Genomic DNA, 895,030 nt, shown 5'->3' on the forward strand with positions numbered 1-895,030 from the left:
TGATCTCGCGCTGCGGCACCTTGTCCACGTTGGTCGGCTCCGCCCTGGGGCGGGCCTGGTTGGTGGCGGCCAGGTTGGCGATGTTGGACGCGGACGCCCGCAACCGCTCGTTGGCAGACGAGATGCCGGACAGGGCGGTGGACAGCGGGACGTTCATCGGAGTTTCAGCTTTCAGGCGCGCTGGCCGTTACATCGGCCGGGCTGAAGCGAACTTTAGAACAATTGGCGAGAAAACCCGCTTTTCCCCGGATCGCCGCGCCGCCGGGCGTGACATCGGTCCGTCAGCCGGCCAGTTCCTCGTACCCGCCGGTGGACACGAACACCCGCACGCTGTCGCCGCCCGCCGCCTTGGCCTCGGTGCAGGCCAGCGCGCCGGCGCCCAGCACGGCGTCCACGGTGGCCAGCGAGGGCTGGATCTGCACGACGCCCACCGACGCCTTCACGCGCGTGCGGTGCATGCCCCAGCGCAGCCGGTAGGCGGCGATGGCCGAGCGGATCTTCTCGGCAATGATCTGGGCGTAGTGCTGGTCGCAGTCGGGCAGCAGGATGGCGAAGTGGTCGTCCTCCAGCCTGGCCACGAGGTCGGACGCCCGCACCTTGCTGATCAGCATCTGGCCCAGGCCGTACAGGAAATGGTCGCCCACCTCGGCCCCCATGGCCTTGACGACGTCACTGAACTTGTCCACGTCCACCCACAGCGCCGAGACCGGCTCGCTGCGGCGGCTGCCCACGTGCTCGGCGAGCCGGCGCTCGAACTCGCGGCGGTTGGCCAGTTCGGTCACGGCGTCATGCTTGGCCGTCCACGTCGGCTGCAGCCGCAGCGCGCGGGCGGCGCTCACGTCCTCGACGATCCACAGCACCTCGCTGGCCGGGTCGTCCCATTGCAGCGGCGAGGCCTGCAGCCGGCCCCAGAAGCGGTGGCCGTCGCGCTTCACGTACTCGATCTCTTCGTCCAGCGGCTGGCCTGCGGCGAAGGCGGCGGTGGCACGCTCGCGCAGCGCGGCATGGGCCACATCGGTGGTGTGCACCGCACGCGTGTTCTGGCCCGTCAGGTCGCTCTCGTCACCAAAGCCGAACAAGTGGTTGAACTCCTCGCTGACGACCTCGAAGCGCTCGCCCGACACGAACGCCACGGCCGTCGGCGCGCGCACCAGCAAGGCCTTCAGGCGGGCGGTGTTGAAGTCGTCGGCTATTGACGGGGCGTGGACGTTGCTCATGGGAATCTCCTGGTCGGTCTTCCGACGCCGACTATCGCAGGACTCGGCGCTTTCAGCCATGACGCAGATCACGCTCCCCTTCGGGGTTGCATCTGATTCGCGAGCCGGCGATGGGCCCTAAAGTCCGGCACTTCGCCGCGGTGCGGCGCCACGACAAGACGCCCCGATGCGCTCACTTCCCGCTTGTCTGCTGGCCCTGGTGGCCGCATCCGCCCTGTCTTATGCCCAGGCCCAGCAACTCAGCGAAAGCCCCCAGGGGCTGCGCGATGCCACGCCGCGCTGGCATGCGCTGACCGGCGCCCGGCTCGTGCTGGCGCCGGGCCAGGTGGTCGACAACGGCACGCTGGTGATGAAGGACGGCGTCATCGTGGCGGCAGGCGCCCACGTGAAGCCGCCCGCCGGCGCCAAGGTCTGGCCGCTCGCGGGCCGCACGGTCTACGCCGGCTTCATCGACGCCGCCAGCAGCCTGGGCCAGGGCCGCGGCGAGCCGCCCAAGCTGAAGTCGCCCACACCGGGCCAGCGCTGGGTGCGCGCCGAGTTCCGCCAGGCCGCCGCGCTGGAGATCAAGGCCGACGACGTGCGCGCCGCGCGCGAGCAGGGTTTCACGGCGGCGCTGTCGCTGCCGCCCGCCGGCGCGGTGTTCCGCGGTCAGAGCACGCTGATCAGCCTGCGCGACGGCGGCGACGCGCGCAGCCTGGTGCTCGCGGCCGATGTGGCCCAGCACCTGGCCCATGAGTACACGACCTTCGATTTCGAAGGCGGCGGCAGGCCGGCCCACCTCAGCTACCCGACCTCGCTGATGGGCAGCATCGCGCTGGAGCGACAGACGCTGCTGAACGCACGCTGGGCCGCGTCGCCCACATCACCACCATCGACCGGCGATCGGCGCGAGTTCAACGCCAGCCTGGCCGCGCTCGCGCCGGCGCTGGGCGGCCGCCAGCCCGTCATCCACGAGGCGCTGGACGACGAGGACCTGGCCCGCCTCGCCAAGCTGCGCGACGAATTCGGCCTGCAGCTCATCGTCCAGGGCACCGGCCATGAATACCGCAAGGCGGCGCAGCTCAAGGCCTGGGGCCTGCCCGTCATCTTGCCGCTGGCCTACCCCGCCGCACCAGAGGTGGAGCAGCCCGAAAGCGCGCTGGACGTGCTGCTGCACCAGTTGCAGCACTGGGAGCGCGCGCCCGGCAACGCGGCGGCGCTGCAGGCGGCAGGCGTGCTGTTCGCCATCTCCACGCAAGGCCTGAAGGACGTGAAGAAGGAGTTCTGGCCGCGGCTGCGCCAGGCCGTGCAACGCGGCCTCACACCTGACGCCGCGCTGGCCGCGCTGACCACCACGCCGGCCCGGCTGCTCAACCAGCCGCGCCTGGGCCGCCTGGCGCCGGGCCAGCTCGCCCACATCGTCGTCGCCAGTGGCGACCTGTTCACCGCCGAGCAGGCCGAGGTGGAGCTGGCCTTCGTCGACGGCCAACCCCTGCCGACCGAGGCCTGGGAGCGCTTCGACGCGCGCGGCCAATGGGCCGTGACTCCCGCCGGCGCCACTGCGTTGACCTGGCAGATCGCCGGCACGCGCGCCCGGCCGACGCTGCAGGTGGACGGCAAGGCCTGCGAGCTGCAGCAGCGCGGCCGCGAACTGCTGCTGCGCTGGCCCTGCGACGGTGGCGCCAGGGAGAGCCTGCGGCTGGAAGGCCGCGACGCGACGCTGACCGGCGCGCTGACGCTGGCCGATGGCCGCACGCAACGCTGGACGGCGACACGCACCGCGCCGTTCGAGCCGCCGGCGCCCAAGCCTGCCGTCGTCGCGACGCCCTCGCCCGCCACGTTCCCGGCCGGCGTCTTCGGCCGCACCGCACCGCCCGAGCGGCCCGCGGCCGTCCTCGTGCGCAACGCGACCGTCTGGACCAGCGCCGCCGCCGGCACGCTGGCCGCCACCGACCTGCTGGTGCGCGACGGCCGCATCGCCGCCATCGGCCCGGGCCTGGCCGCGCCGGCTGGCGCGGTCGTCCTCGACGCGACGGGCCGCCACCTGACGCCCGGCCTCATCGACGCGCACTCGCACACCGCCATCAACCGCGGCATCAACGAGTTCGCGCACTCCGTGACGGCCGAGGTGCGCGTGGCCGACGTTGTCGACGCGACCGACATCAGCATCTACCGCCAGTTGGCCGGCGGCGTGACCAGCGCCAACCTGCTGCACGGCTCGGCCAACGCCATCGGCGGGCAGAACCAGGTCATCAAGATGCGCTGGGGGCTGGACGCGGACGCGCTGAAGTTCGAGGGCGCGCGGCCCGGCATCAAGTTCGCGCTGGGCGAGAACGTCAAGCGCGCCAACTTCCCCGCCGTCGAAGGCGACGCGCGCTACCCAACCACGCGCATGGGCGTGGAGCAGGTCATGCGCGACGCCTTCCTCGCGGCGCAGCGCTACCGCGAGCAGCGCCGGGCCGACCCGAACGCCCGCCGCGACCTGCAGATGGACACGCTGGTGGAGCTGCTGGAGAGAAAGCGCGTCATCCACATCCACAGCTACCGCGCCGACGAGATCCTGATGTTCGTCGCGCTCGCCAAGGCGTTCGGCCTGGAGGTCGCCACCTTCCAGCACGTGCTGGAGGCCTACAAGGTCGCTCCCGAGATCGCCTCGCTCGGCGCCGGCACCTCGGGCTTCTCGGACTGGTGGGGCTACAAGGTCGAGGTGCAGGACGCCATCCCGTACAACGGCGCGATGACGCAGAAGGCCGGCGTGCTGACGAGCTTCAACTCCGACAGCGACGAACTCGCCCGGCGCCTGAACACCGAAGCCGCCAAGGCGCTGCGCTACGGCGGCAAGGCCTGGGGCATGACCGAGGCGGACGCGCTGAAGTTCGTGACGATCAACGCCGCCAGGCAACTGCGCATCGACGGCCGCGTCGGCTCGCTGGAAGTGGGCAAGGACGCCGACTTCGTCCTGTGGAGCGCGAACCCGCTGTCCAGCGCGGCCAAGGCCGAGCAGACCTGGATCGACGGTCGGCGCTACTTCGACCTGGCCGAGGACGCACAACTGCGTGAACGCGACCGCGCCGAGCGCGCGCGCCTCGTCGCGCTGGCCCTGCCCGAGCGCGCCAAGGCCGCCGCGCCACCGGAGGGCCGGCCGGCGTCGCCCGTGACCGCCGCCCTCGACCAGCTCGACCTGCAGCGCTGGCTGCACGCCATGAACCGCGACCGCCACAGCTATTTCGGCGGCGATGCCTGGCATGAATGCACCCTGGACGCGTACTGACATGAAGGCCGCCCTCATCGCCCCGCTGCTGGCCGCCGCCCTCACGGCCCAGGCCACGCCCAACACGCCGCCCCCGCCGCAACGCGAGCCGCTGCTGCTGCGCAACGCCACACTGCACCCGGTCAGCGGCCCGGTCATCGCCAACGGCAGCCTGCGCATCGAGGCCGGCAAGGTGCGCGCCATCGGTGGCGCCGAGTTGGCCGCGCCGCCCGGCACGAAGGTCGTGGACCTCGGCGGGCGCCACGTCTACCCCGGCATGGTGGCGGCCAACACCAGCCTGGGCCTGGCCGAGATCCGCGCCGTCAATGCGTCCAACGACAGCACCGAGACCGGCCCGCTGAACCCGAACGCGCGCGCGCTGGTGGCCTTCAACGCCGACAGCGAGCTGCTGCCCGTCACCCGCGCCGGTGGCGTGCTGGCCGCGCTGTCGGTGCCCGAGGCCGGCCGCACGGGCCTGATCGCGGGCACGTCGGCGCTGCTGCAGCTCGAAGGCTGGAACTGGCAGGACATGGCGCTGCGGCCCGAGGTGGCCCTGCACATCGCCGTGCCGCGCCTGCGCCTGAACAGCGCCCTCTTCCCCACCCAGACCGAGGCGCGCCTGGCCGAGATCCGCCGCTCGACCGAGGCCCGGCTGAAGCTGCTCGACGAGGCCTTCGACTCGGCCAAGGCCTACGCGCTGGCCCGCGCCGCCGACCCGGCCACGCCCATCGACACGCGCTGGGAGGCCATGCGCCCCGTGCTGCCCGCCGCGCCCGGCGCCGTGCCGGAACGCGCCGTCTTCATGCATGCCGACGACCTCGCGCAGATCCGCTTCGCGCTGGACTTCGCGGCCCGGCATGGCCTGAAGCTGGTCATCGTCGGCGGCGCAGACTCCTGGCGCGTGGCCGACACGCTGCGTGAGCGCAACGTCCCCGTCATCATCGGCGGCCTGCTGCGCCTGCCCATGCGGCGCGACGACCCGCCGGACGCCCTCTTCACGCTGCCCGCCCAGCTCGCCGCGGCCGGCGTGCGCTACTGCATCGCCGATGGCGGGCGCGACGCCACCAACGAGCGCAACCTGCCCTTCGAAGCCGCCCACGCCCGCGCCTTCGGCTTGAGCGACGACGAGGCCCTGAAGGCCGTGACGCTGTATCCGGCGCAGATCCTGGGCATCGCCGACCAGTTGGGCTCCCTCGAGGTCGGCAAGCTGGCCAACCTGTTCGTGTCGGACGGCGACCCGCTGGAACCATCGACGCGCATCGAACGCGTCTTCATCCAGGGGCGGGAGATCGAGCTGAGCGACCGGCAGACGGCGTTGCGGGACAAGTATCTGAAGCGGCCGGGCCCATGAATCTCAGCGTGTCCGAGCGTGACGACTGGCTCCATTGGGTCCGAGTTACCAGTATTCCCCTCGTCCATTTAGGCGATGGCGATAGCGTCCTTAACGTCGGTTCCGGGATGATGCTGGACCATGCAGGATGTCGCTTTCTCATTGCGGCCAAACACGTAGTTAAGCCGGATGCAGTCGGATGGGCCGCAGTCGTGCGGCAGGATGGACGTGGTCGACTGGAGTACTACCGCCCGAACTTCTTTACCTACGTAGGAGAAGTGAAACCAAGTAAGGGTGAGGTACGCCAACTCGATTTGTGTGCCGCTCAGGTGTCATCAGACTTGGAGACCTGGTACGAGTACCGCACTCCGCAAGGGCTCTTCGACAAGCTGCCGCACCACGTTTTCGATAGTCGGGACTTCTGCGAACCCAAGTCTGAGCAGATTTACGGCTTCTCAGGACGAGTTAAGACAGAACGGCACGGCGCTGACGCCCTTGTCTCTGAGATGGTGGTCTACCCTGGGCTCACGTACTCGCATACTGAAGATGAGGTTCATCACTTCAAACTCCCAGTGACGCATCCCGGACACGAAGCATTTCACGGCTGCAGTGGCTCACCGATAGTGGACGTCAACCGCAAAGTCGTCGGCCTCGTAGTCGGTGGTGACATTCCAAGCGACTCCATCCAGGTGGTCGCAATCGAACGGGTGCTGCCGAACCTCGCATTCCTCGCTTCGCGCTTCGGCTGACTGCCTCAGGGTGAATCGCCCCGGGTTTCGAGGAGGCTCAACACTCTGAGAGGATTGAGCCATGAGCAAGTCGAACAAGTTCTCGCCCGAGGTGCGTGAGCGCGCGGTGAGGATGGTGCAGGAGCACCGAGGGGGGTACCCGTCGCTGTGGGCAGCCATCGAGTCCATCGCGCCCAAGATCGGCTGCGTGCCGCAGACGCTGAACGAATGGGTCAAGCGTTCGGAGGTCGATGCTGGCGTTCGCGAGGGCGTGACGACCAGCGAGGCCCAACGCGTGAAGGAGCTCGAGCGCGCGGTGCGTGAACTGCGCAAGGCCAACGAGATTCTGAAGCTGGCCAGCGCGTTTTTCGCCCAGGCGGAGCTCGACCGCCGCATCAAGTCCTGAAGGCCTTCGTCGACCAGCATCGCCAGGAGTTCGGGGTCGAGTCGATCTGCAGCGTCTTGCAGATCGCCCCGTCGGCGTATTGGCGCCATGCGGCTCGTCGGCGCAACCCGGTGCTGTGCTCGCGTCGCGCGCAGCGCGATGCGAGCTTGGCGCCTCAAGTCCGGCGCGTCTGGCAGGCCAACATGCAGGTCTACGGCGCCGACAAGGTCTGGCGTCAGCTCAACCGCGAAGGCGTGGTGGTGGCGCGCTGCACCGTCGAGCGGTTGATGCGCCAGCAGGGCCTGCAGGGCGTGCGCCGTGGCAAGGCGGTGCGCACCACCGTCCCCGATCCCAAGGCGCCGTGCCCGCTGGACCGTGTCAACCGGCAGTTCCGTGCCGAGCGGCCCAACCAGCTCTGGGTCTCGGACTTCACCTACGTCTCAACTTGGCAGGGCTGGGTCTACGTGGCGTTCGTGGTGGACGTGTTCAGTCGGCGCATCGTGGGCTGGCGCCAGAGCAGCTCAATGCACACCGAGTTCGTTCTCGACGCGCTGGAACAGGCCTTGTACGACCGCAAGCCCGGCCAAGCGCAAGGCCTGGTACATCACTCGGATCGCGGGTCGCAATACCTGTCTATCCGCTACAGCGAGCGCCTGGCGGAGGCCGGCATCGAATCCTCAGTGGGCTCCAAGGGCGACAGTTACGACAACGCCCTGGCCGAGACCATCAACGGGCTCTACAAGGCGGAGGTCATCCATCGTCGCGGACCGTGGAAGACCAAGCAGGCAGTGGAACTGGCAACGCTGGAGTGGGTGGCTTGGTTCAACCACCACCGATTGATGGAGCCGCTGGGCTACGTCCCGCCGGCCGAGTTCGAGGCCAACTACCATCGACAACGCGCTGGTCAGGCCGCGACCGTCTGACTTAAACCGAAAGGCCTCCGCGATTCCCGGGGCGGTTCAGGGTGCGATCTGCTCCGCGTAGTCGTACAGCGCCGACAAGATGCCCTCACCCCGCTCGTCCGCCGTCTCGCCGAGCTGGTCGATGCGTTCCATGAAGGCCGCCAGCGTCTGCGCGCCGCCCTCGCCGTCGTGCAGCCGCGCGGCCAGGTGCGCCTGCCAGCGTTCGGCTTCTTCGACCGACAGGCTGGCAGGAAAGTTGCGCGCGCGCCAGCGGAAGACGAGTTCGTCCAGCCGCGCGTCCTGGAAGGCCAGCTTGCCCTGGGCCGCGCGTTCGGCGAGTTGCTCGGGCGGCGTGGTGCGCACGCGGTTCAGCGCGCGGCGGTCCTCGTTGCCGATGAAGCCGCCGTAGAGGTCCTCGTCAACGTCGGCGGCAGGGAACGGCTCGCGCTGGAACACGTCGGCCCACAGGCCGTCGAGCCGCCGGCCCTGCTCGGCCAGCAGCCGCGCGTGGGCGAGCTGCGCGTCCACGTCATGCCCCCAGCGCTGGGCCATCGCCGGGCTGAGCGTCTTCAGGTTGCCGATGACGACGGGGCTCTTGTTGACATGGATGGTCTTGATGGGCAGCCGCGTGACGCCGTCGGGCAGCGCCTCCTGCTTGACGAACAGGCGCGCGCGGATGGCCTCGGCGCTCAGCGTCAGCAGCTCGGCCGGGTCCACGGCGCAGTCCCAGACGATCAGCTCGTTCTTGTTGGTCGGGTGCGGCGCCAGCGGCCAGACCAGGGCGACGCAGCCACGCTCGGGGCCGTACATGCCGGAGATGTGCAGGAAGGGCTTGCCCTGGGACTGGGCCGTCGCGATCTCGTCCCACACCGCCTGCTTGGTGCGCAGCTTCAGGCAGAAGTCCCACAACCGGGGCTGGGCCTGGCGCAGCTTGCGCGCCAGCGCCACGGTGGCGCGCACGTCGGACAGCGCGTCGTGCGCCGCCTCATGCGCCAGGCCGTTGGCGGCGGTCAGGTGTTCGAGCTTGAAGCTGGGGCGGCCGTCCTCGTGCCTGGGCCATTCAATGCCGTCGGGCCGCAGCGCGTAGGCGCAGCGCACGACGTCCAGCAGGTCCCAGCGGCCGCAGCCGTTTTGCCACTCGCGGCCGTAGGGGTCGATGAGGCTGCGCCAGAACAGGTGGCGCGTCACCTCGTCGTCGAAGCGGATGGAGTTGTAGCCGACGCCGACGGTGCCGGGCAGCGCCATGACGGTCTCGATGCTGGCGGCGAACTCGTGCTCCGGCACGCCGTGCTGCAGGCAGTGCTGCGGCAGGATGCCGGTCAGCAGGCAGGACTCGGGGTCCGGCAGGTAGTCGGGCGCCGGCTGGCAGTACAGCATCAGCGGCTCGCCGATCTCGTTGAGTTCGGCATCGGTGCGCAGGCCGGCGAACTGGGCGGGCCGGTCACGGCGCGGCACGCGCCCGAAGGTCTCGTAGTCGTGCCAGTAGAAGGTCAGGTCGCTCATGCCGGCACGATAGCCGATGGGGCGGGCGCGCGCGACCGCGCGCCTACCAGCGCGCACGGCCTACAGTGCCGACGATCCACTCCAGGTGCCACGCCATGAAAGCCCCGCTCCTTGCCCTGCTGCTGTGCGCCTGCGCGGCGGCCCGCGCCGACGACGCCGCGCCCGAGTACAAGCTGACGGCGGGCCACTACCGCTACAGCGACGGCACCACCGGCCAGGACGTGAACCTGCGCCGCCGCGCCGGCGACACCAACCTGTGGCTGGGCTATTACCGCGACGGCGTCTTCGGCCGCCAGGCCCGCACCGGCTTCGACACGTCCATCGCGCTGGCCGACGATCTGGCGCTGCAGCCCTCGCTGCAGGCCGCGTCGCGCGGCTTCTTCGGCGGCAGCGCCAACCTGCAATGGGGCACGACCTGGTTCGCGCTGCTCGGCTGGGGCCGCACCAACCTCAAGCCCTACTACAACCTGAACTGGGACCCCAACGACGCCGTCACCGTCGGCGCCGGCTGGCGTGGCGACGGCGGGCGCACGCTGTCGGTCACGCTGATCGCCGACGACCGCCTGGGCACGGGCCAGCGTCACCTGCACCTGTTCGGCCGCTGGCCGCTTGCCGACGACCTGCGGCTGACGCTGGACCTTCTGCACAAGACCGGCCAGGGCGGGGACGACAACGTCAGCCAGGTGCGCGCCTGGGGCTGGAGCGCCGCGCTGGACTGGCCCACCTGGTTCGTGCGGCTGGCGCACGACCCCAAGCAGAACTTCTCGGCGCAGGACGCGAACCGGCTGTCAGTCGGGCTGCGCTTCTGAGGCGGCGCCGCCCTTGGGCTTGAACCACGCCACGTACAGCGTCGGCAGCACCACCAGCGTCAGCAGCGTGGCCGTGACCAGCCCGCCGATGACGACGACGGCCAGCGGCCGCTGGGTCTCGGCACCGATGTCGTGCGACAGCGCCATCGGCAGCAGCCCCAGCGCCGCCAGCATCGCCGTCATCAGCACCGTGCGCAGCCGCTGCATGGAACCCTCGCGCACCGCATCGCGCACGCTGTGGCCGGCGTTGCGCAACTGCTGGAACACGCTGAGCATGACCACGCCGTTGAGCACCGCCTGGCCCGACAGCGCGATGAAGCCGATGGCCGCCGACACCGACAGCGGGATGTCCAGCACGAACAGCGCCACGAAGCCGCCGATCAGCGCCAGCGGCACGTTCAGCAGGATCAGCGCCGCCATGCGGAAGTCGTTGAAGGCGTTGAACAGCAGCACGAAGATCAGCAGCAGCGAGATCGGCACGACGACCGACAGCCGCTTCATCGCCCGCTCCTGGTTCTCGAACTCGCCGGACCACTTCAGCGCATAGCCCTCGGGCACGGTCACGCCCTGTGCGATGCGCGCCTTCATGTCGGCGACGATGGAGCCCATGTCGCGGCCCTTGATGAACACGCCGATGGCCATCGTGCGCCGGCCGGCCTCGCGGGCGATGTTCATCGCGCCCGTGGTTTCGCGGATGGTGGTCACCTCGGACAGCGGCACCGTGCCGCCGCCCGGCGTGGAGATCAGCGTGCGCGGCAGCTCGGCGATGGCGCGCTTGGCCTCGGGCAGCCGCACGGCGACGGCGACCTTGCGCTCGCCCTCCCACAGCCAGGTGGCGGCCTTGCCGGCGAGCGCGGCCTCGATGACGTCCTGCACGTCGCCCACGTTCAGCCCCAGCCGCGCGGCGCGGGCGCGGTCGATGTCCACCACCAGTTGCGGCAGCTCGCCCTCGCGGTCGATCTCGGCGAGGTACACGCCCTCCACCTGCTTGACCTCGCGCTGGATGGCGCGCGTCAGGTTGCCCAGCTGCTGCAGGTCGTCGCCCGAGGCCTTGATGACAATCTGGCCGTCGATCTGCGAGATGGACTCCAGCACGTTGTCGCGGATGGGCTGCGAGAACGACGGCTCCATGCCCGGCACGGCCGACACGGCGGTGTCCATCTCGGCGATCAGGTCGGCCTTGGTCTTGCCCGCACGCCATTGCTCCGCCGGCTTCAGGTCCACGAAGATCTCGGCCATGCTGATGGTCTTGGGGTCGGTGCCGTCCTCCGGCTGGCCGGTCTTGGAGACCACCGTGTTGACCTCGGGCACCGTGTGCAGTGCCTCGCGCACCTGGCGCAGCACACGCGTGGCCTCCTGCGTCGACACGCTGGACGGCAGCCGCAGGTTGACCCAGATGGTGCCCTCGTCCAGTTCAGGCAGGAACTCCGAGCCCAGCCGTGAGGCCGCACCCAGCGCCAGCACGAAGACGACGCCGGCCACTGCCATGACGGCGCGCGGCCGGGCCAGCGCCCAGTCCAGCACCGGCGCGTAGACGCCCTTGGCGCCGCGCACCAGGCGGTTGTCGCCATGCGGCAGGCGCCGGCGCAGCATCCAGTAGGCCAGCAGCGGCACCAGCGTCAGCGAGAACACCAGCGAGCCCAGCAGCGCCATGCTGACCGACAGTGCCATCGGCTGGAAGATGCGGCCCTCGTGGCGCTGCAGCGCAAAGATGGGGATGTGCGCCGCGATGATGATGAGCATGGAGAACAGCGTCGGCCGGCCCACCTCGTCGGTCGCGCTGGCGATGAGGTGCATGCGCTTCTTCAGGTCCAGCCCTTCGCCGCGCTCGGCCAGGCGGTGCATGATGTTCTCGACGACGATGACCGCGCCGTCCACGATGATGCCGAAGTCCATCGCACCCAGGCTCAGCAGGTTGGCCGGCACGCCCAGGATCTTCAGCCCCAGGAAGGTCGCCAGCAGCGCCAGCGGAATGACCGCCACGACGGCCAGGCTGGCGCGCAGGTTGGACAGGAACAGGTACAGCACCAGCGACACCAGCAGCGCGCCCTCCACGAGGTTGCGGAACACGGTGGACAGGGTCTTGGCCATCAGCCACGTGCGGTCGTAGAACGGCACGATCTGCACGCCCGGCGGCAGGCCGCGCTCGTTGAGTTCAGCCAGCTTGTCCTTCACGCCCTTGAGCACCACGCTGGCGTTCTCGCCCTTGCGCATGACGACGATGCCGGTGACGACGTCGTCGTCATCGTCCTGCCCCACCACGCCCAGCCGCGGCACGGCGCCCACCTCGACGCTGGCGATGTCGCGCACCAGCACCGGCGTGCCGCCGCGCGCGGTGACGACGATCTGGCCGATGTCGTCCGCCGAGCGCAGCAGGCCGATGCCGCGGATCGCGTACTGCTGCGCGCCCTGCGCCACATAGCTGCCGCCCGCGTTGGCATTGCCGCGGCCCAGCGCGTCCAGCAGGTTCTGGAAGGTCAGCCCGTAGGCGCGCAGCTTGTCCAGGTCGGGCTGCACCTCGTACTGCTTGATGTAGCCGCCCATGGCCACCACGTCGGCCACGCCCGGCACCTGGCGCAGGCCGCGTTCGACCACCCAGTCCTCGATGGAGCGCAGCTCCGTCGTGCTCTTGCCGTCGCCCTTGAGCCGGTAGCGCATGATCTCGCCCACCGGCGTCGCGTTGGGCGCGATGTCGGCCGTCACGCCGGGCGGCAGGTCCACGCCGCGCAGCCGCTCGCCCACTTCCTGGCGCACCGCCTGCACCGTCGCCGCATCGTCATACGTGATGACCGTGTACGACAGCCCGAACTGCGTGTGCGAGAACACGCGGATGGCATTCGGCAGGCCCGACAGCGCCACCTCGATGGGCAGCGTGATCTGCTTTTCCACCTCCTCGGCCGCGTGGCCCGGGTACAGCGCGATGACGGTGACCTGCGTGTCGGTCACGTCCGGGAAGGCCTCGACCGACAGATTCAGGAACGCCACCACGCCCGCGCCGGCGAACAGCAGCACCGCGAGCACCACCAATACCGGCTGGCCCAGCGCCAGCATGACGAGCCGCCTCATGGCTGGGCCGCCTTGGCCGTGGCCTCGGCCGCGCGCATCTGCCGGTCCAGCAGCAGCGCGTTCTCCACCACCACCTGCTCACCCGCCGCCAGGCCCCGCTGCAGCACCACCTGCTGCGCACCCATCGTGCCCGTCTGCACCTCGCGCGGCTCGAACACGCCAGGCCGGGGCGACACAAACACCCAGTGCTTCTCGCCGCGCAGCAGCACGGCGCCGGCCGGCACGACGACACCTTCGCCGGTGCCGCGCTGCAGGTGCGCCGTGGCCAGCATCTCGGCCTTCAGCAGCCGCTCGGCATTGGCCACCACGCCGCGCACCTTGATCGTGCGCGACGCCGGGTCGATGACGTCGGCCAGCGCCGTCACCCGGCCCTGGAAGCGCCGGCCCGGGTAGGCCGCCAGCTCCAGCTCGAAGGCGCTGCCGGGCTGCAGCGCGGCCACCTCGGTGTCGCGCGCGTCGATCTGGACCCACAGCGTGCCGGGGTCGCTGATGACGAACAGCGCCGGCACGCCGGGGCCGCTCTGGTCGGGGCGCAGCTCCTGGCCGGGATTGAGGTTGCGCTCGACGACGACGCCGGCGATGCCGGCACGCAGCGCGATCTGCTGGTTGACCGGCATGCCGCTGCCGCCGCCGTACATGCGCACGCGCGCCCTCGCCCGCGCCAGCTCGGCCTCGGTGCGGGCGGCGTCGGCCTCGGCCTGCTCGAAGTCGCGCTGCGCGACGATGCCGGCGGCCAGCAGCTCGCGCTGGCGCTGCAGCTGCTTGTGCGTCAGCGCCTGGTCGGCCTCGGCACGCGCCATGTCGGCCTGGGCAGCGCCGAAGTCCGGCGACGCCAGTTCTGCCAGCGCCTGCCCGGGCTTGACCGTGCGACCGATGTCGGCGGCGATGTGCTCCACGCGCCCCGCGAAGGCCGGGTAGACGCGCTGCGTGCGGTCCTCGTTCCACACCAGCTTGGCACTCAGCGGCACGTCCACGCTGCTGCCCGGGCGCGCGGCGTCCAGCTTCAGCAGGCGCAGCTGCGGGTGGCCGGCCGGGAAGATCAGCTGCTGGCCCTGCACGATGGCTTCGGCCGGCGCCGGCGCGGCGCCGGATTCGCGGTTGCAGGCCGTAAGCCCGGCGGTCAGCGCGGCGGCAGCGGCCACCAGCAGGGTCAGGCGCAAGATCGGGCGCAGGGGACGGGTGTGGGCATTCATGGCTGTTTCGCGAATTCGGGGTCGGTGAGCAGCGCCCAGGCGCCGGTGGCGCGGGCGTGGTCGGCGCGGGCGGCGAGCGCGTCCAGCACGGCGGTGCGCAGGCTGCGGCGCGCGTCGACGAGATCGGTCAGCGACATCGCGCCCTTGCGGTAGGCCAGCTCGGCCTGGGCCAGCACCTGGCGCGCCTTGGGCAACAGCTCGGTCTCGTGCACGGCCAGCGTGCGGGCGCTGGCCTGCAGGTCCAGCGCCGCCTGGTTCAGGTCGGCCTCGGCCATCAGCCGCGTGCGGTCGGCCAGGTCGCGCGCCTGCTGCAGCTGCGCGCGGGCGCGGCCGGTCTCGCCCTGCTGGGCATAGCCGATCTGCAGCGGCATCTGCAGGCGCAGCTCGACGAGGCGGTTGGACGTGCCGGGGTAATGGTCCACCGACACACCCCAGGTCACGTCCGACTTGCGTGCCGCGAGCGTGCCGTCCAGCACCGCCTGCGCGGCCTGGATGCGCGCCTCGGCCGCCTGCACGTCGGCACGGCGGGCCACGAGCACCGCGCGCTGCGCGTCGTCCAGCGGCGGCGCGTCGGTGGGCGCCGGCCAGGCGGACGCATCGATGGCGATGTCGTCGCCACCGCGGCCGATCAGCCGGGCCAGCGCCAGGCTCGCGCGGCGCCGGTCGGCGCCCGCGCTGGCCAGGTCGATGCCGGCGCGCGAGGCCTCGATCTCGGCGCGCGCCAGGTCCTGGGCCGAGATGTCGCCCGCACGGTGGCGGGCGCGCATCGCGGCGATCAGCTCGTCCGCGCCGCGCTTGAGCGCCGCCACCTCCTCGACGCGCTGCTGCGCGGCGGCCAGGTCCACGCTGGCACCCAGCGCCAGCCCGAGCTGCTGGCGGCGCACGTCGGCCATGTCGCCGGCCGCGGCTTCAGCAGCGGCGCGGGCGGCCGCCGTGCGCAGCGCGCGCTTGTCACCGCGTTCCCAGGTCCAGTCCACGCCGACGGACTTGTCGATGCGCTTGTCGGCGAACAGGTTGCCGGGGCCCAGGCCGTGCTGCAGGTCCATCTGGCTGGACTTCAGCGTCAGCTGCGGCAGCGGCGCGTGGTCGGCGGCGAGGATGTCGGCGCGGGCCGCGTCCAGGCCGGACCGTGCAACGGCCACGTCGAAATTGCTGCCGGCCAGGCGCAGCACGTCGGCCAGGCCTAGCGGTGGCGGCGGCAGCGGCGGTGCACCGGGCGTGTCGGCGTGTGCACCGGCCGCAGCCAGCGCGGTGGCGAGCACAAAGGCGGAAAACTTCATGACCGCGGTTGTCGCGTGAGCGGCCTGACCAGAACCTGACCTGGGCCGACACCGTGCAGACAGCCCCGTGCGCTAACTTCTCGTCATGCGCATCCTTCTCGTCGAAGACGACGCCACGCTGAGCCGCGTGGTGAGCCGCAGCCTGTGCGACCAAGGCCATCACGTGGATCATGCCGACAGCGTCGACGCCGCGCGCTACCTGTGGCGCATCCAGAACCATGACGCCGTGCTGCTGGACCTGACGCTGCCCGACGGCAACGGCCTGCAGCTGCTGCGCGAGGCCCGCGCCCGCGGCGACCGCACGCCCGTGCTCGTGCTGACGGCCCGCAACCGCACCGAGGAACGCATCGCCGGGCTGGATGCCGGCGCCGACGACTACCTGGGCAAGCCCTTCGACCTGGCGGAGGTGGAGGCGCGGCTGCGTGCCGTCGTGCGCCGCCGGCTGGACCTGGACGACCGCGTCAGCATCGGCGCGCTGGCGCTGGACCGCCGCACGCAGCGCCTGTACCTGGACGACACCCCGCTGCAGCTGCCGGCCCGCGAGTTCGCCGTGCTGTGCGAGCTGCTGACGCCGCCCGGCCGCGTCGTCAGCAAGGCCGCGCTGGCCGACAAGCTGTCGGGCTTCGACGACCTGCTGGCCGCCAACGCGCTGGAGGCCTTCATCTCCCGCCTGCGCAAGAAGCTGCAGGGCAGCGGCGCCGAGATCCGCACGCTGCGCGGCCTGGGCTACCTGATCGAGGCGGCGTGACGGCCACGGACACCCAGGCGCCGCGCCTGTCGCTGCGCACGCGGCTGGTGCGGCACGTGACGCTGCCGCTGCTCATCACCTGGGCGCTGGGCACGGCGATGGCGCTGGGCATCGCGTCCTACTTCACGCAGCGGGCCTACGACCGCGCGATGCTGGACGATGCCTACCTGCTGGCCACGCACGTCGTGCAGCGCAACGGCCAGCTGGCGCTCAACATGAGCTCCGACGACATCCACACGGTGCTGTTCGACCAGACGGAGCAGGTGTACTTCGCCATCCTGGACCGCGGCGGGCGGCTGGTGGCCGGCCACCCCGGGCTGCACGCGCCCGAGCCCGATGGCGGCGGCGACTGGCGCTACGTGAACCTGCACTACCAGGGCCAGGACCTGCGCGCCGTCGTGCTGGACCGCAGCGCCTCGCCCGTGCAGGTCATCGTCGCGCTGACCACCCACAGCCGCCACGAGCTGCTGCAACAGCTCGCGCTGTTCTCCGTCGCGCCGCAGGTGCCCCTGCTGATGGGCCTGGTGCTGTGGCTGCGCCGCGTGGTGAGCCGCGACCTGCAACCGCTGTCGCGGCTGCAGCAACTGGTGGAGTCGCGCGACGCCGCCGACCTGTCCCCCCTGCCCGCCGGCCTGATGGCGCAGGCCGCCTCGCGCGACGTGCACGGCCTGGCGACGTCCATCGACGACCTGCTGGGGCGCGTGGCACGCGGCGTGGCCGCGCAGCGCGAGTTTGCCGGCAACGTGGCGCACGAACTGCGCACGCCGCTGGCGGGCATCCGGGCGCTGGCGGAGTACGGCCTGTCGCAGCGCGACCCGCAGCAGTGGCGCGACCAGTTGCAGGCCGTGCTGCACAGCCAGCGGCGCGCCAGCCGGCTGGTGAACCAGCTGCTGGCCATCGCACTGGCCGAGGAAGCCGGCGCCGCCGTGCAGCTCAAGCCCACCGACCTGGCCGACCTCGCGCGCGAGCAGTTGCTGCAGATGCTGCCCGAGGCCGACCGCGCCGGCGTGGAGCTGGAGGCCATCGGCCTGGAAACACCGGCCTGGGTGATGGCAGACACGGCGCTGCTGGAAGGCCTGCTCGGCAACCTGCTGGACAACGCGCTGCGCTATGGCCGCCCGCCGGGCGAACCCGGCCGCGTCTGGATCGAGCTGCGGCGCACGGCCGGCCGCACGCTGCTGAGCGTCTGCGACCAGGGGCCGGGCATGGGGCCCGAACGGCGCCAGGCCCTGAAGGCCCGTTGGCGCCAGGGCGCCGACGGCGCCGCGCTGGGCGTGGGCGCCGGCCTGGGGCTGTCCATCGTGCAGCGCTACGCCGAGGTGATGCAAGCTGACCTGGAGCTGGCTGAAGGTGATGGCGGCGTGGGTTTGCGCGCCAGCGTCTCATTCCGGTCATCCGACGGGCCGACACTCGCGGCCCCATGACACGACACCTGCTGTGCGCCGCGCTGGCGCTGATCCCGCTGGCCGGCCATGCGCAGGACGAGGCCCCGGCCACCGAACGCTGGTCCCTGCACGGCCAGTTCACGACCGTGCTGCAGCGCCATGGCCGCTTCGCCTCGCCCTACGAGGGCGAGAACAGCCTGAAGGCGGCCGAAGGCACGAAGACGACGATGGACGCGACGGCCTTCCTGGGCCTGCGCCTGTGGCGCGGCGCCGAGCTCTACCTGAACCCCGAGTTCGACCGCGGCTTCGGCCTCAGCGACACGCTGGGCGTGGCCGGTTTCCCCAGCGGCGAGGCCTACAAGGTGGGCCACCATTCGGCCTATGGGCGGCTGCAGCGGGCTTTCGTGCGCCAGGTCGTGGCGCTGGACGATGCGTCCGGCGCGATGCAGGAGTCGGCCGCCAACCAGTTGGCCGGCCCGCGCCCCGCGGACAACCTGACGCTGACCGTCGGCAAGTTCTCGGTGGTCGACGTGTTCGACAACAACGGCTACGCCCACGACCCGCGGGCCGACTTCCTGAACTGGTCGGTCATCGACGCCGGTGCCTTCGACTACGCGGCCGACTCCTGGGGCTACAGCCTGGGCGCGGCGGCCGAGTGGACGCAGGGCCCTTGGACCGCCCGCACGGGCCTGTTCGCGCTGTCCCGCGAGCCCAACGGCACGACGCTGGATGCGAGCTTCGCCCAGCACCAGTGGGTGGCCGAGGTGGAGCACCGGCACGACCTGGGCGGGCGGCCCGGCAAGGTCCGGCTGCTGGCGTATGCCTCGCATGCCCGCATGGGCCGCTACGACGACGCGGTGGCGCTGGGCTCGCCGGCCGACACGGCGCAGGTGCGGCGCATGGCGGGCAAGCAGGGCTTTGCCGTCACCGCCGAGCAGGCGCTGGCGGCCAACCTGGGCGCCTTCGCGCGCTACAGCCGCAACGACGGCCGCACCGAGGCCTTCGACTTCACGGACATCAACCGCTCGCTGAGCGCAGGCCTGGTCGTCGACGGCGCGGCCTGGTCGCAACCCGGGCACACGCTGGGCGTGGCGCTGGCGGTGAATTCGCTGTCGGGCCCGGCGCGGCGCTACTTCGCGGCCGCCGGCCTGGGCCTCCTGATCGGCGACGGCCGGCTGGACCGCTACGCCAGCGAGCAGATCGCCGAGGCCTACTACGCCGTGCGCTTCGCGCCGGGCCTGAGCGCGACGCTGGACCTGCAGCACCTGCGCCACCCGGCCTACAACGCGGCACGCGGGCCGGTCAGCGTGGCCGGCGCGCGGCTGCACGCCGAGTTCTGAGTCAGCGTTTCCTGACGACCACGCTGCCGATGGAGTAGCCGGCGCCGAACGAGCAGATGACGCCCGTCTCGCCGGCCTTGAGGTCCGCGCGGTGGTGGTGGAAGGCGATGACGGAGCCGGCCGACGCGGTGTTGGCGTACTCGTTCAGGATCAGCGGTGCGATGTCGCCGCCAGCGTCCGCACCCACCAGCTTCTTGATGACCAGCTGGTTCATGCCCTGGTTGGCCTGGTGCAGCCAGAAGCGGCGCATCTGCGTGGGCTCCAGGCCCAGCTTGGCGAGGTGGCCCTCGATGTGCGCGGCGGCCAGCGGCACCACTTCCTTGAAGACCTTGCGGCCCTCCTGGTAGAAGGTCAGGTCGCGGTCGTTCGGGTCGCGGTCCTCGGCGCGGTTCATGAAGCCGAAGTTGTTGCGGATGTTGCTGCTGAACTGCGTGGCGAGCTGGGTGCCGAGGATCTCCCACTGGTCCGCACCCGTGGCGTCTTCCGCGCGCTCGACGATGAGGGCCGTGCAGACGTCGCCGAAGATGAAATGGCAGTCGCGGTCCCGCCATTCCAGGTGGGCCGACGTGATCTCGGGGTTCACCACCAGCACGCACTTGGACGCGCCCGAGCGCACCGCGTTGAAGGCCTGCTCCAGCGCGAAGGTGGCCGACGAACAGGCCACGTTCATGTCGAAGCCGTAGCCGCCGGCCCCGAGCGCCTGCTGGATCTCGACGGCCATGGCCGGGTAGGCGCGCTGCATGTTGGCACTCGAGCACAGCACGGCGTCCACGTCCGCGCCGGTCTTGCCGGCCTGTTCCAGCGCCTGCCTGGCCGCCGCGACGGCGATCTCGGCCATCAGCGACAGCTGGTCGTCGCCGCGCGGCGCGAAGCGCGGGTACATGCGGGTCGGGTCCAGCACGCCGTCCTTCTCGATGACGTAACGCTGCTTGATGCCCGAAGCCTTCTCGATGAACTCGACGCTGGAATGCGTCAGCGCGGCACGCTCGCCCGTCGCAATGGCCGTCGCGTGCTCGGCGTTGTGCAGGTCGGCGTAGCGGTTGAAGGCTTCGACGAGCTCGGCGTTGGTGATGACGTGCGGCGGCCGGTAGAGGCCGGTGCCGCTGATGACCACGGCCGGGAATGAAGCTTGCATAAGGTAGACGGAAGCCGCCGCTGCTGATGGACGAAGCCTGAAATTTTACTGAGCCATCATGGTGCCTCGTCTAGGCACTAGCCTGGGGACCTATGCACGAAGACAGTTTGTTGCCGCCTGACGATGGCCTGCGCCTGGCGCTGCACAACGAGGTGCACGCCCGCCCGCCGGCGCGCATCCGTCTGCCCGCCGTGATCGTGCACGTGGCCGTGCTCAACGACGGCGTCAGCCGCGCCGAAGAGCATGCGCACCTGAAGCAGTTGCCCGGCCAGCACGCGCTGCCCGCGGAGGCACTGAACGCCAACTTCCTGCGGCTGCGCTGCGGCGAGTTTTCGCTGAAGTGGGAGCGACACGCGGAATTCACGCGCTACGCGGTGGTGCAGCCGCTGCCGGCCGGCGCCGAACCCGGTGCACAGACGCTGGACTGCCTCGCATTGCGCGTGGCCGGCGACTGGCTGGGGCGCATCCCGGGGCGCACCGTGGCCGCCATCAAGCTCGTCATGATCGAGCGTCCGCTGACGTTCGCCCCCAGCGCGCTGGCCGAAGCGCGGGCCTGGTTCGGCGCGCACGCGGTGGTGGCGTCCACGATGGGCGGGCATTCGCTGGTGGTGACCGACTTCTGCCTGCGCGCCAGCGGATTCGAGCACATCGTCGTGCTGGCCGAGCCCGGCACCCCCGAGACCCGCGCCGGCCGCATCTGCCAGCGCCTGCTGGAGCTGGAGACCTACCGGCTGATGGCCTTGCGCGGCCTGCCGGCGGCCAAGGCGCTGGGCACGACGCTGGCCGACGTGGAGGCGGCGCTGGCCGACATCACGGCGCGGCTGGAGCGGCGCGATGCGTCCGAGGCCGAACTGCTGGACGACCTGATCTCCACCGCCGCGCGCGTGGAGCACGCCACGGCCGAGCACCAGTACCGCTTCGCGGCCACCGAGGCCTACCACGCCATCGTCGCGGCGCGGCTGAGCGAGCTGCACGAGGGCAAGGTGGCCGGCACGCAGACGCTGGGCGAGTTCATGCAGCGCCGCCTGTCGCCGGCCATCGCCACCGTCAGCGCGACGGCGCAGCGGCTGGCCGCGCTGTCGCAGCGCATCGAACGCGCCAGCGCCCTGCTGCGCACGCGCGTGGACATCGCCACCGAGGCGCAGAACCAGCAACTGCTGGCCCAGCTCGGCCACGGCCAGCAGACCCAGTTGCGCATGCAGGCCACCGTGGAAGGCTTGTCGCTGGCGGCCATCACCTACTACGTCGTCAGCCTGCTGCTGTATGCCTTCAAGGCGCTGAAGGCCGAGGGCTGGCTGCCCATCAGCCCGGAGCTGGCCGCAGGGGCGGCGATCCCGCTGGTGCTGGCCGGCGTGTGGTGGACGACGCGGCGGATTCACAGACGCTTCCTGGGCCATTGACGCCAGCCGCGTAGAATCAATCACCGGGCCCAAATTTTGTCTTCGGCCCGGCGCGCCGCGCCTTGATTTCGCAAGCGAAGTCAGCCTGCGACGCGACGGCCTCACCGCCGTCGAGGGCGCCCTGCCCTCATGCCGAAGCAAGTCAAGCGCTCGCAGCCCAGGTCGCGCACTGCCAAACGCGCGCCGCAACTGTGAACTCGAGCGATGGAAATCTTCGACTACGACAACATCCTGCTGCTGCCGCGCAAATGCCGCGTGGAGAGCCGTTCGGACTGCGACACCAGCGTGCAGTTCGGCCCGCACCGCTTCAAGCTGCCGGTCATGCCGGCCAACATGAAGACGGTGGTGGACGAGCCCATCACCGAGATGCTGGCCCGCGAAGGCTACTTCTACGTGATGCACCGCTTCGATCTGGACAGCCTCGCCTACGCCAAGGGCATGCGCGACAAGGGCCTGCTGGTGAGCCTGAGCGTGGGCGTGAAGCCGGCGGACTACGACCTGGTCGACCGGCTCGCCGCCGAGGGCGTCGGCGCCGACTACCTGACCATCGACATCGCCCACGGCCATGCCGAGAGCGTGCAGCGCATGATCGCCCACATCAAGCGCAGGCTGCCCGATGCCTTCGTCATCGCCGGCAACGTCGGCACGCCCGAGGGCGTCATCGACCTGGAGAACTGGGGCGCGGACGCGACCAAGGTCGGCGTGGGCCCGGGCAAGGTCTGCATCACGCGGCTGAAGACCGGCTTCGGCACGGGCGGCTGGCAGCTGTCGGCGCTGAAGTGGTGCGCCCGCGTCGCCACCAAGCCCATCGTGGCCGACGGCGGCATCCGCCACCACGGCGACATCGCCAAGAGCGTGCGCTTCGGCGCGTCCATGGTGATGATCGGGTCGCTCTTCGCCGGCCACGAGGACTCGCCCGGCAAGACGGTGGAGGTCGATGGCAAGCTGTTCAAGGAGTACTACGGCTCGGCCAGCGACTTCAACAAGGGCGAGTACCGCCATGTCGAAGGCAAGCGCATCCTGGAGCCGGTCAAGGGCAGGCTCAGCGACACGCTGCGCGAGATGCAGGAAGACCTGCAGAGCTCGATCTCCTACGCGGGCGGCACGCAGCTGGCGGACCTGAAGAAAGTGAACTACGTGATCCTGGGTGGAGAAAACGCGGGGGAACACTTGTTCATGTGATCGCCGCAGGCGAGCACCGAGCGCGAAGCGCGAAGCCCGCGTTTCGGCTCAGCCCAAACGCGGGGGAACACTTGTTCATGTGATCGCCGCAGGCGCGCACCGAGCGCGAAGCGCGAAGCCCGCGTTTCGGTGGCGCAGCCAAAACGCCGGGAAACCTCTGTTCATGTGAGCGCTCAGCGCAATGTCACCGAGGCCTCGAAGCCCGGCTCGGCATTGCGCAGTTCCAGCCGGCTGCCGTGCGCCTCGGCCACCAGCCGGCACAGGCAAAGCCCCAGGCCCACGCCGCCTTCGTGGCGCGTACGTGCGGCATCGGGCCGGTAGAACGGCTGCCCCAGGTGCGCCAGCGCCTCCGGCGGCACGCCGGGGCCGAAGTCGCGCACCGTCATGCGCACGCCGCTACCGGCGCGCGCCAGCGTCAGTTGCACGGCGCCGCGCGCTGCGTCGTTGTGGCGCAGCGCGTTGTGCACGAGATTGCGCAGCAGCAGTTGCATACGCAGGCGATCCAGCTTCAGCAGCGGCAGGGCGGGCTCGATCAGCAGTTCCACGCCAGGCTGGGCTTGCTCGCGCGCCAGTTCGGCCAGGTCGCAATCCGCCACCTGCAGCGCGCTGTGCCCCGAGCCCAGGCGCTCGCTTTCCAGCAGCGCCGTGATGAGGTCACGCATCTGCGCCAGCTCGTCCAGCAGCCCGTCGCGCGACGGGCCTTCGCTCACCAGCTCGGCGTGCAGCCGCGCGCGCGTCAGCGGGCTGCGCAGTTCGTGGCTCATGGCCAGCAGCAGCGCGCGCTTGCCGTCCAGCATGGCCTGGATGTCGGACGCCATCTGGTTGAACCGCATCGCGAGGTCGCCGATCTCATCGTCGTGGATGACCGGCACGCGGTGCCCGAACTCGCCGCGCCCGAAGGCCTCCGCACCCAGGGCGAGCGCATGCATCGGCCGCACCATGTGCCGGATCACGCCAAAGGCCAGGCCGGTGACCAGCAGCAGCGCCGGTGCCGCCCACAGCAGCCCGTAGCCCGCCCCGGTGGCGCACCACCACAGGATGGCGCTGCTGGCGAGCGCGAGCACCAGGAAGACCGCGATCAGCCGCGCGCCCAGCGAATGCTTGAACCGGGCATGCTGGTGGTGCCAACGCTGGTGCCAGCGGTGGCGGGCACGCCAGTGCCACTGCCAGTCACGCCCGATGGCCCGCTCCAGCTTGCGCATCTTGCGGCGCTTGCGCTCGCGCCAGTGGTGGTCGTAGGGGTGATGCGGCCTCACGAGGACTTCTCCGGCAGCGCGAAGCAGTAGCCCGCATTGCGCAGCGTCTTCAGCGCGGCCAGCGGCTCCAGCTTGCGGCGCAGCCGGCTGACGAGGATGTCCACGGCGCGCGTGTACAGCTCGGCCTCCTGGCCGCGCAGCCGGTTCAGGATGTCGTCGCGCGAGAACACGCGGCCGGGCTCGCGGGCCAGCATCAGCAGCAGCTCGTACTCGGTGCCGGTCAACTCGACGAGGCCGTGCGCGACACGCACCTCGCGGCGCGGGGCGTCGATCTGCAGGCCGTCGAAGCACAGCGTGGCCGCTGGCTGCGCTGCGCCGGGCGTTGGCGTCAAGCGCGTGCGGCGCAGGATGGTCTGAAGCCGCGCGGCCAGCTCACGGGGCTCGAAGGGCTTGGGCAGGTAGTCATCCGCGCCCAATTCCAGCCCGACGACGCGGTCCGTCAGGTCGCCGCGGGCGGTCAGCATCAGCACGGGAATGTCGCGCCAGGCGTCGCTGCCGGCACGCAGCCGCCTGCAGAACTCGAAGCCGTCCATCTCGGGCAGCATGCCGTCCAGGATGAGCGCGTCGAAACGCTCGCCCGCCAGCCGCGCCAGCGCGGCACTGGGGCGGGTGACGGCTTCCAGCTGCAGGTCGAAACGGGCCAGGTATTGCGTCAGCGGCCCGGCCAGGGCCTCGTCGTCGTCGATCAGCAGCAGTCGGTGCATGGGGCGATTATTCGTGCCTGGCGCGCACCAGCGTGATGGCGCGCTCCGGGCAGGCGCTGACGCAATGGCCGCAGCCTTCGCAGGCGGCGGCGTTGGGCGTGAAGGCCTGCTGCCAGTCGTGCGCCCAGCCCTTGAGCTGCCCGACCAGGCTCAGCGAGCGACGCTCGAACAGGTCCAGCGTGCCGAGGGTGAAGACGCCGTAGGGGCAGACGGCCACGCAGTCGCCCTTGCCCTCGCAGCGGTTGCGGTCGATGTGCGGCGCAAAGCGGCCGGCAGGCGGCGCGCCGCAGTGCGCGTCCATCATGCGGCGTGGCGCCCGTGACGCTCGTGGTGAGCGTGGCGGTCGCGGCCGATGCGCCGCATCAGGAAGCGCAAGACCTGGCGCTGTTCGGCGTCCAGCGCGTCGAAGAAGTCGGCAAACGCGCCGACTGCACCCGGGCCGGCCGCGCGCAGCGCATCCAGCCTGGCGTCCAGCAGTTGCTGCGCCGATTCGCGCGGGAACTGCTCGCCGGCCATCAGCCCGGCCAGTTCGGGCCCGCGCGCCAAGCCGCTCAAGGCTTCGCGCTGGGTCTGCAAGTGCCCGAACCAGGCGCCCAGCAGGCGTTGCTGCTCGTCATCCAGGTCCAGCTTGGCAGCGATTCGTGCGAGGACATGGTCTGCGAAGCCTCCAGCGTGAGCGTGGCGGCCGAAAGGATGGCCGTGATGGCCGTGATGGCCGTGGCCCAGGTGGTGGCGAAATTCATGGTGCGCGTGCCAGCGACGAAAGAAGTTCATGGTGTGCTCCGTGGGCGCTCGAGGCCCGGGGTTGGGATGGTTCTCATCATTGCGGGCCGGCCTCCTCAGCGCATCTCGGCGCGGTATCGCCGGGTTTCGTTTTGTATCGACGACGGCCCATAAAATCGCCGGCTCCCCTCCAGACGACCCCGCTCCGTGCGCACGGAGCCAGCCGAGACCGCCCCGTGACCGAACTCGCCAAGTCCTTCGAACCCGCCGCCCTGGAAGCCCACTGGGGCCCCACCTGGGAAGCCGCCGGCCTGTACGAGCCGACGCTGGACCCGGCCAAGCCGTCGTTCTCCATCCAGTTGCCGCCGCCGAATGTGACGGGCACGCTGCACATGGGCCATGCCTTCAACCAGACGGTGATGGACTCGCTGACGCGCTACCACCGCATGAAGGGCGACAACACGCTGTGGGTGCCGGGCACCGACCATGCCGGCATCGCGACGCAGATCGTCGTCGAGCGCCAGTTGCAGGCCGCGGGCCAGAGCCGCCACGACCTCGGCCGCAAGAACTTCGTCGCCCGCGTGTGGGACTGGAAGCAGGAGTCCGGCAACACCATCACCGGCCAGATGCGCCGCCTGGGCGACTCGGTCAGCTGGAAGCACGAGTACTTCACGATGGACGAGAAGCTCTCGACCGTGGTCGTCGAGACCTTCGTGCGCCTGTTCGAGGAAGGGCTGATCTACCGCGGCAAGCGCCTGGTGAGCTGGGACCCGGTGCTGCAGTCCGCCGTGTCGGACCTGGAAGTCAGCTCCGAGGAGGAAGACGGCTCGCTGTGGCACATCCGCTATCCGCTGGCGGACGGTTCGGGCTCGGTCGTCGTGGCCACCACACGCCCCGAGACCATGCTGGGCGACGTGGCCGTCATGGTCCATCCCGAGGACGAGCGCTACACCGCGCTGATCGGCAGACAAGTCAAGCTGCCGCTGACGGACCGCGAGATCCCCGTCATTGCGGACGACTACGTGGACCGCGAGTTCGGCACCGGCGTCGTCAAGGTCACGCCGGCCCATGACACCAACGACTACGCCGTCGGCCAGCGCCACGGCCTGGACATGATCTCGGTGCTGGACCTGCAGGCCAGGATCAACGACAACGCACCCGAGACCTACCGCGGCCTGGACCGTTTCGTGGCACGCAAGCGCATCGTGGCGGACCTGGACGCGCAGGGCCTGCTGGTCGAAGTGAAGAAGCACAAGCTGCAGGTGCCGCGCTGCGAGCGCACGGGCCAGGTGGTCGAGCCGATGCTGACGGACCAGTGGTTCGTCGCCGTCACCAAGCCGAGCGCGGACGGCAAGAGCATGGCCACCAAGGCGATCGAGGCCGTCGAGACCGGTGCCGTGAAGTTCCACCCCGAGCAGTGGGTCAACACCTACAACCACTGGATGGGCAACCTGCAGGACTGGTGCATCTCGCGCCAGCTGTGGTGGGGCCACCAGATCCCGGCCTGGTACGGCACGGGCGGCGAGCTGTTCGTCGCACGCAGCGAGGACGAAGCCCACGCGCGCGCCAAGGCGGCCGGCTACCTCGGCGAGCTGACGCGTGACCCCGACGTGCTGGACACCTGGTACTCGTCGGCGCTGGTGCCGTTCTCCACGCTGGGCTGGCCGGAGAAGACGCTGGAGCAGCAGCTGTTCCTGCCCTCGTCCGTGCTCGTGACGGGCTACGACATCATCTTCTTCTGGGTCGCCCGGATGATCATGATGACGACGCACTTCACCGGGCAGGTGCCGTTCAAGGACGTCTACATCCATGGCCTGGTGCGCGACTCGCAGGGCCAGAAGATGAGCAAGAGCGAGGGCAACGTGCTGGACCCGGTGGACCTGATCCAGGGTGTGGACCTCGACACGCTGATCCAGAAATCCACCCAGGGCCTGCGCAAGCCCGAGACCGCGCCCAAGGTGGCGGCCCGCGTGAAGAAGGAGTTCCCCGAAGGCATGCCGGCCTACGGCGCCGACGCGCTGCGCTTCACGATGGCGTCGTATGCGAGCCTGGGTCGCAACATCAACTTCGACACCAAGCGCTGCGAGGGCTACCGCAACTTCTGCAACAAGCTCTGGAACGCGACCCGCTTCGTGCTGATGAACTGCGAAGGCCAGGACTGCGGCCTGGCACACGACCAGGGCGCCTGCCCGCCCGGCTACAACACCTTCAGCCAGGCGGACCGCTGGATCACCAGCGAGCTGCAGCGCGTCGAAGCGGCTGCCGCGCAAGGCTTTGCCGAGTACCGCCTCGACAACGTCGCTAACGCCGTCTACAGCTTCGTCTGGGACGAATACTGCGACTGGTACCTGGAGATCGCCAAGGTGCAGATCCAGACCGGTGACGAGTCCGAGCAACGCGCCACCCGCCGCACGCTGATCCGCGTGCTGGAGACCACACTGCGGCTGCTGCATCCCATTGCGCCCTTCATCACCGAGGAGCTGTGGCAGACCGTGGCGCCCGTGGCAGGCCGCAAGGGGACCGACTTCATCGGCCAGGCGCCCTACCCCGTCAGCCAGCCCGAGCGCGTCGACGCCGAGGCCGACGCGTGGATGACCCAGCTCAAGGCCGTCGTCGGCACCACGCGCAGCCTGCGCAGCGAGATGGCGCTGAGCCCCGCCGAACGCGTGCCGCTGCTTGTGGGCGGCGACCTGGGCTTCCTGAACGAAGCGGCCGCGGTGCTGAAGGTGCTGGCCAAGCTCAGCGCCGTGGAGCTGATCGCGGACGACGCCGAGTTCGCGAAGCAGAGCGCCACGTCGCCGGTGCTCGTCCACGGCGCAAGCCGGCTGGCACTGAAGGTCGAGATCGACGTCGAGGCCGAACGCGCACGGCTGACCAAGGAAGCCACGCGCCTGGAGGGCGAGATCACCAAGGCCGAGGCCAAGCTCTCCAACGAGAGCTTCGTGGCCCGTGCGCCGGCTGCCGTCGTGGAGCAGGAGCGCGCCCGCGTGGCCGGTTTCAAGGAAACGGTGCTGCGCCTGCGCGAGCAGCTCGCGCGGCTGCCGCAGTCGGCTCAGTAGTAGCCGGCGACCTTCGCTTTCGCCTCGCCGCCGCGGCCCTTCGGGGCTTGCGGCGTCAGCAGCTCGTCGATGCCGCGCGCCACGGCCCAGGCGGCGCGCACACGCGACTCGCGCGTGGTGCCCGCCAGCCGCGGCGTCACCTGCAGCGTGCCGATGCCGTGCAGCGGCCGGCCGGGCTCGAGCCGGCCCGGCTCCATGCCGTCGAACCAAGCCGCGCGCAGCTTGCCGCTGCGCAGCGCGTGCGCGAGCGCCGTCTCGTCGACCAGGCTGGAATGCCCGAGGTTGACGAGCACCTGCCCGGCGCGGGCGCCGCCCAGCTGACGCTCGCCGATGACGCCGCGGTAGCGCTCGAAATAAGGCAGCAGCAGCACCAGGCCGTCGCTCTGCTCCATCAGCTCGCCCTGGCCCACGGCCTCGATGCCCCAGCGCGTCCAGGTGCCGTCGCTCGGGTGAACGGCCGGGTCGTAGCCGACGACGCGCGAACCGAAGGCCTGCAGCAGCTGCGTCAACACACGCGCCGTGGGCGTCAGGCCCAGCACGCCGATGGTCGCGCAGCCCAGCTCGCGGCCGACCTTGAGGCCGTCGCTGCCCTCCACGGGCAGGCGACGCAGCAAGGCCAGCAGCGCGCCGACGGCGAACTCCGCCTCCGCAGCAGCGGTGGACGACTGGGAGCGCACGACCTCCACGTCGGCCCGGCGGCAGGCTTCGAGGTCGATGTTCTCGTTGCCGCCGCTGGCGCGGCCGATGGCGCACAGCGTGGGCGCGCCGCGCAGCAGCTCGGCGTCGATGCGGACCTCGGGCGGGGCGATGAGCGCGCGCGAACCCTGCAGCGCGTCGAGCAGGCCGTCGAGATCGCCCACCAGTTCCGGTGCAAAGCGCGCGTCATGGCGCTCGGCCAGCCATTGCACGACCTCGGCGTCCAGCGGTTCCAGGATCAGGACGGACATGTTGATGAAATGGTCACGAGTCCTACGCGTTGCGTCATGACCCCCATGACAGAATCCTCGCGCCTCTTCCATCGAGTTTAAGTTCATGGCCTCTTCGACCCAATCGCCGATCACCAAAGCCATCTTCCCGGTTGCCGGCCTCGGCACGCGCTTCCTGCCCGCCACCAAGGCGCAGCCCAAGGAGATGCTGCCCGTCGTCGACAAGCCGCTGATCCAGTACGCCGTGGAGGAGGCCTACGCTGCCGGGGTGCGCGAGATGATCTTCGTGACCGGGCGCCACAAGCGCCCCATCGAAGACCATTTCGACATGACCTTCGAGCTGGAGGTGGCGCTGGAGAACGCCGGCAAGCAGGAGCTGCTGGACGTCGTGCGCAGCGTCAAGCCCGACGACATGGAGTGCATCTACGTGCGCCAGGCGCAGGCGCTGGGCCTGGGCCACGCCGTGCTGTGCGGCCAGCGCCTGGTGGGCAACGAGCCCTTCGCCGTGCTGCTGGCCGACGACCTGATGGTCGGCCCCGTCGGAGGCCAATCCATCCTGAAGCAGATGGTGGAGCAGTTCCGCGAGTGGCGCGCGTCCATCCTCGCCGTGCAGGAAGTGCCGGCCGAGCACACGCGCCGCTATGGCATCGTCGCTGGCACGCACGTGAACGACCACGTGATGGACGTGAACCGCATCGTCGAGAAGCCCGCGCCCGAAGTCGCGCCGTCACGCCTGGGCGTGGCCGGCCGCTACATCCTGACGCCCGGTGTCTTCCACGAGATCGCCAACCAGCCGCGCGGCGTGGGCGGCGAGATCCAGCTCACCGACGGCATCGCCGGCCTGCTGCGCCGCGAGAAGGTGTTCGCCTACCGCTACGAGGGCAAGCGCTACGACTGCGGCAGCAAGGAGGGGTTCCTGCAGGCCAACGTCGAGCTGGCCCTGGCCCACCCGGACCTCGGCCCGGGCTTCCGTGAGTTCCTGAAAGGCCTTGAGCTCTGAGGCCTGGCGTTCAGCGCCGGCGCAGGATGTGGGTGAACTCGTCGCCCGACGAGTTCTGCTCCACCAGCTCGTTGCCGGTCTGGCGCGCGAAGGCCTGGAAGTCGCGCGTGGACCCCGGATCGGTCGCCACCACGCGCAGCAGCTCGCCGCTGGCCATCTCGGCCAAGGCCTTCTTGGCCTTCAGGATCGGCAGGGGGCAGTTCAGGCCCCGGGTGTCCAGTTCTCGCTGTACGTCCATCTTTGCGCTCATTCGGTCAGTCTCGTTTGATGTCCATCCATTGCGGCTCCAGGCCTTTCGAGCGCAGCCAGGTGGCCAGCGCCTGGCCGGTGCCCTGCGGCCAGCAGCGCACCGCTTCGGGCGCGATCAGCTTGTACTCCGCCAGCTCGGGCGACAGGCGGATGTCGCCGTGCGCCGCCGCATGGTAGGCAATGATGATCTGGTTCATGCGCTGGAAGTCCCACACGCCCAGCAGGTCCAGGGACTGGACTTGCAGCGACGTCTCCTCCGCGATCTCGCGGCGGATGCCCTCCTCGGGCGATTCGCCGGCTTCCATGAAGCCCGTGATCAACCCGAAGAAGCGCCCGGGCCAGGCGGCATTGCGCGCCAGCAGCACGCGGCCCTCACGGTCCGTGCACTCGATGACGGCCGCCAGCACCGGCGTCGGGTTGTTCCAGTGCGTGAAGTCGCAGGCCGGGCAGCGCAGCCGGAGCTTGTCGCCGCCGTCCTCCGCCGCGGTGATCAGCGCCAGTTCGCTCGCGCAGGCCGGGCAGAACCTGAACTGGCCCGTCATGCGGGAAAGACCCCCGTCGACAGGTAGCGGTCGCCGCGGTCGCAGACGATGAAGACGATGGTGGCGTTCTCCACCGTCTTCGCCATCTGCAGTGCCACCCAGCAGGCGCCCGCCGCCGAGATGCCTGCGAACAGCCCTTCCTCGCGGGCCAGGCGCCGCGCCATGTCCTCGGCATCGTCCTGGCTCACCAGCACCAGTTCGTCCACACCGCTGGGGTCGTAGATCTTGGGCAGGTAGGCCTCGGGCCACTTGCGGATACCCGGAATGCGCGAACCCTCGGCCGGCTGCGCACCGACGATGCGCACGCCCGCGTGCTGCTCCTTCAGGTAGCGCGACACGCCGGTGATGGTGCCCGTCGTGCCCATCGCGCTGACGAAGTGCGTGACGCGCCCGCCCGTGTCGCGCCAGATCTCGGGGCCGGTGGTCTCGTAGTGCACGCGCGGGTTGTCGCCATTGGCGAACTGGTCCAGCACGCGGCCCTTGCCGTCGCCCGCCATCTGCTCGGCCAGGTCGCGGGCGTACTCCATGCCGCCGGTGCGCGGGGTCAGGATGAGTTCGGCGCCAAACGCCTTCATCGTCTGCGCGCGCTCGATGGACAGGTCCTCCGGCATGATGAGCACCATGCGGTAGCCGCGGATGGCCGCCGCCATGGCCAGCGCGATGCCGGTGTTGCCCGAAGTCGCCTCGATCAGCGTGTCGCCCGGCTTGATCTCGCCGCGCTCCTCGGCCCGCTTGATCATGCTGATGGCCGGGCGGTCCTTCACCGAGCCGGCCGGGTTGTTGCCCTCCAGCTTGGCCAGGATCACGTTGCCGCGCGCATCGGGCCCCGGCAGCCGCTGCAGGCGCACCATGGGCGTCGCGCCGATGACGTCTTCGAGGGTCGGATAGCTCATGGACACGGATTGTGGCAGCGGGATCCAAACCCGCGCCTTGTCGAGTGCATAATCCGCCCCTCGCGTGACAAGCGCGATGCTGTTTCCGACGGGCCCGGGTGGCGAAATCGGTAGACGCAGGGGACTCAAAATCCCCCGCCGCAAGGTGTGCCGGTTCGAGTCCGGCCCCGGGCACCAGAAGAGACAGCTGTTGGTGTATCGCGCTTGCCGCCGTGTCTGGCAAGCAACCGCTGGGCCGAGACGGCATCCAGGCAGCTCCGTCCGACCCGATGCGGCGACGCGCGCATCGAACACCGCCCAGGCGTGTCGGCCACCCCCCGCGGCATCTCGCTCAGCGCCCCGGAGGTTCAGCGGCGGCAGTGTCCGACGCGCCGAAGGCCCCGTCGGGCGACGACTCCCACATCTGCAGCGTGAACTGCACCAGCGTGCCGCTTTGCGAGGACCGGGCGCTGGCCGTGCCGCCATGCATCTTCGCGATGGCCGCGACGATGGCCAGGCCGAGACCGTGATTGCGGTCCGCGTTGGTGCGCGAGGGGTCGATGCGATAGAAGCGGTCGAACAGCCGCGGCAGGTGGGCCGCGGCGATGACCGGCCCGCGGTTGTGGACGCCGATGGACACGTGGCGGGGGTCCGCGCGGCCGATCCGCACCTCGACCCGCGAGCCCTGCAGCGCGTAGCGCGCCGCGTTGCCGAGCAGGTTGGAGACCGCCCGCCGCACCAGCCCGGTGTCGACCGCCGCCTGCGCGTCACCCAGTACCCGCACCGTCAGCTGCGACTCCGCCAGCACGGCGTCGTGGTAGTCGACCACCTCGGCGACCAACCGGGCCATGCTGGCGGGCGGGGCCCGGCGTGCCGACGCGCCCCGCTCCGCGTTGGACAGGAACAGCATGTCCGCGACGATGACGGCGATGCGCCGCAGCTCCTCCAGGTTGGAGCTCAGCACCTCGTGCAGTTCCGCCGCCGACCGGGGCCGGCGCAGCGCCACGTCGCAGCTGCCGATCAGGATGGACAGCGGGTTGTTCAACTCGTGCGCCACGTCGGCGTTGAAGGCCTCCATGTGCTGGTACGCGACCTGCAGCCGGTCCAGCAAGGCATTGAACTGCACCAGCAGCGGCTGGATTTCCTCGGACTGGCCGGCCAGGTCCAGGCGCTGGTCCAGATGACGCGCATCCAGCGTGGCGGTCTGGCGCGCCAGCGCATTCAGCGGCGCCAGCCCCTTCTTCACCAGCACGAAGCCCGAGGCCGACACCGCCAGCGTGCCGACCAGCGCCGTGGTCAGCAGCGTCCAGAACAGCCGGCTGAGCAGTTGCTCGTCGTTGCTCGTGTCGTAACCCAGCTCGACCCACCCCGGCCCGCCCACCGCGGCGGACAGCGTCACCGGGAAGCCGACGCCTTTGTGCAGGGGCGCCATGCGCCGGCCCACGTTCCTCTCGAACACCGGCGCCCGCCCGGGCTGGCGCACGGCCAGGGACAGCTCGTCGTGCCCGGCCATGAAGTCGCTCAGCAGGTGGCGGATGCTGGCCAGGTCGTGCACGGCACCGCCCTCGTTGAGCAGCCGCTCGACGGCCACGCGCTTGTGCGCCAGCAGCTCGTCCTGCCGGTGGGCCAGCGTCAGGGCGATGACGACGTAGACCACCGCGCACACCCCCCCCAGGCCCACCATGGTCTGCAGCGCGAAGAGGCGCGACAGCCGGCCGCGCAGGCTCGTGGCGCCCAGTGCGCCGGGCGCGGGCGACGGGGGCGTCATGGCGCGCGGTCCTCCAGCACATAGCCCATGCCGCGCACCGTGTGCAGCAGCGGGCGCTCGAACGGCTGGTCCAGCTTGGCGCGCAGCCGGCGGATGGCGACCTCGACGACGTTGGTCTCGCTGTCGAAATTCATGTCCCAGACCTGCTCGGCGATCTCGGTGCGCGACAGCACATGGCCTTGCCGGCGCAGCAGCAGCGCCAGCAGGCTGAACTCCTTGGGCGAGAGATCAAGCCGCTGGCCGGCCCGCATCGCCTTGCGGCGAACGGTGTCGACCTCCAGGTCCGCGACCTTGAACTGCGTCGTCTCGGCCACCGTGCGCGCACCGCTGGCGCGGCGCAGCAGCACCTGGATGCGCGCGACCAGCTCCGAGAAGGCGAAGGGCTTGACCAGGTAGTCGTCGGCGCCGCCCTGCAGGCCGCGCACCCGGTCGTCGATCTGGCCGCGCGCCGTCAGCATCAGCACCGGCACCGCGCGGGTCTGGCGCAGCGCCGCGAGCAGCGCCAGACCATCGATGCCGGGCAGCATCCAGTCCAGCACGATCAGGTCGTAGTCGTGCACGGACGCCATGTGCAGGCCGTCCACACCGTTGTGGGCCACCTCGACCTGGTAGCCCTCCTCGGTCAGCCCCTTGCGCAGGTAGGCGGCCGCCTTGGCTTCATCTTCGACGACCAGCAGCTTCAAGCGCCCTCCGGTGCGGCAGTGTCCTCGGGCGCCGCTCCTGCTCCGGGCGCCGGTTCGTTCTCGCGCCGGTGCACCAGGCGGTACAGCGCAGGCAGCACGAGCAAGGTCAGCGCCGTGGACGACAGGATGCCACCGATGACCACGGTGGCCAGCGGGCGCTGCACCTCCGCGCCCGTGCCGGTCGCGATCGCCATGGGCACGAAGCCGAGGGACGCCACCAGCGCCGTCATCAGCACCGGCCGCAGCCGGGTCACCGCGCCCTCGAAGATCGCCTCGTCCAGCCCCTTGCCGGACTCGCGCAGGTTGCGGATGAACGAGATCATCACCAGCCCGTTGAGCACGGCCACGCCGGACAGCGCGATGAAGCCGACCGCCGCCGAGATCGACAGCGGGATGCCGCGCAGCCACAGCGACACGATGCCGCCGGTCAGCGCGAACGGGATGCCGGTGAACACCAGCAGGCCGTCCTTGACATTGCCGAACATGACGAACAGCAGCGTGAAGACCAGCAGCAGCGACACCGGCACGACGACCTTGAGCCGCTCGGTCGCGGACTGCAGGTTCTCGAACTGGCCGCCCCAGGTCATCCAGTAGCCGGTGGGCAGCTGGACCTGCTGCTGGATGGCGGCCTCCGCCTCGGCGACGAACGAGCCCATGTCGCGCCCGCGCACGTTGGCGCTGACGACCACGCGGCGCTTGCCGTTCTCGCGGCTGACCTGGTTGGGGCCGGGCGCCAGCGTCAGGTCGGCCACCTCGCTGAGCGGGATGAAGCGCCGCGCACCGTTGCCGTCGCCGCGGGTCGGCAGCGGCACCGGCAGCCGCTTGATGGCCTCCAGGTCGGAGCGGACCGACTCGGGCACGCGCACCAGGATGTCGAAGCGGCGGTCGCCCTCGAACATCGTGCCCGCCTCGCGCCCGCCCACCGCCGTCGCCAGCGTGTCCTGCACGTCCTGCACGTTCAGGCCGTAGCGCGCGGTCTTCTCGCGGTCGATCTGCACGGTCAGCATGGGCAGGCCGGTGGTCTGCTCGATGTTGACCTCGGTGGCGCCGGCGATGCCCTTGAGCGTGGCCGCGATGCGCTGCGCCGAGCCGTCCAGCACCGCCATGTCGTCGCCGAACACCTTGACGGCCACATCCGCGCGCACGCCCGAGATCAGCTCGTTGAACCGCAGCTGGATGGGCTGGGAGAACTCGTAGTTCTGCCCCGGCAGCTTCTCCACCTCGGCCTTCACCGCCGCCGCCAGCTCGTCGCGGGTGCGCCGGGGCTGCGGCCAGTCGGCCACCGGCTTGAGCATGATGTAGGCGTCCGAGATGTTGGGCGGCATCGGGTCCGACGCGATCTCGGCCGTGCCGGTGCGCGCGAAGATCCGCTCGATCTCGGGGAACCTGGCCTTCAGCGTCGCCTCCAGTTGCTGCTGCATCGCCACCGACTGCGACAGGCTGGTGCCGGGGATGCGCAAGGTCTGGATGGAGAGGTCGCCTTCGTTCAGGCTGGGCACGAACTCGCTGCCCATGCGCGTGGCCAGCAGCCCCGACAGACCCACGATGACCAGCGCCAGCGTGATGACCAGCGGCTTGGCGTCCATGACGCGCCTGAGCATCGGCTCGTAGGCGCGGCGTGCCCAGCCCATCAGCAGGTTCTCCTTCTCGGCCACCTTGTCGCCGATGAACAGCGCCACGGCGGCCGGCACGAAGGTCATCGACAGGATCATGGCGCCCACCAGCGCGATCACGACCGTGAACGCCATCGGGTGGAACATCTTCCCCTCGACGCCCGCCAGCGCAAAGATCGGCAGGTAGACGATCATGATGATGAGCTGGCCGAACAGCAGCGGGCGGCGCGCCTCCTGGGAGGCCAGGAACACCTCCTGGAACCGCTCGGCGCGGGTCAGCGGGCTGCCCTTGCGGGCCTGCGCATGCGCCAGGCGCCGCACGCAGTTCTCCACGATGACCACGGCGCCGTCGATGATGATGCCGAAGTCCAGCGCGCCCAGGCTCATCAGGTTGGCGCTGACCCGCTGCTGCACCATGCCCGTGAAGGTGAACAGCATCGCCAGCGGGATCACCATCGCCGTCAGCAGCGCGGCGCGGATGTTGCCCAGGAACAGGAACAGGATCGCGATCACCAGCACCGCGCCTTCGAGCAGGTTCTTCTTGACGGTGCCGATGGCCTTGTCCACCAGCGTCGTGCGGTCGTAGACCGTCACCGCGTGCACGCCGGCCGGCAGGTTCTCGTTGATCTGCGCCATCTTCTTGTCGACCGCCTGCGACACGGTGCGGCTGTTCTCGCCGATCAGCATGAAGACGGTGCCCAGCACCACCTCCCTGCCGTTGTCCGTGGCCGCGCCGGTGCGCAGTTCCTTGCCGATCTCCACGGTGGCTACGTCGCGGATGCGCACCGGCACGCTGCCCTCGTTGCGCAGCACCACGTTGCCGATGTCGGCGATGGAGCGCACCTGCCCCGGCGCGCGGATCAGGTACTGCTCGCCGCGCCGCTCGATGTAGCCGGCACCGACGTTGGCGTTGTTGCGCTCCAGCGCGTTGACGACGTCGGCCAGCGTGATGCCGTAGGACGCCAGCCGGCTGGGGTCGGGCGCGACGTGATACTCCTTGGCGAAGCCGCCGATGGAGTTGATCTCGGTGACACCTGCGACGTTGCGCAGCTGCGGCTTGATGACCCAGTCCTGGATCTCGCGCAGGTCGGTCGGCGTGTAGGGCCCGCCGTCGGGCTTCCTGGCGTCAGGCTGCGCCTCCACCGTCCACAGGTAGATCTCGCCCAGGCCGGTGGAGATCGGCCCGATGTCGGGGTCCACGCCGGACGGCAGCTGGCCGCGCGCGCTCAGGATGCGCTCGTTCACCAGCTGGCGGGCGAAGTAGATGTCGGTGCCGTCCTTGAAGATGACGGTGACCTGGGACAGCCCATAGCGCGACAGCGAGCGCGTCTGCTCCAGCCCGGGCAGGCCGGCCATGACGGTCTCGATGGGATAGGTGACGCGCTGCTCGGTCTCCAGCGGCGAGTAGCCGGGCGCCTTGGTGTTGATCTGGACCTGGACGTTGGTGATGTCCGGCACGGCGTCGATGGGCAGCTTCTGGTAGCTGAAGATGCCGAGCGCGGCCATGCCCAGCACGGCCAGCATGACCAGCCAGCGGTGCTCGATGGCGAAACGGATGATGCGTTCAAACATGGGCGTCCCGATCAGTGCGCGTGGCTGGCCGAGGCCTTGCCCGCTTCGGACTTGATGACGAAGCTGCCGGCCGCGGCGTAGGGCCTGCCGGCACGCAGCCCCGACGTCACCTCCACCCGCTTGCCGTCGCTGCGGCCGAGTTCGACCGGCACGGGCGCGAAGCCGTTCGCCGTGCGCACGAAGACGACGGACTTGCCGTCCACGCTCTGCACGGCATCGGCCAAGACCGCCACGGCGGCGGCCGCCTCACCGGCCGCGACCTCGACGTTCACGAACAGGCCCGGACGCCAGGCGTTGCCGGGGTTCTCCAGCACCACGCGCGCCTGCGCGGTGCGGGTCTGCTCACCGATCAGCGCGCCCACATAGGCCACCTGGCCGGTGACGCTCTGGTCGAACGCGCTGGCGCGGATGGTCACGCGCTCGCCGATGCGCACCTGCGTCAGGTCGCGCGCCGGCACGCTGATCTGCGCCCACACCGAGCGCAGGTCGGACACGGTGAACACCTTGGCGTCGTCGCGCACCTGCTCGCCCAGCGCGATGTGCTTCTCGACGATGACGCCGTTGAACGGCGCACGCAGCTCGAAGCGGTTCAGCGCCGACGACTCGGGCGATGCCCCGAGCGCCTGGAGCTTCTGGCGCGCATTGGCCACGGCGATCTCGGCCTCGCGCCAGGCCTGCTCAGCCTGCTGCACATCCTGCTGCGGCGAGATGCGCTGCTCGAACAGCTGCTGCTCGCGTTCGTGGGTGGTGCGGGCCAGCTGCAGGCGCTTCTGGGCGGCCTGCAGTTCGGCGCGCTGGTCCGACACGGTGGGGCTGCTGATCACGGCGAGCAACTGGCCGCGCGTGACCTGCTGGCCCAGCGCGACCGGCACGGCTTCGACGACGCCGCCCACGCGCGGCACCACATGCGCCGTGCGGTCTTCGTTGAAGGCGATCTCGCCGGGCAGCGTCAGCGTCGAGCGCACCGTGGCCGGCCCGGCCGTCTCGATGACGATGCCCGCCGCCTTGATCTGCTCGGCAGACAGGCGCACTTCGCCCGTCTCTTCGTGGCCTTCGTCGGCGCCATGGCCTTCGCCCTCGGCATGCGGCTTGTGGCCCTGGACCTCGCCGTGGTGCTCGTCATCGTCGTGGCCACCGGCCTCGGCGTGCCCGGCGTCCGCGGGAGCGCCCGCGCCCATGCGCAGGATGGCAGCCGCTCCCGCGCCGCCCAGCAGCAGCACAACGGCGATGGCGATCAGTTGCTTCCTGCCGAGCGCCGCGCGCAGCCTGGCCAGGGGTTGGTGGGTGTTGTTCATCGTCGCTCTCAAGGTTGGGTGCCCATCGCGGGGCGGTCGTTCGGGGTGCCGAGCTGCCGGTCGATCTCCGCGGCGTGGCGGTGGACCTGCGCCAGGGCGGCGTAGTACTGGCAGCGCACCTGCAGCCAGGTGCGCTGCGCGTCGAGGGCGTCCAGGAAGCTGAACTTGCCCAGCTCGAAGCCGGTGCGGGCCGCCTCGTAGGCGCTCTGCGCACCGGGCAGCACCTCGCGGCGCAGCGCGTCGACCTCGTCGCGGCGCGCCTGCAGCAGGTCGGCCAGCTGCAGCACCTCGGAGCGCACGCGCAGCGCCTCTGCCTGCGCCCGGGCCTGGGCGGCGTCCTTGCGCCGCAGCGCTTCGAGCTGCGCGCCCTGGTTGCGGTCGAAGAACGGCAGCGGGACGGACACGCTGATGACGGCCTGCGTGCGGCCCAGCTCCTGGGCGCGCTTGGCGCCCACGCCCACGGTCAGGTCGGGCACGCCCTGCGCACGGGCCAGCGTGTAGCCGGCGTCGGCCCGCTGGATCTCCATCTGCGCGCGGCGCACGCTGGGCGCATCCGCCAGCCGGGCCACGATGTCCACGGCCGACGGCGCCGGCGGCAGCACGTCGACCGGGCCGTCGAGCTGCTGAATGGCGCCTTCCTGCAGCCCCATCACCGCGGTCAGGCCGTGCAGCGCGGCCGAGCGTTCGGCCTGCGCCTGGCGCAGCTCGATGCGCGCGCTGGCCGCGGCGACGCGGGCGCGCGTCTCCTCGGTGGGCGACACCTTGCCGGCCGTGACCCGGCGCGCGGCGGCGTCGGCGCCGCTGGCGGCGATGCGCAGCGACTCCTCGGCCACCTTGACCCGCTCCTGGGCGGTGAGCGCGTTGAAGAACGCCTGGATGGCGTCCGCACGCACGTCGGCGCGGCGGGCGGCCAGGTCCAGCGCCGCGATGTCCTGGCCGCGCTGCGCCAGTTCGACCCGCGCCGCGCGCTTGCCGCCCAGCTCCAGCGTCTGGCTCAGTTGAACGGTGGTGGTGCGCGTGGCCGAGCGGGTGTCTTCCTGCTCCACGCCCAGCACCGGGTTGGGCAGCAGGCCGGCCTGGCGCACGCTGCCGTCGCTGGCCGCCAGGTCGGCCGTGGCCGCCCGCAGCTGCGGATTGAGCTGCAGCGCCGTCTGCACGGCGGCCTCCAGCGTGACCGAGCCCGTGGGTGGCGCCGGGGTGGCCGGCGAGGCGACGCGGGCGTCAACGGCCGGCGCCTGGGGGGACGCCGGCGTCTGGGCCTGGGCGACGGATGTGATGAGTGCCGCGCATGCAAGCGGCACGAAGGTTCTGCGCATCGAAAACTCCAGGGTTGCGGAAACAACTCGAAGAATTCGGCGAGGGCGGCGCGGTCAGGGCCGCGACAGGGAATGAGGGAGGAACCGCTGCGCTCGCCGAATCAGGCGATGCGCCACTTGGGCCGTTCATGGCGGTCGGGGCCGCGCGACTGGAAGGCCAGCAGGGGCCCGAAGTCGATGAAGACGTGCGCGGCCAGCGGGAGCTGCCCGGCCACCGGGACCATGGACTTGGCAACGCTCAGGTGGCAGTAGCCGCAGTCGTTGTCCGCGACGAGCTTGCCGCCCTTGGCGGCCGCCGCCTTGCCGGCGTGCTTCCCTGCGGTGCCGGCCTGCGCGTCACCCGGCTTGGCCTCGTGCTCGTGGGCATGGTGGCCGATGTGGGTCTTGGCCGCAGCCGCCTCATGCTGGCAATACGCCGCCGCTGCCGCCCAGCAGAACTGGACCGGCAGCATGAACAGCAGAAAGAGGGTCAGCCAGCGACGCATGGACCGCATTGTCTATGGAACCTGTGAAGCCGGGGTGACGCCGCCGCGCCGCGCGTCGCGACAGGCGGTCGTCTTGCCTGCCGAGGCTGGCGACGTGCCCCGGGAGGGCGACTGGCCGCGGCGATGGCATCGCGCTCGTCGCGGCCCGGCCCGGGCGATCAGCCGCGCTCGGCTTCGCTGCGGGAGACGTAGACCACGAAGGGCTGGTCGATGAAGCCGGCCGGGGCGATGGTGCGCAGGTCGACGGCGCGGTGGTTGGCCGAGTCGAACTTCCAGACGAAGGTCTTGCCGCCCTTCTGGAAGGCCACGGTCTCGCCGCAGTTCACGTTCGACGCCTTCTCGGTGTCGACGTTGATGACGCGCCCGGGCTGGCCCGCAGCGACGGCGGCGACGTCAGCGGCAAGGCCGTGCTGCGACCGGCCGTTGACCATGCGGTCGGCACCCGCGGCCGCCTGGGCGGCGCCCACGGCGACCAGCAGGCTGACGAGCAGGGAAGACTTGGACATGACGCGGTTCATGGGGACTCCTTCAATGAACGGGCGACTCGATGGAGCCACCTGCTGCGTTCACCATGGGCACCAATGTAGAAAGCCGACGCCGACGGGAGCCCTGCCTTCAAAATGACAAATTGGTCATCTGGGGCGGGCCGGCAGTGCGAGCCGGCAGCGCGAGCCGGCAGCAGAGTCGCTCCGTCGACTTGGCCCTGGCCGTGAACGCCCCAGGCTAAGGCAACAGCCCGCCGTCGGCCTTCCGCGGACGCTCGGCCCATGGCACGGTCGAATCCCGATGCTCGATCAAGGGCCGGGGTTCAAACCGTCGCTCGGTGAGGCCGGGCCTGGCCAGCGGCCAGCCGCCTGCGTCCGCGTCGTCCACCAGCAGCACGTGGGTGTCCTGCACGAACTGGTCCGCCAATCGTTCCGCCTCGGCGCGGGTGGGCGCCGTCGTCATCACGTAGCCGATGCGGTCGGCGTTCTCGATCGGCGGGCGCACGCGCTGGCCGGGGCGCTTGAGCAGTTCGACGCAGCGCAGCCCGGCATGCCGGTGGGGCGGCAGCACCACGCGCGCCAGGGTCCCGGGCCTGGGCGCCACGATCCAGCGCGTCGCCGCCACCCCGGATTCCGCCCGGCGCGGCCGTGGCGCGGGCTGGCGCCCCAGGTGGACATCGATCAGGTCGGCATGCACGGAGCGGCCCAGCGCATAGTCCAGCAGCCGCGGGATCTTGGCGCCCACCAGCCGGGCATTGACCTCGATCAGGCGCGGCCCGTCCGCGGTCAGCATGACCTCGGTGTGCGTGGCGCCGCAATCGAACCCGACCGCGTCCAGCACCGCGAAGACGTAGCGCCGGATCGTGTCGAAGGCCGGCGTGTCGGCCTGGAAGCAGCCCCCCGAGATGGCGAGCGACGGCAGCTCGAAGCACTGTTTTTCATTCACGCCCAGCAGGCGGTGTTCGCCTTTGACGGTGAGCGTGTCGCAGCCGACCACCACACCGTGCATGTACCGCTCCACCAGCAGGCGGTCATTGGCGTGCACGCCCAGCCCGTAGTCGGCGCGGCAGGGCAGGAGGCCGTCCAGCGGGCTGAGCAGCGGGTCCAGGTCGGTCGCGTGCCGCAGCACGACGATGTTCTGCGAGCCATAGCCGTCGGCCGGCTTGATGAGTACCGGCAGCCCGAGTCGATCGACCGCGGCGCGGATGGCCGGGTTGGTCTCGGCCAGCGCGAAGTCCGGTTGCGCCATGCCATGGGCCGCCAGCCGCTGGCGCACGCTGAACTTGTCGCGCAGCAGCGCGGCGGTCTGCGGCGAGATGTGCGCCAGCCCCAGGCGCTGCGCCAGCCGCGCCGCCTCGACCAGCCGGATGTCGATCAGGCAGATCACCGCGTCGATGGCGCGGCGCTCGTGCTGCCGCAGGACGGCCGCCTCGACGGCGGCGTCATCGAAGCCCGGCACTTCGATGACGGCATCCGCGAGCGTCAGGGCGACCCCGGCAACGGGCTGCGAGTCGTACATCGCACGGGACTCGCACAGGAACGTGAAAGCGTGCCCTTGTTCGAGCGCCGCGCTCAGGATGTCGGTGTCGTTGCCGCCCGGCAGTTCGATGACGAGGAGATGGGCCATGGAGGTGCTGCCTTTGTGCGTGTTCAGGAGATCTCGGCGAGCCGCAGGCCCATCACGCAAGTGGCCGAGCGGGGGTGGTGGCCGTGGATCTGGCGACGCCTGCGCGATGCGCCTGGGTATCGCGCAACCGCTCGCCGTCGAGGCCGGCGATGGGGCCGAGATGGCGCACGGCGCTCAGGCGGTCAGGTTGATGATCGTGCCCTGTCCAGCCGGCGCGGGTGCCGGCGCGGCGGGGACGCCCGCCGTCACGGGCTGTGCGCCATGGTGCCCGTGAAGATGGCCGCTGCGCTGGGCCTGCAAGGCCTGACCGGCCTGCTGTGCCGCGCTGAGATCACCGCTCTGCAGCGCCTGGCCCAACTGGGACAGGGGGCTGTCCGCGCCGAGGGCCTTGCCGGCAGTCAGGTTGGCGAAGGCCTTCTGCGCGCTCGCGAGGTCGCCGGATTTCAGCGACGAGAACAGGTCCTTGAAATCCTGTTGACGCTGCTGCATGGTGGCCACGCCCGATGTCAGGCTGGTTGAGGCCGCTGAGGAACCATTGATGCGCATGCCCATGGGGTACTCCAGTTGGGGTGGTGTCCGCCGGGCTTGAAGATGCCCGGCGTGGACAAGGGAATGCTGAGCTTGTGCGGCGGGATGGATGGGCCGATATGGCGCACGTCCGGCGCGCAGTTCGCCGCGGAGAAACCCCGTCGATACAAGCGTTCACGATGCTTCACCGAGTAAAGGTTTCTCCCCTCGTGTCAGCTCCGCCGCGCGGCGGTCGAAAACGGGAACGTGGCTCGGCACACCTGATCAATCCTCGTTCAGGACCGCGGCCCAGGAGAAGCACCATGGGTATGAAAATTTCCGCCGGTCAGAGCTCAGCCGCGCAAGGCGGTGCACAGGCCTGGCAGCAACGGCAGCAGCAATTCAAGGCGCTGTCACAGGCCTTGCAGTCCAACGACATCGATGCCGCGAAGGCGGCCTATGCATCGATGACGGCAGGTGCGCCCGCAAGCGCATCCGCCAATGCCAACAGCCCTCTGGCGCAGATTGGCAAGTCCTTGCAGAGCGGCGACCTGGGCGGCGCCCAGCAGGCCTTCGCGGCGCTGCGCTCCCATCGTCGCGGCGGCGACAACCCGCCTGCAAGCGCCGCACCCAACGCGGCGCCGCCCACGTCCACGACGGGCGGCCTGCTCAACGTGGTGGCTTAGGGCCAGGGCACGTCGACACGGCGCTTCGTCGGCCCTTGCCGGAGGTGTAAAGCCCTTTCAGGCCAGACGCCCTCTGACGAAAACAACGTACTGGGGTCGGGTCGGCCCAATCCGGCGCCCACCCGGCACCCCAGCACCCTGCGCCACTGGAATCACCATGTCTGCCATCAGCCCCATGTCCCAAGCCCGTACCCCTGCCGTGACCCAGCAGGCCGCACGGCCCGCGAAGCCAGTGGACGCAGACGGCGACCACGATGGCACCAAGGCTGCGGCTCCTCGCCACGCACCAGCGCTGGCAACGGGCGGCACGCTCGGCACCCGACTCAACACCAAGGCCTGATCGCGGCGGGGCACCGGCGGCGCCGTCCGGTCCGCCTTGTTCCCGCCCGGTGCCCGCAAGACGAAGCGTTTCGCCTGCGCGGGGCCGGGATCAGGGCATCAGATCGCCGTCTCGTGCAAGGCGGCCCCGGCCCAGTAGCCGCTGCGGCCATGGTGGCGGTACAGGTCGGCCTCCTGGTCGCGGCGCCAGTCGGTCGACGCGTCGTAGGCGGGCGCGCTCTGGATCACCTCACGGCTGAGGTCGACATGCACGGCCCGTTCGGACCAGTCCACACGCTTGATCCAGGCCGGCGCGACCAGCACCTTGTGGCCCATCCACCAGTTGCTGGTGTCGATGACGAGGTAACGGATGGCCCAGGTCTCGTCGTCCACCAGGAAGCCCGACACATGGCCGATGTCGCCGTCGGTGGCATGGATGTCGTAGCCCGTGACGGCGTTGCTGCTGCGCAGGTGCGGGTCATCATTGCGGTGGCGAGCCCGTTCGTCGCGCAGGTAGGCCTCCAGCTCCCGCTCGCGCTCGACCCGGTCCACGGCGAAGCCCGCGTAACCCGGCACCATCGCATACGGATACAGGCCGTTGCCCCACAGGCCGACGCCATCCCAGTAGGACGGATAGCCGTAGTAGCCCAGGTACTGCACTTCGTTCTGCCGCGACACCGGCTGGTCGGTGTCGAAGCCCGGGCTGTTCCTGACCTGCTCCTTCGTGATCGACACCGTCAGCGTGTGCGCCAGCCAGTCCGGGCGGTGGACTGAGATCGGCGAGATCAACACCTTGCGGCTGGACAGCCAGGTCCCGGCCTCGACCACGAAGTAGCGGATCACCCAGGCGTCGTCCTCGAAATAGAAGTCCTTGACGTGTCCGATCGCGCCATCGGTCGCGCTGATCTTGTAGTGCTCGAGGTCTTTCAGGTTGCGCAGCATGACGGGTGTCCTTTGAAGGTGCCGGCGGGCCGGCGGCTGGAGCGCTGACTTCATCGCCGAACGGCTCGGGCCATGAGGTGACGACGACACACTGTGCCGGCTGGGCCCCAGGCACGTCTGTTCGCTGCCGCACGACGCTGCACACGCCCGGTGGCAGCCCCCGGCAGGCCGGCCGCCGTCAGGACGCGGGCACCGCCCATGTTCAGCAACGCACAGACCGAGCTTGCAGGGCCGCCTAGGTTCCGGGTCTAGGCGACAACCCAGGAGCGCGCAGTGATGGCAGACACCCACCCCGACCAGGGGGCGCAAACGCAACTGCGCTGGCTCGCGTTGTCGAGATGGGCCAACGAAGGGGGTGCAAGCCCGTCGCGTCCGGTGGCAGAAACGACCGGCGCGACGCCCGAGCGCCCCGCCGACGACACACCACCACCGCCCCAGGCGCCACGGCACGCGGCGAGCCCCGCCCCATGAAGACCCAAACCCTCTCGCCCGACCAGCTCTACCGGATCGACGCGTACTGGCGCGCCGCCAACTACCTGTCCGTGGGCCAGCTCTACCTGTACGACAACCCGCTGTTGCGCGAGCCGCTGACCCTGGACCACGTCAAGCCGCTGGTGGTCGGCCACTGGGGCACGGTGCCGGGGCAGAACTTCATCTATGCACACCTGAACCGCGCCATCCAGAAGTACGACCTGAACATGTTCTACGTCGCCGGCCCGGGGCACGGCGGCGCGGCCCTGGTGGCCAACGTCTACCTCGAAGGCACCTGGAGCGAGTTCTATCCCGGCGTCTCGCAGGACCTGGCCGGCATGAAGCAGCTGTTCACGCAGTTCTCGTTCCCGGGCGGCATCTCCAGCCACGTGGCACCGACGACGCCGGGCTCCATCCACGAAGGCGGCGAGCTCGGCTACTCGCTCAGCCATGCGTTCGGCGCGGCTTTCGACAACCCCGGCCTGATCGTCGCCTGCGTGGTCGGCGACGGCGAGGCCGAGACCGGGCCGCTGGCCGCCGCCTGGCACGCCAACAAGCTGCTGAACCCGGTCAGCGATGGCGCGGTGCTGCCCATCCTGCACCTGAACGGGTTCAAGATCAGCAACCCCGGCCTGCTGGCCCGCATCGGCCACGAGGAACTGGCGCAGTTCTTCACCGGCTGCGGCTGGACGCCGATCTTCGTGGAGGGCGACGACCCCATGGCGATGCACCAGCGGATGGCCGCCGCGACCGACCGCGCCATCGAGCACATCCAGCAGATCCAGGACGACGCGCGCCATCGCAACGTCAAGGAACGGCCGCGCTGGCCGCTGATCGTGCTGCGCTCGCCCAAGGGCTGGACCGGACCGCAGGCCGTGGACGGCGTGCAGATCGAGAACACCTTCCGCTCGCACCAGGTGCCGCTGCTGGTCAGCCCGGAGTTCCCGGAGCACGTCGAACTGCTCGAGACCTGGATGAAGCGCTACCAACCAGACCAGTTGTTCGACAAGGCGGGCCGGCTGCTGCCCGAACTCGCGGCCCTGGCACCGAGGGGCGAGCAACGCATGGGCGCGAACCCGCATGCCAACGGCGGCCTGCTGCTGCGTGAACTGCAGCTGCCCGACTTCAGCGACTACGCCGTGCCGGTCACCGCGCCGGGCGGCGCGCAGGCGCAGGACACGCTGGTGCTGGGCGCCTTCCTGCGCGACGTGCTCAGGCTCAACCGCAACGCGCGCAACTTCCGCCTCTTCGGGCCCGACGAGACGGTGTCCAACCTGCTGGGCGCCGTCTTCGAAGCGACGAGCCGCCAGTGGGACGCCGAGCTCCTCGCCAACGACGAATTCCTCGCGCCCGATGGCCAGGTGCTGGACTCGATGCTCAGCGAGCACCAGTGCCAGGGCTGGCTGGAAGGCTACCTGTTGACCGGCCGCCACGGCCTGTTCAACAGCTACGAGGCCTTCATCCGCATCGTCGACTCGATGGTGAGCCAGCACGCCAAGTGGCTCAAGGTGACGCGCGAGCTGCCCTGGCGCCGGCCCATCGCGTCGCTGAACTACCTGCTCGCTTCGCACGTCTGGCAGCAGGACCACAACGGCTTCACGCACCAGGACCCGGGCTTCATCGACCACGTCGTCAACAAGAAGGCCGACATCGTGCGCGTGTACCTGCCGCCGGACGCCAACTGCCTGCTGTCTGTGGCCGACCACTGCCTGCGCAGCCGCAACTACGTCAACGTCATCATCGCCGGCAAGCACGCCTTGCCGCAGTGGCTGACGATGGCCCAGGCCGCGGTGCACTGCGCCGAGGGCATCGCCATCTGGCCCTGGGCCAGCAACGATCACGGCAGCGAACCCGATCTCGTCATGGCCTGCTGCGGCGACACACCGACGCTGGAGATCCTGGCCGCCACGTCCATCCTGCGCCAGCACCTGCCGGCCCTGAAGCTGCGCGTCGTCAACGTCGTGGACCTGATGAAGCTGCAGTCGGCCAGCGAGCACCCGCACGGGCTGAGCGAGGCCGATTTCGACGCGCTCTTCACGCGGGACAGGCACGTGGTCTTCGGCTTCCACGGCTACCCGTCGCTGGTGCACCAGCTGACCTACCGCCGCACCAACCGCCACCTGCACGTGCACGGCTACAAGGAGGAAGGCACCATCACCACCGCCTTCGACATGCGGGTGCAGAACGAGCTGGACCGCTTCCACCTCGTGCAGAAGGCGCTGGACTGCCTGCCCGACCTGGGCAGCCCGGCGGACTACCTGCGGCAGATGTGCCGGGACAAGCTGATCGAACACAAGCTCTACATCGACCGGCACGGCCAGGACCTGCCCGAGATCCGCGACTGGCTGTGGGCCGCACCGCGATGACTGCGATGACCGCGATCACGCTGCCGGCGCTGGCCGAGACCGCAGGCCTGCTGGCCGCCACCGGCAAAGGCCTGCTGGCCATGGACGAGAGCACCGGCACCTGCAACCGCCGCTTCGCCGCCGCCGGCATCGCGCAGACGCTGGCGATGCGCCACGCCTACCGCGAACTGCTGCTGACCGCGCCGGGGCTGGGCGAGTGCATCAGCGGCGTGATCCTGGTCGACGAAACGGTCCGACAGGCGCAGGCAGACGGCACGCCATTCGTCCAGATCGCGCAGGAGGCCGGCCTGCTGGTCGGCATCAAGGTGGACACCGGCGCCCAGGATCTCGCTGCTCACCCGGGCGAAAAGATCACGGAAGGCCTGGACGGCCTGCGCGAGCGCCTGCAGGGCTACGCGGCGCTGGGCGCGCGCTTTGCCAAGTGGCGTGGCGTCTTCGCGGTGGACGGCAGGCGCCTGCCCTCCCCCGCCTGCATCGACGCCAATGCCCACGCGCTGGCGCGCTACGCGGCGCTGTGCCAGGAGGCCGGGCTGGTGCCCATCGTCGAGCCGGAGGTGCTGATGGACGGCGCCCACACGCAACAGCGCTGCCAGCAGGTCACCGAAGCCGTGCTGCGCGGCGTCTTCGCGCAGTTGGCGCGCCAGGACGTGCGGCTGGAGGCGCTGATCCTGAAGCCCAACATGGTCATCGCCGGCCTGGCCTGCCCCACGCAGCACAGCGACGCCGAGGTGGCCGAGGCCACGCTGCAGTGCCTGCGCCGCGTGGTGCCGGCGGCGGTGCCCGGCATCATGTTCCTGTCGGGCGGGCAATCAGGCCGCGACGCCAGCATGCGGCTCAACGCGCTGCACCAGCGGCCCGGGTCGCCCTGGCCGCTGTCGTTCTCGTTCGCGCGCGCGCTGCAGCATCCGGCGCTGGACATCTGGGCAGGCCAGGACGCGAACCGTGCCGCCGCCCAGGCGGCCCTGGTGCACCGGGCCCGGTGCAACCGTGCCGCCCTTTCCGGCGAGTACGACACCGCGATGGAGACGCGATGACCGCGCCGCTGCAGGTCTACTTCATCCGCCATGGCGAAACCGCCTGGTCGCTGTCCGGCCAGCACACCGGCCGCACCGACCTGCCGCTGACCCCGCACGGCGAGGCCATGGCCCGAGCCCTCGCCCCGGCGCTGCAGGGCATCGCGTTCTCGCGGGTGCTGACCAGCCCCCGTCTGCGCGCGCGCGCCACCTGCGAGCTGGCCGGCCTGGGCATCCTGGCGCAGACCGACGCCCGGCTGGCCGAATGGGACTACGGCGACTACGAGGGTCTGCGCACCGCCGAGATCCGCCAGCGGCACCCCGCCTGGGACGTCTGGGAGAACGGCTGCCCCGGCGGCGAGATGCCGGCGCAGGCCAGCGCCCGCGCCGACCAGCTCATCGCCACGCTTGCGGCCCTCACCGGCCATGTGGCGCTGTTCTCGCACGGCCAGTTCGGCCGCGTGCTGGCGGCACGCTGGATCGGCCTGCCCGTGGCGCAGGGCCAGCACTTCGCCGTCGCCCCGGCCTCTATCGGCATGCTGGGCTTCGACGTCGATCACCCGCAACGGCGGGTCATCACACTGTGGAACGCAAGCGCGGGCGGCAGCCTGCGCGCCCGGTGACAGCGCCTGCCGTTCAAGAGGCCGGCCGGCGGCCGTGTGCTCACGCGGTGGCGCAGCGCCTGCGGCGGAAGCAGCCCATCGCGAACAGGCCCAGGCCCATCAGCGCCCAGGTCGACGACTCGGGCACCGGCGCGGCGCCATAGGTGCCGACGGTGAAGCCGTTCCACTGCTCGTCGGCCAGGCTGGTCCAGCGAATCGTCGTGACGGGGTCGACAAAGCGGATCACGCCATGCGGCTCACCCGATCCCGTGAGCCGGTACTTGCCGTCGGCGGTGATCTGTTTGCTGAAACTGCCGCTGCCCAGGTGGCCAGGTCCGCTGCTTTCGATGGTGAAGTCCTGGTCGAACTCGTAGCCCACGGCGTTCAGGCCGATGAGCGCGAAGAAGACATTGCCCACGCTTTGAGAAAACGTCAGCGTGCGCGTACCCAGGCGCGACAGCGCCACCATGCCGCTGTCGCCGGGGCCGTTGTCGACGGCGGCACTGGTGTAGGTGCCGCCGCCGTCCTGCCAGAAGGAATTGCTGCCGGGGGCATCCCAGAAGGCGAGCTGCCCGCTGTAGCTCACGCTGATGGAACTGCCGTCGTCGGCGACCATCTGGCCGAACGCGCGGCCGTTGTTACCGGCCACGGCCGAGGTCCATTGGGTCCAGCTCACCTCGGCGGCGCTGGCGCTGCCGGGTGAGCCCAGGGTGCCCAGCACCGCGGCGGCGATGGCGGACAGGGCGGTCTTGGTGGTGAGGTTCATGGGCGCAGTCAGGTCTGTGGTTGAAGGGACCGCCATGATCTGCACGCCGACCCCACGCGCCCAGGCCTCTAAAAGAGCCCCCGCCCCCCCAGCTCGCGGGCCGGGCGAGGACGCTGTCCGCCACTCACAGCCCGTTGGACAGCCGGATCTCGCGCAGCACCATGCGCGTGTAGGTCTCGCGCACGCCGCCCTGCTTGCGCAGTGTTTCGGTCACCTGCATCAACTCCGTGCGGTCGGTGCAGGCCACGCGGAGCGCGTAGTCGAAAGACCCCGTCATCAGCGTCGCGGCGACGATCTGCGGGATGTGGCGCAGCGAGGCCTCGAACTCGAGCGCCGCGGTGTCGGCATTCAGCTTCACCTCGATCTGCGCCTCGAAGCTGCGGCCCAGCGCGGCCGGATCGAGCAACGCGCGCACGCCGACGATGGTGCCGTTGTCGCGCAGGCGCCGGTAGCGTTCTGCGACGGCATTGGCGCTCAGGTGCACCGCATCGGCGAGCTCACGGAAGCTGAGCCGGCCGTCGCGCACCAGGAGACTGAGGATTTCCCTGTCGATCTTGTCCATGGCTCAGAAACCCACGCGGATGTCGCGCTTGCAGTGTGCCATCGCAGTGCACCCGCCAACTTCGCGCCCGCGGCGGCTTGGCGCCGGGCACGCCGCGCGGGCGGCGACGGGATTGCACGCGCAGTCCAACGGCGGCGTTCTGCGTGTCGGCCACCGCATGAATCGCCCCCTCGCCATGCCGCTGCCGACGCGGGCTTGCAGGGTTTCGCAGCCCGTCTATTTCTTTTCGACGGCAGAGTCAGGCAGGTAGATGACGGCCACTTTGTCGATGAATTTCTGCGGCGAAGCGCCGCACGACGGTGCGAGACCAGCGCGCCTGGGTGGACCGGCAGCCGCGGCCAGGAACCGACCCGAAGAGCTGCCCCGCCGAGCGCGCGCACCGCATCAAGGGCCGGACTTCTCTTCGATGCGCGCGAGCATGGCATGCCATGACGTGGCGAAGGCGTCCACGCCGTCGCGCTGCAGCCGTTCGGCCAGCGCGGCGTCGTCCACCCCCTCGCGGCGGAACTCTTCCAGCACCGCATCTGCATAGCCGCCGTCGGCCGGCAGCGCCGTGCCGGGGCGGCCATGGTCGGCAAAGGCCAGCAGCGTCGTCTCCGGCAGCGTGATGACGGTGTCCGGCGCCGCCAGGGCCTGCACGTACAGCGTGTCGGGCGCCGCGAGGTCCCGGGTGCCGGTGCTGGCCCACAGCAGGCGCTGTGGCCGGGCGCCCGCCGCCGCCAGGCGCTGCCAGCGGTCGGTGGCCAGCAGTTCGCGGTGCGCCCGGTAGGTTCGCATCGCCATCGCGATGCCCAGCCGGTTGTGGAACGGCGAGGAGATCTCCGCCTGCACCGCCACGTCCCAACGGCCGACGGACAGCGAGGCCACCGAGGCGACGTCGAGGCTGAGGCCGGCAGCCAGGCGCCGCTCGATGCCGCGCAGGTAGGCCTCGGCCGCCGCCAGGTAGTGCTCGCGCGAGAACAGCAGCGTCACGTTGACCGGCACGCCGTCGACGATCACCTCCTCGACGGCGCGCAGGCCTTCCGGCGTGCCCGGGATCTTGATGAACAGGTTGGCCTTGGCGGCGCGCTGGAACAGCCGGGACGCGGCCTGGATGGTGTGCGCCGTGTTGTCGGCCAGCAGCGGCGACACCTGCAGCGACACCCAGCCGTCGGTGCCGCCGGTGGCCTCGAAGGCCGGGCGGAACAGGTCGGCCGCCTGGGTCAGGTCTTCCATGGCGAGCTCGAGGAACAACGCTTCGCCGGCCAGGCCGGCGGCCGCCAGCACGCGGATGACGTCGTCGTAGTCGCCCTGGCTGACGGCCCGCTCGAACAGCGTCGGGTTGGACGTGAGGCCCGTGATGCCGAACTCGACGATGTAGCGCTGCAGCGCGCCGCGGCGCAGCAGGGGCCGGCCGATGCCGTCCAGCCAGAGCCGCTGGCCCAGGTCGCGCCGCTGTCGTGTCTGTTCGTTCATCGCGGGTCTCGGTGGGTTCAGCCCGCCGCCGCGACGCGGTCCGCACGCGCCGCCTCCAGCACCTCGGGCAGGCGCAAGGGCAGACATTCGATCGGCATCTGGCCGGCCAGGCTGTCGCAGGGATGGACGAACCACTGGGCCAGCGCCCAGCCGTCGAAGCCGCGCCCCAGCTCCGCCACGACGCGCCGCGGCCCGGCAGCCACGCTGCCCACCGGGACGGCCGACGTGTCGAACTGGAACAACGGTATCCACAGGTCGTCATGCCAGCGGAAGCCGAACACGGCGCCCGTGTCCACCAGGCCCCCGGCATCCGCCACGCGACCACAAGCCAGGCCGCGCAGCCGTGACAGCCCGCCATGCGGCCGGTAGGCGTTCTGCAGCGCGATGAAGGCCCGGTCCAGCGCCGTCGGCGGGCCGGCACCGATGCCGGTGACAGACCCCGCACACACCGCCGTGGCCTGCACGCGATTCATGGCGGAGCGTGGTCCGTGCAGCATGGCGGCGGTGGGCGGGGTGTCGAATGCATGGCGTGGTTCCAGGCACCAAGCATGCGTTGCGGCGGGGCACCCGTCTGTTCGACGCCGTACGCCGTGCCTCAGGCCACCGCGCCGAACAGCGCGCCGGCGCCCGCCGTGACGGCCATCGCCACCGCCCCCCAGAACGCAACGCGCCAGGTGCCGCTCCACACCGGCGCGCCACCCACCCGGGCCGACAGCGCGCCCAGCCCGGCCAGGAACGCCAGCGCCGACAGCGCCACCCAAACGATCAGCTGCCCAGGCGACACCATGGCGACCACGGCGATCGGCAGCGCCGCGCCGACCGAGAAACTCGCCGCCGACGCCAAGGCCGCCTGCATGGGACGCGCGGCGGTCGTGTCCGACAGCCCCAGTTCGTCGCGGGCATGCGCACCCAGCGCGTCGTGGGCCATCAACTGGCTGGCCACCTGGGCGGCCAGCGCGGTGTCCAGCCCCCGGCCGACGTAGATGCCGGCCAGCTCGCGGTGCTCGCCCGCCGGGTCGTGCGTCAACTCGGCACGCTCCCGCGCCAGGTCGGCCGCCTCGGTGTCCGCCTGCGAGTGCACCGACACGAATTCACCGGCCGCCATCGACATGGCCCCGGCGATCAGGCCCGACACGCTGGTCAGCAGCAGCGTGCGGGGCTCCGCGCCCGCCGCGGCCACGCCGAGCACCAGGCTGGCCGTGGACACGATGCCATCGTTGGCACCCAGCACGGCAGCGCGCAGCCAGCCAATGCGGTCGCTGCGGTGCCGCTCCGCATGGCGGCCGGCCTTGCCGAAACGCCGCTGGCGTGAGGTGCCGCGGCCGGGTGCCTGGGCGGCGGCGGTGGGGCTGGGGTCGGGCGTGGAGGCGGTCGTCATGGCAGCACGGCTTGCTTCGGTACGTCAGTGAAGTGCCGCGGGTGCGGCACCCGGCAGCGGCCCTGGGCCGCCATCAACACCGCATGGCCGCCTTCGCCCCCACGTTACCCCGTTCCATGCCGGCGACCAGGCCGTCCTCGAGGCGGGCGGGCGCCGCGCGACGCGGGGCGCCATCGCCAGGCCCAGGCGGGGGCAGCAGCCTGAACTGCCCGGTCAGCACGTTGCCAACTCGGTCAATGTGCTCATCACGGCGCAGGCCCGTCCAGCCGGTCCATGTCATGGACATTGCGCTCGAACGTCGGCAGTCCGTCCAGCACGATGGTCCTGCGGGCGCCGTCATAGTCGGCGATGACGAAGCGCCGCTGCGGCAGATGGCCGTGGGCCGACGGGAACAGCGCGAACACCTGGGCGCCGGCATTCAGCGCATCCACGGCATCGCCCACGGGCGCCACGACCTCGGCACTCGCCCAGTCGTTGCGACCCGTGTCCACCTCGCCCCACAGCACGGCCGTGATGCGGCCCCCATCGTCCAGGCGGACCCTGGACACCGCGAACGTCGTCATGCCGGCCGCCTGCCGCGGCGGCACCGCCACGGGTCTGATCGGGCAAGTCGTGCAGTGCGGGTCGGCGATGTCATGAGGCAGTGTGGCCTGGCGCCCCCTGCCCTTCCGTTCGTTGCCGCACCCAGCGAGACGCGTGGCCGCTGGCCGTTGCCACGCGGCGTGTTTGCCGCCGCACAGACCCGCCGGCCCACGCGGCACACGCTGTGTCCTCCTCAACGAACCGGACCAAGACCATGAAGACTGATTCACAACTGCAGCAGGACGTGATGGCTGAATTGAAGTGGGAGCCCGCCGTGCATGCCGCGCAGATCGGCGTCGAGGTGAAGAACGGCGTCGTGACGCTGGCCGGCGAGGTGGGCAGCTACGTCGAGAAGTGGAACGCCGAACGCGCCGCCCAGCGCGTCAACGGGGTCAAGGCACTGGCCATCGACATGAAGGTGAAGCTGTCGCAACTGGGCAAGCGCACCGATGCCGACATCGCCGAGTCGGCCAGGAACATCCTGGCCTGGACGAGTGCGCTGCCGCAGGACGCCATCCAGGTGCTCGTCGAAGGCGGCTGGCTGACGCTGTCCGGCGACGTTCAGTGGCAGTACCAGCGCCAGGCCGCTGCCGACAGCGTGCGCTACCTGCTGGGCGTCACGGGGGTCGACAACCAGATCGCCGTGAAGCCGTCGCTGTCCGCGGCGGTCGTGAAGTCGGACATCGAAGCCGCATTGAAGCGCCGCGCCACCGCCGATGCGAAGGCCATCGCCGTCGACGTCAAGGGCGCCGACGTGACCTTGTCGGGCACCGTGCACAGCTGGGCTGAACGTGACCTGGCCAAGCACTCGGCCTGGGGCACGGCCGGCGTGCGCAACGTCGTGGACAACATGACCCTCGTCTATTGAACCCGGGCAGATCATGAGCGATCCCGACACCGCCTTCTTCGTCTTCGACAACCACGATGTGGCCGAGGACGCCATCCGCACGCTGGGCCAGGCGGGCCTGGACATGAAGCAGCTGTCCCTGGTGGGCAGGGGCTGCCACAGCGAAGAGCAGCCGGTGGGCTTCTACACCGTCGGCGACCGCATCAAGGCCTGGGGCAGCACCGGGGCCTTCTGGGGCGGCATCTGGGGTTTGCTGCTGGCGCCGGCCGTGTTCGTCCTCCCCGGGCTCGGCGTGGTCGGCATGGCCGGGCCCATCGTGGCCGCGCTCGTCGGCGCGCTGGAGGGCGCGGTCGTCGTGGGCGGCCTGACGGCGCTCGGCGCGGCGCTGACGCGCATCGGCGTTCCCAAGGACCAGGTCATCAAGTACGAGACGGCCTTGAAGGTCGACAAGTACCTGCTGGTCGTGCACGGCAGCGCCGAAGACCAGCAGACGGCCCGCCGCGTGCTGGCTGCCGTGAAGACGACCGCCCTGGCCTGAGAGGCCGAGGCTTGCTGCCGCAGCACCGAGGCATCCGCAAGGGTGTCGCGGTGCTGCGCTTCCTGAACCCCATCGGGTGCTGAGCCCAAGAGGACAGGTCATGGATTTCACGACACGCCGCGCACGCATCACCGGACCGGTTTCCTACCTGTCCGGCAGTGGCCGCAAGCAGAACATTCCCATCGGCCCCTGTCTCGTCGAGAGCCTGGGCGGGCGCGTGATCGACATCGTCTGGGGCGCCCGCGGGCAGAGTTCCGTCGCGCTGCCCGTCGAAGAGATCGAGGCAGCCCGGGACCATGGGCATCTGGTGCTGCTGGACTGAGGGCGGCGCACGCCGCTTGTGCCACGCGGCCGTGTTCACCGCTCCTTGCGCGGCGGGCCTTCCGGTTGCGGCCGTTGCGGCCCGGCGCCCGGCCCGCGGTGCGGCTCACCCTGCGGCGGCCGGGCACCGGGGGCATGTGGCGCTTCGGGCCGCATCGGCGGCGCCGCCCGCATGTGCTCCACGCGCGGCGCGGTGAACTCCGAAGGCCGGGGCGTGGCCGCCACCTGCGGAACCCCGTGCGGCCCCGTCGCGCGTTGCGTGGGCATCGCGCGCGCGGCGGCCTCGTGCGCCAGCTGTTCGTCCTTGGGGCCGGGGTGCCCGCCGGAAAGGAACTGCCGCTCGCCGGCCGATGGCCGCGCCGCAGCGCCCGCATGGCCGCCATTGAAGCTGACGCGGTTGCCGCTGCGCGGGTTGACGGGCGGCGCGCTGTAGACGTTGCGAACGACGCGCTGGCCCACGTTGCTGACGGCCCGGTTGTAGCGGAACCCGCCGTGGTCCCAGCGCCCGCCCTGGTAGCCTGAGCCGAAGTAGCCGAAGCCGTAGTTGATGCCGCCATAGAACCCCACGCGCGAGCCCCAGTAGCCCAGGTGCCAGACGTAGCCCGCGCCCTCAAGGCCCCAGTAGCCGGGCGTCCACAGGTCGCCGTTGTCGGGCGGCAGCACCCAGGTGCCGGGCACCCAGTAGTAGCCGGCATCCGCATCGTCCCAGGCCCAGTAGCCGGGCATCCAGATGTAGCCCTCGCCCGGCACGGGCGGCTGCGCGTACAGGGGCAGCGGCGGCGGCGCGATGCTGACGGACAACGACACCTGCGACACGGCAGCCGGCGGCAGCAGCAGCGCCACGGCAAGGGTGAGACATGCGAGCAGGGGTGACTTCATGGCGGCGCCTTCGACGGCAGAACGATGGCGTCGACTCTGCGCGCCACCTCCGGGTGTGTCTGTGCGCCGTCATACGCAGGCTGGATGGCCCGTTCGCAAGCGCACAGACCGGCTCGCCGTACACGCCCACGCTCAACCCCCCACTCATCGGAGAACACCATGACGGAATTGCCCCACACGCCGCGGGCCCGGCCGATGCGCCGCCTATCGGGCGCGACTTTGCTGGCGGGCGCTGCCCTGGCGCTGCCGGCCTGCACGTCCCTCGGCACCGGCAGCGGCACCGTCGAGCCCGGCGATGCGCCGGTGATCTTCTCCTGGACCAGCAAGGACGCCGGCAACAGCGGCACGCTATCCGCCGTCATCGGCGCCAGCGGCGCGTCCGGCCCGGCAGGCGTGGCCTTCAGCGGCCCTTTCCTGCAGGTCACCAGCAGCGCCCGGGCCGAGACCTTCGAGCCGATGTGGCGCGGCTGGCGGCGCGGCTGGAACGACTGGGGCTACTGGGGCATGTACCCGGCGGAGGCCTTCACCACGCACTACTCAGGCAAGGTCGTCGCCAACCTGGCGGGCCCGACCGGCCAGTCGATGCGCTGCCGCTTCCACCTCAACACGCCGTCCGCCGGCATGCAGGGCGGCGGCCAGGGCGAATGCCAGTTCAGCGGTGGACGCACGGTGGACGCGGTGTTCCCGCGCTCCTGAGCGAATCGGCGGGCCTGCGCTGGCCACCCCCTCTCCACGAACGAAAGTCCATGCCATGAGCCTGTATCACGCCGTTGCCTTCGTCGATCACCACGCCGCAGAAATCCTGCAGTTCGGGTCCGACGCCGTGGTTGAACGCAAGGTCCACGAGCACCGCAAGCTCACGCGCCAGCATCACAGCGGCGTGCGCACCGAACATGAGTTCTTCGGGCACGTGTGCGACGCGCTCGACGGCATTGCCGAAGTGCTGGTCGCGGGCGGGCACATGGGGCTGGCGGATTTCCGTCACTACGTGGACCAGCACCGGCCGATGCTGGCGCCCCGCATCGTCGGCTACGAGGTGGTGGACCACCCGAGCGAGAACCAGCTGGTCGCTCTGGCGCGCAAGCACTTCGTCAAGTACGACCAGTTCGTCGGCATGCCCGCCCGCCACTGAGCCGAGCGTCCGCCGGGCGGCGGAACCCGCACGACGCCGTCAGCGGTGAGCGCGGCCCACGAGCCTGCCCTCTTCGGCCGGCAAAGCCTGCATTGCCTGGCCCCAAGGAGTCGCCATGAACCTGAACCATCTGCGCGTCGGAACCCGCCTCGGGGCGGGTTTCGCGCTGATCCTGCTGCTGTTGACCTTGATGCTGGGGGTCAGCGTCGGGCGGCTCAAGGGCGCCTCGGCCGCCATGCAGATGATGATGGACGCACCGCTGGCCAAGGAGCGGCTGCTGGAGGAGCAGTTGCGCGCGGTCGCCGTGGGCGTGACCCGCGGCAAGGCCATCGCCAAGAGCGCCGACGCCGGGCTGGAGGCGCTGTTCCGGGATGAAGCGATGGCCTCCACGGCACGCGGCAACGACATCATCAAGGCGCTGGCGGCCCTGCCCAGGCAGGCCGACGAGCAGCCGCTGATGGACAAGTTCAACGACGCCCGCGCGGCCTATCTCAGCGCCCGCGACCGCATGATGGCGGCCAAGCGTGCCGACAGGGCGGACGAGGCCAACCGGATCTATGAGGCCGACTTCGTCGTCGCCGCGCCGGCCTATGTCACCGCCCTCAAGGCGGTGCTGGAGCACCAGCGCCAGCTGATCGACGACACGAACGCGGCCATTGCCGCCGATACCGCCAGTGCTGAGCTCAGCCTGATGCTGCTCGGCGGCGCGGCCCTCGTGGTGGGCACCGTGCTGGCGCTGCTGCTGACGCGCTCGATCGTCCGGCCGCTTGCCGAAGCGGCCCGGCAGATCAACGCCGTGGCGCAGGGCGATCTGTCGCAGCAGATCCGCATGGACGGCAGCGACGAGATCGCCCAGTTGATCGGTTCGCTGGATCGCATGAGCACGGGGCTGCAACAGATGGTCGCCCAGGTCAGGCAGTCGGCTGAAGGCATCGAGACCGCCAGCGACGAAGTGGCCCTGGGCAACCTGGACTTGAGCGCGCGCACCGAACAGCAGGCCAGCGCGCTGCAAGAAACCGCCTCGTCGATGGAGGAACTGAACTCGGCCGTCAAGCAGAACGCCGACAGCGCCGGCCAGGCCAACCTGCTGGCGCAGAGCGCGTCCACCGTCGCGGTCCAGGGCGGCGAGGTGGTGCGCCAGGTGGTGCAGACCATGAAGGGCATCAACGACTCGTCGAGAAGGATCTCCGACATCATCAGCGTCATCGACGGCATCGCGTTCCAGACCAACATCCTGGCCTTGAACGCGGCGGTGGAAGCCGCCCGCGCCGGGGAGCAGGGCCGCGGCTTTGCGGTGGTGGCCGCTGAAGTGCGCTCGCTGGCGGGCCGGTCGGCCGATGCCGCGAAACAGATCAAGGCCCTCATCACCACGAGTGTGGAGCGCGTCGAACTGGGCACGGCGATGGTCGACCAGGCCGGCGCGACGATGGCCGAGGTGGTCGGCAGCATCCGCCGCGTGACCGACATCATGGGCGAGATCAGCGTGGCCAGCCGCGAGCAGTCCAGTGGCGTCGCCCAGGTCGGCGAGGCCGTCGCCCACATCGATCACGCCACGCAGCAGAATGCCGCGCTGGTCGAGGAAATGGCCGCAGCCGCCAGCGGCCTGAAGGCGCAGGCGCGACAACTGGTGCAGGTGGTGGCGACCTTCAAGCTGGCAAGCCATTGACGGCCTTGCACAGACGCCCGTCTGACGTGGCGTCGCGCGCGCTGCGAGGCCGGTCGCGGGCGAGCTGGGCCGCAGAACCTCACGGCACCAGCACCGCCGCACCTTCGAAGCGGCCCGCGCGCAGGTCGGCCAGCGCCTCGTTGGCCCGCTGCAGCGGATAGCGCGTGGTTCGCGTCACGAGGCCCATCTGCGGCGCCTGGCGCAGGAAGTCCAGTCCGTCCTGGCGCGTGAGGTTGGCCACCGACAGCAGCTCGCGCTCCTCCCACAGCAGGCGGTAGGGGAAGGCCGGGATGTCGCTCATGTGGATGCCGGCGCACACCACCCGGCCGCCCTTGCGCACGGCCTTCAGCGCCAGCGGCACCAGGTCGCCCACGGTCGCGAAGAGGATGGCGGCGTCCAGCGGCTGTGGCGGCAGCTCGTCGGAGCCGCCTGCCCACTGGGCGCCCAGGCTGCGCGCGAATGCCTGCGTCGCCAAGTCCCCCGGGCGGGTGAAGGCGAACACGGCCCGGCCCTGCCAGCGCGCCACCTGCGCGAGGATGTGGGCGGCCGCGCCGAAGCCGTACAGGCCGAGCGCCTTGGCCTCGCCCGCGATGCCCAGCGCCCGCCAGCCGATCAGGCCGGCGCACAGCAAGGGCGCGAGCGATTCGTCGCTGCCGGCTTCACCCAGCGCAAACGCGAAACGCGCGTCCGCCACGGCGGCCGTCGCAAAGCCGCCGTCCCGCGTGTAGCCCGTGAACCGCGGGCGGTCGCACAGGTTCTCGCGCTGCATCCGGCAGTAGGGGCAGTCACCGCAGGTGTGGCCCAGCCAGGGAATGCCCACCCGCTGGCCGAGCCTCAAGCCCTCGACGCCCGCCCCGACCGCATCGATGCGCCCGACGATCTCGTGGCCCGGGATGATTGGGAATTGCGGGTGCGGCAGTTCGCCGTCCACGACATGCAGGTCGGTGCGGCAGACGCCGCAGGCCGCCACCGCAACGCGGACCTCGCCCGGCCCGGGTTGCGGGTCGGGCAGCTCGGTCCACGCCAGCGGCGCGCCGAGCCGCGTCAACACCATCGCGTGCATCGCCCGCCTTCAGTGCGCGTCGGTGAAGCCGGACGCGACATGCGCGCCATCGCAGAACGGCTTGTTGGCCGAGGCCCCGCAGCGGCACGGTGCGACCCGGTTGCGAACCTCGTACGCGCCGCCGTCCGCGCCGACGACTTCGACACCGCCGCGCACCCACAACGGCCCGCTGACCCCCTTGGCGGTGTCCTGCACCAGGCCGATGGACGGCTCGTAGTGCGGCTCAAGGTGCGTCGCGACGGCGTCGTCCCTGCCCGCCTGCGCCGCCGCGCGCCGGCGGGCGCGCAGCCGCCCGCCGGGGCAGTCGCCGTCATGAGGAACCTTCGCGGGCGTCGGTTGACAGCGCCGCCCGGTGGCGCGACGTCGCCTCCCGGGCCAGGCGGCGGAAGACGGCGGGCAGGCGGTCCGGCAGGTCCTCGGCCAGCAGGCCCGGGCCGAAGTGGTCGGCGGCGGCACCGTGCAGCCACACGGCCGCCGCAGCCGCGCCCAGCGGCGCCATGCCCTGCGCCAGCAGGCCCAGCACCAAGCCGGCCAGCACGTCGCCCGCACCGGCGGTCGCGAGCGTCGGCGGTGCGTTGGCATTGATGAAGGCCCGGCCGTCAGGCGCGGCGATGACGGTGTCGCTGCCCTTGAGCACGACGATGGCGCCGCTGGCGCGGGCCGCCGCGCGGGCGCGGGCCAGCTTGTCGCTGCGCAGGTCCACCATGCCGTCGAACAGCCGGGCGAACTCGCCTTCGTGCGGCGTCAACACGCAGTCGCCGAGGAGGGCGCCGAACAGCGATTGCGGGTCTTCCTTGAAGGTCGAGAGCGCGTCGGCATCAAGCACCGCCGCCCTGCCCGTCTTCAGCATGGCCAGCACGCGCGCCCGGGTGGCTGTCCCGGCGCCCGCGCCCGGGCCGATCAACAACCCGCTGTAGCGGATGTCGGCCAGCAACGCGGCGAGGTCTTCGTTACGGGATACCGGGCTGACCATCACGCTGGTCAGCGCAGCGGCATAGACCGGCAGCGCCACCTCGGGCACGGCGACCGTGACCAGGCCCGCGCCCACCCGGGCCGCCGCCCGCGCGGCCAGACGCGCCGCGCCCGTCGTGGGCCAGCCGCCCCAGACCAGCGCGTGGCCGCGGCCGTACTTGTTGCCGTCGGCCTGCAGCACGGGCAAATCGCGGGCCCACAGCGAGGGATCGTTCTCGAACGTGTCGGGCCTGACCTGCTCGAACACGGCAGCGGGCGTGCCGATGTCGGCCACGACCACCTCGCCGCACAGGCGCCGGCCCGGCTGCAGCAGATGGCCGGGCTTTTTTCGAAAGCAGGTGACCGTCAGCACCGCCGGTGCGGCGCCCAGGTCGACGCCGGTGTCGCCCATCAGGCCGCTGGGCACGTCGACGGCGATGACCGTCAGGCGCCGCACCGCCGATTCAGCCAGCGTCTGCGCCGCCGCGCCGTCCAGCGCCCGGCTCAGGCCCGCGCCGAAGATCGCATCGACGACCAGCGCCGCCCCGTCGAGCGCGGCAGGCGTCAGGGGCTCGACCGGCCCGCGCCACAGCGCGGCGTGGTGGGCTGCGGCGCCGCGCAGCGTCTCGCGCGGCACCAGCAGCGCCACGCGCACGGGCCAGCCGGCCTCGGCCAGACGCCGCGCGGCGACGAAGCCGTCGCCGCCGTTGCTGCCCGGCCCGCACAGCACCAGCACCGGGCGCGGCGACCAGCGCGCCTGGATGGCCTGGGCCACGGGGCGCCCTGCGTTCTCCATCAAGGCTGCGGCGCTGATGCCGGACGCGAGGGTCAGCGCATCCGCCTGCGCCATCTGCGCGGCGGTCAGCAGGGCCGTGCGGCAGTCCAGCATGGCCTCGACCTGGCTCAACGCGCGAAGTCCAGCACCACGCGCGACGGCACCTCGCCCTTGGCGAGCCGCTCGAACACGCGGTTGATGGCCGACAGCGGCTGCAGTTCGATGTCCGCCTTGACCTTGCCGTCGGCCGCGAACGCCAGCGCCTCGGCCATGTCGCGCCGGTTGCCGACGAAGGAGCCGCGGATGGTGATGCAGTTCGCGACGACATCGAACAGCGGCGTCGGGAACTCGCCTGGCGGAATGCCCACCAGCACGCAGGTGCCGTGCTTGCGCGTCATGCCGATGCCCTGCCTGAAGGCCGGCAGCGACGGCGCCGTGATCAGCACGCCGTGCGCACCGCTACCGGTGGCCTTGACCACGGCGGCCACCGGGTCGCCGTGCCGCGCGTTGACGACGGCGTCAGCGCCCAGGCGCCGCGCGTGTTCGAGCTTGCCGTCATCGATGTCCACCGCGCAGACGTGCAGCCCCATGGCCCTGGCGTACTGCACGCCCAGGTGGCCCAGGCCGCCGATGCCCGAGATCACCACCCACTCGCCAGGCCGGGCCTGCGTCTCCTTGAGGCCCTTGTACGCCGTGATGCCGGCGCAGATCAGCGGCGCCGCATCGCGTGCAGCCAGGCCCGCCGGGATGTGCGCGACGTAGTTCGGGTCGGCGACGATGAACTCGGCAAAGCCGCCGTTCCTCGTGTAGCCGCCGAACTGCGCCTGGGCGCACACCGGCTCCTGCGCCGCCAGGCAGAACTCGCAGTGGCCGCAGGCCGAATACAACCAGGGCACGCCGACCCGGTCGCCGGCCTTCACCGCGGTGACGCCCGCCCCGAGCGCCGTGACGATGCCGATGCCCTCATGGCCCGGCGTGAACGGCAGCGCGGGCTTCAGCGGCCAGTCGCCACCCGCGGCATGCAGGTCGGTGTGGCAGACGCCGCAGGCCTCCGTCTGCACGAGGATCTGCCCCGGGCCCGGCGTGGGGATGTCGAGCTCCTTGAGCACCAGCGGCTGGCCAAACTGCTCGACCTGCGCGGCCTGCATCTTGCGCGTCATGCCGCCACCTTCGGGAAGTCAGCGGCTCGGGCCACGGCCTCACCGGCCGTGAACGCGACCCGCAACTCGTCGAGCTTGGCCATCGCGCCGTCGAAGGCGTTGTTGCCCAGCAGCAGGTGGTGCGGCGGCTTGCCCGAGGCCACCGCGTTGACGATGGCCTGGGCCGCACGCACGGGGTCGCCCGGCTGCTTGCCGGAGGAATCGCGCACCTGGATGCGCACGTGGCCGGCGGTGGCCATGTAGTCGTCGATCTGGTGCACGCTCTCGTGCGCCGAACGGCCGGCCCAGTCGGTGCGAAAGCCGCTGGGCTCCACCACCATCACCCGGATGCCCAGCGGCTGGACCTCCTGGCGCAAGGCCTCGGACAAGCCCTCGACGGCAAACTTGGTGGCGCAGTACTGGCCCAGCGCCGGCATGGCGCGCAGGCCGCCGAGCGACGCCACATTGACGATGCAGCCGCTGCGGCGCCGGCGCATGCCCGGCAGCACGGCCTGCGTCATGCGCGTCAGGCCGAACACGTTCACGTCGAACATCCGGCGCACCTCGGCTTCTTCGCCTTCCTCGATGGCGGCGAAGTAGCCGATACCGGCGTTGTTGACCAGCACGTCGATGCCGCCGAAACGTGCCTCCACGGCCTGGAGAGCCGCCGCCACCTGGCCCGGCTGCGTGACGTCGAGTTCAAGCACCAGGACGTTGTCGGTTGCGCCGAAACCCTCCAGCCTGGAAGGATCGCGGGCGGTCATCACGGTGCGGTAGCCGCGTTCGATGGCCTGCTTGGCAAGCGCCAGGCCGAAGCCGGTGGAGCAGCCGGTGATGAACCAGACAGGCGGCTGGGTGGCCACGGGGTGGCTGACTTGGGCGTTCATGGGGGGCTCCTGCCACTCAGACCGGCGCGGCGATGTGGCCGGTGCGGACGAGCTTCTTGTTGACGAATTCCTGGATGCCCATCGCGCCGAGTTCGCGGCCGTAGCCCGAGTGCTTGACGCCGCCGAACGGCAGCGCGGCGTCGGCCCAGTCGAGGTTGTTGACGAACATCATCCCGGTGTCGACGCGGCTGGCCACGCGCTGGCCGCGCGCGTCGTCGCGCGTCCACACCGAGCCGCCCAGGCCGAAGTCGCTGTCGTTGGCCAGGGCGATGGCCTCGTCTTCGGTCTTCACGCGGTAGAACGACGCCACCGGGCCGAAGAACTCGTCGCGATAGGCCGGGTTGCCGGGTTCGATGTCGGTGAGGATCGTGGCCTGCATGAAGACGCCCGCGCGGGCCATGCGCTGGCCGCCCATCAGCACCCGGGCGCCGCCCTTCACGGCAGCGTCCACCTGCGCGAGCAGCTGGACCAGCGCGGCCTCGGTGGACAAGGGGCCGTGCGTGGTCGCCTCCAGCATCGGGTCGCCCGGCACCAACGCGGCCAGCGCGGCCTGGAACCTGGCCAGGAACTGGTCGGCGACAGCCTCCTGCACGATGAAGCGCTTGGCGGCGCAGCAGGTCTGGCCGGCGTTGTACATGCGGCCCCACACGGCCCAGGGGATGGCGCGGTCCAGGTCGGCGTCGTCGAGCACGATGAAGGCGTCGCTGCCGCCCAGCTCCATCGTCGACTTCTTTAGGGCCTGCCCGGCGCGCGCCGCGACCTTGCGGCCCGCCGCCACGCTGCCGGTCAGCGCCACGCCTCGGATGCGCGGGTCGTCGATGACGCGGTCGGACTGTTCGTAGGAGATGCGCAGGTTGGTGTAGGCGCCGGCCGGCGCACCGGCGTCGAGCAGCAGCTTCTCGAACGCCATGGCGCATTGCGGCAGGCAGCCGGCATGCTTGACCACCAGCACGTTGCCGGCCATGAGCTGCGGGCCGGCCACGCGGGCGAGCTGGTAGTACGGGAAGTTCCAGGGCTCGACGCAGAACAGCGCGCCGGTGGGCGAGCTTTCGATGTGCGCGTGCCCATGCCTGGGGTGGAGTTCGGCGGGCGCCAGGAAGGCCTCGCCATGCTCGGCGTAGTAGGCCAGGATGTCGGCGCTGAACTGCACCTCGGCGCGCGCCTCGCTGATGCGCTTGCCCATCTCCAGCGTCGCCAGCCGGGCGAAGTCGTCCACGTGGGCGCGCAGCAGCGAGGCGGCCTTGTGCAGCACGACGGCACGCTCGGCGTGACGCTTGTGCTTCCAGGTCTGGAAACAGGTTTCGGCGGTCGCCAATGCGTGGTCGAGTTGGGCGGCGCTCATGTGCTCGAAGCTCTTGAGCAGCTTGCCGTCGTTGGGGTTGATGCTTTGGTAGGTCATGGCGTTGTGTCCTCGCGGTCTGTGGATCAGTCCGTCAGGGAAGGATGGTTGCGCGCGGTGCGCGGCAGGTCTGTTCGATGCCGTACCTCCCGTCGCACGGCCCCGCCGCGCCGTTCGATGCCGAACCACAGACAGCGTGCCGACAACGCAAGAGACGGTCCTTGACCCAGATCAACGGCGCGGGCCTGTGTTGTTCACCGCACCGACCGTGATGGGGGCTTCACCTAGTTTGGGCACCGCGCTCACAACCGGCATACCGCATGAACTCGACACGCAAGGCCTGCTTCATCGGCGGGGGCATAGGCTCGCTGGTGGGTGCCGCCTCAGAGCTGCTGCAGGAGCTGTGCGGTCATCTGCGCTTGGACCTGCAGACGGTAGCGACCGCCAACTGCATCCCCTGCCGCATGCCCTACATCACCAGCATGTTCATGCCGCGCGAGCCGGGCGACCGGCCGCCGCCGGTGCCGCCGAACACGCAGAACTTCGCCTTCATCGGCCAGTTCGTCGAGATTGCGCTGGACATGGTCTTCACGGTGGAGTTCTCGGTGCGGGCGGCGCAGATGGCGGTGTACCAGTTGCTGGGCCTCACGCTGCCGATCCCGCCGGTGACCCGCCACGACCAGTCGCTGCACGCGCAGTTCGACGCGCTGGTCAAGACGCTGAAGTGACCCGTCCGTCAACCCCACCCGAGAGCACCCCCCCATGCCGCAAAGCGCCACCGTCAACCGCCGCATCCTGCTCAACGCGAGGCCTCGCGGCGCGCCGACTGCGGCGGATTTGCGCATCGAGCGCGGCCCCGTGCCCGAACCCGGGGCCGGCCAGGTGCTGCTGCGCACGCTCTACCTGTCGCTGGACCCCTACATGCGCGGCCGCATGAGCGATGGCCCGTCTTATGCGGCGCCGGTCGCCCTGGGCGACAAGGCCGCAACTTCGGCAAGCTCGTCATCCAGGTGGCCCACGAATGAGCACCTGTGCCAGGCCATGAGCGCTCTGCGCAGCGGGCTGGCTACGGCGGCCTGCGATCCGTGCGGAACACGCGGTCCCAGAAGACGCTGCTGACGCCGTAGTAGCCCTCTTTCGCGGGCGCAGGCGTGCGGCCCGGGGCTGCCCTGGCGACGCGCCGGTGGTGCAGGCCATGCCAGCGGCGCCGTCGCATCAGCCAGCGCCGGACTATCCACGTCGGCTTGGCCCCCGCGCTGACCCCATGGATGGCATGGTGGGTCAGCCCGTAGGCGAGGTAGCCGTTCAACAGGCCGAAGCTCAACGCCGCCGCTGGCCAGACACCCAGCCACCAGACGGCAGGCAACAGCAGCAGCGTCGTGAAGAGGAGCGCCGTCAACAGCGTGGGCGCCGCGATCAGCGCCGTCGGGCGGCGGTGGTGCTCGGCGTGCCAGCGCTTGAACGGCGGCAGCCCGTGCAGCACGAAGCGGTGCAGCAGGTATTCCAGCAGCGTCCAGCCCAGCGCACCCGCCGCAGCCCAGCCCAGCAGTCGCACGTCCTGCGGCCCCGCCAGCAGCGCGGCCCCCAGCGCCACGGACACCGTGCCGTAGATGAAGAAATCGGCCCGGTAGGCACCGACGCTGTGTTCGAAGGCCAGCCAGCGCATGGGCATCGCGGGGCGGGCTCAGGCGCTGCCGTGCTGAACCTGGGCGGCCGTGCGGCGCACCGGCCGTGCTGGGAGACGGGCACGAGGCCACAGGACGTGAGGGAGACGGGGGCGCATGGGGTTTCCTGGGGATGGGGCGCGCGCTTGGACAGCGCCAGACAGACGTTCAGCCTGACGACCCCGCGCCGCGCTGTCCGTTCGACAGCGCACTGACGGCCAGCCCCTGTGCACCCAGGCACGGCATCGCAGACCGCCCGGCGCAAGGCAGCGCCGCGTATGTTCGCTACCGAACACACAGAAGCCGGTCGACTGGCTAGAGTGGTCCCTTCGCCGTGCGCCACAAAGGACTTGATGTCTGCTCCGTCCGATGCCCTGTCACCCCGCAGCAACCTCCTGTTGGCCGCCCTGCCGCCGGAGGAGTGGGCGCGGTGGTCGAGCCTGGTCGAACCCGCGCCGCTGCAGCTCGGCCAGGTGCTGTACGAGTCCGGCCGGCCGCAAAGCCACGTGTACTTCCCGACCACGGCCATCGTGTCGCTGCTGTACGTGCTGGAAGACGGCGGCTCGGCCGAGATCGCCGTGGTGGGCTACGAGGGGGTCGTCGGCGTGTCGCTGTTCATGGGCGGCGAAACCACGCCGAGCCGTGCCGTCGTGCAGAGCGCCGGCGGATGCTTCCGGCTCAGTGCGGCCACCATCAAGGCAGAGTTCAACCGCTACGGCGTGGGCATGCACCTGCTGCTGCGCTATACCCAGGCGCTGCTGACGCAGATGGCGCAGACGGCCGTCTGCAACCGCCACCACGTGCTGGAGCAGCAGCTGTGCCGCTGGCTGCTGCTGAGCCTGGACCGCATTGCCGGCGACGAGCTGGTGATGACGCAGGAGCTGATCGCCAACATGCTGGGCGTGCGCCGCGAGGGCGTCACCGAGGCGGCGCTGAAGCTGCAGAAGCTCGGGCTGATCAACTATGCGCGCGGCCACATCACCGTGCTCGACCGCCCCGGTCTGGAGAAGCGCAGCTGCGAGTGCTACAGCGTCGTCAAGGAAGAGTACGACCGGCTGCTGAACCGGCCGCTGCCGGCGGTTCGTTAAGACCCGCCAGGGTGCGTTGGCGCACAGCGCGCGCGCACCTTGTGCCCCAGACTGGCCCATGAACACCAACCAGTTGCTCGACCACCTGCCCGCGGCCGAGCAGCGACGTCTGCTGAAGCACAGTGTCCAGGTGTTGCTGCAAAGCGGCCAGCGGATTGCCGTGCAGGACGACCCCGCGCAGACGCTGCTGTTCCCGGTGCAGGGCTGCGTGTCACTCGTCACGCCGCTGGACGCCCACCCCTTGCTGCAGGTCGGCATGGTGGGCCGCGAAGGGGTGCTGGGTGCACAACTGCTGCTCGGCGTCGCGGCCAGCCCGGTGACCGTGGTGGTGCAGCAGGACGGCCAGGCCTGGGGCATGCCGGCCGCCGTGCTGCGCCAGCAACTGCCCACCAGCCCCGGCCTGCGCCGGCTGCTGATGCGTTACGTGATGGTGCAGCTGCGGCAGTCGGCCACGGCGGCCGCCTGTCTGCACTTCCATGCGCTGCAGGCCCGCCTGGCACGCTGGCTGCTGATGGGGCAGGACCGGGCCCGCAGCGACAGCTTCGCGGTCACGCAGGAAAGCATGTCCCACCTGCTGGGCGTGCGGCGCGTCGGCGTGACGGTGGCGGCAGGCAGCCTGCAGGCAGCCGGGTTGATCCATTACCACCGAGGTTGGATCACCGTCAGCGACCGCGCGGGGCTGGAGGGCGCGGCCTGCACCTGCTATGCGCAGGACCGGGCGAGCTACCGCCTGGTCATGAAGTTCGCGCCGGACGCAACGTCCTGAGCCCGGCGCGTGGCGGCGGTCAGCCCGCCGGCATCAGCACCGTGTCGATCACATGGATCACGCCGTTGACGGCCTGCAGGTCGCTCTCGACGATGCGGGCCTTGTTCACTCGCAGGCCCTCGGCCGCGGTCATGGTCAGATCCTCGCCCTGCAAGGACTTCAGCGCCGACGGCGCATCGCCCGCTGCGGCCGCCTTCACGCGGCGAGGCACCAGGTGCAGCCTCAGGACGGCCGTCAGCCGCGCCTTGTTCTCGGGCGCGAACAACTCGGTCAGCACCCCCTTGGCGAGCTTGCTGAACGCGAAGTCGTTGGGTGCGAACACGGTGTAGGGACCCGCCGCATTGAACGGGCTGGCCAGGCCGGTGGCCTTGATGGCTGCCATCAGGTGCTTGAAGTGGCCAGTCCGGTGCAGCGTCTCCATCAGGTTGTCGAGTGGCGCGGTGGCGCTGGGCCCCGGCGCGGCCGCGGGTGTGACGGTGGCCGGGGGTGTGGTGTCGTCTGGGGCGGTGACTGGAGCGGCGGTCATGGGCACTTTCAAGGAGGTCTCCTTGGGCCCGGGCGGTGCCAGGACGGAAGAAGTCGATGCCGATGCTGCACGCCCGGTGCCCTGCGGTCTGTGCGGCGGCGCACGGCCGCCGCGCGCCCAGGGGTGCGCTGGCGCACAGACCCACGGCAGGCCGGCGCGCAACCTCGCGGCATGGATGTCCAGGCGCATCAATCGCAGACCGCCGCGGCCACGACCAGCGACGAGCAGTTGGCCTGCATGGCGCTGACGGCGTTGACCTGGCGCCTTGCGCTGCCGCCCGGCGCCGTGAAAGCCAGCGCCGCCGCCGGCTGGCTGACCTTGTCGGGCGAGGTGCGCTGGCACTACCAGCAACAGGACGCCGCCGAGTGCGTGCGCCACCTGCCGGGGCTTGCCGGCATCAACAACCAGATCACGCGCTCGCGGCCCTAGCGCTCGCGGGGACGGATGGGCGTGCGTCAGCGGCCATCGGTTCGGTCGCATACCCACCGAAGTGGCGCTGAAACGGCCGTCGTCCCGGGCTGCTTTTGAGCCGAAAATCGAGCCCCACCCTTCCATTGGACAAAGGACGCGTCGATGCACGCCGCCGAGCATGTGACATTGAGCGCCTACCTGACGCGACGGCGTGGCGCCATCCTGCAGGCCTGGCGCACCGCCGTGACCTCCGACCCGACGCTCACCACCGGCGCAGCCCTGCCGCGCGCGCAGTTGCACGATCACATCCCTGCCTTGCTCGCCGATTTCGAGCGCACGCTGGCCCAGGGCGGCCTGCAGACGAATCCCGGTGACCAGGAAGCCCACCAGGGCGACGCGGCCGCCCACGGCCTGCACCGCTGGCAGCAGGGCTTCGACCTGGCCGAGGTGACGCGTGAACTGGGCCGCCTCAACGAATGCGTCGTCGTGGAGCTGGAGGCCTACGCGATCACGCACCCGGTGCCAGACGCGGCGGCGATGGCCGAGGCGCGCAGGATCTGGGCGCAGCAGTGCGGCGACGCCGTCAGCGCCAGCGTGTCACAGTATTTCCAGCTGCAGCAGATCGAGGCGGGCAGCCATGTCCGCGATCTCGAGCAGGCCCTGCAGTCGCTGCGCGAGCTGGAGCAGGAGCGCGCCCGGCTGTGGCAAGAGGCGGCGCATGACCTGCGCGGCAACCTCGGTGTCGTGGCCACGGCCACGGCAGGCCTGGCCTCGCCGCAGGCCTCCGACATGATGCGCGGCAGCTTCCTGAAACTGCTGGACCGCAATGTCGGCTCGCTGAGCCATCTGCTGAACGACGTGACCAGCCTGGCGCGCCTGCAGGGCGGCCTGGAGCACCGCAGCCTGGCGGCCATCGACGTCGTCGAACTGCTCGGCACGCTGTGCGAGGACCTGCAACCGCATGCGCAGGAACGCGGCCTGTACCTGCGGTTCGACGGGCCGGCCGCGTTGCCCGTGGAAGGCGATGCGGTCAAGACCCGGCGCATCGCCCAGAACCTGGTCATCAACGCGATCAAGTACACCCGCACCGGCGGCGTCACGGTCACTTGCGGCGACTGTGCGTCCAGCGACCTGGACCGCTGGTTCTTCGAGGTGCGGGACACCGGGCCGGGATTCCATGCGGGCCCGGGTTCGCAGCTGGCGGGCGCCATCGAGGAGGCGACCGATCAGGCCAGGCAGGTGGCGACCGACCATGCCACCGGCGGCGTGACGCACGTCACCGTGGACCTCGCCGAGACCTACCCGTCGCCCAAGGACGTGCGCCCGGTCCGGCAGCAGGTCGGCGAGGGCATCGGGCTGTCCATCGTCAAGCGGCTGTGCGACCTGCTGGACGCCACCACCGAGCTCGAATCCGTGATCGGCGTCGGCACGGCCTTCCGCATCCTGCTGCCGCGCAGCTACGGCCAGGCGCCGGCCACGCACGCATGCGTGCGCCGCTGAGGTCCGGCGCGGGGTTGCAGCGCCGGGTCACGCGACTGACCGGATCAGCCGCCCCGCGGCTCACCGTTCGTGAAGGGCAGGATGCCCTCGATGGCGTGGTGCGCGGCCTCGGTGGCGTAGGTGAGCGCTTCGGCCTCGGTCGCCCAGCGGTTGTCCGTGGTGGGGCGGTAGCTGTCGTCGCTGCCGCCTTGCGCGCGCTGCCCGTGGTCGGGCAGCGTGAAACGGCCTTCGAACAACTCGCCGCAGGGAATCGCCTCGACCTGGAAACGCACGCCAAGGTGCACGTCAAGGACAGGTCCGGCAGGGAGCGTGGGCGGCTCCCCCTGCGTCTGCCGGTCGTCTGGCGCATGCGCAGGCTGTGGATGAGGTGCGCCGGTGGACGCTTCCGGGCGGGCCGTCTGGCCGACGTGGGACAGGGGGTTGGTCATTCAGGGCGTCTCCTTCGGTGCTGGCCGCACAGGCGCGGCGCAGGCAACCGGCAAGGCGCGTGCCGGCCCCGGTACCGCCGGCTTCACACCTAGGCGCCCGTCGGCTGCCTGCCCAGTGCCTGCCGCATCAGCGCAGCCAGGCTGAGCGTCGGCCGCCCGATCAGCGCGCTGAGCTGCCGGCTGCCATCGAACAGGCCACCCTTGGCGGCGCCTGCATCCGAGTCCGCGAGCATCGCAGCCAGCGGCTGGGGCAAGCCGGCGCCCACCAGGGCCGCGGCGTAGTCGGCTTCGCTGAGGTTCACATAAGGCACCGCCTTGCCGGACAGGCGGCTCAGCTCCGCGGCAAATTCGCTCAGCGTGTAGGGCTCGTCACCAGCCAGCTCGTAGACCTTGCCGGCCTGGTCGGGCTGCGTCAGCGCGGCGACCGCGGCGTCGGCATAGTCGGCACGGCCAGCCGACGAGATGCGCCCGTCGCCCGCCGCGCCGATGTAGGCGCCATGCTGCAGCGCTGGCGCCACGCTGGCCAGGTAGTTCTCGGTGTACCAGCCGTTGCGCAGCACCACATGGGGGACGCCCGAGGCTTTCAGGTGGGCTTCCGTGGCCAGGTGCTCGGCTGCCAGGCCCAGCGGCGATGTGTCGGCGTGCAGGAGGCTGGTGTAGGCGATCAGCTTGACCCCGGCGCGCTGCGCGGCGTCAATGACGTTGCGATGCTGGGCCGTGCGCTGGCCCACCTCGCTCGACGAAATGAGCAGCAGCTTCTCCGCACCCTGGAAGGCGGCGTCCAGCGTGGCCGGCTGGGCATAGTCGGCTTGACGGACCTGCACACCCTGCGCGGCCAGCGCAGCCGCCTTGGCCGGTTGGCGCACCGCGGCAGCGATCTGCGAGGCCGGCAGCTTGTTCAACAAGGACTGGATGACGAGTTGGCCCAACTGGCCGGTGGCGCCTGTGATGACGATCATTTCATGGACTCCTGGGTTCGCAGGTTCGCGGGAGGCCATGATCACACCCAAGCTAACTAAAAACCAGTACCCACCAAAAGGTAAGCTAGAGTTGCGACCTCGGAAGGAGGCCACGCCGCAATGTCCAGCAAGTTGTCCGAACGCCTCAGGCGAGGCGATGTGTTCGAACCCGACTGCCCGTCGCGCACGATCCTGCGCAACGTCACCAGCCGCTGGGGCGTGCTGGTGCTCGTGGCGCTGCGCACGCAGACACACCGCTTCAGCGAGCTCAGGCGCAAGATCGCCGGGGTGAGTGAAAAGATGCTGGCGCAGACGCTGCAGGCGCTGGAGGCCGATGGATTCGTGCGCCGCGAGGCGCTGCCGGTGATCCCGCCGCATGTCGAGTACTCGCTGACGCCGGCGGGACACGAGGTGAGCCGGCGCGTGGAAGAGCTGGCCGACTGGATCGAACAGAGCCTGCCGTCGATCCTGCAGGCCCGCAAGGCCGTCCGCAGCTGAGGCCGTAGTCGGCCCAAGGGTCGTCAGGCGCCGTCAGGCCGCGTCAGCCCTCCCCCGTCGGGGCCGGAGAAAAAGGAATAGCGGCTGCCGCCCGAGCGCTTGCTGCGGTACATCGCCTGGTCCGCGCAGTCGACCAATTGCTCGATGTGGTCGGCGTCGTCGGGATAGACGCTGATGCCGATGCTGGCGGCCACCGAGACCGCCACGTCGCCCGCATGGGTGAGCTGGGCCAGCGCGTCCATCAGCTTCTGCGCGACCAGACCGGCGTCGGCCGCACCCGTGATCTCGGGCAGCAGCACGACGAACTCGTCGCCGCCCATGCGACACACGGTGTCGATCTGCCGCACGAAGCCGACGAGGCACCGGCCGACGGCGCGCAGCACCTCGTCGCCGACGTGGTGGCCCAGCAGGTCGTTGATCTGCTTGAAGCCGTCGAGGTCCACGAACAGCAGCGCCAGCCGCCCGTTATGGCGCTTGGCGTGGGTCAGACCCTGCGAGAAGCGGTCGATCAGCAGCAGGCGGTTCGGCAGGTTGGTCAGCGCGTCGATTCCACTGGCCCGGGTCAGCTCGGCCACCCGCTGCGCAGTGGACTCCGCCGCGTGGCGCAAGCGAAGGGCGTCCAGCACGAGTTGCTCGTTCGCCTGCAGCAACTGGCGTATGTGGTGGCGGCCCAGTTGCTCGTGCGCATGCGCCAGGTCGGCACGCACGCTGGCCAGTTCTGCTCGCGCCTCGGCGGTCTGCGCCAACAGCGCGGCAAGCTCCGTCTGCAGCACGGCTGCGACCGGTGCGTCAAGCGGGTCAGGCACGTGAACCATGTCATCTCCCTGCGACTTCGCGCTGCCAGGGACGGCAGCGCACGGGCTGGCTCCGTCAGGCGGCGGCGCCTTCGCGTCGGGTGGTCGGGCGGCCGCCCAGCAGGCCCTCCTGATCGGCAAGCATCGTGCCGATGTGGATGCCGTCGTCGTCGATGCGGTACTCGCGCAACTGGTCCGAGTGGCCGCTGTCCCGCACCTTCACCACGGCCAGCACGCGCCGCAGCCGGCTGTCGACCTCGATGTACCGCTGCACGACGATCGCATCGGTCATGAAGGCCGTGCCGTAGGGGCTGAAGCGCAGGTCGGTGTAACGGTCCTCCAGTTCCGACGTCATCAGCACCGTGACGCCCAGCCCGGTCAGCGACGTGACCAGCCGCAGCAGCGATTCGCGGAAGTCGTCCTTGAACGACGGCCCGAGCGCCAGTTCGAAGCCCGACAGCGAATCGATGACGACGCGGGTGGCGCCCAGCCGGCGGATCTCGTGGGCCAGCAGTTGCATGACCTCCTCGATGGAGAGGTCCGTCGCGTGGCTCTCGACCAGGCTGATGCGGCCGTCGTCGATCGCCTTGGCCAGCGCCTTGTTGCTGTGCATGCGGCCGGGCCGCCGTTCGAACGCGGCGATGACGCCCGTCTCGCCATTGAGCACACCGGCGTTGAGAAAGGCCGCCGCCAGGATGCTCTTGCCCGACCCCGAAGGCCCGGCCACCAGCAGCGAGTAGCCACGCGGCAGGCCGCCATCCATCATGTCGTCCAGCCCAGGCACGCCCATCGACGCGCGGCCAGACCCGGGGCCACCCAAGGCCTGCGGCGCGGCCACGGGCGCGGGCACGAAGATCTGCACGCCGTCACCGCTGATGCGAAACGCGTGCAACCCCGGCAGCGAGGGCTGGCCGCGCATCTTCATGACCTCCATCTTGCGCACCATGGCATTGCGCTGCACGCTCTGGCGCAACCAGATGAGGCCGTCCGCGACGGTGAACACCGGGTTGGCATCGGTGTCGGTGAAGTACTCGCCGATCAGGAAGGTGGTGGCCTGCCAGCTCGTCATCAGCATGCCGAGCTGCTGCATGAAGCGCTGCAGTTGGTTGTGCGCGTGGCCGCCGGCGTCCGTGGCCAGCACGACGGAGCGGAAGGAGTCGACGAAGACCAGCGACGGCTCGTGCGCGGCCACCTCTTCGGTGATGCGCGCCAGCACATGGTCGAGGTCGCCGGCCATCGCCTCTTCACTGAGGTTGATGAAGCGCACGCGGCGGTTGATGGCCGCAGGATCGAAGAAGGCGAACTGCTGCTGGTAGCGCAGCATCTTCAGCGGCGGCTCGCCCAGCACGGTGAAGTACAGCGCCGGGCGGGCTTCGCTGGCCAGCGCGAACATGATCTGGTGCGCCAGCGTCGTCTTGCCGCTGCCGGGCTGGCCGGCGATGAGGTTGAACGAGAACTCGGGCAGGCCGCCGCCGAGCAACTCGTCCAGCCCGGGCACCCCCGTGGGCAGGCTGTTGATCGTCACTTTGGATGTCATGGCGTGGGGTCCTGCGCCGGGGGAGCGCTTGAAGAGGTCGACCAGGCGGTCTGCAGCAGCTGTTCGCTCAGCCGGGCGCCGATCAGGGAGCTGATCAGCTCGCGAAACGTCATGAACAATGAACTGCCCGCCTCCATGACGATCGCCGGCCGCTGCGAGGCGAACAGCTCGGTCAGCTCGGCCAGGTCGGCCTTGCCGTCGACAGTGCCGCCGTTGAGCGGCGCCAGCCAGGGGTAACGCAAGGTGGTGAGATGCAGCGTGCGCTTGAACAGCGCCGCCACACCACGGCGGCCCAGCACCGGCTGCAAGGCGGCATCGATGTCCGACCACATGGCGCCAATGGCGTCGGCGATCTGGCGCGCGTCTGCATCCTCCGCCACACGCTGTGTAAGAGGAGCAGTGAACCGGCTGCTCTCTCGGCTGTCCATGGGCGAAGGGGCGGGAGGTGAAGTCATGTGCAGTGTAGGCGTCCGGGACCACCGCACCGGCTTAAGTTACACGCCATCTAGGGGGCACGGCGCACCGCCTTCGCTTCAGCGCTGCAGGAAGAAGCGCAGCATCTCCGCGCTCGCATCCGGACCGCGCGCATCGGCATACGAGCCCGCCGGGTCGCCGCCCGACCAGGCATGGCCGGCACCGTGCACACGCCACTGCTCCATCACCACCCGGCCCTGCGCGTCCTTGTGCAGGCGCCGCGTGCAACTGCGTGAACCGACCTCCAGGCCGCGCTGCTCCTCGACGCTGACGGCGGTGCCGCCGTGCGCCTGGCACACGCGCTCGCCGTTGCTGGGGTGGACGGTGGTGTCGGCATCGCCATGGAACACGATCATGGGCACGCTCGACCTGGGCCGCGGTCCGGCGCCGTCCGCGCCCTGCCCCTGCATGGCAGCCAGCGCGCCCGGCAGATCGCGTGCCGCGCCGGCGGGCAGCCCGGAATGGACGCCCGCCGCGGCAAAGACGTCCGGATGGGTGGCCGCCAGGATCGCCGCCATCGCGCCACCCGCCGACAGGCCGGCCACGTAGATGTGCGCGGGGTCGACACCATGGCTCGCCGCGATGTGCCTGGCCATGTCGGCCAGCAGCGCGGGTTCGCCGCGTTCGCGCCCCTGGTGGTTGTGCTTGAACCAGTTCCAGCAGCCCTGCGCATTGGCCTGGCGCGTTTGCGCCGGGTACAGCACCAGCGCGTGGTGCTCGGCGCCCAGCGCGTTCATGCGCGTGCCCGTGGCGAAGTCATCCGGGTTCTGCGTGCAGCCATGCAGCATGACGATCAGTGCCCGCGGCGGCTCGGCGCGTGTCGCGGGGATGAACAGGCGGTAGTCGCGCGCACCGGCGCGATGGTCGTAGCGGCCGGACACGAACTGCGCCACGCCGTCGGCCGCAGGGCGCATTGCCGGCATGGGCGCGTCGTCCTCGACCACGCGGGCCACCACGTCGATGACGTCCAGGACGCCGTCCGTGGCCTGCTGCGAAGGCGCAGCCGACGCGGGGCCGCGATGGAGCGCGGTGGCGATGGCGTCCATGGCGCCGGTGAGATCACCGGCGCGAGTCAGCGCGGTGGCCTGGGCCATCAACTGGCCGAACTGGGGGTGCATGGTGGCTTTCTGGAGTCGCCAGGCGCTACAGCAGCCGCCCGACGAGGGCCGTCTTCACGGCGGGACTTGCCTGGAGGGCGCCGAGCACGGTCAGCGACTCGATGGTTTCGAGGGCCAACGCTGGCGTGACGTCCGGCGCAATGACGGCCAGGCCCAGCACACGGATCTGCAGCTTCTCGCCGGCGGCACGCGCCTGCTCTAGGTCCGCCGCGCTGAATTGCTGGATGCCCAGCACGATGCGCTTGCGCGTGACGACCTGGCGGACCACATCCGCGTGAGTGGCGAGCTGGTTCCTGATAGCCGTGCGGATCAGGTCGCTGCGATTGGCATAGAAGCCCTCCTGCACCAGCAGGTCGATCTGGCCCAGGTCGACGCAGCCGACGTTGAGCGTCAGCTTTTCGTCCTGGGGCTTGCCTGTCTTGGGCGAGAGGTGAGGCGCGGCGGGCATGCAATGCAGTATGCCATCCACTTGGATTCCAAGAAGATGTATTTGTGCGCTTCAAGCCAAAAAAAGGCGCCACGGTCTGCACCGTGGCGCCTGTCGGCCGGAGTGATGCTGGCGGGGCTCAGCGCAGCGTGTATCCGCGCCCGTCCATGCAGGCTTCCACGGCCCGCTGGAACACGCCGGCATCGGCCATGGCGGCCTGCTGCGTGGTCGCCCAGCGGTTGCACTCGCGGTTGTCGGACTCCAGCTGGGCGTTGCTTTGCCCCTGGCGCGGATAGATGACCGGCGCGGGGCGGCTCGGCGCGTATGCCGGCTGCGGTGCATAGACAACTTGCGGCGGCGGCAGCGGGGCTGGCGCGGGCACGTAGACCACGTCGGGAGAGCGGTCCGCCTGGTTGGCCAGCGCGATGAGCGGCAACGCCACGGCCAGGCCCAGCACGAGGCCCCCGATGCCCACCCCGCCGTGGGAGTAGTGGCGCGGCGGCGGGCCGTAGTAGCGCGGGCCGGCGCTCGCCAAGCCCGTGGCGGCGATGAGGGACGAGACGACCAGAACGCGGAAAACTGTCTTCATGGCGAACTCACTGAAATGCTGCGTTTTCAACGCCGGGGTTGCTGCGCCGGTTTACAGGCACCGGCGTAGCGATGTGTAAAGGTCGACGCCACTTGCGGCGTCGCTCACACCACACAGCATAGGGCGCCATGCGCTGACAAGTTTTGCTGACGCGCGCCGTGTAGGTAACTCGCCTACGCGGACTCACGGCAATGTCGCCGCCGTACTGCCTGCATTGCCCGCTGCCCGAGAAACGCAGGCGATTCGAAGATGGCGGTCATTGAGAGCACGACAGCCCTCACCGCTTCACGCCACCTCTTCACACCTGCCCGGAGCCATGACGATGAACTCGACGATCCGCCAATCCCTGCTCCTCGTGCTGCTGGCGCCCATGCTGGCGCAGGCCGGCACGGCCAGCAACACCTTCCAGGTGCAGGCCACCGTCATCAGCTCCTGCCAGGTGTCGGGCACGTCGCTGAACTTCGGCAACAGCATCGACCCGCTGGCCACCGCCACGCCGCTGGACGCGACGTCCACGCTGAGCGTGGTGTGCACCAACACCACGCCCTACACGGTGGCGCTGAACGCCGGCGCCAATGCCGGCGGTGCCTCCAACTTCGGCTCCCGCACGATGAAGAGCGGCACCCGCACGCTGGGCTACCAGCTCTACCTGGACACCGGCCGCTCCACCGTCTGGGGCGACGGCACCGCCAGCAGCAGCACCTCCGCCGGCACCGGCACGGGCAGCACGCAGACGCTGACCATCTACGGCCGCCTGCCATCGCTGGCCAATGTCGTGCCGGGCGCCTACACCGACACCGTGACCGTCACCGTGTCCTACTGATCCATCAGGGCGCCCCATTGAAACCGCGCTGCTGCCAACGCGCCGACAGGGTGCCGCCTACGTCCGGATGCGGCGTTATTCACGTTCAACCAAAGCCGCGCGTGGCATAGATTTGAGCCGGTGCCAGCCATGTCCATCGGTGAGCGTCACGGGACCGGCCAACCATGGCTCGGCGCTGACACGTCAAGCCCGTGTCGGTGCCCGTCGGCACACTCGAACAGCAAAACATAACTTGCTGGACAAATGGAGCCCCCTTGTTGAAAGATCGGTGCGTATGAACTCACCCCTCGCAGCAGCGGCAGCAGGCATCGCGGGCATCCCCGCGTCCGCCATCGGCATGAAGCCCTCATTGCATCGCATCCTGAGTGCGATCCGGCAGCACATGGGCATGGACGTCGCCTTCGTCTCGGAATTCCTGAGCGGCAGACGCGTCTTTCGCCACGTCGACGCCGACGACTCGCGACCAACGCCCATCGCCGTGGGCGGCTCGGACCCGGCCGAGGAAAGCTATTGCCTTCGCGTCGTGGACGGCAGGCTCCCGGAGCTGATTCCCGATGCCTGTCTCAATGCGGAAGCGTTGACGCTGCAGGCGACGCTGGCCCTGCCTGTGGGCGCGCACATGAGCGTCCCCATCCGGCTCGCGGATGGCCACGTGTACGGCACGTTCTGCTGCTTCAGCTACACGCCCGACGCCACGCTCACGGCGCGCGACCTCGGCGTCATGCGCGTGTTCGCCGACATGGTGGGCCAACAGATCCAGGACGAACTGGATGAACGCGAGGCCAAGCGCCTGGTCGACCACCGCATCGACGCCGTGCTGAATGACGACGGCCTGCGCATCGTCTACCAGCCCATCTTCGATGTCGGTACGCATCGCGTCGTCGGCTTCGAGGCGCTCTCCCGGTTCGCCGCCGAACCGTACCGCGCGCCCGACATCTGGTTCGCGGAAGCGGCGCTTGCGGGACGCGCCATCGAGCTCGAGACGCGGGCGATCCGCTTGGCCGTCTCGGCGCTCGCGGAGTTGCCGCCCAGCGTCTACGTCGCGGTGAATGCCTCGCCCGAGACCATCGTCAGCGGGCGCCTCGCCGAGCTCCTGCACGGCCTGCCGCTGGACCGCATCGTCCTGGAGGTCACCGAGCACCAGGCGATCGAACACTACGAGGACATCGCCGAAGTGGTGGAACCGCTGCGAGAGCGGGGCCTGTGCATCGCCATCGATGATGCCGGCGCCGGATACGCGAGCTTCAGGCACATCCTCAACCTCCATCCCCATGTCGTGAAGCTGGACATCAGCATCACACGCGCGATCGACACCGACCGCTCGCGGCGCGCGCTGGCCGCGGCGCTGTGCGGCTTCGCCTCCGAGACCGGCTGCAAGATCGTGGCCGAAGGCGTGGAGACCGAAGGCGAGCTCGAAGTCATCAGGGCGCTGGGCATCAGCAGGGCGCAGGGATTCTTCCTCGGGCGGCCCATGTCGGTGGACGACGGCAAGGCACTGGCGGCTTCTCGGTGAAGCCGCTGGCCCGGCGCCGTTGAGCCGGCGGCGCGCCGCCCAGTTCTCCGGAGACACCGCGCCTAACAGATCGGTCCCGCCCACCTCGCCCCATCGCGCCGCCTGTTCACGGGGTTTGAGCTGAGACGGCAACCGGTCTACGCTGTACCCAAGGGAGCCGAGAACAACCAGAACGAAGCGTCCGAGGGGAACCCATGCTGATTGATCCCACGCCATTGACGGCAGAGACCTTTAACGCGCTCATCGAGGCACAGCATTGTTTCGTGGCCTCGCTCATCGCCGTGTTGCCCCGAGCCCAGCGACAAGTGCTGGCCCAGGAGCTGACCGCACAGGCCAACCGCGTGGGGCACTACAGCCACCCGGTGGCCCCGCACCTGCTCACCGAATGGGCGCAACGGGCACGGCAACAGGGAGAACAGCTGCGGGAGCGGTAGAGCCCGCCACGACCCGGATGCGCAGGCGGCATCCCGGTCGTCTACGAGGGCGCGTCATTGGCGCCCTCATCAACGCGCCTGCGGCTTTTCCGGGCTGCCTGCGGCGACGGCAGGCGTTGGTTGATGACCAGGTGGCCGTTGGTCAGCACGCTGTAGAGAAACGGCCAGTCGTGCGGCAGCAGCCGCACCGGCATGCCGGGCCTGAGCGCCACGGGCCCGGGCTCGCCCACGGGCGTGGCGGGCTTGTCGCGCGAAGCCATCGTCCGCGCAAGCCGGGGTTCAGATGTTGAGCTGCGCGAGCGCCGCCTGCAGCCCGGCGACGCCGCCCACGCGCTGGTCGTTGATGAAGACCTGCGGCATGGATCGCACCGAGGGGCCGCACTTCTCGTAGAAGGCCTTGCGCTGCTCCTCGTCGTCGATCATGACCTCCTCGAACGCGAGGTGTCGTGCCTTGAGCAGGCTTTTGACGGTGTCGCACTGGGGGCAGGCGGACTTCGAGTAGACGGCGATCTTGAGCTGCATGCCCGCAGTTTAGAGGCGCGGAACGGGGCCGTGCGGGCGACGTCGACGACTTGGCTCGCGGCCGGGTCCTACACCGCTGGTCAGCGCTTGCGGCGAGAGTCGCTCAGGCGATGCGCAGACACCATCCGGCCGATTCGCAGCGAGCCCACCCCCGCCCAACACAAGGAAATGACCATGAGTCTCGGTACCATTCTGCTTGTCGTGCTGATCCTTCTGCTGGTCGGCGCGCTGCCCACCTGGCCGCACAGCCGCAGTTGGGGGTATGCGCCCACGGGCGGCCTCGGCCTCGTCCTGCTGATCGTCCTGGTGCTGTTGCTGATGGGTCGGTTGTAGCCCGCCCAGGCGCTACGCCTGCCATACCGCGTAGCCCGCTTCGCGCAGCCCGATGGCGAGCTCCACCTCCATGTCACGCGCCGCGTCGTAAGGCATGGGGTTGTAGACCTCGTAGAGCTCGGGCACCAGGCGCACGCCGTACTTCAGCACGAAGCGGTTGGCCTGCACGCCGGCCATGTGCCGGTCAAAGCGCAGGTCCGGGTCCAGCCCCGTCATCCCCACGTACAGGCAGGGCTTGACGATGTCGTGTCCCGGATTGGCCTTGCGGAACGCTGGCTCGTTCCACACGCGCTCGGACAGCAGCACGACATAGACGTGGTGGTGATCGTGGGGCTGTCGGCGCGGCATGGCCGTTCGATTGTGCGATGCAGGCAATCTGCCTACAGGCCATTGCGGCATCGCTGCCCCCGCGTTGCTCGACATCGCCCGATTTCGCACGCGCCCCCGCTGCGCGACGATCTGTCCCATGGACGTTTTACTTGTCGAAGATTCCGTCGCCATCCGGCGGTTGGTCGCCCGCCGCATCGGCTTGCTGCCCGGCCTGCGCGTGACCGGCGAGGCCAGCGGCGAAGCCGAAGCCTTGGCACTGTTCCGCAGCATTGAGCCGGACATCGTCGTGACGGACTTGTCACTGGCCGACGGCTCGGGGCTGTCTCTGACCGCGGCGCTGCGCCGCTGCGGGTTCACCGGCCACATTGCCATCATGACCGCGCGGGACGTGGCTCCCTATCAGCGCGCCAGCAGGACGGCGGGCGCCAACGCGCTCTACGACAAGGGCGGCGGTCTCGAGACGCTCTTCAACGACCTGGCAGACATCGGTCGCGACGAGACCGAGGACGCCGCGGCCTGCACCTGATTCAGCGACCGGGGCGGCAGGCCACCGCGGTCTCTAGAATGCGCCCCCTTTTTGCCCCCGCGCCCCGCAGGCCGTCGCCATGGACATCGTCGTCAACGAAGAACTCAAGGCCTACATCGACCCGTTGACGCCGGATGAGCACGAGGCGCTGGAACGCAGCATCCTGGCCGAAGGCTGCCGCGACGCGCTGGTGCTGTGGGGCGACGTGCTGGTGGACGGGCACAACCGTTACGGCATCTGCCGCAAGCACGGGCTGCCGTTCCAGACGGTGCAGAACGCGCGCTTCCAGTCCATCGAGGACGTGCACCTGTGGATGATCGACCAGCACCTGGGCCGGCGCAGCATCTCGGACTTCCAGCGCGGCGTGCTGGCGCTGCGCAAGCGGGAGATCGTCGCCGAGCGGCGCGCGCGCGGCGCGGCCGTGGCGGCGTCATTGCCGGCGGCCGAGGAGGCAGCCCGGGCCATGGCGGCTGCCGCAGCGAGTGCGGCAGCGCCTGCACCCGATGATCAGGACGCGCTGGCCACGCGCGACGCCCTGGCCAAGGCCGCGCGCCTGAGCAGCAGCCAGGTGGTGCTGATCGAGAAGATCCAGCGCCAAGGCGCGCCCGAACTGGTGGCTGCCGTGAAGGCGGGCGCCATCTCCATCAATGCCGCCGCCGCCGTGGCCACGCTGCCGGCGCAGGAACAGGCGGTGGCCGCGGCCGGCGGCGCCGAGGAGCTCAGGCAGGCGGCCAAGCGCGTGCGCGAGGCCAGGCGCAAGCCGCCCACCGACAGCCCGCCGCCCGAGGCGAGCGACACGGCGGTCGACGCGGCCATCGACCCGGCAGCCCACACGGTGGACGCGCTGCGCCAGCGTGTCGCCGAACTGGAGGCCGAGAACGCGCAACTGCGGCAAGAAGCGGCGGCACTGCGATCACGACTGCAGTCACCGCAGGGTCATTGACAGCCTGCGGGCCGGCCAGGCGACGGCCAGGCAACGGTCAGGCGCTCATCGACGCCCGGCGACGCCGTCGTGCAGACGGTCACGAAGCCAGGCCAGGTCGGGCGGCGCGGGCGCGAACAGCAGCCGGTAGATGACGGGCGCGACGATCCCGTCCATCAGCGCGTCCACGGTAGGCAGGCCCGGCTCGCCGCGCTGGCGTGCGCGGGCCAGGATCACGTCGATCTGCGCCGCGGTGAATTCGAAGCAGCGGCAGGGCACCGGCTGCCCGTCCATTTGCCCGGTGCCCGCGAGCACGTCACGCACCATGGCCCGGCCCACGTCGGACGACATTTCGTCCAGGTACTGCTCGCTCCAGGCCTGCAGGTCGCCGGCCAGGCTGCCCGTATCGGGCGGCTCCATGTCGGGTCGCATGCGCTCGACGGCCACGTCGGCCAGCAGGTCCGCCAGATCGCCCCAACGGCGGTAGATGGTGGACGGCGTGACGCCCGCGCGAGCGGCGACCATCGGGACCGTCAGCGCCGCACGGCCGCTTTCACGCTGCAACTCGTTGACGGCCGCATGCACGGCGGCCTGCACGCGCGCGCTGCGCCCGCCAGGCCGGGGCCCTGATTTGCCAGAGGTCAACGTCACCATGGCAGCATGTTAAAGCAAAGGATTTGCTTTAGTTGTCAAAACGACCCAGAATATCTAACGCAAATTATTTGCTTTTGACAGTTTGGCCATGACCACCACCCCCGCCGTCTCCAGCCCAGCGATGGCTTCGCCTCCCCTGCCCGGCCGGCTGCCGGCCCGGTACGGCTTCCTGCTGCTGGCCTCCATCGTCATGAGCCTGCTCGCGGCGTCCACGGCGCCGTCGCCGCTGTACGGCCTGTACCGCGAGGCCTGGGGCTTCTCGGCACTGATGCTGACCTTCGTGTTCGCCATCTACGCGTTTGCGCTGCTGGGCGGGCTGCTGGTGTTCGGCGCGCTGTCGGACCACATCGGCCGCCGGCCGGTGCTGCTGGTGGCGCTGGCGCTGGAACTGGGCTCCCTGGTGCTGTTCTGGTGGGCCGACAGCGTGGGCTGGCTGGTGGCCGCGCGGCTGCTGCAAGGCCTGGCCACCGGCATCGCCACCGCGACGCTGAGCGCGGCACTGCTGGACCTGCAGCGCGAGCGCGGTGCGCTGGTCAACAGCGTGGCCCCCATGCTGGGCATGGCCGTGGGTGCCCTGGGCGCCAGCGCGCTGGTGCAGTTCGTGCCGCAGCCGGCGCACCGGGTGTTCGAGGCGCTGGGCGTGCTGCTGCTGTTGCAGACGCTGGCGGCCTGCTGCCTGGCCGAAACCGTGCCGCGCCGCGCCGGCGCGTGGGCGTCCCTGCGGCCGCGGCTGTCGATCCCGAAGCCGGCGCTGTCCACGCTGCTGCTGATCCTGCCCATGAACACCGCCCAGTGGGCGCTGGGCGGCTTCTACACGTCGCTGGGGCCGACGCTCGCGCGCCACGTCAGCGGCCTGAACCTGCCCCTGATCGGCGGCGGCCTCATCGCCACGCTGGTGCTCAGCGGCGCGGTGGGCATCCTGTGGCTGCGCAACCGCCCCGCCCGCCGCGTGCTGGCCGGCTCGTCGGCGATGCTGATCACCGGGCTGGCGGTGACGCTGTGGGGCATCCACGCGCACGCGGTGCTGACGCTCTTCGCGGGCAGCGCCATCGCCGGCACCGGCTTCGGCGCGGGCTTCAACGCGTCGGTGCGCAGCCTCGTGCCGCTGGCGCCTGCAGAGCAGCGCGGCGCCATGATGGCCAGCTTCTTCGTGTTGAGCTACCTCGCCTTCAGCGTGCCGGCACTGGCCGCGGGCCTGGCGGTCGGGCTGTTCGGGCTGGAGGCCACGGCGCTGGGCTACGGCGCGGTGCTGATCGTGCTGTGCGGCTGGGCGGGCCTCAAGCTGGTGGCGCGCGAGGCCTGAACCGCCGCCGACCGTCGGTCAGGTCGTGGCTCAGCGGGGTGCCCGTTCGCCCGCCACCTGCTTCACAAGCCGCCAGGCGACCTCGGCCAGCGGCGTCAACTCCCGGTTGCGCCGGCGCACCAGCATGATGGTCCGGTCCACGCGGGGCACCAGCGGCAGCGCCACCAGGTCGCCGAGCGCCGGCGGCGTCACGGCCAGTTCCGGCACGACGGTGATGCCCAGCCCCGCGTCGAGCATGCGGAAGATGGTGGTCGGATGCCCCACCTCGTGGCGCACCGTGGCGGACACCCCCTGCGCGCGGAAGGCCTCGTCGATGAGGCGCCGGCTGCCGGACGCATAGTCCAGCAACACCAGGGGCTCGCCGCTGAGCGACGCCCACCTGACGCGCCGCTTGGCGGCGAGCGGGTGCGACCGTGGCGCCACGAGGCAGAACGGCTCCGAGAGCACGGGTTCGCAATGCAGGTCCTCGCTGAGTTCCGGGTCGATCACGACGCCGAAGTCGACCTCCCCGGACAGCACGCCGGCCAGCGCATCGTGCTGTATCCGGTCCAGCAGCAGCAGCTCGATGCCCGGGAACGCCTGCTGGCAGCGCGCGATGCAGCCGGGCATCAGGTTGGCCGACAACGTCGGGCTGCTCGCCACGCGCACCCGGCCGCGCCGCGTCGTGGCCAGGTCGTGCACGTCGGCCAGCACCGCATCCAGCTCGTCCAGCACGCGCTCAAGCCGGGCCGCCAGGCCGCGGCCGGCCTCGGTCAAGGCCACCTCGCGTGTCGTCCGGTCCAGCAGCTTGACGCCCATCTGCTGCTCCAGCTCCGTCACGCAGCGGCTCACGGCCGGCTGGCTGAGCCCGACCTGGCTTCCCGCGCGGGTGAAGTTGCGCGTCGCCGCGACGACCTGGAACACGCGCAACTGCCTGAGGCTCACATTCATGCGTCAATGATATGAATTCATCAGATAAATCCATTTCCCATTGGATCATGATCCGGGTGCAATCGCCGTCATCCTGTAAATCGCCTGAACCGCCATGGCCCGCCTGAACCTGATTCCCGACCGCTTCACGGTGCTGCTGCTGGGCGTGGTCACGCTCGCGAGCTTCCTGCCCGCCTCCGGCCGCACGGCGGACGTGCTGAGCTCGATGACGACGCTGGCCGTCGCGGCGCTGTTCTTCCTGCACGGCGCCAAGCTCTCGCGCGAAGCCATCTGGGCCGGCGTCACGCACTGGCGGCTTCACCTGCTGGTGGCGCTGTGCACCTTCGCGGTGTTCCCGCTCGTGGGGTTCGCGTTGCGGCCGCTGCTGGAGCCGCTGGTGACGCCCAACCTGTACCTGGGCCTCCTGTTCCTGTGCACGCTGCCCGCGACGGTCCAGTCCGCCATCGCCTTCACCTCCATGGCCCGGGGCAATGTGGCGGCGGCGGTCTGCAGTGCGTCCGCGTCGACGCTGCTGGGCATCCTGGTGACGCCGCTGCTCGTCAGCCTGCTGCTCGCCAAGGGCGGCGCCACCAGCAACCCATGGGAGGCGGCCGGCCGCATCGCGGTTCAGCTGCTGCTGCCCTTCATCGCCGGCCACCTGCTGCGCCCGCTCATCGGCGGCGTCCTGCAGCGCCGCGCCGTGGCGCTGAAGGTGGTCGACCAGGGCTCCATCCTGCTCGTCGTCTACGTCGCCTTCAGCCATGCCGTGACCGAGGGGCTCTGGCAGGACATCCCCACCTCCGCGCTCGCCGGCCTGCTGTTCGCCTGCACCGTGCTGCTGGCCGCCGTGCTCACCATCGCCACCTGGAGCAGCCGCAAGCTGGGCTTCAGCAAGGAGGACGAGATCACCATCGTGTTCTGCGGCTCCAAGAAAAGCCTGATGAACGGCGTGCCCATGGCCAGCGTGCTCTTCGCCCCCCATGTGGCCGGCGCCATCGTGCTGCCGCTGATGCTCTTCCACCAGCTGCAGTTGATGGTCTGCGCGGTGCTCGCCCGGCGCTATGCGCATCGCGCGCCGCCGGCAGCGGCAACAGCCTGAGCGCCGGACGCTGCCGGCCGCCCGGTGCGGCCCGTCAACTGCGATTCAGGCATGAGGTCCCTCGGAATCATCATTTGCTGCACCGCAACAGCACCGATATCGTGCAGACTTTCCGCTTGTCTCCTCCACCCCCATTGGGTGGCTTCAACCCCTCAGCCCAACCGGCTGAGGGGTTTTTTTCTGCCATGGGCCGGCAGGAAGGTCGTTCCGCCTACACCGGCGCCGCACACCGTTCCCTACGATGAGTGAATGAGCCCACCGCACGGCGGGCACCCACGGCTGGACACGATGAAGACCTTCTGCTGCGAGCGCTGTGAAGCGCGTGTGTTTTTCGAGAACGACCTGTGCGGCGCCTGTGGCGCCCAGCTGGGCTACGTGCCCGCGGAGGTTGCCATGGCCTCGTTCGAGATCGATGCCTCGGGCGCCATGGCGCGCCTGTCGCCACAGCACGGCGCTCCCCTGCGGCGGTGCGCCAACCATGCGCCGCCCGTCACCTGCAACTGGATGGTCGACGCCGACGACGCCAACGACCTGTGCCTGTCGTGCCGCACCACCCACACGCACCCGGCTCTCGGCAAGCCCGAGAACGGCACCTACTGGGCCAGCATCGAGGTCGCCAAGCGGCGACTGGCATACAGCCTGCTGTCCTGGGGCCTGCCGCTGCCGCCAAAGACCGAAGACCCGGTGAACGGCGTCTCCTTCGAGTTCCTGGAGCAGATCGACCCGGCGAAGAAGGTGCTGACGGGCCACGACGAGGGCGTCATCACGCTGAATGTCGCCGAGGCCGACGATGCGCGCCGCGAGCAGGTGCGCGCCCAGATGCACGAGCCCTACCGCACGCTGCTCGGCCACATGCGCCACGAGATCGGCCACTACTACTGGGACCGGCTGATCCGCGGCACGGCCTGGACCGACCGCTTCCGCGAACTGTTCGGCGATGAACGCATGGGCTACGCCCAGGCGCTGCAGCAGCACTACACGTCGCCGTTGGCGGATTGGCAGCAGCGTTTCGTCAGCGCCTACGCCAGCTCGCATCCCTGGGAAGACTGGGCGGAGTGCTGGGCGCATTACATGCACCTGCGGGACGGCCTGGAGACGGCCGCTTCGTGGGGGCTGCAGCTGGATCACGCGGTGCCCGGCACGGCGCCGGTGCGCGCCGAGGCCATCGCCGCCGACGACGCCACGCTGCAGGCACAGGTCATCAACACCTGGCTGCCGGTGTCGCAGTTCATCAATGCCATGTCCCGCAGCCTGGGCAACCGCGACAGTTACCCCTTCGTCATGCCCGACGCGGTGCTCGAGAAGATCGCCTTCATCCACCAGGTCATCGGTGCCGGCGTGCGCGGCGAGGTGGCGATGAATTTCGGCACCGTCCAGGCCGCACCGGCACCCGCACCGGCGGCAGCGCCTGCCGAGGGCGTGACGGCATGATCCGCTTCGACCTGCACGTGCAGCTGAAGTACGAGGTCAGCGCACCGGGCGCGGACTTCATCTTCAACATCCATCCGGCCTTCACGCCCTGCCAGACCGTCTCGACCGAGCGGCTGGTGGTGAGTCAGGACATCCCGTGGGAGATCCAGACGGACACCCGCACCGGCAACCGCCACCTGCGCCTGCAGGCCCGGCCCGGCGCGCTGGACGTGTCCCTCGACGCCACGGTCGAGCTGATCCACCGCCGGGACCGTCCGGCAGACCTGATGGAGGTGCCGGTGCACCTGCTGCCGCTGGACGTGCTGCAGTACATCTACCCCAGCCGCTACTGCCAGTCGGACCGGCTCATCAAGCTCGCGACGGCGGAGTTCGGTGGCATCGCGCCGGGCTACGGCCGCGTGCAGGCCATCGCGGACTGGATACAGAGCCACGTTTCGTTCACATCGAACAGCACCAACTCGACGACCTCCGCCGTGGACACGCTGATCGAGCGCACCGGCGTCTGCCGCGATTTCACCCACCTGATGGTGGCGCTGTGCCGCGCGTTGAACATCCCGGCGCGCTTCACGACCGGCACCGACTACGGCGCCGACCCGGCCCTGGGCCCGCCGGACTTCCATGCCTATGCGGAGGTCTATCTCGGCGGGCGCTGGTACATCTTCGACGCCTCGGGCACGGCGATCCCGATGGGGTTCGTGCGCTTCGGCACCGGCCGCGATGCGGCCGATGTGGCGTTCGCCACCATCTTCGGCACCGTCAGCTCCTGGGCGCCGCTGATCAGCACCATCGCCCAGGAGGACCGCGGCGCCGGCATCGTGCTGCCGCACCACAGCGACATGGCGCTGTCCACGGACGCCAGCGCCGGCTGATCGGGCCGGCGGGCGCTGTCGCGCCGCACTTGGGCCTGTTAGCGCAGCAACGACTCCAGGTCGGGCCGCCCGATGGGCTTGGCCCGGTGCCGGTCGAAGCCGGCGGCCAGCGCGCGCCCCCGGTCCTCCGTCGTGCCATAGCCCGTCAGCGCCACCAGCTGCAGCGCGCGGGTGTCGTCGCGCTCCCGCAGCCGGCGCGCGACCTCGTAGCCGTCGATGTCGGGCAGGCCGATGTCCACGAGCACGAGGTCGGGCTGCAGCGCCGCCGCCTTCTCGACGCCCAGCAGGCCCAGGCCGGTCCACTCGACCTTGTGCCCGAGCAGTTCGAGCAACGCCACTAGGCTCTCGCCCGCATCGGCGTTGTCCTCGATGACGAGCACCCGCCGCGCCGCGTGGGCCATACCGGCGGCGGGCGCTGCAAGCACAGCCGCCGGGGCGTCGATGGCGGGCAGGTAGAGCGTGAACGTCGAGCCCTGTCCAGGCCCGGCGCTTTCGGCGGTGATGCGGCCGCGGTGCAGCTGGGCCAGGCGCTGCGCCAGCGTCAGGCCGATGCCCAGGCCGCCGCTTTCGCGGGACAACGCGCGGTCGCCCTGCACGAACAGGTCGAACGCGCTGCGCGCCAGCTCGGGCGTCATGCCCTGCCCCGCGTCGCGCACGACCAGCGCGGCGTCGCTGCCATCGCGCCGCACGCTGACGTCGATGCGGCCGCCGGGGGGCGTGTACTTGACGGCGTTGTCCAGCAGGTTGGAGACGATCTGCTCCAGCCGCGTGCCGTCGGCCTCGACCCAGACGGGCTGCAAGCGCACGTCCACCGGGTGGTGGGCCAGCCGGCCATTGGCTTCGAAGGCCGCCAGCGTCTGCCGCACGGCCTCGGCCAGGTCCAGTTCGGTGGGCACCAGCGCGATCTTGCCGGCCGTCACGCGGCCGACTTCCAGCAGGTCGTCGACGAGACGGCTCATCTGGTGCACCTGGCGGCCCAGCACGCCGGCCACCTTGGGCACCAGCTCCGGCCGCGCCGCGGCGTGCTGCAGCAGCTCGGCCGCGTTCGACACGGAGCTCAGCGGGTTGCGCAATTCATGGCCCAGCATCGCCAGGAACTCGTCCTTGGCCCGGTTGGCCGCGCGCAGCGCCGACTCGGCCACGGCGCGGTCCGCGTCGCGCTGCTGCAGCATCGCAGCGGCCTGCTGCATCGCCAGATAAAGGCGGCGCACCTCCTCGATGGAACCCGCGTCGGGCAAGCCAAGCGCCCGGCCCTGGCCCAGCGCGGGCGCGGCCTCGGCCAGCGCAGCGATGGGCCGCGTGACGCCCTTGGCGAGCCACCAGGCCCACAGCAGGCTCACGGCCAGCGTCAGGCCGAAGCCCATCCACAGCAGTTGCACGTAGCGCAGGCTTTCCTCGACGGTGGCCTTGGGGACGCCGACCGACACCGCCCAATCGGACGTGGTCGAACGCTGGATGGTGCGATAGATCTTCTGCCCGTCCATCAGCGTGCCCTCGGCCCACCCGGGCGACGGCGCCTTGAGCGCGCGGCGCAGCGATTCACCGATGGGCGGGTCGCCCGCGACTTCGGGCTTGCGCGCGATCAGCCGCAGGTTGCCATCGACGACGGCCACCGCCCATTCCGGCGGGAAGCGCTGGGCCTCCACCAGCCGCACGATCAACGCGGGGTCGATGGCGGCGGACAGGACGTAGTCGGCCGGGCCGTCGTCGAACACCACCGGCACGCGCACGGCAAACACCCGGCGATGCACCGTGTCGCCGACGATGAGCTGGCTGACCGTCGGTTGGCGCGACTGCGCGGCCCGCAGCACGGAGTCGGGGTCCGCGGAGGTGGGCGGTGGCGGCGCTGCGCCGGGCGCCGCGCGCAGGTCCAGCAGCAGCTCGGCGGTGCGGGCGTCGGAGACGAACAGGTTCAGCCAGCGGCCGCCGCGGCTGTGCAGCGCGCGGTCGGCCTCGGCGCGGAAGGCCTGCAGGTCCCTGGCGCGCAGCTGGGGCGACCCGGCCAGCAGCTGCAGCGCCGCGATGCTGGTGCGGAACTCGGCGTCGATGGCGGTGGTCAGCGCTCGCGTGCGGCCCCAGGTGCCGGCCTGCACCGCGTCGATCTCGCGGTTCACGAGCAGCCAGGTACCGATCACGCCGACGCCGACCACGGGCAGCAGGGTCACCAGGATGAGGATGCGGAGACGGGTCTTCAGGTACACCTGAGCAGCCGGGAACGTGGTTGAGCCGCCCCGAGCGGGCTTGCAGCGTTGCGCCGCATCGTAGCGTTGGGCTCAGCGCTTCAGGCTCTTGCAGGGGTCTTCACGGTCGGCGCGCGGGGTCTCCACGATTTCGTCATAGCGGCCGCTGCCGGGCTGCCCGGTTTCCAGATAGCCCACCGCCCGGATGCGCTGCGGCGCGATGCCCGCGGCCTGCAGGTAGAGCGGCACGCCCAGCCTGCGGTCCACATGGCCGTTGCCGGCGATGAGCACGACGCGCTCGGCCCCCGCCGCGCGCGCCGCGAGCAGTGCCTGCGCCAGCGACGCATCGCGGGCGCGCTGGGCACGCGCCATGGGCTCGTGCATCGCCGCCGGCAGCGCGCCGCAATGGCCTTCGTCGATGGCCTCGACCTGCGCCTGCTGCTGCGCGTCGCTCCACGGCGTACGCCGGGCGAGCGCCAGCAACTCGGGCGGCCAGGCGGTGTCGCCTTCACGCATGATCCGGCGCAGCGACTCCCGCTCAAGGTTGCCGCCCTGCACGCGCGCACCGCCCGCGAGGCTGGCCTCGAACAGCGGCTGGTGCAGCGGCCATTGCCAGCCACGGCGGTCGAACTGCCCGGCGTCGACCAGCGCCTGCAGGTCGCGCGGTGCCGCCCGCTGCTGCGCATCGAGGGCGGCATTGCGGGACGCCGGCAACTGCTCGAACACGACCGTGGTCGGCTTGCCGTCGGCCAGCAGCGCCGCCAGGCGCTGAGCGCGCAGGCGGTGCTGATCGGCGTTGTCATGCACCTCGCCGAGCAGCAGGAAGTCCGGCCCGGCGGCGGGCGGCGTGGGCGCGTTCGCGCAACCGGCGAGCGAGATCGCCAGGGCGGCCATCCAGGCGTGCCGCCTTTTAATACAAATGGGAATCATTCTCATTACAATAACACCCCATCCCTTCCACATCAGCGCCGCCGCCCGATGCCCATGACGACCACCGCCGCCCGGCACCGCGCCTGACACGATGCCACGCCACTTCAGCGCTCCGTCAGGCCACATCGACGACATCCACGCATCCGGCCTCAAGGCCACCACGCCGCGCATCAAGATCCTGCGCATCTTCCAGCAGCGCGGGCAGCGTCACTGGAGCGCCGAAGAGGTGTACCACGCGCTGATGGCCGAGGGTGCCGACATCGGTCTGGCCACGGTCTACCGCGTGCTGATGCAGTTCGAGCAGGCGGGCCTGCTGTCACGCCGGCATTTCGAGACGGGCAAGTCGGTGTTCGAGCTCAACGAGGGCGACCACCACGACCACCTTGTCTGCCTGCGCTGCGGCCGCGTGGAGGAGTTCTGCGACCCGCAGATCGAGGCGCGCCAGGAACTCATCGCCGAGGAACGGGGCTTCCGGCTGCAGGCCCATGCGCTGGCGCTGTACGGCTTGTGCCCGGGCTGTGCAGGCGCTGCCAAGCGATGAGGGCTCTGCCTGGCGATGCCGGACGCACCCATGAAAACGCCCGCCGAGCGCAAGGCTTCGGCAGGCGTGTGGCGCGTCAAGCGCGCTGCGGGCGGCTGAGGCGCCGCCGGGCCGGGGCCGATCAGCGACCGATGTTCAGCGGTGCCATCGACATGCAGGCGCGCGACTGGCTGGCGATGCGGCGCTCCAGGTCCACGTGATCGACGGCATCGGCCAGGTAGCGCTCGTCGGTTTCCGTCTGGGTTTCCAGCGTCAGCACGTTGCGCAGGGAGGAGAACAGGTTGTGGATCAGTTCCATTTGGGGTTCAAGGCTTGTGGCCGGTTGGCATTCTAGGGTAAACCCTATTTTAGGGTAAACACTAGAAATTGCAACGGGCTCGGGCCCTGAAACCTCACACCGCTTCCAACGCCAGCCCGGCCCGTGTCCAAGCCTCGATGCCGCCGCGCAGCACGCGGGCGTGGCGGCCCTGCTGCTTCAGCCACCGGGCAGCGCGCACGGCCGAGGCGTCGTCGGGGCAGGCGCAATAGGTGATGAACTCGGCCGACACCGGCCAGCCGGCCAGTGCGTCGCCGCCCGGCCGGCTCAGCAGGCCCAGGTCCAGGTGGCGCGCGCCGGGGATGCGGCTTGCGAGCGGCATGTCGGGCGACGTGGCGCGCACGTCGACGAAGACGACGCCGCTGCGCCCGTCCACCAGCGCCGCCGCGTCGGCCGGCGCCACGCGCTCGAACAGCCGCAGTTCGCGCTTGACGACGGCACGCCGCCACAGCCGCCAGCCGAGGTAGGCCAGCACCGCCAACGCCGCCAGCATGAGGGCCAGGCTGCCCAGCTTGCCGAGCGCCCGCAGCAACGCGTCGATCTGCTCATGGAAGACGCGGCCGATGGCGATGGCCGTACCCGCCCACAGCGCCGAGCCAAGCAGGTTCCAGCCCAGGAAACGGCGCACCGGCATGCCCAAAGCGCCGGCCAGGGGCGGCGCCAGGATGGACAGGCCCGGCACGAACTTGGCGATCACCAGCGTCAGCACGCCGCGCCGCACGAAGCTGGCCTCGTTCTGGCGCACGCAGGTGTCTGGCGAGATGGAGATGACGCACAGCGCCGCCAGCACCCGCCGCCCCAGGCGCCGGCCGGCCCAGAACCACAGCCCGTTGGCCACCGTGGCCGCCAGCGTCGCCGCAACGAAGGCGCGCACCGCGAAGCCGTCGCGCACGGCCGACTCCACGCCCGCCAGCAACAGCACCGGCGTGGACGGCAGCGGCGCGCCCAACTGCTCCAGCAGCACGGCCAGCGCCACGGCGACGACGCCGTGGCGCGAGAAGAGGTCGGTCAGCAGGTCCATGTCAGCGCCCCAGCATAGCCCTGCGCCGGGCTCCGCCATCACCCATTCCTCGTGATGTAGTTGATTACATTACGCACCATGACCGCCGATCTCTGGAGCCAGTTCGACGCCGCGCCGCTGGCGCTGACGCTGCGCGTGGCCGTGTTCGCGACCGCGCTGGCGCTGGTGCTCGGCGTGGCGCTGGGCTGGGTGTTCGCGCGCACCCGCCTGCCCGGCCGCGGCGTGCTGGAGGCCGTCTGCATGCTGCCGCTGGTGCTGCCGCCCACGGTGCTGGGCTACGGCATCCTGGTGCTGATGGGCCGGCGCAGCGCCCTGGGCGGCTGGCTGCGCGAGCACTTCGACTACACCGTCATCTTCAACTGGCACGGCGCGGTCATCGCGTCGGCGCTGGTCGCGCTGCCGCTGGTGCTCAAGGGTGCCAGCAGCGCCTTCGCGCAGGTGGACCGCCACCTGGAGGCCGCCTCACGCACGCTGCGCCAGTCGCGCTGGAGCACCTTCGTGCGCGTGACGCTGCCGCTGGCCTGGCCCGGGATCCTGGCCGGCACGCTGCTGGCCTTCGCCCGGGCCATGGGCGAGTTCGGCGCCTCGCTGATGGTGGCCGGCTCCATCCCGGGCCAGACGCAGACCGCGTCCATGGCCATCTACGACGCCGTGCAGGCCGGCCGCGACGACCTCGCGCTGATGCTGGCCCTCGTCATCTCGGCCGTCTCGGTCGCCATCCTCGTCCTGTCCAACCGCTACCTGCAACGCTCGCCCCCCTGATGAAACGCCTGCTCCTCGCCCTGTCCCTCGCCTTGCCGCTGCTCGCGTCCGCCCAGCAGCTCACCGTGTCGGCCGCCGCCAGCCTGACGGATGCCTTCAAGGAACTCGCCCCCAAATTCGAGGCCACCCAACCCGGCGTGACGCTGCGCTTCAACTTCGCCGCGTCCGGCGTGCTGCTGCAGCAGATCGCCCAGGGCGCACCGGTGGACGTGTTCGCCAGCGCCGACCAGGAGACGATGAACCGCGGCGCGGACCAGAAACTCATCGCCGCCGACACCCGGCGCGACTTCGCCGCCAACTCGCTGGTGCTGATCACGCCCGTCCAAGGGTCGCCCGCCATCGCAGCGCTGGCCGACCTTGGCAAGCCCGACGTCAAGCGCATCGCGGTCGGCAAGGTGGCCTCCGTGCCGGTCGGCCGCTACACGCAGCAGGCGCTGGAAGGCGCGCAGCTGTGGGCCGGCCTGCAACCCAAGCTGGTCTTCGCCGACAACGTGCGTCAGGTGCTGGACTACGTGTCACGCGGCGAGGCCGAAGCCGGCTTCGTCTACCGCACCGACGCCGAGCTGCTGAAGGACAAGGTGCGCATCGCGATGACCGTGGGCGGCCACGCGCCGGTGACCTACCCGGCCGCCGTCGTCGCCGACAGCAGGCAGGCCGCGCTGGCCAGGGACTTCGTCGCCTTCCTCGGCGGCGCCGAGGCGCAGGCCATCCTGGCGAAGTACGGCTTCGGAAAACCTTGATCGACGTTCGCCTGCAACTGTCGGTCGCCGACACCCGCCGCCGCTTCGACCTGGACATCGCCTTCGCGACCGACGCACCCTTCGTGGCGCTGTACGGTCCGTCGGGCGCCGGCAAGTCGCTGACGCTGCAGGCCATGGCGGGGCTGCTGCCCGTGCGCGCCGGCCACGTGCGCCTGAACGGCCGTGCGCTGCTGGACACCACGGCGGGCGTCTGCCTGCCGCCCGAGGCGCGCGGCGTGGGCTACCTGTTCCAGGACTACGCCCTCTTCCCGCACCTCAGCGTGCGCGACAACATCGCCTTCGGCCTGACAAGCTGGCGCAGGCGCCTGAAGGCGGACGACGCGGCCCGCGTGGACGAGCTGATCGAGTCCTTCGGCCTGGCGGCGATGGCGCGCAGCCGGCCGGCCACGCTGTCCGGCGGCCAGCAGCAGCGCGTGGCGCTGGCGCGGGCGCTGGCCTGCAACCCGCAGGTGCTGCTGCTGGACGAGCCCTTCGCCGCGCTGCACCCCATGCTGCGCGAGCAGCTGCGCGACGAGCTGCGCGCGGTGCGGGCGCGCTGGGGCATCCCGGCCATCATGATCACGCATGACCTCGACGACGTGGCCGCCCTCGCCCACCGCGCCTACCTCGTCGACGGCGGGCGTGTCACGCGCGAGGTGGACCTGGACGGCGGCCGGGGTCGTGCGCTGTTGGACGCCGCGCCGGTCGACCCGGAGCTCGACCAGCGCCGCGCGCTGCTGAAAACCCAACTGGCATGAATCCCATGAAGACGCTGTTCGCCCTCTTCATCGCCCTGCTCTGCACGGCCGCCCAGGCGCAGTTGCAGGTGCAGCGGCTGGACGGCACCACCGCCGCGCTGGACGCCGCCCGGCTCGCCGCGCTGCCGCACGAACCGGTGAAGGCCGAGGCGCACGGCCACAAGGTGGACGTGAGCGGCATCGACCTGCGCGACGTGCTGCGCGCGGCCGGCGTCGAGCCGCCGCAGCAGGTCCGCGGCGCGGCGCTGCGTCAGGTGCTGCTGGCAAGCGCGAAGGACGGCTACGTCGCCGCGTTCTCCTGGGCCGAGCTGGACCCGGCGCTGGGCGGACGACGCGTTTTCGTCGTCACCGAAGGTCTGACACCCGATGAAGGCCCGCTGCGCCTCGTCGTGCCGGCGGACGCGCGGCCCGCACGTTGGGTGCGACAGTTGCAAGCCCTCCGCCTGATCTCGCCGCCTTGAGCTCCAAGCCCACACGCCGCCCGAGCGACCACCCGCTGCTGCACGCCGAGCTGCACCTGGCCGGCCGGCTCGACGATCGCTTCTTCGACCTGCTGGCGGCGCTGGCGCTGACCGGCTCGCTGCAGAAGGCGGCGCGCGCCGCCGGCTACAGCTACAAGGGCGCCTGGCTGGTGCTGGATGCGGCCGGCGCACTGACGCACGCGCCGCTGGTCGATACCGCCACCGGCGGCCACGGCGGCGGCGGCACGCGGCTGACGCAAGAGGGTCAGGCCTTGCTGGCCGCCTGGCGGGGCCTGCAACTGCGCCTGGACCGCTTCCTGACCGACCAGGAAGCCTGGCTGAACGACCAACCGGGCCTCGCCGCCCTGCTGAAAAGGATGAGCATGAAAACCAGCGCCCGCAACCAGTTCGTCGGCCAGATCGCCGACGTGCACGAAGGCCCGGCCACGACGACCGTGCGGCTGGCACTGGCCGGCGGCCAGCAGATCACCGCATCACTGACCACGCAGGCCGCGCAGGACCTGGGCGTCAAGACCGGCCAGGAGGCGCTCGCGCTGGTGAAGAGCAGCGAGGTGGTGCTGGTGACCGACTTCGGCGGCTACAAGCTGTCGGCCCGCAACCAGTTGGCCGGCACCGTGTCGCGCGTGTCACCGGGCGCGGTGTCGACGCTGGTGGGCGTCACGCTGCCGGGCGGCACGGTGGTGACCGCCAGCGTCACCCACGACGCGGCGGATGCGCTGGGGCTGGCGGTCGGCCAGCACGCCACAGCGGTGTTCAAGGCCTATGCGGTGATGCTGGCCGTCCGCGGCTAGCACGGCCAGGACGCGCCTGACGCCTCAACCGACAGCGGTCGCCCGCGTCGTCTGCACCTGCACGTCACCCACGCCCTCGAACACGTGACGTGACTGCTGGCCGATGCGGATGTCGTGCACGCCGGTGATCATGCCGGTCGAGATGACGTCGCCGGCCCGCAGGATCTCGCCCTGCTGCGCGCGCTTGTTCAAGGTGAACGCCAGCGCGCCCAGCGGGCCGGGCTTGATGGCGACCTGGCCGCGGCCGACGGACTGGCCGTCGATGAAGGTCTCGACGGCGATGGTCTCCAGCTCGCGCCAGTTCACGATCTCCGGGCCGACGACGACGCCCCAGTTGTTGCCGAAGTCGGAAATGATGGCGCCGGGGCCGATGTCGTTCAGCGTCGCCAGCGGGCTGCTCGCCACCTCGACGCCGATGTGCATGGACTGCACGAGCGAGGCGGCAGTCTCGGCCGTCCAGTCCGCCTTGCCCGCCGGCGCATCCGCCGCCACGACGATGACGACCTCCGCCTCCACCGCAGCGAAACCGCCGTCGAAGACCGGGCATTGCGCAAGGCCGCCCGGCCCGACGTGATGCACGTTGCGGGCGAACGCCGGCCCGATCATGCGTTCCTCGGGGAACTGCGCTGCGAACGCGGGGGCTACGCGCGCGACCTTCCATCCCTTGACGGCATCGGGCCAGCGGGCGATCGCGGCGGCCTGCACGGCGTAGGCCGCGGCCAGCGTCGCGGGTGGCGTGCCCGGAAATGTGCCGAGCGCGCGGCCGGCAGCGCGCGCGTTGGTGAAGGCTTCGGCGATGAGTTCTGGATCGGTGGGGTCCGGGGTGTCGTGTGCGGCTGTCAAGGCTGTTCCTGTGCGCCGACCGGCGCCTGATGCGAGCGGGCCGCAATGTACCGCGAAGCGCCGCGGTTCAGGTCACGTTCATGCCGGCGGCGATCCCCCGCAACGCCTGCGCCGGATATCGCATATGAAAATAAGAAAACTGTTGTTCCTCGAATAAGGAACTTTGGGCACTCTCGCGGCTTTCGTGACAAACAGAAACGCCGCGACATGCCCTCCTTCCTGTCTTCCCGCCGCGCTGCCCTGGCGCTGATCGCCTCGGCCGCCGCCCTGCCCGCGTTCGCGGCCGACCCCGCGCTGCTGAACGTCTCCTATGACGTGGCGCGCGAGCTCTACAAGCAGATCAACCCGGCCTTCGTCGCCGCGCAGAAGGCCAAGGGCCAGGCCGTCTCGGTCAACCAGAGCCATGGCGGCTCCAGCAAGCAGATCGGCGCCGTCATCGGCGGCCTGGAGGCCGACGTCGTGACGATGAACCAGGCCACGGACGTGGACCAGCTCGCCGAGAAGGGCTTCACGCCGGCCGACTGGCGCACCCGCTTCCCCAACGGCGCGGCACCCTACTCGTCGACCATGCTGTTCCTGGTGCGCAAGGGCAACCCCAAGGGCATCAAGGACTGGAGCGACCTGGCCCGCCCCGGCGTGCAGGTCATCATCCCCAACCCCAAGGTGACCGGCAACGGCCGCTACGGCTACCTGGCCGCCTGGGGCAGCGTCATCGCCACCGGCGGCAGCGAGGCCCAGGCCAAGGAGCTGGTGACCAAGATCTTCACCAACGTGCCGGTGCTGGACGGCGGCGGCCGCGGCGCCACCACCACGTTCACGCAACGGGGCATCGGCGACGTGCTGGTCACGTTCGAGGGCGAGGTCGAGCTGATCGAGAACGAGTTCGGCAAGGGCCAGTTCGAACAGGTCACGCCCAGCATCTCCATCGAGACCGAGGCGCCCGTGGCCCTCGTCGACAAGGTCGCTGCCAAGCACGGCACGACCGCGCTGGCCAAGGCCTACCTGGACTTCCACTGGAGCCCGGAAGGCCAGGAGATCATCGCGAAGAACAACTTCCGCCCGCGCGACCCGGCCATCTTCAAGAAGCATGCGCAGCGCTTCGCCACGCTGAAGCTGTTCACCGTCGACCAGACGCTGGGCGGCTGGGCCAAGGTCAGCAAGACGCACTTCGCAGACGGCGGCACCTACGATCAAGTCATGGCTGGTATCAAACGCTGATGTCGAGTTCCGCAGGGACCAACCCGGCCACGCTGGCGGCTGCCGCGCCCACCGCAACACCGGGCAGCGCGCGGCCGGGCAAGCCCTTCATCCGGCGTCGCGTGCTGCCCGGCTTCGCGCCCACGATGGGCTTCACGCTGTTTTACCTTTCGCTGCTGGTGCTGATCCCGCTGGCCGCGGTGTTCCTCAAGTCGGCCGACCATGGTTTCGAGGCCTTCTGGGCCGCCGCCACGTCGCCGCGCGTCATCGCGTCGTACAAGCTCAGCTTCGGCGCCTCGCTGCTGGCCGCCAGCATCAACCTCGTGTTCGGGCTGATGCTGGCCTGGTGCCTGGTGCGCTACGACTTCCCCGGCCGCAAGCTGGTGGACGCGCTGATCGACCTGCCGTTCGCGCTGCCCACCGCCGTGGCCGGCATCGCGTTGACCGCGCTGTACGCGCCCAACGGCTGGATCGGTTCGCTGTTCGCCCCCGGCGGCCTGCTCGCGCCGCTGTTCGGCCCCGAAGGCACGCGCATCGCCTTCACGCCGCTGGGCGTGCTGCTGGCACTCATCTTCATCGGCCTGCCGTTCATCGTGCGCACGGTGCAACCGGTGCTGGAAGACATGGAGACGGAGCTGGAGGAAGCCGCCGCATCACTCGGCGCGCAGCGCTGGACGACCTTCCGCTTCGTCGTGCTGCCCACGCTGCTGCCGGCACTGCTGACCGGCTTCGCGCTGGCGTTCGCGCGGGCCGTGGGCGAATACGGCTCGGTCATCTTCATCGCCGGCAACATCCCGCTGGTCAGCGAGATCACGCCGCTGATGATCATCTCCAAGCTGGAACAGTACGACTACGTCGGCGCCACCGCCATCGCCGTCGTCATGCTGGTGTTCAGCTTCGTGCTGCTGCTGGCCATCAACCTGCTGCAGGCGTGGAGCTCGAAGCGGGGAGCCCGATGACGAGCCCCTCGTCCAACGCGTACGTTGGCCGGTCCCCCGAGGGGACGGCGATGCTCGCGGCGTCGAGCCGCGAGCACATCGCCGGCGCGGGCCGGCTTGGGAGCGGCCCGGCGCTCGGCCCGCAGACCCCAATGCGGGATAAAGAACTGACATGAGCACTGCACTCTCCGTCTCGCGCAACCGCCCCGACTACCAGGCCAACCCCGCCACGCGCGAGTCGCCCTGGGTGCGGCGCCTGCTGCTCACGCTGGCGCTGACGTTCTTCGCGCTGTTCCTGCTGCTGCCGCTGGTCGCCGTCTTCACCGAGGCCCTGCGCAAGGGCTGGTCGGCCTACTTTGCGGCGCTGGCCGACGAGGAGACGTTCTCCGCCATCAAGCTGACGCTGCTGGCGGCGGCCTTCGCCGTGCCCTTGAACCTCGTGTTCGGCGTCTGCGCGGCCTGGGCCATCGCCAAGCACGACTTCCGCGGCAAGCAGATCCTCATCACCCTCATCGACCTGCCGTTCTCGGTGTCCCCGGTGGTCGCGGGCCTGATGTACGTGCTGCTGTTCGGCGCGCAGGGCTGGCTGGGGCCGTGGCTGCAGGCGCACGACATCCGCATCGTGTTCGCCGTGCCGGGCATCATCCTGGCCACGGTGTTCGTCACCTTCCCGTTCGTGGCGCGCGAGCTGATCCCGCTGATGCAGGCCCAGGGCCGCGACGAGGAAGAGGCCGCCACCGTGCTGGGCGCGGGCGGGCTGCAGACCTTCCTGCGCGTGACCCTGCCCAACATCAAGTGGGGGCTGCTGTACGGCGTCATCCTGTGCAATGCGCGGGCGATGGGGGAGTTCGGCGCGGTGTCGGTGGTGTCCGGCCATGTGCGCGGCCTCACCAACACGCTGCCGCTGCAGGTCGAGATCCTCTACAACGAGTACCAGTTCGCCGCCGCCTTCGCGGTGGCGTCCATCCTCGCGCTGCTGGCGCTGGTGACGCTGGTGCTCAAGCAGATCATCGAGTGGCGCGCGAGCCACTCGAGCAAGGACGAGAGATGAGCATCCAGGTCGAAAACATCCACAAGCAGTTCGGCAGCTTCACGGCGCTGGGCGACGTCAGCCTCGAATTCCCGACCGGCGAGCTGGTCGCGCTGCTGGGCCCCTCGGGCTGCGGCAAGACCACGCTGCTGCGCATCATTGCCGGCCTGGAGCAGGCCGACCGCGGCCGCGTGCTGCTGGACGGCCAGGACGCGTCGGGCACGCATGTGCGTGAACGCGAGGTCGGCTTCGTGTTCCAGCACTACGCGCTGTTCCGCCACATGACGGTGTTCGACAACGTCGCCTTCGGCCTGCGCGTGAAGCCGCGCAAGACCCGACCCAGCGAAGCCGTCATCAAGCAGCGCGTCACCGAGCTGCTGCAGCTCGTGCAGCTGGACTGGCTGGCGGACCGCTACCCGCCGCAGCTCTCCGGCGGCCAGCGCCAGCGCATCGCGCTGGCCCGGGCCCTGGCCGTGGAGCCGCGCGTGCTGCTGCTGGACGAACCCTTCGGCGCGCTGGATGCCAAGGTCCGCAAGGAACTGCGCCGCTGGCTGCGCCGGCTGCACGACGAACTGCACATCACCAGCATCTTCGTCACGCACGACCAGGACGAAGCGCTGGAAGTCGCCGACCGCATCGTGCTGATGGACCATGGCCGCGTGGAGCAGGTCGGTTCGCCGCAGGAGGTCTACGAGCGCCCGGCCACGCCCTTCGTGTACGGCTTCCTCGGCGCCGCCAACCGTTTCGTCGGCCATGCGCGCGGCGGTGTGCTGCACATCGGCGACCACCAGTTGCCCGGTGCCGGCCACAGCGTCGGCAGTGGCGAGGTGCAGGCCTACGCGCGCCCGCACGAGCTGCAAATCCTGGTCGACGAATCCGCCCCCGGCCTGGCGGCCACGGTGGAGCGCGTGCTGACCTTCGGCGCGAGCGCGCGTGTCGAGCTGATCGGGCCTGACGGCGCACCGCTGGAGGCCGAGCTGACACGCGACCAGGCCGAAGCGCTGCAACTGCGCGGCGGCCAGCGGGTCAAGCTCAGCGCGGCGCGGCTCAGCCTGTTCGAGGCCGGCGCGGGCATCTGACAGTCGCGCGCATGGCACGGGCTCCCGCGCCGCCCGCATAGACGCCCGCCGCATGCCCACCGACGTTTTCATTCGTTCTCCCGCGCGGTGCCGCTGAGCACACTGGGCGCATCCCCTTCAGGAGCCCCAGCATGACCATCACCGCCATCAACGTGCGCAACCAGTTCCGCGGCACGATCAAGGAAATCATCGAAGGCCCGGTCGTCTCCGAGGTCGACGTCATCACGGCCTCCGGCGCCGTCGTCACCTCGGTCATCACGACACGCTCGGTCAAGGACCTCGGCCTCGAAGTAGGCCGCGAGGTGGTGGCGCTGGTCAAGTCCACCGAAGTCTCGCTGGCCATCCTGTGAGGCCACGATGAGCTACAAGCCGCCGCGCATCCTCATCATCCCGGGCCTGCACGACAGCGGGCCGGCCCATTGGCAAACGTGGCTGCAGGGCCAGTACCGCGACGTCCGGCGCGTCACCCAGCGCGACGCGAGCCGCCCCGACCTGGAACGCTGGGCCGAGCGCATCCAGCGCACGCTGGAGGTAGCCGCGGTGTCGAATGAAGCCGGCGAGTGGCTGGCCGTCGCACACAGCTTCGGCTGCCTGGCGCTGGCCCGCCACCTGGCCGACCGGCCCGATTCGCCGATCCGCGAGGCGCTGTTCGTCGCCCCCGCGGAGCCCGACAAGTTCGGCCTCGCCGAGGCGCTGCCCCACCACCGGCTGCCGCGCCGCTCGCGCCTGATCGCCAGCATGAACGACCCGTGGATGAGCGCCGCCAGTGCCGCGCGCTGGGCGCACCGCTGGGGCGCCAGCTACAGCAACCTGGGCGCCGTGGGCCACATCAACGCCGAGGCCGGCTTCGGCCCCTTCCCGGTGGCCAAGAGCTGGATCGAGGCCGCCCGCGCGCGCGCCGCCGCCGAACAGCGGCCGCGCCACGCCGAGTTCCGCGAGTGGGCGTTCGCGGTCTAGCGTCGCTGCGCGACGCGACATGGCATTCAATCGATGGGAGCTGCGATCGCTCCGCTCCATCCAAACGCGCGACGGGCGGCTAACGACCCGTCGCCGTCCTTCCATTCACCGACTTCGGCGCCAGAAAGCAGTCGTCCAATGTTTTGATTCAGAGGACGCCGAAGGCCCACTCCGCAATGGTCGGTTACGCGTCTGATGCCGACGACGCTGGAGCGAGTCTCGCCTCCAAAAATAGGCGTGACGATTGCAAGACCTTTTGATCGCTTCCGCTGAGCTGAAGCGGGAATCGGCCTTCTTGATGCGAACTGCCAGGAAGCGGCCGTTCAACGTTCGACACGTGCAGCATGCGATCGGCGTAACCGGGCGACTGTCGCTCGATGGAAGGGTTGGCGCACTTCCGGGGCATCCGTAGGGACGCCCGCTGCAAGACCGCCTGGCGATGGGCGAGGAACCGATGCATCGCCCGCGCGCTCGCAGAAATTTTCGACCTTGCGTGTCCGATCTGGCCATCCTGCATCGTTCATCAAATGAGGACAGGGTTTTCGACCCGCTGGTCGATCCAGCCCAATCCAGAAGGCCACTCCTTCTTCACTCAAACCTTCAAAGGCGACCATGGTCACGCAGCACGCTCCCTCAGGCATGAAGCCTCTCATCCAGGCAGTCCTTACGTATGCAGGCGCCACCGCTGTGGCTGTCGTTGCTCCGTACCACAGCGCATGGGCCGACGCCCTCCCGGCGGCATACTTTCACGAGGCGGTGGTTTCAAATGCCGACCAGCCAAACCACCCCAACTCGGTCCAAGGGGCGAGCGACCTCTTGCCCGAAAGCGTCGCAGACAGCTTCATCGCAATCAACGGGAATGGCAGCAGCTTCCTCGCTGGGACGGCCACGACCACGGGCGGACCCGTTCCCACCTTGAGCGTGACGGCTTCATCATCAAACGGCGTCTTTTCCATGAACGCCTATGCCAAGGTCAGCTATTCAGTGCGCCTGACCGGGGGGCCAGCAGGAACCTCGGTACCGATGACGCTTGAAGCCACGGGTTCCGCCCAGACGGGGCACAGCAGTGGCGGCAATTGGCTGTCTAGCGCCTATACGCAGCTATACATCAACGGTGCGCCTCAATATGACGCATTCTTAAACGCCTACTTTGTCTATGGCGACCCAGGCCACGAGACCGCCTCTTTCTCAATCGACAAGCCGATGACGATGCTGGTTGGGAGTACCTACAGCGTGGACATGATCGTCGGGGCCACCGGCAACAACGGAACAGGTTCGGCCACCATGGACCCCACTTTCTCTTTCGTCAACATCTCGGACGCTTCCACCTATCGGCTGGAATTTTCTCCAGGTCTGGTGGCTACCGTGCCCGAGCCGTCCGGCGCTTCACTGCTGCTTCTCGGGCTCGGAGGCATGATCGTTCGAAGACGTCGCCAGCTCGGCGTCCGTGGAACTCAACGGGTATCCAGTTGAACGTACGGAGCAACTCTTGCAGTGGTCGATCAGGAGTCGATCACCCGCCGCCGGCTAGGTCAGCGCCTGCTTGAACGCGGCCAGCGTGCGCTCCCAGGCCAGCTGCGCCGCCACCGGGTCGTAACGCGGTGTCGTGTCGTTGTTGAAGCCATGCTGCGTGCCCGCGTAGCTGAACATCTCGTAGCGCACGCCGGCCGCCTTCAGCGCGGCCTCGTAAGGCGGCCACGCCGCGTTGACACGCTCGTCGTTCGCCGCGTAGTGCAGCAGCAGCCGCGCCTTGATGCGGGCCGCGTCCTCGCCCGCCGGCGCACCGCCGTAGAACGGCACGGCCACGCGCAGCTCCGGCATCTGCGTGGCCACGTGGTTGGCCAGGCTGCCGCCCCAGCAGAAGCCGACGACGCCCACCTTGCCGTTGCCTTCGGGCAGCGCCAGCAGCGCAAGGCCCGCCGCGACGATGTCCGCACGCGCCTTGGGCGCATCCAGCTTGCCGAACAGCTCGCGCGCCTTGTCCTCGTCGCCCGGGTAGCCGCCCAGCGGCGCCAGCGCATCGGGCGCATAGGCCACATAACCCGCCAGCGCGACGCGGCGGGCGACGTCCTCGATGTGCGGGTTCAGGCCGCGGTTCTCGTGCACGACCAGCACGGCCGGCAGCTTGCCCGCGGCGCTGGCGGGCCTGGCCAGATAACCCTGCACCTTACCGTTGCCCTGCGGCGAGTCGAAGGCCTGGCGGCGGATGACGAGGCGCGGGTCATCGGGCTTGACCTGCTGCGCGCCGGCGAAGTCCGGGCTCAGCGCGGCCAGCAGCGCCGCGGCACCCGCCGGGCCGCCGGCAAAACGCGCGGCCTGGTCCAGGAAGCCGCGCCGGCTCAGGTCGCCATGCACGTAGCGGTCGAACAGCGGCCAGGCCTGCTCGGGGATATCAACGGGGGGCTTTGTCGTCATCTCGAGATCCTTATGCGGGGAGCGCTCACTGTAGGCATCCCTGCAGGAACTGCATATGCATATCGCGAATCATTCGACGACAGATGCAACCGCGCTTCCCACAATGACTCGTCTCTGAGGCTCGTCGACTGCGTGCATGAACTTCCAGCAACTCCGCTCCGTCCGTGAAGCCCAGCGCCGCGGTTTCAACCTGACCGAGGTCGCACAGGCGCTGCACACGTCGCAGCCCGGCGTCAGCCGCCAGATCCGCGAGCTGGAGGACGAGCTCGGCATCGAGCTGTTCGTGCGGGTGGGCAAGCGCCTGACCGGGTTGACCGAGCCCGGCGAGCAGGTGCTGCCCGTCATCGAACGGCTGCTGCAGGAAGCCGAGAACCTCAAGCGCGCATCGGACGATTTCGCCAGCGCCGGCAGCGGCCGGCTGCGCATCGCCGCCACGCACAGCCAGGCCCGCTATGCGCTGCCGCCCGCCGTGCGCGACTTCCGCGCCCATCACCCGGACGTGAGCCTGCACCTGCAACAGGGCTCGCCCCAGCAGATCGCACGGCTGCTGCTGGACGGCGAGGCCGACGTGGGCATCGCCACGGAAGCCCTGGCGCAGTATCCGGAACTCGTCGCCCTGCCCTGCTACCGCTGGACGCACGCGGTCGTCGTGCCGCCGGGCCACCCGCTGCTGGACGGCCAGCCGCTGACGCTGGCCCGCCTGGCGCAGTTCCCCATCATCACGTACGAGCCCGGCTACACCGGCCGTTCGCACATCGACGAGGCCTTTGCTGCAGCGCAGATCGCGCCGCACATCGTGCTCAGCGCGATGGACGCCGACGTCATCAAGACCTATGTGGAGCTGGGCCTGGGCGTGGGCATCGTCGCGTCCATCGCCTTCGACGACGAGCGCGACCGCCACCTGCGCGCGCTGGACGCTCGCCACCTGTTCGCCGACAACATGACCCGCCTGGCGGTGCGCCGCAGCGCCTACCTGCGCGACTACATCTACGCTTTCATCCAGACCTTCGCGCCGCCGCTGGACCGCGAGGCCGTGGACGCGGCGCGCCACCAGGGCCCGGAGCCCGACGCCGGCGGGCCCGTGCTCGCGTGGTCCAAAGCCGCCTGAACCGCACAACTTCGCTCCCCTTCCACCCACCTGACCACAAACCCATGCGCCGCCTTCTCACCGCCCTCACCCTTGCTGCCGCCGCCACCGGCGCCTTCGCGCAGGCCTCGCTGCTGAACGTCTCCTACGACCCGACGCGCGAGCTGTACCAGGACTTCAACAAGGCCTTCGTCGCCAACTGGAAGGCCAAGACCGGCGAGACGCTGAACATCAAGGCCTCGCACGGCGGCTCGGGCAAGCAGGCCCGCTCGGTCATCGACGGCCTGGAGGCCGACGTCGTCACGCTGGCGCTGGCTTACGACATCGACGCGCTGGCCGACCGCAACCTGCTCGGCCTGGACTGGCAGAAGAAGCTGCCCAACAACTCCACGCCCTACACGTCCACCATCGTGTTCCTGGTGCGCAAGGGCAACCCCAAGCACATCAACAACTGGCCCGACCTGGCGCGCTCGGGGGTGGACGTCATCACCCCCAACCCCAAGACCAGCGGCGGTGCGCGCTGGAACTACCTGGCGGCCTGGGCGTTCGCGCTGAAGCAGCCGGGTGGCAACGCCGACTCGGCCAAGGCCTTCGTCAAGCGCATCTACGGCAACACCAAGGTGCTGGACTCCGGCGCCCGCGGCGCGACGACCACCTTCGTGGAGCGCGGCATCGGCGACGTGCTGATCGCCTGGGAGAACGAGGCCTACCTCGCCGTCAAGGAACTGGGCAAGGACAAGTTCGAGATCGTCACGCCGTCCATCTCCATCCTGGCCGAGCCGCCGGTGGCCGTGGTCGACAAGGTCGTCGACAAGCGCGGCACCCGCAAGCAGGCCCAGGCCTACCTGGAGTACCTGTACAGCCCGGAAGGCCAGGAGATCGCCGCGCGCAACTTCTACCGCCCGCGCGACCCCAAGGTCGCGGCCAAGTACGCCAAGCAGTTCGCCGACGTGAAGCTCTTCACCATCGACGACTCGTTCGGCGGCTGGCGCGCGGCGCAGAAGACGCATTTCGACGATGGCGGCGTGTTCGACCAGATCTACACGCCGGGCGCGAAGTAAGCGGCCCCTCGTCCAGTCCGCCCTGCTGAACGCGGGCGGAACTGGCCGGTCCCCCGAGGGGACGGCTTGGGGGCGGGCCGGCGCTCGGCCCGAAATGCAACGCGGTGCACACTCGGTGACGTGAAGACTTGTTGCGCGCGTCAACGCGCGCTCGACAGCGGGCGTTGGACAGCCTCATCATGAGGCCGCCATGAAGCTTGCCACCGCCGCCCTCGCGCTCAGCGCCACCTTCGCCTTGATCGGTTGCGCCAGCGCGCCGACCTCACCCACGGCCGCCGCCGCTGCCACCAGCGCTCCTCAGGACACGCTCTGGCTGGATCGCCTGAGCTGGGGCGCCACGACGCCGGAATTGCAGCAGTTGCGTCGCACCGGCCGCGCGGCCTGGCTGGATGCGCAACTGCAGCCCAAGGGCGTGCTGCCCGACGCCGCACAGGCTCAGATCCAGGCACTGGGCGTGTCGCAGCAGCCCATGGCGGCGCAGGTGCAGCAGATGGAAGCGCAGCGCAAGGCTGCCGACGCACTCACCGACGACACCGCCAAGGCCGCCGCGCAGAAGGACTACCAGCAGGCGTTGACCAAGCTGGCGCGCGACGCCTCGGGGCGCGCGCTGCTGAACGCGCTGTACTCACCCAACCAGGTGCAGGAACAGCTCACCTGGTTCTGGTTCAACCACTTCAACGTCCACCAGTACAAGGCCAACATCCGCGCCATGGTGGGCGACTACGAGCAAGGCCTGCGCGAACGTTCGCTGGGGCGCTTCCGCGACCTGCTGGGCTACACGGCCCATCACCCGGCCATGCTGCGCTACCTCGACAACGAGCAGAACGCCGCCAACCGCATCAACGAGAACTACGCCCGCGAGCTGCTGGAGCTGCACACGCTGGGCATCGGCGGCGGCTACAGCCAGCATGACGTGCAGGAGCTGGCCCGCGTGCTGACCGGCCTGGGCGTGAACCTGACCGACAACAAGCCGAAACTGAAGCCCGCCCAGGAGGCCCAGTACCGGCGCGACGGGCTGATGGAGTTCAACCCCGCGCGGCACGACTTCGGCGACAAGCAGCTGCTGGGCACCACCATCAAGGGCCAGGGCTTCGCCGAGGTCGACCAGGTGCTGGACCTGCTGGCCCGGCACCCGAGCACGGCCCGCTTCGTGAGCCGCAAGCTGGCCCAGTACTTCGTCGCCGACGAGCCGCCGCCTGCGCTGGTGGAGCGCATGGCCGAGCGCTGGCGGCAGACCGACGGCCGCATCGCCGACGTGATGCGCACGATGATCGGTTCGCCCGAGTTCGAGGCGTCGCTGGGCCGCAAGTTCAAGGACCCGACGCACTACGTCGTCTCCGCCGTGCGGCTGGCCTATGCCGACAAGGTGGTGCTGAACACCGCACCCATGATCGGCTGGCTGTACCGCCTGGGCCAGGCGCCCTACAACCGCCAGACGCCCGACGGCTACGCGCTGGACGAGAACGCCTGGGCGGGCCCCGGCCAGATGACCACGCGCTTCGAGATCGCCCGCGCCATCGGCAGCGGCAGCGCCGGGTTGTTCAAGGCCGAAGGCGAGAAGCAGGACCGCCCGGCCTTCCCGCAACTCGCCACGCCGCTGTACTACGAAGGCATCGCGCCGCGACTGCCCGCGGCCACGCAGCAGGCGCTGGCCGCCGCCACCTCGCCGCAGGAATGGAACACCTTCCTGCTCGCCTCCCCGGACTTCATGAACAGGTGACCCGATGAAACGCCGCACCCTGCTCCAACTCGGCCTCGGGGCCGGTCTCGCCAGCGCACTGCCCATGCAGCTCTGGGCCGCACCCGCGGCCACGGCTTCGCCCGAGACGCCGCGCCTGCTCGTCGTCTTCCTGCGCGGCGCCTACGACGCCGCCAACCTGCTGGTGCCGACCTCGTCGAGCTTTTACTACGAGTCGCGCCCCAACATCGCCATCGCCAAGACGGCCGCGCTGCCACTGGACGGCGACTGGGGACTGGCGCCCGCGCTGGCCGACAGCATCCACCCGCTGTGGCTCAAGAGCCAGGCGGTGTTCGTGCCGTTCGCCGGCACCAATGACACCTCGCGCAGCCACTTCGAGACGCAGGACCACATCGAGCTGGGCCAGCCCGACGACGTGGCCGGCGGCAACCGCGATTTCCGCAGCGGCTTCATGAACCGGCTCGCGGGGGTGCTGGGCAGCGGCTCGCGGCTGGAGGCCATGGCCTTCACCGACCAGGTGCCGCTGATCCTGCGCGGCAAGCTGCCCGTGGCCAACCAGGCACTGCGCGACCTCGGCAAGCCTGCCATCAACGCGGCGCAGGCGCAGACGATTGCCGGCATGTACGCCGGCACGCGGCTGGCCGGCACGGTCAGCGGCGGCTTCGAGGTGCGCGACGAGGTGACGCGCTCCATGTCCGCCGAGGCCGGTGAGATGGAAGCCGCCAGCCGCAACGCCATCGCGGCCAAGGGCTTCGCGCTGGAGGCGCGCCGCGTCGCGCGGCTGATGCGGGACCGTGTCACGCTGGGCTTCATCGACGTGGGCGGCTGGGACACGCACGTGGGCGAAGGCGGCGCCACGGGGCAACTCGCCACCAAGCTCGGCGAACTGGGCAAGGGCCTGGCCCTCTTCGCCGACGAGATGGGGCCGCAGTGGAACAACACCGTGGTCGTCGTGGTGAGCGAGTTCGGCCGCACCTTCCGCGAGAACGGCAACCGCGGCACGGACCACGGCCACGGCAGCGCCTACTGGGTGCTGGGCGGCGGTGTGAAGGGTGGGCGCATCGCCGGCGAGCAGGTCGCCGTCAACGCGTCCACGCTGTTCCAGAACCGCGACTATCCCGTGCTCAACGAGTACCGGTCGCTGCTCGGCGGGCTGTTCCGGCGCATGTACGGCCTGAACGACGCGCAGCTGGCCGCCGTGTTCCCGGGGGCCAGCGCGCGCGACATCGGGCTGGTCTGAGCCTCAGGCCGCCTTCGTCCAGCGGTCGGTCACGGCCTTGATGCGTTCGCCGAAGTGCTTGGCCGTGGCGATGTCGCCGGGGACCATTTCCTCGGCCGAGGCATCGCTGGGCGTCTGCGTGATGAGGCCGGCATAGCCGCCGAGGTTGTTCACGTCGTCGCGCGTGGCGGCCTTGTGGTTGGGCGCCTTCAGGCCCATGCCGACCCAGATCATGCCGTGCTGCTGGCTGAGCGTATGCAGGTACTGCACCGTGCCCTGCTTGTCGCCGTTCAGCGTGGCCGAGTTGGTGAACCCAGCGGCGATCTTGTCCTTCCAGAGCTGCGCGTACCAGGGCTTGCTGCTCGCATCGGCGAACTTCTTGAACTGCCAGCTCGCGCCACCCATGTAGGTCGGCGTGCCGAAGACGATGGCGTCGGCCGCGGCCAGCGTGGCCCAGTCGGCTTCGGTGATGTTGCCTTCCGCATCGATGGCGATCAGCTGCGCGCCCGCGGCGCCAGCGACGGCCTCGGCGACCTTCTTCGTGTGGCCGTAGCCGGAGTGGTACAGGACGACGATCTTGCTCATGGGAATTTCCTCTCGTGGGTAGGTGGAAACGGGAATCAGGCGACCAGGTCGAAGACGAGCACTTCGGCATCCTGGCCTGCCGCAAAGGCGAGGCGCGATGTTTGGCGAACCTGCAAGGCATCACCCGCCGTCAGGTCTTGGCCGTTCACGGTAAGCGATCCACGCACCACGTGCACGTAGGCCATGCGGCCGTCCGCCAGGCCCAGTTCAGCGGCTTCGGCCCCGTCGAAGAGGCCGGCGTACAGCCTCGCGTCGGTGTGGATGGTCACGGCGCCCTCGGCGCCGTCGTTGGCCGCCACCAGACGCAACGTGCCGCGCTTGGCGCCGGCGTCGAAATGCTTTTGCTCGTAGCTCGGCGCGATGCCGCGCGCATCGGGGATGAGCCAGATCTGCAGGAAGTGCGTGGTCTGGTCCTTGGCGTGGTTGAACTCGCTGTGCCGCACGCCGGTGCCCGCGCTCATGCGCTGCACGTCGCCGGGACGGATCACGCCGGCGTTGGCCGCCCCGGCCTCGCCGTTGCCCATGCTGTCCTTGTGCGCCAATTCGCCGGAGAGCACGTAGCTGATGATCTCCATGTCGCGGTGGCCATGCGTGCCGAAGCCGGTGCCCGGCGCGATCTTGTCCTCGTTGATGACGCGCAGCGCCCCGAAACCCATGCGGGCCGGGTCGTGGTAATCGGCGAAGGAGAAGCTGTGGAAGGACTTCAGCCAGCCGTGATCGGCGTAGCCGCGGTCACAGGACTTGATCAGTTGCAACACGGTGGGCGCCTCTTCGTCGGTTCAGTGAGATGAATGTAGGCGTCGTACCGGCGGGCATCGGTGAGCCCGTGCTGGGGACATCGTTCAAATAGACTGAACGAATGTCGCACCCCCAAGACAAACGCCGGGCCTTGACGCCCGAGGCGCTGACCATGATGGACACCATCGCCCGCACCGGCAGCTTTGCTGCGGCGGCGCGCGAGATGGGCCGCGTGCCGTCGGCGCTGACGTACTCGGTGCGCCAGCTCGAAGACGCGCTGGACGTGCTGCTGTTCGACCGCAGCTCGCGCCAGGCGGTGCTGACCTCGGCCGGGCAGGAGCTCCTGGTGGAAGGCCGGCGGCTGCTGCAGGAGCTGGACGCCGTGGCCAACCGCGTGCGCCGCATCGCCACCGGCTGGGAGAGCGAGCTGACGCTCGCCGTGGACGACGCCCTTGCCCGCCGCGCCGTGTTCGACCTGATGGCGGCCTTCTACGCCCAGCGGCTGGACGGCGGCGGCGCGCCCCCCACGCGGCTCAAGCTGCGCGTGGAGGTGCTGGCCGGCACGTGGGAGGCGCTGCTGAACGGCCAGGCCGACATCGCCGTCGGCGTGCCCGCGCGCATGCCCAACGCGGCCCTCCAGTCCGAGCCGCTGGGCGTGCTGGAGTTCGCCTTCTGCATCGCGCCACACCACCCGCTCGCCACGGCGACGGAGCCGCTGAGCGCCGTGCAGATCGCCGAGCACCGCATCATCACGGTGGCCGACAGCGCCCGCCAGCTCGCGCCCATCACTGTCGGCGTGCTGCCGGGCCAGGACGTGCTGACGCTGCCGTCGCTGGCGTCCAAGGTCGAGGGTCTCCTGCGCGGCCTGGGCTGCGGCTCCGTGCCGCTGGCCATGGTCAGCCGCCACATCGAGGCCGGCCGCCTGGTGCGCAAGACCACCTACGAAGGGCTGCGCACCGGCACCATGCACTACGCCTGGCGCGAGAACCCGGCGGGAAGCGGCCACCCGCCGGGCAAGGCGCTGGCCTGGTGGCTGCAGCGCCTGCGCAGCGAGACCACGCGCAAGGCGCTGCTGGAGCAACACGAAGGGCTGCTCCTTTGACGACCTATCGCGGCCGCTTCGCCCCCTCGCCCACCGGCCCGCTGCACGACGGCTCGCTCGTCGCCGCGCTCGCCAGTTGGCTGGATGCGCGCGCGAACGGCGGGCGATGGCTGGTGCGCATCGAAGACGTGGACGGGCCGCGCTGCCCGCCCGGCACGGACCAGGTCATCCTCGGGCAACTCGCCGCGCTGGGCCTGGTGCCGGACGAACCACCCGTCTGGCAGTCGCGCCGGGGCGACGTCTACCAGGCTGCGTTGGACCGTCTGATCGCGTCGGGCCATGTCTACGGCTGCGCCTGCACGCGCGCCGAGATCGCCGCCGCCATCGAGCGCACGGCCGGCCCGCGCGTCAGGCATGGCGAACTGGTCTACCCCGGCACCTGCAGGCCCGAGCACGGCGGCACCCGCGGCCGGCCCGTGCGCGCGTGGCGCTTTCGCGTCCATGGGCGCCTGGCCTGGCAGGACCGGCGGCTCGGCCCGCAGTCGCAGGACCTTGAAACGCAGGTCGGGGACTTCGTGCTCAAGCGCGCCGACGGGCTGTGGGCCTACCAGCTGGCCGTGGTCGTCGACGACGCCGAGCAAGGCATCACCGATGTGGTGCGCGGCGAGGACCTGGCCGACAACACGCCGCGCCAGATCGCGCTGCAACGCGCCCTGGGCCTGCCCACGCCGCGCTACCTGCACACGCCGCTGGTGCTGGCAGCGGACGGCCACAAGCTGTCCAAGCAGAACGGCGCGGCGGCGGTGGACCTGGCCGAGCCGGCGGCACGGATCCGCGCCGCCGGCGCCCAACTGGGACTTAGGCTCGATGCGGGCGACCTGCACCTGCGCGAACTCCTGCACGTCGCCGTCGCAGGCTGGCGATCCGCGCAGACCGGATGACGGCGGCGTGCCCGGCGGCTGCCGTCAGGCCTGAGGCACCTGCCTGACGACCGACAGCACCTGCGCATGCCGGTGGACCAGCTCGGGCGAGGTGTCGACGTGCTCGGTGTAGCGCGCGGCGAAACTGCCGTCGCCGCTGCGGTCCAGCGTGAGCAGCTCGCGCAGGCGGGACGCCACGGCTGCGGGCGTCAGGGCGGCATCGCCATCGAGATCCAGCGCTTCATCGAGCATGACGATGAGCCGGCTGAGCGGCTCAAGCCAGCGCATCTCATCCGAAAACGCCACAACCTGCAGGAAATCCCCGGCGCTCTGGGCGCCATGGGCCTTCTCATAGTGGCGGCGCTCCAGGTCCAGCAGCAGGCGATGCAATTCCAGCAGGGCGGTGCGCAAGGCTCGGCAGGTTGCTGTGGGCGCGGTCATCGTGTGGCTCAAAAGTGGTGACCGAATGATATTCAGGGGCGAAATCCGGGTCGTCGCTTGGTAAGGTCCCAGGCCGATGCCCTCGTCGCCGCGGCGACAATCAGCCCATTCACCCACCTCAAGGATTTCGCATGAACACCACGCCCAGCGGCCTTCAGTTCGAAGACACCGTCGTCGGCGACGGCAACCCGGCCCAGGCGGGCCACGACGTCACCGTGCACTACACCGGCTGGCTCTGGACCGATGGCGCCAAGACGGCCAAGTTCGACTCCAGCAAGGACCGCGGCGACTCGTTCGAGTTCGAGCTGGGGGCCGGCATGGTCATCAAGGGCTGGGACGAAGGCGTGCAGGGCATGCAGATCGGCGGCAAGCGCACGCTCATCATCCCGGCCGAGCTGGGCTATGGCGCACGCGGTGCCGGCGGCGTGATCCCGCCCAACGCGACGCTGTGCTTCGAGGTCGAGCTGCTGGGCCTGGCCGGCGGCGCGGAGCCTGTCGAGCTGAACCTGCACACCACGGCCAGCGGTCTGCAGCACGAGGATGTCGTCGTCGGTGAAGGCGCCGAAGCCACCAAGGGCCAGCGCGTGTCGGTGCACTACACCGGCTGGCTCTACAAGGACGGCATGAAGGGCAAGAAGTTCGATTCCAGCAAGGACCGCGGCCAGCCGTTCAAGTTCCGCCTCGGCGGCGGCGAGGTCATCCAGGGTTGGGACGAAGGCGTGCAGGGCATGAAGGTCGGCGGCACGCGCATGCTGGTGCTGCCCCCGGAGCTGGGCTATGGCGCCCACGGCGCGGGCGGCGTGATCCCGCCGAACGCAACACTGCTGTTCGAGGTCGAGCTGCTGGCCGTCTGACGCCCGGCTGCAGGGCGCTGCCTTCGCGGCGCCCCCCATAAAGCCAAGCGGGGCGGCAGGACTTGTGCTGACAAGCGGCTGTCATTCGCGGATGCTGTGATCCGGACTCTCCACCCACCAGGCCCGAGCCATGTCGATTGACCACCGCCGCTTCCCCCGTGTCGAGTTCTTCCTGGTGCCCGCCGAGCATGAACAGCTGCCGGTGTGGGTCATCAAGCCCGAGGGCCTGTCCGACGCGCGCGGCGGCGTCGTCGTCAACCTCAGCGAGGCCGGCCTGCAGGTCCTGGCCGCGGCCGAGCCGGCGCTGGAGGCCCGGCACTACGAGTTGCGCCTGCTGCTGGGCGAAGACGAAGGCGTGCCGCTGTTCAGCGCGGCCGTGCGCCGCGTCTGGACCCGGCCGCTGAGCCAGCTCGTGCAGCTCTGCGGCTTCGAGTTCGAATCGCCCAACTCGCAGGCCGAGGAGTTCCTGCGCACGCAGACGGCGCAGATCACGGCCCGCAAGTGGGTGCGCTGCGTGCTGGTGGAGCAGATGGCGGCGCTCGCCTGACGTCCCCAAGGCTGCTGACGCCGCCGCGCCGCGGCGCTTCCCAAGGCCTCGCCGGCCCGCAACACTCGCGGCGCCGGCAATCCCTGCCGCGGGAAGACCTGCCATGCATGCTGTCCACATCCACGCCGTCCTCGTCGCCGCCGCGCTGGTCGTGCCGTCGGCCAGCTTCGCCTGGGGCGATGAAGGCCACCAGGTGGTCGCCTCGTTGGCCTACAAGCGCCTGACGCCCAAGGCCAGGAAAGCCGTCGACGCCTTGCTCGCGAAGGACGCCGACAAGCTCACCGCCCCGGACTTCACCAGCCGCGCGACCTGGGCCGACAAGTACCGCGACGCCGACCGCAACACGACACAGGTGCATTACCGCGCCACGCGGAAATGGCATTTCGTCGACATCGAACTCGACGGCGGCACGCTGGACGACGCCTGCGATGGCCGCAAGCCGCTGCCGGACGGCGTCGCCGCCAGCCAAGGCCCTGCGAATGCCTGCGTCGTGGACAAGCTCGTGCAGTTCCGGAAGGAACTGACCAGCCCGGACACGTCCGTCGCCGAGAAGACGCTGGCGCTGAAGTTCGTGCTGCATCTGGTGGGCGACCTGCACCAGCCGCTGCATGCGGCCAACCACCAGGACAGCGGCGGCAACGGCGTGGCGGTCGAGATCGCGCCATCCAACCGCCACAGCAACCTGCACGCCTATTGGGACACCGACCTGGTGAAGAAGCTGGGCACGACCGTGCCCGTCGCCGCGGCCAGCGTGGCCAAGCTCATCACGCCGGCCAACGCCGCCAACTGGTCGGCCGGCGGCATCGACGACTGGGCGGCGGAGTCCAACGCCGACGCGAAGAAAGTGGCCTACAACTTCAGCGGCGAGAAGACCTTCGTCGACGATCACGACGGCGAAGGCGAGGTGCTCGATGCGACCTACGAGGCGCGCGCCCTGCCCGTCGCCCGCCGCGCGCTGGCCAAGGCGTCCGTGCGCCTGGCGAACCTGCTCAACGACGCCTTCAAGTAGGCCCCGCAGCGCCCGTCAGTGGCGCAGTGCGAGCTGCAACGCCTCGCCAGCGCGGCGGTAGCCCCAGGCCTCGTAGGCCACCACGCTGACGGCCGGCGCCAGCATGACGACAAGCAGGCAGACCGCCATCGACACGCCGGCCGCGGCCAGCAGCGGCGCGGTCGCCAGCACGGCCCCGGTCGGCGCCAGCAGCAGGCTGTGGAACCAGCGCCAGTCGCGGTACAGCACGCTGTAAAGCCAGTACAGCGCCAGCAGGTAGATGCCCACCGGCACGGCCAGCGACAGCACGACGGCCACCGTGCCGATGTGAGCCTTGTGCTCGATGGCCAGGCCCGCCACGTGCAGGCCCGCACCCGTGGCCGCAATGGCCGCGAAGACGATCATGCTGCCGTAGCCCCAGGTGAAGGAGCGCTCGCGGCGCGCATGCAGCACCTCGCCCGCCGGCACGAGGAAGTAGACCCACCACATGCCGAAGGTGAGGCCCATCCCCGCCACGGCGATGAGGACCGCGTCCACCGTCCAGCCCTGCACCTCGACGATGGCCGACAGCGAGGCCACCGTGCCGACGATGCCCTCGCCCAGCGCAATGATGGCCAGCAGGCTGTAGCGCTCGGCGATGTGGTGGGCGTGCCAGGGGGAGCCGCCGTGGCGCGTCTCGGCCAGGTACGGCCCGCCGAGTTCGATGGCCAGCAGCAGCACCGCGGCGATGGCAGCCTGTGCGGTCGTCAGCGGCAGCAACGCGGTCGCGATCCAGCCGATCTGCGCGATGCCGATGGTCCACACATAGGTGCGGCAGGTGGCCGCGCATTGCGGCGCCTGGCGGGCCGCGCGCAGCCAGTGGAACAGCATGGCCACGCGCATGACCACATAGCCGGCGACGACCACGCCGTTGTCGATGCCATGGTCGGAATCCAGCGAATGAAAGACCGCCGGCAGACCCAGGCCGATGACGGTCACGCCCACCATCTGCACCATCGTGACCAGCCGGTGCACCCAGTCGTCGGTGTCGAAGGCCGAGGCGAACCACGCGTAGTTGATCCACGCCCAGATCACCGCATACATCGAGAACACGAAGCCGCCGATCGCCGCGCCGACATGGCCCTCCGCCAGCAGATGCGCCAACTGGCTGGCCGCCTGGCCGATGGCGACGACGAAGACCAGGTCGAACAGCAGTTCCAGCGGCGTCGCGACACGGCCCTGCTCATGCGGGTCCCGGCCGAGCATGCGGCGCAGGCGGTGGGTCGGGATCGGGGTCGCGCCGGCTTCTTGGTGGGCTGGGCTCATGCTGCGGTCGTCGAGAGATTGGGGCGGTGCGAAGTATGGCGCCCTGCCCTGGCCTCCAGCAGCCGCGGCCAGCGGTCAGTCGATGGCGGGGTAGTCGCCCAGGCCGTCCGGCCACGGCGTCAGCACCTCGAAGCCGTCGGCCGTCACGGTCACCATGTGCTCGAACTGGGCTGACAGCGAGTGGTCGCGCGTCACCACCGTCCAGCCGTCGTTCAGCTCGCGGATGCCGGCCGCACCGGCGTTCAGCATGGGCTCGATCGTGAAGATCATGCCCTCCTCCAGCTTCAGGCCCTCGCCCGGGCGGCCGAAGTGGTTGACGTGCGGCGCGTCGTGATAGATGTCGCCGATGCCGTGGCCGCCGTACTCGCGCACGATGCTGAAGCCGGCCGCCTGCGCCACGGTCTGGATGGCGTGGCCCACATCGCCCAGCGTCGCGCCCGGGCGCACCTGGCGGATGCCGGCGCGCAGCGCCTCGTAAGTCGTGTTGACGAGCCGGCGCGCCAGCACATTGGCCTCGCCGACGATGAACATGCGGCTGCTGTCGCCGAACCAGCCGTCCTTGGTCAGCGTCACGTCCACGTTGACGATGTCGCCCTTCTTCAGGCGCTTGTCCTTGGACGGGATGCCGTGGCAGACCACGTGGTTGGGCGAGATGCAGGCCGTCTTCGGGTAGCCGTGGTAGCCGACGTTGGACGGGATGCACTTGAGCGTGTCGACGATGTAGTCGTGGCAGAGCTTGTCCAGTTCCTCGGTCGTCACGCCGGGCACCACGTGCGGCTTCAGCATGGCCAGCACCTCGGCGATCAGATGCCCCGCCTCACGCGCCCTGGCCACCTGCTCGGGTGTGCGCAGCTTGATGCTCTTCATGCCCGCGCTCCCTTGGCCTTGGGCTGCCGCGTCCAGCCGGCCAGGCGTGCCAGGTCCAGCCCGCCCTCCTGCTCGGCGCGGATCAGCAGTTGGCAGATCTCGCTGTGCGACAGCTGCGGATGCAGTTCGGCCAGCATGCCGATGCGCATCCAGTGCTCGGCCTGGGCGTTGATGGAGCGCGACAAGGCCTGGCTCGCAACGCGCAGGCTCTCGTGCATCGGATCGGAGATTTTGACGATTCCCATGCCGGGACTATATACGATTCGTATACGAAACGTATATCAACCGTTCCGCCGCACCACGGCCGCGTCGTAGATGCCCAGGAACTCCGCCGGCATGCGCCGCGGCCGGCCGCTGCTGATCTCGATGCACACCAGCGCCCAGCGGCCACGCACCAGCGTGGCGCCGTCGCTGGCGCGCTTGAGCTGGAAGCGCCGCTCCATCGTCAGCTTGCCATCGCTGGCGGTCAGCCAGGTGCCCAGCACCAGCGCCTCGCCTTCGAAGGACGGCAGCAGGTACTCGTAATGTCCCTCTCGAATCGCCATCGCGCGGTCCAGCCGGCGGTAGTCGGCGAGCGACAGGCCCAGCGCCTCGGAGTGCGCCCAGCCGGCCTGCTCGCACCACTGCACGTAGACGGCGTTGTTGGTGTGGCCCAGCCCGTCGATGTGCTCGGCGGCAGGCGCCAGCGCCAGCGTGAAGGGCGACGGATAGTCCCAGAGATCGATCACAACCAGCCCTCCTGCTCGGCCTTCAGGCCACGCGCCAGCATCGCATCGCGCAAAGCGACCAGCATCGGTGGCAGGCCAGCCTGCGCGAGCCGGGCCAGCGTGGCCCGGTCGTGAGTGCCCAGGGCCTGGGCGCGCGGGTGAGACAGCCGCGCCGGCTCCATCGCCTCGGGCTGCCAGGGCAGGTCGCGGTCGACCCAGGGCCGGGCCGCAGCGAGCGCAATCTCGATGCCGGCCGGGTCTGCGTCTGCGCTGATGGCCGCGGGCGCCGGGGCCAGCGCGAGCAGGCGGCCGACCGCAGCCGCCCAGGCCCGCGTCGGCCGGCCGGCCACCCAGACCAGCAGCGTGCCCGGCGCCAGTCGCGCCGCCTGCTTCTCGAAGCTGGCGCGGTTCTCGATCAGCCACCAGCGGGTGGGCGCAGTCTCGACGGCCAGCAGCGGCGCCAGCGCCTCGGCGGGCAGGGTGACGAAGGGCAGTGCGGCCAGGTCGAGCCGGCGCGCGCCGGGCCAGACGAGCGAGGCCGCGCCCGCCAGTGTCAGCGTGGGCGCGAAAGGGCCGATGCCCAGCGCCGGCAGGTCGAAGTGGCGTTCCAGCCAGGCCCATTCGCCCTCCCCCACCGCCTTGGTGTGGTCCAGGTGAAGCGCGAAGTCGCGCCGCAGCCCTTGCCGGCCGGCCGCCACCCAGGTGATCAGCGCCTGCAGCAGTGCGGCGCGTGCCTGGGCCGGCTTGACGGCCATGCGCGACTCGGCCAGGTCCTGCGCCGCCTCGCCCACCAACGCGTCGGCCATCAACGTGGCGAGCTGGTCGGCCAGCGCCTGGCGCTCGCCGTCCCGCTGGCCGCGCGTGGGCAGGCCCAAGGCGGCCTGCAAGGCCTCCAGCCCGACCCAGGCCACGCCGGCGCGCAGCCAGCGACCGCGCTCGAACTTCTCCTTCAGCGTGAACAGGCCGGCGGCGAGCGCCCTGTCGGCCAAGCGGTCGGCCAGCTCGATGCGCGCAGCGCCGGCCGCATCGAGCAGCGCCGTCCACGGCCGGCTGTCGGCGCTGCCGCGCAGCCAGTCGGCCAGCAGCTCGCGCTCGTCCACGTCCAGCGCAGGCAGGGTCGGCGGCCATACGGGTGCCTGCGCCGCCCGGTGGCGGCGCGAGCGGTCGGCGCTCAGCTCACGCGTACTCACTCTTCTCCGGCCTTCTCGCCAGCACCGCAATCGGCGGCGCCCAGCGTTCGCCGCGCGGCTTCTTGCTCGTCACCAGCGTGATCTCGCTGGGCTCGAAGACCTCCACGTTGTGCGTGATCGGGGTGGTGAGCAGGTACTGGGCGCGGGTGCTGCGCAGGAAGTGGCCGACGAGCTGGATGTTGCGCACGTCCAGGTGGGCAAAGGGCTCATCGATGAAGACGAAGCCGCCGGGCGTCTCGTCGTCCTTCATCAAACCCACCAGCAGGATCAGGCTCTTGAGCACCTGCTGGCCGCCCGAGGCCTCGCCGTCGTTCAGGCCCACCTCGCCCTTGCCGTCGAAGTTGAACTTGACCTGCAGGCCGGCCTGGGCCAGCACGGTGTCGTCGTTGTCCAGGTGGGGCAGCTGCGCCTCGGCGGCGACGCCGGCCAGCTCGCCCAGCTCGGCGACGTTCTTCTTGTAGCGGCGCACCGTGGCACGCAGCACGTCGATGTAGCGCTCGCGGGCGTTGCTGGCCGCGGTAGAGGCCAGCGCATTGCTGGCGCGGCGGTCGCTGAGCTGCACCTCCTCTTCACGCACCTGCATTTCCATGCGCAGGTGGCGGTCGATGACGGTGGCGTCCGTCTCCCAGACGCCTTTCTCCAGTTCCTGATCCACGTGGTGGACACGGAGGTCCGCCTGCTTGGCGTTCTCGAACTCATGGCGAAGCGCGGCCAGCGCGATGGCCGTGACCCAGCGTGGCGGAAACCGGGCTCCGGCCTCGCGCGAGGCCGCCGCTGCCGCGTGCAGCGTCTTGCGGCGCTCGGCGTGCTCGCGCCCGGTGCGGGCCTGGCGCTCCTCGCCTTCCTTCAGCTCCAGCTGCGCCCGCTCGTAGTTCTGCTCGTGCACGCCGGACGCCTTCAGCAGCCGGTTGTACTCGGCCTCGGTCGTGCTCCAGCGCGTGGCGGCTTCGGCCCGTGCCTGCGTCAGCACCGGCAGCCGCGCGCGTGCCTCGGCGAATTCGTCGGCACGCTCGGAGAGCTCCATGGCCGCCTTGTGGCCCTGGGCGGCGCGTTGCGCGTCCTTGAGCTGGCGCTCCACCTCGGCCTGTGCCTTGGCGATGCCGGTGAGTTCCTTGTCGACGCGGGCCAGCTCGCCCTCCAGCGATGCGCGGCGACCCGCCACCGCGTTGGCGCCGAACTGATGGTCGGACGCGGGAATGGCGACGCTGCGGCCGCCGCGGCCGTCGCGGTAGTAGGCGTCCGGCGTGATCCACTCGCCGCCAAGGCCCGAGCCTTCCTCGGTGCTGGCCACGCAGCGGATGCCGTCGAGCTGTCGCGCCAGCCACGTCGGCAGCGGCGCGCTGACCTTCAGCGCGGCCAGCAGCGAGCCGGGCCGGGCCTGCGGCACGGGCGCGGCGTCGGAGACGACGTAGTGGCGGTACTTCTGCCGGGCTGCAATGGCGAAGGCGCGCGCCTCGTCGCTGCGCTGCTTCAGCACGACGACCCAGCGCGAGCCGCGCAGCACGCCCTCGGCGGACTCGCGCCAGCGCTCGTCGGCGATGTCGATGCTGTCGGCCACGACGTGGTGGGCGATGCCTGCCTCGTCCAGCGCCTGGCGCAGCGGCCTGACCTCGGACGGCGGCGGCGGCAGGCGCTTGTCCTTCAAGTCGGACAGCAGGCCCTGCACGTGCACCAGCTTGTCGTTCCAGCGCGTGTAGTCGCCGCGCAGTCGGTCGCGCTCGGCGGCCAGGGCCTGGGTGCGGGCGGCCAGCGCGGCGGCGTCGGCCTCCACATCGGCCAGCGCACGCAACTCGTCCTCGCGCTTCACGGTGGCCTCCACCGGCTTCTCGGCATCGCGCGCCATGTCGAAGGCGGCGCGGGTTTCGCGCTTCTCGGCCTCCAGTTCGACCAGCCGCTTCTTCGCCGCCTCGTGGTCGGCAAACAGCTGGTGCAAGCCGGCACGCTTGGCGGACAGCGCCCGCGCATCGGCGGCGGCGAACAGCCGGGCGCGGTGCAGCTCGCGGCCCTCGCGCGCCAGGCGATCGCGCGCCTCGCTCCACTGCATGACCGGCAGCACCTCGGTGGCCAGCCGCTCGCGCTCGGCGATCTTCAGCTGCCACTGCCTGTAGTTGTTGACGCGGTTCGCCAGCTCGGACAGCTGCGCCTGCGTGCGCGCCAGCTCGCCCTCGGCGGCCTGGACTTCCTTGGCGAGCTGCTGCTGGTGGCTGCGCGCCTGTTCGTAGCGGTCCAGCACCTCCTGGTCGCCGAACACTTCGAAGACCAGGCGCAGCAGCTCCTTCGGGCTCAGCTCGCAGAGGCGGTCGGTCTGGCCCTGCTCCAGCGCCAGCACGCGGCCGATGGCGCGCGTCAGGCCGGCGGCCTCCAGTCGGCGGCGCCAGGCCTCGATGCCCAGCGAATCGCGTTCGCTCTTCTCGGCCAGCTGCTCGATCTCGACGGCGCCCTCCACGATCAGGTAGCGGCGCACCCAGTCGCCGCCCTGGCGCTCGATGCGGCAGGCCAGCGTGACCTGGTCGCTGTAGATCAGCGAGCTGGCGAAGGGCCGGCTGCTGTTCTGCCGGCCGCGCGGGCGGTTGTCCACCAACGCGCGCAGCCAGGCGGTCTCGGCGTTGGCGTGGCGGGCGTAGGTGCGGAACGTGCGGCCGCCCGAGCACTCCAGCCCGAGCAGCGTGCGCAGCGCGTCCAGCAGCGTGGTCTTGCCCGAGCCGTTGGGGCCGGCGATGGTGATGATGTTGCCGTCCAGCGGCAGCGTCACGCGCTGGCAGTAGTCCCAGTGCAGCAGTTCGAGGGTTTGGAGGTGGAACATCAGTCGTCGCTCGGCTCTTCTGGTTCCTGGCGGGCGGCCTGGAGGGCGGCCAGCGCGGGCGCGGCCACGGGGTCGGTGGCGCGGGCCAGCACGTCGGCCAGCGCACCGTCCAGGATGCGCGGCGCGAGCTGGTCGTAGTCCAGCAGCAGGTCCAGCAGCGGGCCTTCGGCGATGTCCTCGCCGCGGCGCGTGATGAAGCCGTGGCGCTCCAGAGCTTTCAGGTTGCCGTCCAGACGCACTTTCTTGCCGAGCTGGTCGCCGAAGTCGGCCAGCAGGCTGCGGTAGCTCAGCAGCGGCGACACGCTGGGGGCGCTGGGCAGCGGCTTGTCGGCGGCGAACATCTCGCCTTGCTGGTCGTCCGCCGCGTCCGCGCGGTTCAACTGGCGCTGGCGCTTGGGCAGGATGATCAGGCTCCACAGCACCACCAGCAGCGACACGCCGTCGCGCGGCAGCTCCAGGTTGTTGTTGGCCGCCAGGCCCGACTCGCCGAACACGGCGCTCTCGGCCGGCCGCTGCAGCGCGACGGCCACATGCTCGGCGTAGACGTTGTCCACCAGCTTCAGGCCCACGCCGGCCAGCCGCGCAGTGACGGCGGCCCACAGGTCGGCGTCGATCAGCGCGCGCTTGACCAGCGGGTGGGTGCGGGGCAGCCAGCGGCGGGCCAGCAATTGGGCCGCGAGGCTGGCAGCGTCGTCGAGGTTGGGATTCATCGTGCGGTCAGGCCGTCGTCATTCATCGGTGGAAGTCAGCTCACCCCGGCTCATCCAGGCGACGTGGGCGTCATCGATCTCGCCCTGCTCGGCGCTCCAGCGCACGCGCCAGGGCTGGCGGGCCATGTCGCCCGCCGCGCCTTTCAGGTGGTGCGCCTGCGGGTCGCCCAGCAGCGGCAGCAACTGCGCGCGGTAGGCGCTGGCGGCATAGCTGCCGCCCAGCACGGCGGGCGCCACGGGCTGGGTGCCCAGGCCCTCGGCTGTCCAGCCGTTGAGCAGCGCCTGCAGTGCGCCCAGCTCCGGCGGCAGGCTCAGCACCTCCAGCCGGCCATCGGGTGCCGCCTGGGCGGCGGGCAGGCCGGCGGCGTCGGCCGGCCTGGGGCGGTCGCGCTCGAACTCGGCCTCGGCGCCGTCCACCAGCTCCTGCGCCCCCACCAGCACGGGCTGCACGGTGGTGGCGAGTGCGTCGCCGAGCATCGCATCGAGATGCGGCACGCGCTGCAGCCACTGGCGCAGGTCGGTCGTCGTCACGCCGGTGGACCCCAGCGTCACGCGCTGGCGGTCGGCCTGCTGCAGCGCCCGGTTGAACTGGCTGGCCATCACCAGCAGGCTGGCCTGGGCGCTGGCGAGGTCGCGCGCCAGGCGCTCCAGGCGCGCGTGGCCGCTGGCCTGCGCCTGCTCGATGATGGCCTTGACGGCGTCGCTGGCACGGTCCACCAGCGTCATCGCGCGCTCGAAGCGCGCGTTGGCGCGGCGCAGCTCGAACTCGCTGCCGCTGGCCATGGCGTCGGCAAACTCCTCGCGCAGCCGGGCGAGCTGGGCCTGCAGCATGTTCAACTGCTGCGGCTGCAGCAGGCCCAGCTGGTGGGCACCGGCCACGCCGGCCAGCAGCGCGGCGAGGTCGTCGTCGGGGCTGGACTGGTCGGCTGTCAGCGGCTGCAACATGCCGACCACCGATTGCGCCAGCGGCGTGATCGCGTAGGTCTGCGTGGAGGCCTCCCAGTGCAGCAGGCCGGCGTCGCGCAGGCGCTTGAGCACGGTTTCCAGCGCGTCTTCGCGGACGTGGTGGAAATGGCGGTTCAGCTCGTCGCGCGCCAGCCGCGCAGCGGGCAGTGCCATCAGCTCCAGGAACACCCAAACCCGCAGCCGCACCCAGGCCGCCTCGCCGCCGAACAGCGCCCGCTGCGCCGCCAGCAGCGCGTCATGGCGGTCGAGCTGCCACCACAGCAGCGAATCCACCGGCCCGCCGCCGTCGCGGAAGAACTCGTCGGGCGAGCGCGGGTCGTCGGGCGGGGCGTGGCGAGGTTCAGACATGGGGCGCGGATTATCGTCGGCCATGTTCAATGGCTTTGAGCGCTGCCAGCGGCCGGCTTGAACCTCAAGCGGGCGACGCCGGCCTAAGCTGACGGCATCATGAAGCAACCCACCTTCTTCCTCTCCCACGGCGGCGGCCCCTGGCCGTTCATGGACGGCGACTACCGCCGCGCGCACGCCCGGCTGGAGGCCTCGCTGCAGGCGCTGCCGGCCACGTTGCCCGAGAAGCCCAAGGCCATCCTGATGATCTCGGCCCACTGGGAGGAAACCGCCTTCACCGTGATGACCTCGCCCGACCCCGGCATGCTGTACGACTACGGCGGCTTCCCCGCGCACACCTACGAGGTGGTCTACCCGGCGCCGGGCGACCCGGCACTCGCCGAGCGCGTGGTGGCGCTGATCGAGGCCGCCGGCCTGCCCGCGGCGCGCGACGCCCGGCGCGGCTACGACCACGGCGCGTTCTGCACGCTGGTGCCCATGTTCCCCGGCGCCGACGTGCCGGTCGTGCAGCTGTCGCTCAGGCGCGGCCTGGACCCGGCCGAGCACCTGGCCCTGGGCCGGGCGCTGGCGCCCTTGCGCGACGAAGGCGTGCTGATCCTCGGCAGCGGCTTCAGCTTCCACAACCTGCGCCTGTACGGCACGGCCGGTCGCGAACCGTCCGCCGCGTTCGACGGCTGGCTGCAATCGGTGCTGCCGCAACCGGAAGGCCGCGGCGCGCGCCTGCAAGGCTGGGCCCTGGCGCCCTCGGCCCGAATCGCCCACCCGCGCGAGGAGCATCTGCTGCCCTTGATGGTGGCCGCCGGCGCCGCCGAAACCGCCACCGCAAGCTGCACGTACCACGAAACCGACTTCATGGGCGGCGTCACGGCGTCCAGCTTCCGGTTTGACTGAAAGCTGGCAACAGGCCTTCAAAAGGCTGTCAGCTTTCTTTACATCACGCAGGAAGCCCAGTGCCCGGCGCTGCCATTGATTCAGCAAGCCATTGAATAAGAAGACATTTATTTGAACGGCCCGAGACTTGCTCATTGAGGCACGTGCCGCAGCGTCTGTCGCTGTTGCCGACAAATCCAGAAAGGACAACGCATGTCTCGCTTCAAGTCCACCCTGACAACGCTTGCGCTCATCTTCAGCGTCGCAAGCGCGATTGCCGCTCCGACCGTCCTCGTCGACCGAGGGTTGCCGACGGCCAATCTGAACAATGCCGCTGGGGCCAACCGCTCGAACGTCGCCTGGGTCGAAGGCGACTACACGAACCCGAACAGCGCCTACACGGTGCTGGGCGACAGCTTCACGAACACCAGCAGCCAGAGCTGGTCCATCACGACCATCCGGCTGTGGGCGGTCGGTGCCGTGTCGACGGCCAGCCTGCTGGGCGGCATCGAAGGCGGTTCGCTGGGGCAGGTGTCGACGGGCTTTTCGACAACGTCGGCCTTCTACGCGGACAGCAGCACCTATGAGGGCACCACCGGCAACCGCATCCTGATGACGCAGATCGACTTCGCGGTCAACATCCTGCTCGGTGCCGGCGAGACCTTCGACTTCTTCCTTGATGGCACGGGCGGCACTTACACGGTGCCGTTCATGCATGCCTCCAACGCCGCGCTGAGCGGCTCGGCGCAGGACGGGTCCAACGGCTTGATGCTGAGCGCCACGTTGACCGGCGGCTCGCTGAGCAACGTCGCGAGCTGGACGTCGTTGGGCAACGGCTGGGACAAGGCGTCGGACTTCAACGTCGTGGTCGTGGGCGAAGCCGCGGGCGAGCTGCCGGAACCGGCATCCATGGCCCTGGTCGGCGCCGCGCTCTTCGGCGTGGCCCTCAGCCGTCGCCGTCGCAGCTGAGCGCCAGCAGGCATCCACCTTTGCAAACACGCCCCGCGGGGCGTGTTTTTCATGGGCAGGCCAACATCGCCGCGGCAGCGACGCTCGGCCCGCCAAAGCGAAGACACTGGCGCCCCGTCACGACACGACTTGCCAGAAGAGGCCATGCCGACACCAGACGACTTGATCCGCGCGCTCACCGCCTGCCATCACCAGGGCACCCGCCTGCGCGCTGCCGACTGGGCACACGCCGTGCGCGATGAGGCTGATGCCTATGCCGTGCAGGACGGCGTTGCCACCGCCCTCGGCTGGCCGCTTGACCGCTGGAAATCGGGCGGTGCCAGCCCGCAGGGACCGTTCAGCCATTCGCCGGTGAACCCGGCGGTGGGCGGCCGGCTGCTCGGCGTCGAAGCCGAGATCGCGTTGCGCATCGGCCGACCCGTCACGCGCGACGAGGCACAGGGGCCGCTGCACGACGTCGTCGATGCGATGTGCGTCGCCATCGAATGCGTCGCCTCGCGCTGGGCCGAAGGCCTCGCCGCGCCGGACTTGCTGCGCATGGCCGACCTGCAGAGCAACGCCGGCCTGATGCTGGGAGACTGGCAGCCGTTCCAGGCGCTGGACTGGGCCCGGCTCGAATGGCGCTTCACGCTGCCGGGTCAGCCGGACATCGCGCGGCGCGGCGGCCATGCGTTGGCCGATCCCGCAGGCGTGCTGCCCGCGTGGCTGCGCCATGCGACGCGGCACGGCGCGACGGTGCCCGCCGGCACCGTCGTCACGACCGGCGCCTGGGGCGGCCTGCATGCCTTGGCCGAGGCACCGCAGGCGCGCGGCACGATGACGCTGGCCTTCGCCGGGCTGGGCGACTTCAGCGCCGCAGTACCGGGGTGAACAGCGCGACGAAGGCCGCCACGTTCATCACCACGGTCAGCCAGTAGATGCGGCGGAACGACGGCTTGACGCTCTTGTGCCGCAGCAGCCGCTGCGCCAGCAGCGCGCCGGGCCAGCCGCAGGCGAGCGACAGGCCGTGCAGCGTGCCCTCGGCCACGCGCCAGCCGCCGCGCCCGGCGGCGCGCTTGTCCAGCGCGTAGACGATGAAGGTCGCCATGCTCATGGCCGAATAGGCGCCCCACAGCGCATTGGGCAGCCCCCACAGCAGGTGGCAGGCCAGCACGAAGGCCGCGAAGGCAGGCACCAGCAGCAGCGCCCGGCTGCCGTCGCGCGGCCTGGGCCGCGGGGGCGCGGGCCTGGGCTCCAGGCTCTGCACGTCCAGCGCGCGGCGTTTGCCCTGCGCGTCACGGCCTTCGATGAAGCTCAGTCGCTCGCCGGCGAAAGGCCGCCGCGCGCGCAAGCCGAACGCCTTGATGTGGACGAACACCCGGTCGCCGCCGCCCTGCGGCGCGATGAAACCGTAGCCCTTGGCATCGTCCCATTGCGCCAGCGTGCCTTTGAGCCGGCTCATGGCGCCTGCTCCGCGAGGTGCGCCTGCAACGCCGCGATGGCACGGCGCATGACGGTGGCCAGCACCGCCATGCGCATGAATTGGTCGAGCATGACGTTTTTCTGAACAGTCCCGGCTTGGGAAGCCGGCTTATCAACCAATTGTGAAGCGCGACCGATGCCGTCACCGCAACCGGCACGACGACTTCCTGCACGGCAACGATGCCATCGTCAACGAACTGGACTTGGGGCGCCGGCCCACAGGCGCGCGCGCTTCACGGTCGGCTATCTATTGAGCCCGCCGCCACGAAAAAGCCCCGCAGGCCGTGGTGGCCTGCGGGGCTTTCTTGTATGCGCATATGCCGGCACAGGCCGGCCTTCAGCGATCAGCGGCCGAAGCCACCCTTGCGCGGGCCGGCGGGGCCACGGCGCTCGCCACCGAAGGCCGGGCGATCACCACCGCCACCGAAGCTGGGCTTGCCGCCGAAAGCGGGCTTGCCTGCGAAGGCCGGCTTGGCACCGGCACCTTCGAACGGGCGGTCGCCACGCGGCTGGAAGCTGCGCTCGTCGCGGGGCTGGAAGCCCCGGTCAGCGCGCGGCGCGAAACCACGGTCGTCACGCGGGGCAAAGCCACGCTCGTCGCCACGCGGCTGGAAGCCTTCCGGGCGCGGCTGGAAGCCACGGTCGTCACGCGGTGCGAAACCACGCGAATCGTCCCCACGCGGCGCGAAACCACGGTCCTGGCCGAACGGCTTGCCGCCGCCATGCTGCGGGCGGCCACCGTCTTCACGGCGGAAGGACTTGTTGCCGAAGCCGGGGCGGCCGCCACCGAAATGGCCACGCGGGCCGCGGTCGTCGAACGAACCTGCCGGGCGCGGCGGGAAGATGCGCGGCTCTTGCGTCTTGGGCTCCAGGCCCGCGATCTGCTGCACCGGAATCGTCTGCGTCGTGAACTGCTGGATGCGGCGGATCATGGACACGTCGTCACGCAGGCCCAGCGTGATCGCCAGGCCCTGGCGGCCGGCGCGGCCGGTGCGGCCGATGCGGTGGACATAGTCCTCTGCCTTCATCGGCAGGCCGTAGTTGATGACGTGGCTGATCGTCGGCACGTCGATGCCGCGGGCGGCAACGTCGGTGGCCACCAGCACGCGCACCTGCTTGCTGCGCAGGGCCTGCAGCACGCGGTTGCGCTTGCCCTGGGGCATCGCACCGTGCAGCGGGGCGACCGAATGGCCGATCTCGGCCAGGCGCTCGGCCAGCCAGTCGGCGTCACGCTGCGTGCTGGTGAAGACCACGGCCTGCTCCATCTCCGGCAGCGCCAGGATGGACTCGAGCAGCTGGTCCTTGTGGTGGGGGTTGTCGGCCCAGTGCAGGCGCTGCTCGATGTTCTCGTGCGTGTCGGTGTGGTTGGCCACCTCGATGCGCTCCGGGTCCTTCAACAGGTTCTGCGCCAGGCGGCCGACGTGGCCGGCGAACGTGGCGCTGAACATCACCGTCTGGCGCTCGGCCGGGGTGTTGCCGGCGATCATCGTGATGTCGTCGATGAAGCCCATGTCCAGCATGCGGTCGGCTTCGTCCAGCACCAGCATCTCGACATTGCCCAGCACGCACTTGCCGGAGTTGATGTGGTCGATCAGGCGGCCAGGGGTCGCGATCAGGATGTCCAGCGGGCCGGTCAGCTGGCGGATCTGCAGCGGGTAGGGCATGCCGCCCAGCACCGTCGCGACCTTCAGACCGGGGATGAAGCGGCCGTAGGTCTGTGCCGCCTTGGCGACCTGCATGGCCAGCTCACGGGTGGGCGCCAGCACCAGGATCTTGGGGCCGTAGATCTTGCCCTTCTCGCGACGCTTGCTGTCGTCGCCCCGCGCGGCCAGGATCTTTTCCAGCGCCGGCAGGATGAAGGCGGCCGTCTTGCCGGAGCCGGTGCGCGCCGAGACCATCAGGTCCTTGTTGGCGATGGCCGCGGGGATGGCGAGCGTTTGCACGTCGGTGGCGTTCTCGTAGCCGGAATCTTTCACGGCCTTCAGGACCACGTCGCTCAGGCCCAGGTTCTCGAAACTCATGTCGTTCTTTCAGTCAAAAGCCCGTCCATGCCGCCCGGAATGCTGTGAGGGCGGACACGCAGGCGCTGAACGGTTCATGCCGTTCAGCAGTCAAAGTCGCTGGGAGAAAGCTCGTGTCGGGCGGCTCGGGCTGCAGATTGCAGTCGGGTGCGGCACGGGGGAACAGTCAAAGCGACGGCTTCATCGCCGCCGACCGATCCACGAGGGGGTGTTCGAGAAGCCGCAAGGACTGCGGGCCGAACGAGGTCAGAGGAGACGTACGAAGCTCGGTGTGAACCGAGCGAAGCCGCGACTGTAGCACAGCTCAGGGTTTTCACCAAAATCACGGCGCTCAGCCGAACTGAACGGCTGGCAGCCAGCCGCGCAGGCTGTTGAAGAAGGCCAGGCCGTCGGCGCGGGCCAGGTCCTCGCGCATCAGCCGCGCCTCCCTGAGGCGCCCCTGCGCCAGCAGCTCCGCGCGCAGCACGCCGGGCAGCAGGCCGGCGGCCAGTGGCGGTGTCAGCCATTGGCCATCGAGCTGCAGCGCGAGATTGCCGAAGCTGCACTCGGTCAGCTCGCCCGCCTCGTTCCACAGCATCACGTCGAAGGCCTCGGCGGGCTTGTCGAACGCGTAGGCTTCGCGGCGAGTCGTCTTGTGGGCGAGGAACTCGGCGCCCGCGCCGCGCGTGGCGATGGCGCGCTCGGCCAGCGCCAGCCGCACCGGCTCGGGCACGGCGGTGAAGGCGGTCAGCGTGTGCGACAGGCGCCCCTCGCCATCACAGGTCAGCCGCAGCCGCCAGCTGCCCTCCGGTCGAGCCGACGCGACGGCCTGCAGGTAGACGCGCGCCTCAGCCGGCGAGAAGCGCAGGCCGAAGTGCCGTGCGGTGCGCTGCATGCGCGCCAGGTGCGCTTCAGCACGCAGGGCCACGCCGTCCTGCAGCCGAAGGGTCTCCAGCGCCTCGATGGGGGCCTCGGCCCGCGCCAGGAAGCGCGACTTGGCGCGCCACTCGGCGATCTCGGCCGCCGGCTCGCTGTCCAGCGTGATGGCGCTGCCGATGCCGCAGGTCAGCGCGCCTTCGCGGCACTCGACGGTGCGGATGGGGACGTTGAAGGTCGCGATGCCGCCCGGCTGTATCAACCCCAGCGCACCGCAATACCAGCCGCGTGCCATGGGCTCCAGCTCACGGATGACCTGCATCGCCCGCACCTTGGGTGCGCCGGTGACGGAGCCGCAGGGGAACAGCGCCGCGAACGCATCGGCCAGCGCGAGACCGGCGCGGCTGACTGCCGTGACGGTGGACGTCATCTGCCAGACCGTCGGCAGCGCATGAAGCTCGAACAGCCGCGGCACGCGCACCGTGCCCAGCTGCGCGACGCGGCTCAGGTCGTTGCGCAGCAGGTCCACGATCATCAGGTTCTCGGCGCGCTCCTTCTCGCTGGTGCGCAGGTGCTGCTGCGCCGCCTCGTCGTCGACGCGGTCGCGGCCGCGCGGGGCCGTGCCCTTCATCGGCTGGGCGGCGAGCAGCCAGCTGGCCTTGGCGCCGGGCACGGGGCGCCAGTCGAAGAAGAGCTCCGGCGACACGCTGGCCACGCCGGCCCCGGTCTGCTCATCCAGCAGGAACAGGCTGAAGCCCCCCGGCTGGCTGGCGTGCAGCGCCAGGAAGAGCTGTTCGATGTCGAGCACGCCGGCAGCGGCGCGCAGTCGCGTGGTGAGGTTGACCTGGTAGCAGTCCCCCGCGCGGATGTAGCCGCGGATGCGCTCGATGGCGGCCGTCGCGTCGGGCTGCGAGTCACGCCAGCCGAGGAAGCCGCTGTACGCGGGCGGCAGCTCCGGCCAGGGCTCGGGCGGACCGTCATAGACGGCGAACTCGGCCAAGGGGGCCACGGCTTCGTGCGTGGCCAGCACGGGGTCGAAGGCCGCGGCCGCCTCGTAGCGCAGGCCGCCCAGCACCCAGGCGCCGGCTCTGGCGGCGGCCTCGGCGTCGGCGATGACGCCGCGAACCTCGTCGGGCCGCGTCGCCCGCAGCCAGCGCGCGGGCGGTGTGGACCAGCCCCCGCGCAAGCGCTCGCCATCCTCGCGGGCCAGCGGATGACGGGGGAAGTCGAAGGCGGCGTGCAGCACGCGGCGGGTCAGCGGTGCCCGGCCGCCCGACACTGCTGACGCGCGCACTCGGCGGGCAGCGAACGCAGTGCGCGGGGTGGCCTCATGGCGTCACAGCGGCGTCAGTGCGGACAGCGGATCGCAGGCCTTGTCGTCGCCCACGTCGGGCCGAAAACACAGCGCATAGGCCTGGCCCTTGAGGACGCGGTCGACGGTGCTGCCGACCGGCACGCCCAGCCATTCGACGTGCAGGTCGGCCTCGGGGGAGTCCGCGCGCGGCGCGTCCACGAGGCGCACGCCGCAGCGTCCGGTCATGGACTTCATGCAGCGCAGGCTCAACTTGCGGTCGGCCAGCGTGTAGGCCAGCTCCCAGTCGCGGCGCGTGTCGGTGCTGCGCACGACTTTCTGTACCAGCCGCGGCGCGCTGGCCGCGGGCTCGACGGCCTGCCCGGCGCCGGCCAGCAGCAGCATGGACAGACCCAGCAGGGCGATACGCATCGTCATGCCAGGTTCAGGAAGGTGGTGCGGTAGTGCACGAGTTCGTCGATGGACTCGTGGATGTCGGCCAGCGCCGTGTGCGCCTGCGCTTTCTTGAAGCCCTCCAGCGCGGCCGGCTTCCAGCGCTTGGCCAGCTCCTTGAGCGTGGACACGTCCAGGTTGCGGTAGTGGAAGAAGCTTTCCAGCTCGGGCATGTAGTTGGCGAGGAAACGGCGGTCCTGGCAGATGCTGTTGCCGCACATCGGGCTCTTGCCCTTGGGCACGTAGTGCTTCAGGAACGCGATGGTCTGCGCGACGGCGTCGGCCTCGCTGATGGTGGAGGCCTTGACGCGGTCGATGAGGCCGCTGCGGCCATGGGTGCCCTTGTTCCAGGCGTCCATCGCGTCGAGCGTCGCGTCGCTCTGGTGCACGGCGAAGACCGGGCCTTCGACGCGCTTTTCAAGCAGCGGGTCGGTCACGACCACGGCGATCTCGATGATGCGGTCGGTGTCCGGATACAGGCCCGTCATCTCGAGGTCGATCCAGATCAAGTTGTTGTCGCTGATGGCAAGGGTGTCGGACATGGCGGGGCTCACTCGGGGAATGGGCAATTCTCGCAGCCTAAACTCAAGGCTTATGTCTCCCACGCTGTTGTCCCTTGCGTTTGCTCTTGCGCTCGCCGCCTCGACCTTCATCCAGTTCTGGCTGTCCTCGCGGCAGGTCCGCCATGTCGCCGCCCACCGCTGCCAGGTGCCGGCCGCCTTCGCCGGCAGCGTGACGCTGGCGGCCCACCAGAAGGCGGCGGACTACACCGTCGCGCGCTCGCGCCTGGGCCTGCTGGCGCTGGCCTTCAACGCCGCCGTGCTGCTGGGCTGGACGCTGCTGGGCGGGCTGAGCGCACTCAATGGCTGGGTGCTCGAAGCCAGCCAGGCCCTGCCCGCCGACTGGCAAGGCATGGGCTACCAGCTCGGCCTCGTCGCCGTCTTCGTGCTGATCGGCTCGCTGCTGGACCTGCCGTGGGACCTGTGGTCCACCTTTCGCATCGAACAGGCGTTCGGCTTCAACCGGACCACGCTGAAGCTGTATGTCGCCGACGCACTCAAGGGCCTGCTCGTCGGCGCGCTGCTGGGCCTGCCCATCCTGGCGCTGATCCTGTGGCTGATGGGCGCCGCCGGGCCACGCTGGTGGCTGTGGGCGTGGGGCGCGTGGATGGCGTTCAACCTGGCGGTCATGGTCATCTACCCGACCGTCATCGCGCCGCTGTTCAACAAGTTCGAGCCGCTGGCCGACACGCTGCTGAAGGAGCGCGTGGAGCGGCTGATGGCGCGCTGCGGCTTCGCGTCCAAGGGGCTGTTCGTCATGGACGGCAGCCGCCGCTCGGCGCACGGCAACGCCTACTTCAGCGGCTTCGGCCCGGCCAAGCGGGTGGTGTTCTTCGACACGCTGCTGGCCAAGCTCAACGGCAGCGAGGTGGAGGCCGTGCTGGCGCACGAGCTGGGCCATTTCAAGCATCGGCACATCACCAAGCGCATCGTGCTGATGTTCGCGCTGAGCCTCGCGGGCTTCGCGCTGCTGGGCTGGCTGGCGCAACAGCCGGCGTTCTACCTGGGCCTGGGGGTGCAGCCCAACCTCGACGCGCCCAACGACGCGCTGGCGCTGCTGCTCTTCATGCTCGCCGGCCCGGTGTTCGGCTTCTTCGTCACGCCGCTGGCCAGCCACTTCTCGCGCCGCGACGAGTTCCAGGCCGACGCCTACGCCCGCGCGAAGTCCAGCGGCGCCGACCTGTCATCCGCGTTGCTCAAGCTGCACGAGGACAATGCCGGCACGCTGACGCCGGACCCGGTCTACGCCCGCTTCTATTACTCGCACCCACCGGCCGCTGAGAGGCTTGCCGCACTCGCCTCATGAATGATTTGCTGCTGGCCCAATGTGACCCCAAGGCGCCGTTGATGGACGCCGACACGCGCACCCGCGTGCTGGCCCGGCTGCCCGGCTGGCAGGCCGATGCCGAGCACAAGGTGATCGGCCGCCGCTTCGGCTTCCAGAACTTCTACCAGACCATGGCCTTCGTCGATGCGGTCGCCGAGGTCGCGCATGCGCAGGACCACCACCCCGAGATGCTGGTGGGCTTCGACGCCTGCACCGTCAGCTTCTCCACGCATTCGCGCGGCGGGCTGACGCTGAACGACGCGATCTGCGCCGCCCAGGTGAGCGCGCTGCCGGAAGCGGCCGGCGGATGAGGGCCGAGCGCTGGGCCGCTCCCAAGCCGGCCCGCATCCCCGCGGGGGACCGGCCGATGTGCTCATCGACCGAGGGGCGCCAATGAGCAAGTTCCAGGGGCTGGACCTGGGCCTGGTGGTGCGCGGCCACGGCCGCCACTACATCGTCGAGGACACCGCGGGCCAGCGCCTGGTGTGCCACCCGCGCGGCAAGAAGAGCGAAGCGGTGGTCGGCGACCAGGTGCGTTTTGCGGAATCCGGCGACGAAGGCGTCATCGAAGCCGTCGAGCCGCGCCGCAACCTGCTGTTCCGCCAGGACGAGTGGAAGACCAAGAGCTTTGCCGCCAACGTGGACCAGCTGCTGGTGCTGGTGGCCGTGGAGCCCGTCTTCAGCGAGAGCCAGCTCGCCCGCTCGCTGATCGCGGCCGAGTCGGCCGGCATCCGCGCCGCCATCGCGCTGAACAAGACCGACCTGCCGGGCACCGATACCGCCCGCGAACGCCTGGCGCCGTACCGCGCGATGGGCCTGGCGATGTTCGAGGTCGCGCTCAAGGCCGACCGCGAGGGTTCGCGCGCCACGCTGCAGCCCTGGCTGGCCGGCCAGCGCACCTTTGTGATGGGCCCCAGCGGCACCGGCAAGAGCACACTGATCAACCTGCTCGTGAAGGACGCGCAGGCCCAGGTCGGCGAGATTTCTCAGGCGCTGAACTCCGGCCGCCACACGACGACGACGACGCAGTGGTACTGGACGGACGAGACCCGCCAGGCCGCGCTGATCGACTCGCCGGGCTTCCAGGAGTTCGGCCTGCGCCAGATCGACGCGGCCGACCTCTACAAGTTCATGCCGGACCTGCGCCAGCACGCGGACTGCCGCTTCCACAACTGCTCCCACACGCACGAGCCCGGCTGCGGCGTGCGCGCGGCGCTGGAGGCCGGGCAGATCAGCCCGCACCGCTACCGCATCTACGGCGAAATCCTCGAAGAACTGCAGCGCAAGAACTGGTGATGCGACCCACCCTGCTGACGATTTGCACGCTGGCCCTGCTGGCCGGCTGCGCCACCCGGCCACTGCCGCCACCCTCCGCCGAGGGCTGGCAGGCGATGCCCCTGCCGGGCAAGGCGCTGACGCGCTACGAATGGACCGAGAAGGACGGCCGCCCGGCGCTGGAGGCGCAGTCCGAACGCTCGGCCAGCCTGTGGCGCAAGACGCTGGTGCCGGCGCTGCCGCAGGTGGGCGAGGTGGGCTTCTCGTGGTGGGTGCAGCGGCTGATCCCCAACGCCAGCGTGGCCGACATCGACCATGACGATGCGGTCGCCCGCGTCATCTTCGGCTTCGACGGCGACACCGGCAAACTGCCGCTGCGCACGCGCATGAAGTTCGAGCTGGCGCAGACGCTGACGGGCGAGGCGCCGCCCTATGCGACGCTGATGTACGTCTGGGACAGCGCCCTGCCCATCGGCACCGTGGTCATCCACCCGCGCAGCGACCGGGTGCGCAAGATCGTCGTGGACTCGGGGCCTGCGGAACTGCGCCAATGGCGCGACCATCGCCGCAACCTGGCCGCCGACTTCCGGCTGGCGTTCGGCGAAGAGCCGGGACCGCTGAAGTCCATGGCCGTCATGACCGACAGCGACAACAACCGCGCCTCGGCCCACACCTGGTACGGGCCGGTGGAGCTGAAGTAGGGCCGTCAGCGCGGCTCGGGCGGCTGCAGCGACGGCGGCTTGGCAGCGGGCACCTCGCGGGCCTCGACGTCCACCACGTCGTCCGCCGCAGGGGTGCGGCGGCCGGCCCACGGGTTCTTGTTGACGCGGAATTGCAGGTTGGGCTTGCGTCCGGTCAGCAGGCTGTACAGCAGCAACGCCAGGAAGGCCAGCACGGCCACGAAGAACAGGCCGAGGCCGATGAGGGCACCGACCACCAGCATCACGAGCCGGAGCAGGAAACGAAACAGGCGCATGGCCTGATTCTGGCCCGAGTCAGCCGCGGCCGACAAAAGGCATGTCCCTCGCCATGACGGTCATGGCCTGCACATTGGCCGACAGCGGCAGCGAGGCCATGTAGACCACCGCACGGGCCACGTCCTGGACATCCATCGTCGGCTCCACGGCGATCTGGCCGTTGGCCTGGCGCACGCCCTGCTGCATGGGCGCGGCCATCTCGGTGGCGGCGTTGCCGATGTCGATCTGGCCGGCCGCAATGTCGAAGGCGCGGCCGTCCAGGCTCAGCGACTTGGTCAGCCCCGTGATGGCGTGCTTGGTGGACGTGTAGGGCGCCGAGTCGGGCCGCGGCGCGTGGGCCGAGATGGAGCCGTTGTTGATGATGCGGCCGCCGCGCGGCTGCTGCGCCTTCATCAGCGCGAATGCGGCGCGGGCGCACAGGAAGCTGCCGGTGAGGTTGGTGTCCACCACCGCGCGCCACTGCGCCACCGTCAGCTCGTCGATGGGCACCGGCGGCGCGGCGATGCCGGCGTTGTTGAACAGCAGGTCCAGCCGGCCATGCTGCTGGCGCAGCGCGGCGAAGGCGGCATCCACCTGCGCCTCGTCGGCGACGTCGGCGGGCAGGATGAGCGCATCGGCCAGGGTCTCGCGCAGCGCCGCCTCGCGCCGGCCCAGCAGCGCCAGCGTCCAGCCCTCGCGGGCGAGCGCGCGGGCCACGGCGCGGCCGATGCCCGAGCCGGCGCCGGTCACCAGGGCGATCTTCATGGCCGCAGCACCAGGCGATGCACGGCCGTGCCGGGCAGGAAGGGCAGCGCCTCGCCGGCCAGCCAGGCGTCGTGGTCGCTGCGGTAGAAGGGCGACAGCGGGTGGCCGCTCTGCCCGCCCGGGATGACGAGCAGGCCGCTTTCCTCGTGGCCTGGCGAGACGACCATGCGCTCGCTCTGGCCGTGGCCGTGGTTGTGCACGCGCGGCATGTGGCTGTCGCCGGCCATGCCTTGCGAGGCCTGGTCCAGCCAGCCGGACAGGAAGGGCACGGCCGCGCTCAGCGGGTGGCGCATGCGCGTCGGGTTGTCAGCCCCCCAGGTCGCGGCGGCCAGGCTGCCGTGACGGGCGAGCAGGTCCTTGCGGCTGTCGAGCACCGCGCCCTGCAGCAGCTCGGCCCAGCTCTTGAACGACGCCGGCAGCGTGTCGGGCCGCCCGGCCTGGATGAGCGCCCAGCCCGGCGTCTCGGGTTCGAGCTTGAGGTCGGCGAGCTTCAGGCCGTTGGCTTCCAGCAGGCCGGCCAGCGGCGCGAACAGGCGCTTCAGTGCCTGCTGGCGGAAGTTGCGCACCAGCAGGTAGCCCACCGAGTCGGGCCGCGCGGCATCGGCGCTTTGCTCCACCTCGGCGCGGTAGTCGGCCAGGCCGTTGGCGGCGACGAAGTCGGGCGTCAGCACCTGCGTCAGCAGCAGCTGGCGCCAGCGCTGCAGGAACAGCGCGCGGTGGTCGAGCTGGATGGCGTGCAGGCCGGCCTCGTCGAACGTCTGCTGCGCGCGCAGGCCGTCGCGGATCTGCTGGGCGCGTGCGCCGAGGTCATAGCCGCCGTCGCCCAGCAGCTTCAGCGCGGCGCCGCCCACCATGCGGGCATTGGCCGTCCACAGCCGGCCGTCGGGCGGGTCGACGATGTGCGGCTGCTCGCTCGCCGGCAGATAGCCCTGCCAGCGCGAGCGGCCGTCGCTCCAGTCCTGCGGACGGTCGATGTCCCCGCTGTCGACGCGCCGCGGCATCGCGCCGATGACGGTCCAGGCGATGCGGCCACTGGCATCCGCCAGCATCAGGTTCTGTGCCGGGATGCCGGCGCCCGCGGCGAGCTGCACGGCCTCGTCGACGTTGGCCGCCGTTTCCATGTGCAGCAGGCGCAGGTTCATGCCCTCGGGGTCGTGCGCGACCCAGCGCAGCGCGTAGGCCCGGCCTGCCGGTGCCTTCTGAGGCAACACGGGACCCCACTCGCTCTCCAGCACGACGTGTTCGACGGCAGGTTCACCGGCAATCTCGATGCGCTCCACGCTGCGCGTCAGCGGTTTCTCGGCGCCGCCTGCCAGGTAATGCGTGCCGGCCGCATTGAGCTTGAGCGCGACGACGTCCGCCCAGTCCGACGTGGTGTTCGTGAAGCCCCAGGCCACATGTCCGTTGCTGCCGACGACCAGCAACGGCGCGCCGGGCAGCGTGGCGCCGGCGATGTCGTGCGCCCCGGCGGCGTCCTTCCAGATCATGCGCGCCTTGAACCAGGTGCCGGGCACGCGCAGGTCCAGGTGCATGTCGTCGGCCAGGATGGCACGGCCCTGCGCGCCGTGGGCTGCCGAGACGGCGAAGTTGTTGCTGCCGATGCTGCGCCCGTCGCGCAGCGTGCAATCGACGCAGGCCACCTGGGCGGCACGCAGCGCGCCGGGCAGCGGGCCGGCCGGCAGCGGCACCGCGGCCATGCGGCTGTCGTCCATCGCGGCCTGCCAGTCGGGGCTGTGCTGGGTCAGGAAGGCGTACCAGTCGGCCGGCACGGCGTCGTGCAGCAGGCCGGTGGCGATGTCGTCACGGCCCTGCGAGCCTTGCAGGTCCAGGTACATGCCGTAGGCGACGAGCACAGTGTCGGTCGCGGCCCAGGGCCTGGGCTGCTGGCGCAGCAGCAGGTACTCGGGCGGGCGGCTGGACAGCGCGGCCAGGCCGGCGTTGACGCCCACCACGTAGGCATCCAGCAGCGCGCGCTCATCCGCCGGCATCGCGGCCAGCGCGGCACCGGCGCGGTGGCGGAAGCGGTGCACGCGGCGCGCCTTGTCCAGCGGCAACGCCTTGCCGCCCACCAGCGCCGACAGCTCGCCGGCCGCGTTGCGGCGCATCAGGTCCATCTGGAAGAAGCGCTCCTGCGCATGCACGAAGCCCAGCGCGCGTGCGGCGTCCAGGCGACTCTCCGCGGTGATGGTCAGGTAGCCGCGCGCGTCGCGCTGCAACTCGGCCGGCGCGCTGAACTCGGGCACGGCGCGCTCACCGTCGAGCTGCGCGAGGCTGCCGCGCAGCGCCAGCCACAGCGCGAGCGCGAGCAAGAGAAGGAGCAGCAGCAGGCCGCCCAGGATGCGCTTGAACCATGTCGCCATCAGAAGGCCCCCGGGTAGCTGCCGCCGTCGAGCAGGATGTTCTGGCCGGTCAGGTAGCCGGCGTGGGTGCTGCACAGCATGGCGCAGATCGCGCCGAACTCGGCCGCGGTGCCGAAGCGCTGGGCGGGGATGGACGCGCGCCGCCTGGCCGCCACCTCGTCCACGCTGGCACCGCTTTTGGCGGCGCCGGCGGCCAGGGTTTTCTGCAACCGGTCGGTGTCGAAGGCGCCGGGCAGCAGGTTGTTGATCGTCACGTTGGCGCCCGCCAGACGCGGCTGGCGCGCCACGCCCGCGACGAAGCCGGTCAGCCCGGAACGCGCGCCGTTGGACAGCCCCAGCACGTCGATGGGCGCCTTCACGGCACCCGACGTGATGTTGACGATGCGCCCGAAGCCGCGTGCCGCCATGCCGTCCACGGTCGCCTTGATGAGCTCGATGGGTGCGAGCATGTTGGCGTCCAGCGCGGCGATCCACGCGTCGCGGTCCCAGTCGCGGAAGTCGCCGGGCGGCGGGCCGCCGGCGTTGTTGACGAGGATGTCCACCTGCGGGCACGCAGCCAGCGCCGCCGCCCGGCCCTCGGGCGTGGCGATGTCACCGATGACGGCAAGCACGTCGGCCGCCGGGTTCATGGCCTTCAGCGCCGCGGCGGTGGCCAGCAGGTCGGCCTCGCCCCGCGCCGTGATGACGACGTTGGCGCCCTCGCCCACCAGCGCCTCGGCGCAGCCGCGGCCCAAGCCCTTGCTCGCCGCGCAGACCAGCGCCCAGCGGCCTTTCAATCCCAGATCCATCTCTGCTCCTTGCACCACTGCGGCCGTGCGCAGCACGCTGCATCATCGCGCGAGTGCAGCGGCGCCAGGCCGCAGGGGGTGGGCGCATCACCGCCAGAACTTGCCATCGGGGCCGACGATGGACACGTCGGTGAACTCCAGCCCGCCGTGATCCTTGTCGGTGTAGTGCACCTGCAGGCCGCCCAGGTCGATGCGCGGGCCTTCCAGCGCCTTGGCGAGGCCGTCGCGGCTGGCGTCCTTGCCGGCGCGCCTGAGCGCCTCCACGACCAGCTTGGCCGCCGTGAAGCCTTCGAGCTGGGCGGGCGTCAGCTCGCTGCGGCCGGCCGCCTTGGACAGGCCCAGCGCCTCGCGCACCAGCGGGTTGACCGTCGAGCGCTCATAGGGAAAGAGCTGGGTCACGATGACGCCACGCGCGTTCTCGCCCAGCGACTTCACGAAGTCGCTGGAGGCGTTGTTGGACAGCGTCGCCACATGGGCCGTGGAGCCCGCCGCGCGCAGGGCGTTGACGCCTTCCACCACCGCGTAGCCCGGGCCGATCAGCACGACGGCCTCGATGCCGGCCTTGGCGATGGCCTGCATCGTGGGCGCGAGGTCGGGCTTGTTGCGGTCGAAGCGCAGGTGCGACAGCGCGCGCAGCTTGAGGTCATCCAGGCCCTTGATGGCGCCCTTGCCGGCATCGTTGCCGAAGGCGTCGTTGACCTGCACGATGGTGATGCGCTTGACGCCGATGCCGGCCAGGTGGCGCACGGCGCGCTCGGCCTCCTTCTGGTAGCTGGCGCGCAGGTGGTAGACCCAGGGCTGCAGCGGCTCGTGCAGGCTGATGGCGCCGGTGGCGGGTGCGATCAGCGGCAGGCGGTTGTCCTTGAGCACCGGCAGCATGGCCTCGGTGGGGCCGGTGCCACGGCTGAGCAGCAGCGCCAGCACGCCCTGGCCGGCCAGCGACCTGGCGGCAGCCACGGCGGCAGCGGCGTCGTACTTGTCGTCCTGCGTGATGAACTCGATGGGCTGGCCCTTGATGCCACCCTGCGCGTTGACGGCGTCGAAGTACAGCCGCGCGCCGTCGGCGCTCTCCTGCACCAGGCCGGCGACCGGGCCCGTGAAACCGGCCACCATGCCGATGCGCAGCGCCCCCTGGGCCCAGGCACTGCCGCCTCCCAGGCAGAGGGCGAACCCCGCCACCAGACTGACCCAACGATTCACTGTGCTTCTCCAGGCCATGCGCCCCGGCGCAATCTGCGCGGCGCATTGTGGGCCGCGTCCGCCGCGCTCAGCGGGCTTGGCGCCCCAGGAAAAACCCGGGCTGCCGCACCCGCGAGCCGCGCACGACCGCCGCGCGGCGGGGCCTACACTTCGCGCGCCCTGAGCCGCCTGCCCATGCCGGATAGCCCCGCCCCGCCCCCTGCGATCGCCCTGCCCCAGCCGACGCCACAGTTCGGCCGGCGCCGCGATTCGCTGACGTTCGCCGTCGTGCTGGCGCTGCTGCTGGGCCTGCTGCTGCCGACGACGGCCGTGCTGGTGTACGACAGCCAGAAGACACGCGCCACGGCGATGGACGACCTCAAGCGCGACCTCACCCGCGCCACCGAGGTGATGGCGCTGTCGCTGGCCGAGCCGGTCTGGCAGGTCTCGCCCGACCTGGCCGACCCGATGGTCAAGGCGCAGATGGACGACCCGCGCTTCGTCTCCGTGCAGGTCGTGGAGCCCGCGTCGTCGGCGCCCTTCCTGTCGCAGCGGCGCGTCGGGGAATCGGACGACGACGACCTGATGCTCAGCGAGACGCGCGCCATCCAGCGCGATGGCCGCGAAATCGCGCGGCTCACCGTCAGCATGAGCGCCGCGCCGCTGCTGCAGGCCAAGCAGGCCGAGGTCTGGCGCACCGTGTGGCGCAGCGGGCTGACGCTGACGCTGTCCCTCGTGTTGATGCTGTGGGTGCTGCAGCGCTACGTGCTGCGCCCGATGACGGCCCTGACCGGCGCGGCCGAGGCGCTGGCCGCCGGCCGGCTGGAACAGCCGCTGCGGGTGGGCGGCGCGGACGAGATCGCGCGCGTGGGTGTGGCGATGGAGCGCATGCGCCAGGCGCTGCTGTCGGCGTTTGCGGCGCTGCGCCAGCACAACCTCGACCTCGAGGAAACGGTGGCGCAACGCACGGCCGAGCTGACCGCCAGCAATGGCGAGTTGTCCGAAGCACTGGCAACGCTGCAGAAGGCGCAGCGCGAGCTGGTCGAATCGGAAAAGCTCGCCTCGCTGGGCCGGCTGGTCGCGGGCGTGGCGCACGAGCTCAACACGCCGCTGGGCAACGCGTTGACCGTGGTGTCGGCGCTGGACGACCGCTACAGGCAGCTCGAAGGCATGTTGTCAGGCGGCGTGCAGCTGCGCCGCAGCACGCTGGAGGAGCTGGCACGCGACACGCGCCGCGGCCAGGACATCCTGCAGCGCAACGTGCAGAAGGCGGCCGACCTGGTGCGCGACTTCAAGCAGGTGGCCATCGACCAGACGGCCGACCTGCGGCGCGACTTCGATCTCGCCAAGGTCGTCGAGGACGTGATGGTGATGGTGGAGCCCAGCTTCAAGCACACGCCTCACCTCATCCAGACCGACCTGTGCCACGGGCTGATCATGAACAGCTACCCGGGCGCGCTGGGCCAGGTGCTGACCAACCTGCTGATGAACGCGCTGCTGCACGGCTTCGACGGCGTGTCGCAGGGCCGCGTGAAGGTGCACTGCGCCCGGCTGGACGGCGACGACGCCGACAAGGTCGAGCTGAGCGTGATCGACGATGGCCGCGGCATGGACGAACCCGTGCGCCGGCGCATCTTCGACCCCTTCTTCACGACCAAGCTCGGCACGGGCGGCTCAGGCCTGGGCATGCACATCGTGCACAGCATCGTGACCAATGTGCTGGGCGGCCAGATCGAGGTCCGCTCCACGCCCGGGCAGGGGACGCAGATGCTGATGACGCTGCCGCTGCTGGCACCGCAGCGCGCCGGCAGCGACGCCTGACGCCTGACGCCTTACTGCGACGCGGCGGACGCGGCTGGCAGCGCCGACGCGGCCTCGGCGACGGCCGATGCGGCCTGCTCGTGACCGCCGGTCACGTCGTGCTTCTCGCCGCTCAGGTCGATGTTGCCGCCGCTCTTCGTCAGGATGAACAGCGCCAGCGCGGCAAACACGGCGAAACCCACAACGATCTTCCACATGCTTCGGCACTCCAGCGTATTGAACTGGGCGCGATTCTGTGCGGCGAGGCTGACGCTCAACTGAAGGCGAACGTCCGGCGTCCACCGGCCTCGCTGACGCTGAGTTCGTGCGCCAGGGTCGCGAAGTTCACGCGCAGCGCCGCCCATTCGTCGCCCTGCTGCCAGCGCAGCTGCAACGCGTCGTCGCCGCTGGCCTCCACGCTGAAGCTGCCGCCGAACGCTGCATGGCTGTTGCGCAGCCGGATCAGCTCGATGAGGCGGCGCACCACCGGCCGCTCGCAGTCGCGTGCGATCTCGTCCTCGCCGTAGTGGTGCCGGTTGATGTCGCGGCCGACCTGGCTGCGTGCGAGCAGGTCCATGTCGTTGTGGCCGGCCAGCAGGCCGACGTAGTAGACCTGCGGCACGCCGGGCAAGAAGAACTGGATCGCGCGCGCCAGCAGGTAGGCCGTCTCGTCGCGGCCCATCGCGTCGAAGAAGGTGCAGTTGACCTGGTACAGGTCCAGGTTGCTGGCGGCCGCGCCCGTGGCCTGCCGGCTGGCGCCACCGCTGGCCGCGTGGATGCGCTCGACCAGCGCGTCCAGCTCCTCGGGCGGCACCAGGCCGGGGTGGGCCGCGCGGTCGCTGGCGTCGGCGCCGATGTCGATGATGCCGATGCCGTCATGCGTGTCGAGCACGGTCAGCGCGTTGGTCGGGCGGATGGCGATCCAGCGCTTCAAGGCCGTGGCGGTCTTGAAATTGAAGGCGTGCAGCACGAGCGGCGGCAGCGCAAAGTCGTAGACCCAGTCGACCTTGCGCGCGATCTCGATCTGGCGCTGGAAGTAGGCGTGGATCTCGACCAGCACCTCGATGCCCAGCGCCCTCGCCTCGGCCGCGAACTCGGCGATGAAGTCGAAGGTCTCCGGCATCATGAAGCAGCTGGTGCCGGCCTTCTTGATGGCGTAGCCGACGGCGTCCAGCCGCACCATGCGGATGCCGTTGGCAGCGAAGGTGCGCAGGATGCTGGCGAGGTAGGCGCGGCCCTGCGGGTGGTGCACGGCGATGTCGAGCTGCGCGGCGGTGAACGTCGTCCAGAGGATGCGGCGCTCGCCGTTCTTCAGCGCGGCGTAGGTCAGCGGCAGGCCGGGGCGCGGGCGGTAGACGGCGAGCAGGTCGCGCTCGCTGGCGCCGTTGGGGAACACCGCGTCCAGCGTCAGGAAGAGGCCCGCGTAGGCGGAGGCATCGCCCTTCTCGGAATAGTCGAGAAACTGCGGCGACTCGCTGGACATGTGGTTGACGATCACGTCACCCATCACGTCCAGGCCTTCGGTCAGCGCCTTGATGTCGCTCCAGCTGCCCAGGCGCGGGTCGACCTGGGTGTGGTCGATGGGGTCGAAGCCCGCATCGGCCCCGTCGATGGCGTGGAAGAACGGCAGCAGGTGCACGCCGCCGAACACGCCCGCCAGCGGCGCGCCGGGCTCGCACAGCAGGCGCTTCAAGCGGGCCAGGTCGGCGCCGTCGCGCTGGCCGCCGAGGCGGTCGACGTAGGTGATGAGCTGGACTTGGTTTTTCATGAGGGTTCTGTCTTCACGCGCAGCACGCACAGCGCGGCCAGCGCCAGCAGCACGCCGGCGAGGCGGATGACGTTCTCGGGGCGCCCCGCCAGCAGGCCGTCGTAGATGAGGGGCAGCGTGACCGCCTGGATCAGCATCGGGATGACGATGAACATGTTGAAGATGCCCATGTAGACCCCGGCGCGCGCGGGCGGGATGCTGCCGGCCAGCAGCACGTAGGGATTGCCCATGATGGAACCCCAGGCGAGGCCGATGCCGACCATGGGCAGGAAGATCCAGGTCTTGTCGTGGATGCCGGGCAGCGCCCACATGCCGGCGGCAGCGCAGGCCAATGCGAAGGCGTGAACCCATTTCGCGCCCAGGCGCTTCGTGAACGGCACCATGGCAAAGGCGGCGACGAAAGCCACGGCGTTGTAGAAGCCGCCGACCTGGCCGTTCAGCAGTGCCGCGTCACGGAAGCCCGGGCTGTGCGCGTCATCCGTGCCAAACATGGTGGCGGCCAGCGTCGGCACGATGTAGATCCAGTAGCACATCATTCCGTACCACTGGAACAGCGCCATCCACCACAGGCGCCGCATCGTGGGCGGCATGTCGCGCAGCGCGGCCCAGATCTCGGCCAGCGCCGCACCGAAGCCATGCGGCAGCGCGCGCAGCCGGGCGATTTCCTCGGGCGGCAGCGGCAGCTCGGGCACTTTGCGGATGGACCACCAGACCGTGGTGAACGACAGCAGCGCGCCGACGACGAACGCCAGCGTGGTGACGACCGGGATGCCGTTGGCGCCCAGCGCGTCCTTGTTCATGCCCAGGAAAACGAGCAGGCTGGGCGTGAGGTAGGCGAGCGTCTGCGCCAGGCCGGTGAAGGACGCCTGCGTCAGGAAGCCGCTGGCGTGCTGCTCCTCGCGCAGCCGGTCGGTGACGTAGGCGCGGTAGGGCTCCATCGTCACGTTGTTGGCCGCGTCCAGGATCCACAGCAGGCCGGCCGCGAACCACAGCGCGGGGCTGAAGGGCATCAGCAGCAGGCCGAGCGAGCAGATCAGCGCGCCGATCAGGAAGTACGGCGTGCGCCGGCCCAGGCGGTGGGTGGTGCGGTCGCTCATCGCGCCGATGAAGGGCTGCACCAGCAGGCCGGTGATGGGCCCGGCCAGCCAGAGGTAGGGCAGGTCTTTGCCTTCAGCGCCCAGCATCTGGTAGATCGGGCTCATGTTGGCCTGCTGCAGGCCGAAGCTGAACTGGATGCCGAGGAACCCGACATTCATGTTCACGATCTGCGTGACTGAGAGGTGGGGCTTGTTCATGCGTCCCCCGCGGGCAGCGCCTGCAAGGCCTCGCGCCAAGGCGCCAGCACCGAAGGATCAACCGCGAGGTCGGGCACCGGGCCGCGCACGCCGCAGATCATCGCGGCGTAGCGGTTGGCCAGGTTCAGCGTGGCGCCCAGGTCGCGGCGCAGGGACAGGCCTGCCAGCAGCATCGCCGTGAAGCCGTCGCCCGCGCCCACGCTGTCGACGAAGGCGGGCTGTGCGGCGCCCTCCCCCGTGGCCAGCAACAGTCCCTGCTCGCCGTAAACCGCATAGCCGTACGCGCCGCGCGTGAGCACCACACGCTGCAGCGCGAAGCGGGCCATCAGTGCCGGCAGCGTGGGCTCGAACCAGGCGAGCAGGCAGCCGAGCTCGTCCTCGTTGAGCTTGACCCAGTCGGCCAGCATCAGCGACTCGGCGGCGATCTCAGGCGTGTCGGTGCCGGGGCGCAGGTTGAGGTCCAGCAGCCGCAGGCTTGGTGCGCGTTTGACGGTGGCGCGGAGGGCCGCGCGCGAGGCCGGATGGCGTTGCGCGAGGCTGCCGAAGTAGACGATGCCCGCGTCGCCCGAGACCGGCACTTCCAGATGGTCCCAGGCCGCGTCGGCATGGATCTCGAAGCGGTGGCCGCCCGCCTCCTCGTGCACGCTGACGCGGCCGGTGGCATGCGCGGCGTCGCGCTGGATGCCGTCCACCGACAGGCTGAAGCGCGCGGCGCTGTCCAGCACGAGGCGGCCGGCGGCATCGTCCGCACCGATGCGGCTGACGAAGCGCACCGGTGCACCGAGCGCCGCCAGCGAACGCGCCACGTTGAACGGCGCGCCGCCGGCGACCGCCCCGTCGTGGAACTCGTCCACGAGGGCTTCACCGAGGACCAGGATGCCCGTCATCAGAACGCGTAGCGCAGCGAGGCCTTGACCGTGCGGCCCGTGTAGGCGCGAGCGGCACCGCGGCCGTCGTTGCTCTCGGTGTAGGCCAGCTCGTTGAAGAGGTTGTTGGCTGCCAGCGAGAGCGTGGCCTTGTCGGTGAGCGCATAACTGGCGAACGCGTTGACGACGGTGTAGGCCGGCAGCGTGATGGTCAGCGGGCCGGTCGGGCCGTCGTCCAGGCTCTTGGTGGTGCCGACGATGCCGACGCCGAAGCTCAGCGCGTCGTTGACGTTGACGGTGGGCGTGAGCTGGTACACCACCTTGGCCTGGCGCTTGGGTGCGCGGCCGTCGGCCTGCTTGGCGTCGGTGTAGGTCAGGCCGGCCAGCATGTTGACGATGCCGAGGCGGGCCGAGCCTTCCAGCTCCAGGCCATTGCTGCGGTAGCTGTTGGCCTTGGCGACGATGGGGCTGGTGGTCACGTCGACGTTGACCTCGTCGGTCTTGGCGTGGAAGAGCGTGGCGAACAGGCTCATGCCGCCGCCGCGGATCTTGATGCCGGCCTCGGCCTGCTTGACCTTGTTGGTCGGGATCGTGGGGCTCTTGCCGTTGACGAGGTTGGGGTTGTTGAAGAAGGTGATGCGATCGGCGTTGTAGGCGGCGCCGTCGGAGTAGCGCGCGAACAGCGACAAGTCCTTGCTCAAGGCGTAGTTGCCGCCCAGCGAGTACGACGTGCGGCCGAAGTCGTAGTCGATCACGTTGGGTCGGGTCAGGTCGTAGGCCAGGCCAGCGTTGGACTGGAGGTAAGCGCCGCTGGCCTTCTGGTTGTCGCGGCGCACGCCCACGTCGCCCGTCAGCGCGCCGGCATCGAAGTTCAGCACCAGGTAGGGCGCGGTGGTCGTGTACTTGCTGTCCTGCGTGTTGCTGCAGCAGCCGCCGAAGCCGGGCGAGCCGTTGACGACGCCGGGCACGTTGAGCACGCGGGCGCCGTCCTGCTGGGCCGACAACGAGTATTGGTTGAAGTTCCACGTCAGGTCGAGCTTCTGCACCGAGGTGTAGAAGCCGGCGACCGCGCTGACCTTGATGCCGTCGCCCAGGTCGAAGTCGCGGGAGAATTTCAGGTCGTTGGCCATCAGGCCGACGTTGTCGACCTTGGTGTTGAAGATGACGGCGGTGAACTTGTCGCCGGTGTAGGCCTTGCCGGCGTCGGGGCCGGTCGCGATGGTCGTGCCGGCGGGCGCGGCGGACACGTCGTCGCCGGGGAAGATGCCCACGAAGCGGCCCGAGTTCTTGCTCCACGAGAACTTGTTCTGCAGCCGGAAGCCGCCACCCACGTCGACGTCCGCCTCAGCGCCGAGGGCATCGCTCTTGGCGACCAGGCCGTCGCGGATGCTGCTGGTCGCGCGGCCGTTGGTGCCGGTCAGCGTGTTGTCCAGCGGCCAGGCGGCGTCGTAGAAGGCTGAGCGGCGCGGGTCGAGGCCGGGGATGGTCTGGATGCTGCCGCCGACGTACTTGACGGGCGTGGGCATGAAGGTGGGCGTCTGGTCGTCCAGGTGCTTGAAGCTCAGGCGCACGAAGCTCTTGCCTTCCAGCTCGAAGGTGACATTGCCGCGAATCTGGCCGCCGTTCTCGACGCCATGTGCGCCCTTGCGGCCACCATCGCCCACGCGGTAGAAACCGCCGATGAAGAAGCGGGTCTTGGGAGCGAGCCGCCCGCCATAGCCGATGTCGACGCGGGTCTGGTCGAAGTCCAGGCCCTGGGTCAGCTGGATGCTGCCACCCGGCTCCTGGCCGGTCTTGCTGATGAAGTTGATGATGCCGCCCGGCGCGCCGGTGGCCAGCAACGCGGCCGAGCCGCCGCGCACCACTTCCAGGCGGTCGAAGCCGGCGTCGGCGCGCAGCCAGGTGTCGGGCGTGGCGAAGGCGATGTCGCCGAACTGCAGCACGGGCAGGCCGTCTTCCTGGAACTGGATGTAGCGCGCGCCACCGGCCGAGACCGGGATGCCACGCACGGCGACGTTGGCGTTGGACTCGCCGCCGCTGGCCTCGGCGCGGATGCCGGGCACGGCGCGCAGCACGTCGGTGGCGCTGGCCGCGGTGACGGCGGTGACGCCCTCGCTCTCGATGGTCGAGATCGCGACGCTGGAGCGCATCTTGGACTTGGCGGACGAACTGCCGGTGACGACGACGGCATCGAGCTTGAGGCCATCGCCGGTGTCGGCGGCGGCTTGCTGGGCCTGGGTCTGGGTGGCAAGCAACGCGAGCGCCACGGCAGCGGCGAACGGATGCAGCGAGGGGCGGCGGTGCGCGCGCACGGCGCTCGAGCGAGAGCTGGGCATGTTGTCTCCTGGTTGTGGATGTTCAGACGCCTTCTGCGAGGCGGTGCGGCCCCGGTGCTTCGATGAGCACCGGTCCATGCCGTCATTCTGCTTTCACTTCAGCGGCATTGCAATCGATTGCAATCCAGTAGAAACACGTAGATGCTGACGACTTATCCAACTCGACAACATCCAATGAAAACGATAAGCAGCACGATTTACATGCGCCGAATGCCACGGCCGCCGCGCCGGCAGTGGCCCAGCGCGACCGCAACAGACCCTCAACCCGCGGCGGCGGGCGCGCTTTGGCGCAGCTTCAGGTAGACGGGCAGCGTGCGCGGCCCGAAGCGCTCGCCGCGCAACTGCGCCAGCAACGCCTCGACGAGTTCGGCCCCCGCCTCCGCCACCGGCTGGTGCACCGTCGTCAGTGGCGGGTCGCAGTAGGCAGCGAGCGGCATGTCGTCATAGCCCACCACGGCGACCTCGCCCGGCACGGTGCGGCCCGCGGCGCGCAGGGCCTGGATGGTCAGCAGGGCCAGCACGTCGCTGCAGCAAACCACGGCGTCGAAATCGCGCCGCGCCGCGCAGAAATCCCGCACGATGCCGGTCGCCACGCCGGGCTCGAAAGGGGCGGCCAGCTCCAGCGCCGGGTCCGCCGCCAGGCCGGCTTCGGTCAGCGCTTGGACATAGCCCTGGCGGCGCAGCCAGACCTCGGGCAGCTGCGCGTCGCCCACGAAGGCGATGCGTCGGCGGCCCGACTGCAGCAGGTGGCGCGCAGCCTGCAGGCCGCCGAGCACGTTGTCGCCACCCACGCTGCAGTAGAGCTGCTGTGGCATCTCGCCACCCCAGACGACCAGCGGCAGCTTGCGGGCGGCCATCTCGTTGAGCTGGTCGTGGTGGCGCCACTGGCCGATGAGGACGACACCGATGGCCTTGCCGGAATCGAACCAGTGCGAGGCCAGGTCCAGCCGCTCGGCATCCACGCGGGACAGCAGCATGTCGTAGCCGCGGTCGGTCAGCGCATCGGCGATGGAGCCGACGATGGACAGGAAGAAGGGGTCGGAAATGTGCTGGCGCGACTTGGCATCAAACGGCACGACGACGGCCACCGTCTTGTTCTCCTGCAGCCGCAGGTTGCGCGCACCGAAGTTGATGGAGTAGTTCAGCGAACGGGCCAGTTCGGCCACGCGCTGGCGGGTCTCGGCATTGACGAGCTCGCTGCCGTTGAGCGCGCGCGACACGGTGGACACCGACACGCCGGCCAGGCGCGCGATGTCGACCATCTGCAGCCGGCGCTGCTCGCCGGCGCTGCCCGCGGCGTGCTCGGGAGAGTCGTTGGATTGGGACATCGGCGGCATCGTCGCAGGGCGCGGTGCAATCGACAAGCCAACGCGGCCCCAGCAAGCAAAAAGGCCGGCTTGAAGCCGGCCTTGGATCGGGATCAGGCCACGCGACCTGCAGGCCGCGTGGCCGTCGTCCCAGGGTGCGTCAGTCCTTCGCGTAGATGTCCACGTCCTTGGTCTCGCGCACGAACAGCACACCGATGACGAAGGTGGCCGCCGCGATGACGATGGGGTACCACAGGCCGTGATAGATGTTGCCGTTCTGCGCCACCATCGCGAAGGTGATGGAGGGCAGCATGCCGCCGAACCAGCCGTTGCCGATGTGGTACGGCAGGCTCATCGACGTGTAGCGGATGCGGGTCGGGAACATCTCGACCAGCATGGCCGCGATGGGGCCGTAGACCATGGTCACGTACAGCACCAGCACGAACAGGATGGCGATGACCATCGGCACATTGGCCTTGGCCAGGTCGGCCTTGGCCGGGTAGCCGGCGGCCTTCATCGCGTCGCCCAGCTCCTTCTTGAAACCGGCGATGGCCTTGGTGCTGGCTTCGTCGAACTTGTGCTCCGTCAGGCGGGTGGCCGTCGGCACGGTGATTTCCTTGTCGCCGACGCGCACGACGGTTGGCGCGCCCGGTGCCGCCTCGACGGTCTCGGAACTGGCGGACGACTGGGCCAGCGCCCGCTTGGCGATGTCGCAGGCGCTCGTGAAGTCCACTTCACGCGCCGTCGGGCTGCCCTGGAAGGAGCAGGTGGCCGTCGACGTGGTCAGCGTGACCTTCTGGGTTTCCTGCGCGCGGGCCAGGTCGGGGTTGGCAGCGCCGGTCAGCGCCTTGAACAGCGGGAAGTACGTCACCGCGGCCAGCAGCAGGCCGGCCATGATGATGGGCTTGCGGCCGATCTTGTCGGACAGCGTGCCGAAGATGACGAAGAACGGCGTGCCCAGCAGCAGCGCGATCGCGATCCAGATGTTGGCGCTGGCGGCCTCGACCTTCAGCACCGAGGTCAGGAAGAACAGCGCGTAGAACTGGCCCGAATACCACACCACACCCTGGCCGGCCACCAGGCCGAACAGTGCCAGCAGCACGATCTTCAGGTTCTTCCACTGACCGAAGGACTCGGTCAGCGGCGCCTTGGAGGTCTTGCCCTCGGCCTTCATCTTCTGGAAGGCGGGCGATTCATTCATCGACAGCCGGATCCACACCGAGATGCCCAGCAGCAGGATGGAGACGATGAACGGGATGCGCCAGCCCCAGTCGCCGAAGTCCTTCTCGCCCAGCGAGGTGCGCACGCCGAGAATGACCATCAACGACAGGAACAGGCCCAGCGTCGCGGTCGTCTGGATCCACGACGTGTAGGCGCCGCGCTTGCCGTGCGGCGCGTGCTCGGCGACGTAGGTCGCAGCACCACCGTATTCGCCGCCCAGGGCCAGACCCTGCAGCAGGCGCAGGCCGATCAGGATGACCGGCGCGGCCGCCCCGATGGTGGCGTAGGTGGGCAGCACGCCGACGATGAACGTCGACAGGCCCATGATCAGGATGGTGACCAGGAAGGTGTACTTGCGGCCGATCATGTCGCCCAGGCGGCCGAACACCAGCGCGCCGAACGGGCGCACGATGAAGCCGGCGGCGAAGGCCATCAGCGACGCGATGAACGCCGCCTGCGGGTCCAGGCCCGAGAAGAACTGCTTGGCGATGATGGGCGCCAGCGAGCCATAGAGGTAGAAGTCGTACCACTCGAACACCGTGCCCAGAGAGGACGCGAAGATGACCTTCTTTTCCTCTTTGGTCATCGGTGCCGAGGCCGAACCTGCTGCAGTTGCCATGATGAGTCTCCGTCTGTTGTCGGACCGTCCCACGTTGGGTCAATCCTTGCAGCGGGACTATTGCGAGGCCCTCTGACCGTGTTCTGACGCCAGTCTGAATCGAGGCTGACAAACTCCGCACGAACCCTCAAGGCGCATTCCGCGATGCGGTAAAAACAGGCCGTCGCGGGTAAATCCTGAGACCGTTGGTGACGGCGGTGCGGCGTCAGTGCCGGCGTGTGAGGCCAGGCCGCGGCTGACCCGACTGCTCCCAGACGCCGCTGCGGAACCACGGGTCGCCCTCCAGCGCGGCGCGCACCATGGGCAGCGCATCCTGGCCCCAGAACAGGCGCCCGTCCAGTTCCAGGGTTGGCACGCCGAAGACGCCCAGCGCCAGCGCGCTTTCCGTCTCGCTGCGCAGGCGCTGCTTGATGGCCTCGGCGGCCGGGGCCTGAGCCGGCGCAAGCCGCTCCGCAAGCGCGCCCAGCCGCACGGAGTCGTTGGCATCGGCACCGGCGCCACGCCAGACGTGGTGCAAGAGCTGCTCGACGACCCAGCGGCTGGGCGTGTCGCCCGGCTGGCCGGCCGGCGCGGCGCTGGCCCAGGCCAGGCGCAGCAGCGGCAGCGGGTTGAACGGGTGCTGCGCCGGCGGGTCCAGCACGACGCCCTGGCGGTGCGCGAGCCAGGCCACCTGGCGGAAGGTCCAGCGCCGCTTGGGCTCGATCTCGGCCGGTCCTTTCTGGCCCAGCGCCTGCAGCAGCGCGGCAAACAAGATGGGGCGGTAGACCACCTCGACGCTGTGCCCTGCCAGCACCTCCGGCAGCGCCTCGAACGCCAGCGCCGCATAGGGCGAGATGGGGTCGACATAGAAGGTCAGTCGCTTCACCGGTCCTGCTCCTCACTGTGCGGCCAGGGGCCCAGCCACAGGCCATGGCGATGGAGTTCGACGCGGCGCTCGGGCAGCTGGTCCAGCACGTGGCGCTGCACCGTCTCGGGCGCGCCGCCCCAGCCGGCGATCTCGTTGATGCTGCGCCCGCAGCCGCGGCACCAGCCACTGGCGGCATCCATCTGGCAGACGTTCACACAAGGCGAAACGACGGGCGTTTTCATGCCTGAACCACGTCAATGACCGGCGCGCCGGTCAGCGCTTCCAGCTCGGCCGGCGTCAGCCTGAAGACGCCGTTGGGGTGCCCGGCCGCGGCCCAGATGATGTCGAAGCGGAACAGCTCGCGGTCGATGAACAGCTGCGGCGGCGCGGCCCCATCGGCCGGCGCAAAACCCGCGGGCGACACGCCGCCGATCGAGAAGCCGGTGCGCGCCTTCACGAAGTCGGCATCGGCGCGGCCCAGCGGGCCGGTGTGGGCTTTCAGCCTGGCCTCGTCGACGCGCTTGTCGCCGGACGTGATGACCAGCACGGCTCCGTCGTCGGCCTTGCGGCGGAAGACGACGGACTTGGCGATCTGGCCCAGCGTGACGCCCAGCGCATCGGCGGCTTCCTGGGCCGTGCGGGCGGCCACGTCCAGCCACAGCGGCGGGTGGGGATGGGCATGTGCCGCGAGCGCCGCGCTGACACGCTGGAAGCCTTCGGGTCGGGTGTCGGGTTCAGCCATGGCCACCATTGTGTCGCGGCACCTTTGCCGGCACCGGCGGCCACGGCGGCGCCCCTGCCGGCGACCCTTCAGCAGCCAGCGGGGTGAACAGGGGATGGGCCACCCGCACGGGGATCACGTCCAGGCGCACCTCGAGCACCGTGAGGCCCTCGCCTCCCGGTGCTGCGGCACGCCAGCCGGCCAGCCCGGGACCTCGGTGCAGGCGGAACTCGAAACCGATGTCGGGCCGGTCGTCATGCGCGCACGGGTTCACGCGGTGGGCCAGCCCGCGCACGTCGGGCGCGGTGCCATCGAGCAGTTGTGTCATCGCCTCCAGCAGGCAGCCATCGCCCAGCATGTCCAGAAAATATCGGTCGCCCTGCGGCACCCGGTCTGCCGCGACCGGATCGACGTGCGGCAGCACGCGCTTGTGGGCGGCCGGTGTCGTCACGCCGGTGGCGAGGTCGTGGCGGTCGCCATGGTCCAGGTAGCACAGCCGCACATCGTGGATGTTGAAAGCCGGCAGCGCGGCGTCATGGCCGGCACCGGCCAGGTCGACGAGGATGGCCCCGCTGCCGCCGATGACCTCGAGCGTCGAGCCCTTGACGACGACGGCGGCGTTCTCGTCGACCCCCAGCCCCAGGCGAAAGCCCAGTGCCTGCATCGCCGGCAGCATGCGACCGATGCGGCCCCGCTTGAGGAAATGCTGGTCCACGAGCAGGTCGGGGCCCAGGAAGCCCAGGCCCTGGTCGTATTCCAGCCCGGCGCGCCACTGGCCCTTGAGGATGGCCAAGTTGTCCATCGCGTCACGGAACATCATGCGGCTCATGACGGCCGCACCGGCGCTGGTGCCGGCGATGACGCCACCGGCATCGAAGACCGCGCGGATGGCCTGCAGCATGGCCGTGGCCGCGCCGCCAGGCCTGAGCGTGTCGACGATGAGTTCCTGCGCGCCGCCCGAGAAGAAGACGGCACGGCAGCGCGCCACCTTGGCGATCAGCGCGGGGTCGTGCAGGCGGGCCTGCAGGTCAGCGCCCGGCAGGTTGGGCGCCACGGGAATGGTCTCGGCATGCGCACCGCAGCGGTTCAGCGCCGCGGTGATCTGCGCCGCGATGCGTTCGGGCTCGTAGGCGGCGGTCGCAAAGACGGCGATGGGCGCGCCGGCACCGCCGGCCTCGTCGACGATGCGCTGCCAGACGGCGTCGCTGCCGGCTTTGAGTGCACCGCCGATGACGACGACGGTGCCGGGCTGGGCGTGGGAGGTCAAGATCGTCGCGGGGGCCGGCATGCGCTGCCGGACGGGCTGGGTTCAGAAGTCTCGATGGTGGCAGTTCGGCGCGCGCTGCAACAGCAGGTCAAGCCCCAGAAGGTGCAGCCCGTCAGCGAACACTGCCGGCGGGCGCACCCCGCCCTCACTGCGGCGCCGATGCGGGCGCCGCGCTCTGCTGCGCGGCCGCTGGCGGGCGCGGCGGCGTCCAGTTGCCGTACAGCGGCATCGGCAGCTTGACCGGGCTGATGTCCAGGTACAGGTTGGCCACGGTGAACTGCTCGCCGCCGAACTCCTCGGTGCTCCAGCCCAGCGAGTCCGAGCCCTTGTAGATGCGGAACAGGAAGCCCAGGTCCGCCAGCGGGTCGTTGGCGCGCGGCAGCACGTCGAACGCCAGGCCCTTGATCTCCTTGCGGTAGCTGTCGATCAGCCGCGTCATCGCGTTGGAGATGGCCGAGTCGCCCAGCATGTCGAGGTTGAAGACGTCCTCCGTGTAGTAGGCGCGGAAGTTGGGGGACTCCGCGTCATGCAGCTCGCCGCGCAGCTTGGGCGCCGAGGGCGTCGTCGAGCGGGCACGCAGGTGGTAGCGGTCGCCATGCTCCAGGTAGGAGATGCGCGCGCCCTGCACGTTGAACGCGCTGACCGCCGGGTCGCTCCTGGCCTCGGTCAGGTCCACGACCAGCGCGCCGCGGTCGCCGATGACCTCGATCTCGTCGCCGCGGATGATGGCCGCCGTGTTCTCGTCCACGCCCAGGCCGATCTTGTAGCCCTTGGCCATCATCAGCGGGATCATGCGGCCGAAGCGGCCGCGCTTGAGGAAATGCTGGTCCACGAACAGGTGCGGGCCGACGAAGCCCAGGCCGCGGTCCACCTGCTTGCCATCGGCAAAACGGCCCTTGAGGATGTTCATGATGCTGGGCGCATCGCGGAACATGATGGTGCTCATGATGGCGGCGCCCGCGGAGGTGCCCGCCACGACGCCGCCGCGGCGATAGACGTCCCACACGGCCTCCAGCATCGGCGTGCTCTGGCCGCCGGGCTGCAACACGTCGACGATGCGTTCCTGCAGGCCGCCGGTGAAGAACACGCCCTTGGCTGCCTTGACCTTGGCGATCAGCGCGGGGTCGCGCACGACCTTGTTCAGGTCCACCCACGAGAAGCGCGGCGCCACGGGCAGCGCCTCGGCGACGGCACCGCGCCGCTGCAGCAGGTCGACGACCTGCTTGGCGCTGGCTTCGGGATCTTCACTGGCCGTGCCGAACACGACGAAGCGCGCGCCCTTGCCACCCGCCAGGTTGACGATGCGCTGCCACACCTCTTCGTTGTCGGCCTTCAGCGCGCCGCCGATGGGCACCGCATACCCACGGATCGCCGGCTCGCCGGCGTCCACCGCGGCGGCGGGCGCGACAGCCGCGGCCGGCGCGGATGCGGGCCTGGCGGGCGCCGTCACAGCGCCGCGCGCCGCGGGCACGGAGGGCACCAAGGCGGGGCGCTGTGCGCGGGCGGCCGCCGCTGTCGTCGCCGCGGGCGGTGTCGGGTTGGCCGCCTGCGCACCCAGGGCCGTTGCCATTGCCGCCACCCCAGCCCAGATCCATGCCCTCATGCGTGCCATCCTCATTGATCAGACCTCGAATCATGACAGAGGCTGCGTGACAGATTCGCCCCTGAATCGCAGGACAAGCGGCGTGGCGCGGGCGAGACGGTCTCACCAGAAGAGACCGGCATCGGCGCCGCGCATGCCTAGACTCGCCCGCAAACCGCTTCGGGAGACTCAGATGATTGCCGCTCGCCCTTCCCGCCCTTCCCGCATCGCCAGCGCCGCCGCCTTGCTGATGCTGGCCGGCCCGCTGCAAGTCCAGGCGCAGACGCCGCCGCCGGACAAGCTCGAACGCGTCGAGATCACCGGCTCGGCCATCAAGCGCATCGAGGGCGAGACGGCGCTGCCGGTGCAGGTCATCACGCGAGCCGAGATCGACAAGGCCGGCGTCACCACCGCCGCCGAGCTGCTGGCCCGCGTCAGCGCCAGCGCGAACAACCTGACCGATGGCGGCAGCGTGGCCTACGGCGGCTTTCGCGACCAGATGGGCTTCAACGCCGCCAACCTGCGCGGCCTGGGCGTGTCGTCCACGCTGGTGCTGCTCAACGGCCGGCGCGTCGCCAACTTCGCGTCACCCGGCGACGCGGCCGGCGTGGACCTGAACAGCATTCCCGCCGCCGCCCTGCAGCGCGTCGAGATCCTGCTGGACGGCGCCTCGTCGCTGTACGGCTCGGACGCCATCGGCGGCGTCATCAACTTCATCACGCGCAAGGACTTCTCCGGCGTTGAAGTGAGTGCGCTGGCCGGCAACACGACCGAGGGCGGCGGCGGCAACAAGCGCTCCGCGACGCTGGCCGGCGGGTACGGCGACTACGCACGCGACGGCTTCAACCTGTTCGGCGTGCTGGATGTGCAGAAGGCCACCAGCCTCAACGCCTCGCGCCGCAAGTTCATCAAGGATCTCGACATCCCCGGCCGGCTGCCGGATCTGCTGTCCAGCTATACCTTCCCGGGCAACCTGCGCCCGACCAGCGCCCAGCGAGACATCCTCATCTCCGAAGGATTCAAGACCAACGGCAAGACAGTCATCGACAGCCGAACCATCAATCCGGCAGCAGCCTCGGGCTGCAATCCGCCGGCCAACCTCTACCTGCCCGCCGGCATCGGTGGCGTGGACGGCTGCACCTTCGACTACATGCGCGACATCGAGCTGTACCCGGAGTCCACCAAGGGCAGCATGTTCGGCCGCGGCGTGTTCAACCTCGGCGGCGGCCACCAGCTCTTCGCCGAAGTGTCGCTGGCCCGTGCCAAGACGCTGTACACCGGCACGCCCAACCGCGTCGACCCGGACATCGACGTCGGCCTGATCCCGGCGCTCAAGGGCAGCTCGCTGAACCAGTTGCCTGCGGGCGACGAGGATCGCCTCATGACCGTTCGCACGCGCCTTACCGAGGCCGGCCTGCGCACCAGCGAGCTGCTGTCCACCACCAACCGCTTCGTGCTGGGCACCAACGGCGTGCTGTCCGGCTGGGACTACGAATGGGCGCTGAACCACAGCACCAGCACCGTCTCCGACCGCGACCGCCTGGGGTACCTGAACGAGCAGATGGTGCTCGACGGCTTTGCCAACGGCACGCTGAACCCCTTCGGCCCGTCCAGCGCCGCCGGCCTCGCGCTGTATGAGAAGGCGCAGATCCGCGGCGAGGTGCGCCGCGCCACCGGCACGATGGACAGCCTGGACTTCAAGATGTCCAAGGCCCTCATGCCGCTGGCCGGCGGCGACCTGGCACTGGCCCTGGGCGGCGAACTGCGCCGCGAGAAGCAGAACTACCACCAGTCCGATGCGCTCAAGCAGGACCTCATCCTCGGCGAGACCTCCCAAGGGCCGGACTCCGACTTCGGCAAGTCGCGCAAGGTGAATGCCGTGTTCGGCGAGATCAGCGCGCCCATCACCAAGCAGCTCGAACTGCAGGCCGCGCTGCGCTATGAGCACTACCAGGTCAGCGGCGGTGCGGCAAGCCCCAAGCTGGGCCTGAAGTACGTGCCCATGCCGGAGCTGCTGCTGCGCGCCTCGGTCGGCCGGGGCTTTCGCGCACCCAGCCTGACGGACCTGTACCGCCCGCTGACAGAAGGCTCGTCCGCCACGCTGGTGGACCCGGTCTGCCTGGCCGCCGACCCGAGCAACACGCCGACCGACTGCTCAGAGGGCTGGATCACCTACAACTACAGCAACGCCAAGCTCAAGCCCGAGAAGTCGCGCCAGTACTCGGCCGGCGTGGTGTTCGAGCCGCGACGTGGCGTCAACCTCAACCTCGACTACTGGAACATCGAGAAGACCAACCTCATCAGCACGCTGGGCGTGGACGTCATCCTGTCCAACCTGGCCAAGTACGGCAGCCTGGTGCACCGCGATGCAGACGACGCCATCGACCACATCGACCTCGTCAAGGAAAACCGCGGCAAGCAGAAGATCTCCGGCCTGGACATCGGCGCCTCGCTGACCGGGCTGAAGACCGGCGTCGGCCAGTTCGGCCTGCGGCTCAACGGCACGCTGACGCTGCGCTCGCTGCAGCAGACCGGCGACGGCGACCCCTACGTCAGCAACCTGAACGTGTTCATCAACGACGGCGTCGTGCAGCGCTGGCGCCACACGGTGAGCGTGGACTGGGAGAGCGGCCCCTTCGGTCTGACGCTGTCCAACAGCTACCTGCAGGGCTACAACGACCAGCACATCATCGGCAAGCCCGACATCAAGGTGGCGGCCTACTCGCTGTGGAACCTCTCCGGCGCCTGGGAAGCCACCAAGGCGCTGACGCTGCGCGCCGGCGTGCAAAACCTGTTCGACAAGGCGCCGCCGTTCTCGCAGCAGGCCTGGTTCTTCCTGTCCGGCTACGACCCGAGCTACACCGACCCGCGCGGCCGCTATGCCTACGTGAGCGCGAAGTACAGCTTCAGGTGACCAGCGCGCGCACCCAGTCCGGCAGGGCGATGGCCTTGTCGGTCTGGGCGTCGAACCACAGCGTCGTGGCGCCCCCTTCGGCGTAGATGACGCCGGGCTCATCGGCCCGCTCCAGCGTGATCCACGTCTCGAACGCCGTGCGGCCGGGGTCGCTGACGTAGTGCCTGGCGATGACCTCGCCGGGCACCTTCAGCTGGCGGTAGAAGTTGCAGAACGCGTTGACGATGACCGGCCCCTGCCCGCCCGGGTTGGGCGGCGCGCCGATGGATGCCAGCCAGTCCACGCGCGCCATCTCCAGGTAGCGGAAATACAGCGTGTTGTTGATGTGGCCCATGGCGTCCATGTCGCCCCAGCGCATCTGGATGCGCAGCTCGAAGGTCAGCTTCTTCTCGGCCGGGACGACGTATCTCATGGCGCGATGCCCAGCTCGGCGGCGATGCGGTTGACGAGGCCGCGCAACGCTGCCACTTCGGCGCGCAGCAGCGCGACCTCCTCGTCGCGTGGCACGGCCGCCGCGACGGCCTGCTCGACGGACGCGACCGGCCCGCACAGCAGGTGCGCCCAGCGGGCCTCGCGGGCACCGGGCGCCTTGGCGAGCTTGACGGCCATCGGCGGCTCGCGCCCGGCCAGTTCGTCCAGAAAGCCTTCCACCGACGACACGTCGGCAAAGCGGTGCAGCCGCTCGGTGTTCTGCCGCAACTCGGCCGCCGTCTGCGGGCCGCGCAGCATCAGCTGCGTCAGCAGCGCCATCGCTGCGCCGGGCACGCCCATGCCGCGCGCGAAGTTGTGTTCATAGCGCACCACGCGGCTGCCGCTGACGGTGTTGACGAGGTGCAGCGCCTTCAGCTCTTCCACGGTGGCCAGCACCTCGGACTCGCTGACGTCCATGACCGGGTCGCGCGCCGTCTTCTGGTTGCAGCCCGAGGTCAGCGCGTTGGCGGACAGCGGATAGCTGTCCGGCACGGTGCTTTCCTTCTCGACGAGCACGGCGAGGACGCGGGCCTCCAGCGGGGTCAGGTCTCGACGGCTCATCACACACCAAAGCCGTCATCAGCCTGGATCACCGCGCCATTGATGAAATGGCTCTCGTTGGCGCACAGCATCAGCAGCGCCGTGTCGAGGTCCTGGGGCTGGCCGACGCGCTTCCTGGGCAGCAGCTCGATCAGCTTCCTGCCCTGCTCGGTGCCCCAGTGGTGGTGGTTGATCTCGGTGTCGATGTAGCCGGGGCAGATGGCGTTCACGTTGATGCCGTACTTGCCCCATTCCAGCGCCATCGCGCGCGTCATGTGGATCACCGCAGCCTTGCTCATCGCGTAGACGCCGATCTGGCTCAGCACCCGCAAGCCGGCCATGGACGCCACGTTGACGATGCGCCCGCCGATGAAGGTGCCCGGCGCCGAGCCCCGCGCGCGGCCCAGCATGCGCTTGCCCACCTCCTGCGCGACGAAGAAGGCGCCGCGCGTGTTGGTGTCCATCACGTGGTCGTAGTCGTTCTCGGTCACGTCCGTGATCCGTTGCGTCCGGCTCACGCCCGAGTTGTTGACCAGGATATCCAGCGTGCCCACCTCGGTCTCGGCGTGCGCCACGGCGCTCTTGATGCTGGCCACATCGGTCACGTCCAGTTCCACCACGTGCGCATCGCCGCCGTTGCCCTCGATCTCGGCACGCAGGTCCTTGAGCCGCTCGACACGGCGCCCCGCCAGCACGACGCAGGCGCCTGCCTGGGACAGCGTCCTGGCGAACTGCGCACCCAGCCCGCTGGACGCTCCCGTGATCAGGGCCACGCGGCCTTCGAGATTGATGGAGTAACTCATGGGACTGCCTCTCGCAATTTGTGGCGCGATCCTACCGGGCTAGAGCCTGCGCCCTAAAAAAGCACGGTCGTTCGATTCATTCGCCACCCTCTCTAGAATCGCGCGCAATTCAAAGCTGCCGGAGCCCTGCATGACATCCGAAGAAATCCTGGCCCAGTTCGGCCCCCGCGAGTCCATGGCATACGACGTGGTCGTCGTCGGCGGCGGCCCGGCGGGCCTGGCCACGGCCATCCGCCTGAAGCAGATCCAGCCTGACGCCAACATCGTCGTGCTGGAAAAAGGCTCGGAGCCCGGCGCCCACATCCTGTCCGGCGCCGTGATGGACCCGCGCGCCATCACCGAGCTGTTTCCGAACTGGAAGGAGCTCGGCGCGCCGCTGAACCAGGCCGTGACCGGCGACGACGTGCTGTTCCTCAGCGAGACCGGCGCCAAGCGCACGCCCGATTTCCTCGTGCCGCGCAACTTCCACAACCACGGCTGCTACGTCATCAGCCTGTCCGACGTCGTCAAGTGGATGGCCCAGCAGGCGGAAAGCCTGGGCATCGAAATCTTCCCGGGCTTCGCTGCGGCCGAAGTGCTCTATGACGAGCAGGGTCGCGTCAAGGGCGTGGCCACCGGCAACATGGGCCTGGGCAAGGACGGCGAGCCCACCGACCACTTCCAGCTCGGCATGGAACTGCTGGGCAAGTACACCGTGTTCGCCGAAGGCGCACGCGGCCACCTCGGCAAGCAGTTGCTGGCCAAATACAAGCTGACCGAGGGCAAGGACACGCAGACCTACGCCATCGGCATCAAGGAGCTGTGGGAGATCCCGGCCGACAAGGCGCAGCCGGGCAAGGTGGTGCACACGGCCGGCTGGCCGATGGAGGGCGACACCTTCGGCGGCGGCTTCCTGTATCACCTGGAGGGCAACAAGGTCACGCTGGGCTTCGTCATCGGCCTGGACTACGACAACCCCTACCTGAGCCCGTTCGAGGAGATGCAGCGCTGGAAGGCTCACCCGGCCATCCGCGCCCACATCGAAGGCGGCAAGCGCATCGGCTATGGCGCGCGCGCCATCAACAACGGCACGCCGCAGGCGCTGCCCCAGACGGTCTTCCCCGGAGGCTGCCTGGTGGGCTGCGACGCCGGCTACCTGAACGCCGCGCGCATCAAGGGCAGCCACGCGGCCATCAAGAGCGGCATGCTGGCCGCGGAAGCCCTCGCGCCCGCGCTGGCCGCAGGCCGCGCGCAGGACGAATTGACGGCCTACCCGGAAGCCTTCGAGAAGAGCTGGCTCAACGAGGAGCTGCAGCAGACCCGCAACTTCAAGCTCTGGTTCAAGAAGGGCAAGACCACCGGCCAGTTGATGACCGGCATCGAGCAGTGGCTGCTGCCCAAGCTGGGCGTCGCCAGCCCGCCGTGGACGCTGCACAACCACAAGGCCGACCACCAGACCCTGCGGCCTGCGGCCGAGTGCCAGCCCATCGCCTACCCCAAGCCGGACGGCAAGCTGACCTTCGACCGCCTCTCGTCGGTGTTCATCTCCAACACCAACCACGAGGAAAACCAGCCCGCCCACCTGACGCTGAAGAGCGACTCGGTGCCGGTGCAGGTCAACCTGGCGAAGTTCGCCGGCCCCGAGAGCCGCTACTGCCCGGCTGGCGTCTACGAATTCGTGCCGGCCGAGGGCGGGAACCAGCGCCTGCAGATCAACGCGCAGAACTGCGTGCACTGCAAGACCTGCGACATCAAGGACCCGACGCAGAACATCGTCTGGGTGACGCCCGAAGGCGGTGGCGGGCCCAACTACGCGGGCATGTAAGCCCGCTTGCGCCGGGCCTGGGCTGACCGCTAGAGTGGCTTGCGAAACAGCCACACATCAGCAGTCCAACAGGAGCCCGCGTGAGCGAAGGACAGATCAGGGTCGGCATCGGCGGCTGGAACTTCGAGCCCTGGCGCGACAACTTCTACCCCCAGGGCTGGCCGCAGGCGCGCGAACTGGAATACGCCAGCCAGCGGCTCACCGCCATCGAGATCAACAGCACCTACTACGGCGCGCAAAAGCCCGCTACCTTCGCCAAGTGGCGCAGCCAGACGCCCGACGGCTTCGTGTTCTCGCTCAAGGCCATCCGCTACGCGACGCAGCGTCGCGTGCTGGCCGACGGCGCGGACTCGATCAAGCGCTTCATCGAGTCAGGCATCGCCGAACTGGGTGACAAGCTCGGACCCATCGTCTGGCAACTGGCACCCACCCACAAGTTCGACGCGGCCGACCTGACGGCCTTCCTGGAACTGCTGCCGACCCATGTCGACGGCCTCAATCTGCGCCACGCGCTGGACGTGCGGCATGCGAGCTTCCAGTGCCCGGCGTACCTCGCGCTGGCGCGGCAGTACAAGGCGGCCACGGTGTTCACCGAGTCCGACGACTACCCGCCCATCGCCGAGCCCACGAGTGACGTCGTCTACGCGCGCATCATGCGCACGCACGCCGACGAGCCGCTGGGCTGCAAGCCGGATGTCTTTCCCAGGCTGGCATCTGCGGCGCGCGCCTGGGCGCAAGGCGGCGAGCCCGACGGCGTGCCACGCATCGAACCGGCAACGCATCAGAAGGCCGCCGCGCGCGACGTGTTCGTCTACTTCATCAGCGGCGCGAAGGAGCGCGCACCGGCGGCTGCCATCGCGCTGAGGCAGGCGTTGGGCGAACACGTACCGGCTTGACGGGCGCCCTCACGCGAAGGTCTTGAGCTTTTTCTCCATCTTTTCGAGCGTCTCGTCGGCGCTCAGCAGATCGGTGGTGTTCTTTTCGTTCACCGACAGCAGCTCATCCATGGCCTTCTTGACCTTGTCGTTCGTGCGCCGCAGCTCCGCAGGCACGGCCTTGGCAAGCCGTTGAAACGTCTTGTCCGCCTGCGCGATCTTGATGGAGATCTGCTTGCGCCGTGTCTCCAGGCTGCCCATCATGGCGTCGACGGCACCCGGCTGCGTTCTGATTGAAAGACGCAGGGACGAGTTCTCCTTGTCCAGCTCAGACAGGCGTTTGATTTCTGAATCGACCTTGGTTTCTGCGTAGGCGTTGCCGCACGCCTCACGAAACTTGTCGATCTCGACGTTGAGAATTTTCAGCAGCGCGTCGATTTTTGATTTGTCCAGCCATTTGGACAACAGGCTTTTCTGTATTTCCAGGGCTGCGTGCAACGCGCGGGTCCGATTGGCGATCTTGTCGTCGTAAAGGTTCTTGACCGCGTTGGCATTCTGGGAATCCAGCGCCAGCAATTTCACGAACTCCTTCTCGCCGCCTTCGTCCAGGTCCTTGTCGGTCAAACCGTGCTTCTTCAGCAGGAAGGTCTTGATGCCACTGCCACGGATGTCGATGTAGCTCTTTTCGTGCTTTTCGAACTCGACCTTGGCGTTCGCCGCGCAGGACTCGATGTCTTTCATGAGCTGCTTGATGACACTCAGGAGCAGATCCTTCTTCCCGGTGTCGCCCTTCGATGTTTCGGGCTCGAGCTGCCGCACCTTCGCCCTCAGGCCGTCGAGTTCCTTCGCGGCGTTGTCGATGAGCTTGAGATACTTCGCATGCCTTTTCTGGATCTCGTCGGCCTCATCGAGAGCGGCCTGGATTTTTTTCTTGGTATCTGACACTTGAATCTCCTCGCTGTCTGGTGGCAATCGCGCGGGTGGCAGTTGGCGACCTCGCGGCCGGCCGTACCGGCGGGCGAAGCAAGTCTAGGAAGCGCGCGCGCTAATTGGCGCTAATTGCCAAGCCCTTCTGGCGGCGGCACCGGGATGGGCGATGTCGCATCGAGCCGTCGCCGCGAACCCGTTGGCCGGGCCCGGCCGAGCGCCTCAGCTGTCCAAGCGTGCCATCCACTCGGCCGCGGCACGGTCTTCGTCACGGGCCGACCCGGCGAGCGCCTCACGGATGCGCTGGCGCTCGGTCGCCGCGCGGTTCTGGCTCATCTTGAGCTTGAGCTCCCAGCGCGTCACGCGGATGCGAAAGCCGACGATGGCGCCCAGCAGCTTGCGCTGGTAGTCCTCGTCCAGGCCGCGCCACTGCTCGGCATACCCCGGCTCGAAGCGGCCGATCAGCCGCTTGAGCAGCGCGTCCTTGTCGGCGGGGTCGTCGATCAGCTCGATGTCGCCGCAGACATGCAAGGCGGCGTAGTTCCACGTCGGCACGTTCTGCACGCTGTCGTAGTGACTGGGGCTCACATAGGCGCCCGGGCCGCTGAAGATGGCGAGCAGCGACACCTGTTGCGACAGCCAGCCCCAGTGCGGGTTGGCACGCGCCATGTGCCCTTCGAGGACCCAGCCGTCATCTCCGGTCACAGCCACCAGCGGCAGATGGCTGCCAAAGCTCTGCCCTTGCGCGTCCGGCCCCACCAGCAGCGCCAGCGGGTGTTCGGCCACGAGTCGCAGCGCGTGCTCGAAGTCGGTGGACTTGAAGTGCTTGGGCAGGTACACGGCGGCTCCAAAGAGGGGCGAGAAAGCGGATGGAAACGGGGCGGCGTGGCGTGCGGACCGCCCCACAACGGGGCATCCGCCAGACGGCTCGGGCGCCATCGTTGCGGCATTCGGATTTTGCGTGACAGCTTTGGCCTGATGTCACGGGTTGACGCTGAACAGGCCTCAGAAACCAGGGCATGCTGCCCCGCCATGCGCACGCGCACCACGCACCACGCGCCGGCACGGCAATTGCAGTTCCCCCCGCTTTTGCCTGCAGTTGAAACCGTTCATGGAGAACCCCACCGCGATGAACAAGGTCTGGCACAAGGGCCTGCCCTTCAGCCCCGAAGTGGCACCCTACCTGAGGCGCATGGCGCTGGTGGACGAGCACCGCGAGGCGCTGCTGCGCCTGCAGGGCGTCTGGGACAGCCTGGCGCTGCTGGGCCAGATGAGCGGCACGGCGACCGACATCGCGCAGACGCGCTCCGCCTTCCAGGACCTGACGACGACGCTGCTGGACAGCCTCGCGCGGCGACTGCGCAAGCACGCGCTGCAGCGCATGGAGGGACGCGCCCGCGTGGCCATCGACATCCTCGTGCGCAACCTCTTCGAGCGCACGGCGGACGTGGGTTTCCTCGCCTGCGATGGCCCGCTGTGTGCCCACGCGGCGCTCGACCCCTCGGACCCGGCCCATGCCGACAGCCGCGCCGCGCTGCAGGCGCGCTTCCGGGCCTACACCGCCAAGTACTCGGTCTATGACGACATCGTCGTGCTGTCACCGCGCGGCGAGGTGCTGGCGCGCCAGGATGACAGCATCGGGCTGGCGCGCTGCGACGAGGCCTGGGTCGCCGAGGCGCTCGCGTCGGACGCGCCTTACGTCGAGCGCTACGGCAACACGGCACTGCTGGGCGGCCGCCCCGGCCTGATCTACGCCCGTGCCCTGAAGGCGCCGGCCGGCGTGAACGAGGTGATCGGCCTGCTGTGCCTGTCCTTTCGCCTGGAGGACGAGATGTCGGCCGTGTTCCGTCAACTGCTGGCCGGACAGGACGAGCACGCCGTCATCTGCCTGCTGGACCCGCAGCGCCGTGTGCTGCAAAGCTCCGACGCCTGGCAGATCCCGCCCGGCGCGCGCTTGCGGCTCGACGGCGAGCGCGTGCTGTTCGCCGGGCGCGACTACCTGTGCGCCGCCGCCAGCGCCAGCGGCTACGAGGGCTACATGGGCCCGCCGGGCTGGACCGCCTGCGTGCTGACGCCACTGGAATGGGCCTTCGAGGCCGACGATGAGCAAGGCCTGGGCGACGAGCTGGTGCGGCTCGCCGAGGCGGTCGACACGAGCCGGCTTTTTGACGCCGAACTGCAAAGCATCCCGCTGGAGGCACGCCGCATCCAGCGCAACCTGTCGCGCACGCTGTGGAACGGCAAGCTGCGCAGCCACGCGCAGGCCGACGCGAACCCCGGTGGCAGCGGCTTCGCCACCACGCTGCTCAACGAGGTGCAGCGCACCGGCGCGCAACTGCGCCAGGTGTTCGAGCAGGCCATCACCAAGCTGCAGCACTCGGCGCTGAGCGCGGTGTTCGATGGCGCCCTCTTCCAGGCGCGGCTGGCCATCGACATCATGGACCGCAACCTCTACGAGCGCGCCAACGACTGCCGCTGGTGGGCGCTGGACGTGCGCCTGCAACGGGCACTCGCCGCCCAGCTGGGCGGGCCCGGCACGCCACAGGCCGCCGCCGCGGCCGCCGAGGCCTCGCAGGTGCTGCAGCACATCAACGGGCTGTACACGGTCTATTCGCTGCTGCTGGTGTTCGACCTGCAGGGCCGCGTCGTCGCCGTGTCGGACCCGGCCCAGGCGCACCACGTCGGCCAGCACATCAGCGCACCCTGGGTGGCCTCGTCCTTGAACCTGCGCGACCCCGAGCGCCACGTGGTGTCGCGCCACGAGGCCTCGCCGCTGTACGACACGCCGGGCGCCGTGGGCGGCCACGCCGACCGGCCCACCTACGTCTACGCCACCTCGCTGCAGCATGCCGGCCAGGCCGTGGGCGGCATCGCCATCGTGTTCGACGGCGAGCCGCAGTTCGCGGCCATGCTGCGCGACTCGCTGCCGCCCGCCAGCGGCGACGCGGCGATGCAGCCCGCCGGCCTGTTCGTCACGCGCGACGGCCGCGTCGTCGCCAGCTCCGACGCTCGCTGGCCTGCCGGCTCGACCGCACCGCTGCCGGCCGGCATCGCCGCGTCGCTGGCGGCCGGCGACACGCTGCGCACCGAGCTGGACATCGACGGCAGGGTCTACGCGGCCGGCATCGCCATGTCACAGGGCTACCGCGAGTACCGGCAGGGCCAGGCCGCGTCCGGCGAGGACGTGGCCGCCGTGCTGCTGCAGCCGCTGGGCCCGCGCATGCCGACGCAGGCGGGGTCGGCCGACACCGGCTTTGCGCCGCCGCCTGCACAGGCGCACGACGAGCGCCTGGACATTGCCGCATTCAGCGTGGCCGGCGAATGGCTGGGCCTGCCTGCGGCCCTGCTGGTCGAGGCACTGGAGCAGCCGCGCCTGACCGCGCTGCCCAACGCACCCCGTGCGCTCGTGGGCATGCTGCAGCACGAGGGCCGCATGCTGCCGGTGCTGGACCTGAGCCTGGCCTTGTACGGCCATGCGGGCGACACCCAGGAGGCGCCCATCGTCATCTGCCGCAACGAACGCGGCCAGGGCCTGGCACTGCGCGTGCAGGAACTGGGCCCCGTGTTCAGCATCGCCGCCAGCCAGGCCCTGCCCAGCCCGGGCGGGCGCGTGCGCCTCGTGCGCGGCGCGCCAGCGGCGTCCCACCGCATGCTGACGCTGCTGGCGGCCGACGACCTGTGGGCCCACATCGGCGGGGGTGAATCGCTGCGCGACCCTGCCGTCGCGCTGCCTGCGCCCTGACCTGTCCCGACCCGTCGTTCGGACTCCTATCATCACGGCCATGTGCCGCCTGAAACCCCTTGCCGCGGCCACCTGTCACCAGGCGGCCCCATGACCGAAGCGTCGACCGACGTGCAGACCGAAGCCCTGCTTCGCACCCGCCCCGTGGGTGCGCCGGCGGACGAAGAGGTGGCGGTGGAGTTGCCCGTCGCGCTGACGGTCAATGGCATCTCGCAAGCCGTCATGCTGGCCACGCCAGCCGACCTGGAGGACTTCGCGCTGGGCTTCGCGCTGGCCGAGGGCTGGATCAGCCACCCCGGCGAGCTGCTGGACATCGACACCGAGGCGCGTGCCAACGGCATGGAGCTCGCGCTGACCGTCACGGCCGCGCGCGAGCAGGGGCTGAAGCTGCGCCGCCGCCAGCTGGCCGGCCGCACCGGCTGCGGCCTGTGCGGGCTGGAGAGCCTGGCCGACTTCGCCTCGCTGCAGCCTCGGCACGTGCAGGCGGGCGAGGTGACGCGCGACGCGCTGGCGCGGGCAATGGCGGCGCTGGCGCGCGCCCAGGTGCTGAACGCCCGCTGCGGCGGCCTGCACGGCGCCGGCTGGTGCGACGCGGACGGCACGCTGCGCCTGGCCAGGGAAGACATCGGCCGGCACAACGCGCTGGACAAGCTGATCGGGGCGCGGGCGCGCGGCGGCGTCGAGGCCCAGGTCGGCACACAAGGCGGCTTTGTCGTCATGTCCAGCCGCGCCAGCCACGAGCTGGTGCACAAGACGGCGATGGCCGGCGTCGGCCTGCTGGCCTGCGTGTCTGCGCCGAGCAGCCTCGCCATCCAGACCGCGCAGTCGGTCGGGCTGCAGCTCTGGGCCTTCGTCCGCGAGAACCGCGCCACGCGTTACGCGTGACGGCCGCTCAGGCCTGAATCCCCGCAGCCCGCGCGCCGGCGCCGTGCCGACCTGCTGCGTGAACACGCGCGACATGGCTCGGGCCGGCAAAGCCGCACGGCGTGGCGATCTCGGCCCGCGGCGAGGGCTGCGGCCGCTTCAGCCATGCGGCTGGTGCGCGGCCGGCGGCGTGGCGGGCCGGCCGTGCTTCAGGTCCAGCGCGAGGAAGTGATGCACCGCCGGCCGGTCCGGGCCGATGTGAAAGCGCAGCGCCTCGGCCTGCAGGTCGGCGTCGGCCCTGGACACGCGCTGGTGCTGGCGCAGGTGCTCGGCCCAGGACTCGACGAGGAACCACTCGATGACGCGCTCGGGCTCGCCGGTGTGCTCGGCCACGCCCCAGGCATAGGCGCCGTCACGGCGCCGTTCCTGCTCGACGTGGCGCATCGCGTTCAGGAAGCCCGGCAGGTCGTGCTTGCGGATGCGGTACTCGATCTGCACGACGACCGGGCCGCGGTCATGCGCGACGGGCTCGGTCAGCAGGGGCTCGGGCCAGTGGTTGGCGGCCTGCAGGTCGGCCTCGCCGGTGGGCAGCTTGACGCGGTGGAACAGCAGCGAGATGACAACCAGCCCGGCCGCGCCGACCAAGAGCGTCACCGGGATGCCCACCTGCTGCGCGACCAGCCCCCAGGCCAGGCTGCCGCCGGCCATCGCGCCGTTGAACACCATCAGGTAGATCGCCAGGCCGCGGCCGCGCACCCAGTTGGGCAGCACCGCCTGCGCGACGCCGTTGAGCGTGGTCAGCGCAATGATCCAGCCCAGGCCCAGCACCAGCATCAGCGCGACGGCCAGCACTTGAGGCGGCGCGGCCGACAGCGCCGCCATCACGACGGCGCTGAGCACCGAGGACAGCAGCACGAGGCCGTCTGCGCTGAGTCTGGCGCGCAGCCTGGGCAGCAGCAGCGCGCCGAGGATGGCGCCTGCGCCGACGGCGCCCAGCATCACGCCGTAGAAGCCCGCCGTGCCGCCCAGCATGCGCCGCGACACCAGCGGCAGCAGCGCCCACACCGAGCTGGCGAACAGGAAGAACACCGCCGCGCGCAGCAGCACGACGTGCAGTTCGCGGCTGGCGCGCGCATAGCGCAGCCCCGCCCGGAAGGCGCCGAAGAACTGCTCCGACAGGCCGGTGTCGACCGCGGGCGGCCGCTGCCACCACAGCAGCGCGGCGATGACGAACCCATAGCTGAGCACGTCCGCGCCATAGGCCGCCGCCGCGCCGAAGCTGGCCAGCAGCAGGCCGCCAGCCGCGGGGCCCAGCGCGCGGGCGATGTTGATGCCCAGCGAGTTCAGCGCCACCGCGTTCTTGAGGTCGTGCCGCGGCACCAGCTCGGGCACGATGGACTGCCAGGTCGGCCCCATCAGCGCGGCACCGATGCCGCCGACGAAGGTCAGCGCGACCAGCGATTCGACCGTCAACGTGTTCGTCCGGGCCAGCAGCAGCAGCCCGCCGCTGACGGCCGCCAGCAGCAGCTGGATGGCGATCAGGAAGCGGCGCCGGTCGAGGATGTCCGACAGCACGCCGGCGGGAATGGCCAACAGGAAGATGGGCAGCGTGGCGGCGGTCTGGATGAGCGCCACGGCGGCGGGGCTGGCCGACAGCTCCGTGACCATCCACGAGCTGGCCACGTCGCGCATGAAGCTGCCGACATTGCCCAGCACGGTGGCCGCCCACAGCACGGCGAACACCGGCTGGCGCAGCGGCGCGAAGCTGCCGGCGGCGGGCTTGGATTCAGCTGACATGCGTGCCTCCCAGGGGGTGCCAGTCGAGCAGCAGGATTGCACCTGCCACGCCCACGTTTTCGACCCAGGCGTTGGCGACCTTCACCCGCGCTGGCTTGCGCAGTGTGCAGAAGCGGTCGGCCCGTGGGCCGGGGAAGTCGCGCCGCTTGTCGAACGCGCCCTGCAGATAGGCCGCGCACAGGCACGGCAGCCCCAGCCGGTGCGCCCACGGAGACACGAAGGCCTCCCTCAGGACCGCTGGCATCAGACGGCCCAGCAGGCGCAGCCCAGCGCGCCCCAGAAGCTCTTCAGGTCGGCGATGGGCAGTTGGCTGCTCCAGGCCGTGGCGTGCTGGTGGCCGTGCACGTTGCAGTCATTGGCGCAGGCGCAGGCCGCCGCGGCATGGCGCAGGGCGGCCTGCAGCGGCGCCCCTTGTTCGCTCCAATGGCCGTAGCCGCCGAAGCGGCGCACCGGCGACCAGTCGGGCATGGCCGGCGGCGGCGCGCCTTCGTCGTACCGGGCGAAATCGCCCGCGCCATAGACCACCTTGCCGCCGACGAGGGTCAGCAGCGCCGTCGTGTCGGCGATGTCGCTCTCGGCGCAGGCGAAGAAGTCGCGGTCGGGCACGACCAGGTCGGCGAACTGGCCGGCCCCGATGCGGCCCTTCTTGCCCACCTCGTTGCTGAACCAGGTGACGTTCTCGGTCCACATGCGCAGCGCCTGCTCGCGATCCACGCAGTTGCGCTGCGGGTAGAGCTGCAGGCCGCCGACGGTCCGGCCGGTGACGAGCCAGGCCAGCGACACCCAGGGGTTGTACGACGCCACGCGCGTGGCATCGGTGCCGGCCGAGACCCTGACGCCCTTGTCCAGCATGCGCTTGACCGGCGGCGTGGCCTCGGCGACGGCGGCGCCGTAGCGCTCGACGAAGTACTCGCCCTGGTAGGCCATGCGGTGCTGCACGGCGATGCCGCCACCGAGCGCGGCGATGCGGTCGATGCTCTGCTCGGAGATGGTCTCGCAATGGTCGAAGAACCAGTTCAGGCCGGCCAGCGGCACCTCGTGGTTGACCTTCTCGAACACGTCCAGCGCGCGGCTGATGGTCTCGTCGTAGGTCGCGTGCATGCGCCAGGGCCAGCGGTTCTGCGCCAGGATGCGCACGACCTCTTCGAGGTCGTCTTCCATCTCGGCCGCCATGTCCGGGCGCGGCTGGCGGAAGTCCTCGAAGTCGGCGGCCGAGAACACCAGCATCTCGCCGGCGCCGTTGTGGCGGAAGTAGTCGCTGCCCTGCTTGTACTGCGAGGTCGCGGTCCAGTTCAGGAAGTCGGCCTTCTCCTGCTTAGGCTTCTGCGTGAACAGGTTGTAGGCCAGGCGCAGGGTCAGCTGGCCGGTATCGGCCAGCTCCTGGATGACGCGGTAGTCGTCCGGATAGTTCTGGAAGCCGCCGCCGGCATCAATGGCGCCGGTCACGCCCAGCCGGTTCAGCTCGCGCATGAAGTGCCGCGTCGAGTTGAGCTGATAGTCATAGGGCAGCTTGGGGCCCTTGGCCAGCGTGGCGTAGAGGATGGATGCGTTCGGCTTGGCCAGCAGCAGCCCGGTGGGGTTGCCAGCGCCGTCGCGCACGATCTCGCCGCCGGGCGGCGCGGGCGTGTCCCGCGTGTAGCCCACGGCGCGCAGCGCAGCGCCGTTGAGCAACGCACGGTCGTACAGGTGCAGCAGGAAGACCGGCGTGTCGGGCGCCACGGCGTTCAGCTCGTCGATGGTCGGCAGACGCTTCTCGGCAAACTGGTGCTCGGTGAAGCCCCCCACCACGCGCACCCACTGCGGTGCGGGGGTGATGGCGACCTGGCGCTTGAGCATGCCCATCGCGTCGGCCAGCGAGCACACGCCATCCCAGCGCAGTTCGAGGTTGAAGTTCAGCCCGCCGCGGATGATGTGCAGGTGGTTGTCGATCAGGCCGGGCAGCACGCGGCGACCGCGCAGGTCGATGCGTCGGGTGTCGGCCCCGGCCAGCGCCATCACCTCGGCATCGCCGCCGACCTTGAGGAACAGGCCGTTCTGGATGGCCACCGCCGTGGCGGTGGGATTGGCGCGGTCCAGCGTGGTGAAGCAGCCGTTGTGCAGGATCAGTTCAGGCGTCGTGCGGGGTGGGGTTTCAGTCATGACAGTCCTCCATCAACGGTGCGACGGAATGGCCTGCTCAACCCTCGTGGGCGCCGAACATGGCTTGGGCGTAGTTGATGCCGATGCCATAGCCGCCGCCGAACTTGCGGGCGATGCCGGTGGTCATGTCGTAGCTGTCGGTGCGCGCCCAGTCGCGCTGCAGTTCGAGCAGGTATTGCAGCGCGGTCATCGGCTGCGCGCCCGCCTGGATCATCCGCTCCATCGCGCGGTTGTGCGCCTCGGTCGAGATGTCGCCGCAGGCATCGGCGACCACATAGACCTCGAAGCCCTGGTCCAGCGCGGACAGCGCCGGGCCGACGATGCAGACGCTGGTCCACAGGCCGGCGAGCACAATGCGCTTCTTGCCGATCTCGTTGATGCGCCGGATGACGGCGGCGTCTTCCCAGGTGTTCATCGACGTGCGGTCCAGCAGCGCCTGACCCGGGAACGGCGCAGTCACCTCCTCGAACATCGGGCCGGAGAAGCTCTTCTCGGCCACGGTCGTCAGGAGGGTCGACGCACCGAAGCCTGCCGCGGCGGCGGCCACCAGGCCCGCGTTGGAGCGCAGCTGTACCGGATCGATGGAGTGCGTGGCGAAGGCCATCTGCGACTGGAAGTCGATCATGACCAGCGTGTGGTCGTGTGGGGTCAGCAGCTTGGCGCCAGGGGTGGCCGTGGCGGTCGGGGTTGCAGTCGGGGTGGCGGTGTGGGACATGGTGGTTTCCTGTTCGGTGGGTGAGGTCTGGCCGCGGCGGCGCACCTGAGGTGAGCCGCCGGGCGCGGGATAGACGCTTTGCGTGGCGCTAGCTAGGCCGCCGAATCGACGAGCACCAGCTCCGCATCGGCCTGCGCCGTGACGCGGAAGGTCTCGACGTCGCGGATGGCCGCGCCGTCACGCGCCGCCAGCGCCACGCCGTCGACCTCGACCGCGCCGCTGGCTGCCACCAGGTAGGCGCGGCGGCCGGCGCCCAGCGTGTACTCGGTCGACTCGCCGGCCTTCAGCGTCGCGCCCAGCACCCGGGCGTTCGTGCGGATGGGCAGCGCGTCCTCGTCACCGGCCACGCCACTGGCCAGCGCCACGAACTGGCCCGAGCGGTCGCCCTTGGGGAAGGGCTTGGCGCCCCACGACGGCGGCTGGCCGCGGCCGTCCGGGATGATCCAGATCTGGAAGATCTTGGTCGTCACCGGCTCCTGGTTGTATTCCGAGTGGCGGATGCCGCTGCCCGCGCTCATCACCTGCACGTCGCCCGCTTCGGTGCGGCCGGTGTTGCCCAGGTTGTCCTGGTGCGTGATGGCGCCTTCACGGACGTAGGTGATGATTTCCATGTCCGCATGGGCATGCGGCGGGAAGCCGGTGCCCGGGGCGATGGCATCGTCGTTCCACACCCGCAACGCGCCCCAGCCCATGCGGGCCGGGTCGTGATAGCCGGCGAACGAGAAGTGGTGCTTGGCGTCCAGCCAACCGTGGTTGGCGCTGCCCAGCGTGTCGAAGGGACGGCGGTCGATCATGGTGTTTCTCCTGCGGTGTCGTGTTGCGATGGAGAGACTTTAGGAATTGACCATCAATAAGAGAATAGAAAATATGGAAAACAATTCATTCCGAACTTGACATGAGCAAGTTGCCTGACCTGCAAGCGTGGGCGATCTTTGCGAAGGTCGCCGAGACGGGCTCCTTCGCCAAGGCCGCGGCCGACCTGGCGATCTCGCAGCCCACCGTCTCGAAGGCGCTCACGCGGCTGGAGGGCCGGCTGCGCACGACGCTGTTCCACCGCACCTCACGCAAGATGTCGCTGACCGCCAGTGGCCAGGCGTCGCTGGAGCGCGCGATGCGCATCCTGGCCGAGGGCGAGGCGGTCGAGGCCGAGGTGACGGAGCAGTCCAAGAGCCTGCGCGGCACGATACGCATCGCCGCGCCGATGTCGTTCGGCGTCACGCACCTGGGGCCGGCGCTGCCCGAGTTCATGGAGCGCCACCCCGAGGTCATGCTGGACCTGCACTTCAGCGACGAACTGATCGATGTCGTCGCGCAGGGCTACGACATCGCGCTGCGCATCTCGTCGCTGCCCGACTCCAGCCTGCTGGCGCGGCGGCTTTGCACGGTGCGCATCCTGCTGGTGGGCGCGCCGGCCTATTTCGAGCACCACGGCCACCCGACGCACCCGCGCGACCTCGCCACGCACCGCGCGCTGCGCTACGTGCATGCACGGATTGGTGAGGCCTGGCGCTTCAGGCACCAGACCCAGGGCGAGTTCGCGCAGGTGGTGCCGTCGTCGCTGCAGGTCAACAACGCCGAGGCGCTGGTGCCGGCGCTGCGCGCCGGGCTGGGCCTGGCGCTGCAACCGGAGTTCCTCGCCTGGGAAGACCTGCAGTCAGGCGCCCTGCTGACCACGCTGCCCGAGTGGCAGGTGCCGCCCATCGCGCTGCACATCGTCACGCCGCCCGGCCGCGCCAAGCCGGCGCGCGTGCAGGCGCTGATCGAATTCCTGGCCCGGCATTTCGCCGAGGCGCCGTGGGCGCTGGAGCCGGCGAAGTAGTGCCGGAACTGGCGATCCGATTCAGTCGCTGAAAAGAAAAAGCCGCTGACAGCGGCTTTTGCAATGTGCTTTGGCGGAGTCGGAGGGATTCGAACCCTCGATGCAGGTTTTGCCCACATACTCCCTTAGCAGGGGAGCACCTTCGGCCACTCGGTCACGACTCCAGCACAGCCGCACATTCTACACCACGCGCGGCAGCACTTTTACGAAGTTTCAGGCCGGAACCTGCTCCTGGTCCAGATCAAAGGCCTTGTGCAGCGCGCGCACGGCCAGCTCCATGTACTTCTCGTCGATGACGACGCTGGTCTTGATCTCGCTGGTGGAGATCATCTGGATGTTGATGCCCTCCTCGCTCAGCGCGCGGAACATCTTGCTGGCCACGCCCACGTGCGAGCGCATGCCGATGCCGACGATGGACACCTTGCAGATCTTGGGGTCGCCCATGACCTTGCTGGCGTTCGTGGCCGGGCCGACGGTGTTCTGCAGCAGTTCCATCGTGCGCGCGTAGTCGTTGCGATGCACCGTGAACGAGAAGTCGGTCTTGCCGTCGTGGGAGACGTTCTGGATGATGACGTCGATGTCGATGTTGGCCTCGGCCACGGGGCCGAGGATCTGGAAGGCGATGCCGGGCTTGTCGGGCACGCCCAGCAGCGTCACCTTGGCCTCGTCGCGGTTGAAGGCAATGCCCGAAACGACGGCTTGTTCCATGTTCTCGTCCTCTTCGAAAGTGATCAGCGTGCCGGAGGCGGCCTCTTCATTGATGTCGATGTCCCAGGGCGTGAAGCTGGACAGCACGCGCAGCGGCACACGGTATTTGCCGGCGAACTCGACCGAGCGGATCTGCAGGATCTTGGAGCCCAGCGACGCCATCTCCAGCATCTCCTCGAAGGAGATGGAGTGCAGGCGGCGCGCCTCGGGCACGATGCGCGGGTCGGTCGTGTAGACGCCGTCCACGTCGGTGTAGATCAGGCACTCGTCGGCCTTCATCGCCGCGGCGATGGCGACGGCCGACGTGTCAGAGCCGCCCCGGCCCAGCGTCGTGATGTTGTTGTCGGCGTCGATCCCCTGGAAGCCTGCGACGACGACGACCTTGCCGGCCGCCAGGTCGGCGCGCACACGCTTGTCATCGATGCTTTCGATGCGGGCCTTGGTGTACGACGAATCGGTGGCGACCGGCACCTGCCAGCCGGTGTAGCTGACCGACGGCACACCTTCGGCCTGCAGCGCGATGGCGAGCAACCCCACCGACACCTGCTCTCCCGTGGCGGCGATCATGTCCAGCTCACGCATGACCTCGGGCGTGGTGCTGGCCGGCGAGAGTTCCTTCGCCAGGCCCAGCAGCCGGTTGGTCTCGCCGCTCATCGCCGAAGGCACGACCACCAGCTGATGGCCGGCGCGCACCCATTTGGCAACACGCTTGGCGACGTTGCGAATGCGGTCAGTGGAACCCATCGAGGTGCCGCCGTACTTGTGGACGATCAGAGCCATGTGTTTGAGCGAAGGCTGAAGGCCGAGCAGCCGGGGTGGCACGCTCGCAAACCCCTGATTTTATGCGGCCGCCCCGCCGCCGCCTTCGCTCTGCGGCAAGGTTGGGTCCTCCAGCCAACGCACGACGAGTTGCGGCTCATCTTTTGCGGCGAAGGCACGGGCGTCCATGCCCAGGCCCGCCACGGCAATCAGGCGCTCGTCGGCATCGAACAGCAGCGGGCCACCGCGCCGCCAAGATGGCAGGCCCGCGTCCTGGCAGGCCTTCTTCAGGCTGCGCGCCGTGGCGGCCGGCGCGCGCTGGAACTGCTCGGCACCACGGCGGCCGCGCTGGGTCAGGTGCGTGAGGCGCGACGGGGCCGTGCCGGGCGAGCCCGCCGCGACCACCCATGTGCCATGCCAGGCCGGCTGCGGGTACGTCCCGGGCAGGCTGAGGTCGAGGGTCGTGGACGCAGGCACCGGCGTCGGCGGCTGAGCCCAGAAAAGACCATCCCGATAGGCATGCAGGCTGCCGCCCGGCGCAGGCCAGGATTGAGGCGCCCCAGGCCGCCACTCCTTCAGCAGCCGTTCGACGAGGCTGGCAGGCGTGTCGGTGCGAGCCGACAGCCAGGCGCGCAACGCGTTGCTCGCCCGCGCGGGCGAGAGGGCCGCCAGCGCCGCCAGGTCCAGCCGCTCGGCAGTCGCTGCCGCCGCCAGATCGGACGCGGCGACTTCATCCGCCAGCTCGCGCGCCTGCTGCGCCCAGCGCGCCGCCTGAGCGAGCCCCGCTTCTGCCGAAGGAAAAGCCGGCCACAGCGTCTGACGCAGCCGGTTGCGCGCAAAGCGGGTGTCGCCGTTGCTCGGGTCCTCGATCCAGCGCAGGCCGTGCTGCTGCGCGTAGGCCAGGATCAAGTCGCGCGACCGGTCCAGCCACGGCCGCGCCCAGCAGACATCGCCGCGCCACTGCGCCCGCGGCATGGCGGACAAGCCCGCGGTGCCCGCGCCGCGCAGCGCCTGCAACAGGAAGGTCTCGGCCTGGTCACGCCGGTGATGCGCCAGCAGCAGCAGGTCCGCGCCGGCGGCCACGGCCATGTCGTGCAGTGCGCGATGCCGGCCGGCGCGGGCCCACGCCTCGACGCTGTCGCCCGTCCGCGGCCGACCGCTCAGCCGCGTGCAGGCAAAGCCCGCACCGAACTCGGCTGCGATGCGCTCGCAATGCGCGGCCCAGTCATCCGCCTGCGGCTGCAGGCCGTGGTGCACATGCAAGGCCAGGACACGCTGAGCACCCGCCGACGCGCGGACGGTGGCATGCAACAACGCGGTGGAGTCGAGGCCGCCGCTGAAGGCGACCGCGACGGCATCAATCTCAGCGATTCTTGGTGTCGCTGAAACGGCCATAGGCCTGGATGCGCTCGTAGCGGCGATCCACCAGCTCGCGCGTCTTCAGGTCGCTGACCTGGCGCAGCGCGTCGGACAGTGCACGCTTCAGGTTGGACGCCATCTGCTTGCCGTCGCGGTGGGCGCCGCCGACGGGTTCGCTGACGATCTTGTCGATCAGGCCGAGGGCCTTCAGCCGATGCGCCGTGATGCCCAGCGCCTCGGCGGCTTCGGAGGCACGCTCGCTGCTCTTCCACAGGATGGACGCGCAACCCTCGGGCGAGATGACGGAGTAGGCGGAGAACTGCAGCATCAGCACCTGGTCGGCCACGCCGATGGCGAGCGCGCCGCCAGAGCCGCCTTCGCCGATGACGGTCGCGATGATGGGCACTTCCAGTTGCGCCATCTCGAAGATGTTGCGGCCGATGGCCTCGCTCTGACTGCGTTCCTCGGCACCGATGCCGGGGTAGGCGCCCATGGTGTCGATGAAGGTGAAGACCGGCAGGCCGAATTTCTCGGCCAGCTTCATCAGGCGCAATGCCTTGCGGTAGCCCTCCGGGCGCGGCATGCCGAAGTTGCGCAGCGTGCGCTCCTTGGCGTCGCTGCCGCGCTGGTGGCCGATGACCATGCAGGCCTGGCCGTTGAAGCGCGCGATGCCGCCGACGATGGCCGCATCGTCCGCAAAGTGACGGTCACCGTGCAGTTCCTGGAACTCGGTGAAGACTTCGGCGCAGTAGTCCAGCGTCTGCGGCCGCTGCGGGTGGCGAGCCACCTGGTAGACCTGCCACGGCGCGACGCTGGAGTAGACCTCCTTCGTCAGTTGCTGGCTCTTCTTGGAGAGCCGGTCGATCTCCTCGGAGATGTCGACGGCCGATTCGCTTTGCACGTAGCGCAGCTCTTCGATCTTGGTTTCGAGTTCGGCGATGGGCTGCTCGAACTCAAGAAAGTGCTTTTTGCTCATCAGTGGTCCTGATATCAAAACCCAGCCCTGCCGTGCGGAGCCCTGGGAGCCGGCTTTGCCGGTCCCGGTGGCTCGCCCCCTTGAGGGGGCCGGCGCAGCCGGTAGGGGGTGGGCTAGTAATCCACGGGTAGCGGATCGAGGCTGCGCCAAATGTACCAAACCGCCACCGATCGGTACGGCGCCCAGGCGTCGCCGACTTCGCGCGCCTCGGCGCGGGAAACGGGCTCGCCGGAGAAATAGTTCAGGCTGATGCCCTTGAGCAGGCCGATGTCGTCCAGCGGCATCACGTTGGGGCGCATCAGGTGAAAAATCAAGAACATCTCGGCCGTCCAGCGGCCGATGCCACGGATGGCCACGAGTTCTTCGATGATGGCTTCGTCGTCCATCTGCGCCCATTGGCGCACATGCACTTGGCCGTCGTCGAAGTGCTTGGCCAGGTCGCGCAGGTATTCGACCTTGCGCGCCGACAGGCCGGCGGCCCGCTGGGCCTCCACGCCCAGCGCCAGCACCGCGGCGGGCTGGAACTTCGGCGCCAGTTCGATCCAGCGCTGCCAGACCGACTGGGCCGCCTTCACCGAAATCTGCTGCCCGACGATGGAGCGCGCCAGCGTGGCGAAGGCGTCGCCACGCGTCTGCAACCGGGCCTCGCCAAACTGCGGGATGAGCTTCTTCATGACCCGGTCGCGCTTGACCAGATGCCTGCAGGCCTCGTCCCAATAGTCGGGCGTGACCTCGACGGGGGGCTTCAACGCCATCAGCTCTTCACCCAGGTCGTGCCACCGGCACCGTCCTTCAGCGTGATGCCCCTGTCCGTCAGCTCCGCACGGATCGCGTCGGCACCGGCGAAATCCTTCGCCGCCTTGGCTGCGGCGCGGGCCGCGATGCGTTCCTCGATCCACGTCGCGTCGCCATCCGAGCCGCCCTGCAGATAGGCACGCGGTTCCTGCTGCAGCACCCCCAGCACGCCGGCCAGCGCCTTCAACAGGCCGGCGCGCTGCGGCGAGCGGTCGCGGTTGACCTCGTTGACGAGGTCGAACAGCACGGCGATGGCACCGGGCGTGCCGAAGTCTTCGTCCATGGCCGTCTTGAAGGCGGCGGCTGCGGGTTCGGTCCAGTCGATGGCGACGTCGGCGGGCGGCACGGTGTCCAGCGCCGTGTACAGGCGCGTCAGCGCCGTGCGCGCGTCTTCCAGGTGCGCGTCGCTGAAGTTGAACGGGCGGCGGTAGTGCGTGCGCAGCATGAAGAAGCGCAGCGTCTCGCCGTCGAACTTCTGCAGCACGTCGCGGATGGTGAAGAAGTTGCCCAGGCTCTTGGACATCTTCTCCCCGTCGACGTTCAGGAAGCCGTTGTGCAACCAGTACTTGGCGAAGTCGTAGCCGGCACCCTCGCTCTGGGCGATCTCGTTCTCGTGGTGCGGGAACTGCAGGTCGGCGCCGCCGCCATGGATGTCGAAGCTCTCGCCCAGCAGCGCGCAGCTCATGGCCGAGCACTCGATATGCCAGCCCGGGCGGCCTTCGCTGTAGCCAGCCGGGCCGCCGGCCCACTTGGCGTCCGCGGGTTCCTCGGCCTTGGCGGCCTTCCACAGCACGAAGTCCAGCGGATCGAGCTTGCCGTCGTCCACGGCCACGCGCTCGCCGGCGCGCAGGTCGTCCAGGCTCTTGCCGCTGAGCTTGCCGTAGCCGTCGAACTTGCGCACGGCGTAGTTCACATCGCCGCCCTCGGCGCGATAGGCGAGACCGCGTTCTTCCAGGCGCTCGATCAGCGACAGCATCTGCGGCACGTAGTCGGTCGCGCGCGGCTCATGGTCGGGGCTGAGCAGGCCGACGGCGGCGAAGTCCTCGTGCATCGCCGCGCTCATCTCGTCGGTGAGCTGGCGGATCGTGATGCCGCGCTCGACGGCGCGCTTGATGATCTTGTCGTCGATGTCAGTGATGTTGCGCACGTAGGTGACGTCCAGGCCGCTGGCGCGCAGCCAGCGGTAGATGACGTCGAACGCCATGTTCATGCGCAAGTGCCCCATGTGGCACAAGTCGTAGACCGTGATGCCGCAGACGTACATGCGGACCTGGCCGGGCACGAGCGGTTGGAAGTCTTCGAGATGGCGACTGAGGGAGTTGTAGACGCGCAAGGACATGGAAACAAACGGGCGACAGCCACCAACGAGAAGCCCCGCACCGGGTCCGCCCAGGCGGGGCTCATAGAATGAAATCAGTATAGCGGTCGACCCTCGCGCCGCTCCCCGACACAACCCTCATGCGCTTTTGCCTCCCCACCCTCTTGCTGCTCGCCGCGCTGGCCTGGGCGCCGGCCCGCGCCGATGATCTCGCCAATGCCCAGCGCCTGTGGCTCGCCGGCCAGAAGACGCAGGCCGTCGACCAGATCGAGCAGGCGCTGACCCGCACACCGGACGACCTGCAGCTGCGCTTCGCCCTCGGCGTCATGCGCATGGAACTGGGCGAGCGCGCCAAGGCGCTGGACCTGTTCACGCGCCTGACGCAGGACTTCCCCGACCTGGCCGACCCCTACAACAACCTGGCCGTGCTGCATGCCGCCGCGGGCGAACTGGACGAAGCCCGGGTCGCGCTCGACCAGGCGCTGCGCCTGCAACCCGAACATGCCCAGGCGCAGGAAAACCTGGGCGACGTGCTGCTGCGCCTGGCGCTGCGCGCCTACCAGCGCGCGCAGAAGGCGTCGCTGGCCCCCAGCGACGCGCTGGCCGGCAAGATCAACCGCACGCTGGCGCTAACGCGCGAACTGCGGATGCCTTAATCAGAGACCGACCACAGCCCCATGAAGAAGACCCTCCCCCTCCTGCTCGCCGGCCTGCTGGCCCTGGGCTCGGCCGCCGCACAGACCGTGAAGCTGCAGACGACCGAAGGCACCATCCGCATCGAGCTGAATGCCGAGAAGGCGCCCAAGTCAGTCGCCAACTTCGTGCAGTACGTGAAGGCCGGCCACTACAACGGCACCATCTTCCACCGTGTCATCGACGGCTTCATGATCCAGGGCGGCGGCTTCGACGCCAAGCTGACGCAGCGTCCGACCAAGCCGCCCATCCCGCTGGAATCGCACAACGGCCTGTCCAACGCGCGCGGCAGCATCGCCATGGCGCGCACCGGCGATCCCAACTCGGCCACCTCGCAGTTCTTCATCAACGTGGCCGACAACGTCCGCCTGGACGGTGACCCGGAGAATCCGGCCACCGGCTACGCCGTCTTCGGCCAGGTCATCGAGGGCATGGACGTCGTCGACAAGATCCGTGCCGCCGAAGTCGCCCCCCAGGGCATGCACCAGCACATGCCGACCAAGCCCATCCTCATCACCAAGGCTCTGATCGAGCCCACCAAGAAATGACCCATCACGTCAAGCTGCACACCAACCACGGCGAAATCCTCATCGAGCTGGACGCCGAGAAGGCCCCGCTGTCCGTCGCCAACTTCCTGAACTACGTCCGCAGCGGCCACTACAACGGCACGGTGTTCCACCGCGTCATCAAGGGCTTCATGATCCAGGGCGGCGGCTTCGAAGCCGGCATGAAGCAAAAGCCGACCGAGGCCCCCATCCAGAACGAGGCCAACAACGGGCTGAAGAACGCCCACTACACGCTGGCCATGGCGCGCACCAACGCGCCGCACTCGGCCACGGCGCAGTTCTTCATCAACACGACGAACAACGGCTTCCTGGACTTCAAGTCCGAGTCGCCGTCGGGTTGGGGCTACGCCGTGTTCGGCAAGGTCGTCGAGGGCCAGGACGTCGTCGACAAGATCGAGAAGTCCAAGACCGCCACGCGCGCCGGCCACGGCGATGTGCCGGCGGAGGACGTCGTCATCGAGCGCGCCGAAGAAATCGCTTGATTCCCACGCTCACGGCCCCGGCGCACTGGCAGCAGGTGGACCTGCTGTCAGACCTGCACCTGGGGCCTGACACGCCGGGCACCCTGGCCCGGCTCGAACGTCATCTCGCCGAGACGCCCGCACAGGCGGTGCTGCTGCTCGGCGACATCTTCGAGGTCTGGGTCGGCGACGATGCCCGCGGCCAGCCCTTCGAGGCGGGCGTCGTGCGCCTGCTGCGCCAGGCCAGCGCGCGGCTGGATCTGTTCTTCATGCACGGCAACCGCGACTTCCTCGTGGGGGCCGACATGCTCGCCGCCAGCAGCATGACCGCCCTGCCCGACCCCACCGTCCTCGCGGCCTTCGGGCAGCGCTGGCTGCTGGTGCATGGCGATGCGCAATGCCTGGACGACACGGCCTACCAGGCCTTGCGCCGGCAGGTGCGCTCGCCCGACTGGCAGGCGCAGGTGCTGGCCCAGCCGCTGGCCGCGCGGCAGGCCCTGGGCCGCCAGATGCGCGACGGCAGCCGCGCCGCGCAGGCGGCGCAGCTGATAGCGACCGACCTCGATGCCCAGGCCTGCCGCGCGCTACTGCGCGAGGCCGGCGCGACGACGATGATCCACGGCCACACGCACCGCCCTGGCCGGCACGAGTTGGGCGACGGATTCGAGCGCGTCGTGCTGTCCGATTGGGACTTCGATGCCACACCGGTGCGTGGCGACGTGATCCGTCTGTCCGCCGCAGGCCTGGAGCGCCTCCCGCTGTGATCCTGAAAGCCCTGACCCGGTGGCGCGAGCAGCGCGCCGTCGAGCGACACGCCATTCCCGATGCGCTGTGGCAGCTGACGCTGCTGCGCTACCCCTTCCTGGCCCGCCGCAGCGCCGCGGACCTGGCCGAACTGCGCCGCCTGTGCAGCCTGTTCCTGGCGAGCAAGGAATTCCACGGCGTCAACGGCTTCGAGGTGACGGACGAGGTGGCGATCGCCGTCGCGGCGCAGGCCTGCCTGCCGGTGCTGCGACTGGGCCTGTCCTGGTACGACGGCTTCGTGGGCGTCGTCATGCACGCGGGCGAGGTCGTCGCGCAGCGGCGTGTCGAAGACGAGGACGGCATCGTTCACGAGTACGACGAGGAGCTGGCCGGCGAAGCGATGGAAGGCGGGCCGCTGATGCTGGCCTGGAACGCGGTGGCCGTCAGCGATGACCCGGCCCAGTTCGGCGCGGATGCGGTCTTCAACGTCGTCATCCACGAGTTCGCCCACGTCATCGACATGCGCGACGGCCTGGCCGACGGGGTGCCGCCGCTGGACGGCGGCAGCGCGGCGCGTGAACGCTGGATCGAGGTCATCGACGCCGAGTGGGAGCGGTTCTGCGAGCGCATCGACGCCGGCGAGGAGACGCTGATCGACCCCTACGGCGGCGAGGCCGTCGAGGAGTTCTTTGCAGTCGCCGTGGAGGCCTTCTTCGTGGCGCCGACGGCCATGCGCGCCGAAGAGCCGGCGATGTACGAGCTGCTGGCGGGCTTCTTCAAGCAAGACCCCCACGCGCACTGAACGGCTGAAGGCCCGAACAACAAAAAAGGGACGCCGCGGCGTCCCTTGATTTTTGGCGTGCGGCGGACTCAAGCCGTCGCGGGCTCCGCCTTGGGCTTGTTGTCCTTGGCCGGCTTGGGCGGCGTGGGCTGGATGTCCAGCACCGTCTCGCCCTTGTCGTCCACGTCCACGCTCAGGCGGCCACCGTCCACCAGTTTGCCGAAGAGCAATTCGTCAGCCAGCGCGCGGCGGATGGTGTCCTGGATCAGGCGCTGCATCGGCCGTGCGCCCATCAGCGGATCGAACCCCTTCTTGGCAAGCTGCTTGCGCAGCGCGTCGGAGAAGCTGACCTCGACCTTCTTCTCCTGCAGCTGGCTTTCAAGCTGCAGCAGGAACTTGTCGACCACGCGCAGGATGATTTCCTCGTCCAGCGCGCGGAAGGACACGATGGCGTCCAGCCGGTTGCGGAACTCGGGCGTGAACAGCCGCTTGATGTCGGCCATCTCGTCGCCCTGCTGGCGCGAGTTGGTGAAGCCGATGGTCGCCTTGTTCAAGGCCTCGGCGCCCGCGTTCGTCGTCATGACGATGATGACGTTGCGGAAGTCGGCCTTGCGCCCGTTGTTGTCGGTCAGCGTGCCGTGGTCCATGACCTGCAGCAGCACGTTGAAGACGTCCGGATGCGCCTTCTCGATCTCATCCAGCAGCAGCACCGAATGCGGCTTCTTCGTGACCGCCTCGGTCAGCAGGCCACCCTGATCGAAGCCGACATAGCCCGGAGGCGCACCGATGAGGCGGCTGACGGCGTGGCGCTCCATGTACTCGGACATGTCGAAGCGGATCAGCTCGATGCCCAGGATGTAGGCGAGTTGCTTGGCCACTTCCGTCTTGCCCACGCCGGTCGGGCCGCTGAACAGGAACGAACCCACGGGCTTGTCCGGCCGGCCCAGGCCGGAGCGCGCCATCTTGATGGCGGCGGCCAGCGCATCGACGGCCGGATCCTGGCCGAAGACGACGCTCTTCAGGTCGCGGTCCAGCGTCTTGAGCTTGCTGCGGTCATCGCTGTTGACTGACGCGGGCGGGATGCGCGCGATCTTGGCGACGATGTCTTCCACCTCGGCGCGCGTGATGGTCTTCTTCTGCTTGCTCTTGGGCAGGATGCGCTGAGCTGCACCGGCCTCGTCGATCACGTCGATGGCCTTGTCCGGCAGGTGGCGGTCGTTGATGTACTTGGCCGACAGCTCGGCCGCCGCCTGCAGCGCGCCCAGCGCGTACTTGACGGAATGGTGCTCCTCGAAGCGGCTCTTCAGCCCCTTCAGGATCTCGATGGTCTGCTCGACCGAGGGCTCGGGCACGTCGATCTTCTGGAAGCGGCGCGACAGCGCAGCGTCCTTCTCGAAGATGCCGCGGTACTCGGTGAAGGTCGTCGCGCCGATGCACTTCATCTGGCCGGATGACAACGCCGGCTTGAGCAGGTTGCTCGCATCCAGCGTGCCACCCGACGCCGCACCGGCGCCGATCAACGTGTGGATCTCGTCGATGAACAGCACAGCGTTCGGCTGGTCCTTGAGTGCCTTCAACACACCCTTCAGGCGCTGCTCGAAGTCGCCGCGGTACTTGGTGCCGGCCAGCAGTGCGCCCATGTCCAGCGAGTAGACGACGCTGTCTGCCAGCACCTCGGGCACCTCACCCTGGGTGATGCGCCAGGCCAGGCCTTCGGCGATGGCCGTCTTGCCCACGCCGGCCTCACCCACCAGAAGCGGGTTGTTCTTGCGGCGGCGGCACAGCACCTGCACGACGCGCTCGACCTCGGCCTCGCGGCCGATCAGCGGGTCGATCTTGCCGTCCTTGGCCTGCTGGTTCAGGTTCTGCGTGAACTGCTCCAGCGGCGACGCCTTGGCATTGCCGCCCTCGCCTTCCTCGCGCTCGCCTTCCTGGCCGGCCTGATTCTGACCGTCTGGTGCCTTGGGCGGCTCCGGATCAGTCTTCTTGATGCCATGGGCGATGAAGTTGACGACGTCCAGGCGCGTCACGCCCTGCTGGTGCAGGTAATAGACCGCGTGCGAGTCCTTCTCGCCGAAGATGGCGACGAGCACGTTGGCGCCGGTCACTTCCTTCTTGCCGCTGCCGGTGCTCTGCACATGCATGATGGCGCGCTGAATGACGCGCTGGAAGCCCAGCGTGGGCTGCGTGTCCACCTCGTCGCTGCCGCCCACCATGGGCGTGTTTTCCTTGATGAACTGCGTCAGGCTCTTGCGCAGGTCGTCCAGGTTGGCCGCGCAGGCGCGCAGCACCTCCGCGGCGCTGGGGTTGTCCAGCAGCGCGAGCAGCAGGTGCTCGACGGTGATGAATTCGTGCCGCTGCTGGCGCGCCTCGACGAACGCCATGTGCAAACTGACTTCAAGCTCTTGCGCAATCATGCGGCCTCCATAATGCACTGCAGGGGGTGGCCGGCGCGCCGGGAGGCGGCCGACACCAACTCCACCTTGGTGGCCGCAACGTCCTTGGTGAACACACCGCAGACCCCGCGCCCCTCGTGGTGGATTTTGAGCATGATCTGCGTCGCAGTATCCAGGTCATGCCGGAAAAATTCCTGCAGAACCATGACAACAAACTCCATCGGCGTGAAATCGTCGTTCAGCAGCAGGACTTGATAGAGCCGCGGGGGCTCGGTCTTCTGCGTCTGGCGCTCGACGACGACCGCGCCTTCGCCTTCGTCTCGCCCGGGCCTGACGGGAGGCACGGGTGGTGGCGGAGTCGACTGGTTTTGCGGTGGAAGGACGGACAACACAGGCATGCTGGGGATTCTATCGACGGGGGTATCTCCCCTGCCGACCGCAGGCAGTTGGCGACGCCCGACGAAATTGCAAGCATCCCCGGGTCAACCCGGCCGGGAAGGTCCCGAATTGACGCCTTGCGGCGCCTCTCCAGAATCGGAGCCCGCCTCTACGGGAGGTGCAAAAAAGATGGAGACAAACATGTTGCTCGGCAAAGTCAAGTGGTTCAACGATGCCAAGGGCTTTGGCTTCATCGAGCCGGAAACCGGCGGCGATGACGTCTTCGCCCACTTCTCGGCGATCCAGATGGAAGGGTTCCGGACGCTGAAACAGGGTTGCCAGGTGCAGTTCGACTTGGTGCAAGGGCCCAAGGGCCAACTGGCCCAGAACATCACGCCGACGGAAGCCACAGCGATTGCCGCTGAGCAGCAGTTGGCATCCTGAGCCGGGTTCGCGGACACAAGCCCCGTGGCGTGAAGCTGCGGGGCTTTTTGCATTGCAGGCCGCCTGCCGGTACTGGTATGGCCGGATATCGCAAGCCATTGATTGGCGCACCTCGCAACCAACCAGGCCGACTTGCTAGAGTTCATGCCCTGCGCAGGCCACCTGGCACGCCGCGCACCGCACGGATTTCCTATTTACCGGACCACGTTCATGACCGCCGAAAAGACCCAGATCGTTTACACCCTGACCGATGAAGCGCCCCGCCTGGCCACTGCCTCGCTGCTGCCGGTCGTCAAGGCCTTTGCGGCGTCGGCGGGCATCGATGTCGTCAGCAGCGACATCTCGGTGGCCGGCCGCGTCCTGGGCCAGTTCCCCGAACTGCTGACCGAGGCGCAGCGCGCGCCCGACAACCTCGCGGCGCTGGGCAAGCTCACGCTCAGGCCCGAGGCCAACATCATCAAGCTGCCCAACATCAGCGCCTCGGTGTCGCAGCTCAAGGCCGCCATCAAGGAACTGCAGGACAAGGGCTACGCGATCCCCGACTACCCCGAAGCGCCCAAGACCGACGAAGAGAAGGACATCCGCGCCCGCTACAACAAGTGCATCGGCTCGGCCGTGAACCCGGTGCTGCGCGAAGGCAACTCCGACCGCCGCGCACCCAAGGCGGTGAAGGAATACGCCCGCAAGAACCCGCACCGCATGGACGAGTGGAGCCAAGCATCGCGCTCGCACGTCTCGCACATGCACGACGGCGACTTCTATCACGGTGAGAAGTCCATGACGCTGGATCGCGCCCGCGACGTGAAGATGGAGCTCATCACCCGCAGCGGCAAGACCATCGTGCTCAAGCCCAAGGTTGCGCTGATGGACCGCGAAGTCGTCGACTCGATGTTCATGAGCAAGAAGGCGCTGCTGGCCTTCTACGAAAAGGAAATCGAGGACGCGCGCAAGACCGGCGTGATGTTCTCGCTGCACGTGAAGGCCACCATGATGAAGGTGTCCCATCCCATCGTGTTCGGCCATTGCGTGCGCATCTTCTACCGCGATGCATTCGAGAAGCACGGCAAGCTGTTCGACGAACTGGGCATCAACGTCAACAACGGCATGGTGGACCTGTACACCAAGATCGCCACGCTGCCGAGTGCCAAGCAGGACGAGATCAAGCGCGACCTGCATGCCTGCCACGAGCACCGTCCCGAGCTGGCGATGGTGGACTCGGCCAAGGGCATCACCAACTTCCACTCGCCCAACGACGTCATCGTCGACGCGTCCATGCCGGCGATGATCCGCAGCGGCGGCAAGATGTACGGTGCCGACGGCCGCCTGAAGGATGTCAAGGCCGTGATGCCGGAATCGACCTTCGCCCGCATCTACCAGGAGATCATCAACTTCTGCAAATGGCATGGCGCGTTCGACCCGAAGACCATGGGCACCGTGCCCAACGTCGGCCTGATGGCCCAGCAGGCCGAGGAATACGGCTCGCACGACAAGACGTTCGAGATCCCCGAAGACGGCGTCGCCAACATCACCGACCTCGCCACCGGCGAGGTGCTGATGAGCCAGGACGTCGAGCAGGGCGACATCTGGCGCATGTGCCAGTGCAAGGACGCCGCCATCCGCGACTGGGTGAAGCTGGCCGTCACGCGCGCCCGCAACTCCGGCATGCCGGTGGTGTTCTGGCTGGACCAGTACCGCCCGCACGAGGCGCAGCTGATCACCAAGGTCAAGATGTACCTGCACGAGCACAACACGGCCGGTCTGGACATCCAGATCATGAGCCAGGTGCGAGCCATGCGTTACACGCTGGAGCGCGTCATCCGCGGCCTGGACACCATCAGCGCCACCGGCAACATCCTGCGCGACTACCTGACCGACCTGTTCCCCATCATGGAACTGGGCACCTCGGCCAAGATGCTGTCCATCGTGCCGCTGATGGCCGGCGGCGGCATGTACGAGACGGGTGCCGGCGGCTCGGCCCCCAAGCACGTGCAGCAGCTGGTGGAAGAGAACCACCTGCGCTGGGACTCGCTGGGCGAATTCCTGGCGCTGGCCGTGAGCCTGGAGGACGTGGGCCTGAAGACCAAGAACGCCAAGGCCACGGTGCTGGCCAAGGCGCTGGATGCGGCCACCGGCAAGCTGCTGGACAACGGCAAGGGCCCCAGCCCCAAGACCGGCGAGATCGACAACCGCGGCAGCCACTTCTACCTGACGCTGTACTGGGCGCAGGAACTGGCCGCGCAGACCGAAGACGCCGAGCTGGCGGCGCGCTTCAAGCCGCTGGCCGAGACGCTGACGGCCAACGAGGCCAAGATCGCGGCCGAGCTGAAGGAGGTCCAGGGCAAGCCGGCGGATATCGGCGGCTACTTCCTGCCGGACGAGGCCAAGCTGGACAAGGTCATGCGCCCCAGCGCAACGTTCAACGCGGCACTGGCTTCGCTGCGCTGATCGGGGATCGCCAATGAAGCGGGGCGCCATTGGCGCCCCGCTTTGTTTCTATCGCCGGGTCTAGACGCAGCGGCGCGCGCTGGCCTGACGCTCCATGACTCGGGCCTGGCCGCGCCGGCTCACATGTGGTCGATCATCACCTGCCCGAACCCGGAGCACGACACCTGCGTCGCCCCGTCCATCAGCCGCGCGAAGTCGTAGGTCACCTTCTTGCTCAGGATGGCCCCCTTCATGCTGGAGATGATGAGGTCGGCCGCCGCCGTCCAGCCCATGTGGCGCAGCATCATCTCGGCCGACAGGATCTCGGAGCCGGGGTTGACGTAGTCCTTGCCCGCGTACTTGGGCGCCGTGCCGTGCGTGGCCTCGAACATCGCGATGGAGTCGCTCATGTTGGCACCCGGCGCGATGCCGATGCCGCCCACCTGCGCGGCCAGCGCGTCGGAGATGTAGTCGCCGTTGAGGTTCAGCGTCGCGATGACGCTGTACTCGGCCGGGCGCAGGATGATCTGCTGCAGGAAGGCATCGGCAATGCTGTCCTTGATGGTGATGTCCCTGCCCGTCTTCGGGTTCTTGAGCTTGCACCACGGGCCGCCGTCGATGGGCTGGGCGCCGAATTCCTTCTGCGCCAGCGCGTAGGCCCAGTCACGGAACGCTCCTTCCGTGTACTTCATGATGTTGCCCTTGTGCACGATGGTGACGCTGGGCTTGTTGTTGTCGATGGCGTACTGGATGGCCTTGCGCACCAGGCGCTCCGTGCCCTCGCGGCTGACCGGCTTGATGCCGATGCCCGAGGTGTCCGGGAAGCGGATCTTCCTGACGCCCATCTCCTCCTGCAGGAACTTGATGAGCTTCCTCGCCTGGTCGCTCTCGGCCTCGTACTCGATGCCGGCATAGATGTCCTCCGAGTTCTCGCGGAAGATGACCATGCCAACCTTGTGCGGCTCCTTGACGGGGCTGGGCACGCCGTCGAAATACTGCACCGGACGCAGGCAGACGTAGAGGTCCAGCTCCTGCCTCAGCCTGACGTTCAGCGAGCGCATGCCGCCGCCGACCGGCGTGGTCAGCGGACCCTTGATGGAGACGAGGTACTCGCGCACCGCCTGCAGCGTCTCCTCCGGCAGCCACACGTCGGGGCCGTAGAGGCGGGTGGCCTTCTCGCCGCCGTACACCTCCATCCAGTGGATCTTCTTCACGCCGCCATAGGCCTTGGCCACGGCCGCGTCCACCACCTTCAGCATCACCGGCGTGATGTCCAGGCCGGTGCCGTTACCCTCGATGTACGGAATGATCGGCTGGTCGGGCACGTTCAGCGAGAAGTCGGCATTGACCGTGATCTTCTGGCCGCCTTCGGGCACTTGGATGTGTTGGTACATGGCTGGGAGCAGGCTTTCGCATGGGGCGAGAGAAACGAAACCCCGCGAGTTTATGGCCGCGTCAGCAGGCCAGCGCCACGCGCTCCCACACCCCGTGCGCCAGCGCCCAGCCCGAGGCGGCGGCGAGGCCGAGCCCGGCCAGGCGCAGCGCCGGCGACGCATCGCCGACGCGGCGCGGCAGCCGTGCGACCCAGGCCGGCGCAACGGCCAGCCCCAGCGTGCTCGTGACGGCGAAGGCAGCCATCGCGAGGCCGCCGCCCAGCGCCGAGTTGGACAGCGCCGACAGCAGCAGCGCCGCATGCAGCAGGCCGCACGGCATCGCGACCCAGGCCAGGCCGGTCATGAAGCCGCGCCCCGGCGCGGGGCGCCAGCGCACATGGGCCAGCCACACGGGCACCCGGCCGCGCACGAGCAGGCTGAGGCCGAGCACGAGCAACGCCGCCTGCAGCAGCGCCCACAGCGGCTGCAGCACGGCAGCCCCTTGCGACATGCGCGCCAGCAGTTGCGCCGACCCGGCCGCCGCCACGCCCGCCGCGCCGTAGCCCACCAGCCGGCCGGCCAGCAGGCGCATCTGCTCGCGCCGGCCGCGCGCGGCGAGCGCGCAAGGCGTGCTGCACATCAGCGCGCAGTGCGGCGCCGCAGCCAGGCCCATCAGCGCGGCAGACCCGATGAGCGCGGCGTCGAGGCTCATCGCAGGCTGCCGGGTTCGTTCACGGGCACCTCTAGATGATCTTGGAGAAGCGCTCGCGGCTCGCGTCGGCCTGCAGGTAGCGGTCGAACACCATCGCCACGGCCCGCACGAAGTACCAGCCCAGCGGCGTGACCTGGATCGCGCCGGGCTCCATCGTGACCAGGCCCTGGACGGCGAGCTGGGCCAGCCGCTCGAACTCCGGTGCGAAGTAGCCGGGCACGTCGACCAGGTAGGACGCTGCGATGGACTCGAACTCCACGCGGCCCTGGCACATCAGCGCCATGATGACGGCGCGGCGCAGCAGGTCGTCGCGCGTCAGCGCCAGGCCGCGCTGCACGGGCAGCTGGCGCTGGTTCAGCGCGTCCTCGTACTCGGCCAGCGTCTTGGCGTTCTGCGCGTGCGTGGCACCCACGCGGCTGATGGCGGACACGCCCAGGCCGATCAGGTCGCAGTCCGGCTGCGTCGAGTAGCCCTGGAAGTTGCGGTGCAGCCGGCCCTGGCGCTTGGCCACAGCCAGCGCGTCGTCGGGCAGCGCGAAGTGGTCCATGCCGATGTAGGTGTAGCCCTCGCCCAGCAGCGCGCTGATCGCGCCCGACAGCATGGCGAGCTTGTCGCCCGCGGGCGGCAGCAACTCGGCCACGATGCGCCGCTGCGGCTTGAAGCGCTGCGGCAGGTGCGCGTAGGCGTACATGGCGATGCGGTCGGGCCGCAACTCGGCCACCTGGGCGATGGTGCGGGCGAAGCTCGCGGGCGTCTGCAGCGGCAGGCCGTAGATCAGGTCCACGCTGACGGACGCAAAGCCCAGCTCGCGCGCACTGCGCATCAGCGCGGCAACCGACTCGAAGGGCTGCACCCGGTGCACGGACTTCTGCACGGCGGGGTCGAAGTCCTGCACGCCGAACGACAGCCGGTTGAAGCCCAGCGCCTTCAGGTGCGCCAGGCGCCCGCCGTCCACCGTGCGCGGGTCCACCTCGATGGACAGCTCCGCCCCCGGCAGCAACCGGAAGTGCCGGCGCAGCGCGGCCATCAGCGCGTCCAGCTCGGCTTCGCACAGGAAGGTGGGCGAGCCGCCGCCCAGGTGCAGCTGCGACACCGGCGCGTGTCCACCCAGCGCCTGGGCCACCAGGTCCATCTCCACCGCCAGCGTCGCCAGATACGGCGCGGCGCGCTCGTGGTGCCGGGTGATGATCTTGTTGCAGGCGCAGTAGTAACAGAGCTGCTCGCAAAACGGGATGTGAACGTAGACCGACAGCGGCTGGCCGGCACCGCGCTGCGCCAGCGCCTGCAGATGCTGCAGCGCCTGGTGGGCTTCGACGAAGCGGTCGGCGGTCGGATAGGACGTGTAACGCGGGCCGGCCACGTCGTGGCGCCTCATGTTGGCGGCGAGCAGATCGGCTTCAAGGGGGCGCAGGGTCACCGTAGGCATGCCGCCACTGTGCCCAGGCGCGTGATGCCGCCCCTTGATCCAGGTCAAGCCTGTTGCGGGAGACGGCACGAAGAATGACAACCCTTGATGCAACCCCAACGGCCTTTCGATGCTGACGACTTCCTCGAGCGTGCGAAGCCTGCCGACAACGCCCGACATGGCCACCACCCACACCATCGCCCTCGAACCGCTGAAGGTGGCCTGCGCCAGCTGCAACCTGCGCGAACTCTGCCTGCCCGTGGGGCTGAACGCGGGTGAGCTGCAGCAGCTGGACGGCCTCGTGGACAAGCGCCGCGCCGTGGCGCGGGGCGAGCACCTGTTCCGCAACAGTGACCGCTTCGAGGCGCTGTACGCGGTGCGTACCGGCTTCTTCAAGACCTGCGTCAGCAGCGAGGACGGCCGCGATCAGGTGACGGGGTTCCAGATGGCCGGCGAGCTGCTCGGCCTGGACGGCATCAGCAGCGACCGCCACCACTGCGACGCGGTCGCGCTGGAGGACTCGTCCGTCTGCGTCATCCACTACAGCCAGTTGGAAGAGCTGTCGCGCGAGTTCACCGTGCTGCAGCACCAGTTCCACAAGATCATGAGCCGCGAGATCGTGCGCGACCACGGCGTCATGCTGCTGCTGGGCAACATGCGCGCGGAGGAACGGCTGGCCGCCTTCCTGCTGAACCTGACGCAGCGGCTGCAGGCGCGCGGCTTCTCGGCGTCCAGCCTCGTGCTGCGCATGACGCGTGAGGAGATCGGCAGCTACCTGGGCCTGAAGCTGGAGACGGTCAGCCGCACCTTCTCCAAGTTCCAGGACGACGGGCTGATGGAGGTCAAGCAGCGCCAGTTGCGCATCCTCGACCAGGCAGGCCTGCAGGCGCTGGTCAACAACAGCCGCTGCTGAGACCCGTCCGGCGGCGGGTGGCGCGGCAGGCTGGCGCCGCGCCCGGCCCGGGTCACCGGCGGCACCATGCTGCAGCGCACAAAACCCCCGACGTCCGCAGTAGCATGGCGCCATGCGTCCCCACGTCCTCATCATCGGCTGCGGCTTCGGCGGCCTGGAGGCAGCGCGCGCGCTGCGCGCCGCGGCCGTCGACATCACCGTCGTCGACAAGACCAACCACCACCTGTTCCAGCCGCTGCTGTACCAGGTCGCAACGGCCGGCCTGTCGGCACCGTCCATCGCCGCACCCATCCGCCACCTGTTCCGTGCCCAGCGCAACGTGACGACGTTGATGGGCGAAGTCGTCGCCATCGATGCCGCCGCCAGGACGGTCTCGCTGAAGGACGGCGCCGTGCTGCACTGGGACCATCTCATCGTCGCCGCCGGCGCCACGCACAGCTACTTCGGCCGCGACGATTGGGCGCCCTTCGCGCCCGGCCTGAAGACGCTGGACGATGCGTTCGAGATCCGCCGCCGCGTGCTGCTCGCCTTCGAGCAGGCCGAGCGCGAGGACGACCCCGCCCGGCGCGCGGCGCTGATGCAGTTCGTCGTCGTGGGCGGCGGGCCCACCGGCGTGGAGCTGGCCGGCACCTTCGCCGAGATCGCGCGGCACACGCTGCCGGGCGAGTTCCGCCGCATCGACCCGCGCCAGGCGCGCGTGCTGCTGGTGGAAGGCAATGCGCGCGTGCTGCAGGCCATGCCCGAACGCCTGAGCGAGCGCGCCCGCGAGCAACTGGCAGCGCTGGGCGTGACGGTGCGCCTGGGCGCGCGCGTGACCGGCATCGACGCCGAGGGGCTGGACATCACGACGGCTGCCGGCCCCGAACGGCTGGCGAGCCGCTGCATCGTCTGGGCCGCGGGCGTGGCCGCATCGCCGCTGGGGCGCGCGCTGGTCGACACCACGGGCTGCACGCTGGACCGCGCGGGCCGCGTCGTCGTCGGGCCCGACCTGAGCCTGACGGGCTTCCCGGCCATCCAGGTCATCGGCGACCTGGCCGCGGCGCAGAGCCATACGCCGGGCAAGGCGCCCACGCCCGTGCCGGGTGTGTCACCCGGCGCCAAGCAGATGGGCCGCAGCGCCGCCGCGAACATCCTGCGACGGCTGCGCGGCGAGGCCACGGTGCCGTTCCGCTACGCTGACTATGGCAACCTCGCCACCATCGGCCGCAACAGCGCCGTCGTGGACCTGGGCACGCCGGCCGGCGCGCTGCGCTTCTCGGGCTACCCGGCCTGGCTGTTCTGGCTGTTCGCCCACGTGTACTTCCTGATCGGCTTCCGCAACCGTTTCGTCGTGCTGCTGGACTGGGCCTGGGCCTACTGGACCTACGACCGCGGTGCGCGTGTCGTCACCCAGAAGCGATAAGCCGAAGCTAGCGTGGCCAGCCGGGCGCGTGGCGTGACGCGCGGCCATCGTCCGGCAGGTTGACCAGCAGCAGCGCCAGGCTGGCACCCAGCGCAATGACACCCCAGAAGATCAGGAAGCTCAGCGTGTAGATCGCCTGCGGCGACAGGTCCACCGGCGCGGCGCCGAACCAGCGCAGGTCGCCGGGGTCGACGACGGCGAAGACCAGCGCCTCCAGCATGCCGGCCGTGAGGAAGGACGACCAGGCCACCGCCATCGCGAAGCGTGCGACGCGGGACGGCCCGGGCTGGCCGGTCACCGCTTGGCTCCGGACGTGGGAGGAACGCCGGTGGCCGCGTGGTTGCGCGCCACCAGCGCCGGCACGATGTCGCCTTCCTTGGCGCGCAGGTCCGCGGGCTCGGCGTCGTCGGCCGCGTGCTGCGCGGTGGCGTGCAGGTCCAGCGGCGGGTCCGGGTAGTGGATGGCCAGCGCCAGCGTGATGAAGCTGGCCACCACGACGATGGCCGGGCCGCCGGCCACCAGCCAGACCATGGGTTCGCGCCAGGCGGATGTGGAAAGTGGAGCTGCAGTCATGGGAATCTCCTGGCCGTCAGCGCGGCAAGACAAAGGTGGATTTCTCGGTGACGGTCTCGCCGGCCTCGCCAGACTCGCCGTCGCGCTGGATGCGCCAGCGCACCGGGTGGGCGCCGGGCGCGAGGCCTTGCGCGGCCTGCGGCGGCAGGCGCAGCCCCACGGCCACCCAGCGCGCCTCGGCCGGGCCGATGTCGACCGTCGTCGCCTGGCTCAGCACCAGCCCCGGCAGCCCGTCGGCGTCGAGCCGGTAACGCTGCGGCGACTCGGTGGCGTTCATGATCTGCAGCCGGTAGACGTTCTCGATCCAGCCGTCCTCCACCAGCCGCGCCAGCGCCGTGCGGTCGCGCACGACATCGACGCGGAAGCTGTGCCGCGACGCCAGGCTCCACAGCACGGCCGCGCAGATCAGCAGCAGCACGGTGCCGTAGACCAGCACGCGCGGCCGCAGCACGCGGCGCCAGCGCTGGGCGAGGCTGAGATCCTGCTGCAAGCCGTTCTCGGTGTCGTAACGGATCAGGCCGCGCGGCGTGCCCATCTTGTCCATCACGCCGTTGCAGACGTCGATGCAGGCCGCGCAGCCGATGCACTCGTACTGCAGGCCGTCGCGGATGTCGATGCCCGTGGGGCAGACCTGCACGCACAGGTGGCAGTCGATGCAGTCGCCCACGGCGGCGCTGCGCTCGGTTTGGACCTGGCCCTTCTTCCTCAGCGCGTTGTGGCCACGCGGCTCGCCGCGGGCGGGGTCGTAGCTGACGATGAGCGAGTCGCGGTCGAACATCGCGCTCTGGAAGCGCGCGTAGGGGCACATGTACTTGCAGACCTGCTCGCGCATGTAGCCCGCATTGCCATAGGTGGCGAAGCCGTAGAACAGCACCCAGAAGGTCTCCCACGGCCCCAGGCCCAGCGCCAGCACCTCGGCGGCGAGCGTGCGGATGGGCGTGAAGTAGCCGACGAAGGTGAAACCGGTCCACAGGCCGATGGCGATCCAGACGGTCTGCTTGCCGGCCTTGCGCCACAGCTTGTCGAACGACCAGGGCGCCTTGGCCAGCCGCAGCCGGGCGTTGCGGTCGCCCTCGAACGCCCGCTCCACGGCCATGAAGAGTTCGGTATAGACCGTCTGCGGGCAGGCGTAGCCACACCACACCCGCCCGGCCACGGCCGTGAACAGGAACAGCGCGTAGGCCGAGACCATCAGCAGCGCCGTCAGGTACACGAAGTCCTGCGGGTACAGCACCAGCGCGAACACGTAGAAGCGCCGCGCGCCCAGGTCGAACAGCACGGCAGGGCGGTCGCCCCACGTCAGCCAGGGCAGGCCGTAGAACACGAGTTGGGTCAGCACGACCAGCGCCCAGCGCCAGCGCGCGTAGAAGCCGTCCACCGAGCGCGGGTGGATCTTGTCCTCTGAGCGGTACAGCCGGATGACCTGCGTGGCTTGGCCCGGGCCGGGCGCGGCGGGAGACGGTGTGGGCATCAGTGCGCGGCGGCGACGTCCTGGGACTGCGACAGGCTCCACACGTAGGCGGCCAGCACGCGGATCTGCTCGGGCGTGAGCCGCTCGCCGTGCGCCGGCATGACGTTGTGCTTGCCGTTGTTGATCATCGCGGTCACGGCTTCCTCGCCCCAGCCGTGCAGCCAGATCTTGTCGCTGAGGTTGGGGGCGCCCAGCGCGGGGTTGCCCTTGCCGCCGGGGCCGTGGCAGGCGGCGCAGACGACGAACTTCGGCTTGCCGAGCTGCGCGTACAGCGCGTTGTGCGGGCTGCCCGACAACGACAGCACGTAGTGCGCGACGTTGCGGATGTCCTCCGCCGTGCCGACGGCCGGCGCCATGACCGGCATGTTGCCTTCGCGGCCGTGGGTGATGGTCTCGACGATGGTGTCGAAGCTGCCGCCCCACAGCCAGTCGCTGTCGGTCAGGTTGGGGAAGCCCTTGGAGCCTTTGGCATCGGCGCCGTGGCACTGCGCGCAGTTGTTGGCGAACAGCCGCTCGCCGATGCCATGCGCCTTGGCGTCGCGGGCGAGCTGCTCGGGCGCCAGGTCCTTGAACGCCGCGTAGACGGGCGCCATCGTGGTGCGCGCCTGGGCCATGTCGGCGGCGTGCTCGCCGGCGCTGGTCCAGCCCAGCTTGCCGGGCTTGCTGCCCAGGCCCGGGTACAGCGCCAGGTAGATGCCGCCGAACACGATGGTCAGCACGAACAGGCCCATCCACCACAGCGGCAGCGGGTTGTTCAGCTCGCGCAGATCCTCGTCCCAGACGTGGCCGGTGGTGTTGTCGGACGCCATGACCTGGCGGCGGCTGGCGATGAACAGCAGCACCGCGCAGGCCACCAACCCGCCCACGGTGGCGATGGCGATGTAGGCGGACCACCCGCCGTTGAAGAAGTCGCTCATCGCTCTTCTCCTTCAAACGGCAGTTGCGCCGCGGCATCGAAGTGGCCGCGCCAGGCCCACACGACGATGCCGACGAAGACGGCCAGCGACACGAGGGTCACGGCGACACGGAGTTCGTTGATGCCCATGATGCGGGCTCCTTCACTTGTTCGCGGTGCCGAGCACCTGCAGGTAGGCCACCAGCGCGTCCAGCTCGCTCTTGCCGGCCACGTCCTTGGACGATGACTGCACTTCGGCCTCGGTGTAGGGCACGCCCAGCGTGCGCATCGCGGCCAGGCGCGCCGGCAGACCGGCGGCGTCCACCGGGTTGCCCGCCAGCCACGGGTAGGCCGGCATGTTGGACTCGGGCACCAGGTCGCGCGGATTGTTCAGGTGGGTGCGGTGCCAGTCGTCGCTGTACTTGCCGCCGACGCGGTGCAGGTCGGGACCGGTGCGCTTGCTGCCCCACTGGAAGGGGTGGTCCCAGACGAACTCGCCGGCCGTGGAGTAGTGGCCGTAACGCAGCGTCTCGGCGGCGAGCGGGCGGATCATCTGCGAGTGGCAGTTGTAGCAGCCCTCGCGCAGGTAGATGTCGCGGCCGGCGAGCTGCAGCGCGGTGTACGGCTTCAGGCCGGGCGCGGGCTCGGTGGTGGAGCGCTGGAAGAACAGCGGCACGATCTCGACGGCGCCACCGACGATCACGGTCAGCAGCACCAGCACGATCATCAGCAGGTTGCTGGTCTCGATGCGCTGGTGGCCGGTCACGGCTTGGGTGTTGTTGCTCATGACGACTCCTTCAGGCGTGGGCCAGCACGGGCACCGGGATGCGCACCGGCTGCGCGCGGCCGGCCTGCACGGTCTTGATGACGTTCCATGTCATCACCAACATGCCACCGAGGTACAGCAGCCCGCCCGCGAGGCGGATCACGTAGAACGGCCAGGTCGCCTTCACGCCTTCGACGAAGGTGTAGACCAGCGTGCCGTCCGGGTTGACTGCGCGCCACATCAGGCCCTGCATGACGCCGGCAATCCACATCGCGGCGATGTAGAGCACGATGCCCAGCGTCGCGACCCAGAAGTGCAGCTCGATGGCGCTCTTGGAGTACATCTGTGTGCGGCCGAACATGCGCGGGATCAGGTGGTACAGCGACCCCATCGAGATCAGCCCCACCCAGCCGAGCGCACCGCTGTGCACGTGGCCGATGGTCCAGTCGGTGTAGTGCGACAGCGCGTTGACGGTCTTGATCGACATCATCGGACCCTCGAAGGTCGACATGCCGTAGAACGACAGCGCGACGATGAGGAACTTCAGGATGGGGTCGTCGCGCAGCTTGTGCCAGGCGCCCGACAGCGTCATGACGCCGTTGATCATGCCGCCCCAGCTCGGCGCCAGCAGCACCAGGCTGAAGATCATGCCGATGCTCTGCGCCCAGTCCGGCAGCGCCGTGTAGTGCAGGTGGTGCGGGCCCGCCCACATGTAGGTGAAGATCAGCGCCCAGAAGTGGACGATGGACAGCCGGTAGCTGTAGACCGGCCGCTCGGCCTGCTTGGGGATGTAGTAGTACATCATCCCCAGGAAGCCGGCGGTCAGGAAGAAGCCGACCGCGTTATGGCCGTACCACCACTGCACCATCGCGTCCTGCACGCCGGCGTAGGCCGAGTAGCTCTTCCAGAAGGTGACCGGGATGACCGCGCCATTGACGAGGTGCAGCAGCGCCACCGCCAGGATGAAGGCCCCGAAGAACCAGTTGGCCACATAGATGTGGCGGATCTTGCGGCGCCCCACCGTGCCGAAGAACACGATGGCGTAGGACACCCAGGCGATGGTGATCAGCACGCCGATGGGCCATTCCAGTTCCGCGTATTCCTTGCCGCGCGTGATGCCCAGCGGCAGCGTGATGGCGGCGGCGACGATGACGAGCTGCCAGCACCAGAAGTGGAACCACGCCAGGCCCGGCGCGAACAGGCGCGTCTGGCCCGTGCGCTGCACGACGTGGTAACTCGTCGCCATCAGCGTGCAGCCGCCGAACGCGAAGATCACCGCATTGGTGTGCAGCGGCCGCAGCCGCCCGTAGCTCAGCCACGGAATGCCGAAGTTCAGATCGGGCCAGGCCAGCTGCGCCGCAATCAGCACACCCACCGCCATGCCCACCACACCCCATAGCACGGCGGCCAGCGCAAACGCGCGTACCGGTCCGTCCTCGTAGATCGCCCCGGTGGTGGCCAGGGTCTTGTCGTTCGCCATCGCGACTCCTTCGTCTGATGGCAACGATTCTTCGCGGGGTGGGCCTCAGGCGCCTTGATCCTCGTCAACCAGGATGCGTTCACCCTCGTGCGTCAGGTCATCCAGTTGCCCGGCGTTCACGGCCCAGCCGAACACGGCCACGATGAGCAGCACGAGGACGACCGAGAAGGGCACGAGCAGGTAGAGGATGTCCATCGGCCGCTCCTCAGCGATTGAGCCGCTGCGCGTTGAGCACCACGAGCAGCGAGCTGGTCGCCATGCCGATGCCCGCGGCCAGCGGCGGCAGCCAGCCTGTCAGCGCCAATGGCACGCAGGCCAGGTTGTAGAGCGCCGCCCAGGCCAGGTTCTGGCGCAGCACGCGGCGCGTCTTCTTCGCCAGCGCCAGCGCCTGCGGCAGCGCCATCAGCCGGCCGGACACCAGCAGCGCATCCGCGGCCGTGCGCGCCAGCATGGCGCCCTGCCCCATCGCGATGCGCACGTCCGCCGCAGCCAGCACCGGCGCGTCGTTGATGCCGTCGCCCACCATCAGCACCCGCTCGCCGCCCGCCTGCCAGCCGCGCAATGCAGCGAGCTTGGCGTCGGGCGTGGCGCCGGCCTGCCAGTGCGCGATGTCCAGCGCCTGCGCCATGCGCTGCACCGCGGCGGGCTGGTCGCCCGACAGCACGCGCACGCGCAGGCCTGCCTTGCGCAGCGCAGCGACAGCCTGCGCAGCGTCGGCGCGAGGCTGCTCGGCCAGGTCCAGCCACAAGCAGCAGTCCGCACTGCCGAAGGCCAGCCGCGCATCGGGGTCGGGTGCGCCGGCGACCCAGCCCGGCGCACCCAGCCGCCAGACCGTGCCATACGCATCGCACGCCTCGATGCCGCAGCCGGCGACCTCGCGCACGCCCGTCCACGCGCCCGGACCGGCACCGTCGGCGAGCGCCTGCGCGTGCGGGTGCCGCGACAGCCCGGCGAGGCTGCGCGCCAGCGGCAGCAGCGCGTCTGCATCGGCGCCCTGCGACCAATGGCGGCGCAGCGTGAGGCGGTCCTCGCTGAGCGTGCCGGTCTTGTCGAAGACGACGGTGTCGACCGTGCACAGACGGTCCAGCGCGGACAGGTCCGCCAGCAGCAGCCCGCGCCGCGCCAGCGCGCCGCTGGCCGTGAGCCAGGCCGCCGGTGCCGCCAGCGTCAGCGCGCACGGGCAGGTGACGATGAGCACGGCCACCGCCACCGCCACCGCCCGCGAGGGATCGACCCACCACCACGCCAGGCCCGCGCCCAACGCCAGCAACAGCACGCCCACCGTGAACCCGGCCGCGACGCGGTCCACCAGGCCGAATGCCTGCGGGCGTTGGCTCTGCGCCTGCTGCATGAGCCGCACGATGCGCTGTGCCGTGGTGTCCTCGCCTACGCGATGCACCGTGACGACCAGCGGCGCGTCCACACAGACGCTGCCCGACACGACGGCGTCCCCCACAGCCTTGGCGACCGGCGCGGACTCGCCCGTCAGCAGCGCCTCGTTGACCCAGGCGCGGCCTTGCAGCACCCGGCCATCGGCCCCGAAGGCTTCGCCGGCCGCGACACGGATGCGATCCCCCGGCCGCAGCGCCTCTGGCGCGACGCGTTCGCTCGTGCCGTCGTCCCGCAGCCGCTCCACGGCCGTGGGCAGCGCGCCGGCCACGGCCTCCAGCGCGTCTGCCGCACGGTGGCGGGCCCCCAGCTCGAACCAGCGCGCCAGCAGCAGCAGCGCCACGAACATCGTCAGCGAATCGAAATAGACCTCGTGGCCCAGCGGCCCGGCCGGATCGAACAGCGCGGCCGTGCTGGCGAGGAAGGTCACGGCGATGCCCAGTGCCACCGGCACGTCCATGCCCGGCCGCCCGGCGCGCACCTGGCGCCCCGCGCCGGCAAAGAACGGCACGGCCGCAAAGGCCATGACCGGCAGCGTCAGCACCCAGCTGCCCCAACGCAGCAACTGGTCCAGGTCCGGCGCCAGCTCGCCCGCAGCGGCCACATAGGCGGGCGTGGCCATCATCATGACCTGCATCATCAGGAAACCCGCGACGAACAGCCGCCACAGCGCCTGGCGCCGCTCCTGGCGGCGCAGCGCGCGGGCCGGCGCGGCGACGTCCGGGCTGGCGCCGTAGCCGATGGCCTGCAACGCGGCCAGCACGTCGGCCAGCGCCACGTTCGCGGGCTGCCAGCGCAGCGCCAGCCGCGCCGATGCCGGGTTGACGCTCGCGCCCTGCACGCCCGGCAGCTTCAGCAGCGCTGCTTCGATCAGCCCGGAGCAGGCCGCGCAGTGGATGCCCGACACCTGCAGTTGCGACAGCGCCGCACCGCCCGGGCCGTCGGGCCAGGTCGTGAAGGGGGACAGAAGCCGCGCGTCGTCGTCAGCCGCGCGCAAGCCAGGGGGCGGAGCGCTCACACCGATAATCTTGGCCGCATCTCCCTCCGACGCCCATGACCTGCATCAAAGCATTTGCAATCTCCGCCCTGCTGGCCGCCAGCGGCCTCGCCGCCGCGCAGGACGCCCCGCAGAAACTGCGCAGCATCCCGCTGACGGCGGGCATGCACGTCATCCAGGCCGAGGTGGCACAGTCGCCTCAGGAGCGCGCCATCGGCCTCATGCACCGCAAGGACATGCCCACCAACAACGGCATGCTGTTCGTCTTCGAGGAGCCGCAGCCGCAGTGCTTCTGGATGCGCAACACGCTGCTGCCGCTGTCCATCGCCTTCATCGCCGAGGACGGCAGCGTCGTCAACATCGCCGACATGAAACCCATGGACGAGACGTCCCACTGCTCGGACAAGCCGGTGCGCTTCGCGCTGGAGATGAACAAGGGCTGGTTCGCCAAACGCGGCATCAAGGCCGGCAGCAAGCTGGGCGGGCAGCCGTTCGGCAAATGAGCGGCGAGCGCCCATGAAAAAGGCCGGCAGATGCCGGCCTTTTGCTTTGCAGCGACGCTGCCTCAAGCGAAGTTGGCTTCGGCGAACTGCCAGTTGACCAGGTTCGACAGGAAGGTCTCGACGAACTTCGGGCGCAGGTTGCGGTAGTCGATGTAGTAGGCGTGTTCCCACACGTCGATGGTCAGCAGCGCGGTGTCGGCGGTGGTCAGCGGCGTGCCGGCGGCACCGGTGTTGACGATGTCCACCGAGCCGTCCGGCTTCTTGACCAGCCAGGTCCAGCCGGAGCCGAAGTTGCCGACCGCGCTCTTCACGAAGGCTTCCTTGAACGCAGCGTAGCTGCCCCACTTGGCATTGATGGCGTCAGCCAGCGCACCGCTGGGCTCGCCGCCGCCTTGCGGCTTCATGCAGTGCCAGAAGAAGGTGTGGTTCCAGATCTGGGCCGAGTTGTTGTAGATGCCGCCGGAGCTCTTCTTGATGATCTCCTCGAGCGTCATGTTCTCGAACTCGGTGCCCTTCTGCAGGTTGTTCAGGTTCACCACGTAGGCGTTGTGATGCTTGCCATGGTGGTACTCCAGCGTTTCCTGGCTGTAGTGGGGCGCGAGCGAGTCGATGGGGTAAGGCAGCGGGGGCAGCGTGTGTTCCATGGTGCGGTCCTGAGGTGTTGGGGGGAAGGGAAACCCGGATGATTGTAGGGAGCGGGAATCACCCCTGCGGCAAGCCATGTACCTGCAGGATTTGCAGGTCGGCGCTGCCATCGGCCAGCACGGCTCGCACCTCGCCACCGGCCTGCAGCGATTGCACGGAGGTGATGGCGCCGCCCTGGCCGTCGTCCAGCCAGGCATAGCCGCGCGCCAGCACATGCTGCGGGTCCAGCGCCTGCAGGCGGGCGTGCAGCGAGTCCAGCCGGGTGGCCTGCCGGCGCAGCACATCGGCAGCAGCGCGCTCGCACCGCTGTGCCACATGGGCGAGACGCTGGCGCTGCAGCTCGGCGCGCCGGCCCGGTGCGGCTGCCGCGCGCTGTGCCAGCAGCGCCAGCAGGCGGCGCTGGCGGGCCAGCGTGTCGCTCGGGCGGGCCAGGCGCAGCGCCAGGCGGTCCAGGCGCTGCGCCACGGTCTGCAGGCGATGGTCGGTCCGCAAGGTCAGCGCACGCTCCAGACCGGCAAGCTGCTGCAGCAACGCCTCGCGGGACGGCGCGGCCAGTTCGGCGGCAGCGGTCGGCGTGGGCGCACGCAGGTCGGCGGCCAGGTCGCACAGCGTCACGTCGGTTTCATGGCCCACGCCGCAGACGACGGGCAGCGCGGACGAAGCCACGGCACGCACGACGCGCTCGTCGTTGAACGCCCACAGGTCCTCGAGCGAGCCGCCGCCGCGCACCAGCAGCAGCAGGTCCACTTCGGCGCGTTGATTGGCGGTGCGCAGCGCGTGGACCAGCGCAGCAGGCGCCTCGGCGCCCTGCACGAGGCTGGGGTAGACGACCACCTCCACCTGCGGCGCGCGCCGTGCCAGCGCTGTCAGCACGTCGTGCAACGCCGCGCCGGCCGTGGACGTGACGACGCCGATGCGCCGCGGGTGGCCGGGCAGCGGCCGCTTCAGGTCGGCGTCGAACAGCCCCTCGGCCGCCAGCCGGGCGCGCAGCTTCAGGAACTGCTCGTACAGCGTGCCGGCACCGGCGCGGCGCATGGCCTCGACGATGAACTGCAGCTCGCCGCGCGGTTCGTAGACGGCCACGCGGCCGCGCAGCTCCACCAGCACGCCCTCGCCGGGCGCGAAGTCCAGCATCGCTGCCGCACGCCGGAACATCGCGCAGCGCAGGCTGGCGGCCTGGCCGTCGGCGTCCTTCAGGCCGAAGTAGCAGTGCCCGCTGGCCGCCCGCGTGAAGCCGGCGATCTCGCCGCCCACGGCGACCACCGAGAAACGCTCGGCCAGGCTCTGCGACACCGCCTCCAGCAGGCCGGCCACGCCCCAGACCCGACGGCCCGGTGCGGCTTCGCGACCCTCGATCACGCGCCAGCCCAATGCCGGCGCGGGCCGGGAAGTCCACAGCCGCGCCGGCATTGGGCTGGCGGGCTGTTTTCTTGCGCGGCACCTGTCACGGCGCCGTCATGAGCACATAAGGCCTTGTTTTTCAATTCGATTTCCACTGCTCAAACTTGAGGCAAGTTGTCCAAGCCCTTGATTTGACGGCCCCCGGCGGCCCGCGCCCCAGGGTTGTCCACAAAGTTGCCCACAGCAGCGGTGGATGGCGGGAGCGCTTTCGTGAGGCGGCAACAGCCGGGAGAACCGGCGTCGCCCGCCGAGGCTGGGGCCATAATCCGCGCGCACTCTCCCGGCCGCCTGTGGCCGTTCTTTCGACGGGGACGACCTTGTTTTCGATCATACAAGCCGCCGGTTGGCCGATCTGGCCCTTGCTCCTGTGCTCCGTGGTGGCGCTGGCCCTGATCATCGAACGGCTGTCCAGCCTGCGCGCCAGCCGCATCCTGCCGCCGCGGCTGCTCGCCGACGTGCTGGGCGTCAGCGCCCAGCAACTGCCCGCGCCCGACATGGTGGACCGCCTGGCCGAGAACTCGCTGCTGGGCGAGGTGCTGGCCTCGGGCCTGCGCGCCGTGACCGCCGAGCCGCAGATGCCCGAGGGCAAGCTGCGCATGGTGTTCGAGTTCGCTGGCCGGCGCGCCGTGCACCAGCTCGAACGCTACATGAACACGCTGGGCACCATCGCCACGGCCGCGCCGCTGCTGGGCCTGATGGGCACGGTGGTGGGCATGATCGAAATCTTCGGCAGCCAGACACCCGGTGGTGGCAACCCCGCCCAGCTCGCGCACGGCATCTCCATCGCGCTCTACAACACGGCCTTCGGCCTGATGATCGCCATCCCGTCGCTGATGTTCCACCGCTACTTCAAGGGCCGCATCGAGGAGTACGTGCTGGAACTCGAAGCCGCGGCCGACCAGCTGCTGGGCCAGTTGCGCCGCTACACGGCCTGAGCACGAGGCCTGCACCATGCGCTTCCGTTCCCCACGCAGCGAGCCGCCGGAGATCAACCTGATCCCGTTCATCGACGTGCTGCTGGTGATCCTGATCTTCCTGATGCTGTCGACGACCTACTCCAAGTTCACCGAGCTGCAGATCACCCTGCCCTCGGCAGACGCCGAGAAGCTCAAGGACCGGCCGCAGGAAGTCATCGTTGGCATCGCGGCGGACGGCCGCTTCGTCATCAACCGCCAGCCGGTGGAAGGCCGCTCGGTGGACATCCTGATCGGCGCGTTGCGCCAGGCCTCCGCCGGCAATGCCGAAGCGACGCTGATCATCTCGGCCGATGCGGCCACGCCGCACCAGGCCGTCATCAACGTGATGGACGCGGCGCGCCGCGTGGGCCTGACGCGTGTCACCTTCGCTGCACAGACCGACGCTCGCTGATCGGCTCCAGGCGCAGTGGCTGAGCGGCGGCGCACTGTCCGCCGCACTGCTGCCGCTGTCCTGGCTGTACCGCGGCCTGCTCGCGCTGCGCACGTGGATGTACCGCTCGGGGCTGAAGCGCCCCGGGGTGCTGCCCGTGCCCGTCATCGTCGTCGGCAACTGGATCGTCGGCGGCGCCGGCAAGACACCCACGACGCTGGCGCTGCTGGCGCTGCTGCGCGCGCGGGGCCTGCGCGCCGGTGTGGTGTCGCGCGGCTACGGGCGCCAGGGCGACGGCGTGCACCTCGTGACGCGGGTGTCGACCGCCCGCGAGGCCGGCGACGAGCCGCTGCTCATCCACCTGCGCGGCCGTGTGCCGGTGGGCGTCGGGCGCGACCGCGTCGCCGCCGCGCGGGCCTTGCTGACGGCGCATTCCGAGCTGGACGTGCTGGTCAGCGACGACGGCCTGCAGCACTGGCGGTTGCCGCGGAGCTTGAGCCTGCTGGTGTTCGATGAACGCGGATTGGGCAATGGCCGCCTGCTGCCCGCCGGGCCGCTGCGCCAACCGCCCGCACCCTTGGCGGCGGACCAACTCGTCGTCTACAACGCACCGCAGCCCAGCACGGCGCTGCCCGGTTTCGTCGCCCGGCGCGGCCTGGCGGGTGCCGTGCCGCTGGCCGGCTGGTGGGCGGGGCGGCCGGCGGACATGCCGGCGCTGCTGGCACTGCGCGGCCGGCCCGGCCTGCTGGCCTGTGCGGGCCTGGCGCGGCCGCAGCGCTTCTTCGACATGCTGGCGGGCCTGGGCCTGGCGTTCGAGCCGGTGGCCTTGCCGGACCATGCCGACTTCACGGACCTGCCCTGGCCCGAGGACACGGCCGGTGTGCTGCTGACCGAAAAGGACGCGGTGAAGCTGCCACCCGACCGCGTCGGCCGCACGCCGGTCTGGGTCGTGACGCTAGACTTTGCCCTCGACGCCGGCCCGGCCCTCGACTTCGAGGCTGCGCTGGACATCCACCTCCAACGCCTGTTTCCCTCCCGATGGATCAACGACTGATCGAGATGCTGGTCTGCCCGCTGTGCAAGGGGCCGCTGACCTTGCTGCGCGAAGGCGAGCTGCCCGCGCTGGCCTGCCGTGCCGACCGCCTGGCCTTCCCGATCCGCGACGGCATCCCGCTGATGCTGGAGAGCGAGGCCAAGCCCTGGGACCCCGAGGCGTCGACCTCGCCGTTGCCGTTCGCACCGGCCGAGTGATGGGCTTCACCGTCATCGTCCCGGCGCGGCTGGCGTCGACCCGCCTGCCCAACAAGCCGCTGGCCGACATCGCCGGCCTGCCGATGATCGTGCGCGTGGCGCGACGCGCGGCCGAGTCCGGTGCGGACCGCGTCGTCGTGGCGACCGATGCGCCCGAAGTGGCCGCCGCCTGCGCGGCGCACGGCGTGCAGGCGCTGATGACGCGCGCCGACCACCCCTCCGGCAGCGACCGCCTGGCCGAGGCGGTCGAGCAACTTGGCCTGGCGGACGACGCCGTCGTCGTCAACGTGCAGGGCGACGAGCCGCTGATCGCCACCGCCATGATCGACGCCTGCGCCGCCACGCTCGCCGCGCAGCCGGACTGCGTGATGGCGACTGTGGCGCATGCGCTGACGGACCCTTCCGAGTTCGCGAACCCCAACGTCGTCAAGCTCGTCACCGACCAGGCCGGCCGGGCGCTGTATTTCTCTCGCGCGCCCATCGCCTGGTGGCGCGATGGCGGCGGCCAGCCCAACGGTGCGCTGCGCCATGTGGGCCTGTACGCCTACCGCGCCGGCTTCCTGCGCCGCTTCCCGACGCTGGCGGTGAGCCCGCTGGAGCAGATCGAGTCGCTGGAGCAGCTGCGCGTGCTGTGGCATGGCGAGCGCATCGCCGTGCATGTCAGCGGTGAACGGCCGGGGCCTGGCGTGGACACACCCGAAGATCTGGACCGCGTGCGGCGCCTGATCGCGGGTTGAACCCGGGTCGCGGCGTCAGGCCGGCGAAAGTCCACATGCGATACTCGTCCACCGACCTGAAGCGGGACTTTTTCACAGCCCCTTCATGGGACGAATAGGACGAGGAGACCCATGCGACTGATTCTTCTGGGCGCCCCCGGTGCCGGCAAAGGCACCCAGGCTGCCTTCATCTGCAAGCAATTCGGCATCCCGCAGATCTCCACCGGCGACATGCTGCGCGCTGCGGTCAAGGCTGGCACCCCACTGGGCCTGAAGGCCGATGCGGTCATGAAGTCCGGCGCGCTGGTCAGCGACGACCTGATCATCGACCTGGTGAAGGAACGCATCGCCCAGCCCGACTGCGCTGCCGGCTTCCTGTTCGACGGTTTCCCCCGCACCATCCCGCAGGCCGACGCGATGAAGGCGGCCGGCGTGAAGCTGGACTACGTGCTGGAAATCGACGTGCCCTTCGACGCCATCATCGAGCGCATGAGCGGCCGTCGCTCGCACGCGGCCTCGGGCCGCACGTACCACGTCAAGTTCAACCCGCCCAAGGTCGACGGCCAGGACGATGTGACTGGCGAGCCGCTCGTGCAACGCGACGACGACAAGGAAGAGACCGTCAAGAAGCGCCTGGACGTCTACTCCGCGCAGACCCGCCCGCTGGTCGACTACTACTCGCAATGGGCCGCCACCGGCGACGCCCATGCGCCCAAGTACCGCCGCATCGAAGGCGTGGGCTCGGTGGACGACATCACGCGCAAGGCGCTGGCCGCGCTGGCCTGACTTCCACGCCCTCATGAACGAGCCGCGGTGCCATGGCCCCGCGGCTTTTTTGTCGGCCACAATTGACGTTTACGTCAACCAACCCAGGAGACTGAACTCATGGAAATCGCAGGCAAGGTGTTCATCGTCACCGGCGGCGCCTCGGGCCTCGGCGAAGGCACGGCGCGCATGCTGGCCAGCCACGGCGCCCAGGTCGTCATCGCCGACCTGCAGGAAGAGCGCGGCCGGGCCGTCGCGGCCGAGATCGGCGGCATGTTCGTCAGGTGCGACGTCAGCCAGGAGGCCGACGGCCAGGCCGTCGTCGCGGCGGCCACGGACCTGGGCAAGCTGACGGGCCTGGTCAACTGCGCCGGCATCGCGCCGGCCGTCAAGACGGTGGGCAAGGACGGCGCGCATCCGCTGGCGAGCTTCACGAAGACCATCACGGTCAACCTCATCGGCAGCTTCAACATGATCCGCCTGGCTGCAGAGGCCATGGCGAAGAACGAGCCCGAGAGCACCGGCGAACGCGGCGTGCTGATCTCGACGGCATCCGTCGCGGCCTACGACGGCCAGATCGGCCAGGCGGCGTATGCGGCGTCCAAGGGCGGCGTCGTCGGCATGACGCTGCCGATTGCGCGCGACCTGGCCCGCAACGGCATCCGCAACATGACGATCGCGCCGGGCATCTTCGGCACGCCGATGCTGTTCGGCATGCCGCAGGAGGTGCAGGACGCGCTGGCCGCCAACGTGCCCTTTCCCAGCCGCCTGGGCACGCCGGCGGACTACGCCAAGCTCGTGCACCAGATCATCACCAACGAGATGCTGAACGGCGAGGTGATCCGCCTGGACGGCGCGATCCGGCTGGCGCCAAAGTAAGCGTCGCGGGTGCATGAAAAAAAGGGCCTGGTTCACACCAGGCCCTTTTTGCTGGGCCGTCGCCAGATCAGCGCTTGGCCGAACGCGACTGGATGATCCACAGGCGGGCCAGGTCGGCGGCGCCGTCCGTGCCCTTGACAGTCTTCCAGGCGGCCTGCGCCTTGGCGACGTCGCCGCCCTGCAGGTAGGCCAGGCCCAGGTAGAGCTTGGCGTCCTCGGGACGCTTCAGGTTGCCCTTGGCGATGCCCGCATCGATCTGCGCGGCGCCCTTCTTGGCGTTGCCGCCGAAGGCGTTGGCCAAGCCGAGCGTGACCAGCGCGTTGCCGTCCTTGGCCTGCTCGGCAGCCTTCTCGTTCTCGGCGGCGGCCGCCTTGTTCTCGCCGATCTTCTTGACCATCAGGTCGGCCAGGCGCTTGTGGCGCGCACCTTCGGCGCCCTGGCCCAGGATGCCGGCGGCCAGGCCCTTGTCAACGACCTGCTTGCCCTCTTCAGGCACGCCAGCCTGGGCGGCGAGCTGGGCCATCTCCATGTAGTCGTTGGCCTCGCGCATGTTGCCAGTGGCCAGCCGCAGGCGGTAGAGGTCGAGCTGATAACGGCTGGTGTCGAAGCTCTTCTTCTGCGGCAGGCTGCCCAGGATCTGCGCCCACAGCTTGGGGTCCGGATAGAAGTTCAGCAGCTTCTCGGTGGCGACGCTCTCGGCGTTCACATCACCCTTCTTCTGCGCCGCGAACAACAGCAGGTTGAGCTTGTCCTTGGACGGCGTGCGGCCGGCGCGCTCGTCGGCGGAGATCTCGTCCAGCGTGTCCTTGATCGTGGCGGTCATGTCGCCCGACAGGAACTGCGCGTTCTGCAGCACCTGCTTCATCGTCGCGCTGTTGCCGCCTTCCTTGAAGTAGCGCTGCGCCCAGTTCAACGCCTTGGCGTTGTCCTTGTTGCGCAGGTAGGTGCCGGCGATGGCTTCCATGTACTGCAGTTGCTGCGCGCCGGACAGCTTGCCAGCGCCCTTCAGCGCGTCGAAGGAGCGCGCCATCGTGTCGGGCTCATTGGCGCCCATGGCGGCGGAGAAGCGCACGCCTTCGATGGCGTTGTTCTCGGCGGCGGTGCGGCCGCCCACGGCCTCGGCGTCGCGCAGCTTGGCCAGCGATTCCTTGAACTTGCCGGCCTTGACCAGCCGGCTGGCTTCGGTCAGCGGCGTGCCGACTTCCTTGCGCACGCTCTCCTGGGCGGATGCCTGGCTGAAGCCGAACTCCGCGCCAGGCGCACCGTTCAGGGACAGGGCCAGGGCGCCAACAGCGACAGCCACCATGGTTTTCAAAGTGTTCAACTTGCTCTCCTGCAAAGAAAAAACGCGCCGCCCTTTCGGGCAGCGCGCATGCAACGTTTCAGCGTTCGTTGGTGCTGACCGAGGGCCACGTCACTTGACGTATTGCTCGTTACCCACCATGCCCATCTTCTTGACGCTGTTGCGCTGGGCCGAAGCCATGACGGCGGCAACCGCACCGTAGTCCACCAGCTTGTTCGGCTTGATGTGCACTTCGGGCTGGTCATTCACCGGCAGCGCGCCGATCTCGATCATCTTGGCGTCGATCGCGGCCAGGTTCGGCAACGCGGCCTCGTCCCAGTAGACCGTACCGTCGAAGTCGATGACGACCGTGTGCACGACTGGCTCCCGATCAAGCGGGGTCGTGCTCGGCGGCGGCATGTCCAGGTTGATCGAGTGCAGCTGGATGGGGATGGTGATGATCAACATCACCAACAGCACCAGCATCACGTCGATCAGCGGCGTCGTATTGACGTCCAGCATGACCTCGGGCTCACCGCTCGCCGAGGAACTTCCTACATTCATTCCCATGCTTGACTCCTGGCCTCAACCACCGCGCGCAGGCGGCTCGGTGACGAAGCTGATCTTCATGATGCCAGCGCGCTGGCAGGCGAAGACCACGCGGCCGACGGACTCGTAACGAGACTTGTCGTCGCCGCGGATGTGAACCTCGGGCTGGGGGTTCTTGACCGATTCCTTGCCGAGGCGCTTCACCAGCTCCTCCATGTCGGGAACCAGCTTCGCACCCCAGTAGACGTCGCCGTCCTTGCTGACCGAGAGTTCGATGTTTTCCGGCTTGGTGACGCGCACGACGTTGGTCTCCTTGGGGAGATTCAACGCAATCGACTGCGTCACCACCGGGACGGTGATCAGGAAGATGATCAGCAGCACCAGCATCACGTCCACGAGGGGCGTGGTGTTGATGGTCGAGACCACCTCGTCTTCACCGCCGGAGGATGATCCGACGTTCATGCCCATGCTTTGGCTCCTTTGCGAGCAGGCTGGGCTTAGCGCTTGGCGACCGAGCGGTTACCCATCAGCACGCCGTGCAGGTCGCCGGCGAAGGCGCGGACTTGACCCATCACGCCCTTGTTGCGGTTGACCAGCCAGTTGTAGCCCAGCACCGCCGGAACGGCGACGGCCAGACCGATGGCGGTCATGATCAGCGCTTCACCGACGGGACCGGCAACCTTGTCGATCGAGGCCTGGCCGGCCACGCCGATGGCGGTCAGCGCCTGCAGAATGCCCCACACCGTGCCGAACAGGCCGATGAAGGGAGCGGTGGAACCGACGGTGGCAAGGAAGCCCAGACCGGCGCCGACCTTGTTGTTGACGTCGGAGACGGCACGGTCGATGTTCATCGTGACCCAGCTGCTCAGGTCGATGTTCTCGGTCAGCGCGCCTTCGTGGTGCTGCGAAGCCTCGACAGCGGAAGAGGCGATGTAGCGGAAGGCGCTTTCTTCCTTCAGGCTCTTGACGCCGTCAGCCAGGCTGGGCTTCTTGAAGAACGACGCGCGCACTTCCTTGGCTTCGGAGCTCAGCTTGCTGGTGTCCCACAGGCGCACGATCAGGATGTACCAGCTGCCCATGGACATGATCAGCAGCAGGCCCAGCACGGTCTTGGAGACGATGTCGCCGTGGGCCAGCATGGCCTGCAGGCCGTAGGGGTTGTCGATCGGCTTGGCCGGAGCGGCAGCGGTTGCGGGGGCGGCAGCTTCAGCCACGGGCGCCGAAGCAGCCTGGTCTTGGGCGTGGACGGGCGAAACAGCCAGGGCCGCAGCCACTGCGATGGCGGCAAAGAAGCCGGTGATGCGAGAGATCATGGAGTCAACTCCTACGGAAAGATTCTGATTTGATGTGGGTCGACGCGCCGAACGGGGCGCCGGATTCGAGGCGGGGTGCTGCTTAATCAACCTTGAACTGGAACTCCTGCTCGAACACGTGATCGCCCGGGCACTCGTAGGTGTCACGCAGCGTCGCTTCAATGGACTGGATCAGGGCACGTTGGGCCTTGCGATCCACACCGCCGCGCAGCGGAGTGATTTCAACCGCCGTCACGCGACCCGCCTTGACCGTGGCCACCGCCTTGTAGAGGGCTTCGCCGCTCCAGTTGACGGAAGGCAGCTCCGGCTTGCTCATCTTGGTGCAGACCATGGCGGCCGTGATCTTGGCCGGCCGCGGTGCTGCCGGCGGCGCTGCCGGAGCCGGCGGCGGTGCCGGACGCACTTCAGACACGGCGGGCGGTGCGACCTGGGTCGACTGGATGGCCGGCGCCGGCGGTGCCGGTGCCGTCACCTGGAATTCAGGCGGCGGAACGAACGGCGGCGGCGGGGCCTTGAGGTCCGGCGGCGGCGGCACGATCTTCTCGGGCGGCGGCGGCGGCTTGACCTTCTCCTCGATCACCTTGACATCGATCGGACCGACAACCTTCTCCGCCACCTTGCGGGCGAGACCACTGGCCAGCGCCCAGATGATGAGCACGTGGATCAGGACGACTGCCCCGATGCCCGAGTACCGGGACGCGCCCTGCTTCTCCTGCGCAAAATTCATGCGCGCTCCTTCTTGCAACTACAGATCACAGTCAATGACTTCGACTCGGGAAGCTGTCGGTCGGATGGTGGGAGTTGCGTCCCAGCCATCATCAAGCTCCCGAAGGGCGGAATTCTAGACCGCGTGGAGAACGATCTTTCTCGTCGACCACACACAGCCCACTCAGTGCTCAAACATCGCGATCCTGGCAACGACCAAAAAAAACGCCCGGTGGCCGGTGTGGCCGTCGGGCATGCATTTCATCGCCACGAACCAGGCATAGCCCCGCTACACCCGGGCCAATACTGGCCGCCTCGGCAGTTTAGCCGCGCCGCAAAGCGCGATTTCATGGGGCTAACCCCAGCAGAGGAAACAGCAGGATTACAAGCATCCACACACAAAAAATGATGCGGCGCGATGGCACGGCATCTTGAATGATCGATTCCGGTCCGCAACGGCGCGACGCCAGGCCCGATAGGCCAGCTCGCCGCCGAACGGGCGCGCGGACGGCCACGGCAGGTACAGCGAGTTACGCCCGAGCGGGCCGCGCCCTCAGCCGGGGCACCGCAGCCAGCAGCTTGCGGGTGTAGTCCTCGCGCGGGCGTGCCAGCACCTGCTGGCAGTCGCCTTGCTCGACGATGCGACCCGCCCGCATGACAGCGATGTCGTCGGCGATGTACTCAACGACACCCATGTTGTGCGTGATGAACAGGTAGGCCAGCCCCTGCTCGCGTTGCAGCTCGCGCAGCAGGTTGAGAATCTGGGCCTGCACCGACACGTCCAACGCCGATGTCGGCTCGTCGCAGACGATGAGCCGGGGCTCGACGGCCAGCGCACGGGCGATCGCGATGCGCTGGCGCTGGCCCCCCGAGAACTCGTGCGGCCAGCGCTGCAGCGCGTCCCGGCGCAGTCCGACCTGGTCGACCAGCTGGTGCAGCCGCGCCAATCGCTGCCCGGCGTCCAGCTCCGGACGCAGCGCGATCAGCCCTTCTTCCAGCACGTCGGCCACTCGCATGCGCGGGTTCAGCGACGCGAATGGGTCCTGGAAGATGATCTGCACGCTGCGTCGCGCCCGCTGGAGCGCCGCGCCGTGCAGGCTGAAGAGGTCCTGGCCGTCGAACACCGCCTGGCCGCTGACCTGCGCCTGGCGGCGCAGCAGTTGCACGATGGCCTTGCCCGAGGTGGTCTTGCCGCAGCCCGACTCGCCGACCAGCGCCAGCGCGCGGCCCGCCGCGAGCTGGTAGCTGACGCCGGCGACCGCATCGAAGTGGCGTGAGCCCCGGAAGAACAGCGGCGGCGTCAGCGTGAATCGCACCCGCAGGTCGCGCACGTCCAGCAGCGCAGCACCCTGCCCGGGCGGCACCGGCGGCAGGTCCCGGGACGTGGCCGGCGCCCGCGGCAGCGCGTCGCCGGGGTGGCTGTAGAGCAGGCAGCGCACCTGGTGCTGCGGGCCTTCCTCAGTCAGTTCGGGCCGCATGCTGGCGCAATGGCCCATCGCCTTGTCGCAGCGCGGCCAGAAGCGGCAGCCCGAGAACGCCAGCCACAACGGCGGCACCATGCCGGCAATCGCGGCCAGCGGCTCGCCGCGGCGGGCGGCATCGGGCAGCGCCTGCAGCAGCAGCCGCGCATACGGATGCTTCGGCGCTGCGAAGAACTCCTCGACCGGTGCGACCTCGATGATCTGGCCGGCATACATCAGCGCCACGCGGTGTGCCATGCCGCTCACCACCGCCAGGTCGTGGGTGATCAGCAGCACGCCGAGCTGGCGCTCACGCTGCAGGTCGCGGATGAGGTCCAGGATCTGCGCCTGGATGGTCACGTCCAGCGCCGTCGTCGGCTCGTCGGCGATCAGGTAGTCGGGCTCGGCGGCGAGCGCGATGGCGATCATCACGCGCTGCTTCTGGCCGCCGGACAGCCGGAACGGGTAGTCGTCGACGCGGCGCTGCGGCTCCGGGATGCCCACGCGGGCCAGCCAGTCGATGGCCTTGGCCCGCGCCGCGGCGCCACGAAGGTCGGTGTGCGCCTCGATGGCCTCCACGACCTGTTCGCCCACACGCATGACCGGGTTCAGGCTGGTGGCCGGTTCCTGGAAGATCATCGACAGCCGGCCGCCGCGCACCTCGCGCATGCGGCTCTCGGGCAGGGCGAGCAGGTCCTGCCCGTCCAATCGCACCGCGCCGCCGGCAACCCGGCCGCTCTCGGGCAGCAACCGCATCAGCGCCAGCGCCGTCATGCTCTTGCCGCAGCCGCTTTCGCCGACCAGCGCGAAGGTCTCGCCGCGCGACAGCGCCAGCCGCATGCCGTCGATGGCGCGCACCAGGCCGGCGTCGGCGTCCAGTTCGACCCGAAGATCGTCGATCTCAAGCATCGGCGGCCACCTTGCGGCGCAGGAAAACACGCGGCCGGGCGTACCTGGCCTTGGGGTCGAACGCATCACGCACGCCATCGGCGAACAGGTTGGCCGCCAGTACCAGGCCCACCATGAAGCCGAAGGCGGCGGCGAAGCTCCACCAGACGATGGGGTCGCGCGACATCTCGGCGCGGGCCAGGTTGATCATGCCGCCGAAGCTGTTCATGACCGGGTCCACGCCCACGCCCACATAGGTCAGCACCGCCTCGTACAGGATCAGCTCCGAGAAGCTCAGCACCACGGTGATCAGCACCAGGTGCATCACGTTGGGCACGATGTGGCGGGCCATGATGCGCAGATCGCTGACGCCGAAGGCGGTGGCGGCCTGCACATAGTCCAGCTCCCGCAGCTTGAGTGTCTCGGCGCGCACCAGGCGGCACAGCCCCGCCCAGCCGGTCAGGCCGAGGATCAGGCACAGCATCAGCATCTTCAGGTCCGAACGCTCGGCCGCGGTCTCGAACAGGTCGGGGTTCTTGTCGAAGAACACCTGCACCATCAGCACGCAGGCGGCGATCAGCAGCACGTTGGGCACCGAGCTCAGCGTCGTGTAGACGTACTGGATCGCCTCGTCCACCCAGCCCTTGTAGTACCCGGCCAGCACGCCCAGCAGCAGCGCGATGGGCAGCGTCGCGAGCGTGGACAGCGCACCGATGACGAAGGCCGTGCGCACGCTCTTGAGCGCCTGCACGAGCACGTCGTTGCCGGTGCGGTCCGTGCCGAACACGTGGTAGTGCGGCATCAGCGCGATGACCGGCCCGGCCAGCAGCGCGACGACGGCCAGCGTGACGAGGATGGCGCGCAGCGGATAGAAGGTGCGGTCGGCGGCGAGGTCGCTCAGCGCACCGCGCCAGCCGTCGTGCTGAGGGGCCAATGCCGCAGCGGCCAGCGCGATCATCAGCAGCACCACGGCCGCGCCGCCCGCCAGGCCCACGCCGACGCGGCCTGCGACGTCGCCGGCCCATTGCGACGCCGGATCGGCCAGGTGCGCGCCGCCGAACTGCAGCCGCGGGTAGTCGCGCCGCACCGTGCCACTGGCCTCGATCACGCTCTCCTTGTTGAAACCATGCGCGCCTAGCGGCAGCGAGTAGCTGACTTCGCGCATGTCGATCTGGCGCGCCAGCAGCAGGTCCAGCGTCGACAGCGTGCGCGTGTCGTAGACCACGGCGGCGCCCTCGGTCGTCGGCAGCGCGCGGCGCAGGTGAATGCTGTCCACCAGCGTCAGCAGCAGGAACAGCGCCATCACCACGCCTGCGCTCGCCGCCACCGGATCGCGCAGCACGCGCTGCCAGTTGGCGCGCAGGTTGGCGTTGGCCTTCACGCGCCAAGCGTAGCCCAGCAGGGCGGCGGCCAGCAGCCACAGCGCGAGGTCGGTCCACAGGAGCACCGGCTTCATGACAGCCGCACCCGCGGGTCGACCCAGGTGTAGGCCAGGTCGATCAGCACATTGCTGGCGATGTAGAGCAGCGCGCCGAGGAACACCATGGTGCGCACGATGGCGAAGTCCTGGCCCGTGATGGCCTCGATGACGAAGGCGCCCAGGCCCGGGATGCCGAAGAAGCTCTCGAACACCAGGCTGCCGAGGAACACATACGGCAGATAACTGCCCGCGCTGGTGATGATCGGGATCAGCGCATTGCGCAACACATGGCGGCGCAGGACCCGGCCCTCGCTCAGACCCTTGGCGCGCGCAGTGCGCACGTAGTCCTTGCCCATTTCCTCCAGGAACATCGCGCGGTACAGCCGCGCCTCGCCACCCAGGCGGGACAGCAGCGACAGCAGGATGGGCAGGATCAGGAACTTGACCGCATCCAGCCCCGGCGCGAAGCCGTTCATCGGCACCAGCCTGAGCACGCGCGCGAACAGGAACTGGCCGACGATGATGTAGAACAGGCTGCTGATGGACAGCATCAGCACGCACAGCACGACGCCCCAGAAGTCGATGCGCGTGTGCCGGAAGAACACCAGCAGCAACGAGAACGCGACGCTGACGATGACCTGCAGGATGAACAGCGGCAGCGCCAGCTGCAGGCTCACGCCCATGCGCACCTTGACCTCGTGGCCGATGTTGATGGCCTGGCGCGCGTCGCTCCTGCCGAAGTCCAGCGCGAAGAGGCTGACCGAGCGCTCCCACAGGATGGTGTGCGTGAGGCGCTCGCCGCCCTGCTTGCCGGCATCGAAGTACAGCGGCTTGTCATAGCCCCGCTCCTCCTTCCACTTCTCGATCTGCTGCTGCGTCACGCGCTTGCCGCCGATGTTCAGGCGTGCCATGTCGTCCGGCGTGTTGACCGAGAAGAACAGGAAGAAGGTGAACAGGTTCACGCCCACCAGGATGGCCAGGCCGTAACCCAGGCGGCGCAACACGAAACGCAGCATCAGCGCGCCCCCTCGCCCGGCGGCGCGAGCGCCGTGGCCGTCTCGCGGGCGCGCCAGGCGCGGCGCGTCGCGATGAAGATGACCAGCGCCCCGGCGGCCAGCGCCAGCAGCGGCCACCAGACCGGGCGGTTCCACGCGGCGATGCTGCGCGTGCGCTCGGCCGTATCGATGCGCAGGTAGCGCGCGCGGTCACGCACGACGACGCCCGGCTTGCCGTTGTGCACCCAGCGCTGGAAGGCCACGCCCGAATAGCTCCAGTAGCCCCAGGCCCACGGCGCGTCCTGGCGTGCAATGGTGTTCATCTGCGCCATCACCTCGGCCTTCTCCGGGCCGTCCTCCAGCGACTGCAGCTTGCGGTACAGCCGGTCGAACTCGGGGCTGGCGTAGTTGGCGGTGTTCTCGCCCTCGTGCAGGCTCTTGCTGTTGGGGCCGTAGAGCAGGAACAGGAAGTTCTCGGCGTCCGGGTAGTCCGCGAACCAGCCCCACCAGAAGATCTGGTGCTTGCCCTTGAGGATCTTTTCCTGGAACTGGTTGAAGTCGGTCGCGCGGATGTCGAGCTGGATGCCCAACTTGGCGAACTGGCGCACCAGCCAGTCGTTCTGGGCCTTCAGCTCGGGCGTGACAACGCGCTGGAAGTCGTAGTTCAACACCAGCGGCTTGCCCGTCTTCACGTCGCGACCGCCCGGATAGCCGGCATCCACCATCAACTGCCGCGCATCCTCGATGGGTCGGCGCACCGGCTTGCCGTCCACCAATCGGTGCGTGACCGGGTTGAACTCGCCCGGCTGGCCTTCCTTGGAGCCGAACACGCCGGGCGGGATGGGCCCGTGCGCCGCGTCGCCGCCCTGATCGCGGAAGATGCGGCCGTAGCCCTCCTCCCAGTCGATGGCGATGGAGATGGCCTGGCGCAGCGCGCGGTTGCGCTGCTGCTGCTGCGGCGTGTCGCCCTTGCCGATCACCGGGTCCAGCCAGTTGAAGCCCAGATACCAGTTGGTGATGTCCACCATCATCGGCAGCTGGAAGCCGCGTTCCTCGTAGAAGCGCTTCACGTCGTCGGAGTCGTCGCGGTCCACGGCCAGGTTCACACCCCAGTCGGCGCGGTCCATCTCGGGCAGGTCCAGGTAGCCCTGCTTGAACAACTCCTTGATCGGCACCTTCTCCTTCACATTGATGGCCACGACCTTGTCGACGAACGGCATGCGCTTGCCGCAGTCCGCCAGCAGCCCGGCCTCGGCGTCGCCCGGGCTGCCCTCGCAGGGGTAGGTGTCGACGCGGTAGTTGGGGTTGCGGCTCATCACGTGCCGGCGGTCCTGCACGTACTCGGTCATCATGAAGGGGCCGCTGCCGACCGGCCACTGGTTCCAGCCCAGCGAGTTGGCGGCCATGCCGGGCTGGGCGTAGAAGGCGTCCACCTCCCAGGGAACGGCGGCCGCGAAGTTGGTGGCCAGCCAGTAGCGCCACTGCGGGTAGCGCCCCTTCAGGCGGATGCGCAGCAGGTGGTCGTTGACGGCCTGCGCGCCGGCCAGCGGCCATTGGCGCAGGTCCAGGAAGGGCTTGTCGGCCAGCGTCTCGGGCAGGCCGGCCAACTGCTTCGCGCTCTCGCGCTTCATCTGTGCCACGTAGTCCGCCAGGCCCAGCACGTGCTCGGCGAACACCGCCTGCAAGGGCGTCTCGATGCGTGGGTTGGCGTGGCGCTTGAGCGCGTAGACGAAGTCCTGGGCCACCACCTCGCGCGTGCCGAGCTGCGGGAAGTCGAACGGGCTGCGCTTGTCGCCCAGTTCACCGGGCTTGAGGTGGTGAAAGAGGTAATTCCCCGCCGCGTCTTTCGCGAACGCCGGGTGCGGCGACCACTTCAGCCCGGGGCGGATGGGAATGTCGTAGACGGCCTCGGCGATCTGCGCGTCCGGCGCGTCGTCGGGCAGGCGCCTGCCCTGGGCATCCAGGTAGTACGGTGCGGCCACCTCGGCCGCGGCGCGCGGGATCAGCGTGTAGGGCCGCTTGAGGTTGTGATACCCGTACAGCGGCTCGCTGATCTCGTAGACATAGGTGCTCTCTGGCGCGGCATAGGACGAGGTCGGATCCAGGTAGCGCGGCGAGCGCTCCGTGAAGGCCATGTACAGCGTGTTCTCACGCTCGGCGCCCTGCGGGAAGGGGCTGTTGTTGCAGCCGGCCAGGGCCATCAGCGCCAGCGGGCCAAGCGCTGCCCTGATCCAACGCGCCCAACTGCAGGAAACCGCCACCACGCCGCCCTTGAAAAGCAAGCGCCCCGACACAGGCCGGGGCGATGCACGGAATCATAGTCGGGCCACCCGTCCCGGCCACAGTGCCGCAAGCGGCGATGACGGCATGAAAACCCGGGGTGCCGTCAGTGATGGTGGTGATGGTCGTGCGCGCCGTGGGCCAGCCGCGGGTCGGACTGCCAGCCGACGATGGCCTCGCGACCCTGCACGTACAGCTCCACCGTCGCGCCCACCGGCAGGCAGACCTTGGTGCGCACGTGTCCGAACGGCAGCCCCGCCAGCACGGGCGTGCGGGTGCGGCTGCGCAGCGCGGCCACGGCATCCTTGATGCCATAGCCGCCGTCCAGCGGCGACTTGGCCGGCTTGCCGAAGTCGCCCAGCAGCACCGCCGCCTGCGCGTCGATGACGCCCGCCTGCTGCAGTTGCAGCAGCATGCGCTCGACGCGGTAGGGGTGCTCGTTGACGTCTTCCAGGAACAGGATGCCGCCCTTGACCTTGGGCCAGTGCGGCGTGCCCAGCAGCGAGCACAGCACCGTCAGGTTGCCGCCCCACAGGCGCCCGCGGGCCTCCAGGCCGTCGAACGGCGTCTCGCCACGCGGCGCGCCGCTCTCGCGGAAACCGACGGCCTCCAGCGCGCCGCTCATGGCCTCCAGGAAACAGTCGCGCGTGACCTCGTCCACGCCGCCGTCGTCGTCGGCGCGGCCGAAGTCCTCGCAGGCCAGCGGGCCGGACCACATCGCCAGGCCCTTGTGGCGGGCGATGAAGCCGTTCTGCAGCGCCGTCAGGTCGCTGTAGCCCACCCAGCGCGTGCCGTGCTCCACGCTGTGCGCGAGGCGGCCCCAGTCGATCTGGTCCAGCAGCCGCGTCAGCCCATAGCCGCCGCGCGTAGCCAGCGCCACCGAGGGCGCGGCATCCGCGACCCGGTGCAGCGCGGCCAGGCGCGTCGCGTCGTCACCGGCAAAGCGCTGGTGCTTCGCCAGCGCATCGGCATCGGTGGTGACGTCGAAGCCGAGCTGGGTCAGCCGCTTGGCGGCGCGCCGCAGCGGCTGCGCCTTGGCGAGCACGCCGGACGGGGTGAACAAGGTCAATGAGGTCATCAGGATTCGTCCAGGTGCGTGGCTTCGCCAGTCGGGATCAGGCCTTGCCGCTCGGCACGGCGGGCGCGGGCCGCCTCGCGGCGCTCGCTGAAAAAGTCGCGCAGCAACTGCGCGGAAGCGTCCGCCATCAGACCGCCTTGGACGGCCGTGTGATGGTTGAGCTGCGTCTGCGCGAACAGGTCGATGACCGAACCGGCCACGCCGGTCTTGGGGTCGCGCGCCGCGAACACCACGCGCTTGAACCGCGCATGCATCAGCGCCATCGCGCACATCGCGCAGGGCTCCAGCGTCACGAACAGCTCGCACTCCGGCAGCCGGTAGTTCTCCAGCAGCGTGGCCGCGTGGCGCAGCGCGACGATCTCGGCATGGGCCGTGGGGTCGTGCGTGGTGATGGGGCGGTTGTAGCCGGTCGCAACGACCTGGCCGCCGCGCGTGATGACGGCACCCACCGGCACCTCGCCCACCAGCCAGGCGTTGTGCGCCTGGTCCAGCGCGAGCCGCATCGCGTACTCGTCGGCGGGCGTGAACATCGGCGAGAGGGCGGGCTCGGTCATCTGGGCCGGCAGTTTACCCATGGCATGCTGCTGCCATGACCGAACTGGCCATCCATCCCCTGGGCGAAACGGCGCTGTGCTGCACGCTGCCGGCGCCGCTGTCGCTGGCGCAGCAGCAGCGCATCTGGCAGCTCGCCACCGGGCTGGCCGGCGTGGTGGGCGTGCAGGACTTGATCCCCGGCATGAACAACCTGACGCTGGTGTTCGACCCGCTGCGCACGCATGCCGCCGACCTGACCGAGGCTGCGCAGGCGCTGTGGAACAAGCCCCCCGCGCGCCAGAAGGCGGGCCGGCTCGTCCAGATCGGCGTGCGCTACGGCGGCGAGGACGGCCCCGACCTGGCGGACGTCGCCGCGCATTGCGGCCTCAGCGCCGACGAGGTCGTGCAGCGCCACACGCAGGCCGAGTACGTCGTCTACTTCATCGGCTTCCAGCCCGGCTTCGCCTACCTCGGCGGGCTGGACGACGCGCTGCACACGCCCCGCCGCGCCGAACCGCGCGTGGCGGTACCCGCCGGCAGCGTCGGCATCGGCGGCGCGCAGACCGGCATCTACCCGCTCGCCACGCCCGGCGGCTGGCAGCTCATCGGCCGCACGGCGCTGCGCCTGTTCGACCCGCAGGCCGAGCCGCCCACGCTGCTGGCGCCCGGCGACCGCGTGCGCTTCGTCGCGGAGCGCCCGTGATCGAGATCCTGCGGGCCGGCCCGCTGGCGACCGTGCAGGACCTGGGCCGCAACACCTGGCGCGACCGCGGCATCAGCCGCTGCGGCGCGCTGGACGAACTGGCGCTGGCCCAGGGCAACCTGCTGGTGGGCAACCCGGTCGATGCGGCCGGGCTGGAGTTCACGCTCGGCCCGGCCACGCTGCGTTTCGATGCGGACGGCTGCATCGCCATCACCGGCACAGATGGGGAGGCCCGCCTCGACGGTCAGCCGCTGTACCCGTGGTGGCGGCACCGCGTGCGCGCCGGCCAGACGCTCAAGCTCGCCGCGCCGCGCGAGCGCATGCGCAGCTACGTGGCCGTGGCCGGCGGCATCGCCGTGCCCGAGGCGCTGGGCTCGCGCAGTACCGACCTGAAGGCCGGCTTCGGCGGGCTGGCCGGCCGCGCGCTGCGCGATGGTGACCGGCTGCCGCTGGCCACGCCGGCCGCCCTGCCCTGGCGCAGGATCGGCATCCGCCCGCCTGCATGGGATTCGACCGTGCGGGTGCTGCACGGCCCGGAGCACGACGAGTTTTCCGCTGCGGCGCGCGAAGCGTTCTGGGCCGCCGACTGGCAGGTCACGCCGCAGAGCAACCGCATGGGCTACCGCCTCGCCGGCCCGGCCCTCGTGCGCGAGCATGGCGGCGAACTGGCCTCGCATGGCGTGCTGCCCGGTGTCATCCAGGTGCCGCCGGCCGGCCAGCCCATCGTGTTGCTGGCCGACGCGCAGACGACGGGCGGCTACCCCAAGATCGGCGTCGTCATCCGCGCCGACCTGTGGAAACTCGGGCAGTTGCGCCTGGGCGCGCGGCTGCGCTTCGTGCCCTGCACGCCCGACGACGCGGTGGCCGCGCTGCGCGAACAACGATGGCTGCTGGACCAGATGAGGATTGCGCTATGCATGTCGACCTGAACGCCGACCTCGGCGAAGGCGCGCCCGACGACGACGAGCTGCTGACGCTCGTCAGCTCCGCCAACATCGCCTGCGGCTGGCATGCCGGCGACGCGCGGCTGATGCAGGCCACCGTCACGGCGGCACTCGCACGCGGCGTGGCCATCGGCGCACACCCGAGCTACCCGGACCGGGAGCACTTCGGCCGCCGCGAGATGCAGCTCGCACCCGCTGACGTGCGCGCGGACCTGATCTACCAGATCGGCGCGCTGGACGCGCTGGTGCGCGCCGCCGGCGGGCGGCTGCACCACGTCAAGCCGCATGGCGCGCTCTACAACCAGGCCGCACGCGACCCGGTGATGGCCGACGCCGTGGCCGGTGCCGTGCTCGACGTGGACCCGTCGCTGGCCCTCTATGGCCTGGCCGGCAGCGAGCTGCTGCGCGCCGCCGAGCGCGCCGGCCTGCGCGCCGTGGCCGAGGTGTTCGCCGACCGCGGCTACCGCGCCGACGGCAGCCTGGTGCCGCGCGGCCAGCCCGGCGCGCTGATCCACGACGCCGATGAAGCCGTCGCACGCACGCTGCGCATGGTGCGCGATGGCAGCGTCGTGGCCGTCACCGGCGAAACCGTCCCGCTGCAGGCGCAGACCCTCTGCCTGCACGGCGATGGCCCGCATGCCCTTGCCTTCGCCCGCGCGTTGCATGCGGCCCTCACCCAGGCCGGCGTGCAACTGCGCGCCTGAACCCGCACGACGGGCTTTCTCACTGCTGCCCCGCCCTGCCGACCTCCCGATGCAAGACCAACTCTTCGGCGGCGAGCTGCCCGCCAGCCGCCCACGCGGCGTGCAACCCCTGCCGCCCCAGGCGGACGACCAGACGCTGGCCGCCGCGCTGTCACCCCACGTCCACCTCGGCACGTCGACCTGGAGCTACCCCGGCTGGCAGGGCCTGGTGTGGGCCGGCCGGCACAGCGAGGCGACGCTGTCCAAGACCGGCCTCACGGCCTACGCGGCCCACCCGCTGCTGCGCGCCGTGGGCATCGACCGCGGCTTCTACCGGCCACTGGCGGCCAGCGAGTTCGAGCGCCACGCGCAGCAAGTGCCACGGGGCTTTCGCTTCACCGTCAAGGCGCCCAGCCTGGTCACCGACGCGCTGCTGCGCAGCGAGGACGGCCGCGGCCAACAGCCCAACCCGCTGTTCCTGGACGCGACAACAGCGCTGCAGGACTTCATCGAGCCGGCCTACGAAGGCCTGGGCACCACGCTCGGTGCGCTGGTCTTCCAGCTCAGCCCGCTGCCCCCGCCCCTGCTGGCGAACATGACGGCAACACTGGACCGGCTGCATGCGCTGCTGCTGGCGCTGCCCAAGCCGCCGCACGGCGTCCTCGCCGTGGAAGTTCGCAACCCGGAATGGCTGGTGCCGGACCTGGCCTCGCTGCTGCGCGACACCGGCGCGACCTATTGCCTGGGCCTGCACCCCAAGCTGCCGCCGCTGCAGGACCAGCTGCCGCTGCTGCGCGCGTTGTGGCCCGGCCCGCTGGTGGCGCGCTGGAACCTGAACCGCCTGCACGGCCCCTACGGCTATGAAGACGCCGAGAAGCGCTACGGCGAGTTCAACGAGATGCTGGACCCCGACCCGGACACGCGCGCCGCGCTGGCGCGCGTCATCCGCGGCACGGCCGGCGCCGGGCAGGACGTGTTCGTGACCATCTCCAACAAGGCCGAGGGCTCGGCGCCGCTGAGCGTGCGGGCACTGGCGCAGGCCATCGTGGCCGGCTGAATCAACCGCGCATGCTGCGGCGCCGCAGCGCGATCGCGGCCATGCCCAAGGCCAGCAGCAGGCCGGCCGAGGGTTCCGGCACGGCGTTGATCTGCATGGAGAAGTTGTCGGCGTAGCCGTTCAGTGTGAGCGTGTCGCCGGGCGGGTAGCCGGCCGCGATGCCGCGCATCGCGAAGCCCAAGCCCATCGCGCCACTGGCGAAGTCCGGGTGCACGCTCATGTCCAGCGTGTTGGCCGAGAAGTCGAACAGGCCGAAATCCGCCGCCTGCAAGCCGTTCATCGTGATCGTCACGTAGCCGGTCGGCGCCACCGGCGCGGACACGGCCATGTAGTAGGCGCCGTTCTGCAGGATCAGCGCGCGCGCGGTGATGGTGGCGCCGGCCAGCGGCACGCCGCCGTCGTTGAAGTCGATGGCGCGGTCCAGCGAGAAGTCGATGCCCGCGATGGCGCCCGACACCGCCGGGTCGTAGCTGAAGCCGCCGTAGATGTAGCCAGCCGTCCACGAGTAGCCGTCCTGGCCGGTCAGGGCACCGGTCAGCGCCTGCAGGCCCGTGCCGGGGTTGCCGCTGGCCGTCTGGCTCGTCGTCAGCGTGGTGCCCGGCTGCAGGTACAGCGGCGCGGCCGAGAACTGCGCCGGGTCCATCACGCCATCGGTGAACTGGACCGAAGCGAACGCGGCGGCCGGCAACAGGCAGGCCACCGAGGCAGCGCGCTTGAAAAGGGTGAGAGTCAAGGTCATGGCGTCCTCCGTGACGTCGCAACGACGCGACCCGCAAGGCGTTGCACGGCCCATGCCACGCAGCGCGCCATTCCGGCGCTGCCGCGCCCGCGACGCCAGTGCGGCACACCCAGGTGACGAGCAGGTGACGAGCGGCTGCAGCACCCATGGGCGGCGGCTCACCGGTGCGCCACTGTCAACGCGGCCGACACCCCCAGGATGGCACGACCGATCAGACCTTTCCTACAGATCGCCTCCACCTGCACCGACCCGCACGGCCCGCGGCGCCACGCACAGTGAGGGAACCGCGGCGCCGATAGCCGTGGACCGGGCACCGCCCGGCATCCCCATCACACCAAGGAGTCCACATGAACTGGGATCGCATCGAAGGCAACTGGAAGCAAGTCACCGGCAAGGCCCGTGAGCAATGGGGCAAGCTGACGGACGACGACCTCGCCGTCGTCGCCGGCCGCCGCGACCAGCTCGCCGGCAAGATCCAGGAGCGCTATGGCGTGGCCAAGGACGAGGCCGAGAACCAGATCGCCAGCTGGGAACGCAAGGCGACCGACAGCTGGTTCAACAAGGACAAGGTCTGACACGCCGGGCCGTCATGGCCCGGCCTCGAAGAAAAACCGCCCTCGGGCGGTTTTTTGATGCGCCCTGTTCGGCGCCTCAGCCCGCATGCGGGTTCAATGCCGCTTGGGCGGCTGGGGCAGGTTGCCGCCCTCGGCCTCCCAGCGGTGCACATCGTCGCGCTGGCGGCGATGTTCGTCATGCGCGCGGCGCACTTGGTGGCGGTGATTGAGATGCTTGGCCAGCTTGGCGGCCAGCGTGGATGCGGCGACAAGGGCGAGGACTTGCTTGAGGAACATGGCGGTGTCTCCTGGGCGAGATGGTGTCCCGGTCATGTTCAGCGCCATCCGTGCCGGCGATGGTCAGCGGGCAGCGCCTGCCGGCGTAGGACGGCACCAGCCTCGTCCTACAGACGGACCGGCCATCGGCCGCCAAGGCGCGGCCCCGCACCGCGGACACACTGCGCTGCATGACACCTGCCTGGATATTCCGCGATGCGGCTCGCTAGGGACTTGCGCGCACTGCGCCGCGTGGTCTACCTGACCGTCGACGGCTTCCTCAGCGACCGCGGCCCGCGCATGGGCGCGGCGCTGGCCTACTACACGCTGTTCTCGCTGGCGCCGCTGCTGCTCATCGTGGTGTCCGTGGCCGGCCTCATCTGGGGTGGCGACGCGGTGCGCGGGCAGCTGGGCGGCCAGCTCGACGGGCTGCTGGGGCCCGCGGCCGCCGCGACCGTGCAGGAGATGCTGCGCAGCGTGGCCTGGCCGGCGGGCGGCTGGCTGCACACGGTCATCGGCCTGGGCCTGATGCTGGTCGGCGCCACGACGGTGTTCGCCGAGCTGCAGGACGCGCTGGACACCATCTGGCGCGTGCCCATGCGGCCCGTGCAGGGCTGGCAGAACTGGCTGCGCACGCGGCTGCTGAGCTTCGGCCTCATCCTCGGGCTGGTGTTCCTGCTGCTGGTGTCGCTGCTGCTGGGCGCGCTGCTGGGCACCGCGCAGGCCTGGTGGCAGCCATGGTTCGGCGGCTGGCTGCGTGTGGCAGCCATTGCCAACGCCATCGTCAGCCAGGGCCTCGTGGTGGCGGTGTTCGCGCTGATCTTCAAGTGGATGCCGCGCGCCCGCGTCGCCTGGAAGGACGTGCTGCTGGGCGCCCTCGTCACGGCCGGCCTGTTCGAGCTGGGCCGCTGGGCCATCGGCAGCTACCTGCAGCACAGCGGCGTGGCCTCGGGCTTCGGCGCGGCGGCGTCGGTCGTGGCGCTGCTGGTGTGGGTGTACTTCTCGGCGCAGATCCTGCTGGTCGGCGCCGAGTTCACCTGGGCCTATGCCCGCGTGCTCGGCTCGCGCCGGCACCTGGACGAGGGCGGCGAACTCAGCCCTGCAAAGGCCAGCGTGCGATGACGTCGTGCCGCGTGGCGCCCTGCGGGCTGCGCACCAGCACGAACTCGCTCGCCACCCAGCCCGGCACGTCCACAGGCCATGCGGGCGCGCTGCGCTTGTCGTAGCGCAGCGTCAGGTGGGGCTCGTAGCCCTTGTCGACGGGTTGGCCGTGGGCCGCCAGGCGGTCGGCCAGCGCGTCGCGCAAGTCGCGCACCGCCTCCAGGCCCTGGCCGCCGGTCAGCACGAAGGGGTGCTGGCGCGCGCCGTCGCCACCCCAGCTCTCCAGTCGTTCGAAACCGAGGTCGAACGCCGGCCGCACCACCTCGGACGCCGCGCGCCCTGCCACCGCGACGCGCTGCGGATCGGGCTCGCCGTCACAGAAGCCGAAGTAGTGCAGCGTGATGTGAAAGATGCGGCTGGGCCGCAGCCGTGCCGGCAGCCCGCGCGCCCTGTGCTCGGCTTCGACGACGCGCGCGATGCGCTCGGCCGTCGCTTCGTCCGGCCGCAGCGCGAAGAACAGCTTGTGGCCAGGCACGGCGTCAGTTCGTCGCGGCAGAGGCGGCGTCCGCCGTGGCACGGGCTGCGGCATCCACGGCGTTCTGCACCTGCTGACCCACGACCTGCGGCTGTGGCAGCGCGCCGGCCGGGGCGCTCGCGCCGACGGGCGCGGGCCTCAACGCCGTGGCCTGCTTCCTGGCCAGCGACAGCACGATGGCGGCAAGGATGACGAGGGCGAGGAGGCTGAAGGCTGCACGCATGTCTTTCTCCGAAAGGGTCGCCTGATCAGGCCAGCGAGGCTTCGCCGAACACATCGTGCAGCAGCGCCCGCCCGGCCGGGTGCTGCGGCAGCCAGTGCGCATGCGCCGGGTCGCGCAGCACCATGGCCATCATGCCGCAGCGCTCGTCCACGGCGGCACGCAGCAGCGCCGCGGCACGGTCGTGTTCGCCCAGCGCAGCCAGCGGCGCCGCGTAGAGCGCCGCCTCGCCGGCCGTCGTGCGCGAGCACAGCAGCGCGGTGTCGACGATGTCCAGCGTCGCCTCGCGGCGGCCCAGGCGCGACAGCACGAAGGACGCCACGGTCCAGACGAAGGGCGGCGTGTCCAGCCCCTGCGTGAGGCGCAGCGCCGCCGCCTCCAGCTCGGGCTGCGGCGCCACCATGGACTGGATGGCCAGCGAGAACGCCAGCGTCAGCAACTGGCCGGGGTTGTCGCGCACGGTGGCCTGCGCCTCGGCCACCGCCTCGGCACCATGGCCGCCCTGCACCAGCGCGCGCGTCAGCGTCATGCGCACGTGCAGCGCGTGCGGCGCCAGCTCGCGCACGCGGCGCAGGCGCGCCACGGCGCCCGCTGCGTCGTCGGTGTAGAGCAGGTGGCGCGCAAAGCCCAGCAGCGTGTCGGTGCCGTCGGGGTCGGCGGCCAGCGCCAGCTCGAAGCTGCGCCGCGCCTCGTCGAAGCGCCAGGCCATGTCCAGCAGCGCGCCGCGGACGGCGTGCAGGCCGGGCAGCCCTGCGTCCAGGCCGTCCAGCGCGGCCAGCCCTTCCGCAACGGCGGCCGGCGTCGCCAGGTGGCCCCAGCCCACGGCGATGGCGAGCGCGTCGCCCAGCGCCACGCGGGCCGGTCCGAAGGACGGTGACTCGCGCACCAGGTCGCGCAGCAGCTCGATGGCCAGGCCCATGGCGGCCGGTGTGCGCTGCTGCATGAGCTGGCGGGCGTGGGCGTGGCTGTCCAGCGCCTGGGCGCTCGGGGCTGCGGGCACCGGCGCGGCCTGGTCCACCAGCCGGTAGCCCAGCCCGTAGACGGCCTCGACCTGCACGCCACGCGGCTGCAGCAGCTGGCGCACGCGGCTGATGCAGCGCGCCAGGCTCTCGTCGGACATCTCGCGGCCGGCCCAGGCCTGGGCGGCGAACTCGTCCTTGCGCACGACCCCCGGTGCACGCGCCAGCAGCAGCCGCAGCACGGCCCGCTCCTTGGGCGGCAGCTTCAGCGCCGTGCCATCGGCCTGCAGCAGGCCGGCGTCGTCCAGCGCGAGCGCAGTCGTCGGGGTTTGTCTCGACATGAACTAGGGGGCGGTCATCAGGATTTCATCAAGCTTGCGCGAACGGCGACTCCTAGCATCGTCGCCGTGACGCCGGGAGATGGTCTTCCGGCCTGAAGCATTCGATGGAGTTCCTCATGGTGATTGTCAATCGTTGGCGTGCGTGCCTCGCCGGTGTCCTCTGCGCCTTCAGCCTCGCCAGCCCGGCCAGCGCCGACACGCTGCTGGACACCGGTGCGCCGGAAGGCGGCTTCTTCGGCTACTGGGGCTACGACGTGTTCGTCGGCCAGTCCGTCACCATCGGCTTCACGGCCGCGCAGACCTACTCGTTCGACTCGGTCGGCATCTGGCTGATGAGCAACGACTTCGACAACCCCGGCCGCACGCTGACCGTGTCGCTGCAGAGCGGCGCGACGGCGCCGTCGGGCACGGTGTTGGAATCGTGGACGTTCGCGACCACGGCGGTCGGCTGGTCGCCGGTGCTGGAGACGCTGAACTCGGTGCTGCACCCGACGCTGCAGGCCGGCACGCAGTACTGGATCGTCGCCGAGTCCACCGAGGAGCCGTTCGTCGATCCGGTCTGGGTGATCGCCAGCAACGGCGGCACGTACACGGTGGGCAACATCGATTTCACGTCCAGCCCGGCCTGGCAGATCGGCCCGGGCACCGCGGCGCCCGGCACCATCATCTCGGCGACGCCGGTGCCCGAGCCCAGCGCGCTGCTGCTGGCCGCCGTGGGCGCACCGCTGCTGCTGGGCGTCGCCCGCCGCCGCGCCCGCGCGCAGCAGGCCTGAGCCGTTCAGAGATGCGCGGCCCCTCCCGGGGCTGCGCGTTCAACCGCACGTGCGACCGACGGTCAGCGGCGACGGCGTGCCAGCACGCCGCCCAGCAGGCCCAGGCCTGCCAGCGTGTAGAACAGCGTGCTGCCCTCCGGCACGCTGCTGACGACGAAGGACAGGTTGTCCGCATAGCCGTCGTTGTCGCCGCCACCCTGGCGCTCCATGGACAGCGAGAACATCAGCGAGGCCGTGCCGACCGGGAGGTCGCCGGCCGCCGAGCGGTAGAACAGGCCCGTCTGGTTGTTGCGGTCGGCCGGCGTGACCGGGCCGATGGACGCGGAGCCGATCTCGTTGCCCAGCGTGTCGAGGAAGGACACGTACAGCAACGCGTTGTCGCCCTGCCCGGCCCAGCCGCCCAGCCAGCCGGTCAGGTCGTAGTGCAGCGCCTGGCCGGCGAGCGCGCCCAGGTCCAGAGTCTGGAAGCCGGCGGCCTGCGCGGTCAGGCCGGTGAACATCTTCAGGCCGCGGTCCACGGGGCCGGGCTGCGTGGGCAGCACCCAGTTGCTGCCGTAGTCCACGGACTGGAACATCGAGTAGCCGTCGAAACCGGTCCAGCCGGTGACGCCGCTCTCGGCGCCGCCGTTGACGATGAGGTTGGCGCCCAGCGTGGCTTGCGCCTGCGCGGCCAGGCTGAGGGTCAACAGGCCCAGGGCCAGGGTGTGTCGGATCATGGTTCTTGCCTTGTTGGGTGGGAAACGGGTCAGGGGTGGGTCTGGTCCAGCACGGCGGGGCCGGCCATCGCGGGGTCGCTGATCGACGGCTCGCCGTTCTCGACGTGGCCCGCCAGCCGGCGGCCGAAGCCCGGCACTTCCGCGACCTTGACGCTGTGGTCGTACCAGCGGTGGTCCCCGTCCAGCGGGATGCGCACGGCCTGCGTGGTGCCGGCGGGAACGATCCAGCTGCGGTCCGGCAGGCTGGCATAGCGGTGCGACTGCAGCACGAAGGTGCAGGGTTTGGTGCCGGTGTTGGCCAGCTCGATGGCGAGTTCCAGGTAGACGCGGTCGGCCTGCACGCGGATCTCCGGCCGCGCCTGGCCGGCCGCGGCGGTCGGCAGGTTGCCGACGAAGTGGCGATGGAAGCCGTTGGGGCCCAGCACCCACAGGTCGTAGGCCGTGCCCGGCGCACCGGCCCAGGCGCCGTCGATCTGCTTGCCGGCCTCGACCGTGTAGCGGCGCGGCAGCTGGTCCAGCGCCAGACGGTTGTAGACGTGCAGCACCGCGCCGGCCGTGCCGCCGTTCTGGAAGCTCAGCGTGACGCCGGACGACGACGCGCTGCACTGCACCTGCAGCTCGTAGGGCAGCGCGCGGGCCATGCGAATGCCGCTGGCCTGCACCGGCGCGACCAGGCTGGTCGGCGCGGCCGGCGTCTTCGTGCCCTGCAAGGCCAGCGCGCGGGCCCGCAGCGCGGCGGTGGCGGGCAGGTTCTGCAGGAAGGCGCTGTCTTCCGGGCGGATGAAGTCGAAGCAGCCGGTCAGGTCGCCACTGACGGCGCGGCGCCACGGCGTGATCAGCGGCTCCTGCACGCCGAAGCGCGCCTCGATGAAGCGGATGACCGAGGTGTGGTCGTGCACCTGCGAGTTGACCCAGCCGCCCTTGCTCCACGGCGACAGGATGTACATGGGCACGCGCGGGCCCATGCCGTAGGGACGGTGCTGGTAGGCCGCGTCGCTGCCGTTGAGGATGTGGTGGTACTCGCCCGTGGTGTTGACGGTGGACGCGCCGGCGAGCACCGCCTTGGCCGGGTCGGCGTCCCAGGTCTGGTAGGACGGTGCGGCGGGCGGCGGCAGGTGGTCGAAGAAACCGTCGTTCTCGTCGAAGTTGATGAACAGCACGGTCTTGGACCAGACATCGGGGTTGGCCGTCAGCGCGTCCAGCACGCGGGCCGTGTAGTCGGCGCCCGACGCGGGGCTGGACGGGCCAGGATGCTCGGAGCCTTCGGCCGTCGCGACGATCCAGGACACCTGCGGCAACTGGTTAGCCAGCACGTCGGCCTTCAGCTTATCGAGGTCGCGCGTCGTGACGCCGCGGTCCTTCAGCGCCTGCGAGAAGCCGGGGCGGCCGTACCAGGCGTCGCGGAACGGCCGAAAACCCGCCAGCGAGTTGTCCGTGAAGTTGTCTTCCATGTTCTGGTAGACCTGCCAGGAGATGCCGGCGGACTGCAGGCGCTCGGGGTAGGTCGTCCAGGTGTAGTCCGTCAGCGGGTTGGGGTCGAACCAGTCGTGGCTGTTGTCGGTGGACGGGCCGCCGCCCAGCGCCAGCGGGTCGTTGTTGGCGCTCCACAGGAACAGGCGGTTGGTGTTGGTGCCGGTCTGCGTGGCGCAGTGGTAGTGGTCGCACAGCGTGAAGGCGCGCGCCAGCGCGAACTGGAACGGGATGTCCGCCTCCTTGTAGTAGCCCAGCGAGTGGGGCTGCTTGACGTTGGCCCAGTTGTTCATGCGGCCGTGGTCCCAGGCGGCCTGGGCGTCGGTCCAAGAATGCGGCGTGCCGGTGACGCGCATGACGGAGAAGTCCTGCTGCGTGTTGAGGTGAAAGGGCGCGATGGCCGTGCGGCTGCCCCAGTCGGGCCGGCCCGGCACCTTGGCGCCGCCATTGCCGTTGGGCTGCACCATGACGGTCTTGCCGCTGAAGGTGCCGGCACGGTCCAGCGTCGGCGCCGGGAACGGGTCGGCAAAGCCGCGCACGCCGGCCAGCGTGCCGAAGTAATGGTCGAACGAGCGGTTCTCCTGCGTCAGGATGACGATGTGCTCGACGTCGTGCAGCGTGCCGGTGCGCTGGTTGGCGGGAATGGCCAGCGCGCGCTGGATGACGGGCGGGAAGCTGGCCAGCGCTACGCTGGCGCTGGCCGCCTGGCCGAGGCTGCGCAGGAAACCGCGGCGATCTGGGTGGGACATGGGTGCACTCCGTGGATGAGAGCCGGGGCAGGGGCTCGCGACGCACTGTAGGAATGCGATGTGCAGGACGCGTGACGGTTGTGCGCGCCCCGCGTCCGCGCTGAAGCTCGATTGGGCGACACGCCGGCAACGGCTTGTCATCACCAGGACAAACCCGGCAGGGCTGCCTGAGCTGGTGAGCGCCGTGACGCCACTCGTGGAAGGCAATCGTGCCGGGGAATTTCGGCATGCAGCGGTCGCAGAGTCGCGTCGACTCAGCACGCCACAGTCAAGTCACCGACCAAAACGCAAAAATGCCTCAGGTCCGTGAAGATCTGAGGCGTTCATTGACTGACCAGCCGGGCCTTCATGGCCTGGGCACAGGCCAAGGGCGTGCGCCACATCCTCAACCAGCCAGGCAAGCCCACGCAGAACGCCTACATCGAGAGCTTCAACGGCAAATTCCGCGACGAGTGCTTGAACGAACACTGGTTCCAGAGTCTGAAGCAGGCGCGCGTCGAGATCGCGCGCTGGCGGACCGACTACAACGAGGTGCGGCCGCACAGCAGCTGCGGGCGGATGCCGCCAGCCAAGTTTGCTGCGCAGCACCGCCGAACTACCAGCGGCGCCGTCCCGGCGCCGCAGCAAACCCAGGAGTAATCTCCTTCAACCCAGCGGATTCCTCACAACGATTGGTACGGGTTCTGGGGGCAGGTCAAACCGATACCGTCAGAGGGTATCAACTCGGATCGTCAGGGACCAGCTTTCTGATGCCGTCTTCAGTACCGTCGCCCCGGCTGGGCTCTTGTGGGACGACCTGGACGTCTGGGAACACCTAAACCCTTGTAATGATTGGGTTTATTTCAAAGCACCGGATCGCTTGGACGACCCGGCGCAACTTTGGATCACTCCCACTCGATGGTCGCAGGCGGCTTGCTGCTCACGTCGTAGGTGACGCGGTTGATGCCGCGCACCTCGTTGATGATGCGGCCGCTGGTCTTCTTCAACAGCGCGTAGGGCAACTCGGCCCAGTCGGCCGTCATGAAATCGCTGGTCTGCACGGCGCGCAGGGCCACGACGTAGTCGTAGGTGCGGCCGTCGCCCATCACACCGACGCTCTTGACCGGCAGGAACACGGCGAAGGCCTGCGAGGTCAGCGCGTACCAGCTCTTGCCCGTGGCCGGGTCGAGGGTGTTGCGCAGTTCCTCGATGAAGATCGCATCCGCACGGCGCAGCAGGTCGGCGAAGTCCTTCCTCACCTCGCCCAGGATGCGCACGCCCAGGCCCGGGCCGGGGAACGGGTGGCGGTAGACCATGTCGGCCGGCAGGCCCAGGGCCACGCCGAGCGCGCGGACCTCGTCCTTGAACAGCTCGCGCAGCGGCTCCAGCAGGTTCAGGCCCAGCGTCTCGGGCAGGCCGCCGACGTTGTGGTGGCTCTTGATCGTCGTGGCCTTCTTGGTCTTGGTGCCGCCGCTCTCCACCACATCGGGGTAGATGGTGCCCTGGGCCAGCCACTTCGCATTCTTCAGCTTGCCGGCCTCGGCCTGGAAGACCTCGACGAACTCGGCGCCGATGATCTTGCGCTTCTTCTCGGGGTCGGTCACACCGGCCAGCTTGCTCAGGAACTGCTCGCTGGCATCCACGTGCACGACCTTGGCCTGCAGACGCCCGGCGAACATCTCCATCACCATCTGCCCCTCGTTCAGGCGCAGCAGCCCGTGGTCGACGAAGACGCAGGTGAGCTGGTCGCCGATGGCGCGGTGGATGAGGGCGGCAGCCACCGACGAATCGACCCCGCCGGACAGGCCCAGGATGACTTCCTCGTCACCGACCTGCTCGCGGATACGCGCGACCGCTTCGTCGATGTAGCTGCCCATCTGCCAATCGCCCTTGCAGCCGGCGATGTCACGCACGAAGCGCGTCAGGATGGCCGCGCCCTGCAGCGTGTGCGTGACCTCGGGATGGAACTGGAAGGCATACAGGCCGCGCGCCTCGTCGGCCATGCCGGCGATGGGGCAGCTGGGTGTCGAGGCCATCAGCTTGAAGCCGGGCGGCAGCGCGGTGACCTTGTCGCCATGGCTCATCCAGACCTTCAGCATGCCGTGGCCCTCGGGCGTCTCGAAGTCCTGGATGCCGTCGAGCAGCTTCGTGTGACCGTGCGCACGCACCTCGGCGTAGCCGAACTCGCGGTGGTCGCTCCATTCGACCTTGCCGCCCAGCTGCACGGCCATGGTCTGCATGCCGTAGCAGATGCCCAGCACCGGCACGCCGGCATCCCACACGGCCTGCGGCGCGCGCAGCTCGTGGTCTTCATACGTGGACGCGTGGCTGCCGCTGAGGATGATGGCCTTGGGCGCGTAGCTCCTGATGAAGTCGTCGGACACGTCGTTCGGATGGATCTCGCAGTACACCGCGGCCTCGCGCACGCGGCGGGCGATGAGCTGGGTGACCTGGGAGCCGAAATCGAGGATGAGGACCTTGTCGTGTTGCATGGAGCGTCTTTCAGGCGGGCTGCACGGGCTGCGCCGGCGGGTGGCTGCGGAAGAAACGGAGGGTGATCAGCATGGCCGCGGCTTGCAGCGCCGCGCAGGTGAAGAAGGGCAGGCCGATGACGAGGTCACCAGGCGGGCGGTCAGACACCCAGCGCAGCAACTCCAGCGCCACCACGGGCGCGCAGACGGCCATCAGGCTGTTCAGCGACGACACGGCGCCCATGGTGCGGCCCTGGCTGGTGGCGTCCGCCGCGTTGGAGATGATGCTCTGCATCGCCGCGGCGGCCACGCCGCCGAACAGGTTCAGCGCGATGACGGCATACATCATCCAGCCGGCGCTCGCCAGGCCGAAGCCGAGGTAGGCCAGCGACGCCGAGGTCATGCCGATGACCGCAAGCCGCTGCGGCGTGAAGCGCTTGAGCATGGGCTTGAGCAGCACGCCCTGGCTGATGACCGAGACGACGCCCACGGCCAGCAGCGACCAGCCGACCTGCCCCGGGCCCCAGCCGAACTTGAACTTGGTGTACAGCACCCAGCTCGTGTGCAGCATGAACTGCGCGAGCGAGGACAGCGCCAGCACGCTGACCAGCGGGCCCACACCCTTCAGGTGGGTCAGCCCCTGCAGCGACGCGACCGGGTTCATCTTGCGCCAGTCCAGCGGCCGGCGCCGGTCCGGCGGCAGCGACTCGGGCAGCACGAAGAAGCCGTAGCACCAGTTGACGACGGCCAGCGTGCCGGCGGCATAGAACGGCAGGCGCACATTGATGTCGCCCAGCAGGCCGCCGATGACGGGGCCCAGCATGAAGCCCAGGCCGAACATCGCGCCGAGCTGGCCGAAGCGCTTGGCGCGGTCCTCACCGGCGGTGATGTCGGCGACGTAGGCGTTCGCAATGGCGATGTTGGCCTGCATGGCGCCCGAGAACAGCCGCACGACCACCAGCACCCACAGCGCCGGTGCAGTGGCCGTCACGAAGAAGCTCAAGCCCAGGCCGGCGAAGCCGATCAGCAGCACGGGCCGGCGACCATAGCGGTCGGACAACGCACCCAGCACGGGCGAGCCGAAGAAATTGGCGACGCCGAAGGCCAGCGTCAGCATCAGGAAGCCCAGCGTCTGCTCGTCGTTGCCGTGCGTGAACACGCCGACGATGTGCGGCAGCACCGGCACGATCAGGCCGATGGAGATCATGTCGATCAACACCGCCGCCATGATGAAACCCATGGCCGGGGCGCGCGTTGCGGTCGGGGAGGCGGTGGTCGTCATGCGGTCCGGTCAAAGCAAAACGGGGCGACTCGCGTTCGCCCCGTCTTCGTCTGCTGTCAGCTCACTCGCTGCGGTAGTTCGGTGCTTCCTTCGTGATCTGCACATCGTGGACATGGCTCTCGCGCATGCCCGCCGTCGTGATCTCGACGAACTCGGCCTTGTCCTGCATGTCGGCAATCGAGCCGCAGCCGCAGTAGTGCATCGAGGCCTTCAGGCCGCCCGCCATCTGGAAGATGACCTGCACCACCGAGCCCTTGTAGGGCACCTGGCCCTCGATGCCTTCCGGCACCAGCTTGGACGTGTTCGGATTGTTGGCCGACGTGTCCTGGAAGTAGCGATCCGCGCTGCCCTTGGCCATCGCGCCCATGGAGCCCATGCCGCGGTAGCTCTTGAAGGTGCGGCCCTGGTAGAGGATGACCTCGCCCGGCGCTTCCTCGGTGCCGGCGAAGGCGCCACCCATCATCACGCAGTCCGCGCCCGCGGCGATGGCCTTGGCCAGGTCGCCCGAGTAGCGCACGCCACCGTCGGCGATGACCGGCACACCGGTGCCCTTGAGCGCCGTGACGACGTTGTCGATGGCGGTGATCTGCGGCACGCCGACGCCCGCGACGATGCGCGTCGTGCAGATGGAGCCGGGGCCGATGCCGACCTTGACGCCGTCGGCGCCCGCTTCCACCAGCGCCAGCGCCGCCGCACCCGTGGCGATGTTGCCGCCGATGACGTCCACGTTCGGGTAGGCGCGCTTGACCCAGCGCACGCGCTCCAGCACGCCGGCGCTGTGGCCGTGTGCTGTGTCGACGATGAGGGCGTCCACGCCGGCCCGCACCAGCAGTTCGACGCGCTGCTCGGTGTCGTCGCCGAAGCCGACCGCCGCGCCCACGCGCAGCTTGCCCTGGGCGTCACGCGCGGCGTTGGGGAAGCTGGTCTGCTTGGTGATGTCCTTGGTGGTCATCAGGCCCCGCAGCTCGAAGGCGTCGTTGACGACGACCACGCGCTCCAGCTTGTGCTTGTGCATCAGCGCCTTGGCCTCGTCGGTGGACGCGCCGTCCTTGACGGTGATGAGCTTCTCGGCGGGCGTCATGATCTCGCTGACGCGGGCGTCCATGCGGGTCTCGAAGCGCAGGTCGCGCCCCGTGACGATGCCGATGACGCGCTTGCCCTCGACCACCGGGAACCCCGAGAAGCCGTGCTGGCGGGTCAGCTCCACCGCCTCGCGCACGGTGGTGTTGGGGCCGACGGTCAGCGGCTCGCGCACGACGCCGCTCTCGTAGCGCTTGACGCGGGCGACTTCGCGTGCCTGCGCTTCGGCGGTCAGGTTCTTGTGCACGATGCCGATGCCGCCTTCCTGCGCGATCGCGATCGCCAGGCGGGCTTCGGTCACGGTGTCCATCGCGGCGGACACCAGCGGCAGGTTCAGGGGGATGTTGCGCGACAGGCGGGTCGCAAGGCTGGTGTCACGGGGCAACACCTGGGAGAACGCTGGCACCAACAGAACGTCGTCGAAGGTGAGCGCTTTGCCGAGAAGGCGCATGAGGAAAGCTCCAGACGCAAAGCGGCATTATACGGAGGCCCTCGCCGCTACACTGACCGCATGGCCCGCAAAACCTTGCTCCTCGCCCTGCTCTGCCTCGCCATGACCGGTGCCGCACAGGCGCAATGGAAGTGGCGGGACGCGAAGGGCAATGTGCAGTACAGCGACATGCCGCCGCCGTCCGGCACGCCGGAGAAGGACATCCTGCAGCGCCCCGTCGTCACGCGCCCGACCATCGTCGTCGCGCCGCCCGGCATGCAGCCCAGTGCCGCCTCCGCACCCCGGCCGGCCGCCAGCGGCCCGACCAAGGCCGAGCTGGAAGCCGCCGCGCGCCAGAAGCAGGAGCAGGACAGCCAGGCTGCCAAGCAGAAGGACGACGAGCGCCGCGCGGCCCAGCAGCGGCGCGAGAACTGCAGCCGCGCCCAGGCCAACCTGCGCGACCTGCAGAGTGGCGGGCGCATCACCCGCACCAACGAGAAGGGCGAGCGCATCTACATGGAAGACGCGCAGATCGCCGCCGAAGTCAGCCGCGCCCGCGACCTCATCACCAGCGAGTGCCGCTGAACGCCCGGGCGCCTCAGCCGGCGTGCCTGGGCCGGTGGCGCGACACGATGCGCTCACCCCGCTTGGCATAGCGCAGCCGACGCGCCTCTTTCGGATCCACCGTCAACGGCCGGTAGACCTCGATGCGGTCCCGGTCGCGCAACGGCGTGGCCAGCGGCCTCACGCGGCCCCAGATGCCGATGCGGCACTGGTCCAGCCCCTGCCCGCCGCAGGCCGCCATGAAATCGGCGCAGCCGCGCAGCGCGGCTTCGACGCAGGCGCCCTCCTCCACGTCCAGCCAGCGGTGCTGCACGTCGCCGGCCTGCGGGCTCCAGACCAGTTCAACGCGCACCGTAGAGGCTTTCCGCGCGCTGCACGAAGCTGTCGACGAAGGTGTTGGCGATGCGGTCGAACACGGGGCTGACCACGGCCTCCAGCGCGCCGCTGCTGAACGCGTAGTTCAGCTCGAAGACGATCTTGCACGCGCTGGGCTCGCCAGTGGTGCCGGGCTTGTTCAGCGGCAGGAACTGCCACACCCCGTCCAGGTCCGAGAACGGGCCGTCGACCAGCGCCATGTGCACGCGCTCACCGTCGGCGTTGCGGTTGCGGGTCGTGAACGCATAGCGCACGCCGGCGTAGGCCAGGTGCAGCCGCGCCGTGACGGCATCGCCGTCCTGCGCCAGCACCTCGACCTTGTTGCACCACGGAAGGAACTCGGGATAACGCTCCACCTGGGTGACCAGCTCGTACATCTCGCGGGGCGTGTACCAGAGCAGAACGGACTTTTTGACCTGCTTCATAGAATCCGCAAATTGTATTGAGGGGTTTCGACCCCATTTGCGCGCCCATGTCCATCGCCGAGAACCGCCGTGCCCGCTACGACTACCACATCGAAGAACAGTTCGAGGCCGGTGTCGTCCTGTCCGGCTGGGAGATCAAGGCCATCCGCGCGGGCCAGGTCCAGCTGACCGACGGCTATGTGCTCATCAAGAACGGCGAGCTGTTCCTGATCGGCTGCCGCATCAACGCGCTGCGCAGCGCCTCCACGCACGTCAACCCCGAGGCCGACCGCACGAAGAAGCTCTTGATGCACAAGGCCGAGATCAAGCGGCTGGTGGGCAAGGTCGAGCAGCGCGGCTTCACGCTGGTGCCGCTGAACCTGCACTACAAGGGCGGCCGCGTGAAGGCCGACATCGCGCTGGCCAAGGGCAAGGCCGAGCACGACAAGCGCAACACCGAGAAGCAGCGGGACTGGGAGCGCGAGCGGGGCCAGTTGATGCGGCACAAGGTCTCAAACAAGCGCTGACAACGCCTGCTCGAGGTCGGCCTGCAGGTCGGCAGCGTCCTCCAGGCCGATCGCAAACCGCACCAGCGTGCCGCCGTCGAAAGGCAGTGGCAGGTTGCGGCTGCGGCTCATGTCATAGGGCACGGCCAGGCTCATCGGGCCGGCCCAGGAGTAGCCGATGCCGAAGAGTTGCAGCGCATCGACGAAGGCATCCACCTGCGCCGCACTGTACCCCGGCTTGAACACCGCGGAGAACAGGCAGGCCGCGCCGCCGCCGCCGACCGCCAGCCAGTGCTCATGGCCCGGCGAGCCGGGCAGCGCGGGGTGGAACACCTTCGCCACCTCGGGCCGGCCCGCCATCCAGCTGGCGAGCTGGCGAGTGACCCGGTCCTGCGCCTCGTAGCGCAGTGGCAGCGTCGGCAAGCCGCGCAGCACCAGTTCCACGTCGTTCTGGCCCAGGCCGTAGCCCAGGTGCTCATGCGCATGGTTGAGACGCTCGTGCAGATGGCGGTCGCGCGTGCAGACCGAGCCCATCAGCACGTCGGCGCCGCCGCTGGGGTATTTGGTCAGCGCCTGCATGACGATGTCGGCACCCAGACCCGGGTGCGTGCCGGGCGCCGGCTCGAAGCCGTTGAAGGCCAGGCCCGCGCCCCAGGTGTTGTCCAGCGCCGTCGTCACGCCGCGCGCGCGACAGGCGGCCAGCGTGCCCAGCAGGTCGGGGAACTCCAGCGTGATCGAGCCCGCCGCCTCCAGCCACACCAGCCGGGTGTTGTCGCGCAGCTCGGGCGCGGCCAGCGGGTCGTAGAAGCGGTGCGTGACGCCCCACTGCGGCAGCCACGACTCGGTCAGGTAGCGGTTCTGGCCGTAGACGTTGTCCGGCACCAGCACCTCGTCACCCGGGCGCAGCATGGCCAGCGAGGGCAGCGTCACGGCCGCCAGGCCGCTGGGCACCAGCAGGCAGTGCTCGGCATGCTCCAGCGTGGCCAGCCGCGCCGCCAGCGTGTAGCTGGTGGGCGTGCCGTGCAGGCCGTAGCGGTAGGTGAGGCCGTCGCGCGGCCGCGGCTTGTGCAGGTCGGCCGTGTCCTTGAACAGCACGGTCGAGGCCTTGACCACGGGCACGGGCACCGCGTCCCAGCCGTCGGGGGCGCGGTAAGGGTGGTGGATCAGGGCCGTCGACGGACCCTGCTTCATACCAGTGAAGCCACCAGGTCGTGGCCATCGGCCGCAACGACGCGGGCGCGCACGAAGTCGCCCACCTTCATCGTCTTGCTGGCCTTCTCCGGCGGCAGGATCTTCACCGTGCCGTCGATCTCGGGCGCGTCGGCGTACGAGCGACCCACGCCGCCCTTGCGGCCCAGCGCCGGTGCGGCGTCGACGAGGACCTGCAGCGTCTGACCCACGCGGCTTTGCAGCTTGGCGGCCGAGACCTGTTCGGCCACGGCCATGAAGCGCGCGCGGCGCTCCTCGCGCACGTCCTGCGGCAAGGCGCCTTCGATGTCGTTGGCGCTCGCGCCTTCCACCGGCGAATAGGCGAAGCAGCCGGCGCGGTCGATCTGCGCCTCCTTCATGAAGTCCAGCAAGTACTGGAACTCGTCCTCGGTCTCGCCAGGGAAGCCGGCGATGAAGGTCGAGCGGATGACCAACTCCGGGCAGGCCTCGCGCCAGCGCAGGATGCGCTCCATGTTCTTCTCGCCGTTGGCCGGGCGCTTCATGCGCTTGAGCACGTCCGGGTGGGCGTGCTGGAAGGGCACGTCCAGGTAAGGCAGCACCAGGCCTTCGGCCATCATCGGCAGCACCGCATCCACGTGCGGGTACGGGTAGACATAGTGCAGCCGCACCCAGGCACCGAACGGCTTGGCGATTTCGCCCAGTTGCGCCACCAGGTCAAGCATGCGCGTCTTGACCGGCTTGCCGTCCCAGAAGCCCATGCGGTACTTCACGTCCACGCCGTAGGCCGAGGTGTCCTGGCTGATGACCAGCAGTTCCTTCACGCCGCTTTCAAACAGCGCGCGGGCCTCGTTCAGCACGTCGCCGATGGGTCGCGACACCAGGTCGCCGCGCATGCTCGGGATGATGCAGAACGAACAGCGGTGGTTGCAGCCCTCGCTGATCTTGAGATACGCATAGTGCTTGGGCGTGAGCTTGACACCGTAGCTGGGCACCAGGTCCACGAAGGGGTCGTGCGGCTTGGGCACGTGCAAGTGCACCGCGTCCATGACCTCCTGCGTCGCATGCGGGCCGGTCACGGCCAGCACGCTGGGGTGCATCTCACGCACCAGACTGCCGGCATCGCTGCTGCCCGCGCCTGCCTTGGCACCCAGGCAGCCGGTCACGATGACCTTGCCGTTCTCGGCCAGCGCCTCGCCGATGGTGTCCAGGCTTTCCTTGACGGCGTCGTCGATGAAGCCGCAGGTGTTGACGATCACCAGGTCGGCGCCGGCGAAGGTCTTGGAGGTGTCGTAGCCCTCGGCGCGCAGTTGCGTGAGGATCAGCTCGCTGTCTGTGAGCGCTTTCGGGCAGCCGAGCGATACGAAGCCGATCTTGGGCGCAGCGGCCGGAGCGGCGAGGGTGGCGGATTCATTCATCGCGCTATTTTCGTCGATCCATCGGCATTATCTAGCTGATGCACTAGATGCCTCCCGATGGTTCTGAAACCATCGGGACATGCCGAAGAACCGAGACTACACAGGCCTGGAGCGCACGCCATCGTCGATGGCATGGCTGATCGGGCAGCGCGCGAAGCTACGCGGTCAGCTTGATCGCTACCGCGCGCAAGAGGCGGCTCTGCCCGAGAAGATTCGCATCCTTGAATACGAACTTGCTTCGCTGGACGCAGTGATACCGCTTCACGCGGTCAAGGTGGACGCCAGCGCCATCGTCGGCAAGCGACCGAACAGACCGCGTACCGCGGCACACGGCGAGCTCAAGCGCTCGTTGGTTCGGTCCCTGAAAGCAGCAAAGGGTCAGCCTGTCACGACCATCGAGCTCGTGCTGCAGTTCATCAGGCAAAACAACATCGATCTGGGCAAGGTCAAGCAGGCGGACATCATGGACAGCGCACGCAAGTGCCTGAGCCCCATGGCCGACCGAGGCCTCGTGCGCCGGTGTCATCCTGTCGAGACAACACGGCACGGAAGCTGGGCATGGGCCGAAGAGGATTCCGGCGCATGAGAAAGAACCGCGACTACACGGGCCTGGAAAGAACGCCGGCTAGCCTCGCTTGGCTCATAAAAGAGCGAGCGTCAGTGCGCGGCCTGCTCGAAAAACGGAAGAAGCAGCTCACATCGTTGCCGTTGGAGATCTGCGACCTGCTCGATCGCATGACGTCGCTAGACAGCGTCATCCGTCTGCACGAAGTGAACCTCGAACCTTCAGCGATCGAAGGAAAGAGAACATACGAAGCTCGCGTCTACCCGAACCGTCGGCTGAAACCATCGATCCTGAGATTTCTGAAAGAGGCCAAGGGAAGCCCGCTGTACACCAGCGAGGTCATGTTCAGCGTCGTCAAGGCCTTTGGGATGGACGTCGCAGACTACTCTCTGCCTCAGCTGAAAGAGCCGGTTCGAAAGGTCCTTCAGAAGCTGGCGCTGGAAGGAAAAGTGGTGCGACATCATGATCTGGTATCGCCGACCGAAGGTCGCTGGTCGATGAAGCCATTCGAAGACTGAATTGAGGTCAAGACCGAGCGGCCCGCTGTGATGCAGGGCCACTCGATGGCACAAACAAGATCTCCTCAGGGCGATTCTTCATTTGCCAGTAGCCACGCCACCATTTGGAGGTCGACCGAGACACTGCGTTGGCCAGCATGCCGACCTGTTTAGACGTGGGCGTTCGACGGACGTCCTCGCGCCATGCGACTTCGGTGACGTAGTCCAGCATGTATTTCGGCGTCACCCGGTGCACTTGCCCGATCACCATGCGCCGCATCCGTGCGAAGAAGCTCTCGGCCTGGTTGTTGTTCACGCCATCGTCCGTCGAGAACTCTTTGGAATGGTTCACTGTGAGGTGGTCATACCGCTCGATCAGGGAACTGTAGGCCGGCGCTTCGTCCGTCATGACCTTCGCATCCCGCTTGATGTAGATCTTCGCGAGTTCCTCCGCGGTGCGGGCATCTTCGGCCTTGACCACATGGACGATGGTTCGAATCGAACCCTTGTTGCCCTCTGGGTCCACCTCGCGCAACACCATCACCACGCGCTGGTTGGGATGCTTGCTGGACTGCCACTGCGGCTTCTTGTCGCGATGTTGTGTCTCTGTGGTCTTCTTCTTGACCCGCGGCTTGCGGATTCGCCCTGAAACGTAGGCACCGTCGATGTGGACCAGTCCATCAAGCTGATCATCGTTCCAGCACTCCATGATCGACTCGCGAATCTTGTGGAGCAGCACGAAGGCCGTTTGATAGGCGACGCCAATCGTGCGAGCCAGCGCACTGAGCTGACGCCAGACCTTGTCGGCGCCGTAGACCTGCATGTTGGCCTGCCAGACGCGCCGGACTTGAGGCGCCAAGCTCGCATCGCGCTGCGCGCGACGCGAGCACAGCACCGGGTTGCGCCGACGAGCCGCATGGCGCCAATACGCCGACGGGGCGATCTGCAAGACGCTGCAGATCGACTCGACCCCGAACTCCTGGCGATGCTGGTCGACGAAGGCCTTCAGGACTTGATGCGGCGGTCGAGCTCCGCCTGGGCGAAAAACGCGCTGGCCAGCTTCAGAATCTCGTTGGCCTTGCGCAGTTCACGCACCGCGCGCTCGAGCTCCTTCACGCGTTGGGCCTCGCTGGTCGTCACGCCCTCGCGAACGCCAGCATCGACCTCCGAACGCTTGACCCATTCGTTCAGCGTCTGCGGCACGCAGCCGATCTTGGGCGCGATGGACTCGATGGCTGCCCACAGCGACGGGTACCCCCCTCGGTGCTCCTGCACCATCCTCACCGCGCGCTCACGCACCTCGGGCGAGAACTTGTTCGACTTGCTCATGGCTCAATCCTCTCAGAGTGTTGAGCCTCCTCGAAACCCGGGGCGATTCACGGTGGGTGAACGGGGGTCAGCCGTTCGATGCAGAGATTTCCACCACTGGCGCCTATGTCGAGCACGGCTTTTGGCCAGCTACCTTCCACGTCGAAGTCACGAGCGCGATGCACGCGAACGATCACCTCATGCGGGAACGATTGAGAACGCACGGCGACGCTTTCGGAATGGACGGACTTCGCAAGGTCAAGGGGCGAGGCAAAGAACGAGAGATCACGTCCGAGGTCGTTGTTTACGACAACGCTTCGTATGTGGGTGAGCTGGCCCGGATGATCGTGCAGTGTGTCGCCGCGAAAGCGGCCAAAGGCTATGGCGACAACACAACCCTCATCGTCAATTGCTTCCTGCCCACCGTGTTCCTGCGTCATGAATGGGAGTCAGCCATTGCGGTGGCGCGGCAGTCGAAGACGGTCCACGGATTCAGTTCCGTCTTCATCACCGAGAGCAATGGATGGTTCTGTGGGAGCTTGTAGCTGACGCCTTTGAGGCAGCGCATCATCACCGTCACCACATCATTTTGATCACGCTCATTCCATCAATCTGCTGAGCCACAACGCAATGAAATCTGAGCCGAGCACCATCACCGTCTTGTTCGGTGGGCAGGAAGTCGTACTTCCGCTGGCGGTCGCGCGGAAGAAATGGGATGTCGGCAACGCCAGCATCGAGCACATACTGCACGACGGGCTGTTCATGCCTCTGCTTGAGAGTGAAAACCTGCCTGGGATCCGCAAGGAATGGCGCAGGCTGCTAGGTCAGGCTATCCAAGCACCGCCTGGCACACAAGAGCTATCGATGGCGTTCCATACGCAGTGGCACGTGTGCCATCACCGTCTGCGCGAGCTTATAGACGATGACAGCTTGCTGTTGGAGTTGGCCGAGACATGGCTACCTCGCTATACAGGGCCTGACCTTCATCTCTACCGCGGCGAAAACATCGATCGCTTTGAATCCGGGCGGATCGGATCGGCGTGGTCGGACAAGCTCGCGACGGCTGAACTGTTCGCCGGAAGTCAAAACAACGCCGGCAAAGGCGGCGTGGTTCTGCGGGCCAAGATTCCAGCATCGGCGATCATCGCAGGCCCCTCCGCACACTCGCTTCGTATGGACGAATCCGAGTACACCGTGGATACCCGGCGCCTTGACGGCATCGAGGAAGTGAAGCGCTTCCCGCCAGGCCGCTGACCGTGCAACAGACGGCTTGGCAAGCTCAATACGGTGAACCAATCAACTTGAGATCGCGCGCTTTTCCCCCAGCAAACCAACTGAGCTGGTCATGGCTGACTTGGCCTCTAGCCGCCGCCAGCATGTCGCTAGACTGCTTACGCCGCTTGAAAGCCCAAAGGTCTGCGTCACCGGCGCTGCGATCCAGCATCGACGAAAAGCGCACAGACCTCTTGGTGAGATTGACGGTCTTCGTCATGACTGATCCCAGGCATCGACTGTCCACGTGACCTGTATGTTGCAGCCGTTGAGACGGTCCTTGTGGATCGTCATCGGGCCGCTCCAGCCTGGCGGTGTGACGTAGTCATCGCCAATGACGCTGGGACCGTCGTGCAGCGGCGGATGCCCTGATCGCAGATAAGGCAGGACGCATTCGGCGGGCACCAGAAAGCGAGTCGGATAGCCGTGTCGTGAGACACAGCTGGCTGCCCCTTCGCTCTCAAGCGCATCCAACCAGTCGAGCCCGCTCGCACTGGATTCCCACCTCGCAAGCTCGTGCGCGTCCGAATCGCCGCAATCCGGTGGTCCATCGCGCACGATGATCAGCCAGCCCAGCATGGCGGCATTCCACAGCGCAGCTTGTCGAAGCGAGCTTCAGAGCCTCGCGCCGCCGGTGGGAATCGGCCCGGAGGTGTTCAGGGACTGCATGAAGTTGCGGCCGGCATCCAGATCGACCAGTTGGGCGTAGCCGTTGCCGAGGCTCTTGACGCCGCCGGTTTCCAGTACGCCGTACTTGACCTGGAAGACCTTGTTGCACGAGCTCTGCAGGTTGATGCCGTCGCCCTGGTTGACGCGCCTGAATGGCAGCGTATTGTCGCTGCAGGTGCCCTGGTACAGCTCGAAGCCGTTGCGCGCTTTCTGGCCGTTGCCGCGGCGCTGGCCGTTGACCAGGCTGTCGTAGTAGTCCTCGATGGGCACAGCGCCGGCGTACTTGCCGCCCATGTCGCTGATGGTCTTCTCGTAGGCGTAGGTCGACGTGGTGTCGTCGCGCCAGACTGCCCAGACCTTGCCGTTGTTGAAGAGCACCTTCACGAAGTCGTAGTTGGTCTTCTGGTCCGGGTAGAAGTCGACCCGGACCCCAGCCTTCACCGGCTTGCCGGTGGTCTTGCTCTGCAGCGTGTAGTCGGTCACCTTGAGCGTGATGGCACGGCCGCGACTGTCCTTCGTGCCCGCAGGGAAGCGCTCCTTGATGGCGGCTAGAGCTTGAGCTTCGGTCATGCCTAGCTTCACACCCAGAACGTCGTAGTTCTGAATGGCCCCGGACGAGTCCACCGCGGTGCTGGTGCCGGCGTGGGCGGCACCGAACATTGCGGAAGACGCGGCCAGTGCTGCGATGGTGGCAGCGAGGTGAGAGCGCTGGGTGGATTGCATGTGGTTTGGTTCGGTGCTGTTGTGGACGGAGGCGCCGGCGATGCAGCGGAGATCGCAGCACACGCGGCTTGTGTTGGCATCGATGTTCCTTGAGACCGCTGCGGTGCGATCTTTTGGCTTGCGTAAGTCAGGGCTTCGGCGAAGCCGCGGGCACATCCTTGGGAGTTCCGTTGAGAGCTGGATCGGTGTCTCGCCGGGCCGCGGTCGCCGCCACGAGCGCAGCTGAAGCCGCACCAACGGAAGACGGCGTGCCCTGGCGAGCTGTAGCGGCCGAAGACGCTTTGCTCGCAGGCAACGGCGGTGCAGCACGGACTTCTTGCGCGATCGATGCGACTGAGATCGTCGCCATTGCGCAGAGCGCATGGATTTTCATCGCTTACCTCCCCAGGTAGAACTTCGACTGTCCAAGCCGTACGCGTTGAGGCGCAGGCAGTGTCCCCAGTGAACCTAAATGATTCACAAAGAGCACCAAATGTACAACGAAAGTTGTGGAGTGAAAAGATGCCGGAATTGATCCTTCGTGGTCATGCCAAAGACCAAGAAATCACTGACGTCGCGAGAAATCTTCGCCCGAAATTTGCGGCGGGCGCGCCGCCTCAAGGACCTCACGCAGGAGGCCCTGGCCCTGGATGCCGGGGTGCCGCGGGCCTATCTCTCCAGGGTCGAGCGCGGCACGATCAACATCAGCATCGACAGCGCCGATGCGTTATCGCAAGCGCTGGGTGTGCCGCTGCGCGACCTGGTCGATCCAGCGATGTTTGCCGGCTTCGATGAGCCGTGAGATCCCGGGCGGGTCTTCCCTCGTGACACGTGTTGGAGCGATCACAACAATCTTTCCCGGGCAGCTTGCCCCGTGTTCTTCCTCCCTGAGCACGCGGTGTCGTCCATGAGATGAGCCGTTCAGACCTCGGCCATGGCCGGGGTTCTTTTTTGCGCAGCCAGCGGCATGCTCCTCCGGTCTGCAGCGGCGTGGTGAACAGCGATTCGCCGCCTTCCGATTCCTACGTCGGCATCGTCAGCTCGCCGGTTGTCACCCTGGCACTCACGTGGTACCTTGAACTCATGCCGAGGAGATCAGCAACTGCACACCCTGGTAGACCGCGCGCGCAATCGGGCCCAGTGCTCAACGTAGCACTGCATGCTCGGATTGAGAAGGAAGGGTCGGCCAGGCCAAGCTCCCTGACTTCAGCGCTCGCTGCCCTGGAGCGGCTTCGCAGAGCGCAGGCCGCGCGCAAATAGCTTTGCGGTCAGATGCCGCAATTGCGGAACATCGCCGCAATCAACCGCAAAGTCGCTTTGCCTGGCGGCAGACCGCGAACTCCGGACGAAGAGCGCGCTGGGGGTGACGAGTGGCAAGAAGGACGGCTCGCACGACGGCGATGCCCTTGGTCTGCAGCGTGCTCAGGGAGGAGAAGCACAGCATTGGATCCGACCTGCTGCGGAGCATCGGGGAGTGCTGCGCTACGGCTTGAGCCGCTCTCTGCGCCAGAGCAGCGCGCAGAACACCACGAGAGCGATGATGGTGACCGTGTTCACCGGCCCCCAGGCATTACGTCCAAGGTGGAAGGGCGCGAGCGGGTTGTAGACCACCGCCCCAATACCCAGCGCGATAGACCAGTTGACCATGGCTGTGCTCATTGCGCACACTGCCAGCCACACTAAGCTGCCGCACACGACCAAACGCAGAACCGAGTAGAACCAGGACGGGTGGCTGTACAGCAGCGCGACACCGAGCATGCACGCGGCAAGGGCCGCCATCAGGTAAACCCAGCCGGACGCTGCAGAGGGTGGCGCTGCCTGCCAAGGAGCCAGATGTGCAGGTTCATCCGAAGGCGCTGTCGGCGCAACCGCTTGGTTGGCCATGTGCTGTGCATTTTCTTCATTGAGCGTCTGCTCGAAGTCAGCGTCTTGGTCCTTGCGCCATCGCATCGACGTGTGTTGGTCATGGAGTCGGTCGAGCACTTCGAAGTTGTTCCAATGGGTGAAGGTGTGCGGCACCGTCCATCCACTGTCACGCGAGCAGGACTCGTCGAGGATGTCCATGCCCTTCGCCGCTGGCGCCACTGAGTAGTACGTCAGCTCATCGTCCGCATGGGCCACCTGCCTGCCTTCCGCACGGTCCAAGGCAGCATCAAGCCGCTTGCCCAGCTTTGTACCAGCGAGGACCCGACGTCGGCGCTCAAGGACTCCAGCCGAAACCCGCGGAGTAGGAGGTTGATAGTGCGCAACGCCCTCATTGATGTCGTACTGTCGGTACACGCCCAGGAGGTGTTGCGCCAGGCTGCCGGCGGCGCGGTCATACAAACCCAGACGTTCTTCTGCAGCGGCACGTATGGCTTCACCCGCAAAGCACGCGAGTAGGTACTCATCCTGCTGGGAGGTCGATAGCTCCGGCCAGCCCTTGCTCCCCGTGACGCCATAGTCGATGGCGTACGAGACGAATCGGTCAGATGGCGGCTTCTCCATGACGCCCTTAGACCGGCAGGCGGCGAGGCGGCTTCCAATAGGAGCCGGTCAGTACATAGCTCAGCGGCCAGAACAGGAGGATGGTCGCGAGCCCAAACGTAGGCAGAGCGAAGACGACACCGCCCCACCAGCAGACGACGCCGAGTCGGTAGAACTGAGGCGGGCCGACTTGCTTCTCGTCGAGCCGCTGCAGCACCTTGACCAGAAGCGATGTGTTCAAGGCCGCGTCCTCGCGCGCGTGGAGCGTTGCAATGCCGACTTGCTCTTCGGTCGGCACCTCGCCGTGTAGCACGGTCAGGCCGGCTTCGGCCACGATGGTCTGCGCATGCTGCTGCGCTTCTTGCACATCCTGCATAACCCGCTCATACATGGCTGGTCTCTCCCTCGGTGTGTGGGCGTCATTGTCGCAGCCTGCCCTATGCGGAGTGCAGGCTGGTCGTCACCGCGCCGTGGATCCACGCGACGGCTTAGGCCAACCACGAGGAGGGCCGATCAGGAACTTGGCACCACGCCTGCCGCTGTCCTGCGCTTGGAATGGCGGGGGTGCCTGCCGCGGATGTGACCCTGTGCATCGGAGATCTTCTCCTTGAGCTCCCTGAGGAGGTCCCATGCGATCCCAGCGCCGTACCGATGGTGTTCTTCGACGTCCATCGCGCATCGGATGAGCATCACGAGAGACTCGGCGCGGACCAGCACTTGCAATCCGTCGTCGAGGATTCCCCACGCAGCGTGCATCGCCTCCGCTTCGGCGATCTGAGGATCGGTAGTTCCCATCACGACCTCCTTGAGGATTCGCCAGCCCAGACGCACGCCCGAGCGTCGGAGACGAACTGGTCAATTGGAGGCCTTGCGAAAACAGGGCTCCTTCTCCTATGACGTTTCAGAGGGCGCAGAGACACAGTAGGGTTTTCACTATGTGGAACCCCAACAATCACTACGTTTTGACGTATGGATTTGATGGTTGTCTGGCGCCGCAACCCTGATTTGGTCTAAACTGTTCTAAACAGTTCACCCGTTGGAGGTTCTCATGAGCGATCAAACCGTTGATGTTGTTGCTTCCCTCAGCGATGAGGAAGCCGCAAGCATGGTCGCGGAGCTTCCTGTTTGGACGCACTCGGTAGCGGAACTGGAGTCATGGGATGCAGCACGACTGTACGCCGCCACCACTGAGGTGATCGAGCGCGAAGGGCGTTTTCACCCTGAGTGGGCTCAGCGGCTCGATGAAGTCTTGACTGTCAGGGTCGTTGATTTGATCTCAACGAGGCATTCCACCTTGCAGGACATCAAGTCGCTTCAACTTTTCATTGGTCTACTGGCCAACGATGAGGTTCGCGATGAGCTCGATGCGATGCCGGCCCACTACGCAGCGCGATGGCAAGCTCTGAGCGATTCGATGGCTGTTCTTCAAAATCTTCGCGATTTTCGTGCAGCCGCTGTTGAACGAGCGGGAAGCACTGTCCACGTTTGGGATCGCGTGAGCGAGCATGTGTTGCAGGCAGGCGCCAGCGGTGCGTCCTGGCAAGAGCTGGCTGAAGTCATCAAAGCTTGTCCCAACGGCCCGAAAAGCAAGGGCGGCATTTCTCATGTGCTCACGGCGATGCAGGGCAAAGGGCTGCTGGAGTCGATTCAACGTGGCCGCTGTAAGTCCTATATGGCTGGACATGCGCTGCACAGGCCCTCCGGCGCCGCCCAGGCGAAGTCGCAGCCCGGACCGGTGATCATTCCAAGGGCCCGTGAAGAGTCAGCGCCTGGCATCCTGCATTTGATCGAGCGTTACGACGTCAGCAAAGGCTTCAAGACCCGACTGCCTATCGGAGTTCTGCAGTCAGAGCTAGCGCAAAGCAACAAGGGGCCATTGGCGTCAGCCAAACGTCGACGGTCGTCCGCCAGCAGTGAAAAAGGCCAGTGGATTGGCAGCTCAAAGAGGTAAGGTTCTATAGAGCGTGCCTGCTCCCGCGCTGGCGTGTGAGAAGGATTCAGATCGACGTCAACTGAACGTTATGAATCTGATACGCCGTTTTTCCCTCCACAAATGGACTGGAGGGGCGAGATTTCTCAGTCGCTGACGCGGTGGTCTGGTACACGAAGCTTGTGCCAAGCGCTCCAGACAAAGCGAGCGGGTGACCGCTTGGAGCGAGTCCGAAGTCGGCTGCTGCTTGATTCGCGCACGCCACCGTCACTGCACGCTGGGTGCACATCGTCTTGGATTTGGCCTCATGCGGTTTGACGGTTTGGCTCATGCTCGGAACCCAAAGCCATCGAATCGGCAGCTTCTCGAGCGGCACGGCGTCGGCAGAGGCGGCTTGCCCGAGATCCAAGCAAATGACGACGGCATGGGTCCCGATGGGAGAGCACATCAGTGTGACGACATCACCAACGTCGTTGCCCTCGATGATCTTCGGAGCTGACAACTGAACACTGGTCAGCTTGTCATGGAAGAAGGTCGTACCGTCCTGGAAGGTCACGCTGTTCCCGGCGGCGTCAAGGATCAGTGACCGATTCAGGGTCTTGCCATCAACTTCGGCATGGAAGGATCCCGCGATCACCAAGGCAGGCGCTTGTTCAGGCGAGGCCAACAGCCTCGCACGCAACTCAGTTTTGATGCCGTGCAGAACCTCATGGTCGACTGCGAGCTCGGGAAAAACAATGGCGTTGACCCCGCGGCTAAAGGCACGTCGAATATGCGCTTGCGCCAACTTAACAAGCTCCGAAGAGTTCTGCAGGCCCTTTGCTTTCCAGGTCGTCAACTCATCGCCAACAGCCCATTCGGACACGAACTGAGGTGACTCTTCGAACTCCGCAAGATAGACGCTGATCGTCGGAGCGCCGACGTACGACTTCAGCGAACTGATCATTGCATTCGAAGGTGCAATGACCGCCACCGACCGACTTTCCTGGGCAGGGTCCGGGATGGCAGGAATGACGTCCCACAGTGGGAAGTAGCGGCTGGGGCTGTGCGTCTGCTTCTCGACTGGCGCCTTCACGTGCGGCTGGGTCTTGGGGAAGACAAAGAGGTTCTCAAGCCAGTCGGCGAGTCCTAGTACCGCGCGTTCTTTTTTCGTGATGCTGATGCGCTCGATCGCCACCGCCGACGCCCAATGCGGAACACCCGCACCTTCCGAAGAGAGCTTGCCATCCAGCCAACTTAGGAGGGCGAGAGGACGAGCATTGAACATGGCGTGAACGGCGTCGCCGTCAAAGAACTTGCCATCATCCAAGCCGGCGTCGCGGAGTTCAGCGCGCTTGACGAATTCCTCGCCCAAATTGGACGTCGCGTGCTCCATCGACATCCTTGCAAAGACCGATGCGTCTTTGAAAACAAGGAACGCTGCAGCTGTTGCTAAGGCCCTTTTTGGATTGTTCGCCTTCACGTTCGCTGCGACCAGCGAACAGAGATTCTTGAACCGTTGCTCAAACGCGTTGTCTCTCCCCGCCACTGCATATTCCTTTATTTTTAGCAGACAAACGTCAAATGATCCTGTTGCCCTGAACAGTTGACGGCTAGGCCATCGTACTCAAGGTCTAACCGCTTTTTCATGGGGCACCGGCCGATCGCGACTCCTCGCAGGGCCCCTCCCTCAAGCTTGTCGATGGGCGCCCTGACGTTGTTCATTCGACCTTTCGTATTTCGAAACCAGCTTGATCACCGTCTCGATCTGTTTCAACAGCGCGGCGGCATACTTCCTGCCGGCCATAGGATTGACCCCATGGAGGTACCCAGGCTTGTAGTCGGTATGCCTCGTCGCCTGGCTCAATTCCGCCGCAGGCAGATGAACGTGCAGGTTCTTGTATGCCTCATAGTCGATATGGTCCTCGCGGTTGGCCATGCCCAGAGGCTTGTAGTCGCGACCCAAAACAATGAACCGATCGGTGCCAGTCAACGGCTCGAAGACATACGGCAGAAGAACGCGCATTTCGATCCAGGCGACGGAGTGCATATGCGGATCGAACCGCGGCAAAGATAACGCGAGCTCGAGGTAGTCGCGGGCGTATTCCAGCGCGCTCATGGGATTTGCGAACTGTGTCGAGAGGTCCGGCATCTGGCGACGCATGGCCGTGTCGGCGTCCCGCATGCCATCGAGGCCTTTGACCTTGCGGAAGGCCTGGCGCATCTCGTCGAGACTTCGATCAAAGATCGGGAAGCGCCGCGGCATGGTCGACACCGCATGTTGCATGAGCGCCCAGTTGGGATAGCCCATCTTGACCGCTTGCCGGTTTATAGCCTCGGTGTACGTGCAGCCTTCATCGCGGGAGATCTGCTTCGCTTCCCGGCGCAGGCGTTCGATGTCATTGGGGGACAGGTTGGTTTGCATGTTGCGATCCTGGTGTTTGCGCGCCGTCGACCTGGGGCGCCCACACACCAGACCAGACAGCGCACCAAGGGATGCGCACATGCTTCTCCGCAGTCGAGAGACTACGGACGCGGTGCCGATACGGCTTCGCCAGAGTGGGCGGGCAGGCCAACGCGATGGCCAATGCCGTAGATGGTAGCAAACGCACCCGGCATGTTCAACCGTAGCGGCCTGCTTCAGCGGACGATCGTTAGTCGACCCAAGAAGGCCCGCCATGTGCGGGACTTGTCACTTCTGGGCCGCCCGCAGCACCTGCGCTAAGCTGCTTCGAAACAGGGGATGGGAGCAATCATGCTGTGGACCTCGCTGAGCGACGGGCTGGGGATGCTCACGCACTGGCAAACCTATGTTGCGGTCGCCTTGCACTGGGCGCTGGCGTTCGGACCGCTTGTGGCCATCTCACTGATCACAGCCAAGACCGGGCGGGCCGTGTGGCCGCTGCTGTACGCGGCGCTCCGTCCGTTCTTTGTCGCCTTTGCGATGTTCGTAATCATGTTTTCGCTGTGGCCGCTGTATCTCCGCTTCACAGAGAACGCCATCTGGGCTTTACCGTGGCAGCTCCTCGTCGAGCAACCGTGGGTGACGTTCAAAATTTTGTTCTTTTGCGTCGTTGTGGCCACGCTGCTGCCGCTGGTTCCCATCGTCGGGCAGCTGCTCAGTACCACAGCTGTTGGCGCCATCATGATGAAGTACGTACTGGGCGTTATCGCGACCAACGCTGACGCGCGCTTCATGGAGAAGGTCGACATCTGGCCCAGCGGCTGGTTTGTTCTTGGCCTCGCTCTGCTGGCAGCCGTCTGCGCCGGCGTGGGCGCGCTGTGTGGGGTCTTCCTGATGACAACGCTGAAGAACAATTTCGAGAGCCTCGACGACACGTCCGCAGGCCTGCTGGCAACGCCGATAGGCACCATGTTCTCGCTCGTTCCAGTATTTACGTATGCGGCCTGGCTCAGCTATCAGCTGCCGCACTAGCAAGCGCTTCGTCAGCCCGGCACGCGGCGCTTCAGGACGATGAGGGAGTGGCGCATGGCACCAATTATCAGGTTGGGCCACCCTATACCGAGCAGCGCAACATCCGTTTTGTTCGCGGTGACTGATCGCGTATCCTGTTGTAAGCACGCGATAAAGCGGGCATCCACTCAGGGAGAGGGAGTTTGGCAGAGACACAGAACACCGCCGAGCAGGCGGAGATTTTGGCCAGCGAGCCGTTCAGCGAATTTTTCTGGAACAAGTTGGGGCCTTCAAACCACGATTGGCCATGTGAGGATCCAGAGCACCATAAGGTCAAAGAGCATCCTTGCGACGTGGTCTATTACTACGACGAACCGTACGCAGCCAGTCAGACCTATGTGCATTGCGACCTCAAGAGCTACGCAAAAGGGACGATCACCGCGGCGGCAGTGAAATCCGCGGTCGAGAGCCTAGCAAAGCAGGTCTCATGCGCAGAGAAGAGCGAAACGTGGCGCAAGCTGCACACGCATGAGAACGTTACGTTTTCGGTCAATGGACTGCTTTTCGTCTACAACCACGACGGAGAGTACGAGGCTGATTTCCAGAAGAACCTCGTGCACATTCCGCCCGAGAGCCTCCAACTGCCGCGGGGAAGTCGGCTTTTTGTCCTCGGCCCCAAAGAGATCTTTTGGCTGAACAACATCAGGGACGAGATCCAACGCCTGCGTGGAAAACGGTCGCCAGAAATCCCTAGCCACGAGCACTGCTTTTATTTCCATCCTCAACTGGTTCGACGCGCCAACCTCCAGGTCCGAAAAGCCAAAGCGGCAACGCTTGAGACGCTGACGTCGCCCATCATCATTCTTGAACACCACGACCCTAAAGGCAGCGCTCAGCGTGGCGTCGTCGTCTTCTACTCCCGGCCGGGAGACACGGTCGACGAGTTCATGTATCTCATCGACACCCTGCGAAAGTACGAACTGTTGGATGACCGAACTTCAGTAACGGTCAAGACACTTGGCGCCTCGCCCATTTCGTCGCCCACCTTCCAGAAAGCTCAACTGCAGTACATCGAGGGCTTGGTGGGATCGAACATCGCTACCGATCTCGGTGACTACGTGAATGCGATCCGGTACGAACCGATGGTCCATATCAAGACCACGTACTCGAACATCGACCTGGGGACATGGGCATGAGCGAGTTCCTCGACCACCTGAGCGCCAACGACAACGACATCTACGACCTGCTGATCTCCGGCAAGCAGCGCCTCACGGAATCAGTGCTTCGCGAGTTCGCACGGGACCGAGGGATCTTCTGCTCCCCTGTCGAAGGCCGGGAAGATCTGGCCGACTACCTGTCCGCGCTTCCACACAGCTTCCACGACGTTGCTGCAATTGTTCAAAGGCGGGAGCCGGGCCATCGCCGGGAGAAATCGACCTTCATTCGTCTGAACACGCTTGTGCCGCTCGAAGAACTGAAGGCTGCGGCGGCCGAATACGCAGGCACTGTCGCAGGCAAGGAGAACGTGGTCTTCCGGCCAGCTGCCAACGATGGGTTCATCGTAAACGTCGGCTATGACGAGTTCAACCGTTCGCGCGCTCGTCTGTTGCAGCGCGAACGTCAAGAGGCCGAGATCGAGTTTCTCGTCGAAAACGGTCATACCGTCGTGCGTCTTCCAGCGACGGACAAAGCCAAGAAGATTGCCGCAGCCCTCAAGGACAACGTGGAGCGTCGCCGAAAGGCAACCATTGAGGAAGAGAGTGTCGAGCTGACCGGCCTCACGACGCCTGAACAGCGATCGAAGTTCTTCACACGGCTCATCTCCACACTGCCGAAGTTCCGGCTTCGAAATGTGATGCGCCTCAAAGTGTCATCGCATCTTTCGGAGGATGGCGAGGAGGATGAGGCGTTAGACCTGGAGGACGACGACGAGGCTGAGGCGGGCGCGGAGATGTTCGCTGCGGTGGTCCACAGCATGCAGCTCAGTGGCCAGAACCTTGTGCAGTCACAGGAGTACAAAGACCTCACGTCCCGAGGGTTCTACATCACAGCTATCTCCTGGCGATCAGAAGCGGAGGGCAACCCGCCCGACATCGTCCAGTTTGATGCCGGCTTTCAGGATCGCAAGCGCGGAACAGGATTCAAGTACGCGATCCAAGGGGCGTTTCGTGCTCACAAGGGCGCTCACCGCAAAACGATGGTGCATGTTGACGGCACTGAGAAAGCACGGCTGCTTGCGCTGATCGAGTCCACTGCGCGCCAGGTTTTGGCTGACTTGGTGGAAGAGGCGAAGGAAGCGGACCCGGCCGCGGAAGGAGATAGCGATGGCGCGCCGGTTTAGGTGGCTGAGGGCCGAATGGCCCATCAGCATGAAGACGTTGGGCCGTCGGCTCAAAGCGAAAGAGTTCCAAGGCGAAGCTACGCATGGCTTCGTCATTGATCGCCTTCGCGACGACTTGCTTGAGGCGCGTTACGTCGAGCGGGTGGAGTACACGGAGACGATCACTGACCCGTTCGGCAAAGAATTGTCCTTCGAACGTGTTGAGTTTCGCCAAAGCCATTTCCGTGCGACGGCCTACGGCGCTGGTCTCGAAATCCGCGATCCTCCGAGGAGCGTGCAGCCGCTCATGAATAGGCTGTCCGAGGCGACAGATTTTGCAGTGACGATCAGCCCCTACACCGTGGACGTCCTGGCATGGGCTGCGAAGTTCCAAAGCTCCTCGGGTTTTTCGTGCCATGTCGACTCACTTCAGATGAGCAACTTGCAGCTTGAGGAGGGCGTTGTTGCGAAGGTCGTGATCAAGGGCGATCGAGACGTACGACAGGCCTGCACGAAGCTGGCAGCAAATCGCAAGTATCTGTTGGAGCGTATCCAGCTGAGGCTCGACGTGCCGAAAGCGGGAACGATCGTTCTTTCCAACACCGGCGCTGCTACCTTGAGTGTTGATCATCCGGACGAAGACATCCTCGAGCATCTGCGAACCGGTCTGCTGTAGTCACTGCAGAGGACTACGAGCCACGAACTCACTGACGGCGAAGCGGGCAAACTGCCCGCCGGGTCGGTGAGCTTTATATCGACATCTGCTCTGTAGCGTCCTGGTCCGTTCGCCGCAATTGCGGACTTAGACCGCAATTCACCGCAATTGCTCAGGCACGAAAAAGCCCAGCGTTGCATGCAACGCTGGGCCTCGAAAAAAGACTGAATTGTCGGCTAAGGCGTTGATCTAAAAGAGGTTTCCGTCAAATCTTGTGCATCAGCTAGATAATGCCGCGATCCATGAAAAACGGCCCCGCGGGGCCGTCTGGTGGGGGGCGACTGCGATCGGTCGGCCTGCGACTCCAGGCGCCTGCGCAGCCCGAGGCCTCAGGGCTTCTTGGGCCCCGGCGGCGCCACGAACGGAAATATGGCGCCGGCATTCTTCAGTTGCTCCTGCCACTGGTTCATCAGCGACTTGGACTGCTCGGCGTAGCCGCCCATCAGCCCCGTCCAGGCGTCCGGCGTGAACGGGATGCCCGGGGTCTGCTCGGAGAAGCGCGACTGCATGTCCGTGAAGGCCTGCATCTGGCGCTCCAGCAGGCCGCCCATGACGCCCTGCATCGCATGGCCGTAGAACCGGATGATCTGGGCCAGCGAACTGGTGGAGAACATCGGCACACCGCCCGTCTCCTCCTCCAGGATGATCTGCAGCAGGATGGAGCGGGTCAGGTCTTCCTGCGTCTTGGCGTCGTGCACCTCGAACGAGACGCCGTCCAGCACCATGAGCTTCACGTCGGCCAGCGTGATGTAGCTGCTGGTCTGCGTGTCGTAGAGCCGGCGGTTGGGGTACTTCTTGAGGATGCGCAGCCCCGGCTTGGCGTCGGCGGCGGTTTGCTCAGTCGTGGATGCCGGCTTCTTGCGGGCAGTCGCCATGCGGGTGTCTCCTGTGCAGTGCGGCAAATTCTAGGCAGCGCCTGACGCGCACTTCGAACGGGTTTACCTGGGGCTGGCGGCGCGGCCAGCACGGCTCGACCTCGCCAGCACCGATGGTCGCACACCCGGTCGCGACCGAAGCGCCTGGCCGGGTAAAGCGCCCCTGCTCGCTGCCGGCGAGCAGCAGGGCGCCCGCGGCGCACGCCCCGGGCGCAAGCAAAACTATCGATTGAAGATGCCTCGCCCGCGGTGTCCGCGGGGGTGGGTTCGACCACACTGCCGGCCATGATCAACCGCCCGTCCGCCGCCCTGCGCGGCTTTCGCAGCAAGCTCTTCGTGCCCGGCGCCCGGCCCGAGCTGTTCGACAAGGCGCTGAACGGCGCAGCCGACGCGCTGTCCTTCGACCTGGAAGACGCCGTGCTGCCCGAGGCCAAGGACCAGGCGCGCGCCAACGTGGCCGCCTTCCTCGCGCGGGCCGCCGCCCTGCCCCGCCGGCCGCTCGTCATCGTGCGCATCAATGCGCCCGGCACGCCCTGGTTCGACGACGATGTGCGAGCGCTGATGCGCCCCGGCCTGGACTGGCTCAACCTGCCCAAGGCCCAGTCCGCCGCCGACGTGCAGCACGTCGCCGCCCTGCTCGGCGAGTTGGAGGCCGCCGCCGGCCTCACGGCGCCGGTGGACCTGCTCGTCAACATCGAAAGCGCCGCAGCGCTGCACCGCGCGGCCGACATCGGCGCCGCCCACCCGCGCGTGGCCGGCCTGCAACTGGGCCTGGCCGACCTCTACGAGCCGCTGGGCATCGCGCGCCACGACCCCGCCAACGTCCATGCCACGCTGCACGCATTGCGCATGGCGGCGGCCGCGGCCGGCGTGCCTGCCTATGACGGCGCCTACCCCGACCTGGCCGACACGGCAGGCTTCCGTGCCGAGGCGCAGATGGCCCGTCGCCTGGGCTTCGCGGGCAAGAGCTGCATCCACCCGCGCCAGGTCGCGCCGGCCAACGAGGTCTTCGGCGCCAGCGAGGAAGAGCTGGCCTGGGCGGCACGCGTGGACGCCGCAGCCCGCCAGGCCGAGGCGCAAGGCCTCGGCGTCGTCGCCGTCGATGGCCAGATGATCGATGCCCCTTTCGTGCAACGTGCCCGCCATTTGTTGAACGCCTCCCGCGGAGTGACCCCTTGATCGACAGAATTTCAGCCTGGTGCCGGCCGCTCTTCGCGCTGCTGCTCGCACTGACCGCCTGGGCCGCTCACGCCGACAGCCTCGTCAACCTGCGCCGTGCGGCACTGCCCGCCCTGCCTTCACCCGCCCAGGCGCTGGCCGTCGCCGACGGCCGCGCGGCCGCGCTGACCCCTGACGGCGCCTGGCTGCTCGACGCCGCCGGCCAGCGCTGGCAGCACCAGGGCTGGACGCCGCCGCAGCCGGTGCAGGGCACGGCCACCGGTGCTGGCCAATCCGTGCTGCTGCTCGGCGCCAACGGCGAGACCGCAGCCATCGCCCGGCTGGTGCTGCAGCAGGAGCGCCTGGTGGTGCAGCCCCTGCCCGCGCCCCCCATGCCCCTGCGCGAGGCGCGCGCCGCGCTGACGGCCGATCAGCTCTGGCTGGCTGGCCTGGACGCCCAGGGCCGCGCCGTGCTGCTGCAACTGCCGCTGCAGGGGGCCGGTGCCCGCTGGCAGACGCACCCCGGCTGGCCCGGCGACTCCGCGCCGCGCGCCGTCGTCGTGCAGACGCGAGCCACTTACGTCGTCGCAGCAGGCGCCGACCCGGCCTCGGCCGACCACCTGTGGCGCTGGACGGCCGAGGCCGGCTGGGTCGCGCGCGGCGACGTGCCCGGCCGCCTGGCCGGGCCTTGGGGTCGTGCCAGTGGCCAGGCGCACGTGCTCTTCGTCGTCGAGCCGACAGCGGGCGGCGCGCCGCGCATGATGAGCTGGCAGACCATCACGCAGTCCTGGGCCGACCTGCCCGACAGCGCCCTGCCCGGCACCCGCCAGGCACTGCCCTGGCGCGACGGCTGGCTGTGGACGGACGCGGCCGGCAAGGCCGGCACGCTGGAGATCGAGTCCGGCAAGCTGCTGCTCAAGACGCTGGACTGGGTCGTCATCGTCGTCTACCTGGTGTCCATGCTGGGCATCGGCCTGTACTTCTACCTGAAGGAAAAGCGCCAGTCGACGAGCGAGTTCTTCGTCGGCGGCCGCAGCATCCCGTTCTGGGCCGCGGGCATCAGCCTGTACGCGGCCAACACCAGCTCCATCAGCTACATCGCCATTCCCGCCAAGGCCTTCGAGACCAACTGGCAGTACATGACGAACAACCTCATCGCCGTCGTCGGCCTGATGTTCGTCGCCGTATGGATCGTGCCGCTGCTGCGCCGGCTGGACCTGATGAGCGTGTTCTCGTACCTGGAGACTCGCTTTCACCCCGCCATCCGCATGATGGCCAGCGGCCTGTTCATGCTCACGCAGCTCGGCAGCCGCATGAGCGTCATCCTGTACCTGCCGTCGCTGGCCATCGCCACCATCACCGGCATCCCGGTGACGTGGAGCATCCTGATGATGGGGCTCTTCACGATCTGCTACACGGCGCTGGGCGGCATGAAGGCGGTCGTGTGGACCGACATCGTGCAGCTCGTCGTCAAGATGGGCGGCGCGCTGTTCGCCATCGGCTTCATCGTCTGGTCGCTGGACGGCGGCTGGGCCGAGTTCGTACGCACCGCGGCGGCCGAAGACAAGACGCGCGTGTTCGACTTCAGCTTCGACCTGGGCAAGGCCACCGTCTGGGGCTTCATCTTCCTCGTGCTGTTCGACGTGGTGCTGACCTTCCCCAAGGACCAGGTGCTGATGCAGCGCACGCTGTCCACGCCCAATGCCAAGGAGGCCGGCCGCTCGATCTGGGCCTTCGCCGCCATCATGATCCCCGGCGGCATCGTCTTCTACGGCATCGGCACGGCGCTGTTCGTCTTCTACAAGGCGCACCCGGAGCGCATGAACCCGCTGCTCAGCATCGACGCGACCTTCCCGCTGTTCATCGCGGCCGAACTGCCCACGGGGCTGACCGGCCTCATCATCGCGGGCATCTTCGCGGCTGCGATGGCGACGCTGTCCAGCATCATGAACAGCGTCTCCACGCTGGCCTCGGTGGACTTCTACGAGAAGCTCGTGAAGCACCCCGACCCGGCGCGCAGCGTGCGCTTCGCGGAATGGATGACGGTGGCCGCCGGGCTGCTGGGCATCGGCTTCGCGCTGCTGCTGTCGCGCTACGACATCCACTCGCTGTTCGACGTCTCCATCGAGCTGGCCGGCCTGCTGGGCGGCGGCTTCGCGGGTGCCTACACGCTGGGCATGTTCACGCGCCGGGCCAACTCGCCGGGGGTGGCCATCGGCGTCGCATCGGCCATCGTGCTGACGACCATCGCCTGGTCCTTCAGCCTGGTGCACCCCTACCTGTACCTGGGCGTGTCCATCATGCTGTGCATCGTCGTGGGCTACCTGGCGAGCCTGTTCTTCCCGACGCCGACCCGGTCGCTGCGCGGGCTGACGATCTACAAGCAGGACGCCGTGGAGTAACCTCGGGCGTACAGCCAGCCACTCAGAGCTGAGCCAGGATTCGCACGTTGGAGACTCAGTTCCTGCACACCTTCGTGGCCGTCGTCGACCATGGGTCGATGGCCGCCGCCGCGCGCGTGCTCAACATCACGCCGGCCGCCGTGGCCCAGCAGATCCGCACGCTGGAGCGCGAGATCGGCGCGCCGCTGATCGCCCGGGCGGGCCGCTCGGTGCACGTCACCGAGCCCGGCTCGCGCATCCTCGACCGCACGCGCGAGCTGCTGCGCGGCGTGGCCGACCTGCGCACCATCGCCACCGACGAAACGCCCGCGGGCGAGCTGCGCCTGGGTGCCGGCACGAATGCGCTGACCGGCCTGGTGCCGGACATCCTGGCCCGCCTCGTCGTGCTGCACCCCAAGCTCAAGGTGTTCATCCGCCCCGGCTATTCGCCGGAGCTGTACCGCGCCGTCGAGTCCGGCGACCTGGACGCCGCCGTGGTGCTGGAGGCGCCCTTCCCGCTGCCCAAGACCTGCGGCTGGGAGCTGCTGCGCGAGGAAGACCTGGTCGTGCTCGCACCCCGCAAGTGGGCCGGCCGCGACCCGCACGAGCTGCTGCGCAGCGAGCCGCTGGTGCGCTACGACCGCACGCAATGGGGCGGCCGCGTGGCCGACCAATACCTGCAGCGCGCCGGCATCGAGCCTCAGGAGCGCTTCGAGCTGAATGCGCTGAACGCCATCGCCGTGATGGTGGACCGCGGCCTGGGCGTGTCGCTGGTGCCCGACTGGCTGCGCCCCTGGCCGGAAGGCCTGGATGTGGTGTGCCTGCCACTGCCGCTGCCCAGCGAGCCGCGCCGCATCGGCGTCGTGTGGTCGCGCGCCACGGTGCGGCACCGCCTCGTCACGGCCTTCCTGCGCGAGGCGCGGGCGGCGGTGGACGCGCGCTGAGTGCCGCGCGCCGCCGCGGCGGCATCGGCACACAACAAATTCTTGGGCCTGAACATACGTGACGAGGGTGTGACCCCGCCGCGCACTGGCTGAGACTGCGGGCCAGCGTCCACCACGCGAGCGCCCGCAGGCGTCGTGTCAAGAAGGCGCGCCCACAGATTTGATGGAAAGCACAACGATGACGAGACAAGCCCAGGCCCGCCAGAGCCACACACACACCCAGCCCACCTCGCCGCGCCGCGCCGTCGCGCTGGCGGCGCTCGCCGCGCTGGCCGCGGTCGGCGCCCAGGCCCAGCAGGCGCCTGCCGACGCGGACACCAACGCCGACGGCACCGAGCTCAAGCGCGTCATCGTCACCGGCACGCGCGTGCCCAAGGCCGTGGACAAGATCCCGGGCGCCGTGACGCTGATCAGCAAGGAAGAGATCGGCCACACGCTGAACCTCACCGACGACGCGACGGCCGTGCTGTCGCGCATCGTGCCGGGCTATGCCGAGTCGTCGCAGGCCATGAGCAACACTGGCGAGAACCTGCGCGGCCGCACCGCGCTGCGCCTGCTCGACGGCGTGCCCCAGGGCTCGCCGCTGCGCGAAGGCACGCGCAACGGCACCTTCACCGACATGGGCCTGATCGGTCGCATCGAGGTCATCAACGGCCCGTCCGCGTCCGAAGGCATCGGCGCGGCCGGCGGCATCATCAACTACCTGACCAAGGTGCCCACCAAGATGGGCAGCGAGGTGACGCTGTCGGCGCGCTACACGACGCAGTTCAAGGACGACAGCGCCGGCTGGAAGCTGGGCGCCAACTACGCCTACAAGGCCGAGGACTGGGACTTCATCGGTGCCGTGTCGAGTATGGACCGCGGCATGACCTACGACGGCAACGGTCGCCGCATCGGCCTGAACACCAGCGGCTCCGTGGCGGACTCGACGTCCAACAACATCTACGCCAAGGCCGGCTACAACTTCGGCGCCAACCGCGAGCAGCGCGTGCAGGTGTCCTACTCCAGTTTCAAGATCGAGGGCAAGGGCAACTACCACCTCGTCGATGGCGACCGCACCGCGGGCTCCACCAACACGTCAGAGCGCCCCGGCCTTTTCGGCACGCTGTCCGAGATCAACGACTTCAAGCAGGGCACCGTCTCCTACCGCAACGACGACCTGTGGGGCGGCACGCTGTCGCTGGACGCCTACTACGCCGACCAGCGCATGCGCTACCCGGCCGAGGACGGCGCCGACCGGCAGGACCCGCTCATCAAGCCCCTGGGCACGCTGGTGGACCAGTCCGAGGTGCGCACGCGCAAGTACGGCCTGCGCAACGCCTATTCCCACGGCGACGCGTTCGGCATCAAGGACCTGGAGCTGCGCGGCGGCATCGACCTGACGCACGACACGGCCGCCCAGTGGCTGGCGCTGACCGACCGGCTGTGGGTGCCGCCGATGAACTACAGCAGCGTCGCACCCTGGCTGCAGGCCTCGTACGACATCGGCCCGGTCACCGTCTCCGGCGGCTTCCGCCGCGAGGATGGCGAGCTGGAAGTCGCCGACTACAAGACCACCTACTACCGCAACCGTGTGGACGTGAAGGGCGGCAAGCTCAGCTACAAGGCCAACCTGCCCAACCTGGGCGTGGTGTGGAAGTTCGGCGACGGCTGGTCCGCATACGGCTCCACCGGCAAGGGGTTCACGCTGCCCAACGTGGGCATCCCGCTGCGCAACATCAACTACCCGGGCCAGTCGGTCGCGGGCATCCTCGACCTGCAGGCGGTCATCGTGAAGAACAACGAGGTCGGCCTGAACTGGAGCGGCAAGATGGGTTCGTTCGGTGCGTCGTACTACAAGAGCAAGTCCAGCTTCGGCCAGTCGCTGGCCATCGACCCCGTCACCAACGACTTCCTGCTGTCGCGCCAGCCGGTCAACATCAACGGCTACGAGCTGACGGGTGAAGTGCGCGCCTCGCGCGACCTGAAGTTCTCGGCGCTGTACTCGCACACGGCCGGCAAGACCTGGTTCACGTCCGGCGGGCCTCTGACCAAGCAGATGGGCGTGCTGGACATCAACCCCGACAAGATCGGCCTGTCGACGACCTGGAACTTCATGCCCCAGGCCGACCTGACGCTGGGTGCGACCAAGCTGCGCTCGCGTGACCTCAACGTCGGCACCAGTTCGGAAGAGCACACCAAGGGCTACACGCTGTTCGACTTCAGCGCCAACTGGGACTGGGGCCAGGGCGGCAAGACGTCCGTCGGTATCGAGAACCTGACCAACAAGTTCTACGTGCTGAGCTGGTCGCAGGTGGTGGGTTTCCGCAACTTCACGTCCGGCCGCGGCCGCGTGGTGTCGGTGACGCACTCGGTGACCTTCTGACGCCAGAGACGGCAGCGCCCGCCATGCACCGCCGCCTGTTGCTGGCCGGTGCCGCGGCGCTGCCCTGGCCCGCAGCACGGGCCGAGCCGGTGCTGCCGTCGTGCACGCCGGCCTCGGCCGGCTTCTCGCCCGGACGCCTGCAGCGGCTGGATGCGTTCCTCGACGCGGACACGCGCGCCGGCGACCGCAGCCCCAGCCACCTCGGCGCGGTCGTGCTGCTGGCGCGCGACGGCTGCCTGGTGCACTGGCGCGCCCATGGCCACCGCGATCTCGCCCGCCGCGAGGCCATGCCGGCCGACGCGATCTTCCGCATCTACTCGATGACCAAACCCATCGCGTCGGTCGCCGTGCTGATGCTGATGGAGGAAGGCGCGCTGACGCTGGACGACGCGGTGGAGCGCCACCTGCCCGAGTTCGCCGACCTGCGGCTGCGCGGCGGCGCCCGGCCACGCCAGGCGCTGACGCTGCGCCACCTGCTGACGCACACGTCGGGCATCGCGACGGACAACGCCGCGGTCGAGCCGCAGGCCGCCGCCAATCTCGCCGGCCTCGCCCGGCGGGTTGCCGACGTGCCGCTCGCCGTGGAACCCGGCAGCCGCTTTCGCTACGACGGCATCAACACCGACGTGCTCTGCCGCGTCGTCGAAGCCGTGTCGGGCCAGCCCTTCGGCCGCTTTCTGCAAGAACGAATCTTCGACCCGCTGGGCATGACCGACACCGCCTTCACCGTGCCCGCCGCGCAGCGCCAGCGCATCGCCGACATCACGTCCGTCGGCGACGACGGCCGGCTGGTGCTCGCGCCAGGACGCTCGGCGACAACGCCGGGCGTGCCGCTGCGCGACTACGACAGCGGCGCGGGCGGCCTGTACTCGACGGCGCCCGACTACCTGCGCTTCGCACAGATGCTGCTCGACGACGGCGCCTGGCGCGGCCGGCGGCTGCTGTCGGCCCGCACCGTCGCGCTGATGCGCATGAACCAGGTCGCGCACCTGGACGTGGGCAACGGCCTGGGTCCCGGCGAGGGCTTCGGCCTGGGCGTGTCCATGGTGCTGGACCCGGCCCGCCGCGGCCGGCTCGGCTCCGAAGGCGCCTTCGGCTGGCCCGGCGCCGCCACCACCTATTTCACCGTCGACCCGCGCGAGCGGCTCGTCGCCATTTCGATGATGCAGCACCTCCCACGCGGCCTGCCGGCCGACCCGCCGCGGCCCACCGCGGCCTTCCACAACCTCGTCTACCAGGCCATCGAGCGATGACTTCCCCTGCCATCCTGGTGGCCGGCTCGGCCAACCTGGACTTCGTCGTGCGCGCGCCGCGCATCCCCACGCCGGGCGAAACCGTGCTGGGCCACGCCTTCTCCACCTACCCCGGCGGCAAGGGCGCCAACCAGGCCGTCGCCTGCGCACGTGCCGGCGGCGTCGCGACCGACATGCTGCTCGCGCTCGGGACCGACGCCTACGCCGCCGAGCTGGAGGCCTCGCTGCATGCCGCCCGCGTGCGCCCGCTGGTCGTGCGGCCCGCAGGCCTTGCCACCGGCACGGCCTTCATCTGCGTGTCCGACGACGCCGAGAACGCCATCACCGTCGCCCCCGGCGCCAATGCGGGCCTGGCGCCCGGGCACCTGCCGGCACTCGGCGGCTACAGCCACCTGCTGCTGCAGCTGGAGACGCCGCTGGACACCGTCACCGCGTTTGCACGCACGGCGCACACGGCCGGCCTGAACGTCACGCTGAACGGTGCGCCGGCCCAGGCGCTGCCGCGCGCCCTGCTCGCCGCGCTGGACGCGCTCATCGTCAACGAGGGCGAGCTGGCCGCCATCAGTGGCATCCGCCACGACATCGACACCGCCATCGCGGCGCTGGACGTGCCCTGCGTCGCCGTCACGCTGGGTGCACGCGGCGTGCGCGCGCGCTGCGGCGCCGCCTGGTTCTCGCAACCCGGCTTTGCCGTGGAGATTGTCGACACGACGGCGGCCGGAGACACTTTCTGTGGCGCCCTGGTCGCCGAACTGGCCCGGGGCGCACGCTGGCCCGAGGCGCTGCGCTTCGCCTGCGCCGCCGCCGCCCTCACTTGCACGCGGCCCGGTGCGCAAAGCAGCATCCCGGACCGACACGACGTCCACCTCTTCCTGCAGTCCCGCTGACCTGATCCTTTTCGAGCGCCATGGCCGAGTACAAGTTTTCCCACGTCACCACGCAGCGTTACCTGCCCACGCCGGGCAAGGCGCCCGGCTGGCCCTTCGCCGAGATCGGCCACTGGAAGATGGACGTCAATGGCACGGCCGAGGATTGGCTGCGCGACCTGCGCGACTGGAAGCGCGAGCACCTGGTGCGCATCGGCTACGACGACGCCAACTACCGCCGCCCCGAGCTGCAGTGGGCGCAGCGCAATTTCGTGCACGCGCAGATGATGGTGGAGGACCGCTACTTCTTCGACGCCGCCACCGGCCAGTACACGGTGGACCGCTACCTCGACGACCTGGTGGCGCGCTTCGGCGGCCTGGACAGCGTGCTGATCTGGTACGTCTACCCCAACATCGGCATCGACGACCGCAACCAGACCGACCTGGCGCACGACCTGCCCGGCGGCCTGGCCGGCCTGAAGCGCGCGGTGGACGCCTTCCACGCCCGCGGCGTGAAGGTCTTCCTGCCCACCAAGCCCTGGGACCACGGCACGCGCGAGCACGGCGAGAGCGACTGGGAGGCCATCGCCCGCATCGTCGAGGCGGTGGGCGCCGACGGCATCAACGGCGACACCTACAACGGCGTGCCGCGCGCGTTCTTCGACGCCTGCGCGCGGCGCGGCCATTACGTCGTGCTGCAGCCCGAGTCCACCATCTCCTGCGAGGAGCAGCTGATCTGGAACGTGCAGAGCTGGGGCAAGAAGGTGCCGCAGGACGTCGTGCCCGTGGTGGCCAAGTTCAAGTGGCTGGAACCGCGCCACATGATCAACCTGGAGAACCGCTGGAGCCGCGACCGCAACAACGACCTGCAGTACTGCTTCTTCAACGGCGTGGGCTACAACGCGTGGGAGAACGTCTGGGGCATCTGGAACGGCTTCACCAACCGCGACGCCGCCACGCTCAAGCGCATCGCGACGCTCTACCGCGCGCTCGCCCCGCTGCTCGTCAGCCTGGACTGGCGACCCTACGCGCCCACACTGCAGGCCGGCGTGTTCGCCAGCAGCTTTCCGCTGGGCGGCAGGCGGCTGTGGACGGTCGTGAACCGCAACGAGTACCTTGTCGACGGCGAGCAACTGGCCGTCGAGCATGCCGAGGGCACGCGCTACTTCGACGTGTGGAACGGCGTTGAAGTGCAACCGCGCATCGCCACCGGCCAGGCCGTCTTCGAGGCGGCGCTGGAGCCGAGCGGCTTCGGCGCGCTGCTGGCCATGGCGGCCGGCGAGGCGATCGACGACCTGGCGCCGCTGCTGCGCGACATGGCCGAGCTGGCGCGAACGCCGCTGCAGGTGCTGGACAAGACCTGGCGCCCGCTGGTGCAGCAGCTGGTCGACATCCCTGCGACCGCACGCGCGAGCGAGGCGCCCGAGGGCATGGTCGAGATCCCGGGCGGCAACTTCGATTTCGTCGTCGGCGGCGTCGAGGTCGAAGGCCAGACCTGGGCCGGTCTGGACGTGCAATACCCGTGGGAAGACGTGCCGCGCCGCCAGCACCGCCGCCGCATGGCCATGCCACGCTACTTCCTGGACCGCACACCGGTCACGAACGCGCAGTTCCACGCCTTCGTGCAGGCGACCGGCTACCAGCCGGCCGATGCGCACAACTTCCTGCGCGACTGGGCGGACGGCGCACCGCGCGCCGGCTGGGCCAACAAGCCGGTGACCTGGGTGGGCATCGAGGACGCCCGCGCCTACGCCGCCTGGGCCGGCAAGCGCCTGCCGCACGAATGGGAGTGGCAGTACGCCGCCCAGGGCGGCGACGGCCGCGCCTACCCCTGGGGCGAGGCCTGGGACGCCGCGGCCGTGCCGCCGCCCAACACCGGCCGCACGCTGGCGCCACCGGCCGATGTCGATGCGCATCCGCGCGGCGCCAGCCCCTTCGGCGTGCTGGACCTGGTGGGCAACGTCTGGCAGTGGACCGACGAGTACGCCGACGAGCACACCCGCGCCGCCGTGCTGCGCGGCGGCAGCAGCTACCAGCCGCAGACCTCGCATTGGTATTTCCCGCAGGCCTACCGGCTGGACCAGCACGGCAAGTACCTGCTGATGGCGCCGTGCAAGGACCGCTCGGGCATGGTGGGCTTTCGCTGCGCCATGGACGCTGCGTGAACACGGGCGCCGCGCAGCGCCCCGCCCTTCGCCGGCAGGCGCGGCCCACGTCCGCGCCTCCGCCCGCCGGCTGACCCCCCAACGACCACAGACACCATGAACACCACCGTGCAACTCGGCGGCCTGCTGGGCGAGGCCATCGAAGCCAGCCGCCGCGGCCGGCTGCACCACTTCATCGCGGGGCCCGACAGCCCCGCCATTGCCCTCTTCCTGCGCGCCGTCGCCGACCAGAACCTGGAAGGCGACTGGTACGGCGAGCACGCCGGCAAATGGCTGGTGGCCGCCTCGCGCGCCGCGGCCCGCAGCGGCGACGCCGAGCTGGCCACCAACGTGCGCGCCGTCGCCGACTTCCTGTGCGCGCAGCAGGAAGCCGACGGCTACCTCGGCACCTATGCGCCCCCACGCCGGTTCACCGTCAAGCAGGCTCCCAAGCCGCTGACCTGGGACGGCGCGCCGACGCTGCGCACCTGGGACATCTGGACGCACAGCTACCTCATCCTGGGGCTGATCGAGGCGCACCGCCAGTTCGGCGAGCCGCGCTGGCTGCAGGCCGCCTGCCGCATCGGCGACCTGTGCGCGCAGGCGCTGACCGAGGGCGGCATCGACATCACGACGCTGGGCAACCACCACGGCATGTCGGCCACGGTGCTGCTGGACGCGGCCTGCGAGCTGCACTTCGTGACCGGCGAGCCGCGCTACCTGGCGCTGGCCGAACTCATCCTGCGGCAGGCCGACCGCCACGCGCCGCTGGCGCTGCTGAGCCGCGCGCTCGACGGCACCGACGCGGCCTACATCGCCACCGGCAAGGCCTACCAGCTGATCTGGAACCTCGTCGGCCTGGCCAAGCTGCACCGCGCCACCGGCCGGCCCGAGCTGCTGCAGGCCGTGCAGGCGCTGTGGCACAACATCCGCGAGCAGCACCTCAGCCTGGGCGGCGGGCCGTGGGGGGGCGTGGCGCATCGCTCGCGCGAGGTCTTCAACGCGCCGGGCAGTTTCGTGCCGCAGGCGTATGTCGAAACCTGCTCGACGCTGGCCTGGGTGCAGCTCAACCGCGAGCTGCTGCTGATCAGCGGCGACGCGCGCTACGCCGAGGAGATCGAACGCACGGCCTACAACGACCTGCTGGGCGCCATCGCCCCCAACGGCGAGGACTGGTGCTACTACAGCTTTCCCAACGGCCGGCGCGTGCACACCACCTACTGGCGCTGCTGCAAGAGCAGCGGTGCGATGGCGCTGGAGGAACTGCCGGCGCTGGCCGTGAGCGGCCGCGAGGGCGAACTGAGCGTGCACCTGTACGCACCGCTGACCGCACAGGTGGGCGACGTGGGGCTGCACGTGCAGACGGGCTATCCGTACGACGGCGACGTGGCGCTGAGCCTGGCGCTGCCCAGGCCCGCGCACTTCACGCTGAAGCTGCGCTGCCCGGCCTGGGCCGAGGGCGCGTTCGCCACGGTTGGCGGCAAGCGCTTCGACGGCGTGCCGGGCTGCTACCTGGCCATCGAGCGCGACTGGCAGCCGGGCGACACCGTGCAACTGCACCTGCCCCTGCGCGTGGCGCTGCACGAGCGCCGCCACCGCAACGCGCAGGAATCGCGCGCGCCGGACGGCAGCGCCGTGCACCAGACCGTGCTGGACCTGGGCTACGCCGCGCTGACACGCGGGCCGCTGGTGTTCGCCACCGGCCTCATCGACGGCTTCAAGACCGACGAGACGGTCAAGCTGCCCGAGGCGCCGCTCGACCAATGGGTCAGCGAGGTGCCCGGCCAGGCGGTGCCGACCTTGCGTGTCGCGCTGGGCTACCGCGCGCCGCTGGACTTCCAGCCCTACTTCCTGGCCGGCGGCCAAGAGGATGGCAGTTGGCGCCTCACCTGGCTGTCCACCGCGCCGACCCCTGCCTGATCAAGAACCAAGATTCCGTGATGCCTGAGCGAACGCTTCACCCCTTGGTTGCCCCGCGCTGCTGGCCGAGACTGCACGCCAACCTGCAGAAACCGACGCCGTGACCGCCGCTGCCTCCTTCCCCCCCTCCGACCGTCCAGGCCCGCCGGGGCCGCTCAGCGGCGTGCGCGTGCTGGACCTCAGCGCCTACATCGCCGGCCCCTACGGCTGCACGCTGCTGGCCGACCAGGGCGCCGACGTGCTCAAGGTCGAGCCGCCCACCGGCGACAACCTGCGCAACTACCCGTCCACGCTGGCCGAGGAAAGCCGCGCCTTCATCGGTGTGAACCGCAGCAAGCGCGGCGTGGTGCTGGACCTGAAGAAGCCTGAGGACCTGGCCGTGCTGATGCGCCTTGTGCGCGAGGCCGACGTGCTGGTGCACAACTTCCGCCCCGGCGTGCCCAGGCGGCTGGGCATTGCGCACGAGCAACTGGAACTCCTCAACCCACGCCTCATCTACTGCGCCGTGACCGGCTACGGCGACACCGGGCCGCTGAAGGACAAGGCCGGCTACGACCAGGTGCTGCAGACCATGACCGGCATGTGCGCGCTGCAGGGGCAGCGCGGCGGGCCGCCGGAGATCCTCTACGGCTCCGTCGTCGACTACTACGCGGCGGCGCTGGTGGCTTCGGGCGTGGCCTCGGCGCTGTACGAGCGCGAGCGCAGCGGACAGGGCCAGTACGTGGGCGTGTCGCTGCTGCGCAGCGCGCTGACGATGCAGTCGGCCCGCCTGGTGTGGGCCGGCGGCGAGCCGCTGGACATCGGCCGCGACATGCGCTCCGGCGGCGTCACCGGCATCCACCCGGCGCGGGACGGCTACATCTACATCTCCGCGAACACGGCGCACTTCTGGGCGGCGCTGTGCCGCATCACGGGCCTGCATGACCTGGCGGCCGACGACCGCTTCGACACCGTCAAGAAGCGTGCCGCCAATGCCGGCGAGCTGCTGGCCCGCCTGCACGCGGCGCTGGCCACGCGCACGGCGCTGGAGTGGGAGGCGCTGTTCGGCGACGAGGTGCCCTGCGCGGCTGCACGCCAGGTCGAGGACATGTTCCAGCACCCGCAAGTGCTGGCCGAAGGCATCGTCGGCGACTTCGAGCACGCCAGCGTGGGCAGCTACCGCGGTGTCACGCGGTCCATCGTCTTCGGCCGCACGCCGGGGCCGGTGTCCTTCGCTGCGCCCACGCTGGGGCAGCACGACGGCACGCTGGAGCGCTGACCGGGCCGAACACGGGCCCACGCTAACATCCGGCCCTTCATCTGGGCGCAGGCGCTGGCGGACAGAAAGGCAAACGCCTTGTCAGGCCGTCGTTCATCGCGGCACGAACAGCGGCACTCGGCGCGCAGGTCAGAACTCCGAACGAACGACTCACCCCAGCGGCATGGAATATCCCGGCAATCTCTTCGTCGTCGCAGCGCCCAGCGGCGCCGGCAAATCCAGCCTCGTCAAGGCACTGCTGGAACTCGATGCGCGGCTGGCCGTGTCCATCTCGCACACCTCGCGCGCGCCGCGCGGCCAGGAGCAGCATGGCCGCGAGTACTGGTTCGTCGACCCGGGCGAGTTCCGCGCGATGGCTGGGCGCGGTGATTTCTTCGAGTGGGCCGAAGTGCATGGCAACCTCTATGGCACGTCGCGCGCCGGCATCGAGAGCCGGCTGCAGGGCGGCCAGGACGTGGTGCTGGAGATCGATTTCCAGGGTGCGCTGCAGATCAAGCAGATCTTCCCGCACGCGGTGCTGATCTTCATCCTGCCGCCCAGTTGGGACGAATTGCGCCTGCGGCTGAACCGCCGCGGCGACACCGAACCCGAGGTCATTGCCCAGCGCATGAACAACGCGCGCATCGAGGTCGCACAGGCCTCGAAGTTCGATTTCGTCGTCGTGAATGCGGTGTTCGACACGGCCGTCTTCGACCTGAAAACCATCGTCCACGCGCAGCGGCTAAAATACCTGGCTCAGCGCCGTAACCGCTCGGCAGTCTTTCAGGCGCTCGATCTGCCCTGATCGCGCTCCTGCCTCGCATCTTTCCAAGGAACACCATGGCCCGCATCACCGTCGAAGACTGCCTGACCAAGATCCCGAACCGCTTCCAGCTCGTGCTGGCCGCGACGTATCGCGCCCGCATGCTGAGCCAGGGCCACAGCCCGCGCATCGAGAGCAAGAACAAGCCCGGCGTGACCGCGCTGCGCGAAATCGCCGCCGGCGAAGTCGGCATCGAGATGCTGCGCAAGGTGCCGGTCTAAGTACCGCCAGCTGCTTTCAACGGGCGCCCTCGGGCGCCCGTTTGCATTGGAGAGTTCGGGCCGAGCGCCGGGCCGCTTCCAAGCCGGCCCTCCATGGCGATGCTTGCGGCTCAATGCCGCACGCATCGCCGTCCCCCTGGGGGCTGAGGCTGGACTCAAGACGCCCAGTGGGCGTCTTGTGCCTGCCGAAGGGCTGCGGCACTGCCGCAGCGCGGTCTGCAAGACCGGCCAAGGTACTCCTTGGACGAGGGGCACCAGGTCATCGGATAAATTCGGGCGCATGGCCCAACGTTCCCTCACTGCCTGGTTCACACTGCCCGGTCTGCGCCAGCCGGCTCTGCCAACGGCCGCGGAGGCGGCCTCGTTCGATGCGCTCCTGCCCAAGCTCGGCTACCTGAGCAAGGCCGAGGTCAAGCGCGTGCGCGAGGCCTACCGTTTTGCCGACGAGGCCCACCTGGGCCAGAAGCGCGCCACCGGCGAGCCCTACATCACGCATCCCATCGCCGTGGCCGGCATCTGCGCCGAGTGGCGCCTGGACGCTCAGGCGCTGATGGCCGCGCTGATGCACGATGTCGTCGAGGACTGCGGCATCTCCAAGACGGAGCTGATCGAGAAGTTCGATGCAACGACGGCCGACCTGGTGGACGGGCTGACCAAGCTGGACAAGCTGCAGTTCTCCACCAAGGAGGAATCGCAGGCCGAGTCCTTCCGCAAGATGCTGCTGGCGATGGCGCGCGACCTGCGCGTCATCCTCGTCAAGCTGGCCGACCGCCTGCACAACATGCGCACCATGGGCGCGATGGCGCCGCACAAGGCGCGCCGCATCGCGCGCGAAACCTTCGACATCTACGCCCCCATCGCGCACCGCCTCGGACTGAACCAGACCTTCCGCGAACTGCAGGACCTGTCCTTCCAGTACTTCCACCCGTGGCGGTACGCGGCGCTGTCCAAGGCCGTGGGCAAGGCACGCGGCAACCGGCGCGACCTGGTGTCGCGCATCGAAGGCGAGATTCGCGCGGCCTTTGCCAAGGCCGGGCTGCGCGTGGAGGTGCAGGGCCGCGAGAAGACGGTCCACTCCATCTACAAGAAGATGCGCGAGAAGGGCGGCCTGTCCTTCGCGCAGGTCAGCGACATCTTCGGCTTTCGCATCCTGACCGAGGAGCCGCTGCAGTGCTACACGGGCCTGGGCGTGCTGCACCAGCTCTACAAGCCGCAGGCCGGGCGCTTCAAGGACTACATCGCCAATCCCAAGGACAACGGCTACCAGTCGCTGCACACGACGCTGATGGGCCCGCTGGGCACGCCGCTGGAGTTCCAGGTGCGCACCGAGGGCATGCACCAGATCGCCGAGCAGGGCGTGGCGGCGCACTGGATCTACAAGAGCCGCGGCAAGCAGGCGTCGGCGCTGATCGCCCAGCAGGCCAACGCGCGCTGGCTGCAAAGCCTCATCGACATCCAGGACGAGACGCGCGACGCCAACGAGTTCCTGGAGCACGTGAAGATCGACCTCTTCCCGGACGCGATCTACGTCTTCACGCCCAAGTCCAAGATCATGGCCCTGCCCAAGGGCGCGACGCCCGTGGACTTCGCCTACGCCATCCATTCCGACGTCGGCGACCACTGCGTGGCCGCGCAGGTCAACGGCGAGGCGGTGCCGCTGCGCGCCGAGCTCAAGAGCGGCGACATCGTCGAGGTCATCACCGCGCCGGGCGCCAGCCCCAACCCGGCCTGGCTGAGCTTCGTGCGCACCGGCCGCGCGCGCTCCAAGATCCGCCACTACCTGAAGGACCTGGAGCAGGAGGAGTCGCGCGAACTGGGCGAGAAGATGCTGGCCCAGGCCATGCGCGGCGAGGGCCTGGGCCTGCCCAGCCTGGCGCCGGACGACCCGGCCGCCGCGATCTGGCACGACCTGGCCGCCTGGGCCGGCAGCGCCACCGTGGACCAGTTGCTCATCGACATCGGCGCAGGCCGCAAGATCTCGACCATCCTCGCCAAGAAGCTGGCGCGGCTGATGGCCGAACAGGGCCAGAAGCCCGATGCGCTGGCGCTGACGCTGGGCCGCTTCGCGACGGCGCCGGTCGAGCAGGGGGGCGTCACCATCGACGGCAGCGAGGGCGCTTCGGTGCAGCTCGCCAGCTGCTGCCGCCCCATCCCCGGCGACGAGGTGCGCGGCTACCTGGGCCGCGGTGAAGGTCTCGTCGTGCACACCTGCGAGTGCGCGGTCGGCCGGCGCCTGTTCCAGCGCGACAGCGAGCACTGGATCCCCGTCGAATGGGCCGAGGAGCTGTCGCGCAGCTTCGAGGCCGGCATCGCGCTGCTGATGACCAACGGCAAGGGCGTGCTGGCGCAGGTGGCGCAGGCCGTGGCGCAGGCCGAAGCCGACATCACGCACATCGCCATGAGCGACGAGGCCCCGATGCGCGAAACCGCCGAGCTGACGCTGCTGATCGCCGTGCGCGACCGCCTGCATCTGGCCGACGTGCTGCGCGTGCTGCGCCGCACGTCGCCCGTGCAGCGCGTCTGGCGCGTCAAGCCGTAGGGGCTGTCCGTACGACCGGCGGCAACCGGGTCACGTTGCAGCCGCCTTGTGGCCGCGCTAAACGGCCCCGCCCCCGGGCGCGGGGTAGCTGACGTCCACGACCTCGATCTTGTCCACCCCGACCGGCGTGACGAGCTGCAACTCGTCGCCCACGCGCGACTTCAGCAGCGTGCGCGCGATGGGCGACACCCAGCTCACCTCGCCGGCCAGGCTGTCGGCCTCGTCGATGCCGATGATGGTCACGGTGCGCTCGTCGCCGTTGGCGTTTGCATAGGTGACCGTCGCGCCGAAGAACACCTGCTCCGAGCCGAAGTGCACGCTCGGGTCCACGACCTCGGCGATGTCCAGCCGCTTCGTCAGGAAGCGCAGCCGGCGGTCGATCTCGCGCAGGCGCTTCTTGCCGTACAGGTAATCGCCGTTTTCCGAGCGGTCGCCGTTCTTGGCGGCCCACGAGACGGTCTCGACCATCCTCGGGCGCTCGACGTCGATGAGTTCCATGAACTCCGCGCGCAGCCGCGCATAGCCGGCCGGCGTCATGTAGTTGCGCGTGCCGGCCGGCAGGGCCGGCAGCGAGGGGCCGTCATCGTCATCGTCGGCGCCGTCGGATTCCTTGGTGAAGGCCTTGCTCATGCAGGCATTGTCCAACGCGTGCTGCGTCGCTGCCTGGCCTGTGCGCCGCCCATGCGTGAGGCATCATCTGCCGATGGACACAAGCACTCAGGCTGGCCTGGCCAGCCGACTGAAAGAAGAAACGCAAGGCCTGCACCGGCTTGCCGAGCGCAGCGGCGTCATGGCGGACCTGATGAGCGGCCGCATCAGCCTGGCCACCTACTGCGCACTGCTGGGCAACCTGCGGGCGATCTACGCGGCACTGGAGACCGGCCTGGACCAGGCCCCCGTGGATTCCCGGCTCTGGCGCCCGGAACTCAGGCGGCTGCCAGCGCTGCAACGGGATCTCGACCGGTTGCAGGCCGGGTCGCGGCAGGCCGCCTCGGCCCTGCTGCCGGCAGCGGCCGCCTATGTGCGGCGCCTGGTGGCACTGACACAAACCGACCCGCAACTGCTGCTGGCGCATGCCTACCTGCGCTACCTCGGCGACCTGCACGGCGGGCAGATGCTGGCGCGCCGGGTCGGCAGGCAGTTCGGGCTGGAAGGGCCCGACGGCACGGCCTTCTACGCCTTCGGCGAGCCCGCGCAGGTCGAAGCGCTGAAGCGGGACTTCCGTGCCGGCCTGGATGCCCTGGACCTGACGCCAGCGCGGGCCGATGCCTTCGTGGCCGAGGCCTGCGAGGCCTTTCGCCTGCACCAGCAGCTCTTCGAGGAGCTGCAGGCCGGCACGCCAGGCCAGGGCCTGTGAACGCTGAGGCAGGGGCTCGGGTGGACGGGGCTAGCTGGCGAAGCTGCGGATCTGCGCGTACAGCCCGGCGGCGCGCCGGGTGGAGGTTTCCAGCTCCTGCAGCAGCGGCGCCACCGGCGGGCCGCCGCGGGCGTCGGCGATGTCCATCGCCGCCAGGCTGGCATTGGTCAGGATGGCCGAGATGACCTCGTCGGCTTCGGTGGCCGTGCTCTGCGCGGCCAGGCGCAGCGCGCTTTCAAGGTTCAGTCGCGCGGTGTCGGCGCGGCGGGCCTCGCGCAGGTCGATGAGCGTCAGCACGAAGCCGAGCAGCTTGCCGTCGCGGCCGCTGACGGGCTCCGCATGCACGGCCATCGGCACGGTGCTGCCGTCATGGATCAGCAGCTCCAGCTCACGCCGCCAGCCGTGCTGCGAGGCGCGCATCTGCGCCAGCGCCTGCTCCACGGCCGGCGCGTCGGCAAACAGCGCCGCGATGGCGCCGCCCTTGCCCAGCGCCGCGCCGTGCAGGGCCAGCAGGGCATCGTTGGCGAAGACCAACTCGCCTTGCGCATTGGCCACCATCACGGGCTCGCGCGATCCGGCCACGGCGCCGCGAATCTGCACCAGCTGGTGCTCGGCGATCAGCAGGCGCACCGCGTGCACCTGCACGATGATGTCCACCAGCGCCACGCCGATGCCGCGTGCCAGCGCCACCTCGGTGGTGGACCACGGCACCGCCGTGCCGCGCACGATCTCGGACCAGGCCGCGAATGAGCGCCGTGGCGACAGCTCCAGCGGGTTGTTGGCCACCATGGGCTTGGACGGGTCGCCCGCCCAGGTGACGCTCTGCAGCTGCTCCTTGCGGAACCACATCAACCAGTCCGGGCTGTTGGTGGACAGGCGCACCGCCAGCACGCCGCTGGCGGTGGGCGTGAGGCTGGCCAGCGCCGGGCTGGCCTGGCCGACCGAGGCGCAGGCGAAGGGCGCGTCGCCCTGCTCGGGCTGCGCCTGCACCCAGGCCAGCAGCGCGCGCAGCTCCGGCGTGGATGGTGCCTCGCCGGTGGTCAGCACTTCGCCTTCGCAGAACAGGGCGGCGCCAGTGGCGTCCAGCGGCTGCAGCAGCGTGCGCGGGTTGCGGAACAGCGCGTAGCGCCAGTCGCCTTCGGTCGACGTGGCCTCCACCAGGCGCTGCTCCAGCCGGCGCACCATCAGCGCAACCTGGGCGTGGGCGTAGTTCTCGATGGCCGAGATGCGCGTCGAGGCCACCTCGGCCAGCAGGTCGGCCGCCGCGCGCACGGTGCAGCGCAGGTAGCGCGGCGAATAGTGGTGGCAGGCAATCAGGCCCCACAGCTGCCCCTCGCGCACCAGCGACGCGGTCAGCGTGGCGGTCACGCCCATGTTGCGCAGGTACTGCAGATGGATGGGCGACATGCTGCGCAGCTGGCACAGCGACATGTCCAGCGGCGCATCCGTGCCCGGCAGCAGGTCCGGCAGCAGCGCCGACTGGGGCGCGTCCACGTCCACCAGCATGCGCACGCGGTTGAGCAGGTACAGGGCGCGCGCGCGCTGCGGGATGTCGCTGGCCGGGTAGTGGTGGCCCAGCAGCGACTCCAGCCGCGGGTGGCGCGCCTCGGCGATGACCTTGCCATGGCCGTCGGGGTCGAACTTGTAGACCACCACGCGGTCGTAGCCGGTCAGGTGGCGCAGCACCTCCACGACCGCGTCGGCCAGCACGCCGACCGAGGGTGCGGCGCCGAAGCGCTGCAGCGCGCCGGCCAGGGTGGCCGCCATCACCTCGGGCGGCAGGTCCTGCAGTACGACGCCATCAGGCGCCGTCGCGGCCGGTTCCAGCTCCAGCACCAGCGGGCCGGCGGCGAGCTGGTGCAACGCGCCGTCGAAGCGGCGCAGGGAAGGCCCGAGGCGGCATTGCAGCGCGACAGCCTCGCGCAGGTCGGCGCCGCGCTGCAGCTGCGCCACGCGCTCGGCCACGTCGCCGCCCAGCATGGCCAGCGGCCGGTGCAGCAGCGCATCGGGCTCAGCCCCCAGCAGGCGTGACACATTGCCGCTGAGCTGCAGCACCCGCAGGTCGGGCCCGTCGAGCACGAGCAGTGCACCGTGGGGCTGCACCGAGCCGGCCAGGTGGATCAGCTCGCGCTCGCAGTTGCTGAGGTCGGCCTGGCCGAAGGCGGGTGCGGCTTGCATCGCTGCGCTGGGACTCAATTGATCGACGGCGGCCTGCCGCCCGCATCGGCCGGGTAACCCAACCCGGACAGCCCATGCCGCTGGATGCGCAGCTCCAGCGCCTCGGGCGTCATGCCCAGGGCTACGGCAGCCGCGGCACGCTGGCCGGCCGTGCGCAGCAACGCGCTCTCGATCAATTGGCGCTCGGCGCGGTGGACCACCTCGACCAGCAGGTCCGACAGCGGCACGCGCCCGACCTGGTCGAGCAGCCCGGTCAGCACGTCGTCGCCGGCCAGGTGCACCGGCAGGCGCTGGCCCGGGCGCAGCATGAAGCCCAGGCAGGCCTGCTCGCCCTCCGCCATCAGCGCCGCCGACACGCGCACGCTCAGCGGCTTGCCGTCGGCGGAGCCGACATCCAGCGCCACGTTGGACACGATGCCGGCACTGCGCACCTTCGCCACCAGGCGCGACCAGCCGCCGTCGGCATCGAGCATCAGCGCGGACAAGCCCTGGCCTCGCACGCGCGTCTCGTCGCCCTGACGGATCAGGCGCAGGAAGGCCGGGTTGGCCATCAGGATGCCGCCCGACGCATCGGTGATGACGACCGCGTCGGGCGTCATCTCGACGAACTCGGCCATGCGCGTCAGCGCCAGGCTGTCCTGCCCCCCCTCCGCGGCCTCGTCGCGGCGGGCTCGCAGCAGGATCTGCTGCTGTTCGTCCACGCGGAAGGGCGTGGCCGAGATGTCCAGCACGCCGCGCGTGGCCGCCGCGCGCACCCGGATCTCGCCGGCGCGGCCGGTGTTGCGTGCGTTGGCCAGCAGCTCGGCCACCGCAGCGCGCGCCGACAGCGGCAGGCTGTCGGCCAGCGGGCGGCCCAGGATCAGCGTCAACTCATGCCCCAGCAACTGCGCGCTGGCCGCGTTCGCCTCCAGCACACGCAGGCTGTCGGCATCGAGCACCAGCACGGCATCGTTGGCGACCTGGAACAGCAGCTGGTAGCGGGCCTCGGCCTGGCGGCGGTTCCAGTAGTGGCGCTCCATGTCCTGCTGCGCCTCGACGAAGCGCTGCTGGATGGCCGCCACCGCACGCATGTCGCGGCCCACGGCGAGCACCGGGCCATCGGCGCCCAGCCGGATCGCCGACCAGGTGACGGGGAGTTCTTCTCCACCGTTGGCCGGATTGGCCGGATGGCTGACCTCGCGCCGGCGCGATACGACGCCGCTGCTGGCGACCTCGTCCAGCAGCGACTGGATCTTGGCGCGTGTGCCGGCGCTGACGGTGTCGACCCAGCGCCGGCCCACCCAGTGGCCGCAGCCCTGCGCCTGCACAGCGCTGCCTTCGGCCACGGAGGAGATCACGCCATCCTTGTCGATCACCAGCGCGATGTCGCTGGCGACGCGGGCAATCGTCGTCGCCAGCTCGGTGGCCAGCGGCGACAGGGCGCTGAGGTCTGGGTCGGAAGGCTTGGACACCGGCTGCAATCTCGATCAGGTGATGCCGCCACGCCGGGGCCGTTCGCAGGCCCGCGGGTGGCGTCGTGGATTATCACAAACACGCTGATCGTAGGCGCCCGCCGCGTCGCCCTGCCCTGCCTAAACCCTGGGCATGCCGTTCATCCGGGCGTGGCCGCCGGCTTCGTTGCGCCCGCGGGCAGCGACTCCAGCGCCTTCATGTCGTCCGGCGTCAGCGTGGCGACGCCCGAGGCCGCCGCCGCTGCGGGCATGGCCTTGACCAGCAGCTCCGGGTGGTACTTCGCCATCTCTGCACCGTACAGCGGCTTGTGGGCGCCCTGGTGGCAGGTGGCACAGTTGACCTTGGCGACGTCGCCGCCCGGGCCCAGCCGGTTGGCCGGGAAGGTCGTCGTCAGCGGCACCATGAACTCCAGGTTCAACTCGCGCGCCATGCGGATGCCGTGCCAAGCGGTCAGCCGCGGTGGCGAACTGTTGTCCCAGGAGCCGAGCGAACGCGTGTTGTGGCACTGCGTGCAGTTGACGCCCAGCGACTTGGACATGTGCATCATCAGGCCGTAGGTCCACTCGGCCTGCTTGATGGACTGGCGGTTGCCCGCCGGCAGCGCCTCGGTGCCCGCCACGCGGATGTTCTCCGAGCCGAGCAGGAAGGGCGTGAACGGATCGTTCGGCAGCGCGGCCAGACCGACGCTGGGCGCCGGTGCGTTCTGGCCGGCCTTGTTGCCGGCAAAGTCGTTGGCGCCCTTGGGCAGCAACGGCTGGAACCAGACCTCCTTGGGCACCGGCTCGCCACGGTGGCAGGTGTAGCAGGTCACGCCGGTCTTGCCGACATGGTTCTGCCACTGGCTGTTGACGGTCTGCGTCATGACCAGCATGCGCCGCGCCACCACCTTGGTGTAGAGCGAGTCGTCGGCGAAGTTGGCGGCGTTGTGGCAGTGCACGCAGCCCTGCTTGGGGGCCACCCAGTTGGTCATGGCCACCATCGTGCGGTTGAACTCGCCGACGCTGAGGTTGCCCAGCACCTTGACGTTCTGGTAGACCTGCCCGGCCTTCGGGCCATCCGGTGACGCCGCCTCCAGCGGCGCTGGTGCCTGGTTGTTGGCGGCCTGCTCGGCCTGCGTGCGCGGGTTGTAGACCAGCTCCATGCCGGTGCCACGGTAGCCGCGCTGCACGGTGTCCACGGGCGGCCGCTCGCAGCCGGCCAGCAGGCCGCAGGTCAGGGTGAGGGCCAGCAGGCCGAGGTTGAGACGGCTCATGCTTGCACTCCTGGCTGTGGTGAGGGCTGGCGGTGCGCGGGAACGTGGCAAGGCAAATGCGCCTGGATGCCGAGGCCGACCGCGGGCCCGCCGAGGGCTTGGCTCAGGCTGGCCCACAGCGGCGCAGCCCAGCGCTGGAGTTGCTGGCGGCTCATGGCTTGACTCCCAGCAGTTGCAGCGCGGGGTCGATGACCGGCGGGAACACCGCCGGGTACATCGGCGCCAGGCCATGCTTGACGCCCCAGAGGTACCAGTTGTCCACCACGGTGCCGGTCAGCAGGATGCCGATGCCGCCCGTCAGCGGGCACAGCACCGCGAACCACCAGGCCCAGCGGTGGATGGACTCCATCGTCGCGTTGAAGCCCATGGTCCAGCGCCAGAACAGGGCCGCGCGTTCGCTGGCCGTGCCGCGGTCGGTGATCTGCTCGATCTCGCGCTCGCCGCCGAAGCGGCTGACCGCCAGGATGGTGGCGCCGTGCATCGCGAACAGCAGCGTGCTGCCGTACAGGAAGGCGATGCTGAGCATGTGGAAGGGGTTGTAGAACAGGTTGCCGTAGCGCAGCGAGAACGCCGCCGTCCAGTCCAGGTGCGGGAAGATGCCGAAGGGCACGGCCTCGCCCCAGCTGCCCATCAGGATGGGGCGGATGAAGCCGAGCACCAGGTACAGCCAGATCGCCGCGGCAAACGCCCAGGCCACGTGCGTGCCCATGCCCAGCTTGCGGGCGCGGCGGTACATGCGGGCCCACCACAGCAGGATGGAGGCCGTCAGGAAGAAGCCGGCCAGCAGCCACCAGCCGCCCTGGTTGAGCGGCGGCAGCTTCAGGCCGTAGGCCGGCGGCGGCGGCTCCAGCGCCAGCCAGAACAGCTGGCGGGCAAACTGCACCGGGTCCCAGCCGACCGAGGCCCACATGTTCAGCCCGATGATCTCGAATGCGATGAAGCCGCAGATCAGCGAGCACACGCCCAGCCAGCCCAGGTAGATGGGGCCCAGTTGCGCATCGCCGATGCGGCCCAGCAGGTGCCAGTGCAGGCCCTTACCCTCGCGCTGGTACTCGTCACGGCCCAGCGGCACGCCCGGGTAGGACGGCGCCGTGACCTGCACGCTGGTGAAGAGGTTCTGATATTCAGCCATGGGGTGTTCTCCTCACTTCCAGACCGGCAGGTTGAGCCACCAGCTCCACCATTCCGGCCAGCCACGCGTCCAGAACGGCCCGCTGATGACGATGCAGACGGCGCTCCAGAAGCCCGCGGACAGCGCCAGGAACAGGCCGAGGCGGTGGATGCCCAGCGTGCCGATCGAGTAGCCGATGGCATCGCGAAAGAAGGTGTTTTCATGCTCGGCCGTCTTGACCACCTGGCCGTGGCCCGGGTTGGTGGCCGACAGGATCAGCGAGCCGTGCAGCGACAGTGCGAAGGTGGTGGCGAAGAAGAAGCTCACCGCCAGCATGTGCGCCGGGTTGTAGTGGAAGTGCAGGTACTGGTAGCCTGTGTTGGACACCCAGTCCAGGTGGCTCATGATCCCGTAGGGGAAGCCGTGGCCCCAGGCGCCCATCAGCAGCGGCCGGATGATGACCAGCGTGACGTAGGCCAGGATGGCCACCGCGAAGGCGAAGGGCACGTGGTAGCCGATGCCGAGCTTGCGGCAGATCTCGACCTCGCGCAGCGCCCAGGAGATGAAGGAGCCGGTGGCGCACACGGTGATGAGCTGCCACAGCCCGCCCTCCATCAGCGGCGCCATGCCGAGACCGTATTTCAGGTCGGGCGGCGCGATGCTGATCTGCCACAGGTTCCAGGTGCCGCCCTGCGACGCCCCCCAGACGATCAGCAGGATGCCGACCAGCGCGAAGAACGCGGTCGTGACACCGAAAAAGCCCACATAGAAGGGCCCGACCCAGAAGTCGAACAAGTCGCCTCCCAGCAGGGTCCCGCCGCGGACGCGGTACTTTCGCTCGAAGTTCAGCATGGCCATGCTTGCCACCTCTCGTGGAGGAGCCCACGCGATACGCGGAGCCCCCTGTGCAGTCGGGGCACGGCGCGAGGGTCAGCCCGCGCCGTGTTTTTCGTTGACGCGTCGACTACTTCGGCGCCGGTGCGGGCATCGATGAGTTCTGGCTCACCGCCTGGGTGCGGGGCCCGTCGAGCCAGTTGAACTTGTTGGTGCTCAGCAGCACGAAGTGAATCACCAGTGCCAACACGAACAAAAAGGCGAACAACGCGACCAGCGCACGGCGCGGGTCGAACAGCAACCAAATCTTCCACATGCTTCTATCTCCTAGTTCAGGTGCGACAGGAAGGTGTAGACACCCGACTTCACACCCTGGATCAGCGATTTCTCGCCCTCTGCGCCAGGCAACCACGTGCGCCACTTCAGGAACAGCACCTGAGCGACGAGCGCGATGAAGAACACGAAGACAAAACTCATGAAGAACAGCGCCTCATAGGTCTTGGAGTCCTGCAAGGCAGGGTTGCTCACAGGGACGGTCGTGATCTCAGCCATGGCGACAACCTTTCAAGAAAGACTCAAAGCCAGGGACGCCACATCCACACCAGCACATGCGCCACCACGGCAATCGCCGTGAAGCCGATGAAGCTGGTCATGAAGATGCCGTGAAATTCCCGGGCCTCGTTTTCAGTCAGCCCAGACAACGAGCCTGTCCTGTTTTCAGCCATATCGATAGCTCCTCAAGAATGGCCTGGGGAGGATTCCTTCGGCCAACGCCGCGCAGCTCCCGCGCGGCAGGGACTTCCGTGGCAGCAGGCCCACGGCAAGTCGTTCAGGGCAAGCGATCACGCAAGTCACGTCAGTGCCCCGATGGCCGCCGCGGCCAGTTGCCGCGTATGACCCTCAATGTCTTGCACCGCCACGGCCGCGGCGCCGCGCGCCCTTGCGGCCAGCTCGGCGCGGTCGCGCAGGCGCTTGGCGGCGGAGATGCGCACCAGCACCGGCTGCGCCTCCAGCAGTTCGTCCAGCAGTTCCTTGGCCTCAGGCGCCCAGCTCATCTCGGCGAGCGCACGCGCGGGTGTCGGGTCGACCCGGTCCAGCTCGGTGCCCAGCGGCAGGATGTGGAAGAGCGCGTCGAACAGCGCGTTGCAGAACTCCTGCACCAGGTAGGTGGCGCCGGCGTAGCCCATGAAGGGCGTACCGGTGGCGCGGCGGATCAGCGCGCCGGGGAACGAGGCCGGGATGAAGACCGGCTTCATCGGCCCCTTGGCGCCGGCTTCGGCCAGGTACATGCGCTCGTTGAAACTGCCGTACATCACCAGCGGCGCCTTCTCGTGCACGAGGGCGCGGATGGCGGCGTTGTCGGTCTTCTCGCCGGGCTTGCGGGCGACGGCGAAGTTGCACGGCAACCCCAGCTCGGTCTCGAAGAAGTGGCGCACGCCGCGCGAATAGGTCTCGCTGGCCACCACCGCAAAGCTGGCCGTGGCGAAGAAGTCCTGCGTGACGGAGCGCCACAGGTCCCAGATCGGCTTGATCGTGGTGTGCTTCTCACGCTCGATGAAGGGCTCGGGGTCCAGGTGCAGCAACTCACCGAGCTGGCGCAGGAAGGCCGTGGTGCTGTGCAGCCCGATGGGCGCCTGCAGGTAGGGCCGATCCAGCGCCTCGCACAGCATGCGGCCGAACTCGCGGTACATGCAGATGTTGGCGTCCGCGTCGGCCAGCTTGGCCACGTCCGCCAGGTGGCTGCCCAGCGGGAAGGCCATGTTGACCTCGGCGCCGATGCCTTCGATGAGGCGGCGGATCTCGTGCAGGTCGCTGGCGCTGTTGAACTGGCCGTAGCAGGGGCCGATGATGTTGACGCGCGGCTTCTCGCCCACGGGCCGATCGGCAAAAGGCTTGCGCGCCGGCACCTTCTTGACGCCGTACTCCGTCCACAGCCAGAACATCGCGCGGTTGGCGCATTGCCACTGGTCTTCGTCGATGGTGCGCGGCAGGAAGCGCGCGATGGTGGTGCCCTCGGGCGTCACGCCGCCGCCGATCATCTCGGCGATGGAACCGGTGACGACGACGCTGGGCAGGTCGGGGTCGAGCGCGGCGTGCGCCCGCTTCATCGCGCCTTCGGTGCCTTCGCGACCCAGTTGCTCCTCGGCCAGGCCGGTGACGACGATGGGCAGCTCGTGCGGCGGCAGCGCGTCGGTGTAGTGCAGCACCGAGGTCACCGGCAGGTTCTCGCAGCCCACCGGGCCGTCGATGACCACCTGCAGGCCCTTGATCGCAGTGAACACGTAGACGGCGCCCCAGTAGCCGCCGGCACGGTCGTGATCGAGGACGAAGTTCATCAGCCGCGCCCGCCCGGCCGCCCGAAGGGCGCTGCGCGCCCCCTCGGGGGGCAGTGAACGAAGTGAGCGTGGGGGCTCATATCATCTCCTCGGCCTTGCGGCGCTTCATGATCTTGATGACCTGGCGTTTCGTCTCGGCGCGGAACTCGGGGCGCAGCACGGGCACTTCGGTCCACACGCCGGCGCGGTCGCCTTTGCCGGTCTCGCCGAAGAACTCGCGCATCGTGTCGAAGCGCGCCTGGTTGGCGATGGCGCCGTTGATGACCTGGGCCAGCGAGCCGGCACCGGCCGGGCCCATCAGGGGCCGGGCCGAAATGAGGTTGGTGAAGTACAGCGAGGGAACGGCCATCTCCTTGCACGCCTGCACCAGCGGCGTGGTGCCGATGGCCAGCTGCGGGCGGTGGCGCTGCACGGCGGCCAGGTCCTGCTCCAGCGACGCGCGGTACTGCACCTCGCAGCCGCGGGCTTCCAGCCAGGCGCGGTCGGGTTCGGACCAGGGCGTGCGCGGGCAGGCGGTGCCCACATACGGCACCGTCGCACCGCTCTCGATCAGCAGGCGCGCGACCAGCAGTTCGGAGCCCTCGTAGCCGCTGACCGTCACCTTCGCTTGGATGGGCGACTTGGCCAGCGCGCCGCGGATGGCCGGCAGGATCGCGGCGATGGCGGCTTCAACCTGGGCGCTGGGCACTTCGGCCGCTTCGCCGATGGCCCGCAGCCAGGCGGCGGTGCCGTCGGCGCCCACCGGGGCCGAACCGACGACAGGCCGGCCGGCGGCCTGCAGCTCGCGCACGCTGGCCGTGTAGAAGGGGTGGATGGCCGCAGCCACCGTGCAGTCCAGCGCCGCGTACAACTCGCGCCACTCGCGGGTGGGCACGGTGGGGCCGACCTTCAGGCCCAGCGGGCCCAGCAGCATGCCGATGACCATGGGGTCGGCCGGGAACAGCTCACCCAGCAGGCTGACCGTCCTGGCCTGGTCCATGCCCTGCTCGCGCCACCCCTTGGGCGCGGCCACCGGGCCGGACTCGGCCTCGCTGCGGGCGCGCTGCAGCATGGCGCCGGCCAGCACGTCCTTGGCCTCGGCATGCGTGGGCACGCCGAAGCCGGGCACGTCGATGCCGATGATGCGCACGCCGTTGATGACCTTGGGCAGCAGCTGCAGCGGCACGCCGCTGGCCGTGGGCACACACAGGTTGATGACCACCAGCGTGTCCAGCTTCTCGGGGTCGGCCTGTTCGTGCACCGTGTCGCGGATGTCCTCGAACAGCTTGCCCGTCACCAGGCTCTCGCTGTTGAAGGGCACATAGCCCACGCTGCGCTTGGCGCCGTAGAAGTGCGAGGTGAAGGTCAGCCCGTAGACGCAGCAGGCCGAGCCGCTGAGGATGGTGGCCGTGCGGCGCATGCGCAGGCCCACGCGCAGCGCACCAAAGGCCGGGCACATGCTCTGCGGCTGGTCGTGCGGGCCCTTGGGATAGTCGGCCGCGTAGCGATCCAGCGTCTCGCGGGTGGCGGCGCTCTGGTTCTGGCTCTGGGCCAGAGCCATCTCGGGGGTCGCGTGGCAATTGCTCATGGCGGGCTCAGGCGGCGTCGTAGACCACTTCGAGCGTCGGCTTGATCAGCTCGGTCTTGCCAACCATGTCGAACAGCGTGGCCGGCTCCATCTGGAAATCGCGCCCGGTCACCTCGGCCGAGAACAGGCCCAGCAGCTGGTCCTGCGTCTGCGGCCTGGGGCGCACCGGCGGCGCCTCGCCCACGTTGGTGGCCAGCGTCTCGAAGAGCGACGCCCACTGCGTGCCGGGCCGGCCGATGATTTCGTAGCTGGCGCTCTTGCGGCGGATGTCCTCGTTGGCGGGGATGGCCGCGAGCACCGGGATGCCCACGGCTTCAGCGAACGCGGTCGCCTCGCCGGTGCCGTCGTCCTTGTTGATGACCATGCCGGCCACGCCGACGTTGCCGCCCAGCTTGCGGAAGTACTCCACCGCGCTGCAGACGTTGTTGGCAACGTACAGGCTCTGCAGGTCATTGCTGGCCACGACGATGACCTTCTGGCACATGTCGCGGGCGATGGGCAGGCCGAAGCCGCCGCAGACCACGTCGCCGAGGAAGTCCAGCAACACGTAGTCGAAGCCCCAGTCGTGGAAGCCCAGCTTTTCGAGCGTCTCGAAGCCGTGGATGATCCCGCGACCGCCGCAGCCGCGACCGACCTCGGGGCCGCCGAGTTCCATCGCATACACGCCGTCGCGCTTGAAGCAGACGTCGCCGATGGCGACCGCCTCGCCGGCCAGCTTCTTCTTGCTGCTGGTCTCGATGATGGTGGGGCAGGCCTTGCCGCCGAACAGCAGGCTGGTGGTGTCGCTCTTGGGATCGCAGCCGATCAGCAGCACCTTCTTGCCCTGCTGGGCCATCATGTAGCTGAGGTTGGCCAGCGTGAAGCTCTTGCCGATGCCGCCCTTGCCGTAGATCGCGATGATCTGCGTCGTCTTGGTGACCGGGCCGGTGGCGACCGCATCGGGCTCGATGGCGGCCTCGGCACGCAGCGCGTCAGTACGGGGCTGGAAGCGCACCGTGGCCTCAGCCGGGATCGTCGAGGTGCTCATGCGTGGTGTCTCCAGTCCAAAACCATCTTCAGGCAGCCGGCATCGCCGAAGGCCTGGGCGTAGGCGGCGCCGGCGTTCTCGGCCGGTTCGCTGTGGGTGAGCAGGCCGTCCAGCGAGAGCCGGCCGGCGTGCAGCAAGGCGTTCACGGCCAGCATGTCGGGCCGCTTCCACTCGGCGGCCACGCGGATGCGGGCCTCGCGCATGAAGGCGGGCGCGAAGTTCAGCGACAGCGGCTTGGCATAGAAGCCCGCCAGCACCACCTCGCCGCCGAAGGCCAGGCGGCCGATCAGGCTGTCGAGCAGGGCGGAGTCACCACTGACGTCGTAGATGGCCTTGTAGTCGCGGCGCTTGTCGTCGTCGGGGTGGGTCACCGTGTAGCCGGTGGCGCCGTCGGCGCGCGCCGGGTTGGTTTCCCAGACGGTGAAGTCGTTGATGCCGGCCGCCACGTTCATGCGCGCCAGCAGCCGCCCCAGCACGCCGTGGCCCACGATCAGGTCGGGCGGCGTGTGCGAAGGGCCCTGGCCGCCGCCGGCCACGCTGTGGTAGGCCGTGGCGGCCAGCGCCAGCAGCACCGACTGCTCGCCCAGCTTCTCGTCGACCGGCACGACCTTGGCGCCCGGCACCACCAGCCGAGACGCCGAGCCGCCGAACAATCCCTTGACCTCGCCGAAGCAGCGCGCACCAGGCACGAACACCCGCTGCCCCACCCAGTTCGAGCTGGCCGGGCCGACCGCCATGACGCGGCCGACCGCCTCGTAGCCCGGCACCAGCGGATAACCCATGCCCGGAAACATCGGCATGGTGCCGGTCCAGATCAGGCGCTCGGTGCCCGTGCTGATGCCGCTCCACTCGACTTCGACAACGACGTCCTCGTCTTCCATCACCGGCAGCCTCAGGTGGGTGAGGCTGAGGTGCTCGGGGCGGTCGATGACCACGGCCAGCGTATTCATGAGACGACCTCCTGCAGTGCGGCGCCGCTCGGTCGGTGGGCCGTGGCGTGCGTCTGGGCGTTTCTGGATCTCATGCGAGTCATACTACGCTTACACAATAAACCGTCAACTAAGATTTACACTTATTTGATCAGGCGGCGTCGGCCAACAGCACGCTGGCCTGCAAAGGCAGGGGGGTGGGCAGGCGGCGCACACGCGTGAAGCCGGTCTCGGCCAGCAGTTCGCGCAGGCGAGCCTCGCTGCGCGGCTGGCCGCGCCCCATGGCCAGCAGGTAGAAGCCGAAATAGGCATGGCCCATCGCCTCGGCGCCCGGCGTGTCGGCCAGCGGCTCGGCCAGCAGCAGGCGCCCGCCCTCGGCCAGCGCGCGGCGCACGGCGCGCAGCAGGCGCAACACGCGCTCGTCGTCGTGGTCGTGCACCACGCGCAGCAGCGTCACCAGGTCGGCGCCGGCAGGCAGCTCGTCGCGGAAGAAGTCGCCCCCCAGCGCGCTGCAGCGCGCCGCCAGGCCGGCCTGCTCGAATCGCTGCGCGGCACGCGCCACCACGCCGGGCAGGTCGAACACCTGCACGTGCAGGGCCGGCGCGTGGCGGCCGGCCGTGCAGGCGAAGGCGCCGTCGCCGCCGCCCACGTCCAGCAGGCGGCGATGGCGCTGCAGGGGATAGGCCTGCAGCACCTGCTCGGCCACCAGAGGCTGCGACGCCGCCATCAGCGCCGAGTACGCGGCCACCTGCGGCGTGGGCAGGGCGCCGGGCGACCCGGTGCCGGCGTAGGGCCAGAAGCCCGCGAGCCGGCCCTGGGCGGCCTCGCCGCGCAGCAGCGCCAGCGGATCGGCCAGGTCGCGGTACAGCGCCGCGTGGTGCTCCACCATCGCCGCCAGCCCCGCATTGCCTGCCAGCGGCGCGCCAAGCGGACCGAGACCGTAACGGCGGTCACCACCCGCCGAGGGCCGCGCCTCCAGCAGCCGCAGCGACACGGCCGCCATCACGAGGCGCTGCGCACCCGCTGGCGGCAGGTTCAGCCGCAGCGCCAGCGCCGCCAGCGTCTGCGGGCCCTGGGCCAGCAGCAGGTCGAACAGACGCAGCTGCACGCAGGCCAGCAGCACCTGCGAGTAGACGAAGCCGGCCACCAGGTCGAACACCTGGGCCGCGCGGCGGCGCGCGATCCAGCGCGTGGGTGCGAACGCCTGCGCCCAGCGGCGAAAGCGCGCACTGCCCAGCAGCCGGTCCCGCCAGGCCAGCGGCGCGTCGCTCCAGTGCGAGGCGGCCGGCGGGGCGGCGGGGTGGGCCATGGTCAGGCCACGGCGGCGACGCGCGCCACGAGCTGCTGCGGCACCAGCCGGTCGGCTTCGCGGCGGATCAACTGCCGGAACTGCGACGCCCCCGGGCAGACCGGCACGGTCAACAGCGTGGCCTGCACGAGGCGCTGGAACTCGGCGAGCGCGCCCTCCAGCCCCAGCTCGCGTGCCGAACTGGGGCGGTCCAGCGCCACGTCCTGGCCGCCGGGCTTGCCCATGGCGCTGGCATCCAGCATCACGTCGCGGATGTCGTCGGCCACCTGGTAGGTCTGGCCCAGTTGTTCACCCAAGGCCCGCCAGGGCGCGCCATCGGCCCCGGCGGCCTGGGCGCCGGCCATGGTCGCGGCCGCGAACAGCGCGCCGGTCTTGGCCTGCTGGTAGTCGCTCAGCGAGATCTGGGGCTCGCACTCCCAGGCCTGGCCCGCGACGATGCCCATGGGCATGCCGACGCCCTGCGTGACCGTGCGCAACAGCACCGGCAGGCGCGACAGGTGGCGCCTGGCACTGCCGCCCAAGACCTCGAAGGCCGCCACGATCAGCGCGTCGCCGGCCAGCACGGCCAGGCGCTCGCCGAAGGCGCGGTGCACCGACGGCCGGCCGCGCCGCGTTTCGGCCGCGTCGAAGCACGGCAGGTCGTCGTGCACCAGCGACGCGCAATGCAGCAGCTCGATGGCCGCCGCCACGCCGTCGGTCAGGGCCGGGTCGTCCTCGCCGCAGGCCAGCGCCACGGCCAGCGTCAGCTTGGGCCGGATTCGCGCGCCGCCGGGGAAGACCGCATGCTGCATGGCCGCCGCCAGCTTGGGCGGGTGGCCCTGCTGCGCGCCGGGGGACAGGCTGGCCCGGAGGGCGCGCTCGATTCGGTCGTCATGCGACATAGAGGCCTTTGCTGGTGACGACGCGGCAAGACGGGGCTCGTCGCGTTCGAATTACATTACCATGTGTCAATCAGCATAGACACACCCGGAAAGGGCGTCAATGAGCATGCACACGCTGCCACGCAGCCTCAGCCCGCCGCGCGTGCTGGTGATCGGCGCCGGCGTGGGCGGGCTCACCGCGGCAGCGCTGCTGGCGCATGCGGGGCTGGACGTGCAGGTGCTGGAGCGCGCGGCGACGCCGGGCGGCAAGATGCGCCAGGTGGAATGCGGCCCGCGGCTGCTGGACGGCGGCCCCACGGTGCTGACCATGCGCTGGGTGTTCGACGCACTGTTCGAGCGCCTGGGCCAGTCGCTGGACCGCCACCTGCACCTGAGCCGCTGCGAGGTGCTCGCCCGCCACGCCTGGGGGCCGGACGAGCGGCTGGACCTGTCGGCCGACCTGGCGCTGAGCGTGGCCGCCATTGCCGAGTTCAGCGGCGCCGCCGAGGCCCAGCGCTACCGCGCCTTCTGCGCCCGTGCGCGCCAGGTCTACGAGACGCTGGACCGCCCGTTCATGCAGAGCAGCCGCCCCACGCCAGGCTCGCTGGCCTGGCGGGTGCTGCGCCAGCAGGGGCTGCCGGGGCTGCGCCAGCTGCTGCGCATCTCGCCGTTCACGACGCTGTGGCGCGAGCTGGGCCGCTATTTCCACGACCCGCGGCTGCGCCAGCTGTTCGGCCGCTACGCCACCTACTGCGGCTCCTCGCCGTTCGACGCGCCGGCCACGCTGATGCTGGTGGCCCATGTCGAGCGCGAGGCGGTCTGGCAGGTGGAAGGCGGCATGCACCGCCTGGCCCAGGTGCTGGCCGGCTGCGCGCAGGCCCAGGGCGTGCGCATCCGCTACGGCTGCGAGGCCCGCCGCCTGCTGCTGGCGCACGGCCGGGTCAGCGGCGTGGCGCTGGCCGACGGCGAGCAACTGCCGGCCGACATCGTCGTGTTCAATGGGGACGCGCAGGCGCTCAGCCGCGGCCTGCTGGACGAGCCGGTGCGCCAGGCGCTGGGCACGCCGGCACGCGTGCAGCCCTCGCTGTCGGCGCTGACCTGGCACGGCGAGGTCGAGGCCGGCGGCTTCGAGCTGTCGCACCACAACGTCTTCTTCGGCCCGCCGCAGGGCTACCGGGGCGAGTTCGAGGCCATCGCCGCCGGCCGGCTGCCCGAGTCGCCCACCGTCTACGTGTGCGCGCAGGACCGCAGCGGCGCCGCGCGGACCGCGCGCGGCGGGGCGCGCCGCCCCGAGCGGCTGATGTGCCTGGTGAATGCCCCCGCCGAGGGCGCGCAGGCGCGCCCCCTCACCGAACCGGAGATCGCGCGATGCGAAGCCCAGATGTGGACCCAACTGACGCGCGCCGGCCTGCGCCTGAAGCTCACCGCGCCACCAGTGCTGACCCGCCCGCAGGACTTCGCACAGATGTTTCCGGGCAGCGGTGGGGCGCTGTACGGCCCGGCAGCCCAAGGCTGGCGGGCGAGCTTCACGGCGCGGCCGCAGGGGCGCACGCCGGTGCCGGGGCTGTTCCTGGCGGGCGGCTCGGTGCACCCGGGGCCTGGCGTGCCGATGGCGGTGCTGTCGGGCCAGCTGGCCGCCGAGCAGATCCTCGCGGGCCTGCCTTCGACGTCGCGCTCGGCGCCGGCGCTTATGCCTGGTGGTATGTCGACGCGCTGAGCGACCCGCAGCCCGACGGCAGCGTCCACGCGCTCACGCTGATCGCCTTCGTCGGCAGCGTGTTCTCGCCCTACTACGCCTGGGCGCGGCGGCGCCACGGCGACGGCGGCGCAGCGGCCGAGGCGCACTGCGCGGTCAACCTGTCGCTGTACCGCCGCCCCGCCGGTGCCACGCAGTTCGAGCGCCTGTGGGCCATGACGGAGCGCGGCGGGCGCCAGGTCACGCGCAGCGCACGGCACTTGCAGATCGGCCCCAGCCGGCTGGCCTGGGCCACCGACGGCAGCCTGCAGATCGACATCGACGAGTGGACCGCGCCCTGGCCGCGTCGCCTGCGCGGGCGCATCCATGTGCAGCCCGGCGCGCTGCCCGGCCAGGCCTTTGCGCTGGACGCTGCCGGCCGCCACCTCTGGCAGCCCGTCAGCCCGCGTGGGCGCGTCGACCTGCACTTCGACACCCCCGCGCTGCGCTGGCAGGGCGGCGCCTACCTGGACGCCAACCACGGCAGCCGCCCGCTGGCGCGCGACTTCGACAGCTGGCAGTGGGCGCGCAGCGCGCTGCCCGGTGGCCTCAGCCGCGTGCACTACGAGGTGCAGACGACCGACGGTGCCTCGCGCGCACTCTCGCTGGACGTGGACGCCGCCGGCCGCCTGGCGCAGCGTCCGCTGCCGCTGCTGCACCCCCTGCCCGCCACCGCCTGGGGGCTGGCGCGCCACTGCCGCGCCGAGCGCCCGCCCGCGCTGCTGGCCACGCTGGAGAGCGGGCCCTTCTACAGCCGCTCGCTGCTGCGCGACCCGACGGACGGCACGATGAGCGTGCACGAGAGCCTGTCGCTGCGGCGCTTCGACCGGCCCTGGGTGCAGGCGCTGCTGCCGTTTCGAATGCCGCGCTGGACAGGGGGGCGCTGATGGCCCGCGTGCTGCTGCTCGGCGCCACCGGCACCATCGGCCAGGCCACGGCGCACGCGCTGCGCCAGCGCGGCCACGAGGTGGTCTGCTTCGTGCGGCCGCGCGCCGGCGTGGGCGGGCGGCTGCAGCAGGCCGACACCGAACGGCTGCTGGCCGGCGCGGCCGTGCGCTTCGGCGACGTGGCCGACCCCGCCTCGCTGGCCCGCGACGGCTTGTGCGGCGAGCGCTTCGACGCCCTCGTCTCCTGCCTGGCCTCGCGCACCGGCGCGCCGCGCGACGCCTGGGCCATCGACCACCAGGCCCACCTGCACGCCCTGGCGGCGGCACGGGACGCGGGCGTGCGCCACATGGTGCTGCTGTCGGCGATCTGCGTGCAAAAGCCCCGGCTCGAATTCCAGCGGGCCAAGCTGGCGTTCGAGCAGGCGTTGATGGCGTCGGGACTGACCTATTCCATCGTGCGGCCGACGGCCTTCTTCAAGTCGGTCTCGGGCCAGGTCGAGCGCGTGCGGCGCGGCCGGCCTTTCCTGTTGTTCGGCGATGGCCGGCTGACCGCCTGCAAGCCCATCGGCGACGACGACCTGGCCGCCTACCTGGCCGACTGCCTGACCGACCCGCAACGCCACAACCGCATCCTGCCCATCGGCGGCCCCGGGCCGGCGCTGACGGCGCGCGAGCAGGGCGAGCTGCTGTTCGCGGCGCTGGGCATCGCGCCGAAGTTCAAGTCGGTGCCGGTGGGCTTGATGGACCTCATCATCGCCACGCTCGCCACCCTGGGCCGGGTGGCGCCCAAGCTCGCCGGGAAGGCGGAGCTGGCGCGCATCGGGCGCTACTACGCGACGGAATCCATGCTGGTGTGGGACGCGACCGCCGGGCGGTATGACGCGGCGGCCACGCCCGCCACGGGACGACAAACGCTGGCGAGCTTCTACGCAGGGCTGGCGAGCGGCACGCAGCGGCTGCCCGAGCGGGGCGATCACGCGGTGTTTTGACCCCGCGGGCGCTCACCCGCGAGGTTCGTCCGGCGCGGCCTCACCCATCAACATGGCCAGGATGCTCTTGGACACTTGCATCGTCTTCTCACGATCCCGGCGCAGCGCCTCCAGGGTTTCTGGCAACTCCGTCCTGGCGCTCAGGCCGGCCCACACGGCGACCTGCGCCGCGGTGGCACTGACGCAGGCCATCTGCCAGTCGGGGAACGCCGGGGCGGCGATCTCGCCGGCCTGCAGCACGGTGAGCGTCTCGTGGCGCAGGTCGGTGGCGATGCGCGCCATCAGCGCTTGCACGGCCTCGGCCTGGCCTTCGAGCACCTGCAGAAAGCAGCCATCGACATAGGCCAGCGCCCCGGTGATGCCTGAACGGGCGTTGTTGCTGCGCGCCTGGTTCAGGATGTCTTCCAGGTCCTCCTGCTGCAGGGGCGTCGTGGAGGCCGATGAATAGATGACTTGGTAGGGCATGGAGGTTCCAGGTTGTTGCGGCGCGCACCGTCTTCTGCCTGCCCGCTGTACGGCACGACGGCAGCCTACTCGCTGGCGTCGGCGTTCTCGGCCTTCTTTGCCTTCTCGACCTTCTCGCGCTGCTCATCCTGGCCCCGGCGCCACTGCCGCCAGTCCCACCACTGCCACCCCGCCCAGCCGAGGATCACGCCGAACACCAGCACCAGCTCGATCAAGCCCAGCCAGTGCGACGTCATGCCGGGCCGCGCGGACGCTCAGTCGCGCGCCGGGGCGGGCCGCAGGAACAGCCGCTGCAGCGAGGCCATCCACTGCTGGTGTGCCTCGCCGGCGCTGCCATGCAGTTCGCTCAGGGCGCCATGCAGCATCTTGCGGGTCAGCGCGGCGGACAGCGTCTCCATCACGGCTTCCACGTCCTGCCCCCTGGCCAGCGCGCGGCGGGCCTTGGCGAGTTCGGCCTGGCGCCAGTCCTCGGTCTGGCGCTGCAGTGCCTGGATCAGCGGCACGCTGGCGCGCTGCTCCAGCCACTGGGCAAAGCTGTTGACACCGGCGCTGACGATGGCCTCGGCCTGCTCCACGGCCGCCTGGCGGCGCTCGCCGTTGGTTTGCACATGGCGGGCCAGGTCGTCCACGGTGTAGAGGAAGACGTCGTCCAGCCGCGCCACTTCGGGCTCGATGTCGCGCGGCACGGCCAGATCCAGCATCAGCATGGGGCGGCGCTTGCGGGCCTTCAGCGCACGCTCGACGGCGCCCAGGCCGATCAGCGGCAGGCTGCTGGCGGTGCAGCTGATGACGATGTCGAACTCGTGCAGGCGCTGGCCCAGCTCGGCCAGAGGCAGCGCCTGCGCGCCCAGCCGCTGCGCCAGCAACTGGCCGCGCTCGCGGCTGCGGTTGGCCACCGTCATGCTCTGCGGGCCGTGCGCGGCGAAGTGGGTGGCCACGAGGTCGATCATCTCGCCCGCGCCGACGAACAGCACGCGCGTGCTCTGCAGGCCCTCGAACAACTGCAGCGCCAGGCGCACGGCGGCGGCGGCCATGCTGACCGCATGCGCGCCGATCTCGGTGCTGCTGCGCACCTCCTTGGCCACGGCAAAGCTGCGCTGGAACATCTGGTGCAGCGTGGTGCCCAGGGCCCCGGCGCTGTCGGCCTCGCGCACGGCCACCTTCATCTGGCCCAGGATCTGCGGCTCGCCCAGCACCATGGAATCCAGCCCCGACGCGACGCGGAAGGCATGGCGCGCGGCGTCGGCGCCCTGCAGGAAGTAGCTGTGGCCGCGCAGGCTGTCGGTGCTGGTGCCGCCCTGGGCGGCCAGCCATTCGATGGCGGGCTCGGCCAGCTCCATCGCATGGCGCGGGCAGGCGCTGGGGGGCAGGCCGACGTACAGCTCGGTGCGGTTGCAGGTGGACAGGATGGCCACCTCGGGCTGGGCGCGCGCCAGGTGGCTGCGCAGCCCCTGCACGCTGCGGCCCAGCGCCTCCAGCGGGAAAGCGAAGCGCCCGCGCAGGTCCAGCGGCGCGCTGCCGTGGTTCAGACCCAGTGCCAACACACTCATTGCAAAGCCTCCGAGCTGCGCACCGCGGTACGAACGCCTTCTGGCGGCCGTGCGGCGCTCATGCCGCGCTCCGGCCCCAACCCGCCTGGCGGTCCTGCCGCTCCAGCCGGTCGAAGAGGTTGATGACGAACTCGACCTTGCGGACCGGCTCGGGCATCGGCGTGGCGGCCACAGCCGCCAGCAAGGGGCGGTTGGCCGCCAGCGGCGGCTCGCGCAGCTGCCGGCTGGCTGGCCACAGGCTCACGGCGGCCTGCAGCAGCAGGCGGCTCTTGCGGCGGCCCGGCACCACGGCGCGGCGGTTGACGGAGTCGCAGCCGGCGCGCGCCACCTCGTGTCCGACGGCGGCGTACATCAGCCGCGCCGCGTTGATGCCGGGGCGGCAGGCCAGCGGCAGGCTGGCGACGCCGGCCGCCGCACGCGCGTAGAGCACGTCGGCGGCATCCAGCAGCCGCTGCACGACAGACGCCAGCGCCGGCTCGAAGCGCGGCGCAGCCAGCCAGGCGACGGGGTCGATGCCAGCCTCGCGCAGCCACTGGCGCGGCAGGTACAGCCGCCCCATGCGCGCGTCCTCGCCCACGTCGCGCGCGATGTTGGACAGCTGCATCGCCACGCCCAGGTCGCAGGCGCGCGCCAGGGCTGCTTCGTCACGCACGCCCATCAGCAGGCTCATCATGGCGCCCACGGTGCCGGCCACGCGGGCGGCGTAGTCCTGCAGGTCGTCCAGCGTGTCGTAGTCGCGGCCGTCGACGTCCCAGGACAGGCCTTCGATGAGCAGGTCCAGCAGCGCCCGCGGGATGCCGTACTGCGCCACCACGGCGGCCAGCGCGCGGTCGGCGGCCACGGGCTGGGGCCGGCCCTCGAACACGCGGTCCAGCCGGCGGCGCAGTTGCGTCAGCGCCAGGCGCCGGCCGCCTTCCACGTCCACGGTGTCGTCGGCCAGCCGGCAGAAGCCGTAGAGCACGGTGGCCGGCGCGCGCACGGCGGGCGGCAGCAGCAGCGAGGCGGCGTGGAAGGTCTTGGAGTTGTGGGCCAGGCTGGCGCGGCAGGCGGCCAGGTCGGCGGGCAGCAGCGGCGGCGACGGGCGCGGGGATTCAAGCGGTGCGGACATGGGCGAATCCTTCCTTGGCCGGAAATGGGTCGGAGCGGGGCAGATCCCGCCCGTGCGGCACGATGCTGTCGAGCACGCGGGCGGACGACAGCACGCCCGGCAGCCCGGCGCCCGGGTGGGTGCCGGCGCCGACGAGGTACAGGCGCGCCACCTCTTCGCTGCGGTTGTGCGGGCGGAACCAGGCGCTCTGCGTCAGCACCGGCTCCAGCGCGAAGGCGGCGCCCTTGTACGAGCTGAGGCGGTCCTGGAAGTCCTGTGGCGTCAGCATCAGCGAGCTGACCACCGCCTGCTCCAGGCCCGGCAGCAGCGTCTCGCCCAGGCGCTTGGCAATGGCCGCGCGGTAGGGCTCGGCGCGCTCGCGCCAGTCCACGCCGGCGTCCAGGTGCGGCACCGGGGCCAGCACGTAGAAGGTGTCGCAGCCCGGCGGCGCCAGGCTGGGGTCGGTCGCCGTGGGCCGGTGCAGGTAGAGGCTGAAGTCGTCGGCCAGGTGCTTCTTCGTGAAGATGTCGTCCAGCAGGCCTTCGTAGCGCGGGCACAGCGAGATGGTGTGGTGGGCCACGTCGGGGTACTGGCGCGAGGTGCCGAAGTACCAGACGAACAGGCTCATCGAGTAGCGCGCGCGGGCGATGCGCTTGTCCGTCCAGCGGCGGCGCAAGCGGCCGGGCAGCAGGTGCTTGTAGGTCCAGGCCGAGTCGGCGTTGGAGACCACCACGTCGGCGCGCAACTGCTGGCCGGTCGCCAGCCGCACGCCGCAGGCCGCGCCCTGCTCCACCAGGATCTCGTCCACCGCCTGGCCGCACAGCACACGCCCGCCCTGCCCTTCGACCAGCCCGACCAGCCCGCGCACCAGCGCGCCGGTGCCGCCCATCGCGAAATGCACGCCGAAGCGCCGCTCCAGGAACGCGATCAGGCAGTAGACCGACGTGGTGGCGAACGGGTTGCCGCCCACCAGCAGCGACTGGAAGGTCAGCACCACGCGCAGCTTCTCGTCCTTGACGTGCTTCGCAGCAAGGCCGTAGACGGTGCGGTAGCCCTCCAGCTTCAGCAGGTCGGGCAGCACGCGGGCCATGTCCGTCCAGCTCTCGAAGGACACATGGCCCAGTTGCTCGAAGCCCACCTTGTAGATGGCCTCGCTGGCGGCCAGGAAGCGTTCGTAGCCGGCCACGTCGCCCGGCGACAGCTTGGCCACCTCGGCGCGCATGGCGTCGGCGTCGCCGCTGTAGTCGAACACCGTGCCGTCGTCGAAACGCACGCGGTAGAACGGCGCCACGGGCCGCAGGTCCACGTCGTCGGCGAGCTTCTTGCCGCACAAGGCCCACAGCTCGTCGAACAGGAAGGGCGCGGTGATGACCGTGGGCCCGGCGTCGAAAGTGAAGCCGTCCTGGCGGTGCACGTAGGCGCGGCCGCCGGGGGCGTCGAGCTTTTCGAGTACCGTCACCCGGTAGCCCCGTGCGCCGAGGCGCACCGCCGCCGCCAGGCCGCCAAAGCCGCTGCCGATGACCAGCGCCTCCGGGCGCGAGTCGCCACGCAAGACTGCGGTGGGCGCCTGACTTTGTGTCAACATGGCTTGATCCTATGCGTGTCCAGTTTGGTTGACAACCGGGTTTGTGATGAGTTCTGACAGCGAAAGGCCCGAGGCCCTGACTGCCGGCGGTTTGCGCTGGCGTCTGCAGCGCATGGGCCAGGGGCCCCACCTGCTGCTGCTGCACGGCACGGGCTCGTCGCTGCAGTCCTGGCGCGCCTGCCTGCCCGGGCTGGCAGCGCATTTCAGCGTGCTCATCCCCGACCTGCCCGGCCACGGCGGCACCGCCGCGTTCGCGGACCGCCAGGCCAGCCTGCCCCGCATGGCCGCAGCGGTGGGCGACCTGCTCGCCGCGCTGGACTGGCAGCCCGCCCTGGTCGCCGGTCATTCCGCCGGGGCGGCGGTCATGGTGCAGATGCGCCTGGACGGGAGCCTGCCGCAGGCGCGCGGGCTGCTGGCCGTCAACGGCGCGCTGCAGCCGCTGCCGGGCCTGATGGGCCTGGTGGCGCCGGCCGTGGCCCGGTTGGCCTCGCGCAGCGCCTGGCTGCCCGCCTGGGTCAGCCGCCACGCGGGGCAGCCCAGGGCGCTGAAGAACCTGATCGCCTCTACCGGCTCACGCCTGGACGACGCCGGCGTGCAGCACTACCGCGAGCTGCTCGAGCAGCCCGCGCATGTCAGCGGCGTGCTGGACATGCTGGCCGGCTGGCAGCTCGCAGACCTGCAGGCCCGCCTGCCGCAGCTGCGCCTGGCCCCGGACGCCCAGCTCTGGCTGGCCGCCGGCCTGGCCGACCGCACGGTGGCTCCGGTGCAGGCGCTGGAGCTGGCGCGGTGGCTGCCGGGGGCGAGTTTTCATCCCCTGCCGGGGCTGGGCCATCTGGCGCACGAGGAGGCGCCGGAGGTGGTCAATGGCTTGCTGCGGCGGCTGTGGGAGCAGACCGGCGGCGGGGCCGGGTTCACAACAACCAGTCGGTCGTGAACGGTCTGGCGCAGGGGGTGGTGCAGGCGGGCGAAGTCGGCAAGAGGCGGGTTGCCGCCGCTCGCAGCCGGACTGTGTACGGCGGCTTGCGACCCATTGCGGCCGCGGGCCCAAGCGTCGCGGGCGTCAGCAAGGTGCCCAAAAACCGAAATTGATCCGGCGGCGGCTGGAGGCCGTCTGCCGACTTCCAATTTTGACGGTTCAATGGCCGCCGCCGCCGGACCGGTCATTCGCCGCCCCGCCGGCTGAGTGGCTGCTTCACATCCAGGACCCGACGCTCGGCGGAACTCGTCCCTGCGACGCCTGAGGTCCAATGCCCCACGCCAACCAACGGCAACTCTGAACGGCCTCGAGCTGGCGCTATCAACCTTCAGCTGCCGGTGACCGAGACGGCATGGGCGTCGGTGATGCAGCCGAAAGCGGACGTTCATCGCAGGGAGTTTCGGAGAAGCTTAGCTACAAGATCGGGTACCGGTCAGCGGCTGGTCGTGTGGGCCGCGAGCGCCAGTTCGCGGACCTCGCCGACAGCTGAACTTGGCCAGCCCTCTCTGACTTATCAGAAGTCAGCCTCCAGGCGCGCGCCTGAAGTCACGCACCCTGCCATCAGCTGACCGTCGCCGTCGCTGGGCGGGCAGTGCGTGAGGATGGAGTGATCCAATAAACCGGTCTTATTGGGACTCGCTACCAAGATGGATTAACGATTAGATTTGGCGCGCTGGTTCGTATTCGTCCGCGCCGTGTGGCATGCGCAACCCAGCCTCTCTACCACTTCCGATGTTTCCGCATGCGGTTACATGCCATCGCTGTCCCAATTCGGCTACGGTGGCGACCACCCAACTCTAGCCCTGCGTGCAGAGAGTCGTACGTGCAAATCACGATGCTACGGTTGACCGCATCTGTTAAAAGGCGTCCAAACATGTACGGCAGTTTGGCAGATCGGTATCCACAGGGAGGAAATAATGGCAGATAAGCTTCAACTCACAGAATTTGCGGGATTCGGACCCAACTATCAGTTTCGAGCTTCACTTTGCCGTGAATACCATCGATTGTTGACGTCAAACGCGGAAACAGAGGTGCTACTCCTGGAGGCTCGGCCGGGAATTGGGGCGACCAGCTTATGTGCCGAGTATTTCAACACCATAGACGAGCCCGCGATTCTGCTTACAGTTCATGCTCGTTCACGACTCGGTTACTCTTTACCTTATTTGGTTGAGCAAGCTCTAAGGCAGGCCTATAGCCTATTAGGCGAGGAGCCGAAAGGCGATAAGTCGGACAATATTCTGGCGGAGTGGCAACGCACGCTACCGAAGCTCACGCGAAAGGTCAAGTCCGTGCGACAAAAGCTGCACATCGTTATAGATGGGCTTTACCAAATCCCTCCCGAGGATGAGAAATATCAAACCGAAGTCGTTAAAGAAATTCTCCTATTTGGCAGTCCAGATATTAAGCATGTGCTCACTTGGCGTGAGCGCCTTGACAAACCAGTCTACCTAAAGAGCACTCTGACACGGATTGCGGCGATTCCCCCGCTTTCAGATAACGAAGCCCTTGCGCTCTTAGTAGCAGAAGGGGTTCCTGCCAAATGGCACAAAGAAGTCATCGCGTCTACAGGTGGCATTCCCGCAAAGCTGGCCTCAGTTGCGCGTTTAAATGCTCTCGGTAAGCTAGATAGCATCAATATTCGATCTTCCCTAGACGAGTTCTACGACGAGGAATTTTCAGCGCTAGTGGATGGGAGCCAATGCAGTACCGACGATGTGGAAATCGCGTTGTCATTCGTTACATTCTCTAAGAAGCCATTAAGCCACGATGAACTTGCGCGACTATCGAGGATATCGTCAGACTGCTTGAGCCGGATAATGAATTCGAACGGTTTTGTGCATGTAGATAACGATAGCGGACTTATCACGCTTTCTAGCATTACCCACCGCGACTTTTTAAGTAATCGCTTGGTATCTCGCAGAATTGCGGTTATCAAGGCTTTTGTTGACGGGTTGGCCGAAGCGCCAGCGTCCTCGGACTCAATTCAGCTTCTTCCGACGTACTATAGCGAACTGGGCGACCATGCACAGACGCTTGATTTGCTTACCGTATCGAACCTCGACGCATATTTGGCGGCATCGCAAAGTATCACGGCGCTTAAGCAACGCAATGATCTCGGATTCATTGCGGCAACAAAATCTAAACATGAAGTCGAGGCCTTCAGATTCGCCTTACAAGCTTCGATTATTAGATCCTTTGGGACTGCGTCCGACAATGAACCGCTGTTAGCGGCATTGGCTGCCACTGGGCGTCTAGACGAGGCACTTCAAGTCGCCGAGAGTGAGGCAACGAATGAGGGCAAGCTGCTTCTCTTGGCCCGGTATGTAAGCCTACTAGACAGCAAGGGATTGAAGGCGGACGCTTCAATTCTCAGCCAGATAGAGGTTCTCGTTAACGGCCTTGATCTAACTGCCGACCGGGATCGCTCAATTGACGTTGCCGAATATCTAATTGGTCCATACCCAGAACTTGCGTTTCGTATCGTCGAGGAATCTTCCAATGGTAATTCTTCTCTAAAAGACGCCGCATACACACATTTTGCAATAAGCCAAACGCACCCTTCGAAGGAAAAACCAAGGGTTGACCGATTCAAAGAATATGCATCAAAGATTGCAGACTCGAAAACCCGGACTTTTATAAAAGCGGCTGAGTCAGTTCTTGCGACTAAATCTTCAACAGACCTTTTGGACTCGACGCAGGGCATGGATGGACGTCAGCGTGCGTTCTTCTTACGCCAATGGTTGACCGTACATTTTCGCGAAAGCGCGGCTATCGGCGTCGCCAAATTCGCATTAGACGAGGCTGCTAGCGATACCTCTTACGCCCCATCTGCGAGCGATTTGAGGATCATTTGCATCCCTGTGATATTCGCGAAAGACGCTGCAGAGGCGACAGAATTACTACAGCGCATTGAAATTCAAAGAACCTCATTGATTGAGCGTTCCTCTACCGTAGATCGAACAAGGCTTGACCTGGCAATTGCACGAAGCAAAGTAGCGCTTGGTCAATCAAACGGCGATGCTTCAGTTGAAGAAATATATCTAAACATAAGCTACATCGCTGACGATGGAGTGAGGTTGGAGTGTCTATGCTGGCTGCAGGCCCAATTGGGACGTTTTGACAAACTGACTGTCGAAACTAAGTCGACAGTCAAGCAGCTTACGGAATCGGGAATTCAACAGGCGGTGGAGGCGTGCCTACAGACCACTGCCGAACATATAGATGTATTCAAGGGGGCAGTATCCGCACTGGTCGAGTTCAATCCGAGAAGCGCGTTCGACATCATCGCAAAGATTAATACTGCTGAACGGCGTGACGCTGCGTACACAATTTTAATTCAGCAACTTATTCTCAGGAGCTCCAGTGAACCTATTCCAGTAAAGCTACTTAACGAGGCGCTCTGGAAGATTTCAGATGAAGGTAAGCGTTGGGTCGCGCTTGTAAATTGCCTAAGATCCCTAGCCAAGCAGATCCCGAAGCTGGATGAGGCGCCTGAAAAGCTAATTAAGCTGATTGATAGTATTAAGGATCCTCTCGGCGTTGCGTATGGCCGAACTGAGCGGGTGAAGGTATGTCAAAGCTATTCGCTTCCGATTGACGCAGCGCAAGAATGCAAGGAGTTTGTAGCGTGCCTTGCCGAAATTGATGAGGCGTTCAAGACTCCGCAATTATTCTTTCAATTTGTTGAGGCCATTGCCAAAACAGATAAAGACCAAGCGAGTAAGCTGCTGGACAACTACTGGGCGTCCGACATCCGCTTGCAAGCGCAAAGCGAAGATTACTTCGGGCTGATTGAGTCATTGTGTAGGCTAACAATGATCTCGTTTGCCGGCACCTTGAAACACCGTCAAGATTCGGAGGATGCCCTCCAAACGGTTATTGGTGCTATCGAAAGGCTCGCGCCTATTAAGGTCCAGGCCGACCTTCTAAGTGATTTGGCCATTCGCGCACATGCCGTCAATAGAAAGGATGTGTTAGACGCGATTTGCACAAGTCATCTAGTTCCGTTGGTTCAAAGTCAGGCATCGCAAAATACCTTTACCTATCAGAAGGTCATTGCGGCTGCCTATCCTGCGCTATTTCTCTGGAACAATTCCTTTGCGAATAGTCTTCTCGATCCGCTTCCGCAGGTATGCAAAGATAAAGCTCGCTCCGAAACGATCTATTACCTGATCACAAGGACCCCCACGTCTGAGCCCTATGAAGACGATAGCCTGAAAAATGCTAAAGTCACGTGGGCTGACGGAGTAACGATAGTCGACCTTATCGAGCAGATTAAGACCGATAACGTTTTAGTCTCGTCCATGCTCGATTTTAGTTTTGCAGCAAGCTCTAAGGCAAGTTCAAACGAAATTAGCTTGAGTCAACGAAGCGAGCTAGCAAATCGACTATCTAAGAAGGCGGCTGCAGACTTGCCTGAGCAGGCAAACATCAAACATGATGGTTGGAAAATCATCGCGCGTGGTGCGTGTGCAAAGCTGGCTCATGACGTAACGCCCGCGACTTGGAAGTCCTTAATTGATTTGGCGAAGGCGGTTCCCAACGCATCAGATGCAGTTTATGTCTTGGGAATGCTTTCCTCGCTATTGCCGGTAAAAATGTCGCTTGAAAAAGTCGATGTGGTACGCGAAGCAGAGTCCCGTCTACATCTAATTCCGTCAAAGGTAGATTCGGTAAGACGGGCAGTTTCGCTTTCAAGACTGTCCGCTTCCGTCGACTATCAAAATGAAATGGCAAAGCGAATTCTGCGGGGAGCGATGGCAGGAGCGGTCACTTTGAAAGATCAACAGGCAGCCATTGAAAGCCAGCGGAGTATCATTGATCAAGCGTATAAGATTGATGAGGACTTCGCACAAGAACTTATTAACGATCTGGACGACGATCCTGCTCGCACTAGGGCTAAAGACGCTGTGCGTGCTCAAATCGCTCAACAGAAGGCGAAAGGCGCATTCATTAAGAAAAAGTATGATGAAGTGGCTAAGCTAGACGACTACAGCGGATTGGGCTGGTCGGCGCTTGCTAGTCTAAATGCTGGAAATGTCCCAGGACATAAACAGGATGAGTTGAGTGCGATGCTGCCGAAGGTTGTCCAGTGCAGCATGGATGACTCTTATGGCTTCTATTGGCTATATCTGCGCTGTTTGCAGCGAAAGTATGAACATAGCGCTGTCCAGTCGAAACAGATTTTGGTTCCAATTGCGGAAGTAACTAAGGTGGCGCTTTTGCTTGCTGAAAGGGTTGGCCAAAGAATATGGGGAAATTTGCGAAGAAGTGAGGCCTACTTTGAAGCTGGCGGCAGTCAGAAATCTAGCTATGTCAATGTCCCTGGGTCAGGGTGCTCCGGGCTTGATTACATCCGTCAGTGGGTTCTTGCTCAAAGTGCCGGCTCGATATTAATATGTGATCCGTATTTCAGGCCTGACAATATCGATTTCGTCAAAGAGATCTCCTTTTTGCGTGAAGGCTTGGAGTTTTTTGTTGTTAGCTGCAACAATGAAGTTGAGTTTCAAGATCTGGACGCGGCGTATCGAGTGGCTTGGAGTAATATTGCACACGTCGAACCGCCCCCTATTCGGATAGTTCATATGAACTATGAAGGTCCTAAAAGCCCTAGCTCGCACGTCATTCACGACAGATGGATATTCATGGGTAATCGCGGGCTTCGAGTGGGTACTTCGATAGGCTCTTTAGCGGGGGCAAAGCTTTATGAGCTTTCAGAGGTACAAGAGGCGGACGTCAACAACGTTATGCCCACGCTGGGTGGCTTTGTGGAAATGAAGCAGAAGTCTCTTGACGGAAAGCGTCTCCGGTATAGCGTTGTTCAATGGTAGCCGCCAGTCGCCTTGAAACCTTGTCATCGTCTGTCTGGAAGATGACAAGGCTAGACCGGCTTCGAGTTAGTTCAGTGTTAAATGGGGATGCAGCTTAGTTGTTCACTATCATCCGTGCCATTCCAACTAGGACACACGCCAGCGCATAAAGGTATGCGGACCATGAAGGAGTACAACAAGGTCCAAGAGGTGAAGGCGGGCTTGAGGCAGGACCATCGAGCCCTCGCGCTATTCACGCTGGGCTGCAACTCGGCCTTTCGTGCCGGTGACATGCTCGGACTGAAGCGCGATCAACTGGCGCTTCAGGAGGACGGGCGGTACGAGATCGTGACGGTGGAGCAGAAGACGCAGAAGCTCCGGCGGATCGTCCTCAATGGGCCAACGTCCAGAGTCCGCGTGAGCACATCGAAAGCTCAAGCGGCAGCTGCGCGGGCTGCATGAAGCGACAGACGGCAAACCCACCACGGAGGCCACGCTGTTCCAGCAGGCCCTTGCCTGGCTGGAAGAAATCAGGGCAACCGTCGAGGACGGTGTCACCGACGGCCGTATAGGAGCCAGTCCGTGAACGGCATGTAGGAGCCAGTGGCTGACCGGCATATTGGAGCCACTGCGTGATCGCGTTTTGGAGCCAGCGCCAGATCGGGATATAGGAGTCAGCCGGCACGGGTGACGGGCGTCTCGAACACCGCGAGGCCATCCCCGTATTCCTCATACCGGCCGGTCGTCGGACTATCGGTCGGATACAACACTGACGACTATGGAACTAGCAGCGTCGGTTGGGCCACGGCGTCCGACGGACGGCACACGCTGCAGTACCGCGCTTCGGCGTCGATCTCGACCTACCGCTTTGGGCACTTTGCTGCCCTCCAGACTTCACTGACGGGCGACTCCTCATGGCCGACTTCAGTCCATCAACAGGCGACCGCCGACTGCCCGCGACCGGCCCAGCAGTTGTCGTCGCGCAGCCGACACCGTCGGTCTCGCGGGCCGGCTTCTCGTCTGAAGCGGGCTTCCGTGGCCTGCCTCGCCGAGACTGGCCTTGCAGACGGCGTCTGACGCCGAGCCGGCAAGAGCCGCCCCGGTGAGCCCTTCAGGACGCCGCAGCGATGCGCGCCTGCCGATCAGCCACGCTCGACGTCCTGGAACAAGCTCATCACCTTGGTGGTGATGATGTCCACCGCCGGGCCATTGGCGCCGTGCGGCAGGATGACGTCGGCGTTGCGCTTGGTGGGCTCGATGAACTGCTTGTGCATGGGGCGCACGGTGTCCAGGTACTGCTGCACCACCGACTCCGTGCTGCGGCCGCGCTCCGAGATGTCGCGCTGCAGCCGGCGGATGAAACGCACGTCCGAAGCCGTGTCCACGTAGATCTTCAGCGACATCATGTTGCGCAGCTTGGTGTCGTACAGGGCGAACAGGCCCTCGACGACGATGACCGGCGCCGGCTTGACGGTGATGGTGTCGCTGGAGCGGTTGTCGGCGGCGAAGTCGTACACCGGCATCTCGATGGCCTCGCCCTTGCGCAGCGCGGCCAGGTGTTGCGCCATCAGCGGCCAGTCGAAGGCGTCCGGGTGGTCGTAGTTCTGCTTGCGGCGGTCGTCCGGCGGCATGTGGGACTGGTCGCGGTAGTAGTCGTCCTGCATCACCACCGCCACCTTGTCCGGCCCGATGGCGGCCAGCACCTGGCGTGTCACCGTCGATTTGCCGCTGCCGCTGCCCCCTGCGACACCGATGACGAAAGGTTTGTGAGAGGTCTTGGGCATGAGATCGTGGTGCGGGCTTGGCAGAAGCCCGGGAATTTACAAGCTGGCGAGTGGCATGCGGGCGGCTGCGGCGTCCGCTGGGCACGGTCTGCCGGCGGGCTCGCCCCCGGGGGTGATTGTCGGCGGCTTGCGCCGCGCGCCACGGGTGCCCGTGGGGGCGAAGGCCGCCAGGCCGGAACCTGATCCACCGCCAGCGCAGTCGTCAGTGCCGCCCCGGGGAATGGACGCAGCCCGCGGGCAGCTTCGCCATGCAGGCGGCGAACAGCGGGCTGAGCAGCCAGCCGTTCAGCCATGACCGCACGGACGGCACGTCCAGCGCCGCGAACCATGCGGCGTCCACGGCGGCGAACTGGCGCACGAAGGGCATCACGGCCAGGTCGGTGGCGCAGGGCGTGGCGCCGCCCAGGAAGGGCGCGCCGTGCAGCCGTGCCTGCAGCGGCTGCAGCAGCACCTCCACCGCCCGGTCGCGGTGAGCGTCGGGCGTGAGGGTCTCGCCCGCGTGGCGTTGCGGGTACTTCCAGCGGTCCAGGTGGTGCTTGAAGGCGCCGTCGTTGCGCTGGACCAGGTCCAGGTTCGCAGGCGACTGCGCCCGCGCCCACCAGGTCTCGTCATCGGGCGCCGCCAGCGCCCAGCGCATGATGTCCCAGCTCTCGTCGATCACACGGCCCTCCTCGGGCAGGTGCAGCACCGGGACCGTCGCCTTGGCAGACAAGGCCAGCAGGCTCGCCGGCTTGTCGCGCAAGCTCACCTCCACCACCTCGAAGGCCTGCCCGGCGTGCAGCAGCGCCATGCGTGCGCGCATCGCGTAGGGGCAGCGCCGGAAGCTGTACAGACGCGGCAAGCGGGGGCCTGGGGGAACGAGGGTCATGGGCAAGGGGGTGGCAGGGTTTGGGCAGAGGGCAGGCCGCGACAGGGTCACGCCGGTTCGGCACGAGCGCGCCCGCGGCTCAATGGACCCGCAGCACCTCGAACTGGCGTCGCACGGGCGCCCGCTGTATCGACACCTCGTCACCCTCGCATCGCCCCAGCAGGGCCTTGCCCAGCGGAGCGTCGGCGCTGATGACCTGGACGGTGTGATCGCCGCTGACCACCGTCATGCTGCCCCCGCCCGGGCCGAGGAAGAGCTGTTGCTGCCCGCCATCGGCATCGAGCAGCCAGACCAGCGCGCCGAGCTGGATGCCTTTGGCGGCGTCGTAGGCGAGCGGGCGGAACTGGCGCCAGTGGGCCATGGCCTGGCGGATGGCTTCGGCGCGGCGCGCCTGGCCGGTGGCGAGGTAGGCGGCTTCCAGGCCCAGGGTGTCGTACTTGTTCTCGGCAATGTTCTCTTCGTGCGTCGCCGTCTCATGGGCGGTGCGCGCGGCCTCTTCGGCCTGCCGCAGGTCTTCGGCGAGGCGTTCCAGCACCTGCTGTCGCAACAAGAATTTATCCATGGTGAAAGGCAGGCGTCTCGAACGAGCGGGGGCGGCCGGATTATCGAGGGCGCCCCCGCCGTCGGGCCCAGCCACCCGGCGCCGCCGGCCCGACGGGGTCACTCGCGGCGACAGGCCGCGTAGACATCCGACGCCTGCCCGTGCGGCAGCGGCACATAGCGCGCCGCCATCGCCTGCGCCAGCGCCATGGCCGCAGGCTGCGGCCGCGGTGACGTGTCGATGAGCACGCTGGCGAGTCCCGCCGCGCGCAGGCGCTGCGCGGCGGCGAGCGCGTCCTGCATGGCGGGGCCCCGGCCGGGGCTGCCGTCACGGGCGATGTTGGCGCGGGCGTCGGTGAGGAAGACCAGCACGGCCCGGCCGCCGTCGCGGGACTGCAGGCCGCTGCCCAGCAGCCAGGCGGCCTCGATGCCCGCGGCCAGCGGCGTGCCGCCGCCGCCGGGCAGGCCTGACAGGGACCGCCGTGCGCGCACCAGCGAGCGGGTGGGCGGCAGCAGCACCTCGGCGCCTTCGCCGCGAAAGGCGATCAGCGCCACGCGGTCGCGGCGCACGTAGCAGTCGGCCAGCAGCAGTTCCACCGCGCCCTTGGCCTCGGCGAGGCGGTTGAGCGCCTGCGAGCCGGAGGCGTCGACGACGAAGACGGTGGTGGTCTCGTCGGGGCGGCGGTAGCGCTTGATGTGGAAGTCGTCGCGCTTGAGCAGCAGGCGCACGGGCGCGGGGCCCAGGCCTTGCTGCTCGCGCTCGAGCAGCCGCAGCCGCTGCCAGGGGATGGCGGCGCGCAGGGTGGCCAGCAGATCCGGCCGGCTGCCGGCGCGCAGCGCGCCACGCCGCGAAGCCAACGGCCGGCCGCTTTGCGCCGGGCGGGCGGCGGCGCCGCGCCGGCCGGCGCCTGCGCCGCCTTGGAGGGACGCACCGGCCAGGCTGGCCAGCAGGCCGGGCGGGATGGCCGCCTGGGCGGCGGCGACCATCTGCTCCTGCAGTTGCTGCGCCTGCTGCGCATCATCGGGTGGTGCCGTGGCGGGGTCGTCGGGGGCCGAGGCTTCGGGCTCGCCCGGTGGCGTTTCGGGCGGTGGTTCAGGCTGCGATTCGGCGGAAGGCTCGGGCGCGTTTTCCGGCTCGCTGTCGGGCTCAGCCTCCGGCTGGGCCGACTGCGGCAGCGTTCGCGCCCGCGGCGCGAGCACCAGCCGCGCGGCCAGTTCGGCATCGGCCTGGGTGACGGACTCACGCCCTGCGATGGCCGCCGCGGCGCAGGCCGCGCGCCAGGCCTGCCAGGGCGCGCGCAGCGACGGCAAACCCAGCGCGGCGGCGGTGCCGCACAGCGCCTGCACGGTGGCGTCGTCGTAGGGGATGCGGCTCAACCGCTGCCGCGCTTGGAGCAGGTCGAACGGCGGCGCCTGGCCTTCGCCCAGCCGGTCGAAGCCGGCAGCCAGATCGGGCGCGGCAGGGCTGGCGATCAGCGCCAGCCGCTCCAGCAGGCTGGCGGGCAGTTGCTCCTCGGCCGACTGGCCTTCGTCCAGCGCCACGACGCCAAAGCGCGACGCGCCCTGCTCCAGCGCGGACGCCAGCCTGGCCGCCAGCCCGGCATCGACGCGCTCGGCCATGGGCAACAGCAGCACGCCACCGTCGGCCTCGGCCAGCAGCCCGGCCTGCATCACCGGCCGCCCGGCGGCCAGGCTCAGGCCCAGGTCCAGGCCGCCCGCCAGGCGCTCGTCGTCGATCTGCAGCGGCAGGCGGCGCCAGGGGGTGCCGTCAGGCAAGGCGCGGCGCAAGCTGGCCAGCACCGCGTCGCGCGCCAGGCCGGCGGGGCCGCGCAGGCACAGGCCACCGAGGCCCGCCGGGTCCACCGCCAGCAGCCAGGCTGCCTGGGTGGCCAGGTCGGGGCTGGTCATGGAGCGCGGGCTGGGTAGGTTGGGGTGAGCCATGCGAACCCCAACGGCCAGCGGTGCCGTGGACGTTGGGGTTCGCGGTGCTCACCCCAACCGACGGTCGCCGGCTCCGTCATGCCCACAGCTCAGCCACCGCGCGCTCGATGCGCTCGCCCGAGCCGGTGTCGTCCAGCGGATTGCGGCGCAGCCGGTGGCGCAGCGCCGGCACGGCGACCTGGCGCAGGTGCTCCAGCGTGACCTCGGGCGCGGCCTGCAGCGCCGCCAGCGCACGGGCGGCGCGCATCAGCGTCAGCTCGCCGCGCAGGCCGTCGCTGTGGACGGCCACGCAAAGCTCGGAGGCGCGGTGCAGCACGGCGTCGCCGATGGCGAGGCCGGGCAGGCGCTCGCGGGCCTGCACGATCTGGCGCCTGACCTTCGCGTCCTGCTTGGCCCACTGCGTGGTGAAGGCGACCGGGTCGCGCTCGAAGGCGTCACGGCGGCGCACCACCTCCACGCGCTGGGGGATGTCGGTGGGCGTCTTGACTTCGACCGACAGGCCAAAGCGGTCCAGCAGCTGCGGCCGCAGCTCGCCCTCCTCGGGGTTGCCACTGCCCACCAGCACGAAGCGCGCCGGATGGCGCACGCTCAGGCCCTCGCGCTCGATGACGTTCTCGCCCGACGCGGCCACGTCGATGAGCAGGTCCACCAGGTGGTCTTCCAGCAGGTTGACCTCGTCGATGTACAGGAAGCCGCGGTGCGCCCGCGCCAGCAGCCCGGGCTCGAACGCCTTGATGCCCTGCGACAGGGCGCGCTCCAGGTCCAGCGCGCCCAGCACGCGGTCTTCGCTGGCGCCCAGCGGCAGGTCCACCACCGGCACGGGCAGCTCCTCGGTCTTGACGCGGCCGCCGGCGCGCAAACGTGCGCAGTCCTCGCAGCCGGACGACGCGGCCGGGTCGCAGTGATAACGGCAACCCTGCACGGCGCGCATCCTGGGCAGCAGCGCCGCCAGGCCGCGCACGGCGGTGGACTTGCCGGTGCCGCGGTCGCCCAGCACCAGCAGGCCGCCGATGGCGGGCTCCACGGCGGCGATGAGGATGGCCAGCTTCATCTCGTCCTGGGCGACGATGGCGGAAAACGGGAACGGTGTGCTCATCGGGTTCAGGTGGCCTCGTGTTCACTGGCATGCCGCCGCGCGCGGTGCACGGCGCTGTAGGCCAGCACCGCCAGCACGGGCACGCTCAGGCCGACGAACAGGTCGACGTTCAACGGCAGGCCCAGCGAGCGCCCGCCCTTGACGACGTAGCCGACGACGCCGGCCATGTAGTAGACGATGGCCGCAATCGACAGGCCTTCGACCGTCTGCTGCAGGCGCAGCTGCAGCTTGGCGCGCCGGTCCATGGAGGCCAGCAGCGCGTGGTTCTGGTGCTCGCGGGCGATGTCCACGCGGGTGGACAGCAGGTGGCTGGCCTGGGCCACGCGCTCGGAGAGGTCGTGCAGGCGCTGCGACACGGTGGCGCAGGTGGCCACGGCCGGCGTGAAGCGGCGCGACATGAACTCGTCCAGCGTCTGCAGGCCGCTCAGCCGGCGCTCGCGCAGCTCGGCGATGCGGGTGCGCACCAGGTCGGCGTAGGCGCGGCAGGCGCCGAAGCGGAACTGGCTGGCCGACAGGCCGCTCTCCACCTCGGTGGCCAGGCGCATCAGCTCCTGCAGCAGGGTCTCGTCACGGCTGCCGTCGCGGGCGCTGTCGGCAGCAATGCTGTCGGTGAGGCTGGCCAGCGCGCGCTCGATGGCCAGGATGCGCGGCGACAGTCGGCGCGCCACCGGGAAGGCGAGCAAGGCCATCATGCGGTAGGCCTCGATCTCGAACAGCCGCTGCAGCATGCGGCCGGCCATCAGCGGCGTGAAGCCCTGGTCCACCAGCAGGATGCGGCCGAAGCCGTCGGCATGGATCAGGAAATCGGAATACGCCAGGCCGGCGCCGTCGCCCACAGCGCTGCCGACGACCGGATGGCCGGCGAAGAAGTCCTGCTGCAGGTCAGGCAGGCTCGGCGCATCCTCGGCCTGCAGCAGCTCGGCGTGGCCGGCATAGACCGTCATGCCGGGCACACCGGCCAGCCAGCCCGATGGCAGCTGGGCCGCCGGCGGATCGGCGAAGGCCGGCGCGTCGTGCGCGGCCGTCTGCACCGCCATCAAGGTGTAGCTGGAAAACTCGCCGTGGCGCTCCCACTTGAGCCGCACGCCGCCGATGCGGCCGCTCCAGTGGACCGCCTCGGCCACCGGTGCCGGCAGGCCATGCGCACGGCACAGCCGGGCCAGATGCGCCAGCTCGCGCTCGCGCTCGTCGGCATCCACCAGCACGGCCACATAACTCGCACGACCCGGCGCGGCCAGCGGCTCGGAGGGGCGTGCATGCACCTCCAGCGAGAGGGCCGCTCGCTCGGGGAGATCGGCGGGCAACAGCCTCATGCGGAGGTGGACTCAGCCACTCAAGGCTTCTTGACGTACGCGGTGCACCACCCCTTGGCCGACACCTGCTTGCCGGCAAAGATCGGACACGGGCCCGACGCGGCGCCGGCCTTGCCCTGGAACAGGGCGCAGTTGCCGCAGGCGGAGCCGGCCACGTACTTGGGCTGCTTGGCCTTGTCGATCTTGGACGCGTCGGCGTGGTAGCCCAGCGATGCGGCCGTCGGGTCCTTCTCGTCGACCATGGCCTGGGACCAGGCCTTGCCGGCCAGCAAGCCAGCGCCGGCCAGCGGTACCAGGCGGATGAAACTGCGACGTGTGTTCATGGGGATTGCCTTCCTTGCCCGAGGGGCTGGGTGGGTGTGAAAAGTCCGGGGTGATGTCGGCGCGCCAGCAGGTCCAGCAGATGGGACACACCGGCAGCGGCCAGGCAGAGAACGATCCAGGCGGGCTGCGCGCCGACAAGGCTCAGGCGCAACGCCAGGGTCAGGCTCAACCCAGCCAGCAGATTGGGCGCCAGCTTTGTAAAGCGCATGCGACGCCACACCGAAAGCCACAGCAATTCGATCAGGCTGACCGCCAGCACCAGGTCCACCAGGTGCAGCAGCGTGCTGTCGGTGAGGAAGTCCATCAGACGCGCGCCAGGCCGAGCAGGTGGGCCATGTCCTTGAAGAAGATGCGCGCATGCGCCATCGGCCTGGCGCGCACGAGGCGCTTGTGCATGTAGGCGTCGAAGGTGAGCTGCTGCACGTCGCGGTCGCGGCAGATGCTCACGAACCGCTCGCGGCGCTTGTCGCTGCTGTACCAGAAGCGCTGCATGATGCCCAGGATCCAGAACACCCGGCCATGCTCGCGCATGAAGCGCTTGCGCGCCAACGCCAGGGACTTCACGTTGCCCGTCTGCAGCAGCTGCTGCACGGCTTCGGCGGCCAGGCGCCCGCCCAGCATCGCGTAATAGATGCCCTCGCCGGAGGCGGGTGCGACGACGCCGGCCGCGTCGCCCGCCAGCACGACATCGCGCCCGTTGTCCCAGCGCGGCAGCGGCTTCATGGGGATGGGCGCGCCCTCGCGGCGCAGCGTGCGCGCGTGGGCCAGGCCCGCCGACGCGCGCAACTGCATGACGCCGCGGCGCAGCGAGAAGCCCTTGTCCGCGCTGCCGGTGCCGATGCTCACGCTCGCGCCGTGCGGGAACACCCAGCCGTAGAAGTCGGGGGACAGCTCGCCGCGGTAGTGCACCTCGCAGCGGCTGCCCAGGTAGCCGGCCGGAGTTTCGTCCGGCACGGCGACGATCTCGTGATACGCGAACACGAAACGACCCTGGTCGGCACCGGGCACGGCCTGCTGCGCCACGCGCGAGCGGGCACCATCGGCACCGATGACGGCGCGGGTGCGCAGGCTTTGCGGGCCGCCGTCTGCGCTGTAGTGCACGACGCTGATGCCGTCCGCGTCGCGGTCCAGGCGCTCGAAGCTGCCCTCGCGCCGCTCGGCCCCGTGCGACGCGGCGCGCTCGCGCAGCCACTCGTCGAACTGCGCACGGTCCACCATGCCGACGAAACCGCCTTCGATGGGGATGTCGACGTTGACCGCCCGCGGCGAGATCATGCGCGCGGCCGTGGCGCGCGCCACCAGCATCTCGTCGGGGATGGCGAAGTCGGCGATCAGGCGCGGCGGGATGGCGCCGCCGCAGGGCTTGATGCGGCCGGCGCGGTCCAGCAGCAGCACGCGCAGGCCCTGCGTAGCCAGGTCATCGGCGGCCGTGGCACCGGCGGGGCCGCCGCCGACCACCACCACGTCGTAATCCACCGCTTGATGAGGCAGGTTCATAGCGCCCTTTCCAGTGAGCCGAGGAACACCGGGCGCGGCGCGGCGCGAGACTCCACCCGGGCGGCCAGCCGGGCCGCGCAGATGAACAGCACCGCATCGAGCAGGAAGACCAGTGCGTAGGCCAGGCCCGCGTCCGCGATCAGCCAGCGCGTCAGGTCGCTGGCCGCCGTGCCCAGCACGCCGCCCAGCGCAAAAGCCATCGCCTGCGCCGCGCCCCACAGGCCCATGCGCACGCCCTCGTGCCCCGCCTCGCCCGCCCCGGCCAGGCCCATCATGGAACCGATGGCGGCGATGGAGAACGCACCGGTCGCCAGCCCCAGCACGAACACATTGGCCCGCAGCGGCCAGGCCGGGCCGACGAGGCCGGCGCAGACCAGGCCGCCCAGCGCAAGCGCGGAGGCCACGCAGCCCCACACGGTCCAGGTGCGCAGCGTGCCCCACTGGCGGCCGGCCCAGCGGCTGCCGGCCGCGGCGGCCAGCAGCATGCCCACCAGCGCACCGCCATGCTGGGCGGCCGAGAGCTTCGTGGTGGCGCCGGGCGTCAGGCCGAACACCAGGCCGGCGAAGGGCTCCAGGATCAGGTCCTGCATGCTGAAGGCCAGCATGGAGACGAAGACGAACACCGTGAAGCGGCGAGCGCGCGGCTCGGCCCAGGCGTCGGCCAGCGCCTGCTTGAAAGGCACCGGCGCGTTGGAAGCAGCAGGGGCGGACTGTGCCGGCCCTTCCAGGCCGATCAGCGCAAGCACGGTCATCACCACGGCCGACAGCGCCACGCCGCCCGCCACCCACAGCAGGCGCGCGGGCGAGAAGGGGTCGAGCAGGCTGCCGGCCACGCCCGCCGTCACGACGAAGCCGGCGATCATCATGATCCACACGGTGGTGGCCGCTGCGGCCCGGCGCTCCGGCACGACGCGCTTGGCCAGCAGCACCAGCAGCGAGGTGCCGCTGGCCGCCACACCCAGCCCGATCAGCGTGTAGGCCAGCAGCGCGAGCGCAATGCCTGCCGCCGGGCTGCTGCCCATCCACACCGTGGCCAGCGCCGCCAGCCAGCCGCCTGCGGCCAGCGTGAGCATGCCGCCGATGATCCACGGCGTGCGGCGCCGACCCAGGTCAGAGCCGTGGCCCATGCGCGGGCGGCTGACCTGCACGACATAGTGCAGCGCCAGCAGCAGGCCCGGCAGCAGCGCCGGCAGGGCCATCTCCACGACCATCACGCGGTTCAGCGTCGAGGTCGTCAGCACGACGATGGCGCCCAGGCCGGATTGCACGAGCCCCAGGCGCAGCACGCCGCCCCAGCCGAAGTGGCCGCTCATGACACGATCCCGCGCAGCGCGAACGCGCTGACCAGCATGCCCGACACGTACAGCGGCACGCCGGCGCCGCTGTACCAGACGGCGCGCGCCAGCGGCTGGGCGATGAAGCGCTTCATCATCAGCAGTTGCACCACCAGCAGGCCGGCCACCGCCAGGCCGTGCCAGCCCTGGCCCCAGTGCCACAGCAGCAGCGCGACGATGGCCTGCGGCGTGGCCATGACGATGCTGGCCACGTAGGCGGCCGAGCCCGCGCCCAGCATGACGGGCAGCGAGTCGATGCCCATCTGCTGGTCGCCCTTGATGGACTTGAAGTCGTTCAGCGTCATGATGCCGTGCGCCCCGGCGCTGTAGAGCAGGGCCAGCACCAGCGATCGCCCATCCGGCCACTGGCCCATGGCCATCACGGCCGCGCCGGTGATCCAGGCCAGCCCCTCGTAGCACAGGCCGCAGGCGGCATTGCCCCACCAGCCATTGCGCTTCAGGCGCAGCGGTGGTGCGCTGTAGGCCCAGGCCAGCAGCAGACCGAAGCCGGCTGCCGCGAAGCCCGCAGGGCCCAGCTGCCAGGCCAGCAGCAACGACAGCAGCGTCCAGATGATGGCGATGTACAGGCCCCAGTGGCCGGGCATGCGGCCCGACGGGATGGGGCGCTGCGGCTCGTTGATGGCGTCGACATGGCGGTCGAACCAGTCGTTGACGGCCTGGCTGGTGGCGCAGACGAACGGCCCCGCCAGCAGCACGCCCGCCACGATCAGCGGCCAGCGCCCTTCGGCCGGCATCCCCGAGGCCACGACACCGCAGCTGAAAGCCCACATCGGCGGAAACCAGGTGATGGGCTTGAGCAGTTCGGCGACGGCCGAAAGAGCGGGGCGCTGCATGCAGCCTATTCTGGGCTGACGCAGTAAGATGTCAAGCTAGATTTACACTTACCTGGCATCGACGCTGTTGTCGTGCCGCCGAGGCGCTGCCCCTGCGTCGGCAGCGCGGTAGGCGCGAACCGGACGAGGGGTCGTCAGTCCCCTTGGATACCGTAGCGGCGCAGCTTGACGTACAGGCTCTGGCGGGACAGGCCCAGCATCTCGGCCGCCGATGCACGGTTGTCGCGGGTCAACTCCAGCGCGGCCTCGATGCACAGGCGCTCGATCAGGTCCGTCGTCTCGCCGACGATGTCCTTCAGCGGCAGCCGCCCGACCAAGCCGGTGAGTTGCTCGGCCGAGCGCGGCAGCTGGCGGCTGGAGCGCCCGTCGGTGGGCAGCCGACGCGCCACGTCGCGGATCGAGAAGCCCAGGCAGGCCTGCGGGCCGTCCGGCACCGCCACGGCCGAAATCTCGACGGCGCCGGGCTCGCCGTAGCCGCTGCGCAGCGTGGTGGGGAAGAGGCGCAGCACGCCGTGCTGGCGCAGGTTGCCGATCAGCACGTTCAGGTCCACCGACGAGCGGCCCAGCCAGCGGTCCAGCGATTGCCCCTGCACCGACTCGCCGGGCGCCAGCTGCAGCATGTCGCTGAACGCCTGGTTGGCGCTGATGATGCGGCCCTGCATGTCGGTCAGCACGAAGGCATCGGGCATCGCGTTGACGACGTTCAACAGCGAGGGCACCTCGGCTGCACGGTTCAACGGCTGGCCCGCAGCGGCGACGTTGGCGGGCGACAGTCGCACCAGCAGCGAGGTCGTGCTGTCCTGCTTGAAGACGGTGGCGGCGAGCTTCAGCTCGGTGGTGCCATTGGCCAGGCGCACCAGCATGTCCTCGCTGCGGCCGGCACTGCGCGCCTGCGAGAACTTGGCATAGGACTCGGCCTGGCTCTCCACCGCCAGCAGCTCGGTGAAGCTGCGGCCGACGATGCGCTTGGTCGAGTCGCCCAGCACCCGGGCCGCGGCGGCGTTGTGCTCGAAGACGACCAGCGAGTTCGCGTCGAGCACCAGCACAGCCTCGTCGACGGCCTCGAACAGCAGCCGGTAGCGCGCTTCGGTGTGCCGCAGCCGAAGGTAGTCGCGCTCCATCGACTGCTGGGCATCCACCAGCCGCTGCTGCACGGCTGCGACCTCGCGCAGGTCGCGGCCGAGAGCCAGCACGCGGCCCTGAACGCCCATAGGCACGATGCTGTAGCTGACCGGCAGGTCGACGCCCCCGGCCAGCGGGTGGTTGACCTGGCGCTCGGGGCGCGAGCCCTGGTTCTCGGGACCGGCACCGCCGGCGGCGGCGGCCAGCATGGAGTTGACCTTGGCGCGGTTCTCGATGGTGACCGTCTCGACCCAGCGCCGCCCCACCCACTGGCGCAGTTCGCCAAGCTCCCGGGTGTGGCTGGTGCCCAGGGAGATGTCTCGGATCACACCTTGGCCGTCCAGCACCAGGGCCAGATCGGCTGACGCGGCAACCACCGCCGCCAGGACGTCAGCGTTCAGATCAGCGAAGTAAAGCTCAGGCGCTTCAAACAGCTGATCGGTGGCCGATGTGCCAAGGTTGTGCATCGCGCTCCCTGAGTTGCAAGGGGCAGCACAGGATGCCGCCGAAAGACATGAAAAACGGTCCGTTTCGGCGGCGGGATGTACTGCGGGGTGGTGTCAAGCTCGCTTGACGCGCTGGCTGACACCGCAGCGAGCGGCTTCCACCGCGCTGCAGGCCTCGCTGGCCATCGCATCGGCCCCACACAGCGCCGCCAGGTCCGGCAATTGGGCCGCCATCGGCCCTCCCACCATCACGAAAACATCGCGATTGGCCGACGCTTCTCGCATGTCAAGGATAGCAGACGCTACGTGAGGGATGCTGTCGCCTGTCGCGATTGACAGTCCGAACATGTCGAACCAGTTGCCTGTGAGGCGGCGCTGTAGATCGGTCCAACTGGCCTTGGGCTCGCATTCGACATCCCAGCCGGCCCGGCTGAAGAACTCGGCCGCCATGACGACACCAAATGTGTGCTGCGCGCCCGGCACGGCGGCCAGCAGGGCGCGGTGGCTGTCGGCGTCGGGCCGGACCACGGGGTTGAAACGGCTGCCCTGCTCGTGCAGCACCCGCTGCAGGCGCCACAGGCCGATCGTGACCTGCGAGAAGTCGTAGCGGTCGTCCTCCCACATCTCTCCCATCCAGCGGGCGCAGGGCGCCAGCAGGTCCAGGAAGACCTGCTCCTGCGACGCGCCGGCGTCCAGCAGCGCCCGCACGTAGCTGCTGGCACTGTCGGCATCGCCTTCAGCGGCCAGGCGGGCCAGCGTGTGCACGTGCTCCGTCGTCAACGCGAGCGCCGGCAGCGGCGGGCGGTCTTGCAGCGGTTGCGCGCTGTGCATCAGCATCAGCCGCGGGATGATCTCCAGCTCGACGATGCGCGAGAGCTGCAGGTCCTGCGACGTGTTGCTGGACACCAGGTGCGGTGAACTCAGCGGCGGCCGCTCGTCGTCGCCCAGCGGCGCGAGTTGGGCCGACAGCTCGGCACTCTTGACCGCCAGCATCTCGGCCAGCGTCAACGGGTCGGCCTGGAAGCGCACCTCACCCTTTGCCGTGCTACGGGAAGCCGCGGCCATGGCACGCGGCGCTTGCTGGCGCTTGGCCAGCCGATTGATCGTCCATCCAGCCACCACGTATCTCCTCGTGGGCTGGTTGGCAGCAAGGGTTCCCTGTGAGCGGCCGGAGATCATCGGCTCCGGTCCTCGGCGCTGGGCAGCGTCAGAAATCGCTACTGCTAACCGTTTTTGTTTGCTTGATCTGCGTTCTTGTTGAGGACTGCGACGCTTCAGTCAGCTTGCGTTGACAGGGCGCCTGAAGCAATGTCGGCGTCGTGCGGGCCGGCGTCAAGCTGATTTTCCCCATTGGGCGATAAATGTCTAGTTTTGTTTACGTCAATTCCGATTGACAGTCGTAATTCAGGGGCCTAGATTCGCCCCATGCTCAACCAAGCCGCCTCGCCCACCGTTCTGAGGCAGAGCCCGCGCCCCGCCCGCGCGCCGCTGTACACCCCGCAGGAGCGTGAGCGCCGCGATGCCAGCGTCTGGACGCTGATCCAGGGTGTGCTGGCTCCGGTGCAGTTCCTGGTCTTCATCGTCAGCCTCGTGCTGGTGCTGCGATTCCTGATGACGGGCCAGGGCGAGCAGGCCGCCGCGCTGTCCGTGCTGGTCAAGACCTTGACGCTCTACACCATCATGGTGACGGGCTGCATCTGGGAGAAGGTGGTCTTCGACCGCTGGCTGTTCGCCCCCGCCTTCTACTGGGAAGACATGTTCAGCATGCTGGTGCTGGCCCTGCACACCGCCTACGTGGTGGCCTGGTTCACCGGCTGGCTCAGCACGCCGCAGCAGATGTGGCTGGCGCTGGCGGCCTACGCCAGCTACGCCATCAATGCGACGCAGTTCATCCTGAAGCTGCGCGCCGCGCGGCTGGACCACGCGGCCAGCATGGCGGCGGGAGCACGAGCATGAGCGCGGTCATCCCCATCCAGGCCGACCGTGGCTGCACCGACGCCCCCGTGCTGATGGAGCGCGGCCAGCGCGAGGTGTTCTGCGGCCTGACCGGCATCATCTGGCTGCATCGCAAGATGCAGGACGCCTTCTTCCTGGTGGTGGGATCACGCACCTGCGCGCACCTGATCCAGTCGGCGGCCGGCGTGATGATCTTTGCCGAGCCGCGCTTCGCAACCGCCATCCTGGACGAGCGTGATCTTGCCGGCCTGGCCGATGCGCAGGACGAGCTGGACCGCGTGGTGCAGCGGCTGCTGGAGCGCCGGCCCGATATCCGCCTGCTGTTCCTGGTGGGCTCCTGCCCATCGGAAGTCATCAAGCTGGACCTGTCCCGTGCCGCCGCCCGGCTCAGCCAGCGCTTCATTCCCCAGGTGCGGGTGCTGAACTATTCGGGCAGCGGCATCGAGACCACCTTCACGCAGGGCGAGGATGCCTGCCTGGCCGCGCTGGTACCCGTGCTGCCCGTCTCCACCCGGCAGCACGAGCCCGAGTTGCTGATCGTCGGCGCGCTGGCCGATGTGGTGGAAGACCAGTTCAGCCGCCTGTTCCAGACCATGGGCCTGAAGCGCTTCGCCTTCTTCCCGTCGCGCAACTCCACCACGTTGCCCGCCGTCGGCCCCAACACCCGCTTCCTGCTGGCCCAGCCCTTTCTCGGCGACACCGCCAAGGCGCTGGAATCACGCGGCGCCACGCGAGTCGCCAGCCCTTTCCCGCTTGGCGCCGAAGGCAGCGCTGCATGGATGCACGCCGCAGGCTCAGCGATGGGCGTGCACGCCGACACCGTCGAACAAGCCATCGCACCAGCCCGCAAGCGAGCCGAGCAGGCCCTGGCCGCGCATCGCACGTCGCTGGCCGGAAAAAGCATCTTCTTCTTCCCCGACTCTCAACTGGAAGTACCGCTGGCGCGCTTCCTGTCACGCGAGCTGGGCATGCGGCTGACCGAGGTGGGATCGCCTTACCTGCACCGCCAGCACCTGGCCGAAGAGCTGGCCTGGCTGCCCGCCGGCACGCAGCTCTCCGAAGGCCAGGACGTGGAAAAGCAGCTGGACCGCTGCCGTGCTGCGGCACCTGACATGGTCGTCTGCGGCCTGGGGCTGGCCAACCCGCTGGAGGCCGAAGGCTTCACGACCAAGTGGTCCATCGAGCTGGTGTTCACGCCCATCCAGGGCTTCGAGCAGGCCGGCGATCTCGCGGGGCTGTTCACCCGCCCGCTCACGCGTCGAACCCTTTTGGCGGCCTGACATGCAATTGACGCTCTGGACCTACGAAGGCCCGCCGCACGTCGGCGCGATGCGCATCGCCACGGCCATGCGCGGTGTGCACTACGTGCTGCACGCGCCGCAGGGCGACACCTACGCGGACCTGCTGTTCACGATGATCGAGCGCTCCAACAAGCGCCCGCCGGTCACCTACACCACGTTCCAGGCGCGCGACCTGGGCGGCGACACGGCACAGCTGTTCAAGGACGCCGCGCGCGACGCCTACGCGCGCTTCCAGCCGCAGGCGATGCTGGTGGGTGCCTCCTGCACCGCCGAGCTAATCCAGGACGACCCAGGCGGCCTGACGCAGGCGTTGGCCCTGCCGGTGCCGGTGATCCCGCTGGAGCTGCCGGCCTACCAGAAGAAGGAGAACTGGGGCGCGGCCGAAACCTTCTACCAACTGGTGCGCCACCTGGCGGTCAAGCCGACCGAGCCGCGCGTGAAGGGCAACCAGCCGCGCTGCAACATCCTCGGCCCGACGGCCCTGGGCTTTCGCCACCGCGACGATGTGCGCGAAATCCGGCAGCTGCTGGCGCTGATCGGTGTGGCGGTCAATGTGGTGGCGCCGCTCGATGCCTCACCCGCCGACCTCGCGCGACTGGCCGACGCCGACTTCAACGTCGTGCTCTACCCCGAGGTCGCCCACCAGGCGGCGGGCTGGATGACGCGCAACCTCGGCCTGCCGGCCACCAAGACCATCCCCATCGGCGCCCCAGCCACGCGCGAGTTCATCCGCGAAGTCGCGACGCTGGCGGGCATCGACCCCGACATGGCCGCGGCCGAAGCGCAGTCGCGCTCGCCCTGGTACGCCAAGTCGGTGGACTCCAACTACCTGACCGGCAAACGCGTCTTCGTGTTCGGTGACGCCACGCATGCCATTGCCGCCGCGCGCGTGGCCGCCCGCGAGTTCGGCTTCAAGGTCGTGGGCCTGGGCAGCTACAGCCGCGAGTTCGCGCGCGACGTGCGCGAAGCCGCCGCGCTGTACGGCGTCGAGCCGCTGATCAGCGACGACTACCTGGAAGTGGAAGCGGCAATAGCCGCCGCCGGCCCCGAGCTGGTGCTGGGCACGCAGATGGAGCGCCACATCGCCAAGCGCCTGGGCCTGCCCTGCGCGGTGATCTCGGCCCCCGTGCACGTGCAGGACTTCCCGGCGCGCTACTCGCCGCAGATGGGCTTCGAGGGCGCGAACGTGCTGTTCGACACCTGGGTCCACCCGCTGATGATGGGCCTGGAGGAACACCTGATCGGCATGTTCCGGGGTGACTTCGAGTTCCACGAGGACGCCGCGCCGTCGCACCTCGGCGGCCCGGCCATCCAGGCTCCGACAGCCCCGGCGCTGATCGAAGTTCAGACACAACACAACGAAGAAAGCCCAGCTGCCGCGATCCCGGCAGCCTGGGCACCAGATGCCGAGAAGGAGCTCCGCAAGATCCCCTTCTTCGTGCGCGGCAAGGCTCGCCGCAACACCGAGGCGTATGCACTCAGCATGAGCGTGCCGGTGATCACCGTAGAGACACTCTATGACGCCAAAGCGCACTTCAGCCGATAGGGCGAGCAGCATGAACGTGGTCATCGTGACCATGGACAGCCACCTCGCCAGCGCCACCGAACGCGCCAACGTCACGCTGTCCAAAGCCCTCCCCGGCCTGCGCCTGACCGTGCACGCCGCTGCCGAATGGGGCGACAACCCCACGGCCCTGGCCCGCTGCAAGGCCGACATCGCCACGGGTGACATCGTCATCGCGTCCATGCTCTTCCTGGAAGACCATTTCACGCCCATCCTGCCGGACCTGCAGGCGCGCCGTGAACACTGCGACGCCATGGTCTGCGCGATGTCCGCCGCAGAGGTCACCAAGCTGACCCGCATGGGCCGCTTCGACATGTCCGCCCCGGCCACCGGCGCCATGGCCTTCCTGAAGCGGCTGCGCGGCAAGCCGCCGGGCAAGGACGATGGCAACAAGGGCAAGGGACAGGGAACAGCCGGCGCGCAGCAGATGAAGACGCTGCGCATGCTGCCCAAGATCCTGCGTTTCATTCCCGGCACGGCGCAGGACGTTCGCGCCTACTTCCTGACGCTGCAGTACTGGCTGGCGGGCTCGCAGGACAACATCGACAACATGGTGCGCCTGCTCGTGGAGCGCTACGCCGACGGGCCGCGCAAGGCGATGCGCCTGACCGCCAAGCCGCAGCAGCCCATCGAGTACCCCGAGGTGGGGCTCTACCACCCGCGCATGACCCACCCCAGCGCCGTGGGCCTGATGGCCACCGCGCTGGACGCCCTGCCCAAGGTCGCCACCACGGGCACGCGTGGCACCGTGGGCCTGCTGCTGATGCGCTCCTATGTGCTGGCCGGCAATGCCGACCACTACAACGGCGTCATCACGGCGCTGGAGGCGCGCGGCCTGCGCGTCATCCCGGCATTCGCCACCGGCCTCGACCAGCGCCCGGCCATCGCCGCCTATTTCCACGGCGCGGACGGCCGCACGCAGATCGACGCGCTGGTGTCGCTAACCGGCTTCTCGCTGGTGGGCGGCCCGGCCTACAACGACGCCAAGGCGGCCGAGGACATCCTCGCTGCGCTGGACGTGCCCTACCTGGCCGTGCACCCGGTCGAATTCCAGACGCTGGACCAGTGGGGCGGCTCACAGCGCGGGCTGCTGCCGGTGGAGTCCACCATCATGGTGGCCATCCCCGAGCTGGACGGTGCCACGGGCGCGATGGTGTTCGGCGGCCGCGCCAACGCCACCCACATCGCCTGCACCGGTTGCAGCCATGCCTGCCGCTTCGAGAACGAGGTGGACTCGCACGACATGCACAGCTGCATCGAGCGCGCCGATGCGCTGGCCGCCCGCGTGGGCAAGCTGGTGGACCTGCGCCGCAGCGAGCGCGCCGAACGCCGCGTGGCGGCGGTCGTCTTCAACTTCCCGCCCAATGCCGGCGCCACCGGCACGGCGGCCTTCCTGTCGGTGTTCGAGTCGCTGTTCAACACGATGGCCGCAATGGCCCGCGAGGGCTACACGGTGGACATGCCCGCGTCGGTCGACGCGCTGCGCGACAGCATCATCACCGGCAACGCCGCGCGCTTCGGCGCGATGGCCAATGTGCACCATCGCATCCCCGCCAACGAGCACCTGAAGCGCGAGAAGTACCTGAAGGAAATCGAAGCCCAGTGGGGTCCGTCGCCCGGCAAGCAGCAGAGCGACGGCAGCCACATCTTCGTGCTGGGCGAGCGCTTCGGCAATGTCTTCGTCGGCATCCAGCCCGCCTTCGGCTACGAGGGCGACCCGATGCGGCTGCTGTTCGAGCAGGGCTTTGCGCCCACGCATGCGTTCTCGGCCTTCTACCGCTGGCTGCGCGAGGACTTCGCCGCCCATGCCGTGCTGCACTTCGGCACCCACGGCGCGCTGGAGTTCATGCCCGGCAAGCAGGCCGGCATGTCGGCCCGCTGCTGGCCGGACCGCCTGATCGGCGACCTGCCCAACCTGTACCTCTACGCCTCCAACAACCCGTCGGAGGGCACCATCGCCAAGCGCCGTGCCGCCGCCACACTGATCAGCTACCTCACGCCACCGGTGGCCGAGGCGGGCCTCTACAAGGGCCTGGTCGAGCTGAAGGAAACGCTGGCGCGCTACCGCAGCCTGGAGCCTGAAGCTCAAGTCGAGCGCGACGAGCTGAGCCTGATGATCCAGGCCCAGGCCGCCGAGTTTGACCTCGCCACCGCCGAGCCGCCGTGGGGCGCCGCCGCCGAAGACCGCATCGCGCGGCTCAACGACGCGGTGCTGGAGGTCGAGTACACGCTGATCCCGTACGGCCTGCACGTGGTCGGCCAGGCGCCCAGCCCGGCGGAGCGGGTCGACCTGTTGATGTCCTGCGCCGAGGCCTCGCACGGCGTCAAGCCGCAGCGCGCCGTCATCGAGGCGCTGGTGGCCAACGGCATGCCCACGTCGGATGACGACCTGGAAGACCTCGCGCTGCTGCAGCAGTTGAGCGAGATGGACCAGCTGATGGCCGAGGACCGCGAGATCGACGGCATCCTGCGCGCGCTGGACGGCCGCTTCCTGCGCCCCGCCCCCGGCGGCGACGTGCTGCGCACGCCCGCCGTGCTGCCCACGGGCCGCAACCTGCACGGCTTCGACCCCTTCCGCATCCCCAGCGCCTACGCGGTGAAGGACGGCTTCGCCCAGGCGCAGCGCCTGCTGGACAAGCACATGAGCGCCGGCAACGCGCTGCCCGAGTCCATCGCCATGGTGCTGTGGGGCACCGACAACCTCAAGAGCGAAGGCGGCCCCATCGCCCAGGTGCTGGCGCTGATGGGCGCACGCCCCCGCTTCGACAGCTACGGCCGCCTGGCCGGTGCCGAGCTGATACCGCTCATCCAATTGGGCCGGCCGCGCATCGACGTGGTCATCACGCTGTCGGGCATCTTCCGCGACCTGCTGCCGCTGCAGATCAAGCTGCTGGCCGAAGCCGCCTTCCTGGCGGCGCAGGCCGACGAGCCGCTGGAACAGAACTTCATCCGCCAGCACGCGCTGGCCTTCCAGGCCCAGCACGGCGGCGACCTGGAGACCGCCTCGCTGCGTGTCTTCGGCAATGCCGAGGGTGCTTACGGCGCCAACATCAACAGCCTGATCGACAACAGCCGCTGGGAAGACGGCGACGAGCTGGCCGAGACCTACAGCCGCCGCAAGGGCTTTGCCTACGGCCGCGCGGGCCGCCCGGTGCAGCAGGCGGCCCTGCTGCAAAGCGTGCTGGCCGACGTGCAACTGGCCTACCAGAACCTCGACTCGGTGGAGCTGGGTGTCACCACGGTGGACACCTACTTCGACACGCTCGGCGGCGTCAGCCGCGCGATCAAGCGCGCCAAGGTCCGCAAGGACGGTGACGGCGCACAGATGGCCCCGGTCTACATCGGCGACCAGACGCGCGACAGCCTGGGCGGCGGCGCGGTGCGCACGCTCAGCGAGCAGGTGGCGCTGGAGACCCGCACGCGCATGCTCAACCCCAAATGGTACGAGGGCATGCTCAAGCATGGCTACGAGGGCGTGCGCCAGATCGAGGTGCACGTGACCAACACCATGGGCTGGTCGGCCACGACCGGCCAAGTGGCACCCTGGGTCTATGAACAGCTCAGCGCCACCTTCATGCTCGATCCGGCCATGCGCGAACGCCTGGCCCAGCTGAACCCCACCGCCTCAGCGCGGGTCGCCAACCGGCTGCTGGAAGCGTACGAGCGCGACTACTGGCAGCCCGATGCCGACACCCTTGAAGCCCTGCGCCAGGCCGGCGACGAATTGGAAGACCGCCTGGAAGGCGTCACTTCCACAGCGAATTCCGCGAAAGAAAAGGCAGCCGCATGAACATGGTCACCGAAGTCCCGATCCAAGAGATCGGCAACCGACGCCAACCCGATGGCACCGGCAGCGTGCAGGTGCAGATGGACCCCACCGTGCAGATCGGCACCGCCAAGTGCTTTGCGATCTACGGCAAGGGCGGCATCGGCAAGAGCACCACGTCCAGCAACCTCTCCGCCGCGTTCTCCAAGCTGGGAAAACGCGTGCTGCAGATCGGCTGCGACCCCAAGCATGACTCCACCTTCACGCTGACCAAGAAGATGCTGCCCACCGTCATCGACGTGCTGGAGACGGTCAACTTCCACGCCGAGGAACTGCGCGTCGAGGACTTCGTCTTCGAGGGCTACAACGGCGTGATGTGCGTGGAAGCCGGCGGGCCGCCCGCGGGCACCGGCTGCGGCGGCTACGTGGTGGGCCAGACGGTCAAGCTGCTGAAGGAGCACCACCTGCTGGAAGACACCGACGTGGTGATCTTCGACGTGCTGGGGGATGTCGTCTGTGGTGGGTTTGCCGCTCCCCTGCAGCACGCCGACCGCGCGCTGATCGTCACGGCCAACGACTTCGATTCCATCTTCGCGATGAACCGCATCGTGCAGGCTATCGGCGCCAAGGCCAAGAACTACAAGGTGCGGCTGGGCGGTGTCATCGCCAACCGCAGTGCCGCCACCGACCAGATCGACAAGTACAACGACAAGATCGGCCTGAAGCTCGCGGCGCACTTCCCGGACCTGGACGTCATCCGCCGCAGCCGGCTGAAGAAATCGACGCTGTTCGAGATGGAGCCATCGCCAGAGCTGGAGAAGGTGCAGGCCGAGTACCTGCGCCTGGCCGCCACGCTGTGGCTGGGCGGCGAGCCCTACACCTGCGTGCCGATGAAGGACCGCGACATCTTCGACCTGCTCGGATTCGACTGATGAACACCTCCAACTACACCGAACGCCGCGGCGAGATCGAGACCTACTTCGACCGCACCGCGGTCGACGCGTGGGCCAGGCTGACCTCCGACGCCCCCGTGGGCCGCGTGCGCGCCACCGTGCGCGCCGGCCGTGACCGCATGCGCGCCACGCTGCTGTCCTGGCTGCCCGAGGACCTGCGCGGCCGCCGGCTGCTGGATGCCGGCTGCGGCACCGGGGCACTCGCCGTGGAAGCCGCACGGCGCGGCGCCGAGGTGCTGGCCATCGACCTGTCACCCACGCTGGTGGACCTGGCCCGGGACCGCCAGCCCGTATTCAGCAGCGGCGGCCGCATCGACTTCCGCTGCGGCGACATGCTGGACCCGGCGCTGGGCGAGTTCGACCACGTGGTGGGCATGGACTCGCTGATCCACTACGAACCTGCCGACGCGGTCGAGGTGATCGCCGGTCTGGCCCAGCGCACGCGCCACTCGCTGCTGTTCACCTTCGCGCCCAGCAGCCCCGCGCTGGAGTTGTTCAAGGCAGCCGGCAAGCTGTTCCCGCGCGGCAATCGCTCGCCGTCCATCGTGCCGGTGGCCGAGCGCGCGCTGCACCGCAGGCTGGACGCGCACCCGCGCCTGCTGGCCTGGGACATCGGCCGCAGCCAGCGCATCGCCAGCGGCTTCTACACCTCGCAGGCCATGGAGCTGGTGAAGCCATGAAATCGGTCCTGCAGCTCAACCAGCGGCTGGCTGGCAAGTGGTCCAAGCTGAGCGTGGAGTTCCTGCCGTTCGCCGACGTCGCGACCACGGAGCTGCCACTGTCCCGGCTGCTGCGGCTGGCGCTGTTCCAGGTGTCCGTGGGCATGGCCTACGCGCTGCTCGTCGGCACGCTGAACCGGGTCATGATCGTCGAGCTGGGCGTTTCGGCCTGGCTGGTGTCGCTGATGGTGGCGCTGCCACTGCTGGCCGCGCCCTTTCGCGCCATGGTGGGCTACCGCTCGGACACCCACCTGTCGGCCCTGGGCTGGCGGCGCGTGCCCTACCTGTGGTTCGGCTCACTGCTGCAGTTCGGCGGGCTGTCCATCATGCCGTTCGCGCTGATCCTGCTGCAGCCGGGCGCGGGCGCCGAGGCGCAGCCGGGCGGCGTGGTGCTCGGCCATCTGGCCGCGGCGCTGGCCTTCGTCATGGTGGGCGCCGGCATGCAGACGACGCAGACCGCCGGCCTGGCCCTGGCCACCGACCAGGCCCGCCCCGACACGCGCCCGCGCGTGGTGGCGTTGATGTACGTGATGCTGCTGCTGGGCATGGTGCTGGCCAGCGTGGTGTTCAGCGTCGTGCTGCAAAGCTTCTCGCCGACGCGGCTGGTGGGCGTGGTGCAGGGGGCGGCCATCATGACCATGCTGCTCAACACCGTGGCGCTGTGGAAGCAGGAGGCGCGCGGCAGCGTCAGGCGCGAGCCCGATGCGGCGCCGCAGGAACCCTTCCGCCAGGTGTGGCGCCGCTTCGCCGCGCAGCGCAACACGCGCCGCTTCCTCGTCGCCGTTGCCATGGGCACGGCCGCGTTCAACATGCAGGACATCGTGCTGGAGCCCTACGGCGGCGCGATCCTGAAGCTGTCGGTGGCCTCCACCAGCTTGCTGACGGCCGGCATGGCGATGGGCTCCTTCGTCGCGTTCGCCATCGCCGCGCGGCTGCTGCAGCGCGGCTTCGACGCCTACCGGCTGGCATCCATCGGCCTGCTGATCGGCATCTGCGCGTTCTCGGCCGTCATCTTCGCGGCGCCATTGGACTCGGGCCTGCTGTTTCGCTTCGGCAACTTCCTCATCGGCCTGGGCGGCGGGCTGTTCGCAGTCAGCACGCTGGTGGTGGCGATGGGGCTGGAGACCCGCGGCTGCGCCGGCCTCGCGCTGGGGGCCTGGGGCGCCATGCAGGCCAGTGCCGGCGGCCTGGCCGTGGCGCTGGGCGGCACGCTGCGCGACGGCTTCGAGGCGCTGGCCTCACACGGCTGGCTGGGTGCGGCCATGTCCGAGCCGCAGGTGGCCTACAGCGTCGTCTATCACCTGGAGATCGCGCTGCTGTTCGGCACGCTGATCGCCATCGGTCCCCTGGTGCGCCCCGCCGGCGCACCCCGTTCGTCACGCCAGCGCTTCGGGCTGGCCGAGTTCCCAGGCTAGGAGGCCTCCATGCAAACCGGTGCCATCACAGGCTATATCGACGTCGCCCAGCTCGTGCTCTACGCGTTCTGGATCTTCTTCGCAGGACTGATCTACTACCTGCACCGCGAGAACAAGCGCGAAGGCTATCCGCTGGAGTCGGACCGCTCCGCCGCCATCACCGTGCAGGGCTGGCCCGCCATCCCCGAGCCCCGCACCTACCGGCTGGCCAACGGCGACACGTTCCAGGCGCCCAACCAGCGACTGGACAACCAGCCGCCGGTGCACGAAGGCGCGTACCGCGGCTCGCCGTTGCAGCCCACGGGCGACCTGCTGCTGGCCGGCGTGGGCCCCGGCAGCTGGAGCAACCGCGCCGACGTGGCCGACGTGACCTATGAAGGCCTCGTCAAGATCGTGCCGCTGCGCGTGGCGGCGGGCTTCGGCATCGCCCACCAGGACGTCGACCCGCGCGGCCTGCCGGTGCTCGGTGACGACGGTGTCGAGGGCGGCCGGGTCGTGGACCTGTGGGTGGACCGCTCGGAGATGCTGTTCCGCTACCTGGAGGTGGAGGTGGACGGCGGCGGCCGGGTGCTGCTGCCGATGAACTTCGCCCGCGTCGAGCAGCGCCGCATCCGCGTCAAGTCCATCCTCAGCCACCAGTTCGCCCGCGTGCCCAAGACGCGCCTGCCCGACCAGGTGACGCTGCTGGAAGAAGAAAAGATCATGGCCTACTACGGCGCCGGCACGCTCTACGCGACGCCCGGCCGCCAGGAGCCGCTGCTGTGAAGGCCGTCGCCTCCCTGGTCGACCTGCTGGCGCCGGAGCATGAGCACGAGTTCGAGGCCGCCCACGGCCTGCCCGAGGCCCTGCCGGCCAACGAGGTGCAGCTGTGGCAGGGCAACCCCGACGCGTGGCTGCTGGCCCGCCAGGCGCTGCATGTGGACCTGCTGCTGGTCTATTTCGGCACCCTGCTCGCCTGGCGCGGCGTCGGCAGCGCCTACGACGGCGCGACCTTGGGCCAGACACTGATGGCCATGGCCGGCATGCTGCCGCTGATCGTGCTGGCCCTGGGCCTGCTGGGCGGCATTGCCTGGCTGATGGCACGCACGACGGTCTACACCATCACCAACAAGCGCGTCGTCATGCGCGTGGGCGTGGTGCTGAGCATCACGTTCAACCTGCCCTTCGCGCAGATCGCCTCCGCCGGCTGGCGCGGGCGTCGCGGGGACGGTGGCGACATCGTGCTCGACCTGGCCGGCACCGACCGCATCGCCTACCTGCACCTGTGGCCGCATGCGCGGCCCTGGCAGCTCAAGCGCACCCAGCCAATGCTGCGCGGATTGCGCAACGCGAAGGCCGTCGCGCAGACGCTGGCCACCGCGCTGCAGCAGGCCGAGGCGGCCCGCCACGCGCTGCCCCAGCGCGCCGTGGGCGCCGTCGACATGCGCAGCGGCGTACCCGCCCTGGTCGCCAAGCCGCTCGCTCACGCAGCGTAAGGAATCCTCATGAACGCAAGCCTGCAAGCCAAGCTGCCCATCGTCCCGCTGGCGGCCATGGCGGCCCTGGTGCTGAGCTGCCTCGTCGGCGTCAGCGCCGTGCGCCTGTCCGGACTGAGTGCGGTGCAGCAGGCCGACGCGGCCACGCTCTCCACGCGCCAGCTGCGCTTCGAAGACCGCGACGACGGCAGCATCGCCGTGCTCGACGCCGGCAGCGGCGCGCTGCTGACCACCGCCGCGCCCGGCACCAACGGCTTCCTGCGCAGCACCATGCGCGGGCTGGTGCGCGAGCGCAAGCGCCAGGGCCTCGGGCCCGAGACGCCGTTCGAGCTGCTGGGCCGCGCGGACGGGCGGCTCACGCTGGTCGACCCGGGCACTCACCGGCGCATCGACCTCGAATCCTTTGGGCCCACCAACTCGGCCGTGTTCGCCCAACTGCTGCCCGCCGCTTCCGGAGCCGATCATGTCGCACAGCGCTGAACTGCACAGCCCCGAGGACGCCGCCCGCCTGGCCAAGGCCGAGACGGTGCTGACCCCGCGCTTCTACAAGACCGACTACGCCGCCATGGACCGGCTCGACATGAGCCCCATCCGCGCCGAGTGGGACGCGATGCTGGCCGAGTACGAGGGCGACAACAACCACGACCACTTCCAGCGCGGCCCCGAGTTCGCCGCCGAGGTGGCCGAGCTGTCCGCGCAATGGTCGCCGCAGCTCAGGCGCGACTTCCAGGAGTTCCTCGTGAGCTCGCTGACCAGCGAGTACTCCGGCTGCGTGCTCTACAACGAGATCCAGAAGCACGTCAGCAACCCCGACATCAAGCAGCTGATGCGCTACATGACGCGCGACGAATCGCGCCACGCCAACTTCCTGAACCAGTCGCTGAAGGACTTCGGCCTGGGCGTGGACCTCGTCAACCTCAAGCAGAGCAAGGCCTACACCTACTTCAAGCCCAAGTACATCTTCTACGCGACCTACCTGTCCGAGAAGATCGGCTACGCCCGCTACATCAGCATCTACCGCCAGCTGGAGCGCCACCCCGAGAAGCGCTTTCACCCGATCTTTCGCTGGTTCGAGCGCTGGTGCAACGACGAGTTCCGCCATGGCGAGTCCTTTGCGCTCATCATGCGCGCCCAGCCCGGGCTGCTGCAGGGCGCCAACAAGCTGTGGATCCGCTTCTTCCTGCTGGCCGTCTACGCCACCATGTACGTGCGCGACCACACGCGCCCCTGGCTCAGCGAGGCCCTGGGCATGGACCCGACCGACTACGACTACCGCGTGTTCGACATCACCACCGAGATCACCCGGCAGGTCTTCCCGCTGAGCCTTGACACCGACCACCCGGTCTTTCGCGCCGGCATGGACCGCCTGTGCGACATCTCGGCCGCCGCCGAACGCGCCAAGGCACGCGGGGGCCTGGTCGGGCGCCTGCAGCAGGGCCTGTGCGCCGCGCGCGCCGCGCTGTGCTTCGGGCGGCTGTACCTGCTGCCCACCAAGTCCCACGAACTGCCGCGCGACATGCGTGTGGCACCGAGCTGGTAAGAGCACCCACGGAGCCTTGGCGATGCAACACGGCTGGCCCGCCCTCTACACGCTGCTGCTGTGGTGGTTCAGCACGGGCGTGATCCTGTACCTCAACGGCCTGCCCCGGGCCACGCACAAATGGACGATGGCCGCGGCCACCGTGCTGCTGGGCGTGTCGCTGCTGGGCGTGGCGGTGTCGGCATCCGACACGCGCGTCACCGGGGCGTATCTGGCCTTCACCGCTGCGCTGATGGTCTGGGCCTGGCAGGAAATCGGCTTCCTGCTCGGCTACGTGACCGGCCCCCGCCGCCGGGCCTGCCCGCCGGGCGCGCGCGGCTGGCGGCGCGTCGGTCACGCCATCATGGCCATCCTGTACCACGAGCTCGCGCTGATCGTGCTGGGTGCGGCCATCCTGCTGCTGACCTGGCAGCAGCCCAACCAGCTCAGCGCTTGGACCTTCGGCGTGCTGTGGCTGATGCGCCTGTCGGCCAAGCTGAACGTCTTCCTGGGTGTGCGCAACCTCAACGAGCAGTTCCTGCCCGAGCACCTGCGCTACATGCACAGCTACTTCCGGCAAAGGCCCAGCAACGCGCTGTTCCCGGTCAGCGTCATCGCCGTCACGGCGCTGGCGGCGGCGGCCTGGCACAGCGCGGTGTCGATGAGCTTCGCGGCCTTCGAGGTCACCGCCTGCAGCTTCGTCGCCATGCTGCTCAGCCTCGCGCTGCTGGAGCACTGGTTCATGGTGCTGCCGCTGCCCAGCGAGAAGCTCTGGGACTGGGGCATGCGCTCGCGCGCGCCCCACGCCTGAACCCGTGCGCCGGAAATTCGGTGGGGCCATGATCATCATCGTGGCGGCACTGCTCGGCCTGGCCGCCTGGGCCTGGACGCCCGACCTGCCGCAGGCCGAGCTGGACGCGAGATACCTGCGCCAGGCCAGCGACCGCATCGAGCTGCGCGCGCTGCCCGGCGTGCAGCTGCATGTGCGCGACAGCGGCGCTCCCCATGACAACGGCGCCGCACCGCCGCTGTTGATGCTGCACGGCTTCGGCGCCAGCCTGCACACCTGGGAACCCTGGGCCGAGGCGCTGGCCGAGCAGCACCGCGTGATCCGCCTCGACCTGCCCGGCAGCGGCCTGAGCCCGCCGGACCCCAGCGGGGTCTACACCGACGACCGCACCGAACGACTGCTGCTGGCGCTGCTGGACCAGTTGCAGTTGAGCCGGGTGACGCTGATCGGCCACTCCATCGGCGGTCGCATCGCCTGGCGTTTCGCGGCCGACCACCCCGAGCGCGTCGCACGGCTGGTGCTGATCGCGCCCGACGGCTTCGCCAGCCCCGGCTTCGAGTACGGCAAGGCGCCCGAGGTGCCGGCCAGCTTCAGGCTCATGACCCACGTGCTGCCCAAGCCGCTGCTGCGCATGAGCCTGGCGCCGGCCTATGCCGACCCCGAAGCGCTCAACGACCGGCTGGCGCAGCGTTACTTCGACCTGATCCGCGCGCCCGGCGCCCGCACGGCGCTGCTCGAACGCATGCGGCAGACCGTGCTGACCGACCCGCGCCCGCAACTGCGCCGGATCACGGCGCCAACGCTGCTGCTCTGGGGCGAACAGGACGCCATGATCCCGTTCAGCAACGCGGCCGACTACGTCGCTGCCCTCCCCCACGTGCGGCTCGTCGCCCTGCCCGGCATCGGCCACCTGCCGCAGGAAGAGCAGCCGGGTCGCGGCCTGGCGGCCTTGCGGGCGTTTCTGCAGGAGTGACAGGCCGGGGCAGTGACGCGCCGGGCTCGTGCTGCTGGCGCGACTGGATGCCGACAGCAGTCGGCCACAGCGGCAACCTGCGGTGGGTGCCGGGCGCATTGTTCACAGCGCTGGCGGTCGTGAGGTACGCGTTCATCAAGGCGCACGAGTCCCATTACAGCGTGCGCCGCATGTGCAAGGTCATGCAGGTGCACCCCAGCGGCTACTACGCCTGGAAGCGCGAGCCGCAGAGCCAACGGACCAAGGACGACCAGCGCCTGACTGGCCTGCTCAAGCAGGCATGGCTGCAGAGCGGCGGCGTGTACGGCTATCGCAAGCTGACGCCGGACATGCGCGACCTCGGCGAGCACCGCGTTGCGCGACTGCTGAGGCTTGAAGGGCTGCGCTCGCTGACAGGCTACAGGCGCCGTCCTGGGATGCGCGGCGGCAAACCTGCCGTGGTGGCGCCGAACCATCTGCAGCGCCAGTTCACGGTGGCCCAGCCCAACCAGTCCTGGGTGACCGACATCACCTACATCCGCACCCACGAGGGCTGGCTGTATCTGGCGGTCGTGGTCGACCTGTTCTCGCGTCAGGTGGTAGGCTGGTCGATGTGCAGTCGCATCGACACCAGACTGGTGTTGGATGCACTGCTGATGGCGTTATGGCGACGCCAACCCAAGGAGGCCGTCACGGTGCACTCCGACCAGGGCTGCCAGTTCACGGGTCATGAGTGGCAGGACTTCCTGCGCGGCCACAACCTGGTCAGCAGCATGAGCCGGCGTGGCAACTGCCACGACAACGCCGTGGCCGAGAGCTTCTTCCAACTGCTCAAGCGCGAGCACATCCGTCGGCAGGTCTATCCGACCCGCAACGACGCCCGCGCCAACGTCTTCAACTACATCGAGATGTTTTACAACCCCAAGCGGCGCCACGGCACCGCCGGCGACACTTCGCCGGTCGAGTTAGAACGACGCCATTCCAAACGGCTCACGGGCGTCTAGGAAACCCGGGGCGATTCAGCTCCGTCTTGCCATTGGAGGAACAAATCGCTGAATCAGGTAGGTGGAGATCAAGCGCTGCAGGTAGTCCTTGAGTTGGGGCGGATTCGCCGGGCGGCTCAGGGCTTGGTAGCAACCCACAACCGCCAGATAGAACAGCGCAGCGAGTTCCGCCGCCGTGTGGGCATCGCCGGTCAACTGAAGGAACTTGTGCTCGAACAGGCTCATGCGCAGCGCGTCGGCCTCGGCCAACATGCGCGCCACGGCCTCGTCGCGCCGCGCCAAGCCCCGCAAGGCCAACTCAAAGCGCACGTGCTCCTGCTTGTCGCCAATCTGTGCCAACGCAGTTTCCAGAACCTGCTCCAGGTCGGCGCCGGGGTCGGTCGCAGCCTGAGCGCGCAGCGCGGCATCAACAGCGAACTGCTGGCTGCGCCATCGTTCCAGCAGTTCCTCCTGGAGTTCGGCTTGTCCGGTGAAGTGCCAGTAGAAACTGCCGCGCGAGACCCGCAGCGCTTTGGCAATCTGCAGCACACGCAACTGGTCGAAACCGCCCGCCACGACGGCAGCGTGCGCGGCGATCAGCCAGTCTTCTCGTGTCAGCGGCGGGCCAGCCGGCCGCAGGCGCTTGCGTTTTGCTGTTGTCATCAGACCCCGGGCACTCCCCAACAGACACCAGTGTACTGAGGTGCTAAATTCATTCTCAAGACACATGTGTACTGTTTGCATGGCACCACCGGGACCGCAATGACCCCCACTTCCCCGTCAGCCCAATCCATGGTTGCGGGCATCCAAGCCGTCCGCGCACAAAGCGGGCCACGCTGATGTTCCTACGCAGCCTGCTGATGCCGGTGCTGAGCCAGCACTGGCTGTCGCGTGAGCGTTTGCTGAAGAAGCGCGCCCAGGCTGAACGCGTGCGCCGCGCCAAGGGCGAGCCCCACCGCATTCATTACTTTCACCAGGTTGACGACCCTTACAGCGCGCTGCTCGCAATCTGCCTGCCGGCGCTGACGCAGCGCTACGGTGTCGAACTCGTCGCACACGTGGTGGGCCCGCCGTCGGATGCCGTTGCGCCGGACCGTGACCGTCTGGTGGCACACAGCCGCAAGGACGCGCAAGCGCTCGCGGCGCACCATGGGTTGGGCTTCCGCGACCCCGGCGTGCAACCCTCTGACGCGGCGCTGCAGCGGGCCACCCGCATGCTGGTCAGCGCCGCCGAACGAGGTGGTTTTGTCGAAACCGCCGGGCCGCTTTCCGCCGCGATGTGGGACAGCACCGCAAACAGCACCCCGGGCAATCTGGCGGCGCAGGAACAGCCCGAGGCCAGCGAAGACCAGGTGACGGCGCACCTCGATGCAGCCAACGCCTTGCGGCGGCGGTTGGGTCACTACCTGGGCGCCACGCTCTACTACGCCGGCGAGTGGTATTGGGGCATCGACCGCCTGCACCATCTGGAGCAGCGCCTGCAAGACCTGGGCGCGCAGCGAGATGGCATCGCCGGTTTCCTGTTCGCCCCAGACGCGGACCTGAACGCGTCCGCGCCGCTGGATGACTCACCGCCGATCGACTTCTATTTCTCCTTTCGCAGCCCCTACTCGGCCATCGTCGCACCGCGCGTTTTCGAACTCGGCCGTCTGGCCGGCGCGCCGGTGCGCCTGCGCTATGTGCTGCCCATGGTGATGCGCGGGCTGCCCGTACCGCGTGAGAAGCGCATGTACATCAGCCTGGACGCCGCACGCGAGGCCCACCTGCGTCACACGCCGTTCGGCCGCCTCAACGATCCGGTGGGCCGGCCGGTGGAGCGCGGCCTGTCGCTGATGCCCCTGGCCGAACGCATGGGCAGGGGCCAAGCCTACGTGCTGTCCTTCATGCACGGCGTGTGGGCCGAGGGCATCGACGCGGGCAGCGACCGCGGCCTGCGCCGCATCGCCGAGCGCGCCGGCCTGCAGTGGGACGAAGCCTGCGCGGCGATGCGGGAGTCTGCCTGGCGCGAGGCAGCCGAAGCCAACCGCGTCGAGATGCTGGGCCTGGGCCTGTGGGGCGTGCCGACGTTCCGGGTGCGCGACACCGCGGTCTGGGGGCAGGACCGCCTCTGGGCGGTTCAACAGGCGCTGTTCACTCCCAACTCCGCGAGCACCTCATGAAGCTGACGATCAACTACCTGTTCCGCGCGCTGTGCCTGCTGGCCTACACGATGGCACTCGCCAGGCTGGCCGGGCTGCTGCCTGCGGGCACCTTTGATCGCGCCCCGCTCGTGGCCGGCATGCTGCTGTTGGTGCATGCCGCAGAGCTGGTCGTGGTGTTCAAGCACGTGCGCCTGTACCGGGGCGCACTGGCGGTCAGCGTCCTGCTGACGCTGCTGTTCGGCCTGCTGCACTGGAAGCCACTGGCCGACCAGCAGACCCGCGCGCGGCAGCAAGGCTGAGCCCATGAAGACCACGCTGATCGAGCTGGGCCTGGCCAGCGCACTGCTGGCCGGCGGCGGCGCCCTCGCCGCGAACGCGCCGCCCGCCCCGACGCCCAGGCCCAACATCGTCGTGCTCGTCGCCGACGACTGGGGCTACACCGACGTGGGCGCCTTCGGCGGCGAGATCGCCACGCCCAACCTCGACGAACTGGCCCGGCGTGGCGTGCGCTTCTCCAATTTCCACGTCGCTGCGTCGTGCTCGCCCACGCGCGCCATGCTGCTCACCGGCGTGGACAACCACCGCAACGGCCACGGCAATCTGCGCGAGACCATGCCTGGCGCGCACCTGGGCCAGCCCGGCTACCAGGCGACGCTCACGCCCAACGTGGTGACCGTGGCCACGCTGTTGCAGGCCGGCGGCTACCGCACCTCGGTGGCCGGCAAGTGGAACGTCGGCAACGAAGCCCGGAACCTGCCGAACCAGCGCGGCTTCGACCGCTCCTTCATCATGGGCGACACGGGTTCCGACAACTGGGAGCCCGAGAAGCGCTACCTGCCGCATGCCGCCAAGGTGCACTGGTTCGAAGACGGCCAGGCACCGGCGATGCCCAAGCAGTTCTATTCGTCCACCTTCTTCGTCGACAAGACCATCGAGTACCTGCGCGAAGGGGCCGCCAGCGGCAAGCCCTTCTTCGCCTATGTGGGCTTCCAGGCCAACCATGTGCCGGTGCAGGCGCCGCAGGCTTTCATCGACAAGTACAAGGGCCGCTACGACAGCGGCTGGACCGCGCTGCGCGAGGCGCGGCGCGCCAAGGCGATAGAACTCGGCCTGGTGCCGAAAACCACGGCCATGGTGACGATGGGCACCACGCTGGACTGGACCGCGCTGAGCCCGCAGGACAAGCAGTACCAGGCACGGCTGATGGAGGTGTATGCCGCCATGGCCGACGCGATGGACCACGAGGTGGGCCGCCTCATCGCCCACCTGAAGTCCACCGGCGAGTACGACAACACGGTGTTCGTCTTCCTGTCGGACAACGGCCCCGAGGGCTCCGACTACAAGGAAGCCGATCTGTGGCTGCGCTTCAACTACAGCCGCGACCTGGACCGCCTGGGCGGCCCCGGCGCTTACGTGGTGCCCGGGCCGTCATGGTCCAGCGCGTCCGCCTCGCCCTTGAGCACGTTCAAGTTCTATGCCGGCGAGGGCGGCATCCGTTCACCGATGATCATCAGCGGCATGGGCGTGGCCGCGGCCAACCAGATCCACGCCGGCCTGGCCCATGTCACCGACATCGTGCCCACCTTGCTGGACCTGGCGCAGGTGCAGCGCCCAGGCACCACCTACCAGGGCCAGCCCATCGAGGCACAGACGGGACGCAGCCTGCTGCCGGTGCTGGCAGACCCCAGTGCGCGCGTGCGCCGCAGCGACGAAGCCCTGGGCTACGAACTGGCCGGCAACAAGGCCTTGTTCAAAGGCGACCTGAAGCTGGTGCTGAACAACCCGCCGGTGGGCGATGGGCAATGGCATCTGTACGACCTGCGCGCCGACCCGGGGGAGACCAAGGACTTGCAGACGGCCCTCCCCGCGCAGTTCGCGGCCATGCAGGCAGACTACGACGCCTGGGCGCGTGCCAACGGCGTGCTGCCCATGCCTGCGGGCTACAACCCGGTCAGGCAGGTGTTGATCAACTCCTTCGTCAACTACTGGATCCCCACCTACTGGCCGCACGGCGTGGTGGCCTTGCTGGTGCTGCTCGGCGTGCCGGCCGTGCTGCTGGTGCGTGCCAGACGCCGCCGCGGCGCACCGCGGTGAGCGCCGGTTACCTGGACAGCCCCTGGCCGGCCGAGGACGCCGGGCCGCAGCGGCTGCAGCAACCTCGAAGCGGCGCCGGCCTGGGGCTGCGCACCGGCGAGACCTTGCGTGCCACCACGCGACGAACGACGATGTCCACGATGACGGTGCTGGGCGCGCCGGGCGAGGTCTATCTGCTGACGCACTCGGCGCTGCGCGCCCAGATCGGCCTGCCCACCACGGCCTGCGTCGAACGGATCGACCCCACGACGCTGAAGCCCCAGCAGCGCTCACCGCGCCTGCGCGGCGGGCCGATGTGGCCCGGCGGCATGGCCATCCACCGCAACGGCGACCTCTATGTAGTCTATGGCCGCCACGCCCATCGTCTGACCCGCGACTGCCGGCCGCTGGCGTCGCTGCAGTTGCCCATGGACCAGCCATACAACTCGTTCGTCGTGCTGGACAACGGGCTGATCGTCACCAAGAACCTCTCGGCCGGCACGCCCGCGCGCCTAACCGTCATCGACCCCGGATCGCTCACGCCGGCCTGCGCCGATGTCGAAGCGCCCGAGCCGTCCATCGCCAGGCTCAGCGCCAGGGGCGACACGGTCTACGTCGTGGGTGTGCGGTCCATCTTCCGCTACCACTGGCGCGACGCGGCGCGAACCCTCACCTTCGATCCTGACTGGCGCTTCGACTACATCGGCGACAGCGGGCAAAGCCACGGCTGGGACGTGGTGCTCGCCGACCAGCACGCCTGGTTCATGGACAACGGTGCGCACCGCTACCGCCACCGCATGCTCGGTGCCGGCGTCAGCCGCACGGCCAACCGCCTGATCCGCGTGTCGCTGACCGCGGCTGCCGATCACCAGGCGCTGGACGTCAGCGGGCTGCCCGGCGGCAGCATCACCAACCCGCCGCTGGTCGATGCGCAGCGTGGCATCGTCGTGGGCTACGACTCGGCCAACGCGGTGCTGCGGGCCTGGCGCTTCGACGCCGGCCTGCGCACGCTGACGCCGCTGTGGCGCAAGGCACCCTTCGGTTGCGCCAGCCACATGGTCCTGTACCCCGACACCGGCGAGGTGGTGGTCAACGACTACTGCCGCCACGGCGAAGAGGTGGTGGTGCTGGACATCGCCACGGGCACGGAGCGGGGCCGTGTGCGCACCGGCGGCCTGATGCAGGGCGTGGTCTTTCCCAGCCCCGGCTGGGGGCGTGATCTCTATTGGTCTTCGATGGGCCGTCTGGCCCGGGTCTCTGTCGCATGAAGAAAAACATCCTCATCACCGGCGCCGGCAGCGGCATCGGCCTGGACACGGCCTGGGCGCTGGCAGCGCGCGGGCACCAGGTCATCGCCACCACGTTCGATGAACCGCAGGCCGCCAGCCTGCGCGCCCAGGCGGCGTCGCGCGGCGTGGCGCTGCGGGTCTTCAAGCTGGACATCACCTCGGCGGCCGACCGCCAGCAGATCGAGGCGTTGGAGCTGGACGTGCTGATCAACAACGCCGGCGTCGGCGAGTCGGGTTCGCTGGCCGAGGTGGACATGGACCGCGTCCGCCAGGTGTTCGAGGTCAACCTGTTCGCCACCCTGGCGCTGACGCAGGTGGCCTTGCGCGGCATGATCGCGCGCCGGCGCGGCACGGTGCTGTTCGTCAGCTCCATCGCCGGCCGCGTGCCCATGCCGTTCCTGATGCCGTACGCCATGACCAAGTTCGCGCTGTCGGCAGCGGGCGCCGGCCTGCGCGCCGAACTCAGGCAGTTGCGCTGCAACGTGCACGTGGCGCTGATCGAACCCGGGGCCATCCACACCGGCTTCAACCAGGCGATGACGGAGCGCAAGTACACGTGGATGGGGCCGCACTCCTACTTCGCCGGCCAGGCCGAACGCATGAAGGCCGAAGAGGCGCGCACCTTCGCATTCCTGGAAGCCAAGTCCACGCGCTCCATCGTCGCGCAGATGGTCAAGGCCGCCGAGGCCGGCAAGCCGCGCTTGCGCTACGTGGCGCCCTGGATCCAGGGCTTCGGTGTGCGCCTGGCCCGCATCTTCGGGGTTTGACTACCGTGCCAACGCTGCCCGTGGTCACCCAGTTCCTGCGCACCGACGAAGCCCGCTTCGCCGAGGTGCCCGACTTCCCATACAGGCCTCGCTACACCGTGGTCGGCGGCCTGCGCATTGCGCACATCGACGAGGGCCCACGCGACGCCCCGGTCGTGCTGCTGATGCATGGCGAACCCGCCTGGTCCTTCCTGTACCGCAAGATGATCCCGGTGCTCTTGCGGGCCGGCTTTCGCGTGATCGCGCCCGACCTCGTCGGCTTCGGCCGCTCGGACAAACCCACCCGCGCCGCCGACTACTCCTACCTGAACCACGTGCTGTGGATGACGGCCTGGATGGAAGCCAACGACCTGAAGCACCTGACACTGTTCTGCCAGGACTGGGGTTCCCTGATCGGCCTGCGGCTGGCGGCCGCCGCACCGCAGCGCTTCGACCGCATCGTGCTGGCCAATGGCGGCCTGCCCACCGGCACCACGCCGGTCCCCCGGGCCTTCAAGCTCTGGCGCGCCTTCGCCCGCTACAGCCCGTGGTTCCCGATCGGCCGCATCGTCAGGAGCGGCTGCGTGGCGGGCCTGACGCCGCAGGAGATGGCGGCCTACGACGCGCCCTTCCCGACCCGCCGCCACCGGCTCGGCGCACGGCTGTTTCCCACCTTCGTGCCCACCACGCCGGACGACCCCGAGCGCGAACGCAATGAAGCAGCCTGGGAGGTCTTCAAACGATGGCACAAACCGTTCCTCACCCTCTTCAGCAACCGCGATCCGGTGACGCGCGGCGGCCACCGCATCTGGCACGAACGCGTGCCAGGGGCCCAGGGGCAGCCTCATGCGGTGACCCGCGGCGCCGGTCACTTCCTGCAGGAGGACCGGGGCGCCGAAGTGGCTCAGGCCATCGTGTCGTTCATCAATGCGACCCCGCTCACGTCGCCTGCGGCACCGTCGCCAGCAGGGCCTTGACGCCCAGCCGCATGACCTCGCGGGCCTGGTCGGCCGGCAGGCCCTGCTCGCGCCGCAACCGGATCCAGGCCTCGAAGCTCAGCATCAGGTCCAGCGCTTCCAGCAGCCGGGCATCCTGCGCCACGGCCGGCGGCAACAGGCGCTGCAAGAGATCGCGCTGCAGCCGGGCCGCATCCATCAGGTTCTGTGTCAGGTAGGGCGACTCATGCCGGTGCACCTGAGCCGCCAGGTGCAGGGCCGCAGTGCGGTCGTAGATGTCGCTGCGGTGATCGATGCTCAGCAGCACGCGTTCCTGCCAGGTCGGGGCATTCAGGCGTGCCTGCAGCAGCGGCTGAATCTGCACATCCACATCGATGCTGATCTCGCGGTACAGCGCGTCCATGTCATCGAAGTGGCGGAACACCGTGCGCAAGCCCACGTCGGCACGCTGGGCCACCTGTTCCGCGGTGGGCGTGATGTGGCCCTCGAAAACCAGCGCCGTCAGGGCATCGACGATCTTCTTGCGCGTGGCGATGCTGCGGTTGACCCGACCGTCCGGCTTGGCGCTTCCCTGGCTCGCGCCGGACGGATGGGTGCGATGGGCTCCTGCCTCTTGCGTGCTGTGCCGGGAGCCTTTTGAGGTGCTTTGCATGGCGGGATTCTGCCGTTCCTTAGGGCGCCGCACTCCGGCGGCGTGTTCGCGCCAGGCCTGCAGCGCCCTAGCGTAAGTCCGTAGGCACGGATCGAAACAAAGAAATGACACTATACATGCCATAAGAAAATTCACATCCGGAGACTCAAGCATGCACCCCATCAAGTTTCGCCACTCCCTGTTTGCGATCGCCATCGTCAGCACCTTCGCCGGCTCCTTTGCAGGCACCGCGCTGGCGGCTGACGGCTTCAAGGTCCGCTTCCCCTTGTCGGGCACGCTGGGCGGCGAGATCGTGGCGCAGGTCGAGAACCCCGGGTTCTTCGTCAGTGGCTCGGTGACGCAGATCGAGATCGACAAGATCACCGACGGCACGGGCAACGCCTTCCAGCAGACCCGGGCTGGCGCGTTCGCCACACCCGCGCCCATTGCCGGCGCCGTGCGCACGGCCTCGTATGCCGGCACCATCGGCATCGACCTGAAGCAGTCCCAGACCAACACCAATCTCATCCTGGGCTACCAGACCCAGAAGGACTATGGCGGCGGTCACCTGGTGTTCGCGTTGAACCTGCCGTACACCACGCGACTCAGCCGCGAAACCACCTACAGCGGCACAACGCCCACCTTGACCCCCCTGGCGCCGGCCCTGACCTCGCCGCCGTTGCCGGCCGGCACGGCGGCCACCGCGCAGGCAAGTGCCCAGGCCGGCTTCAACACGGCCTACCAGGCCCAGTTGAGCGCGCTGTCGAATGCGGGCACCCGCGCCGTCGACGGCGCCGGCGATGCAGAGGTCACCGCAGCCTGGGTCTACCGCAGGGACGACCTGAAGGTGGTCACCGGGTTGACGCTGGCCATGCCCACGGGCCAGTACGACGCGGCAAGCCAGATCAACATCGGCTTCGGCAACTTCTACACGCTGCGTCCGGGCGTGGCGGTGGCCTACAACCCGTCCGCGAACTGGACCTTGGGCGCGCGGGGCAGCCTGGCGTTCAACACGCGCAACAAGGACAACCAGATCAAGAGCGGCAACTACGGCGCGCTGGACCTGGCGGCCGCCTACCGCTCACCCATCGGCGTGTTCGGCCCCCACGTGCTGATCGTCAAACAGTACGCCGATGACGAAGGCGGCGCGCTGGGTGCCAATCGCCTCAGCTCCACCGGCGCGGGCGTGTTCTTCACCACGTTGATCCCGAAGCTCGAGGCCGCGGTGAACCTGTCGTACATGACGACCTTGAACTCGCGCAATTCGCTGAGCGGCTCGTTCTACCAACTGCGGATCAGCAAGGCGTTCTGACACATCGGGGCCGCAGCGGCGGCCCCTTCTCTCAGGTGACGCCAGCGGCGCATGCCGCCACGCGCACGCCATGCAACCGCAGCCTGGGGATGTCCAGCGCCAGCAGGTGCTCGCCGCCGATGGACGCCAGCCAGGCGCGCACCTGCTGCTGCCCTGACGGTTCCATGCTGCGGAACACGTCCAGCGTGCGCTGCGCCATCCACAAGGTGTAGGGCAAGGCGGCACGGCGGAAAAGGCCGTGGCCCATCGGCACCTCGACATCGGCCAGCCCGCGCGGCAACAACTGGCCTGCCGGCCAGGTCAGCAACTTGGCCTTGACCTGCGCGTTGATGCCTTCCAGCAGCGGCAGGAACTCCCTTGCAATCGCCTGGAACACCGGCACCAGGGTCAGCGGGATCTGGTCGTCGGCCTGCAGCGCAGGCGGGGTCAATCCTTGTGCAGGCACGGGTTCGGCCATGCGGTCGATCCAGGCCCGCAGATGTGGGCGTGGCGCAATCAGCTCGCGGGCCGGCCAGGGGTCGCGTCCGAGGTGGCCGTACATGGTGCCGACCAGGCCGAAGTCCCCCAGCGTGGGGCGTTCACCGAAGAGAAAGCGATGCTGTTCGAAATGCGCGTCCAGCAGATCGAGCATGCCCAGCATCCAGGCGTCCATCACCGAAAACTGCGCCGGCCGCACGCCCACGCCATGCAGCATGGCGCGCAACTTCTTGGCCACCAGGTTCACGGCGCGCCGCTGCACGAAGCCGGGCAGGTAGGGCAGCAATGCAGCGCCCGCGTCGCGCTCGAACAAGGCGTAGTTCTCGGGGTAGGTCCAGCGCGTGTGCATGGCCAGCGGCACCCACCATTCGTCGCCCCAGGCTTCCATCAAGTGGGACGCGAAACGCTGCACCGGCGTGGCCGGATGGACCGGCAGACGCGCCACCCGGGCTTCGACGTGGTCGATGATCCGGCTGGTGTCGTTGATCCACTCGCCTTCGGGCGTGACCAGCACCGGCATCACGGCCGCGCCCGTCTTGCGCTTGATGCGCCACATGAGCGTGGCCATGTCGACGGCTTTCTGCTCGAAAGGCAGCTGCTTGTAGCGCAGGTAGCACATGGCCTTGCCGGTGAAGTACGACAGGTGCCAGCCGTACAGCGTGTACAGGCCACTCAAGGGCGGCCTCCTTTGTGCATCATGCGGGTATCAGTTGGGGTAGTACACGTACTCGTCGCGGGTCGTCGTCGGCTGCTTCATCGAGTGGTCGATCGCGATCGGCCCGGCGCCGAGGGATGGCCACATCGGCTGGTGCTGGGTCTGGTTCCATGCCAGCAGTTGGGCCTTCAAGGCCGCCACGCGTTCGGGTTCGCGGCTCGCCAGGTTGACTTTCTCGGTGGGATCCACAGCCAGATTGAAGAGCCAGTCCTTCTTCGGTGCTTCGGACACCTGCAGCTTCCAATCACCCGCGCGCACCGTGAGGTAGGTGTCCGTGCGCCAGAACAGCAGGTCGTGCGGGCGCCCGGGCGCATCGCCCTTGATGAAGGGCAGCAGGTTCACGCCGTCGATGAGGCGGTCCGCGGGCGTCTTCTGCCCGGCCGCGGCGGCGGCGGTGGCAAAGATGTCGAAATGGCTGACCGGTGCCGTCGCGGTGGCGCCCGCAGCGATGGTGCCCTGCCAGCGCATGAAGAAGGGCACGTGGATGCCGCCTTCGAAGAACGTCGCCTTCCAGCCGCGGTAGGGCGAATTCAGGCCTTCGATGCCGACGTAGTGCGCGCCGCCGTTGTCGCTGGTGAAGATGACCAGCGTGTTGTCGTCCAGGCCCTGGTCCTTCAGCGACTGCAGCACGCGGCCGATGTTGCGGTCCAGCGAGCGGATCATCGCGGCATAGACGCGCATCGTGTGATCAGGGATGAAGCTCAGCGCGTCATAGTCCTCACGCGTGGCCTGCAGCGGCGTGTGGGGCGCGTTGTAGGCCAGGTACATGAAGAAGGGCCGGTTCCTGTTGGCCGCCACCACCTTGACCGCCTCGTCGGTCAGGTAGTCGGTCATGTACTTCGGCGGCTGGAAGGGTTCACCGTCCTTGAAGCGCACTGCCCAGGGCTCGGCGGCCCACAGGAACTTGTCGATGGGGTCGAAGTCCTGCATGGAATTGACCACGTTCGGGTCCTTCGCGGGCAGGTACATCGAGGCGCCGTGCAGGTGCGACAGCGACTCGTCGAAGCCATGGTTGTAGGGCCTGAACTGCGGGCTGTCGCCCAGATGCCATTTGCCCAGGTGCACCGTGTGATACCCGGCACCCTGCAGCAGCTTGGCCAGCGTGATTTCGCTGGTCGGCAGGCCCATGTCCTCGTAGGGAATCAGGTCGGCCTCGCGCTCGGGGTGATAGACGGGCTTGACCAACTGATCGGCCGGCGCCATGCCCGTCACGGCCTTCATGAACTGCTTGGGCGTGGGCGTGAACTCGAAGCCGAAGCGCGTGGCATAGCGCCCGGTCATCATGGCCGCGCGCGACGGCGCACAGGTGGCGTTGCCGGCATAGCCGTTGCGGAAATCGACCCCTTGCGCGGCGATGCTGTCGATGTGGGGCGTGGGCACCTTGCCACCGGCAATGCCGCCGCCATAGCGGGTGATGTCGTTGAAGCCCAGGTCATCGGCCACGATCAACACGATGTTGGGCGGGCGGCGTGGCGCATCCGTGGCGACAGTCGACGCAGGCGGCCCGGCCTGCCACGTCACCGCACGGGGCGGCGCGTAGTCCTTGTGCACCCAATATCGCGTGGTCAGCAGCATCACGCCCGCGCGTCCGCCCACGGCATAGAACGCCACCGCAGCCAGCACCAGCAAGGCCGCGATAGCCCAGACCACCCGTTTGATCATTGCGTTGTCTCCAGTTTTCTTTGGTGTCGACGCCCGCAAGGAGGCCCCGAGGCTCAGGGCCGCCTGCCCATCTCGACCGCCTTGCTGCCGGCCGGCAGGGTGAACCAGTCACCGTCCAGGCCGATGTGCACGGGGCCGGTGTAGATCTGCTCCGCGCGCTGCAGGAACACCGGGTCCAGCCCCGACAGCGGCAGCGGCGGCACGATGTGGTTGAACACCAGCGCCTTCACGCCGGCTGCCTGGGCAATCTCTGCCGCCTCCTCCGGTGTCGTGTGGTAGTTCAGGACGTCATGCATGATCTTGGCCAGGTTCTGGCGCCCCGCCTGGCGAAAGCCTTGCTCCAGCAAGCCCAACAACTGCGGCGACAGCGCTTCGTGCAACAGCAGGTCCACCCCCTGCGACTCGCGCGCTACGGCGGCGTTCTTGCTGGTATCGCCGCTGATGACCACGCTGCGGTCCTTGTAGCGGATGCGGTAGCCCACGGCCGGGTGGACGGGACCATGATCCACCGCGAAGGCCACGATCTGCAGATCGGGCTCGTCGATCAACACCTGGCGCCCGGTGTCCGCGGGCAGTTCGAACGGCCGAGCCGCGCCGCCGAAGCCGGCGGATGGCGCCACGGCTTCGCCGTGGTGGGCCGTGCGGTAGCCCTTGTCGAGGGTGTAGGCGTCGTTGAAACCCTGCAAGACCTTCTCCAGCCCCGAGGGGCCGTGGACCGGCAGCGACTCCTGGGACGTGCGCTGAATCCAGCGCTGCAGCATCAGTTCTCCCAGGCCGTCGATGTGGTCTGAGTGGTAGTGCGTCAAGAACAGCGCTTCGATCTGCCCGGCGTTCAGCCGCATGCGGGAGATGCTGCGGCCCGCGCCGGAACCCGAATCGAAGATGAACAGGCGTCGCCCCGCCACCACCGCAGTACAGGGGCCGCTGCGCTTCTCGTCGGGGAACGGCGAGCCGGCGCCACACAAGCCGACGTGCAAGCCATCGGGCAGCGCCGCGAGCGGGTCGGCGATGGCGGTCATGGCCGTCACTTGCCGCGCCATCAGTGCCACTGTGATCGGCCCGCGCTGCCACCAGGCCAGTGCGGCGACCAACGTCAGCAGAGCGCCGATCCACAAAGGCACTTTCGCGGGACGCTGCATCAGGTTTTCCTTCAATGGTGCGACCCCAAGGGCGCGTGCTGCGCATCTTGCGGCGGGACAGCGATCCCGGCCAGTAGGGAGGGCCCGCTTGCGGGTCCGGATTTATTGTGGCATTGTCAGTGTCATTATATTTCCATCACTCGGAGCAGGTTCACCCTGCCCTTGAGAATGACGGCGTCGGCAGCCCCGTGAGCCTGTCGTGACCCTCAGGCCATCCTTCACCGCCCAGCAGAGCAGCATGGAAAAAATCTGGCTCAAGAGCTACTCGCCAGGCGTCCCGGCCGAAATCGACGTGGCTGCGCTCGGCTCCATCGCCAGCCACTTCGAGAAGTCAGTGGCGCAGTATCCGGATCGCCAGGCCTTCATCAGCGGCTCCACCGGCGTGTCACTGACCTACCGGCAACTGGACGACTTGAGCCGCCACGTCGCGGCCTATTTCCAGTCGGTGCTGCGCCTGCCCAAGGGCACGCGCGTGGCACTGATGATGCCCAACCTGCTTCAGTACCCGGTGTGCTTGTTCGGCCTGCTGCGCGCCGGCTATGTGGTCGTCAACGTCAACCCGATGTACACCCCGCGCGAGCTGGAGCATCAACTGAGGGACGCGGGCGCCGAGGCGATGGTGGTTGTCGAGCTGTTTGCACACACCCTGGCCAAGGTCATCGCCAACACAACGGTCAAACACGTGGTGGTCACCGGCCTGACCGACATGCTGCCCTTCGCGAAACGCGCCATCGGCAACTTCCTCATCCGCACGGTCAAGCGGGCCGTGCCCGCCTATCGGCTGCCGGGCAGCGTGGGTCTGCGCGACGCGCTGGCGCGGGGCGCCGCGGCGGCCTTCAAGCCGGTCGACCTGCAGCCGGACGACCTGGCCTTCCTGCAGTACACCGGCGGCACCACCGGCGTGTCCAAGGGCGCGATGCTGACGCATCGCAGCGTGCTGGCCAACGTGGAGCAGACCCGCGTCTGGTTCGACCCCATCATCGACAAGCACGAGGCGATGATCAGCGTGACCGCCATCCCGCTGTACCACATCTATGCGCTGGGCAACTGCCTGGGTTGCGTCGGCACGGGCGGCACCAACGTGCTGGTGGCCGACCCGCGCAACATGCCCGCCTTCGTCAAGGTGCTGTCCAGGCACAGGTTCGCCAGCCTGCCGGCAGTGAACACGCTGTTCATCGGCCTGCTCAACGACCCGGGCTTCGCCAAGCTCGACTTCAGCAAGCTGCTGTTCGGCATCGGCGGCGGTGCGGCCGTGCAGCGGGCGGTGGCCGAGCAATGGCAGCAGGTGACCGGCGCGCCGCTGCTCGAAGGCTACGGCCTGACCGAATGCTCGCCCACCGTGGCCGCCAACCCCTTCGACCTGAAAGCGTTCGGCGGCGGCATCGGCCTGCCAATGCCGTCCACCGACATCTCCATCCGCAACGGCGAAGGACGCGAACTGCCGGTCGGCGATGCCGGCGAGCTGTGCGTGCGCGGCCCGCAGGTGATGAAGGGCTACTGGCAGCGGCCGGGCGAGACCGCCGCGGTGATGACCGAGGACGGCTTCCTGCGCACCGGCGACATGGCGGTCATGGACGACCGCGGCTTCCTGAAGATCGTCGACCGGCTCAAGGACATGATCCTGGTCTCGGGCTTCAACGTCTACCCGAACGAGATCGAAGAGGTGGTGATGATGCATCCCGCCGTGCTTGAAGTGGCGGCAGTGGGCAAGCCGCATGCGGGTACCGGCGAGGCGGTGAAACTCTTCGTCGTGAAGAAGTCCCCGGAACTCACCGAAGCGGCGTTGATGGCGCATTGCCGCGAGAACCTCACCGGCTACAAGATGCCGCGCGAGATCGCGTTCCTCGATGATCTGCCCAAGAGCAACGTGGGCAAGATCCTGAGGCGCGAGTTGCGGGATCGCGCCTGATGCTCGACGGCATGACACGAAGCGGCTGGCTCCTGGCCGGGGCCGTGGCGCTGGTGGCCGCGGGCGCCGCCGGTGCGTGGGCGATGCTCACCCGACCGGCGCAGAACGCCGGCGCCGAGCGCGCGGTGTGCACGCTGCCGGCGCCGACGGCTGCCAGCCCGCATCCCGGCATGGTCTGGGTGCCGGCGGGCAGCTTCGACATCGGCGACACGGTGTACCCCGAAGAAACGCCACGGCGCCCCCGGCGTGTGGAAGGCTTCTGGATGGACCGGACCGAGGTCACCAACGACGAGTTCAGTGCCTTCGTCACGGCCACGAACTACGTGACCGTGGCCGAGCGCGCCGTCGACCCGGTGAAGAACCCCGGCCTGCCGGCGGCACTGCAACGGCCGGGCGCAGTCGTGTTTGTCATGCCGAGCGGCCTGCAGGGACAGGGCGACGTCACCCAGTGGTGGCGCTACATCCCGGGCGCGAACTGGCGCCACCCCGGTGGGCCGAAGACAAGCATCGAAGGCCACGGCGCTTTTCCCGTCGTCGCGGTCACGATCGAGGATGCGCAGGCCTATGCACGCTGGAAAGGCCGCGCCTTGCCCAGCGAAGCGCAGTGGGAGTGGGCCGCCCGCGCGGCACGGGACGAGCCGATGCCGACGCACGATCAGCCGAAGGAGGCGAACACCTGGCAAGGCGTGTTTCCGGTGATGAATGCCGGCGAGGACGGTTTCATCGGGCTGGCCCCGGTCGGCTGCTATGCACCGAACGCGCTGGGCCTGCACGACATGATCGGCAATGTCTGGGAACTGACGGCCGACGCGTGGACACCTCACCATGGCGAGGCCGATGCACCGCCGCCTGACCAGGTTCCGCCAGGCATGCGCGCGCGTGGCGCCGCGCAACAGGTCATCAAGGGTGGCTCGTTCCTGTGCGCGCCGAACTACTGCATGCGCTACCGCGCCGGTGCGCGCGAGCCGCAGGACCGCGACCTCGCCGCCAGCCATCTCGGATTTCGCACCATCCTCGTCGCCCCGGGACCGTGAGCACCGTCATGCCGCTGTCGTCTGCCCGTCGCCGACGCGCCTGGCTGCGTGGGCTGATCGCATGGCTTGTGATCGTTGTGCTGGTGGCTGCGCTGCTGTTCAGCCAGCGCGACAGGATCGTCGCGGGCGCCGAGGCCTATCTCTACGGCTACCCCTTGGTGATCATGGCTGTCACGCGCAGCCAGGCCGCCTTGAGCGTCGGCCCGGAGAACCAGTTGCGCCGCGTGCGCCAGTTTCCCGACGCCAGCTTCAAGGGCGTGGTGCGGCCCAACGTCGACACGCTGTACACCACCGCGTTCATCGACATGGCCCAGGGGCCGTGGGTGTTCGAGATGGCCGCCAACGACCAGCGCTATGAGGTCATGCCCTTCATGGACGCCTGGACCAACGTCTTCGCCGCACCCGGCACACGCGCCAGTGGCACGGGCGGGGGCAAATTCCTGCTGGTCGGGCCGACCTGGCGAGGTACGGTGCCGCAAGGCATGCGGCTGCTGCAGTCGCCCACGCGCATCGTCTGGCTCATCGGCCGCACGCAGACCCACGGTACCGCGGACTACCCGCTGGTCCACCGGCTGCAGGACGGCGTGACCTTGCAGCGATGGGCCGATGGCGCGACCGGCAGCGTCACCCATCGTGTGACCCACGGCGCCGCGGCCCAGCCAGCGTGGCAAGCCAGCGCCGAACCTACGAGGCCACCCTTTGAGCAAGTGCAGGCCCTGAGCACCGAGGCCTTCTTCACGCGGCTTGCCGCGCTGATGGTGGACAACCCCGCAGCCGCTGCCGACGGCCCGATGCTGGCCCGTCTGTCGAGTCTGGGCATCACGCCCGGCCAGCCTTTGCGCTGGAGCCTGCTCGACCGCTGGTGCGTCAGCCTGGGCCGCTGGGTCGCCGACTTCAAGTTGGCGCGTGAACTGAAGAAGCCGCGCCAAGGGGTGCGGGGCTGGTCCACACCGCCGCGGAACCTGGGCCAGTACGGCATCGACTACGCCACCCGTGCCGGCGTGGCAATGGTCGGCCTGGGTGCCAACCTGGCTGCCGACGCCCTCTATCCGAACGCGCAGGTCGACGGCCAAGGTGAGCCCCTGGACGGCAGCCGCCGCTACCGCCTGCATTTCAAGGCCGGCGAACTGCCGCCCGTCAAGGCCTTCTGGTCGGTGACGGCCTACGGCGCCGACGACTACCTGATCGCCAACCCGATGCAACGCTACGCGCTCGGTGACCGCGATCCGCTGGTGTTCAACGCCGATGGGTCACTGGATCTGTGGATACAGGCGGACGAGCCCGCTGCGGACAAGAAGAACAACTGGCTGCCGGTCAAGGCCGGCGCGCGCTTCCTGCTCAACGCACGCCTGTACTGGCCCGAGGACGCCGCACTCGACGGACGCTGGGGCATGCCGGCCGTCGAGCGGCTCCACTGACCGCTGCCTGCCAGCGTCAGCACCCCTTTCAGAACCCGCCATCCGACGAGTCCGCGTGCAAGCCCAGACCCTTCAGATGATCGCCGTCGTCGGCGTGCTGACCGCCTTCGCCCTGGCCGAACTCGTGCAGGGCCGCTTCTTCGCCAGAGAGGCCACGCGCGAGGACAACAGGCTCGACGTCGCGGTCACGCTGCTCTTCCCGCTCATCAGCGGCGCAGTACTGGCCGTCGCCGGCGCGTTGTGCGCGCTGCTGATGCCTGACCAACGCGATGCGCTGGCTGTACCGGCACGCCGCGCTGCGACCGCTGGCCTGGATGCTGCAGCGCGTGATCTCGACGCCGGCCACCCACTTCGCGCACCACGCACTGGTGCAGGACGACGGCATCGGCCACTACACCGGCAACTACGGCAACCTGCTGTTCATCTGGGATGTGCTGCTGGGCACGGCCCACATCACCCAGCGCTACCCACCGGCGTTCGGCCTGGCCGACGACCGCGCGCACGGACCGGAGTCCTGGCGTGTGCAGTTCATCTATCCGCTGCTGCGCTCGCGCCGCGCCGGCACCGTGCTGGGCACGGGCGGCCATCGTCCGCCGGAGCCCTGACCGTCATAGGCCAGGCCCGATCGTCAGGTCCGCAGCCTCACGTGCGTCCGCTCCTGGCAAAGGCCATGACGCCGTCGGCCACCTTCCCGCAGCGCAGCGCCAGCAAGTCCAGCACGTAGTTCTGGTGCAGCCGCCAGGGCCTGCGGTCGCCCTGCTTAGGCAGCAGCGCAGCCGCCCGTTGCACATAGCCTGACGTGAAGTCGAGGAAGGGCTCGGGCGCGACATCGACGCCGCGTGTCGGCGTGAACACGGTGTGGCCGTGGCGGTCCATGCGACGCAGCAGGCGGCAGAAGTAGCGCGCCGTGAGGTCCGCCTTGAGCGTCCAGCTGGCGTTGGTGTAGCCGAAGGTGTTGGCCAGGTTGGGCAGGCCGCTGAACATCATGCCCTTGTAGACCAGCAGGTCGGCCGGGTTGACGGGCCGCCCGTCCAGGCTGAGCTTTGCGTCGCCGAACAGGTTGAGCTGCAGCCCGGTGGCGGTGACGATGACATCCGCCTTCAGCAACTGCCCCGAACGCAGCTGGATGCCGTCCGCGGTGAAGGTCTCGATCTGGTCGGTGGCCACCGACGCCCGCCCCTCCCGCAGGGCCTTGAACAGGTCGCCATCGGGCACCAGGCACAGGCGCTGATCCCAGGGCTTGTAGTTCGGTTTGAAGTGTTTGTCGACATCGAACTGCGGCCCCAGGGCCTCACGCACCATGCGCACCAACCGCGCCTTCGCAGGGCCCGGGTACCTGCGCATCACGCGGTAGAAGTACATGCCGACCAGCACGTTCTTGCTGCGGATCAGGCGATAGGCCAGGCGTGCCGGCAGCCAGCGCTTGAGCGTTTCGGCGAGCGCATCGACGCCGGGGCGCGCCACCACGTAGGACGGCGAACGCTGCAACATCGTCACGTGCGCGGCCGTGCGCGCCATCTCGGGCACCAGGGTCACGGCGGTGGCGCCGCTGCCGATGATCACCACCCGCTTGCCCGCGTAGTCCAGCCCTTCGGGCCAGAACTGCGGGTGCACCACCGGGCCGGCGAATTGCGCCTCGCCCGGGAACTGCGGCCGGTGGCCCTGCGCATAGCTGTAGTAGCCACTGCAGAACATCAGGAATCGGGGCTTCATCTGCACGCGCTGGCGCTGCGGACCCCGCTCCACCTGCACGGTCCAACGCTCCTCGGCGGCCGACCAGTCGGCGCTGACCAGCCGGTGCTGCGTGCGGATGTGGGCACCGATGCCGTGTTCCACGGCGGCCTCGCGGATGTAGTCGCGGATGGACGCACCGTCGGCAATGGATTGGGCGGCGCGCCAGGGCTTGAACTCATAGCCCAGCGTGTACATGTCCGAATCGGAGCGGATGCCGGGATAGCGGAACAGGTCCCAGGTGCCGCCGATCGCGTCGCGTGCCTCCAGCAGTGCGAACGACTTGCCGCGGCCATCGCGCTGCAGGTGCACGGCGGCGCCGATGCCCGACAGTCCCGCGCCGACGATGAGCACGTCCGGCTCCTCGGGCGCACTGCTGCGCTCGGCTGACAGCAGGAAGCGGGCAGCCGCGCGCACCGAGCGGCGCGACTCCGGCAACTGCCGCACCAACTGCCACACATGCGGGACACCCGGGAACACTTGCAACTCGACCGTCACCCCGGCTTCGCGCGCCCGCTGCGCCAGCCGGATGGAGTCGTCGCGCAGCACTTCCGATTCCCCCACGTGCAGCAGCAGGGGCGGCAGGCCCGTCATGTCGCCGAACAAGGGCGAGGCCCGCGGCTGCGTCGGGTCGGCGCCCGCCAGGTAGGCCTCGGTCAGATGCGGCAATTGCGCGGGGTCGAACATCGCATCGCGCCCGGCATTGAGCGTGATCGACGGGCTGCCGCCCGTCAGGTCCAGCGCCGCAGAGAACAAGGCCGCCGCCGCGGGCAGTGGCTCGCCGGCGTCCCGCAGCGAGAGCATCAAGCCCAGGGCCAGATTGCCACCGGCGCTGTCACCGGCCACGGCGAGGCGGTGCGTCGGTGCTTCAGCGCGCAACGCGCGGTAGACCGCCATCGCGTCCTGCGGTGCAGCCGGGAACGGGTGTTCGGGCGCCAGGCGGTAATCCGGTGCGAACACGCGCAGACCTTGCAAGGCGAAGGCCGCGGTCAGCGGCCGGTGAGTGCGCGCCGAACAACCGACGAAGCCACCCCCGTGCAGGTACAGCAGCGTGGTCGTGGCGCATGGGCCCGCGACGTCGGCCTCGACCCACTCGCCGGGCACGCCGCCCACGATGGCCGGCGTGTAGCGCACGCCCTTGGCGGCGGGCAGCGGCTTGCCGAAGGCCGCCCGCACGGCGGCGATGTCGCGCATGTCGGCCAAGGCGGGCCTGACCCGTCGCCGCACCACGAACGCGGCCGCCCGGGCCTGCCAGCTTGCTTTCATCATGGGTGGATGCCTGTGGGGTGAGTTATGGGACGCGGATGCCCTGACGGGCGAGGCCACGCGCGACCCATTTCCAGTAGGTCACCGGGAACAGGCGCTGCACCCAGGCGGCGGCCACCGCGTCCGAGCCCACCATCACCCGCGGCTCGCGCCCCTCGATGCCGCGCAGGATGCGCGCGGCGGCGGCTTCAGGCGACAGACGCAGCGCGCGACGTGCGAGGTCCTGGTGCATCTTCAGTTCGGCCGGCGACGCGCCTTTCGGCAATCGAGCGTTGGCAGCAATGCCGGTGCGCACGCCGCCGGGATGCACCACTGTCACGCCCACCGTCGACCGGCCGGCCTCCAGTTCGTGCCGCAGCGATTCGGAGAATCCGCGCACGGCGAATTTCGCCGCGCAATAAGCCGTCTGTCCGGGCGGCGCGATGATGCCGAAGATGCTGGAGAGATTGACGATCTGTGCGGCCGGGGCTTGCCGCAGCAAGGGCAGGAAGGTCCGCGTCAATCGCACCACCGCGCTGAAGTTGATGCTCATCAGCCAATCGAAATCGGCCTCGGCCACCTGCTCGAAGGTGCCGCCCAGCGCGACACCGGCGTTGTTGACCAGGATCGTGGCGCGGCCATGGCGGGCCAGCACATCGGCGAGCATGACGTACGCAGACTCGGGCCGGGCCATGTCCAGCACCTGCGTGGTGACCGTGACGGTGCCGTCGATGGCACGGGCCTGGGCGGCGACAGCCTCCAGGCCGGACGCATTCACGTCGGACAAGGCCAGGTGGCAGCCGCGCTCGGCCAGTTGCAGGGCCAGCGCGGCACCGATGCCACCGGCGGCACCGGTGATCACGGCCACGCCGCCACGTGGATCGAGGGTTGGGGGGCGTGTCATGGCGGCTCCTTTCAGAGAGTCGAGACCAGGGCGAGCAAGCTCGCCAGGTGCACCAGCGCCGCCGCCAGGGCGAGCACCAGGGCCACCCAGACCCTGGGCCTCAGCGCAAGGCTGACGACCACCTGGGCCGGGAAGCTGAACGTCACTGCCGTGCCAGCGGTCTTCAGCGCATGCACGTCAGCCAGCGCGGGATCGAGGACCAGCGCCATCATGTCGCGCCGGCTGCGATAGCGCATGGCGCCGACCACGTGCCAACCCGGGTCCGGCGCGGTATTCCACGCGTCCACATAGCCACCCACCTTGCGCATCGCCATCACGGGATGGCCCCCATGACGGACCAAAAGCTTGACGAAGCGCCGCGCATAGGCCTGGAACAGCGCCAGGCCCTGAGCGGGCGCGCCGGTCACCGGATGCGGCACCTCGCCCGGGTGCACGCGCACCAGATTGCTCATGACGAACTCCTTGCCGTCGTCAGCCTCCAGGAAGGCACGCACCACGGCCGGGTCGCTGTAGTGATTGAGCTTCAGTCGCGCCGCCTCGGCCATGAAGGCGTCAATCTCGGCCTTGCTCAAGGCACCCCGCTGGTTGTCGTACCAGAGCCGAAAGGCGCCATACAACGCCAGCGCCGCGAACCAGACCCACCACGCGCCGACCATCAGGCTGCCTCCCCTTCGACGCAGATCGGGTGCTCACCGCCACTTAGTCCCTGAGGACGTCTGTCGTCGATCCCGATGCGCTGACCCACCGGTTCGGCAACAGTTTGGCAAGGCTCCATGGTGCAATCTCCAATATATTGGCACTATACGTGCCAATAAAAGCCGCGGTCAACACAGGGAAGTCACGGGACGCTGCCGTCCGATTCACCGGAGACCCACAGGCGCTACGCAGCAATGCCTGCCTGTTGGCTTGCCACACTGGCCAGATTGCTGAGGCAGCCCGCACCGTGCACGGCCAAGCCCTCTCGGCCATCTGACGCATGGCCTTCGACATTCCCATGTCCTTGGGTCACTCGCGCTCGTTCGGTCCTTCGCCTCTCGCTGGTGGCCTCGGCAGCCCCGCTACCCGGCTACTACGACCTCTGCTGAGACCTCGCTCCGGCAGCGCCATCGGCCTTTCAGCCGCAAGTCGAGGCGTCCCAGGCAAAGCGTGCACTTTTAGACCGCACAACCGCCGCGTCTACGCCGCCTTGCTTCATCACGAGGCTCGCAGTTCATGCCCGGCTCGCCCTGCTCGGCAGCGCCCTCTATGCAGTTCTTGTTCATCGGCTCGCGATCCACGCTCCCCGCTTACTTCCCACCTTCGGTCGTCCTCATGCAGTTGAGCTTCGCTTCGTTCGTCGTGACCAACTTACGACGGGACTTGCACCCACAGGAGCGCGCCCATGCTGGGCGCACCATGAAAAAAGCACCTAGCGCTTCCGCTAGGTGCTTGATTCAACTACCAAATTTGGTAGGCGCGATTGGATTCGAACCAACGACCCCCACCATGTCAAGGTGGTGCTCTAACCAACTGAGCTACGCGCCTGAAGAGCTGCGCACTATAGCATGCTTTTTGAGGGGTCGGCCACAGGTCACTTGCGGCGTGCCGAGCGCACACCGGAGATGGCACAAAGGTCCCGCAGCACCTTGGTCAGCCTGGACGCGTCTGACAGCTCCAGCGTGAAACTCATCCAGGCCGTGTCCCCGCCACCCGTGCGCGGCCTGGGTGCACCGGCCTGCAGCGATTGCGTGTTGACGGCGACGACGTTCATCTTCTCCTTGGCGAACACTTCCAGCACGTCGCGCAGCAGCCCTTGCCGGTCGCCGGCTTCCACCAGCACGTCCACCGGGTAGACCGGTGCGCCCTTGCCCGATCCCGATGCGGCATCGCCGCCGCCCCACTCCACGGCGATGACACGCTCGGGCGAGCGGCGCTTCATCTCGGCCAGGTTGCTGCAGTCGGCGCGGTGGATGGCCACGCCCTTGCCGCGCGTCACGAAGCCTGAAATGGCATCCGGCGGCGCGGGCCGGCAGCAGCGCGACAGCGTGGTCATCAGCGAGTCGATGCCCACCACCAGCACGCCGCCCCGACCACCGCCAGTGCCACTGCTGGCACTGCGCGTGTGCCGCTGCGCCAGCAGCTCGTTCTCGTCGGCGACGGGCTCCGGCGGGCGCAGCAGCAGCTCGATGTTGCGCAGCGAGTATTCGTCCTTGCCGACCACCTCGAACAGCGCATCCGCGCCCTTGAAGCCCAGCCGCGACGCCAGTTCATCGAGCTTGAGTGCCGTCCTGCCTTCACGCTGCAGCAGCTTCTCGACCAGTTCGCGCCCCTTGGCGATGGTCTGCGCCTGCTGCAGCGCATTGAACCAGGCGCGCACCTTGGCGCGGGAGCGCTGGCTTTGCAGGTAGCCCAGCTCCGGATTGAGCCAGTCCAGCGACGGGCCGCCCTCCTTCGCGGCGGTGATCTCGACCGTCTGCCCGCTCTTCAGCGGTGTGTTCAGCGGCAGCATCTGGCCGTCGATGCGCGCACCGCGGCAGCGGTGGCCGAGGTCGGTATGCACCGCGTAGGCGAAGTCCACCGGCGTCGCGCCAGCGGCCAGTTCGACGATGGTCGCCTGCGGCGTGAAGACGTAGATGCGGTCGTCGAAGGCCGGGCCGCCGCCGGCCTGCGCCTGCTGCACGGCGTCGCGCTCCCAGGCCAGCAACTGGTTCAGCACGGCCTTGCGCGCACGCGCCACCTGTTCCTCGAACTCGCCCGCCGCCGTCACCCCGGCGTAGCCGCGCGCGCCGGCTTCCTTGTAGGCCCAGTGCGCGGCCACGCCATGCTCGGCGTGGTCGTGCATCTCGCGCGTGCGGATCTGCACCTCCATTGCGCGCCCGTCCGGCCCCAGCACCACCGTGTGCAGCGACTGGTAGCCGTTGGGCTTGGGCTTGGCGATGTAGTCGTCGAACTCGCCGGGCACCGGTGTGTAGATCTCGTGCAGCCGCGCCAGCGCCGCGTAGCAGTCGGCCACGCTGGCGACGATGACACGCAGCGCGCGCAGGTCGAACACGCGGTCCAGCGACAAGTCCTTGCCCTGCATCTTCTTGTGGATGCTGTACAGGTGCTTGGGCCGGCCCTGCACCTCGGCGGCGAGGCCCTGGCCATAGAGGTCCGCCTGCACCGCGGCGCGCGCGGCTTCCACGCGCTGCTCGCGCTCCACGCGCGTCTCGTGCAGCGCCTTGCCCAGCGCCTTGTAGGTGCCGGGCTCGCGAAAGCGAAAGGCCAGGTCCTCCAGCTCCCACTTGATCTGCCAGATGCCCAGCCGGTTGGCCAGCGGCGCGAACACCGCCTGCGACTCGGCCGCCAGCTCCTGCGGGCAGGGCTGCTTGCTGGCGGCGTACCAGCGCAGCGTCTGCAGCCGCGAGGCCAGCCGCAGCATGACCACGCGCAGGTCGCGCGAGAAGGCCAGCAGCATCTTGCGCACCCGCTCGGTCTGCTCGGCCTTCTGGTCGGGCTTCCTGTCCTGCTGCGCCTTCACGTCACGCGCCGCCCGCTGCACCTGCACCAGCCGGCGCGTGTGCATGACGAGGCTGGCGTAGCTGTCGCCGAACGCCTTGGCGACCACCTCTTCCGGCTTGTTCAGGAAGTCGCCCGCGTAGACCAGGTAGGCCGCCGCCTGCAGCTCCTGCGCCGCGCCCACGCCCTGCAGGATGGCCGCCACGCCATCCGCGTGGGCCAGCGCGTTCTCACCGGTGTCCAGCAATTCGCCGGCCAGCAGCGGCTCGGCGAAGGCGCGCGCACGCACGACCTCGGCATTGGAATGCGCAGCCCCCGCGTCCAGCAGCGCCACGATGGGCGCGGTGGCCGCGCCCTCGGTCATCGAACCGGTCTTCATGAACCGAGAAAGTCCCTCACGATGGCGATCTGGTCGTCATGCACCAGCGTCGGCGCATGCCCCACGCCGGGCAGCTCGACCAGGCGAGCGCCCGGGCCGCGTTGCGTCATCAGTCGCGCCGTCTCGGCACTCAGCAGGTCGCTGTCGGCGCCGCGGATCAGCAGCGTGGGGCAGCGCAGCGCGTCATAGGCGGACCACAGCGCGGCCTCGCCCGCCGCGGCCACCGCAGGCGTCACCGCCGCAAAGGGCAACGCGATGGCGGGGTCGTAGTGCAGCCGCCATTGGCCGCCCTCCTCGCGGAACAGCGGCGTGGACAGCGCCAGCCACTCCTCGTCGGTGTGCGGGCCGAAGCCCTCGGAGATGCTGCGCAGGTAGGCCGCGCCGTCGGCCAGCGACGCAAAGCGCGGCGCCTTGCCGAGGTAGCTGCCGATGCGCTCCAGCGCGTCGTAGCGGATCGCGGGGCCCACGTCGTTGAGCACCAGGCGGCGGATGAGGCTGGGCACCCCCTCGGGTCGCGGCAACGCCGCCAGGCCCAGGCCGATCAGGCCACCCATGGACGTGCCCACCCAGTCCACCTGCGCCACATCCAGCCGTGCCATCAGGGCCACCATGTCAGCGATGTAGCTGGGGATCTGGTAGCCCGCCGGTTGGCGCAGCCAGTCGGAATGGCCTCGGCCGACGACGTCGGGGCAGACCACCCGCCAGCGCGCGCTCAGCGCACGGGCCAGCGCGTCGAAGTCCCGCCCCTGGCGCGACAGGCCGTGCACGCACACCAGCACCGGCGCATCCACGTGCGGCCCGGCCCACTCCCAATAGGCCATGCGGTGCAGGCCCGTGCTGTCCAGGCAGTTCACGAATTTCAAGCGCGGTTCGGTCATGATGGCGTCCTCTCGAAATCATCGTAGCAACCCCAAAGGCCCCCCATGTTGAAAGGCAAGACCGCCCTCGTCACCGGCTCCACCAGCGGCATCGGCCTGGGCATCGCCGTCGCGCTCGCGCACCAGGGCGCCGACGTCATCCTGAACGGCTTCGGTGACGTGGACGGGCCCCGGGCCGAGATCGCCGCGTTGGGCGTCAAGGTCGGCTACCACGGCGCGGACATGAGCAAGCCCGACGACATCGCCGCCCTGGTGGCCTACGCGGACGCCGAGTTCGGCGGCATCGACATCCTCGTCAACAACGCCGGCATCCAGCATGTGGCGCCGGTGCAGGACTTCCCCGTCGAGACGTGGGACGCCATCATCGCCATCAACCTCACCTCCGCCTTCCACACCACGCGGCTGGCGCTGCCGGGCATGCTGAAGAAGAACTGGGGCCGCATCCTCAACATCGCGTCCGCCCACGGCCTGGTGGCATCGGCGCAGAAGTCGGCCTACGTCGCGGCCAAGCACGGCCTGGTGGGCTTCACGAAGAGCATCGCGCTGGAGACCGCCACCACGCCGGTCACCGTCAACGCCATCTGCCCGGGCTGGGTGCTGACGCCGCTGGTGCAGAAGCAGGTCGACGCCCTGGCCGCAAAGGACGGCGTGGACAACGACGAGGCCAAGCGCCGCCTGCTGGCCGAGAAGCAGCCGTCGCTGCAGTTCACGACGCCGCAGGAGCTCGGTGCGCTGGCCGTGTTCCTGTGCACCGACGCCGCCATCAACGTGCGCGGCCAGGCCTGGGCCATGGACGGTGGCTGGACCGCCGTCTGAATGTCTGCCCCGACCCGGCGGGTACGCCGGCTCACCCCCGAGCGGCTGCGGGCCGGCTTGGGAGCAGCCCGGCGCCCGGCCCGGCCCGCCTGCCTGCTACTTGGTCAATTGGATGGTGCCGTTCACGTTGACGGTCACCGTCGCCTTGCCGGCCTCGGTCGGCAGCGCCTCGTCGGCGGCGGATGAGGCACTCATGCGCATGGCCTTCATCATCACAGGCCGCGGTGCGGCCTCGTCGGCCGACACGTTGATCTCGCCGACGACATAGCCGCCATAGCCGAACTGGCGCGCGTAGTCCGCCGCCTTGGCGCGGTAGCGCGTGATGGCCTGCGCCGAGATCTCCGCCTCGGCTTTCTCACGCGCCTCGCGCGACAGGCTGTAGCCGACGCGGTTGACGGTCAGCGTGTTGATGCGGCCCGAGAGCTGCGCGATGGCCGTGGCATCGCGGCCTTCCACCAGCAGCTCGGCCGTGCCCTGCCAGCCGGTGATCTTGCCGGTCTTGGGCTCATAGCGCGGCGCCAACGAGAAGCTGCCGGTCTGCACGTCCACCTGGCCCGGCTTGGCGACCTTGCGCGCCTCGGCGAGTGCCGCGTCGAGGGCCTGCTTCAGGCCGCTCTGCACCACCGCCGCATCCGTGCCTTCACGCGTGGTCGAGAACGCCACGCCCAGCACGTCGCGCGTGACGTCGGTGCTCGCGCTGGCCGACAGGCTCAGCCGGTCGCGCGGCGCGGCATCGGGCGCGGCATGCGCGGCGAGGGTGACGGCGAGGGCGGAAAAGGCGACGAGGGCTCGCATGAAACTTCCTTGCAAATGGGGAAGCGCCAGCTTAGCCCAGCCTCGTTCAGCACGGCATCGCAACGAGCTGTAACGCCTGCCTGCCGTCCTACAGGACCCCTTGTCAAACCTGCTCACAATGGCAGTGTTACAAATTCAGGAGCCGCGATGAACAGCAGCGCGAACCCCCGCCCCAACCGCATCCTCGTCGTCGATGACGACGCCCGAATCCGAGATTTGCTCAGGCGCTACCTGACGCAGGAAGGCTTCGAAGTCCTGCTGGCCGAAGACAGCCGCGCACTGAACAAGCAGCTCACCCGCGAGACCGTGGACCTCATCGTGCTGGACCTGATGCTGCCCGGCGAAGACGGCCTGACGATCTGCCGCCGCCTGCGCGCCGCCAATGACACCACGCCCATCATCATGCTGACCGCCAAGGTCGAGGACGTGGACCGCATCGTCGGCCTGGAGGTGGGCGCGGACGACTACCTCGCCAAGCCCTTCAACCCGCGCGAACTGCTGGCCCGCATCAACGCCGTGCTGCGCCGCCGCCCACCGCCGGAAGCGCCGGGTGCGCCGAGCAAGGAACCGATGACGGTGACCTTCGGCCCGTTCGAGTTCGACCTGGCACTGCGCCGGCTGGTGAAGAACGGCGAGCAGCTGCCGCTGACCACCGGTGAGTTCTCCATGCTCAAGACACTGGTGCGCCACCCGCGCCAGCCGCTCTCCCGCGACAAGCTGGCCCAGCTGGCACGCGGCCGCGAGTTCGAACCCTTCGACCGCAGCCTGGACGTGCAGATCTCGCGCCTGCGCAAGATGCTGGAGGCCGACCCGGCCCAGCCGCGATACATCCAGACGGTGTGGGGCGTGGGTTATGTTTTTGTGCCTGACGAGAACTCGTGAGTAGCCCTGGGGTTGAGCGCCGGGCGCGCCTGAGCCGGCCCGCCGGGCGATGTGCTTGCCGGTCGCGCCGGCAAGCATCGCCTTCCCCTCGGGGGCTGAGGCCGGACACGGCAAGTCCTGACGACTGGTCGTGCCTGCCGAAGAGCAGCCGCTCCGTCGGCTGCGCGGTCTGCAAGACCGGCCAGGTTCGCCCCCGTACAGCGGGGCAAGACTGGGCGAGGGGCTCGTGATGCCCCGGCCCCACCTCGCGCTCAACCTCTTCTGGCGCACCTTCACCTGGCTGGCGCTGCTGCTGGCCGGCGCGGTGCTGGCCTGGCAGCAGACCTTCAAGGCGCTGGAGGCCGAGCCCCGCGCGATGGAGTCGGCCGAGCAGTTGGCCGGCCTCGTCAAGCTCAGCCGCATCGCGCTGGAGCACACCGACCCGATCACGCGCGTGGCCGTCATCAGCTCGATGTCACGCGGCGACACCGTGCAGGTCAGCGTGGCCGAAACCAGCGACCGCTGGCTGCCCTACGACACCAACCCCTTCGCCAAGAAGCTCGCCACCGAACTGCGCCAGGCGGTGGGGCCGGAGACCGTCATCGCGCGCAGCGTGAACGACGTGTCGGGGCTGTGGGTGCGTTACGTCGTCGGCGAGGACGCCTTCTGGCTGCGCACCAGCGCGGCGCCGATGTCCATCGCGCTGTCCAGCAACTGGTGGTGGGTGCTGATCGCGCTGCTGGCCACCGTCGTCGGCTCGGCACTCATCGCGCGGCTCATCAACCAGCCGCTGCGCGAACTCGCTGACGCGGCCGGACGCATCCGCGAGGGCGAATACGACTCGCGGCTGGACGAGAACACCATGACCAGCGAGATCCGCGAGGTCAACATGGGCTTCAACCGCATGGCCCGCGAACTCGCCAAGCTGGAGGAAGACCGCGCCGTGATGCTCGCCGGCATCTCCCACGACCTGCGCACACCGCTGGCCCGTCTGCGGCTGGAGACGGAGATGAGCGTCAGCGACGAGCAGGCGCGCCAGTTCATGGCGCAGGACATCGACCAGCTCGACGCCATCATCAGCAAGTTCATGGACTACGCGCGGCCCAACGAGGCGCAATTGCGTGAGGCCAAGCTCGCCGACATCGTCGAGCGCGAGGTGCAGGGCTTCCGCGACCCCGACCAGATCCGCTTCCGCGTGCAGGTCAGCGCTGCGCTCAAGGTCTTCGTCGACGACACGGAGCTGGGTCGCGTGCTGCTCAACCTGTTCGAGAACGCGCGCCGCTACGGCCACCTGCCCGATGAGCCAGCACGCGTGGACGTCAGCGCGTCACGACAGGGCGCGTGGATCGAGCTGCGCGTGCGCGACCACGGCCCCGGCGTGCCGCCCGACCGCCTCGTGCGGCTGACCACGCCCTTCTACCGCGGCGACGCCGCCCGCACGGCGGCCAGCGGCGCCGGCCTGGGCCTGGCCATCGTCGACAAGTCCGTGCAGCGGCTGGGCGGCCAGCTCTCCATCAGCAATGCGGAAGGCGGCGGGCTGGTGACGGTGCTCAAGCTCCAGGCCGTCTGAGCCCAGCCACGGCGCCATCCGCCCTGCACTGGATCAAACCGCCGCGAGCAGGCACACCGCGTGAGCCTCGACGGCGCGGCCCTCACCCACCGGCCCCATCTTCTCGGCGGTCTTGGCCTTCACGTTGACCTGACCCACGTCCACGCCCAGCACCTCGGCCAGGCGCGCACGCATGGCCGGGATGTGCGGTGCCATCTTGGGCGCCTGGGCGACGATGGTGCTGTCCAGGTTGACGAGCTGCCAGCCGGCTACGCGCACGTGACGGTAGGCCTCGGCCAGCAGCACCATCGAGTCCGCGCCCTTGAACTCGACGCTCGTGTCGGGGAACAGCTTGCCGATGTCGCCCAACGCGGCGGCGCCCAGCAGTGCGTCGGTGACGGCATGCGCGAGCGCGTCGGCATCCGAGTGGCCCAGCAGGCCGTGCGTGTGCGGGACGGTGATGCCGCCCAGGATCAGCGGGCGGCCGGTGACGAGCTGGTGGGTGTCCCAGCCCTCGCCGATCCTCAATGCGGGCAGCGCGGGAATAGTCATGCCCCGATTCTCGCTGCGGGCTGATATGGTGCGGCCCGCCATGAAACGCCTGCTCATCATTTCTGCGCTGATCGCCGGCTCTGCCTTCGCCGCCGAGCCGATGCCGACCACGCCGCCGTCACGCCCCAAGATCGGCCTCGTGCTGTCCGGCGGCGGCGCGCGCGGCCTGGCACACATCGGCGTGTTGCGGGTGCTGGAAGAGTTGAAGGTGCCGGTGGACCTCATTGTCGGCACCAGCATGGGCGCGGTCGTCGGCGGTGCGTATGCGTCGGGGCGCAGCGTTGACGAGCTGGAGGCGCTGGTCAAGGGCGCGCAGTGGGGCGAGATCCTGGCCGACCGGCCCGCGCGTGAGCGGCTGGCCATCCGCCGCCGCGAGGACGACGAGAAAGTGCCGTCGCGCATCGAGTTCGGCTACACCTGGTCGCGCGGCGCCACGTTGCCCAGCGGCGCGGCGGCCAACGGGGCGCTGGAGGCCACACTGTCGTCGCTGCTGCCCGCCGCGCGCGCCGAGGAACCACTGCGCCGCCTGCCCATCCCGTTCCGCGCCGTGGCGACCGACCTGCTGTCGGGCGAGATGCTGGACCAGGCCGACACGCCGCTCTTCCAGGCGCTGCGTGCCTCGATGGCGGTGCCGGGCGTGTTCGCGCCGCTGCGCGTCAACGGCCGCCCGCTGGTGGACGGCGGCCTGGTGCGCAACCTGCCGGTGGACCTGGCGCGCAGCCTGGGAGCTGAACTCATCATCGCGGTCAACGTGGGCACGCCGCTGCTGGAGGACCGCGAGATCACCAGCGCCGTCATGGTGGCCAACCAGATGCTGCAGATCCTCACCGAGCAGAACGTGCAGCGCTCGCTGCGTGAACTGCAGGCGCAGGACATCGTCATCGACCCCGACCTCGTCAGCATGGGCTTCATGGAGTTCGCGCGTGCCGGCGAGGCCATCGCCACGGGCCGCCGCGCCGCGCTCGCCGCCCAGTCGCGGCTGGAGCAGTTGGCCGCGCCCGCCGAGCAGGCCCGGCTGCAGGCGCGCCGCCTGGCGACGCCCGAGTCCGCGCTGCCGGCCTTGCCGCTGGGCGAGCTGCGGATCACCGGCACGCAGCGCCTCAACGCCGAGGCGCTGAAGGCCGAACTCGCGCTGCAGCCCGGCGACGCCATCGGCCGCCGGGAGCTGAATCGCGCCGTCGAGCAACTGGACGGCAGCGGTGCGCTGGAGCGCATCGAGACCGAGATCGACGACCGCGACGGCCGCCGCGACGTGACATTCAAGCTCACCGAGGCCGACTGGGCGGCCAGCCGGCTGCGCTTCGGCCTGGAGCTCTACAGCAACTTCGCCGAGGCCAACAGCTACTCGCTGGTGGCGATGCACGTGGCCGACTGGCTCAACCCCTGGGGCGCGGAGGTGCGCACCATCGCGCGCATCGGCTCGTCGCGTGGCCTCAACACGGAGTTCTACCAGCCACTGGGCCCGGGCTCGCGCTGGTTCGCAGCGGCGCGGCTGAGCTACGAGGCCGGCAACAACGATGTCTTCAACCAGGGCCAGCGCGCGCTGCGGCTGTCCAGCAGCCTCAGCAGCGGGCAGATCGAATTGGGCCACCGCATCGCCGGCGTGGGTGACCTGCGCTTCGGCCTGGGCCGGCTGCGCGCCAGCGATGAAGTCATCCTGCCGGTGCTGCCCACCAATGACCGCCGCTCGCAGGTCTACGGCCAGCAGTACCTGGAGCTGCACACCGACACGCTGGATTCGCTGGCCTTCCCCAGCCGCGGGCAGTGGACGACGGCGCGCATCGAGTGGCTGCGCCCGGCCGGCGAGCCGCGCGTGGTGAACGCGTCGCTGATCGGCCTGTCCGCCTTCCGCCTTGGCGAGTGGGCCGGGCAGCTCTACGGCGAAGCGGCGCACGCCGAGCGCGGCCAGGCGCGCTCGCTGGGCGGCTACCTTCGCCTGTCGGGCACCGCGGACCGCTCGCTGGTGGGCGAGAACATGGCGCTGCTGCGCGTGGTGATGGCGCGGCGCATCGGCGAGATGCCGGTGGGCCTGGGGCATGCGGTGCGCGTGGGCTTTTCGCTGGAGACGGGCGCGGTGGGCGACGGCGCCGGGCTGCGCCTGGCCAACCTGCCGCGCCATGGCTGGCGGCAGGCGGCGAGCGGCTTCCTCAGCGTCGACACGCGCTTCGGGCCCTTCTTCGTCGCGGTGGGCACGACACGCGGCGGCGACACGGCGGCCTACCTGCTGCTGGGCCCCACCTGGTAGCGGGCGCCGGGCGCCGCCGAGCGCCTTGCCGGTCAGCCGCGCGTGAGCAGCAGCCGCTCGGCCAGCGCGAAGTCTTCCGGCCAGGTCACCTTGAGGTTGGCCACGGACGCCTTCACCAACCGTGGCGACAAGCCCAGGCGCTCGACGGCGCTGGCCTCGTCGGTCGCGGCGGCACCCATCGCGGTCAGCGCGCGCTCGACCAGCGCGAGGCGGAACATCTGCGGCGTCTGTGCGACCCATTTGTCGCGGCGGTCCACGGTGGCGGTGACGCGGCCCGCGGCGTCGCCGACCTTCAGCGTGTCGGCCACCGGCTGGGCGAGCAGGCCGCCGACGGCGTCGTGATCGCAGGCGTCGATGAGCGCCTCCACCCACTCGGGTTGCAGCAGGCAGCGTGCCGCGTCATGCACCAGCACCCAGTCGTCGTCCAGCGCGCCGCGCCGGCGCAGTTCGGCCAGACCGCCCAGCACGCTCTCGGCGCGGCTCGCGCCGCCCACGCGGGCGAGCCAGCCGGCGTAGCCTGGCAGCGCGGCCTCGAAGCGCTCGTCCGCCGGTGACAGCACCACCAGCGTCTGCACGATGCGCGGCACCGCCGCCAGCGCGGCCAGCGCATGCGCCAGCATCGGCTGGCCGGCCACGGTCACGTATTGCTTGGGTTGCCCGGCGCCGGAGCGCTCGCCGACGCCGGCGGCCGGCACGATGGCATAGCAGCGCGGGCTGCGCGCAGTGGAAGCGTTCATGGTGCGGATTAGAGCAACAGGTAGTCCACCGGCTCCAGCGGCGGCGGCGGTGCCGGGTCGCCCAGCGCCTGGCGCATGTCGATCTCGATGCCGCGGCAGATCGCGTCCAGCGGCAGGTCGTTGGCCTGGGTGCCGAAGGGCTCCTCGATCTCGTCGCCCAGCATGTCCAGCCCGAAGAAGGTGTAGGCCACGATGGCGACGACGACAGGCGTCATCACACCGATGGAGTCGACGAGGCCGAAGGGCAGCAGGAAGCAGTAGAGATAGGCCGTTCGGTGCAGCAGCAGCGAATAGGCGAAGGGCAGCGGCGTGTTGCGGATGCGCTCGCAGCTGGCCGCCGCGGCCGTCAGCCCCGACAGCGTGGCGTCCAGGTGAGCGGCGCGCACGCTGTCCAGCAGGCCGTCGCGGCGGCACTGCGCGAGGTCGGCGCCCATCGCCAGCATCAGCGTCGCGGGCCGGTTGTGCGCGCCGGCCAGCGCCTGGCGGTCGCCCGGCAGCAGCAGGCCGTCCAGCCCGGCCTCGTCGGTCGGGCGGTCGCGCAGCAGGTGCTTCAGCGTCGTACAGAAGGCCACCGTGCGCAGCAGGAGGCGCACGCGCACGTCGGCCAGGTCGCGCGGGTCGGCGGGCGCTGACGTCGCTGAAGGCGGGTCGATCAGGTGCAGCGCCTGGCGGGCCAGGTTGCGCGAGCGCAGCAGCAATTCGCCCCACAGCTTGCGCGCTTCCCAGTAGCGGTCGTAACAGGCGCTGTTGCGAAAGCCCAGGAAGATGGCCAGCGGCAGGCCCATCAGCGTGAATGGGATGGTGGACACCAGCACCGCATCGTGGCCGGCCAGCGCGTGGTGGGCGATGGTGACGGCCACCGCCAGAAGCACGTTGGCGATCAGCACTGCGCGGATGCGGCCCAGGATGGAGCCGCGCAGCACGAAGAACAGTTGCAGCGCGGTGGGGCGGTCTCGCAGGATCATGCCGGCATTGTCGCCAGCGCTGGCCCGCGGTCAGTCGTCGTGGCCGGGGCTCTGGCGTGCCAGCCGCCGCAGCAGGCCCGGCCAGGCGAGCTGGGCACCGGAGCCGCGCATGACCTTGTCGCTTTGCGCGCGGATGCCGGCCAGGATGGGTGCCGGGATGCGGATCAGCTCACCGCCACCGGCCTGTGCGGCGATCTGGATCTCGCAGGCGCGCTGCAGCATGAACATCTTCAGGAAGGTGTCCGCCGCGCTGCGCCCCAGCGTCAGCAGGCCATGGCTGCGCAGGATCATCAGCGACGTGGTGCCGAGGTCCGCCACCAGGCGCGCCTTCTCGTCCGGGTTCAGCGCCACGCCCTCGTAGCCGTGATAGCTCAGGCTGGCCAGCGGGAACAGGCTGTGCTGCGACAGCGGCAACAGGCCGTCCTTCTGCGCGCTGACGGCGATGCCGGCCACCGTGTGCAGGTGCATGACGAACTGCGCGTCCTCGCGCGCCTCGTGCACGGCGCTGTGGATGATGAAGCCGGCCGGGTTCACGTCGTAGTCGCTGGCCTCGACCTTCTCGCCGGCCTGATCCACCTTCACGAGGCTGCTGGCCGTGATCTCCTCGAACATCATCCCGTAGGGGTTGATGAGGAAGTGATGCTGCGGCCCCGGCACGCGCGCCGAGATGTGCGTGAAGATCAGGTCGTCCCAGCCGTGCAGCGCCGCCAGCCGGTACAGCGCCGCAAGGTCGCAGCGGACGGCCCATTCCTCGGGGCTGATGTGGGCGGGCTTGGACATGGTTGTCTCCTTGGGATGTCGTGCAGCCAGCATAGACCGCAGCCGCTGGCCACGGTGTCGCCTGTGTCGGCCGCCGCAGTCGCGTCGGGGACAATCGCGCGGCCCATGCTGATCTCCGACCTCCGCCAGCGCCTGCGCGCGCTCGGCGCCAACCCCGCCCATGAATCCCGCGTGCTGCGCCACTGGGTGCAGGCGCTGCCGCTGGACGCCGGCAAGCAGCCGCTGCAGGGCTGGCTGCCGAAGGCGGTCATGCAGACCCTGCCGGCGCTGATGGCCGAGTTGGACGGCCTCGTCACGCTGCGCAGCGAGCACGCCGGCAACGACGGCCAGTCGGCCCGCCTGCTGCTCGGCTTGACCGATGGCCAGACCGTGGAGACCGTGCTGCTGCCCCGCGACGGCGTCTGCGTGTCCAGCCAGGTGGGCTGCGCGGTCGGCTGCCGTTTCTGCATGACGGGCACCGAGGGCCTGATCCGCCAGGTCGGCGATGCCGAGATCGTGGCGCAGGTGGTGGTGGCGCGGCGCAAGAACCCGAAGCTGCGCAAGGTCGTCTTCATGGGCATGGGCGAGCCGGCGCACAACCTCGCCAACGTGCTGGACGCGATCACGCTGCTGGGCCGCGAAGGCGGCTTCGCGCACAAGCAACTGGTGTTCTCCACCGTGGGCGACCCACGCGCCTTCGCGGCGCTGAACGAGGCCGACGTGAAACCGGCGCTGGCGCTGTCGCTGCACACGACGGACGCAGCCAAGCGCGCCGAACTGCTGCCGCGCGCGCCGCGCCTGTCGCCCGAAGAACTGGTGGACGCCGCCGAGGCCTACGCCCGCGCCAGTGGCTATCCCATCCAGTACCAGTGGACGCTGCTGGCCGGCGTCAACGACGGGCCCGAGGAGCTGGACGGCATCGTGCGCCTGCTCAAGGGGCGCTACGGCCTGCTGAACATGATCCCGTTCAACAGCGGGCCCGGCCTGCCCTTCTCGCGGCCGGGCTGGGAGCGCGCCCGCGCCATCGCCGCCGAGCTGTCGGGCCGCGGCGTGCTGACCAAGCTGCGCGACTCCGCCGGCCAGGACGTGGAAGGCGGCTGCGGCCAACTGCGCGCACGTGAAGCGCGGGGCCGGATCATCCCGTTGCACCACGCACGCTGAAGCCGCCATCTAGCAGCACTTTTGTTGCCGGATTGATGCTGAGCCCCCGCAAGCCCGGGGGGGCAAATACGCCGATTCATCACAGAGCCCAACCCCCATAGAGTCGGCGCAGGTGTGCAGACGCCATGGATGGCGCACCGCCACCCAAAGGTTAAGGCCCCAAAACGGCCTTTCACTTTTTAACGAGGGCATCATGAATTTCAAGAAATCCTGCCTCTTCGCACTGACCGGTATTGCCCTGGCCGCTTCGGCCCAGGCGGACGGCCTGTACAGCGAGAGCTTCGACAACCTGGCCGCCACCGGCTGGATCCTGACCAACAACAGCAGCCCCGCCAGCCTGACCTGGTTCCAGGGCAACCCCGACATCTTCGCGGCGCAGGCTGGCGCGAGCGGCGCCTACGCCGCAGCCAACTTCAACAGCGCCGTGGGCAGCGGTTCGATCTCCAACTGGCTGATCAGCCCCGAGATCACGCTGGGCAGCGCCTCCGTGCTGACCTTCTACGTGCGCACCGAAGCCGTCAGCGGCTACCAGGACGCCCTGAACGTCTACTTCCACGCCGGCTCCGACAGCACGACCGCCAGCTTCACGACGGCGCTCACGTCCATCACCGCCGCCCAGGGTTGGACGCAGTACACGGTCACCCTGCCCAGCGCCGCCACCGGCCGCATCGCCTTCGAGTACACCGTGGGCAACGCCGACAACGCGAACTACATCGGCCTGGACACGCTGCAGATCTCGGCCGTGCCCGAACCCGCGACCTACGGCCTGATGGCCCTGGGCCTGGTCGGCATCGCGGCGCTGCGCCGCCGTTCGGCCGCCTGAGCGCGCCTGCGCGCCTCATCCCACCCATTCATCCGCACAAGGACTCCCCCATGTCGCTGAAGAAATTCGCATCGCGTCGCCCCGGCCTGGCCGTGGCGATCGCCGCGGCCGCGCTGATGGCCGCCACGTCGGCCCACGCCAGCAAGGTCGTCAAGGACGCCCAGACCGGCCAGCTGCGCGCCCCCAACGCTGAAGAAATCGCCGCCGAGCAGGCAGCCGCTGCCGCCAAGTCGGCCATGTCGCGCACGGTCGCCCAGCCGCGCGGCCTGCTGACCGGCAAGGTCAACCCGCAGCCCGTGACGCATGCCAACGGCATGGTGTCCATGGAGCTCGACGAGAGCACGCTGCAGTACTCCACCGTCACGCGCAACGCCGACGGCACCCTGAGCTTCGACTGCGTGACCGGCAAGGACGCCGCCGACGCCGTCGTGAAGGGCACGAAGAAGGCACACGCCCACGTGCACGCCGCCAAGGAGCAGACCTATGAAAAGTAAGCAAATCTTCAAGCTGCTGGCCAGTGCCGCAGCCGTGTCCGCCGGCCTGCTGGGCCTCGCAGGCCAGGCTCAGGCCGATGTGCAGATCATCATCAACAACATCAACGCGGCCGGCGTCGGTTTCAACGACACCACGCCCGTGGACCCCGTTGGTGGCAACACCGGCACGACGCTCGGTGAACAGCGCCTGATCGCCTTCACCTACGCCGCCAACCTGTGGGGCAAGTCGCTGACCAGCCCGGTGCCGATCTACATCAATGCCCAGTTCTCGGCCCTGACCTGCACGGCCACCAGCGCCACGCTGGGCAGCGCCGGCACCACCAGCGTCTTCCGCGACTTCGCGAATGCCCCCAAGGCCGGCACGTGGTACTCCTACGCGCTCGCCAACAAGCTGGCCGGCGCCTACCTGGGCACGGCCAACGCCGCGCAGATCAACGCCAACTTCAACATCAACCTGGGCAAGACCGGCTGCCTGGACGGCCAGCCGTTCTACCTGGGCCTGGACGGCAACCACGGTCCGAGCGCGGTCGACTTCATCGCCACGCTGCAGCACGAGATGGGCCACGGCGTGGGCTTCCAGACGTTCACCAGCGGCAGCACGGGCAACCAGCAGGGCTACGTGAACGCGTCCAATCCCGGCTACCCGTCGGTGTGGGACCACTACCTCATGGGCAGCGCCACCGGCAAGCTGTGGAAGGACATGACCGCTGCCGAGCGCGTGGCTTCGGCCATCAGCGTGGACAAGCTGGTCTGGACCGGCTCCAACGTGACGACGCTGGCACCCCAGGTGCTGCGTGTGGGCGTGCCCAAGGCCACCATCACCGGCTCTGCGGCCGGTACGGCAGCTGGCCTGTACGCCACCGGTGAAGCATCGTTCGGCCCCTCCGTGGCTGACGCGCCCAAGTCCGGCACGCTGATGCCCATCGTGCCGACGTCGACCGCCGACACCAGCGCCATCGGCCTGAGCCTGGGCTGCGACCCGCTGACGGGCAACAACGCCAAGGCCGCGCAGGGCAACATCGTCCTGATCAGCCGGGGCAGCTGCAACTTCGCCGTCAAGGCGCGCAACGCGCAGGACGCCGGCGCCATCGGTGTGCTGATCGTCAACAACGCCGCAGGCGTGGCCGGCATGAGCGGCGCGGACGCGGCGCTGGTGATCCCGACGCTGATGATCGACCAGACCGTCGGTGCCAACCTGCTGGCCAAGCTGGCCACGCGTTCGCGCACCAGCTCGGGTGTCCAGGCGACGATGGCCCTGTCCGGCACGCAGCTGGCCGGTGCCGACGCGCTGGGCCGCCTGATGATGTACGTCCCGAACCCGTTCGTCAGCGGCTCGTCGGTCTCGCACTTCGACACCACCGCCACGCGCAACCTGCTGATGGAGCCGGCCATCAACGGCGACCTGACCCAGTCGGTCATCCCGCCGTTCGACCTGACGCTGCCCCTGTTGAAGGACATCGGCTGGTAATCCGCCGCCCGGCGTTCACAAGCCTGAAGGGCACGGCATCCGCCGTGCCCTTTTTTCATGGGCTCAGCGGGCGCCGGCCGAACGGCGGCGCCAAGCCAGGCCCCCCAGGCCCAGCGCCAGCAGCAGCGCGGCGCTCGGCTCCGGCACGGCGCTGATGTCCGTGTAGACGCCGTCGAAATAGGCCACGCCCTGCACGCCATTGACCGTGAGGCCGGCGAGCAGCGTCTGGAAGCCGGCGTCGCCGAGCTGGTTGCCGGTGAAGCGCAGCGCGAAGGCGCCGGTGCCGGTCAGGCTCAGCGTGGCGCCGCTGGCGAGGCTGCCGAGCGCGCCGAAGCTCAGCGCCGAGCTGCCCAACTCCACCGTCGAGCTGCCGCTCAGCAGCAGCGTCGCGAAGCTCTGGTCGCCGCCCAGCACCAACGTGCCACCGGCCAGCTCCAGCGCACCGGCGGCATCCAGCCGCTGCGCGCCGGCGAGTTCCAGCGTCGCGCCCGGCGCGATGACGGTCTTGCCGGTGTAGCTGCTCGCGCCGCTGAGCACCACGCGGCCGCTGTCGATGCGCACGCTGGCGAAGTTGGACAGCGCCGATGCGTAGGCAAAGCTCTGGCCCGCACCGGGGTCGATGCGCAGGCTGCTGGTGCCGCCTGAGCCGCCGTCCATGCTGCCCAGCACCTGTGCCTGGCCGCCGGCGATGGTGATGCTGCTCTGCCCGCTGCCGAGCTGGATGGCCCTCCCGCTGGCGCTGCCGTCGATGAGGCCACGGTTGACGAGGGTGGTGGCGTAGTCGTTCGCGACGACGATGGCTGCGCTGCCGGCGCCGCCCTGCAGCGTCGCGCCGGCCTCGTTCTGGATGCTGACCGTGCGGCCGCTGCCGTTCAGGCCGCCGGCGTAGACCGCCGCATCGCTCTGGCCGCGGATGACGCCGCCGGACTGGTTGATGACGACGGCATTGGCGTAGATGGCCTCGCGCTGGCCGGCGTTGGCGCCGCTGGTGATGTCGTTGCCCACCAGCGAGATGCCGCGGCCGACCGCGTTGGTGTTGCCCGTGGCCACCAGGCCTTCGATGAGGCCGGCGTTGGTGATGCTGCCGCCGCCCACCGACAGGCCTTCGCTGTACGCCAGGCCCGAGGCCACCGCGCTGAAGGAGTTGGCCGAGCGGATGACGCCGGTGGCGGTGTTGGTCAGCATCACCACGCCGTCCACGTCCACGCCGTCGCCGTCGCCGGTGACGCCGCGGCCGACGATGGTGCCGGCGTTGTAGACGGTCACCACCTGCAGGCCGTTGAAGCCGTCGAGGTTCAGGCCCGAGCCGTTGTCACCCTGGATGACACCGCCCACGTTGTTGGTGATGCTCATCGTGTGGGCCAGCAGCGCCGTGTCCTGGCCGCCGGTGATGCCGTGGCGGGCGCCCTGCACGAGGCCGGCGTTGATGACCTGGATGCCCGAGTTGGCCTGGCCGTCGATGCCGTCGCTGCTGGAGCCGGTGGCCGTGACCGAGACGATGCTGCCCCAGTTGTTGACGACGCCGTTCACGCCCGGCCGCACCGCGTCGGCCTCGGTGGACTTCATCAGCCCGCCGGCATAGTTGTTGACGACGTTGCTGCCGCTGGCGATGGCATTGAAGTCCACCACCTGGTTGCCGGCCGCCGATGCGTTCAGCGAGATCATCTGGCCGTAGTTGTTCAGCACGACGCTGGCCGGGCTCTTGTTCATCTGGATGACGTCGGCGTCCGCGGCCTGCATCAGCGCCGTGGCGTTGCTGGCGCTGCCGTTCGTGATGACGAGGCCGCTCACGCCGGTGTTGTCGCGGATGACGCGGCCCGTGCCGGTCTGCGTGATGCTGCCCAGGTTGGTCAGGCTGGCGTTGTTGCCGGTGACCGTCACCGCCACCGTGGCGCCCGACACGGCCAGCGAACCGCCGGCCGCGACCGAGCCGGTCTGCGACGCCGCCAGGCTTTGCGCCGTGGTGGACGCGCCGGTGATGGCGAAGCTGGCCGCCTGCGCCTGCACGCCCACGCAGGCGAGGCAGGCCAGCGCGACGAGGCGCAGGGGAGCGGGAGCGGCAGGGGCGAAGCGGTGTGTCATGGCAGGCGCGGCAGGCGGGTCAAAACCCGCCACGCTAGCCTCGCGCTGTGTCAGGCCGATGACGCCGCGACGCGCTCAGCTGCCGCGGTAGGCGTCGGCGTCCAGGCCAAGGCGGCGGATGCGGTCGTGCAGCGTCTTGCGCGCCAGGCCCAGCCGTTCGCCGGCCTTGGCGATGTTGCCGCCGCTCTCCTGCAGCGCCTGCACGATCCACTGGCGCTCCATGGCAGCCAGCGCCTCGTCCAGCGGCGCCTGCGGCAGGGCGGCGGGCTGCGCGGGCGTGGGCGGCACGGGCGCGGGCGTCTCGGCGACCAGGCCCAGCACCCAGCGCTCGGCGAAGTTGCGCAGCTCGCGCACATTGCCCGGCCAGTCGCGGGCCTGCCAGGCCGCGAACTGCGCCGCCGTCCAGGCCGGCACCGGGCGCTGCAGCCGCTCGGCCGCCTGCGCGCAGAAGTGGCCCAGCAGCAGCGGGATATCGTCGCGGCGCTGGCGCAGCGGCGGCAGCGCGATGCTGGCGACGTCGAGGCGGTAGAACAGGTCTTCGCGGAAGCGGCCTTCCCCGGCCATGCCCAGCAAGTCAACCTTGGTGGCCGCGACGATGCGGCAGGCCAGCGGCACCGCCGTGTTGGCGCCCAGCCGCTCGACGCTGCGCTCCTGCAGCACGCGCAGCATCTTGACCTGCAAGGCCATGGGCATGGACTCGATCTCGTCGAGGAAGACCGTGCCGTCGCCCGCAAACTCCAGCTTGCCGATGCGGCGCTTGTTGGCGCCCGTGTAGGCACCGGCCTCGGCGCCGAAAATCTCGGACTCGAACACGCTCTCGGGCAGCGCGCCGCAGTTGATCGCGACGAAGGCACCGCGGGCGCCGCTGGCCGCATGCAGCGCGCGGGCGACAACCTCCTTGCCCGTGCCGGTCTCGCCGTGGATCAGCACGTCCACGCGCGCCGGGCCCAGCGTGCCGATCAGCGTGCGCACCTGCTCCATCGCGGCACTGGCGCCCAGCAACCCATCGGCCGGGCCGCCGCCCAGCTGCGCCTTGAGACGGCGGTTCTCCAGCACCAGGCGGCGCTGCGCCAGCGCGCGGCGCACCACTTCCACGAGGTGCTCGGCCGAGAACGGCTTCTCGATGAAATCCCACGCGCCATCCCGCATCGCCTCCACGGCCATGCCGATGTCACCGTGGCCGGTGACGAGGATGACGGGCAGCGCCGGGTCCTGCTCCTTCAGGGCCTGCAGCAATTGCAGGCCGCTGTCGCCGGGCAGCTGCACGTCGCAGACGACGACGCCGGCAAAACCCGGCGGCAGCCAGGCGCGCGCGGCCTCGGCGGAATCGACGCTGTGGGTCTGCAGCCCGGCCAGCCGCAGGCTCTGCGAGGTGGCCAGGCGCACGTGCTCGTCGTCTTCGACGAGCAGCACATCGGTGGGGTCGGTCCAGGCCATGCGGGGATTGTGTCGATTCAGGCGAGCGGCAGGCGCAGCGTGAACTGCGCACCGCCTTCGGGTCTGTTGACGCCTTGCAGCGAGCCGCCGAGCGCGTTGGCGATGGAGGCCGAGATGGACAGGCCCAGGCCCAGCCCGTCGCCGCGGCGCTTGGTGGTGAAGAAGGGTTCGAAGAGCCGCGCCTGCACGGCGTCGCTCAGTCCTGCGCCGTCGTCGGCGACACGCAGCAGCGCCTGTGCGCCGTCAACCTCCGCCTGCAACGTCACACGGCCGCCACCTTTCTCGGCGCTGGCGTCGATGCCGTTGCGCAGCAGGTTGACGAGCACCTGCTCGACGCGCACCTGCTGGCCCAGCACGGCCAGGCCGTCGGGCACCGGCGGGCAGTCCAGCGTCACGCGCTGGCGGCGCGCCTCGGCGCCGACCAGCGCCACCGCGGCCTGGAATGCAGAGGCCACCGGCACCGGCTGCACGCGCAGCTCGTCGCGCCGCGCGAAGCCCTTGAGCTGCGCGACGATGGCGGCGATGCGCTGCGTGAGGCTGTCGATGGCCTGCAGGTTGGCCTCGGCATCGGCCTGCATGCCGCGGTCCAGGAACACGCGGGCGTTGTCGTTCAGCGCCCGCAGCGCCGCCAGCGGCTGGTTGATCTCGTGCGTGATGCTGGCCGCCATCTGGCCCAGCACGGCCAGCTTGCCGGCCTGCACGAGGTCGTCCTGCGTGGCGCGCAGCGTGCGCTCGGTGCGGTGCAGTTCGTCCACGCGCGCCTGCAGCTCCTGCGTGCGCGCGGCGATGCGCGCCTCCAGGCCGTCGTAGGCGGCGCGCAGTTCGCCCTCGGCGGCCAGGCGCTCACGGGCGCGGCGGCGGCGCAGCTGCAGGTAGGCGAGCAGCAGCAGCAGCGACACCCAACCCAGCGCCACGGCCCAGGCGCGGCCGGCGGCGATCTGCTCGGCGCCGCGGATCTCGGTGAAGGACAGCAGCGTCCAGCCGCGGCCGTCCACGGCCTGCTCGGTGACCAGTGCGCGCAGCTTCGCCGACGCGGTGGCCACGCGCTCCACGCGCAGCGCGCTGGACACGCGCGACGGCTCGCGCGCCAGCACCGCCAGCGGCAGGTCGCCGTATTGCTGCGTGTCGTGCAGCTCGGCGCGCGCGGCCGGCGACAGCAGGCCCAGCGTGCGGTACTTCCACTCCGGCCGGCTGGCCAGGAAGACGACGCCGCGCGCATCGGCCAGCATCAGGTCACCCGCGCTGCGCGCCCAGTTGGCTTCCATCTCGTCCAGCGACACCTTCAGCACGACAACGCCCGCCGCCGGGCCGTCCAGCCGATGGGCGATGAAGTAGCCCGGCGTGCCGGTCGTCGAGCCGCGCGCATAGAAGTGCCCGCCGCCACGGGCCATCGCATCGCGGAAGTACGGCCGGTAGGCGTAGTTCTGGCCGACGAAGGTCTGCGCGTCGCGCCAGTTGCTGGAGGCTAGCGTCAGGCCGTTGGCGTCGACGAGGAAGATGGCCGCCGCGGCCGCGTCGCGCGCCACGTCGACGAGCAGGTCGTTGACCTCGGCCACCCGCGCCTTCGAGGCCGGCTGGGCTAGCAGCCCGGCCAGGGCCGGATGCCGGGCCAGCACCTGCGGCACGGCCTCGTACTTGTCCAGCGTGCCCGTCAGCTCGTGGGCGACGAAGCGCAGGTGGCGCTGCGCGTCGTCCTGCGTCTGCGCCAGCGCCAGGTCCAGCGACAGCCGCCACGCGCCGTAGGCCAGCGCGGCGCCGCCCAGCACCACCGCCAGCAGCAGCGCGAGGCTGCGGTGCCAGCGGGGGCGTTTCATCGCGTCAGGCATGCAGTATTTTCGGGCCGAGCGCCGGGCCGGTCCCAAGCCGGCCCGCGATGGCGATGTGCGTGGCGGTCGAACCGCCACGCATCGCCGCCCCCCTCGGGGGGCGGACCCGCGTACCCGCGGGGCCAGGGGCTCACATCAAGCGGCTTCGGCATCAATGCGCGAATGCTTGCGCGTGTCACGCATCAACAGGTAGACGAGCAGCGAGCAGGCAATCACCGCGGTAGCGTACCAATAGAAGCCGCTCTCCATGCCCTGCTGCTTGAACCACAGCGCGATGTACTCGGCGCTGCCGCCGAACACCGAAACCGCGATGGCATACGGCACGCCCACGCCGGTGGCGCGGATGGAGGCCGGGAACAGCTCGGCCTTCACGACCGCGTTGATGGACGTGTAGCCGCTGACGATGAGCCAGGCGCAGGCGATCAGGCCGAACGCTTCCCACGGGCCTTGCGCGTGGCGGATGGCCGTCAGCAGCGGCACCGTGAACAGCGTGCCCAGGATGGCGAAGCCCAGCAGCAGCGGCTTGCGGCCGATCTTGTCCGACAGTGCGCCGTACAGCGGCTGCAGCAGCGCCGCGAAGATCAGGCTGCCGGCCGAGACGGCGGTGGTCTGCGCGTCCGTCAGGCCCACCGACAGCTTCAGGAACTTCTGCATGTAGGTCGTGTAGACGTAGAACGCCAGCGTGCCGCCCATCGTCAGGCCGATGACGATCAGGCATTCGCGCGGATGCTGCATCAACAGCTTGAAGCCGCCCATGCGGTCCTTGTTGCGCGCCTTCTCGGCCTTGAACGCACCGGTCTCCGGCAGGTCGGACCGCATGATGAGCGCCACGATGGCCAGCCCCGCGCCGATGAAGAACGGGATGCGCCAGCCCCAGGCCTTGAGCTCCGCGGTGTCGAGCACGAAGTTCTGCAGCACCAGCAGCACAACCAGCGCCGTCAGCTGGCCGCCGATCAGCGTCACGTACTGGAAGCTGGAATAAAAGCCCCGGTGCTTGGAAGTCGCCATCTCGGACAGGTAAGTCGCGCTGGAGCCGTACTCGCCGCCCAGGCTCAGGCCCTGCAGCAGGCGCGCGACGAGCAGGATGATGGGCGCCCAGACGCCGACCGACGCGTAGGTGGGCGAGCAGGCGATCAGCAGCGAGCCGCCGCACATCAGCAGCACCGACAGCATCAGCGCCAGGCGCCGGCCGTGGCGGTCGCCGATGTAGCCGAACAGCAGTCCGCCGATGGGGCGGATGAAGAAGCCGAGCGCGAAGATGGCCGCGGTGGACATGGACTGCGCCACCGGGTCGCTCGACGGGAAGAACGACGCCGAGAAGTACAGTGAGAACGCCGCGTAGCAGTAGAAGTCGTACCACTCGACGAGGTTGCCGATGGAGCCGACGAAGATGGCCTTGACGCGCTTGAACTCGATGGGGTCCGGCGCGTTGGCCCCTGCGGCCGAGGCCGGCGGAAGGATCGCTGACATGCTGTCTCCTGGGTTTGTGTGCCCCAGCATGAGCAGCTTGCGTGCCAAGCCTGTGCGCGGGCCGCACCAGGGTGGCGCGACGTGTTCAGGTCGTCAGGGCGGCGGATTTCCGCCGATATGGCGCATCTGGCATCCGCCGCCGGCGGGAATTCGCCGAAACTCAGAAGCGCAGGTCGATGCGCGCCATGTCGAACCGCGTGCCGTCGCCGTCGGGCCGCACGCTGACGACGCGAAAACTCTTGGCCGTGCCGACCCGGTACTCGTAGTCACCCGCCTTGGGCTCCTTGCCATCGCAGCTCAGCTTGTCGGAGTCCTTGGGCGGCTTGACGCGTGCGGCCGGGTCGCGGCAGTCCAGCACGTCGCCATAGCGGCCCAGCGCCTTGGCATAGAAGGCGGCCACGCGCTCGGTGGACGCGGCGGTGCGGAACTTCAGCGCCTGCACCTTCAGCCCGAAGGTGCCCACCCAGGCGCCCACCGTCACCGCGGCCTTGTCGTCGCCGCTTTCCTTGAATGGCACCGAGCCGGCGTAAACGGGCAGACCCAGGTCGGCAGCCTCGGTGCGGCCGTGGCCTTCGATGCCCATGCTGAATTCGTTGTCACCGGCGTGGGCGACGGATGCAACGGATGCGGCGAGCAAGAAAGCCCAGGCGATGAGGCTGCGGCGCGGGTTCATGACGATCTCCTGAGTGTGGGTGTCAGGGCCTCACGCTACGCAGCGCCCTGCCCGGCCGCCAGCCCACCGCGACGAATTGCGCGGCGGCGCGGACAGGCTGCGCCGCCGCCCGACGGCCGCGTCAGCCGCGCTTGCGCTGCGCCACCCAGTCCTGCACCAGTTCGCGCAGCACCGGCAGCGGCACCTGGCCGGCGGTCAGCACGACGCGGTGGAAGGCCTTGATGTCGAACTTCGCGCCCAGCGCCGCCTCGGCCTCGCGGCGCAGCTTGGTGATTTCGAGCTGGCCGATCTTGTAGCCCAGCGCCTGGCCCGGCCAGACGATGTAGCGCTCGACTTCCGACACCACGTCGCTCTCGGCCATCGACGAGTTGTCCAGCATGTACTGGATGGCCTGCTCGCGCGTCCAGCCCTTGGCGTGCAGGCCGGTGTCCACCACCAGGCGCATGGCGCGCAGTTGCTCGTCCGACAGGCGCCCGTACCACTGGTAGGGGTCGGTGAACAGGCCCAGTTCCTTGCCGATGCTTTCGGCATAGAGCGCCCAGCCTTCGACGTAGGCCGTGTAGTGGCTGCCGAAGCGGCGGAACTTGGGCAGGTTCTGGTCTTCCTGCGCGATGGACACCTGGAAGTGGTGGCCGGGCGAGGCCTCGTGCAGCGACAGCGTCTCCATGCCGAAGATGGGCTGGGCCTTCAGGTTGAAGGTGTTGACGTAGAACACGCCGGGCCGCGAGCCGTCGGCGGACGGGCCCTGGTAGGACGCACCCGCCGCGCTCTCGGCCCGGAAGGCCTCGACCTCGCGCACTTCGTAATCGGCCTTCGGTTGAATGTCGAAGAGCTTGGGCGTCAGGCCGTTGATCTTCTTCTGCAACTCGCGGTAGCCGGCCAGCAGGTCCTCCGGCTTGCTGTAGTAATACTTGGGGTCGTCCTGCAGGTGCTTGAAGAAGGCCTTCAGGTCGCCGGGATAGCCGACCTGCTTCCGCACCGCCTCCATCTCGCCCAGGATGCGGGCCACCTCTTTCAGGCCGATCGCGTGGATCTCGTCGGGCGTCAGGTCCACCGTGGTGGACTGCTGCACGCGGTACGCGTACCAGGCCTTGCCGTCGGGCAGCGCGGTCCAGGCGGTGCTGGCGCGGGCCTTGGGCGTGTACTCGTCACGCACGAAGGCCTGCAGCCGCGCATAGGCGGGCAGCACCTGGTCCGCCAGCAGCTTGCGCATCGCGGCGGTGATGCGCTCGCGGTCGGCGGCGGGCACGGCGTCGGGGAAATTCTTGACGGGGCCCCAGAACAGGCTCTTCTCGGGATCGGTCACGGCCAGCGCCTGCAACTGCGGCAGCACCTTGTCCATCACCGCCCGCGGCTGCACGACGCCGGCCTTCATGCCGTCGCGCATGTTGGCGATCATGCCGTCGAAGGTGGGCACGGCCAGCGCCAGGCGCTTGAGCCAGTCGTCGTAGTCCTTGGTGGTCTTGAACGGCTGGATGGACTTGCCGGAGCCCATCTGCGCCAGGAAGCTGGGCATGCCGCCGATCTGGCTGATGGGCTGCATCCAGCCCGGGAAGCGCTCGCCGGCCAGCGCGCGCTCCAGGTCCAGCTTCAGGATGCTGAACGAGACGCGGTCCCTGGGCGCCAGCTTGTCCTTGCTGAAGCCGCCGAGCGCCTTGATCTGCTGCTGCAGTTCGCGCCTGGCCTGTTCGCGGTAGGCCGCGGTCGTCGTGTCGACCAGCCGGTCGTTGTAGCGCGGGTCGCCCAACGACGTGGCCAGCACCGGCTCGCGTTCCAGCGTCTGCTCCCACTGGGCGTCCAGCCACTGGTGGAAGCGTTCGCTCTCGGTCGGTGCGGCCCAGGCGGGCAGGCTCAGCAGGACGGACGTCGAAAGCAGGCTGAGAACGTGGCGGCGGCGCATGGCATCTCCGGTTGCGAAGGCGCGCATGCTATCCAAACGCCCTGCTGACAGCCGAAGGACATGGCGTCCCTAGAATTGCCGCACGCCCCGTTCCGGGGCTGCTGTCGTTTGTAGGCCCTGATGAATCTGCCCTCGCTGCCGGCCGTCCAGCCCGGCAAGAAGTTCACCCACGCCCGCCCGCTCGGCTCGGCCGACGCCCTGCTGCTCGCGCGCTTCGTGCAGCAGCAGCGCGACGCCGGCCGCCTGGCCGCGATCTTCACCGCCGAGCCGGGCGACACGCAGCGGCTGGAGGACGAGCTGAAGTTCTTCGCGCCCGAGCTGAAGGTGGCCGTGTTCCCGGACTGGGAGACGCTGCCCTACGACAGCTTCAGCCCGCACCAGGACTTGATCTCCGAGCGGCTGGCCACGCTGTGGGAGCTGCTGCAGGCGAAGAAGACCAAGACCATCGACGTGGTGCTGATGCCGGCCGCCACGGCGCTGACGCGGCTGGCGCCGCCCAGCTTCCTGGCCGGCACGACCTTCAACTTCAAGCAGAAACAGCGCCTGGACGAAGCCTCGCTGCGCTCGCAGCTGACGCTGGCCGGCTACACGAACGTCAGCCAGGTCGTGCAGCCGGGCGAGTACGCCGTGCGCGGCGGCCTCATCGACCTGTTCCCCATGGGCTCGGCCGTGCCCTACCGCGTGGACCTGTTCGGCGACGAGGTGGACTCCATCCGCACCTTCGACCCCGACACCCAACGCAGCCTGTACCCGGTGCCGGACGTGCGCCTGCTGCCCGGCCGCGAGTTCCCGATGGACGACGCGGCGCGCAAGAAGTTCCGCGAGCGCTGGCGCGAGAAGATGGACGGCGACCCGACCAAGTCGCGCCTGTACCGCGACATCGGCGACGGCATCGCCTCGGGCGGCATCGAGTACTACCTGCCGATCTTCTTCGAGCAGACGGCCACCGTCTTCGACTACCTGGGCGCCGAGGCCGGGCTGGCCCTGCACGGCGAGGTCGACGAAGCCATCCAGCGCTTCTGGACCGACACCAAGGAGCGCCACCGCTTCCTGCAGCACGACCCCGAGCGGCCGCTGCTGCCGCCCGGCGAACTGTTCCTGACCACCGAGGACTTCTTCGGCCTGGCCAAGCCGCACGCCGTGCTGTCCGTGCGCGGCAACGACCCCGTCGATTTCGCGCGGCCGCTGCCGGACGTCAGCGTGGAGCGCGGCGTGCAGGAGCCGCTGGCGCGCCTGTACAAGCATCTGCAGGCGACGCCGCACCGCGTGCTGCTGCTGGCCGAGAGCGAAGGCCGCCGCGAGAGCCTGCTGGAGCAGTTGCGCGACCACAAGATCGACCCGCCGTCGGTCAAGGACCTGGCCGAGTTCCAGGCCAGCGACGAGAAGTTCGCCATCACCGCGGCGCCGCTGGCCCAGGGCTTCTTCTGGAACGACCCGGCCCAGCCGCTGCAGTTGATCACCGAGACGGAGCTGTTCGCGACGACGCCCACCACGCGGCGCCGGCGCAAGCAGGAGCAGGTCAGCGACGTCAACGCGCTGATCAAGGACTTGTCGGAGCTGAAGGTCGGCGACCCGGTGGTGCACATCAACCACGGCATCGGGCGCTACCAGGGCCTCATCAACATCGACGTGGGCGATGGCAGCTCCGAGTTCCTGCACCTGGAGTACGCGGACAAGGCGACGCTGTACGTGCCGGTGGCGCAGCTGCACCTGATCGGCCGCTACACCGGCGTATCGGCCGAAGAAGCGCCGCTGCACAAGCTCGGCTCCGGCCAGTGGGAAAAGGCCAAGCGCAAGGCCGCCGAACAGGTGCGCGACACCGCCGCCGAACTGCTGAACCTCTACGCCCGCCGCGCGGCCCGGGAAGGACACGCGTTCCGCTACTCGGGCCAGGACTACGAGGCCTTCGCCGCGTCGTTCGGCTTCGAGGAAACGCCCGACCAGCGCGCCGCCATCCACGCGGTCATCCAGGACATGATTTCGCCCAAGCCCATGGACCGGCTGGTCTGCGGCGACGTGGGCTTCGGCAAGACCGAGGTGGCACTGCGCGCGGCCTTCGTCGCCGTCATGGGCGGCAAGCAGGTGGCCATCCTGGCGCCCACCACGCTGCTGGCCGAGCAGCATTACCAGAACATCTCGGACCGCTTCGGCGCCTGGCCGGTGAAGGTGGCGGAGATGAGCCGCTTCCGCTCGGCCAAGGAGATCAAGGCGGCGATGGAGGGCATCGCCGACGGCTCCATCGACATCGTCGTCGGCACGCACAAGCTGCTGTCCGCCGAGGTCAAGTTCAACCGCCTGGGCCTGCTCGTCATCGACGAGGAACACCGCTTCGGCGTGCGCCACAAGGAGGCGATGAAGGCCATGCGCGCCGAGGTCGACGTGCTGACGCTGACCGCCACGCCCATCCCGCGCACGCTGGGCATGGCGCTGGAAGGCCTGCGGGATCTGTCCGTCATCGCCACCGCGCCGCAGCGGCGCCTGGCCATCAAGACCTTCGTGCGCGCCGAGAGCAGCGGCACCATCCGCGAGGCGGTGCTGCGCGAGCTGAAGCGCGGCGGCCAGGTCTACTTCCTGCACAACGAGGTCGAGACCATCGAGAACCGGCGCCAGAAGCTCGAAGAGCTGGTGCCGGAGGCCCGCATCATCGTCGCCCACGGCCAGATGCCCGAGCGCGAGCTGGAGCGCGTCATGCGCGAGTTCGTTGCCGGCAAGCACAACCTGCTGCTGTGCTCCACCATCATCGAGACCGGCATCGACGTGCCCTCGGCCAACACCATCGTCATCAGCCGCGCCGACAAGTTCGGCCTGGCGCAGCTGCACCAGCTGCGCGGCCGCGTCGGGCGCTCCCACCACCAGGCCTATGCCTACCTGATGGTGCCGGACATGCAGGGCCTGACCAAGCAGGCGCTGCAGCGGCTGGACGCCATCCAGGCGATGGAGGAACTGGGCTCGGGCTTCTACCTGGCCATGCACGACCTGGAGATCCGCGGCGCGGGCGAGATGCTGGGCGAGAACCAGAGCGGCAACATGATGGAGGTGGGGTTCCAGCTCTACAACGACATGCTCAACGAGGCCGTGCGGTCTCTCAAGGCTGGACGCGAGCCAGACCTGCTCAGCCCGTTCGCAGCCACCACCGAGATCAACCTGCACGCGCCCGCCCTGCTGCCCGACGCCTACTGTGGCGACGTGCAAGTGCGCCTGTCGCTGTACAAGCGCCTGGCCACGGCCGAGAAGAACGAGCAGATCGACGCCATGCTGGAGGAGATCACCGACCGCTTCGGCAAGCTGCCCACGCAGGGTCAGACCCTCTTCGACACGCACCGCCTGCGCGTGCTGGCCAAGCCCTACGGCGTCAGCAAGATCGACGCGTCGCCGGCACTCATCAACGTGAACTTCCGCAAGAACCCGCCCATCGATCCGATGCGCGTCATCGAGCTGGTGCAGAAGAACCGCAACATCAAGCTGGTCGGCAACGAGAAGCTGCGCATCGAGAAGGCCTTGAGCAGCCCGCAGGACCGGGCGCAGGCGGTGCGCGAGGTGTTGCGGCTGCTGGGGCAGCCGGTGAAGGCTGCATAGACCCGCGCGCCTTGGATGGGTCGGGCCCGTGACCGGGATAATCGTCCGCAGTTCCCGCTTCGCACCGACACCGTGACCTCCACCGCTCCTGCCGGCCTCGTCGTCAATGCCGGCTCCGCACTGCCGCCGCTGTCGTTCTTCAAGCTCGCCGCGTTCGACATGGATTCGACGCTGATCGGCATCGAATGCATCGACGAGATCGCCGCGCTCGCCGGCAAGGGGCCCGAGGTGGCCGCCATCACCGAAGCGGCGATGCGCGGCGAGATCACCGATTTCAGGGACAGCCTGCGCCGCCGCCTGGCCCTGCTGGCCGGCGTGCCCGCCACGGTGCTGGACCGCGTGCTGGCCGAGCGGCTGACGTTCAACCCCGGCGCGCGCGAGTTGTGCGCGGCGATGAAGGCCGCGGGCCTGAAACTGGTGCTGGTGTCGGGCGGCTTCACGTACTTCACGCGGCACGTGGCAGCCGAGCTGGGCATGGATTTCGTGCGCAGCAACGAGCTGGAGATCGTGGACGGCGCCCTCACCGGCGGCCTCGTCATGCAGGACTGGGGCGACATCTGCGACGGCGAGCAGAAGCGCCGGATGCTGCTGGACTGCTGCGCGCGCACCGGCTGCTCGCCCGAGCGGGCGATGGCCGTGGGCGACGGCGCCAACGACCTCTTGATGATGGGGGCGGCCGGCCTGTCGGTCGCGTATCACGCCAAGCCCAGGGTGCGCGAGCAGGCCATGGTGGCCATCAACGACGGCGGGCTGGATCGCTTGCTGGAGCTCGTGAGGCCATGAGGCTGGCGGCGCTGCTGCTGGCCTGCACCCTGCCGGGGCAGGTGCACGCCGCAGAGCCGCCGCTGCGCTTCATCGCGCCGCTGAACCATGCGATGCCGTTCGGCGGCTTCGAGCAGGGCCGGTTCGTGAGCGGCATCGTCAAGGACATCAGCGACGCGCTTGCCGAGCGCATGGGCCGTGCCGTCGAGTACGTCGCCGTGCCGCCCCGGCGCGTCGCGCAGGTGCTGGCTGCCGGCGAGGCCGACGGCGTGTGCTACGTCGCGCGGGACTGGATCGACGGCAGCTTCCACTGGAGCCCGCCCGTGCTGGAGCACGCCGGCGTGGTGGCCGCGCACCCGCAGGCGCCGGCTATCACGGGCATCGCCGACCTCGCCGGCCAGCCGCTGGGCACCGTGCACGCCTACCGCTACCCGCAGTTCGAGCAGGCGCTGGGCACGGGGTTCGTGCGCGACGACGCGCCCAGCATGCTGATCAACCTGCGCAAGCTGACGGCGCACCGCACCCACTACGCGCTGACCGAGCAGATCACGCTGGCGTATTACAACAAGCTGCACCCCAGGGACGGCCTGAGGGCCGCGCTGCAGACCGCCCGCTACCGCACGCACTGCGCCTTCACGCTGGCGCGCAAGCTGCCGCTGGAGCGGCTGGATCAGGCCGTCAGGGAGATGGTGCGCGACGGCAGCGTGGAGCGCATCCTGTCGCGCTACCGCTGACCGCCGCGCCTGTCGGCCGCCTCAGCGCTGCGGCTGGCGACGCCGCGCGATCCCGCCCACGGCGGCCAGGCCGGCCAGCATCAGCGCATAGCTCTCGGGCTCCGGCACGGCGGTGACGGCCAGCACGTCGGCGACGATGGGCGCGCTGGTGGCGGTGGCGCTGGTGGTCCAGTTGCCCTCCACGGCCAGCGCGGCCTTCAGCTCCTCCAGCGACGCATACGGCGTGTCGGTGGTCGTGATCTGCGCCGTGAACTGCGTGTAGCGCGTGTCCGCGCTGCCGCGGAACTCGCGCACCTGGATGCCGCTCAGGCCGGTCGCGGCGAACGGGTTGTCCGACGTCGCATACGGCGTGGCGCGGTTGCTGATGGCGCCCAGGAAGGTGATGGACCCCGGCTGGTAGTTCGTCGCGTACGACGCCGCCTGGTAGGCGTACAGGATGTCGCCGCCGCTGGAGATGTTGGACGCGCCGCCGTTCAGGTTGGTGACCGTGCCATTGGCCGTGCCGCCGGCCGCGCCGGACTTGGCCGCGTACTGCCCGTTGACGCCCGTGCCCAGCAGCGCCACCGAGGTGCCGGCGGCCACGTCGGCCGAGGCCGTCCAGGACCAGAAGGTCTCGGCGGTCGCCGAGAACACACCGGCCGACGGCGTGGTCTGCAGCACGTTGGTGTCGGTGAAGTAGATCGTCGTGCCGGCGGCGAGGTCGACGAAGGTCACGAAGGACCAGCCACCCACCGTGGTGTTGACGTTCAGGCCGGTGAAGGCGAAGTCGCTGGTGCCCAGCGAGGTGCCGGCGGCCTGTGCGCCACCGAGGGAGGCGGCCAGGGCCGCGAGGGCGATCAGCTTGCTGATGTGCTTCATGGAATGTCTCCGTTGTCGTGGGGGTGTCAGGCGCGGCGGCGGCGCGCGAGCGTGAGGACGGCGAGGCCGCCCAGCGCCAGCAGCGCGGACGCCGGCTCGGGCACCGGCGCGGCCAGCACGAGGTTGTCGATGGCGATGCCGTAGTAGCTGTCGCGGTTCGTCAGCGTGAAGCCGGCGATGTCGGCCGCGCCGCCGGTGCGGGTGAAGGCATAGAAGCCGTCGCTGCGGCCGCCGAGGTCCACCGCCTCGATGAGGCTGCCGTCGCTGCGGTACAGGCTCAGCGTGATGGCGCCGCCATCGGCGTCGCGCAGTTGCAGGCCCAGGCCCGACACCGGTGCGGCGAAGCGGGCCGAGATCGCGCCGAAGCCGAACGGGTCGCTGCCGTCGGCGTTCTGCGGGCCGATGCCGGCCAGCGCGGCACCATAGCCGTCACCGTAGTGGTAGGCCCCCAGGTTGGCACCCAGCGCGCCGGCCAGCAGTGTCAGGCCCGCGGTGGGGCTGCCGAAGCTGAGGTCGTCGAACCAGTCCTGCGCGACCGCGCCCGGGCGCGGCGCCTTCGCGATGGCCAGCTCCTGGCCGGCGAAGCGCTCGCCGAACTGCACGCCGCCGCTGGTCAGCAGGCCTTCGATCAGCACGCTGTCGAACGGGTTGGCCAGCAGCTCGTTGAAGCTGACCGTGGTGGCCGCGGTCAGCGAGGCGTAGGCCACCTCGGTGGTCGCGCCGGCCCAGGCGGGGCCGAACGGCAGGGCCATCGAAAGGCTGCACAGCGCGGCAGCCAGCAGTTGTCGTTTGAACTTCATGGGTAGGTCTCCTTGGGGGTCCGGTCAGCGGCCGCCGCCGACGATGGTCACGTTGTCGAAATCGGCCGTGACGACTGCGCTGTTGCTGCCTGAGGACAGCGCCAGGCCCACGACCATCGTGGCGGCCGTGACGCTGAGGTTGGTCTTCTCGGCCCAGGTCACGCCGTCGCTGGATGCGGCCGAGTACACGGCGTTGCCGCGGCGCTGCACGCGCACCCAGACCGGCGGCGTCGAACTCGTGAAGCCGCTGAGGTTGGCGCGGTTGTTGCCGTTGGTGGCCGCGCGGATTTCGCCGGTGCTGGCATAGCGCGCCGTCCAGGCGTAGACGGGTGTGCCGCTCACGCCGTCGGCCGCGACGATGCCGGCGCGGGCCGAGTCTGCGCTGCCGCCCTGGCTGACGAGGCGGGCCGTGAACGTGAAGTCGCCCACCAGCGCCGTGTACTTGAAGTTGAAGGTGTAGGGGCTGCCCGTGTTGATGACACCGGCACCGGACAGCGTGTAGGTGCCGGTCTCCTGCACATAGGCCGCCGCGGGCACGGGCACCGTGACCAGCGGGCTCAGCACCGCCTCGCCGCCGCCGTCGCTGCAGGGCAGCGTGACGGTGCAGGCCGTGCCGGGGATCAGCGGCGGCGGGTTGGGCGTGGGCGACGGGGCCGGGCTCGGGGACGGGCTCGGGCTGGGGGAAGGCGACGGAGACGGAGACGGAGACGGTGTCGGCGCCGGGCTGGGCGCGGGCGAGCCGGGCAGCGGCGACGGCGCCGGACCTTGCGTCGCGTACAGGCCCAGGCGGCCGGCGCCGGACGTGGTGCGGATCGCGTCGCGGATGCTGTCCGCGCTGCGCACCGTGTAGGCGTAAGGCGGCACCCAGTTCTGCTTGACGGGCAGGCTGTCGCAGCCCTGCAGCTCGACGTCGATGACCGAGGTCATCGGCTTGCCGTCGTCACCCTTGTCGCTGATGAAGCGGTGGCCGCTGCTGCGGAAGCTGATGGCGTCCTTGCCGCCGGCCAGCTTGCCGCAGACCTCCTTGGGCTTGAGGCCGGTGAACTCGTAGAAGTTGTTCTCCGAGATCACGTCGGACTGGTAGCGCACGTCCAGGCCCGAGCCGAACTTGCGGTCGCTGTCGCTGGTGGAGGTGCTGCCGGCGATGAGGTTGTTGTACAGGTGCAGCTGGCCGAAACGCACCAGCGGCAGGCGGCTGTAGGCGTGGTCCCACCAGTTGCCGGTCAGCGTCACGTGCAGGCGGCCGGCGTCGCTCCAGGCGCGGCCGGAGTCGCCGTTGCCGACCAGGCTGTTCTTGTGGTGCTTCGTGAAGATGCTGTTGGAGACGGTGACGTAGTCGCTGCCGCGCACGATGTCCAGCGCGCCGTCGTGGCGGGTGTCGCTGGCCAGCGAGTCGGGCGTGTCGCCGTCGCTGATGGTCACGTGGTCGAACCAGATCTGCTGGCCGCGCGTGATGGTCACGCCGTCCATGTAGGCGTTGTCGCTGTCCTCGGGGTTGACGTCCCAGGGCGTGTCGATGGCGAGGTTGCGCACGATGATGTTGCGCGTCCAGGTCGGGAACAGCTCCGGGTCCTTGCCCGCGGCGACCCAGGCCTTGAAGTCGGCCTCCGAGCCGGCCGCCGTCGTGGCGGCCTCGATGCCGATGAGGATCTGCGTGCCGGTGATGCGCGCCGGGCGGCCGTTGCTGTCGTTGATGCCGACCAGCGTGGTGTTGGACGGGATGGAGAACGAGCCGCCGTTCTTCTGGTCCAGGAAGCCCGTGTACTCCTCGAACACCGTGTTGTTGTCGCGCCAGCGGAAGTCGATGTGGCCGACGATGCGGATGATCTTGGGCTCGTTCTTCGCCTCGCGCAGCGCGGCGAGCAGCTGCTCCTTGTTGAACACCGTGTAGATGCGGTTGGGCGCGGCCGACGAGCCGCCGGTGACCAGCACCTTGCCCTTGCGCGACTGGCCGTGCCAGCCGATGTCGGGCGCGGTCTCGCGTTCGAAGGTCAGCGTGCCGCCGGTGGGGTCGACGGTGGCGAACTGCCAGGCTGGCAGCTTGGGCGCGGCGCGGTAGTTGCTCGGGTTGTGCAGGCCGCTGATGGTGGTGGGCGCGGCATAGGTGCGGTCGCCGATGTCGAACAGCAGCGGCGCCGTGGTGTCGGTCAGGCTGACGGCGTCGATGACGGGCGCGGGCGCCGGCGGGATGGGCCGCGGGTCGCGGGCGGCTGCCGTGGCGGCGGCCCGCACGGTGGCGGATTCGCCGGCCGTGGCGTCCAGGCGGGCCGCCGTGGCCTGCTGGCTGGATTGGAGGCTCAGCGTCGACGCGCCGTCCTGGCCGCCGCCACAGGCAAGCAGGCCGAGCGAGATGGACGAGGCGAGGAGGCCTCGCCGCGGGATGCGTGGGGTCATGACTGTCTCCTGGCGCTGCGCTCACGGCGCGCGCCTAGTTGTGCTTACTGCGGCAGTCCGCCGTGCCGCCGCTCGCCGTCTGGCGGGCACAGGCCCGCCCCGCACCGGCCCGTCAGGGGTGGCGCATGCAGCGTGGGGACAGCAACGAACGGGAGGGAGTCGGCGGCAGGCCGAGGGGTGCTTCAGCCCGCGCGGGCACCGGCTCGCAGGGGCATCGGGAGGGAGAGCGGACGCGGCAGGCGCCTCGCACTGCCCGGCCGGCTGGATCCGCGGCCACCCGGTGGCGGCCGCTGCTGGATGTCAGTCGTCGAGAAGTTGGAACAGTGTTTCGTTTTTTGGATTGACGGTCAACGCCGGGCAATCCCTGAGGTGCGGGGAGGACTTCTACGGAGTCCTCGCGGCCACCACGTTCACCTGTTCGCCGTTGAACTGCACCGTCTGCCCCGCACGCATCTTGGCCGTCTTGCGCAGCTCGACCTGGCCGTCCACGGTGACCTCGCCTGCGGCGATGAAGGCGCGCGCCTGGCCGCCGCTGTCGGCCAGGCCGGTGGCCTTCAACAGCTTGTCGAGTTCGATGTGCTCACCGCGGAGCTCTAGCGTGTGGACCTGCATCGGCCGCATTCTGGCAGTTCGCCCCGACGGCAGGCTCGGGCCAGATGAGCAGGTCGCAACCGACGCGCGGCAACAGCGAGGCGGCGGTGCTGCCGGTCAGCCACGACAGCCAGCGCGGGCGCTGGGCCTGGCCGACGACGACCAGGTCGGCGCGCCCGTGCTCCTGCTGCACGAGGATCTGCTGCGCGGGGTCGCCACGGCCGAGCGTGTAGAGCAGGCGGTTGCGGCGGGCGTCCAGCACGCTGCTGGCCCGGCGCAGGTGCTGGTGCGCCTGGCGGTCCAGCGCCTGCTGGTAGGCACCCAGGCTGCGCACCGAGGCTTGCGCCACGGTCAGCCGCATCTCCGTGCGCGTATCGACCGCATGAAAAAGCTCGATCACGGCGTCCGGCGCGAAGGCTGCCGCAGCCTGCAGCATGTCCTCGGCGCACACCGGCGCCGTGCCCAGCGCCACCAGCGGTCGGGCATAGGCCTGCACGGCTGGGCCGCGCACGACCAGCAACGGACGGCACTGCGGCGCGAGCAGCCGCCGCGCCAGCGAGCGGCGCAGGCCGCCCAACCCAGGTATCTCCGGAGCCGGCCAGCCCAGCACCAGCACAGCGGGGAGCGCGGTGGCGGCCTCGCGCAGGCCGGCCTCGTCCAGCGTGCCCAGCGCACGCACCGGCAGGCGGTGCCGGCGCGCCAGCATCGCCGCGCAGCGCGGCAGGCGCTCGGCCGCGTCGGGTGGGCCGCTGCCGGCCAGATGGGCCAGGGCCAGTGCGGCCCCGTGGCGGCGGGCCAGCAGCACGGCGCGCTGCACGGCATGGTCGGCAGCCGCCGAGAAGTCGGTGACGAGAAGCAGGGAAGTCATCATGGAAACGGGTCCTTGGCCGGAAGCCGCCCAGGGCGGCGCAGCCCGCCGGGCGACAGGCCACGGGCGGGAGGGCGTCAGTGGTGAGGTGTCAGCGGCTGAGGTCGCCGCTGGACTCGGGCTGGTACAGCAGCGCCTGGATGCGCAGCCGGGCGCCGCTGCGGCCGGCCGGGCTGGGCCACCTCAGCTCGGCGCCCACGGCGCGGCCCAGCAGGCTCAGACCCACCGGTGACAGCACCGAGATGCACCCGAGTTCGGGCCGGGCCTCGGCGGGGTAGCACAGCGTCAGGCGCTGCGGCTGACCGCGCGCGGGGTCGACCACCTCGACCTCGGAGTTCATCGACACGACGTCGGCCGGCAGTTGCGCCGGGGGCAGCAGTTCGGCGCTGTCCAGCAGGTCCTGCAACGGCTCGTGCTGCAGCGCCAGGCGCCGCAGGCGCTGGTGGTCGAGTTCGCTGAGCAGGCGGTCGGCGACCGCCGTGGAAGACACGGGAAACATGGCAAGGCCTCGATCAGGGCCGGCCGCCGCCGAAAGAACGGCGCGGCGGCACGGCATCGCGCTGGGGGTGGGCCCGGCGATCGAGGTTGCGCTACGTGGGGAGAGGGAGGTGGATCGCCGGGCTCAGGAATCTGCGGCCGGGCGCTGCAAGGCCACGGCCGCACGCGTGCCCGCCGACGCGTCGGCGACGGGCATGAGGCGTTGCAGTTGAACCGTGTATGGCATGGCGGTGCGCATTGTGCCCCAGTGCGCCACGCCGGACGCAGGCACCGGCGGCCGGGCTCAGCGGCCCAGGCGCTGCCGCGCCGCGTCGCGGATGGCCGTCAGCGTCGCGCGGGAGGTGCTCACGTCGCTGGACAGGCGCAGGTGCAGCAGCGCCGGCTTGCCGGCCGCGATGGCCGCATCCAGCGCCGGGCCGACTTGGTCGGTACTCTCCGCCTTCACGGCCAGGAAACCGTAGGCTTCGGCCAGCTGGGCGAAGTCCGGGTTGAACAGGTCGCTGCCCGACACGCGGCCCGGGTACTCGCGCTCCTGGTGCATGCGGATGGTGCCGTAGGTGCCGTTGTCGACGACGATGACCAGCAGCTTGCTTGCGCCGTAGCCCGTGGCCGTGGCCAGCTCCTGGCCCGTCATCAGGAAGTCGCCGTCGCCGGCGATGTTGACGACCCAGCGGTCCTGCTGGAGCAAGGCCGCAGCGACAGCGGCCGGCACGCCGTAGCCCATCGCGCCGGAGGTCGGCGCGAGCTGCGTCTTGCCGAAGCGGTGCAGCCCGGTGTAGCGGTGAAAGCGGTGCAGCCAGCCGCTGTAGTTGCCGGCGCCGTTCGTGAAGACGGTGCCCTCGGGCAGCTTGGCGTCCAGCAGGCGGATGACCTCGGCCATGTCCAGCGGCGCGACCGGCGTGGGCACCAGGTTGGCCTGGTAGTCGGCGTTGGCGGAGGCCGTCCAGTCGCGCCACGCGATGCTGGCGGGCGGCGCCAGCGCCGCGAGCGCCGGCGCGGCCTGGCTCATGCTGGCGTTGATGAGCAGCTCGGCCGTGTAGACGCGGCCCAGCTCCTCGGCGCCGGCATGGAGGTGGATGAGTTGCTGCGCGGGACGCGGCGCCTGCAGCAGCGTGTAGCCGCCGGTGGTCATCTCGCCCAGGCGCGGGCCGATGGCGAGGATGAGGTCGGCAGCCTTCACGCGCTCGGCCAGCTTCGGATTGATGCCGATGCCCACGTCGCCCGCGTAGTTCGGGTGCGCGTTGTCGAACAGGTCCTGGAAGCGGAAGGCGCAGCCCACGGGCAGCTGCCACGCCTCGGCAAACGTCTGCAAGGCGGCCGTGGCCCCAGGCGTCCAGCCGCCGCCGCCGGCGATGACCAGCGGCCGCTGCGCCGCGGCGAGGCGCTCGCGGAGTTCGGCCAGCGCGGCCGGCGTCGGCGCGCTTTCGGCCGGCCGCGCGGGCGCGACGACGGGCGCCGTGATGGGCTGGGTCAGCATGTCCTCGGGCAGCACCAGCACCACGGGGCCGGGCCGGCCCTGTATCGCGGTGTGGAAGGCGCGGGCCACGTACTCCGGCAGCCGCTCGGCGTCGTGCACCTCGCCCACCCACTTGGCCATGCCCAGCGTGCCGGGGCCGAACATCTGGCGGTAGTCCACCTCCTGGAAGGCTTCGCGGTCGCGCTGGTCGCTGGCGACCTGGCCGATGAACAGGATCATCGGCGTCGAGTCCTGGAAGGCCGTGTGCAGGCCGATGCTGGCGTTGGTCGCGCCCGGGCCGCGGGTCACGAAGCAGATGCCCGGGCGGCCGGTCAGCTTGCCCTGCGCCTCGGCCATGAAGGCCGCGCCGCCTTCCTGGCGGCAGGCGATGAAGCGGATCTTGCCGGCGTGCTCGTGGAAGCCGTCGAGCACGGCGAGGTAGCTCTCGCCCGGCACGCCGAAGGCCGTGTCGACGCCCTGGGCGACCAGCGCCTCCACGAGGGCGTGGCCGGCCAGGCGCGAAGTTGCAGCTTGTCTAGTCATGTGGCCACTTTAGCCGGCCGCCACGCCCCACGGCATTGACACGAGGGGGCCAGCCATAACCTGCGGTGTCGGCAAGACGGCCACGCTCACGGCGCCTCTTGCGCCTGCGTCTGCGCCTCGCCCTCCTCACGTGCGACCGTGAACAAGTCCCACACCGCCATGAACATCGCCGCGATGACCGGGCCGATGACGAAGCCGTTGATGCCGAACACGGCCATGCCGCCGATGGTGGAGATCAGCACCAGGTAGTCGGGCATCTGCGTGTCCTTGCCGACCAGGATGGGGCGCAGCACGTTGTCCACGAGGCCGATGACCAGCACGCCGTAGGTGATCAGCGCCACACCCTGCCAGATCGCGCCCGTGACCAGGAAGTAGATGGCCACCGGCCCCCAGATCAGGCCTGCGCCGATGGCCGGCAGCAGCGACAGGAAGGCCATCAGCACCGCCCACAGCAGCGCCCCCTTGATGCCGAAGAACCAGAACGCCAGGCCCCCGAGGGCGCCCTGCGCGGCGGCGACCAGGATGTTGCCCTTGACGGTGGCGCGGATCACGGTGATGAACTTCGCCGCCAGGTGCTTGCGGTGCTCGGGCGCCAGCGGCACGGCCGCGCGGATGCGCTGGCTCAGCGCCATGCCGTCGCGCAGCAGGAAGAACGCCAGGTACAGCATCACGAAGAAGCCGACCACGAAGTCCAGCGCGTTCTGGCCCATGCTGTAGACATAGGTCGCGATCGCCTGGCTGCCGCGCCCGACGGCGTCGGTGATGCGGGTCTGGATCTCCTTGAGGTCGGTCAGCCCGAAATGCTCCAGCAGGTCGTGCGCCCAGCCCGGCAGCACGCCGATGACCTGCTCGAAATAGCGCGGGAAGTCCGTCTCGCCGGACTGCATGCGCTGGTACAGCGCGGCGCCCTCCTTCACCAGCATGCCGGTCAGGAAGATCAGCGGCAGCACCACCATGAGCACGACCAGGAACACCGTCGCGAGCGCGGCCAGCGTGCGCCGCTGCTTCCACTTGCGCAGCAGCCCCGCGTGGACCGGCATGAAGACGATGGCGATCACCGCCCCCCAGAACACCGCGCCGCTGAACGGCAGCAGGATCCACACGAATGCCGCGCTGACCGCCATCAGCAGTGCCAGGAAGGCGTTGTGCTCCAGCAGGGGCGAGGTGGCGAAGTTCTTGAATTTCATGCGGCGCGGCGGGTCGGCCCGAGGGCGGGCGGTGTTGCGCATGGTACGGGCCGGACGGCCCTCGCCATGCAGGCGCACGCCGGCTCGGTGCGTCAGTCGTCGACGGCCTCGATGCCCTGGGCCTTCAGGCGTGCGAGGTGCTCGTGCATGGCCCTCAACTGATCCGCCGAATGGCCTTGCCAGTCCGACACCTCGCCCGTCACCCGCAGTGCCTCGCGCGAGCGGTACGACTTCGTCGGATTGCCGGGGAACTTCTTGTCCGTCAAATTGGGGTCGTCGACGATCTCGCCCGTCGGCTCGACGATGTAGATGCGGCCACGGCCTTCGCCCATGGCCAGCTCCGCACCCCAGATGGCCGCGTCCAGCGTGGCAGTGAGATAGACGTGCCTGGCCTGTCGGCGCTGGCCGTAGTTGGAGGCATGGCCGGGCCGGATCAGGTCCCCGGGCTTCAGGTCCGCCTTGGTGCCGTGGTAGTACGGCGGCGCCGCAATGGCCGGCGCGTCCATCAGGCCGGCACCGCGCCCAAGGACCTGCGGCTCAGGCCCAGGCCCACGAGGCCGGCCGACGCGATGCCCATGATCAGCGCCAGCGCCGCGCCGCCGAAGATGCCCAGCGTCACGCCGCGGTCCATCAGCGCGCCGAACACCGGCGCCGCCACCGCGAAACCCACGTCCAGGCCCGAATACACCGTGCCGTAGACGCGCCCCGTGGCGCCCGGTGGCGAGGCGCGCTTGATCAGCATGTCGCGCGACGGGCCCGCCACGCCGGTGCCGAAGCCGGCCAGCGCCGCGACGACGGCGGCCACCAGGCCGGGCAGCACGCCGCTGGCCGTCAGCAGCAGCAGCGCGGCTGCGAACGCCATGGCCAGCGCGATGGTGCGCTCCAGTTTCTCGGCGCGGGCGACCAGGAAGCCGCCGAACACCATGCCGGCGGCACCCGCCAGCATGTAGCCGGTGACGACGTAGGCGGTCAGCGTGGCGGGCAGGCCGTAGGCCTTCTGCAGCGCAGGGCTGGCGAAGCTCTGGATGGCCGACAGCGCCGCCGTGCTCCAGAAGAAGAAGGAGAAGCACAGCCACACGGACGGCAGCTTCAGGAAGGCCATCGGGTGCTCGACCTTCGCGCCGGCGGCCGGTTTGGCGTGATGCCACTCGCCCTGGCGGTCGTCGATGGCAGCGCGCTGCCAGAACAGCAGGCCCATGACGGCGAGCGCGACCAGCGCGGTGCCCAGGTAGGCGAAGCGCCAGTTGCCGGTCGCCTCGGCGATGCCGATGGAGAACACCGGTGCGAACGCCCAGCCCAGGTTGCCCGTGATGCCGTGGACCGAGAAGGCATGGCCCAGGCGCGGCTGCGAGACGCGCTTGTTCAGGATGGTGAAGTCCGCCGGGTGGAACGGCGCATTGCCCAGGCCGGCGAGCGCCGCCGCCAGCATCAGGCCGCCGAAGCCCTGCGCGAGCCCCGCCGCGACCGACGCCACCGTGAAGCAGCCCATCGCGAAGAACAGCACCGGCCGCGCGCCGACGCGGTCGACGATGAAGCCCGACAGCGCCTGGCCCGCGCCCGAGATGATGAAAAAGGTCGTCACCAGCAGGCCCAGCTCCGAATAGCTCAGGCCGAACGCCTGGATGAACGCCGGGAACAGCGGCGGCAGCAGCATGTGGAAGAAGTGCGAGGTGCCGTGCGCGACGCCGATGGTCGAGATCGTCGTGATGTCGCGCCGGCGCTGGCGGCTGGCGTCGAGGGAGGAAGCGAGTGCGGTCACCATGCCCGCCACTCTAGGGGCTTCGCTGCCGGCCCGGTTACGATGGTTCGTCAAGTTCTGTCGAAATCCGGTCATGGCCAGCCGCCTCAGCGTTCCCGCCTTCTCGCCCGAGCGCTTCGCGCCGACACCGGCCCGCCCGCTGCGTGCCAAGTCCCGCGTGCTGGAACACCAGACCGACATCCAGCCCCACCGCCACGACTGGGGGCAGTTCGTCTTCTCGATGACCGGCGCCGTGCGCGTCAGCACCGACGGCATCCAGGCGGCCGCCTGGCCGGCCGCCTCGGCCACCTACATCGTGCCGCCGTCCCGCGCGGTCTGGATCCCGCCGGGTCTGGTGCATGCCGTGACGGCCATCGAACGGTGCGACCTGCGCACGCTCTACGTCGGCACGGGCCTGCTGGAAGGTGACGCCTGGCAGGTGGGCCGGGTGCTGGAGGTGTCGCCGCTGATGCGTGCGCTGGTGCTGGCCCTGCCCGCGCTGCCGGACCCGCTGCCGGCGGAAGCCGCCGACGACGCCGAGCGGCGCCGCGGGATCGAGCACCTGGTGGTCATCGAGCTGAAACGGGCGCGCGCGCTGGCGCTGGGTGTGGCGCTGCCGCAGGACGCGCGGCTGCGCAGGCTGTGCGAGGCCATGCTGCGCGAGCCCGGCCGCCATGCCGGGCTGCAGGCGTGGGCCGCCGAGGCGGGTGCCAGCCCGCGCACGCTGAGCCGGCTGTTCCGCGAGCAGCTCGGCACCAGCTTCGCGCAATGGCGTTCGCAGGTGCTGCTGGCCCACGCGCTGACGCTGGCCGCGCGCGGCCGGCCGATGAGCCACATCGCCGCCGAACTGGGCTATGCCAGCGCGAGTGCCTTCACGGCCATGGTCAGCCGCACGGTCGGCATGCCGCCGCGGCGGTTCTTCGATCACGCCTGAGGGCCGGCCGGCGCGCGCAGGCGCGTGCGACGATGCCCCCTCCTCCACTGCGGGAAACGAACATGCATCGACGCCAACTGGCCCTGGGCCTTGGCAGCACCCTGCTGGCGGGCTTGCCGCTGGCCGCGGTCGCTCGCGACGACGACGGTGAATTCGTCATCGTGCAGGCGCGCTACGGCGTCATCGGCAAGCAGGTCGACGTGACCGCCCGGCTGCGCGAGCTGGCGCGGCGCGACCAGCGCGTGCGGCTCACGAACGAGTTGTTCGGCGTGGACCCGGCACCGGGCCGCACGAAGACGCTGCGCATCATTGCGCGCGACCGGCAGGGGCAGGACCGCACGCTCGAGTACCGTGAACGCGACTGGATCGACGGCGCGCGCTTCATCGGCTGGCGCAGCGGCAAGTGGGGCGACTCGGGCAGCTGGCAGCCAGGCGGCGGGCGCAACGACGACTTCCGCGACGGTGGCCGCGACAGCGGCGAGTTCACCATCCTCTACGCCACCTACGGCACGCAGCGCCGTGAGGTGGACGTGACCGACCGCCTGCGCGAGCTGGCCCGGCGCGACCAGCGCTTTCGCATGGGCAACGAGACCTTCGGCGTGGACCCCGACCCGGGCCAGACCAAACGACTGCGCATCGTCGCCCGCGACCGCAACGGCCGCGAACGCAGCTTCGAATATGCCGAGTATTCAACGGTGGACGGCGCGCAGTTCATCGGCTGGGGCGGCGGCGACTGGGGCGGCCCGAGGCGGCCACCCGCGCCACCGCCCGGCCGCCTCGTCATCGAGAGCGCGAGCTACGGCGTCGACGGTGCATGGAGCGACGTGACGCAGGCGCTGCGCGCCCAGGTGCGCGGCGACCGCTTCGAGGCCGAGGTGGGCAACGACTTGTTCGGCTTCGACCCGGCGCCCGGCCGCCGCAAGCTGCTGAGCGTGACCTACCGCTTCGACAACCAGCCCAGCAGCACGGCGCGCGTGCGGGAGAGCGACACGCTGCGGCTGCCCTGAGCGGACCGGCGGCGGCCGGCGTCGACAATCCCACCGCTGCGGCACGGCCCGCGCGACGGCCGCCCGTGCCCACAACCCGGCAGAACCGCCCGAAGCCGTCTAGCATTTCCGCAAGAAGACTCAATAGACGCACCCGCATGGAATCCCAGTTGTTCGACTACACGCGGCAGGATGCCGCCGGCGCCTGCTCCACCGCCCACGCCTGGGCCAAGGTGCCCGCGCCGCTGACGCCGCCCGAGCGCAACGCGCTGGTCGAGCGCGCCCGCGCGCTGCTGGCCAAGCACAACGCCGTCCTCGTCGCCCACTACTACGTGGACGGCGTGCTGCAGGACCTGGCGCTGCAGACCGGCGGCATCGTGTCCGACTCGCTGGAGATGGCCCGCTTCGGCCGCGACCACGCGGCGCAGACGCTGGTGGTGGCCGGCGTGCGCTTCATGGGCGAGACGGCCAAGATCCTCAGCCCCGAGAAGCGCGTGCTGATGCCCGACCTGGACGCCACCTGCTCGCTGGACCTGGGCTGCCCCGCAGACGAGTTTGCCGCCTTCTGCGACGCCCACCCGGACCGGCGCGTCGTCGTCTACGCCAACACCAGCGCCGCCGTGAAGGCGCGCGCCGACTGGATGGTGACCAGCTCCTGCGCGCTGGAGATCGTCTCCAGCCTGCACGCCCGCGGCGAGAAGATCCTGTGGGCGCCCGACCGCCACCTGGGCCGCTACATCCAGGAGCAGACCGGCGCCGACATGCTGATGTGGAACGGCGCCTGCATCGTGCACGACGAGTTCCGCGGGCTGGAGCTGGAGATCCTGCGCGAGCAGCACCCGGGCGCGCTGGTGCTGGTGCACCCCGAGTCGCCCAAGAGCGTCGTCGAGCAGGCCGATGTCGTCGGCTCCACGTCGGCGCTCATCAAGGCCGTTGTCGAGGGCAACGCGCCGGCCTACATCGTCGCGACGGACAACGGCATCCTGCACCGCATGCGCCAGCTGGCGCCGGGCAAGCGGCTGATCGAGGCGCCCACGGCCGGCAACAGCGCCACCTGCAAGAGCTGCGCGCACTGCCCCTGGATGGCGATGAACGGCCTGGCCAATCTCGTCGACTGCCTGGAGAGCGGCCAGCCCGAGATCCAGGTCGACGAAGCCATCCGCGTGAAGGCCCAGGCCTGCATCAACCGCATGCTGGATTTCACGGCTGCCAGGAAGAAGGCGGCAGCGGGCATGACCCCCGGCATCGGCGCGGCCTGATGGCGCTATAAACCCGCATCCCCTGTCCTTGACGAGGCCTCCGCCATGAACGCCGACTTCAGCTCCCTCTACAACCACCACGAGCGCGAAGTCTTCGGCGCCGTGATGGACTCGTCCAAGGACTTCCCGGACATCGCCAGCAGCAACGACCTGCTCTGCGACGTCGCCTGCGTGGCGCTGAACCGCCTGCAGCCGCGCTACATCCGCCACGAGGTGGACTTCAGCTTCTACCTGACCGAGCACGAACGCCTGGAGATCGACAACGCCATCGCCGATGCGGTCGCCTATGCGTTCAACTTCGTGCAGGCGCGCACGGCGCTGCGGGCGCGCAAGTGAGTCAGGGCGGCGGGCCCGCCGCATCGGGCCAGCGCAGCGCGAGCGTCAGGCGGCCCTCGGCCTGGCTGACCGTGGCACTGCCCCCGTGCAATTGCAGGATGGAGCGCACGATCGACAGGCCCAGGCCCGCCCCCTGGCTCGAGCCTGGCCGCGCTGGATCGGCGCGGTAGAAGCGCTCGAACAGCTGATCAAGCCGGGGCGGGTCCAGCGGCAGCGCCGGGTTGCTGATCGTCAACAGCCAGGCGCCCGGCTCGCGGCGACCTTGCAACACCACGTCACCCGGCGCCTGCGCATGGCGGATCGCGTTGGACACGACATTGGCCAGCGCCCGGCGCAGCAGCGTGGGGTCGGCCTGCAGCGGCGGCCCGCCCGCCGGCGCGGCCTGCACCAGCAGCCGCAGGCCGCGTTCGTCCGCCAGATCCTCGAAATAGTCGGCCTGGCGCCGCAACTCCGCTGCGGCGTCCAGGGCCTGAAACGCCAGGGCCACATGGCCATGGTCGGCCCGCGCGAGGAAGAGCATGCCGTCGGTCATGCGCTGCAGCCGTTCGAACTCTTCCAGGTTGGACTCCAGCAGTTGGCGGTAGCTGTGTGCATCGCGGGGATGGGCCAGCGCCACCTGGGTCTGGCCGCGCAGATTGCCCAGCGGCGTGCGCAGCTCATGGGCCAGGTCAGCCGCAAAGCCGCTCAGGCGCTCGAAGCCCTGCTGCAGGCGGTCCAGCATGCGATTCACCGCCTGGGCCAGGCCCGCGAACTCGGGCAGCGCGGGGACGTTCAGGCGCCGTTCGAGCCGGTCGATCCGTACGTCGGCCGCCTCGTGCGCCAGCCTGCGCAGCGGCCGCAGCACCCAGGCCATGGCCGCAGCCGCCGCCAGCCCGCTGGCCAGCGCCACCAGCGCGGCCAGCCCGGCCAGCTGGCGGCGGTTGGCACGCAGCGCGTCGTCACGTTCATGGAAGACGCGGGCGACGGTGATCAGCACCGCCTGGCCCTGCGGCGCGGGCCCCAGCCGGCCCTGGGCCGACACGACTGCAGCCGGCGTACCCGCGGCGGTCTGCCAGTGCACGAGGGAATCGACCGACGCGCGTTCCGCATCGGCCACCGGCGGCGCGGCTGGCAGGGCCAGCCCGGCTGCGTTGATCTCCAGCAGCAGCCGGCCATCCGCGCCGAGCAGCCGCACGATGGCATTGCCCTCCCCGCTCATGCTGTCCCTGAGGTAGCGCGGCTGCTCGATCAGCAGGCCGGGGCTGGCCGACTGGGCCAGCAGCGTGCTGACCTGGCGCAGCTTGCCCAGCAGCGCGCGTTCGTCGCTGCGCACCCACTGCTGGGCCAGCGCGGCATAGGTCAGCCCGCCCAGCAGGGCCGTCAGCAGCGCCGCGCCCAGCGCGGCGCCGAGCGCCATGCGGGCCACCAGCCCGAGCGCGCGCGGCCTCATGCCTCGGGCTCGCGCAGTTCGCAGACATAGCCCATGCCGCGCACCGTGTGGATCCAGCGCCCGGGCACCGGGTCGCCGATGCGCTGGCGCAGCCGCCGCACGGCCACGTCCACGACGTTGGTGTCGCTGTCGAAGTTCATGTCCCACACCAGCGACGCGATCTGCCCGCGCGACAACACCTCGCCCTGGCGCCGCATCAGCAGCTCCAGCAACGTGAACTCACGTGCGCTGAGGTGCACCCGCTCGCCGCCGCGGGTCAGCACGCGGGCCGGCACATTCATGCGCAGCTCGCCCACTTCGATCACCTCGGCCTGGCGCGGCGGCCCGCGCCGCAGCAGGCTGCGGATGCGGGCCACCAGCTCGGCGAACGCGAAAGGCTTCACAAGATAGTCGTCGGCACCAAGCTCCAGGCCCTGCACGCGGTCCTGGACCGAGTCGCGCGCGGTCAGCAGCAGCACCGGCGTGGCGCGGCGCTCGCGCAGCCGCCGCAGCACCTCACGGCCGTCCAGGCCCGGCAGCATCAGGTCCAGCACGAGCAGGTCGTAGTCCGACTCCAGCGCCCAGTGCAGGCCGCTGTGCCCGTCGCTTACCACGTCGACCACGTAGCCACATTCGCGCAGGCCCTTGCGCAGGTAGTCCGCTGTCTTGGGCTCGTCTTCGACCACCAGTAGGCGCATCGCATCCATCTCCTCGGCCACAAGCATGCCTGCAACGGCGCCGGTCGCACATGACAAAGATGTCATCCCGTGGTCAGCGCACTGCCCTGCGCCACTGCCTAGAGTGCCGCCATGCGCCCATCATTCACCCTCTCTTGCACCGCTGCCCTGCTGGCTCTGGGCCTGCCGGGCCACGCCAGCGCCACGACCCCGGCTGCCCCGCTGCCGCTGACGCTGGCCCAGGCCACGTCGGTGGCCGCGGCTGCCCAGGCCTGCGCGGCCACGCCCATGGCCATCGCGGTCGTCAACGCCGACGGCCAGACCTTGTTGCTGCAGCGCGGTGACGGCGTCGGCCACCACAACCTGGAGGCCGCACGCCGCAAGGCCTACACCGCCGCGTCCACCCGCCGGCCGACGCTGGAACTGGCCCGGCAGGCCGCCGCCCAGCCCGATACCCGCAACCTGGCCGCGCTGCCCGAACTGCTGCTGCTCGGCGGCGGCCATCCGCTGGCAGAAGCCGGCACGGTGCTGGGTGCGATCGGCGTGGCGGGCGGCGGCGGCCCCGAACCCGACGACCGCTGCGCCGCCGCTGGCGCGCAGAGCCTGCGCACCGTGCGCTGACTCCTCCCCGCCCCTTTTCGGAGACCGTGATGAACCTGATGACCCCCACCCCTGCGCGGCGCCTGATGCTGGCGCTGGCGCTGGTCGCCGCCGCGCTGCCGCTGGCCGCCGCACCCGACGCAACCGCAGCCAACCCGCTCAGCGTGCATGTGCTGAACCTGCAGACCGGCGAGCCCAGCCCCGGCATCCAGGTGGAACTGGCGCGGCAGACCCAAGCCGGCTGGGTGGCGCTGGCCAACGGGCGCACCGACGCCCAGGGCCGCGTGAAGGCTCTTTGGCCTGCCACCCACCCGTACGAGTCCGGCATCTACCGGGTCGTGTTCAAGACCGGCGCCTACTACGCCGCCCAGCAGCAGCCCAGCTTCTTCCCCGAGGTGCCGGTGATCTTCCGCGTCGACGCCGCGCAGGCGCATTACCACATCCCGCTGCTGCTCAGCCCCTTTGGCTATTCGACCTACCGGGGCAACTGAGCCCGGTCAGCGCCGGCGCCGCTCGCTGATCAGCACGGTCGGGAAACTCACCGGCAGCGTCTGCGGGTAGTCGCGGCTGAAGTGCAGGCCGCGGCTCTCGTGGCGCATCAGCGCCGAGCGCACGATGAGCTCGGCACATTCGACAAGGTTGCGCAGCTCCAGCAGGTCGCGCGTGACCCGGAAGCTGCCGTAGTAGTCGTCGATCTCGCTGCGCAGCAGCGCGATGCGGTGCAGCGCGCGTTCCAGCCGCTTGGTGGTGCGCACGATGCCCACGTAGTTCCACATCAACAGGCGCAGCTCGTCCCAGTTGTGCGCGATGACGACCTGCTCGTCGGCGTTCTCCACCTGACTCTCGTCCCAGGCCGGCAGAGGCGCCGGCGGCAGCGCGGCGTGGCTCAGGATGTCGGCAGCGCAGGTCTGGCCCAGCACCACGCATTCCAGCAGCGAGTTGCTGGCCAGCCGGTTGGCGCCGTGCAGGCCGGTGTAGCCGGTTTCGCCGACGGCGTACAGGCCCGGCAGGTCGCAGCGGCCGTGCAGGTCGGTCACGGCGCCGCCGCAGGTGAAGTGCACGGCCGGCACGACGGGGATGGGCTGGCGCGCAATGTCGATGCCCAGCGCCAGGCAGCGCGCGTGCACGGTCGGGAAATGCTCCATGAGGAAGGCCTCGCCCAGGTGCGTGGCGTCCAGCCACACATGGTCCAGGCCGTGCTTCTTCATCTCGAAGTCGATGGCGCGGGCGACGATGTCGCGCGGCGCCAGCTCCATGCGCTCGTCGTGCGCGGCCATGAAGCGGGTGCCCCCGAGGTGCTCCGGCAGCTTCAGGTAGGCGCCCTCCCCGCGCAGCGCCTCGGTGATGAGGAAGCTGCGCTCCTGCGGGTGATACAGGCAGGTCGGGTGGAACTGGATGAATTCCATGTTCGCGACCCGGCAGCCCGCCCGCCAGGCCATCGCGATGCCGTCGCCGGTGGAGGTGTCGGGGTTGGTCGTGTAGCGGTAGACCTTGCCGGCGCCGCCGGTGGCCAGCACGACGGCGCGCGCCGGCAGGGTCTCCACGTGCTGGCGGTCCATGTCCAGCGCATAGACGCCGTAGCAGCGCGTGGGCTCGTCGCGCTGCGCGTGGCGCGACGTGATCAGGTCCAGCGCCATCCAGCGTTCGCGCAACGTGATGTTGGGGTGGCGCCGGGCCACGTCCAGCAACTGGTCATGGATGGCCTTGCCGGTCGCGTCGGCCGCATGGGCGATGCGCCGCACCGCGTGGCCGCCCTCGCGCGTCAGGTGCAGGCCCATGGGCCCGGTGTCGTCGGCCGTGAACGGCACGCCCTGCGCCACCAGCCAGCCCACCGCTGCGGCGCTGCGCTCGGCGATGAAGCGGGCGGCCGCTTCGTCCACGAGGCCTGCACCGGCATCCTGCGTGTCGCGCACGTGGCTGTCGATGGAATCGTCGCTGCCCAGCACGCCGACGATGCCACCCTGCGCCCACGCGGTGGCAGCCTCGGTCAGCTCGCGCTTGGCGAGGACGACGACGGGCACGGTGTCGGCCAGGTGCAGGGCCACGGTCAGGCCGGCAAGGCCGGCGCCGATGATGACGACGGGGGCGTCGGGGGGGGCAGCAGTCATGCGGAGGTCGCGAAGGAGCGACAAGTTTCTTGCGCCCATTTCTCTGGGCATTGAGGGATTCTGCACGAGGACCTCGGGTTAGCCCGGACGATTGGCAGGGGCGAGGCGATGAGACAGTGTCAGCTTTGAATTTGCGGGGAGCAAACCAATGAGAGAGGCGGTGTCGATTGTCCTGGCCAGCAGGGGCGCGCCATGACAAGCAAACGCGTGATTGGCTTGGCCCGCGCCGTGGCTGCGGCGGTGCTGTGCGTCGCGACGGTTTCGCTGGCGGCACACGCGGCGCAGACCGCCACTGAAGTCTTCTACAAGGATCAAAACATCAGCGAGGCCGTGCTGTCGCCATCCGGCAAGCGACTGGCATTGACAGCCCGCGGTGAGGGCAAGGAATTTGCCGGCCTGGTCGTCATAGACCTGGCACCCGGCGGCAAGGCTGACCGCATCGGCCAGTACGTCGATGGCGACGTCGTCAACGTGCACTGGGTCAACGACGACCGTCTGGTGTTCAGCATCGTCGACATGTCGGAAGGCAGTGGCCAGATCAATGGCGCGCCTGGGCTGTTTGCCATCAATGCGGACGGCAGCAAGTTCCGCCGTCTCGTGCAGCGCCAGGGCACGGCATTCTTCAACGACGGCCGCGACGCCGACGTGCTCGAATGGAACCACTTCCTGCTGGAAGTGCCGATTCCCAAGGAGGGCGCAGCCAATGAGGAGGTGCTGTTGTCGCAGTTCTCCAAGGACGAGCACGGGTTCGAGACACCACTGTGGCTGAACACGCGCACGGGGCGCACACGCTCTATCGCCACCGGCGCGCCATCTGACGTCGTGGGCTGGATCGCCGACAACCGCGGCGAACTGCGCGTGGCGTTCACACACCGCGAGAACAAGCAGGCGGCCTACGCGGTCGCACGTGGGGCTGGAGCGCCCATGCGCAGTTCCTGGCCTCGCGCGGCTACGTCGTCATCGAGCCGGAGTTCCGCGGCAGCACCGGCTATGGCGATGCCCACTACACGGCCGGCTTCAAGCAGTTCGGCCAGGCCATGCAGAACGATGTTGCCGATGCGCTGCGCTGGGCGCAGAAGCAGGGCATTGCCAGCGACAAGGCCTGCATCGCCGGCGCCAGCTATGGCGGATACAGCACGCTGATGGGGCTGATCAACGACCCCGACCTGTACCGCTGCGGTGTCGCGTGGCTGGCGGTCACGGACCTGGATCTGCTGCTGACCGGCTCGTGGCGCGTCACGGACGACGCCAGCAGCGCGTCGCGCAAGTACACGCTTCCCGAATTGGTGGGTGATGCGGTCAGGGACGCCGAGTTGATCGCCAAGAACTCCCCCGTCAAGCAGGCTGCGCGCATCAAAGCGCCTGTGTTGCTGGCTTTTGGCGAGGATGACAGGCGCGTGCCGCTGGAGCATGGCAAGCGCCTTCGAGATGTGCTCAAAGTCGCCGGCAACGACCCTGTCTGGGTCACCTATCCCGGCGAAGGCCATGGCTTCGCCATCGTGAAGAACCGTGTGGACTTCGCCAATCGCATGGCAGCCTTCCTGGCCCAGCACCTCGGACCAGGCCAGCCGGCCAAGTAAACGAAGTCGCGGTCTCGGGCTTGCACGAAGCCCCCGCCAAGAGACGAGGCTCTATGCTGCGCTTGCTGCCGGAGATGCAGTGGGAGGAGCCCATGGAGACACTGAAGCGCTGCGCTGCCGCATGGGTGGCAACCTGGATCTTGCTAGCTGTCGCCCACGCCGAGCCGCCGCCAGCGGACATGTTCTTCAAGGACGCCGACATCACCGAGGCCGTGCTGTCGCCGTCCGGCCGCCAGCTCGCGCTCACGTCGGCCAAGGGGCTGGCCCGCGTGGGCCTGGTCGTGTTCGACCTGTCCCAAGGCGGCCAGTTCAAGCGCGTCGTGCAATTTGCCGACGGCGACGTCTCGCAAGTGCACTGGGTCAACGAGGACCGGCTGGTGTTCAGCGTCGTCGACTTGTCGGACGGCAGCGGCCGCCCCAACGGCGCGCCAGGCCTGTTCGCGATCAATGCCGACGGCAGCCAGATGCGCCAGCTCGTGCGCCGCCTGGGCAAGCCCGTCGTCACGGACGGCAGGCCGGACGCCACGCTCGACTGGAACCACCGCCTGCTGCGCGTGCCCCAGCCGCGCGCTGGCGAGGCCAACGAGGAGGTGTTGGTGGCCGAGTTCACGCTCGACGAACGCCGCATCGAGACACCGCGGTGGCTGAACACCCGCACCGGCCGCACGCGCAGCACCGACTTCAGGCCACCGAACGACACCGTCAGCTGGGCGACCGACAGCCGCGGCGAGGCCCGCGTGGCGCTGACGCGGCGTCAGGACCGCCAGGCCGCCTACTGGCGTGCACCCGGCAGCACCGACTGGGTGATGCTGTACGAGAGCGGCCTGCTGTCGCGGCCGTTCGGCGTCCAGGGCGTGGACGATGCGGGCACCCTCTACGTCACGCGCACCGAAGGCCGGGAGGGCTTCACCGTGCTGGCACGCTACGACTTCGAGCGCAAGGCGCCCGAGACCAAGGCAGTCGTTGCGACGCCCGGTTTCGACTTCAACGGCCAACTGCTGACCGACGCAGGCAGCGGCCGCGCCCTGGGTGTGCGGGTGACGGTGGATGCGGAAACGACGGTCTGGTTCAGCGACGACATGAAGGCCTTCCAGCAGCAGGCCGACCGCCTGCTGCCCGGCCACGTCAACCGCGTGAATTGCCGTCGCTGCGGCACGCCCGACATGGTGGCGCTGGTGCGCTCCTACAGCGACCAGGACCCCGGCCGGCTCTGGCTGTACCGCGCCCGACCTGCGGACGGCGAGAAGCCCTGGGTTTCGATCGGCCGCGTGCACGAAGGCATCGTGCCCGAGCAAATGGCAAAGGTGGAGCTGCACCGCATCGCGGCACGGGATGGCCGCGACCTGCCGGTGTGGGTGACACGCGCGAGCGGTGCCAACGCGGCGCAACCCGCCGTCGTGCTGGTGCACGGCGGCCCCTGGGTGCGCGGCGGCACGTGGGGCTGGGACCCGTATGCGCAGTTCCTGGCCTCGCGCGGCTACGTTGTCATCGAGCCCGAATTCCGCGGCAGCACGGGCTATGGCGAGGCGCATTTCCGCGCCGGCTTCAAGCAATGGGGCCAGGCCATGCAGGACGACGTGGCCGACGCGCTGCGCTGGGCGCAGGCGCAGGGCATCGCCAGCGACAAGGCCTGCATCGCCGGCGCCAGCTACGGCGGCTACAGCACCTTGATGGGGCTGATCAGGGACCCCGCCCTCTACCGCTGCGGGGTGGCCTGGCTGGCCGTGACCGACCTGGACCTGATCCTGAGCGGCTCTTGGTGGGTCAGCGACGACACCAGCAGCACGGCACGCCGCTTCACGCTGCCCGAGATGATCGGCGACGCCGAGAAGGACGCGGTCATGATCGCCGCGAACTCACCGGTCAACCAGGCGTCGCGCATCAAGGCACCGCTGCTGCTGGCCTTCGGTGAGCGCGACCGCCGTGTGCCGCTCGCCCACGGCGAACGCCTGCGCAACGCGATGCGGGCGGCGGGCAACGAGCCCGAATGGGTTACCTACGCGGGCGAGGGGCATGGCTTCAGCATTGTCAAGAACCGCGTCGATTTCGCGCAGCGCATGGAGGCATTCCTTGCCAAACACCTCAACCCGGGCAAGCCCTGAGGGCCAGGTGTTGCGGCATGGCCGCCCGCGCGGCACTGCAGACATCATTCAGCCAGGTTCCGGCCCTATGCTGCGCGGCTTCAAAAAACGACGCAGAGGGTCAGTTGAAACCATTGCACCGGGCGCTGGGCGCCTTCCGCCGACTGGCCTGTGCGGCCGTGTTCGTCGCCGGCCTGGGCGCGCAGGCCGCGAACGCCGCGCCGCCGCCCGAGACGTTCTACCGCAAGCCCGACGTCTCCGAGGCGCTGCTGTCGCCGTCTGGCCGCTGGCTGGCCATCACCGGCGCGATGGGCGCGGAGCGTGCGGGCCTGGTGATCTTCGACGTGAAGAACGGCGGCCAGCCGCGCCGCATCGTGCAGTTCGCGGACGGTGACGTCACCAACGTGAAGTGGGTCAACGACGACCGCCTGGTGTTCAGCGCGCTGGACTTCGCCGAAGGCAGCGGCCGTGGCCGTGGCGCATGGGGCCTGTTCGCCGTCAATGCGGACGGCAGCAAGCGCATACAGCTGGTGCGCCGGCTCGGCTCTCGCACGGTCCGCGACCCAGCCTCGGGCGGGCTGCTGGAATGGAACCACCGGCTGATCAGCACGCCGCTGCAGCGCGAAGGCTCGACCAGCGCCGAGGTGTTGGTGGCGCGCTTCACGGTCAACGAGCGCCGCACGCTGACGCCGCTGTGGCTGGACACGCTGACCGGCCGCACGCGCAGCACCGACTTCAAGCTGCCCACCGACACGGTGGATTTGCTGACCGACCCGCACGGCAACGCGCGAGTTGCGATCACGCGGCAGGACGGACGGCTGGCGGCGTTCTGGCGCGCGCCGGGCAGCGAGGAATGGACGCCGCTGTACGAGAGCACGCTGAATCACGAGCCGTTCCATCCGCACTCGGTCGACAGCGCCGGCAACCTCTACGTGACGCTGCCGCGCGGCCCCGAAGGCTACTCGGTGCTGGCACGTTATGACTTCGCCCGCCACGCGCCCGAGGCGCAGGACATGGTCGTCACGCCGGGCTTCGACTTCAACGGCTCGCTGCGGGTGGAGAACGACGGCCAGCTGCGCGGCGTGCGCGTGGAGACCGATGTCGAGACCACCGTCTGGCTGACCGACGGCATGAAGGGCATCCAGGCCGACGTCGACACCGCGCTGCCGCGCCGCGTCAACCGCATCAGCTGCCGCCACTGTGGCAGGGACGACATGGTGCTGCTGGTGCGCTCCTACAGCGACCGCGAGCCGGGCGAATGGTGGATCCATCGCGGCGCCGCCAGCGACGGCAACGCCTGGCAGCAGGTCGGTCGCGTCAACGTGGAGGCCAAGGCCGACGACATGGCCGCAATGGCGCTGCAGCGCATCAGCGCCCGCGACGGCCGCGACCTGCCAGTGTGGATCACGAAGAATACGGCCGCCAAGGGCCCACTGCCCGCCGTCGTGCTGGTGCACGGCGGCCCCTGGGTGCGCGGCAACACCTGGGGCTGGCATGCCGACGCGCAGTTCCTGGCGTCGCGCGGCTACGTGGTCATCGAGCCGGAGTACCGCGGCAGCACTGGCTACGGCGATGCGCACCTGAAGGCCGGCTTCCGGCAATGGGGCCAGGCCATGCAGGACGATGTCGCCGACGCGCTGCGCTGGGCGCAAAAGCAGGGCATCGCCAGCGACAAGGCCTGCATCGCCGGCGCCAGCTACGGCGGCTACAGCACGCTGATGGGCCTCATCAAGGACCCGGCGCTGTACCGCTGCGGCGTGGCCTGGGTGGCCGTCGCCGACCTGGACCTGTATGTCAGCGGCTCGCTGTGGGTCGACGACGACCTCAGCGACGTCGGCCGCAAGTACCTGATCAGCGAGATGGTCGGCGACGGCAAGGCCGATGCCGAGATGATCGCCGCCAACTCGCCGGTGCTGCAGGCCGCGCGCATCAAGTCGCCGCTGCTGCTGGCCTTCGGGGAAGAGGACCGCCGCGTGCCGCTGGCGCATGGCGAGCGGCTGCGCAAGGCGATGACTGGCGCCGGTAACGCGCCCGAGTGGGTCACCTACCCCGGCGAGGCCCACGGCTTCTTCGTCACGAGGAATCGCGTGGACTTCGCCGAGCGCATGGAGTCCTTCCTCGCGAAGCACCTCAAGTAGCGCGTCAGCCCTCCCGGAAGCCGTTCGAGTGCCGCCGCCACTCGGGCGGCTTCCACAGGTGCGCCAGCCGCATGGCCCAGGTCCGCTCCTGGGCCATGTCACGGAACATCGCCCGCCACTCGTGCGCATTCAGCCAGAACAGGTTGTGCGTCGGGAACGGGTGCTCCAGGCCGTAGTCCACCGGCTCTCGCTCCTCGACGAAGGTGCCGAACAGGCGGTCGAAGACGATCAGCGTGCCGCCGAAGTTGCGGTCGATGTACTGCGGGTTGCGGCCGTGGTGGGCGCGGTGGTGGGACGGTGTGTTGAAGACGAACTCGAACCACGCCGGCATCTTCTTCACCCACGTCGTGTGCACGAAGAACTGGTAGCCCAGGTTCAGCGACAGCGCGAACAGCACCCAGCGCGGCTCGAAGCCCAGCCACACGGCCGGCAGGTAGAACAGCCAGTTGCCGGCGATCGGATAGAACCAGCTCTGCCGCAGCGCGGTGCCGAAGTTCATCTTCTCCGAGCCGTGGTGCACGACATGCGCGCACCAGAACCAGCGGATGCGGTGGCTGCCGCGGTGAAAGCCGTAATACAGCAGCTCGACGAGCAGGAACAGGCCCACGAAGCGCAGCGGCGTGACGTCGATGGTGAACAGCCGGTGGTCGTAGACCCAGCCCATGGCCGGCAGCACCAGCACGGCCAGCAGGATCAGGTCGGCGACGAGGTAGCTGCCGCCGCTGTTCATGCTGTCGAACGTGTCCCGGAAGTCGAACACGCCGGTCCTGCGAAAGCGCCACGCCTCCATGGCGATGAAGGCGCCGAAGAGGGGCGACAGCAGCACCAGCGTCAGGTCGCGCCAGTCGAAGTGGCGGTGGTAGAGGTCGAGCAGCCAGTCCATGGTGCGATATTGCCGCCAAACCGTCGTTGCCTCCCGAGGGCGAAACCCGCATGTCCATTGACCTGGCACCCGCTCCTGGCGCCGCCGTCCATGACGGCCTCCCCGCGCACGGCCGCTACGCCGGGCGCATCCCGTGCATCGACTGGCGCGGGCTGCGGCCACGGCCTTCGGGGCTGTGGCGCTGGCTGCACCACAAGCGCTGGCACTACGTGGGCCTGGGCAACGAGCGCCTCTTCATCGGCGTCGCCATCGTCGACGTCGGCTGGACCTGCACGGCCTTCGCCTACCTGTTCGACCGAAAGGCGCGCCGCCTGCTGGCCGACTGGAGCCAGGACGGCCTGCCGGGCCTGCAGGCCGGCGTGTCGGGCGCACCGCTGACAGGCGCCCAAGCCTGGTTCCGCGGCCCGTACGCGCGGCTGTCGCTGCGCCACGAGGCCGGCGACCGGCTGCACCTGCAGGTCGCCACGCGGGCGCTGCGCCTGGAGGCCGCGCTGGACCTGGCCGCCATGGCCCCGCCGCTGCTGGCCATCGGCCCCGTCGCGGGCGGGCTCGCGCATGCGACGCAGAAGACCACCGCCCTGCCCGTGCGCGGCTGGGCCGAGGCCGGCGGCCAGCGCTTTGAGCTGGACAGCGCCTGGGCCGCGGTCGATGCGTCCAACGGCCTGCTCGCGCGCGACACCGCCTGGCGCTGGGCCAGCGCGCACCGGCCGGACATCGGCTTCAACCTGCAGCAGGGCTACTTCGGCAACGCCGAGAACGTGCTGTGGCTGGACGGGCAGCCCGTCGCGCTGGGCGCCGCGCACTTCGAGTTCGACGCCGCGCAGCCGATGCGGCCCTGGCGCGTCAGCACCGAGGACGGCTTGCTGGACCTCGTCTTCACGCCCGAGGGCCTGCGCGCCGCAGACCGCAACCTCGGCTTCGCGGCCAGCCACTACGTGCAGCCGGTCGGCACGTTCGCGGGCACGGCGCGGGCACGGCGCGAGGCGCTACCGCGGCAGGTCAGCGGCCTGCTGGGCGTGACCGAGGACCACCGCTCGCGCTGGTGACGCGACCGGCCCGCGCTTCTTCAGCCACAGGTACAGGCCGCTGCCCAGCACGAGGAGGGTGGCGATGTCCAGCAGCGCCCAGAGGACCTTCATCGGCATGCCGCCGTAGTCGCCGAAGTGCAGCGGCTGCGAGATCAGCAGCGCGTCCAGGTACCAGGGCATCGCGGGCGCTGCCGTGACCTGCGCCGTGCGCGCATCCACCAGCACCGGCGTCATCAGCTTGGCGGTCAGCGGCGTGTCGCCGCGCATGAAGAAGGTGGTGTGGTGCGGGCTGGAGAAGGCCGTGCCGGGAAAGGCCACGAAGTAGAGCTTCTTGCCGGGTGCTGCCGCCTGCGCGGCGTCCAGCGCACGCTGCAGCGGCGCGCGCTCGGCCTCGGGCACCAGCGGCCGGCCCTGGTAGGGCCTGACCAGCTCGCCGACATGCTCGACCTGCCAGTGCCTGACCAGCAGGTCGGCGCCGGTGTTGATGACGCCGGTGGCACCGACGACGAAGCACCACACCAGCGTGACGATGCCGATCAGGTTGTGCAGGTCCAGCCAGCGCGTGCGCGTGGAGCGCTCGTGGCGCACGGTGCCGAAGTCCAGCTTGCGCATGAAGGGCGCGTACAGCACCACGCCCGACACCAGCGCCACCAGCAGCAGCAGGCCCATGAAGCCCAGGAACAGCTTGCCAGGCAGGCCCGCGAACAGGTCCACGTGCAGGCGGAACATCAGGTCCATGAAGCCTTCGCCGACCTTGTACTCGCCGACCACCCGGGCCGTGCGGGCGTCCACCGTCACCGACTTGTAGTCCATCGTCGGCTCGGGCGTGGGCGTCAGCGTGGTCCACCAAAGCCGCTCGTCGTCGTCGGACTTGCCCATGAACTGCACGATGCGGTCCGGGTACAGCTTGCGGGCCGCGGCCATCACGTCGTCGGCCGATGCGCGCTGCCGGTCTTGCGCGGCAGGCAGCTCAAGCGCCTCGATCTCGGTGCCCAGCAGGTGGCCGATCTCGTGGTGGAAGATCAGCGGCAGGCCGGTCAGGCACAGCAGCAGCATGAAGACCGTGCAGACCAGGCTGCTCCATTTGTGTAGCCAGGCCCAGACCCGGATGGAACGCGTGCTCAGGCTCATGGGCGGGTCAGAGCTTGTAGTCCAGCGTCACCGAGGCATTGCGCGGTGCGCCGTAGATGGCGCCGTAGGCCAGGCCGCCGACGTACTTCTTGTCGAACAGGTTGTTGACGTTCAGGCGCAGCGTGGTGCGGTCGTTCAGGTCGTAGGCGGCAAAGCCGTGGGCGAGCAGGTAGGCCGGCTGGCTCGCGTTGCCGATCTTGCGGGTGTCGGACTGCCAGCGGCCGCCCACGCCCAGCTCCAGGCCCGGCAGCGCAGCCAGGCGGCTCACGTAGCGGACGTTGACGACCGTCTTCGGAATCCACTCGTACGTCGGGTTGCCGTCCGGGCCGGTGAGCTTGATGCGCGTCAGGCCCAGCGTCATGCGCGAGTCCTTGTCGAGGCGGCCCGTGGCCTCGGCCTCGAAGCCGCTGGACTTCACGTCCTTGGGCACGTAGTAGTACTGGCCGCCGGTGGTCATGCCGGCATAGGTGGCGATGCCCGACTGCCTGGCGCGGAACGCGGCGACCGTGGTCAGCAGCCGCTTGTCCAGCCATTCAGCCTTGACGCCGACTTCCTCGTTCACGCCCTTCATCGGCGCCAGGTAGTTGCCGTCGATGTCGCTCTGGTCCTGGTTCTGGAAGATGTCGGAGTACGACACGTAGCCGAGCACGTCAGGCGTGATGTCGTAGGTCAGGCCGGCGTAGGGGCTGACCTTGTTGGTGTTCGGTGGCGTCTGCGCCGCGGTGTTGCCGTAGACGGAACTGCCCTCGCGCTTCAGGTGCACGGCGTTCACGCCGAGGATGCCCTTCAGGCCGTCGGTCAGCGACAGGCGCGTGGCGGCGTAGATGCGCGCCAGCTCCTGCTTGCCCTTGGTGTCCGGCGTGCGCGGGCCCCAGCTCGGCTCCGGGTAGGCGTTGCCGGCGTACGGGAAGGCCGGCAGCGGCAGGAAGGCATTGCTCAGCGGCGCGGTCAGGTCCGTGGCTGTGCGCTGGCGGGAGTCGCTCATGCCGATCAGCAGGCTGTGCTTGCGGCCGAACGCACTGAACTGGCCGTTGACGTTGGCGTCCAGCACGTCGTTGTCCTGCGTGATGAAGCTGCCGTAAGGCCAGCCGATCAGGCCGGTGTTGTCGTTGTTCAGCGGGCCGGACGGCGAGTAGGCGTACAGCAGATGAGAGTTCTGCACCGCGTGGCGGTGGTTGTAGGCGACCTTCGCCTCCCAGTCTTCGCTCAGCGCGTGGGTGTACTCGACGAACGCGCTCTGCGACTTGGTGTTCCAGTAGGCCCAGTCGGGCGCCGTGGAGGACGACGAGTCGAACTCGGCCTGCGTGCCGTCGGCGTGCAGCAGCGTCAGGGAGCCCCACATCGGCGCTTTCTGCTTCGCGTCCTGCACCGTCACGCCCATCGTCAGCACGCCGTTGCGTCCGATCTGGCCGTCGACGACGCCGTACAGCGTGCTGCGCTTGTCGTGCAGCGCGCGCAGGTGCGAGTCCTTGTCATCGTGCGCCACCACCAGGCGGCCGGCCCAGGCCCCGTCGTCGGTGAGGCGCTTGTTGTAGTCCAGCGCGACGCGCTTGTTGTCGTACGAACCCAGCGTGAACTGCACGTTGCCGCGGTCTTCGTTCAGCGGGCGCTTGCGCACGTAGTTGATGGTGCCGGACGCATTGCCCACGCCGGTCAGCAGGCCGTTGGCGCCGCGGATCAGCTCGATGCGCTCGAACAGGAAAGTGTCCTGCTGGCCGACGACCGTGCCCCAGTCGTTGCTCATGCCCAGGCCGTCGATCTGGGTGTTCTGGATCTCGAAGCCACGCGCGCTGAACACCGCACGGTTGGTCTCGTACTGCTCGACGTTGATGCCGGTGGCCAGGCGCAACGCCTCGTTGGAGTCCGTCACGGCGAAGGCCGTGATGTCTTCCTTGTCGAGGTTGCTGATGGACTGCGGCGTGTCCTTCACGTCCATGGCCAGACCGGTGGCGCCCTTGGAGATGCGGTTGGCACGCTTGCCGGCCACGACCACGGTCTGCAGGTTCGCGGCAGATGCTGCGGGGGCCGCCGGCGTGGCGGCTTCCTGGGCCCGCGGGGGCCAGCGCGGCGCAGGCGGCCCATGCGCAGGCGGTGAGCAGGACGGTGTTGTTCTTCATGTGTCTGGCAGTCGGAGATCGAGGGAAAGGAAGGAGCGGCGGACTGGTGCGAAGCAATGCCATCAACGGCGCATGGCGCAACGACCCATGACCAGCACGGGCACGCCCAGCGCGACCCACGACCAGACATCGCCCCAGGCGTCGGACACCAGCGCGCTCAACAGGCCACTGGCGCTGAGCAGCCCCAGCGCGGCCGGCCAGCCCCACAGACGAAGTCGGCGATGGCGCTGGCCGGGCTGCGGGGTTGTCGCCAGGCGGCGGGGGTGTGATGTACTCATGAATACGAATGATAACGATTCTCATTCTATACATGACCACAAAAAAGCCGCCCTTCCGTTTTGGGAAAGGCGGCCTGGAGCCCGGGGGCTCGTCAGCGCGGCCCGGCGTCTGCGGCAGCGCCGCTGGCAACTGGGCGGACGGTCAGTGCACCACGCGCCCGAAGGAAAACTCCCCACCCTCGACATTGACGGGGATCACGTCCTTGGGCCCGAACTTGCCTTCCAGGATCAGCCGGGACAGCGGGTTCTCCACCCGCTGCTGGATGGCCCGCTTCAGCGGCCGCGCGCCGAACACCGGGTCGAAGCCGACCTTGGCGAGCTCGTCCAGCGCCGCCTCGCTGACGTCCAGCTTCATCTCCATCTTCTCCAGGCGAGCCTCCAGCAGGCGCAGCTGGATGCGGGCGATGGACTTGATGTGCGCGGCGCCCAGCGCGTGGAAGATGACGGTCTCGTCGATGCGGTTCAGGAACTCGGGCCGGAAGTGCGCCTTGACCTCGCCCCACACCGCTTCGCGGATGACCTCGTCGCTCTCGCCCGACAGCGCCATGATGTGCTGCGACCCGAGGTTGGACGTCATGACGATGACCGTGTTCTTGAAGTCCACCGTGCGGCCCTGGCCATCGGTGAGGCGGCCGTCGTCCAGCACCTGCAGCAGCACGTTGAACACGTCCGGGTGCGCCTTCTCGACCTCGTCCAGCAGCAGCACGGAGTACGGCTTGCGGCGCACGGCCTCGGTCAGCGTGCCGCCTTCCTCGTAGCCCACGTAGCCGGGGGGCGCGCCGATCAGGCGGCTCACCGAGTGCTTCTCCATGAACTCGCTCATGTCGATGCGCACCATGTGGTCTTCGCTGTCGAACAGGAAGCCGGCCAGCGCCTTGCACAGCTCGGTCTTGCCCACGCCCGTGGGGCCCAGGAAGAGGAAGCTGCCCAGCGGCCGGTTGGGGTCGCTCAAGCCCGCGCGCGAGCGGCGGATGGCGTCGGACACGGCCTGGATGGCCTCGTCCTGGCCGATGACGCGCTCATGCAGCTTGGCCTCCATCTGCAGCAGCTTCTCGCGCTCGCCCTGCATCAGCTTGGACACCGGGATGCCGGTGGCGCGCGCCACGACTTCGGCGATCTCCTCGGCGCCGACCAGCGTGCGCAGCAGGCGCGGCTTGTTCGACGCCTGCGCGCCGGCCTCCTTGTCCTGTGCTTCGTTCAGCTGCTTCTCCAGCTTGGGCAGGCGGTCGTACTGCAGCTCGGCGAGCTTGTTGAAGTCGCCCTTGCGCTTGAGTTCCTCGATCTGCTGCTTGATGCGGTCGATCTCTTCCTTCACATGCGCCGAGCCCTGCGCCTGCGCCTTCTCGGCCGTCCAGATCTCTTCCAGGTCCTCGTACTCGCGCTGCAGCTTCAGCAACTCGTCCTCGATGAGGCTGAAGCGCTTGAGCGAGCCCTCGTCCTTCTCCTTGCGCACGGCCTCGCGCTCGATCTTGAGCTGGATCATGCGGCGATCCAGCCGGTCCATGACCTCGGGCTTGGAGTCGATCTCGATCTTGATCTTGGCCGCGGCCTCGTCGATCAGGTCGATGGCCTTGTCGGGCAGGAAGCGGTCGGTGATGTAGCGGTGGCTCAGCTCGGCCGCGGCAATGATGGCCGGGTCGGTGATCTCCACGCCGTGGTGCACCTCGTACTTCTCCTGCAGGCCGCGCAGGATGGCGATGGTCGCCTCCACCGTCGGCTCGTCCACGAGCACCTTCTGGAAGCGGCGCTCCAGCGCGGCGTCCTTCTCGACGTACTTGCGGTACTCGTTCAGCGTCGTCGCGCCGATGCAGTGCAGCTCACCACGTGCCAGCGCGGGTTTCAGCATGTTGCCGGCATCGATGGACCCCTCGGACTTGCCGGCGCCCACCATGGTGTGGATCTCGTCGATGAACAGGATGGTCTGGCCCTCGTCCTGGGCCACTTCCTTCAGCACGCCCTTCAGGCGCTCCTCGAAATCGCCGCGGTACTTGGCACCGGCCAGCAGCAGCGCCATGTCCAGCACCAGCACGCGCTTGTTCTTCAAGGATTCCGGCACCTCGCCATTGATGATGCGCTGGGCCAGGCCCTCGACGATGGCCGTCTTGCCCACGCCCGGCTCGCCGATCAGCACGGGGTTGTTCTTGCTGCGGCGCTGCAGCACCTGGATGGTGCGGCGGATCTCCTCGTCGCGGCCGATGACCGGGTCCAGCTTGCCCTGGCGGGCCCGCTCGGTCAGGTCCAGCGTGTATTTCTTGAGTGCCTCACGCTGGCCTTCCGCTTCCGCCGAATCGACCTTCTGGCCGCCGCGCACGGCCAGGATGGCGCTCTCCAGCGACTTGCGCGTCAGGCCATGGCCGCGCACGACACCGGCCAGGTCGGTCTTGGCGTCGCTGAGGGCCAGCAGGAACATCTCGCTGGCGATGAACTGGTCGCCCCGCTTGGTGGCCTCCTTCTCGGCCGCCTGCAGCAGTGCGACCAGGTCGCGCCCGGCCTGCACGGTCTGGCCGGAGCCGCTGACCTGCGGCAGGCCCGCCATCAGACCGTCCAGCGCCGTCTTCAGCGCCGCCGCGTTGACGCCGGCGCGCTCCAGCAGCGCCCGCGGGCCCTCGTCCTGGGCCAGCATGGCCGCCAGCACGTGGGTGGGCTCGATGTAGGGGTTGTCGCGCGCCAGGGCCAGGCTTTGGGCCTCGCCCAGCGCCTCCTGGAATCGGGTGGTGAGCTTGTCTGCACGCATGGTGGGATGTCCTCCGGTTGCCAGACAAATGGGCGCCGGCCGGCGCTTTTCAAGTTGCGTCAGATCAAGGCTTGCACCAGGCGCATGCCCAGGAAGGCAGCCAGCAGCGATCCCACGACATGGGCCAACGTGTGGGCAAGCGCCATGCCCAGCTCACCGTGCTTGAGCAGCGCCAGCGACTCGCCCGAGAACGCCGAGAACGTCGTCAGGCCGCCCAGGAAGCCGGTCACCAGCAAAAGTTTCAGCAGCTCGTTCGGTTGCCGGCCGAACCACTCCAGCGCCATGCCGATCAGCAACCCGCCGACGAGGTTGACCAGCAACGTGCCGAGCGGGAAGCCGGCCCAGCGCGTGTTGAACAACAGGCCGGCCTGCCAGCGCGCCAGCGCCCCCAGCGCAGCACCCACGGCAACCACCAGCGCGTTCATGGTGCGTTCCCCGCCTGGATGCCCCAGCGCGCCAGCGCCTCGTCGTCCGCGACCCGCGCATCCACCCAGTGAGCGCCGTCCGGCGTGTGCTCCTTCTTCCAGAACGGCGCCTGGGTCTTGAGGTAGTCCATCAGGAACTCGCAGGCCTGGAAGGCCGGCCCCCGGTGGGCGCTGGCCACGAGCACGAGCACGATCTGGTCGCGCGCCTGCAGAAGGCCGACGCGGTGGATGACGCGGGCGGCGCGGATGTCGAACCGCGTCATCGCCTCGTCCACCATCGCCTCGATGGCCGCCTCGGTCATGCCGGGGTAGTGCTCCAGCGCCATCGCCGACACGGCGGCACCGCTGCCCTGCTCCCGCACGGTGCCGACGAAGGCGACGACCGCGCCCGTGCCGCCGTCCGCAGCGCGCAGCGCCGCAGTTTCGGCGCTCAGATCAAAATCCTGCGTCTGGATGCAAACTCTGGCCATGACACGGATTCTCGCCTTGGCGCGCGGTGAGATTCACATGTTTGGATCGCGACGCGTGCGGCCGCCGCCGCATACTGCAGCCCCATCTCTCTTCACCACAGGCAGAACGACATGGCCCTGATGGATTTCATCAAGAAACAGTTCATCGACATCATCCAGTGGACCGAGGATGGCGACGGCACGCTGGCGTGGCGTTTTCCGATGCGGGACATGGAAATCCAGAACGGCGGCCAGCTCGTCGTGCGCGAATCCCAGGTCGCCGTCTTCGTCAACGAGGGCCAGGTGGCGGACGTCTTCGGCCCCGGCACGCACAAGCTGACGACGCAGACGCTGCCGGTGCTGACCTACCTGAAGAACTGGGACAAGCTGTTCGAGTCGCCCTTCAAGAGCGACGTCTACTTCTTCAGCACGCGCCAGCAGATCGACCAGCGCTGGGGCACCAGCCAGCCGGTGGCCATCCGGGACAAGGACTTCGGTGCCGTGCGCCTGCGCGCCTTCGGCAACTACGCCTACCGCATCCAGGACGCCAAGATCTTTCACGCCCAGATCTCCGGCACGCGCGAGCGCTACACCACGCAGGAGCTCGACGGCCAGTTGCGCGGCCTGATGCTGCAGCACATCAGCGAAGCCGTTGCCAGCAGCGGCACGCCGTTCCTGGACCTGGCCGCCAACCAGGTCGAGTTCGCCAACGCGCTGAAGAACGCCACCTCGCCGGCCTTCGCCGCGCTGGGGCTGGAGCTGATCTCGGTGACGATGCAGAACGTCTCGCTGCCCGAGGAGCTGCAGAAGATCCTCGACCAGCGCATCGGCATGGGCATCATCGGCCAGAACATGGGCCAGTTCATGCAGTACCAGGCCGCGCAGACGCTGCCGGAGCTGGCCAAGAATGCGGGCGGCGGGTCGGGCATCGCCGGCGAGGCGGTCGGCCTGGGCGCCGGCGTGGCGCTGGGGCAGACGCTGGCGCAGACGCTGGGCCAGGGCCTGGCGGGCGTGGGCGCCGCGGCGCCGGCACCGGCGGTCAGCAAGCCCGACGACATCCTGGCACTGCTGGAGAAGATCGGCGACCTCAAGGCCAAGGGCATCCTGACTGACGAGGAGTTCGCCGCGAAGAAGGCCGATCTGCTGAAGAAGCTTGGCTGAGCAGGCACCCGCCGCGCAGCGCCGCTGGCGCGCGGCCTGCCCCAATTGCGGCGCGCCGGTCGAGTTCGCCAGCGCGGCGTCGGCCAGCGCCGTCTGCTCGTTCTGCCACAGCACGCTGCTGCGCGATGGTGATGCGCTGCGCCGCATCGGCCAGAGCGCCGAGATCTTCGAAGACTATTCGCCGCTGCAGCTCGGCGCCTTCGGGCGCTGGGCGGGCAGCGGCTTCACCGTCGTCGGCCGCGTGCAGCGCGGCTCCGAGCTGGGCAACTGGAACGAATGGCATCTGCTGTTCGATGCCGGCGGCGACCCGCCCCGCATCGCCTGGCTGAGCGAGGACAATGGCCGCTTCGTGTTGAGCCTGGAGGCGCCGCTGGCGGAGCTGCCGCCCGAGGCGCCCGCCGTCGGCCTGCCGCTGACGGTGGCCGGCCAGCGCTGGCAGGTGGCCGCCGTCGTCGACGCCGCCTTGCGCGCCGCCGAGGGCGAGCTGCCGCGCCCGCCCACGGCCGGCCGCGTCGTCGAACTGCGCAATGAGCGGGACGAGGTCGGCACGCTGGAATACGCCAGCAGCGCCAGCAGCGCCAGCGGCGCGGCGCCGGTCTGGTCCATCGGCAAGACCGTCGTGCTGGCCGATCTGGCGCTGCAAGGCCTGCGCGCCACGGCCGAGGGCGAGTCCCTTGCCGAGGCGAAGTTCGCCGGCCGCGCCATCGCCTGCCCCAACTGCGGCGCGCCGCTGGAACCCAAGCTCGCGCAGACCAAGAGCATGGTCTGCGCGCAATGCCAGGCGGTGGTCGATTTGCCGGAAGGCGACGCCAAGGCGCTGGGCTTCACCGCGCAGTCGCCCAGTGCGCCGCCGCTGATCCCCATCGGCCGCACCGGCACGCTGTCGGTGGACGGCGAGTCGCCGGCCCCGTGGCAGGTCGTCGGCTACCAGGAGCGCTGCGACATCCCCGAGGACGCCGACGACGAGCAGAGCTTCTGGCGCGAATACCTGCTCTTCAACCGCATGGCCGGCTTCGCCTTCCTCGTCGACACGCGTGAGGGCTGGAGCGCCGTGCGCACGCTGACCGGCGCTCCTTCAGGCGGCGGCCGCGATGCCGGCGTGACCTGGCAGGGCCGCGCCTACGCGCACCGCTGGACCTACGGCGCCAGGACGACGCATGTGCTCGGCGAGTTCTACTGGCCCGTGCGGCTGAACGACGTCGTGCAGGTGGCCGACTACGCCACGCGCGACGGCCAGTACCTGCTCAGCCGCGAGCAGGACCGCAACGAGATCACCTGGAGCGGCGGGCGGCCCGTGCCGGCCGATGCGGTGCAGAAGGCGTTCGGCCTGTCCGCGCCGGCCCAGTTCTCGCGCGACGTGTCGGCCTTCAAAAGCGGCGGCAACCTGCTGCGCAACATCATCATCGCGATCTTCGTCATCGCCGTGCTGTTCTCCCTGCTGCGCGCCTGCAGCAGCGACGATTGCCAGCAGTACAAGCAAAGCTTCGGCGAGAACAGCAACGAATACCGCCAGTGCCGCAGCGCATCGCGCGGCGGCGGCGTCTACCTCGGCAACAGCGGCAGTGGCGGCAGCTATGGCGGCTACAGCAGCGGTGGCGGCGGCCACAAATAGATGTCCGGCAACCGTACAGGCCCTACCCAAGGAGCAGACTCATGACCCTCGAATGGATCAAGCCCGAAATCATCCTCGGCTCGGTGATGTACGCCGTCATCGGCGTGGTCATCTTCTGGGTGTCGTTCGTCATCGTCGACAAGATCACCCCGTACAAACTGTGGGAAGAGCTCGTCCACCACAAGAACGTGGCGCTGGCCATCGTCGTCGGCGCGATGTGCCTGTCCATCGGCCACATCGTCGCTGCGGCGATCCATGGCTGAACACGACTTCGCGGCGCTGACGACCAATACCCACGAAGACTGGACGCTGTTCGCCGTGCGCCTTCACGACAAGCCGGGCAGCGGCGGGCAGCGGCGGCAACTGCTGCAAGCCCATCTCGAATGGGTCGCGGCCCATGCCGACGTGCTGCGCGCCGCCGGATCCCTGCGCGAGTCGCCCGACGCGACGCCGGTCGGCGGGCTGTGGGTGGTGCGGGCACCGAACAAGGCCGCGGTCGAGGCGCTGATCGCCACCGACCCCTTCACCAGCGGCGGCCTGCGCGCCGGGTGGGACATCTTCTACTGGAGCAAGGCACTGCCCCAGCCGGTGTCGTTCTAGGCGCGGCGGCGGCGCATGCCGACGATGGCCAGGCCAGCGACCAGCAGCGCCCAGGTGGCCGGCTCCGGCACCGGCGCGAACGGCGTGGTCTGGATCGCCTCGATGGTGCCGATGCGGTGGTAATACTCGCCGGTGACCGAGCTGTAGAAGAACAGATCCAGCGTGGCCGGCGCATCGCTGCGGCTCAGGTCCGGCGGCGCGGCGGCGCTGATCATCTGGAACTGCCCGCTGGGCCCGCCGAAGGGCGAGAACCAGGGGTACTTGTCCGATTGAGCCGCGCTGCCCAGGCCGCTGTGGCCGACGGTCAGCACGTCCAGCGCGCCCCAGTCGTAGGCGCTGGGCACCGGGCCGGCGACGGTGCCGCCGTTGAGCGTCAGTTGTTCACCGTTGAAGTCGGCGTACTCGATGATGCGGCTGCCCGTGCCGGCGAAATGGTTGCCGGCCACGTCCAAGCTGGTGCTGCCCTGGCTGGCGTTGCTGACGTAGTCCGTGCGCGCGCCCGAGATGATGGAGATCGGGTTGGACGCGATCGCCGTGTCGAAGGTGAAGCTGGCCTGGAAGATGGCGCCCACCGGTGCCAGGCTGCCCAGGTCGGCCGGCGTGCCGGCGAGCAGCGCGTTCATGTGCCCCTGCACGTACCAGGTCACCACCGTGGCGCTGGCCGGCGCGCTCAGAGCCAGCGCCAGCAGTGCGCCGGCCGCCACGCCGATGCGGCGCTGCAAAGTCTTCTTGTCGTCTGTCATCTCACGCTCCATGCGCCGAACCGCCGGCGCCATGGAGGGCACGTTAGGCAGCGACGGGTTACGGATCGGTAAAGGCCGCACCCCCAGGGGAGCGGGGGCCGTGTCCAGCAAAGAAGGGACGCGTCAATGTCCGGTTTTCAGCCGCTCGCGCAGTTGCTGCACGGGCGGCGCCTGGCAGCCCGCGAGCAGCAGACCGGCCAGCGCGGCCGGCACCGCCAGCGGCTGGTCCAGCCAGGGCCAGAGGTCGCAGCTGACGCACAGCTCGTTGAGCGCCAGCACGCCGTTGCGCAGCAGCACGGCGTCATGGCCCAGCCAGGCGCGCAGCCGGTGCACGGCCACCTTCAGCGACGCGGCAGCCTTGTCGCCGTCGGTGTCGGGCCACAGCCAGTCAGACAGCTCGGACTGCGTGGCGCCGCGTCGGTGTCGCACCACCAGCACGGCCAGCAGGTCGCGCAGCTTGGCCGGTGGCTTGGTGCCGCCGGGTGGGGCAGCGGCGGGGTCGTCCACCTCCACCTCCAGCGCCCCCAGCGCGCGGATGCGCACGGGCATGGGCCACCGCATGGCGTCGAAGCCGGGCGGCGGCGGCAGGCGCTTTTCGCGAATCCACTGCCGCGCCACGTCGGGCAGGATGCCGTGGGCCAGCGCGAAAGCCAGCAGCCGCGCCCGCATGGGCCCGCGCCAGCCACAGTCGCTGTGGAATCCGCCGAGTTGCTTGACCCGCAGCATGCGCTCGACCTGCTTGGCCAGGCCCGCCTCGTCGCCCTGCTGCAGCGCGATCTCGGCACCAGCGCAGAAGGCGATGTAGGTGAAGGTCAGGTTGCCGCTGTTCTTGGCCAGCGCCAGTTGCGCGCGGTAGGCCGCCTCGGCGCCGGCCCGGTCGCCCGCGTGCAGGCAGGCGGGCGCGAGCGCCGACAGCACGATGACCTGGTGGAACAGCGAGCCCAGGCTGTCCGCCAGCGGCGCCGCGGTGCGCGCATGGGCCAGTGCCAGCGCCGCGTCGCCGCGGCTGAGCGCATACCAGCTGCGGAAGAAGTGGTGGACCATGCTGTCCAGCCGCTTGTGGCCGCGCTCGGTCAGCGCCAGCCGGGCGAGATAGCCTTCTGCGCGCGGCCAGTCCTCCTGCGACAGCGCGCAGAAGATGCCCTGGGTCAGCAGGAAGAAGTCGCGCACATGGATGCCGCTGGCGTCGGCCAGCGCCAGCCCCTGCGCCACCTTGGCGTGGCAGCGCGCCGGGTCGCCGCACTGCCAGTCGATGATCGCCGAGTTGGACCACCAGATCAGTCGCGCCAGCGGCGGCAGCTCCGCCCCGCCGCGTTCGACCTCGGCGTCGAAGGCGTCGTACAGCGCACGCCCCCCGGGAAAGTCGCCGGCCCACCAGAGCCGGTAGATCAGCAACTGCGCCGCGGCGGTGATGCGGCTGGCGGCGTCGGGCGCCTGCGCCACGGCCAGTGCGGTGGCCTGCGCATGGCGGGCGATGCGCGGGTCCTCGGCACGGCCGTACATCAAGGCAGTCAGCGCATCCGCCGCGACGCGCCAGCGCCACTCGCCCGGCGGCTCGCCCAGCACCGCCTGCAGCGGCTCCAGCTCGTCCACCAGTTCCGCCAGGCCTTGGACGGCGCCCCACTGCACGACGTAGCTGGCCACCTCGCCGCACCAGGCGCGGTAGGCCTGCTCGGCGCTGCCTGCGGCGACGAAGGCGGCGCGGCTGCGCGCGAACAGCGGCCTCGCGTCCTCCGGCGCCAGCGGCAGCAGCGCCTCGGCCCGCCAGAGCGCGCGCACCGGCTGCGCGTCGCCCGGCAACGCATCCAGCCAGGACAGCACCTGGCGGTGCCGCCCCTGGGCCAGCCAGCGCCGGCCCTCGTCGGCCAGCAGCGCCAGCGCGGCGGGCTCGTCGCCCGACGCCACGAGCAGGCCCATCGCGATGTCGGGCTGGCGCTCGCGCACCCAGGCCGCGCAGTCGCGCCGTGCCGCAGCCAGCGCCTGCGGCGTCTCCAGCGCGCGGTTGCGCTCGCGCAGGCCGTCGCGCAGCAGGTCGTGCAGGCGCCAGGCGTCGCCCGCGGTCAGGTCGACGTTCAGTTCGACGAAGTAGCGGCGCTGGGCCAGTTCGTCCAGCAGCCGCACGGCCGGGGGCGCCAGCTTCACCAGGCCGCGCGGCAGCTCCGGCAGTTCGGCCGCCAGTCGCAGGCCACGGCGCGCGTCGGCGGGCAGCAGCGCGAGGATCTCTTCGGCCAGGTACTCGCTGAGCGTGGCGCCCGGCGCCGCCCGGCCCTCGGCGCGCGCCAGCGCCAGCACATGCGCCAGCCAGCCCTGGGCCTGCGCCAGCCGCTCGGCGCTCCAGTCCTGGCCCGACACGGCGCGCGCCACGGCCGCCGCTTCGTCGCCGGCCAGCGCCAGGTCGTCGTAGACCGACAACCACCCAGGCACCAGGCCGCGCGACAACGGCAGCCCGGGCGGGCGGCGGCTGATCAACAGGAAGGACAGCCGCCCCTGCGTGCCGGCCGCCACCTCGCGCGCGGCATCCAGCAGCTCGAACAGCGGCGCGTCCTCGGGCAGGCGGTGGCAGTCGTCGAACACCAGCGTCAGCGGCTCCGGCGCGAGCGCCAGCCACTGCTGGAAGAACTGGCGCGCGAAGCTACGCAGCTCGGTCTGGTGCTCGGGCGACCACGCGGGAAGCCGCGCCGCGTCGCCATGCACCGGGTGGCGGCGCAGCGCATCAAGCAGGCCGGCGATATCGGCATCGTCCTCGTCGAGCCGGTACCAGACGCTGCGCCGTCCCTCCGCCCGCGCCAGCCACTGCGCGGCCACCGAGGTCTTGCCCGCACCCGGCAGGCCCAGCAGCCACACCAGCTCGTGGCGCTGCAGCCGCTCGTCCAGCGCCCCGACCTGGCGATGCCGCAACACCTGGCCCTCGGTGCGGGGCGGCACCAGCTTGTAAGGCATGACGACGGGCATGGGCGGATGCTAGTGCAGTTGCCTTGGCACCGATGGCCGCCCCGTGAACAGGACCTAGACTGCTTCGCCCGCCCCACCCGCCCTCCCTGGAAGCACGCCATGCCGCCTGCCACCCGCCGCCACGCCCGCCTGCTGCCCCTCACGGCCGTTGCCCTCATCGGCGCGCTCGCCGGCCCCGCCCGCGCCCAGGACGCCAAGCCCGACGTGGCCGTGTTCATCGCCCCACTGGACGTGGCGGCCGGCCGGGTCGGCGAGGCGCGCAACATCACGCCGGTCAAGGGTGCCAACTTCCAGCCGGCCTTCACACGCGACGGTGGCGCGGTGCTGTATGCCTCCGACCGCTCGGGCTCCAACAACGTCTACCGCTACGACATCGCCAGCGGCAAGACCACGGCGCTGACGCAGGTGCCGCACAACCTGTATTCGCCCACGCCACTGCCGGACGGCAGCGGCTTCTCGGCCATCCGCGTCGTCGACGCCGACCCCCACTACGGCATCGAATCCAAGGCGCCGTCGCTGTGGCGCTTCGGCTGGGATGGCCGGGCCATCGCCCCCGTGATCCCGACGATGCGCGTGGGCTACCACGCGTGGGTCGACGAGCAACGCCTGGCGCTCTTCATCGTCGACGATGTGGCCGACCGCAATGCCCACCAGGCGCAGCTGTTCAACCGCACCACCGGCAAGGCCACGCTGCTGACCGCCAAGCCGGGCCGCGCGCTGGGCCGCACGGCCGACGGCAAACGCGCGCTGTTCGTCGACCAGACCGACCCGTCGCACTGGCGCATCTGCGCGATGGGCGAAGGCGACGCGCAGCCGCAGGTGCTGGTGGAGACGCCTGTGACCCCGCCTGGCCCCGAAGGCGAAAAGGACCGCAACCGCAGCGCCTATTTCGCGGCGCTGCCCGACGGCTCGCTGCTGATGGCCCGCGGCAACCTGTTGCTGCGCTGGGACGGCAAGCCCGGCAGCGGCTTCAAGCCGTTCGCCGAACTGGCCGAACTGCGCGGCGCGATCCGCAACATCGCCGCGAGCCCTGATGGCTCGCGGCTGGCCTTTTCCGCCGTGCTCGACGCCCCCAAGCCGTGACCGCCACTGCCAGCGCAGCCGGCCAACCCACTCGCGCCACGCTCGCCGAGCTGCTGCTGCTCGCCAGCGTCTTCGTCATCGCCGCCTGCGGCCTGGTCTACGAGCTGGCTGCGGGTGCGCTCGCGAGCTACCTGCTGGGCGACTCGGTGCTGCAGTTTTCCACGGTCATCGGCGTCTACCTGTTCGCGATGGGGCTGGGATCGTGGCTGTCGCGCTTCGTCGAGCGGCAACTGGTGGGCGTGTTCCTGCAGGTGGAGCTGCTGGTGGGCGTCGTGGGCGGCCTGATGCCGGCCGCGCTGTTCGCCGTGCACAGCCTGCTGCCGCCCGGCGAGGCCCTGGTGTTCCGCGTGCTGCTGTACGCGCTGGTGCTGCTCGTGGGCACGCTGGTGGGGCTGGAGATCCCGCTGGTCATGCGCATCCTGAAGCGCCACTTCAGCGCGCGCTACGGCCTGAAGGACCTGGTGTCGCAGGTGCTGACCTTCGACTACCTCGGCGCGCTGCTGGTGGCGCTGGCCTTCCCGCTCGTGCTGGTGCCACAGCTGGGCCTGGTGCGCACCGGTGTCGCGTTCGGGCTGCTGAACGTGGTCGTCGCGATCTGGGCGCTGAGGCTGTTCCGCGCCGAGCTGCGGGCGTGGAATGCGCATGCGCTGGCCTGCGCGCTGTCGGCCGGGCTGCTGCTGGCCGCGCTGCTGGGGGCCGAGCATTTGACGACCTGGGCCGAGGACCGCTTCTACGGCGAGCACATCGTCTTCAAGCAGAGCAGCCCCTACCAGCGCATCGTCGTCACCGACGGCCGCGCCGGCACGCGGCTGTTCCTGAACGGCAACCTGCAGTTCCACTCCAAGGACGAGTACCGCTACCACGAGGCCCTGGTGCATCCGGCGATGGCCGCGCACGGCGCACCCAAGCGCGTGCTGGTGCTGGGCGGCGGTGACGGCATGGCGGTGCGAGAGATCCTGAAGTACGCCAGCGTCGAGCAGGTCACGCTCGTGGAACTGGACCCGCTGATGACGGCGCTGTTCCGCGACAACGCGCGGCTCTCGGCGCTGAACGCCCACTCGCTGTCGAGCCCGAAGCTGCGCATCGTCAACGCCGACGCCTTCGGCTGGCTGGAGCAGCAGCAGGACGTGTTCGACGTCATCGTCATCGACTTTCCCGACCCCTCCAACTTCGCGCTCGGCAAGCTCTACACCACCAGCTTCTACGAGCTGGTGGACCAGCACCTCGCTGCCTCCGGCTACGCCGTCGTGCAGACCACGTCGCCCCTGATTGCCCGGCGCAGCTTCTGGACCGTCGTGACGACGCTGGAGGCGGTCGGCCTGCACACGACGCCGTACCACGCCCATGTGCCTTCGTTCGGCGAATGGGGTTTCGTGCTGGCCTCGCGGCGGCCGTTCCGGCAGCCCGCGGCCTTCCCGCCCGGCATGCGCTTCATCAGCGTCCAGGGCCTGCCCGCCCTGCTGGACTTCCCGCTCGACATGGCCCGCGTGCCGACCGAGGTGAACCGGCTCAGCAACCAGGTGCTGGTGCAGGAATTCGAGGCGGAGTGGGGACAGGTGCACTAGGGCCTGCCGACGCTGGCGGCAGGCCCCGATTGCAGGCATGCTGCTTGCCGGCCGTCGAGTTCATCCCACTGGAGCCCCCCATGCAACGCCACACCGCAGACACTACGCCCGGCGCGAACGACGTGCCCACCACGCCGGCCGGCACTGACCCATCGGACATCGACAGCGTCTATCAGAACCTGCTGCACGGCGTGGGCCATGAACACGTCACGGAAGCCAACGTCGACGCGCTGATCCGCCGCGCGGAAGCCGACCACCACCCGGTGCTGGCCGCCGAGCTGCGCGAGTGGCAGGCCCCCTGCGGTTGACGCCCGCGCACCGCTAGCGCCGGCTGCTACGCTGCCGGCCTTGCCTTCTTCGCCCGCCCTCCTTCGTCTCGATCCCACCGCGTGCGGACTGCCGCGCCGGTCCCTGCTGCTCGCCCCGCTGGGCGCGCTGGCCGGCGGCTGCACGCCGGGCGCCCCGGCGCTGCAGGGCGGCTGGGTGGGCACCCATCCCGAACGCGGCCACCGGCTGCGCGGCGAACTGCCCCGCACCGACGGGCCGCTGAAGAAAGCCGGCGTCCTCATCGTCGGCGCCGGTATCGCCGGGCTGGCCTGCGCGCGTGAGCTCGCCCGGCGCGGCATCGACGACATCGCGCTGCTGGACCTCGAGGACGAGGCCGGCGGCAACAGCCGCGCGCATGCGCTGGGCGGCTCGCTCTGCCCGCTCGGCGCCCATTACCTGCCGTTGCCCGGGCCCGAGGCGCACGAGGTGAACGAGCTGCTGCACGCGCTGGGGCTGGCCCGCGAGCAGTTCGGCCGCACGGTCTGGGACGAGCGCCACCTGTGCCACAGCCCGCAGGAGCGGCTGTTCATCGACGGCCCGGAGGGCGGCTACTGGCACGAGGGCGTGCTGCCGCCGCCCGACGGCGCCGTCGCGCTGGCGCAGTACCGGCACTTCTCTGCGCTCGTCGCGCAGGCGCAGCGCGAGCTGGGCTTCGCGATGCCGACACAGCGCGCCCGCTGGACGGCCGGCCACGCGGCGCTGGACGCGCAGACGTTCGCGGCCTGGCTGGGCGCCCAGGCGCTGACCGACCCGCAGCTGCGCTGGTATCTGGACTACTGCTGCCGCGACGACTTCGGCGCCGGTGCAGACACGGTGTCGGCGTGGGCCGGCCTGCACTACTTCGCCAGCCGCCACGGCTTTCATGCGCCGGGCGACGAAGCCGGCGAACGCGAGCCGGTGCTGACCTGGCCCGAAGGCAACGGCTGGCTGTCGCAGCGCCTGGCGGCGCCGTTGCGTGAGCGCATCCACACGGGCCGCGTCGTCATGCGTGTGACCGAAGGCCGCACGGGCGTCGAGCTGATGGCCTGGAACGAGGCGGCCGGCGCCCCCGAACGCTGGCAGGCCCGCGCCGTGGTGATGGCGACGCCGCTGTTCATCGCCCACCGGCTGCTGGCCTCGCCGCCCGACGCGTTGCGCGCAGCGGCCGGCCACCTGCGCTACGCGCCCTGGCTGACCGCCAACCTGCTGCTGCGCGAGCCGCTGCTGACCCGCCCCGGCGCACCGCCGGCCTGGGACAACGTGCGCTACGGCGCCACGGCGCTGGGCTACGTCGATGCCCGCCACCAGACACTGGATCCCATGCCGCGCCCCCCGCTGCTGACGGCCTACCGCGCGCTGCCCACCGCGGCGCGGGGCGAGCTGCTGTCCGGGTCCTGGCAGCACTGGGCGCAGTCCGTCATCGGCGACCTGGCTGCTACGCACCCCGACCTGCCCGGCAAGGTCGAACGCATCGACCTCTGCCGCTTTGGCCATGCGATGAGCATGCCGGTGCCCGGGCTGCGCGGCTCGGCGGCGCTCGCCGCACTGAACGCCGCGCGGGGTCGCGTCGTCTTCGCGCACGCGGACCTGGCGGGGTATTCGGTGTTCGAGGAGGCCTACACCGCGGGCGTCGCGGCGGCGGCGCGGCTCAGCCTCTGAACCTCGGCATCGCGCGGCGCAAAGGCCTTCAGCAGCGCATCGAGCAGGGCCTCGGCCTTGGCGCTGTTGTCGGTGCCGTAGTTGCAGACGTAGACGTCCAGCGTCACGCCGCCCAGTTCGGGCCAGGTGTGCACCGCGAGATGCGATTCGGCGAGCAGCACGACGCCGGTGACGCCGCTCTGCGGGTCGTCAGGCGCGAAGCGATGGAAGAGTTCGGCGACGCCGGTGAGGCCCGACTGCGCGACAGCGGCGTGGCACAACGCCGCCAGCGCGCCGGCATCGCGCATGGGTGCGAGCGACGCGTCGACGCCGCCCAGATCGGCCGTCAGATGCAGGCCTTGCATGGACTCAGCCTCCCGTGACGGGCGGGAAGAAGGCCAGTTCGTCGCCGTCAGACAAGGTGGCGGACTCGGCGCACATCCTCTGGTTCAACGCGCAACGCACGGCGCGGCCACGGGCCAGCGCGTCGGCATGTGCGCCGCCGCGCGCCAGCAGCGCGTCGCGCGCGGTGCCTGCCGTGCTGCCAGCAGGCAGGTTCAGCGTTTCGCCGTCACCCAGCTTCTCGCGCAGCGACGCGAAGAAGCGCAGCCGGATGGTGATCGTCACGCCAGCAGCTCCGCGAAAGGGATGAAGCGCACCGCATCACCCGCCTTGAACGCCTGGCCGGCCGGGTTGTCCAGCAGGCCATCCGCCCAGAAGGCCGAGGTCAGCACGCCGCTGCTCTGGTTGGAGAACAGCGCCAGGCCGCCCTCCTCGTCCAGCCGCACGCGCAGGAACTCGCGGCGCTTGTCGGGCCTGGGCCAGTCGAAGCCGGCGACCAGCCGGTAGCCGCGTGGCGCCAGCCGCGTGGCGCCCTGCAGCTTCAGCAGGAAGGGGCGCACCAACACCAGGAAGGTCACGAGGCTGGAGACCGGGTTGCCGGGCAGGCCGATGAAGTGGGCCTCGCCGTCGCCGCCCTCGGCGGGGGGCCTGCGCACGGTGCCGTAGGCGAACGGTTTGCCCGGCTTGATGGCGAGCGCCCAGAGGTCCAGCCGCCCTTCGGCCTGCACGGCGGGGCGCAGGTGGTCTTCCTCGCCGACCGACACGCCGCCCGAGGTCAGGATGACATCGGCACGGGCCGCCGCCTCGCGCAGCGCGGCCCGCGTCGCGACCAGGTTGTCGGGCACGATCCCGAGGTCGACGACCTCGCAGCCCAGGCCTTCCAGCAGCGCGCGCAGTGTGAAGCGGTTGGAGTTGTAGATGGCGCCGGGCGGCAGCGGCTCGCCGGGCATGACGAGTTCGTCGCCGGTGGAGAACAGCGCGACGCGCGGGCGGCGGGTCACGGTGACCTGCGCGGCGCCCGCCGTGGCCACCAGGCCCAGCGCGACCGCATCCAGCCGCGTGCCGGCCGGCAGCACGACGGCGCCGGCGCGCACGTCCTCACCGCGCAGGCGCACATGCTGGCCGGCGCTCACGGGCTGGGTGATGCGCAGGCGGTCGCCCGCCAGTTCGGTGAACTCCTGCATGACGACCGTGTCCGCACCCGCCGGCACCTGGGCGCCGGTGAAGATGCGCGCGGCTTCGCCGGGCGGCAACGCCGTGGGCACGCTGCCCGCGGGGATGCGCTGCGTGACGGGCAGTTCGAGATGGGCGTCGGCAGCCCGCAGGGCGTAGCCGTCCATCGCCGAGTTGTCGGCGGGCGGCACGTCCACGGGCGACACGAGGTCGTGCGCGAGCACACGGCCGCGCGCCTGGACGGCGGCCAGCGTCTCGACGCCCGCCACCGGCCCGACGTGGGCCAGCAGCGAGGCCAGCGCATCGTCGAGCGCGATCAGCGGCTTCCTGGGTTCAGACATGGGCGTGAATGTAGGCCTTCACCTGGTCCACATCGGCCGGCATGACCGTCACGCGTTTGGGCAGTTGCTCGATGCCTTCCAGACCCGCCGGCCGCGGCGGCTCGATGCCCAGCGCCTCGCGGATGGTCTCGGCGAACTTGGCGGGCAGCGCGGTCTCCAGCACCAGCATGGTCTGGCCAGGTTCACGCTGCTCCAGCGCAACCTTCAGGCCGTCGGCCGTGTGCGGGTCGATGACGACACCATGCTCGGCATGGCAGCGGCGGATGGTGGCGACGCGGTCGGCATGCGTGCTGCGTCCCGACACGAAACCGAAGCGCGCGATCGATGCCTGCTCGCCGGCCGTCAGCTCGAAGCCCCCGGCGCCGAACAGCGCCTTCACGCGTGCGCCGTCGCGGCCCAGCAGGTCGAACACGAAGCGCTCGAAGTTGCTGGCCTTGGAGATGTCCATGGACGGGCTGGAGGTCTCGTGCGTGTCGGCCGTGCCGCGCGGGCGGTAGGCGCCGGTGCGGAAGAATTCGTCCAGCACGTCGTTCTCGTTGGTTGCGACGACGAGGCGGGCGATGGGCAGGCCCATCTGCCGCGCGACGTGGCCTGCGCAGACGTTGCCGAAGTTGCCCGACGGCACCGTGAAGCTGACCTGCTCGGCGTTGCCCTTCGTCGCCTGGAAGTAGCCGGCGAAGTAGTACACGACCTGCGCCAGCAGCCGCGCCCAGTTGATGGAGTTGACCGTGCCGATGCGGTGCTCGCGCTTGAACGCCAGGTCGGCGGACACCGCCTTGACGATGTCCTGGCAGTCGTCGAACACGCCGTCGATGGCGATGTTGTGGATGTTGGCATCCTGCAGGCTGAACATCTGCGCCTGCTGGAACGGGCTCATGCGGCCCTCGGGGCTGAGCATGAAGACGTTCACGCCCTTCTTCCCACGCATCGCGTACTCGGCGGCGCTGCCGGTGTCGCCCGACGTGGCGCCCAGGATGTTCAGCGTCGCGCCGCGGCGGCCCAGTTCGTACTCGAACAGCGCGCCCAGCAGTTGCATGGCCATGTCCTTGAAGGCCAGCGTCGGGCCGTTGGACAGGCCTTGCAGCGCGATGTGCTCGCCCAGCCAGGTCAGCGGCGTGATCTCGGCCGTGCCGAAGACTTCGGCCGTGTAGACCTTGCGCGTGATCGCGTGCAGGTCGGCGGCCGGGATGTCGTCGATGTACAGCGACAGGATCTCGAACGCCAGGTCCGCATAGGCCAGGCCGCGCCAGCGCGTCAGCATGGCGTCGTCGACCTGCGGGTAGGTCCTGGGCAGGTACAGGCCGCCGTCCGGCGCCAGGCCTTCGAGCAGGATGTCGCAGAAGGCGCGTTCGGTCTGGTCGCCGCGCGTGGAGATGTACTTCATCAGGCCAGCTCTTCCTTGCGGATGCGCACGATGGGCGCGAGGACCGTGGGCAGGCCCTGCATCCTGGCCAGCGCCTCGTTCATGCGGCCTTCGACCGTGTCGTGCGTCAGGATGATGAGGTCGGTCTGGCGCTCGCCCTCGCCCGACTCGCGCTGCAGCACGGCGTCGATGGAGATGTCGTGCTCGGCCAGGATGGTGGTGATGCGCGACAGCACGCCCGGCTGGTCGGCCACCACGAGGCGCAGGTAGAAGGCGGTGTGGACCTCGGCCATCGGCAGGATGGGCGTGTCGCTCATCGCGTCGGGCTGGAAGGCCAGGTGGGGCACGCGGTGGTCGGGGTCGGCGGTGTGCAGGCGGGTCACGTCGACCAGGTCGGCGACGACGGCGGATGCGGTCGGCTCCGCGCCGGCGCCCTTGCCGTAGTACAGCGTCGTGCCGACCGCGTCGGCCTGCACGACGACGGCGTTCATCGCGCCTTCGACGTTGGCGATGAGGCGGGTGGCCGGGATCAGCGTCGGGTGCACGCGCAGCTCGATGCCCTGGCTGCCCGAACCCTGCCGGCGGCGCGTGATGCCCAGCAGCTTGATGCGGTAGCCCAGCTGCTCGGCGTACTTGATGTCGGTGGCCTGCAGGCTGCTGATGCCTTCCACATGCGCCTTGTCGAACTGCACCGGCACGCCGAAGGCGATGGCGCTCATGATGGTCAGCTTGTGGGCCGCGTCCACGCCTTCGATGTCGAAGGTCGGGTCGCTCTCGGCATAACCCAGGCGCTGGGCCTCCTTCAGCACGGTGGCGAAGTCCAGGCCCTTGCCGCGCATCTCCGACAGGATGAAGTTCGTCGTGCCGTTGATGATGCCGGCGATCCATTCGATGCGGTTGGCGGTCAGGCCTTCGCGCAGCGCCTTGATGATGGGGATGCCACCGGCCACGGCGGCCTCGAACGCGACGACGACGCCCTTCTCGCGCGCGGCCTCGAAGATTTCCGTGCCGTGCAGCGCCAGCAGCGCCTTGTTGGCCGTCACGACATGCTTGCCGTTGGCGATCGCCCTCAGCACCAGCGTGCGTGCGGGTTCCACACCACCGATCAGCTCGACGACGATGTCGATGGCCGGGTTGTCGACCAGTTCCTGCGCGTCGGCCACGCAGGGCACGCCGTCACCGACCTGCGCCTGGTAGGCCTTGGCGCGCTCGGCGTTGCGGGCCGCCACCATCGCGATCTCGATGCCACGGCCCGCGCGGCCGCGGATCTCGGCCTGGTTGCGCTGCAGGACGTGGAAGGTGCCGGCACCGACGGTGCCGAGGCCGATCAGGCCGACTTGGATGGCTTTCATTGCAGCGCTCTTCAGCAAAAAAATCAGGCGACGTGGCGGCGGCGATAGCCGGCCAGGAAACGGTCGATGCGGCCCACGGCCTCGCGCAGGTCGTCCACGTTGGGCAGGAACACGAGGCGGAAATGGTCGTGCGCCGGCCAGTTGAAGCCGGTGCCCTGCACGATGAGCACCTTCTCCTCGGCCAGCAGCTCGTAGGCGAACTGCTGGTCGTCGGCGATGGGGTAGACCTTGGGGTCCAGGCGCGGGAACATGTACAGCGCCGCCTTCGGCTTGACGACGCTGACGCCGGGAATGGCGCTCAGCAGCTCGTACGCCAGGTCGCGCTGGCGGCACAGGCGGCCGGTCGGCGCCACCAGGTCGGCGATGCTCTGGTAGCCGCCCAGCGCCGTCTGGACCGCCAGCTGGCCTGGCGTGTTGGAACACAGGCGCAGCGAGGCCAGCATGTTCAGGCCCTCGATGTAGTCGCGGGCATGGCGCTTCTCGCCGCTGACCACCATCCAGCCGGCGCGGTAGCCGCAGGAGCGGTAGTTCTTGGACAAGCCGTTGAAGGTCACGAACAGCACGTCGTCGGCCAGCGACGCCATGCTGGTGTGCACATGGCCGTCGTACAACGTCTTGTCGTAGATCTCGTCGGCGAAGACGATGAGCTGGTGCTGGCGGGCTAGCTCGATGATGCCCAGCAGCAGGTCGGTCGGGTACAGCGCGCCGGTCGGGTTGTTGGGGTTGCAGACCATGATGCCGCGCGTGCGCGGCGTGATTTTGGCGGCGATGTCGGCCAGGTCCGGCAGCCAGCCGGCGCCCTCGTCGCACAGGTAGTGCACCGGGCGGCCGCCGGACAGGCCCACCACGGCCGTGTAGAGCGGGAAGTCGGGCGCCGGGATGAGGATCTCGTCGCCGTCGTTGAGCAGCGCATTGATCGCCATCTGGATCAGCTCGGACGCGCCGTTGCCCAGGTAGACGTCGTCCACCGTGACGCCCTTGACGCCCTGCTGCTGGGTGTAGTGCACCACCGCCTTGCGCGGCGCGAACAAGCCCTTGCTGTCCGTGTAGCCGCCGGCGTCGGCGAGGTTGCGGATCATGTCCTGCACGATCTCGTCCGGCGGCGTCAGGCCGAACACCGCCGTGTTGCCGATGTTGAGCTTGATGATCTTCTGGCCCTCTTCCTCCATCTGGCGCGCCTTGTCGAGCACAGGCCCACGGATGTCATAACTGACGCTGGCGAGCTTGGCGGACTTGGCGATGGGCTTCAAAACGGGCTCCAGGACAGGGATTGCTGCACTGCAGAAGTGCAGCCCTGCAGTTTAAGCAAGGCCCCGGGCGAACCCGGCGGTTCTGCGCGACACTCGCGCCCGGCTTTACCGGCAGCGCCCGACCCGTTTTCCATGAAGTTCCAGCTCGACGAGCCGCAAGGCGGCAACACGATCTCCCGCCATGACACCCAGGGCGTCTGGGTCAACGGCCAGCCGCACACGGCGAGCCTGCTCGTGCCCTGGAAGGGCGACGTCGTGGCCTGGACGCCTTCGCGCTTCGAGGAACTTCAGGCGGCGCATTTCGAAGCGATACGCGCGCTGCAACCCGAGCTGGTGGTGTTCGGCAGCGGTGCCCGGCTGCGATTCCCCAACCCGGCGCTCTGGCGCGGGCTGGTGGAGGCGCGCATCGGTTTCGAGGTGATGGACATCGGCGCGGCCTGCCGCACCTACAACGTGCTGGCCAGCGAAGGGCGCAATGTTCTGGCAGCATTGCTGATCGAACGTTGAGCGGCCCGGTCGGGAGACCGGGGCGAGGCTTTATAATCACGGGCTATTGCCTGCGGGCGCCCGCGTGAAATGCTGCACAGGCAGCAATCACGAACCGGGGACCCCGTGAGCCCAACTTGCCGCTCCCTCCAATGACGCCTGCGCTCAACAAACCCCTGCCGGAAATTGAGGCCCAAGCCACCGGCGGCGTGAAGTTCACCGCCAACGCCTTCCTCGGCAAGTCGGTCGTGCTGTATTTCTACCCGAAAGACAACACGCCGGGTTGTACCACCGAGGCGATGCAATTCCGCGATCGCCACAAGGACTTCGTGAAGGCCGGCGCCGTCGTGTTCGGCGTGTCGCGCGACAACATGGCTTCGCACGACAAGTTCAAGCAGGCGCTGGAGCTGCCCTTCGAGCTGATCGCCGACACCGAAGAGAAGCTCTGCCACATGTTCGGCGTGGTCAAGAACAAGATCATGTACGGCAAGAAGGTCAAGGGCATCGAGCGCTCGACCTTCCTGATCGCCCCGAACGGCATCCTGGTGGGCGAATGGCGCGGCATCAAGGTGGCCGGCCACGTCGACGAGGTGCTGAAGGCCGTCAAGGCGCTGAAGAAGGAAGCGGCCTAAAGCTTCTCGATGAGGCGCTGAACACGCGTTGTTCTCTGACATCGCGGGCACCCGCGGCATGTGCATAATCGGTTCATGCCCCGGGTCGAATCCTCGCCTCCAACCAACAAGCCGCACTCATCCTGTGCGGCTTTTTGCTTTCTGGAGCAGGGATCGCGTGGGGTTCACTTTCAGTCGACCCGCCGTACATGCCTCTGCCCAAGCCTCCTGCACAACGCGCCAGCCGCCTCGATGCCACCGCTTACTCGGCCCATCTGACTCCCAACAAACCGCGGGCGGCCTCGGCCGCCATCGCGCATGCCAGCGCGCCAGCCGCCCTGCCCATGTCCCCGGTGGCCCCGGCGGCGCCGGTCGCAGCGCCGACCGCCGAGGTGCTGCGCCTGCCCACTCCCGCCGCCAGTCCGTCTGCCGCCAAACCCGCGCTGCCCGCCAAGTCGGCAAGCAAGGCGCCGGCCAAGGCCGCAGCGCCCAAGCGCACGCGCAAGCCCGCCGAGGCTGCCAAGCTCTTCGTGCTCGACACCAACGTGCTAATGCACGACCCGATGTCGCTGTTCCGCTTCGAGGAGCACGACGTCTTCCTGCCCATGATCACGCTCGAAGAGCTGGACGGGCACAAGAAGGGCATGACCGAGGTCGCGCGCAACGTGCGCCAGGTCAGCCGCGAGCTGGACCAGCTCGCCGCCAGCCTGAAGAGCAGCGGCCTCGAAGAAATGGCCAAGGGCCTGCCGCTGGCCGGCACCGGCCACCGCGAGGCGGAAGGCAAGCTGTTCTTCCAGACCGAACTGATCGACGCGCCACTGCCGCAGGGCCTGCCGCAGGGCAAGGCGGACAACCAGATCCTGGGCGTGGTGCAGGCGCTGAAGGGCCGCCACCCGGACCGGGAAGTCGTGCTGGTGTCCAAGGACATCAACATGCGCATCAAGGCGCGCGCGCTGGGCCTGCCCACCGAGGACTACCGCAACGACAAGACGCTGGAAGACTCGGACCTGCTCTACACCGGCGTGCAGGCCTTGCCGGCCGACTTCTGGGAGCGCCATGGCAAGACCATGGAGAGCTGGCAGCAGGGTGGCACGACCTTCTACCGCATCAGCGGGCCGCTGGTGCCCACGCTGCTCATCAACGAGCTGGTCTACCTGGAAGCGCCCGGCACGACGCCGTTGTATGCCAAGGTCACCGAGATCACCGGCAAGACGGCCGTGCTGCGCACGCTGAAGGACTACGGCAACCAGAAGCACGCCGTCTGGGGCGTCACGGCCCGCAACCGCGAGCAGAACTTCGCGCTGAACCTGCTGATGGACCCGGAGTGCGACTTCATCACGCTGACCGGCACGGCCGGCACCGGCAAGACGCTGATGACGCTGGCCGCAGCACTCGCCCAGGTCTTCGATGACCGCCGCTACAGCGAGATCATCGTCACCCGCGTGACCGTGCCCGTGGGCGAGGACATCGGCTTCCTGCCCGGCACCGAGGAAGAAAAGATGGGCCCCTGGATGGGCGCGCTGGACGACAACCTCGAAGTGCTGGCCAAGGGCGGATCGTCCGCCGGCGAATGGGGCCGCGCCGCCACCAACGATCTGGTGCGCAGCAAGATCAAGATCAAGAGCCTGAACTTCATGCGCGGGCGCACCTTCCTGAACAAGTTCGTCATCATCGACGAGGCGCAGAACCTGACGCCCAAGCAGATGAAGACGCTGATCACCCGCGCCGGCCCCGGCACCAAGATCGTCTGCCTGGGCAACCTCGCGCAGATCGACACGCCCTACCTCACCGAGGGCAGCTCAGGCCTGACGTTCGCCGTGGACCGCTTCAAGGGCTGGGCCCACAGCGGCCACGTGACGCTGGCGCGCGGCGAGCGTTCGCGCCTGGCGGACTTCGCGTCCGAAGTGCTGTAGGCCGTGCTGTTGACGACGCGCGGCGGCTCAGTCACCGCGCTGCAGCGCTTGTGAGAACCGGCGGATCTGCGGGTCCTGCCGCACGGCCTGCTTGGCCGCGCGGATGAGCTGGTCCACCTGCTCGGGCGGCAGCTTCAGCCGTGTCGGGATCATGTTCAGCACCTGCTCCTCAGCCTCGGCCAGGTCGGCAAAGCTGATCTGCGTGACGCTGAACTTCAGGTCCTGGCAGCGCCACTCCGGGTTCTGCGCGCGCAGTTCAGCCTTGCGTTCGTCGCTGAGGCTGCAGCGAAAGGTGATGAGGTCGCGCTCCCAGTTGCGCACCATGGGCAGGAAGTTCGCGTAGCTCATGCGCATCGTGCTCTCGATGGCCGTGTCCACCGCGCCCGAGGCGATGTCCATGCCCGACGGCCCGGCCATTTCGCGGGCCCAGTCGGCGCTCGGCCCCTGGCCGGCGTCCACCACGATGAACAGCAGCCGCCGCATCGTCGACGCCTCCTGCTCAGGGATGGGGCCGTACGGCGTGTTCAGCAGCACGCGGCTCTGCAGGATGGCGACCAGGCCGAGGTTGTCCGTCAGCCCGCCGTCCACCAGTTTCAGATAACGACCGGCCTTGGGATCGCGGTAATCGCGGAACAGGCGCGCCAACGCGATGCGCAGGCGGTGCTGGTCGTCACCCTCATCGCGCTTTGCCTTCAGGCCAGGCGGCATCTGAAGCTCGCAGGCCTCGGGGAAGCGCTGCAGCACCACCGGCGCGAAGAACAGCGGCACGGCCATGGACGCCGCCACCGCCTCCGACACCGGGTAGCTCGCCAAATCGCTGCACAGCGCATCGAACGCACGCTCGTGGAACGGGAACGCCAGACGGTACTGCACGTTGCTCGCGCTGATCCAGACGACCGGCCGCGAACGGCGAAACATGTCGGCGAACGTCGCGCCCTTGAAGACGTCGTTCTCCAGCCAGTCGTTGAAGTCCGTGCGGTCGTTCAGCCCGCCGGACAGCAGGCGGCGCAGGTTGTTGGGGTTGAGCAGGCTGAAGCGCAGGTTGGCCTCGCCGTCATGCAGCAGCACCTTGTCGCGGAATTCGCGCATGCCCTGCGGCCCATGCAGCCCGAGGTAGGCCGCCGTCAGCGACCCGCCGGACACGCTGGTGATGAAGTTGACCTCGTCCAGCAGGTTGCGCCCGGCCGTCGCTGGCTGCTCGCGCAGGCCCTCCAGCACACCGTAGGCGAACGCCGCGGCGCGCAGCCCGCCGCCCGAGAAGCTGAGCGCGACGAACGTGTCCGTGTCCCGCGCCGGCGGCGTGCGCTGCATGGACTGCAACGCCGCCGGCTTGTTGCGCGGCGGGTTCATCGCCGGGCTGGCGCAGGCGGCAAGCAGCGCGCAGGCGCACAACAGCAGATGGAGCCTCACTCGCACGCGCACGCCTCGACCTCCTTCACCCGCATCCCTCGCGCGGGCACCCCGATTGTGCTGGGCCCACGAAAAACGGCCCCGCAGGGCCGCTCTCGCAAAGCCTGCTCGCTCAACCGCGGCGGCGGCGCGCAATGCCCAGCCCAGCCAGCGCGACGCCGGCCAATGCCAGGGTGGCAGGCTCAGGCACGGTGCCTCCATCGGCGTTCACGACCACCTGGATCGACGTCTCCACCACAGGCTCGCCGACGGCCGACGTCACCGTCAGGCGGAAGTCGGTGATGCTGTTGCCATAAGGATCGAAGGTGAAGGGGATGAAGGACATCATCAGGTTCCACGACTCGGCGTAGCTGCTGCCCAGGGCCGTGAGGTTGGCGCTGACGGGATCGTTCGCTGCCGTCGGATCCTTGTCGACATAAAGCGTCACCACGCAGCCCGTGCAGCTGTTGCCGAGGCTCCACGCGAAATCGAAGCTCCAGTTCGCATAGCCCTTGCCATCGGCCGCGTAGATGCCGGACGGGCCGTAGAACGTGTCGATGCCGTTGTTCGCCATCGATGCACTGGTCTTGTAGGCATGCGCGCCGATGGCCACCATCACGTCGCTGCTGGTCTGCACGTTGAACAGCACGTTCTCGAGGCCGGCGCTACCTGTCGGTGGCCATGGCGACGAGAGGGTGGTCAAGCCGGCATGAGCGGAAAGGACGGTGCCGGCAAGCGTCAGCACGGCAAACATCTTCTTGATCATTTATGGTCTCCTGTGAAGTCTTCAGAGTCGGACCTGCAGGACTCGCGGGGCGTCCAGCGGTGCTGCCGCAAGAGTTCGCAAGAGGCGTACCAGATTCACGAAAGCCAAGAGGCCCGAGGCCAGGGCCGGGACAGGCCCGGCGCTCCGGTCGCTGCCACCTCTGCGTGACAGGTTTTCCGACACCAGGTAAACCCTTGACTCGCGTGGCAAGCCACGACCGGGCGCGCCGTCATATCTGAGCCCACGCGCGTTTTTGCTGCCGGCACCTGTCAGCAGACGCCGCCGACAATCGCGCGCATGCAGCAGCCCCCCCGCTGGATCGCCCATCTCGACATGGACGCCTTCTACGCGTCCGTCGAGCTGCTGCGCTATCCGCAACTGAAGGGCCAGGCCGTGGTCATCGGCGGGCGGCGCGCTGACGCGCCGCAGCAGCTCGCTGATGGCTCCTGGCGCTACGCGAGGCTGCGCGACTACACCGGCCGCGGCGTCGTCACCACGTCCACCTATGCGGCACGCGACCTGGGCGTGTTCTCGGCGATGGGCCTGATGAAGGCCGCGCTGCGCGCGCCCGACGCCATCCTGCTGCCGGCCGACTTCGATTCCTACCGCAAGTACTCGCGCCTGTTCAAGACCGCCGTGGCCGAAGTCGCACCCCTGGTCGAGGACCGCGGCATCGACGAGATCTACATCGACCTGACCGACGTGCCCGGCGTGCGTGACGCCGTGGGCCACGACCCGCTGGGCGGCGTGAAGGCGGTGGCACGCGAGATCAAGAACTCGGTGGGCCGCGCCACCGGCCTGACCTGCTCCATCGGCATCACGCCCAACAAGCTGCTGTCCAAGATCGCCAGCGAACTGGACAAGCCCGACGGCATCACGGTGCTGACGATGGACGACATCCCCAAGCACGTGTGGCCGCTGGGCGTGCGCAAGATCAACGGCATCGGCCCCAAGGCCAGCGAGAAGCTGATCAAGCTCGGCCTGGAGACCGTCGGCGACATCGCCGCGGCCGACCCGCACTGGCTCATCGAGCAGTTCGGCGCGAGCTACGGCGAGTGGCTGCACAACGCATCGCACGGGCGCGACTCGCGCGCCGTCGTCACGCACAGCGAGCCGGTGTCCATCAGCCGGGAAACCACCTTCGAGCGCGACCTGCACGCCGTGCACGACCGCGTGCTGCTGGGCGGCATCATGGACGAGCTGTGCGAAAGCCTGGCCCGCGACCTGGCCCGCAAGCGCTACGCCGGCAAGACCGTGGGCATCAAGCTGCGCTTCGAGGGCTTCGTCACCGTCACGCGCGACCAGACGCTCAAAGCCCCCATCCTCAGCGCCGCGGACATCCGCCATGCCGTGGGCCTGTGCCTGAAGCGGGTCACTTTCGACAAGCGCTTGCGACTGATGGGCGTGCGCATCGGCAACCTCGTGCATGCCAGCCAGGTGCTGCCTGCAACACTGACCCTGGCGCAGGGGCAACCACCAGCCGCCGAGAATCTGCCCCTCTTCTGACGCCTGCTCCTCGCCCCCGCATGACCGCGCCCGCCGACATCCACACCTATGAACCCCGCCACGGCCACGGCCTGCCGCACGATCCGTTCAATGCCATCGTCGGCCCGCGCCCCATCGGCTGGATCGGCAGCCACGACGGCGCCGGGCACCACAACCTGGCGCCGTACAGCTTCTTCAACGCCTTCAACTACGTGCCGCCCATCGTCGGCTTCGCCAGCATCGGCGCCAAGGACAGCCTGCGCAATGCGCAGGCCACGGGCGAGTTCACCTGGAACCTGGTCACCCGCGAACTGGCCGAGCGCATGAACGCCAGCTGCGCGGCCGTGCCGCCGGAGGTGGACGAGTTCGCGCTGGCCGGGCTGACCCCGCTGGCCTCGCAGCTCGTGACGGCGCCCCGCGTGGCCGAGTCGCCGGTGAGCTTCGAGTGCCGCGTCACGCAGGTCGTGCAGCTGGCCACCGCCGCGGGCGAGCAGGTGCCGACGTGGCTGGTGCTGGGCGAGGTGGTGGCGGTGCACATCGCGCGCCACCTGCTGGTGGACGGCGTCTACGACACGGCCGCGGCCCACCCGGTGCTGCGCGGCGGCGGCCCGGCAGACTACTTCGAAGTCACCGCGGCGCAGCGCTTCCAGATGCACCGCCCGCGCTGACGGCGGCCGGTGCTACACCCAGCCCTGGCGCCACACCGCCGCGTCGCGCAACGTGCGCCAGGCCAGCCGCTGCACCCGCTTGGAGAAGAGTGCTTCCAGCTCAACCCACTCCACCGGCGCGCCGGGCAGTTCGGGCTCGACCACCTTGACGACGACGAAATGCTTGTCCTTGGCCACCGGCGTCACCGCCGTCCACTTGCTGAGCAGCAGCTTCTTGGGGTGCAGCGGGTTCACGGCGCCGCCACACCAGGGTGTGCATGCTGCCGCAATTGCGCCAGGCTGAGGATGCCCAGCACGAGGCGGTTGGTGGCCTCCAGCACCACCGGCGGCGCTGCGCCAGCTTCCAGCGCCTCCAGCCAGCGCAGCGCGCACAGGCACCAGCGGTCGCCCGGCTTCAGGCCAGCGAAGCGCCAGGCCGGGCGCGGGGTGACGAGGTCGTTGCCGCGGGCGAGCGAAAAGTCCAGGAATTCCTGTGTGACCCGCGCGCAGACCAGGTGGGTGCCGCGATCCTGCGCGTCCGCCGAGCAGCAGCCATCGCGCAGGAAGCCGGTCAAGGGGTCGAACGAGCAGGCCTGCAGCGGCGTGCCCAGTACATTCATTGCCGTCATGCGCCGCGCTCCTGTTGTTCCACACCCCATCTTGCCGGCAATGCCAAGGCCGCGGGCGCGCAGGCCCATCGCCGCACCGGCCCGACCCGCGGGATGAGCGACTGGACCTACACGGTCTCCGTGCGCAGCCTGTGCGAGTTCACGGCCAAGCGCGGTGACCTGGACCGGCGCTTCACGCCATCGGCCACCGCACTGGAGGGCCAGGCCGGCCAGATGGCGGTGCTCGCGCGCCGCTCCCCCGGCTACGAAACCGAGCTGCCGCTGCAAGGCCAGTACGGCCAGTTGCGCGTGCGCGGCCGGGCGGACGGTTACGAGGCCGACGTGAACCGGCTGGAGGAGATCAAGACCATACGCGGGCCGGTCGACACCATCCCCGAGAACCGCCGCGCGCTGCACTGGGCGCAGCTGCAGACCTACGGCGCACTGATCGCCGCCGAGCGCGGCCTCGCTGAACTGCAGCTGGCGCTGGTTTACGTGGACGCCGACACGCAGACCGAGACCGTGCTGCGCGAGACCGCCACGGCCGCCGACCTGCAGGCTGCCTTCGCGGCCCGCTGCCAGGCCTTCGAGGCCTGGGCCGCGCAGGAGGCTGGCCACCGCAGCGCACGCGACGCCGCACTGCGCGAGCTGCCCTTTCCACTCGGCGAGCTGCGCCCGGGCCAGCGCCTGCTGGCCGAGGCCGTCTACCGCGCCGCGGCACAGGGCCGCTGCCTGCTGGCGCAGGCGCCCACCGGCATCGGCAAGACGCTGGGCACGCTGTTCCCGCTGCTGCGCGCCATGCCTGCACAGCAGCTCGACAAGATCGGCTACATGACCTGCAAGGGCACCGGCCGCATCATGGCGCTGGACGCGCTGCAGACGCTGCGCGGCGCCATGCCGGGCCGAAGCCCCGGGCAGGGCGCACCGCAAGGCGCGCTGCGCGTGCTCACGCTGGTGGCCAAGGAGCAGGCCTGCGAGCATCCGGACAAGGCCTGCCACGGCGAGTCCTGCCCGCTGGCCAACGGCTTCTACGACCGCCTGGCCGCCGCGCGCAGCGAGGCCGTCACGGCGCAGTGGCTGGACCCGGCCGCCCAGCGCCGCATCGCGCTCAAGCACGGCATCTGCCCCTACTACCTGGGCCAGGAGCTGCTGCGCTGGGCCGACGTCGTCGTCGGCGATGTGCACCATGCCTTCGACCCGCACGGCCAGCTGTTCAACCTCGCGCAGGCGCAGGACTGGAAGCTCGCGCTGCTGGTGGACGAGGCGCACAACCTCGTCGAGCGCGCGCGGGCCATGTACAGCGCCGCGCTGAGCCTGGCGAGCGTGCGCGACATCGAGCCCCAGGCACCCAAGGCCCTGCGCCCGCCGCTGCGCCGCCTGGCCCGCGAACTCAGCGACCTGGCGCGCGCGCAGCCGGCCGAGTACCGCGCCTTCGACGACGTGCCCGATGCACTCGCCGAGGCGCTGCAGTTCGTCAGCGCGACTCTGGGCGAGTACATGCAGAACCACCCGTTGGAGACCGGGCCGCTGATGCAGTTCTACTTCGAGGTGCTGGGGCTGCAGCGCGTGCTGGACAAGTTCGGCCCGCACTCGTTGTGCGACCTGCAGCGCAGCGCCGTCGCACAGCGGGCTGGCGAGCTGACGACGCCCGCCGCGCCGGTCAACCTGTCGCTGCTGGACGAACTCGGCATGCCCGACCCGTTGGCGTCGGCCGAAGACGACCCGCCCGTCGCCACCGACGTGGATGTGCTGCTGTCCATCCGCAACGTGGTGCCCGGCTTCTTCCTGAAGCCGCGGTTCGAGGGGCTCAGCAGCGTCACGCTGTTCTCGGCGACGCTCGGCACCGCCGAGTACCAGCGCGACCTGCTGGGCCTGCCCGACGACACGGCCTGGATCGACGTGCCCGCGCCCTTCCCGCCCGAGCACCTCGTCGTGCGCGTGGCCGACCGCATCTCCACCCGCTACGACCACCGCACCGCGTCGCTGGATGCGCTGGTGGACGTGCTCGCCACGCAGTTCGCCGAACACCCGGGCAACTACCTCGCCTTCTTCAGCAGCTTCGACTACCTGGAGCAGGCCGCCGCGCGGCTGGCGCTGCGCCACCCGGCGCTGCCGCGCTGGAGCCAGGCCCGCGCGATGGGCGACGCCGCGCGGCGCGCCTTCCTGGACCGCTTCGTGGAAGGCGGCCGCGGCATCGGCTTCGCCGTGCTGGGCGGCGCGTTCGCCGAGGGCGTGGACCTGCCCGGCACGCGCCTCATCGGCGCCTTCATCGCCACGCTGGGCCTGCCACCGGTGTCGCCGCTGCAGGCGCAGATCCGCGAACGGCTGGACGCGATGTTCGGCGCGGACCACGGCTACGCCGACCTCGTGCCCGGCATGCAGAAGGTCGTGCAGGCCGCCGGCCGCGTGCTGCGCTCGGTGGACGACCGCGGCTGGGTGTGGCTGCTGGACCGGCGCTACCGCCGGCCCGAGGTGCGCGCGCTGCTGCCGGCCTGGTGGCAGCTTTAGCGCCGCAGCCTCGCCGCGTTGCGGGGCCGTTCCGGGATCGCCCACCAATGCGCGTTTTCCCGAGGTTGCGCAGCGCTTTTCCGGGACAGGAAGTCCCAGGGTGACGCCGGAGATGAAGCCGATACATTGCTTTACGTCGTCAGCCGGTCCCCAGCCGCAGGGGGTTGCCGGTCCTGCAGTCCGCGGCTCCATGGATGGAGGGTTCTCATGTCGATGACACGTTCGCTGATCTCGTTGGCAGCGCTCTGCGCGCTGGCCGCCAGCAGCCAGGCTGACACCTTTGTCACCCCAGGCGATGAAACCAGCGGCCTGAACACGGCCTTTCGCAACGCACCGCGCACCTACATGGCGCTGTACACGTCGGTCAATTTCGAGACGCTGACCAGCCCGGTCTGGATCACCGGCATGCAGTTGCGCATCTCGGCCGATGGCAACACCGCGCTGCCCGCCACCTGGCCCAGCCAGGACCTCACGTTCACCAATTTCAACGTGCAGTTGTCCCAGGCTTCGTCCAGCCTGCTGTCGGACGGCGAGTTCCTATTGGGAACCGAAGCGTTCGCCGCGCAGCAGGCGGCCGGCACCGTCGTGAACGTGCGCTCCGGCAGCCTGTCGATCTCCACGGCGTCGTTCCAGAACAGCGGCGGCGAGAACTCGTTCGGCGCGCTGATCAGCTTCTCGACGCCCTACCTGTACACGCCGGGCCAGTCGCTGCTGCTGTACCTGACGCACACCGGCTATGCGCCCGGCACCGAAGCGCAACCGTTCTTCGCGGTGACCGACTACTCGCCCGGCGTGACCGACGCCATCTCGTCCACCGCCGGCTACCAGGCTGCCAACGCCACCGGCTTCTCCAGCCCGTACATCGTGCAGTTCACGACCACACCGGTGCCGGAGCCGTCCACGATGCTGATGCTGGCCGGCGGCATCGTCGGCCTGCTCGCGCTGAACCGCCGCCGGCGCGCGACGGACGCGGCCTGACCTGGTGCTGAACGGCTCGCGGCTGCCGCAGCGACCGCATCACCCACACGGCGCTCCTGCAGTTGGCGGAGCGCCGTTGCTTCATGCAGCGCCGCCCGGCCGTTCGCCAATCACGACGCGCGAAGAGGTCGTGCGCGCGGGTGAATCGGGGTCTTGCCCGTGCGGCGGGGGCCGCCACCGGGGCCGCATCCGTACCGCCACCGACACACGCATGCCGCGGGCCGCGCTACGCTGCATGCCACATCCACGCTCGGGAACCTCCATGAAACGCGTCACCGGCCTCGGCGGCATCTTCTTTAAAGCCAGGGACCCCAAGGCCCTGGGCGAGTGGTACCAGCGCCATCTCGGCCTGAACGTCAGTGAATGGGGCGGCGCCGTCTTCAACTGGGCGGACGACAACCCGACCGGTGCCGGCATGACGCTGTGGACGCCGTTCAAGGAGAGCACCGACTATTTCGCGCCCAGCGCCGCGCCATTCATGATCAATTTCCGCGTCGCGGACCTGCATGCGCTGCTGGCGGCCCTGCGGGCCGAGGGCTGCGACGTACAGGACAAGGTGGACGAGTCCGAGTACGGCAAGTTCGGCTGGGTCATCGACCCGGAAGGCAACAAGGTGGAGCTGTGGGAACCGCCGGCAGGGCAGTGACCGCGGCCGGCCCGCCACACCCTCGTCTGCCCACGGGTCGAAACCGAGACAACCTGACGCATCTTCACCGCGATGCAGACAGCTGACCGCTCCGACCGCCATCCCATCGGCCCGTTCGTGCGTGTGCTGGCGTCTCTGCTGCTCGCACCCATGGCCGTGCTCTCGGCGCCGCACACGGTCGTGCTATGGCAGGCAACCGCGCTCACCCCGCCCGTCTGTTCGGGGCGCCGCTACCCTGTGTTCTGCGAACTGACCCGCCTGGCCTTGTCCGCCACGCCGGGGCAACTCCACGGCCCGCTCGCTGCCGCGTTGAACGTCGCGTTCGTCGCTTTGCTCGCCTGGCTGGTGTGGTGGCTGCTCAGGCCGCTGCTGCTGAAGCGGCACGGCGGTTGATGCAGGTCAGGTGCGTGCAGACGCCGGCGCCCTGAAAGACGCCGAACGACTCACAGGGCGAGCTTGCCGTGCACGCCTTCGTCCACGCGCTTGCCGACGATGGCGCCGAACAGCATCTTCATGCCGGCGATCGCGGCGCCGTGCTTGTTGTCCCAGTACTCGCCGCTGACCGGGTCCACGCGCAGCAGGCTGATGCGCGGGTCGTTCTCGCCCTCGGTGAACCAGGCCCGCAGCGTGGGCTTCCACAGGCGATGGATGGTGGCCTTGTCGGTGACCTCGGTGGCCGTGCCTTCCAGGCGCAGATGGCTGCCGTGGTCGCCTTCCTTGAAGAACAGCGTCACCCGCGAGTCGCGGTCGAGCTCGATGTTCTTGACGCTGTCCACCTCGGTGAAGAACCACAGCTGCCCGCTGTCTTCCTCGACCTCGATGACGGTCATCGGCCGCGCATGCAGCTGCGAGCCCAGGCCCAGCGTGCAGAAGAAGCAGCTGCTGCCGGCCTTCACCAGGTCGGCGATCTTGTGGGCGGCGGCGCTGCCGCTGAGGTCTTCCTCGGTGTGGGTGTCGGGGTCTTGCGAGCGGTTGAGCGTGTCTTGCATGGGGGCTCCTGGGCGATGGATGGCAATGGCACAGCCTAGGCAGCCCCGCGGCGCAGCCGTGTCGGCACGCAGGCAGGCCCGCTGTCGGACAAGGGCCGTGCCTGCCGGCGCCCGGCCAGGCCGTCGAGCATCCGGAGCGCGGCGGGCTCCATGTCGTCCGCATCGAGGCTGACGTTGTTGAGCATGACGACGGCTTCATCGCCGTCCAGCGGCCCATAGCCCAGCGCACGAAAACCCAGGCTCGCGCCGGTTTCCTCCATGACGGCACGCTCTGCCCCGCCCAGCCGCGCGTGCATCACGCGGCCACCCAGCGCATAGCGCCGCTCGGGGAACCTGACGCGGAACAGCTCGGCCCGGCTCGCGGTGGACAGCAGCGGCCCGCGGCGCGCTGCATGCAGCAGCGCGAACAGGTCGGCCGCGTCGGTCCAGTAGCCGCCGATCATCTGCATGAAGGTCGGGATGCCGATGACCACCGGCGCGCTGCCGGGGTCGTTCTCGCGGTAGCTCGTCGCGACGCGCTGCGCGGGCGGCACGAGCCCCGAGAAGACGCCGCTGTGGTGCAGGCCGGCCGGCGCGAACAGCAGCTCGCGGGCCGCCTGCGCATAGGCCTGGGCGGTCACGCGCTCGACGATCTGCTGCACCACCAGCCAGTTCGAGTGCGAGTACTGCCACTGCCGGCCCGGTGCGAACTGCAGGTCGCCGCTGGCGTAGCGCCGCACGGCTTCGGCGGTGTCGATGCCATTCTTGTAGAGGTCAAGGTTGGCCTCCAGCGCCGGGATGACCTCGTTGGGCAGCCCGCTGGCGTGGCTCATCAGGTGCTCCAGCGTCAGCAGCCGCGCCGTGTCGCGGCGATAGTCGGGCAGATAGCTGGCGATGGGCGTGCGCAGCGCCAGCCGCCGCTGGTCGACCAACCGCAGCACCACCAGCGCGGCGATCCACTTGGACACTGAACCGCCGTGGAAGACCGTGTCGGTCGTCATCGGCGTGCGGCTGGCGAAGTCGGCGAGGCCGAAGGCCTGCTGGTACGTCACGCGCCCCGCCGTGCCCGCCAGGATGACACCGTTGAAACTGTGCCTGGCGGCGAAGGCGCGTGCGGCTTCGTCGGGATCCTCCTGGGCCGTGGCGGAGCCAGCACACAGCCAGGCCGCCGCACCGCCGGCGAGCAGGTGGCGTCGATTCAGGTCGGGCATGTCGTTCTCCGTCCGGTCGTGGAACCCATGCGGCGGACTCTAGGCAGCCACCGCGCGCGCCGGCAGCGGATTGCGACGAACCGCAGCTGGCGCGGCATGGACGGCAGGCCTACCGGCGCTGCTGGCTACCATCGCCGCATGCCCGCCCCGCCCATCCGCCTGCCGTCGCTGGACGCCTTGCTCGCCTTCGATGCCATTGCCCGCACCGGCAGCTTCGAGGCCGCTGCCGCGGAGCTGGCCTTGAGCGCCAGCGCGGTGGCCAAGCGCGTCGCCGGGCTGGAGGAGCGGCTGGGCGAGCCGCTGCTACTGCGCCAGCCGCCCAAGGCCCTGGCACTGACGCCGGCCGGCCACGAATACCTGCCCCAGGTGCGCCAGGTGCTGGCGCTGCTGCAGGCCATGCCGCTGCACCAGCGCATCAGCACGCGGCGCGAGCGGCTGCGCGTCAGCGCCACGCCCACCTTCGCCCGCCAGTTGCTCGTGCCGGCCCTGCCCGGCTTCGCCGCCTTGCATCCGCACATCGAGCTGGAGCTGACGCTGTCGGTGCCGCTGCTGGCCGAGGGCGATGCGGGTGCCGACCTGGAGATCCGCCACGGCGCCGTGCCGGACGAGATCGCGCCGGCCCAGGTGCTGCTGCGCGACCGGCTGACGCCGCTGGCCGCGCCGGCGCTGCTGGCCGCCCACGCTCCGCTGCGCGAGCCCGCCGACTTGCTGGCCCTGCCGCTGCTGCGCACGCCGCTTCAGCCCTGGGCGCCGTGGCTGCGCGCCGCCGGCCTGGCCGACGCGCCAGAGCCCGATGCCGGCCCCCGCCTCGTCGACCTGGGCTTGGTGCTGGCCGCAGCCTTGGCCGGCCAGGGCGTGGCGCTGGCGCGGCTGAGCCTGGCCAGGCACGAGCTGGCCGAGGGGCGCCTCGTGCAGCCGTTCGCGCTGACGGTGCCGGCCGAGCGCAGTTACGGGCTGGTCTGCCACCGCCCGGGGCCGGCGACGCAGGCGTTCGCGGACTGGCTGCATGCGCACTGCCGCGCGCTTGAGCTGGCGTGCCTGGCGGAAAACTCTTCCGCCGCCGCCTGAGGTTTTTTCCGGCGCGCGCCGGCGCGGCCGGGCCTAGCATCGCGGACCTCCCCGTCACCTGCGCCGCCATGCCCGTCATCACCTGCATCGAAGACCTCCGCGCCCTTGCCGAGAAGCGCGTGCCGCGCATGTTCTACGACTACGCCGACTCGGGTTCCTGGACGGAGACCACCTACCGCGCCAACGAGAGCGACTTCCAGGCCATCAAGCTGCGCCAGCGCGTGGCCGTCAACATGGAAGGCCGCAGCACCGCCGTGACGATGGTGGGCCAGGCCGCGACGATGCCCGTGGCCATCGCGCCGGTGGGCCTGACCGGCATGCAGCACGCCGACGGCGAGATCCATGCGGCGCGCGCGGCCGAGAAGTTCGGCATCCCGTTCACGCTCTCCACGATGAGCATCTGCTCCATCGAGGACGTGGCCGAGCACACCACGGCGCCGTTCTGGTTCCAGCTCTACATGATGCGCGACCGCGACGCGATGGCGCGCATGATCGACCGCTGCAAGGCCGCCAAGTGCTCGGCGCTGGTGCTGACGCTGGACCTGCAGGTCATCGGCCAGCGCCACAAGGACTTGAAGAACGGCCTCACCGCGCCGCCGCGGCCCACGCTGGCCAACCTCTTGAACCTGGCCACCAAGCCGCGCTGGGTGCTGGGCATGGCCGGGACCCGCCGCCACACCTTCCGCAACCTGGTGGGCCATGTGAAGGGCGTCAGCGACATGCGGTCGCTGTCGGCGTGGACGAACGAGCAGTTCGACCCGCGGCTGAGCTGGGCGGACATCGCCTGGGTCAAGGAGCGCTGGGGCGGCAAGCTGATCCTGAAGGGCATCATGGAAGCGGAAGACGCCAGGCTGGCCGTGCAGGCCGGCGCGGACGCCATCGTCGTCAGCAACCACGGCGGCCGGCAGCTCGACGGCGCGCCCAGCAGCATCCATGCGCTGCCGGCCATCGCGGCCGAGGTGGGGTCGCTGAACTCGAACTGCGAGGTGTGGATGGACGGCGGCATCCGCTCGGGCCAGGACGTGCTGAAGGCCTGGGCGCTGGGCGCGCGCGGCACGATGATCGGCCGCGCGATGGCCTACGGGCTGGGCGCGATGGGCGAGGCGGGCGTGACGAAGGCGCTGCAGATCCTGCACAAGGAACTGGACGTGACCATGGCCTTCTGCGGCCACACGCAGCTGACGAACGTGACGCGCGACATCCTCGTGCCCGGCACCTACCCGACGGCCTGAACGGCCGGCGAGTTGCGCGCCACAAAAGAACAAGGCCCTCGGGCGATGCCTGAGGGCCTTGTTCGTTGCCGGGTTCGGTTCAGCGCGGCTTGAGCGTGACCTCGAGCTTTTCCAGCTCGGTCCGGTTGCCGGCGGAGACCGTGCCGGTGAACTGGACCCCGAAGCCGCCGGCGGTGCTGGCCGCGGTCGGCAGCGTCGCCGAGAAGTGGATCTCGTGGGGCAGCTTGTAGCCGGCCTGCGTGTTGTTCTGCGCCGAGCTGGTCGTCACGTCGGCCGTCAGCACGTTGCCCACCAGCTTGAACACCACGTGCGTGCCCGGCGTGAACACCGAGCTCTCGACATAGGCCCCGGGCAGGATCGTCCGGTTGCCGTTCACATACTCAAGCATCGACACGCGCACCGAGTTGCCGGAGGACGGGATGGGCTGGTTGCCGTTCAGCGGGTCGCTCGCCAGGCGCTGAAAGCGCAGCGCATAGCCGGTCTGCGTGAGCGGGTCCCACTTGATGTAGACCTCCAGGTACTGATCCGTCGCGCTGCCGAAGCCCTGGCCGGCGATCTTCTCCGGCGTCAGGTCCAGCGCCAGCGTCATGTCCGAGTACGACCCCTGCGGCTGGTACAGCAGGCGCGCCCCCTGGGTGGCGGTGATCAGCCCGGCCACGCCCAGCGCACCGTCCCGGTCGCCGACGACGTAGGCCCAGGGCGCCGCGTTGGACGGCACCCAGGCCTGGTTCACGTCGGTCGGCTTGATCGTGTCCGCGTACCAGACATCGGGCTGGTTGAGCGCATGGCCCGTCCAGGTGATGTTGGCGAAGTTGGTGGCGATGACGTTGGGATGGGTCACGTCCGCCGCCACGATGGCGCGCGGGATGGACACCTCGATGGCACTCGTGGCCGCCGCGCTGAACTCGTAGCGGGGCGTGATGACGGCGGTCAGGTACTTGCCGATGTCGCCGGCGGACAGGCGGTAGTTCTTGTACGGCTCGTTGCGCGTCGTGACGGCCACCTGCACGGCCTTGTCGCCTGGCGCGTTGCCGCGGTACCAGGTGATGGTGGACCAGTCGGTGAACTCCGGGTGGTCGTACACCAGCTGCAGCCCGGCCATGTCGGCGCTGATGGCGATGGACGGCGTGCCCATGACGACGGGCGCGTTGACCGTGGTGGGCCGCACGTTCAGCGTCGCCTGCGCGACCAGGCCGTTCGGCGCGGTCGCCCTGACGACGGTGTCGATGATGCGGCCCGTGGCGTTCAGCTTGGCGCGCAGGTGCAGCTTGCCGTCGCCGTTGTTGGGCAGCAGCGTGAACAGCTCGGTGTCGTAGTCGAACTTGATCGCATCGAACGCAAACCCGTCCGCAGGCGTGAAGGCCGGCGTGACGACCACCTCGTTGGCCGGGTTGTCCGACTGCACGGCCGCGGCGTTGACACCCAGCGTCATCTTGAACGCGGTGTCGTTCTTCTGCTGCTGGCGCGACGGGTCCCAGCCGTCAGAGCCCTTGAGCAGGTTGTAGACGTTGTACTCCGCGCCGACCTTGAAGATCTTCAGCGCCTCGGCACTCAGCACCTGCGTGACCTGCGGGTTCTGCGGGTCGAACACCACCGGCGTGCCGTCGGCGTAGAGGTTGTTGTAGACGTACTGCTTGACGTCCGGGCGCTGGATGTTCTCCCAGCGGATTTCTTCCTTGGGGCCCTTGAAGGTGTTGTCGATCAGCGCCCAGTTGCCACCGCTCTTGGCGAACCAGAAGGTGGGGCTGTCGTTGAAGAAATTGAAGGTCGACTTCAGGAAGACGGCGATCGTGGACGAGCCGCCGAAGGAGGGATGGCTGCCGTAGAAATCGAACGTGCAGTTCTCGAACACGTTGATGCCGCCGCCGGCAATGGCGTCGTCGGTCAGCTGGAAGTAGGAGTTCTTGAAGTAGGCCCTGGCCGGACTGATCGCAATCAGGTTCAGGAAGCTGACGAAGCGCACGTTCTCGAAGTAGACGCGGTCCAGCGTGCCGCCGGCGGACGTGATGGTCTGGGCCTGCACGCGCGCGTCGCCGCGGCGGGGCACGTTCTTCGACGGGTCGCGCGGGAACACCAGGTCCACCGACGTGTAGTTGGCGATCGTCAGGTGGTAGGCCGAGAAGCCGGTGCCGATGCCGATGACGTTCCAGTTGCCGTTGGCGCCCATGGTCTGGCCGCGGTTGCCGGCGATGCGCACGTCGTCCGCGTTGGACGTGAGGCCGCGGAAGGTCAGGCCGGACTGCGTGAACGAGATGCCCACCAGGCCCGGGTGCTCCGGCGTGTTGGCGTTGTTCACGTCCTTGTAGTCGTCGGTCCAGTAGACGCCGGGCGTGAAGTTCACGGTGGCGTTGTTGGGGATGTTGGCGGCCTTCAGCTCCTGCAGCGTCCTGAAGGTGAACGCATTGCGCCGGCTCTCATCCAGGTAGGCATCGACGACCACGTTGGACGCCGACAGCGGGACGAACTTGGCCTTCAGCGCGAGCTGCGCCTTGACCTTGTCGTGCGCGAAGTCCCACATGGTGCCCTGGCCCGCATCGGCGACGAACCAGCCGACGAAGTAGGTGTTGGCGCCGCGGTCGGGCTTCACGGGCGGCGTCAGCAGCGCCTGGTCGATGACCTGCACCTGGCTGACGGTGCCTTCCACGTCGAAGGTCACGGCGTGCGAGAGGCCGGGCTCGGTCTTGGCCGCCTCGCTGCCGGAGCCGCAAGCCGCCAGCAGCGTCAACAGGAAGGCGAGGAACATGCGGGCGAGGGAGGAGCCCCGGACTTGGCGGACGGCGCTCATGACGCGCTTTCCAGGGGGGAGCGGGCGATGGCAGCGGGCCGGGCCGCCGAACGCAGGGACGGGGGGCACTTCTTCATGGTCTTGTCTCCGTATCGTTTGGGTGGAATCCAGGCGGACGGCAGGCGTCCACCAGCGGACCGGAACAGCTCAAGGCCGGCCGCGACGAAGGCGGGCTGTCGGCTGCGGAGGTGCCGTTGGCGCGCGATGAATCATCAAGATTGACTATATCGACAGGTTTCTGAAATGAAATGGTGGTTCATAAATCAGAAACACCGTTTCGCAAAATGCCGCAAGCCTGTATAAGCGCCGCCCGATGGCGGCCAGCGACAGGCCCACGTCGCGCACCGCGCCCCGTGCGGGCATGACATGTGGCCGCCGCCACATGGCCCGGTTAGGCTGGCGGCAGGAGGACTCCATGCGCAAAAACCGACTTGCGTGCCTGTTGGCCGCACTGCCGCTGCTGGCTGCGGCGGCTCCAGCCCCACTGCCATCGCGCACGGCCATCGATGACGAGGTCGCGCGGCTGATGGCCGCCACGCAAGCCCGGGGCATCGCCGTGGCCGTCATCGAAGACGGCCAGGTGCGGCATGTGCGCGCCTACGGCCAGCGCAATGCCGCGGGCGAGCCGCTGCTGCAGGACACGGTGATGTACGGCGCATCGCTGACGAAGGCGGTGTTCGCGTACACGGTGATGCAGCTCGTCGAGGCCGGCAAGCTGGACCTGGACCGGCCGCTGGCCGCCTACCTCGACAAGCCGCTGCCGGACTACCCCGACGACCGCCGCTACGGCCCCTGGTCGGGGCTGGCCGGCGACGCGCGCTGGCGCCAGCTGACGGCGCGCATGCTGCTGACGCACAGCAGCGGCTTCGCCAACTTCGCCTTCCTGGAGCCCGACGGCCGGCTGCGCATGCACTTCGACCCCGGCACGCGCTATGCGTACTCCGGCGAGGGCCTGATCCTGCTGCAGTTCGTGCTGGAACAAGGCCTGGGGCTGGACCTGGGCGCCGAGATGCAGCGCCGGGTGTTCGACCGGTTCGGCATGACGCGCACCAGCATGACCTGGCGCGCCGACTTCGCCGCCAACCTCGCCGACGGCTGGACGGAAGACGGCAAGGCGGAACCGCACGACCCGCGCAGCAAGGTGCGCGCGGCCGGCTCCATGGACACCACCATCGCCGACATGGCGCGGCTGGCCGCGGGCGTCATCGACGGCGAAGGCCTGTCGGCCCGGGGCGCCGCCGCGATGACGCAGCCCGGCCTGCCGATCACGACGGCGTCGCAGTTCCCGACCTTCCAACCCGAGCTGCCGCTGGCGGAGCGGCGCACGGACCTCGCCGCGGGGCTGGGCGTGGTCACCTTCCTCGGGCCGCAGGGGCCGGGCTTCTACAAGGGCGGGCACAACGACAGCACCGGCAACACCTGGGTCTGCGTGAAGCCCGGGAAACGCTGCGTCGTCATCCTCGCCAACGACGTGCGCGCCGAACGCGCCTTCCCGGCGCTGGTGCGCTTCATCCTCGGCGAGACCGGCGTGCCCTGGCGCTGGGAGTACGGCGGGCTGCCGTTCGTCGAGTGACAGGCAGCCGCGCCGGACACCCCCACGGTCGCGCAGCGCCGGGTTTCAACCCCTAGTGCGGCGCTTGTCCAGCGCCTTGAGGACGTAGACCGCCAGCCGCTGCGGAACGCAATCAACCTTGATGACTTAACCGGGCGCCAGTCCCTTCGATTGCGGATGGTTCCGCGTCGGGTAGCGGCGCACGATGCGGCCGCGCCGAGAGCGAATGCTCCGGCACGACCGCCGGGGGAAACCGCCTCCGTCGGCCCTGCAGTCGACTCAAGGAGACATCCCCATGGCACTCGAAAAAATGGACCCCGCCGCGCTGCAAAGCGCTGTGGCACAGGCGGGTGAGAACTGGCAGGCGGGCGCGACCAGCGTGTCCGAGCTGTCCGACCAAGACAAGCGCCTGCGGCTGGGCGCGATCCCGCCGGGCGGCGAGACCGAGCTGATGGCGCGCGAGAGCGCAGCCGCGGCCAACCGCAACGCAGACGCCGCACTGTCCGGGGTGGGCGCACCGGCGTCCTACGACCTGCGCAACGTCGGTGGCAAGAACTTCGTCACCGCGGTCAAGGACCAGGGTTCGTGCGGCTCCTGCGTGGCCTTCGGCAGCCTGGCCACCGTGGAGGGCACGTTCCGCGTGCAGCGCGGCGACGCGACGCTGGCGGTCGACCTCTCCGAGGCGCACCTGTTCTATTGCATCGCGCGCGCCCAGGGCCGCAACTGCAACAACGGCTGGTGGTGCGACAAGGGGCTGGACGCCTGCAAGACCGATGGCGTCGTCGACGAGGCCTGCTACCCGTACACGGCGGGCGACCAGAACTGCAGCAACCGCTGCGCCGACTGGCAGAACCGCCTGACCAAGATCGGCGGCTGGCACGCCATCGGCAGCGCGGCCGACATGAAGACCTGGCTGTCCACGCGCGGCCCGCTGTCGGCCGCATTCACCGTCTACAACGACTTCTTCTCGTACAAGAGCGGCGTCTACCGCCATGTCAGCGGCGCGCTCGCCGGCGGCCACTGCGTCTGCGTCGTCGGCTACAACGATGCCGGCGGATACTGGATCTGCAAGAACAGCTGGGGCGCCGGCTGGGGCGCGCAGGGCTTCTTCAACATCGCCTACGGCGAATGCGGCATCGACGCGCAGATGTGGGCCGTCGACAGCGTGGCGGAGACCGGCTGGCTGAACGGCCGCAAGGTGCTGGGCCTGTGGGCTATCGACCAGGATCGCAACGCCTGGGTCTACCTGGACGGCAACATCGGCTGGCGGCGCATCGCGTTCGACAACGACAACATCTTCATGGACCTGCTGACGATGCTGTCCAGCGCCAAGCTGACCAAGAGCGCGGTGAACGTCTTCCAGGAAGGCGGCATCATCAAGCAGGTCTACGTGTTCTGAACGGGAGGCCCGCATGAGCAACAACGACTGTGGCTGCGGCGGCCAGCGTTCCTTGGCGAACGCCGGCGTGCCCGCCCTCGATCCCCCGCAAGTTCAAGCAACTCTGGAAGGAAACACCATGAGCGACCAGGTTCCCACACTGCTCCCGCCGTCGGCCGACGGCTCCACCGGCGGCGGCGCCGGCGCGTCGGACGCCGCCCCCACGATGACGCCGGACACGCTGAACGCCGCGGTCGGCGGCCTCACCGCCTGGAACAACGACAAGCGCGTCACGGCGCTGTGGGGCATGAACCAGAACCGCAATGCCTGGGTCCACATCAACGGCGTCGGATGGAAGAAGCTGGCCAACAACTCCGACAGCGCGGTCATGGCGCTGACGCTGCTGGGCGCGCACGCCAAGCAGACCCAGACGACCTACAACTACCGCGACGAGGCGGACGGCATGATCCACGAGGCCTACGTCTGGTAGACGCCGTGGCCGAGCATCAACTCAACACCACGAACGGTGGCAGCAGCATGCAGGCCACCATCGGCGACACGCTGGTCGTGCGCCTGCCGGAGAACCCGACCACCGGGCACCAGTGGCAGTTCGAGCTGCCGGCGGGGCTGAGCCTGCTGGCGGACGAGACAGCCCCCGCCCGTGGCGCTCCCGGCGCGGCCGGCGAGCGCGTGCTGCGGCTGCGCGCCGACGCACCGGGCAGGCACGCGCTGTCCGCCCAGTTGCGCCGTTCGTGGGAGGGCGGCGCAGCACCGACGGCGCAGTTCGCCGTGACGGTGGACGTCGCCTGACTCAGGCCGCCGCCGGGGCCGCCTCGTCGTCCAGCCGCGCGTGGTAGCCGGTGGCGCCCTGCTTCCAGTAGGCCGCCACCTTCATCGCCTCCTTGGGGTGGACCTTCTCACGCAACAGCACGTCGCGCAGCGTGGCCATCAAGCGGGCCTCGCCGGCGCACCAGGCGAAGCCTTCGCCGGGCGGCGGCGCCAGGTCGCGCAGCGCCTGCACCAGCGCCTCGGGCGTGGCAAAGCACCGCGGCAGGGCCGACGTGCGCGCGGGCCACGCCGGCGCGTCGGACATCAGCAGCAGCACTTGCACATGGGCGCTGGCAGGCAGCTCCTCCAGCCGGCGCGCGATGGCGGGCCAGGCGCTGTCGTCGCCCACCAGCAGATGCCAGTCGTAGTCTGTCGGGATGACCATGGAGCCGCGTGGGCCGGCCACGGTCAGCGTCTGGCCGGCCTGCGCCTGCGCAGCCCACTCGGTGAACGGGCCGTCGCCATGCAGCGCGAATTCAAGCACCAGCTCACCGCGCGCGGTGTCGAAGGCGCGCGGCGTGTAGTCGCGCATCTGCAGGCCGCCGCGGCCATCGGGCAGCATCAGCTTCACGTGGTCGTCGAAGGAGGCGGACGCGAACGTGCGCAGCGAGTCGCCCTGCAAGGTGACGGCCACGAAGCGCTCGCCACGCGGCTCGACGCGGGTGACACGCAGTTCACGGCGCTGCAGTTCGTGGCGCACGCGCTGGACGCGGCGCCGGGGTTCGGTTTGGGTGTCGGTGCTCATGGCGTCTTCTCTGTCGGGCAGATGGTTGATAATGTCACCCATCATGGGGAAGCAAGTTGACAATGTCAACCATAAGCCGGGCAAAGCCAGCACGGCCACCGAGGTCTTCGAGACCATCCACACACTGATGCACCTGTTCCGGGGCCAGCAGTTCCGCGCGCTGCGCGACGGTCCGGCGGCCGTCACGCACATGGAGGCCAAGGCGCTGGGCTTCTTCGCCCGCCACCCGGGCGCGACGCTCAGCGAGCTGGTGGCGCACAGCGGCCGCGACAAGGCACAGATCGCCCGCCTCATCGCCGGCTTGAAGGACCGCGGCCTGCTGCTGGCCGAGGCCGACGCCGACGACCGCCGCGTGCAGCGGCTGAACCTGTCGCCGCAGGCCGCAGCCGCGCAGGCCGCCGTGCGCGCGCAGGGTGACCAACTCGCACGGGCAGCAGTGCAGGGCTTGAGCGCGGCGGAACAGGCGCAGCTGCTGGCGCTGCTGGCGCGCGTGCGCGCCAATCTCGGCCCGGACGAGGGCTAGCCGCCAGCGTCTTCGGCGCTGCGGAATTCGGCCCGGAAGGCGTCGACGAAGGCTGCGGTGGCCGACAGCGTCAACGTCAGCGTCGTCCAGCCGCCCGCCTCCGGCTGTTCCAGCAGTTCGCGGTCCCACACGCCGCCCTCCTCCACCGGCCCCTGGCTGTGCGGGAACTGCCGCGCGGCCCAGGCCAGCACCTCCTGCGCCTCGGTACGGATCGCGGCCAGGTGCAGCGCGTCGCGGGTGGACGCCATCGCGTCCAGCGTGGCGACGCCGTCGTCGCCCTCGCTCAGTTCGAACTGCAGGTGCTGCAGCAGCATCACGGCGCCAGCGCCCGCACCAGGCGCACCGGCAGCTTCTCGCGCTTCGGCGTGTCGCGCGGCGCGCCGCCCGGCTGCTCCACGGCCCAGCCCTGCTGCACGGCCAGCCGGTCCACCTGGCTTTCCGTGGCGCCGCGCGCCACGTTGCGGTAGCTGTTGATGTTGACGGCCTCGCTCTCGATGCGCGCGGTGCTCGTCCAGTACAGCCCGGCAGGCGCCGCGGGCGTCAGCGTGGCTGCGTCCCTGCCGTGCGCCAGCCGCTCGAGGAGCCGCTTCAACTCGACAACGCGCGGCACGCGCCACGGCCGGCCATCGGCGCCGCTGCGCGCGCGGGCCAGGGTCAGCGCTTCGGCGTGCGTCGCCAGCCGGGGCTGGCCGGTGCAGCGCTGGCCGTTCCACTGCATGCCCTCCACGCACCGCGACCAGGCCAGCTTGGCCGTGGCATCGATCAGCTCGCTGCCGTCCTTGCTGGGCACCAGGCGCGGTGCGTCGTCAGCCAGCGCGGCCGGCAGGGCCAGGGTCAGCGCGAGCGCGGCGATCAGGTGTCTTTGCATGCTGCGGTGTCCTCTTCAGGCGCTGCCACGCGCGCCCCACATGATGATGCCCATGCCGGCCAGGCAGACGGCCACGCCCAGCCAGTCGGTCGCGGTCGGCTTCACGCCATCCACCAGCATCAGCCAGACGATGGCGACGCCGATGTAGACGCCGCCATAGGCCGCATAGACGCGCCCCGATGCGGTGGGGTGCAGCGACAGCAGCCATGCGAAGAGCGCCAGGCTGGCCGCTGCGGGCAGCAGCAGCCAGGCCGGGCGACCCTGCTTGAGCCACAGCCAGGGCAGGTAGCAGCCGACGATCTCGGCCAGCGCCGTGACGATGAACAGCGCGAAGGTCTTCAGCAGGTCCATGGCGTGCGATCAGTCCGCATGCCGCTCGAAGTGCAGCCGGTCGTGCCAGACGCCGCCCAGCTCGAAGCTGCGCGTCGAGCGGCCGAATTGCGTGAAGCCATTGCGCAGCAGCACGCGCACGGAGCCCTCGTTGTCGACACGCGCATTGGCCTCCACGCGGCGCAGGCCCAGTTCCCCGAAAGCCTTGGCGAGCACCAACCGCACCGCCGCGCTGGCATGGCCGCGCCCGCCGGCCGACTCGGCGATGCGGTAGCCCAGGTCGGCCATCTGGAACTGGCCGCGCCGCACGCCCGCCAGGTTCACGCGGCCCACCAGCACGCCAGCGGCATCGCGCATGAGGAACTGGTAGCCCTTGTCCTCGGCCGAGTCGCGACGGGCCTGCTCGATGGCGGCCTGCACACCCTGCAGCGAGTAGTAGCCGGGCGGGCGGGCATTGATGCGGGCCTCGAAGAACGCGCGGTTGTCGGTCTCGAAGCGCAGCAGTTCATCGGCGACGTCGGGCGTGGGCGGGATCAACTGGACCGTGAGCATGGCCGCATCATCGCCCGGCCGCGGCCACCAGTGCCTCGGCCTCTGCCGGCGCGACCGGCCCATTGCCCGGCAGCTCCACGACGATCAGATAACCCGCCAGGTCGCTGCGTGTGCCGGCCGCCGCGTAGGTCTGCGCCAGCGTGAGCTGGCGGCTGGCCAGCAACCGGCCGGTGGCCGGGTCCCAGTCCTCGCTGGAGACCATGCAGCCCTGCTGCGGCGTGCCGGGGAAGTAGCTGGCGCCGGCGTAGTAGGCCGGGTTGATCGTCGTGCCATGAACCAGCAACTCGTCGCGGCCCGCGCGGCCGGCCAGCCAGGCCTCGCGGAACGGCGCCCAGCCGCGCCAGCCGGGCGGCAGCAGGCTGTCGTAAATGGCATCGTTCCATTCGGCGCCCGCGTCGTCGGCATGCGCGAACTCGGCCGGCGTCGCCTCGATGGGCAGCTTGCTGTGCAGGTAGGGCGTGGGGCCGATGTTGGGGTTGGTGGCCGTGCCGGCGCCGACGATGGTGAACAGGCCTTGCGGCGTGTTGCCGTTGGTGAGGGTGCCTGGCAGGCCGCTGCGCGCCAGCGCGAGCTGCGGCTGCGCGAACAGCCGGCCCGACGCGTCGCGCACGAAGCGGCCATCGGCGGCACGCACCAGCACCAGGCCCATCTGCTGGCGGCCCGGCCGCTGCAGGCTGACGATGACCGCAAAGCCGGGCTGCAACGGCGCAGCCAGCAGCTCGGGCAGCGAGGGCGGCGCGGCGGCGGACGGCTGCAGCCGCTGCATCAACGCCGCCAGCCGCGCATCGTCGGCCCAGGCCGGGAACTGCTGCGGCACGCGCACGCGCAGCCGCTCGGCGGCACCGGTGTCGGCCTGCAGCAGCGTGTAGGCGGCGATGGCGAAGGGCTTGCTGGCGGTGAGCTGCGGCAGCAGCGGCTCGATCAGCGATGCGGATTCGGGCGCGTACAGCGTGTGCGCGGCGGTCAGCAGCGCACGCTGATAGTCGTCATCGCGCTCGGCCAACGCCGGCAACGCGGCCAGCAGCAGCGGCCTCGCGGCGTCGATGTCGGCGTTGTACTGCGCCACCGCGTCGAACAGCGCCGGCAGCGCCGCGTCGCGCTCGGGGCCGGGCGGCAGCGCGAGGCGCGCGCGGATGCCGGCGACAGCCTGCTCGCGCTGCGCGCGCTCGCCGGCCGTCGACATGGCCGGCCACGCCAGGTCCGTGGGCTGCAACGCCAGCAGCTCGGCGGCGGTGTATCGTTTCTCGGCCGGCTTCTCGGCGGGCTTCTGCGGGGCCAGCGGCGCGCAGGCGGCCAGCGTCAGCGTCAGTGCGGCGAGCGGCAAGGAAAAGCGGCGAGAGGTCATGTCGCAAAAATCTTTGGCACCTGTCGAAATACGGGCGCCGGGTTCGTCATAGTGTCAGCCATCGCGCCAGACTCTTCGACCTGTTGCCACCCGAAAGGACCCCGATGAAACGCCTGACCCTGACTGCCGCCCTGCTCACCGCTGGCCTGGCCCATGCCGCGCCGGTGACCTACGACATCGAGCCCACGCACACCTATCCCAGCTTCGAGGCGGACCACATGGGCCTGTCGGTCTGGCGCGGCAAGCTGAACAAGAGCGCCGGCACCGTCGTCTACGACAAGGCCACCGGCGGCGGCAGCGTCGACGTGACGATGGACCTCGCCAGCATCGACTTCGGCCTGGACGCGATGAACGCCTGGGCGCGCGGCGACAAGTTCTTCAACGTGGCCCAAAACCCCAACGCCACGTTCAAGGGCCGCTTCGAAGGCGCCACGGGCGGCGTACCGACCAAGCTGGTTGGCGAGCTGACGCTGAACGGCCGCACCAAGCCCGTGACGCTGGTCATCCACCAGCTCAAGTGCGTGCCCCACCCGATGCTCAAGCGCGAGCTGTGCGGCGCGGATGCGTCCGGCAGCTTCAACCGCGACGACTTCGGCCTCTCAGCCGGCAAGGACTGGGGCTTCAAGATGGACGTCGCGCTGCGCATCCAGGTCGAGGCCATCGCGAAAGAGTGAACCCCTCGCCCAACAGGACGGCGAAGCTCGCGGCATCGAGCCGCGAGCACCTCGCCAGACGGGCCGGCTTGGGAGCGGCCCAGCGCTCGGCCCGCATGAAGTAAAAACCGGCCCCAAGGGGCCGGTTCTTGTTGCACGCGCAGGGTGGGTTACTTCACGCCCATCTCATCCAGCAGCCGCGTCGTCTTGTCGACGGTGCTCATCTGCCACAGCATGTAGCGGGCATCCAGGCAGATGCTGCGGACCATCTTGGGGTCGAAGCTCCAGTCGGCGATGACGGCGTCCAGCGTGCCGTCGAACAGCAGCCCGACGAGCTCGCCGTTCTTGTTCAGCACCGGGGAGCCGGAGTTGCCGCCCGTCGTGTCCAGCGTGGACAGGAAGTTCACGGGCACCGAGTCCAGCGACTTGACGTAGTACTTGCCGAAGTTGCGCGCCTTGATGGCGGCGAGCTGTTCGGCCGGGGCGTTGAACTCGCCCTTGGCTTCGTCCGGGCCCTTGTGCTTGGCGACGATGCCGCGCAGCGTCGTGAAGGCCGACCAGCTGTCGCCGTCGTTGCCGGGGTTGCGGCCCTCGACCTTGCCGAAGCTGATGCGCAGCGTGCTGTTGGCGTCCGGGTAGACGGCCTCGCCACGGCTGGCGTGGTAGTCGATCATGGCCTGCTGCACACCGGCGTAGGCCTTCTGCACCTTGCCGGCGAGCTCCTTGTCGCGGTTCTCCAGGCGGCGGTCGTCGTCGTACAGCGCCACGGCCGCCTTGATGAACGCATCGTCGCTGGCCTTGAAGGCCGCCACGTCCTTGTCCAGCCAGGTCATGCGGAACGCCGTGTCGGCCAGCTTGCTGCCGGCGTAGACCTTGTCGAGCTGCGCACGGATGCTGGCTTCGTCCTGGCCGGCCTTCAGGCCGAACAGGTCGACCCAGGCCGGGTTCAGCGTGCTGGCCGGCTGCGCCAGGTACTGCGCCATGAAGTGGGCGACCAGGCGCTTGTCGGTCTGCTCGTCGTAGCGGCGGTCCAGCGACTGCTGGCCGGCGCGCAGGCGCGGCAGGTCGCGCTCCTGGTAGCCGGACTTGCGCTCGGCGTCGGGCTTGGCACGCTCCTGCGCGGCCTGGTAGAGCTGGCGCGCCGCGTTCAGCAGCGACGGCGTGATGGCGGTGCCCAGGTACTCGGCACGCGCGATGGCCTGGCGCTCGGCGATCAGGCTTTCCGTGGCGGCCAGGTCGGCGCCATAGCGCTGCTTGCGCTCAGGCGAGGCGTTGACCCAGGCCTTGAGCTTGTCGAAGTCGGCCTGCTTGCGGGCCAGGATGTCGCTGCCGTCATAGCTGGCCTGCTGGCCGCTCAGGTTCTTGAAGTAGTTCTGCAGGCCCTGCATGCGCGCAGCCATCTTGATCTCGCCCTCGCGGCGGCCAGCCGTCTCGGCCTTGATGATGTCGATGGACTCACCCATCACACGCACCTGCGCCGGCTGCTGCCAGCCGAACGCGAAGTCCACCTCGGTGGGCAGGCGGTGGCGGTTGGTGCGGCCCGGGTAGCCGGCCACCATGACGAAGTCATGCTCGTTCAGCGGGCTGCTGGCCATCTTCAGATGGTGCTTGGGCTGGTAGGGCTTGTTGTCCTTGCTGAAGTCGGCCGGCTTGCCGTCCGCGCCCACGTAGGCGCGGTAGAAGCTGTAGTCGCCGGTGTGGCGCGGCCACATCCAGTTGTCGGCGTCGCCGCCGAACAGGCCCACGCCGGTGGCGGGCGCGTGCACCAGACGCACGTCGCGGATTTCCATCTGCTTGATGAGCTGGTACTGCAGGCCGCCGAAGAACGGGTAGACGTTGCAGCGGTGGCCCTTGTCGGCCTCGCAGGCGGCCACCAGGCTCTTCTCGGTGGCTTCGATCGCGTCGGTGCGGGCCTTGCCGGTCAGCGCGCGGGTCTTGTCGTTCAGCACCTCGGCGCTGACATCCTTCATGTCGACGGTGACGAGGATGCGGCTGCCGGGGGCGGCCGGCAGCTCGTCGGCCAGCGTGGCGGCGTAGAAGCCGTTCTTCAGCAGGTCACGGTCGGGCCTGGAGTTGTACTGGATGCTGCCGTAGGCGCAGTGGTGGTTGGTGACCACCAGGCCCTGCGGCGACACGAAGCTGGCCGTGCAACCGCCCAGCGACACGACGGCGCCCATCGGGAAGTCGGTCAGCTCACGGAGCTTGGCAGGGTCGAGCGCGAGGCCGCCAGCCTTCAGGTCCTTGGCGATCAGCGGCAATTGCTTGGGCATCCACATGCCCTCGTTGGCATGGGCTGCGGTGGCGGCGGCCAGCGCGACGGCCAGCAGCGAGAAGGAAGCGGATTTCATGGGAGCGATTCGGTATTTGAAACACGAAACCGCGAGCGTAACCCGCCGGGAGCCGCCGGGCCGGGTGTGGAAAGGCAGGGGGCCGCCCCGGGAAAGCCCCGAGGGCCGCCGCATCGAAAAGAAGTGTGAAGCCGCCGGTGCAGCGCCCGGATGCCGCCGCCGTCAGTGCACCAGGCCGATCCACTCGCCGGCGGACTGGTACGCCTGGAACAGATCCAGCGCCAGATCGCGCAGCCCGGGATGGCTGCTGCCGTGGCCCTCGGCCAGGCACTCGTAGGCATAGCGCCGGTCGTAGAGCATGCGCGTGGGGTTCAGCGGCAGGCCGGCGTCGGCCATCAGCTGGCCGAAGCGCAGCAGGTCGCGCGAGTTGACCGGGCCGCTGGCCGCGCCAGCGACGGTCAGGCCCAGCGCACGGATGTCGCCCAGGTGCACGCCGGCCGCGATCCTCAGCCCCGTGTCGCGCTGCAGCGCGTGGCCGGGGTCGCCGAGGCCGCGGGGCTCGTCGACGGGGACGGGGATCAGGTGCAGCGGGATCAGCATGGCGGGCCTCGGAACAGACTGGGCGTGTGGACCGCATGGTGCCCGCCACCTCGGCACCGCGATGCCCGGATAAAGCCCGAAAAGCCCTGCCTAAACGCCGCTGATGAACTTCAAGTTCAGCAGAACTGCAAATCGACGTCGCCGTGCGCGTACAGCACCACGCCCGTGTCCGTCTGCGTCAGGCGATGGCCGGTGCCGGCCGGCGCGAGCTGGTAGTCGCCGGCCTGCAGCAGCACGTCGTCCAGGAACAGCTCGCCCTGCACCATCAGGCATTCCTCGTCATGGCCATGGCTGTGGTGGGGCACGCTGGCACCGGCGTCGGCGCGGTACAGCAGCGCGGCCTGGCCTTGGCCGGCCCACAGCACGCGGCGGCGGATGCCGGGCGCGAACTCGGGCCAGCCGGCCTCGGCGTCACGCACCAGCGTCCGCTCGACAGCCTGTCCTTCTGCCTCGCGGACGAAGACGTGGGCCCCGTCGCGGCTCGTCAGCACGGCCGCCGTGCCAGCCGGCAGCAGCAGGAAGTCACGCAAGCCGAGCAGGTCGGCGTTGACATCGGCCGCACCGCGCATGACCAGGAACTCCCGCGCACCGCCTGCCGGCAACGGCAGCCGGGCGCCGGCCTGCAGCTCGATGACGCAGGCCGCACGCGGCTCGCCAGGGCGCAACGCGCGGCCGGCCGGCGCGCGGTAGAGCCAGCGCTGCAGCACGCCGTCGGCCACGGGCTCCGCGAAGGTGGTGCGGCGGCGCATGGTGACCATGCCGTGTTCGGCGTTCAATGAGCGGCTCAGGCGCGCGCCCAATCGCTCGCCGAGCTGGTGCGGCGCGGCCGAGGCTTCCCAGGCACGCGCAAAGGGCTCGCTGAGCAGCGGCGAAAGGTCGTCGTCGGCAGACTCGGGGATATGGGGCATCGTCGTCATCGTGGCGCCTCTCACGCCGAAAGCATCCGGGCACCGCTGCCGCCCAAGGCCTCACGCAGCGTGATCAGCGCGCGGCGAATCTGCGATTTGACCGTACCCAGCGGCAGGCTGGTCTGGCTGGCGATTTCTTCATGGGACAGACCGCTGAAGAAAGCCAGCGCAACCAGTTGGCGCGGCTGCGGCTTCAGCAGCAGCAGCGCGCGGTGCAACTCCGCATGGCCCTGGGCGACGGCCAGCAGGTCGTCACCCGAGTCGGCGGACTGCGCCGACTGGTAGATGGAGCCGGGCGCGGTGTCCTCGTCCAGCACTTCATGCTGGAAGCGCGTCTCGCGGCGGATGGCGTCGATGGCACGCGAGCGGGCCATGCCCAGCAGCCATGTCAGCGGCCGGCCGCGCGCGGGGTCGAAGCGCGGCGCCTGGCGCCAGACCTGGAAATACACCTCCTCCGCCACCTCCTCGGCCAGCGCCGCGCGCCGCACCAGGCGCAACACCAGGCCGTACACGCGCGACAGCGTCGCGTCGTACATCGCCATCAGCGCGCGCTGGTCGTGGTTGACGATGCCGGCGATCCAGGCTTCGAGCTGGGCGTCGTCCAGCGGCTTGCAGCCGGGCCGCACGCTCTCCTCGACGAAGACGGGGTCGACCTCCTGGCCTTGCGCGTCGGGCAGTTCGACTTCGGTGTCGAACAGCAGCGCAGCGTCCGCGGCCTCGTCGGGAGCTTGCGTCTCATGCGGCAGTGTCATGGGGTCTCCTCGGGGCTCTCGGGCGCCAGATGATCGGGCGCGGACGGGTTGGCGCGAGTGCAGGGCAATGCACGCTCCCGACAGCTGCCGCGTCCGATGCTCATGGCGTCAACCCCTGCAAAAACTGTGCTGCATGTCCTGGATGCATGGTTCGAGCAACGGCGTCCTTGTTCACTGCGCATGCGAGATCATGGATGCTCTACGCGGCGCGTTTGTTTCCGGATGCATACGCATTTACCGCAAGCGGGCGCATCGCCTGCCCCATCACCGTAAAAAAGGTCAAAGGGCACACCTGCCGCTACCGCCGCGTTCGCGGGAGGGACCTTAGCATCTGCCCCGATCCCCAGGGCGTATTCCCTTCACATGTCCCAGAACGCGTACTTCGACCTTGTCAGCCATTGGCGGCTGGATGCTGCCGTGCCTCGGGTCTGGCAGGCGATCATCCAGACCGAGCACTGGCCGCGCTGGTGGCCGGGTGTCGAGGGCGTGCGCCGCCTGAGCGACGGCGACGCCCAGGGCGTGGGCCGCCAGCAGCAGATCAGCTTCCGCACGGGGCTGGGATATCGGCTGCAACTGGTGCTGGAAGTGACCGAGGTGCTGCGCGAGGAGCGCCTGCGCGCCCGCGCGGCCGGCACGCTGGCCGGGGAAGGCATCTGGCTGCTGCACCAGGCGCTGCCCGAGGCGGGCGGGCACACGGACGTCACCTTCGTCTGGCGCGTGACGCTGCCGCCGGGCATCCTGCGCTGGACGGCGCCGCTGCTGGCGCCGCTGTTCCGCTGGAACCACAAGCGGGTGATGCGCGCCGGGCGGCTGGGGTTGGTCCGCTACCTGGGGCTGGCGGCTTGAGCCGGCCGGCGCGCTCACGCTCTCAGGCCTTCGGCAACGTCACCCCGACCTGCCCCTGGTACTTGCCGCCGCGGTCCTTGTAGCTGACCTCGCAGACCTCGTCGCTCTCGAAGAACAGCACCTGCGCGCAGCCCTCGCCCGCATAGATCTTGGCCGGCAGCGGCGTGGTGTTGCTGAACTCCAGCGTCACATAGCCTTCCCATTCGGGCTCGAACGGCGTCACGTTGACGATGATGCCGCAGCGGGCGTAGGTGCTCTTGCCCAGGCAGATGGTCAGCACGTTGCGCGGGATGCGGAAGTACTCCACCGTGCGGGCCAGCGCGAAGCTGTTGGGCGGGATGATGCAGACATCCTTGTGGATGTCCACGAAGCTGTTCTCGTCGAAGTTCTTCGGGTCCACCACCGTGCTGTGGATGTTGGTGAAGACCTTGAACTCGGGCGCGCAGCGGATGTCGTAGCCGTAGCTGCTGGTGCCGTAGCTGATGATCTTGCGGCCGTCCTGCTCGCGCACCTGGCCGGGCTCGAAGGGCTCGATCATGCCGTGCTGCTCGCACATGCGGCGTATCCACTTATCGCTCTTGATGCTCATTGCGCGCTCTGCGTCCTGGTCTGCTTCGGTGCGTATTCTGGCGCCAAGGCGGGGTCGCCTCTCACGCCGCGCCCATGCTCGCCGTCACCCAGGGGCCCGTGAGGCCGTCCAGCTCGCAGTCCCACAGCGCCTGCGCGTCCATCGCCTCGACGACGCCTTCGCCGTAGACCTTCAGCGCCAGGCTGCGCAGCATGATGACCATGCCCCGCACGAACGCCGCGCGGCCGGCCTCGCCCGCCACGCCCAGCAGCACGGAGGCGTCCAGCTTCACGTAGTCCAGCCCGGCCTGGTACAGCCGCTCCACCTGCGCCAATCCGGCGCCCGCATGCTCCAGGCCCAGCTTGACGCCCAGCGGGCGCAACTGCCGCCCCAGCTCCAGCAGCCGCTCGAAGTGCTCGGTCGCCGCCGCCTCGGCCAGGTCCAGCAGCAGCGAGCGCGCGGCGTGCGGCGAGTGGTGGGCCAGGATGTCGCGCAGCGCCGGCAGGAAGCTGCCGTCGGCCAGCGATGCCGGCGCGATGTTGATGCAGCGCGCCCGGCCGTCCGCCGAGATGGCGTTGAGCGCCAGGCCCACGGCGAACAGGTCGACCTGGGCCGTCAGGCGCGAGCGCACGGCCAGCGGCAGCCAGGTCGCGGCGGGCAGGAAGGCCTCGTCCAGCTGCAGCTGCAGCGGGCACTCCAGGTGCAGCAGGCGGCCGGCGCGGTCCCGCACCGGGAACTCGGCGAGGCGGCCGCGGCGCTTGGCGACGGCATCCTGCAACTGCGCCCGCCACAGGCCTTCGCCCTGTTCGCGGCCCACGCCGGGGTCGGCCACCATCTCGACGACGAAACCGCCGCGCGCTTCGCCCAGGTGCTCGGCGCGGGCCAGCGCGGCGTCCGCCTCGCCCAGCCAGACACTGCCGGGCCGGTCGCGCGGCAGCTCGACAGCCCCCAGCGCGACCTGCACGCCCGGCCCGAACGCCGGCAGGCTGGCGCGCAGCGCGTCGGCCAGCGCGTGCGCCGTTTCGGCGGCCACGCCCTCGGCGGGCAACCACAGCGCGAAGTCGCCGCCGTTCAGGCGGCCGACGCGGCAGCCGGGCACGGAGGCCGGGTAGGTCTGCAGCGCGGCCACGAGCGTCAGCAGCACGTCGTCCACGCCGGCGCGACCCAGGCTCGCGTTCAGGCCCGGCAGGTCGCGCAGGCGCACCAGCACCAGGCCGGCGATGACGGGGCCGTCGTCGCGCTGCAGCGCCGCATCCAGCTCGGCGAGGAAATGCTTGCGCGTGGACACGCCGGTCAGCGCGTCGTGGTGCACCTGCTCGCGCAGCACGAGCAACTGCCCGGCCTGCGCCTCGAACATGTCCTTGACCCGCTGCACCATCGCGTTCATCGCGCGCGTCAGCCGCTGCAGCTCGGGCACGCGCGGTTCGGCCACCTGGCCGTAGCTGCCCGACAGCACGCCCTCGGCCTGCGCCACGGCCGCGTCCAGCGGCCGGCGGATGCGCCTGAGGCCTGCCCACGCGGCCAGGGCCGCGACGACGCCGACGACCAGCAGCCAGGCCAGCAGCCGGCGCGATGCGCGCCAGAGCTCGTCATGCACATAGGTGGAATGGCTCTTCAGCTCCACGGCGCCGAGCGCGTTCCAGCCACTGGACAGCTGCGCCACGCCGGGCGGCGCGTCCACGGGCAAGAGGCCACGGAACCACGCCGGCGCCTGGCCGGGCCGGGGCGGCTCGCTGCGTTCGAACAGCGTCTGGCCACCGGGCGCGCGCCAGCGCACGAACTCATAGGCCCCTGTGTCGAACTGGGCCGACACGAGCAGCTTGATGAGTTCCTGGTCGCCCTGCTGCTGCGACAGCGCCAGCGCCAGCGACTGCGCGTTGTCGGCGTTCTTCAGCTCGAGCTGGGTCTGCATCAACTGCCGTGCCGACAGCGTGGACAAGCCGACCGCGCCCACCAGCGCCGCCAGCACCACGCCCAGCACCAGCCAGGCGATCTGCCGCATCAAGGACATGTCTCATCCCTCATTCCAACGTCCTCACAAGAACCCTTCAGCCTTCACCTTGGCCACCAGCTCGCGCCACAGCGACAGGCGCGCCAGCGGGTCGCCCGCCGTGACCGGACCGACGCCCTGCCACAGGCCTTCCGTGTTGAAGCTGAACACCGGCGTCAGGTCCGACCGCTGTGACGCGGGCAGCACCTCGGGCCGCAGGTTGTCCAGGATCAGCGGCTCCGCCCCCGGCTGGGCATAGTAGGCCAGCACCATGTGCGCGAGGGACTGGCCCGACTGCCGCGCGCGCACGTAGACCATGCGCAGTTTGGCCATGGGCACGCCCGAGGCGGCCAGGCTGAAGTACTTGCCGATGGCGTAGTCCTCGCAGTCACCGGCGCGCTTTTCCAGGCTCTCCAGCGGCGTGGCCCAGTAGTCAGGCACGCCCCAGGTGACGATGTCTTCCCTGAACACCAGGCGCTTGTTGAAGAAGTCGTTGACGTCCTTGAGCCGCGCCAGCTCGTCCTGCGTGCTGCTGCGCTCGATCAGCTGCACCAGCGCCTGGGCCTGCTCGGCCACGCGCGGCCCGCGGGCGGCGGCCACTTCCAGCACACGGCCGGCGTCATAGGCGGCCAGCGCCACCCAAGGCAGCGCCAGCAGGGCGAGCCACCCCCAACGACGCAGGCAGGTGACCAACGCGTAACAGGATGGGGAAATCGGCAAGATTGACGGCGGTCTGCAGTTGATTTCACTGTACCTGCCGCCGGCCGCCCTAAGATTTTTGGATGATGCAGAACCCGGCACCTTCCCACGCCACAGGCATTCCCGGCACTCGCAGCGAGCAGATCCGCGCCGACATCGAGCAATCGCGCCGCCGCGGTCCGCTTCAACACATCCTGATACCGCCCTGCCCCGAGCTGCTGGCGCAGCTGCAGCAGGCGATGAGCGCCGCGGAGCCGGACCTCAACCTCGTCGCCCGCATCGCCTCCAGCGACGTGGCCATGGCCGCCACGCTGCTGCGCATCGCCAACGGCCCGCTGTTCCGGCCCGTGGGCCTGCCCTGCACCACCGTCGGCCAGGCGATGAACCGCATCGGCCTGCGCGAGAGCGTGGCCGTCATGACCGGCTTCCTCGTGCAGAACGCCATCCCCGTCAACACGCCGCAGCTCGCACGCTTCTGGGAGCGCAGCGCCAAGCGCGCCATCGCGATGGCCACCATTGCGCAGCAGTTGCCGGGCCTGTCGGCGGACCTGGCCCACGGCTTCGGCCTGTTCCTGCATGTGGGCGTGCCGGTGCTGCTGCAGAGCGTGCGCGGCTACGCGTCGACGATGGTCGAGGCGGGCGCGCGCATCGACCGCCCCTACATCGCCACCGAGAACGCCAACCACAAGACCGACCACGCCGTCGTCGGCGCGCTGGTGGTGCGCGTGTGGAACCTGCCGCCGGCGCTGATGACCGCCATCCGGCTGCACCACGACTTCAACGCGCTGGGCCACGCCGACATCGAACCCGAGATCCACACGCTGGTCGCGGCCGGCCTCATCGCCGAGCACCTGATGCGCCGCCACGAAGGCCTGCCCGAGGACGCCGACTGGGCCGGCCACCATGGCGCGGCGATGGACTGGCTGCACATCGATGGCGAGGAGCTGGCCCTCTGGGAAGAGGCCGTGAACGCGCAGTTCGACGCTGCCTGAAATGCCCCTCGCCCCGTCATGCCCCGCTGAACGCGGGTCGGCCCGGTCGGTCCCCCGAGGGGACGGCGATGCTCGCGGCGTCGAACCGCGAGCACATCGCCAGCGCGGGCCGGCTTGGGAGCGGCCCGGCGCTCGGCCTGCCAACCTCATGCACTGCCGCGAGGGGGCGAACTGACATGCGCGCCACCCGCCCTCGCCTGCTGATCGTCGCCGCCGTGGCCGTCGTCACGCTGGCGTCGCTGGGCTGGTGGATCTTCGGGCCGACCGGCTTCGTCGTGGAGCTGACGCAGCGCAGCTGGCGCATGGAGATCGAGGTCGAGCGGCTGCGGCTGGAGACCGGCACCGACTGGTGCGACGAGCTGCCCGAAGGCGCCAGCGGCGTCGTGCGCCGCACCATCACCGACCCGACCGGCCAGCACGCCGGGCCGGCCGAACACTGCAAATATTCGGTGCTGGCCTGGCGGCGCAGCTGGATCGCGCGCGAGCAAGGCCTGGCAGGCACGCGCGTGGACTGGCCGCGGCCGCCGCTGCGCGTGGCGCCGCCGGGCGAGCCCGGCAGCGAGCGACTGGGCCGCCGCGAGGCCTACTACGAGCTGACGCTGCGCGACGGCGACGGTCATGAATGGACCTGCCGCACCGACCTGGACCGCTGGAACCGCCTCAAGGTCGGGCAGCGATTCCGCCTGCCGGTGGACCGCTGGAGCACGGCCAACTGCGGCCTGCTCGGCTGAGCGGCCGTCAGCCTGCCTTCGACGCCTGCCAGCGCTTCAGGATGTCGGCCTCCTGTGCCGGCGTGAAGGCCAGCTTCGTGCGGCCCTTCTCTTCCTTGAGCTGGCCCTGGTACCAGGCCAGCGTGTCGGCCACCGTCTGCTCGACCGGCCGAAAACGCAGGCCGGCCTGCACTGCGCGCCGGTTCTGCCAGGTGTGGAAACCCTTTGTCTCGCCGACGTAGGGCGCCCAGATCGGGAAGTCGATGCCGTCCTGCCGGGCGACGAACTCGCCGGGGATCCACGTCGCCGTGCTCGGCGTGGGCGTGGCCTTGCGGCAGGCGGCGACGACGCGGCCCCAGGCCATGGGCTGGTCGGGGCCCAGCGCGTTGAACCGGCCGGTGGTGCGGCGCTCCACCAGCAGCACCAGCCACTCGGCCAGGTCGCGCACGTCGATGAGCTGCAGCGGGTCGGTCGGCGCGCCGGGCACGGCCACCTCGCCGCCCTGGTCGAAGCGCGCGGGCCAGTAGGTGAAGCGGCCTGTCGGGTCGTCGGGGCCGACGATGAAGCCCGGGCGCACGACGGCCGTGCGGCCCGGCAGCGCGGCCTGCGCCGCGGCCTCGCAGGCGGCCTTGAGCCCGCCGTAGTGCTCGAAGTTCTTGCCCATCTCCTCGACCATCGGATCGGCCAGCATGGCCAGCGGCGTGTCCTCGTCGCCGCCGATGGGACTGGGCTCCTTGTAGGCACTGATGCTGGAGATGTAGACGTACTGCTTCACGCGCGGCGCCAGCAGTTGCGCGGACGCGCCGACCATGCGCGGGTAGAAGCCCGAGTCGTCGATGACGGCGTCCCACTCGCCGGTCTCCAGCGATTTCAGCCCCTCGCCCTTCAGCGGATCGCGGTCGCCCTGGCGCTTGTCGATGTGGGGAAACAGGCCGGGGCGTGTCTTGCCGCGGTTGAACAGCGTCAGCGTGTGCCCGCGCTTCTCGGCCGCCGCCACGATGGCCGGGCCGAGGAAGCCCGTGCCGCCGAGGATGAGGATGCGCTGGGGCTGGGCCGCGACGGCCGCCGTGGACAGCAGGCCGCCGCTGCCCAGCGCCGCGCTCATCTGCAGGACTTGTCGACGCGAGAGATGGATCTTCATGCGGAGTCTCCTTCGGTCTGGACGCAGCGGCACGGCGTGCACACCGGATCGCAGTTCACGAAGCGACCTCGCCGGGCGGCCGGCACTGCCAACCGCCTTGTCGTCTGCGCCACGCTCATGTCCGCCGCGTCAAAGCGGCGATTAAGCGACCAGCCGACGGCGCTGCGGTAAGTCACGGCGGGTAATCCCGACGTGCAGCGGCCAGACCCGACGCATGACCAACGCCTTCAGCGCCCGCAGGCGACCCGGGCCGTCAACCGAGCTTGAACACCGCCACGACCTCGGCCAGCCGCTGCGCCTGCTCGCTGAGCGAGGACGACGCCGCGGTCGATTCCTCCACCAGCGCGGCGTTCTGCTGCGTCATCTGGTCCAGGTTGGCGACCGCCTGGTTGACCTGGGCGATGCCATCGCGCTGCTCGACCGCGGCGGCGGCGATCTCGCCCATCAGGTCGGTGACGCGGCCCACGCTGGAGACAATCTCCTGCATCGCCTCGCCCGCCTGGGCCACGTCGGCGGCGCCGGCCTCGACGGTCTCGACCGACCGGCTGATCAGCGTCTTGATCTCCTTGGCCGCCTCGGCGCTGCGCTGCGCCAGCGTGCGCACTTCACCGGCCACGACGGCGAACCCGCGGCCCTGCTCGCCGGCGCGGGCGGCTTCCACCGCGGCGTTCAGCGCCAGGATGTTGGTCTGGAACGCGATGCCATCGATGGTGCTGATGATGTCGGCGATCTTGCGCGACGAGTCGCTGATCTGGTCCATGCGCTGCACCACCGCGCCGACGACCTGGCCGCCACGTGCCGCCGCGTCGGCCGCCGTGCTGGCGAGCTGGTTGGCCTGGCGTGCGGTGTCGGCCGACTGGCCCACCGCACCGGTCAGTTCCTCCATGCTGGACGCGGTCTCTTCCAGGTTGGACGCCGTCTGCTCGGTGCGGGCCGAAAGATCATGGTTGCCGGTCGCGATCTGCGATGCGGCGCTGGACACCGAGTCCACGCCGTCGCGCACCTGGCCGACCACGCGCTTCAACTGGTCGACCATGCGCAGCAGCGCACTCTGCAACTGGGCCAGCTCGTCGGTGCCGACGACGCGCAGGCTTTGCATGAGGTCGCCATCGGCGACGGCCTCGGCCAGTTGCACGGATGCGGCCAGCGGCCGCGTGATCTGCCGCGTGATGCCCAACGCCAGCACCGCCCCCAGCAGCACAGCCGCCACCGTCATGCCGACGATCAGGTTCCGGCTGTTGGCGTAGATCCGGTCGCCGAGCGCATTGGCGGCATCGGAACTCTTGCTGTTCTGGTCGACCAGCGCATCGACGTCCTTGATCGATGCGTTGAACTTGGCCAGGCCCTCACCGATCAGCAGCGACTTCATCTTCGCCTCGTCGTCGGCCTGTGCCGCCGCCTTGAAGGCACGGCTGTTTTCCAGGTAGGCGGCCCAGCTCTGCTTGAACTGCTTCAGCAGCGCCGTCTCCTCGGGCGAGGCTGGCAGCTTCTCGTACACCGCCAGATGCTGCTCCAGCGACTGCAGGTACGTCTGCGACAACTCGACCGCCGCAGGCCGCTCGGCCAGTTCGGACAGCGCAATGCGGTACTCGCTGGTGCGGTAGCGCATGGCCTGCTTCGCCACCTCCTGCAGCTCGCGCACCGAAGGCAGGTAGTTGTCGCCCATGTCGCTGGCCGTGTCGTTGACAGCGCCGAGTTGCACGATGGCCACCACGCCCAGCAGGGCCGTGATCAGCAGCACGACCAGGAACGCCAGGCCAAGCTTGGCGCCGACGGAGATGCGGGTGAGGAATTGCATGGGACTTGGTACGGGAAGGGGGTGAGCCGACATGCCAGCGTGCATGTTCGTTCCCGCCATTCTTGTACGCGTACGGTATGAACGGTCATCCACACGGGAGGGAGCTCGTGCGTAATTAACGTGGGAGACTGGAAGAAACAAAAGTACACCGACGACAGCGTGCCACCACGGGCGCCAGACGACAGGGAGGAACCGATGAAGTCCAGGACGGTCGCTGCCGCACGAGCAGCTCGCCCCCGGGTGCGCCGAGGCCCGGCGGCGATGGCACAGCTGAAACTGGAGCTGCTGGAACGGGCACGCTGCATTTACGCCAGCGACGGGCCTGCTGCGCTGTCCATGCGGCGCCTGGCCCAGGATGCGGGCCTGTCGACGATGGCGCTCTACAGCTACTTCCCCAGCAAGCAGGCGCTGCTGGAAGGGCTGTGGCTGGAACTCTTCGAGGCGCTGTTGGCCGACCTGCTGGCCGCATCGGCCGGGCGGCGCGCGCCGCTGAAGGTCATGGAGGCGCACCTGCGCGGCTTCCTCGCCTTCTGGGAGGCCCGCCCCGACCAGTTCCGCATGATCTACATGTCCACGCCCAAGGGCATCGGCGACGAGGCGGTGCCGATGCAGGACCAGCCGGTCTACCACCAGTTGATCCAATTGGAGCGGGAGCGCGTGGCTGCGTGCGCGGGCGCCGCGGCCGAGCCCGGCGAAGCGCAGCTCACCTTGGCCGCGGCCCTGGCGCTGACCAAGCTTGTGGGCTATCTGCTGCTGGTGCTGGGCATGCCACGCTACCCGCTGCCGGAGCTTGAGCGGCTGCGTGAGCGCGTCGTGGCCGATGCACTTCAGGGCATCGAGAAGAGCTTTGCCTAGGGCTGCGGCCTGGCCGCACCCAACATCTCTTGCCACAGTGGGGCATAGGCCGGGTTGCCAATGCCTTCACCATGGGGTGTGCGACGGATGACCGGCAGGTCCAGCGCGTGCACCTGGGACTTGGGAATGCCCAGCGTCGCGTAGATCCGCGCCATCACATCAGCCTGTGGCTCCAGCACATGATAGGTCGCGTGCCAACGCTCGGCCGGCGTCACGCTCGGTTGGCGGTACCAGCGCGCCACGTCGCCTCGGGCATCCTTGTCCCAGCCGCCGGAGAACATCATCACGCCAGCCACGGCGCGCGTCTTGGCGAGATACGCCGCCATGCCGCCCCCCTGCGACTGGCCGGCCAGCACGATGCGGCTCCAGCGCGGCTCGTCGCCGTCCAGGTAGGCGGCCCACTGGCCTGCCGGGTCCTGCTCGGCAAGCTGGTGCAGCAGCCGCGTCAGCCGCGGCACGATGGCGTCCTCGGGACGGTCGGCGATGGGTGCCGATGGCTCGTCTCCCCACACGCGCTGCTGGCGAAAGGCCGCTGCGCATGTCGGCTGCGCCTGAAGCCGCCGGCCCACGCACAACTGGGACACGGCCACGTCGTCTAGATAGGACAGGCCGACGAGCCTGTAGCCGCTGGCGCGCACGGTCTGGAACAACGCCTTCGGACCGCTGGCCGGTTGGCCATGGGTGCCAGGCAACCAGACGAACAACGGCTCAGCCACGGCCGGGTCATAGACCACCCAATGCGGCGGTTCGTCGGCCGCCGGTCGGGCATCGGTGGCCTGCGGCGCCACCGACAGCGCGCGCTCCTCGGCGTGCGCCGAAAGCGCCAGCAGTAGCGCCGTGCCCAGCAGGCGACGCATGACCCGGCTTACTTGCGCCGCACCGGTGGCACATCCGTGCAGGAGCCGTGCGCCACTTCCGCGGCCATGCCCAGGCTCTCGCCCAGCGTGGGATGCGGGTGGATGGTCTTGCCAATGTCCACGGCATCCGCGCCCATCTCGATGGCCAGCGCGATCTCGCCGATCATGTCGCCGGCATGCGTGCCGACGATGCCGCCGCCGATGATGCGGTGGCTTTCCTCGTCGAACAGCAGCTTGGTGAAGCCTTCGTCGCGGCCGTTGGCAATCGCACGGCCTGAAGCCGTCCACGGGAACAGGCCCTTGGTGACCTTGATGCCCTTGGCCTTCGCTTCGTCCTCGGTGATGCCCACCCACGCGACCTCGGGATCGGTGTAGGCCACGCTCGGGATCACGCGGGCGCCGAACTGGCTCTTCTTGAGCTTGTCGTCGCCCAGCAGTTCGCCGGCGATGACTTCCGCCGCCACGTGGCCTTCGTGCACCGCCTTGTGGGCCAGCATGGGCTGGCCGACGATGTCGCCGATGGCGAACACGCTGGGCACGTTGGTGCGCATCTGCACGTCGACCGGGATGAAGCCGCGGTCGCCGACGATGACGCCAGCGTTCTCGGCGCCGATCTTCTTGCCGTTGGGCGTGCGGCCCACGGCTTGCAGCACGAGGTCGTAGCGCTGGGGCTCCTTGGGGGCGCCCTCGCCTTCGAACGTGACCCAGATGCCGTCAGGCTTCGCTTCGGCGCCCACCGTCTTCGTGTTCAACAGGATGTTGTCGAAGCGGTGCGCGTTGAACTTCTGCCAGACCTTGACGAGGTCGCGGTCGGCGCCCGTCATCAGCGTGGGCAGCATCTCGACGACATCGAGCCGCGCGCCCAGCGTGGAGTACACCGTGCCCATCTCGAGGCCGATGATGCCGCCGCCGACGATGAGCATCTTCTGCGGCTTGACGTCCATCTCCAGCGCGCCGGTCGAGTCGACGATGCGCGGGTCGTTCGGCAGGAAGGGCAGGCGCACGGCCTGCGAGCCGGCCGCGATGACGACACGCTTGAAGGCGACCGTCTGCGCCGCGCCGGTCTTGGCCTGGCCCACGGCACCCTCGGTCGCCTCGACCTTCAGGTGCTGGGCGTCCAGCAGCGTGCCAACACCGCGCAGCACCGTCACCTTGCGCATCTTGGCCATGGCGGCCAGGCCGCCGGTCAGCTTGCCGGTGACCTTGTTCTTGTGGGCGCGCAGCTTGGCGATGTCGACCTCGGGCTCGCCGAAGGCCACACCCAGGTCGGCCATGTGGCTGACGTCGTCCATGACGGCCGCCACGTGCAGCAGCGCCTTGGACGGGATGCAGCCCACATTCAGGCACACGCCGCCGAGCGTCGCATAACGCTCCACCAGCGCGACCTTCAGGCCGAGGTCGGCCGCGCGGAAGGCGGCCGAGTAGCCGCCGGGGCCGCCGCCGAGCACGACGAGGTCGAAGGCCTGGTCGGCGTTGCCGGAGTACGTTGCCGCAGCCGGTGCCGGTGCAGCAGCTGCGGGAGCGGGTGCAGGCGCTGCGTTAGCAGGTGCCGCTGCTGCCGGCGCGGGAGCAGCCGCGTCCGCGGACTCCAGCGTCAGCACGACCGAGCCCTTGGCGACCTTGTCGCCGATCTTGACGCGCAGTTCCTTCACCACGCCGGCGGCGCTGGAAGGAATCTCCATCGACGCCTTGTCGCTCTCGACGGTGATCAGGCTCTGCTCGACCTTGACGGTATCGCCGGCCTTGACCAGCACCTCGATGACGCCGACTTCGTCGAAGTCGCCGATGTCCGGAACTTGAACTTCAATGATGCTCATGTCGGTCTCCGCTCAGAGGGCGATGCGGCGGAAGTCCGCCAGCAGCGACGCGAAGTAGACATTGAAGCGGGCCGCAGCAGCGCCGTCGATGACGCGGTGGTCCCAGCTCAGCGACAGCGGCAGGATCAGGCGCGGCTGGAAGGCCTTGCCGTCCCACACGGGCTCGATGGAGCTCTTGCAGACGCCCATGATGGCCACTTCCGGCGCGTTGATGATGGGCGTGAAGTACTTGCCGCCGATGCCGCCGAGCGACGAGATCGAGAAGCAGCCGCCGCTCATGTCGGCCGGGCCCAGCTTGCCGTCGCGCGCCTTCTTGGCCAACTCCGACATCTCGGCGCTGATCTGGAAGATGCCCTTCTTGTCGGCGTCCTTGATGACGGGCACGACCAGGCCGTTGGGCGTGTCAGCCGCGAAGCCGATGTGGAAGTAGCTCTTCAACACCAGCGTGTCACCATCGAGCGAGCTGTTGAACTCGGGGAACTTCTTCAGCGCCGCGACGGCCGCCTTGATCATGAAGGCGAGCATCGTGACCTTGATGCCGGCCTTCTCGTTCTCCTTGTTGAGCTGGACGCGGAAGGCTTCCAGCTCGGTGATGTCCGCGTCGTCATGGTTGGTGACGTGCGGGATGACCACCCAGTTGCGGTGCAGGTTGGCGCCCGAAATCTTCTTGATGCGGGACAGCTCCCTGCGCTCGACCGGGCCGAACTTCTCGAAGTCGACCTTGGGCCAGGCCAGCACGGACAGACCGCCACCACCGCCGCCCGCAGCGGCTGCGGGCGTGACGGCCTTCTGGGCGGCCGTCTGCACCGATCCGGACATGACGGCCTTCACGAAGCCCTGCACGTCGGCCTCGGTGATGCGGCCCTTGGCGCCGCTGCCCTTGACCTCGGCCAGCGGCACGCCCAGCTCGCGGGCGAGCTTGCGGATGCTGGGCGAGGCGTGCGGCAGCTGGCCCGTGGGCGCGGTGGGCTGGTGCGCCGGCAGCGCAGCGGCGGGCGCTGGCTTGGCTTCGGCCGGCGCAGGTGCCGGGGCAGCGGCCTGGGCCGGCGCGGCAGCGGGCGCGGCGGCGGCAGGCGCCGGTGAGGCACCGCCGGCCGCCTTCACGCGCGCCAGCGGGGAGCCCTTCTTGACCTTGTCGCCGACCTTGACCAGCAGTTCCTCGACGACGCCGGCCGACGACGACGGGATTTCCATCGAGGCCTTGTCGCTCTCGACGGTGATCAGGCTCTGCTCGACCTTGACGGTGTCGCCGGCCTTGACCAGCACCTCGATGACGGCCACTTCGTCGAAGTCGCCGATGTCCGGCACCTCGATGGTGACCGAGCCGCCCTGCGCTGCAGCGGGCGCAGCAGGCGCGGCAGCGGAGGGTTCGGCCGCGGCAGGTGCCGGAGCTGCGGCAGCCGGTGCCGCGGCAACGGGTGCGGGAGCCGCAGCGCCCTCGCCTTCCACGACGACCAGCACGCTGCCTTGCTTGACCTTGTCGCCCACGGCGACCTTGATCTCCTTGACGACGCCGGCCTGCGACGACGGGATCTCCATCGACGCCTTGTCGCTCTCCACCGTCACCAGGCTCTGCTCGACCTTGACGGTGTCGCCGACCTTGACCAGCACCTCGATGACGCCGACCTCGTCGAAATCACCGATGTCCGGAACTTGAACTTCAACCAATGCCATAACTGTGTCTCCAGCTTGGGGCCACTTGGAGTCTTCGCTCACGACGCAAGCGTCATGAGCTTCGCCCCAAGATCAACCCCGTCGTCCGCTTACGCGTACAGGGGGTTGATCTTGTCAGCGTTGATGCCGTACTTGGCAATGGCCTCGGCCACGCGCTCGTTCGGCACCGCGCCGTCGTCCGCCAGCGACTTCAGTGCGGCGACGACGATGTAGTGACGGTTGATCTCGAAGTGCTCGCGCAGCTTGGAGCGGAAGTCGCTGCGGCCGAAGCCATCGGTGCCCAGCACCTTGTACGTGCGGCCCTTGGGCACGAACGCGCGGATCTGCTCCGCGTAGTTCTTCATGTAGTCCGTGGAGGCGATGACCGGGCCCTTGGTGTGGCCCAGTTGCTGCGTCACGAACGGCACGCAGGCGAGTTCGGTCGGGTGCAGCAGGTTCCAGCGCTCGGCGTTCTGGCCGTCGCGGGCCAGCTCGTTGAAGCTCGGGCAGCTCCACACGTTGGCGCCCACGCCCCAGTCGTCTTCCAGCAGCTTCTTCGCGGCCTGGCTCTCGCGCAGGATGGTGCCGGAGCCCAGCAGGTTGACGGCGACGGGCTGGCTCGCGTCGGCCTCTTCCAGCAGGTACATGCCCTTGAGGATCTGCTCCTCGGTGCCGGCCTTCAGGCCCGGCATCGGGTAGTTCTCGTTCAGCAGCGTGATGTAGTAGAAGACGTTTTCCTGGTCTTCCACCATGCGCTTCAGGCCGCGCTGCATGATGACCGCCACTTCGTGCGCGAAGGTCGGGTCGTAGCTGATGCAGTTGGGAATGGTGCCGGCCAGGATGTGGCTGTGGCCATCCTCGTGCTGCAGGCCTTCGCCGTTGAGCGTGGTGCGCCCCGACGTGCCGCCCAGCAGGAAGCCGCGCGCCTGCATGTCGCCGGCCGCCCAGGCCAGGTCGCCGATGCGCTGGAAGCCGAACATCGAGTAGTAGACGTAGAACGGGATCATCACGCGGTTGTTCGTCGAGTACGACGTCGCCGCGGCGATCCACGAGGCCATGCCGCCCGCTTCGTTGATGCCTTCCTGCAGGATCTGGCCGGCCTTGTCCTCGCGGTAGTACATGACCTGGTCCTTGTCGACCGGCGTGTACAGCTGCCCCTTGGGGTTGTAGATGCCGATCTGGCGGAACAGGCCTTCCATGCCGAAGGTGCGGGCCTCGTCGACGAGGATGGGCACGACGCGCGGGCCGATGTCCTTGTCGCGCAGCAGCTGCGTCAGGAAGCGCACGTAGGCCTGGGTCGTCGAGATCTCGCGGCCTTCGGCGGTCGGGTCCAGCACGGCCTGGAAGGTGGCCAGCTCGGGCACCTTGAATTGCTCGTCGGCCTTGGCGCGGCGGCTGGGCAGGTAACCGCCCAGGGCCTGGCGGCGCTCGTGCAGGTAGCGCATCTCCGGCGTGTCTTCGGCCGGCTTGTAGTACGGCACGCTGGCCAGCTCGCTGTCGGGAATGGGGATGCTGAAGCGGTCGCGGATGTACTTGACGTCTTCGTCGGTCAGCTTCTTGGTCTGGTGGACGGTGTTCTTGCCCTCGCCGGCCTTGCCCATGCCGTAGCCCTTGACGGTCTTGACCAGCAGCACGGTGGGCTGGCCCGTCTTGTTGTTGTGGGCCTTCTCGAAGGCGGCGTAGACCTTCTCGGGTTCATGGCCGCCGCGGCGCAGGTCGAAGATCTCCTCGTCGCTCATGTGGGCGACGAGCTTGGCCGTCTCGGGGTACTTGCCGAAGAAGTTCTTGCGGACGAAGGCACCGTCGTTGGCCTTCATGGCCTGGTAGTCGCCGTCCAGCGTCTCCATCATCAGCTGCTTCAACTTGCCGCTCTTGTCGCGCGCCAGCAGCTCGTCCCAGCCCTTGCCCCAGATCAGCTTGATGACGTTCCAGCCCGCGCCGCGGAACTCGCCTTCCAGCTCCTGGATGATCTTGCCGTTGCCGCGCACCGGGCCGTCCAGGCGCTGCAGGTTGCAGTTGACGACGAACACCAGGTTGTCGAGGTTCTCGCGCACGGCCAGGCCGATGGCGCCCAAGGACTCCGGCTCGTCCATCTCGCCGTCGCCCATGAAGGCCCAGACCTTGCGGTTCTCGGTGTTGGCGATGCCGCGGGCGTGCAGGTACTTCAGGAAGCGCGCCTGGTAGATCGCCATCAGCGGGCCGAGGCCCATGCTGACGGTCGGGAACTGCCAGAAGTTGGGCATCAGCTTCGGATGCGGGTAGCTCGACAGGCCCTTGCCGTCGACTTCCTGGCGGAAGTTGTCGAGCTGTTCTTCGCTGAGGCGGCCTTCCAGGTAGGCGCGGGCGTAGATGCCGGGCGCGCTGTGGCCCTGGATGTACAGGCAGTCGCCGCCGTGGTCTTCGCTGGCCGCGTGCCAGAAGTGGTTGAAGCCGGCGCCGAACATGCTGGCCACCGACGCGAACGAGCCGATGTGGCCGCCCAGGTCGCCGCCGTCGGCGGGATGCAGCCGGTTGGCGCGCACGACCATGGCCATCGCGTTCCAGCGCATGTAGGCGCGCAGGCGCTTCTCGATCTGGATGTTGCCGGGGCAGCGGGCCTCCTGGTCGGCTTCGATCGTGTTGACGTAGCCGGTGGTGGCCGAGAAAGGCAGGTCGATGCTGTGCTGGCGGGCGTGCTCCAGGATCTCCTCGATCAGGAAGTGCGCGCGTTCGGCACCCTCACGGTCGATGACGGCGGACAGTGCGTCCAGCCATTCCTTGGTTTCCTGCGGGTCGACATCGCTCGAAGCGGCGCCGAGAAATTCTTGCGGCTGGGCTGACATGGCCGGTCTCCTGATAAACCGCCTCTGCTGGGCGGAAGGGGTGTTCTAACAGGGTATGGCGCAGCACAGCGCGCGGCGCCACCCCCGCGGGCCGGCGCAGTGTCTCACAAAGCCGGTCAACTTCCCAAATGGTGCGAGATGATTTCTTATTGTGAAATATTGGCGCTGGCCGCGTCCCCGGATAATTTGCCATGGCCGTTGATTCACCTTCCTCCGAGATTCGCTCCCGCCGCCAGCGCTTCGCCGCGCGGCTGCGCCGCCTCGTCGCCGGCTGGTGGTTCAGGCAGTCGCCCTCGCGCCAGGACCGGCTCGCGACGCTGGGGCCGCTGATCTCGGTGCTGCTGTTCCTCGCGGCCATCATTTCGGCCTTCTGGTACCTGCGCAACGAAGAAATCGAGCGCGAGACCGAGAGCGTCAAGCGCGACACCGAGATCGCGCAGCAGCAGATCCGCCTGCGTCTGATCGAGAACCAGGAACAGCTCGTGCGCATCGCGCGCGAGGTCGTCACGCGCCAGATCGACGCGCACGAGTTCTCCGCCCAGGCCCAGGCGTTTGCGCGCGAGCGGCCCGAGCTGACGCACGTGACCTGGCTGACCGCCAAGCGCGAACGCCGCAGCAGCGTGGGGGCGGCGGGCTTCCAGGCCGACGGGCTGATGTCGGCGGACGGCGCGGACCCGTCCATGCCCATGCCCAACCAGTCCAACGCCGCCGAGATCGCCTTCGAGGCCGCGAAGGAGCGGCGCCAGCCGGTCTACTCGCCGCCCTTCGCCGATGCCAACGGCACGACCGTCTTCCAGCTGCACATCCCGCTGATCGACCGCGGCGGTTTCGCCGGCGTGCTGATTGCCGAATACACGGTGGAGGCGCTGCTGCGCTACTACGTGCCCAGCGAGGTGGCCACCCGGCACAGCATCGCCGTGCTGGACTCGCGCGACCAGCTCGTCAGCAGCACGGTAACGCCCATGCCCGGCCAGATGCTGCGGCGCGCAGCACTGCTGCACGACGTGCCGCTGGCGCCGGCGCTGAACGGACTGGTGCTGCGCGGCCAGGGCTGGCGCACGTCCATCGGCCTCATCAGCAACGCGCTGTTCTGGCTGGTGCTGGCGCTGGCCGGCCTGACGGTGTGGATGCTGCTGGGCACCTGGCGCCACATGCGCCGGCGCACGCAGATCCAGAACGCGCTGACGCTGGAAACCAACTTCCGCCGCGCGATGGAGAACTCCATGCTGACCGGCATGCGCGCGATGGACCTGGACACGCGCATCACCTACGTGAACCCGGCCTTCTGCGCGATGACCGGCTTCTCGGAGGCCGACCTGATGAGCCGCACGCCGCCCTACCCGTTCTGGCCGTCGGACCGGCGCGAGGAGAACGCGCGCCTGCTGCAGCAGGAGCTGCAGGGCCGCAGCCCGGCGGGCGGCGTGGAGGTCAAGATCCAGCGCAAGGACGGCAGCCAGTTCGACGCCCGCGTCTACGTGTCGCCGCTGGTGGACACCAAGGGCAAGCAGACCGGCTGGATGACGTCGATGACCAACATCACCGAGGCCAAGCGCGTGCGCGACCAGCTCTCGGCCTCGCACGAGCGCTTCACCACCGTGCTGGAAGGCCTGGACGCGGCGGTGTCGGTGCTGTCGGTCAACCCACCCGAGCTGCTGTTCGCCAACCGCAGCTACCGGCTGTGGTTCGGCGCCGACCCCGCCGGCCATGCCTTGCTGGCCGGCGGCCAGCTCGTCGGCACCACCAGCCGACGCGGCCTTCCCGAAGCCAGCGACGAGGTGGACGACTACTCCGGCCTGCCCGCCGAGGCGCTGACCGACATCGGCTCGGACCCGCGCGAGGTCTATGTCGACTCGCTGGCCATGTGGTTCGACGTGCGCGCGCGCTACCTGCAGTGGACCGACGGGCGCCTGGCGCAGATGCTGATCGCCACCGACATCACCATGCGCCGCCACGCCGAGGCGCAGGCCGCGCTGCAGGCCGAGAAGGCCCAGGTGACGAGCCGGCTGATGACCATGGGCGAGATGGCGTCCAGCGTGGCCCACGAGCTGAACCAGCCGCTGACGGCCATCACCAACTATTGCAACGGCATGGTCAGCCGCGTGCGCGCCGACAGCATCGACAAGGATGCACTGATGGCCGCGCTGACCAAGACGGCCAAGCAGGCGGAGCGGGCCGGCCAGATCATCCACCGCATCCGCAACTTCGTGAAACGCAGCGAACCGCAGCGCCAGCCGGCCCACGCGGCCGACATCGTCGAGGACGCGGTGGAGCTGGCCGGCATCGAGCTGCGCCGCCGCACGGTGGCCATCCACACCTACGTGGCGCAGCGGCTGCCGCAGCTGATGGTGGACCCCATCCTCATCGAGCAGGTGCTGATGAACCTGCTGAAGAACGCCGCCGAGGCCATCGACAACGCCTCGCTGCCCACGTCGCGCCGCCACATCGAGCTGCGCGTGGTGCCCAAGCACACGGCCGAGATGGGCGGCCAGATCGAGTTCTCCGTGACCGACATGGGTCCGGGCCTGCCGGACGAGGTCATCGCCCGCATGTACGAGGCCTTCTTCTCGACCAAGGCCGACGGGCTGGGCATCGGCCTAGGGTTATGCCGGTCCATCGTCGAGTCGCACCAGGGCAGGATCAAGGCCGAGAACCTCTACAATGGTTCCTTGGTCGTCGGGTGCCGATTCGCCTTCACGATTCCGGTCACCATCACCTCCGAACTCCTGCGTCAAGAAGCCCTGAACGGTGCCACACCAGGTGCCCAGAGAACCGAACCCAGCACACCATGAGCCTGATTCCCAAGAAGGGCAATGTCTACGTCGTCGATGACGACGAAGCGGTCCGCGACTCCCTGCAATGGCTGCTCGAAGGCAAGGACTACCGGGTCAAGTGCTTTGACTCCGCCGAATCCTTCCTGGCGCGCTACGACCCCCGCGAGGTGGCCTGCCTCATCGCCGACATCCGCATGGAAGGCATGACCGGCCTGGAGCTGCAGGACCGGCTCATCGAGCGCAAGAGCCCGCTGCCCATCGTCTTCATCACCGGCCACGGCGACGTGCCCATGGCCGTTCAGACGATGAAGAAGGGTGCGATGGACTTCATCGAGAAGCCCTTCAAGGAAGAAGAGCTGCTGGCGCTGGTGGAGCGCATGCTCGACCAGGCGCGGGAGGCCTTCTCCAGCCACCAGGAAGCCGCCAGCCGCGACGCCCTGCTGGCGCGGCTGACGACGCGCGAGGCGCAGGTGCTGGAGCGCATCGTCGCCGGCCGCCTGAACAAGCAGATCGCCGACGACCTCGGCATCAGCATCAAGACGGTCGAGGCCCACCGCGCCAACATCATGGAAAAGCTCAACGCCAACACGGTGGCCGACCTGCTCAAGATCGCGCTCGGCGCCACCGCCAAGGCTTGAGTGCCACCCGACCTCGAAAGCCGCTGATCGTTCAGCGGCTTTTTGCTTTTTGACTCACCGGAGTTCCCCATGACCGCCCAGCTCATCGACGGCCTCACCCTCGCCAAGTCCATCCGCTCCGAGGTCGCGACCCGCGCCGCCGCGCTCGCCGCGCGCGGCTGCCAGCCCGGCCTTGCCGTGGTCATCGTCGGCGACGACCCGGCCAGCCACGTCTACGTACGCAACAAGGTGAAGGCCTGCGCCGACGCCGGCCTGCACTCGGTGCTGGAAAAGTACGACGCCAGCTTCAGTGAGGCGGAGTTGCTGGCGCGCATCGACGCGCTGAACCGCGATCCGAGCATCCACGGCATCCTCGTGCAGATGCCACTGCCCAAGCACATCGACCCGCACAAGGTCATCGAAGCCATCTCCACGCTCAAGGACGTGGACGGCTACTCCACGCTCAGCGCCGGTGAGCTGATGACGCAGTTGCCCGGCTTTCGTCCGTGCACGCCCTACGGCTGCATGAAGCTGATCGAGAGCACGGGCGTGGACCTGCGCGGCAAGCACGCCGTGGTCATCGGCCGCAGCAACACCGTCGGCAAGCCCATGGCGCTGCTGCTGCTGCAGGCCAACGCCACCGTCACCGTGTGCCACAGCGCCACGCCGGACATCGGCCACCACACGCGCCAGGCCGACGTGGTCGTCGCCGCCGTGGGTCGCCGCAACGTGCTGACGGCCGACATGGTCAAGCCCGGCGCCGTCGTCATCGACGTGGGCATCAACCGCAACGACGAGGGCAAGCTCTGCGGGGACGTGGACTTCGACGGTGTGAAGCACGTCGCCGGCTGGATCACGCCGGTGCCCGGTGGGGTCGGCCCCATGACGATTGCCATGTTGCTGGTCAACACGCTTGAATCCGCAGAACGTTCCCTCAAGTCGGCCTGATGACCATGACGAATCCGCTGCTCTCCACCGCCGCCCTGCCCGACTTCGCGGCCATCCAGCCCGGGCACGTCGGCCCGGCGATCACCGAACTGCTCGCTGCCGCGCAGGTCGCGCTCGACGAGGCCACCCGGCCCGAGACGCCGGCCGACTACGACGCGCTCTCCCGCATCCTGGACACGTCGACCGAGCACCTGGGCGCCGCCTGGGGCGCCGTCGGGCATCTCAACGCCGTGGCGGACACGCCCGAGCTGCGCGAGGCCTACAACGCCATGCTGCCGGTCGTCACCGAGTTCAGCACCGCGATGGGCGCCAACGAGGCGCTGTTCGCGAAGTACAAGGCCGTCCTGGCGAGCCAGGGCGCATCCCTGAGCGCGCCGCGCCAGCAGGTGCTCAAGCACGCGATCCGCAACTTCGTGCTGTCCGGCGCCGAGCTGCAGGGCGAAGCTCGCGAGCGCTATGCCGCCATCCAGGAACGCAGCGCCGAGCTGCAGCAGCAGTTCAGCGAACACGTGCTGGACGCGACCGACGGCTGGAGTTACGTGGCCAGTGCCGATGAACTGGCGGGTGTGCCGCAGGACGTGCTGGACGCCACCCGGCTGGACGACGGCGGCCACAAGTTGACGCTGCATTTCCCGGTCTACCTGCCGGTCATGCAGTACGCCGAGAACCGCGCGCTGCGCGACACCCTCTACCGCGCCTATGTGACGCGCGCGAGCGACATTCAGGACTCCGGTGGCAAGCCCGAGTGGGACAACACCGCCGCCATGCGCGAGATCGTCGCGCTGCGCCAGGAAGAGGCGCAGCTGCTGGGCTACGCCAGCTTCGCCGAGGTGTCGCTCGCGCCCAAGATGGCGTCCACGCCCGCCGAGGTGATGAGCTTCCTGCGCGACCTCGCCAGGCGCGCCCGGCCGTTCGCGGAACGCGACCTGGCCGAGCTGCGCGAGTTCGCCGACGGCAGCCCGCTCGAATCGTGGGACGTGTCGTACTGGAGCGAGAAGCTCAAGGAAGCGCGCTATGCCTTCAGCGACCAGACCGTGAAGCAGTACTTCACCGCGCCCCAGGTCGTCGCCGGCCTGTTCAGCATCATCGAGCGGCTGTTCGACGTGCAGATCGCCGAGGCCCAGGCCTCGGTCTGGCACGAGACCGTCAAGTTCTACGAGTTGAAGCGCGGCGGCCAGCTGATCGCCCAGTTCTACCTCGACCTGTACGCCCGCCCGGGCAAGCGTCCCGGCGCCTGGATGGACGAGGTGCGCAGCCGCTGGCTGAAGCCCACGGGCGAGCAGCAGACGCCGGTCGCCCAGCTCGTCTGCAACTTCGCGCCGCCCGTCGGTGACAAGCCCGCGCTGCTGACGCACGACGACGTCATCACGCTCTTCCACGAGTTCGGCCATGGCCTGCACCACATGCTGACCCAGGTGAACGACCTGGGCGTTTCCGGCATTTCCGGCGTGGAGTGGGACGCCGTCGAGCTGCCCAGCCAGTTCATGGAGAACTTCTGCTGGGAATGGGACGTGCTGCAGCAGTTGAGCGGCCATGTGGACACAGGCGCGCCGCTGCCGCGCGAGCTGTTCGACAAGATGACCGCGGCCAAGAACTTCCAGAGCGGCCTGCAGACGCTGCGCCAGATCGAGTTCGCGCTGTTCGACATGCAGCTGCACGCCACACCGGGCGCTGAAAGCGATGTGCAGCAGGTGCTGGACGGCGTGCGCGCCGAAGTCGCCGTGCTGATCCCGCCGAGCTTCAACCGCTTCCAGCACAGCTTCTCCCACATCTTTGCGGGCGGCTACGCGGCCGGCTACTACAGCTACAAGTGGGCCGAGCTGCTCAGCGCCGACGCCTGGAGCGCCTTCGAGGAAGAAGGCGTGTTCAATGCCGCCACCGGCAAGCGCTTCCTGCACGAGGTGCTGGAGCAAGGCGGCGCGCGCGACGCCATCGACAACTTCAAGGCCTTCCGCGGCCGCGAACCGCGCATCGACGCGCTGCTGCGCCATCAGGGCATGAGCTGATGTGCTGATGGCCCGCGTCCCCGAGACTGCGGGCATGCGATTCCCCCTCTTCTTCGCCGCCGCCCTGCTCACGCTCGGCGGCGGCGGCGTTTGCGCGCAGGCCCTGCTCGTGCACAACGCCCGCGGCGTGACGCTGGACGAGCAAGGTCGCGTCGTGCGTTTCGATGCGATGCAGGTGGGCGGCGACGGCCGCGTGCAGGCCATCGGCAAGCTGGCCGCGCTGCAGGCCCGGGCGGGCGACGCACAGCGCATCGACGCCGGTGGTCGCGTGCTGCTGCCCGGCCTCATCGACGCGCACGGCCACGTGCTGTCGCTGGGCGAAGCGCGCCGCAGCCTGCAGTTGCGCGACACGGCCGACCTCGCCGCCGCGCTCGCTGCGGTCAAGGCCCATGCCGCCGCGCGTCCGCAGGCCGCCTGGATCACCGGCGGCGGCTGGAACCAGGCCCAGTGGCAGCTGGGACGCTTCCCGACCGCCGCCGAGCTGGACACGGCCGAGCGCGCGCGCCCCGTGTTCCTGTCCCGCGTGGACGGCCATGCCGGCTGGGCCAACAGCCGCGCGCTGCAGATCGCCGGCATCACGCGCGACACGCCCGACCCCGCCGGTGGCCGCATCGAACGCGATGCCCACGGCGACGCGACCGGCGTGCTGGTGGACGGCGCGATGGGCCTCGTGGAGCGCCATGTGCCCGGCGAGAACGCCGCCGAACTGGCCGCCCACCTCGACACGGCCGAGCGCGAGCTGCTGTCGCTGGGCCTGACCAGCGTGCACGACGCCGGCATCTCGGCCGCGGCGGACCAGTTGCTGCGCCAGCGCGCCGCCGCCGGCGGGCTCAAGATCCGCATCTACGGCATGGCACGCGGTAGCGACGAGGCCTTCATGGCGCGGCTGCGCGCCAGCGGCCCGCTGCTGGATGCCGAGGGCGCGAGCGAGGGCCACTACGTGCTGCGTGCCGTGAAGCTGTTTGCCGACGGCGCCCTGGGCAGCCGCGGCGCCGCGCTGCTGGCGCCCTACAGCGACGCGCCGCAGACGCGCGGCCTGCTGTTCCAGCCCGATGCGGTGCTGCACGCGCAGATGCGGGCGGCGGCGAAAGCCGGCTTCCAGGTCAACGTGCATGCCATCGGCGACGCCGCCAACCGCCAGGCGCTCGCCGGCTTCGAGGCGCTGCAGCAGGAACTCGGCGCGCGCAGCACGGCGCTGCGACACCGCATCGAGCACGCGCAGGTCATCGCGCTGGCCGACATCCCGCGCTTCGCGAAGGCCCAGGTCATCGCCTCCGTGCAGCCCACGCACGCGACGTCGGACATGAACATGGCCGAGGACCGTGTCGGCCCGCAGCGCATCCAGGGCGCCTACGCGTGGCAGCGCCTGCTGAAGAGCGGTGCGCGGCTGGCCTGCGGCTCGGACTTCCCCGTCGAGGAGCCGTCGCCGTGGGCAGGCCTGTACGCGGCGATCACGCGCGAGGACGCGAGCGGCAAGCCCGTCGGCGGCTGGTATCGCCAGCAGGCACTGAACCCGGTGCAGGCGCTGGACTGCTTCACGCGCGCCGCGGCGTTCGCGGGCCACGCGGAGAAGGACGTCGGCTCGCTGACGCCGGGCCACCGTGCCGACTTCATCCTCGTCGACCGCGACCCGCTGACGTCCTCGCCCGCGGCGCTGCTGAAGACCCGCGTGCTGCAGACCTGGGTCGGCGGCAGGCTCGTGTACCAGGGGCAGGACTGATGCGCTACGTCGCTCTGTGGCGCGGCATCAACGTCGGCAAGGCCAAGCGCATCGCGATGGCCGACCTCAAGGCCCTGCTCACCGAACTCGGCGCGACCAACGTGACGACGCTGCTGAACAGCGGCAACGCGGTGTTCGATGCGAACAAGAAACTGTCGGCCGACCAGTTGCGCGCGGCGGTCGCCGAACGGCTGGGCGTGGACGCCGCGGTCATCCTGAAGACGGCCGCGCAATGGCACGCGATTGCCGCCGAGCCGCCCTTTCCCGAGGCCGAGGACCCCAGCCGCCTGCTCGTCGCCATCACGGCCGACGCGGCAGCACTGAAGGCCGCGGAGGGCATCGTCACGGCCGGCGACGAGCGCTACACCGTCACGCCGCACGCGGCCTACCTGTGGTGCGCCCAGGGCATCCTTGAAAGCAAGGCCGGCGTGCAGTTGCTGAAAAAGCTCGGCGAAGGCGGCACGACACGCAACTGGGCCACGGTGCAGAAGCTGCGGGCCCTCCTGGACTGAGTCCGGCACAACCCGCCCCCTGAGTCGCGGGATGCGGCGTGAAGAATCGCAAATCAGCGCGAAGGCTTCGCCACAATCCGCCTGCCTCGCACATCCCTCACAGCGCATCCACCATGCCCGCCATCCGCAGCACATTTTTCGCCCTGTCCGGCCTCGCTCTGACGACGGGCGCGGTCTTTGCAGCACCCATCAGCCTGACGACGTTGAACGCGGTGGGCTACACGCAGAACTTCGACACGCTGTCGAACGTCGCGAGCGGCACGACGAACAACCTGGTCATTCCGGGCTGGGCCATGACCGAATCCGGCGGCGGCGCACGCGACAACGAGCAGTACGCCGTCGACACCGGTGCCTCCACGACGGGCGACACCTACAGCTACGGTGCCGCGGGCAGCACGGACCGCGCGCTGGGCGGCCTGCGCAGCGGCACGCTGATCCCGGTGTTCGGTGCGGCGTTCACGAACAACACGGGCAGCACCATCACCTCGATGCTGATCTCGTATTTCGGTGAGCAGTGGCGCGTCGGCACCGCCAACCGGGCGGATCGCCTGGACTTCCAGTACAGCCTCAACGCGACGGACCTGGTCACCGGCACCTGGACCGACGTGGACCTGCTGGATTTCAATGCGCCCACCTCGGACACCACGGGCGCCAAGGATGGCAATGCCGCGGGCAACCGCACGTCGATCTCGTCCACCATCGCCAGCCTGTCCATCCTGAACGGCTCGACCTTCTGGATCCGTTGGAACGACTTCGACGCCACCGGCGCCGATGACGGCCTGGCTGTGGACGACTTCTCGATCCGCGTCAACGGCGCGGTGGCCAACCAACTGCCCGAGCCCGCAGGCCTCGCGCTGGTGGCCGTGGCGATGGCCGGCGCCGCGTTCAGCCGCCGCCGCACACGCTGACCCACCGCACGCGCGTCAGCGCGTGCCCTGCAGCGCGTGCACGCGCATGCCGACGTTGTCGTGCAGCGGCTCGCGCCACGCGGCCTGCTTCATCACGCGCCTGCCGTCATGCAGGCCCGCGGCCCAGCGGGCGCGCAGGCGCTCGTCGCTGAAGTCGATGTCGCGCCACGAGTCTTCGCCCGCCTGCGCGTGCATGACGAGGTGGACCACGTCGATGCGTGAATCGCAGCCCAGTTCGAGCAGCGCCTTCACGGCCGGGTCCGCCGCGGCCTTGGCATCGAGCCTGCGGCCGATCAGGCGCACCGCGCGACGCAGGTTCTGCAGCCGCTCGTGGTCGTCCAGGTGCTCGCAGATGCGGCTGGCGTACTGGATGTCCTTGTAGCGCATCAGCGCCTGCGCCATCGTGGCCGGCGCGGCTTCGCTGGCGTCCCACAGGTCCACCATGAAGCACAGCGTGTCGCGACGCTCGCTGTCGTCCAGCACCACGTCCAGCGGCGTGTTGGAGTAGATGCCGCCGTCCCAGAACGCCTCGCGGCCGATCTGCACCGGCGCGAAGCCGGGCGGCAGCGCGCCGCTGGCCATCACATGCTCCGGACCGATGCGGGTGCGGCCATCGCGGTTGTCGAACAGCGCCAGCGCGCCGGAGCGCACGTTCACGGCGCACAGCGTCAGGCGCGTCTCGCCGCTGGCGATGCGGTCGAAGTCCACCAGCTCGCGCAGCGTGGCGGCCAGCGGCGATGTGTCGTAGAAGCCCAGCTCCGGCAGCGGCGCACGGCGGTTCATGTCCCAGGCCTGCGGGCCGCGCGGCTTGAAGAAGCCGGGAATGCCGCGGGTCAGCGTCTGCAAAGTCTGCCAGCCCTGCCAGGCCGAAGCGAACGCGGTGAACGGATTGACCGGCATCTGCGGCGCGAACGACGCGCGCGTCACGCGCTCCCAGAACTTGTGCAGCGCCGGCAAGCGGTCGGCGGGCGCGTTGCCGGCGATCAGCACCGCGTTGATGGCACCGATGGACGTGCCGACCAGCCAGTCCGGCGCGATGCCACCGGCGTCCAGCGCCTCGGCGACGCCGGCCTGGTAGGCCCCCAGCGCGCCGCCGCCCTGGAAGACGTAGACCGTTTGCGGCGGGCGGCGTGACATCAGTGCGCCAGCGTGACGGCGTCGTCGCAGGGGATGGCGCGGAACACGGCCAGTGCCTCTGCCGCCGCCGCGTGCGCCGCCAGTCGAGGGAAACCTGCTGGCGGCACGTCTTCAGGCAGCAGACACTGCGTGAAGGTCCATGCCACGCCCACCGTGATGGCGGCCTGGCCGAGGCCCGGCCCGCCCACATCCAGCGGCTGCCGCGCCAGTTCGGCTTCCAGTTCGCGATAGGCCGCGTGCAGCTGGCCGCTGACGCGCTCGACCCACGGCGCATGCTGCTTGTCGGCCGGGCGCAGGCCGCGTTCGTAGACGATCTGCGCCGTCTTCTCGCAGGCGGCGAGCGCCAGGCCGATGAGGCGCAGTTCATGCAGCAGCGCCGCCGGCTCGGCGGGCAGCAGGCTGCGGCCGGCCAGCGCCTCGGCGTACTGCAGCATCAGCGTCGAATCCATCAGCCGCGTGCCGTCATCACAGACCAGCGTGGGCGCCTTGACGACCGGGTTGATCTGCTGGAACGCGTCGAAGCCACGGAACACCGAGATGGCCGCGTGCTCGAACGGCAGGCCCAGCAGGCGCAGCGAGATGGCGACGCGCCGCACATAGGGCGAGTCGAGCATGCCGATCAGCTTCACGGGTGCGCATCTCCTGCGGTGGCGGGTTCTTCCTTGGGCATCAGGCGGTCCAGCGCGGCCCGGCCATGGCGGCGTTCGATCTCGGCGCGCATCACGCGGTTGTACGCGTCCACGAACGCATGCGCGGCCGGCGTGGGCGTGCCGCCCTTGTGCACCCAGACGACACCGTAGCGCTGCTTGAGCTGACGCGCCCGCGCCTCGTCGTCGGGCGTGCGCCCGGACTCGGGCGCCAGCGTCTGAAGCTGCAGCCGGCCAGCCTCGATGTCCGCACGGGCCTCGGCCTCGCCCTGTTCGGTGGACAGCAGCGTGTTGCCCAGCCGCAGGTCGACGTTCGCGACCAGCACCGGCTCGGCCTTCGTACGGCCCATGAAGCCCGACATGCGGTTGAACGCCACCAGCACGCTGCCTGCGGCCGCCACGCTGAGCACGATGGCGACGAGCTGGATGGGACGGGGTTTGCGCCACCGCATGTCAATTCGCTCCGAGGCTCAAGCCCATCAATCCGAACATCCAACGCTTTCTCAACTGCAAGGCACTCATTCTCGGGCCAGCGGCGCGAGCGCGGCCGCGACACGGGCTTGCCAGCCGGCGTGCTCGGCCGCGCTCCAGCCCGGCCACTGCGGCGCCTGCGCTGCCAGCTCGGTGGCCAGCGCCTTCAACTCATCAGAACCCGCGACCGTGGCTGCCAGCGTCAACCGCGCCAGCCACTCCTGCGCCTCGCGCATGCGCGGGTAGGCCGCGAACAGCCAGCGCGCCACGTCAGGACGGGCGCGCCAGTCCGCGCTGCCGAAGCGCTCGACGGCCAGCGCCGTGAGCCGCTGGCCGGCACCCAGGCAGTCGAAGGCCACGCAACCCTCAAAGCCGCGCGGGATCAGTGCCTCGTGGATGCCGCAGCGGTGGTCGGCGCACAGGTGCTGGCAGGGCGTCTCGGCCGGCTTGTCGAAGCCGAAACCCTGCAGCGCGTCGAAGGGCGGGATCACGCAGCACAGCGCCGCACAGGCCGAGCAGTCGGCCTTCAGGTGCGCGGGCAAACGGACCGCGACGTTCACGACGCCGGCGCCGAGAGGCCGACCATCCAGCCCACGCCGAAGCGGTCGTTGACCATGCCGAACAGCGGCGCCCAGAAGGTCTTGCCCAGTGGTAGCTTGACCTGGCCGCCGTCGGCCAGGCCCTCGAAGACCCGGCGCGCCGTGGCCTCGTCGGGGCAGTCCAGCGACAGCGAGAAGCCCTTGAAGGTGGCGTTGCCCTGGCACATGCCGTCGGAGACCATCACCAGCGCACTGCCGATCCGCAGCGACGCATGCATGACCTTGTGCGCCGAGCCCGGCGGCAGCACGCCAGGCGGCGGCTCGGGGCTCTCCGAGTTGCGCATCAGGAACAGCACCTCGGCGCCCAGCGTCTGCTCGTAGAACGCGATGGCCTCGTCGCAGCGGCCGTCGAAGAACAGGTAGGGCTCGATCTTCATCGCCGTCAGCGGGTCGCTCATTTGAAATCGCCTGCGGTGGAAATGACGAAGCCACCCGCCTGGATGTACCGGCGCCAGGCCGCGTTGGCCTGCTCGACGGTGACGGCGGCGAGCTGGTCGTCTCGCGACTGGGCCGCGGCCCAGGTCTCGCCGCGCTCGGCCTGGTGGGTCAGCGCGGCGGCCAGCGAGCCGGGTTCGGTGCGGCCCTGTTTGCGGCCTTCGAGGATGTCCTGCTTGGCGCGGGAAAGCTCGGCCGCCGTGACGCCCTCGGCTGTCATGCGCGCCACTTCCTCCTGCACGACGGCGATGACGCGGTCGCGCTTGTCCGGCGCATAGCTGGCCTGGATGGCGAAGTTGCCGGCGTTGCCCCAGGGGCTGGCGCCCAGGCTCGCGCCGATGCCGTAGGTCAGGCCCTCCTTCTGGCGCACGCGCTCGGACAGCCGGCTCTCCAGCCCGCCGCCGCCGAAGATGTGCACCGCCAGCTCCAGCGCCGGGTAGTCGGGGTCTTCGGCATTCAACGGCAGCGGCTCGTTCAGGCGCACGATGGCGTTGGCCTTGTCGCGCGCGATGGCGTCGAAGCGTGCGGGCGGGATGGCCACGTGCTGCGGGATATGCCGCACGAACCTGGGCGCCGTGGGCTTCTTCCAGTCGCCGAACAACTGGCCCAGCTCCGCCGCCAGGCCGTCGGGCAGCGCGCCCACCACGCTGACCTGCGCGTCGTCGGCACTCCAGTACGCGGCGTAGAAGCGCTTGACGTCGGCCAGTGTCGTGGCCTTCAGGTTGGCGATGCGCTCGTCCACGCTCATCACGTAGTCCGGGTGTCCCAGCGCCACGCCGCGCGCACGGTTGTAGTGGCCGCGCGTGGCCTCCTGGCGCAGCACGCCGGGCTCCTGGCGCGAGGCCTCGACGCCGGCAACCGCCGCCTTCAGCTCGCGGTCGAACGCGTCCTGCGGCAGCAGCGGCCGGCGCAGCACGTCGGCCGCCACGCGCAATGCCGGCAGCAGCGTGTCGCGCTCGGCGCTGATGAAGACCGTGGCACCCTGGTCGTAGCTGGTGATGTTGAGGTTGGCGCGCAGCTTGATGAGCGCGTCCTGCAGTTGCTGGCGTGTGTAGCCGGCGCTGCCCTCGTCCATCAACTGGCCCACCATGCCGGTGCCGTTGGCCGCGTAGGTCACGTCGCGCTCGCCCCAGCGCAGCTGCATCTGCAGCACGACGGTGTTGCCGCGCGTCTGCTTGCGCAGCGTCTGCAGCCTGATGCCGCTGGGCAGGGTGGTGCGCGCCGTGCGCGACTCCAGCACCGCCGGCACCGGGTCCAGTTGCTCGCCGGGCTCCACCTGGGGCGGCGGTTTCAGCCCGGCCAGGCGTGCGCTGAGCGGCGGCGCGGCGGGAATCTCCACGCGCTCGACCGACGTGGCCGGTAGGTAGCGGCCCAGCGTGCGGTTGGCCGGCCTGAAGTAGGCGTCGCGCACGCGCTGCACGTCGGCCAGCGTCACCCTCGGCAGGTCTTGCATCAGCTGGAACAGCAGCCGCCAGTCGCCCGCGGCGATGAGGCCCGAGATCTGCTGGATCAGCGCCTCGGGGTTCTTCATCTGCTGGCGGTAGCTGTTGACGGCCAGGTCGCGCACGCGGGCCAGTTCGCTCTCGTCGAAGGGCCTGGCGGTGCGGCCCTCGACCAGGTCCAGCAGCAGCGCCTCGACCTGGGCGACGTCGCCGTCCGGCGGCAGCACGGCGTAGGCGCTCATCGTCGCCGGGTCAGCGCCGCCCCCGCCGAGCAGGCCGGCCGCCACGGCGAGCTTGGTCTCCACCAACTGCTTGAAGAGCTGGCCGCTGGGCTGCAGGCTCATCAGCAGGTTGTAGACGATCAGCGCCGCGGCGTCCGGGTGGGTGATGGCCGGCACGTGGTAGCTGGCCAGCAGGATGGGCTGGCCGCCGACACGGCGCACGACGACCGTGCGCTCACCGTCCTGCGCCGGCTCCACGGTGTAGGGCTGCGGCACGGGCGCGGCGGGCCGGGCCACGGGGCCGAAGTGCTTCGCGATCAGCGCCAGCGTGGCCGCCTTGTCGAAGGCGCCGGCGATCAGCAGCGTCGCGTTGTCGGGCCGGTAGTAGCGCTTGTAGAACGCCTGCAGGTGCTCGATGGGCACGTTCTCGATGTCGCTCTTCGGGCCGATGGTGGCCTTGCCGTACGGGTGCCAGCTGTAGGCCACCGAGTTCACGCGCTGCGACAGCACCGCGAACGGCTGGTTCTCGCCGCGCTCGAACTCGTTGCGCACCACCGTCATCTCGGTGTCCAGGTCGGCCTTGGCGACCCGGCTGTTCACCATGCGGTCGGCCTCCAGCTCGATCAGGAAGGCCAGCGTGTCGGCGTTGGCGTTGAAGCTGGCGAAATAATTGGTGCGGTCCACCGTCGTCGAGCCGTTGAAGCGCACGCCGCGCTGCGCCATCGCGCCAGGGATGTCCGCCTGCCGCGGCGTGCCCTTGAACAGCATGTGCTCCAGCAGGTGGGCCATGCCGTACTCGCCCGGCGCCTCGTGGCGGCTGCCGACGCGGTAGGTGATGTTGACCGTCGTGGTCGTCTGCGTGGCATCGGGCAGCAGCAGCAGCTGCAGGCCGTTGGGCAGCCGGTACTCCTCGACGCCGCCCATCTCGCGCACGCGCTCGGGCGCTGCGGCCACGGGCGCCGTCGCACGCACCGCCGCCGGCCTGGCCGCCACAGGCTGCGCTTGCGCCACGCCCAGCGCCAGGCCCAGCAGCGCCATGCCCAGGCCCCGCGCCATCCACCGGTCCAGCTTCATCGTCATGTCCACACGCTCTCTCTGGCAAACGCCGCTTGATTGGCGCTTGTACGCCCGCGACCATTCTGCGTGGTTTCGGAATGCAAACCCGGCTCGCGCCAAGGGCGCCACGGCTCAGAGCCGCCGCGCCTGCGCGTGCGCCAGCACCAGCAATGAAGCCATCAGCCACATCGGGGCGGCCAGCGCGGTGGCTGCGGCCAGCATGCCGAAGCCCGCCGGCATGGCCACCGTGGCGCTGTTGACGAAGAGCATGCGCAGCCCCAGCGCCTGGCCGTGGCGCTCCGGCGGCGTCACGCGGTGCAGCATGGACAGGATCATGGGCTGCACCGAGCCCAGCGCCACGCCCAGCAGCGCCGAACCGCACAGCAGGCCGGCCGTGCCGGGCAGCCAGGCATAGGCCAGGAAGGTCAGCATCGCCACCACCATCGCGGTGCGCATCGCCTTGACCTCGTCGAGGTCGTCGGCGAAGCGCACGATGGCCAGCCGCACGCAGGTGGCTGCGATGGCGAAGCTGCCCAGCACGATGCCGATGCTGGACGCCGACAGCCCGCGCGAGTGGCCCACCACAGGCACGACGAAGCTGTGCGCGTCCCAACAGGCCGACATGACGAGGTTGACCCCCATCAGCCGCCGGAAGGCCGGCAGGCGGAACAGGTCCCACGCGGGCGGCTCGCGAAAGCTCTTGCTGCGCGGCTCGGGCAGGTGGCGCGGCACCTTCTGCGCCAGCGTCCAGGCCAGCAGCGGCAGCAGCGCCGCGAAGGCGAACGAGGCGGTCATGCCGACGTGGTCGATCAGCAGGCCCGCGATGATGGGCGCGAGCGCGTTGGACAGCGCGGGGCCGAGCGCCACCCAGCTGAAGATGCGCTTGAGCTCGCCGGGCTCCTGCGCCATCAGCCCCGCCTCGCGCTGCATCGCCACGGCAGCCACCGCGACCGCGCCGCCGCAGGCCAGGCAACCCAGCGCAATGGCCCAGAGCTGCTGCACGGCCAGCGCCAGCAAGGCCCCGAAGCCTGCCAGCAGCACGCCGAAGCCGACCGGGCGATGGAACCCATGCGCGTCCGCCAGCCGGCCCGCCCACAGCGACAGGCCGATGGGCGCGACGGCGAAGAGGCTGAGCAGCAGCCCCACGGACGCCTCGCCGTAGCCATGGTTGAGCACCCAAAGGCTGGCTGTCACGCGCGTGACCGCCATGCAGGCGTGCACGCAGATCAGCGTGGCGATCAGCCAGGGAAACGCGCGGCGCAGGTGCCGCGGCGCGATATCACTCATGCAGCGCTCACTCGGCGTCCTCGCCAACGTCGGCAGCCAGCTGCAGCAGCCGCTGCGTCGCGTCGTCGGGCAAGGCTTCCACACCCTTGAGCTTGCGCGTCATCGCCCGGGTGCGCACCTCGGCGGCGTCCAGCGTGTTGCCGGCCTCCTCGATCTTCTTCTTGGCCCGGGCCAGCACGTCACCGAACTTGCCGAACTCGGTCTTGACGGCGCCCAGCACTTCCCACACTTCCGCGGAGCGCTTCTCCAACGCCAGCGTGCGGAAACCCATCTGCAGGCTGGTCAGCGTGGCCAGCAGCGTGGTGGGGCCGCACAGCATGACCTTGTGCTCGCGCTGCAGGCTCTCCATCAGCCCGGGGCGGCGCAGCGCCTCGGCGTACAAGCCCTCGGTGGGCACGAACAGGATGGCGAAGTCGGTCGTGTGCGGCGGGGCGATGTACTTCTCGCGGATGGTGCGTGCCTCCAGGCGCAGCCGCATCTCGATGGCCTTGGCCGAGGCCTCGGCGCCCACGGGGTCGCCCTTGTCCTGTGCATCCAGCAGGCGCTCGTAGTCTTCGCGCGGGAACTTGGCGTCGATGGGCAGCCACAGCGGCTTGCCATCGTCACGCTGGCCCGGCAAGGAAATCGCGAACTCCACGCGTTCGTTCGAGCCCGGCAGCGTCGCCACGTTGGCCGCGTACTGCTCGGGCGTGAAGACCTGGTCCAGCAGGCCGGCGAGCTGCACTTCACCGAACACGCCGCGCGTCTTCACGTTGGTCAGCACGCGGTTCAGCGAGCCCACGTCGCGCGCCAGGTTCTGCATCTCGCCCAGGCCCTTGTGCACCTGCTCCAGCCGCTCGGCCACCTGCTTGAAGCTCTCGCCCAGGCGCTGCTCCAGCGTCGCATGCAGCTTCTCGTCGACGGTGGCGCGCATCTGCTCCAGCTTCTTCTCGTTGTCCTGCTGGATGCTGGTCAGGCGCAACTCCACCGTGTGGCGCAGTTCGGCCATGCGCTGCTCGTTGCCGGTGGACATGGCCTTGAGCTGCTCGCGCATGCCCTCGGCCAGGCGCTGCATGGCCTCGGCCTGCGCCTGCGCGCTGCGCAGCGCGGCCGCGTCCTGCGCCTCGCGCGAGGCCAGCGCCTGTGCGCTAAGCGACTGGTTGCTGCCCTGCAGCCCCTGCGTCAGCGCCTGCTGCACCTGGCCCAGGCCCTGCAGCAGCTCCTGGCGCGTGCCGCTGGCGCTGCGGCCGAGTTCGTCGCGCAGCTCGCGCTCCAGCCGTTCGTTGCCCTGCTGCAGCGCCCGGGCCAGCTCAGGCGAGACGGCCTCCGAAGGTGGCTGCTGGCGCCGCCAGATCAGCACAAGGACAACCAGGATCAGGGCCAGCAGGGCCGGCAGCAGCACGTCGATCAGACTCATGCCGGGATTGTCTCTCGCCCTGACGAGCCACCAGCCCTGGCAGCTCGGGTATCAGGGCACGATCAGTGCCTTCACAGCCGCGGGCAATTCGATCTCGATCAAGGCCTCAAGTCCTTTCATACGCTGCTCGGCCGTCGTCGCCGCCCAGGGGTTGGCCCCCATCTCCGGAGTCACTTGAAGCCGTCGCGCCACGGCCATCGACCGCTCGCGCTTGAGCTTGAGATCACGGAGGTCGATGAGCGCGATACGGATGGAGACATAAGGAGCGAGCACGGGCAAGCCACCCTGGCCGTCGAAGCCGATCTGCCCACTGGGGCGCTGATCCACTACGAAGCCCGGGCCGTCCAGCATTGACGAGATGCGCGCTGGCAAGGCTGCGGCCAGCCCAGGATCCTGCCGGTTGCGGATCACCAGCAGCAAGTGCGCAGCGCCACTCTGTCGTACCGCTTCGCTCAGGTTGTCGGGCAGGTTGAGCTTGCCGTTGATGAAGAGCGATGCCGGATCGCCGAACAAACTGCGTGTCGTCGAGGTGTACAGCTTGGCTTCGCGGCCCTTCGCCGAGTCCTTGATGGCGGAATCCATCACCTGCAGCACCGTGTTGTCCAAGTCGCCGGCAGGCTTCGCCTTCCACTCGCCAGATTGCGCCGTGTCCCCGCGCGCTGGCGTCAGATAGATGAGCTGCACGTCGTCGCCTAGCAGCGACAGCACCGCGAACTTGTTGGAATCGCGCGGCGTCTTGTCCTCGACGACAGGCTCAGGCTCCACCTCAGGGGCAGGACGTTTCTTCGCATGCTGGGCGAAAGCGAACGCGGGAAGCAGGACGAGCAAGATCAACAGGCGAGATTTCATCGGGTCAGGACTTCAGCGTTCAAAGGCGTGGGCGGCGTGGCGCCGGTCAGCGCGGCGATGAGGTTGTCGGCGGCGAGGCCGGCCATGGCCAGGCGTGTGGGCATGGTGGCGCTGGCGATGTGGGGCGTCAGCACGACGTTGGGCAGCGTGAGCAAAGCCGGGTTCACGCGCGGCTCGCCTTCGAAGACATCCAGGCCCGCCGCGGCGATGCGCTGCTCGCGCAGCGCGGCCGCCAGCGCGTCCTCGTCGACGATGCCGCCACGGGCGATGTTGATGAGCGTGGCCGTGGGCTTCATCAGCGCGAGCTCGGCAGCGGCGATGCAGTGGTGCGATTCGGCCGAGTACGGAAGCACCAGCACCAGGTGGTCGGCCTGGCGCAGCAGCTCGTCCTTGGCGACGTAGCGGGCGCCGAGTTCGGTCTCGGTCTCGGCGGGCAGGCGCGAGCGGTTGTGATAGACCACGTTCATGCCGAAGCCGAAGCGTCCGCGGCGCGCGATGGCCTGGCCGATGCGGCCCATGCCCAGGATGCCCAGCGTGCTGTTGTAGATGTCGGCGCCGGCCAGGAAGTCCCACGACCAGCTCTTCCAGCCCCCGTCGCGCAACAGCCGCTCGCCTTCGCTCATGCGCCGGGCCGTGGCCATCAGCAGCGCGAAGCCGAAGTCGGCGGTGGTCTCGGTCAGCACGTCGGGCGTGTTCGTCACGAGCACGCCGCGCGCGGTGCAGGCGGCCAGGTCGATGTGGTTGTAGCCCACGCTCATCGTGCTGACGACGCGCAGGTCGGGGCAGGCGGCCAGCAGCTCGGCCGTGATGCGCTCGGTGCCGGTGATGTAGGCGCCGGCCTTGCCCTGCAGCCGCTCACGCAGCGCGTCGGCGCCCAGCGGCGCCTCGCCGTCGTGGTAGTCCACGCCGAAGCGGGCCGAGAGTCGGTCCATCACCGCCGCCGGCACGCGCCGCGCGATCAGCACTTGGGGCTTCAATGCATCCATATCCAGGCCATCACGAAGAGAAGCGGCAACAGCACCGCACCGGACCACAGCAGATAGCCGCCGAAGCTGGGCATCCTGACGCCGCGCTCCTCGGCAATCGCCTTGACCATGAAGTTGGGCGCGTTGCCGATGTAGGTCATCGCGCCCATGAAGACGGCGCCCCCGGAGATGGCCGCCAGCACCATCGCGCCCTCGTTCATCAGCGCCTGCGCGTTGCCGCCGGCCAGGTTGAAGAAGGCGAGGTAGGTCGGCGCGTTGTCGAGCACCGAGGACAGCCCGCCGGTCAGCCAGAAATAGGCGGCTGGCGACGGCTGGCCGTCGGCGCCCGTCAGCATCGCGGCCAGCGGCGCGAACACGCCGGCAGCCCCGGCCTTGAGCATCGCGATGACCGGCACCATGGTCAGAAAGATGGCGATGAAGAGCTTGGCGACCTCCTGCATGGGTGCCCAGGAGAACTGGTTCCTCTCGCGCACGCCGGCCGGCGTCAGCCACAGCGAGGCCAGCGTCACGCCGACGAGGCCGGCATCGCGCACCAGCGCCTGCAGCGGCAGTGGGGTGCCCCACAGGTCGAAGACGATGCCGGGCTTCCAGGTGCCGCTCATCAGCACCAGGCCCACGGCCACGGCCAGCGGCAGCAGGTTGATGGCGCCTTCCAGGCCGAGCCTGGGCGTGTCGGGCGTCGGGTCCGCCGGCGTGACACCTTCCCTGCGGTACAGCCAGGCGTCGATGACCCAGAACACGGCCAGCAGGCCACCCAGCAGGAAGGCCGTTTCCGGCAGCAGGTGGCTCACCGTCCAGAAGAAGCTCACGCCCTGCAGGAAGCCGAGGAACAGCGGCGGGTCGCCCAGCGGCGTCAGCGAGCCGCCGACGTTGCTGACGATGAAGATGAAGAAGATGACGACGTGGGCGTTGTGGCGGCGGTTGTCGTTGGCCCGGATCAGCGGGCGGATCAGCAGCATGGACGCGCCGGTCGTGCCCATGATGCTGGCCAGCACGGCGCCCAGCAGCATCAGCCCGGCGTTCAACGCGGGGCGGCCGTGCAGGTTGCCGCGGATGTAGATGCCACCGGCCGTGGTGTACAGCGCGCAGAGCAGGATGGTGAACGGCAGGTATTCCTCCACCAGCGTGTGCACCAGCACGCCGCCGGCCTGCGCCGCGCCGAAGGCCAGCGTGAACGGCACCAGCAACGCCAGCGTCCACGCCGCGGCGATCTTGCCGAAGTGGTGGTGCCAGAACGCCGGTGCCGCCAGCGGCATGACGGCGATGGACAGCAGCATGCCGGCAAACGGCGCGGCCCAGGCCAGGCCCAGTTCAGCTCCCGACAGCGCCATCAGTCCTCCAGGAAACGCGTGAACTCGGACACCGGCGCGCGCTCGGTGACGAGGCTGTTCTCTTTCGCCTGCGGGTCGGCGTGGCCCATCGACATGCCGCACACCAGCATCTGCTCCGGCGCCAGTTGCAGCTCCTCGGCGATGAGGCGGTGGAACTGCGTGAACGCCGCCTGCGGGCAGGTGTGCAGGCCGCGCGCGCGGGCCGCCACCATGACGTTCTGCAGGAACATGCCGTAGTCCAGCCACGAGCCCTGCTGCATGACGCGGTCGATGGTGAAGAACAGGCCCACCGGCGCGTCGAAGAACGTGAAGTTGCGGCCATGCTGGTGCTGCATGCGCGCCTTGTCGGTCTTGGCGATGCCCAGCAGGCCGTACAGGTCCCAGCCCACCTTGCGGCGGCGGTCGATGTAGGGACTGCGCCATTCGTTGGGGTAGTACGGGTACTCCTCCTTGTGGGCCGCGTTCTGCGCCGGGTCCAGGTAGGCGGCGTGGATGCGGCCGGACACGCGCTTGAGCGCCTCGCCCGTCAGCACGTGGACCTGCCAGGGCTGGGTGTTGGTGCCGGACGGCGCCCACGACGCGACTTCAAGGATGTCCTCGACGGTCTGGCGCGGCACCGGCGTGGGCAGGAAGGCGCGCAGCGAATGGCGCGTCTTGATGGCGGCATCGACCGCGGCGGTCTGCTCGGGCGTGGGCGTGGCGAAACGGCTCATGGGGTGAGGGTCTTCAGGGTTTGGAGGTAGGCCGGCGGCAGCTCGGCCACGGGGCGGCGGCCGTCGCGGTCCACGTAGACGTGCACGAAGTGGCCGCGCGCGGCGCAGGTGGCGGCGCCTTCGGCGAACAGGCCGATCTCGTAGCGCACGCTGGAGCGGCCCTGCCGCGCGACTCGCACGCCAGCCTCGATGCGCTGCGGGAAGGCCAGCGACTCGAAGAAGTTGCAGTGCGTCTCGACGACCAAGCCGATGACGGCGCCGCCATGGATGTCCAGCGCGCCGGCCTCGATCAGCAGGCTGTTCACGGCCGTGTCGAACAGGCTGTAGTAGACGACATTGTTCAGGTGGCCATAGACGTCGTTGTCCATCCAGCGGGTGGTCAGCGGCACGAAGCGGGGGTAGGCGTCGCGGGTGTCGGGCCGGGGCCGGGATTCGGGGCGTGACGTCATGTCACGCATTCTTCCACGAGGGTCTACCGGGGCCATGTCGCCCAGGTATCCGCCGCGAGGTTGAGCGTCGTGACCTGCACCGCCACTGTCGTCGCGAGGTCGTGTCCGTAGCCGCCGGCCATGCTCAGCGCCACCGGGATGCGCCGCTCGCGCAACGCGGCCAGCACGCGGCGGTCGCGCTCGGCCAGACCGTCGTAGGTCAGCTTCAGGCGGCCCAGGCGGTCGGCCTCGTGCGGGTCGGCGCCCGCCAGGTAGAAGGCCAGGCCCGGCTGAGCGCGGCACCAGACCTCGTCGAGCGCGCGGTCCAGCGCGGCGAGGTAGTCGGCATCGCCGCAGCCGTCCGGCAGGTCCACGTCCAGGTCGCTCGCCTCCTTGCGGAACGGGAAGTTGCGCGCGCCGTGCATGGAGAAGGTGAACACGGTGTCGTCGCCGCGGAAGATGGCGGCCGTGCCGTTGCCCTGGTGCACGTCGAGGTCGATGACCAGCACCTTCAGCGTGCTGCGATGTCGCTGTGACCACTCCGACTGCATCAACCGCGCCGCGACAGCCACGTCGTTGAAGACGCAGTAGCCCGAGCCCTTGTCCGCATAGGCATGGTGGGTGCCGCCGGCCATGTTGGCAGCCACGCCCTCGGCCAGCGCCGCGCGCGCTGCGGCGATGCTGGCGCCCACCGAGTGCCGCGAACGCGCGGCCATCGACGGGCTCCACGGAAAACCGATCTCACGCTGCTGGGCGGCACTCAGGTGGCCGTGCAGCACCGCGTCGATGTAGTCGGACGTGTGCGCCAGCGCCAGCTCGCCCTCGGTCGCGGCGGGCGCCGCCGCCATGCGCAACCGGCCCGGCTCGCGCTCGAAATGCTCGCGCAGCAGCCGGTACTTGGACTGCGGAAAGCGGTGCCCTGGCGGCAGCGCCAGGCTGTGGGCATCGGAGTGGAAGGCCAGCATCGGGCGCAACGATAGCGGCTGGCCCGCTTAGCCTTTGCACCCCTAATTTGCTGCACCGCAACAAAAGTGCTTGCAATCCCCGGGGGAACCCCTATCATTGGTCATGTTGCAGTGCAGCAAAAGCACCGCAAATGGTTCAACCACCTGAAACGGAGTCCCACATGCTCACCGCTGAACAAGTCCTCGCCGCCCATAAGGCCAATGTCGAAACCCTCTTCGGCCTGACGAACAAGGCGTTCGAAGGCGTCGAAAAGCTCGTCGAGCTGAACCTGCAGGTCGCCAAGACCGCGCTGAGCGAAGCCGCCGACACGACCGCCGCCGCGATGTCCGTCAAGGACGCACAAGAGCTGCTGTCCCTGCAGGCCGCGCTGCTGCAGCCGACGGCCGAGAAGGCTGCTTCGTACAGCCGCCACCTCTACGACATCGCCTCCAGCACCGGCGCCGAAGTTGCCAAGGCTGCTGAAGCGCAGTTCGCCGACGCGCAGCAGAAGTTCGCCGCCGTCGTCGACACCGCCGCCAAGAACGCACCGGCCGGCACCGAGAACGCCGTCGCACTGGTGAAGTCGGCCGTCGCCGCAGCCAACAACGCGTTCGAATCGGTGCAGAAGGCTGCCAAGCAGGCCGTCGAAGTGGCCGAAACCAACTTCCAGACCGCCACGTCGCAAGCCGTCAAGGCCACGCAGACCGCGACCCGCGCCTCCAAGCGCGCCGCCTGAGCGACCACGCTTTCCTGAAGAGCCCGGTGCAGGCGTGCACCGGGCTTTTTTATGGGCGCGCATCAAACGCCAAAGCGGCGCCAGCGTCTTTCGGAGATCACCAGGACGCCAGGTAGAGCGCATCGCCGCCATTCGCCAGCAGCACGTCGGCACCGCGCACCCAGGGCTCCCGGCGCTCGGCAGCGATGCTGGGCAGCGCTGTGAGTTCCAGCAGGCCCACCGACTTCCAGCCCAGTTCGACCATCGGACACTCTCCCGGCCCGCGACGAAGCGCCACGCCTTCTCGGCGCTGCCCACGGGATGCCCATAGCCCGCGGTGGGGATGCACAAGGCCGTGCATTCCTCGATGGGCTTGCCCAGCAGTTCGCGCAGGGCCTTGTGGATGCTGGCGTGGCGGATCAGCAGGGCTCGCAGCCCTGCAGCACCCATGATGAACGAGACAGCCGCGCATCGACAAACATCGGCGCCTCACAGGCCCGGGATCAGCGACCGGTGCGTGGCCGCCCCGGCCATCGCGCCGTCGCCCACCGACATGGCCACGTTGCCGAAGGCCATCGCCGCGTCGCCGCAGGCAAACACGCCCGGCACCGTCGTCTCCATCATCGTGCGCCGAAGGAACGGCCCGGCAGGCCCTTCGTCGAACGCGCAGCCCAGTTGCTCGGCCAGCGGGCTGGCCATGCGCGTGCGCGTGGCCGTGAACAGGCCTGCCAACGCGACGCGGCGGCCGTCGACCAGTTCCACCGTCGCTTCGCCGCTGATGCGCTGGATCGGCACGGCCTCGACGCTGACGCCGCGCGCCGCCAGCGCCCTCGCCTGCCCGTCATCGGGCTCGAAACTGCCGTTCAGGAACAGCGTGACCCGGCCCCAGTCGGGCAGCATCAGCGCGTGGTGCATGGCAAGCGCACTGCTGGCCAGCACGCCGATGGCCCCTTGCGACAGCTCGTAGCCATGGCAGTACGGGCAGTGAAAGACCGTGCGCCCCCATCGCTCCTGCAGGCCGTCGACGGCGGGCAGCTCATCGGCGATGCCGGTGGCCAGCACGAGACGCCGTCCCTGCAGCGGCCGCCCCGCCACCTGCACCTCGAAGGCCTCCTTCTCGCCGCTTGCCGCCGCGGCCTGGCCGTCCACCCAGCTCACGTTCGGATAGGCCAGCAGTTGCGCCCTCGCATCGCGGACGATGTCACCGGGCACGCGGCCGTCCTGGCCGAGAAAGCCATGCGACGTGGCGACGAAGCGGTTGCGGCGCTGGCCCGCATCCACGACGGCGACGCGCTGGCGCGCCCGCGCCAGCTGCAGTGCAGCCGACAGGCCGGCATAGCTGCCGCCGACGACGATGACATCAAAGCTCATGGTGAAAATCCTCAAGTGACAGACCGCGGGCCTGCATGCCGCGGTGAAAGTCTTCGGCCAGCACCGACAGCTTCACACCGTGCAGGCGCGCCACCAGCAGTCCCTCCGCTTCGGCATAGGCCGCGCCGAGCGCGTGGTTGACGGCCTGCTCGACCAGGCAGCTCGATTGCGCATCGCGCAGGCCCACGGCCAGCAGCGCCGGCGCGCCGAGTGCCGCATGCACATCGCCCAGCGTCATTGCCGACAGCGGGCAGCCCAGCACCCAGCCGCCGCCATGACCCTTGGCCGACGCGACGAAGCCCGCCTTGCGCAAGCCCGCCATCAGCCGCCGCACGACGACCGGGTTGGTGTTCATCGCTCGCGCGAGCGTCTCGGACGTGGCCGGGCCGTTCATCTCCGCCATGTGCAGCAGCACGTGCAGGACGCCGGAGAGCTTGCTGTCTCGTTTCATGTAACAAGTTTAGTTTCATGACTTTCAGGTGGCCGGCCGGATCGCCTCCGCCCCTTCCCTGAGCAAGGTTTTGCGGTACCGGCACAGCGCCCTGCGCCTCGCCCTCGCGCTGAGGAAGAATGGGGCGATGCGACACCTCCTCACCGCCCTGCTCGCCGCAACCCTCCTCACGGCCCACGCCGACGACCCGGCGCCCGCCGAGGCACGACGCGGCTTCATCGCCAAACCCAGCGGCCAGATCAAGGCCGACGACGGCCGCGTCGTCTGGGACTTTGCGGACTACGCCTTCGTGCAGGGCGAGGCGCCCGCCACCGTCAACGCCAGCCTGTGGCGCCACGCCAAGCTGAACAACGAGATCGGCTTGTTCAAGGTCACCGACGGCCCGGCAGGTGGCATCTGGCAGGTGCGCGGCTTCGACCTCGCCAACCTGACGCTGGTGGACGGCAAGACCGGCTGGATCGTCATCGACACGCTGTCCTCGCGCGAGACGGCCACTGCCGCCATGGCGTTCGCTCGCCAGCACCTGGGCAACAAGCCCGTGTCGGCCATCGTCTTCACACACAGCCATGCCGACCATTTCGGCGGCGCGCTGGGTGTCGTCAGCGCCGAGGACGCCGCGGCCCGCCAACTGCCCGTCATCGCGCCGGCCGGCTTCATGGAAGAGGCCACGAGCGAGAACCTGCTCGTCGGCACCGCGATGGGCCGGCGCGCGACGTGGATGTACGGCAACCTGCTGCCGCGCAACGCGACGGGCTCGGTCGACACCGGCCTGGGCAAGGCGCTGGCGCTGGGCCGGCTGGGCATCCTGGCGCCCACGCAGCTCGTCGAGGGCGATCGGCAGGAGCTGGTCGTGGACGGCCGCCGTCTCGTCTTCCACAACGTACCGGGCAGCGAGGCGCCGGCCGAGTTCGTCATCGAGCTGCCCGAGTTCAAGGCCTTCTGCGGTGCCGAGCTGCTCAGCCACAACCTGCACAACCTGCTGACGCCGCGCGGCGCCAAGGTGCGCGACGCGCTGAAGTGGGCCGGCTATCTGGACGCCGCGCAGGGCTGGGCGGCGGGCGCGGACGTCGTCTTCAACAGCCACCAGTGGCCGGTGTGGGGCGAGGCGCGCATCCGCCACTTCATCGCCGCGCAGGCGGACCTGTACCGCTTCATCCACGACCAGACGGTGCGTGGCATCAACGCCGGGCTGAACGCCGAGGAGATCGCCGAGCAGATGCGCCTGCCCCAGGCGCTGCAGGACGAGCTGGACATCCGCGGCTACTACGGCGCGCTGAAGTTCAACGTGCGCGCGGTCTACCAGTTCTACCTGGGCTTCTTCGACGGCCACCCCAGCCACCTCGACCCGCTGCCGCCCGTCGAGGCCGCGAAGCGCTATGTGCAGCTGGCCGGCGGGCCGGACAAGCTGGTCGCCGCCGCGCAGGCCGCGTTCGACAACGGCGACCACCGCTGGGCTGCCGAGCTGCTGCGCCATGCGGTGCTGGCCGATGCGGGCAACGCGGCCGCGCGCGAACTGCTGGCCCAGTCCTTCGAGCAACTGGCCTGGCGTGCCGAGTCAGCACCGTGGCGCAACTTCTACCTGTCCGGCGCGCAGGAAGCACGCGGCAAGGCGGCGCCCAAGGGCCTGGGCCTGGCGTCGCTGGGCGACCTGCTGCAGCACGTGCCCATCGAACGCTTCATCGAGCGCTCCGCCGCCTCGCTGGACCCGGCCAAGGCCGAGGGCGTCAAGCTCAAGGTCAACCTCGTCTTCAGCGACCTGGGCGAGACCTATGCGCTGGCCGTCGAGAACTCGGTGCTGCGCTACCGCAAGGGCGCGGCCGACCCCGAGGCCAACGCGACGCTGACGCTGCCCAAGGCGGTCTACCTGAAGCTGCTCAGCGGCCAGGTCAGCGCCCGCGAAGCGCTGACGGGCGGCGACGTGCAGTTCGGCGGCAACCCGCTGGCGCTGGGTCGCTTCTTCGGCCTGTTCCAGGCCGCGCCCGGCAACTTCCCCATCGTGACGCGATGACCGACACCCTCACCACCGACGATGGCCTGACGCTCCAACTGCAGCACTGGCCGACCGCCGCGCCGGCCCGCGGCCAGGTGCTCATCGTGCACGGCCTGGGCGAGCACATCGACCGCTACGCCCACGTGGCCGCCGCGATGACCGCGCACGGCTGGGACGTGCACGGCTGGGACCACCGCGGCCATGGCCGCAGCGGCGGCAAGCGCGGTGACATCCCCGGCCACGAGGCGCTGCTGCGCGACACGGCCCGCGTCATCGACGCGGTGCGCCGGCCCGGCACGCGCTTCATGCTGCTGGGTCACAGCATGGGCGGCCTCGTCGCGGCGCGCTTCGCGGTCGAAGCGCTCAGCGCCGCGCCGGCCGCGTGGAGCCGGCCGCTGGACGGCCTGGTGCTGTCGTCACCGGCGCTGGACGCCGGCCTGTCGGGCGTGCAGAAGCTGCTGTTGGGCGTGGCCGGTGCGCTGGCGCCGGGCGTGGCGGTGAGCAACGGGCTGAAGGCGGAATGGATCAGCCGCGACCCGGCCGTCGTGCGGGCCTACGAAGCCGACCCGCTGGTGCACGACCGCATCACCGCGCGGCTGACGCGCTTCATCGTCGACGAGGGCGCCTTTGTCATCGCCGCAGCACCCCGCTGGCAGCTGCGCACGCTGCTGATGTGGGCCGGTGCCGACCGCTGCGTCGCGCCACGCGGCAGCGAGGCCTTCGCGGCGGCTGCGCCGGCGAACGTCGTCGCGACCCGGCCTTGGCCGGGCTTCGCGCACGAGCTCTTCAACGAGCCCGGGAAGGCCGAGGTACTGAAGACGCTCACCGATTGGCTGAACCGCTGATCGCGTCCAGCCGGTCCACCACCAGCTCCAGCCGCAGCAGCGGGTTGTCCAGCGCCATCAGCCGCTGGCGTTCGGGCAGCGGCATCGGCAGCAGCTCGGCCCAGCGGTTGGCCAGCCAGCCGGCATCACCCCAGGCATAGGGCGGCTGGATGGGCAACTCATCCGGCGTGCCGCGCTGCTGCCAGCCGGCCAGCAGCGCCTGCAGTTGCAGCGCGGCCAGGTGCAGGTCGTCGGGCACCGGCACTTCGGCATCGTCGGGCAGCAGCGCCAGCGTGCCGACCCACAGGCCGTGGCTCAGGCAGCGCGAGCCCGTCAGCCTGAAGCGCTGCGCGCCGCGCGTGCGGATCTCGATGAGCCCGGCCTGCGCATGTTCGAAATGCTCGATGCGCGCCAGCGTGCCGATCGCATGAAAGGACTCGGCCTTGAAGCCTGCGCCGTCGCGCTGGCGCACCTCGCCGCCGTCGGTCAGCGCGACGACGCCGAACGGCTCGCCACGCGCCTGGCAGCGCCGCACCATGTCCAGGTAGCGCGGCTCGAAGATGCGCAGCGGCAGGTGCCCGCCCGGGAACAGCACGGAGCGCAACGGGAACAGCGGGGTCTCGGCGGCATCCATCAGCGCGTCTTCTCGGCGATGCGCTGCTTCAGCAGCGGCAGGATGGCCAGCGCCGCGTCGCGCCCGGCCTGCACGGCGCGGCGGCGGGCGGTGAAGTCGGCGCTGCCCACACCCTCCAGCCGCGGCCGGATGACGAGGTCGGCGTCCCGCAGCTCGAACATGTTGATGCTGCGGCCCATGATGGAGAAGGTCTGCATCAGCATGCGGAAGGCGTCGCCCGGCGGGTCCTTCTCGGGCGGCGACGTGATGTCCACGGCGATGACGAACTGCGCGCCCATCTCCCTGGCGAAGCGCACCGGCACCGGCGACACCAGGCCGCCGTCGACGAACTCGCGCTGGCCGATGCGCACCGGCTGGAACACGGCCGGCACGGCGCTGGATGCGCGCACCGCGGTGCCGGTGTCGCCGCTGCGGAACAGGATGGACGAGCCGTCGGCCAGGTCCGTCGCGACGATGCCCAGCGGCACCACCATCTGCTCGATGTTCTTGCCGCCGGTCTTGTCGCGGACGAAGCGCGCCAGCGCCTCGCCGCGGATCAGGCCGCGCAGCGGGAACGACCAGTCGGTGATCGCGCCCTCGTCCATGCCTTCGGCCAGCGCCTGCATCTCGCGGCCGCTCTTGCCCGACGCGTACAGCGACGCGACGAGGCTGCCGGCCGACGTGCCGGCCACGAGGTCGACCTTGATGCCGTTCTCCTCCAGCACCTGGATGACGCCGATGTGCGCGAAGCCGCGCGCCGCGCCGCCGCCCAGCGCCAGGCCGATGCGAGGGGGCTTGGGCGCGGGCTTGATGACGGGTGGCGGCTCGGCCGGCGGCGGGGTCACCACGACCACGGGCGGCGCGGGCGGCGGCGAAGTGAGCACGGAACAGCCCGCCAGCAAGGCGAGCGCGGCCACGGTCAGGGCGCGGCGGATCAGGTCAGGAGTCATCGGGAACGGGGAGCGGGCAACAACGCCGGAAGCGCCCCGCACCATACCCGAGTGAGGTGTCCGGCCCGTCAACCCAGCTTGTAGCTCTGCAGGTGGATGCTGGTCTCGGTGCCGGCGATGCCCTTGATGAGGCGCACGCGCTCCAGCACCTCGGCCAGCTCCTGCAGGTTGGCGCTGCGGATCTCGGCCAGCAGGTCCCAGCGGCCGTTGGTGTCGAACAGCCCGGTGATGCCCGGTTCGCCCAGCAGGATGGACACCACCTCGCGCGTGCGGTTGCCGTCCACGGTGATGCTCATCCAGGCGGTGATCTCGTCGGGCACCGAGTCGGGCCGCAGGCGCACCGTGTAGCCGGTGATGACGCCGCCATCCTCCAGCCGGGCGATGCGGTTGGTGACGGTGCCGCGCGACACCTGCAGCTTGGCCGCCAGCGTGGCGACGCTGGCGCGGGCATCGGTGCGCAGCAGCGCGAGAAGTTGCTGGTCCAGCGTGTCCATATCGGTCAAATTGTCAACTCAGGCTGTCATTTTGACAACTTGCCTCTCACTATTGAGCAGGATTTGCGCTTCTGTTTGACGCAGCGTCTCGAAAGAATGGCCCCAAGGCTTTTCACAACTTCACCGGAGACCGCCATGACCACCGTGCTCACCACCCAGGACGTCGCCACCCTCGTGCAACGCGTGGGACTTCCCGATTTACTGCGCCGCCTCGTCACCTACCTCGAATCCGACTACGGGCGCTGGGCGGCGTTCGACAAGACGCCGCGCGTCGCGGCCCATTCGCGCGACGGCGTCATCGAGCTGATGCCCATCGCCGACGACAGCCTGTACAGCTTCAAGTACGTCAACGGCCATCCCAGGAACTACCTGCACGGCCTGCCCACGGTGATGGCGTTCGGCGTGCTGGCCGATGTGGACACCGGCACCCCGCTGCTGCTGTCCGAGCTGACGCTGACCACCGCCATGCGCACCGCCGCGACGTCCGTCATGGCCGCCAAGCGCCTGGCCCGACCCGACAGCCGCGTGATGGCGCTGATCGGCAACGGCGCGCAGAGCGAGTTCCAGGCGCTGGCCTTCCACCACCTGCTGGGCATCCGCGAGCTGCGCCTGTTCGACATCGACCCGGCCGCCACCGCCAAGCTGGTGCGCCACCTGCAGGGCACGCAAGGCCTGACCCTCACCGTCTGCGCGTCCACCGCCGAGGCCGTGCGCGGGGCCGACATCGTCACCACCGTCACCGCCGACAAGGCCAACGCGACCATCCTGACGCCGGACATGATGGCGCCCGGCATGCACGTCAACGGCGTGGGCGGCGACTGCCCCGGCAAGACCGAGCTGCACCGCGGCGTGCTGGAGATGGCCCGCGTGTTCGTCGAGTACGAGCCGCAGTCGCGCATCGAGGGCGATGTGCAGCAGATGCCGGCGGACTTCCCTGTCACCGAGTTCTGGCGCGTGCTGGCGGGCGATGCGGCCGGCCGCGAGTCCGCGGGCCAGGTCACCGTGTTCGACTCGGTGGGCTTCGCGCTGGAAGACTTCTCGGCGCTGCGCCTGCTGCGCGACCTGAGCCGGCAACTGGGTCTGGGTGCACCCATCGACCTCATCCCGCAGATGGCCGACCCCAAGGACCTGTTCGGCGAACTGGGACTGAGCAGCAGCCGGTTGCAGGCCGCCTGACTCCTGAAGGCGGATGCCTCAAGAGGCCGCGGGGAAGCGGCCCCATGCTTTCCTCCTCTGACGCCGTTACATCCTGTCAATTCACTTGCGCACCGGTAGGGCTTGTGAACCAACGGCAAGGGCCGGTTGCCCTCTGGTTAAGGGCGTTTGGTCCTACATCCTGCACCCCCGCGGGGCGCCGAGGATGTGTCCACGCGATGACCTCGCGAGATCGATGCACCGGCCCATCAGGGCCATGCCCCCCGATGAATGGAATAGGAAAGCAGTACCCATGAAGCAAATCGCCATCACCCTCGCCGCCCTGGCCCTTGCCGCCTCCGCGCAGGCCCAGTCGACCAACATCAACAGCGCGTCCCCCTACGCCCTGCTGTCGCTCGGCCAGGGCCACCTGAACGCCGACTGCTCCGGCACGCAGACCTGCGACCGCAACGCATTCGGCGGCAAGGCCGTGCTGGGCTACTCGTTCGGCAACGGCTTCGCGCTCGAAGGCGGCTATGCCGATTTCGGCAAGTTCCGCGCCACGCAAGGTGCCACCGGCGTGAGCGCGAAGCCGCAGGCGCTGTCCATCGGTGCCGCCTACACCGCCGCGCTGACGCCGCAATGGGGCCTGACGGGCCGCCTGGGCGTCGCCCGCGTGCACACCAAGGTGAATGCCGAAGTGGGCTCGCTGACCGGCTCGGACAGCGAGAACAGCACGCAGCCGCTGATCGGACTGGGCCTGAACTACGCGCTGACGCCGACCACGCGCCTGGAACTGGGCGTGGACGCGACCCGCGCCGAATACATGGGCGAGCGCAGCAACGTGCGCATGGTGTCGCTGGGCGCGCGCATGGCGTTCTGACGCAGCCCCGCCCGCGACATCCGGGGCCGCCGAAAGGCGGCCCTTCTCGTTGGCGCTTCCTACACTGGGGCCATGGATTACGCGTCGTTGATCAGGGAAGTCGGCCGCGGTGCGCGAGGCGCGCGCGACCTCACGCGCGAGCAGGCGCACGACCTGTTCGGCGCGATGCTCGATGGCCACGTGCCCGACCTGGAGCTGGGCGCTTTGCTGATCGCGCTGCGCGTGAAAGGCGAGAGCGCGGACGAGCTGGCCGGCTTTCTTGCAGCGATGCAGGCGCGCACCGCGCCCCTGGCCGCACCGCCAGGCCCGCGCACCGTGCTGCTGCCCACGCTCAACGGCGCGCGCAAGCAGGCCAACCTGATGCCGCTGGTGGCGCGGCTGCTGGCCCGCGAGGGCGTGCCGGTGCTGATCTTCGGCCGGCACGACTTCGACAGCCGCGTCAGCCCCTTCGAGCTGCTCGACGCGATGGGCCTGCCCGCCAGCGCCACGCGGGCCGAGGCCGAACAGCGCCTCGCCAGCGACCGCCTGGCCGTGCTGCCCTTGCAATTGCTGAACCCAGGCTTGAACGCGCTGATGGCGCTGCGCCCGCGGCTGGGCCTGCGCAACAGCGCGCACAGCCTGGCCAAGCTGCTGGACCCCTTCCCCGCCGGCCGCGGCATGCGCGTCGTCGCGGTGACGCACCCGGAGTACCTGGACAGCATGGCCGCCACGTTGCCGGCCCTGACGGCCGTGCCCGGGGGCGGTGGCCGCGCACTGCTGATGCGCGCCAGCGAGGGCGAGGCCTACGCCCACCTGCGGCGCAAGGCCCACCTGGTCGGCTTCCAGGACGGCCTGGCGGCGGCGCTGCACGCGGCTGACACGACCGACCTGGACTGGCCGCTGTCGCCCGCCTGTGCACCTGCCGACAACGCGGCGCTGATCCAGGCGATGCTGGACGGCCGCGAACCGCTGCCCACGCGCATCGCCGAGCAGGTGTCGGCGCTGCGGCTGCTGGCCACAAACTGACATTGCTTATTCGACTTGGGTATATGGCCCAAGAAACTCTGTCGTTCTGTTGCGGCGCGGCATTCCCTAAAGTCGCGGCCTCGCCATCCCTGGCCCGTTGCTGCCCGATGTACCAGTACACCGATTTCGACCGCCACTTCGTCCGCCAGCGTGCGGCCCAGTACCGCGACCAGCTGGAGCGCCACCTGCGCGGCGAGCTGGGCACCGACGAGTTCCGCGCGCTGCGCCTGCAGAACGGCTGGTACATCCAGCGCCATGCGCCCATGCTGCGCGTGGCCGTGCCGTACGGCGAGCTGTCGGCGCGCCAGCTGCGCCAGCTGGCGCACATCGCCCGCACCTACGACCGCCAGCCCGACGGCCCGTTCGCCGGCCAGGGCGGCTACGGCCACTTCACGACGCGGCAGAACCTGCAATACAACTGGATCCCGCTGGTCGACAGCGCCACCGTCATGGAGCTGCTGGCCGATGTTGACATGCACGGCATCCAGACCAGCGGCAACTGCATCCGCAACATCACCAGCGACGCGTTCGCCGGCATCGCGCCCGACGAGATCGTCGACCCGCGCCCCTACGCCGAGATCCTGCGCCAGTGGAGCACGTTGCACCCCGAGTTCGCCCACCTGCCGCGCAAGTTCAAGATCGCCATCAGCGGTGCATTGGAAGACCGCGCCGCCATCGGCTGGCATGACATCGGCCTGCAGCTCAAGCGCGATGACGCCGGCCACATCGGCTTCCAGGTCTTCGTCGGCGGCGGCATGGGCCGCACGCCCATCCCGGGCATCGAGATCTCGCCCTTCGTCGCCTGGGACCACATCCTCGTCTTCATCGAGGCCGTGGTGCGCGTCTACAACCTCGCCGGCCGGCGCGACAACCTCTACAAGGCGCGCATCAAGATCCTCGTCAAGGCCGAGGGCCAGAAGTTCGTCGACGCGGTGAACGAGGAGTACCGCCGCATCCTGGCCGACGACCCGGCGGGCCACGAGCAATTGATCCCGCAGGCCGAACTCGACCGCGTGAAGGCCAGCTTCGTCGATCCGGCGGGCGTGAAGGCCGAGCCTGCCGTGACGCTCGACGACGGCGACCCGGCGTTCGCCCGCTGGCTGGCCCGCAACGTGCACGGCCACCGCCTGAGCGGCTACCGCGCCGTCACGCTCAGCCTCAAGCGCGTGGGCATCGCGCCCGGCGACATGTCTGCTGACGTGATGGATACCGCGGCCGCGCTGGCCGAGCGCTTCAGCCACGGCGAGCTGCGCGTGTCGCACCGCCAGAACCTGGTGCTGCCCTGGGTGCGCGAGGCCGACCTGGCCGAGCTGTTCCAGGCCGCACGCGCCGCCGGCTTCGCCACGCCCAACGCCGGCCTGCTGACCGACCAGATCGCCTGCCCCGGCGGCGACTTCTGCGCGCTGGCCAACGCCCGCTCGCTGCCGCTGGCGGCCGAGATCGCCGAGCGCTACCAGGACGTGGACGAGCTCGTGGACCTGGGCGAGATCGACCTGCACATCAGCGGCTGCATCAACTCCTGCGGCCACCACCACAGCGGCCACATCGGCATCCTGGGCGTCGACAAGGACGGTGCCGAGTGGTACCAGTTGACGCTGGGCGGCAGCGACGGCTCGACGCTGTCCGGCACGACGACGCCGGGCAAGGTCATCGGCCCGAGCTTCGCGGCCGACGAGATCGCCGACGCCATCGAGGCGGTGCTCAACACCTACCAGCGCGACCGCTTGTCCGGCGAGCGCTTCATCGACGCGGTCAAGCGCCTCGGGCTCGATCCGTTCAAGACCGCGGCCAACGCCGTGCGCGTGTCCACGGCCAAGGCACCGGCATGAAGTTCATCAACGCCACCACCTGCCCATGGAAGCACGCCATCGGCGAAGACGGCCCCAAGCCCGACCCCGATCCGGCACCCCACAAGCTGCTGTCGCTGGAGCAATGGCACGCGGTCAAGGGCCGCTGGCCGACCACGACGCCGGTCGCCATCGAGTTCCCGAACGACGCCGACATCACGCAGCTCGTGCCCGACCTGGACCGCATCGCGCTGGTGGTGCTGGACTTCCCGAAGTGGACCGACGGCCGCGCCTACAGCCAGGCCCATCTGCTGCGCACCCGCTACAGGTTCGTCGGCGCGATCCGTGCGCGCGGCGAGGTGCTGGTGGACATGATGCAGCTGCTCGCCCGCACCGGTTTCGACGAAGTGGTGCTGCGTGGCGACCAGTCCAAGGCGGCGGCCGAGAAGGCGCTGGCCTTCTTCAGCGACAAGGGCTTCTACCAGGGCGACGTGGCAGAGACGCGGCCATGGTTCCTGCGCCGGAGCGCTGCATGAGCGTCAGCGCCCTGCCCTGGGCTGCTGCGGCAGGACATGCCATTGGCCTGTACGCCAAGTGGACGCCGGCGCTGGACACCAAGATCGCTGCCGCGCTGCAACGGCTGACCGACGCCAGCATTGCGCACGGCGACGGCCTGGTGCAGAGCAGCAGCCTGGGCGTGGAAGACATGGTCATCACCGACCTGATCGCCCGCACCGGCCTGCCCATCGCCATAAGCACGCTGGACACCGGCCGCCTGCACGCCGAGACGCTGGCGCTGCTGCCGCAGATCAAGGACCGCTACGGCTTCGACGTCGAGGTCTTCAAGCCGGTGGCCGACGCCGTCATCCAGTTCGTCCGCAAGGAGGGCGAAGACGCGATGTACAACAGCATCGAGTTGCGCAAGGCCTGCTGCGGCATCCGCAAGATGGAGCCGCTGGGCCGCATGCTCAAAGGCCGCAGCGCCTGGATCACCGGTCTGCGCCGCGAGCAATCGGGCGCACGTGGCGACGTGGCCTTCGAGGAAGACGATGGCAATGGCCGCCGCAAGGTCAGCCCCATCGCCGACTGGACCTGGAGCGAGGTCTGGGCCTATGTCGAGAAGTACGCCGTGCCGTACAACCCGCTGCATGACCAGTTCATGCCCAGCATCGGCTGCGCGCCCTGCACGCGCGCCATCGCCGTCGGAGAAGATTTCCGGGCCGGGCGTTGGTGGTGGGAGGAATCGAACAAAGAATGCGGTCTGCACGCCAAATCATGAATGCTGCTGTGAAACCTGAACATCTGATCGCCGACATGGACCCGGGCCGAGCGCAGGGCCACTCCCAAGCCGGCCCGCATCCCCTCGGGGGATCGGCCGATGGACTCATCGGCCAAGGGGCAGACATGACTCATCTGGACGCGCTGGAAGAAGAAGCCATCTTCATCCTGCGCGAGGTGGCCGCGAGCTTCGAGCGCCCTGCGCTGCTGTTCTCCGGCGGCAAGGACTCCTGTGTCGTGCTGCGCCTGGCCGAGAAGGCCTTCAAGATGAAGAACGCCGCGCACGCCAGCGGCTATTCGGGCGCCCTGCCGTTCCCGCTGGTGCACATCGACACCGGCCACAACTTCCCCGAGGTCATCACCTTCCGTGACCAGCGCGTCGCGGACATGGGCGAGCGCCTGATCGTCGGCCACCTTGAAGACTCGATGGCCAAGGGCACCATCCGCCTCGCCCACCCGCTGGAAAGCCGCAACGGCCACCAGACGGTGACGCTGCTGGAGACCATCGAGGAGCACAAGTTCGACTGCCTGATCGGCGGCGCCCGCCGCGACGAGGAGAAGGCCCGCGCCAAGGAGCGCATCTTCAGCCACCGAGACAGCTTCGGCCAATGGCAGCCCAAGGAGCAGCGCCCGGAGCTGTGGACGCTGTTCAACACGCGCATCCGCCCGGGCGAGCATTTCCGCTGCTTCCCCATCAGCAACTGGACCGAGCTGGACGTGTGGCTCTACATCGCCCGCGAAAACATCCCGCTGCCGCAGATGTACTACGCGCATGAACGCCAGGTCATCCGCCGCAAGGGCCTGCTGGTGCCGCTGACCGACGTGACGCCGCCGGAAGCCGGCGAGACCGTCGAAACGGCCACCGTGCGCTTTCGCACCGTGGGTGACATGACCTGCACCTGCCCGGTCGAGAGCCCCGCCGCCAATGCGAGCGAGGTCGTGGCCGAGACGCTGACCGTCACCGTCAGCGAGCGCGGCGCCACGCGCATGGACGACCGCACGAGCGAAGCTTCCATGGAGAAGCGAAAGAAAGAGGGCTACTTCTGATGAAAGCGTTGCGATTCCTGACTGCCGGTTCGGTGGACGACGGCAAGAGCACGCTGATCGGCCGCCTGCTGTTCGACGGCCAGGCCATCCTGGCCGACCAGCTCGACACGCTGCAGCGCCGCGCCGCCGGCCGGCCCATCGACCTGAGCCTGTTGACCGACGGCCTGGAGGCCGAGCGCGAGCAAGGCATCACCATCGACGTGGCCTACCGCTACTTCGCCACCAAGACGCGCAAGTTCATCATTGCCGACGCGCCCGGCCATGAGCAGTACACGCGCAACATGGTCACGGCCGCGGCCGGCAGCGATGCCGCCGTCGTGCTGGTGGACATCACCAAGCTGGACCTGGCGCAGGACGAGGTGGTGCTGCTGCCGCAGACCCGCCGCCATTCGCTGCTGGCGCAACTGCTGCGCGTGCCCAGCATCGTTTTCGCCATCAACAAGATCGACGCGCTGGACGACCCGGGTGCCGGCTTCGCCAAGGTCAAGACGGCGCTGGACAAGTTCGCTGCGGCTGCCGGCCTGAATGTGGCGGCCACCGTGCCTGTCAGCGCGCTGCGCGGCGACAACGTCACCCAGCCGCTGGATGCCCCCTGGTGGAGCGGCGAAAGCCTGCTGCAGGTGCTGGAGCGCCTGCCCGCCAGTGCTGAGCGCACCGACGCACCGCTGAGCCTGCCGGTGCAGTATGTGCAGAAGGACGCCTACCAATCCAAAGGCACCGGCGTGCAGCCGCGTGTGCTGTGGGGCCGCATCGCGCACGGCGCCGTGAAGGCCGGCGACACCATCGAGGTGCTGCCGTCGAAGCAGACCGCTGTCGTGTCCGAGGTGCGCCTGGCCGGCGAGACCGTGCCCGGCGCCGAGGCCGGCGATTCCGCCGGCCTGGTGCTGGACCGCCAGCTAGACGTGAGCCGTGGCGACTGGATCGTCACACCCGGCTCCACCACGCAGACCAAGACCTTCCCGGCGACCCTCGCCTGGCTGGACACCGAGGCCGCCAAGCCCGGCCGCAAGTACTGGGTGCGCCACGGCAACCGCTGGGTGCAGGCGCGCATCTCGGCCATCGACTCGGTGCTGGACATCAACACCCTGCAGCCGCAGGACGCGCACGAGCTGCCCGTCAACGCCATCGGCCGCGTGCAGATGGAGGTGCAGCACGAGCTGCCGGTGGAGCCGTTCGCCACCAACCGCATCAGCGGGGCACTGATCGTCGTGGACCCCGCCAGCCACCGCACCAGTGGCGCGCTGCTGGTGGACGTGCAAGCCGCCGCCACGGCGGACGAGGCGTGGTGATGAGCGCCGCGCAGGGCCGCCCCAAGCAAGCTCGCTCCCGCTTGGCGGGACAGCACGCAGTGCGAAGGGTGCACCCATGACCGGACGTGTGATCTTCGTCAGCGCCGGCCCCGGTGCGGCGGACCTGATCACGCTGCGCGGCGCCCGAGCCCTCGCCCAGGCCGACATCGTGCTGGCCGACGCGCTGGCCGACCCGGCCCTGCGCGACCTCGCCCGCCAAGCCCGCTGGGTTCAGGTGGGCAAGCGCGGCTTCGAGCATTCGGCCAAGCAGACCGAAATCAACGCGCTGCTCGTGAAGGCCGCGCAAGAGCATGCCGTCGTCGTGCGGCTGAAGGGCGGCGACGCCAGCGTCTTCGGCCGCCTGGAAGAGGAGCTGGCTGCGCTGCATGAAGCCGGCATCGCCAGCGAGGTCGTGCCGGGCGTGACCGCCGCGCTGGCCGCCGCCGCCCATGCCCAGCGCCCGCTGACCCGGCGCGGCCGCGGCCGCAGCGTCAGCCTGACCACGGCCATGACCGAGACCGGCGAGCTGCGCGGCGCGCAGTCCGCCGACACCGAAGTCTTCTACATGGCCGGCCGCCAGCTCGCGGCGCTGGGCCGCCAGTTGCTCGCCGCCGGCTGGGCGGCCGACACGCCGGCGCTGGTCGTCAGCCGCGCCGGCTGCGCCGACGCGCTCAGCAGCGAACACCGCCTGGCCGACCTCGCTGGCGCCGCGCTGCTGCACCGGGGTCGCCCGACGGTTGTCACGGTCGGCGCGGGCGCGGCGGCGCTGGCCACCCCGGGCCAACCCACGCCGCCCTCTAAAATCGCTGTTTCGCCTGAATCCTTGAAGGCGCCCCTTACTCCGAGCTGCTCATGACCCACGTCGTCACCGAAGCCTGCATCCGCTGCAAATACACCGACTGCGTCGACGTCTGCCCGGTCGACTGCTTCCGCGAAGGCCCGAACTTCCTGACCATCGACCCGGACGAATGCATCGACTGCGCCGTCTGCATCCCCGAGTGCCCGGTCAACGCCATCCTGCCGGAGGAAGACGTGCCCGGTGACCAGATCCACATGATCAAGATCAACGCGGACCTGGCCAAGGGCTGGCCCAGCATCACCAAGCGCAAGGCCCCGCTGCCCGACGCGGACGAGTGGAAAGACAAGACGGGCAAGCTGCCCGAGCTGATCCGCTGAAGTCCGGCGCAGCGGCGCCACCGCTCATGCAAGCACCCGCTCCCCTCAGCACCGCGGTCGTCGAGACCGATGCGGTCATCGTCGGCGCCGGCCCGGTGGGCCTGTTCCAGGTCTTCGAGCTGGGGCTGCTCGAGATCAAGGCGCACATCATCGACAGCCTGCCCTACCCCGGCGGCCAGTGCATCGAGCTGTATCCCGACAAGCCCATCTACGACATCCCGGCCGTGCCCGTGTGCACCGGCAAGGAGCTGACCGACAACCTGCTCCGGCAGATCGCGCCCTTCGATGCGACCTTCCACCTGGGCCAGGAGGTCACCGTCGTCGAGAAGCAGGAAGATGGGCGCTTCGCCGTCGAGACCAACAAGGGCACGCGGCTGCTCGCCAAGGCCATCTTCATCGCCGGCGGCGTGGGCAGCTTCCAGCCGCGCACGCTGAAGATCGAGGGCGTCGAGGCGCACGAGGGTGCACAGGTGCACTACCGCGTCAAGACGCCCGCCGACTTCGCAGGCAAGCACCTGCTCATCATGGGCGGCGGCGACTCGGCGCTGGACTGGGCGCTGAACTTCTGCGCCGGCAACGCCGACGGCAACCCGCACAAGGCCGAGAGCGTCATCCTCGTGCACCGGCGCGACGGCTTCAACGCCGCGCCGGCCAGCGTCGCGAAGATGAAGGCCCTGTGCGACGCCCACCAGATGCAGTTCATCGTCGGCCAGGCCACCGGCATAGACGAACGCGACGGGCAGCTCACGGGCGTGAAGATCACCGGCAACGACGGCATCACGCGCGTGGTGCCCTGCGACCAGGTGCTGGCGTTCTTCGGCCTGTCACCGAAGCTCGGGCCGATTGCCGACTGGGGCCTGGCGCTGGAGCGCAAGCAGATCGTCGTGGACACCGAGAAGTTCGAGACCAGCGTGCCGGGCATCTTCGCGGTGGGTGACGTGAACACCTACCCGGGCAAGAAGAAGCTCATCCTGAGCGGCTTCCATGAGACGGCGCTGGCCGCTTTCGGTGCGGCGCCCTACGTGTTCCCGGACAAGCGCGTGCACCTGCAGTACACGACCACCAGCCCCAAGCTGCACAAGGTGCTGGGCGTGGATTCGCCGGTGTTCGACTGAACCCGGATCCGGCGGTCGGGTCGGCCTGACCTGTCGGCCCGGCGTGGTGAACATCGCGAAGCGCCGGGACTTTCGATGCAACGCCCGGGTGCACAGATCGAAAAGCTCGTCGTGCTGGCCGCAAAGGGTATTTGAATCCTCCACGGCATTCAATCGACCCTCGCACGGCGGGCTGTTTTCATTTGTAGCCCATTGCAAAGTCCGGCGCAGCAAACAGCAATGGACGGCAGCGCCATCGAGCGCCCAGCATGGATTCCACCGCGGCAGGTTTCCAGCGTGTTTGGAATCATTAAATACCGTGTCCACCGTGCGACGTATCATCACGGAACAGCCTGCAGCAAGCAGATGGCCGGCCTCCTGGAAACCCCGAACCCGGCGTCGCCTTGCGCCTAGGCCGCCAGTTTTGCTGGGGTTTTTCTGAAACACCTCGCACCCCGCACCAGGGGTGGAGCAATTCCCCTGATATCTGCCAGGGGTCGGCTAGCGAACCATCCGGTTACCTTAAATCCGGAGGTTGAGCGTGAAGTTCTCGATGAAGTCCGTGGCCCTGGCCGCATCCCTCGCCCTGCTGGCAGGCTCGGCGTCCGCCGCGCTGGCCAAGCGCGCGGCGCCGCAAACCCTGGCCGTGGACAACGGCTTGGCCGCCAGCACCGACACCGTGACCATTGCGGTGTCGTTGAAGGTCAACAACCTGGATGACCTGAAGGCCTTCGTCGCCTCGACCGTCGATCCCGCCAGCGCGAACTACCAGAAGTTCCTGACGCCGGAACAGTTTGCCGCCCGCTACGGCCAGAGTTCCGCCAACGTGCTGGCCGTGAAGGCCTACCTGGAGGCCAATGGCCTGACCGTGACCCAGGTGTTCAGCAACAACCTGGTCCTCATGGCCAGCGGCACCAACGCCCAGTTGAGCGCGCTGTTCGGCACCACGCAGCACAGCTTCACCTCGGCCTCCGGCGGCAACTTCCAGCGCGTGCTGAACCAGCCGGCCATTCCCGCCTACCTGCAGGGCGTGGTCGCCGGCATCCACGGCCTGAGCACCGAACCGCGCTTCCGACCGCACAACCGCCAGATCCCCGCCGAACTGGCCGTGGTGCAGCCCGCGTCCAAGGCGACGCTGTCGTCGACCGCCAGCCGGTCCACGCTGGCGGGCGCCGCCTCGCCCGCCGCCACGCCGGTCTTCACGAACCCGCAGAGCTACGGTGTGAAGCAGGTGGCCACCCGCTACAACGTGGACCCGCTGTACGCCGCCGGCTACAACGGCACCAACACCACGCTGGGCATCATGACCTTCGCCGGCTACACGGCCTCCTGGGCGACGACGTACTGGAGCGCCGTCGGCGTGACCCGGACGGGCACGGTGACCGTGATCAAGGCCTGCCCGGACGGCACCACCACCTGCACCATCGCCAGCACCGCCGCTGCCGGCTCGGGCGAGACCGCACTGGACGTGGAGCAGTCCGGCGGCCTGGCCCCGGGTGCCAACCTCCTCATCTACGAGGCGCCCAACACCGATGCCGGCGCCATCGCGCTGTACACCAAGGCCATCACCGACAACAAGGCCGACACGCTGTCCATCAGCTGGGGCCTGACCGAAGTGGCCTACGGCCCGACCGACCTGGCCCCCTACGACCCGCTGTTCCTGCAGGCGGCGGCGCAGGGCGTGCCCGTCACCGCGGCCTCGGCCGATGGCGGCGCCTACGACGCGGTGGGCCTGGGCTACCCCTTCCCCAACTATTCGCCGACGCTGGCGGTGGACTTCCCGGCCAGCCACCCCTACGTGGTCGGTGCCGGCGGCACGACGCTGCCGCTGTCGCTGAACCTGTCAGCCGGCACGGTCACGGTGCCCGCCGAGCGCCCCTGGGGCTGGGACTACCTGCAGGGCTACATCTCGTCCATCCAGTCCGCGGCCTACTACTACGCCAACTACTGGCCCGTCGGCGCGGGCGGCGGCGTGAGCGTGCAGTACGACCTGCCGGCCTACCAGCAAGGCCTGGCCGGCGTGCGCACCAGCATGCCGGGCCAGGCCATGGTCTGCCTGCAGACGACGGCCGCCAACACCAGCACCGGCACGCAGGCCTGCACCGTGGGCGATGTCGTGATGACGCCGCTGCCCGCCGGCTTCGCCGGCCGCAACGTGCCCGACATCTCCATGAACGCCGACCCGGAGACCGGCTACGCCGTCTACTCCGGCAGCTGGAGCACCGGCAACGGCGGCACCAGCTTCGTCGCCCCGCAGCTCAACGGCATCTTCGCCGTGCTGACGCAGAAGACCGGCCACCGCCTGGGCTGGCTGCACCCGCAGCTGTACGGCGCGTTCAAGACCTACGGCTACGGCAGCGGCTCGCCGTTCAAGGCGGTCACGACGGGCACCAACCTGTTCTGGCCGGCGACCAACAGCTACAACCCCGCGACCGGCATCGGCACCATCGACGCGAACAACCTGTCGTCGATCTTCCACTGACCGCGCCTCGAGCGCCGGGGCCCGTTTGCTTTCACCGGGCCCCGGCGATCTGCAGCCACCCCAACACAGGATTCATCCCCTCATGACAACCACCTCCACACGCCTGGCTTGCGCGCTGGCCCTCACCGCCGGCCTCGCGGGCGCTGCACACGCCGACAGCACGACCTACGTCTTCCTGAGCCCGGTCGGCGCCACGACCACCTTCTCCGGCGCCATCAACGACGTCATCGCCGCCGCCGGCAGCTTCACCGAGACCTTCGTCACCTTCGGCGCGCCCGCCGCGTCGGACATGACGTTCACGGCCGCCGCGGGCACCGGCATCACCTTCACCGGCATCACGCTGAGCTACTGGCTGGACACGACCACGCTGCCGCTGAACAGCGCCACCGTCACCGGCACCAGCATCAACGCCACGGCGCTGGACCAGATCAGCGGCACCTACCAATGGGTCGTCACCGGCGTGGCGGCCACCGCAGGCGCCAGCATCACCGGCACCATCCTGGAAGACACCAACATCGCCGCCGCCGTGCCCGAGCCCGGGACCTGGGTGCTGATGCTGGGCGGCATGGGCCTGATGGCCCTGACCGTCGGCCGGCGCCGCCGCCTGTAGGCGCGTCGGCGCGGTTGCTTCCGCATCCCGATCTCGCGCCCCTGGGAAGGGGCGTTTTCCTGCGCCTATAGAATCGGCGCCGCACCGGGCCCCGCGCCCAGTGCATTCGCTAGGGGTGTTGAGCCGGCCTCCGCCAGCTCGACTGAGACAGTCCCTTTGAACCTGACTGGAAGCGCAGCAATGCGCTTCAGAGTCCCCAACAGGGGATTCGAGGTAATCCTCGCGCAGGGAAGCAGCCGAATCGCAGGCCCTCCTTTTCTCGTCTCCCGGGGCCTGGCGTCTTCAGTGTTTGCCGACCTGCCATCGCTTGAACTTCGATGGCACAACCTACCCTTTCCCTCCTCGGCGCCGCCACGGCGCTCCTCGCAGCGGGCCTCGCTTCGGCGCAGACGCTGCCCGCGGTCAGCGTCACCGGCAAGGCCACCGAGGCCGCGCCCGGCCTTACCGGCTTCAGCGACCCACCCGCCAGGCTGCCCATGCAGGCCATCAGCCTGTCGGCCGAGCGGCTGGCAGACATCGGCATCACGCAACTGTCGGGCCTCACCAAGCTCGACGCGTCCGTCTCCGACAGCTACAACGCCGTCGGCTACTGGTCGCAGCTCAAGGTGCGGGGCTTCGACCTGGACAACCGCTTCAACATCCGCCGCGACGGCCTGCCCATCAGCGGCGAGACGGCCCTGTCGCTGGCCAACAAGGCCAGCGTGGAAGTGCTCAAGGGCAGCTCCGGCATGCAGGCCGGCACCAGTGCGCCGGCCGGCCTCGTCAACCTCGTCGTCAAGCGCCCACTCGCCGATGACGCGACGACGCTGACGCTGGGCGCCATCCAGGGCGGCACCGTGCAAGCCAGCGTGGACCACTCGCAGCGCTTCGGCGCCCGCCGCGAGTTCGGCCTGCGCGTCAACCTCGACGCCGCGCACCTGGACCCGACGCTGCGCAACAGCAAGGGCAACGCCCACACCGCTGCGCTGGCCGCCGACTGGCGCGTCAGCCCCGACACGCTGGTCGAGGCCGAGGTCGAGTTCAACAGGCAGAGTCAGCCCAGTCAGGACGGTTTCAGCCTGCTCGGCAACCGACTGCCCGATGCGAAAAGCGTCGACCCCAACCTGAACCTCAACAACCAACCCTGGACGCTGCCCGTCGTCTTCGACAACACGCACGCCTCGCTGCGCGTGCAGCAGAAGCTGGCCAGCGGCTGGCGTGCGCAGGCCAACCTGGGCATCCAACGCCTGCGCACGGATGACCGCAATGCCTTCGGTTTCGGCCTGGACTGCAACGAGACCAGCAGCTTTGAAGGCGCTTACTACTGCGACCGCTACGGCCCCGACGGCCGCTTCGACCTTTACGACTACCGCAGCGAGAACGAGCACCGCGACACGACCTCGCTCGACATCTCCGCCAGTGGCCCCGTGCGACTCGCCGGCCTGCGCCATGACCTGACGGTGGGCGGGCTGACCAGCCAGTTCAAGAGCCGCTTCCAACGCCAGGCCTACAACTTCGCTGGTGTCGGCAACGTGGACGGCAGCGCCATCACGCAGCCCAATCCCGCCCTGACCGGCGAGAACACCAACCGCGACGAACGCAGCAACGAGCTCTACCTGCGTGACCGCGTGGAACTCACCACCGACACCAGCGCCTGGCTGGGCCTGCGCCACACGCGGCTGCACCGCGAGAGCGTGCGCACCGATGGCTCGCGCCCGACCGACTACTCGCAAAACGTCACGACCCCGTGGGTCGCGCTCAGCCACGCCATCGCCGCGGACTGGCTGGTCTACGCCAGCTGGGGCCAGGGTGTCGAGAGCGAGGTTACGCCCAACCGCCCACGCTATGTCAACGCCGGCCAGGCCCTGCCCGCGCTGAAGAGTCGCCAGACCGAGCTGGGCCTGAAGACCGGCACCCAGCGCGTCGAGGGCTCGCTGACAGTGTTCGACATCCGCCGCCCGCTGTGGCGCGACATCGGCAGTTGCGACGCCGCCCTGAGCTGCCAACATATCGCCGACGGCTACGCCCGCCACCGCGGCATCGAGGCCAGCGCCGACCTGAAGTGGCGCGGCGGCGGCCTGTTCGCCAGTGCCACGCGCCTGCACGCGCGCCGTGAAGGCAGCGCGGACGCCACCCTCAACGGCCTCGTACCGCCCAACGTGCCCCAGACCACCGTCAAGGCCCAGCTGCGCCAGGACCTGCTGCCCGGCTTGCAGGCCCAGGTCGGCCTGCTGCATGAAGGCAGCCGCTTCGCCACGCCCGACAACAGCATCCCCGTGCCCGCCTGGACCGTGGCCGACGCCGGTCTGCGCTACCTGCAGAACGTGGGCAACCAGACCTGGATCTGGCGCGCCGGCGTCGACAACCTCACCAACCGCCGCGCCTGGCGTGAGTCGCCCTGGCAGTTCGAGCACAGCTACCTCTACCCGCTCGCGCCGCGCACCTTCCGAGCGAGTGTCGAGGTCCGCTTGTGAACCCCTCGAAAAAGCCTCTATAATCTTTGGCTCTGTTCCTCGATAGCTCAGTCGGTAGAGCGCCGGACTGTTAATCCGTAGGTCCCTGGTTCGAGCCCAGGTCGGGGAGCCAACAGAAATCAAGTCGCAAGACTCACGACGCACGCTGCAACCGCTTGGCGTGCCGACATAGAACCATTCCTCGATAGCTCAGTCGGTAGAGCGCCGGACTGTTAATCCGTAGGTCCCTGGTTCGAGCCCAGGTCGGGGAGCCAAATCAAAAGCCTCATTCGCGAAAGCGGATGGGGCTTTTTCTTTGCAACTGCGAGCCTTCCGACGCCCGGCCGTTGAAATTCATTCGGGTCGAGTGCTTCGATGAACCTCGCCGGTTCCCCACGAGGCCAACGCACCTCCGGCCCCGACAAGGCCTCAGCGCCCTTCCCTGTTGACGCGCCAGCCGCGCTCCAGTCCATCGAGCGCCGTCTTGCGCAGTTCAACCATGACCTCGGCCAGGCTGGGCGCCAACTCTTCCCAGGCGGCGGCGTCGAAGTGGCGGGGGCGGCGAAACTGCGACGTCTTGGCCCGCTGAAGGCGGCGTCCGGTGCAGCCGAAGACGATGCTGTTGCCGCGATCCTGTCCGCGCATGACGAGGATGCGGCCGTCGAATGCGCGGTTGATCCGCTCGACGTGCAGGGCGTAGTCGCAGTGACCCCTGTGCAGGTTGACGACCAGCAGGCCCTCGGGCTGCAGTGAATCACGGCAGTCGTCGTAGAAGGCTTGCGAGCACAAGGCGGGCGGGATGCCGTCGGGGTCGTAGCCGTCGACCATCAAAACGTCCATGCGGTGCGGCGGTGAGCGCACGAAGTCTGCGCCGTCGCCCCGGCGCACCGCGAAGAGATCGTCGTCCGGCGGCACGTGGAACACGTCTCGCAGCGCGATGACGTGCGGGTTGATCTCGACGACGTCGATGCGCGCCTTCGGCAGGTAGCTGCGGCAGAACTTGGCCAGCGAACCACCACCGAGACCGATCATGCCGATGGTGTCCGGCCTGTCGTTGAACAGCAGGAAGCCCATCATCGTGCGGGTGTAGTCCAGGTCCAGGGCCAGCGGTTTGAGCGACTGCATGCGGCTCTGGATTTCACAGATCGAGAAGTGCAGCGCCTTCGTCGTGGGCGTCTCGTAGACGAAGGGCTTGACGTGGTCTTCGGCGTTGGCGGTGTCAGGCATGGTCGGCGGGGGAGCGGAGTTGTCGGCGATCAAGTCGGCTGCACCGGGCGGCAAGGGCAGGCATCGACCGCGAAGCCTTCGGTGCCGCCGACGTTGAGCCCAGTCTCGGCAAGCTTCGGCAACGACCAATTCATTTCACATCATATGTGTTTGAAATTATCATGTAATTAACATAGGAGACTGCTGATGGAGCAGAAGACTGCCCGCCTGACCGTCCTGATCGATCCGGACAAGAAGAGGGCCTTTGAGACGCTGTGCGCCGAGCAGGACGTCACGCCCTCGCAGGTGGTCCGGCGCCTCATCCGCGACTACCTGGCGGCCCATGGTGTCGACTTCGGCGCCGGAGACACCGGCGCACCGAAAGCCAACTGACCGATTACCGCAGGAAAGAACTGGCCCGCCCGCCCGGCCGATGCCCGCCCCTGCGCAGTCCTCGCTGGTGGTCAAGGTGGGCACCAAGGTCAAGAACGTCCGCTTGGCCGACAGCGACCACGACATCGATTGCAAAATCGACGGCGTCGGCGCGATGGGCCTGAAGTCGGAGTTCGTGAAAACGGCCTGACCCGCGCCGCGGCGCCGCCCACGGGCTTTCCCCGTGTCGGGATCTTTGACATGGCGCTCGCTCGTGGGGCGGCCAATGCCCCGTCTTGGTGAATTCCTACAGGGAAGCTCACTGGATGGAACGAAGCTTGCATGTTCCTGTCGCTTCTGCGGGCAAATCGGCCTGCTGGACACCGATCTCAATGTTGCAAGGAACCACCATGCGTGTTCTATCCCCCTCTCTGAAGGCAGTGCTGGCATCAGGCGCAGTCACCGTGGCGGCCCTGGGGCTGGTCGGCGGCGCGAGCGCCGCGACTGTCGTGACCGCCTTCGACTCCAGCTATATCGCAAACGGCCAGTGGTACCAGAGTTCGTTGACGGCCGGCGGCACCGCGTCCACCCAGAGCCTGGCGGGCAAGGGCGGCAACCTGGAAGGCAGCGCGCCCCTGTCCAGCGGCGCCGCCCTGTTGACGACGGACAACACCAACGTTGCAAAGACCGAGGTCTCGGTCGCCGACAACTACGGCAAGGCCGGCGACATCCTGAGCAGCCTGAAACTGGGCTATGACTTCTATCGCTCCAATGCCGCAGGCCAGAACGCCGCCGCGGCGCCGTCGCTGAAGCTCACGTTCTACAACCCCAACTACGTCGGCGACGGCTTCGTCACGCTGATCTATGAGTCGTACTGGCAGGGCAGCAACCCCACGTCGGATGTGTGGACCCATGTGGACATCGACTTCTCCAGCGGCCTGTTCTGGCAGAACGGCGGCTTCGGTCAGGCCAACAGCGCGGGCGGCCCGCCGCTGAACACGCTGTCCGGCTGGCTGGCGGCTTTCGACGGCGGTTTCAGCGACGCCTCGCTGGTGAGCGTCACCATGGGCCTGGGCTCGTACAACCCGGGCGTCACCGGGTATTTCGACAACGTGTCGATCAGCCACACGTCCGGCAACGGTTACGCCCGCACCTACGACTTCGAGGCAGACGCCGGGACCGTGCCCGAGCCGGCCAGCCTGGCTTTGGCCGGCATCGCACTGGCGGGCATGAGCGCAGCAGCACGCCGCCGCAAGACCCGCTGATCCACTCGCAGCCCGCGGCCCTCCAATCGCCGCCTCGCCACTGAGGCGCCGCGTTGAACCCTGCTGGGCTGTCGTGGCTGCCTGCTGCAAGTTCTAGCCCGGTTGGGCGCCCGACCGAAAAGCCTGCCTCGCGAAAGCGGACAGGCTTTTTTCTTGTGCGCTCAGCATGCGCGTTCGAACGCCCGGGCCAGGGTAGTGCCCGGTGCTGAGTACGGGTCGGGAACGACGGTTCATCCGACACTGGCGCTTCCTCACCCCGGTCGCCGACCGCCAACGTGCGCAGCAACCGCTCATGACCCCCGCTTCTCTTCTCGTGACGCTTGCGCTGGCCTTGGCCGGCACTGCCTTCGCCGCCGACGGCAAGCGCATCGCCATCACCATTGATGACCTGCCCGCCGCGTCCGCGACGCCGATGGCCGTGACCGAGGCCGTCCGGCTCAACCAGCGCTTGCTCTCCGCGTTGCAACGCCACGGCGCCAAGGCGATCGGGTTCGTCAATGAGGACCGGCTGCTCGTGCCGGGCCAGGTCGACGCAGGCGTGGCGATCCTCGAATCGTGGCTCGATGCCGGCATGGAGCTGGGCAACCACAACTTCGGTCACCTGGGGCTGTGGCAATCGCCCAGGGACGCCGTCGAGGCCGCGGTGCTCAAGGGCGACGTGCTGACGCGCTGGGTGACCGGCCGGCGCCAGGCGCCGCTGCGCTACTACCGCCATCCGTACACCCAGACGGGCAAGAACGAAGCAGAGCGGGAAGCGTTCGAGGCCTTCCTCGCAGCCCACGGCTACACCGTCGCGCCGATGACCATCGACCACGACGACTACGTCTTCGCCTGCGTGTACGACCGGCTGGACGGCACCGACCAGGCCGAGCGTCGGCGTGTCGTCGAGCAAGAGTACGACGCGCATCTGCGCGAATCGGTCAAGACCTTCGAGACCATGGCGCAGGAGCTGTTCGGCCGCCAGATTCCGCAGGTCCTGCTGATCCATGCGAACCGGCTCAACGCGGACACACTGGACCGGTCGCTGGCAACGCTCGCCGCGCTCGGCTACACCTTCGTGCCACTGGACGAGGCGCTGCGCGACGACGCCTACCGCTCACCCGAACGGGCCAGCGGGCGCTTCGGCCCGTCGTGGCTCGCCCGCTGGGCGCGCGCTCGGGGTGTGAAGCTCACCGTCTACGGCCAGCCGGACCCGCAGGGGCAGACGGCACAGTGGCATGGGCAGCTTTGCGGGCGGTGAGCCGCAAAGCTCACCGCCATGGAGGCGGACGGCATGTCACGGAACGGCCCGCCAGGAGGGCTGCGCTTCAGCGGGTGACGCGGCTGCGTCAGGCGTCAAAGCTTGGGAAAAGAATCGACGCGGGCAATCCATCCCTTGAGGTATTTGCCCAACTCAGGTCGTCGGGCCACAAGATCGTTGTAGTACTTCTTGCGGCCGTCCTTGTATTTGGCGTAAACGACCTTTTGATCCGCCTTGTTCAACGCCGTGAGCGTGGCAGGCGTCCAATTGCTGCTGAGTGACACCTTCGGCGAAGCGCCAAGGTCGTTGAGGGTGCTCTGCAGCAACTTGATCGCGTCTCCCGCATATCCCTCGGCATAGAAGTCGAACACGACATTCGCCAGCTCCTGCAACGCGATCTGATCACCAGCGACTTTGTCCCACTCGGTCGCCTTGTGAATGATGCCGGCCTGGGCATCGGAAAGCGCCTTCAGGTTGTCCAGCGTAGGCGGGATGCCCAGCAACTCCTTGGAGGTCTGCTGAAACCGCTGCATCGTGACCCCTTTGTTCATGGCGCCACCTGGATCCGCTGGATCATCGACAAAACCTCCCGCATGCTTGAGAAACGTTGGGAAGAATGCGTCGAAGCTGGCCGCCCACGCGGGGGACACAGGGCCAACCGCCAACGCCGTGGCGAGCACCATTCTTTGCAAGCCTGTCTTCATCGATTCTCCGGATCAGTTCATGGGCACAGCAACAATGCTGCGGTTCGAAAAAGAATACGAGCGCGGCGCTGGGCGACGCCCGTCGCGCAGGCCGCAGCCGTGACGAAGGAACGGGAAGTCGACGCAGGCGTCGCAAGCCACTTTGGCCGCGTGCAGACTGACCGCGGCGACACGACGTGAATCCGGGTCGAGCGATACTCGACTGTCCTGATCCATCAAACCGCTGGCCCACCGAATCGCGGCGCTGCCCGGCGCGCGCCTGGTGGGTGAGGCCAGCAGCGAAGCCGAAGCACTGGCGCTCGTTCTGCGCACGCGATGTCACCGGGGCTCGGCTGCACAGTCAATATCGCCCTCAGAAATGGCGCAGACCCCCTCAAAAGTCAGGATGACGCGAGACGCCACGCTCCTTAAAACGCCATCTCCGCATCGACGGGAGGCGCCCCAAATGAGCGACGCTGGTGATCTCGACAAGCTCGTGGCGTCGGGCGATGGCGGCCTACCGCTGACAGCGGAGGCCCTCGACGCCTGGCTGTCCGCCGCGTACACGGTGTACCGATTTCAGTTCAAGGTCGAACCCGTGGGCGACGAACGCGGTGTGCAGGAGGCGCTCAAGGCGCTGCCGGGCGATTGGCCGGGCTACCTGAAAGCCGTCTTCACACAGTTCGACCGCGTCGCGCTGGATGCCCGGACGGCGGCGCAGAGTTCCTACAGGCAGGAGCGCGCGCAGTTCGCGAAGACGGCCCGGGAACTGGTCGATGCGCACCAGCAATTGATCCACCTGCAGAGCGACGCCAACAAGGCGTTCGACAATTTTCAGCGCCTGAGCGCCTCCGTGTCACCGGACAACCTCCGGATCACGGCCGGCTTGCGTGCGATCCTGCAGCAACTGTCGGCAGACAGCAGCCAGCACACGCCGGCCATCAAGGGCTGGGGGCTTTCCGCCCTGGCCATCGGCGCAGCGGTCGCGATCGGGTGGGCGCTGCTCCTCCAGGCATGAAGCCATCTTGCGGCGACGCCTCGTGTGCGGCCTGGCCTGCCGATCGCCCGGGTAAACCATCTGACTGAAACGAGCGGGTCAAGTTATCTTTATTGAACCGTCGTTTCATTTTATAGAATCCGTGACTTCCTCTTCCACGACCCGGCAGCGGCCGGTGTCGATTGCCGCGCTGGGCGAGTGCATGCTGGAACTGCAAGGCCCCGCCTTCGGCACACTGCGCCAGACGTTCGGCGGCGACACGCTGAACACCGCCGTCTACCTCGCCCGCTGCGGCGGTGGCGCGCTGCGCGTGCACTACGCGACCGCGCTGGGCGACGACAGCCTCAGCGCCGGCCTGCTGCAGCGCTGGGCGGCCGAGGGCGTGCTGACCGGCCTGGTGCAGCGCCTGCCCGGCCGCGTACCGGGGCTGTACCTGATCGAGCTGGACGAGGGCGGCGAGCGGCGCTTCCACTACTGGCGCGGCCAGGCTGCCGCGCGGGCGTACTTCGACACCGCCACGACGGCGCTGGAGGCCCAGGCCGACGGGCTGGACGCGCTCTACCTGTCCGGCATCAGCCTGGCCATCCTGCCGGACGCCGGCCGCGAACGCGTGCTGGCGTTGATGGCGCGCATGCGCGCCCGCGGCGCGCTGGTGGCGTTCGACAACAACTTCCGCCCGCGCCTGTGGCCCTCGATTGCCGAGGCGCGGCACTGGTACGAGCGTGCCTTTGCCAGCGCCTCGCTGGCCCTCGTCACCGCCGACGACCACCAGTCGCTGCATGGCCTGCCGACGCTGGAGGCCGCCGTCGCGGCCACTCAGGCCCTGCCGGTGGCCGAGATCGCCATCAAGCGCGGCGCGCTGCCCACGCTCGTGGGCGACGGTGACACCTGGCAGGAGGTGGCGACCGAAGCCGTGCCCCGCGTCGTCGACACGACCGCCGCCGGCGACTCCTTCGCCGCCGGCTACCTCGCCCGGCGCCTGCGCGGCGACGCACCGGCCGAGGCCGCAGCCTTCGGCAACCGGCTGGCGGCACGCGTCATCCAGCATCCGGGCGCGCTGATCCCGCGCGAGGCGATGCAAGACCTGCTGGCCGCCTGATGCGCCGCCGACTGCTGCTCACGCTGGCCGCCCTGGCCGCCACCAGCCTGTGCCGCGCCCAGGGCGGCACACCGCTGCATCCCGCCACCTACGTGCATGCCGGCTGGGCGCAAACCACCGGCGGCCAGGGCGGGCGCATCGTCCGCGTGACGACGCTGGCGGCCGACGGCCCCGGCAGCCTGAAGGCCGCGCTGGACATGCCGGGGCCGCGCATCGTCGTCTTCGAGGTGGGCGGCGTCATCGACCTGGGCGGCAAGAGCCTGCGCCTGCGCGAAGGCCGCGTCACCATCGCCGGCCAGACCGCACCCGACCCCGGCATCACGCTCGTCAAGGGCGGGCTGGACGTGTCGGCGCGGGACGTCGTCATCCAGCACCTCAGCATCCGCCCCGGCGCCTACGGCCGCGCCAAACGCAGCGGCAACGACCACGACGGCCTGTCCACCGGGGACGGCGCGGCGCGCGTCATCGTCGACCACTGCACGTTCTCCTGGGCCACCGACGAGAACCTCTCCGCCAGCGGCCACCGCTTCGACGGCGCCACGCCCGACGACTGGCGCGCCAGCACCTCGCACGCCATCACCTACAGCCACAACCTCGTCTACGAAGGCCTGGGCGAGTCGGTGCATGCGAAGGGCGAACACAGCAAGGGCAGCCTCATCCACGACAACGTCACGCAGATCCTGCTGCTGGGCAACGTCTACGCGTCCAACCGCGAGCGCAACGCGCTGTTCAAGGGCGGCGCGTGGGGCGCGATGGTCAACAACCTCGTCTACAACCCCGGTGGCAAGGCGGCGCACTACAACCTCGTCGCGCACGAGTGGCAGGGCCGGCCGTACCAGACCGGCCGCATCACGCTGGCCGGCAACGTCTACCGCGCCGGGCCGGGTACGGCCGAGAAGCTGCCCTTCTTCACGCTCGGCGGCGCGGGCGACGTGGAGCTGTTCGAGCAGGACAACCTCGCCTTCGACCGCCAAGGCCAGCCACTGCCCATCACCGGCCGCTACACCGCCAGCAACGCGCAGATCGTGCCGGTGCGCGAGGCCTACCTGCCGCCGGGACTCGCATGGGTGCCGCCGCGCGAACTGGAAAAGCTGCTGCCGCTGTATGCCGGCGCCCGCCCCTGGGCGCGCGATCCGCTGGACTACAAGCTGCTGTCCGACATCGCCGAGGACCGCGGCCAGCTCATCGACGACGAGACGCAGAACAACCCGGCCGGCCTGCCAGTGCGCAAAGCCGTGCGGCGCGCGTTCGTCGAGGCGGACTGGAACCTCGCCGACGTGAGCCCCAGGGCGGGCTGGCCGTCGCTGTTCCGGCAGGTCGCGCAGTGACATGCCCTCAGATGCCGGGATAGCGCGCCAGCGCCTGCGTCCATTCCGGCTGCTGGCGCGCGCGCTGCAGTCCCTGGTTGAGCCGCTGCATCAATTCCGGCCGCCGCGCCAGCAGGTGCTTGCCGACAAACACGTGCACCGGGCCGTGCGCGAGGTCCAGCACGATCTCCGGCGCCTCGCCGGGCTGGCGCGTTGCGCGATGCAGCAGCGTGGCGGGCTCGTCGATGACGTAGTCCACGCGCCGGGCCCGCAGCGCCGACAGCGTCAAGTCGTTCGCATACAGGGGCACCAGCAGGCGCGCCAGTTCGGGGTCTTCCAGCGCGCGGCGTACCGAAGCCGGAAACACCACGCCGCGGATGAAACCCACCTTCACCGCCCTGCCCTTCAGGTCGGACAGTCGGCGCGGTGCCGACGCGCCGCCGCCAAGCGCGAACAGCGCCAGCCGTTCATGTCGGTAGGGTTGCGTGAAATCGCCGAACGCCAGCCGCTCCGTCGAATGCGTGGCCGAGGGCACGAGATCCTGCTCGCCCTGCGCCACGTCCTGCATCTGACGCGCCCAAGGGCGCTTCATCCACTGCAGGCGTTCGCCAGCGGCTTGCGCCATCAACTCCAGCAGTTCCACGTCCAGCCCCTGCGGCGCGCCCGTGCTCGTCTTGACCTGGAACGGCGGATAGTCGCTCCAACCGATGCGCAGCGCCGCCCTGTCCTCGCCCCACGCCACGAGCGGCAGCGCCAGGGGCAGCAGGCAGGCGTCGCGGCGGGTCAGGCTCATGAATGCGGTTTATCGGCGAGTTCCGGCCCGACTCTCTCACAACTGCTGACAACGGATTGTTTCTGATGGCCGTGAGCACCCGCCGCCACCTGCTTGCCAGCGCCGCCCTGTGGCCGCTGCTCGGCCGCGCCGACGGGCTGGACGACACGATCGCCCGCGCGCGGCAGCAGTGGCGGCCGCGCCTGGCCTGGCGGCCCGACGCCGGCTGGCGCGCCGAGGCGCTGGCCGCGGCGCGGCGCGGCGGTCCATGCTGCAGCCGGGCGACGACGGCAGCGGCTTCGCCACCGACCTGGGCGCCGAGGAAGACCGCGGCAATCACGTCGCGCAGGCCCTGACACTGCGCGGCGCGCTGGGCGACCGCGTTCCCGCGCTGCTGCTGCGCCCGCACGGCGCCGGCCCGCACCCGGCCGTGCTGCTGCTGCACGACCACGGCGCGCGCTTCGACATCGGCAAGGAGAAGCTGGTCCGCCCGCTCGCCACCGCGCCGGCCGCCACCCGGGACACGGCGCAAGCGTGGGCGCAGCGCTACTTCGGCGGCGGCTTCGTCGGCGACGCCCTGGTGGCCGCCGGCTTCGCCGTGCTGGCCATCGACGCGCTGGGCTGGGGCGAGCGCGCCCGCCCCGGCTTCGCCAAGGACGACCAGCAGGCGCTGGCCAACCACCTCATGCAGCTGGGCCACAGCTGGGCCGGCCTCATCGCCAGCGACGACCTGCGCGCGCACCGCTGGCTGCGCGAGCGCGCCGACATCGACGCCCGCCGCGTGGCGGTGCTGGGCTTCTCGATGGGCGCGTTGCGCGCCTGGCAGCTCGCGGCCGTCTGCGAGGAGGTCTCGGCCTGCGTCGCCGCGCACTGGATGTGCACCCGCGACGGCCTGCTGCGCGCGGGCGAGCACACGCTGCAGGGCCAGTCGGCGTTCAGCATGCTGCACCCGGGTTTGGCCGCGGACTTGGACCACCCCGATGTGGCCGCGCTGATCGCACCGCGCCCGCTGCTGCTGTTCGGTTCGCCCGACGACAAGCTGTTCCCGTGGGACGCGACGCAGGCCGCCTGGCAACGGCTGAGCCGCGCCTGGGGCTCGTCGCCCCGCCTGCGCACCGTGACGACCGCAGGCGGCCATCGCTTCGACCTGCCGCAACAGCAGGCGGCTGCCGCATGGCTGCGCCAACAAGGTTGAGGATGAACGGCGGGCGCCGGTGATGCCCGGGTGCTGGCCGGCGTCAAACTCCACCGGCCCGCCCACCACCGGATCGCCCGCCATGAACGAACTGCTTGCCGCCTACCGCTACACCAGCAACAACTGGGCGCAGATCGAGGCCAGCCAGGTCTGCGGCTGCTGCCACTGCGTGGAACTCTTCAAGCCCGACGACATCGTCGGCTGGACCGGGCTGACGATGGACAACATGGACGACCCCCAGGCCATCGGCCAGCAGACCGCCATGTGCCCGCGCTGCGGCAGCGAGGCCGTGCTGGGCGACGGCTGCGGCTTCCCGATCAATGCGAACTTCCTGGCACGCATGAACGAGGCGTGGTTTCAGCGGACGATGATTCATCGGCCCAGGCAGCAGACTTGACCTGGCGTTCGCGAGACCGCTTGTGCTCACAAACTGGTTGGTCGCCTAACTTACTCTTGCTTGATGGTGAGTACGGTGCCGGGAGCTCGCCCCGGCGGGCGACCTACTTTCTTGTCCGCACAAGAAAGTAGGCAAAGAAAGCGCCCCGGAAAAACCGCCCCTGTCGGGGTGCCCTGCGCTGCTCGAACGACGAGGCCCGCGCTCAACTCGCGCCGCTACGCTCTGCTCAAACAGTAGCGCGGAGTCAGTTCTTGAAGTTCGCTGCGCGAACGCCTCGCCGTCCTGTGCTGCTCGGCGGTTTTTAAGGGGGAATGCGCAAAGCCCCTCGGCTCGGCTGCGCCGTAGCCGCGGTCAACGCCACCGATCGCGTCGCCCGAGCGACGCTGCATTGCTCGACTCGTGAGCCCGGCGTGCAGCCGCGCGTTGGGCGGTGCCCCACGGCGATCAGCGCAGGTCGTGACATGTCATGTGCGAGAGCGCAGCGGCTCGCTTCTGCGCACAACACCACCGCCCGTTTCGCGCGCCGCTGATGGCGGCGCCGCGGTCGTGTGCGGTTCAGGGCCTCTTCTTTGGTGACTTTCTTCTGGCCCCGCAGAAGAAAGTTACTCCGCCGCCGGGCGGGACTCCCGGCACCACAGCAGCCACCACGCAGGAGAAAGTAAAACCAGACACCTTAAGGCGCCAACGTCTTCGCGCCCACCATCTCCGGCCTCAACTTCACCAGCCCTTCCAGCACCATCTCCGAAAACACCGCCGCGCCCTTCGGCCCCAGATGCGTCCGATCAAACCGCGGCGGTGCCTCCGCCAGCGTGTCGGCCGCAGCCTGGCCCATCGCGCGGACTGCGTCGCTGCTGAGCGCGTTCAGGTCCAGCACCGGCACACCCTGCTCCGCGCCGACGCGAATGATGGCCTCCGCCCACGGCCGCAGGTCGTTGTCGAGCTGGCCGTTCTTGAACGTGCGACGCGTCAGCGGCGTCAGCAGCACGACGTCGGCGCCAGCAGCCCTGGCCTGCGTCACATAACGAGCCATGTTGGGTCCGAACTCGCTGGCAAGGTCGGTGGAGCGCTCGGGCTTGCCGGGCTGGTCGTTGTGGCCGAGCTGAATGAGCAGCAGCGTCTTCTGCCGCGTGTCGCCCGGCCCCCGCTCGTTGAGGAGCGCCAGCACGCTGTCCCACAGGCCCTCGGCGCGGTAGCTCTTGCTGGAGCGGCCGCCGCGCGCGAGGTTGATGCAGGCGACCTGCTGGAACCGCGCGCACAGCGCGTTGCCGTAGCCGCTGCGCGGCGCCATCGTCGAGTCGCCGACCAGGATGAGCCGGGGACCGGCAGGCGGCTGGCCCTGCGCATTCGCAAGGCCTGCCGCGAGAATCAGCGCGGCGGCCGCCAGCTTCATGGCGCCGGCACCCAGCCGCCCGGCGCGCCGGTGGCGATGGTGGAGTTCTGGAAGATCTCCGCGCGCGATGTCAGGCCGGCAGACGAGCCCAATTGCTTGGCCAGCTGGATGTTCGTCGGCACGTTGTTGACCTTGACCGAAGCGATGCCCAGTCGCGCGCCAACATCCAGCGGCGAACCGTTCAGGTCCATGCTGCCGAACTCACGCCAGCCCACCGCCTCGGTGGTGCCGCCATCGGCCGTGCCGGCCCACGACGGCGGGTTGCTGCCGCAGGTGCCCGTGCCGGTGCCGGTCTTGCTGGTACCGGTCCCCACGCACCAGCCTTCGGGCAGGATGTGCGGGCCCATCTTCGTGTTCACGAAAGCGATGTGGTCGGTGTAGGTCGTGGCCGTGGTGCCGCCGCTGCGGGCGAGATACGCCTGCGTCACGGCCGATTCGGCGGTCAGCGCGCTGTTCAGGAAGATGAAGCCCTTGTCGCCCGCCGTCGCGCGCGACTGCAGGATGAAGCCCGGGCTGCTGCTGGCGGTGTCGGCCACCGAGCGGATCTCGCAGTCCTCGAACAGGCTGGCCATCACACTGCCCCAGATGAAGTCCACGTTGCCGGCGATGAGCGACTGGTAGAACCAGGTGTAGCCCTTGAGCTGCAGCGTGTCCTGCTGGCTGAAGAAGTTCATCTGCTTGGCGACCAGGCGCGCCGCCGCGGCGGTGGTGCTGGTGTTGAAGTAGATCGTCTCGGCCTGGTTGTCCCACGAGGTGCTGCGCACGTGCGGGTTGGTCAGCGTGAAGTTCTGCAACGTCAGCAGGTCCGACGTCTCGATCAGGAACGAGGCACGCCCGCCGCCCAGCACGCGGTGGCCCACGGTCTTGCCCGAGGTGCTCAGCGCCGTGCCGGCAGACGCGCTGCTCGCGCCGCTGCCGGAGTTCAGCGACTCGAAGTTGACGTCGCCCACCACCACGCCGTCACGGCTCTCGCCGACGATGCTGAGGTTGGACACCTTGCGCAGGATGTTCATCTCCGCATAACGGCCGTTGCCCAGCGTGATGACCTTGGGCGTGGCCACCGTGTTGCAGCCGTAGCTGGCGGCACTGTTGGTGGAGCAGTACTTCATGACCCAGTTCAGCGCGCCCTGCAGCGTGCGGAAGTCGGCCGTGGAGCCGGTGTCATCCACGCGCAGCGAGGTATAGCTGGCGGGCGCGGCGCGGGTCGTGAACTTCCAGTTGTCGGCCTTGGCGATGCCGGCGAAGTTGGCGCCCTTGATGGTGCCGGCCAGCACGCCGGACTCCATCGTCACGTAGTACGTGGTGCCGAAGTCGAGCTTGTTGCTGTGCAGCTTGACGGTGGCGGTGCTGCCCTTGACCGTGACCGGGCGGTACCAGACGTAGCGCGCCCAGGTGGCGCCGTCGGGCATGGCGCCCAGGCCCAGCGCGTCGATCTCCAGGTTGGTGCGGGCCAGCACCGTCTGCGTGTCGGTGGCCGACGGCGCGGGGCTGACGTCGATGCTGTCCACCAGCACGTCGTCGCTGGCGCGATAGACGTTGATCTTGCCCGCCGTGCCGATGGCCGGCGTCGCGTCGAACGACAGCGAGAGGGCCGTGTCGGTGTGCACGCCCGTCTCATTGGCCGCGGGCACCTTGGTGCCGGCCACGTTGTCGACGTTGCCGTTGCCGCTGATCTGCGTCGTGAACTTGCCGGCGCCGGCCTGGGCCAGCGCGTTGGCCTTCACCAGCGCGACCGGGCGCGGCTTGTACGCGTAGCCGGGCGTGAACGGCGTGCCGGACTTGACGGTGCAGGCCCCCAACGGCGCGCCGTTGACCGTGGAGCCGCTGTCCTGGAACACGCCGGTCTGGTCGCTGCTCGGGTACATCACGACGCTGTCGCAACCCGTGGCGCCGTCGATGGCGAAGACGTTGCTGTGCGAAATGACGTTGCCCTGCTTGCCCAGGCCGATGCTGTACAGATGCGGGTAGGGGTTGGCCGTCTTGCTGCCGACGAAGTAGTTGTTGAAGACGTGCACCTGGCCGAAGCGCACGCGCGGCACGCGCTGACCGGTGCCGTCGAACACGTTGTTGGCGATGGTCACGCGCAGCTTGCCGGCGTCGCTGGTCAGGCTGTCGGAGCCGCCGATCAGCATGGACTTGTCATGCTGCGTGACGACGTTGTAGGAGACGGTGATCAGGTCCGCGCCCTTGGTGATGTCGATGGCACCATCGTGGCATTGCTTGATCTTGCCGTTCTCGATGGGCAGCGTGTCGTCGGTGACGGGCGCGTCGGTGATGGTGTTGCGGTCGATCCAGACCTGCGTGGCGGTGACGATGCCGATGGCGTCGTACTGCGAGTTCCAGTTGCCTAAAGCGCCGTCGGTCGGGTCCCACACGGGGCCCACGTCGCAGGGCGCGACGATGTGCAGGTTGCGCACGATGACCTGGCTGACGCTGGTGATGTCGATCCACGCGTTGACGAAGCCGGCGCCGGGGCCTTCGCCGATCAGCGTGGTGTTGCTCGTGAGCCTGATGCGGGCACGCACCTTCTGGTCGGCCGTGTTCGCGAACGGCGTGCCCTCGGTCATGTCGATGGTGCCGGCCACCTTGATGATCTTGGCCGCATTGCCGGCGTTGGCCAGCGCGTTGAGCAGCTCGGCGCGGTTGCGCACGGTGTAGATGTGGTCGGGCGTGGCGGCACTGCCGCCCACGGTGCCGGCACCCCAGCCGTCGGCCGGGGCGACCTGCAGCGCGGGATCGGTGGCCGCCGAGACCGCAAAGCCGGGCAGGCTCAGCAGCGCGGCGACGGCGGCAGCCGCGGCAAGCTGTTGGATGGACTTCATGCGGCCCTCCTGGCGCGACGCAGCATCAGCAGGCCCAGGCCTGCGCCCAGCAGCACGACGGAGGCAGGCTCGGGCACGGCGGCGACGTTGATCTGCGCGGTGAAGCTGCCGAACTCGGTGGTGAAGCTCAGGTTGCTGAACGTGACGCTCACGCTGTGGTCGTTGACGACCTGGTAGCTGATGCTGCCGCCGTTGATGCCGCTCACGTCCAGCGCGGCAAAGCCGGTGATGGGCTGCGCCAGGCCTGCGAAGCTGAAGCTCAGCGTGTAGCTGCCGGGCAGCGCCGTGCCGCCGGTGTTGTTCCAGATCTCGACATGGCCGTCGGCAAAGAAGTCGATGGCCACGGCCGTGTCCCGCGTCAGGTACTCCAGGTCGGCCGGCGCGAGCGCGGTCACGTTGCTGCCGGGCTCGTCCGCGAACAGGTGGTCCAGCCCCAGCAGCGCGGTGGCGGCGCCGCTGGCGGTCCCGGTGATGAGGGTGCCGGCCGGCAGCGCGTCGGCGGCGCGGGCGGTGCTGGCCGCGAGCAATGCAGCGGCCAGGACCGCCAGGGTCTTGTGGGTCTTCATGGGCTTGTCTCCGTGAGTGAGCCTGACCCACCGTCCCGAAGGAAGGCAGCCGGCCCGGTTTTATGTACGGGAAGAAAAACAGGGGCACAGACTGCGGTCCGTGCCCCTGGTGTCGCTAGGCCATCGCTGGCTTAGAACTTGTAGCGCGCACCGATCAGGTACTCGCGGCCGGTCACGTGGTAGACGACCGGGCTGTTGCGCTGGCGGCTGATGAACTGGTCATTGACCTCGTTCGTCAGGTTCACGCCTTCCAGCGTCAGGTCCAGGTTGTTCGTGAGCTTGTAGCTCAGCGACAGGTCCACGTTCTTGGTGCCGTTCTTGCCTTCCACGTCGTTGTTGTTCTGGCCCGGCACGCGGGTCAGGAACGACGAGCGCTTGGACACCGACACGCGGGCGCTGAACGTGCCGTCGTCGTAGTACAGCGTGCCGTTGGCGGACGTGGGCGACATGTTGACCAGGTCGTCGACGATGACGCTGTTGCTGGTGGGCGAGACCAGGTAGGTGATCTTGGATTGCACCTTGGTGTAGTTCAACAGCACGCCGAAGTTCTTGCCCCAGCCCGGCAGGAAGTTGAAGGGCTGCTGGAAGTTGATCTCGAAGCCCTTGAGCTTGCCCCCGGGCGTGTTGATCGGCGTCGTGTACTGGAAGACCTCGTCGCCCGTGAAGTTGGACGGCAGCAGCGACAGCGGCAGGCCCGAGTCCTTGAAGGCGATGTTGGTGCGCAGGCTCTGGATGTAGGTGTCGATGTTCTTCTGGAACAGGCCGATGCCGATGAAGCCGTTGCGGTCGTGGTACCACTCGGCGCTGAAGTCGAAGGTCTTGGCGCGGAACGGCTTCAGGTAGGGGTTGCCTGCCGTGATGCTCAGCGTGCCCGTGGTGGAGATCGAGCCGCCGGGGTTCAGGTTGCCGAGCTGCGGGCGGGCCATGGCCTTGGCCGCGGCGAACCGCAGGATGACGTCGGGCGCCACGGTGGCGGCCAGGTTGATGGCCGGCAGCGTGTCGTTGTACTTGTTGACGGTCGTGACCTCGGTGCCGCCGCCCGTGGACTGGTAGCCGGTGGCGATCTGCTCGGTCGTCACGTAGCGCACGCCGACGTTGCCGTCCACCTTGATGCCGAACGGGCGACGGGTGAACTCGGCCATCAGGTAGCCGCCCTGGTCGGTTTCCTGCACGGCGCGGTTGTTGCCGCGGGCGTTGCCGTTGGTGGTGGAAGTCAGCGTGAAGTCGCCGGGGCCGCCGGCCGGGCCGCTCTTGATGCAGTTGCAGTAGATGTCGTAGGCCGCCACGATGGCCGACAGGTTGGGGATGACCCAGGCCGTCGGCACGCCGGCGGGCAGCGACAAGCCCTTGCCGAAGCCGCTCAGCGTCGTCGTCAGGCCGCCAGCGACCGCCGCGGCCGGCGCGAAGATGGTGTCGTTCTGGTTGACGCGGCGGAACTCATAGGTGTCGAACTTGTAGCGCTTGTGCTGCACGCCGCCCTTGATGAGCACGTCGTTCATGGGCTCCCAGGTCAGGTCGAGCTGGGCGACGTCGTTGCGGTTGTTGGCCCCCTGCGGACGGATGCGGATCTCGCTGGTCGTCGTGTTGGTGACGGTGGCCGGCTGCGTGCCGGTGGCCACGACAGGCACGCCGACGATCTGCATCGCGCCGTTGGCGGCGGTCACATCGAACGGGTAGCTGATGACCGGCAGGCGGTCGTTGCCGCGGAAGTCGAGCGTGTAGCCGTTGACGTTCAGCGCGTCCAGCGTCGTCGTCGTCTGCACCGGGTTGCGGAACTTGGAGTCCGCGCGGCCCAGCTTGACCTGCGCACGGAAGGTGTCGCTGAACTCGTGCTCCACCGTCAGCGTCGGCTGCGTGAAGGTGGTGGACAGCTCGTCATAGCGCGACTCGGCGCGCACGTCCACGCCGTTGAATTTGCCGTAGGTCAGCGCGCCGTTGGCGTCGTACTGCGCCTCGACCACGCTGGTCTGCGGCTTGCCGCCCTGCGCGGCGGTGCGGCTGAAGGAGATGGCTTCCAGGAAGTCTTCCTGGCGCGTCGCCTTGAGCTTGGAGTACAGCATGTCCAGGCTGACCAGCGTGGTGTCGGCCGGGCGCCACTGCACCGAGCCGGTCAGGCCCACGCGATCCTGGTCGTGCGTGAGGCGGCCGTAGCGCGGCAGGCGCGGATGGAAGTTGGCGGCGCTGCTGGCGGTGTTGTAGGCCGCGATGGTGTCGGTGGTGCCGGTCAGGCGCGGCACGCCCTGTGCAGCCGGGCCGCAGGTGGTGGCCGTGGAGTTGCTCGGGTTGGCCGTCACGCCGGTCGGCGCGCACCAGCCGCCGGAGGACGCGCCGTTGTCCCAGCGCACGGTCGAGAAGCCTTCCTCGTACAGGCGGCGCTTGGACAGCGCGCCCGACACCAGCACGCCGAAGGTCTTGTCGGCGAAGGTGTTGGAGACGAGGAACGCGGCGCGCGGGTCGGTCTTGCCGATCAGGTCGTTGTAGCGGCCCTTCAGCGACGCGGTGGCGACGAAGCCCTTCAGGTCGAACGGCCGCGCGGCCTGCAGGTCCACGGTGGCGCCCAGCGAGCCTTCGTCGATGTCGGCCTGGTTGCTCTTGCGCACCGTCAGGCTGTTGAACAGTTCGGACGCGAACACGTTGAAGTCGAAGCCGCGGCTGCGGTTGGCGCCGCCGGAGCTGTCGGTGCCGCCGGTGGTGGCCAGCGCCTCGATGCCGTTGATTCGCACCCGCGTGAAATCGGCGCCCAGGCCGCGCACGGTGATGTTGCGGCCTTCGCCCGCGTCGCGGTCGATGACGACGCCGGGCACGCGCTGCAGCGACTCGGCCAGGTTGGTGTCGGGGAACTTGGCGATGTCCTCGGACTTGATGACGTCGACGATGCCCTTGTCCTGGCGCTTGGCGTTCAGCGCGCTTTCAAGCGACGCGCGGATGCCAGTCACGGTGACGGTCTCGAGCTGGTTCTTGGACGCGTCGGCCGGCGCCTGCTGCGCCCAGGCGGGCGCGGCGAGCAGCGTGACGGCCAGGGCCACCGGGCTCAGCGCGAGGCGGTGGGACGAAGGGAATGCGGGCATGTCGATGTCTCCTGGTGCGGAGCCGCCCTGGGCGCTAGCGCGGGCTGCTCTCGGGTTCTTGGATGGGTCTTGGCTCACCCGGGCGCACGCAGGGCACCCGTCGATCTTCACGCCGGCTCCGCTGCAGTGCGGGCGCCGGCGGTTCGCAGCGGCTACAGGTCGTCGCCGCGGCGAGGGGAAAACTGGTCTGCCAGCAGGCCGCCCGGGACGCGTGTCTTGCCGCTGTCGTCGTTGTGGAAATGGGCGCTCATGGCTTGTCTCAGAAGGCTTCTCGGGCTGTCTTGCGAACGATCATAGGCGGAAGCGCAAAAAATCGGAACACCGGTTCACTAATTAGAAACCATGATTCCGCAGCTCTTTGCGACGCCCTAAAGTCCGACCACCGGAAAAGTGAAATCGCGTTTCAACTGATCCGGCACCGCCAGTCAGCACCCCATGGACATCCGCCAGCCCCTCCACAGCGACCACGCCCGCAGCCTCGACACGGCGGGCCTGCGCCGGCACTTCCTCGTCGAGTCGCTGTTCCAGCCCGACGCGGCGACGCTGACCTACAGCCAGATCGACCGCATCATCGTCGGCGGCATCCAGCCGGTGACCAAGGCCGTGACCTTCGCCCCCGAACTGGGTCGGCACACCGGCACCGAGTTCTTCCTGCAGCGCCGCGAGCTGGGCCTGATCAACATCGGCGGCGCCGCGCGCGTGACGGTGGACACGCAGGTGCACGACGTCGGCCCGCGCGAGGCGCTGTATGTGGGTCAGGGCGCACGCGAGATCACGTTCGAGAGCGTGGACGCGCAGCAGCCGGCCAAGCTGTACTTCAACAGCGCGCCGGCGCACACGCCCTACCCGACTCGCAAGGTCACGCAGGCCCAGGCGTCGCCCGAGACGCTGGGCAGCACCGAGACCAGCAACCGCCGCACGATCTACAAATACCTCGTGCCCGACGTGCTGCCCACCTGCCAGCTGCTGATGGGCCTGACGCAGCTGGAGCCCGGCTCGCTGTGGAACACCATGCCCTGCCACACGCACGAGCGGCGCATGGAGGTGTACTTCTATTTCGACATGAGCGAGCAGGCGGTCGTCTTCCACATGCTGGGCGAACCCACCGAGACCCGCCACCTGGTCGTGCGCAACGAACAGGCCGTCATCAGCCCGAGCTGGTCCATCCACAGCGGTGTGGGCACGCAGGCCTACACCTTCATCTGGGGCATGGTCGGCGAGAACCAGATCTTCAAAGACATGGACCACGTGCCCATGACCACCCTGCGCTAAACGAGACAAGACAACATGGTGCTTGAACACTTCCAACTGGCCGGCAAGACGGCCATCGTCACCGGCTGCAACACGGGCCTGGGCCAGGGCATGGCCCTGGCGCTGGCCGAGGCCGGGGCCGACATCGTCGGCGTCAACGTCTCCGAGCCCGACGAGACCCGTGTCGCCGTCGAGAAGCTGGGCCGCAAGTTCCTGGACCTGCGCGCCAACCTGGCCGAGGTCAGCGGCATCGCCGACCTGGTGGCCCAGGCCAAGGCGCTGAACGGCGAGGTGCACATCCTGGTCAACAATGCCGGCATCATCCGCCGCGAGGACGCGATCAAGTTCTCCGAGGCCGACTGGGACGACGTGATGGACCTGAACCTGAAATCGGTGTTCTTCCTGTCGCAGGCCGTGGCCAAGGTCTTCCTGGCCCAGGGCAGCGGCGGCAAGATCATCAACATCGCGTCGATGCTGAGCTTCCAGGGCGGCGTGCGCGTGCCGTCGTACACGGCCAGCAAGAGCGGCGTCATGGGCATCACGCGGCTGATGGCCAACGAGTGGGCGTCGCAGGGCATCAACGTCAATGCCATCGCCCCCGGCTACATGGCGACCAACAACACCGCCGCGCTGCGTGCCGACGAGCAGCGCAACAGCGCCATCCTCGAACGCATTCCCGCAGCACGCTGGGGCAAGCCCGAGGACCTGGCCGGCCCCGTCGTGTTCCTGGCCTCCAAGGCGTCCGACTACGTCAACGGCTACACCATCGCCGTGGACGGCGGCTGGCTGGCCCGCTGATCGCTCCCGCAGTACGAGGCCGCAACAATGCGGGCCCGTTGAATAGAAAGCCACCGAGGAGACACCGGGGCGATGTACGAGAACAAAAAACTGGGCTTCCTGTTCGTGCTGCCGTTCGTGCTGGGCGTGCTGCTGTTCAAGGCCTTCCCGTTCGTGATGAGCTTCGCGCTCAGCTTCACGCAGTACGACCTGATCGACCCGCCGGAGTGGGTGGGCCTGCGCAACTACGAGGAGATGCTGAGCGGCGACCCACTGTTCCGCAAATCGCTGGGCGTCACGCTCACCTTCGCGCTGCTGGCCGTGCCGCTGCGCGTGGGCTTCGCCCTCGTCGTGGCCCAGGTGCTGAATTTCCGCCTCAAAGGCATCAACGCCTTCCGTGCGGCGTTCTACATCCCGTCCATCCTGGGCGGCTCCATCGCCGTCGCGGTGCTGTGGCGCTTCGTGTTCGCCAAGTACGGCCTGGTCAACATCATCCTGGGCAAGCTGGGCTTCGAGCCCATCCCCTGGCTGGCCGACGAGCACTACTCGATGTGGACCATCGTGCTGCTGTTCACCTGGCAGTTCGGCTCGGCCTGCGTCATCTTCCTGGCCGCGCTGCAGAACGTGCCGAAGTCGCTGTACGAGGCCGCCGAGATCGACGGCGCCAGCGTCAACCAGCAGTTCTGGAAGATCACCGTGCCGCTGATCACGCCGGTCATCTTCTTCAACCTGATCATGCAGATGGTGCATGCCTTCCAGGAGTTCAACGGTCCCTACCTCATCACCGAGGGCGGCCCCCTGCATTCCACCTACGTGCTGGCGCTGTACATCTACGACCAGAGCTTCCGTTTCTTCAACCTGGGCTACGGCGCGGCGCTGAGCTGGGTGCTGTTCGCCCTCGTCGGCGGGCTGGCGGCGATCTCGTTCTGGACCAGCAAATACTGGGTGTTCTACGCCGGTGAGAAAGAGAGCAAGAAGTGAGCGCCGCCGTTGAGATTCAAGAACCGGCGGTCGGCAGTGACGGCCGCACGCCCTGGCTGCGCTACCTGCTGCTGGGCGCCACCGCCATCGTCATGCTGTACCCGCTGCTGTGGCTGGTGGGCGCGTCCTTCAAGAGCAACAGCGAGATCTTCACGTCGGCCGGCTTCTGGCCGTCCCGGTTCTCGCTGGACGCCTACGAAAAGGGCTGGAAGACCAGCACCGAGTACACGTTCGCGACCTACTTCCTGAACAGCTTCCTCATCACCATCCCGCGCATCATCGTCACGGTGATCTCCTGCGTGCTGGTGGCCTACGCCTTCGCGCGCTTCGAGTTCTGGGGCAAGAAGATCCTGTTCAGCATCATGGTGGGCACGATGATGCTGCCGCTGATCGTGCTGCGCCTGCCGCAGTACCTGGTGTTCCGCGAGCTGGGCTGGCTGGACAGCTACCTGCCGCTGATCGTGCCGTCGGCGTTCGCGACCGACACCTTCTTCGTCTTCATGCTGGTGCAGTTCCTGCGCGGCATCCCGCGCGACATGGAAGAGGCCGCGCTGATCGACGGCTGCAACGCGCTGCAGCTGCTCTGGCACATCATCGTGCCGCTGCTCAAGCCCGCCATCATCAGCGTCGTCGTGTTCCAGTTCATCTGGACGATGAACGACTTCATGGGCCCGCTGATCTACCTCTCGTCGGTCGAGAAATACCCGGTCAGCCTGGCGCTCAAGATGAGCATCGGCGCGACCGAGGAGGTCGAGTGGGCCAACGTCATCGCGATCTCGGTCGTCGCGCTGATCCCGTCCGTCGCGGTGTTCTTCGCCGCACAGAAACACTTCATCGAAGGCGCCACCTCCAGTGGCGTCAAAGGCTGATTCCCATGGCTGCGGTTTCCCTGCGCAAGGTCGAGAAGACCTACCCGAATGGTTTCAAGGCCGTGCACGGCGTCGACCTCGACGTGCGTGACGGCGAGTTCATGGTGTTCGTGGGGCCCTCGGGCTGTGCGAAGTCCACGCTGCTGCGCATGGTGGCGGGGCTGGAGTCCATCAGCGGCGGCGAGCTGAACATCGGCGGGCGCACCGTCAACGACCTGCCGCCCAAGGCGCGCGGCATCGCGATGGTGTTCCAGAACTACGCGCTGTACCCGCACATGACGGTGTACGACAACCTGGCCTTCGGCCTGAAGCTGGCCAAGACACCCAAGGCCGAGCTGGACCAGCGCGTGCGCCACGCCGCCACGCTGCTGGAGATGGAACACCTGCTGACGCGCTACCCCAAGCAGCTCAGCGGCGGCCAGGCGCAGCGCGTGGCCGTGGGGCGCGCCATCGTCAAGAAGCCCGAGGTGTTCCTGTTCGACGAGCCGCTGTCCAACCTCGATGCCAAGCTGCGCGCCGCGATGCGCGTGCGCCTGACCGAGCTGCACCGGTCCTTGCGCGACGCCGGCCAGCCCGCCACCACCATCTACGTCACGCACGACCAGACCGAGGCGATGACCATGGGCGAGCGCATCTGCGTGCTCAAGGCCGGCGTCATCCAGCAGGTGGACACGCCCACCGCGCTGTACGACCGCCCGGCCAACGCCTTCGTCGCCAGCTTCATCGGCTCGCCCGAGATGAACATCGTCAGCGCGACGCTGAATGACGGCGCCGTCGAACTCGGCGGCATGCGCCTGGCCCTGCCGGCCGGTCGCTTCAACGCCACGGCCAATGGCGCCGTGCAGTTCGGGCTGCGCCCGGAGCACATCGGCCTCGCGGCCAAACCCGGCAGCGTCGCCGTGCAAGGCGCGCTGAAGTTCTGCGAGAACATGGGCGCCGAAGTCTTCACCTACTTCGACGTCGGCGGCGTGGCCCTCAGCGCGCGCGTGCCCGCCGAGGACGGCATGTCGCTGACCACGCTGCCGCGAGGCGCGGCGCTGACCTTGCACCTGCAGATGAGCCACGCCCATCTGTTCGCGGCCGACGACGCCGGGCGGAGCCTGCTGGCATGAGCAAGGCCCACACGCCCGCGCCGTGCGCGGCCCCCCAGGGGAGCGCGCCGATGGCTTGCGACGGCCAAACGCTCGCCGGCGGCATCACCCGCCGCACCGTCCTCGCCGGTGGCGCCGCGCTGGCCGCGCCGTTCGTCCACGCGCAGGAGCGGCCCGTGCTGCGCTTCGCCTGGTGGGGTGGCGCCGGCCGCCACCAGGCGACGCTGGCCGCGCTCAAGGTCTTCGAGCAGCGCCACGGCGTGAAGGTCAAGGCCGAGTACATGGGCTTCGCCGGCTACCTGGAGCGCCTGACCACGCAGATCGCCGGCCGCTCCGAGCCCGACGTCATGCAGATCAACTGGGCGTGGATGGCCATGTTCAGCAAGCGCGGCAACGGCTTCACCGACCTGAGCACCGTCGCCAAGCACCTGTCGCTGGACCAGTTCACCGAGGACGACCTCGCCTACGGCCGCGCCGCCGGCAAGCTCAACGCTCTGCCCTCTTCGTTCAGCGCCCGCGTGCTGCTGTGGAACCAGACTGCCTTCCAGCGCGCCGCCGTGCCGCTACCGCAGACCTGGGACGACCTCTTCGCCACCGGCGCCGCGTTCCGCGCGCGGCTGGGCGACAGCGCCTTCCCGCTGGACGGCGAGCTGTACGACATGATCCTGCTGTCGCAGAGCTACATCCAGCAGCTGCACGGCACGCCCTTCGTGGACCCGGCCAGGCCGCGCGTGGCGATGAGCGTCGGCGCGGCGCACGACTGGGTGCGCACCTACCGCCGCCTCGTCGACACGCACGTTGCCACGCCGCTGCCGCTGCGGGCGTCCCTGGGCGGCGCCGAGAAGCCCACCGAGCAGCAACCCGACTGGGTGGCCGGCCGCTGGGCAGGCAACTACACCTGGGACTCGACCATCGCGCTGCGCAGCTCCACGCTGCAGCCGGGCGAGAAGCTGACGCTCGGCACGTTCCCGACGCTGCCCACCGCGCAGGACAGCGGCCTGTTCGGTCGGCCCACGGTCATGTACACCATCGGCCGCAACTGCAGGCAGCCCGAGCTGGCCGCGCGACTGATGAACTTCCTGCTGACCGACCCCGAGGCCGCCCGCATCCTGGGCCGCACCCGCGGCCTGCCCAGCGCCAAGAGCTCGCTCGCGGTGCTGCAGGCGCAAGGCGGCCTGCCGCCGCTGGAGCTGGCGGCGCACGCACAGATCCAGGCCCAGCGCGACGCCGGCCGGCTCAAGCGCCCGGCGCCGCTGTTCGAGCACGCCCGCTTCCAGAAGTTCATGCGCGAGGTCTTCGAGACCATCGCCTACGGCAAGACCACCGATGCCGACGCCGCGCGCCGACTTGTCGACGAGGGCAATGCGTTGCTGCAGAGGATTCAATGAATGCGCTGCTTGAGGATGGGCGCGGGAGCACGGGGAGGCCAGATGCTTCGTGTCCCCCGGCCGCTTCGCGGCCTCCTCCTTTACCTGCGCATCTGGCCTCCCCGTACTCCCGCGCTGCGCTGCCATCCCTTTCCGCGACAAGCCCTGCCGCCCACGCCGGGATGTGGCTGGGCGCAATTGCGCAGGTAAAGGAGGAGGGCCGCGCAGCGGCCCGGGGGACACGAAGCAATTGCGCCCAGCCGCAGCCCGGCGCCATCCAACATTCGCGTTAGCAAGCCGTCTTCAGCACGCTCAGATCACCATGAAATCCACCGAACGCCAGTTTGAATTCGTCACCCGCGAGGACCGCGACACCGGCGCGCGCGTCACGCGGCTCACGCCGCTGAGCAACACCTGCCACCGCAACTACTTCTATCAGAAGTGCTTCACGAACGACGGCACCCAGCTGATGTTCGGCGGCGAGTTCGGCCCCCAGCCCAGCCCGAACTGGAACCTGCACCTGCTGGACCTGCCCTCGCAGACGGCCATCCAGCTGACCGACGGCGCGCGCGAGAACACCTTCGGCGCGTTCATGAGCCCGGACGACCGCTTCGTCTACTTCGTGCGCGGCGAGCGCCAGCTCATCCGCCTGGAGCTGGCCACGCTGAAGGAAGAGGTCGCCTACGTCGTGCCTGACGGCTGGGTGGGCTACGGTACCTGGGTCAGCAACAGCGCCTGCACCAAGATGGTCGGCATCGAGATCGCCGCCGAGGACTGGTTCCCGCTGAACACCTGGCAGAAGTTCAACGACATGTTCCACAGGAAGCCGCTGTGCCGCCTGTTCAGCGTGGACCTGGCCACGGGCCAACGGACCGTCATCCTGGAGCAGCGCGGCTGGCTGGGCCACCCGCAGTACCGGCCCTTCGACGACAACACCGTCGCCTACTGCCACGAAGGCCCGCACGACCTCATCGATGCGCGCATGTGGTTCATCAACGAGGACGGCACGAACCGCCGCTGCGGCAAGGCGCACGAGGCCGGCGAGAGCTGCACGCACGAGTTCTGGGTGCCGGACGGCAGCGCGATGATCTACGTCAGCTACCGCCACGACTCGCCGGAGCGCTGGATCTGCACGCTCGACCCCGTCACGCTGGACAACCGCGTGCTGACGACCATGCCGCCCTGCTCGCACCTGATGAGCAACCACACCGGCACGCTGCTGGTGGGCGACGGCTGCGGCCCCGCCACCGGCGACAGCAGCGCCAGCAACGAGATGCTGACCGGCGACCCCTACCTGCACCTGTTCGACCTGAAGGCAGGCACCACGCGAAGGATTGCCCGCCACGACAGCAGCTGGGGCGTCTACAAGGACAGCCGCCAGGTCACGCACCCGCACCCCAGCTTCACGCCGGACGAGACCCAGGTGCTCTACAGCTGCGACGCCGAGGGCGAGCCGGCGCTGTACCTGGCCGACGTCTGATGCGCGTCTGGGGCTGCCTGCTGATGCTGGCGAGCGCCGCGCAGGCCGCCGACCTGTCGGCCTACCTGGGCGACTGGCGGCCCGCGCCGCTGGCCGACCTCGCCGTCGCAGCGCCCGATGTGGTGGTGCGCCCGGGCGACTCGCTGCAGGCCGCCATCGACGCGCTGCCGGCGCGCGGTTCGGGCACGAAGCGCTGGGTCGTGCAGATCCAGCCCGGCCACTACCGCGGCCCGCTGTGCATCCGCGACAAGGCGCCGCTGGCGCTCGTCGGCTCGCCGCTGGATGCAGCGGCCGTGGTGCTCGTGGACGGCCGCTACAACGCCATGCCGCGCCAGGGCGCCGCGCCCTGCGAACCGGACAGCGCAGCCGCCACCTACGGCACCGCCGGCAGCACCACGGTCGCCATCCACAGCGACGACGTGCAGCTGCTGCACCTCACCATCGCCAACGACGCCATGGACCGCGTGCGCGGCGGCGACGGCTACCCGCCCGGCGCGGGCGAGAGCGGCGGCGCGCAGGCCGTGGCGCTGACGCTGGCCGGGGACCGAATCCAGCTCGACGGCGTGCGCCTGCTGGGCCACCAGGACACGCTTTACGTCCGCCGTCCGGACAAGGCATCGGCCGCCCGCGTGCTGGTACGCCACAGCCTCATCGCCGGTGACGTGGACTTCATCTTCGGCAACGCCACGCTCGTCATTGACCACAGCACCCTCCTGAGCCGCGCCGGCCGCCGCACGCCGGGCCAGGGCGGCATCGCTCTCGCGCCCAGCACGGCGCCCGATGTGGCACACGGCTTCCTCGTCACACACAGCCGCTTCGTCGCGGAGCCCGGCCTGGCGCCCGCCAGCGTGGCGCTGGGGCGCGCCTGGGATGCCGGCGTCAAGCCGGGCACCTGGGCTGCCGGCCGCAGCCCCAACGGCCAGGCGCTGGTGCAGCACAGCGAGCTGGGCGCCCACATCGGCCCCTGGGCGGCGAGCACCTCGCGCCGCCCCTTCGACGCCGCCGTCAACCGGCTGGCAGAACTCGACAACATCCGTCCATGACCCCCACCCGCCGCCACCTGCTCGCCCTCGCCGGCACCACGCCGCTGTGGTTCGCCACCGGCTGCGCCACGCAGCCCATCGTGACGCTGCCACCCGCCGACCGGCCGCTCGGCTGGGCCGGCGTCGGCCCCACCACGGGCGGCGCCGGTGCCCGGCCCGAGCACATCTTCGACGTGCACGACCGCGCCGGCCTGGACGCCGCGCTGCGCGCGGGCGATGCGCCCAAGATCATCCGCGTGCATCGCTTCATCGACCTCTGCCCCGGCGGCATCGAGGCCTTCCGCGACCGGCATTTCGACTTCGACGCCTTCGACCGCGCCTACGACCCCGCCACCTGGGGCCGCGACGACCCGCGCGGCCCGCTGGAGGACGCCCGCAAGCGCTCGGAGAAGCGCCAGGCCGAGGCGGTCACCGTGCGCCTGCCGTCCAACACGACGCTGATCGGCGCCGCGCCCGGCGCCGGCTTCGAGCGCGGCATGGTGTTCCTGGACCGGGTCAGCAACATCGTCATCCGCGACCTGCGCTTCTCGGACGCCTACGACTTCTTCCCCGATTGGCAGCCGCGCGACAACGGCCATGGCGAGTGGAACTCCGAGTACGACAACGTGTCGCTGCGCGGCGCCGAACGCGTGTGGATCGACCACTGCCATTTCGACGACGGCCAGCGCCCGGACCATCTGGAGCCCGTGCGCCTGGGCCAGCGCGTTCAGCACCACGACGGGCTGCTGGACATCACCAACCAGAGCGACCTCGTCACCGTGTCCTGGTGCCGCTTCCAGGCCCACGACAAGACCATGCTGATCGGCAGCGGCGACGGCAAGACGACCGACGAAGGCCGGCTGCGCGTGACGCTGCACCACAACCACTTCCACGGTTGCAAGGAACGCACACCGCGCGTGCGCTTCGGCCAGGTGCATGTGGTGGCCAACCTGTTCAGCGCCGACCGCGCCGAGGACTTCGGCTACTCGCTGGGTGTGGGCATCCGCTCGAAGCTGTACAGCGAGTTCAACAGCTGGGAGCTGCCGCCCGGCATCACCGCCGACCGGCTGATCCGCCGGCTCAAGGGCGACGCCTTCTTCGACCGCGGCAGCCTGCTGAACGGCCAGCCGGCGGACCTGCTCGCCGCCTGGAACGCCGCGCACCCCGGCGAGCCGCTGTCGGCCGACGTCGGCTGGCGGCCCGACCCGTCCTACGACGCGGCCGCGCTGCGCCCGGCGCATCCCCAAAGCGTGGCCGGAGACGTCCGGTCAAGCGTCGGCCCCCGCCAAGGCTGAGTCAGAATCAGGCATTCCTGAAACACGCACCCGAAAGAATCGAAACGATGGACGACGACATTGCGGATTCGAAGCAACCGGAATCGGTTGCCGCGGTGCTGAAGGTGTTCGCCATCCTGAACGCGCTGGGCGAACGCGCCGACATCGGCATCACCGACCTGTCCGTGCGCCTGGCCATGCCCAAGGCCACCGTCTACCGTTTTCTGCAGACGATGAAGAGCCTGGGCTATGTGCGCCAGGAGGCCGACAGCGAACGCTACGGCCTGGCGATGCGCATGTTCGAGCTGGGCGCCAAGGCGGTCACGTCGCCCGAGCTGGTGGATCTGTCCAAGCACCACATGCAGATGCTGGCCGACGCCACCGGCGAGACGGTCCACCTGGGCACGCTGATCGACAGCGAGATCATCTACGTGCACAAGGTGGACTCGCGCCACATGCTGGGCATGTACTCGCGCATCGGCCGCCGCGCGCCGCTGCACTGCACCGCCATCGGCAAGGTGCTGATGGCCTGGGAACACCCCGAGCGCCGTGACCGCATCCTGGACGGCGCCGTGTTCACGCGCTTTCGCGACAAGACCATCACCGAGCGCCCCGCCTTCCTGGCCGAGCTGGCCACCGTCAAGGCGCAAGGCTTCGGCGAGGACCGCGAGGAGTTCGACGACCACATCCGCTGCCTGGGCGTGCCCATCTTCGACCGGCTGGGCCAGCCCATCGCCGGCATGAGCGTGTCGTTCCCGACCTTCCGCTTCGACGTGGAGAAGGCGCCGGACGTCGTCAGGATGCTGCAGAACGCCAGCCGCGACATCTCCGAGAAGCTGGGCTGCACCCACTACCCGATCACGGTCCCGGCCGTCGTCTCGGCCTAGCGGCGAGCCGGCCGGTCTGCGGTGCCGAGCTTGAATCCGGCCACCGACTTGACCAGCGCCGCCGCCTGATCGCGCAGGCTCATCGCGGCCGCGGCGCCCTCTTCCACCAGCGCGGCGTTCTGCTGCGTGACCTTGTCCATCTGCGTGATGGCGTCGCCCACCTGCCCCACGCCGGCCGCCTGCTCGCTGCTGGCCGAGCTGATCTCGGCGACGATGTCGCTGACGCGGCGGATGGCGTTGACGATCTCGGTCATCGTCGCACCGGCCTTGTCCACCTGGGCCGTGCCCAGCGCCACCCGCTCCACGCTCGTGCCGATCAGCGACTTGATCTCCTTGGCCGCCTCGGCGCTGCGCTGGGCCAGCGTGCGCACCTCGCCCGCGACGACCGCGAAGCCGCGGCCCTGCTCGCCCGCCCGCGCTGCTTCGACGGCCGCGTTCAGCGCCAGGATGTTGGTCTGGAAGGCGATGCCGTCGATGGTGCCGATGATGTCGGCGATCTTGCGCGAGCTCTCGTTGATGCCGCGCATGGTCTCGACAACCTCGCCGACGACCGCGCCGCCTTCCACAGCCACGGTGGAAGCGCCCAGCGCCAGTTGGTTGGCCTGCTGGGCGTTGTCGGCGTTGTTGCGCACGGTGGAGCTCAGCTCGTCCATGGTCGCCGCGGTCTGCTGCAGCGCGCTGGCCTGCTCCTCGGTGCGCTGGCTGAGGTCGCTGTTGCCCTGGGCGATCTGGCCGCTGGCGGTCGCCACGCTCTCGGCGTTGCTGCGCACGCCGGAGACGATGGCGGCCAGGCGTGACTGCATGGCGGCCAGCGCCGTCAGCATGCGGCCGGTCTCGTCCGTGCCCGTCGCGCGGATGTCGGTGGTCAGATCACCGTCGGCAATCGACTCCACCGCGCGCTGCGCCCGGCCCACGTCGCCGGCGATGCGGCCGCTGAGCAGCCAGCCGATGGCGCCCCCCGCGGCCACCATGGCCAGCAGCGCCAGCACCAGCAGCAGCCGGGCGTTGGCATACAGCACGTCGGCATCGGTGTTGGCCTGGTCGGCCCGCGCACGGTTGAGCGTGATGAGCGCCTCCAGCGCATCGCTGGCCGCCTGGAACCGCTTGCCGGCCTCGCCGTCGAGCAGCGCCTGGGCCTCGGTCACCTGTTGGGCGCGCGACAACTTCAGCAATTCGGGCTGCGCCGCCAGATAGCTGGCCCATGCCGCCTCGAAGCGGTCCCACAGCCGGCGCTCCTCGTCGCCGCTGATCAGCGCTGCATAGCGCTTGCGGTGATCGTCCATTCGCGCCTGGACGGCGGCCATCTCCTTCTCGAACCCGTCCATGCGGGCCGGCACGTCGGTGACCACGTGCTCGAACTGCGCATTGCGGAAGTCGGCCGTGTTGGTGTTGATCTCGCTCGTCAGCAGCACGGCGGGCAGGTAGCGGGTCGAGATGTCCGTCGAGGCCTGGTTGATGCGCCCGAGCTGGAAGATCGAGAACAGCACCACGAGGACGGCGATCAGCAGCACGACGGCGAAACCGCCCAGCAGCTTCGTGCGAAGGGATTGATCGGCGAAACGCATGGAGGTCCTTCCGGGAGGGAGCCGGCGCCCTTCGGCGAAGGACTTCCGGCAGGGAACAGCGCTGTCGCACCTGGGACGCGCAAGAATCCGGCAGAGTGCTTCAATCTCAGCCAACTTTCAACATCGCCACGCCCATGAGCCAAACCAACCGCCAAATCCTGCTCGCGTCCCGCCCCAAGGGCGAGGTCAGCGCCGACAACTTCCGTCTCGTGGAAACGTCACTCGCGCCGCTGGCGGATGGCCAGGTGCGCGTGCGCAACCACTTCCTGAGCCTGGACCCGTACATGCGCGGCCGCATGAACGACAGCAAGAGCTACGCGGCGTCGCAGGCGCTGGACGAGGTCATGATCGGCGGCACCGTCGGCGAGGTGGTCGAGTCGCGCAACGCCAACTTCAAGGTCGGCGACAAAGTCGTCGGCATGGGCGGCTGGCAGGAGTTCCAGACCGTCGACGCCACCCAGCGCGGCGTGCTGCAGAAGGTCGACACGACGCACATCCCCCTGTCCGCCTACCTCGGCCCCGTCGGCATGCCCGGCGTGACGGCCTGGTACGGCCTCGTGAAGATCATCAACCCCAAGGCCGGCGAGACGGTCGTCGTCAGCGCCGCCAGCGGCGCGGTGGGCTCGGTCGTGGGCCAGCTCGCCAAGGCGCGCGGCGCCCGCGCGGTGGGCCTGGCCGGCGGTGCGGACAAGTGCCGCTATGTCGTCGAGGAACTGGGCTTCGACGCCTGCATCGACTACAAGCAGCACGCCGACGTGCGCTCGCTATCGGCCGCGCTCAAGGCCGAGTGCCCGAACGGCATCGACGGCTATTTCGAGAACGTGGGCGGCATGATCCTGGACGCCGTGCTGCTGCGCGCCAACGCCTTCAGCCGCGTCGCCATGTGCGGCATGATCTCCGGCTACGACGGCCAGCCCATCCCGATGGCCGCGCCGCAGCTCATCCTGGTCAACCGCATGAAGGTCGAGGGCTTCATCGTGTCGGAACACATGGACGTCTGGCCCGAGGCACTGAAGGAACTGGGCGGCCTGGTCGCCACCGGCAAGCTCAAGTACCGCGAGTCCGTCGCCGACGGCATCGCTGCCGCGCCCGAAGCCTTCATGGGCCTGCTCAAGGGCAAGAACTTCGGCAAGCAGCTCGTCAAGCTCCTCTGATGCCGGCGTCCCTGAGCTGGACTTGCGTCCCGTTCGCGGACCTGCAGGTGCAGCAGCTCCACGACGCGCTGGCGCTGCGCTCGGAGGTCTTCGTCGTCGAGCAGCAGTGCCTCTTCCTCGACATCGACGGCATCGACCCCAAGGGCCTGCACCTGCTGGGCCATGACGACGCGAGCCGGCTCGTGGCGTATGCGCGGCTGCTGCCACCGGGGGTGAAGGCGCCCGAGGTCGTCATCGGCCGCGTCGTCACATCGCCCGCCGCACGCGGCACCGGCGCCGGCCAGGCGCTGATGCGCGAGGCGGGCCTGCAGTGCGAGCGCCTGTGGCCCGGCCTGCCGGTCACGCTGCATGCGCAGGCGCGGCTGGAACGCTTCTACCAAGGGCATGGCTACGTCACCGTGTCCCAGCCCTACGACGAAGACGGCATCCCCCACATCGAGATGCGCAAGGAGACCCCCCAATGAGCAAAGCACAAACCGCCGTCATCACCGGCGCCGGCTCCGGCTTCGGCCTGGAGGCCGCGCGCATCGCCGCGAAACGCGGCATGAACCTCGTCCTCGTGGACGTGCAGGCCGATGCACTGGAAAAGGCTGCCGCCGAATTCACCGGCGTCGAGGTGCTGTCGCGCGTCGTCGACGTCGCCAAGGCCGATCAGATGGAAGCCCTGGCCGACGCGGTGCAGCAGCGCTTCGGCGCGCCGCACTTCGTCTTCAACAACGCCGGCGTCGGCTCGGGTGGCCTGATCTGGGAGAACGCGCTGAGCGACTGGGAGTGGGTCATGGGCGTCAACGTGATGGGCGTCGTGCACGGCGTGCGCCTGTTCACGCCCATGATGCTGGCCGCCGCCAAGGCCGACCCCGCGTACTCGGGCCACATCGTCAACACGGCGTCGATGGCCGGGCTGCTGGTGCCGCCGGTGTCCGGCGTCTACAACGTCAGCAAGGCCGCCGTGGTGGCGCTGACCGAGACGCTGCACCACGACTTGCGCCTGGTCACCGAACAGGTCCACGCCTCGGTGCTGTGCCCCTTCTACGTGCCCACCGGCATCAGCCAGAGCCACCGCAACCGCCCCGGCGACCTGCCCGGCAGCAAGCCCACCACCAGCCAGATCGTCTCGCAGGCCCAGACCGACAAGGCGGTGTCGTCCGGCAAGCTGACCGCGGCCGACGTGGCCGCCATGGTGTTCGACGCCATCGACCACGACAAGTTCTGGATCTTCAGCCATCCCAAGGCGCTGGCCGGTGTGCAGACGCGCATGGAAGACGCCATGCTGCTGCGCAACCCGACCGACCCGTATGCATCCCGGCCGGACATCGGCGACGCGCTGAAGGCCAGGCTGCGCGCGGACTGACCCGCGGGACAATCGGGGGATGAGTTCCCCCGATTCCATCGCCGTCATCGGCGGCGGCCCCGCCGGCCTGATGGCCGCCGAGGTGCTGGCCGCCGCCGGCCACGCCGTCACCGTCTACGACGCCAAGCCCAGCGTGGGCCGCAAGTTCCTGCTCGCCGGCAAGGGCGGGCTGAACCTCACGCATTCCGAGCCGTTCCAACCCTTCCTGGGCCGCTTCGGCGCGCGCGCCGCGCTGATCGAACCGCTGCTGCGCGGCTTCGATGCCGACGCGCTGCGCGCCTGGGCCGCCGCGCTGGGCGTGCAGACGTTCGTCGGCACCTCGGGCCGCGTGTTCCCCACCGACCTGAAGGCCGCGCCGCTGCTGCGTGCCTGGCTGCACCGGCTGCGCGCCGCGGGCGTGAAGTTCGCGATGCGCCACCGCTGGACGGGCTGGCACGAAGACGGCGCGCTGCGCTTTGCCACACCCGACGGCGAACGCCTCGCGACGCCGCGCGCCACGCTGCTCGCGCTGGGCGGTGCGTCCTGGCCGCAGCTCGGCTCGGACGGCGCCTGGGTGCAACTGCTGGCGCCGCATGGCGTGGACATCGCGCCGCTGCAGCCGGCCAACTGCGGCTTCGACATCGGCGCCACGGCTGCGCATCCGGCCGGCCCCGGCTGGAGCGAACGCTTTGCCGCCGAGTTCGCCGGCCAGCCGGTCAAGCCGGTGGCTCTGGCCACCGAAGGCTTCACGAGCCGCCCGGGCGAGTTCGTCATCACGGCCAGCGGCATCGAAGGCTCGCTGGTCTATGCCGCCAGCGCCGCGCTGCGCGAGCAGATCGCCCGCGACGGCCGCGCCACGCTGACGCTGGATCTGCTGCCGCAACTGACGCCCGAGCGCGTGCTGGCCGACGTGAAGCACCCGCGCGGCAGCCGCTCGCTGTCGTCGCACCTGAAGAGCCGGCTGAACCTCGGCCCACTGAAGCTGGGCCTGCTGCACGAGCTGCTGACGCGCGAACAGATGCTCGACGCGGCGCAGCTCGCCGCCGCGCTGAAGGCGCTGCCGCTGACGCTGCACGCGGCCCGCCCCGTGGCCGAGGCCATCAGCACGGCCGGCGGCGTGCGCTTCGAGGCGCTGACCGACGGCCTGATGCTCACCGCGCTGCCCGGCGTGTTCGTCGCTGGCGAGATGCTGGACTGGGAGGCGCCCACCGGGGGCTATCTGCTGACGGCCAGCTTCGCCAGCGGCCGCGTGGCCGCCGCCGGCATGACCCGGTGGCTGGATGGCCTGGCCACCTGAGGCCGCAGCGGCTGTGGCGAGCCGCCGCTGCACTCAGCGCCCGGGGGGCGGGCCGAGCTGCGCTTCGAGCTGGGCGACGTCCTTGCCGAGCTCGGCCAGGTAGCGGTCGCGCTCCTCGCTGCGCCATTCGGCATCAGAGAAATTCTTGATCGCGTAGTTGCCGCTGCGGTGGACCACGCCCTCGCGGGGCGCCAGCATCGCGCGGTCGGGGAAGGCGTCCGGCAGCAGCAGGAAACCCTGCAGGTCGCGCAAGCGCAGCGGCATCGCGGGCGCGGCGTCGCGCAGCAGCTTGCCGAACACGCACAGCCGCGCCACCTGCGCGCCGCTGCCCAGCTCGTCGTTGAAGGTCACGAGCGCGAACGGCTCGCCCCGGGCGTCGTCCACGCGGGCACTGACGACGTAGCGGCCGGGCTGCCGCACGGTCAGGCCGACGACGAAGTCCAGCGAGCCGTCAGCCACGCGGTCGCTGATGGCGCCCCACTCGGCCGGCACACCCGGCTGGTAGACGACGTCGAAGTTGACGACGCCCTGGCGCCCGTCCTGGCTCAGCGTCACCTGCAGCCGCACGGTGCCGGCGAAGTCCGCGAACGCGGTGCGCGACGGCTGGAACTGCGCGCTGTAGACGCCCTCGCTGCCCACAAAGTCCAGCGCCAGCTGCGGCCGGCCGGCGGCCTGGCGCGGGTCCGGCAGGTCGAACGCGACCGCACGCGTGACCAGCAGCGGCAAGGTCTGGCCGGCGTCGTCCTGCGCGCTGACGCTGACCTTCACGATCTCGTCGCCACTCATGAAGACGCGGTCCTGCGTGGTCACGATGCGCACGCCGGGCACGGCTGCCCGGGTGCCGGGGAAGCGCAGCGGCAGCCGCTCGCGGATGGGCGCGAAGGGCCGCACCTGGTCCGGGTGCTCGGCGATGGGACGGGACTCGTGCGGGTAGCGCGTCTGCTCGCGGTAGGTGTCCAGCGTCACGCGGGCGCGCTCCAGGCGCTGCAGCAACTGCTCACGCTGGCCCAGGCGTTCACGCAATGCGGCGTCCGTGAACGGCGAGCCCGACGGCCGGGATGCCGCTGCCGCCGGCGCCTGCGGCAATGCCAGGTGCGCGGCCGGCGCTGCGGCGGCTGCGTCGGCCGGTGCCGGCGCACGGGCCGGCCAGGCCCACCAGGCGATCAGGCCGGCCAGCGCCGTGCCGGCCAGCCAGGGCCAGGGCTTCACTTGGCGTTGTTCACCATGTCCTGGCGCACCAGGCCCACCGTGCCCTGCCAGTTGCCGTTGGTGTAGTGGTTGTAGGCCTCGGCGTCGTCACGGAAGACGACGGAGTGGTTGCTCCACTTGGGCGTGCCGCCTTCATTCGCCGCGGTCCCCAGCGTCAGGTCGTTGCACAGCCAGTCGCTGGGGTTGCAGTAGCTGCCGCCGCCCGAGCCGGAGACGCCGCCGCTGGAGTGGTAGGCCACGGCTTCGTCGTCCTGGCCAGGCAGCACGAACGAGTACAGCGTGCCCTTGGCCCCCGCATACATGTAGAACATCTTGGCGCGGGTGTTGTTGTGGTCGTACAGGGCGCGCGCGGTACCGGTCTTGAGGTCGGCCACCAGCGGCTCGGAGAGCGCCCAGTCGCCCGCGTTGGCCAGCTCGCTGCCGCCGGCGGCGCCTGCGGCCACGTCCACCCACTTGATGTTCCAGCCGGTCTGCGTCGTGCCGTCGCTGTTGGCGCAGGCGCCGTCGCTGCCGGGCGTGGCGTTCTTCTTGTAGCGGGCCGTGCCGCCGTACAGGGACAGCGTGTAGCCGATCATCAGGTTGCCGGCGCTGTGGGTGGCCACGTAGCACCAGTTGGTGCCGGTGCAGTAGCAGTCCAGCGCGTTGCGCACGAGGTAATTCTTGTCGGAGATGTGGCTGTAGCCATCCCAGTTGACGGCCTTCTTGTTGACGCCGGCGGCCGTGCCGGCGGGGCCCCAGTAGGTGAAGTCGGCGTAGTTGCCGGCGACACCGCCACCGGTGCGGCCGTTGATCCACAGCGAATAGTTGGTCGCGAAGGAGGCCCCGGCCACCACCACGAGCGCTGCACCGACCACCATCAGGAACCGGCGTGACATGCCTTGTGCCATCTTTGTCTCCATTGACGTCTTGAAGTTTTCATCGGGACTGCGCGGGCGACTTTAGGAACGCCCCCCGCCATGGCGAACCCGCGGTAACCCGCAGAAATCACGAAACCCGGGAACCTTGCCAGGGTGGCGGCTCGCGGACCGCCCCTAGACTGAAATTCCCTTCAACGGCCCGCCCACCTCCGCCATGCACCGGCGCCATTTCCTGCTGTCGCAAGGTCTCGCGCTGGCGGCGGCCACCACGGCGGCGCAGCCGGTGCCGCCGCCACCGCGACTGACGCGCGTGGTCATCGGCGCCGAGGACGACTGGTACCCCTACTCCGGAGAGCGCGAAGGCCGCGCCCAGGGCATGACGGTGGACCTCGTCACTGCCGCCTTCGCGGCCATGGGCGTGGCGGTGAAGCTGGAACTGCTGCCCTATGCCCGCTGCATGGCGCAGACCCGCGGCGGCGCGCTGGCCGCCTGCTTCAACACGACGCGTACCGCGCTGATCGAGCACGACTACCTCTGGCCCGCGCGGCCCATGTTCAACGAGCGCTTCCTGATCTATGCACGCGCCGATGACCCGCAGGCCGGCCCGCCGCTGCAGGTTCGCGACCTGGAGGGGCAGCAGGTGGCCGTCACGCGCGGCTACGAGTACGGCAGCGAGTTCGACGCCAACCCGCGCATCCGGCGCGTCGTCACCGGGCACGACGAGAACAACTTCCAGCTGCTGCTGCGCGGGCGGGCCCGCTACACGCTGGCGCCGGAGGCCAACACCCGCCTGCTGCTGCAGCGCCGCCCGGAGATGGTCGGCCAGTTCAAGGTGGTGGGTGCGCTGAGCTTCTTCGGCATCTACACGACGTTCTCGCGTCTGCATCCCGACGCGCCAGCGGCGCTGGCCGCCTTCGACGAAGGCATGAAGCTCATCAGCGCCAACGGCGTGGCCAAGGCCATCCAGGAGCGCTGGCGCGGGCCCGGGCCGGGCCGCTGACGCCCGCTGGCAAAATCGCGGGCTTTGTCCCGCGCCGAATGCCGCATCCGAGGGCCCCGTTTTGGATCAGTTGATCGTTTCCCAGATTGCCGCCGAACTGAAGGTTCGGCCCGCCCAGGTGCAAGCCGCCGTCGAGCTGCTGGACGGCGGGGCCACCGTGCCCTTCATCGCCCGCTACCGCAAGGAGGCCACCGACGGCCTGGACGACATCCAGTTGCGCGAGCTGGACGCCCGCCTGGCCTACCTGCGCGAGCTGGCCGGCCGCCGCGAGGCCGTGCTCAAGAGCATCGCCGAGCAGGGCAAGCTGACGCCCGAACTGGAAGCCGCCATCCGCACGGCGCCGACCAAGCAGGAGCTGGAAGACCTCTACCTGCCGTACAAGGTCAAGCGCCGCACCAAGGGCCTGATCGCCCGCGAGGCCGGGCTGGAGCCGCTGGCGGACAAGCTCTTCGCCGACCCGGCGCTGACGCCGCTCGACGAAGCCGCCGGCTTCATCAACGCCGAGGCTGGCTTTGCCGACGCCCACGCGGTGCTGGACGGCGTGCGCGACCTGCTCTCCGAGCGCTGGGCCGAGGATGCCGTGCTGGTGGGCAAGCTGCGCGAGTGGTTGTGGGCCGAGGGGCTGTTCCAGAGCAAGCTGATGGATGGCAAGAGCCCCGACGTGCCGGACCACGCCAAGTTTCGCGACTACTTCGACTACGCCGAGCCCATCCGCACCGTGCCCTCGCACCGCGCGCTGGCCGTGTTCCGCGGCCGCACGCTGGAGCTGCTGGACGCCAAGCTGGTGCTGGACGAAGAGCCGGTGGCCGGCCAGCCGACGCTGGCGGAGGGCCGCATCGCCTCCCACCTCGGCTGGCGCCATGCCAACCGCCCCGGCGATGCGCTGATCCGCAAGACCGTCGGCTGGACGTGGAAGGTCAAGCTCTCGCTGAGTCTGGAGCGAGATTTGTTTGCGCGTCTTCGGGAGTCTGCCGAAGCCACCGCCATCAAGGTCTTCGCCGAGAACCTGCGCGACCTGCTGCTGGCCGCGCCCGCCGGCAAGCGCGTCGTCATGGGGCTGGACCCGGGCATCCGCACCGGCGTGAAGGTGGCCGTCGTCTCCGACACCGGCCGCGTGCTGGACACGGCCACCGTCTACCCGCACGAGCCGCGCCGCGATTGGGACGGCAGCCTGCACACGCTGGCCAAGCTGTGCGCCACGCACGGCGTCAACCTGATCGCCATCGGCAACGGCACCGCCAGCCGCGAGACCGACAAGCTCGCCGGCGAACTCATCAAGCGACTGCAGGCGCTGGACGCCAGCGTGCAGATCGAGCGCGTCGTCGTCAGCGAGGCGGGCGCGTCGGTCTACTCGGCGTCGGAGTTCGCGTCCAAGGAGCTGCCCGACCTGGACGTGTCGCTGCGCGGCGCCGTGTCCATTGCCCGCCGCCTGCAGGACCCGCTGGCCGAGCTGGTCAAGATCGACCCCAAGAGCATCGGCGTGGGCCAGTACCAGCACGACGTGAACCAGAGCGAGATGGCGCGCGCGCTGGACGCCGTCGTCGAGGACTGCGTCAACAAGGTGGGCGTGGACCTGAACACGGCCTCGCAGGCGCTGCTGGCGCGCGTGTCGGGCCTGTCGGCGTCGGTGGCGAGCAGCATCGTGCGCTGGCGCGACGCCCACGGGTCGTTCAGCAACCGCCAGCAGCTGCTGGACGTGGCGGGCCTGGGCCCCAAGACCTTCGAGCAGGCTGCGGGCTTCCTGCGCATCCGCGGCGGCGACAACCCGCTGGACCTGTCCGGCGTGCACCCGGAGACCTATCCGCTGGTCGAGAAGGCGCTTGCCTTGCTGAAGCGCTCGGCCGCTGAGATTGTCGGACGCAGCGAGGTGCTGCGCACCTTGAAGCCCGAGCTGCTGGCCGACGACAAGTTCGGCCTCATCACGGTGAAGGACGTGCTGGCCGAGCTGGAAAAGCCCGGCCGCGACCCGAGGCCTGACTTCAAAGTCGCCCGCTTCAACGACGGCGTGGAAGACGTGAAGGACTTGCAGCCCGGCATGCTGCTGGAAGGCACGGTCAGCAACGTGGCGCAGTTCGGCGCCTTCGTGGACCTGGGCGTACACCAGGACGGGCTGATCCACGTCAGCCAGCTCGCGCACAAGTTCGTCAGCGACGCCCGCGAGGTCGTGAAGACCGGCGACATCGTCAAGGTGAAGGTGCTGGAGGTGGACCTGGCGCGCCAGCGCATCTCCCTGACGATGAAGCTGGATGCCCAGACGCCGCGCGGTCCCAAGCAGGACAACAGCTTCCGCCCGGCGGCACGCAACGAGCGCCCAGGCGGCGGCTCGCGCGACGCCCAGCCGACCGCGGGCGGCGCCATCGCGGCGGCTTTCGCCAAGCTACAGACCAAACGCTGAACCACCGCCGCACTGACCTTCGGCACCGTCACGCGGCGCTGCCATGATCGCGCCCCGCACCACCGGCCGTCGGTTGACGCCCCGGAATCGGCAACTGGTCGCAACGCCGCTGCACCGCGACCGCCTGCTGGCTATGGTGCGCGCCGCATCGAACCCTCGGAGTCCCCCTTGAAAAGCCCCACCCTCGCCTCGCTGCTTCTGCTCTGCCCCGCCCTGGTCCTGGCGCAGCAGGAGGTCGACCGTGCCGCCACGTCGCCGTCGCCCGCCAACCAGCTCGAACGCGTCTCGGTGACGCGCCAGCAGAACGACACCGACCTGCGACGCCGCGAACCCGTCGCCAAGCAGTTGTACGGCCGCGAAGAGCTGGACAAGTTCGGCGACACGCAGCTGTCCGACGTGCTCAAGCGCCTGCCCGGCATCAACGTCTCCGGCGGCCAGTTGCGCATGCGCGGCCTGGGCGGCGCCTACACGCAGATCCTCGTCAACGGCGAGCCCGCGCCCCCGGGATTCAGCCTGGACAACCTGAACCCCGCGCAGGTCGAGCGCCTGGAAGTGACCAAGGCGCCGACCGCCGACCAGAGTGCGCAGGCCATCGCGGGCACGCTGAACATCATCCTGAAGGATGCGCCGCGCATCGTGCAGAAGGACTTGCGCGTGGGCCTGTCGTACGCCAACGAGAAGCCGGTCATCAACGCCGGCTTCACCTATGGTGACCGCACGGTGGGCGGCCTCGGCTTCGTGTTGCCGATCTCGGTCTACCAGTGGCATTTCAAGAACGAGCAGGACGGCGAGCGCCTGTCCAGCGCCACGGCGCTGCAGCCGCGCCAGCATGTCGGCAGCGAAGGCTATGACCGCGCCTTCGGCCGCGGCATCAACATCTCGCCGCGCCTGAACTGGAAGCTGAACGACGACGAGACACTGACGCTGCAAGGCTTCTTCGTCAACAACCGCTTCCGCAACGAGGGCGAGACGGCCTACACCAAGCTGCCCGACAGCGATGCCTCGTACACGCCGCGCAGCCTGTTCGAGACGACGCACAACCGCGGCACGTTCTCGGCCGAACGCGTGAACCTGCAGTACAACAACCGCTTCAGCGAAGACCGCCGCATCGAGCTGAAGGCCGGTGCCGGCTCCGGCGGCGCGGACTTCAACTTCGACCTCGAAGGCCGCGGCGGCACGGTCCCCATCTCGCGCGTGACGACGGGCAAGAACCGCAACCACAACGCCACGCTGTCCGGCAAGTACAGCCAGTACGCGGGCGAGGACCACACGGTCACCGTCGGCGCCGAGTTGGAGCGCCGCGTGCGCGACGAGAACCGCCGCACGTTGGAGAACGGCGTCGAGCTGCTGCCCGGCATCGAAGGCCAGCCGTTCAACGCGACCCTCACGCGCACCGCGTTCTACGCGCAGGACGAGTGGGAGATCAACAAGCAGTGGTCGGCCTACTTCGGCGTGCGCCACGAGGAGCTGAAGACCGACAGCGAAGGCAGCCGCGACATTGCCGGCAGCAGCGACTTCAGCAGCAAGAGCTCGGTCACCACGCCGCTGCTGCACCTGAACTTCAAGCCCGACCCCAAGGGCCGCGACCTGGTGCGCGCCAGCCTCACGCGCAGCTACAAGGCGCCGGACGTGCAGCAGCTCATCAACCGGCCGTCCATCAACACGACCGCGCCGCTGGCGCAGGGCAACACACGCACGACGCCCGACCGCGTCGGCAACCCGGCCCTGAAGCCCGAGCTGGCCACGGGCCTGGACATCGCTTACGAGAGCTACCTGCCGGCGGGCGGCCTGATGTCGGTGGGCGTGTTCCACCGCCGCATCACCAACCTGATCCGCACCAGCGAGCCGACGCTGCAGACGGTGACCTGGGCGCCCACGCAGCGCTGGGTGCTGACGCAGGTCAACCTCAGCAAGGCGACCACGCAAGGCCTGGAGCTGGAAGTCAAGGGCCGCGCCGGCGAGCTGTTCCCCAGCCTGTTCGACCCGGCCACGGCGCTGAGCCTGCGCGCGTCACTGAACCTCTACCGCTCCAGCGTCAGCGACATCCCGGGCAACAACAACCGCCTGGAGGGCCAGCAGCCGTGGCAGTTCAACTTCGGTGCGGACTATCGGCTCAAGAGCATGCCTCTCAGCATGGGCTTCAGCGCGCAGATCGCGCCGCGCTTCGACGTGCAGCAGAGCCTGCTGCAGAGCCAGGCGACGCTGGCCAGCCGCTCACTGGATGCGTTCGCAGCGATGCAGCTCAGCAAGCAGGACAGCGTGCGCGTCAGCGTCAACGGCCTGTTCCAGCCCAAGCAGGGCACGCTGCTCACGTACGCCAACCTGCCGGACTTCAACCTGAACGAGCGCCAGCCGGTCGCCTGGTGGGGCATGAACTGGGAACACAAGTTCTGAACGTTCGCGGCGTCCCGCCTGCGCCCTGCGGCGCAGGCGGCCTCGGCTATCTTGTCGGGCCATGACTACCGCCGCCCTTCAAGTATTTGCCGGCCCGGTCGCCCGGGCGCGGCTGGCCGAGCGCGGTCTGCGCGCCGAGGACGTCGGGCTGATCCCGGCGGCCGCGGGCGGCCCCAAAGGGCTGATCCTGAACGGCCTGGACCGGCAGCTCTTCGGCGACTGGCTGCCGCAGAGCCGCCAGACCGTGCATCTCGTCGGCGCCAGCATCGGCGCCTGGCGCATGGCCACGGCAGCACTCGCGCACCGCGACGTGGCCGATGCGTTCAACGTGATGGCCGAGGCCTACGTGACGCAGGAGTACGACGTGCTGCCCGGCGAGAAGCGCCCGCGGCCTGAGGGCGTGAGCCAGCGGTTCGGCGAAATCCTGGCCGGGATCTTCGAAGGCCGCGAGGCCGACGTGCTGACGCACCCGCGCTTTCGCCTGCACGTCATCACGTCACGCGGCCAGAACAAGGGCTTGGGCCTGCTGGCTCGCGAGGGCAGGCTGCGCACGCCGCTGGGCTACCTCGGCGCCTTCGCGGCCAATGCGCTTGCGCGCCCACTGCTGGGCCGCTTCCTGGAACGCGTCGTCTTCTCGGACCCGCGCGACCGGCTGCCAATCAAGCTGAACGACTTCACGACGCGCGAGGTGCACCTGTCGCGCGCCAACCTGCGTGGCGCGCTGCTCGCGAGCTGCTCCATCCCGTTCTGGCTACAGGCGCAAGCCGACCTGCCCGGTGCGCCGCGCGGCGCCTACTGGGACGGCGGCATCACCGACTACCACCTCCACCTGGACTACCGCGGGCTGCAGCCGCTGCAGGCACCGCTGGTGCTGTACCCGCACTTCCAGCGGCAGCTCGTGCCGGGCTGGCTCGACAAGGCGCTGAAGCACCGCCACCGCTCGACCGCCTTCCTCGACAACGTCGTGCTGCTGTGCCCGTCCCCCGAGTTCATCGCAACGCTGCCCGGCGCCAAGCTGCCGGACCGCAATGACTTCATGACGCTCGACGCCGACGTGCGCCGCCGCCGTTGGCGGGTGGCCGTGGCCGAAAGCCAGCGATTGGCCGACGAGTTCATGGCGGCGTGCGACAGGCCCTCTCTCGCCAGCCTGGCGCTCTGAGCTGAAACGCGCCGGCGAGCATGACGCTTGCGCCGGGCCAGGCTGCTGCTGTGTCGCAAGGCCTGACCCCCTAGGTCGCGCAGGACTAGGGGTTTCCTCGTCAACTCGTTACGTAAATTTTTGTTTTACTTACGGTTGTCAAAAACGTGACTATTTAACCCATGCGAGCTTGATGTTCGCGAAAAGGAGTTGACATGGCTTCCATCCTCAAACGCCTGCTACCCCTCACTGCTGCGCTGGCACTCGCTGGCGTGACGGGCGCGGCGCAGGCGACCGTCACGGTCTACACCTCGCTCAGCAGCTTCCTGGCCGCGGTGGGCACCACGGGCACTGACACCTTCGCCGGCCTCAGCATCACGGGCACGACGGCGACGCCGATCAACCGCACCGCGGGCGCGTTCTCCTATGTCGGGACGGTGATCAACAACACGCCGACCGCAACCGGCACGCACACCTTCTTCGGTGGCGGCACCACGGCCGATCCGTTCCTGGCCACCAACATCGCTGGTGACGGGATGTCGTTCAGCGGCTTCTCGGCAGGCGTTGTCGCCGCAGGGGGCAACTTTTTCGCGTCAAGCGCCGCCGGCCTCTACACGGCGGGCAGTGTCACTGTGACGGCGACGGATGCCAGCGGCACCATCACGCAGGTGATCACGCCGACCAGCATCACGGCCGGCAGCTTCCTGGGTTTCGTGTCGACAACAGGCGTGACCTCGTTCACGGTGACCTCGGTCATCGCAGGTGCGTCCATCTGGCCCAGCGTGGACAACCTGGTGCTGGCCACGGCGGTGCCCGAGCCTTCCACGTACGCCATGCTGCTGGCCGGCCTGGGGCTGACGGGCTTCGCGGCTCGCCGCCGTCGCGCCTGACCTGCTGCATCGCACTGCAAGAGCCGCCCGCCCGGGCGGCTTTTTCGTTGTGCCGAGAGCAAGAGCGCGCTCGTTCTCCCTACAATCGCCGCTCCCAGCAATCAACAAGGGCGAGAAAGGCATGACGGTTATGACACCGCGAACTACGACAGTCACTCCCACCCGGGTTTAGTCGCCGCGGCCTGCTCACGTCTCATCCTTCCCCAAGACAAAAGCGCGGCAACGGCCGCGCTTTTTTTCGTTTGCTATTCGGAGTTTTGAAATGATCTCGATTCAATTGCCTGACGGTTCCAAGCGCGAGTTCGACGCGCCCGTCACGGTGGCCGGTGTGGCCGCCTCCATCGGCGCCGGCCTGGCCAAGGCCGCCCTCGGCGGCAAAGTGGACGGCAAGGTCGTCGACCTGTCGTACGTCATCGATCACGACGCCCAACTTGCCATCGTCACGGAAAAGGACGCCGACGGCCTGGAGCTGATCCGCCACTCGACGGCCCACCTGCTGGCCTACGCCGTCAAGTCGCTGTACCCCGACGCCCAGGTCACCATCGGTCCGGTCATCGAGAACGGCTTCTATTACGACTTCGCCTACAAGCGCCCGTTCACACCCGAGGACCTGGCCGCCATCGAGGCCAAGATGACCGAGCTGGCGAAGAAGGATGAGAAGGTGCAGCGCCGGGTGTTGCCGCGCGACGAGGCCGTGGCGCACTTCAAGGCCATGGGCGAGGCCTACAAGGCCGAGATCATCGAAAGCATCCCGGCCGACCAGGACGTGTCGCTGTACGCCGAAGGCGCGTTCGAAGACCTGTGCCGCGGCCCGCACGTGCCCAGCACGGGCAAGCTCAAGCACTTCAAGCTGATGAAGGTGGCTGGCGCCTACTGGCGCGGCGACCACCGCAACGAGCAGCTGCAGCGCATCTACGGCACGGCCTGGGCGACCAAGGACGACCTGCAGAAGTACCTGACGATGCTGGAAGAGGCCGAGAAGCGCGACCACCGCAAGCTCGGTCGCGAGCTGGACCTGTTCCACATCGACGAGCACGCGCCTGGCGTGGTCTTCTGGCACCCCAAGGGCTGGACGGTGTGGCAGGAGGTGGAGCAGTACATGCGCCGTGTCTACCGCGACAACGGCTACCAGGAGGTCAAGGGCCCGCAGCTGCTCGACAAGACGCTGTGGGAGGCCTCGGGCCACTGGGAGAAGTACAAGGACAACATGTTCACGACGGAATCGGAGAAGCGCGACTACGCGCTCAAGCCGATGAACTGTCCCGGCCACATCCTGATCTTCAAGCACGGCGTCAAGAGCTACCGCGACCTGCCGCTGCGCTTCGGCGAGTTTGGCCAGTGCCACCGCAACGAGCCCACGGGCGGCCTGCACGGCATCATGCGCGTGCGCGGCTTCACGCAGGACGATGGGCACATCTTCTGCACGGAAGACCAGATCCTGCCCGAGTGCGTGGCCTACACGGCGCTGCTGCAGAAGGTCTACACGGACTTCGGCTTCACCGACATCATCTACAAGGTCGCCACGCGCCCGGACGCCCGCATCGGCTCCGACGAGGTTTGGGACAAGGCCGAGCACGCACTGATGGAAAGCCTGCGCGCTTCCGGCGTCGAGTTCGAGATCGCCCCGGGCGACGGCGCCTTCTATGGCCCGAAGATCGAATACACGCTCAAGGATGCGCTCGGCCGCCAGTGGCAATGCGGCACCATGCAGGTCGATTTCTCGATGCCAGGCCGCCTGGGTGCCGAGTTCGTCGACGAAGACGGCCAGCACAAGCACCCCGTCATGCTGCACCGCGCCATCGTCGGCAGCCTGGAGCGTTTCATCGGCATCCTGATCGAACAGCACGCCGGCGCGCTGCCCGTCTGGCTGGCGCCGACGCAGGTCGTTGTCGCCAATATCACGGACGCGCAGGCCGATTACGTGTCTGAAATTGTGAAATCGCTGCAAAAACAAGGGCTTAGGGCCTCGGCCGATTTGCGCAACGAGAAGATCACCTATAAAATCCGCCAGCATTCCATGCAAAAGCTGCCGTACATCCTCGTCGTAGGTGACAAGGAAAAGGCGAATGGCAGCGTTGCGGTACGCGCCCGTGGCAACCAGGACCTCGGCGTGATGCCCCTGCAGGACTTCCTCAACCGGATCTCCGCAGACATCACCCACAAGGTCTGAAAGCCTTTCGGGCGCGATTTGTTTTGTTTGGGCCCCTCGCCTTGGGGCCTGTTGAAAGGTCTACACCATCGCTACGTTTGCCGACCGTCGTGCGATTCCGGAGCGCAAGCACCGGTTGAACCGCGAAATCATGGCTCCCGAAGTCCGTCTGAACGGCCCCGAGAACGAACCCATCGGCGTTGTCAGCATCCAGGAAGCCCTGCGCATGGCGGGTGACATGGATGTGGATCTGGTCGAGATCTCTGCCACCGCCAATCCGCCGGTCTGCCGGCTGATGGACTACGGCAAGTTCAAGTACCAGGAGCAAAAGCGCGCCGCTGAAGCCAAGTCCAAGCAGAAGATCATCGAGATCAAGGAAGTCAAGTTCCGTCCGGGCACGGACGAGGGCGACTACCAGATCAAGATGCGCAATCTGCGCCGCTTCATCGCCGAAGACGGCGACAAGGGCAAGGTCACGCTGCGCTACCGGGGCCGTGAGATCACCCACCAGGAGATCGGCATGCGACTCCTGGAGCGAATCCGGGATGAGTTGGCTGACGTGGCGATCGTCGAGAACATGCCGAAGCTCGAAGGTCGGCAGATGATCATGGTCCTGGCGCCCAAAAAGCGCTGAGACCCAAACAGAGTTCAGCCGGCGGGTTTGGTCGCCCACCGGCTTACAAGTCTCCTGAGGCCAACAAGCATGCCGGGCTCACCGGCATCGCCCCAGGGACACACTTAGAAGGAGCATCCACATGCCCAAAATGAAGACCAAGAGCAGCGCGAAAAAGCGTTTTCGCGTTCGTCCGGGTGGCACCGTCAAGCGCGGTCAGGCGTTCAAGCGCCACATCCTGACCAAGAAGACCACGAAGAACAAGCGTCAGCTCCGCGGCGCCGTCACCGTGCACGAAACCAACATGGGTCACATCGCTCAGATGCTGCCCTTTGCTGGCCTGTAATTCATCACTGACTCAAGGAGAAACACATGCCTCGCGTCAAACGTGGTGTTACCGCTCGTGCCCGTCACAAGAAGGTCTTGGCTCTGGCCAAGGGCTTCCGGGGTCGTCGTAAGAACGTCTTCCGCATCGCCAAGCAGGCGGTGATGAAGGCGGGCCAATACGCCTACCGTGACCGTCGTACCAAGAAGCGCGTCTTCCGTCAGCTCTGGATCGCCCGTATCAACGCGGCATCGCGTGGTCTGGGTCTGTCCTACAGCAAGTTCGTGGCAGGTCTGAAGAAGGCCCAGATCGAGATCGACCGCAAGGTCCTCGCCGACCTGGCCGTCAACGACCCGGCTGGCTTTGCCAGCATCTTCGCCAAGGTGAAGGCCGCGCTCGCCTGATTGCGACCCGCTCCGGCTCACGTCGGAGCACGCAACTTTTGAGGGCCGGCCCGCCAGGGTCGGCCCTTTCTCATTCCGAATTCCCGAATGTCTGATCTCGACGCTTTGCTGCAAGCGGCACAGGCCGACTTTGCCGCCGCCCCGACGCCCGCCGAACTCGAAAACGCCAAGGCCCGTTTCCTCGGCAAGTCCGGTCGCGTGACCGAACTGATGAAGGGCCTGGGCGCCTTGAGCATCGAGGAGAAGAAGACCCGCGGCGCCGAGATCAACCAGCTCAAGGTCGGCATCGAGGCCGCCCTGACCGCCCGCCGCGACGCGCTAGCCGCGGCCGAACTGGACAAGCAGCTCAAGGCCGAAGCGCTGGACGTCACCCTGCCCGGCCGCAGCCGCGGCATCGGCGGGCTGCACCCGATCACACGCGCGATGGAACGCATCGAGGCCATCTTCGGCTCCATGGGTTTCGACGTGGCCGACGGCCCCGAGATCGAGACCGACTGGTACAGCTTCTCGGCGCTGAACAACCCCGAGAACCACCCGGCCCGCTCCATGCAGGACACGTTCTACGTCGACATGAAGGACGAGAACGGCGCCTGGCTGAACCTGCGACCGCACACCAGCCCGATGCAGATCCGCTACGCGCAGGCCCATGCCAAGCGCTACGCGGGGCAGGAGACGATGCCTGAAATCCGCGTCATCGCACCGGGACGCACCTACCGGGTGGACAGCGACGCGACCCACTCGCCGATGTTCCACCAGGTCGAAGGCCTGTGGGTCGGCGAGAACATCTCGTTCAAGGACCTGAAGGCGGTCTACCTGAACTTCATCACCGCCTTCTTCGAGACCGACCAGCTGCAGCTGCGCTTCCGGCCCAGCTACTTCCCGTTCACCGAGCCCAGCGCCGAGATCGACATCATGTTCGAAAGCGGCCCGCTGAAGGGACGCTGGCTGGAGGTGTCGGGCTCCGGCCAGGTGCATCCGCAGGTCATCCGCAACATGGGGCTGGACCCGGAGCGCTACATCGGCTTCGCGTTCGGCTCCGGCATCGACCGCCTGGCGATGTTGCGCTATGGCGTCAACGACCTGCGCGCCTTCTTCGACGGCGACCTCCGTTTCCTGGCTCAGTTCCGCTGAGCCCTGTCAGCTTCAGGCAGTTCAAGTAACAAGAACGTTATGCAATTCCCCGAGTCCTGGCTGCGCGAGTTCTGCAATCCGTCGCTGTCCACTGAAAAACTGGCCGAACTGCTGACCATGTCCGGCATGGAGGTCGAAGAGCTGCGCCCCGTCGCGCCGCCCTTCCACGGCATCGTCGTCGCCGAAATCCTCGAAGCCGAGCAGCACCCCAACGCCGACAAGCTGCGCGTGTGCAAGGTCAACGCCGGTGCGGCCTTCAACAATGGGGAGCCGCTGCAGATCGTCTGTGGCGCGCCCAATGCCCGTGCGGGCATCAAGGTGCCGCTGGCCACCGTCGGCGCCGAGCTTCCCCCTGGCGAGGACGGCAGGCCGTTCAAGATCGGCGTCGGCAAGCTGCGCGGCATCGAGAGCTTCGGCATGCTGTGCTCGGCCCGCGAGCTCAAATTGAGCGAGGACCATGGCGGCCTGCTGGAGCTGTCCGCCGACGCGGTCATCGGCGAGGACATCCGCACGCACCTGAACCTCGACGACACGCTGTTCACGCTCAAGCTCACGCCCAACCTGGGCCATTGCCTGAGCGTCTTCAGCATCGCCCGAGAGGTCGCCGCACTGACCGGCGCGCCGCTGCACCAGCCCGCCTTCCCGCCCGTGGCGCCGCGCATCGACGCCCGGCTGCCCGTGCGCGTGCAAGCCACCGACCTCTGCGGCCGCTTCTCCGGCCGCGTCGTGCGCGGCATCAATCCGCAGGCGCAGACGCCCGCATGGATGGTGGAGCGCCTGGCCCACTGCGGGCAGCGCTCGGTCACCGCGCTGGTGGACATCTCCAACTACGTGATGTTCGAGTACGGCCGCCCGTCGCACATCTTCGACCTCGACAAGATCGATCGCGAGCTGGTCGTCCGCTGGGGCCGCGCAGGCGAGCAGCTGAAGCTGCTGAACGGCAACACCATCACGGTGGACGAGAAGGTCGGCGTCATCGCCGACGGCAGCGGCGCCGTGGAGTCGCTGGCCGGCATCATGGGCGGCGACCACACCGCCGTGTCCGACGACACCCGCAACGTCTACGTCGAAGCCGCGTTCTGGTGGCCCGAGGCCGTCATGGGTCGGGGCCGCCGCTACAACTTCAGCACCGACGCCGGCCACCGCTTCGAGCGGGGCGTGGACCCCGCGCTGACAGTCGAGCACATCGAGCACATCACGCGGCTCATCCTGGACATCTGCGGTGGCGAGGCTGGCCCCATGGACGACCAGTCCCCCAACCTGCCGGTGCGCCAGCCCGTGGCGCTGCGCGTCGCGCGCGCGGCCAAGATCATCGGCATGCCGGTGACCCAGGCCCAGTGCGAAGCCGTGTTCACCCGCCTGGGCCTGCCCTTCACCGCGGCCGACGGCGTGCTGACCGTGACGCCGCCCAGCTGGCGCTTCGACATCCAGATCGAGGAAGACCTCATCGAGGAAGTCATCCGCGTGCTGGGCTTCCCGACGCTGCCGTCCACGCCGCCGCTGGCGCCCATCGTCGCAAAGACCCGTTCCGAAAGCCGCCAGTCCACGCATGCCCTGCGCCGCGCCGTGGCCGCGCGCGACTACTTCGAGACCATCAACTTCAGCTTCGTCGAAGCACGCTGGGAGCACGACCTGGCCGGCGTGACCAACCCGATCAAGCTGCTCAACCCCATCGCCGCACCGTTGTCGGTGATGCGCACCAGCCTGATCGGCAGCCTCGTTCAGGTGTTGCGCCACAACCAGGCTCGCCGCGCGACGCGCGTGCGCGTGTTCGAGCTGGGCCGCGTGTTCAAGCGCGACGCCTCGGTGGCCGCCGGCCCGCTGACCGTGGCCGGCATCGCCCAGCCGCTGCGCCTGGCCGGTCTGGCCTGGGGCCCGGCCGACCAATCCCAGTGGAGCCAGCGCGACCGCGCGGTGGACTTCTTCGACGTCAAGGGCGACCTGGAAGCGCTGTTCGCTGCGCGCGAGCTCAGCTTCGTCGCCGCCGAGCACCCCGCGCTGCACCCCGGGCGCAGCGCCCGCGTGCTGCTGGATGGCGCCGACATCGGCGCCGTGGGCGAACTGCACCCGCGCTGGCGCCAAGCCTACGACATCAGCGGCGGCGCGCCGGTGCTGTTCGAGCTGGACCTCGACGCCACACTCGCGCTGACCCTGCCATCTGGCCGTCCCCTGCCCCGCCAGCAGGCCGCTCAGCGCGACCTGGCACTGGTCGTGCGCGACACCGTCAGCCACGACGCCCTGATGGCCACCATTCAGGCCGCGGGCGGCGCGCTGCTGCGCTCGGCCCGCCTGTTCGACGTGTTCAAGCCCGCGGCGGCCAGCAGCGACATGCAGCCCGACGAACGCAGCCTGGCCGTGCGGCTGGAGTTGCTGGACGACGAGGCCACCCTGACCGACGAGCGCATCGAGGCGGCGGTGGGCGCCATCGTCAGCGCCGCGACCGCTGAACTCGGCGCCCGCCTGCGCGGCTGACCGGGAAGGAGGAGAACCCAAATGGACGCGAACGACGCCAAGAAAGATGCCGCCACGGCCCTGCTGCTGGGCAGCCTGGAGACGCCCACGCTGACCAAGGCAGAGCTGGCCGAGCTGCTGTTCGACAAGCTGGGGCTGAACAAGCGCGAGTCCAAGGACATGGTCGAGGCCTTCTTCGAGATCCTGCACGCCAGCCTCGTCAAGGGCCAGGACGTGAAGCTCTCGGGCTTCGGCAACTTCAACATCCGCCGCAAGGCGCCGCGCCCCGGGCGCAACCCGCGTACCGGCGAATCCATCCCCATCAAGGCGCGCAACGTCGTGACCTTCCACGCGAGCCACAAACTCAAGGGACAGGTCCAAGGCGACGCGCCTGCGGGCGAAGACTTCGAGTAGAGTCTGACGCCCAGCCTCAGCTTTCGCTCCGAAGCCCTTGATTTCAATGGACAAAGCGCTGCCCGCCATTCCTGCCAAACGCTACTTCACCATCGGTGAGGTCAGCGAACTGTGCGGCGTCAAGCCTTACGTGCTGCGCTATTGGGAGCAGGAGTTCACGCAGCTCAAGCCCATGAAGCGGCGTGGCAACCGGCGCTACTACCAGCACCACGAAGTGCTGCTGATCCGCCGCATCCGCGACCTCCTCTACGACCAGGGCTTCACGATCAGCGGCGCGCGCAACCAGTTGAGCGAAGGCCTGCCGCCAGCCGCAGCGCAAAACTTTCGTGACGAGGCTGAGGCCGCGCACGCACTTGATGCGATGGACGGCGCGCTTGACGAGGACGATGACCTCGACGCACCCGTTGCGCCTCCTCCCCGGCCTGCCGTCCGCTCCACCGCATCGCACGCCCAGCCGCTCAAGGCGACCGAGTCGTCCATCACGTTGCCAGCCCTGGCGCCGCTCTCGTCGCTGGAGCAGGTGCGCGCCGAACTTCTTGCGATCCGTGCCTGCCTTCTGAGCTGAATGCACGATTCCTGGGTTATACTGATTGGCTCAGTCGGGGCGTAGCGCAGCCTGGTAGCGCACTTGCATGGGGTGCAAGGGGTCGCGAGTTCGAATCCCGCCGTCCCGACCATTTTTATTGAAGTAGATCAACGGGTTAGCAGCTCAGGCCGCTAACCCGTTTTTCGTTTCGGGGTCTGATTTCCGACTTTAGGGGCAACCGTAGGGGCAACCGCGGAACGGGCTCTTATGGGAAGTTGTGGGTCGCCTCGGGCAACGAGCCTTGAGACAAGGGCCACCTCACCCTGTCCCCGCTGATGTCGGTACTTTGCACCGCCCTCACGCCAGTGGCAGGGCGCTGCAGGCATGCCTCACTCGTCCGAACTCGCGGCCGCAGGACCAACCGGCTTGATCCGGTAGCCGCGGCGTCGTTCGAATTCCCGGTACTGTTCCGCGACCTGGGCGTCTTGATAGCTGCCGGCGATGGTGTCGGTCGCGCCTTGCCCATCGAGACCCGGCAGCCCGCCGATCATCCCGCCCCAGGTCTGGCGCTCCTTGCCCTCGCCAATGAAGGGGAGCAGATAGGCATCGAGGATGCCTCGATTGGGCGTCTCGATCTCGGCGCTGAGCGCGGCCAGATAGTCGCTCTTGTTCGTGCGGTGCCATTCGATGCAGAAGCCTGCCCGGTGACACAACTCGGTATGCACCACCAGCATCGTGCGCCCATTCCCATCCAGGAACGGATGACCGTACGCGAACATGCCCATCACAAAGCCCGGACGCTGGCGCAACTGTCGCTTGTCGCTAGCGATGCGCAGCCCCTCCTCCACCGCCAATCGCGCAGCCAGCGGGTGGGAGAACAAGGTCCCGGCCTTGGTGATCGAGAGATCCGGCGCGGTGATGGCTCGGTCCTGGCCAGCCCAGGGATAGAAGCCCTCGAACAGGATGCGATGAACAGCCATGAAGTCCGCGTAGCTCAACGAACCACGCCGCTTCGAGAGATGCGCGATCGCCTCGTCCAGGCTAGCCCGGAACATCTGGTGCTCCAGTTCCTGGACGATCTGCGGGTCTTTCTCGGCGAACTTGTTGCGCAGGTAGCCGGCCGTCTCGAAATCGCGGAACGGATCAAACACCCTGCTTGCGCTCCCGCAGGTAGTTCACGAGCAGCCTCGCCATGTCGTCCTTGCTCAGCTTGCCCGCGCGCTTGAGGGCGACCAGCAGATCCTGCACCGGGCCGGACCGCACTTCGTCTCCGGCCAAGCGGGTCACCGTCTCGGCCCAATGGTCGGCGGCCGTAGGCGAGTACCGGACCCCATGGAAGCCAGCCAGCCAACGCACGTAGTCCGCCACGTGGGAGGTCGGAAACGTCGCCGTGTCCCACCGCCTGCTTGTGAAGGTCGTGAAGGCCCGGCGATTGCGGTTGTTGACGTACTGCACGGCACTCCGGCCCAAGGCGAGCTTGCGGGAGACGCGGCGGTCGCCCGTGTCCAACACCAGCGCGCCCTCCACATCCTGGGTCACATGAGCCTTGAGCTTGAGAGCCAGTTCACGTCCCAGCGTCTCGACATCCACGACTGGCGTCACCTCATGGGTGGAAGCGTCGCGGCGGGCCTTTGCGTAAACGCCCGCGCCCAGGCGAAGCAACTCGCCATCGCGCTGAAGCGTCTTCAGCGCCTCCGACACCTGCGATGCGCTGCCCAGCGGCGCGAGTTCGGTCCGCAGCACGACATGGCCGGCGCGGCGTCGAATCGACTGGCGCATCCGGTCGGCGAGCTTCATGGAGAATCCCATGCGAACATTTTAACACTTCAGGTCTGACTTCTCCAAAAATCTCAATGGTGTCAATGTCTTACAGCCGCAAAACCTGCCGGTGATCCGGTCTTTCCTGCCGGACTTCGGTCAGTTGGTTCCGGCTCAGGCGGGCGGTGCCACGCAATGACTTTCTGATAACTTTGCTGCATGTCTTGGCTTGATCTCCTGCTTGCATGCGCGACGCCGGCGGTCGCCTTGACGACGGCCTCCCGCTCCGCGTCTCGGGGGGCAGGTCAGTGCCCAAAGCGGAAGGTCGCGATCGACGACGAAGGACGGCGCCGCAGCGGTTGCAGGCCCGGCGTGTCATCAGCTTCAATGGCGATGGCGTACGCATACTGAAAGTTGGCCGCCTGACCACCTTGAAGGTTCAGTTCATCCCGGCTGAGAAGCGTGAATGCAGCCCTTGCGGAAGCGTCGGACGACAGGCAATAGGCCGACCAACGTCATCATCCAAATTCCCGGTTCCGGCACGGCCGAAATATTTGATACTCCTTCGCTAAAGAGCAATTTGGCGCTGGGGTGATCTGTTTGGTATTGAGCACTTAACGATAGAAGCGGTGCGGCGAATGCGATGCCACTGGCGTAAGTGCCGCTGAATGGCAAACCCTGGTAAGGCCCAACGGTTGTGAGAGTGCCGGTCTCAATCTGCACATTGAGCCAAACGTTTGTGGGCAACAGAAGTTCGTTTTCAAGATGGGTGCTCGACGCGTATGCGCCACAGTAGGACTGGACTACTGCGGCACAAGCCTCGTCATCGATAAACTTACTTCCTGCGGCTGTTGATATCGAAAAGAAGACAGTGCTGATGCTTCGACTAAATCCTTGAATGTCCGTAGCAAGCTGCGCCCCTAAATAGGTGTCCAAAACAATTGGCGCCACAGAGGTCGAAGTGTCGCTAATGGCAAACCAATAGGAAAGATTCACTCGCGCATACACGTAGCTTCCGTAGTAGCCAACAGAAGATGCAACCATTTGCGGCTGGCGAATTCCGTTGGCTCCAGCCGCATCCGTGAATGCTGTAGCAGTTGCTTGGTTATTCCCAATATTTAACGGGTATGCACCAAATGCGTTGTTTGTCGCAGTTACTGTTGATGTGACATCGACATGATGCGAAAAATCTCCCGGGTCGGCATTGGTGGCCCCAATGACCCTGACGCTCGCCGCAGGAGCAGGAAGAAGCTCGCACTCTGCTGGAACCATGGACACCGATAGGCTCATTGCAAGCCACAAGCGCGCGCAGAGTTGAAAGTTCATTGAATGGTCCCTTGCAGATTTGGCGAAGGTCCCATCGTGAGCGCGCGGCGCTCCAGCGGCATCCTTGCCTTTAAGGATTAAGCCCCCCCTAAATGGGGGTTGCTGCCTCAGCCACAGTCATTGAATCGCGCACGGAAATTGAGCCGATGACGGCCTTGTGCTACTCATCGTGAAGCAAGCGCCCTGCCGCGAAAGACTGCACTCGCAGGCGCCCTTCGTCGTCTGGCTCGGGCTTCCGCCTTGGGCACCAAGCTGCCGACGGCCTGCCGGTCCGCGCCTCGGGGGGCAGGTCACGGCAGCTCCGCATCCGAGACCGGCAAGAGGCCTGACCTTCAGCCAAGATGAACGCCCATTTGGCCGCTCTTGGCAATCGTGAAGTGTCACTGCCGCCCCTGCGCTGCCGGTCGGTCACTGGCCTACGATTTCGTTCCTTCTCTCAATGCATTGAGAACAGCATCCGCTTCGTCGACACCGGCCAAGTCGAGATTCTTCTCATAGCGCTTGAGCCGATCAAACTTGAGTTTGTCTACCGCGTCAGTGATGCGAATCTCCCGTCGAGCTTCCGGAAGCACCTTCCACTCGTCAACATGCCCAAGAAGTTTGTGCATGTGTGTAGCATTCAAATGCTGGCCAATCTGCAATCCGACGTGGCTGGGCAAGAGGTCACGAATGACAGGATCAATTTCCGCTGCCTTGGGTGCATTCGACAGGAAATTGAGGAGGAATTCAGGGCGCATGATGAAGGGAGTGCCGCCGTTTTCCTGGACAACTGCACCTGTATGGTGAAGCAGCGCTGTTTCCTTGGTCAGCCACCAGGTCCGCAGCCCAAATCCATCGTATGTCGATTGCTCGTTTCCACGGGCACGCTGCGCGTAGATGGAGAAGCACATCAATGCGTCATTCTTCGCGAGAATCTCGTTCTTGAATGCGTTGCCGAGTGAGTTTGCAAGGGCTTCGACGCGCGTGAGGTCTACAGCCTTACTAATCTCCATCCTTGACAGAGGCTCAAGTTCGAACGTCTTGCATAGATAAGCTTGAAGCTGAACTTCTCCTCGCGCCGATTTGCTGGCCAAGTCATCGAACTCAACGAACATGTCAATAAAGCTTCGCCACCCAGAGACCCTCTGCATAAGTTGCTTCGCGTAGAAGTACGTGCGGATCATGATCCGGTCACTTTGCGATGCAATTGCCGGAGTGACGTAGGGTTCTTGAGCCGCATAGTGGTTACGGAACTCAAGGTGTGTGGCGTGAAGATGGGTGAACACCTCATTCACCACTGGTTCCGCAAGAACTAGGGTAGCGCCACAGGCCTTGGCGACTTTCATCAGGTTGGTGACATGCCGATGTTCCTGCGGCAGAAAGCTTTCTGATAGAGCTTTGACCAATATATCCGTTCCGACTAGGAGGCGAAATTTCCCAGTCATACGGTTGAAGTATTCGACCAGTCTAGGGCTGTGTCGAAGCGTGAAGAGGAGAAGTGTGGTCTTACTTAAGCGATGGAGGAACTCGTTCTCTACCTTGGATGGCGTATAGAAAACTCTCTGAAGTACGCGCAGTGCAGCTGCATAGGACTGCGGAGAAAGCTGCTCACCGGTGCCAGCCGTCTGACGCAGTTCCTCTTCGACGATTTGGTCGGACACCGTGATTCCATCAACACGCTTCTCAAGGAATGCAGCCAATATCAGGCCCTGCTCGTGGAAGTGGCGATAGAGCGCTCGTTCGCAGACAGCCGCCACAGCTTCTGGTTGAGTCGCGCCATGTTCCGTGGCCCGCGCCGCAAGCGAAGCCATCAGGTCCGTTCTCAAGGACCGCTCGGAAGCGCTTTCGGCGGCGAGCAAAGCGCGCATGGCGTGCGGTAGGCAGTAGCTGTCAGCCTGCTTGTAGTGTCGGACGCGCTGATTGCCGCCCCCGTCCTTTGCGGAAAGCACCTTCAGGCGAGCATCGACGCTGGGCAAAAGGATGTTGGCAGCGCCTGGAAGCAGGTCTGCAATTCCCTTCTTCAAGTCGGCACGGCTCAGCAACTTTGGGCCGTCAGGGTTGGTGCCTCGAAGTGCCCAATAAATCAAGGAATCAACGATTGGCGCAACTAGCCCACCCTTGCTGAATCGTTCGCTGCGTTCAAACTGAAGGAAAACGTAGACGCTGGGGTCGGAAACAAGGTCATAGCCTTCGGCGGCTTTAGGTGCAGACGCGTTGGTGAGTTCGAAGAGCTCGGCGCGGAAGTGCTCGTTAAAAATCTTGACGGTGTCAGTATTCCAATTGACCAAGCGCAGGACGTTATCCCAGTCTCGAACGCGAACGGTGACCTCAAGTTCTTCACTCAGCTGTTCTTCCAAGGTGTCGACAATGAGCTTTCGGGATGTCCAATAGGTCAATGTTTTGACCTCCCGGCCATACTCCTTAAGCCGAGCAACCGTCTTGCGAACCTTGTCGACCGCGTTTTCTTGGATGCTCATTTGAACGAAGCTAGTCGGCCGCGTGCTGTCCTCAAGGACTGAGCGCTCGAACCCGTCTGCTCCGCCGTCTTTTACTCCTCCAAGTGCAACGAATTGATCGCCATAGCGCTTGGCTAGAAGCTTCTGGACCAGGCGTTCAAAGCCGAACCCGTCCAGGGTTCCTAGAAGGTAGCTAGCAAGCTGGTCGGATACCACTTCGAAGCCCTTCATATTGAAAACGTAGTGATTGTGGCGTACTGACCGGCAGATGTTGGTCTGATGGAGGCTTCTCGCTGGGCAGCCGCATCAGGTTCTCGATGTAGTGCATACCTACGCGACGTGCTGCAGCGGCTGACCTCCTCGCGCCGCTCGTGTTCGAAGTCCACGTCGATGTCCGGCGGCTCGCCGCGCTCCTTGCTGATGAAGCGCTCGAACAGCATGGAGCTGCGCAGGGGAGCCGCGCGCAGATGAGCATGCTGCCGCGGCACCAGCCGCGGCGCTTCTACGACCTCGTTGTGCAGGTCGCCATCGTTCGGCCCGGCCCGATCCAGGGGGGCTCGGTCCATCCGTACCTGGGCCGGCGCAGCGGTCGAGTGGCCGTGACGTATCCGAGCCCTGAGATCGAGAAGGCATTGGGGCGCACGCTGGGGGTGCCGCTGTTCCAGGAGCAGTGCATGCAGCTGGCCATCCTGTGCGCAGGCTTCACGCCGGGAGAGGCGGACGGTCTGCGTCGGGCCATGGCGGCCTGGCGGCGCACCGGCAGCCTCAACAAGTACGAGCCGCGGATCATCGGCGGGATGATGGCGGGAGGCTACACGGAGGCATTCGCGCGCAACGTGTTCGAGCAGATGAAGGGTTTCAGCAGCTACGGCTTCCCGGAAAGTCACGCGGCGAGCTTCGCGATCATCGTCTACGCCACGTGCTGGGTGAAGTGCCACTATCCCGCCGAGTTCCTGTGCGCGATCGTGAACTCCCAGCCGATGGGCTTCTATTCGCCGAGCCAGCTCGTGCAGGACGCCAAGCGCCACGGGGTCGACGTGCGGCCCATCGACGTCCTTTTCAGCGAATGGGATTGCACGATGGAAGACGTCGGGCACCGCCCCGCCGTGCGCCTGGGTCTGCGGCTCGTGAAGGGCTTCAAGGAGGCGTCGGCTGAGCGCATCGTGGCCGCCCGCGCAGGTGCCTTCTTCGAGAGCGCGGAAGAGCTTGCGCGCCTGGCCAGACTCGAACACCTGGACATGCAGCAGCTGGCGGCAAGCGACGCGCTGCGCAGCCTCAGCGGCCATCGCCGGCAGCAGGTGTGGGACGCCGCTGTGCTCCGCAGACCACCCGAACTGCTGCGTGACGCGCCTGTGAACGAGCCGGTGCTGGACCTGCCGGCCGCTGCGGAAGGCGAGGAGGTGATCTGGGACTACCGCACGTTCGGATTGACGCTGCGCGGCCACCCACTGTTGCTGCTTCGGCCCAAGCTGGACGAGCGTCGCTTCATCACCGCCGACGAATTGATGAACACGGATGACGGCGAAGGCGTGCGCTACTGCGGGATCGTCACGCTGCGCCAGCAGCCCGAGACCGCCAAGGGTGTGATCTTCGTCAGCCTGGAGGACGAGACCGGCAATGTGCAGGTCATCGTGTGGCCCAGTGTTCGCGAGGAACAACCCAAGGAATTGCTGCAGTCCCGCCTGTTGGGCGTGACGGGACGATGGCAAAGACAGGGCGACGCCTGCAGCCTCATCGCCAGACGACTCGAAGACTTGACCCCCTTGCTCGGCGAACTAGAGACCAGCAGCAGGGACTTTCGCTGATCGTAGCGTTGGGTCTCGCTGTGGACGATCTCGTGCCCCTCCCGTCGGCTAGGAACCGCCGGGGGCGCGCATATGCAGCGATTGCAGACGGTCGAGCTTCCAACCCGGAGCGCCGGCTGTCGGCGGTTCCTGAAATTCAATCCGTCGGATCGGGTGGCAGCTTCGTGCCCAAAGCCGAAGCTCGTGATCGACGACGAAGGACGGCAGCGCAGCGGTTGCCGTCATCCGTGGCGGGTAGGCAGGTTCGCGGTGCGGGACACGGAGCTGTCATTGGCTCACCGGCGGACGAGCCAGCGGCGATGACCGCTGTCACGGGTGAAGCAGCCATCCAGCCGGCTTGGCCGCCACTCGCTGCGCCAACCCGCTTCGAATGCCTGCTTCTCGAAGGGCCGAGCTGGTCATCACGACCCGAAGCGTTACTTTGCGGCGAAGGCATCGCCGTTCTGAAGCAGCCGCTCAACGTCAGTTCGCCGCTTACCCGTTGCCAAACTCCTTGCGGCGCGGCATGTCCGCCCCCCGCCGTGTGCACGTCATGGACGCCGCGCCGGACGCAAACTCAAGGGCGAGCCGCAACTGCTGTGCGCCGAGCGATTCCACCGCAGCAACAGACAGAGTTCCCCTCTCCGACAGCCAGGTCAGAAGTGCTGCCTGGAATGTGTCCCCTGCACCCACGGTATCGACAACGTCGACGCGTGGAGACGCCACCTCGACGACTTCCGTTTGGGTAAATGCGATGGCGCCGCTGCCACCTCGGGTCACTACCACGAGGCGGCACCCAAGCCCAAGCCAAGACTTGGCCACCTCGTTGAGGGGCGCCCCAGGAAACGAAGCGTGCAAATCCTCGGAGCTGACCTTGATGATGTGCACATGGGCCGCCATCCACGCCATCGTTGACGTCCAGCGACCCAGGTTCGGTTCGACGTTGAGCCGCAGGTTGGGGTCGTAGGCGATGAGACGCCTGTGCCGCTCGCGCTCGATGAGCAGCCGCTGAGCCGAGGCAACGGGCTCGACGACCGTGGTGTAGGACCCGAAGTGCAAGGCCGTGAAGCGGTCGTCAAGGTCAGGAATGTCATCGGCCTTGATCAGGCGATCAGCGCAACCATTGCCGTAGAAGGCGTAGGACGCCGACCCATCGTCCAGAAGCCCGACCAAGCCAAGCGTGGTTGGCGCATCGACGACGGGGCTGAAGCCGATTTCGACGTGTTCTGCCACGAGTGCCTTGCGCAGGCGATCACCTAGAAAGCCTTGAGACAAGCCACCGAAGAACGCGACGGGTTGCCCCATCCGTGCGAGCCCGACCGCCACGTTGAAGGGCGACCCACCGACACGCGCGTCAAGCACCAGCCCAGACGCCGTCTCCTGCTCCGAAAAGACATCCATCAACGCTTCACCGCAAACCAGGATCATCTTGGTACTCCTCAGGGGGTTCCCGACAGCAGCGGATACATCGTGGCCTGCACGGCACCGACCTCGAACAAACCGACCCTCGGGTTCTCTGCTCCGTGGAAGAAGCCAAGGCTCGACGCGGCAGGATCGGGATACACGAGGTCTGAGATCACCACCAGACCGTAGTCCGCGAAGACCTCCAGCGTGCTCCCGTCCACCCAGATCTCGATGCTGAGTTCGTCGGTGTTCATGACTCGTCGAGCCAGATGCCGCTCAGACTGTCCAGCGAACTCCGGTGACGACGTCCGGCGGTCGACGAAGAACGAATCCGACGCCGGATCGAAGCCAACTTTGACCGAGCCGACGAAGCCCTTGAACAGTTCCACACCGACGGGCGCCTGCAGCGTCGCGCGCGACAGCCGCAGCCTCAGGCGCAACTGCCTGCCCAAGCTGGCGAACTCCGTGAGGCTTGCCGCCACCTGGCTCGCCGGAACATCGGTAGCCCGTTGCAAAGGCGTGGCGCTGACGAACGCCTTCGCCTCGTCCACAACCGTCTGACAAAGGCGCAGGCCATGCGGTGTGACCGCGAGGCTCAGTTCACGCGGCAGCGACTGCTGGCCACGCCATGTCTGTGTGGGCAGCGCGCGTGCGTAATCCCAGTTGCTCATCCAGCCCAGCCAGATGCGGCGGCCGCCGGGCATGTTGGTGAAGGTGATGGGCGCATAGAAGTCCCGCCCGTAGTCAGCCCAAAGGGTGATCTCGGCATTGGTTGGCTGGTGCACCGGACGGTCGGTCATGACGAAGTGATCGACGCTGATGTGACCCCAGCCACCTGTGGCTTCATCAACGACCCGGAGCTGCGCTCCCAGTCCCACCAGGCTCGCCACATCCCAAGACACCCACTTCAGGATCTCGGTGTCGTCACCTGATGCCTGCTGCAGCACGCGGCCGCCGATGACCAGTTCCACACGCGTCGCGTGGCCGCGCCCGCCTGCGATCTGGAAGCACAGGAAAGGCTTGGTGATCATGAACACGGGCGAGGTCAGCGTACCTGTGCTCGCGTCGCCGCCATGGAAGGATGACGCGAAGCGGCGCCCCAGGAACCCGCCGACATGCTGCTGTCCATCCAGAGAACCCGCGACCGGCCCCCCGCCGAAGGCAGAGCCAGTGACCTGCCAACCGGCCGGGAAGCGGTCCCCCTCGAAGTCGGCCACAAGGTCGCCCTGAGGCGGTGTGACGGCGTCCAGGGCTTCACTGGCTTCCGCGACGAATCGGGTGCCGTCGAAATCGCCGACGAAGTACTGGACGCCGCTCCCTCCCCAGATGGAACCGAGGTTGACCGAGACGATGAGCACCCAGCGCTTCTGGCCAGGCGCACCGACGACCGGCATCTCCATGAGCTCCGGGACTTCCCAGATGTTGTTGGCGGCCGAGCCGGCAGGCCCGAACGTCGACACCTTGGTCCAGTTCTTGAAGTTTGTGGAGGTATAGAACCAAACCTCCTGCTCGAGTGCCGCGACCACCAGCATCACCCAGCGCTTCGTCGGCTCATGCCAGAACACATTCGGGTCCCGGAACTCCTTCGAGCCGATATCGATGATCGGGTTGCCTGCGTAGGGAACGTAGTTGCGCCCGCGATCAAGGCTGTAAGCGAGATGCTGGGACTGAATCTTCGTGACCGGGTCGAAACCCGTGAAGAAGGCCAGCATCGCCGGTGCCTTGGAGCCCGCAGGCGCAAACCCCGCAGTGTTGTCGTGGTCCACGACCACCGAGCCTGAAAAGGCCATGACGTGCTCCGACGCGGGGATCGCGACCGGCAGCTCGCGCCAGGACATCAGATCCGTGCTGACCGCGTGGCCCCAACTGATGTTGCCCCACTGCGCATCGAAGGGGTTGTACTGGTAGTAGAGGTGGTACTCCCCATCGACGTAAACCAGCCCGTTCGGATCGTTCATCCAGTTGCGCGCCGGGCTGTAGTGAAAGCGAGGTCGCCAGGCGTCTAGCTTCGAAAGGGGCGGCTGGGAAGGAGGTACAGGCGGGTTCACGATCGGTGGGGTCTCGGGAGAAGTGGTGGAAGCGCCGCCGCCGCAGCCGGCAAGCGCCATGGAGCCAAGAGAAAAGCCACGCCGGTTCAGCACGGCGCCAGCCGTTGGCCGGCTGAGTCGAAGAAGTGAAGGCGCTCTGCGGCGATCTGAAGCGAGCGCCCCTGGCCGAATGCGACCAACCGATCCGTCGTCAACACGGTGACTGCATCCGTCGTGTCTGTCATGCTCAGGTGCACGAGAGATTCAGCGCCAAGCCGCTCAACCAGTTGCACGTTCGCCGCGGCGCCAGGGGTCAGCTCAAGGTGCTCCGGTCGCGCACCCACTGTGCCGATGCCGACCGCTGCCAGTTCGTCATGGTCTCGCCCGGTCAGCATGCGCAGCAGCGCACCATTCGCACGATCAACCTTGATCAGGTTCATGCGGTGTGTGCCCATGAAGCCGGCAACGAATAGGTTCGCCGGGGTGTCGAACAACTCGTCCGGCGTGCCGAACTGCTCCAGCCCATTTCGGCTGAGCGCCACGATGCGGTCCGCCAGCGTCATGGCCTCGACCTGGTCATGCGTGACGTAGACCGTGGTGATGCCATGGCGGCGGTGAAGCTGCGCGATCTCGGTGCGCATCTGGCCGCGCAGGTTCGCGTCCAGGTTGGAAAGCGGCTCATCAAACAGGAAGGCCCTGGGCTCGCGCACGATGGCCCGCCCAATGGCCACACGCTGGCGCTGCCCTCCCGACAACTGGCCCGGCTTGCGCTGCAGCAACTCCTCCAGCTGCAGCTGCCGCGCCGCATGCAGGATCATCTCGTGACGCTTCGCCTTGGGCGTCTTGAGAATCTTCAGGCCGAAGCCGATGTTGTCGTAGACCGTCATGTGCGCGTACAGCGCATAGTTCTGGAACACCATCGACACGCCCCGCTCCACCGGGGGCAGTTCGTTCACCCGCGTGCCGTCGAAGGTCAGCTCACCGCCGCTGACAGCCTCGAGGCCGGCAATCATGCGCAGCAGCGTCGACTTGCCACATCCGGACGGCCCCACGAGCACGGTGAACTCCCCTTTGCGCAGGTGCAGGTTCAGCCCCTTGAAGACGTAGCGGTCGAGATGCTCCTCATAGCGCTTGTCGACCTGGTTGAAAACAATGTTTGGCATGCTGAAACTCGAGATTCAGTTGTGGCTACCGATAGACATCAGAGAGCAAAAAAGGTGCCGCGGTCGCATCGTCGACGCGCTCAGCCCTTGATGCCCGCGCCGACCACGGATCGGATGAAGTGCTTCTGGAAGGCCAGGAAGAAGACCAGCACCGGCAACGTGATGATGGACGCGTAGGCCATGATCTCGCCCCACTGCGTCGTGCGGCCATAGAACTGCTGCAGGCCAACCATCACCGTGCGCGCCTGCGAGGTGTGGACGGTCATCACCGGCCACAGGTATTGGTTCCACATGCCCAGGAACAGGATGATGGCGGCGGTCACGATGACCGGCTTGCAGACCGGCAACACGACGCGCAGGTAGATCGTCAGCGCGCCGGCGCCGTCCATCCGGGCGGCCTCCAGCAGTTCGTCGGGCACATCCTTGAAGAATTGATAGAACAGGAAGACGCAGAACGCGTTCGCGAGGAAGGGCACGAACTGGACGTGCAGCGTGTCCAGCCACCCGACGACGACTGCTCCTGTGCCGATGTCGATCCACGGCAGCTTGGACACGATCAGCAGCAGCGGGATGGCCAGCACCTCGAACGGCACGATCAGCAGGCCGATCACCAGGGACAGCGCGACGCCCTGGCCGCGCCACTTCAGCTTTGCCAGCGCAAAGGCAGCGGCGCTGTTGATGAAGATGCCCGCTACGACCGTGACCAGAGACACCACGCCCGAGTTGAACAAGTAGGACCCGATTGAGCCCTTCTCGAACATCGCGCGGTAGTTGTCGAGCGTCCAGCTGGCATTCGGGATCAGGGCCGTCGGGCTGCCAAGGTCGGCGAATATCACCTCGCTCGGCTTGAAGCCGGCGGCGAACATGAACAGCATCGGATAGGCGAACACGATGCCCGCAAGCACCATCAACGCGACATGCAGCAGCTTGCCGGCGACCAGCGCTCCTTCTGCGGACCGATTCATGATCCCAACCTTTCCATGATCTTCTTCTGGCCGAACGACAGCAGCAGCACGAAGAGGAAGAAGAACAGCGTCATGGCGGAGCCGTAGGCAATGTCCTGCTCTCGGAAGCCCACGCGGACCGCGTGGAAGATGATGGTCGTGGTCGAGTCGCGCGGGCCGCCACCGGTGAGCACGTCGACCTGCGTGAACAGGCCGAAGGCCATGATGGTCGTCGAGAGCATGACGAACACCAGCGTCCGCTTCAGCCCAGGCACCGTGATGTAGATGAACTTCTGCCAGGCGTTCGCGCCCATGACGCTGGCGGCTTCGTACTGGTCGTTCGAGATGCCCTGCAGGCCGGACAGGAAGATCAACATCTGGAAGCCAGCGCCCTGCCAGGCCGACATGATGGCGATGGAGAGCATGGCCAAGCGCGGGTCGCCAAGCCAGTCGGGCTGGGCCGCTTCGTCACCGAAGACGGCTCTCAGCACCTGATTGAGCAAGCCTGCGTCGGTGTGCAGGATCAACCCCCAGATCGCCGAGACGACGACCATCGAGGTCACGACCGGTGAGAAGAACACGGTACGCAGCCCAACACGCCCGCGGAACTTCTGGTTCACCCACAGCGCCATCGCTAATGCGAGGCCGCATTGCAAGGGCACGACCAGCAGCGCGAACAGGAAGGTGTTGAGGATGGAGCGCAGGAACTGCGGGTCGCGTGCGCCGACCAGGTAATGCGACCCGGCGATCTGGACGTTCGTGAGGTACTGAAAGCCGTCGAGGGTTGCGGGGTCCGCGCGCTTGAGCTGCCGCCACTGCCGCGAGGGGTTCTGCTGCTCCTTGACCAGCGCTGCCGGTGCTTCGACTAGCTTGAGCGAGAACATCCGCGTGTAGTTGTCGAGGCCCACCCATTCAAGGTTGTCGGACTGCAGCAGCTTGATGTTGGTGAAGCTGAAGCCTACCGCCATGATGAACGGCAGGACGACGAAGGCGGCGAAGAGGAAAAGTGCCGGGCCCAGCAGCGCAGCCACCTCGCCCCAACGCGCGTGCCCGAAATGTTTGATGTCAGAAGCCATAGTCACGGTTGCGCTTCAAGTCCTGCTGGATCGCTTCAACGGCGCGATCGAGTGCCTCCGCCGCGTCCCCGCCCTCGCGCACTTCCTTCATGGCGCGCTCGAAGCTGCTGCTGATGAGGGGATAAGCGGGCGTCTCCGGGCGCAGAACCGCGAACCTGCGTGCGAATTCGAAGTAGTCGCGGCCGTAGCCACCGACGCGGTACATCGTCGTCAGATCCGCTGCGGCCTCACTCGTCGGCATCAGGCCGGTTTCCACCGAGAAGGCGGCGATCTCCTTGGTGCTGATCAGGTGCTCAATGAACTGACGGGCGCCTTCCGGATGGGGGCAGCTGCTGGAGACCGCCCATTGCCAGGACCCCGCGCCTATGCGCGGCGCCTGCCCGAAGGCGGGGGGCGGCATGGCCACCAGGTCATCCTTGAACTTCCTGCGGTATTCGCTGTCGGCCCATGACCCGTTGTAGTTGAAGACGGCGCGTCCGCTGAGGAAGGCCTGCTCGTCCACCGGTTTGCGCGACGCCAGGCGTTCGTCAAACAGGCTACGGTAGTAGTCCAGCACGGTCAGCGCCTTGTCGCTGTTCAGCACGCCTTCGGCGACCTTGAACGTCTTGCGATCGATCAGGTCGGCTCCTGCGCTTTGGAGCCACGGCGAGAACGCATAGGGAACCCATTCGCCGTTGCGTTGGCCGTTGAGGTCCAGCGGATAGCGGACGCCCTGCTTCTTGAGCTGACGCAGGATGTCGCGGAACTCGTCGGCCGAGTAGGGATGCTCAAGGGTCGCGACGCGGATGCCGGCCTTCTCGAGCACGCTCTTGCGCGCGAACAATGCGAGCACGACATCGAACTGGCCCACCGCGAACAGCTTGCCTTTCAGCGTGGAGCGTCCACCAGCGATCAGCGCTTCTGCGCCGGCCGGGCGCAGCTTCCCCTCCAGGGGCTGGATATGACCCGCCCACGCGAAATTGGGAACCGACGGCTGATCCAGGTCCAGCACGCAAGGCAGCTTGTGGGTCATGGCCGCAGCAGTCACTGCCTGCTGGTATGAGCCCTGGGGAAGCGTCTCCACTACGACACGCCACTCGCTTTGCTTGCGATTGAAGCGCTCGACTGCATTGGCGCTGGCGACCATTTCAAGGTCGCCGGTTTCATGGCGCCAGACATGAAGTTCTTGCGGTGCCGCAAGAGCAGACATCGCGGCCCACGCAGCGGCTGCGCCAATCAAATGCTTCACCTGCGGCTCCTGCCCGCCGGCGCGGCCGCAACCGATGCACGTGTCTGAACATCGCAGCGCTCCTTGAGCTTGCCCTTTGACGAGGGATCGCAGGCAAGCCTGGCGGCGTGCATGCCCATCTGCAGGTAGGGCAGGCGCACACTGGTGAGCGGCGGATCCGTGGCGTGAACCAGCATCGGATGATCGTCATACCCGAGCACGGAGATGTCGTCCGGGACGGCGATCTGACGCTTGTGCAGGCACTGGATGATGCGAGCGGCCATCTTGTCGTTGCCGGCCACGATGGCGGTTGGCTTGTGCGCTCGCAGCACCTCACCCACCAGGGCGTCGATGCTTGCAAATTCGTCGTCGGCGTTGCCACCTCCCGAGCCCTGCACGAAGACCGGCTCCGGCAGCTTTCGATCGGCTGCAGCCTTGAGATAGCCCCGGTGTCGCAGTTGGGTTGCGCGCATGTCGGCAAAGAGCTCGAAGACGACAACGCGGCGGTGATTGAGTTCGTAGAGATGGGCGAGCCCGTCCCTGGCGCCCTGTTCGTCATCGGGCACCACTGCGGCGTAGTCACTGCGCTGCGCATAGCAGTTCAGTAGAACGACACGCAGGTCGTCGGCCCGCTCGAGCAAGTCCGTGTCGACTGGCCGGTGGAAGTGCGTCGCAAAGATCAGCGCGTCCACGCGGTGTTCGATCAGTTCGTCGATCAGGGAAGGGATGTCCTCTTCGGAGCCGCCGCTTTCGGCGATCAGGAGGCGCTTGCCCTGCTGCTTAGCGGACAGCTGCAGCCCCTTGATCAGCTCGAACGAATCTGGGCTCGTTGTGATGCGATCCGAGACCACACCGATCAGGTTGGTCTTGACGCCCTTCAACGACCGCGCAGCGATCGACGGCCGGTACTTCAGGGCCTGCATGGCGCCGATGATCAACGCAGAAGTCTTCGTCGAGACGCAGGTGGGATCGTTGAGGTATCGCGAGACAGTGCGTACCGACACATTGGCGGTTGCAGCAACCTCGTATATCGTGGCCGAAGAAGTCATGTCTCCAACATTCTTTTAGATCAAATGACCATCGGTAGCCATTTGTCTATCGATGGTAATTGTCCTGGGGAGGGTTGTCGCTCGGGTTTTCCCGGGACCTCCAAGAAACAGGCGCCCGAGGGCGCCTACAAGGCCCGAAGGCCAGAGGGATGCACGCAACCGCCCCCAGCGGAGCCGGTGGATTACTTCTTCTTGACAGCGCCCATGTAGACCTGGTCGAAGCTGACAAAGCCGCAGCCTCCCGCCTCGTTGTCGAAGATCTGCACCTTGGCTTGCTTGCCGGCCTGTGCAGTGAGGTCGATGGTCACCCAGTTGCCGTCATCCTTGATGGAAGACTGGTTGCAGGAGTTCGGCGTGTAGGTCGCCAGGACCGTTCCTGTGGCGTCCAGGACCTTGAGCCCCACGGTGCCGTTGGCATTGCCGCCCGACATCAGGAAGTTCAGGTAAGGCCGGCTTGCATTTACGGTGAACAGCGGCGAAGTCAGCGTGCCGGTCGAACCGTCGCATCCCTTGCTGTTGGCGTTCATCTCACAGGTGCTGACGGCGCGCGCCCCCACCCTCGCGCCACCCGAAACACCCTTCCAGGCGTCGGCACTCGCGGGGCTGGCGAAGTCGCCCGTTGCCGTCCACACCTGGGCCGTGGCCACCGCATCATCGAAGTCGCCGATGACCTGGGCGAAGGCGTCCGCAGTCACTGTGACGTTGAAGCCAAGCGTCGCCGTCGAGGCCGGGGTCAGCGTGACCTTGCCGCCGTCCTTGCCGTTGCCCGACGGATTCCAGGCCGTGGAGGACTGGTACCACTGGTCAGTGCTGACGAAGCCGCAGCCCGTCGCCTCCTCGTCGAACAACTGCGCCTGGATGTAGGCCGAGTTCAACGCGGAGATGTCGATGTGCGTCCAGTCATCGTCGTTCTGGATGAAGGAGGGGCCGCAGCTGGTCGGTGTGTAAGTCAGCAGCACGTTGCCCACGGTGTCCATGACCCGCAAGCCGACGTTTTTGCCGGCGCCACCGCCGTGCATCAGGAAGTTCAGATACTGATCGGTCACCTTGAAGGACGGCGACGTCAGCGTGCCCACCGGTGGGTCGCACGGCGTGCCCGGTCCAGCGATTTCGCAGGTGGTGATGGCCTTGTCACCCACACGCGCAGCGTTGGCGTCGGTGCCGGTCGTGCCCTGCCAGTTGGTTGCCGTGGGATTGGCAAAGACACCGGTGCCCACCCAGCCGCGCTTGGCCACCATGTCGACCGGATTCTCGAAGCTTGCGAAAGGAACCATCTTCTGGAACGTCACAGCCCCTTCGACGGTGACCTTGACGGGCGACAGCGGCTTGGTGAGCACGCCGGCGAGAGTGCCTCGCGGCTTGTCCGTCTGGTAGAAGTGATCGAAGGCAACGAAGCCGCAGCCCGCCGAAGCGTTGTCGAAGATCTTGAGCTGAACCTTTTCACCGATCAGCCCGCTGGTGTCGAAGTTGACGTAGTGCTGATCGCCCTTGAGGACGGGATCACCGCAGCTGTTCGGGTTGTACGTTCCCAGGACCTGCGCGACCGAGGAGCCCGGCGGCGTATAGAGCACCTGCGCGCCCACGTCAGGGCCGCCGTTGCCACCCGACATCAGGAAGGTGATCGAGTCCTTCGTGATGGTGACGTTGTTGATCGTGATGCTGCCCGTGGGTGCATCGCAACCGCCACCGCCGATTTCGCAGGTCGACACCGCAGCGTCGCCGATGCGAGCGGCGATGGGCGCCAGAGTCGGGTTGTTGTACTCGAGGTTGTTCCAGTTCGTCGTCGCGGCAAAGGCGCCGGTCAGGGTGTACTTGGCCGTGTCCTGCTGCATCAGCGCCGGGAACTCGAAGCTCGCGATGACGTTCTCATCGACGAAGGTGGTGTCGTCCGTCGTCACATGCGCCGAGGTGTTCGCGACGTGGCATGTCGGGCATGAGGTTACCTTGATCGACAGCGCCAGTTTGGACGGCGTTGAATAGGTGTCGTCCGCTACCGCGGTGACCTGGTAGACGTTGTCCTTGTTGGCATCCGACGGCGCCAGAAAGTTGGGTGGGATCGCGAAGCGGATTGAACCGTCGCCGCTGATCGAGAACAGGGCGGCATCGGGACCCGTGAGCGACAGCTTGACATTGTTGTTGTCCGGGCTGGTGACCGACAGCTTCGTCACATCGCGGCTGAATTCAGGCACGCTGATCGAACCCGGATCGGCGATGACCGGGGACTTGGGTTGAGGCAGTGAGTCGAGGCTTGCTCCGCCACCGCCGCCACAGGCAGCGAGCAGCAAAGTGATCGACAACAGGCACAGGAGCTTTTTCATCGTTGTTCTCCCGGGTCAGAAGAAGTAGGTGTACATGGCGCGCAGGGTGCGGCCGAACAGGGGCCGGCTCACACCTCGATTGGTGGCGCCGTTGGGGCCTTTCAGGTCGACAAACACCGGATCGCCCTCAGTGAACGAGAGTCGATTGGTGATGTTGGACACGTGGAACTGGAACGCGCTGTTCTTGTTGAAGTCCCAGATGAAGCCGCCGTCCAGGTGGTAGTACGCGGGGTAAAGGGTGACGTTGACGTCCTGGGATTCCGAGTACCGGCTGCCGAAATAGGTGTACTTGGCGTAGGGCTTGAAGGGCAGGCCGGTGTAGGGCTTCAGGTCCCAGGTTGCCTGGACGTTTGCCATGACGTTGGCCAGCCGTCGCGGACGGCGACCGTCCTCGCCGATCTGCTCGAAGGTATAGCCGGTGACGACATCGTTGACCCGGATCTCCTTCACGGTGCGGTAGTTGGCGTCCACGACCTTGGGGTCCTGCACGACGCCAGTGAACCGCAGTTCCAGGCCTTTCACGGCACGCGGGCGCCAGGCGGCCTCCACCTCCAGCCCGATGTTCTGGATGCCACGGCGGTAGAACTCGCGGACCAGTGGGCAGCTGTTGATGTCGACGATGGTGCCGGCGGGTGTGCACTGCGGCGACGTGAAGTCGCGGTAGTCGACGTACTGGTCGCGCGGGCTGAACTTGTTGTAGAAGAGAGCGATCTGGGTGTCCCAGGTATCGGCGTAGAAGCGCGTGCCCGTCTCGTACTGCATGATCTTCTCGACCTTGCTGCCGGGAGCCGTGGGGTCGAACTGGAGCTGGTTCAACTGCTCCAGGCTCGGCAGCCGGAACGAGCTCGAGACCAGGCCGTAGACCGCGAGGCTAGAGCTGACCGAGTAGTTGGCGCCGACCGACCAGCCTGTTGCGCTGACCTTGGAGTTCAGATACTGGTTGGCACCGGGCAGCAGTACTTCGTTGTCGGCGATGGTGTCAGCGGTGCTCCCCGGGACCACACTTGCAGGCGTCAGGTTGGTGGTCTGGTCACGCACGTTGTAGATGACGTTGGCGCGCTGCGTCTGGTGACGCACACCGACGTCCAGCTTGAGGCGTCGATTGAGCGTTTCCCAGTGGTCCTGCAGGTAGATGGCCTCGCCCTTGACCTTGGTGTCGGCCAGGTAGCCGTTGAAGCCCAGACGCATGACGCCACCTGACGTGACGCTCGGCCCCACGGGAGTTCCTGCGGCGTCGATGGCACGAAGCTCGACGAGCTCCGGATGGTCGTTCATCGTCGACACCAACAGCGACTGCTGGAAGTTCTGCTTGTTGGAGTACTCGGTGAAGTAGGCGCCCAAGGTGACCTGGTGCTCGCCTAGCAGGTTCAGCGTCTTGCCCAGCTTCAGGTCGACCGAGGTGCTCTTGGCGTCGGTGGTCGTGATGAACGGGATCAGGTAGTTGAGATAGGTGCTGTCGGCGACGCGTGCGCCGCCGTTCAGGCCGTATGCCGCCACGCCCACAGCGCCTTGGTAGAAGGCGCCGAAGCGTAGGACGTCGTTGTTGAACCGCGCGTTGTTGAAGCGTGCCGCGGTGGTCGTGTCGTTGCCCGTGAAGAGGCCGTTGAAGCCACTGCTGCCGGAGGTGTGGCGCACGCCACCATCGAAGGTCCAGCCCGACTCGAACTCGTGGCTGAGCTTGGCGGTGTAGATGTTGAAGTTGGGGTGGATGCCGTCCGCGACGTCCACCTGACGCTGGCCGTACTCGCCGAGCATCGTGAACTTGCGGTTGGAAGGCGACGCCACCGTGCCGTGGGCGAAGTCGATGCCGAGCGGCCATACCGCATCCATGTCGATGCGGACCGGGTTGGCCGCCGTGCCAGGCTGGGTGATGGCTGGCACCTGGAAGGGCACGTTCTGATAGAAGGCCGTGCGGTCGTTGATCTTCAGTGCATGCAGCTGCACTTCGGTCATGCCGTCGTCGGTGCGGTAGACGAGATTTCCACGCACCTGGCCGCCCTTGTCTGCGGTGTAGCCGGTATCACGCAGCCCATCCGAGGTCCGGTAGAAGCCGCCGACCGCAAAGGTCAGGTTCTTGTTGATGGGCCCCGAGAGGAAGAAGTCGTTACGCAGAAAGTTGTAGTCGGCGACTTCGAGCTTGTAGCCACCCTCAAGCGTCTGGCCGCCCGTGCGGGTGATGTGGTTGACCGTCGCACCCAGGCCATTCGAGTAGAGGATGCCGCCCGTGCCGCCCTTCACCACTTCGACCCGCTTGGTCATCAGGTCAAAGCGCGCCGCCACGTCGTTATTCATGAACGGCACCTCGGGCTCTTCAAACCAAGGCAGGCCGTCAATCAACTGCGGCGCGTAGCGGTAACCTCCGGTGACGGGCAGACCGCGCACGGTGATGTTGTTGCTCGCCTCGCCTGCCGTGCTGCCCTCGGCAAAGATGCCAGGGACGTTCTGCAGCAGGTCGGCCGTGCTGATCGGCGCCAGTTTGCGGATCTCTTCAGCCGAGATCGTGTTGATGGTGTTGGTCGAGTCCTTCTTCTGCGTCTTCTTGACGCTGCCCGTGACCACCACGTCGTTCAGGCGCTGAACGTCCGTATCGGCTTGCGTCGCTGGCGCCTGCTGAGCGAAAGCGGCTTGAACGGAGAGCGCCAGGGGCAACAGGCGCAACGCGCCTCTCTTGAATCTCATCGTCTGTCTCCTACTTTGTAATGTTTGGCGCTTCGGACCTTGCGAACCTTCGTTCTGGTCGCGCCGAATGCCACGTCTGGAAAAACAACCTTCGAGGCCCGCCGCTTGCGCGAGCCCGTGAGCCAACTACTTCGGCAATCGCAGCGGCCAGAGGTTCACCGTCGCCAGCAAAGGTTTCGCTGCGTCGGAACCAATTCGTATCTCTGTGCTGCTCGGCAGCGACGGGTAGCTGCGCAGCGAGTAAGCGGCCGCGTCATTGATGAACACCTCGACCGTCGAGCCATCGACAAAAACTCGCAGCCGCTGCATGGCCCCGAACGCTTCGGCTGAGTAATTTCCGCGCAGGACTTGTGGCCCCTCGCCGTCTGCGGACAAGGTGGATTTCGACTTGTCGACGACCACTGCGCCCTTGGCAGGGTCGAAGCTCAGCCGCGTGAACTCCTGGCCGTCGGGTGACGCCAGTACGTCCAGGTGGATCGGGCCGGCTGCCGGCTGCTCGTCGTCTAGTTCGATCAGCAACTCGTAAGCCCGATGGCCCGCATGAAGTAGCTGCGGCGCGCGCCCAATCGCGACGGCTGAGCGGTCGATGGCCGGTCCTGCGCGGAGCGCTGCCAGTTCGGGCGCAGGTGCTTGACCAAGCGTCCGCCGGTCCTTCATCAGCGTCCACGTGCGCGGAAGGCTGAAGGTGTGCGCCCACCCGGCGCGCTGCTGGGCCAGCGGCGTGCGCCGTTCGTCGACGATGCCGATCGCGCGGAGACTGCCATCTGCCGCACGGCCGACTGTGGGTGCGAGATGGCCCGGAACCAGGTCCAGTGGCTGCGGAGTCCGGAAGAACGGCTTGAAGGTGCCACCCGACCAGGTGCCAGTCCAATAGACCGCCCGAGTGCTCGGCTCACCGTACTTGCTGACCTTGCCGCCGATGGGGTTCACCACCAGGATCGAGACCTCATCGGACAGGCGCTCGAATACGGGCATCTCCCAGATCTCGGAGCCGATATCGAGCATGCGATAGGCAGGCTCCATGAACTTCTGCCGGGGCTGCCAGCGGGCACCCTTCTCTGCGGCCTCAAGGACGTAGTACATGAGGCCGCCACCGCTCTCAAGCGCGGCGCCGATGATCATGTGCCAGGTGTTCCCTTCCTTCCAAAGGAACGGATCACGGATGTCCTTGGCTCCTCGCGAGTTCACGATGGGCCCCTGCTTCTTCCACTGCTTCAGCTGCGGGTCCTCGCTGATCGCCATCGCAACACCCGGGTTGCTGGCAGCGAGCCGGTCACCGTGATTGACGCTCGTGTAGAACGCGAAAGCCTTGCCGCCATCAGCAATGACATGCCCGGACCAGATGCCCTTCATGTCGAAGCCGAAGTCGTCGCTTTGCAGTTCAGGAGCCAGCGCGTCCTGGTGGTTCTCCCACTCCAGCAGGTCGCGACTCGACATGTGCCCCCAGTGCATCAATGTCTTGAACGGCCCATTCGGCGTGCGCTGGTAGAACAAGTGCCAGGTGTCCCCGATGCGGATCAGGCCATGTGGCTCATTGGTCCAGTTCGCCGGCGGCAATGCGTGGACGCGGGGACGCAGGGGGTCTGTCGCGAATCTGCTGTCGGGAACGACCAAGGACGCCGCAGCGTCAGGGATCTCCGAAGGCCTGGGCAGCAGCGCACGCTGCTCGTCGCTGAGCGCCTCCGGGTAGACAGCCACCAGGTCGAAGGCGCCGTTCAGGCGATTGATCGTGAAATCGAGGATCTTGGTGTCAGTGGGCGCCGTCGCCAGCCGCAACGGCGCTTGTGCCAGACGCAAGGACATGCCTGGCTCGCCGCGTGCTGCACCGACGACCTTCTCGTCCTGGAGCAACGAAGCTGCACCAGAGGCCGGATCGACGGTGGCAACCACATGGACCCAGCGTCCCAACGGAAACTTTGCCTTGGCCTTGGCCAATAGCGGCCCGGCTGACGTGGCCACCTTGAAGCCCCAGCGGCCGTACGTGTCGATGAACAGGTCGAAGCCCTTGTCACCGGCGGCCTGCTGAACGAAGGACGAGGGAACCAGATCCTTCACCGGCACTTCCAGGTCCGACGGATAGCTCTCCAGCGCGACCCAGAAAGAGATCGTCAAGCCCTTGCGCGGCTCCAAGACCACGTTGGCCTCGGCATAGCTGGAGAAGCCGTCTGTGCGCCATGCGTCGCCGAGGACTCCCGGCACGACGTCCGGCGCCGGAAATTGCGTCCTGATCTGCAGCCCGCTCGACCGCCCGCCCGTTGAGATCGCATCGAAGTCCGCATGAACGACAGGAGCGGGCAGCGAGGCCGCCGTAGCGCAGGTAGCAAGGGCGGCCAACGCCGCCAGGAGCGCGCGCGGTGCGCGGCTTATCGATTGAGGCAACGACGAACCACTACCGCCCTCTTGAGCGGCTAATCTCCAGACAGCGCCAAATGTGCTCATGAACTGGCCCTTGCATGCAAGGTAGCAATCAGACCAAATGGCAATCGATAGACATTTTTGACGAGCGGAGATCGAGCATTGGCAAAGAAGTGACAAACATGGCTGCGGCGCAGTCCGAACAGCTGCTGGCGAGCCTTCTGGCAACCAACCTCACTACAGCCTGAAGAAGTCTTGACCATCGATAGCCATTTGTCGCAAGTGAAGAGCCCTTGCGGGACCAAAATGTCTATCGATGGTAGTTTCGTTCGCGTGACGCGTCGTCGGTATTTCCCCCAAGATGCTCTGACTAAGCTGCGTCGGCTGCTCAGGCTGCGGCCGGCGGTCCAGAAATGCCCCCGCGGGGATGCGGACGATACCTGCCGTATGAAGCTGGCGAGACCTGTCGCTGACCGCGCGCAGAGTTGGCCCCTTCCGTCCCAAGCTCGATCTCCTCGGAAGGGCAGGTCCAGGAGGTTCAGCGGTCATTCGGCCCCCGGATCGTCGAGTGACAGGTGCTGGCGGCAGCTGTCGTTGGTCCGCCGAAACTCAGTGGCAGCGGCCAGCCTCCTACCGCCACCGGATCAATTTCGGCTTTGGGCACGAAGCTGCCCTACGGACGCCGGCCGCGAGCGTCAGTTGCCGCTGCAGAGCCTACGTACCGCTCCGTTTATCTCCTGGCCTCCGCCGGGTGCTCATGGTGACTGGATTGCGTGCTCATCGCGCCGGCCTGGATGCTGACGACCACTGGAATACGCAACGGGCGATGGAGCGTCCCCCGAAGCGCTTTCGAAACGCCGCCACGCATCGAGTTCGTAGCGCTGCACTGGAACATGGATCCGGAGGCTGCAGCCGCCCCGGTCGTGATGACGATCGACGAGCTAGAGCATGAAGTGGCCTCGCTCCAACATCTCGCGGGCGAGTATTTCAGGCCGACGAGAAAGTACGAGAGGTGGGCGACCGCTCGTCCAGCATGAAACCTGACTGCACGCCGGCAGCCAAGCCCACGTGGTCGTGCTGCTGTCACACAGCTCGTGACCAAGGCGCCGCGCCGCCACGTGGTGGCAATTTGCCCTCGAATCCCGCAGTCCCAGGTCGTCCAGCGAGACCTACGCTCCAGTGAACACATCCAAAGGAGCCACCATGGACCACCCAGAGTTGCAAGCTACTGCGTCGGAACTCACTTCCGACCCGTCAGACACCTTGAGGCTGCCGAAGGTTCGGCAGCGCACTGGTCTTGGCCGCTCGACAATCTACCGCCTGATCGCCCAGGGCCGATTCCCGAGTGCCGTGCAACTGGCGCCTCGGGCCGTCGGCTGGCACAAGGCCGATATCGACGCCTGGCTCGAAGCCAGGCCGAAGGCGGCTCAGTGAGAGGCGGCTGACACCCACAGGGCCAGCTTCATCACAACGCCGCACAAAAGCAGCAGTGCGATAGCGCGCACCACCCACCAGGTGGTGAACCAATACCGATGGTTGGTGAATAGAGCGCCAGACAGCCTGTAAAGCGCAAACAACACGGCAACGAACGTCACCATGCTGCTGCCTTTTCCTAGGTCGGGAATCTGGTGCACGAGGATCGCCCAGCCGAGCGGCCAGACCACTGCGTCTATCGAAGCAAGCAAACGGCGCCCCGGCCAATAGGGCACGTCCGGACGCGGCTCTCGCTGCACGAAGACGATCATGCTGTTCTCCCCATTTGGCACATGAACTCATAACGCGCTGACGCAATGGAACCACCAGAGCGCTCCGGATAGGGACAACATGGAAACAGTTCGTAAATCCGCGGCACGCCAATCGGCTCCCTTTCACATTGGACGAACGAGCGCGGAAGTTTTCTGAATGAATTTCTTCCGTGAAAACCCTATCGTCTCGACCAACCGAACGAGACGACCAGACAAACGTTCGGTCGCACCGAAGCGATGGGGCGTTGAGAGACATAGACAAATGCCAGCGCTGCAACGTCGCAACGGTTCGGTCCACGTGACGCGTGCCTAGACACGGCAGCGACAACGTTCTGCAATTCGTCCCGGGGCATTTCACACGCTGCCGCAATCGCGACACAGAGCGAATTGCATCCCGGCGTCCGAAAGGAGAAGGAGATGGACTCAGACGACATCGCCACCAGCAGCGGCTCTCGGCGCAGCGCCGCATTTCGTGCACTTCACCGCAAGCTCGATCCCATCGACGGTCCGAGAACTCTTGGAGCAAAGCGGCTCGCGCTACGCGAGCAGCGACACCGACAGGCTGTCGCCGACTGGCATGTGGGCCTCTTCAAGACCGGTAGCCAAGGAACCTGCGTCCTCATCTCCTGCAGCGGCACTGTCGCGTTTGCCATCGCCAAGACGCCGACAGGCTTGTTCATCGAGAAGCGCTGCTGCCCACCCACAGGGCCTCGGACCTCGCACGCCATGCTCTTCGAGGACAGATCGACATTCGACCGATGGTGCGACGTCGAGCCCACGCGCTTCGACGATCCACTGCTGTGTGATCTCCTGCGCCGCCGCGGTCATGACATCTTTGCCGGACACGGCTGATCTGATCGGCCAGAAGTCGCTGCACACGTACGCGCACTCGCTGGGGGTGCTTCACCTCCTTCCAGACATCGCCAAGGCAGCCAGCGAGCAGGCTGCGGTCGAATTGTTCTGGCGCGCGGTGCGCACGTTGGGGGCCGACGCTGGTGTGTTCGTCAGCGCGATCAAGGAAGAAGCCGCCCGGATGTCCATCCGGTCGCTGCTCGCCTGCGATCCGCGATGGGCCCACGCCCCGAGTTCGAGCTCACCTGTTCCTGAAGGAGACCCGCCATGCAAGCGACCGTCCTGCTCACGCCCGTCATGCTGACGCTCGCCCTGCTGGCGTCCTGCAGCTCGCCGCCCAAGCCGCCGTCGGTCGATGAATCCGGCAAGCGCCCCGTTAACTCGGCAGTGACCGTGGAGCTGCAGGTCTGCAAGCACGAGCTGCAGAACACGCGCCTGCTGGCCACGGAGGCCACACGCCTGGCGGACTCCACAGCTACCACGCTGGCCAGCATCTCGGCCCGCCAGCAGGCGCTGCTCAGCCTGCAAGCGGCAGACGGGACGCCACCTCAAGCCAAGCTCGCACAGGGCAACACTATCTACACGGTGCGCTTCGCCTACGGCAGCTCCCGCGTCGACATCCCCGCGGATGCAGCGCAGCTGCTGGTGGCCGAAGCCAAGTCGGCACCGCTGGTGATCCTGCGCGGCCGCACCGACGGGCAGACCGACACGCTGGCCGAGAGCCGCATCGCCCGCGACCGGGCGAATGCCGTGCGCGACTACCTGGTCACCGCCGGCGTCGACGCCGCGCGCATCCGCGCGACCCACCAACCCACGGGCGACCCGGTGGCCGACAACGGCAGCAGCAGCGGCCAGGCGCTAAACCGCCGCGTCGAGATCGAGATCTACCGCGTCGCGCCCGTCGCGCTCACCGCCAACCGCTGATCACCCCAGGAGATCGCCATGGATGCAGACACCACCACCGGCACGCAGCCTGCGCCCCAACCTCAACGCGCAGGCGGCACCGTTGAACCCGCCAACCGCGCGGCGGTGGCCAAGGAAAAGTTCCAGACGCCGCTGGACTTCAGCGGCGAACGCTTCGAGCTGCGCGACCCTTTCGCTGAGGTGACTTATCGCGCCAAGACCATGGCCGAGATCACCACCAAGGCGGAGCAGATCGGCAGCCAGCGTTTCACCGCCATCGCCGAGGACGGCCAGCGCACGCCTGTGACCAAGGTCGGCACGCAATGGCGGCGCGGCGAGCCCTTGCCGGCACAGCCCGAGCGCCCGCTTGACCCAGGCCCAGCCAAGGGCGACCTGGCCGACACGCCGACCATGCCAAAGGCACAACCGCAACCCGCGCAGGCCGACGCCAAGGCGCTCGCCAAGATCGAATCCGACGCCGAGCGGTCGGCCCTCGTGTCCAGGCTGGAAGCGGCGTTGAAAGACCGCTACATCATCAAAAACGCCCCGGTCAGCATCGGCGACGTGAAGATCGGCCACACCGAATTCGCCCTCGACGAGCAGATTTACAGGGCGATCAGGCAACGGTTCAGCCGGGAACTGGGTATATGGAGTTCTGCGGCCGATATCCGGATGGTGATGATTGCAACCTTCGAACTGAGGCCGGCGGGCGCACCGAACATCTGCGGCATCCATCTGATGCCGGTCACTACGCAGTGGCTTCCGGTAGACACCGTCCACGAACAGCACCTCGTCAAACAACTGGTTCGTGACGGTCGTTCATTCAAGAAGGTCCTTCGCTATGACCTTCGCGGCAGCAGCGAAAGACAACCCTGCGTCGCCTTGCTTGATCGGGGCCAGCCCGCGCAGCTGCTGTTCGCGTGATCTCCGTCGGCAGCCATCGCGTAGCTTGGGCAGGCCTGCGCTTGTGTAGGTGTGTTGGCGATGTAGCGCACCGCATCTCCGCAGCCTGGAGCCGCTCCAAGCACCCGGCGCCAGCCTGGCCCGAGCGCGGTGACACGCGCAGCAATGCACGCTCATTGTCGGTTCTCATTGAAGGCTGAACTTTTTGCATTCAACCCTGAACCGCTCGTTGGCCGCTCAGAGTCGCGCCGATTTGTTCCTGCTGCACTACGTGGGCCTAGACGAGCGTTGTCATCGCGAGTGGAAACGTGCAGGGTTTGCGGCTATCCAGTGACGTGCTGGGCATGGCAACATCCCTTGGCATCCGCATCATGCGGGCGTAGCACACACCGGCTGATTTGCCTGTGCGGCGCATCTCGGCGCTTCTGCAAATCGCCGGCTTTCTCGTATGAAAAAGGGAGATATCGATGGCTGTCACAGTAAGTCTGATCAACATGAAGGGGGGCGTTGGAAAAACTACGCTCGCAACCCAGCTTGCTCACGCTGCAGACCGTAGGAACCTTCGGACTTTGGCTGTAGATTTGGATCCGCAATCCAATCTCAGCCAAGCAATCCTTAGCCCTGAAAAATACGTCAAATTGCTAAAGGACAAAAAGCCAACGGTGTCCGCTGTATTTGAAAACTATCTCCCGCCTTCGGATGGAAGCGATAGCCCGAAACCGTTCAATATCAAAGATGTAATAATCAAGAAGGCTGGCTATTGGTCAAAGACGAACCTCGATTTAATCCCGAGTCGTCTTGAGTTGTCGCATACGCTCAAGAATCCGACTGGGAAGGAGCGTCGACTTGCAAAAGCGCTTAGCAAGATTCAGGAACAATATGACCTGATTTTGCTTGATTGCGCCCCCACTGAGTCAATTCTTACCGAGGCGGCATACCATGCGAGCCGCTACGCACTCGTGCCAGTTAAGCCTGAATTTATGGCGACTATCGGGCTTCCGTTGCTTGCGCGTTCTATCAATGAATTCAAATATGAAAATACAGACCACGCGCTTGATATTTGCGGAATTGTCTTCAACCACTCTTCCTCATACTCGGAAGGGCCAGAAGGAAAGACATCTGTAAAAGAGGTCCAAAAAGAGGCAAAAAAGAACGAATGGCACGTCTATGAAACGCACGTTCGTTACTCCGCCTCCTACCCTAAAGCGGCTCGTGAAGGGACTCCAATCGGGAGTACGAGCTATGTGCGGTACGAAGTGACTGCTGAGTTTTCGAATTTTGTCGAAGAGTTCCTGGACTCTGTTGGACTCACCAAACCTAAGACGCCATGACATCGAAAGAGTACTTGCAGCTACATCTATCCCTACTGCTTGCGCAGCATGGTGAAATTGGTGTGCTAGAGGCGCTGGCCCCGCTCCTCGGTCTTCCTTCTGCCGACTTGCGGACTCAGCTGGATGAAGTGCTGAAAGGTGGGCACGCTGGTCTTAAAAAGCGAGCAAGAGCCGCAAGTGTGGGTGGCTCCATTGAGACTTTGCTCGCGGAGCATCCCGAGAAGGCCGACTTGCTGCGGAAGATTCAGGCGCGCTTTGTCGCCCGTACCTATTTGCCCGAGTTAAAGGATGTTCGGCGCTTCTTAGATAGGCACGGTCAGCCTAGCAGTTCGATAAAGAAGCGCGATGGCGCTTTCGGCAAGGTTGCGCGTCAATTGGCAAACCTTACGACAGATGAGTTGAGTAGCGTTTTAGCTGAGGCGCCTTCGTCTACTTATTCTTCGCTAGGCATTATTTCCGACGAGATTCTTGGTAGAAAGTAGTTGCGTCAGCCATACTCTTCACCTGACGTGCCAGCGAACTGGCACGATGGCGCCTTGCTCGTCGCCGCTCGTTTTGGTCGTCAGAGGGGCGATGGAGCGCGGCACTCACCACTGAACTGACTGTCCGTTTTCACGCGAGGTGGAACTTTTCGCGCAAGATGGAACCGTCACCGAATGACAACTTAGCAGTCTGCATTTACCACCAAGGTGCGATGACTGAACGCTAAATAGATTGACCGTTGATCAGCGCCAGCGCACGCCGCAGGTCATCCGCCACCAAGCGTGAGAGTTCTTCCAATCTGGCAAGCCCAGGCTGGCGAGCACGGCCGTCACCCTCTGCCGCTGCCATATCCCACAAACACTCCTCTGTAGCGAGGATCTCCTGTATGCGGTAAGACCGAGACGATGATCCCCCAGCGGTGATTTTCCCAGCTGCATCGCGCCGAGCCTTGCCACTCTTGTAAAGCTTCAAGAATTCGTCGAGGTCTTCGCGCTGAAGCGGGTTTGTCTTTAGGGAATAGCGTTTCGTGGTGCGCAACTCATAGATCCATAGATGCTCAGATCGTTGCGGCTTCTCACCCGCCTGACGCCTGTCGAAGAAAAGCACATTGGCCTTGACCCCCTGGGCATAAAACAGCCCTGCTGGAAGCCGCAAGAGCGTGTGCAGCTTGCATGCTTCTAGCAGCCGCCTGCGGATCACCGCTCCTGCACCACCTTCGTACAAAACGTTGTCTGGCACGACGACTGCGGCCCGTCCGCCGGGCTTCAGTTGCGCGACGATGTGCTGAAGGAAGTTGAGTTGCTTGTTCGCAGTCTGAACCCAGAAATCTGCGCGCACCACCGTCAAGCTGTCGTCGCCGCGAACACTCTTCTGATCCTGCGTGTATGTGACGCTGCCTTTGATGCCGAATGGCGGGTTCGTTAGCACGACATCGACGTGATGCGTCGGGGGTGTCTTGAGACTATCCGTGCACGTGATGGGCAACTCGGATTCCGCATTGCCGCCGACTCCATGCAGCAACAGGTTCATCGTCGCCAGCCGCGCGACTTCCTCCACCAGTTCGACACCGCGAATCGATTTCGTGGCCAGCTTCTTCTGCTGTGCTCGCGTCATCTGTGGATTGCTTCGCCTCAAATAGTCGTGAGCAGCCAGCAGAAAACCGGCTGTGCCGCATGCGGGGTCACAAATGACTTCGCCTAGTTGAGGATCGACGCACTCAACGATTATATCAATCAAAGATCTCGGAGTGAAATATTGGCCCGCACCACTCTTTGTGTCACGAGCATTTTTCTCCAGCAGTCCTTCGTAGGCATCGCCCTTCAAATCGCTCGACAGTCCAGTCCACTCGGTCTGACCAATCAGCTCGACTACGAGCAGCCTCAGTTTCGCGGGATCACGGATCTTGTTCTTCGCATTTCTAAATATCAGTCCTAGCATGCCTCCTTGCTGGGCCATTTCGACCAATACCCGTTCATATTGCGTTCGCATCGCGTCGGCATCAAGGTTAACGAGCGAGCGCCACCCGTACTCGGCAGGAACTGGTCCGCCTTTCTGCTCGTCGGACATCTTGAGGAATAGGAGATACGTCAATTGCTCAACGTAGTCGGGGTAAGAAAGACCATCGTCTCGCAAGACATTGCAGTATTGCCAGAGCTTGCGAACCAGCGCGCCTGCGTCTGCATTGGCATTCAGAGTTGCCTTCTTCATGCCGCTACCTTCATAACAACTTCACGCACCCACCAGATGTGCTTAAACGATTCAACATAAACCCGCGCTGCGGAGGAATACTCTTGATCAGACTTCATTGCATTCTTCAAATCTCTGATGGCGTCATAGAACGCTTGCGTCGGAGGAGCATTCGGATCGTCGCCTGGAGCCTCTCGGACGAGTCGGTCTATAGTTCTCTCGATCTGGTTGTACAGCACCACTCGCGCTTCTCTGAACGCAGGCCAATCCAGGTGCAGTATTAACCGGCTCGCGGCGAACTTCGCCTCCGCTGCCGCCTGTCCTTTGAATTGCGGTGAAAGAGCGACCTCCCCGTTCTGCTGAAACGTCAGCATTGCGACGTCTTGTGGGTCGGTTGGATCAAGCAACGCCGGCACCTCCTGGCCTTTTCCATCGGCCGGCGTAAATGCTCGGGCCACAGGATTCACCAAAGGGAAGTGCCCGGCTTTGCCTCCAGTACCTGCCCCGTCTGGGTTGATACGTGGACGATTTGCTCTGTGGCAGCTCAGGCGAAGGTTTTTCCAGTCAAAAGCTAACCAGAAGTAGCCTGGATGCGTCGTGTCCTCTTTCACACCCAACTTGGGCCGGAAATGATCGATATCGTCATCACTGCCCGGATTTTTGCATTCGACATACCAGCACTTGCCGTGCGAGTACGCCGAGAACTCGGCGCGTAGCGCAACCCAATGCACCCGATGAGCCGCTATCAATGCTGCGCGCTGGACAGGGTCCGTCTCAGAAAGGACGGCAGCCTGGGCGGCTTCCAAAGCCGGCAGCAAGTGTCTGATCCGTGGTTTGAGGTCTTCAAGATCGATGAAGCGCATCACTGACCCTCAGTCTCGCGAAGCTTCTCCACAATCTTGGCCGCCAATTTTGCTCGCGCCTCCAACTGCTCGGGAGTAAGTTGAAAGGTTTCAGCCCATGCCGGATCTTGCTGCTCCGTCCACGCCCTCACAAACTGCTCATAAAGTGGGTCACGAATCGTCTGATCTAAGCCCAGATCCCTCAGTCGAACCTTGATCTCACGAAGCTCTGTCTCTTCTTCGGGTGTTAGAGTTTCATTGATTGCAAGCACTCGTTGCCGATCAAGGGCGCCCTGCGTTTGCGGGTCCAGAGTCGAACGCAGTCGGAAAAGATCGCTCGTGAGAATGGCGGCAACCCCCATTCCGCGAGGATCATTTTCCGGTAATTCCGCGACAGCCCTGCCTTCCGCATCGCGGCGAAAAATCCTGACTTGATCTCGCTTGAGTCCTGCAAATACCAGTGGATCATGTGAAGACATGACGATGTGGCAACTGTCACGACCTCGGATGAAACGATCCAAGAAATCTAGATATTGCGTGCTCCAGCTTGGATTCAGGTGCGTGTCCGGCTCATCGAGCAAGAACAACGCCTCCTCACGCGCAGTAAATTTCAGCAAGCCCAGAACGAGCAACAACTGCTGCTCACCTTCGCTGAGATCGCGATAAGTCACCTCTCCGCCCCCCGCCGCAGGCGTCATTCGAACTCGCGTTCTCACTTCACCTAGCAGTTTGGACAAATGCATGCTCTCCAGTGCGGTGAAGAACGCATACTGGTCCGCATAGGAAGCGAACACTTGTTGGAGTGCCTCTGCGGTAGGCAGGAACAGGTACAAGCTCTCAACCACCGGATTCTTCGTCAGGTCGATTGCGATGCGCCTGTCCATGCGCGCTGGAAGCATGGCCTTGCCATAGAGCCGGCCCAGAAATTCTTGAACTTCGCCCACAGCACCCCAGAACCGGGGATCTCCACCCTGCCGTTTCCATGGAGGACGTTTCAACGCGAACAGAACGCTATCGAGGCCATCGATTTGCAGGTGCTCGCGCAGGAATGATCGGTCATCGTCGCTTCCACTTCTCGCGCTCATGAAGAATGCAATCAGAGCAAACTGCCCGTGCAGCGTTTGTGCGTAGAAAAGCCGACGAAGGCTGTTGGGATCTGCGATGCGCGCACTGCCTCGCTGTTCGGCGGACTTGATGATCCAGTTGTAATATCGTTCGCGGTGCTTCTCGAATATGGCGGCAAGCCTGTCGCTCGGACCAGAGTAGTAACCGAATACAAAGCCTGGGCGGTACAGCGGCCGGCCGTTGTCATCTTCAGCCATGAAACGCTTCCGGGCAATTTCAACGTACTCGCCCACTCCGAGCGGTCGAGCGGAGAATCTCGGAAACTGATCGCATTCGGCGTGAATTTCTATGTCGTGCTCACGACACTGATAACGAATCTGATAACTGAAGGGCGCCTCGACATCAAGGTCAAGATTTCTGAAGATGAGCGACAGAGCTTCAATAAGGTTCGACTTCCCCGCTCCGTTCTCGCCAACCAAAACGGTGTAAGGAGACTTTTCGTCGAAGTCGACTTGGAGGTTGCGTAAGTTCTTGAACTCGCCGATCGTGACCTTGTCAAGCCGCATCACCGATCTCCTGCAGCACGGCGTTTTCGGTATCTGCGCCTACTTGTCTGATGGTGTGGTTCAGTTCGGAGCGGAGGGCCAAGTAGAACAACTCCACCTGCTCGGGCTCATCGCGATCAAAGCCAGCGAGCGCAAAGAGTTCTGGTAGAGCAAGCGGGCGCCCGGCCCTCTTCAAGACCTCTACGAGCTTTGGCTGACGGCCGCCTGAGGGAGCTGATCCAGATTTTTTCTTCATTGCGCTTCCTTTCGAAGTCTTTTTCTCCTTGTTCAGAGACAGCGCTACCACAGCTTCCGTGGGCTCGCCAAGCCTGGCGAGCAGTTCGTCCGCCGACTCGTCGCTAAGGTCCTGGTCGACCAATTCCCCTGCCGTGGCGGCAGCGAGCAACTCACGTTCCATCTCAGGCAGGCGTTCCATCGATGAACGCACGGCCGTCATCTGAGCGCTTACAGCGTCCATGCGCAGTCGGGCTTCCTTGACGATGGCTTCCTGTTCCTTGAGCGGCGGCACTGGGAATGGCATCGCCCTAAAGCGCTCTAATCCCAGGTTCGCGATGTTCGTAGAGCCTCTGGCCAAGCTCCGGAACTTTCCAGAGTGCAGGTAGTGAAGGAAGACCAATAGCGCGAACTCTGGGTCTACTGCCGCACCCGCGCGAAATCGAATAAGGTGATTCTGAAAGCAGGCTCCAGGAACCTGGTCGCGAAACATTGCAGGGCGGCCGACGAGTTCGAGGCTTTGGCCTTCATTTAGAAGGATGTCGCCGCGCTCAAGCATGTAGTTCTTGTATTCGTCGGGCGTGAAGTTCATCTCGTGGACTTCGGCCGTGTCAATGCGATCCTCAAGCACGTTGGCCACGCGCAAGTAAGGTCTCAGATGCTCGCCTCGATGATGTTGTGGCGAGCGCTGTCGCCCTAGACGTGCGGCCCCAGCTTCATCAACCCTTACCGATATCCAGCCGGATGGGAGAGGCGGCGCGTCACTCTCCGATTGCACGCCATCACCAAGGTCAAACAGCGAGTTCTGAGGGGTGCTCGTTCTCGGCGCTAGGTTTTCTCGCGTTTTCGCGGCTTCCTCAGCGCCCTCTGCAACGCCTCTTGGCAAGGCGACCAACTCTCCATGAGCTGCCGCAGCCAATATCTCTTTACGCTGCGCGTCCAGATGATCCAATGCGCTCCGCAGATGCAACTGCGCGTCGCGAATCTCCCGACGCCTGTCTTCAACGGCTCTCGCGATACGCGTCTGCTCTTTCAGCGGTGGAAGTGGGAACGCGAGTCCTGCAAACCGACTCGCGCCAAGATGTTGGATGCCTACGCCCCTCGCCAGACCAGCAAAGGCGCCGGATGCCACATAGTGCCTGAAGACTGTCAGCGCATATTCCGGCGTCACCGCGTGAGGCCGGAATCGGATGAGGGTGTTCTGATAGCAGCACTCAGCAAGATCGCCTCGCCAAAGCGCGGCTCTCCCGACTTGGCTCGAACTGCCCGATGCCTCGGTCAATAAGATGTCGCCAAGCTGCAGTGCGAAGGTGACTCGCTCCGATGGCGTGAAGTCCATCGTCAGAACGTCGGTCAGATCAATTCCGGCAGGCTTGATGTTCGCCGCTCGCAGATACTTCGTCGGATGCTCGCCGGTGTGCTTGTCTGGGGACCGCTGCCGCCCCAAGCGAATAGCACCGACCCTGTCCACCTTGACCACTGCCCAACTTGGTGGAAGCTTCGCCCTATTTGTGCTCATCGGCCCCCCCCGCCCTTTTTGTCATTGCCGATCTCTGCGTGAGCCGCTCTGCTGTCCTTGCACGGGCGCTATCGACAGGTGGGCAGGCCCCTTCGCCGGTCTTTAGCAGGTCGTAGCTTTCAATTGAGAGAACTACGACGACGGTTCGACCATGCTTTTCGATCGCCACTGGCTCCGCCCGAGCCACGTCGATCAACTTGCCGAAGAAGTTCTTGGCGTCGCGCGCTGACATGGATCGCATCGCAGCATCTTTTATTGAAAAAGAGCTACTTTAGCTACTATCTGGTCGGCTGCCGGCGACCTACGTACTCGGCGTACGGCCTGCGCTCACCCGTCACGCCGCCCACCCTTCTTCTCGCGGCGCACAGGTGCAGCAGCAATCGGCGCGACCTGATCCTCGGCCGCCGCCGCATTGAAGGCATAGAACTCATGCAGTTTGGCGGCCAACATCTGCTTGTCGGGCAGTTGGGTCTGGTACTGCGCCACCAGCGCCGGCGAGAGGCTGCGGCTCAGCGCGTACTCCACCACCTCGCTGTCCTTGGACGCGCAAAGCAGCACGCCGATGGCCGGGTTCTCGTGCGACTTGCGCACATCGCGGTCCAGCGCTTCGAGGTAGAAGTTCAGCTTGCCCAGATGCTCAGGCTCGAAGCGTTCCACCTTCAACTCGATGGCGACCAGGCAGTTCAGCCCCCGGTGGAAGAACAGCAGGTCGAGCGCAAAGTCGCGGCCACCGACCTGCACCGGGAACTCCGAGCCGACAAAACAGAAGTCGCGGCCCAGCTCGATCAGGAAGGCCCGCAACTGGCCCAGCAGACCGCGATGCAAGTCGGCCTCGCTGTGGTCGGCCGGCAGGCTCAGGAATTCGACGGCGTAGCTGTCCTTGAAGGCAGCAGTGGCAGCGTCACCATGCATTTGTGTCAGCGCTGCCGACACTTTTGTCGGGCTCAGCACAGCGCGCTCGAAGCTGCCAAGGCTGTACTGGCGCTCCAGCTCGCGGCTGCTCCACCTCTCCTGCACAGCCATGCGCAGGTAGAACTGCCGTTCCTCAGGGCGCTTGGACTGGGTCAGGATGATGAGGTTGTGTGTCCAGGGCAGTTGTGTCAGCAGTGCCGTCACTTTCTCGTCGGCGCCGTAGGCCTCGAAAAATTGCCGCATGCGGAAGAGGTTCCTGCGGGTGAAGCCGCGCTGCCCGGGCATGGTGCGCGCAAGGTGCTCGGCCAGGCGGTCCACCACGCCCTCGCCCCAGACGGCAGCCGCCAGCTTGGCACTGATGTACTGGCCAATGCGCCAGTACAAACCGACCAATTCACGGTCGACCGCCTGGTAGGCCCGCTGACGGGCTTGCTCGATGAGGCCCACCACCTCGGCAAAGGACGCCTCGATGGGCTCAGCCACTGAAGGTTGGGCAACGACCGCGCCCAAGCCCTTAACACGCGCGGGCTTGGCCTCTGCCGGTTTGCGCGGGCTCATGCCGCCGCCCCGCCTACTGCCTGCTTGGTCGGCTCTAGCGCGGCATCCATGCGACGCAGCACGCAAAAGGGCAGCATGACATCGGGATACTTGCTGCGCTTGAATAGGTCGCGCAGGACATCGTCGGCAATGCCCCAGCTGAACGAAACAAGCTTGATGTGTGTTGCCTGATCCATGGAGGGTCTTCTCTCTCGGTCTTGGGGTGGGCACCTCCCGGGGCACCGTCGCGGTCGGGAGCAACGGCCAGCCTCCATGCGTCGCTCCCACACGCTGCGGCAAATTGTCCTTCATGCGGTAGGTGGCCCGGGCTGCCGCCGCCTCTTGCTGGGGCAGCTACCGCGATGGCATCCGCTCCGAGCCCGGTGCCTGATGCACGTCCGCCTGGCCGATGCGAGATCGGTCCCCAACGGTCCCTTGTCCTTGGACATGGGGCATCCCCTGCACAAAGTTCACGACGGCCTGGGCAAGCTTGCGGTCGGCGGCATCGCCAGACAGCGCCAGGGCACGTCCAATGTGCATCCAGGCCTCGGCGGTGACGGCCCGAGCAGCGTAAGCCGGTGCACCGCCGACGGCATCGGAATGGTCGGCGCGAAGCCGCCCGTCCTCTCGCGCGTTGATGCGCCAAAGTGGCTCGAAGCTGCGGCGCTGCCCCCGTGTCGCCTGCAGGCTCGCTTCGGCGTCGATGCCATAGCCCCGCAGCTTCTCGGCAAAGGTCTCGCGCCAGCAATGCAGGTCCGCCTTGCGCGGATTGAGCCGCTTGCCATGAATGGACTCAGCCCGCACGCTGAGGTGAACGTGCGGATTGGCCTGATGGTCATGCAGGACCATCACGTACTTGTGGTCGGCCAGTTCGGCCTGCGCGAATTCGCGCGCGGCACGCTGGACCGCCAACGGGTCTGTGCCGCGCGGCATGGACAGCATGATGTTGAAGGCTTCGCGCCGATGGCCGGGCTCGGCAGCTTCAGGAATCAGCGAGCCGCCGAAACGCCACTCGTCGGCCAGATCGCGCAGGGCTTCCTTGCCCCTCAACGTCTCGCCGCGCTGGTCCTCAATCTGCAGCCGGCCGTTCTTGCTGATGTAGCGGAAGTGCGCGGCAATGGCCTGCATGCCGCGCCCGCCGCCCGTTACCTTGATCATCACCTGGGGAACACGCCGAAGCACTGTCGCCTCGATTCGCTTGCGGATCGTGGCTGCCCGACGGGCTGCGGCATCGCCTCTCAGCTTCGGCGCAGGAGCCCCCTTGACGACCCGGTTGCCGGGATAGAAGAGCCGGTCACCCCACGTCACCAGGACGCCGTCGATGTTCACACCTTGTGCCATGGGTCACTCCGTTTCTGCTGCCGCCGGTTCGGCGCTCCATGCGAGGACGCCCGCGGGTTTTGCAACGCCGACAGCACCTGCGCTGCGAGGCGAAGATGCTCGCGAAGTTCGGCCGTCATGCTGTCCAGCATGTCGCGGTAGGCGATAGCCTGCCGAACGTTGCCTTCGCGAAGAAGAGCTGTGAGCTGATGCGTGTTGCGGCTGAGCGTCGACAGCTCCGCGCACGAGGCCACCAGCGACGAAATGTGCTCGGCGCGTCCGCCCGTGCGAAGCACGGGAACGCCATCCGACAGCCCCACCAGGTAGGCACCTCTCGACAGCTGCGCCGCCCGCGCACCGGCGGCAAGGCGATCCGCTTCGGTGCGCCTGACACGGATCGAAAGCTTGACCCAGCCAGTTGCCTCGTCGTGCGCTTCGGGAGAGCCGAGCTGCGCCGCACCTTCGGTCGCATCGGACGCCAGTTCGCGCGCCACGGCGTCGCGGACGACGACCGACACGCTGCACCTCTTCGCCTTCGCATGAGCCACCAGCGCGGCCTTCAGGCCGCGCATATCGACCGTGACGAAGTCATGAGTGGAGGTGTTCATGAGCCGACTGCAAGGAGGCTGCGGAGCGCTTGTGAAAACGGCGGCAGGCCGCCTATCTCTGCACTCACATCTGAATCAAGTATTGGCCCGCACAGCACGCCCGAAGCGTGGTGATTCGGGCCCGAATCACGATCCTCTGCGACCGATCTCCGGCCCTAGTCTTTCCACAGGTGACCAGAAACCGCCATTGGCCGCGCGCCAACCGCGCCGAAAGCGCCTAGTGACCGACCACCCGGTGGCCGAGAACCGACCAAGAGCCGCCCGAGGCCGTCCAAGGACCGCCCGACGCCTGACCAACCGCAGTGTGAAAGGCTCGCCATGTCAACCAAGCTCGCTCCAGCCGATCCGCCAGGCAGAACAACGCGAAAGGCACGGGCGTATTCGGCCGACATCCGGCGCCTGAGATCCCAGGGCTACACGTTCGAGGCGATCCGCGCCGCCCTTGCTGCCGTCGGCGTTGACGTCAGCAACCGGACGGTTCAGCGCGAAGCCGCCCGGTCCCCCGACAAGCATGCCGGCATGGTAGACACCTTCGGCCACGTGACGGGCCACGGTCATCAGCCTGCGCCATCGAGAGACGAGTCTGTCCGCATCAGCAAGGCCGAATTTGCGCAGCCGGCTGCCTCTACTTCCCCAACGCCTCGCAGCGGGAAAGCCGTCGCGGAAGAGTTCAGGCGCTCGCAGTGTGACAACCCGCTCATCCGAGCAAAGGAGCAATCATGAAAGTTGCAGTGATCAACTTCTCTGGCAACGTCGGCAAGACGACGATTGCCCGCCACCTCTTGCTGCCCCGCATGCCTGGCGCCGAACTGGTTTCCATCGAAAGCAGCAACGCAGGTTCCGAGCGTGGACCGACGCTGCGCGGCCGGCAGTTTGCCGAGTTGCAGGAGTACCTGCAGACCATCAATAGCGCGGTAGTGGACATCGGTGCGAGCAACATCGAGGACCTGCTCGACCTCATGCAGCAGTACAGCGGCAGCCACAACGATTTCGATTTCTTCATCGTTCCCACGGTGCCTGCTGTGAAGCAGCAGCAGGACACGATCGCCACGCTGGTTGACCTCGCGCAGCTCGGCGTCATACCGAGCCGTTTGAAGATCTTGTTCAATATGGTGCAAAGAGGAACCACGGTCGAACAGGCCTTCTACCTCTTGCTCGCATTCCTCGCCGAGCAGCCCATCGCCACGTCCGACACGGCATGCAGGCTGCGGGAGAACGAGATCTACGCGCGCCTGCGCAGGACGAAACTCAGCATGTCGGAACTCGCCGCCGACCAGACAGACTACAAGGCCCTCATCGCGAAAGCCCCGGACTCGCCGACGAAGATCGACTTGGCGCAGCAACTGGCCACCCAGCGCCTGGCCCTCGGCGTCCTGCCAGAGCTGGACAGCTGCTTCGCTGCGCTCCATCTGGGCGCGCAATCGTCGCCGCCGCGGCGCGCCACAAAGCAGGCCTCATGAACGACCTTGCGCCGCTGTCCGCACGGGAGGCCCTGCTTGCAGAGGCGCTTGGCGATGTGGCAGCTCTGCTCGACCGCATCGATGCCGTGGCCCATGATGGACTCCTTCGATCAATGGATGAGTTCGAAGGCGGGCATGGCCTGCTCGGCGACGCCCGCCGGGTGGGTTCAGGCCTCCGCGCGGGCAGGACGCCGCGTGGTGCTGCCCTTGGCGCTGGCCCCGTCCGCAACCTGGGCGGTGCTGCGGCGCGCTTCGCCTTCGGCACGGCTGTCCAGGTAGTCGATTTCCTCGACGGCAAAGTCCCAGCTGTAGACCGTCTCCTCGTCCCTCACATAGTTGTTGTTGCGCAGGCGGCCGACGATATTCACGTGCGAACCGCGCCCGAGGTACTCGGCTGCGTTTTCAGCCTGTGCGCCCCACAACGTCCACTGGATCGCCGTGGATTGCTGTTCCCGCGCCTCGCCCGATCCGCGGACGTTGTTGCTGATCGCCGTCAGCGTCGCCTTGGCAATCCGACCCTCGCGGCCCGAGACGAATTCGAGCTTGACCGCGCCCGCCAGGTGCGCATTGCGCTGGATGACTTGAACGTTGGCCATGACCAATCTCCTTGCGAGAGAGGCCAGCCGGGTTCCGCAATGGATCCCTGCAAAACTGATCCTCTCGCTCGGCTCTCCTCGCTCCCGCCCACGGGCGGGCGGGGGGTTGGCACGGCCCCTTCCAGCGGGAAGGGGTTGGGGATGGATGTTTGAACCTCGCAGCCGAAGCAGTGCGCCGGTTTCCCGGCCCACCGCATTGAGATCCCCCCACAAGTCCCCCTCACCCAGGGACGGGGGTTGTGGGGGGAGCGCGGTGGGACGACTGGCGCACGCGGCTGCCCTCCCCTCGGGCGACGAAGCCGCGCAGCTGATGTGCCAGCCCCGCCTGGCGCAGCGGCTGCATCGAAGTCGCCCGCATGACCCGAGCCGCGGCGGCTCCGCGGCCGGCGTGACACCAAGCGCAGCGACTGGCGCGACGGTCGAGCCTCGGCGAGCACTTCACGGGCTTCAGCGGCCCGGCTCCGGGCTTGGCGGGTGGCCGGGAGGGCGATCTGGCCGCCACCGCGCGCAGCGCCTCCGATCAGGGCCGGCCTGTTCGCCAGCGGGCCCGTTCACGCGCAGCGGGAAGGAAGCAGGCCCGCGAATCCCGGCCGCGGGAGGGCCGCCGCCGGGCTCGTAAGCACCATGGGCCTCGCGCGTCCACCCAGTGCTGCGTATTCCGGCGATGTTGGTCAGCAAGTTCAGCAAGCTGGGCAGCGTTTCTGCTGCTCATGATCACCAGCCGTGGCCAGACAAAGCCTGCTCAGCTTCGAGTTCGCAAACTTCTAAAGCGGTGGGCAACGCAACGCGTTGTCCACGGCCCGCCGGGCGCGCAGCGCCCGGCCTGTACCCCTCAGGCCGGGCGCTCCGCTGAGCGCCTGAAGAGCGACGCCCGAGCCTTGGCATTGAAGTCCGGGAACATGGCTTCGGTCACGTCCTTGACCGCAGATGGCGCGGTCCGCGGTGATCCAGCATTGAACGGCGGCTCTGGCGCGTACTCGGCAAGCAGCTGAACCGTCTCGGCATAGGCTTGGTCACGCAGCATGCCGACGAGGGTCAGGCCGAGGTCCAGCCCCGCGCTGACACCTGCTCCCGTGATGCGGTTGCGGTCCCGCACGACGCGCCCCTCGGTCTCGATGGCGCCCGCGTCCTTCAGCAGTGCGCGCGTTGCCCAGTGCGACGTGGCCTTGTAGCCCTTCAGGAGCCCCGCGGCGCCGAGCACCAGCGAGCCGGTGCAGACGCTGGTGACCCACTTCGCGCGGCTGCCGCGGTCAGCCAGGAAGGCGAGCACGTCCTTGTCCGCGTCCTACTACACCACCGACTCCATCCGCGACTACGTGCAGGACAAGCTCGGCGCCTTCAGCGCCGCCCTGGCCTGGCTCCCCAGCTCTCAGACCACGGTCATGGCCACGCTGGACTACAGCGACCAGCGCTACCGCACCGACTACGGCGTACCGGCGGCGGGCAACCGCCCCGCCGACCTGCCGTGGTCGCGGCAGTTCAACGACGCGCCCGACCTGTCTTTCAGCAAGACCACCAGCCTCAGGCTGGAGGTGGACCACCAACCACGCTTCGAACATCGCTCGAAGTGGCAGGTTCTCAGCTTCGTTGCGAGCTGCCTCGGCGATCACAGCCTGGACTTGGGCTTGTGCTTGAAGTCGTTCCGCCTTGCGCTTGTCGCCGGGGTCGACCCCCTGCTTGAGCTGTAGCCGCGCATGGTCTCTCTCGGCGCGAATGGCCTCCAGCGTCCGAACCGGCCATGTGCCGCACTGATGCCAGGAGACCTTGCCAGCGGACTTGTATGCGTACTTGAACCGGATGGTGACCGTGTCATCACCGGCCACACGAACCTCGCCGGACAGGCCATCTCCGTCGCTGATCGTGTCGCCTCGCCACGTTGCGTCAATGGCGTCCAGTTCCTTGATCGTCCACTTCCGACCCTTGCCCTGCTTCGGATATCGAGTCATGCCTCTGTGCCTCCAGGGGTAAACCGAGGGGTAAACCAGCTCGTGGATTTCTGGGCATCGAGTAAAACGCAACGGGACGACGAAGTCAACGTAAGCCATTGTCAGCAAATGGTTTTTTCGTCCCAGAGCGTCCCGGGAGATTTCTCAAGATTTGCTGTTTAATTCCATGGGGTGCAAGGGGTAGCGAGTTCGAATCCCGCCGTCCCGACCAAAAACAAGAAGAGAAATCAAGGACTTAGAAGCGAAAGCCTCTAGGTCCTTTTTCCATTATGGGCTTGGAAAATTCCTGAGGGGTCCACCCAGGGGTCCACCGCCCAAAAGCTGTGGGGCTAAGCCTCTAACGCCTGGTTCGCCGAACGAAGGCGCATGAGGTCCAAAGCGAAAAGTGTGCGGCCACCGCTTCAGCCTTGGCTGAGTCCGCATAACGCATCACGTGTGAAGGCAGGCCGTAGGGCGTGGGCCAGCACAGCAGGGCCGGCTGGTTCAATGGCGCGCGGGGCTTCCCCAGCACCCGCACCAGCGAGCCGCCGGTCAGCGCCGAGGGGCGCCGATGTCGCCGACGACCGCTCTGTGCAGCGGCGTTGGGCCCACCTCAGCCGATCATTTCGAGAACCAGCCGACGACGCGCTGACGCAGGCGCTCGAAGAATCCGGCGCGTTCCACATCGGCGAGCGCGATGACCGGGGCTTCGCCCACCGGCTTGCCGTTGGCGGTGGCGACGATCTTGCCGATCACGGCTCCCTTGGCGATGGGCGCCTCGAGTGCAGGATTCAGCGAAACCGAGGTCTGGACCTTGCCGGCCTCACCCTTGGGCACCAGCAACGTCCAGGCCTGCGCCAGGCCCGCGTTGACCGTCGGCGCCACACCGTAGGTGACCTTGGCGCTGGCCAGCGTCGCGCCGGCCTGCGCGGGCGTCGCCTGCTCGAAGTTGGCGTAACCCCAATTGAACAGCACGCGGGTCTGGTCCGCACGGGCCTGCTTGCTGTCGGCGTTCATGATGACCGAGATCAGGCGCATGCCGTTGCGCTTGGCCGAGGCGGTCAGGCAGTAGCCGGCTTCATCGGTGTGGCCGGTCTTGAGGCCATCGACCGTGGGGTCGGTGTACAGCAGCGCGTTGCGGTTGCCCTGCTTGATGCCGTTGTACGTGAACTCGCGCTCGGCGTAGAGCGGGTAGTACTCGGCGCTGTTGCGAATGATGGCTGCCGCCAGCACGGCCAGGTCACGGGCCGAAGCCTTGTTGTTGGGGTCGGGCAGCCCTGCGGCGTTCGCGAACTGGGTCTTGGTCATGCCCAGCTTCTTGGCCTCGGCGTTCATCATTGCCACGAAGCCGGGCTCCGAGCCGCCGATGTGCTCGGCCAGGGCCTTGGAGGCATCGTTGCCGCTGGCGATGACCACGCCGCGCAGCATGTCCATCAGGGAGGCCTGCGCGTTGAGCGGCACGAACATGCAGCTGTCGCCGTCCTTGCCGCCGCGGCACCAGGCGCTCTCGCTCATGGTGACGGGGTCGTTGGGCTTGAGCTTGCCGCTCTTCAGACCCTGCTCCACCAGGTAGCTGGTCATCATCTTGGTGAGCGATGCAGGCGGCAGCGGCTCGTCCTGATTCGAGGACGCCAGCACCTGCCCGGTGTCGAAGTCCATCAGCACCCAGGCCTTGTTGGCGAGCAACGGCACCGACCGCCCGCTGGCGTCGGTGGTGAAGGCGGGCTCGGCTGCAGCAGCCTTGTTCTTGTGTTTCTGCGCCGCGGCGCGCGGCTTGGCGTGCTGCGCGCTGAGGGCCGTTGTGGGCGCTGCGGCGATGAGCGCGCCGGCAACGATGATGGAAGGCAGGGTGGCGAAGGTGAGTCTGGAAATCATGGACAGGTGCAGGATCAAGGAGACGACAGCAGACCGCATGGTAGGGGGCGATCACCCAGACAGGGTGTAACGACGCACGCCTGCCTTGAACGGCTTGAACACGACAAGTCGGGATCACCGATGACGCGGGAGCATCAACCCCTTGATGCCGGGCCTTCATCGCGCCATCACAAAGAAGCACCCCAGGCATCGCCTGGGGCCAACCATGCTGACGTGGCCGGCTCAGCAACCGTCTTCAAGGTCAAGCGCCGAGGGCGGCCGAGCCCTCACTTGGCCCTGTACGCACGGGTACCCGTCCCGAATCCTCTCGGCAGACCCCAGCCAATCGCACCACGAACGACGTGAGTTCGGCATTGCGCCAAGCCAGTTGGCCGCCGTGCCACCTGTACTGGCATTGCGCGGACCGAGCCAGCCGAAGCAACGCAGCACGAGAGGCCTGCTACCGCCGTTGGCATGCTTGTGGGTGACCGTCATCCGTGCGTGTCCTATCGCACCGACCCTGCAACTGGCCTCGCCTACAACGCAACCACGTCGCTGTCGAGGCTCAGAGCCTTTGACGGTCATCTTTTCCCCAGGACTGCCCTTGCGGCCCGGCACGAGATCGCACCATGACTGACCGACTGCCCTCATGCCGTCTCGCCGCCGCGCTGCTCCTGGGGGGCCTCACGCTCGTGGCATGGGTCGCACCGGCATCGGCCGCTCCGACCCTGGGCACCGCAGCCCAGTTTGCCGTGTTGGGCGCCTCAAGCGTCACCAACACCGGAGTCACCACCTTGGTAGGCGACCTGGGTGTGTATCCCGGCAACTCCATCACCGGGCTCGGCAGCATCGTCGTCACCGGCACGACGCACAACGGAGACGGGGTGGCGATGCAGGCCCAGGCCGATGCCCTGACCGCCTACAACGGACTTGCCGGGCAGCCGGCGACTGCAGTGCTGACCGGGCAGGATCTGGGCGGGATGACCCTTTTTTCAGGCACCTACTTTTTCGCGTCCTCGGCGGCGCTCAGCGGCACCCTCACCCTCGATGCACAGGGGGACCCCGATTCGGTGTTCATCTTCCAGATCGGCACCGCGTTGACGACAGCCAGCGACTCGGCGGTGATCCTGCTCAACGGCAGTGCCCGAGGCGTGTACTGGGAGGTGGGCAGCTCAGCGACGCTGGGCACCAACTCGTTGTTCGCGGGCAGTCTCCTCGCGGACCAAAGTGTCACGCTCAACACGGCCGCAAGGGTCCAGTGCGGCCGGTTGATTGCGCTGAATGCGGCCATCACCATGGACGGCAACACCGTGTCCAACGCCTGCACGGTAGCCAGCGATGGCGGCAGTGCTTTGCCTGAGCCCGCGACTCTGGCGCTGGTGGGCTTGGCGCTCATCTTGCTGCCCATGACGGGAGACAGGGCGCGGCGCCGCCTGACTGCTGATCTGCGGGCCGGCGGCCAGCCCAGAAAGCGCGATCGAGGGCCAATGAACAACGCGACGCTGGACCAATGCGGGCTTGACGGAGGCGCAGGCGCCGGCTGCATACGTGGCGCGGCCGCAGTACGCCGCCTCAAGCTGCCGACTCGCGGGACCTGAACTGCTACTGCTCCAACAGGCGTGCCCGGCCGCCAGGTTCACCTGGAACCGACGCTGGCCAGTCCGGGCAATTTGCAGTTCATCCGCTCCCGCCGGCAATCCATCGCCTGCGCCTCGCTCTGCGGCGACCGGTTGCTGACACTGCAATCGCTGACACAGCCCACGCACCGGAGCCACACATGATCACCGCCGCCAAGACCCTCGCCATTGCCCTGACCGCCGTTGCGGCCGCTGCCGCCACCGGCGTGGGCCTGGCCAACCTCACCGCGGCGCCTGCGCCTGCAATCGTGAAGCTGGAGCGGGTGGTGGTGGTCGGCACACGCGCGGACACGACGGCCATCGCGCAGTTGCCGCGCGTCGTCGTCCAAGGGCGCCGTGCGGCTCACAGCGCCGCGACCGTGGCCTCGACCCGGGCGCTGGCGCCGCTCATCTGAGTGCCGGCCGCTGTCAGCCCAACACCCGCCGCTGGCGGGTTTCCTTTTTCCGGCAGGGGTGGCGGTCGCGCCTGCTTCAAGGAACCACCACTGACCGAGACGGCCCGGGATCAGTGGGGGGAGGCGGTGCCCGGCATGCCGCCCAACGCCTGATTGACAACCTCGACGAACCATCTCACGCCGTGCGGCAGCACGCGGTCGTTGAAGTCGTAGCAGGGATGGTGCAGCGGCCGGTAGATGCCATCTTCACCCTGTGTCTCCCCTTCGCGCGGCCCCTGCCCCAGCCACAGGTAGGCCCCGGGCCGCTCGCCCAGCATGAAGGCGAAGTCTTCAGATGTGAAGGCCGGTCGCTCGGCGACGCCCGCGTCCAGACCTGCTGCCGCCGCGGCCCGCAAGGCCAGCGCGGCCTCGGCCGCGGTGTTGATCGTCGCCGGGTAGTAGCGCGTGTAGGTCACGTCCGCCTCGCATCCCGCCGCGCGGCACAGCCCGTCCACGCCGTCACGCAACGCGGCTTCCAGGATGTCCTGGCTCTGGGCATCGAAGCTGCGCACGGTGCCGGTCAGCGTCACCTCGGCGGGCAGCACGTTGTGGGATTGCCCGCCCTCGATGCGCGTCACGGACAGCACCGCCGACTCGCCGGGGTCGATGCGCCGTGCCACCAGTGTGTTCAAGTGGCAGACGATCTGGCCGGCTGCGAGGATCGCGTCCGGCGTGCGGTGCGGCATGGCCGCATGGCCGCCACGGCCCTTGACGACGATGTCGAAACGGTCGGCCGCCGCCATGATGGGGCCGGGGCGGGTGCGTGCCTGCCCCAGCGGCAGGTCGGGCCAGTTGTGCAGCGCGTAGACGGCGTCGCAGGGGAAGCGCTCGAACAGGCCCTCCTGCACCATGCGCCGTGCGCCGCCCTGGCCTTCTTCGGCGGGCTGGAAGATGAAGTTCACCGTGCCGTGGAAGCCCCCGCTGCGCACCAGTTGCCGTGCCGCGCCCAGCAGCATCGCCGTGTGCCCGTCGTGGCCGCAGCCATGGTGGGCGCCGGCCAGGCGGCTGGCGTGCGGCAGGCCACTGCGGTCGTCCATCGGCAGTGCGTCCATGTCCGCCCGCAAGCCGACGCTTCGGCCTGCGCCGCGGCGCAGCACGCCCACGACGCCGGTCTGGCCGATGCCTTCGTGCACGTCCAGCCCCAAGGCGCGCAGCTCGGCAGCGACCAGCGCGGCCGTGCGGTGCTCGCGGAACGCCAACTCGGGGTTGGCGTGCAGGTCGCGGCGCAGGCGGACGAGATCGGGGATCAGGTCGTCGACGTCGATCCTGCTGCGGGGTGCGCCCACGGTCATGCGGCTTCCAGATTGACGGCCGCGCCCGCCAGCCGCTTGAGCCGGCGGTTCATGTGGCTCTGGTCGTAGAAGCCCGCTTCGGTGGCGGCGCGTGCCGCCGGCATGCCCTGGCCCAGCAACTGCTGCGCGCGGCGCACGCGGCGCTCGCTGACGTAGCGGTGCGGGGGCACGCCGATGCGCAGCCGGAACACGGTCGCGAAGCGCCACACGCTCAGGCCGGAGATTGCCGCCAGGGCCTCCAACGGCAAGGCCTCGGCGAGATGGGCCTCGATGTGCGCCAGCACCGGCGCCATCGAGTGCCGCACGCTCACCGCCCGGCCCGCGGGCGCCGAGCGTGTCGCCTCATCGGACGAAGAGTCACTCATGGGATACAGCATAGAAGGCCCTTCACACGCCGCGACACCGTTGCACCGCCTGGCCGCAGCAGCGAATTGCAAATGCGCCGCCCGCCGGCACACAAGATGCCGCGGACGGGTCAGAAGTACTTGATCCAGGCCATCGTCGAGCGGCGCTTGTACGCGCCGAACGCCTTCACCGGGAAGTACAGCAGCGGCAGCATCGCCAGCCACACCACCCAGACGATCCAGAAGGCGTCCGCGTTCACGCCGAAACGGCTGCCCTGGTTGGGGCCTACCAGCGCCAGCATCACGCGGTAACCCACCAGCAGCACGTACAGGTGGAACAGGTAATAGAACATCGGCGCGCCGCCGAAGGTCGAGCAGACGCGGGTGAAGGCGTTGTCGGTGAACTCCAGGGCCGCCAGCAGCAGCAGGCCAGCGCCCAGCGTCAGCAGCACGAAGTCCAGCGACGGCGGGTACTTCGTGAAGTTGAGCCAGGACATCGCCGTCTCCACGGCGCTCGCGCCATGTACCCACGGCGCGTTCTCGCCGTAGATGTTGAAGCCGCGCAGCACGAGCAGCAGCGCCAGGCAGGCGGCCCCCGTCACGACCAGCGTGCGCTGGCGCTTGACGGCGTCCACGGCCGAGGTGAACAGCGGCGCGAAGGCATAGCCGAGCAGGATCACGCCGACCCAGGGCAAGGCCGGGTAGGTCAGCTTCACGCGCACCACCCCCTCGGTCACCAGCCAGCCTCGGTGCAGCATCAGCGTCCACAGCGGGTACCAGGCGCTGTCGGGCGGCACGACGACGCCCGCGAACGCGTTGTGGCCGCCGACGATGAGCAGCCCCAGCACCACCAGTGCCCAGCGAGGCAGCCCGGAGAGCACCGCCAGCGCCAGCATGCTGAAGCCGATGGCCCACATCACCTGCAGGTAGAGCACGTTGTAGGTGCCGCTCCAGGCGAAGTTCACCAGCGTCAGCTCCAGCCCGATCAGCAGCAGCCCGCGCTTGACGAGGTAGCTGCGCACGTTGCGAGGCACGCCCTTGGCCGGGTTGGCGTACAGCCAGGCCGACAGCCCGGTGAGGAAGACGAAGACCGGCGCGCAGAAGTGCGCAGCCAGGCGCGAGAAGAAGACCTCGGGCGGCGTGCCCGGCACGGTCATGGGATCGGTCACCTGCAGGTGCAGGTACAGCGTCTCCCGCACGTGGTCCAGCAGCATGATGATCATCACGAAGCCGCGCAGCGCGTCGATGGAGGTGATGCGCCGCGCGTGCGTGGCGGCCGCGTCGAACGGCGGCGACGGGGCTCGCGTCAGGGTGGCCGTGCCGCCCAGGCGGGTGGTAGTGGACATGGCAGTCTCTTGGCAGGAGTCGGGCGGCCGGCGAGGCCCGCCGCCCGGCGGGAAAGGAGAGGGCGCCGTGGCGCCCTGCCCCTGGCGGTGATGTCAGCGGATCACTTGTGGGCCGCGGCCTTGGCCTTGCCCATGGCGGCTAGCACGGAGGCCGGCAGCGTTTTCTCCGCCACCGGCAGCGGCGCCTGGCCCTGGGCGCGGTAGAACGACAGCGCCGAGTTGTAGCCTTCGAGCTGGTACGCCTCCTTGCCCTGCGGTCCGGTGCGCTCGCCGACGATGTCGTCCACGTAGTACAGGCCGATCACGTAGTTGCCCTTCCACGGCAGCGGGAAGCGGAACTTGCCGTCGGCGTCGCTGGTGGCGTTCAAGCTCCAGCCCGACGGCGTGACCAGCGTCATCTTCGCGCCGGGCAGCGGGTCGCCCTTGTAGACGACCTGGAACTCGAACTTGCCCGCCCCGGCCACGCCGGTGGGCACGATGTCCAGCGGCAGCGTGGGCTTGTAGGCGCCCAGGTCGGCGACCCAGCGCGTGGCCGGCACCCAGTAGGTGCGCAAGGCCTTGTCGTCGCGCTTCGTGTCGAACATCGGGTATTGCAGGTCGATGGCCACCAGCGAGTTGCCGGCGCCCGGCGCCTGCTTCACGCCGGGCAGCGTGAACGCGTCCGCAGCCTTGCGCATCTCCAGCGGCTGCTCGCCGGCGGCGGTGACCCAACTGCCCTTGAGCTGGGCGAAGCGGTCCAGGCCGCCGGGCGAGACCTCGTGCATGTTCACGTCCAGCTCGCCGTAGCGGAAGGTCAGCACCTTGCCGTCCTGCTCGAACCAGATCTGGTGCGCCTGCGCGCCCAGGGCCGCGCCCATCAGCGCGAGCGGGAGCACCAGGCGGCGCGCCAGGCGCGCGTGTCGGAATGTCGTCGTCATGGGTGTGCTTTCAGAACTTGTACTGGGCCGAGGCCGTCACCTTGCGGCCATTGCCCGGGAAGACCCACATCTGGCTGTAGGAGCTGCTGTAGAAGGTCTTGTCGAGCACGTTGTCGATGTCGAGCGAGAACTTCCAGCTCTTGCCGATGGCGTAGCTGCCCAGCAGCTTGACCGTCTTATAGGCCGGCAGCTTGAAGTCGTCCGCGGCCACCACCGGTGCCACGGCGCCTTCGCGTTCACCGATGTAGTTCAGGCCCAGGCCCGCCGTCGCCGAGTTGCCGCCCAGCTTGAACGCCTGCACCAGCATCAGGTTGGCGCTGTGGCGCGGCACGTTGGCCAGTTGACGCCCGACCAGGAAGGCGTTGTTGTCCTGGGTGACCTTGGCATCGGTGAAGGCATAGGCCGCCGACAGGCGCAGGCCCGGTGCGACCTCGCCACCCAGGTCGAACTCGACGCCCTTGCTCTGCACCTCGCCGGCGGCGATGGAGAAGTTGTTCGGGTCCACGGGGTCCGGCGTCAGCACGTTGTTCTTGGAGATCTTGTAGATCGCCAGCGTGCTGGTGATTTTGCCGTCGGCCGAGTCGTACTTGGCACCGACCTCGGTGGACTCGCCCTTCTCGGCCGGGAAGGACTCGAAGGCGCGGCTGACGCCGCTGTTCGGACGGAAGCTCTTGGACGCGGTGGCGTACAGCGACACCATCTTGCTGGGCTGGTAGACCAGGCCGGCGCGCGGCGACGTGGCGCTCAGCGACTGCTCGACCGTCTTGCTGCTGTTGCGGTTCAACACCGACTGGTCGTAGCTGTCGTAGCGCACGCCCAGCAGCAGCTTCCACTGCGCGGACAGGTCGATCTGATCCTGGCCGTAGACGGACTTGGAACGCTGCTCCTCGTGCGTCCAGGTCAGCGGCGTGGCGGAGAAGGCCGGCGGCGTGTTGCCGTAGACGGGGTTGTAGATGTCCAGTTCGAGGGCCGGCACATTGCGGACGCGGAACTGCAGACGGTTGTCGGTGAACTTGTAGGCATCGACGCCGAACAGCAGGTTGTGCTGCATGCCCGCGGCGCGCACCTTGCCCAGCACCTCGAAGCGGCCCGACACGTCCAGCCCCTGGTTGTCGCGCGTGCGGCGCTGGCGGTTGACCACGCTGGTGCTGCCGCTCTTGAAGGCGGTCACCTCGGTCGAGACCCCCTTGATGGAGCTCTCGCGGTAGCTGACGCCGGTCTGGATGGACCAGTCGTCGTTGAAGTAGTGCTGCACGAAGACCTGGTTGCCGGTCGTCTTGATGACGTGCGGCCCGTCGTTGGCCTCGCCGAAGTAGCGCGAGCGCGGCACCGCGTCCAGCTTGCCGTTGACCGCCACCACGCCGCGGTCGAAGCTGGCCTCCTGCTTGGAGTACTCCAGCTCGTAGGAGACGGTGGTGTCGTCACCCAGCATCCACAGGAAGGACGGCGACACCAGCGTGCGCTCGGACTTGACGTGGTCGCGGTAGCTGTCGCCCTTCTCGTGGGCCGCGTTGAGGCGGTAGGCGATCTCGGAGCTGATCGGCCCGGTCAGGTCGGCCGTCTGGCGGAAGGTGGAGTAGCTGCCGCCCGACAGGCCCAGCGTGTACTCGGGCACGAACAGCGGCTTCTTGGTCGTGATGTTGACCGTGCCGCCGGGCTCGCCGCGGCCGTAGAGGGCCGAGGCGGGGCCCTTCAGCACCTCGACGGAGGCGGTGTTGGCCGAGTCGCGCACGCCGTTGTAGCCGCGGCTGTAGTTGAAGCCGTTGACCATGTAGTCCGAGCCGAAGTTGGGGTCGCCGGTGAAGCCGCGCATCGCGTAGCTGTCCCACAGGCCGCCCAGGTTGCTCTGCTTGGAAATGCCGCTGCCCAGGTCCAGCGCATCGGCCAGCTTGGTGATGCCGGCGTCCTCCAGGATGTCGGCCGACAGCACGCGCACGCTCTGCGCCATGTCGCGCACCGGCGTGTCGGTCTTCATCGCGCCGGTGGCGGACAGCGTGCGATAGGGCTGGCGCTGGCCGAGGACGCGGACGGTCTCGAGGGACGTGCCGCTTTTCTTCGTGGTCTCGTCGGAGGCTGCGGCGGCGGGCTCGGCCGCGGACGCAGAGGCCTGGGCCCACAACGAGGGGCTGCAGGCCAGCAAGGCGGCCGCGGGGATGGCGGCGCGGGACAGGCGTATCAGGGACATGGCGGGGACTCCGTGATTTTGGGATGTTGTTCGGGAGAGAACGGCCGATCAGCGCAGCGTGAAGCGGACCGCCATGGTCTGCTTCTGCGGCGTGGTGATCACGGCGACGACCTTGTTGCCGGGGCCGAGCTTCACGCCCTTGGCCACCAGCGTGTTGGGCGCGGCGGCCTTCAGCGCCGCCTCGGACTTGACGCCGTCCTTGAGCACGCTGAGCTTGCCGGTGAAGCCCTCGGTGGCCAGCGGCTTGTCGTGGTCCTCGATGTAGACGGTGGCGCCGTCCGCGTCGATCACCAGCTCGAACGCGAGGTCGTTGGCCGCGGCCACGATCCCGCCATGCTTGGGTGTGCCGTCGCCATGCGCCCAGGCGAGCGTGCCCGGCAGCGTCATCGCGCTCAGCGCGAGGGCCATGGTCGACGCGGTGCGTCCTATCCGTCTTTGGAATGCTTGCATCACTACTCTCCGGCTTCTTGCTGGCGCTCTTGAGAAAAGGCGGCGCGCTCGGCCTGTGGACTACAAAGGGAACTCGTTTCGGGCCGTGGCGCTGGCCGCGGCGGCAGGTGTCGTCAGAAGGCCTCCCCCATCGATGTCTGGGGAGCGTGCCGCGCCGCTTCGTCAGCGTCGCGTTCCTCGGCGAGCAGGCGTTCGGTAGGACGCCGCCCGACCAGCCAGAACACGATGGGCGTCAACAGCGTGTCGAGCAGCGTGGAGCTGAGCAGACCGCCGAAGATGACCACCGCGACCGGGTGCAGGATTTCCTTGCCGGGGGCATCGGCCGCCAGCAGCAGCGGCGTCAGCGCGAAGGCCGCCACCAGCGCCGTCATCAGCACCGGCGTCAGCCGCTCCAGCGAGCCGCGCACGATCATGGGCTGGCCGAAGGTCTCGCCTTCGAGGCGGCACAGGTTGATGTAGTGGCTGACCTTGAGGATGCCGTTGCGGGTGGCGATGCCGGCCAGCGTGATGAAACCCACCATCGACGCCACGGACAGGCTCACGCCCGCCAGCCACATCGCCGCGACGCTGCCGATCAGCGCGAGCGGGATGTTGGCCATGATGACCGCCGCCAGCACGGCCGAGCGGTAGCGCGAGTACAGCACCAGGAACACCAGCGTCAGCGACAGCAGCGACAGCAGCGTGATCAGCCGCGTGGCCTGCTCCTGCGCCTGGAACTGGCCTTCGAGGCTGATGAAGTTGCCCTCGGGCAGCCGGGTCTCGGCGACGATGCGGCGGATGTCGGCGATCACCTGGCTCATGTCGCGGCCGTCGGTGTTGGCGTAGACGACGATGCGGCGGCGGCTGTTCTCGCGGCCGATCTGGTTGGGGCCGTCGCTCTCCTCCACGGTCGCGATGCTGGACAGCGGCAGCCGCCCGGACGGCGTGTCGATCAGCGTGCGCGCCAGGTCCTGCGGGCTGCGCTGGCCATCGGGCAGGCGCAGCACCAGGTCGTAGCGACGCTGGCCGTCCACGATCTCCGCGCCATGCGATCCGTCGGTCAGCGCCTTCAGCATGCGCATCGCCTCGCCCGGCGCCAGGCCGGCCTGCGCCGCCTTGCGCTGGTCCAGCCGCACGGTGATCTGCGGGATCAGCACCTGCTTCTCGACGGTCAGGTCCACCAGCCCGGGCACGCCGGAGAGCCGGCCACGCATCTGGTCGGCCAGGCCGCGCAGCGTGTCGATGTCGTCGCCGAAGATCTTCAGCGCGATCTGCGCCCTCACGCCCGAGAGCAGGTGGTCCAGCCGGTGCGAGATCGGCTGACCGATGGCGACCTGCGCCGGCAGCACCGCCAGCTTCTCGCGGATGGCGGCCATGACGGCCTCGCGCCCGCGCCCGCCCTGCCGCACCAGGTCGACGTCGATCTCCGAGGCGTGCACGCCTTCCGCATGCTCGTCCAGCTCGGCGCGGCCGGTGCGGCGGCCGACCTGCGTCACCTCCGGCACCTCGCGGATCAGTTGCTCGGCCAGCGAGCCCATGCGGTTGGCCTCGTCCAGCGAGGTGCCGGGGTTGAACATCATGCCCAGCACCAGCGACCCCTCGTTGAACGCGGGCAGGAAGGCGCGCGGCAGGAACGGGATGCTCGCCGCGGCGGCGATCACGCCGGCTGTGGCCAGGGCGACAAGCAGCCTGGCGCGCGGGAACGACCACACGAGCAGCCGCTCGTCCCGCACCTTGAGCCAGCGCACCAGCGGGCTGTCCTGGTGGTCCAGCTTCTTCATGCGCGGCAGCAGCCAGGCGCACAGCACCGGCGTCAGCGTCATCGACACCAGCATGGACGCCAGCACCGACGCGATGTAGGCGACGCCCAGCGGCGAGAACAGCCGGCCCTCGATGCCCGGCAGCGCAAACAGCGGCACGAACACCAGCACGACGATGGTCGTCGCGTAGACGATGCCCGAGCGCACCTCGACGCTGGCCTGCCGCACCACCTCGCGCACCGGCAGCGGGTTGGCGGCGGCACGGTTCTGCTTGAGGCGGCGCAGGATGTTCTCGACGTCCACGACGGCGTCGTCCACCAGCTCGCCGATGGCGATGGCGATGCCGCCCAGCGTCATGACGTTGATGGACTGGCCCAGGCACTGGAACACCACGGCGGTCACGGCCAGCGACAGCGGGATGGCCGTCAGCGAGATCAGCGTCGTGCGCGCCGACAGCAGGAACGCGAACAGCACGATGGCCACCATGATGGCGCCGTCGCGCAAGGCCTCCTTGACGTTGCCGATGGAGGCTTCGATGAAGTCCGCCTGGCGGAACAGCACCTGGGGTGCGGCGACGCCGGCGGGCAGGCCGGCCTGCATCTCCTTGAGCGCCGTCTCGATGTGGGCGGTCAGCTGCACCGTGTCCGCGCCGGGCTGCTTCTGCACGCTGACGATGACGGCCGGCGCGCCGTCGTAACCGGCATCGCCGCGCTTCATCGCCGGCGCAATGAGCACGTGGGCGACCTGCTCCAGGAAGACCGCACGGCCATCCTTCCAGGCTACGGCCACGCCGCGCAGGTCCTCGACGCGCGTGCTGCGCGCCATGTGCCGGATCAGGTACTCGCGGCTGTTGAGGTCGATGAAGCCACCGCCGACGTTGGCCGCGAAGCCGGACAGCGCCGCCTGCACCTGCGTCAGCGACACGCCGAGCTGCGCCATGCGCGCGGTGTCGGGCTCCACGCGCAGCGTGCGCACCTCGCCGCCGATGGGGATGACCTGCGACACGCCGTTGATCGCCAGCAGTCGGGGCCGCAGCACGAAGTCCGCGTACTCCCGCACCTGCATGGGCGAAGCTGCCTGCCCCTCGCCCGGCGCGTTCGCCGTGCGGTCCCCCGAGGGGACGCCGGGCCGGCTTGGGAGCGGCCCGGCGGCCTTGGAGTCGTCCACCTTCAGTGGCAGCGCGATCAGCATGACCTCACCCATGATGGACGACACCGGGCCCATCACCGGCGTGATGCCGGCGGGGAACTGTTCGCGCACCAGTGCCAGCCGCTCGCCGACGATCTGGCGGTTGCGGTAGACGTCGGTGCCCCAGTCGAACTCGGCGTAGTGGATGGCCAGGCCGACGCCCGACGTCGAGCGCACCCGCGTCACGCCGGGCATGCCATTGAGGGCGGTCTCCAGCGGCACCGACACGAGTTGCTCGACCTCTTCCGGCGCCATGCCGCCGGCCTCGGTCAGGATGGTGATCAGCGGCTTGTTGAGGTCGGGGAACACGTCGACCGGCGTGCGCATGGCCGTGACGGCCCCGTACACCAGCAGCATGGCCGCGAACGCCAGCACGAAGAGCCGGTTCTGCAGGCTGAAGCGGACGATCCAATTGAACATGTCTGCTCCTGCCTCAGCGGATCTGCGCGATCAGCGACGCACCCTGCACCACCACGCGGTTGGCTTCGCCCAGGCCGTTCGTCACCACCACCGTCGTGCTGTCCAGCGGCTGGTACTGCACCGGCTGCGGGATGTAGCGCTCGGGGCCGGACTTGATCCAGACGATGGGCTCGTTGGCAGCGTTGCGCACCACGGCCTGCGCGGGCAGCACATAGCCCTTCAGGCGGGTCTCGGTGGCGGCGATGACGTTCAGCGTCTGCCCGACCGCGAGCGGCAGCACGGCGACCTTGCCGTCCGTGGCCGGCCTGGGCAGCTCGGCGCGGAACGTCAGCGGCAGCACGCCGTCGCGCAGCGCACGGCCGACGCCCGTCAGCCGCATCGTCATGCCCGGCACCTCGCGCAGCTGCGCGCCGGTGATGCGCGCCGCCAGCGTCGGGTCGGCCGTGACGGCCTCGACCAGCACACGGCGCGGGTCGACGATCTCGAACAGCACGTCGCGCGGCTCCACCACCTGGCCGGCGAGCACGTTGGCACTGGCGATCACCCCGTCCACCGGCGCCACCAGCGCTTCGGGGGCCGACAGGCTGCCGCCGACCTCGCGCTCGCGCGCCTTCAGGCTGGCCAGCTCGGCCTGCGCGGCCTCGATCTCCTTGCGCGGCACGCTGCCTTCGAGGGCCTGCAGACGCAGCACGCGCTGCTCCGCCAGCCCGCGGTTGGCGCGCAGCTCGCTCAGCGCAGCCGCCTGGTTGGCGTGCGCATAGGGGTCGCCGTGGTAGCGCACATACGCCAGCACGTCACCGCGACGCACCGCGCGCCCGGCTTCCGGCAGCCCTCTGGGGCCGGGCTCGACCCGACCGCCGTAGACCGTCTGCACGCGGCCGCCGGCATTCGGGTCCATGACGACGCGGCCGGTCAGTACCTGGGCGCCGACCGCATCGACCAGCGGGATGAACCGGGTCAGCACACCCATGCGGCGCTGCGCCGGCACGGGCACCTGAACGCTGCCGTCGGGCAGGCGCGCTAGGCCGTCCACCTTGACGATGGCCGGGCCGTCCAGGTGCTCGCCGTTGGGGCCATGGGCACCGGGCGACGCGATGGCGGCAGCCGGCAAGAGCGCCAGCGTGGTGGCCAGGAGGAACGAGGAGGCAACCAATGTTTTCATCATGGGCTCCCGTTCCTCAGGCGCGGTTGCGGCGGCGCAGCGCCGCCACCACCGCCAGGGTCGCCACACCGCCGCCCGCGAGCATCAGCCCGTTGCGCAGACCGGTACCACCGGGGTGCCCGCCGTCATGGGCCTCGGGGGCGACAACGGCCATGGGGCCGTCGAGCAGGTCGGCATCAGCACCAGCCGCCACCGTGAACAGCAGCGTGTGGTTGCCCGGCTTGCGCAGCAGCTCCAGCAGCTTCGCGTCGCCGACGCGATAGCTGCCGCCTTCCACCTGAAACGACGCAGGTGCCTTCACGCCGTCGAGTTCGACCTCGACCTTCGCGCGCAACACCGCCTCGCTGGTTTCATAGCGGTTGACGTACAGCAGCAGGCCGGCCGCATCGAGCCGGCCGACGATCTCGAACGCTTCGGAGAACGCCTCGACGCGCGGCTGGCCGCTGCCGGCGCTGGTCGCGACGGGGCCGTCGAGGTGCTCGCCGTTGGGGCCATGGGCGCCGGGCGAGGCCAGCGCCGCAGCGGCGCTCAAGGCAAGCCCGGCCAGCAGGGCCAGGCGGGAGGGGAAGGCAACGGAACTCATGGCAGGACACCTGAAGCTTGGTAGAGGCGGGCGCGGGCACTGCCCTGCGCGGCCTGTTGGCGGGCGAGTGCGGCCTCGGCCTGCGCGGCGGCCTGGGCGGCCAGCAGCAGGTCGGGCAGCGCGGTCTCGCCGGCGCGGAAGGATTTGTCGAGCAGCTCGACGCGCTGGCGCAGCAGGGCGGCGCGCTGGCGCTGCATCACGGTCTGGCGCTCGGCAGACGCCAGCGCGTCACGCGCGATGCGCCAGTTCGCCGCCACCTCGGCACGCGCGCGAACGATGTCGGCGTGCGCCTGCTCCAGCGCTCCCTGCGCAGCCGCGCGGGGCACCGCATTGCGCACGTCGCCACCGAAGGGCACGCGCAGCGCCACCGTGACGCTGCCCCGGCCGGGCTGGCCGCGGCCGTCGCGTTCATCGCGGTAGCCGACGCTGACCTCGGGGGCGTCCGCAGCCTCGCGGTTCGCCACGTCCAGCGCGCGGCGCGCCGCCTCCTCGTTGGCGGCCAGCTGGTTCAGCAGCGGGTGGCGGCCGTCGGCCAGCGCGTCATCGGCGTTGGCGGCTTCGACGGCGCGGCGCGCTTCATCCGCCGCCTCTTCGGCCACGACATCGCCCTGCAGGCCGGTCAGCGCGGTCCAGCGTGTCTGCTCGGCCCGCAGGCGCTGCTCCACGGCAATCAGTTCGGCCTCGGCGGCGAGGCGCTCGCCTTGCGTCGCCAGCGCGTCGCTGTGCGCCAGGTCGCCCGCCTTCACGCGGCGCTCGACGTCGTCGCTCAGCGTGGCCAGGTAGCGGTGCTGGGAGCGCGCGCTGCCGGCCTCGGCACGCAGCGAGGCCAGGTTCCATGCGATCTCGCGCAACTCGCCCGCCAGTTGCAGGCGGGCGACGGCAGACACCTGTTCGGCCGCCGTGACGGCGGCCGCGGCGGCGGCCTGGCGCGCGTGGCGCTGGCCCGGCAGCCAGATCGGCACGGCGAGCGCGATCTCGCGTTCGCGCACGCCGGTGTCGTCCTGCCAGCGGTCGCTGCGCTGCGACAGCGACAGCGACGGCGGCGCGGCCACCAGGCTGGCCGCCGCTCGGCGCTCCGCGTCGGCCTTCAGACGCTGCGACTGCGCGGCGGCACCCGCCTGCGTGCGCTGCCAGGCGGCGTCCACTGCCACGGCCAACGTCACGGGTGCGGCTTGCGCCCATCCGGCGCTCATCGCCACCACGGCCAGCCCCAGGCACGCGGCGGCGCGCGCCAGCGTGCAATGCACAGGCGCCGGCCGGCGGCGTCGTTTCCTTGTTCGGGTGTTCAACATGATCCAGTCGATCTCGGGCAGCGACCGCCCCCCGACGCGGCCTGGCGGCGTCGATGGGCGAGGGACTGCGGGTGGGACTCGGCTCCATGCACCGTGGCGAGGAGCCCGCTCGGGATCAGGCGAGCGATCGAGGCGGTCGTCGAGGACCGTCGAGGACGGGGTCGGTGCGGGCCGACGCCGGCACCGCCCGCGGCGGGCTGGCCTCGATGGCGAGCTTGGGGCTGACCGGCATCGACGGGATGATGCCCACGGCGAACAGGCAGGCGTCGACGTTGAGGTGGTAGCGGGAGTCGAGCGAGCGGTCCTGGTGAAAGCTCTCGCCGGGGTGCAGCGTGGCCTGGGCGAATTCGTCGGCGAAGGCCTCGAAGCCCGCGGCGCCGTCCTGCGGCTGCCGTGCGCTGCTGTCCAGGCGCGCCGCCTGCGTCACCGCGTGGTCGTGGTGATGCAGCACACCGGACCAGTGCAGCACCGCATGCAGGGCGTCGGCGGTGTTGCCATGCCCTGCCCAATGCCCGCCCAGCGACACGGCCTGGAGCAGCATCGAAAGCAGCAAGGAAGCGATCACGAGTCGAAAACGCATGAGCTAATTATGAAAAACGGATGGGGCGTCGCTCACTGTTTGTGAGCTGTTGCACGCAAGTTCCTACCGTATTGCCGGGCCCTGCACAGCACAGTCTGCTGAGTGCCGAATGGTGGTGCGGCAAGACCACTGCGTGGTGCGTCATGCACCGCGATGGCCGTGTTCATCGGGGTTGCCGGTGATCGGCCGTCAAGGCAACGGCGCCTACGGGAGAACCCCAGGAACGCGAAGGGGCCGCAACTGCGGCCCCTCGGGCGATGGCAAGTCCGGCGCGGCGCGTCAGTCCGGCGTCGGTGCGAACAGGCGCTCGATCGGGTAGTGCGTCTTCACGAACGGCGTCTTGATGACGATGTAGCTGAAGTACTTCTCGATGCCGATGTTGCGCTCCAGCAGCCCCTCCACAATGGACTGGTAGTGGTTGACGCCGCGCGTCATGAAGCGGACCAGGTAGTCGTAGCCGCCGCTGACCAGGTGGCACTCCAGCACCTCGTCGACTTCGCGGATGGCGGCCTCGAAGCGGATGAAGTCTTCGCGGTGATGGTCGGACAGCGTGACCTCGGTGAACACCGTCAGCGTGTCGCCCAGCTTCTCGAGCCGCAGCTGCGCGCCATAGCCGCTGATGTAGCCCGCCTGCTCCAGCCGCTTCACGCGGATGAGGCAGGGACTGGGCGACAGGCCGACCGCATCCGCCAGGTCGACGTTGGTGATACGCCCGTTCTTCTGCAGTTGGCTGAGGATGCGCAGATCCAGGCGATCAAGCTTGAGAGGGGCTACCACGGGGCGTCAGTTCGGTTGGGAGTGAGAGGCCGATTTTGAGGCGATGGCGGCCTGCTGGCTACTTGAGCGCAGCACGCACATCGGGGGCATCCAGCACGTCGTCCAGCGTCTTGCGCAAACGCTGTGCCATGACCGCGAATTCGTCTTCGGTGAAGCACAAGGCAGGCGCGAAGCCCAGGATGTGGTCGCCGAAGGACCTGAACACCAGGCCGTTGCGGTAGCCGGTGTCGAACAGCCGGTCGGCCAGCCCGAGCGCGGGGTCGAAACCGCGCTTGGTGGCCTTGTCGCTCACCAGCTCAAGCGCGCCGAGCAGGCCGCGGTGGCGCACGTCGCCCACCAGCGGATGATCGCCCAGCCCCTCCAGCGCCGCCGCAAAGTGCGGCGCCACCTTCTGGCCGTTGGCCAGCAGGCCGCCTTCTTCGTAAAGCCGCAGCACTTCGAGCGCGATGGCTGCACTGACGGGGTGAGCGGAGTAGGTGGCGCCATGCCCGATGGGCGCGCCCACGGGGGCACCGTCGGCGATGCCCGCGTAGACATGCTCGGCCATCAACATCGCGCCCATGGGCGCATAGCCGGCGGTCAGCCCCTTGGCCACGGTCATCAGGTCGGGTTCCACATGCTCGGCGTCGCACGCAAACATCGGGCCAGTGCGGCCGAAGCCAGTGATGACTTCATCCACGACGAACAGGATGTCCAGCTCGCGCGCGGCCTCGCGCATGGCCTTGAGCCAGCCCTTGGGCGGCACGATGACGCCGCCCGAGCCCTGGATGGGTTCGCAGAAGAAGGCGGCCACATGCTCGGGGCCGCCCAGCGCCGCGACCTTGGCGCGCAGCGCGGCGACGCAGGCCGCGATCAGCGCCTGCGCGTCGCCGCCGAGCTCGCTGCGGTAGGCGTAGGGCGACGGGATGTGGTGCTGGTTGGGCAGCGGCATGTCGAAGCCGCGGTGGAACACCGGCAGCGCCGTCAGGCCCGAACCCATCGACGACGAGCCGTGATAGCCGCGCTCCAGCGCGATGAAGTGCTTCTTCGCCGGGCGGCCGGTGTTGTTGTAGTACTGGGTGATGAGCCGCACGGCGGCGTCCACGGCCTCCGAGCCGCCCAGCGTCAGGTACACGCGCGTCAACGACTTCGGCGTGATCTCGACCAGCTTGGCGGCCAGGCGAATCGCCGGCTCGCTGCCGAAGTGGAAGTAGCCCGTGGCGTAGGGCAGCTTGCGCATCTGCTCGGCCGCCGCCTGCACGACGCTCTCGTGGCCGTAGCCGATGTTGACGCACCACAGGCCCGCGAAGGCATCCAGCAACTCGTGGCCGGCGGCGTCGCGCAACCAGGCGCCCTGGCCGCAGGAGAGCATCGTGACGCCACGCTGCTCATGCTTGCGCCAGGGCGCGACCGGGTGGATGAGGTGGTTGCGATCGAGCGCGATCAGCGCGTCCAGATCCGCAGAGACGGGGGTCGACATGGGCAACGGTGTTGAGGGCTTGAACACCGGTCCAGCTTAGGGGGCCGGCCTCTGCGTGTGGTGCTGCAAAGGGGCCGGCGCGCGCGATGTTGCTCCGTTGTTGCCGCCCGCACAGCAGAAGATGCGGCAGCCGCCAACGCAGCGGGCCGGCCAGGTTGCCCTGGGCCGGCCCGCGTGGCAGACGAGACGCGGACGACGGGATCAGAGCCCGACCAGGCCGGCCAGTCCGCCGATGTCGGGGATCTCGGCATAGCCGTAAGCCGGCACACCCGGCTCATGGCCGCGGTTCACGAAGACCTTGTCGCGGATGCCCATGTCGGACGCCGACATCAGGTCGTAGCGCATGCTGGACGACACGTGCAGGAAGTCCTCCGGCTTGGCGTCCAGCTGCTGGACCATGTACTCGAAGGCGCGCAGCCGCGGCTTGTACGCCTTCGCCTGCTGCGCCGTGTAGACGCGGTGGAACGGCACTTCGAGCTTCTGCACGTTGTGCACCAGTTGGTGGTCCATCGCGTTCGACAGGATCACGAGCGGGATCTTGCCGGCGATGCGCGCCAGGCCTGCCACCGTGTCGGGATGCGGCCCCCAGGTCGGCACGGCGGCATAGATCTCTGCGGCGTCCGCCTCGCGGAACGGCACCTTCCACTTGTTGGCGGTGCGCAGCAGCGCGTTGAAGACGACCTCGTCGTAAGGCTTCCAGTCGCCCAGCACCTCGTCGAGCCGGAAGGCCGAGAAGTCGGCGCAGAACCGGTCCAGGTTCTCGGCCGCGACGCGGTCGGCGAACAGCCGGCGCGCCCACGGCGCCATCTGGAAGTAGATGAGGGTGCCATAGCAGTCGAAGCTGATGTACTTGGGACGGAAGACGATGGACACGGAAGACCTTTCTGCAGTGGAGGAGACGGCGCGCGCAGTGCTCAGCCGAGCGCCTGCGTGGCCAGGGCGAAGCGGCGCACACCCGGCGCGGCGGCAGGCACCGCGCCGCGGATCATTTCGGTGGGGGCATCGACGCGGGGCAGGCCCAGCTCTTCGAGCCATTCGGTGAGGCCGCTGTCGAAGTCGACGTCGATGCGGACGAACTTGCCGGCGCTCATGCCGACCAGGTGCGCGATCAGCGCCTTGGCGCCGCGCTCGTCCGGAGCGACCACGGGGCCGATGATGAGGCCGCGGCCGAAGCGGCGCAGCATCGCAAAGCCGCGCCGAGCGCCGTCCTCGTCCAGCACGACGGTGTCGCCGGCGGCGTAGAGTGCCTGGACCAGCACATCACGCCGCATGCCGCGCGCCTGCGCGTCCAGCTCGATCAAGGCGGGCAGGTCGCCCTGGTCCGAGGGGCGCAGGCGCCAGCCCGGGTCCAGCGGCATCAGCGGCGCGGAGCCAGCCTGGCCCTGGTGCTGGCGGACCTCGCCGGTGCGCACGAAGCCCAGGCGCTCGTACAGCCCGCGGCCCTCGGCCGTCGCATGCAGCAGCACGGTCCGGCCTTCCAGCCCGGCCATCAAGGCCTGCATCAGCCGCAGGCCGATGCGCCGGCCCTGCAGGCGCGGATCGACGATGACCAGGCCCAGCGTGGCGTGCCCGTCTCCCCATGACCACGTCATCGCCGTGCCCACGACCTCGCCGTCGCGCTCCGCCGCCAGACCCTGGCCCAGGCTGAACGCGAGGCGCCAGTCGGCCAGCCGGTGCGGCCAGTGCACGGCGCGTGACAGTCCCAGCGCGGCGTCGAGGTCGTCGGCCCGCAACGCGCGCAGCACGATCCCATCATGGGCGGTGCCGGCGGCATCGCCCGCAGCGGCGGTGGTCATGGACATATTCAAGACAGACTCCCTGCGGTTTGGGATCGCATCGTTCCAACCTTGGCGGCACCGCGCTAGGACGATCTTGTCGTTTTGGGCGCGCCGCCGAAGAACCGCAGCTAACGCCGCAACGGCCCACGAACTTGCAATCTTGTGCGTTCCGGCGGGCGCGCAATGCGGCCACTTGCCGGGCGCTCCTGCCTAGCATGACGCGTTCCATCGACCGCATCCGCAAGGCGCTCCGTGTCAGCTTTCGACCCCGACCAGATTCACGTGCCCGCCGGGCATTTCATCCAAGGCCGCCTGATCCCGGCGCCGGCCGACCAGGCGCAGGACGTGCTGCGCCCGTCGGACGGTCACGCCTACGCGTCGCTGCCGATGGCGCAGGCCGACCTGGTGGACGAGGCCGTGGAAGGCGCCTACACCGCATGGCGCGGCACCGACTGGGCGCGCCGCCCGCCCCGCGAGCGGGCCCGCGTGCTGCGCCGCTGGGCCGACCTGGTGGAGGCGGATGCACCGACGCTGGCGCCGCTGGAGGCCGTAGGCTCGACGCGGCCGGTCCGCGACGCACTGGCCTGGGACGTGCCCTTCACCGCCGACGGGCTGCGCTTCTTCGCCGAGTACGCCGACAAGCTGGGCGGCGACGTCGCGGCCACGCGCACCGACCACCTGGGCATGACGGTGGCCGAGCCCTACGGCGTCGTCGGCGCGATCACGCCGTGGAACTTCCCGCTGGTGATGGCGTCGTGGAAGGTCGGCGCCGCGCTGGCCGCCGGCAACGCCGTCGTGCTCAAGCCCTCGGAGCTGACGCCGTTCTCGGTGCTGCGGCTGGCCGAACTGGCGGTGCAGGCCGGCGTGCCGGCAGGCATCTTCAACATCGTGCAGGGCGACGGCCGCGTGGCCGGCGCCGCGCTGACGCGCCACCCGCGCATCGCCAAGATGACGTTCACCGGCTCCACCGCCACCGGTGCCGCCATCATGGCCGCCTGCGCGCAGCACGGCCCCAAGCCGGTGACGCTGGAACTGGGCGGCAAGAGCCCGCAGCTGGTGTTCGACGATGCGCCCGACCTGGAGCGGTTGGCGGGCGTCATCGCCGGCGCCATCACCGGCAATGCGGGCCAGGTCTGCGTCGCCGGCTCGCGGCTGATCGTCCAGAAGGGCATCGCTGCGGCGCTGGTCGCCGCCGTGGCGAAGCGCTTCGCCGCACACCGGCCGGGCGCCACCTGGGACCCGGACGCCACGCTGCCGCCCATCATCTCGCGCGCCCAGGCGCTGCGCATCGACGCCATCGTGCAGCGCGCCGTGCAGGCCGGCAGCGTGTCCACGAGCGGCGGGTTGCGCGGCAACGTGTGCGGTACCGGCAGCTACTACCTGCCCACGCTGATCGAAGGGGTCGATGCGGGCAATCCGGCGGTGCTGGAGGAGATCTTCGGCCCGGTGCTGACCGTGCAGACCTTCGACACCGAGGAGGAAGGCCTGGCGCTGGCCGCGCATCCGCACTACGGGCTGGCCGCAGGCGTGCATACCGCCAACATCAACCGCGCGCTGCGTGCCATGCGGGCGCTGTCCGCAGGCACCGTCTGGATCAACCGCTACGGCCGCAGCAACGACTTCGTCATCCCCACCGGCGGCTACCACCAGTCGGGCATCGGCAAAGACCTGGGGCGCCAGGCGGTGGAGGCGAATCAGCGCCTCAAAAGCGTGCTGATCGACTTCGGCATGCCGGGCTGAGGTGCATGCCCGCCTCGCCGCGGTGCCGGCCGCAGCGTATGCCGCGCCGGCCCGCAAAAACGACGATTTCGTGCCGGGCGCGCCGTCACAAGCGCGTCATTCTGCTCGGGGCCCCATGCTTCAATGACAGCCATCGGACACACCTGCGACGCCCTGCGCAAGCCCCCGCTGCGGGCCTTGCCGGCGCGTCGCGACGATGAACAAGAACGATGAGAGGCCCCCGTTGAAGCTGGACTCCTACTGGACCGATTCCGCCGCCGCCTTCGAGCCCGCGGCGGGCGATCTGCCCTCGCGGGCGGACGTGGTCATCGTCGGTGCCGGATTCACCGGCCTGTCCGCAGCCCGCTCGCTGGCGCAGCGCGGCGTGGACGTGGTGGTGCTGGAGGCCTGCGACCGGGTCGCCAAGGAGGCATCGGGGCGCAACGGCGGGCACGTCAACAACGGCCTCGCGGTGGACTACGGCGCGGCTGCCGACCAGTACGGCATCGAGACCGCGCGGCGCTGGTACCAGGCGTTCGACGCGGCCGTCGACACGGTCGAGCAGCTCGTGCGTGAAGAAGGCATCGCCTGCGACTTCCAGCGCAACGGCAAGCTCAAGCTGGCAACGCGCCCCGCGCAGTACGAGGCGCTGGCGCGCAGCCGCGAGCGCATGGTGCGCGAGGTGGACCCCGACGTGGAGGTGCTGGACGCCCGCGCGGTGCGTGACGAGGTGGCCAGCGACCGCTTCGTGGGCGGCCTGCTGCAGCGCAAGAGCGCGCAGATGCACATGGGCCGGTTCGCGGCGGGTCTCGCCGAGGCCGCGCAGCGCCACGGCGCCCGCATCCACCTGCAGACGCCGGTGCTGCAGCTGCAGCGCGTCGGCCGGGGGCACGAGCACGTCGTGCGCACGCCGCGCGGCGAGATCCGCGCCAAGCAGGTGCTGCTGGCCACCGGCGCCAGCCAGCACGGCGGCTACGGCAGCTTCGGCTGGCTGCGCCGGCGCATCGTCGGCATCGGCAGCTTCATCATCGTCACCGAGCCGCTGGCGCCGGAGCGCGCGCACGCGCTGCTCGCCGGCCGGCGCACCTACGTGACGCTGGCCAACATCCACCACTACTTCCGCCTGACGCCCGACCACCGCCTGGTGTGGGGCGGGCGGGCGCGCTTCGCGATCTCCAGCCCGACCTCGGACCGCAAGAGCGGCGAGATCCTGCGCGAAGGCCTGGAGCAGACCTTCCCGCAGCTGCGCGGCATCGGCATCGACTACTGCTGGGGCGGCCTGGTGGACATGAGCCAGGACCGCCTGCCGCATGCCGGCGAGCGCAACGGCGTCTTCTATTCGCTGGGCTACAGCGGCCACGGCACGCAGATGTCCGTGCACATGGGCCAGCGCATGGCGGCCACGCTGATGGGCGACGCCGCCGCCAACCCCTGGCGCGACCGCCCCTGGCCGGCCATCCCCGGCCATGTCGGCCCGCCGTGGTTCCTGCCGGCCGTCGGCCTGTACTACCGCGTCAAGGACCGGCTGGCGGCGTGAGCGCCGCCCCGTTTCAACGTCTTCCTCAGGATCACCGCATGAACGACCTCCAGAAACTGCACGGCGCCCTCGGTCACACCGGTGGCGACGCGTTGCTGCAAGCGCTGCGCGGCGGTGCGACCCGCCGCGACCTGCTGGCGATGCTGATGGGCGGCGGGATGCAGCTGGCGCTGGCCACGGGCCTGAGCGCGACGGCGCTGTCCGCGCATGCGCAGACGCCCCGGCGCGGCGGGCGCATCAGGGTGGCCGGCGCGACCGCAGCGATCAGCGACACGCTGGACCCGGCCAAGATGGCCAACCAGACGGACTACTCGCGCGGCACCATGCTCTACAACGGCCTGACCGCGCTGGACGGCAGCCTGACGCCGCAGCCCGCGCTGGCCGAGAGCTTCACGACCAAGGACGCGCGCGTCTGGGTGTTCAAGCTGCGCAAGGGCGTGACCTTCCACGACGGCAAGGCGCTGCAGCCCGCCGACGTGGTGTTCTCGCTGATGCGCCACAAGGACCCGGCCACCGCCTCCAAGGCCAAGGCGCTGGCGGACCAGTTCGAGTCGGTCGCTGCCACCGGCCCGGACGAGGTCACCGTCACGCTGGCCGCCGCCAACGCCGACCTGCCGGTGGTGCTGGGCACCTTCAACTTCCTGATCGTCAAGGCAGGCACCACCGACTTCAACGCCGGCATCGGCACCGGCCCGTTCAAGCTCAAGGAGTTCAAGCCTGGCGTGCGCTCGGTGGCCGTGCGCAACGACGCCTACTGGAAGCCGGGCAAGCCCTACCTGGACGAGATCGAGTTCGTCGGCATCGCCGACGACGGCGCCCGCGTGAACGCGCTGCTGTCCGGCGGCATGGACCTGGTCGCGGCGGTGAACCCGCGCACGGTCGAGCGCATCAAGGGCACGCCGGGCTTCGGCATCTTCGTGACGCAGTCGGGCCAGTACTCCGACCTCATCATGCGCAAGGACGTGGGGCCGGGCGCCAACCCGGACTTCGTGCTGGCGATGAAATACCTGATGGACCGCGAGCAGATGCGCAAGTCCATCGCGCTGGGCCACGCGACCGTCGGCAACGACCAGCCCATCGATCCCTCGAACCGCTTCTACTTCAGCGGCCTGCCGCCCCGCCCTTTCGACCTCGACAAGGCCAAGTTCCATCTCGGCAAGGCCAACCTCGGCAGCGCCAAGGTGCCCATCGTGACCTCGCCGGTGGCGATGTACTCGGTCGAGATGGCACTGGTGATGCAGCAGGCGGCGCAGCGCATCGGCCTGAACCTGGAGGTCAAGCGCATGCCGTCGGACGGCTACTGGTCCAACCACTGGCTCAACAGCCCGGTGGGCTTCGGCAACGTCAACCCGCGCCCCAGCGCGGACACGCTGCTGACGCAGTTCTTCAAGTCCGACGCGGCCTGGAACGGCTCGCGCTGGAAGAACCCCAAGTTCGACCAGCTGCTGGTTGCCGCGCGCACCGAGACCGACGTCGCCAGGCGCAAGCAGATGTACGCCGACATGCAGGTGCTGATCAGCCAGGAGGCCGGGGTCGGCATCCCGCTGTTCCTGGCCAGCCTGGACGCCCACAGCACGAAGCTCAAGGGCCTGTCGCCCATCCCGCTGGGCGGGCTGATGGGCTACTCGTTCGCCGAACACGTCTGGCTTGAGGCCTGAGCGACGTCGTGAACGCGCTGATCGTTCGTCTCCTCGTCAACCGCGTCGCGCTCGCGCTGCTGTCGCTGCTGGTGGTGTCGGCCGTGGTCTTCGCCATCACGGCCGTGCTGCCGGGTGACGCCGCCGAGGCGCAGCTCGGCCAGGACGCCACACCCGAGTCGCTGGCCGCGCTGCGGCACCAGATGGGGCTGGACGTGCCTGCGCTGGAGCGCTACTTCAGCTGGCTGCGCGGCATGGTGACGGGCGCACCCGGCACGTCGGTCGTGACCGGCATGCCGGTCGGCGACATGATCGCCAGCCGCCTGCCGAACTCGCTGGTGCTGGCGGGGCTGACGACGCTGCTGGCGGTGCCGCTGGCGCTGGCGCTGGGCATCGCCTCGGCGGTGTGGCGCGGCTCCTGGTTCGACCGGCTGGTCAGCTCCAGCGCGGTGGCGGTCGTGTCGGTGCCCGAGTTCCTCGTGGCGACGCTGGCCGTGCTGGTCTTCGCGGTGCAGCTGCGCTGGCTGCCCGCGCTGTCGTCCGGTGGCGTGGACAGCGGGGCCAGCCTGGCCGACATGCTGCGCGCGTTCGCGATGCCGGTGCTGAGCCTGTGCTGCGTGACCATGGCACAGATGATGCGCATGACCCGCGCCGCCGTCGTCGACCAGTTGAAGGCGCCCTACATCGAGATGGTGCTGCTCAAGGGCGCATCGCCGGCGCGTATGGTGCTCGCGCATGCGCTGCCGAATGCGGTCGGCCCCATCGCCAACGCCGTCGCGCTGTCGCTGTCCTACCTGCTCGGCGGCGTCATCATCGTCGAGACCATCTTCAACTACCCCGGCATCGCCTCGCTGATGGTGGACGGTGTCGCACAGCGCGACATGCCGCTGGTGCAGACCTGCGCGATGCTGTTCTGCGCCGTCTACCTGCTGCTGGTCACGCTCGCGGACCTGTGCAGCATCGTCGCCAACCCGCGCCTGCGTCACCGCTGAGCCGCCGCCCATGTCTTCACTCCCTCTCCCGGCCCGTCCTGCCCGCCGCCTGCCGCTCGCGTGGCCCGGCATCGCCGGCGCGCTCGTGCTGCTGTTCTGGCTGGCCGCCGCCGCCGTCGGCCCGATGCTGCTCAACGCCAATGGCGGCGACCTGGGCGGCGGCGATGTCTTCGCACCGGCCAGCGCCCGGCACTGGCTGGGCACCGACTACCTGGGCCGCGACATGCTGGCGCGCGTCATCGAAGGCGCACGCTACACGGTCGGCATCGCACTGGCGGCCACGCTGCTGGCCAGCAGCATCGGCACCGTGCTGGCCCTGCTCGCGACCGTCAGCGCGCCGTGGCTGGACGCGGTGCTGAGCCGCGGCATGGACACGCTGACGTCCATCCCGTCGAAGATGCTGGCGCTCATCATGGTCGCCGCGGTGGGCTCGTCGCTGGGCATGCTGGTGCCGACGGCGGCGCTGATCTACATCCCCGGCACCTTCCGCATCGCGCGCTCGCTGGCGGTCAACATCCACGCGATGGACTACGTCACCGTGGCCCGCACCCGCGGCGAGGGCCGGCTGTACGTGATGCTGTACGAGATCCTGCCCAACATCGTCGGCCCCATGCTGGCCGACCTGGGCCTGCGCTTCGTCTACGTCGTGCTGCTGCTGGCGTCGCTGAGCTTCCTGGGACTGGGCGTGCAGCCGCCGGACGCCGACTGGGGCTCGCTGGTGCGGGAGAACATCGGCGCCCTGCCCGATGCCGGTGCGGCCGTGCTGGCGCCGGCGCTGGCCATCGCCAGCCTGACCATCGCCGTGAACCTCGTCATCGACAACCTGCCGGGCCGCGCGGCCCGCGGCGCGAAGGGAGGCCGCTGATGGGTGCGCCCCTGCTGGTCCGCGACCTGAAGATCGTCGCCGCCGCGCCGGACGGTCGTGGCGAGCACACCATCGTGCACGACCTCAGCTTCGAGCTGGCGCCGGGCGAGGTGCTCGCGCTGATCGGCGAGTCCGGTTCCGGCAAAACCACGACCGCGCTGGCGCTGATGGGCTATGCGCGCGCCGGCTGCCGCATCGCGGGCGGCAGCGTGCGGCTGGGCGGCACCGATGTGCTGACGTTGTCAGCGCGGGAGCAGCGCGGCCTGCGCGGACGTCGCATCGCCTACATCGCGCAGAGCGCCGCGGCGTCCTTCAATCCGTCGCGCACGCTGATGGACCAGGTCGTCGAGCCCGCCATGATCCACGGCACGCTGCCGCGCGCCGAGGCCGAGGCAAAGGCGGTCGAGCTCTTCCGCGAACTGGCGCTGCCGTCGCCCGACACCCTAGGCTCGCGCTACCCGCACCAGGTGTCCGGCGGCCAGCTGCAGCGGCTGATGGCCGCCATGGCGCTGATCACCGACCCGGACCTCGTGATCCTGGACGAGCCCACCACCGCGCTGGACGTCACGACGCAGATCGAGGTGCTGCGCGCCTTCCGCCGCGTCGTCCGCGAGCGGCAGGCCACGGCGGTCTACGTCAGCCACGACCTGGCGGTGGTGGCGCAGATGGCCGACCGCATCCTGGTGCTGCGCGATGGCCGCATGCGCGAGCTCGCACCCACCGCGCAGGTGCTGGACGCGCCGCAGGACGACTACACCCGCTGCCTGCTGGACGCAGCCCGCCCACGCGTGCGGGACGCCGGGGCAGCGCAGGCCACGCGGGACGTGTCGCGCGCGCCGCTGCTGGACGTGCGCGGCCTGTCCGCGGGCTACGGCCCGCGCGGCAAGGACGGCCAGCCGGCCATCCGCATCCTGCAGGACATCGACCTGACGATGTACCGCGGCCAGGCCATCGGCGTGATCGGCGAATCGGGCTCGGGCAAGACGACGCTGGCGCGCGCCATCGCCGGGCTGGTGGCGCCGTCGCGCGGCGAGATCCGGGTCAACGGCCAGGCGCTCGCGCCGACGCTGGAGGCCCGGTCCAAGGACGACCTGCGCCGCACGCAGATTGTCTTCCAGATGGCCGACACGGCGCTGAACCCCGCCCACAGCATCGAGCGCATCCTGGCGCGCCCGCTGCAGTTCTACGGCGGCCTGAGCGGTGCGGCACTGAAGCGACGCATCCACGAACTGCTGGACCTCGTGCAGTTGCCCACCACGCTGGCCGACCGTTTGCCGGGCGGCCTGTCGGGCGGCCAGAAGCAGCGCGTCAACCTGGCCCGCGCGCTGGCCGCGCAGCCCGAGCTGATCCTGTGCGACGAGGTGACCTCGGCGCTGGACACCGTCGTCGGCGCCGCGGTGCTGGACCTGATCGCGCAACTGCGCCGCGAGCTGGGCCTGTCCATCCTGTTCATCAGCCACGACCTGCACACGGTGCGCTCGATCTGCGACGAGATCGTCGTCATGCAGCACGGCCGCAAGCTCACGCAGATCGCGCGGCCCGACTACGAGCGCGGGCCGCACCACCCCTACTACGAGCTGCTGGCGCGCTCGGTGCCGGAGCTGCGCCAGGGCTGGCTGGAGGAGCGCTGTCGCGACACGACGCCGACCACCGGCGCCGCCGACAAGGCGCCTGAGGCGATGGCCATGCGCGTGGCCTGAGCGTCGATCCACAAGGTGCCGCAAGGCCTGCCGGCGTGCCGGCCGGCGGAGCCCTTCGCCCCACGCATTCAACGACTTCCCCGAGGAGATCCCATGACCCGCAAGACCCACCAGATCGCCGTCATCCCCGGTGACGGCATCGGCAAGGAAGTGATGCCCGAGGCGCTGCGCATACTCGACGCGGTGGCCGGCCGCTTCGGCGTGTCGGTGAAGCTGACGGCCATCGCCTGGGCCAGCTGCGACCACTACGCGCAGACCGGCCAGATGATGCCGGACGACTGGAAGGCCCAGCTCCAGGACCAGGACGCGCTGCTGTTCGGCGCCGTCGGCTGGCCGGCCACGGTGCCCGACCACATCTCGCTGTGGGGCTCGCTGCTGAAGTTCCGCCGCGAGTTCGACCAGTACATCAACCTGCGCCCCGTGCGCCTGTTCGAGGGCGTGCCCTGCCCGCTGGCCGACCGCAAGCCGGGCGACATCGACTACCTGGTGGTGCGCGAGAACACCGAAGGCGAATACACCAACCTGGGCGGCGTGATGTACGCCGGCACCGAGCGTGAGATCGTCATCCAGGAATCGGTGTTCTCGCGCTTCGGCGCCGACCGCGTGCTTCGCTATGCGTTCGAGCTGGCCCGCGAACGCGCGCGCAGGCACCTGACGGTGGCGACCAAGAGCAACGGCATCGCGATCAGCATGCCCTGGTGGGACGGCCGCGCCGATGCGGTGGGCCAGGCCTACCCGGAGGTCACCGTCGACAAGCAGCACATCGACATCCTCAGCGCCCGCTTCGTGCTGCAGCCGGGGCGCTTCGACGTGGTGGTGGCCTCCAACCTGTTCGGCGACATCCTGTCCGACCTGGGCCCCGCAACCACGGGCACCATCGGCCTGGCGCCGTCGGCCAACCTCAATCCCGAGCGCACGTTCCCGTCGCTGTTCGAGCCGGTGCATGGCTCCGCGCCGGACATCTACGGCCAGAACATCGCCAACCCCGTCGCGATGATCTGGTCGACCGCGCTGATGCTGCAGTTCCTCGGCGAGCCTGAGGCGCACGACGCCATCCTCGCGGCCATCGAGACGGTGCTGCGCGAAGGCCCGCGCACGCGCGACCTCGGCGGCACCGCCTCCACCACCGAGATGGGCCAGGCCATCGCCGCACTGGTGGCGCGCGCCTGAGCCATTGCAAGACACGGACTTCGGACCCGCCATGCCCCTGACGCAACTGGACCGCCCCGAGCTGCTGCGCTCGCAGAACTTCATCGCCGCGCGCTGGCGCGATGGCGTGGATGGCCTGACCCTGCCGGTCAGCGATCCCGCCCTTGACGAGCACTTCGCGCAGGTGCCCGACAGCGGCGCCGTCGACGCCCTCGCCTGCGTGGATGCGGCCTTCGCGGCCGGCCCGGCCTGGCGAGCGCTTGCGCCGCGGGAGCGGTCGCGGCTGCTGCGCCGCTGGTACGAGTCGATCGTCGCCCACCAGGAAGACCTGGCGCGGCTGATCTCGCGTGAACAGGGCAAGCCGCTGGCCGAGGGCCGCGGCGAGGTGCTGTATGCCGCCAGCTATGTCGAGTGGTTCGCCGAGGAAGCGGTGCGTGCGCATGGCGACGTGATTCCCGCGCCGTCCGCGCGGCGCCGCATGCTGGCCGTGAAGGAGGCGGTCGGCGTCGTCGCGGCGATCACGCCATGGAACTTCCCCGCCGCGATGATCGCCCGCAAGATCGCGCCCGCGCTTGCGGCTGGCTGCACGGTCGTCGCCAAGCCGGCCGAAGACACGCCGCTGACGTCGCTGGCGCTGGTCAAGCTGCTGGAGGACGCCGGCCTGCCGCCGGGCGTCGTCAACCTGGTGACGGCGTCGCGCCAGCGCGCCGCCGAGGTCGTCGATGTCTGGCTCGCCGACAGCCGTGTGCGCAAGATCACATTCACCGGCTCGACGCCGGTGGGCAAGCACCTGGCGCGCGAGTCGGCGGGCACGCTCAAGCGACTGTCGCTGGAGCTGGGCGGCAACGCGCCCTTCATCGTCTTCGAGGATGCCGATCTGGACGCGGCCGTCGAGGGCCTGATGGCGGCCAAGTTCCGCAACGGCGGCCAGACCTGCGTGTGCCCCAACCGCGTGTACGTGCACGACCAGGTGCATGACGCCTTCGTCGGCCGCCTGTGTGCCCGTGTGGCGGCGCTGCGCGTCGGCCCCGCAAGCGATCCGGCGTCGCAGATCGGGCCCATGATCAACGCACGCGCGGTGGAGAAGATCGAGCGCCACGTGCGCGATGCCGAGGCCCGTGGCGCCCGCGTCGTCGTCGGCGGCGCGCGGGTACGCGATCACGCGCGGCCAGGCCCCAACTACTTCGCGCCGACCGTGCTCGTCGACGTGGACGCGACGATGGCCTGCACTGCCGAAGAGACCTTCGGCCCGGTCGTGCCCGTGACCCGCTTCTTCGACGAGGCGGCCGTGCTGGCCCAGGCCAACGACACGCCTTTCGGCCTCGCGGCCTACTTCTACACCCGCGACGCGGCGCGCATGCGGCGCGCATCGGCGGCGCTGGAGTCGGGCATCGTCGGCATCAACGCCGGTGCACTGGCCGCGGAGACGGCGCCCTTCGGCGGCGTCAAGGAGTCCGGCTACGGCCGCGAAGGCTCGCGGCACGGCCTGGACGACTACCTGCAACTCAAGTACCTCTGCGAAGACGCCTGACGACGCGGCGCTCAGGCCGCCGGAACACAAAGTGCCGTCCCCGCGCCGAAAACGGTATCGCGGCGCTCTCGCAGCAACGGAATCGACAGCACACGCGGCGGCGTCTCCCTAACATTCCCGTCGGAACCCCGTTCCCATCACGCACCAGGCAAGGCTCACCTTCATGTCGGACCGGCTCATCACCATCTCCCTCGATCAACTCGGCGAGCCGCGCGAATACCGGCCGCCCGCCGACCGCGTGCTGGAGGGCGACATCGTCTGCCGCAACTGGGACATCGACAGCGCCAAGGACGGCGCGGTACGCGCCGGCGTCTTCGAGTCCACGCCGGGCGTGAACCGCTCCATCAAGGGCGAGACATGGGAGTTCTGCTACATCCTGGCCGGCGTCGCCGAGATCACCGAGGACGGCCACTCGCCCATCACCTACCGGGCCGGCGACTGTTTCATCATGAAGCCGGGCTACGTCGGCACCTGGCGCACGCTGGAGACCGTGCGCAAGCTGTGGGTGACGGCCTGACCATGCGTGCTCTGCTGGACCCCGTGGCAAGCAGCCCGCAACTGCCGGCACAGGCCGACGTCGTCGTCATCGGCGGCGGCATCATCGGCACCTTCACCGCCTACCAACTCGCGCGCCGCGGCCTGCAGGTCGCGCTGGTCGAGAAGGGGCGGATCGGCGCGGAGCAGTCCAGCCGCAACTGGGGCTGGTGTCGCCAGCAGAACCGCGACGCGCGCGAACTGCCGATGGCGACCAGCAGCCTGGACCTGTGGGAGCGCTTCGGCGCCGACGAGAACGAGGACACCGGCTTTCGGCGCTGCGGCCTGCTGTACCTGAGCAACGACGAGGCCGAGCTGGAAGGCTGGGCGCGCTGGGGCCGGTTCGCCCGCACGGTGAACGTGCAGACCCACATGCTGTCCAGCGACGAGGCGGCCCGGCGCGGGCGCGCCACGGGCCAGCCCTGGAAGGGCGGTGTCTACTCGCCCACCGACGGCACCGCGGACCCGTCCCGCGCTGCGCCTGCGGTGGCCCGCGCCGTCATGCGGCACGGCGGCACGGTGCACCAGCGCTGCGCGGCGCGCGGGCTGGAGACCGAGGGCGGGCGGCTGAGCGCCGTCGTCACGGAGCTCGGCAGCATCCGCACGAAGACGGCCGTGCTGGCGGGCGGCGCCTGGGCCTCCTCGTTCTGCCGGCAACATGGCATCCGCTTCCCGCAGGCGTCCATCCGGCAGACGGCACTGGCCGTGTCACCGGGGCCGGCCGACGACCTGCCCGATGCACTGCACACCAAGGACATCAGCCTGACCCGGCGCAACGACGGCAGCTACACGCTGGCCATCGGCGGCCGCGCGCGGGTTGATCCGACCGGCCAGTTCCTGCGCTTCGCGCCGCAGTTCCTGCCGATGTTCGCGCGGCGCTGGCGCAGCCTGGCACCGGGCGGGCTGGAAGGCATCCGCTCCGGGCACGAGAGCCTCAGCCGCTGGAAGCTCGACGAGCCCACGCCGATGGAGCGCATGCGCGTGCTCGACCCGACACCGGACGCCACCACGGTGCGCCTGACCCACGAACGGGCCCTGGCCCTGGTCCCGGCACTGCGGGGCCGTGAGGTCAGCGCCGCGTGGGCGGGCTATGTCGACAGCACGCCGGATGGCGTGCCGGGCATTGGCGAGGTCGCCAGCCTGCCGGGGCTGGTGCTGGCAGCGGGCTTCAGCGGCCATGGCTTCGGCATCGGACCCGGCGCCGGGCACCTGATCGCCGACATCGTCACCGGTGTGCCGCCGATCTTCGACCCCAAGCCCTACCACCCGGACCGGTTCCATGCGTCGGCCTGGGGTCAGGTGGCGGAGTATTAGGGCCTGTTCACGCTACGGCAGCGGGTCGCGCTCCCGACTCAGGCAATGGACCGCACCACCCCGCCATCCACCCTCATGGCCGCGCCCGTCGTGGCCGAGGCGCGCTCGCTGCACAGGTAGGTGATCATCGCCGCCACCTCTTCGGGCCGCGCAAAGCGCTGCAGCAGGGACGACGGCCGCGCCGTGGCGAAGAAGTCCCGCTCGACGCTGGCGGCGTCCTCGCCGCGCTGCGCGGCCAGATCGGCCACGAAGCTGCCCACGCCCTCGGAAGCGGTCGGCCCGGGCAGCACGCTGTTCACGGTGACGCCGGTGCCCGCCAGCGTCTCGGCCAGGCCGCGCGCCACGGCCAGTTGCGCCGTCTTCGTCATGCCGTAGTGCACCATCTCCGCCGGGATCTGCAGCCCCGACTCGCTGGAGACGAAGATGATGCGGCCCCAGTCGCTGGCCCGCATGCCAGCCACGTAGTGGCGCGACAGCCGGATGCCGCTGAGCACGTTGACCTCGAAGAAGCGCAGCCAGTCCGCGTCCGGGATGTCGACGAAGGGCTTGGGCTCGAAGATGCCCAGGTTGTTGACCAGGATGTCGACCGCCGGCAGGCGCCGCACCAGTTCGGCGCAGCCTTCGGCATGCCCCAGGTCCAGCGCGATGCCGTCGATGCGCGCGCCGGGCAGCTCGGCCCGCAGCCGCGCCACCGCGGCCTCGACGCGCTCGGTGCTGCGGCCGTTCAGCGTGACCTGGGCGCCTTCGCGCGCCAGCTCGCGGGCGGTGGCGTAGCCGATGCCTGCGGTGGAGCCGGTGATCAGCGCGCGCTTCTGGGTGAGTCCGAGGTCCATGGGATCTCCTTGCGTGGGAAGTTGCGGGGTCAAGCCAGCTTGGCAGATTGCGGCCACAGCCGCAACGCGAACGCGGCCGCTGCGGCGCCTGCCGCCAGGCCGGCCACGGCCACCCAGCCCCACAGCCCGAACAGCCAGCTGCCCAGCGCCGCGCCGGCGGCCATGCCGACGAACACGCCCACGAACAACAGCGCGTTGAGCCGGCTGCGCGCGCCGGGCTCGATGCCGTAGACCAGCGTCTGGTGGGCGATCAGCGTGGCCTGGAAACCCAGGTCGAAGCCGATGGCACTGGCCACCAGCAGCGCCAGTTGCGCCGCCGGGCTCAGCAGCGGCAGCAGCGCCATGGCCGCGAACGACAGCATGGCCAGCGCGCTGCCCAGCTTCGTCACCAGTTCGGGGCCGCGGCGGTCGGCCAGGCGCCCGGCCAGCGGTGCGGCCAGCGCGCCGGCCGCGCCCGCCAGCCCGAAGCTGCCGGCGGCAGCGCTGCCCAGGTGGAAGGGCGCGCCGTGCAGCAGCACCGCCAGCGTGGACCAGAACGCGCTGAAGCCGACCGCCAGCAGGCCCTGGGCGAGTGCGGCCCGGCGCAGCGGGGCGTGGCGAAGCCACAGCTTGCCCAGCGAGCCCAGCAGCGCCGCGTAGCCCAGGTGCGTCGTCGACTTGAAGCGCGGCAGGCCCACCCAGGCGGCCGCGCCGGTCAAGGCCACGCTGGCGGCCGCGCCGATGAACATGGCGCGCCAGCCCCAGTGCGCCGCGACCAGGCCGCTGACCACGCGCGACAGCAGGATGCCCAGCAGCAGGCCCGTCATCACCGTGCCCACCACCTTGCCGCGGTGCGCCTCGGGCGCCAGCGCCGCAGCGGCCGGCACGATGTCCTGCGCGAGCGTGGCGGCCACGCCGATGGCCAGGCTCGCCAGCAGCAGCACGCCCATAGTCGGTGCCGCCGCGGCCAGCAGCAGCGCCACGGTCAGCGCCGCCGCCTTGGCCAGGATGATGCGGCGCCGGTCGAAGCGGTCGCCCAGCGGCGCCAGCAGCAGGATGCCCAGCGCATAGCCCAGCTGTGTCAGCGTGGGCACCAGGCCCAGGCTGTGCGGCGAGGCGCCGATGTCGGCCCCCAGGTCGCCCAGCATGGGCTGGCTGTAGTACAGCGCCGCTACCGAGATGCCGGCGCTGGCCGCGAGCAGCAGCACGAGCGAGCGCGGCAGGTTGCCGCTGGCGTCAGTGGCTGCCGGGCCGGCGTGCGCGGCGGGTAGGACGTTAGGGACAGATGGCATGGCATCCACCTCGGGTCATGAACATGGCCCTGACTGTGGGCGGCGCCGGCTTCACGACGGCTTCCGGCGCATGACAGCTGTAACCCCGCCTGCTTCGCCTGCATTGCGCGGCGCCGGCCAGGCACAGGCACGGCATAGCCGCGGCACAGACTGGCGCTTCCCACCACTGCCGAGAACCGCCATGAACCCAGCCGCCGCGCGAACGCCCCCTGCCATCCCGGGCGGCGCGCTATTGCAGCCAGTTCGAGAACGGGTAGTAATGCACGTCGACGACGTCACCGAACACCGAGTTGGCCGTGCCCCGGGCGATGCCGTCGGCGCGTGCGATGCCGGCGCCGGGCGTGGCAGCATGGGCCGGCTGCAGTGCGATCTCGGCACGGCGGTCAGTCTCCTGCGCCCACAGGAAGCGCCCCTTCACCGGCGCCTGCCGCTGCGGGCGGCGCAACGTGGCGGCACGGCTGGCGGGCAGCAGGTCGGTGCGGCCCTGCAGGTGGCGGATTGCCGGCGTGACCAGCAGCACGAAGGTCTTGAAGGCCTCGGCCAGGCCCCAGGGCAGACAGATGACCAGCCGATCACCCAGCGTGGCGACCTTCAACCGGGCGCCGAGGTCGTCGCACAAACGCCACTCAGCCAACGACGCGCCGCGCGCGACGAGGGCCTCGTCCACCTGCTGCTGGCGCCGTGGCGTGACGGCGCCGGAGATCAGCACCAGGCGGCTCTCCTTGAGCAGCATGTCCAGCAGCGGTTGCAGGGCGTCTTTGTCGGCCGTGAGGCTCGGCGCCGCCAGTGCGCTGGCGCCCAGGCCGCCCAGCAGCGACGCCAGCACCGGCCCGCCCAGGCCGTGACAGGTCCGTTCCGGTCCCGCCGCAGGGCCGAGGGGCAGGACGCCCACCTTCAAGCGCTCGAAGACGCGCACCGTGGGCCGGCCCAGGCAGGCGATCTGCGGCAGGTGCCTGCCTTGCAGGCGCAAGCCCGCGTCCAGCACCGTGCCGCCGGCCATCTCCGGCGGCACGGGCAGCGGCTCGGCCAGCACGCGGCCGGCAGCGGCGGCGACGGCCACGTCCTCGGTGCGCAGCAACGGGGTGCCTGCCGTGGCCACCCGACGCTGCGCTTGCTCGATGTCAAACGCTGCGGCGGCGGGGGTGTGGTCGGGGCGGTCGGTCGTCATGGCGGGCCTTCGGTCAGTCCTGAGCTTCAATATGCGTCGCCGCTGCCCGCCCGAAAGACACAGTGCACGGGCTTGGCCCCGAGCACAGTGGGCCAGGCGCGCACGCCGGGGAGGCTGCCGTGAACAACGGCCAGCTCCAGCGCAGAGCAACGCAGCCGGCGCCGCTGTACGAGCGCCTGGCCGAGGAGATCGAGCAGGCGGTGGCCGACGGCGCGCTGAACGCGGGCGACAAGCTGCCGTCCATCCGCGCCAGCAGCCGCGCGCGGCGTGTGGCCGTGACCACCGTGCGGCGGGCCTATTCGCTGCTGGAAAGCCGCGGCGTGGTGGGCAGCCGGCCGCAGTCCGGCTACTTCGTGCGTGCCGCCGCGCCGGCGCTCACCGTGGCCGCGCCCGAGGCGGCCGCCTCACCGCCGCCTTGCTGTGAGGCCGACATCAGCCAGCTGGTGCTGGCCACGCTCAAGGCCATCCACCGCCGTCAGGCCGCGCCGCTGGGCTCGCCCTACCCGGACCCGGCGCTCTTCCCGTGGGCGCGCATCCAGCGCCATGCGCACCGCATCGGCCAGCGCTTTCCGGCCTGGAACGCGATGGATGACCTGCCACCGGGCCACCCCGCGCTGATCCAGCAGATCGCCCGCCGCCACCTGGGCCAGGGCCTGGCGGTGGACCCGGCCGACGTGGTGGTGACGGCCGGCGCCACCGAGGCCATCCAGCTGTGCCTGCAGGCGGTGACCCGGCCCGGCGACACGGTGGCGGTCGAGTCGCCCACCTACTACGCCACGCTGATGACCATCGAGCGGCTGGGCCTGCGCGCGGTGGAGGTGCCGACGCATCCGGTGGACGGCATGGACCTGGCCGCGCTGGCCCGGCTGCTCGACAGCCAGCGCGTGGCGGCGTGCGTGACCATGCCCAACTTCCAGAACCCGGCCGGCTTCACGATGCCGGACGCCCACAAGGCCGAGCTGGTGCGCCTGGCCGCCCGGCATGGCGTGCCGGTCATCGAGAACGGCGTCTACAACGAGCTGTACTACGGCGACACGCCGCCCACCACGCTCAAGGGGCACGACGACCAGGGCGGGGTGCTGCACTGCGCGTCGTTCTCCAAGTCGGTCACGGCCGGGGTGCGGGTGGGCTGGGTGCTGCCAGGGCGCTACCGCCAGCAGCTGGAGCGGCTCAAGTTCCGCCACATGCCGGCCACGCCCGCCGTGCCGCAGCTGGCGCTGGCGGAGTACCTCGGCCGCGACGGCATGGACCTGCACCTGCGCGGCGTGCGCAAGGCGCTGGCGCAGCGGGCCGACATGCTGCGCGCGCTGGTGCTGCGCTGCTTCCCGGCGGGCACGCATGTGTCGCGGCCCCAGGGCGGCTACCTGCTGTGGGTGGAGCTGGCGCAGCACGTGGACACGCTGCGCGTGTACCGCGCGGCGCTGGAGCGCGGCATCACCATCGCGCCGGGGCGCATCTTCTCCAACGCGGGGCGCTACACGAACTTCATGCGCCTGAACCACAGCTATGCGTGGACGCCCGCGCTCGAAGCCGCCGTGCGCGAGCTGGGCCGCATCGTGGCCTGGGCCTGAGCCAGCCTTCATGTCAGCTGTAGCGGCGGCCGATTGCATCCAACACACAGGCCGCCGCCGCGCAATGCGCCCGAGACGGCCGGCCTCGACAGTGGGGGCCGTCGACCTTCGACCCCGCGACGCCGGCGCCACCGGCCACCCCCAAAGGCCTGCCCATGTCCTCCTCCCTCCCCGCCTCCCCCCGCAGAACCCTCGGCCGGCGCATGGCCGGCGTGCTCGTGTTCAGCCTGATCGTCGCGCTCGCCGGCACGGCCTATGGGGCCTGGTCGCTGCTGCAGGTCGCGCAGCGCACTGAGGCGCTGGTGGACGTCTCACTGGCCACCGAGCGGCTGGTGAGCGACTGGAACACCCACATCGTGGCCGGTATCCGCCGCACCAGTGCCATCGCCGTCAGCGCCGATCCGTCGCTGACCGACTTCTTCGCCAAGGACTCGGCCGACTCGGTGGTGGCCGTCAATGCGATCACCGCCAGGCTCACACCGCTGCTGACGGGTGCGCAGGAACGACAGGCCTACGCGCGCATCGTCGAGCGGCGAAAGATCTACCTGCAGGAGCGCGATGCAGTCTCCGCGCTGAAGCTGGCAGGCGATGCCGACGGGGCGCGCCGACGCCTGGCCCGCGTCTTCACGCCCGCCGCCGAGGCCTACCAGGCCGACCTGCAGGCACTGATCGACCTGCAGCGCCGCGAGATCGACAGCGACGCACGCGCGGTGCAGGCGGCCAACCGACGGGCACAGGCCGTGCTGGTGACACTGGCGCTGCTGTCGCTGCTGATCGGCGGCGCGTTGTCGTGGCGGCTGGTGCGCAGCATCACCGGCCCGCTGCAGCGCGCGGTCGACGTGGCCGGCCGCATCGCCCGGCTGGACCTGTCCGACCGCATCCAAGGCCACGACCGCGACGAGACCGGCCAGTTGCTGCGTTCGCTGCACGACATGCAGGCGGCGCTGCGCGGCCTGGTGGCCCAGGTGCGCCAGTCCAGCGACAGCATCTCGACGGCATCTCGTGAGATCGCGGACGGCAACGTCGACCTGTCGGCGCGCACCGAGCAGGCCGCGGCCAGCCTGCAGCAGACGGCCGCCTCGGTCGAACAGATGCACGCGGCCGTGCAGCAGGCCGCCGGCCATGCCCGCGAGGCCGACGCGCTGGCCACGCGGGCCGCCGGCGTGGCGGACCGGGGCGGCCAGGCGGTGCAGCAGGTGGTGGCCACCATGCACGGCATCAACACCGCGTCCGCGCGGATTGCCAACATCGTCGGCGTCATCGACGAGATCGCCTTCCAGACCAACATCCTGGCGCTGAACGCCGCGGTGGAGGCCGCCCGCGCCGGCGAGCAGGGGCGCGGCTTTGCCGTGGTGGCGGCCGAGGTGCGCACGCTGGCGCGGCGCAGCGCCGAGTCCGCCAAGGAGATCAAGTCGCTGATCGGCGCGTCGCTGGCGCAGGTCGACAGCGGCACCCGGCTGGTCGACGAGGCCGGCCACACCATGACGGACGTGGTCACCACGATCCGCCAGGTGGCCACGGTCGTGGCCGAGATCAGCAGCTCGGCGGCGCAGCAGAGCCAGGGCATCGGCCAGATCACCGACGCCATCACGCAGCTCGACCAGGTCACCCAGCAGAACGCTGCGCTGGTGGAGGAGTCGGCCGCGGCCTCGGACAGCCTGAAGCAGCAGGCCCTCGGCCTGTCGGCGACGGTCGGCCAGTTCCGCCTCGCCTGACCTCACGCCCCGACAACACGCCCCACCCAGGAGAGGTCCATGAACCTGTCCAGCCCGCAACGCTCCATGTGCACGCGCCTGCGGCCGTTCAGCGCCGGCTGCGCACCGCCCCCGCGCAGCACGACGCCTCGGCGCAGGCGTGCCAGTCCGCCGTCATGAAGGCGGCTTTCGGCTGGCATGGCGGCTGCATCCGAGGCGACGAACTGGCCGGCCGGCTGCGCGAGCACTGCGGCCAGCCGGTGTCGACCCTGGCGCGCTGGATCGTGGCGCGCGAGGTCATCAGCGTGCTATTGCAGGGGGCACGCTGCTGCCGCTGTTCCAGTGCGACCGCAGCACCTGGCAGCCCCGGCAGGGCGTGCGCCAGGTCGTGGCGGCGATGCGCGACGTGGGCGACGTGTGCGACGACCGGGGGCTGGGACTGTGGCTGGTGCGCTCCAACGCATGGCTGTGCGATGCCTTGCCGGTCGCCTGCAGCCGGCGCGGCCGTTCAGCAGCCACCAGGCCCCCGGGCAGTCGGGCGCATGCCCGTCACAAGGCGGCCCGCGCGGCGGGCTTACGATGCGCGGCCGATGCGCTCGGCGCCATCTCAAAGCAGTACATGAGCAGGAAATCTTCTTCGTCCCCGGGTGCACGCCGGCTCAGCATGCAGCCCCTCGGGCTGAGCGGCCAGGAGGAGGCGGTGTACCGCGAGTTGCTCCGCCACCCGGGCTTGAGCACGCTGGCACTGGGCCAGTTGGTCTACGGCATCGACACGCCGCTGGAGGACATGCTGTCATCGCTGCAGCAGCGGGGGCTGCTGCGCCGCGGGGACGTCGGCTGGATTGCCGCCGCGCCCGAGGTGGCCATCGAATTGCTGTTGATGGAGCGGCAGGCCGAATTGCACGAGGCCCGCAGCATCCTGCCGGAGCTGCAGGAGGAACTGGCGCGCGACTCGTCGACTGCAAGCGCCAATGATGTCCAGATCCTGCCCGCCGACGCCGACTCCCAGCTGCACGCCTACCTGAAGCTGTACGAGCAGGCGCGCAGCAGCATCGTCAGCCTGTTGCGCCCGCCGTTCCTTGTCGCCGCGCCGGAGGCGATGGAGGCCGCGCGCAAGGCCGCCCGCAAGCGGGGCGTGCGCATCCGCACCATCCTGCCCCCCGAGGTCATGAAGTGGGACGGCTGGCCGGCGGCGGCGGCCCAGGCCCTGGCTGCGGGCGATGAATTGCGCGTGCTCGACGCCTTGCCCTTCAAGCTGCTGCTGGTGGATGACTGCAGCGCGATGCTGCCGCTGCATGCCGATGACCCCGGGGGGCCGGCGCTGCGGCTGGGCAACACCGCGGTGCTGACCGCGCTGAGCGCGCTGTTCGAGCAGTTGTGGAGCGAGGCCGTGCCGGCGTTGGAGACGGCCGGGGACGCGTCCGAGGCGGCAGCCGACAGCGATGCGGCATTGCAGGAGCTGGTGACCGTGCTGGCCGCCGGCGCCAACGACAAGACGGCCGCCCATGTGCTGGGCATCTCCGGGCGCACCTTCCAGCGCCGCATGACCGCGCTCAACACCCGTCTGCGCGCGAAGTCGCGTTTCCAGGCCGGCTGGCTGGCGGCGCGCAACCTGCAGCGCTGAACGGCGCCCGCCCCCCGAGCCGGGTGGCCAATCTTGGCCATGGCAAAACACCGCCGCCCCGTTGTCACCCCACTGTCGTCCAATGGATTTGACACCCCGGCACTGCCGCTGAAAGCGCATGGGCCAGGGGGATTTTTCCTTTGGACCGGAGTGGCAAATCATGCAGAAGTGGTTGGGGTGGAGCGCATCCTGGTGCGTTCGGTGGGGATTGGTCATGCTGGCCGTCATGTCTGGCACAGCGGCCCATGCGTGGTCCGCGGCGAGGTTGCCGGAAATCACGATTGCGGGTGGCGGCGCACTCAATGCCCAGGTTGACATCAACCGGGACGGGTATCTCGACCTGATTTCCACATCGCCCGGCACGAATCACCGCGGTGTCGTGGAAATCCGCTATGGCTCCAGCAAGGGCTTCAAGCAGAAGGCGGATTTCCGCTACGAGGGCCCGATGGACTGGGCGCAGGTCGGCAGCAGCCCGATGGCGATGGATGTGAACGGCGACGGCTGGCCCGATCTGGTGATCGGCGCCTACTCGTACTCCGGCGCCAAGCAGTATGCGGGCGCCATCCTGGTGTTCTTTGGCGGCCCGAACGGATTTCCTGCAACGCCATCGCAGGTGATTGAAGGGCCGGAGGAGAACAGCTTCTTCGGTTTCACCATGCGCTCGCTGGGCGACTTCAACCGGGATGGCTATGCAGACATTGCCGTATCGGCCGCCACGGGCGGGGACACACAGGGCAAGATCTTCGTCTACGCCGGCAGCCCGTCCGGCCTGGTGCTGAAGCAGGAATCCACGCTGGCCTACCCGATGCTGTCGTGGTGGTATTTCGGCCGGACGTTCGACACCGGCGATCTCAACGGGGATGGCATTTTCGACATCGTCGTGGGGGCACCGACCGCGTACGGCCAGGGGCGCCCGGGGCTGGTCTTCGTCTACAAGGGCGCTGCCGGCGGGTATGTGAACAGCGCCAATCAGACCCTGGTTGCGCCGGACTATCTGACCCCGGGCGACGGGTTCGGCTCGTCGGTTGCCGTGCTGGGCGATGTCGATGGCGACGGGTTTGCGGATCTGGCCATCAGTGCACCCAACTACCTGCCTGCCGGCAGTTCCGGGGATACGGTCAGCCCGGGACGGATCTTTGTCTATTACGGCGCGGCCGGTGGCTTCAATGCCTCGGGCCGGACCCAGATACTCGCGGCGCCGGACCCGGACGGCTTTGGCTTCTTCGGCGAAGTCATGCTGGGCCAGCGTGATTTCAACGGCGACGGCTTCGCCGACCTGATCGTCGGCGCATCGCTGCGGCAGCGAGGCCTGCTGGGCACCGGGCCCTTCCCCGGCTTCGTGTGGATCTATACCGGCGGCCCGGCGGGTTTCACGAAGGCGCCCTACAAACGCAGCGGTGCGGCGGGCAGCGTGGATGGCCTGGGTGCCATTCTTGATGCGGCCGATGTGACCGGTGACGGCCAGATGGACATCATCACCGCCAATCCGGTGGCACCCACGAACGACCAGGGCCTGCTGCGCGTATTCCGCGGCGCCAAGGGCCTGAAGTAACGAACCGGTCGGCCAGGCCACAGGTCGGGCCTCAGCCCATCTCAATTCAAGGACACATGATGACGACATCCCTGCGCAGCGGCGCCCTGCTGGGTTTGCTGCTGGCCCTGGCCGGCGCGGCTCAGGCCGATGGCCCGCAACTCAACGAAGGCTTCGACGGCGCGGGCCTGCCGGCCGGCTGGACGATGGCCAACTTCAGCACCAACCCGGCCGCCGAAGCCTGGTTCCGGCCGATCAGCCCGGCCGACACCTTCGCGGCCCAGGCCGGCGCGCCCGACAGCTACATCGCGACCAGCGTGTTCGTCGGCGCCACCGATGCCGACGGCAATCCGATGGGCGCCATCGACGCGATGTTGGCGACGCCGGTGGTCTCGATGAGCGATGCCACGGTGCTGAGCTTCTCGACCCGCACCGTGGCCAACAACGCCTTCGGGGAGTCGCTGCGCATCGGCGCCATCGTCGCCGGCTCCTTCGTCGAGCTGATGACCCTCAATCCCTCGGTGACCGTTGGGGCCTACCCGGAGAGCTGGACCACGTTCACGGTCACGCTGCCCGCGCAGGGCGACGGTGTCTCGGGGCGCTTCTTCTTCGAGTACGTCGTGCCCGATGCGGCGAGCGCCGGCAACTTCGTCGGCCTGGACTCGGTGTCGGTGAGCGCGGTGCCGGAAGCCGGCTCCGGCCTGCTGATGCTGGCCGGCGGCCTGACGTTGCTGGCCTGGCAGCGCCGCCGCCGCGTGCCGTCGGCCTGAGCCCTCCCCTCCCTCATACCCGTCGAGATTCAGTCATGACATTTCAAACCCAGCTCACCCTGCTGCTGGCCGCCCTGGGGATGGCCTCCTCGGCACAGGCCTGCGAACCATGCGACGCACAGGCGCCGTCAACGACACCGCACACCATGACCGTGGTGCGCGATGCGGACACCGGGCAGTTGCGCGCCCCCACCGCGGCCGAGGCCGCAGCGCTGCAGTCCCGCGCGAAACCGGTGACCGCCGCCCGCGGCGCCAGCCAGCCGGCCGTGCGCGCCTACGCCTCGGGCGCCCACAGTGCCCGCCTGCCAGGGAACCTGGCGAGCTTTTCCGTGGTCACCCGCGAGCCGGACGGCACGCTGAAGAGTGCCTGCCTGCAGGGGGAGGAGGCGGCCACCGACGCGATCCGTTCCGTGCCGCCAGCCGGCGCCACCTCGGCGAAGCGGGAGGCGCAATGAACGCAGCGCAGGAGAACAAGATGTCGTCGATCACCGTCACCCTGGCCATGGCTGCGGTGCTGGCGCTGTGCGCATCGGCGCAGGCGGCCACCATCGAGATCCAGAACCGCGACAAGCCGGGCCTGGGCTTCAACGACCCGACACCGGCCACGCCGGTGGGCGGCAACAACGGTCGCACGCTCGGCGAGCAGCGCATGAACGTCTACAAGTACGTGGCGGGCATCTGGGAGAAGGCGCTGGACAGCAGTGTCAAGATCACCGTGAGCGCCGGCTGGGAGGCCTTGGATTGCAATGCCTCCGGGGCGGTGCTCGGCAGCGCGATGCCCTACAACGTCTGGTACGACTTCCCCGGCGCCCCGGTTGCCGGCACCTGGTATCCGCAGGCGCTGGCCAACAAGATCAGCGGCCGCAGCCTGACGGACTACTACGGCCAGCAGGACGACGGCAGCGGCTACGGCAACGTCGACATCCTGACCCAGTTCAACATCAACCTCGGCGCCTCCGGCTGCCTGACCGGCACGCCGTTCTACCTGGGCCTGGACGGGCAGGCCGGCAGCCAGATCGATTTCGCGACCACCTTGCTGCACGAGCTGGGCCACGGCATGGGCTTCTCGCTGCTGACCACGAACGCCTCGAACGGCGCACGCTTCATGACGATCCCCAGCATCTGGGAATCGTTCATGTACGACAACACGCTGGGCAAGACGTGGCTCGACATGGAGGACTGGGAACGCTCCTTCTCGGCCGTCAATCCGCTCCAACTGGCCTGGACGGGTAGCAACGCCGTGAACGGTGTGCCTCAGGTCTTGAGCTTCGCGAAGCTGCCGGCCTTGCAGGTCAGCGGCTCTGGCGCCGCAACCGTCGCCGGCACCAAGCAGTTGGGCGAGGCGGAGTTCGGGCCGCCGTTGAGCCCGCAGCCCGTCAGTGGCGCCATCGTGCGCATCGTGGACCAGGTCAACGGGACCGGGCTGGCCTGCACGCCCTTGAGCGCGGCAAATGCAGCGCTGGCAGCGGGCAAGATCGCGCTGATCGACCGCGGCAACTGCGCCTTCACGGTGAAGGTGAAGAACCTGCAGCTCGCCGGCGCGAAGGCCGTGCTGGTGGCGGACAACGTGGTGGCGCCCATTTCCGGCATGGCCGGCAGCGACGCCTCGATCACCATCCCGTCCGTTCGCGTGCTGAAGGCCGATGGCGACGCGATCAAGGCCGCGCTGCTGAACCGCGTGCGCGGCAAGCCGGCGCCCGAACTGCTGGCCTCGCTGGCGGCCTCGGTCACCGGCCAGTACGCCGGCACTGACAGTTCCGGCCGGCCGCTGCTGTACACGCCGGCCGCGTTCTCGGCAGGCTCCTCGGTCTCGCACTGGGACACCAGCCTGACGCCCTCCGTGCTCATGGAGCCGTTCATGACGCAGGGGCTGTCGACATTGCTCGCGCCGCCCAAGGACCTCACCCTTCCGCTGTTGAAGGACCTGGGCTGGTAAAGCCCGGCCCGATGAACTCACCCAGGAGTTGACCCATGATTCGTACATTGCCTGTCACACAGCGCCTGATGCTCTGCCCACTGCTGCTGGGCATGGGCCTGGCCCATGCCGACATCACCGTCTACGCCGACCCGTCGGCCTTCAATGCCGAGGTGACGGCGCCCGGCATCGAGACCTTCTTCGGCGTGGCCCAGGATGCAGCGGGCGCCAGCCCGATGACCCGGCGCACCCAGCTCGGAACCCTCTACTACTACCAGGCCGAGGCCTCCAGCTCCAGCCTGCTGGGTGCCGGCACCGCGGACGAGAACTGGCTGACCGCCAACGTCGCCACCGACGTCATCACCTTCTCCCACTTCGCCCAGGGCATCACCGCGTTCGGCGGCTATTTCTTCGGCAGCGACTTCAATGGCCAATATCAGCTGGGCACCGTGACGCTGTCGGTCACCGACGTGGCCGGGCACACGGTCACGCAGACAGTGAGCGACGCCACCACGAGCAGCTTCATCGGCTTTGTCTCCGATGGTGCCCAGATCGCCTCGGTCAGCCTCTACTCGGAGCAGTTGCCGTCGGGCGACTCCCTCTGGCCCACCGCGCGGCAACTGGTGCTCGGGCAGTCGATTTCCGCCGTGCCGGAACCCGGTTCGGCCCTGCTGCTGGCGCTGGGTGTGGTCGGCCTGCTGCTGCGCCCGAGGGCCACCCCGCACAGCCCCGCTGCGGTCGGCTGATCGCGCCCGACCGGGCGGCCCCGTCACGGCGTGGCGATGCCGGCCTGGGCGCAGGCCGTGCACACGGCCTGCTCGGCGGACTCGAAGTCGAGCGCCTGCACCAGCCTGGCGACGCGCTGCGCCGCGACGTCGCCCAGCGTCGCGCCGAAGGCAGCTTCGAGCGCCTGCCAGGCCGGCAGCGCCGCCAGGTCCTTGCGCCTGAGCTGCCCGATGAAGGCCGACAGCCGTTCACCGTCAAGCCGGTCTGCCGGCACATCGCCCCGTGACGCAGCAGGCATCGCGGCGATGGCCGTGCAGGCCTTCGAGATGGGCCGGCCCAGGTCCGCGACGCAGGCCATGTCTGCAAGTGCGTCATGCCAACGCCCCGCTCGCAACGCCTGCTCGGCCCGCCCCGCGGCCGCCTGCAGGTCGGCGGCGCCCACAGTTGCCGCCATCGCCTTCAGGTCGTGCAGCAGCGCCGCATGGCCTTGCAGGCGCTGCGCGGGTGGCTCGTCGCCCGCCAGCACACGCCCGTTGGCGCCGATCATGTCGGCCAACGCGGCGAGCATGCGGCCGAACAACTCGCCATCGCCCTTGAGGTTGCTGAAGGACTGCTGCGCATCCAGGCCGTCGATGACGGGCCATCCGGCCGGTGGCGCCGCCGGCCGAGGCGCCGGGCCGGCCACGGGCGCCGGATCGACAGGCCGGCCGAGCAGCCGCGATATCGTTGTCGCGAGCACCGCGGGGTCGAAGGGCTTGCCGACCACGGCGTCCATGCCGGCGTCCAGTGCCAGCCGGCGCTCGTCGGACGACACGCCTGCCGTCAGGCCGACGATGGGCACGCGGCCGTCGCCGGGCAGCGCACGGATCCGCCGCGTGGCCTCCAGCCCGTCCATGACCGGCATCTGCACATCCATGAGCACCGCCTGAAACCCCGAGGCGCCGGACCCGAGCAGAGCCACCGCCTGCTCGCCGTCCGAGGCCACGGCGACGATGGCGCCTTCGCTGCGCAGGATGCGATCCGCGACTTCCCTGTTCAGCGCGTTGTCGTCGACGACCAGCACCGTCACGCCGGCCAGCAGCTGGCCCGGCCCTTCGGCGCGGCGGGCGGCCGACACCGGCATCGCCTCCTGACCGGCAATCTGCAAGCTCAGGTCGACCTGGAAGCTGCTGCCTCGCCCAGGTTCGCTCGCCAGCGTGATCGTGCCACCGAGCAGCTCGACCAGTTGGCGCACGATGGACAGCCCCAGGCCCGTGCCACCGAACCGGCGTGTCGTGGACGCATCGGCCTGCACAAAGGGCTGGAACAGCCGGCGCTGCACGTCCTCGGGAATGCCGATGCCGGTATCGGACACGCGCAGGCAGACCGGCAGCAGCCCCGCCTGATCGACGACGCCCAGCTGGACATCGAGTGCGACGCTGCCCTGCGGCGTGAACTTGACCGCGTTGCTGAGCAGGTTCAACAGGATCTGCGCCAAGCGCAGGCTGTCGCCCATCACCAGGCCCGGCAGCGCCCCATGCGTCGAGACGGAAAACGACACCCCGCGCTGGGCGGCGGACACGCCGACGATGGACGCCACCTCGTCCAGCATGTCCTCGAACTGGAACGGCGCCACCTCCACGGTCATCTCGCCGGCCTCGATCTTCGAGAGGTCTAGCACGTCGTTCAGCAGCGACATCAGCGCCTTGCCGGCGGCCAGGATGCGCGCCAGCGTGGCCGCCTGGTCGTCGTCCAGCCGCGTGCGCCCGAGCAGGTGGGACAGGCCGATGACCGCATTCATCGGTGTGCGTATCTCATGGCTGACGTTGGTGAGAAAGCGGCTCTTCGCTTCGTTGGCCTCGCGGGCTTCCCGCATGGCCTCGTCCAGCAGCGCCGTGCGATCGCGCACCTGGTCTTCCAGGGAGGCGTTCAGTTCCTGCAGCCGCTGCGCAGCCGCCTTGGCCTCGCGCACATCGCGCAGGATCTTGGCCGAGCCCACGACCGCACCGTCGCCGTCGTGGATGGGCGACGCCGTGATGGAGACCGCGATCTCCGAGCCGTCGCGGGCGCGGCGCGACGTGTCGAACACATGCACGCGGTTGCCGTCGGCCACGGTGGCCCTGAGCGTTTCGTCCTCGGCGGCCAGCGCCGGCGGCAGCAGGAGTTGGGTCGCCGTCCGTCCGACGGCCTCCTCGCGCGAGAAGCCGAACAGCCGCGTGGCGCCATCGTTCCAGTCGGTGATGGTGCCGTCGAAGTCCTGGACGATGATCGCGTCGTCGCTGCCCTCCACGATCGCCGCGCGGCGGGCCAGTTCCAGCCGCTGGCCGCGCGTGCGGTCCACCAGTTGCGCCGCGGTGGCCACCAGCGCCGCGAAGACGCCGCCCAGCAGCATGGCCTTGATGGCCTCGCTCCACGGCGAGGCCTGGTGCAGCGAGTGGACGAACGCGGCCGTGGGCCGCAACTGCGCTTCCCAGCGCCGGCCGTAGAGCGGGATGTCGACGCGCTGCACCTCCAGGCCCGCCGCCAGCGCCGAGGCCTTGCCGGTGGCGTAGAACTCGGTGTCCGGGCCCTGCGCCAGGTCGAAGAGCGACAGCGCGAAATGGTCGTCCTCGGCGTCGAGGCCTTGCAGGATGTCCTCGATGAGCAGCGGCGCATACGACCAGCCGATCAGCTCACCCGGCGCGCCGCCCGCAGCGGCCCGGCGTATCGGCAGCAACAGCAGCAGGCCGCCCGACGTCCTGCCGCTCGCCTGGATCAGCGTGATCGGGGCGGTCATGGTCGCCTCCGCGGTGGCGGCGGAGCGCAGCGCGGCGTCACGGCGGGCGGATTCGGACGCGATGTCCAGGCCGATCGCCTCCCGGTTGCGCTCAAGCGGCTCCACATAGGTGATGATGAAACGGTCGCCCTCATGCGGCGTCAGCGTGCGGATGGAAAAGCCGGGCGAGTCGTCGTCGCGCCGGGCCTTGACGAAGGCCGCCTCGTCGGCCGGGCTCACGCGGTAGACGATCCCGAAGCCGCGCGCCCCCGGGAATTCGCGGTCGATCTGCCGGGACGCCCCGTAGCGAGCGAATGCCTGCTGCGTGAGCACCCCGTCGGTCGCGGCCGCCACACCCCGTGCGCCGCGCAGGCCGTACTCGTAGCGCCGCAGTCGTTCGACGATGCCGTGCGTGACGCGTTGCGACAGCAGCGCGAAGCGCTCGTCGGCGTCCATGCGGTTCTGCTCCGCCTGGACACGATAGGCCAGCAGGCCGGCGACCAGGCTGGCCAGGCCGATCCACAGCAAGACCATCACGAAGCGGCGCGGTGATCGCACCGGCGCGCCCGCCTGGCCGGGGGCATGTCCAGCACCAGCCATGGCTCAGGTCCCGGCTGCGATCAAGGCGGCCGGGGCCGGCTCGACCGACACACGGTCCCGCCCTTGCGCCTTGGCCGCGTACAAGGCCTGGTCGGCGTGCTTCATCAGGTCCTCTGCGGTGCAGGCGGGCCCAGGCCGGCAGGTCGCCACGCCGATGCTGACGGTGACGTGGGCGGCCGTGGCCGACGCTTCATGCGCGATGCCCAGCCGGGCAACCGCCGACCTGATGCGCTCCGCCGTGTCGCGGGCACCCGCGGCATCGGTGTCGGGGAGCAGCAGTGCGAACTCCTCGCCACCGACGCGCGCCGCCACGTCCGCCGGGCGCCGCGCCTGTGCGCCCAGCGCGCCCGCGACCTGCCGCAGGCAGCCGTCGCCCGCCGGGTGGCCGTAGCGGTCGTTGTATTTCTTGAAATGGTCCACGTCCAGGAGCACGAGCGACAGCGGGGCCCCGCTGCGCACCGCCCTGGCCCATTCGAGCTGGAGCCGCTGGTCGAAGCTCGCCCGGTTGTCCAGCCCGGTGAGGCCGTCGACCGCGGCACGGCGCCGCAACTCGTCCGACAGGCACTTGAGCCTCAGCTGCGTTCTGGCCCGTGCCAGCAGGATGGCCTCGTTGAAGGGCTTGGAGATGAAGTCCACGGCACCTGCGGCCAGGCCTTGCACCTCGGCCGCGACATCGTTGTGGGCCGTGACGAAGATGACCGGGATCCTGTCCAGCTCCGGGTCCGACTTCATGGCCTCGCAGACGGCGTAGCCGGACATCGCAGGCATCTGCGCATCGAGCAGCACCAGATCGGGCGCTCGCTCCCGCATCTGCGCCAATGCCGCCGGGCCGGACGTCGCGAAGGTGATTTGCCCGATGGGCGCCAGCATCTTCCCGAGCAGGGCGATGAGGTGCACGTTGTCGTCGACGATGAGGATGGAGTTCATGTGAAGTGCTTCAGATCTTGGGCGGCGGGCGGAGCGCCGGTTGAAAACGGTGCCCGGGCCGTGCGCTGGGCGGGTGGTGTGCCGCAATGGCGTGCCGGGGTGCTCAGTGGCGCCATCGAGCCACGGCCACGGCGATGCCCAGCGCCGCGACGCCCAGGGCGAGCATCGCGACCCGCTCCATGACGGCCGCAGCGGCCTCGGACGCGGCCTCCATGCGCTGCTCCTGCCAGCGCGTCAGCGCTTCCACGCTCTTCTGATATGCCAGTTGGCGGGGGCGCAGCACGTCCAGCAGCACGCGCCTGGCACCGTCCCGGTCCGCAGCGCGCACCAGCGGCAGCAACTCGTCCTCTGCGGCGGTGAAGCCGGCCCGCGCCTGCTGCACCTGCTGGAACAACTCGAGATCCTGCGCCGCGCTCAACCGGCCTCGCAAGTCCTCCCAGGCCTGGGCGATGTGCTCGCGCGATGCCAGCAGCCGCGCGATCTGCTGCTCGCGCTGCGCCTCGTCGTCCAGCGCCAACAGGTCGCGAACGGCGCCCGCGTGCCGGTTCAAATCGTGACCGAGGCCTCTGACGAGGCTGACCTGGGCAGCGCCGCCGTGCAGCAGCACGTCCATGTGGCGGCGCCAGGCCGGCAGGCCCAGGCGTGCGCTGACGGCCAGGGCCAGCATCAGCAGGGCGACCAGGGCGAAGGCGATGCCCGGCAGGGTGCCGGTGCGCCAGTGCTTGGGTGGGTTCACGTGTCGTCTCCCAGGTGTCGGGTTCAGGCCGGAGGCGCGTAAGGCGCGCCAAAATCTGTATCTTCGATATATTTGATAACAAATTTGCCAACCAAATCCATGCGTCGACGATGCGCGCCGTGGAAAACTGCGCTCTTTCGCGTCGAACGAGGGCAGAACTTGCCTTGCCGGCCCCGTTCGGGAGCCTCCGAACGCCCGCCTTGACACCAGATTCGATCAAAACGCGCGAAAGCCAGCTTTCACTCGAACGTGAAAGTGCCAATTCACTGAGGGCGTGACCCGACCCAAGGCACCCCTCACCGCAGCAACTTCACCCGTCGACCTTCAAGCGAGCACGTTACATTCATGGGTAGAAGCCAGCCACGGATGCTGCGCAGGCCTGGCGGCGGCGTTCACTGCGAGAACTTGTGCACATGACTCGGCCTGCTGAGTCATGAACACCTAGACGACACAATCGATAAATTCGATACTTCAGGCTCGCATAGAAGCCAACCGAGGCATTGCCATGAAACGAATCCTGATCGTCGACGACCACGCAGACATCCGCCGCCTGATCCGCATGACGCTTGAGTTTGAGGACTACGACGTCTGCGAAGCCGCCAGCGGCGAGGACGCGCTGGCCATGGCGCAGCAGATGCAGCCCGACCTGGTGCTGCTCGACGTGATGATGCCGGGCGACCTGGACGGGCTGGCGGTATGCCGGCGCCTGCGTGCCGGTGGGGCGCCGGGCGGCGGCCCGCGCATCATCATGCTGAGCGCCCGGGGCCAGGCCAGCGACCGGGAGGCCGGCCTTCAGGCCGGCGCCGACACCTACCTCGTCAAGCCTTTCAGTCCGTTGCAGTTGATCGACTGCATCGTCGGGCTGTGGGCCCCGGCCTGAGGACGCAGGCCATGACGAGCACGACCGACCCCACCGCTGCCACCCACAGCTTCGACAACGCCGCCGCCGCGCAGATGGAGCGCATCGTGGTGGACCTGCGCCGCATGTACCAGGAGCGCAACGAGGCGCTGCGCGAAGTCACGCGTGCGCACCACGAAGCACTGCTGCGCCTGGCCATGGCCGCGGACTTCCGCGACGACGACACCGGCGTGCACATGGTGCGCATCGGCTACCTCGCCGAGATGCTGGCGCTGGCGCTCGGCCAGTCCGAGACCTTCGCCCGCATGCTGCGCCGCGCGGCCCCCATGCACGACGTGGGCAAGATCGGCATCCCCGACGACATCCTGAAAAAGCCCGGCAGCTACGACGCCGAAGAGCGCCGCGTGATGAACGGGCATGCCGAGATCGGCGCAGGCATCCTGGGCCGCTCACGGGTGCCGCTGTTCCAGCTGGCCGCCGAGGTCGCACTGACCCACCACGAGCGCTGGGACGGCACCGGCTACCCACGCGGCCTGGCCGGCGAAGCCATCCCGTTGTCCGGGCGGATCGTCGCGGTGGTCGACTTCTTCGATGCGCTGACGATGGACCGGTGCTACCGCAAGGCCTTTGCGGACGACGTCGCGCTGGACATGCTCATCAAGCAGCGTGGCACCGCGTTCGACCCGGCCATCGTCGACACCCTGCTCGACGAGGTCGCGGTGCTGATCGAACTTCGCGATTGCATCAACCGCCAGCCCCCCAGCTTCGAGGCGCTGGCGGAACTGGAGTGACACTTGCCTTCCGGGAGAACACCATGAACAGGTTTCGCAGCTGGACGGCCGCCCTGGTCGGCCTGGCATTGGCCGCGACGATGGCGCAGGCTCAGACGCTGGAGCGCGTGCGATCCAGCGGCAAGCTGCGCGTGTGCATCTGGCCCGACTATTACGGCGTCACCTACCGCAACCCGCGCACGCAGCAACTCGGCGGCATCGACATCGACCTGTCCGCCGAACTGGCCCGCGACCTGAACGTCGGCGTGGAGTACGTCGAGTCGTCTTTCCCGCGGCTGGTGGGCGACCTCAACGCCGGCCATTGCGACGTGGCGATGTTCGCGGTGGGCATGCTGCCCAGCCGCAAGGAGCAGCTGGCCTTCACAGCGCCCTATCTGCAGAGCGACATCTACGGCGTCACGACGCGGGCCAGCCGCACCGTCCGGACCTGGGCCGACATCGACCAGCCCGGCGTGCTCGTGGCCGTGCAGGCCGGCACCTTCATGGAGCCGGTCATGCGCGACGCGCTCAAGCAGGCCCGCATGGTCGTCGTGCGCCCGCCCGCCACGCGGGAGCAGGAACTCGAAGCGGGCCGCGTGGACGTGTTCATGACCGACTATCCCTACAGCCGCCGCTTGCTGGACAACGCCGACTGGGCGCGCCTGGTCGCGCCGCCCAAGCCCTTCTCGGTGCTGCCGTACGGCTATGCGGTCAGGCAGGGCGACCCGCGCTGGCTGGCCCGGCTCGACGAGTTCGTCGCCAGCATCAAGCGCGACGACCGGCTCCTGGCCGCCGCCAGGAAGCATGGCCTCGCCGACATCGTCGTGACGCGCTGACCCATGCGGGCGCGACGCGGCATGTCGGCACCGCCTTCGGCGCGGCCGATGTTCGGCCGCGCACGCCTGCTCGCCAAGGCGCTGGCGGCCCTGCTGGCGCTGACCGTGCTGACGGCACTGACCGTTTTTGCCGAGTTCGAGCGGCGCGAAACGCTGGAGAACGCCCGTGACCGAGCCGAGCTGATTGCGCGCACGCTGGAGGGCCACGTCACCCGCACGGTGGAGTCCACCTCGCTGATCCTGCAGACGCTGGGCGAGGGCATCGCGCAGCAGCCCTCGGCGGAGCCGCAGCGGCTGCAACCGCTGCTGGGTCAGAACCTGCTGAAGAGCCTGCCGTTTCTGCGCAGCGCGGCCGTCCTCGACGAAGGCGGCACCGTGCTGGCGAGCTCCATCCCGGCCGAGCAGGGCCTGCGCGTGGACATCGGCAGGTGGGGCACGCTGCCGCGCGACGGCAGGGACACGCTGCTGCCGCTGCAGCCCGGGCGCAGCCTGGCCGACATGGCGCCCGGCGTCGCCGGGCCGCATGCGGCGGGCGTCGGCATGCTGCCGCTGCTGCGCGTCGTGCACGGTCCCGGCGGCCACCGGCTGCTGCTGCTGGCCCTCATCAACCCGGGGGCGTTGGCCAACTTCCAGCAGGTGGCGCTGTCCGATGAAGGCGGGGTGGCGCTGCTCAGCAGCTGGGGCGGCCAGCTCATCTCGGCCACCGACGAGGTGGCGCTGGACCCTGGCGCCCAGATCCACGGTCACCCGGTGTTCGACAGCTGGCTGCCGGCCAATGAACATGGCGTGTACGTCGGTGCCGGCGTGCAGCCCGGGCAACAGGTGGTGGCTTTTCGCGCGTCGCGCACGCGGCCGCTCGTCGTCGTCGTGGAGCAGGCCGCGGCGGTGGCGCTGCAGAACTGGTACGGCGTCGTGCGCTGGCTGGGCGCGCTGGGCCTGCTGGCACTGGCCGCGATTGCCGGTGGCCTGACGGCGCTGCTGCACGAGATGAAAGCGCGCGACCGGGCGCGCCACGCGCTGGACGCCGCGCACGACCAGGTGGCCCTGCGCGAGCGCGAAATGAGCGTGCTGCTCAAGAGCGTGCAGGAGCTGATCTTCCGCACCGATGCGAGCGGCGCCATCACCTTCGTCAACGCGCGCTGGGGCGCCATCAGCGACGACGGCATGGAGCAGGCCAAGGGCAGGCATCTGCAGGACCTGGCCGCGGCCGCCGACCGGCAGCGCACCAACGCGCTGTTCCGGCTCGACGACCGGGCCGGCGTGCGACAGGCGCAGATCTGCATCCCCGCAGCGGACGGCAAGCCCCGCCACTTCCAGGTCGCGGTCGTGCCGCTGCACGGCGAGGGCGGCATCGTCGGCTTTGCCGGCAGCGCGATCGACGTCAGCGCGCGTGTCGCCTCCGACCTGCAGTTGCAGCACCAGCTGGCCTTCACCGGGCTGCTGCTCGAACTCAGCCCGCTGCCCGTCTCGATGTTCGACGGCTCGGGACGCTATGTGATGGTCAACCAGGCCTGGGAAGAGTTCGTCGGCCGGTCCCGCGCCGAAGTCATCGGCGCCCCCGTGGGCCATTTCCTGGCACCCGAGGATGCCCAACTGCATGCCGCGCATGACGCGCAGCTGATGGCCGAAGGCGGCCGGCTGCGCTACGAGACCCACGTGCGGCACCGCGACGGCTCGCACCGCGACATGGTCATCACGAAGGTGCTGGTGCCGGGCGGCGAAGGCGGCGCGGCCGGCATCCTGTGCACGTTGATGGACGTGAGCGAATTCCGCGAAGCCGAGCGCGCCACGCGCGAGGCGCGCGACGCGGCGGAGGAGGCCTCGCGCTCCAAGTCCGAGTTCGTCGCCAACATCAGCCATGAGCTGCGCACGCCGCTGCAGGCCATCCTGGGCTTCTCCGAGCTCGGGTTCACGCGCGGTCACGCCGACGCCAAGCTGTCGCGCATGTTCACCGACATCCACAACTCCGGCCAGCGCATGCTGGCGCTCGTGAACGACCTGCTGGATGTCGCCAAGATCGAGAGTGCCGTCGGCACCTTCAACCTCGAGCGCTGCGACCTGCGCACGCTGGTGCAGGCGGTGCTGCGCGAACTGGACCCGCTGCTGGGCAAGCGCCACCTGCGGCTGATGCTTCGCCTGGCGGACGAGCCGCTGGTCGGCAAGGTGGACCCGTCGCGCATCCACCAGGCCATCCGCAATGTCGTGGCCAATGCCATCAAGTTCTCGCCCGAGGGGGGCCTGCTCCAGATCGAAGCCGCGATCTCGCCGCAGGACGACATCGTCATCAGCGTGGCCGACCAGGGGCCGGGCATCCCGCCCGCCGAGCTCGAAACCATCTTCGAGGCGTTCGTTCAGTCCAGCAAGACCAAGGACGGCTCCGGCGGCACCGGGCTGGGCCTGGCGATCTGCCGCAAGATCGTCGACGTGCACGGCGGCAGCATCACCGCCGACAACCGGCCCGGCGGCGGCGCCGTCTTCCGCATCCGTCTACCGCAGCGCGCGACGGGCGACTCGCAGATGCTCACCTCGTACTGATGCCCGGGGCGCCGCCGGCCGCCTCGCCGCGGGCCGGACACCGATCCGCAGCCGCGAAAATAATGCTTCAATGCCGTGACCATCCCCTTGCGCCCACGCCTTGAAACTTCCGCACATCGTCGTCGTCGATGACGAAATCGCCATCACCGACTTGCTCGCCAACTACCTGGCGGGCCACGGCTTTCGCACGACGCAGCTGCATTCGGGTCGCACGCTCATGGACACGATGGCGAGCGATCCCCCCGAGCTCGTCCTGCTCGATCTGGGCCTGCCCGGCGAAGACGGCTTCGTGATCGCCCGCCAGCTCCGCGAGCACTGGCGCTGCGGCCTGGTCATCATCACCGGACGCGGCGACGCGGTCGACAAGGTGGTGGGGCTGGAAGTCGGCGCGGACGACTACGTCACCAAGCCGTTCGACCTGCGCGAACTGGTGGCACGCATCAAGGCCGTGCTGCGACGCATCGCGCCGGCCGAGCCGCAGGACGCGACAACACCTGGCCACGCTGCGGCTGCGGCGCCCCCGCCGGCCGGCGATGGGCGCGAGTGCCTGGCGTTCGAGGGCTGGCTGCTGGACCTGGCGGCGCGACGGCTGACGCATGCACGGGGCGACGAGGTCGTGCTGACGGCGGGCGAGTTCGACCTGCTGCAGGCCTTCGCCCAGCATCCGGGCCGCGTGCTGTCGCGCGACTTCCTGCTGTCGCACACCCGCGGACGGGAAGCCGGGCCGTTCGACCGCACCATCGACGTGCAGGTCGGGCGGCTGCGCAGGAAGCTGGAGCCGCAGTCCGAGACGCCGCAGATCATCAAGTCCGTGCGCGGCGCCGGTTACCTGTTCACGCCCACCGTGTCATCCTGCAGCAGCGCGGACAGCCGCCCCCTGCCATGACGCCGCCGCTTTCCCTGCCGGACGGATTCGACGAGCGCACCGTCTTTCGCACGCTCTTCGCCGCCTATCCCGACGGGTTGCTGCTGGTCGACGCCCAAGGCCTCATCGTGCTGGCCAACCCGACCGCGGCCAGCCTGCTCGGCTACCGCGTGGACGAGCTGATCGGCACCAGCGTGGACGCCCTGGTGCCGGACGCCATCCGGCCGCGCCATGCGTCCTACCGCAATGCGTATGCGCATGCGCCGCGCGCGCGGCCCATGGGCACGCAGATGGAGCTGGTGGCCAAGCGGCGCGACGGCTCGGAAGTGATGGTCGAGATCGCGCTGAGCCCGCTGCAGGACCACGGCCTGCCGTTCGTCGTGGCCGCCATCCGGGACATCGGCGCCTACCCGCGCGTGAAGCAGGCCCTGCAGCGGGCGCGATACAGCGAGTACCTGGCCCGGCTGGGCCGCCTGGCCGTCGACGCCCGCGATCCGAAGCTGCTGCTGCAGCAGGTGCCGGCCATCGCCGCCGAGGCGCTGGAAGTCGAGATGGCGGTCGTGTTCGTGCTGGAGGCCAGCGGCCTGGAACTTCGCGTCGCCGGTGGCGTGGGGCTGATTGCCGACGAGGCCCTGGGCGCCACCATTGCCAACCGCAGCGACACGCCGCTGGGCTTCGTGCTGGCCCAGGGGCGACCCGTCGTCGTGGAGGACTTTCGCAGCGAGCAACGGTTCACCGTGCCGCCTGGTTATCTGGAGGCGGGCCTCGTCAGCGCGCTGGCGGTGCCGCTGTCCGACCGCGGGCGCGTCATCGGCGCGCTGAAGGTGCGGTCGCGCCGGGCCCGGCGCTTCGATGACGACGAGCAGCGTTTCCTCGAATCGCTGGCCAACCTGCTGGGCACCTGCCTGCAGCGCGCGCAGACCGAGGAAGCCCTGAACCACGCGCAGCGCCTGGAAAGCGTCGGCCAGCTCACGGGCGGCATCGCGCACGACTTCAACAACCTGCTGACCGTCATCCAGGGCAACCTGCAGGTGCTGGAGGAGCGCCCTGCCCTCGCCGAAGACAGCGTCGGCCAGCAACTGGTGGGCGCGGCGATGCGCGCGTCCCGGCGCGGCGCCGAACTGACCGGCAAGCTGCTGGCCTTCTCGCGCCGGCAGGTGCTGCTGCCCTGCGCGGTCGATGTGCATTCGCTGCTGCACCCGCTGACGGACATCCTGCGGCGCACGCTGGACCAGCGCATCCGCATCACCGTGGAGGTCGCGCCGGACTGCCCGATGGCCCTGGCCGATGCGGGCCAGCTGGAAGCTGCGCTGCTCAACATCGCCATCAATGCGCGGGACGCGATGCTCGACGGCGGCACCCTGCACTTCAGTGCCGCTGCCGCCGGCGCGCTGCCGGACGCGCTGCGCCAGGAGCTGGGCGAGGGCCGGTTCGTGTGCATTGCCGTGGCCGACACGGGCACCGGCATGTCTGACGCCGTGAAGGAGCGCGCCTTCGAGCCCTTCTTCACGACCAAGGAGGCCGGCCGCGGCACGGGCCTGGGGCTGAGCACCGTCTATGGTTTCGTCAAGCAGTCGCAGGGTGCCGTCGGCCTGGACAGCACACCCGGGCAGGGCACGACGATCAGCCTGTACCTGCCCGTCGCGCAAGGCGCTCAGGCCGGGCTGCCGGAGGCTGACGCCGCCGGCAACGCCGTGCCGGCGGGGCTGAAGGTGCTGGTGGTGGAGGACGACGCCGAGGTGCGCGCCGTGGCACGCCACTTCCTGCACGGCCTGGGTTGCGTGCTGAGCGTCTGCGCCAGCGCCGAGCAGGCGCTGCAGCTGCTCACGCCGCAGGCCGATTTCGACCTGCTGCTCACCGACATCGCGCTGGGTGCCGGCATGCGCGGCACCGAACTGGCCCGCATCGCGCAGCAACGGCGGCCGGGCCTGGCCATCCTGCTGATGTCCGGCTTCTCCTCGGAGCTGCTGGACGCCGACCGGGAATCGCCCGCCGACTGGGAACTGCTGCCCAAACCCTACAGCCGCAGCGAGCTCGCGCAGGCGATGGCCCGCGCGCTGGGTCAAGGCCGCTGACTGACCGCCCTAGGCATCGCGCAGCCGCGCCGCGCGCCGCAAGGCCACCGCATCGCTCGCCGTGCTGGGGCCGGACTCGCGGCCCAGCCGGAACACGCGCAGCGCGGCGCCGACCTCTTCGGATTGCACCAGCATCTGTCGCGCCGCGCCGGCGAGCTGCTCCACCAGGCTGGCGTTCTGCTGCGTGAACCCGTCCATCTGCTGGATGACCTCCTGCATCTGGGAGATACCCAGCAGCTGCTCCTGCGCGCCGCGGTCGATGTCGCCGATCATGGTGGCGAAGCTCTCCACCGACTTCAGCGTCGTGTCGATGCTGGCGCGTGCGCTGTCGGTCTGGCGCCCGGCCGCCTGCACCTGTTCGGTGGAGGCCATGATCAACTGCTTGATCTCGCGCGCCGCGGTGGAGCTGCGCTGCGCCAGCGCCCGCACCTCCCCGGCGACCACCGCGAAGCCCCGCCCATGCTCACCCGCACGCGCAGACTCCACGGCGGCATTGAGCGCCAGGATGTTGGTCTGGAACGCGATGCCGTCGATGACCTGGATGATGTCGGCGATCTGCTGCGACGAGCGCGTGATGCCGCCCATGGTCTCGGTGACGCCGTGCACGACGTGCGCGCTGCGCCGCGAGACCTCGCTGAGCTCCGCGGCCACGCCGCTGGCCAGGTGCGTGGTGTCGGTGCTCTGGCGAACGGTGGCGGTGATCTCCTCCATGCTGGCCGCGGCCTCCTCCAGGCTGGCGGCCTGCGACTCGGTGCGCTGCGCCAGGTCCTGGTTGCCCTGGGCGATCTCGCGGCTGACGCGGTTCATCTCGTCCATCTCGGCCCGCGTGTCGGTCACCAGGGAACGGATGTTGACCGCCAGTTGGCCCAGTGCCACCTCGAGCGCACGGCTGCGCGGGTCGCCGCTCGGGTCCAGGCTGCCGCTGAGGTCGCCCGCGGCGAGCCGGTTGGCGTGCTGCTCGATATGGGTGAGGCCCAGGCGCAGCCGTCGCTGCACCAGCACCGAGGCCGCGCAGGCGGCCAGCGCGATGGCGCCGCCCGCCAGCCAGGGCGACGGGCCGGCCAGCAGCACGCCCAGCGCGCCGACAGCCGCATAGCCCGGGGCGAGGGACAGCCACGGCAGCGCGGCGAAGGCGCCCTGCAGCCGTCCGCGCCAGTCCAGGCGCCGCAACTGCCCCCCGCGCAGCACGAGTGTCAGGCGAGCGGATCGCTGCTCGCCGCGCATGCGCCCGTACAGCGCCTCGGCCGCCGCGACCTGCGCGCGCGTGGGGTGGGAGCGCACTGACATGTAGGCCACCGGCCGGCCGTCGTCCAGCAGCGGCGTGACGTTGGCCTGGACCCAGTAGTGGTCGCCATCCTTGCGGCGGTTCTTCACGAGCCCCGACCAGGGCCGGCCGGCGCCGATCGTGTCCCACATGTCGCGGAAGGCCTCCGGCGGCATGTCGGGGTGGCGGATCAGGTTGTGGGGCTGACCGAGCAGCTCGTCGCGCGTGTAGCCGCTTGCCGCCACGAAGGCCGCGTTGCAATGCAGGATGCGGCCCTTCAGGTCCGTCGTGGAGACCAGATTGCGGTCAGTGGGCGGCAGGTACTCTCGCTGGGTGACCGGCAGGTTGTTGCGCATGGAATCTCCTTGTCGCGGCCTGTGTGGCGTCGCAGGCCGATGGCGGGCGCGGCCCGCGGATGGGGTCAGGGGTGGGTGCTCGATGCCGGGAACGGCTGGGCTGCCAGCAGCGCCTGCAGCGACTCGGCCGGCGCCGGGCGGCCGAAGTGGTAGCCCTGCATTTCGTCGCAGCCGCGGCGGCGCAGGTAGTCGCGCTGCTGCACGGTTTCGACGCCTTCGGCGACCACGCGCAGATGCAGGCGGTGGGCCAGCGAGATGACCGCATCGACCAGTGCCGCGCCATCGGGCTGCTCGCCGATGCGACAAGTGAAGGACTGGTCGATCTTCAGCGCGTCCAGCGGGAACTGCTGCAGATAGGCCAGGCTGGAATAGCCCGTGCCGAAGTCGTCCAGCGACAACTGGACGCCCAGCGCCTTGATGCGCTTGAGCATGCCGGTCGCCGCCTCGGGCTCGGTGATCAGCATGCCTTCGGTGATCTCGACTTCCAGCCACTGCGCGTCCACGCGGTGACGCTGCAGCGCACCTGCCACGACCTGGTCGAGGTCGCCCGCCGAGAACTGGCGCGCCGCGACGTTCACCGCCACACGCACGACGGGCAGGCCGGCGTCCATCCAGGCACGGATCTGCCGGCAGGCCTCGTCGATGACCCAGGCGCCGATGTCCAGCATCAGGCTGCTCTGCTCGGCGACCGGGATGAACTGGCCGGGCGGCACCAGGCCACAGCCATGGCGGTTCCAGCGCAGCAGCGCCTCGGCGCCGGCGACCCGGCCGGTGGCCGCGTCGATCTTGGGTTGATAGTGCAGCAACAGCTCGTTGCGCTCGAGTGCGCGGCTCAAGTCGGCCTCGACCTCCAGCCTGGCCAGCGCCTCTGCATTGAGGTTGCTCGTGAAAAAGCAGAAGCGGTTGCGCCCCTGCGTCTTGGCCCGGTACATGGCAGCGTCCGCATCGCGCAGCAGCTCGACCGAGTCCTGGCTGCCGTCCATGGGATGCAGGCTGATGCCGATGCTGGCAGTCACGTAGACATCCTTGCCGCAGCTCAGCGGCACGGGTGCCGCCAGCGTGTCGAGCAGGTCACGCGCCAACGTGGCCACGTCGGCCGGCGCGCCGCAGCCTTCGAGCATCACGAGGAACTCGTCGCCCCCCAGCCTGCCGAGCAGGTCGTCGGCGCGCAGCCGGGCCTGCAGCCGCGCGGCGACGCAGACCAGCAGTTCGTCGCCGGCCGGGTGCCCCATGCTGTCGTTGACCGTCTTGAAGCCGTCCAGGTCGATGACCATCAGCGCAATCGCCGTCTCGTGCCGCCGCGCGCGCAGCAGCGCCTGCTCCAGCCGCGCCTGCACGCACATCCGGTTGGGCAGCGCCGTGAGCGGGTCGAAGTTGGACAGGCGCTCGACCTGCGCCTCGGCCGCCTTGCTGCGCGTGACGTCGGTGAACACGCCCACGTAGTGCGTCACCTCGCCTGCACCGTCGCGAACCACGTTGAGCGTCAGCAGTTCGGGATAGACCTCGCCGTTCTTGCGGCGGTTCCAGATCTCGCCCTGCCAGCGGCCGCCGGTGAGCAGCCTGGACCACATCTGCTGGTAGAACTCCGACGAATGGCGGCCCGAGCGCAGCAGCTTCACCGAGGCCCCCACGGCCTCCTCGGCGGTGTAGCCCGTGATGTGGGTGAACGCCGCGTTGACGGTCTGGATGGCACCGTCGGCGCCGGCAATCATGACGCCGTCGCGGATGTTCTCGAAGGCCGTCGCCCACTGCAGCGCCCGCGCTTCGTCGCGACGGCGGGCCGTGACGTCGCGGCTGACCGCGAAGACGCCCAGCAACTGCCCCTGCAGGTCGCGCAAGGCGCCCTTGGTGCTCAGGTAGTTGCGCTCGCCGTCGACGGTGGTCAGCGTGGTCTCGGTGCTGATCGGGCGTTGCGCTGCCAGCGCGGCCTGATCGTCGGCCAGCATGCGTTGGGCATCCTCCGGCGTCAGCAGTTGCGCCGGGCTCTGGCCCAGCATGCTGGCGACGCTCTTGCCCAGCAAGCGCCCCACCTCACGGTTGGCGAACAGCACGCGGCCCTGCAGATCCCTGGCGCAGATCGCATCGGGCGAGCTTTCGGCAATCGCCTCGAGCAGGCGCCAGGCGCGCAGTTGCTCCGCCTGCGCGGCATCGTGCTGCTGCAAGAGCTGGCGGTCGCGGCGCAGCAGCAGGCGGTACAGCAGCAGGCCGGTCAACAGCACGAAGGCCGCCCCCTCCATGCGCCCGATGCCAGCCAGGCCCAGCAGGTCCGGCGCCACCACCAGCAGCACATCGTCGGAACCGGCGATCAAGGCCAGCCCCAGCACCGCGTAGGCGACGGCCGCCACCGCGGGCCTGTCCCATGCCACGTGCGGATGGCGGCTCCCGGACCCCGCGTCTGCCGTTGAAGAGACGGTCTGTTCACTCATGCAAGCCTCCCTGGCTTTTTGTCGTCCCACCCAGCGCCCGCGCGCTGCGCTCACTGCAGCGTGTGCCCCACGGGAGCCAGGCAGTGCTGGACATACGCCTCAAGCCGGCCCACGTCGGGGATGCCGATGTCGCGCCGGCCCTTCTCGGGAAAACAGATCAAGTCCTGCCGCACCAGCCTGGACAGCGCGCGGCTGACCGTCTCCAGCGTCATGCCCAGGTAGTTGCCGATCTCGGCGCGGGTCATGCACAGCGTGATCTGGTCCGTGCGCATGCCCCGGCAAGCGAGGTTCTCCGCCCAGTAGCGCAGGAAGTCGGCGACGCGCGCATGGGCGGGCATGGTGCAGACCGACATCATGGAGTCGCGGTCACGCAGGATCTCGCCGCTCATCGCCTCATGCACCAGGCCCATCAGCTCCGGGTGGCGCGCGCAGGCCGCCAGCAGCGCGTCGTAGCGGATCGCCCAGACCTCCCCCGTGTCCATCGCGACCGCGTCGCAGACATAGTGGCCCTTGGCGATGCCCGCGAACCCCAGCCAGTCACCACGGAACTTCAGGCCGACGACCTGTTCGCGGCCATCGGCCGACAGGCTCAGCAGCTTGAAGATGCCGGAGTTGAGGACGTAGAGATGGCTGAAGCGCTCGCCGCTCTGGTAGATCGCATCGCCCGCCCGCACGACGCGGCGCTGCGGATCCAGCGTGCGCGACAGCAGTTGCAGCGTCTCGCCGATGCGCTGGCCGGCGCGCCGGTTGGCGTCGTCCACGGCGGTCCGCGGTGGCGTCGGCTCGGCGAGCACCGGGCCGGACGGGTCGATTGACAGACCGGGGTTGCTGCTGAGCATGGCCATCTCCTGGGTTGCGGGTGAATGGATGCTAGGCAGCGGCTGCAAATGCCGTGGCAATGCCGGGCGTCAATCGGTGACGCTGGGTGAACGGAGGGCAAACGGACGGTGAACGGGGCGTCGCCGTGGCAGCGAACGCGGGTGCGGGCGCGAGGATTTGATCGCGGTCAAGGCTTGGCGCGATGGGCCGACTAGGCTGCGACTCATTGCAAAGACGCAAGTCCTCCCCAGGTTCCTTCCATGCATTCCCCCTCCTGGCTGCACCTGCCGGCGTCGACCACTTCCCCATCCACGGACGAACTGCAGACGCTGCTGGCGCACGCGCAAGCCCTGCAGCACGGCCCGGCCCAGGTGCTTCAAGGCAAGCGGCTGGCCCTGATGTGCGCCGACGCGCACAGCCAGGAGGCGCAACTGTTCCTGCAGGCGGCCCGGGAGCTGGGGGTGCACGTCTCGTTGCTGCCCGCATCAACCGCCCACTGCCGACCGGAGGAGCTGCCCGAGATCGGCGCGATGCTGGGCCGGCTCTACGACGCGGTGGAATGGCAGGGCGTGAGCGCGGATGCCGTGTGCCAACTGGCCGCCGCCAGCGGCATCCCCATGTTCACCGCACTGGCAGGCCAGCAACACCGGCTCTTCAGCCTGGCCAAGAACTGGGAAGCCGGCCTGCCGCTGGCCGAGCGGCACCGCCGGCTGATCCAGGCGGCCCTGGTGATGACGCTGATTTAGGCCCCGACGCAATGCACAGGCCCCGCCCGTGGGAGGCCACGGCATTTTTGTTGGCACCCGATGAGCTCTTCGGCCTGGCGTTTCGGCGTTTACGTTGACCCTCGCTGCGGCCACGCCGTGGCGGGACTTGCGTCCACCACCGGAGCCCCACGCCATGTTCCCCTCGCTTGCCCGCATCCTCGTCGTCCTGCCACTGGCCGCCGGCCTCACCCACGCCCACGCACAAGCCCCCGCGCTGGCCAGCGACAACCTGGCCACTTTCAAGGGCGCGAAGAAGGTCGTGGTCGACCACTTCGGCGTCGAGTTCATCACCACGCTGAAGGCGCGCGGCCAGGGCGGCGGCTCGTCGGCCAACATCGACGCGAAGCTGGAGGGCGTGTCCGACGCGGCCATGCAGGCGCTGACCGACCGCGCCTACCAGGACACCGTGACCGCGCTGACCCAGGCAGGCTTCGAGGTCGTCCCCGCGGACGAACTGCAGGCGCAGCCGCTGTACCAGTCGCTGATGGCCAAGGTCGCCCATGACGCGCCCTACGTCGTGGACGACACCGGCGCCTATTCGCGCATCTTCGCGCCGGCCGGCATGAAGGCCGTCTTCAAGTCGGGCGCGGACAACCGCGGCACCATGGGTGACCGCATGGATGCCTTCAACAGCAAATACCAGGGCGAGTTCAGCGACGTGGCCAAGGGCCTGGGCGTGTACCTGGTGCGCTTCCACTACCTGGCCAGCTTCGGCAGCACCACGTCGTCCAAGGGTTTCCTGTCCTCGTTCACCGGCAAGGCGCGTGCGGCCGTGGAGACCGGCCCGACGCTGATGGCCAAGAGCACGCTGGTGCAGGTCATCTCGCACGAGGGCGCGCGCATCTTCGCCAGCAGCCCGCGCGGCGGCAACGCCAACATCTGGCTGGAGAACCCGCTGGTCGTCAAGGCAGACGGCTTTGCACTGGAGGACACCACCACCGAGGAAAGCAAGCGCAGCGACGGTGTCGCCAACGCGCTGTCGGTCGGCCTGAACCTGCTGACCGGCGGCCGCGGCGCCAGCCAGACGAGCAACAAGACGATGGTGGTGAGGCTGACGGAGGACAACTTCAACGAGAGCTACCTGCGCATGATCGGCCAGGCCCGCGATGCGTTCGTGGAGAAGCTGGTGGCGGCTCGGTGAGCCGTTTGGCGCTGCCGTGCGGCGTAGACCAGCGAGTCCCTGTCCTCAACGTGTCTGGAGCCCCCATGAATTCCGCCCGCCCCGCCATGCCTGCCCTCGCGACAGCGCTCGCAATGGCCCTCTCCAGCTTCGGCGCCCATGCCGACACCCCCGTCGTCTTCGGCTTCGAGGAGCTGTCCGTGCCGTTCTACAGCGCCGGCACCATCCCTGACGGCTATGCCGGCGCCACCTGGACGGGCTGGATCCTGCGCCGCCGCGACGAGTTGCAATACACCGGCCTGAACGGCGGCTCCGGCGCCATCCTCGCGTTGGCCGTGGCCGACAGCCCGGAAATCAGCTTCGCCTCGCCGGTGCTCTTCGACGGTCTCTTCGCCTTCAATCCCACCGCCAAGCTGGCCTTCAACCTGTTCCTGCACGGCGAGTACGTCGGCACCTCGGGAACGCGGCCGGCGGGCGGTGGCTTCCTGGCGAGCAACTACAGCGGCCAGGTCGACCGCATCGTCTTCAATGGCAGCGCCTACGCATTCAGCATCGACGACATGTCGGCCACCCTCGCCGCGCCGGTTCCCGAGCCCGGCGCCTGGGCGCTGATGCTGGCGGGTGTTGCCGGGCTGGGCCTGTTGCGGCGGCGCAGCCGGCGAGCCTAGGGTACGTTGACGCGACGGGAGCAGGCCGCGTTGTGACCAGAAAGTCCGCGAGCAAGGCGCGGAACGAAGCTTGGGTAGGCCCCAAGCGAGGCTCCGCAACGCCGCGCGCGGGCTTTCTGGTCACAACCCGAAGGGAAGGCCATTCGCCAGGGGCCACTCGGCGTTGCACCGCTTGCCCGCATATCAATGCGGGCGGCGCGCTGCGCCTTGATTGGCCCCTGGCGGATGGTCTTCGAGACCTACTCCCGTCGTGTCAACAGGCCCTAGGCCAGCGGCTGCGCGCCCAGCTCGCGGCGCAGCCACGCACGCGCCACCGTCCAGTCGCGCTTGACGGTGGCCAGCGAGATGCCCAGCACCTCGGCGATCTCCTCGTTCTCCAGCCCGCCGAAGAAACGCAGCTCCACCACCTTGGCGGCCCGCAGGTCCACCGCCTCGAAGGCCAGGATGGCTTCATGCACCGCCACCACATCGGCCGCGCCGTCGCCGGCCACCAGCTCGTGCGCATCCTGCATGTCGGTGAGCGACAGCGACACCAGCTGCGCCTCGCGCTTCGCGGCGCGCTTGGCCATCGCGTGGTTGACCAGGATGCGCCGCATCATCGTGGACGCCACGGCCAGGAAATGGGCGCGGTTGTGCCAGCGCGTGCGCGTCTGCTCGGCCATGCGGAACCAGGCCTCGTGCGTGAGCGCCGTGGCGCTGAGCGTGTGGCCGGCCTGCTCGCGCGCCATGTGGCTGCGGGCGATGCGGTGCAGCTCGGCATACAGCCGCTCGAACAGCTCGTTGGAGACGCCGGCGGCCGCGCCCTCGTTGAGCAGGCGCAGCCACTGGGTCACATCGGCGGACGGCGATGGCGTGGAACTCATCGGACACCGGCTTCTGAAACCGGCCACAGCAAGGGTTGTCCATTGTGTGACCCGCAGGTGCCGCGACTACGCTGGGCGTAACCCCAATGTCGAACCGTTGACGACGCCATGACGACCACCCCGCAAGACTTGACGCCCGACTGGCCGCTGGTGCGCCGGCTGTTCGACCAGGCGCTGCAACTGGCCCCGCACGACCGCGCCGCCTTCGTCCAGGCCCAGGCGATGGACGAGGCCAGCCGCGCGGAACTGCGCTCGCTGCTGTCCCACCACAACGAGGCCACCGAAGGCGAGCCGCTGCTGGCCAACTCGCCGGCCCTCGCGCCGCAGGCGGGCGCGTCGCGCACGGGCGAGCACTTCGGCCCCTGGGTCATCGTCGGCCCGCTGGGCGTGGGCGGCATGGGCGAGGTCTTCGAGGCCCGCCGCGCCGACGGCAGCTACGAAGGGCGCGCGGCGATCAAGGTGCTCAAGCGCGGCGCGGGCGACAGCGCCGCCGTGCTGCAGCGCTTCATGCAGGAACGCCAGGCGCTGGCGCGGCTGGAGCACCCGAACATCGCCCGCATGCTGGACGCCGGCCTCAGCGGCGACGGCCTGCCCTACTTCGTCATGGAGTACGTGGATGGGCAGCCCATCGATGCTGCCGCCCTCGGGCTGCCGCTGGAGCAGCGGCTGGGCCTGTTCCTGCAACTGGCCGATGCGGTCGCCTACGCGCACCGCAACCTGCTCGTGCACCGCGACCTCAAGCCCGGCAACGTGCTGGTGACCGCGGAGCAGCAGGTCAAGCTGCTGGACTTCGGCATCGCCAAGGCGCTGGACCCGCTGGACGGCGCCGCGCCCGAGGCCACGCTGGACGGCGCCCGCCCCTTCACCCCGAACTACGCCAGCCCCGAGCAGGTGCGCGGCGAACCCGTGGGCACGGCCACCGACATCTACAGCCTGGGCTGCCTGCTCTACCTGATGCTGACCGGCGTGCGCGCCACCGGCCGCAACGCCGCCACGGCGGCCGAAGCGGCGCAGGCCGTGCTGCTGGAGGCGCCCACGCGCCCCAGCACGCTGCCCGACACCACGGCCCAGGACCCGGCCTGGCCCCAGTTGCGCCGCCGTGTCGCCGGCGACCTCGACAACATCGTGCTGCAGGCGCTGGAGAAGTCACCGCAGCACCGCTACAGCAGCGTCGAGGCGATGTCCGACGACATCCGGCGCTACCTCGGCGGCCACCCGGTGCGGGCGCACAAGGCGGGCGCGCTCTACGTGTTCGGCAAGTTCGTGCGCCGCAACCGCCTGGCCGTGGCCGCCGTCAGCACGGCGGTGCTGGCGCTGGCCGTGGGCCTGGGTACCGCGCTCTGGCAGGCCCGCGAGGCGCGCCTCGCCCGCGACGACGCCCAGGCCCACCTGAAGGACCTGCGCGCCATCACCCGCGAGCTGGTCGGCAAGTTCGCCGATGCGGTGACCTACATCCCCGGCGGCATGAAGATCAAGGAAGACCTGCTCAACCAGACGGTCAAGAGCCTGGACCGCCTGGCGCAGTCGTCCGACCGCGACCCCGGCCTGATGACCGAGGTGGTGGCCAGCTACGCGCGCCTGGCCGAGCTGCAGGGCAACGACCAGGGCCTGGCGCTGGGCAAGCCCGACGCGGCCAAGGTCAATGCCGACAAGGCCGTCGCCATGGCCGAGCAGGTGCTGGCCGGCAACCGCGGCGAATGGCGGCTGGCCTCCTGGGCGGCGCGGGCCTACGACATCCGCGCCAAGCTGCTGCGCGCCCAGGGCCGGGTTCCCGAGGCGCTCAAGGAGATCGATGCCGCGGCCAAGGTGCTGGAGCTGGCCGACCTGAGCCGGGCCGACGCCATGGGTCGCGTCAGCATCCCCAGCGAAGCCGCGGGCCTGCTGATCATGCGCGGGCAGTTGACGGGGCAGCTCGTCATCAAGCAACAGGCGCCGCTGGCCGAAGCCTTCGCCGCGCTGGACCGCGCCGCCGCGCTGATGACGCCGCTGCTCGACCAGCGCCCGCTGCTGGAGGCGCTGGACCTCAGCGACGGCCGGCCGGAGGACCCCAAGGCCTATGCCCAGATCCTCACCAACCTGGGCGTGATCCACGGCGCCAAGGCCAAGATCCTGCATGGCCTCGAACAGTGGGACCCGTCCGTGCCGGAGTCGGCCGAGGCCGTGCGGCTGGACAAGGCCGCCGTCGCCTACGACCCCAAGCCCACGATCTGGAAGGACACGCTGGCGATCGAGCTCAACAACCTGGCGCTGGGACTGATCCACCAGCAGCGCTACGCCGAGGCGCTGGCTGCCGCCGAGGAAAGCCGTGCGACGGCGCAACTGCTGATCCAGCAGGACGGCCCCAAGAGCCGCTGGGTGGGCATGCTGCCCCGGCTGGCCATCCAGCGCGGCCGCGCACTGGCGGGCGTCGGCCGGCACGCCGAGGCGCTGGCGGCCTACGAGGAGGGCATCGCCTACTGGACATCGGTGCTCAAGTCGCCACCCAGCGACGGTGTCAGGCTGGAAGCCGAGAGGGCGCTGGGGGTGCTGCGGACGGCGCAGACAGCATCGCGCTGAGTCCGCATGCGCGCCGGCCGAAGCGCGTCGCGCTCAGGCCTCGCCCGCGTCCAGCGGCGCCAGCAGCAGGTTCAGCTCCGTCGCGCTGAACTTGCTCAGCATCGCGCCGTCGTCGCGGCCGAGCAGACCATCCGCCAGCGCCTGCTTGCGCGCCTGCAGCTCCAGCATGCGCTCCTCGATGCTGCCCTGCGCGACGAGCTGGTAGACGAACACCGGCTGGTCCTGGCCGATGCGGTGGGCGCGTGCGCTGGCCTGGGCCTGCACGGCGGGGTTCCACCACGGGTCGACGTGGATGACGGTGTCGGCGGCCGTCAGGTTCAGGCCCACGCCGCCCGCCTTCAGGCTGGCGAGCAGGATGGGTTCCTCGCGAGCCTGGAAGCGCGCGACGACGGCACCGCGCTGCGCCGCCGGCGTCGCACCGCTCAGCCGCAGGTGCGGCAGGCCCAGCGTGCCGAGTTCGTCGGCGATCAGGTCCAGCATCTCGGTGAACTGCGAGAACACCAGCAGCCGCCGGCCCTGCGCGACGAGGTCGGGCAGGTGCTCGCGCAGCCATTCGAGCTTGGCGCGCTCGATATGCGGCGCCATCGCGACACCCTTCACCAGCCGCGGGTCGCAGCAGACCTGGCGCAGCTTGAGCATCGCGTCCAGCACGCTGATGAGGCTGGTGGGCGTGAAGCCGTCGCGCGCCAGGATGCGCCGCACCATGTGGTCGGCGGCGACGCGCACGCTTTCGTAGAGCTGCTTCTGCTGGCCCTCCAGCGGCACGCGCCTGACGAGCTCGGTCAGCGGCGGCAGCTCGGTGGCGACCTCGCTCTTCATGCGGCGCAGGATGAAGGGCCGCACGCGAGCAGCCAGCAGCCGGGCACGCGGGCCGTCGCGGTTGACCTCGATGGGCTTGCGCCAGTGGCGCGCGAACGTGCGCGAGTCGCCCAGGAAGCCGGGCATCAGCAGGTCGAACAGCGACCACAGCTCGCCCAGGTGGTTCTCCAGCGGCGTGCCGGTCAGCGCCAGCAGGTGGCGCACGTCCAGCCGCCGCAGCGCGCGCGCCGCGCGGGCCTGCGCGTTCTTGACGGCCTGCGCTTCGTCGAGGATCAACAGGTGCCAGGGCTGGGCGGCCAGCATGCGCAGGTCGCGCCAGACCAGTGCGTAGGTCGTCAGCACGATGTCGGCGTCAGCGAGGCTGGCCTCCTTGGCACGCGAGGTGCCGTGCCAGGTCTGCACCTTCAGCCCCGGCGCGATGCGCGCGGCCTCCTGCCGCCAGTTGAACAGCAGCGAGGTGGGCACGATGACCAGCGCAGGCCGGTCCAGCCGGCCCGACTGCCTCTCGGTCCAGATGTGGGCCAGCGCCTGCGCCGTCTTGCCCAGGCCCATGTCGTCGGCCAGGATGCCGGCGAGGCGCTGCTCGCGCAGGTACTGCAGCCAGGCCAGGCCATGCAGTTGGTAAGGCCGCAGCGGCAGGCCCAGGCCTGCTGGCTGTGCGACGGGTGCCGGCATGCCGGCACCCAGCAGGCGCCGGCCCAGCGCACGCAGGCCGGCGTCGCCCTGGATCTGCCAGCGGCCCCGAGACTCGTCCTCGATGCAGCGCAGCCGGTCGGCATCCCATGCGTTGAGCCGCAGCGGCTCACCCTTGTCCAGCTGCGCCGGCTTCAGCAGGTCCAGCAGCGCCAGCATGATGGCCTTGAGCGGCTGCGCCTGCGCATGAAAGCGCCGGCCGCCGGGCGCGCGCAGCTTGATGAGGGCGTCGTCCTCGATGGCGCCGATGGCGACCGCATCGAGCCAGCGCTTGTCGTGGCGCAGCAGGTTGGCCATCAGCGGCGCCAGGTCGATGCGCTCGCCGTCCACGTCCAGCCCCAGGCTCACCAGCCAGGCGCCCTGCCGGCGCGCGAGCTGCACACCGTCCACCCGGCGGGCAGGCCGCGGCGCATCTTCGGCAGCGGCCTCCGTCAGTCCGAGCTGCCAGCCGCTGACGGCGCGGCTGTGGTGCGCAAAGCCCGGCTCGGCGGTGACCTGCCAGCCCTGCGCTTGCAGCTCGGGCACCTTGTCGGCGTGGAAGTCGCCGAAGAATTCTTCCTGCGGCAGCGTCCAGAGGGCGTCGCCGAGCCGCTGCGCGTCGCCCCGCCACTGCAGCAGGCCGGGGTCCAGTGGCACGAGGCCCAGCTTCAGCAGCGCCTGCTCGGCGCCGGCATCGCCGGACGCCAGCACGGCCACCGTCACCTGCTCGCCGCGCGGGCCCAGCGGGCCGCGCGGGCGCAGGCCCAGCAGACCGTCGCCGCGGGTCAGCGTGCGCAGCGTGAGGTGGGGCGGCGAAACAGGCATCGCGACAGTCTCGCAGCCCGCGAGACCGCCGCGGTCGAGATCAGGACGCGAGAACGCCCTTGATGTGAGAGGCGATGGCGTCGTCCTGGCAGTTCGTGAAGAACAGTTCCTGGAACTTCTCGCCCGACACGGCGGCCTTCAGCAGGTCCTGGTCGACCGCCTTCAGCGTGGTCAGCATGTCCTTGCAGGACGCGGCCTTCAGGTCCTTCAGGATGCCGCGGTTCTTGGCCATGATGGCGGCGCGCTCCTTGGGGTAGCCGGCGCCGCGCTCGTTCTCCAGCAGCTTGCGGTAGCAGTCCTGCAGGTTCAGCTCGGCGGCCCAGCCGAAGCCCTTGGCGTAGGGCATGGACATGCAGTTGCCGTCGTTGATCTGGCCGAACAGGAAGGCGTCCGTCGGGTCGATGACCAGGCCGCAGAACACGCCGGGCATGGCGTTGCACGCCAGCATGGAGCCCATGCCGGTGCCGCAGCCGGTGACGACGAAGTCGGCGGCTTTGCTGTTCAGCAGGATGCCGGCGAGCAGGCCGTTCATCACGTAGGTCAGCGAGGCCTTGTCTTCCGGCGTGTACATGCCGTAGTGGTGCACGCTGTGGCCCAGCGGCTCAGCGACGGTCTTGAGCGCGTTGTGGACGATCTCGGACTTGGCGGCCTGGCTGTTCTCGATGATGAGGGCGATCTTCATGGCGGTGGCTTTCGGTAGCGGAATGAGGGCTGGGGCGGCCCAGGCCACCCCGATGCGTGAGACGCTGCAGCTCGGGCCAGAGGGGCCGTGAGCGCGTACCGTCATGCCAGGTGTCATCCTTGAGAAGGACGGGACTGCATGGTCCCGCTGAGCGACCTGGACAACCGCTCACCCGGGGGCGGGTAGCGGCACGGCGGCCATTGTGCCTTTTATTTAAAACAGCGTTTCAATTCCTTGCCGAACCCCGACATCAAGGAGGGCTCCCCACGTCAGCGGCGGTGGGGATCGTTCGGACGGCGGTCGGCGCCATTGGGCACACCGTCATGGTCCGCGTCACCGCGCGCCCAGCCACCTCGCCTCAGCTCCCAATGGCCGTCGCGCTGCTCCCAGGCCGGCTGGTTGTACGAATAGCCGCGGCGCTCCTTCATCCATACGCCCTGCTGCCAGACGTGGCGGCGGCCATTCCAGTTCCAGTAGCCGGGCACCCAGACATAGCCTCGGCGTGCAGCGGGAACCACTTCATGACGCGGCGGCGGCGGCGCGGTCCGGATGGACACCGTCACCTGCGCCGACGCGGCGGTCGGGAGGACAGCGGCACCGAAGGCGCAACTGGCGGCGATGCACGAAGCGAGGATGGTCTTGTTGAGCATGACGATCTCCAGAAGGTAGGAGGTCATTCAACGTCGGGGCCATGCAGCGGGTGGTCGGCGGCGTGCCCATCGGCGTGTCAGCCGACTGCTGACGCCGCAAAGATGTGCAAAGCGCCGCGTCAGTCGCGCTGCCCGCCCAGCGACTTCAGCGCGCGGCCGGCAGGCAGCGCGCGCAGGTACTTGAAGGTGCCGGTGGCATGCGCGCAGAGCTTGTCGCCCGCGCCATAGACCGAGCCCTCGCAAAAGGCCATCGTCGTGGAGCGGTGCAGCAGCTTGCCGACCGCGCGCAGTTCGCCCTCGCCGGGGCGCATGAAGCTGGTCTTCATCTCGACGGTGACGACACCTGGCCCCAGGTCGGGCCCCGTGTCCAGTTCGCGGCGGTTCACGCTGCGTGCCGCGTGCGCCATCGCGACGTCCAGCAGCGTCATGACGACGCCGCCATGCGCCACGCGCCACGAGTTCAGGTGCTGCTCGGCAATGGTCAGCCGCAGCTCGGCCTCGCCATCACCGACGCTGTGCAGCGAGAAACCGAGTTGCTCGACGAAGGGGATGTGGACGGGGAACTCCATGGAAGGCTTATCCGCCGTGGATGGCGGACACGCCGCCGTCCACCGCCAGGATCTGGCCGGTGATGTGCTTGCCGGCCCGGGACGCGAACAGCAGCGCGGCGCCCTTGAGGTCGTCCTCGTCGCCGATGCGGTTCAGCGGCGCGTGGGACGCCAGTTGCTCTTCACCGATGGCAGCCAGCAGGCCCTTGGTCATCTTGCTGGGGAAGAAGCCCGGCGCGAGCGCGTTGACGGTGATGCCGTAGCGGCCCCACTCGCCAGCCAGCGCACGCGTGAAGTTCACGGCGGCGCCCTTGCTGGTGTTGTACGCAATGGTCCTCATGACGGCCGAGTTGCCGCCCAGGCCGGCGATGGACGCCACGTTGATGATGCGACCCGACTGGCGCGGGATCATGCTGGCCTTGGCCACCGCCTGCGCGAAGACGAACAGGCTGCGGATGTTCAGGTCCATGACCTTGTCCCAGGCTTCGATGGGATGTTCCTCGGCCGGCGCACCCCAGCTCGCACCGGCGTTGTTGACCAGGATGTCGATTCTTCCCATGCGCTCCATCGTCTCGGTGACAACGCGCTGCGCGTCGGCTTCCTTGGAGGCGTCGGCGGCGATCCAGCGCGTGTCGATGCCGCGCGCCTGCAGGTGGGCCGCGGCTTCTTCCAGGTCAGCCGCCTTGCGTGAGGTCAGCATGATCTTGGCGCCGGCGTCGCCCAGCGCCTCGGCGATCTGCAGGCCCAGGCCCCGCGAGCCGCCGGTGACGAGGGCCACCTGGCCGGTCAGGTCGAAGAGGTCTTGGACTTTGGTGCTCATGGTGTGTCTCCAGCTTCTCAGAAGTATTCGGGTTTGATGTCACGGCACAGCGGCTCGCGGCGGGCAACCACGTCCAGCCACGCGCCGATCTTGGGCAGCTCGTAGGCGAAGAAGTAGCGGGCGGCGGCGCGCTTGCCGTGGGCGAAGTCGCTGTCGCCACTGACACTCAGCACGACGTCCAGCCACAGCCAGGCCAGCACCGTGTGGCCAAAGGCCTGCAGGTAGGGCGTCGCGTTGGCCAGCGCCTCGGCGGGCTCGCCGGTGCTCCAGGCCTTCTTCGTCGCGCCGCCCACTTGCGCCAGCGCGGCACCGAGCTGGTTGGCCTGCGGCGCCCAGTCCGTCTGCATCGCGCGCTCGATCGTCGCCTGCATGCGCGCGGCCAGCGCCGCCAGCGATGCGCCGCCTTGCTGCACCACCTTGCGGCCCAGCAGGTCCAGCGCCTGGATGCCGTGCGTGCCCTCGTGGATCATGTTCAGGCGCTGGTCGCGCCAGTACTGCTCCACCGGGAAATCACGCGTGTAGCCGTAGCCGCCCAGCACCTGGATGGCCAGCGAGTTGGCCTCCAGGCCCCATTCGCTGGGCCAGCTCTTGGCGATGGGGATCAACACGTCCAAGAGCGCCTGCGCACCGGCCTGGTCGGTGCCGGTGTTGAGCTCGTCCACGAGACGGGCGCAGTACAACTCCAGCGCCAGGCCGCCTTCGACATAACTCTTCTGTGCGAGCAGCATGCGGCGCACGTCGGCGTGCTCGATGATGGGCCGCTGCAGGCTGGCCGAATCCTTGCCGGCGGCCGTCATCGGCCGGCCCTGCGGGCGCTGCTTCGCGTAGTCCAGGCTGGCCTCGTAGCCGGCATAGGCCAGCATCACGGCGCCCAGGCCCACGCCGATGCGCGCCTCGTTCATCATGTGGAACATGCAGCGCAGGCCGTCGCCGACCTGCCCGACGAGGTAGCCCACGGCGCCCGCACGACCCTGCGGCGTCCATCGGCCTTCGCCGAAGTTCAGCAGGCAGTTCGTGGTGCCGCGGTAGCCCAGCTTGTGGTTCAGGCCGGCCAGCACCACGTCGTTGCGCTCGCCGGTCAGCTCGGCCCTGTCGTTCACCAGCCACTTCGGGACGATGAACAACGAAATGCCCCGGGTACCGGGGATCAGCTTGCCATCCGGGCCCGGCACCTTGGCCAGCACGAGGTGGACGATGTTCTCGGTGATCTCGTGCTCGCCGCCGGAGATCCACATCTTGTGGCCGGTCAGGCGGTAGCGCGGACCGAGCGGATCGGTCGCGTCGTCCAGCTCCGCGCGCGTCGCCACGTCGGACAGCGACGAGCCGGCCTGCGGCTCGGACAGGCACATCGTGCCGAACCAACGGCCGGCGAATTCGTTCTTGGCGAACACCTCGCGCTGCAGCGGCGTGCCGTGCGCCATCAGCAGGCTGGCGTTGCCGGAGGTGAGCATCGCGTAGCCGCCCATGGCCACGCTGGCCTTGCTGAAGAAGGCGTTGCCGGCCATCTCGATGACGCAGGGCAGCTGCATGCCGCCCACGTCGTAGTCCTGCGCGGCGGCCAGCATGCCGGACTCGGCATAGGCGCGCGTCGCGTCGTGCGTGGCCTGCGGCAGGTGCACGCGCTCGCCGTCGAAGTGCGGCTCCTGCGTGTCGGCCAAGCGGTTGAACGGCGCGAACTTGTCGCGCGCGATGCGCTCGCAGGTGTCGAGCACGGCGGCGAAGGTCTCGTCCGAATGTTCGGCGAAACGCTCGCGCGCGGTGAGGTCGCTGATCCGCAGCCAGTCGAACAGCAGGAAGTCCAGGGTTTCGCGCATGGTTCCAGCGGCGATGTGGGCCGCCCGCAAAGGTAAGAGTCAGTCCTGCGCCAGGCGGACGATGGTGCCTTGCGCCAGCGCGCACAGTTTCTCGGCGCCGTCCTTGATCGCGAAGACTTCGCAGCGGCAGACCGCCTGGGTCTTGCTGACCGCCTCGGCGCTGGCACGGGCGATCAGCCGCTCGCCCAAGGCCGGGCGCACGTAGTTGATCTTGAACTCCGAGGTCACGACCGGCACCTGCATCGCCGTGCCGCCGGCATAGGTCAACGCGTTGTCGGCCAGGTAGCTGACGATGCCGCCGTGCGCAAAGCCGTTCTGCTGCAGGTGCTCAGGCTTGAGCGCCAGCTGCAAGTCGACCTGGCCCGGCGACAGCGCCGCCAGCTCCGCGCCGAGCAGCACGCTGAACGGCTGCTGGGCGAGGATCTCGCGACCCATCGCCAGGAAGGTCTCGGGAGAGACGCTCACAGCACCTCGAACACGCCGGCCGCGCCCATGCCGCCGCCGATGCACATCGTCACGCAGACGCGCTTGGCACCGCGGCGCTTGCCTTCGATCAGCGCGTGGCCCGTCAGGCGCTGGCCCGACACGCCGTACGGGTGGCCGACGGCAATCGCGCCGCCGTTGACGTTGAGCTTGTCCATCGGGATGCCCAGCGTGTCGGCGCAGTACAGCACCTGCACGGCGAAGGCTTCATTCAGTTCCCACAGGTCGATGTCGGCGACCGTCAGGCCCAGCTTCTTCAACACCTTGGGCACGGCGAACACGGGGCCGATGCCCATTTCATCGGGCTCGCAGCCCGCGACCGCAAAGCCGAGGAAGCGGCCGATGGGCTTGAGGTTGTGCGTGGATGCGTACTGCTCGCTGACCAGCGCGCAGGCGCCGGCGCCGTCGCTGAACTGGCTGGCATTGCCGGCGCTGATGACGCCGCCGGGCAGCGCCGGGCGCAGGTCCTTGATGCCGTCGTAAGTCGTGCCTTCGCGCAGGCCTTCGTCGGCGCTGACGGTGACTTCCTTGCTCATCAGGCCCATGACCCTGTCGGCCACGCCCATGGTCGTCGTCACCGAGACCATCTCGTCGTTGAACAGGCCGGCGGCCTGCGCGGCGCAGGCCTTCTGCTGGCTGCCCGCGCCGTAGTGGTCCATGCGCTCACGCGAGATGTTGTAGCGCTTGGCCACGTTCTCGGCGGTCTGCAGCATGCTCCAGTAGATCTCCGGCTTGATCTTCAGCAGCGCCGGGTCGGCGAGCATGTGCTTGTTCATTTCCTGCTGCACGCAGGAGATGCTTTCCACGCCGCCGGCGATGTACACGTCGCCCTCGCCCGCGATGATGCGTTGCGCAGCCATGGCGATGGTCTGCAGGCCGCTGGAGCAGAAGCGGTTGATGGTGACGCCGGAAACCGTCACGGGCAGGCCGGCCTTCAGCGCGATCTGGCGGGCGATGTTGGCGCCGGTGGCGCCCTCTGGGTTCGCGCAGCCCATCAGCACGTCCTCGATGGCGCCGCCCTCGATGCCGGCGCGCTCGACGGCGGCCTGGACGGCATGGCCGCCCAACGTGGCGCCATGGGTCATGTTGAACGCGCCCTTCCAGCTCTTGGTCAGCGGCGTGCGGGCGGTGGAGACGATCAGTGCGTTGCTCATGTCTTGTTCCTTGTTCGGTAAACGCGGGTGGTCAAGTGAAGGACTTGCCTTCAGCCACCAGGCGAGCCAGCAGCGGCGCCGGCGTCCAGAACGCGCCGTCGTCCATCGTGTTCTTGGCAAAGCGCTTCATCGCCTGCACGACGTTGAACAGGCCCACCGTGTCGGCGTAGCACATCGGGCCGCCGCGCCAGATCGGGAAGCCGTAGCCGGTGAGGTAGACCATGTCCACGTCCGACGCGCGCTGGGCAATACCCTCTTCCAGCAGGTGGGCGGCCTCGTTGACCAGAGCGAACACCAGACGGTGCACGATCTCCTCGTCGCTGATGTCGCGCTTCTTCGCGCCGATGGCCTCGCGGTGCTTGGCCAGCATCTCCTCGACCACCGGCGACGGGATCGCGTCGCGCTTGCCCGGCAGGTAGTCGTACCAGCCCGCGCCGGTCTTCTGGCCGAAGCGGCCCAACTCGCACAGGCGGTCGGCGCTGGCCGAGTACTTCATCGTCGCGCGCTCGACGGCGCGGCGCTTGCGGATGGCCCAGCCGATGTCGTTGCCGGCCAGGTCGCCCATGCGGAACGGGCCCATCGCGAAGCCGAACTTCTCGATGGCCTTGTCCACCTGCTGCGGCGTGCAGCCTTCATCGAGCAGGAAGCCGGCCTGGCGGCTGTACTGCTCGATCATGCGGTTGCCGATGAAGCCGTCGCAGACGCCGGACACCACGGCCGTCTTCTTGATCTTCTTGGCCAGCGACATGACCGTGGCCAGCACGTCCTTGGCCGTCTCCTTGCCGCGCACGACCTCCAGCAGCTTCATCACGTTGGCCGGGCTGAAGAAGTGCATCCCCACGACGTCCTGCGGGCGCTGGGTGAACGACGCGATCTTGTCGACGTCCAGCGTCGACGTGTTGGACGCCAGGATGGCACCGGGCTTGGCCACGACATCCAGTTGCTTGAACACGGCCTCCTTGACGCCGATCTCTTCGAACACCGCCTCGATGATGAGGTCCGCGTCGCCCAGGTCGGCGTAGTTCAGCGTGGTCGACAGCAGCGCCATGCGCTGGGCGTACTTGTCTTCCTTGAGCTTGCCCTTCTTGACCTGGGACTCGTAGTTCTTCTTGATGGTCGCGACACCGCGGTCCAGCGCTTCCTGCTTGGTCTCCAGGATGGTGACCGGGATGCCCGCGTTCAGGAAGTTCATCGAGATGCCGCCACCCATGGTGCCGGCGCCGATGACACCGACCTTGGCGATGGGGCGCAGCGGCGTGCCTTCGGGCACGTCGGAAATCTTGCTGGCCACGCGCTCGGCGAAGAACAGGTGGCGCAGCGCCTTGGACTCCGGCGTCAGCATCAGCGCCGCAAAGCCCTCGCGCTCGGCGCGCATGCCGTCGTCGAACTTCAGCTTGACGGCGCCGGCCACGGCCTCCAGGCACTGCAGCGGCGCAGGGTAGTTCTTGCTCATGCCGCCCACCATGTTGCGGGCGAACTGGAAGTAGGCCTCGGCATTGGGATGGCGGGCCTTCAAGTCACGCACCTTGGGCAGCGGGCGCTTCTCGGAGACCTCTTCGGCGAACTTGACCGCCGCGTTCAGCACGTCCGCGTCGACGATCTTGTCGAACAGCTTCTGGCCGGGGACCATGGCCAGCATCTGCGCTTCCACCGGCTCGCCGCTGACGATCATGTTCAGCGCCGGCTCCACGCCCAGCGCGCGGGGCAGGCGCTGTGTGCCACCGGCGCCCGGGAGCAAGCCGAGCTTCACTTCCGGCAGCGCGACCTTGGTGCCGCTCTGCGCCACGCGGTAGTGGCAGCCCAGCGCCAGCTCCAGGCCACCGCCCATGCAGACGCTGTGGATGGCGGCGACGACCGGCTTGCTGCAGTTCTCCACCACCGAGATCAGGCTCAGCAGATTGGGCTCGGCCAGCGCCTTGGGGCTGCCGAACTCCTTGATGTCCGCGCCGCCCGAGAAGGCCTTGCCGGCACCGGTGATGACGAGGGCCGTGATGGCCGGGTCTCCTTCAGCGCGCTCCACGCCGGCGGCCACGGCGGCCCGGGTCGCAAACCCCAGACCGTTGACCGGCGGGTTGTCGAGCGTGATCACGGCGACACTGCCGCGGGCTTCGTAATGGGCTGTCATGGGCAAGACCTCGGGCCAGGAAAAGAAATAGAACGATCGTTCGATTCTAGGCAGCGCCCGGCCGTGAATCTTGTCCCTGGCGTGACAAGCCCGCATTGACCCTGATCCGCCCGCCCGCCTAGAGTCCGCGCCAACTGTCTGCAAGACCTCGCTGTTTAGACCCCTACATGCTGATTCCGGTTGTCTACCCTCCCCGCCCCGATGAGCCGCCCAAGGTGTTCACGCCGGTGACGCCACCGGAGATGCCGCCGGCCGGGGGGCCCACGCCGCCCCCACCGCCGCCGCCAGACGAAGCGCCCAAGCCGACCGGCGACGTGCCCTGGTCGCTGTACCTGCTGCGCGTGCTGTGGCTGTGCGCCTTCCCGGTGGGCATCGTCATCGCCGGCGTCGCCGTGCTGCTGGGCGTGGACCAGGCGCAGGAGACGCTGCTGTCGCTGGAGGTCTGGAGCGCGCAGACCGCCGCGCTCTCGGCCGCTTTCGGCTTGTGGCTGCTGCTGGCCTGGTACACCAGCCGGCTGCTGCTGGACCGCCGCTTCTCGCCCGACACGCTGGGCGAGTGCATCCACGCGCGGTTCGCCGACGGCCTGCGCCGCTGGCTGCCGCGCGGGCTCATCGCCGTCGGCGGGCTGCCGGTGAGCCTGTTCTTCCTGCTGCAGACGCGCGAGCGCCTGGTGGGTGTGCTGCTGCTGGCGGTGACGGCGGCGCTCAGCCTGTTCGTCTGGCGGCGCCGCGCCTGGCTGCTGAAGCTGCGCGATGGCTCGTGGCTGGCCCGCTGGCTGGCGCTGGACGTGCGGCGCGATGCCATCGCCGCGCTGCGGCGCGAGGACCGCATGGGCACGCCGTCGCGCGTGCTGGTCGCGCTGGTGCTGCTGCTGCAATGGGGGCTGTTCGCGGCGCTGCTGGCCTGGCCCGAGTCGGTCGCCCGCTCGCTGGGTGCGCCCGCGCTGGTGCTGTTCGCCTTCGGCAGCTGGATCGTCTTCGGCGGCATCCTGCTGACCTATGTGCCCAAAGCGCTGATCCGCATCCCGCTGACGCCGCTGCCGCTGCTGCTGTTCTTCCTGTTCGCGCCGCTGAACGACAACCACCGCGTGGCCGCCCCCGACCGCAGTGCCAGCAGCGCCGTGGCCAGCCGCCAGCCGGCGGACGCCTGGCTGCAGACCTGGCTGCGCACCGTCGGCGCCGACGGCAAACGGCCGCTGGTGCTGGTCGCTGCATCCGGCGGTGCGTCCCGCGCGGCCTACTGGGGCAGCGCCTCGCTGGCGCGGCTGCAGGAGCTGGGCGAGCGGGAAGGTGTCAACTTCGCCGACGCCGTGTTCGCGATCAGCGGCACCTCCGGCGGCGCGCTCGGCGCGGCCAGCTTCGTCGCGGCGGTCGATGCGCGCCGCCAGGCCGCCGATGCGGTCGCGTGCACGCCGTGGAATCTGGTGCGCGACTTCACCGGCCAGGACCACCTCGCCACGCCGGTAGGGTTGATGCTCTATCCCGACCTGGTGCAGCGCTTCCTGCCGGTGGCGTTCGCCGGTGCGGACCGCTCGCTGGGGCTGGAGCAGGTGTGGACGCGCGACTGGCCCCGCAGCCTCGCCCGCCAGTGCCCGCTGCGCGCCACCGCGCACCCCAACCCGTGGGGCGAGCCGATGACGGCGCTGCGCGCGCGCGCCACCGACGCCGAATGGCTGCCGCTGCTGGCGCTGAACACCACCGCGCTGGCACGCGGCCAGCGCGTCTACCAGTCCGACTTCCTGCTGCCCAGCGCCGACGGCCTGGACCTGCTGGACCCGTCGCTGGACCTGGACGTGGACCGCCTCACGCTGGCCCAGGCGGTGCACAACAGCGCCCGCTTCCCCTACATCAGCCCGGCTGCGGCCGTCGTGTTCAAGACCCCGCACAAGGACGAGGAGGCCGGCGACGTGGGCCGCGTGTGGGACCGCCTGGGTGATGGCGGCTACGTGGAGGCCGGCGCCACGCAGACGCTGTCCGACATGCTGCGCGACCTGGAGGCTGCCGGCCGGCTGCGCGACTGCAAGCCGGAGGACGACTGCGCCGGCCAGGGCATCCTGGACCGCTCGCGGCTGCGCCTGCTGCTGCTGGTCAACCAGCCGTCACGCGTGGAGGACTGGCTGTGCCGCGATGCGCCGAGGGCCGCTGGCGCGCAGCCGCAGGACGGCCTGCGCTACCGGGCCGCCAACATCCGCCTGAACGAAGTCGCCGCGCCGCCGGTGGGCATCCTGCGCAGCAACGAGGCCCGCGCGCGGGATGCCGCCGTCGAGCTGATCAAGCGCGTCGGCGGCTGCGGCCAGGTCGCCGAGCTGCGCCTGCCGGCGATCAAGGGCCAGCGCCCGCCGTCCATGGACTGGATGCTGAACGCCACCTCGCGGGCCGCCATGGACGCGATGCTGCAGGAGAAGGTGACCGCCGCCGACCCCAACTTCGGCGCTGCGCAGGGCCAGCTCGCTGCGCACCTGCGCCAGGCCAGGGACTGGATGCTGCAGATGAAGTGAGCGTGCGGCGCAGGGCCACAATCCGCCCGCCATGTCCAAGCGCCACCAGCTCCTGCAGCACGCCACCGCGCCCCAGCAGCGCCGCCTGTGGCGCGCGCTGCTCGCCCTGCTGCTGATCGCTATCTCCTACCTGGCGCTGGTGCCCGACCCGCCGCGGGGTGTCAGCACCGGCTGGGACAAGTCCAACCATGCGCTCGCGTTCGCGTCGCTGGCCTTCACCTGCGTGTGGGCGTTCTGGCCGCGACCGCGCCAATGGCTGTGGCTTGCCGCCGCGCTGCTGGCCTACGGCGGCGCCATCGAGATCGCGCAGAGCTACCTGCCACCCCGCACGGGCGACTGGTTCGACCTGCTGGCCGACGGCGTGGGCATCGCCATCGGCCTGGCCATCGCGATGCCCTTCACGGTGGTTCTCGCGCGCCGGCGCTGACGCCGTTTCGGCACGGTTTCGGGCAGGTCGGCATCGTCCTACAGCCAAACGACGCGCACTGACATACCGTTGGCAGCAGCTTGCGCTACGGTGCCAACCCATGCTGAACGACCTGCTCCGCGCGACCCGCGCCCACTCGCTCGCGCTGGCCGAGCCGCTGTCGGACGAGGACGCCCAGCTCCAGTCCATGCCCGACGCCAGCCCGGCCAAATGGCATCTCGCGCACACGACCTGGTTCTTCGAGACGATGGTGCTGGTGCCGCACCTGCCGGGCTACGAAGTCTTCGACCCGCGTTGGCCGCGGCTCTTCAACTCGTACTACGAGAGCCTGGGCCCGCGCCATGCGCGGCCGCAGCGAGGCCTGCTGAGCCGGCCCGCGCTGCGCGAGGTCAAGGCCTACCGAACCCACGTCGACGCCGCACTGGCCGACCTGCTGCCAAGCGCAGGCACCGACGCACTGCGCTTGATCGAGCTGGGCTGCCACCACGAGCAACAGCACCAGGAATTGCTGCTGACCGACATCCTCCATGCGTTCTCGTGCAACCCGCTGCTGCCGGCCTATGACGCCACGCCCCCCACGCCGGCACCGCGCGTCGAGCAGGCCTGGCTGCGCCACGACGGCGGCATCGTCGACATTGGCCATGGCGGCAGCGACTTCGCCTTCGACAACGAAGGGCCGCGCCACCAGGCGCTGGTGACGCCGTTCGAGATCAGCAACCGGCTCGTCAGCTGCGGCGACTACGCCGACTTCATCGATGCCGGCGGCTACCGCGAGCCGCTGCTGTGGCTGTCCGACGGCTGGGCCGCCGTGCAGGCGCAAGGCTGGCAGCGCCCGGCCTACTGGTTGGAAGACGGCAGCGTCTTCGGCCTGCACGGCGTGCAGCCGCTGGACCCGAACGCGCCGGTGCAGCAGCTCAGCTTCTACGAAGCCTGCGCCTTTGCCGAATGGGCCGGCGCGCGGCTGCCGACCGAGTTCGAGTGGGAGGCGGCATGCGGCTTGCTCGGCTTCGCGAATGCGGCAGACCAGGCTTGGCAGTGGACGCGCTCCAGCTACGCCCCCTACCCCGGCTTCAGGCCGGCGGCGGGCGCCGTGGGTGAGTACAACGGCAAGTTCATGGTCGGCCAGCAGGTGCTGCGCGGCGGCAGCCTCGCGACGCCGCCGGGCCACACCCGGCCCAGTTACCGCAATTTCTTTCCGCCGGCCGCGCGCTGGCAGTTCAGTGGAGTGAGGCTCGCAAGATGAAACCAGGCATCGAATGGCGCCAGCCCCGGGCTTCGGCCGACAACGAACAATTCACGGCCGACCTGCACGCCGCGCTGTCGCGCACGCCCAAGGCCATCTCCCCCAAGTACTTCTACGACGAGGTCGGCTCGACGCTGTTCGAGCGCATCTGCGACCTGCCCGAGTACTACCCCACGCGCACCGAGCTGTCGCTGCTGCAGACGCACGCCGCCGACATGGCCGCGCAGATGGGCGGCCAGGTGCAGCTCGTCGAGTACGGCGCCGGCGCGCTGCGCAAGGTGCGGCTGCTGCTCGACGCGATCCCGCGCGACAGCGTGCAGTTCGTGCCGATGGACATCTCCGGCCCGCACCTGCTGGCCGCCTGCGACGGCCTGGCCGCCGACTACCCCGGCCTGGCCATCCAGCCGCTGGTGGCGGACTTCACGCGCCCGCACACGCTGCCGCCCTGCCCCGCCGGCTGCCGCCGCGTCGGCTTCTTCCCGGGCTCCAGCATCGGCAATTTCACGCCCGGCGAGGCCGATGCCTTCCTGCGGCTGGCGGCGGGCGAACTGGCCGGCGGCGGCCTGCTGATCGGCATCGACCTCGTCAAGGACCACGACACGCTGCACGCCGCGTACAACGACGCGGCGGGCGTGACGGCGGCGTTCAACATGAACCTGCTGCAGCGTGCGCGCGCCGAGCTTGGCGCCGAGTTCCCGCTCGAAGACTTCGAGCACCTGGCCTTCTACAACCCGGCCTACCGCCGCATCGAGATGCACCTGCGCGCCACGCGGCCGCTGGCGCTGCGGCTGGGCGACGAGGTCTACCAGTTCACCGAGGGCGAGACGCTGCACACGGAGCATTCGCACAAGTACACCGTCGACGGCTTCCAGGCGATGGCGGCGCGGGCGGGGTTCAAGCCGGGAAAGGTGTGGACGGACCCGAATCAGTGGTTTGCGGTGCTGTGGCTGGAGGCTTGAACCCACCGCTCAGTGCACGCGCGGTGCGGGGAACGGCAGGCTGGAGGAAAAGACGTACAAGTCGATGTGCTCCACACGGTGCGAACAGGCACCGCTCTGCCAGTCCCCACTCACATAGGCCATGGACAGGGTTTGAGGCACTGGACCGGGTTTCCAGACCGAATGCTGGCAGGCGTCGAGGTACTGGGGCTTCCAGCCTGCCAGCGCCCGCTCGCGGAATTCGCCAATCCCCTCGGCGCGCGGCACCGCGAACTTGACCGCCAGTGAAAGGCGATGCGGCTGCTGCCCGGCCAGGTCGTCGTTCGGGCGCACCTCCAGGGTCCAGAGTTCGCCGGTGCGCGGCATGCTGGCTTCGCACACCACGACCTGCAGGGTCTCATGATCACGGCACTTCGCGCCCAGCTTCTCGCTGAGGGCCAACAGCAGCTGCGGGTTCCTGGCCGACGTGTGCTGCCTGACGGTGCCCTCCATCACGTCGACCAGCAATTTCAGGTCTTCGCACAGATCGCAGGGCGGCTCCGCGCCATCCGCGGCACCGGCCGCCATGGGCAGCGCGAGCAGCCACGCCAGAACAGCTTTTCTCACGTCGTTCCCGAATCGTTGGTCCGGGCGCGAGCATAGCTACACAAGGTCAGATCGCCAGCCGCTCCCGCACGCCGTCAGCCGCCATGTCGGCGCCACGGCCTCGCATGACGATCTCGCCGCGCTGCATCAGCAAATACTGGTCGGCCAGTTCCTCGGCGAAGTCGTAGAACTGCTCCACCAGCACGACCGACAAGCCCTTGTCGTGGGCCAGGTGCTTGATGACGCGGCCGATCTCCTGGATGACGTTGGGCTGGATGCCTTCGGTGGGTTCATCCAGCAGCAGCACCTTCGGCCCCGGCGCCAGCGCGCGGGCGATGGCGAGCTGCTGCTGCTGGCCGCCGGACAGGTCACCGCCACGGCGCGCGCGCATCCTGGCCAGCACGGGGAAGAGTTCGAACAGCTCCACCGGCAACGGCGTGCTGGCGGGCTGGCTGCTCAGCCCCATCTGCAGGTTCTCGATGACCGAGAGCCGCCCGAAGATTTCGCGGCCCTGCGGCACGTAGCCCAGGCCCGCGCGGACGCGCTGGTGGGTCTTCAGCTTGTTGATGGGCTCGCGGGCCAGCGTGAGCTGGCCGGACGTGACGGGGACGACGCCCATCAGGCTCTTCAGCAACGTCGTCTTGCCGACGCCGTTGCGGCCCAGCACGACGGTGATCTCGCCGGGCTTGAGCGCGAAGCTCAGGCCGCGCAGGATGTGCGAGCCGCCGTAGTGCTGGTGCAGGTCCTCGACCTGCAATAGTTCATCGGCCAAGGTACACCTCGATCACCTTCTCGTCCGATTGGACCTGCGCCATCGTGCCTTCCGCCAGCGTCTGGCCCTCGTGCAGGACCGTCACCGTGCGCTGCGCGCCAGCGAGCGTCGCGACGAAGCTCATGTCGTGCTCCACCACCACCAGCGAATGCTTGCCCTCCAGGCTCAGGAACAGCTCGGCGGTGCGCTCGGTTTCCTCGTCGGTCATGCCGGCGACAGGCTCGTCCAGCAGCAGCAGCTTCGGCTCCTGCGCCAGCAGCATGCCGATCTCCAGCCACTGCTTCTGGCCGTGGCTGAGCAGGCCCGCCACGCGCTGGCGCTCGTCGGCCAGGTGCACCGTGTGCAACAGCTCGGTCATGCGGTCCTGCTGTTCGCCGCTCAGGCGCGCCCGCATCGCGACCCTGGCGCGGCGGTCGCCCGCCATCGCCAGTTCCAGGTTCTCCAGCACGGTCAGCGCCTCGAAGACCGTCGGCTTCTGGAACTTGCGGCCGATGCCCGCGCGGGCGATCTGCTGCTCGCTCATCGTGCGCAGGTTCAGGTTGCTGCCGAAGAAGATGCGGCCGCTGTCGGGCCGGGTCTTGCCGGTGATGCAGTCCATGGTGGTCGTCTTGCCGGCGCCGTTGGGGCCGATGACGCAGCGCAGCTCGCCCACGCCGACGGTGAAGCTCAAGCCCCCCAGCGCCTGGAAGCCGTCGAAGGCGACCTTCAGGTCTTCCACGTACAACGCCACGCCCTGGTTGAACACCGGGCCGTCGTCGGTGACGACGCGCGTGAGTGACCGGGCGCGCGCCTCGGCGCCGGCCTCCATCAGCTCCGGGGTCATTTGCCGAACCTCCGCGCCAGGCCCACCAACCCGGCGGGCAGGAACAGCGTCACGACGATGAACAGCCCCCCCAGCACATACAGCCAGCCCTCGGGCCAGACCGCCGTGAAGACGGACTTGGTGCCGTTGACGAAGAAGGCGCCGAGCACGGGGCCGATCAGCGTGCCACGACCGCCGACCGCCGCCCAGATGGCCATCTCGATGCTGGCCGCGGGGCTCATTTCGCCCGGGTTGATGATGCCGACCTGCGGCACGTACAGCATGCCGGCCAGCGCGCACATCAGCGCGGAGATGACGTAGGCGCTGAGCTTGAAGGCGACCGGGTCGTAGCCCAGGAAGCGCACGCGGCCCTCGGCATCGCGGATGGCCTGCAGGATGCGGCCCCAGCGGCTTTGCGTGAGCCAGCGGGCGACGAGGTAGCAGCCGATCAGCGCCACGCCGCTGGCGATGCACAGCCCCACCTTCATGCCCGGCGTGTTGAGCGGCATGCCGGCGATGCGCTTGAAGTCGGTGAAGCCGTTGTTGCCGCCAAAACCCGTCTCGTTGCGGAAGAACAGCAGCATCGCCGCCACCGTCAGCGCCTGCGTGATGATGGAAAAATAGACGCCCTGGATGCGCGAGCGGAAGGCAAACCAGCCGAACACCGCGGCCAGCAGGCCGGGCACCGCGAGCGCCAGGAAAATCTGCCCGACCAGCGAATCGCTGAGCGCCCAGTGCCAGGGCAGCGCCTTCCAGTTCAGGAAGACCATGAAGTCCGGCAGGTCCGACTGGTACTGCCCTTCACGGCCGATCTGGCGCATCAGGTACATGCCCATGCCGTAGCCGCCCAGCGCGAAGAACAGGCCATGGCCCAGCGACAGGATGCCGCCGAAGCCCCAGATCAGGTCCAGCGCCAGCGCGCAGATGGCGAAGCACAGGAACTTGCCGAGCAGGCCGACGTAGAACTCGCTCAGGTGCAGCGCGTGGCCGGGCGGGAACGCCAGGTGCAGCAGCGGCACGAGCAACAGCAGGAGCGCGATGGCGATGAGTGCAGCGCGCTTCATTCGACGCTCCGGCCCTTGAGGGCGAACAGGCCTTGCGGCTTCTTCTGGATGACGAGCACCAGCAGCAGCAGCAGCGCGATCTTGGCGAGCACCGCGCCCTGCCAGCCCTCCAGCAGCTTGGACAGCACGCCCAGGCCCAGGCCCGCGTAGACGGTGCCGGCCAGCTGCCCCACGCCGCCCAGCACGACCACCATGAAGGCGTCGACGATGTAGCTCTGGCCCAGGTCCGGGCCCACGTTGCCGATCTGGCTCAAGGCGCAGCCGGCCAGGCCGGCGATGCCCGAGCCCAGCGCGAAGGCCAGGGTGTCCACCTGCGCCGTGTTGACGCCCACGCAGGCAGCCATGCGGCGGTTCTGCGTGACGCCGCGCACCATCAGGCCCAGCCGTGTCTTGGCGAGCAGCAGCGCCATGCCCGCCAGCACCAGCAGCGCGAAGCCGATGATGGCCAGGCGGTTGTAGGGCAGCGTCAGGTTGGGCAGCAGCGCCCAGCCGCCCGACAGCCAACCCGGGTTCTCGACGGCCACGTTCTGCGCGCCGAACAGGCTGCGCACGGCCTGCATCAGCACCAGCGAAATGCCCCAGGTGGCCAGCAGCGTCTCCAGCGGGCGGCCGTACAGCCAGCGGATCACCGTGCGTTCCATCGCGGCACCCACCAGCGCCGCGGCCACGAAGCTGGCCGGCAGCGCCAGCCACAGGTAAAAGTCGAACGCCGCCGGCGCCCACGTGCGGAAGGCCTGCTGCACGCTGTAGGTGGCGTAGGCGCCCACCATCAGCAGCTCGCCGTGGGCCATGTTGATGACGCCCATCAGCCCATAGGTGATGGCCAGGCCCAGCGCCACCAGCAGCAGCACCGACCCGAGGCTCAGGCCCGAGAACAGCAGCTGCGCGCGCTCGCCCCAGGCCAGGCGATCACCGATGGCGGCGATGGCCGACTGCATCGCCGCGCGGGCGCCGGGGTCGGTCTCGCCGGTGATGCGGTCCAGCAGCAGCGCCCGCGTGGCCGGGTCCGCGCTGGCGGCCAGTTCGGTCGCGGCGGCACGGCGCTGGCCGGGGTCGCTGGACGACAGCTTGGCGCCGGCGACCAGCGCGCTCAGCTGCCTGCGCAGCGCAGCATCCGGCTCCGAGGCCAGCGCACGCTCGAAGAGCGCGAGCTTGGTCGCATCGGCGTCGTCGCGCAGCGTGTCCAGCGCCTTGGCGCGCGTGGCACGGTCGGGCGACAACAGGTCCAGCCCCGCCAGCGCCGCATCGATCTCGCGGCGCATGCGGTTGTTCAGCATCGGCTCTTCGGCGTCAGGTGGCGCGGCCTGCCCCTGGGCCATGACCAGCGCCTGCCCGCCCTTGAGCCGCACGCGGCCGTCCTGCAACGCACGCAGGAACGGCGCCAGCGACGCATCGCCGGCGGCCACCGCCTGCTGCAGCGCCGCCACGCGCTCATCGCCCTCCCCAGCCGCGATGCGAGCGGCGAGTTCAGGCGTCAGCGCCCAGGCGGACCAGCTGCCCAGCGCGAGCCAACACACCAACAAGAGTCGTTTGAACATGAAGACCCTGGCGAAAGAAATCCAGCGCCGTGCGACAGCACGCGCGCCCCTCCAGCGACTGCCATGGAGCCGGCTTTGCCGGTCCATTGGCAGTGCCCCCTTGCGGGGGCCGCAGCTTCGCTGCGGCAGGGGGTGGTCTTACTTCGTGGGCTCGTCCTTCTTGCCCTTGTTCTCGGGGATGTAGGGGCTCCACGGCTGGGCCTTGACCGGGCCGGGCGTCTTCCACACCACGTTGAACTGGCCGTCCGCCTTGATCTCGCCGATGAACACCGACTTGTGCAGGTGGTGGTTCTTCTCGTCCATCTTGGACGTGATGCCCGACGGCGCCGGGAAGGTCTGGCCGGCCATCGCGGCGATGACCTTGTCGGTGTCGGTGCTGCCGGCCTTCTTGACCGCCTGCGCCCACATGTTGATGCCGATGTAGGTGGCCTCCATCGGGTCGTTGGTCAGCGGCTTGTCCTTGTGGCCGGCGATGCCCTTGGCCTTGGCGTAGTCGCTCCACTTCTTGATGAAGGCGTCGTTCACCGGGTTCTTGATCGACATGAAGTAGTTCCACGCGGCCAGGTGACCCACCAGCGGCTTGGTGTCCACGCCGCGCAGCTCTTCCTCACCGACCGAGAACGCCACCACCGGCACGTCCGTCGCCTTCAGGCCCTGGTTGCCCAGTTCCTTGTAGAAGGGCACGTTGGAGTCGCCGTTGATCGTCGACACCACCGCGGTCTTCTTGCCCTCGGACGAGAACTTCTTGATCTTGGCAATGATGCTCTGGTAGTCGGCGTGGCCGAAGGGGGTGTAGTCCTCCATGATGTCGGCGTCGGCGATGCCTTTGCTCTTCAGGAAGGCGCGCAGGATCTTGTTGGTCGTGCGCGGGTAGACGTAGTCGGTGCCCAGCAGCACGAAGCGGCGGGCAGCCCCGCCGTCCTTGCTCATCAGGTATTCGACGGCGGGAATGGCCTGCTGGTTGGGCGCGGCCCCCGTGTAGAACACGTTCTTGCTCAGCTCTTCACCCTCGTACTGCACCGGGTAGAACAGCAGCGAATTGGTCTGCTCGAACACCGGCAGCACCGACTTGCGGCTCACCGACGTCCAGCAGCCGAACACCACGGCCACCTTGTCCTGGCTGATGAGCTGCTTGGCCTTCTCGGCGAACAGCGGCCAGTTGGAGGCGGGGTCGACGACGACGGGTTCCAGCTTCTTGCCCAGCAGCCCGCCCTTGGCGTTGATCTCGTCGATGGCCATCAGCACGGTGTCCTTCAACACCGTCTCGGAGATGGCCATGGTGCCCGACAGCGAGTGCAGCACGCCGACCTTGATGGTGTCGGCGGCCTGGGCGGAGATGACCGCGGCGGGGGAAATCAGGGTCGCGGCAGCGGCCAGCGCAAGAGCGGAACGGCGAAGCATCGGGATTCCTCCAGAGGGTTTGGGATGAGGGTCGAGTAGCCAGACCTTGCACGCGCAAGGGGCGTGCCAACGCATCCCGTGAGGTTTCGTGACGGCACCGCTCGCCGATGGTGCAGACGCACGCACCGGATGCCCACGCTGGTGCGCGGGTGCAACAACGGTGCACCGCGCACGCAAAAACGACCGCGCCGCTCGGCACGGACGCGGAGCGGCGCAGACAACGAAGAGGTCGTCGGCTCAGGGCAGGCAGGTGGCGCCTGCGTCCGACGAAGCAACCGTCACTCCACCAGGGCCTTGATCTCCTCGGCCATCGTCCGCCAGTGCTTCACCTGGTCAAGGTACTTCTTGGCCTGCGCCTTGGCGCGGTCTTCCCAGCCGTCCTTGTCCATGGCGAACTTGCCTTCCCAGTGCTTGAAGTCCTTGTTCTGGGCCGGGTCGTTGATGTGCGTGAGCAGATGGATGGGGTCCGCGCGCAGCTTGTCGGTCAGGCCGGGCGCCGCCTTCAGCACCGTGGTCTTCCAGTGCGTCACCGCCACGGAGATGGAGCGAGCCTGCGTGCTGGAGCACAGCGCCTCCTTCAGGTTCTGCTCGGTCGGCTTGGCGATGAACTGCTTGAGCGCCGCCTCGAACTCGGCCGATCCCTTCTTGATGCCCAGGTAGACCATCTTGAGGTTCTTGTTGAGCACGTCCTGCGTGGAGGACTGCTTGCCCAGGCGCTTCTCGACGCCCGCGGCCACCTGCACCACCTCGGTCTTCGCATACTTGCGCAGCGCATCCATGCGCTGGCTGAGGATCTCGAAGCCTGCCTTCATCTCGGCATCGGTCGGGCCGAGCACCTTGGCCTGCGACTCGTACTCGTCCATGTTCTTCTTCAAGCCCTCGTTCATCTTGGTCAGGGCCGTGGTGACGTTCTTCATCAGGCCAGGCAGCGCCTTCAGGTTGTCGTCCTTGCAGGCACTGACGGCAGCGAGCGCCGCTTCGTAGTCCTGGATGCGCTGCTCCAGCGTCTTGCCGCCCTTCATCACCATCAGCAGCTTCTTGAGGCCGGCCTCCTGGCCCTTGTTCTTCAACGTCGGCGCGGCCTTGGCGGTCAGCGCCGTGAAGTTGCGCATTGCGGTGTTGTAGTTGCTGGAGATCGTTGCCATGCCAGGTCCTTCGGGCGATTGAGCGTGGGGCGCGGTTGAGGGTGTGGGGCGATGAACCCAGGCCTCGCTCGACACGCGCGCGGATTCACGCATGAGTAGCGCCCGCAGCCCGGCAGTTCCACTGGTGAACCTCCCACGCCCCTCACCCAGGTGCCGCCTCGGGAAAACCTGGGCCCGTCGGCCCCAGCGCCGCAGGCGGCTGCCGAACAGCGCGTACAGCAGGATCAGCCCGTACCAGGGCAGCATGACCCAGTAGCCACGCTGCGGCGAACAGGCGTCCGCCAGGTGGCCGTACAGCATGGGGATCAGCGCGCCGCCAGCAATGCCCATGATGAGCAGCGCCGAGCCCGCCGCCGTGTAGCGCCCCAGGCCCTCCAGCGCCAGCGGCCACACGGAGGGCCACACCAGCGCGTTGGACAGGCCCAGCAGCGCCAGGCACAGCACGGTGTCCGGCACCGGCGGTACGCCCGCCCAGCCGAACAGCGCCTGCGACATCGCCGTGCTGGACGCGGACGTCAGCGCGATGCCGGCGGAGAACAGCAGCCCGCTGCCGGCCGAGAGCAGCAGCGCGCCCCGCTGCGACAGCCGGCGCGGAATCAACAGCACGCCCAGCAGGTAGCCCAACACCATGAAGCCCATGGTGTACGAGGTCAGCACGCCGTAGTGCGCCACGCCCAGCTCGCGACCGTACAGGCCGATGGTGTCGCCGGCGATGACTTCCACGCCGACGTAGCCGAACAGCGCGATGGCGCCCAGCACGACCTGCGGATGCTGGAACACGCCCCAGCGCTTGACCGCGCCCGACTGCTCATCGGCCGATTCCAGTGCCGGCTCGCGCAGCGACGAGAAATGGATCAGTGCCATGAACGCCAGCAGCCCCGCGGACATGACGGCATACGGGAACACCAGCCGCTGCGCCAGCTCCGCCCGCAACGCCTCGCGGCCGGCGGTGTCCAGCGCGGCCAGCGCCGGTTCGGAGAAGCGCTCCATGCCCGACAGGATCAACGCCGAGAACACCAGCGGCACGACGATGCCGGCGCCCTTGTTGAACAGGCCCATGATGGAGATGCGCATGGCGGCGCTCTCGCGCGGACCGATGCAGACGATGTAGGGGTTGATGGCCGTCTGCATCAGCGTCATGCCGCTGGCCAGCGTGAACAGCGCGGCCAGGAACACCGCGTACTGCCCCGACCACGCCGCCGGGATGAAGGCCAGCGAGCCCAGCGCCATGACACCCAGCGCCAGCGTCATGCCGCGCTTGTAGCCGATGCGCGCCAGGATGGCGGCCGACGGCAGCGCCATCACCGTGTAGGCGATGTAGAACGCGAACGCGACCCACAGCGCCTGGAAGTTGCTGAGCGCGCAGACGATCTTCAGGAACGGGATCAGCGAGCCGTTCAGCCAGGTTGCGAAACCCAGGATGAAGAACATCAGCCCGATGAAGAGCATGGGCAGCAGCGCGCCCTGGCTGCGGGGTGACGGCGTGGTGGTCGAGGTCATCGGACCATGATCGCCAGCCGCCCGCCGCGGCGCCACTGGCACACACCCGAAGGCGCATGCCCCGTGCAAGCTTCAGCGCGCGGGCAGGATCACGCCGTCGCAGGCGCCGAAGCCGATGCGGCGAAAGCCCGGCTTCTCGGCATGGGCGCGCAGGCCCAATTGGTCGCCATCGAGCACGAAGGTTCTCGTTTCGCCGTTGGGCAACGTGATCGGCTGCTTGCCGCCACCGGTCAGCTCCAGCAGCGAGCCGGCCTCTTCCGGTGCCGGGCCACTGATGGTGCCGGTGCCCAGCAGGTCGCCCGGCTGCAGGTTGCAGCCATTGCTGGCGTGGTGGGTCAGCATCTGCGCCAGAGACCAGTAGGCATGCCGCAGGTTGGAGCGGGAGATGCGCGTCGGTTCGGCCATGGCGGGCGTCTTGAACCAGACCTCCAGCTCGATGTCGAACGCCGCGTTCGCACGGTGCGCGGGCGAGTCGAGGTACGGCAGCGGCTGCGGGTCGCCTTCGGGCCGCGTGAACGGGATGCGGAACGGCTCCAGCGCCTCCATCGTGACGATCCACGGCGAGATGGTCGTGCCGAAGTTCTTGGCCAGGAAGGGCCCCAGCGGCTGGTACTCCCAGGGCTGGATGTCGCGCGCCGACCAGTCGTTCAGCAGCGTCAGGCCAAAGGCGTGATCGTCGGCCTCGTCGATGCCGAACGGCTCGCCCAGCGCGTTGCCGGGGCCGACGAACAGGCCCAGCTCCAGCTCGCAGTCGATGCGCGCGCTGGGCTTGAAGACCGGCACGTCGGCGTCCGGCAGCTTGACCTGGCCCCGGGGCCGGCGCAGCGGCGTGCCGCTGACGACGATGGAGGAGCTGCGGCCGTGGTAGCCGATGGGCACCCACTGGTAGTTGGGCAGCAGCGGGTTGTCGGGGCGGAACAGCTTGCCGATGGCGCGGGCGTGGTGGATGCCGGTGTAGAAGTCGGTGTAGTCGCCGATGCGGCAGGGCAGCGTGTACTCGGCTTGCGCCTGCGGCACCAGCTCGACCTCGGGCGCGCCGGCCTTCAGCGTGTCGAACAGGCGGTGGCGCAGCGCGCGCCGCTCCGCGCTCGGGCGGGCCATCAGCGCGTTCAGGTCGGCGATGCCCCAGTCGCTCAGGTCCAGGATCTGGTCGCCGATGCCCACGCCCACGCGGAACGGCTCCAGCGTGCCGGCGCGGCGGAAGCTGCAGAACGGCAGGTTCTGCAGCGGGAAGTCGGTGGCTGGGTCGTTGGCCGAGGCGACCCAGGAGCGGGCCGCGACGTCGTGCGTGTGATCGATGCTCATGCGTTGAATTCTTCCTTCAAACCCTGCCAGCAGTGGGCATAGGTCGTCTCCAGAGGTGCGTCGTTGAGCGCCCAGGCGGTGGGCTTGAGTGGCCAACGCGTCTCGAACATGAAGGCCAGCGTGGCATCCAGCTTGTGCGGCTTGAGCTCTGCGTTGCTGGCCTTGTCGAAGGCCTCGCTGTCGGGGCCGTGCGGCACATAGCTGTTGTGCAGGCTGGCGCCGCCGGGCTTGAAGCCCTCGGGCTTGGCGTCGTACTGGCCCAGCACCAGGCCCATGAACTCGCTCATCACGTTACGGTGGTACCAGGGCGGGCGGAAGGTGTCCTCGGCCACCATCCAGCGCGGCGGGAAGATGACGAAGTCCACGTTGGCCCAGCCGGGCGTGTCGCTGGGGCTGGTCAGCACGGTGAAGATGCTGGGGTCGGGGTGGTCGAAGCTGACGGTGTTGATCGTCATGAAGCGCGCCGTGTCCCAGCGGTACGGCACGAGGTTGCCATGCCAGGCGACGACGTTGAACGGGCTGTGCGCCTGCGTCGCGCGCCAGAGCTTGCCGCCGTAGCGCTTGACGATTTCGTAATCCCCATTCTGCTGCTCATGCCAAGCCACCGGCGCCTCGAAGTCGCGCGGGTTGGCCAGGCCGTTGGAGCCGATGGGCCCCAGCTCCGGCAGGCGCATCGCGGCGCCAAAGTTCTCGCAGACATAGCCGCGCGCTGTGCCGTCCAGCGGATCGACCTTGAAGGCCATGCCGCGCGGCAGCAGCGCGATGGAGCCGGGTGCCACGTGCAGGCGGCCCAGCTCGGTCGTCACCAGCAACCGGCCCTGCTGCGGCACCAGCAGCATCTCGGCGTCGGCATTGACCAGCGCGCGGCGGCCCATGGCCTTCGTGGCGACATAGGCCAGCGCGCCCATGCCCGCGATGCCCACCTCGCCGTTGACGGCATAACTGCGCAAGCCGTCGACGAAGTCGCCGTCACCGTCCAGCGGCGTGGGACCCCAGCGCAGCGGGTCGGGCGGTGCGCACTCGCCTTGCGCCGCGCCGCTCTTCCACAGCGCATGCGCCAACGGCGCGTAGCCGCCGACAACGACTGACGGCTTGCGGCGGTACAGCCAGGTGCGCTGGTTGTCGGCGCGCGGCGCGGTGAAGGCACTGCCGGACAGCAGCTCGGCATACAGGCCGTGCGGCGCCTTCTGTGGGCTGTTGCGGCCGACGGGCAGCGCACCCGGGACGGCCTCGCTGCTGTGCTGGTTGCCGAAACCCGTGAGGTAAGTCAGTTCAGTCATGGTGTCTTGTGGGCCGGTGAGTCACTGCGGTTTGCGCGCAAGCGCAAAGGCTTCACGCAGCACCTCGCGGTCGCCGATGTGGTTGCACAGGATCAGGGTCAGCCGCGCCAGCCAGTCGGCCGCCGCGTCATCGCTCAAGCCCACCTGGGCGGCGATCAACTCGGCGTAGAAAGCATCCGCCTCCCGCCCGAAATTTGGGGTCAGAGTCAATTTACTCATGGGGCCTCCCATAGGCGCGGGCCAGCGCGGCGCGGAAGGCAGCAGCATCGAAACGCCGCCAGCGCGCCGCGACGACAGCGTCCGGCCGGACCAGGTAGACGCAGCCGGGCTGCGCGGCATAGCGCTGCGCCGCGATGCCGTCGGCCGGCAGCACCAGCACGCGGCCATCGACGTCCACTGCATCGCCAAAGGCCAGCAGCGTGAACTCGCCATGCCATTGTTCGCTGAGCCAGCCGCTTTCCAGCGGCGCGTCGGGCGCGGGGCAGCCGGGCGCGGGCCCGCCGACCCAGGCATCCGCGTCGGGCGTGTTCAACGCGGAGCCGCCCATGTCGGTGGGCATGGACAGCCGCCCGCTGTTGACCAGCGGCTTCGCGAACTCGGCATGCGCCGCCAAGTCCAGCGCCGCCCGGCGGAATCGCAGGCTCAACGCGCTCTTGGGGCTGATGAAGTCGGTGGCGCGCGTGGAGTGGCCGATGTTGTCGTCGGCCGCGGCGATGCGCTCGGCCTCGTAGCTGTCCAGCAGCGCCAGGCCATCGCGGCCACCCTCGCCTTTCACGACGGCGGCGAGCTTCCAGCCGAGGTTGTCGGCGTCCTGCACGCCGCTGTTGGCGCCGCGCGCGCCGAACGGCGAGACCTGGTGCGCCGCGTCGCCCGCCAGCAGCACGCGGCCCACGCGAAACGCTGAAGCGCGGCGGCAGCAGAACTGGTAGATGGACGACCAGACAAGCTCGAAGCCCTCGGTGTCCAGCATCTGCGCAACGCGCGCCTTGATGCGGTCGACATTGCGCTCGGCCTCCACGTCCGCATTACGGCCGAGCTGGAAGTCGATGCGCCACAGGCCGTCGGCCTGGGCATGCAGCAGCACGGACTGCCCGCGGTGGAACGGCGGGTCGAACCAGAACCAGCGCTCGGGCCTGGCCGGGTCGAGCCCACGTGGCCGCACGCCGGCGCCCAAGCGCACGTCGGCGATCAGGAAGCGGTCCTCGAAGACCTGGCCCGTGAAGCTCAGCCCCAGCAGCGTGCGTGTGGGGCTGCGCGCACCGTCGCAGCCGACGACCCAGTCGGCGCGCATGTCGAACAGGCCGTCGGGCGTGCGCACGGTGAGCGTGACGCCCTGGGACGGGTCTTCAGCGTCCTGCTCCAGCCCGATCAGCTCGTGCCTGCCGCGCAGCTCGATGCGGCCGTCCAGCTGCGCGGCGCGCACCAGGCGCGCCTCCACCTGGTCCTGCTGCAGGTTCACCATCGCCGGCATCTTGTGATGCGACTCGGGCAGCAGGTCGAAAGCATAGGCCTCGCACTCGCCGTGGAACACGCGGCCGCGCTGCCAGCGCACGCCTTCGCGCGCGACGGCCTCGCCGACACCGAGGCGGTCGAACACCTCCAGCGTCTTCTTGGCCCAGCAGACGGCACGCGAGCCCTCGCCGATGCGGTCGCTGTCGTCGATGACGACGACCGGCACGTCCCGCTTCGCGAGGTCCAGCGCCAGCGTCAGCCCGACGGGGCCGGCCCCGACGATGACGACCGGGCGGCGCTGCGGCTGGCCGGAGCGCTGTTCCAGCGTCTGGTGATAGGGGTAGCGCGGCAAGTCCATCACATCAACTCTTCGATCACGTCGTGCACAGGCGCGGGCCGAGCGCCGGGCCGCTCCCAAGCCGGGCCGATCTGGCGATGTGCTTGTCGCTCGACGCGCCAAGCATCGCCGTCCCCGCGGGGGCTGAGGCCGGACACAGGGCGTCCAGTGGACGACCTGTGCCTGCCGAAGCTCTGTGGCCGCTGGCCGCAGAGCGGTCCTGGCCAAGGTAGGCCTTGGACGAGGGGCTCCATGTCAGGCGCCTTCGAGGGCCTTCCACATCTCCACATCGCGCTCGGCCGTCCAGATGCGCGGGTGGGACGTGCCGCCGGCCTCGTCGTAGGCGCGCGTCACGTCGAACGGCATGCAGTGGTCGAAGATGACCCAGTGGCCGTACTTGGGCCGCAGCGCCGCCATCGTGCGCTGGTAGACGGCCTTGAGCTCCTCGCCCGCCGCCACGCCGCGCTGCACCGCCGCGTACAGCTCGCTGACGAAGGCGCGCGTGCCGGCAAGGCCCGCGGCCACCTGCTCGGCGCCCTTCAGCGCGGGGCCGCGGCCCGGCACCAGGGCCGCAGCGTCCAGCGCGGCGATGGCATCCAGCGTGGCGGGCCAGTCGGCGAAGTGGGCGTCGCCGCAATAGGGCGTGGCGTGGAACTCGACGAGGTCGCCGCTGAACAGGACCCGCTCCTCGGGCAGCCAGGCGACGGTGTCGCCCGCCGTGTGGCCGCGCCCGGGCGAGAACATCTCGACCTTGACGCCGCCCAGGTCCAGCGTCAGCCGGCCGGAGAACGTCAGCGTGGGCCAGGTGAGGCCGGCAGGCACGGACTCGACGTTGCGGAACAGGCGCGGGAAGCGGCCGATCTCGCTGGCCTTGTCCTGCTCGCCGCGCTCCTGGATGAGCGCCAGCGTCGCGTCGCTGGCAATGACCTGCTCCAGGCCCTCGGCCTTGAAGGCGGCGGCGCCCAGCACGCGCACCGCGTGGTAGTGGCTGAGCAGCACGTACTTGATGGGCACGGGGCTCACCTCGCGGATGCGGCGGATCACGTCGGCCGCCATCACCGGCGTGGCCTGGGTGTCGATCACCATGGCCGCGTCGCGGCCGATGACGATGCCGGTGTTGGGGTCGCCCTCGGCCGTGTAGGCCCAGGCGTGCTCGGACAGGCGCTCGAAGGTGACCTGCTTTTCTTCCAGGTCGGCTTGCGAGGCGAAGGCTTTGGTGCTCATGCGGGGTCTCCAACGTCAGGTCCGAAATTTAGCCTAATCCAAATGAATTCACCAATATAGAATTTTCAGCATGGGCGACACCAAGGCACCGCGGGGCATCCAGAGCATCGAAGTCGGTGGGCAATTGCTGCGGGCGCTGGCCCACCATGGCCGGCCGATGGCGCTGAAGGACCTGGCGCGCGAAGCCGGCATGACGCCAGCCAAGGCCCACCCCTACCTAGTGAGCTTCATCAAGCTGGGCCTGGTGGAGCAGGACGGCGGCAGCGGCCGGTCGGGCTTTTACGGCCTGGGGCCGCTGGCGCTGCAACTGGGCCTCATCAGCCTGCAGCAGTACGACCCGGTGCGGCTGGCCACACCGGTCATCGAGGACCTGGCGCTGCAACTGCGGCACACGGTGGCCATCGCCGTGTGGGGCACGCGCGGCCCCACCATCGTGCGCGTGGCCGAGGGGCCGACGCCGGTGCACATCAGCATGCGCCACGGCACGGTGATGAGCCTGGCGGGCACGGCGTCCGGCCGACTCTTTGCGGCCTGGCGTACCGCGGAAGCGGCGGCGCTGGCGGAACCACTGCCGGACGAGGCCACGCTGGCCGCCGTGCGCGACGCCGGGCTGGCGACGTCGCGAGACGGCGTGGTAGCCGGTGTCAGCGCGGCGGCGGCCCCGGTCTTCGAGGCCTCGGGGCGCCTGGTGCTCGCGTTGACGGCCATCGGCCCGAGCGCCAGCTTCGACACCGCGCCGGATGGCGTGCTGGCCGCGACGCTGCGCGAGGCCGCCGCGGTCCTGTCGCGCCGGCTCGGTCGTTGACGGCTGCGCAGCACCGTTCAGCGCAAACCATTTTTTCAATCCAGCAATACTGTTCGCGATATTTACATATCGCAATGAAATGCGGCGCACCAAAATCGTGATACGCAGGCCTTGATACTGGGCACAAGGTGGCCGAGATAAACCAGCGGGCGCTGACACATTCGAGAATATGTACGCCGGCACCACTTGTATGAAGTAGCGTTGCCAGTTGGCTAAATGCACACCCCGCGGGCCCGGAGAACGCGCGACGGATGCCGAAAAGTCATTGCCAATCAAAGACATGGCATTGAATTACCGAGGCGACACGCAGGTTTACACGGCATCCAGGGGTTTGCCGATCCGTCGCGGAACGACTGCCGCCAGAAAATTCGAACGACCGGCCACCGCCCTGTATCCAGCGCGAATCAACCCCCGGCCGGCACATCGGGCAACCATCCGTTTGCCTTATTTTTCTGGAGCAGTCATGCATCAACCCACCAAAATTGCCGCCGCGGTCCTGATGACCGTGGGCGGTTTGAACGCCTGGGCCCAACAGGCCCAGGACACCACGGAGCCGCAGCAGATCGAGCGGGTGACGGTGACCGGTTCGGCCATCAAGCGCCTGGACGCCGAGACGTCGGTGCCCGTCACGGTCTTCAAGATGACCGAGATGAAGCAGCAGGGCATCACCACGGTCGAGCAGATCCTCAGCAGCCTGACCGCCAGCCAAGCCAGCGTGGGCACCAGCCAGGCCGTGGGCGCCTCGACCGGCGGTGCGTCGTTCGCCGACATGCGCGGCATCGGCGCCAACAAGACGCTGGTGCTGCTGAACGGCCGGCGCATCGCGAACAACGCGTTCGACGGCTCGGCGCCCGACCTGAACATGATCCCCTTCGCCGCGCTGGACCGCGTCGAGGTGCTGCGCGACGGGGCATCGTCGCTGTACGGCACGGACGCCATCGGCGGCGTCATCAACTTCATCACCCGCCGCGACTACCAGGGCGGCACGGTGTCGGTCAGCTACGAGTCGCCCCAGCACCCGGGCGGCAAGACCAAGAACGCCAACGCCGGCTTCGGCTTCGGCGACCTGGACAAGCAGGGCTTCAACGTCTTCGGCTTCATCGACGCGCAGCGCCAGGACGCCATCAGCGGCACGCAGCGCCCGTTCAACACGCGCTACGCCGGCGGCCTGTCGGGCTCCACATCGCCGGGCAACTACTACCAGGCGGGCGATGTGGCCAATCCGGCCGCGCCGACCTGCGGCAAGGGCACCTTCCTGATCCCGGCCGGCGACAACCTGTCGTGCTACATGACGACGTCCAGCTACGTCGACTACGTGCCCAAGTCGCAGCGCGACTCCGCCATGCTCAAGGGCCAGGTCAAGCTGGGCGACGACCACACGCTGAGCGCCGAGTACTTCCGCACCGAAAGCACGGTCTGGACACGCATCGCGCCCGTGCCCTATGGCGCGCTGGTCCAGAACCCGCTGCGCCCCGACGGCACGCCCAACCCCTACTACCCGGGCAACTCCGGCAGCGGTTTCACGCCCACCATCCCGCTGAGCGCGACCTTCGACGGCGGCAAGGTCGGCAAGACGCTGACCGCCGGCGGCGCGCTGATCCAGCCTGGCTACGTGAACGTGAAGTGGCGCGACGTGCCCAACGGCGCGCGCGGCGACGAGAACAAGAACACCCAGCAGCGCCTGGTGCTGAACCTGGACGGCACCGTGGCCGGCTGGGACTACACGGTGGGCGCCTCGTACAACCAGAACAAGGTCAATGAGAAGCTCATCAGCGGCTACAACAACGGCCTGCTGATCCAGGAAGGCGTGCTGACGGGCAAGATCAACCCGTTCGGCGACCAGGACGCCGCCGGCCAGGCCATCATCGACCAGGCGCTGGCCGTTGGCACGGTGATGTACGGCAAGGGCACGACCACCGGCCTGGATGCACGCGCCAGCCGCGAGCTGTCGGACTGGTTCGGCGCCGGCCGCCCTGTGTCACTGGCGCTGGGCGCCGAGACGCGCAGCGAGAAGTTCACGACGCAGGCCAACCACGACTATGCGGCCATCGTCGTCGCCTCCACCGGCATCGACCCGGACACCTACAACGCCGGCTCGCGCCGCGTGTCGGCCGCCTACGGCGAGTTGAACGTGCCGCTGCTGAAGTCGCTGGAGGTGACCGCCGCCGTGCGCTACGACAAGTACAGCGACTTCGGCAGCACCACCAACCCCAAGGTGAGCTTCCGCTTCCAGCCGGTCAAGGAAGTGCTGCTGCGCGGCGCCTACTCGACGGGCTTTCGCGCGCCGTCGCTGTACGAGCTGAACGCGGCGCAGAGCTTCACCAACAGCGGCACCGTCAACGACCCGCTGACCTGCCCCGGCGGCGTGCCCACCGGCGCCAAGGTCAACAACTGCAATGCGCAGTTCCAGATCCTGAATGGCGGCAACCTGAAGCTGGCGCCCGAGAAGAGCAAGACGGCCAACCTGGGCATCGCCTTCGAGCCCATGCCCGATCTGAACTTCGGCGTGGACTTCTGGTGGGTGCGGCTGAAGAACCAGATCGCCGCCATCGGCGACAACACGCTGTTCGACCCGGCCAACTACCCGACCTTCAGCTACCTGTTCCACCGCGACACGACCGGCCACCTGTCCACCGACGGCACGTCCTGCCCGGGTTCGGACTGCGGCTACGTGGACGAGCGCACGCAGAACCTCGGCGGCACCAACACGCACGGCATCGACCTCAACGCCAACTACCGGCTGCGCTCCAACTGGGGCACGTTCACCTTCGGCCTGAACAGCACCTACGTTGCCAGGTACGAGTACCAGGACTACACCGACGGCCCGTGGAACCAGAACGTGGGCGTCTACGTCGGCACGGGCCCCGTGTTCCGCTGGCAGCACACGCTGACGGCCGTGTGGAACAAGGACGTCTACAGCCTGGGCGTGACCGGCCACTACAAGTCCGGCTACGTGGACGTGGACGACACCAACCGCGTCAGCAACTACGCGACGCTGGACCTGTTCGGCACCTGGAAGCCACTGAAGGGCACCACGCTGACACTGGGCGTGCACAACCTGACCGACCGCGACCCGCCGCTGAGCTACCAGACGCAGGTCTTCCAGGCCGGCTACGACCCGCGCTATGCGAGCGCCGTGGGCCGCTCGTACTACGCACGTGCGTCGTACGACTTCTGACCGGCCTCACCCCCACCAACGACCAGGGCCCCTCACGGGGCCCTTTTTCATGGTGCCAGCGCCGGGCTGCTCAGGGCAGCCTGGCCAGCATCGAGGCCTCGGTGGCCTCATCCCAGGCGAGCGGGTACAGGCAGCGCGCGGCCGCCAGCATCTCGGGGCGCCCGCCCCACAGGGTGATCTGCTCGCGCACGGTGCGCAGGTCGATGCTCATCAGCACCGCCGGCGCATCCACGCGCGGGTTGTGGCGTGCCATCGTGTACGGCAGCAGGCCCAGGTAGCGGCGGTAGAAGGCCACATGGCGCGGGTTGACCTCGATGACGAGACGGTCGCAGCCCTCGCGGCGGTGCGCGTGCAGGTAGCCGAGATGGAAGATCTGCGCCAGCACGCGCTTGGCGTTGTGCGAATGGCGGTCCACGGCCAGGCTGCCGAACTCGCAGAGCTTCACGCCGGCCGAGCGCCACTCGGCCAGTTCGGCGCCGAACAGCAGGTCGGCATGCAGGCCGCCGCTGCCGTCCAGGCGCACCGACAACGTGCCCACGACCTGCTCGCCATCGCGGGCGGTGCAGACGATGTCGCCATCCTCGTTGCGGCTGCTGTAGCGCTCCCGCGTGAGGACCAGGCCCCGGTCACCGTAGCGCCGCTCCACCAGGTCGAGCGCGTCGCCATCGAGCGAGCCGAAGTCGCTGTTCAACTCCAGCGGCGGGCCGCCAAAGGGGTTCAGCGGCGCATGCCGGCTCTCGTCGAAGGTGGGAATCATCACAGCGTCCTGGCGGGGTAAAAATCACTAGGCCCGCAGTCTAGGGATTGAAAAAGTGCTTTTCCTGGCACCTCACACAGAGATACATCTGAATCACCCTATCAACCGGGTTTCTCCGCCGCCTGCACAGGGGACAGGCAAGGCACGCGCAAGAAAAAGGCCACGCAATGCGTGGCCTTGGCAGCGCGGCGGGCGCTCAGTTCGCGTACCGGCCCACCAGGCGATTCATGTTGGTGAGCGACAGGCGGTGCAGCTCGATCAAGGCGATGAGGCCGTTGCGGTGCAACTGCAGCACCTTGTCGTCCGGCAGCTCGGCGTACTTCTTCTCGTCCAGCGCCAGGAAGCCTTCGACATCGATCTTCTCGCCCGTGGACAGCGTGGCCTCGAAGCGCATGTCCTGCAGCAGGTCCAGTTCGACGAGCAGGTTGCAGATCAGGCGCGTGCGCTCCGATTCCTGCTCGAAGTTCTCGAGGAAGGTGCGCGCGTTCGTCAGGAACTCGGTGGGCTGGCCGTCCTTGAACAGCGCCTCGCCGGTCGTGTCGTTGAAGCCCGGCCACTTCAGGTCGAAGCAGACGGCCACGTTCGTGGTGTTCTCTTCCAGCCGGGCCATCGCGAACGGGTAGCGGCGCACATAGGCCGGCACATAGTTGCCCGTCCACTGGTCGCCATCGACGAAGAGGTTGGAGCCGGCCTTCAGGCCCAGCACGGCCAGCGGCGCCACCACCGGCTTGCCGTTGTCGCCATTGCCGGCACGCACGAAGACGATGGGGTATTCCTTGCACGCGTCGCCGAACTCGACGGCAGCGAGGAAGACCGAGTTCTGGTCGGCCAGGCGGCGCACGACGGGCACCGTCGTGTCCAGCTTCATGTTCTTGTGGACTTCTCGGTCCAGCGGCAGCAGTTCGCCGTACATCGGGGGGTTGCTCATGAGGTTCTCTCTTCAGGTTCTTCGGCCAGACGACTGGCCAGCACTTTGTCCACACGCTTGCCGTCGAGGTCGACGACCTCGAATCTCCACGCGTCCCACTCCACCACATCGGTCGTGCGCGGCAAGCGCCCCAGCAGCAGCATGATCATGCCGGCCAGGGTGTTGTAGCGGCCACGGTCCTCTTCGGGCAGTTCCTTCAGCCCCAGGCGGTCCTTCAGCTCGGGTACCGGGATCAGGCCGTCGATCAGCCAGCTCCCGTCCTCGCGTTGCACCGCCCAGGCATCGCCATCGCTCGGGGCGCTGAACTCCCCGGCGATGGCTTCCAGCACGTCGCGCACGGCAATCACGCCCTGCACTTCGCCGTATTCATCCACGACGAACACCAGCGGCGCGTCCGACACGCGGAAATGCTCCAGCAATTCCATGCCCGACAGCGTCTCCGGCACGAACAGCGGCGCTTCCATGCCGGCCGTCAGGTCCAGCGGCTGGCCTTCCAGCATGCCGGCCAGCAGCGCAGGCGCATTGGCCACGCCCAGCACGTCCCCCAGGCCGCCGCGGCAGACCGGATAGCGGTTGAAGCCATGCTCGCGCAGCACCGCCAGCACCTCGGCCGGCGTGGCGCTCACGTCCAGCCAGGCGATCTCGGCGCGCGGGATCATCATCGAGCCGACCTGGCGCTCGTCCAGGCGGAACACGTTGCGCACCATCTGGTGCTCATGCTGCTCGATGACGCCGGCGTCCAGGCCTTCTTCGAGGCTGGCCGCGATCTCCTCTTCCGTGACACCCCGCTGGCCCTTGTTGCGCAGCCCCATCAGGCTCAGCGTGGCCTCGGTCGTCACGCTCAGCAGGCGCACCAGCGGCCGGGCGGCCATGGACACGAAATTCATCGTCGGCGCCACCAGGCGGGCCACCGTCTCCGGGTAGATCTGGCCGACCCGCTTGGGCACCAGCTCGCCGAAGACGATGGTCAGCAGCGTGATGATGACGACGACCAGCGCCGTGGCGGCGATGTCGGTCGCGTGCGGTGCCAGCGAAAAGGTCTCGGTCAGCCAGCGCGACAGCGGGCCGGAGAACGCCGCGTCGCCGACGATGCCGTTGAGCACGCCGATGCCGGTGATGCCGATCTGCACCGTCGACAGGAACTTGGTCGGGTTATCGTGCAGGTCCATCGCGGCCTGCGCCCCGCCCTCCCCGCTTTCCACCATCACCTGCAGCCGCGCCTTGCGGCTGGCGGTCAGCGCCATTTCCGACATCGCGAAAAGGCCGTTGAGAACGATCAGGAAGAGAACTAGGGCGGTGTCCATCGAAAGCGCCGGAGCAGAGAAAACCCTGTCGGCGCGGGGCAAAAACGAAGCCCGGAAGACTAGCAGATGCCCATGACCGCGCCCAGCGCACATTCCCGCACTCGAAAACGCACGCATGAACTACCTGATCGGTGACCTCCAAGGCTGCTGCGGCGCGCTGGAGCGCCTGCTGGCACGCATCGCCTTCTCGCCGTCGCGCGACCGGCTGTGGCTGCTGGGTGACCTCGTCAACCGCGGCCCGCAGTCGCTGGCCACGCTGCGCGCACTCGTGGCGCTGGGCGACGCCGCCACCTGCCTGCTCGGCAACCACGACCTGCACCTGCTCGCCGTGCACCACGGCGCGCGTGCACCCGGGCGGGGAGACACACTAAACGACATCCTCGCGGCACCCGACCGCCCCGCGCTGATGGACTGGCTGCGCCACCAGCGCGTGGCCCACTTCGAGGCCGGCTGGCTGATGGTGCACGCCGGCGTCGTGCCGCAGTGGAGCCGCGACGACACGCTCGCGCTGGCAGGCGCCGTGGAGGCCGTGCTGCGCGGCCCCGACCTGCCCCACTTCCTGCACGAGATGTACGGCAACGAGCCGGCGCGCTGGGACCCGGCCCTCACCGGCACCGCACGGCTGCGCTTCACGGTCAACGTGCTGACGCGCCTGCGCTTTTGCTCGGCCGATGGCGAGATGGACTTCAAGACCAAGGACGGCGCGGGTGCCGCGCCCGCGGGCTTCATGCCCTGGTTCGACGTGCCGGGCCGCGCGACTGCCGACACCCCCATCGCCTTCGGCCACTGGTCCACGCTGGGCCTGCTGGACCGCCCCACGCTGCTGGGGCTGGACACCGGCTGCGTCTGGGGCGGCCAGCTGACGGCCGCCCGCGTGGACGGCACGGCGCGCGAGATCATCCAGGTCGATTGCGCGCAGGCGCAAAAACCCGGCTGAACCGCCTCGTAGAATGCGCACCCTCTGGAAGCTTGGGGGAGTGGTTTAACCCAACGGTCTTGAAAACCGTCGGCCAGCAATGGCCCGTGAGTTCGAATCTCACAGCTTCCGCCAGCCCCCCTCAGCGCTGCATGCCCCAGCGCCTCACCGTCAGCCGCTCCACCGTGTCGAACACGAAGCGCTCGACCAGCCAGCCGATCAGCACGACGGTGGCGAGACCGGCGAAGACGCGGTCGGTGAGCAGCTCGTTGCGGCTCTGGAAGATGTACCAGCCCAGGCCGCCCTGGCCCGACGATGCACCGAAGAACAGCTCGGCCGCGATCAGCGTGCGCCAGGCGAAGGCCCAGCCGATGCGCAGGCCCGACAGGATGGCCGGCAGCGCGGACGGCACGAGGATCTGCAGCACGTAGCGCAACCCGCGCAGGCCGTAGTTGCGGCCGGCCATGCGCAGCGTCTCGGGCACGCCCTGGAAGCCCGACAGCGTGGCCAGCGCCAGCGGCCACAGCACGGCGTGCACCAGCACGAAGACCAGGCTGCCCTGGCCCAGGCCGAACCACAGCAGCGCCAGCGGCAGCAGCGCAATCGCCGGCAGCGGGTTGAACAGCGAGGTCAGCGTGACCAGCACGTCGCGGCCCGGTCGGGTCGCCACGGCCAGCGCCGACAGCGTCAGCGCCAGCACGACGCCCAGCGCATAACCCTGCAGCAGCAACGACAGCGACGCCGCCGTGCGCGCGACCAGCTCGCCGTTGCGCAGGTCGTCCCACCAGGCGTGCGAGGCCTGCAGGAAGCCGGGCAGCAGCAGGTCGTTGCCGGCCACGCGGGCGGCCAGCTCCCAGGCGGCGGCGATCAGCACGAGCACGACGACCTGGCGCACGCCGTCGCGCTGCCAGATGCGTTGCGCCAGGCTCAGGTGGATGTCGGCCAGCTGCGCGGGCAGCGGCGGCAGCTCGCGTTCGAACTCGGGACGGGCGGGATGGACGTAGCTCATGATCCTGGATCCGGCAGTTGGGCATGCCCGAGGGGCTGGCGAGGCGAGTCGCTGGCAAGGCGCAACGACGCTGCGGGCTCATGCGCACGAGAAGCAGCCACACCGCCAGCGGCTCGTAGCGCCAGACCAGCGGGCATGCAGCGGTCTCCACCGACGTGGTGCCCGCAGCGAAATTCGACTGAATGTTGAACCACCAGGACTCTCGATGAATGGCAAGCGGTCAACTGCCGGATTCAGGATTGAACAGCAGTCGGTGGATACGTTGCTGCTGGGCCTGGAACGCCGCGCTGCCGGCGCTGGCGAAGTCGAACGACTCGGCGTCCAGCTCCGCGCGCACGCGGCCCGGGTGGGGCGACAGCAGCAGGATGCGGTTGCCCACCAACAGCGCCTCCTCGATGGAATGGGTGACGAACAGCAGCGTGAAGCGCAGCTCCGCCCACAGCCGCAGCAACTCCTCCTGCAGGCCGCGGCGCGTCAGCGCGTCCAGCGCGGCGAAGGGCTCGTCCATCAGCAGCACGCGTGGGCGCATCGCGAGCGCCCGGGCGATGGCCACGCGCTGCTTCATGCCGCCGCTGAGCTGGTGCGGATAGGCCTCGGCCGCGCGGCTCAGGCCGACGGTGGCCAGCGCCTGCGCGGCGCGCTCGCGGGCCTCGGCCTTGCCGCACTGGCGCGAGGCGACGAGGCCGAACGCAACGTTGTCCAGCACGCGCTTCCACGGCGGCAACTGGTCGAACTCCTGGAACACGACGACGCGGTCGGCGCCGGGTTCGGTGACCGGCTGGCCTTGCAGCAGGATGTCGCCCGAGCGCGGCGGCAGGAAGCCCGCGACAGCCTTGAGCAGCGAACTCTTGCCGCAGCCCGACGCGCCCAGCAGCACGAAGCGATCGCCCTGCTGCACGTCGAACGACACCTCGTGCGTGGCGCGCACGGTGCGCCGCTCGGTGCGGTACGCCAGCGTCAGGTCGCGCACCTGCAGCAGCGGCTGAGCGGCCGCGGCCAGCGCCTGGTGCTCCTGCGGGCCGGTGGCAACCACGTTCAGCTCCCGCCCGCCAGATGCGCGTCGTCGAAGAAGTAGTCCTTCACCGACGCCGGCCTGGTCTTGATCGCCCCCACGCGGTGCATGAAGTCGGCCAGCGCGAAGGTGTTCTCCGGCGTCAGCTTGAAGTCCACCTCGGGGTTCTTGATGATCTTCAGCAGCAGCGCGCGGTCGACCTTGCTCCTGTTCGTGCGCAGATAGATGTCCGCCGCCTTCTCCGGGTCGGCCTTCACCAGCTTCGCGGCCTCGGCCAGCGCGTCGACGAAGGCCTTGTAGGTCTTCGGGTTGTCCTTGCGGAACTTCTCGGTCGCGTACAGCACCGTCGCGGACGCCGGGCCGCCCAGCACGTCGTAGCTCTTCAGCACGATGTGCGCCTGCGGGTTGCCCGCCAGCACCTGGTCCTGGAACGGCGGGTTGCCGAAATGCGCGTTGATCTCGGTGCCGCCCTTGATCAGCGCCGCCGTCGCCTCGGGGTGGGGCAGCGCGACCTGCAGCTTGTCGAGCCGGTTGAACTGCGCATCGCCCCAGAGCTTGGCGGAGGCCAGCTGCAGGATGCGCGACTGCACCGACACGCCGGTGGCGGGTGTGGCGATGCGATCCTTGTCGCTGAAGTCGGCGATGGTCTTGACGGCCGGGTTGGTGCTGACGAGGTAGTAGGGGAAGTTGCCGAGAGAGGCCACGCCGCGCACGTTCTGCTTGCCGTGGGTACGGTCCCAGATCGTCAGCAGCGGACCGACGCCGGCGCCGGCGATGTCGATGCCGCCGGACAGCAGCGCCTCGTTGACCGCAGCGCCGCCCGAGAGTTCGACGAACTCGACCTGCACGTCGGGCAACCCGTTGGCCTTGCCGGCCTTCTGGATCAGGCCCTGGTCCTTGGCCACGTCCAGCAGCAGGTAGACGATGCCGAACTGCTCGGCGATGCGGATGCGGCCTTCGGCTTGTGCCGCCAGGGGCAGGGCGAACAGGGCGGTCAGCGCCAGGCGGTGCAGTGTGTGTTTGAGCTTCATGGGATCAGAAAGGCTTGTCGCCCTCGATGGTGGTGCGGTGCAGGCGGCGGCGCAGCTCGGGTGGGCAGCCGGCGGCCAGGTGGGTGACGGAGCGGTTGTCCCAGAACACCATGTCGTGGGGCTGCCATGGGTGGCGGTACTGCAGCCCGGGCCGGGTGCTGTGGTCGAACAGCTCGGCCAGCAGCGCGCGGCTCTCGTCCTCCGGCAGGTCAACGATGCGGGTCGTGAAGTGCTCGCTGACGAACAGGCCCAGCCGCCCGGTCTCGGGGTGCTGGCGCACGACCGGGTGGACGCTGGGCAAGACCCGCGCCACCTGCTCGTCGCTGAGCTTGGGCCGCCACGGGCTGCGCTCGCGCAGCGCCTCGTACTTGGCGAGATACGAGTGCTCCGCCTTCAGGTGGAGCACCCGTGCTTGAAGCGCCGGCGGCAGCGCCTCCCAGGCCGCATGCTGGTTGGCGAACAGCGTGTCGCCGCCCACGCTGGGCAGTTCCTGGGCCAGCAGCATGGAGCCCAGGCTGGGCTTCTCGACATAGGACAGGTCCGAGTGCCAGAAGTGGCCGGCATCGCCGAGGCCGACCGGCTGGCCGTTCTCGACGATGTTGGAGACGATCAGGATCTCCGGGTGGCCCTTCAGGTGGAACTGGTGCAGCACGTGGATCTGCAGCTCGCCGAAGCGCCGGCTGAAGGCGATCTGCTGCTCGGGCGTGATGCGCTGGTCGCGAAACACCAGCACGTGGTGGTCCAGGTGGGCGCGGTGGAAGCGGCGGAAGTCGTCGTCGGCCAGCGGCTGGCTCAGGTCCAGCCCCACCACCTCGGCGGCGAAGCTGCCGGGCAGCGGGCGGATGTCTAGGCGGGCCAGTGTCTCGATGCTCATCGTTCAAGCCCTCGCCAGCCGGCGCACCACCGACACGAAGTGGTCGATCTCGTTGCAGGTGTTGTAGAACGCGAACGACGGCCGCACGGTGGCCTCCACGCCGAAGCGGCGCAGGATGGGCTGGGCGCAGTGGTGGCCCGAGCGCACGGCGATGCCCTCCTCCGCCAGCGCGCGGCCCACGGCCGCCGTCTCGTGGCCGGCCAGCACGAAGCTCAGCACGCTGGCCTTGTCCGCCGCCGTGCCGATGAGCCGCACGCCCGGGATGGGGCGGATGGCTTCGGTCGCGTAGGCCAGCAGGTCGTGCTCGTACCTCGCAATGTGATGCAGGCCCACGCGCGAGACATAGTCCAGCGCGGCACCCAGCCCGGCGGCATCGGCGATGTTGCCGGTGCCGGCCTCGAACTTCGCCGGTGCCGGCTGGAACACGGTGCGCTCGAAGCTCACGTCCGCGATCATGTTGCCGCCCCCCTGCCAGGGCGGGATGGCGTCCAGCACGGCCTGGCGGCCGACGAGCGCGCCGATGCCGGTGGGGCCGAAGATCTTGTGGCCGCTGAAGATGAAGAAGTCGCAGCCGATGGCCTGCACGTCCACCGCCAGGTGGGACACCGACTGCGCGCCGTCCACCAGCGTCGTCACGCCCTGGCGCTGCGCGATGCCGACCAGCTCCTGCACCGGCACGACCGTGCCGAGCGCGTTGCTGACCTGCGTCACGGCGAGCAGCTTGGCGCGCGGGCCGCTGATGAGCTTCTGCGCTTCGGACAGGATGACCTGGCCGCTGTCGTCCACCGGGATCACGCGCAGGTGCGCGCCCTTGCGGGCGGCCAGCTGCTGCCAGGGCACGATGTTGGCGTGGTGCTCCAGGTGGGAGACGACGATCTCGTCCCCCGCGACGATGTGTTGCTCGCCCCAGGTGTTGGCGACGAGGTTGATGGCCTCGGTGGCGCCGCGCACGAAGATGACCTCGTCGGCCGAGCGCGCGTTGACGAACTGCGCCACCGTCTTGCGGGCACTTTCGTAAGCATCGGTCGCACGCGCCGCCAGCGTGTGGGCGGCGCGGTGGATGTTGCTGTTCTCGTGCTCGTAGAAGTAGCTCAGCCGGGCTATGACGGCCTTGGGCTTCTGAGTCGTCGCCGCGTTGTCGAACCAGACGAGCTGCCGGCCGTTGACGCGCTCAGCCAGGATGGGGAAGTCGCGCCGGATGGCGTGCACGTCGAAGGGCACGCGCTGGGCCTGCAGCGCGTGCTTGTGCGGCAGCTCGCCGGCGTGGTGGCCGTGAGCGCCGGGGTGGCGGTTCAGGTCCAGCACGTAGAGCGACGGCTGCTGGGGCGCGGCACCCGCGGCCGGTTCCAGGAAGTAATAGCCCGCCGGCGCGGCGGCTTCGCGGGCCGGCGGCGTGATGGCCTGCAGCACGCCCAGCAGCTGGCCACCCACCCGGCCGTCCAGGCCCGGCACACTGGTCAGCAGCACGTCGGGCACGCCGTTGCCGGCTTGCGCATGGGGTGCGCGGGCGGGCGACGGCCTTGCCAATGCGGCGGCCTGGTCGGGGCCGTTGGGCGCCAGGTTGAGGCCGGGAGCGGCCGCACCGAAGCCGCCGAACTGCGTGGTGGTGGGCTGCGGCAGCGGGCCGCTGGGCAGGCCAGGCGGCAGCGGGTTGGCGGGCACGTTCAGGCCACCGGCGGACTGCACGGGCTGGGCCGAAGGCAGCGACCCCGCGTTCAGGCTGCCGAACAGCTCGTTGGCCAGTCGCCCCAGCGCGGCCACATCGAACGGGCTTTCGGCGAACGGGCTCTCCACCACGTCAGCGGTAGGTGTCAGGGTACTCATGGTATTTGCCCACTTCCACGTCTTCGAGCACGGCCAGCGCGTCGTCGCTGTGCACCGCCAGCGAGCAGTACAGGCTGATCAGGTAGGAGGCGATCGCGTTGCGGTTGATGCCCATGAAGCGCACCGACAGGCCCGGCCCCTGCTCGCCCGGCAGGCCCGGCTGGTACAGGCCCACCACGCCCTGGCGCTTGTCGCCCACGCGCAGCAGGATGATGCTGGTCTTGCCGTCGTTGACCGGCACCTTGTCGCTGGGAATCAGCGGGATGCCGCGCCAGGTGAGGAACTGGCTGCCGAACAGGCTGATGGTGGGCGGTGGCACGCCACGTCGCGTGCATTCGCGGCCGAAGGCGGCGATGCCCAGCGGGTGGGTCAGGAAGAAGGCCGGCTCCTTCCAGACCTTGCTCAGCAGGTCGTCCAGGTCGTCGGGCGTGGGCGCACCGGTCAGCGTGGACAGGCGCTGCGCGTCCGCGACGTTGGCCAGCAGGCCGTAGTCGGGGTTGTTGATGAGCTCGGACTCCTGGCGCTCCTTGATCGTCTCGATGACGATGCGCAGCTGCTCCTTGATCTGGTCGTGCGGGCTGCTGTAGAGGTCGGACACGCGGGTGTGCACGTCCAGCACCGTGGCCACCGCGTTCAGGAAGTACTCGCGCGGCGCGGTGTCGTAGTCGGCGAAGGTGACGGGCAGCTCCGCCTCGTCGCGCTTGGCGCAGGCGACCTTGACGGCCTCGGGGTCGGCCACCTTGTTGAGCCGGTAGATGCCGGCTTCCACCGGAATCCACTGCAGCAGGTGCGTCAGCCAGCGCGGCGTGATGGTGGAGAGCTGCGGGACGGTCTTGGTCGCGTTCGCAAGCTGGCGCGCAGCGGTGTCGCTGAGTGCGAGTTGGGGGGTGTCAGCCATGGAAAAGAGGCTCCTGGGGCGGTGGGTGGGTAAGCGTTCGGGGATTCGAAGGTTCAGGGCGTGAAGGCCTGGCTGTCCGCCTGCGAGTCGGCCTGGGAAATGCGGCTGCCCGGCGGCAGGCTGCGCGTCAGCCACACGTTGCCGCCGATGACGGAGCCGCGCCCGAGGGTGATGCGGCCCAGCACGGTGGCCCCGGCGTAGATGACCACGTCGTCTTCGACGATGGGGTGGCGCGGCTGCCCCTTGCGGGCATGGCCGGCCTCGTCGGTGGGGATGCTCTTGGCCCCCAGCGTCACGTTCTGGTAGATGCGCACGCGCCGGCCCAGCACGGCCGTCTCGCCGATGACGACGCCGGTGCCGTGGTCGATGAAGCAGCCCGCGCCGATCTGCGCGCCGGGGTGGATGTCGATGCCGGTCTGCGCATGCGCCAGCTCCGCCACCACGCGCGCGATCAGCGGCAGGCCCAGCCCATACAGCTCGTGCGCCAGCCGGTGGCTGATGAGGGCGTGCAGGCCGGGGTAGCACAGCAGCACCTCGTCCACGCTGCGCGCGGCCGGGTCGCTCTGGAAGGCGGCGATGACGTCGCTGTCCAGCAGCTCGCGCACGGCCGGCAGGCGCCGCGCAAACGCGCTCACGCGCTCGGCGGCGGCCGACTCGTGCGGCGCCTCCGCGCCGCGCAGCCGGGCGTCATGGCGCAGCTCCAATGCCACCTGCTGGCGAAGGCGGCCCAGCACCACGCCCAGCGTGTGGCCGACGTAATAGTCCTCGTCCTCGGGCTGCAGGTCCGGTGGCCCCAGGCGCATCGGGAACAGCGCGCCGGCCAGCTGCTGCACGACGGCGGTCAGCAGTTCGCGCGACGGCAGCTCGCGGCCGCCCGAATCCCAGCGCCGGTGTTCCTCGCGCCAGCGCTTGCGGGTGGCGCGCAGCGCGTCGACGATGGCGAGCAGGTCGTCACCGCCCTGGGCGTCGGCGCCCATCAGTCCTGCTCCCAGGGCAGGCTGTGGAAGCGCCAGCCGTTGAAGTGGCCGCGCTGCCGGTGCTCGTCCGCATCGCCCTCGAAGCCTTCCTGCACGTTGAAGACGTTCGCGAGGCCGGCCTTGGCGGCTGCTTCTGCGGCGAGCGCCGAGCGTTTGCCGCTGCGGCACAGCAGCAGCACCGGCAGCTCGTTGCCGGACTTCGGCCCGACCTTGGCGTCCAGCTCCTTGGCGAAGCGCGGGTTGCGGTTCAGCGCCGTGCCCGTGGCCCATGGCACATGCAGGCTGCCTGGCACATGCCCCACGAAATGACGCTCCTCGGCGCTGCGCACGTCCACCAGGACGGCACGGCCCGCCTGCATCAGCGCCCACGCATCACGCGGCGTGAGGCTGCCGGCGAACGGCAGCGCGGCAGCCTGGGCGGCCTCGCGGGCGCGGGCCAGGACTTCGGGTTCTTCAACGACGGAAGTGCTCATGACGGCTCTCATGCGAAAACCGAGCAAGGCTAAGTTCCGGGGGTTTTTCGGCAAACGAAGCAAAACAGGGACGGTTATGCGGTTTGCGCGCATGGCGCGCGAACGCGCGCGCCGCCCAAGAAAAAACCCCCGGACCGCGAGGCGGTCAGGGGGTTGGTTTGCTGCGGCGCCGCAGCGTCAGGGGTTGGCGGTGTAGCGCGTGTGGAAGCGCCGGCCCTGCGAGTCGATGGCCTGCAGCCACAGCTCCGTCTTGCCCGCCTCGGTGGGCGCGTAGTCCGCACCCAGCGTGGCGGTCGTCTTCGGCGGCAGCGGCACGGCCGTGTCGACCACGGTGGGCGTGCCGCCCACCGGCGTGAAGACGCGCTTGATCTCGATGACACGCATGTCGCGGTTGGCCGTGGCCCAGCTCGTCCAGTCCAGCGCGTAGGTGGCGGACTGTAGGTCCGCCGCGCGCAGCGGCTGCGTGGTGGTGACGCCGGCCAGGGCCGGGAAGCGCGCCGCCACGGGGGCGGCCAGCACGTCGACGCGCAGGTAGGCGTTGCGCGTCTCGGTGGTGCCGGCGACGGTGTAGTTGATCGGGTACCTGGCGCCGCGCACGCTGTCGGCCGTGCCGACCCAGCCCACGGCGGCGCGCTTGATGGCGAGGTCATCCACGCCGCCGGTCGGCGTCGCGCTGGTGGCGCCCGTGACGGCCGACACGCACAGCAGCGGCCGGCCGCAGAAGGCGAACGGGATGCTGAAGCCGTTGGGCAGCTGCACCGTGGCCGCGCTCAGCAGCTGCACCGGCGCCGTGGGGTCCAGCGTCTGCGCCTGGATCTCCACCTGCAGGCCGATGCCCGGGTTGGGTGACGCCGCGGTGGCGGTCACGGCCGAGCCGTCGGCGTTCAGCGCGGCGAAGGCCAGCGGGTGCACGGCCAGGCCCAGCTTGCGGCCATTGCCGACGAGGTTCCACTTGTTGGTGGTGGTGGCGGACTTGTTGTAGCTGAGCGCGTCGGCGAACAGGTCCACCACCGTGCCGGTCGAGTCGCTGATGACGGCGCCGACCAGCACCCGGGCGCAGTTGCCCGTGGCCGGTGCCTCGTCGGCGCAGCCCAGCAGCTGGAAGCGGCCGAACTGGCGGTTCGCCGCCGCGTAGCCGGCCAGCAGGTTGGCGAGGTCGGCCTTCACGCGGCTGTTGTGCTTGTCGTAGCCCGTGAGCAGCGGCGACGCCAGCAGCGTGGCGCTCGTCTGGCCCTGGGCGATGAGCTGGTTCAGCGCAGCGCCCAGGTCGTCCATGCCCGGCAGCGTGCCCAGCAGCGTCGTCGCGCTGGTGGCTGCCTTGAGCGTGGACGTGATGGCGTTGGCGGGCGTGCCGCCGGTCTTCAGCAGCTCGGTCTGCGCCGTGGGCAGCTCCACGACGACCTCCGCCGGCGAGCCAGCGAGGAACTTGTTGGCGATCTGCAGCACCGGCACGTTGCTGGCGTTGCGCAGGACGTCCACGCGCACGCTCTCGACGAGCAGGTCCAGCGCGCCCTTGTTGGCGGCGAAGGCCGGATCAGCCAGCAGGTCCACCGCCGCGGGGGTGGTGAACTTCAGGTCGGTGAGCTGGGTCTTGATCAGCGTCTTCAGGAAGTCGCTGGCGGCCGTCGTGGCCGTGGCCATCTGCGTGAGCTGGGCGGCGCTGCCGGACGCGTTGGCGAACACCGGCGCGGGCTCGGTGCCCAGCGCCAGCGCGACGATGGCGTTGGTCAGCGGCGTCACATGGCCCACCATGGTCGCGGCGATGGTCGGCACCGTGGAGTGCAGCACCTGCATGTGGCCACCGGCGTCCATGCCGCGCGCCTGGATGAACAGCGGCGCGGCCGGGTTGTTGACGGACAGCGTCACGCTGTAGCTGCCCTCGGCGGCGTGCGTGGTCGCCGTGCCGACGGCCTTGCCCTGGCCGTCGACAACGGTGACCGTGGCGTTGACCAGCGGCGCACCGGTCGCGGCCACGCCGCGCAGCGTGGGTGGGGTGGTCAGCGTCGGTGTCGTGGCGGACGCATCACCCCCGCCGCCACCGCCCCCACAGGAAGCGAGCGTCAGGACGAGGAGAGAAAGGGCAGCGAGGCGATGCAGCATGGCGCGGGCCAGTGTGCCGCCCTGCCCTGCCCGCCATTGGCCCGTTAAGGGCCCGAAATCAGCGGCTGATCTGAACCCAGGCCACTTCCAGCCAGTTGTCGGGCCGATGCACGGCCGTCACGTTGGCGCGCGCCACCCACGGGATGACCTGGCGGTGCAGCGGGATCACGTTGACCTGCTCGCGCAGCTCCGCCAGCGCGCCGCGGATCTGCGCCTCGCGCTTCTTCGCGTCGGGCTCGACGCTGGACTGCGCGGCCAGCGCGTCGGCGCGGTCGTTGCGGAAGCCGCCGAAGTTGTAGTTGCCCACGCCCTTGTCGCCACGGGTGCGGTACAGCGGTGTCAGGATGGCCTCGGCGTCGGTCACCGCGCCGCCCCAGCCGTACAGGTACAGGCTGGTGTCGTACTTCTCCAGCTTGGGGAAGTACAGCACGCGCGGCATGGCGTTGACGCGCACCTTGATCTTGAGCTGCGCCCACATGGCTGCCAGCGCCGAGCAGATCTCCTCGTCGTTGATGTAGCGGTTGTTGGGGCAGTCCAGCGTCACCTCGAAGCCGTTCGCGTAGCCGGCCTCGGCCATCAGCTGGCGGGCCGCGGCCAGGTCGTGCGGCAGGCGGGTCTGCAGCGCGGGGTCGTCGAAGGAGGCGCTGCTGGACGGCGTCAGGCCGCCCGTGGGCACCGACAGGCCGCTCATCAGCTTGGTCTTGACGGCCTCGATGTCGATGGCCTGGTAGAGCGCACGGCGCACGCGGACGTCCTTGAACGGGTTCTTGTCGCCCGGGACATTGCCGTACAGCAGCTTGTCGCGCGACTGGTCCATGCCGATGAAGACCAGGCGGTTCTCAGGGCCGTCGATGATCTTCACGCCGGCCGTGTTGCGCAGCCGCGTGATGTCGCGCGGCGCGGGGTCGAGCACGAAGTCCACCTCGCCGGAGATCAGCGCGGCCAGCCGGGTCGGGTCGCTGGCGATGGGCGTGAAGACGACGTCCTGCACATTGCCCTCGAACTTGCCCCACCAGGCCGGGTTGCGCTTGAGCACGGTCTTGATGCCGGCCTGGCGGCTGACCAGCATGTAGGGGCCGGTGCCGTTGGCGTGGATGGCCGCGAAGCTCTCCTCCTTGTTCTTGAAGTCCAGCGGCTGGGTGACGCGGTGGGCCTCGCACCACTTGCGGCTCATGATCCAGAGCTGGTCGATGTGCTGCAGGAAGATGGGGTTGAAGCTCGCGAGCTGGAACTCGACGGTCAGGTCGTCGATGCGCCTGGGCGTGCCGACCGCGTTGGCATACAGCGCGATCAGCGACGTGGGCGCCTTGGCGCGCTGGATGGAGAAGACGACGTCGTCGGCCGTCAGCGGCGTGCCGTCATGGAACTTCACGCCCGGGCGCAGCTTGAAGCGCCAGGTCAGCGGGCCGGTCTGCGTCCACTCGGCCGCCAGGCCCGGCACCAGGCCCAGCTTGGCGTTGCGGCTGGTCAGCCGCTCGTAGATCTGGCCGTTGACGACGTTGGTCAGGCTCTCGTTCTGCGAGTGCGGGTCCATCGTCTGCGGATCACCCTGGCTGGCCCAGCGCAGCGTCTGCGCCTGCGCCTGCGCCTGCGCGCCGCACGCCAGCGCCAGCAGGACCCCAGCTGTCCATCGTTTCATCGCACCCTCCACAACTGCCGAAAGGGCGGCAGTTTAAGGAGGGCGCCCCAAGCCCCTGCTCAGCGCTTGGCGCCGGGGTTCCAGAGCTCGTCGAGATGGGTGAAGCCCCAGTTCTCCGGGGGCTCCCGGCCGACGATGCGGTCACTCTGCGTCGCCAGATCGAGGACCTGCACGGGAATGGGCATGTTGGACCGCGTGGAATAGAAGACCTTGACGCGCGGCGTCACCAGCGAGGCCGGGTTCTGGTCGACGACGACGGCCAGCCGGCCGGACTGCAGGCGCACCAGCGTGCCGGTGGGGTAGATGCCCACGCTCTTCACGAAGGCCTGGAAGACGACGGGGTCGAACTGGCCCGTCCACTGCGCCATGCGCTGCAGCGAGCCCGCCGGGTCCCAGGCGGTCTTGTAGGGCCGCGTGGAGGTGATCGCGTCGTAGACGTCGCAGACGGCACCCATGCGCGCCATCAGGCTGATCTTCTCGCCGGCCAGCTTGTGCGGGTAGCCCGTGCCATCGACCTTCTCGTGGTGGTGCAGGCACACGTCCAGCGCGCTGTCGGGCACCTGCGCGCCCTCCTTCAGCAGGTCGTGGCCGCGCTGCGGATGGGAGCGCATCACGTCGAACTCGGCGTCGGTCAGCGAGCCGGCCTTGTTCAGCACGTCCAGCGGCATCATCATCTTGCCGACGTCGTGCAGCAGCCCGGCCAGGCCGGCCTCGCGGGTGGCCTCGTCCGAGAAGCCCATCTGCCGCGCCAGGCCCACCATCAGCGCGCACACGGCCACCGAATGCATGTAGGTGTAGTCGTCCTTGGTCTTCAGCCGCGCCAGGCTGACGAACGCCGACGGGTTGCGGGCCAGCGACGAAGCCACTTCGTCGACCACCGGCAGGCAGAACTCGGTGTCCACCGACTTGCCCAGGCGGGCTTCGGCAAACAGCGCCATGACGGCCTGGCGCGAGCGGTTCAACACCTGCGCGGCGCGCTCCATCTCGCTTTCCATCGACACGCGCGGCGTCGATGCGGGCTCCGCGGGGGCGGCCGGCGCTGCAGCCGGCGCTGCGGGCGGCGGCACGACCTCGGGGACGGGCTGGGCGGCGGGTGCCGGCTCGGCAGCCTTGACGTCCTTGCCCTTGCTGATGTCGATCCACACGGCCGGCACGCCACTGGCCTTCAGCGCCGCGAGGTCCGCCGGGTCGGCCAGCACGAACTTGGTCTTCCAGAACGGATGCGACAACCAGGCACCTTCCATGGACTGGAGGTACATGCCCAGAGTCACGTCGGATGTAGAGATTTTTTTAAGCATGGCGCACCCTGGGTGGCGAGTATCCCCTCGCACCCGGCACGGCCTTCACCGCTGGCCGTGCAGCACTGCACGCTTTTGCACACCGGTCGTGCAGGCGCAAAAAAGCCGCCACGCGGGCGGCTTTCGATGCACCAAAACGGATCAGCGGAACTTGCCCTGCGGCACCGTCGCCAGTTCGGTCGGCAGCGAGCCGATGTAGCTGGCGATGGCCTTCAGCTCGGCGTTGCTGAACTGCTTGACCTGGCCGGCCATGATCGCGTTGTTGCGGCCGATGTTGGCGTTGTTGTCCGTCTTGTAGGACTTCAGCGCCACGCTCAGGTAGTCGGCGTGCTGGCCAGCCAGCTTCGGATAGGACGGATCGATGGGCTTGCTGAAGTTGGCACCGTGGCAGGACACGCAGGCGCCCTTGGTCAGCAGGTCGGCCACATTGGCCGGTGCGGCCGGCACGCTGTCGGGCGCGGGCGTGACCTTGGCCTGGTGCTCGTAGAACGCCGCCACATCGTTCATGTCCTGCTCGCTCAGCGAGCCGGCGATGCCGCGCATGGTCGGGTGCTTGCGGTCGCCCTTGGCGTAGGCCTGGAGCGCCGCGACGATGTACTTCGCGTTCTGGCCGGCGATCATCGGCACCTTGTGAATCTCGGGGAAGCTGGCCTGGTAGCCGACGATGCCGTGGCAGCCGATGCACATCGCGACCTTTTTCTCGCCGGCGCGCGCATCCTGGGCCTGGGCGGCGAAGGCGCCGAAGGCAGTGGCCAGGGCGAGCGAGATCTGCAGCAGTTTTTTCATGTCTCGATGGGTGTCGGGTTCTTGAGCGGCGGCGATTATAGGAGGGCTCCTATACTGATCCGGTCCCTCGCCAGCCCCGGTTTTCCCCATGAAATTCAAAGGTTCCGACCAGTACGTCGCCACCGCCGACCTGATGCTCGCGGTCAATGCCGCGGCCACCCTGCAGCGGCCGCTGCTCATCAAGGGTGAACCCGGTACCGGCAAGACCATGCTGGCCGAGGAGGTCGCGAGCGCGCTGGGCATGCCGCTGCTGCAGTGGCACATCAAGAGCACGACCAAGGCGCAGCAGGGCTTGTACGAGTACGACGCCGTCAGCCGGCTGCGCGACAGCCAGCTCGCCGGCATCGAGGGCAGCGAGCGCGTCAAGAACATCGAGAACTACATCGTCAAGGGCGTGCTGTGGCAGGCCTTCGAGGCCGACGAGCCGGTCGTGCTGCTCATCGACGAGATCGACAAGGCCGACATCGAGTTCCCGAACGACCTGCTGCGCGAGATCGACCGCATGGAGTTCTACGTCTACGAGACGCGGCAGCTCGTCAAGGCCAGGCACCGGCCGCTGGTCTTCATCACCTCCAACAACGAGAAGGAGCTGCCGGACGCCTTCCTGCGCCGCTGCTTCTTCCACTTCATCAAGTTCCCCGACGCCGAGACGATGAAGAAGATCGTCGACGTGCACTTCCCGACGCTCAAGCAGGACCTGCTGGCGGCAGCGCTCAAGAACTTCTACGACGTGCGCAACCTGCCCGGCCTGAAGAAGAAGCCCAGCACGTCGGAGCTGATCGACTGGCTCAAGCTGCTGGTGGCCGAGGACGTGCCGGTGGAGGCGCTGCAGGCCAAGGACGAGAAGGTCAGCATCCCGCCGCTGGTGGGAGCGCTGCTGAAGAACGAACAGGACCTGACGCTGTTCGAGAAGCTCGTGTTCATGCAGAGAACCAACCGCTGATGGCGCAGCCCGATTTCAACCGCGCCATGCGCGAAGGGCTGGCGGATGCCGTCGGCTTCGTCCTCGGCGCGCTGGCCGGCTGGTGGCTGGGCCGCCAGTTCGGCATCGACTTCATCGCCAGCCCCGAATGGAACGCGCGGCAGATGGTGGGCCTGGTGCTCATCGTCGCCGGCTGCGGCGTCGGCCGCTTCATCGCGCGGCGCTTGATCCTGAAGGACAAGCCATGAAGCAGGTCACCCCGGCCACACTCGTTGCCGGGCCCGTCCGCCTGGTGCCGCTGACGCTGGACCACGTGCCCGGCCTGCAGGCCGCGGCGGCCGATGGCGAGCTGTGGCACCTGCGCTTCACCAGCGTGCCGGCACCGGACGAGACCCTGGCCTACGTCGAGGCCGCGCTCGCGGGCCAGGCCGCCGGCCACCGCCTGCCGTTCGCCGTGCTGGACGCGTCAACCGGCGACGTGCTGGGCTCCACCAGCTATCACGACATCGTGCCAGCCGTGGAGCGCGTGGAGATCGGCTACACCTGGTACGCGCAGCGCGTGCAGCGCAGCGCCGTCAACACGACCGCCAAGCTGCTGCTGCTCACGCATGCCTTCGAGGTGCTGGGCGCGAAACTGGTGGGCTGGCGCACCGACAACTTCAACCACGCGTCGCAGCGCGCCATCGAGCGGCTGGGCGCCAAGCGCGACGGCGTGCTGCGCCACCACGCACTGCGCCGCGACGGCACGGTGCGCGACACCGTCATGTACAGCCTGACCGTGGGCGAATGGCCCGAGGTCAAGGCGCATTTGAACTGGCAACTGAGCCGCCCGAGAGCGTGAACACCGGCATGAGCAAGACCAAGAAATTCGACGTCGATGCGCTGTGGGCGCTGGACCGCATCGGTGAACCCAGCCTCAGCCCCGACGGCGCACAGGCCGTGGCAGGCGTGACGCGCTACTCGATGGAGACCAACAAGGCGCAGAGCAGCCTGTGGCTGTTCTCGACGCTGGGTGGCGAGCCGCGCCGGCTGACCGAGGCCGGCGACAAAGATGGCGCCCCGGCCTGGAGCCCGCGCGGCGACCTGATCGCCTTCACGGCCCGTCGCGAACAAGGTGGTACCAAGGACGAGGAAGCGCAGCTCTACGTCATCGCGCCGGACGGCGGCGAGGCGCGCCGCGTCGGCACCGTGGCCACCGGCGTCGAGTCCTTCAAGTGGTTCCCGGACGGCAAGCGCATCGCCTTCGTCTCCTGGGTCTGGCCCGACCGCAAGGCCACCGCGCAGGCCGAGGCGCTGAAGGCCTTCAAGGCCCGCAAGGAAACGGCCTACGTCACCGACGAGGCGCTGTACCGCTTCTGGGACCACCACGTGCCGATGGGCCGTGTGCCGCACCTGCATGTGATGGACGTGGCCACCGGCAAGGTGCTGGACCTGTTCGAGGGCACCGCCTGGGAGCTGAGCCGCGCCGAGCCCGACGCCCACAGTTTCGACATCGCGCCCGACGGCAAGCGCATCGCCTTCGCGTTCGACCCCAACGCCGAGAAACGCCTGGACAGCCGCTACGCGCTGGCCGAGATCGACGTGAAGACGCGCAAGGCGCAGACCTTGCTGCAGGACGCCGGCTGGGACTTCACCGCGCCGCGCTACAGCCACGGCGGCGCCCACCTGGCCTTCCTCGCCAGCCACCAGGCGCTGGGCCACAACCGCCCCAGCCAGCTCGCCGTGCTGGACCAGCAGGGCCGGTGGGCCGTGTTCAGCGAAGACTGGGACCACGAGGTCAGCGCACCGCTGCGCTGGGCCGAAGACGACCAGTCCGTGCTGTTCGCCGCCGAGGAGCGCGGCCGTCGCCACCTGTGGCAGTTCACGCTGGGCGACCGGCTGGCCGAGCCGGTGTTCCAGGGCGGCCACGTCGGCAGCTTCGCGCTGGCCGCGGGCTTCGCCGTCGTCAACCATGACAGCGTGCAGTTCCCGCCGCGGCTGTCGGTGCTGGGCGACGACGGCCTGCGCCGCATCGAGACGCTGAACGACGCGCGCCTGGCCGCGCATGCGTTTGGCCGCCACGAGGAAGTGACGATCCAGGGTGCCCGCGGCGACGACGTGCAGATGTGGCTGGTCTACCCGCCGGATTTCGACCCCAAGAAAAAGTGGCCGGTCATGCACGTCATCCACGGCGGCCCGCACACGGCCTTCGGCGACAGCTGGCACTGGCGCTGGAACCACCAGGCCTTCGCCGCGCAGGGCTATGTCGTGGCCTGCGTGAACTACCACGGCTCATCCAGCTTCGGCCACGAGTTCCTGGACAGCATCACCGGCCGCTGGGGCGAGTACGAGCTGCAGGACGTGGAGGCCGGCACCGACTGGCTGCTGAAGAAGCGCTGGGTGGACAAGCGGCGCATCGTCGCCACCGGCGGCAGCTACGGCGGCTACATGGTCGCGTGGATGAACGGCCACGTGAAGGCCGGCCGCTACCAGGCCTATGTCTGCCATGCCGGCTGCTACGACTGGCAGGCCATGTACGCGGACGACGCCTACAGCTGGCACCGCAAGGAGCTGGGCGCGGCCTACTGGGACGACCCGGCGCGCATTGCCGCGCAGAGCCCGCATGCCTTCGCCGCGCACTTCAAGACGCCCACGCTGGTCATCCACGGCGCGCTGGACTACCGCGTGCCCGATGCGCAAGGCCTGGCCTACTACAACACGCTGAAGTCGCTGGACGTGCCGGCGCGCCTGGTGTGGTTCCCGGACGAGAACCACTGGGTGCTCAAGCCGCGCAACAGCAAGCTCTGGTACGGCGAGTTCTTCGGCTGGCTCGCGAAGCACACCCGTTGATGCAGCGGCGCCTGCTGCTGGACGGCCTGGCCGCGGCGGTGGCCGCCACCGCCGCCCTGCCCGCCTTCGGCCACACGCCGCCCGCGCTGCAGCCGGACCTGCGCCGCCTGCAGGCGCACCTGCGTTTCCTGGCCGACCCGCTGCTGGAAGGCCGCGAGGCCGGCACGCGCGGCTTCGACCTCGCCGCGGCCTACGTGGCCAGCCAGTTCGCGCAGCTGGGCCTGCAGCCGCTGGGCGACGCTGGCGGCTACGCGCAGGCCGTGCCGCTGAAGACCGGCCGCCTCGCCGCGACGCCGCCGCTGCTGGCGCTGTGCCGCGGCGATGCCTGCGAGCACCTGGCCTACCTCGACGAGTTCTCGGCCCGTCCCGACCTCGGTGCCACGCGCCGCGAGGTGAACGCACCGCTGGTGTTCGCCGGCTACGGCATCCGCGCACCGGCCTTCGGGCTGAACGACTACGCCGGGCTGGACGTGACCGGCCGCATCGTCGTGCTGCTGTCGGGCCGCCCGCCGGCGCTGCCGGCCGAGGAAGGCGCCCACTACGGCAACGGCCGCACCAAGGCCGAACTGGCCGCCAGCCTGGGCGCGGTCGGTGTGCTCACGCTGGCAACGCCGCGCAGCGAGATCACCGCCCCCTTCCACACCGCAAGGCAGTACGCCGACAGCGTCGCCATGGACTGGGAGACGCCCGACGGGCGCGGCGGCAACGACATCCCCGGGCTGCTGGGTACCGCGACCCTCAGCGTGCAGGCGGCGCCCAGGCTGCTCGCCGGCACCGCGGCGGACTACGCGCAGCTCGTTGCCGACGCCGAAGCCGGCCGGCCGCTGCCGCGCGGCGAGCTGGGCCTGAGCGCGCGCCTGGTGCGCGAGACCGTGCACGGCCAGGCCCGCAGCCACAACGTCATCGGCCGCATCGAAGGCCGGCACCCGGCGCGCAAGCACGAGCACATCGTGCTGTCGGCCCACCTGGACCATCTCGGCAAAAAGACAGGGCCGCAGGGCGACGTGGTCTACCCCGGCGCCATGGACAACGCCATCGGCGTGGCCACACTGCTGGAGACAGCGCGGCTGCTGCAGGCGGGACCCCGCCCGGACCGCTCCATCCTCGTCATCGCGCTGACGGGCGAGGAGAAGGGGCAGCTTGGATCGTCGTACTTCACCCGGCATCCCACGGTGCCGGCCGCGTCCCTGGTGGCCGCGCTCAACATCGACATGCCCATCCTGCTGCATGACTTCAGCGAGGTCGTCGCCATCGGCGGCGAGCATTCCACGCTGGCTGCGGCGGTGACGCACGCCGCCCGCGGCCTGGGCTTGAAGCGCGTGCCCGACCCCATGCCCGAGCAGAGCCGGTTCACGAGGTCGGACCAATACAGCTTCGTCAAGCGCGGCATCCCGTCGCTGATCCTCGGCCCGGGCGGCGGCTCGTTCAAGGCCGGCGAGGACGGCGACGCGCTGATCCGCGACTTCCGCCGCCAGCGCTATCACCAGCCCGGCGACGACCTGGGCCAGCCCTTCCACTGGGGCGCCGTGCTGCGCTTAGTGCAACTGCAGCGCGACGTGATGCTGGCGATGGCCCGCCAGCCGCAGCGCCCCGCCTGGCTGCCCGGCGACTTCTTCGGCCAGCTGTTCGGGCCTCGCGCGCAGAGCCGATAACGGCTACAGCGCTTACAAAGTTGCAGGAATCCCGCACTGCATAATCGTTTTCGACTCTGCCGTACCCGCCCGCGCCCCCGCCCGTCCACGCCGTCATGCTGATCCAGTTCTTCTACACGCTGCGTGCTGCCAAGCTCAAGGTGACGGTGCCCGAGTACCTGACGCTGCTCGAAGCGCTGCAGGCCGGCGTCATCGCCTCGGCCGAGGACGGCGGCGTCGCGTCCATCGACGACTTCTACCACCTGGCTCGCACCAGCCTGGTCAAGGACGAGACCCAGTACGACAAGTTCGACCGCGCCTTCGCCGCCTACTTCAAGGGCGTGGAGATGCTGACCGACTTCACGGCCGACGTGCCGCTGGACTGGCTGAAGAAGAACCTGGAACTGAACCTGACGCCCGAGCAGAAGGCCGCCATCGAGAAGATGGGCTGGAACGAGCTGATGGAGACGCTCAAGAAACGTTTCGAGGAACAGAAGGAGCGCCACGAAGGCGGCAACCGCTGGATAGGCACGGGCGGCACCAGCCCCTTCGGCAACGGCGGCTACAACCCGCAGGGCATCCGCATCGGCGGCAACGGTGGCGGCAAGAGCGCGGTCAAGGTGTGGGAGCAGCGCGCGTACAAGGATTACGACGACTCGCTGGAGCTGGGCACGCGCAACATCAAGGTCGCGCTGCGCCGGCTGCGCCGCTTCGCGCGCGAGGGCTCCGAGCTGGAGCTGGACCTGGACGGCACCATCCACGGCACCGCCGCCAATGCCGGCATGCTGGACATCCGCCTGAGACCCGAGCGCCACAACAAGGTCAAGGTGCTGCTGCTGATGGACGTGGGCGGCACGATGGACGAGCACGTGCACCGCGTGGAGGAACTCTTCAGCGCCGCCAAGACCGAGTTCAAGCACCTGGAGTTCTATTACTTCCACAACTGCGTCTACGACTTCGTCTGGAAGAACAACCGCCGCCGCTTCGCCGAGAAGCTCAACACCGTCGACCTGATCCGCAAGTACAACCGCGACTACAAGCTCATCTTCGTCGGCGACGCGACGATGAGCCCGTACGAGATCCTGCAGGCCGGCGGCAGCGTCGAATACAACAACGAAGAGGCCGGCGCCGAATGGCTGCAGCGCCTCACCCACGCCTTTCCCAAGTACGCGTGGATCAACCCCGAGCCGCAAGGCGTCTGGCAGTACCGGCAGAGCATCGCGCTGATCCAGCAGCTGATGCAGCAGCGCATGTTCCCGCTGAGCCTCTCCGGCCTCGAAGGCGCGATGCGGCTGCTGAGTAAATGACGCGCGTCCTCGCGCTGCTCACGGCGGTGCTGCTGAGCGCCTGCGCAACGAAGGCGCCGGTGCAGGCGCCGGCCCCGCCCGCCCCGGACATCCCCGCCGACGCACCCGCCGTCTACAGCCTGGACATCCGCGTCGACGACGACCGCGGCAACCGCCTGCGCGACCTGCTGCAGCAGAACCTGGACCTCGCCCGCTACCGCGCCAGCGAGGCCGCGCTGAGCCGCGTCGAGCTGGCCCGGCTGGCAGCGGCCGCGCCGTCGCAGGCCGAGACGCTGCTGGAGACGGAGGGCTACTTCAGCGCCAAGGCCGACGTGGTCCGCGACGGCGAGGACGCCACCCGCCTGCGCCTGCTCGTGCACCCGGGGCCGGTCACGCGCGTCGGCAAGGTCGACATCGAGTTCACCGAAGGCCTGACAGCGGACGACGTCAAGGCGCTGCGCGACAGCCTGCAGCGCGCCTGGCCGCTGAAGGACGGCGCGGCGTTCACGCAGTCGCAGTGGGCGTCGGCCAAGAGCGACTTGCTGCTGCGCGCGCGCAACGGCGGCTTTCCGCTGGCGCGCTGGGGCGAAACGGCCGCCCGCGTGGACCCCGACAGCCAGACCGTCGAGCTGCACCTGGTGCTCGCCAGCGGCAACCGCGCCAAGTTCGGCGAGCTGCGCATCGAGGGCCTGAAGCGCCAGAGCCGCGACACCATCGAGCGCCTGTCCGGCTTCGACAAGGGCGACCCGTACACCGAGCAGGCGTTGGCCGAGTTCCAGGAGCGGCTGGCCAAGACGCAGCTCTTCGACGCCGTGCGCGTGCAGCTGCTGCCCGAGACGACCGATGCTGACGGCACCACGCCCGTGCAGGTCTCGATCACCGAGGCGTCGCTGCAGCAGGCCACCGTCGCCGTGGGTTATCACAGCAACACCGGGCAGAGCATCAGCGTGGAGCACCTGCACCGCCGTCCGTTCGACCTGCCGGTGCGCGCGCGCAGCAAGCTGCAGTTGAGCCGCGACCTGCGCGGCCTGGAGATGGAGCTCAGCTCCCACCCCCAGCCCGATCTGCACCGCAACCTCGCGTCGTTCCAGTTTGAGCAGGACCGCACCGCCGACACCCTGGCCACCAACCTCGGCGTGCGCCTGGGGCGCATGTACGAGTCCACGCGCGACGAGCGCCTGAGCTACGTCGAGCTGCTGCGTGCCCGCGAGACCATCGGCCAGCAGGTCAACACCAACCTCGCCGTGTCCCTCAACCAGCAGTGGATACGCCGCCGGCTGGACAGCACCCTGCTGCCGACCGACGGCCACCAGGCGCTGGCGCTCGTGGGCCTGGGCTATGCGCGCGGCGGCGGCACGGAAGACAGCGGGCCGTTCGGCCGCATGCAGTTCAAGCTGGGCTACTACAAGCCGCTGGGCGGCTGGTTCGGCTCGGCGCGCGCCGAGGTGGCGCAGGTCATCGCCCATGACCGCGTGGGCGTGCCCGAGAAGCTGCTGTTCCTGGCCGGCGGCGACGAGTCCGTGCGCGGCTACGCCTACCGCAGCCTCGGCCCGCAGCGCAACGGCCTGACCGTGGGCGGCCGCGTCATGGCCACCGGCAGCCTGGAAGTCGCCCACCCCCTGATCGCCAGCTTCCCCAGCCTGTGGGGCGCCGTGTTCGTCGACGCCGGCAACGCGGCCTCGCGCTGGACGGACTATCGCCCCGTCGTCGGCTACGGCGTCGGCGTGCGCTGGCGCAGCCCGGTCGGCCCGCTGCGCGTGGACGTGGCGCGTGCGCAGGAGACGGGCAAGTTCCGGCTGCACTTTTCAGTCGGGATCACGCTATGAATGCAAGCCAGCGACTGCGGCTGCGCCGAACAGTCGGGATCACGCTATGAATGCAGGCCAGCGCCTGCGGCTGCGCCGAACGGCCGGGAGCACGCGGTGAGGCGGTCGCTACGCATCCTGCGCGCCAGCCTGATCGCGCTGGCGCTGCTGGTCGTCGCGGCCATTGCCTTCGTGGCCTGGCTGCTGAACCGGCCGTCCGGCGGCGCCTGGCTGCTGGCGCACCTGCCCGGCGTGCAGATCGAGGCGCCCGAGGGCACGCTGGTGGGCGACTTCTCGGCCCGCCGCCTGGTGATCACCTGGGCCGGCGGCTCGGCCGAGTTGCGCGGCCTGCGCTGGCAGGGCCTGGGTGTCAGCGCCAGCGACGGCCTGCTGGCTGCGCGCGAACTGGCGGTGGACGAGGTGACGATCCGCAGCCAGCCCAGCGGCACACCCTTGGTGCCGCCGCCGGACCTGTCGCTGCCGCTGGGCGTGCACATCGGCAGCCTGCGCATCGCCAAGCTGAGCTGGGCGGCCGACCAGCCACCGCTGCTGGGGCTGGACGCACAGCTCGACCTGCCGCGCCGCGGCACCCACCGCATCCAGCTCAAGGCCGCTCGCTGGCAACACCTGACCCTGGCGGCCGACGCGCGCATCGACAGCGCCGCGCCCATGCAGACCGATGCGACGCTGCGCGTGCAGCAGACGGAAGCGACCGAGCTGCCCTGGACGGCCGTGGCCGCCGTGACCGGCCCGCTCGTCAGGCTCAAGGCCAAGGCCGAGCTGGAGGCCGCGCACCAGACGCTGAAGGCCGAAGGCGAGGTGCAGCCGTTCGCGCCCTGGCCCGTCAACGCGCTGAAGCTGCAGGCCGACAAGCTCGATCTGGCCGCGCTCGCCCCCGGGCTGCCGCGCACCGCACTGAGCGGCGAGGCGCAGTTGGTCGCGCCGGCCCATGACGCCGAGGCCACGCTGCAGGCCGACCTGCGCAATGCCGCCGCCGGCCGCTGGGACCAGCACGCGCTGCCCGTCAACCGCATCGCCATCGCCGTGGCCGGTCGGCCCGACCAGCCCACCAGCCTGCGCCTGACGACGCTGGATGCCGAGCTGCCCGGCGGCGCCAGGGTGCAGGGCAAGGGCCAGCACGACGCCGACGGCCGCTGGCAGCTCGACGCCCGCGTGCAAGGCCTGCGCCCGGAGGCGCTGGATGCGCGGGCCACGCCTGCGCGGCTGGATGGACCGTTGACACTCTCCGGCAGCAAGGCCGGCCCGCTCAACGCCAGGCTGGACCTCGCCGGCACGCTGCAGAGCCGGCCGCTGCGCGTGAAGGCGCAGGTGCAGGGCCAGGGCACGACCTGGCAGATCGACGAGGCGCGCCTCGCCAGCGGCGAAGCCACGCTGCTGGCCAGCGGCCGCGTCGACACGGCCGGCGCCGCGCAGATCAAGGCCCAGGTGCGCCAGTTCGACCCGCACCTGCTGTGGCGCGGCGCGACCGGTTCGGCCTGGGCCCGGCTGCCCGGACCGACACGGCTCAATGCCGACGCTGACCTGGACCTGCGCGGCACGACGCTGGCCACGCTCAGCGGCACTGTCGACGCGACGCTGCTGCCGGGCCAGTTCGCCGGCCTGCCGCTGGACGGCCGCGCCACGCTGAAGCGCGCCCGCGCGGCCGACCCGGCCGCCTATGAGCTGGACGCGCGCCTGGGCCAGAACCGCGTGCAATCCAGCGGCCAGGCGCGGCCGGACGGCGTGTCGGGCACGGTGGCGCTGAAGGCCGGCGCACTCGCCGAGCTGAACCCGCTGCTGGCGCTGTTCGAACAGCGACCCATCGGCGGCCAGGGCGACGGCGACGGCAGTTTCCAGCTGGTGCAGACGGCCAAGGGCTGGCAGGTCGGCGGCAACGGCCGGCTGGCGTTGACGCAGGCCAGCGCGATGGGCACGAGCATCGCCAGCGCCCGGGCGCGCTGGGCGCTGCCGCTGCCCGGCGCCGATGGCGACGGCCCCGTCGAGCTGTCGCTGGACATCACCCAGCTGCGCGACCCGCTGGCACAGCTGTCCAGCGTCAAGGCCGAGCTGCAGGGCCGGCGCAGCGCGCACGACGTGAAGGCGCAGGTCAGCGGCAGGATCCCGCGCGACCTGTCGGCACGTGACTCGCAAGACCTGACCCTGAACGCCCAGGTGCAGGCGCAAGGCCGCTGGGACGGCCTCACCTGGGCAGGCCGCCTGGCCAGGCTGGACATCGGCCCGCTGCGCGCCAACACGCCGGCGCTGCTGTCGGCCCGCGACGTGGGCGTGCGCTGGCACAGCGACGGCCCGGTCCTCGCGGCCGAACCCGGCCGCGCCGAGGTGGGGGGCGCCTTCGTGCGCTGGCAGGTGCTGAGCTGGACCGGCGGCGAGCGGCCCGAGGCACGCGCCGAACTGCAGCTGGAGGACCTGGCGGCCGCGCCGCTGCTGGCGCGCTGGCAGCCCGACTTCGGCTGGGGCGGCGACCTGCGCGTGACGGGGCACGCCTCGCTGCTGCTGAACGAGCGGCTCACCGCCGAGCTGCTCATCGAGCGCCAGGGCGGCGACTTGAAGGTCACCGACGAGTTCGGCACGCGTGGCCTGGGGCTGACCGACCTGCGCCTGGCCGTGAACGTGCGCGACGGCATCTGGCGCTTTGCGCAGGGGGTGGCCGGCGCCGAGCTGGGCAGCCTGGGCGGCGCACTGACGCTGCGGCCGGCCCAGCTGCTGCCCGACGCGCAGACGCCCGTGGAGGGCGTGCTGCAGGCCAACATCGCGCACCTGGGCACCTGGGGCAGCTGGGTGCCCGCGGGCTGGCGCCTGGGCGGGCGCGCGTCCGCCACCGTCCAGCTGGGCGGGCGGCTGGGCGCCCCCGACCTGACCGGCCGGGCCGAAGGCGCCGAGCTGGCGCTGCGCCACCTGCTGTACGGCGTGGACGTGACCGACGGTCGCTTCACGCTGGACCTGAAGGGCCAGCATGCCGAGCTGACCCAGCTGGAGGCCCGCGGCGGCGACGGTTGGCTGCGCGCGAGCGGCACGGCCGATCTGGGCGCGCAGCCCGGCGCCCGCATCAGGATCGCGGCCGACAAGCTGCGCGTGCTGTCGCGCGTGGACCGCCGCATCGTCGCCAGCGGCGAGGCCACGCTGGACCTCGATGCCAAGGGTATGAACCTGCAGGGCAAGCTGCGCGCCGATGAAGGCCTGTTCGACTTCAGCCGCTCCGACGCGCCTGCGCTGGCCGATGACGTGACCGTGCTGCGCGGCCCGCGCGACGCCGCTCCCACGGCGCCGCCCGCGCCCAAGGCCTCGCGCAACACGGTGGTCAACCTGGCGGTGGACTTCGGCAACGACTTCAAGGTGCGCGGCCGGGGCCTGGCCACCACGCTGCGCGGCCAGTTGCAGGTCACGCAGAACAACGGCCCGCTGCGCGTGAGCGGCCGGCTCGGCGCCGCCGGCGGCCAATACGCGGCCTACGGGCAGAAGCTGGACATCGAGCGCGGCGACATCACCTTCACCGGCCCCTACGACAACCCGTCGTTGGACCTGCTGGCCGTGCGCCCCAACCTGGACATCCGCGTCGGCGTGCGCGTCGGCGGCACGGCGCTGGCGCCGCGCGTGAACCTGTACTCCGAGCCGGACATGGTCGACACCGACAAGCTCTCCTGGCTGCTGCTGGGCCGCGGCCCGGACGGCCTGGGCCGCACCGACACGGCGCTGCTGCAACGCGCCGCGCTCGCGCTGCTCAGCGGCGAGGGCGAGGGCCCGACGGGCAAGGTGCTGCGCAACATCGGGCTGGACGAGCTGTCGCTGGCGCAGAGCGAGGACGACACCAAGGCCACCATCGTGCGCCTGGGCAAGCAGATCTCGCGGCGCTGGTACGTGGGCTACGAACGCAGCCTGAACGCGACGACCGGGTCGTGGCAGCTGATCTACCGCGTCGCGCAGCGCTTCACGGTGCGGGCACAGGGTGGCGACGACAACGCGCTGGACGTCATCTGGCAGTGGAAGTGGGATTGAGGCTGATTTGAAGTCGTCTTGAAGTCGTCCGTCAGACGACGGCGCTTCAGCGACGCCACGACCAACACCCCGATCTCCCGGTCTCCTACAAGCCCTCGCATCGGCACGCACAGCGCCTGCCTGGCCCAACCTACATGCCATGCCGCCGGTCGGGCCCATAGTCATCTCCATCCACCGCCTTGCCGTTGACCCGATGGAGGTTCTTCATGATTCAGTTCCGGCTCACGCAACGCGCCGTCGCCCCATCCCCTGACAGCGGCTCTCCCGAGATGCTCGCGGCTGCCGCTCCCGCGCCGCTTGCGGCGCCAGGGTTCGCACCCAGGACCCGGCTTGCCGACGCGCTGACGACCGGTCCCCAGGCCACCCACCTGCTGCACTTCGAGCCGCTCGGTGCTGCCGGCGCGGGCCTGGATATCCCCTGTGACCCGCAGGGTCGCGTGGGGCTTGACGCGCTGGGCGAGAAGCTGCGCAATGACTACTTCTTCGCCCGCGCGCTGATCGGCTGCCTGTTCGCCAGGCCGACCGTGCGCGCGGCGCTGCCGGCCCTGCCCCTGATGCAAGCCTGAGCGAGGCGGCGCCGTCCTACAGCCATGGCGTGACGCGCCCGACAACGGCTGTCACATCCCTCCCCGACGATGCGGGCCATGTCGAAACAACCCCTTGCTTTCCTTTCCACGCCGATGTTGCCCGTGGCTGAAGACCAGCACATCGCCGCCGACCTGGACGTGTCGCTGAGCACGCCGCTGACGCTGGTCGTGAATGCACAACTCGAACTCGCCGATGCCGACCAGCGCAGCATGGAGCTGTCCCTGGTGATCCCGCGGTCGCAGTGCCGCGGCGAGCGTCCGCTGCTGGCCGCGCTGCTGGATGCCGCCCAGGCGGCCGTGGCCCGCGCCACGCGCGGCGGCACCCGCCACCAGCCGCGCCGCGTGGTGACGCAGGTGGCCGGCCGGCCGCACCTGATCCCGCTCTTCGTCGCAGCCTGACGACGTGGCCGGGCTGAGGCTCGGCGACCCGTCGCACGGCGTGACGACATCGGCCTGAGCGCCATGCCGCCCGGGCGGCTGATGTCACGGAGCGCAGTGGCGATGCGACGTGCCCAAAACTGGCGAGGCCGCTGAGTGATGCAGTTCACCCAGCGATGACCCAACCCGGTGAATGATGGCGTTATCGGCCGAACACGAACAGGCGGCAGGCCAAGAATTTCCTCACCCCAACAGGAGATTCACGCCATGCAGATCAAGCCGCCCGTGTCCTCGACCAGCCCGGTCACCCCCCCGCCCCAGTCCGCCAAAACCGCACCGGCCGCCGGCAAGCCCGGTGACTTCGCGCACCTGCTGAAGGCCGCGCAGGCCGACACGCCTGCGGCCACCGCCACACCCGGCCAGGGCTGACGCGATGCCGACGCTTGCCACGCTGACCGGCGGCGGCCCGTCGCCCAGCGACGCCAACGCCAGCCGCGCATCGGTCGCCAGCAGCGCGGTGCAGCGCAGTTGCCCCTCCCGCAGCAGCGTCGCGTCGCTCACCGTCCCGGCCCTCGGCATCACCGTCAGCTTCAGCTCCAAGGGGCTGCACGCGGCCACCGGCCTGGCGAACGCCGCCGTCAAGCTGGGTTCCGAAAGCGTCCAGCTGATCGGCGACGCCGCCCAGACCGTCTCCGACGCCGCCGGCTCGGTGGTGCAAGGGGGCGTGATGGCGGCGGTGGCAGGCAACGCGCTGCTGGCCACACTGGGCTGAGGCTGCACCATGCGCTTCCTCACAAGAGCGGCGCTGCTCGCCGCCACGACGAGCCTGGCCGGCTGCTCGATGCTGACACCCATGGTCACCTGGGAAGTGCTCAAGGCCGGCGGCACGGCGGCGCTGGCGTACCAGCCGCCCCGGCCCAGCAACACCGTCCACCACGGCGATGCGCCGGTGAAGGACGTCTGCGTCGAATACAACCGCGACATGCCACTGGACGAGCTCGTGCCCGCGCTGCAGGCCGAGCTGAAGACCCAGGGGGTGGACAGCCGCGTCTACGACGTGGGCTCCGGCCAGCGCGCCTGCGCCTACTGGCTGCGTTATGTCGGCAGCATCGAATGGGGCGTGCCGCCGGTCGGCGAAGGGCACCGCGCCTACCTCAGCAACGCCGCGCTGAGCCTGCACCGCGCCGATGGCCGGCTGCTGTCCAGCAGCGCCTACGCCGGCGACTCGGGCCTGGGCCGCTGGGCCAGCACGCGCAAGAAGATCGCGCCGGTCGTCAAGGCGCTGATCACCGGGTTCGAGACCTGAAACCCGGCCACTCCCGCACCCACACCTGCACCCCGACATCACCATGCACGCACCCCACACCCGCGCCCTCACGGCGGCCCTGAACGCCGTCCTTTGCACCCTGCTGGCCGCCTGTGCCGCCACGCCGCCCAGCCTCGTCACCGGCCCGCTGATCGCAGCACCCCAGCCCGCGCCGATGTTCCTGGAGCAGCCCAGCAATGGCGCCATCTTCCAGGCCCACATGGCCAACACGACGCTGTTCTCCGGCGAGCGCCGGCCCCGCGCCATCGGCGACACGATGAAGGTCGACATCGCCGAGAACATCCGCGCCATCCAGAAGCAGACCGGCGAGACCAGCCGCGAAAGCAAGCTCGCCACCAAGGGCCCTGGCACCGCCAAGGCGGGCAGCCCGCTGGCACCGCTGATCAACATCGACGCCACGGCCTCGGGCAGCGATTCGTTCAAGGGCTCGGGCAACGCCGAGACGTCCAACAGCTTCAACGCGCAACTGGCCGTGACCGTCATCAACGTGCTGCCCAACGGCAACCTGCTGGTGGCCGGCGAACGCAGCATGGGCCTGAACGGCGGCGTCAGCACGCTGCGCTTCTCCGGCATCGTCAACCCGCGCGACATCGGCCCCGGCAACGTCGTCGCGTCGCGCGACGTCGTCAATGCGAGCCTGGAGAACGCCGCCCGCGGCGACATCGCCGAGGCCACGTCGCGCAGCTGGCTGCAGCGCGTGCTGGCGCGCAGCCTGTCCATCTGGTGACCGCCCGGCGCCGTCAAGCCGATTAGCCGGGGCCGCAGCGCCCCAACTCCACCGATCACCCGCGCGCCGCTGCCCCTACAAACCGGGGCCGCCATGGTCTGCGGCCGAGAGAACCCGATGAAGAACAACCGACGCCACCATGCACCGCCGGACCACTGGCTCGCCAACGGCCACGTGAAGACCTACCGCCGCGGCCAGCGCATCATCGAGGCCGGCAGCTCGCAGGGCGACTGGGTGGCCATCAGCCGCGGCGCGGCCTACCTCGTCTCGCAGGTGGCACCCGGCACGCGCGTGGCCGTGGCGGCGCTGTGGCTGGGCGACGTCATCGGCGGCGAGTCCCCGCTGGGCAAGCTCGCCGCGCGCTACGACGTGACGGCGCTGGTGGACGTGACCACCATCAACATCCCGCTCGCGCGCATCCAGGCCGACACCTCGCAGCCGGACGCGAGCGAGCTGTACACGGCCACCGCCAGCCGGCTGCACGGCCAGATCTCCATGCGCCTGGCAGGCAACGGCCTGCAGCGCCTCGTCAGCGTCATGGCCACGCTGGCCACGGCGCTGGCGCCCGACGAGCGCGCGCGGCACGCCGACCGCCTCGCACTGCCCATCTCGCAGGCCTGCATCGGCCAGCTCTCCGGCCTGTCGCGGCGACAGGCCTGGATCTACCTGGGCCAGCTGAACCGCCACGGCTGGGCCGTCACGTCGCGCAGCAAGGTCACGCTGGAGGGCCTGAACGCCTGGCTCGCGCTGATGGGCGAGGTGGACGCCGCCGGCATCGAGTGCATCGCCACTCTCGACCAGTGCGACGCCACCTTGCAGCGGCTGAGCGCGCAGGCTCTAAAGCGGGCGTAGCCCCATGAGAGAATCCGCGCCGCTCAGCCAGCCTTGGCTGCACAGGCGCTCTCCGTAGTTCAATGGATAGAACGGCCGCCTCCTAAGCGGCAGATACAGGTTCGATTCCTGTCGGAGGGACCAAGACAGCGTCGCAAGACGACTCACAACCGATCAAACGCCCAGCATCCATCGAGGTCCTGGGCGTTTTTTCTTGTCACGTTGTCTCACGACGACTCTTTACAGAGCGGGGGAACAGGGGGAACATCCAGGGGAACAAACCGCGTTCCCCACCCTCCAGGCGGATCGTGTTCCCCCAAAAGGTGCCCATGCTCACCGACGCCGCCTGCCGCAACGCCCACTGCCCGCCTGACAAGCCCCGCGCCCGGTTCGCCGATGCCGGCGGCCTGTACCTGGAGGTCGCGGCGAACGGCTCGAAGCGCTGGTTCGTGAAGTACCGCTTCGGCGGCAAGGAGAAGCGCCTGGCGCTGGGCAACTACCCCACCACCTCCCTCAAGGACGCCCGCCAAGGCCGCGACGAGGCCCGCAAGACGCGTGAGCTGGGCGTTGACCCGGTCCAGGCCCGGCAGGTCCAGAAGGCCACCAAGACGGCTTCCGCGGCCACGACCTTTGAGGCCGTCGCCCGAGAGTTCCACGCCGCGAAGGCCGAGGGCTGGAGCACTGTGCATGCCAAGCAGTGGCTGCGCTGCTGCGAGAAGGATCTGTTCCCCTGGATTGGCAGCCTGCCGCTGGTCGACGTGACGGCGCCGGTCCTGCTGTCGGCGTTGCGCCGGGTCGAGGCTCGCGGCGCGACGCAGTTGGTGCGTGACCTGTCCGAGTACGCCGGCCAGGTGTTCCGCTACGGTATCCAGACCGGCAAGGCGTCGACCAACCCGGCCGCCGACCTGAAAGGCGCCTTCAAGCGACACACTGTGCGGCACGCTGCGGCGCTGCTGGAGCCGGCGCGGGTTGGCGACCTGCTGCGCGCCATCGATGGCTACGCCGGTCAGCCGGCGACGCGCGCCGCCCTGCTGCTGTCCGCCCTGCTCTTCCAGCGCCCCGGCAACCTCCGCACGATGGAATGGGCCGAGGTCGACCTGGACGCGGCACTGTGGACCATCCCGGCGCTGAAGATGAAGCGCAAGCTCGACGGCAAGTTGAACGGCCGGCCGCACTTTGTGCCGCTGGCAGCGCAGGCCGTGGCACTGCTGCGTGACCTGCATCCGCTCACCGGCCACGGGCGCTTCGTGTTCCCCAGCATTCGCGGCGACGGCCGCTGCATGAGCGAGAACACCATCGCGGGCGCGCTGCTTGGCATGGGCTTCCCGCGCGAGCAGATGAGCGCCCACGGCTTCCGCGCCATGGCCCGCACGCTGATCGTCGAGAGGCTTCCCGGCGTGTCGCCCGAAGTCATCGAGGCCCAGCTTGCGCACGGCAAGAGCGGTCCGCTGGGCATGGCCTATGACCGGGCCGAGTTCATGGAGCAGCGCCGCTCTCTGATGCAGGCCTGGGCGGACTACCTGGACCAGCTCAAGGCCGGCGCCAAGGTGATCGAGTTCAAGGCGGCCTAACCGCAACTGCGGCCCGGCCGTCAGCCGGGCACCGTGGCCACTGCGGATCAGTGGCAAAGCGGCCGAACCCAGAGGTTCAGAACTCTGGGCTGGCCTGACCACAACGCACCTACCCTGAAAGGACCGTGCATCATGGCTACTCACACTTTAGCGAACCCTTCTGACCTCGCTGGCGCCGCGGCGTGCAGCGCGCGCAGAATCTGCAGTGCATCAGCCGCGGCAGGTCCTGGTAGCCACTCGACGCGCTTCTGCTTCAGTCCGCGCGCCATCGGTCCTCCACAGACGGTGCCGGCCATGCGCCAGCGCAGGCCAGGCGCTCACTGCTCCGCATCCCGCGCCCCCTCCAGCGCCGCGATGCGCGCGGCCAGTTCATCGGTCTCCACCAGCTTGGCCAAGGTGCCGAGGCCGGCCATGAGCTGCGCAGCCTGGCCCGGCGCCAGCTCGCCAGCGCCAGCCGCCTGCAGCACGGCGCGGCCAGCATCGGCCAACGACGCCCTCGCGGGCAGCTTGATGGGCGCCGGCTGCTCCGCTGCCTTGACCGGCGGCAGCACGCGCTCCAGCAGCAGCCGCGCGGCCTGCGCGTCGCCGGCCTTTGCCAGCTCGACCTGCTTCGCGATGATCTCCGGGAGGTGCTTCGCGATGGCGGCGCGCAGCTTGCCGACCTCGCCGGTGCCAGGCTTGCGGCCCTTTGGGTTGCCGGATTGCCCCGGCTTCCAGGCCGGCGCGAGAGGTGACTTCTTCACCGGTGCTTTCCCCCTGATGTTTCACCGCCGCGGCGCGACACGTCGCCCATGCTCGGAGCCCAGCGCTGTGTCCGGCCGTGGAAGCTCAGCGCGATGCGACCGCGCCGGCCGCCGCGGTTCTTCGCGACCTTGGCAAGCACCAGCAGCGAGCCGTCGGCCTCGTGGCCCATCGGGTGCAGCAGGATGGCCACGTCGGCGTCCTCCTCGATGCTGCCGGACTCCTTCATGTGCTGCAGCTCTGGCTCGCCACCTTCGCTGGCGCGGTTGAGCTGCGAGAGCAGCAGCACGCACACGCCCAGCTCCTTGGCCAGTGCCTTCACGCCGCGGCTGATCTGCTCGATCTGGTGGTGGCGCTTGTCGGCATGGCCGGTGCTGCTGCACAGCTGAAGGTAGTCGATGACCAGCAGCGCCAGGCCGCCATGTTGCTGGACGCGCCGGGCCTTGGCGCGGATGTCGAGCAAGGTCAGCGCGGGCTGGTCGTCGATGAAGACCGGCAGCTTCGCCGCGCGGTCGGCGACTTCGGCGACGCGCGACCAGTCGTCGATTTCCAACTGCCCAGAGGCCAGGAGATCCATGCGGATGGCGCCGAGATTGGCTGCTGCGCGGTCCGCCAACTCGCCGGCGGTCATTTCCTGGCTGAGCATCAGGGTGCGGTGTCCCTGGCTGGCAACATGCAGCAGGATCTGGGTCGCGAGCGAGGTCTTGCCGACGGACGGGCGCGCCGCCAGCACGATCACCTTGCCAGACTTAATGCCGCCGCCCAGCGCCTCGTCGAGCTGCTTCAGGCCCGTCGGTATGCCGGGCGACTCGTCGCCCTTCTGCAGGCCCTCCCAGTAGGCTGCCCAACCTGACGGGCTGTGGAAAGTCGCCCTTGAGCTTGCGATAGATGGTCGCCACGGATAAGCCGGTGGCTTGCTCGACGGTCGAGACGCGTAGCAATGCGTCGTCCAGCTGAAGCGCGGACAGGGTCTGCTGACCACGTCTTTCAGCACTGGCGACAGCAGAATTCGTTTGATCAGTGGTTCTCATTCGGCCTCACTGGTTAGGAGAGGTGAGTCTGAGAACAGTGAATCCCTCTGAGTAGGGTTACTCACGGAGCGCCTATAGGCGCTCACGGAGCAGCTACCCCAACTAGAGCCCCCGGAGCTTCTTGCGCACGGTGCTTTCAGCCAGATTCAGCTTCTGCGCGATTGGCTTGGCAGCCCCGTTCTTTGACTTGCCGTCGGCCTGCGCCTGCTTCCACAAATCCGGAACTTGCGCGTCGGCGGCTCTGTGGCGAGCATGCTTCTGGTCATTCATGCTCTGACCAATCAACTGGCCGGCACTCCTGAGATCAAGACCAAACCCTCTGCTGGCTCCGTGGAGCAGTCGAGCACGGGCATCGCAGACCAGTGCCAGCGCTGCCAAAGCCCTTTTCTCTCGCGCAGCCACTGCGCCGGCTTCAGCGTCAATGCGTGCCAATCGAAGCGCTTCCAAGGCCGACGCATTTCCCGCCAGCCGCTCGGCAAGAACCCGAGCGTCCTCATCAACCATGGCCGCGTGCAGATGCGCAAGTGCGCAGGCACGCTCTTCGTCCGTCCAATTTTCGGTAGTCATGCGCTCCCTCGCGCTCCCTGTCAAAAGGAGCCGCGCCAGCCCGCCAGGGGCGCGGGTTTTCGGGGATCAGCCTAGGCGCGGCGTAACGTAGTTCAGCCGCTGGAGCTGCTGGCCAAGCGAGATCGCGCGGCCACGAACTCAATCGCCGTGCGATCTCGCTTGGCCAGGTTGCACGGCGCGCAGGCAGCGACTAGGTTGCCCGCCGCTTCCGTGCCTCCCAGTGCCTGCGGCATCTGGTGCTCGATGTGCCAGCCGCTGGCGAGCTCCAGCGGTCGGGCGCAGTAGTGGCAGCGTCCGCCCGAGCGCTCGAAGACCTCACGCCGGCGCCGCGACACCGGCCGCGGAGGTGGCGTCGACAGCACCACGGCCAGTTCGGCGTCGGACCACAGGCGCGGTTGCACCCAATGCGGTTCATCGTTCGCGGCATCGGTGGCGCGCAGCACGCGTCTGGCGCTGGCCAGGGCCTCCGTCTTGGATTCCGCGATGGCCAGAACTCGGCCTGCCCGCGGCTGGATCACAAGGAACCGGACCGCGTGCAGGCCGTTGACGACGGTCGGCTGGGTGGCCAACTCGAACTCGCCCTGGCCGAAGATGCCGCCCATGATCGGACGGCGGAGCATGGCTGGCGCGCTCATTGCAACCTCGGCTGCTCGGCGCCTGGGCCGCACCACACGACCTTCAGGTGGCCCGCTGACCTGGCCGGCCGGCGCTCGCGACGGAGCTGCTCCACTCGTGCTGCGACCTCATCAAGGCCGAGCTGGTCAATGGCTGCGTCGAGCACTCGCCAGCGAATCTCGATGTTCGCCGCTCGCGCATGCTCCTGCTCATCTGCAGTGGGCGTGCCGCAGGATGCCCGTTCCTTCGCGTCGCGCTCCGCCTGGCGCACAGCCTCTGCGGCTCGCCGCGTTTCCTGCTCCTCGGCAGAGACCACCAGCGCGGCAGTGAAGGTACCCTTCGACGTGCGCGAGAGGTGGAGCCGGCCGGGAACATTCCAGCCGCTGCGGTGTTCCGTACCCCTTGGCCAGAGCGTCACCGACACCAACGGCATTCCCGGCTCGCCTGGGAACATCGCTGCCGGCGCCAGCCCCATCGCAACAAGCTCGGCCGGAGTGCCGCGGTACACGTCGTAGAGCCAGTTTCGTTCGACGCGCACACCCGGCACCTCCGTCAACTGCGCAGCAGGCTCGTACTGATGCTTCCGCTCAGCCATGGCCCAACTCCACAGCAGAGCGCTCGGGTCCGTCGACGGCGGCTTTCGCACGCTTGATGACATCGCAGAGCGCGTGGAGACCCCACGCAGTTATCTCGTCGCTCCAGTGCTGCAGGGAACGCCCCTCAGCGTCTACCGCAATGTCGACTGTCACCAATGAGCAGACCGCGTGCGCTTGGACGACGAGTTGGGGAGCGCCGGCAGAACTTTTGGCCATGGACGCTTTCGCCTCACCAAGCAGAGTCTCAACGTGCCGCAGCGCAGTCACGACTTCGGTCATATCTTGCGGCTCTTTTTTGCCCAGCTCTTCTGAAGCCCCGCAGCACATGTGGGCCAAGCCAGACGCCATGCCGAGCAGCGACGAGGCTTCGTCTCGTAGGTCCATTTCTGTTGGATCAGCCATGGGCAACCTCCAGCTTCTCGCCGAACACGACCTCATGCATCTCGTCCCAGTCACGCCCGTCGTCACCGCCTTGAAGCGACAACAACACGCTGCTCAGTGCATTGATGCGAATCAGGGCGCCGTTCAGCACAAGATCAAAGCCGTCTTGGCCCTCTTGCATCCGAAGCATTCGGCCGACCGCGTCGATCTCTGCGGCCGCATACAAGCCGAGTCGTTCACGCAGGTCGCCCGGCATGGCTTTGACGCTCGACGCCGCGGCCGGACTTCCAATCGGCCGAAAGCCGCCATCTTCCAGCAGGTATTGGGCGCCGTACATTGTCAGGTTCGTCGTGCCATTCTGAAGCTCGCTAAGGAGGAAGTTCGCGAGCGACCGTCGGAACCCTCGGTTGGCGACGTGGAGGTCGAGCGCCTTGTCGAGCGCCTTGTCGAGCAACTGGTCGGCCATGGCGTAGTCCATCCGCTTGCCATCATCCGGACCGCCGTCAGCATCGCCCAGGTCGTCACGGATGGGCACCTGCACGATTGGCAGGCGGTCGATTCCCTGAAGCAGCGCGAGGCACCCCGGCCGCTCGCAGCAGGATCTGATCGACCTCGCGTTGATCCGCATGGCGTGGGCCGAGCGCTTCCCGGCACCTCAGATGCCCGGGCGAGATCGCACGCGCTGGGCGTTGCCGGCCGAGCTGCAGCTGCCGCGCGCCGATGCGATTCCGGAACTTCGCGCAGGTCCTTCCCAGTGCGCCGCCGTCGAAAGTTCCGGAACGCCTTGCGGCGGCGGCGGTGCGCGGCACAGGATGTGCCTCATCGCCAAGGATTGACGACATGACCTCAACCACTTCTTCGCCCGCCGTGTCTTCAGCCGGCCGCCTGCTCTCGCCGCAGGACGCGGCCTTCCAACTGCTCGAAGCCGCGGCACTTGCCGGCTACGGCAGCGGTGGCCGTTCTGGCCTGCTGCCCGTGATGGTGGAGGGCCGGCCGGCCTACCGAGAAGCAGATGTGCGCGTGGTTGCGAACACTTTTCACACCGCCTTGAGCGCATGAGCCCCGTCCTCGAGAGCATCGCCTGGGGTTTGGTCGACCTTACGGATTTCGACATCCGCGTCGACGTGCCGCCCACGCCCACGCTCGACCAACTGGGCCAGGCCTGCATCGCCGCGCTGCAGGTCGGCGACGACGAGTGGGCACACCTCGTCCTCATCGAGATCAACGAAATGATCCGCCGCGTGCAGCACGCGATGGACACGCAACTGCTGGAGGCGAACGCCGCCGGCATTACCCGGATTCACTAGGAGCAAAAATGGGAATTCTCGACATGGACTCTGACCCGGCCGGCCGCCGTGGGCTTCTGGGCACCTCCATCGACGATCCACGCACGATGGCCGTGGCCTCGATGGTGCAGGGCCTGCTCGGGTCGCCGCGCGCGCTGCAGGGCATCTCCGGCGGCCTGCTCAACTACGGCGGCGCCATGCAGCAGGCCAAGCAGCAGCAGGCAGCGGAGGAGCTGCGCAAAATGCAGATCCAGCAGGCACAGCTCGCGCTGGCCCAGCAGCAGCGCGACGCGCAGCGCCAGCAGCAGCTCCAGGCGCTGCCCGCGCAGTTCCCGCGCAGCCCGGTGCAGAACGCGCTGCAGGCCGGCGGCGGCCCGACCAACACCGCGGCCGCCGCGCTGCCGAACGCGCAGCCCAGCTTCGACTTTGAAGGCTATGCCAAGGCGCTGGCCGGCGTCGATCCGCAGGCCGCGCTACAGATGCAGGCCGCGCTGCGCAAGGAGCAGCCGAAGATCGAGAAGTTCGGCCCGGGCGAAGTCGGCGGCTACGTGAAGGACGGCAAGTGGCAGCAGCTTGTCGCCGCGCCTGCCAAGGAGGACGACTTCATCGCCAACATGCGCGCCGCTGGCATCCAGCCCGGCACGCCGAAGGGGAACCAGCTGATCGCGCAGTGGCTGCAGAAGCAGTCCACGCATCAGGCGCCGGTGAACGTGAACCTGCAGGCCGAGAGCGAGTATGCGAAGGACCAGGGCAAGGCCTTCAGCGAGATGATGACCGGCATCAATCGGTCCGGCTTCAACGCGCCCGCCCAGCTCAACAAGCTCGCTCGCATGGAGCAGTTGCTGGCCGGCGTCGATGGCGGCAAGTTGGCGGCTACGGGCCTGGACGTCGCGAGCGCGATGAATTCACTGGGCATCAAGGTTGATCCGCGCCTGGGCAACAAGGAGGCGGCCGAGTCGCTGGCGCGCGAGATGGCCGGCCAGCTGCGCCAGCCCGGCACCGGTCCGATGACCGACAAGGACTTCGACAACTTCATGGCACAGGTGCCCAGCCTCTCGAAGTCCGCCGCCGGCCGGCGCCAGATCATGGAGACGATGCGCAACAGCCTGAGCCGTGACATCGAGATCTCGAAGCGCGCACGCGAGTACCAGCGCCGCAACGGTCGCCTGGATCCCGGCTTCCTGGATGAGGTCGCCGGCTTCGTCGCCGAGAACCCCGTGGTCTCCCAATCCGGCTGGCCGCCGACCGCTTCTCGCTGCTTGACGCGATCCCGGCGCTGGACGCCGCCGCGCGCGGCAAGGTGCCAGCCGACGACTTCGTGCAGCGCTTCATCGTCGGCGGTAAGACGCGCGACCTGCAGAAGCTGGCGGACGTGCTGCCAGCCGACGCGATGACAGAGGCCAAGCGCCAGATCGCCAAGGTAATCTACGACGGCGCGTTCAAGAACGATGCAGCCGGCGACAAGCTTGCCTCCGCGCCAGGGCTGAAGAACGCCATGCAGTCCATCGGGCCGGAGAAGCTGAAGGTCTTCTTCAGCGCCAAGGAGATCGACGAGTTGAACCGGCTCACGCGGATCACCGGGTACGCGAACGCGGATCCGGCATGGGGCACGGTGGCTCGCGGCGGCAATCCCGGAGGCGTGCTGTTCGACACGCTGGCTCGTTCCACGGTACCGGGTGCGGGCCGATTTGCACCGCTCATCGGAACTCTGCAGCAGTCCCGGCGCGCAGCGTCAGCGCTCGCGGCCGCGGTGCCACAGACGACCAACCTGACGCCCCAAGAGGTACGCCTTGTGTCGGGCCTGCTGGGCTCGGCCAACGTCGTCACCGGCGGGCTGCTTGCGCCGTGACCACAGCCACAGCACGAGGCCCCAGAACGCTGGGGCCAACACAGAAGCCAGGAAAGGACGCCACTCGTCGGACATGGGCGAATGGTGCCACCAACTACGCCGGGGCGCGATCCGCGACCGGCCGCATTGACCCTCAAGGAGATGAACGATGAGCAGCAGCCTGGAAACTCGCATCGAGCGCCTGGAACAGCATGGTGCGGCCGATGATGCCGCGTTGGAGATCAGCCTTCTGGTGACCTTCGAGGGGTCGGATGGCGCACTGCCCGTCGACCACCTCACCGACGGGCGAGGGCAGGCCTGGCAGCGCAGCGAAGGCGAGACGGAAGCGGCGTTTGTTGACCGCGCGCGGGCCGCAGCTGGCAAGACGAAGCCGAACTGCTGCACGGTGTTGCGGCACGTACAACCTGTGCAGCCGACCCCTGTGGGTTGACCCCTGATTCACCCTGGGCCGGTGACCAGCTCGCCGAGCTGCAGGGCTGCCCAGACCCGGCGCTGCCTCGTGGGGCTGTGCGGTTCGGCCACCATCACGACCAGCGTACGGGATGGGGGCAATGACACGCCGCATCCGAGGTCCGTGGCTCGCACTGTCGCCGGCCACCTGTAGAGATCGTGTGCCCGAGGGCGTTGCGGTGTTCCAAGGTAGACCTGGTCGAAGTCCGCAACATCGATGTCGCCGAGTTCGTGCTCGTGTCGCACGGTTTCCATTTCCATCTCGACTCCTACCCCGTTCGATGCCCGCCTGGCCCTGTGCCAAGCAGTGGAGATCAGAGTCTGCTCAGTTCAGACGCATCCGGGAACTCTTGGGAGTGGTGCCGGCCGCGTCAGCGCACCCACCGTCCTACGTTCGGGGGAACAAATGGGGGAACGTCGCCAATCCCCACAGTTCGACCGCCAGCATCCATGCGGTCTGCAGCCCGATTCTCGATTCCTGTCGGAGACCACACCGGGCAGCCCCGCGCAACGCGCACAGCCAGCGCCACAAGCGCCGTGAAGCACCCCGCAAAAGACTCAGGGTGGCCCAAGCCACCCTGTCCAGCGCGCGCTGCGGCGCGGCGTGATGGGCGGGACCGCGCTGCGGCCCGCCTCGGTCTCGTCAGCCTCGCGTCTGGCGGCGACGCGCCAGCGCCAGCAGGCCCAGGCCGGCCAGCAGCAGGCTCACCTGCGTCGGCTCGGGCACCGCGGTGACGACGCCGTTCAGCACGAAGGGCAGCGTGAACGACACGCCGGTGGAAGTGTCGGTCGCGAGGGTGAAGGTGCCGGTGTTGTTGTCCTGCATCGCGTTGCCGGTCGCGCCGTCGGACGTGGGCGGCACCCAGGGGCCTGTGAAGCTGGTCGAACCCGACAGCGACCAGCGCAGCCAGTACGTGCCGCTGCCCAGCGTGAAGTCGATGACGTTCGCGTTGGCGCTCCAGATGCGGCGCGCCGTGTCCGTCTGCGCCGTGGCGCTGACGCGGAAGCCGACCTGGCCGTCGCTGGTCAGCGCCGTGGTGCCCGACGCCACCACGGTGCCGGTGTTGACGTCACCGCTGACGACGGACCACGTCGCCGAGATCAACGGAAATGCGGTCGCGTTGGTCTGGTACGAGAAGAAGTTGATGCTCTCGATGGTCCACGACTGGCCCACTGTGATCGTGAAGTCTTCAGCCAGCCGCACGCCGGCGCCGAGATTTGCCCCGAGGCCAAAGGTTGTACTGCCGGGGTCGATGACCGAGATGCCCCCGGCCGGCACGACGGGGCCGTTGCTGTAGATCGTGGCCGCGTGGGCAGACACCGCACCCGACAGCAGGCCTGCGGCCATCACGAACGAATAAAGGCTCCTCACATCCCGCTCCTGAACAGTGGAAATCGCACGCTAGGGATGACCAACCGGCGCCGACATCCCTAGTAGCGTCAGATGCACAGCCGCACCACCGAGATGGGTGGTGCTAGGCCAATCCCGCATTGACGGCGGCTCAGCTTGCGGCCTCTGCTGCCGGCCCGGGCAGCAGCCGGCCTCGCCACGCCGCCAGCACCGTGGCGGCGAACAGCCCCAGGACCACGGTGTTGGCGATGACGAACAGCACCGGCGCCAGCGCCGTGAACACCCAGTCGCCACCGCGCTCGGCGTAGCGGATCGTGGCGGACGCGAGCGCCGTCACGCCGAAGGTGAAGGCCCAGTACCCCGGCGTGAACGGCTGGCGCATCCATGGCAGCAACCGCACCACGACGAGCGCCTGCACGAGGGCGTAGCCCAGCAGTCCGTGCGCGATGAGGTCGGGCGGGCCGGTGGTGACGCTGCTGTAGGCCAGAAGCGTGACGGCCGGCGGCGCGGGCTGGATGCCGAGCGTGGGGCGCAGCGGCAGCGGCAGCGTCTGGGCGTTCAGCAGCCGGCCGACGATGACCGACTCCAGCGCCAGCCAGGCCAGCACGCCGGCACCGAGGAACAACTGCCCCAACTCGGGCCAGCCCAGCCCGCCCGCGGCCATCGCCGACACCAGGTTGGCGGCCACGGTCGGCAGGTAGAGCACCGGCGTGGTGGCATCGACGCTGCGTCCGCCGCGCCACAGGCCGCCATGGCGCCAGGCACCGAAGGCCAGCGCGGCGAGCGCCCCCACGCCGCACAGCACGAGCGCCACCAGTCGCGAGTAGCGCAGCGCCGCGATGCCCACCAGCATGGTGGTGACGGGCAGCAGCGCCACGAAGCAGCACTGGATGGGGTGGGCGATCTCCGCCAGCGCCTCGGCCTGGTGGCGCAGCCACTTGAGGCCGTACAGCGCCACCAGCAGCGCCCACACCGCGGCGGCAACGGCCATCACGGCCTCGCCCACCCACGCGGGCAGGCCCCACCAGTGCGTGGCGGCGCGCCAGTCCGTACCCAGGCCGGCCAAGCCAAGCACCATGCTGAAGAAGGAGGCCGGCACCACCCAGCGACGTGCGTTCATCAATCCCCCGGATCCGCGTTGAGCGGTGACCAGGCGGCCGCCGCGTGCCGGATTCTGGCGAACCTGCCGTGCGCTCGTCACGCCAGGGGAAGAGACCGGCCAGTCGTCGTCGGCCGGCGGCGACCCGGCCGGCGGCCCCGACGCCCGGACGCCGCAGCGGGCGTCAGATCTTGTGCTGCGGCGGTCCCTGCGGCGCGTCGCGCGCCGTGCCGTCCTCTTGCCGGGCGGGTGCCTTGGGCTGTGGCGTCAGGGTCTGGCCCTGGGTGGACTTGCTGGTTGCGAAGTCGCTGGGCTTGTGCTCGACGGGGCCGTTGCGCTTGCCATGGGTTCGGGGCATGGGATGTCCTTTCCGGCCGCGCACGCAACGTCTGCGTCACGGCACCTCGGCCTCCACTGTGAGGCGTGCCGCACGACGACGGCGTCAGGCAAGGTGTCTCCCGGGCGTCAGCGGCGACCGACGCGCCCCCGCAGCTTGCGTTGGGCTTGCGGACCGCTGACGCAGCGCTGTGCCCAGGCGGGCAGGCTCGGGAATCGACAGGCCGCGCGGCTAGAGTCGCTGGCGGCCACCCTGCCCGGGGTGGCGCTGCCGGCCCGGCGCATCGGGCGCCTCCATGTCAGCCGCCTCCCTCCCCCGCACTCGCACGACCCCGTCAGCCGCACTGCTCGCGGCGAGCCCGTGCCTCGTGGCTTGCCTGGCCCTGGGCTGCCCGGCCGGCGCCGCCCACGCGGCGGGCAGCCTGCTGCTGCTGGACTCCCCGCCCGTGGCGACGACCTGGTCCGGTGGCCTGTCCGTGCGCGGCTGGCCGCGCGCGCCGGGCAGTGCGCGCCAGCGCGACGGGCTGCAGCCGGCGTTCGACTACGAATCGCCCAACGGCGTCTTCCTCGCCACCGACGCCGGCCTGGGCTGGAACCTCGCACCGGTGCTGCTGAACGGCGACGCCGCCAAGGACTGGCAATTCGGCGCGCGCATCTGGCCGCAGGCCGGCCGGCCGCGGCAGGAGTCGCCCCCGGGCGTGGACAGCCTGGACACGCGCGTCGTCGGCGAGGCGTTCGCCAACGTGCAGGCGCTGCCGGTGCTGCTGCTGCAGTCCGGCCTGTCCTACGGCACCGGCCGGCACCATGACGGCGCGCAGTTGGAGATCGGCGCGACCAGCGGCATCCCGCTCGGCCCCGACCTGCTGGCCGTCACCGTGGCCGCCACCTACGCCAACGCGGCCCACCTGCGCGGCAACTTCGGCGTGCGACCGGGCGAGGCCAGGAACGGCAACCTGCAGGAATGGCACCCGGGCAGCGGCTGGCAGGACTGGAGCGTGGCCCTGAGCGGCGAGCACAAGTTCTCGGCGGACTGGTCGGTCAACGGCCAATGGGTGCATGCCCGCCTCATCGATCAGGCGGCGAAGTCGCCGCTGACGCGCAGCCGCAACCAGCCATCGTTCATCTTCAGCCTCTGGCACCAGTTCTGATGCACGAGGTCCTGCTCTACGCCCTGCCGCTGTTCGGCCTGTGCATGCTGGCCGAATGGGCCTGGGGGCGCTGGCGCGGTCGCAACACCTATGGGCTGGCCGACACCGTCAGCAGCCTGAGCCAGGGCCTGCTGAGCCAGGCGGCGGCCGTCGTCACGCCGCTGTTCCAGACCGGGCTGTACGCCGGCCTGCACGCCCGCTTCGCGCTGCTGCCGGCCACGCTGTGGCACGGCGCGCTGAGCTGGGTGCTGGCCATCCTCATGTACGACTTCTGCGACTACTGGCTGCACCGCGCCAGCCACGAGAGCGCGCTGTTCTGGGCCGCACATGCGGTGCACCACCAGAGCGAGCACTTCAACCTGAGCACGGCGCTGCGCCAGGAAAGCCTGTACCCCATCATGGGCGCGCCGTTCTTCATCCCCATGGCGCTGCTGGGCGTGCCGACGGCGCAGTACGCGATGGCCGGCGTGGTGGTGCTGCTGTACCAGTTCTGGGTGCACACCGAGCACATCGGCCGTCTGGGCTGGCTGGACGGCGTGCTGTCCACGCCGTCCAACCACCGCGTGCACCACGCCGTGAACCCGGGCTACCTGGACCGCAACTACGGCGCCATCTTCGTCGTCTGGGACCGCCTGTTCGGCAGCTTCGCGCCGGAGCGCGAGCGCTGCGTGTACGGCACCGTCAAGCCACTGGCGAGCTGGAACCCGCTGCTGTCCGTGGGCCAGTTCTACGTGGAGATGGGGCGACGCATGCGCGCCACGCCGCGGCTGGCCGACAAGCTGCGCGTGCTGTTCAAGTCGCCCGGCTGGATGCCGCCCGGCTTCGTGCCGGTGCCGCTGGACCTCGACGTCCGCCTGGCGCAGCCGCGCTTCGACCCGGCCGCCCCGCACTGGGCGCGCGTCGCCGCGGTGGCCGCCTTCGTGGCGCTGGCGGCCGGCAGCGGCGCCTGGCTGTGGTTCGCCGACGACCTGGCCGATGGCATCAACATGGCAGCGGCCGCGGCGCTGGCCGTGGGGCTGTGGGGCGTCGGCGCGCTGCTGTCGCGCCGGCCGCGACCCGCGCGCTGAAGACGGCCGGCGCATAAGCATCGCCGCTTTCCTTCGTTCCGCGCCGCGGCCGGCGTCCCTATCGTGCAAGGCCTGACAACGCACCGGCCGCCATGCACATCACCAGCCTCTCCGCCAGCCCCAGCGAACGCTCGCGTTCGGCGTGGCTCACGCAGTTCGCGCTGACGAGGCTGGAAGGCCGCGACACGCACCATGACGCCATCCTCGTGCGCGACCTGCCCGCCGCGGCGCTGCTGACGGCCGACGTGCAGCACGCCGCCATCGCCGCCGCCGTGCACGCCGTGGAGCGGGCGGACCTGGTCGTCGTCGGCACACCCATCTACAAGGCCGCGTACAGCGGCCTGCTGAAGGTCTTCCTGGACCTGCTGCCGCCCGACGCGCTGCGCGGCAAGCTGGTGCTGCCGCTGGCTACCGGCGGCAGCCCGGCCCACTTCCTGGCGCTGGACTACGCGCTCAAGCCCGTGCTGTCGTCGCTGGGCGCGCGCCACGTGCTGGACGGCGTGTTCGCCACCGACGCGCAGCTGCATCGCCACGAAGCCGGCGGCTTCGTGCCCGAGCCCGACCTCATCGCCCGGCTGGACCGCGCACTCGCGCCGCTGGCGCCGCTGCTGTCCATCACGCCGCGAACGCGGTCGCACGCACCGGCCGCGCTGAGCTGTTGACGCCGCGCGGCTCACGCATCCACACCCCACCGTTTGTCTCCTCGCCTGCCCGTCCCGGGAATTGGCGACTTGTCCCGGCGCACGGGCGCTGATCGGGTGTGCCCGAGCGCCGGGATCTTTTTGCACAGGACCACCCCATGCGCCTTCGCTCCCTGCTCCGCTGGACCGCGCCGCTGCTGGCCGCGGCCGTCAGCTTCAACGCCGCCGCGCAGTCCGCCACCACGCTGCGCATCGGCTTCCAGAAATCCGCCAGCCTGCTGACGCTGCAGAAGTCCAGCGGCTCGCTGGAGAAGCGCCTGTCGCCGCTGGGCGTGGCCGTCAAATGGGTCGAGTTCCCGGCCGGCCCGCAGTTGCTCGAAGGCCTGAACGTCGGCGCGGTGGACGTGGGTTTCGTCGGCGAGGCGCCGCCCATCTTCGCGCAGGCAGCCGGCGCGACATTCGTCTACATCGGCTTCGACCCCGCGGCGCCCGAGGCTGAAGCCATCGTCGTGCCCAAGGACTCGGCCGTGCGGACCGCGGCCGACCTGAAGGGCAAGAAGGTCGCGCTGAACAAGGGCAGCAACGTGCACTACCTGCTCGTGAAGGCGCTGGAGAAGGCGGGCCTGAAGTACAGCGACATCCAGCCCGTGTTCCTGCCGCCGGCCGATGCCCGCGCCGCCTTCGAGCGCGGCGCGGTGGACGCCTGGGCCATCTGGGACCCCTTCCTCGCGGCGGTGGAAAAGCAGAGCGGCGCACGGCTGCTGGTGGACGGCCGCGGCATCGTCAACAACCATTCCTACTACCTGGCCGAGCGCGGCTATGCGCAGCAGTATCCGCAGGTCATCCAGGCGCTGTTCGACGACAGCCAGGCGCAGGCCGCCTACGTGAAGGCCAACGTCAAGGCCGCGGCCGCCGTCATCGCGCCGCTGCAGGGGCTGGCGCCCGAGGTCGTCGAGAAAAGCCTGACGCGCTACCAGTTCGGCGTGAAGCCGCTGACGCCGGCCGTCGCCGCCGAGCAGCAGAAGATCGCCGACGCCTTCCACACCCTCGGCCTGATCCCCAAACCCATCCGCGTGGCCGAGGCGCTGCCGGGCCGTGCAGCAGGCGCCGTCGCGGAGGCGGCCCGGTGAGCACCGCCGCCACCCGCCGCGCTGCCATCGCCATCCTCGCGACGACGGCCGCCGCGTGGCGCCGTGCGCGCGCGCAGCCGGCGCCACGCCTGGCGCAGCGGACCGACCCGCCGCTCACCGCGGCCGAGCACATCGTCACGCGCCATGGCCGCTCGCCCGTTCACCTGACGGAGCGCGCATGAAGATCTTCTGGTTCATCCCCACCCACGGCGACAGCCGCTATCTGGGCACCTCGCGCGGCGCGCGCGTGGCCGACCACGCCTACTTCAAGCAGATCGCCATCGCCGCCGACAGCCTGGGCTATGAAGGCGTGCTCATCCCCACGGGCCGCTCCTGCGAGGACTCCTGGGTGCTGGCCGCCAGCCTCATCGACGCCACGCGGCGGCTGAAGTTCCTCGTCGCGCTGCGCCCGGGGCTGGTGGCGCCCACGCAGAGCGCCCGCATGGCCGCCACGCTGGACCGGCTGTCCGGCGGCCGCGTGCTCGTCAACCTCGTCACCGGCGGCGACGCCGAGGAACTGGCCGGCGACGGGCAGTTCCTGGACCACTCGGCGCGCTATGCGCAGTCGGCCGAGTTCATCCGCATCTGGCGCGAGGTCATCACCCGCTCGCACGAAGGACGCGCGTTCGACTTCGACGGCGAGCACCTCAGCGTCAAGGGCGCCAAGCTGCTGTACCCCACGGTGCAGACGCCCCATCCGCCGGTGTTCTTCGGCGGCTCGTCGCCCGCGGCGCACCAGTTGGCGGCGGAACAGGTGGACACCTACCTCACCTGGGGCGAGCCGCCGGCCGACGTGGCGGCCAAGATCGCCGACGTGCGCAGCCGCGCCGCCGCGCAAGGCCGCCAGCTGCAGTACGGCATCCGGCTGCACGTCATCGTGCGCGAGACCGAAGGCGAGGCCTGGGACGCCGCGACGGAGCTGGTCTCGCACCTGGACGAAGCCACGGTCGCCGCCGCGCAGGCGCGATTCGCCAGCATGGACTCGGTGGGCCAGCGGCGCATGGCGGCACTGCACCACGGCAAGTTCAACCGCGCCAACGTGCGCGAGGGGCTGGAGATCGCGCCCAACCTGTGGGCCGGCGTCGGCCTGGTGCGCGGCGGCGCGGGCACGGCGCTGGTCGGCAACCCGCAACAGGTGGCGGACCGCATCCAGGCCTATGCCGATCTGGGCCTGGCGCACTTCATCCTCAGCGGCTACCCGCACCTGGACGAGGCGCACCGCTTCGCGGAACTGGTGTTCCCGCTGCTGCCGCTGCAGACGCGCGAGAAGCTGGCGGCACCGTCGCTGACCGGGCCGTTCGGCGAGGTGGTCGCGAACAGCTACGCGCCGAAAACCGTTGCCGCGAGCTGACCATGCTCAGGCAGCGCCTCGCCCCCTGGCTGCTGCCCGCGGCCCTCCTGGTCGCTTGGGAGCTGGCCTCGCGCAGCGGCGCGCTGTCCGCGCGCATCCTGCCGGAGCCGGCGGCCGTGCTCGCGGCGTTCTGGCAGTTGCTGCGCTCGGGCGAGCTGGCCCACCACGTGGGTGTGAGCGCCGCGCGGGCGTTCTCGGCGCTGGCGCTGGGCGGCGGCCTGGGCCTGTTGCTGGGCCTGCTGACCGGCACCTGGCGCACCGCCGAGACGCTGCTGGACACGACGCTGCAGATGCTGCGCAACATCCCGGCGCTGGCGCTGATCCCGCTGGTCATCCTGTGGTTCGGCATCGACGAGGCCGCCAAGCTGGTGCTGGTGGCCGTGGGCGTGTTCTTCCCCATCTACCTGAACACCTTCCACGGCATCCGCAACGTCGACCGCGACCTCATCGAGATGGCGCGCAGCTACGGCCTGTCCGGCTGGCCGCTGTACCGGCAGGTCATCCTGCCCGGCGCGCTGCCGTCCATCCTCGTGGGCCTGCGCTTCTCGCTGGGGCTGATGTGGGTGCTGCTGATCGTGGCGGAGACGCTGTCGGCGCAGGCCGGCATCGGCTACCTGACGATGAACGCGCGCGAGTTCCTGCAGACCGACGTGGTGCTGGTGGGCATCCTGCTCTACGCGCTGCTGGGCAAGCTGGCCGACGTGCTCGCCCGCGGCCTGGAGCGCGCCTGGCTGCCCTGGCACCGCGGCTACGCCGCTGAAAGCCCATGACCATGTGGCTGACCGAGTTCGACGCCCCGCTGCTGCTGCCCCGTGAGCATGCGCCTGACGCTGCACCCGCCCTCGGCGGCGCGCCACGCGGGCTGGCGCTGAACCTGCGCGGTGTGTCCAAGTCCTTCGGCCCGCGCCACGTGCTGAAGGACCTGGACCTGCACGTCGCGCCCGGAGAGTTCGTCGCGCTGGTGGGCCGCAGCGGCTGCGGCAAGAGCACGCTGCTGCGGCTGATCGCCGGCCTGGACACGCCCGGGGCGGGCCGCATCGAGGCCGGCGCCGCGCACGAGCGGCGGCTGATGTTCCAGGACGCGCGGCTGCTGCCGTGGCAGCGCGTGGTCGACAACGTCGCGCTGGGCCTGGCGGGCCGCGACGCGAAGGACCGGGCGATGCAAGCGCTGTCGCAGGTGGGCCTGGCCGGCCGCCACAGCGACTGGCCGGCCACGCTCTCCGGCGGCCAGCGCCAGCGCGTGGCCCTGGCCCGCGCCCTGGTGCACCAGCCGCGCCTGCTGCTGCTGGACGAGCCGCTGGGCGCGCTGGACGCGCTGACCCGGCTGGAGATGCACCGCCTCATCGAGCAGCTCTGGCATCGCCACGGCTTCACCGCGCTGCTCGTCACGCACGACGTGGCCGAAGCCGTGGCGCTCGCCGACCGCGTGCTGCTGATCGACCGCGGCGGCATCGCGCTGGACGCGACCGTCGCGCTGCCCCGCCCGCGCTCGCGCGCTGCGCCGGGTTTCGCGGCGCTGGAGGACCGCGTGCTGCGCCACATCGTCGGCCCCCCGCTCACGGCCTGACCGCCGCCTGCCCTGACAATGGCCGCCCCGAATTCAGGGCCGCGGAGAGACCAGGATGACCAAGCTCGCCTTCACGTCGTGCATGCTGGTGCAGCGCTTCGACAGCCAGCCCGTGTGGCAGCGCATCCAGGCGCAGGACCCGGACCACCTCGTGCTGCTGGGCAACGCCATCCACCTGGACATCGACGTCGCCGTGCGCGGCATGTCCGCCGGCGAATTCGCCGAGCATGCCCACGGCCTGTACCGCGCCCAGCTCGCGGTGCCGGAGTTCGACGCCTTGCTGCGCCACATGGCCGCCAAGGGCGGGCGGCGCGTGTTCGCGCTCTGGGACGACCATGACTTCCTGTGGCACGACGCCGCCGGCGTCGCCATCGAGCGCGCCGCCGAGCACCGCGACAAGATCGAGCCCAGCCGCGTGCTGTTCCGCGCGTTCCGGCAGGCGCTGGCCGACGTCGGCAGCTTTCCCGCCCGGCTGGGCGATGTGACGCCACCGCCCAGGCCCGACGACGTGCCGCTGCACGAGGCCATCGCGTTGCGCGACGACCTGTGGCTGCATCTGACCGATGGCCGCAGCCACCGCACCGACACCTGGCTGGTGCCCCAGGCCGAGCGCGCCCTCCTCGGGCCTCGGCAGCTGGATGCGCTCGCCACGGCCATCGACACCGCGGCACCGGGCGCCGTGCACCTGGTGGCCAGCGGCTCCACCAGCGCGCACTGGCGGCACTACCAGCGCGACTGGGCCTCGCTCGGTGCGCTGGCGGCGCGGCACCGGCTGCTCCTGCTCAGCGGCGACCTGCTGCGCAACGACTTCGCCTCGCACGGCGGCGCGCACGGCCGGCCGCTGCACGAAGCCACGGCCTCGGGCGCCGCGGCGCGCGACGCCGCCATCTTCGGCGCGGAGGTGGAGAACTTCGCGGTGGCCGAAATCGATGCGGCGCAGGTCGTCCTGCGCTTCTTCGACCGCGACGGCGAGACCGCGCCGCGCTTCATCCACCGCGAACGCTGGGCCGTCACGGCACACGCCTAGGGGCTTTTGCGCGCGTGGCACCATGCCGCCCCTATGACCGTTCACGTCGCCTGCCTCTGCGCGGCCTGGTGCCGCACCTGCGAGTCCTACCAACAAGTCTTCGAAGCCGCCTGCGCCGAGCTGCCGCAGACGGACTTGCATGTGCGCTGGATCGACGTCGAGGACGAGGCCGACCTCATCGGCGACCTCGACATCGAGACCTTCCCGACGCTGCTGATCGCCGATGACACCCACGTGCGCTTCGCCGGCCCGCTGACGCCGCAGCCGCAGACGCTGCGCCGCGTGCTGCGCGCGCACCTGGCCGATGCGACGCCCGCGAAGGTGGGCAACGACTACCGGGCGCTGGCCGACCGGCTGCGGTCGCCGCGCTGACTCAGCCCGCCGCCGCCATCGCCGCCGCCGGCCGCTTCTGCACCCGGAAGAACGACACCAGCTGCCACACGACGAACACCGCGATGAGCCCCAGCAGCGTGCCGCTGATCGGCCGCGTGACGAAGGTGGAGAAGTCGCCCCGGCTCAGCAGCATCGCGCGGCGGAAGTACTCCTCCAGCATCGGGCCGAGGATGAAGCCCAGCATCAACGGCGCGGCGTCCAGGTCCAGCCGCATGAACACGTAGCCCAGGAACCCGAAGGCCGCCGTGATGTAGATGTCGTCCAGGTTGCTGTTGACGCTGAACGTGCCGACGCAGCAGAAGAACAGGATGGACGGGAACAGCACCGCGTACGGGATCTTGAACACCGTCAGCCAGTAGCGCACCAGCGGCACGTTCAGCACGACCAGGAACACGTTGCCCACCCACATGCTGGCCACCAGCCCCCAGAACAGGTCGCCGTGTTGCGAGATCATGTTGGGGCCCGGCTGTATGCCCTTGATGACGAAGGCCGCCATCATCAGGGCCATGACCGGGTTCTCCGGGATGCCGATGCTCATCAGCGGGATGAAGCTGGTGCGCGCGGCGGCCTCGTCGGCCGCCGCCTGGCCGGCCACGCCTTCGATGGCGCCGCTGCCGATCTCGTGCCGGTACTTGCTGACCTTCTTGTCCAGCGCATAGGCCGCGAACTGCGCGATCACCGGCCCGCCGCCCGGCAGGATGCCCAGGAACGAGCCCACCGCACTGCCCCGCAGCGCGCTGGGGATGATGCGCTTGAACTCGGGCCACGTCGGCATCAGGTGGATCTTGCCGCTGAAGGGCGTGCGCTGCTCCTTGGCGTCGAGGTTCTTGGTGATCTCGGCGATGCCGAAGCAGCCCAGCGCCACGCTGACCAGGCCCACGCCTTCGGCCAGGAAGGGCAGGTCGAAGGTGTAGCGCTCCAGGCCGCTGTTCACGTCGGTGCCGATCTGGCCCAGCAGCACGCCCACCAGGCACATCGCCAGACCGTTGAGCAGGCTGCCGGTGGTGATGAAGCTGACACAGAAGAAGCCCAGCATCATCAGCGAGCAGTAGTCCGCCGGGCCGAACAGCAGCGAGACCTCGCCCAGCGCGGGCGCGAGGCCCGCCAGCACGAAGATGGCCACCGTGCCGCCGATGAAACTGGAGATGCCCGCGGTGAACAGCGCCAGCCCCGTCTTGCCGTTGAGCGTCATCTGGTAGCCGTCGATGCAGGCCACGATGGAGCTGGCGTGCGGGATCTTCATCGTGATCGCGCTGACGCTGTCGCCGTACTGGGCGCCGTAGTAGATGCCCGCCAGCATGATGAGCGCGCCGCCGGTGGGGATGGAGTAGGTCAGCGGCAGCAGCATGCTGATGGTCGCCAGCGGGCCCAGGCCGGGCAGCAGGCCCACCAGCGTGCCGACGACACAGCCGATGGCGCAGAACATCAGGTTCTGCAGCGTCAGCGCGTGCTCGAAGCCGAAGGCGAGGTTGTGCAGCATCTCCATGGCAGCGTCCTCAGTACAGCGGCAGGTTCAGGCCCAGCAGCTTCTGGAACGCGAAGGCCACGGCGATCAGGCCCAGCGCGATCTTCACGTTGCGGCGCCATGAGAACGAGGCCCCCGCCAGCGACGCGACGAACACCAGGAACACGATGCCCGCCAGCATCTTGAAATGCTGGCTGATCAGCGCGAAGCCGCACAGCGCCAGCATCAGCAGGCCGATGTTCTTCAGGCCGAACCCCAGCGGCACCTTGGGCACGAAGCGCGAGCGCACGAGGGTGATCAGCGCGACCACCCCCAGCAGCGAGCTCACCATCAACGGGAACAGCCCCGGCCCCGCATGCGCGAAGCTGCCGACCTTGTAGTGCAGCGCGCCCAGCCCGAAACCCAGCGCGAGCACGGCCAGGAACAGGCCGCGCACGAGATTGCGATCATTCATTGGTTGGTCTCCTCGGCGGCCGACTCTAGGCACGGCGATGCGGCCGGCGATGGCTGCTTTCCTGGAGCGACAGACTCGCGCAAGCTGATCTGCACCAAACGCGGGCACGCGAGGGCGACCGGACATGTACTGCAACACTGCTTCACAACCGTTCACGCCGAGCAGGCGTAGGACTGCACCGACAGCCGCACGCGCCCCGTGCCGCTGTGACGGCGCGGTGTAGGCACCGACAGTGCTGGCATGCCAGCCTTGTCCCGTTCCAAGCCCCCCCATGACCTGACGCCCACGGGCGCGACGCAGGCGTTCTTGAAGCTCGCCACCGGTGCCGAGGCCGCCGAGCCGCCGGTGCGGGCCGTGCAGTTCGGCGCGGAGCGGTTTGCCGACCATGGCCGCAGCCTGGCATCGGCACAGCGCGTGGACGACGTGCAGCGCCAGCCGCGCCCGTTTTCGCCCCGCTTGCGCAGCAACCTGCAGGTCTGGAACGCCGCGCTGGACGTGCTGTCCGAGGAGGGCCTGCAGGCCGACATCGACCCGGCGCACGCCTGGCTGCTGGACAACGGGCGCATCGTGCGCCAGCAGCTCGACGAGGTGCTGCACGACCTGCCGCACAGCTACTTCCAGCGCCTGCCGAGGCTGGCGGACAAGCCGCTGCAGGGGCTGCCGCGCATCTACGGCGTGGCCTGGGCCTGGGTCGCGCATGCCGACAGCGCGCTGGACATGGCGCTGCTGCGCCACTTCCTGGCCGGCCACAACGACGCGGAACCGCTGACGCTGCGCGAGCTGTGGGCGCTGCCGTCCACGCTGCGCGTGGTGCTGGTGGAGAACCTGCGCCGGCTGGCGGAGCGCTCGGCGTGGCGCCACATCGCGCGCCGCGCCGCGCAAAAGCTCTTCGAAGCGCTGCCGCAGCTGGACGCGCCCGCCGTGCGTGCGCAGCTCGCGCAGTGGCAGTCGGCCTGGCCGCGCGACCCGGCCATCCAGGCGCTGGCACTGCGCCTGCACGAGCGGCTGACCGACCGCGCCATGGGCCAGCCCGAGCTGCGCGACGCCGAGGACTCGGCCTGGGCCGCCGCGCGCGAATGGCTGAACGGCCAGCTCCCCGACCCCGCGGCCGCCCAGGCCACCGAACAGAACGAAAGCGCGGCCGACCACCAGAGCATCCGCAACGCCATCAGCAGCCTGCGCACGCTGGGCGCGGCCGACTGGGCCGGCGTGTTCGAGGCCGTGCACCCGGCACTGCGCGAGCTGGGCCGCATCGGCATCTACCGGCAGGAGAACGAAGCCACGCGCGACATGACGATGCACGCCATCGAGGCGCTCACGCAGCGCCACGGGCGGCCGGAGGCCGAGGTCGCCCACGTGCTACGCCTGCTGTGCAACGACCCCGCCTGGGCGGACGACGCCGAGGAGCGTGCGCCGCTGTTCTGGCTGACCGGCGGCGGCCGTGGGCGGCTGATGGACGAGCTGCGCCTGCACCCCACCGCCGGCGAACGCCTGGCCGCGTCCTTCCGCCGCCACCGCGGCGCGCTCTACCTCGCCAACCTCGTGCTGATGTGCGCGGCGGCGATGGCGCTGGTGCTGATGCTGGGCCTGCCGCCGGGCAGCGGCTGGCCGATGATCGTCGTGGCGGCGCTGCTCGCGCTGCTGCCGGCCAGCGAAGCCGTCGTGGCGCTGGCCAACCGCCTCATCAGCGAGAGTGCCGCGCCGGCGCGGCTGCCGCGGCTGGTGTGGCAGCACGGCATCCCGGCCGAGGCGCGCAGCATCGTCGTCATCCCCTGCATGCTGACGCAGGCCAAGGGCATCACGACGCTGCTGGCGCAGCTGGAGCGCCACCATCTGGCCAACCTGGAGGAGCAGGCGCAGTTCGCGCTGCTCAGCGACTACGCCGACGCCAAGGCGCAGCACCAGCCGAACGACGACGCCCTGCTCGCCCAGGCGCGCGCCGGCATCGACACGCTGAACCAGCGCCACGGCACCGCCTGCGACGGCCGGCCACGGTTCCTGCTGCTGCACCGCGAGCGGCGCTGGAGCGAGACCGAGCAGCGCTGGATCGGCTGGGAACGCAAGCGCGGCAAGACCGAGGCGCTGGCCACGCGGCTGGCCGGCCATCCTGCCGAATCGCTGCCGGACCATTTCATCGACCTGGGCGAGCTGTCCACGCCTGCACCCGGCATCCGCCACATCGTCACGCTGGACGCCGACACCGCACTGCCGCCCGGATCGCTGCGCGCCATGGTGGCCATCGCGGCCCACCCGCTGAACCGCCCGCGCCTGGGCCGCTCGGCCAGCGGCGCCGTCAACGTGGTGCGCGGCCACGGCATGCTGCAGCCGCGCATCGCCACGCCGCTGGCCACCGCCGCCGGCAGCTCGACGATGCACGGCACCTGGTTCCACAGCCTGTTCGCCGGCCAGCCGGGGCTGGACCCGTACAGCGCCGCCAGCTCCGAGGTCTACCAGGACTTGTTCGACGAAGGCAGCGCCACCGGCAAGGGCCTCATCGACGTGCAGGCCGCGGCGCAGGTGCTCGCGCACCGCCTGCCCGAGGGCCAGGTGCTCAGCCACGACCTGCTGGAAGGCTCGCTGATGCGCTGCGCCGGCGTCAGCGACGTGGTGCTCGTGGAGCCCGCGCCCATGCACGCCGACGTGGCCGCATCGCGCATCCACCGCTGGACGCGCGGCGACTGGCAGCTGCTGCCGTTCATCGCACGACCGCGCCGCTGGGGCCTGCGCGCCATCCATGTCTGGAAGATGCTGGACAACCTGCGCCGCTCGCTCGTCGCGCCGGCCTCGCTGCTGCTGCTGGCCGCCTCGTGGGTGGGCGTGGGGCTCACGCCCGCCTGGGCGCTGGCCACCGTGGCCTGCGCGTTCGGTGCCGGGCCCATGATGGGCGCGCTGGCCGGCTGCGCACCGGCGCGCGAGCGCATCTCGCTGGCACGCTTTTACCGCCACGCCACGCTGGAGCTGGCCCGCGCCGCGGCCGGCACGCTGTGGCACCTGGCCATGCTGCCGGCGGCCACCTGGACCTCCTTGGACGCCATCGTGCGCGCGCTGTGGCGCCAGCACGTGACCCGCTTCGGCCTGCTGGAATGGACCACGGCCGACGCCGCCGAGGCCGCAGCGCGCACCGACTGGCTGCCGCTGTGGCGCCAGCACCGGCGCCTGACCATCGCCAGCGGCGTGCTGGCCTTCGTGCTGACGACGCTGGCCATGGTGAACGTGCACGTGGCCTGGGACGAGGCACTGCCGCTGCTGGCCGTGTGGGCGCTGGCGCCGCTGTGGATAGGCCTGGCCAGCCGGCCACGCGCCAGCCCGCGACGCGCGGTGCTGAACGACGATGAGCGGCACTACCTGCTGGGCGTCGCCCGCGACACCTGGCGCTGGTTCGAGCGCTGGGTCACGAAGGACGACAACGACCTGCCCCCGGACAACGTGCAGTTCGACCCCGACGTCGTCGTCGCGCACCGCACCTCGCCCACCAACATCGGCCTGTACATGCTGTCGGCCTGCTGCGCACGCGAATTCGGCTGGCTGCACAACCTCGGCCTGGCCGAGCGCCTCACGCGCACGCTGGACACGCTGGACAAGCTGCCCAAGCACCGCGGCCACCTCTACAACTGGATCGACACCCAGCGCCTGGCGGTGCTGGAGCCGTACTACGTCTCCACCGTGGACAGCGGCAACCTCTGCGCCCACCTGCTGGTGGTGGCATCGGCCTGCGAGGGCTTCGCGCGTGGTGGCGACGGCATGCCGCCGCCGCCCGACGTGGCCGCGGCCCTCCAAGACGTGGCGGCGCGGGCCCGCGCGCTGGCACTGGCCCACGAGTTCGCGTGGCTGTACGACCCGCAGCGCCGGCTGCTGCACATCGGCGCCGTCGCGACACCGGGCGTCGAGCCGGGCGAGGAGCGGCTGGACGTCAACCACTACGACCTGCTCGCCTCCGAGGCGCGGCTGGCCAGCCTCGTGGCCATCGCCAAGGGCGACGTGCCGGCGGCCCACTGGGGCGCCCTCGGCCGGCCGTTCTTCTCGCGCGGCCAGGTGTCGGGATTGAAGAGCTGGTCGGGCTCGATGTTCGAGATGCTGATGCCGTCGCTGGTGCTGGACGAGCCCACCGGCAGCGCGCTGGCCGAAGCCGCGCGCGCCACCGTGATGGAGCAGATCCGCGCCGGCCGCGCGCTGGGCCTGCCCTGGGGCATGTCCGAAAGCGCCTATGCCGTGCGCGACCAGAGCTTCGCCTACCAGTACGGCCCGCAGGGCGTGGCCAGCCTCGCGCTGCGCGACACGCCGCCCGACGAGCTGGTCATCGCGCCTTATGCCAGCCTGATGGCCACGATGGTGATGCCCGGCGCGGCGGTGGCGAACCTGCGCGCGCTGCAGGCGCTGGGCGCGCGCCACGAGGGCGGCTTCATCGAGGCGCTGGACTACACGCCCAGCCGCCAGCCCGAGGCCACGGGCGGCGCCGACCTGCACGGGGGCCATGAAGGCCGCGCCCGGCGCTTCCAGCGCATCGCCACCGCGATGAGCCACCACCAGGGCATGTCGCTGGTGGCGCTGACGGAGGTGCTGTGTGGCGGCGCGCCGCAGCGCTGGGCCGATGCCGAGCCGCGCCTGTGCGCCGTGCGCTGGCTGCTGCACGAGCGCGCGCCGCACGAGGTGCCGCCGCTGCGCGAGCCGCCGCCGCGCCTGACGCGCAGCGCGCCGCGCCGCGCCCGCATCTCGCTGGTGGTGCCCGAGTTGCGCGGCCGCGCGCTGCCGGCCACGTCCTGGCTGGGCAACGGGCGCCTGTGCGCCATGGTGCGCGAGCACGGCGGCGGCACGCTGGTGTTCGGCGAACCCGGCGCGCAGGTGCTGGTGAGCCGCTGGCGCGACGACCTGGCGCAGGACCTGCTGGGCCACCACCTGCACCTGCGCGACCTGGACCGGCCCTGGAACGGCAGCCCCGAGACCAGCCCCTGGCGGTCGCTGACGCTGCAGCCCACGCCCGGCCCGCAGTGGCGCTACAGCGCACGCCTGCACCCGGCGAGCGCCCAGTTCAACGCCGAGGGCGAGGAACTGCACGCGCACACCGAGGTCTGGGTCGCGGTGGAGGACGACGTGGAGCTGCGCCGCATCACGCTGCGCAACACCGCCAGCCGGCCGCGCACGCTGGCGCTGGTGTCCAGCTTCGAGCCGGTGCTGGCCCCTGCGGGCGCGGACCTGGCCCACCCGGCCTTCGGCAAGCTGTTCCTGCAGGCGCGCTGGGACCCCGAGCAACGCGCGCTGCACTGGCAGCGCCTGCCCCGCAGCCCCAACGAGGCGTCGCTGCATGCGGTGCATGCGCTGGTGGGTGTGGAGGTCGATGGCGGCGCGCGCGTGAGCCAGGTACAGGCCGGTGCCGACCGCGCCCACTGGCTGGCCCGCGGCGGCACGCCCGGCCAGCCCGGCGGCGTCATCGCCCATGCGCTGTCGCAGGCCGTGCTGGGCGGCCGAGTCGCCGGGCTGAGCCATGACGCCGGCGCGCTGGACACCGGCAACGACCCGATCTCGCTGCTGCACCTGGCACTGCAGATCCCGCCGGGTGGCCGCGTCACGCTGACGCTGGCCACCGCGGCCGCCCGCGAGCCGCAGACGCTGTTCCACCTGCTCGACAAACTGCGCCAGCCGGCGCTGTGCGAACGCGCGCTGACGCTGGCGCACACCATGGCCTCGGTGCGCACGCAGGGCGCGGGCCTGGCGCCCGGCGCCTGGCGCGCGGGCCTGATGCTGCAGACGCTGCTGACCTCGCAGGCGCCGCGCGACGGCCTGCCGGCAATGCCCGAGACCAGCTTCGAACGCGATGCCCTGTGGCGCCACGGCATCTCCGGCGACGCACCCATCGTGCTGCTGCGCGTGGCCGACGCGACCGGCGTGGTCATGGTGCGCGAGCTGTGCGCGCTGCTGCAGGCCCAGGGCAGCCCGCTGCCGGTGGATGTGGTGGTGCTGGACGCCGAGACACCCTCCTACCTCGCGCCGGTGTCCAGCGCACTGCGCTCGCTGGCCGAGCAGCAGGTGCACGGCCGCTGCCGGCTGCATCTGCTGGCGGATGACGCCGTCGGACCGGACACGCGCTTCGCGCTGAACCTGCTGGCGCGCGTGCGCTGGTTCGCCGACGGCCGGCCGCTGGCGCTGCAGCTGGAACGCCTGGCCATCGCGCCCGAGCAGGCGGCCAAGGCCAGGCGCAGCGCGGGCGCGACGCGGGTGTCCAGCGTCGCCGCGCTGCCCGGCACGCTCACGCCGGTGCACCGCTTCGACACCGACAGCGGCGCGTGCCGCTTCGAGCTGGCCGAGGACGCGCAGCCGCCGCGGCCGTGGATCAACGTCATTGCCAACGAGCACTTCGGCTGCCAGGTGTCCGAGCGCGGCGCCGGCATGAGCTGGGCCGGCAACAGCCGCCTGCACCAGATCACGCCCTGGTCCAACGATGCGCTGCTGGATTCGCCCGGCGAGTGGCTGATGCTGCACTGCCTGGCCAGCGGCCACGCCTGGCTGCTGGGCCGCGCCAGCCTGCAGCAGTGCATCGCCCACATGCCCGGCGCCACGGCCCTCGCGTTCACGCTGCCCGGCATGGTCGTGCGGCTGCGCTGGACGGTGGACGCGGTGCACGCCGTCAAGCAATGCCAGGTGGAGCTGCACGCCGCACCCGGCCGCCCGCCGCGCCCGATGCGGCTGCTGGCGGGCGCGCAATGGCAGCTGGGTGCGGACAGCGGCGCGCGCCGCAGCGTCGTCACGCGGCTGGAGCCGCCCGAGGGCGAAGGCCCGCTGCTGGCGCTGGCCACGCAGGCCGACGGCCTGAACGGCTTTGGCGGCCAGACGGCCTGGATGACGCTGCGGCCCACCCGCGCGGGCGACGTGACGGCGGAGCAGATCGACACGCTGGCCGGCGACCAGGCGCTGTGGCCCTGGCCCGACGACGCCGGCTTCTCGCCCGACCTGAACACGCCGCGCCCCTGGTGGGCCGGCGTGGAAGGCAGCGCCGACCGCCGGCTGCTGTTCGACGACGAAGGCCGCCTCGTCATGCCGCACGCACTGGACGGCCAGGCCGGCCCCGGCGCCGACCCCGCTGCGCTGCTGGCCGTGCCGCTGCGGCTGGAGCCGGGCCATGCCTGGCACTGCACCGTGCTGCTGGGCCATGCGCCAAACCTGGCCGCCGCGCGCGAGCAGGCCCGCGCCGCCTGGCCTGTGGACCCGCTGCACCGCCTGGCCGCGCAGCGCCAGGTGTGGCGCTCCTTGAGCGCACCGGTGCAGGTGGACACGCCCGACGCGTCCTTCGACGCCCTGGTCAACCACTGGCTGCCGGCGCAGGTGCTGGGCTGCCGCATCTGGGGCCGTGCCGGCTTCTACCAGGCGGGCGGCGCGTTCGGCTTCCGCGACCAGTTGCAGGACGCGATGGCGCTGGTGCAGCACGCCCCCGAGCGGCTGGCCGCGCAGATCCGGCGCCACGCGGCGCGGCAGTTCCCGCCGGGCGACGTGCAGCATTGGTGGCACGAACCCACGGGGGCCGGCGTGCGAACGCATTTCGCCGACGACCGGCTGTGGCTGGCGCTGGCGCTGGCGCTGTATGTCGAGCGCACCGGCGACACCGCGCTGGCCGACGAGACGCTGCCCTTCCTGCAGGGCCGCCCGGTGCCGGAGGGCGCCGAGGACATCTACGAAGTGCCGGCCATCAGCGACGAGCAGGCCTCGATCTACGAGCATGCGGCGCGCGCCATCGACGTGAGCCTGCCCGTGGGTGCACATGGCCTGCCGCTGTTCGGCACCGGCGACTGGAACGACGGCATGAACCGCGTGGGCGCCGAAGGGCGCGGCGAGTCGGTATGGATGGGCTTCTTCCTGTGCGCCGTCATCGCCGCGCTGCACCCGCTGGCCATCGCCCGCGGCGAGCGCGAACGTGCCGAACACTGGATGCAGGCGCGCGCGAAGCTCGCCGAGTCACTGGACCGCGAGGCCTGGGACGGTCGCTGGTATTGCCGCGGCTGGTTCGACGACGGCAGCGTGCTGGGCACGCACAGCGCCACCGAGTGCCGCATCGACCTGATCGTGCAGGCCTGGGCCGTCATGACGGGCGTGACCCGGCCGGACCGCGCCGCCCAGGCGCTGGACAGCGCCTGGCGCGAGCTGCACGACCGCGACGCCCACCTGCTGCGCCTGCTGTGGCCGCCATTGAAGGACCACCAGCCGCCGGCCGGCTACATCCAGGCCTACCCCGGCGGCGTGCGCGAGAACGGCGGCCAGTACAACCACGGCGCGACCTGGGCGCTGATGGCCAGCGCGCAGCTGGGCCAGGCCGAGCGCGCGTGGGCGGCGTTCACGGCCATCAGCCCGGCGCACCGTGATGCCCACGGCGCGACCTACGGTCTGGAGCCCTTCGCCGTGGCGGGCGACCTGGAGGCCGGGCAGCCGCACGCCGGGCGGGGCGGCTGGAGCTGGTACACCGGCGCGGCCGGCTGGCTGCTGCGTGCGGCCGTGGAGTCGCTGTGCGGCGTGCGGGTGGCGGACGGCGTGCTGGGCGTGCAGCCCTGCCTGCCGCCGCATTGGCCCGAAGCCCGCCTCATGCTGGTGCACCAGGGCCGGCGCGTCGAGGTGTGGCTGCAGCGCACGGCCGCAACGGCGGCGGCTCCAGCGGGCTACCAGCCACTGCAGCCCGGCGCCACGCTGACGCTGGACGATGGGCCGGGCGACCTGCGCCTGTGGGTGCCCCTGCCCCAGGCCGCGCCGGTGCGCCAGCCGCAGGCCGAACACGCCCTCTGAGACTCATCCGGGGCGGGCGACAGCCCCGGATGCAGCATCATCACCATGAAAAAAGCGGCCCGAAGGCCGCTGGTCGAGAGCCACAGTGACGGAAATCAGCTCAGCTCGTGAAACCCAGGAAGAGCGCGATGAAGACGCTGCCGATCACGGCCGTGGTGAACAGGCGCTGGCCGAAGGCGGAATCGATGGCTTCGAGCGACAGCAGCATGCGCAGGCGTCCATCGGACAGCGTGCGACATTGGCGCAGATGAACGCCGAGGCTGTCGAGGTGCTGGCGGAGCAGGTGGTCGTTGGCGCGAGGCATGATGCCCTCCTGAAAATGATGTGTACAACTCTAGGCAAACCCGGACCGGGGTGCATTCAGACACCGGCAGGGCCTCTTGTAGGGCGTCTCCGACATGGCTCGCAGATCGACGCAGCATGAGGCCATGACGATCCCCTTGCTCTGGCGATGGCTTGTCGCCCTGTGGCTGCTGGGGTGTACTGCCCCAGCAATCGCCGTGCCCGCGCTGCAGGTGGGCTCCAAGCGGTTCACCGAGAGCTACCTGATCGGCGAGCTGGTGACGCAGACGCTGACCCGCCAGGGCATCGCCGCCGAGCACCGCCAGGGCCTGGGCAACACGTCCATCCTGGCCGCGGCGCTGCTGCAGGGCCAGATCGACGTCTATCCCGAGTACACCGGCACCATCGTGAGGGAGCTGCTCAAGCGCGACTCGCCCGCCGACGCCCAGGCGCCGCTGGCGCAGATCAACACCTGGCTGGCGCCGCTGGGCCTGAAGGCGGCCGTGCCGCTGGGCTTCAACAACAGCTACGGGCTGGCCATGCGCGAGGCGGACGCGGCGAGGCTGGGCATCGCCACGCTGTCCGACCTGGCCGCCAAGGCCCCCGCCGGGCTGCGCGCCGGCCTGTCGCACGAGTTCCAGGCCCGCGCGGACGGCTGGCCGGCGCTGCAGCGCCACTACGGCCTGACGTTCGCGCCTGGCAACGGGCTGGACCACGGCCTGGCCTACCAGGCGCTGGCAGCCGGGCAGGTGGCGCTGATCGACGTCTACACGACCGACGCGCAGCTGGCCCGGCAGTCCGTGCGCGTGCTGCGCGATGACCGCGGCTTCTTCCCGCGCTACGACGCGGTGCTGCTGATGCGCACCGCCGTGGACGACCGGCCGCTGCGGCGCCTGGCCGGACGCCTGCCCGAGGCGCAGATGATCCGCCTCAACGCCGCGGCGGAGCTGGACGGGCAACCGTTCGCGGCGGTGGCGCGCGGCTTCCTGCAGGCGGGCGCCACGCCGCCCCCCGCCGCCGCGCCGCAGGGCCTCATGGCCCGTCTGTGGGCGCCCGACCTGGGCCGGCTGCTGGCGCAGCACCTGGCGCTGGTGCTGGCGTCGCTGGCCCTGGCCGTGGCGGTGGCCGTGCCGCTGGGCATCGCGGCGCACCGGCGGCCGCGGCTGGCCGGGCCGGTGATGGCCGTCGTCGGTTTGCTGCAAACCTTGCCGTCGCTGGCACTTCTGGCCTTCCTGATCGCCGCGACGGGCCGCATCGGCTTCGCGCCGGCGCTGCTGGCCTTGTTCGTCTATGCGCTGCTGCCCATCGTGCGCAACACGCATGCGGGCCTGCAAGCGGTGCCGGCCGGCCTGCCGCAGGCCGCGCTGGCGCTGGGCTTCACGCGCCGCCAGGTGCTGCGCGCCATCGAGCTGCCGCTGGCGCTGCCCACGTTGATGGCGGGGCTGAAGACCGCCGCCGTCACCAACGTGGGCACCGCCACGGTGGCCGCCTTCGTCGGCGCGGGGGGGCTGGGCGAGCGCATCGTCGCGGGCCTGGCCGTCAACGACACCGCGCTGATGCTGGCCGGCGCCCTGCCCGCCGCGGCGCTGGCGGTGGTCGTGCAACTGGTGTTCGATGCCCTCGAACGCGCTGCCAGCCCCCGCCGGCACGACACGGGCCCGGCACGTTCACGATGAGCAAGCCCGCCAGGACGCCAGGGGGCCGGGGGACACACCTGTGGGCCGCATGCCTGCTGGCCGCCGCAGGTCACGCGCAAGCCGGCTGCTCGCGGCCCATCGACGTGCCGATGGCGCCCATCGGCCTGAGCGTCGGCTTCGATGCCGGCGATCGCGCCACCGGTCTTTATCCGACGCTGCTGCGCGAACTGGCCGCCAGCACCGGCTGCGACTTCCAGATCCGCCGCGTGCCGCGCGCCCGGCTGCAGAAGCTGTTCGAGACGGCCCGGGCCGACCTGCTGATGCCGGCGTCCGCGTCGCCTTCGCGCGATGGCGATGGCGAGTTCGTGCCGCTGATCCAGGTGCGCACGTCGCTGATCACGCTGACACACGACAGGCCGCCGCCACGATCGCTGGCCGAGCTGATCGCGCTGCCAGACTACAAGGTCGCCGTGGTGCGCGGCTTTTCCTTCGGCGCGGCCTACGACAACGCCGTGGCGGCGCTGCGCGCGCGCAAGCGACTCGTCGAGGAGGCTGACGCCCACGGCGTGGCGCGCGCGCTGCGCCTGGGGATGGCGCAGGCGACGGTCATGTCGGCCTCCATCTTCGTCGGCACGCTGGTGACGGACACCGAGCTCGCGCCCCTGTTGAAGCAGGCACGGGTCGATGCACTGGAGGAGCTGGGCTGGTCGGAAAGCGGGCTGTACCTGTCCCGGCACACGCTCAGCGACGAGGACCGCCGCGTGCTGCGCCAGGCCTTTGTGCAGGCAGCGAAGTCGGGCCGCATCTGGCAGCTGTTCAACGAGGGCCATCCGCCGGGCAGCCTGGCGGGCAGCATCCGGCCGCTGTAGCGGTCTGTTCGCGCCGCCTGTCGCCGAACGCGCGCTTCTCCGACACCGCCGCCGGGGCGGCTGCGCAGAATGAAGTTTTTAATCAGGAGCGCACATGGACACCTCGCAAGCACACCCGTCGAACGCAGGCTGGGTCCAGGGCTGGCTCGTGCTGCGGGTCAAGCAGGACCTGCCGGGCGACTTCGTCAGCTTCCACGCCCATGCCGACCAAGCCCAGGCCGACGCTCAGCAGCGCGGCGCCGGCCACCAGGTCTTCCACGGCAGCCGCAAGGCCGGGACGAACGAGTTCATCGTCGATTGAGCGACGCGAACGCGGCCCTCAAGCCTTGGGCGGCACGCGTGTTCACGGTGACGGCCCCATGATCCGCTGGCCCAGCGCGACGCCGTTGGCCACCAGTGAGCGTCCGAGGCGCAGTTGCCCCGCCTCCCACTCCGCCAGGCACCGGGCGATGTCCTCGGTGCCCGCTCGCAAGGCCTGGGCCAGAGACATGGCGTTGGCGGCGGCACGCGCGGCGCCGCCGGCGGTGTGCGGCCTCGGGACGAATGCGGCGTCGCCGACGAGTACCGTGCGGCCGGCAACCATCCGCGGCGTGGCGAGATCGACGATGGCCTGGATGAACGGCTCGGCCGTGTTCAGGACCAGGTCGCGCAGGCTCGGCGCCAGCATGGCACTGGCGTCGCTTCGCAGCGCGTCGACATCGCCGGGCTTGACGGCGCCCGGCGCCAGCGCCTGGGCCTGGGTGTTGCCGTCACGGTCCACCAGCAGTTGCCTCAACGGTTCGCCGGCGGGAACCTTGCGGAACCACACCCAGTTCCATCGGCGTTCTCCCGGCGACATCGAGTGGTCGGCGCCAGGCACGCGGTAGGCGAGCAATTGATGCGCGTCGCCTTCCTGGAAGACAAAGGCGTTGCCGAGCTGCTGCGCTGCCGCTGTCGGCAGTGCCAGTTCGGGTGTCAGGCCGCGCCAGGCCACGTAACCGGCATAGCGCGGCACGACGCCCGGGAACAAGCGCGCGCGAACGCTGGACAGCGCACCGTCCGCCCCGATCAGCAGGTCTGCCGTCTCCACGCGGCCGCTCTCGAACTGACAGGTCACTCCGGTGTGGCGATCCGTGAAGCTCGTCAGCCGCTCACCGGCGTGGGTGACGCCAGCGGGCAGCGCCTCGTGCAATCGGGCGTAGAGCACGCCCCATGAGGTCTGGGTCTGCGGAAGGTAGGCGCGGTGAACCACCTGGCCGCGCGCATCGAGGACGATGCGGTCATCCGAGCGAATGCCCAGCTCGCCGGCGTCGATGCCGGCGAAGTGCATGGCATCCACCACGTCCTGCTGGATCACGAGGCCGCCCCCGCGGCCCTGCAGTCGATGGGCGGAGCGCTCGAAAACATCGACGCGCCAGCCTGTGGCCCTCAGGGCGTTGGCCGTGAACAGGCCGGCAAGCGAGCCGCCCACGACGACGGCGCGAGGTGTGTGTGGTGTTTCCATGTCGCGGGCCAGGTTGAAGGGTAGGCAGGCGCAGAGTCACGTGTGGCGCGAACTCGCGGCGGCGCATGGCGACCGCCGTGCGCGCCGGACATCAGCTCCTGACGAAGGCCAGCAGGTCCTGGTTGATCACGTCGGCATGCACGGTCAGCATGCCGTGCGGGTAGCCCGGGTAGGTCTTGAGCTGGCCGTTGCGCAGCAGCTTGACCGACAGGCGCCCCGCGTCGTCGATGGGCACGACCTGATCGTCCTCGCCGTGCAGCACCAGCGTGGGGACGCTGATCGACTTGAGGTCGTCGGTCTGGTCGGTCTCCGAGAAGGCCTTGATGCCGTCGTAGTGCGCCTTGGCGCCGCCCGCCATCCCCTGGCGCCACCAGTTGCGGACCACCGGCTCGGAGCGCTTCGCGCCCGGGCGGTTGAAGCCGTAGAACGGCCCGGCCGCCACGGCCTCGAAGAACTCGGCACGGTTGGCCGCAAGGGCTGCACGGAACCCGTCGAAGACCTCGATCGGTGTACCGCCGGGATTGGCAGCCGTCTTCAGCATCAGCGGTGGCACGGCGCTGACCAGCACCGCCTTGGCGACCCGGCCTTGCGGCTGGCCGTGGCGCGCGACATAGCGCGCGACTTCGCCGCCCCCAGTGGAGTGACCGATGTGAACGGCGTTGCGCAGGTTCAGGTGCTGCATGACGGCTGCGGCATCCGCCGCATAGTGGTCCATGTCGTGGCCCTCGCAGACCTGCGCCGATCGCCCGTGCCCACGGCGATCATGGGCGACGACGCGGTAGCCGTGCTGCACGAAGAACAGCATCTGCGCGTCCCAGTCGTCCGACGACAGGGGCCAGCCGTGATGAAACACGATGGGCTGGGCGTCACGCGGACCCCAGTCCTTGTAGAAGATCCGGGTGCCGTCCGGGGTGGTGATCGTGCTCATGGATTGAACTCCTTTGCGGGTGGGTGAAGGGGGGGATGCGCGGGGCTCGTGTCTTGAAGCCTTGATGCTGGGCAGGCCGCGTTACCGCCCGCTTTCGTGCCACCCGGCGGGGGTTTCAGCTGAAACGCTCACCAGCGCAGTTGGCATATCCGTTGCGCCTTCACGCATCAGGTCCGCATGACGGTGTGCCGAGGACGGCTTTCCAAGCCATCCCGCCGGCGCGCGATGCGCAGCGACTCGCTTCAGAACTCCACTTCGAAGCGAAGCTGAAGGGTCAGCGGGTTGTGCAGCGAAGGGGTCGTGTCCGGGTGCGTCGGCGCTTGGCCGGCGCTGCGGTCACGCGACGGGCCATCCGATCATCGAAGGCTACGACCCGCCCGAAGGCTGGGGCTGGTGCTACGTCGACCAGCTGCAGCTCGACCTCGGCGAGAACACCACATCGCAGAACGGCCCGATCCCGGGCTACATCTGAGGCGGTGCGGCCAGCCCCGACGTCAGTTCAGCACTTCGACACGGGCGTTGAACAGGTAGCCCACGCCGCGTTCCGTGCGGATGAACTCCGGTGACGACGCGTCGGCTTCGATCTTGCGGCGCAGCCTCAGGATCTGCACGTCGATGGACCGGTCGTAGACCTCCGCACCGTGCAGGCGCGACAGTTCGAGCAACTGGTCGCGCGTCAGCGCGCGCTGCGGCGCCTCGCACAACGCGAGCAGCAGGTTGAACTCGCCATTGCTCAGCTCGACGCGGTGGCCCTCGGGTGCGGTCAGGCGGCGCGCGAGCAGGTTCAACTCCCACCCTGCGAATCGATAGGCACGTCGCTTCGACTCCCGGGACGGCGCGGCGGTGTCGCGGGCGGCCTGGTAGCGGCGCAACACCGCGCGGATGCGCGCCAGCAGCTCGCGGTTGCTGAAGGGCTTGGTCATGTAGTCGTCGGCCGCGATCTCCAGCCCCATCACGCGGTCGGCCTCGTCGCGCTTGCCGGTCACGATGATGACCGGGATCTCGCTCGTCGCACGCAGCTCGCGCGCCAGCTGCATGCCATCCTCCCCGCTCAGGCGCAGGTCCAGCAGGACGAGGTCGATCACCTGGTCCTGCAGGATGCGCATCATCTCGGCGCCCGATGCCGCGGTCGAAACGCGCAGGTCGTTCTCTTGCAGGTACTCGACCATCAACTCGCGCATGGCCGGGTCATCGTCGACAACGAGGATGTGGTGTGCGGAGGTGTTTGCCATGGAACGCGAGGCTATGCCGGCATTGCTACGAACCGGTTTGTAGTCCATTGCAGATGAAATCTGGCGTGGCGGCAGGAAATCTTGCCGGCATGGCGGTCTGCGCCAATGGGAAGCAGCGGCAACGCGTGCCGCCCGCCTCCCTGGACAGACTATGTTGACAATCGTCGTGATCGAGCAAGATATCGCCATGCGGACGCTGTTCTGCGAGTGGCTGGAGGCCGAGGGCTATGGCGTGCGTGGCCGCAGCGACCGGCCGCCGGTGACCGAGCCGGACATCGACCTGGTCATCATCGACCTCCTCAACCTTCCGACCCAAGGGGCCGAAGCCGTGCGACAAGTCAGGACCACCTTCCCCGGGGCGATGCTGATCGGGATCTCGACGCAACTGAGCCGAACCCTCACGGCCGACTCGGCGCAGGCCCGGTTGCTCGGCGTCAGCGGGCTGGTCACCAAGCCCTGTACCCGCACCGAGCTCGTCTCGGCGGTGGTCAGCGCCATCGGCGTCGCGCACTGATCGGGCGCCGCCGACATGCTGCGTGGCGACGCCCTGCGCCTGAGGACCATCGCCGCCGGTGGCGTGCTGATCCTCGTGTTCATCGCATCTGCCGCCTACGACGGCTGGCGCCTGCACCAGCAGATCACGCTCGCGAACGAACGCGAACTCGGCAACCTGGCGAAGGCCCTCAGCCAGGAGGCAGCCCGCAGCCTGGAGGCCGTCGACGTGTTGCTGCGCGACACGGCGGTCTGGTACGAGGGGCCGAGGGCGCGCCATGAGCCTGATGCCATCGCCGCCGCGCTGGCCAATCGCGCTGTGGGCGTCGGACAGGTGAGCGTGCTGAGCATCGTCGATGCCAGCGGCAGGCAGGTCGCGCGATCCCGGGCCACGGGCGAGCCGCTGGCCGACGTGTCGGATCGCCCCTATTTCATACGGCAGCGCGAGAGGGCGGTGTCGGGCCTGTTCATCAACGAACCGATCGTCACGCGAACGGAGCGGATACCGGCGCTGGTCCTGTCTCGCCGCCTGAGCGGGCCGTCCGGCGAGTTCGATGGCGTCGTGACCGCCATCGTCACGTTGCATCAGATCCAGGCTGCCTACAGCGCGCTCGAACTGGGCGATGCGAGCTCGCTGGTGCTGACCTTGCAGGACGGCACGTTGGTGGCCCGGCAGCCGCCGGCCCCCGCACTGGAAGGCAGCCTCAAATTCCCCGAACTGGCCGCCTTGAAGGGCGGGCAACTCGTCGACAGGAGCCAGAGCCCCATCGATGGCCGCACGAAGCTGGTCGTCGCGGTCGGCGTGGGCAGCCAGCCGCTGATCCTGGCCGTCACCCGGGACGAGGACGAGGCGCTGCGCCCCTGGTACGACGAGATGCACAGCGCCGTCATTCGGACCGTGGTGCTCACCTTGCTCGTGCTGCTGACGATTGCCGGCCTGCTGCGGCAGATGCGGCGCCTGGAGCGCGGCGACGCGGCATTGCGCGCCAGCGAAGAGCGCTACGCGATGGTCATGGAGGCGGCCAACGAGGGCCACGTGGAGTGGAACCTGAAGGACTCCACCGTGTACCCGTCGGAGCGCTGGTGCACGCTGCATGGCATCGAGCTGCCAGCCCGGCTGGCGTCGGCTAACGAACTCATGCGGCGGCTGACGCTGCACCCGGATGACGTTGCCGAGGTGCGCACGAGCGTCGAGGACCATCTGGCAGGCCGGACGCCATCCATCGAGATGGAGTACCGCGTGCGCACGCCTGGCGGCGAATGGCGCTGGATTCATGCCCGAGGGCGCCGGCTGGCGGATGCCGACGGCGTGCCGTTGCGCGTGTTCAGTTCGGCCATCGACGTGAGCGAACGCCGCCGTGCCGCGGAAGAGCGCGCGCAACTCGAGGCCCGGCTTCAGCAGACCCAGAAGCTCGAAGCGCTGGGCACGCTGGCTGGCGGCATCGCGCACGATTTCAACAACATCCTCGGCGCCATCCTCGGCTTCGGGGAAATGGCCCAGCACCGCGCGGACGAGGGCACGCCGATCCGGCGCTACATCGACCGCGTGATGCAGTCCGGCGCGCGGGCGCGGCTGCTCGTGAGGCGCATCCTGGACTTCAGCCGCAACAGCGTCGCCGAACGTGTCCCCGTGAACCTGCAGGGCGTGATGGACGAAGTGCTGGCGATGCTGCTGCCCTCGCTGCCCTCAACGGTCAGCGTCGAGGTGCATCTGGACGCGGGCACGGCGGCCGTGATCGGTGACGCGACGCAGCTGTACCAGGTGGCGATGAACCTGTGCACGAACGCCGTGCAGGCCATCGGCGACACCGGCACCGTCGAGGTCACGCTGGACCGGGTTGAGCTGATCGAGGGCCGGCCGCTGCGCCATGGCCACTTGCAGCCCGGGCCGCACTTGCGCCTGGCAATCGGCGACTCCGGCCCGGGCATCACGCCCGAGGTGCTGGCACGGATGTTCGATCCGTTCTTCACGACGAAGAAGGTGGGCGAGGGCACCGGGCTCGGGCTGTCCGTCGTCCACGGCATCGTCTCCGACCTGGGTGGCGGGATCGACGTGCGGGGTCGCGAGCCCCACGGCACCGTGGTCACGGTCTGGTTGCCCGTCGGTGGTGAGGTCGCTGCGCTGGCGCTCGCCGGCCCGGCGGACTGGCCGCTGGGCAATGGCCAGTCGGTGATGATCGTCGACGATGAACGCCCCCTGCTGGAACTGGCCGAGGAACTGCTGGCCAGCCTGGGCTACGAGCCCGTGGGGTACGACAGCAGCGAGGCGGCGCTGGCGGCCTTCGAGGCCGAGCCGGGCCGCTTCGATGCCGTGATCACCGACCTGGCCCTGCCCGGCATGCAAGGCGACGAATTTGCCGATCGCCTGCTGCAGCGCCGCCCGGGGCTGCCGGTCCTCTTGATGAGTGGCAACCTGGGCCCGGCCGTCGAGGAGCGGGTCTTGGCGCGCGGCGTCCGTGCGGTGTTGCACAAGCCGCTCGGCCTGCAGGAACTGGCCGCGACGCTGGCGACGATCCTCGCGCCTTCGCGGTGATCCATTGCAGCTGAAACCGCCGGCGCTTCATCCGCATCGGCGCGCACCATGCCGACATGTGCGCGCAACCGAGGGGGAAGAAAGTTCACTTCGCGATACGAACTCTTCAACCCCACTCAGGACGCAATGCCATGACCTCCACGAATGATTTGAAAGCCCGCCTCGGTGCCGCACTCCGTACCCCGACGGACATGAAGGCCGCTGCCACCCAGGACATCGCCGCGGCGATGAACGGCATCCTGGCCGACGTGTTCGCGCTGTACCTGAAGACCAAGAACTTCCACTGGCACATGAGCGGCCCGCACTTCCGCGACTACCACCTGATGCTCGACGAGCAGTCGGACCAGATCTTCGCGATGACCGACGTGATCGCCGAGCGCATCCGCAAGGTCGGCGGCACCACGTTGCGCTCGATTGGCCACATCGCGCGCACGCAGCGCATCCTCGACAACGACGCCGACTTCGTCGAGCCGTCGGACATGCTCGCTGAACTGTGCGAGGACAACCAGTCGCTGTCGACCCGGCTGCGCGCCGCTCACGTCGTCTGCGACGAGCACCTCGACATCGCGACGGCCAGCCTGATCGAGAACTGGCTCGACGAGACGGAGCGCCGCACGTGGTTCCTGTTCGAGTCGTTCCGGTCCGGCGACTCCGGCGGTCACTGAGCGCGCCTCGGTGCAGCCTAGCTCGGTCGATCAGCCCCGCCATCGCCCAGACCGCCGTCACCGGCGAAGCGGGCAAGAAAAAAGCACTTGGCGATTGCTCGCCAAGTGCTTGATCCGTTCTTAATTTTGGTGGGCCCTGAGTGACTCGAACACTCGACCTACGGATTAAGAGTCCGCTGCTCTACCAACTGAGCTAAGAGCCCTGATTCAGCCTGGGTGCCCCGAACTGAGCCAGTGATTGTAGCGTGGATTCTTTCGAATCACCGCCAGAAAACTGGTGGGATGTGCAGGATTCGAACCTGCGACCAACGGATTAAAAGTCCGCTGCTCTACCGACTGAGCTAACATCCCGCGTCAAGCAGAGCCTGCCATTATAGGCAGGTTTTTTTGAACTCGGCAAGAACTTTCTTGAGTTTCCGCCTCACCGCGTCGAGGCGGCCAGATGCAGCCGCTGCAATTCCGCCGCGGCGCACAGGCCGAAGGTCGCCGTGACGGTGACGCTGGAGCCGTAGCCGTGGCAGTTCAGGCTGCCATCGCCACTGCCAACCACTTCGCAGGCGTCGCCCTCACCTTGCTGAGGCAGGTGCACCGGTTCGCGCGAGTAGACGCAGGCGACGCCCAGCGTGCCCGTGCGCGGCGCCGCATGGTGCTTGCGCAGGCGCTGGCGCAGCGATGCGAGCAGCGGGTCGTGCGTGGTGGCGCTGAGGTCGTCGAGTTGCACGCGGTGCGGCTCGCGCTTGCCGCCAGCGGCGCCCACGGTGACGAAGGGCAGTTGCCGCTCGCGCGCCCAGGCGGCGAGCGTGGCCTTGGCACGGACCTGGTCGCAGCAGTCGATGAGCCCATCGAAATCGGCGCTGCCAATGAGCGCCGGCCAGTTGTCGGGCTCGACGAATTCCTCGATGACGTGCACGGCGCAGCCAGGGTGGATGTCGGCGATGCGCAGCCGCAGCGCCTCCGCCTTGGCCATGCCGACCGTCGAGCCCAAGGCCTGGATCTGGCGGTTGATATTGGATTCGGAGACTTGGTCCAGGTCGATGAGCGTCAGCGCCGCGACACCGCTGCGCGCCAGCGCTTCGACGGCCCAGGAGCCGACACCGCCCAGGCCCACGACCGCAAATCGCGCCGTGCGCAGGCGCTGGTAGGCCGCATCGCCGTGCAAGCGGCGCAGGCCGCCGAAGCGGCGCTCCAGATCCGCCGCTTCGAGCTGATCCTGCATCACTTCAGGCTGGCGAGGCGTTCTTTGCCGGCCTGGGCTGCTTCAGTGCCGGGATAGGCCTTGATGAGGTCTTCCAGGCTGCGGCGGGCCGACTTGTTGTCCTTCAGCTCGATCTGGCAGTTGGCCAGCGCGAGCAGGGCTTCACCGGCGCGCGGATGCTCGGGGTTGCCGGCGATGAAGGCCTTGAAGGTGGCGATGGCGTCCCTGTAGTCGCGCTTGCCGTACTGGGCGTTGCCGAGCCAGAAGCGCACCGAGTCGGTGTAGCCACTGGCCGTGTAGCGCTTCAGGAAGGCATTCAGCGCGGCCACCGCCTCGGCGAAGTCGCCACGGCGCACGAGGCCGATGGCGGCTTCGTACTGGCTGCGTTCATCGGGCGCGACCTGGAACTCCTTGCCATCCAGGCTGACCTTCTGCGGCTCCAGCGGCTTCAGCCGCGCATCGACCGACTGCGTCTGGTCGACCAGCTTGCGTTGCGTGTCGGCGAGGTCGCGGGCCAGTTGCTCGTTGGCGCCGCGCAGCTTGGCGATCTCGGTGCGCAGCGCGTCGATCTGGCTGTTCAGGTCCAGCATGCTGCGGCGCAACGGCTGGAGCTGATCCTGCACCAGCGAGTTGAGCTGCTCCGACCGCTGCTTGGCCGCATCCTCGTTGGCCTGCACCTTGCCGCGCAGTTCGAGGATGGCCTTGCGGGCTTCGTCATCCTCGAACAGGCCCGCACGGGCGGGCTGCGCGAACGCCGCTCCGACGGCCAGGACCGCGAGCGTCAAACGCAAACGGCGCATCACTTGTCCTTGAGCTCGACGCGGCGGTTCTTGGCCCAGGCTTCTTCACCACTGCCCTGCACGGCCGGGCGCTCCTTGCCGAAGCTGACGGCTTCGACCTGGTTGGCGCCGACGCCCAGCAGCGTCAGCGACTTGGCGACGGCTTCGGCACGGCGCTGGCCCAGGGCCAGGTTGTATTCGCGGCCGCCGCGCTCGTCGGTGTTGCCTTCCAGGCTCAGCGCTGCCTGCTTCTTCGCGTTCAGGCGCTTGGCATGCAGGTCGATCAGGCCGCGGTACTCCTCCTTGACGACGTCGCTGTCGAAGTCGAAGTAGATGACGCGCTTGTCCTGGACCTGCGTGGTCAGCTCCGAGAACAGGTCGACGGTGGCAACCTTGGAATCCGGCACGGGGGCAGCGTTGCCTTGCGGCTGGGCCGGTGCCGGCGCGGGCGTCGTCGAGATGTCCTTGACCGGCGCGGGATCGTCCAGCTTGACGGTGGAACCGCAACCCGCCAGGGCGGCAGCGGCAATCAGGGTGAGCGCATAGCGGGTCAGCTTCATTCGAGTGTTCTCCACAACAACAGACAGGGGGCGGGGTAAAGCGGCGCGCGGTTCAAACCGCGGGTTAACCATTGTCCAACATGAAATGAAACATCTGGTTACTAGCGAGTAAACGGACCCCAGGTGGGTTCGCGCACCTGCACCAGCGTCACCAGCAGCGGCGTCTTGATCTTGCCGTCGAGCGTGGTCGTCATCAGCACCTCCTTGCCGCCGGCGCGGGTGGCGTAGACGATGAGCTTGCCGTTGGGCGAGAACGCCGGGCTCTCGTCGTCGTTGCTTTCGCTGATCTGCTGGGCCTGACCGGTGGCGAGGTCCATCACGCTCAGGCGGAAGGCGCCGTTCATGCGGGTGATGTAGGCCAGCGTGCGGCCGTCGGGGCTGACGGCGGGGCTGATGTTGTAGCTGCCGCCGAACGTCACGCGTTCGGCCGTGCCGCCGGACGCCGGCATGCGGTAGACCTGCGGGCCGCCGCCGCGGTCGCTGACGAAGTAGATCTGCTTGCCGTCGGGCGAGTAGCAGGCCTCGGTGTCGATGGCGCCACTCTGCGTCAGGCGGCGCAGGCCGGAACCGTCGCGGTTGATGACGAACAGCTGGGTGCCGCCGTCGCGCGACAGGCTGAGCGCGAGTTGCTGGCCGTCCGGCGACCAGGCCGGTGCACTGTTGGTGCCCTTGAAGTCGGCCAGCACCCGGCGCTGGCCGGTCAGCACGTCCTGCACGCGCACGGTGGCCTTGCGGCTCTCGAACGTGACGTAGGCCAGCTCGCGGCCGTTGGGCGCCCAGGCCGGCGAGATGATGGGCTCGGGGCTGGTCAGCGCGACCTTGGCGCCCTCGCCGTCCGCGTCGGCCACGACGAGGCTGTAGCGCGGGCCCGCCTTGGTGACGTAGGCCATGCGCGTGGCGAACACACCGCGCTCGCCGGTGAGCTTTTCGTAGATGACGTCGGCGATGCGGTGCGCCGTCAGGCGCGCGTCTTCGGGCAGCACGGCCTGCGCCTGGCCGATGAGCTCGGCGCCCTTGACGACATCCCAGAGCTTGAAGCGGATGTCCAGCCGGCCATCCGCGAGGCGGGTCACGGAGCCTGCCGCCAGCGCATCCGCCTGACGGGCGCGCCAATCGGTCCAGGCGGGGCTGCCGGTTTCGTCCAGGCCACGCGGCGCATCGACGCTGCGGAACAGCCCGCTGCGTTCCAGGTCGGCACGGATGATGGCGGCGATGGGCTGCGGCGACCGGGTCTCGTCGCGGAAATCGACGATGGCCACTGGGATGCGGCTGCCGCCGACGCCAGCGATGTCGATGCGCAACTGCGCCAGCGCGGGGCCGGCAAAAGAACCGGCCAGGGAGCCGGCAGTCAGGGCGGCGAAGGCCGTGAGGCCCCGGCGACGGGAAACGGATTCGAGCATGGCCGGCGATTTTGCCGCAGGCGCACGAGTTGTAACGTCAGACAAGGCCGCATCCGGCCCGCGAGGCCTGAGGCGGCCTACAGCAGCACGATGTCGTAGTGCTCGGTCTGGTTGGTCGGCTCGGCGGTCAGCGAAATCGGTTTGCCGATGAAATCCGACAGACCGACCAGGTGGGCGTTCTCTTCATCCAGCAGCATCTCGATGACGTTGGCCGCCGCGACGATGCGGAACTCCCTGGGCGAGAACTGGCGCGCCTCGCGCAGGATTTCGCGCAGGATGTCGTAGCAGACCGAACGCGCCGTCTTGACCTGGCCGCGCCCCTCGCAGGTGGGGCAGGGTTCGCACAGCATGCGCGCCAGCGACTCGCGCGTGCGCTTGCGGGTCATCTCGACAAGGCCCAGCTGCGTGAAGCCGCCCAGCGTGACCTTGGTGCGGTCGCGCCCGAGCTGCTTCCTGAACTCGGCCAGCACCGCGGTCCTGTGCTCCTCGCGCGTCATGTCGATGAAGTCGACGATGATGATGCCGCCCAGGTTGCGCAGCCTGAGCTGGCGCGCGATGGCACCGGCCGCCTCCAGGTTGGTCTTGAAGATGGTGTCGTCGAAGTTCTTGGCGCCGACGAAGCCGCCGGTGTTGACGTCGATGGTCGTCATGGCCTCGGTCTGGTCGAACACCAGCGACCCGCCGGACTTCAGCTCCACCTTGCGCGCCAGCGCGCGGGCAATCTCGGCGTCGACGTTGCACAGGTCGAAGATGGGCCGCTCGCCGCGGTAGTGCTCCAGCTTGGTGGTCGCGGCCGGCATGAAGGTCTCGCCGAACTGGCGCAGCACGTCGTGCTGCATGCGCGAGTCGATGCGGATGGAGCCGGTGCGCTCGCTGGTCAGGTCGCGCAGCACGCGCTCGACGAGGCTGAGGTCCTGGTGCAGCAGGCTGGCCGGCGGCGTGTTCAGCGCCTTCTCGCGGATCTGCTGCCAGGTCTTGCGCAGGTAGGCGATGTCGTTGCCCAGTTCGTCATCCGAGGCGTCTTCGGCATTGGTGCGCAGGATGAAGCCGCCGCCGCCACCCTGCTCCTTTGCGCCCACCAGCGCCACCATGCGCGCACGCAGGGACTCGCGCGCCTCGGGCGAGCCGATCTTCTGGCTGATGCCGATGTGCTCGTCCTGCGGCAGGTAGACCAGCATGCGCCCGGCGATGCTGATCTGGCTGGACAGCCGGGCGCCCTTGGTGCCGATGGGGTCCTTGATGACCTGCACCGTCAGCGGCTGGCCCTCGAAGATCAGCCGCTCGATGGGCGTGGGCGGCGCGTCCGCGCTCTGGTGGCGGCCATGGCCGAACTGCGACGCGCTGTGCAGGTCGGCCACGTGCAGGAACGCCGCGCGCTCCAGGCCGATGTCGATGAAGGCCGACTGCATGCCCGGCAGCACGCGCACGACCTTGCCGAGATAGACGTTGCCCACGAGCCCGCGCTCCAGCGTGCGCTCGATGTGCAGCTCCTGCACGGAGCCGTTCTCGACGACCGCGACGCGCGTCTCCTGCGGGGACCAATTGATGAGGATGTCTTCCGTGGCCATGCCCGGAGTCTATGGCCGCCACCCGGGGCCTGCCCGAGGTGGCGCCAACCGGGTCACGCCAGGGCCTTGCGGCGGCGCGACAGCCAGCCGATCACGCCCACGCCGGCCAGCAGCATCGCGTAGGTGGACGGCTCCGGCACGGCGCCGACCTGCAGCACGTTCAGCCAGACCTGGTTGGCGTGGCTGTAGTCGATGGCGTACTCGAAGCCGTCGCCGAAACCGCTGGCCACGACGCTGCCGAAGGTGCCGCTCAGCGAGGCGCTGCTGGCCATCAGCAGGTAGGACTCGCCGTTGTTCAGCGCGCAGGCAAAGCAGCTCAGCGCCAGCGTGCTGCCGCCGATGGCGGCCGAGCCGCTGACCTGCAGCAGGTCGCTCAGCGACGCCGACGTGAGGCGGATGTCCAGCGTGCCGAGCGCGCCCTGCGACAGGTTGCCCAGCAGCGTCAGCGTGCCCGTGGCGGCCGTGGCACCGGGGGCGAGGTGGCCGTTGTTGGTCAGCGTGCCGTTGACCTGGATGTTGGCCACGCCCATCAGCGTGCCGGCGTTCGTGAAGTTGTCCGGCAGGCGCAGCGTGCCGGTCTGGGACTCGAGGGTGCCGAGGTTCTGCAGCGCGGTGTTGGACAGGTCGCTGGTGCCGGTCCCACCCGACTTCACGATGCGGCCGTTGTTGACCACGTCGCCGCCGCCGTAGATGCTGGCATCGTTGCCGAACTCGTAGCGGCCGTTGTTCGTCAGCGCGCCGCCGCCGTAGGCATAGAGGTTGTCGGTGGCCACCGTGCGGCCCGCCAGCGTCAGGCCCGCCGCGTACTTGTAGCCACCGGCCTCGATGGACAGCGCGCCGCCGTTGCTCTGCCATTGGCCGCTCATCGTGCCGTTCGAGAAGTGCGCACCGCCGGTCACGACGGCATTGTTGGCCGTGACCGTGCCGCCGGTCAGGTAGAGGTTGTTGGCCGTGGACAGCGCGCCGTTGACCGTGGCGCCGTTGGTGATCGCCACCTGGCCTGCCCCGGTGATGGCGCTGCCGCCCATGAAGACGGGGCCGCTGCTGAAGACGATGCGCCCCGTCTGCGCGTCGATGACGCCGCCCGCGTTGTTGGTGAACGCCGTGACGGTGACGTAGCTGTCGCCCGTGCCGCCCACCTTGGCCAGCGTGCCGTTGTTGACGATGCTGTTCGTGCCGCCGTTGGCATAGAGATTGGCGTCGTTGCCGAACTCGTAACGGCCGTTGTTGACCAGCGCGGTGCCGTCGCCCAGGTACAGGTTGTCGACCGCGCTCATCGTGCCGGCGTTGGTCAGCGTGCCGCCGACGTACTTGTAGCCACCGCCGATCACGTGCAGCGTGCTGCCGCTGGCCGTCTGCCAGGTGCCGGCCACCGTGCCGCTGGTCCAGTACACATCGCCGGCCGCGACGACGTTGTTGCCGGTCACCGTCCCGCCGCTGAGGTAGAGGTTGCCGGCCGTGGACAGCGCGCCGCTGAACGTGGCACCGTTGGTGATGACGACCTGGCCGGCGCCGGTGATGCGGCTGCCGTCGGCGAACGTGGCGCCGGTGTTGAAGAGGATGCGGCCGGTCTGCACGTCGACGACGCCGGTGGCGCCGTTGCTGAAGTTGGCGACGGAAACATAGCTGTCACCCGTGCCGCCCACCTTGGACAGCGTGCCGTTGTTGACGAAGCTGTTGCTGCCGCCATTGCTGAGAATGTTGACGTCGCTGGCCAGGCGGTAGCTGCCGTTGTTGACCAATGCGCTGCCGTCGTTGACGTAGACGTTGTCCACCGCGGTCATCGTGCCGGTGTTGGTCAGCGTGCCGGTCACGTACTTGTAGCCGCCAGCCTCCACGCTCAGCGTGCTGGCAGCCGTGTTCTGCCAGGTGCCGGACAGCGTGCCGCTGGTCCAGTGCACGTCGCCGGTCGCCACCACATTGCTCGCCGTGACCGTGCCGCCGCTGAGGTACAGGTTGCCGGCCGTGGACAGCGCGCCCGTGAACGTGGCGCCGTTGCTGATGATCACCTGGCCCGCGCCGGTGATGCTGCTGCCGGTGGCGAACGCCGCGCCGTTGTCGAAGATCAAGCGGCCGGTCTGCACGTCGATGACGCCGCCCGTGCTGTTGCTGAAGCCGCTGAGGCTGATGCGGCTGTCGCCCGAGCCGCCCACCTTGGCCAGCGTGCCGCTGTTGACGAAGCCCCCGATGCCGCCGCCGTCGTACAGCCCCGCGTCGGTGGTGAAGCGGTAACTGCCGGTGTTGACCAGCGTGCTGCCCCCGTTGATGTACAGGTTGTCGACGGCGGCCATGGTGCCGGCGTTGGTCAGCGTGCCGGTCACGTACTTGTAGCCGCCGCCATCCACGCGCAGCGTGCTGCCGGCGGCCGTCTGCCAGGTGCCGGCCAGCGTGCCGGCTGTCCAGGACACGTCGCCCGTCGCGACGACGTTGTTGGCCGTGAACGTGCCGCCCGCCAGGATCAGGTTGTTGGCCGTGGACAGCGCGCCGTTGAACGTGGCGCCATTCGTGACCAGCACCTGGCCCGCGCCCGTGATGGCGCTGCCGCTGGCGAACTGGCCGCCGTTGTCGAAGATGATGCGGCCGGCCTGCACGTCGATGACGCCCGTGCTGCCATTGCTGAAGCCGCTCAGGCTCACGCGGCTGTCGCCGGTGCCGCCCGCCTTGGTCAGCGTGCCGTTGTTGACGAAGTTGCCGGTGCCGCTGCCGTTGTACAGGTTGGCGTCGTTGTCGAACCGGTAATTGCCGTTGTTCGTCAGCGTCCTGCCATCGTTGATGTAGAGGTTGTCGGTGGCGGCCATCGTGCCGCCGTTGGCCACTGCGCCGTCGACGTACTTGTAGCCGCCGCCACTCACGTTGACCGTCGAGCCGGCCGCCGTCTGCCACGTGCCGGCGAGCGTACCGGCGGTCCACTGCAGCGTGCCGCTGGCGAAGTTGGCCGGCGTCCCGCCGCTGCCGGCCTGGGTGCCGCCGGCCAGCACCAGGCTGCCATCGGACGTGAAGCTGCCGGCAAAGCTCGCGCCGTTGGTGACCAGCACCTGGCCCGGCCCCGTGAAGCTGGTGCCCGCGTTGAACGCCGCGCCGCTGTTGAAGATGATGCGCCCGGTCTGCGCGTTGACCGTGCCGCCGTTGTTGACGAAGCCGCTGATGTTGACGTAGCTGTCGCCCGTGCCGCCGGTCTTGGCCAGCGTGCCGGTGTTGACGAACACGCCCGACACGCCGCTGTCGTACAGGCTGACATCTGCACCGAAGCGGAACGCGCCGGCGTTGGTCAGCGTGTTGCCCGGGGCGAAGTAGAGGTTGTCGGTTGCGTCGATGAGCGCGCCGGCCTGGTTGGACAGCGCCACGTCCAGATACTTGTAACCCCCGGGGCTGATGGTCAGCACATCACCGCTGAGCAGGGTCATCGAGCACGACGAGCCGCTGTAGTTGCCGCTGCTGAAGGAGCAGGCCGCGGCCGACGCCAGCTGCGGTGCAGCGGCCAGTGCCAGCGCGGCGGCGGCGCTCAGCGCGCGCAGGCGAAGCCCTGCCGGGTGACGACGACCGGCCGTGCGTGCCGGGGTGACAAGGTGAAAAGCTTGCATGACGTCTGCTCCAGAAGCGGAAAGCGGATGAACCCGCCACCACGACAGGTCCCTACTTCTGAACACGCAGCCACCCGGCCACAACCGCCACCCACCCACCCCCAGAACGCGGGGGATGGCTGTCGCAACGGGCACCTGTGCGCCGACCTTGCCGGAGATGGCCGGGCTGCTAGAGTGCTTCGCCATGGAAGCCCCGGTCACCTCCTTGCTGCACGATGCCGGCCGGGGCGATGCCGCTGCGGCCGAACGCGTGTTCGAGCTGCTGTACCGGGAGCTGCAGGGCCTGGCCCGCGCCCGGCTGGCCCGGGCGCCCCGCGTGACCGCCGCCGACACCGGCGCGCTGGTGCACGAGTGCTGGATGCGCATGCAGACGCTCGGCGGGCAGCACTTTGCCGACCGCACCCACTTCCTGGCCTATGCCGCGCGCGCGATGCGCTCCATCGTCACCGACATGGCGCGTCGCCACGCGGCCGAGCGCCGTGGCGGGGACGTCGAGCACCTCACGCTGGACACCTCGGCCGCGAATGCCGTGGCCGACGCGCCGGAAGACCTGCTCGCGCTGGACGACGCGCTGGAAGCGCTGACCCGGCTCGACGCCCGCGCCGCCCGTGTCGTCGAGATGCGCTTCTTCGCCGGCCTGGCCGAAGCCGAGATCGCCACGGCCCTGGCGGTGTCGCTGCGCACCGTGCAGCGCGACTGGGAACGCGCCCGCGCCTTCCTCACGCTGGCCCTCAAACACTGAGCATGGCGGGTTTGGCGGCCGGATTGCGTTTCCCTGACCATGACCCACCCCGAATTTCCCATCCGCGCTGAAGACTGGCCCGAGGTGTCGCGCCTGTTCGACGCGGCCTGCGACCTGCCGCTCGACAGCCGCGCCACCTTCCTGGCCCGGCTGGACGCCGAACAGCCGGGCCTGTCGCCCCAGGTGCGCGCGCTGCTGCAGAGCGGCGCCGAGCGCGAGACCGGCGACTGGCTGGAGCGCGGCCCGCGCCTGGCCGGTGGCGCCCGGCTCGTGGGCACCGAGCCCCAGGCCGGCGACACGGTGGGCCGCTACCGGCTGCAGGCCCGATGCGGCAGCGGCGGCATGGGCGAGGTCTGGCAGGCCGAGGCGCTGGAAGGCCCGGCCCGTCGCGTGGCGTTGAAGCTGCCGCTGTGGCACCGCCCCGGCAGCGCGGCGGCCGAACGCTTCGCCCGCGAGGGGCGCATCCTCGCGACGCTGGACCACCCGCACATCGCCCGCCTGTTCGACGCCGGCACGGCCGCCGACGGCACGCCCTACCTGGCGATGGAGTGGGTCGAGGGCGAGCCGCTGATCGCCTGGTGCGATGCGCGCCAGCTCGGCGTGGCCGAGCGGCTGCAGCTCTTCCAGCAGGCGCTGGAGGCCGTCGCCTACGCGCACGCCCGGCTCGTGCTGCACCGCGACCTCAAGCCCGCGCACCTGCTCGTCACGCCGCAGGGCCAGGTCAAGCTGCTGGACTTCGGCATCGCCAAGCTGCTGGATGACGACAGCGGCCCCGCCGACGCCACCGAGCTGACCCGCGCCGCCGGCCGCGTGATGACCACCGCCTACGCCGCGCCCGAGCAGGTGCGCGGCGAGCCCTTGACGACCGCCGCCGACCTGTACTCGCTGGGCGTCGTGCTGTTCGAGCTGCTGACCGGCCACCGCCCCTACGCGACGCGGCTGAACACGCCCGCTCAGCTGGAGACGGCCATCGCCGAAGGCCACCTCGTGCGCGCGGCCGACACACCGACCGACGCGGACGCGCAAGCCCGTGGCCAAGCCCGCCGCGCGCTCGCCAAGCAGCTGCGCGGCGACTTGGGCGCGGTGCTGGACAAGGCGCTGCAGCTGGAACCCGCACGCCGCTACGCCAGTGCGGACACGCTGGCTGCCGACCTGGCCCGCCACCTGCAAGGCCATCCGGTGCTGGCCGCACCCACCAGCCGCTGGCAGCGCGCCTGGAAGTTCGCGCGCCGCCACCGCGTCGGTGTGAGCCTGGGCACACTGGCCGTGTGCAGCCTGCTGGGCGTGACGGCCGCGGCGCTGTGGCAGGCGCACGAGGCACAGGCCCAGCGCGCCAAGGCGGAGGCGTCGCTGGCGACGACCGAGCACTTCTCGTTCTTCCTCGGCGACCTGCTGGGCGACGCATTGGCGGCCGGCAGCAACGAGCCGCCGTCGGCCATCGTCGCGCGGGCCGAACGCATGGCGCGCGGCGAGTTCGCCGACGACCCCGAGACGCTGGCGCGCGTGCTGCAGGCCGTGGGGCAGCACCACGGCGGCATCGGCGAATCCGAGCGGGCGACCCAGCTGTACGAGGAGGCCGCGAAGCTGACCCAGGACCGCGACCAGCGGCAGGCCATCGACTGCGCGCTGGGCATGATGTACCAGCGGCTGGGCCGGCGCGACGAAGCGCTGAAGCTGCTGCAGGCCGTGGCCGACGACCCGACCGCCGAGCCGGTGTCGCGCGCCAACTGCGCGTCCTACCAGGCCACGGTGCTGCTCAACCTCGGCAAGCTCGACGAAGCGCTGGCCGCGGCCGACCACGCGACCGCCTACTGGAAGTCCATGCCGCGCCCCATGCTGCAGTTCGAGGCGCCGCTGCTGGTGCTGAAGGCCAGCATCCTGATGTACACGCCGCGCGTGGCCGAAGCCGATGCGCTGTTCGCGCAGGCTGCGGCCTCCATGAAGAAGCTGGGACGCGACCAGGGCATGTCGTATGTCGCGACACTGAACAACTGGGCGCTCGCCAACTTCCTGGCCGGCCAGCTGCCGGCCGCGCAGGCGCGCCACGACGACACGCTGGCGCTGGCCCGGCTGAATGCCGGCCCGCACGGCGTCGCCCCCGTCAATCTGCTGAACGCGGCCACCGACCGGCTGGAAACCGGCCTCTACGCCCAGGCGCTGGACTTCTACGACCAGACGCTGGCCGCCGCGCGCCAATGGCAGAACGCCGGCTTTGCCGCCAGCGCGCAATGCCTGGGCGCGCTGGCGCTGCTGCGCGACGGCCGCGATGCCCAGGCCGAGCAGCGCCTCGCCGCCGGCCGCGCCGAGAAGCTCGGCGACAACCCCGGCGACCGCATCGCCGCGGGCAACTGCAGCAGCGCGCAGGCCCAGCTCGCGCTGGCGCATGGCGATGCCGCCACGGCGTTGAAGGGGTTCGACGAGGCGCTGGCCAACAAGTCGCTGCGCGATGCGACGCGCGCCCACCTGCTGCAGTGGCGCTCACGCGCGCAGCTGGCGGCCGGCAACGCCGTGGCCGCGAAGGCCGATGCCGAGGCGTCGTTGAAGATCGCGCGCCAGTTGCAGGGCGCCCAGCCGGCGTCCTTCCGCACGGCGCTCGCGCTCGACGCGCTGGCCCGCGTGCAGGCGGCAGCACAGGATGCCGCCGCACCCGCAACGCGCCAGGAGGCCGACACCGCGCTGGCCGCGAGCGTCGCGCCGACGCACTGGCTCAGGCGTTGACGGCTGGCGCCAAAGGCCGGCGCAAACGGTCGACGCCAAAGGTCGACGCTAAAGGTCGAAACCGAACGGCTTCAGCAACTGCGCCGTTTCGAACAGCGGCAAGCCCATGATGCCGCTGTAGCTGCCGGAGATTGTGGCGATCCATGCCGCCGCCTGGCTCTGGATGGCGTAGCCGCCGGCCTTGCCGAAGGGCTCTCGGCTGGCGACATAGCGCGCGATCTGCGCGTCGCTCAGCGGCGCGAACGCCACCTGCGACACGCTCAGTGCCGCGGCGCGGCGGGCCGCCGAAGGGGCGGATTGCGCCACGGCGACGGCCGTGATGACACGGTGCGTGCGGCCGGACAGCAGGCGCAGCATGCGCCACGCATCGGCATCGTCCGCCGGCTTGCCGAGGATGAGGTCGTCCACGGCCACCGTGGTGTCGGCGCACAGGATGGGCGCGGGCGGCAGGCCGCGCGCCGTCAGCCTCAGCAGCGCGGCATCGAGCTTGGCGGCGGTGACACGGGCGCAATAGGACTCGGGCAGCTCGCCGTCGTGCACGGCCTCCAGCGCCTCGGCGTCCTCGTCGGCGCCGGGCAGCAGCAACTCGTGAGGCAGGCCCAGCTGGTCCAGCAACTGGCGGCGGCGCGGGCTTTGCGAGGCGAGGTAGAGATGCGCGGCGCCGGGCCGCCCCAGGCCGGATGCGCCCCCTCGGGGGGGCAGCGACGAAGTCGTCTCGGGGGTCGTCATCTACTCGCGGTGGTACGGGTGGCCGGTCGTGACCGTCCAGGCGCGGTACAGCCCTTCGGCCAGCAGCACGCGCGCGAACGCATGCGGCAGCGTCAGGTCGGACAGCCGCAGCGTCTCGTCGGCCGTGGCTTTCAGGTCGGGGTGCAGGCCGTCCGGCCCGCCGATGATGAGGACTGCGTCACGGCCCTCGCCCATCCACAGCTTCAGGCGCTCGGCCAGTTGCACCGAGGTGCGCCGCTCGCCGCGTTCGTCCAGGATGATGCGGCGCACGCCTTTCGGCAATACGGCCTCGATGCGCGCGGCTTCAGCGGCCATCAACTGCTCGGCCGTCTTGCTGCCGCGCGTCTCGGCCTTGACGGCCTTCAATTCGAGCCTGAGCTCGGGCGGGAAGCGCTTGGCGAAGTCCTCGTAGGCGGTGTCGGCCCAGGCCGGCTGGCGCTGGCCCACGGCGACGAGCAGCAGGCGCATCAGCCCTTCTTGGGCGCCGCGCGCTTGGCGGGTGCGCGGGAGGCAGCCTTGGCGGCAGTCTTGCCGGCGGTCTTCGCTGCGGGCCTGGCGGCCGGTGCGGCTTTGGCGGCCGGCTTGGCCCGCTTGGCCGCGGCCGCCTTGCCAACGCCCTGGCCCGCGCCCACCGTCAGCGTCTTGACCGGTGCCGCCGTCTTCACGCCCACGCTGCGCGTGACGCCCTTCTTGGGCGCCTGGGTGCCCACGGCGGCCTTCTTGGCCACGGCCTTCTTGGCTGCCGCCGACGGCACGGCCCGGTTCGCGCCCTTGGCGGGTGCGGCCTTCGGCGCCGGCTTGGGAGCCGCCTTGGCCGTGATGGGCTTGGACGCCGTGCCCTTGCGCGCGGTCTTGACCGGCGCGGCGGCGGGCTCCTCGGACGCCTTGACCAGCTTGGTCTCGCTGCTGCCGAGCTTGAGCTTGACCGGCTTGCCGCCCCAGATTTCCTCGAGGTGGTAGTAGGTGCGGATGGCGGGCTGCATCAGGTGCACGACGGCGGCGCCGCAGTCCACGATGATCCATTCGCCGTTGTCCTCACCCTCGGTGCGCATGACCTGCATGCCGCGACCCTTGACGGTCTCGCGCACGCTGGAGGCCAGGGCCTTGGTCTGCCGGTTGCTCGTGCCGGACGCGATGATGACGCGCTCGAACAGCGGCGACAGATGCTCGGTGTTGAACACGACGATGTTCTGGGCCTTGACGTCTTCGAGACCATCGACGATGGCTCGTTGCAGCTTGCGAATGTCCATTCAGGGCTTCTTCTCGTAAAGGCGGTGCGAGGCAATATAGCTCGCGACCTCCGCGCCCACCATGGGGCAGATGTCCTCACCGCGGGCGACGGCGTCGCGCACGGCGGTGGACGAAAGGGGTGTCTCAGGCAGCGCCAGCACCTGCAGGCGATGCGCGGGAAGGCCGGGCGGCGTGACGACGGCGGCGCCGGTGCGCGGCACGACGACGAGGGTGGCCAGCGCTGCGACGGTCTCGACCTGGTACCAGCTGGACAGCCGCGCGTACTGGTCCTGGCCGATCAAAAACATCAGCTCGGCGCCCGGGTGCTGGCCCGCGAACTCGCGCAGCGTGTCGGCCGTGAAGCTGGGGCCGCGGCGGTGCAGTTCGCGGTCGTCGACGGCGAAACGCGGCTCACCCGCGATCAGGCGCTGGAGCATCTGCACGCGGTGCACGCCGGCGGCCATGACCTGGTCGGGCTTCTGCCATTGGCGCCCGGCCGGCAGCCACAGCAGGCGCTGCGGCGCCAGCGCGTCGAGCGCAAAGCGGGCGAAGGCCAGGTGGCCCAGGTGGGGCGGGTCGAAACTGCCGCCGAAGATCGCGAGCTTCAAGCGCGATCCCTCGCGAGGGCGCGCCCGAGTCCGGCCATGGGGTCCAGGTTCATAGCCAAAGTGCAGTCGGGGTTTCGTGGGCCCAGTCACGCGGGCGCAGGAACTCACTGTACAACCGCGCTTCGGGCGTGCCCGGTTCGGGCGCCCAGTCGTAGCGCCACGACACCCGCGGTGGCATGGACATCAGGATGGATTCCGTGCGCCCGCCTGACTGCAGGCCGAACAGCGTGCCGCGGTCCCAGACCAGATTGAATTCGACGTAGCGCCCACGCCGGTAGGCCTGGAACTCGCGCTCGCGCTCGCCATAGGCATAGCCCTGGCGGCACTCGACGATGGGCACATAGGCCGCCAGGAAGGCGTCGCCCACCGAGCGGATCAGCGCGAAGCCGGCCTCGGCCCCGCCCTGCTCGTCCGGCAGCGCGAAGTCGTCGAAGAAGATGCCGCCGATGCCGCGCGGCTCGTTGCGGTGCTTCAAGAAGAAGTAGTCGTCGCACCAGGCCTTGAACTTCGGATGCAGCTCCGGGCCGTGGGGTGCCAGCGCATCGCGGCAGGTGCGGTGGAAATGCTGGGCGTCGCGCTCATAGCCGTAGTAGGGCGTCAGGTCCATGCCGCCGCCGAACCAGGTCACGGCCGGGCCGTTGGCCGGCAGCGCCGCGAACATGCGCACGTTCATGTGCACCGTCGGCACGAAGGGGTTGTGCGGGTGCATCACCAGGGACACACCCATCGCCTCGAACGGCGCGCCGGCCAGCTCCGGCCGGTGCTGCGTGGCCGAAGGCGGCAGCACGCGCCCCTTCACGTGGGAGAAATTGACACCGCCACGCTCGAAGACCGCCCCACCTTCGATGAGGTGGCTCAGGCCATCGCCTTCCAGCCGCCCGCCGGGCTCGCGCGTCCACGCATCGCTCAAGAAGGCATTGCCGTCAACGGCCTGCAGCGCGCCGACGATGCGCTGCTGCAGGGCCAGGAGATAGTCGCGGACGGTGTGTGTGTTCATGTGCGGGGGCGCTGGGGCTGGATCGGGCTGGCGAGTGCGGGGTGCCTGCCGACGCGGGGACCGAGATAGTCGGCAAATGCGGCGAAGTCGGCCTGCATGTCGCCGCTCAGCATGACGAATCGGTTCAACGACACGATTCGCCGCTCGAAATCGAGGTAGCACAGGCCCGCCGGCACGCCCGCCTGCACCGCCACCTGGTAGGCGCCGGTGCGCCAGCCGCTGGCGCGCGACCGCGTGCCCTCGGGCGCGGCGGCGAGCCAGAAACGCTCGCCACGCGCGGCTGCGGCCTGCATCTGCCGCACCGTGTCGGCGACGATGCCGTGCGGGCTGTTGCGGTCCACCGCGACGCCGCCGATCCAGCGCGTCCAGCGCCCGAGCAGCGGCACCCTGAACAGGCTGTCCTTGCCCCAGAAGCGCAGTGGCAGCCCGATGGCCCACTTGGCCAGCACGCCGATGACGAAATCCCAGTTGGACGTGTGCGGATAGACCAGGATGACGCCCTGCTCCGCCGGCACGCCGGGCGCGTCCACCGTCCAGCCGAACAGGCCGAGCACCCCGCGGGCCAGCCCGCTGCTGCGGCCGTGAGGGCGCAACGGCGCGGTCAGGACGACGGGCGCTGCGCTCAACGCTTGATGGCCCGGTGGCCGATGTCCGAGCGGAACTGCCGGCCGGCGAACTGGATGCCCGAGGCCAGTTCGTAGGCGCGTTGCGCGGCGGTGCGGGCGGATTCGCCCAGCGCCGTCACGCACAGCACGCGGCCACCGCTGGTCTGCAACTTGCCGTCCACCTCGGCCGTGCCGGCGTGAAAGACCATGCCGTCCTCCGCGTCGGCCGGCAACCCGGTGATCGCATCGCCCTTGCGCGGCGACAGCGGGTAGCCCTCGGCCGCCAGCACGACGCCCAGCGCCACGCGGCGGTCCCACTGCAGCTCGACCTGGTCCAGCGTGCCGTCGGTCGCATGCATCAGCAGCTCGAAGAGGTCGCTCTTCATGCGCATCAGGATGGGCTGCGTCTCGGGGTCGCCCATGCGCGTGTTGAACTCCACCGTGCGCGGCTGGCCGTGCTCGTCGATCATCAGCCCGGCGTACAGGAAGCCGGTGAACGGGTGGCCGTCGCGGGCCATGCCGGCGATGGTGGGCTGGATGATCTCGTGCATGACCTTGGCATGCACATTGGGCGTGACGACCGGCGCGGGCGAGTAGGCGCCCATGCCGCCGGTGTTGGGGCCTTCGTCGCCGTCCAGCAGGCGCTTGTGGTCCTGGCTGGTGGCCAGCGACACGACACGCTTGCCGTCGCAGACGACGATGAAGCTGGCCTCCTCGCCGGCCAGGAAGTCCTCGATGACGACGCGCGCGCCGCCGTCGTTGTGCGTCACGCCCAGCTTGTTGTCTTCAAGAATCCACGTGATCGCCTCGTGGGCCTCGTCCAGCGTCATCGCCACGACGACACCCTTGCCCGCCGCCAGGCCGTCGGCCTTGATGACGATGGGCGCGCCGCGGCCGTCCACATAGGCGTGGGCCGCGGCCGGGTCGGAGAAGGTCTCGTAGGCTGCCGTCGGGATGCCGTGGCGCTTCATGAAGTCCTTGGCGAAGGCCTTGGAGCTTTCGAGCTGCGCGGCGGCCTTGGTGGGGCCGAAGATGCGCAGCCCGCGCGCGCGGAACTCGTCCACGATGCCCGCCGCCAGCGCGGCCTCGGGGCCGACGACGGTGAGCGCGATCTTCTGCTCGGCGGCGAAGTCGGCCAGCGCCTTCGCGTCGGTGGGGGCGATGGGCACGTTGTGCAGCCGCTCGTCGCGCGCCGTGCCGCCGTTGCCCGGCGCCACGAACACCTGGCTGACGCGCTCGGCCTGCGAGAGTTTCCAGGCCAGCGCGTGTTCACGGCCGCCGTTGCCGATGACAAGAACTTTCATCGCTCAGCCCAGCTCGGCGTTGTGATAGACGGCCTGCGTGTCGTCGAGGTCTTCGATGACGTCCAGCAGCTTTTGCATGCGTTCGGCGTCCTCGCCGGTCAGCGCGATGGTGTTCTCGGGGCGCATCGTCACCTCGGCCAGCTCGGGCACCAGGCCGGCCGCTTCCAGCGCGGCCTTGACGGCTTCGTAGTCGGTGGGCGAGGTCAACACCTCGATGGCGCCGTCGTCGCCGGTGACGACGTCCTCGGCACCGGCCTCCAGGGCCACTTCCATGACCTGGTCTTCCGACGTGCCCGGTGCGAACAGCAGCTGGCCCACATGCTTGAACTGGAAGGCGACCGAGCCGTCCGTGCCCATGTTGCCGCCATATTTGCTGAAGGCGTGGCGCACCTCGGCCACGGTGCGGACGCGGTTGTCCGTCATCGTGTCGATCATGATGGCCGCGCCGGCGATGCCATAGCCTTCGTAGCGGATTTCCTCGTACGTGAGCCCATCGATGTTGCCGCTGGCCTTGTCGATGTTGTACTTGATGCGGTCGGCCGGCATGTTGGCGGCCTTGGCCTTGTCGACGGCCAGACGCAGGCGCGGGTTGTCCTTGATGTCGGGGCCACCCTGGCGCGCCGCGACCGTGATCTCACGGATGATGCGCGTCCAGATCTTGCCGCGCTTCTCGTCCTGGCGGCCTTTGCGGTGTTGGATGTTGGCCCATTTGGAATGTCCGGCCATAAGGTTTGGCTCCCGGCGGCTGACTGGGCAGCGGCCTGATTTATCGTTGGCAGAAGAGCGATTTTAGAGGAGCCCCCATGACTGACCCGATCCTGCTGGCGCGCCACGGCGACACCGAGTGCCTGCTGCTGCCCGCGCTGGCGAACCGGCATGGCCTCATCACCGGCGCGACGGGCACCGGCAAGACCATCAGCCTGCAGAAGCTCGCGGAGAGCTTCAGCACGCTGGGCGTGCCCGTCTTCATGGCCGACGTGAAGGGCGACCTGACCGGCATCAGCCAGCGCGGCGTGCCCAGCGAGAAGCTGCTCGCGACGCTGAAGGACCGTGGCCTGGACGCGCCCGAGACCATCGCCTGCCCCACGACGCTGTGGGACATCTTCGGCGAGCAGGGCCACCCGGTGCGCGCCACCGTGTCCGACATGGGCCCGCTGCTCTTGAGCCGCATGCTGGCGCTGAACGAGACGCAGGCGGGCGTGCTGCAGATGATCTTCAAGATCGCCGACGACAACGGCCTGTTGCTGCTGGACCTGAAGGACCTGCGCGCGATGCTGCAGCACGTGGGCGACAACGCCAGCCAGTTCACGACGCAGTACGGCAACGTATCGGCCGCCAGCATCGGCGCCATCCAGCGCGGCCTGCTGCAGATCGAGGCCCAGGGCGGCGACAAGTTCTTCGGCGAGCCCATGCTCAACATCGCCGACTTCATGCAGGTGGACGGCGGGCTGGGCGTCATCAACATCCTGGCCGCCGACAAGCTGATGAACGCGCCGCGGCTGTACGCGACCTTCCTGCTCTGGATGCTGTCGGAACTGTTCGAGACGCTGCCCGAGGTCGGCGACCTGGAGAAGCCGAAGCTGGTGTTCTTCTTCGACGAGGCCCACCTGCTGTTCAAGGACGCGCCTGACGCGCTGGTCGAGCGCATCGAGCTGGTCGTGCGCCTGGTGCGCTCCAAGGGCGTCGGCGTTTACTTCGTCACGCAGAACCCGCTGGACATCCCCGACGCCGTGCTGGGCCAGCTCGGCAACCGCGTGCAGCAAGCGCTGCGCGCCTTCACGCCGCGCGACCAGAAGGCCGTCAAGAGCGCCGCCGACACCATGCGTGCCAAGCCGGGGCTGGACATCGCGACCGCCATCACCGAGCTGGCCGTGGGCGAGGCGCTGGTGAGCCTGCTGGATGAGAAGGGCCGGCCCAGCATCACCGAGCGCGTCTTCGTGCTGCCGCCGGGCAGCCAGATCGGCCCCATCACGCCGGCGCAGCGCCAGGCGCTGATCACCGGCTCGCTGGTCGCCGGCGTCTACGAGCAGCAGGTCGACCGTGAGTCGGCCTACGAAAAGCTGGCCGGCAAGGCGGCGGCCAGCGGCACGGCGCCCGGCGGTACGGTGGCCCGGGGTGGCGTGCCACCCCCCGCGCCGGACGCGGGCGGCGGCCTGATGGACAGCCTCAAGGACGTGTTGTTCGGCACCACCGGCCCGCGTGGCGGGCGCCACCCCGGGCTGGCAGAAGCGGCGGCCCGCTCGGCCGTGCGCAGCATCGGCTCCTCGGTGGGCCGTGAAATCATCCGCGGGGTTCTCGGTTCCATCCTCGGCGGAGGCTCGCGCAGGCGCTGATCCGGATCGACGCGGCCCGCCCATTCATGCAGACTCGGCGCGCGCGATGACGCGCTGACGTCAGGGAGATGCAGGCATGGACGCTTTGAAGCAATTGCGCATCGGCAAGCGGCTGGCCGTCGCGTTCGCGGCCGTGCTGGTGTTGATGCTGGTGGTGTCGGTGGTCGGGGTGCGCGGCATCTACCGCGTCGCCGCCGGGCTGGAGACGGTCTACAGGGACCGCACCGTGCCGCTGGCCCAGCTCGGCGAGCTGAACAACCTGTCCACGCGCAACCGGCTCATCATCGTGGAGATGCTGCGCGCGCCGGGCTTCGACGAGATCAAGCGCCGCAGCGAAGAACTCAACGCCAACCTCAAGCACGGCCAGGAGCTGCTCGACCAGTACCTGTCCACCTCGCTGACAGCCGATGAGAAGGAGCTGGCGCAGCGCTTCGTGGCCGCGCGCAAGGCCTACATCGACGAGGGCCTGCTGCCGGTCTCCACGGCACTGTCGACCGGCGGCATGAGCACCGCGCTGCAGATCTACGAGGAGAAGACGCTGCCCATGGCCAACAAGTCGCGCGACCTGGCGGCCCAACTCGTCAAGCTGCAGATCGACGTGGCCGCGAAGGAGTATGCGGACAGCCAGGACACGCGCGCCTCCGCCGTCGCGACCACCGTCATCCTGACCGCCGCGGCGCTGGCGCTGGGCCTGGCCATGGCGTGGATGATCACGCGCTCCATCACCGCGCCGGTGCGCGATGCGGTCCACTTTGCACGGGCCGTGGCCGGGGGCGACCTGACGGGCGAACTGCGGGCACAAGGGCGGGACGAGATCGCCGAGCTGCTGGCCGCGCTGGGCAGCATGCGCGATGGCCTGGTGCAGATCGTGCGCGAGGTGCGCAGCGGCGCGGATTCCATCCTGACGGGCGCCGGCGAGATCGCCAACGGCAACGCCGACCTGTCGCAGCGCACCGAGGAGCAGGCGGCCAACCTGGAGCAGACGGCCGCCTCCATGGAGGAGATGAACGCCACGGTACGCCAGAACGCCGACACGGCGCAGACGGCGACCCAGCTCGCCACCTCCGCCAGCGGCGTGGCCGTGCGCGGCGGCGACGTCATGCAGCGCGTGATCGCCACGATGAGCGGCATCTCGGCCAGCTCGCGCAAGATCGCCGACATCATCGGCACCATCGACGGCATCGCCTTCCAGACCAACATCCTGGCACTGAACGCGGCTGTCGAAGCGGCGCGGGCCGGCGAGCAGGGTCGCGGCTTCGCGGTCGTGGCCGGCGAGGTGCGGGCGCTCGCCCAGCGCAGCGCGCAGGCCGCGCGCGAGATCAAGGCGCTGATCGGCCAGAGCGTGGACAACGTCGACGACGGCTCGCGGCTGGTCGGCGAGGCCGGCGAGACGATGACCGAGGTCGTGTCGCAGGTGAAGCGCGTGGCCGACCTGATCGCCGAGATCGGCTCGGCGACGCAGGAGCAGACGACGGGCATCGGCCAGGTCAGCGATGCGGTGTCGCAGCTCGACAAGGTGACGCAGCAGAACGCCGCCCTTGTCGAGCAGGCGGCGGCCGCGGCCGACAGCCTGCGCAGCCAGGCCCAGCGCATGACCGAGGCGGTCAGCGTGTTCCGGCTCACGCCCGGCTGAGGCCCGGCTGAGGCACCACTGAGGCCGACACCGGTTGTCACCGGTTGCAAGGGCACGGTAGAACGGCGGCGATGAAAACCGTATAAACGGTTTTCATCGTCATGAGCCACGCCCGCAAACCCCCTGCCCCCGAACGCGCCAAGCTCGTGCGCGACGGCTTCACGATGCCGGAGGCCGATTACGCGCTGCTCAAGGCGCTGAAAAACCGGCTGCACGAAGTCCAGCGCGAGGCGAAGAAGAGCGAGCTGCTGCGCGCCGGCCTGCGGGCGCTGGCCGAACTCGACCCGCCCGCGCTCGCCGCCGCGCTGGACCGACTCACGCCGGTCAAGACCGGGCGGCCGCGCAAGACGGCGCCCTGAGGAACCCACGATGACCGACGCAACCGACTGGTGGCACCTGCTGTGCGTGATCGCCGGCCTGAACCTCGTCGCCTGGACCGTCTCCACGGCCTGGCTGCACCGCAACCGCCCCGACGGCACGACCTGGCCGCACCAGCGCCTGCAACTGCTGCTGTCCGCGCTGTACGTGCTGGGCTGCGGCTACCGCTCCTTCCTGCCGGTGTTCGACGTGCCACGCGTCGTCATGGTGGACTCGTTCGCCTCCAGCGTGCTCGTCGGCCGGGCGGTCGCGACGCTGGCCGAGCTGAGCTTCGCCGCCCAGTGGGCGCTGCTGCTGCGCGGCGCGGCACTGGCGACCGGACACCGGCGCAGCCTGTGGATGTCGCATGCAATCGTGCCGCTGATCGCGCTGGCCGAGGTCAACTCCTGGTACGCGGTGCTGACCACGCGCAACATCGGCCATGTCGTCGAGGAAACGCTGTGGGGCACGGTCGCCCTGCTCAGCGTGCTGTGCCTGCTGGGCCTTTGGCCGCGCGCCACCGGCCGTGCGCGGCGCTGGCTGGCGCTGGCCATCGCGGCCGGTGCTGCCTACACGGCCTACATGTTCCTCGTGGACGTGCCGATGTACTGGCACCGCTGGTTGGCCGACCAGGCCGCCGGCCGGCCCTACGCCACGCTCGCCGCGGGCATCGCCGACGCCGGCAGCCGCTGGACGGTGTCGCACGACTGGGCGCACTGGCGCAGCGAGGTCGTCTGGATGACACTGTACTTCAGCGTGGCGGTCTGGATCAGCATCGGACTGGCCCATGTGAGGCTGCCGCTGCGGGGGCACGCGCCTGCTCCTTAAAATCGGCGTCTTCTCGCCGGGCAAGGCGCTCCTTGGCCCGGCTTCCGTTTTCTGAAGCCTCCGATGAGCCACAACGCCGCAGCCGCCCCCGCCACGAACTTCCTGCGCCAGCGCATCGAGCACGACCTGGAGACCGGCGCCTTCGCCGGCCGCCATTTCGGCGGCTCGCCGGGTGACGCCGCCCACCATGCGACGGGCCCGCTGGACGACGCCCGCATCCGCACCCGCTTCCCGCCCGAGCCCAACGGCTACCTGCACATCGGCCACGCCAAGAGCATCTGCCTGAACTTCGGCCTGGCGCGTGACTTCGGCGGCGCCTGCCACCTGCGCTTCGACGACACCAACCCCGAGAAGGAGGAGCTGGAGTACGTCAACGCCATCAAGGAGATGGTGCAGTGGCTGGGCTGGAGCTGGGGCGACAACCTGTATGAGGCCAGCAGCTACTTCGACTTCATGTACCGGGCCGCCGAGGCGCTGATCACCGCCGGCCACGCCTACGTGGACGAGCAGAGTGCCGAGGACATGCGCGCCAACCGCGGCGACTTCGGCCGCCCCGGCGTGGACAGCCCGTTCCGCAGCCGCACGCCGGCCGACAACCTCGCCCGCTTTCGCGAGATGCGCGACGGCCAGCACGCCGATGGCGCGATGGTGCTGCGCGCCAAGATCGACATGGCGTCGCCCAACATCAACCTGCGCGACCCGACGCTGTACCGCATCAAGCACGCGGAACACCACGCCACGGGCAGCACCTGGTGCATCTACCCGATGTACACCTACGCGCACCCCATCGAGGACGCGCTGGAACGCATCACGCACAGCATCTGCACGCTGGAGTTCGAGGACCAGCGCCCGTTCTACGACTGGCTGCTCAACCAGCTCGCCGACCTGGGCCTGCTGGCCCGCCCGCTGCCGCAGCAGATCGAGTTCGGCCGCCTGAACCTGAACTACGTCGTCACCAGCAAGCGCAAGCTGCGCCAACTGGTCGAGGAAAAGCACGTCAGCGGCTGGGACGACCCCCGCATGCCGACGCTGGTGGGCCTGCGCCGCCGCGGCTTCACGCCCGAGAGCCTGCGCGCGATGGTGGAAGCCACCGGTGCCAGCAAGCAGAACGCCTGGATCGACGACACCGTGCTCGACCAGGCCCTGCGCGCCGACCTCGAACCGCAGGCGCCGCGTGCGTTTGCCGTGCTGCAGCCGCTCAAGCTCAAGCTGACGAACTACGCCGAGGTGTTCGGCAGCGCCGAGCACCGCGAGCCCTGCGAAACGGCGGCCCACCCGCACAAGCCCGAACTGGGCCAGCGCAAATTCTCGCTGGGCCCCGAGCTGTGGATCGAGGCCGAGGACTTTGTCGAAACGCCGCCCAAGGGCTACTTCAGGCTCTTCCCAGGCAACAAGGTGCGCCTGAAGGCCGGCTTCATCATCGAATGCACGGGCGCCGAGAGGGACGCCGACGGCAAGGTCACTGCAGCGCTGGCCAACGTCATCCCCGACACCAAGAGCGGCACGCCCGGCGCAGACGCCGTCAAGGTCAAGGGCACCATCGGCTGGGTCGGCGCGCACGAGGCCGTCGCGGCCGAGGTGCGCCTGTACGAGCGCCTGTTCGCCGAGCCCCAGCCCGATGCCGGGGGCCGCGACTTCATCGAATTCCTGAACCCGAATTCGCTGCGCGTCGTGCAGGGCTTCGTGGAGCCGTCACTGGCTGGCGCCGCCGCCGATCAGCGCTGGCAGTTCGAGCGCCACGGCTACTTCGTGACCGACCGCGTGGACCACCGCGCCGACAAGCCGGTGTTCAACAAGATCACGGGGCTGAAGGACAGCTTCAGCAAGTAGGGCAGCCTCAGTTGCGCGTGCTGCCGCTGCGCAGCACCACCGGGCTGGCGTATTCGCGGCCCACGACGGCGCGCGCGAACAGGTAGTTCTGCCGCGCCTGCTCGCTCAGGCCATCCATGCGCACGCCACCGTGGGCGTCGCAGGGGAAGGCCAGCGCGCGGCCGGTGTGGAACAGCGACTCGAACCGCAGTTCGTAGTCGTCGCAAAGGGGCATGGGGCGGCTGTTCATGGGCACCTCGTCTGGATTGCAGACTAGGCGCCGCCCTGACCCCTCGTCCGTGAAAAGGTCGCAGATCGCTGCCGCCACCCCGCGTCTGCGGGCAGGGCCGCCAGCATGTCACGACGGTTACGAAGGAGATCTGCGGCGCTGGCGTCGGGCAACCCAAGTGAGCTTCGTGACTTTTTGCGCGGCTTTTACAGCTGCATCGCTGGCGCTTTCAATTCGTCACTGTCTTCAAAAGGACGCTTACCTAGCATTCGCCGCGACGCCTAACCCGTCAAACGCATGCCCATCGGCCCCACGTCCACGTTCGAACCCACCGAGAGCATCGACCCGCCGACATCGGCGCGTGCCCGGGTGCTGGCGGGCGCGCAGACCCTCACGCGGCCTGGCCGGGAGAAGGCGGCAGCCACCGCCGCGCCGGCACGGGGCGTGATGCGGGCGCAGGGCGCGGCCAGCACGGCCGAGCCCCTGCCGCGCTGGGCGAAAGGCGTCGTCATCGGGGGTGTGCTGCTGGCCGTCGCCATGCCGGCCTCGGTGCTGTTGTCGCGCTCCATGCTGGTGCAGGACGCCATGGCCGCGCAGAGCGGCTCCCAGGCCGCCATGGTGTGCACGTCGGGCGAAGGCCGCGCGGTGGACGGCTCCAACCTGCTGGGCTGGCTGTTCGGCGGCTCGTACTTCCACTGCGGCGACTGGGAGACGCGCGAGGCGCGCCAGCAGCGCGAGCGCGAGCAGTACGAGTCCAACTACCTGGCGCGTGAGCGCGCGAAACAGGGGCTCAAGTAAGGCCGCTCAGTCCGCCAGGTCCGCCAGGTCCGCCAGCCGGCGCACCTTGACCTTGCGGCCCTTGAGCTTGCCCAGAGACAGGCGCCGCACCGCCTCGGCCGCAATGCTGCGCTCCACGGCCACGTAGCTGTGGAAGTCGGTCACGTTGATCTTGCCGACCTGGCTGCCGGCAAAGCCGGCCTCGCCGGTCAGCGCGCCCAGGATGTCGCCGGGGCGGATCTTCTCCTTGCGCCCGCCCAGGATCTGCAGCGTGTCCATGGCCGGCAGCAGCGGGCCGCCGGGGGCATCCACCAGATCGCCCAGGGCCTGCCACTTGAATGCCTCGCCCTGCAGCTGCTCGATGCGGCCGATGCGGCCCATCTCGTCCAGGCTCGCCAGGCTCAGCGCCAGGCCGTCGGCACCGGCGCGGCCGGTGCGGCCGATGCGGTGCACGTGCTGCTCCACGTCGGCGCTGATGTCCACGTTGATGACGCAGGCCAGGTTGGCGATGTCCAGGCCCCGCGCAGCCACGTCAGTGGCGACGAGCACGGACGCGCTGCGGTTGGCGAACTGGATCAGCACCTGGTCGCGGTCGCGCTGCTCCAGGTCGCCGTGCAGCGCGAGCGCGATGAAGCCCTGCGCGGCCAGCACCGCTTCCAGGTCACGGCACTGCTGCTTGGTGTTGCAGAAGGCGATGGCTGATTCAGGGCGGAACGCGCGCAACAGCCGCGGCACGGCATCCAGGCGCTCCACCTCGGTCACCTCGAAGGCGACCTGCCGGATCGTCGACGAGGCGGCGCTGGCCGAGCCGGCCACCTTCACCGTCTGCGGATCGCGCATGAACTTGGCGGCGATCTCGGTCACGCCGTCCGGGAACGTGGCCGAGAACAGCAGCGTCTGCCGCTGGGGCGGCGCGCGCTTGGCAATCGCCTTGATGTCGTCCAGGAAGCCCATGTCCAGCATGCGGTCGGCCTCGTCCAGCACCAGCGTGTTCAGCGCGGACAGGTCCAGTGTGTCGCGCTCCAGGTGGTCGATGAGCCGGCCCGGCGTGCCCACCACGATGTGGGCGCCGAAGGACAGGCTCTCGATCTGCGGCTTCATGGGATTGCCGCCGCACAGGCTCAGCACCTTGATGTTGTCGGCCGCGCGCGCCAGGCGGCGGATCTCCTGCGTGACCTGGTCGGCCAGCTCGCGCGTGGGGCACAGCACCAGCGCCTGCACGCGCGACTGCGCGGCGTCCAGCCGGTGCAGCAGTGCCAGCGAGAAGGCGGCGGTCTTGCCGGAACCGGTCTGCGCCTCGCCGATGACGTCGCGGCCGGCCAGGGCCAAAGGCAGGCTGGCGGCCTGGATGGGGGTCATCTCCAGGTAGCCCAGCTGTTGGAGATTGGCCAGCAGGGCCGCGCTGAGCGGCAGGCTGGAAAAGGCTTTGGAAGTGGACGCGTTCATCGCCCGATTGTCCGTGCCAGCTCAGAGGACCGGATCGAGCACCGCGATCAGGCGGTCGATCTCCTCGGCCGTGTTGTAGTGGGCGATGGACACGCGCACCACGCCGCCCTGCTCGCGCAGGCCCAGGTTGTCGATGAGGCGGCGGGCGTAGAAGTCGCCGAAGCGGATGCCGATGCGGTGCGGGTCCACCTGCCGCACCAAGGCCTCACTGTGCTGACCGGCGGCCACGAAGCTGATCGTCGGTACGCGCTGGCCGCCTCGGGTGCTGGCAGGGCCGATCAGCCTCACGCCGGGCTTGCTGGCCAGAAAACCCAGCAGCCGCTCGGCCAGCGCATCCTCATGTCGCTCGAAGGCATCGAACGCGGCCTGCATGCGCGCGCGCCCGCTGCCCGCCGCACCCAGGCGCTCGCCCACCTCGACGAGATAGTCGGCAATGCCGGCGCAGCCCCAGCTCAGCTCGTAGTTCACATTGCCCGGCTGCAGCTTGTAGGGCAGCGTGGTCGGCGGGATGAAGTCGTGGTTCAGGCTCGCCAGCGACAGCAGCAGCTCGCGCCGCCCCCACAGCAGCGCGTAATGCGGGCCGAACACCTTGTAGAAGCTGAACACGTAGAGATCGGCACCGCTGGCCTGCACGTCCACCAGCCGGTGCGGGGCGTAGGCCACCGCGTCCACGCACAGCCGCGCGCCGGCAGCGTGCACCAGGGCTGCCACCTCGGCCACCGGGTTCACCGCGCCCAGCACGTTGGAGGCCTGCGTCATCGCCACCCAGCGCGTGCGGTCGTTCAGCAGCGCCTGGAGGTCGTCCAGCTCCAGCCGCATGGTCTCGGGCCGCATGCGCCAGAAGCGGATCACCGCGCCGGCCTCGGCCAGCCGGCCCCAGGCGCCGATGTTGGCCTCGTGGTCGGTGTCGGTCACGATGATCTCGTCGCCCGGCCGGATGCCGGCACGGATGGCCTGCGTCACCTGGAACACCAGCAGCGTGGTGGCGCCGCCCATCACCACCTCCTCGTCATGCGGCGCATGGATCAGCCCGGCCACCGCACGCCGCGCCGCCAGTACCTTCTCTCCTGCGGCCTGGGACACCGCATAGCTCGCGCCGAGCTGCACCGGCGTCGTGACCAGGTAGTCGCGGATGCGGTCCGCCACGCGGCCCAGGCACTGCGAGCCGCCGGCGTTGTCGAGGTAGACGTCGTCGCCGGCGAGGGCGGGGAATTGGGCGCGGATGAAGGGGAGGTCAAGGGTGGGCATGGGGAGGTGGGAGCCTGGTGAATCGGCAGAGGTTAGGTCATGGGATGTTGGATGCACAGCTGCAGGCGGAACCGGGGCGGGCAGTCCGTCAACTGAATCGACGACGGCATTGCAGCGGGAGCCGTCAGAGGCGGCTGCTTCAGCGGCGAGGTGGTGGGCCAGCGCCGCCCATCCGCGTTACTGCGCCAGCCAGCGCAGCGCGGCGGCCAGCTCGGTGTCCACGCTCGCCACCGCATCGGCCCAGCGTGGCGGCACGACGACATCCGGCTGCACGCCGCTGTCCGGCGGGTCGCCCGGTGCAAAGCTGGCCACGAGCGGGATGTCCACCGCCACGCCCGAGGCCGGCAGCGTGATCCAGGCGATCTGCCCGCCGTTGAGGCCGCGCAGGTTGCCACCGGTGGGCTGCCCCAGCAACGTCGCCGCGCCGGAGGCCTTCAGGTCGCGCGCCAGCAGGTAGCCGGCCGAGCTGTTCTGCGGCCCCACCAGCGCCACGACCCGGCCGACGAAGGGCCGCGCCACAGGCGTGATGACGCGAGGCGGGCTGTCGGGCATCGCCCAGTTGCGCCCGGCCGTGCGGGTGACCTGGCCGGTGCGATCGAAGAAACCGAAGTCCCAGGTGTCGAGGTAGCGCGCCAGCGCATAGGGCACGCGCTCGTAGGCCGACTCGCGGCGACTGCCCGGCTGGGTGAACGGCTCGCGGATCAGGTGAGCCAGCAGCGCGCGGCCCAGGGCGTCGTCGCCGCCTTCGTTGTCGCGCAGGTCGATGACGAGGCGGCCGATGCCGCGCTCGGCCAGCTCCGCGAAGGCGCGGTCGAGGAAGGCGGCGCCGTCGAAGGTGCGGTTCCAGAAGGCGAAGGTCGGCAGCGTCAGCACAGCCGTGCCGGTGTCGGCCTCGATGCGCAACCGCCAATTCGCATCGCGCTCGCGCCAGCCGGCCGCCTGCAGCGCAAGCGCGCGCTCGGCGGACGTCAACGCCGGCGCCCTCACCTCGCGGCCGTCCGCCAGGCGCAACCGCCAGCCCTCGGGGCCGGGCGGGTACAGCAGCGGGAACAGGCGCTGCATCGCGCCGCCGTTGGCATCGTCGTCCAGTTGCGCCAGCCGCTTGCCGTCGCTGCCGCCATCGGCGCGCAGGTAGGGCAGCAGCGCAGCGGCGATCTGCGCCGGCGCCTGGCCTTCGATCGCCAGCAGCTCGCTGCCGGCTGGCACGGCGCCGCTGGCACTGGCGACCACGCGGATGCGCCCCTCGACGAAGCGCAGCACCAGCGGCAGCGTCTGCCGGCCCAGCAGCGCCTGCGTGGCCGGCGTCTGGTTGGACGGGTTGGTCCAGGTGTGGCCGCAGCGCACGGCGGCCGCGAGCCGCGTGGCCAGCAGGTAGAGCTGGGCGCGGCTGGCGCCCCCGGCCACGGCGGCGTTGGCGGCGGTGAACCCGGCGGCGATCTGCGCAGGCGTCGCGTAGCGGTACAGCCCCGGGTGCAGGTCGGTCAGCGCGCGTTGGAGGATGCGCAGGTCGCGCCGGGCGTCGTCGGCGCTCAGCTCCGGCGCGGCCCGCGCGGCGCCCCAGGTGAACAGCAGGCAGAGGATGAGGAGGAGATGTTTCATGGCCGCCAGCGTCGCCGCGGCGGCGGCGTCCCGCGACCCGGATCACCGCAAACCCGCGCCAGGCCTCGCTTTTTCAGGATCTGGCACGCCAGGCGGACGGCGTCATGCCGGTCTGCGCCTTGAACACGCGGTTGAAGCTGGTCTTGGAGCTGAAGCCGGCCTGCAGCGCCAGGTCCAGCAGCTCGTCGGTCGCGCCGTCGGCCAGGCGCTGCTGCAGCCAGGCCACGCGCAGCGCACCGATGACGTCGCTGAAGCCCTGGCCCAGCCCCTCGTTGAACGCGCGCGACAGGTAGCTGGTGTTGGTGCCCAGCAGGCGCGCCAGCCGGTCCAGGCCCAGCTCGGGGTCGCGGAACCAGGCCTCGCGCTCGGTGCGCTCGCGCCAGGCCTGGCCCAGCGCCGCCCAGTCGGTTGGCGGGCGGGGCGCGGGTGCGGGCGGGGCGGCCACGGCGTCGGGCTGCAGCGGGTGGCGCCGGCCGGCATGCCGCCAGGCCTCCAGCCCGAGCGCGAAGACGATCAGCGTCAGCGCCAGGTAGAGCCCGAAGCGGTCGAAGTAGTTCAGATGCCAGATCGCCGTGGCGGCCTCGTACGGCAGGCTGACGGCCAGCAGCAGCGCCAGCGCGACCAGCGTGCCGGCCAGGCCGTCGTAGCGGTGCTCGTCGGCATTGCTGACGTGCTGAGACAACCAGGCCTGGAAGCCACGGTAGCGGCGCCAGGCCAGTGCGAGGTAGACGGCCAGCGACGCGAGACCGGCTGCCGTCAGCGCGGGGGCGATGAAGCGGGCGTGGACGTCGGCGTCCCAGGCGGTCTTCCAGGCCAGCGGCTGCACGAAGCAGGTGCCGAAGTACAGCGCCGCCAGCCCGGCCGGCAGCAGGTGCCAGGCCCAGTGCCGCGGCAGCCGCTCGCGCGTGCGCTGCTGCACGTGCAGCCACAGCAGCGGCCCGAAGGCGAGTTCGTGGTCCAGCGGCGCGAAGCTCAGCCACGGCCAGGCGTCGTAGAAGCCGGCGTAGCCGATGACGTAGGGCGTCAGCTTCAGCGCCATGACCCCCAGCAGCGCCGCCACCCAGCGGTTGGCGCGGCGCTGGGCCGGGTCGGCCAGCAGCGCCGCGGCCACGGCCAGCGCGAACAGCGCGCCCAGGCCGAGCGTGGTGCTCCAGGGGCCGAAGCGGACCATGCGGACTCAGCCGCCGGCGCGCTTGACGGTCCAGCCTTCGGGCCGGGCCTTGAGCCAGGCGACGACCTTGTCGAGATGGTCGCCCTGGATCTCCACGACGCCGTCCTTGACCGTGCCGCCACTGCCGCACGTGGCCTTGAGCTGCTTGCCGAGTGCGGTCAGCGCCGCGTCATCCAGCGGCACGCCGCGCACGACGGTGACGCCCTTGCCCTTGCGGCCGGCCGTCTCGCGGCTCACGCGCACGATGCCGTCTCCCGCGGGCCTCGCCTTGGCCTTGCAGGCGCACTGGGCGATGGCTTGGCCGCAGCCCGGGCAGACACGGCCGACGTCCGTGGCGTAGACCAGCGTCATGGCGCGGGCTTCAACGTGCGCTCGAAGAACGCATCCATCGTGCGGTACAGGTGCAGCCGTGCCGCGCGGCCGGCGATGCCGTGGGCCTTGCCGGGGTAGATCTGCAGGTCGAAGGTCTTGCCGGCGGTCTGCAGCGCCTCGACGAGTCGCAGCGTGTGCTCGAACAGCACATTGTCGTCGGCCGTGCCGTGCACCAGCAGCAGCGGGCGCGACAGCAGCGCGGCGCGGGGCGGCAGGTTGGCGCTGGCGTACGTCGGCGCCTTGCCCCCCTCGGGCATGCCGAGGTAGCGCTCGGTGTATGCGGTGTCGTACAGCGTCCAGTCGGTCACCGGCGCGACGGCCACGGCGGCGGCGAAGGGCGTGTCGGTGTCCAGCACCGCGCGCGCACCCAGGTAGCCGCCATAGCTCCAGCCGAAGAAGCCGATGCGCGCCGGGTCCACGCCGGGCACGCGGTCGGGCAGCTGGCGCACGGCGGCGAACAGGTCGGCCACCTCCACATTGCCGAACGCGCGGTAATGGGCGCGCGTGAACTCGCGGTCACGGTGCTCCATGCCGCGCGTGTCCAGCGTCATCACGCCGTAGCCACGCTGCTGCCAATAGGCGATCAGCGGCATGTCGCGGCCCCAGCTCCAGTTGACGGTCTGCGCGCCGGGCCCGCCGTAGGCCATGACGATGACCGGGTGCCGGCCCTCGCGGCCATCGTTGGCTGCGAAGAAGAAGGCATTCAGCGGCGTGCGGCCATCGGCGGCCGTCAGCGCCAGCGCCAGCGGCGTGTTGCTGAATGCCTTGAGCTCGGGGGCCGGTGCGTCGCCGGCCAGCGCGATGGCGCCCTGCTGGCCCAGCGCGCGCAGCTCCAGCTGCGGCGGCTGGCCCCAGGCCGAGCGCGTGACGAGCAACCGCGTGCAGGCCTTGTCCGCCTTCGCGTCGCGCCACTGGCGCTGGGCAGCGCCGGGCAACGGCTGCGCGCTGCCGCCGGCCAGCGGCACGGTGAACAGCTCCTGGGTCTTGCCCATGTCGCCCGCGGCGGCGAAGACGACGCCACGCTCGCCCACGCACACGGCATGCGCGACGGCTTCAGGCTGCTGCGTCAGCGGTGTGCGCCGGCCCGTGGCGCGGTCGATCAGCAGCAACTGGCGGCGGCCCGACGCCTCGCTGGACCACAGCAGGCCGCGCGGCGTCTCGATGAGGTCGTCGTGCACCTCGACCCAGGCAGCGTCGGTCTCCACGGCGATGTCACGGGGCTCTGTCTTGAACTCGGTCAGCGTCAGCCGCGTCTGCTCGCGGTTGAACCATTGCAGCCAGGGCGTGCCGTCGGCAAACCAGCCGGCGCGCGAGATGTACTCGGCCCCGTCCTTGCCCGACCGCGGCAGCGGCAGCTCGCGGCGCTGGCCGCCGGCCGCGTCGAGGACGAATGCCGTGACCTGGGCATTGGTGGCGCCGGCCGCGGGGTAGCGCTGCTGCGTCATGGCCGTGCGGTCGGCAAAGATCTGCGCGCGGGTCTTCACCGCCACGCCGGACTCATCCACGCGCAACGCCAACAGCGACAGGCCATCGGCCGACCACCAGAAGCCGCGCTGGCGCGACAGCTCCTCCGCGGCGATGAACTCGGCCAGGCCCCAGTTCACGGTGTCGCTGCCGTCGGTCGTCAACTGGCGCGGCTGGCCGCCTTCGGCGAGCGGCATCACGAAGAGGTTGCCGCCCTGCACGTAGGCCAGGCGCTGGCCGTCTGGCGAGCAGCGCGGGTCCTGCTTGGGGGCGCCCGGCGTGCGCGTCAGGCGCTGGGCCTGCGGGCCCGTCGCCGTGAGCTTCACGAGGTAGAGGTCGCCCGACAAGGGAAACAGCAGCGCGCTGTCGTCATGGCCGCACCACTGGTAGCCGGTGATGCCGCGCTGGCTGATGCGTTTGCGCTCCAGCGCCATCTTCTCGGCCTCGCTGAGCTGCTGCGCAGCGCCGCCCAGCAGGTCGGCGGCGGCCACGAGCTTGCGCGGCTCGCCGCCCGTGGCCGGTTGCGCCCACAGCTCCAGCACCTCGCTGTCTGCAGCAGACGGGCGCAGGAAGCTGACCCACTGCCCGCCGGGCGAGAGCTCGGCCTGGCGTGGCAGACGGCCAGCCAGCGGCGGGTCGGACACGAGGCGCTCAAGCGGCAGGCCGGTGGCGGGCGCAGCCCAGGCTGAAACAGCGAATGCAAGCGCGGCGCATGCGGGCGCGGCGCGGAACAGGAAAGACGTCATGCCGGCATGCTAGCCCGCAGCGCGACGCCGGACAGAACTCACCCCGCCGAGGCGGCATGGTCCGGCAGGCTGGTTTGCGCTGCCACCACGCGCGGTGCGGCCTGAAGCCCCATGCATGGACCGACAAAGCTTATGAGGCAAACGCGTTTGCAGCCTTCCTATCATGCAGGCTCCCCCGCGCCCAACCAGGAGAGTCACCATGTCCCTGCGCATCAACGACATCGCCCCCGACTTCACCGCCCAGACCACGCAAGGCGAGGTCAAGTTCCACGACTGGATCGGCGACCACTGGGCCATCCTGTTCTCGCACCCCAAGGACTTCACGCCGGTGTGCACGACGGAGCTGGGCTACCTGGCCAAGATCGAACCCGAGTTCACCAGGCGCCACGCCAAGCTCATCGGGCTGTCGGTGGACCCGGTGGACAACCACCACCGGTGGGCCGCCGACATCGAAGAGACGCAAGGCCACTTGCCCAAGTACCCGCTGATCGGCGACAGCGACCTGAACGTCGCCAAGCTCTACAACATGCTGCCGGCGGATGTCGAGGGCACGTCCGAAGGCCGAACCGCGGCGACCAACGCCACCGTGCGCTCGGTCTTCATCGTCGGGCCGGACAAGCGCATCAAGCTCATCCTGACCTACCCGATGACGACGGGCCGCAACTTCGATGAGATCGTGCGCGTGCTCGACTCGCTGCAGCTGACCGCCAGGCACAAGGTCGCCACGCCGGCGAACTGGCAGCAGGGCGAGGACGTGATCATCGCGGGCTCGGTCAGCGACGAGGACGCGAAGACGCTGTTCCCCGCCGGCTGGAAGGCGCCCAAGCCCTACCTGCGCATCACCAAGCAGCCGGGTTGAAGGGCAACTGGGGTGAGCTGAGGCTGTAGGCGCCGGCCTGCCCGCAACGGTGGCGCTGGCCGATGCCGCGGCTGTGCGGAACTCGGCAGGATGGCTGGTGATTTCAAGATACAGGAACGCCCATGGTCCAACCCAAGCCCGCCACCCAACTTGCAGCAACGGGGAAGACGCCCTTCCCTGGCGCATCGGCTGCATACGACGACGCGCGCCGGGCCCTGCTCGCCGAAGAGATCGAGTTCCGCCGCCACATGACCCGGCTGACCGAGCAGCGCCGCGCGCTGCCGCCGGGGCCCGTCATCACCAAGGACTACCGCTTCAAGGACGAGCAGGCGTTCGACGTGGGACTGCTGGACCTGTTCGGCGACAAGCAGACGCTGGTCACCTACTTCTGGATGTACGGCCCGCAGCGCGAAAGGCCCTGCCCCATGTGCACCAACTGGCTGGGCGCCGTGCACGGCAACGCGGCGGACATCAAGCAGCGCGTGGCGCTGAAGATCCTGGGCCGCTCGCCGGTCGAGCGCCAGTACGCGTTCGCGTGGGAACGGGGCTGGAGCGAGCTGAACTTCATCCAGACCGTGGGCGACGACTACGCGAACGACCTGGGCCTGTTGAACGCCGATGGCAGCGAGAACCCGGCACTGGTGGTCTACCAGCGCGACGGCGACCAGGTGCGGCTGTTCTGGGCCAGCCAGATGACGCAGGACATGGCCGACCCCGGCCAGGACCCGCGCGACGCGCCGGACGTCGCCTCGCTGTGGTCCATCCTGGACCTGACGCCCGAGGGGCGCGGCACGGACTGGTATCCGAAGCTGCAGTACTGATACGGCTCAGGCGAACAGCCGCCTGGCCAGTTCGTCCGCGTCGTTGACCGTGCGCAGCTCGGCATAGGCCGCCTCGGCTTCGGGGTAGGCGCGCTTCAGGTAGTGCAGCCACTGCTTGAGCCGGCCGCCCTGGTGCCTGGCCGCGACGTGGGCACGCACCTGATCGAAAAAGACCTGCATCAGCGGCAGCAGCTCGGCCCAAGGCACAGGAGTGGCGCGCTGGCCCGCCACACGCAGCGCCAGCCCCGGATCGGCCACCATGCCGCGGCCCAGCATCAGGTGCTCGCAGCCGCTGCGCTCGCGCGCCAGCTCGGCGTGTTCGACGGTCCAGATCTCGCCATTGGCGATGACGGTGAGGGGCACGGCCTCGCGCACGGCGGCGATGCGCTCCCAGTAGGCCGGCGGCTTGTAGCCATCGGCCTTGGTGCGGGCGTGCACGACGATCTCGCTGCCGCCGGCATCGAAGATGGCGCGCGCCACGTCCAGCGTGCGGCTGTCGTCCATGTAGCCCAGCCGCATCTTGGCCGACACCATCACATCGGCCGGCACGGCGCGGCGCACGGCGGCGACGATCTCGTGGATCAGCTCCGGCTCGTCCAGCAGCACCGCACCACCACGGTGGCGGTTCACGCATTTGGCCGGGCAGCCGAAGTTCAGGTCGATGCCTTCGGGCTTGAGCTCGGCCAGCCGGGCGGCGTTCTCGGCCAGGCAGGTCACGTCCGAGCCCAGCAACTGCGGGTGCACCGGCACGCCGGCGGCGGTGCGGCCGCCGTTCCTCAGCTCCGGCACGATGCGCGTGAACACGCGGCTGGGCAGCAACTGGTCGGTCACGCGGATGAACTCGGACACGCACCGGTCCACGCCGCCCACGCGCGTCAGCACGTCGCGCAGGATGTGGTCGAGCAACCCTTCCATGGGCGCCAGCAGGATCACTTGGCGCCCTCCAGGTGCATCAGGTACAGCCGCAGGTCGAACTCCAACTGAAAGTAGTCCGGCTCCATGTGCTGGCAGAGTTGGTAGAAGGCCTTGTTGTGGTCCAGCTCGCGAAGGTGCGCCAGCTCGTGCACGACGATCATGTGCAGCAGCGCGGCGGGCGCCTCCTTGAACAGCGTGGCGACGCGGATCTCGCGGCGGGTCTTGAGCTTGGCGCCCTGCACCTGCGTGCGGCGCGTGTGCGTGCCCAGCGCCTGCTGCAGCACGCGCAGCTTGGCGTCGAAGCCCACGTATTGCAGCGGGCCGGCGTTGCGCAGGTGGCGGCTCTTCAGATCCTGCACGTAGTCGAACAACGCCGTGTCGCTGCGCACCTCGTGGCGTTCCGGCAGGCGACGGGCCAGGTGGTCGGCCAGGCGGCCGTCCAGGCGCAATTGCTCGGCCTGCACGATCAGCTCGGGGGGATAGCCGGCAAGGTAGCGGGCGGCAAGCATGGGTGAGTTTCAAAAGGCGCGGCAGCCCGGGTTTGACAGAGGGCTGCCGCGCGGGAGCGAGGTCAGGCGGACAGCGCGTTCAGGCGGTCCAGGCTCGCCATTGTCGCGAGGCAGGCGCGCGCCACCTCCTGGCCCTTGGTGGAGAAGTGTTCGGCGAAGAAGCGCTTGTGCTCGCCGTGCTCGTGGAAGTGGTGCGGCGTCAGCACGGCGGAGAACACCGGCACGTCGGTGTCCAGCTGCACCTGCATCAGCGCGTGGATGACCGCCTGGCCGACGAAATCGTGGCGGTAGATGCCGCCGTCCACGACGAGGCCGCAGGCGATGACGGCGTCGAAGCGGCCGCTGCGCGCGAGGCGCCTGGCATGCAGCGGGATCTCGAACGCGCCGGGCACGTCGATGACCGTCACGTGGTCGGCTGGGATTCGACATCGGTCGAACTCATGGCGTATCGCCGAGACGGCGACGCCGACGATGTCCCGGTGCCAGCTCGCGGCGACGATGGCCACGCGCGGGATGCGGTCGGACGGGTTGAACGGGGTGGGTTGGGTCTGATTCATGGTGTCCTCTTGGCAGACGGTTGTCCAGAATCAGGGCAAGCGCACGCGGCGGCGGCGCAGGCCACCGAACATGGCTGCGCCGTCGCTACGCGATCTCTTTCATCCGGACTGTGACCGTCGGCCCTGGCATCGCACCAGGTCTGCTGACCCTCCACCGCGCAGCGGCGAAGGCGCTCGCGGGCTCGTGCCTTCCTGTCGTCGGGCACCTACCGCCGGTGGGGAATTCCGCCCCGCCCTGAGAACGCTGCCGACCTTTCGGGTCAGCGGCGGCATCCTAGCGGCGCGGGCGGCATGATGGCGGTCATGTCCGAGACAGCCCCGACTCCCGTGTTCCGCGTGACCCTGCTGCCCGGCGGCGAAACCTTCGACTGCGCCGCCGGCCAGCCGCTGATGCTGGCCGGTCTGGCCGCGGGCGTCGCGCTGCCCTGGTCGTGCCGCAACGGCACCTGCCGGACCTGCATCTCGCAACTGGTAGCGGGCCGCATCGAGCACAGCATCCCGTGGCCGGGGCTGTCCGCCGAGGAAAAGGCCGAGGGCTGGGTGCTGCCCTGCGTGGCCTGCCCGCGCAGCGACGTGACGCTGCTATGGGTCTGACTACTTGCGCGGCATCACCAGCTTGGCGCCGCCTTGCGTCAGCGTGGCCGATGCGGCGGGGCCGTCGTCGGGGCTGAAGTCCAACTGCGCGTCCACCTCGGTGACATGCACGCGACGCGGCGTGCTGGCCTTCAGCACGAAGGCCGGCTGGCCCGGCGCCTGGCCGGTCAGCAGGCCGGTCTTGCCGTCAACGAAGACCTTGAAAGCGAACTGCGGCGAGCTGTAGTCGCCCACCAACGCCTGCATTTGCTCCGGCGTCAGCGTGATGAAGGCGGCAGCCGACGGCGCGTCGCCGCTGCGCACCCAGCGCTCGGCAGCGTCTGCCTCGCCGTTGTTGAACAGGCGCAAAGCCACGACCTTGCCATCGGCGCCGCGCTCCAGTTGCAGTTCGCTCAGCGAGTCGGGGAAGCCGTAGCGGTCGGCGCCCAGCGGCACCAGCGTCGCGATGCCACCGCCGCCGCGCTGGTGGGTCAGCGCACCGTCCTTCACGCGCAGCGTGCGGGTCTGGCCGTCGAAGCCGTAGACGCCCTCGGCGGCCTTCAGCTGCTCGGCCGGCACGGCCACCGGCTGGCGCTCGGGGAAGGGCTCGCCGATGGCGAACGCGGCCAGCTTGCGCGCGACCAGATCCATGCCGAAGCCGGGGCCGTCGGTGTTGCGCAGGATGACGACGGTCGTGCGGCTGTCCGGCAGGTAGTTCAGCGTCGACACGAAGCCATGGATGCCGCCGCCGTGCGTCAGCATCGGATGGCCGCGCAGCATGCCGGTCATGATGCCGAAGCCGTAATTGCGCGGCTTGGCCGCGCCTTCGGGCGCAATCATGCGTGCGTAGGTCGCGGCGGACAGCAGCTGGCCGCCATGCAGCGCCTGGTTCCAGCGCCACAGGCCCTCGGTGTTGGCGATCAGCGCACCGGCCGCGTGCGGCTGGGTCATGCTGAGGAAGCCGGCCGGCGCGACCTCGCGTTGGTCGTTCAATGTGTAGCCCTGGGCCATGCCCTTGAACAACTTGTCGCCGGCCTGGAAGTGCACGCTGGTGATGTGCGCCGGCCGCAGCAAGGACTCGTCGAGCTGCTGGTGCCAGGTCTTGCCCGAGATGGCCTCGATGACGGCGCCCAGCAACACGTAGCCCGAGTTGTTGTAGGCCCATTTCTCGCCCGGCGCGAAGTCCACCGGCAGGTCCTTGAACTCCTTGATGAGCTCAGCCGTCGTCAGGTCGCGGCGAACGGGATTGCCCATGTAACCCGGGATGCCGGTGTAGCTCTTGACGCCCGAGGTGTGGTTGAGCAGCTGCAGCAGCGTGATCTTCGCGGCGTTGGGATAGTCGGGCAGGAACCTGGACAGCGGGTCGTCCAGCTTCGCCTTGCCGTCATCGATCTGCTTGAGCAGAGTGGCCGCAGCGAACTGCTTGGTGACGGAGCCGATGCGCAGCAGCTGGTCCGGCTGCATGGGCACGCCCAGTTCGACGCTGGCCAGGCCGCGCGCGCCCTTGTAGAGCAACTGGTCGCCGCGCGCGACGAGCACGGTGACGCCTGGGCCATCGCGGTTCAGCTGCTGCGCGTCCAGCAACTGGTCGGCATAGGCCGCCATGGCGGCGGGCGTGGCGGGTTGGGCGGCGTCGGCGGTGCCGACCAGCAGCGCCAGCAGGACGGCAGCGGAAATCTTGGAGGGGTACATGGCGTAAGCAGTGGAAGGCAACGCCGCGCAGCATCGCTGCCCGGGCGCCGCGCCGCAACCCGGCTTGCGACGGACTGCAGAAACGCCGGCATGGGCGGCAGCGCCATCCACAGCCGCTGTGGACAACCCGGTGAACAGGCTGCGGGCGGGTGCTGCAAGTGCCTGTCGTTCAGGCGTTTTCTTAATCTGCCTCAGTTTCGGGCAGGGGTTTCGCTGCGGACAATTGCAGGATGCACCGCACCATCTTCACAACCCCCGGGGTCAGCACCCTGCTGCGCGGGGCCTCGCGTGCCTGGCTGCGGCTGGCCGGCTGGACCGTGCAAGGCGAGCTGACGCCGCAGGCACGCAAGAGCGTTTTCATCGCCGCGCCGCACACCAGCAACTGGGACCTGCCCTACACGCTCTTCGCCGCATTCGCGCTGCGGCTGACGCCGTACTGGATGGGCAAGGCCTCGATCTTCCGCTTCCCGTTCGGCGGCCTGATGCGCTACCTGGGCGGCATTCCGGTGGACCGCAGCAAGTCCAACAACCTCGTCGCCGCATCCGCCGACGCGCTGCGCGCCGCCGACGGCCCGGTGCAACTCATCGTGCCGCCCGAGGGCACGCGCAGCAAGACGATCTACTGGAAGACCGGCTTCTACTGGATCGCCCACTCGGCCGGCCTGCCCATCGTGATGGCCTACATGGATTACCCGCGCAAGCTCGTGGGCCTGGGCCCGGTGTTCCAACCGACCGGCGACCTCGAGGTCGACATGCGCGAGATCAAGCAGTTCTACGCCCAGTTCAAGGGCAAGAACTGGCAGCAGTTCAGCCACGAGTGAGCCGCCAGGCCAGTGCGCGCCGCCCGGTCGCATCGCTCGCCCCGACAGATTTCCCTATCGCAGTCGTGTGAATTTTCCCTTTCCGTAACCTGTTCCTTCACAAACTGCAACGAGGCTTAGTCCCATAGCCCCCTCGGGCGCTGGCGCAGACACTGCGCCGCGCTCGGCGTGATATTTCTCACGCCGTGACATCTTCAACGTCTCACGAGGGCAATTCATGAAGTCAGTCAAACTCGCCGCGGGCCTGCTCGCGGCCGGACTCACATTAGGGGCGCAAGCCGACCCCTACTTCACTGAGAACTTCGACAGCATCGCCGGGCTGTCGGCCACGGGCTGGGTGCTCAACAACCAGAGCTCGCCTGCGGGCAGCGCGTGGTTCCAGGGCAACTCGGGCGTCTTCGGTGCGCAGGCCGGCGCCGCCGACGCCTACATCGCCGCCAACTTCCTGAGCACCACGGCCGTCAATGGCGTGGTCGACAACTGGCTGATCAGCCCGGAGCTGGCGATCGGATCGGGTTCGACGCTGACGTTCTACACGCAGGCGTCGGACGCCGGCTACCTGGACAAGCTGGAGATCCGCTTCAGCAGCGGCGCCAGCACGGACCTCTCCAGCTTCTCGACCGTCATCGGCACGGTGGGCAGCACGTCCGCCTACCCGGTGGGCAGCTGGCTCGCCGTGACCGTCGCGCTGCCGACGGCCGCCACCGGCCGCTTCGCCTTCCACTACACGGTGGCCGACGCCAACGACGCCAGCTACATCGGCATCGATTCGGTGTCCGTCAGCGCCGTGCCGGAAGCCTCCACGTTCGCCATGCTCGGCCTGGGCCTGATCGCCGTGGGCGCGATCCAGCGCCGCCGCGCCGCAGCGACCGCCACCCTGTCGATCTGAAGGAGTTCAGACCATGAAGAAAACCATCTCTGTATCCGCTGGCGCGCTCGCGCTGGCGTTCACGCTGCTGGCGCCGTTGAGCGCCAGCGCCGGCGAGGCCATGCGCGTCGTGCGCGACCCCGTGACCGGTGAAATGCGCGGCCCGACGGCTGCCGAGGCCGCCGCGTTCGCCAAGGCCGAGGCGCAACTGCGCCTGGGCAGCGGCAGCAAGGCCATCGTCAAGACGCCCGTCGAGATCCGCTATCCCGACGGCACCGTCGAGACCAAGCTCGATGAGGACTCCATGATGTTCTCCGTCGTCTCGGCCAACGAAGACGGCACGCTGAACTTCGACTGCCTGCCTGCACAGGAAGCCAAGCAATTCATGAAGGACAAGGCGCCTGCCAAGTCCGCCTCCAAAGCCAAAGCAGCCGCAAAGGTGAAGCATGACCACTAAGCAACTCATCGCCACACTGGCACTGGCCGGCGCATCGCTCGGCCTGACCGGCACGGCCCAGGCCGCCGCCACCATCGTCATCAACAACACCAACGCCGCGGGCGTCGGCTTCAACGACACGACGCCGGCCACGCCGGTGGGCGGCAACCCCGGCACCACGCTGGGCGCGCAACGCCTGTTCGCGTTCACCTACGCCGCCAACCTGTGGGGCGCCACGCTGACCAGCAGCCAGCCCATCGTCATCAACGCATCGATGACGCCGCTGACCTGCACCGCCACGTCAGCCACGCTGGGCAGCGCCGGTGCGACGAGCAGTTTCCGCAACTTCGCCAATGCGCCGTATGCCAACACGCAGTACTCGTACGCGCTGGCGAACAAGCTGGCAGGCGCCTACCTGGGCACGGCCAACGCGGCGCAGATCACCGCCAGCTTCAACTCCAACCTGGGCTTGAATGCCAACTGCCTGCCGGGTCGCGGCTGGTACCTGGGCCTGGACGGCAACCACGGCACGGACATCGACTTCGTCGTCGTGCTGCTGCATGAGATGGGCCATGGCCTGGGCTTCCAGACCTTCACCAACGGCTCCAGTGGCGCGCAGAGCGGCGGCTTCCCGTCGATCTGGGATCGCTTCCTGATGGGCTCGGTCACGGGCAAGCTCTGGTACGAGATGACCAATGCGGAACGCGCCGCGTCGGCGATCAGCATGGACAAGCTGGTCTGGACCGGCCCCAACGTCACCGCCGCCATCCCGAACGTGCTCAAGTTCGGCCTGGCCAGCGCCACGTTCAGCGGCTCGGCGGCCGGTGCGATCGCCGGCACGGTGCGCGTTGGCGAGGCGGACTTCGGCCCGGCGCTGGGCTCGTCGCCGATCTACGGCGAAGTGATGCCGGTGACCGAGCAGACGGCTGGCGCGGGTGAAGGCTGCGAGCCCTTCAACGCGACGAACGCGCGCGCGGTGCAGGGCAAGGTCGCCTTCATCACGCTGGGCGTCTGCACGGCCTCGACGAAGACCCGCAATGCGGAGAACGCCGGCGCCATCGCGGTCATCATCGGCGACACCGTGGCCGAGACCGCCGTTCAGCCCATCCCGCTGGGTGGCTGGGACAGGACGCTGACCATCCCCGCGTCGCGCATCTTCCTGACGGATGCCGTCAAGCTGCGTACCGCGCTGGCCAAGCGCTCGCGCACCGCCTCCGGCGTGTTCGTGTCGCTGGGCCGCAATGGTGGCGCGCAATACGCTGGCGCGGACCCGTTCGGCCGCGCGCTGATGTACGCACCGAACCCGTTCATCAGCGGCTCGTCGGTCTCGCACTTCGACCGCACGATGTTCCGCAACCAGCTGATGGAGCCGAACATCAGCAATGACCTGGGCCAGGGCCTGATCCCGCCGACGGACATGACCTTCCTGCTGATGCAGGACATCGGCTGGTAAGCCCCGTCCTCGGACGACAAAGGGCACGGTGCAGACCGTGCCCTTTTTCATTGGCGAGGCCGTTCGCTCGCCGACAATCCGTTCGATGACCGATACCGCTGCCAGCAAGGATCCCCTGCACGGCCTCACGCTGGAGGCCATCGTCACCGCACTGGTCGAGTACTTCGGCTGGCCGGAGCTGGGTCAGCGCATCGCCATCAAATGCTTCCAGGTCGACCCCAGCGTGGCGTCGAGCCTGAAGTTCCTGCGCAAGACGCCGTGGGCGCGCGCCAAGGTGGAAAGCCTGTACCTGTTCATGCGCCGCGAGCAGGCCCGCGCCGCGCGCTGACGCCGTCAGCAGGCGAGCAAGCCGCATCCGGGCCGAGCGCTGGGCCGCTCCCAAGCCGGCCCGTCAGGCGATGTGCTTGCCGGTCGAGCCGGCAAGCATCGCCGTCCCCGCGCGGGACCGGCTGGACTTGCCCGCGTTCAGCGCGGCAAGGCCGGACGAGGGGTCTACTTCGGCTCAGGCAACTCGATCTTCACTTCCAGCACCTCCAGGTCGCCCTGGCGCTCCATGTGCACCTTGATGTCGTCCGGGTTGATGGACACGTACTTGCTGATGACGGCCACCAGCTCCTTCTGCAGCTGCGGCAGGTAGTCGGGGCTGCTGCTGCGGCCGTTGCGCTCGTGCGCCAGGATGAGCTGCAGCCGCTCCTTGGCGACGCTGGCCGAGCTCTTCTTTTCACCGAGGAAGAAGTTCAGGAATCCCATGGTGCGACCTCCCTCACCTGCCACCGAAGACGCGCTTGAACCAGCTCGGCTTCACGGCTTCGGTGAAGCGCATCGGCTTGTCCTCGCCCAGGAAGCGCGCCACCACGTCCTTGTAGGCCTCGGCCACGTCCGTGTCGGCCAGGTGGATGGCCGGCGTGCCCTGGTTGGACGCCTGCAGCACGCTCTCGCTCTCGGGGATGACGCCGATCAGCGGCGTGCGCAGGATCTCGTGGATGTCGTCCAGGCTCAGCATCTGGCCGCCCTCGACGCGGTTGGGGTTGTAGCGGGTGATGAGCAGGTGCTCCTTGACCGGCTCGCCGCCTTCGATGGCGCGCTTGGTCTTGCTGGAGAGCATGCCCAGGATGCGGTCGCTGTCACGCACCGAGGAGACCTCGGGGTTGGTCACCACCAGCGCCTCGTCGGCGTAGTGCATGGCCATCAGCGCGCCCGTCTCGATGCCGGCCGGCGAGTCGCAGATGATGTAGTCGAACTCCATCGCCTTCAGCTCTTCGAGCACGCGCTCGACGCCTTCCTGCTTCAGCGCGTCCTTGTCGCGCGTCTGGGACGCGGCCAGGATGTAGAGCTTGTCGAGCTGCTTGTCCTTGATGAGCGCCTGCGTGAGCTTGATCTCTTCATTGACGACGTTGATCAGGTCGTACACCACGCGGCGCTCCACGCCCATGATGAGGTCGAGGTTGCGCAGGCCCACGTCGAAGTCGATGACGCAGGTCTTGAGCCCGCGCATCGCCAGGCCCGTGGCGAAGCTCGCGCTGGTGGTGGTCTTGCCGACCCCGCCCTTGCCGGAGGTGACGACGACGATCTTGGTCATCTGGGTATTCCTTGCGTTTCGGTAGCGTTCAGGATTGCAGCGGCTGCAGCAGCAGCTTTTCGCCGTCGAGGTAGACCTGGGCCGGCTTGCCCGCGACGTCGGCCGGCAGGGGGTTCTCTGCGGTGCGGTAGATGCCGGCCACGGCCAGCAGCTCCGCCTCCAGGCTCTGCGTGTAGATGCGCGCCGACGTGTCGCCGCGCGCACCGGCGATGGCCTTGCCACGCAGCGGTGCATAGACGTGGATGCTGCCGTCGGCGATGACCTCGGCGCCATGGCTGACGACGGCCAGCACGACCAGGTCGCCGCCCTTGGCGTAGACCTGCTGGCCGGAGCGCAACGGCTTGTCGATGATCAGCGCGGGCACCGGGGCCGCGGGCCGCTCGACGATCTTCTCGACGACGACCTCGCGCACCACTTCGCGCACGCTTGCGGCGGGTGCGGCCACCGCCGCGCGTTCCATCGCCGGCTCGTCAGCCGCATCCGCCAGGCCCAGCGCCTGCGCCACGGCCAGCTCGTCCGCCGTCGCACCCGCCACGGCCACCGGTTGCAGCTGGCTCGCGCGCAGCAGCTCCACGATGGCCTTCAGGTCCACCGGCGCGGGGCCGTCCAGCGCCAGCGGCGCCTGACCGGCGGCGGGTGCCGCGGCGCGTTGCAGCAGGCTCAGGTCGATCACCACCGGCTCGTGCTCGAAGCCACCCGCACCGGCACGTTCGGCCCAGTCCGCGGCCAGCTCGGCCATGTCGGCGCTGTGCAGCACCAGGCCCAGCAGGCTGAAGCGGCGCGACTTCAGTTCGAACGCGCTGGCGCGCGCCGCAGCCCTGCGCCCGCCGCCGTCCCGTGTCGTGTCCGATTCACCCATGTGCGCCGCTGCCGCCCCGCTCAAAAGGGCGCGAGTTTAGCTGGCCCCCTCCACTTCGCCGGCTGGGGACTGCCCGCAAGCTGACCACCCAGGCCCGCGACGGTGCGCCTCAAAAACTGGCACTGCACGCGCCAAGGTGGCCGATCAAGGACTTAGCGCAGCTGTCGTCAGCCGGCCCACAGACTTGTCCACAGCGGATGGGGACAAAGCCGCACACCGTGTCATCCAGACCCGTGACATCCGTCCTTCGCGGCTTGACTTATCCCCAAATCCGAAGGCCGTCAAGCGTTTTGGACCCTGACACCGCTCGCGCCGCACAAGGCCCACGCTATTTCTCTAAGTCATTGATTCATATAGGCCACTTGCGGGTGCACAAAAATTCAGCAACCTAAGCGGAGCCGCATCGCACAAGGGCTTGGCTGCGATGCAAGGGGGTTGTCCACAAAGTTTTCCACAGACTCGGTGGATAGCTTGTCGAAGTGTTACGAATCAGTGACTTAGCGGCCGTCCTTGAGGCGTTCTGTAGCTTTCCCTGCCAAGTGCGAAACCGCGCCGCCGGGAGGGGCGGGTTACATTGGGCGTCGCCCGCAGCTTGCGGGCACTGCAAGGAGAACCGCCTTTGGCCACGCCGAACTACAGCTATGAGAAACGCCAGCGCGAGCTGGCCAAGAAACGCAAGGCGGAGGAAAAGCGCCAGCGCAAGCTGAGCGGCAAGCCTGACGAGCCCGACAACGCCGACGAGCCGCAGGCCGATGGCGACGCTGCCTCAGCCCCGGCCAACCCCGCCGAGCCACAAACCTAAAATCGTCCGTTTACCTGCCTCCCTGCCCGCAGCCGCCGTCCCATGCCCCGCCAGCTCTTCGTCACCACTGCCCTGCCCTATGCGAATGCCGGTTTCCACATCGGCCACATCATGGAGTACACCCAGGCCGACGTCTGGGTGCGCTACCAACGCATGGCGGGTTCGCAGGTGCACTTCGTCTGCGCGGACGACGCCCATGGCGCGCCCATCATGATCGCGGCCGAGAAGGCCGGGAAGACGCCGCAGGATTTCGTCGCGGCGATCGCCGCCGGCCGCAAGCAGTACCTCGACGGCTTCCACATCAGCTTCGACAACTGGCACTCGACGGACGGGGCTGAGAACCACGAACTCTCCAAGTCGGTCTACCTCGCGCTGCGCCACAACGAGCTGATCTCGACCAAGACCATCGAGCAGTTCTTCGATCCGGACAAGGCGATGTTCCTGCCGGACCGCTTCATCAAGGGCGAATGCCCCAAGTGCGGCGCGAAGGACCAGTACGGCGACTCCTGCGAGGTCTGCGGCGCCGTCTACGCGCCCACCGAGCTGAAGAACCCGTACTCGGTGCTGTCCGGCGCCACGCCGGTGCTCAAGACCAGCGAGCATTACTTCTTCCGCTTGAGCGACCCGCGCTGCGTCGAGTTCCTGACGCAGTGGACGCAGGAGGCAGGCCGCCTGCAACCCGAGGTGCTGAACAAGATCCGCGAGTGGTTCGAGCCGGACGAAGAAGGCAACAACCGCCTCAGCGACTGGGACATCAGCCGCGACGCCCCGTACTTCGGCATCGAGATCCCCGACGCGCCGGGCAAGTACTTCTATGTCTGGCTGGACGCGCCCATCGGCTACCTCGCCTCGCTGAAGAACTACTTCGGCAAGATCGGCAAGGATTACGACGCCTTCATGGCCGACCCGACGGTGGAGCAGGTCCACTTCATCGGCAAGGACATCACCTACTTCCACACGCTGTTCTGGCCGGCGATGCTGCATTTCAGTGGCAAGCATTTGGCCGACGGCACTTACGTGCCGCGGAAGACGCCCAACCACGTCTTCGTGCACGGCTTCATGACCGTGAACGGCGGCGAGAAGATGAGCAAGAGCCGCGGCACCGGCCTGGACCCGCTGAAGTACCTCAGCCTGGGCCTGAACGCCGAATGGCTGCGTTACTACATCGCCGCCAAGCTCAATGCCCGCGTCGAGGACATCGACTTCAACCCCGAGGACTTCGCCGCCCGCATCAACAGCGACCTGGTCGGCAAGTACATCAACATCGCGTCGCGCGCGGCCGGCTTCCTGGCCAAGCGCTTCGGCGGCCACCTGAGTGGCGACCTGGGTGTTGAAGGCCGCATGCTGCTGGACGCGCTGCGCGGCCAGAGCGGATCGATAGCCGAGCTGTACGAGGCGCGCGAGTTCGGCAAGGCGCTGCGCGAGATCATGGCGCTGGCCGACAAGGTCAACGAGTTCGTCGACCAGCACAAGCCCTGGGAGCTGGCCAAGCAGGACGGCATGGACGCCGCGCTGCACGATGTCTGCAGCGTCTGCATCGAGGCCTTCCGCCTGCTGACGATCTACCTCAAGCCGGTGCTGCCGGCGCTGGCCGCGCAGGTCGAGGCCTTCCTGAAGATCGCCCCCCTGCAGTGGCACGACAGCGCCCGCGCGCTCGGCGCCCACCAGATCGGCGCCTACCAGCACCTGATGCAGCGTGTGGACCTCGCCAAGGTCGAGCAGTTGTTCGAGGCCCCGGCGCCCATCAAGATCAGCCCCGGCGGCGAGGACATCGCCGCGGAGATCAAGATCGACGACTTCGCCAAGGTCGACCTGCGCATCGCGCGCATCGTCAAGGCCGAGCACGTCGACGGCTCGGACAAGCTGCTGCGCCTGACGCTGGACGTGGGCGAGGGGCGCCTGCGCAACGTCTTCAGCGGCATCAAGAGCGCCTACAAGCCCGAGGCGCTGGAAGGCAAGCTGACCGTGCTGGTCGCCAACCTCGCGCCGCGCAAGATGAAGTTCGGCGTCAGCGAAGGCATGGTGCTGGCCGCCAGCCACGCCGACGAGAAGGCCCACCCCGGCATCTTCGTGCTGGAGCCCTTCCCGGGCGCCCAGCCCGGCATGCGGGTGCGCTAGCCCACGCGGGCAGCGACAAGGACAGGGCGCCGCTCATGCCCGCCCAGTACGCGCGCCGCCTGCTGGCCGTCGAACGCGACGCGCAGAGGAACGCCCACCTGGGCTGGGTGCTGGCCTTCGTGGCCGGCGCCACCAATGCGGGCGGTTTCCTGGCCGTGCAGCAGTACACCTCGCACATGACGGGCATGGTCTCCGCCGCGGCGGACGGCCTCGTGCTGGGCCGCCCGCAAGCCCTCGCCACCGCCATCGGCGCGCTGCTGTCCTTCACGGCGGGGGCCACCTGCACCTCGCTGCTGGTGAACTTCGGACGCCAGCGCCAGGCGCACAGCGTCTTCGCGCTGCCCCTGCTGCTGGAGGCCGCCTGCCTCATCGCCTTCGGGCTGATGGGCGCCTGGCTGGCCGACCTGCACGCCCTCTTCATCCCGGCCACCGTGGCGGTGCTGTGCTTCACGATGGGCCTGCAGAACGCGCTGATCACCAAGGTCTCACGCGCCGAAATCCGCACGACGCATGTCACCGGCATCGTCACCGACATCGGCATCGAGCTCGGCCGCCTCCTGTACGGCCTGGGCAAGCCTCCCGTGCAAGGCAGTGCCGCCAGGCTGCGGCTGCTGGGTGGGCTGCTGCTGGCCTTTGCGGTCGGCGGCGTGGCGGGCGCCTGGGCGTTCAAGGCGCTGGGCTATGCGGCCACGCTGCCGCTGGCCGCACTGCTCGCCTTCCTCGGCGCCGTGCCGGCGCTGGACGACGTCGGCCGGCTGCGATCCGGGCCCACCGACTAAAATGCGCGGATTCGTTTGCGAGACCACCATGCCGCTGTTCTGGAAGCCCTACAAGTCCGAAGTCACGAACTTCATCGAGCAGCTCAAGGCCCAGCGCCCCACGCTCGAAGCCGAACAGCGCGCCGGCCGCGCACTGCTGTGGGACAAGCCGCAGGACCGCGCCGCGCAGGCCGACTTCAACGACGCCCGCGTGCCCCAGCAACCCTACGTCTATCAAACGTCCGGCAAGTAGGCCTTGACGGCCATGGCTGACGAAGCCAGCCAAGCCACGAGCGAACTGCCCGACGTGGTGGATGCGGTCGCGGTGGCGCGCCTGTACGGCGAGCCGCTGTTCCAGATGCCGCTGGACCTGTACATCCCGCCGGATGCGCTGGAGGTCTTTCTCGAAGCCTTCCAGGGCCCGCTGGACCTGCTGCTGTACCTGATCCGCAAGCAGAACTTCAACATCCTGGACATCCCGCTGGCCGACGTGACGCGCCAGTACCTGAGCTATGTCGAGCAGATCCGCGTCCACAACCTGGAGCTGGCCAGCGAATACCTCTTGATGGCCGCGATGCTGATCGAGATCAAGTCGCGCATGCTGCTGCCGCCCAAGAAGAGCGAGGACGGCAAGGAAGTGGAAGACCCGCGCGCGGAGCTGGTGCGCCGCCTGCTGGAGTACGAGCAGATGAAGCTCGCCGCCGCGCGGCTGGACCGCCTGCCCGTGCTGGGCCGCGATTTCCAGCGCGCGCAGGTGCACATCGAGCAATCGCTGACGCCGAATTTCCCCGAGGTCGACAGCAACGACCTACGCGAGGCCTGGCTGGACATCCTCAAGCGCGCCAAGCTCAACCAGCACCACAAGATCAGCCGCGAGCAGCTGTCGGTGCGCGAGCACATGAGCCTCGTGCTGCGCCGGCTGCAGGGCCAGCGCTTCGTCGAGTTCGAGCACCTGTTCGACGTGTCGCGCGGCCACGCCGTCGTCGTGGTCACGTTCATCGCCATGCTGGAGCTGGCGCGCGAGCGGCTGCTGGAGATCACGCAGGCCGAGGCGTTCGCGCCGATCTACGTGCGGCTGGCGTACTCGGCGAACTGACTGCGACCGTCGCCAACATAATCGCAGCCTCGGGATGACGCATGCCATGACTCCGCTGACCGACGACGAACTGACCGCATTGCTTGATGGGCTGGAGAGTGATCGTGCGGAGCGCAAGCAGAGCTGGCGGGGCGACGCACCTGAGAAGGGGCGCCAGGCCGTGTGCGCATTTGCCAACGATCTACCCAACCATGCGCTTCCGGGCGTCCTCTTTGTTGGGGCCCGCGACGACGGCAGCCCAACAGGCCGGGACTTCACGGTCACCGATGACTTGCTGCAAACGCTGGCTGACATCAAAACAGACGGCAAGACGGTCCCGCCACCCACACTGACTGTGGAGCGGCGTGTCCTGAAGGGCGCGGAGATGGTCGTCGTCACCGTCTGGCCTTCGGATGCACCACCTGTTCGATATGAAGGTCGGATTTGGATTCGTACTGGCCCCAGACGGGGCTTGGCGTCCGCCCAAGACGAACGGGTGCTGAATGAAAAACGCCGCCACGGGGACCGCAGTTTCGACACGCATCCTGTGGCCGGATGCAACCTGGCGGAGCTGAATCGAAGCCAGTTCGAAATTGAATTCTTACCTCAAGCCGTAGCGCCCGACATACTCGCTGCCAATGGCAGGACCTACCAAGAGCGGCTGGCATCACTTGGCTTCATCGCAAGCGTTGACGACCCTACACCTACCGTGCTCGGCGTGTTGACCCTGGGTAAGAGCCCCCGAACCTGGGTGCCAGGTGCCTATGTGCAATTTCTCCGTGTACAAGGCACCGCATGGGGAGACCCCGTTATTGACGAAGCCGAACTGGACGGCACGCTTGACATGGTCTTGCGTCGGCTTGACGACAAGCTCAAGGCCCATCTATCCACGGCTGTGTACTTCACATCGGGTGTCGTCGAGCAACGCCACAGCGCTTATCCAATGAGTGCCCTGCAGCAACTGACACGCAATGCCGTCATGCACCGCGTTTACGAAGGCACGAACAGCCCCGTCCGCGTCTACTGGTTTGATGACCGCATTGAGATTCACAGCCCGGGCGGGCCATACGGCTTGGTCACTCGAAAAAACTTTGGTCAACCTGGAGCAAGCGACTATCGCAACCCGGCACTCGCCGGTGTTCTGCGCATCCTGGGCTTCGTGCAGCGCTTTGGTTTCGGCATAGCGGAGTCCCGGCGAGCCATGTTGGCAAACGGCAATCCTGCGCCAGAGTTCCAGGTGGAAGACACCTTCGTCCTCGCAACGCTGAAAAGGGCTGCATGAACGCCACCGCCCAGACCGCACCCGTAATCACCTTCTTCAACAACAAGGGCGGGGTGGGCAAGACATCACTGGTCTTCCATGTGGCCTGGATGTTGTCGCAGATGGACAAGACCGTCGTCGTCGTCGACCTGGACCCACAGGCAAATTTGACCTCGGCCTTTCTGGATGAAGACGAACTGGAGAACCTCTGGGAGCCCACCTCTCAGATGCCTGGCTCGACCATCTACCAGTGCGTCAAGCCACTGACCGAAGTTGGCGACATCCTGGTTCCCAAAACGCGGACCATCAATCCGCGACTGCACCTCATGCCCGGCGACCTCGCGCTAGCAGGGTTCGAAGATGCACTTTCTCGCGAATGGCCCGAAGCAATGGGATCGGCCAGCCTTTATCGCCCGTTCCGCGTACTGACAGCGTTCTGGGAAGTCGCCCAACGCGCGGCGCGGCTTCATCAGGCGGACGTGATCCTGGCAGACGTCGGCCCGAACCTAGGTGCCATCAACCGCTCAGCTCTCATTGCCAGCGATCATGTTTTCATTCCGCTAGCAGCCGATCTGTTCTCACTGCAAGGACTTCGCAACCTAGGGCCGACACTGGAAACCTGGCGGCGGGACTGGCGCAAGCGGCTGGACAACTGGTCACACCCGCAGTTCCCGTTACCCATTGGTCAGATGCAGCCTCAGGGCTACATCCTCATGCAACACATGGAGCGTCTCTCACGCCCCATGAAAGCCTACAAGCGATGGGCAGATCGCATCCCGCAGGTCTATCGCGAGAGCGTCCTCAGAGAGCCGCACCAAGACAACGATGACCTGTTCGCAGAAGATGACTGCGTGGCTCGACTCAAGCATTTCAGGAGCTTGGTACCTATGGCTCAGGAAGCCCGCAAGCCAATCTTCATGCTCAACACGGCCGACGGTGCCATCGGCAATCACGCGTTAGCTGTGCGGGATGCGTGGAACGATTTCAGGTCTCTTGCACTCGCCGTCCTGCTGCGCACGGGAATCGCCTCAGCCAACGACTTCTAACTTCAAAAGCCGGACCACCGATCGACGCCCGCTTAACTCAGCGCCGGCGCAGCTTCTGCACGGCCATCACGGCGGCCAGCACCAGCGCACCGGCCACCACGCCCACCGCCGCGTTCGCGCCGTTCTCCAGCAGCACCGACAACAACCAGGCCTTGCCCTCGGCGAGCTGCGTGATCGCGTGGTGCAGCGGCGTGATGGCGTGCACGAGGATGCCGCCACCGACGAGGAACATCGCTGCGGTGCCCACCACCGACAGCGTCTTCATCAGCCGCGGCGCGGCCGCCAGCAGGAAGCGGCCGATGGCCTGGGTGAACGCACCGGCGCGGCGTGACAGCCACAGCCCCGCGTCGTCCATCTTGACGATGCCGGCCACCAGGCCGTAGACGCCCAGCGTCATCGCGATGGACACGGCCACCAGCACCGCGAGCTGGCTCTGCAGCGGCTGGCCGGCCACGGTACCCAGCGCGATGACGATGATCTCGGCCGACAGGATGAAGTCCGTGCGGATGGCGCCCTTGACCTTGTCGCGCTCGAAGGCGGCCATGTCCACCTGCGGGTCCGCCAGCGCCTTGGCGCGCTCGTCGCGGTGGCCCTGCGCTTCGTCGGCGCCGTGCAGGTAGGGGTGCGCCAGCTTCTCGAAGCCCTCGAAGCACAGGAAGGCGCCGCCCACCATCAGCAGCGGCGTGATGGCCCACGGCGCGAACGCCGCGATGGCCAGCGCCGCCGGCACCAGGATGGCCTTGTTCAGCAGCGAGCCCTTGGCCACGGCCCACACCACCGGCAGCTCGCGGTCCGCCTTGACGCCGGTGACCTGCTGGGCGTTCAGCGCCAGGTCGTCGCCCAGCACGCCTGCGGTCTTCTTGGCGGCGACCTTGGTCATCGTCGCCACGTCGTCCAGCACGGTGGCGATGTCGTCGAACAGGACGAAGAAGCTGGAGGCCATGGGCGACGAGGTTGTTGAAGAGGGCACATGCTATCCGGCACCGGGCCACCATGGCTGCGGGCACCCGGTGCGGCTGGCGCACCCTGCATGCGTCACAGGCAAGACCTGACGCCGCAGCCTCACCGCGCTCTCACCGCCCTCTCACCGATCTCTCACCGGCCTGTCACTGCGATGAAGCAAAGCGTCCGCAGACTGTGAACCCGAGCACACAGCCGGACCCCGTCGAGCACGCGGCGCCGGACCGCTCGCCCCCCACCACTTCGCAGTACCCCAATGCCCATCCACAAGCACGACGCCGCCGAGTCGCCCCTCGACGCAACACCCGACACCTCCGTCACCGATCGCCGCAGCGTGCTGCGCGGCGCGGCCGGGCTGTCGGCCCTGGCACTGGGCAGCGGCCTGGTGGGCATGGAGTCCGCCCAGGCGGCCAGCGCCGCCACCACCAGCTTCGCGATCGCGGTGCTGCCCGACACGCAGTTCTACTCGCGCTACGCGACGACCGACGAGGGCCAGCAGTTCCAGGCGCACTACGGCTCCACGCCCTTCGCCGCGCAGACCGGCTGGATCGCGCAGAACGCCGTCGCCTACAACATCCCGTTCGCGATCCACCTGGGCGACGTGGTCGACCAGCAGGGCAAGCCCAACCAGTGGGCCGTCGCCGATGCCGCGATGAAGCAGCTGGAGACCGCCGGCGTGCCCTACGCCATCCTGGCCGGCAACCACGACGTCATCACCGACTACGACTACCACCAGCCGTCCGACCAGAACTCGGGCACCGACGCCCAGCGCAACCTCGCCAACGAGCCCTACCTGAAGTGGTTCCCGGCCAGCCGCGCCGCCAGGCAGGCCACGTTCCGCGAGCGCGACAGCTCGGGCTTTCACGAGTACCACCTGTTCCAGGCCCACGGCGTCACCTTCATGGTGCTGTCGTTGTCCTGGCGCATCTCGGACGCCGGCATTGCCTGGGCTCGCAGCGTCATCGCGCGCAACCCGTCGGTGCCGGTCATCCTGGCCAACCACCAGCTGCTCAACATCGCCAACGACGGCGTCAGCCCGCTGGAGACCGACTACGGCCTCATGCTGTGGAACAGGCTGATCCGCGACAACGACCAGATCTTCATGACGCTGAACGGCCACCACCACGGGGCGGCCCACCTGCGCAAGTTCAACGACTTCGGCAACGAAGTCCACCAGATGGTGGTCGACTACCAGATGGACTACCAGGGCGGCAACGCCATGATGCGTCTGTACGAGGTCGACTTCACCAACAACAAGATCGACGTCATGTCGTTCTCGCCCTGGGTGGTGCAAAAGCCCAAGGCCACGCTCAATCAGTTCGATTTCGCCGAGCGCACCGAGGCCGGCAACCGCTTCTCCATCGCGATCAACTTCAAGAAGCGCTTCGCGGGCTTCCAGCGCTTCAAGCCGACGCTGTCGGTCAACGGCGCGCCCATCCTGCCGCGCGTGCGCACCGACCTGCTGGCCAACTACACCGAGCCGGCGGTGGTGGCGCCCGTGCCTCCGGCCGACGTGAACGACTTCCCGTCCGTCGCCGAGACCTATGCCCACTGGCGCGCACCGGCCGGCATCGCGGAAGGCCAGGTCGTCCAGGTCGGCGACGTGCTGCCCGACGTGGCCGGCGGCAACGACATGCGTCGCGCCGCGCTCAGCGGCCCGGCCCAGGTCGGCGACGTGGTCTGGTCCACCGACAGGCACCGCCTGTCGTCGGCCGCCGGCAGCGTGCGCTTCCAGAACACCGACAAGACCGTGAAGCGCCTCAACGCCTTCCTGACCGCCGCCGGCGCGTCGGTCAACGGCCGCAGCTTCTGGAACGGCTACACCGTCGAGGCCTTCGTCAAGATCCCCGCGAACTGGGATGCGACCAAGCACGCCTGGTGCAACATGCTCGGCCGCCAGGGCAACCGCGGCAATGTCCCTGGGGGCTACCAGGGCGGCGACCCGGAAGCCTCCAGCGTGCTGTTCGCCATCTCCAGCCTGCGCGAAGTGCAGTGGGAGGTCGTGCCGGCGAGCAATGCGCGCAACGCGCAGACCAACTGGTCGGGCGAAGTCATCCGCAACACCTGGTTCCACGTCGCCATCGTCAACGACCCGGCCACCGCCACCACCACGATGTATGTCGAAGGGGCCCCGGTGCTGCGCAACGTCGCCAATGCGGCCACCGGCACCCGTTCGCAGGCCACGCCGCTGCCGTGGATCCTCGGCGCCGGCTGGTGGGACGGCGTGCTGGACGACGGCTTCTTCGGCTCCATCGGCGAGCTGCGCCTGGTCGGCAAGCCGCTGCCCGCCGACAAGTGGCTGACGGCCCGCCGCAGCTGACGGCCCGCCTGCGACATCCGGCGCGGGCCGCCCGGCGGCCCCGTCATTCCCATCTTTCGGAGCACCCCATGGTTCAACGCATCCTCTGCGCGGCACTCGCCGCGCTCGCCATCCCTGCCCTCGCCCACGCCGACCAGTTCCAGGCCACCGGCGGCATCTTCAACGGCAGCGACTACGGCAGCCGCTACGTCGGCGCCGGCGGCAACGCGCCGCTCACCAGCCAGGCCCTGGGCGAGGTCGTGGACGGCGGCCACCTGGCGTTCGACGCCTTCGGCTTCTACAACAGCGGCGTGGGCAGCCTGGGCCAGGCCCGCCAGGTCGAACTGCTCGGCGGCAACGTCTTCCGCTTCTTCGACACCTTCACGAACACCGGCACCACCGCGGTCACCACGACGCTGAACTTCTTCGGCAACCTCGGCTCCGACGGCGACGAGCTGGTCAGCCACAACGGCGGCGGGCTGATCGTGAGCTGCACCGATGACGGTACCAGCCAGTGCACAGCCCAGCCGGTGCTGGCGCTGGTGTCGGGCAACAACGGCCTGGGTCAGGCGGCCATCACGCCCGACCGCTACAACGTGCGCTACACGGTCAGCCTGGCACCAGGGCAGAGCCTGAGCCTGCTGAACTTCGCCTTCCTGGCCAGCGACGCCGACGGCCCCACGGCGGCCGACGTGTCGCTGGCCCAGGCCACGGGCCTGGCGCTGCTGTCCGACCCGCGCCTGGAAGGCCTGAGCCCGCAGCAGATCGCGTCCATCGCCAACTACACGCTGTCGCCCGTGCCCGAACCGGCAAACTGGATGTTGGCGCTGGCCGGTCTGGCGGGCATCGGCCTGTGGCAGCGCCGTTCGCGCCGCGCCGATTGAGCACCCACAGCCTGGCTCAGCGGTAGTGCCGCGCCAGGCTCTCGGCCACGCACACGGGCTTGTCCACGCCTTCGCGCTCGACGCTGACCTCCACCGTCAGCTGCTTCGCGCCGCCGGGCGCGTCGTCCAGCGCCAGCAGCCTGAATGCCGCGCGCAGCCGGCTGCCCACCGGCACCGGCGACGTGAAGCGCACCTTGTTCAGGCCGTAGTTGACGACCATGCGCGTCTCGGTCACCGCGAAGCCGGTCTCGAAGAAATACGGGATCAGCGACAGCGTCAGGAACCCATGCGCGATGGGGCCGCCGAACGGCCCGGACTTGGCACGCTCGGGGTCGACGTGGATCCACTGCCGGTCCTCGGTGGCTTCGGCGAAGGCGTTCACGCGGGCCTGGTCGACGGTGATCCAGTCGCTGTGGCCCAGGGGCTGGCCGACGAGGGCTTGCAGGTCGGCGAGGGTGTCGAAGGTGCGCATCGGGGGTGACGAGGGGGTGGCGGGTCTCGCGCTCACGTTAACCTAGCCGGCCATGCCCGACAGTACCGCCCGCGACATCCTCGTCCTCGCCGCCCACCCCGACCTGGCGCGCTCGCACGTCACCCGCACGATGCTGGCCGCACTGCGCGCGTCGCCCGCCGCCGCACGCGTGGAACTGCGCGACCTGTACCGCCTGTACCCCGACTTCCACCTGCACGTCGAGGCCGAGCAGCGCGCGCTGCAGGCGGCCCGGCTGGTCGTCATGCTGCACCCCATCTACTGGTACAGCATGCCGGCGCTGCAGAAGCTCTGGCTGGACGAGGTGCTGCGCCTGGGGTGGGCCTACGGCCCCGGCGGCACCGCGCTGCAGGGCAAGGATTTCTGGCTGGTGGCCTCCACCGGCGGCGGCCTGGACAGCTACGGCCCCGGCGGCCACAACCACCACACGCTCGACGAGTTCCTGCTGCCCTACCAGCAGTCCGCCAAGACCTGCGGCATGCACTACCTGCCGCCGCAGGTCCTGCACGCCGCCCACCGCGCCAGCGACGCCGACATCGATGCGCACGCCGCGCTGTTCGTGAAGCGGCTGGCGAAGTACCCCGAATGGTGCCAGGCGCTCGCCGCGCCGGAAGCCGGCGATGAGGAGGCCGTGCCTCTGGACGAACGTCCACCGATGTTCTCCGCGCTGGATGTGGGGGTGGCCGAATGACGGGTCACTGGCTGACGCTACCGCTCGTCTTCCTGGCAGCCGCCGTGCTGGCCGTGCCGCTGGCGCGCTACCTGCGGCTGGGCGCCATCCTCGGCTACCTGGTCGCCGGCCTGCTGATCGGCCCGCAGGTGCTGGGCCTGGTCCCCGAGTCCAATGCCATCCCGGAGGTCGCGGAGCTGGGCGTCGTGCTGATGCTGTTCCTCGTCGGCCTGGAGCTGGAGCCCAAGCGGCTGTGGGCCATGCGCCGGCCCATCTTCGGCTGGGGCAGCGTGCAGCTGCTGGGCTGCGCGGCAGCGCTGACGGCGGTCGGCCTGTGCCTGGGCTATCCGTGGCGGCTGACCGTCGTGGTCAGCCTCGGGCTGGCGATGTCGTCCACCGCGGTGGCGCTGGCGGTCATGGCCGAGCGCAACCTCGGGCGCACGACAGCCGGCGAGAGCATCTTGTCCGTCGCGCTGCTGCAGGACATCGCCGCCATCCCGGTGCTGGCGCTGGTGCCGGTGCTGGCCTTGAGCGGCGCACACGACGACGGCCATGGCCAGACGTGGCTGGCGGCGGCCAAGGCGGTGGGCGCCATCGTCACCATCATCTTCGGCGGCCGGCTGCTGCTGCGCCCTGCATTGCGCTGGATCGCGCAGAGCAAGACGCCGGAAATCTTCACGGCCGCCGCGCTGCTGCTGGTGCTGGGCACGGCCGCGCTGATGCACCTCGTCGGCCTGTCGATGGCGCTGGGCGCATTCCTGGCCGGCGTGCTGCTGGCCGAGAGCGAATACCGCCGCGAGCTGGAGACCGACCTGGAGCCGTTCAAGGGGCTGCTGCTGGGCCTGTTCTTCATCGCGGTGGGCATGGGGCTGGACCTGCACGCCGTGGCCGCCCAGCCGCTGTTCGTGCTGGGCACGCTGGTGGCGCTGCTGGTGTGCAAGATCGCCGTGCTGGTGGCCATGTCCCGGGCGATGAGAATCCCGCTGGTCGAGCGGCCGGCCTTCGTCATGCTGCTGGCGCAGGGCGGCGAGTTCGGCTTCGTCGTGTTCCAGCTGGCACAGGGCGAGGGCATAATCGACGCGGCGCAGAACTCCGCACTGGTGGCGGCCATCGCGCTGTCGCTGGCGCTCACGCCGGTGCTGCTGGCCGGCGGCGACCGCCTGATGTCGCGCAAGCTCGCGCGCCTGGGTCTCAAGCGCAAGCGCGAGGAGGCGCCGCCGCCGCCCTCACCCATCATCATTGCCGGCAGCGGCCGCTACGGCCAGGTCATCGGCCGGCTGATGCGCGCCAACGGCCTGCAGGCCACCGTGCTGGACCACGACGCCGAGGCCATCGAAAGCCTGCGCCGCTTCGGCTGGACGGTCTACTACGGCGACGCGACGCGGCTGGACCTGCTCAAGAGCGCCGGGGCCGAGACGGCACGCATCCTGGTCATCGCCATCGACGACATCGCCCAGAGCATCGAGATCGCCGAGCTGGCGCGCGAACACTTCCCGCAGCTCGCCCTCGTGGCCCGTGCGCGCAACGTGCAGCACTACTACCGGCTGCGCGAGCTGGGCGTCACCCACATCGAGCGCGAGACCTTCGAGTCGGCGCTGCTGAGCGCGCGCAGCGTGCTGGAGCTGACCGGCATGGAGCCGCACGCGGCACGCCGCCAGGCGCTGCGCTTCAAGCGCCACAACCTCGAACTGCTGGAGCAGATGGTGCCGCTGCAGCGCGACGAGAGTGCACTGATCGCCGCGGCCAAGCTGGGCCTGCAGCAGTTCGACCAGCTCATCGCCGCCGAACGTGCGGCCGAGGAATCGCACCGCAAGGCGCAGCGCACGGTCTGGGAGAAGCACGACGGCACGGGCACTGCAAGCTGAGGGCGTCGCACCGAGCGCCACGCGCGCTGCAACACCCGCACGGGCCACGACAACAGGGCAGGCGGCGACAATCGCGGCCATGTTCGCCCCCTCCCAGCTCGAAGTCCGGCGCTTCTTCTGCGCCACCTACCGCAAGTGGCGCGACGGCGCGCCGCTGATCCCGATGGAAGCCCTGGCGGCCGACTGGATCGCCGAGCACCCGGAGTACCACGGGGACTTCGCGGACGAGGCCGGCGCACTGGAGAAGGTCTACACGGTGGAGGAAGGCCGCACCAACCCCTTCCTGCACCTGTCCATGCACCTGACGATCACGGAGCAGCACGCCATCGACCAGCCCTCGGGCATCCGCCAGGCCATCGACCTGCTCGCCGCCAGGCGCAACTCGCGCCACGAGGCCCACCATGTGGCGATGGACGCGCTGGGCGAGATGATCTGGGCATCGCAGCGCAGCGGCCTGCCGCCGGACGGGCACGCCTATCTGGACAAGGTGCGGCAGGCCGCCACCCGCTGAAAAGCAAAAAGCCACCGTGAGGTGGCTTTTTGTCTGGCGAAGGCGGTTCAGGCCTGGAAGCTGCCGCCGCCGACGCTGCGGCGCTCGGCCTTGCCGCCTGAACCGTAAAGGCCGGTGGGCTCGCTGGGGATCAGCACGTCCAGCGCGCGGTCCAGCGACGCGTTGCCGCGGGCCAGCGATTCACGCTGCGCGGCGAGCAGGCCGCCGGCACGCACCAGGCGGTTGCGCAGCGCGGCGGGCACGCTGCCGGTGCGTGCGGCGTCGCTGAAGCTCTGCACGGCACGAGCGAGATGCTGGTGAAGTTCGGCCGCGTGCTGCTCGATGGCCGCCGAGTCCCGGCGGGCCAGCGCATCGCCGAGCTGGTTCAGCGCCGCCTCGACGGCCAGCAGAGGCTGTTCGAGGTCGGCGCCGAGCGGGGTGGACGAGGCGTGGGTCATGGGGTTCAGTGCTTGTTGGCGCGAGCGTCCAGCAATTCTTGCGCATTCGCGACCAGCTTGTCGGCGATCGCGCTGGCGTTGATCGTGAACTTGCCCTCGGTGATGGCCTTGGAGATGCGGTCGACCTTGGCGGCGTCGAAGCTGCCGTCGTCCGCGCCGGCGCTGGCGGCGATCTGGGCGGACTTGGAAATCTCGACCTGCGTGCTGGGCGTCAGCACCGGCGCCAGGGGCGGCGCCTTGATGGGCTGGGACAACTCCGACTTGCGGCCGGACAGCGTTTTGTCGGTGCGCTCAGCCTTGGCCTGGTTGACGCTGGATTCAGGGCTGTTACCGATCTTCATGGGGATTCTCCAGGTGCGGGGCGGACCCCGCTGGCGGGCATTGCAGGGGAGTTTCCTCTGTATCGGCAGCCAGCCGAAGTTCTTGAGCGGGAAGTGGCCGTGTTTTCCGGCCAATTCGGTGATTCCGTGGGGATTTGCTCACAGCACCAGCTCCACGCGGCGTTCGCCGACAGCCCGGCCGCTGGCGATGCGGCCGCTTTCGAACCGCACGCGCACGTCCTGGCCCTCCACCCCCGCGCTCAGGGCCTGGGCTTCGGAGGCGATGGCAAATCCTTCGCCGGCGACTCGCACCTGCACCGTTTCGCCGGCAGCGAACCACTGGCGGGACTTGAGCACCGGGGCGCGCACGGCCTCGGACGCCCCCAGCGGACGGGCCAGCGAGCGCCCGAGCAGCAGCGCCGGGTCGGTGAACACGGCACCGGGTTCGGCCGCGATGTCGATATCGGCCATCGCCAGGTGTTCTTGAGACAAAGTCACGCCCGCCGGCAGCGGCCCGGCGGCGACGACAGCCCGGCCGAAGACGGCCACGCGCACCGGCAGCGTCACGTTCCAGCGCACGGCGCCGTCCGTGCAGCGCAGGCCGATGCGGCTCTTGCCCCAGGCGGACATGCCGGGCGGCAGATAGGGCTGGACCTGCTGGCAGGGCGCCAGGCGCAGGCGTGGGTCGAGCGTGCCGATCTCCACCGCCACACGCGCGCCAGGCGCCGCCGCAGCGCGGGCGGCCGCCTCGGCCAGCACGCGCACGCGCTCCAGCAGCGTCGGGTCGAGCACCGTCTGGGCCCAGGACGAACCGGCGGCAAGCAGGCAGACGAGGAGCAGGGTGGCGCGCAGCATGGCCGCAACTCTAGGGATGGCGGCCTGCCCGCCTTGATGGGAATTGAGCGGCTTTGGCGGCGCTTATCGCGCTCATGTTTTCGGGGCCCCTCCAGACAATCAGCGTGAAGAGCCGCCCCGGCCATGCAACCTGAAGGGGACCCGATGTTGAACCGCCTCACCGACTCGCTGAATTTCCAGACCCAGGCCCTGACGCTGCGGGCGGAGCGCCAGCGTCTGCTGGCCAGCAACATCGCCAACGCCGACACGCCGGGCTACCAGGCCCGCGACATCGACTTCTCCCGTGCGCTGCGCGAGGCCACCGGCGAGGTGGGCACGCCCGGCGCCCTCAAGACCACGCAGAGCGGCCACATGGCACCGCTGGCGGGTGCGCGCGGCGAGAGCGGTAAGGTCTATGCGCTGCAGTCGCAGACCAGCCTGGACAGCAACGGCGTCGACATGGACCGCGAGCGGGCCAGCTTCGCCGACAACTCGGTGAAGTACGAGGCCACGTTGCGCTTCATCAGCGGCTCCGTGCGCACCACGCTGGACGCCATGAAGTCATACAACCAGGGCTAAGCCATGTCGATGTTCCAGATCTTCAGCGTCTCCGGCAGTGCGATCAGCGCGCAGAGCCAGCGCCTCAACGTCGTGGCCAGCAACCTGGCCAACGCCGACACGGTGGCCGGACCCGACGGCCAGGCCTACAAGGCACGCCAGGTGGTCTTCCAGACCCAGCTGATGGGCGCGGGCGACGACAGCGGCAATGCCGGCGTGCGCGTGTCCAACGTGACCGAGGACCAGACGCCCGGGCGCCGCGTGCACGACCCCAAGCATCCGCAGGCCGATGCCGAGGGCTACGTGACCTACGCCAACGTGAACCCGGTGGAGGAGATGGTCAACATGATCTCGGCATCCCGCTCCTACCAGAACAACATCGAAGTCATGAGCACGGCCAAGAGCCTGCTGCTCAAGACCCTGCAACTGGGTCAGCAGTGACCGGGAGTTAAGACATGGACGTCTCCGCCATCAACGGCACCGCCGCCGCCAGCACGACATCGACCCAGAACGCGGCCGATACGCAGGACCGCTTCCTGAAGCTGCTCGTCGCGCAGATGAACAACCAGGACCCGCTGAACCCGATGGACAACGCGCAGGTGACGAGCCAGATGGCGCAGATCCAGCAGGTCACGTCGCTGTCCACGCTGGACACCAGCATCAAGAACCTGGGCCTGCAGCTCGGCCAGATGCAGGCCATGCAGTCCATCTCGCTGGTGGGCCGCGAGGTGGCCGTGCCCAGCGACAAGATCCGCGTGACGGACGGCGCGGCCGAGGGCAGCTACGAGCTCGGCGGCGCCGCCAGCAACGTGAAGCTGGAGATCCTCGGCCCGGCCGGCAACGTCATCGACACGCAGCAGCTGGGCGCGCAGGGTTCCGGCCGCCAGACGTTCTCCTGGAACGCCGGCACGCTGGCCGCCGAAGGCGCGGACCTGAAGTACCGCATCACCGCCACCAACGGCACCGCCGCCGTGACGTCCACGCTCTACGCCTTCGACAAGGTCAAGTCGGTCTACAGCGAGGACAGCCGTCTCAAGCTCGACCTCGAACGGCTCGGCCCCGTGGACTACACGACGGTCTCCTCCGTCAACTGACGCGCCCCGCGCCACCCCCTTCCCGCACGACAGCAAGGACTCCACCATGAGCTTCCAGCAAGGCCTTTCCGGGCTCAACGCCGCCTCCAAGAACCTCGACGTCATCGGCAACAACATCGCCAACTCGGGCACCTTCGGCGCGAAGGCGTCGCGGGCCGAGTTCGCCGACGTCTACGCGGCCGCGCTGAACGGCGCGGGACAGAACCAGGTCGGCATCGGCACCAGCCTGCAGGCGGTGGCGCAGCAGTTCACGCAGGGCAACATCACGACGACCGAGAACCCGATGGACCTGGCCATCAACGGCGGCGGCTTCTTCCAGGTCAGCGACGGCGTGAACCCGGTGCGCTACAGCCGCAACGGCCAGTTCAAGATCAGCAAGGACGGCTTCGTCGTCAACAACGACGGCTTGAAGCTGATGGGCTACCCGGCCAACGGCGCTGGCGTCATCCAGCCCGGCACGGCGCAGCCGCTGCAGCTGCCCACCGGCGGCATCCCGCCGGCCGTGACGACCAAGGTGAACCTGGAGTTCAACCTGGATTCGCGCGTCAAGACGACCGCGCCTGCCGGCGCCACCGGCATGGACCTGAAGGACTCGTCGACCTACAACAACGCCACGTCCATGACGGTCTACGACGCCAAGGGCCAGGACGTGGCCGTCACCTTCTACTTCCAGAAGGGCGAGACGGCGCCGGACGGCAGCGACACCTGGAACGTCTACGCGACCGCCAACGGCACGCCGTTCGACACCAACTCCGACGGCAATCCCATCGGCGTGGACGCCAACGGCAACCCGCTGGAGCCGTACACGACGATGACCTTCCCGCCCACGGGCGGTGCGCCGACGCTGCCGGCCGGACCGATCACGATGAACATCCCGGCCGGCGTCAGCACCCGTGGCAACACGACGCTGCCGATCACCGGCATCCAGTTCGACATGACCAAGGCGACCGAGAACGGCAGCAGCTTCGCCGTGACCAGCCTGACCCAGGACGGTTACGCGCCCGGCCAGCTGAGCGGCATCCAGGTCGCCAACGACGGCACCGTGCTGGCCCGCTACTCCAACGGCCAGAGCAAGCCGGCCGGGCAGGTCGAGCTGGCCAACTTCCGCAATTCGCAGGGTCTGCAGCCGCTGGGCGGCAACATGTGGATCCGCACCGTGGCCTCCGGCGACGCCGTGGTGGGCGTGCCGGGCGACGGCAACATGGGCGCGCTGCAGTCCGGCGCGCTCGAAGAAAGCAACGTCGACATCACGGCCGAGCTGGTCAACATGGTGACGGCGCAGCGCGCCTACCAGGCCAACGCGCAGACGATCAAGACGCAGGACCAGGTGCTGCAGACCATCGTCAATCTGCGGTGATGGCGCAGCGCGAACGCGCGTCGCGCTCGCCGCGACGTGCGAGTTAAGGAGCGAGCATGGATCGGATGATTTACCTGTCGATGGCCGGCGCGAAAGCGGCCATGCAGCGCCAGGACGTGCTCTCGCACAACCTCGCCAACGTCACGACCAACGGCTTTCGCGCGGAGCTGCAGGCGTTTCGCGCCGTGCCGGTGCGCGGCGATGGCGCGTCCACGCGCGCCTACGCCCTCGAAACCACCATCGGCTACAACGACGCGCAAGGGCCGCTGACGGCCACCGGCCGCAACCTGGACGTCGCCATGCAGGGCACCGCCTGGCTGGCCGTGCAGGGCACCGACGGCACCGAGGCCTACACCCGCGCCGGCTCGCTGGACGTCAATTCGGAAGGCCTGCTCGTCATGCGCAACGGCCTGCAGGTGCTGGGTGACGGCGGCCCGATCAATGTGCCGCCCAACAGCGAGGTGGCGGTCGGCAGCGACGGCACCGTCAGCGCCAAGCAGCCCAACCAGCGCCCCACGACCATCGGCCGGCTCAAGCTCGTCACGCCCGAAGTGCCCATGACACGCGGCGATGACGGCCTGTTCCGCGCCGCCGACGGCGACTTGCCGCAGGACCCGGCAGCGCGCCTGCAGGACGGCGCGCTGGAAGGCTCCAACGTCAGCCCCGTCGAGACCATGGTCGCCATGATCGCCGCGGGCCGCCAGTTCGAGCAGCAGATGAAGCTGCTGCAAATCGCCCAGACCCAGGGCCAGCAATCCGCCAAGCTGCTTGGCAGCACCTGAGCCGTACCCAAGGAATCCTCACCATGATGCGCTCGCTCTGGATCGCCAAGACCGGCATGGAAGCCCAGCAGACCCAGCTGGACAACATCTCCAACAACCTCGCCAACGTCGCCACCAACGGCTACAAGCGCTCGCACGCCGTCTTCGAGGACCTGATCTACCAGACCATGCGCCAGAGCGGCGCCAACAGCACCGAGCAGACCGTCCTGCCCACGGGCCTGCAGGTGGGCCTGGGCGTGCGCCCCGTGGCCACTGCGCGCATCTACACGCAGGGCAACCTGCAGCAGACGAGCAACAACCTCGACGTGGCGATCAAGGGCGACGGCTTCTTCCAGATCCAGATGCCCGACGGCACCACGGCCTACACGCGCGACGGCTCGTTCCAGCTGAACGCCAACGGCCAGATGGTGACGAGCAACGGCTACACCGTGCTGCCCGGCATCACGATCCCGCCGAACGCGCAGAGCCTCACCATCGGCAACGACGGCACCGTCAGCGTCACGCTCCCCGGCCAGGCCGCGACGCAGACCGTGGGCCAGATCCAGCTGGCCAACTTCGTCAACGCGGCCGGCCTGGACCCCAAGGGCCAGAACCTGTTCACCGAGACCGCCTCCAGCGGCACACCCAACACCGGCGCGCCCGCCAACAACGGCATGGGCGCGCTGGCGCAGGGCTTCGTCGAGACCTCCAACGTCAATGTCGTGGAGGAGCTGGTGCAGATGATCCAGACGCAGCGCGCCTACGAACTGAATTCCAAGGCCGTGCAGACGTCCGACCAGATGCTGCAGAAGCTGGCCCAGATCTGAGGCAACCCGCCATGAAATCAATCGCCCTTCTCCTCACGGCCACCGCGCTGCTCGCCGGCTGCGCCACGCCTTACCCGGTGCCCGAGGTGGAACTGGCGCACACGCCGGTGGTCAACCTGCCGCCGGTGCAAGCGCTCGCGGCCAACAACGGCTCCATCTACCAGGCGGCCAGCTACCGCCCGCTGTTCGAGGACCACCGCGCACGGCTGGTCGGCGACACACTGACCATCAGCATCACCGAGAAGGTGTCGGCCACGCAGACGAGCACGAGCGCGCTGAGCAAGACCGGCAGCCTGTCGGCCGGCGTGACCGCGCTGCCCGGCATCGCGGGCAACTCCTTCGGCAAGGCCACGGCCGGCGCCACGTCGACCAACGACAACTCGGGCAAGGGCAGCAACCAGAACACCAACGAGTTCACGGGCGCGATCACGGCCGTCGTGACCGCCGTGCTGCCCAACGGCCACCTGATGATCAGCGGCGAGAAGCAGATCGGCGTGAACCGCAACGTCGACGTGCTGCGCTTCTCGGGCCAGGTGGACCCGCGCATGATCGGCCAGGGCAATGCCGTGCCGTCCACCTCGGTCGCCAACGTGCGCATCGAGCAGCGCGGCCGCGGCGCCACGGCCGACGCTCACGCGGTGGGCTGGCTGTCCCGCTTCTTCCTGAACATCGCGCCGAGCTGATCGGCTCAACCCGCCTTGCTGGCGAGGTAGTCGACGGCCAGGTTGGCCAGCGCCCTGACGCCCACCTCCAGCCCGCGCTCATCGACGACGAAGCGCGGCGAGTGGTTGGAGTAGGCCTTGCTCGGCTCGATCTCCGGCGGCGTGACGCCGACGAAGAAGAACAGGCCCGGGATCAGGCGCTGGAAGAACGAGAAGTCCTCCGCGCCGGTCGCCTTGGGCACGACCTCGATGCCCATGGGCCGCGGGCCGGTGCTGGCCACGCGCGTCAGCGTGGGCACCATCTGCTCGGTCAGCACCGGGTCGTTGCGCGTGACAGGGTAGTTCTTCGTGATGCAGACCTTGCACGTCGCGCGCGACCCGGCGGCGATGCCCTCGGCGAGCTGCGTCACGCGCTCGTGGATGGCGTCGCGCATGCCCTCGTCGAAGCTGCGGATGGTGCCGCGCATCTCGACCGAGTCCGGGATGATGTTCTCGCGCACGCCGCCCTTGATGGCACCAATGGTGACGACGGCCGGCTCGCGGTTCAGGTCCAGCGTGCGGCTGACGATGGTCTGCAGGCCCAGCACGATCTGCGCGGACGTGACGATGGGGTCCACGCCCAGCCACGGTGCCGCGCCATGCGTCTGCTTGCCCTGCACCGTGATCCTGAGCTTGTCCGAGCTGGCCATCGTCGGCCCGGGCCGGTAGCCGATGACGCCCGCAGGCTGGCGCGACGTGACATGCAGGCCGAAGATGGCGCTGGGCGTCGGGCTCTCCAGCACGCCCTCCTTGATCATCAGCGCCGCGCCGCCCTCCTCGCCCTCGGGCGGCATCTCCTCGGCGGGCTGGAACAGGAACTTGATGCAGCCCGGGATGTCCGCGCGCAGGCTGGCCAGGATGCTGGCCACGCCCATCAGGATGGCCACATGGCAGTCATGCCCGCAGGCGTGCATGACGCCCACCTCTTCGCCGTTCCACACCGCCCGAGCCCTGGACGCAAACGGCAGGTCCACCTCCTCGGTGACGGGCAGCGCATCCATGTCGGCGCGCAGCGCGACGACGCCACCATCCGCGCCGCCCGGCAGCCCACCCTTGAGCAGCCCGACGACGCCGGTGTGGGCCACGCCCGTCCTGACCTCGTCGAACCCCAACGCGCGCAGGTGATCGGCGACGATGGCCGCGGTGCGGAATTCGCGGTTGCCAAGCTCGGGGTGCTGGTGCAGGTCGCGCCGCCAGGCGATGACCTGGGGCTCTAGCGCCGCAGTCAGCGCGGCGATCCGGTCGGCGAGTGGCGGCTGCGGGCTCATGCGGGCATGGTAGATCGCGTCGCCCGCCGCTGGGGCGCGCGGCGTCTCAGCCGCCCAACAAACGACGTAACCGGCGTTTCAAGTCCAGCCACTGCCGGCCGCGCGAGCGGTCGATGCGCTTCACGTCGACCAGCGTGAAACTGCCGCAGCCGGTCAGCGTGTGCAGGCCGGCCGTGTGACTGTCGCTGAGCAGGTCGCCGGTCAGTCGCTCGTCGCCGCCCTCGATGACGACGCGCTCCGGCGTCAATACGGGCAAGCGCAGCAGCCGCGTGGCGCTGCCATAGCCGCCGGTGCTGTCCTGCACGGGCAGCACCGGCACGCCGTCCCGGCCGACGAAGGGCCGGCCGGCGGGCCGGGCACCGCGGCGGTCGTTGCGCACCGGGTTGCCCACCAGCGGTGTCCACGGACCGGTCAGCCCGGGCGCGTGGGCGACATGCAGTTCGCGCTGGTCGCGCCCGTGGCGGCCGACCAGCGTGTAGAACATCCACCAGCGGCCACCGTGCTCGAACAGCGATGCATCCGCGCCCGGCAGCCCGCTCAGCAGGGCGCACTCACGCGCCCACCGGTCCAGCGACGCGTCGGTGGCGCGGTACAGCGCGATCTCGCCGGCCTGGTGGCTCTCGGGCACCATCCAGGTCTGGCCCGCATGCTCGAACACCTGCGGGTAGGACAGGTGAAAGGGGCGCTCCAGCACTGTCGCCTGACCACGCCAGGCCAGGTCGGACAAGCCGAACTCATGGCGCTCGATGTGGGCGCGCTTGGTGCGGTAGTCGAAGGCTTCGACGAAGACGTGCAGGGCGTCGCCGCGCGCCAGGCCGAACGGGTCCGCCAGATAGCGCCAGCGGCCGGCGTCGGGCAGCCAGGTGACCAGTGCCCGCGCGGCGCGCAGCGTCCGTGCGTTGGCGTCTTCGATGCGCACGGGAACGATGCCGACCTGCCAGAAGTCGGAGCGCGGTGTCTTGAGCATGCCTCAGTGTCGCCCGGCAAGGCCCGTCCGGCCGGCATCGCCAGACCGGCGCCGGAAGACCTCAGGCCGCGATGGCTTCCTCTTCGTCCTCGAACCGCTCGGCCCCGGCCGCGCGGTGCAGCATGACGTCGCGGTAGAAGCCCAGCGTCCTGGCCACTGCGTTGCTGCGGTCGTAGGCGGCCGTCGCGTAGCTCACGCGGCGCTCGCTCGCCTCCAGGCGGCGCAGCCGCGCCAGTTCTTCGGCCATCGCGCGGCCCAAGAGGTCGGCGTCGCCCACGCCCACCAGGCGCGCCGGCTGGCCAGCCAGCATTTCCCGCGGGCCTTGGGTGGCCGTGGACAGCACGGGGCGGCCGGCGCGCATGGCTTCCAGGATGGCGAGCGGGAAGGCTTCTTCGCGCGACGCCGACACGAACAGGTCGAAGGACTTGAGGGCCTGGTCCACATCGCTGCGGAAGCCGAGCAGGCGCACGCGGGGGTCGCCGGCGGCCATGTCTTCCAGCATGGCGCGGTCCGGTCCTTCGCCCAGGATCGCCAGCACGGCGTTGGCCGGCGCATGCGCCTTGAACGCGGCGACCAGCAGGTCCATGCCCTTGGCGCGCTGCAGGCGGCCCACGCTGCCCACGAGCAGTTGGTCGGGCGTCAGGCCCAGTTCGACGCGCAGGTCGGTGCGCATGGCAACCACCTGGGCGTTGCGCTCGGGCGCCCAGTTGTAGATGAGGCTGGCCAGGCCCGCACGGTCGCGGGGCAGGCCGTCGTGCTGGGCACGGTTGACGCAGACCAGCCCGTCCATCAACGCATGGTGATGAGGCTTGTAGCCGACGTGCAGCGTGCCGATGCGCGATGCGCTGCGGGCCTGGGCGACCGCCTTGCAGGCCGGGCCGAGGTGGCCGTGGCACACGTCGGCGCCCAGCTTGCGCGCCAGCGCCGCAACGCGCCATCCGCGCATCAGCGGCAGCTTCAGGCCATGAAACCGGACGGCGGGCGATAGCGCACCGGCCACCGCGGAGCCGGCGGTGCCGATGACGTGGACACGGTGGCCCAGTGCGGCCTGGGCATTGGCAAGGTCGATGCAGTGGAGCTCACCGCCAGCGATCCGGGAAGAGAAAACGACGTGAACCAGAGTCAACGGCTCGAAGGGCGGTGGCATGGCGCGGTTTGACTGGATAGTAGGTATTCAAAACTTTACCTAGCTACACATTCAGAAACCTGTCGCGAAGCCTTTGCGCGGCCGTGTAAATCGCCAGATTTCCCCGCTCAGTGCCAGCGGGCGTGGCCGGCATGGCGGCAATGGCTTGGTTGACGCTGCGGTCCCTGGGACACGAGGATCGCAGCGCTA

At 69.1% G+C, this 895,030-nt stretch carries 821 protein-coding genes, 10 tRNA genes, 9 pseudogenes, 1 riboswitch and 2 other annotated features (1 of these 843 running past the window's edge); of the genes and pseudogenes, 395 read left to right on the plus strand and 445 right to left on the minus strand.

The annotated features are described in order from the left end of the window. Both ACO07H_RS15090 and ACO07H_RS15095 read right to left on the minus strand, forming a co-directional pair. On the minus strand, positions 1-157 hold the 5' portion of the coding sequence (locus tag ACO07H_RS15090) for a flagellar basal body rod protein (RefSeq protein WP_422015532.1). Its footprint begins 116 nt before the window's first position; 157 of the gene's 273 nt are visible here — the first part of the coding sequence; it begins with the start codon at positions 155-157; its stop codon lies off the left edge, out of view. Positions 158-281: 124 nt separating this feature from the next. Further along, positions 282-1,217 (minus strand): GGDEF domain-containing protein, encoded by a 936-nt coding sequence (locus ACO07H_RS15095; RefSeq protein WP_422015534.1) that lies wholly within the window; start codon positions 1,215-1,217, stop codon positions 282-284. Between the two features lie 166 nt (positions 1,218-1,383). Here ACO07H_RS15095 and ACO07H_RS15100 point away from each other — a divergent pair, with 166 nt between their 5' ends. From ACO07H_RS15100 to ACO07H_RS15115, 4 genes are all read left to right on the plus strand, one after another. Then, the gene (locus ACO07H_RS15100; protein ID WP_422015536.1) at positions 1,384-4,467 is read left to right on the plus strand and encodes an amidohydrolase family protein; all 3,084 of its coding nucleotides are present in this window, start codon (positions 1,384-1,386) and stop codon (positions 4,465-4,467) included. A gap of 1 nt (position 4,468) precedes the next feature. Continuing rightward, a complete protein-coding gene (locus ACO07H_RS15105; RefSeq protein WP_422015538.1) occupies positions 4,469-5,797 on the plus strand; it encodes an amidohydrolase family protein in 1,329 nt (442 codons plus the stop codon). Beyond that, a complete protein-coding gene (locus ACO07H_RS15110; RefSeq protein ID WP_422015540.1) occupies positions 5,794-6,525 on the plus strand; it encodes a hypothetical protein in 732 nt (243 codons plus the stop codon). The genes ACO07H_RS15105 and ACO07H_RS15110 overlap by 4 nt, the downstream gene beginning before the upstream one ends. Positions 6,526-6,586: 61 nt before the next feature. Then, a protein-coding gene (locus tag ACO07H_RS15115) for an IS3 family transposase (RefSeq protein WP_422015542.1) occupies positions 6,587-7,812 on the plus strand; the annotation gives its coding sequence in 2 pieces (ribosomal slippage) (positions 6,587-6,875 and positions 6,875-7,812; 1,227 coding nt in all). Beyond that, positions 6,865-6,981, plus strand: a sequence feature (AL1L pseudoknot). It overlaps the preceding gene by 117 nt. A 36-nt stretch (positions 7,813-7,848) precedes the next feature. Here the strand turns inward: ACO07H_RS15115 and sbcB are convergent. Further along, positions 7,849-9,294 (minus strand): exodeoxyribonuclease I, encoded by a 1,446-nt coding sequence (sbcB, locus tag ACO07H_RS15120; RefSeq protein ID WP_422015544.1) that lies wholly within the window; start codon positions 9,292-9,294, stop codon positions 7,849-7,851. Positions 9,295-9,389: 95 nt separating this feature from the next. On the opposite strand from sbcB, the gene ACO07H_RS15125 reads away from it, so the two are divergent. Then, entirely contained in the window at positions 9,390-10,103 is a 714-nt protein-coding gene (locus ACO07H_RS15125; protein ID WP_422015546.1) for a hypothetical protein, read from the plus strand. Here ACO07H_RS15125 and ACO07H_RS15130 read toward each other — a convergent pair. From ACO07H_RS15130 to ACO07H_RS15140, 3 genes are read right to left on the minus strand one after another with little or no spacing between them, the layout of a single operon-like run. Beyond that, complete coding sequence (locus ACO07H_RS15130; protein ID WP_422015548.1) at positions 10,083-13,169, minus strand: efflux RND transporter permease subunit; 3,087 nt, start codon at positions 13,167-13,169, stop codon at positions 10,083-10,085. The two genes, ACO07H_RS15125 and ACO07H_RS15130, sit on opposite strands and share 21 nt — an antisense overlap. After that, positions 13,166-14,362: an efflux RND transporter periplasmic adaptor subunit gene (locus ACO07H_RS15135; RefSeq protein WP_422015550.1), complete on the minus strand. Its 1,197-nt coding sequence runs from the start codon at positions 14,360-14,362 to the stop codon at positions 13,166-13,168. The genes ACO07H_RS15130 and ACO07H_RS15135 overlap by 4 nt, the downstream gene beginning before the upstream one ends. Then, positions 14,359-15,642, minus strand: a complete 1,284-nt coding sequence (locus tag ACO07H_RS15140) for a TolC family protein (RefSeq protein ID WP_422015552.1) — start codon at positions 15,640-15,642, stop codon at positions 14,359-14,361. Before ACO07H_RS15140 ends, ACO07H_RS15135 begins: the two co-directional genes overlap by 4 nt. 85 nt (positions 15,643-15,727) lie before the next feature. Here ACO07H_RS15140 and ACO07H_RS15145 point away from each other — a divergent pair, with 85 nt between their 5' ends. Genes ACO07H_RS15145 through ACO07H_RS15155 form a run of 3 tightly spaced genes read left to right on the plus strand, consistent with a single transcriptional unit; the run spans position 15,728 to position 19,115 of the window. Then, on the plus strand, positions 15,728-16,390 hold the full coding sequence (locus ACO07H_RS15145; protein WP_422015554.1) for a response regulator transcription factor: 663 nt from the start codon (positions 15,728-15,730) through the stop codon (positions 16,388-16,390). After that, positions 16,387-17,814 (plus strand): sensor histidine kinase, encoded by a 1,428-nt coding sequence (locus ACO07H_RS15150; RefSeq protein ID WP_422015556.1) that lies wholly within the window; start codon positions 16,387-16,389, stop codon positions 17,812-17,814. Before ACO07H_RS15145 ends, ACO07H_RS15150 begins: the two co-directional genes overlap by 4 nt. Further along, positions 17,811-19,115, plus strand: a complete 1,305-nt coding sequence (locus ACO07H_RS15155; protein WP_422015558.1) for a carbohydrate porin — start codon at positions 17,811-17,813, stop codon at positions 19,113-19,115. Before ACO07H_RS15150 ends, ACO07H_RS15155 begins: the two co-directional genes overlap by 4 nt. Before the next feature lies 1 nt (position 19,116). Here the strand turns inward: ACO07H_RS15155 and ACO07H_RS15160 are convergent, their stop codons facing one another. Next, positions 19,117-20,250, minus strand: coding sequence for a beta-ketoacyl-ACP synthase III (locus ACO07H_RS15160; RefSeq protein WP_422015560.1), 1,134 nt, complete (start codon positions 20,248-20,250; stop codon positions 19,117-19,119). 110 nt (positions 20,251-20,360) lie between these two features. On the opposite strand from ACO07H_RS15160, the gene ACO07H_RS15165 reads away from it, so the two are divergent. After that, positions 20,361-21,650: a DUF3422 family protein gene (locus ACO07H_RS15165; protein ID WP_422015562.1), complete on the plus strand. Its 1,290-nt coding sequence runs from the start codon at positions 20,361-20,363 to the stop codon at positions 21,648-21,650. A 204-nt stretch (positions 21,651-21,854) separates the two neighbouring features. Beyond that, positions 21,855-22,832 carry a GMP reductase gene (locus tag ACO07H_RS15170; protein WP_422015564.1) on the plus strand — a complete coding sequence of 326 codons (978 nt, stop codon included), beginning with the start codon at positions 21,855-21,857 and terminating at the stop codon, positions 22,830-22,832. Between the two features lie 173 nt (positions 22,833-23,005). Here ACO07H_RS15170 and ACO07H_RS15175 read toward each other — a convergent pair whose 3' ends face one another. Genes ACO07H_RS15175 through ACO07H_RS15190 form a run of 4 tightly spaced genes read right to left on the minus strand, consistent with a single transcriptional unit; the run spans position 23,006 to position 25,566 of the window. Then, the gene (locus ACO07H_RS15175) at positions 23,006-24,088 is read right to left on the minus strand and encodes a sensor histidine kinase (protein ID WP_422015566.1); all 1,083 of its coding nucleotides are present in this window, start codon (positions 24,086-24,088) and stop codon (positions 23,006-23,008) included. Further along, positions 24,085-24,792 carry a response regulator transcription factor gene (locus ACO07H_RS15180; protein WP_422015568.1) on the minus strand — a complete coding sequence of 236 codons (708 nt, stop codon included), beginning with the start codon at positions 24,790-24,792 and terminating at the stop codon, positions 24,085-24,087. The genes ACO07H_RS15175 and ACO07H_RS15180 overlap by 4 nt, the downstream gene beginning before the upstream one ends. A 7-nt stretch (positions 24,793-24,799) precedes the next feature. Further along, entirely contained in the window at positions 24,800-25,096 is a 297-nt protein-coding gene (locus tag ACO07H_RS15185) for a 4Fe-4S binding protein (protein ID WP_422015570.1), read from the minus strand. After that, the gene (locus ACO07H_RS15190) at positions 25,093-25,566 is read right to left on the minus strand and encodes a hypothetical protein (RefSeq protein WP_422015572.1); all 474 of its coding nucleotides are present in this window, start codon (positions 25,564-25,566) and stop codon (positions 25,093-25,095) included. Before ACO07H_RS15190 ends, ACO07H_RS15185 begins: the two co-directional genes overlap by 4 nt. Before the next feature lie 185 nt (positions 25,567-25,751). Here ACO07H_RS15190 and ACO07H_RS15195 point away from each other — a divergent pair, with 185 nt between their 5' ends. Further along, positions 25,752-28,574, plus strand: a complete 2,823-nt coding sequence (locus tag ACO07H_RS15195; protein ID WP_422015574.1) for a valine--tRNA ligase — start codon at positions 25,752-25,754, stop codon at positions 28,572-28,574. On the opposite strand, the gene ACO07H_RS15200 is transcribed toward ACO07H_RS15195, so the two are convergent. Then, the gene (locus ACO07H_RS15200; protein WP_422015576.1) at positions 28,568-29,521 is read right to left on the minus strand and encodes an NAD(P)-dependent oxidoreductase; all 954 of its coding nucleotides are present in this window, start codon (positions 29,519-29,521) and stop codon (positions 28,568-28,570) included. The genes ACO07H_RS15195 and ACO07H_RS15200 overlap by 7 nt on opposite strands. 85 nt (positions 29,522-29,606) lie before the next feature. Here ACO07H_RS15200 and galU point away from each other — a divergent pair, with 85 nt between their 5' ends. Further along, positions 29,607-30,500: a UTP--glucose-1-phosphate uridylyltransferase GalU gene (gene galU, locus ACO07H_RS15205; protein ID WP_422015578.1), complete on the plus strand. Its 894-nt coding sequence runs from the start codon at positions 29,607-29,609 to the stop codon at positions 30,498-30,500. A gap of 10 nt (positions 30,501-30,510) precedes the next feature. Here galU and ACO07H_RS15210 read toward each other — a convergent pair whose 3' ends face one another. The 3 genes from ACO07H_RS15210 to cysM are packed head-to-tail and all read right to left on the minus strand — an operon-like array spanning position 30,511 to position 32,184. After that, entirely contained in the window at positions 30,511-30,738 is a 228-nt protein-coding gene (locus tag ACO07H_RS15210) for a sulfurtransferase TusA family protein (RefSeq protein WP_422018645.1), read from the minus strand. A 16-nt stretch (positions 30,739-30,754) separates the two neighbouring features. Next, positions 30,755-31,291, minus strand: a complete 537-nt coding sequence (locus tag ACO07H_RS15215) for an NUDIX domain-containing protein (protein ID WP_422015580.1) — start codon at positions 31,289-31,291, stop codon at positions 30,755-30,757. Beyond that, complete coding sequence (gene cysM / locus ACO07H_RS15220) at positions 31,288-32,184, minus strand: cysteine synthase CysM (protein ID WP_422015582.1); 897 nt, start codon at positions 32,182-32,184, stop codon at positions 31,288-31,290. The genes ACO07H_RS15215 and cysM overlap by 4 nt, the downstream gene beginning before the upstream one ends. Positions 32,185-32,276: 92 nt before the next feature. Here cysM and ACO07H_RS15225 point away from each other — a divergent pair. Next, a tRNA-Leu gene (locus ACO07H_RS15225) sits at positions 32,277-32,361 on the plus strand. A 154-nt stretch (positions 32,362-32,515) separates the two neighbouring features. On the opposite strand, the gene ACO07H_RS15230 is transcribed toward ACO07H_RS15225, so the two are convergent. From ACO07H_RS15230 to ACO07H_RS15270, 9 genes are all read right to left on the minus strand, one after another. Continuing rightward, positions 32,516-33,931: a heavy metal sensor histidine kinase gene (locus ACO07H_RS15230; RefSeq protein ID WP_422015584.1), complete on the minus strand. Its 1,416-nt coding sequence runs from the start codon at positions 33,929-33,931 to the stop codon at positions 32,516-32,518. Beyond that, the gene (locus ACO07H_RS15235; RefSeq protein WP_422015586.1) at positions 33,928-34,614 is read right to left on the minus strand and encodes a heavy metal response regulator transcription factor; all 687 of its coding nucleotides are present in this window, start codon (positions 34,612-34,614) and stop codon (positions 33,928-33,930) included. Before ACO07H_RS15235 ends, ACO07H_RS15230 begins: the two co-directional genes overlap by 4 nt. Next, positions 34,611-37,799: an efflux RND transporter permease subunit gene (locus ACO07H_RS15240; RefSeq protein WP_422015588.1), complete on the minus strand. Its 3,189-nt coding sequence runs from the start codon at positions 37,797-37,799 to the stop codon at positions 34,611-34,613. The genes ACO07H_RS15235 and ACO07H_RS15240 overlap by 4 nt, the downstream gene beginning before the upstream one ends. 11 nt (positions 37,800-37,810) lie before the next feature. Continuing rightward, entirely contained in the window at positions 37,811-39,094 is a 1,284-nt protein-coding gene (locus tag ACO07H_RS15245; RefSeq protein WP_422015590.1) for an efflux RND transporter periplasmic adaptor subunit, read from the minus strand. A gap of 8 nt (positions 39,095-39,102) precedes the next feature. Further along, entirely contained in the window at positions 39,103-40,410 is a 1,308-nt protein-coding gene (locus ACO07H_RS15250) for a TolC family protein (protein WP_422015592.1), read from the minus strand. 101 nt (positions 40,411-40,511) lie between these two features. After that, a complete protein-coding gene (czcI, locus tag ACO07H_RS15255; protein WP_422015594.1) occupies positions 40,512-40,895 on the minus strand; it encodes a cation efflux protein, CzcI family in 384 nt (127 codons plus the stop codon). A 158-nt stretch (positions 40,896-41,053) separates the two neighbouring features. Then, the gene (locus ACO07H_RS15260) at positions 41,054-41,413 is read right to left on the minus strand and encodes a CzcE family metal-binding protein (protein ID WP_422015596.1); all 360 of its coding nucleotides are present in this window, start codon (positions 41,411-41,413) and stop codon (positions 41,054-41,056) included. A gap of 205 nt (positions 41,414-41,618) precedes the next feature. Beyond that, positions 41,619-43,007, minus strand: a complete 1,389-nt coding sequence (locus ACO07H_RS15265) for an ATP-grasp domain-containing protein (protein WP_422015598.1) — start codon at positions 43,005-43,007, stop codon at positions 41,619-41,621. 174 nt (positions 43,008-43,181) lie between these two features. Next, positions 43,182-43,559 (minus strand): hypothetical protein, encoded by a 378-nt coding sequence (locus ACO07H_RS15270; RefSeq protein WP_422015600.1) that lies wholly within the window; start codon positions 43,557-43,559, stop codon positions 43,182-43,184. A gap of 278 nt (positions 43,560-43,837) precedes the next feature. Here ACO07H_RS15270 and ACO07H_RS15275 point away from each other — a divergent pair, with 278 nt between their 5' ends. Then, a complete protein-coding gene (locus ACO07H_RS15275; RefSeq protein ID WP_422015602.1) occupies positions 43,838-44,200 on the plus strand; it encodes a hypothetical protein in 363 nt (120 codons plus the stop codon). A 438-nt stretch (positions 44,201-44,638) separates the two neighbouring features. Here ACO07H_RS15275 and ACO07H_RS15280 read toward each other — a convergent pair whose 3' ends face one another. After that, positions 44,639-45,460: a PRC-barrel domain-containing protein gene (locus ACO07H_RS15280; RefSeq protein ID WP_422015604.1), complete on the minus strand. Its 822-nt coding sequence runs from the start codon at positions 45,458-45,460 to the stop codon at positions 44,639-44,641. A gap of 467 nt (positions 45,461-45,927) precedes the next feature. On the opposite strand from ACO07H_RS15280, the gene ACO07H_RS15285 reads away from it, so the two are divergent. The 3 genes from ACO07H_RS15285 to ACO07H_RS15295 are packed head-to-tail and all read left to right on the plus strand — an operon-like array spanning position 45,928 to position 49,933. Further along, the gene (locus tag ACO07H_RS15285; RefSeq protein WP_422015606.1) at positions 45,928-48,297 is read left to right on the plus strand and encodes a phosphoketolase family protein; all 2,370 of its coding nucleotides are present in this window, start codon (positions 45,928-45,930) and stop codon (positions 48,295-48,297) included. Positions 48,298-48,311: 14 nt separating this feature from the next. Then, positions 48,312-49,331 carry a class I fructose-bisphosphate aldolase gene (locus tag ACO07H_RS15290; protein ID WP_422018646.1) on the plus strand — a complete coding sequence of 340 codons (1,020 nt, stop codon included), beginning with the start codon at positions 48,312-48,314 and terminating at the stop codon, positions 49,329-49,331. Beyond that, positions 49,328-49,933 carry a histidine phosphatase family protein gene (locus tag ACO07H_RS15295; RefSeq protein ID WP_422015608.1) on the plus strand — a complete coding sequence of 202 codons (606 nt, stop codon included), beginning with the start codon at positions 49,328-49,330 and terminating at the stop codon, positions 49,931-49,933. The genes ACO07H_RS15290 and ACO07H_RS15295 overlap by 4 nt, the downstream gene beginning before the upstream one ends. A gap of 40 nt (positions 49,934-49,973) precedes the next feature. Here the strand turns inward: ACO07H_RS15295 and ACO07H_RS15300 are convergent, their stop codons facing one another. The 6 genes from ACO07H_RS15300 to ACO07H_RS15325 form a co-directional block, all read right to left on the minus strand. Next, positions 49,974-50,678 carry a PEP-CTERM sorting domain-containing protein gene (locus tag ACO07H_RS15300; protein ID WP_422015610.1) on the minus strand — a complete coding sequence of 235 codons (705 nt, stop codon included), beginning with the start codon at positions 50,676-50,678 and terminating at the stop codon, positions 49,974-49,976. 124 nt (positions 50,679-50,802) lie between these two features. Continuing rightward, a complete protein-coding gene (locus ACO07H_RS15305) occupies positions 50,803-51,240 on the minus strand; it encodes an Lrp/AsnC family transcriptional regulator (RefSeq protein ID WP_422015612.1) in 438 nt (145 codons plus the stop codon). A 384-nt stretch (positions 51,241-51,624) separates the two neighbouring features. Next, complete coding sequence (gene tal, locus ACO07H_RS15310) at positions 51,625-52,695, minus strand: transaldolase (RefSeq protein ID WP_422015614.1); 1,071 nt, start codon at positions 52,693-52,695, stop codon at positions 51,625-51,627. A 17-nt stretch (positions 52,696-52,712) separates the two neighbouring features. Continuing rightward, positions 52,713-53,168 (minus strand): hypothetical protein, encoded by a 456-nt coding sequence (locus tag ACO07H_RS15315; protein ID WP_422015616.1) that lies wholly within the window; start codon positions 53,166-53,168, stop codon positions 52,713-52,715. Between the two features lie 122 nt (positions 53,169-53,290). Then, positions 53,291-54,073: a VIT1/CCC1 transporter family protein gene (locus ACO07H_RS15320; RefSeq protein ID WP_422015618.1), complete on the minus strand. Its 783-nt coding sequence runs from the start codon at positions 54,071-54,073 to the stop codon at positions 53,291-53,293. A gap of 245 nt (positions 54,074-54,318) precedes the next feature. Then, complete coding sequence (locus ACO07H_RS15325) at positions 54,319-54,636, minus strand: hypothetical protein (protein WP_422015620.1); 318 nt, start codon at positions 54,634-54,636, stop codon at positions 54,319-54,321. A gap of 233 nt (positions 54,637-54,869) precedes the next feature. Between ACO07H_RS15325 and ACO07H_RS15330 the strand changes: the two genes are divergently transcribed. From ACO07H_RS15330 to ACO07H_RS15340, 3 genes are all read left to right on the plus strand, one after another. Beyond that, positions 54,870-55,523, plus strand: a complete 654-nt coding sequence (locus ACO07H_RS15330) for a BON domain-containing protein (RefSeq protein ID WP_422015622.1) — start codon at positions 54,870-54,872, stop codon at positions 55,521-55,523. A gap of 13 nt (positions 55,524-55,536) precedes the next feature. Beyond that, entirely contained in the window at positions 55,537-56,040 is a 504-nt protein-coding gene (locus tag ACO07H_RS15335; RefSeq protein WP_422015624.1) for a DUF1269 domain-containing protein, read from the plus strand. A 100-nt stretch (positions 56,041-56,140) separates the two neighbouring features. Next, positions 56,141-56,362 carry a hypothetical protein gene (locus tag ACO07H_RS15340; protein ID WP_422015626.1) on the plus strand — a complete coding sequence of 74 codons (222 nt, stop codon included), beginning with the start codon at positions 56,141-56,143 and terminating at the stop codon, positions 56,360-56,362. 35 nt (positions 56,363-56,397) lie between these two features. On the opposite strand, the gene ACO07H_RS15345 is transcribed toward ACO07H_RS15340, so the two are convergent. Continuing rightward, positions 56,398-57,240, minus strand: a complete 843-nt coding sequence (locus ACO07H_RS15345) for a hypothetical protein (RefSeq protein ID WP_422015628.1) — start codon at positions 57,238-57,240, stop codon at positions 56,398-56,400. A gap of 159 nt (positions 57,241-57,399) precedes the next feature. On the opposite strand from ACO07H_RS15345, the gene ACO07H_RS15350 reads away from it, so the two are divergent. The 3 genes from ACO07H_RS15350 to ACO07H_RS15360 all read left to right on the plus strand — a co-directional run bounded on the left by ACO07H_RS15350 (position 57,400) and on the right by ACO07H_RS15360 (position 60,038). After that, positions 57,400-57,936 carry a hypothetical protein gene (locus tag ACO07H_RS15350; protein WP_422015630.1) on the plus strand — a complete coding sequence of 179 codons (537 nt, stop codon included), beginning with the start codon at positions 57,400-57,402 and terminating at the stop codon, positions 57,934-57,936. A 55-nt stretch (positions 57,937-57,991) separates the two neighbouring features. Next, positions 57,992-58,372 carry a hypothetical protein gene (locus tag ACO07H_RS15355; RefSeq protein ID WP_422015632.1) on the plus strand — a complete coding sequence of 127 codons (381 nt, stop codon included), beginning with the start codon at positions 57,992-57,994 and terminating at the stop codon, positions 58,370-58,372. Between the two features lie 115 nt (positions 58,373-58,487). Next, complete coding sequence (locus tag ACO07H_RS15360) at positions 58,488-60,038, plus strand: methyl-accepting chemotaxis protein (RefSeq protein WP_422015634.1); 1,551 nt, start codon at positions 58,488-58,490, stop codon at positions 60,036-60,038. A 79-nt stretch (positions 60,039-60,117) separates the two neighbouring features. On the opposite strand, the gene ACO07H_RS15365 is transcribed toward ACO07H_RS15360, so the two are convergent. The 6 genes from ACO07H_RS15365 to ACO07H_RS15390 all read right to left on the minus strand — a co-directional run bounded on the left by ACO07H_RS15365 (position 60,118) and on the right by ACO07H_RS15390 (position 66,252). After that, entirely contained in the window at positions 60,118-61,101 is a 984-nt protein-coding gene (locus tag ACO07H_RS15365; protein ID WP_422015636.1) for a zinc-dependent alcohol dehydrogenase family protein, read from the minus strand. Between the two features lie 9 nt (positions 61,102-61,110). After that, positions 61,111-61,296, minus strand: a complete 186-nt coding sequence (locus tag ACO07H_RS15370) for a CDGSH iron-sulfur domain-containing protein (protein WP_422015638.1) — start codon at positions 61,294-61,296, stop codon at positions 61,111-61,113. Positions 61,297-61,411: 115 nt separating this feature from the next. Beyond that, positions 61,412-62,959 carry an NAD(P)H-hydrate dehydratase gene (locus ACO07H_RS15375; protein WP_422015640.1) on the minus strand — a complete coding sequence of 516 codons (1,548 nt, stop codon included), beginning with the start codon at positions 62,957-62,959 and terminating at the stop codon, positions 61,412-61,414. Further along, entirely contained in the window at positions 62,956-63,987 is a 1,032-nt protein-coding gene (locus ACO07H_RS15380) for a zinc-dependent alcohol dehydrogenase (protein ID WP_422015642.1), read from the minus strand. The genes ACO07H_RS15375 and ACO07H_RS15380 overlap by 4 nt, the downstream gene beginning before the upstream one ends. Continuing rightward, positions 63,984-64,853, minus strand: a complete 870-nt coding sequence (locus ACO07H_RS15385; RefSeq protein WP_422015644.1) for an oxidoreductase — start codon at positions 64,851-64,853, stop codon at positions 63,984-63,986. The genes ACO07H_RS15380 and ACO07H_RS15385 overlap by 4 nt, the downstream gene beginning before the upstream one ends. 16 nt (positions 64,854-64,869) lie before the next feature. Beyond that, positions 64,870-66,252 (minus strand): NAD-dependent succinate-semialdehyde dehydrogenase, encoded by a 1,383-nt coding sequence (locus ACO07H_RS15390; protein ID WP_422015646.1) that lies wholly within the window; start codon positions 66,250-66,252, stop codon positions 64,870-64,872. A gap of 260 nt (positions 66,253-66,512) precedes the next feature. Between ACO07H_RS15390 and ACO07H_RS15395 the strand changes: the two genes are divergently transcribed. Both ACO07H_RS15395 and ACO07H_RS15400 read left to right on the plus strand, forming a co-directional pair. Next, entirely contained in the window at positions 66,513-66,920 is a 408-nt protein-coding gene (locus ACO07H_RS15395) for an oleate hydratase (RefSeq protein WP_422015648.1), read from the plus strand. A 34-nt stretch (positions 66,921-66,954) separates the two neighbouring features. Next, positions 66,955-67,170: pseudogene (locus ACO07H_RS15400) on the plus strand (NADP-dependent oxidoreductase); the annotation flags it as partial. Positions 67,171-67,258: 88 nt separating this feature from the next. On the opposite strand, the gene ACO07H_RS15405 reads toward ACO07H_RS15400, so the two are convergent. Further along, a complete protein-coding gene (locus ACO07H_RS15405) occupies positions 67,259-67,864 on the minus strand; it encodes a sterol desaturase family protein (RefSeq protein WP_422015650.1) in 606 nt (201 codons plus the stop codon). Between the two features lie 345 nt (positions 67,865-68,209). Here ACO07H_RS15405 and ACO07H_RS15410 point away from each other — a divergent pair, with 345 nt between their 5' ends. Further along, a complete protein-coding gene (locus ACO07H_RS15410; RefSeq protein ID WP_422015652.1) occupies positions 68,210-68,944 on the plus strand; it encodes a Crp/Fnr family transcriptional regulator in 735 nt (244 codons plus the stop codon). A gap of 58 nt (positions 68,945-69,002) precedes the next feature. Continuing rightward, on the plus strand, positions 69,003-69,710 hold the full coding sequence (locus ACO07H_RS15415) for a Crp/Fnr family transcriptional regulator (protein WP_422015654.1): 708 nt from the start codon (positions 69,003-69,005) through the stop codon (positions 69,708-69,710). Positions 69,711-69,729: 19 nt separating this feature from the next. On the opposite strand, the gene ACO07H_RS15420 is transcribed toward ACO07H_RS15415, so the two are convergent. Further along, positions 69,730-70,236, minus strand: coding sequence for a fasciclin domain-containing protein (locus ACO07H_RS15420; protein ID WP_422015656.1), 507 nt, complete (start codon positions 70,234-70,236; stop codon positions 69,730-69,732). Positions 70,237-70,407: 171 nt separating this feature from the next. Here ACO07H_RS15420 and ACO07H_RS15425 point away from each other — a divergent pair, with 171 nt between their 5' ends. Together ACO07H_RS15425 and ACO07H_RS15430 are read left to right on the plus strand one after the other, a co-directional pair. Then, a complete protein-coding gene (locus ACO07H_RS15425) occupies positions 70,408-70,665 on the plus strand; it encodes a BON domain-containing protein (protein ID WP_422015658.1) in 258 nt (85 codons plus the stop codon). A gap of 144 nt (positions 70,666-70,809) precedes the next feature. Continuing rightward, positions 70,810-72,147 (plus strand): ATP-binding protein, encoded by a 1,338-nt coding sequence (locus ACO07H_RS15430; protein WP_422015660.1) that lies wholly within the window; start codon positions 70,810-70,812, stop codon positions 72,145-72,147. 44 nt (positions 72,148-72,191) lie between these two features. On the opposite strand, the gene ACO07H_RS15435 is transcribed toward ACO07H_RS15430, so the two are convergent. After that, positions 72,192-72,575, minus strand: a complete 384-nt coding sequence (locus ACO07H_RS15435) for a hypothetical protein (RefSeq protein WP_422015662.1) — start codon at positions 72,573-72,575, stop codon at positions 72,192-72,194. 89 nt (positions 72,576-72,664) lie between these two features. Then, the gene (locus tag ACO07H_RS15440) at positions 72,665-73,534 is read right to left on the minus strand and encodes an SDR family oxidoreductase (RefSeq protein WP_422015664.1); all 870 of its coding nucleotides are present in this window, start codon (positions 73,532-73,534) and stop codon (positions 72,665-72,667) included. A 120-nt stretch (positions 73,535-73,654) separates the two neighbouring features. Between ACO07H_RS15440 and ACO07H_RS15445 the strand changes: the two genes are divergently transcribed. Beyond that, on the plus strand, positions 73,655-74,032 hold the full coding sequence (locus ACO07H_RS15445; protein WP_422015666.1) for a winged helix-turn-helix transcriptional regulator: 378 nt from the start codon (positions 73,655-73,657) through the stop codon (positions 74,030-74,032). Positions 74,033-74,055: 23 nt separating this feature from the next. On the opposite strand, the gene ACO07H_RS15450 is transcribed toward ACO07H_RS15445, so the two are convergent. The 6 genes from ACO07H_RS15450 to ACO07H_RS15475 form a co-directional block, all read right to left on the minus strand. Continuing rightward, positions 74,056-74,847, minus strand: a complete 792-nt coding sequence (locus ACO07H_RS15450; protein WP_422015668.1) for a diguanylate cyclase domain-containing protein — start codon at positions 74,845-74,847, stop codon at positions 74,056-74,058. A 55-nt stretch (positions 74,848-74,902) separates the two neighbouring features. Then, positions 74,903-76,363 (minus strand): RAD55 family ATPase, encoded by a 1,461-nt coding sequence (locus tag ACO07H_RS15455; RefSeq protein ID WP_422015670.1) that lies wholly within the window; start codon positions 76,361-76,363, stop codon positions 74,903-74,905. Beyond that, the gene (locus ACO07H_RS15460) at positions 76,360-76,791 is read right to left on the minus strand and encodes a hypothetical protein (protein WP_422015672.1); all 432 of its coding nucleotides are present in this window, start codon (positions 76,789-76,791) and stop codon (positions 76,360-76,362) included. The genes ACO07H_RS15455 and ACO07H_RS15460 overlap by 4 nt, the downstream gene beginning before the upstream one ends. A gap of 105 nt (positions 76,792-76,896) precedes the next feature. After that, entirely contained in the window at positions 76,897-77,955 is a 1,059-nt protein-coding gene (locus ACO07H_RS15465) for an alpha/beta hydrolase family esterase (RefSeq protein ID WP_422015674.1), read from the minus strand. A 25-nt stretch (positions 77,956-77,980) separates the two neighbouring features. Next, positions 77,981-78,403, minus strand: a complete 423-nt coding sequence (locus tag ACO07H_RS15470) for a CopG family transcriptional regulator (protein ID WP_422015676.1) — start codon at positions 78,401-78,403, stop codon at positions 77,981-77,983. Positions 78,404-78,521: 118 nt separating this feature from the next. Beyond that, the gene (locus ACO07H_RS15475; RefSeq protein WP_422015678.1) at positions 78,522-78,971 is read right to left on the minus strand and encodes a hypothetical protein; all 450 of its coding nucleotides are present in this window, start codon (positions 78,969-78,971) and stop codon (positions 78,522-78,524) included. 322 nt (positions 78,972-79,293) lie between these two features. Between ACO07H_RS15475 and ACO07H_RS15480 the strand changes: the two genes are divergently transcribed. The 3 genes from ACO07H_RS15480 to ACO07H_RS15490 all read left to right on the plus strand — a co-directional run bounded on the left by ACO07H_RS15480 (position 79,294) and on the right by ACO07H_RS15490 (position 81,741). Next, positions 79,294-79,794, plus strand: a complete 501-nt coding sequence (locus ACO07H_RS15480; RefSeq protein WP_422015680.1) for a spore coat U domain-containing protein — start codon at positions 79,294-79,296, stop codon at positions 79,792-79,794. Between the two features lie 274 nt (positions 79,795-80,068). Then, positions 80,069-81,307, plus strand: a complete 1,239-nt coding sequence (locus ACO07H_RS15485) for a sensor domain-containing phosphodiesterase (protein ID WP_422015682.1) — start codon at positions 80,069-80,071, stop codon at positions 81,305-81,307. Positions 81,308-81,501: 194 nt separating this feature from the next. After that, positions 81,502-81,741, plus strand: a complete 240-nt coding sequence (locus tag ACO07H_RS15490; protein ID WP_422015684.1) for a hypothetical protein — start codon at positions 81,502-81,504, stop codon at positions 81,739-81,741. A gap of 41 nt (positions 81,742-81,782) precedes the next feature. On the opposite strand, the gene ACO07H_RS15495 is transcribed toward ACO07H_RS15490, so the two are convergent. Together ACO07H_RS15495 and ACO07H_RS15500 are read right to left on the minus strand one after the other, a co-directional pair. Next, complete coding sequence (locus ACO07H_RS15495) at positions 81,783-82,001, minus strand: hypothetical protein (protein ID WP_422015685.1); 219 nt, start codon at positions 81,999-82,001, stop codon at positions 81,783-81,785. A gap of 19 nt (positions 82,002-82,020) precedes the next feature. Next, entirely contained in the window at positions 82,021-82,263 is a 243-nt protein-coding gene (locus ACO07H_RS15500; protein ID WP_422015687.1) for a glutaredoxin family protein, read from the minus strand. 174 nt (positions 82,264-82,437) lie between these two features. Between ACO07H_RS15500 and ACO07H_RS15505 the strand changes: the two genes are divergently transcribed. Beyond that, positions 82,438-82,596: a DUF3309 family protein gene (locus ACO07H_RS15505; RefSeq protein WP_422015689.1), complete on the plus strand. Its 159-nt coding sequence runs from the start codon at positions 82,438-82,440 to the stop codon at positions 82,594-82,596. A gap of 12 nt (positions 82,597-82,608) precedes the next feature. On the opposite strand, the gene ACO07H_RS15510 is transcribed toward ACO07H_RS15505, so the two are convergent. Then, on the minus strand, positions 82,609-82,944 hold the full coding sequence (locus tag ACO07H_RS15510; protein WP_422015691.1) for a hypothetical protein: 336 nt from the start codon (positions 82,942-82,944) through the stop codon (positions 82,609-82,611). A 64-nt stretch (positions 82,945-83,008) separates the two neighbouring features. Between ACO07H_RS15510 and ACO07H_RS15515 the strand changes: the two genes are divergently transcribed. Together ACO07H_RS15515 and ACO07H_RS15520 are read left to right on the plus strand one after the other, a co-directional pair. After that, the gene (locus ACO07H_RS15515; RefSeq protein ID WP_422015693.1) at positions 83,009-83,452 is read left to right on the plus strand and encodes a response regulator; all 444 of its coding nucleotides are present in this window, start codon (positions 83,009-83,011) and stop codon (positions 83,450-83,452) included. Positions 83,453-83,531: 79 nt separating this feature from the next. Further along, positions 83,532-84,395 (plus strand): plasmid replication/partition related protein, encoded by an 864-nt coding sequence (locus tag ACO07H_RS15520; protein WP_422015695.1) that lies wholly within the window; start codon positions 83,532-83,534, stop codon positions 84,393-84,395. A gap of 45 nt (positions 84,396-84,440) precedes the next feature. Here the strand turns inward: ACO07H_RS15520 and ACO07H_RS15525 are convergent, their stop codons facing one another. Beyond that, on the minus strand, positions 84,441-85,028 hold the full coding sequence (locus ACO07H_RS15525) for a TetR/AcrR family transcriptional regulator (RefSeq protein WP_422015697.1): 588 nt from the start codon (positions 85,026-85,028) through the stop codon (positions 84,441-84,443). 88 nt (positions 85,029-85,116) lie between these two features. On the opposite strand from ACO07H_RS15525, the gene ACO07H_RS15530 reads away from it, so the two are divergent. Further along, positions 85,117-86,331 (plus strand): MFS transporter, encoded by a 1,215-nt coding sequence (locus tag ACO07H_RS15530; protein WP_422015699.1) that lies wholly within the window; start codon positions 85,117-85,119, stop codon positions 86,329-86,331. Between the two features lie 30 nt (positions 86,332-86,361). On the opposite strand, the gene ACO07H_RS15535 is transcribed toward ACO07H_RS15530, so the two are convergent. Beyond that, positions 86,362-87,261, minus strand: coding sequence for a LysR family transcriptional regulator (locus ACO07H_RS15535; RefSeq protein WP_422015701.1), 900 nt, complete (start codon positions 87,259-87,261; stop codon positions 86,362-86,364). 94 nt (positions 87,262-87,355) lie between these two features. Here ACO07H_RS15535 and ACO07H_RS15540 point away from each other — a divergent pair, with 94 nt between their 5' ends. From ACO07H_RS15540 to ACO07H_RS15550, 3 genes are all read left to right on the plus strand, one after another. After that, the gene (locus ACO07H_RS15540; RefSeq protein ID WP_422015703.1) at positions 87,356-88,339 is read left to right on the plus strand and encodes a bile acid:sodium symporter family protein; all 984 of its coding nucleotides are present in this window, start codon (positions 87,356-87,358) and stop codon (positions 88,337-88,339) included. Between the two features lie 249 nt (positions 88,340-88,588). After that, positions 88,589-89,770 carry a zinc-binding metallopeptidase family protein gene (locus ACO07H_RS15545; protein ID WP_422015705.1) on the plus strand — a complete coding sequence of 394 codons (1,182 nt, stop codon included), beginning with the start codon at positions 88,589-88,591 and terminating at the stop codon, positions 89,768-89,770. Beyond that, entirely contained in the window at positions 89,767-90,639 is an 873-nt protein-coding gene (locus ACO07H_RS15550) for a transglutaminase-like domain-containing protein (protein ID WP_422015707.1), read from the plus strand. The genes ACO07H_RS15545 and ACO07H_RS15550 overlap by 4 nt, the downstream gene beginning before the upstream one ends. A gap of 38 nt (positions 90,640-90,677) precedes the next feature. Here the strand turns inward: ACO07H_RS15550 and ACO07H_RS15555 are convergent, their stop codons facing one another. Together ACO07H_RS15555 and ACO07H_RS15560 are read right to left on the minus strand one after the other, a co-directional pair. Then, complete coding sequence (locus ACO07H_RS15555) at positions 90,678-92,840, minus strand: ATP-binding protein (RefSeq protein WP_422015709.1); 2,163 nt, start codon at positions 92,838-92,840, stop codon at positions 90,678-90,680. 72 nt (positions 92,841-92,912) lie between these two features. Then, positions 92,913-93,713 (minus strand): ChaN family lipoprotein, encoded by an 801-nt coding sequence (locus tag ACO07H_RS15560; RefSeq protein ID WP_422015711.1) that lies wholly within the window; start codon positions 93,711-93,713, stop codon positions 92,913-92,915. A gap of 127 nt (positions 93,714-93,840) precedes the next feature. On the opposite strand from ACO07H_RS15560, the gene fur reads away from it, so the two are divergent. Beyond that, on the plus strand, positions 93,841-94,290 hold the full coding sequence (gene fur / locus ACO07H_RS15565; RefSeq protein WP_422015713.1) for a ferric iron uptake transcriptional regulator: 450 nt from the start codon (positions 93,841-93,843) through the stop codon (positions 94,288-94,290). A gap of 121 nt (positions 94,291-94,411) precedes the next feature. Here the strand turns inward: fur and ACO07H_RS15570 are convergent, their stop codons facing one another. Together ACO07H_RS15570 and ACO07H_RS15575 are read right to left on the minus strand one after the other, a co-directional pair. After that, entirely contained in the window at positions 94,412-94,588 is a 177-nt protein-coding gene (locus ACO07H_RS15570; protein ID WP_422015715.1) for a DUF3563 family protein, read from the minus strand. A 94-nt stretch (positions 94,589-94,682) separates the two neighbouring features. Then, positions 94,683-95,627, minus strand: a complete 945-nt coding sequence (locus ACO07H_RS15575; protein ID WP_422015717.1) for a VTT domain-containing protein — start codon at positions 95,625-95,627, stop codon at positions 94,683-94,685. A gap of 78 nt (positions 95,628-95,705) precedes the next feature. Here ACO07H_RS15575 and modB point away from each other — a divergent pair, with 78 nt between their 5' ends. From modB to ACO07H_RS15600, 5 genes are read left to right on the plus strand one after another with little or no spacing between them, the layout of a single operon-like run. Next, positions 95,706-96,389: a molybdate ABC transporter permease subunit gene (modB, locus tag ACO07H_RS15580; protein WP_422015719.1), complete on the plus strand. Its 684-nt coding sequence runs from the start codon at positions 95,706-95,708 to the stop codon at positions 96,387-96,389. Next, positions 96,389-97,129 (plus strand): molybdate ABC transporter substrate-binding protein, encoded by a 741-nt coding sequence (gene modA / locus ACO07H_RS15585; RefSeq protein WP_422015721.1) that lies wholly within the window; start codon positions 96,389-96,391, stop codon positions 97,127-97,129. The genes modB and modA overlap by 1 nt, the downstream gene beginning before the upstream one ends. Then, the gene (locus ACO07H_RS15590; protein ID WP_422015723.1) at positions 97,126-97,887 is read left to right on the plus strand and encodes an ABC transporter ATP-binding protein; all 762 of its coding nucleotides are present in this window, start codon (positions 97,126-97,128) and stop codon (positions 97,885-97,887) included. Before modA ends, ACO07H_RS15590 begins: the two co-directional genes overlap by 4 nt. Beyond that, complete coding sequence (locus ACO07H_RS15595) at positions 97,884-98,348, plus strand: hypothetical protein (protein WP_422015725.1); 465 nt, start codon at positions 97,884-97,886, stop codon at positions 98,346-98,348. Before ACO07H_RS15590 ends, ACO07H_RS15595 begins: the two co-directional genes overlap by 4 nt. Next, complete coding sequence (locus ACO07H_RS15600) at positions 98,345-99,160, plus strand: TOBE domain-containing protein (RefSeq protein WP_422015727.1); 816 nt, start codon at positions 98,345-98,347, stop codon at positions 99,158-99,160. The genes ACO07H_RS15595 and ACO07H_RS15600 overlap by 4 nt, the downstream gene beginning before the upstream one ends. A gap of 24 nt (positions 99,161-99,184) precedes the next feature. Here ACO07H_RS15600 and ACO07H_RS15605 read toward each other — a convergent pair whose 3' ends face one another. Next, positions 99,185-100,003 (minus strand): fumarylacetoacetate hydrolase family protein, encoded by an 819-nt coding sequence (locus ACO07H_RS15605; protein ID WP_422015729.1) that lies wholly within the window; start codon positions 100,001-100,003, stop codon positions 99,185-99,187. A 207-nt stretch (positions 100,004-100,210) separates the two neighbouring features. Between ACO07H_RS15605 and ACO07H_RS15610 the strand changes: the two genes are divergently transcribed. From ACO07H_RS15610 to ACO07H_RS15640, 7 genes are all read left to right on the plus strand, one after another. Then, positions 100,211-101,221 (plus strand): sulfate ABC transporter substrate-binding protein, encoded by a 1,011-nt coding sequence (locus ACO07H_RS15610; RefSeq protein WP_422015731.1) that lies wholly within the window; start codon positions 100,211-100,213, stop codon positions 101,219-101,221. Further along, positions 101,221-102,159, plus strand: coding sequence for a sulfate ABC transporter permease subunit CysT (gene cysT / locus ACO07H_RS15615; protein WP_422015733.1), 939 nt, complete (start codon positions 101,221-101,223; stop codon positions 102,157-102,159). Before ACO07H_RS15610 ends, cysT begins: the two co-directional genes overlap by 1 nt. A 151-nt stretch (positions 102,160-102,310) precedes the next feature. Next, positions 102,311-103,189: a sulfate ABC transporter permease subunit CysW gene (gene cysW, locus ACO07H_RS15620; RefSeq protein WP_422015735.1), complete on the plus strand. Its 879-nt coding sequence runs from the start codon at positions 102,311-102,313 to the stop codon at positions 103,187-103,189. Continuing rightward, the gene (locus ACO07H_RS15625; protein WP_422015737.1) at positions 103,186-104,247 is read left to right on the plus strand and encodes a sulfate/molybdate ABC transporter ATP-binding protein; all 1,062 of its coding nucleotides are present in this window, start codon (positions 103,186-103,188) and stop codon (positions 104,245-104,247) included. Before cysW ends, ACO07H_RS15625 begins: the two co-directional genes overlap by 4 nt. A 131-nt stretch (positions 104,248-104,378) precedes the next feature. After that, entirely contained in the window at positions 104,379-104,597 is a 219-nt protein-coding gene (locus tag ACO07H_RS15630) for a TOBE domain-containing protein (RefSeq protein WP_422015739.1), read from the plus strand. Between the two features lie 7 nt (positions 104,598-104,604). Next, complete coding sequence (locus tag ACO07H_RS15635) at positions 104,605-105,204, plus strand: RBBP9/YdeN family alpha/beta hydrolase (RefSeq protein ID WP_422015741.1); 600 nt, start codon at positions 104,605-104,607, stop codon at positions 105,202-105,204. A gap of 639 nt (positions 105,205-105,843) precedes the next feature. Next, positions 105,844-106,677 carry a PEP-CTERM sorting domain-containing protein gene (locus ACO07H_RS15640; RefSeq protein ID WP_422015743.1) on the plus strand — a complete coding sequence of 278 codons (834 nt, stop codon included), beginning with the start codon at positions 105,844-105,846 and terminating at the stop codon, positions 106,675-106,677. A gap of 54 nt (positions 106,678-106,731) precedes the next feature. On the opposite strand, the gene ACO07H_RS15645 is transcribed toward ACO07H_RS15640, so the two are convergent. Continuing rightward, on the minus strand, positions 106,732-107,619 hold the full coding sequence (locus ACO07H_RS15645) for a dienelactone hydrolase family protein (RefSeq protein ID WP_422015745.1): 888 nt from the start codon (positions 107,617-107,619) through the stop codon (positions 106,732-106,734). Between the two features lie 136 nt (positions 107,620-107,755). Between ACO07H_RS15645 and ACO07H_RS15650 the strand changes: the two genes are divergently transcribed. The 4 genes from ACO07H_RS15650 (at position 107,756) to ACO07H_RS15665 (ending at position 112,706) form a co-directional block, all read left to right on the plus strand. Beyond that, positions 107,756-108,727 (plus strand): CysB family HTH-type transcriptional regulator, encoded by a 972-nt coding sequence (locus ACO07H_RS15650; protein ID WP_422015747.1) that lies wholly within the window; start codon positions 107,756-107,758, stop codon positions 108,725-108,727. Between the two features lie 44 nt (positions 108,728-108,771). Continuing rightward, positions 108,772-109,767: a sulfate ABC transporter substrate-binding protein gene (locus ACO07H_RS15655; protein ID WP_422015749.1), complete on the plus strand. Its 996-nt coding sequence runs from the start codon at positions 108,772-108,774 to the stop codon at positions 109,765-109,767. A 190-nt stretch (positions 109,768-109,957) separates the two neighbouring features. Further along, entirely contained in the window at positions 109,958-111,487 is a 1,530-nt protein-coding gene (locus ACO07H_RS15660; RefSeq protein WP_422015751.1) for a DUF1800 domain-containing protein, read from the plus strand. A 4-nt stretch (positions 111,488-111,491) separates the two neighbouring features. Next, positions 111,492-112,706: a DUF1501 domain-containing protein gene (locus ACO07H_RS15665; RefSeq protein WP_422015753.1), complete on the plus strand. Its 1,215-nt coding sequence runs from the start codon at positions 111,492-111,494 to the stop codon at positions 112,704-112,706. A 3-nt stretch (positions 112,707-112,709) separates the two neighbouring features. Here ACO07H_RS15665 and ACO07H_RS15670 read toward each other — a convergent pair whose 3' ends face one another. Both ACO07H_RS15670 and ACO07H_RS15675 read right to left on the minus strand, forming a co-directional pair. Then, a complete protein-coding gene (locus ACO07H_RS15670) occupies positions 112,710-113,270 on the minus strand; it encodes a flavodoxin domain-containing protein (RefSeq protein WP_422015755.1) in 561 nt (186 codons plus the stop codon). A 35-nt stretch (positions 113,271-113,305) separates the two neighbouring features. After that, a complete protein-coding gene (locus ACO07H_RS15675; protein WP_422015757.1) occupies positions 113,306-114,028 on the minus strand; it encodes a pirin family protein in 723 nt (240 codons plus the stop codon). 101 nt (positions 114,029-114,129) lie between these two features. Here ACO07H_RS15675 and ACO07H_RS15680 point away from each other — a divergent pair, with 101 nt between their 5' ends. Both ACO07H_RS15680 and gluQRS read left to right on the plus strand, forming a co-directional pair. Then, positions 114,130-115,110, plus strand: a complete 981-nt coding sequence (locus tag ACO07H_RS15680; RefSeq protein WP_422015759.1) for a LysR family transcriptional regulator — start codon at positions 114,130-114,132, stop codon at positions 115,108-115,110. Continuing rightward, entirely contained in the window at positions 115,107-115,991 is an 885-nt protein-coding gene (gluQRS, locus tag ACO07H_RS15685; protein WP_422015761.1) for a tRNA glutamyl-Q(34) synthetase GluQRS, read from the plus strand. Before ACO07H_RS15680 ends, gluQRS begins: the two co-directional genes overlap by 4 nt. Positions 115,992-116,015: 24 nt before the next feature. Here gluQRS and ACO07H_RS15690 read toward each other — a convergent pair whose 3' ends face one another. Then, positions 116,016-116,381: a hypothetical protein gene (locus tag ACO07H_RS15690; protein ID WP_422015763.1), complete on the minus strand. Its 366-nt coding sequence runs from the start codon at positions 116,379-116,381 to the stop codon at positions 116,016-116,018. Between the two features lie 161 nt (positions 116,382-116,542). Between ACO07H_RS15690 and ACO07H_RS15695 the strand changes: the two are divergent. The 4 genes and pseudogenes from ACO07H_RS15695 to ACO07H_RS15710 form a co-directional block, all read left to right on the plus strand. Beyond that, positions 116,543-116,887: pseudogene (locus ACO07H_RS15695) on the plus strand (FKBP-type peptidyl-prolyl cis-trans isomerase); the annotation flags it as partial. A gap of 24 nt (positions 116,888-116,911) precedes the next feature. Further along, positions 116,912-117,265: an FKBP-type peptidyl-prolyl cis-trans isomerase gene (locus ACO07H_RS15700; protein ID WP_422018647.1), complete on the plus strand. Its 354-nt coding sequence runs from the start codon at positions 116,912-116,914 to the stop codon at positions 117,263-117,265. A gap of 130 nt (positions 117,266-117,395) precedes the next feature. Further along, positions 117,396-117,812, plus strand: a complete 417-nt coding sequence (locus ACO07H_RS15705; RefSeq protein ID WP_422015765.1) for a PilZ domain-containing protein — start codon at positions 117,396-117,398, stop codon at positions 117,810-117,812. A gap of 103 nt (positions 117,813-117,915) precedes the next feature. Then, complete coding sequence (locus tag ACO07H_RS15710) at positions 117,916-118,821, plus strand: S1/P1 nuclease (RefSeq protein ID WP_422015767.1); 906 nt, start codon at positions 117,916-117,918, stop codon at positions 118,819-118,821. A 15-nt stretch (positions 118,822-118,836) separates the two neighbouring features. On the opposite strand, the gene ACO07H_RS15715 is transcribed toward ACO07H_RS15710, so the two are convergent. From ACO07H_RS15715 to ACO07H_RS15750, 8 genes are all read right to left on the minus strand, one after another. Further along, positions 118,837-120,105 carry a low temperature requirement protein A gene (locus ACO07H_RS15715; protein ID WP_422015768.1) on the minus strand — a complete coding sequence of 423 codons (1,269 nt, stop codon included), beginning with the start codon at positions 120,103-120,105 and terminating at the stop codon, positions 118,837-118,839. A 75-nt stretch (positions 120,106-120,180) separates the two neighbouring features. After that, entirely contained in the window at positions 120,181-120,972 is a 792-nt protein-coding gene (gene map, locus ACO07H_RS15720; RefSeq protein WP_422015770.1) for a type I methionyl aminopeptidase, read from the minus strand. Further along, positions 120,969-121,217: a ParD-like family protein gene (locus ACO07H_RS15725; RefSeq protein ID WP_422015772.1), complete on the minus strand. Its 249-nt coding sequence runs from the start codon at positions 121,215-121,217 to the stop codon at positions 120,969-120,971. Before ACO07H_RS15725 ends, map begins: the two co-directional genes overlap by 4 nt. A gap of 36 nt (positions 121,218-121,253) precedes the next feature. Then, positions 121,254-121,700, minus strand: a complete 447-nt coding sequence (locus ACO07H_RS15730; protein ID WP_422015774.1) for an acyl-CoA thioesterase — start codon at positions 121,698-121,700, stop codon at positions 121,254-121,256. Further along, positions 121,697-122,869, minus strand: a complete 1,173-nt coding sequence (locus ACO07H_RS15735) for a hypothetical protein (protein WP_422015776.1) — start codon at positions 122,867-122,869, stop codon at positions 121,697-121,699. Before ACO07H_RS15735 ends, ACO07H_RS15730 begins: the two co-directional genes overlap by 4 nt. Further along, positions 122,856-125,672 carry an ATP-binding protein gene (locus ACO07H_RS15740; protein WP_422015778.1) on the minus strand — a complete coding sequence of 939 codons (2,817 nt, stop codon included), beginning with the start codon at positions 125,670-125,672 and terminating at the stop codon, positions 122,856-122,858. Before ACO07H_RS15740 ends, ACO07H_RS15735 begins: the two co-directional genes overlap by 14 nt. Continuing rightward, the gene (locus ACO07H_RS15745) at positions 125,672-126,382 is read right to left on the minus strand and encodes a hypothetical protein (RefSeq protein ID WP_422015780.1); all 711 of its coding nucleotides are present in this window, start codon (positions 126,380-126,382) and stop codon (positions 125,672-125,674) included. Before ACO07H_RS15745 ends, ACO07H_RS15740 begins: the two co-directional genes overlap by 1 nt. 18 nt (positions 126,383-126,400) lie before the next feature. Then, positions 126,401-127,696, minus strand: coding sequence for a hypothetical protein (locus ACO07H_RS15750; protein ID WP_422015782.1), 1,296 nt, complete (start codon positions 127,694-127,696; stop codon positions 126,401-126,403). Positions 127,697-127,795: 99 nt separating this feature from the next. Between ACO07H_RS15750 and ACO07H_RS15755 the strand changes: the two genes are divergently transcribed. The 3 genes from ACO07H_RS15755 (at position 127,796) to ACO07H_RS15765 (ending at position 130,405) form a co-directional block, all read left to right on the plus strand. Continuing rightward, entirely contained in the window at positions 127,796-128,587 is a 792-nt protein-coding gene (locus ACO07H_RS15755) for a DODA-type extradiol aromatic ring-opening family dioxygenase (protein ID WP_422015783.1), read from the plus strand. Between the two features lie 192 nt (positions 128,588-128,779). After that, complete coding sequence (locus tag ACO07H_RS15760) at positions 128,780-129,535, plus strand: PEP-CTERM sorting domain-containing protein (RefSeq protein ID WP_422015785.1); 756 nt, start codon at positions 128,780-128,782, stop codon at positions 129,533-129,535. Positions 129,536-129,679: 144 nt separating this feature from the next. Continuing rightward, positions 129,680-130,405, plus strand: a complete 726-nt coding sequence (locus tag ACO07H_RS15765; RefSeq protein ID WP_422015787.1) for a fumarylacetoacetate hydrolase family protein — start codon at positions 129,680-129,682, stop codon at positions 130,403-130,405. On the opposite strand, the gene ACO07H_RS15770 is transcribed toward ACO07H_RS15765, so the two are convergent. The 5 genes from ACO07H_RS15770 to orn all read right to left on the minus strand — a co-directional run bounded on the left by ACO07H_RS15770 (position 130,383) and on the right by orn (position 136,158). Further along, positions 130,383-130,976 (minus strand): DUF1294 domain-containing protein, encoded by a 594-nt coding sequence (locus ACO07H_RS15770; RefSeq protein ID WP_422015789.1) that lies wholly within the window; start codon positions 130,974-130,976, stop codon positions 130,383-130,385. The genes ACO07H_RS15765 and ACO07H_RS15770 overlap by 23 nt on opposite strands. Positions 130,977-131,340: 364 nt before the next feature. Continuing rightward, positions 131,341-133,017, minus strand: a complete 1,677-nt coding sequence (locus tag ACO07H_RS15775) for a DEAD/DEAH box helicase (RefSeq protein ID WP_422015791.1) — start codon at positions 133,015-133,017, stop codon at positions 131,341-131,343. A gap of 331 nt (positions 133,018-133,348) precedes the next feature. Beyond that, positions 133,349-135,166 carry a chorismate-binding protein gene (locus tag ACO07H_RS15780; protein ID WP_422015793.1) on the minus strand — a complete coding sequence of 606 codons (1,818 nt, stop codon included), beginning with the start codon at positions 135,164-135,166 and terminating at the stop codon, positions 133,349-133,351. A 42-nt stretch (positions 135,167-135,208) separates the two neighbouring features. After that, positions 135,209-135,601 (minus strand): hypothetical protein, encoded by a 393-nt coding sequence (locus ACO07H_RS15785; protein WP_422015795.1) that lies wholly within the window; start codon positions 135,599-135,601, stop codon positions 135,209-135,211. Continuing rightward, on the minus strand, positions 135,598-136,158 hold the full coding sequence (gene orn, locus ACO07H_RS15790) for an oligoribonuclease (protein ID WP_422015797.1): 561 nt from the start codon (positions 136,156-136,158) through the stop codon (positions 135,598-135,600). Before orn ends, ACO07H_RS15785 begins: the two co-directional genes overlap by 4 nt. A 52-nt stretch (positions 136,159-136,210) precedes the next feature. On the opposite strand from orn, the gene ACO07H_RS15795 reads away from it, so the two are divergent. From ACO07H_RS15795 to ACO07H_RS15810, 4 genes are all read left to right on the plus strand, one after another. Continuing rightward, positions 136,211-137,482: a M48 family metallopeptidase gene (locus ACO07H_RS15795; RefSeq protein WP_422015799.1), complete on the plus strand. Its 1,272-nt coding sequence runs from the start codon at positions 136,211-136,213 to the stop codon at positions 137,480-137,482. Further along, entirely contained in the window at positions 137,479-137,814 is a 336-nt protein-coding gene (locus ACO07H_RS15800; protein ID WP_422015801.1) for a 4a-hydroxytetrahydrobiopterin dehydratase, read from the plus strand. Before ACO07H_RS15795 ends, ACO07H_RS15800 begins: the two co-directional genes overlap by 4 nt. An 82-nt stretch (positions 137,815-137,896) precedes the next feature. After that, positions 137,897-138,799: a ribosome small subunit-dependent GTPase A gene (gene rsgA / locus ACO07H_RS15805; RefSeq protein ID WP_422015803.1), complete on the plus strand. Its 903-nt coding sequence runs from the start codon at positions 137,897-137,899 to the stop codon at positions 138,797-138,799. Further along, the gene (locus ACO07H_RS15810; protein ID WP_422015805.1) at positions 138,799-139,479 is read left to right on the plus strand and encodes a DUF3047 domain-containing protein; all 681 of its coding nucleotides are present in this window, start codon (positions 138,799-138,801) and stop codon (positions 139,477-139,479) included. Before rsgA ends, ACO07H_RS15810 begins: the two co-directional genes overlap by 1 nt. A gap of 5 nt (positions 139,480-139,484) precedes the next feature. Here the strand turns inward: ACO07H_RS15810 and ACO07H_RS15815 are convergent, their stop codons facing one another. The 5 genes from ACO07H_RS15815 to ACO07H_RS15835 form a co-directional block, all read right to left on the minus strand. Next, a complete protein-coding gene (locus ACO07H_RS15815) occupies positions 139,485-139,754 on the minus strand; it encodes a hypothetical protein (protein WP_422015807.1) in 270 nt (89 codons plus the stop codon). A gap of 19 nt (positions 139,755-139,773) precedes the next feature. After that, on the minus strand, positions 139,774-140,499 hold the full coding sequence (locus tag ACO07H_RS15820; RefSeq protein ID WP_422015809.1) for an SDR family oxidoreductase: 726 nt from the start codon (positions 140,497-140,499) through the stop codon (positions 139,774-139,776). Next, on the minus strand, positions 140,496-142,859 hold the full coding sequence (locus ACO07H_RS15825; RefSeq protein ID WP_422015811.1) for a penicillin acylase family protein: 2,364 nt from the start codon (positions 142,857-142,859) through the stop codon (positions 140,496-140,498). The genes ACO07H_RS15820 and ACO07H_RS15825 overlap by 4 nt, the downstream gene beginning before the upstream one ends. Then, complete coding sequence (locus tag ACO07H_RS15830) at positions 142,859-143,647, minus strand: SDR family oxidoreductase (protein ID WP_422015813.1); 789 nt, start codon at positions 143,645-143,647, stop codon at positions 142,859-142,861. Before ACO07H_RS15830 ends, ACO07H_RS15825 begins: the two co-directional genes overlap by 1 nt. 87 nt (positions 143,648-143,734) lie before the next feature. Further along, positions 143,735-144,847 carry an ABC transporter substrate-binding protein gene (locus ACO07H_RS15835; protein ID WP_422015815.1) on the minus strand — a complete coding sequence of 371 codons (1,113 nt, stop codon included), beginning with the start codon at positions 144,845-144,847 and terminating at the stop codon, positions 143,735-143,737. Between the two features lie 174 nt (positions 144,848-145,021). Here ACO07H_RS15835 and ACO07H_RS15840 point away from each other — a divergent pair, with 174 nt between their 5' ends. Then, entirely contained in the window at positions 145,022-146,647 is a 1,626-nt protein-coding gene (locus ACO07H_RS15840; protein ID WP_422015817.1) for a sensor histidine kinase, read from the plus strand. A gap of 11 nt (positions 146,648-146,658) precedes the next feature. On the opposite strand, the gene ACO07H_RS15845 is transcribed toward ACO07H_RS15840, so the two are convergent. The 12 genes from ACO07H_RS15845 to ACO07H_RS15900 form a co-directional block, all read right to left on the minus strand. Further along, positions 146,659-146,844: a hypothetical protein gene (locus ACO07H_RS15845; protein WP_422015819.1), complete on the minus strand. Its 186-nt coding sequence runs from the start codon at positions 146,842-146,844 to the stop codon at positions 146,659-146,661. Between the two features lie 56 nt (positions 146,845-146,900). Further along, positions 146,901-148,394 (minus strand): sucrose phosphorylase, encoded by a 1,494-nt coding sequence (gene gtfA / locus ACO07H_RS15850; protein WP_422015821.1) that lies wholly within the window; start codon positions 148,392-148,394, stop codon positions 146,901-146,903. Next, positions 148,391-149,689 carry an MFS transporter gene (locus tag ACO07H_RS15855; RefSeq protein ID WP_422015823.1) on the minus strand — a complete coding sequence of 433 codons (1,299 nt, stop codon included), beginning with the start codon at positions 149,687-149,689 and terminating at the stop codon, positions 148,391-148,393. Before ACO07H_RS15855 ends, gtfA begins: the two co-directional genes overlap by 4 nt. Continuing rightward, positions 149,686-150,576: a PfkB family carbohydrate kinase gene (locus tag ACO07H_RS15860; RefSeq protein ID WP_422015825.1), complete on the minus strand. Its 891-nt coding sequence runs from the start codon at positions 150,574-150,576 to the stop codon at positions 149,686-149,688. Before ACO07H_RS15860 ends, ACO07H_RS15855 begins: the two co-directional genes overlap by 4 nt. Next, entirely contained in the window at positions 150,576-152,891 is a 2,316-nt protein-coding gene (locus ACO07H_RS15865; protein WP_422015827.1) for a TonB-dependent receptor, read from the minus strand. Before ACO07H_RS15865 ends, ACO07H_RS15860 begins: the two co-directional genes overlap by 1 nt. 260 nt (positions 152,892-153,151) lie before the next feature. Further along, complete coding sequence (locus ACO07H_RS15870; protein ID WP_422015829.1) at positions 153,152-154,219, minus strand: LacI family DNA-binding transcriptional regulator; 1,068 nt, start codon at positions 154,217-154,219, stop codon at positions 153,152-153,154. 139 nt (positions 154,220-154,358) lie between these two features. After that, positions 154,359-156,038, minus strand: coding sequence for an MFS transporter (locus tag ACO07H_RS15875; RefSeq protein ID WP_422015831.1), 1,680 nt, complete (start codon positions 156,036-156,038; stop codon positions 154,359-154,361). Between the two features lie 205 nt (positions 156,039-156,243). Further along, the gene (locus tag ACO07H_RS15880; RefSeq protein WP_422015833.1) at positions 156,244-156,903 is read right to left on the minus strand and encodes a 2-hydroxychromene-2-carboxylate isomerase; all 660 of its coding nucleotides are present in this window, start codon (positions 156,901-156,903) and stop codon (positions 156,244-156,246) included. Beyond that, positions 156,900-157,127 carry a DUF1289 domain-containing protein gene (locus tag ACO07H_RS15885; protein ID WP_422015835.1) on the minus strand — a complete coding sequence of 76 codons (228 nt, stop codon included), beginning with the start codon at positions 157,125-157,127 and terminating at the stop codon, positions 156,900-156,902. Before ACO07H_RS15885 ends, ACO07H_RS15880 begins: the two co-directional genes overlap by 4 nt. Continuing rightward, entirely contained in the window at positions 157,124-157,636 is a 513-nt protein-coding gene (locus tag ACO07H_RS15890; protein WP_422015837.1) for a YbaK/EbsC family protein, read from the minus strand. Before ACO07H_RS15890 ends, ACO07H_RS15885 begins: the two co-directional genes overlap by 4 nt. Beyond that, complete coding sequence (locus tag ACO07H_RS15895) at positions 157,620-158,873, minus strand: cyanophycinase (RefSeq protein WP_422015839.1); 1,254 nt, start codon at positions 158,871-158,873, stop codon at positions 157,620-157,622. Before ACO07H_RS15895 ends, ACO07H_RS15890 begins: the two co-directional genes overlap by 17 nt. A 145-nt stretch (positions 158,874-159,018) precedes the next feature. Then, positions 159,019-160,443, minus strand: a complete 1,425-nt coding sequence (locus ACO07H_RS15900; protein WP_422015841.1) for a cyanophycinase — start codon at positions 160,441-160,443, stop codon at positions 159,019-159,021. A 205-nt stretch (positions 160,444-160,648) separates the two neighbouring features. Between ACO07H_RS15900 and ACO07H_RS15905 the strand changes: the two genes are divergently transcribed. Then, positions 160,649-163,369, plus strand: coding sequence for a TonB-dependent receptor (locus ACO07H_RS15905; protein ID WP_422015843.1), 2,721 nt, complete (start codon positions 160,649-160,651; stop codon positions 163,367-163,369). Here the strand turns inward: ACO07H_RS15905 and ACO07H_RS15910 are convergent. Genes ACO07H_RS15910 through ACO07H_RS15920 form a run of 3 tightly spaced genes read right to left on the minus strand, consistent with a single transcriptional unit; the run spans position 163,362 to position 165,183 of the window. Continuing rightward, positions 163,362-163,781: an acyl-CoA thioesterase gene (locus ACO07H_RS15910; RefSeq protein WP_422015845.1), complete on the minus strand. Its 420-nt coding sequence runs from the start codon at positions 163,779-163,781 to the stop codon at positions 163,362-163,364. The genes ACO07H_RS15905 and ACO07H_RS15910 overlap by 8 nt on opposite strands. Continuing rightward, positions 163,778-164,401: a YceH family protein gene (locus ACO07H_RS15915; RefSeq protein WP_422015847.1), complete on the minus strand. Its 624-nt coding sequence runs from the start codon at positions 164,399-164,401 to the stop codon at positions 163,778-163,780. The genes ACO07H_RS15910 and ACO07H_RS15915 overlap by 4 nt, the downstream gene beginning before the upstream one ends. Next, the gene (locus tag ACO07H_RS15920) at positions 164,401-165,183 is read right to left on the minus strand and encodes an SDR family oxidoreductase (RefSeq protein WP_422015849.1); all 783 of its coding nucleotides are present in this window, start codon (positions 165,181-165,183) and stop codon (positions 164,401-164,403) included. The genes ACO07H_RS15915 and ACO07H_RS15920 overlap by 1 nt, the downstream gene beginning before the upstream one ends. A 130-nt stretch (positions 165,184-165,313) precedes the next feature. On the opposite strand from ACO07H_RS15920, the gene ACO07H_RS15925 reads away from it, so the two are divergent. Together ACO07H_RS15925 and ACO07H_RS15930 are read left to right on the plus strand one after the other, a co-directional pair. Further along, complete coding sequence (locus ACO07H_RS15925) at positions 165,314-166,987, plus strand: electron transfer flavoprotein-ubiquinone oxidoreductase (RefSeq protein WP_422015851.1); 1,674 nt, start codon at positions 165,314-165,316, stop codon at positions 166,985-166,987. Between the two features lie 80 nt (positions 166,988-167,067). Further along, positions 167,068-167,883, plus strand: a complete 816-nt coding sequence (locus ACO07H_RS15930; protein ID WP_422015853.1) for a DUF72 domain-containing protein — start codon at positions 167,068-167,070, stop codon at positions 167,881-167,883. 9 nt (positions 167,884-167,892) lie between these two features. Here ACO07H_RS15930 and ACO07H_RS15935 read toward each other — a convergent pair whose 3' ends face one another. Together ACO07H_RS15935 and ACO07H_RS15940 are read right to left on the minus strand one after the other, a co-directional pair. Next, on the minus strand, positions 167,893-168,807 hold the full coding sequence (locus ACO07H_RS15935; protein ID WP_422015855.1) for a hypothetical protein: 915 nt from the start codon (positions 168,805-168,807) through the stop codon (positions 167,893-167,895). A gap of 204 nt (positions 168,808-169,011) precedes the next feature. Then, positions 169,012-169,629 (minus strand): FMN-binding negative transcriptional regulator, encoded by a 618-nt coding sequence (locus tag ACO07H_RS15940; RefSeq protein ID WP_422015857.1) that lies wholly within the window; start codon positions 169,627-169,629, stop codon positions 169,012-169,014. Between the two features lie 271 nt (positions 169,630-169,900). On the opposite strand from ACO07H_RS15940, the gene ACO07H_RS15945 reads away from it, so the two are divergent. Continuing rightward, positions 169,901-172,531 carry a chemotaxis protein CheW gene (locus tag ACO07H_RS15945; protein WP_422015859.1) on the plus strand — a complete coding sequence of 877 codons (2,631 nt, stop codon included), beginning with the start codon at positions 169,901-169,903 and terminating at the stop codon, positions 172,529-172,531. Positions 172,532-172,621: 90 nt separating this feature from the next. Further along, the gene (fdhD, locus tag ACO07H_RS15950) at positions 172,622-173,416 is read left to right on the plus strand and encodes a formate dehydrogenase accessory sulfurtransferase FdhD (RefSeq protein ID WP_422015861.1); all 795 of its coding nucleotides are present in this window, start codon (positions 172,622-172,624) and stop codon (positions 173,414-173,416) included. Positions 173,417-173,554: 138 nt separating this feature from the next. Here the strand turns inward: fdhD and ACO07H_RS15955 are convergent, their stop codons facing one another. The 5 genes from ACO07H_RS15955 to ACO07H_RS15975 form a co-directional block, all read right to left on the minus strand. Next, complete coding sequence (locus ACO07H_RS15955; RefSeq protein WP_422015863.1) at positions 173,555-175,192, minus strand: MFS transporter; 1,638 nt, start codon at positions 175,190-175,192, stop codon at positions 173,555-173,557. After that, positions 175,182-175,436 (minus strand): hypothetical protein, encoded by a 255-nt coding sequence (locus tag ACO07H_RS15960; protein WP_422015865.1) that lies wholly within the window; start codon positions 175,434-175,436, stop codon positions 175,182-175,184. The genes ACO07H_RS15955 and ACO07H_RS15960 overlap by 11 nt, the downstream gene beginning before the upstream one ends. Beyond that, positions 175,436-177,331, minus strand: a complete 1,896-nt coding sequence (locus ACO07H_RS15965; RefSeq protein ID WP_422015867.1) for an amidohydrolase — start codon at positions 177,329-177,331, stop codon at positions 175,436-175,438. Before ACO07H_RS15965 ends, ACO07H_RS15960 begins: the two co-directional genes overlap by 1 nt. 37 nt (positions 177,332-177,368) lie before the next feature. Beyond that, entirely contained in the window at positions 177,369-178,046 is a 678-nt protein-coding gene (locus tag ACO07H_RS15970; protein WP_422015869.1) for a hydrolase, read from the minus strand. A gap of 92 nt (positions 178,047-178,138) precedes the next feature. Continuing rightward, positions 178,139-178,840: a pirin family protein gene (locus ACO07H_RS15975; RefSeq protein ID WP_422015871.1), complete on the minus strand. Its 702-nt coding sequence runs from the start codon at positions 178,838-178,840 to the stop codon at positions 178,139-178,141. Between the two features lie 101 nt (positions 178,841-178,941). Between ACO07H_RS15975 and ACO07H_RS15980 the strand changes: the two genes are divergently transcribed. After that, positions 178,942-179,865, plus strand: a complete 924-nt coding sequence (locus tag ACO07H_RS15980; RefSeq protein ID WP_422015873.1) for a LysR family transcriptional regulator — start codon at positions 178,942-178,944, stop codon at positions 179,863-179,865. A 71-nt stretch (positions 179,866-179,936) separates the two neighbouring features. Here the strand turns inward: ACO07H_RS15980 and ACO07H_RS15985 are convergent. The 6 genes from ACO07H_RS15985 to cysS form a co-directional block, all read right to left on the minus strand. Further along, positions 179,937-180,029 (minus strand) — tRNA-Ser (locus ACO07H_RS15985). A 49-nt stretch (positions 180,030-180,078) separates the two neighbouring features. Next, complete coding sequence (locus tag ACO07H_RS15990; protein ID WP_422015875.1) at positions 180,079-181,353, minus strand: aspartate kinase; 1,275 nt, start codon at positions 181,351-181,353, stop codon at positions 180,079-180,081. A 60-nt stretch (positions 181,354-181,413) separates the two neighbouring features. Next, positions 181,414-182,727, minus strand: coding sequence for a tRNA lysidine(34) synthetase TilS (gene tilS, locus ACO07H_RS15995; RefSeq protein WP_422015877.1), 1,314 nt, complete (start codon positions 182,725-182,727; stop codon positions 181,414-181,416). Beyond that, on the minus strand, positions 182,696-183,667 hold the full coding sequence (locus ACO07H_RS16000; protein ID WP_422015879.1) for an acetyl-CoA carboxylase carboxyltransferase subunit alpha: 972 nt from the start codon (positions 183,665-183,667) through the stop codon (positions 182,696-182,698). The genes tilS and ACO07H_RS16000 overlap by 32 nt, the downstream gene beginning before the upstream one ends. 113 nt (positions 183,668-183,780) lie before the next feature. Then, a complete protein-coding gene (locus ACO07H_RS16005; RefSeq protein WP_422015881.1) occupies positions 183,781-184,422 on the minus strand; it encodes a DNA-3-methyladenine glycosylase family protein in 642 nt (213 codons plus the stop codon). Next, the gene (cysS, locus tag ACO07H_RS16010; RefSeq protein ID WP_422015883.1) at positions 184,422-185,801 is read right to left on the minus strand and encodes a cysteine--tRNA ligase; all 1,380 of its coding nucleotides are present in this window, start codon (positions 185,799-185,801) and stop codon (positions 184,422-184,424) included. The genes ACO07H_RS16005 and cysS overlap by 1 nt, the downstream gene beginning before the upstream one ends. Positions 185,802-185,920: 119 nt before the next feature. On the opposite strand from cysS, the gene ACO07H_RS16015 reads away from it, so the two are divergent. The 5 genes from ACO07H_RS16015 to ACO07H_RS16035 are packed head-to-tail and all read left to right on the plus strand — an operon-like array spanning position 185,921 to position 189,046. Further along, positions 185,921-186,436, plus strand: coding sequence for a tetratricopeptide repeat protein (locus tag ACO07H_RS16015; RefSeq protein ID WP_422015885.1), 516 nt, complete (start codon positions 185,921-185,923; stop codon positions 186,434-186,436). 21 nt (positions 186,437-186,457) lie between these two features. Next, positions 186,458-187,021 (plus strand): peptidylprolyl isomerase, encoded by a 564-nt coding sequence (locus tag ACO07H_RS16020; RefSeq protein WP_422015887.1) that lies wholly within the window; start codon positions 186,458-186,460, stop codon positions 187,019-187,021. Next, on the plus strand, positions 187,018-187,521 hold the full coding sequence (locus ACO07H_RS16025; RefSeq protein WP_422015889.1) for a peptidylprolyl isomerase: 504 nt from the start codon (positions 187,018-187,020) through the stop codon (positions 187,519-187,521). Before ACO07H_RS16020 ends, ACO07H_RS16025 begins: the two co-directional genes overlap by 4 nt. Continuing rightward, entirely contained in the window at positions 187,518-188,264 is a 747-nt protein-coding gene (locus ACO07H_RS16030; RefSeq protein ID WP_422015891.1) for a UDP-2,3-diacylglucosamine diphosphatase, read from the plus strand. Before ACO07H_RS16025 ends, ACO07H_RS16030 begins: the two co-directional genes overlap by 4 nt. Beyond that, positions 188,264-189,046, plus strand: coding sequence for a zinc-dependent peptidase (locus ACO07H_RS16035; RefSeq protein WP_422018648.1), 783 nt, complete (start codon positions 188,264-188,266; stop codon positions 189,044-189,046). The genes ACO07H_RS16030 and ACO07H_RS16035 overlap by 1 nt, the downstream gene beginning before the upstream one ends. A 68-nt stretch (positions 189,047-189,114) precedes the next feature. Here the strand turns inward: ACO07H_RS16035 and clpA are convergent, their stop codons facing one another. Both clpA and clpS read right to left on the minus strand, forming a co-directional pair. Beyond that, the gene (gene clpA, locus ACO07H_RS16040; RefSeq protein ID WP_422015893.1) at positions 189,115-191,442 is read right to left on the minus strand and encodes an ATP-dependent Clp protease ATP-binding subunit ClpA; all 2,328 of its coding nucleotides are present in this window, start codon (positions 191,440-191,442) and stop codon (positions 189,115-189,117) included. Continuing rightward, complete coding sequence (gene clpS / locus ACO07H_RS16045; protein ID WP_422015895.1) at positions 191,439-191,819, minus strand: ATP-dependent Clp protease adapter ClpS; 381 nt, start codon at positions 191,817-191,819, stop codon at positions 191,439-191,441. Before clpS ends, clpA begins: the two co-directional genes overlap by 4 nt. Before the next feature lie 181 nt (positions 191,820-192,000). Here clpS and ACO07H_RS16050 point away from each other — a divergent pair, with 181 nt between their 5' ends. Then, positions 192,001-192,243 (plus strand): cold shock domain-containing protein, encoded by a 243-nt coding sequence (locus tag ACO07H_RS16050; RefSeq protein ID WP_422015897.1) that lies wholly within the window; start codon positions 192,001-192,003, stop codon positions 192,241-192,243. Between the two features lie 210 nt (positions 192,244-192,453). Continuing rightward, complete coding sequence (locus ACO07H_RS16055; RefSeq protein WP_422015899.1) at positions 192,454-194,688, plus strand: NADP-dependent isocitrate dehydrogenase; 2,235 nt, start codon at positions 192,454-192,456, stop codon at positions 194,686-194,688. A 119-nt stretch (positions 194,689-194,807) separates the two neighbouring features. On the opposite strand, the gene icd is transcribed toward ACO07H_RS16055, so the two are convergent. The 3 genes from icd to hemN form a co-directional block, all read right to left on the minus strand. Continuing rightward, entirely contained in the window at positions 194,808-196,061 is a 1,254-nt protein-coding gene (gene icd, locus ACO07H_RS16060) for an NADP-dependent isocitrate dehydrogenase (protein ID WP_422015901.1), read from the minus strand. Positions 196,062-196,122: 61 nt separating this feature from the next. Further along, positions 196,123-196,752, minus strand: coding sequence for a sulfite exporter TauE/SafE family protein (locus ACO07H_RS16065; RefSeq protein ID WP_422015903.1), 630 nt, complete (start codon positions 196,750-196,752; stop codon positions 196,123-196,125). Positions 196,753-196,783: 31 nt separating this feature from the next. Continuing rightward, complete coding sequence (hemN, locus tag ACO07H_RS16070) at positions 196,784-198,178, minus strand: oxygen-independent coproporphyrinogen III oxidase (protein WP_422015905.1); 1,395 nt, start codon at positions 198,176-198,178, stop codon at positions 196,784-196,786. Positions 198,179-198,335: 157 nt separating this feature from the next. Here hemN and fnr point away from each other — a divergent pair, with 157 nt between their 5' ends. Both fnr and ACO07H_RS16080 read left to right on the plus strand, forming a co-directional pair. Next, entirely contained in the window at positions 198,336-199,070 is a 735-nt protein-coding gene (gene fnr / locus ACO07H_RS16075; RefSeq protein WP_422015907.1) for a fumarate/nitrate reduction transcriptional regulator Fnr, read from the plus strand. 112 nt (positions 199,071-199,182) lie between these two features. Beyond that, the gene (locus tag ACO07H_RS16080; protein WP_422015909.1) at positions 199,183-200,472 is read left to right on the plus strand and encodes an NAD(P)/FAD-dependent oxidoreductase; all 1,290 of its coding nucleotides are present in this window, start codon (positions 199,183-199,185) and stop codon (positions 200,470-200,472) included. Between the two features lie 7 nt (positions 200,473-200,479). On the opposite strand, the gene ACO07H_RS16085 is transcribed toward ACO07H_RS16080, so the two are convergent. From ACO07H_RS16085 to ACO07H_RS16125, 9 genes are read right to left on the minus strand one after another with little or no spacing between them, the layout of a single operon-like run. Beyond that, positions 200,480-200,770: a hypothetical protein gene (locus tag ACO07H_RS16085; RefSeq protein ID WP_422015911.1), complete on the minus strand. Its 291-nt coding sequence runs from the start codon at positions 200,768-200,770 to the stop codon at positions 200,480-200,482. Further along, entirely contained in the window at positions 200,767-201,045 is a 279-nt protein-coding gene (locus ACO07H_RS16090; RefSeq protein WP_422015913.1) for a hypothetical protein, read from the minus strand. Before ACO07H_RS16090 ends, ACO07H_RS16085 begins: the two co-directional genes overlap by 4 nt. A 16-nt stretch (positions 201,046-201,061) precedes the next feature. Continuing rightward, the gene (gene ccoG / locus ACO07H_RS16095) at positions 201,062-202,516 is read right to left on the minus strand and encodes a cytochrome c oxidase accessory protein CcoG (protein WP_422015915.1); all 1,455 of its coding nucleotides are present in this window, start codon (positions 202,514-202,516) and stop codon (positions 201,062-201,064) included. Further along, positions 202,516-203,433 carry a cytochrome-c oxidase, cbb3-type subunit III gene (gene ccoP, locus ACO07H_RS16100; RefSeq protein ID WP_422015917.1) on the minus strand — a complete coding sequence of 306 codons (918 nt, stop codon included), beginning with the start codon at positions 203,431-203,433 and terminating at the stop codon, positions 202,516-202,518. Before ccoP ends, ccoG begins: the two co-directional genes overlap by 1 nt. Continuing rightward, positions 203,430-203,561: a cbb3-type cytochrome oxidase subunit 3 gene (locus ACO07H_RS16105; RefSeq protein ID WP_422015919.1), complete on the minus strand. Its 132-nt coding sequence runs from the start codon at positions 203,559-203,561 to the stop codon at positions 203,430-203,432. The genes ccoP and ACO07H_RS16105 overlap by 4 nt, the downstream gene beginning before the upstream one ends. 13 nt (positions 203,562-203,574) lie before the next feature. Next, positions 203,575-204,198: a cytochrome-c oxidase, cbb3-type subunit II gene (gene ccoO, locus ACO07H_RS16110; protein ID WP_422015921.1), complete on the minus strand. Its 624-nt coding sequence runs from the start codon at positions 204,196-204,198 to the stop codon at positions 203,575-203,577. Between the two features lie 10 nt (positions 204,199-204,208). Next, positions 204,209-205,657, minus strand: coding sequence for a cytochrome-c oxidase, cbb3-type subunit I (gene ccoN, locus ACO07H_RS16115; protein WP_422015923.1), 1,449 nt, complete (start codon positions 205,655-205,657; stop codon positions 204,209-204,211). Positions 205,658-205,702: 45 nt separating this feature from the next. After that, positions 205,703-205,852: a cbb3-type cytochrome oxidase assembly protein CcoS gene (gene ccoS, locus ACO07H_RS16120; protein WP_422015925.1), complete on the minus strand. Its 150-nt coding sequence runs from the start codon at positions 205,850-205,852 to the stop codon at positions 205,703-205,705. A gap of 10 nt (positions 205,853-205,862) precedes the next feature. Continuing rightward, positions 205,863-208,064, minus strand: a complete 2,202-nt coding sequence (locus ACO07H_RS16125; RefSeq protein WP_422015927.1) for a heavy metal translocating P-type ATPase — start codon at positions 208,062-208,064, stop codon at positions 205,863-205,865. A 35-nt stretch (positions 208,065-208,099) separates the two neighbouring features. Here ACO07H_RS16125 and ACO07H_RS16130 point away from each other — a divergent pair, with 35 nt between their 5' ends. Then, on the plus strand, positions 208,100-208,546 hold the full coding sequence (locus tag ACO07H_RS16130) for a DUF192 domain-containing protein (RefSeq protein WP_422015929.1): 447 nt from the start codon (positions 208,100-208,102) through the stop codon (positions 208,544-208,546). 62 nt (positions 208,547-208,608) lie between these two features. Here the strand turns inward: ACO07H_RS16130 and ACO07H_RS16135 are convergent, their stop codons facing one another. Both ACO07H_RS16135 and xseA read right to left on the minus strand, forming a co-directional pair. Then, a complete protein-coding gene (locus tag ACO07H_RS16135) occupies positions 208,609-209,190 on the minus strand; it encodes a superoxide dismutase (protein WP_422015931.1) in 582 nt (193 codons plus the stop codon). Between the two features lie 58 nt (positions 209,191-209,248). After that, a complete protein-coding gene (xseA, locus tag ACO07H_RS16140; RefSeq protein ID WP_422015933.1) occupies positions 209,249-210,550 on the minus strand; it encodes an exodeoxyribonuclease VII large subunit in 1,302 nt (433 codons plus the stop codon). Between the two features lie 359 nt (positions 210,551-210,909). Between xseA and ACO07H_RS16145 the strand changes: the two genes are divergently transcribed. From ACO07H_RS16145 to ACO07H_RS16175, 7 genes are all read left to right on the plus strand, one after another. After that, positions 210,910-211,527: a MotA/TolQ/ExbB proton channel family protein gene (locus ACO07H_RS16145; RefSeq protein ID WP_422015935.1), complete on the plus strand. Its 618-nt coding sequence runs from the start codon at positions 210,910-210,912 to the stop codon at positions 211,525-211,527. Positions 211,528-211,543: 16 nt separating this feature from the next. Next, positions 211,544-211,960, plus strand: coding sequence for an ExbD/TolR family protein (locus ACO07H_RS16150; protein ID WP_422015937.1), 417 nt, complete (start codon positions 211,544-211,546; stop codon positions 211,958-211,960). Continuing rightward, complete coding sequence (gene lpxK, locus ACO07H_RS16155) at positions 211,926-212,993, plus strand: tetraacyldisaccharide 4'-kinase (RefSeq protein WP_422015939.1); 1,068 nt, start codon at positions 211,926-211,928, stop codon at positions 212,991-212,993. The genes ACO07H_RS16150 and lpxK overlap by 35 nt, the downstream gene beginning before the upstream one ends. Then, positions 212,978-213,190, plus strand: coding sequence for a Trm112 family protein (locus ACO07H_RS16160; RefSeq protein ID WP_422015941.1), 213 nt, complete (start codon positions 212,978-212,980; stop codon positions 213,188-213,190). The genes lpxK and ACO07H_RS16160 overlap by 16 nt, the downstream gene beginning before the upstream one ends. After that, on the plus strand, positions 213,190-213,927 hold the full coding sequence (kdsB, locus tag ACO07H_RS16165) for a 3-deoxy-manno-octulosonate cytidylyltransferase (protein ID WP_422015943.1): 738 nt from the start codon (positions 213,190-213,192) through the stop codon (positions 213,925-213,927). Before ACO07H_RS16160 ends, kdsB begins: the two co-directional genes overlap by 1 nt. Positions 213,928-214,038: 111 nt before the next feature. Further along, the gene (gene adk, locus ACO07H_RS16170) at positions 214,039-214,692 is read left to right on the plus strand and encodes an adenylate kinase (protein ID WP_422015945.1); all 654 of its coding nucleotides are present in this window, start codon (positions 214,039-214,041) and stop codon (positions 214,690-214,692) included. 99 nt (positions 214,693-214,791) lie between these two features. Then, positions 214,792-215,550 (plus strand): 3-hydroxyacyl-CoA dehydrogenase, encoded by a 759-nt coding sequence (locus tag ACO07H_RS16175; RefSeq protein ID WP_422015947.1) that lies wholly within the window; start codon positions 214,792-214,794, stop codon positions 215,548-215,550. 67 nt (positions 215,551-215,617) lie between these two features. On the opposite strand, the gene ACO07H_RS16180 is transcribed toward ACO07H_RS16175, so the two are convergent. The 11 genes from ACO07H_RS16180 to tadA all read right to left on the minus strand — a co-directional run bounded on the left by ACO07H_RS16180 (position 215,618) and on the right by tadA (position 228,095). After that, complete coding sequence (locus tag ACO07H_RS16180; RefSeq protein WP_422015949.1) at positions 215,618-216,874, minus strand: hypothetical protein; 1,257 nt, start codon at positions 216,872-216,874, stop codon at positions 215,618-215,620. 90 nt (positions 216,875-216,964) lie between these two features. After that, entirely contained in the window at positions 216,965-217,402 is a 438-nt protein-coding gene (locus ACO07H_RS16185; RefSeq protein ID WP_422015951.1) for an ExbD/TolR family protein, read from the minus strand. Positions 217,403-217,417: 15 nt separating this feature from the next. Continuing rightward, on the minus strand, positions 217,418-217,849 hold the full coding sequence (locus tag ACO07H_RS16190) for an ExbD/TolR family protein (protein ID WP_422015953.1): 432 nt from the start codon (positions 217,847-217,849) through the stop codon (positions 217,418-217,420). A gap of 29 nt (positions 217,850-217,878) precedes the next feature. After that, the gene (locus ACO07H_RS16195) at positions 217,879-218,694 is read right to left on the minus strand and encodes a MotA/TolQ/ExbB proton channel family protein (RefSeq protein ID WP_422015955.1); all 816 of its coding nucleotides are present in this window, start codon (positions 218,692-218,694) and stop codon (positions 217,879-217,881) included. 82 nt (positions 218,695-218,776) lie between these two features. After that, positions 218,777-219,421 (minus strand): hypothetical protein, encoded by a 645-nt coding sequence (locus tag ACO07H_RS16200; RefSeq protein ID WP_422015957.1) that lies wholly within the window; start codon positions 219,419-219,421, stop codon positions 218,777-218,779. Between the two features lie 508 nt (positions 219,422-219,929). Continuing rightward, positions 219,930-221,768, minus strand: a complete 1,839-nt coding sequence (locus ACO07H_RS16205; protein WP_422015959.1) for a dipeptide ABC transporter ATP-binding protein — start codon at positions 221,766-221,768, stop codon at positions 219,930-219,932. Further along, positions 221,761-223,203 (minus strand): ABC transporter permease, encoded by a 1,443-nt coding sequence (locus ACO07H_RS16210; RefSeq protein WP_422015961.1) that lies wholly within the window; start codon positions 223,201-223,203, stop codon positions 221,761-221,763. Before ACO07H_RS16210 ends, ACO07H_RS16205 begins: the two co-directional genes overlap by 8 nt. Next, positions 223,200-224,183, minus strand: a complete 984-nt coding sequence (locus ACO07H_RS16215) for an ABC transporter permease (protein ID WP_422015963.1) — start codon at positions 224,181-224,183, stop codon at positions 223,200-223,202. The genes ACO07H_RS16210 and ACO07H_RS16215 overlap by 4 nt, the downstream gene beginning before the upstream one ends. Further along, positions 224,183-226,363, minus strand: a complete 2,181-nt coding sequence (locus ACO07H_RS16220; RefSeq protein WP_422015965.1) for an ABC transporter substrate-binding protein — start codon at positions 226,361-226,363, stop codon at positions 224,183-224,185. Before ACO07H_RS16220 ends, ACO07H_RS16215 begins: the two co-directional genes overlap by 1 nt. A gap of 185 nt (positions 226,364-226,548) precedes the next feature. Further along, complete coding sequence (locus tag ACO07H_RS16225; RefSeq protein WP_422015967.1) at positions 226,549-227,520, minus strand: LD-carboxypeptidase; 972 nt, start codon at positions 227,518-227,520, stop codon at positions 226,549-226,551. After that, a complete protein-coding gene (tadA, locus tag ACO07H_RS16230) occupies positions 227,520-228,095 on the minus strand; it encodes a tRNA adenosine(34) deaminase TadA (protein WP_422015969.1) in 576 nt (191 codons plus the stop codon). The genes ACO07H_RS16225 and tadA overlap by 1 nt, the downstream gene beginning before the upstream one ends. A 14-nt stretch (positions 228,096-228,109) precedes the next feature. Here tadA and pxpB point away from each other — a divergent pair, with 14 nt between their 5' ends. Genes pxpB through ACO07H_RS16250 form a run of 4 tightly spaced genes read left to right on the plus strand, consistent with a single transcriptional unit; the run spans position 228,110 to position 231,441 of the window. Beyond that, positions 228,110-228,757 (plus strand): 5-oxoprolinase subunit PxpB, encoded by a 648-nt coding sequence (gene pxpB / locus ACO07H_RS16235; RefSeq protein WP_422015971.1) that lies wholly within the window; start codon positions 228,110-228,112, stop codon positions 228,755-228,757. Continuing rightward, entirely contained in the window at positions 228,754-229,686 is a 933-nt protein-coding gene (locus ACO07H_RS16240) for a biotin-dependent carboxyltransferase family protein (protein ID WP_422015973.1), read from the plus strand. The genes pxpB and ACO07H_RS16240 overlap by 4 nt, the downstream gene beginning before the upstream one ends. Continuing rightward, positions 229,671-230,405, plus strand: coding sequence for a 5-oxoprolinase subunit PxpA (gene pxpA, locus ACO07H_RS16245; protein WP_422015975.1), 735 nt, complete (start codon positions 229,671-229,673; stop codon positions 230,403-230,405). The genes ACO07H_RS16240 and pxpA overlap by 16 nt, the downstream gene beginning before the upstream one ends. 49 nt (positions 230,406-230,454) lie before the next feature. Beyond that, positions 230,455-231,441 (plus strand): DUF72 domain-containing protein, encoded by a 987-nt coding sequence (locus tag ACO07H_RS16250; protein ID WP_422015977.1) that lies wholly within the window; start codon positions 230,455-230,457, stop codon positions 231,439-231,441. A gap of 1 nt (position 231,442) precedes the next feature. Here ACO07H_RS16250 and ACO07H_RS16255 read toward each other — a convergent pair whose 3' ends face one another. Next, on the minus strand, positions 231,443-232,180 hold the full coding sequence (locus ACO07H_RS16255; protein ID WP_422015979.1) for a PEP-CTERM sorting domain-containing protein: 738 nt from the start codon (positions 232,178-232,180) through the stop codon (positions 231,443-231,445). A gap of 347 nt (positions 232,181-232,527) precedes the next feature. Here ACO07H_RS16255 and ACO07H_RS16260 point away from each other — a divergent pair, with 347 nt between their 5' ends. Beyond that, the gene (locus ACO07H_RS16260; RefSeq protein WP_422015981.1) at positions 232,528-232,755 is read left to right on the plus strand and encodes a CsbD family protein; all 228 of its coding nucleotides are present in this window, start codon (positions 232,528-232,530) and stop codon (positions 232,753-232,755) included. 93 nt (positions 232,756-232,848) lie between these two features. On the opposite strand, the gene ACO07H_RS16265 is transcribed toward ACO07H_RS16260, so the two are convergent. Beyond that, entirely contained in the window at positions 232,849-233,031 is a 183-nt protein-coding gene (locus tag ACO07H_RS16265) for a hypothetical protein (protein ID WP_422015983.1), read from the minus strand. A gap of 195 nt (positions 233,032-233,226) precedes the next feature. On the opposite strand from ACO07H_RS16265, the gene ACO07H_RS16270 reads away from it, so the two are divergent. Beyond that, positions 233,227-234,132: a YihY/virulence factor BrkB family protein gene (locus tag ACO07H_RS16270; RefSeq protein WP_422015985.1), complete on the plus strand. Its 906-nt coding sequence runs from the start codon at positions 233,227-233,229 to the stop codon at positions 234,130-234,132. Here ACO07H_RS16270 and ACO07H_RS16275 read toward each other — a convergent pair. From ACO07H_RS16275 to ACO07H_RS16285, 3 genes are read right to left on the minus strand one after another with little or no spacing between them, the layout of a single operon-like run. Further along, the gene (locus ACO07H_RS16275) at positions 234,104-234,646 is read right to left on the minus strand and encodes a 2'-5' RNA ligase family protein (RefSeq protein WP_422015987.1); all 543 of its coding nucleotides are present in this window, start codon (positions 234,644-234,646) and stop codon (positions 234,104-234,106) included. The genes ACO07H_RS16270 and ACO07H_RS16275 overlap by 29 nt on opposite strands. A gap of 4 nt (positions 234,647-234,650) precedes the next feature. Then, complete coding sequence (locus ACO07H_RS16280; RefSeq protein ID WP_422015989.1) at positions 234,651-234,869, minus strand: hypothetical protein; 219 nt, start codon at positions 234,867-234,869, stop codon at positions 234,651-234,653. 25 nt (positions 234,870-234,894) lie between these two features. Continuing rightward, positions 234,895-236,166, minus strand: coding sequence for a winged helix-turn-helix domain-containing protein (locus ACO07H_RS16285; protein ID WP_422015991.1), 1,272 nt, complete (start codon positions 236,164-236,166; stop codon positions 234,895-234,897). Positions 236,167-236,282: 116 nt separating this feature from the next. Here ACO07H_RS16285 and ACO07H_RS16290 point away from each other — a divergent pair, with 116 nt between their 5' ends. Then, positions 236,283-236,939, plus strand: a complete 657-nt coding sequence (locus ACO07H_RS16290) for a PEP-CTERM sorting domain-containing protein (protein WP_422015993.1) — start codon at positions 236,283-236,285, stop codon at positions 236,937-236,939. 62 nt (positions 236,940-237,001) lie between these two features. Here ACO07H_RS16290 and ACO07H_RS16295 read toward each other — a convergent pair whose 3' ends face one another. Continuing rightward, complete coding sequence (locus tag ACO07H_RS16295) at positions 237,002-237,655, minus strand: PEP-CTERM sorting domain-containing protein (RefSeq protein ID WP_422015995.1); 654 nt, start codon at positions 237,653-237,655, stop codon at positions 237,002-237,004. A gap of 29 nt (positions 237,656-237,684) precedes the next feature. Continuing rightward, positions 237,685-239,874, minus strand: coding sequence for a phosphocholine-specific phospholipase C (locus ACO07H_RS16300; RefSeq protein ID WP_422015997.1), 2,190 nt, complete (start codon positions 239,872-239,874; stop codon positions 237,685-237,687). Positions 239,875-240,207: 333 nt separating this feature from the next. Here ACO07H_RS16300 and ACO07H_RS16305 point away from each other — a divergent pair. After that, positions 240,208-240,513: pseudogene (locus ACO07H_RS16305) on the plus strand (integrase core domain-containing protein); the annotation flags it as partial. Positions 240,514-240,758: 245 nt separating this feature from the next. Here ACO07H_RS16305 and guaA read toward each other — a convergent pair. The 3 genes from guaA to guaB form a co-directional block, all read right to left on the minus strand. Continuing rightward, positions 240,759-242,345, minus strand: a complete 1,587-nt coding sequence (gene guaA, locus ACO07H_RS16310) for a glutamine-hydrolyzing GMP synthase (protein WP_422015999.1) — start codon at positions 242,343-242,345, stop codon at positions 240,759-240,761. 10 nt (positions 242,346-242,355) lie between these two features. Beyond that, entirely contained in the window at positions 242,356-243,606 is a 1,251-nt protein-coding gene (locus tag ACO07H_RS16315) for a TCR/Tet family MFS transporter (RefSeq protein ID WP_422016001.1), read from the minus strand. Positions 243,607-243,667: 61 nt separating this feature from the next. Continuing rightward, positions 243,668-245,137, minus strand: coding sequence for an IMP dehydrogenase (gene guaB, locus ACO07H_RS16320; RefSeq protein WP_422016003.1), 1,470 nt, complete (start codon positions 245,135-245,137; stop codon positions 243,668-243,670). Positions 245,138-245,197: 60 nt separating this feature from the next. Between guaB and ACO07H_RS16325 the strand changes: the two genes are divergently transcribed. Then, positions 245,198-245,701: a DUF4124 domain-containing protein gene (locus ACO07H_RS16325; RefSeq protein WP_422016005.1), complete on the plus strand. Its 504-nt coding sequence runs from the start codon at positions 245,198-245,200 to the stop codon at positions 245,699-245,701. Positions 245,702-245,714: 13 nt separating this feature from the next. Here ACO07H_RS16325 and ACO07H_RS16330 read toward each other — a convergent pair whose 3' ends face one another. Together ACO07H_RS16330 and ACO07H_RS16335 are read right to left on the minus strand one after the other, a co-directional pair. After that, positions 245,715-246,032, minus strand: coding sequence for an RnfH family protein (locus tag ACO07H_RS16330; protein WP_422016007.1), 318 nt, complete (start codon positions 246,030-246,032; stop codon positions 245,715-245,717). Further along, a complete protein-coding gene (locus ACO07H_RS16335) occupies positions 246,022-246,480 on the minus strand; it encodes a type II toxin-antitoxin system RatA family toxin (protein ID WP_422016009.1) in 459 nt (152 codons plus the stop codon). Before ACO07H_RS16335 ends, ACO07H_RS16330 begins: the two co-directional genes overlap by 11 nt. 47 nt (positions 246,481-246,527) lie before the next feature. Here ACO07H_RS16335 and smpB point away from each other — a divergent pair, with 47 nt between their 5' ends. Then, on the plus strand, positions 246,528-246,986 hold the full coding sequence (gene smpB / locus ACO07H_RS16340) for an SsrA-binding protein SmpB (RefSeq protein ID WP_422016011.1): 459 nt from the start codon (positions 246,528-246,530) through the stop codon (positions 246,984-246,986). Here the strand turns inward: smpB and ACO07H_RS16345 are convergent. Beyond that, a complete protein-coding gene (locus ACO07H_RS16345; protein WP_422016013.1) occupies positions 246,972-248,156 on the minus strand; it encodes a PLP-dependent transferase in 1,185 nt (394 codons plus the stop codon). The genes smpB and ACO07H_RS16345 overlap by 15 nt on opposite strands. After that, the gene (rimO, locus tag ACO07H_RS16350) at positions 248,153-249,550 is read right to left on the minus strand and encodes a 30S ribosomal protein S12 methylthiotransferase RimO (protein WP_422016015.1); all 1,398 of its coding nucleotides are present in this window, start codon (positions 249,548-249,550) and stop codon (positions 248,153-248,155) included. Before rimO ends, ACO07H_RS16345 begins: the two co-directional genes overlap by 4 nt. A gap of 79 nt (positions 249,551-249,629) precedes the next feature. Between rimO and ACO07H_RS16355 the strand changes: the two genes are divergently transcribed. Both ACO07H_RS16355 and ACO07H_RS16360 read left to right on the plus strand, forming a co-directional pair. Then, positions 249,630-250,136 (plus strand): hypothetical protein, encoded by a 507-nt coding sequence (locus ACO07H_RS16355; protein WP_422016017.1) that lies wholly within the window; start codon positions 249,630-249,632, stop codon positions 250,134-250,136. Beyond that, positions 250,133-250,633 carry a hypothetical protein gene (locus ACO07H_RS16360; protein WP_422016019.1) on the plus strand — a complete coding sequence of 167 codons (501 nt, stop codon included), beginning with the start codon at positions 250,133-250,135 and terminating at the stop codon, positions 250,631-250,633. Before ACO07H_RS16355 ends, ACO07H_RS16360 begins: the two co-directional genes overlap by 4 nt. Before the next feature lie 7 nt (positions 250,634-250,640). On the opposite strand, the gene ACO07H_RS16365 is transcribed toward ACO07H_RS16360, so the two are convergent. Then, positions 250,641-251,941, minus strand: a protein-coding gene (locus tag ACO07H_RS16365) for an IS1595 family transposase (protein ID WP_422016021.1) whose coding sequence is annotated in 2 segments (ribosomal slippage) — positions 250,641-251,653 and positions 251,653-251,941 — 1,302 coding nt in all. Because the reading frame shifts where the segments join, the coding sequence is not laid out codon by codon here. Then, positions 251,547-251,663: a sequence feature (AL1L pseudoknot), on the minus strand. (Overlaps the previous gene by 117 nt.) 20 nt (positions 251,942-251,961) lie before the next feature. Here ACO07H_RS16365 and ACO07H_RS16370 point away from each other — a divergent pair. Beyond that, entirely contained in the window at positions 251,962-252,465 is a 504-nt protein-coding gene (locus ACO07H_RS16370; RefSeq protein ID WP_422016023.1) for a hypothetical protein, read from the plus strand. Between the two features lie 85 nt (positions 252,466-252,550). Continuing rightward, entirely contained in the window at positions 252,551-253,174 is a 624-nt protein-coding gene (locus tag ACO07H_RS16375; RefSeq protein ID WP_422016025.1) for a hypothetical protein, read from the plus strand. Between the two features lie 25 nt (positions 253,175-253,199). On the opposite strand, the gene ACO07H_RS16380 is transcribed toward ACO07H_RS16375, so the two are convergent. The 3 genes from ACO07H_RS16380 to ACO07H_RS16390 are packed head-to-tail and all read right to left on the minus strand — an operon-like array spanning position 253,200 to position 254,584. After that, positions 253,200-253,412 (minus strand): hypothetical protein, encoded by a 213-nt coding sequence (locus tag ACO07H_RS16380; RefSeq protein WP_422016027.1) that lies wholly within the window; start codon positions 253,410-253,412, stop codon positions 253,200-253,202. Further along, positions 253,409-253,771 (minus strand): hypothetical protein, encoded by a 363-nt coding sequence (locus ACO07H_RS16385; RefSeq protein WP_422016029.1) that lies wholly within the window; start codon positions 253,769-253,771, stop codon positions 253,409-253,411. Before ACO07H_RS16385 ends, ACO07H_RS16380 begins: the two co-directional genes overlap by 4 nt. A gap of 36 nt (positions 253,772-253,807) precedes the next feature. After that, a complete protein-coding gene (locus ACO07H_RS16390; protein WP_422016031.1) occupies positions 253,808-254,584 on the minus strand; it encodes a hypothetical protein in 777 nt (258 codons plus the stop codon). Between the two features lie 526 nt (positions 254,585-255,110). On the opposite strand from ACO07H_RS16390, the gene ACO07H_RS16395 reads away from it, so the two are divergent. Then, a complete protein-coding gene (locus ACO07H_RS16395) occupies positions 255,111-255,365 on the plus strand; it encodes a helix-turn-helix domain-containing protein (protein WP_422016033.1) in 255 nt (84 codons plus the stop codon). 680 nt (positions 255,366-256,045) lie between these two features. On the opposite strand, the gene ACO07H_RS16400 is transcribed toward ACO07H_RS16395, so the two are convergent. The 3 genes from ACO07H_RS16400 to ACO07H_RS16410 all read right to left on the minus strand — a co-directional run bounded on the left by ACO07H_RS16400 (position 256,046) and on the right by ACO07H_RS16410 (position 257,824). Next, on the minus strand, positions 256,046-257,050 hold the full coding sequence (locus ACO07H_RS16400) for a DUF6804 family protein (protein WP_422016035.1): 1,005 nt from the start codon (positions 257,048-257,050) through the stop codon (positions 256,046-256,048). 7 nt (positions 257,051-257,057) lie between these two features. Then, positions 257,058-257,405, minus strand: coding sequence for a hypothetical protein (locus ACO07H_RS16405; protein WP_422016037.1), 348 nt, complete (start codon positions 257,403-257,405; stop codon positions 257,058-257,060). A 137-nt stretch (positions 257,406-257,542) separates the two neighbouring features. Next, the gene (locus tag ACO07H_RS16410) at positions 257,543-257,824 is read right to left on the minus strand and encodes a hypothetical protein (RefSeq protein ID WP_422016039.1); all 282 of its coding nucleotides are present in this window, start codon (positions 257,822-257,824) and stop codon (positions 257,543-257,545) included. Between the two features lie 253 nt (positions 257,825-258,077). Here ACO07H_RS16410 and ACO07H_RS16415 point away from each other — a divergent pair, with 253 nt between their 5' ends. Continuing rightward, a complete protein-coding gene (locus tag ACO07H_RS16415) occupies positions 258,078-258,980 on the plus strand; it encodes a hypothetical protein (protein ID WP_422016041.1) in 903 nt (300 codons plus the stop codon). A gap of 46 nt (positions 258,981-259,026) precedes the next feature. On the opposite strand, the gene ACO07H_RS16420 is transcribed toward ACO07H_RS16415, so the two are convergent. Both ACO07H_RS16420 and ACO07H_RS16425 read right to left on the minus strand, forming a co-directional pair. Continuing rightward, on the minus strand, positions 259,027-260,421 hold the full coding sequence (locus ACO07H_RS16420) for a hypothetical protein (RefSeq protein ID WP_422016043.1): 1,395 nt from the start codon (positions 260,419-260,421) through the stop codon (positions 259,027-259,029). A 207-nt stretch (positions 260,422-260,628) separates the two neighbouring features. Then, positions 260,629-261,363 (minus strand): hypothetical protein, encoded by a 735-nt coding sequence (locus ACO07H_RS16425; RefSeq protein WP_422016045.1) that lies wholly within the window; start codon positions 261,361-261,363, stop codon positions 260,629-260,631. A 330-nt stretch (positions 261,364-261,693) separates the two neighbouring features. On the opposite strand from ACO07H_RS16425, the gene ACO07H_RS16430 reads away from it, so the two are divergent. The 4 genes from ACO07H_RS16430 to ACO07H_RS16445 all read left to right on the plus strand — a co-directional run bounded on the left by ACO07H_RS16430 (position 261,694) and on the right by ACO07H_RS16445 (position 265,349). Then, positions 261,694-262,374 carry a hypothetical protein gene (locus tag ACO07H_RS16430; protein ID WP_422016047.1) on the plus strand — a complete coding sequence of 227 codons (681 nt, stop codon included), beginning with the start codon at positions 261,694-261,696 and terminating at the stop codon, positions 262,372-262,374. Between the two features lie 182 nt (positions 262,375-262,556). Beyond that, positions 262,557-263,549: a hypothetical protein gene (locus tag ACO07H_RS16435; RefSeq protein ID WP_422016049.1), complete on the plus strand. Its 993-nt coding sequence runs from the start codon at positions 262,557-262,559 to the stop codon at positions 263,547-263,549. Continuing rightward, the gene (locus tag ACO07H_RS16440) at positions 263,546-264,694 is read left to right on the plus strand and encodes a hypothetical protein (RefSeq protein WP_422016051.1); all 1,149 of its coding nucleotides are present in this window, start codon (positions 263,546-263,548) and stop codon (positions 264,692-264,694) included. Before ACO07H_RS16435 ends, ACO07H_RS16440 begins: the two co-directional genes overlap by 4 nt. A gap of 28 nt (positions 264,695-264,722) precedes the next feature. Further along, a complete protein-coding gene (locus ACO07H_RS16445; protein ID WP_422016053.1) occupies positions 264,723-265,349 on the plus strand; it encodes a hypothetical protein in 627 nt (208 codons plus the stop codon). A 368-nt stretch (positions 265,350-265,717) separates the two neighbouring features. On the opposite strand, the gene phaR is transcribed toward ACO07H_RS16445, so the two are convergent. After that, positions 265,718-266,263, minus strand: coding sequence for a polyhydroxyalkanoate synthesis repressor PhaR (gene phaR, locus ACO07H_RS16450; protein ID WP_422016055.1), 546 nt, complete (start codon positions 266,261-266,263; stop codon positions 265,718-265,720). A gap of 285 nt (positions 266,264-266,548) precedes the next feature. On the opposite strand from phaR, the gene ACO07H_RS16455 reads away from it, so the two are divergent. The 12 genes from ACO07H_RS16455 (at position 266,549) to ACO07H_RS16510 (ending at position 284,114) form a co-directional block, all read left to right on the plus strand. Further along, positions 266,549-267,442, plus strand: a complete 894-nt coding sequence (locus tag ACO07H_RS16455) for an HpcH/HpaI aldolase/citrate lyase family protein (RefSeq protein WP_422016057.1) — start codon at positions 266,549-266,551, stop codon at positions 267,440-267,442. Continuing rightward, positions 267,439-269,823, plus strand: coding sequence for a sodium:solute symporter family transporter (locus ACO07H_RS16460; RefSeq protein WP_422016059.1), 2,385 nt, complete (start codon positions 267,439-267,441; stop codon positions 269,821-269,823). The genes ACO07H_RS16455 and ACO07H_RS16460 overlap by 4 nt, the downstream gene beginning before the upstream one ends. A gap of 47 nt (positions 269,824-269,870) precedes the next feature. Next, positions 269,871-270,746 (plus strand): LysR family transcriptional regulator, encoded by an 876-nt coding sequence (locus tag ACO07H_RS16465; protein WP_422016061.1) that lies wholly within the window; start codon positions 269,871-269,873, stop codon positions 270,744-270,746. Between the two features lie 178 nt (positions 270,747-270,924). Continuing rightward, the gene (locus ACO07H_RS16470; RefSeq protein WP_422016062.1) at positions 270,925-273,111 is read left to right on the plus strand and encodes a TonB-dependent receptor; all 2,187 of its coding nucleotides are present in this window, start codon (positions 270,925-270,927) and stop codon (positions 273,109-273,111) included. A gap of 23 nt (positions 273,112-273,134) precedes the next feature. Continuing rightward, positions 273,135-274,364, plus strand: coding sequence for a serine hydrolase domain-containing protein (locus tag ACO07H_RS16475; RefSeq protein WP_422016063.1), 1,230 nt, complete (start codon positions 273,135-273,137; stop codon positions 274,362-274,364). Beyond that, complete coding sequence (locus ACO07H_RS16480) at positions 274,361-275,251, plus strand: ribokinase (RefSeq protein WP_422016065.1); 891 nt, start codon at positions 274,361-274,363, stop codon at positions 275,249-275,251. The genes ACO07H_RS16475 and ACO07H_RS16480 overlap by 4 nt, the downstream gene beginning before the upstream one ends. 20 nt (positions 275,252-275,271) lie before the next feature. Continuing rightward, on the plus strand, positions 275,272-277,395 hold the full coding sequence (locus ACO07H_RS16485) for a formylglycine-generating enzyme family protein (protein WP_422016067.1): 2,124 nt from the start codon (positions 275,272-275,274) through the stop codon (positions 277,393-277,395). Between the two features lie 96 nt (positions 277,396-277,491). Beyond that, entirely contained in the window at positions 277,492-279,294 is a 1,803-nt protein-coding gene (locus ACO07H_RS16490) for a glycoside hydrolase family 127 protein (RefSeq protein ID WP_422016069.1), read from the plus strand. A gap of 100 nt (positions 279,295-279,394) precedes the next feature. After that, positions 279,395-280,552 carry a CaiB/BaiF CoA transferase family protein gene (locus tag ACO07H_RS16495; RefSeq protein WP_422016071.1) on the plus strand — a complete coding sequence of 386 codons (1,158 nt, stop codon included), beginning with the start codon at positions 279,395-279,397 and terminating at the stop codon, positions 280,550-280,552. 163 nt (positions 280,553-280,715) lie between these two features. After that, positions 280,716-281,336 carry a guanylate kinase gene (gmk, locus tag ACO07H_RS16500; protein WP_422016073.1) on the plus strand — a complete coding sequence of 207 codons (621 nt, stop codon included), beginning with the start codon at positions 280,716-280,718 and terminating at the stop codon, positions 281,334-281,336. Between the two features lie 35 nt (positions 281,337-281,371). Continuing rightward, a complete protein-coding gene (gene rpoZ, locus ACO07H_RS16505; protein WP_025563690.1) occupies positions 281,372-281,575 on the plus strand; it encodes a DNA-directed RNA polymerase subunit omega in 204 nt (67 codons plus the stop codon). Positions 281,576-281,855: 280 nt separating this feature from the next. Beyond that, on the plus strand, positions 281,856-284,114 hold the full coding sequence (locus ACO07H_RS16510) for a RelA/SpoT family protein (protein WP_422016075.1): 2,259 nt from the start codon (positions 281,856-281,858) through the stop codon (positions 284,112-284,114). Between the two features lie 57 nt (positions 284,115-284,171). Here the strand turns inward: ACO07H_RS16510 and greB are convergent, their stop codons facing one another. Beyond that, positions 284,172-284,744: a transcription elongation factor GreB gene (greB, locus tag ACO07H_RS16515; protein WP_422016077.1), complete on the minus strand. Its 573-nt coding sequence runs from the start codon at positions 284,742-284,744 to the stop codon at positions 284,172-284,174. Between the two features lie 73 nt (positions 284,745-284,817). On the opposite strand from greB, the gene ACO07H_RS16520 reads away from it, so the two are divergent. Beyond that, positions 284,818-285,471, plus strand: coding sequence for a heme oxygenase (biliverdin-producing) (locus ACO07H_RS16520; protein ID WP_422016079.1), 654 nt, complete (start codon positions 284,818-284,820; stop codon positions 285,469-285,471). 30 nt (positions 285,472-285,501) lie between these two features. Here the strand turns inward: ACO07H_RS16520 and ACO07H_RS16525 are convergent, their stop codons facing one another. The 14 genes from ACO07H_RS16525 to ACO07H_RS16590 form a co-directional block, all read right to left on the minus strand. Continuing rightward, positions 285,502-287,649, minus strand: a complete 2,148-nt coding sequence (locus ACO07H_RS16525; protein WP_422016081.1) for a GAF domain-containing protein — start codon at positions 287,647-287,649, stop codon at positions 285,502-285,504. A 14-nt stretch (positions 287,650-287,663) separates the two neighbouring features. Beyond that, on the minus strand, positions 287,664-289,100 hold the full coding sequence (ppsR, locus tag ACO07H_RS16530; protein ID WP_422016083.1) for a transcriptional regulator PpsR: 1,437 nt from the start codon (positions 289,098-289,100) through the stop codon (positions 287,664-287,666). Between the two features lie 140 nt (positions 289,101-289,240). Beyond that, entirely contained in the window at positions 289,241-290,353 is a 1,113-nt protein-coding gene (pufC, locus tag ACO07H_RS16535) for a photosynthetic reaction center cytochrome PufC (RefSeq protein WP_422016085.1), read from the minus strand. A gap of 151 nt (positions 290,354-290,504) precedes the next feature. Further along, positions 290,505-291,485, minus strand: coding sequence for a photosynthetic reaction center subunit M (pufM, locus tag ACO07H_RS16540; protein ID WP_422016086.1), 981 nt, complete (start codon positions 291,483-291,485; stop codon positions 290,505-290,507). Between the two features lie 12 nt (positions 291,486-291,497). Beyond that, positions 291,498-292,322, minus strand: a complete 825-nt coding sequence (gene pufL, locus ACO07H_RS16545; RefSeq protein WP_422016088.1) for a photosynthetic reaction center subunit L — start codon at positions 292,320-292,322, stop codon at positions 291,498-291,500. Positions 292,323-292,428: 106 nt separating this feature from the next. Continuing rightward, positions 292,429-292,614, minus strand: a complete 186-nt coding sequence (pufA, locus tag ACO07H_RS16550) for a light-harvesting antenna LH1, alpha subunit (protein ID WP_056273600.1) — start codon at positions 292,612-292,614, stop codon at positions 292,429-292,431. A gap of 11 nt (positions 292,615-292,625) precedes the next feature. Further along, on the minus strand, positions 292,626-292,850 hold the full coding sequence (locus tag ACO07H_RS16555) for a hypothetical protein (protein WP_422016091.1): 225 nt from the start codon (positions 292,848-292,850) through the stop codon (positions 292,626-292,628). 23 nt (positions 292,851-292,873) lie between these two features. After that, positions 292,874-293,023: a light-harvesting antenna LH1, beta subunit gene (gene pufB / locus ACO07H_RS16560; protein WP_422016093.1), complete on the minus strand. Its 150-nt coding sequence runs from the start codon at positions 293,021-293,023 to the stop codon at positions 292,874-292,876. A 126-nt stretch (positions 293,024-293,149) separates the two neighbouring features. After that, positions 293,150-294,634 (minus strand): chlorophyllide a reductase subunit Z, encoded by a 1,485-nt coding sequence (bchZ, locus tag ACO07H_RS16565; protein ID WP_422016095.1) that lies wholly within the window; start codon positions 294,632-294,634, stop codon positions 293,150-293,152. 76 nt (positions 294,635-294,710) lie between these two features. After that, entirely contained in the window at positions 294,711-296,201 is a 1,491-nt protein-coding gene (gene bchY, locus ACO07H_RS16570) for a chlorophyllide a reductase subunit Y (RefSeq protein ID WP_422016097.1), read from the minus strand. 7 nt (positions 296,202-296,208) lie between these two features. Next, positions 296,209-297,228 carry a chlorophyllide a reductase iron protein subunit X gene (locus ACO07H_RS16575; protein WP_422016099.1) on the minus strand — a complete coding sequence of 340 codons (1,020 nt, stop codon included), beginning with the start codon at positions 297,226-297,228 and terminating at the stop codon, positions 296,209-296,211. Continuing rightward, positions 297,225-298,178 carry a chlorophyll synthesis pathway protein BchC gene (gene bchC, locus ACO07H_RS16580; protein WP_422016101.1) on the minus strand — a complete coding sequence of 318 codons (954 nt, stop codon included), beginning with the start codon at positions 298,176-298,178 and terminating at the stop codon, positions 297,225-297,227. The genes ACO07H_RS16575 and bchC overlap by 4 nt, the downstream gene beginning before the upstream one ends. A gap of 130 nt (positions 298,179-298,308) precedes the next feature. Further along, positions 298,309-299,466 (minus strand): methyltransferase, encoded by a 1,158-nt coding sequence (locus ACO07H_RS16585; RefSeq protein ID WP_422016103.1) that lies wholly within the window; start codon positions 299,464-299,466, stop codon positions 298,309-298,311. A 2-nt stretch (positions 299,467-299,468) separates the two neighbouring features. Further along, positions 299,469-300,347, minus strand: coding sequence for a polyprenyl synthetase family protein (locus tag ACO07H_RS16590; protein ID WP_422016105.1), 879 nt, complete (start codon positions 300,345-300,347; stop codon positions 299,469-299,471). A 106-nt stretch (positions 300,348-300,453) separates the two neighbouring features. On the opposite strand from ACO07H_RS16590, the gene crtD reads away from it, so the two are divergent. Genes crtD through ACO07H_RS16605 form a run of 3 tightly spaced genes read left to right on the plus strand, consistent with a single transcriptional unit; the run spans position 300,454 to position 303,937 of the window. Beyond that, on the plus strand, positions 300,454-302,043 hold the full coding sequence (gene crtD / locus ACO07H_RS16595) for a 1-hydroxycarotenoid 3,4-desaturase CrtD (RefSeq protein WP_422016107.1): 1,590 nt from the start codon (positions 300,454-300,456) through the stop codon (positions 302,041-302,043). A 59-nt stretch (positions 302,044-302,102) separates the two neighbouring features. Next, on the plus strand, positions 302,103-302,948 hold the full coding sequence (locus ACO07H_RS16600) for a carotenoid 1,2-hydratase (RefSeq protein WP_422016109.1): 846 nt from the start codon (positions 302,103-302,105) through the stop codon (positions 302,946-302,948). Next, the gene (locus tag ACO07H_RS16605) at positions 302,948-303,937 is read left to right on the plus strand and encodes an NAD(P)H-binding protein (protein WP_422016111.1); all 990 of its coding nucleotides are present in this window, start codon (positions 302,948-302,950) and stop codon (positions 303,935-303,937) included. Before ACO07H_RS16600 ends, ACO07H_RS16605 begins: the two co-directional genes overlap by 1 nt. 12 nt (positions 303,938-303,949) lie before the next feature. Here ACO07H_RS16605 and ACO07H_RS16610 read toward each other — a convergent pair whose 3' ends face one another. The 5 genes from ACO07H_RS16610 to ACO07H_RS16630 form a co-directional block, all read right to left on the minus strand. Continuing rightward, positions 303,950-304,402 carry a BLUF domain-containing protein gene (locus tag ACO07H_RS16610; protein ID WP_422016113.1) on the minus strand — a complete coding sequence of 151 codons (453 nt, stop codon included), beginning with the start codon at positions 304,400-304,402 and terminating at the stop codon, positions 303,950-303,952. A gap of 65 nt (positions 304,403-304,467) precedes the next feature. Then, positions 304,468-304,638, minus strand: coding sequence for a hypothetical protein (locus tag ACO07H_RS16615; RefSeq protein ID WP_422016115.1), 171 nt, complete (start codon positions 304,636-304,638; stop codon positions 304,468-304,470). Positions 304,639-304,656: 18 nt separating this feature from the next. Then, complete coding sequence (gene hemA, locus ACO07H_RS16620) at positions 304,657-305,952, minus strand: glutamyl-tRNA reductase (protein WP_422016117.1); 1,296 nt, start codon at positions 305,950-305,952, stop codon at positions 304,657-304,659. Positions 305,953-306,010: 58 nt separating this feature from the next. Further along, positions 306,011-307,060: a phytoene/squalene synthase family protein gene (locus ACO07H_RS16625; RefSeq protein WP_422016119.1), complete on the minus strand. Its 1,050-nt coding sequence runs from the start codon at positions 307,058-307,060 to the stop codon at positions 306,011-306,013. After that, positions 307,044-308,624, minus strand: coding sequence for a phytoene desaturase (locus ACO07H_RS16630; RefSeq protein ID WP_422016121.1), 1,581 nt, complete (start codon positions 308,622-308,624; stop codon positions 307,044-307,046). The genes ACO07H_RS16625 and ACO07H_RS16630 overlap by 17 nt, the downstream gene beginning before the upstream one ends. A gap of 46 nt (positions 308,625-308,670) precedes the next feature. On the opposite strand from ACO07H_RS16630, the gene bchO reads away from it, so the two are divergent. The 3 genes from bchO to ACO07H_RS16645 all read left to right on the plus strand — a co-directional run bounded on the left by bchO (position 308,671) and on the right by ACO07H_RS16645 (position 315,872). Continuing rightward, entirely contained in the window at positions 308,671-309,558 is an 888-nt protein-coding gene (gene bchO, locus ACO07H_RS16635; protein ID WP_422016123.1) for an alpha/beta fold hydrolase BchO, read from the plus strand. Positions 309,559-310,517: 959 nt separating this feature from the next. After that, positions 310,518-315,431, plus strand: a complete 4,914-nt coding sequence (locus ACO07H_RS16640; RefSeq protein ID WP_422016125.1) for a hypothetical protein — start codon at positions 310,518-310,520, stop codon at positions 315,429-315,431. Between the two features lie 162 nt (positions 315,432-315,593). After that, a complete protein-coding gene (locus ACO07H_RS16645) occupies positions 315,594-315,872 on the plus strand; it encodes a hypothetical protein (protein ID WP_422016127.1) in 279 nt (92 codons plus the stop codon). Positions 315,873-316,552: 680 nt separating this feature from the next. Here ACO07H_RS16645 and udk read toward each other — a convergent pair. The 13 genes from udk to ACO07H_RS16710 all read right to left on the minus strand — a co-directional run bounded on the left by udk (position 316,553) and on the right by ACO07H_RS16710 (position 329,648). Further along, positions 316,553-317,194, minus strand: coding sequence for a uridine kinase (udk, locus tag ACO07H_RS16650; RefSeq protein ID WP_422016129.1), 642 nt, complete (start codon positions 317,192-317,194; stop codon positions 316,553-316,555). Between the two features lie 202 nt (positions 317,195-317,396). Then, positions 317,397-318,062, minus strand: coding sequence for a glutathione S-transferase N-terminal domain-containing protein (locus ACO07H_RS16655; protein WP_422016131.1), 666 nt, complete (start codon positions 318,060-318,062; stop codon positions 317,397-317,399). Positions 318,063-318,141: 79 nt separating this feature from the next. Further along, a complete protein-coding gene (locus tag ACO07H_RS16660; RefSeq protein ID WP_422016133.1) occupies positions 318,142-318,624 on the minus strand; it encodes a GreA/GreB family elongation factor in 483 nt (160 codons plus the stop codon). 98 nt (positions 318,625-318,722) lie between these two features. Continuing rightward, on the minus strand, positions 318,723-320,510 hold the full coding sequence (locus ACO07H_RS16665; RefSeq protein ID WP_422016135.1) for a magnesium chelatase subunit D: 1,788 nt from the start codon (positions 320,508-320,510) through the stop codon (positions 318,723-318,725). A gap of 109 nt (positions 320,511-320,619) precedes the next feature. Further along, complete coding sequence (gene bchI / locus ACO07H_RS16670) at positions 320,620-321,639, minus strand: magnesium chelatase ATPase subunit I (RefSeq protein ID WP_422016137.1); 1,020 nt, start codon at positions 321,637-321,639, stop codon at positions 320,620-320,622. A gap of 5 nt (positions 321,640-321,644) precedes the next feature. Beyond that, entirely contained in the window at positions 321,645-322,952 is a 1,308-nt protein-coding gene (locus ACO07H_RS16675) for a DUF3422 family protein (RefSeq protein ID WP_422016139.1), read from the minus strand. A gap of 20 nt (positions 322,953-322,972) precedes the next feature. After that, a complete protein-coding gene (locus tag ACO07H_RS16680; protein ID WP_422016141.1) occupies positions 322,973-323,275 on the minus strand; it encodes a high-potential iron-sulfur protein in 303 nt (100 codons plus the stop codon). Next, on the minus strand, positions 323,272-323,580 hold the full coding sequence (locus ACO07H_RS16685) for a hypothetical protein (RefSeq protein WP_422016143.1): 309 nt from the start codon (positions 323,578-323,580) through the stop codon (positions 323,272-323,274). Before ACO07H_RS16685 ends, ACO07H_RS16680 begins: the two co-directional genes overlap by 4 nt. Next, positions 323,580-324,773, minus strand: a complete 1,194-nt coding sequence (locus tag ACO07H_RS16690) for a geranylgeranyl diphosphate reductase (protein WP_422016145.1) — start codon at positions 324,771-324,773, stop codon at positions 323,580-323,582. The genes ACO07H_RS16685 and ACO07H_RS16690 overlap by 1 nt, the downstream gene beginning before the upstream one ends. Then, entirely contained in the window at positions 324,770-326,086 is a 1,317-nt protein-coding gene (locus ACO07H_RS16695) for a BCD family MFS transporter (RefSeq protein WP_422016147.1), read from the minus strand. The genes ACO07H_RS16690 and ACO07H_RS16695 overlap by 4 nt, the downstream gene beginning before the upstream one ends. Beyond that, a complete protein-coding gene (gene chlG / locus ACO07H_RS16700; RefSeq protein WP_422016149.1) occupies positions 326,083-326,961 on the minus strand; it encodes a chlorophyll synthase ChlG in 879 nt (292 codons plus the stop codon). Before chlG ends, ACO07H_RS16695 begins: the two co-directional genes overlap by 4 nt. A 134-nt stretch (positions 326,962-327,095) precedes the next feature. Then, positions 327,096-328,460: a transcriptional regulator PpsR gene (ppsR, locus tag ACO07H_RS16705; protein ID WP_422016151.1), complete on the minus strand. Its 1,365-nt coding sequence runs from the start codon at positions 328,458-328,460 to the stop codon at positions 327,096-327,098. 183 nt (positions 328,461-328,643) lie between these two features. Further along, positions 328,644-329,648, minus strand: a complete 1,005-nt coding sequence (locus ACO07H_RS16710; protein ID WP_422016153.1) for a cobalamin B12-binding domain-containing protein — start codon at positions 329,646-329,648, stop codon at positions 328,644-328,646. A 306-nt stretch (positions 329,649-329,954) separates the two neighbouring features. Here ACO07H_RS16710 and bchF point away from each other — a divergent pair, with 306 nt between their 5' ends. From bchF to ACO07H_RS16780, 14 genes and pseudogenes are all read left to right on the plus strand, one after another. Continuing rightward, positions 329,955-330,485: a 2-vinyl bacteriochlorophyllide hydratase gene (bchF, locus tag ACO07H_RS16715; protein ID WP_422016155.1), complete on the plus strand. Its 531-nt coding sequence runs from the start codon at positions 329,955-329,957 to the stop codon at positions 330,483-330,485. Then, positions 330,482-331,765 carry a ferredoxin:protochlorophyllide reductase (ATP-dependent) subunit N gene (locus ACO07H_RS16720; RefSeq protein WP_422016157.1) on the plus strand — a complete coding sequence of 428 codons (1,284 nt, stop codon included), beginning with the start codon at positions 330,482-330,484 and terminating at the stop codon, positions 331,763-331,765. Before bchF ends, ACO07H_RS16720 begins: the two co-directional genes overlap by 4 nt. A gap of 1 nt (position 331,766) precedes the next feature. After that, positions 331,767-333,332, plus strand: a complete 1,566-nt coding sequence (bchB, locus tag ACO07H_RS16725; RefSeq protein ID WP_422016159.1) for a ferredoxin:protochlorophyllide reductase (ATP-dependent) subunit B — start codon at positions 331,767-331,769, stop codon at positions 333,330-333,332. A gap of 10 nt (positions 333,333-333,342) precedes the next feature. Continuing rightward, complete coding sequence (locus ACO07H_RS16730) at positions 333,343-337,140, plus strand: magnesium chelatase subunit H (RefSeq protein ID WP_422016161.1); 3,798 nt, start codon at positions 333,343-333,345, stop codon at positions 337,138-337,140. A 2-nt stretch (positions 337,141-337,142) separates the two neighbouring features. Beyond that, on the plus strand, positions 337,143-338,048 hold the full coding sequence (bchL, locus tag ACO07H_RS16735; RefSeq protein WP_422018649.1) for a ferredoxin:protochlorophyllide reductase (ATP-dependent) iron-sulfur ATP-binding protein: 906 nt from the start codon (positions 337,143-337,145) through the stop codon (positions 338,046-338,048). Beyond that, positions 338,048-338,749, plus strand: a complete 702-nt coding sequence (gene bchM, locus ACO07H_RS16740) for a magnesium protoporphyrin IX methyltransferase (protein WP_422016163.1) — start codon at positions 338,048-338,050, stop codon at positions 338,747-338,749. The genes bchL and bchM overlap by 1 nt, the downstream gene beginning before the upstream one ends. After that, entirely contained in the window at positions 338,746-340,203 is a 1,458-nt protein-coding gene (locus tag ACO07H_RS16745) for a BCD family MFS transporter (protein WP_422016165.1), read from the plus strand. Before bchM ends, ACO07H_RS16745 begins: the two co-directional genes overlap by 4 nt. 9 nt (positions 340,204-340,212) lie before the next feature. After that, positions 340,213-340,968, plus strand: a complete 756-nt coding sequence (puhA, locus tag ACO07H_RS16750; RefSeq protein WP_422016167.1) for a photosynthetic reaction center subunit H — start codon at positions 340,213-340,215, stop codon at positions 340,966-340,968. Continuing rightward, a complete protein-coding gene (gene puhB / locus ACO07H_RS16755) occupies positions 340,965-341,678 on the plus strand; it encodes a photosynthetic complex putative assembly protein PuhB (protein WP_422016169.1) in 714 nt (237 codons plus the stop codon). The genes puhA and puhB overlap by 4 nt, the downstream gene beginning before the upstream one ends. Positions 341,679-341,687: 9 nt before the next feature. After that, complete coding sequence (gene puhC, locus ACO07H_RS16760; RefSeq protein WP_422016171.1) at positions 341,688-342,158, plus strand: photosynthetic complex assembly protein PuhC; 471 nt, start codon at positions 341,688-341,690, stop codon at positions 342,156-342,158. Continuing rightward, the gene (gene acsF, locus ACO07H_RS16765; protein ID WP_422016173.1) at positions 342,142-343,218 is read left to right on the plus strand and encodes a magnesium-protoporphyrin IX monomethyl ester (oxidative) cyclase; all 1,077 of its coding nucleotides are present in this window, start codon (positions 342,142-342,144) and stop codon (positions 343,216-343,218) included. Before puhC ends, acsF begins: the two co-directional genes overlap by 17 nt. A gap of 22 nt (positions 343,219-343,240) precedes the next feature. After that, entirely contained in the window at positions 343,241-344,008 is a 768-nt protein-coding gene (gene puhE / locus ACO07H_RS16770) for a putative photosynthetic complex assembly protein PuhE (RefSeq protein ID WP_422016175.1), read from the plus strand. A 28-nt stretch (positions 344,009-344,036) separates the two neighbouring features. Then, the gene (locus tag ACO07H_RS16775) at positions 344,037-344,960 is read left to right on the plus strand and encodes an alpha/beta fold hydrolase (RefSeq protein ID WP_422016177.1); all 924 of its coding nucleotides are present in this window, start codon (positions 344,037-344,039) and stop codon (positions 344,958-344,960) included. A 119-nt stretch (positions 344,961-345,079) separates the two neighbouring features. After that, a pseudogene (locus tag ACO07H_RS16780) lies at positions 345,080-345,943 on the plus strand (IS3 family transposase); the annotation flags it as partial. Between the two features lie 15 nt (positions 345,944-345,958). Here ACO07H_RS16780 and ACO07H_RS16785 read toward each other — a convergent pair. Further along, positions 345,959-346,585, minus strand: a complete 627-nt coding sequence (locus ACO07H_RS16785; protein ID WP_422016179.1) for a TetR/AcrR family transcriptional regulator — start codon at positions 346,583-346,585, stop codon at positions 345,959-345,961. 266 nt (positions 346,586-346,851) lie between these two features. On the opposite strand from ACO07H_RS16785, the gene ACO07H_RS16790 reads away from it, so the two are divergent. From ACO07H_RS16790 to ACO07H_RS16815, 6 genes are read left to right on the plus strand one after another with little or no spacing between them, the layout of a single operon-like run. After that, the gene (locus ACO07H_RS16790; RefSeq protein ID WP_422016181.1) at positions 346,852-348,081 is read left to right on the plus strand and encodes a DsbA family protein; all 1,230 of its coding nucleotides are present in this window, start codon (positions 346,852-346,854) and stop codon (positions 348,079-348,081) included. Then, positions 348,078-348,362, plus strand: coding sequence for a hypothetical protein (locus ACO07H_RS16795; protein ID WP_422016183.1), 285 nt, complete (start codon positions 348,078-348,080; stop codon positions 348,360-348,362). The genes ACO07H_RS16790 and ACO07H_RS16795 overlap by 4 nt, the downstream gene beginning before the upstream one ends. A gap of 4 nt (positions 348,363-348,366) precedes the next feature. Beyond that, positions 348,367-350,157, plus strand: a complete 1,791-nt coding sequence (locus ACO07H_RS16800) for an arylsulfatase (RefSeq protein WP_422016185.1) — start codon at positions 348,367-348,369, stop codon at positions 350,155-350,157. Then, positions 350,154-351,404, plus strand: a complete 1,251-nt coding sequence (locus tag ACO07H_RS16805) for a YncE family protein (RefSeq protein WP_422016187.1) — start codon at positions 350,154-350,156, stop codon at positions 351,402-351,404. The genes ACO07H_RS16800 and ACO07H_RS16805 overlap by 4 nt, the downstream gene beginning before the upstream one ends. Then, the gene (locus ACO07H_RS16810) at positions 351,401-352,192 is read left to right on the plus strand and encodes an SDR family NAD(P)-dependent oxidoreductase (RefSeq protein ID WP_422016189.1); all 792 of its coding nucleotides are present in this window, start codon (positions 351,401-351,403) and stop codon (positions 352,190-352,192) included. The genes ACO07H_RS16805 and ACO07H_RS16810 overlap by 4 nt, the downstream gene beginning before the upstream one ends. 5 nt (positions 352,193-352,197) lie before the next feature. Next, positions 352,198-353,148 carry a haloalkane dehalogenase gene (locus ACO07H_RS16815; protein WP_422018650.1) on the plus strand — a complete coding sequence of 317 codons (951 nt, stop codon included), beginning with the start codon at positions 352,198-352,200 and terminating at the stop codon, positions 353,146-353,148. On the opposite strand, the gene ACO07H_RS16820 is transcribed toward ACO07H_RS16815, so the two are convergent. Continuing rightward, on the minus strand, positions 353,111-353,779 hold the full coding sequence (locus ACO07H_RS16820; RefSeq protein ID WP_422016191.1) for a TetR/AcrR family transcriptional regulator: 669 nt from the start codon (positions 353,777-353,779) through the stop codon (positions 353,111-353,113). The genes ACO07H_RS16815 and ACO07H_RS16820 overlap by 38 nt on opposite strands. Positions 353,780-353,930: 151 nt before the next feature. On the opposite strand from ACO07H_RS16820, the gene ACO07H_RS16825 reads away from it, so the two are divergent. Beyond that, positions 353,931-355,070 carry a transporter gene (locus tag ACO07H_RS16825; RefSeq protein ID WP_422016193.1) on the plus strand — a complete coding sequence of 380 codons (1,140 nt, stop codon included), beginning with the start codon at positions 353,931-353,933 and terminating at the stop codon, positions 355,068-355,070. Between the two features lie 31 nt (positions 355,071-355,101). Here ACO07H_RS16825 and ACO07H_RS16830 read toward each other — a convergent pair whose 3' ends face one another. From ACO07H_RS16830 to ACO07H_RS16840, 3 genes are read right to left on the minus strand one after another with little or no spacing between them, the layout of a single operon-like run. Further along, positions 355,102-356,223 carry a glutathione S-transferase family protein gene (locus tag ACO07H_RS16830; protein WP_422016195.1) on the minus strand — a complete coding sequence of 374 codons (1,122 nt, stop codon included), beginning with the start codon at positions 356,221-356,223 and terminating at the stop codon, positions 355,102-355,104. A 30-nt stretch (positions 356,224-356,253) separates the two neighbouring features. Further along, entirely contained in the window at positions 356,254-357,924 is a 1,671-nt protein-coding gene (locus tag ACO07H_RS16835; protein WP_422016197.1) for a sulfatase-like hydrolase/transferase, read from the minus strand. A gap of 53 nt (positions 357,925-357,977) precedes the next feature. Further along, a complete protein-coding gene (locus ACO07H_RS16840; RefSeq protein WP_422016199.1) occupies positions 357,978-359,063 on the minus strand; it encodes an MBL fold metallo-hydrolase in 1,086 nt (361 codons plus the stop codon). Positions 359,064-359,301: 238 nt separating this feature from the next. Here ACO07H_RS16840 and ACO07H_RS16845 point away from each other — a divergent pair, with 238 nt between their 5' ends. Genes ACO07H_RS16845 through ACO07H_RS16855 form a run of 3 tightly spaced genes read left to right on the plus strand, consistent with a single transcriptional unit; the run spans position 359,302 to position 363,424 of the window. After that, positions 359,302-360,972 (plus strand): AMP-binding protein, encoded by a 1,671-nt coding sequence (locus ACO07H_RS16845; protein ID WP_422016201.1) that lies wholly within the window; start codon positions 359,302-359,304, stop codon positions 360,970-360,972. Next, on the plus strand, positions 360,972-362,006 hold the full coding sequence (locus ACO07H_RS16850; protein ID WP_422016203.1) for a formylglycine-generating enzyme family protein: 1,035 nt from the start codon (positions 360,972-360,974) through the stop codon (positions 362,004-362,006). The genes ACO07H_RS16845 and ACO07H_RS16850 overlap by 1 nt, the downstream gene beginning before the upstream one ends. Beyond that, positions 362,003-363,424, plus strand: coding sequence for a DUF1254 domain-containing protein (locus ACO07H_RS16855; protein ID WP_422016205.1), 1,422 nt, complete (start codon positions 362,003-362,005; stop codon positions 363,422-363,424). The genes ACO07H_RS16850 and ACO07H_RS16855 overlap by 4 nt, the downstream gene beginning before the upstream one ends. A gap of 28 nt (positions 363,425-363,452) precedes the next feature. Here the strand turns inward: ACO07H_RS16855 and ACO07H_RS16860 are convergent, their stop codons facing one another. Next, a complete protein-coding gene (locus ACO07H_RS16860) occupies positions 363,453-363,689 on the minus strand; it encodes a hypothetical protein (protein ID WP_422016207.1) in 237 nt (78 codons plus the stop codon). Between the two features lie 4 nt (positions 363,690-363,693). On the opposite strand from ACO07H_RS16860, the gene ACO07H_RS16865 reads away from it, so the two are divergent. Beyond that, positions 363,694-364,029, plus strand: a complete 336-nt coding sequence (locus ACO07H_RS16865) for a sterol desaturase family protein (RefSeq protein ID WP_422016209.1) — start codon at positions 363,694-363,696, stop codon at positions 364,027-364,029. Positions 364,030-364,066: 37 nt separating this feature from the next. On the opposite strand, the gene ACO07H_RS16870 is transcribed toward ACO07H_RS16865, so the two are convergent. From ACO07H_RS16870 to ACO07H_RS16895, 6 genes are all read right to left on the minus strand, one after another. Continuing rightward, positions 364,067-366,349, minus strand: coding sequence for an alpha/beta hydrolase fold domain-containing protein (locus ACO07H_RS16870; protein ID WP_422016211.1), 2,283 nt, complete (start codon positions 366,347-366,349; stop codon positions 364,067-364,069). A gap of 97 nt (positions 366,350-366,446) precedes the next feature. Next, positions 366,447-367,268, minus strand: a complete 822-nt coding sequence (locus ACO07H_RS16875; protein ID WP_422016213.1) for an SDR family NAD(P)-dependent oxidoreductase — start codon at positions 367,266-367,268, stop codon at positions 366,447-366,449. A gap of 47 nt (positions 367,269-367,315) precedes the next feature. After that, positions 367,316-367,960 carry a hypothetical protein gene (locus ACO07H_RS16880; RefSeq protein WP_422016215.1) on the minus strand — a complete coding sequence of 215 codons (645 nt, stop codon included), beginning with the start codon at positions 367,958-367,960 and terminating at the stop codon, positions 367,316-367,318. A gap of 791 nt (positions 367,961-368,751) precedes the next feature. Then, positions 368,752-368,828: transfer RNA gene (locus tag ACO07H_RS16885), tRNA-Val, on the minus strand. Between the two features lie 46 nt (positions 368,829-368,874). After that, positions 368,875-371,160: a RelA/SpoT family protein gene (locus ACO07H_RS16890; protein ID WP_422016217.1), complete on the minus strand. Its 2,286-nt coding sequence runs from the start codon at positions 371,158-371,160 to the stop codon at positions 368,875-368,877. After that, positions 371,157-372,038 (minus strand): alpha/beta fold hydrolase, encoded by an 882-nt coding sequence (locus ACO07H_RS16895; protein ID WP_422016219.1) that lies wholly within the window; start codon positions 372,036-372,038, stop codon positions 371,157-371,159. Before ACO07H_RS16895 ends, ACO07H_RS16890 begins: the two co-directional genes overlap by 4 nt. A gap of 45 nt (positions 372,039-372,083) precedes the next feature. Here ACO07H_RS16895 and ACO07H_RS16900 point away from each other — a divergent pair, with 45 nt between their 5' ends. Further along, positions 372,084-372,854: a 3-hydroxybutyrate dehydrogenase gene (locus ACO07H_RS16900; RefSeq protein ID WP_422016221.1), complete on the plus strand. Its 771-nt coding sequence runs from the start codon at positions 372,084-372,086 to the stop codon at positions 372,852-372,854. 96 nt (positions 372,855-372,950) lie between these two features. On the opposite strand, the gene ACO07H_RS16905 is transcribed toward ACO07H_RS16900, so the two are convergent. Next, a complete protein-coding gene (locus ACO07H_RS16905; protein WP_422016223.1) occupies positions 372,951-373,649 on the minus strand; it encodes an SIMPL domain-containing protein in 699 nt (232 codons plus the stop codon). Between the two features lie 147 nt (positions 373,650-373,796). On the opposite strand from ACO07H_RS16905, the gene ompR reads away from it, so the two are divergent. Beyond that, positions 373,797-374,531 carry a two-component system response regulator OmpR gene (gene ompR, locus ACO07H_RS16910; protein WP_422016225.1) on the plus strand — a complete coding sequence of 245 codons (735 nt, stop codon included), beginning with the start codon at positions 373,797-373,799 and terminating at the stop codon, positions 374,529-374,531. 229 nt (positions 374,532-374,760) lie between these two features. Next, positions 374,761-376,080 (plus strand): ATP-binding protein, encoded by a 1,320-nt coding sequence (locus tag ACO07H_RS16915; protein WP_422016227.1) that lies wholly within the window; start codon positions 374,761-374,763, stop codon positions 376,078-376,080. A gap of 33 nt (positions 376,081-376,113) precedes the next feature. On the opposite strand, the gene ispF is transcribed toward ACO07H_RS16915, so the two are convergent. Beyond that, positions 376,114-376,611: a 2-C-methyl-D-erythritol 2,4-cyclodiphosphate synthase gene (gene ispF / locus ACO07H_RS16920; RefSeq protein WP_422016229.1), complete on the minus strand. Its 498-nt coding sequence runs from the start codon at positions 376,609-376,611 to the stop codon at positions 376,114-376,116. Between the two features lie 40 nt (positions 376,612-376,651). On the opposite strand from ispF, the gene ACO07H_RS16925 reads away from it, so the two are divergent. Continuing rightward, positions 376,652-378,856, plus strand: coding sequence for a patatin-like phospholipase family protein (locus ACO07H_RS16925; protein ID WP_422016231.1), 2,205 nt, complete (start codon positions 376,652-376,654; stop codon positions 378,854-378,856). Between the two features lie 32 nt (positions 378,857-378,888). On the opposite strand, the gene ispD is transcribed toward ACO07H_RS16925, so the two are convergent. Genes ispD through ACO07H_RS16940 form a run of 3 tightly spaced genes read right to left on the minus strand, consistent with a single transcriptional unit; the run spans position 378,889 to position 381,338 of the window. Beyond that, complete coding sequence (gene ispD, locus ACO07H_RS16930; protein ID WP_422016233.1) at positions 378,889-379,593, minus strand: 2-C-methyl-D-erythritol 4-phosphate cytidylyltransferase; 705 nt, start codon at positions 379,591-379,593, stop codon at positions 378,889-378,891. An 8-nt stretch (positions 379,594-379,601) separates the two neighbouring features. Next, complete coding sequence (locus ACO07H_RS16935; protein WP_422016235.1) at positions 379,602-380,558, minus strand: bestrophin family protein; 957 nt, start codon at positions 380,556-380,558, stop codon at positions 379,602-379,604. Positions 380,559-380,588: 30 nt separating this feature from the next. Then, positions 380,589-381,338, minus strand: coding sequence for a class II aldolase/adducin family protein (locus ACO07H_RS16940; RefSeq protein ID WP_422016237.1), 750 nt, complete (start codon positions 381,336-381,338; stop codon positions 380,589-380,591). A gap of 105 nt (positions 381,339-381,443) precedes the next feature. Between ACO07H_RS16940 and ACO07H_RS16945 the strand changes: the two genes are divergently transcribed. The 4 genes from ACO07H_RS16945 (at position 381,444) to ACO07H_RS16960 (ending at position 385,263) form a co-directional block, all read left to right on the plus strand. Further along, positions 381,444-382,478, plus strand: coding sequence for an RNA methyltransferase (locus tag ACO07H_RS16945; protein WP_422016239.1), 1,035 nt, complete (start codon positions 381,444-381,446; stop codon positions 382,476-382,478). A gap of 193 nt (positions 382,479-382,671) precedes the next feature. Further along, entirely contained in the window at positions 382,672-383,301 is a 630-nt protein-coding gene (locus ACO07H_RS16950) for a choice-of-anchor J domain-containing protein (protein ID WP_422016241.1), read from the plus strand. A 50-nt stretch (positions 383,302-383,351) separates the two neighbouring features. Further along, positions 383,352-383,795, plus strand: coding sequence for a post-PEP-CTERM-1 domain-containing protein (locus ACO07H_RS16955; protein ID WP_422016243.1), 444 nt, complete (start codon positions 383,352-383,354; stop codon positions 383,793-383,795). Next, positions 383,785-385,263: a PA domain-containing protein gene (locus ACO07H_RS16960; RefSeq protein ID WP_422016245.1), complete on the plus strand. Its 1,479-nt coding sequence runs from the start codon at positions 383,785-383,787 to the stop codon at positions 385,261-385,263. Before ACO07H_RS16955 ends, ACO07H_RS16960 begins: the two co-directional genes overlap by 11 nt. Positions 385,264-385,326: 63 nt before the next feature. Here the strand turns inward: ACO07H_RS16960 and ACO07H_RS16965 are convergent, their stop codons facing one another. The 6 genes from ACO07H_RS16965 to ACO07H_RS16990 form a co-directional block, all read right to left on the minus strand. Continuing rightward, positions 385,327-387,345, minus strand: coding sequence for a beta strand repeat-containing protein (locus ACO07H_RS16965; protein WP_422016247.1), 2,019 nt, complete (start codon positions 387,343-387,345; stop codon positions 385,327-385,329). A 75-nt stretch (positions 387,346-387,420) separates the two neighbouring features. Further along, positions 387,421-388,782: a sigma-54-dependent transcriptional regulator gene (locus ACO07H_RS16970; protein ID WP_422016249.1), complete on the minus strand. Its 1,362-nt coding sequence runs from the start codon at positions 388,780-388,782 to the stop codon at positions 387,421-387,423. 17 nt (positions 388,783-388,799) lie between these two features. Continuing rightward, complete coding sequence (locus ACO07H_RS16975) at positions 388,800-390,596, minus strand: ATP-binding protein (protein ID WP_422016251.1); 1,797 nt, start codon at positions 390,594-390,596, stop codon at positions 388,800-388,802. Positions 390,597-390,743: 147 nt separating this feature from the next. Next, positions 390,744-392,078 (minus strand): MFS transporter, encoded by a 1,335-nt coding sequence (locus ACO07H_RS16980; protein ID WP_422016253.1) that lies wholly within the window; start codon positions 392,076-392,078, stop codon positions 390,744-390,746. Positions 392,079-392,238: 160 nt separating this feature from the next. Next, on the minus strand, positions 392,239-392,751 hold the full coding sequence (locus ACO07H_RS16985; RefSeq protein WP_422016255.1) for a hypothetical protein: 513 nt from the start codon (positions 392,749-392,751) through the stop codon (positions 392,239-392,241). 121 nt (positions 392,752-392,872) lie between these two features. Continuing rightward, positions 392,873-394,651: a DUF885 domain-containing protein gene (locus ACO07H_RS16990; protein WP_422016257.1), complete on the minus strand. Its 1,779-nt coding sequence runs from the start codon at positions 394,649-394,651 to the stop codon at positions 392,873-392,875. Positions 394,652-394,771: 120 nt separating this feature from the next. Between ACO07H_RS16990 and mfd the strand changes: the two genes are divergently transcribed. From mfd to ACO07H_RS17005, 3 genes are read left to right on the plus strand one after another with little or no spacing between them, the layout of a single operon-like run. Further along, positions 394,772-398,227 carry a transcription-repair coupling factor gene (mfd, locus tag ACO07H_RS16995; RefSeq protein ID WP_422016259.1) on the plus strand — a complete coding sequence of 1,152 codons (3,456 nt, stop codon included), beginning with the start codon at positions 394,772-394,774 and terminating at the stop codon, positions 398,225-398,227. A gap of 15 nt (positions 398,228-398,242) precedes the next feature. After that, a complete protein-coding gene (gene serB, locus ACO07H_RS17000; protein WP_422016261.1) occupies positions 398,243-399,010 on the plus strand; it encodes a phosphoserine phosphatase SerB in 768 nt (255 codons plus the stop codon). After that, positions 399,007-399,723 (plus strand): substrate-binding periplasmic protein, encoded by a 717-nt coding sequence (locus ACO07H_RS17005; protein WP_422016263.1) that lies wholly within the window; start codon positions 399,007-399,009, stop codon positions 399,721-399,723. Before serB ends, ACO07H_RS17005 begins: the two co-directional genes overlap by 4 nt. A 21-nt stretch (positions 399,724-399,744) precedes the next feature. Here the strand turns inward: ACO07H_RS17005 and ACO07H_RS17010 are convergent, their stop codons facing one another. The 10 genes from ACO07H_RS17010 to ACO07H_RS17055 all read right to left on the minus strand — a co-directional run bounded on the left by ACO07H_RS17010 (position 399,745) and on the right by ACO07H_RS17055 (position 410,680). After that, positions 399,745-400,581, minus strand: coding sequence for a PEP-CTERM sorting domain-containing protein (locus ACO07H_RS17010; protein WP_422016265.1), 837 nt, complete (start codon positions 400,579-400,581; stop codon positions 399,745-399,747). Positions 400,582-400,607: 26 nt separating this feature from the next. Further along, positions 400,608-401,381, minus strand: coding sequence for a PEP-CTERM sorting domain-containing protein (locus ACO07H_RS17015; RefSeq protein WP_422016267.1), 774 nt, complete (start codon positions 401,379-401,381; stop codon positions 400,608-400,610). Positions 401,382-401,405: 24 nt separating this feature from the next. Then, positions 401,406-403,775 (minus strand): pectate lyase family protein, encoded by a 2,370-nt coding sequence (locus ACO07H_RS17020; RefSeq protein ID WP_422016269.1) that lies wholly within the window; start codon positions 403,773-403,775, stop codon positions 401,406-401,408. Between the two features lie 384 nt (positions 403,776-404,159). After that, positions 404,160-404,387, minus strand: a complete 228-nt coding sequence (locus tag ACO07H_RS17025) for an RNA-binding S4 domain-containing protein (RefSeq protein ID WP_422016271.1) — start codon at positions 404,385-404,387, stop codon at positions 404,160-404,162. Further along, positions 404,356-405,237, minus strand: a complete 882-nt coding sequence (locus ACO07H_RS17030) for a universal stress protein (protein ID WP_422016273.1) — start codon at positions 405,235-405,237, stop codon at positions 404,356-404,358. The genes ACO07H_RS17025 and ACO07H_RS17030 overlap by 32 nt, the downstream gene beginning before the upstream one ends. Positions 405,238-405,325: 88 nt before the next feature. Further along, complete coding sequence (locus ACO07H_RS17035) at positions 405,326-405,733, minus strand: GreA/GreB family elongation factor (protein WP_422016275.1); 408 nt, start codon at positions 405,731-405,733, stop codon at positions 405,326-405,328. A 282-nt stretch (positions 405,734-406,015) separates the two neighbouring features. Beyond that, positions 406,016-407,731 (minus strand): thiamine pyrophosphate-binding protein, encoded by a 1,716-nt coding sequence (locus tag ACO07H_RS17040; protein ID WP_422016277.1) that lies wholly within the window; start codon positions 407,729-407,731, stop codon positions 406,016-406,018. Positions 407,732-407,817: 86 nt separating this feature from the next. Next, the gene (locus ACO07H_RS17045) at positions 407,818-408,918 is read right to left on the minus strand and encodes an AI-2E family transporter (RefSeq protein ID WP_422016279.1); all 1,101 of its coding nucleotides are present in this window, start codon (positions 408,916-408,918) and stop codon (positions 407,818-407,820) included. Between the two features lie 92 nt (positions 408,919-409,010). Beyond that, on the minus strand, positions 409,011-409,424 hold the full coding sequence (gene arr, locus ACO07H_RS17050) for an NAD(+)--rifampin ADP-ribosyltransferase (protein ID WP_422016281.1): 414 nt from the start codon (positions 409,422-409,424) through the stop codon (positions 409,011-409,013). After that, entirely contained in the window at positions 409,424-410,680 is a 1,257-nt protein-coding gene (locus ACO07H_RS17055) for an MFS transporter (RefSeq protein WP_422016283.1), read from the minus strand. Before ACO07H_RS17055 ends, arr begins: the two co-directional genes overlap by 1 nt. 70 nt (positions 410,681-410,750) lie before the next feature. Here ACO07H_RS17055 and ACO07H_RS17060 point away from each other — a divergent pair, with 70 nt between their 5' ends. From ACO07H_RS17060 to ACO07H_RS17075, 4 genes are all read left to right on the plus strand, one after another. After that, positions 410,751-411,590: an AraC family transcriptional regulator gene (locus tag ACO07H_RS17060; protein ID WP_422016285.1), complete on the plus strand. Its 840-nt coding sequence runs from the start codon at positions 410,751-410,753 to the stop codon at positions 411,588-411,590. 62 nt (positions 411,591-411,652) lie between these two features. Next, positions 411,653-412,597: a hypothetical protein gene (locus tag ACO07H_RS17065; RefSeq protein WP_422016287.1), complete on the plus strand. Its 945-nt coding sequence runs from the start codon at positions 411,653-411,655 to the stop codon at positions 412,595-412,597. A 137-nt stretch (positions 412,598-412,734) separates the two neighbouring features. Further along, on the plus strand, positions 412,735-413,835 hold the full coding sequence (gene nadA, locus ACO07H_RS17070) for a quinolinate synthase NadA (RefSeq protein WP_422016289.1): 1,101 nt from the start codon (positions 412,735-412,737) through the stop codon (positions 413,833-413,835). Between the two features lie 45 nt (positions 413,836-413,880). Continuing rightward, complete coding sequence (locus tag ACO07H_RS17075) at positions 413,881-414,171, plus strand: late competence development ComFB family protein (protein ID WP_422016291.1); 291 nt, start codon at positions 413,881-413,883, stop codon at positions 414,169-414,171. 1 nt (position 414,172) lies between these two features. Here ACO07H_RS17075 and ACO07H_RS17080 read toward each other — a convergent pair whose 3' ends face one another. Together ACO07H_RS17080 and ACO07H_RS17085 are read right to left on the minus strand one after the other, a co-directional pair. After that, entirely contained in the window at positions 414,173-415,600 is a 1,428-nt protein-coding gene (locus ACO07H_RS17080; protein WP_422016293.1) for a heavy metal sensor histidine kinase, read from the minus strand. Continuing rightward, the gene (locus tag ACO07H_RS17085; protein WP_422018651.1) at positions 415,597-416,277 is read right to left on the minus strand and encodes a heavy metal response regulator transcription factor; all 681 of its coding nucleotides are present in this window, start codon (positions 416,275-416,277) and stop codon (positions 415,597-415,599) included. Before ACO07H_RS17085 ends, ACO07H_RS17080 begins: the two co-directional genes overlap by 4 nt. A gap of 111 nt (positions 416,278-416,388) precedes the next feature. On the opposite strand from ACO07H_RS17085, the gene ACO07H_RS17090 reads away from it, so the two are divergent. Beyond that, positions 416,389-416,877: a GlcG/HbpS family heme-binding protein gene (locus tag ACO07H_RS17090; protein WP_422016295.1), complete on the plus strand. Its 489-nt coding sequence runs from the start codon at positions 416,389-416,391 to the stop codon at positions 416,875-416,877. A 29-nt stretch (positions 416,878-416,906) separates the two neighbouring features. Then, entirely contained in the window at positions 416,907-417,347 is a 441-nt protein-coding gene (gene uraH / locus ACO07H_RS17095; protein ID WP_422016297.1) for a hydroxyisourate hydrolase, read from the plus strand. Between the two features lie 6 nt (positions 417,348-417,353). Here uraH and nadB read toward each other — a convergent pair whose 3' ends face one another. Next, positions 417,354-418,964 (minus strand): L-aspartate oxidase, encoded by a 1,611-nt coding sequence (gene nadB, locus ACO07H_RS17100; protein ID WP_422016299.1) that lies wholly within the window; start codon positions 418,962-418,964, stop codon positions 417,354-417,356. Between the two features lie 959 nt (positions 418,965-419,923). Here nadB and ACO07H_RS17105 point away from each other — a divergent pair. From ACO07H_RS17105 to ACO07H_RS17115, 3 genes are all read left to right on the plus strand, one after another. Continuing rightward, positions 419,924-420,544, plus strand: coding sequence for an alpha/beta hydrolase family protein (locus tag ACO07H_RS17105; RefSeq protein ID WP_422018652.1), 621 nt, complete (start codon positions 419,924-419,926; stop codon positions 420,542-420,544). Between the two features lie 53 nt (positions 420,545-420,597). Then, positions 420,598-422,646, plus strand: a complete 2,049-nt coding sequence (locus ACO07H_RS17110) for a S9 family peptidase (protein ID WP_422016301.1) — start codon at positions 420,598-420,600, stop codon at positions 422,644-422,646. A gap of 104 nt (positions 422,647-422,750) precedes the next feature. Then, complete coding sequence (locus ACO07H_RS17115) at positions 422,751-424,763, plus strand: prolyl oligopeptidase family serine peptidase (RefSeq protein ID WP_422016303.1); 2,013 nt, start codon at positions 422,751-422,753, stop codon at positions 424,761-424,763. Between the two features lie 4 nt (positions 424,764-424,767). Here the strand turns inward: ACO07H_RS17115 and ACO07H_RS17120 are convergent, their stop codons facing one another. Then, complete coding sequence (locus ACO07H_RS17120) at positions 424,768-425,646, minus strand: sterol desaturase family protein (RefSeq protein ID WP_422016305.1); 879 nt, start codon at positions 425,644-425,646, stop codon at positions 424,768-424,770. Between the two features lie 50 nt (positions 425,647-425,696). Between ACO07H_RS17120 and ACO07H_RS17125 the strand changes: the two genes are divergently transcribed. Continuing rightward, positions 425,697-426,692 carry a DUF2804 domain-containing protein gene (locus ACO07H_RS17125; RefSeq protein ID WP_422016307.1) on the plus strand — a complete coding sequence of 332 codons (996 nt, stop codon included), beginning with the start codon at positions 425,697-425,699 and terminating at the stop codon, positions 426,690-426,692. On the opposite strand, the gene ACO07H_RS17130 is transcribed toward ACO07H_RS17125, so the two are convergent. From ACO07H_RS17130 to ACO07H_RS17155, 6 genes are all read right to left on the minus strand, one after another. Next, a complete protein-coding gene (locus ACO07H_RS17130; RefSeq protein WP_422016309.1) occupies positions 426,633-427,805 on the minus strand; it encodes a PepSY-associated TM helix domain-containing protein in 1,173 nt (390 codons plus the stop codon). The genes ACO07H_RS17125 and ACO07H_RS17130 overlap by 60 nt on opposite strands. A 7-nt stretch (positions 427,806-427,812) precedes the next feature. Further along, positions 427,813-429,792 carry a TonB-dependent siderophore receptor gene (locus ACO07H_RS17135; protein ID WP_422016311.1) on the minus strand — a complete coding sequence of 660 codons (1,980 nt, stop codon included), beginning with the start codon at positions 429,790-429,792 and terminating at the stop codon, positions 427,813-427,815. Between the two features lie 192 nt (positions 429,793-429,984). Continuing rightward, positions 429,985-430,200: a hypothetical protein gene (locus ACO07H_RS17140; protein ID WP_422016313.1), complete on the minus strand. Its 216-nt coding sequence runs from the start codon at positions 430,198-430,200 to the stop codon at positions 429,985-429,987. A 142-nt stretch (positions 430,201-430,342) separates the two neighbouring features. Further along, on the minus strand, positions 430,343-432,934 hold the full coding sequence (gene clpB / locus ACO07H_RS17145; RefSeq protein ID WP_422016315.1) for an ATP-dependent chaperone ClpB: 2,592 nt from the start codon (positions 432,932-432,934) through the stop codon (positions 430,343-430,345). Positions 432,935-432,993: 59 nt separating this feature from the next. After that, a complete protein-coding gene (gene crcB / locus ACO07H_RS17150) occupies positions 432,994-433,359 on the minus strand; it encodes a fluoride efflux transporter CrcB (RefSeq protein ID WP_422016317.1) in 366 nt (121 codons plus the stop codon). Further along, the gene (locus tag ACO07H_RS17155; protein ID WP_422016319.1) at positions 433,356-433,829 is read right to left on the minus strand and encodes a molybdenum cofactor biosynthesis protein MoaE; all 474 of its coding nucleotides are present in this window, start codon (positions 433,827-433,829) and stop codon (positions 433,356-433,358) included. The genes crcB and ACO07H_RS17155 overlap by 4 nt, the downstream gene beginning before the upstream one ends. A gap of 111 nt (positions 433,830-433,940) precedes the next feature. Here ACO07H_RS17155 and ACO07H_RS17160 point away from each other — a divergent pair, with 111 nt between their 5' ends. Genes ACO07H_RS17160 through ACO07H_RS17175 form a run of 4 tightly spaced genes read left to right on the plus strand, consistent with a single transcriptional unit; the run spans position 433,941 to position 437,181 of the window. Beyond that, positions 433,941-434,969, plus strand: a complete 1,029-nt coding sequence (locus tag ACO07H_RS17160) for an SPFH domain-containing protein (RefSeq protein WP_422016321.1) — start codon at positions 433,941-433,943, stop codon at positions 434,967-434,969. Beyond that, on the plus strand, positions 434,962-436,581 hold the full coding sequence (locus ACO07H_RS17165; protein WP_422016323.1) for a DUF4178 domain-containing protein: 1,620 nt from the start codon (positions 434,962-434,964) through the stop codon (positions 436,579-436,581). Before ACO07H_RS17160 ends, ACO07H_RS17165 begins: the two co-directional genes overlap by 8 nt. Positions 436,582-436,622: 41 nt before the next feature. Beyond that, positions 436,623-436,844 (plus strand): DUF350 domain-containing protein, encoded by a 222-nt coding sequence (locus tag ACO07H_RS17170; protein ID WP_422016325.1) that lies wholly within the window; start codon positions 436,623-436,625, stop codon positions 436,842-436,844. Further along, the gene (locus tag ACO07H_RS17175; RefSeq protein ID WP_422016327.1) at positions 436,837-437,181 is read left to right on the plus strand and encodes a YciI family protein; all 345 of its coding nucleotides are present in this window, start codon (positions 436,837-436,839) and stop codon (positions 437,179-437,181) included. The genes ACO07H_RS17170 and ACO07H_RS17175 overlap by 8 nt, the downstream gene beginning before the upstream one ends. On the opposite strand, the gene ACO07H_RS17180 is transcribed toward ACO07H_RS17175, so the two are convergent. Together ACO07H_RS17180 and ACO07H_RS17185 are read right to left on the minus strand one after the other, a co-directional pair. Beyond that, complete coding sequence (locus ACO07H_RS17180) at positions 437,178-437,924, minus strand: PEP-CTERM sorting domain-containing protein (protein WP_422016329.1); 747 nt, start codon at positions 437,922-437,924, stop codon at positions 437,178-437,180. The two genes, ACO07H_RS17175 and ACO07H_RS17180, sit on opposite strands and share 4 nt — an antisense overlap. 123 nt (positions 437,925-438,047) lie before the next feature. Next, the gene (locus ACO07H_RS17185; RefSeq protein WP_422016331.1) at positions 438,048-440,876 is read right to left on the minus strand and encodes an AAA family ATPase; all 2,829 of its coding nucleotides are present in this window, start codon (positions 440,874-440,876) and stop codon (positions 438,048-438,050) included. A gap of 99 nt (positions 440,877-440,975) precedes the next feature. Between ACO07H_RS17185 and ACO07H_RS17190 the strand changes: the two genes are divergently transcribed. From ACO07H_RS17190 to ACO07H_RS17205, 4 genes are all read left to right on the plus strand, one after another. Beyond that, on the plus strand, positions 440,976-441,959 hold the full coding sequence (locus tag ACO07H_RS17190) for a TolB family protein (RefSeq protein ID WP_422016333.1): 984 nt from the start codon (positions 440,976-440,978) through the stop codon (positions 441,957-441,959). Further along, positions 441,956-443,524 (plus strand): polyamine aminopropyltransferase, encoded by a 1,569-nt coding sequence (locus ACO07H_RS17195; RefSeq protein WP_422016335.1) that lies wholly within the window; start codon positions 441,956-441,958, stop codon positions 443,522-443,524. The genes ACO07H_RS17190 and ACO07H_RS17195 overlap by 4 nt, the downstream gene beginning before the upstream one ends. An 80-nt stretch (positions 443,525-443,604) precedes the next feature. Further along, complete coding sequence (locus ACO07H_RS17200) at positions 443,605-443,832, plus strand: hypothetical protein (protein ID WP_422016337.1); 228 nt, start codon at positions 443,605-443,607, stop codon at positions 443,830-443,832. A 40-nt stretch (positions 443,833-443,872) separates the two neighbouring features. After that, positions 443,873-445,489 carry a flavin monoamine oxidase family protein gene (locus ACO07H_RS17205; protein ID WP_422016339.1) on the plus strand — a complete coding sequence of 539 codons (1,617 nt, stop codon included), beginning with the start codon at positions 443,873-443,875 and terminating at the stop codon, positions 445,487-445,489. On the opposite strand, the gene speD is transcribed toward ACO07H_RS17205, so the two are convergent. Genes speD through ACO07H_RS17235 form a run of 6 tightly spaced genes read right to left on the minus strand, consistent with a single transcriptional unit; the run spans position 445,447 to position 451,289 of the window. Next, entirely contained in the window at positions 445,447-445,833 is a 387-nt protein-coding gene (gene speD / locus ACO07H_RS17210; RefSeq protein ID WP_422016341.1) for an adenosylmethionine decarboxylase, read from the minus strand. The two genes, ACO07H_RS17205 and speD, sit on opposite strands and share 43 nt — an antisense overlap. 4 nt (positions 445,834-445,837) lie before the next feature. Then, positions 445,838-446,089 (minus strand): MoaD/ThiS family protein, encoded by a 252-nt coding sequence (locus ACO07H_RS17215; protein ID WP_422018653.1) that lies wholly within the window; start codon positions 446,087-446,089, stop codon positions 445,838-445,840. 2 nt (positions 446,090-446,091) lie between these two features. Further along, positions 446,092-447,324 carry a gephyrin-like molybdotransferase Glp gene (glp, locus tag ACO07H_RS17220; RefSeq protein WP_422016343.1) on the minus strand — a complete coding sequence of 411 codons (1,233 nt, stop codon included), beginning with the start codon at positions 447,322-447,324 and terminating at the stop codon, positions 446,092-446,094. Continuing rightward, a complete protein-coding gene (gene thrC / locus ACO07H_RS17225; protein WP_422016345.1) occupies positions 447,317-448,708 on the minus strand; it encodes a threonine synthase in 1,392 nt (463 codons plus the stop codon). The genes glp and thrC overlap by 8 nt, the downstream gene beginning before the upstream one ends. Next, positions 448,708-450,039 (minus strand): homoserine dehydrogenase, encoded by a 1,332-nt coding sequence (locus tag ACO07H_RS17230; protein ID WP_422016347.1) that lies wholly within the window; start codon positions 450,037-450,039, stop codon positions 448,708-448,710. The genes thrC and ACO07H_RS17230 overlap by 1 nt, the downstream gene beginning before the upstream one ends. Before the next feature lie 23 nt (positions 450,040-450,062). Beyond that, the gene (locus ACO07H_RS17235; RefSeq protein WP_422016349.1) at positions 450,063-451,289 is read right to left on the minus strand and encodes a pyridoxal phosphate-dependent aminotransferase; all 1,227 of its coding nucleotides are present in this window, start codon (positions 451,287-451,289) and stop codon (positions 450,063-450,065) included. A 132-nt stretch (positions 451,290-451,421) separates the two neighbouring features. On the opposite strand from ACO07H_RS17235, the gene ACO07H_RS17240 reads away from it, so the two are divergent. The 3 genes from ACO07H_RS17240 to ACO07H_RS17250 all read left to right on the plus strand — a co-directional run bounded on the left by ACO07H_RS17240 (position 451,422) and on the right by ACO07H_RS17250 (position 454,299). Beyond that, complete coding sequence (locus ACO07H_RS17240; protein WP_422016351.1) at positions 451,422-451,796, plus strand: Mth938-like domain-containing protein; 375 nt, start codon at positions 451,422-451,424, stop codon at positions 451,794-451,796. A gap of 131 nt (positions 451,797-451,927) precedes the next feature. Beyond that, positions 451,928-452,407, plus strand: coding sequence for a peroxiredoxin (locus tag ACO07H_RS17245; protein WP_422016353.1), 480 nt, complete (start codon positions 451,928-451,930; stop codon positions 452,405-452,407). Between the two features lie 188 nt (positions 452,408-452,595). After that, on the plus strand, positions 452,596-454,299 hold the full coding sequence (locus ACO07H_RS17250; protein ID WP_422016355.1) for a PhoH family protein: 1,704 nt from the start codon (positions 452,596-452,598) through the stop codon (positions 454,297-454,299). Between the two features lie 27 nt (positions 454,300-454,326). Here the strand turns inward: ACO07H_RS17250 and ACO07H_RS17255 are convergent, their stop codons facing one another. Continuing rightward, on the minus strand, positions 454,327-455,721 hold the full coding sequence (locus ACO07H_RS17255; RefSeq protein ID WP_422016357.1) for a patatin-like phospholipase family protein: 1,395 nt from the start codon (positions 455,719-455,721) through the stop codon (positions 454,327-454,329). Between the two features lie 100 nt (positions 455,722-455,821). Further along, a pseudogene (locus ACO07H_RS17260) lies at positions 455,822-455,908 on the minus strand (PEP-CTERM sorting domain-containing protein); the annotation flags it as partial. Between the two features lie 843 nt (positions 455,909-456,751). Between ACO07H_RS17260 and dinB the strand changes: the two are divergent. Further along, positions 456,752-457,960 (plus strand): DNA polymerase IV, encoded by a 1,209-nt coding sequence (dinB, locus tag ACO07H_RS17265; RefSeq protein WP_422016359.1) that lies wholly within the window; start codon positions 456,752-456,754, stop codon positions 457,958-457,960. Between the two features lie 20 nt (positions 457,961-457,980). Then, entirely contained in the window at positions 457,981-458,607 is a 627-nt protein-coding gene (locus ACO07H_RS17270) for a flavin reductase family protein (protein ID WP_422016361.1), read from the plus strand. Between the two features lie 12 nt (positions 458,608-458,619). On the opposite strand, the gene ACO07H_RS17275 is transcribed toward ACO07H_RS17270, so the two are convergent. Further along, the gene (locus tag ACO07H_RS17275) at positions 458,620-458,841 is read right to left on the minus strand and encodes a TIGR02450 family Trp-rich protein (RefSeq protein WP_422016363.1); all 222 of its coding nucleotides are present in this window, start codon (positions 458,839-458,841) and stop codon (positions 458,620-458,622) included. After that, a complete protein-coding gene (locus ACO07H_RS17280; RefSeq protein ID WP_422016365.1) occupies positions 458,838-459,215 on the minus strand; it encodes a DUF2237 family protein in 378 nt (125 codons plus the stop codon). The genes ACO07H_RS17275 and ACO07H_RS17280 overlap by 4 nt, the downstream gene beginning before the upstream one ends. Before the next feature lie 93 nt (positions 459,216-459,308). Between ACO07H_RS17280 and ACO07H_RS17285 the strand changes: the two genes are divergently transcribed. The 4 genes from ACO07H_RS17285 to ACO07H_RS17300 all read left to right on the plus strand — a co-directional run bounded on the left by ACO07H_RS17285 (position 459,309) and on the right by ACO07H_RS17300 (position 463,719). After that, positions 459,309-461,702: an ATP-dependent DNA helicase gene (locus ACO07H_RS17285; protein ID WP_422016367.1), complete on the plus strand. Its 2,394-nt coding sequence runs from the start codon at positions 459,309-459,311 to the stop codon at positions 461,700-461,702. A gap of 207 nt (positions 461,703-461,909) precedes the next feature. Beyond that, positions 461,910-462,680 (plus strand): PEP-CTERM sorting domain-containing protein, encoded by a 771-nt coding sequence (locus ACO07H_RS17290; protein WP_422016369.1) that lies wholly within the window; start codon positions 461,910-461,912, stop codon positions 462,678-462,680. 262 nt (positions 462,681-462,942) lie between these two features. Beyond that, positions 462,943-463,326 (plus strand): VOC family protein, encoded by a 384-nt coding sequence (locus tag ACO07H_RS17295; protein ID WP_422016371.1) that lies wholly within the window; start codon positions 462,943-462,945, stop codon positions 463,324-463,326. A gap of 72 nt (positions 463,327-463,398) precedes the next feature. Then, on the plus strand, positions 463,399-463,719 hold the full coding sequence (locus ACO07H_RS17300) for a hypothetical protein (RefSeq protein ID WP_422016373.1): 321 nt from the start codon (positions 463,399-463,401) through the stop codon (positions 463,717-463,719). A gap of 50 nt (positions 463,720-463,769) precedes the next feature. Here the strand turns inward: ACO07H_RS17300 and ACO07H_RS17305 are convergent, their stop codons facing one another. Beyond that, entirely contained in the window at positions 463,770-464,315 is a 546-nt protein-coding gene (locus ACO07H_RS17305; RefSeq protein ID WP_422016375.1) for a pyridoxamine 5'-phosphate oxidase family protein, read from the minus strand. A gap of 35 nt (positions 464,316-464,350) precedes the next feature. Continuing rightward, positions 464,351-465,505, minus strand: coding sequence for a serine hydrolase domain-containing protein (locus tag ACO07H_RS17310; RefSeq protein WP_422016377.1), 1,155 nt, complete (start codon positions 465,503-465,505; stop codon positions 464,351-464,353). Positions 465,506-465,643: 138 nt separating this feature from the next. Here ACO07H_RS17310 and ACO07H_RS17315 point away from each other — a divergent pair, with 138 nt between their 5' ends. After that, positions 465,644-466,573, plus strand: coding sequence for a LysR substrate-binding domain-containing protein (locus ACO07H_RS17315; protein ID WP_422016379.1), 930 nt, complete (start codon positions 465,644-465,646; stop codon positions 466,571-466,573). A 68-nt stretch (positions 466,574-466,641) separates the two neighbouring features. Continuing rightward, complete coding sequence (locus tag ACO07H_RS17320; RefSeq protein ID WP_422016381.1) at positions 466,642-467,805, plus strand: alpha-hydroxy acid oxidase; 1,164 nt, start codon at positions 466,642-466,644, stop codon at positions 467,803-467,805. A 79-nt stretch (positions 467,806-467,884) separates the two neighbouring features. Here ACO07H_RS17320 and ACO07H_RS17325 read toward each other — a convergent pair whose 3' ends face one another. Next, positions 467,885-470,590: a hypothetical protein gene (locus ACO07H_RS17325; RefSeq protein ID WP_422016383.1), complete on the minus strand. Its 2,706-nt coding sequence runs from the start codon at positions 470,588-470,590 to the stop codon at positions 467,885-467,887. A 415-nt stretch (positions 470,591-471,005) separates the two neighbouring features. Between ACO07H_RS17325 and ACO07H_RS17330 the strand changes: the two genes are divergently transcribed. The 4 genes from ACO07H_RS17330 to ACO07H_RS17345 all read left to right on the plus strand — a co-directional run bounded on the left by ACO07H_RS17330 (position 471,006) and on the right by ACO07H_RS17345 (position 474,330). Continuing rightward, a complete protein-coding gene (locus ACO07H_RS17330; RefSeq protein ID WP_422016385.1) occupies positions 471,006-472,163 on the plus strand; it encodes a serine hydrolase domain-containing protein in 1,158 nt (385 codons plus the stop codon). Positions 472,164-472,437: 274 nt separating this feature from the next. Next, positions 472,438-473,541, plus strand: coding sequence for a C1 family peptidase (locus ACO07H_RS17335; protein WP_422016387.1), 1,104 nt, complete (start codon positions 472,438-472,440; stop codon positions 473,539-473,541). Between the two features lie 118 nt (positions 473,542-473,659). Then, on the plus strand, positions 473,660-474,010 hold the full coding sequence (locus tag ACO07H_RS17340; RefSeq protein WP_422016389.1) for a hypothetical protein: 351 nt from the start codon (positions 473,660-473,662) through the stop codon (positions 474,008-474,010). Between the two features lie 5 nt (positions 474,011-474,015). Continuing rightward, on the plus strand, positions 474,016-474,330 hold the full coding sequence (locus ACO07H_RS17345; RefSeq protein WP_422016391.1) for a protease inhibitor I42 family protein: 315 nt from the start codon (positions 474,016-474,018) through the stop codon (positions 474,328-474,330). Between the two features lies 1 nt (position 474,331). Here the strand turns inward: ACO07H_RS17345 and ACO07H_RS17350 are convergent, their stop codons facing one another. Then, on the minus strand, positions 474,332-475,093 hold the full coding sequence (locus tag ACO07H_RS17350; protein ID WP_422016393.1) for a siderophore-interacting protein: 762 nt from the start codon (positions 475,091-475,093) through the stop codon (positions 474,332-474,334). A gap of 43 nt (positions 475,094-475,136) precedes the next feature. Between ACO07H_RS17350 and ACO07H_RS17355 the strand changes: the two genes are divergently transcribed. Continuing rightward, positions 475,137-475,616 (plus strand): MarR family winged helix-turn-helix transcriptional regulator, encoded by a 480-nt coding sequence (locus ACO07H_RS17355; protein ID WP_422016395.1) that lies wholly within the window; start codon positions 475,137-475,139, stop codon positions 475,614-475,616. Here ACO07H_RS17355 and ACO07H_RS17360 read toward each other — a convergent pair. The 5 genes from ACO07H_RS17360 to ACO07H_RS17380 are packed head-to-tail and all read right to left on the minus strand — an operon-like array spanning position 475,613 to position 478,711. Next, the gene (locus ACO07H_RS17360) at positions 475,613-475,930 is read right to left on the minus strand and encodes a hypothetical protein (RefSeq protein ID WP_422016397.1); all 318 of its coding nucleotides are present in this window, start codon (positions 475,928-475,930) and stop codon (positions 475,613-475,615) included. The two genes, ACO07H_RS17355 and ACO07H_RS17360, sit on opposite strands and share 4 nt — an antisense overlap. Beyond that, the gene (locus ACO07H_RS17365) at positions 475,930-476,484 is read right to left on the minus strand and encodes a DUF1566 domain-containing protein (protein WP_422016399.1); all 555 of its coding nucleotides are present in this window, start codon (positions 476,482-476,484) and stop codon (positions 475,930-475,932) included. Before ACO07H_RS17365 ends, ACO07H_RS17360 begins: the two co-directional genes overlap by 1 nt. A 15-nt stretch (positions 476,485-476,499) precedes the next feature. Beyond that, the gene (locus tag ACO07H_RS17370) at positions 476,500-476,835 is read right to left on the minus strand and encodes a YnfA family protein (RefSeq protein ID WP_422016401.1); all 336 of its coding nucleotides are present in this window, start codon (positions 476,833-476,835) and stop codon (positions 476,500-476,502) included. 9 nt (positions 476,836-476,844) lie between these two features. Next, positions 476,845-477,366: a GNAT family N-acetyltransferase gene (locus ACO07H_RS17375; RefSeq protein ID WP_422016403.1), complete on the minus strand. Its 522-nt coding sequence runs from the start codon at positions 477,364-477,366 to the stop codon at positions 476,845-476,847. A 7-nt stretch (positions 477,367-477,373) separates the two neighbouring features. Then, a complete protein-coding gene (locus tag ACO07H_RS17380) occupies positions 477,374-478,711 on the minus strand; it encodes a hypothetical protein (RefSeq protein ID WP_422016405.1) in 1,338 nt (445 codons plus the stop codon). Between the two features lie 104 nt (positions 478,712-478,815). Between ACO07H_RS17380 and ACO07H_RS17385 the strand changes: the two genes are divergently transcribed. After that, positions 478,816-479,385: a YceI family protein gene (locus tag ACO07H_RS17385; protein ID WP_422016407.1), complete on the plus strand. Its 570-nt coding sequence runs from the start codon at positions 478,816-478,818 to the stop codon at positions 479,383-479,385. Between the two features lie 149 nt (positions 479,386-479,534). Here ACO07H_RS17385 and ACO07H_RS17390 read toward each other — a convergent pair whose 3' ends face one another. From ACO07H_RS17390 to ACO07H_RS17405, 4 genes are all read right to left on the minus strand, one after another. After that, positions 479,535-481,712 (minus strand): S46 family peptidase, encoded by a 2,178-nt coding sequence (locus ACO07H_RS17390; protein ID WP_422016409.1) that lies wholly within the window; start codon positions 481,710-481,712, stop codon positions 479,535-479,537. 162 nt (positions 481,713-481,874) lie between these two features. Then, positions 481,875-482,252 (minus strand): hypothetical protein, encoded by a 378-nt coding sequence (locus tag ACO07H_RS17395; RefSeq protein ID WP_422016411.1) that lies wholly within the window; start codon positions 482,250-482,252, stop codon positions 481,875-481,877. 116 nt (positions 482,253-482,368) lie between these two features. Then, positions 482,369-483,160: a cupin domain-containing protein gene (locus ACO07H_RS17400; RefSeq protein ID WP_422016413.1), complete on the minus strand. Its 792-nt coding sequence runs from the start codon at positions 483,158-483,160 to the stop codon at positions 482,369-482,371. Positions 483,161-483,180: 20 nt separating this feature from the next. Beyond that, positions 483,181-483,912, minus strand: coding sequence for a sigma-70 family RNA polymerase sigma factor (locus ACO07H_RS17405; protein ID WP_422016415.1), 732 nt, complete (start codon positions 483,910-483,912; stop codon positions 483,181-483,183). 363 nt (positions 483,913-484,275) lie between these two features. On the opposite strand from ACO07H_RS17405, the gene ACO07H_RS17410 reads away from it, so the two are divergent. Further along, a complete protein-coding gene (locus ACO07H_RS17410; protein ID WP_422016417.1) occupies positions 484,276-484,758 on the plus strand; it encodes an SRPBCC family protein in 483 nt (160 codons plus the stop codon). Between the two features lie 22 nt (positions 484,759-484,780). Here ACO07H_RS17410 and dcd read toward each other — a convergent pair whose 3' ends face one another. The 3 genes from dcd to ACO07H_RS17425 all read right to left on the minus strand — a co-directional run bounded on the left by dcd (position 484,781) and on the right by ACO07H_RS17425 (position 488,009). Further along, a complete protein-coding gene (gene dcd / locus ACO07H_RS17415) occupies positions 484,781-485,347 on the minus strand; it encodes a dCTP deaminase (protein ID WP_422016419.1) in 567 nt (188 codons plus the stop codon). Positions 485,348-485,408: 61 nt separating this feature from the next. Then, entirely contained in the window at positions 485,409-487,337 is a 1,929-nt protein-coding gene (locus ACO07H_RS17420; protein ID WP_422016421.1) for a bifunctional diguanylate cyclase/phosphodiesterase, read from the minus strand. A gap of 24 nt (positions 487,338-487,361) precedes the next feature. Further along, positions 487,362-488,009: a transglutaminase-like cysteine peptidase gene (locus ACO07H_RS17425; protein ID WP_422016423.1), complete on the minus strand. Its 648-nt coding sequence runs from the start codon at positions 488,007-488,009 to the stop codon at positions 487,362-487,364. An 89-nt stretch (positions 488,010-488,098) separates the two neighbouring features. On the opposite strand from ACO07H_RS17425, the gene ACO07H_RS17430 reads away from it, so the two are divergent. Next, positions 488,099-489,007 (plus strand): HDOD domain-containing protein, encoded by a 909-nt coding sequence (locus ACO07H_RS17430; RefSeq protein WP_422016425.1) that lies wholly within the window; start codon positions 488,099-488,101, stop codon positions 489,005-489,007. Positions 489,008-489,183: 176 nt separating this feature from the next. Next, entirely contained in the window at positions 489,184-489,738 is a 555-nt protein-coding gene (locus ACO07H_RS17435; RefSeq protein ID WP_422016427.1) for a hypothetical protein, read from the plus strand. Between the two features lie 7 nt (positions 489,739-489,745). Here the strand turns inward: ACO07H_RS17435 and ACO07H_RS17440 are convergent, their stop codons facing one another. Together ACO07H_RS17440 and ACO07H_RS17445 are read right to left on the minus strand one after the other, a co-directional pair. Continuing rightward, positions 489,746-490,858: an NAD-dependent epimerase/dehydratase family protein gene (locus tag ACO07H_RS17440; protein ID WP_422016429.1), complete on the minus strand. Its 1,113-nt coding sequence runs from the start codon at positions 490,856-490,858 to the stop codon at positions 489,746-489,748. A gap of 253 nt (positions 490,859-491,111) precedes the next feature. After that, positions 491,112-492,656, minus strand: coding sequence for a methyl-accepting chemotaxis protein (locus ACO07H_RS17445; RefSeq protein WP_422016431.1), 1,545 nt, complete (start codon positions 492,654-492,656; stop codon positions 491,112-491,114). A gap of 261 nt (positions 492,657-492,917) precedes the next feature. Here ACO07H_RS17445 and ACO07H_RS17450 point away from each other — a divergent pair, with 261 nt between their 5' ends. Then, entirely contained in the window at positions 492,918-493,511 is a 594-nt protein-coding gene (locus ACO07H_RS17450; RefSeq protein WP_422016433.1) for a TetR/AcrR family transcriptional regulator, read from the plus strand. Here ACO07H_RS17450 and ACO07H_RS17455 read toward each other — a convergent pair. The 4 genes from ACO07H_RS17455 to aceE all read right to left on the minus strand — a co-directional run bounded on the left by ACO07H_RS17455 (position 493,508) and on the right by aceE (position 500,660). Beyond that, complete coding sequence (locus ACO07H_RS17455; RefSeq protein WP_422016435.1) at positions 493,508-494,368, minus strand: BPSS1187 family protein; 861 nt, start codon at positions 494,366-494,368, stop codon at positions 493,508-493,510. The genes ACO07H_RS17450 and ACO07H_RS17455 overlap by 4 nt on opposite strands. Before the next feature lie 8 nt (positions 494,369-494,376). Then, positions 494,377-496,185, minus strand: a complete 1,809-nt coding sequence (gene lpdA, locus ACO07H_RS17460; RefSeq protein WP_422016437.1) for a dihydrolipoyl dehydrogenase — start codon at positions 496,183-496,185, stop codon at positions 494,377-494,379. A 12-nt stretch (positions 496,186-496,197) separates the two neighbouring features. Then, the gene (gene aceF / locus ACO07H_RS17465) at positions 496,198-497,859 is read right to left on the minus strand and encodes a dihydrolipoyllysine-residue acetyltransferase (RefSeq protein WP_422016439.1); all 1,662 of its coding nucleotides are present in this window, start codon (positions 497,857-497,859) and stop codon (positions 496,198-496,200) included. 89 nt (positions 497,860-497,948) lie between these two features. Beyond that, entirely contained in the window at positions 497,949-500,660 is a 2,712-nt protein-coding gene (gene aceE, locus ACO07H_RS17470) for a pyruvate dehydrogenase (acetyl-transferring), homodimeric type (protein ID WP_422016441.1), read from the minus strand. Between the two features lie 191 nt (positions 500,661-500,851). On the opposite strand from aceE, the gene ACO07H_RS17475 reads away from it, so the two are divergent. From ACO07H_RS17475 to ACO07H_RS17505, 7 genes are all read left to right on the plus strand, one after another. After that, on the plus strand, positions 500,852-503,449 hold the full coding sequence (locus tag ACO07H_RS17475; RefSeq protein ID WP_422016443.1) for a PAS domain S-box protein: 2,598 nt from the start codon (positions 500,852-500,854) through the stop codon (positions 503,447-503,449). Further along, positions 503,446-504,069: a response regulator transcription factor gene (locus ACO07H_RS17480; RefSeq protein WP_422016445.1), complete on the plus strand. Its 624-nt coding sequence runs from the start codon at positions 503,446-503,448 to the stop codon at positions 504,067-504,069. The genes ACO07H_RS17475 and ACO07H_RS17480 overlap by 4 nt, the downstream gene beginning before the upstream one ends. Positions 504,070-504,138: 69 nt before the next feature. Then, positions 504,139-504,996, plus strand: coding sequence for a bifunctional methylenetetrahydrofolate dehydrogenase/methenyltetrahydrofolate cyclohydrolase FolD (gene folD / locus ACO07H_RS17485; protein WP_422016447.1), 858 nt, complete (start codon positions 504,139-504,141; stop codon positions 504,994-504,996). Positions 504,997-505,001: 5 nt separating this feature from the next. After that, positions 505,002-507,002, plus strand: coding sequence for a M3 family metallopeptidase (locus ACO07H_RS17490; protein ID WP_422016449.1), 2,001 nt, complete (start codon positions 505,002-505,004; stop codon positions 507,000-507,002). A 34-nt stretch (positions 507,003-507,036) separates the two neighbouring features. Continuing rightward, on the plus strand, positions 507,037-508,722 hold the full coding sequence (locus ACO07H_RS17495) for an amidohydrolase (protein WP_422016451.1): 1,686 nt from the start codon (positions 507,037-507,039) through the stop codon (positions 508,720-508,722). After that, positions 508,722-509,234 carry a DUF1697 domain-containing protein gene (locus ACO07H_RS17500; RefSeq protein WP_422016453.1) on the plus strand — a complete coding sequence of 171 codons (513 nt, stop codon included), beginning with the start codon at positions 508,722-508,724 and terminating at the stop codon, positions 509,232-509,234. Before ACO07H_RS17495 ends, ACO07H_RS17500 begins: the two co-directional genes overlap by 1 nt. Positions 509,235-509,347: 113 nt before the next feature. Then, the gene (locus ACO07H_RS17505) at positions 509,348-510,142 is read left to right on the plus strand and encodes a hypothetical protein (protein ID WP_422016455.1); all 795 of its coding nucleotides are present in this window, start codon (positions 509,348-509,350) and stop codon (positions 510,140-510,142) included. A 15-nt stretch (positions 510,143-510,157) separates the two neighbouring features. On the opposite strand, the gene ACO07H_RS17510 is transcribed toward ACO07H_RS17505, so the two are convergent. The 14 genes from ACO07H_RS17510 to ACO07H_RS17575 form a co-directional block, all read right to left on the minus strand. Next, a complete protein-coding gene (locus ACO07H_RS17510; RefSeq protein ID WP_422016457.1) occupies positions 510,158-511,279 on the minus strand; it encodes a patatin-like phospholipase family protein in 1,122 nt (373 codons plus the stop codon). Continuing rightward, complete coding sequence (locus ACO07H_RS17515; RefSeq protein ID WP_422016459.1) at positions 511,279-511,908, minus strand: glutathione S-transferase; 630 nt, start codon at positions 511,906-511,908, stop codon at positions 511,279-511,281. The genes ACO07H_RS17510 and ACO07H_RS17515 overlap by 1 nt, the downstream gene beginning before the upstream one ends. After that, on the minus strand, positions 511,905-512,378 hold the full coding sequence (locus ACO07H_RS17520) for a hypothetical protein (RefSeq protein ID WP_422016461.1): 474 nt from the start codon (positions 512,376-512,378) through the stop codon (positions 511,905-511,907). Before ACO07H_RS17520 ends, ACO07H_RS17515 begins: the two co-directional genes overlap by 4 nt. Positions 512,379-512,444: 66 nt before the next feature. Then, complete coding sequence (locus tag ACO07H_RS17525; protein WP_422016463.1) at positions 512,445-512,957, minus strand: hypothetical protein; 513 nt, start codon at positions 512,955-512,957, stop codon at positions 512,445-512,447. Further along, positions 512,954-513,394, minus strand: coding sequence for a VOC family protein (locus ACO07H_RS17530; protein WP_422016465.1), 441 nt, complete (start codon positions 513,392-513,394; stop codon positions 512,954-512,956). Before ACO07H_RS17530 ends, ACO07H_RS17525 begins: the two co-directional genes overlap by 4 nt. Beyond that, positions 513,391-516,174 carry a M16 family metallopeptidase gene (locus ACO07H_RS17535; RefSeq protein ID WP_422016467.1) on the minus strand — a complete coding sequence of 928 codons (2,784 nt, stop codon included), beginning with the start codon at positions 516,172-516,174 and terminating at the stop codon, positions 513,391-513,393. Before ACO07H_RS17535 ends, ACO07H_RS17530 begins: the two co-directional genes overlap by 4 nt. A 108-nt stretch (positions 516,175-516,282) precedes the next feature. After that, entirely contained in the window at positions 516,283-517,437 is a 1,155-nt protein-coding gene (locus ACO07H_RS17540) for an MFS transporter (RefSeq protein WP_422016469.1), read from the minus strand. Positions 517,438-517,444: 7 nt separating this feature from the next. Then, positions 517,445-518,833 (minus strand): DNA recombination protein RmuC, encoded by a 1,389-nt coding sequence (gene rmuC, locus ACO07H_RS17545; protein WP_422016471.1) that lies wholly within the window; start codon positions 518,831-518,833, stop codon positions 517,445-517,447. Between the two features lie 51 nt (positions 518,834-518,884). Beyond that, complete coding sequence (locus ACO07H_RS17550) at positions 518,885-519,682, minus strand: hypothetical protein (protein ID WP_422016473.1); 798 nt, start codon at positions 519,680-519,682, stop codon at positions 518,885-518,887. Further along, positions 519,679-520,614, minus strand: coding sequence for a 2-hydroxyacid dehydrogenase (locus ACO07H_RS17555; RefSeq protein WP_422018654.1), 936 nt, complete (start codon positions 520,612-520,614; stop codon positions 519,679-519,681). Before ACO07H_RS17555 ends, ACO07H_RS17550 begins: the two co-directional genes overlap by 4 nt. 41 nt (positions 520,615-520,655) lie before the next feature. Continuing rightward, positions 520,656-521,999, minus strand: coding sequence for a sodium:proton antiporter (locus ACO07H_RS17560; protein ID WP_422016475.1), 1,344 nt, complete (start codon positions 521,997-521,999; stop codon positions 520,656-520,658). Continuing rightward, positions 521,999-522,712 (minus strand): nitroreductase, encoded by a 714-nt coding sequence (locus ACO07H_RS17565; protein ID WP_422016477.1) that lies wholly within the window; start codon positions 522,710-522,712, stop codon positions 521,999-522,001. Before ACO07H_RS17565 ends, ACO07H_RS17560 begins: the two co-directional genes overlap by 1 nt. Then, a complete protein-coding gene (locus ACO07H_RS17570; protein ID WP_422016479.1) occupies positions 522,709-523,170 on the minus strand; it encodes an acyl-CoA thioesterase in 462 nt (153 codons plus the stop codon). The genes ACO07H_RS17565 and ACO07H_RS17570 overlap by 4 nt, the downstream gene beginning before the upstream one ends. A gap of 14 nt (positions 523,171-523,184) precedes the next feature. Continuing rightward, a complete protein-coding gene (locus tag ACO07H_RS17575; protein ID WP_422016481.1) occupies positions 523,185-524,105 on the minus strand; it encodes a histone deacetylase in 921 nt (306 codons plus the stop codon). A gap of 161 nt (positions 524,106-524,266) precedes the next feature. Here ACO07H_RS17575 and ACO07H_RS17580 point away from each other — a divergent pair, with 161 nt between their 5' ends. Continuing rightward, positions 524,267-524,821, plus strand: coding sequence for a phasin family protein (locus ACO07H_RS17580; RefSeq protein WP_422016483.1), 555 nt, complete (start codon positions 524,267-524,269; stop codon positions 524,819-524,821). 97 nt (positions 524,822-524,918) lie between these two features. Here the strand turns inward: ACO07H_RS17580 and ACO07H_RS17585 are convergent, their stop codons facing one another. The 3 genes from ACO07H_RS17585 to ACO07H_RS17595 all read right to left on the minus strand — a co-directional run bounded on the left by ACO07H_RS17585 (position 524,919) and on the right by ACO07H_RS17595 (position 526,622). Continuing rightward, positions 524,919-525,065, minus strand: coding sequence for a hypothetical protein (locus ACO07H_RS17585; protein ID WP_422016485.1), 147 nt, complete (start codon positions 525,063-525,065; stop codon positions 524,919-524,921). Between the two features lie 224 nt (positions 525,066-525,289). Next, on the minus strand, positions 525,290-526,171 hold the full coding sequence (locus tag ACO07H_RS17590; protein WP_422016487.1) for an NAD(P)/FAD-dependent oxidoreductase: 882 nt from the start codon (positions 526,169-526,171) through the stop codon (positions 525,290-525,292). Continuing rightward, positions 526,161-526,622, minus strand: coding sequence for an Rrf2 family transcriptional regulator (locus tag ACO07H_RS17595; protein WP_422016489.1), 462 nt, complete (start codon positions 526,620-526,622; stop codon positions 526,161-526,163). The genes ACO07H_RS17590 and ACO07H_RS17595 overlap by 11 nt, the downstream gene beginning before the upstream one ends. A gap of 127 nt (positions 526,623-526,749) precedes the next feature. On the opposite strand from ACO07H_RS17595, the gene ACO07H_RS17600 reads away from it, so the two are divergent. Together ACO07H_RS17600 and ACO07H_RS17605 are read left to right on the plus strand one after the other, a co-directional pair. After that, the gene (locus ACO07H_RS17600) at positions 526,750-528,630 is read left to right on the plus strand and encodes an alkyl/aryl-sulfatase (RefSeq protein WP_422016491.1); all 1,881 of its coding nucleotides are present in this window, start codon (positions 526,750-526,752) and stop codon (positions 528,628-528,630) included. Next, the gene (locus tag ACO07H_RS17605; protein ID WP_422016493.1) at positions 528,627-529,457 is read left to right on the plus strand and encodes an alpha/beta hydrolase; all 831 of its coding nucleotides are present in this window, start codon (positions 528,627-528,629) and stop codon (positions 529,455-529,457) included. Before ACO07H_RS17600 ends, ACO07H_RS17605 begins: the two co-directional genes overlap by 4 nt. Here ACO07H_RS17605 and ACO07H_RS17610 read toward each other — a convergent pair. The 3 genes from ACO07H_RS17610 to ACO07H_RS17620 form a co-directional block, all read right to left on the minus strand. Next, complete coding sequence (locus tag ACO07H_RS17610; protein ID WP_422016495.1) at positions 529,435-530,070, minus strand: LON peptidase substrate-binding domain-containing protein; 636 nt, start codon at positions 530,068-530,070, stop codon at positions 529,435-529,437. The two genes, ACO07H_RS17605 and ACO07H_RS17610, sit on opposite strands and share 23 nt — an antisense overlap. After that, positions 530,070-530,999, minus strand: coding sequence for a patatin-like phospholipase family protein (locus ACO07H_RS17615; RefSeq protein ID WP_422016497.1), 930 nt, complete (start codon positions 530,997-530,999; stop codon positions 530,070-530,072). Before ACO07H_RS17615 ends, ACO07H_RS17610 begins: the two co-directional genes overlap by 1 nt. Positions 531,000-531,067: 68 nt before the next feature. Continuing rightward, positions 531,068-531,493: an Lrp/AsnC family transcriptional regulator gene (locus ACO07H_RS17620; RefSeq protein WP_422016499.1), complete on the minus strand. Its 426-nt coding sequence runs from the start codon at positions 531,491-531,493 to the stop codon at positions 531,068-531,070. Positions 531,494-531,628: 135 nt separating this feature from the next. Here ACO07H_RS17620 and ACO07H_RS17625 point away from each other — a divergent pair, with 135 nt between their 5' ends. From ACO07H_RS17625 to ACO07H_RS17700, 16 genes are all read left to right on the plus strand, one after another. Continuing rightward, entirely contained in the window at positions 531,629-532,669 is a 1,041-nt protein-coding gene (locus ACO07H_RS17625) for an ornithine cyclodeaminase (protein WP_422016501.1), read from the plus strand. Between the two features lie 271 nt (positions 532,670-532,940). Beyond that, positions 532,941-533,510, plus strand: a complete 570-nt coding sequence (locus ACO07H_RS17630) for an outer membrane beta-barrel protein (RefSeq protein WP_422016503.1) — start codon at positions 532,941-532,943, stop codon at positions 533,508-533,510. A 72-nt stretch (positions 533,511-533,582) separates the two neighbouring features. Further along, positions 533,583-534,515: a DNA-binding protein YbiB gene (ybiB, locus tag ACO07H_RS17635; RefSeq protein ID WP_422016505.1), complete on the plus strand. Its 933-nt coding sequence runs from the start codon at positions 533,583-533,585 to the stop codon at positions 534,513-534,515. A 107-nt stretch (positions 534,516-534,622) separates the two neighbouring features. Next, a complete protein-coding gene (locus ACO07H_RS17640) occupies positions 534,623-536,344 on the plus strand; it encodes a nitrite/sulfite reductase (RefSeq protein WP_422016507.1) in 1,722 nt (573 codons plus the stop codon). Then, positions 536,341-536,838: a DUF934 domain-containing protein gene (locus ACO07H_RS17645; protein ID WP_422016509.1), complete on the plus strand. Its 498-nt coding sequence runs from the start codon at positions 536,341-536,343 to the stop codon at positions 536,836-536,838. Before ACO07H_RS17640 ends, ACO07H_RS17645 begins: the two co-directional genes overlap by 4 nt. Beyond that, entirely contained in the window at positions 536,835-537,581 is a 747-nt protein-coding gene (locus tag ACO07H_RS17650; protein ID WP_422016511.1) for a phosphoadenylyl-sulfate reductase, read from the plus strand. Before ACO07H_RS17645 ends, ACO07H_RS17650 begins: the two co-directional genes overlap by 4 nt. A gap of 125 nt (positions 537,582-537,706) precedes the next feature. Continuing rightward, the gene (cysD, locus tag ACO07H_RS17655; protein ID WP_422016513.1) at positions 537,707-538,627 is read left to right on the plus strand and encodes a sulfate adenylyltransferase subunit CysD; all 921 of its coding nucleotides are present in this window, start codon (positions 537,707-537,709) and stop codon (positions 538,625-538,627) included. Next, positions 538,627-539,916: a sulfate adenylyltransferase subunit 1 gene (locus ACO07H_RS17660; RefSeq protein WP_422016515.1), complete on the plus strand. Its 1,290-nt coding sequence runs from the start codon at positions 538,627-538,629 to the stop codon at positions 539,914-539,916. Before cysD ends, ACO07H_RS17660 begins: the two co-directional genes overlap by 1 nt. Before the next feature lie 76 nt (positions 539,917-539,992). Beyond that, the gene (cobA, locus tag ACO07H_RS17665; protein WP_422016517.1) at positions 539,993-540,772 is read left to right on the plus strand and encodes a uroporphyrinogen-III C-methyltransferase; all 780 of its coding nucleotides are present in this window, start codon (positions 539,993-539,995) and stop codon (positions 540,770-540,772) included. Further along, a complete protein-coding gene (fdxA, locus tag ACO07H_RS17670) occupies positions 540,769-541,092 on the plus strand; it encodes a ferredoxin FdxA (RefSeq protein ID WP_422016519.1) in 324 nt (107 codons plus the stop codon). The genes cobA and fdxA overlap by 4 nt, the downstream gene beginning before the upstream one ends. 26 nt (positions 541,093-541,118) lie before the next feature. Continuing rightward, a complete protein-coding gene (locus ACO07H_RS17675) occupies positions 541,119-542,207 on the plus strand; it encodes an NAD(P)/FAD-dependent oxidoreductase (protein ID WP_422016521.1) in 1,089 nt (362 codons plus the stop codon). A gap of 520 nt (positions 542,208-542,727) precedes the next feature. Then, positions 542,728-544,668: a S53 family peptidase gene (locus ACO07H_RS17680; RefSeq protein ID WP_422016523.1), complete on the plus strand. Its 1,941-nt coding sequence runs from the start codon at positions 542,728-542,730 to the stop codon at positions 544,666-544,668. An 82-nt stretch (positions 544,669-544,750) separates the two neighbouring features. After that, a complete protein-coding gene (locus tag ACO07H_RS17685; protein ID WP_422016525.1) occupies positions 544,751-545,278 on the plus strand; it encodes an FxDxF family PEP-CTERM protein in 528 nt (175 codons plus the stop codon). A 317-nt stretch (positions 545,279-545,595) separates the two neighbouring features. Then, positions 545,596-547,731 (plus strand): TonB-dependent siderophore receptor, encoded by a 2,136-nt coding sequence (locus ACO07H_RS17690; RefSeq protein WP_422016527.1) that lies wholly within the window; start codon positions 545,596-545,598, stop codon positions 547,729-547,731. 36 nt (positions 547,732-547,767) lie between these two features. Next, positions 547,768-547,843: transfer RNA gene (locus ACO07H_RS17695), tRNA-Asn, on the plus strand. A 66-nt stretch (positions 547,844-547,909) separates the two neighbouring features. Continuing rightward, positions 547,910-547,985 (plus strand) — tRNA-Asn (locus ACO07H_RS17700). 154 nt (positions 547,986-548,139) lie between these two features. On the opposite strand, the gene ACO07H_RS17705 is transcribed toward ACO07H_RS17700, so the two are convergent. After that, on the minus strand, positions 548,140-548,937 hold the full coding sequence (locus ACO07H_RS17705) for a transferase (protein ID WP_422016529.1): 798 nt from the start codon (positions 548,935-548,937) through the stop codon (positions 548,140-548,142). Between the two features lie 186 nt (positions 548,938-549,123). Between ACO07H_RS17705 and ACO07H_RS17710 the strand changes: the two genes are divergently transcribed. From ACO07H_RS17710 to ACO07H_RS17725, 4 genes and pseudogenes are all read left to right on the plus strand, one after another. Further along, complete coding sequence (locus ACO07H_RS17710) at positions 549,124-549,309, plus strand: CopG family transcriptional regulator (protein WP_422016531.1); 186 nt, start codon at positions 549,124-549,126, stop codon at positions 549,307-549,309. A 58-nt stretch (positions 549,310-549,367) separates the two neighbouring features. After that, positions 549,368-549,499: pseudogene (locus ACO07H_RS17715) on the plus strand (PhnA domain-containing protein); the annotation flags it as partial. A gap of 199 nt (positions 549,500-549,698) precedes the next feature. After that, positions 549,699-550,553: a PEP-CTERM sorting domain-containing protein gene (locus ACO07H_RS17720; protein WP_422016533.1), complete on the plus strand. Its 855-nt coding sequence runs from the start codon at positions 549,699-549,701 to the stop codon at positions 550,551-550,553. Between the two features lie 292 nt (positions 550,554-550,845). After that, positions 550,846-551,793: a polysaccharide deacetylase family protein gene (locus ACO07H_RS17725; protein WP_422016535.1), complete on the plus strand. Its 948-nt coding sequence runs from the start codon at positions 550,846-550,848 to the stop codon at positions 551,791-551,793. A gap of 95 nt (positions 551,794-551,888) precedes the next feature. Here the strand turns inward: ACO07H_RS17725 and ACO07H_RS17730 are convergent, their stop codons facing one another. Next, positions 551,889-552,497, minus strand: coding sequence for a glycoside hydrolase family 108 protein (locus ACO07H_RS17730; protein ID WP_422016537.1), 609 nt, complete (start codon positions 552,495-552,497; stop codon positions 551,889-551,891). A gap of 445 nt (positions 552,498-552,942) precedes the next feature. Here ACO07H_RS17730 and ACO07H_RS17735 point away from each other — a divergent pair, with 445 nt between their 5' ends. The 3 genes from ACO07H_RS17735 to ACO07H_RS17745 all read left to right on the plus strand — a co-directional run bounded on the left by ACO07H_RS17735 (position 552,943) and on the right by ACO07H_RS17745 (position 555,900). After that, complete coding sequence (locus ACO07H_RS17735) at positions 552,943-553,494, plus strand: hypothetical protein (protein ID WP_422016539.1); 552 nt, start codon at positions 552,943-552,945, stop codon at positions 553,492-553,494. A 121-nt stretch (positions 553,495-553,615) separates the two neighbouring features. Beyond that, positions 553,616-554,572 (plus strand): sugar kinase, encoded by a 957-nt coding sequence (locus tag ACO07H_RS17740; RefSeq protein WP_422016541.1) that lies wholly within the window; start codon positions 553,616-553,618, stop codon positions 554,570-554,572. Next, positions 554,572-555,900, plus strand: coding sequence for a pectate lyase family protein (locus ACO07H_RS17745; protein ID WP_422016543.1), 1,329 nt, complete (start codon positions 554,572-554,574; stop codon positions 555,898-555,900). Before ACO07H_RS17740 ends, ACO07H_RS17745 begins: the two co-directional genes overlap by 1 nt. A 7-nt stretch (positions 555,901-555,907) precedes the next feature. Here ACO07H_RS17745 and ACO07H_RS17750 read toward each other — a convergent pair whose 3' ends face one another. Then, positions 555,908-556,672: a substrate-binding periplasmic protein gene (locus ACO07H_RS17750; protein ID WP_422016545.1), complete on the minus strand. Its 765-nt coding sequence runs from the start codon at positions 556,670-556,672 to the stop codon at positions 555,908-555,910. 65 nt (positions 556,673-556,737) lie between these two features. Between ACO07H_RS17750 and ACO07H_RS17755 the strand changes: the two genes are divergently transcribed. The 3 genes from ACO07H_RS17755 (at position 556,738) to ACO07H_RS17765 (ending at position 558,243) form a co-directional block, all read left to right on the plus strand. Next, entirely contained in the window at positions 556,738-557,007 is a 270-nt protein-coding gene (locus ACO07H_RS17755; RefSeq protein ID WP_422016547.1) for a hypothetical protein, read from the plus strand. After that, positions 556,920-557,846 carry an alpha/beta hydrolase family protein gene (locus ACO07H_RS17760; protein WP_422016549.1) on the plus strand — a complete coding sequence of 309 codons (927 nt, stop codon included), beginning with the start codon at positions 556,920-556,922 and terminating at the stop codon, positions 557,844-557,846. Before ACO07H_RS17755 ends, ACO07H_RS17760 begins: the two co-directional genes overlap by 88 nt. A gap of 82 nt (positions 557,847-557,928) precedes the next feature. Further along, complete coding sequence (locus ACO07H_RS17765; protein ID WP_422016551.1) at positions 557,929-558,243, plus strand: hypothetical protein; 315 nt, start codon at positions 557,929-557,931, stop codon at positions 558,241-558,243. 673 nt (positions 558,244-558,916) lie between these two features. Here the strand turns inward: ACO07H_RS17765 and ACO07H_RS17770 are convergent. The 4 genes from ACO07H_RS17770 to ACO07H_RS17785 form a co-directional block, all read right to left on the minus strand. Then, positions 558,917-559,633 carry a rhamnogalacturonan acetylesterase gene (locus tag ACO07H_RS17770; RefSeq protein ID WP_422016553.1) on the minus strand — a complete coding sequence of 239 codons (717 nt, stop codon included), beginning with the start codon at positions 559,631-559,633 and terminating at the stop codon, positions 558,917-558,919. Continuing rightward, entirely contained in the window at positions 559,630-562,455 is a 2,826-nt protein-coding gene (locus ACO07H_RS17775) for a pectinesterase family protein (RefSeq protein ID WP_422016555.1), read from the minus strand. Before ACO07H_RS17775 ends, ACO07H_RS17770 begins: the two co-directional genes overlap by 4 nt. Next, positions 562,452-563,021, minus strand: coding sequence for a PEP-CTERM sorting domain-containing protein (locus ACO07H_RS17780; RefSeq protein WP_422016557.1), 570 nt, complete (start codon positions 563,019-563,021; stop codon positions 562,452-562,454). Before ACO07H_RS17780 ends, ACO07H_RS17775 begins: the two co-directional genes overlap by 4 nt. A 131-nt stretch (positions 563,022-563,152) precedes the next feature. Beyond that, entirely contained in the window at positions 563,153-566,089 is a 2,937-nt protein-coding gene (locus tag ACO07H_RS17785) for a TonB-dependent receptor (protein WP_422016559.1), read from the minus strand. A 435-nt stretch (positions 566,090-566,524) separates the two neighbouring features. Here ACO07H_RS17785 and kduI point away from each other — a divergent pair, with 435 nt between their 5' ends. The 10 genes from kduI (at position 566,525) to kdgR (ending at position 577,088) form a co-directional block, all read left to right on the plus strand. Next, a complete protein-coding gene (gene kduI / locus ACO07H_RS17790; RefSeq protein WP_422016561.1) occupies positions 566,525-567,361 on the plus strand; it encodes a 5-dehydro-4-deoxy-D-glucuronate isomerase in 837 nt (278 codons plus the stop codon). Between the two features lie 15 nt (positions 567,362-567,376). Next, positions 567,377-568,138, plus strand: coding sequence for a 2-dehydro-3-deoxy-D-gluconate 5-dehydrogenase KduD (gene kduD, locus ACO07H_RS17795; RefSeq protein ID WP_422016563.1), 762 nt, complete (start codon positions 567,377-567,379; stop codon positions 568,136-568,138). A gap of 72 nt (positions 568,139-568,210) precedes the next feature. Further along, positions 568,211-569,098: a carbohydrate ABC transporter permease gene (locus ACO07H_RS17800; RefSeq protein WP_422016565.1), complete on the plus strand. Its 888-nt coding sequence runs from the start codon at positions 568,211-568,213 to the stop codon at positions 569,096-569,098. Next, positions 569,095-569,967, plus strand: a complete 873-nt coding sequence (locus tag ACO07H_RS17805) for a carbohydrate ABC transporter permease (protein ID WP_422016567.1) — start codon at positions 569,095-569,097, stop codon at positions 569,965-569,967. The genes ACO07H_RS17800 and ACO07H_RS17805 overlap by 4 nt, the downstream gene beginning before the upstream one ends. A gap of 5 nt (positions 569,968-569,972) precedes the next feature. Further along, positions 569,973-571,079, plus strand: coding sequence for an ABC transporter ATP-binding protein (locus ACO07H_RS17810; protein WP_422016569.1), 1,107 nt, complete (start codon positions 569,973-569,975; stop codon positions 571,077-571,079). After that, positions 571,076-572,446, plus strand: coding sequence for an ABC transporter substrate-binding protein (locus ACO07H_RS17815; protein WP_422016571.1), 1,371 nt, complete (start codon positions 571,076-571,078; stop codon positions 572,444-572,446). The genes ACO07H_RS17810 and ACO07H_RS17815 overlap by 4 nt, the downstream gene beginning before the upstream one ends. A gap of 301 nt (positions 572,447-572,747) precedes the next feature. After that, positions 572,748-573,905, plus strand: a complete 1,158-nt coding sequence (locus ACO07H_RS17820; protein ID WP_422016573.1) for an oligogalacturonate lyase family protein — start codon at positions 572,748-572,750, stop codon at positions 573,903-573,905. Further along, positions 573,905-574,948, plus strand: a complete 1,044-nt coding sequence (locus ACO07H_RS17825) for a pectinesterase family protein (RefSeq protein WP_422016575.1) — start codon at positions 573,905-573,907, stop codon at positions 574,946-574,948. Before ACO07H_RS17820 ends, ACO07H_RS17825 begins: the two co-directional genes overlap by 1 nt. Next, positions 574,945-576,222, plus strand: a complete 1,278-nt coding sequence (locus ACO07H_RS17830; RefSeq protein WP_422016577.1) for a pectate lyase family protein — start codon at positions 574,945-574,947, stop codon at positions 576,220-576,222. Before ACO07H_RS17825 ends, ACO07H_RS17830 begins: the two co-directional genes overlap by 4 nt. 47 nt (positions 576,223-576,269) lie before the next feature. Then, complete coding sequence (kdgR, locus tag ACO07H_RS17835) at positions 576,270-577,088, plus strand: DNA-binding transcriptional regulator KdgR (RefSeq protein WP_422016579.1); 819 nt, start codon at positions 576,270-576,272, stop codon at positions 577,086-577,088. Here kdgR and ACO07H_RS17840 read toward each other — a convergent pair. Beyond that, a complete protein-coding gene (locus ACO07H_RS17840; RefSeq protein ID WP_422016581.1) occupies positions 577,085-578,653 on the minus strand; it encodes a methyl-accepting chemotaxis protein in 1,569 nt (522 codons plus the stop codon). The two genes, kdgR and ACO07H_RS17840, sit on opposite strands and share 4 nt — an antisense overlap. Before the next feature lie 134 nt (positions 578,654-578,787). Here ACO07H_RS17840 and ACO07H_RS17845 point away from each other — a divergent pair, with 134 nt between their 5' ends. The 4 genes from ACO07H_RS17845 to ACO07H_RS17860 are packed head-to-tail and all read left to right on the plus strand — an operon-like array spanning position 578,788 to position 582,434. Further along, positions 578,788-579,807 carry an NADP-dependent oxidoreductase gene (locus tag ACO07H_RS17845; RefSeq protein WP_422016583.1) on the plus strand — a complete coding sequence of 340 codons (1,020 nt, stop codon included), beginning with the start codon at positions 578,788-578,790 and terminating at the stop codon, positions 579,805-579,807. Next, positions 579,807-580,271: a GNAT family N-acetyltransferase gene (locus tag ACO07H_RS17850; RefSeq protein ID WP_422016585.1), complete on the plus strand. Its 465-nt coding sequence runs from the start codon at positions 579,807-579,809 to the stop codon at positions 580,269-580,271. Before ACO07H_RS17845 ends, ACO07H_RS17850 begins: the two co-directional genes overlap by 1 nt. Next, positions 580,268-581,158, plus strand: coding sequence for an SDR family oxidoreductase (locus tag ACO07H_RS17855; protein ID WP_422016587.1), 891 nt, complete (start codon positions 580,268-580,270; stop codon positions 581,156-581,158). The genes ACO07H_RS17850 and ACO07H_RS17855 overlap by 4 nt, the downstream gene beginning before the upstream one ends. A gap of 19 nt (positions 581,159-581,177) precedes the next feature. Further along, positions 581,178-582,434 carry a TIGR03862 family flavoprotein gene (locus ACO07H_RS17860; RefSeq protein ID WP_422016589.1) on the plus strand — a complete coding sequence of 419 codons (1,257 nt, stop codon included), beginning with the start codon at positions 581,178-581,180 and terminating at the stop codon, positions 582,432-582,434. A 33-nt stretch (positions 582,435-582,467) separates the two neighbouring features. Here ACO07H_RS17860 and ACO07H_RS17865 read toward each other — a convergent pair whose 3' ends face one another. Continuing rightward, positions 582,468-583,643 carry a hypothetical protein gene (locus ACO07H_RS17865; RefSeq protein WP_422016591.1) on the minus strand — a complete coding sequence of 392 codons (1,176 nt, stop codon included), beginning with the start codon at positions 583,641-583,643 and terminating at the stop codon, positions 582,468-582,470. Continuing rightward, positions 583,640-584,518 (minus strand): hypothetical protein, encoded by an 879-nt coding sequence (locus ACO07H_RS17870; RefSeq protein ID WP_422016593.1) that lies wholly within the window; start codon positions 584,516-584,518, stop codon positions 583,640-583,642. The genes ACO07H_RS17865 and ACO07H_RS17870 overlap by 4 nt, the downstream gene beginning before the upstream one ends. 196 nt (positions 584,519-584,714) lie before the next feature. Between ACO07H_RS17870 and ACO07H_RS17875 the strand changes: the two genes are divergently transcribed. The 14 genes from ACO07H_RS17875 to ACO07H_RS17940 all read left to right on the plus strand — a co-directional run bounded on the left by ACO07H_RS17875 (position 584,715) and on the right by ACO07H_RS17940 (position 600,481). After that, entirely contained in the window at positions 584,715-585,500 is a 786-nt protein-coding gene (locus ACO07H_RS17875; protein ID WP_422016595.1) for a substrate-binding periplasmic protein, read from the plus strand. Positions 585,501-585,570: 70 nt separating this feature from the next. Beyond that, the gene (locus ACO07H_RS17880; RefSeq protein ID WP_422016597.1) at positions 585,571-587,895 is read left to right on the plus strand and encodes a Tex family protein; all 2,325 of its coding nucleotides are present in this window, start codon (positions 585,571-585,573) and stop codon (positions 587,893-587,895) included. A gap of 168 nt (positions 587,896-588,063) precedes the next feature. Further along, a complete protein-coding gene (locus ACO07H_RS17885; protein WP_422016599.1) occupies positions 588,064-590,289 on the plus strand; it encodes a TonB-dependent receptor plug domain-containing protein in 2,226 nt (741 codons plus the stop codon). A gap of 61 nt (positions 590,290-590,350) precedes the next feature. Then, complete coding sequence (locus tag ACO07H_RS17890) at positions 590,351-591,448, plus strand: patatin-like phospholipase family protein (RefSeq protein ID WP_422016601.1); 1,098 nt, start codon at positions 590,351-590,353, stop codon at positions 591,446-591,448. A 194-nt stretch (positions 591,449-591,642) separates the two neighbouring features. Beyond that, a complete protein-coding gene (locus ACO07H_RS17895) occupies positions 591,643-592,317 on the plus strand; it encodes a PEP-CTERM sorting domain-containing protein (RefSeq protein ID WP_422016603.1) in 675 nt (224 codons plus the stop codon). 262 nt (positions 592,318-592,579) lie between these two features. After that, positions 592,580-594,487: a threonine--tRNA ligase gene (thrS, locus tag ACO07H_RS17900; RefSeq protein ID WP_422016605.1), complete on the plus strand. Its 1,908-nt coding sequence runs from the start codon at positions 592,580-592,582 to the stop codon at positions 594,485-594,487. Positions 594,488-594,617: 130 nt separating this feature from the next. Further along, positions 594,618-595,100: a translation initiation factor IF-3 gene (infC, locus tag ACO07H_RS17905; protein ID WP_422016607.1), complete on the plus strand. Its 483-nt coding sequence runs from the start codon at positions 594,618-594,620 to the stop codon at positions 595,098-595,100. A 121-nt stretch (positions 595,101-595,221) separates the two neighbouring features. Beyond that, the gene (gene rpmI / locus ACO07H_RS17910) at positions 595,222-595,425 is read left to right on the plus strand and encodes a 50S ribosomal protein L35 (protein WP_056197410.1); all 204 of its coding nucleotides are present in this window, start codon (positions 595,222-595,224) and stop codon (positions 595,423-595,425) included. 26 nt (positions 595,426-595,451) lie between these two features. Continuing rightward, positions 595,452-595,808, plus strand: a complete 357-nt coding sequence (gene rplT / locus ACO07H_RS17915) for a 50S ribosomal protein L20 (protein WP_025564000.1) — start codon at positions 595,452-595,454, stop codon at positions 595,806-595,808. 87 nt (positions 595,809-595,895) lie between these two features. Next, the gene (gene pheS, locus ACO07H_RS17920) at positions 595,896-596,939 is read left to right on the plus strand and encodes a phenylalanine--tRNA ligase subunit alpha (RefSeq protein WP_422016610.1); all 1,044 of its coding nucleotides are present in this window, start codon (positions 595,896-595,898) and stop codon (positions 596,937-596,939) included. 39 nt (positions 596,940-596,978) lie between these two features. Further along, positions 596,979-599,411 (plus strand): phenylalanine--tRNA ligase subunit beta, encoded by a 2,433-nt coding sequence (gene pheT / locus ACO07H_RS17925; protein WP_422016612.1) that lies wholly within the window; start codon positions 596,979-596,981, stop codon positions 599,409-599,411. Positions 599,412-599,432: 21 nt separating this feature from the next. Next, positions 599,433-599,804 carry an integration host factor subunit alpha gene (locus tag ACO07H_RS17930; RefSeq protein WP_422016614.1) on the plus strand — a complete coding sequence of 124 codons (372 nt, stop codon included), beginning with the start codon at positions 599,433-599,435 and terminating at the stop codon, positions 599,802-599,804. 46 nt (positions 599,805-599,850) lie between these two features. Beyond that, on the plus strand, positions 599,851-600,369 hold the full coding sequence (locus ACO07H_RS17935) for a MerR family transcriptional regulator (protein WP_422016616.1): 519 nt from the start codon (positions 599,851-599,853) through the stop codon (positions 600,367-600,369). A gap of 35 nt (positions 600,370-600,404) precedes the next feature. Further along, positions 600,405-600,481: transfer RNA gene (locus tag ACO07H_RS17940), tRNA-Pro, on the plus strand. A gap of 238 nt (positions 600,482-600,719) precedes the next feature. On the opposite strand, the gene ACO07H_RS17945 is transcribed toward ACO07H_RS17940, so the two are convergent. The 5 genes and pseudogenes from ACO07H_RS17945 to ACO07H_RS17965 form a co-directional block, all read right to left on the minus strand. Continuing rightward, positions 600,720-601,481 carry a Fic/DOC family protein gene (locus ACO07H_RS17945; RefSeq protein WP_422015262.1) on the minus strand — a complete coding sequence of 254 codons (762 nt, stop codon included), beginning with the start codon at positions 601,479-601,481 and terminating at the stop codon, positions 600,720-600,722. After that, positions 601,474-602,139 carry a hypothetical protein gene (locus tag ACO07H_RS17950; protein ID WP_422016618.1) on the minus strand — a complete coding sequence of 222 codons (666 nt, stop codon included), beginning with the start codon at positions 602,137-602,139 and terminating at the stop codon, positions 601,474-601,476. Before ACO07H_RS17950 ends, ACO07H_RS17945 begins: the two co-directional genes overlap by 8 nt. 393 nt (positions 602,140-602,532) lie before the next feature. After that, complete coding sequence (locus ACO07H_RS17955) at positions 602,533-603,414, minus strand: hypothetical protein (RefSeq protein ID WP_422016620.1); 882 nt, start codon at positions 603,412-603,414, stop codon at positions 602,533-602,535. A gap of 416 nt (positions 603,415-603,830) precedes the next feature. Continuing rightward, positions 603,831-606,080: a hypothetical protein gene (locus ACO07H_RS17960; RefSeq protein WP_422016622.1), complete on the minus strand. Its 2,250-nt coding sequence runs from the start codon at positions 606,078-606,080 to the stop codon at positions 603,831-603,833. Between the two features lie 122 nt (positions 606,081-606,202). Further along, positions 606,203-606,304: pseudogene (locus ACO07H_RS17965) on the minus strand (hypothetical protein); the annotation flags it as partial. Between ACO07H_RS17965 and ACO07H_RS17970 the strand changes: the two are divergent. Beyond that, positions 606,305-607,654 (plus strand): annotated as a pseudogene (locus ACO07H_RS17970) (OB-fold nucleic acid binding domain-containing protein); the annotation flags it as partial. 474 nt (positions 607,655-608,128) lie between these two features. Here the strand turns inward: ACO07H_RS17970 and ACO07H_RS17975 are convergent. From ACO07H_RS17975 to ACO07H_RS18020, 10 genes are all read right to left on the minus strand, one after another. Then, on the minus strand, positions 608,129-609,061 hold the full coding sequence (locus ACO07H_RS17975) for a carbohydrate kinase family protein (RefSeq protein ID WP_422016624.1): 933 nt from the start codon (positions 609,059-609,061) through the stop codon (positions 608,129-608,131). 11 nt (positions 609,062-609,072) lie between these two features. Then, complete coding sequence (locus ACO07H_RS17980; RefSeq protein ID WP_422016626.1) at positions 609,073-611,178, minus strand: glycoside hydrolase family 32 protein; 2,106 nt, start codon at positions 611,176-611,178, stop codon at positions 609,073-609,075. Further along, positions 611,172-612,227 carry an ABC transporter ATP-binding protein gene (locus tag ACO07H_RS17985; protein ID WP_422016628.1) on the minus strand — a complete coding sequence of 352 codons (1,056 nt, stop codon included), beginning with the start codon at positions 612,225-612,227 and terminating at the stop codon, positions 611,172-611,174. The genes ACO07H_RS17980 and ACO07H_RS17985 overlap by 7 nt, the downstream gene beginning before the upstream one ends. A gap of 80 nt (positions 612,228-612,307) precedes the next feature. Then, positions 612,308-613,192, minus strand: a complete 885-nt coding sequence (locus ACO07H_RS17990) for a carbohydrate ABC transporter permease (RefSeq protein ID WP_422016630.1) — start codon at positions 613,190-613,192, stop codon at positions 612,308-612,310. Further along, entirely contained in the window at positions 613,189-614,247 is a 1,059-nt protein-coding gene (locus tag ACO07H_RS17995; RefSeq protein ID WP_422018655.1) for a carbohydrate ABC transporter permease, read from the minus strand. The genes ACO07H_RS17990 and ACO07H_RS17995 overlap by 4 nt, the downstream gene beginning before the upstream one ends. Then, entirely contained in the window at positions 614,237-615,475 is a 1,239-nt protein-coding gene (locus ACO07H_RS18000; RefSeq protein WP_422016632.1) for an extracellular solute-binding protein, read from the minus strand. Before ACO07H_RS18000 ends, ACO07H_RS17995 begins: the two co-directional genes overlap by 11 nt. After that, positions 615,472-616,503 carry a LacI family DNA-binding transcriptional regulator gene (locus ACO07H_RS18005; protein WP_422016634.1) on the minus strand — a complete coding sequence of 344 codons (1,032 nt, stop codon included), beginning with the start codon at positions 616,501-616,503 and terminating at the stop codon, positions 615,472-615,474. The genes ACO07H_RS18000 and ACO07H_RS18005 overlap by 4 nt, the downstream gene beginning before the upstream one ends. 182 nt (positions 616,504-616,685) lie before the next feature. After that, positions 616,686-618,821, minus strand: a complete 2,136-nt coding sequence (locus ACO07H_RS18010; RefSeq protein WP_422016636.1) for a hypothetical protein — start codon at positions 618,819-618,821, stop codon at positions 616,686-616,688. Positions 618,822-618,836: 15 nt separating this feature from the next. After that, complete coding sequence (locus ACO07H_RS18015) at positions 618,837-621,500, minus strand: TonB-dependent receptor (RefSeq protein WP_422016638.1); 2,664 nt, start codon at positions 621,498-621,500, stop codon at positions 618,837-618,839. Between the two features lie 126 nt (positions 621,501-621,626). After that, the gene (locus ACO07H_RS18020; protein WP_422016640.1) at positions 621,627-623,939 is read right to left on the minus strand and encodes a GH32 C-terminal domain-containing protein; all 2,313 of its coding nucleotides are present in this window, start codon (positions 623,937-623,939) and stop codon (positions 621,627-621,629) included. A 1,119-nt stretch (positions 623,940-625,058) separates the two neighbouring features. Here ACO07H_RS18020 and ACO07H_RS18025 point away from each other — a divergent pair. After that, positions 625,059-625,289 carry a helix-turn-helix transcriptional regulator gene (locus ACO07H_RS18025; protein WP_422016642.1) on the plus strand — a complete coding sequence of 77 codons (231 nt, stop codon included), beginning with the start codon at positions 625,059-625,061 and terminating at the stop codon, positions 625,287-625,289. Here the strand turns inward: ACO07H_RS18025 and ACO07H_RS18030 are convergent. Next, on the minus strand, positions 625,283-625,600 hold the full coding sequence (locus ACO07H_RS18030) for a hypothetical protein (RefSeq protein WP_422016644.1): 318 nt from the start codon (positions 625,598-625,600) through the stop codon (positions 625,283-625,285). The two genes, ACO07H_RS18025 and ACO07H_RS18030, sit on opposite strands and share 7 nt — an antisense overlap. A 417-nt stretch (positions 625,601-626,017) precedes the next feature. Between ACO07H_RS18030 and ACO07H_RS18035 the strand changes: the two genes are divergently transcribed. The 6 genes from ACO07H_RS18035 (at position 626,018) to ACO07H_RS18060 (ending at position 630,071) form a co-directional block, all read left to right on the plus strand. Further along, positions 626,018-626,452: a hypothetical protein gene (locus ACO07H_RS18035; protein ID WP_422016646.1), complete on the plus strand. Its 435-nt coding sequence runs from the start codon at positions 626,018-626,020 to the stop codon at positions 626,450-626,452. Then, positions 626,427-626,756, plus strand: a complete 330-nt coding sequence (locus ACO07H_RS18040; RefSeq protein WP_422016648.1) for a hypothetical protein — start codon at positions 626,427-626,429, stop codon at positions 626,754-626,756. The genes ACO07H_RS18035 and ACO07H_RS18040 overlap by 26 nt, the downstream gene beginning before the upstream one ends. Then, entirely contained in the window at positions 626,720-627,376 is a 657-nt protein-coding gene (locus ACO07H_RS18045; RefSeq protein ID WP_422016650.1) for an OmpA family protein, read from the plus strand. The genes ACO07H_RS18040 and ACO07H_RS18045 overlap by 37 nt, the downstream gene beginning before the upstream one ends. An 18-nt stretch (positions 627,377-627,394) precedes the next feature. Further along, positions 627,395-628,279 (plus strand): DUF1173 family protein, encoded by an 885-nt coding sequence (locus ACO07H_RS18050; protein ID WP_422016652.1) that lies wholly within the window; start codon positions 627,395-627,397, stop codon positions 628,277-628,279. A gap of 446 nt (positions 628,280-628,725) precedes the next feature. Beyond that, positions 628,726-629,589, plus strand: coding sequence for a ParA family protein (locus ACO07H_RS18055; protein WP_422016654.1), 864 nt, complete (start codon positions 628,726-628,728; stop codon positions 629,587-629,589). Beyond that, on the plus strand, positions 629,586-630,071 hold the full coding sequence (locus ACO07H_RS18060; protein ID WP_422016656.1) for a hypothetical protein: 486 nt from the start codon (positions 629,586-629,588) through the stop codon (positions 630,069-630,071). The genes ACO07H_RS18055 and ACO07H_RS18060 overlap by 4 nt, the downstream gene beginning before the upstream one ends. 223 nt (positions 630,072-630,294) lie before the next feature. Here the strand turns inward: ACO07H_RS18060 and ACO07H_RS18065 are convergent, their stop codons facing one another. The 9 genes from ACO07H_RS18065 to ACO07H_RS18105 form a co-directional block, all read right to left on the minus strand. Next, positions 630,295-631,779: an N-6 DNA methylase gene (locus tag ACO07H_RS18065; protein WP_422016658.1), complete on the minus strand. Its 1,485-nt coding sequence runs from the start codon at positions 631,777-631,779 to the stop codon at positions 630,295-630,297. Continuing rightward, positions 631,776-632,621: a hypothetical protein gene (locus ACO07H_RS18070; RefSeq protein WP_422016660.1), complete on the minus strand. Its 846-nt coding sequence runs from the start codon at positions 632,619-632,621 to the stop codon at positions 631,776-631,778. Before ACO07H_RS18070 ends, ACO07H_RS18065 begins: the two co-directional genes overlap by 4 nt. After that, positions 632,621-634,231 (minus strand): AAA family ATPase, encoded by a 1,611-nt coding sequence (locus ACO07H_RS18075; protein WP_422016662.1) that lies wholly within the window; start codon positions 634,229-634,231, stop codon positions 632,621-632,623. The genes ACO07H_RS18070 and ACO07H_RS18075 overlap by 1 nt, the downstream gene beginning before the upstream one ends. Continuing rightward, on the minus strand, positions 634,221-635,924 hold the full coding sequence (locus ACO07H_RS18080) for a restriction endonuclease subunit S (protein ID WP_422016664.1): 1,704 nt from the start codon (positions 635,922-635,924) through the stop codon (positions 634,221-634,223). Before ACO07H_RS18080 ends, ACO07H_RS18075 begins: the two co-directional genes overlap by 11 nt. 25 nt (positions 635,925-635,949) lie before the next feature. Then, complete coding sequence (locus ACO07H_RS18085; RefSeq protein ID WP_422016666.1) at positions 635,950-636,204, minus strand: type II toxin-antitoxin system prevent-host-death family antitoxin; 255 nt, start codon at positions 636,202-636,204, stop codon at positions 635,950-635,952. 86 nt (positions 636,205-636,290) lie between these two features. Beyond that, positions 636,291-637,358, minus strand: coding sequence for a PDDEXK nuclease domain-containing protein (locus ACO07H_RS18090; protein WP_422016668.1), 1,068 nt, complete (start codon positions 637,356-637,358; stop codon positions 636,291-636,293). Positions 637,359-637,429: 71 nt separating this feature from the next. Further along, on the minus strand, positions 637,430-637,609 hold the full coding sequence (locus tag ACO07H_RS18095) for a type I restriction-modification system subunit M N-terminal domain-containing protein (RefSeq protein ID WP_422016670.1): 180 nt from the start codon (positions 637,607-637,609) through the stop codon (positions 637,430-637,432). Between the two features lie 157 nt (positions 637,610-637,766). Continuing rightward, positions 637,767-638,753, minus strand: a complete 987-nt coding sequence (locus ACO07H_RS18100) for a relaxase/mobilization nuclease domain-containing protein (RefSeq protein WP_422016672.1) — start codon at positions 638,751-638,753, stop codon at positions 637,767-637,769. Then, positions 638,738-639,340, minus strand: coding sequence for a hypothetical protein (locus tag ACO07H_RS18105; protein WP_422016674.1), 603 nt, complete (start codon positions 639,338-639,340; stop codon positions 638,738-638,740). Before ACO07H_RS18105 ends, ACO07H_RS18100 begins: the two co-directional genes overlap by 16 nt. 318 nt (positions 639,341-639,658) lie before the next feature. On the opposite strand from ACO07H_RS18105, the gene ACO07H_RS18110 reads away from it, so the two are divergent. Beyond that, a complete protein-coding gene (locus tag ACO07H_RS18110) occupies positions 639,659-640,063 on the plus strand; it encodes a hypothetical protein (protein WP_422016676.1) in 405 nt (134 codons plus the stop codon). After that, positions 640,060-640,800, plus strand: coding sequence for a StbB family protein (gene stbB, locus ACO07H_RS18115; RefSeq protein WP_422016678.1), 741 nt, complete (start codon positions 640,060-640,062; stop codon positions 640,798-640,800). The genes ACO07H_RS18110 and stbB overlap by 4 nt, the downstream gene beginning before the upstream one ends. A gap of 167 nt (positions 640,801-640,967) precedes the next feature. Here the strand turns inward: stbB and ACO07H_RS18120 are convergent, their stop codons facing one another. Further along, positions 640,968-641,396 (minus strand): single-stranded DNA-binding protein, encoded by a 429-nt coding sequence (locus ACO07H_RS18120; RefSeq protein ID WP_422016680.1) that lies wholly within the window; start codon positions 641,394-641,396, stop codon positions 640,968-640,970. A gap of 832 nt (positions 641,397-642,228) precedes the next feature. After that, positions 642,229-642,666: a DJ-1/PfpI family protein gene (locus tag ACO07H_RS18125; RefSeq protein ID WP_422016682.1), complete on the minus strand. Its 438-nt coding sequence runs from the start codon at positions 642,664-642,666 to the stop codon at positions 642,229-642,231. 4 nt (positions 642,667-642,670) lie between these two features. Between ACO07H_RS18125 and ACO07H_RS18130 the strand changes: the two genes are divergently transcribed. After that, entirely contained in the window at positions 642,671-643,084 is a 414-nt protein-coding gene (locus ACO07H_RS18130) for a hypothetical protein (protein WP_422018684.1), read from the plus strand. A 12-nt stretch (positions 643,085-643,096) separates the two neighbouring features. Here ACO07H_RS18130 and ACO07H_RS18135 read toward each other — a convergent pair. Beyond that, positions 643,097-643,441, minus strand: a pseudogene (locus ACO07H_RS18135) (Arm DNA-binding domain-containing protein); the annotation flags it as partial. Positions 643,442-643,942: 501 nt separating this feature from the next. Then, entirely contained in the window at positions 643,943-645,196 is a 1,254-nt protein-coding gene (locus ACO07H_RS18140) for a D-alanyl-D-alanine carboxypeptidase family protein (RefSeq protein ID WP_422016684.1), read from the minus strand. A gap of 608 nt (positions 645,197-645,804) precedes the next feature. Between ACO07H_RS18140 and ACO07H_RS18145 the strand changes: the two genes are divergently transcribed. Both ACO07H_RS18145 and ACO07H_RS18150 read left to right on the plus strand, forming a co-directional pair. Further along, positions 645,805-646,773 carry an ice-binding family protein gene (locus ACO07H_RS18145; protein WP_422016686.1) on the plus strand — a complete coding sequence of 323 codons (969 nt, stop codon included), beginning with the start codon at positions 645,805-645,807 and terminating at the stop codon, positions 646,771-646,773. A gap of 179 nt (positions 646,774-646,952) precedes the next feature. After that, the gene (locus tag ACO07H_RS18150) at positions 646,953-647,207 is read left to right on the plus strand and encodes a hypothetical protein (RefSeq protein WP_422016688.1); all 255 of its coding nucleotides are present in this window, start codon (positions 646,953-646,955) and stop codon (positions 647,205-647,207) included. Between the two features lie 110 nt (positions 647,208-647,317). Here ACO07H_RS18150 and ACO07H_RS18155 read toward each other — a convergent pair whose 3' ends face one another. From ACO07H_RS18155 to ACO07H_RS18225, 15 genes are all read right to left on the minus strand, one after another. After that, the gene (locus ACO07H_RS18155) at positions 647,318-648,538 is read right to left on the minus strand and encodes a M20 aminoacylase family protein (protein ID WP_422016690.1); all 1,221 of its coding nucleotides are present in this window, start codon (positions 648,536-648,538) and stop codon (positions 647,318-647,320) included. Continuing rightward, the gene (locus ACO07H_RS18160; protein ID WP_422016692.1) at positions 648,535-648,903 is read right to left on the minus strand and encodes a helix-turn-helix domain-containing protein; all 369 of its coding nucleotides are present in this window, start codon (positions 648,901-648,903) and stop codon (positions 648,535-648,537) included. Before ACO07H_RS18160 ends, ACO07H_RS18155 begins: the two co-directional genes overlap by 4 nt. Positions 648,904-649,013: 110 nt before the next feature. After that, positions 649,014-650,228, minus strand: coding sequence for a DUF1624 domain-containing protein (locus ACO07H_RS18165; RefSeq protein WP_422016694.1), 1,215 nt, complete (start codon positions 650,226-650,228; stop codon positions 649,014-649,016). A gap of 101 nt (positions 650,229-650,329) precedes the next feature. Then, entirely contained in the window at positions 650,330-651,145 is an 816-nt protein-coding gene (locus tag ACO07H_RS18170; RefSeq protein ID WP_422016696.1) for a DUF4198 domain-containing protein, read from the minus strand. Between the two features lie 10 nt (positions 651,146-651,155). Then, complete coding sequence (locus ACO07H_RS18175) at positions 651,156-653,330, minus strand: TonB-dependent siderophore receptor (RefSeq protein WP_422016698.1); 2,175 nt, start codon at positions 653,328-653,330, stop codon at positions 651,156-651,158. Positions 653,331-653,378: 48 nt separating this feature from the next. Further along, the gene (locus tag ACO07H_RS18180; protein ID WP_422016700.1) at positions 653,379-653,738 is read right to left on the minus strand and encodes a hypothetical protein; all 360 of its coding nucleotides are present in this window, start codon (positions 653,736-653,738) and stop codon (positions 653,379-653,381) included. 155 nt (positions 653,739-653,893) lie between these two features. Next, the gene (locus ACO07H_RS18185; protein ID WP_422016702.1) at positions 653,894-657,127 is read right to left on the minus strand and encodes an efflux RND transporter permease subunit; all 3,234 of its coding nucleotides are present in this window, start codon (positions 657,125-657,127) and stop codon (positions 653,894-653,896) included. A gap of 13 nt (positions 657,128-657,140) precedes the next feature. Then, on the minus strand, positions 657,141-658,289 hold the full coding sequence (locus ACO07H_RS18190; protein ID WP_422016704.1) for an efflux RND transporter periplasmic adaptor subunit: 1,149 nt from the start codon (positions 658,287-658,289) through the stop codon (positions 657,141-657,143). Positions 658,290-658,305: 16 nt separating this feature from the next. Further along, positions 658,306-658,872 (minus strand): hypothetical protein, encoded by a 567-nt coding sequence (locus ACO07H_RS18195; protein WP_422016706.1) that lies wholly within the window; start codon positions 658,870-658,872, stop codon positions 658,306-658,308. Further along, on the minus strand, positions 658,869-660,164 hold the full coding sequence (locus tag ACO07H_RS18200) for a TolC family protein (protein WP_422016708.1): 1,296 nt from the start codon (positions 660,162-660,164) through the stop codon (positions 658,869-658,871). The genes ACO07H_RS18195 and ACO07H_RS18200 overlap by 4 nt, the downstream gene beginning before the upstream one ends. Before the next feature lie 115 nt (positions 660,165-660,279). After that, positions 660,280-660,744, minus strand: coding sequence for a hypothetical protein (locus ACO07H_RS18205; RefSeq protein ID WP_422016710.1), 465 nt, complete (start codon positions 660,742-660,744; stop codon positions 660,280-660,282). Positions 660,745-661,023: 279 nt separating this feature from the next. Next, positions 661,024-661,521 (minus strand): Lrp/AsnC family transcriptional regulator, encoded by a 498-nt coding sequence (locus ACO07H_RS18210; RefSeq protein WP_422016712.1) that lies wholly within the window; start codon positions 661,519-661,521, stop codon positions 661,024-661,026. A 58-nt stretch (positions 661,522-661,579) separates the two neighbouring features. Then, positions 661,580-662,980, minus strand: a complete 1,401-nt coding sequence (locus ACO07H_RS18215) for an aspartate aminotransferase family protein (RefSeq protein WP_422016714.1) — start codon at positions 662,978-662,980, stop codon at positions 661,580-661,582. Positions 662,981-663,181: 201 nt separating this feature from the next. Then, positions 663,182-663,847, minus strand: coding sequence for a haloacid dehalogenase type II (locus tag ACO07H_RS18220; RefSeq protein WP_422018656.1), 666 nt, complete (start codon positions 663,845-663,847; stop codon positions 663,182-663,184). Positions 663,848-663,894: 47 nt separating this feature from the next. Next, entirely contained in the window at positions 663,895-664,776 is an 882-nt protein-coding gene (locus ACO07H_RS18225; protein ID WP_422016716.1) for a GNAT family N-acetyltransferase, read from the minus strand. 234 nt (positions 664,777-665,010) lie between these two features. Here ACO07H_RS18225 and ACO07H_RS18230 point away from each other — a divergent pair, with 234 nt between their 5' ends. The 10 genes from ACO07H_RS18230 to ACO07H_RS18275 all read left to right on the plus strand — a co-directional run bounded on the left by ACO07H_RS18230 (position 665,011) and on the right by ACO07H_RS18275 (position 677,736). Continuing rightward, positions 665,011-666,498 (plus strand): aldehyde dehydrogenase family protein, encoded by a 1,488-nt coding sequence (locus tag ACO07H_RS18230; RefSeq protein ID WP_422016718.1) that lies wholly within the window; start codon positions 665,011-665,013, stop codon positions 666,496-666,498. 223 nt (positions 666,499-666,721) lie between these two features. Beyond that, positions 666,722-668,014 carry an NAD(P)/FAD-dependent oxidoreductase gene (locus tag ACO07H_RS18235; protein ID WP_422016720.1) on the plus strand — a complete coding sequence of 431 codons (1,293 nt, stop codon included), beginning with the start codon at positions 666,722-666,724 and terminating at the stop codon, positions 668,012-668,014. A gap of 140 nt (positions 668,015-668,154) precedes the next feature. After that, positions 668,155-669,672 carry an ABC transporter substrate-binding protein gene (locus ACO07H_RS18240; RefSeq protein WP_422018657.1) on the plus strand — a complete coding sequence of 506 codons (1,518 nt, stop codon included), beginning with the start codon at positions 668,155-668,157 and terminating at the stop codon, positions 669,670-669,672. Positions 669,673-669,680: 8 nt separating this feature from the next. Further along, positions 669,681-670,643: an ABC transporter permease gene (locus tag ACO07H_RS18245; protein ID WP_422016722.1), complete on the plus strand. Its 963-nt coding sequence runs from the start codon at positions 669,681-669,683 to the stop codon at positions 670,641-670,643. 10 nt (positions 670,644-670,653) lie between these two features. Further along, a complete protein-coding gene (locus tag ACO07H_RS18250) occupies positions 670,654-671,508 on the plus strand; it encodes an ABC transporter permease (RefSeq protein ID WP_422016724.1) in 855 nt (284 codons plus the stop codon). Then, positions 671,508-673,208: an ABC transporter ATP-binding protein gene (locus ACO07H_RS18255; RefSeq protein ID WP_422016725.1), complete on the plus strand. Its 1,701-nt coding sequence runs from the start codon at positions 671,508-671,510 to the stop codon at positions 673,206-673,208. Before ACO07H_RS18250 ends, ACO07H_RS18255 begins: the two co-directional genes overlap by 1 nt. Positions 673,209-673,301: 93 nt before the next feature. Next, entirely contained in the window at positions 673,302-674,378 is a 1,077-nt protein-coding gene (locus ACO07H_RS18260; RefSeq protein ID WP_422016727.1) for a tartrate dehydrogenase, read from the plus strand. 31 nt (positions 674,379-674,409) lie between these two features. Continuing rightward, on the plus strand, positions 674,410-675,888 hold the full coding sequence (locus ACO07H_RS18265; protein WP_422016729.1) for an NAD-dependent succinate-semialdehyde dehydrogenase: 1,479 nt from the start codon (positions 674,410-674,412) through the stop codon (positions 675,886-675,888). Between the two features lie 163 nt (positions 675,889-676,051). Next, entirely contained in the window at positions 676,052-676,405 is a 354-nt protein-coding gene (locus ACO07H_RS18270; protein ID WP_422016731.1) for a cupin domain-containing protein, read from the plus strand. Positions 676,406-676,407: 2 nt separating this feature from the next. After that, positions 676,408-677,736 (plus strand): NAD(P)/FAD-dependent oxidoreductase, encoded by a 1,329-nt coding sequence (locus ACO07H_RS18275; protein ID WP_422016733.1) that lies wholly within the window; start codon positions 676,408-676,410, stop codon positions 677,734-677,736. A 38-nt stretch (positions 677,737-677,774) separates the two neighbouring features. On the opposite strand, the gene ACO07H_RS18280 is transcribed toward ACO07H_RS18275, so the two are convergent. The 3 genes from ACO07H_RS18280 to ACO07H_RS18290 all read right to left on the minus strand — a co-directional run bounded on the left by ACO07H_RS18280 (position 677,775) and on the right by ACO07H_RS18290 (position 681,008). Further along, on the minus strand, positions 677,775-678,569 hold the full coding sequence (locus ACO07H_RS18280) for an SDR family NAD(P)-dependent oxidoreductase (RefSeq protein ID WP_422016735.1): 795 nt from the start codon (positions 678,567-678,569) through the stop codon (positions 677,775-677,777). Positions 678,570-678,598: 29 nt separating this feature from the next. Further along, positions 678,599-679,840, minus strand: a complete 1,242-nt coding sequence (locus ACO07H_RS18285) for an MFS transporter (protein WP_422016737.1) — start codon at positions 679,838-679,840, stop codon at positions 678,599-678,601. 229 nt (positions 679,841-680,069) lie between these two features. Beyond that, positions 680,070-681,008 (minus strand): hypothetical protein, encoded by a 939-nt coding sequence (locus ACO07H_RS18290; RefSeq protein WP_422016739.1) that lies wholly within the window; start codon positions 681,006-681,008, stop codon positions 680,070-680,072. A 119-nt stretch (positions 681,009-681,127) separates the two neighbouring features. Between ACO07H_RS18290 and ACO07H_RS18295 the strand changes: the two genes are divergently transcribed. Next, positions 681,128-682,579 (plus strand): PLP-dependent aminotransferase family protein, encoded by a 1,452-nt coding sequence (locus ACO07H_RS18295; RefSeq protein ID WP_422016741.1) that lies wholly within the window; start codon positions 681,128-681,130, stop codon positions 682,577-682,579. Between the two features lie 155 nt (positions 682,580-682,734). Further along, positions 682,735-684,294 (plus strand): methyl-accepting chemotaxis protein, encoded by a 1,560-nt coding sequence (locus ACO07H_RS18300; protein WP_422016743.1) that lies wholly within the window; start codon positions 682,735-682,737, stop codon positions 684,292-684,294. Between the two features lie 279 nt (positions 684,295-684,573). Here the strand turns inward: ACO07H_RS18300 and ACO07H_RS18305 are convergent, their stop codons facing one another. Then, positions 684,574-684,792 (minus strand): hypothetical protein, encoded by a 219-nt coding sequence (locus ACO07H_RS18305; protein ID WP_422016745.1) that lies wholly within the window; start codon positions 684,790-684,792, stop codon positions 684,574-684,576. Between the two features lie 145 nt (positions 684,793-684,937). On the opposite strand from ACO07H_RS18305, the gene ACO07H_RS18310 reads away from it, so the two are divergent. The 6 genes from ACO07H_RS18310 to ACO07H_RS18335 all read left to right on the plus strand — a co-directional run bounded on the left by ACO07H_RS18310 (position 684,938) and on the right by ACO07H_RS18335 (position 690,859). Further along, positions 684,938-685,897 (plus strand): TrmB family transcriptional regulator, encoded by a 960-nt coding sequence (locus ACO07H_RS18310; RefSeq protein ID WP_422016747.1) that lies wholly within the window; start codon positions 684,938-684,940, stop codon positions 685,895-685,897. 214 nt (positions 685,898-686,111) lie between these two features. Then, a complete protein-coding gene (locus tag ACO07H_RS18315) occupies positions 686,112-687,449 on the plus strand; it encodes an FG-GAP-like repeat-containing protein (RefSeq protein WP_422016749.1) in 1,338 nt (445 codons plus the stop codon). Between the two features lie 59 nt (positions 687,450-687,508). Continuing rightward, positions 687,509-688,198: a choice-of-anchor J domain-containing protein gene (locus ACO07H_RS18320; protein WP_422016751.1), complete on the plus strand. Its 690-nt coding sequence runs from the start codon at positions 687,509-687,511 to the stop codon at positions 688,196-688,198. Between the two features lie 35 nt (positions 688,199-688,233). After that, positions 688,234-688,653: a post-PEP-CTERM-1 domain-containing protein gene (locus ACO07H_RS18325; RefSeq protein WP_422016753.1), complete on the plus strand. Its 420-nt coding sequence runs from the start codon at positions 688,234-688,236 to the stop codon at positions 688,651-688,653. A 20-nt stretch (positions 688,654-688,673) separates the two neighbouring features. Continuing rightward, positions 688,674-690,134, plus strand: coding sequence for a PA domain-containing protein (locus tag ACO07H_RS18330; RefSeq protein WP_422016755.1), 1,461 nt, complete (start codon positions 688,674-688,676; stop codon positions 690,132-690,134). A gap of 35 nt (positions 690,135-690,169) precedes the next feature. Then, positions 690,170-690,859, plus strand: a complete 690-nt coding sequence (locus tag ACO07H_RS18335; RefSeq protein WP_422016757.1) for a PEP-CTERM sorting domain-containing protein — start codon at positions 690,170-690,172, stop codon at positions 690,857-690,859. Positions 690,860-690,882: 23 nt separating this feature from the next. On the opposite strand, the gene ACO07H_RS18340 is transcribed toward ACO07H_RS18335, so the two are convergent. The 3 genes from ACO07H_RS18340 to ACO07H_RS18350 all read right to left on the minus strand — a co-directional run bounded on the left by ACO07H_RS18340 (position 690,883) and on the right by ACO07H_RS18350 (position 695,836). Beyond that, entirely contained in the window at positions 690,883-694,173 is a 3,291-nt protein-coding gene (locus ACO07H_RS18340) for a CHASE domain-containing protein (protein ID WP_422016759.1), read from the minus strand. A gap of 3 nt (positions 694,174-694,176) precedes the next feature. Beyond that, complete coding sequence (locus tag ACO07H_RS18345) at positions 694,177-695,100, minus strand: diguanylate cyclase domain-containing protein (RefSeq protein ID WP_422016761.1); 924 nt, start codon at positions 695,098-695,100, stop codon at positions 694,177-694,179. A 103-nt stretch (positions 695,101-695,203) separates the two neighbouring features. Continuing rightward, positions 695,204-695,836, minus strand: coding sequence for an MCP four helix bundle domain-containing protein (locus ACO07H_RS18350; protein ID WP_422016763.1), 633 nt, complete (start codon positions 695,834-695,836; stop codon positions 695,204-695,206). A gap of 505 nt (positions 695,837-696,341) precedes the next feature. On the opposite strand from ACO07H_RS18350, the gene ACO07H_RS18355 reads away from it, so the two are divergent. The 6 genes from ACO07H_RS18355 to ACO07H_RS18380 all read left to right on the plus strand — a co-directional run bounded on the left by ACO07H_RS18355 (position 696,342) and on the right by ACO07H_RS18380 (position 703,776). Next, complete coding sequence (locus tag ACO07H_RS18355; protein WP_422016765.1) at positions 696,342-696,716, plus strand: response regulator transcription factor; 375 nt, start codon at positions 696,342-696,344, stop codon at positions 696,714-696,716. Positions 696,717-696,727: 11 nt separating this feature from the next. Beyond that, entirely contained in the window at positions 696,728-697,486 is a 759-nt protein-coding gene (locus ACO07H_RS18360; RefSeq protein ID WP_422016767.1) for an HD-GYP domain-containing protein, read from the plus strand. 23 nt (positions 697,487-697,509) lie between these two features. Next, complete coding sequence (locus ACO07H_RS18365) at positions 697,510-698,301, plus strand: substrate-binding periplasmic protein (RefSeq protein ID WP_422016769.1); 792 nt, start codon at positions 697,510-697,512, stop codon at positions 698,299-698,301. A gap of 21 nt (positions 698,302-698,322) precedes the next feature. Beyond that, positions 698,323-700,836 carry an ATP-binding protein gene (locus tag ACO07H_RS18370; protein ID WP_422016771.1) on the plus strand — a complete coding sequence of 838 codons (2,514 nt, stop codon included), beginning with the start codon at positions 698,323-698,325 and terminating at the stop codon, positions 700,834-700,836. 100 nt (positions 700,837-700,936) lie between these two features. Beyond that, positions 700,937-701,722: a winged helix-turn-helix domain-containing protein gene (locus ACO07H_RS18375; RefSeq protein ID WP_422016773.1), complete on the plus strand. Its 786-nt coding sequence runs from the start codon at positions 700,937-700,939 to the stop codon at positions 701,720-701,722. After that, the gene (locus ACO07H_RS18380; RefSeq protein ID WP_422016774.1) at positions 701,719-703,776 is read left to right on the plus strand and encodes a PAS domain S-box protein; all 2,058 of its coding nucleotides are present in this window, start codon (positions 701,719-701,721) and stop codon (positions 703,774-703,776) included. The genes ACO07H_RS18375 and ACO07H_RS18380 overlap by 4 nt, the downstream gene beginning before the upstream one ends. 9 nt (positions 703,777-703,785) lie before the next feature. Here ACO07H_RS18380 and ACO07H_RS18385 read toward each other — a convergent pair whose 3' ends face one another. From ACO07H_RS18385 to ACO07H_RS18395, 3 genes are all read right to left on the minus strand, one after another. After that, positions 703,786-705,396, minus strand: coding sequence for a methyl-accepting chemotaxis protein (locus ACO07H_RS18385; protein ID WP_422016776.1), 1,611 nt, complete (start codon positions 705,394-705,396; stop codon positions 703,786-703,788). Positions 705,397-705,461: 65 nt separating this feature from the next. After that, a complete protein-coding gene (locus tag ACO07H_RS18390) occupies positions 705,462-707,822 on the minus strand; it encodes a putative bifunctional diguanylate cyclase/phosphodiesterase (RefSeq protein ID WP_422016778.1) in 2,361 nt (786 codons plus the stop codon). 50 nt (positions 707,823-707,872) lie between these two features. Further along, complete coding sequence (locus ACO07H_RS18395; RefSeq protein WP_422016780.1) at positions 707,873-708,661, minus strand: Crp/Fnr family transcriptional regulator; 789 nt, start codon at positions 708,659-708,661, stop codon at positions 707,873-707,875. A 240-nt stretch (positions 708,662-708,901) separates the two neighbouring features. Between ACO07H_RS18395 and ACO07H_RS18400 the strand changes: the two genes are divergently transcribed. The 3 genes from ACO07H_RS18400 to ACO07H_RS18410 all read left to right on the plus strand — a co-directional run bounded on the left by ACO07H_RS18400 (position 708,902) and on the right by ACO07H_RS18410 (position 711,196). Next, on the plus strand, positions 708,902-709,387 hold the full coding sequence (locus tag ACO07H_RS18400; RefSeq protein ID WP_422016782.1) for a hypothetical protein: 486 nt from the start codon (positions 708,902-708,904) through the stop codon (positions 709,385-709,387). A 154-nt stretch (positions 709,388-709,541) separates the two neighbouring features. Continuing rightward, entirely contained in the window at positions 709,542-710,549 is a 1,008-nt protein-coding gene (locus tag ACO07H_RS18405) for a hypothetical protein (RefSeq protein WP_422016784.1), read from the plus strand. Positions 710,550-710,614: 65 nt separating this feature from the next. Next, positions 710,615-711,196 (plus strand): PEP-CTERM sorting domain-containing protein, encoded by a 582-nt coding sequence (locus ACO07H_RS18410; protein WP_422016786.1) that lies wholly within the window; start codon positions 710,615-710,617, stop codon positions 711,194-711,196. A gap of 263 nt (positions 711,197-711,459) precedes the next feature. Here the strand turns inward: ACO07H_RS18410 and ACO07H_RS18415 are convergent, their stop codons facing one another. Then, positions 711,460-712,059 carry an ECF-type sigma factor gene (locus ACO07H_RS18415; RefSeq protein WP_422016788.1) on the minus strand — a complete coding sequence of 200 codons (600 nt, stop codon included), beginning with the start codon at positions 712,057-712,059 and terminating at the stop codon, positions 711,460-711,462. A gap of 108 nt (positions 712,060-712,167) precedes the next feature. Between ACO07H_RS18415 and ACO07H_RS18420 the strand changes: the two genes are divergently transcribed. Next, positions 712,168-714,615 carry a protein kinase domain-containing protein gene (locus ACO07H_RS18420; protein WP_422016790.1) on the plus strand — a complete coding sequence of 816 codons (2,448 nt, stop codon included), beginning with the start codon at positions 712,168-712,170 and terminating at the stop codon, positions 714,613-714,615. A 33-nt stretch (positions 714,616-714,648) separates the two neighbouring features. Here ACO07H_RS18420 and ACO07H_RS18425 read toward each other — a convergent pair whose 3' ends face one another. The 9 genes from ACO07H_RS18425 to ACO07H_RS18465 form a co-directional block, all read right to left on the minus strand. Beyond that, on the minus strand, positions 714,649-716,931 hold the full coding sequence (locus ACO07H_RS18425; protein ID WP_422016792.1) for a DEAD/DEAH box helicase: 2,283 nt from the start codon (positions 716,929-716,931) through the stop codon (positions 714,649-714,651). Between the two features lie 40 nt (positions 716,932-716,971). Next, entirely contained in the window at positions 716,972-717,613 is a 642-nt protein-coding gene (locus ACO07H_RS18430) for an RpiB/LacA/LacB family sugar-phosphate isomerase (RefSeq protein ID WP_422016794.1), read from the minus strand. 269 nt (positions 717,614-717,882) lie between these two features. Continuing rightward, positions 717,883-718,290, minus strand: coding sequence for a YXWGXW repeat-containing protein (locus ACO07H_RS18435; protein ID WP_422016796.1), 408 nt, complete (start codon positions 718,288-718,290; stop codon positions 717,883-717,885). A 92-nt stretch (positions 718,291-718,382) separates the two neighbouring features. Next, complete coding sequence (locus tag ACO07H_RS18440; protein WP_422016798.1) at positions 718,383-718,832, minus strand: PaaI family thioesterase; 450 nt, start codon at positions 718,830-718,832, stop codon at positions 718,383-718,385. A gap of 7 nt (positions 718,833-718,839) precedes the next feature. Continuing rightward, positions 718,840-719,631: an SDR family oxidoreductase gene (locus ACO07H_RS18445; RefSeq protein WP_422016800.1), complete on the minus strand. Its 792-nt coding sequence runs from the start codon at positions 719,629-719,631 to the stop codon at positions 718,840-718,842. 17 nt (positions 719,632-719,648) lie between these two features. Then, positions 719,649-721,445: an acyl-CoA dehydrogenase gene (locus ACO07H_RS18450; protein WP_422016802.1), complete on the minus strand. Its 1,797-nt coding sequence runs from the start codon at positions 721,443-721,445 to the stop codon at positions 719,649-719,651. 39 nt (positions 721,446-721,484) lie between these two features. Further along, entirely contained in the window at positions 721,485-721,880 is a 396-nt protein-coding gene (locus ACO07H_RS18455; RefSeq protein ID WP_422018658.1) for a PaaI family thioesterase, read from the minus strand. 26 nt (positions 721,881-721,906) lie between these two features. Then, positions 721,907-723,082 carry an acetyl-CoA C-acyltransferase gene (locus tag ACO07H_RS18460; RefSeq protein WP_422016804.1) on the minus strand — a complete coding sequence of 392 codons (1,176 nt, stop codon included), beginning with the start codon at positions 723,080-723,082 and terminating at the stop codon, positions 721,907-721,909. Positions 723,083-723,113: 31 nt separating this feature from the next. Then, on the minus strand, positions 723,114-725,207 hold the full coding sequence (locus tag ACO07H_RS18465) for a 3-hydroxyacyl-CoA dehydrogenase NAD-binding domain-containing protein (RefSeq protein ID WP_422016806.1): 2,094 nt from the start codon (positions 725,205-725,207) through the stop codon (positions 723,114-723,116). 167 nt (positions 725,208-725,374) lie between these two features. Between ACO07H_RS18465 and ACO07H_RS18470 the strand changes: the two genes are divergently transcribed. From ACO07H_RS18470 to egtD, 4 genes are all read left to right on the plus strand, one after another. Beyond that, complete coding sequence (locus ACO07H_RS18470) at positions 725,375-727,705, plus strand: hypothetical protein (protein WP_422016808.1); 2,331 nt, start codon at positions 725,375-725,377, stop codon at positions 727,703-727,705. A 31-nt stretch (positions 727,706-727,736) separates the two neighbouring features. After that, on the plus strand, positions 727,737-728,132 hold the full coding sequence (locus tag ACO07H_RS18475; RefSeq protein ID WP_422016810.1) for a VanZ family protein: 396 nt from the start codon (positions 727,737-727,739) through the stop codon (positions 728,130-728,132). A gap of 100 nt (positions 728,133-728,232) precedes the next feature. After that, complete coding sequence (gene egtB / locus ACO07H_RS18480; RefSeq protein WP_422016812.1) at positions 728,233-729,375, plus strand: ergothioneine biosynthesis protein EgtB; 1,143 nt, start codon at positions 728,233-728,235, stop codon at positions 729,373-729,375. After that, on the plus strand, positions 729,372-730,334 hold the full coding sequence (gene egtD, locus ACO07H_RS18485; protein WP_422016814.1) for an L-histidine N(alpha)-methyltransferase: 963 nt from the start codon (positions 729,372-729,374) through the stop codon (positions 730,332-730,334). Before egtB ends, egtD begins: the two co-directional genes overlap by 4 nt. Before the next feature lie 9 nt (positions 730,335-730,343). Here the strand turns inward: egtD and ACO07H_RS18490 are convergent, their stop codons facing one another. From ACO07H_RS18490 to ACO07H_RS18545, 12 genes are all read right to left on the minus strand, one after another. Then, a complete protein-coding gene (locus ACO07H_RS18490; protein ID WP_422016816.1) occupies positions 730,344-730,880 on the minus strand; it encodes a hypothetical protein in 537 nt (178 codons plus the stop codon). Positions 730,881-730,965: 85 nt separating this feature from the next. Next, positions 730,966-731,670, minus strand: a complete 705-nt coding sequence (gene urtE / locus ACO07H_RS18495; RefSeq protein WP_422016818.1) for an urea ABC transporter ATP-binding subunit UrtE — start codon at positions 731,668-731,670, stop codon at positions 730,966-730,968. Continuing rightward, positions 731,660-732,493 (minus strand): urea ABC transporter ATP-binding protein UrtD, encoded by an 834-nt coding sequence (gene urtD, locus ACO07H_RS18500; protein ID WP_422016820.1) that lies wholly within the window; start codon positions 732,491-732,493, stop codon positions 731,660-731,662. The genes urtE and urtD overlap by 11 nt, the downstream gene beginning before the upstream one ends. Continuing rightward, a complete protein-coding gene (gene urtC / locus ACO07H_RS18505; protein ID WP_422016822.1) occupies positions 732,490-733,536 on the minus strand; it encodes an urea ABC transporter permease subunit UrtC in 1,047 nt (348 codons plus the stop codon). Before urtC ends, urtD begins: the two co-directional genes overlap by 4 nt. Next, entirely contained in the window at positions 733,533-735,074 is a 1,542-nt protein-coding gene (gene urtB, locus ACO07H_RS18510) for an urea ABC transporter permease subunit UrtB (RefSeq protein ID WP_422016824.1), read from the minus strand. Before urtB ends, urtC begins: the two co-directional genes overlap by 4 nt. Positions 735,075-735,212: 138 nt before the next feature. After that, entirely contained in the window at positions 735,213-736,475 is a 1,263-nt protein-coding gene (urtA, locus tag ACO07H_RS18515) for an urea ABC transporter substrate-binding protein (protein WP_422016826.1), read from the minus strand. A 278-nt stretch (positions 736,476-736,753) separates the two neighbouring features. Next, on the minus strand, positions 736,754-739,120 hold the full coding sequence (locus ACO07H_RS18520; protein WP_422016828.1) for a sugar MFS transporter: 2,367 nt from the start codon (positions 739,118-739,120) through the stop codon (positions 736,754-736,756). Between the two features lie 72 nt (positions 739,121-739,192). Further along, positions 739,193-740,425, minus strand: a complete 1,233-nt coding sequence (gene fahA, locus ACO07H_RS18525; RefSeq protein ID WP_422016830.1) for a fumarylacetoacetase — start codon at positions 740,423-740,425, stop codon at positions 739,193-739,195. Next, on the minus strand, positions 740,422-741,705 hold the full coding sequence (gene hmgA / locus ACO07H_RS18530) for a homogentisate 1,2-dioxygenase (protein WP_422016831.1): 1,284 nt from the start codon (positions 741,703-741,705) through the stop codon (positions 740,422-740,424). The genes fahA and hmgA overlap by 4 nt, the downstream gene beginning before the upstream one ends. A gap of 21 nt (positions 741,706-741,726) precedes the next feature. Then, the gene (locus ACO07H_RS18535; RefSeq protein WP_422016833.1) at positions 741,727-741,924 is read right to left on the minus strand and encodes a DUF2783 domain-containing protein; all 198 of its coding nucleotides are present in this window, start codon (positions 741,922-741,924) and stop codon (positions 741,727-741,729) included. Next, entirely contained in the window at positions 741,917-743,515 is a 1,599-nt protein-coding gene (locus ACO07H_RS18540; RefSeq protein ID WP_422016835.1) for an FAD-dependent oxidoreductase, read from the minus strand. The genes ACO07H_RS18535 and ACO07H_RS18540 overlap by 8 nt, the downstream gene beginning before the upstream one ends. A 234-nt stretch (positions 743,516-743,749) precedes the next feature. Further along, positions 743,750-744,718, minus strand: a complete 969-nt coding sequence (locus tag ACO07H_RS18545) for an MBL fold metallo-hydrolase (RefSeq protein WP_422016837.1) — start codon at positions 744,716-744,718, stop codon at positions 743,750-743,752. Between the two features lie 70 nt (positions 744,719-744,788). On the opposite strand from ACO07H_RS18545, the gene ACO07H_RS18550 reads away from it, so the two are divergent. Continuing rightward, complete coding sequence (locus tag ACO07H_RS18550) at positions 744,789-745,523, plus strand: IclR family transcriptional regulator (protein ID WP_422016839.1); 735 nt, start codon at positions 744,789-744,791, stop codon at positions 745,521-745,523. Positions 745,524-745,986: 463 nt separating this feature from the next. Continuing rightward, positions 745,987-748,701: a TonB-dependent receptor gene (locus ACO07H_RS18555; protein ID WP_422016841.1), complete on the plus strand. Its 2,715-nt coding sequence runs from the start codon at positions 745,987-745,989 to the stop codon at positions 748,699-748,701. Positions 748,702-748,771: 70 nt separating this feature from the next. Here the strand turns inward: ACO07H_RS18555 and ACO07H_RS18560 are convergent, their stop codons facing one another. The 3 genes from ACO07H_RS18560 to ACO07H_RS18570 form a co-directional block, all read right to left on the minus strand. Continuing rightward, on the minus strand, positions 748,772-749,458 hold the full coding sequence (locus ACO07H_RS18560) for an N-acyl amino acid synthase FeeM domain-containing protein (RefSeq protein ID WP_422016843.1): 687 nt from the start codon (positions 749,456-749,458) through the stop codon (positions 748,772-748,774). Between the two features lie 196 nt (positions 749,459-749,654). Further along, positions 749,655-750,386 carry a SapC family protein gene (locus tag ACO07H_RS18565; protein WP_422016845.1) on the minus strand — a complete coding sequence of 244 codons (732 nt, stop codon included), beginning with the start codon at positions 750,384-750,386 and terminating at the stop codon, positions 749,655-749,657. Continuing rightward, a complete protein-coding gene (locus tag ACO07H_RS18570; protein ID WP_422016847.1) occupies positions 750,383-751,690 on the minus strand; it encodes a hemolysin family protein in 1,308 nt (435 codons plus the stop codon). Before ACO07H_RS18570 ends, ACO07H_RS18565 begins: the two co-directional genes overlap by 4 nt. Before the next feature lie 115 nt (positions 751,691-751,805). Between ACO07H_RS18570 and ACO07H_RS18575 the strand changes: the two genes are divergently transcribed. Together ACO07H_RS18575 and ACO07H_RS18580 are read left to right on the plus strand one after the other, a co-directional pair. Then, positions 751,806-752,627, plus strand: a complete 822-nt coding sequence (locus ACO07H_RS18575) for a symmetrical bis(5'-nucleosyl)-tetraphosphatase (RefSeq protein WP_422016849.1) — start codon at positions 751,806-751,808, stop codon at positions 752,625-752,627. Positions 752,628-752,653: 26 nt separating this feature from the next. Further along, positions 752,654-752,741 (plus strand) — tRNA-Ser (locus tag ACO07H_RS18580). A 7-nt stretch (positions 752,742-752,748) separates the two neighbouring features. On the opposite strand, the gene ACO07H_RS18585 is transcribed toward ACO07H_RS18580, so the two are convergent. From ACO07H_RS18585 to ACO07H_RS18640, 12 genes are all read right to left on the minus strand, one after another. Beyond that, positions 752,749-753,615 carry an ABC transporter permease gene (locus ACO07H_RS18585; RefSeq protein ID WP_422016851.1) on the minus strand — a complete coding sequence of 289 codons (867 nt, stop codon included), beginning with the start codon at positions 753,613-753,615 and terminating at the stop codon, positions 752,749-752,751. 220 nt (positions 753,616-753,835) lie between these two features. Next, the gene (locus ACO07H_RS18590; protein ID WP_422018659.1) at positions 753,836-754,615 is read right to left on the minus strand and encodes an ABC transporter ATP-binding protein; all 780 of its coding nucleotides are present in this window, start codon (positions 754,613-754,615) and stop codon (positions 753,836-753,838) included. Between the two features lie 35 nt (positions 754,616-754,650). Then, the gene (locus ACO07H_RS18595) at positions 754,651-755,658 is read right to left on the minus strand and encodes an ABC transporter substrate-binding protein (protein WP_422016853.1); all 1,008 of its coding nucleotides are present in this window, start codon (positions 755,656-755,658) and stop codon (positions 754,651-754,653) included. A 4-nt stretch (positions 755,659-755,662) separates the two neighbouring features. After that, positions 755,663-756,532 (minus strand): TauD/TfdA dioxygenase family protein, encoded by an 870-nt coding sequence (locus ACO07H_RS18600; protein WP_422016855.1) that lies wholly within the window; start codon positions 756,530-756,532, stop codon positions 755,663-755,665. Between the two features lie 3 nt (positions 756,533-756,535). Then, positions 756,536-758,356, minus strand: coding sequence for a family 2A encapsulin nanocompartment cargo protein cysteine desulfurase (locus ACO07H_RS18605; protein WP_422016857.1), 1,821 nt, complete (start codon positions 758,354-758,356; stop codon positions 756,536-756,538). Continuing rightward, a complete protein-coding gene (locus tag ACO07H_RS18610; RefSeq protein ID WP_422016859.1) occupies positions 758,331-759,254 on the minus strand; it encodes a family 2A encapsulin nanocompartment shell protein in 924 nt (307 codons plus the stop codon). The genes ACO07H_RS18605 and ACO07H_RS18610 overlap by 26 nt, the downstream gene beginning before the upstream one ends. Before the next feature lie 53 nt (positions 759,255-759,307). Beyond that, entirely contained in the window at positions 759,308-760,231 is a 924-nt protein-coding gene (epsC, locus tag ACO07H_RS18615) for a serine O-acetyltransferase EpsC (protein WP_422016861.1), read from the minus strand. Then, entirely contained in the window at positions 760,231-760,704 is a 474-nt protein-coding gene (locus tag ACO07H_RS18620) for a rhodanese-like domain-containing protein (protein WP_422016863.1), read from the minus strand. The genes epsC and ACO07H_RS18620 overlap by 1 nt, the downstream gene beginning before the upstream one ends. A 177-nt stretch (positions 760,705-760,881) precedes the next feature. Next, positions 760,882-762,804 (minus strand): hypothetical protein, encoded by a 1,923-nt coding sequence (locus ACO07H_RS18625; protein WP_422016865.1) that lies wholly within the window; start codon positions 762,802-762,804, stop codon positions 760,882-760,884. Positions 762,805-762,862: 58 nt separating this feature from the next. Next, a complete protein-coding gene (locus ACO07H_RS18630; protein ID WP_422016867.1) occupies positions 762,863-764,443 on the minus strand; it encodes an ABC transporter substrate-binding protein in 1,581 nt (526 codons plus the stop codon). Between the two features lie 59 nt (positions 764,444-764,502). Continuing rightward, positions 764,503-765,741 carry an HD-GYP domain-containing protein gene (locus ACO07H_RS18635; protein ID WP_422016869.1) on the minus strand — a complete coding sequence of 413 codons (1,239 nt, stop codon included), beginning with the start codon at positions 765,739-765,741 and terminating at the stop codon, positions 764,503-764,505. Between the two features lie 141 nt (positions 765,742-765,882). Then, positions 765,883-766,527, minus strand: a complete 645-nt coding sequence (locus ACO07H_RS18640; RefSeq protein WP_422016871.1) for a c-type cytochrome — start codon at positions 766,525-766,527, stop codon at positions 765,883-765,885. Positions 766,528-766,615: 88 nt separating this feature from the next. Here ACO07H_RS18640 and ACO07H_RS18645 point away from each other — a divergent pair, with 88 nt between their 5' ends. The 17 genes from ACO07H_RS18645 to ACO07H_RS18725 all read left to right on the plus strand — a co-directional run bounded on the left by ACO07H_RS18645 (position 766,616) and on the right by ACO07H_RS18725 (position 784,435). Further along, positions 766,616-767,470 (plus strand): AAA family ATPase, encoded by an 855-nt coding sequence (locus ACO07H_RS18645; RefSeq protein WP_422016873.1) that lies wholly within the window; start codon positions 766,616-766,618, stop codon positions 767,468-767,470. Further along, the gene (locus ACO07H_RS18650; protein ID WP_422016875.1) at positions 767,470-767,697 is read left to right on the plus strand and encodes a hypothetical protein; all 228 of its coding nucleotides are present in this window, start codon (positions 767,470-767,472) and stop codon (positions 767,695-767,697) included. Before ACO07H_RS18645 ends, ACO07H_RS18650 begins: the two co-directional genes overlap by 1 nt. Further along, positions 767,694-768,290: a GNAT family N-acetyltransferase gene (locus tag ACO07H_RS18655; RefSeq protein ID WP_422016877.1), complete on the plus strand. Its 597-nt coding sequence runs from the start codon at positions 767,694-767,696 to the stop codon at positions 768,288-768,290. The genes ACO07H_RS18650 and ACO07H_RS18655 overlap by 4 nt, the downstream gene beginning before the upstream one ends. Positions 768,291-768,298: 8 nt before the next feature. After that, positions 768,299-770,278, plus strand: a complete 1,980-nt coding sequence (locus tag ACO07H_RS18660; RefSeq protein WP_422016879.1) for a S9 family peptidase — start codon at positions 768,299-768,301, stop codon at positions 770,276-770,278. Next, a complete protein-coding gene (locus ACO07H_RS18665) occupies positions 770,278-771,930 on the plus strand; it encodes a M28 family metallopeptidase (RefSeq protein WP_422016881.1) in 1,653 nt (550 codons plus the stop codon). Before ACO07H_RS18660 ends, ACO07H_RS18665 begins: the two co-directional genes overlap by 1 nt. A gap of 95 nt (positions 771,931-772,025) precedes the next feature. Beyond that, on the plus strand, positions 772,026-773,216 hold the full coding sequence (locus ACO07H_RS18670) for a vWA domain-containing protein (RefSeq protein WP_422016883.1): 1,191 nt from the start codon (positions 772,026-772,028) through the stop codon (positions 773,214-773,216). Further along, positions 773,213-775,021, plus strand: a complete 1,809-nt coding sequence (locus ACO07H_RS18675) for an autotransporter assembly complex protein TamA (protein ID WP_422016885.1) — start codon at positions 773,213-773,215, stop codon at positions 775,019-775,021. The genes ACO07H_RS18670 and ACO07H_RS18675 overlap by 4 nt, the downstream gene beginning before the upstream one ends. 96 nt (positions 775,022-775,117) lie before the next feature. After that, positions 775,118-779,014: a translocation/assembly module TamB domain-containing protein gene (locus ACO07H_RS18680; RefSeq protein WP_422016887.1), complete on the plus strand. Its 3,897-nt coding sequence runs from the start codon at positions 775,118-775,120 to the stop codon at positions 779,012-779,014. Positions 779,015-779,220: 206 nt separating this feature from the next. Next, positions 779,221-779,580, plus strand: coding sequence for a hypothetical protein (locus tag ACO07H_RS18685; RefSeq protein WP_422016889.1), 360 nt, complete (start codon positions 779,221-779,223; stop codon positions 779,578-779,580). 78 nt (positions 779,581-779,658) lie between these two features. Then, positions 779,659-780,000, plus strand: coding sequence for a hypothetical protein (locus ACO07H_RS18690; protein ID WP_422016891.1), 342 nt, complete (start codon positions 779,659-779,661; stop codon positions 779,998-780,000). A 246-nt stretch (positions 780,001-780,246) separates the two neighbouring features. Beyond that, a complete protein-coding gene (locus tag ACO07H_RS18695) occupies positions 780,247-780,408 on the plus strand; it encodes a hypothetical protein (RefSeq protein WP_422016893.1) in 162 nt (53 codons plus the stop codon). 4 nt (positions 780,409-780,412) lie between these two features. Beyond that, a complete protein-coding gene (locus ACO07H_RS18700; RefSeq protein WP_422016895.1) occupies positions 780,413-780,751 on the plus strand; it encodes a hypothetical protein in 339 nt (112 codons plus the stop codon). A 9-nt stretch (positions 780,752-780,760) separates the two neighbouring features. Beyond that, a complete protein-coding gene (locus ACO07H_RS18705) occupies positions 780,761-781,285 on the plus strand; it encodes a cell division protein FtsI (RefSeq protein WP_422016897.1) in 525 nt (174 codons plus the stop codon). 43 nt (positions 781,286-781,328) lie between these two features. Beyond that, the gene (locus ACO07H_RS18710; protein ID WP_422016899.1) at positions 781,329-782,033 is read left to right on the plus strand and encodes a flagellar basal body L-ring protein FlgH; all 705 of its coding nucleotides are present in this window, start codon (positions 781,329-781,331) and stop codon (positions 782,031-782,033) included. Positions 782,034-782,150: 117 nt separating this feature from the next. Continuing rightward, the gene (locus tag ACO07H_RS18715) at positions 782,151-782,885 is read left to right on the plus strand and encodes a Crp/Fnr family transcriptional regulator (RefSeq protein ID WP_422016901.1); all 735 of its coding nucleotides are present in this window, start codon (positions 782,151-782,153) and stop codon (positions 782,883-782,885) included. Positions 782,886-782,933: 48 nt separating this feature from the next. Next, a tRNA-Arg gene (locus ACO07H_RS18720) sits at positions 782,934-783,008 on the plus strand. 185 nt (positions 783,009-783,193) lie between these two features. Beyond that, complete coding sequence (locus ACO07H_RS18725) at positions 783,194-784,435, plus strand: tyrosine-type recombinase/integrase (protein WP_422016903.1); 1,242 nt, start codon at positions 783,194-783,196, stop codon at positions 784,433-784,435. A 317-nt stretch (positions 784,436-784,752) separates the two neighbouring features. Here the strand turns inward: ACO07H_RS18725 and ACO07H_RS18730 are convergent, their stop codons facing one another. The 8 genes from ACO07H_RS18730 to ACO07H_RS18765 form a co-directional block, all read right to left on the minus strand. Further along, positions 784,753-785,178 (minus strand): DUF5681 domain-containing protein, encoded by a 426-nt coding sequence (locus tag ACO07H_RS18730; protein ID WP_422016905.1) that lies wholly within the window; start codon positions 785,176-785,178, stop codon positions 784,753-784,755. Beyond that, a complete protein-coding gene (locus ACO07H_RS18735) occupies positions 785,175-786,002 on the minus strand; it encodes a DnaB-like helicase C-terminal domain-containing protein (protein WP_422018660.1) in 828 nt (275 codons plus the stop codon). The genes ACO07H_RS18730 and ACO07H_RS18735 overlap by 4 nt, the downstream gene beginning before the upstream one ends. Beyond that, entirely contained in the window at positions 785,926-786,207 is a 282-nt protein-coding gene (locus ACO07H_RS18740) for a helix-turn-helix transcriptional regulator (RefSeq protein ID WP_422016907.1), read from the minus strand. The genes ACO07H_RS18735 and ACO07H_RS18740 overlap by 77 nt, the downstream gene beginning before the upstream one ends. Before the next feature lie 102 nt (positions 786,208-786,309). Then, the gene (locus ACO07H_RS18745) at positions 786,310-786,774 is read right to left on the minus strand and encodes a hypothetical protein (protein ID WP_422016909.1); all 465 of its coding nucleotides are present in this window, start codon (positions 786,772-786,774) and stop codon (positions 786,310-786,312) included. Between the two features lie 92 nt (positions 786,775-786,866). Next, complete coding sequence (locus ACO07H_RS18750) at positions 786,867-787,394, minus strand: HNH endonuclease (RefSeq protein WP_422016911.1); 528 nt, start codon at positions 787,392-787,394, stop codon at positions 786,867-786,869. Positions 787,395-787,405: 11 nt separating this feature from the next. After that, entirely contained in the window at positions 787,406-787,984 is a 579-nt protein-coding gene (locus ACO07H_RS18755) for a hypothetical protein (RefSeq protein ID WP_422016913.1), read from the minus strand. Next, complete coding sequence (locus tag ACO07H_RS18760) at positions 787,977-788,387, minus strand: hypothetical protein (protein ID WP_422016915.1); 411 nt, start codon at positions 788,385-788,387, stop codon at positions 787,977-787,979. The genes ACO07H_RS18755 and ACO07H_RS18760 overlap by 8 nt, the downstream gene beginning before the upstream one ends. Beyond that, a complete protein-coding gene (locus ACO07H_RS18765; RefSeq protein ID WP_422016917.1) occupies positions 788,380-788,994 on the minus strand; it encodes a hypothetical protein in 615 nt (204 codons plus the stop codon). The genes ACO07H_RS18760 and ACO07H_RS18765 overlap by 8 nt, the downstream gene beginning before the upstream one ends. A gap of 212 nt (positions 788,995-789,206) precedes the next feature. Between ACO07H_RS18765 and ACO07H_RS18770 the strand changes: the two genes are divergently transcribed. From ACO07H_RS18770 to ACO07H_RS18790, 5 genes are all read left to right on the plus strand, one after another. After that, a complete protein-coding gene (locus tag ACO07H_RS18770; RefSeq protein WP_422016919.1) occupies positions 789,207-789,425 on the plus strand; it encodes a hypothetical protein in 219 nt (72 codons plus the stop codon). Beyond that, a complete protein-coding gene (locus ACO07H_RS18775; RefSeq protein WP_422016921.1) occupies positions 789,422-789,673 on the plus strand; it encodes a hypothetical protein in 252 nt (83 codons plus the stop codon). Before ACO07H_RS18770 ends, ACO07H_RS18775 begins: the two co-directional genes overlap by 4 nt. A gap of 23 nt (positions 789,674-789,696) precedes the next feature. Then, positions 789,697-791,046, plus strand: a complete 1,350-nt coding sequence (locus ACO07H_RS18780; protein WP_422016922.1) for a hypothetical protein — start codon at positions 789,697-789,699, stop codon at positions 791,044-791,046. After that, positions 790,971-791,501 (plus strand): hypothetical protein, encoded by a 531-nt coding sequence (locus ACO07H_RS18785; protein ID WP_422016924.1) that lies wholly within the window; start codon positions 790,971-790,973, stop codon positions 791,499-791,501. Before ACO07H_RS18780 ends, ACO07H_RS18785 begins: the two co-directional genes overlap by 76 nt. A 148-nt stretch (positions 791,502-791,649) precedes the next feature. Next, complete coding sequence (locus ACO07H_RS18790) at positions 791,650-791,931, plus strand: hypothetical protein (RefSeq protein ID WP_422016926.1); 282 nt, start codon at positions 791,650-791,652, stop codon at positions 791,929-791,931. A gap of 663 nt (positions 791,932-792,594) precedes the next feature. Here the strand turns inward: ACO07H_RS18790 and ACO07H_RS18795 are convergent. From ACO07H_RS18795 to ACO07H_RS18805, 3 genes are all read right to left on the minus strand, one after another. Then, a complete protein-coding gene (locus ACO07H_RS18795) occupies positions 792,595-793,323 on the minus strand; it encodes a PEP-CTERM sorting domain-containing protein (protein WP_422016928.1) in 729 nt (242 codons plus the stop codon). Between the two features lie 130 nt (positions 793,324-793,453). Continuing rightward, positions 793,454-794,422, minus strand: coding sequence for a dicarboxylate transporter/tellurite-resistance protein TehA (tehA, locus tag ACO07H_RS18800; RefSeq protein WP_422016930.1), 969 nt, complete (start codon positions 794,420-794,422; stop codon positions 793,454-793,456). Positions 794,423-794,585: 163 nt separating this feature from the next. Next, positions 794,586-794,759: a hypothetical protein gene (locus ACO07H_RS18805; protein WP_422016932.1), complete on the minus strand. Its 174-nt coding sequence runs from the start codon at positions 794,757-794,759 to the stop codon at positions 794,586-794,588. 346 nt (positions 794,760-795,105) lie between these two features. Between ACO07H_RS18805 and ACO07H_RS18810 the strand changes: the two genes are divergently transcribed. The 10 genes from ACO07H_RS18810 (at position 795,106) to ACO07H_RS18855 (ending at position 803,040) form a co-directional block, all read left to right on the plus strand. Further along, positions 795,106-795,885 carry a MipA/OmpV family protein gene (locus ACO07H_RS18810; protein ID WP_422016934.1) on the plus strand — a complete coding sequence of 260 codons (780 nt, stop codon included), beginning with the start codon at positions 795,106-795,108 and terminating at the stop codon, positions 795,883-795,885. Continuing rightward, on the plus strand, positions 795,885-796,952 hold the full coding sequence (locus ACO07H_RS18815) for a sterol desaturase family protein (protein WP_422016936.1): 1,068 nt from the start codon (positions 795,885-795,887) through the stop codon (positions 796,950-796,952). Before ACO07H_RS18810 ends, ACO07H_RS18815 begins: the two co-directional genes overlap by 1 nt. A 92-nt stretch (positions 796,953-797,044) precedes the next feature. Continuing rightward, entirely contained in the window at positions 797,045-797,614 is a 570-nt protein-coding gene (gene ssuE, locus ACO07H_RS18820) for an NADPH-dependent FMN reductase (protein WP_422016938.1), read from the plus strand. Positions 797,615-797,751: 137 nt separating this feature from the next. Beyond that, positions 797,752-798,723, plus strand: a complete 972-nt coding sequence (locus tag ACO07H_RS18825) for a sulfonate ABC transporter substrate-binding protein (RefSeq protein WP_422016940.1) — start codon at positions 797,752-797,754, stop codon at positions 798,721-798,723. Further along, a complete protein-coding gene (locus ACO07H_RS18830; RefSeq protein WP_422016942.1) occupies positions 798,720-798,905 on the plus strand; it encodes a hypothetical protein in 186 nt (61 codons plus the stop codon). Before ACO07H_RS18825 ends, ACO07H_RS18830 begins: the two co-directional genes overlap by 4 nt. Beyond that, a complete protein-coding gene (ssuD, locus tag ACO07H_RS18835; RefSeq protein ID WP_422016944.1) occupies positions 798,902-800,074 on the plus strand; it encodes an FMNH2-dependent alkanesulfonate monooxygenase in 1,173 nt (390 codons plus the stop codon). The genes ACO07H_RS18830 and ssuD overlap by 4 nt, the downstream gene beginning before the upstream one ends. A 2-nt stretch (positions 800,075-800,076) precedes the next feature. Beyond that, positions 800,077-800,844 (plus strand): aliphatic sulfonate ABC transporter permease SsuC, encoded by a 768-nt coding sequence (gene ssuC, locus ACO07H_RS18840; protein ID WP_422016946.1) that lies wholly within the window; start codon positions 800,077-800,079, stop codon positions 800,842-800,844. 2 nt (positions 800,845-800,846) lie between these two features. After that, a complete protein-coding gene (locus tag ACO07H_RS18845; protein ID WP_422018661.1) occupies positions 800,847-801,641 on the plus strand; it encodes an ATP-binding cassette domain-containing protein in 795 nt (264 codons plus the stop codon). 55 nt (positions 801,642-801,696) lie between these two features. After that, positions 801,697-802,668 (plus strand): hypothetical protein, encoded by a 972-nt coding sequence (locus ACO07H_RS18850; RefSeq protein WP_422016948.1) that lies wholly within the window; start codon positions 801,697-801,699, stop codon positions 802,666-802,668. Positions 802,669-802,701: 33 nt separating this feature from the next. Beyond that, positions 802,702-803,040 carry a thioredoxin domain-containing protein gene (locus ACO07H_RS18855; RefSeq protein ID WP_422016950.1) on the plus strand — a complete coding sequence of 113 codons (339 nt, stop codon included), beginning with the start codon at positions 802,702-802,704 and terminating at the stop codon, positions 803,038-803,040. A gap of 1 nt (position 803,041) precedes the next feature. On the opposite strand, the gene ACO07H_RS18860 is transcribed toward ACO07H_RS18855, so the two are convergent. Both ACO07H_RS18860 and ACO07H_RS18865 read right to left on the minus strand, forming a co-directional pair. Further along, complete coding sequence (locus tag ACO07H_RS18860; protein WP_422016952.1) at positions 803,042-804,547, minus strand: tripartite tricarboxylate transporter permease; 1,506 nt, start codon at positions 804,545-804,547, stop codon at positions 803,042-803,044. Between the two features lie 10 nt (positions 804,548-804,557). Then, the gene (locus ACO07H_RS18865; RefSeq protein ID WP_422016954.1) at positions 804,558-804,980 is read right to left on the minus strand and encodes a tripartite tricarboxylate transporter TctB family protein; all 423 of its coding nucleotides are present in this window, start codon (positions 804,978-804,980) and stop codon (positions 804,558-804,560) included. Between the two features lie 240 nt (positions 804,981-805,220). On the opposite strand from ACO07H_RS18865, the gene ACO07H_RS18870 reads away from it, so the two are divergent. Beyond that, a complete protein-coding gene (locus tag ACO07H_RS18870; protein WP_422016956.1) occupies positions 805,221-813,740 on the plus strand; it encodes a GH36-type glycosyl hydrolase domain-containing protein in 8,520 nt (2,839 codons plus the stop codon). Between the two features lie 100 nt (positions 813,741-813,840). Here ACO07H_RS18870 and ACO07H_RS18875 read toward each other — a convergent pair whose 3' ends face one another. Further along, entirely contained in the window at positions 813,841-814,044 is a 204-nt protein-coding gene (locus ACO07H_RS18875; RefSeq protein WP_422016958.1) for a hypothetical protein, read from the minus strand. A 124-nt stretch (positions 814,045-814,168) separates the two neighbouring features. On the opposite strand from ACO07H_RS18875, the gene ACO07H_RS18880 reads away from it, so the two are divergent. The 3 genes from ACO07H_RS18880 (at position 814,169) to ACO07H_RS18890 (ending at position 816,829) form a co-directional block, all read left to right on the plus strand. Continuing rightward, on the plus strand, positions 814,169-815,698 hold the full coding sequence (locus ACO07H_RS18880; RefSeq protein ID WP_422016960.1) for a glycine betaine ABC transporter substrate-binding protein: 1,530 nt from the start codon (positions 814,169-814,171) through the stop codon (positions 815,696-815,698). After that, positions 815,695-816,528: a substrate-binding periplasmic protein gene (locus ACO07H_RS18885; RefSeq protein WP_422016962.1), complete on the plus strand. Its 834-nt coding sequence runs from the start codon at positions 815,695-815,697 to the stop codon at positions 816,526-816,528. The genes ACO07H_RS18880 and ACO07H_RS18885 overlap by 4 nt, the downstream gene beginning before the upstream one ends. Before the next feature lie 94 nt (positions 816,529-816,622). Next, positions 816,623-816,829, plus strand: coding sequence for a hypothetical protein (locus tag ACO07H_RS18890; protein ID WP_422016964.1), 207 nt, complete (start codon positions 816,623-816,625; stop codon positions 816,827-816,829). Positions 816,830-816,871: 42 nt separating this feature from the next. Here the strand turns inward: ACO07H_RS18890 and ACO07H_RS18895 are convergent, their stop codons facing one another. The 3 genes from ACO07H_RS18895 to ACO07H_RS18905 form a co-directional block, all read right to left on the minus strand. Beyond that, complete coding sequence (locus tag ACO07H_RS18895) at positions 816,872-818,011, minus strand: FAD binding domain-containing protein (protein ID WP_422016966.1); 1,140 nt, start codon at positions 818,009-818,011, stop codon at positions 816,872-816,874. Positions 818,012-818,102: 91 nt separating this feature from the next. Further along, a complete protein-coding gene (locus ACO07H_RS18900) occupies positions 818,103-818,939 on the minus strand; it encodes an alpha/beta fold hydrolase (RefSeq protein WP_422016968.1) in 837 nt (278 codons plus the stop codon). 494 nt (positions 818,940-819,433) lie between these two features. Beyond that, complete coding sequence (locus ACO07H_RS18905; protein ID WP_422016970.1) at positions 819,434-820,171, minus strand: response regulator; 738 nt, start codon at positions 820,169-820,171, stop codon at positions 819,434-819,436. 151 nt (positions 820,172-820,322) lie between these two features. On the opposite strand from ACO07H_RS18905, the gene ACO07H_RS18910 reads away from it, so the two are divergent. From ACO07H_RS18910 to ACO07H_RS18920, 3 genes are all read left to right on the plus strand, one after another. After that, the gene (locus ACO07H_RS18910) at positions 820,323-820,685 is read left to right on the plus strand and encodes a hypothetical protein (RefSeq protein WP_422016972.1); all 363 of its coding nucleotides are present in this window, start codon (positions 820,323-820,325) and stop codon (positions 820,683-820,685) included. A gap of 15 nt (positions 820,686-820,700) precedes the next feature. Next, the gene (locus ACO07H_RS18915) at positions 820,701-823,196 is read left to right on the plus strand and encodes an ATP-binding protein (protein ID WP_422016974.1); all 2,496 of its coding nucleotides are present in this window, start codon (positions 820,701-820,703) and stop codon (positions 823,194-823,196) included. Positions 823,197-823,327: 131 nt separating this feature from the next. Next, positions 823,328-823,861, plus strand: a complete 534-nt coding sequence (locus ACO07H_RS18920; protein ID WP_422016976.1) for a Dps family protein — start codon at positions 823,328-823,330, stop codon at positions 823,859-823,861. 127 nt (positions 823,862-823,988) lie between these two features. Here ACO07H_RS18920 and ACO07H_RS18925 read toward each other — a convergent pair. The 8 genes from ACO07H_RS18925 to ACO07H_RS18960 form a co-directional block, all read right to left on the minus strand. Continuing rightward, a tRNA-Lys gene (locus ACO07H_RS18925) sits at positions 823,989-824,064 on the minus strand. A gap of 72 nt (positions 824,065-824,136) precedes the next feature. Next, positions 824,137-824,212: transfer RNA gene (locus ACO07H_RS18930), tRNA-Lys, on the minus strand. Positions 824,213-824,282: 70 nt separating this feature from the next. Further along, positions 824,283-825,077 carry a tRNA threonylcarbamoyladenosine dehydratase gene (locus ACO07H_RS18935; protein WP_422016978.1) on the minus strand — a complete coding sequence of 265 codons (795 nt, stop codon included), beginning with the start codon at positions 825,075-825,077 and terminating at the stop codon, positions 824,283-824,285. Then, on the minus strand, positions 825,077-825,856 hold the full coding sequence (gene ybgF, locus ACO07H_RS18940; RefSeq protein WP_422016980.1) for a tol-pal system protein YbgF: 780 nt from the start codon (positions 825,854-825,856) through the stop codon (positions 825,077-825,079). The genes ACO07H_RS18935 and ybgF overlap by 1 nt, the downstream gene beginning before the upstream one ends. Further along, positions 825,856-826,395, minus strand: a complete 540-nt coding sequence (pal, locus tag ACO07H_RS18945) for a peptidoglycan-associated lipoprotein Pal (protein ID WP_422016982.1) — start codon at positions 826,393-826,395, stop codon at positions 825,856-825,858. Before pal ends, ybgF begins: the two co-directional genes overlap by 1 nt. 101 nt (positions 826,396-826,496) lie before the next feature. After that, entirely contained in the window at positions 826,497-827,795 is a 1,299-nt protein-coding gene (tolB, locus tag ACO07H_RS18950; RefSeq protein WP_422016984.1) for a Tol-Pal system beta propeller repeat protein TolB, read from the minus strand. Positions 827,796-827,872: 77 nt separating this feature from the next. Next, a complete protein-coding gene (gene rng / locus ACO07H_RS18955; protein WP_422016986.1) occupies positions 827,873-829,363 on the minus strand; it encodes a ribonuclease G in 1,491 nt (496 codons plus the stop codon). A 53-nt stretch (positions 829,364-829,416) separates the two neighbouring features. Then, entirely contained in the window at positions 829,417-832,944 is a 3,528-nt protein-coding gene (locus ACO07H_RS18960; protein ID WP_422016988.1) for a PEP-CTERM sorting domain-containing protein, read from the minus strand. A gap of 184 nt (positions 832,945-833,128) precedes the next feature. Here ACO07H_RS18960 and ACO07H_RS18965 point away from each other — a divergent pair, with 184 nt between their 5' ends. Continuing rightward, on the plus strand, positions 833,129-833,686 hold the full coding sequence (locus ACO07H_RS18965; protein ID WP_422016990.1) for an ECF-type sigma factor: 558 nt from the start codon (positions 833,129-833,131) through the stop codon (positions 833,684-833,686). A 39-nt stretch (positions 833,687-833,725) separates the two neighbouring features. After that, the gene (locus ACO07H_RS18970; RefSeq protein ID WP_422016992.1) at positions 833,726-836,404 is read left to right on the plus strand and encodes a tetratricopeptide repeat protein; all 2,679 of its coding nucleotides are present in this window, start codon (positions 833,726-833,728) and stop codon (positions 836,402-836,404) included. A 48-nt stretch (positions 836,405-836,452) separates the two neighbouring features. Here ACO07H_RS18970 and ACO07H_RS18975 read toward each other — a convergent pair whose 3' ends face one another. From ACO07H_RS18975 to ACO07H_RS19010, 8 genes are read right to left on the minus strand one after another with little or no spacing between them, the layout of a single operon-like run. After that, positions 836,453-837,133, minus strand: a complete 681-nt coding sequence (locus ACO07H_RS18975) for a Maf family protein (protein ID WP_422016994.1) — start codon at positions 837,131-837,133, stop codon at positions 836,453-836,455. After that, positions 837,134-837,601: a 23S rRNA (pseudouridine(1915)-N(3))-methyltransferase RlmH gene (gene rlmH / locus ACO07H_RS18980; RefSeq protein ID WP_422016996.1), complete on the minus strand. Its 468-nt coding sequence runs from the start codon at positions 837,599-837,601 to the stop codon at positions 837,134-837,136. Then, the gene (gene rsfS / locus ACO07H_RS18985) at positions 837,601-838,383 is read right to left on the minus strand and encodes a ribosome silencing factor (protein ID WP_422016998.1); all 783 of its coding nucleotides are present in this window, start codon (positions 838,381-838,383) and stop codon (positions 837,601-837,603) included. Before rsfS ends, rlmH begins: the two co-directional genes overlap by 1 nt. Next, positions 838,384-838,971 (minus strand): nicotinate (nicotinamide) nucleotide adenylyltransferase, encoded by a 588-nt coding sequence (gene nadD, locus ACO07H_RS18990; protein ID WP_422017000.1) that lies wholly within the window; start codon positions 838,969-838,971, stop codon positions 838,384-838,386. It abuts the gene before it with no gap. Positions 838,972-839,020: 49 nt separating this feature from the next. Continuing rightward, positions 839,021-839,968 (minus strand): oxygen-dependent coproporphyrinogen oxidase, encoded by a 948-nt coding sequence (gene hemF, locus ACO07H_RS18995; protein ID WP_422017002.1) that lies wholly within the window; start codon positions 839,966-839,968, stop codon positions 839,021-839,023. Continuing rightward, a complete protein-coding gene (locus ACO07H_RS19000) occupies positions 839,965-840,594 on the minus strand; it encodes a 1-acyl-sn-glycerol-3-phosphate acyltransferase (RefSeq protein WP_422017004.1) in 630 nt (209 codons plus the stop codon). The genes hemF and ACO07H_RS19000 overlap by 4 nt, the downstream gene beginning before the upstream one ends. After that, the gene (gene purD / locus ACO07H_RS19005) at positions 840,591-841,877 is read right to left on the minus strand and encodes a phosphoribosylamine--glycine ligase (protein ID WP_422017006.1); all 1,287 of its coding nucleotides are present in this window, start codon (positions 841,875-841,877) and stop codon (positions 840,591-840,593) included. The genes ACO07H_RS19000 and purD overlap by 4 nt, the downstream gene beginning before the upstream one ends. A 3-nt stretch (positions 841,878-841,880) precedes the next feature. Beyond that, positions 841,881-842,603 carry a YebC/PmpR family DNA-binding transcriptional regulator gene (locus tag ACO07H_RS19010; RefSeq protein ID WP_422017008.1) on the minus strand — a complete coding sequence of 241 codons (723 nt, stop codon included), beginning with the start codon at positions 842,601-842,603 and terminating at the stop codon, positions 841,881-841,883. Positions 842,604-842,680: 77 nt separating this feature from the next. Between ACO07H_RS19010 and ACO07H_RS19015 the strand changes: the two genes are divergently transcribed. The 5 genes from ACO07H_RS19015 to ACO07H_RS19035 all read left to right on the plus strand — a co-directional run bounded on the left by ACO07H_RS19015 (position 842,681) and on the right by ACO07H_RS19035 (position 848,858). Continuing rightward, positions 842,681-844,210: a helicase HerA-like domain-containing protein gene (locus ACO07H_RS19015; RefSeq protein WP_422017010.1), complete on the plus strand. Its 1,530-nt coding sequence runs from the start codon at positions 842,681-842,683 to the stop codon at positions 844,208-844,210. 76 nt (positions 844,211-844,286) lie between these two features. After that, positions 844,287-845,843 (plus strand): methyl-accepting chemotaxis protein, encoded by a 1,557-nt coding sequence (locus ACO07H_RS19020; protein WP_422017012.1) that lies wholly within the window; start codon positions 844,287-844,289, stop codon positions 845,841-845,843. Positions 845,844-845,944: 101 nt separating this feature from the next. Next, positions 845,945-846,202: a hypothetical protein gene (locus ACO07H_RS19025; RefSeq protein WP_422017014.1), complete on the plus strand. Its 258-nt coding sequence runs from the start codon at positions 845,945-845,947 to the stop codon at positions 846,200-846,202. 10 nt (positions 846,203-846,212) lie between these two features. Continuing rightward, entirely contained in the window at positions 846,213-847,028 is an 816-nt protein-coding gene (locus ACO07H_RS19030) for a hypothetical protein (RefSeq protein WP_422017016.1), read from the plus strand. 63 nt (positions 847,029-847,091) lie between these two features. Then, positions 847,092-848,858, plus strand: coding sequence for a glutamine--tRNA ligase/YqeY domain fusion protein (locus tag ACO07H_RS19035; RefSeq protein WP_422017018.1), 1,767 nt, complete (start codon positions 847,092-847,094; stop codon positions 848,856-848,858). A gap of 7 nt (positions 848,859-848,865) precedes the next feature. Here ACO07H_RS19035 and ACO07H_RS19040 read toward each other — a convergent pair whose 3' ends face one another. Continuing rightward, positions 848,866-849,087 (minus strand): hypothetical protein, encoded by a 222-nt coding sequence (locus tag ACO07H_RS19040; RefSeq protein ID WP_422017020.1) that lies wholly within the window; start codon positions 849,085-849,087, stop codon positions 848,866-848,868. Between the two features lie 276 nt (positions 849,088-849,363). Here ACO07H_RS19040 and ACO07H_RS19045 point away from each other — a divergent pair, with 276 nt between their 5' ends. Continuing rightward, positions 849,364-849,864, plus strand: coding sequence for a hypothetical protein (locus tag ACO07H_RS19045; protein WP_422017022.1), 501 nt, complete (start codon positions 849,364-849,366; stop codon positions 849,862-849,864). A 6-nt stretch (positions 849,865-849,870) separates the two neighbouring features. On the opposite strand, the gene dbpA is transcribed toward ACO07H_RS19045, so the two are convergent. From dbpA to ACO07H_RS19075, 6 genes are all read right to left on the minus strand, one after another. Beyond that, positions 849,871-851,289, minus strand: coding sequence for an ATP-dependent RNA helicase DbpA (gene dbpA, locus ACO07H_RS19050; protein ID WP_422017024.1), 1,419 nt, complete (start codon positions 851,287-851,289; stop codon positions 849,871-849,873). A 21-nt stretch (positions 851,290-851,310) separates the two neighbouring features. After that, on the minus strand, positions 851,311-852,537 hold the full coding sequence (locus tag ACO07H_RS19055) for a cysteine desulfurase-like protein (protein ID WP_422017026.1): 1,227 nt from the start codon (positions 852,535-852,537) through the stop codon (positions 851,311-851,313). Between the two features lie 177 nt (positions 852,538-852,714). After that, positions 852,715-854,136: a S41 family peptidase gene (locus tag ACO07H_RS19060; protein ID WP_422017028.1), complete on the minus strand. Its 1,422-nt coding sequence runs from the start codon at positions 854,134-854,136 to the stop codon at positions 852,715-852,717. 73 nt (positions 854,137-854,209) lie between these two features. After that, positions 854,210-855,307, minus strand: coding sequence for a helix-turn-helix domain-containing protein (locus tag ACO07H_RS19065; RefSeq protein ID WP_422017030.1), 1,098 nt, complete (start codon positions 855,305-855,307; stop codon positions 854,210-854,212). A gap of 6 nt (positions 855,308-855,313) precedes the next feature. Continuing rightward, a complete protein-coding gene (locus ACO07H_RS19070) occupies positions 855,314-855,658 on the minus strand; it encodes a translation initiation factor Sui1 (RefSeq protein WP_422017032.1) in 345 nt (114 codons plus the stop codon). Further along, positions 855,655-857,889 carry an alpha/beta fold hydrolase gene (locus ACO07H_RS19075; RefSeq protein ID WP_422017034.1) on the minus strand — a complete coding sequence of 745 codons (2,235 nt, stop codon included), beginning with the start codon at positions 857,887-857,889 and terminating at the stop codon, positions 855,655-855,657. The genes ACO07H_RS19070 and ACO07H_RS19075 overlap by 4 nt, the downstream gene beginning before the upstream one ends. Positions 857,890-858,088: 199 nt before the next feature. Here ACO07H_RS19075 and ACO07H_RS19080 point away from each other — a divergent pair, with 199 nt between their 5' ends. Together ACO07H_RS19080 and ACO07H_RS19085 are read left to right on the plus strand one after the other, a co-directional pair. Next, positions 858,089-858,748 (plus strand): peroxiredoxin, encoded by a 660-nt coding sequence (locus tag ACO07H_RS19080; RefSeq protein ID WP_422017036.1) that lies wholly within the window; start codon positions 858,089-858,091, stop codon positions 858,746-858,748. Positions 858,749-858,870: 122 nt separating this feature from the next. Continuing rightward, positions 858,871-859,569, plus strand: coding sequence for a DUF899 family protein (locus tag ACO07H_RS19085; protein WP_422017038.1), 699 nt, complete (start codon positions 858,871-858,873; stop codon positions 859,567-859,569). Positions 859,570-859,575: 6 nt separating this feature from the next. Here the strand turns inward: ACO07H_RS19085 and ACO07H_RS19090 are convergent, their stop codons facing one another. From ACO07H_RS19090 to ACO07H_RS19100, 3 genes are all read right to left on the minus strand, one after another. Next, positions 859,576-860,484, minus strand: a complete 909-nt coding sequence (locus ACO07H_RS19090) for a tRNA dihydrouridine synthase (protein WP_422018662.1) — start codon at positions 860,482-860,484, stop codon at positions 859,576-859,578. 14 nt (positions 860,485-860,498) lie between these two features. Beyond that, positions 860,499-860,993: a M48 family metallopeptidase gene (locus ACO07H_RS19095; RefSeq protein WP_422017040.1), complete on the minus strand. Its 495-nt coding sequence runs from the start codon at positions 860,991-860,993 to the stop codon at positions 860,499-860,501. A gap of 62 nt (positions 860,994-861,055) precedes the next feature. Then, complete coding sequence (locus ACO07H_RS19100; protein WP_422017042.1) at positions 861,056-861,550, minus strand: 6,7-dimethyl-8-ribityllumazine synthase; 495 nt, start codon at positions 861,548-861,550, stop codon at positions 861,056-861,058. A gap of 87 nt (positions 861,551-861,637) precedes the next feature. Then, positions 861,638-861,797: riboswitch (FMN riboswitch) on the minus strand. Between the two features lie 56 nt (positions 861,798-861,853). Here ACO07H_RS19100 and ACO07H_RS19105 point away from each other — a divergent pair. Continuing rightward, positions 861,854-862,144, plus strand: a complete 291-nt coding sequence (locus ACO07H_RS19105; protein ID WP_422017044.1) for a 2Fe-2S iron-sulfur cluster-binding protein — start codon at positions 861,854-861,856, stop codon at positions 862,142-862,144. Here the strand turns inward: ACO07H_RS19105 and ACO07H_RS19110 are convergent, their stop codons facing one another. Continuing rightward, the gene (locus tag ACO07H_RS19110) at positions 862,145-863,815 is read right to left on the minus strand and encodes a serine hydrolase domain-containing protein (RefSeq protein ID WP_422017046.1); all 1,671 of its coding nucleotides are present in this window, start codon (positions 863,813-863,815) and stop codon (positions 862,145-862,147) included. A 230-nt stretch (positions 863,816-864,045) separates the two neighbouring features. Between ACO07H_RS19110 and ACO07H_RS19115 the strand changes: the two genes are divergently transcribed. From ACO07H_RS19115 to ACO07H_RS19135, 5 genes are all read left to right on the plus strand, one after another. Then, positions 864,046-864,636 carry a 1-acyl-sn-glycerol-3-phosphate acyltransferase gene (locus tag ACO07H_RS19115; RefSeq protein WP_422017048.1) on the plus strand — a complete coding sequence of 197 codons (591 nt, stop codon included), beginning with the start codon at positions 864,046-864,048 and terminating at the stop codon, positions 864,634-864,636. Between the two features lie 217 nt (positions 864,637-864,853). Next, a complete protein-coding gene (locus tag ACO07H_RS19120; RefSeq protein WP_422017050.1) occupies positions 864,854-865,525 on the plus strand; it encodes a choice-of-anchor J domain-containing protein in 672 nt (223 codons plus the stop codon). Positions 865,526-865,538: 13 nt separating this feature from the next. After that, complete coding sequence (locus ACO07H_RS19125) at positions 865,539-865,961, plus strand: post-PEP-CTERM-1 domain-containing protein (RefSeq protein WP_422017052.1); 423 nt, start codon at positions 865,539-865,541, stop codon at positions 865,959-865,961. Next, positions 865,951-867,393, plus strand: a complete 1,443-nt coding sequence (locus tag ACO07H_RS19130) for a PA domain-containing protein (RefSeq protein ID WP_422017054.1) — start codon at positions 865,951-865,953, stop codon at positions 867,391-867,393. The genes ACO07H_RS19125 and ACO07H_RS19130 overlap by 11 nt, the downstream gene beginning before the upstream one ends. 85 nt (positions 867,394-867,478) lie before the next feature. Continuing rightward, entirely contained in the window at positions 867,479-867,721 is a 243-nt protein-coding gene (locus tag ACO07H_RS19135; RefSeq protein WP_422017056.1) for a VF530 family DNA-binding protein, read from the plus strand. A gap of 164 nt (positions 867,722-867,885) precedes the next feature. On the opposite strand, the gene minE is transcribed toward ACO07H_RS19135, so the two are convergent. The 3 genes from minE to minC are packed head-to-tail and all read right to left on the minus strand — an operon-like array spanning position 867,886 to position 869,831. Then, entirely contained in the window at positions 867,886-868,143 is a 258-nt protein-coding gene (minE, locus tag ACO07H_RS19140; RefSeq protein ID WP_422017058.1) for a cell division topological specificity factor MinE, read from the minus strand. Positions 868,144-868,156: 13 nt separating this feature from the next. Next, positions 868,157-868,972 carry a septum site-determining protein MinD gene (gene minD / locus ACO07H_RS19145; RefSeq protein WP_422017060.1) on the minus strand — a complete coding sequence of 272 codons (816 nt, stop codon included), beginning with the start codon at positions 868,970-868,972 and terminating at the stop codon, positions 868,157-868,159. A gap of 28 nt (positions 868,973-869,000) precedes the next feature. Next, on the minus strand, positions 869,001-869,831 hold the full coding sequence (minC, locus tag ACO07H_RS19150) for a septum site-determining protein MinC (RefSeq protein ID WP_422017062.1): 831 nt from the start codon (positions 869,829-869,831) through the stop codon (positions 869,001-869,003). A 619-nt stretch (positions 869,832-870,450) separates the two neighbouring features. Here minC and ACO07H_RS19155 point away from each other — a divergent pair. From ACO07H_RS19155 to ACO07H_RS19185, 7 genes are read left to right on the plus strand one after another with little or no spacing between them, the layout of a single operon-like run. Further along, positions 870,451-870,633 (plus strand): hypothetical protein, encoded by a 183-nt coding sequence (locus ACO07H_RS19155; protein ID WP_422017064.1) that lies wholly within the window; start codon positions 870,451-870,453, stop codon positions 870,631-870,633. Positions 870,634-870,675: 42 nt separating this feature from the next. Continuing rightward, a complete protein-coding gene (gene metG, locus ACO07H_RS19160) occupies positions 870,676-872,751 on the plus strand; it encodes a methionine--tRNA ligase (RefSeq protein WP_422017066.1) in 2,076 nt (691 codons plus the stop codon). A gap of 35 nt (positions 872,752-872,786) precedes the next feature. Then, positions 872,787-873,530 carry a YoaK family protein gene (locus ACO07H_RS19165; RefSeq protein ID WP_422017068.1) on the plus strand — a complete coding sequence of 248 codons (744 nt, stop codon included), beginning with the start codon at positions 872,787-872,789 and terminating at the stop codon, positions 873,528-873,530. Between the two features lie 28 nt (positions 873,531-873,558). After that, the gene (locus ACO07H_RS19170) at positions 873,559-873,762 is read left to right on the plus strand and encodes a DUF3460 family protein (RefSeq protein ID WP_422018663.1); all 204 of its coding nucleotides are present in this window, start codon (positions 873,559-873,561) and stop codon (positions 873,760-873,762) included. A 12-nt stretch (positions 873,763-873,774) separates the two neighbouring features. Continuing rightward, positions 873,775-874,605, plus strand: a complete 831-nt coding sequence (locus ACO07H_RS19175; protein ID WP_422017070.1) for a segregation and condensation protein A — start codon at positions 873,775-873,777, stop codon at positions 874,603-874,605. 46 nt (positions 874,606-874,651) lie between these two features. After that, on the plus strand, positions 874,652-875,866 hold the full coding sequence (locus tag ACO07H_RS19180; protein ID WP_422017072.1) for an ATP-binding protein: 1,215 nt from the start codon (positions 874,652-874,654) through the stop codon (positions 875,864-875,866). Next, on the plus strand, positions 875,863-876,891 hold the full coding sequence (locus tag ACO07H_RS19185) for a ParA family protein (RefSeq protein WP_422017074.1): 1,029 nt from the start codon (positions 875,863-875,865) through the stop codon (positions 876,889-876,891). Before ACO07H_RS19180 ends, ACO07H_RS19185 begins: the two co-directional genes overlap by 4 nt. Before the next feature lie 37 nt (positions 876,892-876,928). On the opposite strand, the gene ACO07H_RS19190 is transcribed toward ACO07H_RS19185, so the two are convergent. Further along, entirely contained in the window at positions 876,929-877,834 is a 906-nt protein-coding gene (locus ACO07H_RS19190; protein WP_422017076.1) for a DUF808 domain-containing protein, read from the minus strand. 273 nt (positions 877,835-878,107) lie between these two features. On the opposite strand from ACO07H_RS19190, the gene ACO07H_RS19195 reads away from it, so the two are divergent. Together ACO07H_RS19195 and ACO07H_RS19200 are read left to right on the plus strand one after the other, a co-directional pair. Beyond that, on the plus strand, positions 878,108-880,171 hold the full coding sequence (locus ACO07H_RS19195; RefSeq protein ID WP_422017078.1) for a LamG-like jellyroll fold domain-containing protein: 2,064 nt from the start codon (positions 878,108-878,110) through the stop codon (positions 880,169-880,171). 68 nt (positions 880,172-880,239) lie between these two features. Beyond that, on the plus strand, positions 880,240-881,034 hold the full coding sequence (locus tag ACO07H_RS19200) for a PEP-CTERM sorting domain-containing protein (RefSeq protein ID WP_422017080.1): 795 nt from the start codon (positions 880,240-880,242) through the stop codon (positions 881,032-881,034). Between the two features lie 16 nt (positions 881,035-881,050). Here ACO07H_RS19200 and ACO07H_RS19205 read toward each other — a convergent pair whose 3' ends face one another. Continuing rightward, entirely contained in the window at positions 881,051-881,506 is a 456-nt protein-coding gene (locus ACO07H_RS19205) for a MaoC family dehydratase (protein ID WP_422017082.1), read from the minus strand. Between the two features lie 52 nt (positions 881,507-881,558). On the opposite strand from ACO07H_RS19205, the gene ACO07H_RS19210 reads away from it, so the two are divergent. From ACO07H_RS19210 to ACO07H_RS19220, 3 genes are all read left to right on the plus strand, one after another. Further along, on the plus strand, positions 881,559-882,215 hold the full coding sequence (locus ACO07H_RS19210; RefSeq protein ID WP_422017084.1) for an NAD(P)H-dependent oxidoreductase: 657 nt from the start codon (positions 881,559-881,561) through the stop codon (positions 882,213-882,215). Next, a complete protein-coding gene (gene kefC, locus ACO07H_RS19215) occupies positions 882,212-884,059 on the plus strand; it encodes a glutathione-regulated potassium-efflux system protein KefC (protein ID WP_422017086.1) in 1,848 nt (615 codons plus the stop codon). The genes ACO07H_RS19210 and kefC overlap by 4 nt, the downstream gene beginning before the upstream one ends. 79 nt (positions 884,060-884,138) lie before the next feature. Continuing rightward, positions 884,139-884,570, plus strand: coding sequence for a DUF1841 family protein (locus ACO07H_RS19220; RefSeq protein WP_422017088.1), 432 nt, complete (start codon positions 884,139-884,141; stop codon positions 884,568-884,570). Between the two features lie 47 nt (positions 884,571-884,617). Here the strand turns inward: ACO07H_RS19220 and ACO07H_RS19225 are convergent, their stop codons facing one another. From ACO07H_RS19225 to flgA, 3 genes are all read right to left on the minus strand, one after another. Then, complete coding sequence (locus tag ACO07H_RS19225) at positions 884,618-885,007, minus strand: hypothetical protein (protein WP_422017090.1); 390 nt, start codon at positions 885,005-885,007, stop codon at positions 884,618-884,620. Positions 885,008-885,012: 5 nt separating this feature from the next. After that, positions 885,013-885,348, minus strand: a complete 336-nt coding sequence (gene flgM / locus ACO07H_RS19230) for a flagellar biosynthesis anti-sigma factor FlgM (protein ID WP_422017092.1) — start codon at positions 885,346-885,348, stop codon at positions 885,013-885,015. Positions 885,349-885,486: 138 nt separating this feature from the next. Further along, positions 885,487-886,182, minus strand: a complete 696-nt coding sequence (gene flgA / locus ACO07H_RS19235; protein ID WP_422017094.1) for a flagellar basal body P-ring formation chaperone FlgA — start codon at positions 886,180-886,182, stop codon at positions 885,487-885,489. Positions 886,183-886,326: 144 nt separating this feature from the next. Here flgA and flgB point away from each other — a divergent pair, with 144 nt between their 5' ends. Genes flgB through ACO07H_RS19270 form a run of 7 tightly spaced genes read left to right on the plus strand, consistent with a single transcriptional unit; the run spans position 886,327 to position 891,441 of the window. Then, complete coding sequence (gene flgB, locus ACO07H_RS19240; RefSeq protein ID WP_422017096.1) at positions 886,327-886,740, plus strand: flagellar basal body rod protein FlgB; 414 nt, start codon at positions 886,327-886,329, stop codon at positions 886,738-886,740. Between the two features lie 3 nt (positions 886,741-886,743). Then, positions 886,744-887,160, plus strand: a complete 417-nt coding sequence (flgC, locus tag ACO07H_RS19245; RefSeq protein WP_422017098.1) for a flagellar basal body rod protein FlgC — start codon at positions 886,744-886,746, stop codon at positions 887,158-887,160. Positions 887,161-887,174: 14 nt separating this feature from the next. Beyond that, complete coding sequence (locus ACO07H_RS19250; protein ID WP_422017100.1) at positions 887,175-887,813, plus strand: flagellar hook assembly protein FlgD; 639 nt, start codon at positions 887,175-887,177, stop codon at positions 887,811-887,813. 46 nt (positions 887,814-887,859) lie between these two features. Then, the gene (gene flgE / locus ACO07H_RS19255) at positions 887,860-889,170 is read left to right on the plus strand and encodes a flagellar hook protein FlgE (RefSeq protein ID WP_422017102.1); all 1,311 of its coding nucleotides are present in this window, start codon (positions 887,860-887,862) and stop codon (positions 889,168-889,170) included. A gap of 56 nt (positions 889,171-889,226) precedes the next feature. Beyond that, on the plus strand, positions 889,227-889,952 hold the full coding sequence (gene flgF / locus ACO07H_RS19260) for a flagellar basal-body rod protein FlgF (RefSeq protein WP_422017104.1): 726 nt from the start codon (positions 889,227-889,229) through the stop codon (positions 889,950-889,952). A 23-nt stretch (positions 889,953-889,975) separates the two neighbouring features. After that, positions 889,976-890,758, plus strand: a complete 783-nt coding sequence (flgG, locus tag ACO07H_RS19265) for a flagellar basal-body rod protein FlgG (RefSeq protein ID WP_422017106.1) — start codon at positions 889,976-889,978, stop codon at positions 890,756-890,758. 11 nt (positions 890,759-890,769) lie between these two features. Beyond that, positions 890,770-891,441 carry a flagellar basal body L-ring protein FlgH gene (locus ACO07H_RS19270; protein ID WP_422017108.1) on the plus strand — a complete coding sequence of 224 codons (672 nt, stop codon included), beginning with the start codon at positions 890,770-890,772 and terminating at the stop codon, positions 891,439-891,441. A gap of 5 nt (positions 891,442-891,446) precedes the next feature. Here ACO07H_RS19270 and ACO07H_RS19275 read toward each other — a convergent pair whose 3' ends face one another. From ACO07H_RS19275 to ACO07H_RS19285, 3 genes are all read right to left on the minus strand, one after another. After that, positions 891,447-892,727, minus strand: a complete 1,281-nt coding sequence (locus ACO07H_RS19275; protein ID WP_422017110.1) for an amidohydrolase — start codon at positions 892,725-892,727, stop codon at positions 891,447-891,449. Between the two features lie 46 nt (positions 892,728-892,773). Further along, complete coding sequence (locus ACO07H_RS19280; protein ID WP_422017112.1) at positions 892,774-893,694, minus strand: glucosamine inositolphosphorylceramide transferase family protein; 921 nt, start codon at positions 893,692-893,694, stop codon at positions 892,774-892,776. Positions 893,695-893,755: 61 nt separating this feature from the next. Beyond that, entirely contained in the window at positions 893,756-894,841 is a 1,086-nt protein-coding gene (locus ACO07H_RS19285) for a glycosyltransferase (RefSeq protein WP_422017114.1), read from the minus strand. Positions 894,842-895,030 lie beyond the last annotated feature (189 nt).

The sequence above is a fragment of the Roseateles sp. genome, assembly GCF_965229315.1.
Taxonomy (GTDB): domain Bacteria; phylum Pseudomonadota; class Gammaproteobacteria; order Burkholderiales; family Burkholderiaceae_C; genus Pelomonas.

What these genes read in the sequence shown, in the direction of transcription:
- ACO07H_RS15680 (WP_422015759.1), top strand. Translation starts at nt 114,130, where the DNA reads ATGTCGCACCCCCAAGACAAACGCCGGGCCTTGACGCCCGAGGCGCTG.
- ACO07H_RS16425 (WP_422016045.1), bottom strand. Translation starts at nt 261,363, where the DNA reads ATGCAAACCAACCTGTCCCCCAATGACATCGAACGCCTGCGCCGGGAA.
- ACO07H_RS18855 (WP_422016950.1), top strand. Translation starts at nt 802,702, where the DNA reads ATGACCGTTCACGTCGCCTGCCTCTGCGCGGCCTGGTGCCGCACCTGC.
- ACO07H_RS15865 (WP_422015827.1), bottom strand. Translation starts at nt 152,891, where the DNA reads ATGCCCAGCTCTCGCTCGAGCGCCGTGCGCGCGCACCGCCGCCCCTCG.
- ACO07H_RS18600 (WP_422016855.1), bottom strand. Translation starts at nt 756,532, where the DNA reads ATGAGCATCGAGACACTGGCCCGCCTAGACATCCGCCCGCTGCCCGGC.
- minE (WP_422017058.1), bottom strand. Translation starts at nt 868,143, where the DNA reads ATGGGATTCCTGAACTTCTTCCTCGGTGAAAAGAAGAGCTCGGCCAGC.
- ACO07H_RS15445 (WP_422015666.1), top strand. Translation starts at nt 73,655, where the DNA reads ATGTCCAGCAAGTTGTCCGAACGCCTCAGGCGAGGCGATGTGTTCGAA.
- ACO07H_RS15305 (WP_422015612.1), bottom strand. Translation starts at nt 51,240, where the DNA reads ATGGACAAGATCGACAGGGAAATCCTCAGTCTCCTGGTGCGCGACGGC.
- ACO07H_RS15625 (WP_422015737.1), top strand. Translation starts at nt 103,186, where the DNA reads ATGAGCATCCAGGTCGAAAACATCCACAAGCAGTTCGGCAGCTTCACG.
- ACO07H_RS16610 (WP_422016113.1), bottom strand. Translation starts at nt 304,402, where the DNA reads ATGCCCTACCAAGTCATCTATTCATCGGCCTCCACGACGCCCCTGCAG.
- ACO07H_RS16520 (WP_422016079.1), top strand. Translation starts at nt 284,818, where the DNA reads ATGGACACAAGCACTCAGGCTGGCCTGGCCAGCCGACTGAAAGAAGAA.
- ACO07H_RS15520 (WP_422015695.1), top strand. Translation starts at nt 83,532, where the DNA reads ATGGACATCGTCGTCAACGAAGAACTCAAGGCCTACATCGACCCGTTG.
- ACO07H_RS16250 (WP_422015977.1), top strand. Translation starts at nt 230,455, where the DNA reads ATGCAAGACCAACTCTTCGGCGGCGAGCTGCCCGCCAGCCGCCCACGC.
- ACO07H_RS17015 (WP_422016267.1), bottom strand. Translation starts at nt 401,381, where the DNA reads ATGAAGTTCAAACGACAACTGCTGGCTGCCGCGCTGTGCAGCCTTTCG.
- ACO07H_RS16820 (WP_422016191.1), bottom strand. Translation starts at nt 353,779, where the DNA reads ATGCAAAGCACCTCAAAAGGCTCCCGGCACAGCACGCAAGAGGCAGGA.
- ACO07H_RS18250 (WP_422016724.1), top strand. Translation starts at nt 670,654, where the DNA reads ATGTCTTCACTCCCTCTCCCGGCCCGTCCTGCCCGCCGCCTGCCGCTC.
- ACO07H_RS19040 (WP_422017020.1), bottom strand. Translation starts at nt 849,087, where the DNA reads ATGAACAGCCGCCCCATGCCCCTTTGCGACGACTACGAACTGCGGTTC.
- ACO07H_RS16395 (WP_422016033.1), top strand. Translation starts at nt 255,111, where the DNA reads ATGCCAAAGACCAAGAAATCACTGACGTCGCGAGAAATCTTCGCCCGA.
- ACO07H_RS18165 (WP_422016694.1), bottom strand. Translation starts at nt 650,228, where the DNA reads ATGTCCACTACCACCCGCCTGGGCGGCACGGCCACCCTGACGCGAGCC.
- tadA (WP_422015969.1), bottom strand. Translation starts at nt 228,095, where the DNA reads ATGGGTAAACTGCCGGCCCAGATGACCGAGCCCGCCCTCTCGCCGATG.
- ACO07H_RS17365 (WP_422016399.1), bottom strand. Translation starts at nt 476,484, where the DNA reads ATGCAAAGACACCTGATCGCCGCGCTCGCGCTGACCCTGGCCCTGCCG.
- ACO07H_RS18775 (WP_422016921.1), top strand. Translation starts at nt 789,422, where the DNA reads ATGAGCCCCGTCCTCGAGAGCATCGCCTGGGGTTTGGTCGACCTTACG.
- ACO07H_RS16050 (WP_422015897.1), top strand. Translation starts at nt 192,001, where the DNA reads ATGTTGCTCGGCAAAGTCAAGTGGTTCAACGATGCCAAGGGCTTTGGC.
- ACO07H_RS15545 (WP_422015705.1), top strand. Translation starts at nt 88,589, where the DNA reads ATGAGCCCACCGCACGGCGGGCACCCACGGCTGGACACGATGAAGACC.
- ACO07H_RS16800 (WP_422016185.1), top strand. Translation starts at nt 348,367, where the DNA reads ATGAAGACCACGCTGATCGAGCTGGGCCTGGCCAGCGCACTGCTGGCC.
- ACO07H_RS16455 (WP_422016057.1), top strand. Translation starts at nt 266,549, where the DNA reads ATGATCAACCGCCCGTCCGCCGCCCTGCGCGGCTTTCGCAGCAAGCTC.
- ACO07H_RS16640 (WP_422016125.1), top strand. Translation starts at nt 310,518, where the DNA reads ATGGCAGATAAGCTTCAACTCACAGAATTTGCGGGATTCGGACCCAAC.
- ACO07H_RS17230 (WP_422016347.1), bottom strand. Translation starts at nt 450,039, where the DNA reads ATGAAAGCCATCCAAGTCGGCCTGATCGGCCTCGGCACCGTCGGTGCC.
- ACO07H_RS17405 (WP_422016415.1), bottom strand. Translation starts at nt 483,912, where the DNA reads ATGACACTGCCGCATGAGACGCAAGCTCCCGACGAGGCCGCGGACGCT.
- flgG (WP_422017106.1), top strand. Translation starts at nt 889,976, where the DNA reads ATGATGCGCTCGCTCTGGATCGCCAAGACCGGCATGGAAGCCCAGCAG.
- phaR (WP_422016055.1), bottom strand. Translation starts at nt 266,263, where the DNA reads ATGGCGACTGCCCGCAAGAAGCCGGCATCCACGACTGAGCAAACCGCC.
- ACO07H_RS15490 (WP_422015684.1), top strand. Translation starts at nt 81,502, where the DNA reads ATGCTGATTGATCCCACGCCATTGACGGCAGAGACCTTTAACGCGCTC.
- ACO07H_RS18110 (WP_422016676.1), top strand. Translation starts at nt 639,659, where the DNA reads ATGTCAACCAAGCTCGCTCCAGCCGATCCGCCAGGCAGAACAACGCGA.
- ACO07H_RS19135 (WP_422017056.1), top strand. Translation starts at nt 867,479, where the DNA reads ATGACCGATACCGCTGCCAGCAAGGATCCCCTGCACGGCCTCACGCTG.
- ACO07H_RS15755 (WP_422015783.1), top strand. Translation starts at nt 127,796, where the DNA reads ATGAAGCAACCCACCTTCTTCCTCTCCCACGGCGGCGGCCCCTGGCCG.
- rlmH (WP_422016996.1), bottom strand. Translation starts at nt 837,601, where the DNA reads ATGCGCCTGCTGCTCGTCGCCGTGGGCCAGCGCCAGCCGGCCTGGGCC.
- ssuD (WP_422016944.1), top strand. Translation starts at nt 798,902, where the DNA reads ATGAAGATCTTCTGGTTCATCCCCACCCACGGCGACAGCCGCTATCTG.
- ACO07H_RS15160 (WP_422015560.1), bottom strand. Translation starts at nt 20,250, where the DNA reads ATGCAAGCTTCATTCCCGGCCGTGGTCATCAGCGGCACCGGCCTCTAC.
- ACO07H_RS16835 (WP_422016197.1), bottom strand. Translation starts at nt 357,924, where the DNA reads ATGATCAAACGGGTGGTCTGGGCTATCGCGGCCTTGCTGGTGCTGGCT.
- ACO07H_RS18100 (WP_422016672.1), bottom strand. Translation starts at nt 638,753, where the DNA reads ATGGCACAAGGTGTGAACATCGACGGCGTCCTGGTGACGTGGGGTGAC.
- fnr (WP_422015907.1), top strand. Translation starts at nt 198,336, where the DNA reads ATGGCCACCACCCACACCATCGCCCTCGAACCGCTGAAGGTGGCCTGC.
- ACO07H_RS18750 (WP_422016911.1), bottom strand. Translation starts at nt 787,394, where the DNA reads ATGCTCCGCCGTCCGATCATGGGCGGCATCTTCGGCCAGGGCGAGTTC.
- ACO07H_RS18415 (WP_422016788.1), bottom strand. Translation starts at nt 712,059, where the DNA reads ATGAGTTCCACGCCATCGCCGTCCGCCGATGTGACCCAGTGGCTGCGC.
- ACO07H_RS17320 (WP_422016381.1), top strand. Translation starts at nt 466,642, where the DNA reads ATGCCCGTCATCACCTGCATCGAAGACCTCCGCGCCCTTGCCGAGAAG.
- ACO07H_RS16845 (WP_422016201.1), top strand. Translation starts at nt 359,302, where the DNA reads ATGGAAAAAATCTGGCTCAAGAGCTACTCGCCAGGCGTCCCGGCCGAA.
- ACO07H_RS18255 (WP_422016725.1), top strand. Translation starts at nt 671,508, where the DNA reads ATGGGTGCGCCCCTGCTGGTCCGCGACCTGAAGATCGTCGCCGCCGCG.
- ACO07H_RS15360 (WP_422015634.1), top strand. Translation starts at nt 58,488, where the DNA reads ATGAACCTGAACCATCTGCGCGTCGGAACCCGCCTCGGGGCGGGTTTC.
- ACO07H_RS16850 (WP_422016203.1), top strand. Translation starts at nt 360,972, where the DNA reads ATGCTCGACGGCATGACACGAAGCGGCTGGCTCCTGGCCGGGGCCGTG.
- rpmI (WP_056197410.1), top strand. Translation starts at nt 595,222, where the DNA reads ATGCCCAAAATGAAGACCAAGAGCAGCGCGAAAAAGCGTTTTCGCGTT.
- ACO07H_RS15420 (WP_422015656.1), bottom strand. Translation starts at nt 70,236, where the DNA reads ATGACCGCCGCTCCAGTCACCGCCCCAGACGACACCACACCCCCGGCC.
- ACO07H_RS18405 (WP_422016784.1), top strand. Translation starts at nt 709,542, where the DNA reads ATGTTCCCCTCGCTTGCCCGCATCCTCGTCGTCCTGCCACTGGCCGCC.
- pheT (WP_422016612.1), top strand. Translation starts at nt 596,979, where the DNA reads ATGCAATTCCCCGAGTCCTGGCTGCGCGAGTTCTGCAATCCGTCGCTG.
- ACO07H_RS17710 (WP_422016531.1), top strand. Translation starts at nt 549,124, where the DNA reads ATGGAGCAGAAGACTGCCCGCCTGACCGTCCTGATCGATCCGGACAAG.
- ACO07H_RS17730 (WP_422016537.1), bottom strand. Translation starts at nt 552,497, where the DNA reads ATGAAGACAGGCTTGCAAAGAATGGTGCTCGCCACGGCGTTGGCGGTT.
- ACO07H_RS16975 (WP_422016251.1), bottom strand. Translation starts at nt 390,596, where the DNA reads ATGAAACGCCCCCGCTGGCACCGCAGCCTCGCGCTGCTGCTGGCGGTG.
- ACO07H_RS17455 (WP_422016435.1), bottom strand. Translation starts at nt 494,368, where the DNA reads ATGCGTCGCCTGCTGGGCACGGCGCTACTGCTGGCGCTTTCGGCGCAC.
- ACO07H_RS18095 (WP_422016670.1), bottom strand. Translation starts at nt 637,609, where the DNA reads ATGGATCAGGCAACACACATCAAGCTTGTTTCGTTCAGCTGGGGCATT.
- ACO07H_RS18605 (WP_422016857.1), bottom strand. Translation starts at nt 758,356, where the DNA reads ATGAGTACCCTGACACCTACCGCTGACGTGGTGGAGAGCCCGTTCGCC.
- ACO07H_RS18020 (WP_422016640.1), bottom strand. Translation starts at nt 623,939, where the DNA reads ATGAGCACATTTGGCGCTGTCTGGAGATTAGCCGCTCAAGAGGGCGGT.
- rpoZ (WP_025563690.1), top strand. Translation starts at nt 281,372, where the DNA reads ATGGCCCGCATCACCGTCGAAGACTGCCTGACCAAGATCCCGAACCGC.
- ACO07H_RS18860 (WP_422016952.1), bottom strand. Translation starts at nt 804,547, where the DNA reads ATGGAGATGCTGCACAACCTCGCCTTCGGCTTCGAGCACGCGCTGACG.
- ACO07H_RS18935 (WP_422016978.1), bottom strand. Translation starts at nt 825,077, where the DNA reads ATGCAGGATCAGCTCGAAGCGGCGGATCTGGAGCGCCGCTTCGGCGGC.
- ACO07H_RS16880 (WP_422016215.1), bottom strand. Translation starts at nt 367,960, where the DNA reads ATGGTCGGCGCGTGGTGGGTCTGGTTCGCGGCGCTGGCGTTGTATGGC.
- ACO07H_RS17325 (WP_422016383.1), bottom strand. Translation starts at nt 470,590, where the DNA reads ATGAGCGCCGTCCGCCAAGTCCGGGGCTCCTCCCTCGCCCGCATGTTC.
- bchM (WP_422016163.1), top strand. Translation starts at nt 338,048, where the DNA reads ATGAACACCTCCAACTACACCGAACGCCGCGGCGAGATCGAGACCTAC.
- ACO07H_RS18050 (WP_422016652.1), top strand. Translation starts at nt 627,395, where the DNA reads ATGGATGCAGACACCACCACCGGCACGCAGCCTGCGCCCCAACCTCAA.
- ACO07H_RS18960 (WP_422016988.1), bottom strand. Translation starts at nt 832,944, where the DNA reads ATGCAAGCTTTTCACCTTGTCACCCCGGCACGCACGGCCGGTCGTCGT.
- pufL (WP_422016088.1), bottom strand. Translation starts at nt 292,322, where the DNA reads ATGGCCATGCTGAACTTCGAGCGAAAGTACCGCGTCCGCGGCGGGACC.
- tal (WP_422015614.1), bottom strand. Translation starts at nt 52,695, where the DNA reads ATGAACGAACAGACACGACAGCGGCGCGACCTGGGCCAGCGGCTCTGG.
- ACO07H_RS16105 (WP_422015919.1), bottom strand. Translation starts at nt 203,561, where the DNA reads ATGGGCATCAACGAACTCCGTGTCGCCGTGACCCTCGTGTCGCTGGCC.
- ACO07H_RS16685 (WP_422016143.1), bottom strand. Translation starts at nt 323,580, where the DNA reads ATGGACTTCCTCACCGACAGCACGCTGCTGCACCTGGTGGACCTGGTG.
- ACO07H_RS16895 (WP_422016219.1), bottom strand. Translation starts at nt 372,038, where the DNA reads ATGACCGAACCGCGCTTGAAATTCGTGAACTGCCTGGACAGCACGGGC.
- rsfS (WP_422016998.1), bottom strand. Translation starts at nt 838,383, where the DNA reads ATGGACATTCGCAAGCTGCAACGAGCCATCGTCGATGGTCTCGAAGAC.
- ACO07H_RS17610 (WP_422016495.1), bottom strand. Translation starts at nt 530,070, where the DNA reads ATGGATGCCGCCGAGACCCCGCTGTTCCCGTTGCGCTCCGTGCTGTTC.
- ACO07H_RS16375 (WP_422016025.1), top strand. Translation starts at nt 252,551, where the DNA reads ATGAAATCTGAGCCGAGCACCATCACCGTCTTGTTCGGTGGGCAGGAA.
- ACO07H_RS17600 (WP_422016491.1), top strand. Translation starts at nt 526,750, where the DNA reads ATGCGACACCTCCTCACCGCCCTGCTCGCCGCAACCCTCCTCACGGCC.
- ACO07H_RS19275 (WP_422017110.1), bottom strand. Translation starts at nt 892,727, where the DNA reads ATGAGCCCGCAGCCGCCACTCGCCGACCGGATCGCCGCGCTGACTGCG.
- ACO07H_RS16185 (WP_422015951.1), bottom strand. Translation starts at nt 217,402, where the DNA reads ATGGGAATGAATGTAGGAAGTTCCTCGGCGAGCGGTGAGCCCGAGGTC.
- ACO07H_RS15975 (WP_422015871.1), bottom strand. Translation starts at nt 178,840, where the DNA reads ATGATCGACCGCCGTCCCTTCGACACGCTGGGCAGCGCCAACCACGGT.
- ACO07H_RS15530 (WP_422015699.1), top strand. Translation starts at nt 85,117, where the DNA reads ATGACCACCACCCCCGCCGTCTCCAGCCCAGCGATGGCTTCGCCTCCC.
- serB (WP_422016261.1), top strand. Translation starts at nt 398,243, where the DNA reads ATGGGTCGGGCCCGTGACCGGGATAATCGTCCGCAGTTCCCGCTTCGC.
- ACO07H_RS18815 (WP_422016936.1), top strand. Translation starts at nt 795,885, where the DNA reads ATGCACGAGGTCCTGCTCTACGCCCTGCCGCTGTTCGGCCTGTGCATG.
- ACO07H_RS17745 (WP_422016543.1), top strand. Translation starts at nt 554,572, where the DNA reads ATGCGCCGCCGACTGCTGCTCACGCTGGCCGCCCTGGCCGCCACCAGC.
- cysW (WP_422015735.1), top strand. Translation starts at nt 102,311, where the DNA reads ATGAGCACTGCACTCTCCGTCTCGCGCAACCGCCCCGACTACCAGGCC.
- ACO07H_RS16335 (WP_422016009.1), bottom strand. Translation starts at nt 246,480, where the DNA reads ATGAAGCAGGTCAAAAAGTCCGTTCTGCTCTGGTACACGCCCCGCGAG.
- ACO07H_RS16390 (WP_422016031.1), bottom strand. Translation starts at nt 254,584, where the DNA reads ATGCAATCCACCCAGCGCTCTCACCTCGCTGCCACCATCGCAGCACTG.
- bchL (WP_422018649.1), top strand. Translation starts at nt 337,143, where the DNA reads ATGGTCACCGAAGTCCCGATCCAAGAGATCGGCAACCGACGCCAACCC.
- ACO07H_RS18780 (WP_422016922.1), top strand. Translation starts at nt 789,697, where the DNA reads ATGGACTCTGACCCGGCCGGCCGCCGTGGGCTTCTGGGCACCTCCATC.
- ACO07H_RS17650 (WP_422016511.1), top strand. Translation starts at nt 536,835, where the DNA reads ATGAGCGTCAGCGCCCTGCCCTGGGCTGCTGCGGCAGGACATGCCATT.
- glp (WP_422016343.1), bottom strand. Translation starts at nt 447,324, where the DNA reads ATGTCTGAACCCAGGAAGCCGCTGATCGCGCTCGACGATGCGCTGGCC.
- ybgF (WP_422016980.1), bottom strand. Translation starts at nt 825,856, where the DNA reads ATGCGCCGTTTGCGTTTGACGCTCGCGGTCCTGGCCGTCGGAGCGGCG.
- ACO07H_RS15575 (WP_422015717.1), bottom strand. Translation starts at nt 95,627, where the DNA reads ATGGACCTGCTGACCGACCTCTTCTCGCGCCACGGCGTCGTCGCCGTG.
- urtA (WP_422016826.1), bottom strand. Translation starts at nt 736,475, where the DNA reads ATGCTTCGCCGTTCCGCTCTTGCGCTGGCCGCTGCCGCGACCCTGATT.
- ACO07H_RS17750 (WP_422016545.1), bottom strand. Translation starts at nt 556,672, where the DNA reads ATGAGCCTGACCCGCCGCGACGCCTGCCTGCTGCCCCTGGCGCTGCCG.
- ACO07H_RS16380 (WP_422016027.1), bottom strand. Translation starts at nt 253,412, where the DNA reads ATGACGAAGACCGTCAATCTCACCAAGAGGTCTGTGCGCTTTTCGTCG.
- ACO07H_RS15815 (WP_422015807.1), bottom strand. Translation starts at nt 139,754, where the DNA reads ATGCGCCTGTTTCGTTTCCTGCTCCGGCTCGTGATGCTGGTGGTCGGT.
- ACO07H_RS15280 (WP_422015604.1), bottom strand. Translation starts at nt 45,460, where the DNA reads ATGCTGCGCAACCTGAAAGACCTCGAGCACTACAAGATCAGCGCGACC.
- ACO07H_RS18565 (WP_422016845.1), bottom strand. Translation starts at nt 750,386, where the DNA reads ATGAGCAACCCCCCGATGTACGGCGAACTGCTGCCGCTGGACCGAGAA.
- ACO07H_RS17960 (WP_422016622.1), bottom strand. Translation starts at nt 606,080, where the DNA reads ATGAAGGGCTTCGAAGTGGTATCCGACCAGCTTGCTAGCTACCTTCTA.
- ACO07H_RS19205 (WP_422017082.1), bottom strand. Translation starts at nt 881,506, where the DNA reads ATGCGCACCTTCGACACCCTCGCCGACCTGCAAGCCCTCGTCGGCCAG.
- ACO07H_RS19110 (WP_422017046.1), bottom strand. Translation starts at nt 863,815, where the DNA reads ATGTACCCCTCCAAGATTTCCGCTGCCGTCCTGCTGGCGCTGCTGGTC.
- ACO07H_RS16415 (WP_422016041.1), top strand. Translation starts at nt 258,078, where the DNA reads ATGAGCGATCAAACCGTTGATGTTGTTGCTTCCCTCAGCGATGAGGAA.
- bchC (WP_422016101.1), bottom strand. Translation starts at nt 298,178, where the DNA reads ATGAATACGCTGGCCGTGGTCATCGACCGCCCCGAGCACCTCAGCCTC.
- ACO07H_RS17285 (WP_422016367.1), top strand. Translation starts at nt 459,309, where the DNA reads ATGAGCGACTGGACCTACACGGTCTCCGTGCGCAGCCTGTGCGAGTTC.
- ACO07H_RS16915 (WP_422016227.1), top strand. Translation starts at nt 374,761, where the DNA reads ATGCCCCGGCCCCACCTCGCGCTCAACCTCTTCTGGCGCACCTTCACC.
- ACO07H_RS17295 (WP_422016371.1), top strand. Translation starts at nt 462,943, where the DNA reads ATGAAACGCGTCACCGGCCTCGGCGGCATCTTCTTTAAAGCCAGGGAC.
- ACO07H_RS17555 (WP_422018654.1), bottom strand. Translation starts at nt 520,614, where the DNA reads ATGGACCGACTCTCGGCCCGCTTCGGCGTGGACTACCACGACGGCGAG.
- ispF (WP_422016229.1), bottom strand. Translation starts at nt 376,611, where the DNA reads ATGACTATTCCCGCGCTGCCCGCATTGAGGATCGGCGAGGGCTGGGAC.
- ACO07H_RS18755 (WP_422016913.1), bottom strand. Translation starts at nt 787,984, where the DNA reads ATGGCTGAGCGGAAGCATCAGTACGAGCCTGCTGCGCAGTTGACGGAG.
- adk (WP_422015945.1), top strand. Translation starts at nt 214,039, where the DNA reads ATGCGACTGATTCTTCTGGGCGCCCCCGGTGCCGGCAAAGGCACCCAG.
- ACO07H_RS15435 (WP_422015662.1), bottom strand. Translation starts at nt 72,575, where the DNA reads ATGACCAACCCCCTGTCCCACGTCGGCCAGACGGCCCGCCCGGAAGCG.
- ACO07H_RS18740 (WP_422016907.1), bottom strand. Translation starts at nt 786,207, where the DNA reads ATGAGAACCACTGATCAAACGAATTCTGCTGTCGCCAGTGCTGAAAGA.
- ACO07H_RS16065 (WP_422015903.1), bottom strand. Translation starts at nt 196,752, where the DNA reads ATGAGCCTCGACGCCGCGCTCATCGGGTCTGCCGCGCTGATGGGCCTG.
- thrS (WP_422016605.1), top strand. Translation starts at nt 592,580, where the DNA reads ATGATCTCGATTCAATTGCCTGACGGTTCCAAGCGCGAGTTCGACGCG.
- ACO07H_RS18550 (WP_422016839.1), top strand. Translation starts at nt 744,789, where the DNA reads ATGGGCGACACCAAGGCACCGCGGGGCATCCAGAGCATCGAAGTCGGT.
- ACO07H_RS18665 (WP_422016881.1), top strand. Translation starts at nt 770,278, where the DNA reads ATGCAGCGGCGCCTGCTGCTGGACGGCCTGGCCGCGGCGGTGGCCGCC.
- ACO07H_RS17890 (WP_422016601.1), top strand. Translation starts at nt 590,351, where the DNA reads ATGACTACCGCCGCCCTTCAAGTATTTGCCGGCCCGGTCGCCCGGGCG.
- ACO07H_RS16965 (WP_422016247.1), bottom strand. Translation starts at nt 387,345, where the DNA reads ATGACACACCGCTTCGCCCCTGCCGCTCCCGCTCCCCTGCGCCTCGTC.
- ACO07H_RS16775 (WP_422016177.1), top strand. Translation starts at nt 344,037, where the DNA reads ATGATCATCATCGTGGCGGCACTGCTCGGCCTGGCCGCCTGGGCCTGG.
- ACO07H_RS15135 (WP_422015550.1), bottom strand. Translation starts at nt 14,362, where the DNA reads ATGAATGCCCACACCCGTCCCCTGCGCCCGATCTTGCGCCTGACCCTG.
- ACO07H_RS18690 (WP_422016891.1), top strand. Translation starts at nt 779,659, where the DNA reads ATGTCGAAACAACCCCTTGCTTTCCTTTCCACGCCGATGTTGCCCGTG.
- ACO07H_RS15250 (WP_422015592.1), bottom strand. Translation starts at nt 40,410, where the DNA reads ATGCGCAGAACCTTCGTGCCGCTTGCATGCGCGGCACTCATCACATCC.
- ACO07H_RS18355 (WP_422016765.1), top strand. Translation starts at nt 696,342, where the DNA reads ATGAAACGAATCCTGATCGTCGACGACCACGCAGACATCCGCCGCCTG.
- ACO07H_RS17550 (WP_422016473.1), bottom strand. Translation starts at nt 519,682, where the DNA reads ATGAAATCTCGCCTGTTGATCTTGCTCGTCCTGCTTCCCGCGTTCGCT.
- ACO07H_RS18175 (WP_422016698.1), bottom strand. Translation starts at nt 653,330, where the DNA reads ATGTCCCTGATACGCCTGTCCCGCGCCGCCATCCCCGCGGCCGCCTTG.
- ACO07H_RS16795 (WP_422016183.1), top strand. Translation starts at nt 348,078, where the DNA reads ATGAAGCTGACGATCAACTACCTGTTCCGCGCGCTGTGCCTGCTGGCC.
- ACO07H_RS15330 (WP_422015622.1), top strand. Translation starts at nt 54,870, where the DNA reads ATGAAGACTGATTCACAACTGCAGCAGGACGTGATGGCTGAATTGAAG.
- puhC (WP_422016171.1), top strand. Translation starts at nt 341,688, where the DNA reads ATGAACGCAAGCCTGCAAGCCAAGCTGCCCATCGTCCCGCTGGCGGCC.
- ACO07H_RS15670 (WP_422015755.1), bottom strand. Translation starts at nt 113,270, where the DNA reads ATGAGCAAGATCGTCGTCCTGTACCACTCCGGCTACGGCCACACGAAG.
- ACO07H_RS18805 (WP_422016932.1), bottom strand. Translation starts at nt 794,759, where the DNA reads ATGCCCCGAACCCATGGCAAGCGCAACGGCCCCGTCGAGCACAAGCCC.
- ACO07H_RS17500 (WP_422016453.1), top strand. Translation starts at nt 508,722, where the DNA reads ATGCGCTACGTCGCTCTGTGGCGCGGCATCAACGTCGGCAAGGCCAAG.
- ACO07H_RS18010 (WP_422016636.1), bottom strand. Translation starts at nt 618,821, where the DNA reads ATGAAAAAGCTCCTGTGCCTGTTGTCGATCACTTTGCTGCTCGCTGCC.
- ACO07H_RS17575 (WP_422016481.1), bottom strand. Translation starts at nt 524,105, where the DNA reads ATGCTGGCCTTCCACTCCGATGCCCACAGCCTGGCGCTGCCGCCAGGG.
- ACO07H_RS18005 (WP_422016634.1), bottom strand. Translation starts at nt 616,503, where the DNA reads ATGACTTCTTCGGCCACGATATACGAGGTTGCTGCAACCGCCAATGTG.
- ACO07H_RS19170 (WP_422018663.1), top strand. Translation starts at nt 873,559, where the DNA reads ATGCCGCTGTTCTGGAAGCCCTACAAGTCCGAAGTCACGAACTTCATC.
- ACO07H_RS19025 (WP_422017014.1), top strand. Translation starts at nt 845,945, where the DNA reads ATGAGCCACGCCCGCAAACCCCCTGCCCCCGAACGCGCCAAGCTCGTG.
- ACO07H_RS19080 (WP_422017036.1), top strand. Translation starts at nt 858,089, where the DNA reads ATGTCCCTGCGCATCAACGACATCGCCCCCGACTTCACCGCCCAGACC.
- ACO07H_RS15750 (WP_422015782.1), bottom strand. Translation starts at nt 127,696, where the DNA reads ATGTCTGAACCTCGCCACGCCCCGCCCGACGACCCGCGCTCGCCCGAC.
- ACO07H_RS16575 (WP_422016099.1), bottom strand. Translation starts at nt 297,228, where the DNA reads ATGAGCACCTCGACGATCCCGGCTGAGGCCACGGTGCGCTTCCAGCCC.
- ACO07H_RS16625 (WP_422016119.1), bottom strand. Translation starts at nt 307,060, where the DNA reads ATGTCCGCACCGCTTGAATCCCCGCGCCCGTCGCCGCCGCTGCTGCCC.
- ACO07H_RS16005 (WP_422015881.1), bottom strand. Translation starts at nt 184,422, where the DNA reads ATGGCGTTGAAGCCCCCCGTCGAGGTCACGCCCGACTATTGGGACGAG.
- ACO07H_RS19100 (WP_422017042.1), bottom strand. Translation starts at nt 861,550, where the DNA reads ATGAATCAGACCCAACCCACCCCGTTCAACCCGTCCGACCGCATCCCG.
- ACO07H_RS19225 (WP_422017090.1), bottom strand. Translation starts at nt 885,007, where the DNA reads ATGACCCACGCCTCGTCCACCCCGCTCGGCGCCGACCTCGAACAGCCT.
- ACO07H_RS17800 (WP_422016565.1), top strand. Translation starts at nt 568,211, where the DNA reads ATGTACGAGAACAAAAAACTGGGCTTCCTGTTCGTGCTGCCGTTCGTG.
- ACO07H_RS15725 (WP_422015772.1), bottom strand. Translation starts at nt 121,217, where the DNA reads ATGGGAATCGTCAAAATCTCCGATCCGATGCACGAGAGCCTGCGCGTT.
- ACO07H_RS16615 (WP_422016115.1), bottom strand. Translation starts at nt 304,638, where the DNA reads ATGACGTCGCACTGGCTGGGCTTGATCGAGCTGGTGCTGGTGTTCGGC.
- ACO07H_RS18745 (WP_422016909.1), bottom strand. Translation starts at nt 786,774, where the DNA reads ATGACTACCGAAAATTGGACGGACGAAGAGCGTGCCTGCGCACTTGCG.
- ACO07H_RS17590 (WP_422016487.1), bottom strand. Translation starts at nt 526,171, where the DNA reads ATGAGCTTTGATGTCATCGTCGTCGGCGGCAGCTATGCCGGCCTGTCG.
- ACO07H_RS17785 (WP_422016559.1), bottom strand. Translation starts at nt 566,089, where the DNA reads ATGCCCGCATTCCCTTCGTCCCACCGCCTCGCGCTGAGCCCGGTGGCC.
- ACO07H_RS18475 (WP_422016810.1), top strand. Translation starts at nt 727,737, where the DNA reads ATGTCCAAGCGCCACCAGCTCCTGCAGCACGCCACCGCGCCCCAGCAG.
- ACO07H_RS18975 (WP_422016994.1), bottom strand. Translation starts at nt 837,133, where the DNA reads ATGACGACCCCCGAGACGACTTCGTCGCTGCCCCCCCGAGGGGGCGCA.
- ACO07H_RS17435 (WP_422016427.1), top strand. Translation starts at nt 489,184, where the DNA reads ATGCGCGCCACCCGCCCTCGCCTGCTGATCGTCGCCGCCGTGGCCGTC.
- ACO07H_RS18315 (WP_422016749.1), top strand. Translation starts at nt 686,112, where the DNA reads ATGCTGGCCGTCATGTCTGGCACAGCGGCCCATGCGTGGTCCGCGGCG.
- ACO07H_RS19210 (WP_422017084.1), top strand. Translation starts at nt 881,559, where the DNA reads ATGCCCGACAGTACCGCCCGCGACATCCTCGTCCTCGCCGCCCACCCC.
- ssuE (WP_422016938.1), top strand. Translation starts at nt 797,045, where the DNA reads ATGCACATCACCAGCCTCTCCGCCAGCCCCAGCGAACGCTCGCGTTCG.
- ACO07H_RS15820 (WP_422015809.1), bottom strand. Translation starts at nt 140,499, where the DNA reads ATGAAGATCGCCCTGGTGACCGGCGCCGGCTCGGGCATCGGCCGCGCC.
- ACO07H_RS17120 (WP_422016305.1), bottom strand. Translation starts at nt 425,646, where the DNA reads ATGGACTGGCTGCTCGACCTCTACCACCGCCACTTCGACTGGCGCGAC.
- ACO07H_RS18465 (WP_422016806.1), bottom strand. Translation starts at nt 725,207, where the DNA reads ATGACAGCCCATTACGAAGCCCGCGGCAGTGTCGCCGTGATCACGCTC.
- ACO07H_RS17390 (WP_422016409.1), bottom strand. Translation starts at nt 481,712, where the DNA reads ATGAAATCCGCTTCCTTCTCGCTGCTGGCCGTCGCGCTGGCCGCCGCC.
- ACO07H_RS15770 (WP_422015789.1), bottom strand. Translation starts at nt 130,976, where the DNA reads ATGAGCCGGCTCAAAGGCACGCTGGCGCAATGGGACGATGCCAAGGGC.
- ACO07H_RS17040 (WP_422016277.1), bottom strand. Translation starts at nt 407,731, where the DNA reads ATGACTAGACAAGCTGCAACTTCGCGCCTGGCCGGCCACGCCCTCGTG.
- ACO07H_RS17450 (WP_422016433.1), top strand. Translation starts at nt 492,918, where the DNA reads ATGGCACAGCTGAAACTGGAGCTGCTGGAACGGGCACGCTGCATTTAC.
- ACO07H_RS18765 (WP_422016917.1), bottom strand. Translation starts at nt 788,994, where the DNA reads ATGCGGATCAACGCGAGGTCGATCAGATCCTGCTGCGAGCGGCCGGGG.
- ACO07H_RS17280 (WP_422016365.1), bottom strand. Translation starts at nt 459,215, where the DNA reads ATGACGGCAATGAATGTACTGGGCACGCCGCTGCAGGCCTGCTCGTTC.
- ACO07H_RS17020 (WP_422016269.1), bottom strand. Translation starts at nt 403,775, where the DNA reads ATGACCCCACGCATCCCGCGGCGAGGCCTCCTCGCCTCGTCCATCTCG.
- ACO07H_RS17400 (WP_422016413.1), bottom strand. Translation starts at nt 483,160, where the DNA reads ATGCCCCATATCCCCGAGTCTGCCGACGACGACCTTTCGCCGCTGCTC.
- ACO07H_RS17335 (WP_422016387.1), top strand. Translation starts at nt 472,438, where the DNA reads ATGGCACTCGAAAAAATGGACCCCGCCGCGCTGCAAAGCGCTGTGGCA.
- ACO07H_RS18045 (WP_422016650.1), top strand. Translation starts at nt 626,720, where the DNA reads ATGCAAGCGACCGTCCTGCTCACGCCCGTCATGCTGACGCTCGCCCTG.
- ACO07H_RS18265 (WP_422016729.1), top strand. Translation starts at nt 674,410, where the DNA reads ATGCCCCTGACGCAACTGGACCGCCCCGAGCTGCTGCGCTCGCAGAAC.
- tolB (WP_422016984.1), bottom strand. Translation starts at nt 827,795, where the DNA reads ATGCTCGAATCCGTTTCCCGTCGCCGGGGCCTCACGGCCTTCGCCGCC.
- ACO07H_RS16325 (WP_422016005.1), top strand. Translation starts at nt 245,198, where the DNA reads ATGGCCCGCAAAACCTTGCTCCTCGCCCTGCTCTGCCTCGCCATGACC.
- kdsB (WP_422015943.1), top strand. Translation starts at nt 213,190, where the DNA reads ATGGGCTTCACCGTCATCGTCCCGGCGCGGCTGGCGTCGACCCGCCTG.
- hmgA (WP_422016831.1), bottom strand. Translation starts at nt 741,705, where the DNA reads ATGACTGAACTGACTTACCTCACGGGTTTCGGCAACCAGCACAGCAGC.
- ACO07H_RS15765 (WP_422015787.1), top strand. Translation starts at nt 129,680, where the DNA reads ATGCCGACACCAGACGACTTGATCCGCGCGCTCACCGCCTGCCATCAC.
- urtC (WP_422016822.1), bottom strand. Translation starts at nt 733,536, where the DNA reads ATGAAGCGCGCTGCACTCATCGCCATCGCGCTCCTGCTGTTGCTCGTG.
- hemA (WP_422016117.1), bottom strand. Translation starts at nt 305,952, where the DNA reads ATGAGTGTGTTGGCACTGGGTCTGAACCACGGCAGCGCGCCGCTGGAC.
- kdgR (WP_422016579.1), top strand. Translation starts at nt 576,270, where the DNA reads ATGGACGACGACATTGCGGATTCGAAGCAACCGGAATCGGTTGCCGCG.
- guaA (WP_422015999.1), bottom strand. Translation starts at nt 242,345, where the DNA reads ATGCAACACGACAAGGTCCTCATCCTCGATTTCGGCTCCCAGGTCACC.
- ACO07H_RS16355 (WP_422016017.1), top strand. Translation starts at nt 249,630, where the DNA reads ATGCCGAAGAACCGAGACTACACAGGCCTGGAGCGCACGCCATCGTCG.
- ACO07H_RS15405 (WP_422015650.1), bottom strand. Translation starts at nt 67,864, where the DNA reads ATGCCCATGCGCTGGCTGGCCTTCGAACACAGCGTCGGTGCCTACCGG.
- clpS (WP_422015895.1), bottom strand. Translation starts at nt 191,819, where the DNA reads ATGCCTGTGTTGTCCGTCCTTCCACCGCAAAACCAGTCGACTCCGCCA.
- ACO07H_RS15380 (WP_422015642.1), bottom strand. Translation starts at nt 63,987, where the DNA reads ATGACGCGCAAGATGCAGGCCGCGCAGGTCGAGCAGTTTGGCCAGCCG.
- ACO07H_RS15105 (WP_422015538.1), top strand. Translation starts at nt 4,469, where the DNA reads ATGAAGGCCGCCCTCATCGCCCCGCTGCTGGCCGCCGCCCTCACGGCC.
- ACO07H_RS16225 (WP_422015967.1), bottom strand. Translation starts at nt 227,520, where the DNA reads ATGACCTCATTGACCTTGTTCACCCCGTCCGGCGTGCTCGCCAAGGCG.
- ACO07H_RS16985 (WP_422016255.1), bottom strand. Translation starts at nt 392,751, where the DNA reads ATGAACCCGCGCCGCAGCCTCATCGCCTGGGCTTTCTTGCTCGCCGCA.
- ACO07H_RS15500 (WP_422015687.1), bottom strand. Translation starts at nt 82,263, where the DNA reads ATGCAGCTCAAGATCGCCGTCTACTCGAAGTCCGCCTGCCCCCAGTGC.
- ACO07H_RS15630 (WP_422015739.1), top strand. Translation starts at nt 104,379, where the DNA reads ATGACCATCACCGCCATCAACGTGCGCAACCAGTTCCGCGGCACGATC.
- ACO07H_RS17360 (WP_422016397.1), bottom strand. Translation starts at nt 475,930, where the DNA reads ATGCTGCTGCAGCACCTGCAGTTCGAACTGAGCGAGGGCGACGACGGC.
- ACO07H_RS17510 (WP_422016457.1), bottom strand. Translation starts at nt 511,279, where the DNA reads ATGTCACGCCGCCCGCCGCAAACGGTCTACGTCTTCCAGGGCGGCGGC.
- ACO07H_RS18625 (WP_422016865.1), bottom strand. Translation starts at nt 762,804, where the DNA reads ATGCTGCATCGCCTCGCTGCCCTTTCTCTCCTCGTCCTGACGCTCGCT.
- ACO07H_RS16970 (WP_422016249.1), bottom strand. Translation starts at nt 388,782, where the DNA reads ATGGCCTGGACCGACCCCACCGATGTGCTGCTCGTCGAAGACGACGAG.
- kefC (WP_422017086.1), top strand. Translation starts at nt 882,212, where the DNA reads ATGACGGGTCACTGGCTGACGCTACCGCTCGTCTTCCTGGCAGCCGCC.
- ACO07H_RS15890 (WP_422015837.1), bottom strand. Translation starts at nt 157,636, where the DNA reads ATGGTGGCCATGGCTGAACCCGACACCCGACCCGAAGGCTTCCAGCGT.
- ACO07H_RS18555 (WP_422016841.1), top strand. Translation starts at nt 745,987, where the DNA reads ATGCATCAACCCACCAAAATTGCCGCCGCGGTCCTGATGACCGTGGGC.
- ACO07H_RS15315 (WP_422015616.1), bottom strand. Translation starts at nt 53,168, where the DNA reads ATGAATCGCGTGCAGGCCACGGCGGTGTGTGCGGGGTCTGTCACCGGC.
- ACO07H_RS15385 (WP_422015644.1), bottom strand. Translation starts at nt 64,853, where the DNA reads ATGAACGCCCAAGTCAGCCACCCCGTGGCCACCCAGCCGCCTGTCTGG.
- cysS (WP_422015883.1), bottom strand. Translation starts at nt 185,801, where the DNA reads ATGTCCTTGCGCGTCTACAACTCCCTCAGTCGCCATCTCGAAGACTTC.
- flgA (WP_422017094.1), bottom strand. Translation starts at nt 886,182, where the DNA reads ATGCTGCGCGCCACCCTGCTCCTCGTCTGCCTGCTTGCCGCCGGTTCG.
- ACO07H_RS19220 (WP_422017088.1), top strand. Translation starts at nt 884,139, where the DNA reads ATGTTCGCCCCCTCCCAGCTCGAAGTCCGGCGCTTCTTCTGCGCCACC.
- ACO07H_RS18715 (WP_422016901.1), top strand. Translation starts at nt 782,151, where the DNA reads ATGAAGAACAACCGACGCCACCATGCACCGCCGGACCACTGGCTCGCC.
- ACO07H_RS17930 (WP_422016614.1), top strand. Translation starts at nt 599,433, where the DNA reads ATGGACGCGAACGACGCCAAGAAAGATGCCGCCACGGCCCTGCTGCTG.
- ACO07H_RS17855 (WP_422016587.1), top strand. Translation starts at nt 580,268, where the DNA reads ATGAGCAAAGCACAAACCGCCGTCATCACCGGCGCCGGCTCCGGCTTC.
- ACO07H_RS18155 (WP_422016690.1), bottom strand. Translation starts at nt 648,538, where the DNA reads ATGACCGTGGGCGCACCCCGCAGCAGGATCGACGTCGACGACCTGATC.
- ACO07H_RS15660 (WP_422015751.1), top strand. Translation starts at nt 109,958, where the DNA reads ATGAAGCTTGCCACCGCCGCCCTCGCGCTCAGCGCCACCTTCGCCTTG.
- orn (WP_422015797.1), bottom strand. Translation starts at nt 136,158, where the DNA reads ATGTCCGACACCCTTGCCATCAGCGACAACAACTTGATCTGGATCGAC.
- ACO07H_RS17480 (WP_422016445.1), top strand. Translation starts at nt 503,446, where the DNA reads ATGAGCCTGATTCCCAAGAAGGGCAATGTCTACGTCGTCGATGACGAC.
- ACO07H_RS17085 (WP_422018651.1), bottom strand. Translation starts at nt 416,277, where the DNA reads ATGCGCCTACTGGTGGTCGAAGACGAGCCCAAGACAGCGGACTACCTG.
- ACO07H_RS18700 (WP_422016895.1), top strand. Translation starts at nt 780,413, where the DNA reads ATGCCGACGCTTGCCACGCTGACCGGCGGCGGCCCGTCGCCCAGCGAC.
- ACO07H_RS19075 (WP_422017034.1), bottom strand. Translation starts at nt 857,889, where the DNA reads ATGACGTCTTTCCTGTTCCGCGCCGCGCCCGCATGCGCCGCGCTTGCA.
- ACO07H_RS19165 (WP_422017068.1), top strand. Translation starts at nt 872,787, where the DNA reads ATGCCCGCCCAGTACGCGCGCCGCCTGCTGGCCGTCGAACGCGACGCG.
- ACO07H_RS18770 (WP_422016919.1), top strand. Translation starts at nt 789,207, where the DNA reads ATGACCTCAACCACTTCTTCGCCCGCCGTGTCTTCAGCCGGCCGCCTG.
- ACO07H_RS16660 (WP_422016133.1), bottom strand. Translation starts at nt 318,624, where the DNA reads ATGGATAAATTCTTGTTGCGACAGCAGGTGCTGGAACGCCTCGCCGAA.
- ACO07H_RS18445 (WP_422016800.1), bottom strand. Translation starts at nt 719,631, where the DNA reads ATGAGCACCAAAGTCCAAGACCTCTTCGACCTGACCGGCCAGGTGGCC.
- ACO07H_RS16195 (WP_422015955.1), bottom strand. Translation starts at nt 218,694, where the DNA reads ATGATCTCTCGCATCACCGGCTTCTTTGCCGCCATCGCAGTGGCTGCG.
- ACO07H_RS15740 (WP_422015778.1), bottom strand. Translation starts at nt 125,672, where the DNA reads ATGTTCCACCTCCAAACCCTCGAACTGCTGCACTGGGACTACTGCCAG.
- ACO07H_RS17445 (WP_422016431.1), bottom strand. Translation starts at nt 492,656, where the DNA reads ATGCAATTCCTCACCCGCATCTCCGTCGGCGCCAAGCTTGGCCTGGCG.
- ACO07H_RS15395 (WP_422015648.1), top strand. Translation starts at nt 66,513, where the DNA reads ATGAACTCGACACGCAAGGCCTGCTTCATCGGCGGGGGCATAGGCTCG.
- ACO07H_RS15495 (WP_422015685.1), bottom strand. Translation starts at nt 82,001, where the DNA reads ATGGCTTCGCGCGACAAGCCCGCCACGCCCGTGGGCGAGCCCGGGCCC.
- ACO07H_RS17505 (WP_422016455.1), top strand. Translation starts at nt 509,348, where the DNA reads ATGCCCGCCATCCGCAGCACATTTTTCGCCCTGTCCGGCCTCGCTCTG.
- ACO07H_RS19125 (WP_422017052.1), top strand. Translation starts at nt 865,539, where the DNA reads ATGAAGAAAACCATCTCTGTATCCGCTGGCGCGCTCGCGCTGGCGTTC.
- hemN (WP_422015905.1), bottom strand. Translation starts at nt 198,178, where the DNA reads ATGCCTACGGTGACCCTGCGCCCCCTTGAAGCCGATCTGCTCGCCGCC.
- ACO07H_RS15875 (WP_422015831.1), bottom strand. Translation starts at nt 156,038, where the DNA reads ATGGCAACTGCAGCAGGTTCGGCCTCGGCACCGATGACCAAAGAGGAA.
- ACO07H_RS15640 (WP_422015743.1), top strand. Translation starts at nt 105,844, where the DNA reads ATGAAGCCTCTCATCCAGGCAGTCCTTACGTATGCAGGCGCCACCGCT.
- ACO07H_RS16590 (WP_422016105.1), bottom strand. Translation starts at nt 300,347, where the DNA reads ATGTCGCATGACGACCGAATCGAGCGCGCCCTCCGGGCCAGCCTGTCC.
- ACO07H_RS16215 (WP_422015963.1), bottom strand. Translation starts at nt 224,183, where the DNA reads ATGCTGCGTTTCGTGTTGCGCCGCCTGGGTTACGGCCTGGCCATCCTG.
- ACO07H_RS15635 (WP_422015741.1), top strand. Translation starts at nt 104,605, where the DNA reads ATGAGCTACAAGCCGCCGCGCATCCTCATCATCCCGGGCCTGCACGAC.
- ACO07H_RS15990 (WP_422015875.1), bottom strand. Translation starts at nt 181,353, where the DNA reads ATGGCTCTGATCGTCCACAAGTACGGCGGCACCTCGATGGGTTCCACT.
- ACO07H_RS15955 (WP_422015863.1), bottom strand. Translation starts at nt 175,192, where the DNA reads ATGTCAGCTGAATCCAAGCCCGCCGCCGGCAGCTTCGCGCCGCTGCGC.
- ACO07H_RS17160 (WP_422016321.1), top strand. Translation starts at nt 433,941, where the DNA reads ATGGCCCTGATGGATTTCATCAAGAAACAGTTCATCGACATCATCCAG.
- ACO07H_RS17975 (WP_422016624.1), bottom strand. Translation starts at nt 609,061, where the DNA reads ATGATCCTGGTTTGCGGTGAAGCGTTGATGGATGTCTTTTCGGAGCAG.
- ACO07H_RS15610 (WP_422015731.1), top strand. Translation starts at nt 100,211, where the DNA reads ATGCCCTCCTTCCTGTCTTCCCGCCGCGCTGCCCTGGCGCTGATCGCC.
- ACO07H_RS15180 (WP_422015568.1), bottom strand. Translation starts at nt 24,792, where the DNA reads ATGCACCGACTGCTGCTGATCGACGACGACGAGGCCCTGGCCGGGCCG.
- ACO07H_RS18645 (WP_422016873.1), top strand. Translation starts at nt 766,616, where the DNA reads ATGAAATTCAAAGGTTCCGACCAGTACGTCGCCACCGCCGACCTGATG.
- dbpA (WP_422017024.1), bottom strand. Translation starts at nt 851,289, where the DNA reads ATGAACGCGTCCACTTCCAAAGCCTTTTCCAGCCTGCCGCTCAGCGCG.
- ACO07H_RS18410 (WP_422016786.1), top strand. Translation starts at nt 710,615, where the DNA reads ATGAATTCCGCCCGCCCCGCCATGCCTGCCCTCGCGACAGCGCTCGCA.
- gmk (WP_422016073.1), top strand. Translation starts at nt 280,716, where the DNA reads ATGGAATATCCCGGCAATCTCTTCGTCGTCGCAGCGCCCAGCGGCGCC.
- ACO07H_RS16295 (WP_422015995.1), bottom strand. Translation starts at nt 237,655, where the DNA reads ATGATCCGACACACCCTGGCCCTGGGCCTGTTGACCCTCAGCCTGGCC.
- ACO07H_RS15140 (WP_422015552.1), bottom strand. Translation starts at nt 15,642, where the DNA reads ATGAAGTTTTCCGCCTTTGTGCTCGCCACCGCGCTGGCTGCGGCCGGT.
- ACO07H_RS16385 (WP_422016029.1), bottom strand. Translation starts at nt 253,771, where the DNA reads ATGCTGGGCTGGCTGATCATCGTGCGCGATGGACCACCGGATTGCGGC.
- flgC (WP_422017098.1), top strand. Translation starts at nt 886,744, where the DNA reads ATGTCGATGTTCCAGATCTTCAGCGTCTCCGGCAGTGCGATCAGCGCG.
- ACO07H_RS17895 (WP_422016603.1), top strand. Translation starts at nt 591,643, where the DNA reads ATGGCTTCCATCCTCAAACGCCTGCTACCCCTCACTGCTGCGCTGGCA.
- ACO07H_RS16690 (WP_422016145.1), bottom strand. Translation starts at nt 324,773, where the DNA reads ATGAACCTGCCTCATCAAGCGGTGGATTACGACGTGGTGGTGGTCGGC.
- ACO07H_RS16665 (WP_422016135.1), bottom strand. Translation starts at nt 320,510, where the DNA reads ATGACCAGCCCCGACCTGGCCACCCAGGCAGCCTGGCTGCTGGCGGTG.
- ACO07H_RS19180 (WP_422017072.1), top strand. Translation starts at nt 874,652, where the DNA reads ATGACTCCGCTGACCGACGACGAACTGACCGCATTGCTTGATGGGCTG.
- ACO07H_RS17585 (WP_422016485.1), bottom strand. Translation starts at nt 525,065, where the DNA reads ATGGTCGAACTGGGCTGGAAGTCGGTGGGCCTGCTGGAACTCACAGCG.
- ACO07H_RS16905 (WP_422016223.1), bottom strand. Translation starts at nt 373,649, where the DNA reads ATGCGAGCCCTCGTCGCCTTTTCCGCCCTCGCCGTCACCCTCGCCGCG.
- ACO07H_RS18850 (WP_422016948.1), top strand. Translation starts at nt 801,697, where the DNA reads ATGACCAAGCTCGCCTTCACGTCGTGCATGCTGGTGCAGCGCTTCGAC.
- ACO07H_RS15800 (WP_422015801.1), top strand. Translation starts at nt 137,479, where the DNA reads ATGAATGATTTGCTGCTGGCCCAATGTGACCCCAAGGCGCCGTTGATG.
- ACO07H_RS15960 (WP_422015865.1), bottom strand. Translation starts at nt 175,436, where the DNA reads ATGCCAGCGGTCCTGAGGGAGGCCTTCGTGTCTCCGTGGGCGCACCGG.
- ACO07H_RS15705 (WP_422015765.1), top strand. Translation starts at nt 117,396, where the DNA reads ATGTCGATTGACCACCGCCGCTTCCCCCGTGTCGAGTTCTTCCTGGTG.
- ACO07H_RS16695 (WP_422016147.1), bottom strand. Translation starts at nt 326,086, where the DNA reads ATGAGCGGCCACTTCGGCTGGGGCGGCGTGCTGCGCCTGGGGCTCGTG.
- crcB (WP_422016317.1), bottom strand. Translation starts at nt 433,359, where the DNA reads ATGAACGCGCTGGTGGTTGCCGTGGGTGCTGCGCTGGGGGCGCTGGCG.
- ACO07H_RS15215 (WP_422015580.1), bottom strand. Translation starts at nt 31,291, where the DNA reads ATGACGGGCCAGTTCAGGTTCTGCCCGGCCTGCGCGAGCGAACTGGCG.
- ACO07H_RS17090 (WP_422016295.1), top strand. Translation starts at nt 416,389, where the DNA reads ATGCGCCCATCATTCACCCTCTCTTGCACCGCTGCCCTGCTGGCTCTG.
- ACO07H_RS15715 (WP_422015768.1), bottom strand. Translation starts at nt 120,105, where the DNA reads ATGAGCCCAGCCCACCAAGAAGCCGGCGCGACCCCGATCCCGACCCAC.
- ACO07H_RS17815 (WP_422016571.1), top strand. Translation starts at nt 571,076, where the DNA reads ATGAGCAAGGCCCACACGCCCGCGCCGTGCGCGGCCCCCCAGGGGAGC.
- smpB (WP_422016011.1), top strand. Translation starts at nt 246,528, where the DNA reads ATGTCCATCGCCGAGAACCGCCGTGCCCGCTACGACTACCACATCGAA.
- ACO07H_RS16300 (WP_422015997.1), bottom strand. Translation starts at nt 239,874, where the DNA reads ATGTCCCACCCAGATCGCCGCGGTTTCCTGCGCAGCCTCGGCCAGGCG.
- ACO07H_RS17385 (WP_422016407.1), top strand. Translation starts at nt 478,816, where the DNA reads ATGAAACGCCTGACCCTGACTGCCGCCCTGCTCACCGCTGGCCTGGCC.
- ybiB (WP_422016505.1), top strand. Translation starts at nt 533,583, where the DNA reads ATGGATTACGCGTCGTTGATCAGGGAAGTCGGCCGCGGTGCGCGAGGC.
- crtD (WP_422016107.1), top strand. Translation starts at nt 300,454, where the DNA reads ATGCACACGCTGCCACGCAGCCTCAGCCCGCCGCGCGTGCTGGTGATC.
- ACO07H_RS17125 (WP_422016307.1), top strand. Translation starts at nt 425,697, where the DNA reads ATGTCCATTGACCTGGCACCCGCTCCTGGCGCCGCCGTCCATGACGGC.
- ACO07H_RS15645 (WP_422015745.1), bottom strand. Translation starts at nt 107,619, where the DNA reads ATGACGACAAAGCCCCCCGTTGATATCCCCGAGCAGGCCTGGCCGCTG.
- ACO07H_RS15760 (WP_422015785.1), top strand. Translation starts at nt 128,780, where the DNA reads ATGTCTCGCTTCAAGTCCACCCTGACAACGCTTGCGCTCATCTTCAGC.
- ACO07H_RS15795 (WP_422015799.1), top strand. Translation starts at nt 136,211, where the DNA reads ATGTCTCCCACGCTGTTGTCCCTTGCGTTTGCTCTTGCGCTCGCCGCC.
- ACO07H_RS18205 (WP_422016710.1), bottom strand. Translation starts at nt 660,744, where the DNA reads ATGCGTTTTCGACTCGTGATCGCTTCCTTGCTGCTTTCGATGCTGCTC.
- ACO07H_RS15885 (WP_422015835.1), bottom strand. Translation starts at nt 157,127, where the DNA reads ATGAAAACGCCCGTCGTTTCGCCTTGTGTGAACGTCTGCCAGATGGAT.
- fdxA (WP_422016519.1), top strand. Translation starts at nt 540,769, where the DNA reads ATGACCCACGTCGTCACCGAAGCCTGCATCCGCTGCAAATACACCGAC.
- ACO07H_RS16745 (WP_422016165.1), top strand. Translation starts at nt 338,746, where the DNA reads ATGAAATCGGTCCTGCAGCTCAACCAGCGGCTGGCTGGCAAGTGGTCC.
- ACO07H_RS18490 (WP_422016816.1), bottom strand. Translation starts at nt 730,880, where the DNA reads ATGGCGGCCGGTGCCGCGGATGGCGCGGAGCCGCCCTGCGATCTGTGC.
- ACO07H_RS15480 (WP_422015680.1), top strand. Translation starts at nt 79,294, where the DNA reads ATGAACTCGACGATCCGCCAATCCCTGCTCCTCGTGCTGCTGGCGCCC.
- ACO07H_RS16655 (WP_422016131.1), bottom strand. Translation starts at nt 318,062, where the DNA reads ATGACCCTCGTTCCCCCAGGCCCCCGCTTGCCGCGTCTGTACAGCTTC.
- ACO07H_RS17720 (WP_422016533.1), top strand. Translation starts at nt 549,699, where the DNA reads ATGCGTGTTCTATCCCCCTCTCTGAAGGCAGTGCTGGCATCAGGCGCA.
- ACO07H_RS17170 (WP_422016325.1), top strand. Translation starts at nt 436,623, where the DNA reads ATGACCCTCGAATGGATCAAGCCCGAAATCATCCTCGGCTCGGTGATG.
- ACO07H_RS18435 (WP_422016796.1), bottom strand. Translation starts at nt 718,290, where the DNA reads ATGACCTCCTACCTTCTGGAGATCGTCATGCTCAACAAGACCATCCTC.
- ACO07H_RS18060 (WP_422016656.1), top strand. Translation starts at nt 629,586, where the DNA reads ATGACATCGAAAGAGTACTTGCAGCTACATCTATCCCTACTGCTTGCG.
- map (WP_422015770.1), bottom strand. Translation starts at nt 120,972, where the DNA reads ATGAAGAGCATCAAGCTGCGCACACCCGAGCAGGTGGCCAGGGCGCGT.
- ACO07H_RS17380 (WP_422016405.1), bottom strand. Translation starts at nt 478,711, where the DNA reads ATGACCTCTCGCCGCTTTTCCTTGCCGCTCGCCGCACTGACGCTGACG.
- ACO07H_RS17420 (WP_422016421.1), bottom strand. Translation starts at nt 487,337, where the DNA reads ATGTCCTTGATGCGGCAGATCGCCTGGCTGGTGCTGGGCGTGGTGCTG.
- ACO07H_RS15840 (WP_422015817.1), top strand. Translation starts at nt 145,022, where the DNA reads ATGCCGGATAGCCCCGCCCCGCCCCCTGCGATCGCCCTGCCCCAGCCG.
- ACO07H_RS16480 (WP_422016065.1), top strand. Translation starts at nt 274,361, where the DNA reads ATGACTTCCCCTGCCATCCTGGTGGCCGGCTCGGCCAACCTGGACTTC.
- udk (WP_422016129.1), bottom strand. Translation starts at nt 317,194, where the DNA reads ATGCCCAAGACCTCTCACAAACCTTTCGTCATCGGTGTCGCAGGGGGC.
- ACO07H_RS17875 (WP_422016595.1), top strand. Translation starts at nt 584,715, where the DNA reads ATGCACCGGCGCCATTTCCTGCTGTCGCAAGGTCTCGCGCTGGCGGCG.
- ACO07H_RS15125 (WP_422015546.1), top strand. Translation starts at nt 9,390, where the DNA reads ATGAAAGCCCCGCTCCTTGCCCTGCTGCTGTGCGCCTGCGCGGCGGCC.
- ACO07H_RS17065 (WP_422016287.1), top strand. Translation starts at nt 411,653, where the DNA reads ATGCATCGACGCCAACTGGCCCTGGGCCTTGGCAGCACCCTGCTGGCG.
- ACO07H_RS18685 (WP_422016889.1), top strand. Translation starts at nt 779,221, where the DNA reads ATGATTCAGTTCCGGCTCACGCAACGCGCCGTCGCCCCATCCCCTGAC.
- bchZ (WP_422016095.1), bottom strand. Translation starts at nt 294,634, where the DNA reads ATGAACTTCGTCCTCGATCACGACCGTGCCGGCGGCTACTGGGGCGCC.
- cysM (WP_422015582.1), bottom strand. Translation starts at nt 32,184, where the DNA reads ATGAGCTATCCGACCCTCGAAGACGTCATCGGCGCGACGCCCATGGTG.
- ACO07H_RS19085 (WP_422017038.1), top strand. Translation starts at nt 858,871, where the DNA reads ATGGTCCAACCCAAGCCCGCCACCCAACTTGCAGCAACGGGGAAGACG.
- ACO07H_RS17615 (WP_422016497.1), bottom strand. Translation starts at nt 530,999, where the DNA reads ATGACTCCTGACCTGATCCGCCGCGCCCTGACCGTGGCCGCGCTCGCC.
- ACO07H_RS17395 (WP_422016411.1), bottom strand. Translation starts at nt 482,252, where the DNA reads ATGCTGATCCCGCTGCACCTGATCCCCGTCCCCGTCGACGAGCCCCGC.
- ACO07H_RS18395 (WP_422016780.1), bottom strand. Translation starts at nt 708,661, where the DNA reads ATGCTCAGCAGCAACCCCGGTCTGTCAATCGACCCGTCCGGCCCGGTG.
- ACO07H_RS18320 (WP_422016751.1), top strand. Translation starts at nt 687,509, where the DNA reads ATGACGACATCCCTGCGCAGCGGCGCCCTGCTGGGTTTGCTGCTGGCC.
- ACO07H_RS16150 (WP_422015937.1), top strand. Translation starts at nt 211,544, where the DNA reads ATGCGCTTCCGTTCCCCACGCAGCGAGCCGCCGGAGATCAACCTGATC.
- ACO07H_RS18760 (WP_422016915.1), bottom strand. Translation starts at nt 788,387, where the DNA reads ATGGCTGATCCAACAGAAATGGACCTACGAGACGAAGCCTCGTCGCTG.
- ACO07H_RS19285 (WP_422017114.1), bottom strand. Translation starts at nt 894,841, where the DNA reads ATGCCACCGCCCTTCGAGCCGTTGACTCTGGTTCACGTCGTTTTCTCT.
- ACO07H_RS16020 (WP_422015887.1), top strand. Translation starts at nt 186,458, where the DNA reads ATGAAGAAGACCCTCCCCCTCCTGCTCGCCGGCCTGCTGGCCCTGGGC.
- ACO07H_RS15855 (WP_422015823.1), bottom strand. Translation starts at nt 149,689, where the DNA reads ATGAACAAGCCCCACCTCTCAGTCACGCAGATCGTGAACATGAATGTC.
- ACO07H_RS16900 (WP_422016221.1), top strand. Translation starts at nt 372,084, where the DNA reads ATGTTGAAAGGCAAGACCGCCCTCGTCACCGGCTCCACCAGCGGCATC.
- ACO07H_RS17770 (WP_422016553.1), bottom strand. Translation starts at nt 559,633, where the DNA reads ATGAAGCTGGCGGCCGCCGCGCTGATTCTCGCGGCAGGCCTTGCGAAT.
- pheS (WP_422016610.1), top strand. Translation starts at nt 595,896, where the DNA reads ATGTCTGATCTCGACGCTTTGCTGCAAGCGGCACAGGCCGACTTTGCC.
- kduD (WP_422016563.1), top strand. Translation starts at nt 567,377, where the DNA reads ATGGTGCTTGAACACTTCCAACTGGCCGGCAAGACGGCCATCGTCACC.
- ACO07H_RS16000 (WP_422015879.1), bottom strand. Translation starts at nt 183,667, where the DNA reads ATGAGCAAAAAGCACTTTCTTGAGTTCGAGCAGCCCATCGCCGAACTC.
- ACO07H_RS17560 (WP_422016475.1), bottom strand. Translation starts at nt 521,999, where the DNA reads ATGGCGCTGTCGGGAGCTGAACTGGGCCTGGCCTGGGCCGCGCCGTTT.
- ACO07H_RS18260 (WP_422016727.1), top strand. Translation starts at nt 673,302, where the DNA reads ATGACCCGCAAGACCCACCAGATCGCCGTCATCCCCGGTGACGGCATC.
- ACO07H_RS18290 (WP_422016739.1), bottom strand. Translation starts at nt 681,008, where the DNA reads ATGACGACCGACCGCCCCGACCACACCCCCGCCGCCGCAGCGTTTGAC.
- pxpB (WP_422015971.1), top strand. Translation starts at nt 228,110, where the DNA reads ATGACCGAACTGGCCATCCATCCCCTGGGCGAAACGGCGCTGTGCTGC.
- gtfA (WP_422015821.1), bottom strand. Translation starts at nt 148,394, where the DNA reads ATGAAAAACCAAGTCCAGCTCATCACCTACGTCGACCGCCTCGGCGGC.
- ACO07H_RS15410 (WP_422015652.1), top strand. Translation starts at nt 68,210, where the DNA reads ATGTCTGCTCCGTCCGATGCCCTGTCACCCCGCAGCAACCTCCTGTTG.
- ACO07H_RS16870 (WP_422016211.1), bottom strand. Translation starts at nt 366,349, where the DNA reads ATGCGCGACATCGCCGCCGTGCGGGCGGCCTTCGGCAAGCCGCTGCCC.
- ACO07H_RS18970 (WP_422016992.1), top strand. Translation starts at nt 833,726, where the DNA reads ATGACCCACCCCGAATTTCCCATCCGCGCTGAAGACTGGCCCGAGGTG.
- ACO07H_RS18185 (WP_422016702.1), bottom strand. Translation starts at nt 657,127, where the DNA reads ATGTTCAATTGGATCGTCCGCTTCAGCCTGCAGAACCGGCTCTTCGTG.
- ACO07H_RS16605 (WP_422016111.1), top strand. Translation starts at nt 302,948, where the DNA reads ATGGCCCGCGTGCTGCTGCTCGGCGCCACCGGCACCATCGGCCAGGCC.
- ACO07H_RS17350 (WP_422016393.1), bottom strand. Translation starts at nt 475,093, where the DNA reads ATGAGCACCGACACCCAAACCGAACCCCGGCGCCGCGTCCAGCGCGTG.
- ACO07H_RS15560 (WP_422015711.1), bottom strand. Translation starts at nt 93,713, where the DNA reads ATGGCCGCCCTGGCGATCTCGCTCGCCGGTTGCGCGAACGCGCCCACG.
- ACO07H_RS16290 (WP_422015993.1), top strand. Translation starts at nt 236,283, where the DNA reads ATGGTGATTGTCAATCGTTGGCGTGCGTGCCTCGCCGGTGTCCTCTGC.
- ACO07H_RS17840 (WP_422016581.1), bottom strand. Translation starts at nt 578,653, where the DNA reads ATGCGTTTCGCCGATCAATCCCTTCGCACGAAGCTGCTGGGCGGTTTC.
- ACO07H_RS18660 (WP_422016879.1), top strand. Translation starts at nt 768,299, where the DNA reads ATGAGCAAGACCAAGAAATTCGACGTCGATGCGCTGTGGGCGCTGGAC.
- uraH (WP_422016297.1), top strand. Translation starts at nt 416,907, where the DNA reads ATGAACCTGATGACCCCCACCCCTGCGCGGCGCCTGATGCTGGCGCTG.
- ACO07H_RS18105 (WP_422016674.1), bottom strand. Translation starts at nt 639,340, where the DNA reads ATGAACACCTCCACTCATGACTTCGTCACGGTCGATATGCGCGGCCTG.
- ACO07H_RS19270 (WP_422017108.1), top strand. Translation starts at nt 890,770, where the DNA reads ATGAAATCAATCGCCCTTCTCCTCACGGCCACCGCGCTGCTCGCCGGC.
- hemF (WP_422017002.1), bottom strand. Translation starts at nt 839,968, where the DNA reads ATGAACACACACACCGTCCGCGACTATCTCCTGGCCCTGCAGCAGCGC.
- ACO07H_RS15155 (WP_422015558.1), top strand. Translation starts at nt 17,811, where the DNA reads ATGACACGACACCTGCTGTGCGCCGCGCTGGCGCTGATCCCGCTGGCC.
- ACO07H_RS18430 (WP_422016794.1), bottom strand. Translation starts at nt 717,613, where the DNA reads ATGAAGATCGCCCTCATCATCGAGAACAGCCAGGCCGCCAAGTCCGAG.
- ACO07H_RS19095 (WP_422017040.1), bottom strand. Translation starts at nt 860,993, where the DNA reads ATGCTTGCCGCCCGCTACCTTGCCGGCTATCCCCCCGAGCTGATCGTG.
- ACO07H_RS15810 (WP_422015805.1), top strand. Translation starts at nt 138,799, where the DNA reads ATGCGACCCACCCTGCTGACGATTTGCACGCTGGCCCTGCTGGCCGGC.
- modB (WP_422015719.1), top strand. Translation starts at nt 95,706, where the DNA reads ATGACCGCCGATCTCTGGAGCCAGTTCGACGCCGCGCCGCTGGCGCTG.
- fur (WP_422015713.1), top strand. Translation starts at nt 93,841, where the DNA reads ATGCCACGCCACTTCAGCGCTCCGTCAGGCCACATCGACGACATCCAC.
- ACO07H_RS17845 (WP_422016583.1), top strand. Translation starts at nt 578,788, where the DNA reads ATGAGCCAAACCAACCGCCAAATCCTGCTCGCGTCCCGCCCCAAGGGC.
- ACO07H_RS15845 (WP_422015819.1), bottom strand. Translation starts at nt 146,844, where the DNA reads ATGTGGAAGATCGTTGTGGGTTTCGCCGTGTTTGCCGCGCTGGCGCTG.
- pufB (WP_422016093.1), bottom strand. Translation starts at nt 293,023, where the DNA reads ATGGCTGAAAACAGGACAGGCTCGTTGTCTGGGCTGACTGAAAACGAG.
- cysD (WP_422016513.1), top strand. Translation starts at nt 537,707, where the DNA reads ATGACTCATCTGGACGCGCTGGAAGAAGAAGCCATCTTCATCCTGCGC.
- ccoO (WP_422015921.1), bottom strand. Translation starts at nt 204,198, where the DNA reads ATGAGCAACAACACCCAAGCCGTGACCGGCCACCAGCGCATCGAGACC.
- ACO07H_RS18425 (WP_422016792.1), bottom strand. Translation starts at nt 716,931, where the DNA reads ATGCCTGTTTCGCCGCCCCACCTCACGCTGCGCACGCTGACCCGCGGC.
- ACO07H_RS18025 (WP_422016642.1), top strand. Translation starts at nt 625,059, where the DNA reads ATGGACCACCCAGAGTTGCAAGCTACTGCGTCGGAACTCACTTCCGAC.
- ACO07H_RS18710 (WP_422016899.1), top strand. Translation starts at nt 781,329, where the DNA reads ATGCACGCACCCCACACCCGCGCCCTCACGGCGGCCCTGAACGCCGTC.
- ACO07H_RS16405 (WP_422016037.1), bottom strand. Translation starts at nt 257,405, where the DNA reads ATGCAGGATGTGCAAGAAGCGCAGCAGCATGCGCAGACCATCGTGGCC.
- ACO07H_RS16210 (WP_422015961.1), bottom strand. Translation starts at nt 223,203, where the DNA reads ATGAAGCCGGTGCTCCTGTGGACCGACCTCGCGCTGTGGCTGCTGGCC.
- ACO07H_RS17520 (WP_422016461.1), bottom strand. Translation starts at nt 512,378, where the DNA reads ATGCGGTGGCGCAAACCCCGTCCCATCCAGCTCGTCGCCATCGTGCTC.
- ACO07H_RS17340 (WP_422016389.1), top strand. Translation starts at nt 473,660, where the DNA reads ATGAGCGACCAGGTTCCCACACTGCTCCCGCCGTCGGCCGACGGCTCC.
- fahA (WP_422016830.1), bottom strand. Translation starts at nt 740,425, where the DNA reads ATGAGCATCGATCACACGCACGACGTCGCGGCCCGCTCCTGGGTCGCC.
- ACO07H_RS19190 (WP_422017076.1), bottom strand. Translation starts at nt 877,834, where the DNA reads ATGGCCTCCAGCTTCTTCGTCCTGTTCGACGACATCGCCACCGTGCTG.
- ACO07H_RS17475 (WP_422016443.1), top strand. Translation starts at nt 500,852, where the DNA reads ATGGCCGTTGATTCACCTTCCTCCGAGATTCGCTCCCGCCGCCAGCGC.
- ACO07H_RS16960 (WP_422016245.1), top strand. Translation starts at nt 383,785, where the DNA reads ATGAAAAGTAAGCAAATCTTCAAGCTGCTGGCCAGTGCCGCAGCCGTG.
- ACO07H_RS18190 (WP_422016704.1), bottom strand. Translation starts at nt 658,289, where the DNA reads ATGAAAACATTGGTTGCCTCCTCGTTCCTCCTGGCCACCACGCTGGCG.
- ACO07H_RS18385 (WP_422016776.1), bottom strand. Translation starts at nt 705,396, where the DNA reads ATGCGCAACAACCTGCCGGTCACCCAGCGAGAGTACCTGCCGCCCACT.
- ACO07H_RS16510 (WP_422016075.1), top strand. Translation starts at nt 281,856, where the DNA reads ATGGCCCAACGTTCCCTCACTGCCTGGTTCACACTGCCCGGTCTGCGC.
- ACO07H_RS17620 (WP_422016499.1), bottom strand. Translation starts at nt 531,493, where the DNA reads ATGGACACGCTGGACCAGCAACTTCTCGCGCTGCTGCGCACCGATGCC.
- ACO07H_RS17495 (WP_422016451.1), top strand. Translation starts at nt 507,037, where the DNA reads ATGCGATTCCCCCTCTTCTTCGCCGCCGCCCTGCTCACGCTCGGCGGC.
- rplT (WP_025564000.1), top strand. Translation starts at nt 595,452, where the DNA reads ATGCCTCGCGTCAAACGTGGTGTTACCGCTCGTGCCCGTCACAAGAAG.
- ACO07H_RS15925 (WP_422015851.1), top strand. Translation starts at nt 165,314, where the DNA reads ATGACATCCGAAGAAATCCTGGCCCAGTTCGGCCCCCGCGAGTCCATG.
- bchO (WP_422016123.1), top strand. Translation starts at nt 308,671, where the DNA reads ATGAGTTCTGACAGCGAAAGGCCCGAGGCCCTGACTGCCGGCGGTTTG.
- ACO07H_RS16935 (WP_422016235.1), bottom strand. Translation starts at nt 380,558, where the DNA reads ATGATCCTGCGAGACCGCCCCACCGCGCTGCAACTGTTCTTCGTGCTG.
- ACO07H_RS17430 (WP_422016425.1), top strand. Translation starts at nt 488,099, where the DNA reads ATGATGCAGAACCCGGCACCTTCCCACGCCACAGGCATTCCCGGCACT.
- ACO07H_RS16270 (WP_422015985.1), top strand. Translation starts at nt 233,227, where the DNA reads ATGCGGCTCGCTAGGGACTTGCGCGCACTGCGCCGCGTGGTCTACCTG.
- aceF (WP_422016439.1), bottom strand. Translation starts at nt 497,859, where the DNA reads ATGGCATTGGTTGAAGTTCAAGTTCCGGACATCGGTGATTTCGACGAG.
- puhE (WP_422016175.1), top strand. Translation starts at nt 343,241, where the DNA reads ATGCAACACGGCTGGCCCGCCCTCTACACGCTGCTGCTGTGGTGGTTC.
- ACO07H_RS17780 (WP_422016557.1), bottom strand. Translation starts at nt 563,021, where the DNA reads ATGAAGACCCACAAGACCCTGGCGGTCCTGGCCGCTGCATTGCTCGCG.
- ACO07H_RS16470 (WP_422016062.1), top strand. Translation starts at nt 270,925, where the DNA reads ATGACGAGACAAGCCCAGGCCCGCCAGAGCCACACACACACCCAGCCC.
- ACO07H_RS18300 (WP_422016743.1), top strand. Translation starts at nt 682,735, where the DNA reads ATGTCCTCCTCCCTCCCCGCCTCCCCCCGCAGAACCCTCGGCCGGCGC.
- chlG (WP_422016149.1), bottom strand. Translation starts at nt 326,961, where the DNA reads ATGCAGCGCCCCGCTCTTTCGGCCGTCGCCGAACTGCTCAAGCCCATC.
- ACO07H_RS15230 (WP_422015584.1), bottom strand. Translation starts at nt 33,931, where the DNA reads ATGACGCCCCCGTCGCCCGCGCCCGGCGCACTGGGCGCCACGAGCCTG.
- ACO07H_RS17625 (WP_422016501.1), top strand. Translation starts at nt 531,629, where the DNA reads ATGACCACCGTGCTCACCACCCAGGACGTCGCCACCCTCGTGCAACGC.
- ACO07H_RS18340 (WP_422016759.1), bottom strand. Translation starts at nt 694,173, where the DNA reads ATGGCTGGTGCTGGACATGCCCCCGGCCAGGCGGGCGCGCCGGTGCGA.
- ACO07H_RS16940 (WP_422016237.1), bottom strand. Translation starts at nt 381,338, where the DNA reads ATGTCCAAGCCCGCCCACATCAGCCCCGAGGAATGGGCCGTCCGCTGC.
- ACO07H_RS18200 (WP_422016708.1), bottom strand. Translation starts at nt 660,164, where the DNA reads ATGTTGAACACCCGAACAAGGAAACGACGCCGCCGGCCGGCGCCTGTG.
- ACO07H_RS19130 (WP_422017054.1), top strand. Translation starts at nt 865,951, where the DNA reads ATGACCACTAAGCAACTCATCGCCACACTGGCACTGGCCGGCGCATCG.
- ACO07H_RS18790 (WP_422016926.1), top strand. Translation starts at nt 791,650, where the DNA reads ATGAGCAGCAGCCTGGAAACTCGCATCGAGCGCCTGGAACAGCATGGT.
- infC (WP_422016607.1), top strand. Translation starts at nt 594,618, where the DNA reads ATGGCTCCCGAAGTCCGTCTGAACGGCCCCGAGAACGAACCCATCGGC.
- ACO07H_RS16865 (WP_422016209.1), top strand. Translation starts at nt 363,694, where the DNA reads ATGCGCTGGCTGTACCGGCACGCCGCGCTGCGACCGCTGGCCTGGATG.
- ACO07H_RS16200 (WP_422015957.1), bottom strand. Translation starts at nt 219,421, where the DNA reads ATGAATTTTGCGCAGGAGAAGCAGGGCGCGTCCCGGTACTCGGGCATC.
- ACO07H_RS17810 (WP_422016569.1), top strand. Translation starts at nt 569,973, where the DNA reads ATGGCTGCGGTTTCCCTGCGCAAGGTCGAGAAGACCTACCCGAATGGT.
- epsC (WP_422016861.1), bottom strand. Translation starts at nt 760,231, where the DNA reads ATGGGCGCCGACGCCCAGGGCGGTGACGACCTGCTCGCCATCGTCGAC.
- rimO (WP_422016015.1), bottom strand. Translation starts at nt 249,550, where the DNA reads ATGAATGAATCCGCCACCCTCGCCGCTCCGGCCGCTGCGCCCAAGATC.
- ACO07H_RS17290 (WP_422016369.1), top strand. Translation starts at nt 461,910, where the DNA reads ATGTCGATGACACGTTCGCTGATCTCGTTGGCAGCGCTCTGCGCGCTG.
- ACO07H_RS18905 (WP_422016970.1), bottom strand. Translation starts at nt 820,171, where the DNA reads ATGGCAAACACCTCCGCACACCACATCCTCGTTGTCGACGATGACCCG.
- ACO07H_RS15325 (WP_422015620.1), bottom strand. Translation starts at nt 54,636, where the DNA reads ATGACGACGTTCGCGGTGTCCAGGGTCCGCCTGGACGATGGGGGCCGC.
- ACO07H_RS17130 (WP_422016309.1), bottom strand. Translation starts at nt 427,805, where the DNA reads ATGAGCCTGAGCACGCGTTCCATCCGGGTCTGGGCCTGGCTACACAAA.
- ACO07H_RS15335 (WP_422015624.1), top strand. Translation starts at nt 55,537, where the DNA reads ATGAGCGATCCCGACACCGCCTTCTTCGTCTTCGACAACCACGATGTG.
- ACO07H_RS17030 (WP_422016273.1), bottom strand. Translation starts at nt 405,237, where the DNA reads ATGATGACTTCCCTGCTTCTCGTCACCGACTTCTCGGCGGCTGCCGAC.
- ACO07H_RS18360 (WP_422016767.1), top strand. Translation starts at nt 696,728, where the DNA reads ATGACGAGCACGACCGACCCCACCGCTGCCACCCACAGCTTCGACAAC.
- ACO07H_RS18870 (WP_422016956.1), top strand. Translation starts at nt 805,221, where the DNA reads ATGCCAGCCTTGTCCCGTTCCAAGCCCCCCCATGACCTGACGCCCACG.
- ACO07H_RS15145 (WP_422015554.1), top strand. Translation starts at nt 15,728, where the DNA reads ATGCGCATCCTTCTCGTCGAAGACGACGCCACGCTGAGCCGCGTGGTG.
- ACO07H_RS18215 (WP_422016714.1), bottom strand. Translation starts at nt 662,980, where the DNA reads ATGTCGACCCCCGTCTCTGCGGATCTGGACGCGCTGATCGCGCTCGAT.
- ACO07H_RS15470 (WP_422015676.1), bottom strand. Translation starts at nt 78,403, where the DNA reads ATGCCCGCCGCGCCTCACCTCTCGCCCAAGACAGGCAAGCCCCAGGAC.
- ACO07H_RS17820 (WP_422016573.1), top strand. Translation starts at nt 572,748, where the DNA reads ATGAAATCCACCGAACGCCAGTTTGAATTCGTCACCCGCGAGGACCGC.
- ACO07H_RS18345 (WP_422016761.1), bottom strand. Translation starts at nt 695,100, where the DNA reads ATGAACTCCATCCTCATCGTCGACGACAACGTGCACCTCATCGCCCTG.
- ACO07H_RS18075 (WP_422016662.1), bottom strand. Translation starts at nt 634,231, where the DNA reads ATGCGGCTTGACAAGGTCACGATCGGCGAGTTCAAGAACTTACGCAAC.
- pufA (WP_056273600.1), bottom strand. Translation starts at nt 292,614, where the DNA reads ATGTGGAAGATTTGGTTGCTGTTCGACCCGCGCCGTGCGCTGGTCGCG.
- ACO07H_RS17595 (WP_422016489.1), bottom strand. Translation starts at nt 526,622, where the DNA reads ATGAAACGAGACAGCAAGCTCTCCGGCGTCCTGCACGTGCTGCTGCAC.
- ACO07H_RS16400 (WP_422016035.1), bottom strand. Translation starts at nt 257,050, where the DNA reads ATGGAGAAGCCGCCATCTGACCGATTCGTCTCGTACGCCATCGACTAT.
- ACO07H_RS18120 (WP_422016680.1), bottom strand. Translation starts at nt 641,396, where the DNA reads ATGGCCAACGTTCAAGTCATCCAGCGCAATGCGCACCTGGCGGGCGCG.
- ACO07H_RS18455 (WP_422018658.1), bottom strand. Translation starts at nt 721,880, where the DNA reads ATGGGTCGCGAGATCCTCGCCCAGCAGCCGTTCAGCGTGCTGCTCGGC.
- ACO07H_RS17725 (WP_422016535.1), top strand. Translation starts at nt 550,846, where the DNA reads ATGACCCCCGCTTCTCTTCTCGTGACGCTTGCGCTGGCCTTGGCCGGC.
- ccoN (WP_422015923.1), bottom strand. Translation starts at nt 205,657, where the DNA reads ATGGCGAACGACAAGACCCTGGCCACCACCGGGGCGATCTACGAGGAC.
- ACO07H_RS18390 (WP_422016778.1), bottom strand. Translation starts at nt 707,822, where the DNA reads ATGAGTGAACAGACCGTCTCTTCAACGGCAGACGCGGGGTCCGGGAGC.
- ACO07H_RS17060 (WP_422016285.1), top strand. Translation starts at nt 410,751, where the DNA reads ATGGCCAGCCGCCTCAGCGTTCCCGCCTTCTCGCCCGAGCGCTTCGCG.
- puhA (WP_422016167.1), top strand. Translation starts at nt 340,213, where the DNA reads ATGCAAACCGGTGCCATCACAGGCTATATCGACGTCGCCCAGCTCGTG.
- ACO07H_RS18635 (WP_422016869.1), bottom strand. Translation starts at nt 765,741, where the DNA reads ATGCTTAAAAAAATCTCTACATCCGACGTGACTCTGGGCATGTACCTC.
- ACO07H_RS17155 (WP_422016319.1), bottom strand. Translation starts at nt 433,829, where the DNA reads ATGGCCAGAGTTTGCATCCAGACGCAGGATTTTGATCTGAGCGCCGAA.
- greB (WP_422016077.1), bottom strand. Translation starts at nt 284,744, where the DNA reads ATGAGCAAGGCCTTCACCAAGGAATCCGACGGCGCCGACGATGACGAT.
- ACO07H_RS15210 (WP_422018645.1), bottom strand. Translation starts at nt 30,738, where the DNA reads ATGGACGTACAGCGAGAACTGGACACCCGGGGCCTGAACTGCCCCCTG.
- ACO07H_RS16730 (WP_422016161.1), top strand. Translation starts at nt 333,343, where the DNA reads ATGAACGTGGTCATCGTGACCATGGACAGCCACCTCGCCAGCGCCACC.
- nadA (WP_422016289.1), top strand. Translation starts at nt 412,735, where the DNA reads ATGGAATCCCAGTTGTTCGACTACACGCGGCAGGATGCCGCCGGCGCC.
- ACO07H_RS16175 (WP_422015947.1), top strand. Translation starts at nt 214,792, where the DNA reads ATGGAAATCGCAGGCAAGGTGTTCATCGTCACCGGCGGCGCCTCGGGC.
- ACO07H_RS15710 (WP_422015767.1), top strand. Translation starts at nt 117,916, where the DNA reads ATGCATGCTGTCCACATCCACGCCGTCCTCGTCGCCGCCGCGCTGGTC.
- ACO07H_RS18885 (WP_422016962.1), top strand. Translation starts at nt 815,695, where the DNA reads ATGAGCAAGCCCGCCAGGACGCCAGGGGGCCGGGGGACACACCTGTGG.
- ACO07H_RS18065 (WP_422016658.1), bottom strand. Translation starts at nt 631,779, where the DNA reads ATGAAGAAGGCAACTCTGAATGCCAATGCAGACGCAGGCGCGCTGGTT.
- thrC (WP_422016345.1), bottom strand. Translation starts at nt 448,708, where the DNA reads ATGAAGTACATCTCCACGCGCGGCGACCAGACCGAACGCGCCTTCTGC.
- ACO07H_RS16675 (WP_422016139.1), bottom strand. Translation starts at nt 322,952, where the DNA reads ATGAGGCTGTTGCCCGCCGATCTCCCCGAGCGAGCGGCCCTCTCGCTG.
- ACO07H_RS18170 (WP_422016696.1), bottom strand. Translation starts at nt 651,145, where the DNA reads ATGACGACGACATTCCGACACGCGCGCCTGGCGCGCCGCCTGGTGCTC.
- ACO07H_RS15350 (WP_422015630.1), top strand. Translation starts at nt 57,400, where the DNA reads ATGACGGAATTGCCCCACACGCCGCGGGCCCGGCCGATGCGCCGCCTA.
- ACO07H_RS16160 (WP_422015941.1), top strand. Translation starts at nt 212,978, where the DNA reads ATGGATCAACGACTGATCGAGATGCTGGTCTGCCCGCTGTGCAAGGGG.
- ACO07H_RS18285 (WP_422016737.1), bottom strand. Translation starts at nt 679,840, where the DNA reads ATGCCATCTGTCCCTAACGTCCTACCCGCCGCGCACGCCGGCCCGGCA.
- ACO07H_RS17540 (WP_422016469.1), bottom strand. Translation starts at nt 517,437, where the DNA reads ATGAGTGATATCGCGCCGCGGCACCTGCGCCGCGCGTTTCCCTGGCTG.
- minD (WP_422017060.1), bottom strand. Translation starts at nt 868,972, where the DNA reads ATGACCAAGATCGTCGTCGTCACCTCCGGCAAGGGCGGGGTCGGCAAG.
- ACO07H_RS18330 (WP_422016755.1), top strand. Translation starts at nt 688,674, where the DNA reads ATGTCGTCGATCACCGTCACCCTGGCCATGGCTGCGGTGCTGGCGCTG.
- fdhD (WP_422015861.1), top strand. Translation starts at nt 172,622, where the DNA reads ATGACCGAAGCGTCGACCGACGTGCAGACCGAAGCCCTGCTTCGCACC.
- ACO07H_RS17080 (WP_422016293.1), bottom strand. Translation starts at nt 415,600, where the DNA reads ATGAGGCCGCGCGCGCTCGGGCTGGTGGCCCGCATGGCGCTCGGCGCC.
- pal (WP_422016982.1), bottom strand. Translation starts at nt 826,395, where the DNA reads ATGAAGCTGACCCGCTATGCGCTCACCCTGATTGCCGCTGCCGCCCTG.
- flgF (WP_422017104.1), top strand. Translation starts at nt 889,227, where the DNA reads ATGGATCGGATGATTTACCTGTCGATGGCCGGCGCGAAAGCGGCCATG.
- ACO07H_RS17825 (WP_422016575.1), top strand. Translation starts at nt 573,905, where the DNA reads ATGCGCGTCTGGGGCTGCCTGCTGATGCTGGCGAGCGCCGCGCAGGCC.
- ACO07H_RS16485 (WP_422016067.1), top strand. Translation starts at nt 275,272, where the DNA reads ATGGCCGAGTACAAGTTTTCCCACGTCACCACGCAGCGTTACCTGCCC.
- ACO07H_RS18015 (WP_422016638.1), bottom strand. Translation starts at nt 621,500, where the DNA reads ATGAGATTCAAGAGAGGCGCGTTGCGCCTGTTGCCCCTGGCGCTCTCC.
- dcd (WP_422016419.1), bottom strand. Translation starts at nt 485,347, where the DNA reads ATGAGCATCAAGAGCGATAAGTGGATACGCCGCATGTGCGAGCAGCAC.
- ACO07H_RS18070 (WP_422016660.1), bottom strand. Translation starts at nt 632,621, where the DNA reads ATGCGCTTCATCGATCTTGAAGACCTCAAACCACGGATCAGACACTTG.
- ACO07H_RS19045 (WP_422017022.1), top strand. Translation starts at nt 849,364, where the DNA reads ATGCCCATCGGCCCCACGTCCACGTTCGAACCCACCGAGAGCATCGAC.
- ACO07H_RS15650 (WP_422015747.1), top strand. Translation starts at nt 107,756, where the DNA reads ATGAACTTCCAGCAACTCCGCTCCGTCCGTGAAGCCCAGCGCCGCGGT.
- ACO07H_RS17870 (WP_422016593.1), bottom strand. Translation starts at nt 584,518, where the DNA reads ATGTCACGCCGGTTCCTGATGGTGGTCGGTGCAGCGCTCGTGGTGGTG.
- ACO07H_RS15965 (WP_422015867.1), bottom strand. Translation starts at nt 177,331, where the DNA reads ATGACTGAAACCCCACCCCGCACGACGCCTGAACTGATCCTGCACAAC.
- ACO07H_RS18335 (WP_422016757.1), top strand. Translation starts at nt 690,170, where the DNA reads ATGATTCGTACATTGCCTGTCACACAGCGCCTGATGCTCTGCCCACTG.
- kduI (WP_422016561.1), top strand. Translation starts at nt 566,525, where the DNA reads ATGGACATCCGCCAGCCCCTCCACAGCGACCACGCCCGCAGCCTCGAC.
- ACO07H_RS18470 (WP_422016808.1), top strand. Translation starts at nt 725,375, where the DNA reads ATGCTGATTCCGGTTGTCTACCCTCCCCGCCCCGATGAGCCGCCCAAG.
- ACO07H_RS18630 (WP_422016867.1), bottom strand. Translation starts at nt 764,443, where the DNA reads ATGAAACGATGGACAGCTGGGGTCCTGCTGGCGCTGGCGTGCGGCGCG.
- ACO07H_RS17270 (WP_422016361.1), top strand. Translation starts at nt 457,981, where the DNA reads ATGACCGCGCCCGCCGACATCCACACCTATGAACCCCGCCACGGCCAC.
- ACO07H_RS16525 (WP_422016081.1), bottom strand. Translation starts at nt 287,649, where the DNA reads ATGCAAGCCGCACCCGCCTTCGGCCAGGCCGACCTCAGCAACTGCGAG.
- ACO07H_RS17565 (WP_422016477.1), bottom strand. Translation starts at nt 522,712, where the DNA reads ATGAGCCGTTTCGCCACGCCCACGCCCGAGCAGACCGCCGCGGTCGAT.
- czcI (WP_422015594.1), bottom strand. Translation starts at nt 40,895, where the DNA reads ATGCGTCGCTGGCTGACCCTCTTTCTGCTGTTCATGCTGCCGGTCCAG.
- ACO07H_RS15775 (WP_422015791.1), bottom strand. Translation starts at nt 133,017, where the DNA reads ATGAGTTTCGAGAACCTGGGCCTGAGCGACGTGGTCCTGAAGGCCGTG.
- ACO07H_RS17935 (WP_422016616.1), top strand. Translation starts at nt 599,851, where the DNA reads ATGGACAAAGCGCTGCCCGCCATTCCTGCCAAACGCTACTTCACCATC.
- ACO07H_RS17440 (WP_422016429.1), bottom strand. Translation starts at nt 490,858, where the DNA reads ATGAAGATCCATCTCTCGCGTCGACAAGTCCTGCAGATGAGCGCGGCG.
- ACO07H_RS18655 (WP_422016877.1), top strand. Translation starts at nt 767,694, where the DNA reads ATGAAGCAGGTCACCCCGGCCACACTCGTTGCCGGGCCCGTCCGCCTG.
- ACO07H_RS18310 (WP_422016747.1), top strand. Translation starts at nt 684,938, where the DNA reads ATGCAGCCCCTCGGGCTGAGCGGCCAGGAGGAGGCGGTGTACCGCGAG.
- ACO07H_RS17995 (WP_422018655.1), bottom strand. Translation starts at nt 614,247, where the DNA reads ATGGCTTCTGACATCAAACATTTCGGGCACGCGCGTTGGGGCGAGGTG.
- ccoS (WP_422015925.1), bottom strand. Translation starts at nt 205,852, where the DNA reads ATGGACATCCTCTACCTGCTCGTGCCCTTCTCGGTCGTCCTCGTGCTG.
- ACO07H_RS16205 (WP_422015959.1), bottom strand. Translation starts at nt 221,768, where the DNA reads ATGCTTGAGATCGACGATCTTCGGGTCGAACTGGACGCCGACGCCGGC.
- ACO07H_RS18270 (WP_422016731.1), top strand. Translation starts at nt 676,052, where the DNA reads ATGTCGGACCGGCTCATCACCATCTCCCTCGATCAACTCGGCGAGCCG.
- ACO07H_RS16255 (WP_422015979.1), bottom strand. Translation starts at nt 232,180, where the DNA reads ATGACCTTGACTCTCACCCTTTTCAAGCGCGCTGCCTCGGTGGCCTGC.
- ACO07H_RS18895 (WP_422016966.1), bottom strand. Translation starts at nt 818,011, where the DNA reads ATGGAAACACCACACACACCTCGCGCCGTCGTCGTGGGCGGCTCGCTT.
- ACO07H_RS18865 (WP_422016954.1), bottom strand. Translation starts at nt 804,980, where the DNA reads ATGAATGATCGCAATCTCGTGCGCGGCCTGTTCCTGGCCGTGCTCGCG.
- ACO07H_RS19070 (WP_422017032.1), bottom strand. Translation starts at nt 855,658, where the DNA reads ATGACGCTGGTCTACGCCACGGACGTCGGCCGTGTCTGCCCGGGCTGC.
- ACO07H_RS18965 (WP_422016990.1), top strand. Translation starts at nt 833,129, where the DNA reads ATGGAAGCCCCGGTCACCTCCTTGCTGCACGATGCCGGCCGGGGCGAT.
- ACO07H_RS15525 (WP_422015697.1), bottom strand. Translation starts at nt 85,028, where the DNA reads ATGGTGACGTTGACCTCTGGCAAATCAGGGCCCCGGCCTGGCGGGCGC.
- ACO07H_RS15320 (WP_422015618.1), bottom strand. Translation starts at nt 54,073, where the DNA reads ATGACGACCGCCTCCACGCCCGACCCCAGCCCCACCGCCGCCGCCCAG.
- cysT (WP_422015733.1), top strand. Translation starts at nt 101,221, where the DNA reads ATGTCGAGTTCCGCAGGGACCAACCCGGCCACGCTGGCGGCTGCCGCG.
- ACO07H_RS17175 (WP_422016327.1), top strand. Translation starts at nt 436,837, where the DNA reads ATGGCTGAACACGACTTCGCGGCGCTGACGACCAATACCCACGAAGAC.
- ACO07H_RS18875 (WP_422016958.1), bottom strand. Translation starts at nt 814,044, where the DNA reads ATGCCTCGCGCCAACGACCACCTGCTCCGCCAGCACCTCGACAGCCTC.
- ACO07H_RS15240 (WP_422015588.1), bottom strand. Translation starts at nt 37,799, where the DNA reads ATGTTTGAACGCATCATCCGTTTCGCCATCGAGCACCGCTGGCTGGTC.
- ACO07H_RS15245 (WP_422015590.1), bottom strand. Translation starts at nt 39,094, where the DNA reads ATGAACAACACCCACCAACCCCTGGCCAGGCTGCGCGCGGCGCTCGGC.
- ACO07H_RS16025 (WP_422015889.1), top strand. Translation starts at nt 187,018, where the DNA reads ATGACCCATCACGTCAAGCTGCACACCAACCACGGCGAAATCCTCATC.
- egtD (WP_422016814.1), top strand. Translation starts at nt 729,372, where the DNA reads ATGAAACCAGGCATCGAATGGCGCCAGCCCCGGGCTTCGGCCGACAAC.
- ACO07H_RS18650 (WP_422016875.1), top strand. Translation starts at nt 767,470, where the DNA reads ATGGCGCAGCCCGATTTCAACCGCGCCATGCGCGAAGGGCTGGCGGAT.
- ACO07H_RS17955 (WP_422016620.1), bottom strand. Translation starts at nt 603,414, where the DNA reads ATGAACTTTCAACTCTGCGCGCGCTTGTGGCTTGCAATGAGCCTATCG.
- ACO07H_RS17300 (WP_422016373.1), top strand. Translation starts at nt 463,399, where the DNA reads ATGCAGACAGCTGACCGCTCCGACCGCCATCCCATCGGCCCGTTCGTG.
- tilS (WP_422015877.1), bottom strand. Translation starts at nt 182,727, where the DNA reads ATGGCCGTTTCAGCGACACCAAGAATCGCTGAGATTGATGCCGTCGCG.
- clpB (WP_422016315.1), bottom strand. Translation starts at nt 432,934, where the DNA reads ATGCGTGCAGACAAGCTCACCACCCGATTCCAGGAGGCGCTGGGCGAG.
- ACO07H_RS19060 (WP_422017028.1), bottom strand. Translation starts at nt 854,136, where the DNA reads ATGAAACATCTCCTCCTCATCCTCTGCCTGCTGTTCACCTGGGGCGCC.
- ACO07H_RS18195 (WP_422016706.1), bottom strand. Translation starts at nt 658,872, where the DNA reads ATGAGTTCCGTTGCCTTCCCCTCCCGCCTGGCCCTGCTGGCCGGGCTT.
- ACO07H_RS15475 (WP_422015678.1), bottom strand. Translation starts at nt 78,971, where the DNA reads ATGAAGACAGTTTTCCGCGTTCTGGTCGTCTCGTCCCTCATCGCCGCC.
- ACO07H_RS15300 (WP_422015610.1), bottom strand. Translation starts at nt 50,678, where the DNA reads ATGAACCTCACCACCAAGACCGCCCTGTCCGCCATCGCCGCCGCGGTG.
- ACO07H_RS18540 (WP_422016835.1), bottom strand. Translation starts at nt 743,515, where the DNA reads ATGGACTTGCCGCGCTACCCCTATCACCAGACGCTGGAACAGCGCTCC.
- ACO07H_RS18900 (WP_422016968.1), bottom strand. Translation starts at nt 818,939, where the DNA reads ATGAGCACGATCACCACCCCGGACGGCACCCGGATCTTCTACAAGGAC.
- ACO07H_RS17735 (WP_422016539.1), top strand. Translation starts at nt 552,943, where the DNA reads ATGAGCGACGCTGGTGATCTCGACAAGCTCGTGGCGTCGGGCGATGGC.
- ACO07H_RS16055 (WP_422015899.1), top strand. Translation starts at nt 192,454, where the DNA reads ATGACCGCCGAAAAGACCCAGATCGTTTACACCCTGACCGATGAAGCG.
- bchI (WP_422016137.1), bottom strand. Translation starts at nt 321,639, where the DNA reads ATGAGCACACCGTTCCCGTTTTCCGCCATCGTCGCCCAGGACGAGATG.
- ACO07H_RS15570 (WP_422015715.1), bottom strand. Translation starts at nt 94,588, where the DNA reads ATGGAACTGATCCACAACCTGTTCTCCTCCCTGCGCAACGTGCTGACG.
- ACO07H_RS19030 (WP_422017016.1), top strand. Translation starts at nt 846,213, where the DNA reads ATGACCGACGCAACCGACTGGTGGCACCTGCTGTGCGTGATCGCCGGC.
- ACO07H_RS17605 (WP_422016493.1), top strand. Translation starts at nt 528,627, where the DNA reads ATGACCGACACCCTCACCACCGACGATGGCCTGACGCTCCAACTGCAG.
- ACO07H_RS16080 (WP_422015909.1), top strand. Translation starts at nt 199,183, where the DNA reads ATGCGTCCCCACGTCCTCATCATCGGCTGCGGCTTCGGCGGCCTGGAG.
- ACO07H_RS19015 (WP_422017010.1), top strand. Translation starts at nt 842,681, where the DNA reads ATGACTGACCCGATCCTGCTGGCGCGCCACGGCGACACCGAGTGCCTG.
- ACO07H_RS16810 (WP_422016189.1), top strand. Translation starts at nt 351,401, where the DNA reads ATGAAGAAAAACATCCTCATCACCGGCGCCGGCAGCGGCATCGGCCTG.
- ACO07H_RS15095 (WP_422015534.1), bottom strand. Translation starts at nt 1,217, where the DNA reads ATGAGCAACGTCCACGCCCCGTCAATAGCCGACGACTTCAACACCGCC.
- ACO07H_RS16315 (WP_422016001.1), bottom strand. Translation starts at nt 243,606, where the DNA reads ATGACGACCACCGCCTCCCCGACCGCAACGCGCGCCCCGGCCATGGGT.
- ACO07H_RS18180 (WP_422016700.1), bottom strand. Translation starts at nt 653,738, where the DNA reads ATGGCCCTCGCGCTGAGCGCGATGACGCTGCCGGGCACGCTCGCCTGG.
- ACO07H_RS18725 (WP_422016903.1), top strand. Translation starts at nt 783,194, where the DNA reads ATGCTCACCGACGCCGCCTGCCGCAACGCCCACTGCCCGCCTGACAAG.
- ACO07H_RS18520 (WP_422016828.1), bottom strand. Translation starts at nt 739,120, where the DNA reads ATGACCTCGACCACCACGCCGTCACCCCGCAGCCAGGGCGCGCTGCTG.
- ACO07H_RS15455 (WP_422015670.1), bottom strand. Translation starts at nt 76,363, where the DNA reads ATGACATCCAAAGTGACGATCAACAGCCTGCCCACGGGGGTGCCCGGG.
- ACO07H_RS16130 (WP_422015929.1), top strand. Translation starts at nt 208,100, where the DNA reads ATGACCTGCATCAAAGCATTTGCAATCTCCGCCCTGCTGGCCGCCAGC.
- acsF (WP_422016173.1), top strand. Translation starts at nt 342,142, where the DNA reads ATGTCGCACAGCGCTGAACTGCACAGCCCCGAGGACGCCGCCCGCCTG.
- ACO07H_RS17675 (WP_422016521.1), top strand. Translation starts at nt 541,119, where the DNA reads ATGCAAGCACCCGCTCCCCTCAGCACCGCGGTCGTCGAGACCGATGCG.
- icd (WP_422015901.1), bottom strand. Translation starts at nt 196,061, where the DNA reads ATGTACCAACACATCCAAGTGCCCGAAGGCGGCCAGAAGATCACGGTC.
- clpA (WP_422015893.1), bottom strand. Translation starts at nt 191,442, where the DNA reads ATGATTGCGCAAGAGCTTGAAGTCAGTTTGCACATGGCGTTCGTCGAG.
- ACO07H_RS17535 (WP_422016467.1), bottom strand. Translation starts at nt 516,174, where the DNA reads ATGACGATGAAGCTGGACCGGTGGATGGCGCGGGGCCTGGGCATGGCG.
- lpdA (WP_422016437.1), bottom strand. Translation starts at nt 496,185, where the DNA reads ATGAGCATCATTGAAGTTCAAGTTCCGGACATCGGCGACTTCGACGAA.
- ACO07H_RS17775 (WP_422016555.1), bottom strand. Translation starts at nt 562,455, where the DNA reads ATGAAGTCCATCCAACAGCTTGCCGCGGCTGCCGCCGTCGCCGCGCTG.
- ACO07H_RS16280 (WP_422015989.1), bottom strand. Translation starts at nt 234,869, where the DNA reads ATGCGTGCAGCCTTCAGCCTCCTCGCCCTCGTCATCCTTGCCGCCATC.
- ACO07H_RS17045 (WP_422016279.1), bottom strand. Translation starts at nt 408,918, where the DNA reads ATGAAATTCAAGAACTTCGCCACCTCGCCCCTGCTGGAGCACAACGCC.
- nadB (WP_422016299.1), bottom strand. Translation starts at nt 418,964, where the DNA reads ATGACTGCTGCCCCCCCCGACGCCCCCGTCGTCATCATCGGCGCCGGC.
- ACO07H_RS16135 (WP_422015931.1), bottom strand. Translation starts at nt 209,190, where the DNA reads ATGGAACACACGCTGCCCCCGCTGCCTTACCCCATCGACTCGCTCGCG.
- ACO07H_RS19065 (WP_422017030.1), bottom strand. Translation starts at nt 855,307, where the DNA reads ATGGTCCGCTTCGGCCCCTGGAGCACCACGCTCGGCCTGGGCGCGCTG.
- ACO07H_RS18915 (WP_422016974.1), top strand. Translation starts at nt 820,701, where the DNA reads ATGCTGCGTGGCGACGCCCTGCGCCTGAGGACCATCGCCGCCGGTGGC.
- ACO07H_RS16945 (WP_422016239.1), top strand. Translation starts at nt 381,444, where the DNA reads ATGCTGATCTCCGACCTCCGCCAGCGCCTGCGCGCGCTCGGCGCCAAC.
- ACO07H_RS15285 (WP_422015606.1), top strand. Translation starts at nt 45,928, where the DNA reads ATGAAGACCCAAACCCTCTCGCCCGACCAGCTCTACCGGATCGACGCG.
- ACO07H_RS15130 (WP_422015548.1), bottom strand. Translation starts at nt 13,169, where the DNA reads ATGAGGCGGCTCGTCATGCTGGCGCTGGGCCAGCCGGTATTGGTGGTG.
- urtD (WP_422016820.1), bottom strand. Translation starts at nt 732,493, where the DNA reads ATGACCCCGGAGCTGATGGAGGCCGGCGCCGAGGCGCGCGCCCGGTCA.
- ACO07H_RS15830 (WP_422015813.1), bottom strand. Translation starts at nt 143,647, where the DNA reads ATGGATCTGGGATTGAAAGGCCGCTGGGCGCTGGTCTGCGCGGCGAGC.
- ACO07H_RS16220 (WP_422015965.1), bottom strand. Translation starts at nt 226,363, where the DNA reads ATGGCCCTGGCCGGCTGCAACAACAGCCCCTTCCCGCAGGGCGCCGAG.
- ACO07H_RS18370 (WP_422016771.1), top strand. Translation starts at nt 698,323, where the DNA reads ATGTCGGCACCGCCTTCGGCGCGGCCGATGTTCGGCCGCGCACGCCTG.
- ACO07H_RS18325 (WP_422016753.1), top strand. Translation starts at nt 688,234, where the DNA reads ATGACATTTCAAACCCAGCTCACCCTGCTGCTGGCCGCCCTGGGGATG.
- ACO07H_RS18280 (WP_422016735.1), bottom strand. Translation starts at nt 678,569, where the DNA reads ATGGACCTCGGACTCACCCAGAAGCGCGCGCTGATCACCGGCTCCACC.
- ACO07H_RS17075 (WP_422016291.1), top strand. Translation starts at nt 413,881, where the DNA reads ATGAACGCCGACTTCAGCTCCCTCTACAACCACCACGAGCGCGAAGTC.
- bchY (WP_422016097.1), bottom strand. Translation starts at nt 296,201, where the DNA reads ATGAGCAATTGCCACGCGACCCCCGAGATGGCTCTGGCCCAGAGCCAG.
- ACO07H_RS15825 (WP_422015811.1), bottom strand. Translation starts at nt 142,859, where the DNA reads ATGGCGACATGGTTCAAGCGCATCCTGGGCGGCCTGCTGCTGCTCCTT.
- ACO07H_RS17985 (WP_422016628.1), bottom strand. Translation starts at nt 612,227, where the DNA reads ATGCCAAACATTGTTTTCAACCAGGTCGACAAGCGCTATGAGGAGCAT.
- folD (WP_422016447.1), top strand. Translation starts at nt 504,139, where the DNA reads ATGACCGCCCAGCTCATCGACGGCCTCACCCTCGCCAAGTCCATCCGC.
- ACO07H_RS17010 (WP_422016265.1), bottom strand. Translation starts at nt 400,581, where the DNA reads ATGAAGCACATCAGCAAGCTGATCGCCCTCGCGGCCCTGGCCGCCTCC.
- ACO07H_RS15100 (WP_422015536.1), top strand. Translation starts at nt 1,384, where the DNA reads ATGCGCTCACTTCCCGCTTGTCTGCTGGCCCTGGTGGCCGCATCCGCC.
- ACO07H_RS18910 (WP_422016972.1), top strand. Translation starts at nt 820,323, where the DNA reads ATGTTGACAATCGTCGTGATCGAGCAAGATATCGCCATGCGGACGCTG.
- bchB (WP_422016159.1), top strand. Translation starts at nt 331,767, where the DNA reads ATGCAATTGACGCTCTGGACCTACGAAGGCCCGCCGCACGTCGGCGCG.
- ACO07H_RS18610 (WP_422016859.1), bottom strand. Translation starts at nt 759,254, where the DNA reads ATGGCTGACACCCCCCAACTCGCACTCAGCGACACCGCTGCGCGCCAG.
- ACO07H_RS19250 (WP_422017100.1), top strand. Translation starts at nt 887,175, where the DNA reads ATGGACGTCTCCGCCATCAACGGCACCGCCGCCGCCAGCACGACATCG.
- ACO07H_RS18535 (WP_422016833.1), bottom strand. Translation starts at nt 741,924, where the DNA reads ATGAGTAAATTGACTCTGACCCCAAATTTCGGGCGGGAGGCGGATGCT.
- ACO07H_RS18575 (WP_422016849.1), top strand. Translation starts at nt 751,806, where the DNA reads ATGAACTACCTGATCGGTGACCTCCAAGGCTGCTGCGGCGCGCTGGAG.
- ACO07H_RS15970 (WP_422015869.1), bottom strand. Translation starts at nt 178,046, where the DNA reads ATGTCCCACACCGCCACCCCGACTGCAACCCCGACCGCCACGGCCACC.
- ACO07H_RS18620 (WP_422016863.1), bottom strand. Translation starts at nt 760,704, where the DNA reads ATGAGCACTTCCGTCGTTGAAGAACCCGAAGTCCTGGCCCGCGCCCGC.
- ACO07H_RS18140 (WP_422016684.1), bottom strand. Translation starts at nt 645,196, where the DNA reads ATGATTTCCAGACTCACCTTCGCCACCCTGCCTTCCATCATCGTTGCC.
- ACO07H_RS16430 (WP_422016047.1), top strand. Translation starts at nt 261,694, where the DNA reads ATGCTGTGGACCTCGCTGAGCGACGGGCTGGGGATGCTCACGCACTGG.
- ACO07H_RS16410 (WP_422016039.1), bottom strand. Translation starts at nt 257,824, where the DNA reads ATGGGAACTACCGATCCTCAGATCGCCGAAGCGGAGGCGATGCACGCT.
- ACO07H_RS17530 (WP_422016465.1), bottom strand. Translation starts at nt 513,394, where the DNA reads ATGAGCGACCCGCTGACGGCGATGAAGATCGAGCCCTACCTGTTCTTC.
- ACO07H_RS18440 (WP_422016798.1), bottom strand. Translation starts at nt 718,832, where the DNA reads ATGGAGTTCCCCGTCCACATCCCCTTCGTCGAGCAACTCGGTTTCTCG.
- ccoG (WP_422015915.1), bottom strand. Translation starts at nt 202,516, where the DNA reads ATGCCCACACCGTCTCCCGCCGCGCCCGGCCCGGGCCAAGCCACGCAG.
- ACO07H_RS16980 (WP_422016253.1), bottom strand. Translation starts at nt 392,078, where the DNA reads ATGTCAGCGATCCTTCCGCCGGCCTCGGCCGCAGGGGCCAACGCGCCG.
- ACO07H_RS15295 (WP_422015608.1), top strand. Translation starts at nt 49,328, where the DNA reads ATGACCGCGCCGCTGCAGGTCTACTTCATCCGCCATGGCGAAACCGCC.
- ACO07H_RS18920 (WP_422016976.1), top strand. Translation starts at nt 823,328, where the DNA reads ATGACCTCCACGAATGATTTGAAAGCCCGCCTCGGTGCCGCACTCCGT.
- ACO07H_RS19105 (WP_422017044.1), top strand. Translation starts at nt 861,854, where the DNA reads ATGTCCGAGACAGCCCCGACTCCCGTGTTCCGCGTGACCCTGCTGCCC.
- ACO07H_RS18085 (WP_422016666.1), bottom strand. Translation starts at nt 636,204, where the DNA reads ATGCGATCCATGTCAGCGCGCGACGCCAAGAACTTCTTCGGCAAGTTG.
- ACO07H_RS18380 (WP_422016774.1), top strand. Translation starts at nt 701,719, where the DNA reads ATGACGCCGCCGCTTTCCCTGCCGGACGGATTCGACGAGCGCACCGTC.
- ACO07H_RS15510 (WP_422015691.1), bottom strand. Translation starts at nt 82,944, where the DNA reads ATGCCGCGCCGACAGCCCCACGATCACCACCACGTCTATGTCGTGCTG.
- ACO07H_RS15200 (WP_422015576.1), bottom strand. Translation starts at nt 29,521, where the DNA reads ATGTCCGTCCTGATCCTGGAACCGCTGGACGCCGAGGTCGTGCAATGG.
- ACO07H_RS17055 (WP_422016283.1), bottom strand. Translation starts at nt 410,680, where the DNA reads ATGGTGACCGCACTCGCTTCCTCCCTCGACGCCAGCCGCCAGCGCCGG.
- ACO07H_RS17200 (WP_422016337.1), top strand. Translation starts at nt 443,605, where the DNA reads ATGCAACGCCACACCGCAGACACTACGCCCGGCGCGAACGACGTGCCC.
- bchF (WP_422016155.1), top strand. Translation starts at nt 329,955, where the DNA reads ATGCTCAACCAAGCCGCCTCGCCCACCGTTCTGAGGCAGAGCCCGCGC.
- ACO07H_RS17315 (WP_422016379.1), top strand. Translation starts at nt 465,644, where the DNA reads ATGCCCGCCCCGCCCATCCGCCTGCCGTCGCTGGACGCCTTGCTCGCC.
- ACO07H_RS16585 (WP_422016103.1), bottom strand. Translation starts at nt 299,466, where the DNA reads ATGGCCCACCCCGCCGCCCCGCCGGCCGCCTCGCACTGGAGCGACGCG.
- pufM (WP_422016086.1), bottom strand. Translation starts at nt 291,485, where the DNA reads ATGGCTGAATATCAGAACCTCTTCACCAGCGTGCAGGTCACGGCGCCG.
- galU (WP_422015578.1), top strand. Translation starts at nt 29,607, where the DNA reads ATGGCCTCTTCGACCCAATCGCCGATCACCAAAGCCATCTTCCCGGTT.
- ACO07H_RS15785 (WP_422015795.1), bottom strand. Translation starts at nt 135,601, where the DNA reads ATGACGATGCGTATCGCCCTGCTGGGTCTGTCCATGCTGCTGCTGGCC.
- ACO07H_RS15535 (WP_422015701.1), bottom strand. Translation starts at nt 87,261, where the DNA reads ATGAATGTGAGCCTCAGGCAGTTGCGCGTGTTCCAGGTCGTCGCGGCG.
- ACO07H_RS15430 (WP_422015660.1), top strand. Translation starts at nt 70,810, where the DNA reads ATGCACGCCGCCGAGCATGTGACATTGAGCGCCTACCTGACGCGACGG.
- ACO07H_RS17025 (WP_422016271.1), bottom strand. Translation starts at nt 404,387, where the DNA reads ATGCAGGTCCACACGCTAGAGCTCCGCGGTGAGCACATCGAACTCGAC.
- purD (WP_422017006.1), bottom strand. Translation starts at nt 841,877, where the DNA reads ATGAAAGTTCTTGTCATCGGCAACGGCGGCCGTGAACACGCGCTGGCC.
- ACO07H_RS16445 (WP_422016053.1), top strand. Translation starts at nt 264,723, where the DNA reads ATGAAGACGTTGGGCCGTCGGCTCAAAGCGAAAGAGTTCCAAGGCGAA.
- ACO07H_RS18420 (WP_422016790.1), top strand. Translation starts at nt 712,168, where the DNA reads ATGACGACCACCCCGCAAGACTTGACGCCCGACTGGCCGCTGGTGCGC.
- ACO07H_RS15870 (WP_422015829.1), bottom strand. Translation starts at nt 154,219, where the DNA reads ATGTCCCAATCCAACGACTCTCCCGAGCACGCCGCGGGCAGCGCCGGC.
- ACO07H_RS16785 (WP_422016179.1), bottom strand. Translation starts at nt 346,585, where the DNA reads ATGACAACAGCAAAACGCAAGCGCCTGCGGCCGGCTGGCCCGCCGCTG.
- ACO07H_RS16645 (WP_422016127.1), top strand. Translation starts at nt 315,594, where the DNA reads ATGAAGGAGTACAACAAGGTCCAAGAGGTGAAGGCGGGCTTGAGGCAG.
- ACO07H_RS18545 (WP_422016837.1), bottom strand. Translation starts at nt 744,718, where the DNA reads ATGAGCACCAAAGCCTTCGCCTCGCAAGCCGACCTGGAAGAAAAGCAG.
- ACO07H_RS18240 (WP_422018657.1), top strand. Translation starts at nt 668,155, where the DNA reads ATGCTGATGGGCGGCGGGATGCAGCTGGCGCTGGCCACGGGCCTGAGC.
- arr (WP_422016281.1), bottom strand. Translation starts at nt 409,424, where the DNA reads ATGGACGCGCCGGCCATTGCGGCGCCGCCGTACTACCACGGCACCAAG.
- stbB (WP_422016678.1), top strand. Translation starts at nt 640,060, where the DNA reads ATGAAAGTTGCAGTGATCAACTTCTCTGGCAACGTCGGCAAGACGACG.
- ACO07H_RS17190 (WP_422016333.1), top strand. Translation starts at nt 440,976, where the DNA reads ATGCCGCCTGCCACCCGCCGCCACGCCCGCCTGCTGCCCCTCACGGCC.
- ACO07H_RS15185 (WP_422015570.1), bottom strand. Translation starts at nt 25,096, where the DNA reads ATGATGGACGCGCACTGCGGCGCGCCGCCTGCCGGCCGCTTTGCGCCG.
- ACO07H_RS18560 (WP_422016843.1), bottom strand. Translation starts at nt 749,458, where the DNA reads ATGATTCCCACCTTCGACGAGAGCCGGCATGCGCCGCTGAACCCCTTT.
- ACO07H_RS16360 (WP_422016019.1), top strand. Translation starts at nt 250,133, where the DNA reads ATGAGAAAGAACCGCGACTACACGGGCCTGGAAAGAACGCCGGCTAGC.
- ACO07H_RS15910 (WP_422015845.1), bottom strand. Translation starts at nt 163,781, where the DNA reads ATGAGATACGTCGTCCCGGCCGAGAAGAAGCTGACCTTCGAGCTGCGC.
- ACO07H_RS15915 (WP_422015847.1), bottom strand. Translation starts at nt 164,401, where the DNA reads ATGAGCCGTCGAGACCTGACCCCGCTGGAGGCCCGCGTCCTCGCCGTG.
- ACO07H_RS18705 (WP_422016897.1), top strand. Translation starts at nt 780,761, where the DNA reads ATGCGCTTCCTCACAAGAGCGGCGCTGCTCGCCGCCACGACGAGCCTG.
- tehA (WP_422016930.1), bottom strand. Translation starts at nt 794,422, where the DNA reads ATGAACGCACGTCGCTGGGTGGTGCCGGCCTCCTTCTTCAGCATGGTG.
- ACO07H_RS19185 (WP_422017074.1), top strand. Translation starts at nt 875,863, where the DNA reads ATGAACGCCACCGCCCAGACCGCACCCGTAATCACCTTCTTCAACAAC.
- ACO07H_RS19020 (WP_422017012.1), top strand. Translation starts at nt 844,287, where the DNA reads ATGGACGCTTTGAAGCAATTGCGCATCGGCAAGCGGCTGGCCGTCGCG.
- ACO07H_RS18640 (WP_422016871.1), bottom strand. Translation starts at nt 766,527, where the DNA reads ATGAAAAAACTGCTGCAGATCTCGCTCGCCCTGGCCACTGCCTTCGGC.
- ACO07H_RS17765 (WP_422016551.1), top strand. Translation starts at nt 557,929, where the DNA reads ATGAACGAACTGCTTGCCGCCTACCGCTACACCAGCAACAACTGGGCG.
- ACO07H_RS19055 (WP_422017026.1), bottom strand. Translation starts at nt 852,537, where the DNA reads ATGCCCACCCTTGACCTCCCCTTCATCCGCGCCCAATTCCCCGCCCTC.
- ACO07H_RS18150 (WP_422016688.1), top strand. Translation starts at nt 646,953, where the DNA reads ATGATCACCGCCGCCAAGACCCTCGCCATTGCCCTGACCGCCGTTGCG.
- ACO07H_RS17355 (WP_422016395.1), top strand. Translation starts at nt 475,137, where the DNA reads ATGGGGAAGCAAGTTGACAATGTCAACCATAAGCCGGGCAAAGCCAGC.
- rsgA (WP_422015803.1), top strand. Translation starts at nt 137,897, where the DNA reads ATGAGCAAGTTCCAGGGGCTGGACCTGGGCCTGGTGGTGCGCGGCCAC.
- ACO07H_RS17690 (WP_422016527.1), top strand. Translation starts at nt 545,596, where the DNA reads ATGGCACAACCTACCCTTTCCCTCCTCGGCGCCGCCACGGCGCTCCTC.
- ACO07H_RS15415 (WP_422015654.1), top strand. Translation starts at nt 69,003, where the DNA reads ATGAACACCAACCAGTTGCTCGACCACCTGCCCGCGGCCGAGCAGCGA.
- ACO07H_RS18880 (WP_422016960.1), top strand. Translation starts at nt 814,169, where the DNA reads ATGACGATCCCCTTGCTCTGGCGATGGCTTGTCGCCCTGTGGCTGCTG.
- ACO07H_RS16825 (WP_422016193.1), top strand. Translation starts at nt 353,931, where the DNA reads ATGCACCCCATCAAGTTTCGCCACTCCCTGTTTGCGATCGCCATCGTC.
- ACO07H_RS17035 (WP_422016275.1), bottom strand. Translation starts at nt 405,733, where the DNA reads ATGTTTCCCGTGTCTTCCACGGCGGTCGCCGACCGCCTGCTCAGCGAA.
- ACO07H_RS15440 (WP_422015664.1), bottom strand. Translation starts at nt 73,534, where the DNA reads ATGATCGTCATCACAGGCGCCACCGGCCAGTTGGGCCAACTCGTCATC.
- ACO07H_RS17705 (WP_422016529.1), bottom strand. Translation starts at nt 548,937, where the DNA reads ATGCCTGACACCGCCAACGCCGAAGACCACGTCAAGCCCTTCGTCTAC.
- egtB (WP_422016812.1), top strand. Translation starts at nt 728,233, where the DNA reads ATGCTGAACGACCTGCTCCGCGCGACCCGCGCCCACTCGCTCGCGCTG.
- aceE (WP_422016441.1), bottom strand. Translation starts at nt 500,660, where the DNA reads ATGTCAGCCCAGCCGCAAGAATTTCTCGGCGCCGCTTCGAGCGATGTC.
- rng (WP_422016986.1), bottom strand. Translation starts at nt 829,363, where the DNA reads ATGGCCACGGAAGACATCCTCATCAATTGGTCCCCGCAGGAGACGCGC.
- ACO07H_RS18400 (WP_422016782.1), top strand. Translation starts at nt 708,902, where the DNA reads ATGCATTCCCCCTCCTGGCTGCACCTGCCGGCGTCGACCACTTCCCCA.
- pufC (WP_422016085.1), bottom strand. Translation starts at nt 290,353, where the DNA reads ATGAGCCGTCTCAACCTCGGCCTGCTGGCCCTCACCCTGACCTGCGGC.
- cobA (WP_422016517.1), top strand. Translation starts at nt 539,993, where the DNA reads ATGACCGGACGTGTGATCTTCGTCAGCGCCGGCCCCGGTGCGGCGGAC.
- ACO07H_RS17860 (WP_422016589.1), top strand. Translation starts at nt 581,178, where the DNA reads ATGAGTTCCCCCGATTCCATCGCCGTCATCGGCGGCGGCCCCGCCGGC.
- ACO07H_RS18460 (WP_422016804.1), bottom strand. Translation starts at nt 723,082, where the DNA reads ATGAGCAACGCACTGATCGTCTCCACCGCCCGCACGCCGCTGACCAAG.
- ACO07H_RS17685 (WP_422016525.1), top strand. Translation starts at nt 544,751, where the DNA reads ATGACAACCACCTCCACACGCCTGGCTTGCGCGCTGGCCCTCACCGCC.
- flgM (WP_422017092.1), bottom strand. Translation starts at nt 885,348, where the DNA reads ATGAAGATCGGTAACAGCCCTGAATCCAGCGTCAACCAGGCCAAGGCT.
- ACO07H_RS17310 (WP_422016377.1), bottom strand. Translation starts at nt 465,505, where the DNA reads ATGCCCGACCTGAATCGACGCCACCTGCTCGCCGGCGGTGCGGCGGCC.
- ACO07H_RS16015 (WP_422015885.1), top strand. Translation starts at nt 185,921, where the DNA reads ATGCGCTTTTGCCTCCCCACCCTCTTGCTGCTCGCCGCGCTGGCCTGG.
- ACO07H_RS18675 (WP_422016885.1), top strand. Translation starts at nt 773,213, where the DNA reads ATGACGCGCGTCCTCGCGCTGCTCACGGCGGTGCTGCTGAGCGCCTGC.
- ACO07H_RS18845 (WP_422018661.1), top strand. Translation starts at nt 800,847, where the DNA reads ATGTGGCTGACCGAGTTCGACGCCCCGCTGCTGCTGCCCCGTGAGCAT.
- ACO07H_RS16720 (WP_422016157.1), top strand. Translation starts at nt 330,482, where the DNA reads ATGAGCGCGGTCATCCCCATCCAGGCCGACCGTGGCTGCACCGACGCC.
- ccoP (WP_422015917.1), bottom strand. Translation starts at nt 203,433, where the DNA reads ATGAGCGACTTCTTCAACGGCGGGTGGTCCGCCTACATCGCCATCGCC.
- ACO07H_RS16955 (WP_422016243.1), top strand. Translation starts at nt 383,352, where the DNA reads ATGTCGCTGAAGAAATTCGCATCGCGTCGCCCCGGCCTGGCCGTGGCG.
- ACO07H_RS17410 (WP_422016417.1), top strand. Translation starts at nt 484,276, where the DNA reads ATGTCCCAGAACGCGTACTTCGACCTTGTCAGCCATTGGCGGCTGGAT.
- rmuC (WP_422016471.1), bottom strand. Translation starts at nt 518,833, where the DNA reads ATGAGTCTGATCGACGTGCTGCTGCCGGCCCTGCTGGCCCTGATCCTG.
- ispD (WP_422016233.1), bottom strand. Translation starts at nt 379,593, where the DNA reads ATGAACGCTTCCACTGCGCGCAGCCCGCGCTGCTATGCCATCGTGCCG.
- ACO07H_RS19090 (WP_422018662.1), bottom strand. Translation starts at nt 860,484, where the DNA reads ATGGAAGGGTTGCTCGACCACATCCTGCGCGACGTGCTGACGCGCGTG.
- ACO07H_RS15450 (WP_422015668.1), bottom strand. Translation starts at nt 74,847, where the DNA reads ATGGTTCACGTGCCTGACCCGCTTGACGCACCGGTCGCAGCCGTGCTG.
- ACO07H_RS17850 (WP_422016585.1), top strand. Translation starts at nt 579,807, where the DNA reads ATGCCGGCGTCCCTGAGCTGGACTTGCGTCCCGTTCGCGGACCTGCAG.
- ACO07H_RS18160 (WP_422016692.1), bottom strand. Translation starts at nt 648,903, where the DNA reads ATGAGTGACTCTTCGTCCGATGAGGCGACACGCTCGGCGCCCGCGGGC.
- mfd (WP_422016259.1), top strand. Translation starts at nt 394,772, where the DNA reads ATGAATCTGCCCTCGCTGCCGGCCGTCCAGCCCGGCAAGAAGTTCACC.
- ACO07H_RS15265 (WP_422015598.1), bottom strand. Translation starts at nt 43,007, where the DNA reads ATGGCCCATCTCCTCGTCATCGAACTGCCGGGCGGCAACGACACCGAC.
- ACO07H_RS17950 (WP_422016618.1), bottom strand. Translation starts at nt 602,139, where the DNA reads ATGGGATTCTCCATGAAGCTCGCCGACCGGATGCGCCAGTCGATTCGA.
- ACO07H_RS16890 (WP_422016217.1), bottom strand. Translation starts at nt 371,160, where the DNA reads ATGAAGACCGGTTCGATGACCGAGGGCGCGGCCACCGCGCCCATCGTG.
- ACO07H_RS15170 (WP_422015564.1), top strand. Translation starts at nt 21,855, where the DNA reads ATGGAAATCTTCGACTACGACAACATCCTGCTGCTGCCGCGCAAATGC.
- ACO07H_RS17375 (WP_422016403.1), bottom strand. Translation starts at nt 477,366, where the DNA reads ATGCTCACGGTCCAGTTGATCCCGCCCACGCCCGACGTCGCCGATGAA.
- ACO07H_RS18040 (WP_422016648.1), top strand. Translation starts at nt 626,427, where the DNA reads ATGACATCTTTGCCGGACACGGCTGATCTGATCGGCCAGAAGTCGCTG.
- ACO07H_RS17250 (WP_422016355.1), top strand. Translation starts at nt 452,596, where the DNA reads ATGCCTCTGCCCAAGCCTCCTGCACAACGCGCCAGCCGCCTCGATGCC.
- flgB (WP_422017096.1), top strand. Translation starts at nt 886,327, where the DNA reads ATGTTGAACCGCCTCACCGACTCGCTGAATTTCCAGACCCAGGCCCTG.
- ACO07H_RS15340 (WP_422015626.1), top strand. Translation starts at nt 56,141, where the DNA reads ATGGATTTCACGACACGCCGCGCACGCATCACCGGACCGGTTTCCTAC.
- ACO07H_RS17180 (WP_422016329.1), bottom strand. Translation starts at nt 437,924, where the DNA reads ATGACAGACGACAAGAAGACTTTGCAGCGCCGCATCGGCGTGGCGGCC.
- ACO07H_RS16990 (WP_422016257.1), bottom strand. Translation starts at nt 394,651, where the DNA reads ATGCGCCGCCGCCACGTTCTCAGCCTGCTTTCGACGTCCGTCCTGCTG.
- ACO07H_RS16265 (WP_422015983.1), bottom strand. Translation starts at nt 233,031, where the DNA reads ATGTTCCTCAAGCAAGTCCTCGCCCTTGTCGCCGCATCCACGCTGGCC.
- ACO07H_RS18365 (WP_422016769.1), top strand. Translation starts at nt 697,510, where the DNA reads ATGAACAGGTTTCGCAGCTGGACGGCCGCCCTGGTCGGCCTGGCATTG.
- ACO07H_RS15110 (WP_422015540.1), top strand. Translation starts at nt 5,794, where the DNA reads ATGAATCTCAGCGTGTCCGAGCGTGACGACTGGCTCCATTGGGTCCGA.
- ACO07H_RS18695 (WP_422016893.1), top strand. Translation starts at nt 780,247, where the DNA reads ATGCAGATCAAGCCGCCCGTGTCCTCGACCAGCCCGGTCACCCCCCCG.
- ACO07H_RS16090 (WP_422015913.1), bottom strand. Translation starts at nt 201,045, where the DNA reads ATGACTGCAGCTCCACTTTCCACATCCGCCTGGCGCGAACCCATGGTC.
- ACO07H_RS17240 (WP_422016351.1), top strand. Translation starts at nt 451,422, where the DNA reads ATGAAGTTCCAGCTCGACGAGCCGCAAGGCGGCAACACGATCTCCCGC.
- metG (WP_422017066.1), top strand. Translation starts at nt 870,676, where the DNA reads ATGCCCCGCCAGCTCTTCGTCACCACTGCCCTGCCCTATGCGAATGCC.
- ACO07H_RS18570 (WP_422016847.1), bottom strand. Translation starts at nt 751,690, where the DNA reads ATGGACACCGCCCTAGTTCTCTTCCTGATCGTTCTCAACGGCCTTTTC.
- ssuC (WP_422016946.1), top strand. Translation starts at nt 800,077, where the DNA reads ATGCTCAGGCAGCGCCTCGCCCCCTGGCTGCTGCCCGCGGCCCTCCTG.
- ACO07H_RS15665 (WP_422015753.1), top strand. Translation starts at nt 111,492, where the DNA reads ATGAAACGCCGCACCCTGCTCCAACTCGGCCTCGGGGCCGGTCTCGCC.
- ACO07H_RS17110 (WP_422016301.1), top strand. Translation starts at nt 420,598, where the DNA reads ATGCTGCGCTTGCTGCCGGAGATGCAGTGGGAGGAGCCCATGGAGACA.
- speD (WP_422016341.1), bottom strand. Translation starts at nt 445,833, where the DNA reads ATGCAAGGCCTGCATCTGACGGCCGATCTGGGCGGCGTCGACGCGTCG.
- ACO07H_RS15905 (WP_422015843.1), top strand. Translation starts at nt 160,649, where the DNA reads ATGATTGCCGCTCGCCCTTCCCGCCCTTCCCGCATCGCCAGCGCCGCC.
- ACO07H_RS17140 (WP_422016313.1), bottom strand. Translation starts at nt 430,200, where the DNA reads ATGAGTACATCACACCCCCGCCGCCTGGCGACAACCCCGCAGCCCGGC.
- ACO07H_RS17640 (WP_422016507.1), top strand. Translation starts at nt 534,623, where the DNA reads ATGTACCAGTACACCGATTTCGACCGCCACTTCGTCCGCCAGCGTGCG.
- ACO07H_RS15345 (WP_422015628.1), bottom strand. Translation starts at nt 57,240, where the DNA reads ATGAAGTCACCCCTGCTCGCATGTCTCACCCTTGCCGTGGCGCTGCTG.
- ACO07H_RS18670 (WP_422016883.1), top strand. Translation starts at nt 772,026, where the DNA reads ATGCTGATCCAGTTCTTCTACACGCTGCGTGCTGCCAAGCTCAAGGTG.
- sbcB (WP_422015544.1), bottom strand. Translation starts at nt 9,294, where the DNA reads ATGAGCGACCTGACCTTCTACTGGCACGACTACGAGACCTTCGGGCGC.
- ACO07H_RS19195 (WP_422017078.1), top strand. Translation starts at nt 878,108, where the DNA reads ATGCCCATCCACAAGCACGACGCCGCCGAGTCGCCCCTCGACGCAACA.
- ACO07H_RS17830 (WP_422016577.1), top strand. Translation starts at nt 574,945, where the DNA reads ATGACCCCCACCCGCCGCCACCTGCTCGCCCTCGCCGGCACCACGCCG.
- ACO07H_RS17660 (WP_422016515.1), top strand. Translation starts at nt 538,627, where the DNA reads ATGAAAGCGTTGCGATTCCTGACTGCCGGTTCGGTGGACGACGGCAAG.
- ACO07H_RS15190 (WP_422015572.1), bottom strand. Translation starts at nt 25,566, where the DNA reads ATGAACTTCTTTCGTCGCTGGCACGCGCACCATGAATTTCGCCACCAC.
- ACO07H_RS15550 (WP_422015707.1), top strand. Translation starts at nt 89,767, where the DNA reads ATGATCCGCTTCGACCTGCACGTGCAGCTGAAGTACGAGGTCAGCGCA.
- ACO07H_RS18055 (WP_422016654.1), top strand. Translation starts at nt 628,726, where the DNA reads ATGGCTGTCACAGTAAGTCTGATCAACATGAAGGGGGGCGTTGGAAAA.
- ACO07H_RS15540 (WP_422015703.1), top strand. Translation starts at nt 87,356, where the DNA reads ATGGCCCGCCTGAACCTGATTCCCGACCGCTTCACGGTGCTGCTGCTG.
- ACO07H_RS15980 (WP_422015873.1), top strand. Translation starts at nt 178,942, where the DNA reads ATGAGCAAGTTGCCTGACCTGCAAGCGTGGGCGATCTTTGCGAAGGTC.
- ACO07H_RS16475 (WP_422016063.1), top strand. Translation starts at nt 273,135, where the DNA reads ATGCACCGCCGCCTGTTGCTGGCCGGTGCCGCGGCGCTGCCCTGGCCC.
- ACO07H_RS17580 (WP_422016483.1), top strand. Translation starts at nt 524,267, where the DNA reads ATGCTCACCGCTGAACAAGTCCTCGCCGCCCATAAGGCCAATGTCGAA.
- ACO07H_RS15425 (WP_422015658.1), top strand. Translation starts at nt 70,408, where the DNA reads ATGGATGTCCAGGCGCATCAATCGCAGACCGCCGCGGCCACGACCAGC.
- ACO07H_RS16490 (WP_422016069.1), top strand. Translation starts at nt 277,492, where the DNA reads ATGAACACCACCGTGCAACTCGGCGGCCTGCTGGGCGAGGCCATCGAA.
- ACO07H_RS15365 (WP_422015636.1), bottom strand. Translation starts at nt 61,101, where the DNA reads ATGCACGCGATGGTGTTGACGCGGCTCGGCGCGCCGCTGGCGTGGACC.
- ACO07H_RS16440 (WP_422016051.1), top strand. Translation starts at nt 263,546, where the DNA reads ATGAGCGAGTTCCTCGACCACCTGAGCGCCAACGACAACGACATCTAC.
- dinB (WP_422016359.1), top strand. Translation starts at nt 456,752, where the DNA reads ATGCAGCAGCCCCCCCGCTGGATCGCCCATCTCGACATGGACGCCTTC.
- ACO07H_RS17185 (WP_422016331.1), bottom strand. Translation starts at nt 440,876, where the DNA reads ATGCCCGTCGTCATGCCTTACAAGCTGGTGCCGCCCCGCACCGAGGGC.
- ACO07H_RS19175 (WP_422017070.1), top strand. Translation starts at nt 873,775, where the DNA reads ATGGCTGACGAAGCCAGCCAAGCCACGAGCGAACTGCCCGACGTGGTG.
- ACO07H_RS16680 (WP_422016141.1), bottom strand. Translation starts at nt 323,275, where the DNA reads ATGAACACACGTCGCAGTTTCATCCGCCTGGTACCGCTGGCCGGCGCT.
- ACO07H_RS16950 (WP_422016241.1), top strand. Translation starts at nt 382,672, where the DNA reads ATGAATTTCAAGAAATCCTGCCTCTTCGCACTGACCGGTATTGCCCTG.
- ACO07H_RS17990 (WP_422016630.1), bottom strand. Translation starts at nt 613,192, where the DNA reads ATGAATCGGTCCGCAGAAGGAGCGCTGGTCGCCGGCAAGCTGCTGCAT.
- ACO07H_RS15505 (WP_422015689.1), top strand. Translation starts at nt 82,438, where the DNA reads ATGAGTCTCGGTACCATTCTGCTTGTCGTGCTGATCCTTCTGCTGGTC.
- ACO07H_RS16190 (WP_422015953.1), bottom strand. Translation starts at nt 217,849, where the DNA reads ATGGGCATGAACGTCGGATCATCCTCCGGCGGTGAAGACGAGGTGGTC.
- ACO07H_RS18035 (WP_422016646.1), top strand. Translation starts at nt 626,018, where the DNA reads ATGGACTCAGACGACATCGCCACCAGCAGCGGCTCTCGGCGCAGCGCC.
- ACO07H_RS15945 (WP_422015859.1), top strand. Translation starts at nt 169,901, where the DNA reads ATGGAGAACCCCACCGCGATGAACAAGGTCTGGCACAAGGGCCTGCCC.
- guaB (WP_422016003.1), bottom strand. Translation starts at nt 245,137, where the DNA reads ATGCGCCTTCTCGGCAAAGCGCTCACCTTCGACGACGTTCTGTTGGTG.
- ACO07H_RS15460 (WP_422015672.1), bottom strand. Translation starts at nt 76,791, where the DNA reads ATGGACAGCCGAGAGAGCAGCCGGTTCACTGCTCCTCTTACACAGCGT.
- ACO07H_RS15595 (WP_422015725.1), top strand. Translation starts at nt 97,884, where the DNA reads ATGAATCCCATGAAGACGCTGTTCGCCCTCTTCATCGCCCTGCTCTGC.
- ACO07H_RS18585 (WP_422016851.1), bottom strand. Translation starts at nt 753,615, where the DNA reads ATGAGCTACGTCCATCCCGCCCGTCCCGAGTTCGAACGCGAGCTGCCG.
- ACO07H_RS16260 (WP_422015981.1), top strand. Translation starts at nt 232,528, where the DNA reads ATGAACTGGGATCGCATCGAAGGCAACTGGAAGCAAGTCACCGGCAAG.
- ompR (WP_422016225.1), top strand. Translation starts at nt 373,797, where the DNA reads ATGAACAGCAGCGCGAACCCCCGCCCCAACCGCATCCTCGTCGTCGAT.
- ACO07H_RS18275 (WP_422016733.1), top strand. Translation starts at nt 676,408, where the DNA reads ATGCGTGCTCTGCTGGACCCCGTGGCAAGCAGCCCGCAACTGCCGGCA.
- ACO07H_RS15745 (WP_422015780.1), bottom strand. Translation starts at nt 126,382, where the DNA reads ATGAATCCCAACCTCGACGACGCTGCCAGCCTCGCGGCCCAATTGCTG.
- minC (WP_422017062.1), bottom strand. Translation starts at nt 869,831, where the DNA reads ATGGGTGAATCGGACACGACACGGGACGGCGGCGGGCGCAGGGCTGCG.
- ACO07H_RS15465 (WP_422015674.1), bottom strand. Translation starts at nt 77,955, where the DNA reads ATGCACCCCCAGTTCGGCCAGTTGATGGCCCAGGCCACCGCGCTGACT.
- ACO07H_RS18890 (WP_422016964.1), top strand. Translation starts at nt 816,623, where the DNA reads ATGGACACCTCGCAAGCACACCCGTCGAACGCAGGCTGGGTCCAGGGC.
- urtB (WP_422016824.1), bottom strand. Translation starts at nt 735,074, where the DNA reads ATGTTCAAACGACTCTTGTTGGTGTGTTGGCTCGCGCTGGGCAGCTGG.
- ACO07H_RS15355 (WP_422015632.1), top strand. Translation starts at nt 57,992, where the DNA reads ATGAGCCTGTATCACGCCGTTGCCTTCGTCGATCACCACGCCGCAGAA.
- ACO07H_RS19115 (WP_422017048.1), top strand. Translation starts at nt 864,046, where the DNA reads ATGCACCGCACCATCTTCACAACCCCCGGGGTCAGCACCCTGCTGCGC.
- ACO07H_RS15275 (WP_422015602.1), top strand. Translation starts at nt 43,838, where the DNA reads ATGGGTATGAAAATTTCCGCCGGTCAGAGCTCAGCCGCGCAAGGCGGT.
- ACO07H_RS17570 (WP_422016479.1), bottom strand. Translation starts at nt 523,170, where the DNA reads ATGCGTGACATGACGTCACGCCCCGAATCCCGGCCCCGGCCCGACACC.
- ACO07H_RS15900 (WP_422015841.1), bottom strand. Translation starts at nt 160,443, where the DNA reads ATGGCAACGGCCCTGGGTGCGCAGGCGGCCAACCCGACACCGCCCGCG.
- ACO07H_RS18450 (WP_422016802.1), bottom strand. Translation starts at nt 721,445, where the DNA reads ATGCGCGAAACCCTGGACTTCCTGCTGTTCGACTGGCTGCGGATCAGC.
- ACO07H_RS18145 (WP_422016686.1), top strand. Translation starts at nt 645,805, where the DNA reads ATGACTGACCGACTGCCCTCATGCCGTCTCGCCGCCGCGCTGCTCCTG.
- ACO07H_RS18030 (WP_422016644.1), bottom strand. Translation starts at nt 625,600, where the DNA reads ATGATCGTCTTCGTGCAGCGAGAGCCGCGTCCGGACGTGCCCTATTGG.
- ACO07H_RS17645 (WP_422016509.1), top strand. Translation starts at nt 536,341, where the DNA reads ATGAAGTTCATCAACGCCACCACCTGCCCATGGAAGCACGCCATCGGC.
- ACO07H_RS19200 (WP_422017080.1), top strand. Translation starts at nt 880,240, where the DNA reads ATGGTTCAACGCATCCTCTGCGCGGCACTCGCCGCGCTCGCCATCCCT.
- ACO07H_RS18225 (WP_422016716.1), bottom strand. Translation starts at nt 664,776, where the DNA reads ATGACCACCGCCGCTGCGGGCGATGCCGCCGGCACCGCCCATGATGGG.
- ACO07H_RS16925 (WP_422016231.1), top strand. Translation starts at nt 376,652, where the DNA reads ATGAAACGCCTGCTCATCATTTCTGCGCTGATCGCCGGCTCTGCCTTC.
- ACO07H_RS15485 (WP_422015682.1), top strand. Translation starts at nt 80,069, where the DNA reads ATGAACTCACCCCTCGCAGCAGCGGCAGCAGGCATCGCGGGCATCCCC.
- ACO07H_RS17330 (WP_422016385.1), top strand. Translation starts at nt 471,006, where the DNA reads ATGCGCAAAAACCGACTTGCGTGCCTGTTGGCCGCACTGCCGCTGCTG.
- ACO07H_RS19120 (WP_422017050.1), top strand. Translation starts at nt 864,854, where the DNA reads ATGAAGTCAGTCAAACTCGCCGCGGGCCTGCTCGCGGCCGGACTCACA.
- ACO07H_RS17630 (WP_422016503.1), top strand. Translation starts at nt 532,941, where the DNA reads ATGAAGCAAATCGCCATCACCCTCGCCGCCCTGGCCCTTGCCGCCTCC.
- ACO07H_RS18825 (WP_422016940.1), top strand. Translation starts at nt 797,752, where the DNA reads ATGCGCCTTCGCTCCCTGCTCCGCTGGACCGCGCCGCTGCTGGCCGCG.
- ACO07H_RS19280 (WP_422017112.1), bottom strand. Translation starts at nt 893,694, where the DNA reads ATGCTCAAGACACCGCGCTCCGACTTCTGGCAGGTCGGCATCGTTCCC.
- flgE (WP_422017102.1), top strand. Translation starts at nt 887,860, where the DNA reads ATGAGCTTCCAGCAAGGCCTTTCCGGGCTCAACGCCGCCTCCAAGAAC.
- ACO07H_RS17490 (WP_422016449.1), top strand. Translation starts at nt 505,002, where the DNA reads ATGACGAATCCGCTGCTCTCCACCGCCGCCCTGCCCGACTTCGCGGCC.
- ACO07H_RS15860 (WP_422015825.1), bottom strand. Translation starts at nt 150,576, where the DNA reads ATGACGGGCATCCTGGTCCTCGGTGAAGCCCTCGTGGACGAGTTCCAC.
- ACO07H_RS17760 (WP_422016549.1), top strand. Translation starts at nt 556,920, where the DNA reads ATGCTGCAGCCGGGCGACGACGGCAGCGGCTTCGCCACCGACCTGGGC.
- ACO07H_RS15655 (WP_422015749.1), top strand. Translation starts at nt 108,772, where the DNA reads ATGCGCCGCCTTCTCACCGCCCTCACCCTTGCTGCCGCCGCCACCGGC.
- ACO07H_RS16630 (WP_422016121.1), bottom strand. Translation starts at nt 308,624, where the DNA reads ATGTTGACACAAAGTCAGGCGCCCACCGCAGTCTTGCGTGGCGACTCG.
- ACO07H_RS17305 (WP_422016375.1), bottom strand. Translation starts at nt 464,315, where the DNA reads ATGCAAGACACGCTCAACCGCTCGCAAGACCCCGACACCCACACCGAG.
- ACO07H_RS19035 (WP_422017018.1), top strand. Translation starts at nt 847,092, where the DNA reads ATGAGCCACAACGCCGCAGCCGCCCCCGCCACGAACTTCCTGCGCCAG.
- modA (WP_422015721.1), top strand. Translation starts at nt 96,389, where the DNA reads ATGAAACGCCTGCTCCTCGCCCTGTCCCTCGCCTTGCCGCTGCTCGCG.
- ACO07H_RS16345 (WP_422016013.1), bottom strand. Translation starts at nt 248,156, where the DNA reads ATGAAGCAGGGTCCGTCGACGGCCCTGATCCACCACCCTTACCGCGCC.
- ACO07H_RS16840 (WP_422016199.1), bottom strand. Translation starts at nt 359,063, where the DNA reads ATGCAGCGTCCCGCGAAAGTGCCTTTGTGGATCGGCGCTCTGCTGACG.
- ACO07H_RS16285 (WP_422015991.1), bottom strand. Translation starts at nt 236,166, where the DNA reads ATGTCGAGACAAACCCCGACGACTGCGCTCGCGCTGGACGACGCCGGC.
- ACO07H_RS16555 (WP_422016091.1), bottom strand. Translation starts at nt 292,850, where the DNA reads ATGGCTGAGATCACGACCGTCCCTGTGAGCAACCCTGCCTTGCAGGAC.
- ACO07H_RS15920 (WP_422015849.1), bottom strand. Translation starts at nt 165,183, where the DNA reads ATGAGTTACTCCATCAATCTCGAAGGCCGCGTGGCCCTGATCACGGGA.
- ACO07H_RS15260 (WP_422015596.1), bottom strand. Translation starts at nt 41,413, where the DNA reads ATGAACCGCGTCATGTCCAAGTCTTCCCTGCTCGTCAGCCTGCTGGTC.
- ACO07H_RS17245 (WP_422016353.1), top strand. Translation starts at nt 451,928, where the DNA reads ATGACGCCTGCGCTCAACAAACCCCTGCCGGAAATTGAGGCCCAAGCC.
- ACO07H_RS15270 (WP_422015600.1), bottom strand. Translation starts at nt 43,559, where the DNA reads ATGGGCATGCGCATCAATGGTTCCTCAGCGGCCTCAACCAGCCTGACA.
- ACO07H_RS19010 (WP_422017008.1), bottom strand. Translation starts at nt 842,603, where the DNA reads ATGGCCGGACATTCCAAATGGGCCAACATCCAACACCGCAAAGGCCGC.
- ACO07H_RS17005 (WP_422016263.1), top strand. Translation starts at nt 399,007, where the DNA reads ATGAGGCTGGCGGCGCTGCTGCTGGCCTGCACCCTGCCGGGGCAGGTG.
- ACO07H_RS17755 (WP_422016547.1), top strand. Translation starts at nt 556,738, where the DNA reads ATGGCCGTGAGCACCCGCCGCCACCTGCTTGCCAGCGCCGCCCTGTGG.
- pxpA (WP_422015975.1), top strand. Translation starts at nt 229,671, where the DNA reads ATGCATGTCGACCTGAACGCCGACCTCGGCGAAGGCGCGCCCGACGAC.
- ACO07H_RS15390 (WP_422015646.1), bottom strand. Translation starts at nt 66,252, where the DNA reads ATGACCTACCAAAGCATCAACCCCAACGACGGCAAGCTGCTCAAGAGC.
- ACO07H_RS18595 (WP_422016853.1), bottom strand. Translation starts at nt 755,658, where the DNA reads ATGAAGCTCAAACACACACTGCACCGCCTGGCGCTGACCGCCCTGTTC.
- ACO07H_RS17370 (WP_422016401.1), bottom strand. Translation starts at nt 476,835, where the DNA reads ATGGACCTGCTGAAGACCTTCGCGCTGTTCATCGTCACGGCGCTGGCC.